Here is a 922,746-nt window from a genome sequence, read left to right as displayed (position 1 = left end):
GTTATCGCGCACCACCACCCGCGCGACCTCACCCACCAGATCTGCAGACAGCCACACATCGCCGCCCGGCGGCGTGAACTTGATGGCGTTGGTCAGCAGGTTCCAGACGATCTGCTCAATACGATCGGCGTCGCCGTCGATCTCATGCATGTCGAGCGCACTGGACGTATGCAGCGTGATGGCGTGCTCGGCGGCCAGCGCGCGCACGCTGTTGAGCGCGCGCTCCAGTGCCATGCGCAGCACGAACGGCGCGCGCGTCAGGCGCAACTTGCCGCTCATGACGCGCGTCGCGTCGAGCAGATCTTCAATCAGCCGCACCTGCTGGTCCACACCGGTCTTGATGCCGGCCAGCGCGCGTTGCACCAAGGGCGGGCCTTCCGCCAGCTGGCTCTCCAGCACGTACGTCCAGTTTTGGATGCCATTGAGCGGCGAGCGCAGTTCATGCGACACCACCGCGAGAAACTGATCACGCGCGAGTGTGGCGGCCTCCGCCTGTGCACGCGCGGCTTGCTCGCGCCGCAGCAGCGCATCGCGCTCACGCCCCGCCTCCGTTCGTTCGGTCACGTCATAGACGATGAGCAGCGCTGACTCGATCGCGCCGGTGTGGTCCGCTTCCGGAATCACGCGCACGTTGTAGTGCGCCACGCGCGTGCGGCCCTCGCCCACTTCGAGATGCAGGTGGAGCGTTTGCTCGGCGCCCGTGTTGAAGGCCAACCGGGCAGCGGCATCCAACGGCCCGGTGACTGCCGCCGGCAACGGTGACGCGGCCAGTGCATGCCCCATCACGGCGGCGGGTGTTACGCCAAAGGCGTCGATCACGGCGCGGTTCACATAGACGCAGCGCAAGTCGCGATCGAGGCGCGCGATGACGTCGGGCGCGTTCTCGATCAGCGTGACGAACTCGCGCTGGTGCCGGAAGCGTTCGCGCTCGGCGTCCTTGCGCTCGGTGATGTCCTCCACCACGCACACGATGGCCTGCACGCTCCCGTCGGGCGCATGTTGCGGTGAGTAAGCAGCGTGGACAAAGCGCAGGCCGATACCGCGTGGATACGGCAACTCCATCTCAAAATCGACGCGCCGGCCAGCAAAGGCCTCGTCCAGATGGGTGAGTACGCGCGCGTAGGCAGCCTCGCCCATCAATTCGCGTAACGGTCGGCCCAGCACGGCATCCAGCGGCAAGCCAAAGCGCTGCGCGTAAGCATGGTTTGCAAAGCGTACGCAGTGGGCAGGGTCGATCTGCACCAGGGGAAACGGCACGCTTTCGGTCAACCATTGCAGCTGGAATTCCGACTCGGTGAGCGCGGCCAGCGTCTGCTGGCGTTGTGTCACGTCTTCGATCATGCCGACGGCGTGGGCGGGCGCACCCTGAATCCCGGGAATCAGGCAGCCGCGCTCTCGCACGCGCTGCTCGGCTTGGCCCGCACCAATCCAGCGGTACTCGAGCACAAAGTCCCGCCCACGCGCCAGGCCGTCCCACGCGGCACGGAGCGCGGCGTGGTCGTCAGGATGCACGTGGGCCAGCCACCGCTCACGGTCACCGCACAACGACGCCGCCTGCACACCCCAGTTCTGTGCCGCTGCGCTGACGTGCAAGCGTGTTCCCGTCAGGGGATCGTCAATCCAGAACACGTCGAGGCTTCCTTACGCAAGAGAGGACACGCGAGGATTACACGCGCTTAGGCGCGTCGTGCGCCAGCGTTGGCCGGCGTACAGATGTAGGCGCCGCGCCATGTTGTAGCAGGTTTCGTTCCCGGCATCGATAGACAAAAAAATGCGGCGCACCGGCACCGCATTGGCCAAGCCTTAGGGTTGCTATTGCGAGGCGAGTTCCGTGGCGGTCTGCGCCGCACCATTGGCCTGGGCCACCAGCACGCGAATCGCATTTGGCGTGACCGCGCCCGTGCCGCCGGCGGGCAACGTCGTGATCAGCCAATCGGCGTTATTGCCCAGGCTGAACGGCTGCGAGGTAAAGATAACGGTCTTGGTGCCGGCTGTTGTCACACGGACCTGGTAGGTGCCGCCGTCCACATAGATCGAATCCTGCGTGCTGGCTGGCGAAGCGCTGCCGTAAGCGGCCCCGCCCATGGTGGGTGATACGGCGGAGAGGTCCGCATTGGGCGCCGTCACGTACACATCAACATTGGGCGCGTTGTACGACGCGTTGAAGGTACGCACGCGTGCCTTGTCCGAGAGGATCGACTTGTTGTACGGGTCATCGATGATCGCCAGGCTGGTTGCCGAACCCGTGGCGCCCACGATGGCCAACCCGGTATAGCGGTGGCCATTGGCCGGACTGAAGTTAGTCGACGCCAGCGGCGACGTGCTACCCGCGTTGGACACGGTGGCGACACTCGCCGCGGAATCGATGCCGAAATAGTTGCTGACGTTCTTGAAGCCGACATTGGCAATCTTGACGGTGCCATTGACACCGAAGTCCACGTTGCCGATGAACGGGTTGACATGCATCGTGCGGTACTGCGGCGCGCTGGTGCCAATGATCTGGCCAATGTCGTCGCTCCCGCCGCCGCACGCCGCCAGCACACCCAATGAACCCAATGCCAACACGGCAGCGATCTTCCTGATCTGACTCTTCATCTTTCACCTCGGAGGAAAGCATCTTGAAAGGGGCCGCACATGCGCGTACCCCTGCACGTTGTCGCCAACATCCGCGTGCCCACGACCGCCGCGCGCATGGTGGCGCGCCGATCAATCCGGCCCCGATCGTCATGTCGGAGTCCCTCCGACACGCGTGTGCGACGCAACCCGTCGAGCAGGCTGCGTGCCCGCAGCTGTTGAATCGCTGTGCAAACACCATGGATGCGGGGACGCGCCAATGCGTCTCGCTATACTTGCGCGATCCGTTTTTTCCCGAGCTTCACGCTTTCCGCATGTCCCAATCGCGCCCGGCAGATACCGCGCCTCCACCCGACAACGCCGCCTCCCAGGCCGATCGGGAGGCCTGCGCCCTCGAACGCGAACGCGTGCAGGCGTGGCTCGACGCGCGTGCGTCCGGCACCCGGGCGGTCAGCGCTTCGACACTGTCGCAATACCGGGTCGAAGCGGAGCGGGTGTGCTGGTATGCGCGCACGTTCGCCAAGCCACTTGCGTCCTGGCAGCGTGAAGATGCGCTCGCCTACCTGCGCTTTTTGCAAGACCCGCCCGGCTGGGCGATCAGTGTGCGCGGCATCGAACGTGACGGTGCCAACTGGACGCCGCTGCGCGGGCCGCTGTCGGCACGTTCCGCGCGGCAGAGCAGCGTCATCGCCGCCAACCTGTGCGGCTGGCTGCTGCGCCAGGGTTATCTGCGTACGAACCCGTTTCTTGACGACGATGCGATCGTCATCGCCGTCCCCACCGTCAGCGTGGCCACGCGCGCCGCACAACCGTTGTCGACACATACAGAAGCAGCACTGAGCGCAGCCGACATGGCATTGATGGTCGAGGCCGTGCAGGCGCGCGTCGCGTTGGGCCGCGAAGCCCGCTTGCGGCAGACGCGCGACCACTTCCTTGCCGTGCTGCTCACGCAGGCCGGTTTGCGCGTGTCGGAACTCGTCGGTGCGCGCATGGGCGACGTGGCATTGCATGCCGTACCGAAGGCCGACAATGCAACGGACACCGCGCTGCCGACCTCGGTGTGGTTGCTCTGTGTGGGGGAGGGGCGCACGCAGCGTTGGCTCCCGTGTGATGCGCTGATGGGTACTTTGCGCGAGTACCGCACCGCGTTCGGCTTGTCGCCGCTCCCGCTGCCGGGCGAAACCACGCCGCTTTTGCTCTCGGTGCGCAAGCGTTCGCCGCAACGCGCAGATGGCAGCATCATTGATTCTCCCGCCCTGCGCCGCGATTTCGGCGAACGCAAGGGCTTGGTTTCCCGCTCGCAACTGCTGCTGATCGTCAAAGCCATGCTCGCCGAGGCCGCCGAATACGCGCGCATCATGGGCCTGCCCGATGCCGCCGAGCGTCTGGCCAGTGCCTCATTGCGCGGCGTGCGCACAGCGCATCTGCATGAGCGCCTTGCCGCCGGAGAGCCTGCCGCGGACATTGCGCATGCCCTGGGTCTTGCCGCGTTGCCCACCGTTGCCGTGCGCGCACGCGAGGCCGATCTGGCCGCCAGCATCGCCGACGCGGCCCGTAGGTTGGCCACCTCGTTGGCCACCCCGTCCGCCTGACATTCCTCCACACATCACGCAGAAACGGGTACGCACCACGTGTACGGTAGGCATTCGCGCGTGCCGTCGAGCCCAATGGTTGCCCTGTTCTGTAGAACAGTTACCGCTGACTTTGTCCGCAGAATTGGGTACGCCCCATCTCCAGATCGTCGACGAAAGCACGCAGAAACGGGTACGCTTGCCGCAAAAATCGCACGCAGAAATAGGTACGCTTTTTCCGTGCGGCCAAAGAAAACGCGGACCCGAAGGTCCGCGTCATGTTCAGGGCCGGGCGTTCAATGCCCGCCAGAGAGGTAGAAGAAGCGGAACAGGAACACCGCCGAGATAATCCACACGATGATCGGCACCTCGCGCATGCGGCCCGTGAACAGCTTCAGACCCGAATACGTGATGAAGCCGAAGGCGACGCCGTTGGCGATCGAATACGTGAACGGCATCATCAGCGCCGTCAGCACGGCCGGCACGGCTTCGGTGGTGTCTTCCCAGTTCAGGTCGACCAGTTCGCGCAGCATCAGGCAAGACACATACAGCAACGCAGGTGCCGTCGCGTAAGCCGGCACCACGCCCGCCAGCGGTGAGAAGAACAGGCACAGCAGGAAGAGCGCGGCCACCGTCAGCGCAGTCAGGCCCGTGCGGCCGCCGGCCTGCACGCCCGACGCGCTTTCGATATACGCCGTGGTCGACGACGTGCCCAGCAGCGAGCCCGCCATGATGGCCGTGCTGTCGGCCAGCAGCGCCTTGTTCAGCCGGTCCATCTTGCCTTGCTTGAGCAGGCCCGCGCGGTTGGCCACGCCCATCAGCGTGCCGGTCGCATCAAACAGCTCCACCAGGAAGAACACCAGCACCACGTTCAGGATGCCCACCGACAGCGCGCCCATGATGTCGAGCTGCAGCAGGGTAGGCGCCAGCGACGGCGGCATCGATACCACGCCGTGGAAGGTGTTGCCCGCAACGAAGAAGCTCGCCGCCGTCACCGCCAGGATCCCGATCAGGATGGCGCCCTTCACGCGCAGGTGGTCCAGCGCCACGATCAGGAAGAAGCCGATCACCGCCAGGACGACCGAGGGCTGGTGTACATCGCCCAGCGTCACCAGCGTCGCCGGGTTGCCGACAATCAGCCCCGCGCCGCGCAGCGACACGATGCCCAGGAACAGCCCGATACCCGCCGTAATCGCCACGCGGATCGAATGCGGGATCCCGTTGACGATCATCTCGCGGATGCGGAACACGCTCACCAGCAGGAACAGGCACCCAGAGATAAAGACCGCGCCCAGCGCCGCCTGCCACGAAAAGCCCATGCCCTTGACCACCGCATACGCGAAGTACGCGTTGAGGCCCATGCCCGGCGCCATCGCGATCGGGTAGTTGGCGTACATCCCCATGATGATCGTGCCGATGGCCGCCGCAATGCAGGTGGCAACGAACACCGCGTCATGGGGCATGCCCGCATCGGCCAGGATGTTCGGGTTGACGAAGATGATGTACGCCATCGTCAGGAACGTCGTCAGCCCGGCGAGCACCTCGGTACGCACATCGGTCTGGTGTTCCTCCAGCTTGAAAAAACGCGTGAGCCAGGTCATGCAGCTTGTCTCCTCTTGTTATGAAGTGCCATCGCTGGCTGGCCCGTTGCCGGACCGAGTCCCCCCGATGCACGCCCACCATGGGGCGACGTTACTGTTAGCAAGATTCCGGTGTCCACGGGCGTGCGGGTCGAAATACTGTTCATGCGAATGGAATGATGGAAAACGCGCGAGCCAAGCGCCAAGCCAGCGCGCGGGATGCGCATGATGCCCGAAACGCCTAGCACCTGCACGAGCCATGCCCCGAGCGCTCCAGCATCTGTGCACACGGGCAATCAGCACGAAACCGTACCCGTTTCTGCGTAAGCGCACTCCCAAGCTGGCTTCTAGGTCAATCTGCGTACCTGTTTCTGCGTCAGACTGCGCAGAAATGGGTACGCATCGCCTTGACAGTTGAAGGGCTTGAGCTTCCGACGTAAGGGGGATCTCCTGTACCCATTTCTGCGGGCGGAGGCACACAAGCCCGTACCCGTTTCTGCGAAGCTGGCAAAAGGCGCCATGACACGGAAGCGAACCAGTTTCTGCGAGACACGCTATGCGAGCGCATACCCATTTCTGCGTTCGCGCTCGCAGAAACGGGTACGCTCAGTCCGCTATGCCGCCTCGCAAGCCGTTGGCCAATAAGGGTTTTTGCCCGCAGAAACAGGTACGGGGGAGCACGTGGGTCAACGCAGACTCCGTGGCAAGTCCGTTGCCATAGCGAGTTTCAGCGATGAAAGTTTGAATTCCTGCGTTCACGACAGAGCCGCCCATTGGACCGACGTCGTTGTCGCCCAGCATCACCCTCGCAGAAACAGGTACGCCTTGTTCCGGGCTTGGCCACCTCAAAGCGTGTACTTGCTTTCGTGGGGATCCAATATCAACAAGGAGCCTAAAAAGAGAGATGCCAGAAAGCGAGCGCAGATTTGGGTACGCACTGAAACGTAGCTTTCGGGAACGGCCACGCAGAAACAGGTACGCAAGTGCCTACGAAATACCGTTGCACACGCAAAAGCTGTGTGTTTCCACGCAGAATCGGGTACGCAAAGGCGCCGGACGCGCGAAGGGCGATGTTTTTTGCCTGTTTTCTGTGGATAACACTGTGGACAACTGAAGGTTGTCCCCGCAGATTCCGGTACGGGCTTTGCGCAGAAGCGGGTACGGATGCGCGCAGAAGCGGGTACGCCACCACGCAGAATCAGGTTCGCCAGTGCGCAGAATCGGGTACGTTTTTGCCCCCTAAACCCTTTGCTGACAAGGCTTGGCGGGGCGCGTATACGGTTTACCTGTAGTAAACGTAGTAAGTATGTATACCTTGTAGCTAGGAAAGGTCTTCCGTGGACAACCCTGCGGGTTGCCCACCGATGCCCTTCCCCGAGCGACCAGTAAAAATCAGAAAACGTACCCGATTCTGCGTGACAAGGAGAAGGCGTTTTAGTACAAAGGCTCTGAACAATTCTCGCGCACCATGGTCACCAAACGCCCCACACCCAACGGGAAGCCGGAAGACGACGTACCCGGCCGCATCATCGTCCCTTCGGGGGGCCAAGTCATTGCCGCGCCGGAGAAATTCCAACGGCTCTTCGATGAAGCGCAGGCGATGGAGCGGGAAGATGCCTGGCAGAGCGGCGAAGTTGGCTTCCTTAGCCGCGCCAGCGTGCAGGTCACCCTCCCCTACCGGGCGCCCAAAGGGTCCCCACCCGTCTGGACTCGGTCCAGCGGCAACATCTCGCTGATGATCCAGCCGGGATACTTCACCCAGCAGCGCTCGGAGCGCGCGACCAACGGTCGTCAACGCATCGTCTCGGAGACCGTCTCGTTTGGCTATCCCTATGGCTCATATCCGCGCTTGATGTTGGCCTGGATCGGCAAGGAGATCATGGCCAAGAAGAAGCGCGGCGAGTTCCAGGGCACGGTGGAAGACCGCCGCATTTCACTGGGCAACTCGCTGTCGGAGTTCATGTACAACCTCGGCATTCCGATGGCTACCGGAGGCAAGCGAGGCACAATGACGCTGGTGCGCCAACAGATGATTCGGCTGTTCTCGGCCACGATTGCCATCGTGCAGAACAAGTCGGCGCCCAACCAGAACCAGAATCAGGAACCGCTATCGATTGACCGGATCGGTTATCTGCTGGCGGACCAACTGTCCACGTGGTGGGACCCGATGCAGCCAGGCCAGGGCTCCATGTTCGAGAGCTTTGTGGTGCTGTCAGAACCGTTTTTCAACGAGCTCGTCAATCGGCCGGTACCCGTCGATATGCGGGCACTGAAGGCGCTCAAACAGTCGCCGTTTGCGCTCGACGTGTATTCCTGGCTGACCTACCGCTTTTTCACGATCCAAAAGCGTACAGAGATTCCCTGGGAGGCACTGCAGATGCAGTTCGGGACAGAGACGGAGAGTGAACGGAAATTCCGAGCGTTGTTCCGCAAGGCACTGAAGGATGTGCTCGTCGTCTACCCGGATGCCAAGGTGGACGCGGACTCCTCGAAGGCGTTGATCCTGCAGCCATCGCGGACGAGTGTGCGAAAACTAGCCTGACGAAAAATCTGAAGGCAAAAAGAAAGGGGAGCCGAAGCTCCCCTTTTTCATGTTGAGCGTGTCAGCTCAACATGCTTATTCCGGCTTGATGCCGGAGGCTTGCAGACCCTTCGGGCCTTGCTTCACCTCGAAGGTGACCTTCTGGCCGTCCTTCAGGGTCTTGAAGCCCGAACCCTGAATTTCGGAGAAGTGCGCGAACAGATCTGCGCCGCCGCCGTCCGGAGTGATGAAGCCGAAGCCTTTGGTTTCGTTAAACCATTTGACAGTACCCGTGGCCATGCAAAAATTCCTTTAAAAAACAAAAAACACGTCGTCCAGCCGATCCGGACATCGCACGAAGAGTCCGGCTGATTCCGAATCCTGCGTAGACAAAGTCTTCAGACGACTGTCTAAGCATCATAACCAGTTTGGGACACAGTGTCGATGGGCGGCATTTTTTTGAAATGTCGCTTTTATGCATCCACTGGTAAACACCTAGCAGTTGTGTTGACGGCGGTCAGAACGCGGGAAGTTATGCGTTAAAGATCGCATTTAGATCTCAATTTAAGTGTGCTGAACGCGCCCCAATTTCTAACGGATACAGGCCTGCACTCCTCTGTATTTGTATAAATTGAATTCTATCGATCTTGTGTTTCTAAGCTATCTTCCCTAAGATTGCGCTACTGACTTTCAGCGCTGAAAGTGGAGGACCAGTGAGCGCCAAGATCGTAACGGTATTCAACCAGAAAGGCGGCTGCGGCAAGACCACAGTCAGCATGCACATTGCCGGAACCCTCGGTCTACGAGGAAACAAGACCTTGCTGGTCGATATGGACGAGCAAGGTACGGCAACCCGATGGGCCGCTCAAGCTCCGGAGGAGAAGCCGTTCCCAGCCTCGGTGATTGGCTTGGCCCCTTCCGGTGGCGCCATGCACCGGGAAGTCCGTAAATTTGTGGGGGACTACGACTACATCGTGGTCGACTGCCCACCTGCCGTGCACTCTCCGTCATCTTCCAGCGCCCTGTTGATCTCGGATATTGCTCTGATTCCCGTAGTGCCTTCGCCGCCGGATCTGTGGGCTGCTGTTGCCGCGAAGGCGCTTGCTCAGCAGGCTCAAGTCACCAATGAAACGTTGCGGATTCGAGTGCTTGCGAACATGGTCCAGCGGCGAGTCTCGCTCGCCAAGCAGGCCATCGAAATCCTTGGCGATGACGGTGACATTCCGTTGATGGATTCCATGATTGGTTCGCGGTCGGCGTTTCGGGAGTGTCAGGCGATTGGCGCGACCGTGCACGGGGTACCGGGAGCGCGCGAAGCAGTGAGTGAAGTCGACTTCATGGTCGACGAGTTGTTGCAGTTGTTGCAGGAGGAACGTGTATGAGCGCGAAGTTGAAATCGCTCAAGGATGGGATGCTCGCTGGCATCGCGGCAGAAAAAACAAAGGCGACCCCTGTCGATCGGTTTGCGTTGGCGGAACAGGCCATTACGTCGCACCCTCGTGGTTTGCTTGGGCAACCTGCTGCCCCAACTTTCAGCGCTGAAACTGCAGCGCCGGCGAATACGTCTGAGCGGCGTGTCGTCAAGATTCCGTTGGACCGGCTGCAAGAAAATCCGCTGAACGCACGGCGCATCTATGATCCACAGACCGTGCAGGAGCGCGCGGCGTCCATTGCCACCCATGGCCAGCAGACGCCTGGTCTTGCGGCGCCTGATCCGGCCAGGCCGGGCTGGTACGTTCTGATCGATGGCCACTATCGCAAGCGGGCGCTGGCAGCTGCCGGCAAGGCCGAGATGGAATGCTTCATTGAAGACGGCCTATCGGACATCGATTTCTACCGCTTGTCGTTTGTGCTTAACGAGCAGCGCTCCGGACAGTCGGTACTCGACAACGCGATCGCCTGGCGCCAGTTGTTGGACGAGGGAAAAGTTAAAAAAGAAGAAGATATTTGTGAGATTACGGGTGTATCCGCTGGCACCGTCAACAAGACGTTGGCGTTGCTGAAGCTGCCGGAGTCAGTGCTCGATGTCATGAAAGAGCGGCCAGCTGGCATCGGCATCGCAACCGGCTACGAGTTGACGCTGTACTTCAAGAGTGCGGGCGAAGACCGGACGCGCGAACTGGTACATCGGGTGTTGGAAGAGGGCTTATCGAGCCGCGATGTCGAGCAGATCCGGAAAGTCGCCCAGGAAGGGCGTACTCGCAAGGTCAAGGAAGTCAGCCGCCAGTACAAGATCCGCAGCAGCGAAGGTGATCTTCTCGGCACAATCAAGGAGTGGGATTCCGGTCGAGTCATGCTGGATGTCAAGCTGGTGGATCGTGCCGCTCGGGAGTCTTTGGTCGAGGCGCTGAAAAGCCGCTTTGGTTTGGACGTTGCCTTGCTATAGCGACTTCGCCTCCCCCTACCGCTACAAACGCCCCTTTTCAGGGGCGTTTTTCTTTGCCTGGCAGCCGATGTCTGACTCACTTCGCCCTTCCCCGTACCCGTTTCTGCGCTGGCGGACCGCTGTAGGTGGGCAAAAAGGGGAGGCCGCCAATAACGTTCCGGACAGTAAATCGGTCCAAAACGCTCCTCCAACTATATCAGGTCGATAATAAAATAATGATCGTAAATATGAGTACATTGATGTTTTTAACCCTTCATGTACACTATATGGACATCATCAAGGAGCGTATTTCATGGCCCGACCGGGTCTTCAGTTCTCCACTGAGCAGCAGCAGCGGATTGTTGAGGCGGTCCGTCGGCTTGATGTCACGTTTCCGCACGACAACGCGGTCTTCCTGGATGAACTGATCGACGCAGTCCAGGCTGTGACACGCCGCGTCTATGGCGCTCGACGGTACGTGCAGTGGTTGGCAGACGCGGGTGTAGAGCGGCGGCCCAGCAATACGACAATCCAAAAGGCCGTGGATCGAGCCCGCAGGCGAGGCGAGACAGGAGCCGTGGGCACGCCGGAGGCGGTTGAGCCTTGGCCGATCCCGTGGGCGCCCGCAGAAACGGGTACGCTTCGGCCCGCGATGGACCAAGCAGCGCGCGAGGAACGGGACCGTGTGGCGTCGCGCGCGATTGGCGCACCCGGCGCCGGTGCGGAATGGATGGAGGCGCGCATCCGTGCAGAAGTGGCGGAACGCGCGCTGGAGCATGAAGCGGCGCGTAACCGACAATTGCAGGCTGCGATGGCTGATCTGGAGCGACGCCTCGGCGAAGCGCTTGCCACGGCGCCGGTCATCTCGCCCAGGCTGACGGACACTACCCTTGAGCGGATTGAACAGACGATTGAGACGGTGTCGCGCCTGGAGGGCGCTGCCAGCGCATTGGCTGGCACCGAGCGTTTTTTGCGCTTGCAGAACGACGCGGTGCGGCAGCAGACCCAAAACGAAGCTGATCAGCTGCGCCAGCGTATCCGCACGCTGGAGGCGGAAGTCACGCAATTACGCGCACAGATCGATGCCTATCGGCGCGCGCCGGAGCGCGCTGCGCCCGTGTCGCGAGGCTGGGTCAAGCCCTCGCCCTGATGCACTGTTAGCGTGCGCTTACTGGTTTGGTGTACCGCGGAGCGTCGATGGCGCACACGCAGAATTGGGTACGCTTTGCCAACTTTCGGCGCTGAAAGTTGAGGTGGCGGACTTGCAACCGGTTGTAGAAACGGCGTGATCTGCCACTTGACCGTCCCCCGCCACGCCATAGCACGGCGCCTCAACCAACGTGCTGACCCCCAGGCATATGACTTGCTCAGGACGCTACGTCTCACCGATGGAGTTGTCATGAACCAGAAGATCACCAAGGCCGTGTTTCCCGTGGCGGGGCTCGGTACACGCTTTCTCCCCGCCACCAAGGCCAGCCCGAAAGAGATGTTGCCGATCGTCGACAAACCGCTGATCCAGTATGCGGTGGAGGAAGCGGCCGCGGCGGGTATCACCGAGATGATCTTTATTACGGGTCGCGCCAAACGGGCCATCGAAGACCACTTCGATAAGGCGTACGAGCTGGAAAGCGAACTGGCCGCCAAGAACAAGCAGGCGTTGCTCGACATGGTCCAGTCGATTAAGCCACCGGGTGTTGAATGCTTTTACGTGCGCCAACCCGAGACGCTGGGCCTGGGTCACGCAGTGTTGTGTGCGCAGAAATTGGTACGCGACGAGCCGTTTGCCGTGATCCTAGCGGACGATCTGCTGGACCACGAACCGCCCGTCATGCAGCAGATGGCCGAGCTGTATGACCACTACCGTTGCTCCATCGTGGGGGTCGAGACGATTGCGCCGCAGGCGACGCGTTCTTACGGCGTGGTGGCCGGCCGCGAGTGGGATGACCGCCTGGTCAAACTCGATGGCATTGTGGAAAAGCCTGCGCCCGAGAAAGCGCCATCCAACCTGGGGGTGGTCGGACGCTACATTCTTACGCCACGCATCTTTGACCATCTGCGTAACCTGACGCCAGGCGCTGGCGGCGAGCTGCAATTGACCGACGCCATTCAGAGCTTGCTGGCCGAAGAGCAAATTCTGGCCTATCGCTATCGCGGGCAGCGGTTCGACTGCGGCAGCAAGTTTGGCTATCTGCAGGCAACCGTTGAATTTGCACTGCGCCATCCGGAAGTACGTGCTGACTTTGAGGCGTATCTGTATGACCGTCTGGGCCTGCCGGTTTCTCAGGAAACGCCAGCCGACCTGGACCGGCTCGTGCGCGACGCCATCCCGCTGGGTGTGGCTGCCTGACGTTCATTGACGATTGCACTGGATTGGCCGTGCGGGTTTTCGCACAGCGCGCCCGGCCGATTCTGGAAAACCACACACCTCCGTTGTTTCCCGCCGATTTGGCCATTCCCCGCAAAGCCTTCTGCTAAAAGCCTTTGCGGGAATTCGCCATGCCGGTCTCCCACATGGAATGCTTCTTGAGTAATAGCCGCCACCCATAAACCGGTGGACAGGCCGCACGCTGCGCGCACTGCCGCCGCAACGCTTCAAGGAGACACCATGACTCAGCCTCAGGCTGGCGCGGTCACGGGCGCGCATGTGCCCACACACTCGCCCACTCACGCCCCCGCTAAAGACACCCCGGCAGACGTTCGCCGTCGTCTGCGTTCTATCTTCTCCGGTTCGGTTGGCAACCTGGTCGAGTGGTACGACTGGTATGTGTATTCCGCCTTTGCGCTGTACTTTGCCAAGTCGTTCTTCCCCAAGGGTGACCAGACTGCACAACTGCTAAACACCGCTGCCGTGTTTGCGGTCGGCTTCCTGGCGCGACCGGTCGGCGGCTGGCTGATGGGCATCTATGCCGATCGCTATGGCCGCAAGCGCGCGTTGTTTTTCTCGGTGGTGCTGATGTGCATGGGGTCGCTCATCATCGCGCTCACGCCCAGCTACGCGACCATCGGCGTGGCGGCGCCCGTGCTGCTGGTGCTGGCGCGCCTGCTGCAAGGGCTGTCGGTCGGTGGGGAGTACGGTACGTCCGCCACCTATCTGAGCGAGGTCGCCAACAAGGAAAACCGCGGTTTCTTCTCCAGCTTCCAATACGTCACGCTCATCGCCGGGCAACTGGTGGCGCTGGCGTTGTTGATCGTGCTGCAGCAGTTCGTACTGACGCATGAGCAACTGGAAGCCTGGGGCTGGCGCATTCCGTTCTTTATCGGTGCGCTGTGTGCGCTGATTGCGATGCGCATGCGCTCGCACATGGAAGAAACGCAATCCTTTACCGCCGCGAAGGCGAACAAGAAGCGCGGCACGCTGGCTGAACTCGCCAAGCATCCGCGCGCCGTGGCCACCGTGGTGGGCCTGACGCTGGGCGGCACGGTCGCGTTCTACACGTACTCGATCTACATGCAGAAGTTCCTGGCCAACACGGTGGGCCTGTCGAAGGACCAGGCGACGCTGGTGTCGGGCGCGACGCTGCTGCTGTTCGCGATCCTGCAGCCGATCGTGGGCGGCTTGTCCGACCGCATCGGCCGTCGCCCGATCCTCATTGCGTTTGGCGTGCTGGGTACGCTGTTCACGGTGCCCATCATGACCGGTATCAGCCAGACGACCAATGTGTGGACGGCCTTCTTCCTGATCATGGCCGCGCTGGTGATCGTCTCCGGCTACACGTCGATCAACGCCGTGGTGAAGGCCGAGTTGTTCCCGGCGGAAGTGCGTGCGTTGGGCGTCGGCCTGCCGTATGCGCTCACGGTGTCGATCTTTGGCGGCACGGCGGAGTACATCGCGCTGTGGCTCAAGCAAGCCGGCCATGAATCGCTGTTCTACTGGTATGTGACGGGCACCGTCTTCATTTCTCTGATGGTGTATGTGTTCATGCGCGATACTCGCGAGCATTCCCGCATTGAACACTGACGAAACACGGATCCATGTCGCCATCCGACGGCCACGCCGACCTTGCCCCCCTCGCGCATTCGGCGCGCGGACGTGGCTGGCGCGTGGTCGTGGCGCTCGCCATGGCGGCGTGCTGTGCAGCAGCAGGATGGGGCGCCTATGCCATCGCCCTGCAGCGCTACGTTGCTACGCGCGCTGAAGAAGCCGGCCAGCGCACCACCTTCTACGCACAGAACCTACGCAGCACGCTGGCGCGGTATGAATCGCTGCCGAGGCTGGCGGCGTTGGAACATGTGCTGCACGTCGCGCTGCAAGCGAATCCCCAGGCCGGCGATGCCGTCACCCGTCGCGCGGCCAATGCCTATCTGAAAGAAGTCCAGGCAGCAACCGATCTGGCCGCCGCCCACCTGATCAATACGTCCGGCCTGACGATCGCGGCCAGCAACTGGGATCTGCCGACCTCGTTCGTCGGCCAGAACTACGCGTTCCGCCCGTACTTTGTCGAGGCCATGCGCGAAGGGCTCGGCCGTTTCTACGGCGTCGGCAATACCACGGGTGAGACGGGCTACTTCGTGGCCGCTCCGGTTCGCGAAGACAACAAGGCCATCGGCGTGGTGGTCGTGAAGGTCAACCTCGATGCGTTCGAGGCCACGCTGTCACGCAGCGGCGACACGGTGCTGCTGGTCGATCGCCATGGCGTGATCTTCCTGAGCTCGGTGCCCGCGTGGAAATACCGCACGCTCGGCACGTTGAGTCCCGAGCAGCAATCCGCCCTCGATGCGACGCGCCAATACGCCCCGCACCTCCTCACGCCGCTCGGCATGGACGATGGAAACGCCGGGAGCGTACCCTTTTCTGCGGACCACCCGCCAGAGACCGTACGCGTGGCACTGCCTGGAAAATCGGCCTCGACCCTGCGTGTGCAGTACCGTCCGGTGGGCTTGCTAGGCTGGCAAGTTGCCGTGCTGATCGACCCGCGCGACGAGCAGCGCACCGCCCTTGTGGCCGGTGCCAGCGCCGCGTTTGCGATGGCGCTGGCTTTTGCCGTGCTCGTGGCGTTGCGCCTGCGTACCCGCCGTCGCGAAGAACAACGCCGCGCTCGCGATGCGCTGCGCGAAGTTCAGCGCGATCTGGAGGCGCGCATCGCCCAGCGCACTGCTGAGTTGACCTCCGCCAACACCGCGCTCGCCGGCAAGGTGGAAGCGCTCGATGCTGCGCAACGCATCCTGCGCGAAACGCGCGACGCTGCCGTGCAGGCCGGCAAGCTTGCCGTGCTCGGCCAGATGGCCGCCGGCATCACGCACGAACTAAACCAACCGCTCACCGCGCTGACCACGCTGTCCGACAACGCCAACCAGCTCGCCGAGCGTGGCCGCATCGACGAGGTGCGCGGCAACCTCACGCACATCAGCCAACTTGCCGAGCGCATGGGCCGCATCGTCTCGCACATCAAGGCGTTCTCGCGCAAGGGCGATGCTGCACGCGCGGCCGTCTCGGTGGACGAGGCCATCCGCCAGGCGCTGATGCTGGTGGAAACGCGCCGTCGCCAAGTGGGTGTGACTGTGACAGCGCCGCCGGGGCCAGCGGATCTCGCTGTCTGGGCCAACGCCGTGCGGCTGGAGCAGGTGCTCGTCAATCTGATCCGCAATGCCATTGACGCCACCGCCGAGGCGCCAAAACGCGAATCCGCCACCGTACATGTGGATGTGGGCGTCGAGCCCATCGAGAATTGGGTACGCATCACCGTGCGCGACTTCGGCACGGGCATTCCTGCTGATGTGCTGCCGCGCTTGTTCGAGCCATTCTTCACCACCAAGGACGACGGCCTGGGGCTGGGCCTCGGGCTGGCGATTTCGTTGGCGATCATCGAGGACTTTGGTGGCCGGCTCATCGGCCGCAACGCACAGGACGGCGCTGGCGGCGCAGAATTCGTCATCGAACTGGAACGCGCCCTCAAACCGCATGCCTGAAAACGTTTCTCCCGACCTCGCCGCCCTGGATCACGCGCCGGTCTTCCTGATCGAAGACGACGACGTGGTGCGCCTGGGCTGCGAGCAAGCGCTCACGCTGGCGGATGTGCCGGTGCAGTCCTTTGCCGATGCGGAAAGCGCACTGGCTGCGCTCGCTACACAAACGCCCGCCGTGGTCGTGACCGATGTGCGCCTGCCCGGCCGCGACGGCTTGGCGGTGCTGCGCGAGATGCTGCAGCACGATCGCCAGTTGCCCGTCATCCTCATCACCGGTCATGGCGATGTGACGATGGCTGTGGCCGCCATGCGTGCCGGCGCCTACGACTTCATGGAGAAGCCGTTTCACTCCGAGCGCTTGGTCAACGTGGTGCGGCGCGCGCTGGAAAAGCGCCGGCTCACTTCCGAAAACTTGCGACTGCGAGAGGCCCTGCAAGGCCGGCAGGCGTACCCGCTGATCGGCCAGAGCGCGGGCATGCAGAACGTGCGCCGGCTCGTCGCTGCGCTGGCGCCCACCGATGCCGACATCCTCGTCATTGGCGAGACCGGCTCGGGCAAGGAGGTGCTCGCGCGGGCCATTCACGAAGGCAGCCGGCGGCGCGGGCCGTTCGTGGCACTCAATTGCGCCGCGTTGCCGGAATCCGTGTTCGAGAGCGAAATGTTTGGCCACGAGTCGGGCGCTTTCACGGGCGCCAACCGCCGCCGCATCGGCAAGATGGAATACGCCGATGGCGGCACGCTGTTCCTCGACGAGATCGAATCGATGCCGCTGGCGCTGCAGGCGAAGCTGCTGCGTGCACTGCAGGAGCGCAGTATCGAACGGTTGGGCAGCAACACGAGCGTACCGGTCAATTGCCGAATCGTGGCGGCCGCCAAGGTGGACTTGAAAGAAGCGTCCGACCATGGCCAGTTCCGCGCGGACCTGTATTACCGGCTGAACGTCGTATCGATTGCTTTGCCGCCGTTGCGCCAGCGTGCCGAAGACATCCCGCTGTTGATGGCGTACTTCCTGCAGCAGGCCGCCGTGCGCTACGAGCGTGCCGCGCCCGATTGGTCGGCGCAGGACATGATGCGCTGGCAGCACCACGACTGGCCCGGCAACGTGCGCGAGTTGAAGAACGTGGCGGAGCGCTTCTGCCTGGGCCTGGACGATGGCCTGGTCGCCTCCGAAGCGAGCCAGCACTCACTGGCCGGCCGCATGATGGCCGTCGAGCGCACCACCATTGAAGAAGCGCTGCGCGCGACCGAAGGCAACGTCGCCCGCGCGGCCGACCTGCTGGCCGTGCCGCGCAAGACGCTGTACGACAAGCTCAACCGGCACGGCATCGAGCCGGAGCGCTTCCGCGCCAATCACTAACGCAGCGAGGATTCACCGATCTTCCTGCCGCCCTGCGGCGGCCAGCACGTGGCCGCCAGCAATACCGCGATCACGGCATAGATCGCTTCGGTCACCGCCAGCGGCATCACATGCACTTGGTACAGCGCGGCGGGCAGATCGGCCAGCGCATGCAGCAGCACGGCCAGCACCACCAAGGTAAATCGCCGCTGGCGTACCGCGTGCCAGACCACCAGCGTCAGCGTGAACTGCACCAGCATCGCGGCGATGCGCTCGACCACTGCGCCGGTCGCCAGCCACGGGGACAGCTGCGCGAGCATCGCGTGGATCGTGCCAGTCATGGCTTCGGCGCCGCTGGCGGCTAGGCGTGCATCCAGTTCGCCTCGGTTGGCGGCCACGCCAAACATCACCATCTGCAGTTGCGATGTCGCGCCAATCAGCCACGCCTCGATGCCGGCGTGCCCCAGCGCGTAAGCCACTGGCGTGGCGGCATCCGCGGGCTTGCGTGTGAGAAAGCGCAAGCCCAGCCAGCGGCCCGCCTCCTCAAACAATCCCGCCATCAGCGCGCCATAGACGACGAACAGCGCGGGCGCGCGCAGCCATTGCGCTGTCACCGGATTGACCTGCAGCAGATACAGATGCAGTGCGCGTTCCAGCACCAGCGCAAACACGATGAACACCGCCGCACCCACGCCGATGTCGCGCCACGTCAGCGTAAAGCGCCGGCGCAGCCACAGCCAGGCGGCGATCGGGGTACAGGCGATCAGCAGGGCAGCAAGCGCGTGGGCGGTCAGAGCAGATACGGAAACCGTTGGCATGGGTGAGTGAGATGGTGGTCAGATCGCCCGCATGCTACCCGAGGCGCCCGGGCGCGCGTCTTGCGAACCGGTTGTTACAATGCAGCCCAGCGGCAGCAAGGTGCCGCGATTCTTGACATGGCAAGGCGGACGGTCGTGAAACGCATGATGTGGCGGTGGATCTGGGTGTGTGGCGTCAGCATGGGTGCCCTGGGTATGGCTGCACCTGCCCACGCCGCGCGCTGGCACGAATACCTCACCACCACGACGGTGTCGGCGTCCATCGATCGCACCTCGCTGCGCTCCAGCCACACCGGCCACAAGACTTTTCTCGCCCGCACTGTGCTCAAGCGCGGCGAGCGCCGTGCCCATGGTGCGCGTTATCGCCCGGGCACGACGATCCTCTCTCGCCAGGAAATCGATTGCCGCCGCCAGCGCATCCGTCTGGTCGACTACGTGGTGCGCGGCCCGGACGGCACCACCCTCGATACCGACACCGCTGCGGGCGCGCACTGGATGCGTATCCGCCCGGGGACCCTGGCGGCACGCTCGGCTGCCTACGTCTGCGCGCGTCGCTAGGCGATCACCCCGCGTGCGCCCGGCTCGACAAGGAGCGCCGGGCAGCGCACTATGGCAAGTGCTTCTAATACTGCTGGCCAGCCACGAGGGCGGCGGCGCCAGCTTACCGTTCGATGAAACTCACCCTGAAGTCGCAGGCGGCGATCATGGCGACCGTCATCAGCGTGACGCTGGTGAGTCTGTTCGGCTGGTCGCAGCGCGAGCCGATCCGCCGCGAGATGATGGCGCAGATCCAGTCGCAGCAGACTGCGCTGGTGAAGGAGTCCGCGGCCGATCTGAAGCAGCGGCTCGATACCTACCTGGGCGTGCTGGAACGCACGGCCCGGCAGATGCGCACCGTGCAGTTCGATACGCCGGAACAGGAAGCGGCGTTCTATCAGTCCATCGAGCCGACCAGTGGTCTGTTTGACGGGGTGTTCCTTGCCACCGCGCAGGGCAAGGTGACGGCCACGTCCACGCACCGCCCAGGTGTTGTGGGCGTCAACATTACGGACCGGGATTACTTCAAGGCCGTCATGGTGGTGGATCAGCCCACCATCTCCGCGCCGTTGCGTAATCGCGTGGGGGGCGAACCCATCATCATTATGGCCGCGCCGGTGCATGACAACGACGGACATCTGGTCGGATTGATCGGCGCCACGCTGCTCTTGCTCAAGCCCAACTTTCTTGGCGTGTTGCGCGATATGGGTATCGGGCATACGGGGCACTTCTATCTGGTGGCCCGTGGGGCGAACCCGGTCTTTATCGTGCACCCCGACGCCGACAAGGTGCTCGCCCCGCTGGATGCGGATTCGGCTATCGCCGCAGCGTTCCGGGCGGACCCGGCCACGCCGCCGCAACCCGGGGCCGACGTTGTCGCCACGCAGGACGTCATCGCCACGGGCTGGACGCTGGGCGCCGTGCTGCCCGGCGCCGAGGCTAATCGGCAGCTCTTTGCCATGCATCAGCGCTTTCGGTTGTCGCTGTTGGTGCTGGCTGTCTTGATCGGTGTATCGGTGTGGGCGGCGATGCTGTGGCTGCTGCGTCCGCTGGCGCGTCTGCACGCCGCCATGACGCAACTCTCCAGCACCGACCTGCGCGATGCACCGCCGCTTGCGCTGGAAGATGCCTCGGTCGAAATCGAAGCGGTGTCCACCGCATTCCATAAGCTGATGGGCGAGGTGGCGCGCCAGCGTGCCGAGCTGGAGGCCGTGAACGATGCCTCGCCGCTGGGCCTGTTCCGTGCCGACACCGTAGGCCGCATCGTCTACGCCAACGAGGCCTACCGCCGGTTGCTGGGGGTGACGCACGAAGAGACGCTGGCGCAGGCGTGGCTCGCCCGTCAGCATCCGCATGACCGCGATGCCGCCCTGGCGGGCTGGCGCGATGCCATCCTGCACGGTACCGCCTACAGCGCCGAGCAGCGCGTGGTGGTGCCCGGCATTGGCGAACGTCTGGTGGTGGTCAACACGGCACCGGTGCGCGTGAATGGCAAGGTCATGGGCCACGTTGGCGCCATCGAAGACATCACCGTGCGTGCGCGTGCGCAGCAGGCATCCCGCATGCTGACCAAGATCCTCGATTCCACCACCGACTTCGTCGCGCAGACCGACGTACACGGCAACCTCACCTACATGAACCCGGCCGGCCGCCGCTTTGCCGGCATCGCGCCGGATGCGGATATCCGTGGGATGACCGTCGCCGATTTCTATCCGCACGAAACGATGGACTGGCTGCGCGAAGTGGCCGTGCCTGCCGCCGTGCGCGACGGCGTGTGGATTGGCGAGACCACAGTACGCGGCGCGCAAGGCCAGGTGGTGCCGATCAATCACATGCTGATCGCGCACCGTGACCCGGCCGGGCGCATGGAGTACTTCTCGTCCATCATGCGCGACATCGCACTGGATCGCGCCGCCAAGGAGGCCTTGCAGCGCAGTCGCGAAACGCTGCAGACCGTGACCGACGCCATGCCTGCGCTGGTTGCCTTTATCGATACCAACGAGCGCTTCCGCTTCCTGAATGCCGCGTACGAAAAGGCCTATGGCGAACCCACTGCGGCCATGCTCGGCAAGACCGTGGGCGAGGTCGTGGGCGACGAGGATTACCACCTCGTGCGCGACGCGCTGCACCGCGCCCTGGCTGGCGAGACCGTCGTCTTCGAGCAGGAGCACCGCAACCGCGACACGTACCGCTGCGAAGAGATCAACTACCTGCCGCAGTTCGACGCGCAGGGTCATGTGGCGGGCGTGCATTCGGTCACGCTCGACATTACCGAGCGCAAGAAACAGGAGTTGCGCCTGCGCGCGCTGACCACCACGGACCATCTGACAGGCCTGCTCAATCGCGCGGGTTTTGAAGAGCGTCTGACCGCCGCCCTGAGCCAGGCGCGTGCCGAGAACGCCATCGGTGCGCTGCTCCTGATTGACCTCGACGGTTTCAAGATCGTCAACGATACGTATGGCCATGCCGTGGGCGATGTGCTGCTGCGCACGTTCGGGCAACGTCTGGCGCGCGCCGTGCGCCCGTATGACGGCGTCGCCCGTTTTGGTGGCGATGAGTTTTCCGTGATCCTGGAGCGCTTGCCGTTGCCGGACGACGCGAAGTCGGTAGCCGCCAATATTCTTCATGTGTGCAACAGGCCGTTTCGGCTGGGCGAGGCGACCGTGCAGATCGGGGCCAGCATCGGCATTGCTGGTTTCGACGCCAACACGCTGGCCCAAAGCGTGGTGTTTGAAGCCGCCGATGAGGCGTTGTATGAAGCTAAGTCGCGCGGCAAGGGTCTGTTTGTCAGCGCCGATGAGCTCTCCACCGGCTGATTCCGTGCCGTCGTCAGTCACGCAGAATTGGGTACGCTTTGCTCAAAAGCGGTACCCCCAGCACGCCGATGCTGCGACGCAATATCGGCCCCCCAGGCCGGGCGGCGGACAATTCCCTATCGCACGGTCGTACGCTTTCCGGTAAAGTCCCGCGACTGACTGCGCGCGCCGGCCACCCTGGCGCGTTGCACGAGCGCGCTGTACCCACGGCGCCTTCGCTTCACTCTCCGACGCAACTTTCCGCTGCACCAGCCTGATCCGGCATCGTGCATCGGTGGGGTTTGCCGATGTCTGCCTGTCCATGTCGACAGAGCAGTCCACGGCAAACGAGCGGCCGGACGCGATGCAGGGCGCATGGGGGAGCGACGGTGTTGGGCCAACGCACTCTTCGGAACATCGCATCGCGACGGATAACAAGGAGCAGGTTCACATGCAAAAGACGATCAAACAGCTGCTGTTGACGGCAGTGGCTGCGGGGGCGGCAATCACAACGGGCGCGTCGTTCGCGGCCCAGGACATCAAGATTGGCGTGGCCGAAGCACTGTCGGGCGGTGCAGCCCAGTACGGCGTGGCCATCCGCAATGGCTTCCAGCTGGCGGCGGACGAGATCAACGCCGCCGGCGGCATCAACGGCAGCAAGATCGCGCTGGTGATCGAAGACGAGCAAGGCAAGAAGGAAGAGGCCATCAACGTCTTCAAGAAGCTGATCTTCCAGGACAAGGTGGCGATGGTGTTCGGCCCCACGCTGTCCAACTCGGCCCAGGCGGCTGACCCGATCGCGCAAGCGGCCAAGACGGTCGCGTTCGGCACCTCCAACACGGCAGATGGCATCACCAGCATCGGCGACTACGTCTTCCGCAACTCCGTGACCGAAGCCGACGTGCTGCCGGCCACCATCCAGACCGTTGTGAAGAAGGCCGGCGTGAAGAAGGTTGCCGTGCTGTACGGCAATGACGACGTCTTCACCAAGAGCGGCTACGACAACTTCAAGAAGGCGCTCGAAGACCTGAAGATTCCGGTGACGACCACCGAAACCTTTGCCAAGGGCGATGTGGACTTCAAGGCCCAGCTCACCAAGATCAAGGCGACGAATCCGGATGCGATCGTGCTGTCGGCACTGATTGCCGAGGGCGGTCCGATCATGGTGCAGGCGCGCCAGCTTGGCTTGAACGTGCCGATCATCGGCGGCAACGGCATGAACTCGGTCAAGGTCTTCGACCTGGCCAAGGACAAGTCCGACAACCTGTGGGTGGGCAGCCCGTGGTCGATCGAGAACCACACGGCCGAGAACAGCAAGTTCATCACCGCCTACACGTCCAAGTACAAGGCGGCGCCGGACCAGTTTGCAGCGCAGGCGTATGACGCCCTGTACATCGCATCCAAGGCACTGAAGGCGGTCAAGTTCAGCGGCAACCTGGAAGCCGATCGCAAGGCCATCCGCGATGCGCTGCCGGCGGTCAAGCACACGGGTGCAACCGGTGCGTTTGCGTTCCGCCAGGTGACGGCACGCGGCAAGCCGGCTGGCTATGACGCTGTGCAGACGCCGATCGTGAGCGTGACCAAGTCGGGCAAGTACACGATCGAAAAGTAATCTTCGGTTCTCGCACAGACCGAAACGCGGGGCGTAGCTAAACCTACGCCCCATCGCTTTTTTGCGGTCGCTTTGGTGACATTGGGCCGCACTTCACTCTGACTCATCATGCTGGAACAGCAACTCGTCAATGCGCTGTCGCTCGGCTGCGTGTATGCGTTGTTCGCCCTGGGATTCACGCTGGTTTTCGGCATCCTGGGCGTAATCAACCTGTCGCACGGCGCGGTGTTCATGCTGGGTGCCTATGCGGCACTGCAGGTCGTGAACCACTTTGAATTGCCGCTCTGGGCGGCCCTGGCCGTCGGCTTCGTCGTGAGCGGCGTGGCCGGGCTCATCATCGATGTGCTGTTGCTGCGACCGCTGCGTCGTCGCAATGCGCCTCACCTGATCCCGATGATCGCCACCATCGGCGCGGGCATCGCCATCAACAACGCCATGCAAGGCGTGTTCGGTGCGGAGAACATGCGCTTTCCGTCCGGGCTCGTGTCGGATGCGTCGCTGGATCTGGGCGGCATCCACCTCACGCCGCTTGAACTCGGCATCATCGTGCTGTCGTTTGTGCTGATGGCCGGGCTCATGCTCCTGCTCAAGCGCACGCAACTCGGCCGCGCGCTGCGGGCGATTGCGGAATCGCCGAAAGCCGCCGCGCTGCTGGGCATCAACGTGGAAGGGCTGTTCTTGCTGACCTCGTTTGCCGCCGCTGCGCTGGGCGGGTTGTCTGGCGTGCTGATCGGCCTGTACTCCAACGCCGTGTTCCCGCTGATGGGCCAGCCGATGCTGCACAAGGGCATCGCGGTCATCATCCTCGGTGGGTTGGGCGATATTCGCGGGGCCATGCTGGGCGGGCTGTTCCTCGGCTTTGCCGAGGTGCTGTCGGTGGCCTACATCGGCTCGACCATGCGCGATGCGGTGGCGTTCGGTCTGCTGTTCCTGATTCTGCTGGTGCGGCCGCAAGGGCTGTTCGGCAAGGTGCTGGAACGCAAGGCATAAGGAGACCGACGACATGGAATGGTTCGACAATTTCTGGTCGGTCTACAGCAACCTGGTGCTGACACTCGGCATCAACGCGTTGTTGGCGCTGTCCATCTATCTCACGCTGTCGTGCGGTTTGCTGGCGATGGCGAATGCGGCCTTCATGGGCATCGGCGCCTATACGGCATCGCTGCTGACGATGAATGCGGAGATGCCGTTTTCGGTGGCGCTGGCAGGCGGCATGGTGGCGCCGGCGGTGGTGGCGCTCGTCATCGGCGTGCCGGTGCTGCGGCTGTCGGGCGTGTACCTCGCCATGGCCACGCTGGGATTTGGTGAAGTGGTGCGCGTGCTGATCCTGAACACCGAAGACTGGACTGGCGGCGCGCTCGGCCTGAACGGCATTCCGCAGCTCACGCAGTGGTGGCACGTGGCGCTGGCCGTGTTGCTGACACTGTTCGTGCTGGCGCGCATGCGTCGCTCGAAGGTGGGTCGCGCGTTCGAGGCCATCAAGGAAGACGAAACCGCCGCGGGCCTGATGGGCATCAATGTGGCGGGTACCAAGCTGCTGGCATTCGTGCTGGGTGCGGCCATCGCCGGCCTGGCGGGTGCATTGAACGCGCACCTGACCTTCTTCATCGGCCCGAACGAATTCGGCTTCGACCGCGGCGTGGAAATTCTCACGATGACGATCCTGGGCGGCACCAACGGCCTGACTGGTCCGGTGCTGGGCTCTTTGATCCTCTCGCTGCTGCCCGAGCTGCTGCGCGCGTTCAAGGATTTCCGCCTCGTCGTCAACGGCGTGATTCTGATGGTGATCGTGCTGTTCCTGCCCAAGGGCATCTGGGACCCGGCGCGGTTCGCGCGCTGGTTTGGCATGAAACGCGGCGGCACCATGCCGGGCGCTGCGGCTTCCAACGAATCGCACTGAGGAGGCCACCATGCTCAAACTCGCATCCATTTCCAAGCGCTTCGGCGGCCTGTCGGTCTTGCAGGACGTCAACATTGAAGTGCCGCAAGGTTCGATCTTCGGTTTGATCGGCCCGAACGGTGCCGGCAAGACGACGGTGTTCAACCTGATCACCGGCCTGCTCGCGCCCACCGGTGGCACGTTGACCTTCAACGGCGAAAACCTCGTCGGCAAGAAGCCGCACCAGATCACGCAGATGGGCATCGCCCGCACGTTCCAGAACATCCGCATCTTCAAGGAGATGACGCTGCTGGAGAACGTGGTGGTCGGCATGCACCGGCATCTCGACTACGGTGCGCCGGGGCTGCTGTTCTCCCTGCCCAAGTACCGCACTGCCGAGCGCCGCGCGCGCGACCGTGCGCTGGAGCTCCTCTCGTGGGTCAAGCTCGACCACAAGGCGCACGACCTGGCCGACAACCTCTCGTATGGCGATCAGCGCAAGCTCGAACTCGCACGCGCACTGGCCACCGAACCCAAGCTGCTGCTGCTCGACGAGCCCGTCGCCGGGATGAACACCGGCGAGAAGGTCGACCTGATGGCCGAGATCGAGAACATCAAGGCGCGCGGCTACACGATCTTCATGATCGAGCACGACATGCGTTTCGTGATGGGCCTGTGCGAGCGCATTGCCGTGCTGAACTTCGGCCGCATCATCGCCGAAGGGCCGCCCGAGGCGATCCGCAATGACCCGCAAGTTATCGAGGCGTACCTGGGCCGCGATGATGATGAAGCCGAGGAGGCCACGGCATGACCACGCTGCTGGAAGTCAAAGGGCTGGACGTGTCGTACGGGCACATCGCAGCCGTCAAGGGCATCGACTTTGCACTCAAGACCGGCGAGATCACCTCGCTGGTGGGCGCCAACGGTGCGGGCAAGTCGACCACGCTGCTGGCATTGTCGGGACTGATCCCGAAGTCACAGGGCGCGGTGCGCGGCCAGATCCTGTTCGAGGGTGAAGACGTTTCGCAGTGGTCGCCCCACAAGCGCGTGCAGCGCGGCCTCGTGCAGGTGGCGGAAGGCCGCGCCACGCTGACCACCATGACGGTGCGCGAGAACCTGGAGCTGGGCGCGTATACGCGCAAGGATCGCAGCCAGATCGCCTCCGACCTAGAGCGCGTGTTCCACCTGTTCCCGCGCCTGAAGGAGCGCATCGATGGCTTGGCGGGCAACCTGTCGGGCGGCGAGCAGCAGATGCTCGCCATCGGTCGCGCACTGATGGCCCGCCCCCGCGTGCTGCTGCTCGATGAACCGTCGATGGGCCTGGCGCCGATCATCGTGCAGGAGATCTTCCGCATCCTGCGCATGATCAACGCCGAAGGGCTGACGATCTTCCTGGTGGAGCAGAACGTGCGACAGGCGCTGAAGATTGCGCAGCACGGTTACGTGCTGGAGACCGGCCAGATCGTGCTGGCGGACAGCGGGAAAAACCTGCTCGGCAATCCGCGCGTACTCGAAGCCTATCTGGGCGGCTGAGGGCCGACGCGACTCCTCACAACCGGCGCTGCTTCCTGGCGCCGGTTTTTTATTGCCGGGCGTACCCGTTTCTGCGTGCCCAAAAACGCGAAAGCGTACCCGTTTCTGCGTGCGTTCAATGCCCTGCCAAAACGTGTCGTTGGGTGTCGAATAGCGCGATCAAGGCGTCGGCTACGGCCCGCACACGCGGTGAGCGACGCACGTCCGGATGAATGGCCAGCCAGATTTCACGGTGCAGCGCGGGGTCATCGACGGGCAATCGGCGCAAAAGCGTACCCGTTTCTGCGGGCGCGCCGAGGAAGTGCGGCAGCGCTGCCACGCCCAATCCGGCCTGCGCCGCCTGGTGCATGGCGAGCAGATCGCTGCAGCGTAAAACGATGCGGCGTTCGCCCGCGTACGCATCCAGCCAGCGCTGCTGCGGCACGTGGCGCAAGCCTTCGTCGTAGCCGATGAACTCCCACTCCGCTTCGGGCCGGGCGAGCACCTCGGCCGTGGCATACAGGCCGTACCCGAGACTGCCCAGCGGCCGGGTGGCCAGTGTGGAAGCCGTCGGCCGAGACAGGCGGATGGCCAAGTCAGCCTCGTGCGCCATCAGGTTGGCGTTGCGCTTCTCACCCAGCAAGACCACGTCGATCCCCGGCCACTGCCGACGCAGCGTTGCCAAGTTCGGCGCAATCACGTGGCTGGCCACCGTGGGCGGCGCGGAGATGCGCACTGTGCCTCGCAGGCTGCCCGCACCGGCGGCCGCGCGCGCGAAGCCGGCCGCTTCCTGCTCCATGCGTTCGGCGCGTTCTGCCAGTGCGCTGCCTTCTGCGGTCAGTCGCCAGCCGCGCGGCAGACGGTCGAACAGCCGCACGCCCAGCGATTGCTCCAGCGCATCGGCACGCCGGGCGACGGTGGTGTGCTCCACCTCCAGACGGCGGGCAGCGGCCGACAGGCTCCCCTCGCGCGCCAGTACGAGGAAGTAGCGCACGTCATCCCATTGCAAGGAAGAGGAGGGTTCGGCTGCTGCTGCACGCGCTTGCGCGCGGACGTTTTTTGGCCGATCCGGGCTTTTTTGCACAGAAAGTGGTCAGGTTTTCGGAATTCCCGGGTGATTCTGAACGGAATACGCTTGTTGCACAACGTGACGAACGTAGACCGCGTCATCCCGAAAACCGAAAAGCGTACCCATTTCTGCGAGGACATTTGCCATGCACGCCAAGATGATCCAACTCCGCGAACCCGGTCCAGCATTGGGTTTGCAGCCTGCGAGCCTGATGCTGCCGCCACCTGCACCGGGTGCGTTGACGGTGCGGCACACGGCGGTCGGCGTGAACTTTGTCGACGTGTATCACCGCACGGGCTTGTACCCGGTGCCGGCGTTTCCGGCAGTGCTCGGTGTTGAGGGCGTTGGTGTGGTGGAAGCCATGGGGTCGGACGTGCGCGGCTTTGTGCCTGGCCAGCGTGTGGCGTGGGCCGGGCTGATGGATGGCGCACCCGGTGGTTACGCCAGCCACCGCAACCTGCCCGCTGAACGCGCGATTGCCTTACCCGATGCGTTGGGTGACGAAACTGTGGCGGCGACCTTGGTACGCGGCATCACCGCGCACATGTTGCTGACACGGGTACGGCAACTGCACCCCGGCGATACGGTGCTCGTGCACGCGGCCGCAGGCGGCTTGGGCGTTCTGCTGGTGCAGTGGGCCAAGCGCCTGGGTGCGCGGGTGATTGGTACGGTCAGCAACGAAGCCAAGGCCGCAATCGCGCTGGGCCATGGTGCGGACCACGTCGTGCTGTACCGCCAGCAGGATGTGCGCGAGGCGGTCCTGCAACTCACCAGAGGCGAGGGTGTCGACTACGTCATCGACGGCATTGGCGGCGCCACGCTGCAAACGTCGCTGGCGGTGACGCGGCCGTTCGGCATGGTGGCCAGCATCGGCCAGGCTGGCGACGTCGGCAACACGCAGACCAGCACGTTGGACCTCGCCGCGCTTGGGCCGTCACGATCCATTGCGCTGGCGCGCCCGGGTGTGTTCCGCTACATGGCCGATCTAGCGAACTACCGGGCGGGCGCTCAGGCGGCATTGCAACGCATGCTCGAAGGTGTGCGCGTGCCGGTGGGTGGGTCGTATGCATTGGAAGATGCGGCCGCTGCGCACGTCGCGCTGGAAGCCGGACAAACCTCCGGAGCGCTGCTCCTACGCCCCTGAGCACCACACGCCGCGCAGGGTTTCTGCGCAAAGCGTACCCGTTTCTGCGAGACACTCGGCGAGGTGCAAGCGTCTCGTTTTTCGATCTGTCACCTCATCCACAAGGAGCCCATAGCATGCTGTACCTGATTCTTTTCACCTACACCGCGCCGCTCGAAGCACTCGATCGTGTGTTGCCTGCTCATCGCGCGCACCTGGATGCGCATTACGCGAGCGGACATTTCCTGATGTCAGGCCCGTTCTTTCCGCGCGAGGGCGGCGGCATTTTGGCGCGCGCCGGTTCGCGTGAAGAGATCGACGCTATCGTCGCGCGCGACCCGTTCGTCATCGAGAAGTTGGTACAGGTTCGCGTGATTGCCTGGGGGCCCAACAAGCGCAGCGCCGACGTGCCGCAGGCTTGGTTGCCCGATGCCGTCGTCAGCGCGTTGACTTGAGGCGAGGTAGTGCGCCGCTATCATGACGGTCTGCCGTTCACGGGACTGTCATGACCGATCTGCCGCCGCCCTCGCCCGATCAACCACCCCGCCCGGCATGGTGGCAGCGTGTGGCTGCGCGGTTGCCGTTTGGGCGCGAGCATCTGGTGTTTGTGTTTGCCGGCGTGATCGGCTGTGCGGGGGCGTTGTTGACGATCCTGTTTCGGGAGTGCCTGCGCCAAGTGCAATGGTGGCTGTCCGGTACGGATCAGGGCTTGGTGGCCACCGCGCGCGCCTTGCCGTGGTGGGCGCGCCTGCTGGTGCCCACTGTGGGTGGTCTGCTGGCCGGGCTCACGTTGCAGATCGGTTTGAAGTGGATTCCGCGCAAGGGCGCGGAAGACTATATGGAAGCGATTGCCGTGGGTGACGGTGTGCTCAGCGCGCGGCAGAGCTTGGTACGCAGTGCATCGTCACTGTGTTCGGTGGCCAGCGGTGCGTCCATCGGGCGTGAAGGGCCGATGGTGCAACTGGCGGCGATGTGCGGCTCGCTGTTGGGCCGCGTGCTTCGGCATGCGATGCCGGTTCCGGCCGAGCAACTGCGTTTGCTGGTGGCGTGCGGTGCGGCAGCGGGCATCACCTCGGCCTACAACGCGCCTATTGCAGGCGCGGTCTTCGTCTGCGAAATCGTCTTCGGTGCCATCACCACGGCCACGCTGGGGCCCTTGCTGGTGGCCGCTGTCACCGCAGACATCGTCGTGCGCCAGTTCTTCGGTTATGGCGCGGTCTACGCCATGCCGCATTTCGATTTCGTTTCCGGATGGGAAGTGCTGACGTACGTCGGCCTCGGCTTGGCCGCGGGCGTAGCGGGGCCGTTGCTGCTCGGCCTGATCGATCGCGCGCGCGATCTCTTTGTGCGGTCCCGGTTGCCGCTGGCGTTGCGGCTGGCGGTAGGTGGGTTGATTGTTGGTGCGCTGTTGACGCGTGTGCCCGAGGTCTGGGGCAACGGCTATAGCGTGGTCAACAGTTTCCTGCATGCGCCGTGGCTGTGGCAGACGGTGGCGCTGGTGCTGATCTGCAAGGTGGTGGCAACGGCAGCCAGTGCTGGCTCGGGCGCGGTGGGCGGGGTGTTTACGCCCACGCTGTTCTGCGGCGCGGCGCTGGGGCTGCTGTATGGCACCGGCATGCACGCGTTGTTGCCCGACGCCGCGCCTGTGCCGGTCAGCTATGCAGTGGTGGGTATGGGCGCACTGCTGGCGGCCACCACGCACGCGCCCCTCATGTCGATCTTGATGATCTTCGAGATGACGCTGTCCTATCAGGTGGTGCTGCCGCTCATGCTGGCGTGCATCACGGGCTATGTGACGGCACATGCGGCCGGTGCCCCGTCGGTCTATGCGCGGGCCTTGGCGCGCAATCGCGACGATGCGCAGCACGTGCCGCCTTCCTCCGGCGGCACGCAGAAATAGGTACGCTTTGTCCTCCGCGCCCCCGGAAAGCGGGGCGCATGCGTCTCTTTCCAAGCAAATCGCGGGAACTTTTCTGATAAATGGCGACCGCGTATTGCTATTGAGAATCGATCTCATTTATATTTGCGTCCGCAAATCATAGTGCGCGTTCGTGCACGGCGGCACGGGCGCAAGAGGGCGTTCCGCAGCGGCTGGCATCCAAAAAGAAGCGCGCCGCCGGAGAAACCACGTCAAATGAACCGCCCGAACCGTCTGAACCGCCGGCCTGTGGCTAGCGCGCTGCTGGCCCTGTTTGCCACGCCCACCGTTGCACTGGCTCAACAGGCCACCTCGTCGGCGCCCGCCGCAGCCACGACCACGTTGCCGGAATCCGTCGTCAAGGCCAGTGCCCCGCGTGACGACTACAACGCCGCCAAAAGCTCCCTCTCCAAGCTGCCCGAAAACCTGCGCGACGTGCCGCAATCGGTGACGGTCGTGCCCAAGGCGCTGACGGATGCGCAGGGCGGCAGCTCGCTGGCCGATGCGCTGCGTAACGTGCCGGGCATCACCATCGGCGCGGCCGAGGGCGGCCAGATCGGCAACAACATCAACCTGAACGGCTTCTCGGCGCGTACCGATATCTATTTGGATGGGTTCCGCGATCGCGGCCAGTACTACCGTGATCTCTTCGCACTCGATTCGGTGGAAGTGTTGATGGGCCCGTCGTCGATGCTGTTTGGCCGCGGCTCCACGGGCGGCGTCATCAACCAGGTCACCAAAAAGCCGAAGCTGAAGGCGGCCACGGAAGTCACGGGTTCGATCACCACCAACGGCCTGGTACGCGCCACCGCCGACGTCAACACGCCGACCTCGGACACGTCCGCCTTCCGCATCGCCGGCATGGCGCAGAACGGCAAGGCCAGCACGCGCGACGAGATGACTGTGCAGGACATCGGCATCGCGCCGTCGTGGCGCTTCGGCATCGGCACACCCACGGAGGTGACGCTGTCCGCGCTGCTGCAGCACAACCGCGACATGCCCGACTACGGCGTGCCGAACCTGAACGGCCATCCCGTCAACGTCAGCCCAAAGACGTACTACGGCTACACCGATGACCGTACCGTGCAGGACGTCGCTTCGTTCTCGGCCAACATTGACCACAAGTTTTCGCCCAACCTGCGGCTGCGCAACCAGACGCAGTTCAACTACGTGCAGACCGATGCGCGTGAGACCGCGCCCAACTCGGTGGGCACCGTCAGCGCGACGGGCGTCTTCACGCCGGTGACGAACAGTGCGCTGCCGCTGTCGAATCTTTGGGTACGCCTGCAAAGCCACGACCGCCGCATCCGCGATTACTCGCTGTTCAACCAGACCGAGCTGACGGCCAAGTTCGACACGGGTTCGGTCAAGCACACGCTGCTGGTGGGCACCGAGTTCGGCCACGACGGCTACGACAACCAGAACTACTACCGCAACGGCTCGTGCAACGGCACGCCGCTGGTGCAGTCGAACATGGCGAGTGGGTTTGTCTCGTGCGAGCCGCTGGTCAGCCCGAACTACACGACGTCGCCGTCGAATGCGCCGTCCACGCTGGGCAACCTGCAAGGCGGTTCGGCCAACACGGTGGCGGTGTACTTCAATGATTCGATCGAGTTCACCAAGCAGTGGAAGGCGGTCGCCGGCCTGCGCTATGACCGCTACAACGCCAGCATCTCCAACTCGCTGAACTCGGCCAACACGCCGGCATCGGCCAAGATCACGGCGCTGCCGTACGCGCAGCAGACGGTGAACTTCGTCAGCACGCGCCTCGGCGGTATCTGGCAGCCGACGGATTGGCAGTCGTATTACGTGTCGTATGGCACGTCGTTCAACCCATCATTGGAACAACTGGTCGGCACCACCGGCCAGCAGAACCTGGATCCAGAGAAGAACAAGTCGTATGAGGCCGGCGGTAAGTGGGACTTGCTCAACGGCGACTTGTCGGTCAGCTCGGCGCTGTTCCAGATCACGAAGGACAACGCGCGTACGCAGGTCGACAGCACGACGTACGTCTCGGCCGGCAAGATCCGCGTGCGCGGTGCACGCCTGGGTGCGACGGGCCGCCTGACCGACACGCTGCAACTCTTCGCGGGCTATACGTATCTGGATGCACAGATCGTCAACGGCATCGCCGCCGGCACGCAGGGCATGGTGCCGGCCAACACGCCCAAGCATTCCGCCACGGTGTGGACTAGCTATACCTTCCTGCCGAACTGGGAAGTGGGCGCGGGCGCGTTCTATATGTCGCAGCGCTACGCCAATAACACCAACACCGTGCAGACCGGCGGCTTCGTGCGCTGGGATGCCATGCTGGCCTACCACCAGCCCAAGTACGACGTACGCCTGAACCTGTTCAATCTGTTCAACAAGACGTATTACGATGCGCTGATTCCGTCCGATGGCGGTCGCGCTGTGCCGGGTACGGGCCGCGCGGCGATGCTGTCGGTGGTGTATCGGATGTAATGACTGGGGGATGGGCCCTCGGCTGCATCCCTGTTTCTCCCCACGCCATGCTCGTCTGCATTCCCAACGTCTTCAACGCCGCGCAGGTGGCTGCGCTGCGCGATCTGCTCGATAACGCGGGCGATGCCTGGGTGGATGGCCGCGTGTCGGCCGGCTATTCGGGGGCGCCGGTCAAGGTCAACCAGCAGATTGATGAGGGGGCAGAAGTGGCCCTGCAGTGCCAGCAGCTCATCCTGAGCGTGCTGGAGCGGCACCCGCGCTTCATCAGCGCGGCGTTGCCGAACGTGGTGTACCCGCCGATGTTCAACCGCTACGGCGAGGGCATGACCTTCGGTGCGCACGTCGATGGCAGCGTGCGCATTCACCCGCACGACGGGCGCAAACTGCGCACCGATATCTCGGCCACGCTGTTTCTGTCAGACCCCACCAGCTACGACGGCGGCGAACTGCAGATCGAAGACACCTACGGCATGCACAGCGTCAAGCTCAATGCCGGAGACCTCGTGATCTACCCGGCGACGAGCCTGCATCAAGTCACGCCCATCACACGCGGTGTGCGCGTGGCGAGTTTCTTCTGGGTCCAGAGTCTGATCCGCGATGACGCCCAACGCGCCATGCTGTTCGACCTGGACAACGCCATTCAGACGCTCAACCAGACCGGTGCGGACGAGACCGCGCGCCGCACGCTGATCGGCGTGTATCACAACCTCATGCGGCAGTGGAGCGAGACCTGAGCTGAGCCCGCAGCGTCACACCGCGGATGGTGCGACGCAATATGCCCGTGGGCAGAATGGCTGGCTTAGCGGCCCGAACGACGATACAGCTCGGCCATCATGCCGCAGCTTTCCACATGCAGCGCAACGGCACGGGCGGCTTCACGGCGCACGATTTGCCAGAAACGGGCGAAACGGGAGGCGGGGGCAGCGTTGAGAGCGACGGTGTTCATGGCGATTCCTTCTGATAACCAATTTAGGGATAACCCTAGTGGTGAATACCCGAATGTTAGTCAGAATATTGCGACGCAGCAAATCCATCGTGCCCTCGCCGAGGTTTTGTGGCCGCTTCACGACATTGGCGTGATGCTGACGTTACTCAGAGGCGGCATCGCGCTGGAACCACGCCGTCAGAAAATCGATGAAGGCCGTCACCTTGGCCGATAGGTGCGTGCGCTCCGGATACACCGCAAAGATGTCCGCCACGGGCAGTGCCCAGTCCAATAGCACGGGCACGAGGCGCCCGGCATTGAGGTGCGCGCGCACGTCCCATTCCGAGCGCATCAGGATGCCGTAGCCCGCCAGCGCCCACAGCACGCCGGTCTCGCCGTCGTTAGTGCTGAGTGGCCCGCGCACCTTGATGGTTTCCTGCTTGTTGCCGCGCGACAGGTACCACGTGCCATAGGCCGCATCGCTCTCGCGCAGCACGAGGCACGCATGCGACTGCAGGTCGCGCGGGGTTTGCGGCACGCCGGCGCGCGCGAGGTATTCGGGCGACGCGCACAACAGCCGGTGGTTGCTAACGATCTTGCGCGCCACCATGCGTGAGTCCGGCACCGTGCCGAACCAGATGCCGATGTCGAACGCTTTGTCGGCCAGGTTGACGGAGCGATCGGTCAGCTCCAGCTGCACCTCGACTTCCGGGTAGCGCCGGGCAAATTCCACGATGGCCGGCGCGATGTGCCGGCGGCCGAACCCGAACGTGGCGTTCACGCGCAGCAGACCCTTGGGCGTACCACGACTGCTGGAGACGGCCTGCTCCAGCGCTTCGAGTTCCTCCAGCAGACGCGCGCCCGTGGCGAGGTAGATCTCGCCTTCATGCGTCACGCCCAGGCGCCGCGTGGTGCGGTTGAGCAGTCGCACGCCCAGGCGCTTTTCCAACTGTGCGAGCCGCGCGGTGATGGCCGGCGGGGTTACGCCCAACTCGCGCGCCAGCGCCGCCAGCGATCCCTGCTTGACCAGCCGGGTGAAAAATTCCAGATCCGACACACGATCCATTATTCAAATGAAATGAAGAATAGATAAATAAGTAAGCTAATTATAAATAGAGCATGCATGACTAGACTCCATCTCGCATGGATGGAGAAAGCATGGCAAAGACGCTGTATCAGAAGCTGGTCGATACCCACACCGTGGCCCGGCTCGACGCGCAGAACGTGCTGCTGTACGCCGATCTGCACATCATGAATGAGTACACCAGCCCGCAGGCCTTTGCGGGTTTGCGTGAGGCGGGCCGCGCGGTGGCGGTGCCCGGCCAGCACGTGGCGGTGGTAGACCACATCATCCCCACCCACCCGGTGCGCGTGCGGGTGATTGAGGATGCAGCCTCTGCGCTGCAGGCGTCCAACCTGGCAAAGAACTGCGCCGAGCACAGCATCGTCCTCTTTGACACCAACGACGCGCTGCAGGGCATCGAGCACGTGATCGCGCCCGAGCTGGGCATGATCCGCCCCGGCATGGTCGTGCTCTGCGGCGACAGCCACACGACCACCTATGGCGCATTCGGGGCGCTGGGCTTTGGCATCGGTACGTCCGAAGTCGAACACGTGTTAGCCACGCAGACACTGGTGTACCGGCTCGCGCAGGACATGCGCATCCATGTGGATGGCGAGCTGCCGATAGGTACCACCGCCAAGGATTTGATCCTCCACATCATCAGCCGCATCGGTGCGCAGGGCGCGCGTGGCTATGTGGTCGAGTTTGCTGGGAGCGCCATGACCGCGCTCTCGATGGAAGCGCGCATGACCCTGTGCAACATGGCGGTGGAGGCCGGTGCGCGCGGTGCGCTGATCGCCGCCGATGCCAAGGCCACGCGCTATGTGCTCGAGCACGCGAGGGGCGTGGTGCACACCCGCGCAAGTGAAGCCCTGGCCGATTGGCAGCAACTCTTTAGCGATGCGGATGCGCATTTCGATGCCGAACACCGCTTCAACGCCAGTGAGATTGCGCCCTACGTGACATGGGGCACGAGTCCGGATCAGGCCATTCCCGTGACAGGCACGGTGCCGCAGGCGGACGCAGCGTCTGCGCGGGCGCTGCGTTATACGGGCCTGCAGGCCGGCAGCCCCATCGAGGGCGTACCGGTGCAGCGCGTGTTCATCGGCTCGTGCACGAATGCGCGCATAGAAGACCTGCGCGCCGTGGCCGCCATCGTGCGCGGTCGACGCGTGGCTGCCGGCGTGCGCGCGATGGTCGTGCCGGGTTCGGGCGCGGTGCGTCGCCAGGCCGAGCAGGAAGGCATTGCTGATGTGCTTATCGCCAGCGGTTTTGAATGGCGCCAGCCGGGTTGCTCGATGTGCCTGGCGATGAATGACGACTTCCTCGCCCCCGGCGAGCGCTGCGCTTCCACCACCAACCGCAACTTCGAAGGGCGCCAGGGCCGCGGCGGCATCACGCACTTGATGAGCCCCGCCATGGCCGCTGCTGCCGCCATTACCGGCTGCATCACCGATGTCCGCAAACTGCAAGCGTAGCCGCAACCTCACACGGAGACCACGCATGCCTGAGACCACGTACATCGAGGGCATCGCTGCGCCGTTGCCCACGCCCAACTTGGACACCGATCAGATCATGCCCAAGCAGTTCCTACGCGGCATCGACAAGGCGGGGCTCGACAAGGGGCTGCTCTATGACTTGCGTTACGACGCCGATCACCAACCGCGCGGCGATTGCGTCCTCAACCAACCTGCGTATCAGGGCACGTCCATCCTGGTGGGCGGCAGCAACTTCGGGTGCGGCTCCAGCCGTGAGCACGCGGTCTGGGGGCTGCAGCAGTTCGGCATTCGCGCGGTCATCGCACCGAGCTTTGGCGAGATCTTCTACAGCAATGCGATGAACAATCGCCTGCTGCTGGTGATGCTCGACCCGGCCGACGTGCAGCGCATCCTGGCCGATGTAGCGAACCCGGCCACGCACCGCGTTGCCATCGATGTGCAGACCATGACGGTGAAGAGCCGCAGCGTGGAAGCACCGTTCACGCTGTCGGTGCGGCATCGCCACATGTTCCTGCATGGTCTGGACATGATTGGCGCGACGCTCGCGCGCTGGAGCGAGATCGACGCGTTCCAGCGGGCGCACTGGCACACGCGCCCGTGGCTGCGCGACATCGCGGCGACCACGCGCACACGCTGAGCGGCAGCAGGCAACGCGCGGCAACGGCGCTACACTCAAGCACCGTTCACGCTCCCCCCGATCGCCATGACTGCCACGACTGCGCTGCGCACCCTGTATCCGCCCATCGAACCGTATGAAACCGGCATGCTCGACGTGGGCGATGGCCACACCATCTATTACGAACGCGTCGGCACACCGGGTGCCAAGCCTGCGGTGTTCCTGCACGGCGGGCCGGGCGGTGGCATCTCGGCCGACCACCGCCGCCTGTTCGACCCCGCGCGTTATGACGTGATGCTGTTCGACCAGCGCGGCTGTGGCCGCTCCACGCCGCACGCGGGGCTGGAGGCCAACACCACGTGGCACCTCGTGGCCGACATCGAACGCCTGCGTGCGATTGCCGGTGTCGAACGCTGGCTGGTCTTCGGCGGCTCGTGGGGCTCGACGTTGGCGCTCGCGTACGCGCAGAAATATCCGCAACGCGTGAGCGAACTCGTGCTGCGCGGCATCTACACCGTCACGCAGGCGGAGTTGCGCTGGTACTACCAATACGGCGTGTCGGAGATGTTTCCCGAGAAATGGGCACGCTTCCAGGCGCCCATCCCAGAAGCCGAGCGCGGCGACATGATCGCGGCCTACCGCAAAGTCCTCACCGGTACGGATACCACCAAGCAGATCGAAGCTGCCCGCGCCTGGAGCGTGTGGGAGGGCGAGACCATCACGCTGCTGCCCGACCCGAGCAACAGCGCCAAGCACGCGGATGACCATTTCGCGCTGGCCTTCGCGCGGCTCGAGAACCACTACTTCACGCATCAATGCTGGCTGGAAGAGGGCCAGTTGCTGCGGGAGGCCCACAAGCTGGCGGGCATTCCGGGCGTGATCGTGCATGGCCGCTACGACATGCCGTGCCCCGCGCGCTATGCCTATGCGCTGCACCAGGCGTGGCCCGATTCGGACTTCCACCTCATCGAAGGCGCCGGCCATGCGTGGTCCGAACCCGGCATCCTCGACCAATTGCTGGCCGCCACCGACCGCTTTGCCGGCAAGTCATCGGACTGAACGATGACCGATTCCGCCGATCTGCGCTTCCTGCTCGCCATCCAGGACAACGGCAGCCTGGTGGCGACGGCGCGGGCGCTGGGTTTGACGCCATCGGCCGTATCGCAGCGCTTGCAGCAACTGGAGAAGAAGCTGGGGACGCGGCTTGTCGACCGCACCGCGCGCAGCCTGCGCTTCACGCAAGAGGGCACGCTGCTGTGCGAGCGCGGCGCGGAACTCATCCGCCAGCTCGATGCGCTGTCGGAGGATCTGCACACGCGCCGCGGCGGCCTGGTCGGCACGCTCAAGGTCAATGCGCCGCTGGGGTTTGGGCGTCGCTATGTGGCGCCTGTCATTGCGGATTTTCAGCAGCAACATCCCGACGTTGACATCGAATTGACGCTCTCCGATGCGCCACTCACGGAAGCGGCGGAGCGCTTTGATGTGGTCGTGCATATCGGCGCGCTACAGGTATCGAGCCTCGTCGGATACGCGATTGCGCCGAATGCGCGTTGGGTGTGCGCATCGCCGGCGTTCGTGAAGCGCTTCGGTTTGCCGGAAACGCCTGACGATCTCGCCACGCTGCCGTGCATCGTGCTGCGCGAGAACAAGGAGGACGTCTCGCTCTGGCATTTCAGCAAAGGCCGCACCAGCCGCAGCGTGCGCGTGCCGAGCAAGCTAATGTGCAACGACGGCGACGTGATCCGCCGCTGGGCCTGCGAGGGGCGCGGCGTGATCCTGCGCTCGGAATGGGATGTGGCCGACGACGTGTGCGCCGGTCGGCTCGTGCGCCTGCTGCCAAGCTGGAAGGCGCCGGACGCCAACGTGATCGCGCTCACGCATGCCCGCGCCGGGTTGCCGCAGCGTACGCGCCACTTCATGCAGTTCCTGCAAAGCCGCTTCAAGCCGCAGCCCCCGTGGCGCGCATGATGAAGCCACGCTGAATCTATGAGTCAATCCGGCTTGACCGAAAGCCGGCACGCCTTGCCTACAATCCGCTGCATCGATTGACACTGTTGCGGGTGATGGTGTGGTCTCTCCTGATGCTTCTTCCGGCTATCCGAAAGCCGTTTTGTTCGACTTGCTGACGGCGCTGCTGGATTCGTGGTCTTTGTGGAACGCGGCGGCAGGTTCCGAGCAGGCGGGTCGCACGTGGCGCGCCGAGTATCTGCGGCTCACCTATGGCTGCGGTACGTATATCCCGTATGAAACGCTGGTGCGACGGGCCGCGCAGAACGTCGGCCTGCCGCAGTCGGCACCCGAAGCGCTGGAGGCCAACTGGCTCCAGCTCCAACCCTGGAGCGGCGCCATCGATGCGCTGGCGCGGCTGCGGCCGCACTGCAAACTCGCCGTCGTCACCAATTGCTCGGAGCGGTTGGGCCGGCAAGCGGCGTCGCTGCTGCCGGTGGATTGGGATGTCGTCATCACGGCTGAGCAGGCGGGCGTCTATAAGCCCGACCCGAAGCCCTACCGCATGGCGCTCGACCAGCTTGGCGTGGACGCCGCTGACGCCGCGTTCGTGGCCGGCTCCAGCTATGACATGTTTGGCACGGCCGCGGTGGGCCTGCGCACGTACTGGCACAACCGTATTGGCCTGGCGCCCGTCGAAGGCGCTGCGTTGCCGGAAATCACCTCACCGACGCTGGATGATCTGCTGCCCTGGGCCCACCGTTTTGCTGCATAAGGATGCAACCATGACCACCGACACGCTGGAAACGCTCGACACCCCCGCCGCACTGATCGACCTGCCGCGCATGCGGCACAACATCGCCCGCATGCAGCACCGCATGAACGCGCTGGGCGTGAAATTCCGCCCCCACGTGAAGACCACCAAGTGCCTCGACGTGGTGCGCGCGCAGATCGCCGCTGGCGCCCGAGGCATCACCGTATCGACGTTGAAGGAAGCGGAGGCCTTCTTCGCCGCCGGCATCCAAGACATCCTGTACGCGGTGGGCATTGTCGCGAGCAAGCTGCCGCGTGCGATGGCGCTGCGTCGCAAGGGCTGCGATCTCAAACTCGTTGTCGACAACGTGGAAGCGGCGCACGCCGTGGTCGACCATGCCCGCGCGCACGGTGAACGCTGCGAGGTCTGGATCGAAGTCGATACCGACGGCCACCGCTCTGGCATCACGCCCGAGCAGGATGCGCTGCTGGAGGTCGGGCGCATCCTGCAAGACGGCGGTATCGATGTGGGTGGCGTGATGACGCACGCCGGCTCCAGCTATGACTTGAGCGACCACGCCGCGCTGGCCGCATTGGCCGAGCAGGAGCGCGCCGGCTGCGTGCGCGCGGCGCAGCGCCTGCGCGAGGCCGGTATCCCGTGCGCGGCTGTGAGCGTGGGTTCCACCCCCACCGCATTAGCGGCCGAACACCTGGAAGGCGTGACCGAGGTGCGCGCGGGCGTCTACGTGTTCTTCGACCTGGTCATGCACAACGTGGGCGTGTGCGCGATAGACGAGATTGCGCTGAGCGTGTTGACCACCGTGATCGGCCATCAGCCCGACAAAGGCTGGGTCATTGTCGATGCCGGCTGGATGGCCATGAGCCGCGACCGCGGTACCGCCAAGCAGGCGCACGACTACGGGTATGGGCAACCCTGCGCGCTCGACGGCACACCGTTCGATGGGCTGGTGCTGATGGGCGCGAACCAGGAGCACGGCATCCTGGCGGCCAGCGATGGCTCGGTGCAGGCTGATCTGGCTGCGCGTTTCCCGGTCGGCACGAAGCTGCGGGTGCTGCCGAACCACGCGTGCGCCACGGGGGCGCAGTTTCCTGAGTACCACGCGGTGTCGTCACGGGGCGCAGTCGAGACGTGGGGGCGGTTCCACGGCTGGTGAGTCGTGCAGTTTTCCGCGCCAAAGAGAAAGGCCCGCATTGCTGCGGGCCTTTTTCGCTTGAACCGAATGTGCTTCTTGCGCGGTTGAGGACGCCGACGCCAAAGCCCTTGGTGCGCATCCGGACTAGCCGGGGAGCGGCTCGGACCCACGCCAACAACGACAAGGTGTCGGGATGGTAAGCAGATCAACCCCTCTCGGGCTGTAGCGCGTTTGTTCTACAGAAGCGCGCTGCCCCCTGTCCCTATAATCGCGCGCAACAAAACCATATCAATACGCGGGGGGAACCGTGCGATGTGCGCCCAAGGCGTCATCTGCAAGCGGCCGGCCATTGCACGCAGGTGTGCATGCCCTGATTCCACTCCGCGCACATTTAGGGCGCAGACCATGGGGATTCAACCGACACGACCGCAACAGGCGGTGGGGCGGCTTTCGGCGATCAGTTTGGCGGTGGCGGCGGTCTTGGCGGCGGTGCCGCCCACAGCCTCCCGGGCGCAGACCACGACCATTTCTGGCCCGCAGACAGGACAGTACAACTGGACGTCGGGTGATCTCACGCTGGACAACACAGCGACGCTTTCCAACCCCGGCGCCCAGGGCGTGCTTGGTATCGGAGCCTTGGGGACATTGACCAACAACGGCAGCATTACCGCCTCGTGGGGTGTCATGCTCGGTTCCGACAGCACGGCATTGAAAAACACGGGTTCGATTTTCGGAAGTACTACCGGCGTCCAGAACTACGCCAGCCTTGGTACGCTGACCAATAGCGGTGAGATCTCTGGAAGCGACGGAATCACCAACCTCATCGGCGGCAAGATAGACACGTTGACCAATAGCGGCACCATCGCGGCTTACTACCTTGGCGTATATAACGTGGGCTCGATTGGGCTACTGGAAAACACGGGGTTAATTAACTCGGGCTTTAGTTTCATCAATTTCGGTACCGGTGCCGGCAGCCATGGCACTTTAGTTGGCGCAATCGGCACCCTAAACAATGTCGGCACGATCATTGGAAGTTCCAATGGCTTCATGAACGGTGGCTCCGTCGGCACGCTGACAAACACGGGCAGCGTGCAGGGGACTGCCGGCAATGGCCTGTTCAACTATGGTTCGATCACCGGCCTGACCAACACGATCGGCGCCACAATCACTGGTACCGACTCTGGCGTGTTGAATGTCAGCGCCATCGACGCGTTGAACAACAGCGGTGTGATCCTTGGTGGTGTATCTGGCATCCGCATCGTCAGTGGGGGCACCTTCTCTACGAACTCTGTCACTTCCATTGTTGCCGCTGGCACGATCGGTACGCTGACCAATAGCGGCAGCATCATCGGCACTATTGTCGGCATTACCAACAGTGGCAGTATCGGTACGCTAGCCAACAGCGGCGTCGTGCTGGGCAGTATTGGCGATGGCCTGTCCAATACCGGTTCCCTTACCACGTTGGTCAACACCGTCGGCACGCTGGGCAATGTCGGCACCATCATCGGCGGCAACAACGGCATCACCAATAGCGGAAGCATTGGTATGCTGACCAACATCGGCACCGTGCGAGGCATCGCGGGCGATGGCTTGTCCAACACCGGTTCCATCAGCACGCTGATCAACACCATTGGCACGCTGGGCAATGTCGGGGTTATCACCGGCAGCGTTCACGGTATCAGTAACAGCGGTAGCATCGGCGCGCTGACAAGCGACGGTACGATCAGCGGCGGCAATGTCGGTATCGATAACTCGGGCACGATTACTGCCCTGACGAATAATGGCAGCATCAACGCCACTGCCGGCAACACCGCCATCCACAACAACGGCGGCTCGATCGGCTCCCTCGTCAACAACGGTACGATCAGCGCCAGCGGTTACTACGGCGTCTTGAACGACGGCACGATCAGCACGCTCAACAATAGCGGCGCGATCACGAGCAGCAACGACGGCATCCATAACAATGCCGGCCACACCATCGACGCGTTGACCAACAGCGGCACGATCACGGGCAGTGGCTTTTACGGCATCGTCAATGAGGCCGGCGGCACGATCAACACGCTAACGAACAGCGGGTCGATCGGCGGCGGGCAATACGGCGTCTACAACGCCGGTTCGATCGGTTCGTTCTCGAATAGCGGCACGCTCGCGATCAGCGGTCGCTATGCCGGCATCGACAACGACGGCATAGTTGGGGTGCTCACAAATGACGGATCGATCAGCAGCGCCCACACTAGCCTCTCGAACTTCGGCTCGATCGGTACGCTTACCAACCACGGGTCGATTGAGAGCGGCAGTACCCGCGTCGCGCTCACCAACTTCGGGACAATCGGTACGCTCACCAACAGTGGTTTGATCAACGGCGGCTTTGCCGGTGTCAGCAACTTCATTGCCATCGTTACGTTCACGAACAGTGGTTCGATCAACGGTGGCACCAACGGCATCAATAGTGTGAACGGCACGATCGGCACGCTCACCAACAGCGGTTCGATTACCGGCGGTCACGACGGCGTCTTCAACGCCACCAGAATCGGCTCGATCGCGAACGACGGTTTGATCAGCGGCGGCAATGCTGGCATCGAGAATTACCCCGCCACAGCCATCCTGACTGGATCAATCGGTACGCTCGCCAACAGCGGCACAATCAGCGGCGGTAGTGTCGGCATCAAAAACGCTGGTTCGATCGGCACCTTGACCAATGCCGACGGTGCCACCATTACCGGCGGGACCAACGGCATTGCCAACAGCGCCAGCATCGATACGCTGACCAACGTCGGCACCGTGCAGGGCACTGTCGGGAGCGGTCTGTACAACGCTGGCTCTATTACCACGCTGGATAACACCGTCGGCTCGCTGGGCACTGTCGGGGCCATCATCGGCGGCAGCAACGGCATCACCAACAGTGGCCGCATCGGCATGTTGTCCAACAGCGGTACCGTGCAGGGCAGTACTGGCAATGGCCTGTCCAATGCCGGTTCCATCACCACATTGGGCAATACCATCGGCGCGACGATCATCGGTGGCGCTGCAGGTATCTTCAATGGGGGCGCGATCGCTTCCGTAGACAACCAGGGAGCAATCCAAGGTGGTTTGGATGGCGTCACCCAATTTTCGGGCGCCGCCATCGGCACCCTGGGCAACAGCGGCAGCATTACCGGCAGCAACAACGGGATCGACAATAGCGGAGCCATCGGCACGCTGACCAACAGCGGTGTCCTTCAAGGCGTTTCGGGTATTGGCTTGTTCAACAGCGGGTCGATCAACGCTGTGAACAACGACACTGGTGGCGATATCAGCGGCGGCGCGCGCGGCATCTCCAATACCGGTCTCGGCAGCATCGGTACGTTGTCCAATGCCGGTACGGTGCGCGTGACCGGTGCGGGCACCGCAGTCGAAAACCTCGGCGCGATTGGTACGTTGCGCAATCAGGCTGGCGGGCAGATCACGGGCGGGATGAGCGGCTATGGTGTTCTCAACGCCGGCACGCTGGGTACGCTCACCAACAGCGGCACCATCAGTGGTGGCGTGGGCGGTATCTATAACGGCGGCACCACCACTTGGATCGACAACCAGGGCACGATCACCACCGGCAACGACTACGCCATCCGGAACTACGGCACGCTGGACACGCTCAGCAACAGCGGCGCCATCCTTGGGGCATCGACCGGCGTCTTCAACACCGGCACCCTTGGCACGTTGAGCAACACGGGTTCGATCAACGGCAGCACCGGCGTGATCAACACCGGCACGCTCACCATGCTCAGTAATAGCATCACGAGCACGATCAGCGGGATCACTGCGGTGCTCAACGGCCATGGCACACTCGGTACGCTCAGCAACGCTGGGGTGCTGACAGCGACCTTCGGGCCAGCGGTGCAGAACAATGCCGTCATCAATACGTTGACCAATACCGGCATGCTCACCAGCACACGGAATGCTGGCGTGCGCAACAGCGGGCGTATCGACTTCCTGTCGAACAGCGGCGACGTGAACGCGGCGTTTGGCATCTTCAACGATCTGCAGCAAAGCACGATTGGTACGTTGTCCAACAGCGGCAGCATCAACGCACAGATCGTCGGCGTGCTCAACTCTGGCGCCATCGGCACGCTCAACAACCTGGCAAACGGCAACATCCAGGCGAGCGTCGGGGTGGGCAACGTTGGCACGGTTGGCACGTTGAGCAATGCCGGCACCATCAGCGCGGGGTCGGGTGCCGTGACCAACCTCGGTGGCATCGGTACGCTCGTCAACAGCGGCCTGCTGGCCAATACAGGGTCTGGCCCGGCCGTCAACAATGCTGGCACGATCGACCGCCTGGACAACACCGGCGGCACCATCACGTCTGCCGCGGGCCGCGAGATTGACAACCAGGGGGTGATCCGCACCCTGGTCAACGGCAGCGGTGGCGCCATCTCGGGCGGGACGGTCGGGGTTTCCAACAGCGGCACCATTGGCACGTTGTCCAACAGCGGCACCATTGCCGGCCGTACAGGCATGGGCAGCAGCGGCATCATCAACCAAGGCAGCATCGACGTTCTGAACAACGCGGGCGCGATCCGGGGCGTCAATTACGGCGTCGGCAGCGAGAGCGGCACAATCGCGACGCTCACCAACAGCGGCACCATCTACGGCGGCTTCACCGGTGTCCATAACGCCAGCAGCATTGGTACGCTGACCAACAGCGGCACCATCACCGGTGGTGGCACCGGCGTTGGCAACTACAGCGGCACGATTGGCGTGCTCAACAACAGTGGTGCGATTCTGGCCGGCGTCAACGGCTGGGGCGTCTCCAACGCAGGCGTGATTGGTGTGCTCGTCAACAGTGGCACCCTCGCCAACAGCACCAGCACGGCGCTGGCGAATACCGGCGCAGGCGCCAGGATCGGCACGCTCACCAACAGCGGCACGATCCAGGGTGTGATCGCCGTCAATAACGGTGGCATGCCCTCAGGCACCAGCGCGCAGTCCGCGGCCAGCATTGGCGCGATCAACAACAGCGGGCTGATCGTCGGGCAAACGTACGCGCTTTACAGCAACGCCATCAGCACATTGGGGCCGGTCAACAATGCCGGCACGATTGCCGGCAACATCCTGCAGGCCTCCAGCCGCGACCTGACCATCAACGGCGGCACCGGGTCGACCTTCGGCACGCTGACCGGCCTTGGTGGCACGATCGGCACGCTCACCAACACCGCATCGAACGTGGTGTTCGGCACCGGTAACCAGGTGCTGAACGACAACGTTGACGTGGGCGGCCACACCGTCATGAATACGGCGGGCGTGCTGCAGGTCAACAACGCGATCAGCATCACCGGCAACTACAGCCAGGCGGCGGGCGCAACGCTGCGCATCGGGGCAAACGATGGCGCTGTTGCCACCGGTTCGCTCGCGACCGACACCGGGTACGGCCGGCTGGTGGTCTCCGGCAGCGCGACGGTGGATGCGGGATCGGCCATTGCCCTGCAGGCGTTGCATCGCTATGCCTTTGCGGTGGGCCAGCGCTTTGTCGTGATCGATGCCGCCAGCAGCGGCACGAATTACAACGCCGCCAGCCTGATCTACTCGGTCAGCGGCTTCTCCGGCACGGCAACGGGCACGACGGTGACGGACAGCGGCCGCAGCGATCTGGTCGTGACCCTCGCGAACCCCCCGGCGCCAGCACCCGCCACGGCGCCTGTGCAGAATCTTGCGACGACACCGAATGCGGTTTCCGCGCTCACCGGCTTGGCGAACTATTCAGGCCTCAGCCCGGAGTTGCTGAACCTGTTCAACGCGTCCAAGGCGCTCAGCCTGGGCAGCGTGGCGGAAGCCAACCGCGCCGGCGCGCAACTGGGTCTGGCATCGCAGGCGGCGGGTACGCGCGGGGCTATGGCGCCCACCCTCGATGTGCTCAATGCGATCTCGGATCGCGTCAACGGCCAGCGTGGTACGCAAACAGGCGTGCCAACGGGCGACGACATGCCCGCCTATGGCGCCTGGGGCCAGGCACTCGGCGGCCACGTCAGCCAGGGCGCCCGCGATCAGGTGGATGGCTACCGCGCCAACTATGGCGGTCTGCTGTTCGGCGCCGACACCGCCCTCGGCGAGCACTGGCGTGCAGGCGGCGCGTTCAGCTACACCAACGCCAGCCTCCGCAACACGGGCGACACCGATGGCGATTCAATGCGCGTCAACGCCTACGGGCTGATCGGCTACGCCACCTACTTGGGCGCGCCGTGGTACGTGAACCTGGCCGCCGGTGCAGTCCAGCAGGACTACGACACCAGCCGTGCGCTGAACTTCAGCGGCTTCTCAGGGCAGGCCAAGGGCGAGTTCACCGGCAAGCAATACGTTGCCCGTGCGGAAGCTGGCTATCCGCTGGCGGCCGGCGCCTATACGGTTACGCCGCTGGCTGGCCTGACCTACAGCCATGTGCGTCAGAACGGCTACACCGAGACGGGCGGCAACGGCGCCGCGCTGTCGGTGGGCGATACGCACCTGACCTCGGTCACCAGCGATTTCGGGGCGAAGCTCGAGCGGGCGTTTTCCACGGCGTACGGCACGGTGGTGCCATATCTGCAACTGACGTGGCGCCATGAGTACGGCAACGCGCAGCAGCGCATCCACGCCAGCTTTGCCGCCGACCCGACGGGCGAAACGGGCTTCACCACCGTGGGCGCCAGCCCGGCCGCCGACATGGGTGTGCTCACCGCCGGGGTCACGTTGCTGCGCGCGAACAACCTTTCGTTGACGGCACGCTACACATTGCAGGCGGCACCGCACTTTGTGTCGCATACCGGCGGCGTGCGGCTGAAGCTGGCGTTCTAAGCGGCGGGGAGGGCAGGCTGCCTGTGTAGCGCATTTGTGCTACAGACGCAGCCCCGTCGCCCTTCATAGACTCGCGCCAATGATCAAAACATCATAAACGGGGGAAGTTCAATGCAGCGCACAGACTGCCTGGCCGGCGATCGGCCTTTCAGCGTTTCCGGCTTCGGGTTCGAAGCTCATTACTCCAATCAATAACGAGCCGGCTCGCCAATCATGCAACGCTCCAAACATCAGCCGCCGCGCGCGGCAGGGAAACGTACGGCCATCAGTTTGGCTGCCCTTGCTGTTCTGACAACGGCGGTGCCCGTCGTCGCCCAGGCCCAGCAGACCACCATCTCCGGCACCTATACGAGCACGCAGCCCTGGTTTGGCGGCGATCTCCTCGTCGACAGCTCCGCGTCCATTCAGGCGACCAATGGAAGCGGTCTGATGTTCATCAACCCCGTCCTGGGCACATTGACGAACAACGGCACGATCAGCGGCACGGTTGGCATCCAGATCCCCGGTCCGAACATCGTGCAGGCCATCATCAACAACAACCTCATCAATGGGGGGCAGAGCTACGGCCTTTCCAATGCCGACATGCTTGGCACGCTGACCAACAACAGCGGCGGCACCATCATGGGTGGGGCCCTTGATGGCGTGATGAACTCCGGTTCGATCAACACGCTGATCAACAATGGCCTCATGAGCGGCGCACACTACGGCCTGCTCAACTACTACACCGGCATGATCGATACGCTGGTCAACGGCGGCACCATCTTAAGCCGTGGAGCCGGCTGGGCCGGCATCGACAACGCTCGCACCATCACCTCGCTCACCAACAACAGCGGCGGCTTCATCGGCACGTCCAATACCGGCACCGGCCTAGTGAACACCGGCTCGATCGGTACGTTGAGCAACAGCGGCACGATCATGGGTGGTGCCAACCCGGCCATCAGCAATACCGGCCTCAGCAATACGGGCACGATCGACGCGCTGATCAACGTTGGCACCCTCAACGGCGCGACCATCACCGGCGGCACCATCACGGGCGGCAACACCGGGATCAACAACGCGGCCGGCTTGATCGGTACGCTGAGCAACACGGGCCTGATTACCGGGCAGGTGGGCATCGGCATCAAGAACGATGCCACGATCACCCGCTTCGACAACGGCGGCATGGTTTCCGGCGGCAATACGGGGCTCGCCAACTCGAGCGGATTGATCTCCACGCTGGTCAACAGCGGCACGATCATGGGCACGAGCGACGCAGGCATCAACAATGGCGGCACAATCACTTCCCTCACCAACGCTGTCGGCGGGGACATCCACAGCGCCGGCCTAGGCGTTTTCAACACCGGCAGGATCGACACGCTCGTCAATAGCGGCACCATTGCCGGCGGTGTCAACGCAGGCATCTCGAACGGCGGCACGGTCAGCACGATTGCGTCGCTGACCAACAATGTGGGCGCCGTCATCCGCAGCAGCGCCACGGGTGTCTACAACAGCAGCACGATCGGCACGCTCACCAACAGCGGCACCATCAGCGGCACCACAGTCGCCGGCGTTGCCAACGACGGGTCCATCGGTGCGCTGACCAACCATGGCGTGATCCGCAGCGACAGCGGCTGGGGCATCTACAACACCGGCACGATCAGCGCGCTCGCGAATACGGGCACCATCACCGGCAGCCTCTACGCCATCAACAACGTTGACCCGACGAGTTCACTCGGGACCGTGACCAACAGCGGTGTGATTGCCGGCAACATCCTGCAGGCTTCCAGCCGCGACCTGACCATCAATGGCGGCACCGGGTCGACCTTCGGTACGCTCACAGGCTTTGGCGGCACGATCGGCACGCTCACGAACACGGCATCGAACGTGGTGTTCGGCACCGGCAACCAGGTCTTGAACGACAACGTAGACGTGGGCAGCCACACCGTCATGAACACGGCGGGCGTGCTGCAGGTCAACAACGCCATCAGCATCACCGGCAACTACACCCAGGCGGCAGCAGCGACGCTGCAGATCGGCGTGAGCAACGGCGCGGTGGCCGGCGGGTCGCTCGCGAGCGACAGCGGCTACGGGCGGCTTGTCGTGTCGGGCAGCGCAGTCGTTGACGCCGGGTCGGCCATCGCATTGCAAAAGCTCAGCAGCTACGCCTTTGCGGCGGGTCAGCGCTTTGTTGTGATCGACGCGGCAAGCAGCGGCACGAACTACCACGCCGGTAGCCTGAACTACTCGGCCAGCGGTTTCTCCGGCACGGTGACGGGCACGACGGTTGCCACTGGCGGCCGCAGTGATCTGGTGGTGACCCTGGTCAGTGGCTCGGCAGGAACCACGCCCGGCACTCCACCCGGAACGACGCCGGGTTCCGGCTCTACCGGCGGTGGAACGTCGCCCACGTCGCCCACCACGCAGCCGCAGCCGCAGGCGACGATGCCCAACGCGGTTTCGTCCTTGAACGGCTTGGCGAACTACTCGGGCCTGAGCCCGGAGCTGCTGAACCTGTTCAATGCCTCCAAGGCGCTCAGCCTGGGTAGCGTGGCGGAAGCCAACCGCGCCGGCGCGCAGATGGGCCCGGCATCGCAGGCGGCGGGCACGCGCGGGGCCATTGCGCCCACCCTCGATGTGCTCAATGCGATCTCGGACCGCGTGAACGGCCAACGTGGCGCACAGACGGCACAGACCGGGGTGTCGACCGGAGACGACATGCCCGCCTACGGTGCCTGGGGCCAGGCACTCGGCGGCCACGTCAGCCAGGGCACCCGCGATCAGGTGGACGGCTACCGTGCGAATTACGGCGGCCTGCTGTTCGGCGCCGACACCGCCCTCGGCGAACACTGGCGTGCAGGTGGCGCGTTCAGCTACACCAACGCCAGCCTCCACAACACCGGCGACACCGACGGCGACTCGATGCGCGTCAATGCCTACGGCCTGATCGGCTACGCCACTTACTCGGGCGCGCCGTGGTACGTGAACCTGGCCGCAGGGGCGGTGCAGCAGGACTACGACACCAGCCGTGCGCTGAACTTCAGCGGCTTCTCAGGGCAGGCCAAGGGCGAGTTCACCGGCAAGCAATACGTTGCCCGTGCGGAAGCTGGCTATCCGCTGGCGGCCGGCGCCTATACGGTTACGCCGCTGGCTGGCCTGACCTACAGCCATGTGCGTCAGAACGGCTACACCGAGACGGGCGGCAACGGCGCCGCGCTGACCGTAGGCGATACGCACCTGACCTCCGTTACCAGCGACTTTGGCGCGAAGATTGAGCGAGCCTTCACCACGGCGTACGGCACGGTGGTGCCATATCTGCAACTGACGTGGCGCCATGAGTACGGCAACGCGCAGCAGCGCATCCACGCCAGCTTTGCCGCCGACCCGACGGGCGAAACGGGCTTCACCACCGTGGGCGCCAGCCCGGCCGCCGATATGGGCGTGCTCTCGGCCGGGGTTACGCTGCTGCGCGCGAACAACCTTTCGTTGACGGCGCGCTACACATTGCAGGCGGCACCGCACTTTGTGTCGCATACCGGCGGCGTGCGGCTGAAGTTGGCGTTCTGATCCCGCATACTGCGTCGCTGCATATTTGTGAGAGATCGACATGTCCAACGCGTCTGCGCCTTCCGGCGCACTGAACCTTCCGGAAGCGCTGAGCCGAGCACATGCGCATTGGGACGCCGGCCAGGCCGACCAGGCAGAACTGCTCTGCCAACGCGTGCTGACCGCCTGGCCCGGGCAGGCCGACGCCCTGCATCTGTTGGGTTTGATGGCGCATGCCTACGGCAACCTGGATCTGGCGATCGCCCATGTGCGCCAGGCCTGTCTGGCACCGCGCGCGCCGGCTGTGTATTCGAGCAACCTGGCCGAGATGTACCGCCAGCGGGGTTTGTTGGCTGAGGCCGAAGAGGCCGCCCAGCGCGCCGTAACGATGGCCCCGACGCTGGTGTCGGCCTGGAACAACCTTGGCATCGTGCTGCAGGAATCGGGCAAGCTGGAGCAGAGCCTCGTCTGCCTGGAGCGCGTGGTGGCGCTCACGCCCGATTCGGCGCAGGCGCACAACAACCTGGCCAATACCTTCCGCCGTCTGGGTCGGCTGGACCGGGCCGAGGCGCACTATCACCGCGCGCTGTCCCTGCAGCCGACCTATGCCGAGGCACATAGCAACTACGCGTTCCTGCTCAACGCGCAGGGGCGGTTTGACCAAGCCGCTGCCGAGGCACGCCACGCCATCGACCTGAATCCGCGCCTGGCCGATGCCTACCTGAACCTCGCCGACGTGGAAGTCTCGCGCCACCGCTACCACGAAGCGCTGCGCGTGCTGGATGCGCTGCACGCTTTCGCGCCGGGGCATGTCTCCGGCCTGATCGCGCGCGCCCAGGCATTGAAGCTGGTTGAACGCGCCGACGAGGCGCTCGACATCGCCCGGCACGCCGTTGCCGCAGCGCCGCGCAGCGCAGAAGCGCACAACGTGCTCGCCCAGGTGCTGCAAGCGCTGGGCCGGTCTGACGAGGCCCTGGCCGCCTACGAGCAAGCCGCAGCGCTGCCGGGCACGGTGGCGGAAGACGCCCTGATCGGCCGTGCCACGCTGCTGATGGAAACCGGCCGCAAGGCTGACGCCATGGAAGCTTTCGACAGTGCGCTCGCCGTGTATCCGGGCTCGCTGCGTGCGCTGGCGGGCCGTGCCGACGCCAAGACCTTCCAGCCAGGCGACCCCGACATCGCGGCCATGGAAGCCGTGGTAGCCGAAGGCAACGGCAGCGCCTCGGCGGACCGTATCCTGGCGCACTTCACGCTGGGCAAGGCGTGGCTCGACATTGGCGACGGCGCACGCGCATTCCAGCATCTGGACGCGGCCAACCGCCAGAAGCGCGCGACGTTCTCCTACAACTCGGCCGCCACGCAAGACTGGCTGCTACGCATTGCCGAGACCTTCACGGCGGAGCGCATGGCGCGCACCGCGCAAAACGCCGATCCCTCCGAGCTGCCTGTGTTCGTGATCGGCATGCCGCGCTCGGGTACGACGTTGGTCGAGCAAATTCTGGCATCGCATTCGCAGGTGCATGGTGCAGGCGAGTTGTCGACGCTGCGCCTGCTGGTGGAAGGCAGTGGCGCGTTTCCCGACGCCTTCGCCTCGGCTTCGGGCGATGACCTTGCGCGCCTGGGGCAGGCCTATCTCGCCCGCGTGGCACCGTTGGCACCGGGCAAGCAGCGCCTGGTCGACAAGATGCCCGCCAACTTCCTCTACGCTGGCTTGATCCCGCTGATCCTGCCGGGGGCGCGCATCATCCATTGCCGGCGCGATCCGGTGGATACCTGCCTGTCGTGCTACACCAAGCTGTTCGCCGGCGAGCAGCAGTTCACCTACGATCAGACCGAACTGGGCGAGTTCTACCGCGCCTACGCCAAGCTGATGGCGCACTGGCGCCTGGTGCTGCCGGCCGATCGTTTGATCGAAGTGGACTACGAAGCCGTGGTCGACAATCTGGAGCACGAGGCGCGCCGTCTGGTCGACTTCGTCGGCCTGCCATGGGAAGACGCGTGCCTGCGCTTTTATGACAGCCGCCGCGTCGTGCGCACCGCCAGCGTCAACCAGGTACGCCAGCCGATCTACGCCACGTCCAAGGGGCGCTGGCACAAGCACGCCGGCCACCTCGGGCCGTTGCTGGCGGCACTCGGGATCAGCGCACCATGAACACCGTGGACGTCGCCATGGTGGAGCGTCAGGGTCGGGCACTGCTGGCCGATGGACGCTTGACCGAAGCCGAGGCACTCGTACGCCCGTGGCTGGCCTCCGGCACCGGGCCGCTGGTGCTGTGGCAGTTGCTGGCCGACGCGATTCGCCCGCAAGGGCAGATTGCCGAGACGCAGGCCATTCAAGAGATGCTGGTGGCCAACATGCCCGGCAACCTCACCGCGCGCTTCAACCTGGCCGAAACGCTGCTGCTGCAAGGCCACTTTGAGCGTGGCTGGCGCGAGTATCACCACCGCTACGGCATGCCGCACACAGCCGCCATCGAGCGCAAGGTGCAGCGCCCGCGCTGGGACGGCCAGCCCATTCCCGGCAAGACGCTGTTGATTCATGACGAGCAGGGCTATGGCGATACGTTCCAGTTCCTGCGCATGGTGCGCTGGGCGAAGGAGCGCAGCGGCGCACGCGTCATCCTGGAGGTGAACGCCGAAAGCGCATCGCTGGCCAGCCGCTACCACGGCTTCGACGCGCTCACGGTACGCGGCAACCTACCGCCCGCATTCGACCTGCATTGCGAGCTGATGAGCTTGCCGATGGTGATGGGTTTGCGGCTAGAGCATTTGCCCGGCGCAATACCGTATCTGTCGGCAGACCCGGCGCGCGTGGCGAAGTGGCAGGCACGGCTGGCCGGGCTGCCGCACCTGTTGGTGGCGCTGGTGTGGGCCGGGCGTCCCACGCACGTCAACGATGCAAACCGATCCATGAAGCTGGCGGATCTCGCGCCGCTGGGCCGGTCCGATGCCACCTTCCTCGCCATCCAGAAAGGGCCGGCGGCGCAGCAGGCCGCATCGCTGCCGCCGGGCATGTCGGTCGTGTCGCTCAGTGATGAGATTCAGGACTTTGAAGACACGGCCGCCATCCTGGCGGTGGCCGATCTGCTGATCTCGGTGGATTCGTCGCCGGTGCATCTGGCCGGTGCGCTGGGCCGCCCTGCGTGGGTGATGCTGCCGTTCGTGCCGGACTGGCGCTGGCTTCTCAACCGCAGCGACACGCCGTGGTATCCGAGCGTGCGCCTGTTCCGCCAGCCATCGCGCGGCGATTGGGGCAGCGTCATGGGTGACATGGCGCAGGCACTGGCGCAGATGACGGGCGTGCACGCATGACGGCCCTGCTGCATCGGGGGTGGACGGCGCGGCCTGCGATTGCCGCGCTGTTTCTGGTCGCGGCGTGCTGCCTGTTGTCCGATTGCACGACACTCGACCGCGATGCCCATGCCGATGCGCTGGCGGCGCCGGTTCAACTGCACCGTGAGCCGGTCAGGACGGACGCCTTCGTGCTGACCGCCTTCGCGCGCATCACGCGTGCGGACCAACCGCTGACTGTCTATATCGAGGGCGATGGCCTCGCGTGGGTTTCACGCACGGAGCCGTCGGCCGACCCGACCCCCCGCAAAGCCACGGGTCTTGCACTGGCCGCCGCGGACCCGGCACCGAACGTCGTGTATCTCGCACGCCCATGCCAGTTCACGCCCATGGCACAGAACCCGCGGTGTGCCGCACCGTACTGGACCAGCAAGCGGTTCGCCCCGGAAGTGGTGGCATCGATGAGCGAGGCCGTCAGCCGCTTCGCCGCCAAGGTGCCGGGCCAACCGATTCACCTCGTGGGCTATTCCGGCGGCGGTGCGGTGGCGGTGTTGATTGCCGCGCAGCGCGGGGACATCGCCTCCATTCGCACCGTGGCGGGCAATCTGGATACGGAGTTCGTCAACCGCCTGCACGCCGTTTCGCCGATGCCGGAATCCCTGAACCCGATCGACGCCGCAGCCCGCGTGGCAGCGGTCCCGCAGCTGCATTTCAGCGGTGCGGACGACACCGTGGTACCGCCGGAAGTGGCGCAGCGCTTTATGCGCGCATCGGGTGGCGGATGCGCACACGCCGACACCGTACCGGGTCTCGCACACGACGGCGATTGGGCCAGACAATGGCCCGCGCTGCTGACACGCGCACCCACCTGCACAACACGCTCAGGGGCATGACATGCAACAGCTTCCATCCACGCTTTGGCTGACCGGGCTGAGCGCCGCCGGCAAGACGACACTGGCGCTGGCGTTGGCTGAATCGCTCACGGCCAAGGGCGTGAGCTGCCGTGTGCTCGATGGCGATGCCGTGCGCAAGCAGCTCTGCGCCGATCTCGGGTTCTCAAGAGAAGACCGCAGCGAGAACGTCCGCCGCGTGGCGCAGTGGTGTGCGCATATGAACAACACCGGCACGTGGGCCATTGCCGCCTTGATCTCCCCCTACCGCGAAGACCGCGAACGTGCCCGCCAGATCGTCGGTGCTTCGCGCTTCTTCGAGGTGCATGTCGCGACGCCACTCTCGGTGTGCGAGGCGCGCGACCCGAAGGGCCTGTATCGGAAGGCACGGGCGGGAACGCTTGCCAACCTGACCGGCATCGACGACCCGTACGAGCCACCGCTGCATCCCGAGTTGACGCTGGATGCCGGCGCGCAATCGCCCGCGGAATGCGTTGCGGCGGTGTTGGCCCTGCTGGGTCTGAGTGCAGTGGTGCCAACTTGAGTTGAGGGGCGACCGGCCAGCCCCCCTTTTCGACTGTGGGGGCAACGCCAGTCAGCAACCTGGCCGACCTGGCACTGGGCGTGACGCTGCTGCGGGCGAACAACCTGAGCCTGTCGGCGCGTTATGCATTTCAGGTTGGCCAAGGCTTCATGTCGCACACCGGCAGCGTGAAACTTCAGCAACGGTTCTGAGCGACCGCGCGGCCGTGTAGCACATTTGTTCCACAGACGAGTCGGGGCGATCCCACTATGCTGGGCCGATTCGAAGAAAAAAAAAGCCACGGCGACGATCAAAACGGGGGAGAGCTGCGGCGCGCACTGCACAGCGGGAACACGCAGTGCGCGCCCGACAGCCACGGCGGCCGTGGCTTACGTGCTGCGCTCCAGCGGCAGCCACAGCGTAAAGCATGTGCCTGCCGGTCCCGACACCCAATCGACCGCACCGCCAAGCGCCTGGGCACGGCGCTGTTGATTTTTCAAGCCATGGCCCTTGCCAGCGTGCAGGGCATTTTCCACGTCGAATCCGCCGCCGTTGTCTTCAATGATGACGCGCACGCCATCCGGCTCTGCGGCAGTGCCGACGCGGATCTCGCTGGCGCGCGTGTGGTGGAGGATGTTGGCAATGCTCTCCTGCACGATGCGCAGGATGTGCAGCGCGCTCGACGGGTCCAGCCACGGCAGCGTCGGCAGTTTGCGCACCTCCCACAGCAGGGCGATGCCTGTGCCGTCCAGGCGGGGTTCGAGGCGAAAGCGCAGCGTGGCCAGCAAGAGCAGCAAGTCTGCCTCAACCGGTTCCATCGAATCGATGGTCAGCTTCAGGTCATCCAGGCAGCCCTTGAGGATCTGCGAGATCTGCACCTCGCTGACGGCGCCGTGCTCTACCGAGCGAATCGCGCTGATGAGCGACGCGCCCAGGCCATCGTGCATGTCCTGCATCAGGCGCTGGCGTTCCGTGCTGATCGTGCGCTGCCGTTCGGCTTCGCGCAGCTTCTGGTGGCTGAGTTCGAGTTCGGCCTCGCGCGCTTTCAAGCGCTGCGCCAGGTTGGCGTTGGCCTGCTCGACCTCGCTGATGGCGTTGACGTAGCGCCGATACATCAGCGTGCCGAAAATGCCGAAGGTGATGGCGTTGGTGTACGCGCCGAAGTACCAGCCTTCCGGGCTGCTGAAGTTGTTCTGCAGCAGCCAGTCCGTCACGCCCAGCAAGGTGCAGAGGCCCACGCCAATGGCCACCAGCACCCCTTCGTTGGAGCGGCGCCAGGCGTTGACGGCACCCACCACGCCAACCGCCGCCCCCATGAGCGCGGCAATCGGGTAGATCAGCGGGGTGACTTTCGGCGTGTTCGGCAGGACGGCCAGCATCGGCAAGGTCAGCACGCCAATCACGCTGGTCACGATAACGAACGTACGCGTGAACCACGCCACCGGCCGGCCATGCAGCTGGCAGAGGAAGAAGTGCACCACCAGCACGAGCCACAGCAGCGAGTTGACGGTCAGCCAGGCAAACCAGTCATTGGCCACCGGCTGCGCCACGTAGAAATGCAGACCCCGCAGGAACGAGGTGACGGACAGATTGAAGAAGAGCAGGTACGCGGTTTCATGGCCGCGCCGAAACCAGACAAACAACGCAAAGATGCCGATTGCCAGGAACGCGGCGCTCAGCACGGCCGGCAATTCCTGCTGCAGCCATTGGCGGATGTTGTAGCGGCTTTTCAGCGCCTTGCTGGGCCCCAGCCATAGCGACGAGACCGCGATCTGCGTGCCCTGGGTGTGCTCCAGTCGCAGCAGGATCTCGCGCACGGGTGTGCCATTGGTCGGTGCATCCAGCGCCACCCACAGCGGCGTACGCGTGCTGTTCCACAGCGGGCCCTGCTCCTGCGCGCGATGCACGAGCTGGCCGTTGACGTACACCGCGATCGTCCCGTCGGTCTTGATGCGCACACCGTACAACGCCAGGGGGCCTGAAATTGCCGGCCACGCAGGTACGGGAACCCGCAGCCACGTTGTGTGAACCATCCGGGCCCCGGCCTTGGCGCCGGCCTGGCGCAACAGCGCGATCGACGGCGCAAACGGCAGCGCGGCATGCTGCCAGCCATCGGGCAAGGCCCCGCTGTCGAGCGTGGCCGGCGGCGCCTGAAAGCCCGGTGCATCCGTGGTCTGCCAATCCATCTGGGTCAGATGCAGGCTCTGCGCCGACGATGGCTCGCTGCCGGCTTCGGAATAGAACATGCCCACAATGGCGAGCAGCGCCACCGAAAAGACGAACACCGCTTTGGCAAAGAGGGACGCAGGAGAGGTTCTCATGCAAGGCGCGTGTCGCAACGCTCGGTGGAGTGCACGGGCCAATATGAGATGCGTTTGCGCACGGCTTGGGAACCCCCGTCAAAGGGGGGGTCAGCAACATGCTTGCTGGTTCTTGAGCCGGCGCGGGCTAATCGGCCAGCAGCCCGAGGTTTCTTGCCTCGTAGATGGCTTCTGCCTTGGACGTCACCTTGAGCTTGCTGTAGATGCGCCGCACGAAGCTGCGTACCGTGAAGTGCGACAGCTCCATCAGCTTGGCGATTTCCTGCGTCGTAAAGCCCTTGGTAATGTAGTCCAGCACTTCCTTCTCGCGTGCCGACAGCAGCGGTGCGGCGGAATCGGCCATGGCCGGTTCTGGTTCAGAGCGCGGGGCGGTGCTGGCGGGGCTCTGCTGGAAGCGCGCCAGGATCTGCCGCGCAATGATCGGGCTGATCGGGCTGCCACCACTGGCCAGGCTGCGGATCTCTTCGGCCATCCGGGCGGGCGAGCTGTCTTTGAGCAGGTAGCCCGCGGCGCCGGCCTCGATCGAACACATGACGTGCGTCTCGTCGCCAAAGTTGGTGCTGACCATGATGCTGCAGCTCGGCCATTGCAGCACCGCTGCGCGGATCACATCAATGCCCGAGCCGTCGGGCAGGCCGAGGTCTACCAGCAGCACATCGGCCGGCGGGCCTTGCAGCAGGGCCAGGCCCTCGGCGCGCGACATGGCAACGCCGGCCAGCCGCATGTCGGGCGCTGCCTGAACGGCGCGGCTCAGGGCTTCGCTAAAGCCGGGGTCGTCCTCGACGATGGCGACGTGAATGAGGGGCGGCTCCGAGCTGGTGCGGACTGCTTGCATAGTGCGCCGATTGTAAAGGCGCGGGCTGGGCGCTTATGTAGCGCATTTGCACTACAAGAACAGCCGCGTGCCGATGCCTGCACAAGAGCGGATCGCCTCACTTCGGGCAAGAAAAAACCCGCGAGGCTCATCGCCACGCGGGTTTTTTGTCGCCCCAGAACAGCTTGGGACTGTGTTTGGTGCCCAGGAGAGGACTCGAACCTCCACGGAGTTACCCGCTAGTACCTGAAACTAGTGCGTCTACCAATTCCGCCACCTGGGCTAGGTGAGCGGCGCATTTTACCGATCGCCAGGAATTTTGCAAGCCCTTCTTTTTGGATTGTTCTTGCGGGCGCGTGAGCGATGACTACGCGCCAGTCAGCGCACTTTGGACTCCCCACCGGCAGGCGTTGGCGAAGCTCGCAGCAGAGGATTGCGCCCAAAGGCTCAACAATCCTCACCGCTTTGGCGATTGCGTTGACGTGCGTTCGCACGCTGACCTACGGTTGCGCCACTACAAAAACAGTCGGGTCAATCAAGATGTCCAAAAAGTCCGTTGAGCACGCCAGGCTCGAGGAGTTGCCGGATCCTGTGCGTCGCGCGTTGTCATTCGGCCTGGGGCTGTTCCCCATGCTGCCGCTGTTGCCGGGATGCAGCTGGGGTGCTGGCGATTCTGACGGCGCTACACAGGGAAGCCAGCCGCAGGAGAAGGGAGGCGGCGGAGGCCAGGCGCCGGGCGCTCCAGCACCTACGAAGCCAACCCCTGCGCCCACGCCCGTGGCCGAGCCGGCCTCGGTGAGTGGCGTCTTCCGCCACCCGGGGCTGCTGGCTACCGAAGACGACTTCACCCGCATCCGCGCGCTCATCAAGGCCGGCCAGCAGCCGTGGGCGCACTGGTGGAGCACGCTGTGCGCCGAGCCCAACGCCTCCTTGAACGCCAAGCCCAATCCGCAGCCCGCAGTCTACCGGGCCGACAGTACCAAGTACGCGTTGTACGGCGACATCTGGCACGCCTGGACCCTGGTCCTGCGCTGGAAGCTGTCCGACCCGCAGGACAACCGTTATGCCGACAAGGCGGTGGAGTTCCTGGACGCCTGGGCGAACACCCTGAAGGAGGTCGGAACGGTGCCGCCCGGCTCGACCGCTCATGACGACCACACCTTCATCATCCTGGCTGGCATACAGGGGCACCAGTTGGCGCAGATCGGCGAAGTCCTGCGCACCTACCCGGGCTGGGCACCGGCGGGCCTGAAGCGTTTCCAGGACATGCTGCTAAACGTTTTCGCCCCGGTGTCGCAGAGCTTTCTCAGCGACGGGCGCATCGGCTCGCATGCCAACTGGGACATGGCTTCGATGGTGGGCGCCATGGCCATCGGCGTGTTCTGCGACAAGCCCGACCTGTACCGCCTGGCCTACGACTGCTTCGCAGGCAACAACCGCGGCAAGCTCCGCAACTTCGGCAATGGCGCCATCGGGCATGGCGTCTACTTCATGCACCCGGGTCATTTCGGGCAGTGGGAGGAAAGCGGCCGCGACCAGGGCCACTCCACGCTGGGCATGTCGCTGGGGGGCGACCTGCTGGAGATCGCCTGGAAGCAGGGCGACGATCTCTACGGGCTGTACAACAACCGCTTCCTCGCGGCGGCGGAGTACGTGGCGCGCTCCAATCTGGTGGATGAGAACGGCGTCAACTACCCGATGCCGTATGTGCGCGAAAACAATCCGTCGCAGCCCCACCCGTCTTTCTGGACGCAGGTGAACTACGGCACGCACGGCCGTAACTGCTGGGAGCCCATCTACAACCACTACGTCAACCGCCTGGGTCTGGCGGCGCCGAACGTTTCGCGCATCGTGAAGCAGGTCGAGCCGAAGTACGGCGGCAGCAGCGACGACGTCTGGTGGCCGACGCTGATCCATCGCCTGCCGGACTATGCCGGGCCGATGAAGCCGCCGTCCGGCCTCACGGCCAATTTGCGCGGCGACAACGTCGTGCTGTCGTGGTGGGGCAGCGTCGGCGCGACCTCGTATGCGGTCAAGCGCGCAAGCCAGGCCAACGGCCCCTTCAATCTGCTGGGCACGGTGTCGGCCAGCGAGGTGCGCACCTACAGCGATACACCGCCCAACGGCGTCTGGTTCTACCAGATCACCGCCCAAGGCGATGGTGCGCCGACCGCCGGCTCCAACGTGGTCCGCATCGCCGTGCCTGGCGAGCAGCGCCTGTCGCTGCCGCTGAACGACCCGAATGGCACTGGCACGGTCGGCGCGCTGTTCACCGCCGCCGGCACCCAAACCTTGATCGAGGGCACGCTGCTGGACGGTGCGACCTGGGGCGCCGGGCGCGGCAGCAACGACAAGGCCATCGTCTTCGACGGCGTGAAGGCCGGCCTGCAACTGCCGTCGGGCATCTTTAGCGACCTCGACGACTTCAGCCTCTCTTTCTGGGCCTACGCGAACGCGTTGCACTGGGACAGTTGCGTGTTCTTCGCGGGGCTGGACGCGAACGCAGCCATGGCCATCGCACCGCAGACTGGTACAGGCACGCTGTGCTTCTCCATCTTTGGCGCGACTTTCAAAGATGCGCAGGTTGTGGCGGCGCCGTGGGCCATGCCGATTCGCCGCTGGGTCCACCTGGCGGTCACGCTGCGGGGCAACACCTGCCGCCTGTACGTTGACGGTACGGAGGCGGGGAGGTCCGACGACATCCTGCTGACGCCGCGCCATGTGGGCGACCAGGTCACCTTCCTGGGTCGCAATTGGGCACACCCATCGTTCAATGGCCGTGTCCAGGACTTCCGCGTGTACACAGGTGCATTGAGTGCTGCGGAGGTTGCAGCGCTGGCCCGCTGATATCACGCCACATCGCTCGGCCCGCCCACCCAGGGTGGGATCCAGCGAAACCGAGCGGCCGGCAACTTCGCCCGCGCCTCAGCACCAGCGTTACAGCCGTTACGCCTTGTCCGGTCCGCACGACAGCACCGTGTTGCTATGCTGCCGCGCATTCCCCCCGTACAAGGCCGACCCATGATGAAACTCCACCACGCCGCCGCTGGCACCTTGCTGGCTGCGCTTGCGACGTTCGCCCACGCCGAGCACCCCATCTGCACCATCGTGGCCGATGCGGCCACCGGCAAGGTCGTGCTGCACGAAGGCAAGTGCGATGCGCGCGCGACGCCCGCTTCCACCTTCAAGCTGGCGCTGGCCGTCATGGGCTTCGACCATGGCTTTCTCAAAGACGAACACACGCCGGTCGAGCACTTCAAGCCCGGTGACCCCGACTGGGGTGGCGAAGCGTGGCGCCAGCCCGTCGACCCGACGCTGTGGCTCAAATATTCCGTGGTCTGGTATTCGCAGCGCATCACGCATGCGATGGGCGCGCAGACGTTCGCCGCATACGTGCGCAAGTTCGACTACGGCAACATGGACGTGAGTGGCGACCCGGGCAAGAACAATGGCATGGACCGCTCGTGGATTACCTCGTCGCTGCAGATTTCGCCCGAGGAGCAGATCGGCTTTCTGCGCAAGCTCGTCAACCGGCAACTGCCGGTGTCGGCGCACACGTATGACATGGTCAACCGCACCGTGCAGACTTGGCAGTTGCCCGACGGCTGGGCCGTGCAGGGCAGGACGGGAATGGCCGGGCCCGCGCCGGGCAACACGTCGCCTGATGGCACATGGGACCAGGCGCACGCTTACGGCTGGTTTGTCGGCTGGGCGAAGAACGGGGACAAAACCTACGTGTTTGCGAACCTGATCCAGGACGATAAGGTCGAGCCCACCTCGACGGGCGTACGCTCGCGCGATGCCATCCTCGCGCGCTTGCCCAACGTGCTGGCTTCGGCGAAGCCCTGATCGGCAGCTTGATCGGCGGTTTTATGCATGACGGTGCTCGGCAGCGCTGCGCACCGTTATCGCGCTTAGGCACAGCCTCCGCCCTTGTCAACGTGGCGCGCATGCGCGGCGCCGCCTTGGGCGTAACCCAATACCCCCGGCGCTGCCGGGGATTTTTTTGTCCCGCTGCTGCTCGCCCATCTTGCCGGCAAGCCGCGCCGTGCGCCGCTTGCGCATTTTCCTCACGCATCCACCGCCAGCAATGTGCGCTGGAATTCGTGAAAACCCTAGGAAACCCGCGCCCGGCTTAGCGATTGGTTATTTGGCGCGAAAAGCCTACGCTTGCTAAGAGCCGCTAACAAAACCGTCCTGGCTAGGCGTTCCGACGCAGACAGTACTCGAGTACGGCAAGGAGGCGCAACGACGCCAGGGCGGTTTTGTTAGCGGCTCTAAGTAGGACTACGTGTGGTGCGTGGGTACAGGTGCGGATGGTCTTCCGGCAGGGGCGCGATCAGAGTGCGCCCACAACGACAAGACGGAGACCGCCCAGCGAGCCCCTCCGCGCGCCCTGTCCTGCATGGCACCTCACCGGTTCAAAACACATCCGAATAACAACTGAAGTCCCCCGAACATCAGGAGACAACCCATGAAGTTCTTACTCGCACTGCCATTCATCGGCCTGCTGTGGGTGCCGTTCTACAACCAGGAAATGCCTGCTCTCTTCGGCTTTCCGTTCTTCTACTGGTACCAGTTCCTGTGGGTGCCGATCACCTCGCTGCTGATCTGGATCGTCTTCAAGAACGGTCAGCGCAAAGGAGAAGAATGATGGACGGACAAATCAACTGGACTGCGTTGGCGGTCTTCGTCTTCTTCTTCGCGCTGGTCACGGTGCTTGGCTTCATCGCCTCGCGCTGGCAGCGTGGCACCTCTGACAAGGGCGCCCACATTGACGAATGGGGCCTGGGCGGCCGCAACTTCGGCACTTGGATCACGTGGTTCCTGGTGGGCGGCGATTTCTACACCGCCTACACCGTCATCGCCGTGCCGGCACTCGTGTATGCCGTGGGCGCGTATGGCTTCTTCGCGCTGCCGTACACGATCCTGGTGTACCCGATCGTCTTCCTGATCATGCCCAAACTGTGGAAGGTGGCGCATGCCAACGGCCACGTCACGGCGGCCGATGCCGTGTATGGCCGCTACGGCTCGCGCCCGCTGGAGTTTGCGGTGGCGCTGACCGGCGTGGTGGCGACGATGCCCTACATCGCCCTGCAGCTCATCGGCATGGAGGTCGTGATCAAGGCGCTGGGTTTGACGGGCGAGCTGCCGCTGGCCGCCGCCTTCGTCATCCTCGCGCTGTACACGTACTCCGCTGGCCTGCGGGCGCCTGCGCTCATCGCCTTCGTCAAAGACATCATGATCTACATCGTGGTGCTGGTGGCGGTGGTGCTGGTGCCGGCCAAGCTGGGCGGCTACGGTGCCGTGTTTGCGCATGCGCACGACGCGTTTGCCGTGAAGGGCGGCGCCACGGGCCTCACGCTCAAGCCCGCGCAGTTCCTGCCGTTCGCCACGCTGGCCATCGGCTCGGCACTGGCCGCGTTCATGTATCCGCACACGCTCACCGGCATCTTTGCCGCGCGCAGTGCAGACACCATCCGCAAGAACGCCGTCTTCCTGCCGGCCTACACCGTGCTGCTGGGTTTGATTGCGCTGCTGGGCTTCATGGCCTACTCCGCAGGCATTGCCGTCAAGAACAACAACGACGTCGTGCCCGCGCTGTTCAACGCGCTGTTCCCCAGCTGGTTCACGGGCTTTGCGTTCTCGGCCATCGCCATTGGTGCGCTGGTGCCCGCGGCCGTCATGTCGATTGGCGCGGCCAACCTGTTCACGCGCAACTTCTGGAAGCCGTACGTGGCACCGGACATCACCGCGGCCGGCCAGGAAAAGGTCGCCAAGGTGATCTCGCTGATCGTCAAGGCGGGCGCGCTGGTGTTCATCCTGTTCCTGCCCACCAAGTTCGCGCTGGACCTGCAACTGCTGGGCGGCGTGTGGATCGTGCAGACCTTCCCGGCGGTGGTGTTTGCGCTGTTCAAGTGGTCCAACCGGTTCAGCGCACCGGCGCTGCTGGCCGGCTGGGCGGCGGGGATGATTGGGGGGAGCTGGCTGGCGTTTTCTGATGGCATCAAGCCGGTGCACACCTTTGTGATTGGGGCGGATAAGTACACCGTTTATACGGGGCTGGCTGCGCTGGTGTTCAACATCATCGTTGCGGTGGTGGTGCAGCTGATCTTTGGCAAGCGTGGTGAGCAGACCGCTGCGGTGCGTCAGGCGGGTTGATTGATGCGCTGATGCGTTTGCTGCAAGAACAAGAAGGGCCGGTACTGAGGGTGCCGGCCCTTTTTGTTTGCCGCAAGGCTGCCAAGCCTCGGGGCGCTTGTCCTGCAACGACGAATGTGCCGATTCGCTTAAACCGCTGCACACACTCTAGGAAGCCACGTCAGCGTCTACCCGCACAAATTGCCACTCTAGTGCGACCGAATCATAGATTGCCGTATGCGTCATCTCGCTCTCGTTGGACCATGGCTTGGTCTTCGGGAAGAACTTCACCGCTTCGTCATATGCGTGCCGGCTTTCTTCCGCACTCCAGTTCCTCATCTCGTGTAGGTGGTCCGGGAACGTATGGAGCCCGCACCTATCGTACGTGCTCTGAATCTCGTCAAGAAGCCCATCGGAGAAATTGATGCCGAAGTGATCGCGAGACTCTTCGTCCAAGTAAAACTCTTCGTACGAAATGGAGGGAATCAAGCCACCGTCGTTTGGTTTGGTCCGTAACACATTGCCCGTCGCTGCAAAGCCATTACAGATGAACACTCGGAGCATCCCTTGATTGAGGCGTAAGAAGTTTTTTGCATTGACCGTTTCGAACGGCACGGGCTGGAAGCCTGGAGCTGCTCCTTGATCGCCAAAATATAACCAAGCGTCGACCGGAGACAGGAAAGTCATGATCCCGGGCGCATCCCCGAGTTTAGAGGTCACCATCACGCAACCGTCTTCCTCTCCGCCGGTGGACCTCCTGTTCGGAGCAACTAGGGCGTAGAGATATAGGTTGGAGTGAAACTCAAGTGAGCAGATTTCTTTGTGTTCTACCGGGGTCATGGATTCCTAGATGACGTTGTCAGTCCAGCGCTAGCGTTCTTGGACGGGGCATCCTTCGCTTCGCAACAATCATTCGGGCACCCGGGCGTCAATTGAACCTTCAATGTGGATGGTCTAGAACTGCTGTATGGACCGACATTCTCTGCCTTCCAAATCGAAGTTCCGCCATAAACAACAGCATCGGGTCTCTCCCCCATCTGAATCAGGAAATCTCTGACCCACTTCCCTTTGCGCTCGGCTAACGCCTCATCCGGTTTCGCTTCGTCTTGGTATGCAATCAGTAGAAAGAATGGGCGATTCGGGTATTTTCTCTGCATCTCTGCCACCCAAAACCCAAATCTCCCCGCCTCTTCTCCGCTCAGTCGATCTTCGGCTTCTGAGAATTGGACTCGAAATTGCTCCCCCGCCATACATGCAAATGAGCTATTCGCTGCCAATAAAATTGATAAAACCAGGAGGGGTCGCAGCATTGCATTCACCATGTAAATTCTATTTATCCTCGGCTCCAGAGGTTTCTTTGCTTGGATCGATGCAGCATCGGTTCGGGCAGCCAGGAACAAAATCAATGGCGATCGTCGAGGCTGTTATGTCGCTATACTTCCCGATTTTTTCCGGCTTGAAGATTTCGGCACCCCCATATACAACGCGCTTTTTTTCCTCGCCCGTGCCAATCAAGAAATCTCTAACCCATTGTGCTCGGCGCTTTGCCAGTGCTTCGTTTGGCGCCGCTTCATCCGTATACCCAACGAGAACGAAGAGCTCATGCTTTGGGTATTTTTTTAACTCGGCGGACCATGCGCCAAGCTTTCCTGCCTCTAGTCCACTCAAATAATCATTTTCCCCCGAAAATTTGGCGTTGAAATACTCTCCGGGTTTACAGGCGAATGCACTGGAATTAATCAAAAGACATGCCAAAAGCGCTAGGGAACGAGGTACGATGAACGACAATATACCCGGCAACGCTGTCCGCGATTCGAATGCATATCGGTGATTTTTCTCTCGCCAACCGAATTGATGTCCATATGCTGTAGTAATCATCGATAGTATCCATTGTGTCGTGGAAATGCGAAACCTCATGAGCTAGAGTCAATAGCTGCGAGTCTTTGATGTCATCATCTTCCGGGAATTTGCAAAATTCCAGTGCAATGGCGATGGTGTGTGTCGCTGTATCTGGCTTGCACACCGCTGCGGCAAGCGGACGGGTCTCACCTTTGGGCCGCCCTGGCGCACAGCCTACGTGGGTGAGCGAAGTCTCTGACCAACGAACGAAATTTTCGGGCTTCAAAGTCTTGAATATACTCAACATGCGACCAAGCCCATCTAGCAACGTTTGTCGCGTTTGGCTATCGGCAACGCCGAACCACAACACAACCCCGCTCTGGTCTTGCGCGTTCCAGCGCTTCAACTCGTTCAATCGGACTTGAGTGCGTCTAGCCAATTCGGCGCAACGCTTCATCACCAACTCAGCAAACTCCGCATTGGACATGTTGGGGCAGATTAGCTCTGGATGATCCTCCAGGCTGCTCCGCTGATTGGTGACCTTTTCCGAGGCGTGAGGGGCGTATTCGCTCCGCCCAACGATAGGTGGGGCGTATGTTCGTTGACCAACGCTGGACTGGGTCACTCCCTGTCTATTCACCTCAATATTCATGGTGTGCTGCGAGGGAATCACCAGTGGCTTGTTTTCGCACCGGCACATAACCTTGGCGCCTCGCACCAGGATTTGTTTCCCGCTTTGAAGCGTGAAGTGAGGATAGGCGTCGTTAAACACCGGCCCGCCTGCCTTACAGGCTGGACACGTGGCGTAGTCCCCCTCTTGCCCCACGGCGACGCCATGATGCGAACAACCGACCACTGACGAAATCAGCACGCCACCGGTGGTTGTCCGGTCCCCGTCCTTCAGTGCTGCTCGCATGTCTCTCATGCGTGTCTCCCTTCTTGATATTTGTGTGTTGCGTTGGCACTGCAATTCTCGGCAAGCCAAAACGATCGCGACCAAGGTTAGTGGTGCGAGCTTCCAACGTCTGCAAACAAGTGTTCCAGTGCAGACGCGCATGGGTCGAGCAGGAGGGTATGGGCACGAGAACAGCCGGATTACACCGAACCAGGGTGTAGGGATCTACTCCAGCGCTGCACTGAAAGGGGAGGCGGAATTAGATTTGGTTGAAAAGAAGCCAACGCGGGAGCTTTGAGAAATGGAGTTACTCCGCAGGCAGAACAGGCGCCTGACACGCGTCCTCGTCGCGGGCTGGCGAAGACTGGCTATAGGTGCACGAGGTTTCCCCGGAGGCGGGCCGGGGATATCCAATTAGCAACGAACAGGCCCCTCCGCATTTTGTGGGCGAGGCGGTTGCGATCGTTAAGGGCGTAGCGGCTGTGTGAAGCGATTGCCGAACAAGATAGCAAACGGGGTCCATGGCCGAACGCCATTCGAAGGTCGCGCGTATTAGTTTGGCAAGGACCTTGCGCAGCGCCACCAAGATGAGTTAGTCGCGGCCTCATCAGTGGAGAACTGGCTGGACGACAACTCGACCCGTCAACCCGCCCCCGAACAAGGAATCCGCACAATAAACGTCGTCCCATCTTCCGACGATTGCACATCGATCGTTCCGCGATGCGCCTGCGCAATGCAGCGGCAGATATACAGCCCAAGCCCGATGCCGGCGGCGCCCCCGCTCTGGTCGGGCCGCTTCGCGCGGGTGAGCGGATCGAACAGGGTGGGGAATGCCGAAGGCGGGATGGGGTTGCCCTCGTTGGAAACGGCAATCGTCATCTGCCCCTCGCGCCCGGCGGCTTCGATGGCGACCCCTCCCGACCCGTAGCGCACGGCGTTGACCAATAGATTGACCAGCAACTGGCCGATCCGGCTGCCGTCCCATTTGCCACGCAGTTCGCCGGCAAGGCGCAGGTCGATCTTCGCCTCGGGGTACGACGCGCAGACTTCGTCGATGGCGTCGCTGCACAGTCGCCCCATATCCTGGGTGCTGAACGTGGTGGGCAGGAAATCACCCAGGCGCGTGCGTGTGAAGATCAGCAGATCGTCGATCATCTGTTGCACGCGCATCGCGCCGCGCTGGATGAATGCAACCGCCCGTACGCTGCGCGAAGACAGGCCTTCGTCGTGCAGCAGCGTTTCTGCAGAAGCCAGGATCGCGTTGAGCGGAGAACGCAAGTCGTGGGCGAGCACGCCGGCAAACAGGTCGCGCATGCGCTCGGTTTGCTGGGCATGCTGCCGCACCGATTCTGCGAGCATCTGGTCGATGGCCTCGTTGAACCGGATCATCTCTTGCAGCGCGAGGGCGTGAGACTGCGGATCCTGCTGCCACCGGCGCAGCACGCTGGCGCGCAGGGCGCGGTATTCCGCAACCACATCGTTGATGTCGAAGCCGTGCGAGAGGCGGTCGTCTGCATGCTCGTGGGCCGCTTCATTGAAGCCCGATGCCGAGGGCGCACGATCGCCCCAGGATTTGGCGTGCTGTTGTGCGGAGGTCTGCCCTTCGCGCATATCGGCAGCGATCCGCAGGAGAAGGTCGCGTGCGGAGTTGCGCAGTTGCTGCTCGGAGAGGCGGGAGCGGCCGCCGTTGATCCTGCGCGCGTATTCCGTCCAGTCGTCGATGAGACCCGGGAGGTTTGCCTCAATGAAGTCGGATAGGTTCATGGGTTTCCTCGATGGGTTGCGAAAGCCATGTTGAGACGCGCGCTTATACGCAGCGAGGGGGGCATTCATGCCACGGCAAGGGCCAATATTTCGTTTTGTTGCTCCAAGGTATGCAAACTGCGTCCTTCTTGCTAGGGGACCCTCGAGACGATTTCCGGGTCCGCCATTCAAGACGGCGCCGCTGCACGCGGGAGGCGTCACGGGCACACTAGTTGCTGGCCAGGCCGACACCGTTTGCGGCGCTGCACTGCACGCTTACCTGCTAACGCATGAACGACGCCGCTTCTTCTTCCTCCGAATCCTCGCCCTCGGAATTTGGCTCAGGGTGGCTCCGGTTGTGGGCCGAATCCACCTCGGATTACGCCGTCTTTGCACTGTCGCCTGATGGCGTCGTCATGACGTGGAATCCGGGCGGCGAACGCATTCAGGGGTATCCGCCGGACGAGATGATCGGCCGGCCGCTCGCCCTGTTATATCCGCCGGAGGCCCGAGCGTCGGGCGCGCCGGAGGCCGCACTGCGTGCCGCCGCCGAGACAGGGCGGCATGTCGAAGAGGGGTGGCGCATGCGCAAGGACGGTACGCCGTTCTGGGCGAACGTCGCCATGACGGCCCTGCGCGACAGCAACAACGCTTTGATCGGGTTCGGCACCGTGGTCAGCGATATGAGCGACAAGAAGGCCGCTCACGACGCCGTGCTCAAAAGCGAGCGCAACTTCCGCCTGCTGGTTCAGGGCGTGACGGACTACGCCATCTTCATGCTGTCGACCGACGGGCACATCACGAGCTGGAATGCCGGGGCGCGGCGCATCAAGGGCTATACCGAGGCCGAGATCATCGGTTCGCATTTTTCGCGTTTCTATACGCCCGAGGACGTTGCGGCTGGTGTGCCGTTCCGGGGCCTGGAGACCGCCCGGCGCGATGGGCGATTCGAGGCCGAAGGCTGGCGCGTGCGGCGCGACGGGAGCCGTTTCTTCGCACACGTCATCATCGATGCCATCTACGAGGATGGCGAACTGGTCGGGTTCGCCAAGGTCACGCGTGACATTACGGAACGGCGGCGCGCAAGCGAGCAACTGGAGCAAACGCAAAGAGCGCTGCGGCAGGCCCAGAAGATGGAAGCGCTGGGCAAGCTCACGGGCGGCGTTGCGCACGATTTCAACAACGTGCTGCAGGTGCTGCGCGGCAATCTCGAACTGCTCGAAAGCCGGCATGGCCGGGATGGCTGGAGCGCTGAACGGCTGGGTAACGCCATCGATGCCGTCGACCGGGGTGCCAAGCTTGCGGCCCAGTTGCTGGCCTTCGGCCGTCAGCAACCGCTCGCGCCCGTCGTGATCAACCCTGCGCGGCACCTGCGCGCCATGGACGATCTGCTGCGGCGCGCGCTGGGCGAGGCGATCGAGATCGAATCGGCGGTCGGGGGCGGACTGTGGAATATCGCGGTCGATCCGCATCAGCTGGAAAACGTCATCCTGAATCTGGCGATCAACGCGCGGGATGCGATGCCGGACGGCGGCAAGCTCACGCTGGAACTGTCCAATGCCACGCTCGACGACGACTATGTGGTGTCGTTTCCCGATGTGTCGGCTGGGCAGTACGTCATGCTGGCCGTGACGGATACGGGCACCGGCATGGCCCCCGAAGTCATGGAGCGGGCCTTCGATCCGTTCTTCAGCACGAAGCCCGAGGGTGAGGGTACGGGGCTGGGGCTCAGCATGGCCTATGGCTTTGTCAAGCAGAGCGGCGGCCATATCCGACTGTACAGCGAGGTCGGGGAGGGCACGACGGTGCGGGTCTATCTGCCGCGCTCCACTGGCACGGCGGTCGAGCCCGCACGCGCCAAAGCCAGCGGGCTCAAGCAGGGTGACGAGACGATCCTGGTCGTGGAAGACGATGCCAAGGTCCGCGAAACCGTGGTCGATCTGCTGAGCGGCCTCGGCTATGCCGTGCTCAAGGCCAACAATGCAGAGCAGGCGCTGGCCGTGGTCGAGAGCGGCGTGCATATCGACCTGCTGTTCACCGACGTGGTCATGCCCGGTGCCCTGCGCAGTACGGAGATGGTGCGCAGGGCGGTTCAGACGCTGCCCGCGTTGAAGGTGCTGTACACCTCCGGCTACACGCAGAACGCCATCGTGCACGGCGGCCGGCTTGATCCGGGTGTCGAGTTGCTGAGCAAGCCGTACAGCCGCCAGCAGCTCGCATCCAAGATTCGCCAGGTGCTCGGAAGCGATGCGGTGGAAGCGACCGGGGCCGAGGCGGCCGAGGCGCCCGCGGCGGAACAGACGCCGTTCGATCTCAACACGGGTGCGGTGTGGGAGCCGGCGCGCTTGCGCATCCTCGTGGTGGAGGACGACGCGTCATTGCGCGGCGCGGTGTGCGAGCTGCTGATGCTGATCGGGATCACGCCTCAACAGGCGGCCAGCGGCACGCAGGCGCTCGAAGCCTTGCGGGCCGGGTCTGTTGACGTGCTGTTCACGGACGTGGTCATGCCCGACATGTCCGGCATGGAGCTCGCGCAGCGCGCGTTCGCCCTGCATCCGGCACTGCGGGTGGTCTTCGCTTCCGGAAACCCGATCCCCGACCACGACGGTTTTGCGTTCAAGTGGACGGCGCTCCGCAAGCCTTACACGCTCGATCAGTTGCAGCAGGCGCTGCAATCGATGATGGCGCGTGAGCGGCCGGCCATCGATACGTAACCGAGCGTGGAGGCTTGTGCGTCTGACGAATCAGACCTGGAATGACTAGATCAGCGTCGAATCATCATCCGAATAATCCGCACCGCCCAAGTCGCTATCGTCGATGAGCCCAAGGCTGTCATCCCGCGATGCCGTGTTGGTATTGCCGCTGTCGCCGTCGTAGTAGTTGTTGATGACCGTTTCGGTGGTGCCGCCCATCAACGGTTGCTGGCCGAAGAAACCGCCACCGCCGCTGTTGTGGTGGAACATGTTCTCGATGCCCTGGAACAGGAGCGCGCCGCCGGCCACACCGGCTGCGGTGGTGGCGATGCTGCCGAGCGTGCTGCCCATGCCGCCACCAAAGAAGCCCGAGCGCGCGGGTTGGGCCAACGGGGCTTGCGGCGGCATCTGCATGGGTGCGGCTTGCTGCGGGGCGTATGTAGGGTTGGGCGCGGCGCCGGTGGCGTGGCTGCCCCAGTTGTTGGCCGAGTCCATGAACGATGCGCTGCGGCCGGCCTGTGCGGCCTGCAACTGGCTCTGCAGCGTGTTGATTTGTGCCTGGGCCGATGCCAGCGCGTGGTCGAGCAGCATGGCGCGCTGCACGAGCAGGTAAGCGGCGTCGGGTTGGCGGGCGGCCGCTTCCAGAATGCGGGCTTCGGCCTGCGGGTCTTTTGCCCCGGCACGCGCTTGCGTCAGTTGGGCCAGGAAGGCTTCCAGGGCTTGCAGTTCTTGCGGGGACATGGCGCTGTTTCCTCTGAGGGTAAGTGCGACGTGACCAAGGTAGGGGCCAAGTCTTAAACCACAATTAAGACGGGGCGGGTTCTTGTGTAACGGCCTGTAACGCTAGCATGCGACCCGATACTGGCTGGGGTTGGTGCCGGACACCCTGCGCATCAGGCGCCGCAGCGCGGTGGCGTCTTCATAACCGACGGCTTCGGCCACGCTGTCGATGGTCATGCGGCTGGACTCGATCAGCATGCGGGCGCGGTTCAGGCGCACGCTCTGCACCAGGGCGAGGGTGCTTCTGCCGGTGGCCTCGCGCACGTGCCGTGACAGCGTGCGTTGCGACATGGCAAATTCGTCGGCCAGTGCCTGCACGCTGGGCGGGTCGGGCAGGGCGGCTTCAATGCGCGCCACCAGCCGGGCGACGAGTGCGTTGCCGTTGGCCAGCATGGCGGGCACCACAAACGGCGCTTGCGCGTGGCGGCCGTCGATCAGCAGCACACGCCCCACCGCATCGGCCAGCGCCACGCCAAAGCGCGTGCGCAGCAGGTGCAGCATCAAGTCCGTTTGCGCGAAGGCGGCGCCGGCGGTGCTGATCGGGCCGTCTGCACACACCATGCGGTCGGCATCGACCGTGCAGGCGGGTTCCAGTTGCCGCAGCGTGGCGGCCAGCCACCACGACGTTGTGACGCAGCGCCCCGGCAGCAACCCCGCTGCCCGCAGCAAGAACACCGCCGAGCACGATGCCGCCACCTGCCCACCCGCTGCCACCTGGGCGGCCAGGGCGCGCGCGGCCCGCTGGGCGTCGTCTTGCGCCAGGCGCGTGGCAATCACGCTGGCATGATCCAGGCCCAGGCCGGGCACGATCCAAGTGCTGCCGTCGGGGCGTGGGCGCTTTGGCAGCGCGGCGGCTTCCACCTGCATGCCGCTGCTCAACTGCACGCTGGGCGCGTCGGCGGACAGTACACGCCATGTCGGGCGGGCCGCCTTGACGCGGGGGGCGAGCGCCGCTGCAGCCTGCAAGACGTCCAACGTGGCCGCCACGCTGGTGGCATACGCGCCTGAGAGTACGAGGATGGTGAAATCCGCCATGACCAAAGTTGCCCGAAAGATGTCGAAATCGACACTGCCAGTCTAGCGGCTCCAGGCGTTCAATGCAGGCATGTCCACTGCACCCACGGTTGCCCGCATGCCCAACATCCTCGTCAAGATTCCCGCCAACACGTTTGATGGCGACGCACGCACGGCGCTCGCACGCCGCATGACCCATGCCGCCGCGCAGGCCGAGCAGATTGCCGATGACCCGCGCTGCCGTGCCACCACCTGGGTGCTGATTGAAGAGGTGCCCGCAGGCGCATGGTGGTGCGGCGGTGCCGATATGTCAGCGCACATCGTGCCGTGTGTGGCCATCGCCCATGTGCCGGCGGGTGTGCTGGATGCGGCTGCGCGGGCGCTGTTTGTACAGCAGATGCATGAGGCGTTTGCGCAGACGCTGCCTGCGGCCGATGGCCGGCGCGTGGTGACCTCTGTGATGTTGCACGACGTGGCTGATGGCACCTGGGGCGTGAACGGCGCGCTGTGGGCGCTGCCCGATTTCGCCAGGGCCGCCGGTTATGCGCATCTTCAACACCTAGTTGCCCAGCCCTGAGCGCCCCAACGGAGCCCGCGCATGACACGCCAAAACCCACAGGAAGATGATCGCCTGGAAGACTTCGCACGCCGCCAGATCACCCTGGATGGCACCACCAAAACCGTCTACATGGCGGGCACCGGCCCAGGCGTGATCGTCATGGCCGAGATGCCCGGCATCAGCCCGCACGTGGCGCGGTTTGCGCGCTGGGTGCGCGATGCGGGGCTGACGGTCTACATGCCGTCGTTATTCGGGCGCGATGGTGCGGTGCCCGAGGCGGACGCGGGTGCAGAGGTCTTCCGCCACGCGTGCGTGAGTGCGGAGTTCCGCGCGTTTGCGGCCAATCAGTCGAGCCCCGTCACGCAATGGCTGCGCGCGCTGGCGCGGCTGGCCCATGCGGAATGTGGCGGCCCCGGCGTGGGGGCCATCGGCATGTGCTTTACCGGCAATTTTGCGCTGACGATGATGCTGGAGCCGGCCATGTTGGCGCCGGTGCTGTGCCAGCCGTCCTTGCCGCTGAACGAGCCCGGCGGCATCGAGATCGCGCCGGACGAGGTGGCTGCCGTGCGCCAGCGACTGGAGCGCGAAGACCTGAGCGTGCTGGCCTACCGGTTTGAGGGCGACCGATTCTGTCGCGCCGAGCGCTTTGCCGCCTATGCCGAGGCGCTGGGCGATCGCTTTGTGGCGCACGTGCTGCCCGACAGCGCTGCGCACCCGAATCCACCGCCGTTCTTTGCCCAGCATGTGCCTTGCCCGCACAGCGTGGTGACCGCCCACCTGATCGACGCCGCTGGGCAGCCCACGCGGGCGGCCCGCGACGCCATTCTGGCGTTCTTCCGGCAGCGGTTGGCGTGAGCGGGGACTCACCTTTCGGTGTGCGCCCGGCGCCGCGCCGTTTGGTGTAAACCCAGGGCGGCCATCCGTGCAAATTGCTTTACAACTAAACTATTCATGACTAAGGTAATACCGCATCGAACGCGGAGCTGTTGTCATGAAGATCGTCTGTATTGGTGGTGGGCCGGCTGGCCTGTACTTTGCCCTGCTGATGAAGTTGCAGGACCCGTCACACGACATCACCGTGGTGGAGCGCAACCGGCCGTATGACACCTTCGGCTGGGGCGTGGTCTTCTCAGACCAGACGCTGGGCAACCTGCAGCGGGCGGATGCCAAGAGTGCCGCGCAGATCCTCGACGCCTTCAACCATTGGGACGACATTGAAGTCCACATCCGCGGCCAGGTGGTGCGCTCGGGCGGCCACGGCTTCTGCGGCATCGGGCGCAAGCGCCTGCTGAACATCCTGCAGGCGCGCTGCGAGGAAGCGGGCGTCAAGCTTGTCTTTGAAACCGATGTGCAGGATGACGCGGCCTATGCCGACGCCGACCTCATCATCGCCAGCGACGGCCTGAACAGCCGCATCCGCACGAAGTACGCCGCCACGTATCAACCCGATATCGACACGCGCCGCTGCCGCTTTGTCTGGCTCGGCACGCACAAGCTGTTCGAGGCGTTCACGTTTGCGTTTGAACAGACTGAGCACGGCTGGTTTCAGGCGCATGCGTACCGCTTTGATGACGAGACTTCCACCTTCATCGTCGAGGCGCCGGAAGAGGTGTGGCGCAAGGCCGGGCTGGAGACGATGGAGAAGGAAGACGCCATTGCCTACTGCGAGCGCCTGTTCGCCAAATACCTCGATGGTCATCAGCTGATCTCCAACGCCACGCACCTGCGGGGCTCGGCGCAGTGGATTCGCTTTCCGCGCGTGGTGTGCCGGCACTGGGTACATACCAACGCAAACGGCACGCCGGTGGTACTGATGGGCGACGCCGCGCATACGGCGCACTTCTCGATCGGCTCGGGCACCAAGCTGGCGCTGGAGGATTCGATTGAACTCGCGCGCAGCATTGGCCAGCACCCGGGCGACCTGAAAGGCGCGCTTGAACATTACGAAGCCGTGCGCAGCGTGGAAGTGCTGCGCATCCAGAACGCGGCGCGCAACTCGACCGAGTGGTTTGAAAACGTCGACCGCTACGCCAACCTGCCGACCGAGCAGTTTGCGTATTCGCTGCTCACGCGCAGCCAGCGCATCAGCCACGAAAACCTGCGCCAGCGCGACAAGCGCTATCTCGAACAATTCGAAGACTGGATTGCCGAGCAGGCCGGTGCCCCCCGCTCGCCCGAGCACGGCCCGGTGCCGCCGATGTTCACGCCCTTTACCGTGCGCGGCGTGACGCTCAAGAACCGCGTGGTGGTGTCGCCCATGGCGCAGTACTCGTGTGAAGATGGCCAGCCGGCGGACTACCACCTCGTGCACCTGGGCGCGCGCGCCATGGGTGGCGCCGGGCTGGTGATGGCCGAGATGACCTGCGTGTCGCCCGATGCGCGTATCACCCCGGGCTGCCCGGGTTTGTGGAACACCGACCAGCGCGACGGCTGGGCGCGCATCGTCCAGTTCGTGCACGGCAACAGCGATGCGAAGCTGGGTATCCAGCTCGGCCACGCAGGCGCCAAAGGCTCGACGCGTGTGGCGTGGGAGGGCATCGATCTGCCGCTGGACGAAGGGCAGAACTGGCCGCTCATCTCCGCATCCCCCCAGCAGTATCTGGATGGCGTGAGCCAGTGGTCGCACGCCATGACGCGTGACGACATGGACCGCGTGCGTGATGATTTCGTCCACTCGGCGCGCCTGGCGGCGGAAGCCGGCTTCGATTGGCTGGAGCTGCACTGCGCGCACGGGTATCTGCTGTCGTCGTTCATCTCGCCGCTGACGAACCAGCGCAATGATGAGTACGGCGGCTCGCTGGAAAACCGCCTGCGCTTTCCGCTGGAAGTCTTCCATGCGGTGCGCGAGGTGTGGCCGAGCACCAAACCAATGTCGGTGCGCATTTCCGCGCACGACTGGGTGGAGGGCGGCATCACGCCGGACGATGCGGTGGAAATTGCGCGCGTCTTCAAGGCAGCGGGCGCGGACATGATCGACTGCTCGTCGGGCCAGGTCAGCAAGAAAGAGCAGCCGGTGTTCGGTCGCATGTTCCAGACGCCGTTTGCCGACCGCGTGCGCAACGAAGCGGGCATCGCCACGATTGCCGTGGGCGCGATTTCCGAGGCGGACCACGTCAACAGCATCATCGCCGCCGGCCGTGCGGACCTGTGCGCCGTGGCCCGTCCGCACCTGGCCAACCCGGCCTGGACGCTGAACGAAGCCGCGCGCATCGGCTACCTCGATATGCCGTGGCCCAAGCAGTACCGCGCGGGCAAGCTGCAGCTCGAACGCAATCTCGAACGGGAACGTGCGATGGCGGCGCAGGCGGCGGGGCTGTCTCCGCTCGAACAAGCCAACCGTATGCAAGGGGTTTGAGGTGACGATGCTTGCAGGACACCACGCGGTTGTGACGGGCGCAGGCCGGGGCATTGGCGCCGCCATTGCCGCACAACTCGCCGCACAAGGCGCCACGCTCACGCTGATGGGTCGAAACGCTGCCGTGCTGGAGGCGACGGCCAAGACGCTGCCCGACAGCGCCCGCGCGCAGGTCGTCACGTGCGACGTGACGGATGCGGCGAGTGTGTCTGCTGCGTTTGAGTCGGCACGCGCTGGCCTCGGTGCCATCTCCATCCTCGTCAACAACGCTGGGCAGGCGGAGAGCGCATCGTTTGCCAAGACCACGCTCGATCAGTGGCAGCGCATGCTGGCCGTCAACCTGACGGGCACGTTCCTGTGCACGCAGGCGGCGCTGGCGGATGTGCAGGCGTCGGGCCGTGGCCGCATCGTCAACATTGCCAGCACGGCGGGGCAGCGCGGCTATGCGTATGTGTCGGCGTATGTGGCGGCCAAGCATGGGGTGATCGGCCTCACGCGGTCGCTGGCGCTGGAGTTGGCGGCACGCGGCGTCACCGTCAACGCAGTGTGCCCCGGCTATACCGAAACCGACATCGTGCGCGAGAGCATCGACCGCATCGTCGCCCGCACTGGCCGCAGCGCAGAAGAAGCGCGCGCCGAGCTGACCAAGGGCAACCCGCAAGGCCGGCTGGTGACGCCTGATGAAGTGGCCAACGCCGTGGTGTGGCTGTGCTCGGATGGCGCATCGTCGATTACCGGGCAGGCCATCTCCGTGTCCGGCGGGGAGGTCATGTGAGCAAGCCGCGCAAGACTGCACTCGCCACGCGCACGTCCGGCTATCACGCCGTGGCGCAGGCGCTGGGCGACGAGCACATCGGCCTGGAAGCCCGCGCGCATGTGGACGACCACGTGGACGTGAAGATCTGGCTGCGCCTGTTGGCGTGCAGCACGCAGATCGAACAGCAGATCCGCCAGCGCCTGCGCACGCGCTTCAACACCACGCTGCCGCGCTTCGACTATCTGGCGCAGCTTGACCGCCATCCCGATGGGCTGCGCATGAACGTGCTGTCGCGCTATCTGATGGTGACCGGCGGCAACGTCACCGGCCTGACGGATCAGCTGGAGAAGGAAGGGCTTGTCAAACGCGAGGCCGATCCGGATGATCGCCGGTCCTTTCGCGTGCTGCTGACAGACGCGGGCCGAAGCCACTTCGCCGAAATGGCAGCCGAACATGAACGCTGGCTGATCGAGATGTTCGACGGCCTGGGCATGACCAACAAAGACGCGCTCTATGCGCAGCTCGGCCACCTGCGCGTGCACCTCGCACAGCGCGAAATAGAACTGAGCGAGCTGAACGCCCGCGACGATCAACTTCAACCGAACTCGACCAAACCATGACCGACCGCATCGATCCGGCCTTGCTGGCCGGCAACCGTCGCCCGCTGGCGGGCTATCAAGCGAAGCACTTCCTGTGGAGCGTGCAAGGCGGCGTCGCCACCATCACGCTCAACCGGCCCGAGCGCAAGAACCCGCTCACGTTTGATTCGTATGCCGAGCTGCGCGACCTGTTCCACCAGCTCAAGTGGGCGGACGACGTGAAGGCCGTCGTGCTGGTGGGTGCGGGCGACAACTTCTGCTCCGGCGGCGACGTGCACGAGATCATCGGCCCGCTGGTGCAGTTGAAGGCGCCCGAGCTACTGATGTTCACGCGCATGACGGGCGAGCTGGTGAAGACGATGCGGGCGTGTCCGCAACCGATCGTCGCTGCAATCGACGGTGTATGTGCGGGTGCAGGCGCCATCCTGGCGATGGCCTCCGACCTGCGCCTGGGCACTGCGCGCAGCAAAACGGCTTTCCTCTTCAACCGCGTCGGCCTGGCCGGTTGCGACATGGGCGCGTGCGCGATCCTGCCGCGCATCATCGGCCAGGGCCGCGCCAGCGAGTTGCTCTACACCGGCCGCTCGATGAACGGCGAAGAGGGCGAGCGCTGGGGCTTCTTCAACCGCCTGTGCGACCCCGCTGAGGTGCTCACGCAAGCGCAAGCGCTGGCCGCCGACCTGGCCGCCGGCCCGACCTTCGCCAACGGCATCACCAAGACGATGCTGCACCAGGAATGGACGATGACGATCGAGCAGGCGATTGAAGCCGAGGCCCAGGCGCAGGCCATCTGCATGCTGACCGAAGACTTTTCGCGCGCGTACCACGCGTTCGTCGCCAAGCAGAAACCAGTATTCGAGGGCAACTGACATGAGCGACAAGGACTATCTGCAGTGGCCCTTCTTTGACGACAAGCACCGCCAGCTCGAAGCCGAGCTGGACGCCTGGGCGACCAAGCACATCCCGCACGATCACGGCCCCGATGTGGATGCCGAATGCCGCGCGCTGGTGAAGCTGCTCGGTCAGGGCGGCTGGCTGCGCCACGCGGTCGGCGGCACGGCGCACGGCGGCGCGGGCGAAACGATCGACACGCGCGCCATCTGCCTGATCCGCGAAACGCTGGCCCGCCATTCCGGCCTGGCCGACTTTGCTTTTGCGATGCAAGGGCTGGGCTCGGGCGCCATCTCGCTGCACGGCACGCCGGAGCAACGCGAGCGCTATCTGACGAAGGTGGCGCGCGGCGAGGCGATCTCTGCCTTCGCACTGTCCGAACCCGATGCCGGTTCCGACGTGGCTGCCATGGCCTGTGCCGCGCGCGAAGACGGCACCGACTACGTGCTGGACGGCGAGAAGACGTGGATTTCAAACGGCGGCATCGCGGACTTCTATGTCGTGTTTGCACGCACGGGGGAAGCGCCGGGTTCGCGTGGCATCAGCGCGTTCATCGTCGAGGCCGGTACGCCGGGCTTTGAGATTGCAGAGCGCATCGACGTGATTGCGCCGCACCCGCTCGCGCGCCTGCGCTTTACCAATTGCCGCATCCCGGCCAGCCAACGCGTAGGTGCAGCAGGCGAGGGCTTCAAGGTGGCCATGCGCACGCTGGATGTGTTCCGCACGTCGGTGGCCGCTGCAGCGCTTGGCTTTGCACGTCGCGCACTCGACGAAGCACTGACGCGCGCCACCACCCGCAAGATGTTCAACGGCGTGCTGGCCGACTTCCAACTCACGCAGGCCAAGCTCGCGCAGATGGCCACGGCCATCGACAGTGCCGCGTTGCTGACCTACCGCGCCGCCTGGCAGCGCGACCAGGGCCGCAACGTCACGCGCGAAGCCGCCATGGCCAAGATGACCGCCACCGAAAACGCGCAGCAGGTGATCGACGCCGCTGTGCAGATGTGGGGCGGCCTGGGCGTGGTGAGTGAACAGCCGGTCGAGCGGCTGTACCGCGAGATCCGCGCGCTGCGCATCTACGAAGGTGCGACCGAAGTGCAGCAACTCATCATCGCGCGCGAACTCCTGCGCGCGGCCAAGCCCGCAGCGCACTGATACGTTCCAGAGAGACGGAGAGCTCGCCATGCCCAGCGCCCATATCGACACCTTCGCCCGCGACCGGCTGCCGCCGGCGGAGCTGCAACCGGTGTATCGCTTCGACCTGCCTTCGCTGCAGTTTCCGGCCCAGTTGAACTGCGCCACCGAGCTGCTCGACCGCCGCGTGGCAGCAGGCGAGGGTGGCCGCCTCTGCATCCAGGCCCCCGGCATCCGCTGGACGTATGCCGACTTGCAGGAGCACGCCAACCGCATCGCCAACGTGCTGGTGAACGAGATGGGTGTGGTGCCTGGAAACCGCGTGCTGCTGCGCTCGCCCAACAGCCCGATGCTGGCGGCGTGCTGGTTTGCAGTGATGAAGGTCGGCGCGATTGCCGTGGCGACGATGCCACTGCTGCGCGCCAAGGAGCTGGGGCAGATTCTCGGCAAGGGCGAGATCGGCTTTGCGCTGTGCGATGCGCGACTGATCGGCGAGCTGAACGATGCGGTTGCGCAAGCGGCCAAGCCGGTGCAGGTGCAGAGCTTCCACGATGACACGCCGGAAGGGTTGGAGGCCGCCATGGCTCGCCAGCCGGCCACCTTCACCAACGTCGATACGGCTGCGGATGACACCTGCCTGCTTGCCTTCACCTCGGGTACGACTGGTGTGCCGAAGGCGACGATGCATTTCCATCGCGACATCCTGGCGATCTGCGCGTGCTGGCCGCCGCATGTGCTGAAAGCCCGTGCGGACGACATCTTCATCGGTAGCCCACCGATGGCGTTCACGTTCGGGCTGGGTGGCTTGTTGCTGTTTCCGATGAGCGTGGGCGCATCGACGGTGCTGCTGGAGAAGGCATCGCCGAACGATCTGGTGGATGGCATTCGCAACTTTGGTGCGACGGTGTTGTTCACCGCGCCCACCACGTACCGCAACATCGCCGCACGTGGGGATGAGCTGCGCGCTACGCCGCTCCGGCGCTGCGTATCCGCGGGGGAAGCGCTGCCCGTGGCGACGCGCACGCTATGGAAGAACGCGACCGGCATCGAGCTGATCGACGGTATCGGCGCGACCGAGATGCTGCATATCTTCATCTCCGCCGCCGATGCCGAGGTGCGCCCGGGCGCCACCGGCAAGGCGGTGCCCGGTTATGTCGCGCGCGTGGTGGACGACGCGGGCAACCCTGTGCCGCCGGGCACGGTGGGTCGCCTGGCAGTACAAGGACCGACCGGCTGCCGCTACCTGGCCGATGACCGCCAGCGCGCCTATGTCAAGAACGGCTGGAACCTCACGGGCGACGCCTACGTGATGGACGAGGAAGGTTACTTCCACTACCACTCGCGCACCGACGACATGATCATCTCGTCGGGCTACAACATTGCGGCGCCCGAGGTGGAAGACGCGCTGATGCAGCATCCAGCCGTGGCCGAGTGCGGGGTGATCGGCGCGCCGGACGAGGAACGTGGCCAGATCGTCAAAGCCTTCGTGGTGCTGCACCCCGGCCACGAACCCAGCCCGGAGATGGTCAAGACGCTGCAGGATTTCGTGAAGCAGACCGTGGCGCCGTACAAGTACCCGCGTGCGATCGAGTTCTGCGCGAGCCTGCCGCGCAGTGAAGTCGGTAAGCTGCTGCGCTATCGCCTGCGTGACACTGCCAAATCATGAGCTACCACTTCGAGCGCGCCGCGCGCATCCGCTTCGGACATTGCGACCCGGCCGGCATCGTCTACTTTCCGCAGTACCTCGTGCTGTTCAACGGCTTGGTCGAAGACTGGTTTACCGATGGCCTAGGCATTTCGTATGCGCAGATGCTGGGCCCGCGCCGCATCGGCCTGCCTATCGTGAAGCTGCACTGCGAGTTCAGCGCTATCAGCCGCATGGGCGACGACGTGCAGTTCAAGCTCAAGGTGGAACGGCTCGGCAATGCATCCATGACGCTCGGCCTGGATTGCTGGGCCGGCGAAGAACAGCGCGTGCGCTCGCAGCAGGTGCTGGTGTTTACCGATCTGAATACGCATCGCGCGATTGCGGTGCCGCAGGATGTGCGGCAGGCGATCGAGGCGAGCATCCAACAATAGAACTCGAATTCAAGGAATCACATCATGGAAGTCCTCCTCCCTCCCGGCTGGCCGCGTCCGAAGGGCTATGCCAACGGTGTGTCCGCGCGCGGGCGCATGGTCTTTGTCGCCGGCATGATCGGCTGGGACGCGCAGGGCGTGTTCCACACCGATGACCTCGCCGGTCAAGTGCGGCAGGCGCTGCAGAACATCGTCGAAGTGCTGGCCGCTGGCGATGCCAAGCCCGAGCACATCGTGCGCATGACGTGGTACGTGACGGACAAGAAGGCCTACGTGGCCGCGTACCCGGAAATCGGCAAAGCGTTCCGCGAGCTGATCGGCAGCTTCAGCATTGCGATGACGGCGGTGGAGGTGTCCGCACTCGTTGAAGACCGGGCCAAGGTTGAGATCGAGGTGACGGCCGTCGTGCCGGACTGAAAAAACACGGCACTTAACGGTGCTGAACGGCGGACAAAAAAGTCCGTTCCCACCGGGTTCAGGCGAGTGCCGTTTCCGCCAGTGGGCCCTGTGGTGCATGCCGCGTGCCAGCGGATGGTTGTACCGAAATCCGCGCGCCGTGCGTCTGTCCGACGGGCAGCGACGCTGTTGTCCCGAGTGTGCTCGATAGCGCCAGCCCCAGGACGCCTTCACCGCGGGTAGCGAGGTGGTGTTCCAGATCCACCGCGGCAGGCAGCGGACTCTCCGGTAACGGGCTGACCAGCACCACGGCTGCGTCGCCCACCGGCACCACAGCCGAGGCGATGCCCACGCCGGCCAACGCGGTCGGTGCCGACGCCTGTACCGATCCGAGCAGCGCGCGATATCGCGCCAGACTGGTCTCGATATCCCGAACCGCCACCGTGACGGAAGCGATGCCCTGTACGCCGTTGGCATGTTCGCGCACCTCGCCTTCACGCACGCGCAGGTGGCGCGGGGTCACGTCGCCACACAGGAAGGGCAGGTCGGGGGTGGCAGGGCGGCCGAGTTCCCAGACCAGCTCTGCGCCATCGGGGCGCAGACGACCGCCGGGCAACGGCCCTTCATAGTCGAGACCACGCTCGCGTGCGGCATCGACCACGGCGCCCACGTTGTGCGGCAGCAGGGCAAAGTCGACATAGCCTTCGCCATGCTGCTCGCCGAGCGACCACCAGCGGCGCTCGGGTGCGGGCTGCAGGAAGGCGATCAGTTCCAGGTAGCTGCCGTCGGCAAAGCCGACCAGCGCGTTGTGCGTGACGCCATCGGCATGCGTGCCGCCGCGCTGCACGGTAAAGCCAAGCGCCGTGTAGTCGGCGATGACGCGCTCCAGGTCATGCACGCGGATGACGATGTGGTCCAGGGTCAGGCTCATGGCGGTTCCGGTTGGAGGGGATGCGGATGGTGTCAGACGTCAGGCGTCAGGCGGCTTCACCGCCGAGGTAGGCGCTGCGGATGCGTGCATCGTGCAGCAGTTCGCGCGCCGGCCCCGACAGCACGATACGCCCGTTCTGCAGGACGTAGCCGTGGTGGGCGATGCGCAGGGCGAGGCTGGCGTTCTGTTCCACCATGAAGACTGACACGCCGGTGGCGTTGACTTGGGCGATGAGGTCCAGCACATGGTCGACATAGCGCGGCGACAGGCCCATGGTCGGCTCATCCATGCAAATCAGGCGCGGGCGGCCCATCAACGCACGGGCCATCGCCACCATCTGTTGCTCGCCGCCCGACAGCGTGCCGGCCAGCGCATGCAGGCGTTCTTTTACACGCGGGAAGAGCGTGAGCATGCGCTCGTAGTCTTCCGCGATGGCGGTGCGCTCGCGGCGTAGGTTGCGCGTGAAGGCGCCCATCAGCAGGTTCTCGCGCACCGTCATGGCGCCGAACAGCCGGCGGGCTTCGGGCACCGACGCCACGCCCAGCCGGATGATCTGCGGCGTCGAGAGCTTGAGCGTCGACACCCCGTCGATCTGCACGTCGCCGGAGGTCGGCTTGTGCAGGCCGAGGATCAGTTTCATCGAGGTGGATTTGCCGCTGGCATTGCCACCCAGCAGGCTGACAATCTGGCCGGGCCGCACCTCCAGGTTCACGTCGAAGTGCACCTGCGCGGGGCCATAGTGCGTGTTGATGCCGGAGAAGCGCAACAGCGGTTGAGAGGAGGCGAGCGTAGACATGGGTTGCTATGCGGCTAGGGCATCAGGTACGTCGCCCACGGCGCGATGACCGAGATACGCCTCGATGACGGCGGGATCGTTGCGCACGGTCTCAGGCCGGCCTTCGGCGATCTTGCGGCCGTTGTCCATGGCGATCACGCGGTCGGAGAGTTGCATCACGAGTTCAAGCTTGTGCTCGATCAACAGGATCGTCTGGCCCTGTGCCTTGAGTGCGGCAATGATCTGCTGCATCTCGGCGGTTTCGCTTTCGTTCATGCCGGCGGTGGGCTCGTCGAGCAGCAGCAGGCGCGGGCGTGCGGCAAGCGCGCGGGCAATCTCCACGCGGCGGCGGTTGGCGTAGGACAGCGTGTACGTCGGTTGATGCAGGCGCGGCAGCAGGCGCTCGTCAAAGAGGGCGAGGATGTCGCGTGCCTGTTGGTGCAGTGCGGCTTCCTCATCGCGCACGCGTGCTGACCGCCACAGCGCCAGCACCAGTTCGGCCAGCGGACCGATCACCGGCCACGGTGGTCGGACCGCGCGCAGTTGCGTGTGCGCACCGATCAGCACGTTGTCGAGCACGCTCAGGTTGCCGAACACGCGGCCGTGCTGAAACGTGCGCGCCACGCCGGCGGCGGCAAGCTGCTCGGCGCGCCAGCCGGTGGTGCCGACGCCATCCACGCGCACCGTGCCCGCATCGGGCGTGTCGACGCCGGTGATGAGGTTGAACAGCGTGGTCTTGCCCGCGCCGTTCGGGCCGATCAGGCTGACAACCTCGCCGTCGGCCACGTCCAGGTCGATGCTCTCGACCGCTATCAGCCCGCCGAAGCGGCGCGTGACGCCGCGCAGTTCAAGCCGGGACGGCATGGCTGGCCTGCGGGTCGCTCGCGCTGTCAGTCGAGCCGTCGGTGGCGCCCGTGCGCGTGTGCTGCAGCGTGGCGCGGATGGTTTGCGGGTGCTTGAGCAGGTTCAGGATCGGGCAGGTACGCTCGACCGCTTCGAACAGCGCGTCGAGCTGCTCGCGCGAGGCGGGCGAGGCGATGTGCACCGTGTAGCCGATGTCGTGCGGATACACCGGGATGTGCTCGTAGCCCGGGTGACCTGCGCGGGCGTCGATCTGGCCGGTGACTTCCACCTCCAGCGAATCGATCGGCACCTCATGCTGCGCAGCCTGGATCAGGAAGATATGCGTCACGCACGAGCCCAGCACGCCGAGTTGCTGCTCCGGAGAGCTGGCCCCCAGGTTGTAGCCGGCAAAATCAGGCGGGCTGTCGCTGAGGATCTGGTGCTCGCGAATGCGTACGCGCCGCACGCCGCTGCGGCCTTCAGCGCTGACGCTGGCGGCCAGGCGCACCGGTTCGAAGGCGCCGGACGCAATGCGTGCTTCGCGTGCCAGCACGGCTGCGCGTTTTTCGATCAGGTAATCGTTGAGCGTGCTCATTGGGGTTCTCGTGAGAGTGAAGCAGCAAGGTAGGTCAGACCGTCCCCAGCAAGCCTTGGGGCCGGAAGCGGACCAGCAGCAGAAGCGTGAGGCCGACGATCAGGATGCGGTACTCGGCCGTGACGCGAAACAGTTCAGGCAGGCCGACGAGCGCCACCGCGCCGATCACCGCCCCCGCCACGCTGCCCAGGCCGCCGAGGATCACCATGGTCAGCGCCAGGATGGAGATCGGCGAGCCGAAGGTCTCGTGGTTGATGTAGCTGTAGAGATGCGCGGTCAGGGCACCGGCAACGCCCGCCAGGAAGCCGCCCACCCCAAAGGCCAGCGCCTTGTAGCGCGCGGGCGAGACGCCGTAGGCGCGCGCCGCAACGTCGTCTTCGCGGATCGCGCGCAGGGTGCGGCCGAGGTGCGTGCCGAGGAGGCGCCGCTGCAGCAGCCCCAGTGCCACCACGGCAGCCAGGCCCACCCAGTAGAACGCCGCGGCGGAATCGAGCGCGACGTTGCCGGCGGCCAACGGCGGAATACCTGCCACGCCGATCGGCCCATGTGTGACGCTTTCCCAGTTGAGGATGACCAGCGCGATGATCTCGCCGATGCCCAGGGTGGCGATCGACACGTAGTGCCCGCGCAGCCGGAACGCCGGCAGCACCAGCAGCGTGCCGAGCGCGGCGGTTACCACGCCGGCCAGCAGCACGGCCAGCAGCACAGGCACGTGGGCATCGATGGCCAGCAGCGCCGAGGCATAGGCCCCGATGGCCAGCAAGCCCGCATGCCCAAGCGAAATCTGCCCGGCCGTGCCCGCCACCAGCGTGAGCGACAACGCCAGCAGCGCGTACAGCCATGCGTTGGTCAGCACCTGCACGACATACGACGACACGCCGGTAAGCGGCACCACGGCCAGCACGGCAATCGCCACGGGCCACACCCAACGCGGCACCTTGAGCGGCCGGCTCGGCGCGATGAAGGTGCCGGTCAGCGGTTCGGGCGGCAGCGCGGGTTTGCGCGCGAACAGTCCATTCGGTCGCCACACCAGCACGCCCACCAGCAGCAGGAAGGCGAACAGGTTGCGATACGGTGTGCCGAACAGGGCCACGCCATAGCTCTCGGTCAGGCCGAGCAGCAAGCTGCCGGCAATCGCGCCGGGCACATTGCCCACACCGCCAATCACCACCGCCACCACGCCCTTGAGCGTGGCCTGAAAGCTCATCGCGGGGCTGATGTTGTTGTAGTACATGCCGACCAGCAGCCCGCTTAGCCCACCCAGCGCGGAGGCGATGGCGAACACGGCCTGGTTGACCGCGTGTGTGCTCACACCCATCTGGCGTGCGGCGTCACGGTCCTGCGCGGTGGCGCGCACGGCCCAACCCAGCCGCGTGTAGCGCAGAAACACAAACAGGACCGCCGCACTGGCCAGGCCGAGCGCCGCGATCAGCGCGTCCAGCGCACCGATGCTGCCGCCGCCCAGCGTGAGGCGCCAGTCGGGCAGGGGGCTCGGCAGCGCGCGTGGGTCGGGCCCGGCCAGCAACTGGACGGCCTGATCGATCACGTAGCTCAAACCGATGGTCGCCAGCAGCGGTGCAATGCGCGGTGCATTGGCCAGCGGGCGCAACCCGACACGCTCGATGCCCATGCCCAGCAGCGCCGAGCCGACGATTACCAGGGCGATCGTCACCCACAGCGGCGCGTGCAGGTGCGTGATGGCAAACCAGCCGATGAACGCACCGACCGTATAGACCGAGCCATGCGCAAAGTTGATCAGATGCGAGACGCCGAAGATCAGCGCCAGCCCCACCGCCAGCAACGCATAGATGTTGCCGACGACGAGCCCGTTGACCGTGTAGTCGAGCCACGCCCCATGCAGCAGCGATTCCATCTTCGATCCATCCGCCCGGTTATTGCTTGGCGACCGTGGTCTTGCGATCGAGCAGCGTCCACTTGCCGTCCTTGACCACCACGTTGATGCTGCGCACGCCCAGCACGCGGCGCGTGGCGGGGTCGAACGTGGCGCGGCCAAACACCACGCTGGGCACGTCGCGCAGCCTGGGCAGGGCATCGCGGATGGCACGGCGGTCCGTGCCGCCCGCCTTCAGCGCTTCGGCGGCCAGGATGACGGCGTCGTAGGCGAAGGCGTTGAAGGCGTCGGGGTCGCGCTGGTACTTGGCGCGGAACTGCTTGACGAAGGTCTGCACTTCGGGCCGCGGCTCATCCGGGAAGAACGTGGTGTTGGTGGCCACGCCGTTGACGGCCGTCGCCCCCAGCTCCAGGAACTTGGGCGAATACACCGAGCTGGCCGCCACGATCGGCAACTGGATGCCCGTGGCCCGCAACTGCCCGGCGATGAGCGCCCCGTCTGCGTAGTACGAGATCAGCACGATGCCGTCGGGTTTGGCGTCGCGCACGCGTACGAGCGTGGAGCGGAAATCCTTCTCGTCGGGCTGGTAGCCTTCGGTGGCCACCACCTGCGCGCCGCGCTGTTTGGCGGCCGTCGCGAACACATCCTTGCTGGTGCGGCCCCAGTCGGTGTTCAGGTAGAGCACGGCCACGCGCTTGAAGCCTTCGGTCTTGACGGCCAGATCGGCCAGCAGCGGTTGCGCATCGGCTTGGCTGACCGACGGGCTCCAGATGAAATCGCCGCCCTTGGTGAAGTCCGGGTGCGAGTTGGTGAAGCCGAGTTGCACGAGCCCTGCGCGCTGGTAGATCGGCGAGGCCGCCATCGACGCGGGGCTGGAGAAGTCGCCCAATTCGATGAGAATGCGGCGGTCTGCCACGAACTTCTGCGCAATGGCGACGGCCTGGCGCGGGTCGCTCTGACTGTCTTCGAACACGTACTGCAGCGGTCGCCCGTGGATGCCGCCGGCAGCATTGATCTGCTCCAGCGCCAGGTCGAAGCCGGCCTTCCATTGCGCGCCGTACTGCGCGTTCTGACCGGTCAGCGGGCCGGACACGCCAAAGTACAGTGGCTCACCCGAGGCCGGCGCCGCCGTGGCCTGTCCGGCAGCACCGGCTGCCGCCACCCACATTGCGCGAACCATCCAGCGTCGCCATCCCAGCAGCACAGACATCGTTTGCTCCATCGCTCATTGCACTCGAGAAGCAATCACTATGGGCTGACGGTGCACGCGTGCCAACGAAGGATTGGGAGCATGCATATTCGCGCACTTGTGGTGCCATGGCCCCCTTGCTATTGCGGGAGAGGCCAGGCGCCAACGCGCATTGGCCAGCAGATGCGCGCTTTGCATCACGGCAAGACATTGGCTGATCAAAGACCGTCCTGAACATCATGTGCGCTGGCGATGGCGTGCCACATATCGTTATCGGCAATCCTTCGTTCCGGTCGTCCGGGGCCGGCCCGTATGCTGTGCCTTCGTCCCACAACGCAAGCCCGCACGCATGGCCATTTATCTTGACGACCGACAGCGCACAGAGCTGGCGCAGGCCGCCCGTCACTGGCTGTGGCGCACGGAGTTACCGACGTGGCTGCTGATCGCCACGGTCTATGCGACGTGGTTTGGCGTGGCCACGCATGCACGGCAACTTGGTTTGCCGCTGGCGTGTGTGCTGCTCACGCTATCCACCACGTGGTACCTGTCGTTGCAGCACGAGCTGCTGCATGGCCACCCGACGCGCCTGCCGTGGCTCAATGCCTTGCTTGGTGCCGCACCGCTGGGCATCTGGCTGCCCTATGGCCTGTATCGGCGCCTGCATCTGCAGCACCATGAGGCTGAATTGACGCACCCCGACACCGATCCGGAGAGCTACTTCCTCTACGCCGTGGATTGGCACGCCGCCAGCCCGGCGATGCGCAAGCTGTATGTCGCGCGCAATACGCTGGCGGGGCGGATGTTGCTGCAGCCCGCGTTCTCGATCCTCACCATTGCGGCGGATGCTTTCGCAAAGCTGCGCGCTGGCGACTGGCGTGACGCGCCAATGTGGACGGCCCACCTGCTTGCAGTCGCGGTGTTGCTCGTCTGGCTGCAGACCGCCTGTGGCATGCCCGCTTGGCTGATGCTGCTGGGCGTGGCGTACCCGGCGCTGTCACTGGCGGCGATCCGCTCGTTCCAGGAGCATCGCGTGGCGGATTCCCACGCAACCCGCTGTGTGATCAACGACGCCGGCCTGATGTGGCGGCTGCTGTTTCTCAACAACAACTACCACTTGGTGCACCACGACCTGCCTTCCGTACCGTGGTTTGCATTGGCGTGGGTCTACCGGCGCCGCGCCGACGACTACCTCGCGCGCAACGGCGGCTTCCATGTCCGCGGTTATCGGGAATGGCTGATCCGCTATGCGTTGCGCGCGGCGGCGCCCGTTGCGCATCCGCTGTTCCATGGTCCTTCCGATCGGCACGTGGTCGCGCCGCACGCCTATGGCGAATATGGCGAAGCGTGAGCGCTGGGTCGCAGCCCTCCCGATGTACAACGTCTCTGCGTCGTTGCGGGACGATTGGGCCACGCTGATCGAGCGGACAGCCCAGGCGCTGGGCCGTGGCAAGTCGCCCGTGATGCTGGACACCGTGGACCCTGGCGAGAGCCCCGACGCGCTGCACGCATTCTGGCGGCGCGACGACGTGTTGCTGTCGCAAACCTGCGGCTACCCGTTGATTCGCGGGTTGGCATCGCGGGTACAGTTGATCGGCACCCCTCGGTTTGTGGTGCCCGGCTGCCACCAGGAGGCCTACAGCAGTGCGATCGTGGTCCGTGCGAAAGATGGACCCGCCACCCTGGCCGCATGCCGGGGCGCGCGGGTGGCCTGCAACAGCCCCGACTCGCACAGCGGTATGAACGCGCTGCGCCACGCCGTAGCGCCGCTGGTGCGCGGCGCGCGGTTCTTCGATGCCGTCGTGCACACGGGCTCGCACCTCCGGTCGCTGGCGGCTGTTGCTGACGGCGAGGCCGACGTTGCCGCCATCGATTGCGTAACGCTGGCCTTTGCCGCCGAGCACAGGCCCGAACTGGTTGCGGGGCTACGGCAGATCGGCTCGACACGGCATGTGGCCGGCCTGCCGTTCATCGCCTCACGCCGGGCGGACGACGCGCTGGTGGAGCGAGTGAGGCAGGCGATGTGCGAAGCCTTGCACGATGACGCCGGCCTGCGCGCCAGACTCCGCCTGGAAGATATCGTGCCGACCACGCTGGCGCATTACCGGCCCATCGCCGTGATGGCGCGCGAGGCGCGCATGCGCGGGTATGGCGAACTGGGCTGACATTCCCAGAGTAGAGGAATAAAACGGCTGGCGTGGTGGATAGGAAAGTCTGGCCAACCAGACGCCCCGCTGTTGGCCAGACTTTCTGTGCGTTGTTTGTCTGTTGAGGCGCCAGCCTAGTACAGACTTTTTGGTCTACCGTTAGCTTCAGCTATCCGCCAGCCGCGTACTGTTCCTGCGGCCCGTCTGCGGCGTGCCGCTCGGCTCCAAGGCCCCGCCGCGCGACCTCATGCTCACGCTTCCGGCATAGGGTTTGAGTTTCCCATCCCAACAGCCTGCTAGCGCGCACCGCCCGCCCTGAAGGCTGCCGTGTCAGCATTCCCATCGCCGCTGCTCGCCTGCTGGCTTAAGACCCCATCTCGCCCGCCGCGCGTGGCGGTGTCGTTCCAGCCCCCTATGGCACTCACAAACCAGACGGTCCTGTCCGGCAAAGCCCGATCTCAACGAAAGCCGCACAACATGTCATGCACGTGCGAAATCAACAAGGAATCTGCTCGAACCCCACTGCAATAAAGCATCTCTCCAGAACGGGTCTCCATAAACTTGTATTCGACCTGGCAGCCACCTCTTGGAGAGCAATGCAATGGCATATCAACCGAAATTCATCAGCTTCGATTGCTATGGCACTTGGGAATGAAGGGACAACGCGCAAAGCGATTGAGACCGTTGCCATCCACGATTCGACACCTGCTGCAATGAACCGAAACTTTAAGAAAGAACGCTCGGCCAGCATTTGTTGTTCGGCTGGCAGAAAACGGAGTATTTCCATGGTGCATTCGCGCGTTGCCGGCATCGCCGGGCTCACCGCCAGTTTGTTGTACGTGTCGGCACCGCCGGTGCACGCCGCGCTGCCAGACGAAATCCAGGTGTATACGGGCGACATCAACGCACCGGGCGAGCTTGGCTTGGAGCTGCATCTGAACACGACGCCGAGCGGCATCGCAGAGCCCTCGTACCCCAAAGAAGTCACAACGCCCCACGGTTGGCGCGCAACCGCCGAGTTCTCTTACGGATTGACGCCGTCGGTAGAGCTTGGTCTGTACGTTCCGACTTCGCTCACGCGCGAGAACACGTACTACGTCACCGGTCCGAAGGTCCGCGTCAAGTGGATGCCTGTTCGACCGGAGGATGGTGTCGGCTACTTCGCCGGTCTCAACGTCGAGCTGGCTCACGTGGCGTCACGATTTGAGCAGTCCCAGCAAGCTGCCGAGTTGCGGCCAATTTATGGCTTTCAGAATGAGCGGTGGCTATGGGCGATCAACCCGGTACTTGACTGGAACCTCTCTGGCCCCGAGCGCAGCGGTGTGCCTGAGGTTGCGCCCGCATTCAAGGTGGCTCGCACTGTCGCAACCGGCGTTCGCACCGGGGTGGAGTACTACGCTGGACTGGGGCGTGTTGATCATCTTCTGCCGTTGCACGAGCAGCAGCACACGCTATTTTTCGCGTTTGATGTGGACCGTAAGCCGTTCGTTTTCAACTTTGGCATTGGACGCGGGTTGACGCGTAGTACCGACCGGTGGACGTTCAAGTGGATTTTGGAGATTCCGTTGAGTTGATCGGCAACACGGGCGGCGCTGAAAGCCTGGTGGCACATCAACTTCCGTGCTGCTCGACGGCACGGAATTCGGCGATCTACGCGCGGCACAACCGGTAGATCGCAGGGCCGTGCGAGCAGATAGGACACGCCTAGTTGTCGATCGCATCCTCAGTGAGCGCGATTGGCAGGGCAAGAGCGAGCGCAGCGATCAACTGCAGAAGCAACCGGAGCGGCGTGCTCATATGCAGTCTCGCCACGTCTTCACGTGCCTGCCAGACTTACTCGGGTTGGTGCGGCAGCACGAATGACAGCGTCGCTAGATACTCGTCGCGGTTTGTCTGCACTGGATTCGCAGGTGGCGTCGTGAGCGTTGCAGCGACGACGTTGAGGCCCTGGTTCCGCACCTTGATGGTCGCGATGCCATCGGCACTCGTCTTCAGTGGCTTGGAGTCGGGATCCGTGACGTAGTCGGGCTGTACCAGGGCGCCCTGCACGGGCTTGCCCTCGTACAACACCCGGACCACAAGCTTCTGGCCCATCTTCTCCGGCAAAGGCTTCACCATTGGCACGATCTGCAACTTGTGGGCAGGCAGGAGAGGGGGCACTACATTTAGCCGGCGCAGATGTACCGCGTACTTGAAGGTGTGTTCGCTGATCGTGGCATCAGGCACCTCGTCCTTGCCCTTGTTGTACCACTCGCCGTCGGGTGTTTTGCTCCACGGGCCATGGTCGAGCACAGCGGTCACGATCGCCGGCTCCTTCTCCGCTTTCACTACGAGCAGCGATCCATGCGGCGTGAGCTGCATCGGCTCCTCTTTGCCGTTCTCGTCATAGGCCGCGACAGCCTTGATCTTTGGCTGACGCTTCACTGCATCTAGATCATCGGCGCCCACGCCGTAGATCAGCGCCAGCTCGTTCGAGCGCGGTGCGAACCAAATGCCATGAGCCCGCGCCATGTTCACCGCGCCCAAGCTCGCAATCACGGATGCCATGACGGTAAGTTTGCCGAGAGTTCTCATTGTCTTCTCCTAACGTGGGGTAGTTGAAACTAGAAAAGCGACCACTGCTTCGTACAGGCACCGAAGCGCCGTTGGATGCCTGAGCAAGCGTCGGGTGAGCGGCATCCTGATGGCGCTCGACCGGGGCAACAGCCGAGGGATCTTGTGCAAGAAGGTCTCGGATTCTAGGCACCACGTCGCGCAGCGTCTTGGACAGAATTGCTGCGTTTGGCATGCATCTGGTTTTCACAACTTTGTGCTGTTCCACTACTTACAACGCCATGCAGTCGTTTGCGGCGCAAGGGACTTCGGAGGAATGTGCCGCATCTGGTTCCTAGAATCTCTGCCAGAGAGACCTACAAAAAAAGCGTCACTGCTGGAGGAACCAAGAATGACCATGCATCGGTGCATCGCGTGGGCGATCGCATACATAGACGAACATCTCGACGAGCGCCTGTCACTTAATGAGCTGGCCGCGATGGCTGGCCTGAGCGTGTGGCGCTTCTCTGCGGTGTTCCGCCAGCATGCGGGCCTTTCGCCGCATCGCTTCATCTGCAGACAGCGTCTTCAGTTTGTGCAATCCCTGTTGGACGACGGCGAGCCGCTCGCATCTGCGGCGCGATTGGCGGGCTTCTACGACCAGAGCCATCTCTGCAGGCATTTCAAGAGCACCTGGGGCATGACCCCTGGTCAGTACGCGAGCCGTCAGCGCAGCGTCATTGCTGCTGCGGACGACGACCGTGAACGGGAGGCCGCATGAAGTTCGCTTATCGATGGCATCGTTGGCTGGGGTGGGTGCTCGCACCGCTGCTCTTGGTGTCTGCGCTGACGGGTGTCACGCTGTTGTGGCTTCAGCCGCTGCCCTCACCTCAGGCGAGTCCGCCCACGGTACAGGAATGGGGAAGGGTGCTCGATCGAGGCATGGTTGAACTGGTGAGCCGGTATCCAACGGCAAAAGCTGATCTCGTCAACCTGCCCCGTGGCCCCGACGCACCGATCCGCGTGCACCTGCGCATGACGCAGCCCAGCCAGAGTGGTTGGGCCGATATCGATGCGACGCGCGGCACGGCAGGCCAACTGCAGCCGGACAGCCATGATTTGAAAACCCAGCTGTTCGAACTACACGAGCATCTGAGGCTCGGTGAAGTCGGGCCCTGGGTACTTCGAGCATCGGCGTTGCTCGCGCTGGTATCGATCACGATGGGTCTGCGCGTCTGGTGGCGCGTGAGGCGGTTGCCTGCGCGCTCGTCCTGGCAGCGATGGCATCGATGGATCGGTCCGGTCGCCACCCTTCCGCTCGCGATGATGCTGGCCACCGGCTTCGTACTGCGCTCGCCGGAACTGGCGAGCGGCGCGCTGTCTGCGTTTGCAGGCGGAGGTTCCGTTGCACCTCCGCCCGCCGGGCAGGCCGCAAGCGCGGGGCAACGATCTACGCTGGGCCAGGCGCTCGTCGCCGCATCCGTCGCGCTGCCGCAAGCTCGACCGATACGAATCTACGCGGCGCGCGGTGGCGTGCTCCGCGTGCGATTGCGAGTGGATGAGTGGAACCCCTTTGGCTTTCACTCGGTGTACCTGCGAGAGGCTGACGCCTCGGTTCTGCGCATCGTGCGAGCCAGCGAGCAACCGCTGACCGTCCGCTATCTGAACGTGGTGTACCCGCTGCACACCGGGTGGCTGCCCGGCAACCAGGGGATCGCGGCTGCGTTGGTCGCTCGGGGGCTGTGGACGCTATTCGCGCTCTCGCTCGCAGCGCTGTCCCTGTCGGGGGCGGTGCAGCGCTTCCGGAAAAAATCAAAACGTTAACAAGATTGAGGAGACACATCCCATGCGATCGAATTCGATCACACGGCAAGCCATTACCGTGCCCGTTGTCCTTGCGACTTCTCTGGCCGGAACCGCCTACGCACAATCCAGCGTCACCCTGTTCGGCACGGTGGACATGGCTTTGGCGCACGGCTCCGGCAGCATTTCGAACCTGAGCCAGATGGCGAGCGGCGACCTTGCCGCCTCCCGGATCGGCTTCAGAGGTCAGGAGGACCTTGGCGGTAGCCTCAAGGCCGGCTTCTGGCTGGAGAGCGGTTTCAACGCGGACACCGGCACTGGCCAAACCACCAACACCAACAACCAGTCCACCGGTATTACTGGCAATGGAGGCCTCACGTTCAACCGTCGTTCGACGATCAGCGTCGGAAGCAATTGGGGTGAAATTCGCCTTGGCCGTGAGTACGTGCCGCAGTACATGAATCTTGCCGTCTTTGATCCATTTGACCTCGGTGGCAGCGGCGGCAGCCAAGTGCTGAATTCCGCGATCACCGGCCCGACTACGGTCCGCGCCTCCAACAGCATCTCGTACCTCTACGGGCATAGCTTTAACGCCTCCTCGATTGGATACGGGCCTCAGGGATTCAGCGGCTCCGGCTTCCAGTTCAACGCCATGTATTACATGGGCGAAAACCCCAGTGGTACCCCGACCTCCAAAGACGGGAACGGCTATGGAGTTCGCGCCGGCTACTCCACTGGGCCCTTTACCGTCGCCGGCGCAGTCAGCCGGGCTCACTACGCAGCAGGCGATGTGCAGCAGAACAACGCCGGTGCGAGCTATGACTTTGGCGTGGTCTACGCCATGGGCATGTACGAGTGGGACAAGAACGGGCCGATCAGCGCCAGGGGTTGGTTGGTGGGTGCGAGGATTCCCGCCGGCGTTGGCGCCATCCGGATCGCTTACTCACGTTACAGCACGGATGCGGCAAGCAGCCCGACGGCCAAGAAGTGGGCAATTGGCTATGTCTATACGCTGTCGAAGCGAACCGCCTTCTATACGGCCCTTGCTCACGTGAGCAACGGGGGCGCGTCTGCTCAGGCCCTGGACGGCGCAGTGACCGCTCCAGGCAAATCCTCTAACGGATTCGACATCGGGATCCGGCACAACTTCTAAATTTGTCTGCCGTTATGCGGTAACAGCGCGCAAAAAATGTCCGTAGGCGCGTCCCCTTTGCCCATCCCACTCACGCAAAGAATCGCGCCTTCAACGGCACCAGCGCTGCACCGATGACGGTTGCATTGCCTGTGGCCTCACCGAGCACGAGTTTCGGTCTTGGAGGCGCAACACCGTAGCGGTGCTTCTCCCAGAACCGGGCCCGTGCGATCAGCATCTTTCCAAGTTCGGGCGGTAACTGGCCACCAAACACGATCGCTTCTGGGTCGATCAAGCCCGCCACCGAGTTGATCACCCGATCCAGCGCCGGCAGTGTTCGTTCGATCCAGCGCTCTACACCGGGCCAAGTCGGATCGAACCGGCAGCGCAGATCTTCGACCGATTCAATGTCGACACCATTCGCGCGCAGCTCCCGGATCAGGAACTGCAGCGCCGGACGGCGCTCCGCCTCTTCGTCGGTGAAGATGGTCATTTCCCCCGCATTGCCGTGCGAGCCGAAGTAGGGCTTGCCGTCGATGATGGGGCCGCCACCGAATCCGTAGTTGAAAGACAGGTAGAAGAAGTTGCGCGCCCACAGGCCGGTGCCCAGCAGGCTTTCACCAATGGCCGCGGTGGTTGCGTTGTTCTCGATCCAGACAGGCAGCTTGAAGCGGGCTTCAAAGATCGGCGCCAGATCGATCAGGGACCAATCCTGCAGTGGCTCGGGCGCGTTGACCTGACTGCCCCCGCCGACGAAGAAGCCCGTCATCGCAAAACCGATGCCGACCACGCGCGCACGTGGTGCCTTGTTGCGCTTCAGGAGTTGCGTGATCTCAGTGCTCAGCCGGGCGAGCGATGCTTCGCGCTGGGTGGGCGGCGTCGGGATCAGGACTTCTTCCAGGATGTTGCAGCCGAGGTCTGCCAGGCAGAGCGCCATCGAGTCGGTATTGATTGAGACGCCAATCGTGTAGGCGGCGTCGCGCACCAGCTCGATCTGCGGGCTGGGCTGTCCCCGGCCGTTCTTGACGGGCTCGCCGGCGCGCAGCAGGCCGCGTGCGATCAGTTGTTCGACCAGGCGATGGATCGACTGCTGCGCAAGGTCGGTTTCTGAGGCAATCGCTGCCCGGGAGATCGCTCGGTGTCGCCGAACGATGTCGAGGATCATGCGTTCGCTCGGGCTGGGAAATGTGTCGCTCGCGTGCGCTCGACTGACTGTGGAGGTGTCGTGCGCGTGGTCACGACCTCGGGATCGGGTGGTCATGTGGAATGTCGGGGAGATCGCGCAAAAATTCTAACAAACCAATGTGTCGCGTTTGTGTGCGGACGGCAGCGCTTGCTGTCGATTACCTGCGGTTCATTTGCTCGCGCCGATCACGCCTTTGACAAACCAGCGCTGCAGTAGCGCAATCACCAGTACGGGTGGGATGAGCGCCACCAGCGCCGCTGCCATGACGAGGTTCCATTCCGGCAACTGGCTCGCTTCGGTTGGGAAGAAGCTGGCCACGCCCACCGCCACGGTGCGCATGCTGCTCTGGTTGGTCGCCACGAGCGGCCACATGTATTCCTTCCACGTGGTGATGAAGGCGATGGTGCCGAGCGCGGCCAGATTCGTCTTCGAGAGCGGCAGCAAGATATCGAAGAAGAACCGGATCGCGCCGGCACCGTCGATACGAGCGGCTTCTGACAATTCCACCGGCACGGTCTGATAGAACTGTCGGAACAGGAAGGTGCCGGTGGCCGACGCCATCAGCGGCAGCGACAGGCCGGCATAGGTGTCGAGCAGGTTCAGCGAGGGCTCGACCCGCATGCCTGCCAACGAGGTGATGAGCGCGTCCAGACCCGTCGCGCGCAGAACAGCCTTCAGCGGCTCGTACAAGTCAGAAGCAACGGCATAGGTGGGGACGATGCGCACCTCCAGCGGCAAGAGCAGCGTCATGAACACGCCCCAGAAGATGAGATGCCGCAGCGGCGAGCGGAAATAGACGACGGCGTACGCCGTGACCGATGACAACGCGAGCTTGCCCAGCACAACCACGCTGGACACGACCAGGCTGTTGAACAGCATCCGACCGATATCCACGCGCCGCGAGACTTCTCGTATGTTGTCGAGCAGATGCAGGCCGGGAAGCAGCGCAACGCCGTGCGCCTGCAACTGCTGGTTCGGGACCGAGGCTGAGCAGAAGGCGACGTACGGCGGACCCAGCGCGAACAGCACGCCGAGCAGCAAGATCGCGTAGCAGCACAGATGAAACGCGCGGCGGCGGTCGACCATGATCAATGCGATGCGCCGGAGCCGCGCTCGAAGGCGCGGAATTGCACAAAGGTGAGCACGATGACGCCGATCATCAGGACGACCGACAGCGTTGACGACCCGGACAGATCGAGCCCAACAAAGCCGTCTGAAAAGATCTTGTAGGACAGGATCTCGGTCGCTTCGCCGGGGCCACCGCGTGTGAGCGTGTCGATGATCCCGAAGCTGTTGGTGAAGCTCTCCAACATGTTGACGACCAACACCAGCAGCACGAAGGGTGCGATCAGCGGCAACTGGATGTCGATGAAGCGGCGCAGCGGGCCGGCGCCGTCGATGGCGGCGGCGGCCAGAGTGTCTTCCGGCACGGATTGCAGCGCGGCGGTGAAGATCACGAAGTTGAACGGGATCTGCGTCCACGCAAAGGCCACGGTCACCATCAGCAGCGCATCGTTGCCACTGACGTGCGGCGCCCACAGCCCAGGCCAGACCTGGTTGAGCCAGCCGAGCGGCCCGGCAACTGGGCTCATGAGGTAGCGCAGGATGACACCGAGCACCGCGCCCGCCACTGCGTACGGCCAGATCAGCAAGTGGCGAAAAAGCTTGCTGCCGCGCAGGCTGAGGTTGGCGCATCCGGCCAGCACCAGTGCCGCCACGACGGCCGACCCAACGCCCCCGGCCGTAAACAGCAGCGTGGCGCGAAGCGAAACATGAAAACCGGGGTCGGTCAGCACGCGCCAATAGTTTTGCAGCCCGACAAACACCGAGCCATTACCGAAGGGGCGCTCCAGGTGGAACGACCACCAGACCGCCTTGGCCGCCGGCCAGTAGAAGAACAGCGCGGCGAGCGCCAGTTGCGGCGCCGCCAGTGCAAGCGGGAGCCATCGGTGCGGGAAGGGAGCCATCGGCTTCATGCTAGGTCTCCTAGGGCAGCGTCACGCCGGCGTAGGTGTCTTTGAATCGTTGCAGCAGTTGGTCGCCACGCACCTTGGCGCGGTCCAGCGCCTGATTCATGGTCTGGCTGCCGCCAAAGGCTTTCTGTACCTCGGCCTGCCACGCCAGGCGGAACTGCGGCATGAAGCCCAGCCGTGCGCCTTCGCTGCCTTCGGCGGGCGCTCCGCTGAGCGACGCCAGGCCTGTTGCAATCGGCGCCAGTGCGGCGGCGTGTTCACCGCCCATCGTCATGAGCGCGTTGGCAGCGCGGCGCGTGGCCGGCAGGTAGCCGGTGCGGGTGCAAAACGCGATCTGCTGGGCGGGCTGGCGAAGGTAGTCGAAAAATGCGGCGACGCCTTGATAGACCGCTGCACTTTGCCCCTTCATGACCCACAACGATGCCCCGCCGACCACGGTGTTGTGCCGTTGCGTGCCGGCATAGATTGGCACCATGCCGACCTCGGCGTCGACGCGCCCGCTGGCACGGATGCCACTCCAGGCGCTGGTCGATTCGACCGACATTGCGCATTCGCCGGTGGCAAACGCGAGCGTCTGAACACCTGCTCGTGTGGCGGCCGCGTCGATGAGCAGACCGCGTGCCCGCCAGCGCATCACGTCGTTCATCAGGCGGCGGTGGCTGCCGGCGTTGAACACGTAGTGCGCATCCAACCCCAGGCGGCCGTTGTGTTGCGTGGCGATGGGTTCGCCCTGCGCGGCGCTGGTCTGCTCCAGCAGCTTCCAGGGGTCGAAGTCCGTGACTGCCGGGCACACGCTGCCGGCAGCCTTGAGCCTTTCTGCAGCCGCTTCAAAGGCTTCCCACGTGCGCGGTGCATGGTCGATGCCCGCAACGGTCAACCATGCCTTGTTGACGTACAGGATCTGCGTCGAGACGTTGAAGGGCAGCGAGTCGGGGTGTCCGGCGGAATCTGCGTAGTACCGGCGCACCACGTCGAGATCGTCCGACCAATCGACGTCGTGCCCCGTGTCGCGCATCAGGCGGTAGACCGGGTAGATGGCGCCGCTGAGCATCATGCCGAGGGTGCCGACATCGTAGATCTCGACAATGGCCGGTTGCCTGCCGGCCCGATAGGCCGCGACCACCTTCTGCATCGTCTGCTCGTACGTCCCTTGCGATGTGCAATGGACACGATGCGCATGCTGTGCGGCATTGAAGCCCGCGCACAGCGATTCGACTGCCTCGGCAATCGGGCCGCTGTGGCCGTACCAGAAGTCGAAGTCCGCTGCCGCCGCAACCGGCGAGACCACCCCAAGGGTGGAGGCAACTGTTGCGGCGAGCAGAAAGGGCTTCATTCCATTGGGTTCAGGTGGCTGGCGGTCGGTCTGGTCGGTCTGGCGGAGCGACAGGGTTGCTGTTGCGGCCAAGTGCCGGGTCGGACTTGCTGGGTTTTCCGGTTTCCACATGGCCGGCATAGCGCCATGCAAAGTCTCCAGCGCTGCCGGCCGTGACGGTCAGGTCGTACCAGGCGTCGCTGGCGGCGAGCGCCCAGTCTGCCTCGATGCGCCCGCCGGCTGGCAGACGATAGGTACGCGTCGCGGCACCGTAAGTATTGTCCGCAATCGTGACGGTGTGAGGAACGGTGTCGCGGTTGAACAACTCCAGCCGCAGGTCGCCCGTGCCGCGCATATCGCGGGGCCGCACTTCGAGCACGCTGCTTGCCGGGGCAGTGGTTGCCACCCGGCCCGAGACGCGGCGCAGGAATCCATTCGGCCCGAGGATTTCCAGATCGTAGTGTCCGCCGGCTGCCAGCGGCCAATGACCGGCAAGCTGGCTGTTGGCATCGACGGTATAGCGCTTGGGCGCGGTATCGACGGTGTGGTCGAACACGTGGAAGACCGCGCCCACGCTGCCGCTGTTGATGAACTGCAGCTGTAGCGCCTGCTTTGCCGAATCTACCTTGGCATGGGTGTGCAGGGCGTAAGGCAAGGCACGGGCCGGCCGTTGGCCGGGTTCCTGGTGGTGCAGCGTTTGTACCTGCGGCGGGCGGGGTGCGGGCAGGCCCGGCTGCATGGCACGTGTGGAGAGGAACGCCCGCGCGTCGGGCAAGGCAGGGCGCCCTGCGTCGGGCGCGGAGAAATCGAACACCGATGTCAGGTCACCGCACACGGCGCGTCGCCACGCGCTGATGTTCGGCTCGTGCACACCAAAGCGCGCTTCCAGGAAGCGGATGACCGAGGTGTGGTCAAAGACCTGCGAACACACCGCACCGCCCTTGGACCACGGCGAGATCGCCAGCAGCGGGACGCGCGCCCCCAGGCCGAACGGCAGGCCGTCTTTCGCATGGATTTCATCGGCCACGTCGATGTTGGAGGCGCCTTGTTCCGGCGTGGCCGCCGGGGATGGCGGCAGCACGTGGTCGAAGAAGCCGTCGTTCTCGTCGTACATGACCAGAAGCACGGTCTTGCTCCAGGTTTCCGGGTTGGCGGTCAGCGCGTCGAGCACGAACGAGATGAACGTCGCCCCGTCGGCCGGCGTCCACTTGGGGTGCTCGGAGCAGTTGTGCGGGGGCATCACCCACGAGACCTGCGGGAGCGCGCCAGCCTTGGCATCGGCTGCGAAGACGCTGGGCGGCCGGTGCGTCATCGCGTTGCGGTACAGCGCAGAGTCTTCCGGTGCGTTGGCAAACTGCTTGAAGAAGCGCAGCACGTTGAAGCAACTGACTGAGGCATTCGGGTCTTCCGGACGCGGATCGTTGCGCCTCCGAATGCTGTCCTGCACGTCGATCGGGAATGGGCCGTCGGCATCAATTCCCTGGTAGATCCGCCACGAAATGCCCGCCGCCTCCAGCCGCTCCGGATAGGTCGTGTAGGACACAGGCGGGCCATTGCGCGGCTGAAAATCCGGCCCTTCCGCAGGCTGGTCTTTCATCGGGCCACCGTGCGCACCAAACGGATCGATGGTGCCGGCCATCAGGTGCGAGCGATTCGGGTTGGTGGACCCGGGCAGCGAGCAGAAATACGCATCGCACACCGTAAACGCGTCGGCCAGCGCAAAGTGATAGGGGACATCGTCGCGCGTGTAGTGCCCCATCGTCAGCGCGCCCTTGGCGGGCACCCAGTTGTCATACCGGCCGTTGGCCCAGGCGGCATGCCCGTCGACCCAACTGTGCGGCAGCGACTGGACCTGCTGAGACGCCGTGCTCTGGCTCGGCATATGGAACGGCAGGATGACGCCACCGTGCCCATCGGGCTGCTCCCAAACTGTCCGTCCGCCGCGCAATGGCGCGGTGTTCCTGTCATTGAAGCCGCGAACGCCGGCGAGCGTGCCGAAGTAGTGGTCGAACGACCGGTTCTCCTGCATCAGGATGACCACGTGCTGTACGTCGCGGATCGTTCCGGTGGGTGAGGATGCCGGCAGGGCGAGCGCACGCCGGATGGACGGAGGAAACGCCGACAGCATCGAGGCGATGCCGGCGGCCGACCCTGCTTTGAGAATGTCGCGTCGGTTCATTGTGGGTTACCAGGAAGCGATGGTGTCGTGCCCGAGCACCAGGCGCGGCACGAAGGCGTGCATATCGTTGAAGGTGCAGAACGCCGGCGGTCCGAGTTCGAAGACCGGAACCTGCCGCCGAAGCCAGCCGGCACACGCGGCTTGCCGGTCAAGCAAGGCTGCGGTGTCTTCGGGTGTCATGGCGGTCAGCGGATAGGCGAGCGTGATATGGAAGACATACGCATCGTGCGTCGGATGCCGGATCGCCAGGTGTTCAGACAGGCGGTCGCGCAATATCCGCAGCTTGCAGTGTTCCGCATCATCAACGGGAGTCAGCGCGATGACACCCGCGCGAACTTGCAAGCTGGGCTCGGCAATCGTCATGCGCAGCGGAAGTTCGCAGCCGATGTCAAAGCGCGTCAGCTTTCTCTCCAGGTGGCGTGTACAGATGCCGAGCGGAGTGTCGGGCGGGAGATCAGCCGGCCAGAAGCCCGCTGTCCGTGTATGGTCGGTCGCGCCCTCGAACACCGTCATGTGATAGCTCTCGGGCGGCAGGAAGGTCAGATGCTCTGTAGCGCCGCTGTCGCTCAGTTGATCACGTACGGCGACCAGCGCATTCCACAGCGCGCTGGGACGCGGGACATGGCAGAGGATCGTATTGCCCGGAAAGCGGCGGACCGTGCCATCGCGATGGAACTTGAGGCCGGCAGGATGAACGTCGGGCAGAACGGATGCAGGCATGCGGGTGTCTTGCATGGCGTTAGTTGCTCAGCCGGAAGCGCAGCTCGATCTCGCCGGTCAGGCCACCGTCGTTGGGCGAGAACTTCCAGCGCATGAGCGCACGGATGGCTTCCTGGTCGAACACCTTTGAAGGCTGCGCGCTGACGATGCGGACCGCCGAGACACTGCCGTCTGCCTCGATCGTGGCCTGCGCGACCACCACCCCTTCGGTGTTGTTGGCCAGGGCACGTGGCGGGTAGTCGGGCTCGATGCGTACCAGCGGCACCAGGCCGCGACGCACGCCACCTGGCTTCTCGGCCGGTTTCTCTCGCGGCGCCGGAGTGGCTGCGGGAGTGGGTGTCGGAGCCGCCGCCGGCACCTCGCTCGGCTTGGCATCTGGCGTGGGCGCCGCGTCGGCATGCGATGGGGCGGCGGCAGGCTTAGGCAAAGGGGTTGGTTTCGGCGGAGCGGACTTCGGTTTCGGTGTGGCTTGCGCTGGCGCGGGTGCGGGCGGCGTCGGCTCTGGCGCTCCGGGAACATCTGCAATCGTCACTAGGCGCGCGACCTTGACAGGCGGTGGGGGCGCCACGGGCGGATCAGCCCGCTTGCCGAGAAACGCGGCAATCAATCCAGCTTCGAGCACGAGCGCGATCGCCAGTGCTGCGGGCATGCGCAGCCCCGAGGGCAGATCGTGGGCGGGTTGTGCCAGTGGCGTTGGTGGCTTCGATTGCACAAAGGGTGCCGTTGCCGGCAAGGACGTACTCATCGCATCCCCTTAGCGCTTTGCGGCGATACCGAGGTCTTCGACGCCGGCCGAGCGCGCCACGTCCATCGCGCGGAGCAGTTCCTGCAGCGGCACGTCCTTGTCGCCCGCGATCAGGACTTCGAGCTTGGCTTCCTGCGCGCGCGCCTTGATCTTCTGCGTCAGGGCGTCCGCCTCGATCGGCTGGCCTTCGAAGTACAGGCCGCCTTCCTTCTTCACGGCGATGGTCAGCGTCGCCTTGGGCAGTGCGGCAGCGGTGGAGGCTTGCGGAACGTTGATCTTGAGCCCGCTGGTGTCGATCATCTTCAGCATCGTCACCATGAAGAAGATCAGCAGGAACATCATGATGTCGATCATCGGGACAATCTCGATGCGCGGCTCCCGCGCCTCCATGTAGCGTGTGCGGCTCATGGTCAGGCTCCCGACAGACCGGCGTTCAGCGCGCGCTTGAAGGGGGCGCGTTCGACCGAAGTTTGCGCGGCCGCATGCGTGGTGGGCTGCCCTTCCACCAGATGCAGACGCTTGACGCAGGTGAGCTTGACCAGATCGAGCTGCAGCGTCGCCAGGCGCACGCGCTTGCTGAAGTAGCTGTTGGCCGCCACACCGACGATGGCCACCGCCAGGCCACAGCCGGTTGCGATGAGCGCGTGCCCGATGCCACCCGTGACAGCGCCAACATTGGGGCCGCTGGTGCCGAGTACGTTGAACGATTCGGTAATGCCGATGATGGTGCCAAGCAGGCCGATCAGCGGGCCCAGCGTAACGGCGGCGTCCAGCAGCCACAGCGAGCGATCAAGCTGGGGCAGCGTGCGCACGATGGCTTCATCAACGTAGCGGTCCATGGCTTCGGGTTCCAGGTGCCGCGCGTCGATGGCGGCCCGCAGGGTGCCACCGAACACGGTGGTCTCATAGCGCGTGGCGATGGCGCGCAACGCTTCTGCCTGGTTGTGATCGACGCCAGCGAGCTCACGGTCCAGCGCATGGCCCGACGGAACGATGCGTGCAAAGAACGCAGCGCGCTCGATGGTCACGGCTAGCACGACCAGCAGCATGAGGGCCAGCAGAGGAATGATGCCCATCGATTGCAAGCTCAAATCAATGAATTGTTGGTAGGTGTTCATGGGACTCCTTCAGTCTTCAGGGATAGGGTATGGATTGCTCGGTCTCAGAGCTTCTTGGGCGTGTAGGTCAGCCCAAGCCAGTACGTGCGGCCAAGCGAAAACGTGTCTTTCAGCAGGTTGCGGCCCGGGCCGGTCACGCTGACCAGCGGCGAGTTGGTGACGTTGCCGATCGAGAAGAGGGCGCGCCATTCACCGCCGATGTCGTAGTGCGCCTGCAGATCGATCTGCTTGCGTGCCTTCCAATAGACGTCCTGGCTTGGCAGCGCCGAGTCGACGATGCGCAGGCTGTCGCCCGACCAGTTGTAGGCAGCGCTCACGCCGAACTTTTGGTAGTTGTAGAAGACCGTCAGGTTGCGGATCTGGTCAGGCTGGTTGACCAGGCGGTCGATGGTGCGCGTCGCGCCCGAGGTGGTGAGCGCATTCAGGCGCCCCGCCAGCAAGGTGAGGTTGCTGCTGAACCCGACGCCCTTCAGGTACGGATTCACCCAACCCAGGGTGCCCTGCACAAAGTTGAACTCCATGCCGTTGAGTTGCGAGCTGGACGCATTGAGCGGCTGCGAGATCGCTGCATTGCGGGTGGCACCGTCAAAGAAGATCTGCCCCTGGCTTTGCACCGTGTAGATCTCGTTCTTGATGCGCTTGTGGAACGCGGCCACCGAAGCGAGCCCCGCGTTCGGCAGGTACCACTCCGTGGAGACATCGAAGTTGTCCGATTTGCGCGGCTTGATCTCCGGATTGCCCTGCGAGATCGTGACCGAGCCGTCGGTGTTCTCCGAGATGGTGGTGTTCGGTGCGTAGGCGTCGTAGTTCGGCCGGCCGATGGTCTGGCTTGCCGCAAACTTCAGTTTGACTGCGGAGCTGGCGTCGAAGATGAACGAGGCGGCCGGCAGCGTGAAGTTGTAGTGCGAATCCTTGGTGGACGATTGCCAGGTCGTGTTGCCGTTGGAGACGCTGCGCACGTTGCCCGTGGTCGACAGGTCGGTGTTGTCTTGCCGCAGGCCAAAGACGGCGCTGAACCGGTCGGCCCGATAGGCGGCCATTGCATAGCCGGCGGCAGTCTGTTCGCTGTGCGAGTAGTTGCTCTGCAGGCTGCTGGCCAGGTTGCCGCTGTTGGCCGAGATGATGTTGGCGTTGGCCGCAAACTGCGCCCAGGCGCGGGCCGGGTCGACGATGATGAACGGCAGGCCGTTGGTGAACGGCATGGTCGTGCCGGACAGATAGCCTGCGCCCGCCAGCGTCATGCCGGCTGCATTGGGGTTGTACTGGTTGAAGTTGTCGCTGTAGCTGTGGCCCAGCCGGCGATAGTCGACACCGACCGCATAGCCGAGCCCGCGCGAGTCGGCATCCATGTTCTGGCGGAAATCGAGCTTGACGTTGCCGACCCGGTCATCGATCGAGATGGTCTCGTTGCGCCAGTAGTACGCCTGCCAGTTGCTCAGGTTGTCGAAGTTGCCCGGGTTGACGGACACGCCGGGCTCGAACCCCGACGTGTCGTAGTTCATCGCCAGGCCGGGCGTGCCGCTCAACGTGGGAGCGGTGCCGGGCGCGTTGTATCGGAACCTGGCGAAGATGTACTTGGCCATCTGCCGCGGCTCGCGATGCGTCGCCTGCGAGAGCGACGAGCGGAACGAGAGCACCTGGTCGTCACTGAGTTTCCAGTCCAGGCCGCCTTGCGCCGATTGCACCGTACGATCAAGCTTCGAGATCATGTTGCCCGCTTCGGCTTCGCCCAGGGCGAAGTGACCCGACGTCGGCGTCTGGTTGGAGACCGGATTCGCGCCGGTGCTGCGGCTGTCGTCGATGAAGGTCTCGTTGCGCGTCTGGCGGGTGGTCTCGTTGTTGTAGCCGAGTGCCACGAAGCCGTAGATGTCGGGGCTGAATCGCGCCTCCACCTTGGTGTCCAGGCCCTTGCGCTGGAAGTTCTTCAGGAACTGCCAGTACTTGAACTGCTGCGGCACCGGAATGCCGTTGCCCGTGTTCGGGCCGCCGGTGGTGGGGTTGTTCGCGTTGGCGCCGTTGGTGTTGTAGTAGTTGTAGAAGATGTTGTCGGTCGTCATGTGACCGATCGACGAGGTATCCAGGTTTTCGTAGTTGGCCGCGACGACAACACCCAGCGCCCCGGTGGGCCCGAAGGTGCTGCTGAACACCATGTCGGTCTTGCGCGCGAGCCCTTCGTCCGCCGACAGCACCTTGCCGGTGTCCCGCGTATGCCCGAGCTCGCCCGTGATGCTCAGATAGGGTTTGCCGCCGTTGTCGAACGCGCTGCGCGTGACGATGTTGACCGAACCGCCCACCGCGTTGGGGTCCTGATCAGGCAGCCAAGTCTTGTACACCTGCACTTGCTTGACCAACGACGACGGCAGCATGTTGGTGCGGGCGCTGCGGCTCGTCAGGTCGGTCGAGGCCATCGGCGCGCCGTCGATCGTGACGTTGTTGTAGCTGCCGTCCAACCCGCGAATGGCGATGAACTGGGCTTCGTCCCGGCCGTTGACGTTATCGGGGTTGAAGCTGACCGAGACACCTGCCACGCGCCTGACCGTATCGGTGACGGTTGCATCGGGCAGGTTCTCGATCTGGTCGCGCGTCAGCACGTCGACTACGCGCTCTTCCGTTTGTTTGGTGGCGACCGCGGCGCTGGTCTGTGCGCGCTGCCGCGTGACTTCCACGCTGCCGACGTGCTGAACCGCACCGCCAGCCTTTTCCGAGTCCTTGCTTGCCTTGGCAGTGCTCCCCGATGTGTTCTGTGCCGATGCGTTGTCATCCGCCGCCTGAGCGAGCAGCGGCAGCGCCGCACCAATGGCAAGTGCCATCACGGAAAGGCGCAGACAGTGCCTTCCCCCCTGTAGATCAAGCATGGTTTCCCCGAAAGCGTGGTTGGCGTGGTCGTGCGGGGCTCGGTGTGCTCGCGTGCTGCGCGGCCTCTTTTTTGAACCCCGTTCAGTCCGGGCTTAGTGCGCGCGGCGTCTTGTTGGCCGCGTGCCTTCTTCCGGACGGGCGAATATTAGTACTCAGTATGTGTAATATTCGTGACGACGCTGCATCGGGGGAATTTGTTGTATGAACCACGCCGGTCTAACGAGAGGCGTGGCGCACTTTGCAGGTGCCCGCTCAGCGCGCCTTCAAGGGAGGGCCGCTTAAGCTACCGCAAGGCGATGCCGGGAGTCATGAGACTTCAGAATGAAGCGATGGGAAAACGGAATGCGTTCGCGTGGTTTGGGCACCTCAAATGACCGGCAATAGGCGGACCGTGCTGCCCGACCCTACGTGCAGAACGCAGGCGAGTTAGGGTAAATGCCGGATTCAGCGGCGCTCGGGCACGCCGAATACCTAGGAGTTATCCGCTCCTAGGTCCCGCGCCTTAAGCACCACTTCTTTGCGTGGGTGCTGACCCAATCCCATGCATCGACACGCCACAAAGAATCGCGCCTATCGCCTGATATGGAGCCGCACTGCCCAATGCTGGGTTGCTGTGGCAGAACACGTGCGGGGACGCCGGGCCGGCGGCGCCATGCTGGTAGCCAGCCTGATCGCCAGTGCCCCAGCGTTAGCGGGGCCTTCCGGCGGCGTTGTGACGTCCGGTGCGGGCAGCATCGGACAGAGTGGCGCTACGACCACCATCACCCAGACGACCCCCAGGCTCGCCATCGATTGGGCGCGCTTCAGCATTCAACCGGGGGAGTCCGTCAACTTTATCCAGCCGGGTGCGGGTGCCATTGCGTTGAATCGCGTCACGGGAAGTGAGTCGAGCAGCATTCTGGGCGCCCTCAATGCCAATGGCACGGTGTTTTTGCTCAACCCGAACGGCGTGCTGTTTGGGGCGGGCGCGCACGTCAACGTTGGCGGCCTGGTGGCCAGCACGCTCAATTTGAGCAATGCGGACTTTGAAGCGGGCCGCTATGCGTTTTCGGGCAGCAGCTCGGCCGGCGTCGTCAATCAGGGCACGATCAGCGTGCCAAGCGGCGGCAAGGTGGCGCTGATCGCCAATCGGGCGGAGAACACCGGCAGCATTCAGGCCCCGGGCGGTGACGTGTTGCTGGCCGGCGTGGGGGCCATGACGCTCACGCTGGCCGACGGCAGCCCGCTGGGCTACACGATCAGTCAGGGCGCGGCCCGCACACTGGTCAACAACGGCGGCATGATCGTGGCCGACGGCGGACGCGTGGTGCTGACGGCACGCGGGCTGGACGCACTGAGCGAGTCCGTCGTCAATACAACTGGCGTGGTGCAGGCGCGCACGGTATCCAACCGGCAAGGCACCATCGAGCTGGCGGGCGACCCCGTGGTCGGTGTCACGCAGGTGAGCGGCAGGCTCGATGCAAGCGCCACGGAAGCCGGCGGTGTGGGCGGCACAGTCAAGGTCACGGGCAACAAGGTGGGCTTGTTCGATGGCGCGCAGATCAACGTACGGGGCAAGGCCGGTGGCGGTACCGCACTGATCGGCGGCAACGCGCGCGGCGAGGGCGCTGAGCCGAATGCCACGGCAACGTACGTTGCAGCCGACGCCACCATCGACGCGAGCGCCACCACGAGGGGCGACGGCGGCAAGATCATCGTCTGGGGAACCGACGTAGCCAATGTGCACGGCACGCTGGCTGCCAATGGCGGTGCACAGGGCGGGCAGGGCGGCCATATCGAGACCTCGGGCCATGCGCTGGACACCGACGGCATTGCCGTGAGCGTGACGGGTGGCCCCGGCGGCGCGGGCGGATCGTGGCTGCTGGACCCCTACAACGTGACCATTTCGACCGGCCCCCAAACTGGCGGCAGCTTTTCCAGCGGTGTGTGGACGCCGAGCGCCTCCGGCTCGCTGGTCAATATCAGCAGCATTCAGAGCCTCCTGAACAGCGGCAGCAACGTCACGATCACCACCACGGGTGCCGGCGCGCAGGAAGGCAACATCGCCATCAACAGCAGCATTGCCAAAACCGCCGGTGGTAACGCCAGCCTGACGCTGATTGCCGATGGACGCATCACCACGAACGCCAGCAGCGGTGCGCACCGGGGCATTACCAGCACCAGCGGCGCGCTCAATGTGTCGATGACCGCCAACGCCACCACGAGCGCGGCTACCACCAGCGGCATTGCCCTGCGCTATCTGGACATCAGTGCGAACGGCGGGAATATCAGCGCGACGGCCAGCGGGGCACAGTCGGCCACGGCGCCCGCGCTCAGTCTGCAAAACAACACGTGGGCCACAACCGGCACCGGCAACATCAGCCTGTCGGGCGTGTTGCCGAGCAATGCCAATAGCCAAGGTGTTTTCTTGAGCGCCAATACGCTGAGCACCGTGGGGGGCGCGATTACGGTATCGGGCACCAGTGGCGGCGTGGCCACTGTCACGGGCAACAACAGCAATGGGGCGCCGCTGTTTTCCACCAACAATATCGGGGTCGATCTGGCGGGCAGCAACACGCTGCGTAGCACGGGCGGCGGTGCAATCACGCTCAACGGCACGGCCACTGGCGCCACGGCCACCTGGGCCGGCAGCGGCGTCACGTTGAGTGCGCTCGATACGCTGTCGACCAGCGGCGCACTCACGATTGCGGGCACGGCCAGCAATCCGGCCTCCACCACGTACCGGAACCAGCTTTCCGCCGTGGACGTGGCGGGCAGCGGTGCCAACGCGGCCAGCCTGACAGGCGGCACGATCAACATCACGGGCACCAACAGCGTAGTGGGCGGCGCTAGCAGCACGAGCAACACCAATGCTGCCGTCAAGCTGGAGGGCAAAGTCAACCTCACGGCCACATCGGGGGCAATCACCATTGCGGGCTCCAACGCGGGCGGCGATGGCGTGTGGGGTTCAGGCACGGGCGCCGTCACAATGAGCGCGCCGACCGCCTCGGCCATCAATATCAACGCACAGTCGCTGGATAGCGTGAGCGGGTACAGCGGGTTTTATATCGGCAGCGGTGCGACGCTTACGTTTGCAACGGCGGCGCCCGTCACGATCTCGGCTTCAAGCCAGGCCACGGCGCGCCACGCGCTGTGGATCAAAGGCGGCCTCACGACGCCCGGCAATCTCTCTATTTCCACGACAGCCGGCTCGATTCAAGATGACGCGACGTTCGGTGGGGTCTTCCATGTCGGCGGCGGTACGACCATCGCGAGCACCGGCAACGAGAACAGCATCAGCCTGACCAATAGCGGCAACGCGTTCGGCGGCCCCGTTGCACTGAGCGCCACCAATGCCACGCTGGTCAACGGCACAGCATTGGTGCTGGGGACTTCCAACCTAAGCGGCAACCTGAGCGCGACAGCGTCGGGTATTTCGCAGACGGGTGCCGTCAACGTGTCGGGCACCAGTACGTTCAACGCGGGCACGTCGGCCATCACGCTCGCCAACACCGGCAACACCTTTGGCGGTGCAGTCTCGCTCACGGGCAGCAACGCTACGTTGGTCGACAGCGGAGCGTTGACGCTGGGCACCTCGGCGCTGACCGGTAACCTGAATGCAACGGCTGCTGGCATCAGCCAGAGCGGGGCGTTGGCGGTTGCAGGCACCACGACGCTCGACAGCGGCAGCTCTGCCATCGCATTGACCAACACGGGCAATGCGCTCACAACGCTGGCCGTCACGCAAGCGTCGGGTGTGGATGTGGTCAACGGTCGCGCGCTGACGGTAACGAACGTCGCCTCGGCCGGCGGCACAAAGTTCACCACCCTGTCGGGCGACCTGGCTGCACAGGGCAACTGGTCCATCACCGGTGGCGATCTGACGCTGTCGGCTGGTGCGGCCACCGGGCGTGGTGTCGCGGCGGGCGGTGACGTGCGCAGCAGCGCGACGCTAGCCATGGATGCCGGCCGCCACGTCACGGTGTACACCGGGGCGCTGAGTTCCACCGTGCTGGGCGGCACACTGGCCAGCCGGGCAGCGGCTGGCAGCGGCAACTTCCGCTACAACCGGCAGGACGGCGATGCCGCTGGCGCAACCGGCGTTGGCGATGGCCTGACCACCGTGATGTATCGCGAGCGGCCCACCGTCACCGTCACGCCCACGGATGCATCCAATACCAAGGTGTACGACGGTGGCAGCGCCGCCGACCCGAGCCTCGCCTACAGCGCTACAGGTTTGGTAAACGGCGATACGGCTGCACAAAGCTTGTCGGGCAGTCTGGCGCGCGCCACTGGGCAGGATGCCGGCAGCTACACCGTCAACCTCGGCACACTGGCCGACCGCCTGGGCTATCAGGTGCAGTTAGCAGCCGGGCATGCATTCACCATTACGCCCGCGTCATTGCTGATCACTGCCAACGACGCCACCCGCGTTACCGGTCAGGCCAACCCCGCATTCAGCGTCGCCTATACCGGCCTGGTGAACGGGCAGACGCCGCAGACCGCCGGCCTGCAAGGCACGCTGACGTTCGCGACGGACGCGACCACCGCCTCGCCCGCTGGGCGCTACGCCGTGCTGCCCGGCGGGCTGATCGCGAACAACTACAGCGTCCGCTACGCGGCCGGCACGTTGACGGTTACGCTGGCGCCCCCGGTGCTCGTGTCCGTGCCTGTCGTGGTGGCACCCACACCGCCGACCAGCGACGCAGCCCCGCCACCCGCGCCGATCATCGATACGCAGGTCAAGGCGCGCCTGGCGGGGTTGTCCTCTGCCCCCGCACCGGCCGAACTGCTCGAGCATGGTTGGCGCACGTCCACGGCGATCTTCGACCGCGTGCCGCTGGCGGGAGTCGATACGCCAGTCAGCCGCGAGGAGGCCGCTGAATGACCCTGCGCCTCAAACCTGTTGCTGCATGTGTACGTCGGACCTTGCCACCTGCGCTGTTGTGGCTGGCTGGCGCGCGCGCGCTGGCCGTCGAGCTGCCCCGGCCTGATGCTGGCGATGTGGCGCGCGATGCGGCACCGGCTCCTGCGCTCAGCGCACCCCCGGGCAATACATCGCTGCAAGGGCTGCCTGTTAAACAGGATGACAGCGCTGCCACCGATGACACCACGCCGATCCCCGTGCGCCAAGTCCATGTGACGGGCGCGCGGATGTACTCCACGGAGGTGCTCGAAGCGCTCGTCGCAGACCTCAACGGCGGAACGTACACGCTGGACGAACTGGTACGCGGCGCCGCGCGCATCACGCAGTTCTATCGCACGCACGGCTGGCCGCTGGCGCGCGCGTATCTGCCCGCGCAGTCCGTGCGCAATGGCGAGATCGAGATTCGCGTGGTGGAAGGCGTCGTGTCTGACGTGCGCGTGCATGTGGCCGAAGGCAGCCGCTTGCACGCCGATGTGATCGAGGCCCGTTTGGCTGCCGTCCCACGCGATGCACCGCTCGAACAGGCATCGGTCGACCGTGCCTTGCTGCTGCTGTCGGACCTGCCGGGTGCAAACCTGAGTGCCACCTTGGAGGCCGGTGCGCAGCCGGGCCAGACCGCTCTGAGGGTGGAGAACCAACCCGCACCGCTCGTCAATGGCCGGCTGGAGGCGGACAACTACGGTTCGCGCTACACGGGGCGTGAGCGTGTGGGCGGCACGATCAACCTCAATAGCCTGCTGGGCCGAGGCGAGCAGATCAGCGCCCGCGTGCTGGCCAGCGACAGCGATCTCTACTATGGCCGCCTCGCTGCGCAGGTGCCCGTGGGCAGCAGCGCCTTGACCACGGGCGCCAGCTTCACGCGCACGCGCTACGTGCTGGGCTCCACCTTTGCAGCGCTGGATGCCACCGGTCATGCCAACGTTGCCGAGTGGAACATGTCGTACCCGATCGTGCGCAGCGTTGCGGCCAACGTCTTCGCGCAACTCAGTGCGGAGCACCGCGACATCGTTGATCAAGTGGGCGCGACCGGCACCGATACTGCCAAGCGCGCGCGGCATCTCAGCGCGAATCTGCTGTTCAGCGGCCGGGATGCCTTCGGCGCCGGCGCGGACACGCAAGCCAGCCTGCGGCTCGGCACGGGCACCCTCGATATCACCTCCGCCGATGCTGCCGCCATCGATGCGCTGGGCGCGCAGACCGCGGGCCGCTACAGCACACTCAATCTGGATCTGCAGCGCAACCAGCGGCTGGGCGGCGCCTTGGGCACGCTGCTGACGTTGCGCGGTCAGATGGCCTCGCGCAATCTGGATTCGTATCAGAAGTTCGTCCTGGGCGGCGCCAGCGGCCTGCGTGCATATCCGTCCGGCGAGGCATCGGGCGACCAAGGCTGGTCCGTCAGCACCGAGCTGTACTACGTGGTGCGCACCATGTTCGTGCCCAGCGTGTTCTACGACGTGGGCAGCGTGCAGATCAACAAGCACCCGTTCATGAGCGGCAGCAACCATCGCACGCTGCATGGGCTGGGGATCGGCGTGCGGGGCAACGCGCGGGCCGTCGACTGGAGCGCCACGGTCGCGTGGCGTGGCGGGGCGCCCGCCCAGGCCGAGCCCGATCGTGGTGTACGGGTTTGGATTCGCGTTGGTTGGGCGTTTTAGGCCCTTCAGTAGAACATCGTGTTGCCAAATATTTCTGGCGGCGCGGAAAGCAATGCGCCTTCGGAATAGGGTTGTTGAAAATTAGAATAAAGACGCACCATTTCGACTCCTAAAAGCTTGGTATTGCCGTCGACTCGGTTATGCCAATTTCAAGATGCGCAAGATTGTGATTAAACCTTAATCCATATCCGAGGGATTCTTAACGCTCGCCCATAGGAAGCGAATAGATTTGCATTCATAATTAAAGATTGTGGATGCAATAGTCCAATGCAATGCGTTGTTCTCTGAGTGGAGGCGCGCGGGCAATCTGCTGTATTGAGACGATGCTGTCCTGCGACTACGGAACGACGATGGTTCGATACGGCACTTTGATTTCCTTCGCCTTGATGGCGAGCTGTTTGGCTCTGACCGCTTGCGGCGGCGGAGGCGGAGACGATAGCGGCAGCGGCAACGGCACGAGTTCCACCACCGTCACGAGTCCCGGCCCCGGCGGGAGCCCCACACCCGTCCCGAGCGGCACCGCGCCGGTCGTGCTGTTCACGGACGTTCCGAGCGGCCCGGTCAGCGGTGGCGAGAATGGCCTCGGCGCGTACCTGACGATCTTCGGTCGCAATTTCGGCGATCCGTCGGGCATCGGTTCGACAACGAAGGTCACCATTGGCGGCGTGCCCGTCGCCAACTATCGCTACCTCGGGCCGTCCAAGGTCAACGGTCGCACCGGGCTGCAGGAACTGATTGTCCAGGTCGGCCCGCTGACCGGCAATGCGCTGGGCATCGCCCAGCCGGTCGTCGTGACAGTCGGTGCGAACGCAAGCAATTCAAACGTGACGTTCACGCCGAACCCTGGCCACGTGCTGTTCGTCTCGCTGTCCGGCAGCGACAGTACCGGCGCGCTCGACGACATCAACCACCCCTACCGCTATCTGCAGAACATCACCGCCGGCACCGGCGCGTATGCCAATGCGCATGCGGGCGACCAGATCGTCGTGCGCGGCGGCACATGGTCGGACACCAACGGCCTCGATGGCACCTGGCTGCGCTTCGGCACCTTGACGGGTTCGGCACCCACCGGTGCTGCACGCACCGGCTGGATCCACATCACGTCCTATCCGGGCCCGATCAACGGCAACGCGCCCGAAGACGTGCACTACGTGACACCGGCCAACAGCACCGGCGGCATCCAGGGGCCGTGGTCGGCCATCCATGCGTACGGCAACTATCTGGCCATCTCGAACCTGCACCTGGAATCGAGCCCGACCGCGAATACCGATGCGGCGCCGATCAACATGCAGTACGCTACGGGCCCGTGGCGCATCTCGAACAACGAGCTCGGCCCTTGGGCGTCGACGCGGGCTGCGCCGAACAACGCGAAGGCGGGCGGCATCAGCGGCGAGGGCACGGGCGCTGAGATCTTCGGCAACTACATCCACGACATCGCGTGTGCCCTGGGCCAGTCCAGCAACCCCCTTGAGAACCACGGCATATACATCGACGACGACGGCTCGTACAACGTCGGCTGGAACGTTATCTCCGGCATCACAGGCGGCAATGGCTTCCAGGTCTTCACCAACGGCGGTTTCTCGACGGTGACCAACAACATCACCATCCACCACAACGTGATCGACGGCGTGGGCAAGCACGGCATCAACCTGGCTGACGGTACCGGCAACAACGTCCAGGTCTATGACAACCTGATCATGAACACGCAGTACTCCGGGCTGCGATTCAATACCACCGACCTCGCGAACGCCAAGGTCTGGTCGAACACGTTCTACAACACGGTGCTCAACGCGAATGCGAAGCAGGGCAGCAACTACGGTGTCATCTCGAACGATTGGGGCCTGCCTGCGGGCTCGGTGAGCTTCGCCAACAACATTTTCTACGCCAGCACGGGAAGCGGCTTCTTGGGCGGCTCGGTCAACTTTAACGGCAGGGAAGGCAGTTGGGCCAACAACCTCTGGTTTAACGGGACGGGCGGCGCGCCCGGGTTTGCGACGGCGGCAGTGACCCTTGATCCGCTGTTTGTGAGCGCTGGATCGGACTTCCACCTGCGCGCGGGCAGCCCGGCGATCGGTGCCGGCAGCACTACGGCGAGTGCCCTCGTTACCGACGACCTGTACGGCACGGCCCGTACCCGCACTGTCGATATGGGCGCTGTGACCTACTCAAAGTGATCGATGGCGGTATGCGATTCAACGCTCAATCGGCAGTCTTGTCGCTCGGATACTTGAACGAGTCGCGCAGCAGGAAGTTCATCGGAATGTCGAGCTTCACCCCGTGGGGCGGAATCGGCTGCAGGAACCATTTCCTGTAGAGCTTCTCGGCGTCGCGGTCGAGGATGATGTTGGTCATCGCACGATCCACCACGTGCTTGAATTCCGCATCGTCCTTGCTGAGCATGATCGCGTAGGGCTCGACCGTCAGCATGTCACCAACGACGGCGTAGTCGCCCGGGTTCCTGGCGTTGGCACGCAAGCTGTAGAGCAGCACGTCGTCCATTGCAAAGGCGTCGGCCTTGCCGCTCTCCACCATGGCAAAGGCTTCTGCGTGGTCTTTCGCTTCGAGAAGCTTCATGCCCAGCACGCGCGCATCGTTCACCTTGCGCAGTTCGGTGATGTTGGTGGTGCCTTGGGTGGACACGACGGTCTTGCCGCGCAGGTCGTCCCACTTGCGGATGCCCGACGATGTTTTCACGAGCATTCGGCTGCCCGCGATGTAGTGCGGGATGGTAAACGCCACCTTCTCGCGTCGCTCACGCGTGTTGGTGGTCGAGCCGCATTCAAGCTCGGCCTTGCCCTCGGCGATGGTCGGAATGCGCGAGGACGGCGTCACCATCACGTACTGCACCTTCAGGTCCGGCCGCTTGAGGTCGGTGCGCAGCTTGTTCGACCACACGCAGACAGAGATCCATGGCGTAGCCGACGGGTTTCTTGTCAGCGTCGTAGAACGAGAAGGGCACGGAGCTTTCGCGGTATGCGAGGCGGACGGTGCCGGTATCGCGGATACGGTCAAGCACCGGCGTGGAAGAGGCCAAGGCGAGTCCCGGCACAAAGATAGACAGCAAAACGATGACTCGCGCTGTGACGAGTCGGTCTTCAATCCATTTCAACGGCATGGTTCCCCGGGCCTCGAGCGTTGAGGGTCGTGGCCGGCTCGGCAACGATCCGATATCGGTTCCTGCAAGCCCTAGATGATGGAGCGCATTGGGTGAGAGAAGTATTCCGAATGCGCATCGGTCCAGTCCGCACCCTCATAACGAGTGGAGTGGACCGTGTTTGTCTAGGCACGCTGCAATGAGTCCTTCTGCAATTTAGCGCCAAAAAGCGACTCAAATCCGATTCAAACTCCCTCAAAAGCGGCCATTACCCCGACATTTCATTGACGTTGTCGCGCACGCAGCGTTTCATGTAAGCCAATCAGCGCTTGCATGGAGACGCATGTGCAACACGAAGACAACGCAGCCCCCCGGTATCGAAGTGGCACGGCCGCCCGCATGGCGAAGATGCCTGTCTCCACGCTACGTGTGTGGGAGCAGCGCTATGGCGTGATTTCGCCGACCAAATCGGAGTCGGGCCAACGCCTGTATTCCCGTGAAGACGTCAAGCGGCTGACGCTGCTGAGGTCGCTGGTGAATCGCGGGCATGCCATTGGCGCTATCGCGCACGTCGACAGCGCCGAGCTTGAGCAACTGCTTGAGACGTCACCGGCCGCCGAAGAGCCAAGCCCGCCCGTGTCACACGCTGCGATCTCGCTTGCCGTCTGCGGCCCGCTGCTGGCAGAGCGCGTGCGGCGCAGAAAGAGCACGCTGGCATCGCTCCGTATCGAGCCGGTCGCTGAACTGCCGGCGATTGACGCACAGGCATCCCTGGCACTGCCCTCGGGCACCGATGTGTTGGTTGTCGAAGCAGCGTCTTTGCAGCCTGAAACGGCGCAGGCGATCCTGACGGCTGCACGCAGCGCCGGCACTAGCGCCATCGGCGTGATCTACAGCTTTGGCACAGTGCGCGCCACCGACATGCTGCGCGCGGCGGGCGTGCGGCTGTATCGGGAGCCCAACGCGCACAGCGAGCTGGATCAGGTCCTGCATGAGTTGACGCAGCTGGTGCGCGTCGAGGCCGTCTACGGAAAGCTCGAACCGCTGCGGCGCAATGCACGCCGGTTTACCGATCGCCAGCTGGAGATCTTTGCCAACGCATCGCAGACGATTGCCTGCGAGTGTCCGCGCCATCTGGTGGATCTCATCCGCCAACTGGACGCGTTCGAGCGGTTCAGCGATGGCTGCGCGGTGCGCTCCACGCTGGATGAGCAACTTCACCGGCATCTCGGCGATGTCGCCAACCGCGCGCGCCTGATGCTCGAAGACGCGATGGAATTCGCCATTCGGGCCGAGACGCTGCATCCACCCGCCAGTTAGCTGCGTATACAGCGCTCAGGAACGCCCCTGAGCCGGCATGGGCGGTGAAGGCACCGCCCGCTTTCGGAGGCAACTTCAATGAAGCTCACTTTGGATCCGCCCGGGTTTGCCGGGGCGGCTGGCAGCGTGCCGCTTTCTGTCCGGGTTCGGGAGCGGTTACTGAGCGCTGGTCACCGCTTTCACGCCAACGACAACATCGCGGCCTACCTGCGCGATGGCGAACTCGACCTGCTCCAGGCCGAGGTGGAAGAGCGCCTGCAGGCCGTGCTGCGCGCGCTCGTCATCGATGTGGAGCAAGACCACAACAGCCGGGAGACGGCCCGCCGCGTCGCCAAGATGTTCGTCCGTGAGGTGTTTGCCGGGCGCTATGTCGCGGCACCCGAGGTGACGGCGTTTCCGAACGTCGAGCGCCTCAACGAGCTGATGGTGGTGGGGCCGCTGCGGGTGCGCAGCGCGTGCTCACACCATCTGTGTCCGGTCATGGGCCGGGCGTGGGTGGGCGTCATGCCCAGCAAGGATTCGCAGTTGATCGGCTTGTCCAAGTACGCGCGCCTCATCGACTGGGTCATGAGCCGCCCGCAGATCCAGGAAGAGGCCATCAAACAGATTGCCGATCTGCTGGAAGACCGGATGGCGCCCGATGGGCTGGCGGTCGTGCTGGAGGCCGAGCACTACTGCATGCACTGGCGCGGTACGAAAGACGATGGATCGCGCATGGTGAGCAGCGTCATGCGCGGAGTGTTCCTGACCGACTCGAGCTTGCGGCGCGAATTTCTTGCGCTGCTGCCGGGCCGCAAAGGCGAATGAGCGATCAACGATCCGAAGAGGCCTCGCCTTGAACACACTCCACGCTCCCGCAAAACGCATCGCAGTCGTCGGCTCCGGCATCTCGGGGCTGGCAGCGGCGCACTTCCTCGCCCAGCGCCACGCCGTGACGCTGTTCGAGGCGGCGCCACGGCTTGGCGGGCATACCAATACGGTGGATATCGAAGAGGGCGGCCAGGTCTTTGGCGTCGATACGGGCTTCCTCGTTTTCAACGCGCGTACGTATCCCAATTTGATTGCGCTGTTTGACGAGCTGGGCGTGGCGCATTGCGAGAGCGATATGTCGTTCAGCGTGTCGGTGGGCGGCGGGGCGCTGGAGTGGGCCGGCACCAGCCTGAGCACGGTATTTGCCCAGCCACGCAACCTGGTGTCGGCGCGGTTCCTGTCGATGCTGGGCGACATCCTGCGCTTCAACCGGCAGGCGCACGCGAACCTGGCGGTGGCACGCAACGGGCGCCACAGCCTCGGCGCACTGCTGGATGCTGGCGGCTACGGCGAACCGTTCTGTGCGCACTATCTGCTGCCGATGGCGGCGGCGATCTGGTCGACCCCGAGCCGCGACATCCTTTCGTTTCCGGCGGAAACGTTTCTGCGGTTTTGCCTCAACCACGGCTTGCTGCAGATCTTCAACCGCCCGCGTTGGCGCACGGTCAAAGGCGGCGCGCGCAGCTATGTGCACGCCATCGCACGCCGGCTGGCGGACGTGCGTGTCGCCACGCCGGTACGCGGCATCCGGCGCTCGGCCAGCCATGTGGATGTGCGGACCGATGCCGGCAGCGAGCGCTACGACGCCGTGGTGCTCGCCACGCACGCACCGCAGACGCTGCGCCTGCTCGACGATGCCACGGACGATGAGCGCGCCGTGCTGGGCGCGTTCCGCTACCAGCCCAACACCGCATTCCTGCACCGCGATACCCGGCTGCTGCCGCGTCGGCGCCGCGTGTGGTCGGCGTGGAATTACCTCGATGCCGCGCAAGTGGGCGCAGCCGGTGGCGCCCCGTGCGTCAGCTATCTGCTGAACCAGCTACAACCGCTGCCCGTGTCGACGCCCGTGGTGGTCACGCTGAATCCGCCGGCGCCGCCAGCGCCGGAGTTGGAGTACCAGCGCTTCGCCTATGAGCATCCCGTGTTCGATCAACCGGCCATCGACGCACAGACTCGCCTGCCGGGGCTCCAGGGCCGCAGTGGCACCTGGTTTGCCGGAGCATGGACCGGGTATGGGTTTCATGAGGACGGCCTAAAGTCGGCGCTGCGCGTGGCGGCAGACTTCGGCTGCGCCCCGCCCTGGGCACAGGTGGCGCCATGAACGACGACGCACAGCTGCTGGTCGGGCAGGTCATGCATCACCGTCTGCGGCCGGTGGCCCATCGCTTTGTCTATCCGGTGTTTGCGGTGCGCGTGAAGCTCTCGGCGCTCGGCCGGCTGACGGGTGCATGGTTTGGCGTGGATTGCCTGCGGCCGCTGTCACTGCGCACGCGTGACTACGGCCCGCGCGACGGCACCGATCTGCTTGCGTGGATACGCGGTGTACTGCGCGACGCAGGCTTGCCTGCCGATGGCGAGGTCTGGTTGCAGACGTTCCCGCGCATCGCAGGGTGGATGTTCAACCCCGTTTCGTTCTGGTACTGCCACGACGCAGCCGGCACGCTGCGCGCGGTGCTGGCCGAGGTCAACAACACCTTCGGGCAGCACCATCGCTACCTGCTCTGTGCCGAGGACGGCGGGCCCATCGGCGCCCATACCGTGCTGACGTGCCGCAAGCAGTTGCATGTCTCGCCGTTCTGCACGGTGGAGGGCGGCTATCAGTTTCGCTTTGCCGAGACCCCGGCGACCGCGCTGGTGCGTATCGATTACCTCGACTGTGATGGCCCGCTGCTGCACACCGCCATTGGCGGACGGTTGCAGCCGTTCGATGCCACCCACCTGCGCCGTGCGCTGCTGCGGCAGCCGTTGCTGGCGCTACAGGTCATCGGCCGCATTCATTTGCAGGCACTTCGCCTGTGGATCAAGGGGGTGCCGTTCTTTGGCCGCCGCCCGCACAACCCATCGTCTTCTCTGGAGCCACCTCGATGACTGCCACGCATTCTCTGGCGTGGGTGCCGCCCCACGTTCCCGCCAGTGGCCGCCTGTTCGTGGCGCTGGCCGCCCGTATGCGCCACGGCCTGCTGCACCTCATCACGCCGGATGGCGACGTGCAGATCGGCGATGCAGCCTCGCCGCTGTCTGCGGAGTTGCGCATCGTGGATTGGCGCGCCTGTGCACGCATCCTGCGCAGTGGCGACGTGGGCTTTGCCGAGGCCTATCGCGACGGATGGGTCGAGACCAGCAATCTCACCAGCCTGTTGCGTCTTGCCATCCTGAACGCGGCCACGCTGGAGCAGGCGATTTTCGGGAATGCGCTGGCGCGTTCTGTTCTGCGCCTGCGGCATCTGCTGCGTCGGAACAGCCGCAAAGGCAGTCGGCGCAATATCCATTTGCACTACGACCTGGGCAACGACTTCTATCGGCTGTGGCTGGACGAGGGCATGGCCTATTCGTCCGCGTGGTTCAACGGCCGCCTTCGGGATGGTCTGGCCGACGCGCAGGCCGCCAAGTATCGGCGCGCGTGCGATCTGCTCAGGGTCGGGCCCGGCATGGACGTGCTCGAAATCGGCTGCGGCTGGGGCGGCCTGATGGACATGGCCTGTGCTCGCGGTGCGCGGGTACACGGCATCACCCTGTCGGAAGAGCAACGCCGCTACACGGCCGAGCGCCTGGCAGGCGAGCTACGCGCCAAGGTGGAGCTGCGTGACTATCGCGACCTGGATACGGCCTACGACGCCATCGCGTCCATCGAGATGTTCGAGGCGGTGGGCGAAGCGTACTGGCCGACGTACTTCAAGACGCTGACGCGCTGCCTGCGCCATGGCGGCCGCGCGCTCGTGCAGAGCATCACCATTGACGAGGCACACTTCGAGCGCTACCGCGCCGGCACGGACTTCATCCAGCAGTTCATCTTCCCCGGCGGCATGCTGCCCAGCCGCGAGCGCTTTGTCCGCCTGGCCGAGCAACACGGCCTGCGGGTGGTGGACCGCCTCGATTTCGGCCGCGATTACGCCGAGACACTGCGCCGCTGGAGCCAGCGCTTCGAGGCCCGCCTGGATGCCGTGCGCGCCCTCGGCTTTGATGAACCGTTTATCCGCATCTGGCGCCTGTACTTCGCCTATTGCGAAGCCGGCTTCGATGAAGGTCGCATCGGCGTGTCGCAGTTTCTGCTGGAGCGGGGGTGACCATGCCGGTATGGACTGTCGCTCTGATTGCGTTGTTGGTGTTGGTCGCCGTGTTCAGTGCCGTATGGGCGTGGCAGTTGACCAATGAAAACGCCGGCATGGTCAACCCGATGTGGGCGTTTTCGCTTGGCCTGGTGGCGGTGATCTATGCGTGGTTGGGCAACGGTTCGGTCTACGCTCGCGTGCTGGCGGGCGTGGGTGGGGCCGTGTGGGGATGCCGCCTCGGCTGGCACCTGTGGCGCCGCAATGCCGGCAAGCCGGAAGATGCGCGCTACCGAAAACTGCGCCAGGAATGGGGCGCAGCGGCATCGCGCAACATGTTCGGCTTCTTCCAGTTGCAGGCGACGGTGTCGATGCTGCTGTCGATTGCATTTGCGGTACCGAGCCACCGGCCCGATGCGCCAAGTGGTGCCGCAATCGCGGTTGCCGTTGCGCTGTGGGTGGTGTCGGTAGGCGGCGAAGCACTGGCGGATCGGCAACTGCGCCAGTTTGCCGCTGACCCGGTCAACCATGGAAAGACCTGCCGAACCGGCCTCTGGCGCTATTCGCGGCATCCCAACTACTTCTTCGAATGCGTGCATTGGCTGGCGTATATACCGCTCGCGCTGGGTGCGCCGTGGGCCTGGCTCACGCTGCTGCCGCCGGTGGTGATGACGTGGCTGCTGGTGAAGGTGTCCGGCATTCCCATGCTGGAAGACCACATGCGCGCCACGCGCAACGACTACGCCGAATACGCGCGCACCACCAACGTCTTGATCCCCTGGCCGCCGCGCCACTGATCTGCACAGTTTGAGGAGACTCCACATGACTGCGTTATCCACGCCCACGATGCCCGCCACGGAGCCTGTCGCGCCGCGCGACGGTTGGCTGATTCAATGCTGCGAGCGCGGGTGGCTACCGGATGGGCTCGTCCGTGCCGGCATGCGCAGCCTCATGCGCCAGCGCCTGCGAGACGAGGGGCTCGACAACGGTGAGCTGCGCTCTCGGCGCTTCAATGCGCTGCTCGATGATTTGCGCGCCAGCCCCATCGCGATCGAGACGGACGCCGCCAATACCCAGCACTATGAATTGCCGCCGGCATTCTTCGAGGCCCATCTCGGGCCCCAACTGAAGTACTCCTGCGCGCTGTATCCCACCGGCACGGAAACACTGGCTCAGGCCGAAGAGGCCATGTTTGCCTGCTATGCCGAACGGGCCGGCCTGGCGGATGGCCAATGCATTCTCGACTTGGGCTGCGGCTGGGGTTCGCTCTCGCTGTGGATGGCCAAGCGCTATCCCCATGCACGCATCGTGGCGTTGTCCAATTCGCAGGGCCAGCGTCGCTGGATCGAAGCTCGCGCCGCCGCGCGTGGCCTGACCAACCTGAGCGTGCATACCGGAAACATTGTCGATTTCGAGTTCGCAGAGATGCCCAAGCATGGACGCTTCGACCGCGTCGTGTCGATCGAAATGTTCGAGCACATGAAGAACTACGGCGAGCTGCTCGCCAAGATTGCGCGGTGGATGCGCCCCGACGCAGTGTTGTTCGTCCACATCTTCGCGCACCGCACGCTGGCGTATCACTTCCAGGTGCAGGACGGCACCGATTGGATGTCGAAGTACTTCTTCACGGGTGGGACCATGCCTTCGGAAGCGCTGCTGCTGCACTTCCAGGACGATCTGCAGGTGACCCGGCAATGGTGGGTCAGCGGCACGCACTACGCGCGCACGGCCGACCATTGGCTGGCCAACCTTGACGCTGCGCGCAGCCGCTTGATGCCGGTGTTCGTGCAAACCTACGGCGCGCGCGAAGCCGCCGTGTGGTTTCAGCGGTGGCGCATGTTCTACCTGGCCGTGTCGACGTTGTTTGGCTATGCCAACGGCAACGAGTGGGGCGTGGCGCATTACCGGTTCGTCAAGCGCTAGCGGGTTTACGGCGCGGTGTTGACCCCATCGCTGCGCGCGCTCGTCCACACCAGCAGAGGCATCCACAGCGCCCAACCGATGCACAGCACGCCCATCGTCACCATCGGGTCCGGCATGTGGGCGGCTCCCAGTGCCGCCCCCGCCCGAAACGAGAGCGGGCCGGCCATCCCGCCCAGCATCACCGCCAACCCCCACCGACCGCGCAGCCAGCGGAAGAGGACATTCAATTGGATCGCGAACAACACCCACAGCGCGAGCAGCCACGGCGGCGCGAACCCGGGCCACAGGGCGCCATGCGGATAGGCGATCAGTCCGGCGCGGATCAGCAGCGTCTCCCACACCGCCGCAGCCGAGATGACCGCCAACACGAGGCGCCACTCCCGATACGGCTGGCGAGCCTGCCACAGATGGCAAGCCAACAGCACCGCGACGCAGACGATCCCCACCCAGGCAACATCGCGCGCCGCACTCAGCACGCACACCAACCAGCCGGCTTGTCCGGCCACTGCATACAGGAGGGCACGATGAGAACGCATGGAAGCGGGCACAGTTTGCTGGCGCTGTCACGTTGGCTGCGGTGTCTGGCAGTGGCCGGGGTGGTCGCCGCTACAGCGGCCTGCTCCGGCCCGCCGCCGAATCCCAACCCGAAGGCTGCAGTGCCCCTGCAGACGGTGCCGGTGGACCTGCCGCGCTACATGGGGCGCTGGTATGTGATCGCCAACATTCCGTACTTTGGTGAGCGTGGCAATGTCGGCAGCTACGCTGAGTGGGCGCTGCGGCCCGACGGTCGTATCGACGATGCCTACGTCTACCGGCCCGAGCGTTTCGATGCACCCTTCAAGCGGATGCAGTTTGTGGATTCCGTGGTGGCGGGCAGCGGCGGCGGGGAGTGGCGCGTGCGCTTGTTCTGGCCCATCTATGTCTCGCAACTCACGCTGTATGTCGCCCCCGATTACCGCGTGACCCTGCTCGGCTATCCGGACAAAAGCCTCGGCTGGGTGTTCGCGCGCGACCCCGATATGAGCGACGCCGACTACCGCGCAGCCCTCGGGCGTTTCGAAGCCATGGGCTACGACACCTCGCGGTTCCGGCGCGTGCCGCAGTTCCCCAGCCAGCTTGGGCAACCGGGCTTCCAGTCGCCGGGAGACGGCAACTAGCGCTGCGTGCATCAACGTGGCTCGCCCAGCAGGTGACGACGCAGTGACGGCGCCCGGGTGCCGGGTGCCAACCAGATATCAAAGAACGCGCGTGCGAAGGCGGGGTCATCCACCTCGGTTGTCAGTTGCCCATTGGCGTAAAAGCGTGCGCCACGATCGGGCAGATAGACGCCGCACAGCGTGTCGCCGGATTTGACGTCGGGAAAGGCGGGCGCCATCGCGCGTGCCCATTGCGCGAGTGTTGCATCGGAAGGCGGGGGTGCCTGTAGCCGACGTATTTCCTCAATGGCGGTCTGGATCAGGCGCGTGCGCTCCACGGAGCGTCGATACGTGACTTCCAGCGCAAAGGGGGCGTCGTAGCTGAACGGGACTTTGGCGCTCCACAACTGCGCGTCGTACAGACAGAACCCGAAGAGGCACAACGCGCCCTTGCCGGAAAGCTGCGCCGCTGTCAGCGTGTCGCGGCAGTCCGCCCAGGTGGAATGGCTGATGGCGGAGCACGCAATGAGCGCAAGGGCTTGCGCGGCACGAAGGCGTTTGGCAGGCATGGGGCCGAGCGGTAGACGGCTGACTCCCAAAGTCTACTGACGCGCCGCCGTGCAAGTAGACGCCGCCCCGGTGTTTTTCTGACGCAAATCCGACGCACGATGCGCAAAAAAAAAACCGGCGCAAACGGCGCCGGTTAGGGAGTGGTGTCACACCTGCCGCAAGTTTCGCGATGTGACCGCCACGGTGGTAGGCGAATCTGCCAGCGAGACAAACTGGCGTGTTGCCCCATCGAGCGCATCGATGCTGCCGGTTTCGATGTCATACACCCAGCCGTGCAGATTCATCCGTCCCTGTTCAAGCGCCAGCGCCACCGACGGATGCGTGCGCAGGTTCGCCAGTTGCGCGATCACGTTTTCGCGGACCAGGCCGTCGAGCTTGGCGCGGGGCGAGTCGAACTGATGCGCCGCGTTGATCACCTTTGCGGAATCGGAATGGCGCAGCCAGTTGGCCACGGCCGGCAGGTGGTCCAGACAGGTGCAGCGCGAGATGGCACCCATCGCGCCGCAGTCGGAGTGGCCGCAGATCACGATGTCCTGCACGCCCAGCACGGCCACCGCGTATTCGACCGTGGCCGACACGCCGCCGGGCTCGGGGCCGTACGACGGCACGATGTTGCCCGCGTTGCGGATCACGAACAGCTCGCCGGGTTCCCGCTGCGTCAGCAGCTCCGGGACGACACGGCTGTCCGAGCAGGTGACGAACAGCGCCTTGGGATTTTGTGATGTTGCGAGTTGCTTGAACAGCTCGACCCGTTGCGGATAGATGTCGCGTTGAAAGCGCAGAAAACCGTCGATGATGTCGCGCATGGTGATGTCCTCCTGATTCAATGCCGGACGCAGAGACGATGGCGTGAGGCGTCGCTGTGCCGCGGCCGCCATTATCGCGGCGGACACGGGGTGATGGCGCATTGCCCGGCTTGCCGGCAGGTTTTTGCACCAAGGGGGCGCCGAATTGCGTTCACAGTGGCCAGACCCGGCCTTCTGCAACGCCATAAAGCCGTTCGCCCGGTTCGGCCGGCGCGGTCCACAGGCCGGTGAACTCGCCAAAGGCAGGCAACAGCGCACGGGTGTGTCCGAACCGGAAGCACGGCAGCCTGACGCGGTCTTTGCCACGCCCGCTCAGGACCACGCCGGGATGCACATGGCCGGCAATCTCATAGCCCTCTGTTGCGGTGTTCGGTTGGTGGCATAGGGCGAAGGGGCCCTGCCTCCAGGGTTCTTCCACCACGTTGAAGTGCAGATGCGACGGCGGGTCGCCGGCGTGGCGGTCGTGATTGCCGCGCACCAGCGTGCAGACGACGTCAGCGTGTCGGGCGCGCCAGGCGCCCAGGGCATCGGCGGCGGCGATGGCTTCGCGCGCGTGGAGCAAGTCACCGAGCCAGACAATGTGTGCCACAGGCAGCCGCGCCAGCATGGCGTCGAGCCGCGCCAAGGCCTGCGCGGTGCTGCCCGCAGGCACCGGCACGCCGCGCGCGCGGAAGGTGGCTGCCTTGCCGAAATGCGCGTCGGCCACCATCAGCATGCGCTGGGCGGGCCACCATAGCGCGCGCTCGGGCAAGAGCCATACGGTGTGGCCGGCGCATTCGATGGGAAGGTGGCAAGGGGCGGTCATAGCAGCGGCAGCGGCTTGGAGGTCTTGCGCGGTCGGCGTGTGCGTCCGCTGGGCTTGCTGGCCTTGCCGACGGTATCGGGCGAATCCGCCATGCGCAGCGCGGCCTGCACATCGGCTTCAGCGGCAGACTGGCCGGCGGCGTCGGGGTCGGTGGGTTCGGGGCCGGCGGCCCGTTCGGCGTCGGCCAGCATGCGGGCGATGCGGTCAGCCAGTTTTTCGGTGGAGAGCTGCTCGCGAAAGCGTTCCACCATCAACGGAAATCCGAACGGCGAGGGACGTTTCAGGGCGCGCAGTTCCAGCCGCAGGCGGCGCATGCGGGTGAGTGCGGCTTCGATGCGGTCGATGTCCAGTTCCTGGCGCAGCACTTCGTTTTCTGCCTGGCTCAGCAGGAGGTTGCCTGGGTCGTGGCGGCGAAAGACTTCATAGAACAAGCCAGACGATGCCTGCAGTTGACGCGTGCTTTTGTGCGCGCCGGGGTAGCCCTGAAACACCAGCCCCGACACCCGCGCAATCTCGCGAAAGCGCCGTTGGGCGAGTTCACCGGCATTGAGGCTGGCGAGCACGTCGTCCATCAGCGTGTCGGTGGCAAACAGGTCGCCCGCGCTGAGCAAGGTGGGCCAATCGACGGGCGTGGCCGACAGCAGTTCGAGCCCGTAGTCGTTGAAGGCGAGGGAGAAGGTGGCCGGCGATTGCCGTGCAGCCCGCCAGGCCAATAGGCTTGCCAGGCCGAGGTGCGCGTGCCGTCCGGCAAACGGATACAGGAACACGTGCCAGCCCTCGCGCGAGTGCAGCGTCTCGACCACCAGCGTGGCGGCCGTGGGCAGCGCCGACCAGCGCGCCTGCAGTTCGAGCAGCGGGCGGGCCGCCTGCAGTTCGGGGCCGTCAAAGCGGCCCTGGGCTGCGGCATCGAGCTGTGCGACCACGGCCTGCGCCAGTTCGGTGGAGAGCGGCATGCGGCCGCCGTTCCAGCGCGGCACGGCAGCACGCTTGCCGCTGGCGCGCCGCACATAGGCGGTCATGTCCTGCACGCGCACCAGTTCCAGCAGCCGGCCCGCAAACAGGAAGTTGTCGCCGGGGCGCAGCCGGGCGATGAAGCCTTCTTCAATTGAACCCAGCGCAGCGCCACCGGCAGCACGCCACCAGCGCACGGTCATGCTGGCATCACTGACGATGGTGCCGATGCTCATGCGGTGGCGGCGGGCGAGCCGCGCGTCGGGCACGCGCCAGATGCCCTGTTCATCAGGCGCGACGCGGTGGTAGTCGGGGTAGGCAGTGAGCGTTTGGCCGCCCTGACGGACGAAGTCGAGCGCCCATTGCCATTCGTCGTCGAGCAGGTTTCGGTAGGCCCACGCGCGACGCACTTCGTGCAATAGCGCATCGGGGATGAAGCCGCCGCCCAGCGCCACCGTCACCAGATGCTGGACGAGCACATCCAGCGGCTTGTTCGGCGAGCTGCGCGCTTCCACCTGGCCCGACATGGCGGCCGTCCTTGCCGCCGCGCCTTCCACGAGTTCGAGGCTGTGCGTGGGCACCACCGTGACGCGCGAGGGCCGGCCCGGTGCATGACCCGACCGCCCGGCCCGCTGCAGCAGGCGCGCCACACCCTTGGGCGAGCCGATCTGCAGCACCCGTTCGACCGGCAGAAAGTCCACGCCCAGATCCAGACTCGACGTGCAGAACACGCCTTTGAGCGCGCCTGCCTTGAGCCCGGTCTCCACCCAGTCGCGCGTGGCCCGGTCGAGCGAGCCGTGATGCAGCGCAATCAGCCCTGCCCACTCCGGCCGCGCATTGATGACGGCCTGATACCACAGCTCCGCCTGCGAGCGCGTGTTCAGAAACACCAGCGTGGTGCGCGCCGTCTCCAGTTCTTCCAGCACGTGCGGCAGCATCGCCATGCCCAGATGCCCTGCCCACGGAAACCGCCCCACGCCGTTGGGGAGCAGGGTGTCGATCTCCATGCGCTTTGGCAGATGACCCTGCACAAGCGTGCCGCGCGCGGCTGCGCTGGCATCGCCCAGTGCGTCCATCGCCTCGGCCAGGTTGCCCAGCGTGGCCGACAGCCCCCACACAAGCAGCGCCGGCGACCAGGTGCGCAGTCGTGCCAGCGCCAACTGCACCTGCACGCCGCGTTTGTTGCCGACCAGTTCGTGCCATTCATCCACCACCACCACGCGCACCGAGCCCAGCGCTTCGCGTGCATCGGCGCGTGCGAGCAAGAGCGACAGGCTTTCCGGCGTGGTCACCAGTGCGGTGGGCAGTCGGCGCGATTGGGCGGCCCGCTCGGCGCTGCCGGTGTCGCCGGTGCGAAGGCCCAGCGTCCAGTGCGGCGCCAGCGCCTGTGCGGCTTGCGTGAGCGCGCGGACGGTGTCGGCAGCCAGCGCCCGCATGGGCGTGAGCCATAGCACCGACAACGGCGGTGCACCGCGCCCGCGCACGGGTGCGTGTGCCAACCGCTGCAGCGCGCCCAACCAGACGGCATAGGTCTTTCCCGCGCCGGTGGTGGCATGCAGCAGGCCCGATTCACCGCGCGCCATGGCGGCCCACACGGCTTGCTGGAACGGCATCGGCGTCCAGCCGCGCGCGGCAAACCAGCCGTCGAGATCGGGGTGTGTGGTGTCGCTCATGGCGCGGGTAGCAGGCTTTCCAGCGTCTGCAGGGTGTCGGCTTCGGCGACCGGCTTGTCGTGGCGCCAGCGCAGCATGCGCGGAAAGCGCACCGCAATGCCGCTCTTGTGCCGGCTGCTGCGGGCGATGCCTTCAAAGCCCAGCTCGAACACCATCGTCGGGGCCACGCTGCGCACCGGGCCGAAGGTCTCCACCGTGGTCTTGCGGATGGCCGCGTCGACCTGCCGGATCTCGGCGTCGCTCAGGCCGGAGTACGCCTTGGCAAACGGCACCAGCTTGCGCTCGGGTGCGTCGGGCGGCGCGTCCCATACGGCAAAGGTGTAATCGGTGTAAAGGCTGGCGCGGCGCCCGTGTCCACGCTGCGCATAGATGAGCACCGCATCCACCGAGAACGGATCGATCTTCCATTTCCACCACACGCCCACGTCTTTCGTGCGGCCGACGCCGTAGCGCGCGTCGCGCCGCTTGAGCATCAGCCCTTCCACGCCCAGTTCGCGCGAGGCCTCGCGCTGGCGTGCGAGGTGGTGCCAATCCTCGCCGTCCAGCAGCGGGGACAGCTCTAGCGCCGGGTGCACGTGGTCTGCAACCACGCGCTCCAGTTGCGCGCGCCGCTCGCTTTGCGGCCGCTCACGCCAGTCGTGGCCTTGCCATTCCAGCAGGTCATAGGCGAGCAGCACGGCGGGGGCGTCGCGCAGCACGCGGGCATTCAGCGTCTTGCGGCCAATGCGTTGCTGCAGCAGCGCAAACGGCTGCACGTGGCCCTCGCGCCAGACCACGATCTCGCCGTCCAGCACAGTGCCGGCGGGCAGCGTCTGCGCCATGGCCGACAGTTCGGGAAAGCGGTCGGTAATCAGCTCTTCACCGCGCGACCACAGCCAGACACCATCGCCCCGGCGCACGAGCTGGGCGCGGATGCCGTCCCATTTCCATTCGATTTGCCAATCGACCGGTGGCCCGAGCATGGCATCGAATGCCTGCACATCCGCTTGCAAGGGGTGAGCGAGAAAGAACGGGTACGGATGCCCGGTCTGGAGCGCAGGGCCATCGACGCCCGCATCGGCCAGCAGCGCGCGGTAGCGTTGCGCGGTCGGCGCCTGGGCGATGTCGGTGTACCCCATCAGGCGCTGTGCCACATGCTTCGGGTCGGTGCTACCTACCTCGGCCAGCGCACGTGTGACGAGCAGCCTGGACACCCCCACGCGAAACGCGCCCGTGATGAGCTTCATCAGCACGAGGCGCGCATGCAGCGGCAGGCCACGGCACAGCGTGGCCAACTGCGGCAGCACCACCTCGGGCGGCTGACCCCGCAGCGGCAGCAGACGGGTCTCCATCCATTCGGCCAGGCTGGCGTTGTCGGCATGATCGGCGTCGGGCAGGACCAGCGCGATGGTCTCGGCCAGGTCGCCCACGGCTTGGTAGCACTCGTCGAACAGCCATTCGGGCAAGCCGGATTCACCTTGCGCGAAGCTCGCAAGCACCCGCACCGGCACAAGCTGCCGGGGCTTGCCGCCCGCCAGAAAGTAGACCGCCCAGGCTGCGTCGGCATCCGGTGCGTTGCGCAGATAGGCCACCAACGCGCCGAGCTTGGCGTTGCTCGACGTGGTGGCGTCGAGTTGCGCATACAGGTCAGCAAAGGCTTTCATGGTGCCGAGGGTTCGGGTGCGGCCGAGGTGTCGCTGGCTTCGGCTGCGCTGGGCTCGTCCCGGTCGTCCCCGTATTCGGTGGCGAAGGCGCGCGCATCCAAGCCGCGCTCGCAGAGCCAGCGCACCACCGGCGCCACCTGCCCGTGCGTGACATAGATGCGCGTGGCGCCCGTGGCATCGATGGCCTGCAGCAGGCCCGGCCAATCGGCATGGTCGGAGAGCACGATGCCGCGGTCCACGCCGCGTCGCCGCCGCGCACCGCGAAGCTGCATCCACCCGCTGGCGAAGGCGTCGGCATAGTCGCCAAAGCGGCGCATCCACGGTGTGCGCTGCGCAGAGGGCGGCGCCAGCACCAGCGCGCGACGCAGGTCTGGCTTGGAGACATCGGTCGCCAACTGCGTTAGCGGCAGCGCGACACCGGCGTCGCGATACGCGGCATCCAGCGGCAGCATCGCTCCGTGCGACACCACGGGGCCGATGCTGGTATCCAGCCCGGCCAGGATGCGTTGCGCCTTGCCGAACGCATAACAAAAGACCACGCTGCTACGGCCCGCTTCGGCGTTGTCGCGCCACCAGGCGTTGAGCTGCGCGAAGATCTCCGCCTGCGGTCGCCAGCGGTAGATCGGCAGGCCGAAGGTCGATTCGGTGATGAAGGTGTGGCAGCGCACCGGCTCGAACGGGGCGCAGGTGCCATCGGGCTCGACTTTGTAGTCGCCGGAGACCACCCAGACGTCGCCGCCGTACTCGAGGCGCACCTGCGCGGACCCGAGGACATGCCCGGCCGGATGGAAACTCACCCGCACCCCGTGGTGGACGACGGGCTCGCCGTACGGCAGCGTTTGCAGCGAGATGTCGCCCAGCCGTGCGCGCAGCACCCCGGCGCCGGCCGCCGCCGCAAGGTAGTGCTGATGCCCGGGTCGAGCATGGTCGCTATGGGCGTGCGTGATGACGGCACGGTTGACCGGCCGCCATGGGTCCACGTAGAAATCGCCCGGCGGACAGTACAGACCGTCGGGCGTCGAAATGATCAAGTCCGAGAGGCGCATGCCTGAAAGACTCCGGAAACCGGTTGGACCAGGCCCATTGCGGGCCAGGCGCGCTGCGGTGACAGGCGTCCTTCAAAAAGCAGATGTTGTGCCTGCGCAGCGAAGACGTTCTACGTTACCGGCGAATGTCGGCGCGAGGGGCCAGCGCAGCCATGTTTTTCGGATGCAAAGCCGATTCAGTGGCGCGGGACTGTCAGGGTCTGGGAGGGGTGGCGGGGGATTGCCACGTGTTGCGCGTTTCGCGCGTGGCTTCCGCCCAGCCGACGCACGCGCATCGGCTGGCGATCCTGGGCGTGGGATTACGGCTCGTGGCGCAGATACCCTTCCTTGCTCGGATCGGGCATGAAGAAGCTCACGATGAAGGACAGGGCACACAGCGCGGTCACGTACCAGTAGAACGTCGATTCGGTACCCGCGTTCTTGAACCACAGCGCCACGTACTCGGCCGAGCCGCCAAACACCGCATTGGCAATCGCATACGACAGGCCCACGCCCATGGCGCGCACTTCCGGCGGGAACATCTCGGCTTTGATCAGGCCGCTGATGGAGGTGTAGAAGCTCACGCAAGCCAGCGCCACGATGATGAGGCCAAACGCCGCCACCGGGCTCGACACGGTGGCCAGCGCGTGCATGAGCGGCACCGTACCCAGCACCGTGGTCGCGCCGAACAGCAGCATCGAATTGCGCCGGCCGATGCGGTCGGACAGCGCACCAAACGCCGGCTGCAGCAGCATGTAGACGAACAGCGCGGCCGTCATCACGTTGGAGGCGGTCTTGGTCTCCATGTGCGCCGTGTTGACGAGGTACTTCTGCATGTACGTGGTGAACGTGTAGAAGATCAGCGAGCCGCCTGCGGTAAAGCCGATCACGCGCAGGAAGGCGCCCTTGTGCTGCCACGCGCCGCGGATCGTGCCCGCGTGCTCGGCCTTGGCCGATGCGGTGGTTTGCGTTTCCGGCAGCGCGCGGCGCAGGTACAGCGCAATCACAGCCGTCAGCGCGCCCACCACGAACGGGATGCGCCAGCCCCAGGCTTTGAGTTCCGCCGTGGTCAGCAATTGCTGGAGGATCACCAGCACCAGCAGCGCACACAACTGGCCGCCGATGAGGGTGACGTATTGGAAGGAGGCGAAGAAGCCGCGCCTGCCCTTGAGTGCGACCTCGCTCATGTAGGTGGCGCTGGTGCCGTATTCCCCGCCCACCGACAGGCCCTGGAACAGACGTGCCACCAGCAGCAGGAACGGCGCCGCCGCGCCGATCTGCGCGTAGGTCGGCACCACGGCGATGAGCAGCGAGCCGCCGCACATCATCAGCACCGAGATCATCATGGCCGTGCGGCGGCCGCGCTTGTCCGCAATGCGCCCGAACAGCCAGCCGCCAATCGGCCGCATCAGAAAGCCTGCGGCAAACACGCCGGCGGTGTTCATGAGCTGCACCGTCGGGTTGCCGCTGGGGAAGAACGCCGACGCGAAGTACAGCGAGCAGAACGCGTAGACGTAGAAGTCGAACCATTCGACAAGGTTGCCCGACGACGCGCCGACGATGGCAAAGATGCGGCGGCGTGTGTCGTGCGGGTCGACTACGTGCGAATCTGCGTGTGAAGCGGCAGTGGTGTCCATGGAGCGTCTCGGGGTGGATGTTCTTGTGAAGCAGCCTAGGCTGATCCTTTGGATTGTAGCGACATGTCCTCGAATGTCGCGCCCCGGAATTGCCCCGATGCGTGCGTGTCTGGGCACGCAGAAACGGGTACGCTCGCTGTCCTGGTCGTGGTGATTGCGCTAGCGTGCGCCTTGCCGCGCGTTGAATACCGTCCGCAGCGCCAGCGCCACCAACGACGCGGCCGCACAGAACGCCATCAGCCCCGACCACCGGCCTGCATTCCACGCCAGGCTCGCGCCATACGCGCCCACCGACATGCCGATGAACAGCGACGTCATGAACACCGCGTTGATGCGGCTGCGTGCTTCGGGCGCCAGGGCATAGATGATGGTCTGGTGCGACACCAGCGCGGCCTGCACGCCCACATCAAACACGAGCGTGCCGATCACGATGGCGACGAGCGATTGCGGCGCCAGCGCCATCGCGGCAAACGTCACGGCCATCAGCAAGGCGCCGCCAGCGGCGATGTGGCCGGGCGCGACACGCCCGGAGAGGCGGCCCGCAATGCTCGCGCCAAGCGCACCTGCCGCGCCGGCGAGGCCCAGCAGGCCGGCTTGCCCCGTTGACAAGCCGAGCGAGCTTGTCAGATGCAGGGCCACCGTCGACCAGAAGCCCGAGAACGCAATGCCGATGAATGCCTGGGTAATGGCAGACGCGCGCAGCCGCGGATGCTGCATGAAGAGCGTACCCAGCGAGCGCAGCAGCGTGAGATACGGTTGCCGCGTGGCGGGCGCCACGCCAAAGTGCGACGCGCGCACGGCAATCGCCAGCCCGACAATCGCCACGGCTGACACACCAAACGCCGCACGCCAGCCGAAGTGGTCCGCCACGATGCCGCTGAACACGCGCGAGCTGACGATGCCGATCAGCAGCCCCGTCATCACCGTGCCGATGTTGCGATTGCGGTTGGCGTCCGTGCTGATGGCGGCAGCGCTGGGCACGAAATCCTGCGCGATGGTGGCCGACAGCCCGATCGCAAAGCCTGCAGCCGCCAGCAGCGGCAGGTTCGGTGCGAGGCAGCTACCGATCAGCGCCAGCGTCAGCAGCACCGCTTTCCACAGAATGACGAGGCGGCGGTCGTAGCGATCCCCCAGCGGGCCGAAGAAAAAGATGCCGCTGGCGTAGCCCGCCGCCGTGAGCGTCGGCAACACGCCCAGCGCGTGCGGCGCGATGTTCAGGTCACGGCTGATCAGGCCGAGCAACGGATGATTCAGATAGATACACGCCACGCTGATGCCGGCACCCGCCGTGAGCAGGCGGATCAGCCCTTGGGTGTCGTGCGTGGGGGACGCGGGTGTGGCGGGGGACGAAGCAGGCGAGGCCGACATGGGAACCTCTTGGGAGGATTGTTGCATCGCAACGAAGCGGCGATGCTAGCAACTTTCCTCGGCGCTTGCAGACGGCCAATAACCTTGCCAGCGGTGGTGTCAGGCGCGTTTGCCGACGGAGGTGGTGGGCACTTCTTCCACGTCTTCGCTGTGGCCGCCTTGCACGTCGTGGCCGGCGTTGTCGATCCACAGGCGGGCGCGGTCTTCGCCCACGCGTGACAGCTCCATGCGGTATTCGTAGCGATCGGGCCGGTACAGGCCCTGCAGCAGTTGGACGGGGCGGCCACTCATCTCGCGCACGATGCGTTGCACCGACAGCAGGGGTGCGCCCACGGACACATCCAGATATTGCGCCGTGGCCACATCCGCCAGGCGTGCCGACACTACCTGCGATGCACGATCGATCCGCACGCCCGAGGCCTCGATCAGCCGCAGTAGCGACTGATTGGCCAGCCGTTCCAGCGTGAGCTTGCTGGTCACATCCAGCGGCAGCCACGTGGTGATGAGCGCCATGGGCGTGTCTTCCAGGTGCCGCACGCGCACGAGTTTCTTGATCGGCGTGCCGGGTGGCACTTCCAGGCACTTGGCCTCGTCGGGCGGCGCCTGCACGTCTTCAAACTCGACGACCACGGCAGAGGTGCGCTCGCCCACATCGATGATGTTCTGCAGCAGCGTCTGCCCACCGCCGCCCAGCGTCACCGGGTCATCAGGTTTGACGACGAAGGTACCCATGCCGCGATGGCGGCGCACCAAGCCTTCCTTGACCAGGTAGTCGAACACCCGCCGCATCGTGACGCGCGACGCACCGAACTGGCGGGCAAGCTCGATCTCGCCCGGCATGGGGCCGTCGCCGAATTTGCCTTCGAGGATCTGCTGGCGCAGGACGACGTAGATCTGGTGGTAAAGCGGTACCACGGCATCGGGCATGGCGGTCGTGGGTCCGGCGGGCGGAGCGAGCTTGAAGTCAGAAAACCTGAAAGGGCGGTCGCCAGAAGGGGGCGGCCAAGCGCGGGGTGCATTGACAGGCGGCCGCAAGCCAGCGTTCGCCCATGCATTTGCGACGATAGGGTGTTTTGTTAAATGTGTAAAGCCGTGACTTACCCGTTGGTCAGAGGTGTATTGACGGGCGTTTCGGTGCCGTCTGCGGGCCGTTGATTGCCCTGGCCATAACGTGGGTTTGGCTCGCGCATGGAGTTCTTGGGCGCCACCGGTTCGCCCAACGCGTTGACCAGCGCCACGTGGATCGGCGTGCCGCTTTCGCGGTCGCGCAATAGGATCGGGCCCTCGCCGTCGGGAGTGAGGTAGCGGTCACCCCATTGCATCAGCGCCACGACAGCGGGCAGTAGATCGACGCCCGCGCGGGTCAGCCGATAGGCATCGCGCACGCGGTCGCCCGGCTCTTGGTATGGCACGCGACGCAGGATGCCGTACGTCACCAGCGCCTTGAGCCGCGACGACAGGATCGCCGTCGAGCATCCCGTGCGGCGCAGGAACTCATCGAAGCGCGTGACGCCCGAAAATGCCTCGCGCAGCACGAGCAGCGTCCATTTCTCGCCGACGATCGATACCGCCGCGGCAATCGAGCACGGCTCGTCCATCGACGTCACCAATTCGGAAGCCGATGGCGTGGACGATGCGGTGGAGAGGGATTCAGTCGTCTTCATGTCAAAAGCATAGGCCACTAACTTTATTTGCAAAAGCCAGGGTTTCTGCTAATCTGGGTTCAAATTGAAAAGTCAGGCGGCGATCCCGTCCTGGCGGTCAGAACAAGCGATCCATCGCGTGAGGAGAACCCCCATGCTGTACACCATCCACCGTTATCCCGCCGAATGGATCGACCGCTGGACCATGCACGACGGCTCCATTGCCACCGTGCGCCCGATTCTGCCGCAAGACGCCCCGCTTGAGGCCGCCTTGGTGGAGGGGCTGTCGTCTGAGTCACGCTATGCACGCTTCCTTGTGGGCGGTGGGCGGCTCTCCGATGAAATGCTCGCCGCCTACACGCAAATCGATTACGTGAACCACATGGCGCTCGTCGTAAGCGTCGCGCGCCCCGACGGTAGTGGTGAAGACCTGATCGCCGATGGCCGCTTCGTCGTGGAAGACGGTGTGGCCGAATTTGCCATGCTGGTGGCCGATGCGTGGCAGGGTAAGGGCGTCGGCCGGCGCCTGTTCGCCACGCTGGTGCGCGCGGCGCGTGTGTCGGGCGCGCGTGAAGTCTTCGGCGAAGTGCTCTCCATTAACCGCCGCATGATCGCCCTGGCGCGCGATGCGGGATTCCGCGTGGCCAATGTGCCGGGCGATGCCACTGTCTGCACCGTGCGCCTGCCGCTGGCGCAGGCCGAGGCGGCCATATCGCCGTTCGCTTTCGCCTGACGTTTCCTCTTCGCGCGTCTGCACCCACGCCGGCGCGCCTACCGTGTGTCTCTTTCGCCGCCGCTGTGCGGCTTCTTTTTTGCCTGACTCATCGAAATTCGTGGTGCTCAGCGCAAAAAAACATCGCTTTTGTGGATGAATAGACGCGCATAGACTCGTCCGCGTGGCCCGGTGCGTAGGTGCCCCCCACCGCGTGCCGGTGCCGCCTGACTACAACGCTTTGATCGACCACCGCCCCACACCATGAGCGACATCACGCCAGTGCTTGCCCCATTCCACCTTGCCTTCCCCGTGCATGACATTGCTGCGGCGCGCGCTTTCTATGGCGACATCCTTGGCTGCCCTGAAGGGCGCAGTTCGCCGGATTGGGTCGACTTCAACTTCTACGGCCACCAGATCGTCGCGCACCTTGCGCCGGAAGAAGTCGGCCACCGCAAGACCAGCGCCGTTGATGACCACGACGTGCCGGTGCGCCACTTTGGCGTGGTGCTGTCCATGCCCGAGTGGGAAGCGGCCGCGGCCAAGCTGCGCGCTGCCGGTATCGAATTCATCATCGAGCCGTACATCCGCTTCAAGGGCGAGGTGGGCGAGCAGGCGACGATGTTCTTCCTGGACCCGTCGGGCAACGCCCTGGAGATCAAGGCGTTTGCCAACATGGCGTCGCTGTTTGCCAAGTAAGGTGGTAGACGGTGCGGCGCGTATCCTTGCGCTTTCGCTTTGATGCGCTTTGATCCGCGCCGGTATGCTCCGAGAACTCAAGACTTTCATCGCCGTTGCCCGGCACGGCACTTTCGCGGCCGCGGGCGAGCGCATTGGCCTCACGCAATCCGCCGTGAGCGCACAGATCCAGCGCTTGGAAGAATCGCTGGGCTTTCAATTGTTCGATCGCACGGGCCGGTCGGCCATGCTCAACGCTGCCGGGCGCGATACGCTGGCGCTGGCCGAACACATCGTCACGCTGTACGACCGGCTGGGTGATCAGGCTGGCGGCAACGAGCAGCGTGGCCTGGTGCGCATCGGCGCGATCGCCTCGGTGCAGACGTCGTTTCTGGTGGATGCGCTGGTGCAGTTCCGCAGCGAATTCCCGCATTGCCGCGCGCGTATCGTTCCGGGCGTGTCGCTCGATCTGCTCGGCCTGGTGGACGCCGGGGAGATCGACCTGGCTGTGCTGATCCGCCCGCCGTTTGCCGTGCCGGCCGATCTGGAGTGGCGCACGCTGGTGGCCGAGCCTTTCGTGCTGCTCGTGCCCGACAACGTGCCAGGCGACGACTGGCGCGCCTTGCTCGCGCACCAGCCATTCATCCGTTACGACCGCCGTTCATTCGGTGGGCGCCGTGTTGACCAGTTCCTGCGCGACCAGCACATCACCACGCACGACGTGATCGAACTCGATGAGCTGCAGGGCATGACGCAACTCGTGGCGCGCGGGCAGGGCGTTGCTCTCGCGCCGCAGACGGCCGCGCAAGCGGCATGGCCGCCCGGCGTTCGCGCCATCCCATTGGGCGACGAGACCTTCACGCGCGAGATCGGCCTGATCGAACGCCCGCGCCATAGCCGTCAGCCCATTGCTGGGCGCCTGGCCGATTGCATTGACGAGGCCGCACGGGCGTACGCCTGACGGTGCGTGCCCGCTGGAGCACGCAGGCGATTAGGCGCTCAGAAGCTCAGCGCTTGCTCGATCTCCTGGACTTTGCGGCGTGCCAGCGCCAGGTTCGATTTGGCCTTGTCGAGCACCACGTAGAGGAACAGCCCCGGCTTGCTCGCGACGGGGCGGATGATGTGGTACTGCTTGCTCAGCGTAATCAAGATGTCGTCGATCACGTCATCGAGCTTGAGCGCTTGCATGGTCTTGAGCTTGGCGCGCACCACCTCGGTATTGCCCGCTGCGGCGAGCTCCAGATCGATGCCGTCCCCGGCCGAGGCGAGGATCATGCCGCTCGCGCTATCCACCAGCATGGCGCACATGGCGCCATCGAACGTAGCAAGGTGGGTCATGGAACTATTGAGATTGCTCATGGTGCGACTCCCCGGATGGTTTGAGTAGGTTTGTGGTTGTGGCTGTGAAAAACAGGTGCGTACGACTAGGCGGGCTGATGCAGGAGCGACAGGGCGGGCAGCGAGGCCAACTCTTCGGCGATGCGCTTGGCCTCCCACAGGGCACGGCCGAGCACGGCGTCGTGCCCCTTCGCCATGCACACCTGCACGATCGCGGACTGGCGAACCGGCTGGAACACCATGGTCCCCATGTCGGTTTCGAGCACCAGCCGATGGCAGGTGTTGAAACGCACTTCGCGCCCCAGCGCACGGACCACCGACATGACCGTACTGGTCATGGCCGAAAGCCGGGCCGCGCTATAGCGCGCCGGGTCGAGCGCCGAGGCGATGGTGAAGCCGTCGAGCGTGCAGAGCGTCGCGGCAGACAGGTCAGGTAGCGCATGCGCGTACCGCTGGAGTACGGCCGTCGCGGCTTGCGCGAGTTCGGCCGGAACGGGCGATGCTGCAGCGTTCATGTTTGCAGGGTGTAGAGCATGATTTCGACGATATCGAGCATCTGTGCGCGCTCGCGAACATCGGCCATGACGACCGGAAGCGCGCGCCCCAGCGCCTGGCTCAGCTGGGCCGAGAACGCGTCGACCCGGGCGGGTGTAGACGGCCGCGCCACGAGCACCAGCGCGGACGGCTGCGCTGGTTCCGCCGCGATGCGTTGCAGTAGCGGAATGCAGCGCTCGCCCGCGTCGGGGGTGTTGACATCCACCATGACGATCGCACCGGCAATGACGGAGATGAGCCAGTCACGCAGGAAGTCGAAACGCTCCTGCCCTGGGCTGCCGTAGATCTGCAGCAGTTCACCGTTGCCCAGGTCGACCTCGCCAAAGTCGACGCCCACCGTTGTCGTGGCTTTGGTGGAAGTGTGTCGGTCGAGATTGGGCACGTCGCAATCGATGGTCACGTCACCGCACAGGGTGCGAATGGCCGTCGTCTTGCCGATGCCCATCGGGCCGAAGATGCCAATGCGGTGCATTTAGGGGCGCGCCTGCAACTGATGGCGAGAGCTGCGCAGCCAGCGTCCGACCAGGTCGAAGAAGCGGCTGTGCGAGACGCGCGCATGGTCGGGTGTGCTCGCCAGTGTGGTGTTGCGGTGCACGTTGATCTGCAGGGCGCCGAGCTGGTTCAACGTGCGTAGCAGCAGGCGAGCCTCTTCGTGTTCGAGCCCGCCGTCGGTCGTCAACCAGCGCAGGCTGACTGCGCGGCTGGTCATGGCGGCCATTGCGCGGCGGAAGCGCAGCGCCTGCAGATGCACCTCGAGCGTGACCCAGCGCAGCAGGCGGTAGGTGGGTTCAGGGCTGGCGGCCGTTGCGTGCGCGGGCACGGGTTCGACGGGCACGGTGCCGGGCCGCACAGCGTTGTCCATCAGCCGCAGCGCGACGCGATCGAGCGTGGCCCAGAGATCGTGCAAGGTGAACCCACGCGGCAAGTGGAATGCGTCGTCGTCGTGGCCCGCTTGGGGCGTGTCATCGAGCCAAATCTTGATGGGCGCGCCAGCAGGCGCGGCAACATGGGCCGACGTTGCCGTCAGCACCACCACATCGGCTTGATGGGGCAGGACTTCGTCCCATTGATAGAGGGCGCGACCCACAATCGCGCTGAGTCCTGCGCGCAGCCGACGCTGCGAATCGTCGTCAAGCTGCTGCAACGAGATACGGCCACGGCGGTGATCCACGCGCGCGCGGCCTGGCGCCAGAGGCTCCATGCCTGTTCCCCCAAATCAGATTCCCAACCACAGGAGGCCGCGGCGCTGGCGCGCGGTACTTCTCCGTGGAGTGCGGCATGCATGCCGGGGCTTGATCACGCCACTGGTGCAGTGCCTGCTTGTTTTTGATGCCTCGGTTCCGGTGCTGTTTTGACGCCGGTCCATCGGTGAGCGTGAGGCTAGCATCGTCATCGATGCCTTTGCGCAAGCCTGAGGAATCTTGAATTTCTTGCGAATTGCTGACGTGCCTGGTGAGGCGGCAAGGCGCCTAGGGCTCTGGCGCGCGTGATGCCGGCTATATGCGGGGCGTCGTTGACCATGCGTTATATCGACTCGTATATTACGGGCGGTCATTCATCCACGTAGCCGGGTCTCGCATGCAACGTTTCTCACTTCGCACACAGGTGCGCGCTGTTGGGCTGGTCGCCGCGCTGTCGCTCGGGTTTGCGGCCCCGGCACATGCTGCCGACCTGGTTGTGTCGGCCGCTGCGAGCCTGACCAACGCATTTAAAGCGATCGGGCAGCAATACGAAGCACTGCATCCGGACACCAAGGTCGTGCTCAACTTCGGCGCGTCCGACGTGCTGATGCAGCAGATCGTGAAAGGTGCCCCGGCGGATGTGTTTGCCTCTGCCGACCAGGAAGCGATGAACAAGGCTGTGGCCGAGAAGGTCATCAAGACCGAGACGCGCAAGGACTTTGTCGCCAACCAGCTCGTGCTGATCGTGCCGACCACCGGCGCTGTACCGGTGCATGTGCTGAGTGATCTGACCAAGCCTGAGGTGAAGCGCGTGGCGATCGGCAACCCGGCGTCAGTGCCGGTGGGCCGCTATGCCAAGCGCGCGCTGGAAGGGGCTGGGCTGTGGCAGCCGGTCGAAGCCAAGGCCGTGCTGGCGCAGAACGTGCGTCAGGCGTTGGACTATGTATCGCGCGGCGAGGTGGAAGCCGGCCTGGTGTTTTCTACCGATGCCGCCATCGCCGCCGACAAGGTGAAGGTGGCAAGCCCCGTGCCGCTGAATGTGCCGCTGACCTACCCGATTGCGGTGACATCGGGCACGAAGCAACCGCAACAGGCGGCCGACTTCGTGGCGTATGTGCTGTCGCCGGCTGGCCAGGCGGTGCTGGCCAAGTATGGCTTCCTGAAACCTTGATTACGCGGTAGCGGGCTGGCTGGCGCCTTCTGCATCGCGCTTGGGCGTGCGGTGAATGCGCAGCACCAGGAAGGCCCCCGCGATGCACAGCCCGCCTGAGATCATCGAGGCCAGCGTGTAGTTACCCAGCGACGCGCGCATCATGCCCGCACCCAGCGTGGCAAACGCTGCGCCCAGCTGGTGCCCCGCGACGATCCAGCCGAACACGATGGGCGCGGCTGCCTTGCCGAATACATCGTTGGTCAGGCGCACGGTGGGCGGCACGGTGGCAATCCAGTCCAGCCCGTAGAAGACCGCAAACACCGGCAGGCCGAAGAACTCGAAGCCGAACGCATACGGCAGATAGATCAGCGACAGCCCGCGCAGGCCGTAGTACCAGAACAGCAGCACGCGGCTGTTGTAGCGGTCGGAGAGCCAGCCCGACAGCGTGGTCCCTACCAGGTCGAAGATCCCCATCGCCGCCAGCAGGCTTGCACCCTTCACTTCAGAGAACCCGTGGTCTGCACACATGGCGATGAAGTGCGTGCCGATGTAGCCGTTGGTGCTCGCGCCGCAGATGAAGAAGCTCGCAAACAGCAGCCAGAAATCACGCTTGCGCATGGCTTGCATGAGCGTCTGCATGGCCAGGGTGATCGGGTTGGCGCGCGGGCCTTGTGCGGCTTCCGGTGCATCGGCGGGTTCACCGTAGGTGCGCAGACCGACGCTCTTGGGCGATTCCGGCAGCAGCAGCCACACGATCGGCAACAGCAGCGTGAGCGCGCCGGCCACGATCAGCACCACCGGGCGCCAGCCGTAGTGCTCGACCACCGCCGCCATCATTGGCAGGAACACGAGCTGCCCCGTGGCCGAACTGGCCGTCAGGATGCCCATCGCCAGCCCACGGTGCGAGGTGAACCAGCGGTTGACCACCGTCGCGCCCAGCGTAATGGCCGCCACGCCCGTACCGCCGCCCACCATCACGCCCCACAGCAGCACCATCTGCCAGGGCTCGTGCATCAGCGCCGAGAGTGCCGTGCCCGACACCAGCACCGCGAGCGCACCCAGCACCGTCGGGCGAATGCCGAAATACTGCATCGATGCGGCGGCAAACGGCCCCGTCAGCCCGTACAGCGCAATGCCGATCGAGATGGCCAGCGAGATCGTGCTGCGGCTCCAGCCGAATTCATGTTCGAGCGGCAGCATCATCACGCTGGGCGTGGCGCGCGTGCCGGCCGCGCACAGCAGGATTAGGAACACCACCGCCAGCGCGAGCCAGCTGTAGTGAAAACGTGGGGCGATGAGGCGGGCAAGTCGCTGCATGGGGTGTCCGATTCCTTCGATTCTTGTTGGAGCAACAATATCGCATTCGTTACCGACCGGTAACAACGTGGTTGCGATAGTAGGTACCGGTCGGTAACATGTCAAGCTGCATTCGAATGACACCGGTGTGGCTGGGGGTTTGCCTTCCGCCGCGCCTGCAGGAGCACCACCATGGCTAACGCCACCCGTCGCGGACCCCGCGCGCTTTCCGCCGTTGATCAACCCAAGCCGACCCCGCGCCGCATCAGCGGGGAGGATGCCCACGCCAGCCTGCTCGAAGCGGCTCGTCAACTGTTTTACTACGAAGGCGTGCGGGCCGTGGGTGTCGAGGCCGTGGTGGAGAAGGCTGGCGTCAACAAGATGAGCCTGTACCGGCAGTTCAAGTCGAAGGACGACCTCGTCCTCGCCTATCTGGAGCGCAGCGACGAGAGCTTCTGGGGCTACTTCAACGGCAGCATGGCCAAGCACCCGGATGACGCGCGCGCGCAACTGCTGCAGTTCTTCATTGATGTGTCGGAACGGGCATCGCGCCCGGGCTATCGGGGCTGCCCCTTCGTGAATGTGGCGGCGGAGTTTCCGGACCTGACGCATGCGGCGCGGCAGTTCGTCCAGCGCAACAAGGCACTGCTACTCGCGCGACTGCGTGACCGCGCCGAAGCCGCGGGCGCCACCGACCCCGACGCGCTGGCCGACGATCTGGCTTTCCTGATCGAAGGCGCCTATACCGCTAGCCAGACCTTCGGCACCGACGCACCGCGCCTGATCAAGAGCCTGCCGCGCACGGCACGCGTGTTGCTCGATGCGGCTATCCCCGCGCGCAAACCGGGCTGATGTTGTAGCGCGTTCACGCTAAAAAACATGGGCGCGCGAGCGCTGGGCGATGCCGCTACACTCGCTGGCATTGTTGCTTCGGCTGCACCTCAATGACGCCCAACCAAGCCCCGCTGTCCCCCATCCGCACCACGCAAACTGCGCCGGTGCAGCCACTGTCGTTGCCGGCGGCGCTGTCGCAGGCGCAGCGTGCACTCGATCGCATCGTGCTCGGCAAGCCGTTGCAGATCCGTCTGGCGTTGGCGTGCCTGCTCGCGCGCGGGCATCTGCTGCTCGAGGATCTACCGGGCGTGGGCAAAACCACGCTCGCGCACGCGCTGGCCCGCACGCTCGGGCTGCAATACCAGCGTGTGCAGTTCACGAGCGATTTGCTGCCAACCGACCTGATCGGCGTGTCGATCTACGTGAAGGAGAAGGGCGCATTCGAATTCCACCCCGGGCCACTGTTCGCGCAGGTAGTGCTGGCCGACGAGATCAACCGCGCTACGCCCAAGGCGCAGAGCGCGTTGCTCGAAGCGATGGCCGAAGGGCAGGTCACGCATGACGGTGCGACCTATCCGCTGCCCGAGCCGTTCTTCGTGATTGCGACGCAGAACCCGCTGAACCAGATCGGCACGCATCCGCTGCCGGAGTCGCAGTTGGATCGCTTCACGATGCGCTTGTCGCTCGGCTACCCCGATCAAAGCTCCGAGCGTGCGCTGTACCTCGGTGGCGGTGCGCCGCAAGATATCGACGTTGTGCTGACTGCTGCGCAGGTCGTTGCGCTGCAAACGGCCGCAGATGCCGTGCATATCGCGCCCGCGCTGGTGGACTACGTGCTCGCGCTGGTGAATGCCACGCGCACCGATGCGCAGGTGCAGATGGGCCTGTCACCACGCGCTGGTCTTGCGCTGTTGGCCGCTGCACGCGCCTGGGCGCTAATTGACGGTCGCGACGCCGTGCTGCCCGAAGACGTGCAAGCCGTGTTCAAGGCCGTGGCCGCGCACCGGTTGCTGCCGACCGGGGGCACGCTGTCGGCCACGGCGCTGGCGCAGCGGCTGCTCGATACGGTCGCCATTCCTTAAGCGCCGCGAGCGTACGGCGCCATGGCGCGTTTCACCTCACTGCTGGTCGCTCCGCTTCGTGCAGTCGGCGCGGTGCTGGCGATGCTGCCCGGCATCCGCTTTGCGCGGGCGCGTGTGCAGCGCTTTCTGCAGCGGCCACGCGCGCCGCGCGAAGGCCGCATCCGCCTAGACCGCAACCACATCTACATCCTCCCCACCGCGGCCGGCGCGGGTTTTGCGCTGCTGCTGATGGTGATGCTGCTGACCTCGCTCAACTACAACGTGAGCCTGGGTTTTTTGCTGACCTTCGTGCTGGCCGGCGTGGCGGCGTCCGCCATGTGGCAGACGCATCGCAACCTGGTCGACCTGGAAGTGCGTGGTGCGGCGGGCGATGCCGTCTTTGCCGGACACGCGCTGAATGTGAGCGTGGCGCTGGCCAATGTCACGCCGTGGGCGCGCGTAGGGGTGGATGTCAGCGCGCGCGATGCTGCTGCGGTGGAAACGTCGCTCGACCCGCAGGACGCCATCGTTGCTGCGCTGTCCTTTGCGGATCAGCCGCGTGGCTGGTTCAAGCTGCCGCGCTTGACCGTGTCGACGCGGTTTCCGTTGGGTCTGTTCCGCGCTTGGAGCTATGCGGATGCGCCGCTCACGTTGCTGATCTATCCCGCACCGGAGCCGTCTGCGCCGCCGCTGCCCGCCAGCTTCGCGCCCGACCCGGGCGAGGAGGACGACACGCGCGCCGCTCGCACCCACGTCGAAGAGGCTGCCGACCAACTCCGCACCTACCGCCCGGGCGACGCCTTGCGCAGCATCGCGTGGAAGCACAGCGCCCGGCTGGATATGTGGATGAGCCGCACCGGCCAGCAGGTGCGCCACGCGCAATGCGTGCTCGCCTGGGAAGCGCTACCGCCGTCAATGAACGTGGAGCAACGCCTGTCACGTCTATGCGCATGGGTGCTGGCCGCAGAAAACGCCCCCGCCGGTGATGAGCCCGAATACACGTTGAGCCTGCCGGGCGTATCCATCGGCCCAGCACGCGGCGCGGCGCATCGTGATGCATGCCTGCGTGCGTTGGCCCTGTGGGGCAAGCCCGCCATGCCCGAGGAGGCGGCCGCATGAGCACGGCTTCTGAAACCGCCGTCTTCGGCTCGGCCCGCGCGCTTACGCAGCGCGAACATGGCTGGCTGATCGCGCAGCTTGCCGTCGTGCTGCTGCCGCTGCTGCGTGCATTGCCGCTGGTGACATGTGCCGTGTTTGGCGTGCTGCTGCTCTGGCGCGCCCTGCTGTGGGTACGCCGCGCGCCGTTGCCGGGTAAGTGGGTGCTGGGCTTGGCGGGCGTGGCGACGCTGGTGGTCACGCTGGCGCTGGCCATGCGCACCGGCGGCAATATCGGGCGCGATTTGTCGGTGGCGCTGCTGGGGGCGTTTCTCGTGCTCAAGCTGATGGAATCGCACACGGTGCGCGCCGGCATTCTCGTCACGCAGTTGTGCTTTTTCCTGCTGCTCTCGCAGGTGCTGTTTGATCAGCCGCCGTGGCTGGCCGCCACCCTGCTGGCGACGAGTGCGCTGCTGCTACGCAATTGGCTCGTGCTGCTGCATCCGCAGGCGCTCCAGCGGGTGTCGCCGGTGCAGATGCTCGCGCGTCTAGTGTTGATGGGCTTGCCATGTGCGGCGGTGCTGTTTCTGCTCTTTCCCCGGCTGGACCACCCGCTGTGGCGCTTGCCGCAGTCGGCCGAGACCGCCACCAGCGGTATCTCCGACCGCATGTCGCCCGGCTCCATCGGCCAGTTGATCTTGTCCGATGACCTCGCCTTCCGCGCTGATTTTGCCGGCATGCCGCCGCCGCTCGATACGCTCTATTGGCGCGGCATGGTGCTGTGGCGTTTTGACGGCCAGACCTGGACGGCAGCCGCAACCCGGCAGCGCCGAACCACCGAGAGCGTACCCAATTCTGCGGACGCAAAGAGCGGCGCTTCGGGCACGGTCGATTACAACATCACGCTGGAGCCCACCCACCAGCGCTGGCTGTTTGCGCTGGATCGCGGCCTGTCGGTGGAGGCGCGCGATGGTGTTGGCCGCAGTGTCGACGGCGAGTTCGTCAGCACACAGCCGTTCGACCAGCGCGTGCGTTATCACGCCCGTTCGCGCGTGCCCGTGCGCGGCCGTGCCGACGATGCGCAACCGCTTGACCCATTCACGCAGCAGATGGCCCTGGCACTGCCACCGGGCAATCCCCAGACGCACGCCTTGGCCGCGCAGTGGGCGAGCTTGCCGCCGGCCGAGCGTGTGGCCGCCGCGCTCAAGTTGTTCGGCAGCGCCCCCTTTGCCTACACGCTGGAGCCCGAACCGCTGCAGGGTCAGCAGATCGATGACTTCCTCTTCCGCACGCACCGAGGCTTCTGCGAGCACTACGCCGGCAGCTTCGTCTTCCTGATGCGGGCGGCAGGCGTACCGGCACGCGTGGTGGTGGGCTATCTCGGGGGCGAGGTGAACGCGGTGAGCGGCGACATCATCGTGCGCCAGTCCGATGCGCATGCCTGGGCGGAGGTGTGGCTCGACGGGCGCGGCTGGGTGCGCGTGGACCCGACCGCCGCCGTGGCGCCGCAGCGTGTGGAGCGCGGTCTGGCGGCTGCCGTGCCTGCCAGCGAATTCCGCTCGCGCCGTGTGGAAGAACCTGCTTGGCTGCGTAGCGTGCGCTGGGGGCTCGATGGCCTCGTCAGCGGCTGGAACCGTTGGGTGCTCGGCTACGACCGCAACCGGCAGGCGCAGCTGTTCGCGTGGCTGGGGCTGGACGCCGCCGACCCACGCGCGGTGCTATGGGGCGTGTCGGGCATCTTCCTGCTGGCTGCGCTGCCGTTGTTATGGCAGCAGCGCAAGCCGAAGCCCGACCCGGTGCAAGCACAGTGGCAACGCCTGTGCGATCGACTGGCGCGTCACGGTTGCCCGCGCAGTCCTACCGAGGGGCCCATGGCCTATGCCGAACGGGCGGCGGCGCAATTTCCCCATGCGGCGCAGGCACTGCGTGAAGCTGCAGCCGGCTACATCGCATTGCGCTATGGCCGCGAGGGTGCCGAGGGCGGCGACGCACAAGCGCGCGCCCAGCGTTTTGCGCAATGGCGCAAGGCGCTGGCACAGGTGCCGTTGCGCGGCTGAGTTTTTCCGTTAGTGCGCGACGCAGCATTTTCCCGATAATCCAACGGTATTAAGTCTCGCCGGCTGCACTTTCTGCGATGCCCGTTTTTCGAATAATCGGGTTTCTACGTATCTGCCTGGGCAAAATTGGGTCGATATGCATGGGTAGGCGCCACGGAAGCAATGTGGTCCTAAGCAAACTCCGTATTTGCCCCATTGCAGCCCAGCATGGCAGACATTACCCAATCTCAATTATCCGAAGCCATTGCGCAACTGGTGAGTTGCGGCGTGTTTTCGGTGGACCGCGAGATGCGCATCCTCTCGTGGAACCGCTTTATGCAGTACCACAGCGGCCGCGCCAGCGACGAGGTGATCGGGCACGACATGTTTGCGCTGTTTCCGGAGCTGCCGGAAAAATGGCTGCGCAAGAAAATCGAGAGCGTATTTGTGCTGGGCGTGTCGGCCTATACGACCTGGGAGCACCGGCCGTATCTGTTTCGATTTCGGCATACGCGGCCGATTACCGACACGATTGAATGGATGCAGCAGAACTGCAGCTTCATTCCCATCGAAGATGCGAATGGCGTGGTGATTGCCGTGGGGATTACGCTGATCGACGCCACCGATGTCTGCCTAGCCTATGGTGAGCTGCAAAAGCGCGAAAAGACCGTTACCGACGCGTTGCAGGAACTCACGGTGCGCAATGCGCAACTGTCTGCACTGAATGAACAACTCGCCCAGGCGCACCAGCAGTTGCTGCAGTCGGAAAAGCTGGCCGCCATCGGCCAACTGGCCGCCGGTATTGCGCACGAGATCAATAACCCGGTGGGCTTCGTGCTGTCGAATCTGAACAGCCTGCAGCGCTATATGGGCACGCTGCTCGACTACGCGCGCGGCATGGAGCAACTGATTACGCAGTCAGCGCCGTCGCTGGACCCGCAGCTTGCGGCGCTCGCGCAGGTGGCGGATATCGACTACCTGGCCGAAGACGCGCCCGCGTTGGTGACCGAATCACGCGAAGGCCTGGCCCGTGTGCGCGACATCGTGGTGGACCTGCGCGATTTCTCGCGCGTGGACACCACGCACCAGTGGGAACAGGTGGACATCCACCGCTGCATCGAATCCACCCTGAACATCGTCCACAACGAGATCAAATACCAAGCCGACCTGGTGCGCGAATACAGCACGCTGCCGCCGGTGAACTGCATTCCGTCGCAGATCAACCAGGTGGTGCTGAACCTGGTCGTCAATGCGGCGCAGGCGTATGCCTGCAAGGGTGGAGGCAAAGGGGAAGGCGATGGCGAATGCCCCGGACGCGGCACCATCACCGTGCGCACCGGCTGCGATGCGCGCGACACGGCAGAGGCCGCCGCGATCTGGCTGGAAGTCGCCGATGCCGGTTGCGGCATCCCGCCGGAAAACCTCAAGCGCATCTTCGATCCGTTCTTCACCACCAAGCCCGTCGGCAAGGGCACGGGCCTAGGCCTTTCGCTCACCTACGGCATCGTCAAGGCGCATGGCGGGCGGATCGACGTAACAAGTACGGTGGGCCTGGGCACGACGTTTAGGGTGACCTTGCCGGTGTGCGGGCAAGCGCCTGCACCCGGCGCACCTGCCGGAGTTGCTGCAGCTGCCGGAACCGAACCACAGAAGCCAGCCGACATCGCGCTGGCCGCAACGTAGTTTCAACGCTTCACGCCGCAAAGAGGGGACACACCATGGCGCTACCCGTGCTCGTTGCCGACGACTCATCGTTGGCGCGCAAGCTTCTGATCAATGCCCTGCCCGAAGACTGGGATGTGGAGGTCACGCAGGCCTCCAACGGCGTACAGGCGCTCGAGCTGTTCCGCGCCGGCAAGGGCACGGTGGTCTTCCTGGACTTGACCATGCCCGATATGGACGGCTTCCAGGTGCTCGAACAGATCCGCCACACCGCCGAAGACGCCTTCGTGATCGTGGTGTCGGCTGATATCCAGTCGGGCGCGGTCGAGCGCGTCAAGGACCTCGGCGCCATTGGCTTCATCTCGAAGCCCGTGTCGGCTGACCGCATTGTGCCGATCCTGCGGGGGTATGGGCTCTATGAATGACCTGACCTTGAACGAGGAGCAGCGCGACGCGCTGCAGGAAATCGCCAACATCGGCATGGGCAAGGCGGGTGCCGCGCTGGCCGAACTGCTGGGGGCGTTTGTCACGCTGTCGGTGCCGGGCATCAAGCTGGTCGATGCGGCGCAGTTGCGGGCCAATTTGCTGGCCGGCGATAGTGCGGGCGATACGCCGTCGCCGGTGCGCCAGGCATTCCAATCCGACATCTCGGGCGAGGCCATCGTGCTGTTCGGCAAGGACGGCCGCGAAGAATTGGAAGAACTGATGGGCTACGACGACGTGAACCACAACGTCGAAAGCGAAGCCCTGTCCGACATTGCCAACCTGCTGGTGGGCGCGTGTGTGCGCAGCGTGTTCGAGCAGCTTGGGCGCAACCTGTCCTTCTCGCGGCCGAGCTTTGTGCCGGCTGCGGCGTTGCAGCACGCGTTGTCCGATGCGCAGCTCGGCCGCTGGGATGTGGCGCTGCTGCTGGAGGTGCGCTTCACGCTCGAGCGCGGCGGCTTTGTCGCCAAGTTGGTCATGCTGCTGCCCGAGGCCGCCATCCGCAAGATGAAGAGCGCGCTGGAGCAGTTTCTACAGGCGCTTTGACAACACACCACGGGCCCGCCATCCAACCTTTAGGAACCGCGCCATGCTTGCCACCGAAGACGACACCACGCAAACCACCACCCCTGATTCCGCGGCGGCCCCACAACCCGCCAGCGCACCTGCCGAGGCGGCGCCTACGGCAGCAACGCCGCTGATCCTCCTGGTGGACGACGAGCCGGGCGTACTGGCATCGCTGCGGCGCCTGCTGCGGCCCACGGGCTATCGCGTGATCACCGCCGAGGGTGGGGCGGCGGCGCTGGACATGCTGGGCGTGTATCCGGTCGATCTGATCATCTCTGACATGCGCATGCCCGGCATGAGCGGCGCGGATTTTCTGGCGCGGGCCCGTGAGCAGTATCCCGACGTCATGCGCATTCTGCTGACGGGCTATTCCGAGATCGATTCGGCCGTGAAGGCCATCAACGAGGGCGGGGTCTATCGCTACCTGAACAAGCCGTGGGATGACCAGGACTTGCTGCTGACCGTGCGCCATGCGATCGAGCAACGCGCGCTGGCCCGCGAGGCGAAACGCCTGACTGAACTGACCCAGCAGCAGAACGCAACGCTGCAACGCATGAACGCAGGGCTGGAGACACAGGTGCTGTCGCGCACGGAAGAAATTCGCCAGACCGTGATGTTTCTGGAAGGCGCGCAGCGTGACCTGAAGACCAACTTCACCAACATGGTCCAGGTGTGCGCCAGCATGATCGAAATGCGCTGCGGCGCCATGACACGCCAATCACTGCGCGTGGCGGACCTGGCGCGGCGCATTGCTATCGAATGCGGGCTGACGGGGCTGCAGGTGCAGGACATTTTTCACGCCGGCTTGCTGCACGGCATCGGCAAGTTGTCGCTGCCGGATGCCCTGCTGAGCACGTCGCTCGACCGGCTCTCGGCGGAGCAGGCGCAGCAGTTCTATCAGCACCCGCTGCGCGCGCAGATGGTGCTGACGCCCGTCCGCCAGCTTGAACACGTGGCGCAGATCATCCGGCACCAGTACGAGCGCTTCAACGGCCGCGGCACGCCGGACCGGCTCACGGGCACCAGTATCCCCATCGGGGCGCGCGTGCTCGCTGTGGCGCGTGATTTTGAAGGGCTGCTGGCGGGCGAGATCATCAAGGAACACGTAGGCCCTGACCAGGCGATGGAGATGATCAAGGCGCAATCCGGCCTGCGCTACGACCCCGACGTCATCGTGCGCTTCGTGGCTGTGCTCAAGCAGCAGGGCGAGGTGATGGCCGTGCGCCAGGTGTCTTCGGCCGAACTGCGCGAGGGTATGCGCCTGGCCGACGACTTGCTCACGCGGCGCGGCGTGCTGCTCATCACGCGCGACAGCACGGTCAGCGCACACCAGGTGCTGCAGATCCGGCGCTTTGAGACGCACGAAGACGTGCCATTCGCCATCCTGGTCTACGCGCAAGCGCCGGAGCCGGCTGAAGCGTCTGCTAAGGCGACACCCGACACACCCGACGCCGCAGAAGCGCCAAAACCAGCTTGAAGCACGGCCTTTGGGGAGGGTTTATGGAACGGGGACTCGGCCGGCATGTGCTGGCCTACATGATCAGCATGTTCGGGGTGGGCGTTGCCATGACGAGCGCAAAGGCCGTCATGGCGACAGAAGCCGTGCCCGACCGCGCGCACATGCAGCAGATCGTCGCGCGCGCTAGCGAGCACGGTGCACGCTGGGATGGCCCCGAGGCCGGCCCGCGTGCGCAGACCGGCATCACCCTCGCCATCGTCAGCGAGGACTTGCGCAACGGCGGCATTCTGGGCGTGGCCAAGGGCATCAAGGAGGCCGCCGGCGTGATCGGTTGGACGGTGCGCGTGTATGACGCGGGCGGCACGCCCGAAGGCCGCAAGCGGGCGGTGGCATCGGCGCTGGCGCTGCAGCCGGGTGGCGTCGTGTTGGTGGGTGGCGATGCGCGCGACATGCAGCCCGCGCTGGCGCCCTTCGCGCAACGCGGCATCCCCGTAGTCGGCTGGCATGTGGCCGCCACGGCGGGGCCCATTGCCGGCAGCCCGGTTGCCGTGAATGTGTCGACTGATCCGCTGGCCGTGGCGCGGCTGACGGCCATGGCGGCGGTGGTGGAATCCGGCGGCCACGCCAACGTGGTCATCTTTACCGACTCGAACTTCCAGATTGCGCAAGCCAAGGCGGCAGCCATGGCCGAGGTGATTCGCGCGTGCGGCGGCTGCCGCCTGCTTGCTGTGGAGGACGTGCCCATCTCTGGCAGCGCGCAGGCCATGCCGGGCGTCATGCATCGGCTGCTGGAGCAGCATGGCCGGGTGTGGACGCACGCGCTCGCCATCAACGACATCTACTTCGATTACGCCGCAGCCGAACTCACGCGTGCTGGCCGGCCCGATGGCATCCGCATGTTGTCTGCGGGGGATGGCAGTGCGGCGGCCTTCCTGCGCATCCAGGCGGGCGCGTTCCAGACCAGCACCGTGGCCGAGCCGCTGAACCTGCAAGGCTGGCAACTGGTGGACGAGCTGAACCGGCTGCTGGCGCATCAGCCCGTGAGCGGCTATGTGTCGCCGGTGCACTTGGTCACCGCCAAGAACATCGCCTTTGACGGTGGGCCGCTGGGGCAATACGATCCGGACAGCGGCTATCGCGCCGTGTATCGGCGGATCTGGGGACGCTGAATGTTCGGGCCGGCGGTCAGCCTCCACCTCATACGCGCTCGCACGCCGCTGCGCGGGCTGTGGCCGCGATCGTTGGGTCGGCAGTTCCTGTTGGCAGTGGTCGTGCTGGCATTGCTGATTTCGGCCGGTGGCATCACTGCGGTGGTGGCGCTGCGCACGTCCGCCAACGCAACGCGGGCGCTGGCCAACGAGCAGCTCACGCAGTTGCGGCAGGCGCAGGAGCTGGTGCAGCACACGCTGCTGATCGAGCGCGAATCGGCGCAGTTGCAGAAGACCGCTTCCGTGGAGGCACTGCGCCGCCACTATGCAGAGATCCTGACCAACCTGGCGGCGTTCGAGCAGTTGTCTGAACGGCTGGCAGCGGCCGATGACGACATTGACGTGCTCGACCTGCATCAGTCGAGCCAGTTGTTTCGCAACGCCGTCAACATCGCCGCGCAATGGTGGGAGAGCGAGTTGCAACGTGCCGCTGCGGGCGACGCAAACGCCATAAACGCGACAGCCGGCGCTGCCCCCAGCGCGTCTGCCATGCAGGCCGTGGCCGAGCGCACAGCCGCCGGGCGGCGTTCGGTGGATGCGCTCTACCTGCAGGCCGGTGCCATGGTGGCGGCTGCGCAGCAGTTGTCGGCGCGGCACACGCATGCGTTTCAGCAATCCATGCAAGCGCTGGCTGCGGTCTCGGAGCGTAACGAGCACTGGGTGACGGCGCTGCTGGCCGGCAGTGTGGCGTTTGCTTGCCTGGCCGCATATGGGCTGCTGGGGCGCCACGTGTTGCAGCGCCTGCTGCAGGTGAGCCGCAGCTTGCGTCACGGCCATTCAGATGGCGCACCCGGCGCCGTGCCCGTGGCGGGCGACGACGAGATCGGTCAGATGGCCCGCGCAGTCGAGCAGTTCCAGCAGGATCGATGGCAGCTCGCCCTGGCGCACGAAGCATTGCAGGCCGAGCGCGCCCGCCAGGAGCAACTGCTGCACGAACTGGCGCAGGCGCAGGGCCAACTGCTGCAATCGGAAAAGATGGCATCCATCGGCCAGTTGGCAGCGGGGGTGGCGCACGAGATCAACAACCCCGTCTCGTTCGTAAATGCCAACCTGGGCAGCCTGCAACGCTACGCGGCCGGGCTGCTGGATACGGTGTCGGCCTACGAGCAGTACGAAGCGGAGCTGGCGCCCGCCACGCGTGCCGCACTGGCGCAGGTCAAGCAGGTGGCCGACCTCGACTACGTGCGTGAAGACATGCCGGCCCTGCTGGCGGAATCCCTCGACGGGCTGCAACGCGTGAAGAGCATCGTGCAGGGCCTCAAGGAGTTCTCGCATGTGGACGAGGCGCAGGTGCAGCGCGCCAACCTGGAGACGTACCTGGAGACCACCGTCAAGATCGTCTGGAACGAGCTGAAGTACAAGGTGGAGCTGGTGCGCGAGTACGGCGGGATTCCCGAGGTCGATTGCATGCCCGCGCAGTTGAGCCAGGTGTTCATGAACCTGCTCGTCAACGCCGGCCAGGCCATCAAGGAGCAGGGGCGCATCACACTGCGCACGGGCCACGACGCACGCAACGTGTGGGTGGAAGTGGAAGACACCGGCAGCGGCATCCGCCCCGAGCACCTCAGCCGCATCTTCGATCCGTTCTTCACCACCAAGCCGGTGGGCACAGGCACGGGGCTGGGCCTGTCGATCTCGTACGGCATCGTGCGCAAGCATGGCGGCCAGATCGAAGCCCGCAGCGAGGTGGGCAGCGGCACGTGCTTTCGCGTGACGTTGCCATTGCCTGCTGAAGCCTGAGCGAGCGCGCAAGCTGTTGATCGGCTTAAAACACGAGCCCCAATGCGGGGCATGAAGGCGGTCAATTCTGCAGGGTGATTACCCGGCGGTAATGAAATATTTTCCGATTCTGGGCTTAAATATTTCGGATGAATAACACCTGGCGTGCAATAACTGCACGCACTTTCACGATCGTAAAAATACGTGCGACCGATTTACGCAGGCCCATGCGTATTTCTGGTGCACATGGCGAAAAAACCCACTGCATGGGTGGATTGGCGGGGCGGGAACCTTTCTCATACGATCCATTTCGTAACCTTTCCGCTGCACTGCAACGTTGCCGTAGAAGCCGACCCAACTTGGCTTTGCCGTCTGCAGCGGCCCAGCTGATCTTGCAGGAGCCATCCCAATGCATCGACCGAAACGCATGCTTGTCGAGAATGTCGCGTGGGCGCATGAAACCGCCACGCGTGACCCCCAATTCTTTTCACGACTGGCACAAGGCCAGCAACCCCAGGTGTTATGGATTGGTTGCGCAGATAGCCGCGTACCGGCCGAAACCATTACCCATTCCAAACCGGGTGATTTATTTGTCCACCGTAATATCGCCAATCTGGTATGCCCGGCGGATGACAACACCATGAGCGTGCTCGAATATGCCGTGCGCGTGCTCAAGGTGGCGCACGTGATCGTGTGTGGGCATGACAGCTGCGGTGGTGTGCGCGCTTCATTGCTGCCGCCGCCCGATGGGCTGCCCCACGTGGCGCGCCGTATTGCGCCGCTGTGTGCTCTGGCCGGGCACCATCGCGCAGAACTCAACGCCGTGCCCGATTTGGAGGACCGCGTGAACCGCCTGGCCGAGCTGAACGTGCTCGAACAGGTGCGCTGCCTGCGCGAGAACCCTATCGTGCGCGATGCGGAACGACCGCCGCGCGTGCATGGCTGGATCTTCGGCCTGGCCGATGGGCGCATCCGCGTGCTGGCATCCGGCGACCCCGATGTCGAGCACGACGCCCGTGGCGACATCCTGATGCCCGCCGAGGCCATCGCCTGACGCCACGGCGGTGGCGCCCGTGGCCACCGCCTTCCACACGCTTTCTCTCCTCACGCATGCCGGCGCGGGTCTCCAGCTCGCCCGCCCGCAGGCAGGCGTTCGCGCGTGCACCGTTCATACAACACCAACACACCATCATGCAGACACCAACCTCACCGGCTTTCTTCCCGCGCGACATGCTCGCCGGGGTCATCGTGTTTTTTGTCGCCCTGCCGCTGTGCCTGGGCATTGCCAATGCATCGGGTGTCGACCCGCTTGCGGGGCTGCTCTCCGGCATGATCGGCGGCCTGGTGGTGGCGCTACTCAGCGGCTCGCAGCTGAGCGTGAGCGGCCCCGCTGCTGGCCTGGTCGTGATCGTGGTGGATGGCATTGCCAAACTGGGCGGGTTCTCCGCCTTCCTGGTGGCCGTGGCGCTGGCGGGCGCGCTGCAGTTTGTGTTCGGCGTGCTGCGTGCCGGGCGCTTTGCGGCATATGTGCCGTCGTCGGTCATCAAGGGCATGCTGGCGGCGATCGGCCTGCTGCTGATCATCAAACAGGTGCCACTGGCCTTGGGGCTGGCGAGTGGGGCGGGTGCTGGGGCTGGCGCGGCCGCCCCGGGCATGCTCGCCACGCCGTTCGGCACGTTTTCGATGACGGCGATGCTGGTGACGCTGCTCTCCGCTGCCGTGCTCATCGGCTGGGATACGCCGATGCTGCGGCGCTTTGCGGTGGTGCGCGCGCTGCCGTCACCGTTGGTGGTGGTGGCGCTCGGTATTGGCGTGACCTTGCTGCTGGATGCCGTGGCACCCGGCATGGCGCCGGCCGCTGAGCACCGCGTGGAACTGCCGTCGCTGGCATCGTTCGGCGCGTTGTTTGATGCACTGGAATCGCCCGCACTCGCCGCGCTCGGCAACCCAGAGGTCTGGCGCCTCGCGATGGCGCTGGCCATTGTGGCGAGCCTGGAGACACTGCTCTGCCTCGAAGCCGTCGAGCAGATCGACCCGAAGAAGCGCACCGCGTCGCCCGATCGTGAACTCAAGGCGCAGGGCATCGGCAACATGGTCGCCGGCGCGCTGGGCGCGTTGCCCATCACCTCCGTCATCGTGCGCAGTTCGGCCAACGTGCATGCCGGCGCGCAGAGCCGCTGGTCGGCCGTGGTGCATGGCGTGCTGCTGCTGGCCAGCGTGTTTGCGCTCACCGCCATCGTCAATCGCATTCCGCTGGCGTGCCTAGCCACCATCCTGATCTTTACCGGCTACAAGCTGGCCAAGCCGTCGTTGTTCATGTCGGTAGCGAAGCAGGGGTGGGATCGCTTTGCGCCGTTCATCGCCACCATCGTGGGCGTGCTGCTGACGGACCTGCTGATCGGCATCGTGATCGGCATTGCGCTGAGCATTGCGCTGGCGATTCGCGCCAACCTGCGCCGCACCATCGTCATGGCGCGCCATCACGACCACTTCCTGCTGTCGTTCCGCAAAGACGTGTCGTTCATGGGCAAGGTGCCGCTCAAGCGCTACCTGGCGCAGGTGCCGGACGGCGCCACGCTCATCGTCGATGGGGCCCGCGCGGACTACATCGACCCCGACGTGCGCGAGATGGTCGAGCAGTTCATCGAGGCGGCGCCCGAGCGCGGCATCGTCATCGAGCGCCATCATTTTGATGCGGCCGCACCCCAGCGCCCCGCCGGTTTGCGACTGCCGCGCCTGCCATTTGCGCGCGCGGCGGCCAGATAACGCCGTGTTAACCATTAACTTATTTTGAGTAATTTAGAGCCAAGCCTCGAAACATAATCAGCCTGTGCGTCTATCTGCGAGCGTTGGGGCGGTAGGCGCAGCTTGGCTCTGTCACGGTTCTGTGCGCGTAAATCCGCATAGATAAAGGCTCTTCGGTGTTTGAAAATGTTTGCAATTGCTGCTGTTTTAGTTAATAGACTGAATTTCAACAGGGCAGCCGATTAATCGGTTGGCACGTCAACAGAGCATCGAGCGGGGCGGAACGGCACATTATCAAACGCGCATTTGGAGCGGGAGGCAGACATGAAGACATGGCAATGCGGGACCCTGGTTTCAGTCGTTTTGACCGGGCTACTTGTGCTGGGCGGTTGCGCCAGCTCCGGCTCGGGCGACATGAGCGGTACCAGCGGCGGCGATGGCAGTTCCGCCAACAACGGCTCCGGGTCGAATGGTTCGAACGGCTCGAACGGCACGACCACCACGGCATCTACCACCCCCACCGGTGACGTTGCCAACAAAAGCGGCGGCGTGGTGACGGCCACGGGCGGCGCCATCAGCAGCCTCGGCACGGCCATCGGCGGCAGCAACCTGCCGAGCGCTTCGGCGCTGGGCAACGTGGTCGACAACGTGGGCAACACGGTCTCCACGCTGGGCACGGGTGTGCAGTCGGGCCTCGGCAGCATCGGCACCAGCAAGAACCCCATCGGCACGACGGTGTCTAGCACGGGCAATGTCGTCACCGCCGCCGGCAATACCGTGACGGCCACCGGCGGCCTGGTCGACAGCCTGGGCACCGGCCCACTGCAGCCGTTGTCTCCGGTAACCACGCCGGTGGGCGGTGCGGTTCAGCAGGTTGGCCAGGCGGTGGCCAATGCGGGTGGCACGCTCGGCACTGCGCTGTCGACCGGGCCGGTGGAGCAGGTGACGCAGCAGCTCAGTTCGGCCGTGGTGCCGCTGACATCGCAAGTCACCACCGCCACGCAGACGGCGGGTAACACCACCGGCCTGGGCGCACCGGGGACCAACCTGCTGCAGACCGTTGGCGGCGGAGTGGCGGGCGTCGGTACGTCGCTCACGGCGACGAATGCGCCGGTGGTCTCCAACCTGGGCGGCGTGGTGACGGCCACCGGCAACACGGTCGCCGCGCTGGGCGGGCCGCTGTCTGGCGGCAGCGGCTCGGGCAGCAGCCCGTTGGCCCCGATTACAGGGGCGTTGGGCGGTGCGACGGGCGGCAGCAACCCGCTCGGGGCAGTCACAGGCGCCTTGGGCGGTTCCGGCTCGGCCACGGGTGCAACGGCGCCGATCGGCTCGCTGGTCACGAATGTCGGGTCGTCGGTGACATCGACGGGGGCGACCACACCGCTGGCGCCGGTCACGGGTGCCGTGGGCGGGGCGCTTGGGACCGTTGGGTCGGCACTGGGCGGGGCGCATCACTGATCACGAATTCGCCGGGGGAGGGATACCGCTCATGCCTTGCGCTGAGCGGTTTTTTTTTTGCGCTTTTGGCGTGCGGCATCATCCGTCGGTTGGTGGACACTTGAACTGTCATGGGGCACCGTTTGTAATGCTCCTCTGTCCGCGCAGACTCCCTGCACGGCATCCGGAGACCCAAGATGATCAAGCACGCACTATTTGCCCGGCTCATCGCCAAGCCCGGCAAGGAGCAGGCCGTGGCCGACTTTCTAGCGGCCGGCCTGCAAATGGCCAATCAGGAAGCCACCACCCCATCTGGTTTGCGTTGCGCATTGCGCCCAACGTGTTCGGCATCTTTGATGCGTTTGCCAGCGAGGAGGATCGCCAGGCGCACCTCGACGGCCCGATTGCCAAAGCGCTCATGGCCAATGCGGCCGAGCTGCTGGCCTCGCCGCCGGAGATTGCATCGATTGACGTGCTGGGCCTGAAGAACACCGGCGCAAACTGACTGCCAGAAGCAATAAAACCGCCGCTGCCGGTGTGTGCCCGGATGCGGCGGTTTCTGTTGGCGAAGCGTACGTACCCTTAGCCCGGCACGCGCACCCAGCCTTCCATCAGCACACGCGCGCTGCGGCTCATGATGGCTTTGGTGACGGTCCATTCATCGTCGACCAGCTTGGCCTCCGCGCCCACGCGCAGCGTGCCCGACGGATGCCCAAAGCGCACCGCGCCACGTTCGCCGCCGCCGGCTGCGAGGTTGACCAGCGTGCCCGGAATGGCCGCAGCCGTGCCGATGGCCACCGCAGCCGTCCCCATCATCGCGTGGTGCAGCTTGCCCATGGAGAGCGCGCGCACGAGCAGGTCCACATCACCCGTGCCGACCTGCTTGCCGCTTGAAGACACATAGTCCTTCGGCGGCGCAACGAACGCCACCTTGGGCGTGTGCTGCCGCGTAGCCGCTTCGTCGATGCTCTTGATGAGGCCCATGCGCACCGCGCCGTGCGCGCGGATGGTCTCGAACATCGCCAGCGCCTTCGCGTCGCCGTTGATGGCGTCCTGCAGCTCGGTGCCGGTGTAGCCGATGGCCTCGGCGTTGATGAAGATGGTCGGGATGCCAGCGTTGATCATCGTTGCCTTGAGCGTGCCCACGCCGGGCACGTCCAGATCGTCGACGAGGTTGCCGGTGGGGAACATCGCGCCGCCGTCGCCATCTTCGTCCGCTGCGGGGTCGAGGAATTCGAGCTGGACTTCTGCGGCCGGGAAGGTCACGCCGTCCAGTTCAAAATCGCCCGTCTCCTGCACCGCGCCGTTGGTGATGGGCACGTGCGCAATGATGGTCTTGCCGATGTTGGCCTGCCAGATGCGCACGATGGCGGTGCCGTTCTGCGGCACACGGCTGGCATCCACCAAGCCGTTGCTGATGGCGAACGGGCCTACGGCGGCCGACAGGTTGCCGCAGTTGCCCGACCAATCGACGAACGGCTTGTCGATGGAGACCTGGCCGAACAGGTAATCGACGTCATGGTCCGCGCGCGTGCTCTTGGCGAGGATCACCGTCTTGCTGGTGCTCGACGTTGCGCCGCCCATGCCGTCGATCTGCTTGCCGTATGGGTCGGGGCTGCCGATCACGCGCATGAGCAGCGCATCGCGTGCCGCGCCAGGCTGCTGCGCGGCGAGCGGCAGATCTTGCAGGCGGAAGAACACGCCCTTGCTGGTACCGCCGCGGATGTACGTGGCGGGGACTTTCACCTGTGCGGGATGGCTCATGCGGCCTCCTTGTTCGATTCCAGGAAGTCCTGCGCAAAGCGCTGCAGCACGCCGCCCGCTTCGTAGATTGAGACCTCCTCGTCGCTGTCCAGGCGGCACGTGACGGGCACTTCCACGCGCTCGCCGTTCTTGCGATGGATCACCAGTGTGAGGTCCGCACGCGGTTGGCGTGCGCCGATCACGTCATAGGTTTCGGTGCCGTCAATGCCCAGCGTCAGGCGCGTGGTGCCCGGCTTGAACTCCAGCGGCAGCACGCCCATGCCGATCAGGTTGGTGCGGTGGATGCGCTCGAAGCCTTCGGCCACGATGACTTCCACGCCGGCCAGGCGTACGCCCTTGGCGGCCCAGTCGCGCGAGCTGCCTTGGCCGTAGTCGGCGCCGGCGATGACGATGAGCGGTTGCTTGCGGTCCATGTAGGTCTCGATCGCTTCCCACATGCGCGTGACCTTGCCTTCGGGCTCGATGCGCGCCAGCGAACCCTTCTTCACGGTGCCATCCACCACGGCCATCTCGTTGATGAGCGTGGGGTTGGCGAATGTCGCGCGCTGCGCGGTCAAGTGGTCGCCGCGGTGGGTGGCGTACGAGTTGAAGTCCTCTTCCGGCAGGCCCATCTTGGCGAGGTATTCACCCGCGGCGCTGCTGGCCAGAATCGCGTTGGACGGCGAGAGGTGGTCGGTCGTGATGTTGTCGCCCAGAACAGCCAATGGGCGCAGACCCTTGAGCGTGCGCTCGCCGGCCAGCGCGCCTTCCCAATACGGCGGGCGGCGGATGTAGGTGCTCTGCGCGCGCCAGTCGTACAGCGGGCTCACGCTGGCCGTGGATTCGGCGCGCTGCTCGAACATCGGGATGTACACCTGGCGGAACTGCTCCGGCTTGACCGAGGCGCGCACGATGGCGTCGATCTCTTCGTCGGTCGGCCACAGGTCCTTGAGCAGGATCGGCTTGCCATTGGCATCCGTGCCGAAGCTGTCGCGCTCGATGTCAAAGCGCACCGTGCCCGCAATCGCATACGCCACCACCAGCGGCGGCGAGGCAAGGAACGCCTGCTTGGCGTACGGGTGGATGCGGCCGTCAAAGTTGCGGTTGCCCGACAGCACGGCCGTGGCGTACAGGTCGCGGTCGATGATCTCTTGCTGGATCTTCGGGTCCAGCGCGCCGCTCATGCCGTTGCAGGTGGTGCAGGCAAACGCGACGATGCCGAAGCCGAGCTTTTCCAGTTCGGCTTTCAGGCCAGCCTCTTCCAGATACAGCTCAACAGCTTTGGACCCCGGCGCCAGCGAGCTCTTGACCCACGGCTTGCGCGTCAGGCCCAGGCGGTTGGCGTTGCGGGCCAGCAGCGCGGCGGCAATCACGTTGCGCGGATTGCTGGTGTTGGTGCAGCTCGTGATGGCGGCGATGATGACCGCGCCGTCCGGCATCTGCCCTGGTGTTTCTTCCCACTTGCCGGCGATGCCCTTGGTGGCGAGGTCCGTCGTGGCCACACGTGCGTGCGGGTTCGACGGGCCGGCCATGTTGCGCACCACGCTCGACAGGTCGAAGCGCAGCACGCGTTCGTATTCCGCATGCTTGAGCGTGTCGGACCACAGGCCTGCGGTCTTGGCATACGTCTCGACCAGCTTGACCTGCTCGTCGGTGCGGCCAGTGAGGCGCAGGTAGTCGAGCGTGTTGTCGTCGATCGAGAACATGGCGGCGGTGGCGCCGTACTCGGGGGCCATGTTCGAGATGGTGGCGCGGTCGCCCAGCGTGAGCTTCGATGCGCCTTCGCCGTAGAACTCCAGGTACGCGCCCACTACCTTTTGCTTGCGCAGGAATTCGGTCAGCGCGAGCACGATGTCGGTGGCGGTGATGCCGGGCTGGCGTTGGCCCGTCAGCTCCACGCCGACGATGTCCGGCAGGCGCATCCACGAGGCGCGGCCGAGCATGACGTTTTCCGCTTCCAGACCGCCGACGCCGATGGCGATCACGCCGAGTGCATCCACGTGTGGCGTGTGGCTGTCGGTGCCGACGCAGGTGTCGGGGTAGGCCACGCCGTCGTGCGCCTGGATGACCGGCGACATCTTCTCCAGGTTGATCTGGTGCATGATGCCGTTGCCCGCCGGGATCACGTCGACGTTCTTGAACGCGAGCTTGGTCCAGTCGATGAAGTGGAAGCGGTCTTCGTTGCGGCGGTCTTCAATGGCGCGGTTTTTGGCGAAGGCGTCGGGGTCGAAGCCGCCGCATTCCACGGCGAGGGAGTGGTCGACGATCAGCTGCACCGGTACCACCGGGTTGACCTTGGCGGGGTCGCCGCCTTGGTCTGCAATCGCATCGCGCAGGCCCGCCAGGTCGACCAGGGCGGTTTGGCCCAGGATGTCGTGGCAGACCACGCGGGCGGGGAACCAGGGGAAATCGAGATCGCGTTTGCGCTCGATGAGTTGCTTGAGGGAATCGGTGAGGGTGGCTGGGTCGCAGCGGCGGACCAGATTCTCGGCTAGGACGCGGGAGGTGTAGGGGAGTTTGTCGTAGGCGCCGGGTTGGAGGGCTTCTACGGCTTCACGCGCGTCGAAGTAATCCAGCGTTGTGCCGGGGAGGGGCTTTCTGTGGGTGGTGTTCATGATGTCGGTACATCCCTTGTTTCATCCCCTGCCGGGGCTGAGTCACTTTCTTTGTCTTGCCAAAGAAAGTAACCAAAGAAAGGCGCGCCCGATGCGGCGACTTCCTCCTTGAATTTATGTCGCAAGGAGGAGAAGGGGAAAACTCGCTGCGCTCAGACAGTTCCCCATCTTTTTTCCTCCTTGCAACAGAAATTCAAGGCGCCGCATAGGGCAGGAACGTCAAAGGCCAAACCGTCTGAGTGCGTGCGCTGGCGTTTCTCTTACGCGCGCTTGCTGATCGGCACGAACTTCAGGTCTTCCGGGCCGGTGTAGTTGGCGCTCGGGCGGATGATTTTGTTGTCGATGCGTTGCTCGATGATGTGTGCGGCCCAGCCCGACGTGCGTGCGATCACGAACAGCGGCGTGAACATCGCGGTGGGCACGCCCATCATGTGGTACGACACGGCGCTGAACCAGTCGAGGTTCGGGAACATCTTCTTGACGTCCCACATCACGGTTTCCAGGCGCTCGGCAATGTCGAACATCTTGGTGTTGCTGGCTTCTTTCGACAGCTTCTTCGCCACTTCCTTGATGACCTTGTTGCGCGGGTCGGACACGGTGTACACCGGGTGGCCGAAGCCGATCACGACTTCCTTGGCTTCGACGCGGCGGCGGATGTCGGCTTCGGCTTCGTCCGGGGTGTCGTAGCGCTTCTGGATCTCGAAGGCGACTTCATTGGCGCCGCCGTGCTTCGGGCCGCGCAGCGCGCCGATGGCGCCGGTGATGGCCGAGTAGATGTCCGAGCCCGTGCCGGCAATCACGCGGCCGGTGAACGTCGAGGCGTTGAACTCGTGTTCCGCATACAGGTTGAGCGATACGTGCATCGCATCCACCCACGACTTGGACGGCTCCACGCCATGCAGCAGGTGCAGGAAGTGGCCGCCGATGGAGTCGTCATCCGTTTCGACTTCGATGCGCTTGCCGTTGTGGCTGTAGTGGTACCAGTACAGCAGCATCGAGCCGAGCGAGGCCATCAGGCGATCCGCGATGTCGCGTGCGCCGGGGGTGTTGTGGTCGTCCTTTTCGGGCAGCACGGTGCCGAGCACCGACACGCCCGTGCGCATCACGTCCATCGGGTGGGCGGAAGCGGGCACCCATTCCAGCGCGGCCTTCACGTTGGCGGGCAGGCCGCGCAGGGCCTTCAGCTTGGCTTTGTAGGCGGTCAGCTCGGCCTTGTTGGGCAGCTTGCCGTGCACCAGCAGGTGGGCGACTTCTTCAAACTCGCACGCGGCGGCCAGGTCGAGAATGTCGTAGCCGCGATAGTGCAGGTCGTTGCCGGTGCGGCCGACGGTACACAGTGCGGTGTTGCCCGCCGTCACGCCCGACAGGGCCACGGACTTCTTCGGCTTGAATGCGCCTGCGTTCGGCGTGCTGTTATCGGCTTCGCTCATGGTGATGGTCTCCTTGGATGCGTGGAATGTTGTAGGCGTTATTTCTGGGCGGCGTGTTGTGCGGAAAACAGCGCGTCCAGCTTGTCTTCGTACGCGTGGTAGCCGAGATATTGGTACAGGTCTGCGCGGGTCTGCATGGTTTCCACGGCCGCCTTCTGCGTGCCGTCGCGCATCAACACCTGATAGAAGTTGAGCGCCGCCGCGTTCATCGCGCGATACGCGCCGCAGCAGTACAGGGCGATGTCCACGTTGGCGCTGGCCAGCTCTTGCGTAGTGAACAGCGGCGTGCTGCCGAACTCGGTCAGGTTGGCCAGGATGGGCACCTTCACCGCGGCCTTGAAGCGGCGGTAGTCGTCCAGCGTCTTCATGGCTTCCGGGAAGATCATGTCCGCGCCCGCTTCCACGTAGGCCACGGCGCGCTCGATGGCGGCGTCGATGCCTTCCACGGCGGCCGCGTCGGTGCGGGCCATGATGACGAAGTCGTCATCGGTGCGGGCGTCCACGGCGGCTTTCACGCGGTCGACCATCTCGTCGGCCGGAACCACTTCCTTGCCCGGGCGATGGCCGCAGCGCTTCTGGCCGACCTGGTCTTCCAGGTGCACGGCGGCCACGCCTGCCTTGATGAACGAGCGGATCGTGCGTGCGATGTTGAAGGCGCCGCCCCAGCCGGTGTCGATGTTGACCAGCAGCGGCACCTGCACGGCGTCGGTGATGCGGCGGGCGTCGATCAGCACGTCTTCCATCGTGCTGATGCCCAGGTCCGGAATGCCCAGCGAGTTGGCGGCCACACCGCCACCCGACAGGTACACGGCCTTGAAGCCTGTCTGCTCGGCCATCTTGGCGGCGTAGGCGGTAATAGCGCCCACCACTTGCAGCGGTTGGGACTCGGCAACTGCCTGGCGGAACTTGGCACCCGCGCTGACGGGCTGACGTTTGGTTGTGCTCATGCGTGCTCCACAAAGAATGAACCCTTAGAGCAGGAAGCGGGCCACCCGAAATGCCGCCCGTAACCCCTTGATTTGTATGGAAGTGCGCTTGCCGCCCAGCGCCACGTCATTTCAGAAATGAAATTCCAATTTCAATAAGGAAATGCGAGGCGCATAATGCTTTGGATCATGAGTCCCACACCCGATCTCCCCTCCCTGGCAGACCGCCCACGCATCTGGGCGTGCGGCATCAGCCGCCTGAGCGATCTGTTCCTCGACATTGCCGCCGAGTACAACGACCGCGCTGAGCTGCGCGTCATCACGCGCGGCTTTGAAGACATCGTGCGCGAGATCGATGCGGCGGGCTCTCAGCGCCCGGACGTGGTGGTGGCGGGCGGCTCGAATGGTGCGTATTTGAAGCCGCGTCTGACGTTGCCGGTGGTCGTTATCAACCCGACCGGTTTTGACGTGATGCACGCGCTGGCGCGTGCGCGGCGTGCGTCTGCGGAGTCGAAATCCGTCGCGCTCGTCACGCACGGCGATACGCCCGACGAGGTGCGCCGCTTTGTCGCCGCGTACAACATGAACGTGGTGTTCGCCTCGTATGCATCGCGGCAGGATGCGGAAAGTTGCGTGCTGGATCTGCGCGACCGGGGCGTGGGCGCCGTCGTCGGCCCTGGCCTGGTGACGGACTTGGCCGCGCAGGCCGGCATGCAGACGGTGTTTCTGTATTCGCGCGATTCCGTGCGCGCCGCCTTCGACACTGCGCTGGAAGTTGTGCAGGCAACCCGCCGCGAAGCGCAGCGCCGCCAGCGCCTGGACAACCTGCTGCAGCATCTGCGCGACGGTGTGGTCGCGCTGGATGCGCAAGGCCGCGTTGAAGCGCTGAACGAGCGGCTTGCTACTGCCCTCGGCATCGACGCCAAGCAAGCGATCGGGCATCCGCTGCTCAGTATTGCGCCCAACTTGCTGGGCCTGCTGCCCGATGCCGATGGCGACACGCTGGGCACGGTGCGCGGCGTGAGCTACGTCATCCATCGCGGCCCGCTGGCGGGCATGGGCGCGGCAGAGGGCACCGTGTTCACCTTTCAGGAATCACGTGCGGTGGAACGGCTCGATCGCACACTGCGCTCGCGCCAGCGCCCGCAGCAGTTCAGTGCGCGTTATCGGCTGGATGACCTGGTGGGTGACTCCGCGCCCATGGCGCGCGTGCGCACGCTGGTGCGCCGCTATGCCAAGTCGGATGCCACCGTGCTGGTGTTGGGCGAATCCGGCACCGGCAAGGAGATGGTCGCGCAGAGCATGCATGAGCTGAGCGCGCGGCGTGACTTTTCGTTTGTCGCCATCAACTGCGGCGCGTTTCCCGAGGCGCTGCTGGAGAGCGAACTCTTCGGCTACGAAGAAGGCGCCTTCACCGGCGCACGCAAGGGTGGCAAGGCCGGGCTGATTGAAGCCGCGCATCGCGGCACGCTGTTCCTCGACGAGATTGGCGAGATGCCCCTGCCGCTGCAGAGCCGCCTGCTGCGCGTGCTGCAGGAGCGCGAGGTGGTGCGGCTGGGCTCGACCGAACCCACGCGCGTCGACATCCGCGTCGTCGCCGCCACGCACCGCGCGCTGACCGATGCGGTGGAGGCGGGCACTTTCCGCGCGGATTTGTACTACCGCCTCAACATCCTCAGCATTGCGCTGCCCCCGTTGCGCGAGCGCACTGACGACGTGATGCCCCTGGCCGCTGAACTACTCGTGCAAGCCGCCCGCCGCGAGCCACGCCTGCTGCTGCGCATTCCAGACACCGACGTCGCCAGCCACCTGCTGGCGGCCATTGCCGACCCGCTGCGGCACTACGCGTGGCCCGGCAACGTGCGCGAGCTGCAAAGCGTGATCGAACGCATTGCCGTGGAGCTGGCCGATATCGATGAACTCAGCGGCGAGCCCGGCGCCATCACCCAAGATGTCCTTCGCATGATCGCGCCCGAAGTGTTTGCGCAGCCGGTGCGCGGCAAGAAGGGCCCGCAGACCCTGCGCGAACGCAGCCGTGGCGTGGAAGCGGAGGAAATCCGCGCAGCGCTGGCCGCGCATGGTGGAGATCGCGATGCGGTGTGTGCCGCGTTGGGTATCAGCAAGACCACGCTCTGGCGGCGGTTGCAGGCCGGATAGTTGCGAGCAGGATGCGGAGAACGTCGCCCCTATACTGTCGGCCTCACAAACCGCCACGCCCACGCCATGTTTTCTCCGCTCCACATCGCCGACAGCTCAGTGCGTCGCGCCAGGAGACTGTGGACCAACTACGGCATCTTCTGGCTCGGGGCCGTTCTTGTGGGGTTGATGTCCGTGGCCTACGCGAAGCTCATCGACTTGGGTTTCGCGCTCTTTCGCAACATGGCCTCGCACGCGTTCTGGCTGCCACTGGTCATCACGCCGCTGGGTGCCGCGCTTGCCATCTGGCTCACGCGGCGGTTCTTTCGCGGTGCAGAGGGCAGTGGTATTCCACAGGTGATTGCAACGCTGGAAGATGGGCGCCTGGCGAGTTCGCTGCTTTCGCTGCGCATCATGGCTGGCAAGATCGTGGTCTCGTTCCTCGGCATCCTCTGCGGCTTTACGATCGGCAGAGAGGGCCCCACGGTGCAGATTGGCGCGTCGCTCATGTACGCCATGCGGCGTGGCTATCGTCGCAGCAGCCAACACATCGAACGGCAACTCGCACTTGCCGGTGCGGCAGCGGGGCTTGCGGCTGCGTTCAACACGCCGCTGGCGGGCGTGGTGTTTGCCATTGAAGAGCTCACGCGCAGCTTTGTGGCGCGAAACAGCGGCACGCTCATCACCGCCATCATTTTTTCAGGCGTGGTGGCGTTGGGCTTGCAAGGCAACTACCTGTACTTCGGGCGCATCCAGGCCATCGGGCAATTTCATCCGGCGTTGATCCCGCTTGTGATTGGCGCCAGCCTGCTCTGCGGTGTAGCGGGCGGTGCGTTTGCCTGGCTGCTGCTCAACCTGCCGCGCTGGATGCCCGCCCCACTGATGGCGCTGCGACAGGTGCGGCCCGTGTGGTTTGCCTTTCTGTGCGGCGTAGCCATTGCCGTGGTGGGGTTGGCTTCGGGCGGCACCACATTCGGCAGTGGCTATGCAGAAGCGCGCGGTTTGTTGGAGACCCATCAAGTGCTGTCGCCGTTCTACGCCGTGTTCAAGTTCGCCGCGCTCATCGCCTCTTACCTGTCCGGCATTCCTGGCGGCATATTCGCGCCGTCTTTGGCGATTGGCGCGGGGCTTGGCAACGTCATGTCGCTCGTCACATCAGCGATACCGCTACCCAGTCTCGCCGCGCTTTGCATGGTGGGCTATCTGGCGGCGGTCACGCAGTCGCCCATCACCGCCTTCGTGATCGTGATGGAGATGATCGACGGCCACGAGATGGTCTTGCCGCTGATGGCGGTGGCGTTGCTCTCCAGCCAGATATCGAAGGCGCTGACGCCGTCGTTCTATCACACGCTTGCGCATCGGTTTCGTGCATCGGTGCCGCGCCCGCTTCCGCAGTGATCCTGGGCCGGAGCATCGGCACCCGTGCGCCGATACTCGGCATTTGACGATGCCTGCGCTTACCCGCGCCGCGCCGCCTCGATCGTGGCGATATCGATCTTCGTCATCGTCATCATCGCGTCGAATGCGCGCTTGGCCGCTGCGCGGTCCGGGTCGGTAAAGGCCGCGGTGAGTGCGCGCGGCGTGATCTGCCACGATAGGCCCCATTTGTCCTTGCACCACCCGCACGCGCTTTCCTGCCCGCCGTTGCTGACGATGGCGTTCCACAGTCGATCGGTCTCGGCCTGATCGTCCGTTGCGATCTGGAACGAAAACGCTTCGCTGTGCTTGAACTGCGGGCCGCCATTCAGCCCCAGGCAGGGGATGCCCGCCACGGTGAACTCCACCGTCAGCACATCGCCCTCGTGGCCGGCGGGGTAGTCACCCGGCGCGCGATGCACGGCGGTGACTTTGCTGTCGGGAAAGGTGGCTGCGTAAAAGTTGGCCGCGTCCAGCGCATCGCGGTCGTACCACAGGCAGATCGTGTTTTTGCTGACCATGCGTGTCTCCTGAAGGGGGCGCCGGCATCTGTCACCTTCCACACCGCATCAAGCGTCCGTGTTGCATGGGCTCGGCCTGATGGGCGAGACGTTTGCCGGTTGCCGCTGTTGGGGGTTTCCACTGTCTCACACGCGAGCGGTGCATGCCATCTCGCTTGCCATCGCCCGCGCGGTGTTGGTGCGATGCGGGTCTGAAATCAGAATGCAGGCAATTGAAACTATACGCAATAAACGTATAGTTTGTGGCATCATGGAAGCCACCTTCATTGAGTTGCCGCCTTTTCAGCGGCTGCGAGAGCACTATCTTTCGGATGACGAATACCGAGCCCTTCAGTACACGCTGCTCGCCCAGCCCGACGCTGGCGATGTGATCAAAAGCACGGGCGGATTGCGCAAGATCCGGTTTTCGGACAAACGGCGCGGCAAAGGCAAACGCGGCGGCTTGCGCGTCATCTACTACTACTGGGATGCATGCGGGCAATTTTGGATGTTTGCCGTCTATGACAAGGACGAAGCGAGCGACCTTTCCAGCGACGAGCGCAAAGTGCTCGCGCAGTTGCTGGAACGCGAAGTTAAGGCGAGGAGCGGGCGATGAAACGGAATCTGTTTGCGGAACTGAAAGAGGGAATGGACGCGCTCGCCGCAGAGCGCGAAGGAAAGACCACCCTGCGCAAAATCAAAGTGCGCGCCCCTGAACCGGTGAATGTGAGTGCAGACGAGATCAAGGCCGTCCGCGCGGCGGCTCATGCTTCACAGGCCGTCATGGCGCGCCGGTTGCGCGTGAATGTGCGGACGTACCAGAACTGGGAGCAAGGCACTGCTAAACCGAATACGCAAGCGGCCGTGCTCATCAAGCTGGTGGAAAAGCATCCGGAAACACTGCAGATGCTGGAAGCGCTTTGAATGCGTTGTTCCCCCGACAAGCCGCCGCACAGGCGGTTTTTTATTTGTCGCGAGTGACTTCCCTGGCCCGCACCAAGCACCTCACATGGCCGAATCAGGCAGCTTGGCGATCACCTTGATCTCAAACTGAAAGCCGTAAAGCCACGTCACGCCGATGCCCGTCAGCGTTGGGTAGGGCGCTTCGCCCCAATGCTCGCCGACCACCTTCCAGATCGGCTCGAACTGCGTCTCGGGGTTGACGACGAAGACCGTGACATCGATCACATCCTGGAACGTGCAGCCTGCGGCGGACAGGATGGCATGCAGATTCTCAAACGCCAGCCTGACCTGCTTCTGCAGATCGGGCTCGGGCGAGCCATCGGGCCGGCTGCCCACCTGGCCTGACACAAACAGAAAACCATTGGAGCGGATGGCCGGCGAATAACGGTTCTGCTCGTACAGGGCTTGGCGCGCGGCCGGGAACACAACATCGCGTGCAGACATGAATCACTTCCTTGCAGGGGGTAGATGGGTCAATGGACGGCTGCGCAGCCACCGGCACTGTAGGCGTTCGTGCCCCAGCGATAAACCGCCCATACCTACAATCACCGTTTGGTGTTTCCAAACAATCTTTCGGGAAGAGGAGCTGACGTGGACCGTTTTGATGCGCTACAGGCGTTCACCCGCGTCGTGGAGGCGGGCAGTTTTACCAAGGCCGCCCAGACGCTACAGATCAGCAAAACCACGGTCACCCAATTGGTGCAGCAGTTGGAGGCGCATCTGCGCGTCAAGCTGCTGAACCGCACGACCCGGCAGGTCAATGTCACGCCTGATGGCGCTGCCTATTACGAGCGCGCCGTACGCCTGCTGGCTGATCTGGAAGACGCCGACACCAGCTTGTCTTCCGCGTCCGCCACGCCCCGGGGGCGCCTGCGCGTGGATGTGCCGACCCCATTCGCGCGCCTCGTCCTGGCGCCTGCGCTGCCGGCATTCCACGCGCGCTATCCCGCCATCCAGCTGCACATCGGCGTGAGCGACCGCATGGTGGATGTGATTGGCGACAACGTGGATTGCGTGCTGCGTGGCGGCGAGCTGGCGGATTCCTCGCTGCAGGCACGTCGCGTCGGGGAGCTATTGCTGGGCGCCTACGCTGCGCCGCGCTATCTGGAGCAGGCCGGTGCGCCCACGCAGCCCAGCGACCTTGAGCATACGCACCACCGCATGGTCGGTTTTCTCAGCGCCCGCAGCGGCAAGGTCATCCCGCTGAGCCTGCAGCGCGATGGCGAACGTATCGATGTGCGCGCGCGCTACATGGCCGCACTGGATGATGGCAACGCCTACCTGGCGGCCGGCTTGGCCGGAGTGGGGGTGTTTTGGCTACCGCGTTACATGGCGGACGCGCACGTGGCGCGTGGCGAACTGATCCCGCTGTTCACCGATTGGCACGTCCCGCCCATGCCGATGTATCTGGTGTATCCGCCCAACCGGCACGTCAGCGCAAAGCTGCGGGCGTTCATGGCATGGGTGGATGAACTGATGGCGAGCCTGGCGCCGTCGAGCTGACTGAGCGCGCCAGCCCCTCTTCAGTTGGCACCGCCGGTGGTGGCAGCCGGTGAAGAAGCGGGGGCGGGCTCGGAGTGGGTGGGCGGCGCCTGCACGGGCGGTGTGGCCGCCGGTGCGGACGCTGGCGCTGCAGGGGTTGCGGGCGCTGCCGGTGTCGCAACAGGTGCCGCAGCCGGCGCTGAAGCGGGGGCCGCAGCAGGGGCCGAAGCCGGTGCCACTACCGGCACAGGCGGCGCGGCCGGCGTCGGCACCACGGGCGTGGTCATCTTCATCGGCTCGCCCTGCGGCGTGGGTGCCGGTTCGGGCAGCGGTGCCACGTGTTCCTTCTCCGCCGCCTTGGCCACCTTGCGGTCCTGGCGCGCGGGGTCGATCTTCAAAAAGTGGTCGACCAGGTTGAAGTAGCGCTCGTAGAACACCCCGGCCGGAATCGTCTCGCTGGCCACCTTCACCATCGAATCGTCGCCCGAGCCGATCGGCAGCGACACCGACCCCAAGATGCTCAACCCCACGCTGGCCGATGTGCTCGTCTTCTTGAGCGAGTAGCGGTCTTGCACCGCGTTCACGTAGGCCGTGCTGGACGTGCCGTCGGTATTGGCGTCTGCGCACACGATATGGAACGAGATCACCACGTGCGTGTCGTTGCTCGGCTGGAAGTTCTTGCTGCCGTCGATGGTGTCTGCGCGCGGCGAGGTTGACACATAGCCCTGGCTGAGCAACGCCCGGCGCGCGGCTTCGCAGGTGGCATCCGACCGTGCATGGAAGGTGCGCGCGTAGGGGCTGGCCGCCGCATCGAACTGCTCTTGCTGATAGAGCGGCGTGGGCGCGGAACTGCACGCCGACAAGGCGGCAATCGCGCACGAAACGGAGAGCAGGCGGAAGCGGTAGGGCATGGTGTTGGCAAAAAGGGCTTGGCAGCGCCACTGCGTGTGCGGCGCAAGTTTTGTGCGCGGTGGCGGGCCGGGCGTCATTATAAGTTTGTCGGATGACGGGCGGCGCCAAATGCACGTGATGGTGCGCCGGTTGATGCGCGCGCACATCAGCCTGCCCACACTGCGCTCCAAAACCCGTACGCAAACGATTTGGCCCCCCGCGTTTGCTATAGCCACGGCAATCCTTGCCGATGCAATCTCCTGGCACGGCCACTCCGGCGCCGTCGCTCCAATACCAACAATATGAACGCCGGACGAACGAACGGGGGAACCACCATATGAACTTCCAACACTTGACGGTGCGCGCCAAGCTCACCATGGCCTTTGGCTTGCTCGCGGGGCTGGTTTTGCTGGTTTCGGGACTGGCCGTGCAATCACTGAGTGCGGCCAACGATCGCTTTGCCGAGTATGTGAGCGGCATCAATGCGCGCGCCGCCCTGGCCGAACAGGTGCGCACTGCCGTGGACCGCCGCGCCATCGCCGCACGCAATCTGGTGCTGGTGACCACCGCCGCTGACACCGACCTAGAAAAAGCCGCCGTCACGCAGGCGCATGAAGACGTGCAAGCGCGCCTGCGCGAGCTCAAAGACAAGGTCGCCAGCGCGCGCGACGCCACTGGTCAAGCCCGCAACCTGATCGGCGAGATCGACCGTGTGGAGACGCAATACGGCCCCGTGGCACTGGCTATCGTCAATGCCGCGCTGACGGGCAAGCGCGAAGCCTCCATCGAGATGATGAACACGCAATGCCGCCCCCTGCTTGCCGCGCTCATCAAGGCGACCAACGCCTATAGCGACTACACCCACCAGCGCGCGCATGAGATGGAGCGAGAGGCAGCGGAGCACTATGCGTTTCAACGCGCGCTGCTGATCGCCATCTGCCTGGTGACGGTGCTGGGTGCGATTGTGGCGGCGTTCTTCATCACCCGGGGCCTCACGCGCGCATTGGGTGCCGAGCCGGACGCACTGAGCGCCATCACGCGCCGCGTTGCCTCGGGCGACCTGAGCCCCGTGCCGGGCGGACAGGCTGCACCGCGCGGCAGCATTCTCGCCTCCATGGCGGACATGCAGACCAGCCTTGTGCAATTGATCGACCAGGTCCGCCAAGCGGCGCATGGCATTGCCAGCGACGTGGGGCAGATCGCTAGCGGCAATCAAGACTTGTCTTCGCGCACCGAGCAGCAGGCATCGTCGCTGCAGGAAACAGCGTCCAGCATGGAAGAGCTGACCTCCACCGTGAAGCAGAACGCCGACAACGCGCAACAGGCCTGCACGTTGGCCGCCGATGCATCCGACATCGCACAACGCGGTAGCAGCGTTGTGGGCAATGTGGTGAGCACCATGACTGACATCCGCGACAGCTCCGCCAAGGTGGCGGAGATCACCGGCATCATCGAAGGCATTGCCTTCCAGACCAACATCCTCGCCTTGAACGCCGCTGTTGAAGCGGCCCGCGCGGGCGAGCAGGGCCGGGGCTTTGCCGTGGTGGCCAGTGAAGTGCGCAGCCTGGCGCAGCGCTCGTCCAGTGCCGCCAAGGAAATCAAAGACCTGATCAGCACCTCGGTGGAGAAGATCCAGAACGGCTCCACCCTGGCCGAGAGCGCCGGCAAGACCATGGCCGAAGTCACCCGGGCGGTGAGCCGCGTGACGGACATCATGGGCGAGATTGCCGCCGCCTCCGTGGAGCAGAGCCGCGGTATTGAACAGATCAACCAGGCGGTGACGCAGATGGACCAGGTCACCCAGGAGAATGCCGCGCTGGTTGAGCAGGCTGCCGCTGCGTCGACTTCGCTGGAAGGGCAGGGCCAACAACTGAGCCGCGCGGTGGCGTTCTTCCGGTTGAGTGGCGTGCCGGCGGCTTGAGCCAGCGCGCCACCCTGATCCACTACGCAATCCGCAATGGAGGGCCGGGGCTCGATTGAGCCTTGGCCCTTTTTACGATGCCCGATGCCCCTCAGACTTTCGGCACGTGTAGCGCATCCCACGAAGCCTTGCCGGGAATCCCGTCAGCGTCCTTGCCGGAATAGCCGATCTTGCGTTGCCAAGCGGCGTAGGACGCCTGATCGCCCGTGCCCCATGTGTCTTCGTTCAAATTGCTCTTGTAGTTATTGCAGCCCACCGCGATTAAGCGAGCATGCATGGCCGCAATGATCGGGCTCTTTCTGCCGGTCTTAAAGAAATCAGCGCCGGGAAAGGGTTCGTCTTTGGCTGGAACCACGGGCGGCAGCGGTGGCTTGACCGGCTTGGTGGGCGTGCTGGCGGCATAAGCCGGCCGACCAAAGCCGACAATGTCATGCGCCGTTCGGCTGAAGCGGCCGCACATGTGGTCGTAGTTGCCCTCGATGGTGTGTACGACGTCGCCGGAGACGTCGGTGACGAGGCCCACGTGGTCGATTTTTGCGATCGATTTTCCGCCCGACCACTCGAAGAAAATGATGTCGCCGCGGCGAATGCCGGACGCCGCAACGCCGTGATCCACGGGGTGCCACTGGCCATGCGCCTGGAACGCCTGCGCGTGTGCCGGGGTGTAGGCAAACCGGCCACCAAAGCACACTGGGTCCGCATTGCCCGAGTGATACGCCGCGTAAGTGATGGTCATGTCGCACCACGGCTCGCCGTTCATGCCATACCACTGGGTGATTTTGTTGACGTCATGTCCGCCGGTATCGCGAACGCCCACCAGACCTTCCATGGCAGAAACCATGGCTTCCAATCCGCTCATTTGCTGCCTCCTACACGATGCTATCGATCAGCTTTAAAAAGTGATCGCTGAAAAAACTACACCCTATTATTTGCGCAAAGATTTAAATCAAAGGCGCGGTTTACCATAGTATTTCGAGCGATTGATTTAGATCGTTTATAGAGTGAAATTAATTCAGATCAGATGGCAAGATGTTTTGTTGCAAACGGCGTGATCAGCAATAAATACTGCGCTATGCAGTCACAACAACCAGAAGGTGCTTGGGAGGACACGTCATGTTGTTTGCACGTTTTGCTCGTTCGTATGCGCGTAAGGGCCACGCTATCAGGGGGTGCTGTTTTGCGGCCGTGTTTCTTGCGCTTGCCGTGCCTGCGGTGGGCGCCTTTGCCGATGAAGCGCAAGACTGCCAAGCGGCCGCGGGCACCTTGCTGATCGGCCATGTCACTACGCCGCCGCGCTTCAAGCACGGGATGTACCGTAACGGCGTCGAGCTGTCTCACACCCATTTGACCCTGCGCGGCGATGCCGACGGCAACGACTACGACGTCGCCATCGACAACGTCTTTGCGCAGGGCTACCGCAAGAACGCCAAGACGGTGCCCGCGCCGTTGAATACCATCGCCGTGGGCGATGCGCTGGAGGTGTGTGGCCTGCCGTTCGAGGGCGGCATCCATTGGGTCCACAACAATTGCGGCGATACGCCAACGCCGCAAGATCCGAATGGCTGGGTCAAGAAGATTGCCGAAGATGGCTCCGTCGGGCCGAACCTGGAGGGTGGTCAGGCGTACTGCTACCTGTGGCCGCACCGGTAGGCGGGCCGTTCACGTCTGTGCGACAGGGTTGTGCTGGCTTCGCCCATGCGCGCAGCATTTCGCCAAGCGTGTCCGGCGTGGGCGTGCGCATCGATAGCGTGGGAGGTCAATCACCCCCAAGTTTTTCTGAGCGCCCTGTCATGGTTCGCAGCATTGGCAAAGTCGAACAGCATTCGCCCCCGTCCTCGCCGGGCGATGGTGCGCCGCCGCCCGCGCCCCAGCGGGCGCCGACAGTGGGGCGCCAGCGGCCGGTGGATGCGCCGCTCGCGCTGGCACGGCGGGGCCCGGCGCCGGCGGGCTCCATCAGACGCACTGCCGCACCGCACTCCGCCGTGCCCAACAAGCGGCCGCGATTGGAGGTGGGCGCCTCAAGTGCGGCCGCCTCCTCCAGCGGTGCCCCGGCCCGCAAGCCAACCAAGATGAGCGCAGCGTTGATTGCAGCCGCGCTCAAGATGCTTGCGGATGATCCGATGCGCCCGCTGGTGTCGATCGGTGCCGATCTGGACTCCTCTGCGATGGCCCACTACGTTGCGCCGGGCGGCGCGCTCCGGCAGGAGGACCGCGTGCGGGCATTTCCCGACTTTGAGGCGCACGCCGATGCCATCACCGCTTCGCTACGGCGCCTGGGGCACGGTGAACAGGCTGACGCGCTGGCAGCCCTGGGCCCCGCAGTCAACACGGGCCGCGAGCGGCAGGCATTGACCGCCCAGCGCGTGCATCAACTGCTGGGCGACCGGCTGGCGGGCAAGCCGGTATCCGACAAGACTCTGGCGCGCTGGCAGTCGCCCCCCACCTGGCAACGCGAAGACCTCGCCACTCGCCTCGCCAAGCTGCCCGACTACGCCGACTGGCGTGGGCGCATTGAAACGCAGTTGCGGCAGTTGGGCGTGATCGGCCAGGATGCGCGGCTTCCCGAACCTGCAGCGGCGCGCACCGTTTTTGATGCCCACATTCTGGTTGCTTGCCTGCGCGTGATCCGCCAACGCGCGCAAGCGAAGGCGGAAGGCCGGCGCGACGACCCGTCGCTCAAAGGGGCGCTGTATGACCTTGTCGATGCGAAAAAGGACCATGTGCTGGCCTGGGTCAACGCCGATGGCCGCCTGCGCAAGCCGGCCACCAACGTGTCGCGCCTGCCCGGTTATGCGGAAGAGCGCGACGAAATCGTGCGATTGCTCAACGAACTCGGCCACACAGAAACGGCCGCCGCCATGCCGCTTGAAGCGACCCGCGCGCAGGAAATCGGGGCCGACACCATCGCCCAGTTTCTCGCCAAGATCGCCGCCGACCCGAAAGCGCAACGCGGTGCCACTGCACTCACGCTTGGCGTCGCAGCGACCTCGCTGGCAGTGCATATCGCGCCGGACAACCGGCTCAAACAGCTCCACAAGATTGCCGACATGCCAGGCTATGCCGAGCACGCTCAAGCACTAGGCAACGCACTGCGGGCGCTGGGCCATGCGGACCAGGCTGCCTTGCTACCGGCACCACCGCAGGCCCCGGCCGCGCCGGAAGACCCCACCCTGGCCAAGGTCGGCATTACGGCCGATGACTTTCTCCACCGCGTGGGCAACCACTTGCATCAAGTGGCTGAGGTGGCCCGACGGATGCGCGATGAACAGCAGCCCAACGCGGCTATGTTTGCTGTCGCGCAAGAGATTGGCGTATCGCGCGCGTGGGTCCGGGCACTGCTCGACGAGCGCGGCGCGGTGCGTGACCGGCCCGTGATCGAGCAGATGCTGGAGGGTGTCGATACCCATGCTTCCGCGCGCCTGGGCCGATTGCTGGAACGCCTGCGCGGGCAGATCGAGGGCGCCGCCGATGCGCCGTCGAGCTCAGCGGCGGCTGAGCAGTCAAACGTAAGCACAAGTGCAAGTGCACGGCCGGCCATGAAAGCGCTGCAGATAGGGGGTGCCGGGCATGCCCCCGACCGCGTGCTGATCGTCAAGCCCAACACGGTGGACCCGGGCCCGAACGTCCCCAAACGACTCGCTGAGATCTACCGGCCCAACCGCGAACTCGTGCACCCGCCGCGCAACTACGAACCCGACCGGCAGCGGCAGCCGCTGCGCTGGCTCAGCTCCATGCTGCGGCAGCGCTTTCCGAAAAGCGTGGAGGTGCAATGCTATTTCGACGCCACCCGCCGCTCGGTCGTCGTATCGTCCAACGTCTCGACCGTCAACGAAGAGATTCGCAGCTTCCTGGCGTCGGCTGAATTTGAACGGTTGCTCGCAAAGCCGGCGCCGTCACGCATCGACAACCAGGATCGGCTTGCCCGCCATCAGGCCAAGTTGTTGCGTCGCATGGACCCGGCTTCCGACCCCCACGTTGGCTCGGCGTCAGATGCTGTGCTGGCCGCGATTGCCGAGCGCCGCTTCGAGGTGCCGACGCGCACTTACCCCGTCGATCTACATGCCGAACGTCGCATCAATGACCACATGGTCAGCAAACACAGCACGCGCGTGGAGACCGAGCAGCTCGCCGGCACGATGCGGCCGTGCAGCAGTTGCGCGGATGAACTCGAAGCCAAGCCCGAGGTGCACCGCGGGCCCGCGTGGCTGTCGCGGGCCGGCCGCATGGGGTTCGATCACGACGAAAACGTCGATCGTCAGATGCAAGCCGGCATTGGCACGTCCATCACACGTTCACGCAAGAACCGGCTGACGTTTGAACACGATACGGATAGTGATTCGGATGCTTAGGGGCTGGGGGCAAAACGCGCGCCCCTAGATCTGCCGCAACCAAGACTCAACGATGGCGCGCCCGCGCAGTGTTGCCAACCAGCGTGGCAGAGTTCTGTCTTCATCATTCAGAAGCCCGCCAGACCGCCGGCAGTGCAGGCCGTCGTACCCCTGTCGTTGCCGAGCCGGCCAGCGTTCAATCCTATGGATCGATGAAGAAACTTGAGCTTAGAGATGGTTGAACAGTCAGCGTTCTTGCGGCAAACGGTTGCCTGGTCGCACAGGGTTTCTGTACAGCAGCCGATAGTGAATTTCTGAGCAAGTCAGAGTTAAGCACAACGCTATTGCGCTTCCCGTGCCGTCTTCTACGCTGTGGGTACACATCACGGGGGGCAGTTTGAAACGATGTCAGGGCGGTGTCGAAATCGTGTCGCACCGGAACCTCTGCGCGGCGGAATGGCAGTCGAGATGACACCGCGCCAGGACCTGACGGCCCTCCTTGAAATGACAAGACTGCGACGCTGCGCAGGCGGAGCGTTGTTGGCGTCGCATCAATAAATGCTGGTCGCGCCGCGCGGCCAGCCAGCGCACCGGGTGTTGCACGCACTTGACCAATTAGGCGTCAGAGCAACGGACTGAAACCCGTTGCCGACGATCCTGCGTAGGTCGCTTTTGCTGGGCGGTGCAAGGGAGTGGAGCCATGGCTATCAGCTGTGATCGGATTAACGCCCACGCGAAGCGGTCTCTTCCTCAATTCCAGTTCGCCGATGCGGGAGTCCTCCTGCCCGTGCAAGTCGAGTCCTGGATCCATCACTGACGAATCCCACGAGGAGTCAAAACATGGCTACACCGATAGGACCGCTCTTTGCCGCGGGCAACCAGGTCATCACGAAGTCGGGGCATACGATCAGCTATTGGCCCGATGCTCACAACGAAATGCTCCAGCGTGCAGGACAAGCGCCGATCTACTACTGGCTTCCCGAGCAGGTCACGCTGGCGAAAAAGGACAACGGCGACTACAAGTTCGGGATGGTGCATTTCGTTGGTATCCGCTCGCACGGCACCACCGTCGGCGAATCGAGCGACGACAACGAAGTGGCCGGTGGTCTCCTGACGTTCTCGACCGTGGCCGCACCGCCAGCGGAGGTGCTCAACGAGGCGCATCAGCAATTGACCGAGTTCGTGCGCAACAACAGCAACCCGCTCTGGGCTTATACGAGCCGGCTCACGCCGCAGTTCATCTTCGTGCCCATCGTCGACAACAACTGCGTGCTCTCGAACACGCTGCCGGGCGCGGACGGCGGCGTGCCAGCCGCGACACCAGGCAAGAGTGGCGTCGCCGGCGCCGCGCCAGTGATCGCGCAGCTACGCTCGGCGCCGCCCTCGCGCGCGATGCCCCGCAGCGTGCCCGCAAGCTACCGTGGTTCCAACATCGACCCGATGTACGTGCGGCTCGATGGGCAAGGCAAAGGCACAATCGACCCCAACGCCGACAAGCCATTCAGCGCGCTGCTCGGCAGCATTCCGGCGGCCATCGCCTACAACGGCTTCCACATGGGCACGGCCCCGATGTTCGTGACCGAGAACATGCAGGTGCGTGTCGTCAGCCCGATGATGACGATCGACATCGTCGGCGACTGGGACCGCATCCAACAGCATTTTTCCGCCGCTGCGCATGCCGGCGGTCTCATCTGGAGCGCCGACGTCAAGGTGCAGTTCGACAGCTTGCGGGAAAGCGGCGACATTGAAGTGCATACGTTCATTGACCAATCGCTGCCTGGTGCACAGCAGTTGCAGGAGTACATGGACAAGCGCAGTGACTTGATCTTCAACAAGTTCATGGACGCCGCCAAGCAAGTGATCTTCGACCCCGCGCCGTTCAACGAACAGCCCGCGGAAGCGAGCAGTGGGCTGCTCGGTGGCGTCTTCGGCGGATTCGGCGGTGCGTTGAAGATCCGGCAGCAGAAAACGCATCTGCATCTCGAGTATCACGAGACGAAGGAAATGGCGTACCTGCAGCCGTATCAGGTCAACGGCACGCTCGATGGCATTGCCGACGCGATCAAGGCCGACCCGTCGAAGGAGAAGGTCTACTTCACGAACGTCGACCTGACCGACTGGGACCGCAAGGTGTCGCGGATCGTGAAGCCTGTCGTGAACTGGCCCGACCCGGCGCAGAAGTGGATCGGCGAGCCTGTCGCATTCATCTCCGTCCAGACGGGATACCCGAATGCGCGCGGCACGCTCGAGTGGGATGGGCACGTCTTCGGCCCGGCAGACGGCCCGAACGCGCAATGGAACACGGCCGTCGCGATGAAGCAGACGACCGACGTCGCGAATCCGCCCGCCGGCTGGACGCCCGACAAGCTCTTTCTCAAGCGGCAGATCCACTTCTCCGAGCCACCCAGCGAGCTCGAAAACCCGTTCGTGCGGGTGCAGGTCGAAAAAAGCATCGTCGATCTCGACCCGACCGATGTCGGCACGCCCGACAACAACATCACCGTCGAAGTGCGCGTCGAGGAAGCCGGAACGCTGGCGGTGGGGCCGATTTGCCTTGGCACGACGCTGACCGACAACACGCAGTATGTCGAGGTCACGCTGCGCGCGCTCGGCAAACGCGACGATGGCAAGGATCGCGATCCCGTGAAGTTCACGTTTAAGTACGACGACCAGGATCAGCCCCGGTATTGGCTCGTCTACACCGGGCAGAAGGGCTTTGTGCCGAAATTCGAGTATTCAGTGCGCGTGATCGTGAAAGGCTCCCTCTTCAGCCACGGCCAGCAGTGGTCGATGCAGACGCCGATCTCGACCGGTGGCAGCGGCGGCCTGATGATCACGGTGCCCACACCGGATGATCCGAACGTGGTGACCAAGGACGTACCGCTGACGGCCTTCGCACCGACGCAAGCGCAACCGGGCGGCATGCCAGGGAGTACGCCGGCCAAGCCGCCGTCGACGCCGCTGCACGCGGTACCGCCGCCCACCTCGGTTCGGGCGGGGGCGCAGGGGCAGGGTGGTCAGTCGCGTGGATATGGTGACGTCTCAGGGTGGAGCAGTGCGCCGCCACAGACGGGTACCGCATCGCGCGCGGCCAGCGAGAGCGTCGACGACCATGTGACGTTCGACTCGTTCCTGCCAGCAAAGAGCGCCTGAGAGCGGACCCATGTTGGTTCACCGCGCGCCGCCGGCGACACCGGGCTCGAGTCTGGGCTGGAGCCGCCTGATCGGCCCATCGGGCGAGCGGCTCCTCGTGCATCCTACCGACGGGGAGCCCTGCCGCTGCATCCGCGAGAGCCTTGGCCTGGCCCGCGACGGGGCAGGCCGGCCGCGTGTGGCGCTGACGCTGGTGCTGGCTCGCGCGCCAACGCCGGCGGACGAGTCGATTGCACCGCTTGTCGTGGGCGGGTCGTTGGCGCTGGTCTGTACGCTCTGCGCCGGTGCCGATGCGCTCGCATTCGCAGAACAACGGCTGCGCGAGCCGTGCGCTGCCTTGTTCATTCGCACGGGTGAAGCGTTCCTGCGCAACGGACAGCATGTCTACCGCGCCTTCGCGCTGCTGGGTCGCGCCGATCGCGTTTCGCTTGGCACATACCTGGGCGCGCACGAGGCGTTGGACGTGCTGCACGCATTGGACGGCGCACCGTCGTCGCTGCGTGTTGGCGCGAGAGTCGAAGCACCCCACCCGGTACCGATCACCGAGATCACGCTCGACCGGCTGCTCGGCGGCGTGCTCGACGGGCTCGACCGACGGGATTACGTGTCGCTTGTCATCACGCAAGCCGACGGGACGACGCGGCCGGCGCCGTGGCTTGCCGGCAATCTGAAGACCGGCGACGGCCCGGCGTCACGCGACGCAAGGGCGGGCATGGCGATGGTCGCGATGGCGCATCAGTTCGTGGCGATCCCGCAAGTCATGGCGCCGGCCGCTGTCCACACGCCGGCTGCTGCCCTGATCCCGGGCGGTGCGTTGGCGCACGGCACACGCATTGACGACCACACGCAGTTTTGGCTTCTGGCCGATGCCCGTTTCCCCGTCACCCCGACATCCGACGACGGTGACGCCCCTAGCCAGCACCTGCCTCTGGTTGACCAGCCCGCCGGCGTCTATTGGAAGGACGCGCTCGACGCCAACCTCTACTGGTATGCGCCGACGTTCGCGCTGGTCATGCCCACGCCGCGCGACGACCCGGCCACCGCACCGTTCGCGTTTGTGTACGCGGCGACGGGCGCGACAATTGGGCCAGGAGGATTGAAGCCGGGCATCTCGGCGACGCTGCGCGTCACCCTCGCTGCGCAAGTGCCGGCCGCCACGACGGCGTCGGTCGCGTCGCTGCCGAATCTATCGCAGCAGCCGGTGCCGCTGGGCGGCCTCAGCGCGGCACTCGAACTCACCTACCGGCAGAGCGGTGCAGAGGCGCAATCGGTGCAGCGCTTTCCGGGCACCGTGGCGCAGAACGGCAATACGCTCGTCGTTTCGATCGCGCTGCTTGATGATTGGGCGCGGCTTGCCTACAGCGCGCTCGCGTATCCCGCCGGCGGTGGCGGCACCGCTGCACGGCTCGTCATCGACTACACGTTTGCGGCCTATCAGAACGTGTCCGTCGGCTTGGACGTGGAGATCGTCGGCGGCGGCAAGCTCGTCGAAACAGCGGTCGTGCCCAGCCGCATGCAGCTGCCCCGCGTCATCGACAGGCCGTACGTCGTGGCACAGGAGCTGACCGTCGTCGGGCCCACCGCGTCCGTGCAGTACCACGTCGAGGCGCCGAACCGCGACGCGCAGGAGCGCAGCGTGGCTGCGGCGTCCATCGCGGCGGCCAGCTTGCATCCCGTTGCTGCGGTGTCGCCTGCGACGAGCCATGTGCATCTCGCACCGGGCATCGTCCATTTCTTGCCGCCGGCACCGATCGTGGCGCCGCAGGTTCCCGTCCGAAGACGCTTGATGACACGTTCGATCGTGCGCGAGAACGTGGTCGATCTGGCCTTTCCCTGCGCGCAGTATGGTGCGCAATACGCGCAGCAGGGCGCGAACGGCCAGCTTACCTCTGTCGGCTGCCAGGACGCGTTTCGGCTCGGCGAGACGTCGACCAAGGCATTCGCGGAGATCGACGCATTGCGTGATCCCGCCTACCGTGTCTATCGCTCGCTGCAGCAGCCTGGGCGCTTTCTCGTGATGCCCACCACATATCGTGTCGGCAGGTACTCCGCGCTCGATGCAGACAAGGCGTACCGGCCCATGCTGATGGTGTATGGCGTGCTCGACCCCGACCCGACCAAGGACCGCTACTTCATTGCGGCGACCCTCGTTGCCGACGTGTCTGCCTACCAGATGGCGCTGCTGCGCCGCGCCCTGCGCGATCAGGTGCCGGCCACTGTCGTGCCGAGCATCGTGTTGCCAACCGATCCGTTCGTCGGCGCGTCGATCACCCACGCGTGGGCGGTGCCCGACGGCGTCGCGACGCCCGAGTGGCTGGCTGCCGTGGATGCCTTCACCGTCACGATGTCGATGACGGACGCCGCCATCCTGACGACCGCGATCGAGCGCAATGGCGTGGATGGAAGCGTCACCTTCACGCTGCCGGATGGCACGGTGCTCACCGCTGCCGCGAGCCTGTCCGGCGATGTCGTTGGGCCGGCGGACACCGGGCCGGTCGTCGCGCAGGCAGTTCAAGGCCAATGGCAGCTGACCAACCGCACGCAGCAGCCCGTCAACGTGCTGGATGCGGCGGCGATCGACGCGAACGGCAACGTTGTTGTCTCGGCCGTCAACAGCGTGCTTGCGCCCGGTGCATCGATGCCCGTCCAGGCTTCCGCGGGCACGGCCACGGTGGTTACCGACGCCCGGCTCGCATCGGCGATGACCATCGACGAAGTCGACATCTTCATCGAGAACGTCACGGTGACGGCGACGTTCATCAATCAGGTGAACTTCGCCAACCACCAACTCAGGACGCTGACCGTGCGCTCGAAGCTAAAGGCGGGCGATCAAGTGGAGGAGACCGCGTTGGCGGAAGCCGCTGTAGCGACGGTCACGTTCACGCTGCCGATCACGAACTATCTCGCGCAGCAGGCGCTGCAGTTCATGCTCGTGAAGACAACGGCGAATGGGACGACAGAAACCGCCTGGTACGACTGGAATCTGAGCCAAGGCGCGGTAATCGGCATCACAGCTGACCGCTTGTGATGTGTTGACAACGAAAGGAGCAATCCGTCATGGGACAAGGACTCTCACTGCACATCGGCCTGAATAGCGTCGATGCGTCGAAGTACAACGGCTGGGCAGGCACCCTCGCTGGCTGCGTCAACGATGCCAACGCAATGCAGGCGATTGCCGTGGCGCAAGGTTTCACGCCAACGCAGCTGATCACGGAAGCGGCCACTGCCGATGCAATCCTGACCGCGATCGGCCAGGCTGCGCGGACATTGAAATCGGGCGACACGTTCCTGATCAGTTACTCCGGACACGGCGGCCGCGTGCCAGACCCGACCGGTGATTCGCCCGACGGCATGGACGACACCTGGGTGGCCTACGACCGCATGGTGCTTGGGCACGAGCTCTATAACCTGTGGAGTCAGTTCGCCAGCGGCGTGCGCGTCGAAGTCTATTCGGACAGTTGCCATAGCGGCACGGTGATCCGCGATCTGATCGTGACGAACAACCTGCCGTTCCTGAGCGCGCCAACGTCGATGCCGCTGCGCGGCGTGGCTCGGCACGCCAACGATCCGGCGGCCCAGGCGTTCAATATCGTGTATGGCGCGGCGATCACGGAGGGGCGTGCCACGCGCAATGCCCCCGAGAACTTCGCGCCGCTGCTCGGGCGCGCGATTCCATCCGAGCTTGCGCTGCACGTCTACAACAGCAACCTGGAGGCATACCAGGCGCGGCAATGGGCGACGGCGCGCGCAGAGCCGACAGCCTCTGTCATTCTGATCTCTGGGTGTCAGGATAATCAGGTGTCGCAGGATGGGCAGAAAAACGGCCTGTTCACCGAGAAACTCTTGAACGTCTGGAACAGCGGGTCGTTCGCGGGGAACCTGCCGCAGTTCCACAAGGCGATCGTTGCGCTGATGCCCGCAACGCAGACGCCGAACTACTTCACGGTCGGGCCCGATGATCCTGTGTTTACCGCCGCGCGGCCGCTGACGATCGTGAGCACGGCAGGTACCGCCACTGGCACCACCACGAGCAACAGCACAGGAACTAGCGGCGGCGCTGGCGATACGTCGCAACAGCAAGGCACGCAGCAGGTCGCGCCGACGATCGCCGGGCCGAGTTCAGTCCAGCGTGGCGGGCAGCCGCCAACGTTTCAGATAACGACAGGATCGAATCGCTACTACGCGGTGGAGCTGGCGGCCGACCCCGCGCTGTTCGGCAATAGCAGTGCGCGTCAATCGTCGAACTTCTATGCCTCGTGGAACGACTCGAACGCGCAAGCGCGCATGACCGATCCGACGTACACGCTGTCTGCCGATGCATGGGCTGCGTTGTCGTCGAACGACAAGCTCTACTATCGCGCGCTAACAACATCGAGTGGCGATGCGCAAGCGTGGGACAACTACATGGTGTCTGTGACCGACGGCGACGCGGCAGCGGCGGCGCCCTCGTTCTCGGTCCTCGCGAGCGATACCTCGACGGCACCTGCGGAACCTAGCACCCAGGACGAGGCTGTCGCGGTCTAGGTTGGGCGTACCGTGCGGGCACCGGTGCTTGCTAAGACTCGGTGCCCGCAACGCTCCTATCCTTGCTGTATCTGATGGGGAATTGGTGACCCGAAGACGTCGAATTCAGGACAGCGTCTAACGTTTTTTTCCCCGCGAAGGTGGGACCCAGTGGCATTGACTGCGTTGGGTTTCCGCCTTCACGGGAAAGACAGCGGGTTAGGTCCGCCTTGTCATGAAATAGGACAAGGCTCGGTATGTCTGCACATCGCGCTATTCGACCGTCACACCATGGATCACCGTCTCGATCTTGCCGTACTGGTTCTCTGCCGACAGGCCCATATCGAGGTGATAGTCCGTGAGCCATACATCATGGAGCTGCGTCACTACGCCTTCCGACGAAGTTTGCTTGCAATGCAGGTCGATGGCGGAACCGGTCAGCTTGTCGAAGACCGTTGATGCGGGTCGCTCACGCCCGACCGTGCACTTACGCTCCTTCTCTCCTCTTGCATCTGGCTGGGGCATGGGAATGTGCAGCGTTGCTCCTTCCCTGAACGGCCCGTTGGCTGCGACCAGGGCGGCAGCGTCCAGAAGATTGGTTTGAGACGCGGTGATTGCCGGATCGACGAGATGTGAGCGCAGCCTCGCGGTGCCGTAGGCCAGGGAGAATATCGTCCAGTCGGCTTCCTTGTTTGGCGTTACAGGGGCGAAGATCGAAGCGACGACCCCGTTGTTGCGCCGATTGATGATCGTGCCAGTGAGGCGCTGCGAACTCGCTGGCTCCGCCTTGTTGACCCATTCCACATCGAAGACGGCACGTTTGAAAGGAAGTGGATGACTGCCGTCAGGCGGCAAGGCGCGGCGAATCGATTCAGGCAACACGCGCTCGTCAAATGCCTCGTTCAAATAGGTTTCTGGTTGGCGCAAAACCTGGCGCGGGGCGGATGGTTGATATTCCAGAATGTGAAGCAGAGCAAGCGAGGCGCGACTTTGCATTGGTTCGGCCGCTGAGCTGACGTGATCGACCAGCAGGCCAATGCGTTCGCATTGATCCAGCGGCGGTGAAGCTTTATCGCTTAAGCTCGCCTCCAGTCCAGAAAGCAGGAACTTGTGGGCTTCGAATCGCTCGGTAATCGAGCCGCCGTCACTCGTGTCGTCGTCGGACGCTTCGTGCCGGATCGCGATTTCAGTCATGTCGATCGCACTCTGAAGCGCTTGTGGCGACAGCTGCGGCAGGTACTGAGCGGCGTCTACTTGCTCCTTCTGCGAGTCGAGGAACGCCTTGCAGTCACCGGGCGTGGCTGTCACCGACGCCTTCATCAGCTGCAGGAAGCGCAACCGCTCTTCGGGAGAGAGCTTGGCTCCCCATCGGGACGGCCCGTTTTCTCCTGAGTCAAGCACGCGTTTGCTTAGTTTCGGGTCGTCAGCCAGCTTCTGGGCGAACCGCAATATGACTTGTCCTTGTGCTGAATTCGGATCGAGTCCCTTCGACACAAGCGCTTTGCGGGCAGCCGCTTCATTTTGGGAGGCGCAATCGCACTTCTTGCGCTTCTTTGATGGCTTGGTTGGCGCCGCGTTTGGTGCGGATGGTGTGGCATCCGCGGCGTAAGACACTGCGGAGACTGCGCACAGCAGTGCGAGGAGGGATTTCTTATAGAGCCTCATGTGGGTTCAGAACGTTTTGTTATGAGGTGTAGCTCTTGATACGCGCGAATGCTTTGGTGTCAGGTTGATTCTTGTACGGTGGCGACCGCCCCACTATGACGGGCAAGCAACGCACGCCGACGCAGCAGAAACACAATCGCCCCAACCGGGATGCTTGAGCTGAGAATGATCGGAGCGTACGGCCCGGCACGATAGAAGCCGGATGCCAGGAATGCGATGCTGAGCGGCCGGATGGTGAAGGTGCCGTCGGTCCAGTTGAAGAAAAACTGCACGAAGCCAAGCGCTACAAACAGCAGCCACAGCCACTTGCGTTTGGCAACCGGCGTTCGAAAGCAGACCACCAGCGCATAAATGACGAACAACGCAATCGCAATCGTCAGCCCAAGCACGGCGTAGTGCGTAAAGCCCTTGCCCGCCAACCGGAAGGCGTTGGTTTCGCCCAGCGATTGCTTTTCGGGATACGCGTGCAGGCCAATGATGCGGAGCTGCCCATCCTTACGCTGCAACATGACATTGGCAAGCAGCCATGCGTGCGGGTACGCGTATTCGTAAGTGAGGTTGTAAGTGGTGACGCCGTTGAAGGTACGCGTTTCCGCGCCCACGATGTTGACCGCTGCAGGCTGGGCGGTGGGAAACGCCTCGGCCATTTTTTCAAGCAAACCACGCGTGGCCGGTGTTCGGATGCTCGGATCAAGCTGGCTGTCCACCGCGCTGAAGTTCTTGGCAATCACATCAGACAGCACCCGCTGCGCGATGGCGGCTTCTTCTTTGGGAGTGAACTTATCCAGCATTGCTTTCTGATCGCAGCCAGCGAGCAGCGCGAGAATCCCAAGCGCGACAAGGAGTTTTTGATAGAGGCGCATATCGGGTTTGCAACTGTTGTTAGTAGGTGTGCCAGGTTTCTGTGCCGTCGAATGTGTACGTGCGACTTTCCGACGAGGGTTCTGCCCCCTCCAGCCGGGGCCAGCAGAAGCAAAAGTTGCTTATGTAGAAAGGCAGCACAAAATACCGCCTTTCCACCAGATCGAATACCGTTGTCTTCCGCTCAAACCGGATTGCCATCCAGCTCATTGCCAGAAAACGTGAGTTCGCCGTGCAGGCAAACTGGCAGCCCCACGCATGGCCGGGCGCGCGAACGCCGTCGATCCAGATGGCGTGATAGGAATCCCCATGGGGAGGCTCCCCTTCGTAAGGCAACCGTATTTGGTGGCGGCCGTCGGGCGTGGTCAATTCGATATCGCCCATTCCGGCAAACGTGGATTCACCGTGCGGCGGTAAAGCGCATGTCTGCATATCGCGCTACGCCCCCATCCGCCCCGTACGCAACGCCACCCCCCAATCCGGCCGCCCGTGCGCTTCAGCAACTGCCGCCGCCTCATCCCACGCGTAGTCCACCGCGCGAAACTCCACGGCGCACACGCCTGCCCGCTGGGTCACGATGGCATAGCGCGCATGCGGGCTGTGCATTTCAATCTGATGCGGAATCGGATGCGCATCGCGATACGCCTGCAGGCCGACGCTGCCGGGGTTGACGATCAAGCGACCGTCCGCAAGCGTCATCGCCCGCGGCACATGGGTATGGCCGCAGAGCACGAGCTTGGCGTCGGCGTGGGTGGCGCGTGATAGCACCTCGTCATGCGTGGCCGCGCGGCAACCGTGTTCGGTGATCGTCTCCAAGAAATACGTCAGGTCGCTCTCGGCCGAGCCATGGACGAGCAGCACGTCGTCTTCGATGGCCCGCTGCTCCGGCAGGCTGGCAAACCATGCAAGCTGATCCGCCCGCAATTGCCCAAACGCGTATTGATCCGACGGCCCCATGCGGGCGGGCTCGCCCTCCACGACTTGCCGCTCATGGTTGCCACGGATGGTCGGCAAGTTCAGCGCCATCAATACGTCGACGGTTTCGCGCGGCTGTAGCGGCCCCGACGCAATATCGCCGAGGTTCACGATCAAATCGACGGCTTGGGTTTGTATGTCTTCCAGTACCGCGTGGAGTGCGGCCAGGTTGCCGTGAATATCGGAGAGGGCGGCGATTCGCATAGGTAATGGTTTTAAGAGGGCAATCACGGGCTGATCGTATATCGGCGGCGATTTTTCTTCATCGAAAACGTGTTGCGCCAAATTGAGCATCGCCCGATACAGCCATACGCGCAGCCTTTACCGCTCGCTCGGTTTTGCCGATGCCTACACATACCACTACCGCGTAGCGTTCACATAATGGCTGGGCGACACGGCATTTTCGCTGAACGTGCCCATTTTTCGGCGCCACTGACGATTGCCGCCGCCATTCCGAAGAGACTGCTTCGCCCATCGCTCGTCTTTTCCAAGAAAGCGCCATCTCGATCGAGCCGCGACCTGGGTCCAACGGACTGGGGTCGAACGGACGACTTTCCACACCTCAGACGGAACGAAACGATCAATGACATCTATCTCTTCCCGTACTCCCCCGGCGGCGGCACACGTTGACACGACTGAGGGCGCAAGAAGCCCCGCGTCGTCGCCCCCTTCAAGCTCGCACTCGCCAACGCATGAGAGGAAGCGGTCCGCATCGCCCGAACTCGATTTGCAACCGCGAAAAAAGCGCCCGGCGAGCCCATCGACCGCCGAAGCCAGCCATGCGGCCGCGGCGTCAGCCGACGAGGCCATGTTCGAAGACACCAGTGGCCCCGTCGGGCCCGGAATCCCCTCCCTTCGACTGTCGATTCCCAAGCGAGAAACGTCGCCAGTACTGGCATACGATCGCACCCCCAAGGCCGACGCAAGCGCGCTGTCGTTCTTCCGATGCACGAACGACCTCGGGGGCCTACCGGCTTCCATCAACACAACGGGAATGCAGACCCTGCGCCTGTCAGGAAGTGAAGGCATCTCGTCAAAAGGCCAAGTCCAGCGAATTATGGCGGCGATGGGCACCCCAACCCTCTACTTCGTCGACCTGCGCGAGGAATCGCATGCCATTGCCAGCGGGCATCCCATCACGTTGCGCGGCCGTCGAGACTGGGCCAACGTCGGGCTATCCCATGAAGAAGTACTGCGCAGCGAGGCGGACCTGATCACGAAGCTGCAGCAGCAGGATGAGATCTCGGTGGTCAGGTCGCTTGATCTCAGAAAAGGGGTGGCACAGCCGCATCGCATCGTGCTGAAGCGGCCAGAGGTGGTCAGCGAACGCGAGTTGGTGGAAGGCGCCGGAGCCAACTATCGTCGACTGACCGTTACCGACCATAGCCGCCCCCGCCGGGAAGAGGTCGATCGCTTCCTCAAGGTTGTCCGCGAGATGCCCGAAGGCGCGGGAATCCACGTTCACTGTCTTGGCGGCCGTGGACGCACGACAACGTTCATGACGCTGTACGACATGCTGCATAACGCAACGCGGTTGCCCGCCGAAGACATCATCAAGCGCCAAGCCGTGTTCAGTTATGACTATCAGATGTCAACGATCAACGCCGACAAGCCCTACAAAATGGCTCTGCAGGAAGACCGGCTTGAATTCCTGAATGCATTCCATGAATACGCTCGGGCAAATCCGAGCGGGAAAGGGCTGTTGTGGTCGGAATGGCGGCAGCGGAGCCAGGAGGCAAGCAGCACTGCGCCGGTTGGCGGTAGCCAGCACGGTGCCGAGCACTAAGGAAACGTACCCGGCATCTGCAGGATGCTGAGTCGCCGGCCGTGCTCCTACGCGGCTGGCCGTGATGCTTCATATTAAATTCTGATTTTCATAATCAGAAGAACGCTTGACTGGCGTTTGTCTTCCACCCCATTCAAATCAAAAACCCTGTCGATACCCCACTAATTGGGGCGGGCGGAATGGGGCTCCATCACCTATGCTGTTTCCCGAAAAAGGCAGGCGCGCTGCTTATATTCACCATTATCAAAAAAAGCGCCTAGTCCAAAATATCTAAAGGGGCGGTATGGCAACACTTATCCCCAGCTTGAGTAGCTGCCTGGGGCGCATGACATCGGGCGAGAAACGCTTTGCCCGGCGGCTCGAAGCATGTCTTGAGGACGACTATCTGTGCTGGTACGACGTCACGGTCGGCATTAAGCGCAGGCGGCCAGATTTCCTGATTTTGAATCCGCACCGGGGTTTGCTGGCGCTGGAAGTCAAGGACTGGAAAATCGGCAGCATTATCCGGCTCGACCCGCAATTGGTAGAAGCCGAATTCGATGGCCGGCTCCACAAGGATGTGAACCCGCTGCTCAAATCGCGCGAGTTCATGACGGCCACGGTGGACATGCTCAAGCGCGATCCGCTGCTCGTGGAGCCCGCCACCAGCAAATACGCCGGCAAGCTGTGCATGCCCTACGGCCACGGGCTGGTGTTACCCAATATCTCGCGCCAGGAGTTCGAGACCTCCGGCATGCAAGACGTCATGCCCGGCCGCCTCGTCATCTGCAAGGACGAGATGACCGATTCGGCCGACCCGGAGGCCTTCCAGCAGCAGCTCTGGAACATGTTCACGCAGCCGTTCCGTTGCCTGCTCCAACTGCCGCAGATCGACCGCATTCGCTGGCACCTCTTCCCAGATGTGCGCATCGTCAGCCGCCAAGGCAGCCTGTTTGAGGCAGATGACGAGTCGGCTACGCAGGGCGCCCGCCCAGCTATTCCCGATCTCATCCGCGTGATGGATTTGCAGCAGGAACAACTCGCCCGAAGCCTGGGGGATGGGCATCGCGTCATCCACGGTGTGGCCGGTTCAGGCAAGACGATGATCCTTGGCTATCGCGCAGAGTTTCTTGCGCAAGCGTCTGCCAAGCCTGTGCTCGTGTTGTGCTTCAACCGCCCGCTCGCGCAAAAGCTGACGGGGTGGATGGAGCACAAGGGGCTGTCGCAAAAGGTGCATGTGCGCACGTTCCACGGCTGGTGTTCGGACATGGCGGCGACCTACCAACTCGACAAGCCGCCTGCGCCGTGGCGTGATGAAGATTTCGCGGTGCTGGCGCAGAACGTGATCGACGGCGTGAATCGAGGCCAAGTGCCCGCCGGCCAATACAGCGCCCTGCTCATCGATGAAGGCCACGATTTCGACCCCGCATGGCTGCGGCTCGTCGTGCAGATGGTGGACCCAGAAACCAACTCCGTGCTCGTCATGTACGACAGCGCGCAAGACATCTATCAAAAGTCCCGCAAGCTCAAGTTCAGCTTTTCCAGCGTCGGCATTCAGGCGCGCGGGCGCACCACCATCCTCAAGCTCAACTACCGCAACAGCGCCGAAGTGTTGGCAGTGGCCTACGCGTTTGCCAACGACCTGCTGACCGCCGAAGAGGCCGAAGAAGATGGCGCGCCGCTCATCCTGCCGGAGACGGCGGGGCGGCACGGCAAGGCGCCGGAGTTCATTCGTTTGCCGAGCTTCAAAGCTGAGTTGGATTACGTGGCCGATCGCCTGCGCGCGGCCAACGAAGCCGGCACGCCGTGGCGCGATATGGCCGTGCTCACGTATCGCAAAGCGCAGCGGGAAGAGGTGGCCCGGCATCTGGCCGCGGCCAAGGTGCCGGCGAGCGCAGGGCTGAGCAAGCACGACAACGACAGCGTGAACGTGCTCACGCTATATGGCAGCAAGGGGCTGGAGTTTCCGGTGGTGGCGATTCCTGGGCTTGGGCAGATGCCCTATGCCAGCCATGACGCGAATGAGCAGGCGCGCGTGCTGTATGTGGGGATGACGCGGGCGATGAATGAGTTGGTGATGACGGCGGATCGGGAGTCTGCATTCGCGTCTAGGGTGAAGGATGCTTGTGAGAGGTTGGTGGTGTGATAGGGCAGGCGATGGGAATTAGCGGCAAGTTAGTTATTGAGGCTTTTGGCTATTCGTCTGAGGGAGCAGTGAACTATCGGAAATGCCAAAAATATTTCTCTATCCATTTTCTGAGCGAAACTAGGACGTAATGATGGTAGACAAAAAAAAGTTGGAAGATGTGTTCAAAACCGTCGGGTTACCGCCTTATACGTACGTGAAGCCGAAACACTTTGGTGAGGTGCGTGCAGACATCTCGCAGGCTGGGAAACATCTTTTGATCGAGGGGCCTTCTGGCATAGGAAAAACCTGCGTCGTTTTTAAAGTGTTTGAAGAGTTGCATTGGATAGAAGGGCGAGAATTCAACTATGTTGGTTGTCGCGATAAAAACGCGGAACAAGTCATTGATGAATTTCTCAAAAAGGCTGCCGATGGCGACGCACCGAGTCCTAGGATTCTGGTAATAGATGACTTCCATCTTTTGGCTGCCGGAAAGAGAGCGGAAATCGGTTCATCATTGAAACGGTTAAGCGATCGAGCTTTTGAACAAGCTGAACCGGCTAAGGTGATTTTGATCGGTATTCCAACAACTGGTGTGTCACTCCTCTCAGATGCATATGATCTCGGACCACGCCTAGGATCGTATGCTTTGAATCGTGCATCCGATACGGAGATCGATAAAGTGATTAGTGAGGGGGAGCAAGCGCTTTCAGTACTTTTTGAAGATCGCGATGTTTTGCTCTCCGAGAGCGCGGGAAATTTCTGGTTGGCGCAGTATGTCTGCAATAAGGTTTGTGCGATGGAAGAGGTGTACGAGACGCAAGACGACCCGAAGATCTTGACGTTCGACATACTGGGAATCAGAGGCCGCTTGATGGCTGAATTGACGCAACGTTATCTACCTATTGCAAGAACGTTTGCTAAGGGAAAGAAGTGGCGTCCGGGTGGGAATAAGCCTTATCTCGAAATTCTGCTTGTGTTGTGCAAAATTCCAGACTCCGTCGTCACGTTCGACAAGTTGCTGCAAATCGTCTCTGAACGTCGCCGCCCGGGTCTCAAGGCGGTTCGCGCCCGCATCTCGGAGGTCATATTTGACCCTAATCGAGAAACTGATTTGCGAAAGCAAATCGCTTTTGAAGCTGATTCTGGATTTTCTATCGAGGATCCACTGTTCAGATATTTTCTCACAAACCTCGACTCAAAGTTACTGTTCCGTGATTTGGGAATCGAAGAGAGCGCCATCGAAAACGGACGATTGTACACATACGACATCGGGTTCTCATTTGCCGGTGAGGTCAGGCGACTCGTCGAGCTTGTTAATGCGGAGATGAAGGCTGAAGACCTAATTACGTTTTACGACTTCGATCAACAAGCAATTTTGCTTGCAACGGATCTGCAGAATGTGCTTGGGAAAGTGTATGGCGAGTCTTGTAGGTACTATCTTGTTTTCCTGGATGGGAATTATCGAGAGAAGGTTTGGACTCGATTTGAGAAAGATGTGATGACAGGCGGAAAGCGAAGTGATCACATAATCCCCGTTATTGTAGACGATGAGGGTGCTAGTGGCACCGTTGGAATTTCTAATACCCTCGGCCGGATCGATTTGAAGGATGTTTGGGCACAAATTAAAAAGACTGGAAAAATTTCCAATGACGATGTCAATACAATAAAGAACAGATGCGTTGCGCCAATGATCGAGAAAATAGGAGTATTTCCATGATGGTATCCATGATCTGATCTTCCAGCGTCTTTGGTGCGGAGTTTGTACGGCTGTTAGTAACTTAGGGATGTTAATGAATTTTTGAGGGGGTAAAAATGACAGATCCACGTGCTTTCATTAGTTTTGACTTCGATAACAACGCAAATGAGAAGGTGCTTTTTGCTGGACAAACTAAGAATTCAAAAACGCCGTTTTCTATTCAGGATTGGTCGTCGAAGTCGTCGTTGCCGCAATCTCAATGGGAGGCGTTGATTAAGGATAAGATAAATAAGTGCGATATGCTTATCGTTTTGGTTGGGAAAAATATGGCAACAGCGACAGGGGTTGTCAAAGAAATCAAGATGGCGACGGGGCAGAACGTTCCTGTTTTCGGTGTGTACGTTGGTGGGGCAAACAGCTCAAGTACCCTGCCCGAAGGGCTGGCACGTAGCCGCACTATTTCGTGGGATTGGAACGATATCGCATCTGCGATAGATCAAGCGATGGGCGAGGGCAAGAACAAGGCATAAGGGGGTTACATGCGGAAAGCTCTTGTGATCGGGATCAACGATTATCCGGGTTCACCACTTTCGGGATGCGTAAACGATGCGCAGACTATCGCTGGCCTGCTTGAGGTTCACGGCGACGGTTCTCCGAATTTTAGCGTTCGGTTAATAACATGTCCGTCCGTTTCTATCGATAAGCCAGCACTTAAGGAAGCGATTGAAAGCCTGTTCTCGGGTGACCCGGATATGGCTTTGCTCTTCTTCGCAGGGCATGGATACGTAAAAAGCACTGGCGGGTATCTCGTAACGACAGACGCGAGGAAATACGACGAAGGTGTGTCCATGGACGAGGTACTTGCGCTCGCTAACAACTCCCGGGCGAGAAACAAGATAGTGATCCTTGACTGTTGTCATGCAGGCGCTATGGCTGCCCCTGCGTTGCTTGGGAACGGTACGGCGCAACTATCGGAAGGGCTTTCCGTACTGACTGCGAGCCGCGAGAATGAGTCCTCTATGGAGGTAAACGGGGCCGGTGTTTTTACTTCACTGCTTTCGGACGCACTTCGTGGTGGCGCCGCAGATCTCCGCGGCAATATCACTCCAGGATCGCTTTACGCCTACGTGGACGAAGCTTTAGGTGCGTGGGATCAACGACCGATCTTCCGTACAAATGTGACGAGCTTTGCGTCGCTCCGGAAGATATCTCCTAAAGTTCCCCTCGAAGTTTTGCGACGTATCACGCTGTACTTTGCAACGCCGGACGCTGAACACAAACTTGATCCAAGTTATGAAGATACTCAACCGAGTGCAGATCCAACTCGAGTAAGAATCTTCAAAGATCTTCAAAAGATGCAAAGCGTTGGCCTCGTTGTTCCCGTCGACGAAGAGTTTATGTATTTCGCGGCTTTAAAATCAACGGGCTGCCGGCTGACGGCTCTTGGTTATCAATACTGGCGTTTGGTGAACGAAAGAAAGCTTTAATTAATTTGTAATGCGGCGCTTTGTAGGGATTCCAAGCTTGCCTGATCTGCCTAGCGCCCGCTAAACTCCCCCCGCTGCGAAAACAACCGCAGCCGAGACTGCAATCTCGATCGATCCGTCCGGAAGAAACATCAAGTTTCTACCGCTGTCGCCGTTCGCCTATATGGGCGGGCCCGACAGGGAGGGCTTAGGCCCTGCCGTCTTGATGGATCGTCGGTATTGCAGACCTTGTCGTGTGCCCGCCCACCCTCACCGGTGGGTGGCTCCCCACTCAATCAGCAGAGGGCAAGACAATGGATCAACCGACCCAAGCCGTACCCACGGCACGCCGGCATTACCCCGCAACGCCACCTCCCACTCGCATCGCTTGGCTGACACCGCGCCCATCGGGCGGAGGCGCGCGATGAACCTGCACACCAATCACTGTTATCTGCAAGGCGCGCTCGGCGGCCGCGATTTTCTGTGCCGCATGCAGGTGGCCCTGAAGCTGCATCGACAATTCCAACCCAGGGCGCTGCGCGCTGAATACCAGCGCCACCTCCAAGACAAGCCCGCCGAATATCAGGCCGGGTTTCTGGATGCGATTGGCGCGTACATGCTCATCACGCTGGAGGGCGTGCTGGTGGATGTGAACCGGTGGGAAGTCCTGCGCGTGCTGGCGTGCGCAGACCAACAGAAATAAAAGAATCGCAGTAAATGCGACCCCGAGACGGGCGGGGTGGCAATCGGGCAGGCGCTGTCAATGCGCGATCGATGCCCTTCTATCCGGCCGATCCGGCCGATTCAACCGCACGCAACTCAGGCTTCAGAACGTTTGAATGGCTTCGCATTCGCCGTTCGCTTACAGCGGCGGCCGCTGGCTGGGCCGCCGGTGTTCTACGCGGGCCTGGCATTGTCCGTGGCCGCTGGTGGGTTCTTGACCGCGCAACGCCTCGGCGTCAGTTCAGGAGTCAGAGTCCTCGTCGAGGCCAAGTTGCATGTTGCGTCTCGAGTCATGCGATATGGCTTCCTGAATCTTGCGCATGCGGGAAGCTTCGATCGACATGCTGTACGCGAGCGCATCGCGTTTGATGCGGAACGCGTTGACGCGCTCTTTCAGTGTCTCGGAGGGGCCGTTGCTGCTTGTGCTGACATTTTCTTTTGCAAGGCGCCGCTGCTGATTCAGTACCGTATCGACCGTGCCGCGTGATTCAGCATGTTTGTAGAAGACCGCCGGCAGGATCTTTGTTCCGTCGATATATTCCACTCCCTTCACATGCTGAGATTGAGCCCCAGTCTTGAAGCATGACCCGTGGTTATGCAGCCGCTTATGCAAGTCGTCAAAAAATCGAGCGTGATGAAAGGCTTGTAATGCGAAGTTAAAGCAGAATGGCTGGCAACCAATTTTTGACTTTTGCGCCTTCACATCAATCACCGCCATCATAGCGCTGGCTCCGAATTCATTATTTAGGGCATCGATGAATTCGGGGTAACCATTTTGAAGCATTGGCTGACCATGTTGATCATGCTTGAGTGCTTGGGTCGTTTCCATGACAAGTAAGGACCGACGTCCATCGTCATGTGTGCGGACGTCAATTGCGATTCGGTGCGAGCCTCGCGGGTCCAGAATGGCAATGGAACGCCAACTCGGTGCATAGGTGGCAGCCAGAGCCGCTCTGAATTCCGTCGGCGTTCTCGCACACTGCAAGTTCAGTCCCGGATACTTATCGTTATAGGTCTCTGCCAGAATCCCTAGGTTTCGTGCGTCGAGGTTGCTGATTTCTCGGGTAGTTTGGCTAGTGGTCACCGTGTCCAATACCCGTTGCGCATAGTGCGCCAGTTGGGGATTGACGTTGTTCGCATGCCTGAGCGTGTTGGCCAAGCTCTCGGCTTTTCTGCGAGCTCGGCGCGGCAACTGCGAGAAGGGCGATGCGTGCGTACTTGCCTCCGAGCTAGTGGAGGGGCTGGCGGCTGCGTTCTCGGGTTGCGCGCGGGTGATCGAGTCGTGCCGGTCTACGTAGGCGCCACTTTGCTTGGATATGCAGAGTCCCAAGGTTCGTTCTCTTTTGGGAAGGGGAGGAAGTCCCCAGCATAGTTCGACTCGGGCGCGGTACGCGATCCGAGGCGAAGCCAATGTGCGTCTTGCGAAGGCGCTGGTGGAGCACCCCCTATCTTTAGACGCCTTGCCGCCCAGAGCAGCAACGTGGCGGATGTCGAAACACCCACCACGCCGTGCATCCCTAACGGAGCGGGCGAGCCTTACACGACTTGCGTCTGCCCTTCCTCTGCGCTCTTCTCCAGGCTGTCATCGTAGACAGGGCGCCACTGCTGTGCGCTCGAGCCGTTGAACCCGTAGGTCCAGACGACGTTCCCGTCGGTCACCATGCTTGCCTTGTCGTCGACAACGAGGTTGGGTTGCGAAACACTGCGGATGTAGCTGTTGTCGTCATACATCCATTGCTGCGTTTTCGTGACGTTGTTGGGGTCATAAACGCTCACGAAAAAGTTCTGCTGGGGCACCAGCTTCGCGACGTCCAGCACCAGAACGCCGCCTCCCGCAGTCAGGAGGAAGGTGTTGTCTTCCTGCTGAATCCACTCGTACTGATCCTTGTTCGCCCTGCGTGTGTCGAGCAAAACCACTTGCGCGCCGGAGATTGCTCGCTTGACGCCAAAAGCAAAGTTCGACTGACCCATGTAAAACCGCGTTGGCTTCAGTTGCATGTCGTCCTTCGTAATCCACTCTTGGGCAGGGGAGGCGTTATAGGCGTGAACAATAATGGGATTGCCATCCTTGGTCGCCCGCCCCTTATTGTCGATCGCGACATTCGGATTGCCTTCGTTCCGATAGTGTTTTGAGCCATCATCAATCCACTTCTGCGTGGGAAGAACCTTTGATGGGTTGTAGAGGCTCAGGTAGAACTGTTGAAAATCAGCGAGCGTCGCAACATCAAGAATAAGTGTCGGGTCCGCTCGCAGTGCAATCGTGTTGTCATCCTGCAAGATCCACTGATAAAACTCCTCCTTCGTGGTTGTAGTGTCGCGCAGAACGACGGAGGCATTTACGATTCGGTCCTTTACGCCGATGGCAAATTGCTGCTTTCCGGCGAAATAAATCGTGCATGGCGTGGCTGGCATTGTCTCACCCCTCTCAAGGTCTAAGTTAATCTCGGCACTGCCTTCGTTTGGCGAGGCATCGAGAATGAGTTGCAGGTCCAACGTTGGCTGCAGGGGGAGATTATGCTGACAGGGGCGCCACGGCAAATTATGATTTTCGAATTCTGATTATGGTTAATTGGGCGGTCGAATGAATTTCGTGCGGCTTAATGGTTAATGAATTATAAACGTTAAAATATTAAAAACAAATGTAAAATAAACCTCGCGCCAAGCCTTTCCATGATGAATGAATGATCACAAAAGGGGCGTGGCTGGAGACGGCAAACGCCGCCCGCGAAGAGGCAGGAAGCCTGTTTCCCCATCAACGGCTTGGAATATCTGAAACGCCGGCGTGTCCATCTGGCCGATTCAACCGCACGCAACTCAGGCCTTAGAACGTTTGAATGGCTTCGCATTCGCCGTTCGCTCACAGTGGCGACCGCCGTTTCGGTGCGCCGATCGGCTAACAGGAAAGGGCATTTCTACGATGCCCTCGTGGTGAAAGACAGTCCGCAGCGTTGGGCGGCGCTCGCCAAGCAGGCGGCAGGGGAAGGATTGCAATGACAAGAACGCGCGTTGTTCGCTGGGTCGATGTTCTGACCGGAATCTTGGTTGCGATGAGTGCAGCCTTTACCGTCTATGTATTGCAGTTCGCCCACATCGATCTGGCGGCGGTACGTACCGGGCCGCCGGTGGCGATCGGTGGCTTGGTCATGGTCCTCGGCTCGCTGATTGTGCTGGTGGAGCTGCCTTTGGTTGTGTTCGTGCTGGTGCTCCGTCCTGGCAGGCGAGTCCGCGTTCTCGCATCGACGGCGATCGGCGTGGTGGTGTTTGTTGCCAGCATTGTCGTGACCGAGATGTACACCCAGGGTAAGCTGCCGCCCCCGGCACTCGCCTCCAGCAAGATCGGTTTATGACGCCCGAACTGAAGCAAAAGATGTTGGTGACCTGCCACGAGAAGATACGTACCAAGGGGGAAGGTGTCGGCCTATCCTTCTACGCGTTCTTCGCCAACCGTAACGACGACCCTGAGCTTCTTATGGAGGCCGCCACCTGGTGGATTCATACCCACCGGTTGGACCACTTTGAGAAGGCGACGAAGATTCTGGGGCTAGTGGAAGCGATGCCTGTAGGCAGCCATGTCGAGGCAACGCGGGACCGGCCACTGTAGTCACCGATGTTCACTTCGCCGGACAGGCGCGGTGAGCATCCGCTGAAATCTTCCGGCGGAGTTCCGTGTCCTGGGGTGTTGCGCCGTGCCCGCCGGCAACGGCTTGCATTGAGTCCGTGCTCTAGCGCTGGTGTTTCCGCATGGCCCACGCGTACTGCTGAACCAGCGCTGTTGCGGCGGCGATGGCTTGGGGTCTCCACCGCTCCTCTGCCGCTCGGATAGTGATGTCTTCGCGCGCAAGCGCTTCAGGTGCCCAGTAGTTCCGAACCTCACCGACAGGCAGGAAGCAGGTTTCCCCATCAATGACGTGGAATACCTGAAGCGCTGGCGTGTTTTCGGCTCGCGTTTGCGTTGCTAACGGCACCAGCGCGCGGGCCGCTTCAATGACGCCGATCCTGCCCTCCAGCAGGTCTTGCGCACGCGCACGAATCTTCCGGCAGTGCTTTCGCCAGAGCGCTTCGTTGGTGATCCCGGGTGGGATAGGGAGGTCTTCTTCCATAGAGAAACGGCGGAGGCGCCTTACCTAGACGCGCAGTTTCGACTAGCTGGCCGTCTGCCGGCGTTCTGACACGGCCATCAACGCAAAACCGACCATCCCGAGCAGGAGCAGCCATGGGAAGGTGTTATCCCATTGGTAGTGCCATGGGTTGTTGGGATAGGTCGCTTTCAATATCAGGTAGGTCTGAATCAGGTACGCAACCAAGAATGAAGCCAGCGCAATCAGCACCAGTGCGGCTTCGGTTGCGGCAACGGTTAGCTCACCCATGATGTTTCCTCCCGCCAGCATGACCACGGCGGCCAAGGCGATATAGGCACCGGTGTGGACTTCCACGCCCGATGAAACGGACGCTTCCGGCGGCATGAACCTGGAGGTCAGGATGACGAACAACACGAATGCCGCGGCCCAGTAGAAAGACAGCCCCACGACTTTCCTGACGCCGCGCCATCCGGGCTTTTGCTTCTTGTGCGCACGCCATGCTGTGGTGGGTGACATTGCCAGCATGATCACCGGGATGACCGCGAATGCAAGACCATACAAAAACCGGGGTGCGGCAAATTTGATCGTCAGCAGATTGCCTGCCTCCCACACAAAAAACACGGTGATGAGTGCGGTTTTGGCCCACCGCTGTTGGCGCAGGAGCCCGATCGCAATGCCGACGTTTGCCACGGTGAGCACGCCCAGCCATCGCCATTGGTTTTGGACCGACAGAGAGCAATCGGGAATGAGCGGTGCCGTACCAAAGTAGCCGGCTACGTGCATGCGATAGAAAGCCAAGAGCACCGTGGTGGCGCCCAGCAGCAGAAAGTAGGCCGCGATGGTCGGCAAGACAGGTTTGTTCATGAGGGTGGGCCGCTTCGGCACGCTTTGCCAGTTTGGGCTTGTCGCGCGTCATCCCAGGGGACGGCGCGGTTGGCAGAACGTTAAGGCGCTCGATACTAAGAGGCGGGCGCCGTGTGGGCAAGGCGTCCGAAAGAGGGGGGCGCCACGCCCAGCCGTTCGTGTGCCGAGCCCATCGCCTCTGGCGCGACGCTCCAAGGCCCAATCGCCGATCCCAAAGCTCAGACCACCGCTGTCAGAGATTCAAGATGCCGAGCGCAAAGCGCCGTGCTCCGGCCTCAAATGGCCGAACGCCGGGCCCAAACTGCGGAACACCGAGCTCAAAGGCCCAACTGTCGGGCTCCGAGGCCCAACACACCGGAGCTCAGAAGCCCAAACGCGGAGCTCAGACCTTCAACCGCCGAGCTCAGAACTCGGAACACCGAGCCCAACACCCCAAACCACCCAACGCCGCCCCCAGCGCGGCGGCGCAATTACCACCGATACCGCACGCTAACCAAGCCAGACCATCCTGAACTGGACCCAGACAGATGCTGCCAGCCGGCTTCCATCGTCACGGCCAGGCGTTTGGCGGGGCCGACGCCTACCGAGCCGCCGAGCGCGACTTGGTAGCCGCTGCGGCGGGCGGGGGCGGCATCGGCGGTGATGCTGCCGCCGTCTTTGCTGGCGGTGATGGACAGATCGCTGCCGAAGGTTTCCAGGCGCGCGACGCGGCCATAGATTTCGTGCGAGCCGACGCTGTTGGTGCCCGTGTGCTTGAGCGTGACACCGGCATTCACCATGCCGAAAGTCTTGCGGTTCAGGTCGGTCGATACGCCGGCAGACGTGACGCGCTGGTCGCCGAACATGACCCCTGCCACGGCGGCGGTGGAAGGTTCCAGGCTCACGCCATGGCCGAGGTCGAACGGCCAGCCGGCGGCGAGCGTAGTGCCGAGCGTTTTGACGTTGAATTTGCCGCTGGTGTTGGTGCCTTCCAGGTCGGTGGCGTTGTAGGTGTTGCGCAGCGTCGCGCCGTTGACGCCGGCGCTGACGTACGGGCCGCTGTTGGCCTGCAGCGTGGCGTTGACGCCGATCGAGGTCATGTCGATCGTGCCCGAGCCGCGTGTGTAGCCGACGTTGGCATTGGCCTGCGTGATGCTGGCGCCCACGCGCACTGTGCCCCTGTCGTCTTGATAGACGCGGCGGTCTGCCCCGAGCGTCGACGACGTGATGGTCTCGGTGGTCTGGCGGCCATAGGCGGTGTCGATCTTGTCGCGGCTGGCTATGGGCGTGAGCCAGACGCTGCCCTCGGCGTTGGCGCCCTGTGGGGGCGGGCTGACGCCGGTGGTGCCAGGCAAGGCGGACGTGCGCAACAGTAGATTGCGCATGGCGGCCACCGATTCGGAGGCGGTCAACACGGCTTCGGCCGGGCGAATGCCGGCAGACGTTCCCAAGCCGGTAGAAAGCGTGGGCACCGTGGGGTCCGTCGCGCCCGGGCTACCGCCGGTGCCCGTTGATGCGCCATCGCTGCCGGCAATCTGGATGCCGGTGAGCATGACTTTGTTGCCGTCGCTCGATACCGCCACCTGCGGCGCGTAGGTGAACGACACCAACGCGTTCTCATACGTACTCGTCCACGCGCCGGGCGTGCCGCTCACGGCGGCGAGCTTGGCGGCGCCGCCGGCGGCCGCGCTGGCATCCACAATGGTGATGGGCGTGGCGGCGCTGAAGGTCTTGCCGGTTTTGACGGTGTTGGCGTTCACCCAGGAGGTGTCTTGCAGCACCGGGTCGTAGGCGATTTTGATGTTCTGCGTGCCCGCTGCGGAGAAGTTGCTGATGCCCGAGCCGAACACCACTTTGTCTGCGGTGCCGTTGCGCACGTCGCTCAGCAGCGTGAAGGTGGCGCCGTCCTTGAGGTTGACGCTGGCGCCACCGGCCGCGCTGCTGTCGATGGTGACGGTGCGCAGGTTGTAGGCGGGGATGCTGCCTGGTGCAAACGTGCCCCAACTGCGCGACAGGTCGATGCCGCCACCGGAGGCCAGCGTCAAGCCGCCGGCACCGAAGTCGTTGCTGGTGTTGCCGGTGCCGGTGGGGATCCATGTGGCGCCGTTGGCGAAGCTGAGCGTCGTGGCGCCGGCCACATAGTTGGTGGTGTCGGTGGTTAGGCCGGTGTTGGCGTAGGGGACGATGTTGCCCTTGAAGTACGAGTCTGCCGTGTTCAAGACAACGTTCGTGCTGCCCGTGTTGCTGCTGGCCGCGTAGTTGGCGGTGGTGATATCGCCGTCGAGCGTGACCTTGCCGGCGCCTGCGGCGTTGATGTCGAGCGTGGCGTTCACGCCGTTGGCGGCAGCGTTGGCAATGGCAAAGGCGGCGCCCGTGCCGGTGGTAGACGCCTTGACCTGCGCGCCGCCCGCCATGGTGATGGCACCCCCGTTCTGGTTGATGCCGAACACGTTGCACGTGGTGCAGGTGGATGCCACGTTCAGGGCCACCGTGTCACTGGCGGACGAGAAATTCATCACGCCGGTGTTGTCGATGCCAAAGGCCGTGGTGACAGCGTTCACCGTGGCATTGACGCCCTTGCGGAACGTCATGCTGGAGCCGGTGCCGTAGTGGGCCTGAATGGCGGTCGGCAGCCCGAAGGGGGTGTACCCCCCGGTGTTGACGACGTGGATGTCGACGTTGCCGCCCACCGTCAGCCGGGCCGTGCGGTGCGTGTTGGCCACGCCCATTGCCGAGCGCGGGCCCGTGGCCGTAATGGACATGTCCCCGCTGACGTTGAGCACGCCCTGGTTGCGGATGCCAAACACGGTCGACCCGTTCGAGGTGGCGGACAGGTCGAGGTTGCCGTTGATGGTGAGCCGCGTGTTGATGTTGTCGTTGTAGATGCCGTGGACGTTATCGCTCGGGTGCTCGCCCAGGGAGTCGATCTTGACGTTGCCGTTGAACGTGACGTTGCCGGCGCCACCGCCGGAGTTGTAGATGCCGTCGTTGTCCGTGCCGTGGCCGCGAACGGTGATCGTGGTGTCGCCGTTGAAGGTGACGTTGCCCCGGTTGATCCACAGCCCGCGCGAATAGCCCGGCGTGCTGGTCGAGATGGTCGTGTTGCCGTTGAACGTGGCGGTGCTGTTGGTGATGTAGACGCCTTCGATCTCGCTATTGCGGTTGTCCGTGGTGGCGTTGACGTTGGTGTTGCCGTTGATGGTCAGGTGGCTGCCATTCTCAACATCGATGCCGTGCACGATGCCAAAGTCCGTCACCCCGGTGCGGGTGGCCGAGACCCCCAGCGTGCCGGTACCGTTGCTGCCCACCTGCAACACCACCGGCGTGGTGACGCCAACGAGGTTCACCGCCTGCAGGTTGGCGAGCTGGTTGGTCGATGCCGAAACGGTGTCGCCACTCTGCAGCCCATACACCAAGCTGCCGGCGGCATTGGTGGAGGTGGAATAGGCCGTATCGGCGGTGCTGCTTCCGGTGATGGGCGTTGTGTAGTCCGTCGCCAGCGCATAGCGCGCCGGGGCCGCCGTGGCGATGGCCGCGCACACCGACATGGAAATCGCCGAACGCCGCAGCCCAGGGCGCTTGGCAGACAGCCGGCGGACATCTGCGGGGCGCATGACGAGCGAGCGATTGCGCTGCTGCGTGCTGACCGGCCGGTACTGGAGCAACTGGCCGCCGAAGTGGGTGCGCAGTTTCTCGGGGTTCCGGTCAAAGAACATCATCTGGCCGTGGCGCTGCTCGTACGGGCCCGTCGGCGCGCAGCCGGGGCGGACCATCAGCCGAAACCGGTCCGCCGGCATCGGCAGCGCCGCGTACACCTCGCGCCCCTGCTTTGACACACCCACCACCTTCAAAAGCCCCCGGCCGGCGCGCCGCAATAGCCAGCGCACCGGTGCGTCGGCTGCGGGAGCATTCACGCGATAGGGGCGCAGCCGGATGGCCGACGGCGCTTGGTCGAGCGCCGCCATCAACGCCAGGCAATCGCTCAGCGCGTACCGCAACAGGATCCACCCGGCGGTCGCCTGCTTGGCATGCGCGTCGCGAGCGCGCAGCCCGATCACCAGATGCTGGATGGGCTCGCCTGCCGCTTGCCGCAAGGGTTGGGGTGACCCGGTGGAATCGGCGCGGGCGGTGCGGGTGGCTTTCGTTGCCCCCATTGCCCTCATCGCGCTGGGCCGTTGGCTGTCGCCATGCAAAGCGGGTCCTTGGCTGCCGGTGCCTGCAGCGCCTTTCGATTTCATGCCGGGATGTGGTGGAGAGAGGAACACCCCGAATGTAAGGGGCGCGTCGCACGTAATCCTGAAGAATCCTCAATTACCGCTTGTGTGGGGTATCGGTCGGGGTGGGTGTGTGCGTCGCGTTGCTGTGTATGGGCACGCTAGTTGCGCCTCGCCAACAGGGGCGATGTGGATGTCGGCACATCGCCTTTGTGCAACTCATCACCGAGCGAGGACACGCTATGCATTGGATTGATCCGGAGAGTCTTCCGGAAGTGAGCGGTACGGTCAGCCGCTTCCTGCTGAACCCGGAAGGCGATGTGGATGGTTTCGTACTCGGCGGGCGTAGGCTGCGGCAAGTTCACGTGCCGCCGCACTTGTCGCGACACATTGCCCGGCATGTCGCCCTGGGCGACAAAATCCGCGTACGCGGGGTGAAGCCCCGTGGCGCCGACATGATCGCCGCCATCTCGCTGACGACGGCGGGAGGCAAGGTCATCCTCGACGAAGGTCCGCCCGCCAAGGGCGATCAGTCTCCTAAACGTCCCACTGCGCGCCGGCCCATGGAGGCTGCGGGGGAAGTTACGCTCTCCTTGTTCGGGCCGAAGGGCGAACTGCGCGGGGCGTTGCTGGACGACGGCACCTCCTTGCGGATGCCGCCGCATGCCGCCACGGAACTGGCCGCCTACCTCGCGCCCGGGGTGCACGTGTATGCCTGGGGGCATGGGCTCAAGAACAAGTTCGGCAGGACCCTCGAAGTGGACGAGATTGCCGAACTGGTCGATGCGCCTTGATGGGCAGTGAGGGTGTCGGTCTATCGGGCGACGGGGTGCGTTCACCCGTAGCGTCACACGTCCGCCAACATGGCGTGGGCTGCTTCCACGATGCGCTGCGCCTCTGCCGTACGCTGCTGGGCCGGCACGCCGAGTTGTTCGGCGACACGCGCCGCCAACTCAACGCTCTGCGCCGGGTTCCCAAGCGCGGCGAGTTTGCCTTTCACGCGTTGGGAGAAGTCGCGGTCGATCACGTGCTGCTCGCTCCAGTGGCCCATGCCGCTGGGCAGCACAGAGTCGATGAACGCGGCAAAGCGCGCAGTCGGCGTGGCCTCGCTTTGCACGCGCCGGGCAACTTCGGCAGGGCCCGCGGACCGGGCCTCCAGCACCACGTCGTTGGCCGTAATGCGCGCGTCGCGCCCGGTTTCTGCGGTGTAGTGCAACAGGCTCTGTAGCCCGCTGCGTCGCTTGGCAAAGTGCGCATCGGCGGCGAGCACCGCGGGGCCTTTCGCCCAAGCGTCCATCACCACCGTTCGCTCTGGCTGCTCGGCTTCAGGGGCGCTGGGAATGCGGCTCTCTGCAAAGGCGTGTCCTGCGGCGGGCGCATTCACGTAGTGCACTTCTTCATTGGGGGCCAGGCGGCGGCTGTGATAGACGCTGGTCGTGCTCGTGTGTTCTCCGCAATTGCCCGCGCCAAATACCGACGCTGCCGCAGCGGAATACGGCGCCCGCTGTTCGAACGCGTTCCAGGGCACTTTCGCCTTCTGCTCGCGCTCCTGCCGGAAGGTCCGCGCGGCCTTCATGCGCCACGTACTTTCGTTGTGGGTGGCGCGCACGTTGACGTTGACGTTGCCTCGTCCGTGCTTGAGCAGTTGACGGGTTTCATTGACGCTGGCGTTCGCCAATCGCAGGCGAGCGATTTCCGGTCCAGCCACGGGGCGCCCGTCCACGGCGCGCATCAGCAGGTACGCGGCCAATGGCAGTTCCGCCTCGGTAATCTTGGTCTTGGCCGGCGCGGCGGAAACCCGCGCAGGCGCGCTGGTGCTGCTGGTGCTGCTGGTGTGTGGGGCGGGAAGATGCTCAAGCGCGGCCGAACGCGTACGCGCGGTCGGGCGGGTAGCGGTTTCTTGCGCTGTTTGCGGTGTGGGGGATGACGACGATGGCAACGCAGGGATGTTGCGCGATACGCCTGTCACGTTCTTGTGCATGCCGGACCTCCAATCGGAGGTTGGAAGGGTACCGAGCGATGGCCGGTCGGTCGTCCATTGCGGGCGAAGGGACGCGGCTGGTGGCGAAGCTGGGGTACCCAAAGGCGCCGCGCGACGGTCATGACGAATTCCGCGTCCTGAGCGAGGTGACGGGTTGCACCTGTTTGGTGCCGATCGGGTCACTTGCGCCCCTTTGAAACGGGCGATTGACGGCTGCCCCCGCCGCCGCATCGCTAGTTATAGCGATGGATGAACACAGTGTGAACGTTATGCTTTGGCAAAAGAAAAAGCGGGGTGGACATATGGATCGACCCCGCATCGTCGGGGAGCGTTGCCATGAAATTTGCCGTACTCACCACCAACCCAGCCAGTTTTACCTACGTAGCGACTTGCCTGTCCGCCCAGGACATCACCTGCGTGCGGTTCGACGAGGCATTGGCTCTGATGCGCACCGGGCAGACCGAGGTCTTTGATTTGCTGATGATCGATGCGCAGCAGTTCAGCACCGCCGGCCGACTGTTGCTCTCGGGGCGCGAGCGCAATGCCAATCTGTGCTGGCCCACCTTGGTGTTTGGCCACTTTGCCGGCCGCCAGGAGATGCTCAGCGCCTTCGACGCCGGCATTGACGACATCATCTCGGGCCACTTCACCGCCGAGGAGCTGTGCGCGCGTGTTCGCCGCATCCTGCGCGGGGTCGGCCGGTCGGCGCAGGTTGCCTGCCAGACGCAGGTGGTGGTCGGGCCGTACCGCCTATGCCGGCTGACCCGCGCAGTGACCTTGCACGACGAGCCGATCCGCTTGACCGCACGCGAATTCGCCACGGCCTGGCTGTTGTTCTCCTCGTCCGGGGCGTTTCTGTCACGCCAGCAGATCGCTTCTGCGGTATGGGGAACGGAGGCCTGCATTGCAGAGCGCTCCATCGAGCAGCACGTCTACAAGCTGCGCAAGAAGCTGGGCTTCGGACCGGCGACCGGGGTGGAGCTCAAGACGGTGTACTCGCGCGGCTATCAGTTGGCCGTTCAGCCGACGGCACACCAGTCGCCCCAGTCGCCCAGCGTTGACCCGAAGCCGAGGATGGCAGCCTGACACGTGCGCGCCGTCTTGCTGGCGCTCGGTTGCGCCGGTTACTTCAGCAAATCAATGGCGTCGAAGGCGTAACCCGGGCTGAGAAAGCCCTCCCCGGCATTACCGCTGGTGACGTTGATCGTGAGCACGTTCTCGCCAGCCACGAAGGCCGAGGCCGGAATGTCGAACGCAAAGGTGGCGTTGTTGCCGCGGTAGGAGCCCGCCGTCAGGCTGCGAGTGGTGGGCTCGACGACAGGCTGCGGCACGGCCGTGCTCCATTGGTTGACCGTGATGCTGGGTCGGGCGTGTGCGAAGGCCGTGGTGATGCCGAGGCGCAGCCGGTGGTCGCTCATGTCGCGTTGACTGAGGTGGAAGCGCACCACCAGCGCGCCGTTGACGGCTTTCCACTGGTACGCGGGGAAATCGTGCGCGGGGTTCGAGCGCCCGACGAGGTAGTCCGGCACGGTCCACGGCTGCATACGCACATCCGATGGATGCATCACCGTGACCTTGTCGCCGTTGCGGAACTCGCGCGGGCTGCCATCCCAGGTGCCGATGCGCCACAGCGCGGCATCGTGTTGCGGGTCGTGGTCGATACCACCGCATGCACAAGGGGTCGTGCGGGCGGGCTGAATGTCCACGTTGAAGCGTTTGACCTGCAGCTCGTTCCGGTAGAGCGTCGCCTGATACTGGCCGGGCAGTATGCCTTGCAGGTGGAAATGGTGGGCGTGGCCCTCTCTGCCGGAGACATCCCCCCAGTACTGCGCATGCGCGTTACTGAGCGCCAAGGTGTACGGGGCGTCTTCCGTCAGGCCAGTGAAATGGCCTTCGAATGCGCCACGCTCGCTCTCCGGCACGTAGCCGGGCAGGTCCATGTGCTTGAACCAGTGGGTGTCGACTTCACGCGGCGGTTCGCCATCGGTAAAGGCGAGCACGTAGCTGTTGAGCACGCCCATGCGGTAGGGCTCGGTCTGGTTCTCACCGTAATTGACGATATAGGTCAGTTCCTGGTCTTCCGCGCCCTGGTCGAGCAGGCTGCGGTAGAACGGGCCGCCTGAGCCGCCCTCGTTATTGTCGCGGACCATCCACATGCCGACGTGCGGGCCGGTTGCGCCAAAGTACTGCCAGTCCTTCAGGCGCATGTTGGAGTAATGCTTGGAGCGGGTTTCGCCGTTGGCCAAACCAAACACATCATGCGCTTCCACACCACGCACGGCGGTGGTGATGTCCGCGCATTGCGGCCCATCAGGCAGGCGTGCGTGCGGCACCCGGACGACAAAGCGCACGAGGTTGGGCTTGGGCTCCGCCGTGAAATACGTCGCCATATAGATGTTGGGCTGCCCCCGCCGCGCCATGTAGACGTGGGTCAACGCCCCGGCGGTAACGGTGATCTTGACGGCGTCGTTGCCCACGCGTGCCGCGTCCACATTGACGCGGTCCTGCCCGTCATACAGGCCCGAGAAGCCGGAGTTCACCTGGCTGCCTTTGCGCGGGTCCTGATATTGCACGCCATGCCAGAGCAGGGAGACGATGTCGCCCTTGCCACGATCCCCGCCGTTGGCACCGCGCGTTCGGACCTGGAAGACCAATCCGGCGCCGGTGTCAACCGTATAGGCATTGCCATCCGTGCGGATGCCGAACTGGCCCTCCTGCACGGGTTGCCAGCCAGACCGGGCATCGCGGTCCACCTCGACCGGCACGTCATCACCGAAGCGGCAGGGAATCGCGCGGTTGTGCAGCGGTTCGGCTGCAGCAAGCGGCACGCAGACCGGGTGCAGCGCAAGGATGAGCGTGCTGAGCAGTCTCAGGCTCAGGCGCTTGGTCCAGTGGGTATCGAGCACGGACTGTGTTGGGGGCATGGGCGATTCGACAGGGCAACGGCGTCAGGTTGGAGCAGGCCTTGGATTGCGGCGGCGCTTGAAACGAAGTGACAACCGCGCAGGCGAAGCAGCGGCGCCGTCACCCAATATTCCACTGCGGCGCAATCGCTAGGAGTTGCCCCCGAAGCTGTTCAACCTCGTTGGCGAAGCCCACGGCCAGCGCACTTTCCACCGTGGCCGCGCCGGGCGTTTGGGCAGCGTCAGCGCCGTCAACCGCTCGCGCTTGCGACAGGCGTGCCAGCGTGCCGAACCGCAGCGCGCGCGACATGCCGATCAGCGTGTCGCGGATGTGCCGATCGGCTGCGCCAGGCAGCACATCTGCGCGGGGTTCGCCCACCGGCCCGCGCGCGGCGTTCAGCAGCTCCAGCGTGCTGATGCAGATGCGCAGGCTGCGTTGGATGTTCTCCAGCCGGTCCAGCGGCACGTCAATCTCTTTGGACACCGACGGCATGAGCGAGCGCAGTTGCACCAGTAGCGTATTGAGCTTGCCGAGGTGCTTGCTGCGCTCACCGGCCACCTTACTACCCTGGTCGCCCTGGCCGAGGCTGGCATACGCCCGGGCGCATTCACGCAGCGCGTCGGCCAGCCGATACCGCCACGAGTACGTGGCATACAGCGGCAGCGCAAACGAGAACAGCAGCGCAATCGCAATCCCCACCAGCACGTTAAGCGTGCGCCAGGCGCCGTCGAGCAGATCGTTGTCACCATGTCCGACCACGATGACGAGCGTGATGGCGGCCAGCAGCGCGATGTATCCGCCCTTGCCGATGGCGTGATACGCGCAGATGCCGCACGCGGCGGCGACCAGCGCATAGGTGAGTGGAAGGTGGCCGAGCCAGGTCTGCTGCACGATGATCAACAGGCCGGCCGAGGCGCCGATCAACGTGCCCCAGGCGCGCTCGGCGGCGCGCTTGCGGATGTTGCCGTGGTGCTGCAGGCCCGCAATGACGATGAGCAGCGAGATGGTGGCCCATTCCCCATGCGGCCAGCCGAAGCCCACAGTGACGGCAATGGACAGCAGCACGCCCAGGCCGACGCGCGTGGCATGGATGTACCGCGCATGGCGATAACGCCGATGCGGGTCGCGCAGGAGCCGGAGTACGGAAAGCAGCAGGGCAGGTAGTTTCACAGTGCGGGGCGCACGAATGGAAATCGACATAAGCAAGATCGTTGCAGATTCTGGGGCACGCCGCACACAGCGTGCGCGCCGCCTTGGTGCCGATGCTTCATCACAGTGCAAGGACGCGACAAAACTTCGGGTTTCCCCTAGGTATTGCACGAAGCTTGCCATAGGCTGTGAGGCCTTTTTGCGCGCAAGCGCTTCAGTCGCGCAATGGTGCTGCCGTATATCAGACGTAGCCCGATAGCGGCATCCTGCGTGGATGCCCAGGATGTTGCGGACCCTAGATCGACCTTTATGACGACGCACGCGCTATCGCCATGGCCCCGGCTGTTGACCGCTGCAGAGCGGTTCGACCGCGCGCCATACTTCATTGCTATCCGGCGCGGGCTGGCGCTGGCCCTGCCGCTCATCATGGTGGGGGCGCTGTCGCTGCTGCTGCGCTATCCGCCCACGGCCGGCATCCGGCACATGCTGGTGGAGACGTTTGGCGCGCGGCTGGATGTCTTTTGCGACAGCGTGCTGGCCGGTACGTTTGGCATTGGCGCGCTGGTCGCGCTGTACGGCTTTGCGGATGTGTTGGCGCAACTGCATAACCAGCGCGTGGGACATCGCGTGGTCAACCCCACGGTGGCGGCGGTGGTGGTGGTGTCGTGCTTCTTTACGCTCGTCGCGCCGGACGCGGATGCGCCGCTGATGGCCTCGCTCTCGCTCGGGCAAGGGCTGTTTGCCGCGTTGTTGGTGGCGTCGCTGGGCGGCAGCTTGTTTCTGAAGCTGTGCGATATCCGCCGTTTGCGCATTCCGGCCAACCACCTCGGCAATGACCTGCTGGTGGGCGATGTGCTGACGGTCATGCCGGCCGGCATGCTGACGATCCTGACGTTTGCCGTGCTCAAGGTCGCCATGATCTGGGCGGGTTGGTCGCAACTCATGGCGGCAATCAACATGCTGGTGGCGGCGCCGTTTTCAGCAGTCTCCAACAGCCTGCTGTTCGGTCTCGTTTATGAAACCGCTGCGCAACTGTTGTGGCTAGTGGGCATCCATGGGCCGAATGCGCTGTACACGGTCCATCAACACATCCTGGCGCCGGCCTCGCAGGCCAATGTGGCGGCGGTGGCCAGTGGCGGCCAGCCGCAGTTCATCTTCACCTACCACTTCTTCGCGATGTTCGCGCGCATGGGTGGGTCGGGCGGCACGCTCAGCCTGATCCTGGCGCTGCTGATGTCCAGGAGCACGCAGCGCGGGCGCAAGATGGCGCTGGTGGTGATGCTGCCGGCGGTGTTCAACGTCAACGAGCCGTTGCTGTTCGGGCTGCCGCTGGTGCTCAACCCGGTGTATGCCATTCCGTTCGTGCTCGCGCCGCTGGTGCAGATTCTCATCGCCTATGCCGCCATCGTGGCCGACCTGATGCCCAAGACCGGCTATAGCGTGGCGTGGACCACCCCGGTGCTGTTCAGCGGCTACGCGGTCACGGGTTCGGTGGCGGGTGCGGTGGTGCAACTCATCGGCCTGGCGGCAGGGGCGGCCATTTATCTGCCGTTCGTGCGCATGGCGGATGTCCTCTCTGCGCGGCGCAGCCAGGACGTGCTGGCCTCGCTGCAGCAGATTGCCGAATCGCCCGAGGTCAGCCTGCAAGGCCGGCGCTGTCTGGACCTGCCCGGCGACGAGGGCCGCATGGCCGTGGCGCTGGCCAGCGACCTGGAAGACGCCATCAAGAAAGACGGCCAGATCTTTCTGGAATTCCAGCCGCAGGTGGATTGCACAACGGGCCGCGTGTTTGGCGCGGAGGCGCTGCTGCGCTGGCAGCATCCGGTGCTGGGGCGCGTGGCGCCGCCGATTGTGGTGGCGCTGGCCGACGACATTGGCCAGATCGACCAGCTGGGCCTGCGCATCCTGTCGCTCGCGTGCCACCAGCGCGCTGCCTGGCGCAATGTGTTGCCGGACGATTTCGTGATCGCCGTGAATTTGTCGCCACGGCAGTTGCTGAACCGCGCATTCCACCAGAACGTGATCGACATCCTGCAGCGTGAGGGGTTGTCGCCAACGCTGCTCGAACTAGAGATCACCGAATCCACCATGCTGCTGCCGGACGTCAACGCCATCGACAACCTGAAGCGGCTGCGCGAAGCCGGCGTGAAAGTGGCGCTGGACGATTTCGGGATGGGCCACACCTCGCTGCACTACCTGCGCGAGCTGCCGCTGGACACCGTCAAGATCGATCGCTCCCTGGCGGACGTGAGCGCGGGCAGCGTCAACGAACACATCGTGCGCAGCATTGCCAGCCTGAGCCGGACGCTGAACCTGTTGACGGTGGTGGAGGGGGTGGAAACCGAGCAGCAGCTCGCGCGCCTGTCAGCGCTGGGCTGTGATCGGTTTCAGGGGTATTTCTTTAGCCGGCCGCTGGCGGCGAACGTTTGCCAGCAGTTTGTGCTCGATGCCAACCTGCGGCCATTGGCGCATGCGGTTTGACGGCGCGGGTACTGGGTACTGGCTTACCGATACCTGCCGACAAAGTGTTCGCACTGACGGACCCGGCCAACCTTCGCGGCCCATCGATATAGCGCATCCACCAGGCCCTTGCCGACCGTGACCGGTTGACCGTTGATCTGGCCCAGTACTTCCGTTTGGTTCGGGTAGGGTTTGTCAAACAGCAGCTTCATCTCGCTGTCGCCACCCAGCGCCAAGTAGACCGCCTCCCGAGGCTCGAACTGCAGCGTGAATGAGTTGGCGCGCACGCTGGTGGCTTCCACGGCTTCGACAAAGTTGGCGATGAGCGAGGCATCTTCCGTCGTGTACTCGCAGCCGGCGTCTTTCAGGCGCGCTTCGTCCACGGCCCTGAGCGGCTGCAGGGCAGGGTCCATCAGGTACAGCGAGATCGCACGCGCCTTGCGCATCTGCACGCTCAGGCCTTCAGCGATCCAATAGCTTTGTTCGACTTTTGCGATGGGCGCCGCCTTGGGTGCGGGCTCGGGGGTGGGCGCTTCGGCTTGCTGCGGGGCTTCCTGCGCGGATGCGTCCGCCTGGGGCGCACCTGCTTGGGGTGGGCTTGCTTGAAGGACTTCAGCCTGGAGCGCTTCGGTTGGCGGCGCGTCGGTCAGCGGCGCTTCCATCGAGATTTGTCCGAAGGCCGCTTGGCTCATGCTGCACGCGCAGGCCAAGGCCAGAGAGATCATCTTGTTCGACAACGCCTACCCCTTTGGAACGTCTGTTGTTGTGTTGTGAATGCTAAACCGAGGATTTGACGGAACGCGCCGGGGGCGCCTATTGCGACGAATGCGGCTCAGTCTGCATCACACGTCATGCCATTGGTGGAAGGTCGCGGCTTGCCCGTGGTAGACGCCATCGCTGTCGATCAGATTCCACACGGTGCCGCCCTCGATCCAGAACCGCCGTCCGGAGCGCGAGATGCGCACGCCGCGATACCCGGTGGCGAACCCGCGCGTGCGTACCGCTTCAAGCAACTGCGCACGTTCTTCGCGGTTCGGTTGCTCCGCTGAAAAACGCGACCGCAGCGCCGTGATGCCGCTCCAGTCGTATTCAAAGCAGCGCTGCGCGGCCCGGTTCGCATAGATGAAGCACGGGTCGGCGTCGGTGTTGTGCGCCAGCAAGCAGAAGGGGGCGTCTTCGTAGAGCCAGCGGGCTGCATCGGCGGGCGCGACGGCGTTGTCGATCAGCTGCGCGCCGACAAGCCGCCGGTGGCTGTCGGCCAACAGGTTGAAGAACTGCGGGTCCAGGCTCAGGGATACCGTCATTGCGTTGTATCGGTCGTCTTCAAAAGGAGCGGGTGGCGATTTTATCAACCGACGATGTCGGCGCCCGCGGTGCGGTTGCGCTGAAGGCAGAGGCAGGGCGGGCTTTGGTGTTGAGTCCGTTCAACGCGTTCCTGACCGAGTTCACAGCAATGTCCGCCCCAGGAACAATGTGCCCGGCACGGGGTTGAACGTCACCGGCGGGGCGGGTGTGAAGCCGAGCGATGCATAGAGGGCCTGCGCGGCTTTGAACTCGGGCAACACGTCCAGGCACATGCGCGCATAGCCAGCGGCTTTGGCGTCTTGCAGCAGACGCTCGACCAGGCGGCGGCCGAGTTGTTCGCCGCGCGCGGTAGGGCGCACGTACACGCGCTTCATTTCGCACGTGGCGGCATCGACCTCCCGAAACGCGGCGCAGCCCACCACGGCGCCGGCTTTCCACGCCAGCAGCAGGCATCCGCGCGGCGGGGCGTATTTGCCGGGCAAGGTGGCGAATTCGGCCTCGTAGTCCTGGAAGTCGAGACTGACGCTGGGGCTGGCGACGTATTCGCGAAAGATGGCCTGCACGGCGGCCATGTCGTCGGGAAAGCGTGCGGGGCGGATGTCGATCATCGGAGGGTGTCCTGCGGGTTGTGGGGTGGGCTGGGGCAATAAAAAACCCGCCTCGGGAGGCGGGTTCTGGTTGGCTTGGCGGCCACGCACTACCGTCCCGTGGGTGGGGCGGTGCGAATAATCTGCAGGGTGGTGGCACGCGTGCGTTGCATGGCGCTATGGTGCCACCGGGGTGCGTTGCGGCACAAGCTCCGCATGGCTCAACCGACCAAATTGCCATTGCTACCGATCATCGTGACGTCGACGTAGTCGAGCCCGGCGTGGTTGTTGCGGTCGTAGTGGACGCGCACGCCGCCAAAGTCGCGGGTGCCGAAGCCTTCTAGCGCCTGGATGAAGGCGTCGCGCGTGAGGTTGCCGCCGCAGGCACGCAGGCCGTCCACGATGACGCGGGCGGTGAGGAAGCCCTCCACCGCTTCATAAGTCTGGTTGCTGCGCTCGCCAAACTTGTCGTTGGCCTCGCGAAACGCGCGCACCAGCGGCTGGGTCCGCGCGTTGGGACCGGGCATGACCTGCGTAACCGCCACGCCGTGGGCCAGCGCGCCGGCTTTCTCGAACACGGTCTTGGGCGTGGTGACGGACAGAATCCACGGCTGCGGCAGCGGCAGCGGGCCGTGCTTGGCCTGATAGCGCATCAGCGTGTCGGCCACGGAGGTGGGCGACGTGAACAGCAGCGTGGTCTGCGGGTTGGCGGCGGCAATCTTGTCGACCACCATGTCGATGTCGTCGCCCTTGGCGTTGTGCGGGATGAGCGCGACGATCTGCGCGCCGAACTTGCTGGCGGCGGCCTTGGCAGCGTCGGCATTGCCGGAGCCGAAGGGGTTGTCCTGATAGACCACGGCCACGCGCTTGAGTCCGATGGTGGTGGCGTGCTGCACCATCTTCGTGACTTCGTCGGCGTAGCTGGCGCGCGTGTGGAACAGCGGTGCGCCGGGTTTGCGCGCGGCGGTGGCGCCCGTCATGGCGCCGACCATCGGCAGGCGGTACTGCTCCAGCAGGGGCAGCGCGGCGATGGTGTTGCCGGTGCCGCCCATGCACACCAGCCCGAACACGCCTTCCTGCACCAGCGTCTTGACGTTGGCCACAGCCTTGTCGGGCAGGTAGTTGTCTTCCAGCCGTTTGACGACCAGCTTACGGCCGCCCACGCCGCCCGCAGCGTTGACCTGCTCAAAGCAGGCCAGCAGGCCGTTGGTGTAGTTCTTGTACAGCCCGCCCCACACGCTGTCGAATCCGACCGTCTGCCCAAAGACGATCTTGTCTGCATACACGCCGGCTTCTGCCGCGCGCGCCATGGGTGCCAACATCATCGCGCCACCCAGTGCCACTGAACTCCGTACGAATTGCCTCCGGTCCATACCTGTCTCCGCCCCTTGTTTTTTTGGTGGTGTGGCAAGAGTGTCGAAAAGGTGGGCGCCGACCGAAATGGCGGATAACCCTGAGGCGAGAATTTTTGAGATACCGGGATGCGCCGACCTGTCGGCAGCGGCGTCGTGTCCGTTGTGCCGGTTGCGCGTTAGCGGACCGCGACGGGCGAGCACCCGCACGGCAGCACAAACGCTGCGCCGCCGTGCCCGGCCAGCTCAAAGTACACGCTCCCAGGGGGCAGCAGATCGATGATCCGGAACGCGCCACTCGCGTTGAAGACGATGGCGTGAGACACCAGTGACACTACCACAGACCCATCGGCATGGCGCGGATTGTCGGGCTCGGACAGGGCCGGCAGCGTCCAGTTGCCCAGTCCAGCACGCGCCATGGCCGCGAGGATGTCTGCATGGGCGGCTTCTGCGCAGGCGGGCGGCGGGTCGATCTTGCTCAGCTCTTTGCGCAAGCGGTGCAGGCGCTGTCGCGTTTCCAGTGTCCGCACGGCTTTGACGCGGGTTGGGGCGGCGGGTTGGCGCGTAGCGGTGGGTTTGGGCAACTGCGTCAGGTCGGAACTGGCCACACGCGGTGCGCAGGCGCGAGAGGGTTCAGCCTTTGTCGGCAGCCGTGCGTTCCGCCCGGCAGGCGCGCTGTCATGCCGTAGCGGGATTTTGGTTGCGCTGCTGATTGTCGACATTGGGAATGGACGGCCCCGCGTAGCGGCTAGAGATGGACGGTCATGCACGCGGTGTTGCGCATGACCGCCGGGCCCGGCGTGGCCGCTTGTAGCGACTTGCCGAGAGGGCGACATCTTAGGCAAGCGCCGCGGCCGGGTCATCCGTCAGCCGGGCGATACGGCCTGGTGCATTCGTAATCGCGGACAACTTTTCGGCGGCGAAACGCAGGTTGAACCGGGATCGGATTGAATCCTCACTTTTCCTCATTAGTAGGCCAATGGGTGTGCGCCGATAGCACTTGAAACGAGGGAGCGGTCTGGTGCCGAATGCGTAGCTTGATCAGGGGCTGTAGGAAGGGCGCCAGCGGGCGCGGTAACTGCGCCGGATGATGGGTAGGCCACGATTCGCAACTTGTTATCTGTATCCTATTGGATACAATGGTGCGAATGAACACGATCCGCGAAACCGAGATATTCGCCAACTGGCTCCAAGGTCTTGTTCGACAAACTGGCACGTGCGCGGATTGCTTCGCGCATCCTGCGTGCCAAGAGCGGAAATTTTGGTGACTGGAAACCGGTCGGCGGTGGCGTATGCGAAATGCGGATCGACCATGGCCCTGGCTACCGGGTGTACTACACGCAACGTGGCGACACCGTTTACATCCTGCTTTGTGGCGGCGACAAGGGATCGCAAAGCAAGGACATTCAGAAGGCCAAGCAACTGGCCAAACAGATCAGTGGGTAAAACGATGACCATTGCAACGCGAGAGTTTGACGCGGCGGAATACCTGGACAGTGAGGCCACCATGGCCGAATTCCTGTCTGCTGCGCTCGAGACGGGCGATCCGGCTTTTATTGCCGAGTCGATCGGCGTGGTCGCACGTGCTCGGGGCATTGCGCAGATCGCCGAGGAGACGGGCCTTGGGCGTACCAGCTTGTACAAGGCGCTCCGTGCGGAAGGCAACCCGGCGTTCTCGACGGTCCTGCAGGTGATGAAAGCGCTTGGGCTGAGCTTGCAAGCCAAACCGGCCGTGCCTCAAGTGCGCGCCGAAGCTGCTAAGCGCGCCCCCAGGGCGCCAAGGCCTTCACAGAAGAGCGCCAAGGGGGTGACGCCAAGGCATGGCAAGGAGAGCGTGGCGCGCGCGAAGCCTCCGGTACGCTCAAAACGCACTGCCGCCACTCGGCATGGCAAAGGCATGGCGGTTTAGGCGCGTGCAGCTAGACCAGATGCCGCACAAAGTCGATTGTTTGCAGATCTTGGAATTGTGGGGGAGTTTGGTGGCGCTTTGCTGCCGCCACGCAGGCCCGTCGAGCGACGCAGTTCGAGACATGCCTGGCGCGAAGAACGCTACCGCTCTCGCCCGGCCACGTTGGCTGCCGCCAGGCGCTTGAGCTCGGCCCGCGCCGCCGCCAACCTGGTATGCAACACGGTGTTCTCGATCAGCAGCAACAGCAGTACGAAGCTCGCGCCCATCAGACCGAACACGCGGCCGACGTAGAAGCCCAGGTCATAGCGCCCGCCGTTGAATACGGCGCTGAGCGCGACGTCGCAGATCCACACGCACAGCACCACCATCAGCCAGATATCGAGGGTGAGATGCGGTTTGCAGCGCCAGAGCACAGCCAGCGCGGCCACGCAGAGCAGCCACGTGCTGCCGGCAATCGCCTGTTGGGCTGGCGCGTAATGATTGCCCACCATGAAGGCGGGGAGCAGATGTTCTCCGGCGGTGGCCAGCGCCACGCAGGCTGCCGATGCGCCCAGCACGGCAGCAATCATGGCCGCCATGGCCTTGCGGGTCAGCATGCGGGGGCCAAAGCGGTCGGGCTCGCGATCTTCGCGCACCTTGAGCAGCGCATACGCCATCACAAACAACGGAAAGCCTGCATGCCAGAACATGTAGATCCACGCCGTGCTTTGCGGGCCGGCACCCAGCAGGCCGCCAGGGGCAAACAGGCCCGGAAACGACAGCATGTGCCCGACGGCCGTGGCGGCGGTGAACAGGTAGCCGCTGGCCAGCGCCAGCATGGCGCGCGACCGCGTGATGGCGAACTGGCCAAACAGCAGCACCGCGGTAATCAGGTCATTGAGGATCAGCATCGATTCGTACACGGGTACGAACGATGGAAGTTGCGCCAACGGCACTCTGGCGTATGGCAGCGCCGCAACGAAGACCGCCACGCAGAGCAATACCACCGCCTGTGCCATCCGATAGGTCCGGCGCCCCGGCGACAGGCTCAGCAGCAAGCCCCGTTGCAAGTCCAACGTTTCTGACATCACGATGGCCCCCGATGCGGTGACGGTGTCACGCGCGTTTTTTTCTACTGCGCCGCAGCGCGCTGCCGCTGGGTTAGGGCCCGTCGCATATGTGAACAGGCCCTCATACACGGGTGATAGTCACCCGGCGGTCCAATGTCAACGCGACAAGCGGGGGAGCGCAGGCGCCCCGTATCTTCTGAGCGAACGGTTTCACCCTTTCCGGCCGAGGGCTGGGTCTTGTAGATTGGCGCCATGCTGATCTGCCCATTCCGACGACGGAGCCCCATATGAAGACTGTCACCCTGCCCGATGGCGAACGTGTGCCCGCGCTTGGCATGGGTACCTGGAACATGGGCGACCACCCCGCCGCCCGCGCTGAAGAAATCGCCACGCTGCGCCTGGGGCTCGACCTGGGCCTGCGCCTGATCGATACCGCCGAGATGTATGGCGAGGGCCTGTCGGAATCGCTGATCGGCGAGGCCATTGCCGGGCGGCGCGACGAGGCGTTTCTCGTCAGCAAGGTCTACCCGCACCATGCCAGCCGCGAAGGCGTGGCCGCGGCGTGTGAGCGCAGCCTGCGCCGGCTCGGCACGGACCGCATCGACCTGTACCTCCTGCACTGGCGCGGCAGCGTGCCGCTGGAAGAGACCATGCAAGGGCTGCAGGCCCTGCAGCGTAGCGGCAAGATCCGCCACTACGGCGTGAGCAACCTTGACCTGTCGGACATGGAAGAACTCTGGCGCACGCCCGGCGGCAGCCAAGTCGCGACCAACCAGCTGCTCTACAACCTGAGCCGGCGCGGCATTGAATGGGACCTGCTGCCCTGGTTGCGCGCACGCCGGGTGCCGGTGATGGCCTATTCGCCCATCGAGCAGGCGCGGCTGGTGCGCCACCCCAAACTCGCGCGCTTTGCGCAAGATGCCGGCATGGCGCCCGCCCAAGTGGCGTTGGCCTGGCTGCTGGCGCGTGACGACATCATCGCGATTCCCAAGACCAGCCACCGCGAGCGGCTGCGCGAGAACGTGGGCGCGTTGGCGCACGCCCTGTCGCCCGAGCAACTTGCCGAGCTGGATGGCCTTTTTCCGCCGCCCAAGGGGCCGCGGGCGTTGGAGATGCTTTAACGCTGGTGGCTAGGGATTGAGTACCGCTTAGCGCGACTTCGCTTGATAGCGGGTGTAGTCCACGTATCCCGTCAGGTAGACACGCGCCTTTTCACGGGTGTCTTTGGTGACGCGGTCTGCGGCTTGGCGGGCGCCGGTCTTGCCGTGCGATGACACCATCTGTGTGCCAAGGTAATCGCGGAAAGCATCGTGCATGGTGCTCAACTGGCCCTCGCACGCATCCAGCGCAGCGGTGACCACGGTCTTGGTCGGGTCGCTGCCGGCCACCCCGGCATCGGCCCGGCGCTGGACGCAATCCATGTACTGGGCGCGCTGGGCCATCCAGGGGCTGTCGGCGCTGCTCGTGCTGGCGGCGTCCGCAGCAGGCGCTTGCGAAGAAGAAGCCGACGGCGACGGCGCGTGCGAAGCACAGGCGCCAAGCAAAGTCAGCAGAACAAGGGAAGCGGCGTAGCGGGGGGTGAGGGCGGCTTTCATGGCTGGGACTGTACTGCAGCATGCCGCCGCGCGCGCCCGGCCAAGTCGACCGCACCTCACTCCATTAACAATTGGATACGACTTTGTGTCGCGCATGCCCGCAGCCGCGTGCTGCCGGTCAATGCGCCGCTTGCGAGTGGCTGCCGCCCGGCGTGGAGATGCTGCCGACGGCCTGGCCGGTCTTGTCGATGTCTCCGCAGACGGCAATGTCGCCAATGGAGACGATGCCCACCAGGCGTTTGTTGCGGTCCACCACCGGCAGGCGCCGCACCTGGATGTCGCCCATGTTGTAGGTGACGTTGTCCAGTTCATCGTCTTCAAAGCAGTACATGATGCTTTGGGACATCACGTCGCCGATGCGGGTGTCGGGGCCGCGCCCTTCCGCTACGGCGCGCACGGCGATGTCGCGGTCGGTCACCATGCCGACCAGACGGTCATGTTGGCCGACGGGCAGTGCGCCGATATCGCATTCGGCCATCATGCGCGCGGCTTCCCGGATGGTCTGGTCCGGGCTGACCAGCTTCACGTCTTCCGTCATGGCGTCTCGTACTTTCATTGCAAACCTCCTCAGGTGCGCGCTGCGTGGGTCAACGTTCCCAAGTGCCGGCGCGTCAGCACCTCGGAACACTGGGTCGGGCAGCATCGGGCGTACCTATCCGGTGCGGTGGGATGTCGCCCCGGAATGCAACGCCCGGGCGCGCGTTGGCGGCCTGGATACTGGGCTGGCGCGCACAAGGCACGGCAATTGCGTCTACGCCCGCGCTTTGACCCGCGTGCATGGCGACGCGCGCTCACATTCGGCTTCGGTTTGCCGCCTGGGGGTCGCTTTTCGGCGGCTGCACCGCACTGGATGGCAAGGCCGCCCGAGGGGCCGCAAGGCGCAGCGATGCATCAAGCGGTACGGCTTACGCGCGGCGTTGTACAAATCGCCAGACACGGGCGGGTCAAGGCAACCAACACCATAACGACACGAGCAGGAGACACGATGCTCAGCCCCCATGAAATTGCCACCCTGCTCTTGGTGCGCGGCGGATCCCGCCCGCTCGATCTGGACGACCTGGACGTCCAGGCGTTGCTCTCTCATCAGTTGATTACCCTGGAGCCCACAGATGCCGGCGCCGGCCAGCCGCGCGTCACCCTGCACGGCCAAGCCTTGCTGCAGGCGCTGGGCGTTGTGCGCACGAGCGCCATGTAACGCAGTCGCCAGGAAGAGGAAACCATCTAAGCAGACGAGTCGCCCGCCGCTGTTACCGATAGCCGATGTGCCGACGATGGGGTAGCTGGCGCATGGTGCTCAACAAGCCCGCCCTGCACGACAGAGGCTGGCAGCATGGCACCCGGCCATGTTGGTAGGCTGGCGATTCTGCATTGGAAATGCGGGGACATGTCCATGCAAATCATTATCGAAGTCCCGAACGGGACACTGGAAGTCCGTACCGAACAGCGCACCGACCGAAGGTGGGACTGCGAATATCGGCTCGTGACCGAGCACAGCGCCTCGGCGTGGGAAAGCGCGTCGATGTCGGAAGGGTTTGTGTCGTGCGATATGGCCCTCAGCGCCGGGCTGCTGCTGGGCCAGCAGTACGCACGAGATCACGCGCCTGGATGACACCAGTGCCGTCGGCGCCAAGGGCGGTTGTGGCACGCGTCGACTACTGGTTCTCGTCGGGCGGGCGTTCACGGCCGGCGGGGCTGCCGCCAGTGGAGCGGTCCTTGATGACGTTGCCGTGCTGGTCTCGGTGTGAGCTGGAACCGGAGCGCGGGACGTAGTCGCCGCTTGTGCCGGCGCTGCTGCCGCTGCTGGTGCCGGAACGGCTGCGGTTGCGTGTGGCATCGCGGCCGGTCGGGCTGTCCGTGCGGCTGGTGGTGCCGGTAGCCGTGGTGCTGCCGCTGGTGCTTGTGGCGCCGCTGGTGTCGGTGGCGCCAGCCGTGTTGTCGGTGCTGTTGGCTTGCGCGCCCGTTGCTTGTGCGAACGCGGCGTTGCCGCCAAGGCCGAACACGGCAGCCATCGACGCTGCGACGTAAGCGATGCGCGGGCGCGCGCGCCGGGTGGGGTGCGGGCGGGTCGGGATCGACATGGTGGCTCCTCTGTTGGTATCGCCTGGGGAATCCTCATCAACGCAACTCGCGCGCCTGCTTGAGTGTGGCGACGATGTCAGCGTAGGCGCGCGCACGCGCGTCTGCGTCAGGCGCGCGCAACGCATACGACGGGTGCCACGTCGCCAGCAACGTGCGCCCGGCATGCTGTGTCGCACGTCCAAAGTAGTCTTGCAGACGGACGTGTGAATCCTCCAGCAGGGCTTTCAGTGCCGTGGCCCCCAATGCCACGACCACGCTGGGCGCCACGTCGTGCAATTCCCGCTCAAGCCAGTACAGGCAGGCTTCCACTTCGCGCTGACCGGGTGTTTTATGCAGACGCCGCTTGCCGCGCAATTCCCACTTGAAATGCTTGACAGCGTTGGTGATGAAGACCGCATCACGCGGAATGCCGGCCTCTGCCAGCGCGCGATCCAGCAGTTGCCCCGCCGGCCCGACGAACGGCTTGCCCGCCAGGTCTTCGCCATCGCCGGGTTGTTCGCCCACGAGCATGATGTGCGCGCGCTTGCGCCCCTCGCCCGGCACGGCCTGGGTGGCGTGGCGCCAGAGGTCACACCTGCGGCAGGCGTCGAGCGAGGCGGGCTGCTGGTCCGGGTCGGTCCGTTCCGATCCCGATGCAGGCGACGATGGGGTGGGCGCAGAGCGGGGAGGGCGTTTGTTCAACGGTGTGCGGCGTACAGCGTGATGTGGGTTGCCGATCCTGCAGCAACTAGAGTGCCGCAGGTAGGCCACCCGCATGCCGCTGGAATGTCCATTGCGTCGGCGCAAGGGCATGTAGCCGATGCAACCCCCAAGGCACAAGGTGAGGCCCCATGCGCGAGTTGTTCGAGTGGTACCTGATGGTGTTCTTGATTCCGCTGTGGGTGCTGGCCGGCGTGGCGGATTGGTTCTGCCACCGTGCTACGCGTATCGAGCAGACGGCCGGCCCGAAGGAATCGCTGCTGCATCTGCTGATGCTGGCAGAGATGGGCGTGCCGGTGCTGGCTGCGCTGTTTTTGCGTATCAACGCGCTCGTCATGCTGTTGATGCTGGTGGCCTATGTGGTGCACGAGGCCACGGCCATGTGGGACGTCAGCTACGCGACCTCGCGCCGTAACGTCACGCCGTTCGAGCAGCACGTGCACAGTTTTCTGGAGATGATCCCGTTGATGGCGCTGTCGGTGGTGGTGTTGTTGCACTGGGAGGAGGTGCAGGGGCTGTTTGGCGTTGGCTCTACGGCGCCGGATTTCTCCGTGCATTGGAAAGACCCGCCGCTGCCCTGGGGTTACGTCGGCACCGTATTGGCGGTGTTTGTGCTGCTGGAGCTCGTGCCCTATGCGGAAGAACTGGTGCGTTGCATGCGCCAGCGCAGGCTTGGCCGTACTTCGCAATCGCAATCGCAATCGCAGTCGGGTGTGGTGGTGCGCCGTTAGTGCTACGCCAACCGTTCCAGCAGGCGGTGCGCATCAAACGGCGCCTGGACTTTCTTGTCATTGTCGAAATAGCAGTAGACGTCTCGGTGAATGTGCTGGCGAACGGGCACCCCGGCACGCTGCGCGTCGGCGGGCTCGCCGCCATCGGCCCACTGGCGGATGCGCGCGGCCCAATGGTCGAGTGCGTCGTCTGAGTACGCGCCGCTGTAGAGCGCATCCGCGCCATGCAAGCGCAGGTAGACGAAGTCGCTCGTGACGTCTTCCAGATACGGCCAATCGGCCACGGCGTGCGAGACGACCAATGCGGCGCCGTGTTGCCTGAGCAAGGCCGGAAACTCCGCTGTGCAGAAGCTTTCGTGCCGCACCTCCACCGCATGCCGTAGCGGCTGCGTGCCGCGCGTGGCAAACCACGGCGCTTTGACGCGCGCATCGTGCTGCCGGGCCAGCGCACGCGCGGCGCTGGTATCGCGCGGCAACAGCATGAGAAAGCGATCGAACCGTGCCGCGTCGAAGCGGTAGCTGGGCGGAAACTGCCACAGAAACGGCCCCAGCTTGCGGCGCAGCGCCAGCACGCCCGACGCGATGAAGTTGGCCAGCGCCGGCACCACGGTCTCGTCGCGAAAGCGGAGCATGTGCGTCAGGTAGCGCGGGCCCTTGACGGCAAATACAAAGTCGTCGGGTACGGTGTCGTGCCACGCGCGCCAATTGTCGATCGACTGCAGCGAATAGTGCGAGCCGTTGATCTCGATGGTCTCGAACTGGCGCGAGGCGTATTCGAGCTCCCGGCGTTGCGCCAGGCCCTTCGGATAGAACACGCCGCGCCAGCCTGCATAGCGCCAGCCCGAAATACCGATGCGCACGGTCATGGTTCGGTACGTCCTCCCCTGTCATTCCAATGTGACGGCTGCACAGCAACCCGTGTGCCGGGTTACTGCCAGCGCGCGCAAACGCAGGCAGGCGCGCGCATTGCGTTGTCGTGGGCTCCACTCAATCAAGGAGCCAACATGACCACCTCTGCTAATGCGCCCGTCCTGTTGCCGCAGGAGCACGCCATGAAGGCTTGGCTGGCCGAGCACCTGCCGGAAGTCACGGTGGCGTTTCTGGAGTGCTCGGCAACGCCGGGGATCGAGGCCAAGCGGTAGGCTGTGTCGCCATGGTTGGAGGCAATATCCGCTGGGTCTTCGTGGCGCTGCTGTGTGTGCTGGCACTCCTGTACGGCGTGCTCATGTAGCGCGCGGCGTGGCAGACATCTTTGCGCGCGCCGCTTCCACGGCCTCCGCCAATGTGCCCATTGCACGCACGAGCGCAGCGTGGTCCGACGTCGGCGCGGCGTAGCGCACGATATGCAGATTCAGCGCGGCTTGCAGTACCGAGGCGGTGAGGTCGGAGAACGTGTCCGCCGCGGTGACGAAGTAGTGCCGCTCGGCGCCGGGGTGCTCGGCGCCATAGGTTTCGAGCAGCGCGCGCATGTCGGAGTCGTCAATGCCGCAACCGACAAACAGGAAGGTATGCGTGCGCAGCAGGGCTTCCACCAAGTCATAGAACGTGCGATAGCGGGTGCGCGCCCGGACGTAGTCACAGCGCGAGAAAATCAGCGACGCCGGATCGCTCATCGAACCGTGTGTCTTGATGAGCAGGTTGCGTTCTTCACGCACGCGCGCGGCCACAGAGCGGTCGCTGTAGTGACAGACCCTCAACGCGCCGCCATCGGTTTCCCGCGCGCGGGTTTCATACAGCGTGTCGAAATTGGGCGTGAGGGTGATGCGGAAATTCAATGCGAGCAAGGCGTCGTGAATGGGCGCGGGGCAGAAGTTTGGGTCCACCAGCTCGCTGCGCAAGAGTGCCGTCAACCGGTGCTGCCCAAGCGCACGACGCACGATTTCCGCCGCAGTGAGCAAGTCCCCGCGCGCAATGAACTGCCGCACCTCTCGCGCCAACTGCGGGTTATCGGCATCGATGGTATGGGCGGCGCGCTCGAGCAATTCCGCCCACGTTGGCGGGTGGCGCGTGCCGTCTGTGGAGCGCGCATGGGCGGAGATGCCCGAGCCGAAGAACAGCACCGCCCGGCGCCGGGCGATGTCTTCGGCCAGCCGCGCCGGCCAGTTGACCAAAGGCTGCGACGCGCTGGCTGGCATCGTCAGGGTTGGTGGCGATCGCCCGAGAGCAACTGGCGCGCTTGCTCCATGCCGTCGCGGACGGCCTCGCCGCGCGTGCGCCAGCCGCGCCACGGTTGCGCAAGCTCACGGATCTCAAACTGCCGCGTGCCTGTGTTGACTGTCACGCGTGGTAGCCACACGCCGTGCTCGTCCTGAAAAGCCGTCACGGTAATCGTGCAGCCCGCGTGCTCAAACTGCGCGTCGGCCTCGTCTTGCGCACCTGTTAGCGGGGCGGCTCGTGATGCGGGAATCTGCATGACGTGCCTTACGGATGCGGCAACAGCGGGCGCGGCAGCTTGGCGTGCGCGGGCGCTAGTTGCAGCGCGAGTTGCGGCGTGTTAGCGGTGGCCGACTCGTCGGTCAGGTCGCGTGCGAAGGAATAGGCGGTGATCACGGCCAGCGTGACCGCCACGATGGTCAGCCATTCGTGCGTGTCCATGCGTGTCTCCTGGTGTGGCCCCCCCCCCTGGGGCATGCCACCCGCCTGTGACGCAAAGTCTGGGCCTGAAGCGGGGGCATGCCGGTGTGGAGCCGGCTACAGCAGCGAGTCGTCGTCCTTTGTTTCGCGCGCCGTCTTTTCGCCCAGTTCGGCGCCTGTACGCGGATCGCTTGCCGGGTCCGAGGCGAGGCGCTTTTTCAGCGCGTCGAGCGTCGCCAGTTCAACGTCGCTCAGCTTGACCGATGCGTTGCCGTCTCCGCCGTCGGCCGGCAGCGGCGGGTCTGCCACCAGGTGGAGGCCCGTGCCGCTGTTCCACGGTGCATGTACCACGGGGGCGCCACGCGACAGCTTGAAATACGCATCGCTGAACTCCGGCACCGGCGGCAGCTTGCCCGGTGGGAAGTTGCCCGAGATGGCATACAGCGCTTTCTCAAACGACTTCTGGTGCGAGACCTCGCGCGTCATCAGAAAGCCCAGCGCATCGCGCACACCGGGGTCGTCCGTCACGTTCATCAGGCGCTCGTAGATGATCTTGGCGCGCGCTTCCGCCGCAATGTTTGAGCGCAGGTCGGCAGTCGGCTCGCCGATCGAATCAATGTAGGCGACCGTCCACGGCACGCCGCCGGAATTGGTGAGCGCCGGCCCGCCGCCATAGAGCACTTGCGTGACGTGGCTGTCGTTGCCCGCGCCGTTGAGCTTGCGATACAGCTCGGCCTGTTCGCCCACCGCTTCAGCCAGTTCGCCCTTGGCGCCCCGGTTGAGCATGGCGACGATGGTGCCGATCACCTCCAGGTGGCTCAGCTCTTCGGTGGCGATGTCGTAGAGCATGTCCTTGCGGCCGGCATCTTCCTCGGCCACTGCCTGCGTGAAGTAACGCATGGCCGCTGCCAACTCGCCCTGTGGGCCTCCAAACTGTTCGAGCAGCAGGTTGGCCAGGCCGGGGTCGGTCTGGTTGACGCGGACGGTGTACTGCAATCGCTTGTTATGCATGAACATGGGGTTCTCCTGGGAGCGTAGTCAGGTGCCGGGTGGCGCAGCCTTGACCGCAATGGCCGTTCCATCGCGTGCCGCATGTGTGGGATAGGGATGCGGACCCGTCGCGGGAACGGTGGTTGCGTTGCCCGCTGCGGCACGCATGTTTCGGAGCGCCCATGGATGACAGCCTTGCCTTGCCGCAGGAGATGGACACGCATGTGCCTGCGGCCTCTGCCCGCGTGGCCGCACAGGTGCGCGACGTGCTGGAGGGCCGTCGGCGCGGCTGGCGTGCGTTGGCGCCGCTCATGGGGCCGGCCATCGTGGTGTCGGTGGCGTACACCGACCCCGGCAACATCGCCACCGGCATCCAGGCGGGTGCACGCCATGGGCTGCAATTGCTGTGGGTGGTGGTGGCCGCCAATGCGGTGGCGATGCTGTTTCAGGCGCTTTCTGCGCGCTTGGGCATCGTGACGGGGCGCAATCTGGCGCAGCTGTGTCGCGCCCATCTGCCCGCACCGGCCGCGCTGGCCATGTGGCTCATCAGCGAGTTGGCCGCCATGGCCACGGACCTGGCGGAATTCGTGGGCGCAGCCGTGGGCATTGCGCTGTTGACTGGCATACCGCTGCCGCACGCCATGGTGGCTGCAGGGGTGCTGACTTACCTGTTGCTGATGCTGCAGGCGCGCGGCTTCCGCTGCATTGAGCTGATGATCGGCGCGCTGGTCGGCGTGATCGGTATCTCTTACCTCCTCCAGATGTGGATCTTGCCGGTCGCATGGGGGCCGGTGCTGCGGCATGCGCTGGTGCCGTCGGCCCTGCCGCCCGATGCACTGGTGCTGGCGGCCGGCATCGTGGGCGCGACCGTGATGCCGCACGCGCTGTTTTTGCACTCCGGGTTGACCGACACCCGTGTCCGCCCGCGCGACGCGCGCGAGACAGCGCAACTGCTGCGCTTTTCCAACTGGGAGGTAGTGGCCGCGCTGGCCGTGGCGGGCGGCATCAACCTGGCGATGGTGGTAGTGGCGGCCAGCGCCTTCCACCCCGCGCATGCTGGCGTGGCGGGCCTCGAATCCGCCTACGTCACGCTGGTGCCCATGTTTGGTGGTGCTGCGGCGGCGGTGTTTCTGGTGGGGTTGATTGCATCTGGCCTGTCCAGCTCGGTGGTCGGAACGATGGCCGGGCAGGTTGTGCTGCAAGGCTTCCTGCGTGCGCGTGTGCCGGTGTGGGCGCGGCGGCTGGTGACCATGGTGCCGGCGTTTGTCGTCATCGGCGCGGGTGTTGACGTGACCCGCGCCCTGGTGATCAGCCAGGCGGTGCTGAGCATGGTGGTGCCGTTTCCCATGGCAGCGCTCATCTGGCTGACCCGCCGCGCAGACGTGATGGGGCCGCATGCGGTGGGACGGGGCCTCACGTTACTGGCCGCGCTCGGGACGGTGCTGGTGGCGGCACTGAACGCCGTGCTGGTGGTGGATCTGTTGTGATGGCCTGTGTGGAACCCTTCTACCGGGGCGGCTCTGACGGCGCCATCCGGAAGTTCCGGCTGCTAACATGCATGCCCCCAAGCCGGATACGGAACGCCCCCAGGCTCATGACAAAAACAACGCACCATCGCCCCCATCTGCTCCTGGCCAGCCTCACCCTGGCGGGCGGGCTACGGCATCCCTCGGCCATGGGGCATCTCATTCGCACGGCGTGCATCAGCTGCCGGCTGGCGGAACGCATGGGTTTGGACGACGCCATGCAGCGGCAGGTCTATCTCACCGCGCCTGTGCACGATGTCGGCAAGCTTGGTGTGCCGGACGCCGTGCTGCTCAAGCCCGGCGCCTTGACTGACGAAGAGCACCAGATCATGCGGCGCCATTCCAGCATCGGCGCGGACATCCTCTCGGGCAGTGCAGACGCGCTGCTGCAATGCGCCGCCGACGTGGCCCGCCACCACCATGAGCATTTCGACGGCACGGGCTATCCGGATGCATTGGCGGGCGAACACATTCCGCTGGCCGCACGCATCGTGGCCGTGGCCGATGCGTTTGACGCGATGACGGAGCCGCGCGTGTACCGGCAAGGCATGACGGAAGAACAGGCCTTGGCCGCGCTGGCTGAGCGCAGCGGCAGCTATTTCGACCCGCAGGTGGTGGATGCGTTCTTGCGCGATATGCCGGGCGTGCGGCGCATGCACGCGGTCGCGGGAGAGCTGCTCGCACAGCACGGTGATGTGGCGGCGGTCAGCCAGTTCTACGGTAACGAACAGCCGTCATGGACCTTCTTTGATCACGTGCGTGGCGTCGGCTGACACACGCCGCCACGTTTTCCGCGGCTAGGTCAGCGGCGGTGGTGGCGCACCGCGATAGAGCGCGAAGTCGTGCGTCTTGTCCTGTGCATCGACGCGGATCGGGTCCACGTCATCGTAGAAGAACGCCCACGGTGCCGTGCACTGCAGGTCGAATCCCGTATCCGCCAACTTGCCCGTCGCCGGTTCGGCTACGTGCGCCGCAACCTGGGTGCGTAACCACTGGCTGAGTTGCTGGCGGATGTCTTCTCGCTTCGGGTGGTTCAGGCGGCAGTAGGTGCGCGCCTCGCGTGCAGCCATGTGCAGTGTCAGGGTGCAGCGCGTGGGGTTGCCATGCGCGCCGGCAGAAGTCCATTCCGCCAGGATGTTGCAGCCACCGCAAGCGCTGCGCGTGGCGCGCACCAGCGCGGACCGCGGCAAGGCGGCGCTGGCCGTCTGTTCCAGTTCCCACAGCGTGGCATCCACCACCTCATCGGGCTGCCGCTCCAGCATGGTGCTCCCCCCTTTCTTTCTCGCGCACTGATGTGGGTGAGCCTACGCCTGCCGCCGCAGGCGAGGCTGATGTCGATCAAGGGTCGGTTTGGCTGGCGCGTCATGTCTGGAATATGAAACGTTCTAGAGGCGTTGCTCTCTTGCTGGCTTGAGGTGCGTCAAGTTGGGCGGCGTGCGGGTGGCATCTAATCAATGTGACTCCACGCAATCGTTTAACACCGCCCCCCCGCCCATGCGCGCTGCCCCCGTGCTGTCTTCCTCTGCTGCTGAACAGATCGACCCGCCGTTTCATGCCGCGCTAGCGCGCGCCACGGGTTCGCTGTCGTTTGTGTCGATGCAACTGGCATGGCTGGATTGGGCGCTGCATCTTGCGGTATCGCCGGGCAAGCGGCTGGACCTGTTCCGCCTGGCGCTGACGCAAGCGGAGCAGCTCGCCCGCTATGCGCGCGGCTGCATGGCCGCCGGACCGCAGCAGCCCTGCCTGTGTGTGCTGCCGCCCGCGTACGACCGGCGCTTTGCCGCAGACGAATGGCGCCTGTGGCCGTTCAATGTGCTGCACCAATCCTTTCTGCTGACCGAGCAATGGTGGGACGCCGCCACGCATGGCGTGTGGGGCGTCGCCAAACACCACGAAGACGTGGTGGCCTTTGCTGCGCGCCAGTGGCTCGACATGCTGTCACCCGGCAACCAGTTGGCGACCAACCCGGTCGTATTGCGCCAGACGTTTGAGCAGCGCGGCCGCAACCTCGTGCACGGCGCACTCAACGCGCTGGACGATGCGGAGCGCGCGATGAGCGGCGCCGCGGCTGCCGGCACCGAAGGCTACGTGGTGGGCGAGAACGTGGCCGTGACCCCCGGCAAGGTGGTGCTGCGCAACCGGCTGATCGAGTTGATCCAGTACGCGCCCGCCACACCCAAGGTGCAGGCCGAGCCGATCCTGATCGTGCCGGCCTGGATCATGAAGTACTACATCCTCGACCTGTCTGCGCAGAACTCGCTGATCCGCTATCTGGTGGAGCAGGGCCACACCGTGTTCTGCATCTCGTGGAAGAACCCCGACGAGGCCGACCGCGACCTCGACATGGACGACTACCTCCAGCTCGGTGTGTTCGACGCGCTCGCCGCCGTGAATGCCATCGTGCCCGGCCGGCGCGTGCACGCCACCGGCTACTGCCTGGGTGGCACGCTGCTGGCCATTGCGGCCGCCGCCATGGCGCGCGATGGCGATAGCCGGCTCGCATCAATGACGCTCTTCGCGGCGCAGACCGACTTTTGCGAGCCGGGTGAACTCGGCCTCTTCATCGACGAGGCCCAGGTCAGCCTGCTGGAAGCACAGATGGCACAGACCGGCTACCTGCGGGCCAGCCAGATGGCGGGCGCTTTCCAGATGCTGCGGTCGTATGACCTGCTGTGGTCACGCATCGTGGGCGAATACCTGCTGGGCGATCGCGCACCCATGAATGACCTGATGGCCTGGAACGCCGATGCCACGCGCATGCCCGCGCGCATGCATGGCCAATATCTGCGGCACTTGTTCCTGAACGACGACCTGAGCGAAGGCCGCTACCCGGTGGGTGGCAAGCCGGTGCTGTTGAGCGATATCGACTTGCCGATCTTCGTGGTCGGCACGCTGGCGGACCACGTGGCGCCGTGGCGCTCGGTCTACAAGTTGCATCACCTGACGGACGCGGAGCTGACGTTTGTGCTGACCAGTGGCGGGCATAACGCGGGCATCGTCAGCCCGCCGGCAAATTCGCATCGGCGCTTCCAGATGCAGACGCGCGCTGCGGGTGGCACGTCAATGGCGCAGGACGACTGGCTGGCCTCGGCACCCATGCACGAGGGCTCGTGGTGGCCGGCATGGCATGCATGGTTGCTAGCGCATGCATCCACCACCGCGCCCGTGAAGCCGCCGAAGATGGGCGCGCCCACGCTGCCACCGTTGGGCGACGCGCCCGGCACCTACGTGCTGGAGAAGTAGATGCGCGCGCCGACCCAAGCCTCCAGGCACAGCATGGCCGCGCGGATGGCGACACGCGTGGTGGTCATGGCCGTGCTTGTCACCGTGTCGGGCTGCATGTCGATGGCGCCGACGTATACCCAGCCCGCATTGCCCGTGGCCGCACACTACGACGCCGACGATGGTCGCGATGGCCTGTCGGCGGCCGCCACCGGCTGGCAGGCTTACTTCACCGACGCGAGCCTGCAAGCCTTGATTGCGCAGGCGCTGGACAACAACCGCGACCTGCGTACCGCCGTGCTGAGGGTGGAAGAGGCGCGCGCTGCGTTCGGCATTCAGCGTGCGGAGGCGTTTCCGCATCTCAACGCTCAGGCCGGCATCAACCGCCTGGGCATTCCGGCGGACCTGAGCCCACTGGGCATGCCGATGCGCGTGAGCCAGTATCAAGTGGGTGCGGGTGTTTCCAGCTGGGAGATCGACTTCTGGGGGCGCGTGCGTAACCTCAACGACGCCGCGCTGGAAAACACCATCGCTTCCGACGCCGCACGCCGTGCCACCGCGCTCAGCCTGATCGCCCAGGTGGCCGACAGCTACCTTGTGCTGCGAGAGCTGGATGAGCGCATCGCACTCGCTCAGCAAACCGTGGACAGCCGCACCGAGACGCTGCGCATCTTTTCGCGCCGGGTGGACGTGGGCGCCACGTCGCGCCTGAACCGCACGCAGGTCGAGACCCTGTTGACGCAAGCGCAGGCGCTGCTCGCGCAATTGCAGCAGGCGCGTGATGCGCAAGCGCATGGCTTGGCGCTCTTGGTGGGCAAGCCCATCGACTTGCCCGCCGTGGCCGAGCCGCTGGATGAACACCGCATGCTGGCTGACTTGCGCGCGGGGCTGCCGTCCGATCTGCTGACGCAGCGCCCGGACATCGTGGCGGCGGAGCACCAGTTGCGCGCCGCGCACGCCAACATTGGTGCGGCACGTGCGGCGTTTTTCCCGCGTGTCGCGCTCACCGGGGCATATGGCACGGCCAGCCCCGAGCTGGGCAACCTGTTTTCGCCCGGCACCCGCGTCTGGCTGTTCGCGCCCAGCATCACGCTGCCGCTGTTTGAAGGCGGCAAGCTGCGCAGCAACCTGGACTTGGCCGAAGCGCGCCGAGACCTGGCTGTCGCCGGCTACGAGAAGACGGTGCAGCGCGCCTTCCGCGATGTGTCGGACGCGTTGTCCGCGCGCAAGTGGCTGGCCGAGCAACTCGACATCGCGCAAGCCGCACTGGCCACGCAGACCGAACGCGCACGCCTGTCGCAATTGCGTTTCGATGCGGGCTCGTCGACGTATCTGGAGGTGCTCGACGCGCAGCGCGATTTGCTGGCTACCCAACAGCAGGTCGTGCAGGTGCGCCGCGCGCTGCTGTCGAGCCGCGTGGGCCTGTATGCGGCGCTCGGTGGCGGCACGCAGGCTACCGCCTCATCGTCCGCCGCTGCATTACCACCCCATCTGAGCCTGACGCCGCAGCCGCGCGCATCGGGCGGAGCCACACCATGAAGACACCTTCCCGACAACAATGGATTGCGCTGATCGTGGCCGCGCTGGTGGTCGGCGGCGTAGTGGCCTGGCAGGTGTTACGGCACGACGGTCCCGGCAAGGGCTTTGTCAGCGGCAATGGCCGCATTGAAGCCACCGACATCGACGTGGCCACCAAGCTGCCCGGCCGCGTGCAGGACATCCTGGTGGACGAAGGCGATTTCGTCACCGCCGGCCAGCCCCTTGCGCATATGCAGGTGCAGAGCCTGGAAGCGCAGCGCGACGAAGCGCTGGCGCGGCAGCAGCAATCGGTGTCTGGCGTGTCGAGTGCACAGGCCCAGGTGGCCGTGCGCGAGGCCGACCGCCAGGCGGCGCAGGCGCAGATCGCGCTGCGCGAAAGCGATCTGGATGCCGCACAACGCCGTTTGGCGCGCTCTGAAACGCTGTCGCATGAAGGCGCGTCTTCCATGCAAGAGCTGGACGACGACCGCGCCCGCGTGCGCAGCGCCAAGGCTGCGCTGGTAGCGGCGCGCGCGCAGGCTGAAGCAGCCCAGGCTGCCGTAGCGGCGGCGCGCATGCAGGTGGCGGGTGCCAATGCCACGGTCAAGGCTGCGGACGCCACCGTGCTGCGCATCAAGGCGGATCTGGATGACAGCGCACTCACCGCCCCGCGCGATGCACGCGTGCAGTACCGCATCGCACAGCCCGGCGAGGTGCTGGCCGGCGGCGGGCGGCTGCTGAACTTGGTGGATCTGTCCGACGTGTACATGACCTTCTTCGTGCCCGAAACGGATGCCGGCCGCATTGCCATGGGCAGCGAGGTGCGCATCGTGCTCGACGCCGCGCCGCAGTACGTGATCCCCGCGCGCGTGTCGTTCGTCGCCAGCACCGCGCAGTTCACGCCCAAGACGGTGGAAACCGCCAGCGAGCGGCAGAAGCTGATGTTCCGCATCAAGGCGCAGATTGACCGCGACTTGCTGCGCAAGCACCTGAAACTGGTGAAGACCGGGCTGCCCGGCGTGGCGTGGCTCAAGCTGGACCCGCAGGCCGCTTGGCCGGCCAATCTGGCGGTCAAGGTTCCGCAGTGAACACGGTAGCCGCCCAGCCGCCCGTGGTACGCCTGGCCGGCGTGCACCTGCGTTACGGCAAAACGCTGGCGCTTGATGGCATCACGCTGGACTTGCCGGCCGGCTGCATGGTCGGGCTGATCGGGCCGGATGGCGTGGGCAAGTCGAGCCTGCTGTCGCTCGTGGCCGGGGCCCGCGCGCTGCAAGGCGGCACCGTCCACGTGCTGGGCAGCGACATGGCCGACAGCCGGGCGCGCGCCGCCGTCGGCCCACGCATCGCCTACATGCCGCAGGGGCTGGGGCGCAATCTGTATCCCACGCTATCGATTGAAGAGAACCTGCAGTTCTTCGGCCGCCTGTTCGGCCACGATGCGGCCGAGCGCCGCCGCCGCATCGATGCGTTGACGGCCAGCACCGGCTTGCGCGCCTTCCTGTCGCGGCCAGCGGGCAAGCTGTCGGGCGGCATGAAGCAGAAGCTGGCGCTGTGCTGCGCGCTCATCCACGACCCTGACCTGCTGATCCTCGATGAGCCGACCACGGGCGTCAACCCGCTCTCGCGCAGCCAGTTCTGGGAGCTGATTGGCGGCATCCGCGCCGAGCGCCCCGGCATGAGCGTCGTTGTGGCCACCGCCTACATGGAAGAGGCCGAGCGCTTTGACTGGCTGGTCGCTATGGATGCGGGGCGCGTGCTGGCCACCGACACACCGGCCAGCCTGCGCAGCCGCACGGGCACGGCATCGCTTGAAGCCGCGTTCATCGCGTTGCTGCCCCCTGCGCGCAGAGCCGGGCATCAAGCCGTGGTGGTCCCACCGCTGGTGGCCGGTGCGGATGACGATGTGGCCGTGCAGGCGCGCGGGCTGACCATGCGCTTTGGCGATTTCGTTGCGGTCGACCACGTGGACTTTCGCATCCGGCGTGGCGAGATCTTCGGCTTTCTCGGCTCCAACGGCTGCGGCAAGTCGACCACCATGAAGATGCTGACCGGCTTGTTGCCCGCCAGCGAAGGACAGGCTTGGTTGTTCGGCCATCCGGTGGATTCCACGGACATCCGGAATGGCAACGACATGCGCCGGCGCGTGGGCTACATGTCGCAGGCGTTCTCGCTGTACGGCGAACTGACGGTGCGCCAGAACCTCGTGCTGCATGCGCGCCTGTTCCAGGTGCCCGAGCCCGAAGTGCAACCGCGCGTGGCGGAGATGCTCGCCCGTTTTGGTCTGCACGATGCCGCCGACAGCCTGCCCGAACGCCTGCCGCTGGGCATGCGGCAGCGCCTGTCGCTGGCCGTGGCGATGGTGCACAAGCCCGAGTTGCTGATCCTGGACGAGCCGACCTCCGGCGTGGACCCAGTCGCGCGCGACCTGTTCTGGCGCCTGATGGTCAACCTCGCGCGGCAGGACCGCGTGACCATCTTCATCTCCACGCACTTCATGAACGAGGCCGAGCGGTGCGACCGCATTTCGCTCATGCACGCCGGGCGCGTGCTGGTGAGCGATGCGCCCGGCGCGCTGGTGCAGGCGCGCGGCACGCAGACGCTGGAGCAGGCCTTCATCGCCTACTTGCGCGAGGCCTCGGAAACTGGCGACGCGGCATCGGCTACCACGCCGCCGGCCGCACGTGCCGCCGCTGTCGATGCACCTGCCACCATCGCACCCCGCCATCGCCGTTTCAGCTTGGCGCGCGCATTGAGCTATTCGCAGCGCGAGGCGCTGGAGCTGCGCCGCGACCCCGTGCGCGCCACGCTGGCGCTGCTGGGCACTGCCATCCTGATGTTCATCATCGGCTACGGCATCAGCCTGGACGTGGAGAACCTCACCTACGCCGTGCTCGACCGCGACCAGACCACGCTGTCGCGCGACTACACATTGAATCTGGCCGGCTCGCGGTATTTCATCGAAAAACCCCCGATTCGTGACTACGCTGAGTTGGACCGCCGCATGCGCAACGGCGAGCTGTCGCTGGTGATCGAGATTCCGCCCGGCTTTGCGCGCGATGTAGAGCGTGGTGCGGCGGTGCAGATCGGTGCATGGGTGGACGGCGCCATGCCCACGCGCGCAGAAACCGTGCGTGGCTACGTGCAGGCCATCCACCAGCTCTGGCTGGCCGATGCCGCCGTGCACCGGCTGGGGCTGCGGCTTGCCGAGCCCAGCACGATTGAAACGCGCTACCGCTACAACCCCGATGTCCGAAGCCTGCCTGCCATGGTGCCTGCCGTGATCCCGATGCTGCTGATGATGATTCCCGCCATGCTGGCGGCGCTGTCGGTGGTGCGCGAGAAGGAGCTGGGTTCCATCATCAACTTCTACGTGACGCCCGTGACGCGGGCGGAGTTTGTCCTGGGCAAGCAAGCGCCGTATATCGTGCTGGCCATGCTGAACTTCCTGCTGCTGGCGCTGTTGGCCGTGACAGTGTTTGGCGTGCCCATCAAGGGCAGCTTTGCGACGCTCGCGCTGGCAGCGCTGATCTTCGTGACGTGCTCGACGGGCTTCGGGTTGTTTGCGTCCACCTTCACGCAAAGCCAGATCGCGGCCATGTTCGTCACCATGATCGGCACGATCATTCCATGCGTGCAGTTTGCGGGACTGCTGAACCCAGTGTCGTCGCTGGAGGGCATGGGCGCGCTGATCGGGCGGGTGTATCCGGCCACGCATTTCCTGACCATCAGCCGGGGCGTGTTCAGCAAGGCGCTGGATGCAAGCGCGCTGGGCAGCGCGTTCTGGCCGCTGTTGGCGGCGGTGCCCGTCATTCTGGCGGCGACGCTGTTGATGCTGCGCAAGCAGGATCGGTAGGGAGCACGCGATGGCAAACCAACGGTCTGCGCGCCTCGCCAACATCTTCCGCCTCGGCGTCAAGGAGCTGTGGAGCCTCGTGCGCGATCCGATGATGCTGGTGCTGATCGCCTACACCTTCACGCTGTCGATCTACGTAGCGGCCACCGCCATGCCGGAGAGCCTGCACAACGCGTCCATCGCCATCGTGGATGAAGACGGTTCGCCGCTGTCGGCGCGCATCGTCTCGGCGTTTTACCCGCCGCATTTCCGCACGCCGGCACTTATTCCGCTCACCGAGATGGACGCCGGCATGGACAGTGGCCGGTACACCTTTGTGCTGGACATTCCGCCCAACTTCCAGCGCGACGTGCTGGCCGGGCGCGCGCCCGCCATCCAGCTCAATATCGATGCCACGCGCATGAGCCAGGCCTTTACGGGCAATGGCTACATCCAGCAGATCGTCTCGGGCGAGGTGAATGAATTCCTGCAGCGCCATCGCAGTGCGCCGAGCACGCCCGTTGATCTGGTGTTGCGCACGCGCTTCAACCCCAACCTGGAACAGACGTGGTTCGGCTCGTTGATGGAGATCATCAACAACGTGACCATGCTGTCGATCATCCTGACTGGCGCGGCGCTCATTCGCGAGCGCGAGCACGGCACGATCGAACACCTGCTGGTGATGCCCGTCACGCCGTTCGAGATCATGACCGCCAAGGTGTGGTCGATGGGGCTGGTGGTGTTGCTGGCGGCGCTGGTGGCGTTGTTGTTTGTGGTGCAGGGCGCGCTACGCGTGCCGATCGAGGGCTCGATCCTGCTGTTCATGGTGGTAGCTACGCTGCACCTGTTTGCCACCACATCCATGGGAATCTTTCTTGCGACGGTCGCGCGGTCGATGCCGCAGTTCGGCATGCTGCTGGTGTTGGTGCTGCTGCCGCTGGAGTTGCTCTCCGGGGGCAGCACGCCGCGCGAGAGCATGCCCGTGCTGGTGCGCGACATCATGCTGGCCGCACCGACCACGCATTTCGTGGCGGCATCGCAGGCGATTCTCTACCGGGGCGCGGGGTTGTCCGTCGTGTGGCCGCAGTGTCTGGCCATCGGCGGCATTGGCGCCGCGCTGTTTGTCGCGTCGTTGACGCGTTTTCGCAAGACCATCAGCCAGATGGCTTAACCGTGGTGTCAGGAGCCGATATGGAATCCGCTGCCAATCTCCCTCTCGCGCTCGCCAAGGCGCAATGTGCATTGGGTCTGCAGACGCTGGGCTTATTCAAGGCCGCGCGCCAGCGCTGGTATGAACTTGGCGCGGGCTTGCTGGCCGACGACGTTGCTCGCACAGAATCCGCATTGACGGAACTGCAAAGCGTTGATGACTGGCAGGCCCTTGCCGCGTTGCTGCCCAATGCGTTCTGGCAAGCCAACCAGCGCAGCGTCAACCTGATGCAGGGCGTGATGCAGACCGCGTTGGCCAACCAAGCCAGCTTTGCCACGGACTACCAGCGCGCTGTGCTGGCGTGGCAGCAGGCATCGGTACAGGCGCTGAGCGCGGCCGGCAACGCCATGCCGGTGCACACGACGCTGCAAGGTGTGCTGTCGGCATTTGGCGCGCCAGCCGACGTGTTTGTCCGTTCGGCGGTGGCCCCGTCCGTTGCCGCGCCTGCACGCCGCCAGGGCAACGGCCAACTGCGCGCCGCATCCTGAGGAAGACCCATGACAACCGGTCCGTTGCCCGTATCCACTGCGCCGCCGCCAGCCTCTCTGCCCCCATCTCTGCCCGGTGGTGACTTGAGCGTGGTGCGCAACCGCACCTTCGACGAGATCGCCGTGGGCGATACCGCGGCCATCCAACGCACGCTCACGGCGGAAGACATCCAGCTCTTTGCCGTGCTGTCGGGCGATGTCAACCCGCAGCACCTGGATGCGGAATTCGCGGCGTCCACGCGCTTTCATGGCGTGATCGCGCACGGCATGCTGGGCGGCGCGTTGATCTCTGCGGTGCTCGGCACACGCCTGCCGGGCCCCGGCACGATCTACCTGGGGCAGACGCTGCAGTTTCATGCGCCGGTGCGCATTGGTGACACGCTCACCATCCGCGTGACGGTGACCAGCAAGGACGACGAGCGCAAGCGCCTCAAGCTGGCCTGCACGTGCACCAACGACATGGGCACGGTCGCCGTGGCGGGCGAGGCCGAAGTCATCGCGCCCACCGAGCGCATTGAACGGCCGCGCACGACGTTGCCTGACGTGCGCATCACCATCAATGGCAATGGCATCCACCGGTTGCTTGACCACGTACGGCCGCTGGGCGCGGTCCGCACGGCGGTAGTCCACCCGTGCGATGCATTGAGCCTGTCAGCAGCGCTGGATGCGCGTGCCGAGGGCTTGATCGTGCCGTGCTTAGTGGCACCGCTTGCCAAGCTGATGCACGTTGCCGCCGAGGCCGGGCTCGACCTGAGCGGTGTCGAGATCGAAGACGTGCCGCACAGCAGCGCCGCCGCCGCTCGCGCCGTGGAGCTGGCAACGCAAGGCAAGGTGGAGGCGCTCATGAAGGGCAGCCTGCATACCGATGAGCTGATGGCCGCCGTGGTGCGTGCCGAAGCCGGGCTGCGCACCAAGCGCCGCATCAGCCATTGCTTTGTGATGCAGTCCCCGGCGTATCCGCGCCCGTTCATCGTGACGGACGCCGCCATCAACATTGCCCCGACGCTGGAGGAGAAGGCGGACATCATCCGCAATGCCATCGACCTGGCCCATGCGATTGGCGTGGAGCGGCCGCACGTGGCCATCCTGGCGGCCGTGGAGACGGTGAACCCGCGCATGCCCGCCACGCTGGATGCCGCGGCGCTGTGCAAGATGGCGGATCGCGGCCAGATAGAAGGTGGTGTGCTGGATGGGCCGTTGGCGTTTGACAACGCGGTGTCGGCGGCAGCGGCGCGCATCAAGGGCATCGTTTCGGAGGTGGCCGGGCAGGCGGATGTGCTGGTGGTGCCCGATCTGGAGAGCGGCAACATGCTGGCCAAGCAGTTGGAATACCTGGGTGGTGCGGCCAGCGCGGGCATCGTGCTGGGGGCACGCGTGCCCATTGTGCTGACCAGCCGTGCCGATTCGCGCGAATCGCGCATCGCCTCGTGTGCCATTGCCACACTGCTGGCGCACCGCTACCGCGTGCTGCCGCCATGAATACCGCCATCGTCGTTTTAAATTGCGGCTCGTCGAGCATCAAGTTCGCGCTGTTCGACGCGAACCTGGGCTCGCTACCCCGCACGCCGCTGTGGAGCGGCAAGGTGGAGGGCATCGGTACCGGTCACGCCGCAGTCTCGACCAGCGACACGCCTGCAACGTCGCTAGTGCTGGATGCCGCGCAGCCGTATCACGACGCGCTCGTGCACATCCGCCAGCGCGTTGAGCGTGCCTTGGGAGATCGTCGCCTGGTGGCCGTGGCCCACCGTGTGGTGCATGGCGGCGCCAAGTACTTCGCGCCGGTGCGGGTGGATGCGCATGTGCTGGCCGATCTGCGCAGCTACATCCCGCTGGCGCCGCTGCATCAGCCATTTGCGCTGGAGGCCATCGAGGCGTTGCTGCACGCCTTGCCCGACGTGCCGCAGGTGGCCTGCTTTGACACCGCGTTCCACCACACGCTACCGCAGGTGGAAAGCATGTTGCCGCTGCCCTATGCCGCGTGGGAGCGCGGGCTGCGGCGCTACGGTTTTCATGGGCTGTCGTACGCGTACATGTCGATTGCGCTGCCGGAGCGGCATGGCGACGTGGCGCGTGGGCGGACCGTCGTCGCGCACCTCGGCAGCGGTGCCAGCCTGTGTGCGATGCAGGGCCTCGTCAGCGTGGCTACCACGATGGGTTTCTCCGCGCTCGATGGCCTGATGATGGGCACACGCTGCGGCGCGCTTGACCCTGGCGCTGTGCTGTATCTGATGGAGACCGAGCACCTGTCCCCCGCACAGGTCGGGCACGTGCTGTATCACGAGTCGGGGCTGCTGGGTGTGTCGGGGCTGTCGTCCGACCCACGGGATCTGCTGCCACGCGAAGCGGAGGACGAACGCGCGCACGCAGCGTTGGCGCTGTATGTGCGCCGCATCGTGCGCGAGATCGGCGCGCTGGTGGCGGTGCTCGGCGGGCTGGATCTGCTGGTCTTCACAGCAGGTATTGGCGAACACAACGCCGTGCTGCGTGAACGCGTAGTGCAGGCGCTCGGCTACTTGGGTGCGGAAGTGGACAGCGCGGCCAACGATGCCAATGCCCCGGTCATCTCGACCACCGCAAGCCGCGTTTGCGTGGCCGTAGAGCCGACCAACGAGGAGTGGGTGGCCGCGCGTCACGCGGCCGAGTGTGTCTCAGCGCGCGCGTAGTGCCGTGGGCGGCATGCCCAGCAGCCGCTGAAAGGCGCGGCGCATGCGCTCGGTATCGCCAAATCCGCATTCGTTGGCGACGCGCTGCATCGATGTCGCGCCACTTTCCAGCGCGGCGCGCGCCGCTTCCACACGCAGCTTTTCCACCGCCTTGGCGGGCGTGAGCCCGGTTTCCGCTTGAAACGCGCGCGCGAAATGACGGGGGCTCATGCAGGCGTGTTCGGCCAAGTCATCCACGCGATGCGCGTCTGCCAGGTTACGGCGCACGTGGTCCAGCAATGGCTTGAAGCGGCCCCGCGCGGAGTCCATTTCGTTGAGCGCCGAGAACTGCGACTGACCACCCGGCCGCCGGTAATACACGACGAGTTGCCGGGCGACTGCACGCGCCAGGCGCTCACCCAAGTCTTCCGCAATCAAGGCCAACGCCAAATCGATGCCCGCGCTGATGCCGGCGCTGGTCCAGACGCGGCCATCGCCATCCCGAATGTAGATGCGGTCGGCCTCCAACTGCACCTGCGGAAACTTGCGCGCGAATTGATCGCTGCGGCTCCAGTGCGTGGTGGCGCGTCGGCCATCGAGCAGGCCGGTGGCGGCCAGCAACAAGCTGCCCGAGCACACACTGGCCACGCGCGCCCCGCGGGCTGCACAGCGCTGCACGAAGCGGCGCGTGCGGGCATTGGTCATGGCTGCGTCCACGCCATCACCACCGGCCACGAGCAGCGTATCGACCTGGCTCGCCGGCGGAAACGCGTCGGCTGCCCAGCATGCCCCTGCGGAACTGCGCACCAGCCCCGCTTGCGCGGCCACCGTGCGTAACGCGTAGTGTTCATCCCGATAGCGACTGGCGACCTCAAAGGCAGCCACCGGCCCCGCCGCATCGAGCAGTTGAAAGTCGGGAAAGATCAGCACGGCAATCCGGTGGGTCATGGCAGAAAAAGTGGGGTACACGACATTGCTGCCAAGACGATAGAGCGCGATGCTAGCCAGCGTCAACCACCCACCCGGAGATCGGCACCATGTCAGCTTCCCCCTTTACCGTGGTTTTTGCGCTGTATGACCGCGTCACCCATCTGGATTTCACCGGCCCGCACGAGGTGTTCTGGCGGCTGCCCGGCGCGCAATGCGTGATGGCATCTGCACGCGGCGGCGCCATCCATGCGGATGGCGGTCTCACCTTTGCCAACGTGCAGCGGCTGGCCGACGTCCCGCACGCCGACCTGATCTGCGTGCCCGGCGGCTTTGGCGTAATCGAGGCAATGGGCGATGCCGATTTCGTGCGAGAAGTGCGTCGCTTGGCGGACGGCGCGCAGTACATCACCTCGGTGTGTACCGGCTCGCTCGTGCTCGGCGCGGCGGGGTTGCTGCGTGGCAAGCGTGCGGCGTGCCACTGGGCGTGGCGTGATCTGCTGCCGGCGTTTGGTGCCACGGTGGATGAGGGCCGCGTGGTGCGCGACGGCAACCTGATCACGGGCGGTGGTGTAACGGCCGGCATCGACATGGCGCTGTCCGTCATGGCGGACATTGCCGGCGCGGAGCACGCGCAAGCGGTGCAGCTCGGTATCGAATACGCCCCCGCGCCGCCGTTTGATTGCGGGCGCCCAGAACGCGCGGCGCCGCACATCCTCGAAGCGGTGACGGAGCGGTTGAACCGGCTACGCGCCGATCGTTACGCCGCCGTGCAAGTGGCCGCCCAGCGCATCTGAAGTCCGCTCCGAAGGGGCAGGGCAGATTGCGGCGACAATGGCGGCTTCTCGCACGCTCCACCGTTCGCATGCATACCCAGCCTGCCCCATCCCACGGCCCCCTCGGCCTCCACGGTCCGATCGGCATCGTGGCCGCCCTGCACCAGGAGATCAGTGAACTGCTCACGCTGCTGTCCGACGCGCAATGCGTGCGCATCGGCAGCCGCGATTTCTGGACCGGCCATCTCGACGGCCGCGCCGTGGTGGTCGTGCTCTCACGCGTGGGCAAGGTGGCGGCTGCATCGACCACGGTGGCGCTGATCACGCATTTCAACGTGCAGGCCGTGGTCTTTGCCGGCGTGGCCGGCGGGCTCGCACCTGAGGTGGCGGTGGGAGACGTGGTGGTGTCAGCGCAACTGCTGCAGCACGATGTGGATGCCTCGCCGCTGTTCCCGCGCTGGGAAATTCCGCTGACCGGTGTGGCGCGTTTTCCTGCCGATACCGCACTCGTGCAGGCGCTGCTGGACAGCACGCACGCCGTGCTGGCGGACCCGCAAGCGCTGCTGGGCGCGGAGGTCATGGCCGCGTTTGGCATCAGCGCGCCGCGTGTGCACACCGGCCTGATCATCAGCGGAGACCGCTTCGTCTGCACCTCGGCGGAAAGCGCCATCCTGCGCCAGGCGCTGCCCGACGCGCTGGCGGTGGAAATGGAAGGCGCCGCGGTCGCGCAGGTGTGCCACGAGTGGGGCGTTCCGTTTGCCGCCATCCGAACGATTTCCGACCGCGCAGATGATGCGGCCAGCGTGGACTTCATGCAGTTCATCGCGCAGGTGGATTCGCGCTACAGCGTGGCGATTCTGCGCAGGTGGCTATCGATGACGAACGCGGTTTAAGGCGCGGGGTTATTGCGCTTTTACCGCAGCGGCATATTTCTCGAGTGCATTGGCGCGCTCGCTCAGGCGGAAGATGGTGTTTTCCTGGCGCTGCAAGTCATTCAGCGTGCCGTTGCCATAGATGCGGGATTCAAAGGCAGCCGTCTTGGTATCGAAGTCCTGCCACGTCTGTTGCGCGTTCACCAGCGCGTCTTTCGCGTTGCCATTGAGCTTGCCGAGCAGAGTCTTGTACGTGGTGTTGAGTCGCTCGTCCTGCGCGGCTTTCTCGGCAGACAAACATGCGCCGATGGCGTCTGGGCTGTCGCCCGCTTTGTCGACGCATGCATACAAGCGTGTTGTGATGCCCTGCGGCGCGCGGCGCTTGATGCCGTTGGCGAGGCTCTCCGCAGCAAAGGCCCCCGTGCTCTGCACCAGCAACGCAATGGCAACGGGCAGGGCAAGTGTCTTCAGAGTCGTCAGCGTGTTCAAGAGGTCACTCCTGATCGCGTGTCTTGCGATGTTTGAAGGACTCGTCAGTCTATCGGCTGGCCCGCGCGTGTGCGATCAGCCGGGCAGGTGAGGGCGCAGGTTGCGCAGGGCGTTTTCCACGTAGGCTTCTTTCTCGCCGACGGGGGCGACGTAGTGCAGCGCCGCTGCTGCCGCGTCGAGGCCCTCCGTGCGCGCGATGACCCACGCGGCCAGGTACGGTGAAGCAAAGCACCCGCCCGCCGTCGCCACATTGCCGCTGGCGTAGAAGGGCTGGTTCAGCACTTCCACGCCGGCCTCCTGCACCCAGGGCTTGGTGGTGAGATCGGTGCAGGCCGGCACGCCGCCGATCAAGCCGAGCTTGGCCAGCACCAACGTGCCCGAGCACTGTGCCCCAATCAGTTGACGCGACGGATCGAGCGCCAGGCGCGCCATCAACGCCGCATCGGCCACCACCTCGCGCGTGCGGATGCCGCTGCCGACGAGGACGGCATCTGCCGTGCGGGTGTCCTCCAGCATCGATTGCGCATGCACCGTCACCCCGTTCATCGACGTGACTTCCCGTTGCGGGCAGCACAGGCTCACGCGCCAGTCCGGCTTCTTAATGCGGTTGAGCACGCCCAGGGCAATGAGCGAATCGAGTTCGTTGAAGCCGTCGAAGGTGAGGATGGCGATGTGCATGGCATTCCTGGCAGGGCGCTTTGAGAACGCCAGCATGCCACGGCGCTGGGCGAGTGCGATCCACTTTCGTCCGCTGGTTTGAATACACTCACGTCCCAACAACACCAATCAATGGTTTTGCCACCGGGAGAACCTATGAAGCATTGGCTGAAGGCAATCACAGGATGGGCGATATGCGCCTGCGCAGCGCTGAGCACCACCGCCCACGCAGCTGAAATTGCCACGATCACCGTCGCCGTTGGCGGACAGGCGCGCGTGTGGACGCGGGAGGCGCTGCTGCACAACCCACGCCTGGTCGACGTGACCGTAGAGGACGAAAACCTCAAGCGCCGCCTGACCTTCAAGGCGGTGCCCGTCACCGAGTTCTTCAAGGACCAGCCGGCCAGCCCGGATGCCAGCGCCACCACGGCGGCCAGCGATGGTTATGTCTCGCACCTGCCGATGCGCATGCTGCTGGCTGATCGCCCAGACGGCCCGCGCGCCTGGTTGGCGGTGGAAGACCGGGACGCCCCGTGGCCCACGCTCAAGGGGCAGGACATTGGCCCGTTCCGGTTGATCTGGACGGTGCCGGCGGGCAAGGCGGCCTTGGTCAACGAGAGCCTGTGGACGTACAACATCGTGCGCATTGACGTGGCCGCGTTGCCGAGCGAACGCTTTGCCGCCATCCGCCCCGCGGCAGGGTTGCCCGCCGACGGGCCCGTCATGCGCGGCTTTGCCACCTTCCAGCGGGTTTGTTTCTCGTGCCACACGCTCAACCGCGCGGGCGATGCCAACCTGGGCCCCGACTTGAACGTGCCGTATAGCCCCGTTGAGTATCTGGGCGACGAGAAGCTGCGCCACCTCATCCGCGATCCGCAGTCACTGCGCTGGTGGCCCAACGCGCGCATGTCCGCCATTGATGAGAAGACGCTGTCCAACGCGCAACTCAGCGATCTGCTGGCCTACTTCCACCACATGGCGCAGCACAAGGTGGCGGCCGGGCATTGACAGCCAGTTCGGCACGGCACGTACGCGGTTGCCGGCGTCCCCCCGACCGAGGGGCAGCGATACCCCCGCCGACCGACTAGAACGAAACAAATCCACCTTGGGGGGGCGTGATGCAACGACGTGCGATGAACGTGATGCTCGGCTGCGCTCTGTTGATGGGTCAATCTGCATGGGCAGCTGAGATTCAATGGTCGGTTCTCGATCGATTCCCGCTGTTTCGGGACGCTGACGCATTTCAAAGGATTGTCGAGCATTGGCCTAGCGGTGCTTCTGCATCCTCGTTCGTTGACACTCCAGGGTTTGCGTCAACCGTAGCGCCGCTGTTGCCCGTCGGCCCCAAAGAGACCGCTTGGCGACCGGAAACTGGCACCTACGACAAAGCCATGCTTTTTCGGTCAACGCATCAGATTCAGGCTTGGTTGGTCGGCGTCCCGGGCGACATGGAATGCGCTTGGACCGTCAATGGCACACCGATTCGGAGCTCTCGTTGTGCTGCGAGCCCAAAGCTGGAGATTCAGGCCGGGGCCGCCTTCACGGTGACGGCGACCGCAGCCAATGGAGTCAGAGCCACTCTGAAGGAGCCAAAGATTGCGGAACGATTCATCGTCGCGCTGGGCGATTCGTTCGCATCCGGTGAAGGCAATCCTGATCATCCCGCCAAGTTGGCTGACCTTGTCGCGAGTCAGGGCTGGTTCACGCAGAACAATGCGAAGAAATTCGTTGTCAGCGGTGCGCAATGGTGGGACGAGGCTTGTCATCGATCCTTGCTTTCGTGGCCGGCGCTGGCTGCGTTGAAGCAAGCGATTGAGAATCCGCACGAAGTCGTTCAGTTCGCCTCATTTGCTTGCTCGGGGGCGGAAGTCTATGACGGCGTACTGAGGGCGCAGGCGGACCCGCCAGGAGTTCACGCGCCGTATCTTGTACAACGTAGCGAAGGCACTCGCGATGGCGGAGCCGGTTATCAGCTGCCTCCCGGGCTATGGAATACCGATCCAGCATCGGGGCGCCCCCAGCCACAGGACTACAAGAAGCGGCTCAAGCTGTCGCAGCAGCATGCTCTCGCGCTGCTCATGTGCGACGAGCGCGCAGTACATGAGCACAACAAGACAACGCTCCCCCCAATGCCAGGACTGTCCAAGGACCAGACCTATTTTGGTGACGTTGAGCTGTACACCTGCGATGCACCTGAGCGGCGGCCCGACCAAGTGCTGTTGTCGATTGGCGGAAACGATGTTGGTTTCGGACCGGTCGTCAAGTGGCTCCTCTTTCCGCCAAATGCTGGTGGCAATCTGGTCACGCACATCTTTCGCCAGTTTGGTCTCGATGTGGAGAAACAGGTCGGTCACGTTGTTGCGCCTCAAGACGCGCGACTCAAGATCCGCGTTGCGCTCCCATCGTTATATGGCGACCTAGCTAGTGTGTTGAGCGGACTACACATCACACCCGAATCCGTCACGCTCTTGCAGTATCCAGACCCAACGTTGGGTTCGCCAACCAATCTCGACCAATGCAACGCCCGCACCCGGGATGGCAATTCGCCGTTCCAATTATTCGTCCAACAGAAGACACATAACCCCAATCACCTTTTCGGCATCAATAAGCCGTACTACAACTCTATTCGAGCGGATTTCATCCAACCGCTACAAGAGGTCCAGGCAGAAGCCGCTCGCAGTCTGCAGTGGCAGCGCCTGGACAGCCAACTAGCGTTCGAGCGCGGCGCGACGCCTGCTGACTACTGTGCCGTGTCTACAGCCTGCACAAGGGACGGGTGCGCTTCCGGAGACCGTGTTAGGTGGTGGGCACGCCCGGCGTATTCCGACGCGCAACAGTTTGCCCGCTTGTCCGAATTCGACGCGTATGACGCCACACGTTCCCGTGGCATGCGATACGGCGTCGATGCACTCCTCACGGGGATCGGCGTTCAAGAGGGCTCGAATTTGCTCAAGGTCGACTGGATTAGCGGTTCCGCACATCCGACCGCCAATGTGCATGCGCGCATTGCAGATCGTGTCTCGCCGTTGCGTGGTGGTCCGATTCAGGCATTCACTGCACGCGAGACGCAGTAGCGCACGTCTTTCCCTGATTTACCCCATCGCCCACGCAACCAGCGTGGCGATGGTGTTCATGTTGCGTGCCGTCCCGGTTTTTGCCGCGGGAATCTTCAGCTTGGAGTCCGCCATGCCGTCGCCGTAGTGCACGAAGATCTCGCGGGTGCCCAGCGCCATCTCTTCGGTCTTGCGGCCCGTGGCGGCGGCCAATGCGTTAGCGGGCGGTGGGGCATCCAGAAAAATGGCGACGGTGCGGTTGGGTGCTGCAGTTTTGAAGGGATTCGCCTCCAGCACCGCCTCCAGCACCGCCGCCAGTTCCGCCCCCGTGCGCACCGCTACGCCGACGGGCTTGCCGGCGTAGTCCTCCAGGCAGCGCTCGAGCTTCGCCTTGACCGAGGCTTCTGACAGCCGACTCTGAAACACCACGTTGCCGCTCGCAATGTAGGTGCGCACACCCGTCAAGCCGATGGATTCACACATGGCGCGCAGGTCGGCCATCGGCAGCTTGCCGGTACCGCCAACATTCACGGCGCGCAGAAAGGCGACATAGGTCGGCATAGGGCGAAAAATCTCCTTGTTTTGTCTGTCAACTGAGCAATCGCCCAAATTTGAATACATTTTGTTACTGGTTTGACGGGAATGTATAACCCGAGACGCCATGCGCCCGGTATTCTCCGCCGCACATCCATTGAGCCAGGGTGAGCCCACCAAACGGGGCGTGCATCCGGCATTTGCGAATCAGGAGAACTCACCATGTTGAAGAAAATTGCCCCGACGTTGGTCATTGCAACGCTCGCAGGCCTGACGGCGCTGCCGGCAGCCGCCGATGATTTGCACAATGCGCTGGGAGGCGCACTGGGCGGTGCGGGTGGTGCGGCCGTGGGTGGTGCGATCGGCGGCCAGACCGGTTCCATCGTGGGTGGTGCGATTGGCGGCGGTGCCGGCGGCGCGTTGACGGCGAACGGCCGCGAGCGCAAGGGCGCGATTGTGGGCGGTGCATTGGGCGGCGGCGTGGGCGCGGCTGCGGGCAACGCCATGGGCGGTCGCGCGGGCGGCATCGTTGGCGCGGGCCTGGGCGGCGGCGCGGGTGCGGCACTGGGCGGCAACGTGCAGCGCAATTCGTACTCGGACCATGGCGATCATGGTCGCCGTCGTCACGGCAAGCATCATCGCCATTGATGTGACCTGCGCTGGGAGCCCATGTGCTCCCGGTTGCGTAGATTTGCCCTCCTTGCATCAGCCGCTCGGCTGATTGCGTGCAACGCGCACGGCTTCCTCCAGCACATCGTTGAAGCGTGGTTGTGGTTCCGCCTGCCGTTCCCGCGCAGGCGGTCTACCATGGATCGATGCTGCTACCCAGGAGGCTGCCATGACGCAACGCTTCGACGCCATCATCATCGGCACCGGCCAGGCTGGGCCACCGCTGGCCGCGCGCCTGTCCGCCGCGGGCATGAAGGTTGCGATCGTCGAGCGCGGCCGCTTTGGCGGCACGTGCGTCAACACCGGCTGCATTCCGACCAAGACGCTCGTAGCGAGCGCTTATGCGGCGCACATGGCGCGGCGTGCGGCCGACTATGGCGTGGTCATCAATGGCCCCGTCACGGTGGATATGCAACGCGTGAAGGCGCGCAAGGACGAGGTTTCCGGCCGCTCCAACCATGGCGTCGAGCAGTGGGTGCGCGGCCTCGAGCACGGCACGGTCTTCCAGGGGCACGCGCGCTTTGAGAGCGCCCGCACCATGCGCGTGGGCGATGACGTGTTGGAGGCCGAGCGCATCTTCATCAACGTCGGTGGGCGCGCGTTGGTTCCGTCCATGCCGGGGCTCGATGCAGTGCCCTATCTCACCAACTCCACCATGATGGACGTGGACGTTCTGCCCGAGCACCTGATCGTGATCGGTGGCAGCTACGTAGGGCTGGAGTTCGGGCAGATGTACCGGCGCTTTGGCGCACGCGTGACCATCATCGAGAAAGGTCCGCGCCTGATTGCGCGCGAGGATGAAGACGTCTCGCAGGCGGTGCGCGAGATTCTGGAGGCCGAAGGCATCGATGTGCAGGTTGGCGCCGATTGCCTGCACGTGCGGCGCGAGGCGGACAACGTGGTGGTCGGGCTGGATTGTGGCGGCGGCGCGCGCGAGGTCTCAGGCTCGCATCTGCTCATGGCCGTCGGGCGCGTGCCCAATACCGATGATCTCGGGCTCGACAAGGCCGGCGTCGAAACCGATGCGCGCGGATATATCCGCGTGGACGAGCAATTGCGCACGAACGTCTCGGGTATCTGGGCCATGGGCGACTGCAATGGGTGCGGTGCCTTCACGCACACGTCATATAACGATTACGAGATCGTTGCGGCCAACCTGCTCGACAACGACCCGCGCAAGGTGTCGGACCGCATTGCCGCGTATGCGATGTACATCGATCCGCCGCTGGCGCGTATCGGACTGTCGCTGGCGGAGGCCAAGCAATCCGGCCGCAAGCTGCTGGTGGGACACCGCCCGATGACGCGTGTCGGGCGCGCCGTGGAGAAGGGCGAGAGCGCGGGCTTCATGCGCGTGGTGGTCGATGCGCAGAGCCATGAGATTCTGGGGGCGTCCATCCTCGGGGTGGGCGGGGATGAAGTCGTGCATGCGCTGCTGGACGTGATGTACGCCAAGGCACCCTACACCACGATCAGCCGCGCCATGCACATCCACCCGACCGTGTCCGAGTTGGTGCCGACGCTGTTGCAGGAGATGCAGCCGGTGCCGTAGCACCAACGAAAAGGGCGCCCGCAGGCGCCCGAATGCAGGTTGCAGCCGACGTGCCGCTCAGGGCACGATCGACAGAAACAGGTACGACGCAAAGATCGCGAGGTGCACCACGCCTTGCAGAATGGTCGTGCGGCCCTTGCCCAGCGTGAGCGCAGACACGATCAACGTGAGTACGAGCAGGACCATCTCCTTGGGCCCCAGGCCAAGCTCCAACGGCCGGCCGATCCAGATGAACACAGCCGCTACGGTGGGAATCGTCAGCCCGATACTGGCAAGCGCAGAACCGAGCGCGAGGTTCAGGCTGGTCTGAATACGATCGGCATTGGCCGCACGCAGGGCCGCCAGACCTTCAGGCAACAGCACCAGCGCCGCGATGACGATACCAACCGCCGCTGCCGGTGCGCCCGCGCTCAGCAGCGCCGCCTCCACCGACGGCGACAGGATCTTGGCCAGACCCACCACGGCCACCAGGCTCACCATCAGCAGCACCGTGCTGGCCAGCGCGATGCGTGTGGGCGGCGGCGGGGCATGGACGTCTTCGTTCGAGCCTTCAGCGAGGAAGTAATCGCGGTGGCGGATGGTCTGCACGATCACGAAGCAGCCGTACAGCACCAGCGACGTCACCCCCGCAAAGCCGAGCTGCGACGACGTCAACACCGGCCCCGGTGTGGAGCTGGTGTAGTTCGGCAGCACCATGGTCAACGTCACCAGTGCAGCCAGCACGGCCAGCGCGGCGTTGGCGCCCGGTGCCTGGAACGCTTGCTCACGGTGGCGCAGGCCGCCCACGAACAGGCACAGCCCGACGATGCCGTTGCAGATGATCATGACCGCCGCGAACACCGTGTCGCGTGCCAATCCGGCCTTCTCCGGCCCGGACGACAGCATGACGGAGACGATCAGCGCCACCTCGATCACCGTCACGGCAATGGCCAGCACCAGCGTGCCGAACGGTTCGCCCACCTTGTGCGCGACCACCTCGGCATGGTGCACGGCGGCGAAAACGGCGCCGGCCAGCGCCAGCCCCATCAGCGCGATCAACCAGCCAGGCGGTGTCATAAGCGAGCCGGCCACCAGGACCGCCCACGCAAACACGGGGCCGGCGATGGTCCAGGCAGGCAGCTTGTTGGAAGTCAGGGCCACGGAGTTCTCCTTGTTGTTGTCCTCAAGGCCCGCGAGCAGCAGCGGGCGGAGGGGTGCGGATGTGGCCCCGACTATAAAGCATGCGCCGGGATTTCCTTGCCCCGGCGGCAAAACCTCACATCATTTTGCGGCGATTATTTTGCGGCAGAGACGGCCGACACTTCCTGGCTCCAATAGCCCGGCAATGCGCCATATGGGTTCGGCAGCCCCTTGGAGGTGACATACACCGAGCCGGCGCCCAGCGCGGACGCGTTCTTCACAAACGTCGGCATCTGAGTGGAAGAGGCGCTGTAGACGATGTGCGCAAAGCGGCTGACCGGGTAGTTAGCCTGCCACGCCAGCGGCGCGTACGACTTGTAGTACTTGGCGGCGTCTTCAAACACCACGAGCTGGTCGGCCACCGGCAGGCTGGCGTAGATCTCCGGCACGTTGGTGCCCGGGTTGCCCGTGACGGTGTAGGCCGTCGACAGCCCCTTGATGTAGTTGTAGACGGATTGGTAGAACTGGACGTTCGAGCTCACGCTATCGTCGGTCATCTCGTCGATGAAGAAGCCGTCGATCTGGTACAGCGCCTGATACGTGTTGATGTCTTGCACCACGGCCGACAGCGGCCGCTGCGCGTACGAGGTCGACACATAACCGATCACCTTGCCACCCGCGGCACGTACCTTGGCCACCGCCGCGACGTAGTTGGCGTCTTGCGTGGTGCCGGGGCCGCTGTTGGGGTTGAGGATGACGGTGGTCGGCACCGTCTTGGCTGTGGACGCGAGCGTGTTCCACTGCGTCGCACCGGTGCCAGACGGATAGATATACGCCGGCACCAGCAGCCCTTCGGCCTGCGCCAGCGGCGCGCCGGCAATTGCCCCGGCCACCAGGGCCATGGCGGAACATGCAATGCGCGCCAGCTTGGCCTTTGCACTGCCCCCCAGCGATGCTACGAATGCTGCGGCAAATGTGGGCGTGCGCCCACCTGTTTTCGTTGTTTTCATGGTGTGCCTCCTGATCACGCTGAATCTGCGTGTCAATTGGCCCGCCGCCATTGCAGGTCAACGGGCAACTGGCTGACTTCCCCCGATGGAAGTCCCTATAGCTTTGCGTCGCCGGATCGCTCCGGTTTTGCCAAACTGCTCCTGGGCCAAGGCCCATTGGGCAAAGACTCTACCGGGGGCGTCACTTTCCGGCAAACACAGATTGCGCAAACACACAGTCAATGATTGTGAACGTTGTCGGAAACCGACGCCGCATGCCTATCCGCTATGCCGACGATTGACGTGCGGAAAAAGACGCATGGATGTTTCGCGTTGGGGCCGGTGCCGCCCCACCCAAAACACGCTGACGCCGGCAAAGCCAACACCTATATTGTTGGATGGTCAGAAAAGCGTGCCGCAGCAACGTCCTGCCTGCGAGGGCGCTCACGGAGACACCATCCACCATGCAAACCGACGAGATCCAGCTACGCCAGGCATCCCCAGACGACTGGAGCGAGGTGGCCGCGCTCCTCCGGCGCTGCGGGCTGCCGGCGGACGACACCCAGGACAGCATCGAGGCCTTTCATGTGGCGCTGGACAAGGGCCGCATCATCGGCTGCGCAGCGGCAGAGCAGGGCGGCCGGGCCATCGTGGTGCGCTCGGCTGCAGTGGACCCGGTCTACCGGGATCGCGGCGTCGCCAGCCGGCTGATCGAAACGCTGCTGCTGCGGGCGCGTGGCCTGGGCGCGCGCGAAGCCTATCTGCTGACGACGACCGCGCCGACGTACTTTGCGCGCTGGGGTTTCTCATTGTTTCCCGCCGAGAAGGCGCCGCCGGAAGTGCGAGCCTCGGCGGTCTTCCGCAATGCAGAGCGCACGTCGGCGTTGTGCATGCGGTGTGAGTTGCGGTAGGCGGGGCGACCGGTTTAGGGCCGCAGCCTATATCGCCCCGGCAATCATGTCCCGCAGCCACTGATGGGCCGGGTCTCGATGCACGCGTTCATGCCACAGCATCGACATCTCATATCCCGGTACTTCCACGGGCGGTTCGACGGCCTGTAACGCAGTCGCCCCGTGCATGAGCCGCTCCGGCAGCATCGCCACCAAGTCGGTGCTGGCCACCGCCGTCATCACAAACAGAAAGTGCGGCACCGATAGCGCCACGCGGCGGCTGGCCCCGGCGGCCTTGAGCGCGTCGTCCGTTACGCCGAAGAAGCCGCCGCCATCGGGTGACACGATCACGTGGTCGAGCGCGCAGAACTGCGCAAGTGTGGGCTTGCGCTTGAGGCGCGGGTGCCCAGCGCGGCCGACCAGTACGTAGCGCTCCGTAAAGAGCGTGCGGCGGCGCAGGCCGGGCGGCGCGCCATCCGTGGTGTGGAAGGCCAGGTCGATCTCGCCTTGTTCTGCCTGCTTTTCGATGCGCGGCGGCACCAGTTCGAGCACGGCCAGCCGCGTGCCAGGGGCGGTCGCGCGCAGGCTATTGAGCGCGGGCAGCACGATGGTGGATTCACCGTAGTCGGTCGCTGCCACACGCCAAGTGTTGGTGGCCCGGGCGGGCTCGAACGGGCTGGCAGGCGCGACGGCCTGCTCCAGCGCTTCGAGTGCTTGCCGCAGCGGTTCGCGCAGCGCTTCGGCGCGTGCGGTGGGGCGCATGCCGCGTGGGCCAGGCAGCAGGAGCGGGTCGCCAAAGATGGCGCGCAACTTGGCCAGATGCACGCTCACCGAGGGCTGCGAGAAGTTCAGCCGCTCTGCCGCACGCGTGACGTTGTGCTCGGTCAGCAGCACATCGAGCGTGACGAGCAGGTTGAGGTCCAGTCGTCTGAGATTATTCATGGCTATGGCTGGAATATTGAACATTCATTTCCAATATACCTGCGCCGCCTGCATTCTGGGGTCATCTCATCTGGGAGTTGCCACCATGAATGTTCTGATCGTCTATGCCCATCCGGAGCCCAAATCGCTGAATGGCGCGCTCAAGGATTTTGCCGTGCAGCGCCTGGAGGCCGCGGGCCACACTGTGCAGGTGTCTGACCTGTATGCCATGCAATGGAAGGCCGTGCTGGATGCAGCCGACAGCACCGTTGCGCCGATTGGTCCGCACTTTGATCCATCGCTCGATTCCAAGTACGCCTTCGAGCATGGCCTGCAAGCCGCCGACATTGCCGTCGAGCAAGCCAAGCTGCAATGGGCCGATGCGGTGATCCTGCAGTTCCCGCTGTGGTGGTTTTCGATGCCAGCCATCCTCAAGGGGTGGGTCGAGCGCGTGTATGCCTACGGTTTCGCCTATGGCGTGGGCGAGCACTCCGACACCCACTGGGGCGACCGCTACGGCGAAGGCACGCTGGCCGGCAAGCGCGCCATGCTGGTTGTCACCACGGGCGGCTGGGAATCGCACTACAGCGCGCGCGGCATCAACGGCCCGATCGACAACCTCCTGTTCCCGATCCAGCACGGCATCCTGTACTACCCCGGCTTTGATGTGCTGCCGCCGTTCGTGGCCTACCGTACCGGCCGCATGGACGCGGCGCGCTTCGCGCAGATGACGGAAGCGCTCGGCCAGCGGCTCGATACGCTCTTCACCACCGCGCCGATTCCGTTCCGCCGGCAGAACGCTGGCGACTACGAGATTCCCGCGCTGACGCTGCGCGCAGACGTTGCCGCCAACCAATCCGGCTTCGCCGCGCACATCGCTTAATCGCAGACGCTACAATTTCCCGCTCGACCTTCCGGCGGCGCGCTGTGTTCAACATGGCGCGCCGCCGTGTTTGTTTCTCCGTCCGGGTTTCCTTCCTTGCATCGCACGCTGGCATGACGTCTCACGTGGCCCTCACCGGTCTGATCAACTTGCTGCTCGGCATGGGCCTGGGTGTGGCGGGCGGGCTGCTGGGCATTGGTGGCGGGCTCATTGCCATCCCCATCCTCGGCTATCTGTACGGCATGGATCAGCACTTGGCGCAGGGCACCGCGCTGGTGATGATTGCGCCCAACGTGCTGATCGGCTTTCTGCGGTATCACCAGCGGCATCCGGTGCATCTGCGCTCGGTGGCGCTGATCTGCGTGTTTTCGATGGCGGCGACGTATGTGGCCGCGCGCTTTGCGGCCGGCTTGGACGCGCACCATCTGCATACGGCGTTTGCGGTATTTTTGATCGCGCTGGCGTTGTACTTTGCCTCGCAACTCAAGGACAAGGCCGGTACCGCGCACGAAGCCGACGCGACGCCGCACGCCATGCCCACCGCCGCGCTGCCGCTGATGGGCATTGCCAGCGGCGCCATGTCGGGCGTCTTTACCGTGGGTGGCGGGCTGGTGGTGGTGCCGGCACTGGTGACCTTTTTCGGTATGCAGCAGACGCGCGCACAAGGCATGGCGCTCGCACTGGTGGTGCCGGGCACCTTGATCGCGCTGGCCACGTATACCCAAGCGGGGCACGTCGATTGGGGCACGGGTGTGCCGCTGGCCATTGGCGGTATCGCGAGCGTGTCTTGGGGTGTGGCGCTGGCGCACCGGTTTTCTGCGCTGCGCCTGCGGTTGGCGTTTTGTGCTGTGCTGCTGGGCATGGCGCTGGTGATGTTGCTGGTCAAACCAGCGTGACCACGCTTTCGTGAAGAGGGGGAGCGAGTGTTAACGCCCTTAACAGAAGTTGCACCGCTGCGGCGGCTTGCCTATTCTCGCGGGCATACCGGCGGCCTGATCCCACACCGCCGGTCCATCTACCTCTCGGAATTCCCATGTCTCAAGATCTCAAGACCCGTCTGGGAGGCGTGCTGACGCTCATTCTTGGCGCCGCAATCGGCTGGTTCTTCATTCTCGGCCCGCTGCATGAGGCCCAGGCCGGCGCGCCATCAGTGCGCTACTCGCTCAAGGCGATGGTGCTGGTGCCGGCTTGCCTGGTCTTCGGGCTGGCGTTTCTGGTGGGCGGCGACAAGCTGGCCTATCGCGACGCGCAGAACAAGCGCCTGACGCCCATCGGTTGGGGGCTCGTGGCGGTTTTCGGGGTGATGGCAGCGCTGTGCTACTGGTGGTTCAAGCAGCAGTTTGCGGCGCTGGGTTACGCGGGCTGACAGGAGATTGGCGTGGGTACTTTCGACGATGATCTGATGCACTTCGAAGCCCACGGCGCTACCCCGTTGCCCGCCGCTGCGCAGCAAGGCTATGTCGAGCACGATGGCGCGCGCCTCTGGTACGCAACCTTCGGTGTCGGCGCGCCGGTGATTCTGCTGCACGGCGGCCTGGGCCATAGCGGCAACTGGGGGTATCAGGTGTCGGCGCTGCTAGCCGTAGGCTATCGCACCATCGTGATCGACAGCCGCGGCCATGGCCGCAGCACGCGCGATGCGCAGCCCTACACCTACGAACGCATGGCCGCCGATGTGGGCGCCGTCATGGACGCCATCGGCATCGAGCGCGCCGCATGCATTGGCTGGAGCGATGGCGCCTGCACTGCGCTCACGCTCGCCATGCAGACACCCGAGCGGGTGAACGGCGTGTTCTTCTTTGGTTGCAACATGGACCCAAGCGGGGCCAAACCTTTCCAGCCCACGCCCGTCATCGACCGCTGCTTTCGCCGCCATCGGCAGGACTACACAGGCTTGTCTGCCACACCCGGCGATTTCGATGCCTTTGTCGCCGCCGTCACCGAGATGATGCAGACGCAGCCGAACGCCACAGCACGGGCGTTGGCGTCCCTCCGCGTGCCCGTCACCATTGTGCAGAGCGAGCACGACGAGTTCATCCGGCCCGAGCACGCGCAGTATCTTGCGGCGACCATTCCCGGCGCCCGGCTGGTGCAGTTGCCGGGGGTGAGCCACTTTGCGCCGCTACAGCGCCCGGCGTTGTTCAACGACGCGGTGCTCGCCTTTCTGCACGATTTGGGTGCCGATGGTGGCGCGGCCGGTTGAGGCGATCGTCTGCCGGGTTTACGCGTGGCTGAGGGGGTTTGCGCAAGCGCCGGGCGTTATCCACAGAAACGGTGGGTAAGCCTGTGGATAACGATGCCCGATCGCGGCGCCACGCCGTTTGGCGTTCGTTGCTGACTGCGTAGGCAGGCAACGTTGGTGCCCGTGTTTTTTAGCTGACGGTATCCGATGTACCCGGTGTGCCATAGGCGGCCTTGATGGCTTTGTGCCGCGCTTCCATTTCCTGGCGCAGGGCGCGGCGCTGCTGGGCAGCCTCAAAGCGTTCCTTTTCTTCCGCGTTGGCTGGCGTGAGCGGCGGCACATCGGCCGGTTTGCCGTCGTCGTCCACCGCCACCATGGTGAAGTAGCAGCTGTTGGTGTGGCGCACGACCTGGTTGCGGATGTTTTCCGTCACCACCTTGATCCCGATTTCCATCGACGTGCGGCCGGTGTAGTTGACCGACGCCAGGAACGTCACCAGCTCGCCCACGTGGATCGGCTGGCGGAACACCACCTGGTCTACCGATAGCGTCACCACATAGCGGCCGGCATAGCGGCTCGCACACGCATAGGCGACCTGGTCGAGCAGCTTGAGAATGTGGCCGCCGTGCACATTGCCAGAAAAATTGGCCATGTCGGGCGTCATCAGCACGGTCATGCTGAGCTGGTGGGATTGCGTATTCATGGGGGCGTTGAAACAGAAAGGATGGGGAAAAGCGGTGCGCAGAAATGGGTACGCAGTAGCGTGCCATTGTGCCGTGCCCGGCGCATCTTGTGCGGTATTGCGCGAAATTTGATGGCATCGCGCTACACCAGTGGGTTCGGTCATGCTGACCAAGGTGCGGGTCGGCAGCAAGGTGCGTTTCATTGCCGAGCAGATCAACGGCGCGCTAACCATGACTGAACTGCTGCTGGCGTGAACATCGTTTGATCCTGCGCAGGCCCGGCGGCTTTGATGTAGCACCGGGTCTGCACGTGGAGGGGCGGCGCGCTACACTCTTTGTCTTTCGCCGTCTCCGACCGACCCTTCCGCCATGACCGCGCCTGCCTCCAAGCCCCAACACGCGCATCCGCTTTCTGCTGAACAGCAAGCCTTTTTCAACGAACACGGTTACCTCGTGCTCCGTGGGCTGGCCAGCCAGCGGGAGTGCGCCGCATTGCTGTCCGCCGCGCAGGATGCGCTGGCGCATACGGTGGCGCCGGTGGAACTGGAAACGGATGTCGGTTATGCCGGTGCGCCGACTTCGCGCGAGGCCGAAGGCGGCCACACCGTGCGCCGCTTGCTGGATGCGGATTCACGCGGCACGCCGTACACCGAATGGGCACGTGATGCACGCGTGGCGGGCGCCATCGCACAACTGATCGGCGGCCCGGTGCATCTTTCGCTCGCGCACCACAACTGCGTGATGACCAAGCACCCGGCGTTTGGCACAGCCACGCATTGGCATCGGGACAGCCGCTACTGGTCGTTCGCGCGCAATGCGCTGGTGTCATCGTGGCTGGCGCTGGTCGAAGAGACCGTCGACAACGGCTGCCTGTGGGTGATCCCTGGCAGCCACACGCTCGAGCTGCCCGCCGAGCGCTTCGACGAGAAACTCTTCCTGCGCCCCGACATGCCCGAAAACCGCGAGTTGATCGACACGGCGCGTCCCGTACCGCTGCTGCCGGGCGATGTGCTGCTGTTCCACTGCAACACCTTCCACGCCGCCCGCGCCAACCAGACGGGTGCGGTCAAGTTCTCCGCCGTGTTCACTTACTACGGGCCGGACAACCATCCGTTGCCGAATACGCGATCCTCTGCGCGCCCCGATCCGCTGGTCGGCTGAGGTGACCCCCGTGGGGCTCCAACGTTTGCCTTCACCCGTTTGTAGGTGGCCGGCGGACAGATTTGTGTCACGTGCCTTTGCTAAGGTGGACGTCCAACAACGACAGACGGGGAAAACCATGGCGATTCAGGAAGTGACTCACGGGCAGAATGTGATCCTGATTGATCCGCTGCAACGTGACGACCGCCGCTGGACGGCGCGTTTCCAGGTCTGCCGGGCAGGCCATGTCGTCTGCGACTGGGAAGACATCGAGATGCCCGAGGGCTTTGTATCCGCCCAGCTTGCCCTGAGCGCCAGCGTGCTGCTGGCCGAGCATCGGTTATCCAGCTTGTCGCACTAGCGTACCGGTGACACCAGTCACGAAAACGCCCGCCATGCAGCGGGCGTTTTGCTGTGCGCGATCCGCTCACATCGTCAAAGCGGATGCGTCAGTAGGCTGTGGATCGTACGCACACCACTCACGTAGTTGCCCATGCGCAGATTTTCATTGGCGGCGTGCTGATTGTTATCGGCGTTCACCAGTGGAATGATCGCAAACGGCACTTGCAGCACGCGCACGATTTCTGCCGTGGGCACCGTGCCGCCCATCATGCGGATGCGCACTGGCGCGGGCGTGGCGCCAAAGCTGTCCGTCAGCGATTGATACGCCCATTTGCCCACGGCAGCGTCGATGGGCGAACCTGCGGCGTCTGCGCCTTCGCTCTGGTAAGAGAAGCTGGCGAGCTTGTCGTAGCGGCTGCGCTCTTCGTCGGTGGGCGCGTCTTTCACCAGGTGGTAGCCCTGGCGAACGATGTGCTGTTCGATCAGCTTGCCGAGATAGGCGGCGCTGGAGTCGGGTGTGGTGCGCAAGTCCAGCTCGGCGACGGCCTTGTCGGGCACGATGTTCGCCACTTTGTCACCCACCGCGGCGGAGGCCATGCCGCGCACGTTCAATGACGGGTACTGCATCGCCTCTTGGTAGTTCGCGCCGACCTTGTCTGCGTGCGCGATGCCGAGTCGCTTGTTAAGCGCGGCCTCGTCATCGGGCACGGCGGCCATGATCTTGCGGTCGGCCTCACTGATCTTCACGTGGTCGTAATAGCCCGGCACCGTCACGCGGCCCTGGTCATCCTTCATGCTGGCCAACAGGGTGGCCAGCCGCTGTGCAGGGTTGGGCGCGTAGTTGCCGTAGTGGCCGCTGTGCAGCGGCACCTTGCCGCCGTAGACGGTGAGCTTGGCCTCGGCGGCCCCGCGGTTGCCGAACACCAGCGTCGGCAGGTTAGTCGCATGCATGGGGCCGTCGTGGATGACGATAGCGTCGCAGCGCAGCAGGTCATGGTTGGCCTGCATGATCTTGCTGATCGACGGTGAACCTTTCTCTTCCTCGCTGTCGAGGATTACCTTGACGTTGACCGCTGGTTGGCCGCCGGTGGCCTTCAGCGCGTCGATGGCGGCCAGCATCATCATGATCGGGCCCTTGTCGTCGGCCGAAGCGCGGCCGAACACACGCCACTCGGGGTCCAGCGGCCCCTTGAAGAGCTGTGCCGAATCGATGTCTTCCCAGTTGCCCTGCGCCGTTTTGTGCTTGAGCACGGGTGTCCACGGGCTCTTCTGCGCCCACTGCGCGGGAATCACCGGCTGGCCGTCGAGGTGCATGTAGAACAGCACGGTCTTGCGCGCAGGGTCCGCATTCGGCAACTCGGCGAAGAGCATCGGCTTGCCGTCGTTTGCCAATTGCCGCGTGGTGAAGCCGCGCTTGCGGAACGCCTGTTCCAGCCACGCGACGTTCTTGCGGATGTCTTCCGGCGCGATGGCGTCATTGGGCAGGGACAGCAGTTCGAAGTAGTCGCGGTAGGTGGCCTGCGCGTAGCGTTCGGCATCCGCTGGCGAGAGATCAGCGGCGGCGGTCAGGCTCGTGGCCCCAAGCGTCAGCAGCGCGGCGATGTAGGGCAGTTTTCGGGCAGGGGCGAACGGAAGGGGCATGGGAACACTCGCGGGTGGCTGGGAACGATCGCAGTCTGCAGACATGCCATCGTTTTGCCAACCCGCATTTCCTCGGGATCGGTAGCGTTTCAATACGCGCCCGCCCGAGGCATGCCGTTCGATGTGCTGGGTTACCGGAACGCCGGCTCGTCAAAACTGCGCAGCTTGCGCGAGTGCAGCGTTTCCACGCCGTTCTCGCGCAGCAGGCGCACGGCTTCCATGCCGATATCCAAGTGCTGGCTCACACGCTGGCGATAGAACAGGTTGGCCATGCCGCGCAGCTTCAACTCGCCGTGCAGCGGCTTGTCCGATACGCACAGCAGCGTGCCGTAGGGCACGCGCAGGCGGAAGCCGTTGGCGGCAATCGTGGCGCTTTCCATGTCGATGGCAATCGCGCGCGACTGGTTGAAGCGCGTGTACAGCGCCTGGTACTTCAGCTCCCAGTTGCGGTCGTCGGTGGACACCACGGTGCCTGTGCGCATGCGCGATTTCATGTCCGCGCCCGAGAGCCCCGTGATGCGGGCCACGGCCTCTTGCAGCGCCACCTGAATCTCGGCGATGGGCGGTACGGGCACCCACGGCGGCAGATCCTGGTCGAGCACGTGGTCGTCGCGCACATAGGCGTGGGCGAGCACGTAGTCGCCGAGTTGCTGTGAGCGGCGCAGGCCACCGCAGTGGCCGATCATCATCCAGCAGTGCGGGCGCAAGACGGCCAGGTGGTCGGTGATAGTCTTGGCGTTGGACGGGCCCACGCCAATGTTCACCAGCGTCACGCCCAACTTGTCTTCGCGCACCAGGTGGTAGGCCGGCATTTGCGGCAGGCCCTTGATGCGGTGCGCGTCATCGGGTGCCGGCATGCCGAGTTCGTGTTCGGTGTCGCCGGGTTCGACAAAGCGCACGTAGCCCTCGTCGTTGCCTTCTTCCATAAGCTTGCGGCCAAGGGCGGCAAACTCATCGACATAGCGCTGGTAGTTGGTGAACAGCACGAAGCGCTGGAAGTGCTTCGGGTGCGTGGCGGTGTAGTGATACAGCCGCTGCAGGGCCAGGTCGACGCGCTCGGCGGTGAACATCGACAGCGGCTGCGGCTCGTCGCCCACCGGCCGGTAGGTGCCGTTGGCGATGGAGTCGTCAATCATCGACAGATCGGGCAGCGTGAACGCGCCGCCCAGCGCGCGTGCCTGCTCGGGCGTGATGTCGACGGTGGAGGCTTCCACCACGAAGGGCAGCGGAATCGGCCGGTTGCTCACGCCCACCACCACGGGGCTGTTGTGATAGTGCAGCAGGCGCTCGATCTGCCCGCGGTAGTACTCGCGGAAGAGATCCGGCCGCGTGAGCGTGGTGCCATACACGCCCGGATACGCCACCGTGCCCCATGCCGGCCGCGCGTCGCTCACCAGCGTTTTCGGGTCGACGGTGATGCCGAGGTAGGGGTAGCAGGCGGAGAGGTCCTCGCTGCAATCCTCCCCGCGCGCAAACGCGTGGAAGCGCTCGCGGATCGCCTGCGCAGAGCGCTCGTAGATGGCGGTGATGCGCTCGACAGCGGTGTTGGCGTCGGTGCAGATCGCCAGGTCGTGCGCGGGATAGAGATGGGTGGTGGCGCGGGTATCAGTCATGTTTTCGATGATACCGGCGTTTTGTGCCCGATAGATACCGCTATGGAGATGCCACCCCGGCTTCACACGGCCTTTTCGATTTCGCTCTGAAGGCGCCCGGTTCGCGGTGGCATGGGATGGCGTGGCGCGTGGCGTGATTAGCTTGGACGCTCTTCGAACTGGCCGGACCAATCGGCCTGCCACAGCACCTTGATGAAGGAAAGACCGCCATGGACGCAGGACGCATCCATTCGGGCCCGCTCTCGCGCGCGACGTCGCCCGACCCTGTAGCTACCCAGACCGGTGCGGGCGCCGCCACGCCGGAAAGTCAGCCCGCGAGCACGCGGCGAAGCAGGGGCCGCGCTGCCAATGCGCCGGGGCGTGCACCTGGTGCGTCAGGGCGTGCACCCGGGGCGTCGGGTTCTGGCCTGTCAAGGCGCGTCAACCTGCCCTCGCAGACGGCGGTGTCAACCTTGCCGGTGGATGACCTGAAGCAGCAATTGGACAAGGCGCTCAAGATGGGCGCTGCCACCGGCAAGGCGCTTGCCGGGGTGATGATCGGCGCGATGCAGCACCCGGGGCAGCAGAATGTGGAAAGCCATCTGCGGCAGGTGGACATCGCGGCGGGGGGCGTGAAGGCGGCCAATGAGGGGCTGGAAGCGTTTGCACAACTGAAACAGCAGGGGCATCTTGCCAACCCTCACAAGGTGGAGGCCGATCTGCTGTCCAATCGCGCCACCGCAGCGATGTCCGGCATCCAGGCGCTGGATCGCATGCGGATAGGCATCGGCAGCCAGCATGCGAAGGATGCATTGGACAGCAAGCTTGACGTGCTCAAGGCGTTTCAGGCCGTTGTGGCTGATACCGTCCAGCGCAGCAAGAGCGCCGATACGCCGCGTGCCGTTCGCGATAAGCTCCGGCCGATGCTGGGCGGGCTCAACGAAGGCCTGTGCCTGTACAACCGCTTGATGCGTGCGTCCCTGGGCGCTGCAGTCGACAAGCGTGGAGACCGGTTCTTTGATCTGGTCAACAAGACGCAGGCTTTCAATGCCGTCCTGCTGGCACGTGAATTTGTCGCAGCAACAAGCTATCGACGTGAAACCACCGGCAACGCACTGCTCGATCTGCATGACCACAGTGTTGCCATGGCGCGCACCGGACCTGCCAGCGCTGTCGGCCGCTTGCCCGCCGACAGGTTGGAAGCCTGCGTCCAGGACGTCGAGGCGTTTCGCCACAACCTGGACCAGGTCGGGACGGCACTCTGCCTGGAGGCGGCGGACCGGATCGAAATGAACGACAACGCCGGCCTATGGAAGAGCGTGCTCGACCTTGCCCACGCGATTGGCGATTACCAGGCGATCCTGAAAGATTTGTGCGACAGCGTTGCCGGCCCCAAGCCTGCGGCATCTGCACCGCTGGACGACTGGCTACCTGTGGCCGCCGCGCTCAAGGAAGCCGAGCCCCAGCCTTCGGCAAGCACAAGCCGCAAGTCGCGCAAACAGGGCAAGCGCCCGGTTGTGCAGTCCACGCCGAAGCCCACGCCCGCAGCGGCATCCGCACAGGCTGCTGCCCCCGCTGACCCGCGTATCGATGCCCAGAAGCACGCGGATACGCTGCTGAAGAAGTACCCCACAGACCGTCTGATCGGCGCGCGTAGCGTGGATGATGTCGTCGCTGCGGCACGCACAAGCGGCAAGGACACCAGCAGTATCGAGACGGCCATGCGGGACCCGCGTCGTGATGCCGTGAAAACCGTCGACTTTGTGCGCGCATCGGTGCGTAACTGGTTTGGCGAGGCGGCCGCGCTGCAGCGTGCGCGGGCATCGCTACCGGCGGGTGACACGCGCATCGCGCAATTGGCGGAACGCCTTCAGGCCTTTGGTTTGATGGAGCAACACCTGAATGCTTGGGAAGCCGACGAACTCAAGCGTGATGCCCTGCCGAGATCCAACCATCTGGACCGGCTGTTGAAGGGCGGGCAGATCGAGCATGTCGGTGCGCCGGTTCGCCTGCCGGCTGCGGGCGATGTGGGCAATCGGGGCACCGTCTTCGAGATCGGCATCCAGCCCAAGGCCTTTTCCAATCAGCGGCCTGCCGCACCGCTGTTTGTGCATGTGCATACCTCGGAACCAGTGGAGCCCGCCGCGTTGCAGGCGATGCGGTTCAACGACTTTGCCAAGGTGCACCTCAAAACGGCCAAGCAAAAGAAACTGGGGCCGCGCTGGGAGGCCGTCATGCACGCCCTGGGCCATACCGATGCGAAGGTGCACCGTGCCGCCGTGGGGCCGACGTTATTGAATGCCTTGTTTGAACGGATGCAGGCGCCTAGCTGACCGCCCCGACCGAGGGACGCGCGCGCCAGCGCAAGAAGCGTTGCCAGCGCGACGCGCGCACGGGCTGCACGTACGGTGTTCCGGCATGCAACCACCTCGGCAGTACTTCGATGGCACTGCACAGCAGGAAGTACAGCACCGCCACCGCCCCAAACACTTCGGCCGGGTAGGCCACCGTGCGGCTGTTGACCTGGCTGGCGGCAGTCGATAACTCCACCACACCCACGATGTAAGCGAGCGATGTGTCCTTGACCGTTGACACCCACTGGTTGGCCAGCGACGGCAGCATGATGCGCCAAGCCTGCGGCAACACGATCGTCAGCAGCACTTGTGCGGGCCGCATGCCCAGGGCGAGCGCGGCGTTGCGCTGGCCGGTGCCGACCGCGCGCAGCCCGGCTTCCATGCTCTGCGCGATGTAGGCAGCACCCACAGCGGCGAGCGCGGTGACAACCGTGGTGGTTTCCGGCACGGATACGCCCAGCGCCATCGGGATCAGGAAGTAGGCCCAGAACATCAGCATCAGCACGGGAATGGCGCGCAACGTGGCGAGCAGCCCGCGCAATAGACGTGACAGACCACGCAGGCGCGGTGCGCTGTCGAGCCGGTCCAGCAGCAATGCAGCCCCTACGCCGATTGCCGTGGCCGTCACGCAGGCCAGCAGTGCCATCCACAACGTGAGCGCGGCACCGGCCAGCGGCCCATTCGGATACGGCCCAACCAGGAGGTAACGCAGGTGCAGGAATACGGTGTCTGCCGTCATGCCGCCACCCATCGCCACCGCCGTAGGGCCATCGGCGCGGCCCACTGCAGCAGCAGGATCACCACGGCATACAACACCGTGGCCACGGCAAAGGCCTGGAACGCGAGCAGCGTATCGGTTTCCACCTGCCGCGCGCTGTAAGAGAGTTCCGCCAGCCCGATGCCCATGGCCAGCGAGGTGTTCTTGATGGTGTTGGCGCACTGCCCAAGCAGCGGCAGCGCCGACACGCGCAGCGCCTGCGGCAGCACCACGCGCAAAAATGCGGCGCGCGGCGTGAAGCCCAGCGACAGCGCCGCTTCACGCTGGCCACGCGGCACGGCGCGGATGCCGGCACGCAATTCCTCCGAGAAGAACGCGCTCGCATACAGGGCAATGCCAAACGCCGCCGCCAGGAATTCGAATGACGGCGCGGGCAGCTTCCAGTCACCAAGGGCAATCCCAGTCCAGCCCGTGATGGCGCCGACCACGTGTTCACCCAGCAATTGCGCCGCGCCGAAGTACCAGAAAAACAGCTGCACCAGCAGCGGTGTCTTGCGCAGGAAGGCGACCAGCGCACGTGCCGGCAGATGCAACCACGGCTGGGCGCTCGCACGCAGCGCCGTCAGCAGCAGGCCCATCGCCAGCCCACCGGCGATGGCGGCTGCCGATACCAACAGCGTCATCCCAAAGCCCTCCAGCATCCAGCCGAGATAACGCGGCGGCAAGGGCTGGAGAAGCGCAGCCAAGCTCAAGCTCACTTGGTGCTGCCGATGATGAAGTCGCGCGGCAGCGGCGCAGCGCTCTTCGGGCCGAACCAGCGGTCATAGATGCGCGCGGCGGTGCCGTCTTTCTCCAGGCCTTGCAGGATCTGGTCGACGGTGGCCGTGAGTTGCGTTTCCCCCTTGGGGATGCCGATGCCCATGTACTCGCGCGTGAGCACGAACGGCGAGATCTCCAGCTCGTTGCGATTGGGCAGCGTGGCCAGCAACGCGCCGAGCTTGGCGCCGTCCTGCGCGAACGCCTGGATGGCGCCGCTGCGCAGCGCGGTCAAGGCCAGCGGGGAATCGTCATACGCAATCACGCGCGCGTTGGGGTAGCCCTCGCGCAGGGTGGTTTCCTGCGTGGTGCCCTTGTTGACGCCCAGGCGGATGCCGTCTTTCTTCAGATCCTCCGGCTGCTTGAGGAAGCCCTTCTTGGCAATGAACTGCAGGCCGCTGGCGAAGTACGGCGTGCTGAATTCAATCTGTTTCTTGCGCTCGTCCGTAATGGTGAAGTTGGCGGCCACGATGTTGACCTTGCCCGACGTGAGCAGCGGCACGCGGTTGGCCGGGTTGGTGGCGCGCAGTTCCAGCTTCACGCCCAGCTTCTTGGCGATGGCCTGGGCGTAATCGACATCCAGGCCGACCGGCTGGCCAGTCTTCGCATCCGCGTAGCCAAAGGGCGGGTTGGCGTCGAACACGCCCACGCGCAGTACGCCGGCCTTCTTGATGTCGTCGAGGCGGTCCGCCTTGGCGGCCGGCGCATGCAGCACCGCTGCGGCCAGCGCTGCGCCAATGACCGCGCCCACCGATTGCCGTGCACCACGCGCCAGCGCCTGCAACGAGAAACGCGTCGAAAAACCTGCTTGCATACCGACCCCCAGAAGATTTTGAGGGGGCCAAGCGTAGGGCGATTGCTGCGCCGCGCAAACGAATTCGTTGGCAGATCGATATGCGCCAGGCACCATGGCAGGCTGCCTGCGGCCCCTTACGGGGCTTCAGTTTTTACAATTTGCGCCGATAGCGCTTGACGACTGGTCGAGCGCGCGCCCTGCGGTTTGTCATGACCCGCGGCGCCCGACACGGCAAAAACAACAACGAACGGGGAGTCAACGTGGATACACCGGCTGGCCACAGCCTGCGCCGGCAACGTCCTGCGCGCGGGGTGGGCGGATCATGCTGATCTTTGCACTGGCCTGCGCCGCGCTCGTTTCCATCGCGCTGATCGGCCTGTCATGGCCCCGCCGCGATGACCCGGAGGTCTCCGCGTTCATGCTGCTCGCCCTGGGCTGCGCGCTGTGGAGCGGGGCGCGGCTCATGGAGGTGGTCAGCTTTGACATGCCGGTGCGTGTGGGCTGGGCCAAGGTGGCCTATATCGGCATCATGATCGTGCCGGCTGCGTGGCTGCGCATGGTGGTGGGCCTGACACGGCCGGAGTGCAACGCGTTGCCGGCGGTGCGCCTGGGCTGGGTGGCGGCGTTGTTGCTGGCAGCTGGGTTTCTCGGCTTGGTCGCTACCAATGAACTGCATCACCTGGTCTGGCTGGACGCCCGCTTTGTCGTCATCGACGGCGTGCAGCGTGCCGTGTTCGACCACGGGCGGATCTTCTGGGTGGGCACGGCCTACAACTACCTGCTATTGGGCCTCAGCCTTGTGCTGCTGACCTTGCCGGCCAGCGAGGCCGTCACTGCGCTGTACGGCATGTCGCGCACGCGCGTGCGACTGGCGCTGCTGGCCGGGCAGTTGCTGCCGCTGGTGGCGCATCTGGCGTATCTGCAGCGCTGGACCACCGCACTGGGCGGCGACCTCACGCCCGCCACCTTCGCGCTCAGCACGCTGTTGCTGGGCTGGCTGGTGTTGCTGCCGCGCCTGCGCGATACCGCTGTCTATGCGCGCGGCAAGATCGTTGAAGCCATGCGGGATGGCTGCATCGTGCTGGCGGCCGACGGCAGCATCGCCAGCATCAATGCTGCCGCCCGCCATCTGCTGCCCACGGCGCGGCTGTATGCGGCCCCGCCCGCTGAGCTGGAGGTGGCAACCATCCTGCGCGAGTTCGAGCGCACGCGCCTGCAGAATCGGCACCAGCAGCGCCACCAGGTGTGGCTGCCGCAGACCGGGCGCACGTTGGAGATCACCCTGGAGGGCCTGACCGATGCGCGCGATCGCCATGTCGGCGTGTTCTTGCTGCTGCGCGACGTGACGGTCGAACAGCTGCAGCGTGCCGGTATGGCCAGCGCCCAGCATGCGCTGCGCGGCGAGTTGCAGCGCACGCAAGCCAAGCTCAGCCTGCTGGAAAACGACGTCAACCGCGACGCGCTGACGCATCTCTTCAACCGCCGCTTTTTCGAGACACAGGCACCGCGCCTGCTCGACCACGCACGCCGCGATGGCCGCTCCGTCACGCTGGCGCTGTTCGACATCGATTGCTTCAAGCAATACAACGACACCTACGGGCACCTGCAGGGCGACGAGTGCCTGCGCATGGTGGCCGAGACGCTGGGCGCCGCGTGCCATCACCCGGATGACTTCATCGCACGCGTGGGCGGCGAGGAATTCGCGGCCATGCTGTTCGACCTGGGGGTGGACGAGGCACACCGCGCAGTAGCGCGCATGGTGGGCGCGGTGGCGGCGCGGGCGCATCCGCATGTGGCGTCTGCTGTGGTGCCGTACATCACGCTATCGGCCGGCGCGGTGACGTTCACGCCGGGCGACGAGCGTCTCGACGCGTTGTTCGAGCGCGCGGATATGGCGTTGTATGAGGCCAAGCGCGGCGGGCGGAATACGTTCCGTTTTCATCACGGGGCGCCGGGGTTGCGCAGTGTTTCTGGTGGGGCGTGAACGGCGTACGCATTGGGCGCCAATGGATTCAAAGGGCAGTCCGGCGCGGAAAATAGAGCGAAAAGCAACTGCCTTCGCCTTCAACGGACTCGCACGTAATGCGCCCCCCAAAAGACTCCATGACGCGCCAGCAGAATGTCAGGCCTATGCCATGTCCGCTGCCGTGGGGTTTGGTGGAGAAAAACATGTCAAAGACGCGGCCTTGATGTTCTGCGGGAATGCCGCAGCCCGTGTCGCGAAACACGATCACGTAGTGCTCGCTACTCCAGGACGATGAGACTGTGATCCTGCCCCCGCCTGCGCTCTGGATCGCGCAGAGGGCATTCTTGATGAGATTGAAGATCACATAAACAAGCAGGGTATCGGAACCGATGAAGCGCCACGCGGGGTCAATGTCTTCCAGCGTCAGGCGCGTGCGTTCCCCAGCTTGGAAGGGATAGCGCTCAAGGGCCTCGGTCACGCATTCGTGAAGGCTGTGGGAGGAAAACTGGCGCGTATCAAGCCTGTCTAGCGTGATGGAAGCCAATGCCATGTCAATCACGGTGTGTGCAGTGTGCACTTCGGTGTCAATGGCATGGGCGAGTTGCGCGACGCGCCTGATGGTGGCGGGTGGCAACGCATCCGTGTACAGGCCCGTGCTGACGGCCAGTTGATATCCTTTGAAGATGGCTGGCCATGCACGCCCGATTTCACTTGCCTGCATGCGAATCGTGGCCAGTGGTGTGCGTAGTTCGTGTGCAATGCCGGCTGCCACGGCGTATGGACGCATGAGGTCAAGCTTGACCAGTGCCCATACGAGCAACAGGGGGCTGCAGGCAATGAAGAGCACGCCAGGGGGGTACGGCGCTAACCCGTAGTTCACAGCGTAGTCGGACGCAGCGAGTGAATACACCGCGACCCCCACGATGCACAGCCGCAAGCGCTTGCGCTTTTCCACAGTGGTATGTCTTTGCTCGGCATACAGCAACCAGAGGCTGCGCAGGATCAGCAGTGTGGTCTGCGCGATATGCACGGCTTCCAACGGGCCCGCCTTGGGGTAGAAGCCGAAATCAAACTGCTGCACGCCGGCGATGACCCAGTCGGTGGTGAGCAGCAGCACCATCAATATGGCGGCTAGTGTGTAAGACAACCGCAACCAGCGGCGCTCATCCAGCCGTTCAGTCACTTCGACGACAAAGTGATAGAGCGTGGTCGGTAACGGAAGAATTGCCAGCCAACCTGCTTTGGCCAGCAACTGCGCGGTTGATATGTCGCCTGCCCGGAACAGAAACGCCCACAGCCCCTGCCACAGCGCAGTGAGGGCGGCCAGGTAAAAGAACGCGAGGCTGGCGCGCGCGTGGCCGCGTGTGCCCAGCACATACACGCCGGAAAAGAGAAACAGCGACGAGACGAAAGCGGGAAGCAGGGCGTACATGGATCGTGGCTGACCGAAGGAAAGGCGAAGCTGCCAATGGAGTGCCAGCAATTTCGAAAGAGTACCGGCAATCACCACGACCCAATGCGTGCCCTGGGTATCACGTTATTTTCATCAGAATTAAATGAGGAAAAAGGGGCGAAGCTGAGCGCTTTGGGGTCTGCTGCAGTTCCTTGGGGAAAAAAACACGCTAAACCGCCTCAATCATCATCGCGTCGATGGCGAAGGAGTGGTCGGGCGCGACCGCAAAGTACGCACGTGCCTCATCTGCAGCGTGGTCGAACAGGTGGCGGATAGCATCGGCGCGGACCTGCGGCGTGCGGATGCGGGCGATCCAGCTGTCGAACGCCATCGTCAATTTCCACGTCTGTGGCGTGCCGGGTTGAAAGCCTGCCTCGGCCAACATGGCCTGCCATTCGGAAACGCGGTAGTCACGCACGTGCGACGCATCACGCAACACCTCGGCGGTTTGCAGCAGCGTGTCGAGCAGTGGTGCTTCGGGCGCGACGATATCCACGATGACCAGCTTGCCGCCGGGTTTGAGCACGCGGCGCGCTTCGGCCAGACCGGCGCGCACGTCGTACCAGTGGTGGGCGGAGAAGCGCGTGGCGACGATGCCGAAGGCAGCATCGTCAAAGGGCAGGGCTTCGGCGCGGCCTGCCTGCGTATGCAATTGCGTCAGGCCGCGCCGTGCGGCTTCCGCGTCGACCACGCCCAGCATGTCTTCGGACAGGTCATACGCCACCATGGCCGTCACGTGCGGCGCCATGGCAAAGCTCACATGCCCGCCACCGCAGCCGAGGTCGAGCACCTTGGCATGTGGCACGGACTGCGCCAGCGCGGCCAGCGCGTCGAGGTCGGCGCCCTGGGCGTGAACGGCGCTGGTCAGGTAGGCCTGGGCGACCTGGCCGAATTGCTGGTCGACGAGTCGATGCTGCTGCATGGCGGCTCCTTCTTGTAGGGATGAGGAGCGGCCAGTGTAGGAGCGCGGCCCGCGCGGCGAAATTCGTGATTGGCGAAGCCCCGTATCGCGCGTTTAGATAAAGCGGAACAACTGGGCCGGCGAATCCACTAGCACCTGCTTGCGGTCGGCTGCGTTGGGCAGCAGGACGCTGGTAAAGGCCCACGCCTTGTCATAGTTGATCTGCGACTCGAATTGCGTGTGCGGCCAGTCGCTGCCCCAAACGAGGCGGTCCAGCCCGAGCGCATCTTTCAGGCGCGGCATGGCGGCCAGGGCGATGGCTTCGCCGCGGCCGCTATCACCGTTGGTGCCGTTCCGATACGCACCCGAAATCTTCACCCACACACGGCGCGTGCGGCCGGCGGCGAGCAACCCGGCAAAGCCGGGGTCGTCCACGCCGAGCGCGGGGTCGGGCCGGCCGAAGTGGTCGACCACCACGTTGACTTGCGCTTCCAGCAGCGGCTGCAGCAGCGTGGGCAGGCGGCGTGCCTCCACGTGCAATTCCACATGCCAGCCGAGCGCATGCAGACGTGCCAGCGCGGCTTGCCACACGGGCGATGTCAACTGCGGGTCTGGCGCGCCGATCAGGTTCAGGCGGATGCCGACGATGCCCTCGGCGCTCATCTGCGCGAGCAGGGTCTCGGGTGCGGTCGGGTCGATGACGGCCACGCCGCGCAGGCGTTGCGGCGCTTGCTTGAGCGCAGCCAGCAGGTAGCTGTTGTCCACGCCGAGGAAGCTCGGCTGGACCAGCACGCCGTGCGACACGCCATGCGCATCGAGCTGCGCGAGATACGCCGAAAGCGGCGCGTCATAGCTCGGTGCATAACGGCGCGCATTGGCCAGCGGCAGGCCGCGTTCGAACACGTGGGCATGCGTGTCGATGGCGGTGATGCGCGACGTGGATTCGCGCGAGCCAGAAGCAGCGCATCCGGCAAGGGCAGTGGAACCTAGCATGGCAAGCAACCCGGTGTTGAAGGCGCGGCGAGTGGGCATGGGGTCTCCTGGTGGCGACGGAGGAAGAGCGTCGTCATGATGTTGTTGTGGGTGTGCAGGTGCTTGGGCGCTTAGACCGTGACCGCAGCCAGATCGCGGCCCTTCGTCTCGGGCAGCATCAGCACCGCCACCGCCACGATCGAATACGCGATGGCCGCATCGATACCGATGGCGGTGCCCAGCGACATCGACGCGCTCATCTTGCCCACCAGCACCGGAAACGCAGCGGACACCACGCGCCCAAAGTTGTAGCAAAAGCCCACGCCCGTGCCGCGCACGCCGTGCGGATACAGCTCGTTGAACAGCGCGCCCATGCTGGCCGGAATGCCTGCTGCAAAGAAGCCGAGCGGAAAACCCAGCACCAGCATCGCGCCATCCGACAGCGGCACCAGCAGGTACACCAGCACCGTGACCACGCAGCAGCACGAAAACAGCAGGATGTTGCCGCGACGGCCCAGCAAATCCAGCAACCACGCGCTGGCCACGCAACCGCACCAGAACGCGAAGATGATCACCGCCAGATACCCGCCCGTGCCGAGTACCGACAGGTGGCGCTCGGTCTTCAGATAGGTCGGCAGCCACGTCATCAGTGCGTAGTAACCGCCGTGTGCGCCCACGCCCAGCAGCGCGCCGATCAGCGTCATGCGCAGCACCTGCGGGCGGAAGATGTCGAGCAGCGGAAAGCGCGAGACCGGCATCGCATTGGCGCTCGCCGCCGGTTTGGCGGCAGGCACGGGCTCTTGCACTCCGCGCCGGATGTAGATGATGAGCAGTGCCGGCAGCAGCCCCGCCGCAAACATCACGCGCCACGCGAGGTCGGGCTCAATGAAGGAATACGTGAATGCATACAGCAGCACGGCGCCGCCCCAGCCCACGGCCCACGCGCTCTGGACGGTGCCCATGGCCTTGCCACGGTGGCTGGCGCGAATGCTCTCGGCCATCAGCACGGCGCCTGCTGCCCATTCGCCCCCAAAGCCGAAACCCTGGATGGCCTTGAGCACCAGGAACTGTTCAAAGTTCTGCGCAAAGGCGGACGCGAACGTCGCCAGCGAGAACCACAGCACCGTCACCTGCAAGGTGCGCACACGCCCGAAGCGGTCGGTCAGCGCGCCGGCAAGCCAGCCGCCCAGTGCCGATGCGACCAGCGTGACACCCGACACGAGCCCGGCCTCGGCCTTGCCGATGTGCCACGCCGCGATGATGGTGGGAATGACGAGGCTGAACATCTGCACGTCCAGCGCATCGAGCGCCCAGCCGCCAAAGCACGCCCAGAAGGTGCGCTTTTCCCCTTTTGAAATCTCTTTGAACCAGCCGAACATGCCGTCTCCTCCGGGTGACGTGAGCGCCATGTCGCCTTGGTGTCGGTCGACCTATTGCTCTAGTCATCTATATGAATAGAGGAATTCTAGGGCGGCACTGACAGCGATGCAGTCGGTGTTAACCCGTGCGGCGTCTTCAGATGTGCAGGAGGGCGACCGGCAGATGCGCCAACACCTGGCCGAGCGCCAGGCGTGGCGACTGCAGCGTCTGGCTGTCGAACGCGCTGTGCAGAGTGGCGTGCGCTAGGGCAGGCGGCAGGCAGACCGTGGTGTCGCGCCAAGTGCCGGCGGGGAAGGCGGGTGTGGTCGCGTGGCCTAGCAGCGCGGACACATGCAGGGGCACGATTACGACGATGGCCTGTTCGTCGTGTACGCGTGCGAACGCCAGGACGTGGTCAGCACCGCTGCCGGTGATGGTCAGCGCTTGGTAATCGCCGGATGCGAAAACCGCCGGCAAGGCAGCGCGCACAGCCAATGCGCGTGCCAGAACGGCCTGCTTGATGCGGCCATCGCTCCAATGCGCCAGCAACGAGGCGAGGCTAGGGTCCGCATGCCCGTGCGGCGCTCGCAGTGCTCGCAGGGCGCGGTGCCGCGCGGCGTAGTCGACCGGCCGACGGTTGTCGGGGTCGACGAGGCTGGTGTCCCAGAAATCGGTGCCCTGATACAGATCGGGAACGCCGGGTGCCGTGACGCGCAGCACGGCTTGCGCAAGGCTATTGACGGCGGCGGCTGGCGCCACGCTCTGCACGAATGCCGACAGTGACGGCAAGAACGTCGGCGCGGCTTCCCCGGTGAGCAGCGTGAAGACGAAATCGCGGCAGGCGGCTTCGTAGTCGGCGTCGGGCGCAAACCAGTCCGTGCGCAGCTTGGCTTCGCGCTGGGCTTTTTCCTGCCATTGCGCGGCACGCTCCGCCAGCGCGTGCACGGCATCGGTGTCCCGCCAATCGAGCCCGGCAGGCCAGATGCCGACGAGCGTTTGGTACAGCATCCACTGTTCAGCAGGCGATGGGGCCGGACCACTCGGCAGATCGCGTACCCACGTAGCGTGTTCCGAGCGCCATTGATTGGCCGCCGCTAGCCATTGCGCAGGCCGCTCCGAGAGCACCGCCAAGCGCGCGCGCACGTCTTCGCCGCGCTTGTGGTCGTGCGTGGCGGTAGTGAGCATCGCGTGGGGCCAGGTGTGGGTGCGCGCCTGCATGGCGTGGTGGAAAGCGCGTGGGCTGATGGAAAACACCCCGGGGTCCGCGCCGACTTCGTTGCGCGACAGCAGCCGCCCGTAGCGATAGCAGGCCGTGTCTTCCACCGCCTTGGCCGCCACCGGCGACGACAACTGCTGGCACCGCCGCAATGCCAGCTGATGCAGCTTGTCATTGCTGTCGTCGGGATCGCCGCCCAGCCACGCATCGAGCCACTGCAATACCGGTTGATCGACACGGCGCAGGCAGGCGGTTGCGCCTTGCAAGGCGGCTCGCAAGATCGCCGTGTCTTGGGCATCCCGGCCATTGGCACTGGCATAGGTGCGATACACGGGCAAGTGCACCACCATCTCCGCCAGGGCGCGGCGGATGGCGTGCCATGTCACGTCGTGGCTGTCTCGCGCCTGTTGCGCGACGGCATGCAGCGCTGTGGTGGCCGCATCGAGTTCCGCCGCAAAGTGCTCATGGAGGATCTGGCGACGTGCCGGTAGCGCCGTGGCCGAGAACGATGCCTGTGCCGCCGGCGCACCAACCCACGCCAGCCAGCCTTGCGTGAGTGCGTCCTCGCCATGGGCGTCATGCAGCAGCGCGCCGACCTGGTTCATGAAGTCGTAGCCGCTGGTGCCGTCGATGGCCCAGTCGGTGCGCATGGCTTCATCGTGGGCCAGGATCTTTTCGACGACGATCCATGGGCGACCGCTGCGGCGGTCGGCGGGGCGCTCTGCGTGTTCGGCTTGCAGGCGGCGGCGCAGTTGGCGGCAATACGCGGGCGGGTCGGCCAGGCCATCGACGTGATCGATGCGCACGCCGTCAATCCAGCCCTGGCGGTATAGACGGAACAGCAGCGCATGGGTGGCTTCAAAGACTTCCGCGCGCTCCATGCGCAAGCCCGCCAGCGAGCTGATGTCGAAGAAGCGGCGCCAGTTGATCTCGTCATTGGCGGTGTGCCAGTGGGCCAAGCGCCAGTGCTGGCGCGTCATCAGCGCATCGAGGCAATCGGGCTGTGCGTTGAGCGTGCGCACCACGTTGGCGATGTGCGCGGCGCCAGCGTCGGTGGCGGCAACGTGGCGGAGCGCGGCGCGTGCGGCTTCGGCGCGCTCCCGGCGCGTGCGCAGCGAGCGCGTGGTGCCGGTGGCGACAAAACCATCGGCCACGGCTTGCATGGCGATGTCTGCATCGGCGGTGCGCAGCAGCGCCGCATAGTCCGTCAGGGCGATGGGGAAGCGATGGTCGTAATACGCAACGGCCAGCCGCGCGGCGGTGGAGTCGTATTCCAGCGTGAGCCGCCCACCGGCAAGTGCGTCGGCATAGGGCTCGCCCAGAAACGGCGCGAGCACCTTGTTGCGCAACGCGGGGTTGGCAGGCTGCCAGTCGATGTCAAAGAAGCCCGCATAGGCGCTGTCGGGGCCGGCTTCCAGCACGTCGAGCCACCACGCGTTGTGCGCACCGCCCACGCCCATGTGGTTCGGCACGATATCGACGATCAGGCCCATGCCGCGTGTGTGCAGCGCTTCGACCAGCAGTTCGAGTGCAGCTTCGCCACCCAATTCAGGGTTCACGCGCGTGGGGTCGACCACGTCGTAGCCGTGCATCGACCCGGGCTGCGCCGTGGTGATGGGCGAGGTGTAGAGGTGCGAAATGCCGAGCGCCGCAAAGTCGTCGAGCAACGCACGCGCGTGGTCGAATGTGAAACCGGCGTGCAGTTGCAACCGTACCGTGGCGCGTGGCACGAGCGAGGCAGGCGTTGGCGTGTTCATGGCGCGCTGTTGCGTGTTCTGCTGCGTGTGTTGGCCAGGACAGACAGGCGTGCCTGTACCGCTGGCGCCTCGAGCAATGCATCGATGGCCCCGGGTAGGCGCCGACGCCAGTTCGGGTGCGTGTCGATCGTGCTGGGCAGGTTCGGTTGCTCTACGAGGCCCAGCAGGTCTTCCAGGGGGATGAGCGCCAACGGCGTGGGCGCCGCACCGGTGAAGATGGTGGCGGCCGTGGTGAAGTCCTCTGCGCTGGCTTGCAGCAGGGCGGTGGCCAGCTCCGGCGTTGCCGCTGCGCGAGCCTGCTCCAACGTGGCTTGCAAGGGCGCGACGCGGATCAACGGCACACCCCCTTCGGCGAGTACGCGGCGGTTGTGCTCGGCAAAGGCATCCACCATGGCGATGCGATCTGCCATGCGCCGCGCGCGTGCTTCGCTTTCGCTCATGCCGGCGGGCAACAGACCGAGCTGCGCCTGCCAGCGCAAGTCATTGCCGATCCACCAGCCGATGAGCGTGGGCAGATCGTGCGTGCTCGTCATCGCCACAGAGGCGGGTGCCCACGTGTGCGGTGCCTTGAACGGTGCATCGTCGTGCGTGTAATCGCGCTCGAACCAGAGGATGCGCATGCCGAGCAGGCCATCGTCGGCGAGCTTGTCGCGCAGGCCCGCCGGCACGGTGCCCAGGTCTTCGCCGATGACAATGCAGCGGTTGCGCCAAGACTCCAGCGCCACGAGCCGCAGCAGGTCTTGCATCGGGTAGCGCAGGTACACGCCATCGAGCGGCCGGGCGCCATCGGGAATCACCCACAGCCGCATCAGCCCGAGCACGTGGTCGATGCGCACGCCGCCCGGCACAGCCATCACCGCGCGCAGCATTTCGATGAAGGCGGCAAAGCCGTGCGTGCGCATGGCGCGCGGGCTGAAGGTGGTCAGGCCCCAGCCTTGGCCCTGCGCGTTGAACATGTCGGGTGGGGCGCCCACGGTCACGCCGATCAGCACGTCCTGCTGATGGGTCCATGCATGGCTGCCGGCGCTATCGGTGCCCACTGCCAGATCCGCGATGAGGCCGATGGCCATGCCGGCGTCTTGCGCGCTGCGCTGGGCGGCGGTCAGTTGGCGGGAGGCGGCCCATTGCAGGAAAAGGTGGAAATCCACCTCGCCTTCATGCTCGCGCGCGAAAGACTGCACGGCCAGGTAGCTGGGATCTTGGTATTGCGTGGGCCACTGCTTCCAATACGCCGAGCCCAGTTGTGCGCTGAGCGCTTCGAACTGCGCATGGTGGAGCAGGCTCGCACCGGCAGCGGCGCAATGCGCGCGGTAGTCGCTGAGCAAGGCTTGTGCGGTGCTGTCGTTCAGAGGCGCTTGCTGTAGCCGACGGTGCAGGGCGCGCAACACCGTCATACGCGCATGGCCGCTGGCCGGCCAGTCGATCAGCGGAGCCGCTTCCAGACGGGCGTAGTCATCGACGAGGTTGCAGTCGACCACCGCCCGGCGCACCGCCTCGTCGCCAAACAGTGCGGCCGGGTCGATCATCCACGCATTCAAGAACAGGCGGCTCGATGGCGAGTACGGTGAATAGCGATGTGCATCGGCGGAGAACATCGCATGCACCGGGCTCAGTGCCAGAGCGTCCGCACCGTGCTGTGCGAGTTGACGCGCCAGTGCGCCAGCGGCTGTGTAATCGCCCAGGCCTGCGCAAACTGCAGCGTGGTCAGACCCGCATCGCAGGCCGTAGAGTTGCGCCACGCTGCCCCATGGGCGCATGTCCGGGCGATTGTCAGCAGGGCGATGGTGGGCGCGTAGTGCGTCGGCCACGCCATAGCAGCGCGCCGGCGCGATGGCGAGCGTGCTCTCAATTGCCGCGCCCGCGCCGGCGTCAATGCGCAGGCGATGGTAGCCCGGCACCTGTACGGGCGCGAGCCGCAGCGTAGCGTGATGTGCGCTCGCACGGACGCCGATCTCGCCGGTGGCATGGCCCTCGTGCTCGAACTCGATCCGATACGGTTGGCCGCCGAGCAACGCAGCCTGCGGCGCCGCCGTCGTCAGTTCGATGGGCTGGCCAACCACGCCCGTGACCAGCGGTGGGATGGCGATGTGCTCGGCTTCCGCCCGCAGACGTGCCTGGCTGTCCGACACGTCAGCCGCAGTGCCGGCCGGCAGGCCGAGCGTGCCGAGCACGGCGCGCAGCACGTCGTCCGAGACGCGCATGGGCCGGCTGGCGGCGTCTTCCCAATCGACCAGCAAGCCGGCTTCCGTTGCCAGTTGCTGGAGTGCTGTGTGTGGTGTGCCGGGAGCGTTCATGGCGTTGGCAGATCAAGCCGGCGTTGGCGCGTGCAGCAGGGCAACGCACGCGAGTTCCGGCAGCTGGTGTGTGACGAGTGCCGCTGCTGCGCCCTCGCGCGATTCATGCAGCAGATCTGCCGGGCTGCCGGCCAGCGCGGTCGGCACGGCCACGGGTAGCGCACCCAGGTTGAGCGCGATCGTCAGCACACTGCCATCGCCCAGGCGCCAGCGGGCCAGTACACCGGTGGTACCCAGCGGCACGGCGTCGAGCGCGCGTGTGCCGGGCAGGCGCGGGATGATCTCCGCATGGCGCAGCGCCAGCAGCCGGTGCGTGCGGTTGAGCCACGCGATGTGCTCAGGGTTGGAGGGAGCAGCCTCGCCGGGGCAGGACGCCAGGTAGGTGCGTTCGTCGTTCGGGTCGGGAATGCGCTCGCGCTGCTGCGGGTCGGCAAACGCGGCGAACTTTGCAAACTCGCGCCGCCGCCCTTCGCGCACGGCATCAGCCAGGGCGCCATGGTGGCTGGTGAAGTACAGGAACGGGCACAGGCTGCCCCATTCCTCACCCATGAACAGCATGGGGATTTGCGGGCACAGCAGCAGCAACACCTGCGCAGCGTGCAGCGCATCGGGGTGGGCCAGGCGAGTCAGGCGATCCCCGAAGGCGCGGTTGCCGATCTGGTCGTGGTTCTGCAGAAACAGCACGAAGGCGGTGGGCGGCAGGTGCGCGCTCGGTTCGCCGCGCGGTGCGTTGTCGTGGATGGGCGAGGGCTCCCCTTGGTAGCAAAAGCCTTCTTGCAGCACGCGCGCCAGGCGCTGCGCTGGGGCGTCGGCATACGCGGCGTAGTAGGCTTCGCGCTCGCCGGTCAACAGCACATGCAGCGCGTTGTGGCCGTCGTCGTTCCATTGCGCGTTGAAGTCGCCGTGGGCGTGTGGCGCTGTGTCGCCGCCATGCAGCAACGATGCCGCGTTGTGCTCGTTCTCCAAGACGAGATGGACATGCCGGTCGGGCTCTACGGAGAGCCGCACGCGCCCGGCCAGTTCGCCCAGCCAGTCGCGCTCGGTGATGGCATGCACGGCGTCGAGCCGCAGGCCGTCCACGCGATATTCCATCAGCCACATCAGCGCGTTCTGGATGAAGAACTCGCGCACCTCGGGCACGCGAAAGTCGATGGCTACGCCCCATGGCGTGTGTACGTCATCGCGGAAGAAGCCGCGCGCATAGTGGTGCAGGTAGTTGCCGTCGGGGCCGAAGTGGTTGTAGACCACATCGAGAAACACCATGATGCCCAGGCCGTGCGCCGCGTCGATCAACGCCTTGAGCTCATCCGGCGTGCCGTAGCTGGCATCGGGCGCGAAGGGCAATACGCCGTCATAGCCCCAGTTGCGGGCGCCCGGAAACTCGCCCACCGGCATGAGTTCGATGGCCGTGATGCCAAGCCGTGCCAGTTCGTGCAAGCGCGCACGCACGCCACGGAAGCCGCCCAGGGTGCCGACGTGCAACTCGTACAGCACGGTCTCGTGCCACGGGCGGCCGCGCCAGTCCGCATGCTGCCAGCGGTAGTGCTGCGGATCGACAACGAGACTCGGGCCTGCCACGTCTTGCCACTGCGCGCGCGCGGCAGGGTCGGGCACGGACAACGTGATGCCCTCGCGATTGGTGACGCGGTATCGGTAGCTGGCGCCGCCACCGACGGGCGCGACGACGGCATACCAACCGCCGGGCTCGGCTGCCATGCGGATGGCGCTGCTGCCGTTACTGCTGCCGATACCGCTATCGATGTCCACCCACGCGTCGGTGGCATCCGGTGCCCACAGGCGAAAGCGCGTGGAGCCGTCGGGCAGGACGGTGGCGCCAAACGGCATGTCGTGCGCAAACCGGGCAGCGGATTCGGTCATGGTGTGCGGTCTCCCTCTTCGTTGCCGGCGGTGGGCTCGGATTGACTGGGGGCGGTGGGCTGCAGGCGGGTGTCTTGCTGCGCATCGCGTTGCGTGTCCGAGGCTGGGTTGACGGTCTCGCCTGTGACATCCGCATCGGGGTGGCCGGCAATGCGCGCAATGCTGGCGAGCTGCGTGGCCAACATCAGCACCACGCTGCGGCCCGCCACGTGCAGCGTGCTGCCGGTGTGCGGGCGGGCATCCTGTTCGGGGGCAGCGCTGTCGATGGCGAGCAGCCAATCCATGGCGGGCTCCGGCAGCGTGAAGGTCAGGTCGGCCGCCGCACCGTTGATGAGCAGCAATGCCACGTGCGGCCGTGCCTCTCCGTCGATGGTCTCGATGCACGCACGGCGCAGCGCGAGCGCGCGGGCCTCGCTGTCGTTCCACGCCTCGGGCGACAGCACCTGGCCGCGCTCGTCAAACCACGCGATGTCAGGCACGCCGGGCAGGATCTCGATATTGCCGTGCACGTAGTGCGGCCATCGCAGTGCAGGGCTGGCCTTGCGCAACGCGATGAGCCGCGCGGTGAACTGCATGAGCGTCTGCCCCGGGCCCGTTTGCATCAAGGACCAGTCGAGCCAGGACATGGCGTTGTCCTGGCAGTACGCGTTGTTGTTGCCGTCTTGCGTGCGGCCGAATTCATCCCCCGCCAGCAGCATCGGCGTGCCGTTGGAGAAGAACACGGTCGCCAGCAGCGCGCGCATCACGCGCTCGCGCGTGGCCTGGATCGTGGAGTCGTCGGTCGGGCCTTCAGTGCCCCAGTTGGCGCTGCAGTTGTCGTTGTGACCGTCGCGGTTGTCTTCGCCGTTGGCCTCGTTGTGCTTGTCGGCGTAGGAGACGAGATCACGCAGCGTGAAACCATCGTGCGAGGCCACGTAGTTGATGGAGGCCCACGGTCGGCGGCGCCGGCGGTCGAAGAGATCGCCGCTGCCGGTCAGGCGCGCCGCGAGATCGGGCCGCTGGCCGGAATCTCCCCGCCAGAACCGGCGGATGCCATCGCGGAAGCGGTCATTCCATTCTGCAAAGCCGGGCGGATGGTTGCCGACCTGATAGCCATCGGGGCCCACGTCCCACGGCTCGGCGATGAGCTTGACGGTGGAGAGCACCGGGTCTTGCCGGATGGCATCGAAGAAGCCCGAACCGGGATCGAAGCCGCCGCCCTCGCGCCCCAGCGTCACGCCCAGGTCAAAACGGAAGCCATCCACGTGGAACGCGTTGACCCAGTAGCGCAGCGAATCCATCACCATCTGCAGCACGCGCGGGTGCGACAGGTTGAGCGTGTTGCCGCAGCCCGTGTCGTTGATGTAGTAGCGCTCCTGGCCTGGCACGAGGCGGTAGTAGCTAGCGTTGTCCAGGCCCCGGAACGACAGCGTTGGCCCCAGTTCGCTGCCCTCGCAGGTGTGGTTGTAGACCACGTCGAGCAGCACCTCGATACCTGCCGCGTGCAACCGCCGGATCGCCACCTTCAGCTCGTGTACCGACGGGCCGGACAGGTACGTCGGCTCCGGCGAAAAAAAGCACAGCGTGTTGTAGCCCCAGTAGTTGCGCAGGCCGCGCTCGACCAGAAACTGGTCCTGCAGAAAGGCCTGCACGGGCAGCAGCTCAATTGCCGTCACGCCCAGCTTCTGCAGGTGGTCGATGAACACCGGATCGCCCAGCGCGCTGAACGTACCGCGTTCGGGCGGCAGTAGATCGTTGCGCAGCATTGATACGCCGCGCACGTGCGCTTCGTAGATGACGGTGCGGGACCACGGTGTGTTGGGGCGCACGTCGTTGCCCCAGTTGAAGGACTCGTCGGTGACGATGCCCTTTGGCATGGCGGGGGCGCTGTCGCGGCGGTCGAATGAAAGATCGCCGCGGTTGGAGTTCAGTCGATAGCCGAAGAGGGCATCGGACCAGCGTAATGCGCTGACCAGCCGGCGGGCGTAGGGGTCGAGTAGCAGTTTGTGCGGGTTGAAGCGGTGGCCATGCTGTGGTTCCCACGGGCCGTAGGCGCGGTAGCCGTAGACGAGGCCGGCTTCCACGCCGGGGAGGTAGCCGTGCCAGACCTCGTCGGTGCATTCGGGCAGGGGGAAGCGGGTCAGCTCTTTGCGGCCGGTGGGGTCGAAGATGCAGAGCTCGATCTTGCTGGCGTTGGCGGAGAAGACAGCGAAATTGATGCCTAGGCCGTCCCATTGGGCGCCTAGGGGGAAGGGTTTGCCGGGGGAGAGGGAGTTTGGGAGACGGAGCATTGGTGGTTGGTGCTTGCGATGTTTTCTTTGCCTTGGTGGTCCATCTCCGTTTCACCCCCTGCCGGGGGCGACTCACTTTCTTTGTCTTGCCAAAGAAAGTAAGCAAAGAAAGGCGCGCCCGAGATGGCGACTTCCCCTTGAATTTGTGTAACCGGGCGGAGGCCGGGAAAACTCGCTTCGCTCAAACAGTTCCCGGCCTTTTTTCCGCCCGCTTACACAAATTCAAGGCGCCATCTAGGGCAGGGTACGGCCACCCCATCTGTGAACCGCCCGTGGCGCTGCGTTTCTTGCCCCCTTCCACGGCTCAAAGCCCGATGCCGGTGTTCTGAACTCCGCTGTCGAAGCTCCGAGGTCCGTTGTCGAAGCCCAAAGGTCCGATACCGAGGCTCCAAGGTCCAATACCGCAGCTCAAAGCTCCGATGCCGAAGCAAAAAGTGCCGAGCTCGGGGCTCCAACACTCAAGCGTGGAGCACAGAGGCTCGACTTCTGAGCCAATTGCTCCGACGCCCGAGCAAAAAGGTCCGATGGGTCGGAGTTCTGAGCCCCGCGTTCGGAGCAAAAGGCTCCGGCTTCGGAGCCCCAAGCACGGCGTGCGGCGCTATTTGCTCCACGGGCGGCTCTCAAAGCTCGCCGATGCCGAGCTCAACGTGCCGACTGCGAAGATCAGCCCACCGAACTCGAGGCAAATACGGCGGAGCCTGGCAATCAGCGCGCCAAACACGAGGCTCCAAGCCCGACCAGTGCCCCAAAAACCGTGACCTCCGACGTCCTAACCCCCGCACCAGGCGCCAACATTGACCCCATGATGGTGTGGCCGTTCCTTGCCCTAGATGGCGCCTTGAATTTCTGTTGCAGGGAGGAAAAAGAGGGGAGGCCTGTTTGAGCGAAGCGAGTTTGCCTCCCCTCCCTCCCTGCGACAGAAATTCAAGGAGTCCTTCGCCATCTCGGGCGCGCCTTTCTTTGCTTACTTTCTTTGGCAAGACAAAGAAAGTGAGTCAGCCCCGGCAGGGGATGAAACAAGGGGCACACCACCAACAAAAAACTCAAACCTTAAAAACCACAACCCCAAGCGGTGGCAACCGCAACACCAACGACTGCCCCTGCCCATGCGCAGCCACATGATCCACATCCACCGCCCCACCATTCCCCAGATCACTACCGCCATACACGGCGGCGTCCGTGTTCAACACCTCACGCCATTGCACAGCGCCATCAGCAGGCGGCACCCCAATCCGATACCCTTCCCGCGGCACAGGCGTCATATTCGCCACCACCAGCATTGGCCGCCCCTCACCATCCAACCGCAGGAACGCGAACACGCTGTTCGCACGGTCATCCCCAATCACCCAGTTGAACCCTTCCGGCGCGCAATCCCGCGCATGCAATGAAGGCTCGCTCCGATACAGCGCATTGAGGTCATGCACCAGCCGCTGCACACCACGGTGCCGCGGGTCATCCAGCAGGTGCCATTCGGGGGATGCATCGTGGTTCCATTCCCCCACCTGCCCAAACTCGCTCCCCATGAACAGCAGCTTCTTGCCCGGGTGCGTCCACATGAACGCCAGGTAGGCGCGCAGGTTGGCCAAGCGCTGCCACTCATCGCCGGGCATCTTGCCGAGCAGTGAGCCCTTGCCGTGCACCACTTCATCGTGCGAGATCGGCAGGATGAAGTGCTCGGAGAACGCGTACACCAGCCCGAACGTCATGCCGTCGTGATGGTGCTGGCGGTACACCGGGTCGCGCTGCATGTAGTGCAGCGTGTCGTGCATCCAGCCCATGTTCCACTTGTAGTCGAACCCCAGGCCGTTGAATTCCACCGGCGCGGTCACGCCCGGCCATGCGGTGGATTCTTCGGCGATGGTGATGGCGCCGGGGCAGCGTTCGTGCACCACCGTGTTCATCTGCTGCAGAAAGGCGACGGCTTCGAGGTTTTCCCGGCCGCCGTATTGGTTGGGCACCCACTCGCCGGCGCGGCGGGAGTAATCGCGGTAGAGCATCGACGCCACGGCATCGACGCGCAGGCCGTCGATGTGGAAGCGCTCCAGCCATTCCAGCGCGCTGGCAATCAGGAAACCGCGCACTTCGTTGCGGCCAAAGTTGTAGATGAGCGTGTTCCAGTCCTGGTGAAAGCCTTCGCGCGGGTCCTGGTGTTCGTACAGCGACGTACCGTCGAATTGCGCCAGGCCGTGCGCGTCGGTCGGGAAATGCGCGGGGACCCAGTCGACGATGACACCCAGATTGGCCTGGTGGCAGCGATCGACAAAGCGCGCGAACGCTTCCGGCGAGCCGAATCGTGCGGAGGGTGCAAACAGCCCAAGCGGCTGATATCCCCAACTACCACCAAAGGGGTGCTCGGCCACGGGCAGCAGCTCGATGTGCGTAAAGCCCAGCGCGGTGACGTAGGGGATCAGCCGATCCGCCAGCTCATCCCACTGCAGATTGCGGCCGCCGTCTTCCACATCCCGCAGCCACGAGCCGGCGTGGACTTCGTAGATGCTGATGGGCGCGTCGGGCTTCTGGCGTTCGGCGCGGCTCTGCATCCAGGCGTCGTCGCCCCAACGTAAGGGTGCCGGGTCGGCCACGACGGATGCGGTGGCGGGTGGTGGCTCGGTCTGCCGCGCAGCCGGGTCGGCCTTGACCACCAGGCGCCCATCCGCGCCGATCAGTTCGAACTTGTAGCGGGCACCCGGGCCCACGCCAAGCCCGCTGGGCAGGAACAGCTCCCACACGCCGGCCTGATGGCGCAGTCGCATCGGGTGGCGGCGGCCGTCCCACTGGTTGAAGTCGCCCACCACGGATACGCGCTGCGCATTCGGCGCCCAGACGGCAAAGCGCACGCCGCTCATGCCATCCATCCGCACGGCCTGCGCGCCCAGGCAGCTGGCCAGCGTCCAGTGCGTGCCTTCATTGAGCAGGTGCAGATCCAGATCGCCTAGCAGCAGGCCGAAGGCGTAGGGGTCTTCAGTTTCCTGCACGGCTTCATGGCCGGTGCCGGCGGGCCAGATGATGCGCAGGCGGTAGGACTCCGGATGGCCGAAGACCTCTTGCGCATCGGCGCGCAGCGGGCCATGGAAGAGCCCCGTGCGGCCCACGGGCGTCATCTCGGTAATGATCTGGCCGCGTGCATCGATGGCCTGCACGCGGCGCGCCCCCGGGTAGAAGGCGCGCACCATCCAGCGCGGTCCGTCATCGGTGTCGACGCGATGTGGCCCCAGTACGGCAAACGGATCGCCCAGGCGGCCGTGCGTGAGCGCATCGACCTGCGTCGGATCGACGCCGGGCGGCAGCACCATCGGCGGTTCCGGGGCGGTGGTCGTTTTGGGACGGGTGGCAAAGTCGAGCGCGGTCACGGTGGGCCTCCGGTCGAGTCTTCCGCGGCGGGCGGTGGTGCTTCCGCATGCAGCAGACGGCGTGCCACGCGCGTGAAGCCCGCCAGCGGAATCGGCAGCCATGCGGGCCGGTTGGCGCATTCGTAGTTGACCTCGTACGCGGCCTTTTCCAGCAGGAAGAGGTCGAGCAGGTGTAGGTTGACCACTGGCTGGTCGAGCGCATTCAGATCGGGCCCCCCGGGTTTGCCCACAGCGGCGGCATACGCTTCCAGGAAGCGCTCGGTCGAGGCCGAGCGGAACAGCTCAAGCAAGTGGTTGCGGCGCTCTTGCGCGGGGCCGGCCACGTGTTCGGGGCCTTGCCGCATGGCGCCCACCACGTAGTCGAGCGAGCGCATCAGCCCGGCCACGTCGCGCAGCGGGCTGGTTTTGCGCCGGCGTTCTTCCACCGGGCGCGAGGGCTCGCCTTCAAAGTCGATGAGGAAGGCGTCGCCCTGCGCCACCAGCACCTGGCCGAGGTGGAAGTCGCCATGGATGCGCGAGAGCGTGGCGCCCAGGCCGTCTTTGGCATGCGTGCGCGCGGCGTCAAGCAGCGCCTGGCGCTGCGACACCAGCCATTGCACGTCGGGGTTCTGCGCGTTTTCCGGGTTTTGCTGCTGCCATGCCGTCAGGTTGTCGAGCGCGCGGGTGAGCTGTTCGCTCACGCGGGCCGTCCAGTACGCGACGTCCTCCGCGTCGGCAATGCGTGCGCCAAAGCTTGGGTCTTCAGTGGGCGCAGCCAGGGCGGCGTGCAACTCGCCCAGACGCGTGCCAATCGTGCCGATGAAGCTGACGTAACCGGCCAGCGCCTCGTCGGTGTCCACGCGCGCTTCCGATACAGCCACGGGCGACGATTCCCCATCGCCTGCGGTCACGCCTTCCATCAGCACAGCCAGCTCATCGATGGTGCGGCGCAGGTAGTCCAGCGCCCACGTCCACGCATCGCCCTGGTTGGGTACGAAGCTCTGCATGACGGCCAGCGTGGCGCGTTCACCGTCCGCGCTGTGGTGCGAGACCTCGCCAATCAGCGCGGCTGTGTTGGCATAGCCCACGCGCGTGAGGTGCCGCGTCATCTCCACTTCGGGGTGGATACCGGTGGCAATGCGGCGGATCAGTTTGACGATGACGGACTCGCCGATCACCAGCGAGCTGTTGGATTGCTCGGCCGCCAGCCATTGGATGGGCGTGTCGGGTGCGAGCGGCAACGGGGCAGGGCGTACGGCACCGGCCTCCGCACTGTCCACCGGTTCGGACAGCTCGGCGATATTCGGCTCGGGTTCGAAACGCACGGTGCCGTCGTTTGCTTCCAGCGTGGTGCCGCGCACGAGGTTGGTGAGCAGCGCGCGGGCGAAGGTCTCGGTGGTGAAGGCGTCGGTCAGGTAGCCGACATGGCGGCCGCGCCGCACACGCGCGAGTGCGAGCTGGATCGGCAGTGCGGGCAGTGTGGCCGATTCCCACGCGATGGACAGCGGCAGCAGATAGCGCTCAACGCGTTCGGTGCCATCGGTGCTACCCAGCGTCACGGCCACTTCGTTGAGGAACACCTCGGGCCGTGTGGCGCCTGCCAGCGGCCGATTGGTGGACGCGGCATCCACCGGCACGGTCGCCCCCCAGGCGAACTTCGCGCTGCGCAGCACGCTGTCCTTGGCGGCAAACCAGCGGCGCTTGGGCAGGTATGTCGGCAGGATCTCGCGTTCGATAAGCTGGCGGTGCGCTTCGCGCTGGCGCGTGTCAGACACGGCATCCAGCCCGGCACGCAGCACCAGCGTGGTGAACTCGGGCAACTGTTCGGCGGCCGGTTGCGCCCAGCTCGGGCCGGGCTCGTTCTCGCGCAGCTCCAGCCAGTAGAACGCATACGGCGGCAACGTGAGCAGATACGAGAGCTGCCCGATGGGCGGAAACGCCGTCCCGCCAATCAGCTCCACCGGCACGCGTTGCGCATATGCCGATAGGTCCAGCTCCACCGCCTGCGAAGCGCGGGAGAGGTTCGCCACGCACAGGATGGGCGCCTCACCCTCCAGCGCGCGGATATACGCCAGCACCTTGCGATTGGCGGGCTGCAGAAACTGGATGGAGCCCCGCCCGAACACGCGATGCCGCTTGCGCGTCGCCAGCAGCCGGCGGGTCCAGTTCAGCAGCGAGTGCGCATCGCGGCTTTGCGCTTCCACGTTCACCGATTCATAGCCGTACAGCGAGCCCATGATGGCGGGCAGCACCAGCTGCTCTGGATCGGCGCGCGAGAAGCCGCCGTTGCGGTCAGGCGACCATTGCATCGGTGTGCGCACGCCGTCGCGGTCGCCCAGGTGGATGTTGTCGCCCATGCCGATTTCGTCGCCGTAATACATGACGGGCGTGCCGGGCATCGAGAACAGCAGGCTGTTCATCAGCTCCACACGGCGGCGGTCGCGTTCCAGCAGCGGTGCCAAGCGTCGGCGGATGCCAAGGTTCAAGCGGGCGCGGCGGTCGCTGGCGTAGACCTCCCACAGGTAGTCGCGCTCGGCGTCGGTCACCATTTCGAGCGTCAGTTCGTCGTGGTTGCGCAGGAAGATGGCCCACTGACACGTGGGCGGCACTTCCGGCGTCTGCCGCATGATGTCGGTGATCGGGAAGCGGTCTTCCCGCGCGATCGCCATGTACATGCGCGGCATCAGCGGAAAGTGGAACGCCATGTGGCATTCGTCACCGGCGCCGAAGTATTCCTGTGTGTCTTCGGGCCACTGGTTGGCCTCGGCCAGCAGCAGGCGGTTCTTGAATTCGGCATCCATGGCCGCGCGAATCTTGCGCAGCACAGCGTGCGTTTCGGGCAGGTTCTCGTTCGAGGTGCCTTCGCGCTCCACCAGATAAGGCACGGCATCCAGCCGCAGGCCATCCACACCGAGGTTCAGCCAGAACTTCATCACGCCCAGCACCGCTTTCAGCACGCGCGGGTTGTCGAAGTTCAGGTCGGGTTGGTGCGAATAGAAGCGGTGCCAGTAGTAGGCCTTGGCCACCGGGTCCCACGTCCAGTTGGAGGGCTCGGAGTCGATGAAGATGATGCGGGTGCCGGCGTACTTCTTGTCGTGGTCGGACCACACATAGAAATCGCGCAGCGCAGACCCCGGCTTGGCGCGCCGCGCGCGCTGGAACCACGGGTGCTGATCCGACGTGTGGTTGATGACCAGTTCCGTGATCACCCGCAGGCCGCGCGCATGCGCCTCGGCAATGAAGCGGCGCGCGTCGGCCATGGTGCCGTAGTCGGGGTGCACGCCGCGGTATTCGGCGATGTCGTAGCCGTCGTCCCGGCGCGGCGACGGGTAGAACGGCAGCAGCCAGATCACATCCACACCCAGCTCGGCGATGTAGTCGAGCTTGGAGATCAGGCCGGGGAAATCCCCCACGCCATCGTTGTCCGAATCGCAGAACGACTTGACGTGGATCTGGTAGATGACGGCGTCCTTGTACCAGAGCGGGTCGTCCACCAGCAGCGCGGTCGGGTTGCGCGTCATGACGGTTGCTCCTCCGATGGCAGGGCCGGGCGGACGCGCCAGATGGCAAATGGCTGCTCGGGCTCCAGGCGGATGTGCTGCCACTTGCCGCGCCATACCGTGCGCTGGCTGGTGACGAGGTTCTCGGCCATCAGTGCGCCGTGGTCAGGCAGGCCCCATTGCCACAGCGGCAGTTCGATGTCGGACTCATGCGCGTGATGCGGGTCGAGGTTGATGGCGACGAACAGCGTGTTGTCGCCGAAGCGGTCCGGCGGCAGCGCGTCGGGCAGCTCTGCGGGATTGCCGGGTAGTACTGGCGGCGTCGATTTGCTGAAGAACAGGATGTGCTCGCCGGACGCTGGCTGGAACGTCACGCCCAGGTGCGAATGCAGCGCGGGGTTTGCCCGGCGGATGCGGTTGAGCAGGGCGATCTCTTTGACGATGTTGCCGGGGCGGTCGTGGTCCCACGCGCGCAGCTGGTACTTCTCGGAATTGAGGTACTCCTCCTTGCCAGGCACCGGTGCGCCTTCACACAGCTCGAAGCCGTTGTACACGCCCCAGAGGCCCGACAGCGTGGCGGCCAGCGCGGCACGAATCAGAAAACCCGGCCGCCCCGAGGTCTGCAGAAACACCGGGTTGATGTCCGGCGTGTTGACGAAGAAGTGCGGGCGGAAATATTCACGCACCGGCGTGCGCGTCAGCTCGTTCAGGTAGTCGATGAATTCCTGCTTGGTATGCCGCCACGTGAAGTACGTGTACGACTGCGAGAACCCCACCTTCGCCAGCCGGTACATCACCTTCGGCCGGGTAAAGGCTTCGGATAGGAACACCGCATCGGGGTAACGCGCGCGCACCTCGCCGATCATCCATTCCCAGAACGGCAGCGGCTTGGTGTGCGGGTTGTCGACGCGGAACAGGCGCACGCCTTCGTCGGCCCAGAACATCACCACGTCGCGCAGGGCAAGCCACAGTGCGGGTTTGGCGTCGCTGGCATAGAAGTTGACGTTGACGATGTCTTCGTACTTCTTGGGCGGGTTCTCGGCGTACTTGATGCTGCCGTCGGGGCGCCACGCAAACCAGCCGGGGTGCTCGCGCAGCCAGGGGTGGTCGGGCGAGCATTGAATGGCGAAGTCGAGCGCCAGCTCCAGGCCCTTATCGCGGGCGGCGTCGCGTAAGCGGCGGAAGTCCTCCAACGTGCCCAGTTGCGGGTGGATGGCGTCGTGCCCGCCTTCTGCGGCGCCAATGGCGTAGGGGCTGCCTGGGTCCTCGGGCCCGGCCTGTAGGCTGTTGTTACGGCCCTTGCGGTTGGTGCGGCCGATGGGGTGGATGGGCGGGAAATACAGCACGTCGAAGCCCATGCCACGAATGGCGCCCAGGCGGCGGATCACGTCATCGAAGGTGCCGTGCCGTTGTTCGTCGTCTGAAGCCGAGCGCGGGAAGATTTCGTACCAACTCGCGAACGCTGCACCGCCGCGTTCGACCTCCAGCGGATACGACACGCTCTCCACATAGAACGGCCGATAGTGCGAGGCCTGCGCCATCACGTGCGCAGTCACCGGGTCCAGCAGCAGTTGCAGGCGGCGGGTGTCGTCGGCATCGGCAAGCAGATGGGCGAGCTTATGCAGGGCATCGACGGGCGCGTCCTTGGGCGCATGCTCGGCGGCTTGTGAGACAAGGCGCGCGCCTTCTTCCAGCTCCAGCGTCACGTCGACACCGGCGGTGTGCTTCTTCTCCAGCTCCGAACGGTAGGTGCCGAACGCATCGCGCCAGGCGCCGATGGCGTACAGGTGGCGCCCGAGCCGTTCGGGCCGAAACGCGCCGCGCCAGCGGTCGTTGCCCAGCGGCACCATCGGCACGTGCTGCCAAGCGTCTTCATCCTGCGCGCGCCACAACAGATGCACGGCCAACTGGTCATGCCCATCCATCAACACATCGGCTTCAACGACGATGTCGTCGCCCACCAGGCGCTTCACGGCAAAGCGGCCATCGTCCACAGACGGCTGGACCTGCTCGATGCCGATGCGCGGTGATGCAATGGCTGCGTTGACCGGGTCCTTTGCGCTGCCGGCCCTGGCGCGTGTGCCCTTGGCTGGCGCTGCGCTGGCAACTCGGACCGGCGCATTGCGGAACACGCGCCACACCTGTACGTCACCGGGCAGCAGATCAATTTCGGCTAACGGCCGGGCGGTGGGGCGCAGCGTTTCGTCGTTGCTGCCCGGGGGCTCGGTCAGCAGGTCCAGCGCCACGCCGCGCGTAAAGCCGCCGGCCACGCCAGGCAGGAAATGATCCGCATGCACCGATACGCCCATGTGCAGATCCGGGTTGATGACGACCAGCGTGGCGGTATCGCTGGCGCGCAGGTCGGGGCCATCGGCGCGTAGCAGAGCGGTGGCGGGCGCGTCGGGGCCGGTCAGCATGCGCAGTTCGGCATGCGGTGCGATGGTGTTGGCCTCGCGCGCGGCCCGGATGGTAGCGTTCACGTCGCGCACGGCGTCGCTCAGGTCGAAGGCGGCGTGCGCGTCGATCCATTGCTGATCGGATGGGTCACCGCGCTCGGCCAGCATCGGCAGCAAGGCGCCGCGCTCGAAGCCCAGCGGCATCAGCCAGCCGGCATCCAGCGTGTCCGCCACGTGAAGCAGGCGGCGATAGGCGCGCTCACGCACCATCGCATCGCCGAACGCTTGTCCGTAGCGCGTGCCGAACGGGGCTTCGACGGTGGCGATGGGCGGGGCGACGGCAGCCAGGCGTGCGTGTTCCTCCACCATCCAGCCCGCACGGAAGTCCCACCAGCGCAATGACGAGAACGTGGCGTCAAAGCCCACGCCCGCCAGGGCTTCCACGGCACTGGCGTCCATGCCCGGTGTCCACGCGAGGAAGCGTGTGGCAGTGTCCTTGCGCACGTCGGCAATGAGCGTACGCCAGCGTTCCGCGGGCAGGCGCGTCGGTGCTTCGCAGCGGAAACCGCCGATGCCCAATGCGGCCCACGCGCGCAGTTGCTGCGTCCACCACGCGAGGATGGCGTCGGCGTAGCGCGGGTCGTGGTGGCGGAAGCAGGCCACTTCCAGATGCGAGGGCGGCAGGCGGGGGTCCAGCGCATCGCCGTCTTCTGCTTGGCTGCTAAACCAGTCGGGGTGGTCGGCGCGCAGGGGCGCATCGGTGGCCAGGCGATCGATCACGAGATCGAGCAGTAGGGTGAGCCCACGCTGTTGGCACGCGCTGGCCAAGGCAGCGAGTGCCGCATCCGCCGGCCCGCCGCCCAGCGCAGCATGCAGTTGCGCATGATCGCGCGTGGCGAAGACGTTCCCACCCGCGCTGACTGCAAACGGCGGGGCCATCAGCACATGGTCAAAGCCTAGGGAGGCAATGCGATCCAACACGCCGTCCCACCGGTCCAGCCGGCCGAGTTGCAGCGGGTGCACATAAACCATGGCCGGCGCGTAGGGCGCATCGGGTGGCGCGGTGGCCGGCCGCGATGCGGGTTTGGCAACCGCTTTGGCTTCGCTGCCGGGCGGCTTGGCGGCCTTGAGCGCGGCCGTGGTTTTGCGTGACGTGGTGGGTTTGGGTGTCTGGGTCGTAGGCATGCGTGACAGCCGTTGCAAACGTCAGGCGCGAATCTTCTCGGCGCTGGCAGCGCGCGCCACGGCGTGCGCGCGGACTTCGTCGGACAACGCCGTGCTGCGATGGCGGGCAGGCGTGCGCTCGGGGCGTCGCTCGTGGTGTTCCTGGCGGTGCGGGATCGCCGCAGCGTCCGGGGTGGATTCGGCCAGCGTCAATGTGGGCATCGGCGTGGCGGCCGGCACCAGCGTGCGGTACAGCGCGATGTACTCGCGCGCCGGCTGCGACCATCCGAAGTCCGTCGTCATGCCGTTGTATTGCAGGATGCGCCACGCCTGCGGCTGGGCGAAGACACGCAGCGCGCGCTCGACGGCGGCGACCATCGCCTCCGCGGTGTCGCCGTCGAACAGGAAACCCGTAGCGCCGCGCCAGGCGGCTTCAGGCGAGCCCCGATCCGTGATGGTGTCGATCAACCCGCCCACGCGGGACGCCACCGGCACGGTGCCATAGCGCATCGCATAGAGCGGCGTGAGGCCGCAGGGCTCGAAGCGGCTGCCGTGCAGGAGGAGGTCCGCGCCCGCATGCAGCAGGTGGGCGTGCGGCTCGGTGTAGCCGATCATGGCTGCCATCTGGCGTGGGTACCGGGCGGCCAGTGCTGCCATGCCGCTTTCGTATGGATGTTCTCCGCAGCCGAGCACGGCCACCTGCAAGCGCGGGTTCGCTTCCAACAACTGCGGCAACGCTTGCAGCGCCACGTCGGCCATCTTTTGATGCGTCAGGCGGCTGCCGAGCGCCAGCAGCGGGGCTTGCGCGTCTTCCGGCAAGCCGAAGCACTGCTGCAGCGCGCGCCTCGCGGCGTGCTTGCCGTTCAGGTCGGCGGCGAAGAAGGGGCGCGGCAGGAACGAGTCCTTCGCGGGGTTCCACACGTCGTTGTCGATGCCGTTGAGGATGGCGACCAAGTCTTGCTGGCGTGCGCGCAGCACGTCTTGCATGCCGCAGCCCGCCGTGTCGGTCAGGATCTCGCGCGCATACGCGTGGCTGACGGTGCTGATGCGGTCTGCCCACAACAGCCCCGCCTTCAGAAAGCTGAGCTGGCCCCAGAATTCCGCCGCCAGCGCGGCATCGGGCGGCACGCCGATCTGCGGTGCCATCTCCATCGGGAAATTGCCCTGGAAGGCCAGGTTGTGCACCGTGAAGACGGTCTTGGCCCGTGCACCCGCGCGCCGCATGAACAGCGGCACCAAGCCCGTGTGCCAGTCATGCGCCTGCACGATGTCGAAGCTGGGCGTGCCCGGTACCCCCGCAGCCACGCGCGCCGCCGCCTGGCTGAACGCGGCAAAGCGCAACGCGTTGTCGTCATATGGCGCACCGTGGTCGTCCAGATACGGGTTGCCTGGCCGATCGAACAGTGCCGGCGCGTCGAACAACAACACCGGCACCGCATGTGGCCCCATGGCGCCCTTGAGCAGACGCGCGCGCCCGCCGGGCAGGTCGGTCCACTCACAGACGGTTTGGGTGCGCTGCATCTGCGCGATGGCGCCGGGGTAGCCGGGCAGCATCACCGTCACGTGCAGGCCGGCACGCTGCAGCGCGCCCGCACATGCTCCCACCATATCTCCCAGCCCACCGGTCTTGGCCAGGGGCACCGCTTCTGAAGCGACAAAGAGGATATTCAGCGACAAGGTCATGCTCCCGGAGGAACCGCTTTCGCTGCGCCATCCATCAACCGTACGAACTGTGGATGGCGCCTGCATGCGGCGGAGGTTTGCGATCCTCCTGGGTGCGCAAGAGCTATGCCAGTCAGACAGATGCCGACACGCGTGCCACGTCGGCGCATGCGGTGCCTTGGCAGCCAGTGAGGATCACCGTGCGTGGCGGTTCACCCGAGCACGTGCGGGGTGTGCAACGTGGGAACGCGCGATGTAATTTCGCCTATGGCGAGGAGGGCACATTCGCTGGGGGATCGAGAGACTCGAGAGAACTGTCGCGGAGGCTCGATGTCAGGTGCGGGGCAGAGCGGCGACTTGAGGCTGGAGATAGTGCAATAGAAAAAAACAATCAATAAAATCAGATCAATCAACTTGTGCAATGCATCGAACGGCGATACGATCCACTCCGTTGTCAACCAAGCAACCCCAACCGAAAACCACTATGTCGCTGATCAATACTCAAGTCCAACCGTTCAAGGCCCAAGCGTTCCATAACGGCAAGTTCATCGAAGTTTCGGATGAGTCGCTCAAGGGCAAGTGGTCCGTGCTGATCTTCATGCCGGCCGCATTCACCTTCAACTGCCCGACCGAAGTGGAAGACGCAGCGGACAACTACGCTGAATTCCAGAAGGCTGGCGCAGAGGTCTACATCGTCACGACCGACACGCACTTCTCGCACAAGGTGTGGCACGAAACCTCGCCGGCCGTGGGCAAGGCACAGTTCCCGCTGGTGGGTGACCCCACGCACGCACTGACCAACGCTTTCGGCGTGCACATCCCGGAAGAAGGCCTGGCCCTGCGCGGCACGTTCGTGATCGACCCGCAAGGCGTGATCAAGACGATGGAAGTGCACGACAACGCCATCGCCCGTGACGTGAAGGAAACCCTGCGCAAGCTCAAGGCAGCACAATTTGTCGCCAACAACCCGGGCAACGTGTGCCCGGCCAAGTGGAACGAAGGCGCGAAGACCATCAAGCCGAGCCTCGACCTGGTCGGCAAGATCTAAGTAGCAAAGGCTGTTGCTGCAGAAATGCAGCGTGAAAAACGGCCGGCTCTGCCGGCCGTTTGCTTAAGGGCGACGGCATGTGCCGTGCCCTCTGATTTGTCCACACCCGGACTCAAAACGAATAAAGGAAGTCGTCATGCTGGATGCTGATGTCAAGGCCCAACTGAAGGCCTACCTCGAACGCCTCGTGCAGCCCATTGAGCTGGTCGCCAACGTCGATGACAGCGAGGGCTCCCGCGACATGATGGACCTGCTGCGTGATGTGGCCGAGCAGTCCAGCATGATCGTGCTGACCGAACAACGCGATGCCGCCGAGCGCGCACCGTCGTTCCTGATCCGCCGCACCGGCGCCGATGTGAGCGTACGTTTCGCCGCCATCCCGACGGGCCACGAGTTCACCTCGCTCGTGCTGGCGCTGCTGCAAGTGGGCGGCTATGCCCCCAAGCTTGAAGCCGACGTCATCGAGCAGATCCGCAACATCGAAGGCGATTTCCGCTTCGAGACCTACATGTCGCTCACGTGCCAGAACTGCCCGGACGTGGTCCAGGCGCTGAACGTGATGTCCGTGATCAACCCGCGCATCCAGCACGTCGCCATTGATGGCGCGCTGTATCAGGGCGAAATCGAAGCACGCCAGATCATGGCCGTGCCGACCGTGTTCCTGAACGGTGAAACGTTCGGCACGGGCCGCATGGGCGTGGAAGAGATCCTCGCCAAGATCGACACCGGCGCCGCCGCGCGTGATGCCGAGAAGCTGGCCGCCAAGGAAGCGTATGACGTGCTGATTGTCGGCGGTGGCCCCGCTGGCGCAGCGGCTGCCGTATACGCGGCACGCAAGGGCGTGCGTACCGGTGTGGTGGCCGAGCGGTTTGGCGGTCAGGTGCTCGACACGCTGGGCATCGAGAACTTCATCTCCGTGCAGGAGACCGAAGGGCCGAAGTTTGCCGCAGCGCTGGAGCAGCACGTGCGCCAGTACGACGTCGACATCATGAACACGCAGCGCGCGGTCAAGCTCACGCCGGCAGACAAGCCGGGCGGCTTTGCCGAGGTCACGCTGGCCAATGGCGCGGTGCTCAAGGGCCGTTCGATCATCCTGTCGACCGGCGCACGCTGGCGCAACGTGAACGTGCCGGGCGAGCAGGAATACAAGAACAAGGGCGTGGCGTACTGCCCGCACTGCGATGGCCCGCTGTTCAAGGGTAAGCGCGTGGCCGTGATCGGCGGCGGCAACTCGGGCGTGGAAGCGGCCATCGATCTGGCCGGCCTGGTGAACCACGTCACGCTGGTCGAATTTGCCGGCGAGCTGAAGGCCGATGCCGTGCTGGTGCGCAAGCTGCAAAGCCTGCCGAACGCGACCATCGTCACCAACGCGCAAACCACCGAGATCACCGGTGACGGCCAGAAGGTCAACGGCCTGCGCTACAAGAGCCGCGTGGACGGCGTCGAGCACGAAGTGGCGCTGGAAGGCGTGTTCGTGCAGATCGGTCTGGTGCCCAACACCGAATGGCTGGACGGTGCCCTGGAGCGCAACCGCTTCGGCGAGATCGTCGTCGATGCGCGCGGCCAGACCAGCGCGGAAGGCGTGTTCGCTGCAGGCGATGCGACCACGACGCCTTACAAGCAGATCATCATCGCGACGGGTGATGGTGCGAAGGCGGCACTGTCGGCGTTCGATCATCTGATCCGCGTGCCGCTGGCGGAAGCTGCCTGAAGCGGGAATCAAGCTGTATGAAGCCGGACCTTGCGATGAGCGGGTCCGGTTTTTTTATGGGTTCAGCGCTCGCGCCCGCGCTCCACACATGCGCGCCAGCCGGTCACTGGCGCGGCCTCAACATAAACCAACTGGCCTCCTCGAAAGACGGGGGCGAATCGACTCACTGCCCAAGCGCCTTGGAAAGCGTCGCCGCCTCGGCCACGACTAAGTCGGAGAATGCCGACACGCGGTCTTCCGTCATGCGCACCCCGGGGCCGAAAATGCAAAGCGAACCCGCGACGCGATCGGCGCCATTGAAGAACGGTGCCGCCAATGCTACGGCGCCTTCGATCAGTTCGTTGCGGCTGACGGCGTAGCCGCATTCACGAATGGCGGCCAGTTCGGTCGGGTCGATGTGGACATCGAGCGCCTCCACCGCAGCGCTGTCCATGTGCGCAAGGATCGCGCGTCCGCTGGCGCCCAGGGCCAGCTTTTCCCGATAGCCCAGACCGCGGCGGAAGCTCAGCGGCTGCACGCTTTCGACCTCGGCCACGCACACGCGGTACGCACCTTCCGGCACGAACAGCGCCACCGTTTCTCCGGTGGCTTCCCACAGGCGGCGCAACGGCGCCTGCGCGATGTCGGCAATGCGGTGGCTTGAGGCCCAGACATAGGCCAACCGCGCGACCGAACTCCCCAGCCGGAACCGCTGGGGCTCCCCGAACGACACCAGAAAGCCGTTGTGCTCCAGCGCGTTGAGCAGGCGGTACAGCGTCGGCCGGCTCAGGTCGACGCGCTTGAGCAGTTCCGCCACCGTCAACGCTTCGTCGCCTGGGCGGAAGGCCAGAAGGATGTCCAGCGCACGGTCCACGGCGCGCACGCTGTCCTGGTTTTTTTCGGCTTCCATGTGATGAGTTCCCGTCATTTCTGCTTTTTTCATCTTCGCCATTGTATTCAAAGTCGGTCTTGACCTTTCTCAAGTTGTTCGTACAATGGACTCAAATCTCATCAAGCGGACAAATCAAGGAGGATTTGGAGATGGACAAGCAGATGTCGGAAACATTGGTGCGCACGGGCCCCGGCACCGCAATGGGCGACCTGATGCGCCGGTACTGGGTACCGGCGCTGTTGGTGAGCGAGATTCCTGAGCCCGACTGCCCGCCTGTGCGCGTGCAGCTGCTGGGCGAGAAGCTGCTGGCGTTTCGCGATACCGAAGGCAAGGCGGCGCTGATCGACGAGTTCTGCTCGCACCGTGGCGTGTCGCTGTATTTCGGCCGCAATGAAGAGAACGGCATCCGCTGCGCGTATCACGGCCTCAAGTTCGACCGCGACGGCAAGTGCGTGGACGTGCCTTCGGCGCCGCAGGCCTGCAAGCACATGGGTATCAAGGCATACCCGACGATCGAGCGCGCGGGCATCGTCTGGGCCTACCTGGGCCCGAAGGACAAGCAGCCCGCGCCGCCCGACGTGGAGTGGTGCAACCTGCCCGCGAGCCATGTGTATGTCTCCAAGCGCCTCCAGGAGAGCAACTACCTGCAGGCGATGGAGGGCGGCATCGACACCAGCCACGTGTCGTACGTGCACCGCTACGAAGTCGACGATGACCCGATGCATCAGGGCACCGAGGCGCTGAAGTACATCAAGGCCGACGGCAACGTGATCTTCGATATCGAAAAGACGCCGGTAGGGCTCACGCTGTTCGGCCGTCGCAACGGCGATGCAGACACGTACTACTACCGCATCACGCAGTGGCTGTTCCCCTGGTACACGCTGATTCCGCCGTTTGGCGAGCATGCGCTGGGCGGCCATGTGTGGGTGCCCATCGATGACCACAACTGCTGGGCCTGGAGTATCAACTTCCGCCCCGATCGCCCGCTCACCGAGCAGGAACTGGTCGACATGAAGGCTGGCAAGGGCATCCACAACGAATACGAAGAAGGCTCCTGGCGCACCAAGGCCAACAAGGACAACGACTACCTGATCGACCGCCAGGCCCAGAAGGACAAGCGCGCCTATAGCGGCGTGTTCGGCTTCGCGGTGCAGGACTCGTCGCTACAGGAAAGCATGGGCCCGATTCAGAACCACGAAGCGGAGAAGCTGCTGCCCACCGACCGCGCGATCGTGATGTGCCGCCGCATGCTGTATGAAGCCGCCACGAACATGCGGAGCGATGTGGAACCGCCCGCGCTCGACGCCAGCGCCCAGCGCGTGCGCGCTGCCGGCGTGCTGCTGCCCAAGGATCAGAAGCCGCAAGAGTGGGCACGCGTGCATCTGGATGACGGCAAGGACCAGCCGGTCTATTCGGTGTAAGGCGGCGATGATGGAACTACGACAACGGCTCCAGGGCAAACGCGCCCTGATCACGGGCGGCGGAGGCGGCATCGGTGCTGCCACGGCGCGCCTGTTCTGCGCGGCGGGCGCGTCGGTCATGCTGGTTGACGCGAGCGCTGAAGCGCTGGAACGCACCGCCGCAGACATTGCTGCGCAGATTCCCGACGCTCAGGTGCAAACGCTGGCGGCCAACGTGAACGATCCGGAACAGGCCGAGCACGCCGTGCAGTTGGTGGCGGACAAGTTTGACGGCATGGACGTGCTCGTGAACAACGCGGCCATGCGCAACTACTCAGCACTCGCGGAAGTCACGCCGGACGAGTGGCACGCCATGATTGACGTGAACCTGGTCGGCACGTCGAACTACTGCAAAGCCGCGTTGCCCCTGCTGCGAGCATCCGGGCGGGGGAGCATCGTCAACGTCTCGTCCTGCTATGCGGTGACGGGCCGCAAGGGCATGGGCCTGTATGACGCCACCAAAGCCGGCATGCTGGCCATGACGCGCACGCTGGCCTTTGAAGAGGCCGCGCATGGGGTGCGAGCCAACGCCATCTGTCCGGGTTCAACGCTGACCGATTTCCATATCGGCCGCGCGCAGGCTGCCGGCAAGAGCGTCGACGTGCTCAAGACGCAGCGCCAGGACACCTCGCTGCTGGGACGCTGGGCATCGCCCGACGAAATCGCTTGGCCGATCCTTTGGCTGGCCAGCGACGAGGCTTCGTTTATCACCGGCACCACGCTGATGGTCGACGGTGGCTTGCACGTGATGTAGAGGTGGGTATGGACACATCGCAACTCACCGTGCGCGTGGTGCGCAAGCAGGTGGAAGCGGAAGGCATCTGCAGCTTTGAACTGGCTGACCCAGCTGGCGCGCCGCTGCCGGCGTTCTCCGCCGGCTCGCATATCGACGTGCAGATCCCGGGCGGTTTCACGCGTCAGTATTCGCTGTGCAACCACCCGGACGAGCGGCACCGGTATGTGATTGCCGTGCTGAGCGACGCTCAGTCGCGCGGCGGCTCGCGCGCCATGCACGAGGCCGTGGAAGAGGGCAGCACGCTGCGGATCAGCGCGCCGCGCAACCACTTCCATATTCAGGCGGACGCGCCACGGCATCTGCTGCTGGCCGGCGGCATTGGCATCACCCCGATGCTGTGTATGGCGCAATACCTGGCCAGCGATGGGCATGCGTTTGCCATGCACTACTGCGCCCGCTCGCGGGAACGCGCCGCCTTTGTCGAACAGCTTGGCAGCGCGCCCTATGCTGATCGGGTAGCGTTCCATTTCGATGATGAGGACGCAGCACAGAAGCTCGACATTCAGGCCGTGCTGGCGGAGGCCGGTGCGGATGTGCACCTGTACGTATGCGGCCCCAGGGGCTTCATGGATGCTGTGCTGGAGACAGCACGCCGGCTGTGCTGGTCAGAGGATCGCTTGCACTACGAATTCTTTGCCGCCAGCGCTGAGGCCACCGGCGATGCGTTTGAAGTGAAGCTCGCCAGCTCAGGCAAGACCGTTGCCGTGCCAGCGGGGCAGACGGTGGCGGAAGCGCTTGCCACGGCTGGCATTGATGTGCCGGTCTCTTGCGGGCAGGGCATCTGCGGGACCTGCCTGGTGCGCGTGCTCGAAGGCGAGCCCGATCATCGTGACCTGTACCTCTCCCCGGAAGAGCAGGCCAGGAACGACCAGTTCACGCCGTGCTGCTCGCGCGCAAGGTCGCGCACGCTGGTCCTCGATCTTTGAAAGAGCGGACGCAGAGCCGCCCATCAACGAACGACGCCCCGGACCCCTGGTACCGGGACACCACTGACACACGCGGAGCGCCCAGAAAGATGCCCGCGATGGAGGAGACCATGAAGACAAGCCTCTCGATGACGGAGGAGGTGGTGCAGGCCGCATCGCATGCGCAGACAGAAACATCACGTTACCGCTGGGTAGTGCTGGCGGTTGTCTGGGCAGCGTTCCTGTTGAGCTATGTGGATCGCGTGGCATGGAGCAGCGTTGCCGCACCGGTCGGGCACTCGCTTGGGTTGTCCGTGTCCATGCTGGGCGCGTTCGTCACCGCGTTCTACATCGGCTACGTGCTGGCCAATATCGCGGGCGGCATCCTGACCGATGTGCTCGGCGGTCGCACTACGCTCACTGTGGCGCTCGTGCCGCTGGGCGTGCTCACGTTCTGTTTCGGCTTTGCGCATACCTTGTGGTCGGGCATTGCCATCCAGTTTGCGATGGGTCTGGCAGCGGGGGCGGACTATTCCGCCGGCATGAAGATCATCGCTGCTTGGTTCCGCAAGGACCGTGGCCGCGCCATGGGGCTTTACACTACCGCGACGTCGTTGGCCGTGGTGCTTACCAATGCCACTGTGCCGACGATCTCGCAGTGGTATGGGTGGCAGAACGCCTTCCGCCTGCTGGGCGGCATCACGCTCGCATGTGCAGTGGTTGCCTGGTTCGTATTGCGGGATGCGCCCGAAGGCGAGCCCCCGCTCGCGCGTATCAAGGGGGCTGACATCCTCGCGCTACTCAAGAACCGCAATCTCATCCTGCTGGCTATCGCTGGTTGCGGCGGCCTGTGGGCCACCGTGGGGTTCGGTGCGTGGGGCAACGCGTTGATGACCAAGCAGTACGGCATCTCTCCGGTGACGGCGGGTTCGATTGCTGCCACCTTTGGCATCGGGGCCGTTTGCGCCAAGCCGTTGCTCGGCTGGCTCTCCGACCTGCATGGCCATGCACGCAAGCGGATCTCGATCCTGTGCCTGGCGGGCTTTGCCGTCATGCTGATGGTCTTCGGGCAGAGTTCCACGGTCACTCAGTTCTATCTGCTGGCGCCGCTGCTGGGTGCCGTGGGATTCGGCTACACGCCCGTGCTCATGGCGCAAGTGAGCGACGCCTGCGGGCGCAACTCTGCTGGTGCCGGCGCGGGCCTGACCAACGCCATCTGGCAGTCGGGCAGTGCCGTGTCACCGCTGGTGGTGGGCTACTTCTACGGGCAGACGCATTCGTTCTCGGTGGCGCTGGGGGCGCTTGCCGTTGGGCCGGTGGTGGCCGTGGCTGCGCTCATGCTCTTGCCGGGCCGGCCGCAAAAGTAGGCAGTGGCAGGATCGGTTGTTCCGCGTCGAGGTTGAGAGAGCGGGTGCCATCGGGAGACGTCTTGGTCTCGGTTTTTCATTGGGTAGGAATGACCCATTCTTATGGGTTCAACGCTCGCGCCCGCTCCCCGCACATCCGCGCCAACCGATCCCGCAACGTACGGCCTGCGCTGTCCAGTTCCGATCGTGCGTATAACGCTAACTCCAACCCATCGATGTCGGGAAAACCGTCAGCGACGCCCAACATGCGATGCCCCGGCTGCACGCTGCCGGCTGGCAGCAGGCTGACGCCCAGTCCGGCGCTGACCGCTGCGCTCAAGCTGGCCAGGCTCGCACTCGAATAGCTGATTCGCCAGGGCCGCCCCTGGGCTTCGAGCGCGTGGATCATCTCCTGCCGATACAGCGCCCCCAGTGGAAACACCACCAGCGGCAGGGCATCCGTGGCGGCGTGCTGCGCCAGCACGGGGCGTGCGGCGCTTTCCACCCAACACAGCGGTTCTGGCCAGCGCGCATGGCAATCGCTATCGGCGCCCCATTGCTTGACGAGCAGCAGGTCGAGATCGCCGTTTCGATAGAGTCGCAGCACGTGATGGCTCAAGCCGCTTTCCACCTCCAGTCGCAAGCGCGGGCGTTCCACCGCAAAGTCCGCCACCAGCGGCATCAGCGCCTCGCCGCCCAAGTCTTCCGGTACGCCCAGGCGCAGGACCCCTTCCGTGTGCTCGGGGCTGAGCGCTTCGCTGGTTTCGTTGGCAAGGCGTAGCAGCCGGCGGGCGTACCCGACCAGGCGGTCGCCTTCTTCGGTGGGCAGGACCTGGCGCTGGCTGCGGTCCAGCAAGCGACAACCGAAGTGCTGCTCCAGCCGGATCACCTGCTGGCTGACGGTCGATTGCGTCAGGTGCAGGTGTTCTGCCGCGCGCGTGAAATTGCCTGTGTCGACTACGGTGACAAAGCTACGCAGCAAGACGAGGTCAATCATTCGGAATCCCACTCATAGGCATTCAATCATTTAATTTGAACATGCCTGGGGGCGCAACCATAATCGGCCCCTTCAGGAGAACACCATGTCCGACGAGCAGTACATGCGCGAGGCCGTTGCACTCGCGCGCGACAACGTCAACGCGGGCGGCTTGCCGTTCGGCGCGGTGCTGGTGCGTGACGGCCAGATCGTGGCGCACGGCGTCAACGAGGTTTGTGCCACGCACGACCCGACCGCCCACGCCGAGATGCAGGCCATCCGTCAGGCGAGCCTCCGGCTGGCCACGCCCGATTTGAGTGGCGCCGTGATGTACGCCAGCGGCCATCCGTGCCCGATGTGCTTTGCCGCCATGGCGCGCTGCGGCATTCGCACCGCGCATTTCGCGTATTCGAACGACGACGGCGAACCCTTCGGCATGTCCACCGCTGCGATGTATGAAGCCATGCGCGGCGCCCCCGCCGCCGGCGCACTCCAGCTCAGCGCGCTGAAGCCGGCGGGCGAGCAAGGTTTGTACGAAGCCTGGCTGGAGCGCCAGTCGTGAGCGACGCGGCCATGCAGGGCGCAGCATCGGCCGCGCCATCCGCTGTTTCCGCACGTGCCGATGCGGGCTGGATTGGCGTGGCGCTGGTCGTGGCGTTGGCGCTGAACCTGCGACCGATCCTCACGACCATTGGGCCGCTGCTGGCCGAAATTCGCGCGGGCACAGGCTTGGGCTTGCAAGGCGCATCGCTGCTCACCGTGATTCCGGTGCTGTGCATGGGCAGCGTGGCGCTGTTTCTGCCGTGGCTGGCGCGTTGGCTACCGGAGCATCGCGGCGTGGCGTGCAGCCTGCTGGCGATCGCGGGGGCATGCCTGTGGCGGCTCTGGGCCGCGCAGGGCGTGGCGCTCATCGCCAGCGCGGCCCTGGCCGGGACGGGCGTGGCGATCATCCAGGCGTTGGTGCCGGGTATCGTCAAGCGCTGGTTTCCGCAGCGCGTGCCGATGGCGCTGGGTTTGTATTCCGCCGCCTTGATGGCGGGTGGTGGCATGGCTGCCACGCTCAGCCCGCGCATCGCGCATCTGGCCGATTGGCACGCGGGCCTTGGCGTGTGGGCATTGCCAGCGCTGCTGGCGCTGGTGCTGTGGATGGCTGCACGCCCGCGCGAAGCGGCGGCGCCCACGCAGCGTGGTCCGGTGCTCAACTTCTTCGGCAACCGTCGCGCATGGCTGTTGGCGATCTACTTTGGCGCGGCCAACGGCGGTTACACCAGCATGATTGCGTGGCTGCCGATGTTCTATCGCCAATTGGGGTGGAGCGCGCAAGACGCCGGTGGCCTGATTGGCGTGATGACCATCTTCCAGGTGATCGGCGCCTTCGCCGCGCCGATGCTTGCCCGCCGCCGGCCCGATCGGCGCCTGTGGTTACTGGCGATGCTGGTGTTGCAACTGATCGGGATGGCGGGCTTGTTGCTGGCGCCGCTCGCCGGAACGGCGCTGTGGGTGGCGCTGATTGGCTGCGGCTTGGGCTCGATGTTCTCGCTGTGCCTTACGCTCACGCTCGACCACTTGCCCGATGCCCGCGCCGCCGGTTATCTGGCGGCCTTTGTGCAAGGCATCGGCTTCATCATCACCGGCATCATCCCGTATGCCGTGGGCTGGCTGCGAGAGATGACGGGCGGCTTTCAGGCGTCGTGGCTGCTGTTGCTTGCCATCGTGATCGTCTCGTCGTTGACCACGCTACGCTTTGCGCCGGCCGGTTATGCGCGCGCCATCGGGCGCGTTTGACACGGCCCCAGCCCTTTGCCGCAATGGCTTTCGGCGATTTGCAAAAAACTCTTGAAATGCGAATCATTCGCATTTATAGTCTCTCCATCGACAGCGCAGCAGCCGATGGGGCAGCCCCCAAAACGCAAGGCAACGCAGCGCATCGATCCGAATTCCGCTGCGAGTGCGCGCATCTTCTGAGGATGCAGCGCCCCGGCAACCGATCTTTTGTGGGGACCGCTCTGACACACAGAGCGTTTGGCAGTAGCAAGCCGCCCGACAGTCGGGAAAGCACTTAGACCCCGCTTTCCCGACTGCGACTTTTCCGGGCCGCCAGCCATGCCGTTTTTTTTTGAATCCCTCCTGCACCATTCCGACGATAGCGACGAATGCGACGCCGTTCCTGGCTGCCGCTGATCGCCCTCGTTTTTTTACGCTCCAACCTTCACGCTCCGACCTTCCCGTCAGGCCATGCCAAACTCGACCGACCTACCCGATTTGCGTAGAGCCGGGCTCAAAGCCACGTCGCCGCGCGTCAAGATTCTGGAAATCCTCGCGACCGGCACGGACCACAGCCGCCACCTCAGCGCCGAAGATGTGTATCGGCAGTTGCTCACGTCGGAACTCGATGTCGGCATCTCGACGGTGTATCGCGTGCTCAACCAACTGGTGGATGCCGGTGTGCTGCTGCGCCATACCTTCGAGGCCGGCCATGCGGTGTATGAGATCAACGAGGGCGCGCACCACGATCACTTGATCTGCGTGTCATGTGGCCGGGTGGAAGAGTTTCATGACGAGGCCATCGAGGTGCGCCAGGAGCGCGTGGCCAACGAGCGTGGCTTTGTGCTGCGCGATCACGCCTTGGCGCTGTATGGCCTGTGCCCGACGTGCCAGCCTGCCGCAGGCACCTCACACTGAGTGAGTGCGCATGGGCTGAGCGCATGTGAGCATGTGATCTGGTAACGCCCTGAAACAGTATCGGGGCAATCATGGCGAAACTCATCGGGCGACAGCGGTTCCAACACACCGTGTTACCCAGGAGATGCCGATGCGACGCCGTTTGAAGTCCGAAGATGAACTCAAGAGCCTGCTGGCCCGCTGTGTCCAGCAGCACCCGGAATGCGCCCAGTGCGAGTTGCGCGCCATGTGCATCCACCGCCCCGATCACACTGGTTGCAATTGGAGCGCCGAGTTCGATGTCTTGACTGAAGACGATGACGCGGCCATCCGAGGTCTGTCGGTGGCCAAGCGTTTGCTGATGCGGGCGCGTACACAGTACAACGTCGCGCGCTGAACGATATTCGCGCGCTATCCCTTGGCTTGCCGCGCGATCCGCTCCAGCAGTTCACGGGCGCTTTCGCTGTGGCCTTGGTGCGCCAGCAGGCGCGCATTCAGCACCAGGTTTTCCAGCACCAGCTTGGCGATGCTCGCCGTGAGCGAGACGATCACTTCGTCCTGGCTGAAATGCGCATCTTCCATTTGCGATAGCTGGCGCGAAACCAGCTTGCAGACCAGGTCGCGCAGCATCTGCTCGTCAAAGGGCAGGTTGGCGAAATCCACCGGGTCTTCCTTCTCGACTTCCGCGATCAACTGGACCAGCAACTCTTCGGTCATGATGCGTCCCCCGTTCAGGTTTGGACCAGTCTACGCCTGCACTCGCCAAAAATGAAACGGGCCCGCATGGTTTGTCCCCATGCGGGCCCGCAGGTGTTGTGACATTGCGTCGGCCGTTATTTGCGGCGCACGAAGTGGATCGGCTGTTCAACTGCGGCAGACGAAGACGATTCGCCCGATGCGCATCCGCTGCAGCCACTGCCGCATGCGCTGCCCGACAGCGGATCGGAATGGCACGAAGGTGCCTCGCCCGGCGTGAGCAAGCGCTGCCCGAAGGCGCGCATCCAATCGGGTCGTGAAGGCCGATCGCACCAGCCCGCCACACGCGCCATCGTGCGCGCCCGCATGGCCGGCGCATAGCGGCCGGTAATCGACAGCGCGCTGAATGCCACCACGGTAGCAACAACGCCGGTTTCAACCACGTGGTACACGCTCATGTCAGCACCCGTGCGATCTGGTAGGTAGCAAAGGCGGCCAGGTAGGCCAGTGCGAAGAGGTAACCGGCCGTAGCGGCCATCACCTTCCACGAGTTGGTCTCGCGGCGGATGGTGGCCAGCGTCGAGATGCATTGCGGCGCGTACACGTACCACGCCAGGAAGGCCAGCGCGGTGGCCAGCGACCATTGCTGAGCGATCACGGGTGCCAGTTGCGCGGCCGCATCTTCATGCGTGGCCGACAGCGAATACACCGTCGCCAGCGCACCCACGGCGACCTCACGCGCGGCCATGCCCGGAATCAGCGCAATGCACATCTGCCACGTAAAACCGATCGGCGCGAACACGACTTCCAGCGCGCGGCCGATCATGCCGGCAAAGCTGTAATCGATGGCCGGCAGGGTGGCGTTGGCGGGCGGCGCCGGGAAGCTCGACAGGAACCACAGCACCACCATCATCTTGAGGATGACGGTGCCGATGCGGCGCAGGAAGATGCGCGCGCGTTCGATCAAGCCGACGGCCAGGTTGCGCACGCTGGGCAGGCGGTACGACGGCAATTCCAGAATGAGCGGGTGTTCGTTGCGGTCGCGCTTGAGGTACTTCAGCACGTAGGCCACCACCAGCGCCGACACGATGCCCGCCATATAGAGCCCAAACAGCACCAGGCCCTGCAGGTTGAACACGCCCCACACCTGCCGCATCGGAATGAACGCGCCAATCAGCAACGCATACACCGGCAGGCGCGCGGAACACGTCATCAGCGGCGCAACCAGAATCGTGACCAGCCGGTCGCGCGGGTCCTGGATCGTGCGCGTGGCCATCACGCCGGGGATCGCGCAGGCAAAGCTCGACAGCAGCGGAATGAACGAGCGCCCCGACAGCCCGGCACCGGCCATCAGCCGATCAAGTAGGAACGCTGCACGCGGCAGGTAGCCCGATTCTTCCAGCGAGAGGATGAAGAGGAACAGGATCAGGATCTGTGGCAGGAACACCAGCACGCTGCCCACGCCGGCGATGATGCCGTTGACCAGCAGGCTCTTGAGCAGGCCGTCGGGCATGACCGTGCCGACCCACACGCCCACGGCCTCCACCGCGCCCTGGATGCCCTCCATGAGCGGCTGTGCCCACGAGAACACGGCCTGGAACATGAAGAACATCAGCACGGCCAATAGCAGCAGGCCGAACACCGGGTGCAGCACGATGCGATCGAGCCGGTCGTCCAACTCGGCCGTGCTGCGCGGCATGGTCACTGCCGCGTCGAGCAGACGCTTCACCTCAACGTGCGGATCCGCGTCGGCCGGCAGCCCCGCCGGTACGGCCGGCAATTGCTCATGATCGATATGCGCGACGAGCTCGGCAGCGCCATTGCGCTTGATCGCCACGGTCTGCACCACCGGCACGCCCAGCGCGGCTTCCAGCTTGGCGCGGTCAATGCGGATGCCGCGCCGTTCGGCCGCATCCACCATGTTCAGCGCCAGCACCATCGGCAGGCCCAGGCGTTGCAGTTCCAGCACAAAGCGCAGGTGCAGCCGCAGGTTGGTGGCATCGACTACGCAGATCAGCAGATCAGGCCGCGCCTCGCCCCGGAACGTACCCAAGCAGATGTCGCGCGTGATGGCTTCGTCTGGGCTGGTGGCGATCAGGCTGTAGGCGCCGGGCAAATCCAGAATCTGTACGTGCCGACCCGACGGTGCAGTGAAGCGGCCTTCCTTGCGCTCGACCGTCACGCCCGCGTAGTTGGCGACCTTCTGGCGGCTGCCCGTCAGGAGGTTGAACAGCGCGGTCTTGCCGCAGTTGGGGTTGCCAACCAGGGCCACCCGCAGTGCGGGCGAGGAAGAGGAGGGGGAAGAAGCGTGCATCTGCATGAAGCCGGATAAGCGAGGCCGGGAAAGCGGCCGAAAGCAAAGGCGGGGCTAAGCAGCCTCGCGCACCTTGGGAGGCGGTGCCGTCTCTGTGGCGGTAATGACAGTGGCGGCAGGTTGTGCGGCGGTTTGGGCGCGCAGGCGCACACGGGCGGCCTCTTGTCGGCGCAGCGCAAAGCGCGTGAAGCCCACTTGCACCACCAGCGGGTCCCCGCCGAAGGGCCCCACGGCCACCACGCGCACCTCTTCACCCGTCACGAACCCGAGTTCGCGCAGGCGCTGGCTGATGGGATCGGCGGTCTCACGGTCTTCAACGTGATCCACCACCGCCGTGGCCCGGCGGGAAAGCTCGGAAAGCCGCATCGTGCGAGATCGTTAACGTGGTAACTGCTAGGTGGCTAAATGCGAATCGTTTTCATTATATCGCAACAGGCAGCCCGAGGGCCCACGGCACCGCGTCGCCCGGATGGATATTTTGACGGAGGGCAGAAGATGCAACTGAAGACTGCCGTGTGCGTTGTACCCAAGGCACAAAACGCGGCAGATTCCCGTAAAACCGTTGTCGGTACGGGGTTTTTGCCAAATTACCTTATCCTGGGTATTGGCTGGGCTGGGGTCCTTGCCTATCCTTCAAGTGCGCTGAACTTCCCCGTTCAAAGCGTATTCTTGAGGCCACCGGATACCGCATCCGGTGGCTTTTTTCATGGGCGCGCGGTTCAGTCGGTCGCAATGGCGCCGCGCCCGGCATGTTTCGCGCGATAGCACGCCGCGTCGGCGCGGGCCAGGAAGGCACTGGCGTCGGTATCGTCGGGGCGCAACTCCACCACACCCTGTGACAGGGCGATCTCAGCACGGGCGCCTGCGGCCTCAACCGGCTGTCGCGCCAGCGCCGCGCGAATCCGATCCGCAAACGTGACGGCCGCCTGCATGTCGCAATGGGGCAGGATCACGGCAAATTCGTCGCCGCCGAGGCGCGCTACGTGGTCTTGCGTACGGGTGTTCTGCACGATGCGCTCGGCCACGCCACGCAACACGTCGTCGCCGGCGGCATGGCCGTACCGGTCGTTGATGGCCTTGAAGCCATCCAGGTCGATCATGATGAGCGCCATGGGCGCGCGCGTGCCGGGGCTGCTGCGATGCGCGTCAAATTGCGCGCGGAATGTGGCGTCAAAGCCGCGCCGGTTCAGCAGGCCGGTCAGGACGTCGTGCGTGGCATCCCAGGCGATGCGTTGTACGGTTTCACGCGTGGCCGACACATCGCGCAGCACCAGCACGCCACTGCCCGAGGTGCCGGGCAGCGGCCCCCAAGAAAGCTCGACATCGTGGCGGCGGCCATCGGCGCGCTCCAGGCGCAAGCTGCCGAACAGTGTGCCGCCCCCGCGCAGCAGTTGCGTGGGGATGACGCGCCGGCCACCGTCATGCTCAAACAGATGCAGCAGCCGATTAATCGACTGGCCGACCGCGCGCGCCGGGTGCATGCCCACCAGCGTTTCGATGGCGCGGCTGGCGTGCGTGACGGTGCCGTCGCCATCGATGGTGAGCAGCGGTTCCTGAATGGCGTCGAGTACCAGCAGCGCGGCACGCACCTCGTGTTCGAGCGCCTCCTTGGCGCGTTGTTCGCGGGTGCTGTCAACCACGGCAACCGCCCATCCTGCCAATGGCGTGCCGGCGCCACCGACGGGTCGCGCCGTCAGCAGGACCGCACCGATGCTCTCGCCTTGCCCTGTCGCCACCACCATCGGGTGGTCGGCCAGCGCCAGCGGCGCATGTGGCAGTTGCGACAGCGCAGCGGCCACGGCCCGTGCGGCGGGGGAGGTGGCAGCGGCGTCCGTGGCTTGCAGGGCCTGGCTGATGGCATGCGCACTGGCCCCAAGCAAGCGCTCAAAACGCACGTTGGCGAACGGCACCGCCAGGGTGCGATCCAGAAAGGCCAGCCCGACCGGTGCCTGCTCGGCCAGCCCACGGAAGAAGGCGACATCCTGCTCGCTGGCGGCCAGCGTCTGTTCCCAATACTCGGCAAGGTGGCCGATGCGCGTGGCCAGCGCGCCCACTTCGGTGCCGGGGTCGAAGGCCGAGGCCTTGGCGTCAGCCAGTTCGCCCAGCCGAGTGAGCGGACCGGGTGGTGGGGCGTCGTGCAGGGCTGGCCTGCCGGACACCGGCGCCACCGGGTGAATCGGCATGCCACCCTCCACCTCGTGGCGTAGGCGTTCCAGCGGACTGACCGCGCGCTCGATCCAGAACCAGGCGAACAGCAGGCACAGCGCGCCAAACGCAATACCGGCGGCGATGAGCGTGCGTGTTGTGCGGTTGGCGCCTGCATAGGCTTCCTGTTCGGGCCACCAGACGCCCACGCTCCACGGCACGGCGTTCAGGCGGCGGTAGCCCACGATGATGGCCGGCTGCCCTGGTGGGCTGAACACCGTGCCCTGGCTCCACCCCTGCGTGGCTGCGCGCGCAGATGCCGGCATCGCGGCCAGATCGGGCGCCTGCTGCAACTGGCGCGAGCGGTCGGGCGCGACGATGTATTTGCCGGCTTCCGACACCATCACCAGCCGGCCCGTGCGCCCGAGCCGCACGGCCTCCAGGTCGGTCAGCATCGGGTTGCGCGACAGCTCGATCGAGCCGATCACCAGCCCTGCGAAGCGCCCCGCCTCGTCGTGCAACGGCATGGCGAACGATGCCACGGGCCGCTTACCTGCCGGTGCCAGGAACGGCTCGGGCATGACGAGCCGCTGGGTCGTGCGCGCAGCCAGGAAGATGGGGTGGTTGGCCATGTTGTCGCCGCGGCGCTCGGGCAATTGCGGCGCGTCGGCCAGGATGGTGCCATCGGCCCCCACCAGCAGCAGGTTGTCGAAGGCGCCGCGCAGGTCGGCATGGTCTTCCAGCCAGGCTTGGCCCTCAGCGGCTGTGCGGGGGGTGCTGGCGGTATCGGCTGCGGCGGACAGGCGGTCGATGCTATTGGCCAGGCGCGCATCGATCGGGCGCGCGGCTTGCGACAACGCCTGGTCCAACCGACTGTCGATCTCTTGCCGCGTATCGTCATAGACTGTAGAAACCGCCACGACGATTAGTGCCGCAAACGGTATCAGCGCAGCCACCACCACGCCCGGTAGCAGACGGAACAGCAGGCGACGCGGAACAATGGGCGGTGACGGGTTCGACATGGGGCCGGATTGTAGGGCCTGTTCGCGGTTCGAAACCCGCAAATGTCAAGAAAGCCAGTTTGATTGCAACAGTGGTGTACAGACTATCCACAAGTTGCGTGCGATAGGAATTGCAAGCAAAATGCTTGCGCACTGCGTCAGCCGTTGTCCGGCACGATGCCGCAACTGCATCGTGCGCTTGGGGTGCGGTTCCTGAGCCGCGCATCGTGCAGCCTCTTTCCATACCAAGGCTCTACCGGTCATCCAAGTGCCGAAGCACGCTTTCTTTCCCACCACGCTGCGCGGCCGTTTGCTCGCACTGGCTGCGGTGGCCGCCTTGCCGGCCATCATCGTGGCGGCGGCGGGCGTGGCGCTCTACCGGGATCGGCTCAATGACCACCTCGCCCAGCGCCTGACCCACGAGACCGAAGCCGCCGCCGCACGCGTCGGCATGGTGCTCTCCAACGCCAACGAACTGCTCTCCGTGCTGGTGGCCGACGACTCCGCCCTGCGCATGGACCAGCAGGAGTGCAGCCGCTTCGTCAGCCGCGTCTTCCACAATCAGAGCGAACTCGCGAACCTCGGCATCATCGATGCGCACCACAAGCTGGTCTGCACGCCCAACACGGCCAGTCTGGGCATCGATGTGTCTGACCGGGATTACGTCAACGAGGTGCTGGCCACCGGCCAGCCGGCGCTGTCGATGTTCGTAACGGGGCGCGCGTCGAACCAGGCGGTGCTGGTTTCAGCGCGGCCCATGATCGGCGGCGACGGTGCCATCCGCGGGATTGCATACGCGGCCGTGCGGCAGCAGGCCCTGATCCTGGCCGCGGCCGGCGGCATGCCCAGTGCACCGGTCTACCTGATCGACGCGGCGGGCAACGTGCTCTCCGTCAACGGCACGGTGCCCAACGCGCAGGTGCCGGCCATTGTGCAAGGGCAGTTGGTGGCCCTGGCTGGCCAGCAGCCGGGCGAGCCGGTGTTGGTAGACGACGCGGATGGTGTGCGCCGCGCCTACGCTGCCATGGTGGTGCCGCATGCGGCGGCCGGACGGCTGCGCGTGGTGCGCGGCGTGGATGCCACCGACATCATTCGCCAGCAGCGCGATATCACCTTGGCCGGCGGCGGCGCCATCCTGCTGATGATGGTGTTGCTGCTGGCACTGATCCAGCTGGCGATGCGGCGCCTGGTGTTGCCGCGCGTGGATGCGCTGGTGGATGCGGCACGCCATTACGCGGCGGGCGATTTCTCGGCCCGTGTGGTTGAGCAGGGCGCTGCGCGCGATGAGCTTTCCTTGCTCGAGCGCACCTTCAACGAGATGCGCGCGGCCATCGAACGCCATGACGCCACTGTGCATCGCCTGACCGAACGCTTCCAGCGCGTGGCGCGGGCTACCAATGACTGGATCTTCGACTGGGACATCGCTACGGGCGAATCGTGGGCCAACGCCAGCCTGCACCGTCTGCTGGGTAGCGATGCGCTGCTCGGCCCCAGCGATGGCGAAGGCGTTTCGCGTGCGCTGACGTTCCAACAGTTCGTGCATCCGGACGACGTGGAGGCCTTTGGCCAGGAACTGCGTGCCGTGCTGCATTCGGACCGCGATAGCTGGTACCACGTCTGCCGCGTGATCGACGCCAACCGCGCCACGCGTACGGTGGAGATTCGTGCCAGCGTCTATCGCGGCAAGGACGGCCGCGCCATGCGCATGGTGGGCGGCGTGACCGACATTTCGCAGCGCTCGGCCATGGAGCACGAGCTGCGCGCGAGTGAGGCCAACCTGAGCGTGGCCGAGCAGATCGCGCAACTCGGCAGTTGGCGCTGGGATGTGCTGCGCGATTCCGCCACGTGGTCGTCTGGCATGTATGTGCTGACGGGCATGCCGCCCGGCACACCGCCCACGTTTGCACAGCAGGCGCAGTTCTTTACGAGCGAGAGCTACAACCGCCTGCGCGAAGCAGCGAGTCGTGCTGTCACCGAAGGCGAGTCGTATTCGCTGGAGCTGGAGATGATCCGCCGGGATGGCGAGCACCGCTGGGTGCTCTCGCGCGGCAACATCGAGCGCAACGACCGCGGCGAGGTGATCGCCCTGTTTGGCACCATGCAGGACATCACCGAGCGGCGCGATTCCGACGAGCAACTGCGCCTGTTGCGCCGCGTGGTCGAATCGGTGCCGTCGGGCATTACCGTGGCGGACGCGCAGCAGCCCGATATGCCGGTGGTGTATGTGAACCCCGGTTTTGAACGCATGACCGGCTACCGCGCGGAAGAAGTGCTGGGCCGCAACTGCCGCTTCCTGCATTCCTCCGAGCCGGGGCAGCCGGCATTGAACGAGGTGCGCGCTGCCCTGCGCGATGCCAGCGAGATCCGCGTGCTGCTGCGCAATTTCCGCAAGGACGGTCACCCGTTCCTGAACAACTTCCTGCTCTCGCCCGTGCGCGATGCCAAGGGCGCGGTCACGCATTACGTCGGCATTCAGGACGATGTGACCGAGCAGGAGATGACGCGTACGCGCCTGGCGCAGCACGCCACCATTGATCCGCTCACCGGCCTGCCCAACCGCACGCTGCTCGCCGACCGTGTGCAGCAGTCGGTGGAAATGGCCGCGCGTCAGCGCAGCCGCTTCTATGTGGTGCTGGTGAATATCGACCGCTTCAAGGTCATCAACGACAGCCTTGGTCATCTGCTGGGCGATGAGGTGCTGCGCCGTATTGCAGAACGCCTGCGCGATGCGGCCGACACCGTCGATACCGTGGCCCGCTTCGGCGGCGATGTGTTTGCGCTGGTGGTGTCGCATGCGGGTTCGCGTGGCGTTGAATTCGGCTTTGACTTGTTTGCCGACGCGATTCGCGTGGAAGGGCATGAGGTCTTCGTCACGGCCAGCATTGGCGTGGCGGAATACCCCACGCATGGCACAGATGCCGACACCCTGATCCGCCATGCCGAAATGGCGATGTACTACGCCAAGCAGAACGGCCGCAACCGGTTGGAGTTCTTCGCGCCTGAGATGGATATCGGCGTGTCGTATCGACTGAACCTGGAGCACCAGATCCGGGCCGCGCTGGAGCAGCGCCAGTTCCGCCTGCTGTACCAGCCGCAGATCGACACCAAGACCGGCCGCATGTGCGGGCTCGAAGCGCTGATCCGCTGGATTCACCCGACGCGCGGGCTGCTGCCGCCGGCGGCGTTCATCCCGGTGGCGGAAGAGAGCGGGTTGATCGTCGACATTGGCAATTGGGTGCTGGAAGAAGCCGCACACCAGCGCGCCGAGTGGCACGCGCGCGGCTTGGCCGATGACCTCACGATTGCCGTGAATGTGTCGCCGCTGCAGTTCAAGCGCGGCACGGTGCTGCCGATGCTGCTTAAGCTGCAGCGCCAGTACGGGCTGGGCTCGGGCTTCCTGGAGCTGGAGGTGACCGAGTCGATGCTAATGGAAGGCACCGAGCGCACCATCGAAGACCTGACCGCCATCCGCCAGCTTGGCGTGCGTATCGCCATTGACGATTTTGGTACGGGCTATTCGAGCCTGGCGTACCTGAAGCGGTTGCCGATCGACCTCATCAAGATCGACCGCGCTTTCGTCAAAGATATCGACCGCGACTCCAACGACGCGGCCATCTGTACGACGGTGGTGGTGTTGGCGCACAACCTTGGCGTGGCGGTCTGCGCGGAAGGCGTAGAAGACGCGGCGCAGTCGGCCTTCCTGACCTCGCACCGGTGCGATGTGCTGCAGGGCTATTACTTCAGCGAGCCGCTATTGCCAGAGGCGGTGACGGAGCTGCTGGAGCGCGACGCGCGCTTCACCGTATAGCGCGCGCCGCCAGGCCATATCAAGACCGGAATACGGCCACTGCGCGCTTCAGGTCTTCCGATTGGCGAGCGAGCACCGAAGCGGCTGCGGCCGCCTCTTCCACCAGCGTGGCGTTCTGCTGCGTGACCCCATCGAGCTGTGAGACCGAGTCGTTGATCTGCGCGATGCCGCTGCTCTGCTCGCGCGAGCTGGCCGAGATTTCCGACATGAGATGCGTGACGGTCTGCACCGATTGCACGATCTGCGTCATCGTCGCGCCGGCCTTGTGCACCAGCTCGACGCCGTCACGCACGGACTGGTCGGACGTACGGATGATCTCCTTGCTCTGTGCGGCGGCCTGTGCGCTGCGCTGCGCGAGGCTGCGCACCTCACCTGCCACGACGGCAAAACCACGGCCTTCTTCACCCGCGCGGGCGGCCTCCACCGCGGCATTGAGCGCGAGGATGTTGGTCTGGAAGGCGATGCTTTCAATGGTGGCGATGATCTCCGTCACGCGTTGGCTATCGGTGCGGATGGCGTCCATGGTCTGCACCACGCGTTGCACGAGCTGGCCACCATCCGACGCGATGGTGGAAGCCTGTTCAGCCAGCGCGCTGGCCTCGCGGGCATGATCGGCGTTTTGCGCCACCATCGAGGTGAGCTCTTCCATGCTCGAGGCGGTTTCTTCCAGCGCTGCGGCTTGTTGCTCGGTGCGTGCCGACAGGTCATGGTTGCCGGCAGAAATCTGCAGCGTGCTGTGGGCGACGTTCGATGCGCCGTCCTGGATGTCGCGCACGATGGACGACAGGCTTGCGCGCATGGTGCCCATGGCACGCATGACCTCGCCCACTTCATCGTTGGAGCGTGCCTGCACGGTGGTGGTCAAGTCTCCAGCGGCCAGGCGCGTGGCCAGTGTGGCGGCTTCCTCCAGCGGGCCGATGAGGGTGCGTGCCAGCAGCACGCCAGAGAACGTGGCCAACGCTGCGCAGCCCACCCCGCTCAGCCAAAGCCAGTCACGGCTGAACACGAGCCACGGCGTGCCATGCAGGTCGGCTGCTTCCAGCGCAATGTGCGCCCACACGGTGCCGATGAGGATGGCTGTGGCGATGAGGCTTTGCAGCCCGATCACCTTGAAGCGCAGGCTGTCACGCTGGAACAGGTTGAGGCTACGTCGCCAGCCCGTGCGCAGGACGCGGCCCGCCCGCACTGTGTACGACGTGTCACCTTCGTTGATGGCGGTATAGGCGCGTTGGGCACGGGCGATCTGCGCGGGTGTCGCCATGGAGCGCACCGATGTGTAACCCGTCACCGCGCCGTTTTCGAACACCGGCGTCACATTGGCGAGCACCCAGTAGAAGCCGCCGTCTTTGCGGCGGTTCTTGACGAAGCCACGCCACGGTTTGCCGGCCTGCAGCGTGGCCCACAAATCTGCGAAGGCGGCCTCGGGCATGTCGGGGTGGCGCACCAGGTTGTGGGGCGCGCCCATGAGTTCTTCCTGCGCGTAACCGCTGATGCGCACGAACGCCGCGTTGGCGAAGACGATGCGGCCTTTCAGGTCGGTGCGGGAGATGAGGTAGTCCGTTGGGTTGAGGGCGGTTTCGGCTTGTGTGACCGGCAGGTTCTTGCGCATGGTGATGCCGCGCTTCGTGGGCGCGGAAGATCGGAATTGAGCGGGAGTCCCTTCTTGCAACGGCAGCCCGGCGGCCCGCTAAAGGGGCGCAATGTGACGGGATTTGATCTTGATCAACTGGGCGCTACGCCAGCGCAAATGGGCATGACCGTTGCTAGGGTCTGTTTCCATATGAAACGCACGCACGTTGGCCCCCGCTCGGGCCAACCCTCCGGGCGAGGGGCAGATGGGCCGCATGGCGTCGTTGCGGCCGGCTTGCTTAGCTGGCTAAGCGGCGCCGTCCACGCCTAGCCCTGCGGCCCATCTGCCCCTCGCGTGCGCGCGTTTCATATGGAAACAGACCCTGCTCGCAATGCGCCCATCAGGCGTTGGAAACGGAGGAACGAGGTGCACAAGATCTGTGGGGATGTCGAGATCGTCCCGCGTGTGATTCCCGCGGGTGCCCGCGGTTGGGAAGCGCGTATCGAAGTGGTGTTCCGCAGCGCGGAGGGCCAGTCGCTAACGGGCTCGCAGCCGGTGCGGCCCGGCTGTACGTTCGGCTCGCCGCGGGAGGCGATGGATGCGGCGCTGTTGCATGGACAGCGCCTGCTGCGCGATTGGGTGCGCGGCGCGGCCCCGCCCAATGCCGGGGCCGCTACATAAGCGACAGCGCGTCTGTCAGTCCATTAGCGCGCTTCGATGGCTTTGCGCTCCTCGCGCGAGAGGCCGGCTGTCCAGTAGCCCTTGGCGTCAATGGCGTCGTGCGGCACCGACCACGCGCCTTCCAGCAGCGCGCGCACATGCTTGAGCAACGAGGCTTCGCCAGCCAGGAACACCTGCGGTGTGCCGGATGGCATCGGTTGCGCGCTGAGCGCCCCGACCATCATGGCCCCTGCATGCGCGGTGTCGGTTTCCACCCAGTGGATGCCTTGGCTGCGCGGGTGCGTGGCAAAGCTGCCTTCCAGCGGCAGCCGCGCACGTGCATCGCCGATGGCAATGTAGGTTTGCACGTGCGCGTGCTCCGGCAGGCTTTCCAGAATGGCAAAGATGGCGGGCAGGGCGGTTTCGTCGCCCACGAGCAAGGTCCACGGCGCGGTGGGGTCGGCTACGAAGCCGCGCTTGGGGCCGGCAAATTCCACTTCGTCGCCGGGCGCGGCGCGTTCCAGCCAGCGCGCGGCCGGACCATGCTGCGCGGCAGGCGTTTCGTCGTGCACGACAAAATCGATTTCTAGCTCACCGCGCGCGGCGTGATACCGGCGGATCGTATAGGCACGGCCGAGCTTGCGACCGGAGCCTGCAGCATCGTGCGCAAACATCAGCTTGATGGCGGCGCCAGGTGGCGCATTGGCCAGATCGGCCAGGTCTGCCGCCGTGCCGGTAAAGACCACCCGCCGCATGCGCGGCGAGAGCGTGTGGACGGCCTGCACGCGCACGCGGCGTGTGGTGGGTTTGAGGGGGCTGAGCAGCTGCGACATGAGACCTTGTGTGCGAGTGAGGGCAAACATAGTGGCTGCGGAAAGAGGGACCGGCGAAGGCGCAGGGTCAGCGCCCTTCGGTGATTTCCTTCAAGGCACGTAGCAGGATGTCTGCCACGCGTTGTTGTTCTTCGCGCGAGGCGAAGCGCTTTTCCATCAGGGCGAACTTCAGGCGCCAGCGGGCCGCGCGAAGGGGGTCGTTGCCCGTGTCGGCCCATTCGCCGGCGTGTTCGGTTTCGCGGTCGAAGGCCATGGCTTCGTTCATGCGCTTGACGCGTTCGCCCATGGCGCGCAATTGCGCGAGGATGGCGTCGGCGCTGTTCTGGCGCTCGGCCAGCCATGCCTCGCCTTCGGGCGTGATGCCGTAGCGCTTCTTGTTGCCCTCGGCGGTGACGGAGGCGAAGCCGTGGTCTTCCAGATACGACAGCGCCGGATACACCATGCCGGGGCTCGGTGTATAGAAGCCCAGCGAATGCTCTTCCACGGCCTTGATCAACTCGTAGCCGTGGCGCGGGGCTTCTTTGAGCAGTGCAAGCAGCACGAGCTGCAAGTCGGCTGAACTGAGCCGCCGACCACGCCAGGGGCTACCGCCTTCGTCATCGCCTTCTCCATAGCCGCCCGGGCCGCCAAAGCCACCCATTCCCCCCATGCCGCGGCCGAAACCGCCTCGTCCATGGCCGTGGCGGCCCATCATCGTGAAGTGCTTCTCCATCCACAGCTTGTGGTGGTGTCCAAACCATCCGCGCATCGTCGTTCTCCTGCTGAACATCGTCAGATATATCGTAAGATACATCGGATGATAGTGGCAACGGCACGGAAATCAAGGGCCACGATCGAAAAGTTGGAAGACGGAAGTATTGGAGCCAGAAAAAAAGCCCGCAATGAGCGGGCTTCTAGAGACGATGCGCGGTCCTTTTTGCCGGACCGCTTTCCATCGGGCAACGCAGCTCCCCCGATCAGGGGAGGCGTTGCCATAGACGTGCGGCGCAATCAGATCTGAATGGCGGCGCGCCGTTGCTTCTGCATATTGTTGACGAAGAGGATGGTGAGCAGCAGCACGGCGGCAATCGTGAAGATGGTCGCCCCCAGACTTTCCGGGGCCATGCCTTGGGCCATGTTATGCGCGGCGTGTTCGTCATGGACGAACGTCGCGGCGCTCATGCCGGTGTAGTGCATGCCGCAAACGGCGATTCCCATGACCATGGCGCTGCCGAGCAATTGCACCCAGCCGCGTGTATGAAAGGCGAGCCAGAGGGCCGCAATCGACGCCGCCACTGCGATGACGAGCGACAGTGCCACGATGCCCATGTCGTACACGGTGGTTGCGGGCATCAACATCGCCGCCATGCCCATGTAATGCATGCCGCCCACGCCCAGCCCCATGACGGTACCGGCGGCAACCAGCCGGCCCCAGTTGGACGTATTGCCGCTGACAATGGCCAGGCCGACGATGCACGAGACAATCCCCACCAGGGCCGAGACCAGCGTCAGCACCACATCGTAGGAAACGGGCATCGCCATTTCGCACCCGAGCATGGCAATGAAATGCATGGCCCAGATGGCCCCGCCACCCATGGCGGCGCCGGATGCCAGCAACGCGGTCCGCCGTTGCTCCGCGGTTTTTGCCCCTGGAATATCGAGTGCCAATTGCAGTGCGGTGTAAGAGCCAAGCACCGAAATAACGTACGACAGGGCAATCAATAGACCATTTTGTGTATGGTGAATATCAGTCATGAGAAACTTGATTAATCGTGGTGAGAAATCGTGAAACAGCAGTGGTGGGCACCAAGGCTGGTGCAGGACGTCTCCTCAACCTCGATTTTCGTATTGTTCGTGGCGCCTTGAACAATCCCTTTTAGGAATCCAGAAAAGAAATGGCAAGTGTTGCCGTGGTGGTCACGGCTGAAAAATGGGCTCGACTTCGTGCGGAGATTATCGCCATCCAGTTCGACCGGAATGAGATCACGGAGCGCGGGCACGGCAATTTGCTTAAGCGACTGATTGACGTTGAGCTTGGCCCCGCGAGAGAAATCGCGACGATATACCCACGAACCCACGCGCAGTCCGATTTGCGTCAGCACAGATTCCTGCACGCTGCTCGGTAATTCACGCTGTAGCTGCACGAGCCTGGGTAATACGTTCGGATAGCTTGCCGCCAATTGCGGGAGGAGTCGCTCGATGCTTTCCTCGTCAAACCTGGGTTTGGGTGAGGGTGGGGCGAGCGGCTTTTTGTCGTGCTCCGCCGATCGAGTGGCCGTGGGCTTTTCTCCGATCTCTGAGGAGGGAACGGTCGCCGCGGCAAGCACTGCACTGGGTTGCACCGCAGATGGTGCAGGAGACTCCAAGACCTGAACGCTGCACGAGCGCACCCGGGCATGGCTGCTCAGATGGTCGGCAAGCTCAAATAGTCGTTCTTCCGGGCCGCGGACCACCAGGCTGGCGGACGCACCTTGTGCGCCCCCGAACATCGCGTGTTTCTGGAGCCGGAATCCGTAGAAGGTAATGCTTTTCCCAAGTTCGAGTAGTAGCCCTTCTTTCGCGTCCGCGACAATGCGGATCTGAGCGTCCACAGTATGGATTTCACTCACAACTTCCCCGTTGATTTGTTTTATTTTCGCTATTTTATTGATAAGTTTGATGCGGATCAATAAATGCGATGGCGTTTTTTCAATCGTTTAACATTTCGATTGGCGTGGCATTCTTTAAGTTGAGGCACTCCCCTCCAGAGGAGGGGGTTAAGCTCTTGACATGCTGCCGAAATGGAGAAAATCCGGGGTGGTTGCGGATAAATCAACGGCCTTATCTTGGGGGGATTGCGCGGACTTAGCGAAAATTGCTCAGCCTCGGAATTGCCCCGGTACCCTCCCGCTTTGAGGGTTCTTTGCGGACGCGGCTGACCGGGCGTTGCCGATGTCGCTTGTGGTCGGATTTGCCGCTGAGGAGGGCGTCTCAAGACGCTGACTTGTCGTCGCCCAGCAGAGCCACGCGCACCAGCCAACGCCGCACGACCTGCTCCTCATCGGGCGTGAAGCCCTCCAGCAGATCGCGCTCAATGCCGCCGGAGCGTTTGCGGCAAGCGGCAAGCAACGCGGCGCCCTCCGGCGTGACGTCGATGTGCTGAATGCGGCCATGCACGGCATGCGGGCGTCGCGCTATGGCGCCGTTGCGCTCCAGGTTGGCCACGATCACGCTCACCGTCTGCGGCGTGAGCAGCGTCAGGCGGGCGAGGTCCGCATTGGAGAGTCCGGGGTAGGCGCGGATCATCGTTAGCACCAGGAACTGCGGCAGCGTGACACCCACATCGGCCATGGCGCGCTCCATGCGCAGGCGGTGCGCGGCGCTGGCCTGGCGGAGCAGGTAGCCGAGGTAGCCTTCTTCGCCGCGCTTGCCTTGGCCGGGCTGGGGGATGACGGGTGCGTTCGTGTCGGTACCCGCGCTGTTGGCAGGGGTGCGCTTGCTCATGATATCAGTGCTCGAATATGATGTTCGAACTGTGATATTAACACGCAGTCCTCTCCCACCCCCTTAGGAGCCCTACATGGAACACATGGAAGATCTCTCGCCCCGCATGGACTACGCAGAATTTGTCAACATCGCCGGTGGTGTGTCGGCTGCCTTGCAGGCGCTAGGCAAGGCGGTCGACGCCTCCGGGTTGGAAAAGCCGTTGACCGAGCTCATCAAGCTGCGCGCTTCGCAAGTCAACGGTTGTGCGTTTTGCGTGCAGTTTCATCTGAACCTCTCGCGCAAACTCGGCGTGGCGCAATCCAAGCTGGACCTTGCGGCCGTGTGGCGCGATACGCCGGCCGTGTTCACCGCACGCGAGCGCGCCGCCTTGGCGTGGACGGAAGCGCTGACCACCTTGGCGCGCGCCACCGAGCATGGCGTGGAAGACGATGCTTACGACGCCGTGTGCCAGCAGTTCTCCAAGACCGAGATCGCCTTCTTGACCGCCGCCATCGCCAACATCCAGGCGTGGAACCGCATTGCCGTGGCATTGCGTTTCGCGCCGCCGGTGCCGGCAACGACTGCTGCGCAGGCCTGACCATGGACGCCATTCGCCCCATTGAGGATGAAGCCGCGCTGCGTGCGTGCTTTCCCGTCATGCACCAGCTCCGCCCGCATTTGGCGGATGCCGATGAGCTTGTCGCGCGCTGGCGCCGGCAGATGGAAGAGGGCTACCGCCTCATCGCGGTGTGGCGAGATGGCGTGCCCGTGGCGCTGGCGGGGTATCGGCTGCAAGAGAATCTTGTGTACGGCCGGTTCCTGTATGTCGACGATCTGGTGACCGATGCCAACCTGCGCAGCAGCGGCCTGGGCAACGTGCTGATGGACCACCTCAAAGCTGAAACGCAGCGCCAGGGCTGTGTGCGGCTGGTGCTCGACACACCGTTGTCCAACGTACTGGGGCACCGCTTTTACTACCGCAGTGGCCTGCTGGCGGGCGCGCTGCGTTTCGGCATCAATGTGCCGCCCGGAGGTATGTCATGACGACACTGCTACATGTGGCTGTGAGCCCGCGTGAAGATCGCTCGCACAGCCGGCGCGGCGCGCAATTGATCCTCGATCAACTGGCCGAGGCGACGTCTGGGCTGCGCATCATCGAACGGGATCTTGCGGCAGCGCCCTTGCCACATCCCGATGCCAGCTTCGTCAACGCCAGCTTGATGCCTGACGCGGATCGCGTGGGCACGCATCGCGCAGCGCTGGCGTTGTCGGAAACCTTGATCGGCGAGCTTGAGGCCGCCGACGCCGTGTTGATCTCCACGCCGGTACACAACTACACCGTGCCATCGGCGTTGAAGGCGTGGATCGATCTGGTGGTGCGCCCAGAACGCACGTTCCGCCGCACGCCGACGGGCAAGGTCGGCATGCTGGCGAATCGCTCGGTGCTGGTGGTGTCCGCATCGGGCGGGCATTTTGACGGGGCGCACGCGCAGACGGATTTTCTGATGCCCTATCTGCGCTATGTGTTTGCCACCGTAGGGATTCATCAGGTTGAGGGGATCCGCCTGCAGAACACGGCGCGTGGCGTCGAGGCGACCACCCAGGCGTTTGAGGGCTTCCGTCGCGAACTGGCTGCGCGCCTGTTGCTGATGCCGTTGGTGGCCTAAGCCGCTTGCATGCAAAAAAAAGCCGGTGCATGACCGGCCTGTTTGTGTTGCAGACGTGGCTCAACGGCATTTGCCGTGGCGTGTCTGCCCGCGCGGGCAAGGGTGGATGCGATTGCCGCCGCGGTCCCAGCCGCCTTGGCGCATCTCCCACCCCCGGGGCCCGTGCACCCACCTCGGCTGGCGCCAGTGATAACCGGGTCGGCCACGCATCCGATGGCCGAGGTGCCAGACGTAGCGGTTGCCCTGCAGTTGCCAGTACCCCGGCGCCCACACATAGCCTGGAGGCAGTGGGGGAATCCGCTCGTGGCGCGGCGCAGGCGGCGGCCCGATCCGCACATGCATGGACACTTGAGCCTGCGCGGGCAACGCGCTCGCACCCAACACGCCGGCCATGGCCAGGCAGATGCTGAGTCGCCATGCATTCTTCTTCATAGTTGGGTCTCCCCAGAGCGATCGTGGTGGGATCGTAGCATCGGGCAGGTGGTTTGCCAGTCTAGGGATCAGGGCGCAGATTCCGCCGCCTGCGCGAGCTGCTTCAGTGCCTGCACGAAATAGGCGCGATCATGCGGCGCCAGTTCCTGCATGGCTTCGGACAGGCGTTCCATGGCAGTGTGAGCTGTAGCGTGATCACCGTCGGCACGGGCGAACCACGCCAGTTCGAGCAGCAAGCCGCTGACTTGCACGCGGCCGTAGCGGTGGCGGCCGCTGTCGTGTTCGCGCAGGCGCAGCGCGGCTACGTCGGCCCAACGCGCGGGCCAGTAGCGCACATCAAACGCTTCGGCAAATGGCCCAGCCTGGTTTTGTAGATCGACCAATGTGAGCGGAGCTCGGCTTGTGTCGGCGCGCGCAATGCGCATCAGTGCGATGGCGTTCCATGCCGATTGCAGCGGTCCGCCATTGCGCAACGCTTGCCATTCGCTCATGGCGAGCCAGCGCACGGCATCGACAGTGCCATCGCTGTGGGCCGCTTCACCCAGTACGTCGCGCAGCAGCCAGCACGTCATGCCAAGGTTGGCAGCGACCTGCTGCACCGCATCGGCAGCTTGGCTTTCCAGTGCGGCGGCCAGCGCCGTTTCGAATTGCGCGACGATATGCCGGGCCGCCTGTGCGCGCACGTCGATGGCCATGTCGGTGTCATCGGCATAGAGCAGGCGCGCGCGTTCAATGAGGGCGCTGAGGTTGTTCCACTCGAAGCGGATTTGCGGGTGATAACGCAGCAGGCTGCGCCCAGGTTCGGCATCGACCAGGCGGGCGAGCAAGCCGGCGGCGAGGTCGAGGTCGCGCCGGTCATACGCGCACCAGGCGGTGACGATGCGTTCCATCGCCGCGAGGTAATCATTGCCGAGGACATGGCGCTGGCGGCGGTGCGCGCGCAGTTGCGAGAGCAGCGCGCTGGCGCGAGTGGAGTCGCCCAGACGGCGCGCGGCCATCGCCTCGCCCAGGGTGACGAGCGCGCGTTGGAAGTCGTTGTCGGCGGCGTCGCTGGCGTGGCGCAGGGCAAGCAGCGCGCCGCCGCGCTCGGTGTCCGACGCACTCGTGCTGGCGCTCAGGGCGTGGAGCAGGCGGCCCTCGCGCATGGCATGGCGCGCCGTCAGAAAGGCGTGCCAGAACGCCGGGTTGGGTGTGCCGGGGGCGGGGCCGGAGAGGGCGCTGGCGGTATCGATAGCGTGGTCCGTCGCGCTGTCCGACACGGGGATGCCGAGAAAGGCGCGCACGTCGGTATCGTCCGCGATGCGGCCTTCCACCAGGCAGACCACGCGCGCCGCATCTTCGGGCGTGAGCCAGAACGGACCCTGGCTGCGCTTGTCGGCGTTGAGAAAGCGCGGTTCGCGGTCGCGCACCTCTCCCCAGCCGGCTTGCACGCCCCAGTTCTGCCAGTCGCGAAATGCGCGGCTGATCATCATGCGCTGCGTGCTTGCATCCGACACGGCGCCACGCAAGTCAGCGAGCCGCACCACAGGCTGCTCCGGTGACAGCCGATGCGCATATGCCAGGCGGACCAGCAGCCACAAGCTCTGGAACGGCACGCGCCGGCCATCGACGGTTTGCGGCGTGGTCAGCTCAACATGCAGGGCGGGTAGGGTAGACGGCGTCATGCGAAGGGCGTGGCGAAGCAATGTGGTCGCCATTGTGCGCCAAGCCATGCGTTACAGGCGTTACGCCCGTGACGTGCCAACCGTGTTGCCAACTGGCGAGCGTGTCCCGTGCTCCCTACGATGCGCAGCGCCGGCGCTTGCCGGCGATCCCCACCACAACGTTCAAGGAGCCCTTATGTTGTTTCGTTGGTTCAAGCCCCTCGCACTGGTCGTTAGCATTGGCGCGGCTGCCCTGTGTGCGCCCGCTGCCCACGCCGAGCTGATCGTGCGCAATGACCTCAAGCGCGTGTTTGACGACGCTGGCGTCACCGGCACCTTCGTACTCATGGACATCAGCGCAGATCGCACCTACGTGGTCAACCCGGCACGCGCTGCGCGGCGTATCAACCCGGCGTCCACCTTCAAGATTCCCAACAGCCTGATCGCTTTCGACACGGGTGCGGTGCGCGACGACCAGGAGGTGCTGCCCTACGGCGGCAAGCCGCAACCCTACAAGCAATGGGAGCACGACATGGCCTTGCCCGAGGCAATTCGGCTCTCGGCCGTGCCCATCTATCAGGAGGTGGCGCGGCGCATCGGGGCACCGCGCATGCAGGCCTACGTGGATGCGTTCGACTACGGCAACCGCCAGATCGGCAGCGTGATCGACCAATTCTGGCTACGTGGTCCGCTGGAGATTTCTGCGTTTGAAGAGGCACGCTTCACCAGTCGCATGGCGCTCAAGCAATTGCCGGTGAAGCCGCGCACATGGGACATGGTCCACCGCATGCTGCTGATCGAACAGCAGGGCGACGCCGCGCTGTACGCCAAAACGGGTGTCGCGACGGAATACCAGCCGGAGATTGGCTGGTGGGTGGGCTGGGTCGAGCGTGCCGGGAATGTGTATGCCTTTGCGCTGAACATCGACATGCCGCGCGAAGGCGATATGGCCAAGCGCATTCCGCTGGGTAAGCAATTGATGCAGGCGCTAGCAGTGTGGCCGACCCCATAAGCCTCGCAGTATTGCGTACCGGGTATTCCTAGTTTCAATCAGGAATACCCGTGCTTATCGATCGGAATCAAGTTGTTAGACCATGCAATCTGCAAACAAGTGTTGCGTGAGGCTGCTACAAAATCGCCATTTACAAAACAGCCGCGCGTGGTCGTTCGAAAATGACTGATCACAGTACATCGCCCGAGGGTCGGGTATGGGGGAAGTTATGTGGAAGCCTTTTGTCAAAGTGGCGGTCGCGCTGGCGGTAGCTGCCTCGGGTGTGAGTCACGCGCAGCCGACGTCGGGTCCGCAGCGAGGTGTGATCCGCTTTATCGGGTTGGTGGTTGAAGACGGATTCGCTCTGGACGCAACGCGTGGCACGGTCGCCAAGACCCCTGCCGCGGCGGCAGATTTACGGGCACGCGCGGCCAGCAACGACGATTACGTCGTCGTGGATTTCAACGCCAAGGGCACCAAGCCGATTCCTGCCGAGGTGTCGGTACAAGCCAGCACAACATCCCGGATACCATTGCGCGTCGGGCAAGCGAGCAGCGATGCGGACGTGCGTGTCGATTACAGCGGCTTTCGGCGCAACTTGCTGATGGGGCGCAGCGGCAGGCTAACGGTGTCACGCGCAAATACTACGGTGGAGCCCGTCTTGGCCGTGGTGATGGTTGCGTATCGATAGGCGAGGAATCTTCCTCGCCTTTTTTGTTGCCGACGCTTACGACGCTACCGGCCCCACCGGCGACTGGAACGGGTGGTACTGATAGAGCCACGTCTCCGACAGCGGCTTGCCATCCACCCGCAGGAACAGGCGCATGTCCACCGGTTCCTTGCCGTCGACCGTCAGGTCGAACTGCGCACGCCAGTGGCCTGGCACACCGTTCGGCACGGCCTCTGTAAACACATACGAGAACGTGCCGCGCGAGGTGCTCAGCACGGCCTCCGGCTTCACGCCGAAGGGAATCTTCTCCAGCGGGCCGCCCTTGAACTCGACCATGAACTTGCGCACCCCGCGTGGACGCGGCTGGCCCGGCTGGCCGCCATTGCCCAGGCGCGTGGCCACGCAGCGCGCCAGTTGCGTCGGATACGGTTCATCAGCCAGCCAGTGCAGCCGATAACGCAAGCGGTATTGGCTGCCCGCGCGTGCCGGCGCCTTCGGTACCCACATGGCGACGATGTTGTCGTGGATCTCGTCGTCGGTCGGGATCTCGATGAGCTGCACGGCGCCTTCGCCCCAGCCCTCCAGCGGTTCCACCCACAGGCTCGGGCGGCGCTCGTAGTGCACGCCGTCTTGGTAGTTGTTGAAATCGCGGTCGCGCTGCAGCAGGCCGAAGCCGCGCGGGTTGTTGTCGCCAAAGGCCGAAGCCATCGTGCGCGGCGGATCGTTCAGCGGACGCCAGATGCGCTCGCCGTTGCCCGTCCATAGGGCGAGGCCGTCGGAGTCGTGCACCTCGGGGCGCCAGTCGGTGGCGGTGCCCTTGGCAGTTTCCGAGAACCAGTACATCGACGTGGCTGGGGCGATGCCGAAACGGTCCACGTCCTTGCGCAGGAAGATCGCCGTGTCGATGTCCATCACCACGCCCTTCGTGCGATGCATGGCGAAGCGGTAGGCGCCCGTGATGCTCGGGCCGTCGAGCAACGTGTAGATGGTGACCGAGTCGGCGTGGCTGTCTGCCGGCGTGTCGAACCACACGTGCGTGAAGTTGGGGAACTCTTCGGGCTTGCCAGCCTGCGCCACATCGAGCGCAATGCCGCGCGCAGACAGCCCGTACTGATACAGCTCGCCAATGGCACGGAAGTACGAAGCGCCCAGGAAGGCGACCCAGTCGTTCTTCTTCCAGTCGAGCTTTTTCTGATCGCCCAGGCGGCTCTCCTGGAAGCGGAAGCCGGCAAAGCCGCTGCCACGCGGCAGCTTGCGTGCGGGGCTGTCGGCGGGCATGTCGAAGTACGACTCGTCGTAGACGACTTCGCGTGCGGCGCCCTTGTCCACCACGTGCATGCGCACCGGCGCGCGGAAGAACGTGCCCAGGTGGAAGAACGTCACCGGAAATTGGCCGGGCCCGTCCGCAAACAGGGCATGCGCGGTGTCGAACTTGATCTTGCCGTGCGCCTCGTAGTCGATCTTGGCGAGGATGTCGGCCGGCGCGGTGGCGGGCGGCGTGTATGGCTTGCTTGCCATCGTGCGGGCGCGGTCGATCAGCGCATCGAACGAAAACGGCGATGCATCGCCAAGCTTGACGCGGCTGGCGGCTAGCGCTTCGGGCGTGATGCCGAGCGCAGCCAGCGAGGCGGAGATGGAAGCGGAGGCAAGAAGGGTGCGACGCGTGACCATAGGTGCCTGTGACGTATCGTTGAATCAGAATAGTCCGACATGGTAACGCGGGTGGGGTTCGCTCCACCATTTGGCCGAGGCCTATACTTGCCCGTCACATTTCAGGAACAAGAGCAACATGACGATCGATTCCGACAGCCGCTGGCGGCGTCAGATTTTCGTTTGCTGCATTGCCATGGTCATTTTGGGCCTCAGCTTGTTTTATCTCGGATATCAAGGGCTGAGCCGAGGCAGCGTCGAAGTCTATTTAAAAAGTAGTGGCAAGCACTTCATGGCCTACGCCAAGGGGCCGCACGCTGCATCCTTTGTGTACGAGGTTTGGTTGCACATGATTGCAGGCGGTGGCATGGCAATGTTGGGCGTGTTTGGTCTGCGGCTATGGGTGTTCGGCGGCCCGGCTCGTCGGGAGCGTGCGCGGGTCGCGGTTGAAGCAATGCGCTCGCGGCACACACGCGTGCCGGGCTGGCTGGCCTTTGTGGTCATCAGTGCGTTTGTATCTGTGTGCCTGTGGGCAGGATTCGTATATCGACGTTGACCGTTTGCGCAGACGTTCACGCCACCAAACCCGCTGTTCATCGCAACCTGCTGGATGCATCGCTCGACGGCCAACGATACTGCGTGCACCAACCTGATGTGGGGCTTTCCATGGCGCAACGACGTCGCAGTGCCGGCTGGTTGATCCGTGCGGGCATTGTTTTCGCGCTGACATACGCTGCGCACGGGGTCCTCGCCGCCCCACCATGCGATGCGCCTGCCCAGTTGAACGACGGCTGGCAAATTGAAGCGAGCCCCGCAGCGGCTGGCCTCGACGCCCGTCGCCTTTGCACCGTTCTGCGCAATCTCGCCGACGGCGAAGCCAACATTCACAGCCTGCTCATCGCGCGCCACGGCCGTCTCGTCGCGGAGGTCTACCACGCCGGCAAGGACGAACGCGTGAAGGACTTGTTCCGCACCACGCGCACGTTCGACGCCAATACGTTGCATGACATCCGCTCGATCAGCAAATCGGTGACGAGCCTGCTGTGGGGTATCGCACAGGGGCAGGGCAAGACGCCACCGCTCGATGCGCCCGTACTGTCTCTATTTCCCGAATTGGCGAATCTAAATCGAGATGGCCGCCAGGCGATTACGCTGTCCCAGATGCTGTCGATGTCCAGCGGTCTGGCCTGGAACGAATGGCGCGCGACGAGCCTGTTCAACAACGACGAATTCGGACTCTTCTGGCACACGTCGCAGGTGCATTACGTTTTCGATCGGCCAATGGCAGCACCGGCCGGCACGCAGTTCAACTACAACGGCGGCAACACGGCGGTGTTGGCGCAATTGCTGGCCGAGCGCGTCGGCATGTCGTTGCCCGAGTACGCGCGCAAGCAGCTGTTTGAACCGCTGGGCATTACCGACTGGGAATGGGTGGAGGACTACCGTGGCCGGCCGCTCGCGTTTGCCGGGCTGCGCCTGCATCCGCGCGATCTTGTGCGCATCGGCCAGCTCGTATTGCAGCGCGGTCAATGGAACGGCCGCCAAGTGGTACCCGCCGAGTGGATTGCCGATTCAACCCGTCCGCACATCGACACCGGCATGGGTCTGCAATACGGCTATCAATGGTGGCTTGGCGAGGTGGATGCCGGCGGCATGCACCAGGGCTGGATCGGCGGCATCGGCAATGGCGGCCAGCGCCTGTGGATCCTGCCCGGGCTCGACATGGTGATCGTCACCACCGCCGGCGACTACAACCAGCGCGCGAGCTGGAAGCAGGCCGCAACACTGTTCGATCAAGTGATGGCGACAGTGCAGCCGGCCCAACCGGCCGCGCGGTGATTGCCACGCTTCAGAGAAACCGATCCAGAATCTTCCGGCTGGCTTTATCCAGCGCCAATTGATCGCGGATCAGGTAGTGGATGCCGTGGCTGTCGGAAATCAGCAGCGTGGTGCCTGTCAGGCGGCGGATGTCTTCTTCGCCGCGCAGCACGAGGTCGGTCTGGCCGCGATCGGTCTCCACGGTCCACGTGCTGGGCGTGGCATAGGTCGATACGCCGACGATCTTGCGGATCTCCGGCATGAACTCGCGTGCGGCCAGTTCGGCTTCGAGCAGTGCGCGCGTGGGCGCAGGCAGCGCATCGAGCCGGGTAATCCAAGCCAGCTCGCGGCCGTCGGTGCTCATCAGGCTGAGGCCGTCGTCTGCGGCGGAGATGGGGAACGCGCGCACGGGCATCACGCCTTCGTGGGCGGTGCCGTCGGCCAAGGTTACGACGAGCTTGCCGAAGCTGTTGCGGCTCAGGGTGAAATCGGGTGTCTGCATCGCAGTGTCGTTCGATATGCGTGATTACTGCGCGTAGGTCGGTTCGGCGGCGTCCGTGCGCTCGCCGTCGCTCGTCATGTCGGTGTCGGCATCGACATTGCGCGCTTGCGCCTGATACAGCTTGTAGTACGCGCCTTCGCGTGCGAGCAGTTCGTCGTGATTGCCGACTTCGACGATCTGGCCACGGTCCATGACCACGAGGCGATCGGCCTTGCGCAGCGTTGACAGCCGGTGCGCGATGGCGATGGTGGTGCGGCCCTGCACGAGGTTGTCGAGCGCCTTCTGGATTTCCTTCTCGGTGGTCGTATCCACGGAGGAGGTGGCCTCGTCCATGATCAGGATGCGCGGGTTGATGAGCAACGCGCGGGCAATCGAAATGCGCTGGCGCTCGCCGCCTGACAGCGCTTGGCCGCGTTCACCCACCAGCGAGTCATACCCGTGCGGCAAGCGCAGGATGAACTCGTGCGCGTGCGCGGCGCGCGCGGCAGCGATGATCTCTTCGCGCGTGGCGTCGGGCTTGCCGTAAGCAATGTTGTCGGCAATCGTGCCGAAGAACAGGAAGGGCTCCTGCAGCACCAGGCCAATGTTGCGGCGGAATTCCGAGATGGGCAGCGAGCGGATGTCGGTGCCATCCAGACTGATCGCGCCTTCCGATACATCGTAGAAGCGGCAGATGAGGTTGACGAGCGTGCTCTTGCCCGAGCCGCTATGCCCCACCAGGCCGATCATCTCGCCCGGCTGGATCGACAGGTTCAGGCCGCGGATCACTGCCCGGTTGCCGTAGCGGAAACCCAGGTCGCGCAGCTCGATCGCGCCGTTGACCTTCTCGATGTGCACGGGCTTGGCCGGCTCCGGCACGCTCGATACATGATCGAGAATGTCGAAGATCCGCTTGGCGCCAGCGGCCGCCTTTTGCGTGACGGACACGATGCGGCTCATCGAATCCAGCCGCGTGTAGAAGCGGCTGATGTACGTGAGGAACGCCACCAGCACGCCCACGGTGATGGCGTCGTGGCTCACCTGCCAGATCCCGAAGATCCACACCACCAGCAACCCGATCTCGGTCAACAGCGTGACGGTGGGCGTGAACAGCGACCACACCGCGTTGACCCGGTCGTTGATCGCTAGGTTGTGCTTGTTGGCTTCGGCAAAACGCGTGACTTCGCGCTTTTCCTGCGCGAACGCCTTGACCACACGGATACCCGGGATCGTATCGGCCAGCACGTTGGTGATTTCCGACCAGATCCGGTCGATCTTCTCGAAACCATGGCGCAGGCGGTCGCGTACCAGGTGGATCATCCACGCGATAAAGGGCAGCGGCACCAGCGTGACGAGCGCCAGCCACGGGTTGATCGAGATGAGGATCACGGCCGTCATCGCGATCATCAGCACGTCGGTGGCGAAGTCGAGCAGGTGCAGCGACAGGAACACGCTGATCCGGTCGCTCTCCGAGCCGATGCGGGCCATCAGGTCACCCGTGCGCTTGCCGCCGAAGTATTCGAGCGACAGCTTGAGCAGGTGCTCGTAGGTAGTGGTGCGCAGGTCCGCGCTGATGCGCTCGGACACGCGCGCCAGCAGGTAGGTGCGCGCCCAACCCAGCGACCAGGCCACCAGCGCGGCGCCCAGCAGGCCGGACAAGTAGAGCGTGACGAGGCTGTAATCGATCGGCTTGCCGTTCTGATACGGGATCAGCACCTTGTCCATTAAGGGCATCGTAAGGTACGGCGGCACCAGGGTGGCGGCGGTGCCGAGCAGCAGCAGGGCAAAGCCGGCCAGCAATTCCCACCGATATGGCCGTGCGAAGCGCCACAGGCGCAGCAGTGCCCAGGTGGAGGGCGGTTGTTCCAGTTCGCGGCTGCATTGCGGGCAGGTGTCTTCGCCGGGCGGTAGGGGTGCCTTGCAAGTCGGGCAGATATCCGCGTCGGGCTGTACGACTTGGGTGCCGTCGGTCAACGCCTTCAGTGCTTCCAGGCGGGCGTCGAACAGGTCGGTCAGCCGCAGGGCATCGGCGTTGTGGCCCAGCGTATAGCGCCAGCCGGCCAGACGGCGTTGTCCGTCGGCCAGTTCCAGTGCGCCCACGCCGGCGTGGTCGGTGTGCGAAAGGGTCATGCCGGGGGCGATGTCCCAGCTTTGCAAATCCTTTTCACCCGGGTTCATCCCGATCAGGCGACGATTCGTAACAACCAGCCACCCGTGGGTAAAATGCAGTTTGGCGTCCAGATCCAGCTGCATTCCGGCCAGGACGGCTTCTTCTGGGGCGAGGCTTGCGCCAAGCGCGGCGCTCCAGGGATCCTGAGCACGGATAGCGGTGGGGGCGGACGATGGGGAGGACTGGGTCATGCGCGGCGCAAAGAACTCAAAAAGCGCGTCTCCGTGGCACAAAAAGCGGCCCAAAACGGATAAAGGACGAACATTAATCGGAGCAGGAGCGCGGGCTCGCACGTCTGGCGGCCCGCAAATTTTGCCCGCAAGTATACATAGCGAACCGAGCCTGACATTTGTTGCAATGCACAACGGACGTCTGGCTCAAGAGGTCAACGCCGAAGCCGTTGTAACGTTATTGAAAGGTAACGGTTCGATTTCACGGGCCAATTCACGGGTACATCGCCCCGGCTTTCCAAGCAAATTCAATGAAGAAGAAGGACATTGAGATTCTCGATGTCATGTCGCTGCGCGGCCCGAATATGTGGACATATCGGCCAGTGCTGGAGGCATGGGTTGACATCGGTGAACTGGAGGATTTCCCTTCCAACACGATTCCGGGGTTCTATGAGCGCCTGTCGACGTGGCTGCCAACGCTGATCGAACATCGCTGCAGCCCCGGCGTGCGCGGCGGCTTTCTCATGCGCTTGAAGGAAGGCACGTGGCCCGGCCACATCCTGGAACACATCACGCTTGAGCTGCAGAACCTGGCCGGCATGCCCGGCGGTTTCGGCAAGGCGCGCGAGACCCCCATCCGCGGCGTCTACAAGGTGATCGTCCGTGCCTGGCACGAAGACGTGACGCGCGCCGCACTGTTTGCCGCGCGTGACCTTGTCATGGCGGCCATCGAAGACCGTCCCTACGACGTGGACGCGACCGTCGAACGCCTGCGCGAGCTGGTGGAAGAGCACTGCCTTGGCCCCAGCACGGCATGCATCGTCGACGCCGCTACGGAGCGTGGCATTCCGTCGATTCGCCTGTCCGACGGCAACCTCGTGCAACTGGGCTACGGTGCTCGCCAGCGCCGCATCTGGACGGCCGAGACGGACCGCACCAGCGCCATTGCCGAATCGATCTCGCGCGACAAGGACCTCACCAAGAGCCTGCTGCAGTCCTGCGGCGTGCCGGTGCCTGAAGGCCGCATGGTCGATAGCGCCGAAGACGCGTGGGACGCCGCCGAAGATATCGGCGTGCCCGTGGTGGTCAAGCCGTACGACGGCAACCATGGCCGTGGCGTGTTCACCAACCTGATGACCCGCGAGGAAGTGGAAACCGCGTACGCCGTGGCCATTGAAGAAGGCAACGGTGTGATCGTCGAGCGCTTCGTCTCTGGCAACGAGCACCGCTTGCTGGTCGTGGGTGGCCGCGTGGCCGCAGCGGCCATGGGCGAGTCCGCATCGGTGGTGGGCGATGGCACGTCCACTATCGAGCAACTGATCGAATCGCAGATCAACGCCGATCCGCGCCGTGGCAACACCGAAGAACACCCGCTGAACCCCGTACGCCTGGATTCTGCCGCGCAGCTCGAACTCAAGCGTCAGGGCTATGCCGATGGCAACGCCGTGCCGCCGGCGGGCCGCAGCGTGCTGATCCAGCGTAATGGCAACGTGGCATTCGACGTGACGGATCGGGTGCACCCGAGCGTGGCTGCGCATGCCGCGTTGGCAGCGCGCGTGGTCGGCCTGGACATTGCAGGCGTGGATTTGGTGGCTGAAGACATCTCGCGCCCACTCGATGTGCAGCGCGGCGCCATCGTCGAAGTGAATGCGGGCCCTGGCCTGCTGATGCACATCCGCCCGGCGCAGGGCGAGCCGCGCCCCGTTGGCCGCGCGATTGTCGATCACCTGTTTGCCGAGAAGGGTGGCGCGCAAGGGGGGGAACAAGACAATGGCCGCATTCCCATCGTCGGTATCACAGGTACCAACGGCAAGACGGTTGTGGCCAAGCTGGTGGCGCATCTGCTGCAGCTTTCGGGCAAGCACACGGGCCTTGGTTGCAGCGACGGTCTGTACTTGGACCGCCGCCAGGTGGAGCCGGGTGCGCGCGGTGATCGCGCAGCGTGGGACGCCTGCCACCGCATCCTGATGAACCGCGCGGTGGAAGCCGCGGTGTTCGAGAACGACAGCGGCATGATGCTCTCGCAGGGCTTGCCGTATGACCGTTGCCAGGTCGGCGTGGTCACCAATTTCGGCAAGCCTGACCACCTGGGCGACTTCTACATCGAAGACGAAGACCGGATGGTCAGCGTCCTGCGCACGCAGATTGACGTTGTGCTGAAGACCGGCGTGGGCGTGCTCAATGCCGCTGATGCCCGTCTGGTTGAAATGGCCGAGCTGTGCGATGGCGACGTGATCTTCTTCGCGCTGTCGGGCGATCTGCCGGCCATCGTCGCGCACCGTTCGCAAGGCAAGCGCGCCGTGTTCGTGCGCGAAGGCAAGGTGGTGCTCGCCACTGGCCAGACAGAAGTCCCACTGGCCGATGTCTCGGCGATTCCGCTGGCTTACGCTGGGCGCGTGCCGTTCCAGGTTGAGAACGTGCTGGCTGCCGTGGCGACCGGCTGGGCGCTGGGTATCTCCAACGACTTGATGCGCGCTGGCATCGTCACGTTCGACGTGGGTCAGGTGGATGTGCCGGGCCGCTTCACGCTCATCCAGCACAACGGCGCGACGATCGTGGTGGACGACGCGCATAACGCAGCCGCGCTTGAAGCGTTGGCTGTGTCGCTGGACAACTTCCCGGCCGAGCGCCGGACCCTGGTGTTTGGCGCCGGCTTGCAGCGCCGCGATGAAGACTTGGTGGCGCAAGGCGCCGTAATCGGCAAGACGTTCGACCGCGTGCTGCTGTGCGAAGACGCCAGTGTCAAACGCACCGACGACCAGTTCAACGCCCAAGCACGCGCGCTGCTCAAGCAAGGGCTGCAAGAAGGCGGCCGTGTTGACGAAGTCGTCGTCGACGGCGGCAAGCGTCGCGAGGTGGTGGAGGCGGCGCTGTCGCAACTAAAGACCGGCGAACTACTCGTCTTGCAATGCGACGAATGCGCGATTGAGGGCACCGTCGAACAAGTCCACCAGTGGATGGGCCGCGGCCAATCCCAGACCTGACGACCTGGCCTGACGTCACAAAGAAAGCCCAAAGCACAACGGAAAGCTGATTGCATGGAAGTCTCTCGTATCCGGGCCTTGCGCGGTCCGAACCTCTGGTGTCGTCACACGGCCATTGAGGCCATCGTGGCCTGCTCGGACCAATCTCTTCTGCTGGCCGAGCTGCCCGGCTTTGAAGACCGCCTGCGCGCGCGTTTTCCGGCCATCGGCCCGCTGCGCCCGGATGACGAAGCCGATGCACCGTCGATGGCGCACGCGCTGGAAGCCGCTGCGCTAGGCTTGCAGGCCGCCGCGGGCTGCCCTGTCACCTTCAGCCATACCGAGCCGACGCTCGAACCGGGTACGTATCAGGTGGTGGTCGAATACACCGAAGAGGAAGTCGGGCGACTGGCGTTCGAGCTGGCCGGCCAACTCTGCCTGGCCGCGCGCGACGACCAGCCGTTCGATCTGGACGACGCGCTGCACCGCCTGCGCGATCTGGACGAAGACGTGCGCCTGGGACCGAGCACCGGTTCCATCGTCTACGCCGCGGTGGCGCGTGGCATTCCGTATCGCCGGCTGACGCAGGGTTCGATGGTGCAGTTTGGCTGGGGCAGCAAGCAGCGCCGCATCCAGGCCGCCGAGACCGACATGACCAGCGCCGTGGCGGAATCGATTGCGCAGGACAAGGAACTGACCAAGACGCTGCTGCACGCGGCCGGTGTGCCGGTGCCGCTAGGCCGCTCGGTGGGCAGCGCTGAAGAAGCGTGGGAAGCCGCACAGGAAATTCACGGCCCTGTGGTGGTCAAGCCGCGCGATGGCAATCAGGGCAAGGGCGTGGCCGTGCGCATCCGCACGAAAGAAGAGGTGATGACGGCCTACGAAGTGGCGGCCGACATCTCGTCGGACGTGATCGTCGAGCGCTACATCCCCGGCCATGATTTCCGTCTGCTCGTGGTGGGCAAACACCTGGTGGCCGCCGCGCGTCGCGATCCGCCCCAAGTCATTGGCGATGGCAAGCACACGGTGCGCGAGCTCGTCGACGAAGTGAACCGCGACCCGCGCCGTGGCGAAGGGCATGCCACATCGCTCACGAAGATCCGCTTTGACGATATCGCACTGGCGACGCTGGCCAAGCAGAACCTGAGCGCCGACGCCGTGCCGCCAAAGGGCACGCGCGTGGTGTTGCGCAATAACGCCAACCTGTCCACTGGCGGCAGCGCCACCGACGTGACCGACGACGTCCACCCGGCCATTGCCGCGCGCGCGGTGGCTGCCGCGCAGATGGTGGGACTCGACATCTGCGGTGTGGATGCGGTGTGCGAGACCATGCTCAAGCCGTTCGAAGAGCAGGCCGGCGGCATTGTCGAAGTCAACGCCGCGCCGGGGCTGCGCATGCACCTGCAGCCGTCGTACGGCAAGGGGCGTGCCGTGGGCGAGGCCATCATCTCGACCATGTTTGCGGACGGCGACGATGGGCGCATTCCCCTGGTGGCCGTTTCCGGCACCAACGGCAAGACGACGACCGTGCGCCTGATCACCCATCTACTGGCGACAAGTGGCCTGCGCATGGGCATGACGGGCACGGATGGCGTGTACATCCAGGGCCAGCGTATCGACACCGGCGATTGCAGCGGCCCGCGCAGCGCGCGCAATGTGCTGCTGCACCCGGACGTGGATGCGGCCGTGTTTGAAACCGCGCGCGGCGGCTTGCTGCGCGAGGGTCTGGCGTTTGATCGCTGTGATGTCGCTGTCGTCACCAACGTGGGTGAAGGCGACCACCTGGGCCTGAACTACATCAGCACGGTCGAAGACCTGGCCGTGCTCAAGAGCGTGATCGTGCAGAACGTCGCGCCGCGCGGTATGGCCGTGCTGAACGCCGCCGACCCCATGGTTGCGCGCATGGCGGAGGGCTGCCCGGGTTCGGTCACCTTCTTTGCGCAAGACGTCAGCCTGCCGACCATGGCGCTGCACCGCGCGCAGGGCAAGCGCGTGGTGTTTGTCGACGGCGCCGACATCGTGGCCACCGAAGGCTGCAACGAGGAAACGCGCGAGACACGCATTGCACTGGCCGACATTCCGCTCACGCGCAATGGCACGATCGGCTTCCAGATTGAGAACGCCATGTCGTCGATTGCCGCTGCATGGGCGCTTGGCATTGATTGGGCGATCATCCGCCGTGGGCTGGCGACGTTTGTGAACGATGCCGCCACGGCGCCGGGCCGCTTCAACGTATTCGATTACAAGGGCGCCACGCTCATCGCCGATTACGGACACAACCCCGACGCCATCCAGGCGCTGTGCAACGCCGTGGTGAGCATGCCGGCCAAGCGCCGCTCAGTGGTCATCAGCGGTGCCGGCGACCGCCGCGACGAAGACATCCGCCGGCAGACGCAGATTCTGGGCGGCGTGTTTGATGACGTGGTGCTGTATGAAGACCAGTGCCAGCGCGGGCGTGCAGACGGCGAGGTGTTGGCACTGCTGCGTGATGGGCTGCAGGGGGCTCAGCGCACGACGCACGTTGAGGAAATTCGCGGTGAGTTTCTGGCCATTGATACTGCGTTGGCGCGCCTGCAACCGGGCGACCTTTGCTTGATCTTGATTGATCAGGTGGAGGAGGCGTTGGAGCATATTGCTAAGCGCGTTGCGGAGTAAGTTAGAACCCCGGTTGAGTGATCGCCGGGGTTTTGTTTTTGTGGTGCATCGCTTGTTTTGTCCTCTGCCGGGGAGGGCCTTGGTGGTCCATCCCTGTTTCACCCCCTGCCGGGGGCGACTCACTTTCTTTGTCTTGCCAAAGAAAGTAAGCAAAGAAAGGCGCGCCCGAGATGGCGACCCATCCCTTGAATTTCTGTAACCGGGCGGAGAAGGACCGAAACTCGCTGCGCTCAGACAGCGGTCCTTCTTTTTTCCGCCCGCTTACAGAAATTCAAGGCGCCATCAAGGGCAGGAACGTCAAAGGCCAAACCGACGGGGCACTCAGGCGGGCGCTAATGCGATTGGTTGCAGCGCATAGCGGCCAGTCCCATGGAAGACGAAGTGGTGCACTGGCAATCGATGGTTTGCTTTTCCCTGCCCTATGCGGCGCCTTGAATTTCTGTTGCAAGGAGGAAAAAGGAAGGGAAACTGTTTGAGCGCAGCGAGTTTTTCCCTTCCCCTCCTTGCGACATAAATTCAAGGAGTCTTTCGCCGCATCGGGCGCGCTTTTCTTTGCTTACTTTCTTTGGCAAGACAAAGAAAGTGAGTCGCCCCCGGCAGGGGGTGAAACAGGGATGGACCACCAAGGCCCTCCCCGGCAGAGGACAAAACAAGTGATGCCCCACCACTAGCCTATGATTGCACCTCCAGTCCAAGCCCCACCATCATGCCCAACACCCCCACGCTAGTCCCGGTCGAGCTGGCCAAGTCCTACCGCCTCCTCAATCACGGGCCCACGACACTGGTGAGCAGCGCCCACAACGGGGTACGCAACGTCATGGCCGCAGCGTGGGCGATGCCGCTGGATTTTGACCCGCCGAAGGTGCTGGTGGTGGTCAACAGCCGCACGCTGACGCGTGAACTGATCGAAGCCTCCGGCGTGTTCGCCCTGAACATTCCCACCCGCGCGATTGCGCAGACGACCCTCACCGTCGGTACGCTTTCCGGTCGAGACGGCGACAAGTTTGATGCGTTGGGCCTCGCCACAGTGCCCGCCCGCACGATCGAAGTGCCGCTGGTGGCCGGTTGCGCAGCATGGCTCGAATGCCGCGTCATCCCTGAGCCGCATAACCAGAAGCGCTATGACCTCTTCATCGGCGAAGTAACGGCCGCCTGGGCCGACCCCGCACTGTTCAGTCATGGGCGGTGGCATTTTCCCGATGCTGACAGCAAGACGGTGCATTACCTCTCGGGCGGCGCCTTCTTTGAAACGGGCGATGGGTTTGAGGTGCAGGCCAGGCAACCATGATGGATGGTGCCCACGGGCGGCAGCCGGACGCCTAGTCTTTCGACCGGTAATCCGTAGGCCGCATGCCCGTCCACTTGCGGAACGCGCGGTGGAACGCGCTCGGCTCCGCAAAGCCGACTGCGGCGGCAATATCCGCAATGGTGCGGCGCGTGTCCTGCAGCGCGCTGATGGCAATGTCGCGCCGCAGGTCGTCCTTGATCGACTGATAGGTGTGGCCTTCCTGCTTGAGGCGCCGCCGCATGGTGGCTTCGGCCACGTTCAGCTTGAGCGCCATGGCGTCGGAGGCGGGCCAGCTTGCCACCGGCAGGTTGCGCAGCGTCTTGCGCACGCGCGCCGCGAATGAATCCGGGTTGCGGTATTTGACGATGAAACTGCCCGGCGCATCGCGCAGGAAGGATTTGATCGACGAAGCCGTTTGCACTACCGGCAAGTCCAGAAAGTCGGGGGAGAGATCGACGTACGACGCCTCCTGCTTGAACGCCATGTCGTCGCAGAACATCAGGCGGTATTCCTGCGCATCGGGTGGCGTTGCGCACCGAAAGCGCGCGGCAATGAGTGGAATGCGCCGGCCCACCAGCCAGCATGTCAGCCCGTACACCATGATGAGCCACGTGGCATAGGTGAACATCGGCGGGACACGTGTGCCTTTGCGATGCACGAAGACCAGGCGTACGTGCTCCGCGCCTTCTTCGATCTGCACGTGCAGGTCATCCAGCACCAGACGCAGGAAGCCCGTGGCGCGTGCCAGTGCCTGCCGGCCGGTGCGCGCGGTGAGTGCGGCCTGCGTCATCGCCACAAAGCTGCCCCAGCGCATCGGGTGCGAATCCTGCCCGAAGAACTCGTCGTCCATGGCCTGGGCGATGCCCGCCCACAGCGCACCGTATTGGCTGGATGACACGCGGCTTCTGGGCGAGGTCAGCACCTGCGGCGCGATACCAGCAGCCGCAATGATCGGCTGAACGTCCAGCCCGCCTGCCTGCGCGCGGCTGAGCGCCTCGTTGACGAGGCTGACGGAGACGGTTCCCTTTTCGTTGTTCTTCATCGTCGTAGCAAGAGATGCCATGGGCCATGGCCAGCATGGCAAATGCGCTCACACAAGTTGATCGTCGCGGGCATCGAAGCCGGGCGGCCGCGTGCCTACACTTTTTCCCCATCGAATCAACGTGCCGCAAGGCTGCAAGTGTAAAGCGCCTGCCTGCGCAGCACTCTGTGGCGTTGTGCAGCCGACAAGCCAAGGCCAAACGATGGACGACTTCTATACCGAAGAGCAGCGGATGATCCACGACGCTGCACGCGACTTTGCCACCGAGCGCCTGGCACCCCACGCCGCGCAGTGGGACCGCGATGCCGAGTTGCCGGATGACGTGGTCCGCGAGATGGGCGAGCTGGGCTTGCTCGGCATGATCGTGCCACCCGAACTGGGTGGCTCGTACACCGACTACGTGGCCTACGCGCTCGCGCTGGAAGAGGTGGCCGCCGGCTGCGCCGCCTGCGCGACGATGATGAGCGTGCATAACTCGGTGGGCTGCGGGCCGATCCTGAAGTTCGGTACCGAGGCGCAGAAGGCACGTTATCTGCCGGACCTGGCCACCGGTCGTGCGATCGGGGCGTTCTGTCTGACCGAGCCGCACGCCGGGTCGGAAGCCAACAACCTGCGCACGCGCGCCGTCTTGCGCGATGGCAAGTGGGTACTCAACGGCAACAAGCAGTTCGTCACCAATGGCTCACGCGCCGATCTCGCGATCGTCTTTGCGGTGACCGATCCCGAGGCGGGCAAGCGCGGTATCTCCGCGTTTATCGTACCGACGGATACGCCGGGCTTTCATGTCGGGCGGCCGGAGCACAAGCTGGGCATTCGCGCATCGGACACGTGCCCCATCACGCTGGAAGATTGCGCTGTGCCCGAAGAGAACCTGCTGGGCGAGCGCGGCGAGGGGTTGAAGATCGCGCTGTCGAACCTCGAAGGTGGGCGCATCGGTATCGCCGCGCAAGCGGTGGGCATTGCGCGCGCTGCATTTGACGCCGCGCGCAACTATGCCAACGAGCGTATCCAGTTCGGCAAGGCGCTGCGCGAGCATCAGACCATCGCGAACATGCTGGCCGACATGGCGACGCGCCTCAACGCGGCACGGCTGCTCGTCCACCACGCCGCGCGCCTGCGTAGTGCCGACAAGCCCTGTTTGTCCGAAGCATCGCAAGCCAAGCTCTATGCGTCGGAACTGGCAGAGGAAATCTGCTCCAACGCGATCCAGATCCACGGCGGTTACGGCTACCTGGCCGATTACGCCGTCGAGCGCCATTACCGCGACGCACGTATCACCCAGATCTACGAAGGCACCAGCGAAGTTCAGCGGATGGTGATCGCGCGGCACGTCTGACGTATCGGCGTGCCATGCATCATCGACCGAACACAAGAGAGCGCACACGCGCCGACCAGGAGACGACGATGAACGAAGTGGCATCTGCAGCAACGGGGGCAACGGGTTTTGTTGAGGCGCGCGATTTCCTGCTGCGCCATCGCACCGACTACGACCGCGCGTACCGCGAGTTTGCGTGGCCGAAGTTGGACACGTTCAACTGGGCGCTCGACTACTTCGATGTCATGGCGCGCGGCAACGACAACCCGGCGCTGTGGATCGTCGATGACCCCCAGGGCGAAGGGCTGAAGCTTTCGTTTGCGCAGATGTCTGAACGTTCGTCACGCATGGCGAATTTCCTGCACGGTCTGGGTATCGTGCGGGGGGATCGCCTGCTGCTGATGCTGCCGAATCGCGTCGAGCTGTGGGACGTGATGCTGGCGGCGATGAAGCTGGGCGCGGTGGTGCTGCCGGCCACCACGCAGCTTTCGCCCGACGATGTGCGTGATCGCGTTGAACTCGGCGGCGCAACGACGGTGGTAGTCGATGCTGCGGAACTGCACAAGTTCGACACGGTGGACGCGGGCGTGCGGCGCATCGCCGTGGGTGCGCAGCGTGATGGCTGGATTGACCTGTCGGGCGCCTACAGTGCGCCCGCAGAGTTCGTCCCCGATGGCGCGACCAAGGCGACCGACCCGCTGCTGCTGTATTTCACATCGGGCACTACGTCCAAGCCCAAGTTGGTGGAGCACACGCACCAGAGCTACCCGGTCGGGCACCTGTCGACCATGTACTGGATCGGCCTGCAACCGGGCGATATCCACTGGAACATCAGTTCTCCGGGCTGGGCCAAGCATGCGTGGAGCTGTTTCTTTGCGCCGTGGAATGCGCAGGCCTGCGTATTCGTCTACAACTACGCGCGCTTCGTGCCGAAAGACACGCTGGACGTATTGGTGCGCTTTAACGTCACCACGCTGTGCGCGCCGCCCACCGTGTGGCGCATGCTGGTGCAGGAGCCGCTGGCGTCGTATGCCGTTAAGTTGCGCGAGATCGTCGGTGCGGGCGAACCGCTGAACCCCGAGATCATCGAGCGCGTGCGCAGCGCCTGGGGCGTGACCATCCGCGACGGCTTTGGCCAGACCGAGACTACCTGCCAGATCGGCAACACGCCGGGCCAGCCGGTGGTGCCGGGCTCGGTGGGGCGCCCGCTGCCGGGCTACCGTGTGGAACTGGTGGACCACGACGACCAGCCCGCCAGCGAAGGCGAGATCGTGTTGCCGCTCACGCATCGCCCCCTCGGCCTGATGCAGGGCTACGCCAACAACGCCAAGGCCACGGCCGAAGCCATGCGCAACGGCTACTACCACACGTCCGACGTCGCCATGCGCCGCGACGACGGCTACTTCGTCTACGTGGGCCGCACCGATGACGTGTTCAAGTCGTCCGACTATCGCTTGAGCCCGTTCGAGCTGGAGAGCGTGCTGATCGAGCACGAGGCCATTGCCGAAGCCGCCGTGGTGCCGAGTTCCGACCCGCTGCGTCTGTCCGTGCCCAAGGCCTTCGTGACGGTGCGTCAGGGCTACGAAGCCGGGCCCGAACTGGCCCGCGCCGTGTTCCTCTTTTCGCGCGAAAAGCTCGCACCGTACAAGCGCATCCGCCGCCTGCAGTTCAGCGAACTGCCCAAGACCATCTCCGGAAAGATCCGCCGCGTTGAACTGCGCCGGCTCGAACTGGAGCGCACCCCCGAACCTGCCCGCATGCCGGGGGAGTTCTGGGAAGAAGACTTCGCCTGACCCATCTGCTCCCATAAAACCCCGCCATCGATTCGCCTAGGAGACCCACATGAGCGCTGTCGCCTCTCTCGCTTCCGTCCAGCCCGCTGCCAATCAAGACACCCCGCCCACCGTCAAGCTGCTGATCGGCGGCGAGTTTGTTGAATCCAAGTCGAAGGAATGGCGCGACATCGTGAACCCCGCCACGCAGGAAGTGCTGGCGCGTGTGCCGTTTGCCACAGCGGACGAAGTGGACGCGGCCATTCGCGCCGCGCACGCCGCATTTGCCACGTGGAAGAACACGCCGGTGGGCGCGCGCATGCGCATCATGCTCAAGTTCCAGGCACTGATTCGCGAGCACTCGCCGCGCATCGCCCGCACGCTCACGGCTGAGCAGGGCAAGACGCTGCCGGATGCGGAAGGCGACATTTTCCGCGGGTTGGAAGTGGTGGAACACGCCTGCTCGGTGGGCTCGCTGCAGCAGGGCGAGTTTCTGGAGAACGTGGCGGGTGCGGTCAACACCTACACGCTGCGCCAACCGATTGGCGCGTGCGCGGGCATTACGCCGTTCAACTTCCCGGCCATGATCCCGCTGTGGATGTTCCCGATGGCCATCGTGTGCGGCAACACGTTCGTGTTGAAGCCGTCGGAGCAGGACCCGCTGTCGACCATGATGTTGGTGGAGCTGGCGCTGGAGGCCGGTGTGCCGGCAGGCGTGCTCAACGTCGTGCACGGTGGCAAGGATGTCGTCGATGCGCTGTGTACGCACGAACACGTGAAGGCGATTTCGTTCGTGGGTTCAACGGCAGTGGGCACGCATGTGTACCGCCTGGGCAGCGAGCACGGCAAGCGCGTGCAATCGATGATGGGTGCCAAGAACCATGCTGTCGTGCTGCCGGATGCCAACCGCGAGCAAGCCATCAATGCGCTGGTTGGCGCTGGGTTTGGCGCGGCGGGTCAGCGCTGTATGGCGACCTCCGTCGTCGTGCTCGTGGGCGCGGCACAGCAGTGGCTGCCCGATCTGATCGAGAAGGCTAAGAAGCTGAAGGTGAACGCGGGCGTAGAGCCGGGCACGGACGTGGGCCCTGTGGTTTCGCGCGCCGCCAAGCAACGCATTCTTGGCCTCATCGAATCGGGTGTGCGGCAGGGCGCCACGCTTGCCCTCGATGGTCGCAACGTTCAAGTGAAGGGCTATGAAGACGGCAACTTCATCGGCCCGACCATCTTCACCGACGTGAAGACCGACATGGACATCTACACCAACGAAATCTTCGGCCCCGTGCTGCTGGTGCTGACTGTACCCACGTTGGACGACGCGATTGCACTGGTTAACGCCAACCCGTTCGGTAACGGCGTCGGCCTGTTCACGCAGAGCGGCGCGGCTGCCCGCAAATTCCAGAGCGAAATCGACGTTGGTCAGGTGGGCATCAACATCCCCATTCCGGTGCCGGTGCCGTACTTCAGCTTTACGGGCTCGCGCGGCTCCAAGCTGGGCGATTTGGGCCCGTACGGCAAGCAGGTCGTGCAGTTCTACACGCAGACGAAGACCGTCACCGCCCGCTGGTTTGACGATGCGGTCGATGCTGGCGGCGTGAACACCACCATCAGCCTGCGCTGAGCGGCCAAGGAGCGTTCTCATGAAAATCGCATTCATCGGTCTGGGCAACATGGGCGCCCCGATGGCGCGCAACCTGATCAAGGCCGGCCACGCACTGACCGTGTTCGACCTGAACACGCAGGCAGTCGGCGCACTCGTGGAAGCCGGCGCCGCGGCCGCGGTGTCGCCCAAGGAAGCGGTGACGGACGCTGAGACCGTCATCACCATGCTGCCTGCCGCCGCGCACGTGCGTCATGTGTTGACGGCCGCAGACGGCGTGTTGGCCAGCATCGCCAAGGGCGTGCCCATCATCGATTCGAGCACCATCGACCCCGCCAGCGCCAAGGCGTTTGCCGCACTGGCGGCTGAGCACGGCAACACCTTTGTTGATGCGCCGGTTTCTGGCGGCACGGGCGGTGCAGCAGCGGGCACGTTGACGTTCATGGTGGGCGGTAGCGCGGCCGCATTCGAGCAAGTGCGCCCCGTGCTCAGCGCCATGGGCAAAAACCTCGTGCATTGCGGCGACACCGGCGCAGGCCAGGGCGCGAAGATCTGCAACAACCTCGTGCTCGGCATCACCATGGCGGGCGTGGCCGAGGCCATGTCGCTGGGCGAAGCGTTGGGCATCGACCCGAAGGTGCTGGGCGGCATCATCAACACCTCCACGGGCCGCTGCTGGAGCTCGGACACATACAATCCGTTCCCCGGCGTGATCGAGACAGCGCCGTCCTCACGCGGCTACACCGGCGGTTTCGGTACCGACCTGATGCTCAAGGACCTGGGCCTGGCAGGCGATGCGGCCAAGTCCGTCAAGCAACCGGTCTACCTGGGGGCGCTCGCCCAGCAGCTCTATCAAACCGTGAGCGGCAAGGGCGACGGCGGGCTGGATTTCTCCGCCGTCATCAAGCTGTATCGAAAAGACGGAGCGGCGTGATGATCGAACTGGATGTTCTGCACGACAACACCATCGCGCTGCTGACACTTAAGCGCCCGCCCGCCAACGCGTTCACGCCGGAAGGCTTGGCGCAACTGCAATCCACGGTGGAACGCCTGAACGCGGACTCACGCGTGCGCGCCATCGTCATCACCGGCGACGGCCCGAAATTCTTCAGCGCCGGGGCCGACCTCAACACCTTTGCCGATGGCGATCGCGAGGTCGCTCGCGAAGCCGCTGCGCGTTTCGGTTCCGCGTTTGAAGCGCTGCAGAATGCGCGCCCCGTGGTGATTGCCGCCATTAACGGTTACGCCATGGGCGGAGGGTTGGAGTGCGCGCTGAGCTGCGATATCCGCATCGCAGAGGCCCACGCCAAACTTGCCGTGCCCGAAACCGCCGTGGGCCTGCTGTGCTGCGGTTGCGGAACGCAGACACTGCCGTGGCTCGTGGGCGAGGGCTGGGCCAAGCGCATGATCCTGACTGGCGAACGCGTGGATGCGCAGACCGCCTTGCGCATCGGCCTCGTTGAAGAGGTGGTGGAAACCGGCGCCGCACGCGAAGCCGCCATCGCCATGGCGCTGCGCGTCACGACATTGAGCCCGCAGGCCGTTACCTTCAGCAAGCAGCTGATCCATCAAGCGCGCAACGGCGTGCCGCGTAGTGCAGCGCTGGCCGTGGAACGCGAGCGCTTTGTCGATCTGTTCGACCACCCGGACCAACGCGAAGGTGTAAACGCTTTCCTGGAGAAGCGCGCACCGCGCTGGCACACCGCCCACGAATCGGAGACGCTGCAATGAGCGCAGTCCAGATGCAAGCGACGTTCCCGGAGGCGGCAGCCGCCGAGCCCGAAGTGCTGATGCGCGTGGTGAACCGCGTGGCCATCATCACGTTGAACCGGTCATCGGCATTGAATGCCCTGTCGCACAACATGGTGCGGCAACTGGCGGTGCTGCTGGAGCAATGCCGCCATGACGACGGCATCGTCGCACTCGTGCTGCGCGGCGCGGGTCAGAAGGGCTTTTGCGCAGGCGGCGACGTGCGTTCGCTCTACCACCTCGCGCAACAAGGCCGCATGGACGGCGACGATGGCTGGCTGCAATTCTTCGTTGACGAATACCGGCTCGACTACGCGCTGCATCAGTTCCCCAAGCCCATCGTCGCGTTGATGGATGGCATCACCATGGGCGGCGGCATGGGTCTTGGGCAGGCTGCACGCCTGCGTGTGGTGACCGAGCGCACGAAGATGGCGATGCCTGAGACGCGCATCGGCTTTCTGCCCGACGTGGGCGCCACGCACTTTCTGAGTGTGATGTCGCCTGAACTGGAGTTGTATGTCGGGCTGACGGGCGTGACGCTCACGGGCGCCGACGCGCTGCATTGCCGCCTGGCTGATGTGTGTGTGCCCGCCGAATGGCTCGCCTCGTTTGAAGGCCGTCTGCAGCGCATGCCGCACGATGGTGACCTGATGCAGGCCTTGCGCCGTGTGTTTGAGCCGCCATGCAACATCGTCCCGCATGCGCCGCTGGCGCAGGCCATGCCGTGGGTGCTGCGCTATTTCGATCGTCGCTCGTCGGTGGACCGCATGGTCGCCACGCTGCGCGAGAGCCTGGAGCGTGAGCCGGCACGCGAGCTGCGCCAATGGCTGCAGACGACGCTCGATGCGATGACCTCGCATTCGCCGACCATGCTGCACGTCACGCGCGAGGCACTGCTGCGCGGCCGGCAGCTGTCGCTGGCGGAGTGCTTCCAGATGGAGCTTGGCATCGTCGCGCGTGGGATTCAGGAAGGCGATTTTTGCGAAGGCGTGCGTGCGCATCTGGTGGACAAGGACCATCGCCCCGGCTGGGCGCCTGCTACGTTGCCGCAGGTGCGGCCGGAGCGGGTGCGGCATTTTCTGGCGTCGCCCTGGCGGACGGAGGGGCATCCGTTGCGGGACATGGGGCGTCCCCAGCTGCGCTGAAGTGATGTGATGCGCCATCTGCGGCTTCAGGGCCAATGCGCTTTCCGGGGCGCCTCAATTGGAGACGCGTCTACGAAACCACGCGCTCCACGCTGACCGATTCGCAGATGGTCTCCTTGCCCGAGGCAACGACGCGCAGTGTTCCCGCCTTCCACTCCAGTGCAAACTGGCCGAAGTCGAGCCCCGTGTACACGTAGTTGCTGCCGAGCGTCTGCACCAGGTGTTCCATTGGCTGATCCGTGAACCGGTTTTCATCCAGCAGTAACGCCAACAGCTTTGTCTCCTGTTCCGCTTGCTCGCGGCGCTTGCGTAAAGCCACACGCTGGCGCCAGCGCATCAGGAGCAGCAACAGCACGAGCCCCACGGCAAGTGTGGGCGTTGACATCGGGACCAAGTTTGTTCTTCCTATGCAGTGAGGTTTGCCATGCATTGGCGCAGGTATCGCGCGCATTCTAAGCCTGCGGCTCGAGAGTGAACTGGTGACGTGGTGCGCGCTTCTCGTGTATGCCGCTTATGCAGATCCGAGTGAAACGACATTGAATTCACCACCCACCAACCCGCATGGCGCCTGCAAAATACCCCGTTTGCGTCAGCGGATTGTCACGATCGCAGTGCTATAAAAAACGCATGCGCTTTGCCACTCCAGGAGGCTCCCATGGCGACATCCGTCGATTCATTCGAGGTGAAGGTGTATCAGGGCGACAGCGCGGTGCTGTTTGCCTTTGACGTGGCCGATGCAGATCGGGCCGATCTGGCCGGCTTTGCCATTCAGTGCACCCCGCAGGGCCAGGCGCCGTACTGGGTGCCCAATCGGCTGACGTTCGATACGGCCGTTCATGCCGAGGCGCCGTTGCAGGCGGGCAAGTACGCCGATTCCATCGACGCGCCGTTGCAGTCGTTCCACTGGGTTCACTTTCCGCCGCACGCGGCCGGGCAATATACCTACACGGTGCATGCGCGTTACTTTGCGTCCACCAACCCGGTGCAGTTGGAAACGCGCGCTACACGCAGCATCAACGTGACGCTGCAACAGCCGATGAGCGACTGGGCCACTGTGGGCATGGTGCGCGGCTATGTGTCGTCGCAGGCGTTCATTGACCACTACGGCGGCAACACGGCGCTGGCGCCGGACAAGCGCGCACTGAGCAAATCGCCGCTGCTGTACGACACCCAGCCGTACCAGAGCAAATATGCCTACCTGGGCGCGACGGGCCGCCAGCTCATCATCGATCTGCTCAACCAGTGCAAGGCGTCCGATGGTTATGGCATCGACGTGCTGGCCTATGACTTGGACGAGCCGGACATCATCCGTGCCATCGCATGGCTGGCGCAGAACGGTCGCAAGGTGCGCGTCATTCAGGACAACTACATCGGCACTGGTGCACACCCGACGGGCCACGGCACACCCGATGCATTCGAAACGCAAGCCACCACCTACTTCGAGCAGGCCCGCGCGGAAGTCCGCCGCACGCACCTCGCACGTTTCCAGCACCACAAGGCGATCCTGCTGCACGATGCCGCGGGCAAGCCGGTGCGCGTGCTGGCGGGTTCGGCCAACTTCTCACTGCGTGGTTTGTACGTGCAGGCCAACAGCGTGCTGGTGTTCGAGCAGCCTGCCGCGCAGCTTTACGCGCAGGTGTTCGAGCGCATGTGGAGCCTGATCGGCCAGTACGGTGAGGATTCCGCCGGTGGCCGCAAGGTGGCCACGGCTTTCCGCGCCGATCCGCTGGCCGCCAACTGGCAGCCCGTGCCGCAGGGCGGCACACCGCGTGCGCGCTTCGCGTTCTCTCCGCACCAGACCGACGCGCTGCTCTCCGAAGCGGCGGACCGCGTCAAGGGCGCGTTGTCTTCCGTGCTGTTCGCGGTGATGGCCACCGATGGCGGCGGCGAGATGGTCGACACGCTCGAGCATGTTGTTCCGCAGAAGGCCGGGCTGCTCTCACTGGGCGTGATCGACAAAGCCAATGGGGTCAGCGCCTTCGCGCCGGGCCGTGATGTGCCTTCGCAAACCGTGTCGTTCGCGTATCTGAAGGACGAGGCGCCCGCGCCGTTCAAGCAAGAGGTGGATGCGGGCACTGGTCAGCACATCCACCATAAGTTTGTCGTGTGCGATTTCAACGGGGATGAGCCGGTCGTGTTCTGCGGCTCGTCGAACCTGTCGAAGGGCGGCGAGGAGCAAAACGGCGACAGCCTGATCGCCATCTACGACCCAGTCATCGTCACGGCGTATGCGATCGAGGCTATCCGGTTGTTCGATCACTATCGCTTCCGCGCGAGCGAATCCAAAGCTACGGCGGCCAATCCGCTGGTGTTGAAGACGACAGGTGCATGGGCGGACCCGTACTACGATCCGCAGAACATCAAGTTCACGGAGCGCACGCTGTTTGCCAAATCGGGCACGACCAAGGCCGTAGCGGTGGCCTGAATTCGCGCTCGCGGTCATCCGGAAGGGGAGGCGGCGCAATGTTGCCAATCGGCAATATGCCGGCGCGACCCGTGCGCTACCATGCGGCGCCAACCTTCCGAGTGACCCATGGGCAATCGCAGCTATCTGTACGTGCGCGTCGGCGGCGAGCACCACCAAATCGCCGAAGCCAACAACAACATCCCGGTGCTATGGCAGTTGATGCTGGCCGGCGGCCGCTCGGGTGAGGCGATTCGGGACCAGCGCATCTTGCGCGTGGCCGATGAAGATCTGGACAACCTCGAGGTGCCGCTGGCCGGTGCGGTCCAGCGTGCCCAGCACGTGCTGAGGTTCATCGCGCGGCATCCGGTCAGCGCAACGCTGCCGCAAGTGCCGCGCTACGCCGAGGCGGCACAGGCCCATCTGCAGCAACTGCTGGACACGCACGGTGCTGACGCCACGCTTTCGGCCGACTTCGACGAGATGAGCTGGTTCGAATCGGATTGCGGTGAAGAGGGTTTCAACGCGCGCTATCTCGCGCGTCTGGACGAAGAATTCAGCACGCTGTGGCAAGAGATCGACAACGCCATCGCCCGGCAGGACTGGCGCGCGTTCGACCGTACACTCGCCGAGCATTTCGACCCACAGGCCATCTGGAGCCGCGATTGGAGCCAGTGGCAATGGCACGTCGGGCTGTCTTCGTTCTCGCATCGGTACTTTGGCGATTACCACCTTGTCCAGGAGGCCGACTTCGCCACGTATTGCGCCCAGGGCGGTGCGCGCGACGATGAGGTAAGTGATGAAGACGAAAATAGCGACACGGATGAACGCGCTCCGGACGGCGCAACACACCTGATCGGCAACCTGTGGTGCTTCGGTACCCATGGCGAACGCCCCGCATACGGCGTGCGGCGTGGTGCCTCCGTTGACGCGCCGGTGCTGATCGCGCCGAGCTATGACGAGATCTTCCCGCTGGACAAACCAGATGGCGAGTACGCCTACCTGCTGTGCTGCCAGCGCGATGGCAAACAGTGGCTGGTCGATACGCGCGTCACGCCGGCGCGCGTGTTGCACGACACCGGCTACGACGAGATTTGGGGCTTCGACGATGAAGGCTTCATGCCGTTCCAGCTGGGCAAGCGTTTCGGCTTCCTACGCCCGGACGGCAGCGAGTTGAGCGCGATTCCGTATGACGACGTGCATGGGTTTGCGGGCGGTATGGCGGCGGTGCTGCAGAACGGTCGCTACGGTTTCATCAACCCAGAGGGCCGACAGCTCATCGCGCCCTGCTATCTCGACGTTGAGTTGGAAACGGCGGTGGAGGGCCGCCACCTGCGCCGGGTTCGGCTCGATACCGGCTGGGGCGTGATGGAGCGCGACGGCAGCCTGCTGGTGCCGTGCCTCTATGACGAACTGACGTGGGCTCATGCCTACGATGGTTGGCTGGTCGAGCGGGCGGGACAGTGGTCGCTGCTACGCGCGGATGGCAGCCCGTGGGTTGGGCCGGCGCCGTACCGCGTGGAGAACTGGCTTGCCGATGGCGCATTCCTGCGTATTGAACAGGATGGCCGCTACGGATTGCTCGCCGCCGACGGCACGATGCGTGTGCCTTGCCGCTATACCGAACTCGAAATGATGTACGGCTGCGTGCAGCCGCTGCTCGTAGGCTGCCGAGAAGCCGACGGACTCGTTGAGCTGATCGACGAGCACGGCGTGCTGCAACTGCCCGAACCCTGCCGCCGTGTCGACATGCTGCGCAGTTTGCGTACGGATCTCGAAGACGGCGACACCTGGCGCGACCTGGTGCGCGTCGAGCGTGACGGACCGGGTGAGGCCGCCTTGGTCGGAATCTGGCGCTTGGGGGCGGCGGCGCCGCTCGTGCCATGCGTTTATACGGATATCTGCGTCGTCATGCCCGAGGCCGGGTGCATCGTGTTTCTGACCGAGCGTGCAGACGATGGCGATGCAGATGCCGTGCGCATGGGCGTGCGCACCGTGGATGGCGCGGAGCTGCACCCCGAGGTCTACCGCTGGATCGGCCGTGAAGGACGGCTGCCGGGCGAACCCTGGAGCTGGTCCGCGCTGGCGAAAGACCTTGAAGACCGCTGGCGCCAAGGCTTGCCCGCCAAAGCGTGGCACACGCCGTCGCAGCGCCTGGTGTGGATCGATGCCCAGGGTGGCAGCGAGCCGTTCGAGGCCCGACTGCGCCGTCTCGTGGCGGATGGTGATTGTGATGCGGCATTCGAACTGGCCAAGGCGCGGGTTGCCGGCCAGGAGATTACGCCCGACGTGCACGAGGCCGCGCGCCTTTACACACACATCGCCCAAGCACCGCACGCTGCGCACGCGCTGCGTGGTCAGGCGGCCTATCGGCTGGCTTTGCTTCTGTGCGACACCACATTGGATTTGGTGGATGAAGCTGCCGGCTTCCACTGGTTTCAGCAAGCCGCCGAATGGTTGGAGGATGGCGCCTCGCGTCGCCACACCTTTGCGTGGTTGATCTACCTGCACGACACGCAGCGCGGTGGCGCTCCGGACGATCCGGCAGCTGTGCTGAGCTATGCCACGCTTGCCTCCGAGAGCGGCGATGGCGAAGGCAGCCGGCGCGCCGGCGTGTGCTGGCGCTATGGCCATGGCTGCCAGGCCGATCTCGACCGCGCACGTGCGTTGTTCGAGCTGGCAATCGAGCAGCGCTGCGCACCGGCGCACGCGTGGTTGGCCGAGACGCTGAGTGAACTGGCCGCCTTGCGGGATGCGCCGTCCCACTATGGCCTGTGCGAGTACCACTTGCGCGCCGCGCTGGAAGCGGAAGACGCACCCAGTTGGACGGGCACGCTGCTGGCGCGGCTGTCGCTCGACGGCAAGCTGGCGCAGCCACTGGCGGACACCGAGGCGCTGCTGCTGAGGTCAGCTGAAGCCGGCGACGTTGACGCCATGCGTCTGCTCGCACAGCGCATCTACCCGGAAGGGGATGCCCGCCAGCGAGATTGGGTGGCGCGTTGGCGCACTGCCCGCACAAATCGCACGTAATCGAAATCGCGGCGGCTACACGCGCCGCTGCCGATCACCCCACCACGCATCGCGCAGGCGGCGCTTGGCGATCTTGCCGTTGTCGTCGCGCGGCAGCGTGGTGGTGAATTCGATCTGGCGGGGGATCTTGTAGCCGGCGATCTGGCCACGCAACCAGTCGATCACGGCTTCGGCCGGCAGTGCTTCCCGTTCAGTCTGGACCACGGCGACGAGGCGCTCGCCGTACTCGTCGCAAGGCACACCGAAGACCGCGCAGTCCACCACATCGGGATGGCGCAGCAGCGCATGTTCGATCTCGGCCGGGTAGATGTTCACACCGCCCGAGATGACCATGTCTGACGCGCGATCGCACACATACAGATAGCCGTCGGCATCGAGATACCCCATGTCGCCGAGCGTGACCAGGCCGTCGCGTTCGATCTTGCGGCGTGCTTCATCGTTGCCGCGATAGGTGAAATCGGGGTAGGCCGGCTGGCGGCTGTAGATCAGGCCGACCTCGCCGGTGGCGCAGGGTGTGCCGTCTTCGCGCAGGATGCGCACCTGCGCACCGCATACCGGGCGCCCGGCGCTGCCAGGGCGCGCTGCCGCGTCGCGTGGGTCCATGACCGTGATCATGCCGGACTCGCTGGATGCATACGTCTCGTAGATGACGGGGCCGAGCCAGTCGATCATGCGGCGCTTGATCTCCGGCGCGCACGGCGCCCCGGTGGACGCCACGAAGCGCAGCGACGAGAGGTCATAGCGGTTGCGCTCTTCCTCCGTTAGCTTGAGCAGGCGCACGTACATGATCGGCACGAGGTACACGGTGTCGATGCGGTAGCGCTCAATCTGCTCCAGCACGTGCAGCGGGTCAAAGCGCGCGTGCAGCACCAGCACTTCTGCCATCTGCGCGGCCTGCTGCGCGAACAGGCTGGGCGCGCTGTGATAGAGCGGCGCCGGCAGCAATGCACGGCAGCCCGGCACGATGCCGAAGGTGGCCGCCACCACGGCGCGCGCCTTCTGCTGATGCGCATCGAGCTGATCGAGCGGCACCGCCTTGCGTACCACGCCCTTGGGTCGGCCCGTGGTGCCCGAGGTGTAGGCCATGTGCCCGCGCGGCGATACCACCGGGCCGTCGTACGGCGTTTGCAGTGCGAGCCAGTTGGCGTAACCGTCGGCGCGGTCGGTGCCTTCGGCATCCACGCGCAGCAGTTGCACGTGGGGCGGGAGCAGCGGTTCCACGGCGTCCACCAGGTCACGATGGCCAATCAGTACCTTGGCGCCCGAATCCCGCACGAGAAACTCCACCTCGGCCGGCGTGAAGTGCCAGTTGATCGGGCAGAAGTGGCAGCCCGCGATGCGGCACGCGTGCATCACGTCAATGTACGCGGGTGCGTTGCGCAGCAGTACGCCGATCACGTCGCCTTCGTGCACGCCCATGCGGCGCAGCCCACCAGCCAGGGCGGCACCGCGTGCGAGCAGGGTGTCGGCGTCGGTGGCGTGGTCTTCAAAGATGAGGTCGGCGGGCATGCGTGTCTCCTGCGGGGTGTCGTCATTGGCGTGCGACTCAGATCAGTCTATGCAGCATGCCGGATCGGGTTGCGCAGAACAATCCGCGTGAAATTGCGCACACTGGTGAACGCCATTGGACAGCGCTGCATGGAGTCGCCCGCGCCTCAAGCGCACGTTCAGCCCGCCACAACCCCATAAAGCCGCTCACACAGCCCCGCGCTGGCGCCGAGCTTGCGAGACAGATCGGATGCCGCTTGCAACTGCTTCGTGACGCAATCGCCAGAGGTACGCGCCGCTTCAAGCCGGGACGCCGCGCCCGATAGCGTCAACGCAGCCATGAACTTGTCGCCGGAGCCGAACACGGGCGTGGCAAATGCGGCGGTGTGCTGATCGCGCGCGCCCGAAGTGAACAGCGGCAGCACTGGCGCTTCGTCATACAGCGCTTCACCCAGACCCCAGTAGCGCAGCACGTGGCTGATGGCGGTGTCGTCCAGCGGCAGCGAGGTGCCGGGCAGGCGCGTCTCGCGCAGGCCTTCTGATGGCTCGGCGCGGAACAGGCACAGCCGCCTGCCGTGGTCGATGACGTAGTAGGATGCGCTCTCCCGCGTAGCCGCCGCCAGCGCGTGCAGCACCGGTTCCACCACCGTCGATAGGTGGAAGGACTGCTCGTAGAGCTTGCCCAGATACAACAGGCGCGGCCCGAGCGAATACACGCCCGACTCCGAGCGAATGACGTAGCTCATGCGCTCCAGCGAGTTCATCAGCCGGTACACCGTGGTCTTGTGCATGCCCGAGGCTTGAGCCAGGGCCGCCAGGGTTAGCGCTTCCGCCCCCGGCTTGAAGCAGTCCAGCAAGGCCAACGCCTTTTCTACCGCGGCGACGCCGTCGTTTCCCATTCCCCACTCCCCGAACTGATGGATGGCACGATTGTACTGTGTACAACGTGGTTGTATATGGCGGACGGGTAAACGCTAGTGGATGGCTTCGATTGCTCTGGCTATAGTGGTTTCACTGAGTACACCACTGTTGTACATGGTACAACTATAAAGACTGAGGCACGATTCCCATGAGTACCCCTTCGCATTCCACTTCCACCATCGTTCGCGACATCGAGCGCGTTTCGCCCGCCTTGGTCGAGGCCGCTGCCCGCTTTCAGGCTGCCATCCTGGCCGACGTTGCCGGCCGACGCGGCACGCTGAACGGCCGCGTCAAACCGCTCGCGCCGACCATGAAAGTGGCAGGGCCGGCCGTGACGGTGGAAGTCCGCCCCGGCGACAACCTCGCCATCCACGCCGCCCTGGCCGTCGCCAAGCCCGGCGATGTGATCGTGGTGGACGGCAAGGGTGACCAGAGCTGCGCCCTGATCGGCGAAATCATGGCCACGCAGGCGCATGCCACGGGCATCGCCGGGTTTGTCATCGATGGCGCGGTGCGCGACTCGCACGAACTGGCGAACGGCACGTTCCCGGTCTTCTCTGCGGGCCTCAACCCGTGTGGTCCGACCAAGAGCGTGGCGGGGCGTGTGAACCTGCCCGTGTCCGCTGCCGGCGCAACGGTGCACCCGGGTGACCTGGTGGTGGGCGATGCGGATGGCGTGGTCGTCATCCCCCGTGAGGATGTCGAGCGCATTCTCGTGCTCGCACAGAAGAAGGTGGATGCGGAAGCCGCACGCATTGCCGCCATTCGCAAGGGCGACACGCGCGCGAGTTGGCTGGAGAAAGAACTGCGCGCCGTCGGCATGCTGGCCGAAGGCGAGGCACTGTGATGAGCGCGTCTGCAACCAAGCCCGTCGTATTGGTGACGGCCGCCGACCTGGCGCCGCAAGCGCTCGACATGCTGGGCGATTTCGACGTCGTGTTTGCCGGCAAGCAGCCCACCGAGGACGACATCGTCGCGCTCTGCACACGGCACAAACCGGTGGCCATCATCGTGCGCTACGGCAAGGTCAACGCTCGCATCATGGATGCAGCCGAGCGCTTGCAGGTGATCTCCAAGCACGGCAGCGGGATCGATGTCATCGATCAGGAAGCCGCTGCGGCGCGCGGCATTGCGGTGCGCGCTGCCGTGGGTGCCAATGCAGCGGCTGTAGCTGAGCATGCATGGGCGTTGATCCTGGCGTGCGCCAAGGCCGTTCCTCAGCTCGACGCACGCATGCGCGCCGGGCATTGGGACAAGGCGACGCACAAATCCGTGGAGCTGGACGGCCGCACGCTGGGTCTGGTCGGTCTGGGCGCGATCGGGCGTCGGGCGGCCGTCATCGGGCTGGCGTTCGGCATGAACGTCATCGCGTTCGATCCGTATGCCAAAGAGGCGCCCGCCGGTGTGAAGCTGGTCAGCCTGGGCGAGTTGTACGCACAGTCGGACGTGGTCTCGCTGCACTGCCCGCTGACCGCCGAGAACCGCAAGATGCTGAACCGCGATGCGTTCAGTTGTTTCAAGCCGGGCGCGATTCTCGTGAACACGGCACGCGGTGGGCTTATTGACGAGCCCGCGTTGGCGGAAGCGCTTGCAAGCGGCCGGTTGCGAGCGGCCGGGCTCGACAGCTTCGATGTGGAGCCGATGACGACGCCGCATCCGTTCCAGGGCATGGCCAATGTCATCCTGTCGCCGCACATCGGCGGCGTGAGCGATGCGGCTTACGTGAACATGGGCAAGGGCGCAGCGGCCAACGTGCTCGCCGTAATCGAGGAACGCGCGCGCACCGCCGCGTGATGGTTATGTTCCTGCTATCGCCACCCGTTGTGCGTGAAGCGGAAGTCTTCACGCGCATGCCGGCCAAGTTTCGCAAGCCCGATGTTCAGACGGACTGGGCACGCGCCAATCGCGGCGGGCAAGCCACCGATTCCTTCCTCGAAGGGCCCGTGTGGAGCCCGGACGGCCAAGGGCACGGCCATCTGTACGTGACCGACATTCCGCATGGCCGGATCTTCCGTATCTCGGCTGCGGGCGACTGGGAACTGGTAGCCGAGTACGACGGCGAGCCCAACGGCATGAAGCTAGTCGACGATGCGCACCTGCTCATCACCGACTACCGCAACGGGCTGATGCTGCTCGATATCCAGCGCGGCGAAGTCACGCCGTATCTGGAACGCCGCAATTCGGAACGCTTCAAGGGCGTGAACGACCTGACGTTTGATTCGCGCGGCAATCTGTATTTCACGGATCAGGGGCAGACCGGGCTGCATGACCCGACGGGGCGCGTCTATCGCCTGTCGGTGGACGGCAAGCTCGACATGCTGCTCGGCAATTGCCCCAGCCCGAACGGGCTTGTGCTGTCACCCGACGAGAAGGTGCTCTACGTCGCCATGACGCGCGGCAACTGCGTGTGGCGCGTGCCGTTGCAGGCAGATGGCTCGGTCAGCAAGGTCGGCCAGTTCTTCACCTCGTACGGCCCGAGCGGCCCCGATGGTTTGACGATCGACACGGCGGGGCGGCTGTTTGTGGCCAACCCGGGCCTTGGCCGCGCGTGGGTGCTGAACCACCGCGCCGAGCCCGAGGTGATTGTCACCAGCCCCGAAGGCGCTTCGCTCACCAACCTGTGCTTCGGCGGTCCGGAGATGAAGACGCTCTTCATGACGGAGTCGGTGTCCGGCACCGTGCTGAAAGCCGATATGGATATCGCCGGCCCGCTGCCGCATCGAGCAAAGCAGACAAAGCCCTAGCACTAGCTCACCAATACGCAACCCCTAGCGCTCAGAGAAGCGCGATGGAGGAGACCATGCTAATGTCCCAGACCTTAGGCACCTTGCGCGCCGCCAGACCCTCCGATGGCACGGACGTGCGCGCAGCTGCCACGCTGCCCGACGCGGACTACCAGGCGAGCGAACGTACGCTGGCCAAGGCGTTCCGCCGCATCCTGCCGTTCATCTTCGCCTGCTATGTGATCAGCTATCTCGATCGCACCAACGTGGGTTTTGCCGCGCTCACCATGAACAAGGACATCGGTCTGACTGCCGAGCAGTTCGGGTTCGGGGCGGGGCTGTTCTTTATCGGCTATTTCCTGTTCGAGATTCCGAGCAACCTGATCATGCAGAAGGTGGGTGCGCGCATCTGGATCGCGCGGATCATGATCACGTGGGGCATCTTCTCGATGGCCACGGCGTTTGTGGTCGGGCCCAAGAGTTTTGCCGCTGCGCGCTTTCTGCTGGGGTTGGCTGAGGCCGGCTTCACGCCGGGCATCTACTTGTATTTCACGCACTGGTTTCCCGGCAAGTGGCGCGCCAAGGTGACGGCGGCATTCCTAGTGGGCATTCCGGTGGCCAACATGATCGGCTCGCCGATTTCCGGGGCGCTGCTGGAACTCGGTGGGCTGCACGGCTTGCGCAGCTGGCAATGGCTGCTGCTGATCGAGGGGCTACCAGCCGTGCTGCTCGGCATTGCATGCCTGTTTGTGCTGGCGGACCGTCCCGAGAAGGCCAAGTGGCTGACGGACGAGGAAAAAGCTGTGCTCGCGCGCCGCCTTGCGATGGAGCAACGCGACATCGCCAGCAAGCACGGCGCCACCCTGCGCGATGCAATGACCAACTGGCGCGTATTCGTGCTGGCGTTCATCAACTTTTGCGGCATCGTTGGCTCCATCGGCGTGGGGCTGTGGATGCCGCAGATCATCAAGCAGTTTGGTGTCGAGCACGCGGTGGTCGGCTGGCTGACCGCCATTCCCTACGCGATTGGCGCCGTGGTCATGCTGTGGTGGGCGCGCATGGCGAACCGCGCGCAGAACCGCATCCCGTACGTGGCCACCGCGCTGGTGGTTGCAGCGGTAGCGCTGGCGGCCAGCACGGCCTTGGATGCACCGGCGCTCAAACTCGCGGCGCTGTGCCTGACGGTGAGCGGCATCCTCGCCTTCCAGGCCACGTACTGGGCGATCCCCTCCAACTTCCTGACTGGCCGAGCGGCGGCGGGCGGCCTCGCGCTGATTGTTTCCGTGGGCAATCTCGGCGGCTTTGTGGGTCCCTCGATGATCGGTGCCATCAAGCAGTTTTCGCATGGCTTCACGGCGCCGCTGCTGGCGGTGTCGGCTGTGCTGCTCATCGGTGCGCTGGCCATCGCCTGGTTGGGCGCCCCGGGCGCTGATGCCGGCGAAGCGGTCGCCCATTGACGGCCTGATCGCAGTACCTTGATTCCTAGATATCCAATAGCGCCGCGAAACCCACGACGGCGCGAGGAGACACACATGCAAGTGACGAGCCGTACCGGTGTCACCGATCTCGAACAGCGGACCCTGCGCAAGGTGGTCTGGCGGCTCGTGCCATTTCTCATGGTCTGCTACCTGCTGGCCTTCATTGACCGGGGCAACGTGGGCATGGCCTCGCTGCAGATGAACCATGACCTCGGGCTGACAGCCAGTGTGTTCGGATTCGGCAGCAGCCTGTTCTTCGTGTCGTACTTCTTCTTCGAGGTGCCGAGCAACCTCGCGCTGCAGCGCTATGGCGCGCGTATCTGGATCGCGCGAATCATGATCACGTGGGGGCTGGTCTCGGCCGCGACGGCGCTGGTGCGCGGCCCGGCCTCGTTCTACACATTGCGCTTCCTGCTGGGCGCGGCAGAAGCCGGGTTCTTCCCGGGTGTGCTCCTGTATCTCTCGTACTGGATTCCGGCAACGCACCGTGCGCGCATCGTGGCGACGTTCATGGTGGCGATTCCGGCGGCGAGCTTTATCGGCTCGCCCATCTCGGCGGCGCTGCTGCAGATGGATGGTTTTGCCGGACTGCGAGGCTGGCACTGGTTGTTCATCCTCGAAGGCATTCCCACTGTGCTGCTCGGAATCGCCTGCCTGGGCCTGCTGACCAATCGGCCCGAAGAAGCCAAGTGGCTGTCGCCTGAGGAGCGCAGTTGGCTGACGAACACGCTGGCCGGTGAAGCGCGCGGGCCGAAGAAGGTCGCGCAGATGCCGCTGGGCAAGCTGTTCTGCAACCGCTACGTGTTGTGCCTGGCGCTGGTGGATGTGTGCGCATCGGCCGCCGGCAGCACGCTGTCGGTGTGGCAGCCGCAATTGCTCAAATCGTTCGGGCTGACCGTCATGCAGACGGGGCTGCTCAATTCGGTGCCGTATGCCGTGGCGTCGGTGCTGATGGTGATCTGGGGCCGCCGGTCGGATCGGCTCAACGAGCGTCGCTGGCACACCGCCATTCCGATGCTGCTGATCGGTCTGGGCTTGTTCGGCACGTCGCTCAGCGGGTCGCTGGTGCCCACCATGGTGATGCTGTGTGCGGTACTGGTGGGGGCGTATTCGTTCAAGGGGCCATTCTGGGCGCTGGCGTCGGGCATGCTGTCAAACAGCGCGGCGGCAGCAGGGCTCGCAACCATCAACGCGATTGCCAACCTGATCGGCGGTGGCTTGATGGTGAACGTATACGGCTGGGTCAAGCAGGCAACCGGTAGCTACGCGCTGGCGCTCATGCCGCTGGCCGTGCTGACGCTGGTGAGCGTGGCGACGCTGCTGTTGTTGAGTCGTGGCAAGCCGGAAGGGCAACTGCTGAACAAGACGGAAACGGCTTGACCATGCGCGCATTCAACAGAAGGCGGTTCCTGCAACTCGCTGGTGCAGGAGCCGTGGCTGCCGCCATGCCGGCGTTTGCCGAAGCCGGAGAGGTGTGGTCCAGCGGCAGCGACGCGCCGACGTTCAAGCTGCCTGTCGGCGCGGTGGACTGCCATATGCACATCTACGACGATCGCTTCCCGAGCGCGCCGGGCACCACGCTTCGGCCACCCAATGCGAGCATCGAGCAGTACCGCAACGTGCAGGTGCGACTGGGCGTGCAGCACAATGTTGTTGTCACGCCATCGACGTATGGCACCGACAACCGCTGCACGCTGGAGGCGCTCAAGCGTTTCGGGCACAACGCGCGCGGCGTTGCCGTGGTCGATACGTCCGTGACCGAGGCGCAACTCACCGAAATGCATGCAGCCGGCGTGCGGGCCATCCGCTTCAACCTGAGTTACCCCGGTGCCACCACCGTCGACATGCTCGCACCGTTGGCGGCACGCATCAGCGCATTGGGGTGGCATATCGAACTGGTCGTGCAAGGCGAAAAGCTGCCTGAGTTGGAGCCGCATCTGCTTGCGCTGCCATGCCCACTCGTCATCGACCACATTGCGCATATCCCCCAACCGGGCGGCATGCAGTCCGATGCGATGCGCACCGCGCAACGGCTCGTGGACAAGGGCAACACGTGGATCACGCTCTCTGGTCCGTACGTGGATACGAAGAGCGGCGCGCCCGCCTATGCCGATGTGGAGCCCGTGGCCAAGGCCTTCATCAACATGGCGCCGGAGCGGATGCTCTGGGGCACCGACTGGCCGCATCCGACGGAGAAGGCACACAAGCCCGACGATGCGTCGCTGCTCGACACAATCGCTGCGTGGATCGGGCGGGCGGATTGGCAGGAGCGGATCTTTGTGTCCAATCCGGCGCAGCTCTACGGGTTTGTTTGAAATCCGCAGCGCGAATAAGCAAAGACAAAAACGGTCGTTCGCCGCTCAAGTGGCTCGCCCTATGCTCGCCGGATCACCACCGGAGACGCAACCATGACGCAGACCACCCTGAGCACCACACCCGCCTGGAAACTCGACACCGTGGCCGTCCACGGTGGCTATAGCGCTGACCCGACCACGCGCGCGGTGGCGGTGCCGATCTATCAGACCGTCGCCTTTGCGTTTGACGACACGCAGCACGGCGCCGATCTGTTCGACCTGAAGGTGCCGGGCAACATCTATTCGCGCATCATGAACCCGACCAACGATGTGCTGGAGAAGCGCATCGCGGCGCTGGAGGGCGGCATTGGCGCACTGGCCTTGGCATCGGGGCAGGCTGCCGTTACCTATGCCATTCAGACCATTGCCGAAGCGGGCGACAATATCGTCTCGGCCAGCACGCTGTATGGCGGCACGTACAACCTGTTCGCGCACACGCTGCCGCTGTCGGGCATCACCACGCGCTTTGCTGACCCACGTGACCCGGCATCGTTCGAGGCGCTGATCGACGATCGCACGAAAGCCATCTTTGCCGAGACGGTGGGCAACCCGCTGGGCAACATCACCGATATTGCGGCACTGGCCGAGATCGCGCATCGCCATGGCGTGCCGCTCATCGTTGACAACACGGTGCCCACGCCGTATCTGACGCGGCCCTTCGAGCATGGCGCGGACATCGTCGTGCATTCGCTGACCAAGTATCTGGGTGGACACGGCACCAGCCTGGGCGGCGCGATTGTCGATTCGGGCAAGTTTCCGTGGGCGAAGCACAAGGCGCGCTTCAAGCGCCTGAACGAACCGGATGTGAGTTACCACGGCGTGGTCTATACGGAAGCGCTGGGCGATGCGGCGTATATCGGCCGCGCGCGCGTGGTGCCGCTGCGCAATACCGGCGCGGCGCTGTCGCCGTTCAACGCGTTCCTGATCCTGCAGGGCATTGAGACACTGGGCCTGCGCATTGACCGCATCACAGAGAACGCCGCACGCATCGCGCGGCATCTGCGTGCTCACCCGAAGGTGGAATGGGTGAACCACGCCAGCCTGGACGATCACCCCGACTACGCACTCGCGCAGAAGTACCTGTCAGGCAAGGCGCCTGGGCTGCTGACGTTTGGCGTGAAGGGCGGGTTTGAGGCGGGTGCGCGTTTTCAGGATGCGCTGGCGTTGTTCACGCGGCTGGTGAACATTGGCGATGCGAAATCGCTAGCCACGCATCCGGCATCGACCACGCACCGGCAGTTGTCGGAGGCGGAACTGGCCAAGGCCGGCGTGCGGCAGGAGACGATCCGCCTGTCGATCGGCATTGAGCATATCGACGACTTGCTGGCGGATCTGGATCAGGCGTTGGCGCAGGCGTAATTTCGGGGCGCGCCGGCGGTTACCGCTGGCTGCGCAGCCACCCGAACACACCCGCCATCAGCGCCAGAAACGGCACCCCCACCACCAGCGTCATCCGGAAATCCGCCATCCAAGCCGTGCTGGCGATGATGACCACCATGGCGATGGCGCCGATGACGGTGAGTACCGGGTAGCCCCACATGCGGAATTGCAGCGTGCGGCCTTCGCGTTCCGCCGCACGCCGAAAGCGCAGATGCGTGATGAAGATGACGAGCCACGTGAACAGCGCGCCGAACATCGCCAATGCCATCATCAGCAGGAACGAATGGCCCGGCAGCACCACACTCAACACCGCCGCCAGCGCAGCGCCGGAGCTGGACACAGCCAGCGCGCGCAGCGGCACGCCGCGTTGGCTCACTACGCCCAGCGCCACTGGCGCTTGCCCGCCGCGCGCGAGGCTGAACAGCATGCGTGTGGACACATACAACTGCGCGTTCATCGACGACAGCGCCGCCGTGAGCACCACAAAGTTCATCACGCCCGCACCCCCGGCAATGCCGAGGATTTCCATCACGCGCACAAACGGGCTCTTGCCGGTGCCCGCCTGCTGCCATGGCACCACGGCCAGCATCAGCGCCACCGTGCAGAGATAGAAGAACACCAGCCGGAACAGCGTGGAGCGGAACGCGCTGGTGGCCGCGGCCTCGGGCTCGCGGGCCTCGCCAGCGGCCACGGCAATCAGTTCAATGCCGAAAAAGCTGAAGATGCTGACCACCGCGCCAAACCACACGCCAGACCACCCGTGTGGCAGGAAGCCACCCGCATCCACGTAGTTGTGAAAGCCAATCGGGCCGCCATCCGGCGCGCGATAGATGGCATAGCTGGCCACCGCCAGAAACGCCACGATGGCTACCACTTTGATCATCGAGCACCAGTACTCCGCCACGCCAAACACGTCGACGCTGCTGGCGTTGATCCACACCAGCACGGCTGAGAACCCGACAATCCATACCCACGCCGGCAAGCCCGGAAACCAGTACGCCATGTACACGGCCACAGCCGTCACTTCCGCGCCGATCACGAAGACGACCGCCGCCCAATACGCATAACGCACGAGAAACCCGGCCAGCGGGCTGACGTAATGCTCGGCATACGCGCCGAATGAGCCGGTGGTCGGGTGTGCGACGACCATCTCGGCCAGGCAGCCCATCAGCAACAGGGCGATGGTCGCGCCGATGACATAGCTGACGATGACGCCCGGGCCGGCCAACTGGATGGCTGCGCCGCTGCCCAGGAACAGGCCTGTGCCGATCGCGCTGCCGATGGCGATCATGGTGAGTTGCGCAGAAGAAAGGCGGTGCTGCAGGCCGCCTTCGCGTGCGGCCAGCGCTTCAAAGCTGCCGGTGGCCTTGTCCATGGAGCGTTCCAGACTGGGGAAAAGGCCCGGATGATACGCCGATCGTCGGGGCCGATGCGTGCTGAGTGGGGGGCCGCGCCTACACTACCGCCAGCTTCGGCCGCTCCTGCCGGGGGATGACCATGTTGCGTCCGGCGGCCTTGGCTTCATACAGGCGCCCATCGGCCAGCCGTATCAGGTCTTGCGGGGTGGCGTCGGGCGTCGTCGCGGTGCCGGAATGCACGGCCACACCAATGCTGACTGTCAGCTTGCCGTGCGTGCTGCCCGCATTCGGCTCGTCGCTGGCCAGCACGGCGGCACGGATGTTTTCGGCCACACGTATCGCGCCGGGCAGGTCGGTGTGGGGCAGCAGGGCACAGAACTCTTCGCCGCCGTAGCGGCCGGCAAAGTCGCCAGGGCGCTTGATGCTTTCGTTCACGCAGCGCGCGACATTGCGCAGTGCGGTGTCGCCGGCCGCGTGGCCGTAGCGGTCGTTGTAGTGCTTGAAGTCGTCAACATCGATCATCAGCACGGCCAGCGGCATGCGCGTGCGGTTGGCGCGCCGCCATTCCACATCCAGCGCGGCGTCCAGCGCACGGCGCGTGCCAAGGCCCGTCAGGCCATCGGTATTGGCCAGCCAGTGCAGTTGCTGCTCCATCTCCAGCCGCTTGCGCAACTGCCCGGCAAACAGGATCGACAGCACAATGAACACCACATCGAGCACCAGCACGATGCCGCCGATCACCCACGTGCGTTGCCACCATTCAGCGTAGATGTCTTGCGTGGCCAGGCCCACCGACACGATCAGCCGGTGCTGGGCAATATGGCGGAAGCTGAACAACCGCTCGACCCCGTCAACGGCCCCCAGATCGATGTACGAGCCTTCAGGCGCCAGCAGCCGCTTCTGAAAGGCGGAGCTGTCGGCCACGCTTCGGCCGATGAGCTGTTCGTCGTACGGGCGGCGCATGAGCAGCGTGCCATCAGAGCGCGCCAGCGTCACCGTGGCATGCGGCCCCAGGTTGATGCCCTCGAATAACCGGCGGAAGTAGTTCAGCCGCAGCGTACCGACCACGATGCCGTTGAACTCGCCATGCGGCCCGTTGAGACGACGGCTCAGGCCGATCGACGTATCCGCACCGTTGATGCGCGGCGAAAAGGGTTCGCTGATGTACAGGCCGACATCCGAGGCGCCCTGGTGCACCTGGAAGTAATCGCGATCGCCGATATGAATATGCCGCGCCGGTACGGAACGCGAATCGATCACCACATCGCCCTTGCTATCCACCACCAGCAGCGAGCCGACGTCGCGCGCGGTGGTGGAACGGTCGAACAGCACGAACTGGCGGATCTGCGGCGGCAGCGCGACGATGTTCGGGTCCTGCATGCCATCGGTCACGGCTTGCAGCGACAGGTCGTACAGCTCGATGTTGCGGGCGATGTCGCGCTGCAGGATCAGCGAGAGGTTGTCGGCGGCGTCGCGCGCGCGGTCCAGCGCGTCGTTGCGCATCTCCCAGAGCGACAGCGCCGTCAGCGCGGCCAGCAACACGGACAGCACCGACGCACCGACGATCAGCAGGAAGGGGTTTCGCAGGAAAGCGCCGCTGGCGCGCTGTAAGGGCATGCGCGTAATTGTGAAAAGATTGAAAAGTGCCGCCTAGACTGTGTACCGGACTCCACCTGCCCACGCAATGAAGCCGAGGGGTTTGGTCGGGTTCGCAATCGTTTGCCTGTTGGCATTTCGTCGATTTTTCCTGCCCAGCGCGGCGGCGGGCGCATGGCTTGCTGAGAACGGGCTGAGTGGCGCCTGCGTTGCACACGACGCGCAAGCCAAAGCAGCACCGGCCCGTGCCACCCTAGCGGACGCGCTTACCTATGCTGGTGCAGATCCCTGGAGATTGGAGAACGTCATGCCTGACGACCGTATTTCGCCCACCCCGGCGCCCGCCAACCCGCATCCGCCGGTGCCGGATTCGCACGACGAATCGCTGCTGGACGAGGGTTTGGAAGAAACCTTCCCGGCCAGCGACCCGGTGTCGGTGGATACCGGCAAGCCCGATGTGGCGCCAAAAGCGCCGGAGGCCGCGCCTAAACCGTAAAATGCAACAGTGTGTCAACTAAACGGCTGCCTTGGCCGTATTACGTCACACCTAAACAACGTGCCGATCCAGCACGTCAATCGTTGGGGGAAAGCCGGTGCGCCAGCCTGTGGTGTGCTGCTGCCATCGCGCGCTGGATCTTGCCTTTCTTCCGTTTGACCACGCTGGATGGTGCGCCCCGCCCAGACCAGCCGGACCTTGTTTTGCACCATGTCTGACGCAGCGTCCAACGACGCCAGTCCCGATTCCCGCCGATCACCGGCCAGCCCGGCCAGTGCCGCGCCTGCCAACCCACCACGTGCCGAATCCGGCTTCGGTCTGGGAGGCTGGTCGCTGATTGGCGTCGTGCTGATCCTGGGCGCGCTGGTGTTCGACAGCCTGTATGCGTTGCTGGACCACGTGCACTACGCCGATATGGTCGCGGCCCTGCAGGCCACGTCGCCCGTGCATGTGTGGCTGGCCATTCTGGCCACCGGGCTGAGCTATGCCGCGCTGACGGGCTACGACGCCTCCGGCCTGCGCTACGCCGGGGCACAGGTGGCCCGCGGCACGGTGGCTACCACGTCGTTCATTGCGTATGCACTGGGCAACACCGTGGGCCTTGGCGCATTCACCGCTGGCGCGGTGCGCACGCGCCTGTACGCGGCAGCCGGCGTCGATGCCGCCCGCGTGACGGAGGCCGTGACGTTTGATGCTGGTGCGCTGGGCGTGTCCACCACGGCATTCGGCGCGGTCGGCCTGCTGTGGGGCGCGCCGCATATCGCGGCCATCGCGCATTTGCCGGCTGCGCTGTTGGAAGCAATTGCGCTGCTGGTGCTGGCGGGCGTGGTCGTGCTGCTGGCGCTGTGCATGCGGCGCCAGCATGTCACGGTGCTGGGGCGTTGGGAGATTCGCCTGCCGCCGCCGGGCTTGGCTGCGCGGCAGTTTCTGATCTCCGCGGCGGACCTGAGCGCCGCAGCGGCAGCGTTGTGGGTGCTCATGCCGGCTGGCGCCGTCGATCTGCCGACCTTTGTGGCGTTCTACGCGCTGGCGGTCTCGTTGGGGGTGCTGAGTCAGAGCCCGGGTGGCCTGGGCGTGTTCGAGGCCGTCATCCTGCTCGGCTGCAGTGGCCAGGCACCGCCTGCGGAGGTGCTGGCTGCGCTGCTGCTCTACCGGGCGATCTACTTTCTGCTGCCGCTGGTGGTCGCGGCTGCCATGCTGGGTGTGTTCGAGCTGCGCTCGGGCGCCGGCGCCCCGTTCGGCCGAGCGGCGGTCAAGCTATCGCCGGGGTTGCTGGCTGCGTTGACGATGGTGGCAGGCGTGATGCTGCTGGTCTCGGGCGTGACCCCTGCCAGCGACGAGGCCGAAGACCTCCTGCGCATGCACGTGCCACTGTTCGTGGTGGAGGCCTCCCACATGATCGGCAGCGTGGCGGGGCTCATCATGCTGTTCGTCGCGCGCGGGCTGCTGCACCGGCTGGATGCCGCATGGTGGGCTGCGCTGGTGCTGTCGCTGCTGACCGGTGTGCTGGCGCTGCCCAAGGGCATTGCCGTGTCCGAGATGGTGGTGCTGGTGACGCTGGCGGTGCTGCTGGTGATCTCTCGGCGACAGTTTGATCGGCCGTCGTCGTTGTTCTCGCAGCGGCTGGAGCCGGGCTGGATGATCGCCATGGTGTGCGTGTTCGCCGCCTGCGTGTGGATCCTCTTCTTTGCGTATCGCGAGGTGGCCTACGCCAACCAGCTCTGGTGGCAGTTCACGTTTGACGGCGATGCGCCGCGCTCCATCCGCGCGCTGATGGCGGTGGCCGTCACGGGCCTCGGCTGCGGCATGTGGCAGCTCTTTCGCAAGGAGCCGGGCGCAACGACGTTCCCGAGCGACGAAGAACTCGCCCGCGCCGCGGAGATCGTCCGCAAACAGCCCGCCGCCGACGCCGTGCTCGCGCTGATGGGTGACAAGAGCCTGCTGTTTTCGCCGTCGGGCAACGCTTTCATCATGTATGCGAAGCAGGGGCGCTCGTGGGTGGCGTTGTCCGACCCGGTGGGCGCGCAGCAGGAGTGGCCCGAACTGATCTGGCGCTTTATCGAGATGGCCGATGCGCATGGCGGCCGCGCGGCGTTCTACAAGACGCGCCCGCAAACGCTGCCGCTGTATCTCGATGCCGGCCTGCGTGCCTACAAGCTGGGCGAAGAGGCCTACGTGTCGCTGCCGGAGTTCAGCCTGAAGGGATCGCGCCGGGCCAACCTGCGCCATGGTGTGACGCGCGGCGAGCGCGAGGGCTTGTCGTTCGAGATCGTGCCGCCGGAGGGCGTGCCCGCCGTGCTGGATGAACTGCGCGCCATCTCCGACGAATGGCTGCGCAACCAGAACGCGCGCGAGAAGGGGTTCTCGCTCGGCGCGTTTGAAGACCGCTATGTGCGCAGCCAGCCCGTGGCCGTGGTGCGGCGCGAGGGCAGCATCCTCGCCTTTGCCACGTTGATGTGCCCCGACGTGCTGCGTATCGAGGCGAGCGTGGACTTGATGCGCCAGCGCGCGAATGTGCCGCCGGGCACGATGGATTTCCTCTTCGGCAAGCTGATCCTCCACTTTCAGGCGGAGGGGTATCAGCGATTCGGGCTAGGCATGGCGCCGATGTCGGGCATGGTCGAGCATCAGCTTGCACCGCGCTGGCATCGGTTCGGACGGATGATGTTCCGCCACGGCGCGCGCTTCTACAATTTCAGAGGGCTGCGCAGTTTCAAGGACAAGTTCGAGCCGGTGTGGGAACCCCGCTACCTGCTCGCACGCGGCGGGTTTGCGCCGCTATTTACATTGACGGACGTTGCCGCGCTGATCGGCGGCGGGCTGAAGGGAGTGATCTCCAAATGAGTGGGCAAGCACCGCGCACGCCAGAGGCGCGGCTCAGGGGAGCGTGCAGGAACGTGCAGCGTAAGGGCTCGCGTCGGGGCTGGCTTGGGGGCTGGCATCGGGCCGCACACGCCAGTGCGATCGCGCTGGCGCTGGCTACTGCCTGGGCTGTCGCGGCAGATGCGCCCAGGCCGGCACCGGTGCAGGGGCCCGTGCTGGTGCCGCCCGTCGGCATGACCGGCGCCAGCGGTGTGGTGGCGGTGCCTGCGCAAGGCGATGCTCCGCCCCGCGTGCAGATGGGCGCCGCCGCTGTCACCGCCAACAAGGCCGCCAACGGCGGTGTGCTGTCGCTGCCCGTGGTGGCCCCGGCAACCCCTGCCGCCGCACCTGGTGCGGTGGAGTTCGTCTCGCATGGCCGTTTTCGTGATGTACCGGTCTACAAGCCCAAGGGTGAGATCCGCTCCGTCGTGCTCATGCTGTCGGGTGACCAGGGCTGGATGCCTGCTACCTCGCGCATGGCACAGGCGTTGGCAGAGCAAGGTGCGCTGGTGGCCGGGCTGTCGACCCCCGCGCTGTTCTCCAGCCTGGAAGCCGACTTTGGCGATTGCGCGTTCCCCGATGGCGACCTCGAAAACTTCAGCCGCTTCCTGCAGGCCTACGAGAAGGTGCCGGGCTACTACCCGCCCATCCTCGTGGGGGACAACGAAGGCGGTGCGCTGGCCTACGCCATGATTGCGCAGGCGCGGCCGAATATCTTTGCGGGCGCCATGTCGATGGAGTTCTGCCCCGTGCTGGAGCTGCGCAAGCCGCTGTGCAAGGGCGAAGGCATCCACTTCAGCCGCCGTCAGAGCGAGAGCCGCACCACGGCCAAGCGCACCAAGCCGCCCGAAAATGCCGGCGTGGTGCTGCTGCCGGCCACCAAGCTGTCGGCGCCGTGGGTGGCGCTGCAATCGGGCACGCTGACATCGTTTGCGCGCCGTTCGGGCCCGCTGTGCGAAGGGCGTGCCACGCAAACCTTCATCGATACGATTTCGGGGGCGCAGTCGGTGGTGTTGCCGCCGGCAGCGGGTGCCAACGCGCCGCCTGCCACAGCAAGCGAGCCGTTCAAGGCCGCCTTCGCCAAGCTGGTTGCGCAGCGCAAGCCTTTGCCGCCGCCACCGCCCGCCGCCGTGTCGGACTTGCCGATCATTGAAGTGCCTGCGCAGCCGGGCACGTCTTCCGAATTCTTTGCCGTGCTGCTGTCGGGCGATGGTGGCTGGGCGGGCCTCGACAAGGAGGTGGCGGCCGCGCTGTCCAAGTCGGGCGTGCCGGTGGTCGGCATCGATTCGCTGCGTTATTTCTGGACGGCGCGTACGCCGGCCTCCGCAGCGGCGGACATGGACCGCCTCGTGCGCTTCTACGCCGCGCGCTGGAAGAAGCCCAAGGCGCTGCTGATCGGCTATTCGCAGGGCGCGGATGTGCTGCCCTTCATCGTCAACCGTCTGCCGGCCGCATCGCGCGAGCACGTTGCCCTGGCCGTGATGATGGGCCTGGGCAAGCGCGCCGATTTTGAGTTCCACATGACCAACTGGGTGTCGAGTAGCAGCGCTGGGCTGCTGATCCTGCCCGAGATGCAGAAGCTGCCCACAGGGCTCGGCATGTGCATCTACGGCAAGGAAGAGAAAGACACCAATTGCCCGGGCCTCGACCCGAAGCAGGTCCAGCTCGTCAAGCTGCCGGGCGGCCATCACTTTGATGGCGACTACGCCAAGCTGGCGCGCATCATCCTCGACGGTGCGCGTGTGGCGGGTAACGCCGCGCGCTGACGCCCTCGTCTCCGTTGCCCGTGCCCGGTGTTACGGCAGCCTGATGTCGAGCGTGCGGTGTCGGGCGCGTGATGGCGCGGCATAATGCCTGCGCCAACAACACGGTCGGGGGATCGAATGGCTGTCTTGGGGACGTTTTTTGGGCTGGCCGCAGCCCTGGTTGCGGTGCTGATCTTGCTGACGATGCTGAGCAATCGCCAGCGCGGCCGGCGTGAAACCTATATCCAGTATTACGCTTGGCCGCCTGGACTGCTCGAACGCTTTGCCGAGAAGCACCCGACGTTGAGCTCGGCAGAGCGCGAGCAGGTCGTACGCGGGCTGCGTCAGTTCTTCCTCGTCCACTTGCGCAGCGGCTGCGATTACGTGTCGATGCCCTCGCGCGTGGTGGACGATCTGTGGCACGAGTTCATTCTCTACACGCGTGAATACCGGGCCTTCTGCGGTCGCGCGTTCGGCAAGTTTCTCGATCACCTGCCGTCGGCAGCGTTGTCGCCGGTGCGCAAGCAATCCAACATCGGGTTGCGGCGCGCGTGGTGGTGGGCTTGCAAGGATGAGTCGATCAATCCACGCAAGCCCAAGCGCCTGCCGCTGCTGTTTGCCATCGACCACCAACTCGCCATTCCCAAAGGCTTCTACTACGTGCCCGACTGCGCCACGATCCTGCCCGGCGGCGAGGTCATGCAGTGCGGCGCGGATTTCGCCAGCCGCCGCATCGATGGCAGTACCGAGGGCTTCGGCACCGCCACCAAGCGCCGCAGCAGCGGTTGCAGCAGTTGTTCAGGTGGTTCGAGTTGTTCGAGCTGCTCCAGTTGCAGCAGCTGTAGCGGTGGGGGCGGCGGCGATTAGGCAGGCTGTGCACTGTCTGCCAGCGACTGCACACATTCGTCCACGCTCAACTCATGCAGCATGGCGGGGCGCAGTGTCTCGTCGGTGGCGCGTTGCAGGGCGGAGAGCGCGCGCGGCTTGAGTCGCACGAACATCAATCGCAAACCGCGCGCCGCACATTCGGCGGCAAAGATGCGTAGCGCTTCGATGGCGGAGCCGTCCACGTCGGGCGTTTCTTCCAGGCTCAGCATGATGGTGTGCAGCGCCGGTTCAGGCTGTGCCTTCAGCAGCGCGCGCACCTGACCCAGCACGCGTTCTGTATTGGCGAAGAACAAAGGCACTTCGGGCCGCGCGATCAGCACGCCGGGTAGCGGTTTGGCTTCGGGGTGCAAGGACACATCGACAAAGTCGTGGCTGTTGCGCAGGCGGCCGAGCACGCTCACGTTGGGTTCGGACAGCTTGCGCAGCGTCAGCAACAGGCTCACGCCAATGGCGGCCAGCAAGCCATGCAGCACGCCCAGCACCAGCACGGCCAACAGCGCGGCAATCACGACCAGCCGATCACGGTGCCACGTCCAGTACGGTTTGAACACGCTCGGATGCAGCGAGTGGCTGACCGCAAAGATGACGATGGCCGCCAGTACCGGCTCGGGAATGCGCGCCAGCTGCGGCAGAAACAACCACACGATCAGCGCCACCACGGCCGCCGCGCACAGCCCGGCCAGGCGCGATTGCGCACCGGCCGCCTCATTGGCGGAGGTGGCCGAATACCCCGCGCCCACTGGCATGCCGTGCAGCAGGCCGGACAGCAGGTTGGCGCAGCCCAAGGCGACAAGGTCGCGGTTGGCGGAAATGCTGTCGCCGTGTTTAAGCGCGAAGTTGCGGATCGAGCCATACGACTCGGCGTAGAGAATCAGCATCAACGCAAAGCCGAGTTCCGCGCTCTGCATCCATTGCGCGCGGTTGAGGTCGGGCACGCCCACGCTGATGTTCTGCAGGTCGATGTGGCCGACCACGGCGATGCCGTAAGCGTGCCAGTCGCCCCAGTAGCCGCCTGCGATGGCCAGCACGATGACGACCAGCGTGCCGGGAATGCGCCCGCCCCAGCGCCCCAGGCCAAACAGCAGGGCAAGCGCCACCGCCCCCAGCGCCGTGCTGTAGCGGTTGGCATTGGCGGCGCTAGTGATCAGCTCCAGCGCAATGCGCGGCGTGTCGCTGTGGTGCACGGCCACGTCGAGGATCTTCGGGAGCTGCTTGACGACAATGGTCAACGCCAGCCCAAATGTGAAACCACGCAGCACGGGTCGGGCGATGAAGTCGGACATGCCGCCCAGCCGTGCCGCACCCGCCAGGATGAACAGCACACCCGTCGCGATGATGAGGGCGGCCGCCAGTGTGAGGGCCGTCGCGCCGTTGGTGCCGGGCTCGGAGAGCACCGTCGCAAACAGCACCGCCGCCGATGAGGACGTGGCCGAGACGATCGCAAACCGGCTCGTGCCGATCAACGAATAGACCACCAGGCCGCAGAGCAGCGCGATCAACCCGGCTTGCGGCGGCAGGCTGGCGATGCCTGCATAGGCCACCGCTTCGGGCAGCAGCAGGCCCGCAATCGAGAAACCGGCAATGACGTCGCGCAGCACGCGTTGCTGGGTCGGCAGGGGCGGGGTGCCCAGCGGTGCGAAACGATCCGGGTGTTGCAGCGCGGTGGCGGGGTGTTCGTAGCGGGGTGGCATGCAGTGCGGCGGTCGGGCAGTGGAATCGTGATACGGATAGCAGAAAAGGAAGACGCCGCGACCCAACCGGGCCGCGGCGTGCGGGCTGGCTTGCCGGCGTGGCTTACTTGGTGCAGGCCTTGCCGTGGCTCGGGCGCATGCCCTGGGCCTTGGCGTCGGCCTCGGTCAGGTATTCGCCCTGCTTGGTCTTGCCGTAGTAACGGTCGCCCGGGCAGTGGTAGACCTTGGTGGCGGCGTTGGCCCACACCTTGTCGGGGCCGCCGCCAGGGGCGACGGTGGCCGCTGCGGCTGCAGCCGGCTTGGCGGGGGCTGCGGCTGCAGGTTTGGCTGGCGTGGCAGGTGCCGGGGCCGGAGCCGCTGCTGGAGCGGCGGGCGCAGTGGCAGCCGGTGCGGCTGCGGCCGGAGCGCTGCCCGCGCTGGCTTTCTTGTCGACGCCACCATGGCCACGGCAGGCGCCTTTGAGCGTCGCGCCGCTGTACGGCGTGCCGTCCTTGCAGACGGCGTGGACGGCAGCCGGTGCCGCCGCCGGTGCGGTGGCTGGTGCGGCCGTGCCCTGTGCAAACGCCGAACCCATCATCAGCGCACCCACCGAAAACATCAACGCAGACAGTTTCATATCGAGACCCTCAACGAGGCACGGAATACGTGCGTGATCGAATAACGCCAGCCGGTCGCGCGCGTTGACCAGACCGAGGGTTTGTCTGAGGACAATGCGCTCGGCATCAGGTGTGGCGTTAACGATTGCGCAACAGTTCGGGCGTTTCTAGCCAATGCACGCGCACGGCGTGCGGCGCAAGCGTCATCCAGCATAGGCGAGATCACTCCGCAGGGCGAACCTTGGGACTCAGTGCGCTTACGGGGCTTTTACGGGTTCGGTGCGATCTTGCGAATCAGGTGATTGGCACGTTCTGCGACATACAGATTGCCGCTTGGGTCAACGGTGATGCCGGACGGCTCATTGAATGTCGCGGTGCTGCCGTCGCCGTCGTCGCTCCCGGACCAGCCCGTGCCGGCCAAGGTGGCGACCACGCCGGCAGGCGTCACCATGCGGACCATGTTGTTGCCGTCATCGGCGACGTAGAGCACGCCGTTGGTGCCGATCGTCATCTCGGCCGGCGACAGGAACGTGGCCGCTGCGCCAACACCGTCGTCACTGCCGCACGCGCCGGAGCCGGCCAGTGTGGTGACGACGCCCGCGGCGGAGATCTGCCGAACATCGCAGTTGAACCACTCTGCCACGTACAGCGTGCCCGATGGCGCGAGTGCGATGCCCGAAGGGCCGTTGAAGGTAGCGAGTGCCGCAGCGCCGTTGTCGATGCCTGCGGTGGTTGAGCCGGCCAGCGTGGTGACCACGCCGGCCGGCGTGATCTTGCGGATCATGTTGTTGCTGTAATCGGCCACATAGACGTTTTCGTTTGCATCCACCGCAATACCAAGTGGGTTGTTGAACGAAGCGCCTGCGCCGATACCGTCGGTGCTGCCGGCGGTTGCCGAACCCGCAAGCGTGGTCACGATGCCGCCGGGCGTGATTTTGCGAATGTCGTTGCCGTAAAACTCCGCCACGTAGACGTTGCCGCTGGCCGCCACGGCAACGCCGACCGGGGTCACGAACTTGGCGCTGTTCGCCATGCCGTTGACATGGCCCGGGCTGCCCGTGCCGGCCAGCGTCGTGACAACGCCACCCGGCGTGATTTTGCGAATGACGTGGTTGCCATAGTCCGCCACATACAGGTTGCCCGAGGCGTCCCGCGCGATACCGCTGGGCTGGCGGAACGAGGCGGCTGACCCTGTGCCGTTGACATTGCCCGCTGTGGTGGATCCGGCGATGGTCGACACCGTTGACGGCGCGACTGTGCACGTCACGCTGACGTTGTTGACGTTGCCATTGGCCAGCCCGCTGCCGTTTGCAACGGAGCACGACTGCCAGAGCGGTTTGGCGTTGACCGAGACCGCATACGCGCCACCCGCTGCGACGGGCGCAGAAAAGCTGAAACTGCCGTCGGCAGCTTGGACGATCGGATCGGCGCCGTTGTTGACCAACGTGAGGCTTCCGTAATCGAGCAAGCCCGCGACCGTGCCCGCAACGGTGTAACTAGACGGAGTTGTCGGCGGGGCCGTGGGGGGCGAGGTGGGCGAGGAGGGTGGCAAAGGGCCAGTCGGTGTTCCGACAGGCGTCGTGGGCTGCGCCGCGCTGGGTGGCACATCACCGGTGGTGTCGCCCCCACCACCACATGCGGCAAGGGTCAGGCAAATCGGAATCGCTTTCAGAAGCCGAGCGCAAGCGGAAATCATGGATGTGGCGGGAAGAAAATCAGAGGGAATCTCGGCTGCTCTACCCGCTGCCGCATGGCGCGGCGGTGCAACATCACTTCAAGCGATTTAAAGCAAACGTTTAATCGCTTTTGCGCGTGAATTGTTCTGCGGGAAATGCGAGACCTGGCAATCAATCGGCGCGGGCTCCCAGATCTGTAGTCTTCTCTCTGAAAGAAAACGTTTGCATGCGGGTTTCTTCCCAAGCCGCGTAGAGGGCACAGGCGAACCTTCAGGCGAAGCTGTCCAGGCCCCGCACCAAGCGGGTGGCCAGACGAGGTTGTCGCAGTTGTTCGAGCCACCATTGGAGTGCGCGGCCTTCGCCGTCTGTGCTTCGGCGCCACCCGACATAGAGCAGATTGGGCTCGCGTGGGTCCGTGGTGCGCTTTTCCACCAGCTCACCACGGGCCAGTAGCGACGCCACGCGATGCCTCGGCAGCCAACCCACGCCAAGCCCGTCGCGCTGGGCGAGCGTCTTGGCGCGCATGCTGGGCACGGCCATCGTCGGCTGCCCGCTGAGCATGCCGTAGGCGCGGCCTGCTGTGGCCCGTGCCGAATCGGCGACCACCACGGCGCGATGCCGGGCAATGTCCTCGCGCGTGAGCGGCGCCTGAATGGCTGCCAGCGGATGCCGTGGCGACACCGCAAACACCCACTCCACCACGCCCAACTCGAACCACCCAAGGTTGGGGATGGAAGGCGGCTCATTGGTGGCCCCGATGACGAGATCGGCGCGCCCATCGCGCAGCGCCTCCCACGTGCCAGCGAGCACTTCGTGCGTCACGCGCAGCGTCACGCCGGATTGCAGCGCATCGAACGCGTGCATCACAGGCATGAGCGATTCGAATTCCAGCAGTTCATCCGTCACGATCCACAGCCGGTCTTCCCAGCCGTTGGCCACCTGCCGCACGCGCTGTGTGATGCGCGACACGTCCTGCGCCAGCCGTGCGGCTTCTTCGGTGAGGAGCACCCCTGCACGCGTGAGCTGCAGCCGATAGCGGCGCCGATCAAACAGCAGGGCATCGAAGCGTTGCTCTAGCTGTCGCGCCGCGTACGACACGGTCGATGGCGCCTTGCCAAGTTGCGCGGCTGCGCGCGACAGGCTGCCCGTCTGCCGGATGGCTTCCAGCAGGGCCAATTCTTCGTCCGTCAACATGTGCAATTCCTTCGAACGTGTTCATCGGCTGGATCGTATGGCAAACCGCTTGGCCGCGTCCACACTGCAGTCACGCGATTGTTCAAGTTCAATTTTCCCGAATTTTCCAACCCCGGAGGACATCATGAATCGCTTCGAAGGCAAGACCGTTCTGGTCACTGGCGGCAACAGCGGTATTGGCCTGGCAGCCGCCCAGGCATTTGCAAAGGAAGGCGCCCGCGTGGTCATCACTGGGCGCGATGCAGCGGCGCTGGAAACGGCACGTGCCACGCTCGGCGCCAGCGCTATCGCCATCCGTAATGAAACCGGCACCGTGGCCGCGGCGCGCGAGCTGACACGTCAATTGCAAGAGGCCGACGTGCGCCTGGACGCTGTGTTCATCAACGCCGGCATGGCCAAGCTCGCGCCGTTCCCGGAGATCGACGAGGCGCTGTGGGATGCCACGTTCAACGCCAACGTGAAGGGCGCGTACTTCCAGATCCAGGCGCTGCTGCCCCTGCTCAACAAGGGCACGTCGATCGTGCTGAACGGCTCCATCAACGCACACATCGGCATGCCGAATTCGTCGGTGTATGCAGCGAGCAAGGCGGCGCTGATCTCGCTGGCGAAGACGCTGTCGGCGGAGCTGCTCAGCTCGGGCATCCGCGTGAATGTGGTGAGTCCCGGCCCCGTGACGACGCCGCTGTACGGCAAGCTGGGCATGGATGCCGACACGCTGGCCGCCACGGCCGCGCAGATCCAAAGCCAGGTGCCGCTGGGCCGCTTTGGCCGCTCGGAAGAGATTGCCTCGACGGTCCTGCATCTGTCGGCGCCGGAATCGGCGTTCATCGTCGGCACGGAAATCATTGCCGATGGCGGCATGAGCCAGCTTTAAGCTGAGCCGTGGGCCACGGCATGGCCTGAGCAGCTGAAATCAGAAGCTGCGTGTGACGCGCAAGGCCAGCGTGCGGCCCGCCTGAACGGGGATGAAATTGCCGGATTGCGCGTTGCCGTACGCGTGGATGTTGAAGAGGTTGCGCGCAAAGAGATCGACGCTCCAGGCCTTCTGATGCCAGAAGAGGCTGGCGTCGACGCGTACGAAGCCTGGCATGTGGAACGGGGTGTCGCCATAGCATGGGGCGCTGCGTTGCCCCGTTACGCCAAGGCCAACGCCTGTGCCTTTCCATTGGCCGGCCTGCGTGGTGTAGGTCGCCCAAAGCGACCCGCTCAGGAAAGGCGTCTGCGGCAGGAACCCTGTGCGCAGCGTGCCGGATACGCGAGACAGGGTCACCCACATCGACGTGTCCCAGCCCGGCATCACGGTGCCCTGCATCGAGGCTTCCAGCCCTTCGCTGCTCTGTTGCGCGATTTGTGTGTCGAAGCCTGGGGGCGCGACATCTACCAGCCTCACGTTGTGCGCATCGATGCGATAGAGCGCTGCCTGCATCGTCAGCGCGCGGTTGGCATCTGCCCAGCGCAGTCCGGTCTCCAGCTGGCGACTCCGCTCGGGTTGCAGGGCCTCGCCCGTGTCAAAGTAGCCAGTGTTGATGTGGAAACCGCGTGAGTAGTCGGCAAACCATGCGGTGTGCGGCGTCAGCTTGTAGAGCAGGCCCAGCGATGGCGTCCACGCGGAACCCTGAAGTTGCGCGCGCGGCAGTTTGGCGACGTAGTCATTCACGTACAGAGCGCCGGACAGTTCCCAGCGGGCGCCAATGGCAATCTGGTCGCGCACGCGAAACACGGATTGCCGCACCGATTGCGACGCCTGAATCCCGGGCACAAACGTGGCCGGTGGCAGTGGGACAGGCGCGAACGGGTTCTGAGGCATCACGACAGGGGGCGCTGCAAAGGCCATGTCCTGCCGCTCGTGGAACTCATCCCAACCGAGCGTCAACGCGTGCTCGAACGGCCCATGCATGAACTTGCCCGTCAGTTCGTTGGAGATGGCCCACGCGGTGTTGTCGGTGCGGTCGCCCATATTGAACGTTGCCATGGGCGCCGTGTTGTTGATCACCGGCGCCAAATGCCACAGCGCTGTCTGTTCGGTGAGCGTTTCGTACATGCCACGAGCGTGCAGGGCCCAATCGTCGGTCAGATCACGCGATACCTTGTAGTAGGTGCGGCTCGCGCGGGCGCGCACGTTGTCGTCGGCGTTGCCCAGCGGGCTTTGCATGGGCAGGCGGACGGGCGCGCCATCGAGTGCGAACGTGGCCGGCGGCATGGGCTGGCGGCTCTCGGCGGATTCCAGTCCGACCGTGACTTCGGTGGCGGCATCGTGCCACCCGAGCGCCGCAAGCCCGTAGCGCCTGCGACGACCGGCGTATCCGGAATCACTGTTGGCGGTGGTGTCCTCCAGCGCCACCGCTCTGTAAGAGAGGTCGGTCGAACCGATGGGCCCGGCCAGATCCACCACGGCTTTGCGCTCGGCATGCGATCCGATCTCCACAGACACGGTGCGCTGTGGCGTGGTCATCGGTGCCCGCAGATTGGCATTGATGGCGCCCACGGCGGTCGGCACGCCGCCAATGTCAGCATGCGTGCCCTTGATCACCGAAACATCTTCCACTGCCTCGACTGGCCGTAGCGACGCTATCTTGTCCGGCTGGCCATCGACCGAGGTCTGTCCTGTCATGAAACCCCGTGTCGCGTACCTTGGGTGGGCCGTGGGGTCGAGCGACATGGACGAGACGCCGGCCAACGACAGCGCATCGCTGAGTGAGGGCGCGTTCTGACTGACGAGCAAGTCTCTGGGGAGTGTGCTGACGGCGTGGGGCACCGTCGTAATGGGCATCTCGACGTGCTTGATGGAGGCCGTTGTGAAGACGGCAAAATCGCCATTCGCCCGTGCGTGCACCTCGGCTGGCGGGAGGGTGCCGAGGTCGTGCGGCGCGTCGGTTGTGCGCACGACGGTGAGCGTGTTGTCGGGCAACGTGGCGAGTTGTAGGCCGCTGCCCTTGAGTGCCAGTTGCGCCGCCTGTGGGGCCGACATGGTGCCCTCGATCGGACCCGCCACCAACCCGTTCGCGAGGCCGGAAGGAAACGACACGTGTTGGCCGGTCACGCGGGTGATCTCCATCAAGACGTGCTCGAGCGGTGCACGTTCGATGGAGAAATCCCAGGTGTCCGGCGGTGCAGCGTGGACGGATTGCACCGCGAACAGAGCGGCAAGACCGAGCAGCCGCACCCGATGCAATACACGGTGTGTGCGTGGACGCGAGCCGGCCGGCGCTGCACGGCATGCGATGGCTTTGGGCAACCGCATGTTGGCAATGCAAGCGAAGACTTGGCCAATGCTGCAAGCGATGCAGCGGCACTGCGTACCCATCCCGCCCAACCGCTTAGAGAGCCGGGTTTGCGGTCGCCCTGGCGTGCTGGGCTCCGTGTCCGTTGTGAGCGCGGACAACGCAGTCCCGTTGGTTGCCGCGCGGCGTTGTGTCCATTGCCGCGCACATGCTTCTTGCTGGGCGGATTGCCCCTACGTACTGCCCCTTCATCACACGAGCTCCCCGATCTTCTTGTTGGTACGTCGCATGGCTTGACGACGCGCCCATCCTGTCAGGCATCGCGGCAAACTTCAATGAACGGGGCGGGTTTGATGAGCTTTATTCAGGATGCTGGTTGGTCGTCACATCGGATGCGTGACCCGTCATGAGCTTTGTTGAGTTTTGGCCTGCGCGTGCGTGCAGGCCAGTGCGCATTAGGCGAGCCCGAACGCTTTACGCAGGTTTGCATCGACGGGGCCAGCAGGCATGAAACGGCGCAGCTTGCTCAGAAGCGAAGCTTCGCCCTTTGGCGTGCGGCGCATCTTCCACGCACCCAGGGCGGCATCGACGATCGTGCTGGCAACGCCATCCGGGTCCGGTGCCTTTTGGATGCTCTTTTGAATGGCCTGCGAAACGACACCACGCTCCGCGTCGTAGGCCGACACCTTGGAGGCTGCGTGGGGCGCATTGGCATCCAGGCTGGTCTTGGTGAATGAGGGCTCGACCAGCGACACGCGGATGCCGAACTTGCGCACTTCGTGATCCAACGTTTCCGACATGCCCTCCACCGCATGCTTGGATGCGGAATACAGACCCATATACGGCGCCGGCAGAAAACCGAGCACCGAGCTGATGTTGACGATGCGCCCCGAGCGTTGCGCGCGCATGTGCGGCAATACGGCCTGCGTGGTGCGTAGGATGCCGAACACGTTGGTGTCGAACAGCGTCTGTGCTTCGGCAATCGACGTTTCTTCAATCGCGCCGAGCAGCCCGACGCCGGCGCTGTTGACCAGCACATCGATGCGTTGGGCTCGCGCGATGATGGTCTCGATTCCCTGCTGAACCGAGGCTTCATCGCGGATATCCATCTGGACCAGTTCCACACCGGCGATCGGCTGCGTGCGTGCGAGGTTGCGCACGGTACCAAAGACGCGGCAGCCTTGCACGGCAAACTTTGCAGCGGTGGCACGACCGATGCCCGAGGACACGCCGGTAATCACGACAACTTTGGAATTCGACATGGCAGCTTCTTTCTGTATGGGTGAGCGGGACTTGCGGTAAATGGGTGCTTCAGTGCGCGCTATTGGCTATTGACTGGCAATGGCGGTCGAAGACTCGGGCTGCCAGCCACCGCCCAGCGCCTTGAAGGCGGCCACGGCAGCGCGCGCCGATTCTGTTTGGGCTTGTGCGCGTGCATCCGATGCACGCAACAGGCTTTCGTCGGCTTGCAGCACTTCGATCAGGCTGACGACGCCTTTTTGGTATGCGGCAAACGAAGCATTCCGCGCGCGGCTGAGCGAATCGACACCTTGCGTGAGCACGGCCGCTTGTTCCTCGCGTTTGACCAGCGCAGAGAACGCGTCTTCCACGTCTTCCGTGGCACGCAGCACGGCGAGCCGGTAGGCGGCCAGCATCTCCGCCTCTTGTCCCTTGGCCTGATCGATCTGCGCGTTGATGCGGCCGAAATCGAACAGGCGCCAGCGCAGGCCGAGCACGCCAGCAAACTGACTGGCGCCACTGCCGAACAGGCTGCCGGCGCCCACCGACGTGGCACTCCCCAGCAGGCCGCTGAGCGAGAACTTCGGGTAGTACTCCGCAATGGCAACGCCAATGCGCGCATTGGAGGCCGCCAGGCGACGTTCGGCAACGATGAGATCCGGCCGGCGCCTCAGCAACTCGCCAGGCGATCCGTTAATGACGATTTGCGGCGCGGCCGGAATGTCGGCGTCTTGCGCAAGCTCCACCCGATGCGTGCCCGGCAATGCGCCGAGCATCACGTCCAGCGCGTTCATCGCCGCATCAAGGCCGGTCTCAAGCTGCGGGATGGAGGCGCGCACCTGCGCGAGCGCGCCTTCGGCCTGCCGGACCTGAAGCTCAGCCGCCAGTCCCTTGCCATACAGCAGGTTGATGGTGGAGAGCAGTTCCTGCTGCGTCTGGACCTGATGGCGGGCCACTTTCAGACGCGTTTGCAGGCCGCGGATGGTGATGTAGATATCGGCCGTCTGTGCGGCCACGGCCAGCCGTGTGGCCACTGCGCCCGCCTGCGAGGCCTGGTAGTCGGCGAGTGCCGCTTCTCGGCCACGGCGCAGTCCGCCGAATACGTCCAGCTCCCAGCTGGCGTTGGCGTCGGCCTCAAACGCGTTGCCGTAGCGATCGAAGCCGGGCCTTGCATTCAACACGCGGCCTAAAGGCGTTTCAACGGACTGGTATGCACGCGCCGCTTGGCCTGTGACATTGCCCGAGGGCAGCAACGCGGCATTGGCCGCACCCAGGCCGGCGCGCGCTTGCGTGACGCGGGCGAAGGCTTGGGCGAGATCCAGGTTCTGTTCCAGCGCGAGTTGGACGAAGCGTGTGAGCTGCGGATCGCCAAAGCCGGCCCACCACGTGGACAGATCCGCTGCGGCATGGGTGGGCCGCTGCTCGATCGACGTCTGACCCAGGAATCGAGCGGGAACCGGTGCATCGGGCTTCACATAGTCCGTGCCGACGGCGCACCCGGTCGCTAGGCTGGCAGCGAGAAGGGCCGTAAGGGAGTGTTTTGGCAACATGGTGACGTCCATCGAAAGACCATTGAAGTTTTGAGTGACTATAGTACAAATTGGTCACAAGTTGTTCAACTATCTCGACTGGCGTAAGCTGGAGCCCATGAAAACCACTCCCTACCCCGTTTCCGCCCGCGGCCCAGCGGACCATGACGTGCGAGACCAGATCGTCGCCGCCGCTACCGAGCACTTCAGCCGCTACGGCTACGAGAAGACCGCGGTGTCCGATCTGGCCAAGGCCATTGGTTTTTCCAAGGCCTACATCTACAAGTTCTTCGAGTCCAAACAGGCCATTGGCGAGATGATTTGCGCCAACTGTCTGCGCGAGATCGAGGCCGATGTGAATGCCGCCCTGGCCGAGGCCGGGTCCCCGCCGGAGAAGCTCCGTCGCATGTTCAAAGCCTTGACGGAAGCCAGTCTTCGGCTGTTTTCCCATGACCGGAAGTTGTACGAAATTGCCGCCTCGGCAGCGACCGAACGGTGGCAGTCGGTGATCGCCTATGAAGGCCGCATCCAGCAACTGCTGCGCGATGTGCTGCAGGAGGGCCGCGAGACCGGAGACTTTGAGCGCAAGACGCCGTTGGACGAAGCCACGGCGGCCATCTACCTGGTCATGCGCCCATACATGAACCCGTTGCTTTTGCAGTACAGCTTCGACTACACGGAGGTGGCGCCGGGGCTACTTTCCAGTCTCGTGCTTCGAAGCCTGTCCCCCTGACGCGCAGGATTTTTATTTGTGACCATTGACTAAATTGGTCACATGAACAAGAATGAAAGCCCAGATCATCCTGTCGATGGGGCTTTCATGCTTTCGCGTCGCTTTATTACCTCTACCGCTGTCCTTGCGTTGCCGCTGGCGTTGATCGCTTGCGGCGAAAAGGCCCCTGCCGACCCGCGCACCGAGGCCCCCTTGGTGCGCGCTGCATTCGTCCAGCCCGTGGCGTTGGCATCCCGGTCGTTCACGGGTGTCGTGGCTGCCCGGGTGCAGAGCGACCTCGGTTTCCGTGTGCCTGGCAAGGTGCTGGAGCGGTTGGTGGACGCCGGGCAGACCGTCAAGCGCGGGCAGCCGCTCATGCGCATCGACCCGGTCGATCTGAAGCTCGCCGCGCATGCGCAGCAGGAAGCCGTAGCGGCTGCCCGTGCACGCGCGCAGCAGACGGCGGAAGATGAAGCCCGCTACCGCGATCTGCGCGGGACCGGCGCGATTTCTGCCTCCGCCTACGACCAGGCCAAGGCCGCGGCGGACGCGGCCAAAGCGCAACTGAGCGCCGCTGAAGCGCAAGCGGATGTCGCGCGCAATGCCAGCCGTTACGCGGAACTCGTTGCCGATGGCGACGGCGTGGTCATGGAAACGCTGGCCGAGCCGGGCCAGGTCGTCAACGCGGGGCAGGCGGTGGTGCGCCTGGCGCATGCCGGCCGCCGTGAAGCGGTGGTCCAGTTGCCAGAAACGTTGCGACCCGCCATCGGCTCGGTTGCGCAGGCCACGTTGTTCGGCAAGGAAAGCGACGGCACGCCAGCCAAACTGCGGCAGTTGTCGGATGCCGCCGATCGGCTGACCCGCACGTATGAAGCGCGCTATGTGCTCGATGGCGATCTGGCCAATGCGCCGCTGGGCGCTACCGTCACGATTCAGATTCCCGATCGGTTGGCCGCTGCGCCGGGCGATCTGCAGGTACCCCTCGGTGCAGTGTTCGATGCGGGCAAGGGCCCCGGCGTGTGGGTCATCCAAGGGGAGCCGGCCAAAGTGTCGTGGCGCTCCATCAACATCGTGCGCTTGGGTGACGAAGGTGCCCGCATTGCCGGCCAGGTGAAGCAAGGCGACCGCATTGTCGCGCTGGGTGCCCAACTGCTGCGCGAGGGCCAGCAAGTCCGCGTGGCGGGGCAGGGCGCCAGCACAGCCATCGCGGGGGTGCGACTGTGAGCCAAGGCCGTTTCAACCTATCGGCGCTCGCCGTGCGCGAGCGCGCCGTCACGCTGTTCCTCATCTGCCTGATCTCGCTGGCGGGCCTCATCGCTTTCTTCAAGCTGGGGCGCGCGGAAGACCCGGCGTTTACGGTCAAGGTGATGAACATCATCACCGTATGGCCTGGCGCCACCGCGCAGGAAATGCAGGACCAGGTGGCCGAGAAGATCGAAAAGCGTATGCAGGAGCTGCGCTGGTATGACCGCACGGAAACGTACACGCGACCGGGCCTCGCATTCACCACGTTGACCTTGCTCGACAGCACGCCGCCGTCGGAAGTGCAGGAGGAGTTTTATCAAGCGCGGAAGAAGGTCGGCGATGAGGTGGGCAACCTGCCGGCCGGCGTCATCGGGCCGATCGTCAATGACGAATATTCGGACGTGACCTTTGCCCTGTTTGCACTCAAGGCGCAGGGCGAACCGCAACGTGCGCTGGTGCGCGATGCGGAGACGCTGCGCCAGCGCCTGCTGCACGTGGCCGGCGTGAAGAAGGTCAACATCATCGGCGAGCAAGCGGAGCGCATCTACGTCGAGTTTTCACATGATCGGCTGGCGACGCTGGGGGTGAGCCCGCAAGACGTGTTTGCCGCGCTCAACAGCCAGAATGCGTTGACGGCTGCCGGTTCGGTAGAAACGAAAGGGCCGCAGGTGTTCATCCGCCTGGACGGCGCATTCGACGAGCTGCAGAAGATTCGCGATACGCCCGTGGTATCGCAGGGCCGTACGTTGAAGCTGTCGGACATCGCTACCGTCAAGCGCGGCTATGAAGATCCGGCCACGTTCATGGTACGCAATGGTGGGCAACCTGCCTTGCTGCTGGGCATCGTGATGCGCGAGGGCTGGAACGGGCTCGACCTCGGCAAGGCACTCGACAAGGAAGTCGGTGCCATCAATGCGGACATGCCGCTCGGCGTGAGCCTGACCAAGGTGACGGACCAGGCGGTCAACATCGCCGCGTCTGTTGACGAGTTCATGCTCAAGTTTTTTGCCGCGCTGCTGGTGGTGATGCTGGTGAGCTTCGTCAGCATGGGGTGGCGCGCTGGCCTAGTGGTGGCCGCTGCTGTGCCGCTTACGCTTGCCGTTGTGTTTGTGGTGATGGCCGCGACAGGCAAGAACTTCGACCGCATCACGTTGGGCTCTTTGATTCTGGCGCTGGGCCTGCTGGTCGATGACGCCATCATCGCCATCGAAATGATGGTGGTGAAGATGGAAGAGGGCTACAGCCGCGTGGCCGCTTCAGCCTATGCGTGGAGCCACACGGCGGCGCCCATGCTCTCGGGCACGCTGGTGACGGCCGTCGGCTTCATGCCCAACGGCTTCGCGCGCTCTACTGCGGGTGAATACACCAGCAACATGTTCTGGATCGTCGGCATCGCGCTGATTGCATCGTGGGTGGTGGCGGTGGTGTTCACGCCGTACCTGGGCGTGAAGATGCTGCCCGACTTCAAAAAGGTCGAAGGCGGCCACGATGCGATTTACAACACGCCGCGCTACAACCGCTTCCGCCAACTGCTCGGTCGTGTGATTGCGCGCAAATGGCTGGTTGCGGGGGCGGTGGTGGGCCTCTTCGCATTGGCGATCGCGGGCATGGCGGTGGTCAAGAAACAGTTCTTCCCGATCTCGGATCGCCCTGAAGTGCTGGTCGAGGTGCAGATGCCCTATGGCACGTCGATCAACCAGACCGACGCAGCCACTGCCAAGCTCGAAGCCTGGCTCGCCAAGCAGAAGGAAGCCAAGATCGTGACGGCCTACATCGGCCAGGGTGCGCCGCGCTTCTATCTGGCGATGGGGCCGGAGTTGCCCGACCCGTCGTTCGCCAAGATCGTGATCCGCACCGACAGCCAGGAAGAGCGCGACGCGTTGAAGCTGCGCCTGCGCCACGCGGTGGCCGATGGTCTTGTCCCCGAGGCGCGCGTGCGCGTGACACAACTCGTGTTCGGTCCGTATTCGCCATTCCCGGTGGCCTATCGCGTGTCCGGCCCTGACGCGGAGACCTTGCGTCGCATCGCAGCTGATGTCCGGCAAGTCATGGACGCCAGCACGATGATGCGCACCGTCAACACCGACTGGGGCACGCGCGTCCCCACGCTGCACTTCACCTTGCAGCAAGACCGCCTACAAGCCGTGGGGCTGACCTCCAGCGCTGTCGCGCAGCAACTGCAATTCCTGCTGAGCGGCATTCCGGTGACGGCGGTGCGCGAAGACATTCGCACCGTGCAGGTGACCGCGCGTTCCGCCGGCGACGTTCGGCTCGATCCTGCCAAGATCGGCGATTTCACGCTGGCCGGCGCCAACGGGCAACGCATTCCGCTCTCGCAGGTGGGCAAGATCGACGTGCGCATGGAAGAGCCCATCATCCGCCGGCGCGACCGCATGCCCACCATCACGGTGCGCGGCGACATTGCCGACGGTCTGCAACCGCCTGACGTGTCGACGGCGATCAGCAAGCAGCTTGCCCCCATCATCGAGAAGTTGCCTGCCGGATACCGCATCGACCAAGCAGGTTCCATCGAAGAATCCGGCAAGGCGACCAAGGCCATGCTGCCGCTGTTCCCGATCATGCTGGCCGTCACGCTGGTGATCCTCATCTTCCAGGTGCGGTCGATTCCGGCGATGGTCATGGTGTTCCTGACCAGCCCGCTCGGCCTGATTGGCGTGGTGCCCACGTTGATCCTGTTCGGGCAGCCGTTCGGCATCAACGCGCTGGTCGGGCTGATTGCGCTGTCGGGCATCCTGATGCGCAACACGCTCATCCTGATCGGGCAGATTCAGCACAACAAGGACGAAGGGCTGGATCCGTTCCGGGCCGTGGTGGAAGCGACTGTCCAGCGTGCGCGACCGGTGATCCTCACCGCGCTGGCCGCCATCCTGGCCTTCATCCCGCTGACGCATTCGGTGTTCTGGGGTGCGCTCGCCTACACGCTCATCGGCGGCACGTTTGCCGGGACGATCCTGACCCTGGTGTTCCTGCCGGCCATGTATTCCATCTGGTTCCGGATCCGCCCGGTCAGCGTGAGCGATACACGGCGCGATCAACACGAGACCGCGCAGCCTGCCGGGCAGCTGCTGCCTGAGTGAGTTTTCACCCGCCTGCCCACGTTACCTCCGTTCTCTCTCGACCTTTGGGCAGGCGTTTTTCTTTCTGACTGGGCGTTGCACGCGGCAGTGATGTCCACGCACATGATGTTGACGAAATGTCAGTAATTGACGTATCGTCAGCATCATGAAGCCTGCCGAAGAAAATCACCTCCTGCTGCGCGAAGGTCGCAAGATCGTCGAAGCGCTGGGCAAGACGTTGGCGCCGCTGGTGGAAGTCGTTTTGCACGACCTGACTGATGCGGACCATTCCGTCGTCGCCATCGCCAACAATCTGTCGGGCCGACAAGTGGGTGATGCCGCCACCGAGATGGGCCTTGCACGCATGGCCGACCCGGATTTCCCGGAAGTCATCGAAAACTACGCCAATCGCTTCCCCGATGGACGGCCCGCCAAAAGCACGTCGATCGGCCTGAAGAACAGCCGTGGCGACTACGTGGCCGCCATCTGCCTGAACATGGACGTCTCCATGCTGAGCGCCGTGACCACCGGCCTCACGCAACTGATGCGCGTGGATGTGGCTGCGCCGCCGGTGCCCGAATCCCTTGCGCCACGCCGTGTGGAGGACGTGCGCACCGCGCTCGAACACTTTGCCGCCGCACGCAATACCACCCCCATGGCGATGACGCTCGACCAGCGCCGCGAAGCCATGCGCGAGCTGGCCACCAGTGGCCTGCTGAACCTGCGCCGTGCACTGTCTGAAGTCGCGCAAACGCTGGGCGTGGCGCGCTCCACCGTCTACACCTACCTCCCCGAAAACACCCCAACCTGAGTCCTGCCATGAGCTTGCCGATTTCCTACGACGACGTTGTTGCCGCTCACGCACGCCTGGAAGGCGCGGCCCACAAGACGCCGGTGCTGACGTTGACCACCGCCAACGCCATGACTGGCGCCGAGCTGTTCTTCAAGGCCGAGAGCTTCCAGCGCACAGGCGCGTTCAAGTTTCGCGGCGCGTACAACGCGCTGTCGCAGTTCACGCCGGCGCAGCGCAAGGCGGGTGTGATCACGTTCTCGTCGGGCAACCATGCGCAGGCGATTGCGCTGTCGGCCAAGTTGCTGGGTATGCGCGCCGTCATCGTCATGCCCAAGGACGCGCCGGTCATCAAGGTGGAAGCCACGCGCGGCTATGGTGGCGAGGTGGTGTTCTACGACCGCTACACCGAAGACCGCGAAGCCATCGGCCGCAAGTTGGCCGAAGAGCACGGCCTGACGCTGATCCCGCCGTACGACCATCCGCACGTGATGGCCGGGCAAGGCACGGCTGCCAAAGAGTTGATTGAAGAGGTCGGTCAACTCGACGTGGTGCTAGCACCGCTGGGCGGCGGCGGGCTGCTGTCGGGCACCGCCACGGCAGTGCGTGGGCTGAATCCGGCGTGCAAGATCATCGGTGTGGAACCCGAGGCCGGCAACGATGGCCAGCAAAGCTTCCGCAAGGGCGAGATCGTCCACATCGACACGCCCAAGACGCTGGCCGACGGTGCGCAGGTCCAGCACCTGGGCAACTACACGTTCGCCGTGATCCGTGATCTGGTCGACGACATCGTCACCGTGAGCGACGCAGAACTGGTGAGCACGATGCAGTTTTTCGCTGGCCGCATGAAGGCGGTGGTCGAGCCTACGGGTTGCCTGGGGGCGGCTGCCGCGATGAATGGCAAGGTGGATGTGCGCGGCAAGCGCGTCGGCGTGATTCTGTCGGGCGGCAACGTGGATCTGCAGCGCTTCGCCAAGCTGGTATTGGGTGACGCATGAGCGAAGCACGCTACTTGAACGCGCCCGACCTGCGCCCGCCTGCAGGGCACTACTCGCACGCGGTCTGCGCCAATGGCTTCGTGTTCGTGGCGGGGCAGATCCCCGTGACGCCGTCGGGCGAGAAGCTCGTCGACGCGCCGTTCGAAACGCAGGTGCGGCAGGTGCTGGCCAATGTCGACGCTGTGCTCGCCGCGGCCGGCACCGACCGTTCGCGCTTGGTGCAGGTGCGCGTGTACGTGACCGACATGGAAACCCACTGGCCTGCATTCGATGCGCTCTACCGCGCCTGGATCGGTGAACTGCGCCCCGCGCGCGCCGTGGTGCCCGTGCCGACGTTGCACTACGGCCTGGCGGTCGAGATCGAGGCGACAGCGCTCGCAGGCTGACGCAAACGCTTGGGGTTGATGCGTGTCAGACAAGGGGCCGCGCGGGTGCATGCGCGGCTACCGGTCGGATGGTCGGTGTTGCAGAATGGATGCAGTTCCCTGCCAGGGCATGCGCCCGGCTTCCAACAACACGACATCGCGCGCCCATGAGCCAACCCTCGCGGCAACTTACGCAGGAAGACGTACCCATTGGACAGCCGCTGCCCTTTGCATTGGCCGACGGCGTGGGCCGCCTGCTGTTGCCAGCCGGCACCGTTGTGCCGGTGGCGGAAGACGCCCGACTGCTGTTTCACCACGGCCCTGTGCTGGCTGCCGACCCTTCCGGTGACGCGGCGGCTGGTCCCGCCCCCGTGCCGCCGGAAGGCAAACCGCGCCTGGGCGCAACCGGTCTGTCGATCGGTACGGTCCTGCAGGTACAGGAGAAATCGGCGCCGCAGCGTGCCGCGCTGCCTTGCCGCCTGATCGGCTATATCGAAGGCGAGGCGATTTTCATCACGCAACCTACCGATGCCAAGCGCACGCTGCGGCCAGAAGCGCGTGATGTGCTGTTGCTGCGCGGCTTCTCTGGGCGTGCGGTGGTCAGCATGCTGTGCAGCGTGGTGTCGACCGGTCAGTTTCCTGCGCCGTATGTCGTGCTGGCCATGCCCACCAAGGTGCACAAGGTGCAACTGCGCAAGGCGAAGCGCGTGCAGGTGCGCATCGGCGCCACGATGCGCGCGGAAGGCGAAACGTCGTCGAGCGCCAATCGCGTCGCTGTCATCCGTGACATCTGCCTGAACGGCGCGCTGGTGCAGAGTGTCAACGCGTCGTTCCATCCCGGGGACCGCCTCTGCCTGGATTTCAGCGCCTATGTCGACGGGCAGCAGGAAGACTTCTCCATCACCGGGCGGGTCGCCAGCGGCTCGCCCGCGCTGGGGACGGCGACCTCGGCGTTTCCGTCGTTCGGGGTGGAGTTTTCGCTGTCGAAAGAGCAGACCGCGCGGCTGTCGCGCTTGATCATCGAGCGGCTGGACGAGTAGCGCGTAAGAGCCGCTAACAAAACCGCCCTGGCGTCGTTGCGCCTCCTTGCCGTACCTTTGTACTGTCTGCGTCGGCACGCCTAGCCAGGACAGTTTTGTTAGCGGCTCTAAGCGTGGCCTATGCCTCGCTCGCCAGCATGGTTTCGAGCAGCCATGCGCCCGCCTGGCCGAGCGTGCGTTTGCGTGACCACACCGCGTCCACCAGCACGTGGCGCGGCCAGCCGCATGCACGCACCTCGTGCAGCCGATCTGCGGCGAAGTGGTCAACCAGCCAGCGCGGCAGTTCCGTCCAGCCAAAACCCAGCACGGCCATTTCCAGCAGCATCAGATAGCTCGGCGCGGACCACCGGCGCAAGCCGCACGCAGGCGTCCCATCCGTTCGTGGCCCAGCCGGGTCGACGAAGGTATTCAGCTTCAGTTCGCGCGCCTCGCGCAGTACCGCATGCGGGACTTCCTTGCTGCCGTATTGCGCCAGCGGATGCTGCCGCCCGACGAACAGGCCGATCTCCGAGCGCTCGGCGATGGTTGCCGCCCCAATGTCGGGCGGATACGCCGACTGCGCTGCCACCAGACCTAACTGCGCGCGGCCCTGCTGGATGATGTCGACCACGTCTTCGTGCTCCGCGATCAGGCATTCGAGTTCCAGATCGGGATACCGCTGCTCCAGTGCCGCAAGCGTCTGTTCATAGCGATCGGACTGGTAGGTGTCGGACACCACTAGTGTCAGGCGTGCTTCCAGGCCGCCGGCCATTTGCGCGGCTAGGCGGTCCATGTGTTCGCTGGCATCGAGCACCCGGCGCACTTGCGTGAGCATGGCGCGGCCGGCTTCGGTCACGGTCGGCTGGCGGCTGCTGCGGTTGAACAGCGTCAGGCCGAGGTCGATTTCCAGGTTGCCGATGGCCTCGCTGATGGTCGATTGCCGCTTGCCCAGCTTGCGGGCTGCTGCAGAAAACGAACCCAGTGTGGCGGCCTCGGCAAAGGCCAGCAACGCTTCGGGAGAGTGGCGCATTCGTCGCTCCATGCCTCAGAAGAAGTATCCAATATATCGGAAAAACCGATGCTATCGAACTGGATAAGCGTGCCTGCACCGATGAAAATGCCACGCACTCATCGGAGTCTTGCCATGCAAATCCCACCCAAAACCCCTATCGAGCGCGTCTTTCACGCGCTGAGCTTTGAGTTGCTCGCCACCATTCTTTGCGCCCCGCTGTTCAGCTGGATCATGGGTGTGTCGCTCGCGCACATGGGCGCGCTCACGCTCATGTTTGCCGGCGTGGCGATGGTGTGGAACATGATCTTCAATGCGCTTTTCGAGCGCGTGGAGCATCGCTATCAGCTGTCGCGCACGCTGATCGTGCGGGCGGTGCACGCCTGCCTGTTCGAAGGCGGCCTGGTGGTGATGCTGGTGCCGCTCGGCGCATGGTGGCTGGACGTGGGCTTGTGGGAAGCCTTCGTGCTGGACATCGGCATCATGCTGTTCTTCCTGCCATACACGTTCTTTTTCAACCTGGCGTATGACACGCTGCGCGCGCGCTGGATGGCACGCCGCGCGCTGGCTTGATCCGGAGATCGGCTTAGGGCGAAAGGACCAGCGCGCGGGCGAGCGCGCTTTCTATAATTCAAATCCCTTTTTTACGTCATGACGGGCGCACTGGCCACGAGCCGCTGCGCCCGTATGCCTTCATGTCGCCTCTTGCCGCCGTGCCTTCGCCCCGGGCACCCGTGCTGCGCCAGTGTTATGTGGCCGCCTGCGCGGGCGATGCCGTGGGTGTCATGGATGTGCTGCGCGATGTCTCGGGCGCCGATCATGCCGCGGCGATGGTCCGCTGGCGTGTCGATGAGCGTTGGCATTGGGCAGCGTCTCGCGGCGCATGCATGCTCGACATCCTGTGGCGTGGGGTGCGTGGTAACGGCGTGGCCGCCTGGCCCGTGGCCGATCCGGAAGTGCGTGGCTCAGTGTGGTTGGATTACCGCAGGCGGGGCGTGCCGCTGTCGTCGCAGCGGCAGGCAGCGACGCTGGCGCTGTTACCGCATCTTGCCCAGGCATTGCCGCTGTGCTGGCAACGCATGGCCGCCCATGTGGGCATGGCGCCCTTGCAGCCGCCCAGCCTCTGGCTGACAGACGCATTCCACCTGACCCCGCGCGAGGCCGATGTGGCCGAACTCCTGGCGCGCGGGTCCGATCCCGCCTGTATTGCCCGCACGCTGGGCATCTCGCTCGACACGGTGCGCACGCACCTCAAGCATGTGTATCGCAAGACGAACACGCACAGCCAGTGCGACGTGGTGCGGTTGATGCTGGCGCTCTCTGCGCGCCGCTGATTTACGCCGTCGCCATCTTTGGCGGCTCAACGGTGGGCGTGCCTTCCTTGAAGAGGGTTCGCAGTTGCGCGCGCAATTCGGGTGAATCGGTGTGCTTGTGCACGGACACAGCATGCTGCACGGCGGCTTCGAGCAACTCGGCATCGCTGTCGGCGCTGATGGCGACGGAACAGTTGGTGTCGCTGGGGAAGGCGCGGCAATCGATATAGCGGCGGCCCATGGCGGTACTCCCGGAGTGTGGGGCGCGCGGCGGAAGAATCCCTGCTGCGCGTACCGTCGTTATAGGCCTGTGGGGCTGCGATGGCGTCACCCAGATGGGGTAGGACGCTGGGGAGTGCGGGCGCGGTTTCAGTCGAGAAAAACGTACTGCGCCAGATACGGGCTGCGGCCTTCCTGGCCCTCTACCGTGCAAGGCTGCGTGGGCGCGATGCCGCCGTGGGTCTGCAGCCGTTGCACGTAGCGCACGCTGCTGAGCAAGCCGGTACCGCCTGCGCTGGTGGCTTGCAGCAACAGCAGCGGAATGGCGCCGCCTTCTGCGGTGTTGGCGCTTTGCTGCAGAACCTTTCCGGTGATGCGGCTGCCGTCTGCCGCCTCCCAGCTTGGGCCGGCACCATGCTTGATCACGAGCTTGCCGGCTGCGTCATACAGATCTGCCTGCGGTGCCTTGAAAGCCCACGCCAGCGGCTTGTCGCCATCGCGCTTGCACACGTAAATCTGCACGCCGGTGGCGGACAGTGCTGCGACAGTGTGGTGGGCGTCTGCGGGCTGCAGGGTGTCGGGCACGGTTTGCGCGAAGGCGGCCTGCGTTGCTGTCCAGACCAATGCAACCATGGCGGCGGAAATGATCGGGCGATGCCACAAGCGTGGGCGGCGATGCATGGAGGGCTCCTTGAGGGGAGTAGGTCGGCGGGATGCGACGTGCGCGAACGCGTTTAGCCGACGACTTTAGCACCACGCTCCTTCAACAATTCGCGCAGCACTGAGCGATGGCAATGCGCCTCGTCTTCGCAATAGCAGCCGACCGAGAGATTGGTCTGGTGCGATAGCGCAGCCAGCATGTCGAGCAGGCGCGCCGCATCGCCATCGCGCATCTCGGTGCGGAAGTGGCGCACGAAGGTTTGCCAGCCTTTCTCGTTGTGCTCGGCTTGCGCGGTCTGCGCCTGCTTGACGAGTTCGGGCGTGGGCGAGAGCAGCGGCATCCACACGTCGTAGAAATCGCGGCTCGCGAATTCTTCCTTGGGCACGCCGCGCGGCGGGCGTCGAACGGTGCCGATGCGCAAGCCTTCAGCAGCGGAACGCGGCTCGCCGAGCCGGACAATGCGCAGTGCCATGAGGTGCCTCCGTGTGGATGCTGCTCGTTGTACTTCGGCCTTACGAACCCTGCCGGCTTTGCACCGTCGGGAAGAAGAGGTCTTTCCACGAGGCCGGCTTGTTCTTGAGCGTGCCCACGCGCTGCATGAAGTCAGCATAGTTAGCGACGCCCACCGGCGTGGTCGTGAAGCGCGAGTCCGGATCGTCCAGGATCTTCTTCACCTCGTCTGGCGAGCTCTTCACCTTCGATTGCGCGATGTAGATCTGCGCGGCCTTCGTCTTGTCCTTGGCGATGAGCGCATTCGCTTCATCCAGCGCGGCCACGAATGCCGCCGAAAGCTTCGGGTTGGCTTCGTAGAACTTCTTGCTGGTGTAGGTCATGTCCAGCGTGATGTTGCCGAGCACGTCTACCGTGTTGAACACGCGGTGCAGGGCGGGTGCGGCGGCCTCGGTGTAGGAGAACGGCGGGGATGCCATGTGGCTGTTGATCTGGCTGCCGCCGGCCAGCATGACGGCGGTGGCGTCCGGGTGCGGCAGCGGCACGGTGATCGGGTCGAGCTTGTTGAACTGCTTGTCGCCGAAGGTTTTGGCGGCGGCCATTTGCAGCACGACTGCGGGCAGCGAGGTCTTGATGCCGGGGACGGCGATGCGGTCTTTGTCGGAGAAATCGGCCAGCGTCTTCACGTTCGGGTTGCGCGTCATCAGGTACATCGAGGATGAGCTGAGCGATGACAGGCCGCGGACTTCCATGGCGCTGCCGCGGGTTTTGTCCCACAGCGTGAGGAAGCCTGGGACGCCGAGGGAGGCGATGTCCAAGGCGCCCGAGAGCATGGCGTCGTTGATGACGTTGCCGCCGTCGAGGATGCGGTAGCTGGCCTTCACGTCGCCGAGGCCTGCCGTCTTGGCTTGCTTCTCTAGCAGGTGCTCGCTGGCCATCACCATGATGGGCAAGTAGAGGATGCCGTAGCCGTGGGAGATGCGGACTTCTTTGGCTTCTGCGTGGGCAGTGCTGATGGTGCCTGCGCAGAGGGAGGCTGCCAGCGTGGCGGCCATGGTGAGGCGAAGGACGGTGCGGCGGGTTTGCTGCATCTGTTGTCTCCTTGTTGTTTGTTGGTGGTGCATTCGGGGTTTCGTCCCCTGCCGGGGCCGACTCACTTTCTCTGTCTTGCCAGAGAAAGTAAGCAAAGAGAGGCGCGCCCGAGATGGCGAAAGCCTCCTTGAATTTCCGCAACCGGGCGGGGAAGGGAAAAACTCGCTTCGCTCAAACAGTTTCCCTTCCTTTTTCCGCCCGCTTGCAAAAATTCAAGGCGCCATCTAGGGCAGGGTACGGCCACACCGTCTGGGTGCAGGTGTGGTCGCCAAAGTCTTTTCTACGGGCTTAGTTCTGCATGCCCCAGCGTTTGATGGTGCGGGCTTCCAGCGTGCGGAACACCAGGTTCTCTACCAGCAGGCCGATGATGATGACGGTCAGCAGGCCGGCGAACACTTCGGGGATTTGCAGCTGGTTTTTATTTTCGTAGATGTACCAGCCGAGGCCGCCTTGGCCGGAGCTCACGCCAAACACCAGTTCCGACGCAATCAACGTGCGCCATGCAAATGCCCAGCCGATCTTCAGGCCGGTGAGGATGGACGGGAATGCTGCGGGAATCAGGATCTTGGTCAGGTACCCCATGCCCGAGAGGCCGTAGTTGCGGCCGACCATGCGCAGCGTGTTCGAGACCGACAGGAAGCCCGCATGCGTGTTGAGCGATACGGCCCACACCACCGAGTGCACGATCACGAAGATCAGGCTGCCGTTGCCGAGGCCAAACCACACCAGTGCAATCGGCAGCAGGGCGATGGCGGGCAGGGGGTTGAACATGGCGGTGAGTGTTTCCAGGAAGTCCTGGCCGAGCCGGTTGCTGATGCCGAGCACCACCAGCGCGCACGACAGCGCTAGGCCCAATGCATAGCCGGCGAGCAATGTCTCCATGGAGGTGCCGATGCGTGCGAACAGCGTGCCGCTGGCGAGGCCTGCCCACAGCGCTTGCACGGTGTCGGAGAAGGTCGGCAGCAGCAGCGGGTTGTCGAGCCAGCGTGCGCCACCTTCCCAGATGAGGGCGAGCACGACGAGGATGACCAGCTTGCGCAGCCATACCTGTTCGTACAAACGCTCGGCAATCGACAGCGGTTTTTCCACCACGCCGATGCGCTCGAACGCGACGGGCGTGTTGTAGACGGGCGCGCGTTCGCTGACGTTGGCGGTGCGCATGGAAAGGGTCTCAGTCTGCATGGGTTTCCTCCACTGCGCGGGCGAACAGCATGTCGTGGATTTCGGCTTCGAGGGCCTTGAAGCGCTCCGGGTCTTCGTCACCGCGTGTGAGGCTCGGCAGTTCGGCGCGGACCTGGCCGGGGTGCGGCGAGAGGATCAGGATTCGGCTGCCGCAGCGGATCGCTTCCGGAATCGAGTGCGTGACGAACAGGACAGTGAATCGCGTCTCGTCCCACAGCTGCAGCAGTTCGTCCTGCATCTTGCGGCGCGTGAGGGCATCCAGCGCGGCAAAGGGCTCGTCCATCAGCAGCACGTCGGGCTCCATCGCCATGCCGCGTGCGATGGCCACACGCTGCTTCATCCCACCCGACAGCATGTGCGGGTGGTGGTCGGCAAACTTGGTGAGGTTGACCTTGTGGATGTAGTGCAGGGCGCGTTCTTCCGCCTCGCGCGCGCCCAGCTTGCCGGTGGCGAGTAGCGGGAACAGCACGTTCTCTTTCACCGTCTTCCACGGCAGGAGCTGGTCGAACTCCTGGAACACCATCATGCGATCCGGCCCCGGCTTGGTGACCGGTTGGCCTTTCAGGCGGATCTCGCCTTCAGTGGGCGTGAGGTAGCCGCCGATGGCCTTGAGCAAGGTCGATTTACCGCAGCCCGATGGGCCGAGCAGGATATAGCGCTCGCCAGGATAGACCTGGAAGTCGACGCGGTAGGTGGCTGTGACCAGATGCTGGCGCGTCTTGTACTGCAGCGTCACGCCGCGTACGTCCAGCAACGGCGGTGAGGTTGCCTGCATGGTGTTGTCTCCTGTGTGTCTTGTAGGTATGGGTGTGCAGAGCCGAGGGGCGCTAGCGGATGTCGACGTGGTACCGGAAATGCGCCGCCGCGCCGCGTGAGCGCCGCCATTCGAGCGGCACGCGGTCGTACCCGCGCGCGATGCGTTCAATGACCATCACTGGGTCACCGGGCTGGATGCGCAGCAGGCGCGCATAGGTGGCGTTGACGGCTTCGGCCGTGAGCGTTTCTTCAGCGCTGGCGATGATCTGGCCGCAATGCGATTCGTACAGCGGATAGAGCAGGTCGCCAAATTCGCTCAGGTCCAGCGTGGTCAGGTCGGCAAAGCGGTCGTGCGGCAGCCAGATTTCTTCGGCCAGCATGGGCTCGCCATCCAGCAGACGCAGACGCGTGAGGCGAATGACCGGCGCACCGGTTTCGATCTGCAGACCGGCAGCGGGCGCGGACGGCGCATCGAGCACATCGCGCTTGAGGATGCGGCTCTCTGGGATGCGGCGCTCGCCGCTTTCCGTCTGGAAGCGGAAGAAGCGGAACAGCGAACTCGCAAAGCTGGCGCGCCGCACAAAGGTGCCACGCCCCTGAAAGCGCTCCAGCAGGCCTTCGGCCACGAGGACGTCCACGGCCTTACGGACGGTGCCAACGGCCACGTTGTACGTCTTGGCCAGCTCGGCTTCGGTGGGGATGGCGTCGCCGGGGCGCCAGTGCTGCTGGGCGATCTGCGTAGCCAGGTCGTCACGCAGTTGCTGGTAGCGGGGCAGGCGGAGATCGGCGGGCATGGTGTGCAGGGTGGTCAACTATTCATCTATATGACTGACCATTGTAGGGAGCTTGGGGGCAGCGGGCATTAGAGGAAAACCCGTGCCCAGAGCTCAGACCGCGAACGTGCAACCGATATGGATGCGCGAAAAGCTTCGTTGTGGTGTGGGAAGGCCTATCCAATACTAGGCTCCGCCCATGCTTTGGGCGCTTGCTGACTGTCCACCTTTGCGGAACGCCTGATGCCATCCAACGCCCTTTCTCCCAAATCGCGCCGACAGGCGTTGAAACAGCTTGCAGCGCTTGCCGCAATGGGCAGCACGGGCCTCGGTCTGGTGGGCTGCTCGCGTAGCGACGGGCCGCAGGATGCCAAGGTTGCCGGCGGCCCCGCCGTCATCAAGAAGGCGGGCGACAAGGTCACGTTCAAGTATCCCGATAACCCGGCTTTCGACCTGATCTACCTGGCCGACCAGCTCGGCTATTTCGATGGCACCAACACGCGGCCCAACTACATCGGCAAGGTGGCGGCGCCGCAAATCATTCCACTGGTGGGTACGGGCGAGATCGACTTCGGCTCGCGCATGGTGCCGCTGGTCATCTCCGCCTATGCCAGCGGCGCCGATATCAAGGTGGTGGCCGCCGGCGGCAAGACGCTGGAAGAGGCGCCGCACATGAAGTACTTCGTGCGCAAGGATTCGGGCATCCGCCAGCCCAAGGACCTGGAAGGCAAGACCATCGGTTTCAACAGCTTTGGCGCGTGCGCGGAGTTTGTGACCAAGACGTTTCTGCGACAGAAGGGCGTGGACGTCAACAAGATCAACTTCGTGGTCATTCCCGATGACCAGGCGGAGCAGACGCTGGTGTCGGGCAATACGGATCTGGCAATCATCCACGCGCCGTTTTCCGGCCGTGCCGATCACGCCAACAGCCTCGTGCGGTTGTGGAGCGATTACGACCTCGATGGTGGCCTGGGTGGCATGGCGCCGTACAGCGCGCACGGCAAGTTCATCCGCGAACAACCGGAAGCGGTGCGCGACGTGGTGACGGCGCTGGCCAAGGCGGGCAACTGGGTCAACGCCAACCCGGAAGACGCACGCAAGCTGGTCTCGCAGCGCATCAAGCTGGAGCTGCCGTTCGTCGATCGCTTTGCCTATGTGGATGACCTGGTCATCACCGAGCCGCCCATTCAGTACTACATCGACGTGCTGGAGCGCGAGGGCAAACTTGCCAAGGGCAAGGTGGCCGCACGCGACATCTACACCAACCAGTTCAATCCGTACGCCAAGGCCTGAAGGACACGACGATGAGCAGCAAGATCGTGGCCCGCGGCGTGCGCATGGATTACACCGTGCGCAACGATGCGGGACAGACAGAAGACGTGGCCGTCCTGCGGGATTTCGACCTGGATATTCGCGAGGGCGAGTTCTTGTCGGTGCTCGGGCCCTCCGGCTGCGGCAAGTCGACCTTCCTGAGCATCCTCGCGGGACTCACGGAGCGCACCGGCGGCAGCATCCGCATTGATGGCCAGGCGCTCACGGGCATCAACCCGCACCAAGGCGTGGTGTTCCAGGGGTATGCGCTGTTTCCGTGGCGCACGGTGCTGGAGAACATCGAAGTCGGTCTGGAGATTCGTGGCGTGTCCAAGGCGGAGCGCCGCCGCATTGCTCAGGAGCATCTGGAGCTGGTGGGCCTGACGGGTGCGAGCGCACGCTATCCGCATGAGATTTCGGGCGGGATGAAGCAGCGTGTGGCGATTGCGCGCTCGCTGGCCTACAAGCCCGACGTGCTGCTGATGGACGAACCGTTTGCCGCGCTGGATGCGCAGACGCGCGAGATCCTGCAGGGCGAGCTGCTGCGCATCTGGGAGCAGTATCGCAAGACCATCGTCTTCATCACGCACAGCCTGGACGAGGCCATCTTCCTGTCAGACCGCATTGCGGTGATGACGCGCCGCCCCGGCACCGTCAAGCAGATCCTGGAGGTGCCGCTGCCCCGTCCGCGCCTGCCGGAGCTGCGCAACTCCGAGGCCTTCGTCGCCTTGCGCCAGCAGGCGTGGGACATCCTCAAGGACGAAGTGCAGTTCGCCAATGCGAGTGCAGCACCCCGGCCACTGGGCGCCACCGCAGACCCGCGCGAGCGTGCCGAAGGTGAAGCTGTACACCGCACCACGCATCACGATGCTGCGGGGCTGGACGCCGTTGCGGAGGCCGCACGATGAGCACGCGCAAGCTTGCTGTCCGGCTGGGCGACCACGCATGGGGTTTGGCCGGTGTGGTGGGGTTCCTGCTGCTGTGGGAACTCGTGCCGCGCCTGGGCATTGTGAGTGATGCGTACCTGAGCCCGCCGTCGCAGGTGGCCGAGGCCATCTGGCAACTGGCGCATAGCGGAGCGCTGCTCAAGCATGTCGCCGCGAGCCTGCAGCGCTCACTGTGGGGGCTGCTGCTGGCCATCGGGCTCGGTGTGACGCTTGGCTTGCTGATGGGCTGGTTCACGCGCTTCGAGGCGATTGTCGATCCGATCCTCCAACTGTTCCGACAGACCTCGGCGTTTGCGCTGTTTCCGGTGTTCATTCTTTTTCTGGGCATTGGCGAACTGTCGAAGGTGGCGATCATCTTCTGGGCGTCGTTCTGGCCTGTGCTGCTGAGCACGCTCGGCGGCGTGCGTCAGATCGACAAGCTGCTGATCCACTCGGCCCGCTCGATGGGCGCATCGAACCTGTTCGTGTTCCGCAAGGTGGTGTTGCCTGCGGCTACGCCGTCGATCTTCACCGGCATCCGCCTCGCAGGCACGTATTGCGTGACCGCATTGGTGGCGGCAGAGATGATTGGTGCGCATTCCGGGCTGGGGTTCCTGACGCTGAATTCACAGGAGGTGTTCCAGATCCCGACGATGTATGCGGGCATCCTGCTGCTTGCCCTCCTGGGGCTGGCGTTGAACACCATCCTGGCGACGATCGAACGGCGCCTGACCCGCTGGCGCAAGGGGCTGACGCTCAATGCCTGAAGACGTACAGGCATTGCGGCGCCCCCTGTCGCCGCTCGCGCCGGTATGGCGCAAGCCACTGGCGGGGGCGCTGGGGATTGCCGTGGCGGGCGCGCTGGCATGGTTCGGTGCGTCTCACCTGGCCGCTTACGCACCGCACTGGCTCGAGCGTTGGCCGATCCCTGTACAGGCCTGGTTGGCCCACCATCAGCTGGAACCCGACTGGACGGCGTTGCCGCTCGGCCCCGTGTTGCGTGAAGCCCAACGTACCGGTGAACTGGCGGTGGCTGTGCGCGCCTATGCACGGCCCGCCCCACCGGGGGTACCGACCCCGCTTGAGCCCGACAACTTTGACGCCGAACTCGCGCGCACGCTGGCACAGCATCTGCAACTCAAGCTGCGGCTGGTCAACCTGTCGGCGGATGGCCACCTTCCCCGCGGTGCACGTGTCGACCTGATCCTGGCCGGAGCACAAGCGGAACCGGCAGGGTGGCAGACCGTGCCGACGGCGTACACCGGTGGACAGGGCGCGCTGGTGGTATTGCGCAATACCCCGTATCGCGCTGCCACAGATCTGCGCGCGCACACGGTCTGCGTTGCGCAGGGTAGCCCCTATGCGAACGGGTTGGTCGCGCGTTATGGGGCCGAGCCTCTCCTCTATCCCTCGGCGATTCGCGCCATCTGGGGGTTCCTCTCGGGCGATTGCCAGGCACTGGCTGACGATGCCCAGGTATTGCAGCGGCTCATGCAATTGCCCGAATGGCGCTTCTACCGCACGCTCGATAACGACATCGCGCCGGACAATGCCACCGCGCAGATCGCCTTGCGCGGCGATGATCCCGTCTCTGCAGATTACGTGGACCGTGCGGTGCGTTTCTGGAAGACCGGCGGTGCGCTGACGCATGCGCGTGAGCAGCGCGCCGGAGACATCGCCTTCGAGGTGGGCCAACTGCAGGATGGACTGGTCTGCCACAACTAGGGCGGCGGGGTCATCCGCAGCGCCAGTCAGTGGCGGTGATCAAACCGGCGCGCCAGCCGTTCGCCGCCCAGTTGCACGACCGTTACCAGTGCGATGAGGATCGCGATCACGTTGAACATGACCGCGGTTTCGTAGCGCTCGTAGCCATAGCGGATGGCCAAGTCGCCCAGGCCGCCGGCACCCACGGCACCGGCCATGGCCGATGCGCCAATCATGGCGATGACCGTGACGGTGGCCCCGCCGATGAGCGCAGGTAGCGCCTCCGGCAACAGCACGTGGCGCACGATGTGCCAGCGGCGGCAGCCCATGGCGCGTGCCGCTTCCACCAGACCGCGATCCACCTCATTGAGCCCGACCTGCGAGACGCGCGCAAAGAAAGGGATCAGGTGCGCGCTCAACGGCACCACGGCGGCCCAGGTGCCCATGGTTGTGCCGACAATGAGGCGGGTGACGGGCAGCATCGCCACCAGCAGGATGATGAAGGGGATTGAGCGGAAGGTATTGACCAGCACCGATAGCACGCGGTGCAGGCGCGGCCGGGGCCGCAGGCCGCCCGGCGCTGACGTGGTGAGTACGATGGCCAGCGCCAGCCCGACGATGAACACCACCAGGCATGCGCTGCTGACCATCAACAGCGTTTCGCCGAATGCGCGTGTGTATTTTTCAAGCATGGGCGTAAGCGCGATCCAACGGATCGGCCAGGTCGGCCAAATAGGCGGCAGTGGGTTTGGCGGGCGTAATGCTCGAACGCTGGCCCGAGCGCTGGCGCAGCGGACGCAGCAGCGCCAGCGTGGCTTCCGCATGCGGATCGGCAAACACCTGGCCGACCGTGCCGTGCTCCACCACGCGGCCGTGATCGAGCACCAGCACACGATCGCACGCATCGCGGATCACCGCCATGTCATGCGTGACCAGCACCACGGTCAGCCCCAGGCGACGGTTGATGTCGCCCAGCAGCGCGAGAATCTGTTCGGTGGTTTCGGGGTCCAGCGCGGAGGTGGCCTCGTCACACAGCAGGATCTCTGGCCGATGCACCAGCGCACGGGCAATGCCGACGCGCTGCTTTTGCCCGCCCGACAGCTTGGCCGGATACACGTGTGCCTTCTCCGACAGGCCGACCAGTTCGAGCAGCTCCGTCACGCGCGATGCGATGGCTTCTCGCGGCACACCTGCCACGCGAAGGGGCAGCGCAACGTTCTCGAACACGGTCTTGGCCGACAGCAGGTTGAAGTGCTGGAAGATCATGCCGACCCGGCGGCGCAGTGCGACCAGGCCATCTTCGTCCAGCAAGCCGACATCCACGTCATCGATGCGGACCGTGCCCGCATCGGGGCGCTCCAGCATGTTGATCGTGCGCAGCAGCGTGGACTTGCCCGCGCCGCTGCGGCCGATGATGCCGAACACCTCGCCGCGCGCGATGCTGAATGAGATGGCGTCCAGCGCCAGCGCGCTTGCGCCGGGGTACGTCTTGCTGACGCGCTCGAAAGTGATATGGGGCGCAGGGCTTGGTATGGCGCTGAGGTGGGACACGATCGGTTGCCTCAGAACGCGGGGATCACCGAGCCCTGGTACTTGCTCAGGATGAACTGGCGCACCTCTTCAGACTGATACGCCTTCACCAGTGGCGCCACCCACGGCGCGCTCTTGTCCTGCTCGCGCACCACGATGACGTTGACGTACGGGTTGCGTTCCTTCTTCTCCACCGCAATGCCATCGCGTGTGGCAATCAGCCCGGCCTGGTAGGCGAATGTGTTGACGATGGCCGCTGTGTCCACATCAGGCAGCGAGCGCGCCAGCACCACCGAGGCACTCTCCACCCACTCCAGTTTTTTCGGATTGGCCGTCACGTCAGCCAGCGTGGCGGTGCCCGTAAAGGGATCGAAGCCATCACGCAGTTTGATCAGACCGTGGTCACGCAGGATGACGAGTGCGCGCGTCTGGTTGCTCGGGTCGTTGGGCAGGCCGATGCGGGCACCGGCGGGCAAGGCTTCGAGCGACTTGTATTTGCGCGAATAGAAGGCGATGGGCGAGATGAGCGTGTTGCCCACCGTCACCAGCTTGTAGCCACGCTGCTTGATCTGGTCGCGCAGGAAGGGAATGTGCTGGAACGCGTTGGCGTCGAGATCGCCGTTATTGAGTGCCTCGTTCGGGCTGGCGGTGCCGGTGATGACAATGGGCTGGACCTTCAGGCCCTGCTTTTCGGCCACGCGGGTCACCACCTCCCAGATTTCCTCATCAACGCCGCCGCGCACGCCCACCTTGATCGGTTTGTCGGCGGCGAATACCGAGCCAGTGCACACGGTCAGGGCCGTCGTGGCAGCCAACAGGGCACGGAAGAAGGGGCGTCGTTTCATCGGTATAGGCTCGCATGTTGTGAAGGCGTTGCGCCAGTCTAGAAGCGGCGTACCTTGCTGGTCCACGAACAAAACCGAAGTAGCAAATTCGCAGCGCATGCGCCGGCGCTGCTGTCTTGATTCCGCATATCGAAGCAACGATTGCTTCGTTGGAGCAGCATGGCGTGGCCGGTATGGTGAGCGCTTGTCCAAAAAGCGGAGACCCCTCGTGAGCGACACGCAGGTACCGCGGCAACTGCACCTGAACGTCAACATCCTGCACTCGGGGTTTGTGCCATCCGCCTGGCGATTGGCAGAGAGCGACCCACACGCCTTCGTTGACGTGCAGCACTACGTGAACGTCGCGCGAATTGCCGAGTCTGCCAAGTTAGATGCGGTGTTCCTGGCCGACAACGCAGCCATCGTGGACCAGATTCACTTTCGGCCGATTACGGCGCTGGAACCGACGGTGCTGCTTGCCAGCATTGCGGCGGCCACCACGCATATCGGCCTGATCGGCACCGCCTCCACCAGCTACAACGAGCCGTACAACATCGCCCGGCGCTTTGCCACGCTTGATCATGTGAGCGGTGGCCGCGCGGGGTGGAATGTCGTCACCACGGCCGATTTGCCGTCGGCGCGCAACTTTGGCCGCGATGCGGTGCCCGAGCACGCCGAGCGCTACGCGCGTGCCGATGAGTTCACCAGCGTGGTCAAGGCGCTCTGGAACAGTTGGGAAGACGACGCGTTTATCGGCGACAAGGCCAGCGGAAGTTTTGTTGATACGAACAAGGTGCAGCCCATTGCGCATCGCGGCGAGTTCTTCCGCGTGCAGGGGCCGCTGAATCTGCCGCGCTCGCCGCAAGGGCACGCCGTGCTCGTGCAGGCGGGTGGCTCTGCCGATGGCCGCGAGCTGGCCGCACGCCATGCCGAGGCGGTGTTCTCGGCATCGCAAGGGTTTGAAGAAGCGTTGGCCTATGCACGCGGGCTCAAGGTACGTGCGCAGGCGCTGGGGCGCGGGCCCGAGGCCATCCGCGTGTTGCCGGGCCTGACGACCATCATCGGGGCCACGCAAGCGCAGGCGCGTGCCCGGCGCGATGAACTGGTCGACCTGATCCCATGGGATTACAGCCTGACGCGGCTGGCCGGCACGCTCGGTGTGCCGGTCGAGCGCTTGCAGCTCGATGCGCGTCTGCCGGACGACTTGCCGTTGCCCAACAACGGCAATGGCAATCACACGTTCTTCAACGCCACGCTGGCGTTGGCGCGCAAACAGCAACTGACGGTGCGCGCGCTGATCCGCGAGCTGGCCGGTGGCGGCGGGCACCGGGTGCTGGTGGGCACGCCCGAACAGATTGCCGACGACATCGAGCACTGGTTCCGCCATGGCGCGGCCGACGGCTTCAACCTCATGCCCGATGTGTTGCCCGGCGGGCTGCAGGACTTTGTCGACGGCGTTGTGCCCATCCTGCAGCGGCGCGGACTGTTCCGTACCGAATACGCGGGCCACACCTTGCGGGAGCATTTCGGTTTGGCGCGGCCTGCTCTCGACGCTACCAATCGCGCGGCTGCATAGCCGCTTTCATCGTATTGATCTTCATGAACAAGCCACGCGATCTTCATTTCCCCAACCGGTTGCAGGATGCCCTGGCCGCGTTGCCCGCCCTGGCCGAACGCATCGGGGCGGATGCCGCCGCGCGCGAAGCCCGGCGTGTGCTGCCGTACGAGGGCTTTGCACACTTTCGCGCGTCCGGTCTGGGGCTGCTGCGCATTCCTGTGGAGTGGGGCGGCCTGGGTGGCTCGCTGGTCGACCTGTTTGAGACCATCAGCACGCTGGCCGCCCATGAGTCGAATGTCGCGCACGCGCTGCGCATTCACTACGACCTGACCGAGGTGATCCGTCTGTCGCCGCTCGATGCGTTTCACCAGACGCAGTTGGATCGGCTGCTGGAAGGAGCGCTCTTCGGCGGCGGCTCCACCGAGCGCGGCACATCGCGCCCGGGTGAAGTTACCACCACGCTGCAACGCGATGGCGCCGACTATCGCCTGACCGGCCGCAAGTACTACACCACCGGCACGGCGTTCGCCGACTACGGCCGCTTCAACGTCAACGATGAGACGGGCGACAACGTGCAGATCATCATTCCGGTCGCGCGCGAGGGCGTGCAGGTGATCGACGACTGGGACGGCATGGGACAGCGCATGACGGCCAGCGGCAGCATCGTGTTCGAGCACGTGCAGGTGCGCGCCGACGAAGTGGCGTCACGCGTCAGCAGCTCGCTGGTGGGGCGCCATACGGGTGCACTGCGCCAGTTGCATCTGGTGGCCGTGGCGGCAGGCATCGTGCGTAATGTGGCGGCCGATGCGCGGCGATACGTGGTCAACCATGGGCGGCCGGTGTTGCACAGCCCGGCGCCTTCCGCGCGGGAGGACCACTTCATCCAGCAGGTGGTGGGCGACATCGCCGCGCACGGCCATGCCATCGATGCTCTGGTGCGTGAAAACGCGCGCGTGCTGGATCGATCTGCGGACGCCATCCGCGATCAGAGGGCTGATGCCGACGACCTCGTGCTGGAAGGCGCCCTCGCGACTGCACAAACACAACTGGTGGTAAGCAAGCTGGCGTTGCATGCCGCGCAGCAGTTGTTTGAAGCGGGCGGGGCTTCCATGACGGCGCGCACGCACAACTTTGACCGCCACTGGCGCAACCTGCGCACGATCTTCAGCCACAACCCGCTGCTGCATAAGGCGCGCGTGGTGGGGGCGTATCACCTGAACGGCGAAACGCAGCACCTGAAGGAAGGTCGCGTTTTCTGACACCCATATCGACGGCGGGGCAGCGGCGGGTGGCGTCAGTACGCGCCAGTCAGGCAGCCGGCCGCTCGCCCATCGCGCGCAGAAAGGATTGCTGCGCGGCCAACAGTTCTGAATAACTGAGCACACGGTAGTCCAGCGCATGGGCGCGGGCGATTTCCGCCACGCGCGCGGCCAGCGCCGGATAGTGCCGGTGGCTGTAGGTCGGAAAGAGGTGGTGTGTCAGGTGCCAATTCAGGCCGCCGAGCCAGTAGCCGATCCATGCGGAACGCGGCTGCCAGTCGCACGCCGTGTGAAACGCGTGCTCGTGCCACGTATGCGGCAACTGGCCGGATTCGGGCGGCAGGTAGAACGTCACGTCTGCCCAGTGCGTGCCCAGAATCAGCGCCACCAGCACGCACGACGCCAGCATCTGTCCGACAAAGTAGCCGAACGCGACCCAGCCCCACCCAAGGCCAAGCCGGTGTGCTACCCACGCCGGCACCGCGACCGCAAGGGCAAAGTGGGCCGACTTGGCGGCCAGGAAGGTCAGCCAGCCGCGCACACCGGGCAGCACGCGATCTGCCTTGAGCGGCGTGATGCCGAATCGATCTGACCAGTCGTAGACCCAGTTGATATACGGCAACGACAGCGCGGCGATCAGCGGCCAGTAGCGATGCTGGTAGCGGAACTGCGGATACCACGGCTGAAACGGCGTCTGCCGCAGAAAGCGGTTGGCCGCGGTGTCCAGGTCGTAGTGCTCCACGTTGGCGTGGGCGTGGTGGTAGTGCACGTGGCGCACCGCCCAGTACGTCGGCTCGATACCGAGCGGGATGGCGGCCACGCGGGTCATGAGGCTGTCCAGCCACGACCACGGGGAGAGCGCCCGATGCGCGCCGTCATGCAACACGTTCACCGCGATCAGCATCGCGATGAATGGGAACGCCAGATACGCGAGCACAAACACCACTGCATTCGTAGCCGTCACCATGGCGGCATACAGCAGCGCCGTCGCTGCAACGAGACACGCGCCCTTCGCGATGAGGCCAACGTCTGCAAAGCGATGATCGCCTTGCGCCTGCAGATGGTCATACGCGGCACGGCGCAAGTCATCTGCCAACGACGACGACCGCGGCGAGGCGTAGCGCAGCTTAGGGAGCTTAGGGAGATTCGGCATGTGTCGACGAAGAGAATGGCGACCCGGCACGCAGCGCATGCCACAGCCCGCAGACCACGCCATGCAGCCCCAGTGCAGCGGCCAGTGTGTCGGACAGCGCGTCGCCCGCGCCGCATGCACCGATCATCAGCACCGGCAACGCAAGCGCCAGCAGCGGCCAGAGCCACCGGCCCCAGGCACGCCCATCCGACAACCCGCCGAGCGCCAGCGTCAGCAGCAGGATCAGTGCGAACCACAGCGTCTGCCAATGCCCCGGCCACAGGCCATCAGTGCGCACGTAGTCGATCACCACGCCAAACAGCAGCACGCCGCCGGTTGCGATCCAGCCAGCCGGCGTTGCATGGGTATCGCGTTGCAGTTGCGGTGTGCGCAAGCCCAGCCATTGCAGTGCGGGCACGACGTTGGCCCAGAAGGGGTTGTCGCTGTGCGTGGGTTGGTGCACGCCGTAGCGGATGGGCACGTCAGGCAGCGCACGCTGATACGTGCCGAACAGCTTGTCCCATAGCAGCAGCGTGCCGCCGAAGTTGCGGTCGATGTATTCCGGATTGCAGCCGTGGTGCACGCGGTGGTTGGCAGGCGTGACCATGAAACGGTCCAGCACGCCCGAGCGGCCAACCAAGCCACAGTGGTTGTAGAACTGCACCGAGTAATGCAGGCCGGACACGGCCACGAACATCTCCGGTGTCACGCCCAGCAGTGCCAGCGGCACGAAGAACGGCAGCGACGTCAGCGACGACAGCCACGCGTTGCGGACACCGAGCGACAGGTTGAAATGCTCGCCTTCGTGATGCACCGCGTGGATCGCCCACAGAAAGCCCAGCTTGTGGTGCGTGCGGTGCAGCCAGTAGAAGCCCAGATCCCACGCCAAAAACGCGAAGGCCCAGCCCGCAGCCGGGTGCCAGCTGTCCACCCAATGCAGGCTGGCATGGGTGGCCAGCCACGTGAAGCCCGCCACCTCAACACCGCGGCACAGCCACATCAGCACGTGGCCCGAGTTCAGGTTGAGGATGACGTCGCGCCACGGCAGCGGCTGGCCGCGCCACCATTTGAGCGCGGCAAGTTCGAGCAGCACGCAGCCCAGCATCAGGGCGAGCGGCAAGGCAAATGCATTCATGTCGATACCGGTTGAATCGAGAGCGTTGACGCGCGTCGCGCCAACCAAAGACGAACGGCCACGCCGCACAGCACACCCACCGCGACACCCGCAGACAGGTCCAGCGCGACATGGCGGCGCGTCTGGATCGTGGCGTACAAGATGCCAAGCCCCCATGCCGCCATGACGAACGTGCGAATGGGCTTGCGTGCCTCGGCCAGCGCCCACACCGAGAGCAGCGTGAGCGCCCCATGCAGCGAGGGTAGGCAGTTCTGGCTGGAGTCGAAGGTGATGAGCATGCGCTGCACGCTGGCCGGCAAGGACGCATCGGTCAGTGGCGGATAGTGCAGCGTGGTGGGCCACAGCAGGAACACCGCGCCGCTCACCAGTGCGCTTGTCTGCATGGCGCGTTCCAGCCAGCGCAGGCGCGACGCGTCCGCCAGCAGATACGCCAGCGGAATCAGCGCGAAGAACGACACGTATAGCCAGATGCCCGATGTGCTGAACGGAATGGCGCGGTCCAGTGCGGTCTCCGGCACGACCGTGCCTGCACCCTGCAGCACGCCGCAAGTGCCATAGACGAGGCCGACCGAGCACCAGCCCAACGCCAGATGACGCAGTCGCATGGCGAGCGGGCTCATCGTGCCGCTCCCGCTGCAGCGAGCCGAACGATGCGGCGGCGCTTGGTGGTGAAATCGGTAGCGATGCGTGCGGGCGCTGCGTGCCAGGTCACGCGCGATGTATCGACGCCCTGGCGAGCAAAGACATCGGCCAGATGCGCCTGGCATGCGCTCGCAATGTTGGCGTCGACCGGTTGGATGGAGAGCGCCAGCGTGTGCGCATCGGTCTGCACGAGGCGGTAGTCGGCATGCAGCGGTAGTGCTTGGGCCAGCGCGCGCGAGCACACGTCGGCAAACAGCGTGACCGTGCCACCGCCCAGCGCGGGCAGGACGAGCGTGTCGTCGCAGCGGCCCTCGATGCGGTCGATGGCCATGGCCGGGTTGCCGCAGGGGCAGGGTCCGAGCGCGGGGTCGCGGCGGATGAGAATGTCGTCCAGCCGGTAGCGCACGATGGGCTGCGTGCTGCGCGTGAAATCCGTGACGAGCGGAACGAAGCGGCGTGCATCCAGCCATTGCGGCTCGATGTGCACGTGCGCCTCGTTCAGATGCAGCGTGCCGTGCGGGCAGGTCGCGCCCAGAAAGCCTTCGGTGGCCTGGTAGACCTCGCCGACATGGCCGAAGGCTTGCACGAGCAACGCGCGATCCATCGACTCCAGCACTTCGGCGCCGGAGAGCACCTGCACCGGCGCAATGTCGAGCCGGCCGGCCAGCTTTTCCATCGCCAGCGCGCGCAACACCTGCGCGGGCCCCACGATGATGGTCGGCTGCAAGGCCTCAAGCGGCGCGCGGTGCGAGTCGAACGGCGCGAATAGATCGAAGAACGAGAACGTCAGCCACGGATTGCGCACCGCCGTGTACAGGTTGCTGTTCGCACGCAGGAACAGCGCGACGCGCTCGCCATGCAGCAGGCCGCGCGGCAGCAGCTTGGCGAGCAGGATGCCGGCCCATTGCGCGCGTTCAGCGGGGCTGACAACGAACACGCCACGCCCGCCCGATGTGCCGGACGACAGGCCCACCGAGTACGCCCCGACCATCGGCCGGAAATCGCGCGATTGTTCCGCGCGCTGCGCGCAGGCGAGTACGTCGTCCAAGCGCAGGCCGGCGGTGTTCATGGCATCGAAGTTGGCCATCATCGTGGCCTTGTCCATCAATGGCCATTCGTGCATCGGCTTGGATGCAAACGGACGGAAGTACGGGCTGCGCGTGAGCACGCGCTGCGTGAAGTGCGCGATCTGACGCTGCTGATGCGCTTCCAATGCGGCACGGTTGGGCAGCCGCAACCGGCGCGTGTGCCAGTACGACCACAGCAGGCGATGCGGGGCCGTCACAGCGCCCCCTCATGCGTGAGCAGGATGCGCACGTGGCCGCCTGCATCCAGCGCGTGCAGCTTGCGCAGCGTGTCGAAGTATGCGTGGCGATCTTCCATGATGGAGTACGCCAGTACCGACGGCCCACGCAGTTCGCGATAGCTCAGTGGTGACCATGCGGCATCGGCAGCCAGCAGTACCCAGCCTTCGTGGGTGCGCACGAAGGCGCCCAGGTGGCCGGCGGCATGGCCGGGCAGCGGCACCAGCAACACATCGCCCTTGCTGTCGGGCAGTGCCCATGCGGACGTGAACGGCGCGAGCTCGGGCGGCAATGCCACCTGCTCGAACTGTTCGACAAAGCGCGTGCGCGTCTCAAAATCTTCGGGAATCAGCCCCGGCACGAAGGCGCGCCGCAACGCCGACACGCCACGCAGTGCGCGCAGGTGCCTCCATCCCTCACCTGAGCAGATGACCGGCACATCGGGGAAGTCGCGCAGACCGGCCACGTGGTCACCGTGGAAGTGCGAAACGATCAGCCCATCCAGATCGGCCGGTCGCACGCCCTGCTGCGCAAGCTGTGCGGCCACGGACTCCGATGTATCGAAGTACACCGGCGTGACCTTGCGGTAGATCGCAAACAGCCCACTGCGTGTGTGGTCATGAAAGTGCGAGGCGTAACCCGTGTCCCACAACCAGCGGCGGCCGGCGGCTTCGATCAGCCATGCGCGTGCAGGAAACGCACAGGTGCGCAGGCCCGCGCCTCGCAGCGCCACGCATGCCGTGTGCGTGCAATAGCCGGCTTCAAAGACGGTCAACGTTGCCATGTTCGCGTAACCAATGGGCTGTGCGGCGGATGCCCTCAGCCATGTCGATGGGCGGCACGTAGCCGAGTTCGATGCGCGCGCGGTCGTTGGCGAGCGTCATGTCGTAGTGCAGGGCGGCGGCGCTGTAGCGCGTGAGCAGTGGCTCGCGGTGCGTGATGGCACTGGCGGCTTCCATTGCGCGCGCCGCCAGTGCCATGGCCGGATAGGGCACGGCGCGGATGCGGTAACGCAGTCCGAGCTGCTTGCCCAGCAGCTGGTCGAGCAGGTCGCGCAGCGTGGCGGGCGCGTGGTTGGTGATGTTGTAGGCGGCACCGGAGGGCACGTCTGCCGTGGTGGCGCACTGCATGGCATGCACGACGTTTTCCAGATACGTGAGGTCCATGCGCGCCGCGCCGCCACGGGGCAACGGCAGGACGCCGCCGCGCAGCTTCAGCAGATGCAGGATGCGAGGCAGCACCACGCGGTCATGGGGCCCAAACAACCCGCGCGGGCGCAGGATGACGAAGCGTGTGGCGTGCTGGTGCCGTACCTGCCGCTGGATGGCGTCTTCGGCCAGCATCTTGGTCGCCGCGTAGTGGTTCGCAAAGCGCGCGGGGCGATGGGCCTCGGGCAGGTCGGCGTGATGCTGGTAGTCGAAATAGATCGACGGCGTGGAGATATGCACGAAGCGCCGGACACCACGTTTGACGGCACCTTCGGCCAGCACGGCGGTGGCTTGCACATTGGCCGTATAGAAGCGGTCATAGGCGCCCCATGGCGATGACAACGCGGCGCAATGCCACACCGTATCGACGCCATCGAGCAGCGCACCGAGCGTGGCCGGCGTCAGGTGTGAGAGATCCGCCGGCACATAGTCCGCGCCACGGGCGATGAAGGCCTCGCGTTGCGAGGCATCGCGCCCGGTAGCACGCACGCGCGCGCCTTGTGCCAGCAGTGCATCGACGGCGTTGCGGCCCAGGCCACCCGTCGCGCCGGTCACTAGCGTTGTCATAGTGTCAGCACCATGCCGCCAAGCGTCAGGCCCGCCGCCGTGCCCACCAGCAAGACCGGTTTGCCCGGCTCGATGCGGTGATTCACCACCGCTTCATGCAGCGCGGTCGGAATCGATGCGGCCACCTGGTTGCCATGCTGCGCGTAGATGTCGACCAAGCTGGCTTCGGGCACGCCCAACCGTTTGCGCAGATGCTGCATGCCAAGGTGGCTTGCTTGGTGCGGCACGACGACGTGCATGTCGCGGAGCGTGTAGCGGCTGTCCGCAAACAGGCGATTGAGAAACCCGTCCATCAATTGCGACGCGAGCTTGAACACACGCTTGCCGTCCATGTGGAACAGGTAGTCGGTCGGCTGTGCACCGGTGCGCGGGTTGCGGCGCGTGCCACCGGCGCGGATTTCGCAGAAAGTTTTGCCCGCGGGATACGTCTCCATGCGGTAGGCGTGAATGCCCGCGCCAGATACCGCCGGCGCCGCTTCCACGATGACCGCGGCCGCACCGTCGCCGAAGATCAACGCGGTCTCGGCATCATCCCAGTTGATGCCGCGCGAGGCGAGGTCGGATGCCACCACCGCAATGCGCTTGTATGCGCCCGTGGTGAGCAGGCTGGCGGCCACATGCAGCGCAGTCAGAAAGCTCAGGCAACTGGCGTTGACGTCAAACGCGGGCGTGCCAGCAGGCAGCCCGGCATGCTCCAGGATGCGCGTGGCCGTATTGGGTAGCGCCTGTTCCTGCACGCCCGAAGCGGAGATCAGCAAATCGATGGACGCAGCGGGCACATCGGCACGGCGCAGCGCATCGCGCACGGCGGCACCGGCGAGTTCCGATTGGTGCTCGGTCAGCGTGGCATGGTGGCGGACGTCGATACCGGATTTCTTGCGCACGTAGCCTGCGGCATGACCGAGGCGGGTGTCGAGTTCCGCAGACGTGATCCGTTGCTCCGGCAGCGCCTTGCCGGTGGAAAGCAGATGAATCGGCAGCATAGATGCAGGCACACACGGCGTGCGTTGCCCAGTTCCCTCTTCCGGCTGCAGGCGGCGCGGTGCGCACGCCGCAGCGTAATGATCTTGTCTTGTTGTGCCGCGATTCTAGCGGGTACGGTCGGTTGCGCCGGATGAAGATTCCGTAACAAACGCGGCGCCTGTCAGGCGCCGTAGCTGCGCAGCCGATCCAGGTCGACGACCGTGACGCCGCCGTATTCCAGCCGCACCACGCCGTCCTTCTCCAGCGCCTTGAGCGATTGGTTGGCCACCTGCCGCGTCATGCCGGAGAGCAGGCCGAGTTCTTCCTGTGTGATCTCAAGATGGTCGCCCGCGCCGGGGTAGAGCACCGGGTTGAACAGCGACGCAATGCAGCGCGCCAGACGCGGCGTCACGTCAAGCAGGCGATCGTATTCCAGCAGCGCCATGAAGTGCCCGAGCCGCTCGTTGAGTTGCTTCACCAGGAAGCGGTTGAAGGCGACGCTGTTTTCCACCAGCCACATGAAGGTGGCGCGGTCCATGAAGGCCATGCGCGTATCGCGCAGCGCGACGATGTCGTAGCGGCGCGGCTCATTCTTGAGCACCGTGCCTTCGCCAAACCAGCCGCCGGCCGGCACGCCCGTGAACGTGACGCTGCGGCCTTCGGGCGAGACCGTGCCGATCTTGATGAGGCCAGTGACTACGCCGGTCCAGCTTTCCAGCAGCGTGTTCTTCGGGCAGATGCAGGCGCCACGCGCGTAGGTCTTCTCGACAATGCCGGCGCAGGCGCGGTCCGCCTCGTCGGCGGGCAACTCGATCGACCATGCGGCGATGTGCGCCAGCCGTGCGCGCGTAATGCCGGGGCGGGCGTTTGTGTCTGGATCAGCCACGCTGGATGCCCACCGGCAAGGTGCTCACGCGCTGCACCTCTGGCGTAGCGAGCCAGCCGTGGTGCAGGCTTTGCAGGAACATCTCGGTGGCGTCTTCGCCCCAGAACAGCTCGCCGTTGTGCACCAGCGTAGGCACGCCAAACACGCCCAGCGCGATGGCCGCATCGGTGTGCGCACGCAGGGCATCTTTCACCGCCGGCTGTTCGACAGCGGCCGCGCCCTCGGGATAGCCCACCGCCTTGCACAACGCTGTAAAGCCTTCGGGCGATGCGACATCGTTGCCATCGCGCCAGATGTGCCGGAAGACGGCGCGCACTGCATCGAGCGAACCGCCCATCGCAATGGTCAGCCGCAGCGCCTTGATGGGGTTGAACGGATGCGCGGGCGGCATGCGGAACGGAATGCCCAGCTGCTGCGCGCGAAACAGCGCATGCCGATAGGTGAAGACGCGCTTGGGGCTGATCTCGGCCGGGCCCCGCTGCCCCCAGTGATGCAGGATCGCGCCCAGCACTACCGGACGCGGGCGGATGACGATGTCGTTGGCCGCTTGCAGCGCGTCGAACTGCTCGAGCTGCAGGTAAGCGAACGGCGAGATGACATCGAAGAACCAATCAACGGTGGTGGGCATGGATGTTCCTCAGGCCACTCAGGCCTCAAGCGGTGCGCGCATCTGCAGCAGCGGCGCCAGCGTGAAGGGCGCGGCTGTCATGGCGCGAATGTCGTCGAGTGTCGCATGCGAGAGGATTTCACGCAGCACGAGCCCGGCGTCGGTCACATCAAACACCGCATGCTCGGTCACGATGACCTTCACGCAGCCCTTGCCTGTGAGCGGCAGCGTGCAGCGCGGCAGGATCTTGGAATTGCCATGCTTGTCAGTGTGCGCCAGCGCGGCAATGACCTTGCGCGTGCCGTAGCAGAGGTCCATGGCCCCGCCGATGCCCGGCCACCACTTGCCGTTGCGATCGCACGCCCAGTTGGCGAGGTTGCCCTGCGCGTCCACTTGCAACGCGCCGAGGATGGTCACGTCGATATAGCCATTGCGCATTGCGCCCAGCGACGTGGCGAGATCCATGATGGCCGCGCCTGGCGGCAGCGTGATCGGCTCGCAGCCGGCGTTGGTGATGTCGCTGTCGATGGCATCGAGCGTGGGGCGCCCGCCAAAGCCGAAGGCGCCGTTCTCGGTGTGGAAGATGACGCCGGCATCGGCATCCAGATAGTTGGCCGTGAGCGTGGGAATGCCCAGGCCGAGGTTGACGACTTCCCCTGCGTGCAATTCCTGCGCGCAGCGGGCGGCGATGCGTTGCTTCGGGTGGTCGGGCAGCGGGTGCATGGCGGTCTCCTTGTTCGTGTTGTCGGGCGATCAGGCTTGCGCGGCGGCCGGCAGGCGGCCGAGCTTGGTCCAGTGCTGCTTGTACAGCGCGTGCTGGTCTTCCAACGTCAGTCCTTGCACCACCGCATTGACGAACACGCCAGGGCAGCCCACGCGCTCGGGCGGAATCGTGCCAACCTCCACGATCTCATTCACCTCGACGATGGTGTAGTCGCCCGCCATGGCGATGTCGCGCTGGTTCTGCAGCGCCGTGCCGCGAAACTCCACGTTGCCGAAGGTATCGGCGCGCCAGCCCTTGATGATCGACACGTCTGCGCGCAGCGGCGGCTCCACGAAGCAGGTCATGCCCTCTACGGTCAGCGTCGCCTTCGGCGAACCCCGCGCTGGAAACATCCCCGGCTGGTCGAGGATGCCCACGCCCACCGGCACGAGCGCGCCGCCCAGGCCCAGCGCACCCGCGCGCACCTTCTCTGCCCAGGTGCCCATCGGGAAGAACTCGGCCACGCGCACGGCGTCGGTCAGGTACGCCTGTGTCGATTCGTCTGTCGTGCCGACGTGGGTGCCGATGAACTCGGCCAACTGGCCCGAAGCGAACAACTTGGCCTTGAGAAAGCCGCCGCGCAGACCTGGCGTGTTGGTGATGAGCGTGAGTTGGTCGACGCTGCTGGCGAGCAGCGCCTCAATGCAGCAGGCCGGCTCGCCCGCGCCCACGAATTCGCCCAGCATCAGGCGGCTGCCGCTGCGGACATGGGCGATGGCGTCGTCCACGGAAAGGACCTTGTTGGCGTAGCGCATGGTGTCTCCTGTCATGGCCGGTCATACGGGTGGGGTCCCGGATCGGTCTGCGGCGCAGTGTAGAAGCGGTGCGCTTGCGGCGATGTCTTTTGCATGACATTTGGGGCAGACGGCCCTCGTGTGATCAGGGCCGCGCATCAGACACATGGGCAGCACCGGATTTGTGCGGTCGCACAAAAGCGAGCCGGACTGCCATCTAAATGGGCTCGGTGACACCAAAATGAAATCATCTCTCTTTTATCAAGGCTTAATAAAATCACTCCAATGGTGCGGCCTACGGGTTTAGGTAAATAAGATGAGGAACGTCGATTTGATGCCCGATGTCAAAAAAATTCTTTTTATATAGGCATTCAAAAGATTTAGTTCGTTCTGCTTGGAAGTCGAGGCAGGGCATGCTTATACTGGCCTTACCTTGCACTGCATCAAGAATGGCATTCGAGATGCGTGGTGCGGGCTCTTGTGGTGTTCAGCATGGATATTCCCGTTTAGATATTGTGCGATTCGCGCGATAGGGATCACTCTTTTCTGCGGTTTTGCGGAGGCGGCATGTCCGTTGAGAAAATCGTTGTTCGTGTGTTTGACACACTGAATGTTCATGTTGAAAGGCACCTGTTCCATGAAGACGCGGACAGCGTCATCTTGGTCAATGGCGCATTGGCCACGACGGCCTCGTTCGGGCAGACCATCAAGTACCTGAGCGAGCGCTACAACGTGGTGTGCTTCGATTTGCCGTACGCGGGGCAGTCGCGGCAGTACAACCCAGGCCAGTTTCTCCTGACGAAGGATGACGAGGTCGCCATTCTGCTGGAGCTGATTCACCGGTTCCGGCCGAAGTTTCTCTATTCCGTCTCGTGGGGTGGGCTGGCGGCATTGCTGGCGCTGGCACGCGGCGCGAGCAGTGTGCAACGCGCCGTCATTGGCTCGTTCTCGCCGTATCTGAATGCAGAAATGATGGATTATGTGAGCAAGGCCCGAGATTATCTCAGTCGGGATGATAAAGACGCCGCTGCTCAGTTGCTCAACAACACGGTCGGGCAAAACCTGCCGGGTGTGTTGAAGTCCATGAATTATCGATACCTGATTAATTTGCCGGAAGAGGAAAGGGCGCAAATCAAATTTCATATTGATCAGATATTGGCGCTGCGCCCGGATGACTATTTGTCGACGCTTTCCAATATTCGGTGCGGTATCAAGTTTATTAATGGAGCGCTGGACCAGCACACCCCCGTTGGCGATATTCTAAAAATGACCCACTATATCAACAATGCGCAATTTTCTGCGATTGCGGATACCGGCCATTTTCTGGAATTGGAAGGCCGCGCCCAAAAGGCGGCCGTACGCGGCGAGATCATGGCGTTTTTCGAGACGGCAGAGACGCCTGCAGCACATTCGCTGCCCGCGCAGTCGTTTCTTGCTGCGTTGCAAGCGCCAACGTTTGCAGGGGCAAACTGAATGGGCGCGCTGGAAATGGAGGGTGAGGTGGTCTCGGCTCTGGTTCGGACGGCGGCCATTGTGGTGCCTTGGCTGGCGTGGCTCGCATACTGGATTCACGCCGCGCCTGGTACCAAGGACACCGTCCGGATGGAGCGTCGGCTGTCGCGCACGTTGCAGTCCATCCCGCTGATCGTGGGCAGCGCGTTGATCGTGTTGCCGCTTTCGCTGTTTGGGCTCGCGCGTGGCACGTCAGCCGAACCCGTGTTCGGGGTGTTGCAGTGGAGCGGGCTGGCCGTGGTGGTGGCGGGGCTGCTGTTTTCCGTCTGGGGGCGTGTGCACCTTGGCACGAACTGGAGCGTTTCCGTCACGCTCAAGGACGACCATGAGCTTGTGCGCAGCGGCCCCTATGCGCTGGTGCGACACCCCATCTATTCCGGTTGCCTTGCGGCCCTGGCAGGCGCGGCGATGATCCGGGGCGAGTGGTTTGCCGGCCTGGGCCTTGTGCTGATCTTCCTGTCGCTCGCCTACAAGGTACGGCTGGAAGAGCGCTGGCTGTCCGAACATTTCGGCGAACCCTACCGCGCCTATCGCCGCCAGGTTCGCGCGCTGGTGCCCGGTCTTTACTGACGGCCGCCATGGCGCAGATCGTCATCACGGCCATTGGGTCCACCGGAGACGTCCATCCCTTTATCGGTATCGGACGTGCGCTGGCAGAGCGCGGCCATCGTGTCGTCGTGTGCACGCACGCGCCGTTTGCGGCGCTGGTGGAGCGCCATGGTTTTGGCTTTGTGCCGATCGGGTCGGCGCAGGAGTATGCGGCCGCGCTCGCAAGCCCCGCGCTGTGGAATCCACGCACGTCGTTCAAGACCCTGTGGGGATTGATCGCGCCGACCATCCGCCCGCATTTCGATGCACTGGAAAGACTCACCACCAGCGATACGGTATTGGTCGGGTCACTCTGGGCCCTGGCGGCGCGGCTGATGCAGGAGCGTCATGGCACGCCCTACGTGTCGGTGCAGGTGTCGCCATCCACGCTGCTGTCAGCGCACGCACCGCCCACGCACAAGCGGCTGACCGTGCCCCGCTGGCTTCCGCTGCGCTGGCGTATCGCACTGATGCATGCCATCGAAGACCGGGTACTCGACCCAGCCGTGGGTCCCACGCTCAACGCCGTGCGCGCGGGCCTGGGCTTGCCCCCGGTGGGGCGCATCCTCGGCACGTGGCTGCATTCACCCGATGGCGTGCTGTGCCTGTTTCCGGAATGGTTCGCGCCACCGCAGCCCGATTGGCCGGCGCCTCTTCAACTATGCGGCTTCCCCTTGCTAGGTGAGGTGCTAGACGATGAGGCGCCCCACGATGCGGCGTTGGAAGATTTTCTGACAGCGGGTCCAGCGCCTGTGGTGTTCACTGCCGGGTCGACGCGGATCGACGACGCAGCGTATGCACGCGTGGTGGCAGAAACGCTGCGGCGAACCGGTCATCGGGCCATCGTGCTGGGCAAGGCTGCGTCCGCGTCGTTCATGGCGTTGCAGAGCGGGCGTGTGCTGCAGCGCCCATTCCTGCCCATGGGTACGTTGTTGCCGCGTTGTGCGGCCATCGTCCACCACGGTGGCATCGGCACGGCGGCGCTGGCGTATGCCGCCGGCATTCCGCAAGTGGTGACGCCGTTTGCGCATGACCAGTTCGATAACGCTGCGCGCGTGGCACGCTCGGGCTGTGGCGTGCGGATTGATGGCCCGGCCAACGGTCGCGCCGTTGCAGCCGCGCTCGACAAGCTGATCGCGAACCCCGCCGTGGCCACCCAGTGCGCCCGCATCAAGCGGCAAATGGCAGACGCGCCCGACGCTAACGCTGACGCCGCCCGCTACATCGAGCGCTTGGCACCACCCGCCCGTGCGCGCGTGGAGGCCGACCGGCACGCGATGCCCGCATGACGGCCGCGAACCCGCTTTCCGCCAACGCCGCTGCCGGCACCACCATTGAGTCGCCGCCATTGCGCGGCGTGTGGCTGGCGGTGCTGACCGGCGCGCTGTTGCTGGCGACGTTTATCGAAGTGCTCGATTCCACCGTCACCAACGTGGCGGTGCCGTCGCTCGCGGGCAACCTCGGCGTGTCACATGCGCAGGCCACGTGGGTGATCAGCTCTTACGCGGTTTCCGCTGCCATTGCGGTGCCGCTCACGGGCTGGCTGGCGGGGCGCCTTGGCGAGGCGCGCCTGTTCATGGCGGCCATCTGCCTGTTTACGCTCACGTCGATGCTGTGCGGCCTGTCGCGCCACATTGAAAGCCTGGTGGGCTTCCGCGCGCTGCAGGGTTTTTTCTCCGGGCCGATGGTGCCGCTGTCGCAGACCATCCTGCTGCGTGTCTTTGCGGCGCGGCACCGCACGCTTGCGCTGTCGCTGTGGGGCATGACGGTGCTGCTGGCCTCCATCTTCGGGCCGGTGTTTGGCGGTTGGATCGTCGATCAGTTTGCGTGGCCGTGGATCTTCTTCATCAACCTGCCGATCGGCGTGTTCGCCTTTCTGACGTGTGCGGCACTGCTCCCGCGCGATCGCCCGTCTGCTGCCGGCACGCCCATCGATGCGCTCGGCATTGCCCTGCTGGTGGTGGGCGTGGGCGCGATGCAGGCGATGTTCGACCTGGGGCGCGATCGCGGCTGGTTCGATTCCCACCTGATCGTCACGCTGGCAATCGTTGCGGTGCTGGCGCTGTCGGCACTGCTGATCTGGGAATCGGCCGAGCGGCATCCGGTGGTCGATCTCACGCTGTTTCAAGACCGCACCTTCACCTTCGGTGTGGTGATCGTGTCGGCCGGCATGATCGTCTTCGCCATGATCGGCGTGATCTTTCCGCTCTGGATGCAGGCCGTGATGGGCTACACCGCGCTGCATACCGGCATGGTCACGGCATCGCTGGGGATTCTCGCGTTGGTGTTCTCGGTGCTGGTCAGCCTGTATCTGGAGCGGCTGGATGCGCGGCTCGTGGCCTCGTTCGGCTTCCTGGTGTTTGGCGCCGTGATGGCGTGGGATGCGCGCTTTACGTTGACGATGGCGTTTTGGCAGATCGTCACGCCCACCTTCATCCAGGGCATCGGCTTGCCCTGTTTCTTTATTCCGCTCACGACGATCATCCTGGCCAACGTACCGGACCACAAGCTGGCCGCGGCGGCCGGGCTGTCGAACTTTCTGCGCACGATGTTCGCGGCGGTCGGCACGGCGTTGAGCGTGACGTGGTGGGACAACCGCGCCGGGCACCACTACGGCACGCTCGTCCAATCCGTCACGCCCGCATCTGACGGCACGCGGCATTTCCTACATGCACTGGGCGAGGTGGGGCTGCAGGGCAGTGGTGGGCTGGGCGCCATCGAGCGCACCGTGCGGCAGCAGGCCTACATGATGGCCACCAATGACCTGTTCTACATGGCCAGCCTGGTATGCCTGGGGCTGGCCGCCGCCATGTGGCTAACGTGTCCGCGCAAGGGTGTTGCCGTACAGGCCGCGCACTGAATCCACGAGGGATGACGACCATGTCTGCCACTGAACTGACCACCGAGCCCATCGAACTCGCGGAACACGTCGGCATACCCGCAGCGCTGGTCGTGCTGTACCGGCCGTCCGATGACGACGTCGCGCATCTCGTCCGCCTGCGCGCACGCACGCCGCGCTTGCTGGCGATCGATAACTCTCCGCAGGCGGACCCGGAGCGCGCGCGGTGGTTGACCGAGCAGGGCGTCATCTATCTGTTCAATGGCAACGAAGGGGGGATTGCCGGGGCATTTAACCGGGGCCTGCGCGCGCTGTTTACCGAAGGGGCGGCCGCCGTCGCGCTGTTCGATCAGGATTCACGCGCCAGCGACGATTACTTCCCCACCATGCGCGAGGCCTGTGCTGCGCTTGGCGACAGCGCGTTCGTGGTCGGCCCGCGCATCTACGACGAGGGCGCGCAGCGCTTCCTGCCCGAAATCGTCAGCAACGGCTTTACGATCCGGCGCGTCAAGATCGACCCGTCGGCCGCATTGCAGCGATGCTCGTTTCTGTTGTCTTCGGGCTCGGTGATCTCGCGGCAGGCATTCGAACGGCTGGGCACGTTTTCAGAGGCACTGTTCATCGACCACGTAGATACGGAATACGCGCTGCGGGCGCTGGCGCGAGGTGTGCCGTTCTATGTGGTGCCACGGCTCATGCTGTCGCACCAGATCGGCAACAAGCGCGAACACCGGCTTGGCTTTTTGCACATGACATCGATGAACCATCCGGCATTCCGGCGCTACTACATTGCGCGCAACGGCATGCACCTGGCGCTGCAGTACGGGCTGGGTTTGCCGCTTGCCATCACGCCTAACCTGATCACGCTGTGGCAGGTGGTGCAGATCGCGCTGTTCGAACGCGACAAGCGCGCCAAGCTCCTGGGCATCGGCTGCGGCATCGTGGATGCCCTGCGTGGGCGGCTGGGTCCGATTGAACTGGCGCGGCCACGGCTGGCAGCCCGCTTCTTCGGCCGTTGACATGTCGCCGCCATCGAGGTGGAGAGGGACACGGCGTGCGCCGATGTTGGCGGCCGTGTTTGCTGTGCTGGCAGTGGTGGCATTGGCCGGGTGCGTTGGCCCTGATCAGCGCGCGGTATCGATGCGCACACCGGCACCCGATGCGCTCGCCCACACGCTGGCCAGCGCCGAGCCAGGGCCGCCGGGCAACACGGTCTGGCCCACGGCGCACTGGGTCGATGTGTTTGCCGATCCGCAATTGAGCGCCTTGGTGGACGAGGCCTGTGCCAACAGCCCCGACCTTGACGTGGCGCGTGCCCGCATGGCGGCGGCGCAGGCGCAGCTGGATGCGTTCGGCTCGGTGAGCGGCCTGGCGGGTACGGCCACGGCCAGCGTCATGAAGGCGCGCGCGCCACAGGTGGATGGCGTGGCCAACGTCAATGTGGCCGGCACGAACTTCCCCATCGAATTGTTCAGTGAGCCGTGGGCTTCGCCGAGCAGCGTGATTGGCGCGGCGCGATACGACCTCGACCTGTGGGGCCACAACCGCGCGATTGGCCGTGCGCTGTTGTCGGACCGTGCCGCTGCAGCTGTCGATGCTCAGCAGGCGCGGCTTGCGCTGGTGAGCGCGCTGGTCACGCTCTACAGCCAATTCGACTACGCGTTTGCCCGGCGCGACCTTCTTGAACACAAGGTGCGCGATGCAGGCCGCCGCCATGCCATCAGCGGCGAGCGCGCCCGGCGCGGCCTGGACAATGGCTACGATGCCGAAGCCACCCGTGCCGCCGATGCTGCCTTGCAGGCGCAACTGCAGCATGCCGATGACGCCATCACGCAGTTGCGGTTGCAGATGGGCGTGCTGGCGGGCAGCGGCCCCGAGCGTGGTCTAGCGCTCGCCCGGCCCAAGATGGCCGAACCGGCTGGCGCAACGCTACCGCCGACGTTGCCGTTGGACCTGCTCGGCCGGCGGCCAGACATCGTGGCCGCGCGTCTGCGGGTGGATGCAGCCGGCGGGCGGATCGATGCAGCGCGGGCGCAGTTCTATCCGAACATCAACCTGCTTGCCGTCACCGGTTTTTCATCGCTCAACGTGAACACGCTGTTTTCGCGTTCGTCGATCACGCTGGCGGCGGGGCCGGCGCTGTCGTTGCCGCTGTTCGAGCGCCCGCGCCTGCAAGCGCAACTGCGCGCCGAAGAGGCCAACGCCGACACGATGGTGGCGCTCTACAACAAGACGCTGGACGAGGCGCTGGGCGAGGTGGCCCGTTCCATCCTCGCGCTCAATAGCGCAGAGGGGCTGGCGCGTCGTCAGGCGCAGGTGGTGGCCGCGCGTGAGCGCATGGCGCAGATTGCCGACGAGCGCCATCGGCGCGGTCTGCTGACGCGCGCGGAGCAACTGGCGGCGCAAGCGGCGCTGCTGGATGAGCAACTGCGGATGGCTGCCTTGCAAGCGCAGCGGCGCGATGCCTGGATCGCCCTCATCCGGGCGCTGGGCGGGGGATTCGACATCAACGTCAACGGGCGCAACACGCATGCATAGGGAGCCACTCATCGATCAGGCGGCGGCTGTGCCCGTGCGCGACCCGCGCAAGGTACGGCGGCGCAACGCCATGTTTGCCGCGCTGCTGGGCGTGGTGCTGGCCATTGCCGCAGTCGCCGTCACCTATTGGCTGCTGCGCGGCCGCTATCTGGAAGACACCGACAATGCCTACGTGGCCGGTAACGTGGTGCAGATTGCCGCGCAGACAGCTGGGATCGTGCGCGACGTGGGCGTGGGCAACACCGAGTGCGTGAAGGCCGGCCAGTTGCTGGTCAGGCTGGACCCGGCCGACGCGCAGATCGCGCTGGAGCGTGCCAAGGCGCAATTGACGCTGGCCGTGCGGCGCACCCGCGAAGGCAGCCTGACTTCGGCCATGTATGAAGATGCCGTCCGCGCACGGGCCGCAGAGCTGACCTTGGCCGAGCGCGCATTGGCGGCACGCTCGGGCGCATCAGCGGAGGTGGTGTCGGAAGAGGAACTGGCGCGATCGCGCATGTCGGTCGAGCAGGCCCGCGCCAACCTGGCGGCGGCGCGCAACCAGGTGGCGGCAAGCCGCGCCGTGGTGGGCGATGTGCGTGCAGAAGACAACCCCGCCGTCGCCGATGCGGCCCAGCAGGTGCGGGCCGCCTATCTGCAACTGGCGCGCATGACCATCGTCGCCCCTGTCGATGGCTGCGTGGTTCAGCGCTCGGTGCAGGTTGGGCAACCGATCGGCGCGGGCGCGCAGTTGATGGCGATCGTGCCGCTATCCCAGTTGTGGGTGGAGGCCAACCTGAAGGAGGGGCAGATCCGCAATGTGCGCATCGGGCAACCCGTCGAGGTCGTGTCCGACCTGTATGGGGCCGATGTGGTGTTTCGCGGCCACATCGCCGGGTTGTCGCCCGGCACGGGCGGCGCATTTTCGATGCTGCCGCCACAGAATGCTGCGGGCAATTGGGTCAAGGTCGTCCAGCGCGTGCCGGTGATGGTGGCGCTCGATCCGGCGGAAATGGCCGCGCGCCCGCTGCCGATTGGCGTGTCGATGACGGTGTCGATTGATACGCACGAGCGCCAGGGCCGGCTGCTTGGGGCGGTGCCCACGGCGCCGCGGCCCGTTTCCCTTGCCACCGCCGACCCCGCCATGGCACAGGCCGATACCCTGGTGCGAACGCTTCTTGCTGCGGCGCAGGCGGGTGGCCGACCATCGGGCAGCGTCGCCGCAACATCACGCTAAGCTCGTCTGCGCATACTGTGTGTGCAGCGGGAGAGGATTGCCCAGGCTCGCCGCACCAATCGGCGTGGCGGGTGTCACATTTGGGTGGCGCGTTTGCTTCGCTACCTCATTGCGCCTTTCCCTCCTCCCGCACCAACCTCACAGGACCGCATGCACGTCGACACCCCGCTTATCTCCACCATCATCGGCGGCCTGGTGCTGGCCTTCATCTTCGGCACGCTTGCGCAGCGCCTGCGGCTGCCGCCCCTCGTGGGTTATCTGGTGGCGGGCGTAGTCGCGGGGCCATTTACGCCGGGCTTTGTGGCCGACCTGAGCCTCGCGCCGCAACTGGCCGAACTGGGGGTGATCCTGCTGATGTTTGGCGTCGGGCTGCACTTTTCGATGAAGGAGCTGCTGGCTGTCAAGGCCATCGCCATTCCGGGCGCCATCGGGCAGATTGCGCTGGCCACGCTCATGGGCATGGGCTTGGCGTGGCTGCTCGGCTGGGATTGGGGGCCGGGCCTGGTATTCGGCTTGGCGCTGTCGGTGGCGAGCACGGTGGTGCTGCTCAAGGCACTTGAAGACCGCGGCATCGACAATTCCCACGAAGGCCACATCGCCGTCGGGTGGCTGATCGTGGAAGACCTCGTGATGGTGGTGACGCTGGTGCTATTGCCGGCGCTGGCCGGTGCGCTGGGTGGCGCTGGCAGCACGGCCATCAGCGCGTGGGACATCATCAAAGTGCTGGCAATCACGCTCTCGAAGGTGGTGGCCTTTGCCGCACTGATGCTGATGGTGGGCCGCCGCGTGATCCCCTGGATGCTGGAGCGCATTGTCATGACCGGCAGCCGCGAGCTGTTCCGCCTGGGCGTGCTGGCGACTGCGCTGGGCGTCACCTACGGTGCGACGGTGCTGTTTGGCGTTTCGTTCGCGCTGGGTGCGTTCTTTGCGGGCATGGTGCTGGCCGAATCCGAATTCAGCCAGCGCGCGGCCGAAGAATCGCTGCCGTTGCGCGATGCGTTTGCGGTGCTGTTTTTCGTGTCGGTGGGCATGCTGTTCGACCCGCGCGTGCTGATCGATGACACCTGGGCGGTACTGGGCACGGTGTTGATCGTGGTGGTGGGCAAGTCGCTGGCGGCCTTTGCGGTGGTGCGTGCATTTGGCCACGGCAACCGGACGGCGCTCACGATTTCCGCCAGCCTCGCGCAGATCGGCGAGTTTTCGTTCATCCTGATCGGTCTGGGCATTGGGTTGGAGATTCTGCCGACGCGCGCCCGCGGCCTGTTGCTGGCGGCGGCGATCTTGTCGATTCTGCTCAACCCGCTGATGTTTGCCCTGATCAACCGCATCAAACGCGAAGTGGCGCCCGAACCGGCGACGGCCGAATGACGTCACCGATTGACGTCAATCACGCAACCCCAACCCCCAACTTTTCGAGCGAGGAACGTTCATGAGCAACCTGACTATCGGTGTGATCGTCGGCAGCCTGCGCAAGGCATCGTTCAACCGCCAGCTGGCGCAGGCGCTGGTGCGGCTGCTGCCTTCAAGCGCGCAGGCCCAGTTCATCGAGATTGGCGAGCTGCCGCTGTACAACCAGGATCTGGATGGCAGCCTGCCCGAGCCCGTACAGCGTTTCAAGGCAGCGGTGGCGGGCGTCAACGCTTTGCTGTTCGTCACGCCGGAATACAACCGAGGCATTCCGGGTGTGCTGAAAAACGCCATCGACTGGGGCTCGCGGCCGTATGGCCAGAGCGTGTGGGGTGGCAAGCCGGCGGGTATTGCGGGCGCATCACCCGGTGCGATCGGGACGGCGCTGTCGCAGGCGCAACTGCGCAATGTGCTCGCGGCGGTCGGCGTGAAGGCGCTGCCGTTACCGGAGGTGTTCTTCCACTTTGCGGGGGAGCCCTTCGATGCGCAGGGCGAGGTGGTGGACGCGCGTACGCGCCAGTTCCTGCAGGGGTTTGCCGACCGATTCGTCCAGTGGGCGAGCGAGGTGCGCGCCTGACGAATCGATCAACGGGGAAATTCAGGGCCGGGCAGGGAGGGGCGCTTCCCGCTCGGCCGTTTTGTTTCTGGCGAGGTCAGGCCAGAAAAGCGGCGGCGCTGATGAGCCAGCCTGCTGCGACGCAGCTTGCGATCCAGGCGGCCATAACGGCGCCAATATCCAACCATTTCATGATTGTTCTCCTTACAACACTTGCAATGCTTGTTCAGGCAATCGATGTCTGAACAACTGTCACGAAGTTTAGGTGTTGCAATGCGGAAGAACAATACGGTTCGGGGTGAACAGACTGTTCCAAAGGTAACAACAAATTTCAGCGCTTGCGTGGCGCGGGCTGCGCCTCTTCGTGCTCCGAGTGGCGTATGGAAGGCCGTTGGTGCGACGCAACAAAACCAGGTGCCTTGCGAGTCACTATCGCGTTCGGAAGGTGGTCGCTACGGTATCGGCAAAGCGCGCTTCGTCCGCAAAGGCCGGTTGGTCGTGCCGGGCGGTGCCAAATACGCGTAGCAAGTAGACCGCGCCGTTCCCAAAAAAGGCGTACCCCCGGACCATGGCCGTGCGATCGCCGTCGGTGTTCCATTCGCCTTCCCAGTAGATCACCCGGCGGCCCCCCAAGGACCGCAGCGCTGGCGGCTTACTGCGGACCAGGCGCACGGCCCAGCTCGGGCGACCGCCGTGCACACGTGTTTCCATGTGGTTGAGGAGGATCGCCAGATGCCGCTCGCGCACGGTCTCGAGGTATTGCGGGGTACCTTGCGCGAAGTCGGATCTGCGCACCGTCACCAGCGCAAAGCCCTCCGATGGCGGTGCTTGTTGGGCAAATACCAGCCGGGACGGGCCGAAGGGGGACTGGATGGTCGGCGGGACGCTCGGGATGGGGGTGTCGCTGCCCAGCCGCAAGGGGCCCCAGCCACGGGGCAGCGCCACGGACGCGCCCTCGTCAACACGCAGGGTGACAGGGTTCACGAGCCGGGGTGCGGCGGGTAGGGGTGGCGCCCACGCCAGCGCGACCAGCACGAGCCACGCTGCAGCGCATCCACTGCCGATGCGCTGGCGAACCCTCCCCTTGGTCGATAGCGCCACGTGCGGCTCCTGGTCAGGAAAACAATGCGATATCACAACGGTGGGCGAGCCCCTGTCTTGCTTGCGGATGTGCTCCGCACAGCAAAGCCAATGCCCGCGCCGTCGGCCGGCGCTGTCTTCCCCCCGCCCGCACCATAACGGCTTGGGTGGCGCTGCACCATCGGTGGTTGGCCGGGCATCAAAATGGACTAATCCGCGGTGGCCGGGAAGGACTGGCTCCAGCAGGTCGTGCATCTGTGGCTCTTTTCACGGAGCCACGGTGTTCGATAGGGTGAGTGCATTCACGCTTCCTTCATCGACATTTCGCCGTTTTCGCATGACTGCCACCACGCTCAACCCGTACGAACAACCCATCGGCATGCCGCTACCAGACTGGAGCGCTCGCCCGCTCCCGCCGCATACACCGCTGCTCGGCCGATATTGCAAGCTCGAGCCACTGGACCCGGCGCGCCACGCAGAGGCCTTGTTCGAGGCCTTCCGCCACGCGCAGGATGGCCGTGATTGGACGTATCTAATGGACGGCCCATTTACGGAGGCCGCCGCGCATCGCGCCTACTTGGAGCGCATTGCGGCGCGGCGCGATCCATTGCAGTACGCCGTGATTGATGCGCGTACTGATCGTGCGGTCGGCACGCTGGCCCTCATGCGGATCACGCCGGAACACGGCGTGGTGGAGGTGGGGGCGGTGACGTTCTCGCCGCTGTTGCAACGCACGCCGGCTTCCACCGAGGCGCAGTTCCTGTTGATGAAGCACGTGTTTGATGACCTCGGCTACCGCCGCTACGAGTGGAAGTGCGACAGCCTGAACGCGCCGTCGCGGCAGGCAGCACTGCGGATGGGCTTTCAGTTTGAGGGCATCTTCCGCCAGGCGATCGTCTACAAAGGGCGCAGCCGCGATACCGCGTGGTTTTCCATCATCGACGCCGAATGGCCGCCATTGCGGGCGGCGTTTGAGCGATGGCTCGCGCCGGAGAATTTTGATGCGCAGGGGCGCCAGCGTGCATCGCTCGGTGCGCTGCGGGGGGCAGCGTAGGTTTCAGCGACGTTCGATCTACGCGCTGCTAAGCGTCTGGCGCCGAGGTGTCGGCATACATCCCGCGCAGCGCAAGTGCGCGTTCGGCCTCGGGCAGCGCCAGGATTGCCTGTGCGAAGCCGATCAATGCCTGGCAGCGCATCGCTGCTGGGGCCGCATGGCGTAGCGCGGGCAGGGTCAGCACGCGCTGCTGATTGAGCGGAAGTGCTGCCACGGCCAGTTGCAGCACGGGCAGGGTTTGCGCCCGGGTGACAACAGGGGCATGGTCCGGGTCGGCCACGTGCATCAGCTCGGCAAACAGGTTTTGCTCGCGGGCGGCCAGGGCGCGCGGCAGGTGCGCGGTGGCGGCACTCGCATCGGCTGTGCCGTCGAGGTAGGCGACGCAGGCTTCGGGGCTCACGCGCTGCAAGGCCTGCGCGGCGTCCAGCGTCAGTTGCGCGTTGGCAAAGAGCAGCGCGTCGGGCGCGGTCGGAATCAAGGCGCGATACAGCTTGGTGGATTGCGCACGCAGCAACGCCGTGACCTGGGCATCGTTGGCGTTCTGCTGCAAGGCTTGCCAGACGGTGTCGAGCAGTTGGCCAAAGTGCGCGGGATATTTGCGCTCCAGCGTGGCGTAGAGCGGCGTGTTGCGCAGTTCTGCGGCCAGCGCGTCGCGGCTGTGCAGCTGCGTGGCCATGGTGGCGTATTCCCCGCCGGCAGAGGCGCGCGTGACCACGTGGTTGGTCTGCAATTCCTCTGCGCTTGGAAACCACATCTCATCAAACGGGGTGTTCTGCACGCGGTGCACGAATGCATCAGGCAGGCCGGCGGCGCTGTAGGCATCCCAGAGTTCATTGCCGGTGGCACCGGGCGTTTGATCGTGTTCGGCGCCGACCGCGCGGGGGCGGTGGAATCCGATGCGTGCGCCAGGTGCGGCAGCACGGTCCTCACCCGCCAGGAAGGCGATGGTGCAGGCCGATGCGCAGGCGCGCTCGACATAGGTGCGCAGATGGTGCTGGCGGATGATGTCGGCCACCAGCGCACCTTCGCGCAGCCAGCCGCCTTCGGAGCGCAGCACCACGGCGGTGGCTCGCGGCGCCTTGCGCAGCGCCGCTTCCAGCGCATCGGCGGCGCCGTCGTTCATGCCACCGGTGAACAGGATGGCGCGCCCGTCGTGCTGCGGCACCACCGTAAATGGCGAGGCGGCTTGTTCCCCCAGCGCCGTGCGCAGATGCGCGCCTAGGCGCGGCAGGTCGTTCACGACGCGCGAACTTGTCGCCAGGGCGCCCAGCACGATCATGACCTTGGCCACCACCGGCCATACGTTCGACAAGCGGGCGCGCTCGCGCTCTGCGGCACGCCAGGTGCCGACGATCGCCCAGATCCACAGCGCCAGCCCCATCCCATAAATGACCAGCAAGGCCGACGACGAAGTGCGTGCCGGCGCGTTGTGCGCCAGTGCGTGCGTCACCCCGGCACTGAGCGCGACCACGCCAAACTGCATGAGCGCGGTGTGTAGCCAGTACGAGCGGGCGAGGCTGTAATCACCGCGCCAATGGCGGGCGAAGAAATTGCGGGAGGGTGTGCGCACCGCGGGCGGAGCGACGGGGGTGGTCGGAGGCAAGGCGTCGCTGGCGGCGGAGGTCATGCGGAGTCTCGGTGCCGCGCGGGTGCAAGCGGTGTGGCGATTGTCGCCGTTGGTGGCAAGAGCTGACGTCCCCCCAGTGGTAGGGGGTGGCCGATGTGTGGGGCGGGGACTGGGTCTAGCGCCATGGCAGCAGGACAGCCGCGAGCGCGCCGCCTCTTAGGTTCTCAGGCCGTCAGACCTTGACCGAAACCAGCGGTGGCTCTGCCGGCTCGATGGCTTCGGCGCTGGCCGGATGCGCGGGCTGTGCCGCCTGCGCCTGACGTGCCTGCAAGCGGGCATCGGCGGCGGTGGACGAACCGGTGACCTTGTCGGTCGTGCGGGCTCGGGCGGTCGCGCTGGTGTTGCTGGTGCTGGAAGTGTCCGATGCCTTGTGGCGGTTCTCGACTTGCGTTTCCGCCTGCTCCAGGCCTTTGCGTGCCTGCAGCCGTTCAATCTGCGCCTGCACGATCTGGATCTGCATGCTCAAGACCTGGGCTTGCGTCTTGGCTTGATCGGGTGGCAACCCCAGGCTCGGAAGCTCCGCCATCGACTTCTGCAGGTGCTTGAGCTGGCGCTGCAGCTGCTCGATTTCATTGATCGAACTGCTCCCGCCGCCGGGGACGCCGGCTGCCGCAGTGCTGGGAATGGAAGAGGAGGAGAGTTGCATCGCCATCTCGCTGATCAGTACGCCTGTGATCGGATGGCGCGCAGAAAACTTTAGGGGCCGGCGCAGAAATTTTTTCGATGGATCGATTTCTGCGCGGCCCCCCAGGTGCGCTTATTCAAATACGCGGACCTTGGCCGCAGTCGCTGCCCCGGCTGCCTCGGCAGGCTCGCGTGCTTCGCCGCCGGCCTCGCGCGGTGCCGGGAAGCCCCGCACCTGCTCGGACAACTGCGTCGACACTTCTGCCGCCAACGAGCGGGACACGGCCTGCATCACCCGCGCCTTGTTGGGCGTCAGGCGGGCGCCGCCACTCCAGATCTTGTTGTCGTTGCCTTCGCCCACCACCGAGAACGCCGCCTTCACTTCATGCGTGCGCGTGTTGATGAGGCTGAAGTCGACGCCAAGCTCCAGGCTGTAGAGCAGCATCGCGTTGCGCGTGCCTTGCAGCGGCTGCACATCGTCGCGCCATTCCACGCTGGTGACGGTGCCGAACAGCACGTAGTCAGCGCCCGGGAAGGCGCCTTGCTTGATGCGGCTGATCACGTCGAACAGTTGCTCGGTCGGCTTGGCCGTGTACGGTCGTGCCTGCACCACGCGGAAGGCGCCCGATTTGATCAGGTCGCCCTTGATGTCGGCGGTGAACTTGCGCAGCTCGCCGATCTCGATGCGGGTGACGGTGCCTTCGGCCTTCACATACGCGGCTTCATTCGAACCCGAATAGCTGGCGCGGCCGCGCGAGCCGGAGTCGCTCTCGCTGTACGAGCCCGACAGGCGCTCGCTCGACTTGGCATAGCCGGCTTCGTACGAGAAGTACTCCTGCACGGTGTCCTTGTACGACAGGTCGGCGACTGCCACCTTGGCTTGCGCGTGCGCGCCGCCCGAGGCGACGAGGGCCGCCAGCCCGAGCGCGGCACCCACGACACGCATGGCGCGTGCGGCTTGGTTGAACGCTCGCATGGCTTACCTCGCGCTCGTCTTGCGGATTTCCTTGTCGTCTGCCCACTCCAGCATGCCCGACTCGTTGTTGATCAGGCTCAGGTTGAAGATGTAGTAGACGTCCTTCACGTTCGACGAGCGCTTGACGATCGACGAGATGTTGCCTTCCAGGCGGTACTTTGCGCCTTGCATCTGGCCCATCTTGGCCTTGCCGGCGTTCTTGTACAGGCCCGACTGGTTCTGGCGGCTCAGCTCATCTACCTGCGATTGCATCTCGTTGGTGCTCACGGCAAATCGCACCGCGCCGCTCTTGACGAGCTGCGTGCGGATCTTCTCGGTGATCGAGCGGGTGTCGATGTACTCGCTGGTCTTGTTCTTCACTTCCGCCAGCGTGACGATCGGCGCCTCGCGCGGGGCGGTGATCGGGCGCGATTGCAGCAGCGAGCGCGTCATCGACTCCGCAATGGTCTGCAGGTCGGTCGAGCCGAATTCGTTGGTGACGGTCTCAACGGCCTTGGCGTCGCCGTACTGCACGTTGCCGCCCACGTTCGGGCCGGAAACGTTGGCGCAGCCGACCATGGCGGAAGCGGCCAGGCCCATGGCGGCAAGCTTGAGGGCATTGCGGGAAACAGCTTGGAACATGTCGGTCCTCTTATCGAAAGGAAAGGGAGTGGGGTGGGCGCGTGCCGATCAACGCGGGGCGTTGGTCATCGGCATGCTGTTGTCGATGGCGTGCACTTCCACGCGGAAATCGGTGGCCTGCGTGGTGGGCGCGAGCGATTGCACATCGACCGACTGCGCACCGTGGATCAGCAGCGGCTTCCAGGGCTCGTCTTCCCACACGCTGAACTGGTCCTTGTCGAGCCACTTGAAGCGGTACGACATGGTGCGGTCGCGGTTGTCCTGGTTGGTGAAGCGCACCTGGACGAGCATGCGGCCGCCGCGCTCGGTGGCGCGCAGGGCGGCGACCTTGATGTAGGTCATCTCGCCCAAGCCTTCGACGCGTGAGGCAATGGTGTCGGCAAGGGCGGGCGTGCCGGCGGCAAACGCGAGTGCGCACACGGCAGCGCGGGCAGCGTGGCGCAGACCACGCGGAAACTGCGGGAGAAACGGAACGGACATCGCTCGTGACTCGGTTGGGGTGAACAAGCAAAAACCGCCCGCGCTCCAGCGGAGCAGCGGGCGAGGGGAACGGTGCGCGGCTTATTGCGCCGAGACGCCGGAGCTGGTGGCAGCGGCTGCCGACTTGCGCGCGGGGGCGTGGGCCGCCTTGCGCTTGGTCGGTGCCGGTGCGGCCGGGGCGGCTTCCGCCACCATGACGGGCTCGTTGGCCGGCGCCACGGAAGCCAGTGCGCTCACGGTCGGGCCCAGCGGACGCAGCACCAGCACGGCGTAGCGGCCGGTGATGTTGACGTCAGCGGTGATCGGACCGCGCGGCGTGGCAAGCGTGACGTGTTGCGGGCCGCTCGGCACGCTCAGGCGCGCCAGCGACACGTGCGCCGGCAGCGATTGCCACTCGCGCGTGTCGGCATCTGCCGTAACGGCGCTGCCGATGCCCACAGCCAGGCTGATCAGCGAAGCCGCCGTGTTGTTCTGGCGGTCCAGCACTTCTTGCGCGGCGGCAGACACCACCATGCGCGTGACGCTGCGCGCGATCATGGTCGGCATGTCGTCGCGCAGGGCACGGCGGGCCATGGCGTCGAGGTTGGTCACCATGGCGGTGTTGGCCGTGTCGGTGCCGACCGTCACGCTGGTGGGCACGAGGTCATCGGGCTGCGGGCGCAGCGTCGGGTAGGCGGCCGACAGAATCTTGATCTTGCCGTTGATGGGCACCGGCAGCGAGATCTTGAGCGACTCGCGGCGCGGGATGAAGCCGGTTTCCACCAGCACCAGCACATCGGTCTTGCCCGGCTGCGGCTTCTTGCTGTCCAGGCCGGCCAAGCCGTCGCGCAGCGAGGTCACGTCGGGGCGCAGCTCGATGGCCTTGCGGTAGCCGGCGGCGGCCAGGCTCTTGTCACCCGAGGCCTCGAACAGGAAGGCGGCCAGGTAGTGCGACACGGCGCTTTGATACGCGTTGCGCAGGTTGGTCACTTCCGGGTCGTTGAAGATCTCGACCGGGTAGCCCTTGATGTCGGCCGTCTTGACGGCGGTGGCATCGGCCTTCTTTTCCTTGGCGGCGTCCTTGATGGCCTCGACTTGCTTGTCGCGCAGGTCTTCGATCAGGGTTTCGCGCTCGTACATGCGGCGCACTTCGACGCGGGCCTTGTCCCAATCGCCGGTGGCCAGGTGGTTTTCAGCCAGGCGGGTGCTCAGCCAGACCTTTTCGTAGTCCTGGCCGTCATAGCGGGCCAGGCCGTCGGAGAGCAACCAGGCGCCGAGCTGGCCGGCACCCTTCTGCAGCTTGCCGCGGGCCTCGTCTTCCCAGCCGCGCACGCGTTCGTCGGCGGTCAGCCAGGCTTGCGTGCTTTCGCCGATGTCCTTGTTGCCGGTGCGCAGCAGTTCGCCGCGTTCCATGAAGTAGAGCAGGTCGCGGTCGGCAACGGCGGTGTCCTTGTAGGCCGCTTCGTGCGCCGCAATGGCGTTGTCCACCGCGCCGGTCTTCAGGGCGTCGGTGGTTGAGCTGATCTTGTGTGTGTAGTTCTGGGCACAGGCGCCCAGCAGTGCAGTGCAGGCAAGCGCGAGCGTGCCCCGCGTAAGCAAACGCGATGCGTTCATGGAATGACCCCCCGGTCAGTTGTGCTTTTTGTTTGTGTGCTTCTTCGCGCACTGATTTAGTGCGCGCGAGCAGCGGGAGTGTATGCGGGGTGATCTGTATGCCGCATCCACACTTGGGGGGATTGCAATTTTTACAAAGCCGTGAGGATTGCTCGGCGCAAATACCAAGGTGGTTGGGAGTCCGCTCGTTCTATCAAGAAGAACATAGTTTCTTTGGAAAGAATAAATCGATGGGAAGTAGATGGAAATGCTGTCATACGCCTGGAAGTCTCATGGCGGTTTGCGGGTTAACGCCCGTTAACTGCGCCAACCTGTGCATATAAAATAGAACTATATTCCATCGAACAGAACGCATCGAATCAGACGCGTTCAAGGAGACGCCCATGCTTTCTTCTTCTCAAGCCGCGAGTGGCCGGCTGCATGCCGGTTTGCCAGCGGTGCAGCTCAATCAGGTGTCGGTGCGGTTTGGCAGTTTTACGGCCGTACAGGGCGTGGATCTGTCGATCGGCGAGGGGGAATTCGTGGCGGTGGTCGGCCCCACCGGCTGCGGCAAGAGCACGCTGCTCAACGCCGTGACTGGGCTGCTCAAGCCGGCCGGCGGCACCGTTACCGTGTTCGGCGAGCCGCTGACCGGGCTCAATGGCAACGCTGGTTTCATGATGCAGCAGGACTCGCTGCTGCCCTGGAAGACGGCGCTCGACAACGTCGCGCTGGGCTTGGTGTTTCAGGGCATGTCCGTGGATGAAGCCCGCGAACGCGCTCGCCCTTGGATGAAGAAGGTCGGCCTGGCCGGCTTTGAGGCGCGCTATCCACACCAGCTCTCGGGCGGCCAGAAGAAGCGCATCAGCATGGCGCAGACGCTGATCCTCTCGCCCAAGATCGTGCTGATGGACGAGCCGTTCTCCGCGCTCGACGTACACACGCGCCACCTCATGCAGAGCGAACTGCTGCGCCTGTGGCAGGAAGATCGCAAATCGCTGCTGTTCATCACGCACGACTTGGAAGAAGCCATTGCCCTGGCCGACCGCGTGGTCGTCATGTCCGCCGGGCCGGCCAGCCGCCCGGTCGGCGATGTGGAAATCACGCTGCCGCGCCCGCGCAACGTGTCTGAAATCAACATGTCCGACGCGTTCATCCGCCTGTATCGCGAGATCTGGTCGATCCTCGGCACCGAAGTGGAGAAGAGCCATGCCGTCCAGCACTAACGTCGCGCCTGCCATGAGCGCGCCGCGCGCGGGTCTCGCGCACAAGACCAAGATTCGCCTGTTCCAGCTTGCCGTGGTGGTAGTGCTGTTCGGCTCGTGGGAGGGCTTTGGCCGTGCGGGCGTGATCGATCCGTTCTACTTCTCGATGCCGTCGTCCATCGTCGCGCGCGTCTGGGAATGGTTCACCGGCGGCGACATCTACACGCACCTGGCCATCACGCTGGCTGAGACCATCCTCTCGTTCGGCATCGGTACGCTGATGGGGATCAGCCTTGGGCTGTGGCTGGGTTTGTCCAAGCTGGCGGCCGAGGTGCTCGACCCGTTCATCAAGATCGTCAACGCAATCCCGCGGATTCTGCTCGCGCCCATCTTCGTGATGTGGTTCGGGCTGGGGCTCACCTCCAAGGTGGCGCTGGGCGCGACGATGGTGCTGTTCATCACCTTCTTCAATACGTACCAGGGCGTGCGCGAGGTGAACCCGGTCATCCTGGCCAATGCGCGCCTGCTCAAGGCCAGCCGCATGAGCCTGCTGCGCCATGTGTATGTGCCGTCCGCCACGAGCTGGATTCTCTCCAGCCTGCGCGCCTCCGTCGGCATGGCGGTGATGGGCGCGATCGTGGCCGAGTATCTCGGCTCCTCTGCTGGCCTGGGCCACCTGATTGCGCAGGCCGAGGGTGTGTTCGATGCCACCGGCGTGTTCTCGGGGATCGTCGTGCTGTCGGCGTTCGTGATCGCGCTGGACCGCAGCGTCGATGCGCTCGAAGGCAAGTTGCTGGTGTGGCGCCCGAAGGCTGATCTGGAAACCGGCGCTTGACCCAATACAACATTGATGGAGACAACCATGAAACGATGGATTTCGACCCTGCTGTGCGCTGCCGCCGTCTGCACGATGGCGGGCGCCAACGCGGCCGAGCCGGAAAAGAAGAACGTGAGCCTGTCGGTCGGCTCGATGATCCTGAACTACATGCCGGTGCCGCTCACACAGTCGCTGGGCAACTTCCAGAAGGAGGGGCTCAATGTGAAGGTGGAGAACTTCCAGGCCGGCGGCAGCAAGGCGCTGCAGGCGCTGATTGCCGGTTCGACCGATGCGGTGGTGGGTTTCTATGACCACACCATTCACATCCAGGCGCAGGGCAAGGACATTGTGTCGGTGGCACTGCTCAACACCACGCCGGGCATCGTGCTGGCGGTGCGGCCTGATCTTGATATCAAAAGCGGCAAGGATTTGAAGGGCAAGAAGATCGGCATTACGGCGCCGGGTTCGTCCACCGATTTGTTTGCGCGCTACTACGCCATCAAGAACGGCCTGCAGGTGAATGACGTGTCGTACATCGCCGTGGGTTCGGGCGCGCCGGGCATGGTGGCGCTGGATCGCAAGGAGATCGACGCGCTGGTCAACTTCGACCCGGTGGCGAGCCTGCTGGAGAAGCGCCGCGCCGCCAAGTTCCTCGTCGATACGCGCACCGATGCCGGCTCCAACGCCGTGTTCGGCGGCCGCTACCCGACGGCCACGCTCTACGTCACGCGCGATTTCATGACGAAGAACCCGGAGACGGTGCAGCGCTTGGTGAATGCCTTTATCCGTACCCTCAAGTGGATCGACGCCAGCACGCCCGAGGCCATTGCCGACAAGATGCCCAAGGAGCAGCAGGTGGGCGGCCGCGATGTGTTTGTCGACGCGCTGCGCCACTCCAAGCCGATCTTCTCCAAGGACGGCCTGATGACCGATGCCGATGCCAAGGTGGCCCTGACGGTGCTCTCCAGCTACGACGAGAAGATCCGCAACGCCAAGATCGATCTGAGTAAAACGTACACTAACCGCTTCGTCGACCAAGCCTTGAAGACGGTCCAGTGAACCGTCTCATCCAGCACGCCATGACCGCAGAGCGCCAAACCACGCAGAACGAGACCACGCCGGCCGCCAATGAAGGCGATGTCGCTACGCCCGGGCAGTCAGGCGTGGCTGCGCTGGACCGGGCGTTCTCGATCCTGTTCGCGTTCCGCCCGGGCGATTACGCGCTCACGCTGGCCGAGCTGGCCGCGCGCACGGGGCTCTACAAGAGCACGATCCTGCGGCTTGCTGGCTCGCTCATCCAACACCGCATGCTGTACCGGCTGGAAGAAGGCCGCTACCAGATTGGTGCTGCACCGCTGATGCTCGGCGCGCTCTATCAGCGCAGCATGCGCTTGGGCGACGTCGTGCTGCCGCACATGCGTGCGCTGGCCGAGGCGACGGGCGAGGCGGTGTCGTTCTACATCCGCGAGCGCGACGTGCGTGTCTGCCTGCACCGCGTGGATTCGAGCCATGCGATCCGCGACCACGTGCGCGAGGGCGACGTGCTGCCGCTGGAGCGCGGTTCGGGCGGGCGCGTGCTGTGCGCGTTCTCGGGCATGCAGGGCCCTACGTATGACGCGATCCGGCGCGACCACTACTACGTATCGGTTGGCGAGCGCGACCGGGAAACGGTGGGCCTGTCGGTGCCGGTGTTCGGTGCCCAGCAAGCGCTGCGCGGGGCGTTGTGCCTGGCGGGCCCGGCTTCGCGCATCGACGGGGCGCTGCTGCAATCGTGGCGCGTGCCGGTGCTGGAGCACGCCGCGCAAATCACTTCCACGCTGGGTGGCGACCCTGCGCCGTTGCGCAACGCCGCTCAGCTCATCCAAAAAACCTAGGTTCCGCCAATACGCCCCAGACGGCGAGGGGCGGAGCCGTTGTAGCAGGAGTTGTTTCCATGGCTTTGCCTCTCGCGGGTTTGCGCGTGCTCGACTTGTCGAACGTGCTGGCCGGGCCGTTTTGCGCCTATCAGTTGGGCTTGCTCGGTGCGGAAGTCATCAAGGTCGAGGTGCCTGGCAATGGCGATCTCGCCCGCCGCCTGGGTGCCGACCCCGAACAAGCGCGCCGCAAGATGGGCGCCTCGTTCGTCGCCGTCAATGCGGGCAAGCAGTCCGTCACCGTCAACCTGAAGCACCCGGAAGGGCGGGCCATCCTGCTCAAGCTGGTGGCGCAGGCCGATGCGCTCATCGAGAACTACCGCCCCGGCGTGATGGACCGCCTGGAGCTCGGCTACGACGTGCTGCGCGAGGTCAACCCGCGCCTCGTCTACTGCGCCATCTCCGGCTTCGGCAAGGACGGTCCGCTGAGCGGAAGGCCCGCCTACGACCAGATCATCCAGGGCATTTCCGGCGTGATGAGCGTCACCGGCGACGATGAATCGGCTCCGTTGCGTGTCGGGTACCCGATCAGCGACACGGTGGGCGGCATCACGGCGGCGCTGGCCGTGACTGCGTGCTTGCTCGGCGCGCAACGCACCGGCGTGGGCCAGATGGTCGATGTGTCGATGCTGGAATCGACGCTCGCCACGATGGGCTGGGTGGTATCGAACTACCTGAATGCCGGCGTGAGCCCGCGCCCGATGGGCAACCAGAACTTCACCGCCGCCCCGTCGGGCACGTTCAAAACGGGCGACGGGCTGATCAACATTGCCGCCAACGAAGATAAGCAGTTTGCCGCGCTGTGCCGCGTGATCGGCCAGCCCAGCCTGGTCACTGACTCACGTTTCGCTGAACGCCAGGCGCGCAAGGAACATCGTCAGGCGCTGAACGATGTGCTGGAAGCTGCGCTGGCCGCGCGCCCGGCCGCTGAATGGGAACCGCTGCTGATCGATGCCGGTGTGCCGGCCGGCTTGGTGCTGGACGTGCCCGGCGTGCTTGCGCATGAGCAGGTGACGGGCCGCGGTTTTGTCACCTCGTTCCCTGAGGAAGGCCAGCACGTTACGCGCGCCGGTTTCCGCTTGTCAGGCGAAGACCCTTGCCCGCAGACACCTGCACCAGCGCTGTCCGCCCACACCGACGATTGGCTCGCCAAGCTTGGCTACCGCCCCGATCAAATCGAAGCCCTCCGCGCTGAAGGCGCTATCTGATATGACATCGACGCTTCCTCAAGACGCCGCCGGCCTCGCCGCCGACTACTGGCGCACCGACATCATCGACATCGAACCCGGCCGCATCCACGTGCGCGGCTACCCGATCCAGGAGTTGATCGGCAACATCGGTTTTGCCGAGATGATCTGGCTGATGCTACGCGGTGAGCTGCCGACCAAGCGCCAGGCCGCATTGCTGGAAGCAGCGCTGGTGGCGTCCGTCGATCATGGCCCGCACGCACCGTCCATCGCCATTGCCAAGATGGCAACGAGCTGCGGATTGCCGCTCAACGGCGCGATGGCGTCTGCGCTCAACGCGCTGGACGACGTGCACGGCGGGGCGGGGCAGCAGGCGGTCGAGTTGTTCCATGACATCGAGGCGCGCATGTTGGACGGTGCCTCATTGGAGGTGGCTACGGCGGCAGGCGTCGATGCCTTCATCGCCGCGCACGGCAAGTACCTGCCTGGCTTCGGGCACCGCTTTCACCCGATCGACCCGCGTGCAGGCCGATTGCTCGCATTGGTGGACGAGGCCGCGCAAGACAGCGTAGTTGGCGGTCGCTACGCCGCCATTGGCCGAGCCATCGAAGCACTGCTGTCTGCACGCAAGGGCAAGCCGATCCCGATGAACATCGACGGCGCCACCGCCGTCATTTATGCCGAACTCGGGTTTGCTGCACCGCTGGCGCGCGGTGTGTTCTGCCTGTCGCGCGCGGTGGGCATCCTGGCGCATGCGTGGGAGCAAAGCGGCCGCGGCGAGCGCAACAAAGGCCCGATGCCGCGCCAGTTGCCATACCGCTATACCGGCGCCGCCACGCGGCATCTGGCGGAAACTGAATCGGCCGTTGCGCCATGACTTACTTCAACTGGCCCACTATCGAAACCACCGTCTACGCGGAGATGCCCGCCGCGCTGCGCCGCCCAGTGCCGACCGAATGGTCACGCGCCAACAAGGGCGGGGCACCGGTCGATTGTTTTCTTGAAGGCCCGTGCTGGGATGCGGACAGCAATCTCTGGCTGGTCGATATTCCGCACGGCCGCATCCTGCGCGTCTCGCCGCAAGGGGAGTGGACCGTCGTTGCCGAATACGACGGCGAGCCCAACGGCCTCGCGCTGCGCAGCGACGGCACGCTCTTGATCGCTGATTACAAGAATGGCCTGCTGTCGCTTGACCCGGCGACAGGCGCAGTCAGCCCGTTTCTCACCCGCCGCAACAGCGAACGCTTCAAAGGCCCGAACGATCTGGTCGTCGCCCGCAACGGCGATGTCTATTTCACCGACCAAGGCCAGACCGGCCTGCACGACCCGACTGGCCGCGTGTACCGCCTACGCTCCGACGGCCGGCTCGATTGCCTGTTGTCAAGCGGCCCCAGCCCCAATGGCCTGGCACTCACGCCAGACGAATCGGCGCTCTTCGTTGCGATGACGCGCGACAACGCTGTCTGGCGCTTGCCACTCTTGGCCGACGGTAGCACGAGCAAGGTCGGCCGCTTTGCGCAGTTCTACGGCACCAGCGGCCCCGACGGCATGGCGATGGACGTGGCGGGCAATCTGTTTGTCGCGCACGCATCGCTGGGAGCGGTGTTCGTGCTCTCGCCGCATGGCGAGCCGCTCGCGCGCATCGCTTCGTGCCGGGGCCGGACCACCACCAACGTCGCACTGGCACCGGACGGGCAATCCGTCGTCATCACAGAGTCCGCCACGGGCACCGTGTTGCGCGCACGCTGCACGCTACCCAATCCCACCTGACCGAGGCCGCGGATGCCGTTGTCCTACAACGGCGTTCGGTCCTGCCGCTGTTTCCCTTCTAATTGAGCGCTGCCGTTGTCGATGGCGCTGCACTTTTTGCTGCGCCGCCGCAACCAAAGTGCGGCGATCGCTTCTTTTCTTCGCATTGTGCGTGTCTTGGCATCGATTTTTGTCACGATTAAAAAGACGCGTCTTTATTTGTGTGACAAAACGGTAGGAGCTGTCCTACAAAATTGCCTTCAGACTGTAGGATCACTCCTACAAATGGGTCCAAAAACCGGCCGGCACTGTCCTACACGACGTGTAGGACGGGGTAAGAAGTATCCTACAAGCTGTTAACCCGGCATCCGATGCTCAGAGTCGTAGAAGTGCGACGCTTCCACAATCGATTTCTGGCTTCTTTAGGCAATAAGATTGCTATCTTTTGCCAAAGCGTAGGGTAAATACGTGTCAAACGGCCGCTTTAGCGCAGGGTCCACCCAGGGCCGATGCGGCGGCAAACGCTTCATTGACAACGTTTCTTAATGGTTTTGTACGAAAATGGCTTACAAAAAGTCCGCCCGCCCCACCCCTCCGACGTAGGGGTCCCACCTTCTTTACTTACCCCGGTCGCCAAACCACAATGTGTTCAACAGAAAACAACTTCGCCATGTCTTTAGCGACGTGAGTAAGAAGGAGGCAGGAAGTGCCGGTAACGGCACCGAATGCCAGGAACATCCGATCTGTGGGGAATTGGTGAGGGTCCGGACGAGGGCGGCGCGAGATAACAGCGTCACCGGACACCACCATGTGAGATTGGATGCAGGTTGCACTTTTACTGCACACGACGACGGGACGTACATGGACACGCAAGACATTGTTTCCGAGATCAGCGAGCTGAATCTCACCTATTTGATGCTTGCCCAGCAAATGCTGGTCAAGGATCGCGATGCCGCACTGTTTCGCCTCGGCATCTCGGAAGAACTGGCAGACATCCTCCTGACGATGTCGCCCGCGCAGATCGTCAAGCTGGCCAGCACCAACATGCTGCTGTGCCGTTTCCGCTTCGACGATCACGCCATCCTGGGTCTGGTGACCCAGCCGCACCGTGACAAGGGCCTGCAGCAATCGCAAATGTCGATCCTGCTGGCACGTCAGGCGGTTGAGCAGATCAACTGAGCCAATTGCGGCGGATCTTCCGCCGGGTTCAGCGGGTATCGGATGGGTAGCAGAAGCGAAGCGGGAGCAGTGCCATGCGTCAGACCAGCGTCATGAATGAAGTGCAGCAGATCCACCTCGCAGCGGAATTGATTTCGCTCGGTGCGCGTCTGCAATTGCTGGAACAAGAAACCACGCTCAGCCGTGAGCGTCTGGTCAAGCTGTACAAGGAAATCCGCGGGGAATCGCCGCCCAAGGGCATGCTGCCTTTCTCGGCAGACTGGTTCCTGACGTGGTCGCCGAACATCCATTCGTCGATTTTCCTGAACATCTACCGTTTTCTGGGTGAGAACAGCCGCAGCACGGGTGTGCGTCGCCTGATCTCGGCCTACAAGCTGTACCAAGAACACATTCACGTCCACGAACAAGAAGAGGTGCTCTCGATCACCCGCGCGTGGATGATGCTGAAGTTCTTCGAGGGGAAGATGCTGCACACCGTGAAGTGCAAGCGCTGCACCGGCCATTTCGTGGCCCACGCAGACGACCTGCACCACGACTTTGTGTGCGGCGTATGCCAGCCGCCGTCACGCGCAGGCAAGAAAAAGCGCGTTGCTGGCCAGGTCGATGCGGTCGCAGAGAAGACGATCGACGCCTGAGCGGCGCTTGACGGGAACACGGGACGTACGGGAATTACGGGAACCGCCGCTCAGACCGGCACATCACAAAAACAAAGCAAGACAGAACACAGAGCAGGACAGCACAGGGGCTCAGACAGCACAAAAGGGGAAGGGGGTAGGCCGGTCGCGGGAAACCGCGGACCGGCATTTTTTTTTTGCCGCCGCGCGTAGAAGAAGGTCGAAAAACAGGGACGGAAAGCGATTTCCGTCCCTTTTTCTTTGGTTTCGCCTAGGTAGAACGCCTCTTCGGGCAGGGTGGCGCTCAAGCCGCCCGTTTTGTTGCCGTTTTTGGTGGAGAGGGGCGCGGTGGCGGGGAATTCCGGCCTGCCGCGCGGCAGCAAAACCGTTGCTCAAGCCTTCAGTTAACGGGGCGGATGCCGTTATTCCTCCTTGTATTGATCGCACGAGTTGATCGCGCGGTTGCCTGCATCGTCCCATCTAGGAGTTTGCCCCGTGCTAGTCGCCATCGGTTACATCGTGATTCTCGCCTCGGTGTTCGGCGGCTACATGCTGGCCGGTGGCCACCTGGGGCCGCTGTTCCAGCCGACCGAACTGCTGATCATCTTCGGTGCCGGCATTGGCGCCTTCGTGGTCGGCAACGACAAGAAGGCCATCAACGCCACGGTCAAGGCGCTCCCGGGCCTGTTCAAGGGCTCGAAGTACACCAAGGCCCTCTATATGGAAGTGATGGCGCTGCTGTATGTGGTGCTGTCCAAGATCCGCCGCGAAGGGATGATGTCGATTGAAGCCGACATCGAATCCCCGCACGAAAGCGCGCTGTTCGCCAACTACCCCGCCATCCAGGCCGATCACCACGCGCTGGATTTCATCTGCGACTACCTGCGCCTGATGGTCGGCGGCAACCTGAATCCGTTTCAGATCGAAGCGCTGATGGATCAGGAAATCGACACCCACCACCACGAAGCCGAACAACCGGCCCGCATCATCACCAAGGTGGGCGACGCCATGCCGGCCTTCGGCATCGTGGCCGCCGTGATGGGCGTGGTGCACACCATGGGCTCGGTCGGCCTGCCGCCGGCAGAGCTGGGCAAGCTGATCGCGTCCGCGCTGGTCGGTACGTTCCTCGGCATTTTGCTGGCGTACGGCTTCATCGGGCCGCTGGGTTCGCTGCTGGAGCAGCGCGCCGAAGAATCGACCAAGTTGTTCCAGTGCATCAAGGTGACGCTGCTGGCCAGCATGAACGGCTACGCCCCGGCGATTGCCGTGGAGTTTGGCCGCAAGGTGCTGTTCTCGACCGAGCGTCCGTCCTTCGCCGAGCTGGAAGACCACGTGCGCGGCGCCAAGACAGCGTAGCGCTGACCCCCCCTATGACACAGAGCGTGGCCAACGAGCCACGCCATTAACGACGCAGCACACACCGACGGGAACGGACCATGAGCAAGTCCAGCACGCCGACCTTCATTGTGATTCGGCGCAACAAGAAAGGCGGACACGGCCACCACGGTGGCGCGTGGAAGATCGCCTACGCCGACTTCGTGACGGCCATGATGGCGTTCTTCCTGCTGATGTGGCTGCTCAGCTCGGTCACCAAGGCTGAGCTGTCGTCGGTGGAAACGTATTTCCGCACGCCGCTGAAGGTGGCGCTGTTTGGTGGCGCCGGTTCTGGCGACCAGTCGAGCATCCTGCAGGGCAGCCCGTCCGTTAAGCAGAGCATGCCGCAGCCGAACCCGAGCCCCAGCCCCACGGTGCAGCGCCAGCGCAATATCCGCGATGAATCGGATGACGCAGCGCTGAACAAGCTTAAGCAGAAGATTGCCGAGATGGTCGAGACGAACCCGGTGATGAGCCAGTTCAAGCACCAGTTGCTGATCGACATGACCACCGAGGGCCTGCGCATCCAGATCGTGGATCAGCAGAACCGGCCGATGTTCGGCAACGCCAGTGCCGAGGTGCAACCGTATATGCGCACCATCCTGCGCGAGCTGGGCGCGGCGCTGAACGACGTGCCCAACCCGATCAGCCTGTCGGGCCACACCGATGCCACGCAGTACGCCACGCAGCACGGCTACAGCAACTGGGAGCTTTCGGCGGACCGCGCCAACGCTTCGCGCCGCGAGCTGATTGCCGGCGGCATGAAGCCCGAGAAGGTCAGCCGTGTGGTGGGCCTGGAAGCCTCGGTGCCGCTGGACAAGACGAATGTGTACAACCCGATCAACCGCCGTATCAGCATCGTCGTGCTCAACGCACGCGCCGCTGAAGCCGTGCGCTCGGGTGGGGTCGAGCCGGTGGCCGATCTACGCAATGACGGTAAGGACACGCTGACCGACGCCGCCGTCCGTGCCACTGCGCCTGTTGCAGGTGCCGCCGATGCCGCTGCGCCGGCCAAGCCATAAGCGCCGAGGGGAGAAACAGCCAATGAGCGAAAAACACATCCTGGTGGTGGACGATTCCACTTCCATCCGCCGCATGATCGCCGCATGCCTGCGCGAATGCGGCTTTGCCGTGACGGAAGCCGCCGACGGCACCGCCGCGCTGGAAGTGGTGCGTGACCCCAACGGCGGCAGCCACGATCTGGTGATCACCGATCAGGTGATGCCGTCGATGGATGGCCTGACCCTCATTCGCGCGCTGCGCGCGCTGCCGGCCTATGCCGACACGCCGATTTTGATGTTGACCACCGAAGCCGACGGCACCATCCGCGACCAGGCGCGCGCTGCCGGGGCCACGGGTTTCCTGCCCAAGCCGTTCGACCCGGAAGGCCTGACGGATTCGGTGATGCAGTTGTTCGAATGGCATGCGCAGACCCACGGGTCTGCGTCCACGCATTAAACGACCCGAGACAAACGACATGAACCTCGATCTCAGCCAGTTTTTCGGCGCCTTCTTTGAGGAAGCGGAAGAGCTGCTCGTTGACATGGAGCGGCTGCTGCTCAATCTCGATGTCGCCAACCCTTCTTCTGATGATCTGAACGCCATCTTCCGTTGCGCGCACTCCATCAAGGGCGGTGCCGCAACCTTCGGCTTCACGCACATGACGGAACTCACGCATGTGGCGGAATCGATTCTGGACCGCGCCCGCACCGGTACGCTGCAGTTGCGCGAGAACATGGTGGATGCCTTCTTGGAAACGAAAGACGTGTTGAAAAGCCAACTTGATGCCTATCGGCAAGAGCACCCGATTGATACGGCTACGCTCGAATACATGGTGGCCAAGCTCAACAGCCTTGCTGCCGAGGATGGTGGCGCCGCACAGCCTGCGCCTGCTGCACCTGCAGCGCCCGCTGTTGCTGCGGCTGCTGCTGCGGCCCCGGTGGCCGCGCCCGAACCCGAACCGGTGGTTGTTGAGGCGCCAGCGCCCGAGCCGATCGGCGCCATCGAGGGTGGCCTGGACATCAAGCTCATCAACGTCTCGAACGAAGACTGCGAGCTGATCGTCACCGAGCTCAAGCATCTGGGTACCGTGCTGCGTCACGTGCGCTCCGGCCGCAACAGCGACATCGTGCTGCAGAGCACCTGCACGGCTGACGACATCATCGCGGTGAGCTGCTTCATCATCGATGCAGACCAGATCGTCATCGCGCCGCATACGGGCGAGTCGGCTGCCGCCGCCCCCGTGGTGGAAGCTGCTGCAACGGCTGCCGAGACCGCTGCTGTGACGGCACCCGCGCCGGCTGCCGCGCAGACCGAAGCCCATGCACCGGCCGCCAACGAGGCACCGCGTGCTGCGGCCGCCGCCGCCCCGCCGCGCCCGGCCGCTTCCGACAAGCCGGCCGTGGCCGCAGAAACGACCATCCGCGTGGGCGTGGAAAAGGTCGATCAGCTCATCAACCTGGTGGGCGAGCTGGTGATTACGCAAGCGATGCTGGCGCAGACCGCATCGGCGTTCGACCCGGTGTTGAACGAGCGCCTGTTCTCTGGCCTGTCGCAACTCACGCGCAACGCGCGTGACCTGCAAGAGGCCGCCATGTCCATCCGCATGATGCCGATGGACTACGTGTTCAATCGCTTCCCGCGCCTGGTGCGCGACCTGGCCGCCAAGCTGGGCAAGCAGGTCGAGCTGTCGACGTTCGGCAAATCGACCGAGCTGGACAAGGGCCTGATCGAACGCATCATCGACCCGCTCACCCACTTGGTGCGCAACAGCCTGGACCACGGTATCGAACTGCCCGAAGCCCGCGTGGCTGCCGGCAAGGACGCGGTCGGCCAACTGCTGCTGTCTGCTGCCCACCAGGGCGGCAATATCGTCATCGAAGTGAGCGACGATGGCCAGGGCCTGAACCGCGACAAGATTCTCAAGAAGGCGCGCGAGCGTGGCCTGCCTGTGTCGGACAACATGACCGACGACGAGATCAACCAGCTCATCTTCGCGCCGGGCTTCTCCACGGCCGATCAGGTGACGGATGTGTCCGGCCGCGGGGTGGGCATGGACGTGGTCAAGCAGAACATCCAGTCGATGGGCGGCTACGTCGAGATCCAATCGCAGAAGGGCAAGGGCACGACCATGCGCATCGTGTTGCCGCTCACGCTGGCGATTCTCGATGGCATGTCGGTCAAGACCGGCGAAGAAGTGTTCATCCTGCCGCTGTCGTGCGTGGCCGAATCGCTGCAACCGCGTCCGGAAGACATCAAGGCTGTGCCGGGTGGCGGCCGACTGCTCAAGGTGCGCAACGAATACCTGACGCTGGTGCCCATGTACGAGCGCTTCCGCATCACGCCGTCGCTGCCCGATCCGTCGGAAGGCATCGTCGTGATCCTGGATTCGGAAGGCAAGAAGATCGCGCTGCAGGTCGACGAACTGGTCGGCCAGCAGCAGGTGGTGGTCAAGAACCTGGAGACCAACTACCGCCGGGTGCCGGGCATTTCGGGCGCGACCATCCTGGGCGATGGCAGCGTGGCGCTGATCGTTGACGTGTCGGCGCTGATGCGCGAGACCCGCGCTGGCCATTCAGAAAACGCGCTGCGTGCCGTTAGTGCCGAGAAGCAGGACATGGGCGAAGCGCACGGTGGTCGATTCTCGACCCAAGCCATGGCTGCAGCATAAGCGGCCACGCGAACCGCCCAACAACGCATTCAATCTAGTGGCCCGACGCGGGCCGAGGGGAGCCGCAATGGAAGTCAAGGAACGTTCGATCGGTGAGGAAACCGGCGGGGAGGAGTACCTGGCCTTCACCCTGGGGCAGGAAGAGTACGGCATCGACATCCTGAAGGTGCAGGAGATCCGCGGCTACGAAACCGTTACCCGCATTGCCAATGCACCCGACTTCATCAAGGGCGTGATCAACCTGCGCGGCATCATCGTACCGATCGTCGACTTGCGCATCAAGTTCCAGCTCGACCGCGTGGAGTACAACCAGTACACCGTCGTGATCATCCTGAACCTGATGGACCGCGTGGTCGGCATCGTGGTGGATGGCGTGTCGGACGTGCTGACGCTGCAAAGCCAGCAGATCAAGCCGGCGCCGGAGTTTTCGGGCGCGCTGGATACGGAATACATCCGTGGCCTGGGCTCGATCGATGAACGCATGCTGATCCTGGTGGACATCGAGCGCTTGCTGCTGTCGGCCGATATGGCGTTGTGCGACGAGGCCGAGGCGGCCTGATCGTAGGGGAAGTAGGGAAACCGGCCGGGGCACGGTGTGCGTGCCCACGGTCAATGTGTCCGGGCTGACATGCCCGGCTGGCGACGAGACACCGTCAGAAGGGGTGCGGCGCCGCATGGGGAGGGAAGCATGTTCAGCAGGATGACCATCCGGCTCCGACTGGGGCTGATGATGGCGGGCGTGGGTGCGCTCGCCGTGATCGTGGGCGTGACGGGCCTGATTGGCATGCGGCACGCCAACACACGTGTGCAGGACACGTATGCCGTGCAAATGGCCGGCACCGTGGCATTGGCTGAATCCGATTCCAACCTGCTGAGTTTCCGTATCGTGCTCGACCGTGCAGCCATGGCGCCGAATGCGCCGGGCATGGACAAGACGATCGAGCGCGCCAAGATGTTCCTCGACAAGTCCGACGCCGCCTGGAAGCGCTACCGCGCGTTGCCCACCACGGCGGAGGAGCGCAAGCTTGCCGAAGAGGCCGATGCGATGCGCAGTGCCTTTTTGCGTGACGGCGCACAGGTGCTGATGCAGGCCGTGCAGGCGCATGACGAGGCCCGCATCAACAAGATGGTCATGGACGTCATGCCTGCGCTGTATCGCCCGCTGGGTGACAAGGTGACGGCGCTGAACCGCTTGCAGCTGGACGCGGCCAAAGACAGCTACGAGGCCGGCCAGCACGAACACACCGCGCTGAGCACGCTCACCTGCGGTTTGCTGGTGGGCGGGATCGTGGTGGGCGGCCTGCTGACGTGGGCGCTGCGCCGCTCCATCACCGTGCCGCTGATGCAAGCCATCGAACAAGCCGAGCACATTACGCAAGGCGATCTCACGCACACCATCCGCGTGGACCGCACCGATGAAACCGGCCGCATGCTGGCAGCGCTGCAACGCATGCAGGAGAGCCTGCTGAAGATGGTCGGGCAGGTACGTGCAGGCTCCGATTCGATTGCCAGTGCCACGCAGCAGATTGCGACAGGGAATGCAGACCTGTCGCAGCGCACCGAACAACAAGCCTCGTCGCTGGAGCAGACGGCGTCGAGCATGGAACAGCTCACCAGCATCGTGCGCCAGAACGCCGACAACGCGCGTCAGGCCAGTACGCTCGCGGGCAATGCCTCGGACATCGCCGTCAAGGGCGGCGAAGTGGTGGGCCGCGTGGTGGACACCATGGCGGGCATCAACACCAGCAGCAAGAAGATCGCCGACATCATCGGCGTGATTGAAGGCATCGCCTTTCAGACCAACATCCTCGCGTTGAATGCTGCGGTGGAAGCCGCACGCGCAGGCGAACAGGGCCGCGGCTTTGCGGTGGTGGCCGGTGAAGTGCGTAGCCTGGCGCAGCGCAGCGCCACGGCGGCCAAAGAGATTAAAGAGCTCATTAGCGATTCGGTGGGCCGGGTGGAAAACGGCTCCACGCTGGTGGCCGAAGCTGGTCACGTGATCGACGAGGTCGTGGTTGCCGTCAAACGCGTGACGGACATCATGGGCGAGATCAGTTCGGCGTCTGAGGAGCAGAGCGCCGGTATCGAGCTGGTCAACCAGGCGGTGAACCAGATGGACGAAGGCACGCAGCAGAATGCCGCGCTGGTGGAGCAGGCCGCTGCCGCTGCAATGTCGTTGCAGGAACAAGCGACAGGGCTGCGCCAAGCGGTGGCTGTATTCCGCACACAGGGTGCGGCCGAGCCGTTGGCCGTCGCGCCGCGCGTGGTGGCCGCAGCGTCAGCCAAGCCCGCGCTGAAAGCCAAAGCTGAAACCAGGGCAAAGATCAAAATCGAACGCCGCGCTGCCAAGCCGAAGGCCATTGCGGCTGTCACAACCCAAACGGAAACCGCTGCCGCGCCTGCTGCACCGGTTGTCGCAACAGAACAACCACGTGGGCGTACCGCGGCCGCTGCCGTACCGAAAGCAGCCGCGTCAGCGCCCAAGTTGCAAACACCCAAGCTCGTTGCCGCAGGCGGTGACGATGGCGACTGGGAGACCTTTTAACCATGTATGCACGGGATCTTCGCTGCTCGCGAAAGCTCTCTCGTGTGTGTTTGTGGTGTGCAGCCTGCCCCTCGGGGCAGGTTTTTTTTTGCCTGGGCGGGGACAGGTCCTGCATGCACCAAAGAAGGGGTGACCCCCCTCTGAAGTGGCATACGCCCTAGGCGGTTCTAAAGAGCCGTCCCCATGAACCGATAGCGGTTAGGGGCATATAAGAAAGAGAGGTAGACAGATGATGGGTTGGATCAAGCGGTTACCGGTGTCGACGGTGCTGACTGGCGGTTTCCTGATCGTGGCCGCTGTGGGCGCGGCTATCGGCGGGTTGGGTGTGTACACCATCACGCAGTTGACCAAGGCCGGCGAGGAGCTCGCGCAAAAGCAGATGCGCGCCATCACGCAGATGGGCAGCGCGGCCAATAGCCTGGCGCATGCCAGCCGGGCGCAGACGGCTCTGCTGATTGCCACCACGCTGTCTGAGCGCAAAGCGCTCAGCGGGCAGATCAACGACAGCATGCAGCGCCTGAAGGATGGCGTGGAGAACGTGCGCCCGCAGTTCGCATCGGATGAAGGCAAGAAGATGATCCGCGAGGTGGACGCCGTCTACCCCGTCTGGAGCAAGCGCATGAACGACTTCGTTGCGCTGATGGACAAGCAGGGCCTGGACCCGACCCAATTCGACAGCCGCGTCACAGCCGAGAACGTCGGCCTGCTGGACGACACCGCTGCCTTTGAAAAGACGCTCGACAAGATGGTCAAACGGGTGGAGGAGGTCTCCGCTGCGTCCACTGCCCGTGCCCGCGATGATGCGCAGCGCTCGCGCCTGGTAATGATCGTCATGGCGTGCGTGGGGGCGTTGCTCGGCATCGTGCTGGGCATCGTCATCGCGCGGCGGTTGTCACGCCAATTGGGCGGCGAGCCTGCGTATGCGGCCGAGGTGGCGCGCCGCATTGCTGCCGGGGACCTGGCCGTACAGGTGCGCACGCGCCCGGGCGATCACGACAGCATGCTGTTCGCCATGGCGCAGATGCAGCAACAACTGACCGGCACCATCAGCAACATCAAGAGCTCGGCCGATTCCATTGCCAGCGCCACCAAGCAGATCGCGGCCGGCAATGCGGACTTGTCGCAGCGCACGGAAGAGCAGGCCAGCTCGCTGGAGGAAACCGCTTCCAGCATGGAAGAGCTGACCAGCATCGTGAAGCAGAACGCCGACAACGCACGCCAGGCCAGCCAGCTTGCCGGCAGCGCGTCGGACATTGCCGTCAAGGGCGGGCAAGTGGTGGGCCGCGTGGTGGAAACCATGGCCGGCATCAACGCCAGCAGCAAGAAGATTGCCGACATCATCGGCGTGATTGAAGGGATTGCCTTCCAGACCAACATCCTCGCCCTGAACGCGGCGGTGGAAGCCGCACGCGCAGGCGAGCAAGGCCGTGGCTTTGCCGTGGTGGCGGGGGAGGTGCGCAGCCTGGCGCAGCGCAGTGCCACGGCAGCCAAGGAGATCAAGGAGCTGATTGGCGATTCCGTGGGCCGCGTGCGCAATGGGTCTGCGTTGGTGGCGGAAGCGGGCGAGGTGATCGGCGAGGTGGTGACCGCCGTCAAGCGCGTGACCGACATCATGGGCGAGATCTCCGCCGCGTCGGACGAGCAGAGCTCCGGCATCGAGCAGGTCAACCAGGCTGTAAACCAGATGGACGAGGTGACGCAGCAGAACGCCGCATTGGTGGAGCAGGCCGCTGCCGCAGCGCTCTCGCTGGAGGAACAAGCCCAGCTGCTGCGCAATGCCGTGGCGGCTTTCCGTACGGATGAACACGCCGAGCACATGCACCATGCCACGCCCGTGGTGGCCCATGTGCAGCAGGCCCCGGTAGCACCGGCTGCCCCCGCTGTGCGCAGTGAAGTCCGGCCGGCGAAGGCCACCGAAGTCGTGCCTTCCATTGCGCGCGCCATTGCCGCACGCAAGTCGGCAAAGGCTGCCCCGGTGGCGCCCGTCGCCGCGGACGACACCCCGGCGATTGCCCCCGAGCACGTCGAGTCCCACGAGCACGTCGAAAAAGCGCGCGACGAAGCACATCCATCTGCCGCGCCGGTTGCTGCGGTGGCCGTTTCAGCGGCTGTTTCGGTGGCTGCGGCGGCGCCAGCCCTCAAGCTGGCAGGGTCTTCTGCCGATGATGAGGATTGGAGCACCTTCTGACGCCAGCCTCGCCAACATCCAACTTGGCGCGGCGCTGAGGTTGTGGTGCCCGCCAACGATTGAAAGCGGGCGCCAAGACTCGCCAAACACGGGGTTAGTTATCCATGGCAGCACAAAATTTGGCGCCTGTTTCGCCGACGCTCGCATCGCGTGAGTTTTCCTTCACCGCGCAAGATTTCGCCCGCATTCGCGACCTGATCTACCGTCGCGTCGGTATTTCGCTGTCCGATCGCAAAAGCGAGATGGTCTACAGCCGCCTGGCCCGCCGTCTGCGCGTGGTCAACCTCGGCTCGTTCCGCGATTACCTGGACGCGCTGGAGCACGGCCACCTGCCCGACGAGTGGGAAGCCTTTACCAACGCGCTCACCACCAACCTGACCGCGTTCTTCCGCGAGCAGCATCACTTCCCGATCCTGGCCGAGCACGCCAAGGCCAAGCGCACGCCGTTCACGGTGTGGTGCTCGGCGTCGTCCACCGGCGAAGAGCCATACTCGATCGCCATTACGCTGGCCGAGGCCTTTGGTTCGATGAACCCCGGGCAGGTGAGCGTGATTGCTTCCGACGTGGATACCAACGCGCTGGCCCGCGGTCGCGCCGGTATTTATCCGATGGAGCGCGTGGCAGCCCTGTCGCCAGAGCGCCTGAAGAAGTATTTCCTGCGCGGCACCGGCAAGCAGGAGGGCTACGCCCGCGTGCGGCCCGAGCTGCAGGCCATGATCGAGTTCCGGCAGATCAACCTGCTCGACCGCGATTGGCCGTTGCAGCAGAAGTTTGATGTGATCTTCTGCCGCAACGTGATGATCTATTTCGATAAGCCCACGCAGGCCAAGATCCTCGAGCACTTCATCGACGTGATGAAGCCCGATGGCCTGCTCTTTGCCGGCCATTCGGAGAGCTTCCTGCAGGTGACCAAGGCGTGGTCGTTGCGCGGCAAGACAGTGTACGAAATCGCGCCCGAGCTGCGCGCCAAGATGGGGGCCCGATGATCGAATTCGGCAAGAGAGCCGTCCCCCGTGCTGCCATGACCGACACCGTGCGCAACGACAGCGGCATGACGGCGGGCGCCATGGCCACGCTCGCCCAATCGGCTGCCAGCACGCACGCCTATTACGACACCACCTTCAGCCGCCGCGCCATGAAGGTGCTGCCCGGCGAGTACTACGTCACCACCGAAGACCTGATGCTCGTGACGGTGCTCGGTTCGTGCGTATCCGCCTGCGTGCGCGACAAGATCCTCGGCATTGGCGGCATGAACCACTTCATGCTGCCCTCGCGCAACGAGGGGGAATCGATCCTGTCGCCCTCCATGCGCTACGGCACGCACGCCATGGAAGTGCTGCTCAACCAGCTCTACCGGGCCGGCGCCCGGCGCGAGCACCTGGAGATCAAGGTGTTTGGCGGCGCCGCCGTGCTGGCCGGCATGAGCACGCTGGATGTGGGTGAGCGCAATGGCAAGTTCGTCCTGGAATTCCTGCGCAACGAAGGGCTGACGGTCGCCGCCAAAGACCTCTTTGATGTGCACCCGCGCAAGGTGTATTTCGTCCCATCCACCGGCCAGATCATGGTGCGCAAGCTGCGCTCGCAAAACTCGGCCGCCGATCTGGACAGCGAAGCGCAATACGCCAGCAAGCTGTCGAAGTCCATCACGACGAAGCCTGCCTCGCGCCTGCAACTGTTCACGTAATTTCGTTTTTTTCCTGACCTTGCCCCCCTAAAACAGCATGAACGACAAACGCAAGATTCAGGTGCTGTGCATCGACGATTCCGCACTGATCCGCAGCATCCTGAAGGAAATCATCAACGCGCAACCTGACATGGAAGTGGTGGGGGTCGCGCCGGACCCGATCATCGCGCGCGACCTCATCAAGCAGACCAATCCGGATGTGCTCACGCTGGACGTCGAAATGCCGAAGATGGACGGCCTCGACTTCCTGGAAAAGCTCATGCGCCTGCGCCCGACGCCGGTCGTCATGATCTCGTCCCTGACCGAGCGCGGTTCGGAAGCCACGCTACGTGCGCTGGAACTGGGCGCGGTGGATTTTGTCGCCAAGCCCAAGCTGGGCATGCGCGACGGCATGAACGAATACGCCGACCAGATTGCCGACAAGATCCGTGCGGCGGCGCGCGCAAAGCTGCGTCCGCGTACTGCGACGCCAGCGGCGCCTGCCACCGCATCCGCATCGGCCGTTGCACCGGCACATGGCGCACACGTTCGCGCGGACCACGCACCGGCCGCAGCGGGACCGGCGCGTACCCATTTCTCGTCGACGGAAAAGCTCATCATCGTGGGCGCCTCCACCGGTGGCACCGAGGCGATCAAGGATTTCCTGCTGGAAATGCCGCCCGACTGCCCCGGCATCCTGATCGTGCAGCACATGCCGGCGGGCTTCACCACGTCGTTTGCCAAGCGGCTGGACGGCCTGTGCCGTATCCGCGTCAAAGAGGCCGTGCATGGCGAGCGTGTGCTGCCCGGCCACGCCTACATTGCCCCAGGCGACATGCACCTGTCGCTGGGCCGCAGCGGCGCCAACTACGTCACCGAGCTGGATCAGGGGCCGCCCGTGAATCGGCATCGCCCGGCGGTGGACGTGCTGTTCCGCTCTGCCGCGCGCAACGCCGGGGCCAACGCCCTGGGCGTGATCCTGACCGGCATGGGCAAGGACGGCGCGGTCGGCATGCTGGAAATGCGCAACGCCGGCGCCTATAACGTGGCCCAGGACGAGGCCTCCTGCGTGGTCTACGGCATGCCCAAGGAAGCCGTGGCCCATGGTGGCGTGCACGAGGTGCTGCCCCTGTCGCAGATCGGCCCCCATGTGCTCGCTAAGCTGTCTGCGCATGGCCGTGTGACGCGCGTGTAACGCCTATTTTTCCGGGACCATTGGTTGCGGGGCGCAGCAGTCAGGCGCCCCGAATCTTTCCAGACGCATGCCGACACTCAAGAATCGGCTCCAGGCGCCGATAAGATTGCCAAGGTAGCCCCGAAAACCCCCCAATTCAGTTAGTTTGCGGAGATTGTGTCCATGGACAAGAGCCAGTACCGATTCCTCGTCGTCGACGACTTCCCGACGATGCGCCGGATCGTGCGTAACCTGCTCAAGGAACTCGGCTTTGGCAACGTCGAGGAGGCCGAAGACGGCGCCGCCGGCCTGGCCCGAGTCAAGGAAGGCCGGTTCGATTTCGTCGTCTCCGACTGGAACATGCCGAACATGGATGGCCTGCAGATGCTGCAAGCCATTCGCGCCGACGCCAACCCGAGCATCAGCAAGCTGCCGGTGCTGATGGTGACGGCAGAGGCCAAGAAGGAAAACATCATTGCCGCTGCCCAGGCAGGTGCCAACGGCTACGTGGTCAAGCCCTTTACGGCGGCCACGCTGGACGAAAAGCTGAGCAAGATTTTCGAAAAGCTCGAAAAGGGGGCGTGATGAGCGAAATGCACGATGGCGCCCAGGCGCCGGTCGCAGAAGGTGCGGAAGGCGTAGACCACGGTGACATGCCGGAAATGCTCCAGCGCATCGGCCACCTCACGCGCATGCTGCGCGAGAGCATGCGTGAGCTGGGCCTGGACAAGGGCGTGGAAAAGGCCGCATCGGCCATACCCGACGCGCGCGACCGCCTGAACTACATCGCCAACATGACCGAGCAGGCGGCCACCCGCGTGCTCAACGCCATCGACGCGGCCCGCCCAGTGCAAGACGCGCTGGAGAGCGACGCCGAGGCGCTGGTCAACCGCTGGCAATCGTGGATGGACCGCCAGCTTGGCGACGCAGAGATCCGTGATCTGGTCGGCCAGACCAACGGCTTCCTGCGCAGCGTGCCGGAAAAGACGCGCGACACGAACCAGCAGCTCATGGAAATCCTGATGGCCCAGGACTTCCAGGATTTGACCGGCCAGGTGATCAAGAAGGTGTTGGATGTCGTGCAACTGATCGAAAGTCAGTTGGTTGGCATCCTGCTGGAGAACGCACCTGAGCATCTGCGCACGGAAGCCTCGTCGTCGTCATTGCTGAACGGCCCGCAGATCAATCCGGACCACCCGGACGTGGTCGGCAGCCAGGAACAGGTTGACGATCTGCTGGAAAGCCTCGGCTTCTAACGCCGGTCTGCCCGGCCTTCGCCTGCGCGAGGGCCGGCGCTTCTCTCGTCTTCAGGGCCCGTCCCGGGCCCCTAGTTCTTCACCGCAGCTTGCGCCAGCATGGCGTCGATCTGCGCGTCCTTCTCTTCCCACAGTTGTGCCAGCCAGCGGTGAAACTCGCTGCGGAACGCCGCATCGGCGGTGTAGTCGCCTGCGCAGAGGCCAGCCGGAATCGGCAGCTCGCGGATGTGCACCATCACGCGGCCCGCCTTGCCGCTAGCCAGTTCCCAAAAGCTTGGGGTGCCGTCCGGGTAGGCAATGCTCACGTCCAGCAGCGCCTGGAACTGGTCGCCCATGGCGTTGAGCGCCAGCGCCATCGCACCGGCCTTAGGCTTGAGCAGATGGCGATACGGCGAGGATTGCGCACGATGCTTGGCCGCCGTGTAGCGGGTGCCTTCGGCAAAGTTCATGACGCTGGTCGGTACCTTGGCGAACTTGGCGCAGGCGCGCCGCGCGGTCTCCCGGTCTTGGTTGCGCAGTTCCGGGTGCTTGCGCAACGCCGCCTTGGTATGCCGCCGCATGAACGGAAAATCCAGCGCCCACCAGGCCAGGCCGATCACCGGTACATAGATCAACTGCTGCTTGAGGAAGAACTTCAGCAGCGGAATGCGCCGGTTCAGCACCCGCTGCAGCACGAAGATATCGACCCACGAACGGTGGTTGCAGTTGACCATATACCACCCCGCGTAGCGCAGGTTGGAGGCGCCTTCCACGCTCCACGGCGCGCGCTGCAGCAGGCCGATCCAGAAGTTGTTGCAGCCGATCCAGCGGGTGGCGATCCAGTTCAGCACCGGGTCGATCCACTGTCGTACAGCCGTGACCGGAATCAGCAGCTTGATGGCGGAGAACGTAAACAGCGGCACGGCCCAGAACAGCGTGTTCAGTGCCAGCAGGATCAGGCTGAGCGTACCCAATACAAAGGGCGGCAAAACGCGTATCAACGGCAACTCCAAAAAAGTACCCGCCGACAGCTTCGCGGCGGGCATGGATTGTGATGATGAGGATACGCGAGGGTAGCGCCGATCGCCTGCCAAGACCATGCGCCGCGTCAGACTTTACGTCTGGCGGCCCCGGAGTCCGTTGCCCCCTCAGTTGCGCGCCTGCTGCGATACCTGCGTCAGGATCTGCCCCGCCGCGCTGTAGCTCGCGTTCATGTAGATCTTCGAAAACGAATGCCCCAGCGCGTCCGACAGCGGGTGCCAGCCGAGCGAGTAGTTGGCGGGCAGCACCGTCTGCACCAGGCTCAGCGCGCCGATCACCGTGTCGGCATGCGACGTCAGGTAGCTGGACCCCGGCAGCTGATAGCGGGTGGCGTTGCCCACGTTAACCGCGCTGATCTTGCCTTGTGCCTGATCCGGCCCGGTCACCAGCAGGTTGATCTCGAAGTTGGTGTACAGCGTGCCCTGTGAGTGGCCGACCAGCACCACCTTGCGCTGCGCCTTCAGGTAGTTGCGGTACTGGTTCAGGTGGTCAGGCAGCTCCGGGATGTCGTTCTTCGTGAGCAGGTCGATGTACTTCTGCTGCAGCGCTGCGTTCATGCCGCCGGCCGGCAGGCTGTTGCCGTCGATGGCGCGCCAGAAGTCGGCCGGGCTCGTGCCTTCCACACCCTTTTGCTTGAACACCTGATAGACGTCGCTCAGGGCGCCTTGCGTGGCGTTGTAGGCGTTGCCGTAGACGTAGGTGTTGTTCTTGTCGCGCGCGTTGAGCTGGGTCTTCAGCACCTGCAGGCTGGCCACCGCATCGTCAAACGTGTTGTTGATGCCGTTGACGAACACAATGGCCGACCCGGGCGCAGCCGAAATCGCGCTGAGCGGCACGGCGAGCAGTGAACCGGCGAGCACGATGGTGGCAAGTTTCTTCATCTTCATGCAGCAGTCTCCTTGGTGGTGGGGTGAGAGCGTGGGTGAAGTCGGGCGGGACACTCCGGTTTCAGTTCGGTAGCGTGGCCGGGTCAAAACCGCACGAGGCGGCACCGGGGTCGTCAAAGTACTGGCCGCCGGCCAGCGCCTGGAAGCGCAGGTAGGCCGTCGTGTCGCTGTCGTTGTCGAGCATGACGGCGCGCGCGGCCTTGATGCGGTCGAGCATCGTCTGTTGGTCAACGCCGGTGGTGGCGAGTACGCCCGGGCCCAACGCACAGGCGATACCCCGGGCGATGGCATCGCCGGCCAGCTTGGCGTCCTGCGGGCCGCGCACGTTGTGGACGGCCTGGCTCCAGCCGTAGGCGATCTGCGTGAGAGCCTGGCGTGTGGCGGCGGAATTGGGGTACTCGCGGGCGAGGTACTCGGTAAAGCGAGGTGGCAGCGGTGGGTTTGCCTGCGCGGACTGGGCCGGCGGCGCGCTGGCAGGCGCGGGAACGGGCGAGGGCGGTGTGGCCGCAGTGGCCCGTTTTGGCGGATCGGGCGGTGGTGCGTCATGCGCGTCTGCGGCACCGGCCGAAAACACCCGCACCCCTGCAAATACCAGTACCGCCGTCGCCAGGATGGCCCCAGCCTTGACCTGCCACCGCATACCCCCTCCTCCCTGATGAGGTTGGACTGCCCGATGCACGTATCGCAAGCGTCACAGTGCATGTGACTGCGACGCATGGTAGTTGCCGGCGGAGGGTGTTTTGTTAACCCAGTGTTATCAAGTGGCTGTTTTGAGACTGTGGGGCGGGTGGGCGCGCACCCCGGGGCCATTCCACGGAAAAAGGCGTCCCGAGGCGGTTTTCTCCCCGCTTTAGCCGGCGTGCGGTGCGGGAATAATGCGAGCGTCTAGTCATCCACCCCTCGCATCCTCCCGGCATGTCCGAAGAAAGCGATCTCGAAAAAACCGAAGCCGCCTCACCCCGGCGCCTGGAACAGGCGCGCGAGGAAGGCGACGTTCCCAGATCACGGGAACTGGGTTCGTTCGCCCTGCTGGCGGCGGGCGCAGGTGGGATGTGGGTGATGGGCGAGTCGATCGTGCGGGGTGCGTCGTCGTTTCTGGCGCGCTGCCTGGAGTTTCACCGCTACGACATCACCCGTGGGCAAGACCAATGGACGTACGTGGCGGCGCAGTTCACGCCGCTGGGCATCGCGCTGGGCGGGTTGCTGCTATTGCTTATCCTGGCCGCGTTGACGCCGCTGGCGCTGACGCGCGGCGCCATCTCGTTCAAGCCGCTGGAACCCGATATCACGCGGCTGTTCAAGCTGCAGGGCCTGAAGCGCATGTTCTCTGTTGAAGGCCTGCTGGAGTTGCCGCGCCTGCTGATCAAGCTGGCGTTGGTGGCTGGCGTGGGCTGGTGGCTGATCCGGCACTACCGCGCGGATTTCATCGAACTGCCACAGCAAGACCTGCGCGCAGCCATGGGTGACACCATGCACGTGGCCGGCGTGGCGTTCCTTTGCATGGCGGCCGTCATGCTGCTGGTGGTGGCGGTGGACGTGCCGCTGGCGCTGTGGCAATACGCCCGCAAGCACCGCATGACCAAGGAAGAGGTGCGCAAGGAGCACCGCGAATCCGAAGGTGACCCGCACGTCAAGGGCCGCATCCGCTCCATGCAGCGCCAGGCAGCCCAGCGCCGCATGATGGCCGACGTGCCCAAGGCCGACGTGATCGTCACCAACCCGACGCACTACGCCGTGGCGCTGCGCTATTCCGAGCAGGAGGGCGGCGCACCGCGCGTGCTCGCCAAGGGTGCCGACCTGGTCGCCGCCAAGATCCGCGAGCTGGGCACCGAGCACAAGATTCCCATTCTGGAAGCGCCGCCGCTGGCGCGTGCGCTATACCGGCACACGGAGATCGGCCACCAGATTCCGGAGGCCCTGTATGCCGCCGTGGCCGAGGTGCTGGCGTATGTGTATCAGCTGCGCCGCATGCATCAGGTGGGTGGGCGGGCGCCGAAACGCCCGACCGAACTGCCGGTGCCGGCGGATATGGACCCCGGCCCTCAGGCCGGCCCCGAAGACGCCAACGACGACGCCTGAGGGAATCGGCAAGCCCAACGTTGATGCTGCGGCCGGTGAGGCCGCGACTGGCGCTACCGCACCACGACGTTATATCGACCCGGGCGGTGCCACGCGATCACCATCGCGCTCATGGCCACCGCGCTCACAGCCGACCACCCAGCGCGGCCAGGCGCGATCACCAGGATCGATGTCAGCAGAATCGTCGAATCGATGGCCACCTGCACGATCCCCGCATTGATCCCACGCGTGCGTTGCAGCCAGAGCGTCAGAACGCCCGTGCCGCCAACGCCCGAGCCGTGTCGCGCGAGCGCCAACACCCCCATGCCGTTGAGCGTACCGCCCACCAGCGCCGCAAATAGCGGGCTTTCGAAATCGATGTGCAAGGCCCGCGGCGTCAACGCAAGCAGGAAGGTGATGCCACAACTGGCCAGCGTCGACTTGATGGCAAAACGCGGGCCCATCACGAAATAGGCGAACACGAAAAACGGCACGTTGACCAACGTGAAAATGGTGCCAACCGATAACGGCGCGACATACGACACCAACAACGCGATTCCGGCAATGCCACCGGTCACGAGTCCGGCCGCGCTCAGCAGTACTACCCCCGTCACGATGAACATCATGCCGACGGCCATGCCATAGATGTCCTCAAGCATCGTGTGTCCGGCTTCGTGGGGGCGGCTTGCCGCAACGGTGCCGGTTGCGTGATGAAGCTGATGGTCCATGGTGCCGCTCATCGCGTGAACGGCCAGTCTGGCAAACAACCGTGTATGTCGAGTAATCCAGCTGCGGGGTGTTTCATTGAACGTTGCCTATGCTCGGGTTGGTGCATCCACGCACCGGCCAATGCACCGCCTTTGTGCGGCGTGACTGGATCCGGGTCTGGTGGGGGTGCTGGTGGGCGCGCGTTTTGTCGCTGCGGGGATGACTTGCAATTCCCATACCTAGCGCCCACGACAGAGCTGCCGGTGCCTGCGGATATGGGCCCGGCGCCTGGCGTGGGTCCAGATGGCGATCGGATGACGACGCGGATTCTATCCCGGGCGGCTAGACCGGCCGCCACGCCGGCAAGCGTTTTTCCAACTGAGCGGCGACTGCCAGCAGTTCGTGTTCATCCCAATGACGCCCGACCAGTTGGAGGCCGATCGGCAGCTGGGTCTGCGGGCAGCGGCCAGCAGGGATCACCACCGCTGGCGAGCCAGTGAGGCTGAATGGGAATACGTAGCGATAGGTACCTGGTTCGCGCAGCGATTCGCCGTGCCGGAAGGCCACATCCGGGTAGACCGGGCTGATCAGCACATCGATGTCTCGGAACAGCGCGGCCAGCTGGTAGCGCACCGTATCGCGCATGACCAATGCGCTGCGCAATTCGTCGACGCTCATTTCCAGCTTGGTGCTTGAGGACAGCATCTGCGCGATCGGAGCGGAGAACGCGTGCTTGTTCATGTCTGCGAACAGGTGTTGCCAGTGGCGGCCGCTGTCACCACCCAGCACCAACACTTTCCACAGCACGTCACAGGCCTCGTCCACCATCGGCGGCGTGGTCTCTGCGACGGACGCCACGGCGTCGTCAAGCAGCGCTGCCGCCTGCTGCAGCAGCGCCTGGGTCGCCTCTGAAGGTCGGGCCGGTCCGCTGCTCTCCTGCCAGATGCCGATGCGCAACCCAGCCAGTTCCTGTGCTCGGTAATCCAGGAATGGCGCGGGGACGGTGTCCGGGTCGTGGCCGTCCGGGCCGCTGATCAACTGGCCGAGCAAGGCGACGTCATCCACACAGCGGCCCATCACCCCGAACGATGAACTGAGATGGAACAAGCCGGAGCGGTCGTGCGGGAACTGGCCGGTCAGCGGCGCACGCCATTGCGTCAGCTTCAGGCCGCACACGCCGTTGAAGTGCGCGGGCACACGCACGCTGCCGCAAGCATCGGAAGCCAACCCTCCAGGGCTCATGCCCGATGCAATGGCGGCGGCCTCGCCACCGCTGCTGCCGCCGGCCGAATGATCGGGATGGTGCGGATTGAGCGTGCGTCCGTAGAGCAGGTTGTCGGTATCGAAGGCCATGCACATCTCGGGCACGTTGCTCAGCCCCAGTGCGATGGCTCCGGCGTCGAACAGCCGCTGGGCAACCGTGGCGCTGGTCTCACTGGGCTTGCCGTGCAGCTCGCGCACGCCACGGCTCGGGTGGAAGCCGCGCACATGGCAGGCGTCCTTGAAGCTCAGTGGTACGCCGTGCAGGGGCCCCTGCAACTGCCCGCGCCGTAGCGCAGCGTCGGCGGCGTCGGCTTCTGCAAGCACGCGCTCGGGCGCCGCCTGCTCGATGATGGCATTCACCTCCGGGTTGCGGCGGGCGATGCGGGCCACGTAGTGTTCGGCCAGCGCGCGGCTGGTCAGCCGGCCGCGTCGTTGCAGGCCGACCATGTCTCTCAAGGGTAGGGTGTCGATATCGTCGATAGGGTCGATGCGGGTCATGGGTCCCCTTAGAGCTTGCGCAACAGCGCGTTGGGCAGCCGATACATGGAACGCGTCACCCGGCGCATGACGGCCACTTTCCAGGCGGGCAGGGCGGCCACGGCTTCCAGCGCTTCGCGGCTGCGAGCGAGCACATCGTCGATCGTCTCGGCGCTCACGGTCAGCGGCGGGTAGTAGCGCAATACCGGGCGCTCGGCGCGCTCGTTCATGGAGTGGCCGGTATGGACGTTCCGTTTGCCCAACTCCATCGAGAGCAGCGATTCGTACACCGCGCCCTTGAGCCGCAACCCCGTCATCAAGCCGATGCCGGGTACGTCTTCGATGATGTCGGGAAAGCGTCTTGCGAGCGCCATCAGGCCCTGGCGCAACTGGTGGCCGCGCTCGACGGAAGCTTGTAGCAGCCGTTCTTCTTCGATGACGTCAATCGCTGCCAAGGCGGCCGCACAGGCAAACGGGTGGCCACCGCAACTGCCGCGATCATCCTGCGGCGCGGGCAGCCGCTCCAGTGTCTGCTGGCGGTACATCACACACGCGATGGATGCGTATCCCCCGGTCAGCCCCTTGGACAGGATCAGGATGTCAGGCTCGATGCCGGCGTATTCCACCGCGAACATCTTGCCGCAGCGGCCGAAGGCGGTCTGGATTTCATCTGCGACGAACAGCGTGCCCGTGCGGTCGCACAACGCGCGGATGTCTTGCAGATAGCCCAGTGGCGGCATGCGCAGGTGGGCACCGCCCAGGATCGGCTCCAGGTACACGGCGCAGGCGCCGTCGCCAACGGCCTCGCGCATGGCCGCCATGTCGCCGTAGGGCACGATGACCACGTCGGTGGCGAGCTTGCCGAAGCTGGCTTCGTGCTGCCGCTGGCCCAGGATGCTCATCGCGGCCAGCGTCTTGCCGTGATAGGCGCCTGCGGTAATGACAATGCGGCGGCGTGGCGCGTTGGCGGCAAGCACGTAGCGCAGCGAATGCTCCACCGCCTCGGCACCCGACAGCATGTAATGGACGTCGCCCCACTGGCCGGGTGCCAAGGCTTTCAGGCGCTCTGTCAGCGCTTGCTGTGCGGGGTGGGTGGTGCCGTGCGGAAGCCAGGCCAGTTGCGCCAGTTGCGCATCGACGCGGCGCTGCACGGCCGGGTGGCGATGGCCAACAATGAAGACGCCGTAGCTGCACGCGAAATCGAGATAGCGGCGGCCCGTGTGGTCGCGCACCTCACAATCGGAGGCTTCTGCTTCGACCTGGCTGCCGGCAATCCGGTACAGCTTGGCGGCCGACGCACCCCAGTGTTTTTCACAGGTGTCCAGCAGTTGCTGGCGATCAATGGTTGTGGTCGTCATGGAATGCTCTCCTGATGGCAACGAGGGCTTCGTCAAGCGCGAGCGCCTGAGTGGCGGCCGACGGGTGCAGAGTCAACGTCCTGCCGCGCGGCGGTCGCACCAGCACGCCCTCTGCCAACAAGCGTTCGGGCAGGCTGGAGACATCCACGTGGTCTGGCACGCGCAGGTTGACGATGCCGCCGACCACACTGCGGACATGCTCCGGCAGCGCGTCGGCGATGGTGTTGCCGAGCGCTTGAAACTGGCTGGGTGTCTTGCGTCGCGTCGCGTAGTCCAGTGCGGCGAGCGCTGCGGTGCAGGACAGCGGGTTGCCGCCAGTCGTGCTGCCGTGTTTGGCGGGCGAGCTGCTGCCGTACACCTTGTAGGCACGCTCGGCCGAGGTGAGGTAGCAGCCGATGGGCACCGCCCCGCCGCCGAGCGCACCGCCCAGTACCAGAATATCGGGTGCCACGGCGGCCAGCTCGTGGCCGAACATCACGCCCGCGGCGCCAAGGCAGACTTCGCTGGCCTGGCAGATCAGCGGCACCTTCGCGGCACGGGCGAGGCTGGCAATCTCACGCAGACGTTCAGCCGGGAGTGGCACCAGTGAACCATCGTCCTGACGGATCAGTGGCGAGTAGCACAGCGCATAGCACTGGGCCAGATCGCTGGCCGATGGCAGTGCGCCGTGGCGCTCGATCGTCAGGGTTTCCAGGCCGAGGAAGCTGCGCAGTTCGCCATAGCCTTCCGGCTTTTCCAGGCAGCGGCCGAAACTGAGCGAGCCGAATTCACTGCCGCGCACGTGGGCCAGGCGCCGCAGCTGGGGCTGCAGACCTTTGCAGAGCTTGAGCGCGCCTTCGAAGGCTTCGTCGCCCGAGCTGCACACATAGGCGTTGGACAGGGTGGGCGGCAGCATGGCGGCTAGCTCGCGGCAGAGACGCAGCAGCGGTTCGGACATCATCACCCGGTTGGACAGGCCCATGACAGCGGCCTGTGCACGTACCTTGTCGATGATCTCCGGAAGGCTGAAGCCCAAGTGGCCGCTGGCCAAGTCGACAATGCGGCGGCCGTTGACGTCGATCAGCGTTTCGCCTTCCCCGCTCAGGATTTGCCCAGCCAGGGCAGGCAGGGCATCGCGTGCGGTCATGGTGCCCTCCTCACAGGTAGCTGAGCGCGTTGAAGATCTTGCGCCGGGTGTCGACGATGGCGCGCCGGCCATGCATGACGCGGCGGTTGTCGATCATCACGAAGTCGTTGTCGTTCCAGTCGACGGGGATGGTGTTGGCGTCGGTCACGCGAATCAGCTCTTCCATCATGGCCGCCGGAATCGGTTCGCCGCTGGCCGCGATCGTGATGCGGGGCTTCTCGTAGTTGTACGAGGGGCCGAGAATGCTGTTGGCAAAGGCCGGCTGACGACCGATGGACGAGGACAAGACCGCCGATACCGTGAAGTCGTAACCGATGGATTCATCGGCGGGGTTGTAGGTGATCTGGGTATTCGGGTCGTCGCCGATGATGCGCTGCAGATCCTCGAACTTCACCTGCTCCGGATTGTTCAGCGTGGGGGTGTAGTGCACCACCAGCCGTTTCCATTTGTCGGCCTGCACATTGCGCGAATAGCGGATCTCGTTCTGCACGAAGAAGTCGCGGGTGCTGTCGGAGAACTGGTCCAGCACGGCCACGCCGTCGCAGACGGTGGTTTGCGAGCCTACGCGCGGCGCTTCCTTGCAATAGAACCAGGTCAGGTCTGGCCAGAACGGCGAGTTGCCGTTCTCGCAGTGCAGGCCCACCGCGTCGGTTCCGGCATCCACCAGTTGGGCGGCCCCGCCTTCCATGGTGCGTGCCGGGTCGAGGCTGAGCCGGGAGCTGTGGCGTTTGACGAAGCTGCAGAATTCATCGACGGTTTCCGCGCCGTGCGGGAACAGCAGCACACCGGTCTCCGCCAGCTCGGAGAGCAGCTCTTCGGTTTTGAGCGCGCGCATCTCTTCACGCCCGATACGCTTGATGGTGGTTTCGGACTGCGACGATTCAGACTGCAACAAGACGGCCGTGTTCATGGTTGTGTTCCTCATTGGTGGAGAAGTTGCCCCGGCGGGAGGCATATGCCTGCGCAATGTCGCCGCGCTGCGGGCGCCCCGTGACGGTGTAGAGGCGGGAGAGCATTTCGCTGCCGCGCGGCAGCAGCCACAGCCTGGAGGGGCGCTCGATGTCGGACAGGTTGTCGGCCATCCAGCCGAGCCAAGGGGTGGTGTCGGTGGCTTCGCCGGTATGCAGCAAGGCGACCAGGCCGTCCTCGTCGTCGAGGAAGACCACCGCGTCGTGGATGCCATCCAGCTGGCGCAGTTCCAGTTCCACTTGCTCGGGGCTGACGTTGCGACCGTTCGGCAAGCAAATGACGTTCTTCTTGCGCCCGCTGATAAACAGGTAGCCATCCTCGTCCAGGGTGCCCAGGTCACCCGTATCGAGCCAGCCATCGGCCGTATGCGCGCAGGCGCTCGGGTCTTCGCCGGAGTAATGGCTGAATTGCGACGCGCTGCGGATGTGGATGCCGCCGTCGTCCGCAATGCGAATCTGGACGTGAGGCAGTGCGCGGCCCACGCTGCCGTGGCGATTGGCCGTGCGCGTGTTGACGCTGACCACCGAGGCGTTCTCGCTCAGGCCGTAGCCCTGGAAGATCGCAATGCCCAGCTCCGCCAGTCGGGCCAGCACTTCGGCACTCACAGCAGCGCCGCCACACGTGATGTGCGGGGCGTCATCAGCGCGCAGATAGCGGGCCAGTTCTGCGTCGCCCTGTTCCAGGCGCGCCAGCAGGCGGTTGATGATCATCGGGGGCACGGTGCAGGCACCGGGGCGCACTTGCATCAGCCAGTCGATCATCCGGTCGGCACTGCCGCCGGGCTCACCCAGCAACGGTACGGTTTCCGGCAGGAAATGCACCGTGCCGCCCGCCAGCAACGGCATGTACAGCGCGGTGATCTGCTCAAGCAACAGGCTCAGCGGCACCAGCGACAGATAGCGGTGGTGACACTCGGCCGGCAGGGCTTCATGCAGGCTCTTCAGCGTGGCGGCCAGGGCGTTCTCGCTCAGGCAGACGCCCTTGGGGCGGCTTGTGGTGCCCGACGTATGGATGATCTTGCAGATCCAGCTGCCATCCGGCGCGAGTTGCGGCGATGCCGGCATCGCGCTGGGTGCCGGGGCCAACTGGTCCACCCGGAGTTTGCGCACGGCAGACGCTTGCAGCCCCCAACGCTGTTCCAGAATGGCTTCGCCAGGTTCATCGACCAGGAAGAAATCGCACTTGGCGGCCAAGTGTTCTGCTTGCGCGCGGGTGAAGGCTTGCGGCAGCGGCAAACTGGTGAGATTGGCGAACAGGCAGGCCAGATCGGCGACGAGCCAGTTGATGCTGTTACGGATGACGATGCCAACCACAGGGCGTTGTTTGACGAGGTCGGGCCGCAGTTCGGCCTGCAGGGTGTCCGCCAGCACGTGCGCGGCGTTGGCGAGCTCGCGCCGGTTCAACTGGCGTTGGATGCCACCGTCGGCATCGTGGTCGATACAGGCGACTTGCTCTGGGTTGTTCAGAAATTGCTGGCACAGCTGATGGCTCAGGCTCACGATACGGCCTCCTCCAGTTGTGCAGGCTGCTTGCTGCGGATGAAATCCATGGAGGTCGTCAGTCGCTGGAACAGCTCGCGGTGGTTGGCGACGTGGATGAGCCCGGTGGTCGGCTTGTTGGCGTAGTAGCTTCCCCACCCCTCTCCGCCGCCATCGACCTTGGCCGGGTCGGCTTCGCAGATCGGTTCAAAGCGGATGTCGCAGGCGTTCAGCAGCCCAGCGACCTTGGGCGTGATGGTGCACAGCAGGGCCTTGGCCCCCATGCACCACGCGAGCAGCGGCACAAGTTTGATGACACTGAGTGATGCGCGCTTGTCGAAGGAAATCAGATTGCCGACCTCCGCAATTTCGTTTCGGCTGTATTGGCATCGCCAAATCTCTTGAATGGCGGTTTCAATTGGCGTGTCCAGATACTGTTCGGAAAATAGCTTTCCGGTTGTGGCGAACGTAATTCCTGCACAAGCCAGAATCGTTCGGTCGCCTTCTACCGCGACGACAAAGTTTTCCGGGTTGGGTTCGATTTGCGCCTCGTAAGCGCTGCGGTATTTGTTCTGTACGGCGGTGACTGCAAGATGCCATAACGCAGTCCCTTGTTTGACAACTCGGATATTCATCACATCACCCTGGTGGTTTGTCGACATTCGATGTCGTCATCATGGGTGGTGAGCCGCGATGCTGCACTGCAGAAAATGGATTTGCGAATTTAAATAATAGGATTGGCCTGTTTTGAATCACATTAATCTGTTATAAGCGGAATTTAATACATCGATTTGTAAAAGTGGGCATGAAAAAACCGGCGCGAGGCCGGTCTTTTCTTTTCTTGAGGGAGGAGGCGCCGATCAGGCCCCGCCATATTGAAGGCGCAACGCCTTCTTGTCGGTCTTGCCGACGCTGGTGCGAGGCAGTGCGCTGGTGAGGTGAATCGCATCGGGTAGCGCGTAGGACGGCAGCCGGCCTTGATGCGCCTGCATGTGCAGTGCTTTGCGCAGCGCGTCGGCCAACGCCGGGTCGTTGTCTTTCTCGGGGACGATCACGGCAACAGGGCGTTCTCCCCAGCGTGCGTCCGGAATGCCGATGACTGCGGCGTCTGCCACGCCGGTGCAATCCAGCAGCAGAGCTTCGAGTTCCAGCGACGAGACCCATTCCCCACCGGTCTTGATCATGTCTGTCGCCCGGTCGGTCAATCGCAGGGAGCCGTCTGCGTCCAGCACGCCGATGTCGCGCGTATGAAGAAAGCCGTTGCGCCACAGTCCTGCGCTGGCCTCGGGCTCGTTCAGGTAGTCGGCCGTCAGCCACGGCGCGCGAGCGGTCACCTCGCCGGCCTGGCGGTTGTCACGGGCCACCGGCTGTCCGTCCTTATCCAGCACGCGCAGCCGGACCAGCGGGATGGGCGAGCCGGCGCGCAGCCGGGCGGCCAGATCCTGCGCTTCGTTGCGCGCATGGTCCGGGTGAAACTGGGCCAGCGTCAGCACGGGCCCCGTCTCGGACATGCCGTACCCCGCCCAGATGTCGATGCCGAGCGCCAATGCGCGACGTGCCAGGGATTCCGATAGCGCCGCGCCACCGATGATGACTTTCCAGCGTGACAAGTCGCGCTGCGGCTGGCTGGGGTCATCCAGCATCATTTGCAGCAGCGTCGGCACGCAGTGGGAGATGGTGACGCCTTCACGTTCAATCAGGTCGAGCAACGTTGCCGGCCGGTACCGGCCCGGATACACCTGCTTGAGGCCCAGCATCGTGGCCAGATAGGGCATGCCCCAGGCATGCACGTGGAACATCGGCGTGATCGGCATGTAGACATCACGGCGATGCACTCTGAGGCCGTCCGCCGAACAGCCCAGCGCGCCCGCGAGCGCCAGCGTGTGCAACACCAGCTGCCGATGGCTGAACGAGACGCCTTTGGGCGCCCCGGTGGTGCCCGTCGTATAGAACAGGGTGGCGCGCCGATTCTCGTCGGGGGCGGGCAGCACCGGATCGGACGTTTCCGCGGCCAGGCAAGCCTCGTACTCCCCGTGCCAGGGCAGGTCCGGATGCGCGGTCGCATCGGGTTCGTCGGTCAGTCGCAGCCAGGCGGTCGCTGCCGGCAGGGCCTCGCGAAGCTCGGCCAGTTGCGGCGCAAAGTCGTCGTTGACCAGCAGCACGCTCGCACGGGAATGGCCCAGCGTGTAGGCCAGTTGTTCGGGCGACAGCCGGATATTGGCCGTCATCAGCGTGGCGCCCGTCATGGGCACGGCAAAGTACGCTTCCAGATAGCGATGGCTGTCCCAGTCGGCCACGGCGACGGTCACGCCCGGACCCGCCCCCAGGCGCTGCAACAGCGCGCACAGCCGCAGCACGCGCTCATGGAGGTCCCGATAACGCAAGCGCACGGTGTCGCGGTAGATGATTTCGCGGTCGGGGTACTGCTCAACCGTGGGCACCAGTAATTGGTCCAGTGTCAACTGGAAACCCTGCGCGCAGACAGGCGATTCGAAAGCAGTCATGGCTCCAAGGCGGGGTGGTGAGTCGGACGGGTAGTGTAGGTAGCGGGCAAAGCGGGCGATTGCGAATTCCCCGATAGCCGATTTGAAACTTTGAATTGCCCGCAACGGCTTGTTGTCATGACAATGACCCAGTCGTTCCTACACGCATGGAGTCAGAACGTGACGCAATCTTCCCGCGCGGCAAGTCGTGTGCCGTTGATCCTTGCGCTGGTGCTGGTCGGCCTGAACCTGCGCCCATCGATGGCCGCGATCGGGCCGCTGCTGACGTCGATCCGAAGCAGCATTCCGTTGAGCTACACGATGGTCTCCCTGCTGACCATGCTGCCGGTGCTGGCCATGGGCCTCGCGATGTTCCGCGGTGCCAAGCTGGCCGCCCGTTGGGGGGAGCACCGCGCCATTGCGGGGGCGTTGCTCGTGATCGGGCTGGCCAGCCTGGCGCGGCTGCACGCTTCCTCCGCTTTGGATCTGATCCTGACGGCTGTGGTGGCCGGTGCCGGCATCGCTGTCATCCAGTCGGTCATGCCGGGCATCATCAAGAGCCGCTTTCCGAACGCCATCGCGTTGCTGATGGGGGTGTACGTGACCGCCATCATGGGCGGGGCCGCCTTGTCCGCCTCGGTTTCGCCGTTCATCAGTGGTTGGTTCGGAAGCTGGCAGCCCGCCCTGGCGGCGTGGTCGGCACTGGCCGCGGTGGCGCTGGCGGCGTGGTACGCCATCCGTGGGGACATCGTGTCGTTCGTCGCGCCCCAGCAAAGCGCGGCAGGTAACGACAAGCCGTTTGCGACCCGCCCGCGTGCTTGGCTGTTGGGCATCTTCTTTGGCCTGGGCACCGCCTCCTACACCTGCGTACTGGCCTGGTTGCCTCCGTTCTATGTCGAGCAGGGGTGGGCAGATACGAATGCCGGCCTGTTGCTGGCCTACCTGACCAGCATGGAGGTGCTGTCCGGTCTGGTGGTGCCCGCGCTGGCCAGCCGCAGCCTGGACCGCCGTCCGGTGTTGCTGCTGGTGTTGGTTTCGGTGATCGCCGGGTTTGCCGGCCTGATCCTGGCGCCGACGGCTTATCCGATCGTCTGGGCCGGTCTGCTGGGTTTTGGCATCGGCGGCCTGTTCCCGATGAGCCTGATTGTGGCCATGGACCACATGGACGCCCCGCGTCGTGCCGGCGAACTGACGGCATTTGTTCAGGGCGTGGGTTACCTCATTGCCGCGCTGTCGCCGCTGATTGCCGGCTTCATCAAGGATGTGTCCTCCAGCTTTACGCAGGCTTGGCTGCTGCTGGCGCTGGTGTCCACCGGGATGATCTTCATGGTGGGGCGATTCCGCCCGGCCGACTATCCGAAGCACTTCGCCATCCAGCCGAGCCGCGGCTGAGCGCCGCTAACACAACCCTCCTGGCGTCGTTGTGCCCTCCCGCGGTGACGAACATTCCAGGACCGCTGCGCTGGGTTGTGTTCGGGGCGCTAAGCGCGGAGCCCTTCCGTTCAGATGTTGACGCACGCGCGGATCAATTGCTGACGCAGCCAGGTATTGGCCTGGTTGTTCGTCAGCGCAGCGCTCCACACCATATCCAGCGTGAAGTCCGGCATCCCGTCGGGCATGGGGCGCGCGCCGACATTGGGCAGCTTGCGTCTGACTTTGTCATGGATGCGCCGGGGAAGCATCAATAAGAGATCGGTGCCGAACAGTAGCTCGATGGCCGAAAAGTAGCTGTTGGCCCGCGCCGCGATCGTGCGGCGATGGCCTTGTGACTGCAGCCAGCTGTCGACCATATTGCTGTCGGAAACCCAGGGCGTTGGAAAGACGTGACGGCGTTCCAGCAGCTCATCCAATGGCAGGGGGGCCGTATTGTCGGGGCCATCCTGCACGGCAAGCAACTGGTCGCGGAACAGCGTCTGGGTCGAAAGACCCGGGTAGTTGCGGTAAAAGCCCGGGCCGAAAAAAACGCCCAGATCGATTTGCCCTCCAACGATCTCGCAGTACGGCAAATCCTTTTCGGGTTTTGTAATGTTGATCGAAACCTTGTGGCCGGCCTCCAGAATGTTCTTCATCAGCACCGGCATGATGATGATTTCGAAATATTCCGGCGCGTAGATCGTAAATGAAGTGGATTTGACGGCGGGGTTGAAGCTGGCATCATCCTGCACGCACTCGGCCATCTGGGTGAGGATGCCTTGGACGCGTGACGTGAGCGCCGTCGCCCGCTGGGTTGGGCTCATGCCAAAGCGGGAATTGGTGAACAGCTCATCATCAAAACAGTCGCGCAGGCGTTTCAGGCAGTAGCTCACAGTCGATTGGCTGACGCTGAGCAGTTCCGCCACCTCGGTGACGCTCCTGAGCTCATATATCAGGTGAAAAATCACCAGATCCTGAAAGTCCAGCTTGCGGACGCGATTATTCAGTAACAGCATGGTTGTTTTGTCCTAGATCGATGCTCGCGTGCTGATGGCATGCACGAGATTCGATTTCTCATTCGGCAGAAGGTTGCGGCCTTCTGCGCGGGGGGCGCAATTGTGGCATTACTGGCGCCCATTTAGATGACAACCAAATTGATCAATGCGGAAGCGCGCGGAAAATGGTAGGCATTCGGTTTTGTAGAGGGCTGCCGCATCCCGGTTAAGCCGTGTTCTTAATATTTTGATCTGCGAAAAGTGCTGTTTGTTACCAATGGGAAATATAAAAGCGCCCATTTGGCGCAAATGGTTTGGGCGGAGCAGGGTCGTGGCTGACACGCGCTGTTAAAAAGCCAGCGAAGCGGCCCTGATGAGGCGCGCCGAGTTCTGCGCTTGCGCGGCCAAGAAAAAAGCTCCGCCCTCAGCACTTTTTGCCCGGCGTGTGGCTGTTCTAGCCTCATCGACGGGGCTTGGCGGTGCGCAATGGCCGGCAGGCGGCACCGTTCGCCGCTTCCACACCCCCCATGGGGAGGGTATTTCAAAGAAAAGCCGCCTTTTGGGCAGCTTTCTCCCGTCTTCGATTTGAGGGCCCGGGCGGCAACATGGCATCCATCGAAATGCCCCCCGCTGCACGCCCCCAACGATGAACGCCGCACTGCTCCGAGTTACCGACATCCTGCGCAAGGGCGACTACCGCTCTGCCGCCGGCCCGGTGCTCATCATCCTGATCCTGGCGATGATGGTGCTGCCATTGCCGCCGTTCATCCTCGACCTGCTGTTCACGTTCAACATCGCGCTGTCGATCATCGTGCTGCTGATCAGCATGCACACGCTCAAGCCGCTGGATTTCTCGTCGTTTCCGAGCATCCTGCTGATCACGACGCTGATGCGGCTGTCGCTGAATGTGGCCTCGACGCGCGTGGTGTTGATGGAAGGCCACACCGGCCCCGATGCGGCTGGCAAGGTGATCGAGGCGTTCGGCCACTTCCTGGTGGGCGGCAATTACACCGTCGGCATCGTGCTGTTCGTCATCCTGGTGATCATCAACTTCATGGTGATCAGCAAGGGCGCGGGCCGGATTGCCGAGGTCAGCGCGCGCTTCACGTTGGACGCGATGCCCGGCAAGCAGATGGCCATCGACGCCGACCTGAACGCCGGCCTGATCCGCGAAGACGAAGCCCGCAAGCGCCGCACGGCCATCGCGCAGGAAGCCGAGTTCTTCGGCTCCATGGACGGCGCCAGCAAGTTTGTGCGCGGGGATTCGGTGGCGGGTATCGCCATTCTGCTGATCAACATCATCGGTGGCCTGGCCGTGGGTGTGATCCAGCACGGCATGGATGTGGGCCACGCGGCCACCAACTACACGCTGCTCACCATCGGTGACGGTCTGGTTGCGCAGATTCCGGCGCTGGTGATCTCCACCGCGGCGGGCATCATGGTCAGCCGCGTTTCCACCGACAAGGACGTCGGCCAGCAACTGTCGAGCGAGCTGTTTGCCATGCCGATGGTGCTGATGACCACCGCCGGCGTGCTGGGCCTGCTGGGCCTGGTGCCGGGCATGCCGCACATCCCGTTCATCCTGTTTGGCGGCGGTCTGGGCTATCTGGGCTGGTACCTCAAGAAGAAGCGCGAGACGCCCGAAGTCGAACCCGTGCTGCAGGCCATTGCCCCGGTGGATACGCCGGAAGCCAGCTGGGACGATGTGTCGTGGGTCGACGTGCTGGGCCTGGAGATCGGCTACCGCCTGATCCCGCTGGTCGACAAGAGCCAGGACGGCGAGCTGCTGCGCCGCATCAAGGGCATCCGCAAGAAGTTCACGCAGGACATGGGCTTCCTGGCGCCGGTGGTGCACATCCGCGACAACCTGGAGCTGGGCCCGTCGTCGTACCGCATCACGCTCAAGGGCGTGGAGATCGGCCACGGCGAGGTGCAGCAGGGCAAGTTCCTCGCCATCAACCCCGGTGGCCAGGATGGCCTGGGTGGTGCCCATGGCGGACGCTTAGGCACGCAGCTGCCCGGCACGCCCACCGTGGACCCGACCTTCGGCTTGCCGGCCATGTGGATCACCGCCGATGTGCGCGACCGCGCGCAGGCCGAGGGCTATACCGTGGTCGATTGCAGCACCGTCATCGCCACCCACGTCAATCAGTTGATTTACACCCATAGCACCGAGCTTCTCGGCCGTTTGGAAGTGCAACAGTTGCTTGATCATTTGGGCAAGGAAGCACCGAAGCTGGTCGAAGACGTTGTGCCCAAGCTGTTGCCCGTCGCGACCGTGCAGAAGGTGCTGCAGAACCTGCTGGACGAAGGCCTGCATATCCGCGACATCCGCACCATCGTCGAGACGCTGGCGGAGCACGGAGGCAGGACGCAAGACCCCGCCGAACTCACCGCCGCTGTGCGTGTGGCGCTGGGCCGGGCGATTGCCCAGCAGCTCTTTCCGAACAAGACCGAAATGCAGGTCGTCACGCTTGACCCGAATCTGGAGAACATCTTGCTGCAAAGCGTCGTTGGCTCGAATGCTGGCCCGATTGAACCGCAACTCGCGGACTCGCTCATGCAAGCGGCAGCGGACTCGTCCCGCCAGCACGAACAGATGGGTCAGACAGGCGTCCTGCTCGTACCGCCCGCACTGCGCCCGATGCTTGCCCGCTTGTTCAAGCGCGCAGCACCGAGCCTGCGCGTGCTGTCGCACGCAGAAATTCCAGATCACCGAACGATTAAGGTTGTCGCCATGCTTGGAGGCCGCGCATGAAAATGCATCGATTTACCGGACTGACGTCGCGTGACGTCTTGCGCAAAGTCCGCGACCAGTTGGGCGACGACGCGCTGATTCTCTCGAATCGCGCCGTGCCGGGCGGCATTGAAGTCATCGCCGCTTCCGACACGCATGTGGATGCGCTGGTTGATACCCATTCGACGGCACCCAAGGGCGCCCAGCGTCGCCCGATGGCACCGGCACCGATTCCCGAGCCGGCACCCGCAGCCGAATCTGTGGCCCAGGCCGCTGCCGAAGTGCCGGCCCAGGCTGAGGCTGCCGCGCAAGGCGCCGCCCCCAATGCGCTGGCCCGCCTGCGTAACCGCTTCATTGCCTCGCGCCGCACCGCCACGCAGGAAGAGGCACCGGCCGCTGCCGAGACCGCCGCTGCAGCCCTGGCCAAGCCGGCCGGCCGTACGCTGCAAACGCGCGTGGATGACGACGTCGCGCTCAATGCGTCGGCAGATACGCCGGCCGACGATCCGCTGACGGCTTCCACCCGCGTGCTGGCGAGCCTGTCGCTGGACCGCGCCAACAAGGACGCCGCCGACACGTTGGCCAGCACCGCCCAGTTCATCGCCCGCCGCACCGTGGTGCAGGAAGACGAAGCTGCCGAGCCGATCAAGCGTCCGGCCGCCCGCCGTGAACTCCCGCGTGAACCGTCGCGCCAGTTTGCTCGCGAACAAGACGCGCAACCGACCACGCTGCGCGGCTTTGCCGAACGTGTGGAAGCGCAGTCGCGCAAGTCGGCCGAGCACTTCGTCCGCATGGAGGACACGATGGCCAAGCAGCCCGAGGCCCCGCGCGAAGACGTCAGCCCGCAACGCGCGCCCATCGACCTGAAGGCCGACCTGCGTGCCGACCTGAAGGCCGATTTGAAGGCGGAGAGCGACGCCATGACCCGCCGCATGGTCAGCGAGATCGACGTGCTCAAGAGCACGCTCACCGATGCCATGTCGAGCCTCGCCTCTCTGGGCGTGAAGCTGGGCGACCCGGTGCGTACGCGCCTGTTCCAGACCATGCTGAATGCAGGGTTCTCGGCGCAGCTCACGCGCTACGTGCTGGAGAACATGCCGCAGCACGATACGTATGAAGGCGCGCTGGATTTCGTGCAGCGCGCGATTGAAAAGAACCTGGCCACTGTGTCGGACGAAAACAGCCTGCTCGACCAGGGCGGCGTGTTTGCCCTGATGGGCCCGACGGGCGTGGGCAAGACCACCACGACTGCCAAGCTGGCTGCGCGCTTCGTGTTGCGCCATGGCGCATCGCGCGTGGCGCTGCTCTCGACCGACAGCTACCGGATCGGCGGCCACGAACAACTGCGCATCTACGGCAAGATCCTGGGCGTCTCGGTGCATGCCGTGAAAGACGCGCAAGACCTGAGCCTGGCGCTGAACGATCTGCGCGAGAAGCACGTCGTGCTGATCGACACCATCGGCATGAGCCAGCGCGATCGCGCCGTGTCCGAACAGATGGCGATGCTGCACGCCGTGGGGCCGTCGATCAAGCGCCTGCTACTGCTGAACGCCGCGAGCAACGGCAAGACGCTCGACGAGGTGGTGAGCGCCTACCGTGACGCCAACCTCGCGGGCTGCATCCTCACCAAGATCGACGAGGCCGCATCCGTGGGCCACGCGATGGACGTGATGATCCGTCGCCGCCTGCCGCTGCACTACGTGTCGTACGGCCAGCGCGTGCCGGAAGACATTGCGGTGCCCAACAAGAAGCTGTTGGTGCATCGCACGTTCCGCGCAGGCGCCGAGCAATCGTCGTTCGCGCTGGATTCGGACGAGTCGCTGCTGGTGGCGCAAGGCGCCACACGTATCCGCGAACCCGGCCTGGCCGCTTTCGATTTCGCCTGAACAAGGGGGCGAGCATGACCACACCTTTCGCCAAGGATCAAGCCGCCGGGCTGCGCCGCATGCTCGGTCAGGCAGCCAGCCGCCGCGTGCTGGTGATCGGCGAGCAAGAGCAGGTGGATGACTTTGTCGACAACCTGCGCATTGCGCTGTCCGCCATGGGCCGCGACGCCGCCGTGGTGAGCGCGCAGACCATGCTGGCGGTGACGGGCATGCTCGAACAGTACGACGACACGGCAGACGTGACGCTGGTGGCCGCGCATTTCGGTATCCGCGCGCTCGCCACAGTGGCTGAGGCTTGCGACGACGTGCTGCTGACCTTTACCGATGGCCCGGAAGGCATCAAGAGCGCGTACACGCTGCTCAAGAAAACCGCCGTGCTGCAAGGTAGCGGCGCCGGCATCCGCACCGTGGTGTGCGGCGCGCATTCGGTGGATTCCGCCCTGCGCGTGTTCAGCAACCTGGCCAACACCGTGGGCCAGTACCTGAACACCCGAATTGATTTCGCTGGTTACCTCCCAGAGGACCGGCACGTAGAACTGGCGCTCTCGCTCGGCAAGCCCGTGGCGAGCGCGTTTCCCGCATCGCCTTCGGCCATGGCGTTCCGCCAGCTTGCCGAAGAGATGCTGAGCTGGGCCAGCAGTATTGACGCAGGGGCCCAAGCCGCTGACAGCACGGGTAACACCGAGCCGTCGCGGGTGATGGTGTCGGCGCAGACACAGGCAACGTCAGAATCAGCACCGACAACAACGCCCCACGCCACCGCGCGTGCGGCCGAGATGGTTTATTGAGGCGCAGCATGAACGAAGCGCCAAAGGCAGGCATGGATATGTACACCGCAACCGGTCGCAAGACCAAGTCCGATGAAATGGCCGCATACGCACCGCTGGTGCGCCGCATCGCCAACCAGATGATGGTGAAGCTGCCGGCCAGCGTGGAACTGGATGACCTCATCCAGGCCGGCATGATGGGCTTGCTCGATGCGCTGTCGCGCTACGAAGAAACGCAGGGCGTGCAGTTCGAGTTCTACGCAGCCCAGCGGATTCGCGGCGCGATCCTCGACGAGCTGCGCGGCTCCGACTGGCTGCCGCGCGGGCTGCGCCGCAATGCCCGCACGATCGAGCAGGCAATCCAGAAGCTGCAGCAGCAGAAGGGCCGTGCGCCCACCGAAACCGAGATTGCTGCGGCGCTGGGCATGTCGCTGGCCGAGTACCAGAAGCAACTGGTCGACCTGCAAGGCAGCCAACTGCTGTATTACGAAGACTTCGACCGCGAAGACGCCGACGCCTTCATCGAAAACCGCGCCGCCGAGAACGACGCCACGCCGCTGGACCAACTGCTGGACCACGACCTGCGCGAATCGGTGGTGGCCGCCATCGAAGGCCTGCCCGAGCGCGAAAAGCTCATGATGAGCCTCTACTACGAGCAGGATCTGAACCTGCGCGAAATCGGCGCCGTGATGGGCGTCTCGGAATCGCGCGTGTGCCAGATCCACAGCCAGGCCATCGCCCGCATCCGCGCCAAGCTGCGGGATCGCGCGTGGCTGCCGACGCCGACCTGATATCGGCGCAGTTTTACGCTGCCAGAGTTTTATTGCGCGGCCAGCGAGTCATCTCGCGGCCGCGTTTTTTCTTTGTGCAACTCGGTGACAAGGCGCGCGGCCTCGGCATCCCACACGCGCGTTTCACCGTGGCGGAAGAGGGTGAAGCGCTCGGCCGGCACGTTGGCCGCCTTCAACGCGTTCGCCAGGTCGGTGATGGGCTGGTCGAGTGCTTCGTCCGTCAGCGGGAACGTGCCCCAGTGGATGCCCACGGCCTGTCGCGCGCCAATGTCGTGCATCACCTGCACGGCTTCGGTCGGATCAATGTGCTGGGACTTCATGAACCAGCGCGGCTCGTAAGCGCCCACGGCAATCGCCGCCACATCAAAGTGACCAAAGCGCGCGCCAATGTCGCGCGTGTCTTGCGAATACCCCAAGTCCCCCGAGAACCAGAAGCGCAACTGCGGATGCAGCAGTGCCCAACTGCCCCATAGCGTGTGGTTGCGGTCGTACAGGCCGCGTGCGGACCAGTGCTGCACGGCGCAGAAGTGCACGGTGAAAGGGCCCGAGCGGCCCACAAGCGTCGCCTCGTCATCCCAATCGAATGCGCGCACGTTGGCGTTGCTACCCGACAAGCGCGTGCCGCGTACGTTGCGCGCAAACCAGTGGTCGATCCCCAGCGGTACGAAGAACATCGGTGCGCCACCGGGCTGGCGCATGAGCGCGCGCACGCTGGCCTTGTCGAGATGGTCGTAGTGGTTGTGCGAGATCAGCACCAGATCGATATGCGGCAATTGCTTGAGCGATAGCCCTGGCGGCTGGTGCCGGCGCGGCCCGGCAAATGGCAGGGGTGATGCGCGTTTGGAGAACACCGGGTCGGTGAGCACGTTCAGGCCGTCGATCTGCAGCAGCAGCGTTTCATGGCCGATCCAGGTGAGTTGCGGCACGTTGGGCGGCCGGTGCACGGCGGCCAGATTGGGCGCGACGCAGGACAGGTCTTGCGTGGGCGGCTTGGGCAGATTGAGGCGGCGGCGTTCCTGCTGCCATTTCCAGAAATCGCCGTCCGTGCGGGGGTGCGGGTAGCGGTTGCGGAATCCGTCGGGGGTGTGGTGGGGTTTGGAGGGATCGTAGTGCGGGTTGGCCATGGCGTCGCAGGGGGTGGACGAGCCACCCAGGTGAGGGAAGCGGCTCGAATATCAAGAAGTATCAACTTCTGTTGGTTTTTGAATTTCGGATGCGCCACTGCCTAGGCTGAAACGGCCTCGCTGAGGCGCGCTCCGCGGCACATTTCAAGCGGGGCGCGGCAGTCAACCCTTCCTCATAGAACCCGCATGCATTCAGATTCTTACTTGGCCGGTCAACTTGATGTTTCGGATGCGCAGGCCGCGCATCAAAAAGGGGGGCCGTTTGTGGCTTGACAGGTTGTCAGGAACCCGGGCAGGGCGGACAGATCATCCGCTTGGCCGATGCCCGGGTTGCCACGTTTTCTACCCGGCCATCGCTTGCGCACCTGAGTGCACCGCCCCGGTTTGTGCTGGGCGGGCCGGCGCGACAGACCAGCGGCAGCGTCGCGCGGCTGGCGCAACTTCCCTCAGGTGCCATCGTCGGCATCAACGACTATCAGCTGATCGGCGACGCCGCCGAGCTGGCTGACGTTCACCATCTAAGCGGTTATATGCACGGGCGCTGGACACATGGCCAGGCGCGCTTGGGCGGACATGTGCGGCACATCGGCGGCGATGCCGGCGAATGCCACTACGCCGTGGTCGAACAGAGCACCGCGCTGCTGCGCCGACATACCGCACTCGGGTGTCCGGGCATTTTCACATCGCCCACCGTAGCGGGCGGCAGCGGCCCTGTCGGGCAGGCGCAAGGCACGCTCGATATGGTCTGGCAGAACGGCGTCTTGCGCTTGATCGGCAGCGTGGAAGTGCGTGCAAACGGCGCGCAAGCCACTCTGCTAATCCGCCACTACCAGCCTGGCTTGGGAACGGCTTGCCAAGGCGGCAGCCCGTTTGGGGGCAACACCTACACCCTCACGCCCGTGGTGGCGGACAGCGGCCTGCTGCGGTGCGTCATCCTCTACAAGGTGCGGCTGGATTCCGGTGTGTTCTACCAGGGCGTGGGGATGTTCGAAGCGCATACGCGCACATGAACCCAAAATATGTACACAAAAAACGGTACATATTGTTGACAGATGCAAACTCGGTCTCCAAGATTGCCGGCAAATGTGCGGCATCACGCCATACACATGTCGGTAGACGATGCGCCTTGCGCGGCCTGCCCAAGCACGCTCCCCGGCACGCACACGGGGGCGGCATCCGGAGACAAAAAATGCGCCAATCCCCCGGCCACCCTTCGCCCGCGTCCTCCACTTGCGTGGACCCTGTCAACGAGCGCTTGCCGCTGCCACGCCTGTTCGCGCTCGGCCTGCAGCATCTGCTGGTGATGTATGCCGGCGCGATTGCCGTGCCGCTGATTGTCGGCAATGCGCTCGGCCTGTCGAAGAGCGATCTCTCCTACCTCGTCAATTGCGATCTGTTTGCGGCCGGTATCGGCACGCTCATCCAGTCGCTTGGTTTCCTGATCTTCGGGATCCGCTTGCCGGTGATGATGGGGGTGACGTTTGCCGCGGTGGCACCCATGATCGCCATCGGTGTGGAGCCCGGCATGGGGCTGCCGGGCATCTTCGGGGCGTCCATCGTTTCGGGCGTGTTCGGTATCGCCATTGCGCCGCTGATGGGCAGGTTGCTGGGGCTGTTCCCGCGTGTGGTGACGGGCACGGTGATCATGCTGATCGGCTTTTCGCTGCTGAGCGTGGGCATCAACTGGGCGGCCGGCGGCCAGCAGATGATTCCGCAGGTGGTGGACGGCGTGCGCCACATGGTGCCGAACCCGGCCTTTGGTGATCCGTTTGGCCTGGCCATTGCCGCGCTGGTGCTGGTGACGATTCTGCTGCTGACCAAGTTCGGCAACGCGCTGCTATGCAATATCGCCGTGCTGCTGGGCATCGTCGCGGGCACGTTGGTGGCCGCGGCTTTCGGCAAGGTGTCATTGGCGGATGCAAGTGCCGCGCCGCTGATGACGCTAGTCACGCCGTTCCACTTTGGCATGCCGAAGTTCGAGCTGTCGGCCATCATTTCGATGTGCATCGTGATTGTGATCACGCTGGTGGAATCGACCGGCATGTTCCTCGCACTGTCGCACGTGGTGGGCAAGCCGATCTCGCGCAATGAGCTGACGAATGGCCTGCGCGCCGACGGTCTGGCGACGGTCGTGGCCGGTGTGTTCAACACCTTCCCGCATACGTCGTTCTCGCAGAACATCGGGCTGGTGTCGATCACGGGCGTGCGTTCACGCTATGTGGCGGCGGCCGGTGGTGTGCTGCTGATCGTGCTGGGGTTGTTTCCGAAGCTGTCGTACGTGGTGGCTTCGGTGCCGCAATACGTGCTGGGCGGCGCGGGCATCGTGATGTTCGGCATGGTGGCCGCGGCCGGCATTCGCATGCTGGGCATGGTGGACTTCCAGCAGCAGCGCCATAACCTGCTGATCATTGCTGTATCGGTCGGCTTTGGCATGGTGCCGACGCTGGCGCCGGCGTTCTTCCACCACTTCCCCGACTGGATGCGCCCCATCACCCACAGCGGCATCGTGATGGGCACGCTGGTGGCGGTGGTGCTCAATGCGTGGTTCAACGGCGTTCGCGGTGTGCACGAGGTCATGCATGGCGCCGCCGCAGCGCACTGAGATTCAGCCCACGCGCCTCACGTTTCGCGGGCAATCGACACGCGATATTGCGTGCGCTGCCGATACACCGCGCCGGGCCGGAGCATGACCGTTTCCGCATCCGGCATGTTGACGTGGTTCGGATACGCGCTCGCTTCCAGGCACAAGCCGCTGCGTGGCGCGTGGGTGCCCGAGAGCTTTTGGCCTGAGTAGAACTGCAACCCGCGCTGATCCGTGAGCACCGTCAACTCGCGGCCGCTGCCGGGGTCATATAGCCGCGCGACCGGGCGCACCTGTGCTGCATCGTCCAACGCTGCGTTGCGCAGCACGAAGCAGTGGTCGAACCCACCGGCCTGCGCGAGTTGGGCGTGGGGCCAATCCAATCGCACCCCGATCGGCGCCCCCTGGCGGAAATCAAATGCCGTACCGGCAACGCTGGACAGCCGCGTGGGAATCAGCTTGGCATCGACTTCCCAATACGCGTCGGCATCAATCGAGAGGATGTGGCCCTTGATGTCGGTGCCGGGCTTGCCGCTCAGGTTGAAGTAGCCGTGGCTCGTCAGGTTGATCGGCGTGGGCGCATCGGCGCGCGCTTCGTAATCGATCGATAGCGTACCGTCGTCATCCAATGCATAGCGAACCTGCACAGCTACATTGCCCGGGAATCCGGCATCGCCCTCGGGGGAGGTGAGCCGCATGACGAGTGCGCCGTCTTGCTCGTCGGCGTCCCACAGCGCGCGATGAAAGCCGCTTGCGCCGCCGTGGAGCAGATTGCCGCCCTCGTTGCGGTCGAGCGCGTAGTCGATGCCATCGAGCGTAAAACGCGCGCCGGCAATGCGGTTGGCCCAGCGTCCGATCAAGCCCCCCAGGTAGCCCGCCGACTCAAGATAAGCGGCGGGCGATTCATGGTTGAGAAGGATCTCACCCAGGCGCCCGCCACGATCTGGCGCTTGCCATGAGACGAGCGTCGCCCCGAGGTCGCTGATCGAAACGCGCATGCCCAGCGTATTGCGCAGCGTAAACAGCCGAGCCGCTTCACCGCCGGCGCCGGGTAATGGCCCCCATGTTGTCGACGAGATGGCGCCATCGACCGGCGCGTAGGTGGAAAGCGCTGGCGCGATGCTCATGATTGGCCCTGTGCGATGGTGCGTTCCTGGTATTCACGTGGCGTGCAATCCAGCTCACGACGGAATACGGCGTGCATGTATTGCGGAGAGGTAAAGCCGCAGCGCACCGCCACCTCGGCGGTGGCGACATCGCGGCTGGCCAGCATGTGCTTGGCGGCGTCGAGTTTATGGCGAAGGATTTCCTGGTGCACGGTGCAATGCAATTCACGACGAAAGTGTTCTTCGAGCGAGGAGCGCGAGATACCGACGTAGTCCGCGACTTGCTCGGTCTTGATTCCCTGGCAGGCGTACTGCCGGATGAAGTGCCGCGCGCGCATGACGTACGGGCTGGCCAGCGGTTGATGCCTGGACGATGCCAGTACGTTGATCCCAACCGGCGGCACGAGAATCTGCCGGCCCGCCAATTCTCCCAAACGGGCGCCGCCCAGCATCTGGTGCAGCAGGTGTGCGGCGGTGCGGCCCATCTCCATGGTGCCCTGAATGACCGACGACAGCGGGATGCGGCTCAGCGTGCGCGTGAGCGGGTCGTTATCGATGCCGATGATGGCAATCTCCTCCGGCACCGCGAACCCCACTGACACGCACGCCTGCAGCAGATGCCGCGCCCGCGCATCCGTCACGGCGATGATGCCGATGGGCTTGGGCAAGCCGCGCAGCCATGCGATCAACTGGCTAATCGCCTGATGCCACGTGGGCGCGCTGGTTGAGAGGCCGCGGTAGATTTCTTGCTCGGTCGGTGCGGCGGGATCATCGAGACGGCGCAAGCGGGTAAAAACCAGCTCGCGCTGCTGCGCCCAGCGGTTCTCGGCCGCCTGGGGCAGGCTGTACAGCGCGAAGTGCTGCAGGCCAGCCTCGATCAGGTGCCGGTAGGCCAGCGAGACCAGCTTGCCGTTGTCCGTGGCGACATAGGGCACGTTGGCCGGGTAGTGCGCGGCGTCTTCATATGACGAGCCAACGGCCACCACCGGCAGTGGGCAGTCGCGCAGCGCTTCGGCCACGGTGGGGTCGTCGAAATCCGCGATGATGCCGTCGCCGTCAAAGCGCTCGATGCCGGGCAGTCGGCAGCGGAAATCCTCTTCCAGGAACACGTCCCACGTCACGCGGGTGGAGCGCATGTAGTCGCCAATGCCCGTGATGATCTCGCGGTCATACACCTTGTTGGCGTTGAACAGCAGCGCAATGCGATGAATCCGCGCGTGCTGCGATGGATCGGGCAGTTGACGATGCATGGTGGCTGAGGGGCGCTCGCGTTGGCAGTGGGTTTGCCAACGGCTGCCACATTCTAGGGGCTGCCTGCGGCGCTGTCAGACGATCGCAGTGGGGTGGCAAGAAATGTTAGGGCGGTTGGGCAATTTCGTAATTGCCGGTGCCGAGCGGGCGCATGCACCATGCCGTTGCCGTCGAGCGGCCGAATCGGTATTGCGGCGCAGCATGCGCCCCGGCACCCCAAGGTGTACCCACCAACACAAGAAGATGGAGTGAGACATGAAATCGAACCAACGCCGTTGTGTTCTGAGGGCCGCGTTTTGCGGTGCAGTGCTCGCCAGCCTGTCGATGGCGGCGCCGCTGGCGCACGCAAGCAAGGCGCATCCGGAAATCGGCTTCTGTATTGATGACCTGCGTGTCGAGCGCTGGTCGCGTGATCGCGATTACTTTGTCGCGGCTGCAGAAAAACTCGGCGCGAAGGTATCGGTGCAATCGGCCGATGCCAGCGAGCAACGCCAGATCTCGCAGATCGAGAACCTGATCTCGCGCGGTGTCGACGTGATCGTCATCGTGCCGTTCAATTCCAAGGCACTGACCAATGTGGTGGCAGAAGCCAAGAAGGCCGGCATCAAGGTGGTGTCGTATGACCGCCTGATTCTCGATGCCGATGTTGATGCCTACATCTCGTTCGACAACGAGAAGGTGGGCGAGCTGCAAGCACAGGGCGTCTTCAACGTGCGCCCGAAGGGCAACTACTTCCTGCTGGGTGGTGCCCCCACCGACAACAACGCCAAGATGCTGCGTGAGGGCCAGTTGAAGGTGTTGAAACCGGCCATCGACCGGGGGGACATCAAGGTCGTCGGCTCGCAATGGGTGCCGGAGTGGAGCGCGTCGGCAGCGCTGGGGATCGTTGAGAACGCGCTGACGGCGAACAACAACAAGATCGATGCCGTGGTGGCATCCAACGATGGCACGGCGGGCGGCGCGATCCAGGCGCTGGCCGCGCAGAAGCTGGCCGGCAAGGTGCCCGTGTCGGGGCAGGATGCGGATCTTGCCGCCGTCAAGCGCGTGATTGCCGGCACGCAGACGATGACGGTCTACAAGCCGCTCAAGCTGATTGCCAGCGAGGCTGCGCAGCTTTCGGTGGCCCTGGCCAAGGGCGACAAACCGAAATTCAATGCCCAGTACGACAACGGCAAAAAGAAGGTCGACACCGTGTTGCTGCAACCGACCCAGCTCACCAAGGACAACGTCAACCTGGTGGTGAAAGACGGCTTCTACACGCAGGCGCAGATCGGCGGCCAGTAAGGCAGCGGCAGTACGTGCCGGCGATGGGGCATGAGGTATAGGAGCACCGCTTCATCGCTGGCCACGTTCGACTCCAAAGGACGGGGCATGTCTGAACCTCTGCTGCAGATGCGCGGCATCGTCAAGACGTTCGACGGTGTGAAGGCGCTCGACGGTATCAACCTGGTCGTGAGGCCGGGCGAGTGTGTTGGCCTGTGCGGTGAGAACGGCGCAGGAAAATCGACGCTCATGAAGGTGCTCTCGGGCGTCTACCCGAGTGGCACTTGGGACGGCGAAATCCTTTGGGAGGGCCAGCCGCTCCACGCCAGCGGCATTCGCGACACGGAGCGCGCGGGCATCGTCATCATCCATCAGGAACTGATGCTGGTGCCGGAGCTGTCGGTGGCCGAGAACATCTATCTGGGCAACGAGATCACGCTGCCGGGTGGGCGCATGACGGGTTGTCGTATGAATTACGCGGCCATGTACCAGGGCGCAGACAAGCTGCTGCGCGATCTGAACATCCAGGGCATCAACGTGGCGCTGCCGGTGATGCACTACGGCGGCGGCCATCAGCAACTGATTGAAATCGCCAAGGCGCTCAACAAGCGCGCCAAGCTGCTGATTCTGGATGAGCCTTCGTCATCGCTCACAGCGGCAGAGACACGCATCCTGCTCGACATCGTGCGCGACCTGAAGGCGCGCGGCATTGCGTGCGTCTACATCTCGCACAAGCTCGACGAGGTGGAAGCGGTGTGCGATACGGTCACCGTCATCCGTGATGGCCGCCATGTGTCCACAGCGCCGATGGCTGAGCTGACGACCGATCGCATCATCGCGCAGATGGTGGGGCGCGAGATTACGCAGCTGTTCCCGCGCGAGCCGCACGCCATCGGCGAGGTGGTGTTCGAGGCGCGCAACGTGACGTGCTACGACGTGAACAACCCGGCGCGCAAGCGGGTCGATGACGTGTCGTTTTCGGTGCGGCGCGGCGAAATCCTCGGCATAGCCGGGCTGGTTGGCGCGGGGCGCACCGAGTTGATGCAGGCGGTGTTTGGGGCGTACGAGGGCGCCAGTGAAGTGGAACTTGTGCTGGACGGAAAACCGTTGAAGGTCCGGGCACCGCTCGACGCCATTCGTGCAGGTATTGCGATGGTGCCGGAAGACCGCAAGCGTCACGGCATCGTCTCGTTGATGAGCGTGGGGCACAACATCACGCTCGCCGTCCTCCAGCGTTTCGCAAACTTCGGGCGGATTGACGGGGCGGCGGAGCTCGACACGATCCGCAAGGAGATGCGCCGGCTTGCGGTGCGTGCTGCGCATCCGATGTTGCCCATCGCCAGCCTGTCTGGCGGCAATCAGCAAAAGGCCGTGCTCACGCGCATGTTGCTGACCGAGCCGCGCGTGCTGATTCTGGACGAGCCGACCCGCGGCGTGGACGTGGGCGCCAAGTACGAGATCTACAAGCTGATTGGCGACCTCGCCAAGCGCGGCATGGCCATCATCGTGATCTCGTCGGAGCTCCCCGAGGTGCTTGGCATTTCGGATCGCGTGCTCGTGATCGGCGAGGGTGAACTGCGTGGCGACTTCGTCAACGACGGGCTGACGCAGGAACACATTCTGACCGCCGCCATTCAGCCAGTCCGGCACACACCCAGGCACGCACCCACTTTCCATCAGGCAGGTCACGCATGACTTCTCAAACCAGCCCACAAGCCGCCGGCAAGGTGGACCATTCGGACCCCGCGCGCAGCACGTTCAAGGCAAGCCAGCGCCTGAGGCAACTCTTCGCACGCTACAAGATCCTGGCGTTGCTGATCGCCGTGGCCGCCATCTGGTTGTTCTTTTCGATGCTGACCAACGGTGCGTTTACCTCGCCGCGCAATCTCTCCAACCTGCTGCGCCAGATGTCGATTACGGGGATGCTGGCCTGCGGGATGGTGTTCGTCATCATCGCGGGCGAGATTGATCTCTCAGTTGGTTCCATGTTGGGCTTGCTTGGCGGCGTGGCGGCCATCCTCGACCAGGGGCTGGGTTGGCCGATCACGGCGACGGTGCCGGTGGTGTTGCTGCTCGGCGTGGCCATGGGGCTGTTTAACGGATGGTGGTCCACCTACCGGGGCGTTCCGTCCTTCATCGTCGGCCTAGGCGGCATGCTGGCGTATCGCGGCATTCTGCTGGGGCTGACGCACGGCTCGACCATTGCGCCGGTGTCCGACAACTTCGTGCTGATCGGCCAGGGCTACCTGCCGCGCCACGTGGGCGATCTGATGGCGGTGTTGATCTTCTGTCTGTTGATCTTCGTGGTCGTCCGGCAGCGGCGCGAACACCGTCGCTATGAACTCGATGTCGCGCCGCTATGGCAAGACGTTGCCAAGCTGATCGTTGCGGGCGCGGTCATCGTCGCATTTGTTGCCACGCTCAACAGCTATGGCGGTATCCCGGTGCCGGTGCTGCTCGTCCTGGCGCTTCTCGGCATTTTTTCTTGGATCGCCAGCCAGACCGTATTCGGTCGCCGCATCTACTCCGTGGGCTCAAATCTTGAAGCCACACGTCTGTCGGGCATCAATACCGATCGCGTGAAGCTCGCCATCTTTGGCCTCATGGGCCTGATGTGTGCGTTTGCCGGCATCGTCAATACCGCGCGCCTGGCTGCAGGTTCGCCATCGGCCGGCACCATGGGCGAGCTGGATGCCATTGCGGCCTGCTTCATCGGCGGCACGTCGATGCGAGGCGGCGCGGGCACGGTCTACGGCGCGCTGGTCGGTGCGCTGGTCATGGCCAGTCTGGACAACGGCATGTCCATGCTCGACGTCGACGCGTACTGGCAGATGATCGTCAAGGGCGGCATCCTCGTGTTGGCTGTCTGGGTGGATGTGATCTCGCGCTCCGGCCGCCGCTGAATCTGCGCTACTGGCTTTATCCCTTTGCAGTAACTGGAATCTTCTATGTCTTACGCAATTTATCCGAGCCTCGCTAACAAGAACGTTGTGATTACCGGCGGCGGCAGCGGCATTGGCGCCGCCATCGTTGAAGGCTTTGCCAAACAGGGGGCGCGCGTTACGTTTCTGGATATCGCGCGTGCGGACTCAGAAGCGCTGGCGGCGTCGCTGGGTGAGTGCGCGCATCCGCCCGTCTTCCTTCACTGCGATCTGCGCGATATCGATGCGTTGAACGCCACGTTCGCGGAGATTCAATCGGCGTCCGGCCCCGTCGAAGTCCTGATCAACAACGCCGCGAATGATGATCGCCATCAGATAGGAGACGTGTCGCGGGCGTATTGGGACAACCGCATCGAAGTGAACCTGCGCCACCAGTACTTTTGTGCGCAAGCGGTGCTGCCGGGCATGAAGACGCTGGGGCGCGGCGTGATCTTGAACCTCGGGTCCATCTCGTGGCACCTGGCCCAGCCGGACCTCGCCATTTACATGACAGCCAAGGCGGGCATTGAAGGCCTGACGCGTGGCTTGGCGCGTGATCTTGGCGGGTTCGGCATCCGGGTCAATTGCATTGTGCCGGGCGCGGTCCGCACACCCCGGCAGATGGCGCTCTGGCAATCGCCCGAAAGCGAAGCGAAGCTGCTGCGCGAGCAATGCCTGCACGAACGTGTCGAGCCGGAACACGTGGCACGCATGGCGCTGTTTCTTGCATCGGACGACGCCGCGCGTTGCACGGCGCGCGAGTACTTTGTCGATGCCGGGTGGTATGGCGGATGATGGCTCCGGCAGGTACGTGGCCACCGGGGCCGCCGTGGCGTGGTGCGCTCAGTTCTGACGGACCAACCCGCGTGCCGCCAGGTTGCGATACAGGGCGCGGACACCGAACGTCCACGGTGCGATCTCCGTCGACAGGCGCACCGTGTTGACCAGCGCGCCCAGCGGCGGCGCGCTGATCGTCACGCGGTCGCCCAGGTGATGCGTGAAGCCGGCACCCGGCGCATCGCGGTCCTTGATCGGCGAGAACATTGTGCCGAGGAACAGCATGAAGCCGTCTGGGTATTGATGGTGCTTGCCCCATGTCTGCGCGACGAGGTCGAGTGGGTCACGGCTGATCTCGCTCATGTGGCTCACGCCGTCGAGCACGAAGCCGTCGTCGGTGCCCTCAACGCGCAGCGACACCTGCGTCGTGCGGATGGTGTCGATGGTGAAGTGTTCGTCAAACAGGCGCACGAACGGGCCGATGGCACACGAGCCGTTGTTGTCTTTGCATTTGCCCAGCAGCAATGCGGAGCGCCCCTCGATGTCGCGCAGATTCACGTCGTTGCCGAGCGCCGCTCCAACGACATGCCCGGCGCTATTGACCGCCAGCACGATCTCCGGCTCGGGGTTGTTCCAGCGCGAGGCGGGGTGCAGCCCCACGTCGGCGCCGAACCCGACAGCGGACATCGGCTGCGATTTGGAAAACACTTCCGCATCGGGCCCGATGCCGACTTCCATGTATTGCGACCACGCGCCCCGGCGCTGCAATTCCGCCTTGAGCCGAAGGGCGGCGTCGGAGCCGGGCTTGATCTTGGAGAGATCGGAGCCCACCACCCCGACGATGGATTCGCGCACATCGCGGGCTTTGGCCGGGTCGCCGCCAGCCTGTTCTTCGATCACGCGTTCGATCAGGCTGACGGCGAACGTCACACCGCAGGCTTTGATGGCCTGCAGATCGTTCGAGGCGAGTAGGGTGGGTGCGTTGCTGGAGCGATCGGCAGCCAACGAGCGCTCGACCAGCGCTTCGACGCGGCCCAATTCTTCGCCCGGTACCTGCCGGGCGATGGCCAGCGCGTCAGGATGCTCGAACAGGTCCGCCACCGTTGGCATGGCCTGCGTGATATCGAACACCACGCCATTGCGTACCACCACCACAGACGGCCCCTCGCCATTGGCGGTTGTTCGCCAGACCCGGCCGACGAGCGTTGCGCGCTCCAGATCGTGTGGCAGGTAATCGGCAATAGCGGTCATGTGCGCTCCATCAGTTGGACCAGGGACCCGCGTGATCGTAGAGATGGCAATGCAGGGTGTCCAACGCGATGACGGAATTTCCAACCTGTTGGACAATCAGCCTCATCACAAACCGGGCGTGTTTGCAGTGAAGACCGACTACGAAGTCCCAGCGCTCAAGCGCATTCACGAAGTGCTGGAGATACTCTGCGCGGCGACGTCGCCCGTCCGCCCGGCTGCTTTGGCGCAGGCCACGGGCATGTCCAGAAGTACGCTGTACCTATTGCTGGAGTCGCTCGAAAAACGCCGCTGGATCGAGAAGCGGGCCGACGGTTATCTGATCGGCTTGACCTTGTTTGAGCTGGGCAATGCCTATTTCCGCCACGACCGGCTGCTAGCAGCGTTCCGGCGCGAATCCGCCGCGTTTGTGGCGACACACAACGAAGTTGTGCAGCTTGCCGTGCTCGACGGCACGGAAGTCGTGTACATCGCGCGGGAAGATGCACCCAGGCCGGTCCGCCTCGTTTCCGATGTCGGCTTGCGCCTGCCGGCCCATTGCTGCGCACTGGGCAAGGCGCTGCTTGCAAGCCTTGATGACGAAGCGGTATGCGCGCTCCTGCCGGCCCGCCTTGCTGCGATGACAGAGCGCACCACCACGCGCCGTGTCGACCTGCTGCACGAGCTTGCGAACATTCGCACGCGAGGGCTCGCGACGGAGCGTGAGGAGGTGGTCGCGGGGCTGGCCTGCTTTGCCGCGTTCGTGGGCGTGACGCCGCTGGGCAAGCGCGTTGCAGTGAGTTCCAGCGTGCCCATCAGCCGGCTGGACCCGCGGCGGGAGAAGCGGCTCGTTGTGGGCGTTGCCGGCATGGCAGACCGCATCGGCCGCGCGCTGGCGCAAGCGTAGTACGCGGGCTGCACCATGGCCGGTGTGGCCGGTTCCGCTATGATCGCAACTCCTCTTTTGCCTTGCCGCCATGAGCCAAGACACCGCCAACGCAACGCCCCCTCGCATGGCCGATGTGGCCCGTCTTGCCGGCGTGTCGAAGATGACGGTGTCGCGGGTGCTGACGGGCGGCAGCGTGTCACCCGCCACCCGGGCGCGCGTGCAGCAGGCCATTGACGCACTCGGCTACGTTGCAACCGCCGCAGCTGGGATGCTCTCCAGCGGACGTTCCGAGTTCGTTGCCGCCTTGGTCCCCTCGCTGGCCAGTTCCAACTTTGCCGATACGGTGCGCGGCCTGACGGATGCCCTCGCCCCGCACGGTCTGCAACTGCTGCTGGGCGACACCGACTACCACCTGGATCAGGAAGAGGCGCTGGTGAAGTCGCTGCTGCGCCATCAGCCACGTGGCATTGCATTGACGGGGCGCCACCACAGCGCAGGCACACGCGCACTGCTGGAGCGCGCCGGCATCCCGATCGTCGAGATGTGGGATCTGCCCGAGCGCCCGATCGACAGGGCGGTTGGGTTTTCCAACGCCGATGCCTCGCGCGTGATGGTGCGTCACCTGCACCAGCGGGGCTACCGACGCATCGGGTTCCTGTGTGGTGCAAGCGAGTTGGACCGGCGCGGCACCGACCGCATGCGCGGATACATGAGTGGCATCAAGGCGCTGGGCCTTGGCGAGCCGCGTGTGATTCGCATGGGCGAATCCCCCATCACCATGAGCCACGGCGGCCCGGCCATGGCCGCCCTGCTGGAAGCCTGGCCCGATACCGACGCCGTGATGTGCGTGAGCGACATGTCGGCCTTCGGCGCCATCATGGAATGCCATCGGCGTGGCTTGTCCGTGCCGGGCGACATCGCGGTCGCGGGCTTCGGCAATTTTGAAATCGCGTGGTGTTGCCACCCGACCATCACGACGATTTCCGTTGACGCCTATGGCATCGGCCTGCGGGCTGGCGAAGTGCTACTCGATGCGCTCGGGATTGCCGAAGCCACGGGCGTGCGCAAGCTCTCGCGCATCGACTTCAGCGTGGTCGAGCGCGAGAGCGCATAGCCGGCACATCCGCCGCCGGCCGCTTCCTGCGTCAATGTGAGTGCCGTGGGTTGCCGCGCGTTTCAATGACGTTCAGATACAGCGTCGCCGGCTCCAGGCATCCGCCTGTGGAAAGCTGCCCGACGAACTGCCGATAGAGCTCCTGCCAAGGCGTTTGCGACTGCGGCACGCTGAACGTTGCGGTTTCACGCCGGCGCGCAAGCTCCTCCGCATCCACCAGCACATCGACTTTGCGCGCATTGAGGTCAACCCGAATGCGGTCACCGGTGCGCAATAGCGCGAGTCCGCCACCAGCGGCCGCCTCGGGGGACATGTTCAGGATCGATGGGCTTGCCGAGGTGCCGCTCTGCCGACCATCGCCCATGCACGGCAACGATTCGATCCCTTGCTTGACCAGCGCTGCCGGCGGCGCCATGTTGACGACCTCCGCGCTGCCCGGATAGCCGACCGTTCCGCAACCCCGGATGACGAGAATGCAGCGCTCGTCGATCTCTAGCGCTGGATCGTTGATGCGGGCGTGATAGTCCTCCGGCCCATCGAAGACGATGGCGCGCGTCTCGAACACGTTTTCCGCGCCGGGTTCGCTCAGGTAGGTCTGGCGGAAGGCCTCGCCCACCACCGACATCTTCATGATGGCGCTGTCAAAGAAATTGCCCGACAGCACGATGAACCCCGCGCGATGCTTGAGCGGTGCGTTCGCCGGGAAGATGACTTCGCGGTCGGCATCGGGGGCGGCATCGGCAATCGCGCCAATCGTGCGGCCGGATACGGTGGGGCACTCGCGCCGCAGCAGCGCCGCCGCGTTGAGCTGGCGCAACACGGCGGGCACGCCGCCCGAGCGGTGAAAGCTCTCACCCAGGTATTCGCCGGCCGGCATGCAGTTCACGAGCAGCGGCACCGATTCTCCATGGCGCTGCCAGTCTTCCAGGCTCAGCTCCACGCCCATGTGGCGCGCAATCGCGATGAGGTGCGGCGGGCAGTTGGTCGATGCGCCAAGCGCCGAGGCCACCATGATGGCGTTCTCGAATGCCGCGCGCGTCATGATCTGCGAGGGGCGGATGTCTTCGCGTACCAGGTCGACGATGCGCTTGCCGGTGGCATAGGCCATCTGCCCGCGCTCCCGATACGCTGCGGGGATGCTGGCACACCCGGGCAGCGACATGCCCAGCGCTTCGGCCAGGCTGTTCATCGACAGCGCGGTGCCCATCGTGTTGCAGTGCCCGATCGATGGGGACGACGCGGTGGTCAGCTCCATGAAGCCTTCGTAGTCGATGTCGCCCGTGGCCAGCCGGTTGCGCGCATGCCAGATGACGGTGCCGGAGCCGACCCGTTTGCCTTCGTGCCAGCCGTCCAGCATCGGCCCGCCAGATAAGACGATGGCGGGTAGATCGACTGTGGCGGCAGCCATCAGGCAGGCGGGTGTGGTCTTGTCACAACCGGTGGTCAGCACCACGCCGTCCAGCGGAAAGCCATGCAGGATCTCTACCAGGCCGAGATACGCAAGATTGCGATCGAGCGCAGCAGTCGGGCGGCGGCTTTGCTCCGCCATTGGGTGAACCGGAAACTCCATCGGGATGCCGCCCGCGTCGCGGATGCCGGCCTTTACACGCTGTGCCAGCTCCAAATGGTGGCGGTTGCAGGGCGCCAGATCACTCCCCGTTTGCGCAATGCCGATGATCGGACGGCCCGACTGCAGCTCTTCCCGCGTCAGGCCGTAGTTCATGAAACGTTCGACGTAGAGGGCGGTCATGTCGGCGTGGCTCGGGTCGTCGAACCACAGCTGGCTGCGCAGTCTGCGGGGAGGCTGGGTGGGCATGGTGTCTCGGTTGTTATGTGGAACAGGCTCCCTCTGTGGGGAATCGGCGTGGCGCTTTCCGGCGGATTGTGATTCTTTTGGTACCGGTAACAAATAATAGTCGCCGGAAGACGGCTCAGGCAATAGCTGGTGGCTGACGAACCCGTGTTGGCCACATGGGCACGTGCCGCATCAACGATGTGCGGTTGTCAGCCCCACGTTGGGGGAGGGTGTTTTGATTTGGAGACATCCAGCTGAGCGCAAGCGTTTGCCGGGCGACGGCAGGAGGCAAGGGCGCCGGTTTCACGATTCTGCAAACAAGCCGCCCTACGGTGTGCCCATCTTTTGGGGGCGGAGGGGCTGCCATGCAGATGTTGTCTGGGCGATTCGAAAAAACCGAGGCCGGGCGGTTGGAAATCGCCGCGCGCAACGGCACGTTGAACCGGTCCAACCGTGCGCTGCTGATCATGGTGGATGGCCAAACCACGGGCGAGGAGCTGGCGGCGAGAGCGCATCAAATCGGTCTAGGCGAACAGGCCATCGCCGAGTTGCTGCACGCGGGCTTTATCCGCCGGCAGGAGCGTGCCAGCAATGCGCCGGTGGCCGAGCCAGAAGCCGCCGCGCCTAAGCCTGCTACGCCCAGTCGCAAGCGCTCGCTGGCGGCGGCACGTATGTACCTGATGGACATTGCGGCGCGCACGTTCAGCTCGGCTGAGCATCCGATCCGCCAGCGCCTGGTCGCGGCCACCGACCGCGCCTCTGTGGAAGGCGCGTTCGATGCGTTGATGACGGCCCTGCGCGAGGCCACATCAGCGTCAATGGTGGAGCAGGTGGAGGTGGCGTTCCGTGGGTTCTTGCCGGCCGAAGAGGCGGTGGCCGGCTGAACCATTACGCATTGCGCATTACGCTGCCTGCTGCGCCATCTGATCCTTCAGCAGACCCCGCGCCCGCTGATTCGATTTGTAGATGTTGTCGCGCACCGGCACCGCGCCGGTCTTCACGCTGTCCACCCAGTCCTGGGTCAACATCACCGCCGCAAAGCGCGATTGCAAGACCACGCTAAAGACGCGGTGGATCTCTTCCGCCGTCGCAAAGCCCGCCTGGTTTTGATATGGCACCGAGCCTGACGCATCGTGCAGAAATTCGACGGCCGTGCCGTTGTGCAGTGCGTGGTTGATGGTCAACGCATCGCAGTTGTGCGTCATGTAGCCGACCACCGTGAGCGTGTCGATGCCACGCGTTTCCAGCCATTGCGCGAGGTCCGTTTCCGGATAGGCGCTGGGCAATAGCTTGCGCAGGTAGTGGTCATGCGGGCGCGACGCTACCACGGGGTGCAGTTGCCAGCCATCGGTGTCGATCGCGAACAGCGGCGAGCTGGCGGGCGATGTCTGCTGCACGACGATCACCGGAATGCCCGCTTCGCGCGCGGTGTCCATGGCAACGCCGATATTGGCGACGGTCTGCTGCGGGTCCGGATACTCAATCGGCAGGCCGCCGGTGAAGTATTCGTTCTGCACATCGATGACGATCAGGGCGCGCTTGGGTTGTGTGGCTGCGGTCATGGCGAGACTCCTTGAGCGGGTTGCGGGGTTGTGACTGGCGGGCATTTGCGTGAGCCCATGGACAGCATCTTCGGGCATCGCTATCCTTCCCGACAGTGGCCCGAAAGACATTCATCGAAAGAATCGGGCCAAACGAATGGAATCAAACCAGCGGACACGCCATGCCCCCGAAGGAAATCGCCGTTCTGGCGTTCAATGACATCAGTCCGTTTCACCTGTCCGTGCCGTGCCTGGTGTTTGAAGACCGTGTTTGGGCCGGGCTGCCGGCGTATCAGTTAAGCATTTGCGCGGGCGAACCCGTGAAGCGGGGCGGTTTGCGTACCACCGCCGGATTTGCGGTGCAGACGGACTTGACGCTGGAAGATGCCGCGCGTGCCGATGTGCTGATCGTGCCCTCGTGGCGCGACACGGAGGAGCCGCCGCCTGCGTCCATGGTCAATGCCGTACGAGACGCGTACGACCGTGGTGCGACCGTGGTGGGCCTGTGCCTGGGTGCTTTCGTGCTGGCGGAAGCCGGTGTGTTGGATGGCTTGGAGGCGACCACCCACTGGAGCGCAGTCGATGCCTTTTCACAGCGCTACCCGCGTGTGAAGCTCGTGCCCGATGTGCTGTATGTGGATGCGGATGACGGACGGCTGGTCACCTCCGCCGGCACCGCCGCTGGGCTGGACTGCTGCCTGCATCTGGTGCGCCGTTGGCATGGCGCGGAGGTGGCCAATCGCATTGCGCGGCGCTTGGTGGTGGCGCCGCACCGGCAGGGCGGTCAAGCGCAATACATCGAGCAACCGCTGCACGACGCGCCGGGCGGCGATCGGCTATCCGACTTGTTGAACTGGACGGTCGCAAACCTGACTGAGCCGCACACGCTGGACTCATTGGCAGCGCGCGCGGCGATGAGCCGACGCAATTTCACGCGGCGGTTTCGTGAGCTGACCGGCACAACGGTCGGACAGTGGCTGCTGGGTCAGCGGCTCGCCTATGCGCAGCGCCTGCTGGAGACCACGCACCAGCCAGTCGAGGCGATTGCGCAACTGGCGGGTTTTGGCAGTGCGGTGTCGCTGCGCCAGCATTTCAGCCGGACGTATCACACGTCGCCCAGCGCGTATCGCTCGCAATTCGGCGCGTTGTTTGCGCAGATGTAGTACCCGAGGTTACTTATCCAACTCGTGGCCGATGACTGCACCGGCCGCCGCACCGCCGATCGTGCCGGCCGTGCTGTGCGTGAGTTCATGCCCCGCCACACCGCCCGCCACTGCGCCGCCCGCTGTACACGCTGCCAGGGTGGGTGCCAGGGCGGCAATCGCACACACCAGTGCCGTTTTCCATCTGTTCATGATGCCCTCCTGAGTTGCCGCCCAGAACCGGGCCGGCATACCTCAGCCGAGCAAAGTGCATGCCGAACTCACATGAACAACGGGGAAAGCGCCAAATGCGACAGCGCAATCACGATCACTTGCGCAATCACCAGCAGGATCAGTGGCGACAGGTCAAAACCACCCAGCGGGGGAACCACGCGGCGGATGGGGCGCAGCAGCGGATCGACCAGCGTATTGGGCACCGCGCCCATGGGCGAATGTGGCCCCACCCACGACAGCACGGCCGATGCAATGGTCACCCACACCAGCGTGTTGAAGGCCCACTTGAGCACTGTGAGCAGCGCCGCCACAAAGCCCATCGGCAGGAACGCCAGCGGGCTGATACCCACCGTGGCCAGGAGCAAGAGCAGATACACCAGCGCCGTCACATAGGCCGCGATCAGGCACGACCAGTCGATATAACCCGTGGCCGGAATCACCCGGCGCAGCGGATGCACCAGCCAGCCCGTCAGCTGAAAAATCGCCTGCGACAGCGGATTGCGCGGTGACAGCCGCACCGCCTGTGTCCAGGCACGCAGCAGCAGCGCCGCGCCGAAGAGCGTGAAGATCGTGTCGAGCAGGAAACGCGTGATATCGCCGAACATGCGTCCGGTTCTCCTATGGTCAGGTCAGGCAACAAGCACGAGGCAGCGGGGCGCCCCAGGGCGGGCTATTGTCGCACGGGACTCTGAGGGCAATCTGTGCGGTGACGTGGCCGCCACGGCGTGTTTTGGCGCTTCTGACGAGGGCGAGCCGGTACCCCGCGCTCACTGCGCGCTTACTGTGATGCCGCCGGCTCCATGCCTTTGCGCTTGAGCACGGCGGCGGCCTCCTTGCTGCGCAGCGCATCCAGCAGCGCCTGCGCGCCTTCCACGCTTTTTGCATGGGCGCTGATGCCGGCGGCATAGACGGTGTCGTTCTGAATGGCAGCGGGCAGCGGCCCGACGTATTGGATATGCGGCACCGCGAGCAACTCGCTCACCTGATGGATCGCCAGCGCAGCCTGGCCGTCGACTAGCCGGGTGCCGACCAGTCCGCCATGCACGAGCACCGCCTTGGGTGCGATCGCCTGCGCAATGCCCAGCGTCTGAAACAGCTTTGACAGATAGATGCCCGACGACCCGCCCGCCGCTGGGTCGAGATACGCCACCGATGGCGCCGCCAGCAGCGCTTGCTTGAACTGTTCGACCGTGGAGATATCGGGTTTCGGCGCGCCTTCTGGCACCGCCACGCCAATGCCGACGCGCGCAACAGGGCTGACGGTGGGCGCCAGGTTGCCCGCATCCGCGAGTGTTCTTGCCAGCGGCTCGGGCAGGATGGCCACATCAAACACCGCTCCCGCGCGGATGCGCTTGGCCAGCTCGCCCGCTGTGTCGTTGGTGATGATCAGGTGGAGATGGTTCTCGTGTTCCAGCGAGGGCGCCAGCGCATCCAGCACGGGCCGAAACGCGCCGGCCGTGAGGACGGTGACCTCTGCTGCGCAGGCCGGCGCGCCATGGCCGGCCATGCACACAGCAAAGAGCGTTGCCAGAAGCGGGGTTCTTGGGATCACGATGCGGCTCCGTTGCGTACGGTGGTGCCGCACCTTAGCACTGCTTACAACCCTGCTATGGGAAAGCTCGCCTGCCAGACCGCGCTTTGCACGTTCACGGCTTTCGGAATCAGCTTCTGCTGCAGGAACAGGTCGGCAATCTGCTGTTGCGACGCCACGATTTCCGGCGTGATGGGCGTTACGCCGTAAGGCACGCGCCGCAGCCAAGTTTCCACCACGGGTTGTTCAATACCGAGCTTGGGCGCCAGCAGCGCCGCTGTCTCCTGCGGATGCTGATTCACCCACAGGCCGGAGGTGCGCAACTGCGCCAGGATGCTATTCACCGCGCGCGGATGCGCTTTCACAAACTCCGGCGTGGCCTCGTAGAAGTTGGAGGTCGGCACCGCGCTGAAATCGCCCAGCGTGCGCGTCTTCAGCGCTTTCTGCGCCAGCGCGTAGTACGGGTCCCACACGACCCACGCATCGACGGCTCCGCTCTCGAAGGCGGCACGTGCCTCGGCGGGCGGCAGGTAGATCGGCTGCACATCCTGCACCGTCAGGTTGGCGCGCTTGAGCAACTGCACCAGCAGGTAGTGCGAGCTGGAACCCTTCTGCAGCGCAATGCGCTTGCCCTTCAGGTCGGCCACGCTGTGCGGGGGCGAGCCGTCGAGTACGAACAGCGCCTCGTTGGTCTTGCCGCCCGGCTCTGCACCCACATAGACGAGGCGTGCGCCTGCCGCCTGCGCAAACACGGCCGGCGGCGCACCGGTATAGCCGAAGTCGATGCTGCCCGTGTTCAGTGCCTCCAGCAGTTGCGGCCCGGCGGGGAATTCCTTCCACTCGACCTTGTAGCCGAGTTCCCCCAGCGGCTTGTCGAGCGAGCCCTGCGCTTTGAGCACGGCCAGCAGCCCCGCCTTCTGAAAGCCGATGCGCACCGTGCCGGCCGGGTCGGCGGCTTGGGTGAGGCCTGCGCTCAGCGCAAGGCCGGCACCCAGCAGCGCGGCAAGCCAGCGTCGTCGGCCAGATGATGTGGCGGTATGGGGCGATTGGGTTTGCATGATTCCTCCAGCGAATTGGGTTTTGTGCGGTCGATGCTACGGACCGCACGTGCGCGAAGGAACGAACAAGATTGCATGTGCATAGACGCAGCTGCGTCAGCCTGTTGCTGTGGCAGCCAACTCGGCCAAGTAGGCCCATGGATAGATGCCGCGCGCATGCTCATCGCTGAATACGAGTTGCACGCCATAGCCAGCGGGCGCAATGGCGGTGACGCGCACGTCGGCTGGCGCGCTGATCGGCGTGCCGTGATGACGCTTGAACTGGCATTCGGCACATCGGCAGGCTGCGCGCAACGCAACGTGGTCAAGCGTGATGGCTGCCTCTTTCCAATGCAGCCGCAATGCGCCCTTTGCGATGTCGTTGTCGATGCGCTCAGGTGGTTGCACGGGCGGTCCCGATCTGTGCCAGCGCAATCCGCACGGCTTTGACGACTTCGGGGTCGCCATCGCTTTCCGCATTGCGCAGGGCGGGCAGGGCGGTGGCTTGGCCGATTTCACCCAGCGCCAGCGCCGCTTCCTTGCGCAGATTGCTGATGGGGTGTGCGAACAGCGCGGCGAGTGCATCAACCGCATGCGCAGCACGCCAGCGGCCGAGTGCGCGGGCGGCTTGCAGACGGACTTGCCAGTAGGCATCTGCCAGTGCATCGACCAAGGCTTGCGTCACGTGTGCGTCGGGAGCCAGCGCGCGCAACTTGCCAAGCGTGCTGGCGCTTTCCTCGCGTACGCGCCAGGCGGTGTCGCGCAGTGCGTCGAGCAACGCAGGCAACATAGAGGCATCCGTCGCAAGGCCGAGCGAACCCACAGCCGCGCGCCGCACTTCCGCATCGTCATCATGGCGGGCGCGTTCTGCCAGCGCTGGTAGTGCGGCCACATGCTTGCGCCAGCCGAGCACGGCCACGGCCTCGCGGCGGACAGTGGCATCGGCGTCTTGCAAGGCATGCAGTGCGGGCGCTTCGCTCTCAGGCACGCGCAGTTCTCGCAAGCCACGCAGGGCGGCGGCGCGCACGAAGGCGCTGGCATGGTCGGCATAAGGCAACAGGGCGTGCGCGGAGTCGGGCGATTTCAATTCACCAAGGCCGAGCGCTGCCGCATCACGCACGGCAGCATCAACGTCTTCTAACGCGCGGGCGAGTGCGGCCACCGTATCAGGCTGTTCCCAGGTCGCCAGGATGCGCGCGGCTTCTAGCCGAACCTCGGGCGCCGGGTCGTGCGTGAGCAGCGCAATCACGTCGGGCAACGCTTCGGCGTCTTCCTCATCGGCGAGCTGCAGGAGCGCGACGCGGCGCGTGGCGGCATCGTCATCGTGTAATCGTTGCAGGTAGCTCGTCATCGCACACTCAACGCAACAGGTAGGGGATGTTGACCTTCACCGCGCCGGTCGGGCAATCCTGCTCGCAGGGCATGCAGTACCAGCATTCGTCGAACTGCATGAAGGCCTTGCCCTTGGTGAGGTCAATGGCGAGCAGATCGAGCGGGCACACGTTGACGCACACGGTGCAACCCTTGTCGGCAATGCACTTGGCTTCGTCGATGGTGACGGGCGCGCTGCTGCGCGAGGTGATGTCGTGGGGCGTATGAAACGAGAGTGGGGCGTGAGACATGATCAGGCTGCCTTGGGGATGCGCATGTGTGCGTAGGAATTGGTGCCGCGCACATCGACGGGAATGACGTAGGGTTCGACCGCCTGCTTGCGGCTGGCCATGGCGCCGCGCGCGTCCTTGTACAGGCGCGTGTGGCAGAACCAGTTGGCGTCATCGCGCTCGGGGTAGTCCACGCGGTGGTGGTACAGGCCCCAGCGGCTTTCCGTGCGGAAGAGCGAGGCGCGCGCCGCCATCTCTGCACAGTCGCGGATGAAGCTGACTTCCATGGCGCGCATCAGCTCGTGCGGGTTGCGTGCGTGCAGGTGGGTGATGTCGTCGGCAATTTCGTCGAAGCGGCGCAGGCCGATTTCCATCTTGCGCGTGACCTTGGGCGGCTGCAGGTAGTCGTTGACCATGCGGCGCAGCTTGTATTCCACCTGCGCGGGGGCGAGGCCGTGGTCGCGTTGCAGCGGCGCGAAGATGCGCGCGCGCTCGCGTTCGATCTGTTCGCTGTCGATCCGTGCATCACCTTGCTTGCCGGCGATGTAATCCGCTGCGTTCTGCCCGGCAAACCAGCCATAGGTGAACGCGCCGAGCATGTAGTTGTGCGGCACGGCGGCCATGTCGCCGGCGGAGTAGAGGCCCGGCACGGTCGTCTCCGCACGCGCATTCACATACACACCCGATGCGCTGTGCCCGCTGCAGAAGCCGATTTCCGAGATGTGCATCTCCACCATCTGCGTGCGGTAGTCCGTACCGCGCCCGGCGTGGAAGCGGCCACGGCTCGGCCGTTCGTTGGTGTGCAGGATCGTTTCGATGGTCTGGATGGTTTCTTCGGCCAAGTGGTCGAGCTTGAGGAACACCGGGCCCTTGCCGCCCTGCAGCTCCTGATAGAACTCCCACATCATCTGGCCGCTCCAGTAGTCGCACTGGATGAAGCGCTCACCGCGCGCGTTGGCGGTGTAGCCGCCCAGCGGGCCGGTGACGTAGGCGCAGGCGGGGCCGTTGTAATCCTTGATGAGTGGGTTGATCTGGAAGCATTCCAGATTGGCGAGTTCCGCACCGGCGTGATACGCCATCGCATAGCCGTCGCCTGCGTTGGTGGGGTTCTCGTACGTGCCCATCAGGTAGCCCGATGCCGGCAAGCCGAGTCGCCCGGCCGCACCGCAGCTCAACACCACGGCCTTCGCGCGCACCACCAGGAAATCCGCCGTACGGCAATCGAAGCCGAGCACACCGCACGCTGCGCCATCGGCATCGGTCAGCACGCGCGTAACGACGATGCGGTTGGTGATCTCCACCCGCGCGCGCTTGAGTTGTCGATACAGGACTTTCTTGATGTCATGCCCTTCCGGCATCGGCAGCACGTAGCTGCCCATGTGATGCACTTTCTTGACGGCGTAGTCGCCCGTCTCGTCCTTCTCGAACTTCACGCCCCAGCGGTCGAGCTGTTCGATGGTGGCAAAGCTGTGCTGCGCATACGCATATACGGCCGATTGATCGACGATGCCGTCGTTGGCCAGTGTGATCTCGCGCGTGTATTGCTCCGGCGTGGCATGGCCGGGAATGACCGCGTTGTTCAGCCCGTCCATGCCCATCGAGATGGCGCCGCTGCGCTTCACGTGCGCCTTGTCGATCAGCAGCACGCGCAGCGCGGGGTTGCGTTCCTTTGCCTTGATGGCCGCCATGGGGCCGGCGGTGCCGCCGCCCACGACGACGAGGTCGTACTCCAGTTCCAACGTGTTCATACGGTGCCTTGCAGAGGGAAGATGGATTGCGCCGATGCGGCCACCTGCCGGTCCAGCCGCAGCCGGTACTGGAAGGCGTCGCCGCGGAAATAGAGGCGTTCAAAGTCGATGGGTGTGCCGTGCGCATCGTGTGTGAGGCGCTCCACGCGCAGCAGCGGCGCACCGGCGCCCGTGTCGAGCGCGGCGGCGGTGGCGTGGTCTGCCAGTGCGGCATCGATGGCCAGCGTGGCATGGCCTAGCGCCACACCGGCGTCCTGCTCCAGCACGAGAAACACATCGCGCGTGGCAAGGTCTGCGCGGGCCACGATGCTGCCGAGCGCTTCCGGCAGCCACGTCTGCTCCAGTGAAATGGGCGATTGATCCAGCAAGCGCACGCGATGCAGTTCCGTGACGGGTGAGCCGGGCACCAGTTGCAATGCCTGCGCCACGTCTGCCGGCGCGGGCACCGTTTGCAGCTTCAGCACGCGGTTGCGGATCGCATGGCCCTGCGCCGACATCGCCTCCGCAAAGCCTTGCAGCGCGGTCACGTTCTGGAACGCCTTGGGCTGGCTTACAAACGTGCCCTTGCCATGGCGGCGGTAGATCAACCCCTCGTTCTGCAAGTCGGCCAAGGCCTGACGCACGGTGATGCGGCTGGCGCCAAATTGCGCACCCAGCGCCGCCTCCGAAGGCAGCAGGGATGCCGGCGCGTACAGGCCGCTGACAATGCCCTCGCGCAGCGCACCCTTGATCTGCTCATAGAGCGGCGGGGCCGGCAAGCGAGGTGAGGGTGGGGACGTCGTCATCTGGGTGCGAACTCGTCATAACAAGTGAGTGCGCCCAGTCTAAAAAACCGGCAATGCCAGGGGAACGAAGCTTTTTCGATATGGTTCTGCGGTTTTTGCGGGCGAAAGCATGGGGCGTTTTGTGCGCTGCACGATGCTGCAGCCTAGCGCGCGATATCAGAATCGATATCCATGTCGCCAGAAAAAAGCATTAGACGGTTATGTCTCACTGTCCATAACATGGCTCAGCACGAACGGCTGGCCACGAGGGCATGGTTGCCGGCTGAAAAAGAAACGTGCGCAGCCGCAAGGGCAGTGACGGGCTGCTTCCACCATAAGAGGAGATACGCAATGACAACAACGCGCGCTGACCGCGCCAGACGTACCGTATTGACCTTTCTCGCCACGGCCAGCGTGCTGTTGGCTACCGGGGCGGGGTCCGCTGCCTACGCGGCGGACAAGGCCTTCACCATGGGCTTTGCCCAGGTGGGTGCCGAAAGCGAGTGGCGCACCGCCAACTCCGAGTCGATCAAATCCGCCGCCAAGGCGGACGGCGTGAACCTGAAATTCTCCGACGCTCAGCAGAAGCAGGAAAACCAGATCAAGGCGATCCGCTCGTACATCGCCCAGAAGGTCGACGTGATTGCCTTCTCGCCGGTGGTGGAATCCGGTTGGGACACGGTGCTGCAAGAGGCCAAGGCGGCCAAGATTCCGGTCATCCTCACCGACCGTGGGGTCGACAGTAAGGACACTTCGCTCTACACCACCTTCATCGGTTCGGACTTCGTGGAGGAAGGCCGCAAGGCAGGCCGCTGGCTGCTGGACAACATGAAGCCCAAGGGCGGCGATGTGAACATCGTTGAGTTGCAGGGCACCGTCGGCTCCGCCCCGGCCATCGACCGCAAGCGCGGCTTTGAAGAGATCATCAAGGCCGATCCGCACTACAAGATCATCCGTTCACAAACGGGTGATTTCACCCGCGCCAAGGGCAAGGAGGTGATGGAAGCCTTCCTTAAGGCCGAAGGCAAGAAGATCAACGTGCTGTTCGCGCATAACGACGACATGGCGATCGGCGCCATCCAGGCCATTGAAGAAGCGGGCCTGAAGCCGGGCAAGGACATCACCATCATCTCCATCGACGGCGTGAAGGGCGCGTTTGAAGCCATGATGGCCGGCAAGCTGAACGTGACGGTGGAATGCAGCCCGCTGCTCGGGCCGCAACTGATGGATACCGCGCGCGCCGTGCTGGCGGGCAAGCCTGTGCCCAAGCGCATCGTCACCAAGGAAGGCATCTTCCCGATGGATGTGGCCGCCAAGGAGTTTCCGAACCGCAAGTACTGAGTATTTGCGAACGTTCGCTAGCTCTTAGCTGAACAGGTGCAAGCCGGACGGCGAATGATTCCGCCGTACCGGCTGCGCCACGTTAACAGGTGACACCCATGTCGGATCACGTTGAACTCGCCGCGCACGATGCACGCGGCGCGCTGCTGCACATGCGCGGCATCTCCAAAAACTTCCCTGGCGTGCAGGCGCTGGCCGGGGTGGATTTCCGCTTGTTTCCCGGTGAAGTGCATGCCCTGATGGGGCAGAACGGCGCCGGCAAATCGACGCTCATCAAGGTGCTGACCGGCGTGGAGGCCCCCGACGCGGGCGAGATCCTGCTGGGTGGTCAACCCATTGCCCCAGGCTCGCCGCTGGAGGCGCAAAAGCTCGGCATCAGCACGGTGTATCAAGAGGTGAATCTCTGCCCGAACCTGACGGTGGCGGAGAACATCCATATCGGCCGCTTCCCCATGCGCATGGGCAGTATCGACTGGCGCGCTACCAACCGCGCGGCCCAGGCGCTGCTGGCCGATCTGAACATCCACATCGACGTCACGCTGCCGCTGTCGCTGTATCCGGTGGCCATTCAGCAGATGGTGGCGATTGCGCGGGCGCTTTCCACCGAAGCGCGCATTCTCATCCTGGACGAACCCACCTCCAGCCTGGACGACGACGAGGTTGCGCGCCTGTTTGCCGCCATTCGCACGCTCAAGGCGCGCGGCATGGCCGTGCTGTTCGTCACGCATTTTCTTGAGCAGACCTACGCCATTTCCGACCGCATTACCGTGCTGCGCAATGGTCGGCTGGAAGGCGAATACGCCGCGCGTGATCTGCCGCAACTGCAATTGATCAACAAGATGGTCGGGCGCGACATCGATGCCAGCCGCTTCGAGCGGACCGAAGTGCCGCCGGTGGATGACACCGCACCCGCGTTTCTCAGTGCGCGCGGCATGGGCCGCCGTGGCGTGGTGCAGCCGCTCGATCTGGACGTGCGCCCGGGCCAGGTGCTGGGCCTGGGCGGGTTGCTGGGCTCCGGCCGCACCGAGACCGCGCGCCTGCTCTTCGGCGTGGACCGCAATGACGCGGGCGCCATCAACGTGCAGGGCCAAGCGCACCAGTTCAGCTCCCCGAGGGATGCCATCCGCCAGGGCATCGGATTCTGCCCCGAAGACCGCAAGACCGAAGGCATCATCGCCGAGTTGTCGATTCGGGAGAACATCATCCTCGCGCTGCAGGCCAAGCGCGGCCTGTTCCGTTACCTGCCCAAGAAGCGCCAGCGCGAGATTGCCGACCAGTACATCGTCCAACTCGGCATCAAGACGCCCGATGCAGAAAAGCCCATCGGCCAGCTCTCGGGCGGTAATCAGCAGAAGGCAGTGCTGGCGCGCTGGCTGGCAACGGACCCGGCCATGCTGATCCTGGATGAGCCCACGCGCGGCATCGACATTGCCGCCAAGCTCGACATCATGGACTTGGTGACCGCGCAGTGCCGCAAGGGCATGGCGATCTTGTTCATTTCCAGCGAGCTGCCCGAGGTGCTGCGCGTGAGCCACCGGCTGGCCATCCTGCGTGATCGCAAGAAGGTCGGCGAGCTGGCTGGCGAAGACGTCACCGAAGACAACCTGTACGACGTGATTGCCGGCGGGGAATTGCCGGCTAAACCACCGATCAACCAGTCCGCCACCGGAGGTACAGCATGACGCAACCTTCTCGCATGCGTACGCTTGCTGGCCACCGGCTGTTCTGGCCCTGCGTGACGCTGATCCTGCTCTGCATACTCAACACGTGGTTCAACCCGCATTTCTTTCACCTGGAAATCCGCAGCGGGCACCTGTACGGCAGCGTGATCGACATCCTCAACCGCGCAGCACCACTGATGCTCGTGTCGCTGGGCATGACGCTGGTGATTGCGGTGGGCGGCATCGACATTTCCGTCGGTGCGGTGGTGGCCATCTCCGGCGCCATTGCGGCATCGCTTATCGGCGGCACGCTGGTCGTGCAGAACGGTTTGCCGGTGTATGTGACCAAGGTGCCGCTGGTGCTCGCGCTGCTGGCTGCCGTGGGCGCCGCGCTGGTGTGCGGCCTGTGGAACGGCATGCTGGTGGCGGGCGCTGGCATGCAGCCCATCATCGCCACGCTGATCCTGATGGTGGCCGGGCGCGGCGTGGCGCAGCTCATAACCGGCGGGCAGATCATCACCGTCTACTACGAGCCGTTCTTCTTTGTCGGCAATGGCTATCTGTTCGGGCTGCCGTTTGGCCTGTACATCGCCGCCGCAGTGCTGGGCCTGCTACTGCTGTTGATGCATCGCACGGCACTCGGATTGTTTATCGAAGCGGTTGGCATCAACCCCGTGGCGGCGCGGCTTGCGGGGCTGAACACCAAAGCGCTGCTGTTCGGCATCTATGGCTTCTGCGGTGCCATGGCCGGCGTGGCGGGGCTCATTATCTGCTCCAACGTGAAGAGCGCGGACGGTAACAACGCGGGCCTGCTGCTGGAGCTGGACGCCATTCTGGCTGTCACGCTGGGTGGCACCTCCCTGGCGGGCGGCAAGTTCAGCCTGTGGGGCAGCGTGATTGGCGCGCTCATCATCCAGACGCTCACGTATGCGATCTACTCGATGGGCGTGCCGCCTGAAATCAACCTCGTAGTGAAAGCCGTGGTGGTGTTTGCCGTGTGTCTGGCGCAGTCGGAATCGTTCCGCGCCATGCTCTTTCAACGCCAAGGCCGTGCAGGGGCGCAGTCATGAAAATCAATCCACGGCGCTTGCCGTTCTACGTCACGCTGTTTTTGTTTGTGCTGTTGTTCGGCTTCGGGTCCGTCACTTACACGGGCTTCTTCAGTGTGCAGGTGTTCCTGAACCTGTTGATCGACAACGCATTCCTGATCGTCGTTGCCATTGGCATGACCTTCGTCATCCTGTCGGGCGGGATCGATTTGTCGGTGGGGGCGGTGGTTGCGCTCACCACCATGATCTCGGCCGCGTTGGTCGAGCACCATGGTTGGTCGATCGGCGCCGTGGTGCCGCTGGTGCTGGCCGTGGGCGCGTTGTTCGGCTTGATGATGGGCGTGCTGATCCAGACGTTCCGCATTCAGCCCTTCATCGTCACGCTGGGCGGCATGTTCCTGGCGCGAGGGCTGTGCTACCTCATCAGCATTGATTCGATCAGCATTACAGACCCCACGTACACGGCGCTCTCGCAGCACAAGATTTTTGTGGGCGGTGGCAACTATGTGTCGCCCAGCGTGGTGATTGCGCTGGTGGTGTTTGCGGCAGCCGCATGGCTGGCGCATTGCAGCCGCTTTGGCCGCACGGTGTATGCGCTGGGCGGCAACGAGCGGTCGGCCTTGCTGATGGGGCTGCCGGTGGCGCGCACGCGCATCCTCGTCTATGTGCTGAGCGGGTTGTGCTCGGCGCTGGGCGGCGTGCTGGTCACGTTCTACATGCTCTCGGGCTACGGGCTGCATGCGCAGGGTATGGAGTTGGACGCCATTGCCGCCACGGTGGTGGGCGGCACGTTGCTCACCGGCGGCGTGGGGCTCATCAGCGGCAGTGTGGTGGGCGTGCTGCTGCTGGGCGTCATCCAATCGTTGATCACGTTCGATGGCACGCTCAGCTCGTGGTGGGCGCGCATTGCCATTGGTGTGCTGTTGTGCGTGTTCTGCCTCATGCAGCGCGCGCTTGGACGCGCACAGCGTGGTGCGTCGGTGCCGCCATCGGGCGGGAATCGCTCTGCACGGCAGGCACCCAAGCCGGCCAACGATGCCGCGGCGCCGGCTGCCATCGTGCATGCCCATCATGCAACGGTATCGCCGAGCTGAGGTATCGCGGGAACGCCGTACCGGTGCCTCCAGTTGCACGGTGGGTGGGGGCATTGCCGACACCCCATTTCAACCTGGTAGTCGACTGCAAAGCACTGCGCATCAGCGTCATGTGAACTGCAGTCGTCTGCCGGCGCTTTCATTCCTCAACAAAGCGCAAAACCCCTTCAGCTGCTTGTTCTTCGGTCGATATGCAGCCTATGCAAGACTCAATTTCGACAGATTGAGTGCGGCGCAACGGACGGGGAAAAAATGAGCTCAATGGTGCATTCGGTACGGTTCAAACTTTTGGCAGCCTTTGGCATTTGCCTGGTGCTGCTGATGGCGACGGGCGTGTTTGGCGTGACGGGTTTGATGCGCCTGAACGGCAACATGAATGACGCCTACACCGGCAACACACTGCCGATTGCACGCTTGTCGGAAATGCGTGCAGCGCAACTCGATGTGCGCTTGCAACTGCGGCGAATCCAAGTCTTCAAGGACGACGCTGCCAAGGCTGCGCAGTCCATCCAGACGATTCGTGCCGACATGGAGCAGATCAACGGCACATGGAAGCAATATTTCCCCGACAGCATCACGAGCGATGAAGAGCGCCAGGTCGCCAACCAGATCAACGAGGCGATGCAGACGTTCAATACAGCGACAACTGATGTGATCAACGCGCTGCAAGCCGGTCACGTGGATGCTGCGTCAGAGCACATCAACCGGCACGCCGTTGCGGGGGAGGCCATTAGCACGTTGCTGACCAAAGACATCGCCATCAATCTCTCGCAAGCCAAGGCGTTCGTGACCGATAGCGAAGCCACATACCACCGCATTCTCGTTGTGGCCATCGTGCTGGTGTGCGCAGGGTTTGTGGTGGGTGTTGGCATGTGCTGGTACTTGCTGCGTGCGATCTCGCGCCCGCTCAGCCGTGCTGTGAACGTGGCCAACGACATTGCCGGTGGCAAGCTGGAGAACGGCATCGTTGTTGACACGCAGGGCGAGTTTGGCGAACTGCTGGTCGCGCTGCGGACGATGGATCAGCAACTGACCCAAACGGTGCGCGGTATCAAGGTGTCGGCCGAATCGGTGACGGTGGCGTCCAAGGAAATTGCCGCCGGCAATATCGACTTGTCTGCACGCACGGAACAGCAGGCCGCATCACTGGAAGAAACCGCGTCGAGCATGACGCAGTTGACCGAGACCGTGAAGCAGAACGCAGAGAACGCCGCTCAGGCCGATGCGCTGGCCTCCAACGCCAGCACCATTGCACAGGCTGGCAACGTGGCCGTGCAGGCGATGGTCGGCACGATCGACCAGATCAGCACCAGCTCGGGCAAGATTTCCGAGATCACCGGGTTGATTGAAGGCATTGCTTTCCAGACCAACATCCTGGCGCTCAACGCCGCCGTGGAAGCCGCACGAGCCGGCGAACAGGGCCGCGGCTTTGCCGTGGTCGCCAGCGAAGTGCGCACGCTCGCACAGCGCTCCGCTTCTGCTGCCAAGGAGATCAAGGGACTGATCGGCGCTTCTGTTGCCGTGGTGCAGGCGGGCTCGCAACAAGCCGCTGAAGTGGGCGAGACCATGGCTGAAGTAAAGGAGGCTATCCGCCGCGTGTCGGAGATCGTGGCCGAGATTGCCGCGGCGTCTGCCGAGCAAAGCCGAGGCATCGAGCAAGTCAACCAGGCCGTCGTGCAGATGGACGAAGTGACGCAGCAGAACGCCGCGCTGGTGGAGCAGGCGGCAGCGGCAGCCCAGTCCCTCGAAGAGCAGGCAACGACCTTGCGACGCGCGGTATCGGTGTTCCAAATGGGAAATGGCACCGGGGGCACCGCAGGCCCGGCCTTTGCCTGACCACCCGTAGAGAAGCGGGGCAAAAGCGGGTGGCTTGAACAGGTTGCTCCATGCAACTATATTGGTTGTTCTACGCAACCAATCGAGGCTGTCATGGATTTCATCGAAGCCCCCGCCCAGCCCCGCGAGCAAACCATCAGCGAGCTGCGCGAGGTCTCGCGCAGGCTGGTGCGTGAACTCGGTTTCATGCGCAGCACGCTGGCGCAGAGCGATCTACCGCCTTCCGCTGTGCACGCCATCCTGGAGATTGCCGGCACGCCCGGCATCCAGGCGCGCGATCTGGCCGAACGCTTGCGGCTGGACAAATCCAGCACCAGTCGCCAGGTCACCCGCCTGGAATCCGCCGGGCTGGTCGAGCGCCGCGCCTGTGATGACGATGGCCGATCTTCCGAGCTCTACCTGACGCGCGCCGGCCAGCAGTTGCGCCGCAAGATCGACGCTTATGCGTCTGACCAGGTATCGAACGCGCTGCGCCACCTCGCCCCGCTGGACCAACAGCGGTTGCTTGCGTCGATGTCGCAGTACGTCAGCGCGCTGGCTGACGACAACGACCACAAAGCACCAATCACCGCCAACGAGCCCGGCATCCAGATCGTGCAGGGCTACGTGCCCGGCTGCATTGGCGACATTGCCAGCCTGCACGGCCGCTTCTACGCCCAGCACTGGGGGTTTGGCGTGTTCTTCGAGCGCCGCGTCGCCCAGGAACTGGCCGACTTTGCGCAATCCCTGCCGGACGACAACAAGGCGCTCTGGCTCTGCGTAGAAAACGGCCGTAGCCTGGCCTCGCTCGCCATCGACGGCAACCCGCACTATCGCGCCGCACACCTGCGCTGGTTCATCGTGGACGATGCATTGCGCGGCACCGGCATTGGCCGCGAGCTGATGTCGCGCGCCATGCGCTTTGTTGACGCGCGCTTTGACGAGACCTACCTCAACACCTTCAAGGGCCTGGACGCCGCCCGCCACCTCTACGAATCATTCGGCTTTACGCTTACGCACGAAGAAACCGGCACACAGTGGGGCAGCCCCGTGACCGAACAGCAGTTCCGCCGCCGCGTAAAAGACTGATAAGATCCGCGCCCCCGCGCACAAGGAGACCGCACGTGACATCGCCCATCAACCTGGACGCCTACTTCAACCGCATCCGGTGGGGCGGCGACACCCGCCCGACCTACGACACGCTGGCGCAACTCGTGCATGCGCATATGCGGCACATCCCGTTCGAGAACCTCGACGTGCTGCTCGGACGCGGCATCCGCATTGATCTGGAAAGCATCCAGAACAAGCTCGTCCACGGGCGCCGGGGTGGGTACTGCTTCGAGCACGCCACCTTGTTTGCGGCCGTGTTGGAGCAACTCGGTTTTCAGCCCACGCGCCACCCATCGCGTGTGGTGCTGCTCGCCCCGCGCACCGAAGCGCCGCGCACGCACATGTTCCTGACGGTGCCGCTGCCCGAAGGCACCTTCGTCGTCGACCCGGGTTTTGGCTCGCTGGCGCCGCGTGTGCCGGTACCGCTCGACGGCACGCAGGCCAGCATCGATGGCGAACTGCACTGGATGGCGCGCGATGGCGACCACTGGGTGCTGCGTGCACAGGTGCGCAGCGACACACCCGTCGACGCCTGGGTCACTACGCTAGAGCAGGACTACCCGGTCGACTTTGAGATGGCGAACCACTACACGAGCACGCATCCGACGTCGCCGTTCAAACACCGCATCCTGATGCGCGCACTGACGGACGAGGGGCGGGTGACGGTGATGAATCGGGATGCGACGATTTGGCGGGGGGATACGCCGCATCGGTTTGAGCTGGAGGATCGGCGGGCGCTGCGGGGGCTGCTTGTCGAGTATTTCGGTATCGACCTGCCGGAGGTCGAGCAGATGCGGGTGCCTGGGGTGGAGCTGACGCGGACTTGAGCAGCAAACGAACGGGGCGAGATCAATGATGGTGACAGCGATAATGTTGTTGGAATTCCGCCCCTAGTCGCTCTCGATAAAGTAGGGCTGTATAAGTTCAAGCCGCTTGGTACCCGCCTCTATATAAGCTTGTCCCCAGCATTTGATCCTTTCCTTTTCTTGACCGAAAATCTCAGCTACCGGAATTTCTCCCGGGAGAGGCTGCTGAAGCCATTTCTTCAACGCGGCAACATGATGCTCAGCATAGTCGATGCTGCCGTTGCTATGCAGTAGAAAACAGGAATGCAGCTTGATTCCTTTGATTTTTTCCAATTCCTCGAACTGCTCATCTGATACTTCAAAAAAGCCTGCTGATTTGGTTATTCTGGAGAGCTGTACTCTATCGATGTCAGCGCTAAAATGCAGTTGACTATGGTTTCGGAAGCAGTCCAGGAAATCTTTTGCAATGATGCCGAAATCGATAAAAGCCCAATACGTCAGCATTAGGGCAATTTTACTTACTATTATTCCAACTCTGCCGAAGTCAGTTTCTACAAGGTCTGGCGCGTTTCCGTGGGCAACTGCATCCCTGATGCTTTTTATCTGGTTGAAATCATCATGGGTTAGGTTGATTATGGACCTGACGTCGCTATCCATGGTGTCTAGGACAAATCGATATTTTTCGCCAAACGTCAGGTTGCCGTTGTTAAGGAAAATTCCAGAAATTATCGAAAATATGGCATTTTCCTGCGTTTCGGTCAGTGCTGGGCGAACTTCTTTCAATTTGGTGTGCAGTTTTGTTTCTTTTAGCTCTTGCCCCTTAGATGGTTGACGCTTTTGGCCCTTCGTGCGGTGGTCCACATATTTATCCAAGAGGCTGACGTAACCGAGGGCTTTGTATTCCCAGAAACTATCATATCGCTGCATCCCCGCCAGTCGAACCCATGATATATTTCGATATGGGGAGCGATAATAGTTATCGAAAATAGTTTGCCACCGTCCGTCGAGGAACGCTTTTCTAGTGAGGTAGTCTGCCCAGCTTCGGCTCTTTGATTCGCTTGGCTGTTTTTTGAACGACGGGAAAAACACGTAGTGAAATTTGTCTTCTCTGCTTTTGACAAGCACGTGGACCAAGGCCAGTGGGATAGCGGTCAGTATCGAAAGCAGTGTAGATAATTCATGTGATTTCTCCTTTATGTCGTTGGTGGAGAAGAATCCATCCAGGCAATCAAAATTAAAAATAACGTGTTCATGAACTATGTGGTCTTCTCCATGACGCTTGATTCTAGCGACTGTCTCAGCGGAGAATTTAAAATATTGCGTATCGCTTTTAACGGTGGCAGCTATTTCCTTTAGGTGGTTAGTTTCTTTGGTGGTGGATTCAATTGTTTCTTCAACCCTTCGGAAGGGTAGCAACCATTCGTTCACGTCATCAAAGCGAATGGAGATGGTTTTGAAGGCACCAGTCACATCCCCTGCGATAACATAGTTCACAGCCACGGCATATCCCGCGACCGAGCAGTCAAACAAGGTGAAGATTTCACCGCTGTCGGCGGTGGCTCGAAGATGCTCAAACTTCGTCCCTTCGCCCAAGCGGTCACACGTTAGCCAATCGACGAAGCGAAGATGCGGCCAGTGGCTTGCGCCGAACTGAAGTGTGGCCTCGCCCAGGTCGCCCATCTTTTCATGATGTACTAGTACGGTAAAACTGTACTTTCCAGAGAAATCGATCTCGTTCGACATACGTGATGGGCAAGAAGGTTAATTGTGGGGCGATGCGCGAAGGTGCGGAATTTCACCAGCACACCACGGGGTCGGCGAGCAGCGCTCTCACCGGAAGCGGACGTGCATGGCACAAGTTCTTTCCGTATCTATGAACTGCCTTTTATACCTTCCCCGCCCGTCATCGGGGAAGTGGTTAATCCCTCTTATCTATCCCGCTCCAGTTCCTTCAGCAGTTCCCACCGATACAACTCCACCAACACCCCCTCCAGCGTGGTGAGCACATAAACACCGATACCGTCGAGAAACCCCGCCTGATACTCCGCAGATTTCTCGCTGGCGTGCATCTGCAACTCCCACCGCAGCACCCTCGGCTCAAACTGCCGATGCAGCTTCAACCCCGCCTGCGTGCGCCGCAGAAACTCCCGCGCAGACAGCGCGCCGTTCAGATAGTCCCGGTTGTGTTCAAGCGTCATCGCGCACCTCCGCACACGGCGTGGCGATCAATGCAGGGCGGGGCGGGGAAATGTGCGGAGCAGCGTCCGCAAATGGTGGGGACAGCGTGAATCAGTAATGCCATCGTCTTGCCCTCTAACTTTGAGTAAGGGGAGCCGCCCACCGAGAGGGGTGGGCGGGCACACGGCAAGGTCTGCAATACCGATCAAGTTCACCAACAACCGGCAGGGCCGTGAGGCCCTCCCTGCCGGGCCCGCCCATATAGGCGAACGACGGCACGCAAGGGCCATAACGGCACTCACGGGCGAACTTGAATTCGGGATTGCAGTCCCGGCTGCGCTTGTTTGCGCGAGCGGGGGAGAGTTTACGGGCGGCCAGCGGTGGCGGCAAGCTGGGGTTTGTGGCGGTAACCGGCTCAGAGCACGCGCATCGAACCGAAAATGCCCCGTGATAACAGCGTTCAGATCAGAAGGGCAACCCACATCCCCCAAGTGAACCCAAAACCCCACGAACCTTGACGATCCGTGGGGCGCCGCCAACACTGCACAGTGCACGCACCACGGTCATCGCCAAGCCAACGCAGCCGCCGTCTGCCGTGTCCCACCGAGGGAGGGCCCCATGCAACCGCGCAGGAGTTACCCGCTTTATGTTCACCTGTGGGTGCTGTTTGGCTCGCTGACGCTGGCGTTGGGCGCGCTGATCTGCGGCATCCATTTCTACCAAGCCAAAGCTGCGCAGGAGAAGGCGGCGGCTGAAGCCACGCGCCGCATCAGCCTGGAAACGCTGAACGAGGTTGAGGACCTGATGACGCCCGCGCTGATGGCGGTCAAGCTCATCAGCCACAGCTCACTGGCCGATGCGCAGTCGGTCGACGCGCGGATGGCGCGCCTGGCGCTCGTGCGCGACGCATTGGAGACCTCACCGGTGCTGCAGTCGCTGTACGTGGGTTATGCGGATGGCAGCTTCTTTTACGTGCGGCCGCTGCGTGCGGCGGCGGATCGCACGGTATTCAACGCCCCCGAGCGTGCCGCCTATGTGGTGCGCACTGTCGAACACACGGGCGGCGTGTCCCGAGGGCAACTGCATTTTCTGGATGCCACTCTGACGGTCATCCAGACCGCCGATGCCTCGGATTTTGCGGCGAAGTTCGATCCGCGGGACCGGCCGTGGTTCATGTCGGCCATGTCAGCGGGCGGGCTGATCCGCACTGAGCCGTACATGTTCTTCTCAGACCGGCAGGCGGGCGCCACGCTGGCGCTGCCGACGGTGTCTCGCCATGCGGTGGTGGGTGGCGACTTCCGGCTGGATCTGCTTGGCCAAACACTGGAGCGCAAGGAAACCGTCGCGCGGTCTGTGCTTGCGCTGCTGGATGCCAGCGGCCAGGTCGTCGCCATTGATCGAGACGCACCGGCATCCGCCTCGGCGCCAGACACGATCCAGTCGGGCCTGCTCGCGGCCGCAGCCGACTACGGCTTGCCCGTCCTCACACAGCTTGCCGCTGGCGTGCGTGATCTGGATGCATCGGGGACGCGGCAAGCGGTACTCTCCGCCGGCGGCGAGCCGTGGTACACGCGCATCGACCGCCTGACCCCCACCGGCGGCAAGGCGCTGTACCTCGTCTCAGCCATCCCGCAGGACGAGTTGCTGAAGGGGGCGCGGCGCGAGGCTTGGGTGGGCATCGGTGTCACAGGGCTGATCATCGTGTTGTCCTTGCCGCTGATCGGGTGGGCGGCGCGCCGGATCGCGCGGCCCATGCATGCCTTGGCCGATGGCATGGAGGCCATCCGGCGGTTCGACTTCCAGCAGCCCATTGCCGCAACGTCGCGCATCAACGAGGTGAGGGCGCTTGGCGAAACGTCCGAGCAGATGCGAGAGACCATCCAGCGCTTCCTGATCATCATGCAGGCCGTTGCCGCGGAAAGCCGGCTCGAGCAACTCTTGCCGCTGCTGCTGCGCAAGATGCTCGATGCTTCCGGAGGCAGCGCGGGTGTGCTGTACCTGGCGGACGAGGCATCGCTGACCCCGGCCGTGGCGTTCGACCGCAGCGGTGCGGACGTGGCACCCGCGATCGGGCAGACGCCACTACAAGCGGCGCCGCCCTTGATCCGCAGCGCCGTGGGCGCGATGGAGCCGCAGGCCAGCGCACTCGCAGACGACGTCATCCGCACGGCGAAACTCGAACCGCTGACCATGGGCGCGTCATGCCATGCGGCAGCCATTCCCTTGGCGACGCGGGCGCATGAACTGCAAGGCGTCATTCTCATCCTGCGCGATACACCCATCGAAGCAGCCCAGTTGGCTTTCGTGGGGACGCTGGCGAGCCTGTGCGCTGGTGCGCTGGAAGTGCACGCATTGACCGATGCCCAGCGCAAGCTATTCGACGCCTTCATCCAAGTGATCGCCGGTGCGATCGATGCGAAGAGCCCCCACACTGGCGGCCACTGCGGGCGCGTGCCCGAGCTTGCCAAGATGCTGGCCCAGGCCGCGTGCGATGCCACGGACGGCCCCTACCAGTCGTTCCAGATGACCGATGCACAACGCGAGACCCTGCACGTGGCCGCGTGGCTGCACGACTGCGGCAAGGTCACCACCCCCGAGTACGTCATCGACAAGGCGACCAAGCTGGAAACGTTGCACGACCGCATCCACGAGGTGCGCATGCGCTTCGAAGTGCTCAAGCGCGACGCGGAAATCGACTACCTGCGCGCTGTTGCGATGGGCGAAGACGCCGAGGTTGCGCAGCGCCGCCGCGACGCCGAGTGGGCATCACTGGATGAGGACTTTGCGTTTGTCGCCAAGTGCAACCAAGGCAGCGAGTTCATGGATGCCTCGCAGAAGGAACGGCTGCAACGCATTGCCGCCCGCACGTGGACACGCACATTGGACGACCGCCTTGGCGTTTCACAAGAGGAGCTTGCGCGCCAGCAGCGCCAGCCCGCAGCGCCACTGCCGGCGCAGGAACCTCTGCTCGCCGACAAGCCCGAGCACGTGATTGCGCGTACCGAACACGACACCATTCCGCCCGACAATCCGTGGAGATTCAAGCTGAACACGCCCAAGCATCTGTACGACCGGGGCGAGCTGCACAACCTGCTCGTGAGCCGCGGCACGCTCTCGGAAGAAGAGCGTTTCAAGATCGAAGACCACATCGTGCAGACGCAGATCATGCTCTCGCGCGTGCCGTTTCCAAAGGCGCTGCGCGAGGTGCCGGAGATTGCGGGCAACCACCACGAGAAGATGGACGGCACCGGGTATCCGAGGCGGTTGCGCCGCGAACAGATGAGCCCGCTGGCCCGCATGATGGCGATTGCCGATGTGTTTGAAGCGCTCACCGCCGCAGACCGGCCCTACAAGAAGGCGAAGACGCTGTCGGAGTCCGTACGCATCATGGCCATCGCCAAGGCGCAGCAACACATTGACCCGGAGCTGTTCGACCTGTTCCTGAGCAGTGGCGTGTACCTGCGCTATGCCGCCCGCTTCATGCGGCCGGAACAGATCGATGCGGTCGATATCACGCAGTACATCGGTGGGGCGTCGCCGAGTGCCATGGAGCCGGCGTAACCCTTCTAGGCCAACCCGCGTCGTACCGGCGAAGCGTCATCGGCCGAGCTTGAGACTGCGAACCCGGTCCGCCTGCCACGCGCTCACCGCAGCGCTCGCTTGGGCTTCTTCCTCTTGAGACGCCTTCCGATGTTTGTACGGCGACGTGCTCGCAGACAGAATCGGGACGGAGTTGTGGATGTCCTGCGCCAGCCGGCTCAAGTAACCGCGACCTTCGTCGCGATAGCGTTTAGCCTCAGCTGCTGTCAGGCAAATCATGAAGCTGTAGCCAAACGCACCGTGGTCGCAATTGGCGTCGAGATAGAGCGCATCGTCCGCTTCAAATAGGAACCAGCTGTACGGTTCGTGATCCAGCACCTGCATTGAGGTCTCCATGTGCGTAGGTGGCCTACACCTGGATGGCGCTGACGAACAGCTCCATCACGCGCAGGCTTTCGTCGAGAGCCTGGTCTGGGTTTTGTCCCCAGCTCGCGAATTGGCCGTCGATGTGCATTCGCGCCAGGCCATATGCCAGCGCGCGCAGGCCGAGCACGTACTGGTCGATATCGCCGGAGCGCAAGCGCCCTTGCTGTGCCGCGGCTTCCATCAACTGCCGCATGGTTGTACGCAGGCGGTCGTTGCGGTCGCGTAGGCCGGGGCTGTCGAAATCAATCACCGCACGCGTCGAGATAACGTGGAAATGTCCGGGGTTCTCAAACGCCCACCGCAGGAAGCCCTCGCCGATCGCGCGGAAGGCGGCCAGTGGGTCGTCGGCTTGTTCATGGCGGCGCGCTTCGGTGACCCCCGTGAGCAGCCGCTCCTGCGCCTCTTCGGCCACTGCCGTTAGCAAGGCCGTGCGGCTCTTGAAATGACGGAAGGGTGCGCCCGGCGAAACGCCGACGCGTCGCGCCACCTCGCGCACGCTGACTGCCTCCAGGCCCTGTTCTTCGACCAACTCCACTGCGGCGGCAATCAAGGCGCGTCGCAGGTCGCCGTGGTGGTAGTCGCGATCGTCGACGGTTTCAGGAGTGGGCATGGCATGAATTTCGGGAAGAGGGGGGTTATGTAATCAGCGATCACATGTTACATTGCGCAAATGTAATCGCCGATTACATTGGGGTGTTCCAAACCACTACAAGGAGTGCATATGCCTACGTTTACGGTCTCATTGCGCCGGGGCGCGCGCGTCGTTGCCGCGCTGTTGGCGCTTGCCGCCTGCCATGCCGCCAGTGGCGCCACAGAGGCGGGCGCCGGCCCGACGGCTGCGCCGGTTGGGGCGCCGGCAGATGCTTCTGCTCGGCTCGAGGTCTCCGCGCCGCTGGCCGGGCCCCTCGCGCGCGGCGTCGTGGTCGTGCCGTTTCACGCCGAGCATTTGCAGCTTGCGCCGGTCTACGGGGCGGCCGCCGCCAACGTCTCGCCACGCATCGGCCACGTGCACCTGACGCTCGACAACGCCCATTGGCATTGGGTGCAGGCGAGCCCTGATCTCATCGTCCTTCAAGGCCTTGAGGCCGGGTCGCATACGTTGCGGGTAGACCTGGCTGACGCCAAGCATCAGGTGCTCGACAGCCGTACCGTGACATTCACGGTTCCGCAGCGGTGAAGCGATCCACTACGCTTGCCACACCGCATACCCGTCTTCGCGCAATCCGATCGCCAGTTCCACTTCCATCTCGCGTGCGGCCTCGTAGGGCATCGGGTTGAAGCACTCGTACAGCTCCGGCATCAGCCGCAAACCGTACTCCCGCACAAACCGGTTCGATTTCAGCCCCGCCTTGTGCTTGTCAAAACGCACGTCCGGCGACTGCCCGGTCATGCCGACATACACGCAAGGCTTGTCACCGAGGTAATCGGGATTGGCTTTCTTGAAGCGCGCTTCGGTCAGCACTTGCCGCGAGAGTTCGATGACGTAGACGTGGTGGTGGTGGCGGGGCATGGAAGGAACATCGACTTCAAGTTGCTGGGGTACTGGGTAAGCCACTCATCGCACAACCGTCGTCATTGCCGCCTTGGGCGTGAGCATGGCTTCAGCGCGCAGGGCGCCAAGCCTCGAACTCGACCGGCTTCGCGCGGTTCGCGCGTGTCACGGTCGACTTATCCGGTGAGCTGCTGAGTGGATCAGAAAGCGTCACGATCTTGCTGTCGAAGAGCCATGCGCGCCGCCCGCGGTCGTAGCGGAACGTGATGAAGTCGGTCCAGTGCGAACCGCAAGCGACGCCGTTCTGCACGGTAAAGTAGCTGCCCTTGACTGCCAGCCCCTCGTAGCCGTCCTCGAACGGATCGCATTGGCCGCCTTCGTTGGCACGTAGCACGACCGTATCGTTGCGCGCCGAGAGCCGGTACTCTCCGCTTGCCTGTTCCTCGAAAATCAGCAGCGGGCGCGGCGACGGTTTCTCCGCCGAGTCGTCACGCCGGTGGGCGACGACAAGCACGCTGTGCCGACCGCCTTCGATCGCCGGCCCCGCGCGGAATGTCATTGGCCCGTAGCCTGGTGGCAACTGCGCTGCAATGGCCGCAGGCAGGTCGGCCGCGTGCAGCGCGGTGGATGCGGCGAAGAGGGCCGCCGGCAGTAGAAAGCGTTTCATCGGAAGAAGGGCAGGTGCCGCCTAGGTATCGATCGGGCGCATTTTACGCGCCAGCGGTTTAACAGCGATGGCCTATGGCAGAGCCAGGGCCATTGGCAGAAAATCAAGCTAAACGCCGTCACCTCAACGACTCGGCAGCGACGCGGAGGCGCGTCCGTTTGTGGCCGGCAGCAGTGAGTGGTTGTGCTGGCTGCGAGCGGCGGCTTCCGAGCCGAAGGCGACCTGCCTATGGCAGCGGTTGCAAGATAGAGGCTTCGACGGATCCGCTCAGCAGCGGCTTCAGCACACTCAGAAAACGTTGTGACTCCGGCAACTGTTCGAAGGCGACGAACGCATCCTTGTTTCGGAAGCTTTCAATCGCCACAAAGACGTTGGGATCAGGCGTGGCGAGGACTCGGAAATCCACGACTTCTGGACGCTGACGGCTCGCCGAGATGCGCTCCTTGATGAGTCGCAGGAAGTCACTGCGGCTTTCCTGCTTGATGGGAAGTTTGACGACGAGGCCATAGCTGGCCGCATCGCGGGCGTTGGAAGCTTCTGCGGGCGATTGGGCGTGAGCGGCGGAAAAGAAGCCGAGGACCGCCATGGCTGCCACGGGCAGAGCGTAGCGAAGAGGATTCTTCATTTGGTGGGCCTCATTGCAGGAAACCTGCGTTACGCAAGGCTTCCTCGGCGGCCTCGTGGTCCTGGGCAGAGCTGCCCCCGGAGATACCGATGCCGCCCACCAGACGCCCTTCGTGAAAGATCGCCACACCGCCGCCGACAGGCATCAGGCGCGGATGGTGCGCCAGCGGGGCAACGGCGGGTTCGGCCATGTACTGATTCCATTGGTGTGTGGACATGCCGAACGAGGCTGCCGTCCATGCCTTGTTGATGGCGACGTCAGCGGTCAGGAAAGGTGCGGCGTCCGCGCGCTCGAACGCGCGCAGGTGGCCGCCTGCATCGGTAATGGCAATGGTCGCGGCGAACCCGCGCGCAGCGCAGGCGCGACGTGCCTCCGCGAGCAAGGTTTGCGCGGCTTCCAGGCTGATCGTTGCGGTGGTGATGATGGGGGATGTCATGGTGAGGCTCCTTGTCAGAAGGGTTCAGGCGTTCGCGACGACAACTTTGCCGATCATGTTTCCGGCTTCGACCAGCGCATGCGCCTTGATCAAGTTCGCGGCGTTGATGCCATCAATGCGTTGGGTCAGGGTGTGCTTGATGTCTCCGCGATCGACCAGTTCGGCCACGCGACGCAGCAAGGCGTGTTGTCGGGCGAGGGTGTCGGTGGTGAACATGGCGCGCGTGAACATCAGTTCCCAGTGAATCGAAATGGACTTCCCCTTGAACGGCCCGATGTCCAGATCCACCGGATCGTCGATGAGGGCGAATTGCCCCTCGGGACGCAGCACAGCGGCGATCTGCGGCACGTGGGTGGCGCTCTGGTTCAGCCCGGCCACATGGGTGACGTGCTTGATGCCAAGCTCTGCCAATTGAGGTGCCCAGGGTTGACGGTGATCGATGACGTGGTGCGCGCCATGCGCCAACGCCCACTCACGCGTTTCCGGCCGCGAAGCGGTGCCGATCACGGTCATCCCCGTCAGCGTGCGCGCGAGTTGGGTCAGGATGGAGCCCACGCCACCGGCCGCTCCGGTGACCAGCAGTACGTTGTTGTCGGTCGGGTCGGCCGCCTGAACACGTAGGCGGTCAAACAGCAGTTCCCAGGCGGTGATCGCTGTTAGCGGCAGCGATGCGGCCTCCGCGAAATCCAGCGATGCCGGCATGGGGCCGACGATGCGCTCGTCCACTGCATGCAGTTCGCTGTTGCTCCCGGGCCGCGTAATGTCGCCGGCATACCAGACGCGGTCACCGGGCTTGAAGCGCGTCGCGCGCGGTCCGGTCGCGCGGACGATGCCCGCTGCGTCCCAGCCCGCGATACGCGCCTGGCCCTCCGGAATGTCTCCGCCCCGCCGGATCTTGGTATCGACGGGGTTGACGGACACCGCTTTGACTTCCACCAGCAGGTCGTGGTCGCGCAGCTCAGGCGTCGGCAGCTCGATGTCTTGCAGCGCCTGCGGGTGGCTGATGGGGTGGTTCTGATAGAAACCGATGGCTTTCATACACGTTCTCCAGAGAGTGAATGAGGGCCATGCTATCTTTCAGCGATATGCGGATAAACGGGCGATATGCCCAAACACTTTCGGCGTTTCAATGAAAATCATCCGCCTCGATGACGTGCAAATCTTCGTGCACACGGCCGACGCCGGCAGCTTCTCGGAGGCGGCACGCCAACTGAATATCGCGCCTGGGCAGGCAAGTGCGTCCGTGCAGCGGCTGGAAAAGGCGCTGGACGCGCGCCTGTTCACGCGGTCCACGCGCAGCATGCAACTGTCAGAGGCCGGGGAGCGCTACCTGCCGCATGCGCGGATCATGGTTGGCGCCAGGGAGCAAGGCGAGCAGGCGCTGGCCGGCGGTCGGGAGGCACTGTCCGGCCCGCTGCGGCTATCGGCGCCGTCCGATTTCGGCAGAAATCTGCTACTGCCGTGGCTCGACGATTTTCAGCACCAGCACCCCGGTTTATCGGTGCACCTGAAGTTGAGCGACCGGGCGGCCGATCTCATCCGTCAGCCGCTGGATTTCGCCGTGCGCTACGGGGCGCTGCCGGATTCATCCCTTCTGGCCATCAAATTGCTCGACGACAACCGGCGCGCGTTGTGCGCAGCGCCGTCGTACATCGAACAACATGGCGCACCGGCCAAAGTCGATGACCTGCGTCGACACAACTGCCTTCGGTATATCTGGAGCGAGCAGGTCCATGAACGCTGGCGCTTTACGGTGCCCGGCGGCGAGCGCACTGTGGCAGTCACGGGAAACCGCGTGAGCGACGACGCCGATGCGGTGCGACGCTGGGCGATCGCCGGCGAAGGCCTGATCTATAAATCGCGCCTGGATCTCATCAACGACCTGAAGGCCGGACGATTGGTCGAGATCTTTCCGCAGGAGTACGGCGAGCCCGCGCCGCTGCATTTGATTTGCGCGCACCGTGCGCAACTAACGCCCGCCATCAAAGCGCTGAGTGCCTTCCTGCGGGAACGCTGTGTGGCTCTGCTCGCAAGCTACGCCTCGGAAGCCGAGCCAACCGAATAGCACACCGCCGACTCACGCGCACTGAATCGTAACTGACCCGCCGCCTGAGCCGCGCAGGGCATGGGTACTAAAAACCGCTTTTGGCCCGGAAGCAGCCTTCATGATTGCGTTTCGACCACAAACATCCGCGCCTGCTGTGCCTCCTGGCGTGCGGCCTTAATGGGTGCATACCTCTCAGAGTTGTAGAAGGCGAGCGCCTGGGCGAGCGTCGGAAATTCGAACACGCCGGCCATGGGCAGCGGCTCGTCATCTCCCTCCAGGGTCTGCACAACAGGGCCGAAATGTACGATTCGCCCTCCCGCTTCTTGTAGCGCTGTTTGAAAGCGTGGAGCGAGCGCAGCCTGTTTGGCAGAGTCAATGACGCGTAGGTTGACGTGTACGTATGCTGGCATTGGGTGGTCCCGTAAATAATGCATATACAGTATTATCGGGTAGAGCGGTTGTCAAACGAGGTCGATGTGAAGGGTTTTGATCCAGAATCTTTGAAGAGCGTCGCAACGGAGTGTCCGGGCTTCCAGGCACGCGCAACGGCGCGGTCGCTCACCCGCTACTACAACGCCTGCTTTCGGCCACTCGGGATCACGGCGGAGCAATTCAGCCTCTTGGTCGGCATCGGTGAGGCGGACGGTACGTCGCTGGTCGAGCTTGCGGACAAGGCTGGGGTGGATCCGACGACCCTGAGCCGATCGGTTCAGAATCTTGAGGGCCAGGATCTGGTTTGCGCCACAGGTGGACGCGGCCGCGCTGGAAAGCGGCTAACCCTGACGACGTCGGGGCGTCGGCTCGTGTTGAAGGCGCTCCCCATATGGACTGTAGCGAAGGCGACGCTCGCCGCTCGAATGGGCGATGAAGCGCTGGAGATAGCAAGGCAAGCAATGGCGGAGCTTGCGAAGGCTGCGGAATCGGCCGAGGTCTAGGGCCTTGGTGGACAGGGGGCGAGCGTCTTGCGGGCATGTTCGCTCGCCAGTCTTCCGCGCTCGATCCGTCCGACAGCGTTTGGTTTGACTAGCGCGCCGACACGCTCAACGCTCCGACCGCTCAACCACGACCTCGCTGACCTGGACCACCGGCACGATGTCGGTGTAGTTGGCGATGTCGCCCAGGATCTCCGCGCGGTGCGGTTGGATGGCGGCCTCGTAGCCTTCGATCGAATCACAGATGAACGCGCACATCGCCACGAAGGCAGGCGGTTGGCCCGGCGCTCCGCCGGCCAGGCCCTTGTCAATGGTGTAGTACGCGCAGGCACTGCCCAGCCGTGCCTTCACCAGCGGCATGTGGCGGTCGCGGTAGTAGGCGTGGTCGAAGCGCGCGCCTTCGGTGTACGGGTACATCACGGTGACCTTGATCATGCGGTTCTCCTTGCCGTCGTTGGCGTGGGTGTCGCCGAGGGATGCTCGTGACTGCTGTCGATCATAACCGTCTTGCGTGCCCCAAACCTCCCGCTAGCGCGCTCCGCCAAACAATTGACTGACCACGCCGCGCAGCCAGCGGTTGCCCGCTTCATGGTGATACCGGGCATGCCAGTGCTGCCGTACGGCAAAGCCTTCCACCGGGAACGGGCACGCGCGCACGGCCAGGTCATTCGCCTGGGCGAGCGTTTCACCGATGTGGCGGGGCAGTGTGGTAATCAGGTCGGTCGTTTGGATAATCGCGCCGAGCCCTAAGAACCCCGGTAGTTCCAGCACGATCTGACGCTCGATGCGCTCGCGCGTCAGGGCCTGTTGGAGCAGCTGCGCCCCGGTGCCCGCCGTGACGGCGACGTGTCCCTCCGCGCTGTATTGCTTCACGCCAAACCGCGTGCGGATTCTCGGGTGGTGCCGGTTGGCGAGGCAGACCCAATCCTGCTCGTACAGCTGCTGCTGATAGATGCTGCCGCTCAGCCATGGCACGTAGCCGATCGCGAGGTCGGCTTCACCGGATTCCAGCGTGCGTTCCGTATTGCCATCGATTCTGGCGGCCTCCAAGCGGACACCAGGCGCCTGGGCGCGAACATGCGCCAGAAGACGTGGCAGCAGCGTGATATGGCTCGCGTCGGTCATGCAGATACGAAACCGCCGCTGCGCTGTCGCGGGGTCGAACGCAATCTCCCAGGCAGCAAAACGCCTGAGCGATTCGAGGATCTCCCGGCACGGCCCGATCAGTGCATCCGCCTGCGGCGTGGGGGCCATGCCGCCGGGCGTGCGGATGAAGAGTGGATCCCGTATGTAGTCCCGCAGTTGCCCGAGCCAGATGCTGACCGTCGGCTGACTTTGCCCGAGCTGCTCGGCAACACGGCTGACGTTGCGAACGTCGTACAGCAGGTCGAACAGTTGAAGCAGCTTCAGGTCAGGCAGGTCAGCAAGCGCTGCAGCATTATTGTCCATGGCAATAACGGTATTGTGATCATTGTATTGCCAGTATAAGGGCCGCCTCCTATCGTGCAACCACACGAGAAGGAGACGCCATTGAAGATTGCGATTCTGGGTGCCGGCGCACTGGGCTGCGCCATAGGGGCCACCCTCACTGAAGCCGGCCACGAGACCTGGCTGATTGTCCGCTCACCGGACCGCGTCAACGCCATGCGAAGCGAAGGCCTGCGGGTGGACGATGCCCAGGGCACACGACGCATCCAGGTGCGTGCGGCGACGCGTGCGGCAGAGGTTGGGGTCGCGGAGCTGGTGATCGTGCTGGTCAAATCATTCGAGACCGATGCCGCCATGCGCGGTGCGGTGGATCTGGTCGGCCCCGACACGCTGGTGCTGTCGCTGCAGAACGGCCTCGGGCACGAAGAGATCCTCGCCGACATCGTGGGCCGTGAACGCGTGCTGGCAGGCAAGACCTATGTTGGCGGGGTGATGCGGGGCCCCGCGCATATTCAATCGGGTGTGGTTGGCAAGGCCACCTACATCGGCGAACTGGATGGCCGTCTGACGCCGCGCGTGCAGGCTGTGGCGGAAGCCTTCAATGCCGCCGGGCTGGCGACCACGGTCACCGACAACATCGTCGGCACGATGTGGGACAAGCTGCTCGTCAACGTGGCCACCGGCGCGCTCACGGGCATCACGCGCTTGACCTACGGCCAGCTCTACGACGAGCCGTTGCTCAAGGCGACCTCGCTTGCGGCCGTGGCCGAGGCCATCGCAGCGGCACAGGCCGCGGGCGTGAAGCTCTCGATGACGGACCCCGAGCAGGCATGGACCCTGGCCGCCGAAGGCCTGCCAGCCGCTTTCAAGACCTCGATGCTGCAAAGCCTGGAGAAAGGGACGATCACCGAGGTCGATTTCATCAACGGTTCGGTTGTGCGTTGCGGACAGCGGTACGGTGTGCCGACGCCCGTCAATGCCACGCTGGTCGCTTGCATCAAGGGGATCGAGCGCAGCATGGCCGACCAACTGGCCGACCAACAACGACAGCACAAGGAGACCACCGCATGAGCACACCCAAGGCCTATGTGGAACACGTCGCCATCTGGGTGAAGGACATCCACTGGCACATTCGCTTCTTCGAAGACGTGCTCGGCATGACCCTGCGCGAGATCGACGGCATGCATGAAGCGCCCCGGCAGTACTGGACGCTCGGTGGCCTGCAGTTCATCCATGCCCCCGAGTTCGAAGGCCCCGAAGGCCGACTCGCCCACCTGGGTGTGATGTGCGAAGACCTCGAAGCAGCGCTGGCCTTGGCGCAAGACTTTGGCGTGACCGAAATGCCGCAGGGCCGCAACTGGCTGCGCTTGCCAGACGGTCTGGCGGTCGAACTCATCCAGGCCAAGCCTGCGTCGTGCGTGACGCAGGCCTTGGCAATCAACCCCCGTGCGCAGGCATGAACATGACCATCGTTGAGAAATACTGGGATGACGCCAGCGAGGGCGACACGTGCGTGAGCCCGAGCTACACGGTCACGAAGGAACGCATCCTCGCTTACGCCGACCTCACCGGCGACCACACACCCGTGCATGTCGACGAGGCCTACGCTAATGCCAGCCACTTCGGCTGCATCGTCGCGCATGGCTTGTTCGGCCTGTCGATTGCGGATGGCTTGAAGACACAGAGCGACTATCGCTTCCTGCCCGGCATGTCGCTCGGTTGGACGTGGGATTTCCTGCTGCCGATCAAGGTCAACGACGTCTTGCACGTGAAGTTCCGGGTGGGGGAGATGCGGGCGAGCAAGAGCCGGCCGGGTTGGGGCATCGTCGTGCTGCCCTCGGAGCTGATCAATCAAGATGGCCAGGTCGTGCAACGCGGTGAACACCGCCTGATGGTGCCGCGTCGGCCGGGAGCGTTCTGATGCAGGCGCGCCCACTCGAAGGTATTCGCGTTGTCGATTACAGCCACTTTCTCGCCGGCCCCTATGTCGGTCGATGCCTGGCTGCGCTCGGCGCCGAAGTGATCAAGGTCGAACGCCCCGGCACCGGCGATGCCGGCCGCCAGCACGCCACTGTGCTCGACGACGAGCAAAGCGGCTATTTCCTGCAGCTCAACATGGGCAAGCGCGGCGTGAGCGTCAACATGAAGGACCCGCGCGGCAAGGCGTTCATGCAGCGGCTGTGCGATTCCGCCGACGTGTTCATTGAGAACTACCGACCGGGTGCACTGGACAAGCTTGGGCTGGGCTACGCCGAGCTGTCGGCGCGCAATCCGGGCCTGGTCTATTGCTCCATCTCGGCCTACGGACATACCGGGCCGGATGCACATCGCGCTGGTTTCGGGCTGATTGCCGAAGCCAAGAGCGGCATCATGCAGATGGTCGGCACGCCGGGTGAACGGCCGCCGCTGCTGCGCATCTCGCTCGGTGACATGTACACGGGTATCCACGCCGTGGCCGCCATCAACGCCGCGCTGCTGGGGCGGGTGAAGAGCCAGCGAGGGCAGCACATCGACATGGCGTTGTACGACACGCTGGTGTCGATGCACGAATACGCGGTGCAGTGCTACACCCTGCAGGGCGTGCTGCCCGAGCAGACCGGGCACGACATGCCCACCTCGACCCTCTATGGTGTGTTCCGCGCGGCGGATGCGGATCTGGTGATTGCCGCGCAGGTCGACGATGCATGGAAGCGCTTCGCTGCGCTGGTCGAAGCGCATGGCGGGCCAGCGGGCTTCGGCGCCGACAAGCGGTTCCATGACAGCGTCGGCCGCAACGCGCACCGGGCGGAGATTCTGTCCGTGGTCGAGCCCTGGGTAGCAGCACGCCCCGTGGCATTGGTGCTGGAACTGCTGGATGGCATCGATGTGCCGTGCGCCAAGGTCCAGCGCATCGACGAGGTGCTGGCCGATCCGCAAATTCAAGCCCGCGGCATGGTGGTCGAGCAGCAGCATCCGCGCTATGGAACGTTGCGCCTGCCCAACCTGCCGTTCAAGTTTTCCGATTGCGATACGACCATCCGCGACGTCGCCCCTGATCTGGGCGAGCACAACGTTGAAGTCGCGCGCACGCTGGGTTTCGACCCTGACGAGATTCAGGCGATGCAGGCCGATGGCGTTCTTTACTCGAAGCGAGCCTCATGATGACTGACCACTATGCGGTGATCGGCAACCCGATCTCACACACCAAATCTCCGCTTATTCACGGTCTCTTTGCGCAGGCGGCGCAACAAGACATGCAGTACACGGCCATCGAAGGGCCGGTCGAGCCGGACACGGCGTTCGCCGATGTCGTGCGTACGTTCGCTGCCGGCGGCGGCAAGGGCATGAACGTCACGGCGCCGTTCAAGCTCAAGGCGTTTGCGATGGCCGACGAGCGCAGCGAGCGCGCCACGTTGGCGGGTGCCGCGAACGCACTGAAGTTCGAGGGTGGCCGCATCCTGGCCGAGAACTTCGACGGCATTGGGCTGGTGCGTGACATCGAGATCAACCTGGGGCTGCCGATGGCTGGCAAGCGCGTGCTGCTGCTGGGTGCCGGTGGTGCGGCGCGTGGCGCCTTGCTGCCGTTCCTGGCGGCGGGGCCGGCGCAGTTGGTCATCGCGAACCGCGACGTCGCCAAGGCGCAGGCACTGGCCGCGCAGGTTGCCGGGCGCGGCCCGATCGTCGCTTGCGGGTACGCCGACCTAGAGGCGATGGCGCGCTTTGACTTGGTCGTCAATGCCACGTCCGCCAGCCTCACAGGCGATCTGCCGCCCGTTCCACCGAGCATCTTCAGCCCCGAAGGGATGGCCTACGAACTGGCGTATGGCAAACGGCTGACGCCGTTTCTGCGGCTCGCGCGCAACGCGGGTGTGCGTAACATCGCAGACGGCGTCGGCATGCTGGTCGAACAGGCTGCGGAAGCGTTTGTCTGGTGGCGTGGCGTGCGTCCGGATACCCGCCCCGTGATCGATCGACTCACCGTTCCCCTCGACTGATCTGAACGGATCTGAACCCACCACAGAGGTTTGCATGAAGCGCATCCTGATGCTGCACGGCATCAATCACAACATGTTCGGTAAGCGTGACCCCGCGCAGTACGGGACCATCACGCTAGCCGAGATCGACAGCAAGTTGCAGGCCCTGGGCGGCGAGCTGGGCGTGCAAGTGGAATCGTTCCAGACCAACAGCGAAGGCGCGATGTGCGAACGCATTCATCGCGCCTTCGAGGAGGGCAAGGATGCTGTGCTGATCAATGCGGGAGCTTGGACGCACTACAGCTACGGCATCCGCGATGCGCTGGCGATTCTGACGTGCCCCGTCGTCGAACTGCATATGTCCAACATTCACGCGCGCGAACCGTTTCGGCATCACTCGGTGTTTGCCGACCTCGTCAGCGGGCAGATCTGCGGGTTCGGCGTGCAGAGCTACCTGCTGGCCTTGCGGGCGGCGGTTTCCGCGCTTGAGTCTGCGTAGCGAAGGCCCCAACATAAGACGGTCACCGGTAACGCAGCGCCCCTGGCACGCTCGCTGCTACCCACTCCCTGTGCGCAAGTGCGCATTTTCAAAGGACCAGACCATGAACAAGGATCAAGTGAAGGGTACTGTCGAGAAAATGAAGGGCAAGGCCAACGAGGCCCTAGGCAAAGTGACGAACAATCCCGCACGCGAGCTGAAGGGTGACCTTCAGCAGGCCGGCGGCCAAGCGCGCAAGGACGCGGGTGACGTCAAGGAAGCCGCGAAGGACATCGCGAAGAAGTCCCGCTAGCGGGGGTACCCACGGCAAGGAAAAGGGCGACCGAGTGGTCGCCCTTTTTTGTTTGTCCGCTCATGCGCGTGGGGTGTTCGGCAGCGTGGCAGACGGTCTCGCAAAACAGCAGCGGCGAGTGACGCGAGCCAGACGCTTACTGTTCCAGCGTCCACCCTGCGTTGGGCACGTTTTTCCCTTCGCGATAGGTCCAGTGCGCGCCGCAGGTGGTGCAAGTGAACGTGCTCACCGTGACGGCCGCAGTCTTGGAGGCTTTGATGCGCTGTGTGTCGGTGATTCTCAGGAGGGCATGGCCTGACGCACCAAGTCGACCGACTTCAATGGCAAGGCAGGGGCGGCAGAGTGTCATGCGAATTCCTCTCTTAAATAACGTGGACCCAATGTAACGCACGGGCATGCGTCCGTTGCATCTTTTGCCTCAGACGCCAAAGACGGGCGCGCCATATTTCAACAGCAATTGCTCGATCTGGCTCATGTCATGGGTGCGCGGTGTTCTGTCTTCCGTCACGCGTGACGGGCCGCCATACACGGCAGCCACATGCCTGCGCACCGTGAGCACATCGTCGGCCGGCGGTACGACGATGACAGCATCCCCCGGCTCATGCCGGTAGCTGCCATCTTTCCAGCCGTCGGGCGTGAGATGCAACTCTTCCCATTCATCGCTCACAGACATGGTGATTTCCTTCTCATTAACGTTGGGTTGGCCTGCTGCAGCAAGCGGAAAAGCCGCCACGGGCGGCCTGCGTGGTTCAGTTCTTGTGTTGGGTTGCCAGACGTGCGACGGCGGCGCTTCCTGCGCGCCTGGCTGCATGTCTTGCGCGTGCTTCCGTGCCGTGGACGTTGTGGCGCATCGAGACGTTGGCGAGGATGCGTTCCACGCCATCGCTGTACTCACTGATGAGGTAGGTGGCAAACCAGACGCCTGGTTCTTGCTCGATCGGGTACACGGACACCGTGTAGGGGGATGGGACTTGGACTGGGTTCAATCGACTGCTTGGTTTCGGGCGACGGCCAATGGCAGGCGTGGTGCGACTGGGCAAACCACTGCGTGCTGAGACGTACGCCACGATGGGTAAGGCCAATGCTGTTGTGCCATCCACATCGATGTGAGGCGCAAGCCATTGGCGGCGAGGTGACCGTACTTGCGTACGCAGGCGCGCCTAGTACATGCGCGTCGGATACGGAGCGGATAACCCGCCGGTCTGGTGGTGATGGGCTGCGTGGCCCAGGACGATTCGGGTGTACGCCCGACGGGGCCGGCGTTGTGTTGTCTTGTCTGGCTCGGCACCCGGCCCGATCCATTCGAGAAACGGGCAGAAGGTGGAGCATGGTAACAGCTTCTCGCAACCCCTGCGGCGAGGCACGCGCAACGTGAAGCGGGCAAGCAAAGCGCGGGCGCAACCACATTTGTGCGTTATTTCGAGGTGGACTGCTTTTTTTCGTTGACAAAACCTTGGGATGCCGGTAAAAAATGCGCCGCAGGCTTTTCAAGCAGTTACTCCGATGTTTTGGGCTGTCACACCAAGCGACACCTTTTTCTCTTTGTTCCTTCCTTGATTGTCATGCCTGGAGAGCATGGGCTCATCCAGAACATTTAAGGAATCCAACATGGAAACCGGTATCGTCAAGTGGTTCAACGACTCCAAGGGCTTCGGCTTCATCACCCCGGATGCAGGCGGCAACGATCTGTTCGCGCATTTCTCCGAGGTTCAAGGCAACGGCTTCAAGTCGCTTCAAGAAGGGCAGAAGGTTAGCTTTGTGTCCGGCGTAGGCCAAAAGGGCCCGGTCGCGACCAAGATTGCAGCAATCTGATCGCGCTCGCCCGCAGTAAAAAAAACCCCGCCACGCGGGGTTTTTTTTTGTCCCCCACATATGGGCCCGCGCCCGACATGGCGCAAACATCGTGTTTGGGGCTCCCGAAAGATAGTGACGTCGCCGTGCAGTTATAGGAGTACAGTGGGGCACCAACAATGGCGCGCCAAGTCTTGCATTTGTTGGTACGAAGCACGGTTATCCGCACTTGAGATCACAGCGCTCGGTGGCGCCTCCTCCGCTGGATCAAGCTCTGCACGCTGTCATCTTCGCCCGTTCCGCACACGAACGCCTGTCCGTTGATGCTTCGACTCGCGATGTAGGTCATGGAGATCCGTGATGCTCGACCTTGTCGCGTTCACCAAGCCGGTGCTCGATGAAATTACCGGGCAGGATGTGCGGACCTGGAGCGCCGGTCCGCATACGCTGGCAGCCAACTGGCAGGTACCCGAACTCGATAGCCGCATCTGGCGTGTGAGAACGCTCACGATTGCATTCACGCACGATGTCATGAATCAGTTGCTGCACGCGGATCAGCAAGACCTGTGTCAGCTGCAATGCATGCTGGACCGCGTTCTACGGGCGCGCCTGGGTATGCATGCTCAGACAGACCTGGGAGATCGGGCGCTCATGATTACCGTCGATGATCTGGGTGTGGATTCGTAACCACCCGCGCACCATCGATGCGTTGGGCTTCGATTGTGCCCCTACGAGTTGGAGTCATTCATGAATGCAAGCCCGTCAGCCACGTACAAGGGGTTCGACCTGTATCCGTCGGTGTATAGGACGGAGACGGTCCAGTCATGGCCGCGAAAGCGCCCCGACCGCACATTCAACGCGTCCGTAGTGATCTGCCGCGAAGGTCATCCACCTGGAACGGAGCATTCGCGCGTGTTCCGCGTGACGCTTGCCGCGTGGGAGAACGTCGGCACGGCGAGGCGGGGAGCGCTGAAGTTTGGCGAAGACGTCATCAATGGTCTGGTGGTGGGCGAATCGGTCGTGTCGCTGTAACGGGCGCGATGTTTCGCTGGCCCACAGCCCTTTTGGATATTGCGTTGGAGAGGAGTGTTGCATGCGTGACCAGCCCGAAGACAAGACGACCCATGCGTCCGACAAGAGGAGCTTTCTCTGTACGCTTCCGGGCGAGAAGAAAGGCATGGCGTATTCCATCACCGTTGGCTTTTGCAACGACGGGCACCCGAACTGTGCGCAATTCACCAGTTTCGTGGGGGAAGGAAGGCGGTCCTTCCGGGTGTTGGCGAGCGCCTCGGATGTCTTATCTGCCGCCACGCGTAACGTTGAGACCTTTTGCCGTTTGGCAGTGGGACAAGTCATTCGAGACAGCCTCTACGCAAATACGGTGCAGGGCGACCATACCCTGGATGCCTGCGTGCAGGCTTGGCAAGGGGATCTCAGACTTGCGGGATCACGTGGCGTATAACGGCCGCTTCGTTCGCACTTGGTGATCCGAGGGTAGTTCAATCGAGCAAGCGGGAAGACCGGACATTGAGGCCAACAGGCGGCTTGGCTGATTGCTCCTCGAATGCTAGGGGTGAAGCTTTTCACCCTTGTTCAGCATGTCAATGAACTGAGCGATCTTCCTTGCGCGTGTTTCGGCTTTCTTGACGTTCTGGATTCTGAAGAGAATGGCGTACCGGTTTTGGCTATTCAGGGTCGCGAAGCACTGCTTGGCCTTCGGGTTGGCGTTGAGAGCCTGCTGCAGATCATCGGGTACGGTCGATGTACTCGCAGAGGAATAGGCCGCCTCCCACCGCCCGTCGCGCTTGGCTTGGTCGATCGCACGAAGCCCTGTGGGGCGCATCCTTCCGGCGGAGATCAACGCTTCGGCTTTTGCCTTGTTGATCTTGGACCAGATACTTTTTGCGGTTCGCGGCGTAAATCGCTGCAGCCAGTAGTGCGCGTTCTCCGCCTGCTTTTGCCCGTCAATCCACCCGTAACATAGGGCGCTCTCCAGTGCCTGTGCGTATGAAAGCGTGGGTTGTTCGGCTGATCGCTTGGCAATGCGCAGCCAAACACCCGGCACGTCCTCTGCGTGGGCTTCGAGCCAGGCTTCCCAGGCTTCCTGGTCGGTGAACGTGAGGGTTGGGCTGTGCATGATGGTGGGCCGGAATGACGTGTTCGCGAACTGGGGTTTGCCGGGAACGCTACTCACGCTGGAAGCTCAGGACGCCTCTGCCTATCGGACTCCCCGCAACCAGCGGATTCGGCATCCACGCGGTACGGATTTCGAGCGCGTCCCTATCCAGCGTGTAGAAGCGCTCCTGCTCGGTGCCGTTCCAGGCTTCATTCCAGGAGGCGTCGATCGTGGTGATGAACCGATCGCCATCGATCCGATACCGCCCCGTATAGGCCATCACCGTGCGGAAAAGGGCGGCCAGTTTCTCGTCGGTGTTCCCGGGCTCCCGCGCGTTTGCGGTGACGAGCACCATCATTCGCCCGTCCTCGCCAAACATGAGCGCCCCCTTGGGATCCGCGCCCCACGGTTGCGTACGTTCCTTTGCGTTCTGAAGCTCGGTCTCAAAAGAGACCAGTCGCCAGCTTCCGTGGAGTTTTGTGTCGCGCTCAGACATCGTCAGCCCTCGTCATGGTGGATGCTGCGGTCGTGCCAGCCGCTGCTTGGCCCGCAAAGCCACTGTTCGCATGGTAGTCGGCCCGGATTGCTGCTGCATGCAGCCTTGTCGATCGCAAGTTCCGCTCAGAGAACGGAACAATGCGTTCCGTTTTTGTGCATTGCAATATCGAGTGGCGCCTCGTACCTTGAAGTGACCGTCACTTTGCTGACGACCCCAAGAAGGTATGCCATGAATACAACGCCTGATACAGCGCTCCCATCCGTCGATTCCAAGACCAATAACACCGTCTCCGCCCTCCAGCATGGGGATATCGTTGCTGCGTTTACCGCGCAGTCATCCCAGCGCATCGCGGTGCTGCACATGCTGTATCCGCACACCGACGCCCGCACGCACCGCAGTCTGGATAGCCTGGTTGAAGCGCTGCATCGCCATGGACTTCACGGCGTGGCCACGCTGGTGGAAAGCGAGGCCCGTTACCTCGTGTTCCAAGACCCTACCGAGGCCTGGCGCGCGCTGCACGAGATTCGCCATGACTCGCTGGCCGTTGGCGTGCATCTCTACTACCGCGGCCTGATGGGCGGCGCTGCGGAAGCTGCGTTGGATGTGGATGCGCATCTGTTGCAGTGAACGCCTAACAGCCGCAGTCCGGCTGAGCAAAGCGCGACAAAACGCTCGGCGCGCCGGGAAAAATGCCCCAAACGCCGAGCAGCATCTCCACCATTGGGAGGAGGGCGCCGCGATCCTTTAGAATCGCGCTCTTTGCCCGTACTCCCATGTGGTTCAAGAATCTTCAGGTTCATCGTCTTCCGGCACCGTGGGCCGTTACCCCTGATCAGCTTGAAAAATGGCTGGCGCCCCACGCGTTTCAACCGGGCAACAGCGTCGAAAAGCAGACCGCCGGATGGGCATCGCCGCGTGACGATGGCGCGCTGGTGTATTCCACCAATCGGCAGATGTTGCTCACGTTCCGCGCTGAAAAGAAGCTCTTGCCGGCATCGGTCATCAACCAGGTGACCAAAGCCCGCGCGCAGGAGCTGGAGGAGCAGCAAGGCTTCAAGCCCGGGCGCAAACAGCTGCGCGAACTCAAGGAGCAGGTGACCGACGAGTTGCTGCCGCGCGCGTTCAGTATTCGCCGTGACACCCGGGTGTGGATCGACCCCGTCAACGGCTGGCTCGTCATCGACGCCGCTTCGCAGACGCTGGCGGACGACGTTCGTGGCCTGCTCGTCAAATCGGTCGACCAGTTGCCGCTCGTCAGCGTGCGCGTGGCGCATTCGCCGGTGGCCGCGATGACGGAGTGGCTGCTCTCCGGAGAGGCGCCGGGCGGGTTCACTGTCGACCAGGACGCCGAGCTGCGTTCAACCGGTGAAGGCGGCGCCACGGTGCGATACGTCGGCCACGCTTTGGAGGCGGAAGACATGCGCCGGCATATCGAAGCCGGCAAGCAATGCATGCGCCTGGCGATGACGTGGGATGACCGCGTCTCCTTCGTGCTGACGCCGTCGCTCACGATCAAGCGCATCACGCCGCTCGACGTGATCAAGGAAGCCGAAGACCCCACCGCGCAAAACGACGACGAACGCTTCGAGTCCGATTTCGCCTTGATGACGGGGGAATTGGGGCGGATGCTGGCGGATCTGGTCGAGATTCTGGGCGGCGATCAGCAAGACGCGGTGCTTCAGGCCGCGGCCTGAACGCGGTTGGCCGGGCCCTGACAAAGGGCGTCAGTTTCCTGGAGCGGGCCGGCTGTAGGCGGAATTCAATCGCATTGTTTTTCGCCTAGCCTTGTGACGTCGCCGGCCATTCACGCACACCGCCATGCACATCCCTAGCATCCTCCCGTCCAAAACCGCGCTTTTGGTCATGCATTATCAGACCGACATCACGGGGTTGTTTCCGTCGGTCACCCCGGCGTTGCTGGCCAATACGCGCCAGTTGTGTGATGCGGCGCGGGCCAAGGGGGTGCACGTGTATTTCGCGCAGTTTCACTTCAGCCCCGGCTATCCCGAAGTCAGCCCGTTGAACAAGAACGGGCAGGGCGTGAAGCAACTGGGTTTGTTCGTGCACGACCGCATTTCCCCGGAACTCGAGCGGCGGCCGGATGAGCCGCTCATCCTCGCGCATCGCGCCAGCGTGTTCTTCGGGACGGATCTTGGCGTGCGGCTGTCCGCCCAGGGTGTCGACACGCTCATCATGGTGGGCATTGCGTCGACGGGCGTGATGCTGTCCTCCGTTGCGCATGCGAGCGATGCGGACTACCGCATCTTTACCGTCAAGGATTGCTGCTACGACCCCGACGAGGTCGTGCACGCGCATCTGTTTGCCACGGCGTTTGAATCTCGCACGACGGTGCTGTCACTGGATGCCGCGCTGACGTTGCTGGCGTAGCGCCGGCCGCATCGGCGATCAGGGCTGCGCTTCCACCGGAGCGCACGCCACGCGGTTTCTACCGCTGCGCTTGGCTTCGTACAGCGCGACATCCGCGGCTTTGGTCAAGGCCTCGAGTGATGGGAAGCTCGACCGCCGCGCCGTGGCGCAACCCACGCTCACCGTGAACGGTGCCAAGGGTTGATGGCCGTCTGTTGGGCAGGAGCCTTCGACTTCTGCGCGGATGCCTTCGGCGATCTGCATGGCGCCCGCTTCGTCGGTGTCGGGCAGCACGAGCACAAACTCTTCTCCGCCGTATCGCGCTGCCAAGTCACCACGCCGGCGCACGTGCTTGTTGATGCAGTTGGCGAGATGCTGGAGCGCGGTGTCGCCCAGTGCATGGCCGTACGCGTCGTTGTACCGCTTGAAGTTGTCGGCATCCACAAACAGCACGGAAAGACAACTGCCGTTGCGCTGCAGGCGGTCCCACTCGTTGTCGAGCGCGGTGTCGAGGGCGCGGCGGTTCTTCAGCCCGGTAAGCGCGTCGATCTGGGTGAGCTCTCGCAGATGGTGCTCCGCCTTGACACGCCCACGCAGGGCAAACGCGAGGAGCCACACGCCGCCGCAGAAGGCCAGGCTCACCAGCAGTGACGACAGCCCGACCACCCACGCCAGCCGCGTCCACGAGGCCAGCGCATCGGACATGGCAGGCGCCACCACGGCGATGAACGGCGTGCCCGGCACGCGCTGGAACGTGTACTGCCGCAGCAGGCCGTCGCTGGCAGACGGCGCGACATAGACGCCGGACTCCTGATTCACCATGCGCGGAAACGTCAGCGATTTGCTGTAGTTCAACGAGCGCGCTTTATTCGACGGTGGGTTTCGGGCGACGAGCGAGCCGTCGGTACGGACAATGGCCGTTACGCCGTGCGGGCCCACATCCAGCTTCGACAGCAGTTGCTGGAAGTACTCCAGGTCGATCGCGACCAGCGCAGTGCCGCCGAAAGAGCCATCCGGCCGGTTGATCCGTCGGCTGAGCGCAATGGCTTCGATGCCGCCGCGTGATCGCGCACGATAGACGTTAGATACGTACAAGCCAACGTTTGCGGAGTCGCGCTGGGCGATGAAATAGTCGCGGTCGCTGAAATCCCAGTGGTGTGTGGCGGAGCAGCAGCCGTCGATGAGCATGCCTTTGTCGTCGGTCACACCCATGCCGGTCAGGTACTGGGTGGAGGTTCGGTTAAACAACAGGTCATGTCGCACGTCGGGGGGCAGAGCGCGGATGCTGGGCCTGTCCAGCGCGGCAACCAGTGTGAGCAGGGACTGGTCGGCCGACTCCACCGTGCGGGAGATGTGGCTCGACAGAACCGCGGCCACGTTCTTCGACATGCCGTGGGCGTGTTCGATGGCGGTTTCGCGATCGGCCCACAGGGTCAGCGCGCTGATGGACAGCACCACCAGCGTCAGTAGCGTGCCCAGCGCACCGACGATAAAAGGGTGATGACCGGCCAGCGTTGTGAGCCTTTGGGCGAAGGGGCGAAGGGGCATGTTGGGGCGGCAGGTCGGCAGATGCCGTGCGTCTATCTTTTGGGGCTGAGTGCGGGCCGATTCGAAGCATTATTCGCCCAGGCAGCGAGCGCACAGCCCTTCTGCCGGAAAGCGACAGTACGGTTATCGGCAGGATTTGAAAAAACTACAGCCCGGCTGGACGCCCGGTGGGGGCTGTGATGGCGGGCTGTTGACGGGAGGCGACGACGCGAAGGTCAGCCGCGCATGCGTAGCAGATCTGCGTACGAGACGAGTTTGCGTTTGCCCTTCTGCAGCGTTTTTCGTTGGGAGGGGGGGCGGGCGGTTTTGCCGCGCTCGAATTTGGCAGCAGCGCGCGCATTTTCCTTGGCGTGGATATCCGCGGCCTTGGCTTCGGCCTTCTGGCGGTCGGCTTCCAGCTTGGCGGCCACGCGTTCCTCCCGGGCAACGTCCTGTGCGGCCGACAGGATTTCAGCTTTGAGGCGATCGCGCCGCTGTTTGGCGGCAGCGCGGGCGGCCTGCAATTGCTCTTTGCGCTGCCGCAGCCAGTCTTGCCGGCTCACCGGGGCAGGGCGCGCCTCCGGGGGCACGCTCAGGCGCAGTGCCCGGCTGGTGGCAACCTTGTCTGTCCGAAGCGTGCGTCGCGCGTTCTGTTTCGCATCACTCACGGGGCGTTGTTCTCCTCAAGCGCACATCAATGTGGTCCGCATGCCGAGCTTGGACTTGGCCGCGAGCCTGATGCTGTCAACCGTACCACAGGAGTTCCAAGTCGTGCCCGACGGACTGCCGTGTGCCTAGTCGTACCGATCCGGTTGGCTACGGAAGTGTCTTCCGAGCCCTCTACAGAGAGGGTGCCGTGTTGCGACGTAGGGCGGCTAGGGGCGCCATCGGGCTCATCCCGAATATGTGGCCCCCTCATACCCCCTCATCAAAATACGTCGCTTCCCCGCGCCAATTGGGCGCCGACACAATGCGCGAGTCCAACTCATCGACGAGACTCCGCAATGACCACCACCCAGAAGCAGCTCTATATCGGCGAAGGCTTTGAAGGCCCCGGCGTCAACCTCGCGCACATCAACGTGCTGATCGGCCCGCGCAACGGTCCGGCAGGCCAGGCGTTCTCGACCGCGTTGGCGACGCCGTCCGCTGGGCATGCCCCATTCGTGGTGATCGCGCAGCCGGGCGTGCCGACCAAGCCGCTCACGCTGTATGTGAACAAGGCGCAGATCGTGAACGATTTCCACGGCAACGCCACGTGGGGCGCTTCGCAAGCCGGTATCGCCAAGGCTGTGGCCGAAGCGCTGGAAAACGGCACGCTGCCGCCGGAAGCCGAAAACGACTGGGTGCTCGTGACGGCCAACTGGGTGAACCCGGGAACCGACAACCTCGACGCCGTGTTCGAGAACAACTACAACGCCTGCCGCAACGCCATCATCGCGGCCATGGAAGGCCTGCCGCGCAAGGAGGCCGTGTTTGCCGCCGCGCGGGCAGTGTCGAACCCGTTCTACACGCCCAAGCAAGCCTGAGGAGACCCAGATGGAATACGTTCGCCTGGGCCAATCCGGCCTGCGGGTCTCCCGCCTGTGCCTCGGCACCATGAACATGGGCACGCCGCAATGGAAGCCCTGGATTTTCGATGAGGCGCAAAGCGAGCCAATCGTGCGCCACGCGCTCGAAGCCGGTGTCAACTTCATCGACCTGGCCGACTTCTATTCGACCGGCGTGGGCGAAGAAGTGGTCGGCCGCATCCTGAAGCGGCTGGCCCGCCGCGAAGAGATTGTCGTCACCACCAAGGTCGGTTACGACATGGGCGATTACCCCAACGCGGGTGGCCATTCGCGCAAGCACATTCTCGATGGCATCGATGCGTCGCTCCGGCGTCTCGACATGGATTACGTCGACCTGTACATGCTGCATTTCTTTGACGTGCACACGCCCGTGGAAGAAACCATGAGCGCGATGAACGACATCGTGCGCGCGGGCAAGGCGCGTTACATCGGGGTGTCGACCATGTACACGTGGCAGTTCGCCAAGATCATGCAGGTGTGCGAGCGCAATGGTTGGCACAAGCCGATCAACATGCAGCTGCAGCTCAACCTGGCGTATCGCGAGGAAGAGCGCGAAATGATTCCGTACTGCATCGACCAGGGCGTCGGCGTGTCGGTGTTCAGCCCGCTCGCGCGCGGCCTGCTGAGCTGCGAAGCGCAATCGACGCGCAACCAGACCGACTTCTTCACTGCGCAGATGTATGGCGATGCCGCATCGCTGGCGATTGCCGAATCGCTGGCACGGGTGGCCAAGCGCCGCGGCGTGCCGCCGGCACAGATCGCGCAGGCTTGGGTGCTGAGCCGTCCGGGCATCGCCAGCATGCTGGTGGGGGCTGACTCAGTCGCGCAGTTCGACAGTGCACTCGGCGCGCTTGAAACCAAACTGACCCAAGACGAGTTCCACGAGCTGGAGCGCAATTACACGCCTTGCGACCTCATCAACGACTACACGGCCGGCCAGCGTATTGCGCGTGAGCCGCGTCCGGCGCAAAGCAGCTTCGCTGCACAGTAAGGAACTGACGATGAGCGAATTTCTCAAGACTGGCCATTACATCGGCGGCGAGTGGTATGCGCCGCAGACGGGTGCAGCCACCTACCCAGTGCTCAACCCGGCGACGGGCGAGACGATCGCGCAAGTTGCCAAGGGCGGCGCCGCCGAAACCCAACAGGCCATCGATGCCGCCGAGCGCGCCCTGCCGGCTTGGCGCTCACTCACCGCCAGGGAGCGCGGTGCACGCGTCAAGCGCTGGGGCGAGCTGATGCTGGAAAACCGTGACGCGCTGGCCGAGTTGCTGACGCGCGAGCAGGGCAAGCCGCTGGCCGAAGCCAAGGGCGAGGTCGCCTATGCGGCAAGCTTCCTGGAGTGGTTTGCCGAAGAAGCCAAGCGCATGTACGGCGACGTCATTCCCAGCCCGAAACCGAACGCGCAGATCGTGGTCACGCGCGAACCGATCGGCGTGGTGGCAGCCATCACGCCGTGGAATTTCCCGCTGGCGATGATCACGCGCAAGGCGGGCCCCGCCCTGGCGGCCGGCTGCACGATGGTGCTCAAGCCATCGGAAGAAACACCGCTGTCTGCGTTTGCGCTGGCCGTGCTGGCCGAACGCGCAGGCGTGCCGGCGGGGGTGTTCAACGTCGTCTCGGGCGACGCAGTGGCCATCGGCACGGTGATGACGGAATCGCCCGTGGTGCGCAAGCTGTCGTTTACGGGCTCGACGCGCGTGGGCAAGTTGCTGGCCAAGCAGTCGGCCGACACGCTGAAGAAGCTGTCGCTGGAGCTGGGTGGCAACGCGCCGTTCATCGTGTTTGACGATGCTGACCTCGATGCCGCGGTGGAAGGCGCCATGGCTTCGAAGTTCCGCAACACCGGGCAGACCTGCGTGTGTGTGAACCGCTTCCTGGTGCAGGACGGCGTGTACGACGCCTTCACGCACAAGCTGGCCGACGCCGTGCGCAAACTGCGGGTCGGCAATGCGCTGGCGGGGGAAGTCGATCAAGGTCCGCTCATCAACGCCGCCGCACTGGCCAAGGTGGAATCGCACGTGGCCGATGCCACCACCAAGGGCGCGACGATCGCGACGGGTGGCAGGCGCCATCCGCTGGGCGGCACGTTCTATGAGCCGACCGTGCTGACCGGAATGACACCCGAGATGCTGGTCGCTCAGGAAGAAACCTTCGGCCCGGTTGCCGGTTGCTTCCGCTTCCAGACCGAGGAAGAGGCGATCGCCGTTGCCAACGACACGCCGTTCGGTCTGTCCGCGTATTTCTACACGCGCGATCTGGGTCGCGCCTGGCGTGTGTCCGGGGCGCTGGAAAGCGGCATGGTCGGCGTCAACGACGGAATCATCTCAACCGAAGTCGCCCCGTTCGGCGGCGTGAAGCAATCGGGCCTCGGCCGCGAAGGCTCGAAGTACGGCATCGACGAATACGTCGAGCTGAAGTACACGCTGATGGCGGGGCTCGGCCGATAAGTCGGGCCGGCACACGCTGTACCGACGACCGCGCCGCACGCCCTCTGGGGGTTGCGCGGCGCCACCCCTCTCTCGCAGCGGCGCCTGTACCCGCATGTTTCCCGCACGTTTCCCATAACAACGAACAACACAGGAGGAGCCATGACCCAATCCCATGTCCACTATGCCGATGGCGCGATGCCGCCGTCGCGCGCTGCCGAACACGTGGAGCGACAGGGCCGCATCGGCCTGGACGATGTTCCGCTCAACCGTTTCCATATCAAGATGGCGGGCCTGACGTTCGGTGCGCATCTGACCGAGGGTTTTACGCTGGGCACCGTGGGCTATGCCCTGGCGGGGCTCAACAAACAGATGCCGCTCGATGCGTTCTGGATGGGCATGCTTGGCAGTTCGGCGCTGCTGGGCATCTTCTTTGGGAGTCTGGTGTTCGGTTGGCTGTCCGACCGAGTGGGCCAGCAGAAGATCTTCCTCACCAGCTTCGTCATCATCTCGGTGGCGGCGTTTGCGCAGTTCTTCGTCACGTCGCCGCTGGAACTGCTGATGCTGCGCCTGCTCATCGGCTTTGGTATGGGTGGTGATTTTGCCGTTGGTCACGCGATCCTGGCGGAGTTCTCGCCGCGCAAGCATCGCGGCACGCTGCTGGGCTCTTTCAGCGTGATCTGGACGATCGGTTACGTGGCGGCGAACGTGCTCGGCATGATGTATGCCGAATCGTCGCCCGATGCATGGCGCTGGCTGTTGGCCTCGGCTGCGGTGCCTGCAGTCATCGTGCTCATCCTGCGCATGGGCACGCCAGAATCGCCGCGCTGGCTGGTGGGGCAGGGGCGTGTGCAGGAGGCGCGCGCCATCATCACTAAGCACTTCGGTCCCAACGTCGTGCTGGATGGTTCCACCGATCGGCATGAGCACGCCAGCTTCTCGCGTCTGTTCCAGAAGGACTTGATCCGCCGCACGATTTTCAATTGCGCGTTCTTTGTTTGCTTGGTGATTCCGTATTTCGCCATCTACACGTTCCTGCCGACGATTCTGAATGTCATTGGCCTGTCGCAGGGTTTCGGCACGGATTTGCTGCTGAATGGTTTCCTCGTGCTGGGCGCGTTGATCGGTGTCTGGCTGACGATCAAGCTGTCACGCCGCGGGTTCCTGATCGGCTCATTTGCGGTGTGCTGCGCGGCGTTGGTGGCGCTGGCCATCCTGCCGGAGTCGGCGTCGCTGGCGATGATCGTGGCGTTTGGCGTGTTCACGCTCACGATGTCGGCATTCAGCAACCTGGTGGGGGTGTTTCCGCCGGAATGCTTCCCGACGGATGTGCGTGCCACCGGGGTGGGCCTTGCCGTGGCAGTCAGCCGGTTGGGCTCGGCGGTCGGTACATTCCTGCTGCCTGTGAGCATTGCCACGCTGGGCTTTCACGCGACGATGTTTGTGCTGGCCGGCGTTCTGCTGCTGGGCATGATTGTCTCGATTGCGTGGGCGCCCGAAACCAAGCACCTCACGCTCAACCAGGCTGCGGGGCACTGACCTCCGCGACCTGATCACGCAGCCACGTGCCGAACACACGTACATGTTCGGCCGTGGCGCTGGTCGGGGTAATGTCCAGCCAATAGCCGAACGGGCCGACCACGCGTACTGGCGATAACTGCACGAGGCTGCCAGCGGCTATCTCTTCTTCAATCATGTTGAGATCGACCACCGCCAGGCCCACCCCCTTGCGTGCCGCATGGATAGCCTGTTCCAGCGTGGAAAACTCAATGTCATCGTTTGCGTGCAGAACGGGCAAGCCAGCCTGGGCGCGCCAGTCGGCCCACAGCGTCAGCCGCTTGCCTTCGTGCAGCACGTGTAGCGGCGGCAGCTTGGCCAGCAATACGTCCAGCGGCTCGGTGGCAAACTGCTGCGCTCCCACCAGCGCATGCTGCTCCACCATCAGCCGTTCGGAATGCATGCCGGGCTGCGCGGCACGGCCAAAGCGGATGTGGCAATCGCAATCCTCATCGGCGCTGGTGCGGATCGACAGTTCGACTTCTGACTGCACCTCTGCCAGCGCCCGAAGCCGCGGCGAGAACCATTGCGTTGCCAATGTCGGCGGCATCGACACGGTGAGCCGACGCCGCGTGCCTGCCGGCGTGGAGGCGATTTCGCCAATGCCGCACTCGATGGCATTGAAGGCCTGTTCGACAAACGGCAGCAGCCGCTGTCCGGCATCGGTCAGGCAGATGCCTTTGTGATCGCGCTCGAAAAGCCGCACGTCCAGCGCATCTTCCAGCAGGCGGATCTGGCGGCTCACCGCGCCCTGTGTCACACACAGTGACGTGGCAGCACGGCTGAAACTCAGGTGGTGCGCGGTCTCTTCAAAAAATCGCAGGGCGATCAGCGAGGGCAGGCGTCGCATGGGGCATGTTCTCTCGTTGTGATGTGCGGGGCCTGACGCGGCCGGCGCGCGCCACCTTAGCTGCGTGCTCCGCGGAGGGCATTCGGAATCGTCGGAAAAGTGAGTGGGCGCCGTTGGCATCAGATTTTGCCGATGTTGCCGCATTCCCTTGCGTGGCAGCGCCTGGCGCGCGCGATGGCGGTATGGCATTAGTTTTCCGCATACCCGCTGTCACAATAAGTCGTTTGTCGCATGCGGAGCGCGTGAACAGAATGCCCTCCTGCTCTGTGGGTGGCGGTCCCCAATCGAAGGGACTCACCCACGTTTCTGGAGGAGCCCCGCATGCGTACCGAACGCAACTACGTGAACGGCCGTTTTGTCGATGCACAAGGCGACGCATTCATCGTTGTTTACAACCCCGCCACCGAGGCACCCATCGCTCGCGTACCGAGCGCCACGACGGCCGAAGCGATCGCCGCTGTGGATGCCGCTGCCGCCGCCCAGAAGGCGTGGCGCAAGCTGCCCGGCGCCGAGCGTGCCGGCTATCTGCACAAGCTTGCCGATGCGTTGACCACCCGGGCGCCGCTGATTGGCGCGGTACTTGCGCAGGAATCGGGCAAGAGCGTGGAGGACGCCACGAACGAGGCCATCTACGCTGGCCAGATCACCCGATACCACGCAGAGTGGGCACGTCGCATCGAAGGCGAGATCATCCCCAGCGACACGCCCGATGAAAACCTGCTGCTGCAACGCGAGCCGATTGGCGTTGTCGCTTGCCTGATTCCGTTCAACTTTCCCGTCTACACGCTGCTACGTAAGGTCGCGCCTGCGCTCATCACCGGCAACACGGTTGTCGTGCGGCCCAGCAACAACACGCCGGTCTCGGCATTCGAGATTGCCAAAGCAGTGGAAGACGCCGGTTTCCCGGCGGGCGTGGTCAACATCCTGGCGATGGACCACGCCACGGCTGAGGTGCTGTGCACGCAGCCGGCTGTCGGCATGATCACGCTCACGGGGAGCGTGAACGCGGGCCGCAAGGTGCTCGACTACTGCAAGGCGAACATCGCCAAGCCGTCACTCGAGCTCGGCGGAAAGACGCCCGCCATCATCGAGCCGGATACCGATCTCGAACGTGCCGCTGCCGCGTTGGTGGCGTCCAAGACCACACATTGCGGCCAGCTCTGCACCGCCATCGAGCGCGTGTACGTGCACGACAGCGTGCATGACCGCTTTGTCGCCTTACTGAAAGACAAGATGGCCGCTGTGCGCATCGGCGATCGTGCCGTGGACGCGTCGCGCATGGGGCCGCAGATCGGCGCATCGGCGCGGGCGAACATCCACGCCATGGTGCAGCGTGCCGTTGCTGACGGTGCGACGCTGGAGACAGGCGGCGTGATGCCCGAGGGCGCTGGCTTCTTCTATCCGGCCACGCTGCTCAGCAACTGCCGGCAAGACATGGAGATCGTGCAGGAGGAAACCTTCGGCCCGATCCTGCCCGTGCTGCGCTATTCGACCATCGCCGAGGCCATTGCCATGGCGAACGACCATCAGTTCGGCTTGTCGTCGGTGCTCTACACCGAGAACTACCGCACCGCGATGAAGGTGGCCAACACCATCGAAGCGGGCGAGCTGTATGTCAATCGCACGCCAGCTGACCCATACCAGGGCTATCACGCCGGTTGGAAACGTTCAGGCCTGGGCGGCGATGACGGTAAACACGGGATGCTGGAGTTCACGCAGACCCGTCTGGTCGTCATGAAGTACTGACGCGGTCATCGTTTCCGCACCTTCCCACACAAGAAAACCGGAACCGCGCAGCACGCGTTCCAAGGAGACACGTTCATGACGACATCCTCGTTGACGCCACAAGCCGCGCCGATTCCTGGCGCCAGCGCGCAGCAGTCCGCGCGCGCAAAACGCTATATCCAGTTGGCACTCGTGGTGCTTGCAGCCGGCACGATCTACCCGATGCTGTATCTGCGGCAGATCTACGGCCCGACCATGCAGGCGTTCTTCAGTATCAACGACGTGCAGCTTGGCATGCTGTACTCGACGCTCGGCACCGTCTTCGTGGCCTGCTACGTGCCGAGTGGCTGGCTGGCCGATCGCGTGGCGCCGCGCATTCTGATCAGCTTCTCGTTGCTCATGACGGGTGGACTGGGCTTTTTGTATTCGACTGCCCCCGCTTTCCCGGCGCTGCTGTTGATCTTTGGCTGCTGGGGCATGTCGACTGGCCTGACGTTCTGGTCGGCAGTCATCAAGCGCGTGAATTCCATTGCGGCCCCGGAAGAGCGGGGGCGCTTCTTTGGCATGCTCGACGGCGGCCGCGGTCTGATCGAGGCATCGCTCGCAACCATCGCTATCAGCTTCTTTGCCTACTTCACGCACACCCATTCGGATGCTGCGGGGTTCCGCGTCGTGCTGTTGATGTACTCCACGCTGTGCGTAACCCTTGGCGTGGTCCTCGCGCTGATTCGCGACAAGAAGACCGAAGCGGCGCCGCATGAAGCCAAACGCAGCAGCGTCATTGCCGATCTCAAAACGCTGGCCCGGTTGCCCGAACTGTGGATGCTCGCGGCCGTCGTCTTCTGCGGGTATCAGCTGTTCTGGTTGACCTACAACTTCGCGGCCTATCTGCGCGTGGAGGAGTTTGGCCTGGGTGCCACGGTGGCGGGTGTCATCACCACGGCCAAGATGTGGATGCGCCCAATTGGCGGGATCGGCAGTGGCTTCCTCGCCGACAAGCTCGGCCGGGAACGCGTGCTGGCGGGCGTGCTCATCTGTGGCGCGACGGCGGTATTCGGCTTGGTGATGGTGCCGGCAAGTGCGCCGCGCGTTGCGCTGATCGGCCTTGTGCTCTTCATCGGATTGATGGCCTATGCGGTGCGCGGCCTCTACTGGTCGCTGCTGGGCAAGTGCGGTGTGCCCGAGCACTGCATGGGGCTGGCCATCGGCGTGGTTTCGATGATCGGCTATTCGCCGGACATGGTGCTGCCGTTGTTCAGCGGCTATGTCACGCAGAACTATCCCGGCGCCACCGGCTATCGGATCTTCTACAGCTACATCGTCTTCATCGCACTGTGCGGCGCCTTCATGGCGCTCATGCTGAACCGCCGTCTGACCCGTAAGGATCGCCAGGCGAGTGGCCGGCAAGGTCTCGCATCTTCCCAATCGTAAGCAGCGTCCGACGCTTAAGGAACCGTCATGAAAATCGTCTCACTTGAAACGCACGTCGTCGCAGTTCCGCCGCCGCACGTGGGCGGCATGTACTGGCTGTTCGTCAAGCTCAAGACCGACGACGGCATTGAAGGCGTGGGCGAAATCTACGCGGCCACGTTCCACCCCAAGGCGATGGTGCCGATCATCGAAGACGTATTCGAGCGCTATCTGTTGAACCACGATCCGCATCACACCGAGCGCCTGTTCCGCCAGTGCTATTCGAGCGGCTTCACGCAGCGCCCGGACCTGACGATGATGGGCGTCGTCAGCGGTCTGGAAATGGCGTGCTGGGACATCATCGGCAAGGCTGCCAACAAGCCGGTGTATGAGCTGCTGGGCGGCAAGGTGCACGAACGCCTGCGCTCGTACACGTACCTGTACCCCAAGAATGCGCAGGGCGAATACGACTACGACGATCCGGACCTCGCGGCCGAATGCGCGCTGGAAAACGTCAAGCTGGGCTTCACTGCGGTGAAGTTCGACCCAGCGGGCCCGTACACGGCGTACTCGGGGCATCAGCTGTCTTTGGAAGTGCTCGACCGCTGCGAGCTGTTTTGCCGCCGCGTGCGCGAGGCCGTTGGCAGCAAGGCGGACCTGCTGTTCGGCACGCACGGGCAGATGGTGCCGTCCTCAGCCATTCGCTTGGCTAAGCGCCTGGAGAAGTACGACCCGCTGTGGTTTGAAGAGCCGGTGCCGCCGGGCCAGGAAGAGGCCATGGCCACCATTGCGCAGCACACCTCCATCCCTATCGCCACGGGGGAGCGTCTGACCACGAAGTACGAATTCCACAAGCTGCTGCAGGCGGCCGGCGCATCGATCCTGCAATTGAACGTCGCGCGTGTGGGTGGTCTGCTGGAAGCCAAGAAGATCGCCACGCTGGCCGAGGTGCATTACGCGCAGATCGCGCCGCATCTCTACAACGGCCCGGTGGGCGCGGCCGCCAGCATTCAGTTAGCAGCCTGCACGCCCAACTTCCTGATCCAGGAAAGCATCATGACGTGGGGCGGTTTTCATGCGGAAGTGATGAAGACGCCGATCCGTTGGGAAGACGGCTACATCATCCCGTCCAACGAGCCGGGCTTGGGCATCGAGTTGAACATGGACGTGGTGCGCAAGCACTCGCCGTACACCGGCCAGCGCCTGCACCTGCAGATGGGCGAGAAGCCCGTTGACGTGAAGGACCTCGCGCCCGCCAAGGGCTGAGGTGCAGGGGGCAGATGTGAGTTACGACTACATCATCGTCGGCGCCGGGTCGGCCGGTTGCATTCTGGCCAATCGGCTGAGCGAATCGGGCAAGTACACCGTCCTGCTGCTGGAAGCAGGCGAGCGCGATGACTCATTCTGGTTCAAGGTGCCGGTCGGCTTTACCAAGACGTACTACAACCGACGCTACAACTGGATGTACTACAGCGAGCCCGAGGCGCAGCTCGCCGACCGCAAGCTGTACTGCCCGCGCGGCAAGGTGGTGGGCGGTTCTGGCTCGATCAACGCCATGGTGTACGTGCGCGGCCAGCGCAGCGACTTTGACGATTGGGCGAAGGGCGGCAACCCGGGCTGGGGCTACGACGACGTGCTGCCGTATTTTCGCAAGCTGGAAACGCATGCGGCGGCCGCGACCGACCCGCAACATCATGGTGCCGCCGGACCGATCCACATCACGTCGATGAAGGATGACGTGCACCCGATCGTGCACGAGTTCCTCAAGGGCTGCGAGCAGCTCGGGCTGCCGCGCACCGACGATTTCAACGGTGCGCAGTTTGAAGGCGCCGGCATCTATGACCTGAACACCAAGCGCGGCGAGCGCAGCTCGAGCAGCGTCGCCTATCTGCGCCCCGCGCAATCGCGCCCGAACCTCACGGTTCGCTCCAGTACGCTGGTGCGGCGCGTGAAGTTTGATGGTAAGCGCGCAGTGGGGGTCGTTGTGGTGGGCGAGGGCGGAGACGAAACGATCGATGCCAAGCGCGACGTGATTCTTGCAGCTGGCGCGGTGGATACGCCCAAGCTGCTCCAGCTCTCGGGCGTAGGCGACCCAACGCTGCTGGCGCGCCACCAGGTGCCGCTCGTACACGCGTTGCCGGCAGTTGGCCGCAACCTGCAAGACCACCTGTGCGTGAGTTTCTACTTCAAGGCCAACCGTCCGACGCTGAACGACGAGATGGGCAAGCTGGTTGGCAAGATGAAGATTGGCCTGCGGTATCTGCTGACCAAACGCGGCCCGCTGGGCATGAGCGTGAACCAGGCCGGCGGCTTCTTCAAAGGTGCTCCGGGCGAGGATGCGCCGAACATCCAGATCTATTTCAACCCACTGTCGTACCGGATTCCAAAGAGCGAGCACGCGAACATCGAGCCCGAGCCGTATTCGGGTTTCCTGATTGCATTTAATCCGTGCCGGCCCAGCAGCCGTGGGTCGATCGAGATCGCGTCGAGCCGCGTGGAAGACGCCGCCAAGATCCACATCAACGCGCTGACCACCCAGAAGGATCTCGACGAGGCGGTGCAAGGCAGCAAGGTGATTCGCTCGCTGATGTGCTCGCCTGCGCTGAAGGCCATGACGGTGGAAGAGGTTTCACCCGGGCCGCAGGTGGCATCGGACGAGGCACTGCTGGCGTACTTCCGCGAGCAATCCGGCTCGATCTACCACCTGTGTGGCTCGTGCGCGATGGGCCCAGACGCTGCCAACTCGGTCGTCGATGCCTCACTGCGTGTGCACGGGCTGCAGGGCTTGCGCGTGGTGGATGCGTCGGTGTTCCCGAACATCACGTCCGGCAACATCAATGCGCCGACGATGATGGTGGCTGAAAAAGGCGCAGACCTGATCCTCGCCGCTGCAGCCGACGCCGGCACCGCCGTGCGCGCAGGGCAATCCCACGGCGCCACTGAGGCAGTCGCGGCCGTCAGCTAATCCATCCATGGGGGACGTTGCGGCGGGATGCGTCGCACGTTGCTGCGCCCCCGGATTCAACCAAGAAAAAACCACTTGAACAGGGAGCGAGAGTGATGAAACGGTATGTTGCGGCGTTGGCCGCATCCACGGCCTGGGCCGGTGCCGCCGCTGCACAGAGCAGCGTCACGCTGTACGGCGTCATTGACACAGGCCTGAACTACACCAACAACGTAGGCGGCCATTCGCTGACGGAACTCGCCAGCGGCCACGTGAACGGCAGCCGCTGGGGCATGCGCGGCGCGGAAGATCTGGGTGGTGGCAACAAGGCCATCTTCCAGTTGGAAAACGGCTTTGCCGGCGATACGGGCCGTTTTGGCCAGGGTGGCCGCATGTTTGGTCGGCAAGCGTATGTTGGCCTGGAGAGCCGCCAGTACGGCCGCCTCACGCTGGGCCGCCAGTATGACTCGGTGGTCGATTACTTTGCCCCGACCACGGCCAACGGCAACTGGGCAGGCTGGCAGTTTGCCCACCCGCTGGACAACGACAACAGCGACAACTCGTTCCGACTGGACAACACCATCAAGTACGCCAGCCCGAGCCTGGGTGGATTCCGCTTTGGCGGTGCGTATGCGTTCAGTGAAGACGCGTCGTTCTCCAACAACCGTACGTTCAGCCTCGGTGCGAGCTACGCCGTGGGCGGCTTGAACTTTGGGGTGGGCTATCTGCAGGCCGACCACGCCGGCAACACGCAAAAGGGCGCGCTCGCAAGGGATGATGCCAATTTCACGGCGGACCTCACGCGTATCGTGGGCGCAGGTGTCAACTACACGGCTGGCCCAGCCATTGTCGGCTTCGCCTATTCGACTTCGTACTTCAGCAAGCCGACGAACAGTACCTATCTGGGCGCGCTGACGAATTCGGCAGGCGGCCCGATCGACTCGTTGCGCTATCACAACTTTGAAATCAACGGCAAATACCAGATCACGCCGGCCGTCTTCGTGGGCGGGCAATACGTGCTGTCGCTCGTGAAGTACGACGCCGCCACGGGCAATGCCAAACCGTTGGTGCATACCGTTGGGCTGATGGCGAATTACGCGTTCTCCAAGCGCACCGATGTCTATGTCCAAACCTCGTATCAGACGGTGAAGGGCGGTAAGACCGGTACCGCGTTGGACGATGGTTATATCCCCAGCGCACAGGGTGCCTCGTCGACCAACAGTCAAATGACGGCCCGCGTGGCGCTGCGCCACCGGTTCTGACCGGAAACCGCCGCTGGCTCTTTGAAAGCGCGATGCCCTGCCCCCGGTGCTACTCGGCCCCGGGGGCGTTTTCTATACCGCCACCGAAACCGGGTCTTCGTGAATACGCAACCCAATTGCGCGCCCGTTGGCGCAAAATAGCGGTTTGGGCATTTTTTGTGCCCCTCGAAACACCTTGGAGACGGTATGAACAACGTTGCCGAATCGGCCCCCCTCGCCCTGTCGATCGAAAAGAACCCCAATGCTGTTGCGGCGGATGAGCGCGCGCGCCTGCTGGAAAGCCCGGCTTTCGGCCGTGTCTTCACCGACCACATGGCCACCATCCGCTACACCGAGGGCAAGGGTTGGCACGACGCCAAGATCAGTGCGCGCGGCGTCGTCCCGATGGATCCGGCCACCCAGGTGCTGCACTACGCGCAAGAGATCTTTGAAGGGATGAAGGCCTACCGCCTGCCGGACGGCGGCGGTGCACTGTTCCGCCCCGATGCCAATGCACGCCGCTTCCAGAACTCGGCCAAGCGCTTGGCAATGCCTGCACTGCCCGAAGACCTGTTCTTGCAGTCCGTGCGCGAACTGGTGAAGCTGGACCGCGAATGGATTCCGTCGGGCGAAGGCTCGGCGCTGTATTTGCGCCCGTTCATGATTGCCACCGAGGTTGCACTGGGCGTCAAGCCGGCGGCGGAATACCTCTACTGCGTGATCGCTTGCCCGGTGGGCGCGTACTTCAAGGGTGGCGCTTCGGCGGCCGTCACGATCTGGGTGTCCGATACGTACACGCGCGCCGCACCCGGCGGTACGGGCGACGCCAAGTGCGGCGGCAACTATGCCGCCAGCCTGCTCGCCCAGGCCGAGGCTACGCGCGAGGGTTGCGACCAGGTGGTCTTCCTCGACGCCGTGGAGCGCAAGTGGATTGAAGAACTCGGCGGCATGAACGTGTTCTTCGTCTTCGACGACGGCTCGCTGCAGACCCCCCCGCTCACCGGCACGATCCTGCCGGGCATCACGCGCGATTCGCTGATCACCCTGGCGCGCGGCACGGGCCTGACCGTGCGCGAAGAACCGTACTCCATCGACCAATGGCAGGCCGACGCCCAAAGCGGCCGCCTGCGTGAAGCGTTCGCCTGCGGCACCGCCGCCGTTGTCACGCCCATTGGCAAGGTCAAGGGCCACAAGCACAACTTCACCATCGGCGACGGTGGTGCGGGCGAACTGACGACCAAGCTGAAGACCGCGCTGGTCGACCTGCAGAACGGCCGCGCCCCGGACCCGCACGGCTGGATGGACCGCGTGTTCTGAGCCCAGGATGGCCGCGTCGCTTTCCCCACTTTCCGTTGATGGCACCGAGGCGTGGATCACCACACCGGACGGCTGTCTTTGCGCCAAGCAATGGGGCGGCCCGGTGGACGATGCGGCCAAGCCGCCCATCGTGCTGCTGCACGATTCGCTCGGCTGCGTGGAACTGTGGCGCGACTTTCCGCAGCGCCTGGCGCAGTCGACCGGCCATGCGGTGGTCGCCTATGACCGGCTCGGTTTCGGCAAGTCCGATGCTTTCCCGGGGCAGCTCGATCCCGAGTTCATACAGCAGGAAGCGTACGGCGGCTTTGCAGCGCTGACCGAGCAGCTTGGCGTGGATCGCTTCATCGTGTTCGGTCACAGCGTGGGCGGCGGGATGGCCGTGTCGATTGCGGCCGCCTACCCTGACCGTTGTGCGGGCTTGATCACCGAGTCTGCGCAAGCGTTTGTGGAAGAGCAGACGCGTGAAGGCATTCGCATTGCCCAGGCGCAGTTTGCCGAGTCGGGTCAGATGGGCCGGCTTGAGCGGTATCACGGCGACAAGGCGCAATGGGTGCTGGATGCGTGGGTCAACACGTGGTTGTCGCCCGCCTTTGCGCAGTGGTGCTTAGACGATGCATTGCTGGCCGCGCGCAGCCCCGTGCTGGCGCTGCACGGCACCGAAGACGAATACGGCTCCACCGCGCAGCCCGAGCGTATCGTCACGCTGGCTGGTGCGCCCGCCACGCTCAAGCTCGTGCAGCGTTGCGGGCATGTGCCGCACCGGGAGCAGGAATCGGCCGTGCTCGACGCGGTCAACGCGTTCCTGCCGACATTGGCCTGATCGCTGTTGGGCGTACGCCCGGCCAGGAGACTGGCGGCCGGGCACGCAGGCGCATCAGCCGTGCGTCTTCTCTTTTTCTGTCTCCCGCTCGGGCATCGCCGACGAGTGGTGGTGCGCAATCAGCCACTGGCCGTTCTGCCACTCATACACGTACGTGTAGCGCGCATGCACCGTCTTGCCGTCGGCAAACTTGAACGTGTACGTGCCGACATCCTGCGCCACATTGCAGCCGATCTTGATGATGCGGTTGTCGATCGTGCCCTGCGGGCCGCTCTTGAGGAACTTCACGAAGTAGGCGCGAATCTCGCCAGGGTTCGTGCGCGGCTGGTTCGACACGGTCGGTAGCAGCACGCCGTCGGCGGCATAGTTGGCGACAACATGGTCCGGATCACCCGTGCGCAGCGAGGCGTTCCAGCGGTCGAACAGGCCAGCGATCTGTTGCGGGGTCGCGGCGGCACAGGTGGGCGCCGCAGTCTGCGCGCTGGCCGGCATCGACGCGACAAAGGTGACGGCGACAGCGGCGATCAGGGGCACGACGCGAAGGTGTTTCATCGAAGTTTCCTCTCAGGGTCTGGTTCAAGCGTCGTTGTCCGACGCTGCACCGCTCAAGCGGCACAGATCCATTCTTTGGCGGCGAGATGAACGCCAGCCGGAGGGTTCGATGAAGTGTTTCTGAGTCGAAGATGAACGCAGGATGAATACGGACGCGGGCGGGCGCATCCGCCAAAGTCACTGAGGTTCGCTATCGAGCCGATACCCGAGCCCGCGCACGGTCTTGAGCAGCGGCAGCGCGTGGCCCTCGTCGATCTTGCTGCGCAGGCGGCGGATGTAGACGTCGACGATGTTGGTCAACGGATCTTCGTTGGCACCCCAGACGTTGGCAAGGATGCGCTCGCGGCTATAGAGGCGGCCTGGCGCGCTCATCAGCAGTTCGAGAAAGGCCAATTCCTTCGCTGTCAGAGCGATGGGCTTGCCGGCACGCGTGACCTGCATGCGCTCGCGGTCAAGCACCAGATCGGCAGCCTGGAGGACGGTCGCTTTGGGGCGTTGTTCGCGGCCCCGGCGCAGCAGGGCTTCAATGCGCGCGAGCAGTTCTTCAAAGGCGAACGGCTTGGTGAGGTAGTCGTCGGCACCCAGACGCAGGCCGGCGACCCGGTCTTCGACCTCGCTCAGCGAGGTGAGCATCAGGATGGGCACGTGGTTGCACTCGGCGCGCAGCGTCTGGCACAGCTCCAACCCGTTCATGCCGGGCAGCATCACGTCGAGCAGCAGCAGCGCGGGTTCGCCATCGCGCGCCAGTTGCAGGCCTTCCGGACCGGTGCGGGCGAGTTGCACCCGATACCCTTCGGCGCGCAGCCCGCGCGAGAGGAAATCCGCCACACGGGCATCGTCTTCAATGACCAGGATGTTCATGGTGAGGCTCGGCGTTTGCGACGGCCGCGTGCGTTGCGTGGCGCGGAAGTTCGATGCACACGCGGGTACCTTGTTCGGGCGCGCTCTCCAGCGTGATATCGCCATGGTGCGCCTGGATGATGGCCCGCGCGATCGACAGTCCGATGCCGGTGCCATCCGCCCGATGCGCCCGCGCGCGCCGGCCACGCACGAAGCGCTCGAACACCTGCGGTAGTTCATCGGCGTCGATGCCGATGCCTTCGTCTTGGATGTCGATGTGCACGGTATCCGCTTGCACGTTGCACTGCATGCGTACGGTGCTGCCGCGCGGCGAATAGCGGATGGCGTTGTCCAGCACGATCACGATCGCCTGGCGCAGGCGGTCGGCATCGGCCTGCAGCGTGAGCGCATCGGCCTGTTCCGGCAGGGCTAGTTGCACGGTCACGTCGTGCTCGGCGCCCAGGGCTTCGGCAAAGTCGGCGGCATCGTGCAAGAGCGCAGGCAGGTTCACAGGGTGCGACTGCATGACGAGCTGGTCGGCTTCGGCCTTGGCAATCAGCAGCAGATCGTTGATGCGACCGGTGAGGTGCTTGGTGTCGTCGACGATGCGCTGCAGTGCCAGACGGTATTCGTGCGCGGGCTTGTCGGCGCCGCGCAATGCGATCTCTGCTTCGCCGCGGATGGCGGTGGTGGGCGTGCGCAGTTCGTGGCCAAGATCGGCGAAGAGCTGCCGGCGCCGCTGGTCGATGCGCTGCAAGGTGTCGTGGGCGGAGCGCAGCTCGCTGGTGCGTGCCTGCACGGCGTCTTCAAGGCGGCGGCGTGCGGCATCTGCATCGGCGCGGTGTTGTTGCAGTTCTGCCGCCATGGCGTTGAAGCCCTCCGCCACGCGGTCAAACTCATCCCCGGAGCCGAGCGGCACACGGTGGTCCAGCGCGCCGGCCCGCAGCGCCCGCACGCCGTCGAGCAGGCGATCGAGCGGGCGTTGCAGTCGGCGGCCCAGGTGCAGCGCCAGCACGATGGCCGCCAGCAACGTCAGGCCCGCCATGGTGATGGCCTGCGTGCGTACGCGGTCCAGGCCGCGCTCGGTGGCGGCGCGGGCAATCGGCACGGCCCTGCGCTGGCGTTCGATGGCGCCGTTGATGAGTTCACGCAAATCCCGCCCGCGTGCCATGTCGAACACTTGGTTCAGCTCACGCCACACGCCGGCGAAATCCGCATCGCGCTGCAGCGGTACCAAACCGAGGAGGCGCGTCTGCACGGCGGCGATGTTGTCACCCAACAGTTCCGCCATGGAGGCAAGCTGCTCGACTTCTGGCGGGATCGGCACGCCGTCGCGCGCGGAGATTTCGTTCCACAACGTGATGTCGCGTGCGGCAAGCTGCTTGAGCGTGGCAGCACTGATCTGCATGCGCGTCAGCAGCCGGTCACGCACCTCAGGCGACGCATCGGCGTTCATCAGGCGCTGCGACGCCCAGACGCGCAGCCGCTGCTTGTTGGCCGACAACTCCAGCAGTTCGGACTGGATGTCGCTGGCGAGCCGGCTGTGCTGCGCGTAGTCGTTGACGCGATTGGCGCCCCAGTAGACGAAGCCCGCCTGCACGCAGACGAGCGCCACCAGCAAACCGAATGCAAGGGAGAGCCTGAGACGGAACATGGGCAAAGGCGGTGGAGGGGTGGGCGCCAATACTAGCGTATTGACCGGTGTGGCCGAACTGCGGCGGTTGCGGCACTTGTCGCACGCTGTTCGCGTGTGCATCGCGCCAAAATCGAACGGCCGTTTTTAAATCAGCCGTTTCAAGCGGCATCGTCTTTCCCGCGCCCAGAGGGCTGGTCCGCAGCCCCTTTGTTTGGAAGATCTCGCCTACTTTCTCGCGTTGGCCTCTGCGTTTGCGGCGCCTATAAAACAGGCGTCGGGCAAGACCCCGGCGGCGCACGCATGCGCACAAAGCCAAGCCACCCAGCGGGGCAAAACAGGAGGAAGACAATGGCAACACCCGGCATGGTCGCGTCCGTGGAGTGGACCGACGGAAAGCGCTATCTCTGGATGCTCGGCGCGTTGACCATCACGCTGCCCATCATTGCGGCCGTTTCAGCGCTCGCCACGGGCTGGCATCCGCTGTGGTGGGCGGGGCCGTTCATCGTGTTTACGATCATCCCACTGCTCGATTTCCTGATTGGCGACGACCGCGACAACCCGCCTGAAGACGCCGTCCCCGTGCTGGAAAAGCAGCGCTATTACCGCCGCATCGTCTATCTGGCGACCACGGTGCTCTACGTGAGCTTTGCTGTGGCGATGTGGGTGCTGCGTACGCATGACCTCGCCTGGTACGACTACATCGCATTCGCCTTCTCAGTGGGCGTGGTGACGGGCATCTCGATCAATACCGCGCACGAGCTGGGACACAAGACCGACGGTTTCGAGCGCTGGTTGGCCAAGATCACGCTCGCGCCGGTCGCTTACGGCCATTTCTTTGTGGAGCACAACCGTGGCCACCACGTGCGCGTGGCTACGCCGGCCGACCCGGCAAGCGCGCGCTATGGCGAGTCGTTCTGGGCGTTCCTGCCGCGTACGGTGGTGGGCAGCGTGAAATCGGCGTGGGCATTGGAGAAGCGTCGTCTAGAACAGCAAGGCCGCTCGGTCTGGTCCTGGCGCAACGATGTGCTTAACGCCTGGGCGATGACGGTGGTGTTGTGGGGCGTGTGCATCGCGTTCATCGGCCTCAAGGCGGTGCCGTTCCTGATCATCCAGGCCATTTACGGCGCTTCGCTGCTGGAGGTGGTGAACTACCTAGAGCACTACGGCCTGTGCCGCCAGCAATTGCCCAGCGGCCGCTACGAGCGCTGCACGCCGCAGCATTCGTGGAACAGCAACCACGTCGTGACGAACCTGTTCCTGTATCAACTGCAGCGGCATGCCGACCACCACGCCAACCCGACGCGCTCATTCCAGGCGCTGCGACATTTCGAGCACTCGCCGCAATTGCCTGCGGGTTATGCCGCGATGATCCTGATCGCCTATGTGCCGCCGTTGTGGTTCCGCGTGATGAACCCGCGCGTGGTGGCGCATTACAACGGCGACATGTCGCTGGCGAACATCAAGCCCTCGATTCGCGACAAGGTGCTGGCGCAGTATCCGGCGCGGGCTTGATCTTCTCCATGGCAATGCCGGGGCGCAGCGTTGGTAGCAGAATATCGGCGCGATCACTGTCCACGCACCGCCATGAACGCCGCCACGCCCGCCGCCTTGCTTGAACCCGCTCCCGTCAGCCTGCGCTCCAGCGAGGGCCTTGGCTGGGACGGCTTTGCCGCCACGCTGCTCGGCATCCGCCCGGGCACATACCGGGTGCCGGCGACGGAGTGCCACCGCATTAACGTGCATGTGGGTGCGCCGGTGCGCGCGAACTGTGTGTGCGATGGCCGCCGCTATTCGCGCATCCAGGCACACGGCGATGCGGACGTGATTCCCGCCGGCTTGCCCGGCATGTGGACGGACGATGCGGATTGCCGGATTCTCCGCATCGCCATCAGCGATGGCGTTGTGCGGAGCATCGGCGAGCAGATTGGCTTGCGCCACGCTCAGATCACGCCTCGTCTGCAATGGCGCGACACGCGCGTGCAGCACCTGGCCGCCGCGCTTGGCGCCGAACTGGAAGCGGAAGACAGGTCTGACGCGCTCTACGCGGAAAGCCTGCGCGCCGCGCTCGTGGTCCGCCTGCTGAGCAGTAGTCGGGATGTCGCCGCTGGCGGAGTGAACAGCGCACGGACGCTGGCACCCCGCGTGGCTGCACGCGTGATCGACTACATCGAGGCGCATCTGCACCGGCGGCTGACGTTGGCCGAGTTGGCTGCACAAGCCGGCCTGAGCGTGCCGCACTTCAACGTGCTGTTTCGCGCCACGCTGGGCGTGCCTGTCCATCGCTACGTCGTGCAGCGTCGCGTGGAACGCGCAAAGGCGCTGTTGCTGGAGGGCCGGCGCAGCGCCTCGCAGATCGCACTGGACGTCGGCTTTGCGCACCAGAGCCATATGACGCAGTGGATGCAGCGGCTGCTTGGCGTGACGCCGCGCGATATCACCCAGGCAGCCAGGGCAGGGGCGGTGTCCGCATAGTCGATCCTCTGAATCTGCCAGATTCCTCCGTTCCTGCAAGTTCGCTTTGCGAGGGCGACCTAAGCTCGCGTCTCACCTCTGATAGGAGCGCGAGCATGTTTGTCATCTTTGGAGCATCCGGCAAGGTCGGTCACGCTACCGCCACGGCATTGCGTAACGCGGGGTGCCCCGTGCGTGCGGTGGTGCGTCATGGTCGGCAAGGTGAGGCGCTGGCCAAGATCGGCTGCGACATTGCCATCGCTGAGCTGACCGATTCAGCCTCCGTCGCGTCGGCCATCGAGGGCGCTACGGCGGTGCAGATACTGTGCCCGGTGCCGGTGGGCGATACAGATCCAGCGTCGACCATGGAGCGCATGATCGACGTGGCCGCCGATGCGCTGCGTGCCAACCCGCCGCCCGCAGTGCTGGCCCTGTCGGACTACGGCGCGGAGCTGAACTACGGGACGGGCCTCACGCGGCTGTTCCATCTGCTGGAAGAACGGCTCAAACCGTTGGCCACGCACCTCACGCTGCTGCGTTCGGCCGAGCACGCGCAGAACTGGGCGGCGATGCTGCCGGTCATGCTGGCGACGGGGCGGTTGCCGAGCTTGCACCAACCACTGGATCGCGCCTTTGCAACAGTTGCAACGCAGGACGTCGGCGCGCTGGCCGCGGAACTCCTGCAGGAAGGCCTGGCGGGGAAGGCAACGCGCATCGTCAGTGTGGAAGGCCCACGCCGGGTGAGCCTGATCGAAGTGGCGCGCGCTTTCAGCGCCGTCATCGGCCGCGAGATCATCGCTGAAGCCGTGCCGCGCGCGGCCTGGGCACCGATGCTGCAGCGCGCGGGCTTGAGCGCGAACCACGTGCAGCTCATCACCGAACTGTACGACGCAGTAAATGCCGGGCAGATCGATGTCGAAAAGGGCGTTTCCGAACAGCGCTTCGGCGAGACCGAGTTGCACGATGTGTTTGCCGCGATGCTCGCGGCACACGGCAAGTCGAGGTAGCAGGGCGACGCCGAGGGCGGCAAATACGAATGCCTCTTATGCAGATTTGTATCTGCGCCTCCCGGTTATTCCGCACGGCACACTATGACCTCACTATGATCTCGGGATTGCTTCGGAGGTCATCATGTTGTCTGCACAGGCTGCGCGCGCGATGGGAACGGCGGTTGTGTTATCGGCATTGGCGCTGCCGGCGCAAGCGGTGCTGCCTGATGAGATCCAGGTCTACACCGGCGATATCAACGCACCGGGCGAGTTCGGGTTGGAGTTGCACGTCAATACCACGCCCAGCGGCATTGACGCGCCGAGCTATCCGAACGAAGTCACGACGCCCCACGGCTGGCGTGCCACGGCAGAGTTCTCCTACAGCCTGACGCCGTCTTTGGAGTTGGGGCTGTATGTGCCGACCACGCTCACGCGCGAGAACACGTACTACGTGACCGGTCCCAAGGTTCGGGTGAAATGGATGCCCGTTCGGCCCGTTGATGGCGTTGGGCAATTTGCAGGCATCAACGTGGAACTTGCCCACGTGGCTGGGCGTTTCGAGGCGTCGCAGAACGCGATGGAACTCCGGCCCATCTATGGGTATCAGGATGACCGGTGGCTATGGGCGGTCAATCCGGTGCTGGATTGGAATCTCTCGGGGGATGGGCGCAGCGGCGTGCCGGAAGCCGCGCCCAGTTTCAAGATTGCGCGGACGGTTGCCACGGGCGTGCGTGCCGGCATGGAGTATTACGCCGGGCTTGGCCCCATCAACCATATCGCGCCACTGCACGAACAGCAGCACACGGCATTTCTGGCATTCGATGTGGACCTCAAGCCGTTTGTTTTCAATTTCGGCATTGGGCGTGGCCTGACACGCGCAACCGACCGCTGGACGCTGAAGTGGATCTTCGAGATTCCGCTGAGCTGATCCCTGGCCGCTGTGCCACGTAGCACCTATGCTTTGCAGCACACGATTGCGCTAGTCCGCTGAATCATTGAAATGGGAGGGGCAGGACATGCCAGGCGGGATGCCGCGCTAGGCGCAGAGCGCAGCAATAGCTGGCTATTGCGAGCATTTGCAACGACGCGATGTGCCCGCATGGCGTGGCAGGCACCGACCAATTTCAGTGATTCAGTGGACCCAGTCCGCCAGGAGGCCGCCATGACGATCGACTTACGCTGCATTGCACTGGCACTGCTGTTGGCAGCGTCTCCCACGCATGCCGAAGACGACCTGCAGAACCGCGGTCACGACCCGTTCTTCCAGATATCGTCGGGCGTGGCCAACTGCCCCGAGCCTGCCGGTCCGCGCATCAGCGAGGCCGAGTGGAAACGTGATTCCCACCATCGCATCGAGCACGGCAACCATTGCTGGGTCGAAGGTCGCTGTCGTTTACCCAACGCCTTTGCATACGACGACGAGATTGCCGAGACGGCTCAGCGGCGCCTGCAGTGGATGGCCATCCACGTGCCGGGCTGGAAGCAAAACACGACGCTGTGGGTGACGGTGTGGCAGCGCTGGATGCTTGTGCAGGGTTGCGTGGCGCCGGGCTACACGTTCGAGCCGTTCATGACTGCGCTGCACGACGTGCCCGATGTGGAGCGCTTCATCAACGAGACGACGGCACACCCGGAGCGCGGCGTGCCGTATGCGCTGTTCCGCAAGGGTGCAGTCGCCAAACCTTGAGTTGCTCAGAGGCGGGGCTCAGGGCTTGTGCTTCTGGTAGGTGCCGATGAGTTCGGCTTCTGCCATCACATGACCGCGCATGGCGCGTTCCAGTTCGGCCTTGGTGGGTGCGCCCAGCTCCGGCAGTTCCACGTTCAGCGCGTAAAGCTTGTGGTAGTAGCGATGCCGCCCGGTGGGCGGGCATGGGCCGCCGTAAGCGGTGCGCTGCCAGTCGTTGTTGCCGGGGCGCGCGCCGGCCGGTAGACCCTTGCGCGCGGCATCTTCGGCCAGCGACGTGGTGCCGGGCGGGATGTTATAGAGCACCCAGTGGACCCACGTCATCTGCGGTGCTGCCGGATCGGGGGCGTCCGGGTCATCGACGATCAATGCCAAGCTGCGTGCGCCTGCCGGTACACCCGTCCACGCGAGCGGTGGCGATGTATCCGAGCCTTCGCATGTGAGACGGCTGGGGATCTCGCCGCCGGGGGCAAAGGCCGGAGAGGTCAAGGTGAGCGTCATGGCGTTCCTCACTTGAGCGGAGACGGGCGTGCCGCATACGGCCACCACCAGCAGCGTCAGGACGCATGTTTGGCGGCAACGCTGCGGCATGTGTGAAATCCCGTTGGGAGGGCGCCTCCGGTGCGGTGCGGCCCTCTGACTCCTTTCAAGCTAGTGCGCGACAGCGGTGCAGGCAAGCATCGCCGCCGTCGCCTGAGCGCACACCGCCGTCAGGCAAACAATGGCAGCACCAGCGCTGCCACCGCAGGCACGGTCTGCACATACAGAATCCGCCGGCTGACAGTGATGGCGCCCCAGATGCCGGCCACCGCCACGCAGATCAGCCCGAACAACGCAAACGCGGCGTTGATGGCCGGGTCCGGCGCGACCAGCCCGATCACCAGCGCCGCTACCAGAAAGCCGTTGTACAGGCCCTGGTTGGACGCCATGGCTGCGGTTTCGGCAGCTTTCTCGGGCGTCATGCGGAACACCTTCGGGCCGCGCGACTTCCACAACACCATCTCCAGCACGACGATGTAGACGTGGATCAGCAGTACCAGCAGGTAGACGATCAGGGCAAGGGTTTTGATCATGGCGTTTGTCATGTCAGGAATGAGCGTGCCGCCATGATAGAGATTTTGCGCCGCCTGCCTGCTCCCAGAAGGAGGGGTATCAGAGCGCTGTCAGCACGCGGGCCTTGGCAAAGGTGTGCAGCGACACTTCCGCCGAGGCGATGGATGCCGGCTCGATTGCCGTCAGCGCCTCGCCGCAGAGCCTGTCGATGGTCTCGCGTGCGTTGTGCGCGAGCGTCTTGCCTGCGGGGCGAATGGCAATCTGGCGGCCCGCGTGCGTGCTTTGGCGCTCGACCAGGCCGATCTTCTCCAACGCCAGCACGCGCTGAAGCACGGCAGGGCGAGGCAGCCCGAGCGGCTGCGCGCACTCTGCGAGGCTGGCGTGGCTGTCTGCATGTGAGGCCAGCCAATCCAGCAGCACGAAATCAGCGAAATCGATGCCGTAGTGCGTGCCGAGCTTGTCGTCGAGTTTGCGCTGCAGGCTGGCCTGTGCGCGCTGCACTGCCATGCAGAACGTGAATCCCGGGGTACTCATGCTGCGCGCTCCTCGTTTTCATAGCCACATGCGCCTTGGCAGGGGACTTCCTGGCGCCAGAGCGTGACCAGCGTTTCCAGTTCGTGCGCCGCATCAAAGTCCGGCGCCTCACGGTGCTTGACCAGATCGAGCACTTCAAACACGAAGCTCGATTCGCCGTGGTCTGCCCAGTCCTTGCGGAGCAACGCGTTGGCATGGGTGCCGTGCTTCAGCTCGAAGTGATGGCGGTTGAGCGTGCCCTGCACGTTCGTGCTGCCTTTGACCAGCGCCCGGCCGGTGATGAGGTTGCGGATGGCATAAACACCCCAGCCTGCGCCCGCGCGGCTTCGGGTCTCCAGGTACTGGCGTTTCAGTTCTCGTCGGTTGGTCATGGTGGGTCCTTGTGCGATGGATGTGTGGTCAAGCCTGCGTTGATTCGCAGGCGTCGTTCGCTAATTATTACCCGGGTAATAAAGGTTGGTCAATAATACCCGGGTTAAATTTGTTGGGGAAGGCTTTAGCTCACTTGGATCATCGCGAGGGGCGGCTGCAAATTTCACGGCCCGCGGCTATGCTGTGCGCTTTCGTTTCAGGCAAAGGAGCCACGCATGACTGCGCCGCAAGGATCCATGATCTCGTTCAAGCGCCCGGACGGGCGTGAACTCCAGGGCTGTCTGGCCAAGCCGGCCAAGGCGGAGGGCGCCCCCGGGGTGGTCGTCATCCAGGAGTGGTGGGGCCTGAATGACCAGATCAAGGGCGTGGCGGATCGCCTCGCGCGCGCCGGCTATGTGGCGCTGGTGCCCGATCTCTATCGAGGCTCGATGACGGTGGAAGAGGAAGAGGCTCACCACCTGATGAGCAACCTGAACTTTGGCGATGCGGCCACGCAAGACGTGCGCGGCGCCGTGCAGTACCTCAAGCAGACCTGCGACCGCGTGGGCGTGACGGGCTACTGCATGGGTGGCGCACTGACGCTGCTGGCGCTGTGCAATGTGCCCGAAGCCGCTGCCGGTGTGGTCTGGTACGGCTGCCCGCCGCTGGAGTACATCGATGCCTCGAAGATCAAGGTGCCGGTGCAGGGCCACTGGGCCACGCAAGATGGCTTCTTCAAGATCGAAACGGTTGACGAACTGGAAAAGAAGCTGACCGGCGCCGGTGTCGATGTCGACTTCCACCGCTACCTTGCACACCACGCCTTCGCCAACGAAACCGCCGTCGGCCCCAACCGCATTGCCGCCACGCAATACGACCCGGTGTGGGCGCAGCATGCGTGGGACCGCGCGCTGACGTTCTTTGGTCGTACGCTCTGGAGCAAGGGCTAACCGGCCAGAATCACCCGCGCCGCGCGGTCACCCCACCACGCGGCTTCTTCGAAGACCGAATAGCCGGACAGGTCCGCATGTGCATAGTGGATCGGTCCGGCGCTCTTACGCAGGCGCGCAATGCCCGGCCGCGAGAGAAAGCCCGGCGTGGGAATGGCCATCGCATGGCCACGTAGCGTCAGGTCGGCACGGCGGATCTGTGTGCGCAGGCGGATGCCGTACACCGTATCGAGATCGGCCAGCGCGCGATCCAGCAGCGCCTGTGGCGGTGCCTTCAGCAGCCATTCGCGCGCGGCCTTGGGCGTCATGTCCGACAGCGCCACATAGGCCGTGAACACGCTTTGCGCAGGTGGCCCGACGCGAATGTCCTGGTGATTGGCCACCACATAGCCCAACCCCGTACCGCGATAGACCACGTTGTCCCACGCGAGCGGCGTGTCGTCGTGCTCGGGCGGAAAGCCTTCGATCAACAGGTTGGCGAGCAGCCACGGTGCGGCTTCGGGCAGCTCGGCGGCGGGCACGTCAAAGCCCTCGACGACATGTTTAGCTACATGCAGCGGCATCGCGCTGACCACGTGGTCGGCCAGCAGCCGTATGACGCGGCCATCGGCTTGCAGCACATCGGCGAAAGCATGCGCGCCGCCTTCGTTTGTTGTGCCGATGCGTGCGGCGCTGCCAGTCAATAGGCGGCCCGTCTCTTTCAAACCGGCAGCTTCAAAGAGCCGTTCGGCCATCCAGTCCAGCCCTTCCGGCCACGTGAGTACGGTGCCCTGTTCGGCGTTGCTGGCCATGCCGCCGCGGCTGGCGAAGTAGGCAATGCCGGCCCACGCGGAGACGTGGTCGGCGGTGCTGCCATAGTCGTCGCGGCAGCAGTAATCGGCATACCAGTGCAGCGTGGTGGCGTGGTAACCCTCGCGGTGCAGCCAGTCGCGGAAGGTGAGTGTGTCGAGCGCGCGCCAGGCCGGGTCAGCGGAAGCCAGCGCCGTGGGGACGGTGAAGATGCGTCGGCCATCATTGCCGGTAGTCTGGCGCAGGCGGTCGATGTGGGCGAAGAAGCGGGTGTGCTCGGCACGCTCTTCGGGCGTGATGCCCTCATGCGGGACGAAGCCGTCTTGCCAGCGATCGCCGAGCCACAGGCGTTCATCCGGCGCATGCACGAGCACCCGTTCGTCATAGGTGGGGCGCAGCGCAAATGGGTTGCGCTCGATCACGCCAAAGTCGGCGAGCATCTCGCGCACATGCGTCGATTCCATCGACGGCAGCGGCAGGTAATGCGCGCCCGTCGGAAAGCGCTGGGTGCCCGACGCCGTATTGAACCCGCCACCGGCGGCGTTGCCGTAGCGCTCCGGCCCCTCCACGACCACCACATCGTGCCGGCCGCTCTTCGCCAGCCGCCATGCGCAGCTCAATCCGCCGATGCCGCTGCCACAGATGGCCACGCCGACGCGCCGTGTTTCCGATGGCGCGGGCAAGGCACGCAGATCGCGTAACTGGTGGCCGGCAGCCTGGCCAGGCATGCGCACCTTGGGCGTGATCTCCGTCAAGGCGCGAAAGCCGGCCCACGAAGCAGCACCTGCCGCAGCCACACCGGCCGCCGCCGCGCCCACCAGAAAGCTGCGTCGCGTCGCCATCAGCGCAGCACGCCGTGCCAGTCTTCTTCGAAATACCGCACCAGCGACTGATTGTTCAGCCGGTTGGGCTCCACCTGCGGGCGCGGCATGTCGGGCGCGAAGCTGAACATCTGGCGCGTGGTGTCGGCATCCAGGAAGCGTGTCGGCACGCGGTAGGACGTGGGCGGCTGGAAGTCCGCACGGCCCGGCGCCGCCAGGATGAAGCCCCATTCGCCAAACGACGGCACCAGCGCGTGATACGGCCACGTGCGGTAGCCGGCTTCCTTCAAGGTCGCGTCCACGCACCAGTACGAGCGCGGTGCGAAGTAGGGCGACGTCGCCTGAATGACCACGAGCCCCGTATCCGCCACATGGCGCGACAGCAGCCGGTAAAACGGCACCGAATACAGCTTGCCGATGCTGAAGTTGGACGGGTCCGGAAAATCGACGATGGCCACGTCGAACATGTCGGTGGCGGTCTGCAGCCATTGCCCCGCATCGGCGTTGACCACTGTCACGCGTGGGTCGCTGAACGAATGCTGGTTGAGCGCCACCAGCGCTTCCGCATGCGAGAACAAGTTCGTCATGCGCGGGTCCAGATCGACCAGCGTGACGTGTTCGACTTCGCGGTACTTCAGGATCTGGCGCAGCGCGAGGCCGTCACCGCCGCCCAGCACCAGCACGCGTCGCGCGCCGCGCACGGATTCCAGCGCAGGCAGCACCAGCGCCTCGTGGTAGCGGTATTCGTCCCGCGAGGAGAACTGCAGGTTGCCGTTGATGTAGAGGCGCAGATCATCCTTCCAGCGTGTCACCACCAGCCGCTGATACGGCGAGGAAATCGCGTGGATGATCTCGTCGCCAAAGAGCGCGCGTTCCGACCAATGTGTGAGCTTGTCCGACGCGCCAAAGCCCGCCAGCAGCGCCGCCGCCACCGCGCCCGCGCGCCACGCCATGGCCGTGCGCATGCGCGCGGTGAGGGCCAGCTCGGCGCGGAAGTGCCACAGCGTCCACACCGCAATCGCCGTGTTGAACAGGCCGAAGAGGAAACCGGTACGCACCAGCCCCAGGCGCGGCGCCAGCACCAGCGGAAACAGCAGCGACACCGCCAGCGCGCCCAGGTAATCGAACGTCAGCACGCGGCTGACCAGGTCGGAGAACTTGGCTTGCCGGCGATGCAGCATGCGCATCACCAGCGGAATCTCCATGCCCACCAGCACGCCAATCACCGTCACCAGCGCATACAGCACCAGCCGGAACGGTGCGGATTCCACCGCAAACAACACAAACAGCGCTGCCGCCGATACACCGCCAAACAGCCCCACCAGCAGTTCCAGATCGACGAAGCGGGCGAGCAGCGCATCATCCGCCACATAGCGCGAGAGCCACGAGCCAATGCCCATCGCAAACAGGTACGCGCCGATGATGGAGGAGAACTGCAGGATGGAATCGCCCAGTAGGTACGAAGCCAATGCCCCGGCAATCAGTTCGTAGGCCAGCCCGCACGAGGCGACGATGAAGACAGCGAGAACGAGCAGGGCATTGCCGCGGCCGGCCGGCTGCGTGGATTCGTAAGTGGCGTCAGGCTGCGGCGTCGACATGCGGCAAGGGTGGAAAATGAAGGGGCGTTAACAAACGGCGGACCCGAATGGCGAGCGCGATTGTGCCGTCTTTTTCGTGCCGCCGCGAGCGCATCGCGCGCAACAGAATGGGGGGTACGCAAGCGACGCATGAGCCGCTATAGTGGCGCCACCTATGCACTGCCAGCCCACGTTGGCCACCATCTGCCATGCCCGACATGACCGCTTCCGTGATCGCCTACGCCTCGCACCTGCTGGCGGGTGCTCTGGTGTTCTCTGGCTTCTTCTTCATCTACCTGCGTCTGACGCCGTATGACGAGTTCAAGCTGATCCGTGAAGGCAATATTGCGGCGGCGCTGTCGCTGGCCGGTGCGCTGCTTGGTTTCGTGCTGACCATCGCGTCGAGCATCACGCACGCCGATGGCCTGATGCCGTTTCTGTTCTGGGCGGTGATGGCGTCGATCGTGCAATTGATCGTCTTTCTGGTGCTGACGCGGCTGATGCCGGACTACCGCCTCCAGATCGAGCACAACAACATTGCCGCCGGTATGCTGTTTGGCGTGAGCGCGCTGGCGGTTGGTGTGATCAACGCGGCGTGCCTGTCCTGATTCGTGTCCTGATTTTCTGATTGTTCCTGCCCCGCAAATCATTGCGAAGGAGTTTGCTGTGAGCCTGTCCAGTTTTATCAAAAAGCAGTTTATTGACATCCTGCAGTGGACGGAGAGCGAAGACGGTGTGCTCGCCTGGCGCTACCCCATGCAGGACATGGAAATCCAGAACGGCGGCACCCTGGTCGTGCGCGACTCGCAGATGGCGATGTTCGTCAACGAAGGGCAGATCGCCGATGTGTTCAGCGCCGGCACCTTCAAGCTGACCACGCAGACGCTGCCCGTTCTCACGTACCTGAAGAACTGGGACAAGCTGTTTGAGTCCCCCTTCAAGTCCGACGTCTACTACTTCAGCACGCGCCAGCAGCTCGGCCGCCGCTGGGGCACGCCGCAGCCGGTCACGGTGCGCGACAAGGATTTCGGCATGGTGCGCCTGCGCGCCTTTGGCGTGTATGCCTACCACGTGGCCGACCCCAAGCTGTTCTACCAGCAGGTGAGCGGCACGCGCGACATCTACACCGTGGATGAAGTCGAGGCGCAACTCGGCCCCGTCATCATGGGTGCGATGGCCACGGCGTTTGGCGAATCCGGTGTGCCGTTCCTGGACCTGGCCGCCAACCAGATGCTGATGTCGAACAAGGTGCGCGAGGCTCTGGCGCCGCAGTTCACGCAGTACGGCCTGGCGCTGGATAGCTTCCAGGTCTCCAGTGTCACGCTGCCGGACGAACTGCAGGCCGCGCTGGACCGCCGCATCAGCATGGACATGACCGGCGACATGCAGCGCTTCACGCAGTACCAGACAGCTGAATCGCTGCCGCTGGCGGCGCGCAATGAAGGTGGCATCGCGGGCACAGGCGCCGGCCTGGCAGCGGGCTTGGCGATGGGCCAGGCGATGGCTGACAGCCTGCGCACGGCAGTGCAGGGCGGTGCCGCACAAGCGCCGGCAGCGCAACCGGCCGCCGCCGCGCCTGCAGCGCCGGCCGCAGACGACCCGACCGCACGTTTGGGCAAGCTCAAGGAATTGCTCGACAAGGGCCTCATCACGCAAGCGGACTTTGATGCTGGCAAGGCTGCTGTGCTCAAGGCGCTGACCGGAGGCTGATCTTCAGCCTTACGGATTGGATGATCGGGCGGCACCGTAAGCCGCCCGTTTTTCTGCGCAATGTTTCGCGCGATCGAACGACCTGACCATGTTTCATGCCAACTGCCCGGCGTGTGGCGCGCCGGTGGAACTGAAGTCTGCCGCCGCCGTCATGACGGTGTGCAGCTTCTGCAAAAGCACGCTGCTGCGCGACGGCGAGACGCTGTCCGACATCGGCAAGATGTCCGCCGTGCTGGAGGACTACGCACGCGTGCAGATCGGCACCACCGGGCGCTACAAGACCAAGGCGTTCACCGTCGTCGGTCGCATTCAGTTGCGCTACGACGCCGGCTTCTGGAACGAGTGGTACATCCTCTTCGATGACGGCACCGATGGCTGGCTGGCAGAAGCCTCCGGGCAAGTGACGATCACCTTTTCGCGCGGCACACCGGCCAACGCTGTCGCCTTTGAGACGCTGCGTCCGGGTCTGCAGTACGAGGCGGAAGGCAAGCCGTTCACGCTGTCCGACGTGCGCGAGGCCGATTGCACCGGCGGCCAGGGTGAGTTGCCGTTCCGCGTGGGCGAAGGCTGGCATGCCAAGGTGGCCGATGGCCGCCGCGACGATGCGTTCATCACGCTGGACTACTCTGACGGCACTGCCCCGACGCTTTACGTGGGCGAAGCCACCACGCTCGAACTGCTCAAGTGCCAGCTCCTGCGCACCGACGCCGAGATCAAGGAAACCGCCGGCCGCGTTCCGCGCAAACTCACCAACCTCGATTGCCCGCAGTGCGGCACGTCGATTCCGTTCAGCCCCGGCATGACCGGCCACGTGCTGTGCCCGGGCTGCGGCGCGGCCATCGATGCGGCCACACCGCGCGGCGAGATCATCGCCCGCGCGCGGTCAGTGCCGCAGGTTGTCACCACGCTGGAACTGGGCGACAAGGCGCTCATCGATGGCCAGCAGTGGCAGGTCATTGGCGTGATGCGCCGCACGGTGGTCGACGGTGGCGGTGAATGGTTTGAATACCTGCTGTACACGCCCAAGCGCGGTTTCAGCTGGATGGTCGAAACCAATGACGGCTGGTTCCGCGCCAACGTGCTCGACCGCTGGCCCACACAGACCGACGGCCGTAAAGCCACGCTCGGCAATACGCAATACACCCGCGACGAGGACTACACCGCCCGCGTGACCTACGCCGCCGGCGCGTTCAACTGGCGCGTGCAGGCGGGCGACCAGACGCGCGTGGTGGAATACACCGCCGGCCAGGAAAGCCTCGCCGCCGAGAGCGACGCGCATGAGCTGACGTGGTCCAAGAGCACGCCGGTGAGTGCCGCGCAGATCAAGGCGTGGTTCGGCAAGGTGGTGCCGGAACCGGTTGAAGAATCGTCGTCGAATTACATGACGGTGGCCGTGGTGGCGTGCGTGCTGCTGGGCTTGCTGAACCTTGTGCCGTTCTTCATGGCGCCGGGGTCAGTGTTTGTGATCACGTTGTTTGCGGCGCTGTTGCTGATTGTGCCGGCGTGGCTGGTCGCCAAGGTTGGGGGTGGCGAATGAAGGGGTGGTTCGTCTTCTATGCCGTGGCGGTGGTCATCGGCGCGACATACATGGACTGGAAGGCGGGGTTTGCCGCGCCGCGCACGCCGTCGTACGGCAATAGCTCCAGCGGTTCGTCCTACTGGGGCGGTTCTTCGGGCGGCAGTGGTTATGGTGGTGGCTTCAGCGGGGGCCACAAGTGACGCGGACTGACGTGCCGCCCTCCATGGCCGATGTACCCGCCGCGGTGGGGGAGCATCTGCTGCTCGACTTGTACGGGATCGCGCCTGATTTGCTGCGCGATCCGGCGGCGCTGGAAACTACCTTGCGCGCGGCGGCCGCTGCGCTGGGGGCGACCATCCTGCATGCGCACCTGCATCGCTTTGATTCGCTGCGCGCCGGTTTGCCGGCAGGTGAGCAGGGCGGCGTGACCGGCGTGCTGCTGCTGGCGGAATCCCATCTTTCCATCCATACCTGGCCGGAACATGGGTTTGCCGCCGTGGACGCGTTCATGTGCGGCACGGGCACGACGCATGCCGCCCGCGCGGTATTTGAGCGGGCGTTGGCGCCCGAACGCGTGGATGTACGCGTCATGCAGCGCGGCTGATGAACGGTCTAGGCCTTTCGGTTTAATACATATTTCAGCCTGTTCATGTTTCACCCATGACGGGCAGAGTGGTACTTCGGGTTGCATTCCGATGGCGGATGCAAGGCCATCGGTGTTTTTCATCAACCGACGAGGCCTTCATGACCACACTGCCCACGCAAGTTCCTTCTTCACTTGTTCCCACACCTTTCGTTGCGCCACCGGCATTGCCGGACTGGATCGAGGCCCGCATGCGGCGTCACTTCGATGACCGCATGGGAAAACTCTGGGGTGGCGATCACCTGTTGCATGGGTTGATGCCAGGTCCAGACGCGTTGCTTCTGAACGGCAACGACTATCTGTGTCTCCTCGGCGAGCGTTCACTTGTGCGTGCGCAGGCGCGCGCGCTACTTGGGCATGAGCATGAGGTGCTGATGTCTGCTGTGTTTCAGCATGGCGACACGCCGCAGAGCCGGCTAGAGGCTCGACTGGCCAAGCTGATGAGGGCTGAGGCCGGTTTGATTGCGCAGTCGGGGTGGGCCGCCAATGTGGGATTGATCCAATGCATCGCTGGGCCCGGCGTGCCGGTCTATGTGGATATGCATGCGCATGCCTCCTTGTGGGAGGGGATTCATGCTGCTGAGGCTCGGGCTGTTCCGTTCCGCCACAACGATGTTGAACATCTGAGGCGGCAACTGGAGTGCACTGGGCCGGGCATCCTTGTGGTGGATGCCGTCTACAGTACGACAGGCAGTGTTGCACCCCTACGGGAGGTCGCAGCGCTTGCAGAATCCACCGGGTCGGTGCTCGTGGTGGACGAGTCTCACTCCCTGGGTACGCACGGACCCAGCGGCGCGGGCCTGGTGGTGGAGCTCGGTCTTGAGGCGAAGGTGCACTTTCGGACCGCCTCGTTAGCCAAGGCGTTTGCCGGCCGCGCGGGATTCGTCGCCTGCAGTGGTACGTTCAAGGAATTCTTCACCGTGGAGGCGCGTCCAGCTATCTTTAGTTCGGGGCTCCTGCGTCATGAGTTGGCCTGGTTTGATGCTGCGGTGGACTTTATTGCTGCCGCGGATGATCGTCGGCAGAAACTCCATGCGATTACGCGTTCAATCAGAACCGGCATTGCCCAGTTGGGTTACAACATTGAGCAAGGTACCGAGCAGATCATCGCGCTGGAGGCGGGTTCGGAACCGCAGGTCAAAATTCTTCGTGACGCATTGCAATCCAATGGAATTTTTGGCGCTGTATTCTGTGCACCTGCTACACCTAAAAATCGAGCTTTAATCCGGCTGACACTGCATGCCAAAATTGCCCCGGCAGATATCCAGCGTTTATTAAGCGTGCTGGGGGACATTCGTGACCAAGTGGGGCTGGATGCGTGGCCCTCTACGCGACGGGCGAGACGAGCCGCTCCGGCTGACGCATTGAGAGAGTTTTCCAAGACCTTATGACGATAGAGCAGGTCAACGTATTGCCAGATAACCCAGTCAGTTGGGTGGTTCGACGCTGGCAGCAGCTGGTGAATACCCTGGTGCAAGCGGCACTCGTTGATGAAGAGAGTGCCGCACGTTTGCAGCGCATCCGCTTTGTGGGTGTGCTGGGCGTGGTAGGGCATCCACTGTATTTCTGGATCTGGGCGTATGTGTTTCCGCAACCCTATGAGAATCTTTGGTTGCGATTGCTGTGCATGCTGCTGTTCATCCCGTTATTGTTTGCAACCCGGCTGTCTCAGTACAAATGGCTGCCGCCTTACGCGCTGTTCGTAATTACGGCCGGCTTGCCTTTTGCCTTTATCTTCTTCTACCTGAAAAACGCGGGAACGATGGTATGGGCAGAATCCGTGATGATCGCGGTGGTGATCTTGTTCCACTTCGGTGCAACATTCGCCTTGGTCTCGCTTACAACGGGAGCGATTGCTGCGACAACGCTGTTTTTTCTGCTTGGCCACGCCGTTGACACGTTTCCTTGGCACACCCTGCTGGTCCAAATCCCGATTTTGGCGTTTGTCATTGCGGTGCTCATTGTCATCAAGTTGGATCGACAGGTTTTGGCGGAACACAAGCGGCGTGGTATGGAATTGGCGTTGGGCACCGTTGCCCATGAGCTGCGAACGCCGCTGGCCAGCATCGCGCTGACAGCACAAGGTATCCAGAAGCGCCTGCCGAACATGGTGCCGGTCGATCATCCCGATTTGCGGGTTGTGCAGCAAGCCGTCGAGCGCATGCGTGCCGATGTGGTTCGCGCCAACACCAGTATCGAACTACTGGTCGCCAACTCAAAAGACCCACAAACCGTCAGCACCGGCTGGTTCGACCCGCATGAGGCGATCTGCTCGGCAGTGGGCGCTTATCCGTTCGAGCCGGGCACGCGGGAGCTGGTGTCCATCGCGCCAAGCACGGGCGTGCAGGTGCTGGGCAACGCCAGCTTGTTCGAACACATCATCACCAACCTGACCAAGAACGCACTGGAAGCCATCCACCGCGTTGGCAAGGGCAGCATCCACATCGGTTATGCGCTGCAGCCCGAAACCGTGGAGATCGTGGTGCGCGACACCGGGGCCGGGGTGCCGCCGACTGTGCTCAAGCGGATGTTCCAGCCGTTCGTTTCCTACCCCGCGCATCGCGGCACGGGCATTGGCCTGATGTTCTGTCGCAAGGTGCTGCATAGCTGGGGCGCGGGCATCTCGTGCCATTCGGTCGAGCACGAGTACACCGAATTCCGCATCCGCTTTCCGAACCCGCGCTGAGGCTGTCTGCGCGGGGCCCGGGGGAGTCCGTCGCTTATCTGCCGACCATGTTTTCCGGCCGCACCCACGCATCGAACTGCTCGGGTGTGACGTAGCCCAGCGCCAATGCGGCCTCGCGCAGGCTCGTGCCTTCCTTGTGTGCCTTCTTGGCGATCTGCGCCGACTTGTCGTAGCCGATATGCGGGTTGAGGGCGGTCACCAGCATCAGCGAGCGCTGGACCAGTTCGTCGATGCGGCTGCGGTTGGGTTCGATGCCCACGGCGCAGTGGTCGTTGAAGCTGCGCATGCCGTCGGCCAGCAAGCGCACGCTGTGCAGGAAGTTGTAGGCGATCATCGGGCGGAACACGTTCAGCTCGAAGTTGCCCGATGCACCGCCCACGTTGACGGCGACGTCGTTGCCGAACACCTGGGCGCAGAGCATCGTCACGGCTTCGCTTTGCGTGGGGTTGACCTTGCCGGGCATGATGGACGAGCCCGGTTCGTTCTCGGGGATGGAGAGTTCGCCTAAGCCGCTGCGCGGGCCGCTTGCCAGCCAGCGGATGTCATTGGCGATTTTCGTCAGGCTGGCGGCTAGCGTTTTCAGCGCGCCGTGTGCATGCACGAGGCCATCGGCGGATGCCATCGTTTCGAATTTGTTCGGCGAGGTGATGAAGGGCAGACCGGTGAGTTGCTCCAACTCGGCGGCCACCTGCTCAGCGTAACCAGCGGGTGCGTTCAGGCCAGTGCCAACGGCCGTGCCGCCCAGCGCAAGTTCGCACAAGTGCGGCAGCGCGGCGTTCAGATGCGTTTCGTTGTGCTGCAACTGGGCGACGTAGCCGGAGAACTCCTGGCCGAGCGTGAGCGGCGTGGCGTCCTGCAGATGCGTGCGGCCGATCTTGATGATGCCGTCGAAATCTGCGGCCTTCTTGGCAAGCGTTTCGCGCAGCGTGCGCAGCGACGGAATCAGATGGTGCGTGATGGCCGTTACTGCGGCCACGTGCATGGCGGTCGGGAACACGTCGTTGGACGACTGGCTGCGGTTGACGTCATCGTTCGGATGCACGAGGCGCGCTTCGCCGCGCTCGCCGCCGAGCAACTCGCTGGCGCGGTTGGCGAGCACCTCGTTCATGTTCATGTTGGTCTGCGTGCCCGAGCCCGTTTGCCAGACCACCAGAGGGAACTCGTTCGGGTGCTTGCCGGCGATAACCTCGTCGGCGGCGGCAATGATGGCGTTGGCTTTGTCGGCGGACAGCAGGCCGAGGCGATGGTTGACGGCGGCGCTGGCACGTTTGATGCGCGCCAGCGCGTCGATCAGTTCGCGCGGCATGCGGTCGCCGGCAATGTCGAAGTTCTGCAGTGACCGCTGCGTTTGCGCGCCCCACAGGTGATCGGCGGGGACTTCAATGGGGCCAAAGGTGTCGCGTTCAAGGCGGGTGGCGGTGGGGGTTGTCATGGCGGGAGGAAAGGCACGAGTGACGAGGGCGAACGTTCCAGTATAGGCAGAGCCCAGTGCCCACGTTGGCGGTAGGGCGGAACGTGCCGTTTTGCCGGGTACACCGTTTGCGAGCCCGGGCGGGGCACGCCACAATGACGGCTCCGCCGCACGCCCAACTGCTTCGCCATGTCATCTTCCGTTTCCGTCGATACCTCTCTCAAACCGTTACTCTGGCTGGTGGCCATGGGTCTGTTCATGCAGACGCTGGATTCCACCATCGTCAATACGGCCTTGCCGGCCATGGCGCGCAGCCTGTCGGAAAGCCCGCTGAAGATGCAATCGGTCATCATCGCTTACACGTTGACGACCGCCATGCTGATGCCCGCCTCGGGCTGGCTGGCCGATCGCTTCGGCACACGCAAGATGTTCTTCGCGGCCATCTTCCTGTTCACCATCGGCTCGTTGCTGTGTGCGGAGTCGCGCAGCCTGACCATGCTGATTGCCGCGCGCGTGGTGCAGGGCGTGGGTGGCGCGTTGCTGATGCCCGTGGGGCGGCTGACGGTGCTGCGAGTGGTGCCGCGCGAGCAGTTCTTGCCGGCCATGAGCTTCGTCACCATTCCGGGGCTGATCGGCCCGCTGATCGGCCCGACGTTGGGTGGCTGGCTGGTGCAGGCGGCGTCGTGGCACTGGATCTTCCTCATCAACATTCCCGTAGGCGTGATTGGCGCGCTGGTCACGCTAAAGGTCATGCCCGATGTGCGTGCCGAGGATGACAGCCGCTTCGACTGGTCGGGCTATCTCATGCTGGCGTTTGGCATGGCGGCGGTGTCATTCTCGCTGGATGGCCTGTCGGAATTGGGCTTCCAGCACGCGACGGTGCTCGTGCTGCTGATCTTCGGGCTGGCGGCGCTCACGGCTTACTGGTTGCACGCGGGGCGTGTGGCCGGGCCGCTGTTCCCACGCACGCTGTTCGGTATTCCGAGCTTTTCGATTGGCGTGCTGGGCAACCTGTTTGCGCGCATCGGCAGCGGCGGCATGCCGTTCCTGATTCCGCTGTTGCTGCAGGTGAGCCTGGGGTATTCGCCGTTGCAGGCCGGCTTGATGATGGTGCCGGTGGCGGCTGCGGGCATGGCGGCCAAGCCCCTGGGCACGTGGGCCATCAAGCGCTATGGCTATCGGCGCATGCTGTTTGTGAACACGTTGATGGTCGGCCTGATGATGGCCAGCTTTGCGGTGATGACGCCCGATGTGCCGGTGTGGTTGCGCATCGTGCAACTGGCGCTGTTCGGCACCTTCAACTCGATGCAGTTCACTGCGATGAACACGCTCACGCTCAAAGACCTGAACGGGCCGCTGGCCAGTGCGGGCAACAGCATGCTGTCCATGGTGATGATGCTGTCGATGAGTCTGGGGGTGGCCGCCGCCGGCGCGCTGCTTGCGGGCTTTACAGACTTTACCGCCGGGCCGGAAGGGCGCGATACGCTGGCCGCGTTCCACAAGACCTTCGTCTGCGTGGGCATCATGACGGCGGCGGCAGCGTGGATCTTCGCGCAGCTCTCTCGCTTCGAGTCAACGCAGGTCGTCAAGCAGCCCGAGATCGAAGTGCATTGATGGCTTCCGCCGTTACTTCTGCCAGTAGCCGCGCATCTTCTTGGTGAGGTCCACCTTGGCTGCGGCGCGCGCCTCCGCAGCCGGGTCTGCGCCGGGTTCTGGCTGCGGCCAGGCGCAGGCCTCGAACAGCGGCAGCAGCGCGGGCGGAATGAAGCGCGTGCGGGATGCATAGATGTGCCGGTCGCCATTGGGTGTCTGCTGCGTGACGTAGAAGCGCTGCGGCACAAGGATGTCGAGGTGCTCACGCGCACGCGTCATCGCCACGTAGAGCAGGCGGCGCTCCTCTTCCAGCTCTTCGTGCGAGCCAGCGCCCAGGTCGGCCGGCATGCAGCCATCCACGGCGTTGAGCACGTACACGGCCTTCCACTCCTGGCCTTTCGATGAGTGGATGGTCGAGAGGATCAGGTAGTCCTCATCGCGGTACGGGGCGCCGGATTCGTCGCTGGTCAACTCCGGCGGGTCGAGCGTCATCTCGGTAAGAAAGCGTTCGCGCGTGGCGTAGGTGGACGCCATGCGGGCGAGTTGGTCCAGATCGCCCTGGCGCACGGCGGCATCGTCGTGCAGCCGTTCCATGTGGGGCGTGTACCACGCGCCCACGGCTTCGAGTTCGCTGGCCCATTCCAGGCTGTCCTTCGGTGTGCGCAGGGTCTGCATCAGCGTGATCAGCGTGGCCCAGTCACCGGCCAGGCGGGCGGGGGCCTCGTAGGCGAGCAATGCGGCAATCGGGTCCACCGCTTCGGCCATGGCGTCGAGCACGCGTGCGGCCGTGGCGGGGCCCGCGCCGGGCAACAACTGGATCACGCGAAACCCAGCGATGCGATTGCGCGGATTCTCCGCCCAGCGCAACACCGAGAGCACATCCTTCACATGCGCGGCTTCCAGAAACTTCAGGCCGCCGTATTTCACGAATGGGATGTTGCGGCGCGTGAGTTCGATCTCCAGCGGCGCGCTGTGGCTCGCCGTGCGGAACAGCACGGCCTGCGATTTCAACGCCAGCCCACCTTCACGCTGATGCAGCACCTGTTCGGCCACGCAGCGCGCCTGCTCGGCTTCGTCGCGCACCGAGATCAAACGCGGGCGATGCGTCGACGCGCGATCCGTCCACAGCGTCTTGGCAAAACGCTCGGTGGCAAAGCGCATCACGCCGTTGGAGGCATCGAGGATGGGCTGCGTCGAGCGGTAATTACGCTCCAGCAGCACCGTGTGTGCCGCCCGCGAGAAGTGCCGCGGAAAGTCGAGGATGTTGCGCACCGTCGCCGCACGAAACGCATAGATCGACTGCGCATCGTCGCCCACCACCGTCACGCCGCGGCCATCGGGGCGCAGCGCACGCAGGATGGACGACTGCAGCCGGTTCGTGTCCTGGTATTCATCGACGAGGATGTGGTCGAAGCGCGCGCCGATCTCGGCGGCCAGTTCGGCGTCGGACACCATGGCGTGCCAGTAGAGCAGCAGGTCGTCGTAGTCGAGCACGTGCTGGGCCTGCTTGGCTTCGACATACGCGTCGAACAGCGTGCGCAGCTGTGCTTCCCACATCGCGCACCAGGGAAAGTGGTGCTTGAGCACGGCATTCAGCGGGCTCTCGGCGTTGATCGCGCGTGAGTAGATGGCCAGGCAGGTTTGCTTGAGCGGGAAGCGGCGTTCCTTGGTCGACAGGTTCAGTTCGTGGCGCACGACGTTGAGCAAATCCGCCGAGTCGCTGCGGTCGTGGATGGTGAAATCGGGCGCCAGGCCGACACGCTCGGCGTATTCGCGCAGCAGGCGTGCGCCGATGCCGTGGAAGGTGCCGGCCCACGGCAGGGTGGTCTGGTACGACGTGCCGGCGGCATTCAGTGCGTTGTTTGTGCGTTCGCCTTGCATGGCGCGGGCGAGCAGATGACCGGCTCGGTTGGACAGCTCGCTCGCTGCGCGGCGGGAGAACGTCAGCAGCAGGATGCGCTGCGGGTCGGCCCCATTGGCGACGAGATGCGCAACGCGCCAACCCAGCGTGTGCGTCTTGCCCGACCCGGCGCCGGCCAGTACGAGCAGCGGGCCGGTTGCCGCCGCATCCGCCCCGGAAATGCCGAACTCGACCGCGCGGCGCTGCTGGTCGTTCAGTTGGGCCAAGTACGCCGGAGCGCTGGCGGAGTCAGGAATAAGTGAAGCGGAAAGCACGGCGGGGCATCACAGAAAATAACTGTATGAATATACAGCACTGTGTTGCCTGCCCGGGGAGTTCGATGGGGTAATGCCACACCCAGACAACAGGTGTGGCATCACCGGTTTGCCGCACGCTCAGACCCGTGCTGCGTCAGACGCACTTAGTGGCGCTGCTGCACATAGCGCTGCACATCGTCCAGCGTGACCTGGCCGGAGTGTGCCGCGTCGATCTGGTCGAAGTGCTTGGCCACGTAGCCGAGGCCGCTGGCCTGGGCCTGCGCTTTGGTGATCGCGCCGCCGGCACCGAGCGTTGCGTTGGCGCTCAGCCGTTTGGTTAAGCGTTGCTGCGCTTCCTGTTGCAGTTGCACGCCGGTGGTGGGCGCAACGGGCAGAGGCCGGTTGGTGGGGAAGAACGGGCCATCCACGCCATGGCCGCCCTTGGGTAACGTGATAGGCGCGACGGATTGGGTGGTGGGCGCCGCGTGGGCCTGACCGATCACCAACCCCACAAGCAGGGCCGGCAGCACGCGCCGCAGGATATTGAGAGGGGACATGATCATCGCTCCTTCCATCAAAGTTTAGGCGCCGAGCTTGCGGCGGCGGTCAGCGTTGGCGTGTCAGCGGGGTTCTCGTCGGCCCATGGCGCGGGCAGCTTCGCCAGCGTCAGCGCGGACGGAATGGACTGGCCCTTGAAATACGCCACCAGATCGCGCTTCATCTGCGGGCGGGCCACGTCATCCAGGTAGATCATGTGTCCGCCCTGGTAGAAGGTGACCTGCAGGTTCGGGTTCAGGCCCTGCACGGTCTGCAGACGCGCCAGTTGCTTCTCGGTGTTGAAGAACGGCGTGGCGAGATCGTGGTAGCCGTTGGACGCCAGCACCTTCAACTGCGGGTTCATCTGGATCGCGGCCAGCAGGTCAGGCAGGGTGTCCGGCAGCGGCTGACCGTCGTGCGAGAAATCCCAGTTGCTGATGATGTTGTCGTTCAGCGGCGCGTAGGTCGCATTGGGCGCCGTATAGCCCAGGTAGTTCGGCATCTGCGTCTGCAACGCGGTGGTGAAAGGCTGCGAGATCAGAATGTCCGACGGGTCCGAATCGGTCGCCAGGCGGGAATCCGAATTCGGCAGCGAGACACGACCGTCGTACCGCCCGATCGTTGTGCTGGGCAACAGCGACGTGTTGAACGGATTCTTGTTGAAGTAGCCCTGCAAGGCCTGCAGCGTCAGGCTTGAGGGCGCTTCCCACGACGCCAGGGTGGACCTGGATGGGAACTTTGGCGTGCCGAGCGCGTTGGGCGAACCGAGTTGGCTGAGCGCCCAGGATTGCGCGTACGTCTTGAGCTGGCTGTACTTGTTCGTGACGAACTGCTCAGATTGCAGCGCATACGCAGCCTGGTTGGGCTGGGCCGGCGAGACTTGGTTGAAATACGACGCCACCGCCGCATACCCCGGGAAGTAGCCCGCCACCGTGTCGGTTGCAAGCTTGAGCCCGGCGGTGGAGTTCTCAATCGCGGTGGCTTCTACCGCATCCGCAAAGTAATTGAGGATGGATGACTGCAGCACGATGCCGGTGAGGTGCACGCCCGCCGTTTCTAGCGCCAGCGCCAGCATGTCGGTGCGCGGCGTGCCGTAGGACTCGCCGTACAGATAGATTGGCGAGTTGCTGCGGCCGTTGACGGTCAGATAGCGCTGGATGAAATCGCGCATGACGTTGACGTCGACGTCGCTGCCCCAGAACGAGCTGTTGGTGTTCGGCGCAATCGCTTCGGACAGGCCCGTTCCCGGCGGATCGATGAACACCATGTCCGTGGAGTCGATTAGGCTCTCGGCGTTGTCGACGAGCGAATAGTTGGGCCAGTTGGTCAGCAGCGGGTCGGGCGTTGCGACACGCGTGGGCGCGAACGACCCCAGGCGCAGCCAGATCGATGACGAACCCGGCCCACCGTTATAGAAGAAGGTGACGGGGCGCGCCTGCCCGTTGCTGCTGGGCACGGTGTACGCGACATACGACATCGTCGCCTCGGGGTTGCCGTTGGCATCGGATGCCGTCAGGTGGCCGGTCGTGGTGGTGTAGTTCACCGGGGTGGCGCCGGCCGTCCATTGGTAATGCATGACCGCCGCCTTTTCCGACACCTGCGACAGCGCCAGGCTATCCCCCGCGTTGGACGAATACGCGACCGGGTCGACGTAAGGCTGGTTGGTCTGTGCGGATTTTGCGCTCACGTCAGCGGTGGGGCTCGCGCTGGCCGTGGATGCCACGGAGCCGCCGTCATCGCCCCCGCATGCCGAGACGAGTGATATCCCGACAAGCAACGCGCCGACGCCAACAAGCCGTCCTAACGCAGGAGAGCGGCCACGGTGATTGCCACCGAAACTACGGTTTGGTTTCATTTGCATCCCTGTGTTTGATGAGATACGAACAAAAAAGCCGCTTGGCGGGGAAGCCATCAGAAAATAGGCAAAAAATGCACGCGTGAATGCATCGGCGAAATCCATGGGATTTCACGCCGTCCATCAAAGCGTGCGGAAAAGAATTGCCGGAAGTCTTCTAAATGAGATCGACGCGTTAGCGGTGGGGCTTTGCGCAAACTTGGGTATTTGAGAAAGGGGTGCCCAAGCTGCGCAGAAAGGCGCTAAGGCAAAGCATGACCGCCAGAGGGTGGCGGCTTGGAGATCGTCGGATCGACCGTGGGCTTCAAATCGCTATTGGTGATGCATCCCGGTAATGCGTTCGTTCTATCTCTATCGCATTCTTGCAAGCTTGCAGACAACATGCTGTCTCCCGGATCAGGATCGTTGTCGGGCCATGGACGGCTTGACTGTGGCCGATTTGCGCACCTTTTGGGTGGTCGGCTAGAGAGTCGCCATCAGGTCGGCGTCAAAAAGAGTGGTTGAATCATAGAAGCAAAATGCGCACTGTCAATGGAGTGCCACTTCGAATTTCTGCCTTTGTAATTTTGATGCGAAACCGATGTTTACGGAAAATTACACGGAAAATTTTCCATGCGAATCCGAGTGATAACGATATGGTGTTTCGCAGATATGCCATCCAAAAGCGATTTGCATGATGTTTTTATTATCGCGATAGATGGATTATTGCAATCTCTATTGAGCGGGATTGAACGCACGAATGCCCGATATTGGTGCGCGGCGTGTTTGCTTGTGCAGCGTACGACTGGAGTACGGTATGACGGAAAGCCGGGGCAGGTGGCTCGTCACCGGCATCGACAGCGGCGTGGCGCCGGTCGATGCCGTGATGTGAGGGGGGCGCTATTGCCTGCGTGCGGGTAGGGCGCTATCAGATGCCGTCGCGCAGCGTCTTCGCGAAGTCTTGCGGCGAGGTGCGTTGATTGACAGCGTTGACCAGATCGGCCACGAACCACGGCAGGATGAGCTTCGTGCCCGGATCGCTTACGCCGATGCTCAGCGTCTTGTGCGAGGACAGTTCGGCTTCCGGTGCCTGCTGGGGCGATTGTTGGGTTGACCGTTGGGCTGGCTGTTGGATCGACGGTTGTGCGGATTGGCTGCGCGCCAGCATGGCCTGGAGTTCCTGATCGGAATACGTAGCCGACGCTGTCGTCAGCGCGGACGCGGTCATGGCCGCGGACATCAAGGCCGATGCCACGACGAAGTGTTTGAGAGTTGCGGCAGCCATGTCAGGCCTCCATCGACAGAAAAAGATTGAAAGGGTGGCGACCGGTTGCAGTGCGGTCACAGGCTGCAATGATCCACCATCGGATCGTTGCGCAGGCTTAGGGTTCCGTTTCGCTCAGAAAAGCGTAAACACCGTGCGCGATCGATCAATTTGCCTGGGGCTGCAATGCGATGACGGCCATCCCCACCAAGGCGATGGCGGCGCCGCCGATGTCCCAGCGCGTGAGCGTGATGCCATCCACCAGCCGCAGCCAGACCAAGGCGACGGCAATGTACATGCCGCCGTAAGCCGCATAGGTGCGGCCAGCGGCAGTCGGGTGCAACGTCAGCAGCCACGCAAACAACGCCAGCGAGGCCGCTGCCGGAAGCAACAACCAGCCGGATTTACCCTGCCGCAGCACCAGCCACGGTAGGTAGCAGCCGACGATTTCCGCCACGGCGGTGACGGCAAAGAGCAAGGCGATACGAAGGAAGTCCAACATACGGTGCGCAAGCGGTCAAAAGCGAGGCGCCGATTGTGGCACGACCGCCTGCCGTCAAGCGATGACGTTCGTTAGCGCAACGAGCGCTTCCACCTCAGCCCGCGTGCCAGCATACGCGCCAGGGTGCGAGGCCGTCAGCGCAGCGGCAGCGGCCGCCTGACGCAGATGCGTTTGGGCGGGGGCATTGGGTGCTTGCAGCAGGCTGGCCAGCCAGCCGCCCATGGCCGCATCGCCGCAACCGACCGTGTCGACCACGGGCACCAGGAACGCGGGTTGTGCGATGCGACGATCGCCGTGCAGCCATTGCATACCGGCCGCCCCGAGTGTGAGCAGAATTTCGGCTTGCGGGGCGTGTGCGCGCAACGTCGTGAGCGGATCGGTGTCATCCGGAAACAGATGGCGCAGGTCTTCATCCGACACCTTGATGACGGATGCGATGGCCGCCATGCGCCGGAACAGCGGTGTGTAGTGAGGCGCCTCCATCGCTACGCGCCAGTTCGGGTCGAAGGTGATGCGGGTGCCTTGTATCGCCAGCGCTTCGGCCAGTGCGACCAACCGGCTGGCAAGCGGCTCACGTGCCAGGCTGATGCAGCCGAAGTGGGCGATCTCCACGGTGGTTTGCCAACCTTCGGGCAGCGCCCGTGCGTCGAAATGCAGGTCGGCACTGTCATCGCCGACAAAGAAGTAATGCGGCGGCTGCGTGGACGTCACCATCGCCAGCAATGGGGAACGGTCCACACGCTGCAAGAAACGCAAGTCCAGCCCGGCTGCCTGTGAATCGGCGAAGAGCGCATCGCCGAAGACGTCGTTGCTGATCGCGCCCGCATAGCCCGTGGGCGCACCCAGTCGCGCCGCCACGCGCGCCACGTTCCAGCATGCGCCACCCGGCCGGGCGAGCCACTGGCCGTTGCCCTGGTGCAGGAAGTCGGTCAGCGCCTCACCAAAGACGACGAGGCGAGGCAGGGGCAACGGAGTGGTCATGCGGGCAGGGGCAGATCAGCAGATAGGGTGGACGGTGCCGTGGACAAAGGCGACGCGCGCCGGTACAGCGCGCGGAACATCGACAGCCGTTCGGCAAGGCGTGCGTGGCGGGCGGCATCAGGCCGGTACGTGGCCAGCACGGGCGGCTTGGCGCAGACGGTGGCTTCAACGCCGCCATCGGCCATCCAACCCAGGCGTGCTGCGCCGAGCGCGCCGCCGGCTTCGCTGCCGACGTGCGTGGTCAATTCCGTGTTGAGCACGTCGGCCAGCAATTGCGCCCAGAACGGGCTGCGCGAGCCACCGCCCACAAACGACAGCGACGCCACCTGCGTGCCTGCCGCGAGCAGTGCATCCAGCCCGTCGGCCATGCCGAAGGCTACGCCTTCGATGACGGCATAGCCGAGTGCCGCGCGGTCATTGGCGTGCGAGAGGTTATGGAAGTGGCCGTGCGCCAGCGGATCGTTGTGCGGCGTGCGCTCGCCGGAAAGATAGGGCAGGAAGATCGGTGCCGATTCACGCGCGGATTCTGGCAGCGCGGCAATCTCGTCGAGCAGCGTGGCTTCAGGCACGCTCGTCAGCCGGCAGAACCAGCGCAGGCAGCTCGCGGCGGAGAGCATCACGCTCATCTGATGCCAGCGCTCCGGCAGCGCGTGGCAGAACGCATGCACGGCCTGTGCAGGGTTGGGGCGGAACCGGTCACTGACCACGAAGATCACGCCCGAGGTGCCCAGCGACAGGAAACCATCGCCCGGCTGCGTCGCGCCAATCCCCACGGCGCTGGCAGCGCCATCGCCACCGCCGCCGGCCACGATGACGGTACGCGCCAATCCCCACGCATCGGCCACGTCGGGCAGCAGCGTGCCGCTGGCGGCGCTGCCTTCCACGAGGCGCGGCATGTGCCGGCGCGACAGCCCCGTCGCGGCGAGCAGTTCGTCAGACCACGCGCGCTGCGCCACGTCCAGCCACAGCGTGCCGCCAGCATCCGATGGGTCGGACGCACGCTCGCCGGTCAGGCGCAGGCGCAGGGTGTCCTTGGGCAGCAGCACGCAATCGATGGCGTTGAATACATCGGGCTCATGGCGCGCGCTCCACAGCAGTTTCGGCGCGGTGAATCCGGGCATGGCCAGGTTGCCGGCGATGGCGTGCAAGTTGGGCACACGGCGTGTCAGCTCGATGCATTCGGCGGTGCTACGGGTGTCGTTCCACAGCATGGCGGGGCGCAGCACGCGGTTGCGCGCATCGAGCAGCACCGCGCCGTGCATCTGGCCCGACAGGCCGATGGCGCGTGTCGCGGCAAAGGCCTTGGGCGTCGCGTCGCGCAGTTTGGCGACGGCCGCACATGTGGCCTGCCACCAGTCATCGGGAGACTGCTCCGCCCAGCCCGGGTGCGGCCGCGACACGGATAGCGGCTGGCCTGCTGTGCCGACGATGGCGCCCGCTGCGTCCAGCAGCAGCACTTTGACTTCCGAGGTGCCGAGATCGATACCGAGGTACATGGGGGCCGCCGGGGTGAGTTGCGCTCAAGCCGGGATTGTCGCGCGAATCAAAGCGAGGTCATACGGTGGGTCAATCCGCTGTGGTGGCGTGCTCGATGGCAAGCCAGGCCCGTACGCGCTCGACGGCGTTGCGAACGAGGCCCGTGAGCGCTTCAGTGCCGGCCAAGCTGCCCCACAAGGCGGCGTTCTGGCAGTACACGGCGATTGAGTCTTCCGCATCAAGCATGGCCCGTGCGGCGGCGGGATCGAACTGCCCATCCTGATAGGCATACGGCAACGTGCCCGCCCTCCAGCGTTCCAGAAACACGAAGAACAGCGCCGGCAGCATCGCCGTGGCAAGCGGCACATGGCCGCGCGCGAACGACTCCACCAACGTGGGCGTGATGAAGCCGGGGATCTTCGAAAAGCCGTCGGCCGCCACACGCTGGTTGGTGTCGCCGATGTACGGATTGGCGAAGCGGTCGAGCACGGTGTCGCGGTAGGCTGCCAAGTCAAGCGGACTCGGAGAGAGGCACGGCATGACGTCATCCGTTACGTAGTCCCGCGCCATGCGGTAGATGGACGGCACGGCGATGCTCTCGTCGATCGTGTGCAACCCCAGCAGCGTGCCGGCCCAGGCGATGCAGCTATGGCTGGCGTTGAGCACGCGGATCTTCGCCTCCTCATACGGCAGCACCGAGGTGACGAACTCCACGCCCACGCGTTCCAGTACGGGGCGGCCGGCGCGGAAGTCGTCTTCTACCACCCATTGCGCAAAGGTCTCGGCCATCACGGGGCAGCGATCTTGCCAGCCCGTCTGTGCGGTGACGCGCTCGCGCAGGGTGTCGGTCGGGCGCGGGGTGATGCGGTCGACCATGGTGTTGGGCGTGCTGGCGTGTGCGTCGAGCCATGCGACGAGGTCCGCATCACCGCGCAGCGTGAGGAACTGGCGCAGGCCGCTGCGGAAGCGCTCGCCGTTGTGGCGCAGGTTGTCGCAGTTGAGCAGCGTGACGGGTGCACCGCCGCGCTGCACGCGCAAACGCAGCAGGCGGGCCAGCGCGCCGTAGAGCGTGCCGGTACCGCCGCGCAGGTCGGCGGCAATGTCGGGCTGCGTGGTGTCGAGCTGATGTTGTTGGTCGAGGTAGTAGCCGCCTTCTGTGACCGTGAAGGAGATCACTCGCGTCTCGGGCGCGGCCCCGATTTCGCACACGGCAGCGAGTTCGGCATCCCATGGGACCACGGTGTCGATGGACGTGATGCGCTCATAAGCACGATGGCCGGCGGTGTCGACAGTTTCCAGCGTGTAGGCACCGTGCTGGGCAGCGAGGTCATGCAGCAGCGCAGCCGCATCGTCGCGAATGTTGGCCAGCGCCAATTGCCACTGCGGCCAAGACGTGTCGGCAGCCTCGCGCAGGCGGTGCAGATACCACGCCTGGTGCGCGCGATGGAACGAGCCGGCGCCCAGGTGCAGCCAGGTAGAAGAAGCGTTGGCGAAAGGCATAGGAATAGCGGTGGGGCGTCAGGCGGCCAGTTGGGCTTGCAGGCGCGGCAGCGCGCGACCCTCGGCGTCGAACAGGTGGCAGTGGCTGGCATCCGCAGCCAGTGTGATGGCGCTGCCGTGGGCGAGCTTGGTCGATTCCGGCACGCGCAGCACGAGGCCGTCCGCCGCTGCATCGCAATCGGCATGCAGGTATGCCACATCGCCCAGGGATTCGATATGCGTGACCGTCGCCCGCAGCGCGCCGGCCGCATCCAGATGCAGATGCTCGGGGCGAATGCCGAGCGTGACGGCATCGCCAGCACGCAGTTCGCCCGGCGATACGGCTACGCGCTGCTGCCCGCCCGCGAGCGCGACGTCCACGCCCGACGCATCGGCACGTGCGACGGTGCCGCGCAGAAAGTTCATCTTGGGCGAGCCGATGAAGCCCGCCACAAATTGGCTGGCCGGGTGGTGATACAGCGCCTGCGGTGAGCCGACCTGCTCGATGCGGCCATCGCGCAGCACGACAATCTTGTCGGCCAGCGTCATCGCTTCCACCTGATCGTGCGTGACGTAGATCATGGTGGTTTTGAGCGCGTCGTGCAGGCGCGCGAACTCCAAGCGCATCTTCACGCGCAGCGCGGCATCGAGGTTGGAGAGCGGCTCGTCGAACAGGAAGACCTTCGGCTCGCGCGTGATGGCGCGGCCGATGGCGACGCGCTGGCGTTGGCCCCCCGAGAGCTGGCGCGGCTTGCGGTCGAGCAGGGCATCAATGTGCAGCACCTCGGCGGCGCGGCGCACAGCGGTGTCGATGGCTTCACGCTTCATGCCCGCGAGCTTCAGGCCGAAGGCCATGTTGTCGTACACGCTCATGTGCGGATACAGCGCGTACGACTGGAACACCATCGCAATGCCGCGCTTGGCCGGCACTACATCGTTCACACGCGTGTCGCCGATCAGCAGGTCACCGGCGTCAATGCTTTCCAGGCCTGCAATCGTGCGCAGCAGCGTGGATTTGCCGCAGCCCGAGGGGCCGACAAACACGACGAATTCGCCATCGGCAATGTCGAGGTTGATGTCGTGCAGGACGGTGTTTTGCTCGTAGCGTTTCTGTAGGTTGCGCAGGGTTAGGCTGGCCATGAGGTGTCTCCTTAGGCGTATGCGGTATGCGGATCAGGCGGGCGTGGCAAGCGTCGACGTCAGCGCGTCGGCCAGGGCCCGCATATCGGTGAAGACGTGGCGTGCGCCGGCAGCCAGCAGGCGCTGTGTGGCAACGGCCGGTACATGCGCGACGCCGGCAAAGCCGAAGACGGTCAGGCCGGCCGCTCGGGCGGCGCGCACGCCGGTGTCGCTGTCTTCAATGACCAGGCATTGCGCCGGGCTGGCACCCAGGCCCGCACAGGCGGCGAGGTAAACATCAGGTGCCGGCTTGGGCCGCGGTGTTTCGTAGGCGCTATAGATGTGCGGACCAAACACGTCGAGCAGACCGGCGCGGCGCAGGCTCGCTTCAATGCGCGGGCGGCTGCTGTTGCTGGCAACGGCCTTCGGCTGCGGCAGGGTGGAGAGCAGTTTGGCGATGCCTGGCACCGGCTGCGATTGCGTAGCGCAGTCGTGCTCGACATCGGCCAATACGCTAGCCAACTCCGCATCGGACAGGGTGAAGCCGATGCTGCTCTGCAGTTCACTCAACAGCGCCATTGTGTTCATGCCGAGGCGCGGTTCCAGCATCTCTTCAAGCGCGGCCGGCGACAGATGCGGCACGTGCGGCCCGAGCGTGCGGATCAGCGCGCGCAGCGCCACCGATTCGCTATCGATCAGCACGCCGTCGCAATCGCAGATCAGGTAGGCCGGGGCGCGTTCGTTGGTCTGCATCATCGTCACTTCACGGCTCCGAACGTCAGGCCGCGTACAAGCTGCCGTTGCGCCAGCCAACCCAACACGAGGATCGGTGCAATCGCCAGCACGGAGGCGGCGGAGAGCTTCGCCCAGAACAACCCCTCCGGATTCGAATACGACGCAATGAACACAGTGAGCGGCGCGGCATCGATGCTGGTCAGGTTCAGGCTCCAGAACGCCTCGTTCCACGACAGGATCAGCAGGAGCAGCGCGGTGGAGGCGAGCCCCGGCAGCATCGTCGGCAGCAGTACGTAGACGAGTTCCTGCCAGAGGTTGGCGCCGTCCATGCGCGCGGCTTCCAGAATTTCGCGCGGCACGTCGTTGCAGTAGGTGAAGACCATCCACACGGCAATCGGCAGGTTGGCGAGCGTGTAGACGATCACCAGCGCGGTGACGGAATCCAGCAGCCCAGCCGTCTTCGCCAGCAGATACACCGGCAGCAGCACACCCACGGCCGGCATCATCTTGGTCGATAGCATCCACAGCAGCACCTGCTGTGTGCGCTTGTTCGGGAAGAACGCCATCGCATACCCAGCCGGAATGGCAATCGCCAGCGCCAACAGCGTGGAGGTGACCGACACCGCCAGCGAATTGCCGAGGAAGCTCGGGTAGTGCGCGCGCTCCAGCACCTCGCGGAAGCTGTCGAGCGTGGGCGTGAACCACAGCGTTGGGGAGTAGGCGTCCTGCTCGGTCTTGAACGCAGTCAACGCCGCCCACGCGATGGGGAAGAACAGCGCCAGGGCAATCGCCCAAGCCAACACACCGGCAAGCCGGGTGCGCCAAGTTGAAGTCAGTGTGCTCATTGCTCGTGCACTCCCTTCAAATTGCGGGCCAGCATGCGGACGAGGAAGAACGCCACGACGTTGGCCAGCACCACGGCCACGATGCCGCCGGCCGAAGCAATGCCGATATCGAACTGCTGCAGGCCAAGGCTGTAGACGAAGTAGGCGAGGTTGGTGGTGGACGTGCCGGGGCCGCCTGCGGTGGTCGTATGGATCTCGGCAAAGATGGAGAGCAGGAAGATGGTCTCGATCATCACCACCACGGCAATCGCGCGCTTCAGGTGTGGCAGCACGATGTGCCAGAAGATACGCACGGGGCTCGCGCCGTCGAGCTGCGCGGCTTCCTTCTGCTCCGGGTCCAGCGATTGCAGGGCGGTGAGCAGAATCAAGAAGGCAAACGGTGTCCACTGCCACGCAACGATGATGATGACGGAGAGCATCGGATGCGCCGCGAGCCAATCCACCGGTTCCGCGCCGAACAAGCGCGCCACCCATGCGGCCAGGCCGTACACGGGGTGCAGCATCATGTTCTTCCAGATGAGCGCCGCCACCGTCGGCATGACAAAGAACGGGCTGATGACGAGAATGCGTGCCACACCGCGCCCCGCAAACGGCTGGTCAAACAGCACCGCCAGCAGCGTGCCCGCCACCACGCTGATGACGAGCACCGAGCCGATCAGCACCAGCGTGTTGCCGATGGCCGGCCAGAAGGCCGGGTCTTCGATCAGGAAGCGGTAGTTGTCGAGCCCGGCCAAGCCGGTCTGATCGGGGTTCAGCAGGTTGTAGCGGCTGACCGAGAAATACAGCGTCATCGCCAGCGGCACGATCATCCACAGCAGCAGCACCAGCACCGATGGCGAGACCAACAGCGTCGGCAGCCAGCGCCGCGTGCGCTGCGTCGGCACTGACACTGGGGACGGCGTGCCACCCACGCCATTCACGTGCGACTCCAATACGTGTTCCATGAAACCTCCGGGCGCAGCCGCTGCTGCATTACTTCAGGTAACCGCCTTGGCGCATCGCGCGCTGTGCCTGCGATTGCGAAACGCGCAGCGCATCGTCCACGGTCGTCTTGCCGGTGAGCGCGCCGGCAATGGCCTGGCCCACCACCGTGCCCAGCGACTGGAACTCCGGAATGGTCACGAACTGCACGCCGGTGTACGGCACCTTCTGCGCAGATGGATCGTTCGGGTTGGCCGTCTCGATGGCGTGTCGCACGAAGCTTGAGAACGGCGCGGCCTTCTGATAAGCCGGATCGTCATACGTCGATGCCCGCGTGCCGGGCGGCACCTCGCCCCAGCCTTGGGCCTTGGCAACCGCACGGATGTATTCCTTGGACGTTGCCCACGCGGCGAACGTCTTGGCCGCCTCCGGCGATTTCGACGACTTCGGCACCGCCAGCGCCCAGATCCACAGCCAGTGCGAGCCCTTGGGTGTGGCAGCAATCGGCGCGTTGGCAAAGCCCACCTTGTCGGCCACCTTCGAATCCTTCGCGCTGCTGACCATGCCGGCCGCGACGGTGGCGTCGATCCACATGCCGCACTTGCCGCCCGAGAACAGCACGAGGTTTTCGTTGAAGCCGTTGCTACTGGCGCCCGGCGGGCCGTATTTCTTCAGCAGGTCGACATAGGTGCCCACCGCCTGCTTCCACTGCGGCGTGTCGATGGTCGGTTGCCATTTCTCGTCGAACCAGCGGCCGCCGAACGTGTTGACCATGGTCAACACCAAGGCGATGTTCTCGCCCCAGCCCGCGCGCCCGCGCAGGCAGATGCCATAAACGCCCTTGGCCGGGTCGTGCAGCTTGGCGGCAAAGTTGGCGATGTCGTCATATGTCGGCTGCTCGGGCATCTTCAGGCCGGCGACACTGAAGAGGTCGCGCCGGTAGTACGTCATCGAGCTCTCGGCATAGAACGGCACGGCGTACAGCTTGCCGTTTTGCGACAGGCCATCGCGCACGGTGGGCAGCAGGTCGGCCGCGTCGTAGCTGGCGGGCATGTCCAGCGGCGCCAGCCAGCCTTTCTTGGCCCACAGCGGCGCTTCATAGCCGCCAATCGTCATCAGATCGAACTGGCCGCTGCCGGTGGCAATGTCGGTCGTCACGCGCTGGCGCAGCACGCCTTCTTCCAGCGTCACCCAGCGCAGCTTGATGTCGGGATGGGCTTGCTCGAACTGGCTCGACAGTTTCTGCAGCACGATCATGTCGGGGTTGTTGATCGTGGCGATCGTGAGCGTGGTGGGCGCGGCGTGCGCCGTGGCAGCGGAGAGGGCAGAGAAAGCGGGGAGGGCCGCGAAAACAGTCAGCTTGAGTAGATGGGATGGGCGGGCCATCCCGCGCAAAAGCGTGCGGAACATGCAGTCGTCTCCTTTTTGGAATGTGACGATGCGGGCGCATCGTCTGGACTTGCTTCGGGATGTGAGCAATTGTCCGTTTTGTGAGCAAATAATCGGATGCGGCCTCGTGCTTGTCAAGCAAATGCTCGTTGAGAGGGCAAAAGCACATAAAAACGCGCTAGGATGCGATCTCATATCGCCGAGGTTCTAGAGGAGACGCTGCGTGTCCAAGCAGCAAGAGAAACGAGATCAGGCCGCCCGTGCCGCGTGGCTGTACTACGTGGGCAACCACACGCAGCACGACATCGCCGAGCAGTTGGGCGTGTCGCGCCAGATCGCCCAACGGCTGGTTGCCTATGCGGTGGAGCACGGGTTGGTGAAGGTGCGTGTGACGCACCCAGTGTCAGCGTGTCTGGAGTTAGCGGAAAGCCTACGCAGTCGCTTCCGGCTGGAGACCTGCCACGTGGTGCCGGCCGCCGCAGACGATGCGGAAACCGCCCAGCGCATGATTGCCGTGGCCGGCGCGGAAACGATGGAGCGCTACCTGCTGGCGGATGCGCCGCGGGTGGTGAATGTGGGCTCGGGCCGCACGCTGCGCGCTGCCATCGACCAGCTGCCCGATCTCGATCGGCCGCAGCACCGCATCGTGTCGATGGTCGGGGCGATTGCGGCGGATGGTTCATCCAACCGCTACGACGTCGCGCTGGCTGCCGCCGAGAAAACCCGCAGCCGTTACTACCTGCTGCCCGCACCGCTGGTGGCCGACAGCGCGGAAGACACGCGCCAGTGGTGTCAGCACCGCCTCTATGGCGTGGTGGCGGATCTGGCTGCGCAGGCGGATGTGACCTTCATCGGCGTCGGCACGATCGAGCCGGGGTGCGCGTTGCAGGTCGATGGCTTTATCACTGCGCAAGACGTGGACGATCTGGTCGCGCACGGTGCCGCCGGCGAACTGATTGGCCGGCCGATCGATGCCCAAGGCCGTCTACTGGATTTGCCGCTGCAGACGCGTATCACCAGCCTTCCGCTCAAGCCAATGCCAGCGCGCCCAGTGATCGCCCTGGCCGGTGGCATCGCCAAGGCGGGTGCCATTGCCGCAGCTCTGCGCGGTGGCTGGCTGACCGGTCTGGTGACCGACGAAGCCTGCGCGCAGCAGATCCTGCAAGCCACAGGCTGAGTTAGCGCCCAGACGCCGGCGGCAACACCGGCGTCACCGTAAACCCGCGCGCCGCCAGCAGGGCCGGAATGCCCTTGGGCCCGATCATATGCAGCGCGCCCACGGCGCCGAATACGCGTTGCCCACTGTCATGCACGCGCGCAATGTTTTCCGCCATGGCGCGGTTGCGGTTGGTGACCAGCCGCTGGAAGGCACGCTTGTCGGATGGCGTTTTGAGGCAATCGCACCATTGCTGATAGTGCTCCAGCGTATCGAGGTCGCTCTCGGCCCAGGCGTTGGCGAGCGTCAAGGTCTGCGTGCGCGCTTCGCCCGATTCGATGGCGTCGAGTACCGTGTCGAACTGCTGCGCCATTTCGTTTTTCGGCACGATTTCGTTCAGCACGCGCATCTGCTCGCTCAGGGTTTCCAGCGGCACGATCGGCACCTTTGCGTCCTTGGCGTAAATGGTGAGGGCCAGGTCGATGCCGAAATCGGGGTAGAGCCCATCGGTGCGCACGCCCAGCACGGCCAGTGAGGCGAGTTGCAGGGTCGGCTGGAACTTGCGGATCTGCGCCAGCACCGGTTCGGGCAAGCATGACGTAGCAAGCAGCTTATTGAAGCGTTGGCCACGGCGACCAGCTAGCAGGCGGCGCTCGTCGTTGGTGCTGCCGGCTTCGAGCACTTTGCGGCTGTCGCCCTTGTCGAGCAGGTCGAGTTCGAGCGCGATGGCGTCGCTGTGTTTGAGCGCATCGCGCAGGATGGGGCCAGGCAGCATCCAATCGGCCCGGGCGACGTGGATGGTGCCGTAGAGCCACGAGGTGTGGCCGTCTTTCTCGATGCGCCAGAGCAGGCCGTGGTCGGTCGCGCGTTGCGCGGCGGCGGCCCAGCCGTCCTTGGGGTAGAAGCTGGTGGCCGGCGGTGGGCAGTTGTCCGCCGTCGAGGTGGGCGCATCTTGCGCCATCGCGGTGCCGATGCCCGCCAGCAGGCCAACCGCGGCCGCCAGCGCGCGCCATGTGGTGCGACTCCGTGCCATCACGTAGCTCCCCGTTTCTTATGTTTGATGTGCGAAGTGTAGTCGTCGACAACTAGGGCGCAATCGACGGCGTCACCTTGCTACTGGCTCAGACGCGGTGGTACGGCATGCGCGCCCCGCGTTTCGCGGAACCACAGCGCCAGGCTTTCGTCTTCCAGCGCATAGGCGCCGCGCGATTCCTTCCAGATCAGGTTCTTGTCGCGCAGCGCGTCGAGTGCGGCCTGCACCGTGGCGGTGGAAAAATCGCTGTGACCGAGGCGTGCGGCATACGCCTTCATCGACTCTTCCGAGAACGGTGAATAGCCGCCCCCGTGTTCACCACGCTCGATCAACACCGCCAGCACGGCGCGCTGGATCTCGGTCAGTGCGCTGTAGTCGCTTTCGATTTCGCCCCAGATGCGGTCTCGGATGCCTTGCGCGCCGCGCTTGAGCAGCTCGCCCAGGCTGGCAGCCTCGCCCAGTTCCAGCGCGATCTCGCTGACGATGCCCTTGAGCATTTCCGGCCGGTGCCCGACCAGCTGAAAGGCAGCGAACATATCGTCTTCCTTGAACTGGTTGTTGGGCGCCAGATGCTGGTTGACCCACGCCGTGTACGCCGACACATACGGCCGCCCCAGCAGCGGAAAGTTGGTCACCCGCGAGCCGAAGAACGGCTGCGTGCGGTTGAGCAGCAGGTTGGCAAGCTTGTCGCGGTTCGACCCCGTGAAGACGAGGAAGAGCCGAGGCTCCGCCGCCCCTTGATTCATCTGATCGCGCGCCGCCTTGAGCGCGAACATGGCGTTGGTGCCGGCTTCGGTCGATAGCGCGTGCTGCGCCTCGTCGATGATCAGCACGACAGGCCGCTGGACTGCCTTGTAGAGCACATCCAGCGCATCGGCCAGCGTGATGCCCTCGGGCAGCCCGATCTTGCCGAGGTTGAAGGTGAAGGTCCGTAGCACGTCCACCTTTTCCATGCCGGCCTGTTTGGCGAGCTTGGCGATCGGCCCGTCGAACTGGGCGAGCTTCGATTTGATGGCATCGGCGATGAGCAGGCCGGGGTCGCGGGCGCGGTCGGCCCATAGATCCACGTAGATGGCGATCCACTTGCGGCGCTCCACCTCGGGCACCAGGTCTTCACGCAGGAACGTACTTTTGCCGGTGCGTCGGGGTGCCGCCAGAAACAGGCCGGAGCGCGCGTCGGCCAGGCCCTTGCCCTCCAGGCTGTCGCACAGCGTATTGGCGAGGTCCTGGCGGTGGAAGTTGAAGCGGCCGGTGTCGGTATCGGAATCCATGGCAGTCTCGTTTTAGACTCGATTATGGAAGTCGGTATAAATTATAGTCGATTCAATAATTAGGGCTAATTCGGCTCGGCTACCAGAAAATCGCGCTTTGCGCGACAGCTTGCCGCAGGCAAAACGTGGACTCTTGTGCAGCGCTATACTCGCGCAATTCTTCCATCGCCCCATGCTCCATCGCCGCTGGCTCTTCCTCGTCTGGCTCGCGATCGTACTGAACGTACTGTCGCCGGTGCTCGCTTCTGCGCGTGCAGCGCAGGTGGGCATGCTCGACGTCGAGCTGTGCAGCGCCACCGCGCCGCATGGGAGCACTGTGCAGATCGCCGTCGACCTGCAAGGCGATGGTGCTGCCGACGATTCGGCCGCCCACCACAGCGTGGCGCACTGCCTGTACTGCCCCGGGTTTGCGGCCGGGTTTGCGCTGGCATCTCTGCCGGCGCTGGATGTTCCGACCGCGCATTTCGTCTATCGCGTGCGGCAGCCGGCCAGCCCGGCGCCGGTGTATGCGCGCAGTGCACTGCGCGTGGCCGAGAGTCGCGCGCCACCTACTTCTCCGTTGTTGTCGATCTGACGCGCCTGCGGGAGTGAGTCTCGCGGCGCCTTTGCGTCTGGCTCCTGTAGTGGCCGGCGCCATCGCAATCCGGAGATCTTTCCAATGTCCTCGCCCAAGCGCGCCGTGGCTGCCATGCCAAGGCGCACGCTGGTGTGCCGTGCTGCGCTCGCGCTAAGTGCGGCGGCACCGTTGTCTGCCTTTGCCGCTGACGATGCCGGCAATGTGCCCACCGCGCCCATCACCCAAGAACTCACGCCCACCGTGGTGCGCGCCAGTGCCACGCTCACGCCGTTCGCCCGCAACACGCCGGCAGTCGTGCAGACCGTCACGGCCGACCAACTGGCCGACCGCAACGTCGTCACCACCGAAGACGCCGTCAAATACCAGACCAACGTGATGGTGCGCCGCCGCTTCATTGGCGACCGCAATTCCATCTTCGCGGGCCGCGATTTCAACGAGATCCAAAGCGCGCGCGGCCTGCTGTACGCCGACGGCATCCTGCTCTCGAACCTGCTCGGTTCCAGCTACGGCTACCCGCCGCGCTGGTCGATGGTCGGGCCGGATGATCTGGCGCGCGTCGATATCCTGTACGGACCGTTCTCGGCGCTGCTGCCGGGCAATTCGATGGGCACGACGATCTCGATGACGTTGCGCAAGCCCGAGACCTTCGAGGCCGCCGCGCAGACGCAGGTGATGAGTCAGCACTACAGCGATGCGTATGGTTTCTCGCGCAACGTCACCGGCAACCGCGAGAGCGCATCGTTGGGCGACCGCATCGGCAAGTTTTGGTATGCGCTGTCGGTGGATCGGTTAGAGAACGATAGTCAGCCGATGCAATACGCCACGCCCAACTCCAGGTTCACGGCCGGTGGCACGCCGGTGCCCGTCACGGGCGCGGTGCAGGACACGGGCCCCAACGGCCAGCCACGCGTGATTCTCGGGCCGCAGATGCTCGAGCGCACGCAGCAGTTGCAAGAAACGCTGCGATTCGGCTACGTCTTCAGCGACAGCCTGGAAGCCTCGCTCACGCTTGGCCACTGGGAGAACCACTTCAACGATCAGGCGATCAGCTTCCTGCGTGATGCGGCAGGCAATGTCGTGACGGGCGGGAACGTGCTGATCAACGGCACGCCGTACACGATTGCACAGAACGCGTTTGCCCCGCAAAACGGCGATCAGGAAAACTGGCTCTACGGCCTGGGCGTGAAGGGCAAGATTGGCGGCTGGAAGATCGACACCAATGCCTCGGCCTACAACGTCACGCGCGACATCCTGCGTGCCTCCAGCACGGCGGCGGGTAGCGGCCCCGGTACGGTTTTCTACGGAGACGGCACGGGCTGGTCCAACTTCGACATCAAGGCGACGTCGCCCACGGTGGTGGGCCACACGTTCACGACCGGTTACCACTACGACCAGTACCACCTGCGCAACCAGACCTTCAACGCGACCAACTGGTCGACGGAATCGCTTTCTACGTTGAAGTCCAGCTACCAGGGCGATACACAAACGCAGGCTGTCTTCCTGCAGGACGCGTGGGCCTTTGCGCCGCGCTGGCTGGCCACGCTGGGCCTGCGCTATGAAAACTGGCGCGCCTACAACGGCCAATTGGGTAACGGCAGCAATACGCTCGGCTATGCCAGCCGCACCGAAGACGCGTTCTCACCCAAGGCGGCTATTCAATGGCAGGCCACGCAAGACACGCTGCTGCGCCTGTCGTACGGCCGGGCGGTGCGCTTCCCGACGGTGGCGGAGCTGTTCCAGGGCACGATCAGCGGCAACACCATCGTCAACAACGACCCGAACCTCAAGCCCGAGCGCGCGAACGACTTCGACTTCACCGTCGAGCAGACCGTGCCGTACGGCGTCCTGCGCACGAGCCTCTTCCAGAGCGACGTGCGCGACAGCATCTACACGCAGACCAACATCCTGGTCACGCCCAACGTGACGAACGTGCAGAACGTCGACCGTGTGCGCACGCGCGGCATCGAGCTGGCGTATTCCGGGCAGGACGTGTTGCAGGGCGCGGGTGTGCGCGGTGTGGATGTCGAGGCCAACGTCGCCTTCACACAATCGAAGACGCTGGCCGACGCCGCCAACCCGACCTACGTCAACAAGACCTGGCCGCGCATGCCCCGCGTGCGCGCCAACCTGTTTGCCAGCTGGCACGCCACGCAGGACTGGACGGTGGGCGCGGGCGTGCGCTATTCCGGGCGGCAATACGGCACGCTCGACAACATCGACGTGCTGCCCAACGTCTACGGTGGCACCAGCAGCTTCTTCACCGTGGATCTCAAAGCCAGCTACCGCATCGACAAGCATTTCACGCTGGCGCTGGGCATCGACAACCTGACGGATCGGAGGTACTTCGTGTACCACCCGTATCCGTCGCGCACCTTCTATGGGCAACTGAAATGGCGTCTGTAATGCACCCGATTTCTCGATTCGTTGTGGGTGCGTTGCTGGCCCTGGCGGTAACGGCCGGGCTCGCACACGAAGGTCATGACCACGGCGCGATGGCAGGCAAGGCCGCTGCAGCCAAACCGCAACTTGCCACGACGGCCGCGTTCGACAAGGCGGGGCGCTTGTGGGTGACGTGGGCAGAAGGGCAGCACGTGGTGGTCGCCTCGTCCGATGACCTCGGCAAGACGCTCTCCAAGCCGCAGCGCGTGAACCCGCAACCCGAGCCGATCTATACCGACGGCGAGAATCGCCCGAAGGTGATCGTCAGCCACGATGGCGCGCTGTACATCAGCTGGTCGCGCCCGCTCGATGCGCCGTACACGGGGTTCGTGCGCTTCTCGCGCTCGCTCGACGGCGGTAAGACATGGAGCGCGCCGGTGACCGTCCACCACGACCGTCAGCCGATCACGCACCGCTTCGATTCGATTGCTGTGGACAGCGCCGGCCGCATCTTCGTCACCTGGATCGACAAGCGTGACCTGCTGCGCGCGCAGGCGGCTAAGCAGCCGTATGACGGCGCGGCGGTGTACTACACCGTGTCGACCGATCGTGGCGCCACCTTCGCACCGGAGCGCAAGGTCATCGACCAGACCTGCGAGTGCTGCCGCATTGCGCTCGCGCCCGACGCCGATGGCCACATGCTCGCGCTATGGCGCAACGTGTTTGCCGGGCAGATTCGTGATCACGCATTGGTGACTTTGCCGATCGATAACGCGCCGCTCACCGTCACGCGCGCGACGTTCTCGGAGTGGCGTGTCGATGCGTGCCCGCACCACGGCCCCGCGCTGGCGGTGACGGCCGACGGTGTGCGGCACATGGCGTGGTTCTCGGTGCTGCAGGACAAGCCCGGCCTGTTCTACAGCCGGCTCTCGGCCGATGGCAAACCGATCGGCGGGGCATGGGCGTTTGCTGGTTCGGCACAAGCCGGTGCACAGGCATCGCACCCGGCGCTGCTGGCGGCCGACGGCGCGCTGTGGCTCGCGTGGAAGCAGTTTGCAGACGACCGCATGCAGATCCTGCTGCGCAAATCGACCGACGGCGGTGCGCACTGGGCGGCGCCCCTTAGCCTGGCGAGCACAGAGGGCGGCAACGACCATCCGCAACTGCTCGCGCGCGATGGCCATGTCTACCTGTCGTGGCGCACGCAGGTTGAGGGCTATCGACTGATTGATGTGGGCAATGTCAGTCCGTCCAATCCATCATTGGAGGCATCGCAATGAACATTCGATGGAAATCGTTGGCGGTGGGTGTGGCGCTGTCCGTCGCTGCATTCGCTGCGCAGGCGGCTGGTGCGCTGCAATTCCAGCCGCTGCGCGCGCGCGATGTGCCCGCGCTGCTGCAGACGCCGCATGCACGCCCGCTCATCGTCGAAATCTGGTCGCTGGAATGCAGCTACTGCCGCGAGAACATCGCGCGCATTGCGCAATGGCGGCGCTCTGCCAAGCAGAACGTGGATGTGGTGATGGTGTCGATGGACAGCCCGGACCAGGCCGACATGCTGAACCGCGCGTTGGCGCCGTTGGCCCGCGACAGCAAGATCGGCCTCGCACGTGTGCCGCAATACGCCAACGCCGAAGACATGCCGGAGCGCCTACGCGCCGCGCTTGACCCCGGCTGGCAGGGCGAAATGCCGCGCACGATCATCCTGCGCCCCGATGGCAAGCGGCATGCGTCCAGCGGTCTGCTAACGCCGCAGGCCCTGGATGCCGCGCTCGCATACTAAGTTCTCTTAACCTAGCCGCACGAGGACTCTGGAATAATCGCCGCCCCAAATCTAACAACAGGGGAAGTGAAATGAGCGTTCTCAACAAGGTCGAAGGCGGCTATCTGCAGTTGATGCGGATTTTGGTGCTGGCTCTGGCCACGATGGTTCTGGTGGGCGTGGTGTTGCTGGTGGTGAACGCCGTGAGCGATTACAACGCCAAGCCTAAGGCGGTGTCCGAGGCCATCAACATCAAGGCGTCCGCATTCAAGCTGGACGACGAGCAGTCGAGCGCAGGCGACCAAGCCGGCAAGCCGTCCGCCGGCGCGGACAAGCATGAAGCCGCACTCGCAGCGGTCATCAGCAAGCACGGCAAGGCACTGCTGGGTGCGTCGTTCCAGTTCGATCGGGCGGAAGTGCGTGAACTCGTGACCAACGCATTGGACAATCCCGAGCAGGGCGACGCGTTCCTGAACGCGCAAACGGCGTATCTGGACCAGGTGCTCAGCCGCGCTGACGTGGCCAAGCAAGCCGGTACGGTCGAATCGTTCTACACGGTGGTCAACAAGGTGTTCTCGGATTACCAGCTGGCGTACGCGGAAGAGCAGGCGCGCATTTCCAGCGAAAAGGACGCCGCCAAGATGGACGCCGACGGCAAGCGTTCGGGCGTCTATATCTCGCTGTACATGATTGCCGCGCTGTTCTCGGCCTTCATCATGCTGGTGATGCTGATCGTGCAGATCCGCATTGAGCGCAGCATCCGCGTGATGTCCGAAGCCAACGCTCGCGCCTAAGCTGCAAGCGTGTTTCAGCCGCGATTTTTGCGAAATGGAAATGTGGGGTGTGTGTGCACCCCCCATCGTTGGGGTATGGCGGGGGGCAGGCCCTTTTTATAATGGCTTCGCTTTGTGAATTCCGGCGCATTGCTCATTCACAAAGCACACCCGACCATCTTTCGTCGTCAAAGGCTGAAGATGTTAAGCCCGCCCGCCCCCCGGCCCGCGGGCTTTTTCTTTGCCCGGCCCACACTGCGAGGGGGCGGATGATAGCGCGGCTTCAGCGCGCTGTCGCGTGCGGCGAAGGGGGGGTATGCGGCGGCGGCTCTTTCTGCATCGTCCGATGCTGCGCTCAGGCCTACGGCCGCCGCGGCAAGCAGAATCGCCACGCCGCGGGCGATGTAGAAAATCGTTTGCGCGCTGATCCACTCCGGTTTATCGACGCGTGTTTCCGCGGCACGGGCCGTGTGTCGCAGTGTTGAATCACGATGCCTGCGTGGCACGCGGGTGCGGTGAGCCGGATGAATCTGTTGCATGTGGGACATGGCAGTTCTCCTCATGCTGATGCGTGCGACCAGGCGCGCCAGAACAGCAGCGCCGTCATCGAAAAGCCGAAGGTGGAAATCAGCGCCCGCACCAGCGGCACGGGCAAACGCTTGCCGACGTGCGCCCCGACATAGCCGCCCAACGCAGCGGCCACCAGCATCACCAAGGTCTGCGGCCACCAGACCATTTTCGCCAGCGCAAAACACAGCACGGCGACGAGGTTGGTGGCACCCACCAGCAACGTGCGCGAGGCATTCAGGGCTTTGATGTCGTCGTGGCCCAGCAGCGCCCACACGGCCATCATCATGATGCCGACCGCGCCGCCAAAGTAGCCGCCGTAAACGGCCAGCACGCCCTGTGCGAGGAGCAGCGTTGATCGACCGATCCGAACGCGTTGGCGCAGCCAAGCCCCGGCTTGCCTGCCGAACGTAAACGCCAGCGACCCCACCAGAAGCAACCACGGCACGATGAAGTCGAACGCGCGCGATGAGGTCGTCATCAGCAGCAGTGCCCCCAGCAGCCCTCCGGCCAGACTCACCGCAACCATGGTGCGCATAGGCACTTGCTCGAACCCGCGATAGTCCGCTCGATATGCCCAAGCGGATGTCGCCGCACCGGGCAGCAGCGCCACGGTGCTCGACGCATTGGCAGACACGGAGGGCACGCCCGCAAACATCAGTGCGGGCAGGGTGACAAACGAGCCGCCGCCCGCCAGCGCATTCATCGTGCCGGCGAGCAGGCCCGCGCCAAACAGCAGCGTGGCGGATTCCATTGGGGGCGAAGGTTGGGGTTGTTGTATTGGAGGTGCCTCAGTTTCTGGCACTGGCGATGCCCGCACAATCTGCGATAAATTGATGGAGCCTCAGGCTGGCACTGAGGCTCATGCTCCTATTGAGACCACCGTGCGCTTCGACCTGACCGACCTCCGGCTTTTTCTGTACACCGCTGAAGCCGGCAGCATCACCGCCGGCGCCGAGCGTGCGCATTTGACGCTGGCCTCCGCCAGTGCGCGCATCCGGGGCATGGAGGACACGCTGGGCGTACCGCTGCTCACGCGCAACCGGCGCGGCGTGGAGGTGAACGCCGCAGGCCGCACGCTGGTCCACCACGCGCGCGTTGTGTTGCAGCAGATGGACCGCATGCGCGGCGAGTTGGGCGAATATGCGCGTGGCCTCAAGGGCTATGTGCGGCTGCTGTCCAACACCGCCGCCATGACCGAGTTCCTGCCCGAAGCCTTGAGCGCCTTCCTGGCCGCACATCCCGAAGTCGACATCGACCTGGAAGAGCTGGTCAGCCATGAGATTGTCGAGGCGATTGCGCAGGGGCGGGCGGACATCGGCATCGTCAATGACGCGGTGGATCTGTCGGGGCTGCAGACCTTTCCATTTCGCCATGACCGGCTGGTATTGGTGACGGCGCGTGACCATCCGCTGGCCGAGCGTCGCGAGCTGAGTTTCGTCGAAACCTTGCAGGAAGATTTCGTCGGTCTGACGGGTGACAACGCCTTGCAGGCTTACCTGGCAGGGCACGCCGCGCGCGCGGGCTGCCGGCTCAAGTACCGCGTGCGGCTGCGCAGCTTTGACGCGGTCTGCCGCATGGTGGAGCGTAACGTTGGGGTGGGTGTCATCCCCGAGCGGGCGGCGATCCGGCTGCAGCGTTCCATGGGCATCCGTCGGGTGCGCCTGACGGATGCCTGGGCGACGCGTCTGCTGCGCATTTGCGTACGCAGTGTCGATGATCTGCCGGTGTTTGCGCGGCAACTGATCGAGCATTTGCGCGAGGCCTGACGCCACAGCCCGTCCGTCATTCGGACGAGGCGTGCTGTTTGAACTCGCACGGGGCACCCTGCCTCGGTACACTGCAAGCAGTTGCGGTCGCCTCAGCATGCGGCGCTGCATCCACCCTTCCGCTGATGGAGCGCATCATGGCGTCTGCCGGTGTTCCCCCGCGTGTTCCCCCGAAGGCTCCTCAAATCGGCCTGCTGCATGCCGCGCGTGCGCTGCGCATCTATCGGCGCCACGAGATCAACGCGCTGGCGTGGATCGCGCTGGGCGTCTGCCTGCGCAGTCCGGCGCCGATGGCAGCCATCAGCGTGGCGTTGCTGATCGTGTGCGCATGGTCGCTCACCCGGCATATCCAATATCTTAAGCCCCTGTATGAATTGCCCGTGTTCAGCCGCGTGCTGACGCATTGCGGCATGGCGTTTGCGGCTATCAGCGCAGCCTTGCTGGCGGTGGAATTGGCAACAGGGGCAGGGCGGGGCGCATGGTTCGATGCGGATGGCTGGCTGGCGATCGCCTGGCCGCAGATTCTGCCGGACGTCTCTGGCACGGTCGAGTTGATGCTGGTGAGCGCCCAATGGTTGGCCGTGCTCGCCATCGTGGCGGCGGCCACGGCCTGGGCTTGGCTGAGCCTGGGTGGCGGCCGGTCGCTGCGTTTTCCGCCACGCTCGCAATGAGCGCAGCCCGGGTGAACCCGGGTTGGTCTGGCGGAAGATTTCCTTCTATATAGATGCGTGGCAGGTGCGTTTTTCCAGCGCCCGGACGAGGCGCGTGCAATGCAATGACAGGAGACAGGCATGACATCGCTGGATGCCTTTCTGCGGTGCCGCGACTTTCTGCTCGCGCACCGTGAGGACTACGACACCGCCGTGCGCGATTTCGCATGGCCTGTGCTGGACCAATTCAACTGGGCACTTGACTATTTCGACACCATGGCGCGCGGCAACGACGCCATCGCGCTGTGGGTGGTGGACGATCAGGGCAACGAGACGCGTCTGTCCTTCGCGCAGATGGCGGAGCGCTCGGCCCGCGTGGCCAACCACTTGCGGGCACTCGGCGTGCAGCGTGGCGATCGTATCCTGCTCATGCTCGGCAACGTGCCCGCGCTGTGGGATGTGATGCTCGCCAGCATCAAGGTAGGCGCGGTCATCATCCCTGCCACCACGCTGCTCACGGCAGAAGACCTGCGCGAACGCATTGCCATGGGCGCGGTGAGCCACGTGGTGGCGGGCGCAACCGATTGCGCCAAGCTCGATGCCGTATCGGGCACGTTCACGCGCATTGCTGTGGGGTCACATACCTGCGCGGACAAGGCACCGGCTGGCTGGCACCGCTTTGAAGACGCCTACGCCGCATCGCCGGAGTTCACGCCCGAGGCGCCCACGCAGGCGAGCGACCCGTTGCTGCTGTATTTCACCTCCGGCACCACATCCAAACCCAAGCTGGTGATGCATACGCATGCGAGCTACCCGGTGGGGCATTTTTCCACGCTGTACTGGATTGGCCTGCGCCCGGGCGATGTGCACTGGAACATCAGCTCGCCTGGCTGGGCAAAGCATGCGTGGAGCTGCTTCTTCGCGCCATGGAATGCTGGCGCCACGGTTTTCATCTACAACTACGCGCGTTTTGAGCCCAAGGCCGCGCTGGACGTGCTCTGCCGCGCCAAGGTGACGACGCTGTGCGCGCCGCCTACCGTGTGGCGCATGCTGATCCAGGAGGATCTGGCCGCCTGGAAACCCGCGCTGCGCGAACTCGTAGGCGCGGGCGAGCCGCTCAACCCGGAAGTCATTGAGCGTGTGCGCGCGGCTTGGGGAATCACCATCCGCGATGGCTACGGCCAGACGGAAACCACCTGCCAGATCGGCAACAGCCCAGGGCAGCCAGTCAAACCGGGCTCGATGGGCCGGCCGTTGCCGGGCTACCGAATCACCCTGCGTGACCCCGACGGCCTCGAGGCCGAAGAAGGCGAGATCTGCATCGAATTGAATTCACGCCCGACGGGTTTAATGGACAGCTATGCCGGTAATGCCGACAAAACTGCCGAGGCGATGCGTGGCGGCGTGTATCACACCTCCGACATTGCCGCGCGCGATGCCTCCGGCTACCTGACCTACGTTGGCCGTGCCGATGACGTGTTCAAGGCATCGGACTACCGCGTGAGCCCGTTTGAGCTCGAAAGCGTATTGATTGAGCACCCCGCCATCGCCGAGGCGGCCGTGGTGCCAAGCCCGGATCCGGTGCGTCTGGCTGTGCCGAAAGCGTTCCTGGTGCTACGAGCGGGCCACGAAGCGGGGCCGGCACTGGCGCAAGACATCCTGCAGTTTTGCCGCAACCGATTGGCGTCGTACAAGCGCGTGCGCCGCATTGAATTTGCCGATTTGCCCAAGACCATCTCAGGCAAGATCCGGCGTGTCGAACTGCGCCTGCGTGAAGCCGCGCGCAGCGAAAGCGCCGCGGGTGTGCGCAACGTGCAGGAATACTGGGAAGAAGATTTCCCGGCAGATTGATCTGCGCTTGGCGCCTGGTATTTCACGCCTCGCGCCGCGCGCATGGGCACCCGCGGAACGTGCGACCCCCCGACCGCACGTTCCGCTGCACCCGCGCTGGCAACTTCAGCGCGATGAACGTGGGACCAGGCGCAACTGGCGCGAACGGTCCAGATCGTAGGCAGGTACGCCGCCATGCGGCAGCGACGCACGCGAAGCGGCCAGGTCGCGGCCGCGCACGATGACGGGTGCCAGCGTGCCGGCACGGATCAAGTCCGATGCGGCCAATTCGATCCAGTCGCGGTAGCTGCGATAGACGTCTTCAGCGGTGGCTTTTTGATGTGCGCAATCGCACAGTGACAGGGCTTCGGACGTGACAAAACAACTCACGACCTTGCCGTCGACGATGGCTTGAAAGAACAGGTCTCCTACAGACCTGAAAGTCTTACCGGTGAACGAGATGTTCATGATGCTCCCCCCATTGATCAGGCGCGCCACGTGGCCGGCGTGCCCCACATGCCGCTTGCGCGGCGCATTTTGATCACATGCGGGAGCGTGTTTTCCGAATGGAGGGATGACGATGCCCCGGACCCTCAATCTTTCCGGATGCAATTTGACCCATGAAACTGGTCAGACAACCCCTCGGTGCCGCTAAGCGGTCTAATCAATTCGGTGTTATTCCAGCGGTTAGCTCTCGCGCTGCGACCTTCCCCGTACAAATCCTGCTTAGTGTTTTTTTAGCTACCACAACTTGTGCAACAGAATGCCACCCGCACCCACCGCGGCCGAAATCGCGCACAACCACCACAAAACGGCTGGGGTGCGGAGTGCTGACATGCGCGATGGAAGAAAAAGGCGGCGCCGCGTTGGAATGGTTTGCCAGTTCGCCGAATGTGCCGAATGGCGCTCCCAACCCCAGCGGGCAGAGATTCCCGCGCTTCCCCGTCTGATTGTTCCCATGGCTGGCTCCCGAAGCGAAATTCGCTGCGTATTTACTTTTATTTAATTCTGGCTTTCTGAGTTTGCATTCTAGGACACTGTTGGCGGAGCGCTAGGTGGCCTTGGCATGATTTTTCTCGTCCATTTGGCTCATAAACGAGTGGTCTAGGACATATCGGGGGAGGGAATATGCGGAGCTTTTCCTAAGTGCCGCTGGAAAGGGATTATCCGATACGCAAACGCTTACGTTTTCAAACGGAAAACGTATGCCATCGCAAGGGTGCTGCAAGGTGATGGGGTTGTACTCCTGGCCCGCAAACGCTCGTGCGGTTATGCGGTCACAAGCTGGGAAAGCCGCCAGCGCTGCTGTAGAGTGCTGGCGGCCTTGATAGGCAGAGTAAGAGGCAGAACAAGCAGGAATCGATATGACGCAAGCAAGACGCGCCAGGACACGCCAGGCGCTGGCAACGTGGGTACCGCGCGCGATGGCAGTGCTGGGTGCGGCGGGGCCGATGGTGGCGCACGCTCAGGAGCCCAGCCTGGCAACCCGGCGGGCCGCGGTGGAAGCGACGCTCGCGCATGCTGGCAGTTGCCAGCGCCTGGGCGATTACTACTGGGAGATCGGCGACGCCCAGGGCGTGCTGATGCGCGGCCAGCAAGGGCAGCGCGTGGGTGCCAACAAAACCGTGCGGTTGGCATCGGCTTCCAAGTGGGTGTTTGGTACGTATGTGGTGGAGCGTGCGGGCGGCAAGCCCACGCCAGCCGAGATCGACGCGCTGACGATGCGCTCCGGCTATGACGCGCTCAACCCGCTGCTATGCAATCGCAATGACACCGTGCAGAGCTGCTTTCAGCGCGGGCGCAACGCCACGTTCACGCCGGGCCATGTCGGCCGGTTCAGCTACAACGGTGGGCATGATCAGAAGCTGCTGATGGACTTCGGCCAAGGCGCCGCCGATGCCGCCACGCTCACCGAAGACCTGGAGCGCGAACTCGCGCACGCCCCGGGTCTGCGCGATGCCGAGAAACCGCTGGGCATTCGCTACCTTGCACCCGAGCCGGGCGGCGGCATGATCGCCACCCCGGCGGCATACGGGCAATTTCTGCGCCGCTTGATGCGTGGCGATTACCTGCTCGGCAAGATGCTCGGCCAGCATGCCGTCTGCACCGAGCCCGGCAGTTGCCCCACGGCCGTCAGCACGCCAGCGTCGCAGCCCTGGCATTACGCGCTGAACTATTGGATCGAAGATCAGCCCGGCGGCGATGGTGCTTATAGCTCGCCGGGTGCGTTCGGGTTCTATCCGTGGATTACCGCGGACAAACGCCACTACGGCATGCTCGTGCGCGAGACGTTAGGCGCCCGCGCCTACGTGCGCAGCGCGGCGTGCGGCGCGCTCATCCGCCGTGCGTTTGCAGAGGGCCGGCCGCAACATCCGCCCGTTGAGCGCGATTCCGCAGACGGCAACGATTGATCAGTTGGGCGGGCCATCACCTCGTTGTTCAGGGATGGTGCCGTCGTTGCGCAGTGCCGATGCGACCGGTGCCGCGTGCGGCACGTAGATTGCGACGCTGAGGCCACCTTCACTCGTGGAGATGGCGTATGGCTCGGTACCCCCTGCATGGCAGTGAACGAACGATTCCGGAAGGCGCACGCATTCTTGGCGATGCGCCACCGTCCGAGCAGCTCCAGGTGCTGGTGCAGCTTCGCCGGTCCAACGCGGCTGACCTGGATGCGCGCCTCTCCGGGTTTGCACAACCCCACGCCGCCGGCACGCCGCCACCGGCACCCCTGACGCGCGAACAATGGGCTGCGCAGTTTGGCGCCGCCGCTGACGACATCCACGCCGTACAAGCTTTTGCGCAGGACCATGGTCTGCAGGTCACGCATGTGAACGGCGCGGCCGCCACCATCACGCTCGCGGGCTCTGTCGAGCAGTTCTGCCGCGCGTTTGACACACACCTGCATCGCGTGGCGCATGGCGATTGCGAATACCGCGGCCGTTCCGGCCCGTTGCGTCTGCCGGACAGCCTGAAGGATGTGGTGGTGGCTGTGCTGGGGCTGGATTCGCGCCCGCAGGCGGAGCCGCATTTCCGCTTTGTGCCCATGCCACCCGCGCCTGTGTCGATCCGGCCCGCGCGCGCTACGCCCGCGGCTTCGTATACGCCGGTGCAGCTCGCGCAGCTCTACGGTTTTCCGCAGGGGGATGGCGCCGGCCAGTGCATTGCATTGATCGAGCTCGGCGGCGGGTATCGCGAAGACGATCTGCGCGTGTACTTTCAGGAGGTCGGCGTGGCGATGCCCAAGATTGTGGACGTGCCGGTCGGGCAGGGCGCCAACCGGCCGAGCGGAGACCCGAACGGCCCCGATGGCGAGGTCGTGCTCGACATCGAGGTGGCCGGCGCTGCGGCGCCGGGTGCCACGCTGGCTGTGTACTTTGCCACCAACACCGACGCCGGCTTCGTGCAGGCCATCAACGCGGCCATCCATGACACCACGCTGCGGCCATCGGTGGTCTCCATCAGTTGGGGCGCGCCGGAAAGCCGCTGGACGCCGCAAGCGATGCAGACCGTCAATGCCGCGCTGCAGAGTGCCGCCACCATGGGCATCACGGTGTGCGCGGCATCGGGCGACAACGGCTCCAGCGACGGCCAGCCCGATCGCGCAGACCACGTCGATTTTCCTGCCTCCAGCCCCTACGCCCTGGCGTGTGGCGGCACCAGCCTGCAGGCCAGCGGCAGCCGCATCGCCGAAGAAACCGTGTGGAACGACGGCACACAAGGCGGGGCGGGCGGGGGCGGGGTCAGCGCCGTGTTTGCCGTGCCGGCCTGGCAGCAGGGCCTGGCCGCGCGGGAGACCACCGGTGCAAGCCTGCCCCTCACACAGCGTGGCGTGCCGGATGTCTCGGCCAATGCCGACCCGCTGACAGGCTATGTGGTGCGTGTGGATGGCGAGACCGGCGTCGTTGGCGGCACCAGCGCGGCCGCGCCGCTGTGGGCTGCGCTCGTTGCGCGCATCAATGCCATCAAGGGGCAGCCGGTGGGGTATCCGCACGCGCGGCTGTACCAGAACCCCGCCGCGTTCAACGACATCCAGCAGGGCAACAACGGCACCTTCGCGGCCGGCCCCGGGTGGGATGCCTGCACCGGCCTGGGCAGCCCCAAGGGCGACGCGATCGCCAACCTCTTTGAGTAGCGAGGCACGCATGACGACGACTGACCAACCGTTTTTCGACGCCACCGCCTATGGCAACGGGCCCGACGACAGCGTCACCGACACCAGCGAGGGCATGGCGATCACGCACCACACCGTGCGCATTGGGGGGCGCGACATCGCCTACACCGCGCATGCCGGCCACCTCGTCACGGTGGACCCGAGCAGCTCGAAGCCCGTGGCCAAGATGTTCCATGTCGCGTTTCTGGCCGATGCGCCGGCGGGCGGTGCGCAGGCCCGCCCCGTGACGTTTTTCTATAACGGCGGGCCGGGGTCGTCTGCCGTGTTCGTGCTGCTGGGCTCGTTCGCACCACGGCGCATCGTGACGTCGATGCCATCATTCACACCGCCCGCGCCGTATCGCATGGAAGACAACCCCGACAGCCTGCTCGATCGCTCGGACTTGGTCTTCATCAACCCGGTCGGCACCGGCTATTCGACGGCCATCGCGCCCAAGCGCAATCTCGATTTCTGGGGCGTGGATCAGGACGCGCGCAGCATCGCGCAGTTCATCAAGCGCTGGCTGACAGCCAACGATCGGTGGAACTCGCCCAAGTTTCTGTTCGGCGAGTCGTACGGCACGGCGCGTTCGTGCGTGCTGTCGTACGTGCTGCATGAAGACGGGGTCGACTTGAATGGCATCACGCTGCAGTCGTCCATCTTGGACTACACCCAGGCGGGCAACCCCGTTGGGCTGTTGCCGACGTGCGCGGCGGATGCGTGGTTCCACAAGCGCGCAGCGTCACCCCAAGGCGGGCCTTTGCCGACAGACGTGGGCGACTTTGCCGAAGCCGCCGCTGTGTTTGCCAGCACGGACTATGAAAAGGCGCTCGCCAACCCCGCGCATGCCGATCCGGCCGTGTTGAAGACGCTGTCTGCGTACACCGGTATCGACGCGGCCACGCTGCAAGGCTGGCGACTGGATGTGGCGGCCGCCGATGGTGCGGGCACGTCGCTGTTCCTCACCACGCTGCTGGCCGACAAGGGCTTGTCGCTGGGCGCCTACGACGGCCGCGTCACGGGCATCCACACCGGCATTGCGGCCAGCGTGGACCCGAATTCCGGCGGCAACGATCCGACCATGACGGCGGTATCCGGCGTGTACACGGCGATGTGGAACACGTATCTGAATGACGACCTGAAGTACACGTCCAACTCCGCCTTCACAGATTTGAACGACCAGGCCTTCCGTCATTGGGACTTTCGTCACACCGATCCGACCGGCGCGCAGAAGGGGCTCGATGCGAACGGCAACGTCGCCCTCTACACCGCCGGCGATCTTGCCGCCACGATGAGCTTGAACGTGGATCTGAAGGTGTTTTCCGCCAACGGCTATTACGACTTCGTCACGCCGTTCTACCAGACGATGCTCGACCTGAAGTCGATGCCGCTGCTGGATGCGGATGTGCGCAAGAACCTGTCGGCCGGCTTCTACCCGTCGGGGCACATGGTGTATCTGGATGGCGCGTCGCGGACGGCGTTGAAGGCCGACCTGACCAAGCTCTACGACGCCGCCACGGCAGACCACCAAGCGGTTGCCCGCATCCGCACGCTACAGGCGCGCAAGGCGTGAGCGGCGGATGCGGCTGTCACCAAACGATGATCAATAGCCGCGGTAATACGGGTGATAGTGCGGGCGGTCGTAGTAGTAGCCGCCCGCCGGCACGACCACGCATGCGCTGAGTGCGGAAGCCGCTGCTGCGGCAAGAACCAGTAGGGCGAGGGTGCGTTTCATGATGCGGCTCCGGGGTTATCGTTGGACCTGCATCGACTGTATGGAAACCCCTCGCAACCGCGCATTACCGTTTGTAAGAAAAACTCGGGCGCCCTGGCGAGCCAATGACGGCGCACGCTGTGCCCGCATGGGGGACACCTCTGCGGCGGTAACTTGCCGTTACCTTTGCGAACACACCGTGAAGCGACGCTCTCGTCGCGGCTTGTCTACGTGGCGCCACAACGTTGCACGAAATTGTCGATGGCGTATTGACAGAACACAGAGATAAGCCGGAAATAGAGCAAACGGCAAACGTTGGGCACTCAAGTTCGAAGGCTTGGCGCCAATAGCCGTTCATATAGACAGATGTCAGGGCGCGTTGAAGGATCAATGTAGCCCTGCGGGGACTACACGGTGCGCGCCGCCATTAGGGGCGATAGGTGCGCATCGGCAACACGTGTCGGGGGAACGCATCATGACGACTTTTCTGGAATCCACCATTGCCTGGGTTGTGCCGTGCCTGATCGCCACCGCGATCGTTGCGCCAGTCATGTGGCGCAAGTTGCGCACACGCCGCGCGCTCGAAGCCATCCACCACGCGCGCGAGAATCGCGAAGAGTGATGCGTTGACCGAAGACCGGCTACGCCAGTCTTCTCAACTTGGGAAAACAGCAACGGGCGCCCGCAGCTACGCGGCGCCCGTTTGCTTTGGTGCCGCTCTGGTTGATTAGGCAGCCACGGCTTGGCCGACCACGTCGCGCATGGCGGCGTGGGCGGCTGCCATGGCTTGCGTGCGGGCATCCGGGCCCATCGCCAGCCCTTCGGCGCGCACGAACTGCACGTCCGTGATGCCGATGAAGCCGAACACGGCCTTCAGATAGGCTTCCTGGAAATCGACAGCGCCCGCAGGGCTGTTCGAATGGATGCCGCCGCGCGTGGAGGCGACGATGACCTTCTTGCCGCTAGCCAGGCCCACCGGGCCCTTTTCCGTGTACTTGAACGTGCGGCCGGCCTGCGCCACACGGTCGATCCACGCCTTGAGCTGGCTCGGCACCGAGAAGTTGTACATCGGTGCGCCGACCACGATCACATCACTGGCGAGCAGCTCGCTGACGAGCGCTTCCGAACGGGCGTGCTCGGCGCGGGTGGCGTCGTCGAAGTCATCGGCGCCCGTTGCGCGGAATCCGGCGGCGATGGCGCCATCCAGGTGGGGAATGGCTTCCACGGCCAAGTCACGGTGTACGACGGTGGCGCTGGGGTTGTCGCGGCGCAGTTCGTCGACGATGGCGGCGGTCAGGATGCGCGAGGCCGAGGCGTCACCGAGGATGCTCGAATCGATGTGAAGGACTTGCATGGTGTCTCTCCAAGAAAAAGGTGGGTTGCTGGAAAGATAGTGCGGTGCAGCGAGTTCCAGTAGTGGGTTGAATCGACACTCATCGTTCTATGAGTGGGACAATGCGCAGATTCGACTATTCGCCGCTCGGAGAAACGCCATGGAGGATTTGAACGACCTCGTCCTGTTTGCCAGTGTGGTGACGCACGGCAGCTTTTCGGGCGCGGCGCGGGCGTTGGGCATTCCCAAATCGCGGGTCAGCCGCCGCGTGGCTGATCTGGAGGCCCGGCTGGGCGTGCGGCTGCTGCAGCGCTCCACGCGCGCGGTGCACGTGACGGACGTGGGCTCGGCGTTCTACGCGCATTGCGAGTCGATGACGCAGGCCGCGCGCGCCGCCTTCGAAGTGGCCGAGCACGCGGGCGAAAAGCCCTCCGGCCGCCTGCGCGTGAGCTGCCCGGTGGGCGTGGCGCACGTGTTCATTGCCCCGGTGCTGTCGAAATTCCTGCGTGCGCAGCCCGAAGTGCGGCTCGAACTGGACGTGACCAACCGCCGGGTGGACGTGATTGGCGACGGCTATGACGTGGCGCTGCGTGTGCGCTCGACGCTGGACGACTCCAACCTGGTGGTGCGCAGCTTTGGCGTGAGCGACCAGGTGCTGGTGGCCAGCCCGTCGTTTGTGGCGGAGCACGGTCCGTTTGACAGCCCGGAATCGATGCGCGGGGCGACCGGTGTCGGCGTGGGTGGCGCGGCTGGCGAGCGCGCGCGCTGGCGGCTCACCAGCCCTGAAGGTGGCGCCATCGATGTGGACTACACCCCTGCGCTGATCACCGACGACCTGTACCTGATGAGCCAGGTTGCGCTGGAGGGCATCGGTATCGCGCAGTTGCCGTTCAACCTCTGTGCCAGGGCCATCCGCGATGGCCGGCTCGTTGTGCTGCTACCGGGTTACCGCTTGCCCGCGCATCAGTTTCACGCGGTGTTTCCTTCGCGTCGCGGGCTGGTGCCGGCGGTGCGGGCGTTTATCGAATTCCTCGCCGAAGAGCTGCCCGATGTAACGGCGAAGGTCAGCCGCTGCTATGCGGATATCGCCCAACGCGCCCAAGGCAACCCGCCGCACCCCGATCGTTGACCCTGCAACGATTGACGATCAGCAGTATCATCAACGGCTTCATTTCGTTGTTTGTGTGGACGCCCGCGACGGTGTCTGCGCAGCCTCCCATGTCCTCCCGCCCCAGCATTGAGCCGCCCCAGCCGGACACTCCCATTGCGTCGTTGACCGACCCGCTTGGCACGCCGCCCGTCCCAGAGATTCCGGTGATGGTCGTGATGGGCGGGCTGATGCTCGCCATCTTGCTGGGCGCGCTGGAGCAGACCATCGTGGCGGTGGCGCTGCCCGTTATCGCTGGCGAATTCAACGGCTTCGCGCTGATGGCGTGGGTGGTGTCGGCGTATCTGGTGGCGTCGACGGTGGTCACGCCCATCTACGGCAAGCTGAGTGACTTGTATGGCCGCCGCGCCATGCTCACCACGGCGATTGCGTTGTTCGTGCTGGCCTCGGTGGCGTGCGCGCTGGCGACCAGCATGCCGATGCTGCTCGTCGCGCGCGTACTGCAGGGGTTGGGCGGCGGCGGGCTGATCTCGGTGGCGCAGGCCACCATTGCCGACGTGGTGCCACTGCGCGAGCGTGGCCGCTACCAGGGCTATGTCAGCGGCATGTGGGCCATGGCGAGCCTGGCTGGTCCGGTGATCGGCGGTTATCTCACGCACTACCTGTCGTGGCGCTGGATCTTCTGGATCAACCTGCCGCTGGGCATCGTTGCGTTGTGGGTGGTGCGCCGCACCCTGCGCCATTTGCCGGTGGCGCATCAGCGTCGGCCGATTGATGTGCCGGGCGTCGTCCTGTTTGCGGTCGGGCTGACCGCGCTGCTGCTGATGATCACCCGCGTGGGGCAGGGCGTGCCGCTCACGCAGCCGGACAACCTGGGCCTGCTGGTGGCCGCCGTGGTGGTGCTGGGCGCGTTCGTCTGGCAGGAAAACCGCGCGGCCGAGCCGATCATTCCACTGTCGATGTTCCGCGTACGCACGGTCACGATCTGCTGTCTGGCGCTGTTTCTGTGCTTCTTCCAGTTGATTGCCACGTCGGTGCTGATGCCGCTGCGCTTTCAGATGGTGGCTGGCGCCAGCCCCGATGCGGCGGCGCTGCGGTTGGTGCCGCTGACGCTGTCCATTCCGTTTGGCGCCTTCGTGGCCGGCAAGTGGATGTCGCACAGCGGCCGCTACAAGCCGTTGATGCTGGGCGGCGCCTGTGTGGTGCCGTTCGCCATCGTCGCGCTGGGGCTGCTGGACCCGCACAACGTCTGGGCGCTTACGCTGGCAATGATCGTGCTGGGCCTGGGCATTGGCGTGCAGTTTCCGACCGGCCTGGTGGCCACGCAGAACGCCGTATCGCCGCAAACGGTGGGCCTGGCGACGGCGCTCACGGCGTTCTCTCGTCTATTGGGCGGCGCGGTGGGCGTGGCGGTGCTGACGTCGGTACTGATTGCGCTGCTGCGCCAGGCCGCGCCCGAAGCCCAGGTGGCGGCGGGTGGTGATTTGCTGATGGATCTGTTCCACGCGGCGCTCGCCAGCAAGGGGGCTGATGCGCAGGCGCTGCAACGCGCGGGTGAGAGCGCCTTCCGGCATCTGTTCTTCTTCGCGGCGGCGGTGTCCGCTATTTCGCCCCTACTGCTTGTGCGGCTGGAGGAGAAGACGCTGCGCGGTAAGGTGTCGCTCGCGGAGGCGGTGGACTGAGCTTGCTGCGGTAACCGACAATCAGCCGGCAGTCAGCCGGCAGTCAGCCGGCCGCCGGCATCAACGCGCGGCGCCGGGCCTTGCGCACGACGCTGCCTTCATACAGCGCCCAACGCAGCGTGGGCGCCACGGTGCGCATGGCGGCGGACGCCAGCGCCGCACGCAACGGCGGCGGCTTGAGATCCAGCATCTGCATGGCCCACGGTGGCAGCAACTGGATGCCGGCATCCAGAAACAGGCGCACCGCCGGTTTCAGCCCAGGGCGGGGCACCGGCCAGTTCATCAACACATCGACTACCGTGCGGGTGCGGTCGCTGGCGACCAGTTCCGCACGCATGGCGTTCAGATAGTCGCGGATGGCCGCGCGGGATTTCGGTACATCGCGCGCGCCGAGCAACTCGGCCACCAGCGCGGTCTCTTCAAAGTAGCGGTCCTGATCGGCGCCGCTCAGGCCGCTATCCACATAGCGCAGATAGCCCGCCAGGAAGCTCGACATTTCGGCCACGTGCACCCAGGTCAGCAGGTCTGGGTCGTTGGCGGAATAGGGGCGGCCGTCAGGTGCGATGCCCCGTACGCGGTCATGGATGACCTTGACGTGCTCGATCAGCGCCAGCGCATCGTGTCGGCTGCCGTAGGTGGTGCCGGCCACGAATTGTGCGGTGCGGCCCAGGCGGCCCTGCAAGTCTTCACGAAAGTTGGAGTGGTCCCACACGCCGGCCAGCGCACGCGGGTGCAGTGTTTGCAAGAGCAATGCGCTGATGCCGCCCGCCATCATCGAAGGGAAATCGGCATGGACTTTCCAGCAGACGGCGTCGGGGCCAAACAGGCCGGGGTCCCCGGGCGGCGAGGCGAGGTCGAGCGAGAGCCCGCCGCTGGCGCGTGTCAGGCCGCGGACCTGGTTGGCGATGCGTTCGCGCAGGATGGCAAGCGGGGAAGGCATGGTGCCGAATGGCAAGCGAAGAAACTTCTATTTTAACGACGCACTGCACCACGCGCCGCGATGACAGAACGCCGCACGCAGTGCACAACGGCTGGGAACGTTTGTTGCGCACCGCAAGCGGTAGTGCCTCCTAGAATGCAAAGACGACTCGCGAACCCGCTATGCCTATGCTCCCCCATCGATACACCGCCTGGCTGGGCTGGATGGCCCTGGCGCTGGCCGGTTTCTGCCTCGGCCCCACGGCGCACGCCGAAAGCGCCGCCTCTTTGCGTGATCGCTATCAGACGCTGGCGCCGCAACTGGCCGACAACCCGTTTCACCGGCCGCTGGTCCTGGACTCCACCGAGTCGCCTGACCGGCTCAAGAGCGATATCTACAGCGTGCTCGACTATCCCTTTGCCACCGTCAGCGGCGCACTGAACGACCCAGCACAGGGTGCCCCCAACTGGTGCGACGTACTGATCCTGCATCTGAATATCAAGTATTGCCACGCCACCCAGGGCGCCAACGGCAGCGTGCTCAACGTGAACCTGGGCCGCAAGGTGGAAGAGTCACTGTCGAGCAGTTACCGGCTGGAGTTCAACTTTCACCCGGCGGCCAGCAGTGCGGACTACTTTCGCGTGGAACTCAGTGCGGCCTCCGGCCCGCTCAGCACGCGCGATTACCACATCGTGCTGGAGGCGATTCCCGCGCCGGGCGCCAGCAACCACACCTTCTTGCACCTGACCTATGCCTATGGCTATGGCACCGCCGGCCGGCTGGCGATGCGGACGTACCTGGCGACCGTGGGCAGCGGCAAGGTCGGCTTTACCAAGACGGCGGATACCTCATCGGGCACGCCCGAGTATGTGGGCGGCGTGCGTGGCTTGCTGGAGCGCAACACGATGCGCTACTACCTGGCGATCGATGCTTACCTGAAGTCGCTTTCGGCGCCGCCGGACAAGCGCCTGCAACAGCGTCTCAACACGTGGTTCAACGCTACCGAGCAATATCCGCGTCAGCTGCACGAGCTGGATCGACAGGACTACCTCGAGATGAAGCACCACGAGGTGGAGCGTCAGCAGACGGTGCAATGAATGTGGGGCCCGGTTTCAAGCCGGCCGATACACCTTGGCAAACCGCTGTGCCTGGACGACACCGTAGTCGCCGGGGGCGTATTGCAGGATCCAATCACCCGCTTGGCCGTGCAGCACGTCGCCGGCTTCGGAGCGGGCCATCGAGAACGGCGCGTCCATCTGCTTGGCCAGCACCACGCTCGGTCGATTGCGATAGGCGCCGGGCTGACCATGCGCGAGCGCGGTATCGGCGGGCAGGTATTTGGCATCGAAACGCTCACGCGAGACGACCCAGCGGTCGCCCGTTGAACCGGTGATGAGCGCATCGCCGGGGGCATAGCGGTTGGGGCCTTCGAGGCTCATCAGCTCGCCGGGGGCGTGGGCAAAGTCGACGTGGACGGTCTCGTCCTTGACGAAAGGGCGCGCAGCGGGGTCGGTGCGCAGATCAACGTGTTGCAAAGTGGGCATGCGGGTGGCGTAAGCGCGTAAGCGTAAGACGGAGCAGCGGTAAAGGCCGTAAGGGTACCGCGGATGCGGTGGCAGTGCGGTAGCGTGGAGCGCACAATAGCGCGGCCTAGTCACATGGACGCCCACCCCCGGCACGCTCACCATCGATATGCACAGCCACGCCGACCGCGCCATCGTTTCACACGAGTTGCCCGCTGTTGGTGCAGCCCCTTTGCCGGACTCAATCCCTGTCAGTCGCGATCCCGCAAGTCTTCATCTATTTGAAGGATGAATGGCGGCATGGGCTTACGCAGAATCTCTCCCACAACACACCAGAACGGACCCGAGGGAGGGAACCATGAAGCTCACACCGATCGCAATCAGCGCTGCGGCGCTTGTTTTGACTGCTGGCTTGTCCGCTTGCGGTGGCAGCGGAGATTCCGCGCCCCAGCAATCGCAGACGATCAGCGGCGTGGCCGCCACCGGCGCGGCCTTGCCCGGCGCAACAGTCAGCATTACCTGCTCGACGGGTTCGGGCACAGCCACCACGGGGGCGGATGGCAGCTATTCGGCAACGGTCACGGGCGCCAGCCTGCCTTGCGTGCTGACGGCCACCAGCGGCACGACGGTGCTGCACTCGCTGATTGCCGGTTCCGGGGCGATCACCAGTGGCGCCAAGGCCAACGTCACGCCGCTCACCGAACTGCTGCTGGCGCAATTGAGCGGGCAGGATCCGGCGAAGTACGTGGCGGCGTTCAGCGCCACCACCACGGTGAGCGCCAATGACGTGAACACCGCGCAATCCGCCTTGATTAAGGTGCTCCAGAGCGCTGGCTTTGACGCGTTGACCGTCAGCGACTTCTTGGCCGGCACGATCAGCGCGGGCACCGGCACCGTCGGCGGCAAAGACTATGACAGCGTGCTGGAAACGCTGAAGTCGACGCTGGCCAGCGCCGGTGTCACCCTGGCAGACCTGAGCACGGTGGTTGCCAGCACCAACGGCAGTTCCAGCACCGCTGCGGGCTCGACGCTTGCCACGGTGCTGGCGCCCGCCAATTCGGCCTGCCCCGCGCTCAAGAGTGGCGATCACCGGCTGATCAAATTCTCCGATGGCTCCGCGCAAGTCGTCACCATTGACGCGACCGCGCTGACCGCTGTGATCGGCGGGACGACCCGTCACCTCACCCAAGGCGCGACAGCGTGTGACTTCACGCTGGACGATACGGGCCCCACGCGTGTGTTGGTGGCCAAGTCGGGCATGGCGGTGTGGACCAACGGCACCGGCAGCACGGGCACGCTCTCGCTGTCGGTGCCCAAGCAGACTGTGGATCCGAACGCCGTCAACGGGACCTACCTCTTTGCACTCCTGGGGGGGCAAGAGCAAGGCACGTTTGGCACGAACGACTACACGAAGGGCGTCGTGACGGCCGCCACGAACTGCGCGGTCAACGCGCCTTGCGTGCCTGATCCGAATTCGCCGTTTGGGCATATGGTTGCCACATCGGATGGTGGAGTCGACTGGGTTGACGATGGCGCCTCCGCCGGTACCGTCGATGCCCACGCTTATGGGTTCAAGAATACGCAGGGGAATATGGTCTTCGTGGTTGCGCTCACCGGCGGCGGCGTGGGCATCTTCGCTCAGCAGACGACGCTGTCTCTGCCTGCCGTCGGCACGATCAACGCCTTCTGGCAAAGCAACGTCAGGGCAACCGGTCTGAGCGCGGTGACGGAAGACAGCAACACCATCACGGCGGTGAACGGCTCGACGGTGACGCGCACCTTTGCAGACAACCATACGGACCAGATCATCTACAACGATCCGTTCAACGGCCTGCGCCATCGACCCGGCACCGCGGTCTGCACGAACACGAGCGGTGCAACGGTTGCGTGCAACCAGACGTGGCAACTGCCCTTGGGTGGCCTGACGCTGGCATTGAGCGGGTCTCCGTCCGTCACGCCGTCCACGTACCAGGTGAACTTCTCGGTCAACAAGCCGGCGCAGTAACGCAACAAGCAAGCGCTCCCCGCGCGCTATCGGCACTGGCCTCGAAAGGGCCAGTGCCGACGCATTTGTAGAGCCACGTTCGTCCCCATCCCTCGCATCGTTCATTTGGTGGAAGCGCACACCAAACGAACGATGCCGAAGCGCAAACGCTCGTGTTACGTTGGCACGCACAACATGCCCGGCGCCGACCACCACGGCGAGCGCGACGGGCGGCCGGGCCAGGCAGCCATTCTTCCGGGGGGAGCATGCTCAAAGACCAACTGATTGGAGACCTGTACGAAGCGGCGGCGGCACAGGATGGTTTCCTGGAGGTGTTCCACGACGTCACCGAGGCACTGGGCGCCAATGTGTTCCACATGTTCAGTTGGGACGCCGCGCGCAATGCGCCCCATCTTTCGACTTACTCCCCGGGAAGGGGGTGGGACGAGGTGATCGCGCTCTACGATCAGTACTACGGTGCGCTCGACCCACGCCGCGAACACGTGCAACGTGCGGCGCTGGGTGAATTTGCGTTTTGCCAGGACTACGTGTCCGACGCCTACGTCGAGCGCAGCGAGTTCTATCAGGACTACCAGCTACCGTCGGGTTTTCGCTACCTGATGGGCGTGCGCCTGGCGCGCCGCGGCGGCAGCGACATCCTGCTCGGCATGCTGCGATCCAGCGGGCGAACGCCCTTTTCGGAAGAAGAGCGCGCCACGGCCGCCAGCATGACCGGCCACCTGCAGCGCACGATCAACCTCTGGCAGGACACCCGCGTGCTGCATCGCGACGCGGCGCTCGGTACGGAATTGATGGAGCAGCTCGGCTTGGCGGTATTCGCACTGGGGCGTGATCAGCGTGTGCTGTTCGCCAACGCCCAGGCCGAGGCGCTCTTGCGCGCGTCGACGTGCCTGCGGCTGGAGCATGGCCGCCTGCATGCCACGTTTGCGGCAGATCACGATGGGCTACAGGCCGCGCTGTCGCGCGTGGCGAAATCCCGCAAGGGCGAGAGCTTTGCCGTGCGACCCTCATTGGGCGCGGCGCATGAACTCTTTCTCGGCATTTCGCTCTTGCCCGCCAATGCAGCGCATGCCGCGTTTGGCGATGCGGCCATGATGATCACCGTGCGCCGCCGGGGTGCGGCCAGTCCGGTCACTGCGGTGCAACTCCGGCAGGCGTTCGGCTTGTCAGCGGCAGAGGCCGCCGTTGCGGAGGCCTTGATTCTGGGCCGCTCTCCCGATGAATACGCTGACAGTGCCGGCGTTGCCGTGTCGACCGTACGCACGCAATTGCGCTCGATCTACGAGAAAACCGCCTCGCGCTCGCAAGCCGAAGCGGTGGGGGCGATGCTGTGGGTGTTGTCGCAGAACAAGACGGTCGCGCAGCAATAGCAGGGTGCGGCCTTTAACCCGCAGCCTGAGCGATGCGCATGTCGTCATCGCAGGTTGGCGGTTGGAGCCACGGCTGCACAACCCGCGCCATGGCCCTGCCCAGCGCGAGGTGTTGATCCGCATCCAGATGGATGCCGTCGACACGGCTGGCGCTGGTGACGGTGTTTGCATCAAACACAGCGCAACCCAACGCATCGGCCACCGCTTGATACGCTTGAACAAGACCCTCGGCCTTGGCGGGCGCACCGGCAAATTTGGCAGCCATGGCCCCTGCCGGCATCCGGATCGCAGGCGGCACCACGATCAACACAGCACGGGCGGGCATGTCGGGTTCGATCGGCGCAGCGTGGATCGCGTCGACCAGTCTGGCGACGCCTTGCGCGGCATCGTGTGCGTCGTGTTCAAACACCGCCTGAAAGTCATTGGTGCCCAGCATGAGGATCACGAGGGCCAGCGGCGAATGCGCTTCGATGCGCTGGGCCAGGCCCTGCAGGCCGTTGCGCCCCGCGCGCACCGGATCATCTAGCACGGTGGTACGCCCGTTGAGGCAGTCTTCGATCACGCGCACGGCACAGCCTTGTGCAAGCAGCGCGGCTTCCATCACGCCGGCCCAGCGCTGCACAAATGGCAGGCGCTGGCGCGTGCCCGGGACGATGCCCCAGGAGAGCGAGTCGGAATAGAGCAGAACGTGCTGCATGCGTGCGTGCGGGAATTACGAAAACACCGGGCGAAAGAAGCTGCGCTCGTAGCTGACGATGCAGCCGGTTTCGTCCGCGTATTGGAAGGCGGCGATGCAGGCGGGATCGGCTTTCGACTGTTCCCGATAGACTTCGTATGTAGCCAGGCTCGGGAACGAGAACAAGGCCAGCGCGACGTTGTTTGCGCCTTCGGAGGGTAGAAAGTAACCGTGGTGTTGGCCGCCAAATTTCTCGACCAGCGGAATCCACATCTTGCCGTAGGCCTCGAATTCAACCAGCCGGGCCGGGTTGATGATGTAGCGGAGGTAGCAGGTAACCATGGCGCGTGCGGGCAAGAGGGGAAAGGCTGTGAGCCTAAATGCCTGCCCGCCGCGCCGTCAATCTCAGTCATTCAGTAATACCGCAGCTCCGTCGCCTTGCCGTGGAACACTTTGTACGAGTACACGGTGTACGCCACGATGGTCGGCAGCACGATCGCTACGCCCACCAGCATGAACTCGAGCGACTCCGGCGCGCTGGCGGCTTGCCAGATGTCGAGCCGGTCCACCACTAGGTACGGGAACAGGCTGTAGGCGAGGCCATTGAACGCCAGCAGGAAGATGGCGCCGGTGCCGACGAATGGGGCCCATACGAGGTGCTCATCGCCCTTGGCAATCTGCTGCGGCAGGCGGCGCAGCACCCAGTCGATCAGGCCGAACAGCGCGATGGTGACCAGCGGCACAGGCGCCAGCGGAATCATGTTCGGCAGCGCGAACCACTTGTCGAACACACGCGTGCTGACCCACGGCGTCGCCAGCGATACCGCCGCCACGCCTAGCGCCGTGAACCACAGGCTGCCGCGCGCCCACTGCACCGCGCGCAGCTGCAGCGCACCTTCCGTCTTCATGATCAGCCACGTGGCGCCCAGTAGCAGGTAGCCCGTGATCAGCCCCGCCGCCGTGCAGATCGCAAAGACGACGTTGGCCGCGTCGTACTGGAAGCCCGTGATGTACAGGCCCAGCATCAAGCCCTGCGATGCCGTGGCGATGACAGAGCCGGCATAGAACGCGCGGTTCCACCACGGCTTGTGGTGCGCGCGCGCCTTGACGCGAAAGTCGAACGCCACGCCGCGCAAGATCAGCCCGAACAGCATCAGCGCCACCGGCAGATACAGCGCGCCGAGGATCTCGCCATGCGCGGCCGGAAACGCCACCAGCAGCAGGCCGACGCCGAGCACGAGCCACGTCTCATTCGCATCCCAGAACGGGCCGATGGAGGCAATCATGGTGTCCTTTTCGGCGTCATCGGCGCGGCGCAACAGAATGCCGACGCCCAGGTCGTAGCCATCCAGCACCACGTAGGCCAGCACGGCAATGCCCATCAGGGCCATGAACACCACCGGCAGCCAGCCGGCAGGTTGGGTGAGGTCAGGAATGGCGTTCATGCGTGGATTGCTGCGGAAAGTTGTGGGGCGTGGGTGCCGGGGATGTCGGCATCCGTCGGGTCAATGGCGCCGCCGGCCTTGCGGGCCAGGTAGAACACCACGCCGATATACGAGGCGATGAGGAAGGCATATAGCGAGAGGTACATCGCCAGCGTGGTACCGATCATCTGCGCGGGCACGGCAGAGGCGGCTTGCGCGGTGGTCAGCACGCCGTAGACGAGCCACGGCTGGCGGCCGATCTCGGTGACGTACCAGCCGGCGACCACGGCCACCCAGCCGGAGAACGTCATCGCCACGAGGGTGCGGGCGAGCCATCGCGGCAATTCACGATCGCGGCGCAAGCGCCAGGCGCTGAGCCACGATACGGCCAGCATCAGCACGCCCACGCCCACCATCGCCCGGAATGCGAAGAACACCGGCAGCACGGGCGGATGCTGATCGAATTGATCCAGCCCTTTTATTTCACCATCGAGCGCGTGCGTCAGGTACAGCGATGCGAGCTTGGGCACCGCAATCTCAAAGCGGTTGCTGCGCGTGGCCTGATCCGGTATGCCGAACAGCACGGCCGGCACGCCACGCTCGGTTTGCCAGAGGCCCTCCATGGCGGCGAGCTTGGCGGGCTGATGCTCCAGCACGTTCAGGCCATGCGCATCGCCCGCGGCAATCTGCAAGGGGATCAGCACAGCCGCCAGCACCACGCCCGTCTTGAGCGTGGCGCGCACGTCGGCACCACGGTCATTGCGCAGCCAGCGGTAAGCGGAGAGCCCCGCCAGCAAGAACGCCACCGTCAGTCCCGAGGCCAGCAACATATGCGTGAACCGGTACGGGAACGACGGGTTGAAGATGATCGCCAGCCAGCTTTGCGGATGCGCGCGGCCGTCGATCATCACGTAACCGGCGGGTGTCTGCATCCACGAGTTGAGCGCGATGATCCAGAACACCGAGATGGTCGTGCCCAGCGCCACCAGGAACGTCGCGAACGTATGGATGCGCTGGCTCACGCGGCCCGTGCCGAACAGCATGATCCCGAGGAAGCTGGCCTCCAGAAAGAACGCCGTCAGCACCTCGTACGCCAGCAGTGGCCCGGCGATATTGCCCACGGTGTTCATATAGCCCGGCCAGTTGGTGCCGAACTGAAAGCTCATCGTCACGCCGGACACCACGCCCAGCGCGAACGTGAGCGCAAAGACCTTCACCCACAGGCGGTACGCGGCCATCCAGGCTTCGTCGCCGGTCTTGCGATAACGCAGCTTGAAGAACAGCAGCACCCACGCCAGCGCAATGCTGATGGTGGGAAAGAGGATGTGGAAGGTGATGTTGGCGCCGAACTGGATGCGCGCCAATACAACAGGATCAAGTGACATGGTTCTGCTTTTGCGGGGCTACTTCGATTTGCCGCCAACGACAACGGCAAGCTTGTTCTTCATCTCCAGCAGCTTGTGCACCTTGGCACCCATCTTCATGAGCTGCTGCAAGGATTCGGCGTCCAGCTTCTGCACGTCGTCAAACCAGTTGGTCATGAGCGTGATGAGCTGGTACATCTCTTTCATGCGCGCCTGGGCGTGGCGGTCGTCCGGGTCGGTGGGGGATTCGAGCATCACGTCGCGCAGCAGCGAGAGCGTGGGGTCGATCTCGCGCTTGCGGCGCTCTTCGGCCAGCGTGCGGAAGATGGTCCAGATGTCGTCAGGTGCGGAGAAGTATTCGCGCCGGTCGCCGGGCTTGTGCGACAGCCGCACCAGCTTCCACGACTCCAGCTCCTTCAGCCCGATGCTGACGTTCGAGCGTGAGAAACCCAATGCCTCGGCAATCTCGTCCGCGTTGATCGGCTCCCGCGCCGCGTAGAGCAGCGCGTAGATCTGCCCGACCGTGCGGTTGATGCCCCAGCGGCTACCCATCTCGCCGAAATGCAAGACGAAGCGTTGTTTCAAGGGGGAGAGTTGCATCGTTTTGATCTTTCTCAAATTTCAGGAATTTGTGAAAGTTTAGAACGCGCAAGTGTGGTTTGCGATGTGGCGTGCTGTCGCGGGGGCGACGTGGAGGTGGAGGCGGCGCTTGCTAGAGCGTTGTGATTTCTATTCACATGAAAACGTGTTGGGACTAGTGGATGCCTTCAGTTTCGGGCTGAACGCAAGAAAATTAACGCAAATGAGGGATTAACCGATTTTTCAGTTTGAGATAACTGCCGGCGGTTCGCAATGCAAATAAGGTAGGTGCGTGGTGAATTCCCTTTTACGTAGCCAGTTACGGCAGATAAAAATCATTTTCAGCACGCGGTATCTTCTCTGGCAGTTTTATCGGCTGTTCTGTCTACACCCTGGGAAAAAATGGTTATCTCCCCCTTAATAAATCCGATTCTTTGCCGAAAACCCGGTTGCTAAGCAAAATCAATAAAAGGAGACATCCCATGCGTGTCAATGAACCTGTTACCCAGCGTGAATACGAGTTCCCGGACAACGCCACGCTCATGTCGACCACCGACACCCAGAGCTACATCGCCTATGCGAATGCGGCCTTTGTGGAGGTGAGCGGTTTTTCGCGTGAAGAGATCGAAGGCCAGCCGCATAACATCGTGCGCCACCCCGACATGCCGCCCGAGGCATTTGCCGATATGTGGGCGACGCTCAAGGCTGGTCAGCCGTGGACGGCGCTGGTCAAGAACCGCCGCAAGAATGGCGACCATTATTGGGTGCGCGCCAATGCCACGCCGGTGGTGCGCAATGGCCGGGCCAGCGGCTATATGTCGGTGCGCACCAAGCCGTCGCGTGAGGAAATCGCGGCGGCCGAGGCGCTCTATAAAGATTTCCGTACCGGCCAGGCGGGCAGCCGCAAGTTCCACAAGGGCCTGATCGTGCGGACGGGGTGGATGGCTTGGCGCTCGGTGTTCCAGGTCATGCCGGTGCGCTGGCGCATTCGGCTCACGTTCCTCACCCTGTTGCCGACGCTGCTGGCAGCGGCGTGGGCGTTCGGCTTGTCCGGCACGGCGCTCGGCGGTTTTGCTGTGGCGTTGCTGGCGGCGCTGGTGGTGGGCTCCTGGTCATTGAAGGTGCAGATCGCCACGCCGCTTGAAAAGCTGCAGGAGCACGCGCTGAGTGTGGCGTCGGGCGAGAGCCGCAAAGTCGCCATCGCCGACCGCGCGGACGAGATCGGCATGACGCTGCGCTCCATCAGTCAGCTCGGGCTGATGTTCCGCTGGCTCATCGACGATGTGGCCGAGCAGGTGGTCAACGTGCAATCGGCCAGCCAGGAGATCGCCAAGGGCAACGGCGACATCAGCATGCGCACCGAGCAGGCTGCCGCCAGCCTGGAGGAAACCTCCAGTTCCATGACGCAGATGACCGCCACGGTGGCCAGCAATGCGGAAACGGCGGGCCAAGCGAATACGCTATCGAGCGCGGCCACGCAGGCCGCCGTCAACGGCGGTCGGGCCATGGAACAGGTCGTGGCCACCATGAGCGCGATCACGCAAAGCGCCAAGCAGATTGCCGACATCATCGGCGTGATCGACAGCATCGCCTTCCAGACCAACATCCTCGCGCTCAATGCTGCTGTGGAAGCGGCGCGGGCGGGCGAACAGGGCCGTGGCTTTGCCGTGGTGGCGGGCGAGGTGCGTGCGCTTGCGCAGCGCAGTGCCGGCGCCGCCAAGGAGATCAAGGAGCTGATCGGCACCAGTGTCGACAAGGTGGAATCGGGCTCCCGGTTGGTGGACGATGCCGGCAAGACCATGGACGACATCGTCGATCAGGTCAAAAAGGTGTCGGCCATGATCGCCGACATCAGCCTGGCGACGGCGCAGCAAACCGACGGCATTACGCAAGTCAGCCAGGCGGTCAACCATCTGGATCAGGTGACGCAGGAAAACGCTACGCTGGTCGGCCAGAGTGCGGCCGCGGCCGAGGGCCTGCGCATTCAGGCCACGCGCCTGGTGGAGGCGGTGAACGTATTCCGTTGAACACGATGCAAATGCAAAAACCGCGTGAGCGCCACATGGCGATTGTGCTGTCTTCGCCTACTATGCCTGTGCAGCATCACCCCTCCAAACACACCTTCACGGGAGCACGGACATGGCCTCACACGGTTTGATTGCATGGTTGATTATCGGCGCGGTAGCAGGTTGGCTGGCCGGCATCTTGGTCAAGGGCGGCGGTTTCGGCATCTTTGTCGACATCGTGGTCGGCATCGTCGGTGCGTTCATCGGCGGGTGGCTTGCCGGCGTGCTGCACATCTCGCTGGGCAGCGGGTGGATCGGCTCGATCATCACGGCGGTGATCGGCGCGGTGATCCTGCTGTTCGTCATTCGGCTCATCAAACGCGCGTAGCGCGCCATCGTGGCGGTGGGTGACGGTGTCGTCCACCGCCGGATTCCACTCTTCAACGCATCACCTAGACTGGTTGCATCAGCACAGCCGCACCGCGCCACAAGCGCCGGTGCGGCCGGTACACGCCATACCTACGCGAGGCCACCATGTCTGATCAACTCACCGCGCCGCAAGCCCTCTACGAAGGGTTCGAGATTCACGTTGCGCCATCCCCCACGCACGCAAACCCCGCCCGCTACACCTACACCGGTTACGTGTGCCACCCAGGCGCCGATCCTCACCAGCAGGGTCATACGGTGCCCTTTCATGCCGATGGCGATGACAGCTTCCGTAGCGCGGAGGAAGCCATGGAAGAGGCCATGCACGTGGCACGCAGCATCGTCGACGGCACGCATCCGGATCTCTCCGTGCTGTCGATCGTGACGCGCGGCTACTGACCCGCGAAACCGGATCAAGCAGTTGCTGTTTGACCGCCACAAGTGATGGGCGGTCGCCATCCTGCGGCCGCGCACGCATTTGCTGTGCCGCACCATCCCGATTCGCATTTGCACCGAAACCGTGCGGCGTAACGCTCGCGCATGAGGCACGGGCGCTGTGCGCCGGCGTCGCTTTCTGCTGCAAACCGCGATAAATCAACGCTTCCCACGCTTGGCATACCTGTTGCATAGACCCATTGCGCGGATCAATGGCGATACGTGCTCTTCGTGGTGAAGGCCCTGGTGCTCAGGGCTACTTGGACAACGGCGTCCCAGAACCTGGCTCATTGCCCGGTTCTCGGACGCCTTTCTTTTTTTCTGGAACTGGGATTCGACATGACCGCCAATGCCACTCGGGCCACCCGAATCGATCTGTTCAGCCTGCGCACGCCGCAGATGCGGGCCTTCCACCTGACGTGGCTGGCGTTCTTCGTCTGCTTCTACGCGTGGTTTGCCTGCGCGCCGCTCATGCCAGTGCTCAAGGGCGAGTTCCACCTGACGCCCGCGCAGATCGCCAACATCAACATCGCCGCCGTGGCGGTGACGATTCTCGTGCGGTTGATTGTCGGCCCGCTGTGCGACCGCTTTGGCCCGCGCAAAACCTATACCGGTCTGCTGGTGCTGGGTGCCATCCCCGTGCTGGGTGTGGCGACGGCACAGAGCTACGAAGCGTTCCTGTTCTTCCGTCTGGCGATTGGCGCGATTGGCGCGAGCTTCGTCATTACGCAGTACCACACGTCGGTCATGTTTGCGCCCAATGTGGTGGGTACGGCCAACGCAGCGGCCGCCGGCTGGGGCAACGCGGGTGGCGGCGTGGCGCAGGGCACGATGCCGCTGCTGCTGACTGCCATCGTAATGTTGGGCGTGACGCAGAGCCTGGGCTGGCGCCTGGCCATGGTGGTGCCGGGCGTGGCGATGTTGATCGTGGCCGCGCTCTACTGGCGCTATACGCAGGACTGCCCGGAAGGCAACTACGCAGAGCTGCGCGCCGCCGGCAAAACCATCGAAGGCGGTAAGAAGGGCGGCTGGGGCAGCTTCGTCACGGCCGCCGGCAACTACCGCGTCTGGCTGTTGTTCGTCACCTACGGCGCGTGCTTTGGCGTGGAGATCTTCATCCACAACATCGCCGCCACCTACTACGTTGATCACTTTGGCCTGTCGCTGTCGGCGGCTGGCATGGCGGCTGCCAGCTTCGGCCTCTTGGCGCTGTTTGCTCGCGCGCTGGGCGGCATCGTGTCGGACCGCGTGGCGGCCAAGCGCGGGCTCGACGCCCGCACCCAACTGCTATGTGTGCTGATGCTGGGCGAGGGCCTAGGCCTGCTCGGCTTTGCCCATGCGGGCAGTGTCACGGCGGCGGTGCTGGCGATGCTCGGCTTCGGTCTGTTCACCCACATGGCGTGCGGTGCGACGTATGCACTGGTGCCGTTCATTGATCGCCGTGCGCTGGGCGGCGTGGCCGGCATCATCGGCGCGGGCGGCAACGCTGGCGCGGTGGCTGCGGGCTTCCTGCTCAAGGGCATGGCCGATACGCAGGCCACGCTGTCCATCCTCGGTGTGCTGGTGGCGTTGTCGGCCATCTGCGCCATCGCCGTGCGCTTCTCGGCAGAACACAAGGCGCGTGAACAAGCGCTGTACGACAACACGCTGGCCGCCGCCAACGCCTGACAAGGAACATCACCATGACCATGAAGATCGTCGTCATCGGCCACGGAATGGTGGGCCACAAGTTTCTGGAAAGCCTGCTGCATGCGCCTGGCCACCATCTGCAAGTGACGGTGCTGTGCGAAGAGCCGCGCCCCGCGTACGACCGCGTGCATCTGTCCGAATTCTTCGCCGGCAAGACGGCGGAAGACCTGTCGCTCGTGGCCCCGGGCTTTTTCGACCGCGATGACGTGGTGCTCAAGCTCAACGCCCGCGCTACGGCCATCGACACGGTGGCCAAGGTGGTGACGGCTTCTACCGGCGAGGTGCTGCCGTACGACAAACTGGTGATCGCCAGCGGCTCGTCGCCGTTCGTGCCGCCCGTGCCGGGCAAGGACCGCAAGGACTGCTTTGTCTACCGCACCATCGAAGACCTGGAGGCGATGGCCGAATGCGGCCAGCGCGCCAAGACCGGCGTGGTGATCGGCGGCGGCCTACTGGGCCTGGAATGCGCCAAGGCCCTGCGCGACATGCATCTGCAAACGCACGTGGTCGAGTTTGCTGGCCGCCTGATGGCCATGCAGGTGGACGACGGCGGCGGCCGTATGCTGCGCCGGAAGATCGAAGACCTGGGCGTGACCGTCCACACGCAAAAGAACACGGTGGAGATTGTCGATGGCGAAGCGGCCACGCACCGCCTGAACTTTGCCGACGGCACGTATCTGGAAGCGGACATGGTCGTGTTCTCCGCCGGCATCCGCCCGCGTGACGAACTCGCACGCGCTTGCGGCCTGGAAGTGGGCGAGCGTGGCGGCATCGTGATCGACTCGGAATGCCGTACGTCTGCGCCGGACGTCTACGCCATTGGCGAATGCGCACTGTGGGGCGGCAAGGTGTACGGCCTGGTTGCGCCGGGCTACGAGATGGCGCGCATCACCGCCAAGCAAATCCTAGCCGCCGATGACGCGACCGAGTTCAACGGTGCCGACATGAGCACCAAGCTCAAGCTGATGGGGGTGGACGTCGCCAGCCTGGGCGATGCGCAAGGCACGACGCCCGGCAGCCGCAGCGTGCTGTTCACCGATGAGCGCAAGCAGATCTACAAGAAGCTCGTGCTGTCGGAAGACGGCAAGTACCTGCTGGGTGGCGTGCTGGTGGGCGACGCGGCCGAATACGGCACGCTGCTGCAGATGATGCTCAACCGCATCGAGCTGCCCGAAGCGCCGGAATTTTTGATCCTGCCGCAAGCCGATGGCAACGCGCGCCCGGCATTGGGTGTGGATGCACTACCCGACAGCGCGCAGATCTGCTCGTGCAACGACGTATCGAAGGGTGTGCTGTGCCAGGCCGTGTGCGGCGGCGCCACCACCGTCGGCGCACTCAAAGATGCAACGAAGGCCGGCACCTCGTGCGGCGGCTGCGTGCCGCTGATGACGCAGGTGATGAAGGCCGAGATGAAAAAGCAGGGCCTGGCCGTCAACAACCACCTCTGCGAGCACTTCCCGTATTCGCGTCAGGAGCTGTATCACCTGGTGCGCGTGGGCCGCATCCAATCGTTCGATGCGCTGCTGGAAGCGCATGGCCACGGCATGGGCTGCGACATTTGTAAGCCCGCCGTGGCGAGCATCCTCGCTTCGTGCTGGAACGACTTCGTGCTCAAGAAGGAGCATGCGAGTCTGCAGGATTCCAACGACTACTTCCTCGCCAACATCCAGAAGGACGGCACATACTCGGTCGTGCCGCGCATGCCGGGCGGCGAGGTGTCGGCAGACGGCCTGATCGCCGTGGGCCAGGTCGCCAAGAAGTACGGCCTGTACACCAAGATCACCGGCGGCCAGCGCGTGGACCTGTTCGGCGCGCGCCTGGAGCAACTGCCGCTGATCTGGGAAGAGCTGATCGCGGCCGGCTTCGAGTCGGGCCATGCGTATGGCAAATCGCTGCGCACGGTGAAGTCGTGCGTGGGTTCCACGTGGTGCCGTTATGGCGTAGGGGATTCGGTGGGCTTTGCGATTGCGCTGGAGAACCGCTACAAGGGCCTGCGCTCGCCGCACAAGATCAAGTTTGGCGTGTCGGGCTGCACGCGTGAATGCGCGGAAGCACAAGGTAAGGACGTCGGCATCATCGCTACGGAGAAGGGCTGGAACCTCTACGTATGTGGCAACGGCGGCATGAAGCCCCGCCATGCCGAACTGCTGGCGGCAGACCTCGATCAAGAAACGCTCATCAAGTATGTCGACCGCTTCCTGATGTTCTACGTGCGCACGGCCGACCGCCTGCAACGCACCAGCACGTGGCGCGACAACCTCGAAGGTGGCCTCGATTACTTGAAGGACGTGGTCATCAACGACAAGCTGGGCATCGTGGCCGAGCTGGAAGCCGAGATGCAGCACGTGGTCGACACCTACCAGGACGAATGGAAGACCGCCGTGACCAACCCCGAGGTGCGCAAGCGCTTCCGTCACTTCGTCAACAGCGACGCGAAGGACACCAACGTCGTCTTCGTGGAAGAGCGCGGGCAGATTCGCCCCGCCACGGTGGAGGAGCGTGCGAAGACACGCCCGGTGCGCATTCCCGTTGTTGCTGAAGCCGCTTGAGAGAGGAGCCCATCATGCAAGCCTCCCGCTGGACCCCTGTTTGCTCGCTGGACGATATCGTGCCCAACACCGGCGTGTGTGCGCTGGTGGAGGGCGAGCAAGTCGCCGTGTTTCACGTTGCGGGCAGCGCACCGCAGCCCGTCTACGCCATCGGCAACTACGACCCGAATTCCGATGCCGCCGTGCTCTCGCGCGGGCTCGTCGGCAACCTGGGTGAACGCATCGTCGTGGCATCGCCGATCTACAAGCAGCACTTTGACTTGGCGACGGGCGAGTGCCTGGAGGCGCCGGCCAATTCGGTGCACGCGTACGCGACGAAGGTGGAGGATGGCAAGGTTTGGGTGGCGGTATGAAAGCCCCGACCGCGCGCCCCAAGCTCGTCGTCATCGGCAACGGCATGGCCGGCATGCGCACGGTCGAAGAGCTGCTCAAGCTGGCACCGGACCTGTACGACATCACCGTGTTCGGCGAAGAGCCGCACGGCAACTACAACCGCATCCTGCTGTCCCCCGTGCTGGCGGGCGAGAAGCAGGTCGACGACATCATGCTCAACACGCGTGAGTGGTACGCGCAGAACCACATCACGCTGCACGCGGGCGACCCGGTGGTGTCCATCGACCGCCCGCGCCGCACGCTGCGTTCGCGCGACGGCGTGGAAATGCAGTACGACCGCCTGCTGATCGCCACCGGCTCGCGGCCGTTCATCCTGCCGGTGCCGGGTCACCTGCTGCCGGGCGTGATCGCCTTCCGCGATATTCAAGACGTGGAGACGATGCTGGAAGCCGCGCGCAATCATCGGCATGCGGTCGTCATCGGCGGCGGTCTGCTCGGGCTGGAGGCCGCCAACGGCCTGATGCGCCAAGGCATGGACGTAACGGTGGTCCACCTGTCCGACACGCTGATGGAGCGCCAGCTCGACAAACCCGCCGCGCAACTGCTGCGGAAAGCACTGGAGGCCAAGGGCCTGCGCTTCCTGCTCGGCGCGCACACGGCCGAACTGCTGGGCACGGATCGTGTGACCGCCGTGCGCTTCAAAGACGGCACGCAAATCCCCGCCGACCTCGTCGTCATGACCGCCGGCGTGCGCCCGAACATCGAGCTGGCGAAGGCGGCCGGCCTGCACTGCGAACGCGCCATCATCGTCGACGACACGCTGCAAACGTACGACCCGCGCATCTACGCCGTAGGCGAATGCGTTCAACACCGCAGCGCAACGTTCGGCCTCGTCGCCCCCATCTGGGAACAGGCCCGCGTGTGTGCCGCGCACCTGGCTGGCGCTGGCCACCGCCGCTACATCCAACAGGCCACCGCAACCAAGCTGAAGGTCACGGGCGTCGACCTGTACTCCGCCGGCGACTTCATCGGCGGCGAAGGCACCGAAGACATTGTGCTGCGCGACCCGCGCCGCGGCGTCTACAAGCGCCTCGTCCTGAAGGACGACCGTGTGGTCGGCGCAGTGCTGTATGGCGACGTGGCCGACGGCCCCTGGTACTTCGACCTGATCCAGCGCCGGACCCCCATCACGCCAATCCGCCAGCGCCTGCTATTCGGCCGCGCCCTATGCGAAGTGGAGGCGGCGTAATGAACAAAAGCAAGACACGAAACCGCGACACCTCTTGCACACCGATGGTGTGGCCGTTCCTGCCCTAGATGGCGCCTTGAATTTTTGTAAGCGGGCGGAAAAAGGAAGGAGGCTTGTTTGAGCGAAGCGAGTTTGCCTCCTTCCCCGCCCGGTTACGAAAATTCAAGGGATGGGTCGCCATCTCGGGCGCGCCTTTCTTTGCTTACTTTCTTTGGCAAGACAAAGAAAGTGAGTCAGCCCCGGCAGGGGATGAAACCAGGGATGCACCACACACGCGAAGCAACACAGAGATGACGATGACGACCATCCCCATTCATCCGATAACGGACGCCGTGCGTACCACCTGCCCATACTGCGGCGTCGGCTGCGGCGTGCTGGCAACCCCCGAGGCGGATGGCAGCGTCACCATTGCCGGCGACCCAACCCACCCCGCCAACGCAGGCCGCCTATGCGTAAAAGGCTCCGCACTAGGCGAAACCGTCAGCCTGGAAGGCCGCCTGCTCCACCCAGCCATGCGTGAGCGTTCTCACGACCTGGACGCGCCCATTGCGCCATTGCAGCGCACATCCTGGGACACCGCCCTCAACACCATCGCCCAAGGCTTCCGCCGCATCATCGACCAACACGGCCCCGACGCCGTCGCACTCTACGTCTCCGGCCAATTGCTGACCGAGGACTACTACGTCGCCAACAAGCTCATGAAGGGCTTCATCGGCACCGCCAACATCGACACCAATTCTCGACTGTGCATGTCGTCTGCCGTAGCCGGGCACAAGCGCGCGTTTGGCGAAGACCTCGTGCCCGTCTGCTACGACGATCTGGAAGCAGCAGACCTGGTCGTGCTGGTCGGTTCCAACACCGCGTGGTGCCATCCGATCCTGTTCCAGCGCATCATGCGCGCCAAGGAGGCGCGGCCGGCGATGAAGTTAGTGGTGGTCGACCCGCGCCACACCGCCACGTGCGAACTGGCAGACCTGCACCTGCCCATCAAGCCCGGCACCGATGTGTGGCTGTTCAACGGCCTGCTGTCATTCCTCTCGCGGCGCGGCGTGGTGGACCGCAACTTCGTCACCCTGCACACCAACGGCCCCGACGCCGCACTGCAAGCCGCTGGCACCGAGAGCGAAGACGTTGAAGCCGTCGCCAAGGCCTGCAAGCTCAAGCTCGACGACCTGCTCACGTTCTACAACTGGTTTGCCAACACCGAACGCACCATCACCGCGTTCTCGATGGGCGTTAACCAATCCAGCGCAGGCACCGACAAGGTCAACAGCATCATCAACTGCCATCTGCTGACCGGCCGTATCGGGCGCGCGGGCATGGGGCCGTTCTCCATCACCGGCCAGCCGAATGCGATGGGCGGGCGTGAGGTGGGTGGTCTCGCCAACATGCTGGCCGCACACATGGAGCTGAACGAGCCGGCGCATCGCGAGCTGGTGCAGACGTTCTGGAACGCGCCCCGCATGGCCGACAAGGTGGGCCTGAAGGCGGTCGACCTGTTCCAGGCCATTGAAGACGGGCGCGTAAAGGCCGTGTGGATCATCGGCACCAACCCCGTGGTCAGCCTACCCGACGCGGATCAGGCGCGCCGTGCGTTGGCCAAGTGCGAACTCGTTGTCGCCTCCGACATCGTGGAGGCCACCGATACCACCGTGCTGGCAGACGTTCTGCTGCCGGCGCTCGGCTGGGGCGAGAAAGACGGCACGGTCACGAACTCCGAGCGCCGCATCTCGCGCCAGCGCGCCTTCTTGCCGGCACCGGGCGAGGCGCGCGCCGACTGGGACATCATCGCCGACGTCGCCCGCCGCATGGGCTACGACGGTTTCGACTTCAAGAGCCAGCACGAGGTGTTCGACGAGCATGCGCGCCTGTCGGCCTATGCCAATGATGCAGGCGGTGTACGTCGTGCCTTTCACCTTGGCGGCTTGACCGGGCTCGACGCGGATGCGTACGACAACATGGTGCCCACACAATGGCCTGTCACGCTTTCCGGCAGCAGCGAGGCGCGTCTCTTCCGCGATGGCCGTTTCGCCCACGCCGATGGCCGCGCGCGCTTCGTGCCAACGCCCGCGCGCGCGCCCGTGCACAAGGTCGGTGGCGAGTACCCGCTCGTCCTCAACACCGGCCGCGTGCGCGACCAGTGGCACACCATGACACGCACCGGCCGTGCGCCCAAGCTGGCTGACCACGTGCCCGAACCGTTTGTCGACCTGCACCCGAACGATGCACTGCTGGCCGGCGTGCGTGAAGGTAACCTGGCGCGCGTCTCATCACGCTGGGGCAGCGTCGTGGCGCGTGTGCGCATGACCGGCGGCATCGCGCGCGGCAGCGTGTTCGTGCCGATCCACTGGAATGGTCAGTTTGCTTCCGACGCGCGCGTGGGCGCGGTGGTCAACCCGGAGGTCGACCCCGTCTCCGGCGAGCCCGAGTTCAAACACACGCCTGTAATGGTCGAGCCGTTTGACGTGGCGTGGCATGGTTTCGTGCTTTCGCGCCGCGCCCTCGATACCGACGATGCAACGTGGTGGACGCGCATTCAGGGCAAGCAATTCGTGCGTTATGAGCTGGCCGGGCGCCAGCCACTCGGTAACGTGCATGACTGGGCGCGCAAGCTGCTCGGCGTAGATGACCCGCACGCCGATTGGCTCGAATACGAAGACACCACTGCGCGGGTTTATCGTGCCGTGCACGTCGTGGATGACCGCATCGAAGCCTGCGTGTTTCTCTCGCCGCGGCCCGATCTGCCGTCGCGCAACTGGCTGGCAGGGCTGTTTGCGCAGACGCGCCTGGAAGACCTCGACCGGGCGGGCGTGCTGCTCGGCCAGCCGATGGAAGCCGGCGCGGATGTGGGCCCGACCGTGTGCTCGTGCTTTGGCGTCGGCCGCAACACCATCTGCGATGCCATTCGCACCCAGGGCCTGCAATCCACGGGCGAGATCACCGCTTGCCTGAAAGCCGGCGGCAATTGCGGCTCCTGCGTGCCGGAGCTCAAGCGGTTGCTGGCGGAGGCGCGTGTGCTGACGGAAGAGGCGGCGTGATGTCACGGCACCAAGATGTGTCATCGAAAAAACGGGACGGCAGCCGCAGTCCCTTTTTTCGATGGCGGTACCGCATCGCGGCAACGCCTTATCATCTCGTCCGGTCGAGTCCCGGATACGTTCGCCAATGCATAGTCAAAAGATCAGATTTTTTCGCTCACGCATCCCAACCTTTGAGTGCATCCCCGGCTGTCATGATTGCTGTGGCCCGGTGACAACCTCAACGGAAGAGATGTCGAGGCTTCCCGTCAAGAGTGATGCCGAGCACGAAGCGGCATTGGCAAACCTGAGTTGCCCGCATCTTGATGCCAAGGGATGCAGTGTGTATCTGGAGCGCCCCTTGATCTGCCGCTTGTTTGGGACGACACCGCGGCTTGCTTGTCCAAACGGAAAGCGGCCGGACCAGATGATCGATCCGGACGTTGAACGGCAGATTCAGCGCTTCTTTGTCGAAACACGTCACGTACTGGTCTGAGGACGTGAGCCTGTTCTAACGGCCTCACGCATTAAAATGAGGGATGGACGCCTTCGACCCCCTCCTTGATACCGACCTGGCATTCCCTGTAGACGCCGACGACGGGTCACCCATGGTGCTGGAGTCGGGCCACATTGTGTCGCTCCAATTCGATGAATCCGCGATACAGAGCCTTATGTTCCGTAACGCGCCCAACAAGCTGGTGCTCGGCTATACCCGGACGATGATGAGCTTTTTGCTCCTGCAGCCGGCGCCGGCTCGGATTTCGATCATCGGCTTGGGCGGCGGATCGCTGGCCAAATATTGCTACCACCATCTTCCCGAGACCCACGTCGCGGCCATTGAGATTGATCCGGCAGTGATCGCCCTGCGCGATGCGTTCCAGATTCCGCCGGATGACGACCGCTTCGAAGTGATCTGCGCCGATGGCGTGGAATACGTCAAAGGCCGGGAAGCGCACCCCGAGGTCATTTTGGTAGACGGCTTCCTGGCGTGCGGCATGCCCGCGCAACTCGGTACGGCAGACTTCTATGCGGCGTGTCGCGCGCGGCTTGCTGACAACGGTGTGCTGGTCGCCAATTTTCTGGAAACAGACCCCGATATTCCCTTCTACCTGGACGAAGTGCGTTCGGTATTTGGCGAGTCATTCTCCATCTGGCTTTCCGAGGATGGTGGCAACTACACACTGTTGGCCTGGAAAGGGAAGCTTCCATCGTTAAGCACGTTGCTCACGCGCGCCCCGGGGTCTGGAAGCCGAGCACATGCTGGACTTGTGCTCGGCAGCGCGTCACCTGAAGCAGCGCGAGCGGCCCGTGTTGGATCGCAGGTTTTGGCAAGCGCGGGTGAACTGACCGGCTGGCTGACGAGAGCGGCGTCAGCCGGATCGATTGCGACCCTATGCCCCATGTATGGGCCACCAACAAGGCTCGAATTCTGGGGGTGAGGGCTTGCTGGCACTTTTCACCCGGATAATATTGACTCTTAATTAAACCCGGGTAGAATGTATTCCTGTTGAAATTCGCAGCAGGAGCACATTCCCATGGATGCCACAGCAATCCACGCGTGCACGGCCTTTGCCGGCACCCGACGCCTGGCCGGCGGGCCCGTCCGCGATGTCGCGCTGGCAGTCAAAACGCACCTCGACGCGCACCCCGACTCCCAGGTTCTCGTTTTCGACAACGCGAGCGCCCAGCCCGTGGAATTCGACGTGCGCGGCACGCTGGACGAGGTGCTCGCGCGACTCGATCGCACGGCATCGCCTGCGCCAACTGCCGCCGATACCGAATGCCGCCCGCGCGGCCCCGGCCGTCCCAAACTTGGCGTGATCGCCCGGGAGGTGACGCTATTGCCGCGTCATTGGGACTGGCTGGCCGCGCAGCCTGGCGGGGCGTCCGTCACCTTGCGCAAGCTGGTGGAAGACGCACGCCGCGCTACCGAAGGCGCAGACCGTCGCCCCGCTGCACAGGAGGCGGCCTATCGCTTCATGTCGGCCATGGCCGGCAATGCCGCAGGCTTTGAAGAGGCCACGCGCGCGTTGTTCGCCGGCGATGCCGGTGCATTCCAAGCCCTTACCCAAACGTGGCCTGCCGACGTGCGCGATTTCGCGCGTGAACTGGCACGCGTCGCGTTCGATACCCACTCACAAGAAGAGGCGGCTGCATGACGGCACCTACCGCAGTACCGACACCCCGCCCGCTGTGGCGGACGTTCGTGTCATTTCTCGGGCCGCTGATTCTGGCCAACATCCTGCAATCGTTGTCGGGCACGCTCAACAACGTCTATGTGGGGCACATGCTGGGCGTGAAGGCGCTGGCCGCGGTGTCGGCATTCTTCCCGATCCTGTTCTTCCTGATTGCCTTCATCATCGGGCTGGGCGCGGGGGCGGGGGTGCTGATCGGGCAAGCGTGGGGCGCCAAGAAACCTGAAGCGGTGAAAACCGTGGCCGGGACCACGCTGTCGGTGGGCTTTATCGCGGGCTTGGCCGTGGCGCTGCTGGGCGGGCCGTTCGCGCACGCGCTGCTCGGCTGGCTGGGTACGCCGGCCGACATCCTGCAAGACGCCTCGCTTTATGCCAGCGTGATGCTGTATGCGATGCCGGGCCTGTTCGTGTACCTGCTTGCCACGGCGATGATGCGCGGCGTGGGCGACACACGCACGCCGCTGCGCACGCTTGGGCTGTCGACGGCGATCGGGCTCGTGCTGACGCCAACGTTCATTCGCGGCTGGTTTGGTTTGCCGCAGCTGGGTGTGGCCAGCGGCGCGGTGGCAACCATCATCTCGTTCACGGTGGCGCTGGTGTGGCTGGCGTTCTTCCTGCGCCGCCGCAACCATCCGCTGGCCCCCGATGCCGTGCTGGCGCGGCACCTGTGGGTCGACTTTGGTGTGCTCAGGACTGTTCTGAAGATCGGCGTGCCGACGGGCGTGCAGCTGGTGGTCATCTCGATTGCGGAGTTGGCGCTGCTCTCGTTCGTCAACAGCTTCGGCTCGGACGCCACCGCCGCCTACGGCGCCGGCACGCAGATCATCAGCTACGTGCAGTTCCCCGCCATGTCGATTGCGATTACCGCGTCGATCCTGGGCGCACAGGCCATCGGCGCGGGCAAGCCCGACCGGCTCGACGCCATCATGCGCACCGGGTTGTGGTTGAACGTGGCCATCACCGGGGTGCTGGTGGTGCTGGCATTGTTGTTCTCGCGCGCCGTCATCGGCTGGTTCACCACGAATGCGGAGGTGATGGACCTCGCGCAGAGCCTGCTGCATATCTCGCTGTGGAGCTCGGTCATCTTTGGCATGGCGAGCGTGTTCTCGGGCGTGATGCGCGCCAGCGGCACGGTGATGGCGCCGACGGCCATTTCCATCCTCGCGATTGCCGCAGTGGAAGTGCCGGTAGCGTGGATGCTGAGCCGGCACATCGGTACGGACGGCATCTGGGCGGCTTACCCCGCTGCGTTCATCGCCATGTTCGTGATGCAGGGGGCGTACTACGGCCTGGTATGGCGGCGTCGTGCGCAGCGCTTTGGGATTCGGCGGATGGTGTGAGCGTTTCCAACGGAGCTTCGTTGGGGGCGCGGAATGTTCGCGGCGAATGCGGCCTCGGTTCGCAGCGGTCGTTAGTCTGATGTTTTCGAAGGGGCAGAAGATCCAGAGAAGCAGAGCGTCAATGGAAGGCCTGCTCGCCATCTCGAAGCCCCTGCGTTGAGGAAACCGCGATGCCACGAATCACCCAGTCCACCACCTCGCACGTCAACCGTGCCTCGCAAGACGCTGGGCAGACTTCTGCCACCACGTCTTCCGGTGCGTCATCCAGTGCGCCGGCCAGAGCGCGCACGAGCACTTCCGTACTCAAGGGGCTGAAGTCGCTCGCAAAGACCATTGGGATCACTTCGGCGGCACCGAAGCGTTCCAAGCCATCGCTGGCGGCACTCATGCACCAGGAGGCACCGTCGAAGCTGACGCGTGCTCACTTGGGGGTGCCTGACCCTGGCGATAGCAAGCCGTCTTCGGCATCGTCTTCAGCGGTGCCATCGCGGCAATCCTCGGGGGCGGGGCCTTCCGGGTCTGCGCCGGCTCGTACTGTGCCAGGACGCGGGCGCGTGCAGTTCCAGAGCACTGTCGGTACACGCGTGATACACAATCAGGCCAGCGATGCATCCGTCCGCCGCGGCGCGGACAAGCTCGATTTCACCAGCGAGCTCAGACCGTCCGGCGTGCATACGCGGCCGGCCAGGCACATCGACGCGCTTCGTGCAGCGCAAACCACACCGCATCAAGACATCCTGATCGGCCAGATGGTGCAGACGCTGAATGAACGCATGCATGGTGCCGAAGCCGACCCCGAAGAAGCGGCCGAAATCAAGCACGACCTCGCGCAAGGGGTGTTCCCGAAAAACCTCGTATTTGAGGCGCAGATGTCGGGGCTGACGACCAAGGAAAGCCAAGCCGCCGTGGTTGCCCGCTTTCACGAGCTGGCGGCCGATGATGCGGAACTGGCCAAGGGCTCGGCGCAGCAAACCTAGGGTCTGTTCCGCAATGCCCCTTGCCCGCGGCGGGATTCAGGGGCCATCGTCGACATGCACGGCGATACGACCGTCGATGACCTCAACACCGTAGGTGCTCAGGCAGAGGCCGGCGCCGCCATGTGCGCAGCCGGTGGCGAGGTCAAAGCGCAACCCATGTGCGGGGCATTGGAGCCGCGTACCGTCGAGCTTGCCACCGGCCAGCGATGCACCCTGGTGCGGGCAGCTGTTGTCGATGGCGTAGACGGTGCCCTCGATATTGAAGAGCACCATGCCGCGCCCATCGATGAACACCAGCTTGCGCAGGCCCGGCGACAACTCCGCCATGGGGATCGACGCTGTGTTCGGCATGTGGCGGCTCCATTCAGCGCAGCGCGTCGATGAGCGCTTGCGCCTGTGGCCACAGGCCAAAGCCCGAAGCCGGATTCAGATGTCCAACTTCCCCCAGATCGATCAACCGGCTCCCCCAGTCCATCGCCATGCTGGCCACGCGTGCGTATTGCGCCAGCGGATCATTCCGGCTCGCCGCAACAATGCTCGGAAACGGCAGCAGCCCGCGCGGGCAGGGCAGCCAGCCGTTCTTCTGCAACACATCGTGCGTGGGATAGCCGGCGGGCAGCGGCGTATCGAGATCAGCCGGCGCAGCCAGCAGCGCGCCGTGAATCTTGCGCGCGTGCCGCTTGGCCCAATGCACAGTCGTCATCACGCCGGCGCTGTGCGCGACCAGGATCACCGGGCCATCGATGGCGGAGATGGCCTTGTCCAATGCGGCCAGACGTGCGGCGCAGCTCAGCTTGTCGGCCTCGAGCGGCGGAACGGAAACCGCGCGCTGCCCTTCGGCCTGCAACTGGGTCTCCAGCAGTGTTTGCCAGTGCTCGGCCACATGGTCGCGCAGGCCCGGCACCATCAGGATGGTCGGAGTGGTCTTCAACATCGTTATCGACTTCAACTTGGGGGATAAAAAACGAGGAGGTTGCCCTCCTCAAATGCCGACCTGGGAGATGGCGCGTCAACGCCACCTCGCCTGGTTCTTGCCGCTCAGAACTTGTGGCGGATGCCGACGGCTGCGCCCACCATGCTGGTCTTGCCGGTGGCCAGGCCGTAGCCCGTGGCGTTGAGGTCCACCGTGGCCTGATCCAATGCCAGGCCCGCGTTGCGTGCATACGCGGTGGTCAGGTAGAGATCGGTGCGCTTAGAGAGCGTGTAGTCGGCAATGAACGCAACCTGCCACGGGTTGGCTTGCGCGGAAGGTGCGCTGTTGATGGTCTTGATCTTCTGGTACGAGTATTCGAGTGACAGGCCCAGTGCATTGGTGGCCTGGTAATTCACGCCAGCCCAGTAGTAGTCGTCACGCAGGGCGACGCTGCCGTTGGCGTTCTTGTTCTGGCCCCAGCGATAGCCGCCCATGACCTTGACGGTATCGCCAAACAGATAGCTGCCCGCGATCGCCGCCTTGCGCACCGTGCCCGAACTGAAGGCGCCGCCACCCAGTGCCACGCTGGGGTTGTACTGGTCGAATGCCAGTGTGGCGCCGATGGGGCCGGCCATGTAGGCCACGCCCGCGCCGTAGCCGCTGTCACGACGGGCTTGCCCGGGCACCTCACCGTTGCCGCCACCGGTGGGGTTGGCGCTCGGCGCGCCCGTGCCGAAGCTCCAGTGCGCCTGTGCCGTGACGGGGCCGAAGGTGCCCGTGTACATCGCCGTGTTGTCCGAGCGGAAGTTGACGCCCGTCTGCACTGCCGCCGGTTCGTACTGCGTGGAATACGCCATCGGCTCGAAGTTGGCGAGCAACTGGAACAGCGTGGTGTACTGCCGCCCGAACGTGAACTGCCCGACGGTGGCGCTCTTCAAGCCCACGTAAGCCTGACGTCCGAACAGACGGCCACCTTGTTGCGATTGCCCTGTGTCGCTCGCAAAGCCGCTTTCCAGCACGAAGAGCGCGCTCAAACCGCCGCCCAGGTCTTCCGTGCCGCGCAGGCCCCAGCGCGAGCCGGAGAGCCCGCCGCTCTGCATCGACACGCGGTTGCCGGAACTGCCCGGCGTGGCCCCGGGCAGGTTGGTGGCGTACTCGATGTTGGTATCCACCACGCCGTACAGCGTCACGCTCGATTGCGCGCAGGCCGCACTGGCGCAGGCCAGTAGGGCAATCGGCGCCATGGGGGCGATGTGCTTGCTCTTCATGTTGCAGGGTCTCCTCTTGGTGTTGTTGCCGCGAGCTCGGTTGGCCCAGCGGTCTTTAAAACGGCTTGCTGCCAATAATGCCCGCGCGCTCCATCTTGCGATGGCACGGCGCGTAATCCATGACCGCGTAGTGCTGCGTGGCGGTGTTGTCCCAGATGGCCACGCTATTGGGCTTCCAGCGCCAGCGCACCTGATATTCGGGGATGTACGCCTGGCTGATCAGGTAGCGCAACAGGTCTGCCGCGCCGCTGGTAGCGTCTTGCCCAACGCGCACGCGCGCAGGCGTGTGGTAGTTCGTGAAATGCGTGGTGAAGCCGTTGACGTACAGCACCTTCTCGTCGGTGTCCGGGTGCGTGCGCACCACGGGGTGTTCGGGGTCGGGATACTGCGCCTTGAGCGCGAGGCGCTTCTCAATCGGCATGGCGGCACCAAAGCTGGCTTCGATGCTGTGGCGTGCGCGCAGGTTGGCGATGTCGCGCTTCACGTCGTCGGGCAGCTTTTCGTAGGCCAGCACCATGTTGGCCCACATGGTGTCGCCGCCTACGGGCGGGCATTCCACGCAGCGCAGTACCGCACCAAACTGCGGTGCTTCGCGCCAGGTGGTGTCGGCGTGCCAGCAGTTTTCATAGCGGTCGTTGGGCTGATCGGGCGTCTTGTAGATGCGCACGAGGCCCGGGTGATCCGGGTCGCTGCCGGCCACGGGATGGTCTTCCAGATCGCCAAAGCGGCGCGCAAAGGTGACGTGCTGCGCGCGGCTCAAGTCCTGGTCGCGCAGGAAGAGCACACGGTGCGTGAGCAGCGCCGCGCGGATCTCGTTGAACAGGCCATGGTCTTCAATGGCATCGGCCAGTTGCACGCCGATGAGTTCTGCGCCCAGCGCGTTGGTCAATTGTTCGACTCGCATGGCGGTGCCTCAGATGACGAAGACGGACGAGCCCGTCGTCTTGCGTGCTTCCAGATCGCGGTGGGCCTGCACGGCGTCTTGCAATGCGTAGCGCTGGTGGATTTCGATGCGGATGCGGCCGGCGGCGACGTGGTCGAACAGCTCGTCGGCAAGCTCCGCCTTTTCGGCTGGATCGGCGATGTAATCCGCCAGCGCTGGGCGCGTCATATACAGCGAGCCCTTCATCGCCAGCACTTGCGGATTGAACGGCGGGATCGGCCCCGATGCCGTGCCCACGCACACCATCAGCCCGCGCCGCTTGAGCGAATCGAGCGACGCATCAAAGGTGGCCTTACCCACGCTGTCGAACACCACGTTCACGCCTACGCCGTCGGTCAGTTCGCGCACGCGCTTGGCGACACGATTGTCGTCACCCCCGTGCGCGTAGTTGATGACGTGGTCGCAGCCGTGCGCACGGGCGATATCGGCCTTGGCTTCGCTCGACACCGTGCCGATTACCGTCAGCCCGAGCAACTTGGCCCATTGCGAGACGATCAGCCCCACGCCACCCGCCGCTGCGTGCAGCAGGATCGTGTTGCCCTTGGCAAACGGGTAGATGCGGCGCAGCAGGTAGGCGGAGGTCAGGCCGCGCATGGTCATGGCGGCGGCGGTTTCGCAGGCGATGGCGTCTGGCAGTTTGATGAGCGGCGCAGCCGGGATCAGGCGCTCGGTGCTGTAGGCGCCCAGCGTGTTGACGAAGCCGGTGTACGTCACGCGGTCGCCTTCGGCAACGTTCATCACGCCGTCGCCCACGGCTTCGACAATGCCTGCCGCTTCAACGCCCATGCCGGCGGGCAGCGGCACCGGATACAGGCCCGAGCGGAAATACGTATCGGCAAAGTTCAGGCCGACGGCCTCGTGGCGCAGGCGGACTTGGCCGGGGCCGGGGCGGCCGACTTCGACGGTCTCGCAACGCAAGACTTCGGGGCCGCCGGTTTCGTGAAAGCGGACTGTGGTTGCCATGGGTGTCTCCAGTGTTTCAGCAATGTTTTGGGTGCGCGCTGCCCGCACGGCTCGCTGGGCGAGTCGCAGTCAAAGCGGGAGAGGGATGCGGGTGCCTTGCCGGGCGGCGCGCGTAAAAGAAAGGGGGATCAGGCGGTCATGCAGATGCCACCGCAGGAGGACCTGCCACCGGCGCCGCATCCATCGGCACATGGGCGACGCGCTTGAGTTCGGCCTCGTAACTACGCGCGGCGAGCAGGAAGCAGGCCGCCGCCACGACACCAAAGAGCGGCATCACCGCCAGCGCGGTCTGCAAGCCCCACGCATCGGACAGGGCACCGCCCACGAACGGGCCGATCGCCAGGCCAAACAGGTTCTGGAACAGCGAGAGCAGTGCCGCGCCCGTCGAACGCACACCCGGATGGATGACGTCGAACACCACGCTGGACGCCGGCGCCACCGTGCACGTCATCAAGAACCCGCCGAGCGCGATCAGCAGGAACTGCTGGCTCGCAGGCATGGCGGAGCCGAACGCGGTCATGAACACGAACACGGTCACGATGGCCAGCCCAGCCACCGTAATCAACCGGTTGCGCTGCCGGCGCGCCGCCACCACGTCTGCCACAACGCCCCATACGAATGCGCCCAGCGCGCCACACAGCACGACCAGCGCGGCTTGCATGGCGGCGTGCTCCGGCGCGGTGCCGTGGTAGCGGTTCAGGTAGCTCGGCAGCCACGACCAGATGGTCGACACCACGATCAACTGGAAGGCTGCACCCAGGCATGTCCACCACAGCGTGCGCGAGCTGCTGATGGCCGTCACCACGCGCTGCACGAGCGTGCTGCCGTGCTGCCGCGCTTGGGCATCGTTGGGTGCCATCGCCACGGTCTTGTAGTCCGGCACGAACACGTAGAGCAGCGCCAGCACCAGCCCCGGCACGCCCACCACGCCAAAGGCCGCCTGCCAGCCCCAGCGCGCGGCAATCACGCCGCCCAGCAACACGCCCAGCACGGAGCCCACAGAGGCCGCTGCAAAGAAGGCGCCCATCAACGTGGCACGCAGGCGCCGGGGAAAGAGGCTGGCGATGAGCGCCGCGCCCACCGAGCCATAACCGGTTTCGCCCACGCCCACCATGGCCCGCGCCGCAAAGAGCTGCGCATAGTTGCGCGTGAACATGCAGGAGATCGTCGCCAGGCTCCACACCGTCGCCATGATGACGATGCTCTTGACGCGGCTGAAGCGGTCGGCCAGCAGCGCCACCGGCAGCCCGCCCACCGCCACCACGATGGAGATGACGGACACCAGCGCGCCCAGTTGCTTGTCCGACAGCGCCCAGGCCGTCTTCAGATGCGGGAATAGCGACACGATGACTTGCCGGTCGATGTAATCGAACAGCATCAGTGCAAAGGTCATCGCAAAGGCAAACCACGCCTGGGGGCGGCTGACGAGGTAGTCGTCGTGGTCTGTGCGCGGGTCGGCGGCGTGCAGATTCATGGTGGTCTCCGAGTGGCGGCGCTTGCGTTGAGCGCCGCCTGTGTTGGCCCGGTGATATTGCGGCTAGGGCCTGTTCCCATATGGAACGTGCGCACGCAATGGGAATTTGAGCCGCATGGCGTCGTTGCGGCCAGCTTGCTTAGCCGGCTAAGCGGCGCTGTCCACGCCTAGCCCTGCGGCTCAAATTCCCATTGCCCTCCGGGTTGACCCGAGCAGGGGCCATCTGCTTTGTCGGCGCGCCTTGCAAAGGGAACGACCCTTTGCGGCGGCGTCCTTCGCGCATCTGGCCCCTGCTCGGGTCAACGTGCGTACGTTGCATATGCGAACAGGCCCTAGTTTAGGCCGCGCGCAGCGGCAGGTTCTTCACGTTCGGCGCGCGGTTGGGGGCCATGCCATTTTTGGCCAGCGTTTCCTCGGCACTGTCGTACCAGGTGCCGATCCGGTAGATCTGGCGCGCCTCCTTGCCACTGGCGATTTCGCGGCCGAGTTCCTTGGCCACGCGCACGCATTGCTCGATCTGCTGCACGGAGGTCATGCGGTTGCCGTGCTGGTCGATGATGGTGTCTTCAATGCCGCAGCGCGGGTGCAGGCCCATGGCCATGGCCATCATGTTGAAGGGCAGCACGTTCTTGAGCAGCGACTCTGCCGTCAGCGTGCAGCCGTCCGGCGCGCGGTGGATGAAGTTGAAGAAGTTGAACGGGTTGGGGCCATCAAAACCACCGCCAATGCCGATCCACGTGAGATTGAGCGGGCCCTTGTAGAGGCCCTTGCGCACCAGGCGCTCCAGCGTCTCCATTGCGTGGATGCCGGTGAGCTGGAAGTGCGGCTGCACGCCGGCGGCCTGCAGGCGGCGCAGGTGTTCTTCCAGCCATTGCGGGCCGGCCGGCACGGTCATCTCGCGGTAGGCCTGCTGCAGCGCGGGGTGAGACAGTGAGGTGCCTTCCAGATACTCCGGATACAGCAGCTCCATGATGTTCATCTGCGTGGTGTTGATGGCCACGGTCACTTGGTCGGGCGTTGGCGTCAGGTCAGCCAGCATGTGGCGCGTGTCGTCCGACAGCCACTTGGCGGCCTGGCCTTCATCTTCGGGCGCAAACGAAATCGAGCCGCCCACCTGGATGATCATGTCGGGCACCGCCGCACGTACACCGGCAATCAGCTCGTTGAATTTGGACAGCCGCTTGGACCCCTTGCCGTCCAGTTCACGCACGTGCAGGTGCAGCACGGTGGCGCCGGCGTTGTAGCAATCCACGGCTTTCTGCACCTGTTCTTCCATGGTGACGGGAATGTCTTCCGGAAAATCCTCCGGCATCCATTCCGGGCCGTAAGGTGCGGCGGTGATGACCACCTTGTCCTGGTTTTCGGGGTGCAGGGAATCGTCGAGGAATTGCATGGGTTGTCTCCGCTAGGGATGTCTCGGGTGGACTTCACTATAGGGAAGCAGTAGCTTTCAATTTCTCAGTTGGTGCCAAGTTTTTCTCTTTTGGCGCCATTCCGTGTAAACACCAACCCGTCACCAACCTGCCGGAACAGCCAACGGAACCCCCATGGAAACGATGGTGCGTGCGCGCTCGCTCAATGGCTACTTCCAGGTGGTGCGGCGGCTCGGGTTCAACCCGCAGGAGGCGTTGCGGCAGGTGGGGCTGGACCCTGCCAAGCTGACCGACCCGGAGCAGCCCGTGCCCGTGGTGGCGACCTGCCAGTTGATGGAGATCACCGCCAGCAGCGCACCGTGCCCGACGCTGGGCCTGCAGATGGCCGAAGCGCGCCCGGAGCTGGACTTCGGCGTGCTGGGCCTGCTGCTGGGCCATAAGCGCACGTTGCGCGAGGCGCTGCAGGCCATCATCCAGTACCGCCATCTGCTGAATGAGGCGCTGGCGATCTATCTGGAATCCGATGGCGACATGGTCGTCATCCGCGAAGAGGTCATCACCGAGACCCCCGTGCCGTTGCGCCAAGCCAATGAATTGGCCGTGGGCGTGTTGGCCCGCACGTGCAGCGCGCTGCTGGGCGCGCACTGGAAACCGCGCAGCATCCATTTCACGCATGCCGCCCCGGGCGATCTCGGCCTGCACCGGCGCGTGTTCGGTTGCCCGATCGTGTTCGACAGCGACTTCAACGGCATCGTCTGCGCAGCGGCCGATCTGGAGATTCCGAACCCCGCTGCAGACCCGGCCCTGGTGCGCTATGCGGAGAGCCTGGCCGAGCCGCTCAACGTATCGGGCCCCGGCGTGACGGTGCAGGAGGTGCGGCGCGCGGTGTATCTGCTGTTGCCGCTGGAGCGGGCTTCCGTGGAGCAGGTCGCGGAGCACCTGCATCTGAGCGTGCGTACGCTGCAGCGGCAGCTGGAGGCCGCAGGCGCCACGTTCTCCGAGCTGGTGGAGGAGGTGCGGCACAACCTCGCCATTCGCTACATGGCGAATCCGACCTACCGGATCGGGCGGGTAGCGGCACTGCTGGGCTATACGCGGCAGGCGTCGTTCACGCGCTGGTTCATCGCGCACTTCGGCATGACGCCGCGCGCGTGGCGCGATGCGCAGCGCTCTGACAGTGCGGGCGATGCCGCTCAGGCCGGTTCGAGCCCCGCCGACGCATCCTCCGCACGCGGCTGACGCGCGAGCCGAACTGCCGGCGACTGGAGAATGCACAACAACTGCAGCGCAAAGCCGGCCAGCGCCATCAGCAGGCACGCACCCATACCCGCCTGCGCCGCAAGCCATGCCGCCAAGGCAGCACCTACCGGCCGTGCACCGTACGACATGACGTTCACCGCGGATACGCGCGCCAGCAACGCGGGCGGCGTGACTGTCTGGCGCAGCGTGGTCGTGCTGACTACCCACAGGATCGGCCCACACCCCAGCATGAAGAACCCCGCGTGGGCGAGCGCCGGCCACGGTTGCCAGAGCGTCGCTGCCAGCAACGCACCGCCGGCCAGCCCGCACACGGGGCCGGTCGCCACCACATGGCCAAAGCGCCAGCGCGCCAGGATGCTCGGAGCGAGCAGTGCGCCGATCACCATGCCTGCACCGTACATGCCGAGCGTGAGCCCGATGGCCTGCGCCGACAGCCCAAGCTGGTGCGCCGCATACGGCACGAATACAGCGAGCACCATGAAAAAGGACATCGTGAAGAGGCACTGCGTGATGAACACCGGCCGCAACAGCGGATGACGGAACACGAAGCGCGCACCCTCGGCAATGTCGCGCAGCGGATGCGTCGCATGCCGTGCGGCAGCCGTGGGTGAGGGCACACCCGTCAGCAGCGCTGCTGCACCCACGGATAGCGCCGCGGCCAGCACGAAGGCCGTCATGGCGCCGGTCCAGCCGATGAGCGCGCCGCCGATGGCCGGACCACAGGCAAACGCCACGGTACGTGCCAGTTCGATGCGCCCGTTGGCACGCGAGAGCATCGTCGGTGGCACGAGCGACGGCACCAACGCCGGTGCCGCCACGCTGAACACCACCGTGCCGCATACCGCCACGAAGCCCAGCACCACCAGTGCCGTCAGATTCAGTTGGCCGGCGAGCAGTAGCCCTGCCACCCCGAACAGTGCCGCTGCACGCACCGCTTCAGCCCCGGCCATCAACGTGCGTTTGGGCCAACGGTCCGCCAGCATGCCGACGGGAATGGCAAACAGCACGAACGGCAGCGTGAGCGCCACCTGCAGCCAGCTCGCCGTGCTGGCATCGGCATGCAGGGTGAGCACAGCCACCATCGGCATGGCCGCCAGCGCGATCTGTTCGGCGGATTGGGCGGCAAGGTTGGATCCTGCCAGCCGGTTGAAGCCGGCGGGCAGGCGGTTGACCGATGAGTCAAAGGGGGCGGGCATCGCACGTCTCCTAGTCCTGAAAGTGTTGGCCTTCAGGTTAGGGACGGCGATGCGGTGGTGCGCTCCGCTTCTTGCGGGCGAATTCGCAAATTTGGAAAAGCGGCTACAGAATCGGCGCGAACAATTTGGCCACGTGCATGATCACGCGGCGCAGCGGGTGTGCGCGTTCGTATTCGTCTCGGCCGATGCGCGTGGCGTGTGCGAAGTCGGCGTCGAGCATTTGCGCCACGTCGTTGGCGAAGCGCTGGTCGGCCGTGACGACCATCAACTCGAAATTCAGGCGGAAGGAGCGGTTGTCCAGATTCGCGCTGCCGACAGCGGCGGCATCGTCGTCGATCAGCACCACCTTCTGGTGCAGGAAACCGGGCAGGTAGCGGTAGATCTTCACGCCGGCGCGGATGGCCTGGTGGGCATACAGCGTGGAGGCCAGGAAAACCACGCGGTGGTCCGGGCGTGATGGGATCAGGATGCGGACGTCCACGCCGCGCAGCACCGCCAGGCGCAGCGCCGCAAACACCGCCTCGTCGGGAATGAAGTACGGCGTGGTGATCCACAGCCGGTGGCGCGCGGACTGGATGGCCTCCATGAAGAACAGCGAGCAGGTTTCCTGCTTGTCGGCGGGGCCGCTGGCCACCACCTGGCAGACCATGTCTTCGTCGGGACGTAGCTCGGGCACGATCAGTTGCGGCACTTCATGCGCGGCCCAGTACCAGTCTTCGGCAAAGGTGAGTTGCAGGTCCATCACCGCTGCGCCAACGATCTCGATATGCGTGTCGCGCCACGGAGCCAGCGGCGGTTTCTCGCCCAGGTATTCGTTGCCGACGTTATGGCCGCCCACGTAGGCGCGTTCGCCATCCACCACCACCAGCTTGCGGTGGTTGCGGAAGTTGAGCTGGAAGCGGTTGACGAAACCCGCGTGCGTGGAGAACGGCTTGGCGTGCACGCCGCCGTCGGTCAGGCGTTGCACATAGTGGCGCGGCAGGGCGTGGCAGCCGATGGCGTCGAACAGGAAGTACACGCGCACGCCGGCACGCGCCCGTTCGAGCAGCGCGTCGGCCAGGCGGCGGCCGAGCGTGTCGTCATGCACGATGAAGAACTGCACGATCAGCACCCGTTTGGCCTGCGCGATGGCCGCGAAGATGGCCTCGAAGGTCTCCGCGCCGTTGACCAGCAGACGCACGCGGTTGCGCGACAGGCACGGCATGCCGGTCAGCCGGGGCAGCGCCTGCATGCACGCGTGGTGCGGCTCGACGACGGAGGATTCGTGATCGCGCAGGCGCCGCCAGTCGTCCGACAGCGTGATCTCGCGCATGCGGGCATTGTTGAAGCGCCGCGCATCCACGTAACCGGCAAAGGTGCTGCGCCCGAAAATCAAATATGGGATCAGCGTGAATTCTGGCAGCGTGACGAGCGAGATGGCCCAGGCAATGGCCCCCTGGGAGGTCCGCACGGTCAGCACGGCGTGCATGGCGGCCAGCACGCCCACGCAGTGCACAAGAAACAGAAAGGTGGCGAATGTGGTGGTTTGGGTCAGCATCAGGGGGCAAGGAGGACATGCCACGGGGCATTTTGACACGCCTGAGGTGGCGTCGGATAAACACGGAGTCGCGTCGTCGCGCCGCCGGCGTAGCGCTGGGAGCGCCTGTGCCACCGACAGGCACGCGGCATGCTGATGTGCAGTTACCGTCCTGTCGATCATCCGTAGCACAACGCGACACACCAACATGCAAGGGCGCCCGCTGATCTTCCGCACGTTTCTACGCGTCTGGCTGACCTGCCTGACGGCGCTGCTGCTGGGTGGCTGCGCCAGCCTGCCCGAGCACGTCGAGCGGCCGGTCACGACAGCGCTTTCGGGGGCGGAATCGACGACTGCACTGGGGCGTTTGGCGCAGGCGAAGGCCCCCTCCGGGGACGTGTCGGGTTTCCGGCTGATCCCCTCCGGTGAAGAGGCCTATGCCACCTTGCTCACGCTGGCCGACCGTGCTGAACGTACCCTGGATCTGCAGTACTTCATCATCGAAAGCGACAACGCCGTGCGCGAGCTGATGCGCCACGTGCTGGCCGCCGCCGAACGCGGGGTGCGCGTGCGCATGCTCGTCGACGACCTGCACAGCGATGGGCGCGATCTGGCGTTCCTGAAGTTCTCGTCGCACAAGAACATCGACGTGCGGCTGTTCAACCCGTTTCCGGGTGGGCGCATGTCGAACCTCACGCGGTACTTGAGCGGCGCCGCCGAGTTCCGCCGCGTCAACCGGCGCATGCACAACAAGGCCTTCATTGCCGACAACGCATTGGCCGTGACAGGCGGGCGCAACCTGGGCGCCGAATATTTCACGCAAGACAAGACGACCAACTTTGTCGACCTGGATGTGTTGGCGGCGGGGCCGGCTGTGCGGCAGTTGTCTTCCGCGTTCGATGCGTATTGGAACAGCGAGTTTGCCTACCCCGTGCAGGCATTGGCGCCCAAGCCCAGCGACGCTCACCCCCCCGAGCAGAAGGACGGTAACTATCCGCCCCCTGTATCGATGCCTGCCCGCCCGGAAGCGCCATTGCGCCGCATTGAGGTGCCGACTGCGCCGATTGCGGCGATGGACATGAGCTCCGCATCCGGCCCGCAGGCTCCGGCCCGGCAGATCACCGACCCCGAGCAGCAGCGCCTGCGCAACCAGACCGACCTCGCCAGCACCACGCCAGTCGACCCATTGCCGCTGCGTCCCGCACCGCGCGACTGGTTCCTCGCCGACCAGATCGCGCGCGGCCGCCTGAGTCTGGAATGGGCGCCAGCCAAGGTCATCGTTGACCGCCCCGCCAAGGTGTCTGGTGACGACATCGAGCCCGGCGGTGAGCGCCTCGCCCGCACATTGATGCGTGTCGTGGACGAGGCCCAGCGCGAGGTAATTTTGATCTCGCCATACTTTGTGCCCGGCAAGCGGGGCGTGGAGGTGGCCAAGGGCCTGCATGATCGAGGCGTGCGCCTGCGCGTGCTGACCAACTCCCTGGCGGCCACCGACGCGCCCATCGTGCACGTGGGCTATGCGAAATACCGTGGAACGCTTATCGATAGCGGCGCTGAACTGTATGAGCTGCGCCCTACGCTTGGCGAGCGTCCGAAAGTGGTCGGCAGCTTTCGGTCAGCGCAGGCGAGTCTGCACGTGAAGTCCGTCATCGTGGACCGGAGCACGCTCTTTGTCGGCTCCATGAACATTGACCCGCGCTCGATTGCGCTGAATACGGAAACGGGGCTGGTAATTCGCAGCCCGGTGCTGGCGCAGGCCGTCGCCCGGCTGTTTGATGATTCGCTGAGGGAAAGCGCGTATCGCGTGACAAAGGCGGACGATGGCCAATTGCGCTGGATCACGTATGAGAACGGCAAGGAAGTCGTCGTCGACCACGAGCCCGATGTCGGCTTCGGCCTCCGAACGTGGATTCAGATGCTGGCGCCGTTCACGCCAGAGGAGTTGCTGTAAGGATTCCGCCCAAAGAAAAACGCCGCGAATTGCGGCGTTCTTCCCCTCCAGCCGGGAGGCCCGAGCAAGGGGCGCCCCGGCCTTCGTGTCATTACATCTTCTGCTTGGTGCTGTCGGCTGCGTTTTCGAGCTTCTGGCCACCGGTCTGGATGTCCTTGCCCATGCCTGCCATCGTGTTGCAACCCGCCAGAACGGCGCAGCCCAGGGCCAGCAGTGCAATCAGTTTCTTCATCTTGATCCCCTTGTGAGCAGTGTGCGGCCCGTTGAGTGAGCGGCACGATTTCGCATGATTGCCACCGAGTAGGTGGCGCAACCCGCATTTTAGTGTCCCCCCAGTTGAGGGGGTGCGCCTGACGCATCTTTTTTACACTCTTGCATATCACTTGCGGCGTATCCCGGACATTCAGTGCCTGGGCTCCATTTCTCTCCTGGCTTGCCGATAGCACTCTTCGGGAGTGAACCGGGTGCCAGACGAGCGGTGCATTGCAAGCGAACCAGACAACGCCAGACGGCCCAACCAAGCGGGGGATAGACCTATGTGGAAGTGGATGGATACAAGCATTCGAACGCGACTGACGATTCTGGTGGCCGCGTTTGCCGTGATGATTGCAGTGGTGGGCGCCGCAGGCATCGCCACCGGTCGGGCAACCAACGCCGACCTACGCGCCGTGTACCTGGAAGACGCCAAAGGGCTGGACCTGCTGGCCAAGGACACGATCAACCTGCTGTGGGCACGCATTCACCTGACGAACTTCGATTCGGTCTCGTCACCCGAGGAACTCAAGAAGCTGCTGACGGACGCGCACACCATGGTCAAGTCGGCCAACGATGCGTGGGCCGAATTCATGAAGCTGCCGGTGCCCGAAGCCGATCGCGCCCAATTGCAGGCCGCCGACGCTGCGCGCACAAAATTCGTCAAGACCGCGCTGGAGCCGGCCATCGCCGCGCTTGAACGCAGTGACCTCACCACGTACCGAGACTTGAACACCACCCAGGTGCCGCAGCTCTTTGTCGTCTATGACACGGCGCTTGGGCCGCTGGTCAAGGCGCGCTTCGCCTATGGCCAGGCGCGTTTTGATCACTCGCAATCGCGCTACGCTATGAGCATCTGGGTGTCAGGTGGTTTGCTGGCGGCAGCGCTGTTGTTGTCGGTGGTGGCGCGTGGGGTGCTGGGCCGCACGGTGGTGCGTCCGCTGGAACGTGCCATCCACGTGTTCGAGCGCATGGCTTCAGGCGACCTCGCCACGCGCGTGGAAGGCCAGACCACCGCAGGCCGTCGTGATGAAACCGCGCGCCTGATGCACGCCGTGGCCTCCATGCAGACAAGCCTGCAGCGGATCATCGGCCAAGTGCGCACGGGCTCGGATTCGATCGCCAGCGCCACCAAGCAGATCGCCGCCGGCAATGCGGATCTGTCGCAGCGCACGGAACAGCAGGCCAGCTCGCTGGAAGAAACCGCATCCAGCATGGAAGAGCTGACCAGCATCGTGAAGCAGAACGCCGATAACGCGCGTCAGGCCAGCACGCTGGCCGTCAATGCATCGGACATCGCGGTCAAGGGCGGCGAGGTCGTTGGCCGCGTGGTGGACACCATGGCCGGCATTAACGAGAGCAGCAAGAAGATCGCCGACATCATCGGCGTGATCGAGGGCATTGCGTTCCAGACGAACATCCTCGCGCTCAATGCGGCTGTTGAAGCCGCGCGTGCGGGCGAGCAAGGCCGGGGCTTTGCCGTGGTGGCAGGCGAAGTGCGCAGCCTGGCGCAGCGTAGTGCCACGGCCGCCAAGGAGATCAAGGAACTGATCGGCGACTCGGTGGGCCGTGTGCAGAACGGTTCGACGCTGGTTGCCGAGGCCGGCGCGGTGATTGAGGAAGTCGTGACCGCCGTCAAGCGCGTGACCGACATCATGGGCGAGATTTCGGCCGCATCGGAAGAGCAGAGCAGCGGCATCGAGCAGGTCAACCAGGCCGTCACGCAGATGGATCAGGTCACGCAGCAGAACGCCGCACTGGTCGAGCAGGCCGCGGCTGCGGCGGAATCGCTGGAGGAGCAGGCGGAGGCGCTGCGCGGCGCGGTGGCGGTGTTCCGCGTCGAACACGCATAAGCACGCATAAGCGGCCGGTATAGGAGTCCAAGACGCGACGCCCTTCCATGCCTGGGGAAGGGCGTTTGTTTTTTACGGCAGCAGGTCGCGTGCGCGTTCGGCAATCACGCCTTGCGTGTCGTCGATCCAGCGTGCCGGGAAGGGCTGTGATAGCAGATAGCCCTGGATGACATCGCAGCGGCAAGCGCGCAGGGCTTGGAGCTGCGCGGCGGTTTCTACGCGCGTAGCCGTAACGGACACGCCGACGGCATGGGCGGCGGCCACCAGGCGCTGCAGCGTGCCGTGGCTGTGTGCGTCTGCTACCGCGCCGACCACGCCCTGGTCGAGCTTGACCTGGTCGGGGCGAAAGGTCTCCAGGCAATCCAGGCTGTGCTCGGTGGCGCCAAAGTCTTCGACCGCCACGCGCGCACCGCATGCGTGGAGCGCTTCAATGGCCTGGCGCGCGGCACCGTTGGCCTGTTGCAGCGTATGTTCCGACACCTCGAAGACGATGCGCTCCGGCGGCACGGCATGGCGTGCCGCAATATCGCGCACCACCTCGCTCAGCTGTGGGTCCAGCAGCTGTGCCACCGACAGGTTGACCGCCGCATGGACGCTCGGTTGATGCCGCGTGCCGCCGCGCCCAGCGCGCTCGGCTTCTTCGCGCTGCAGGCCGGCCAGCATTTGCGCGGCGTTGTCGAGCACCCAGCGGCCCACCTCGCGGATGTCGCCGGTCTGTTCGAGAATCGGCAGAAAATCTGCCGGTGCCACGCCACCGAGTTCGGGTGAAATCCAGCGCAGCAGGAATTCATAGCCGACGATCCGGCCATCGGCCAGGCTCAACTGTGGCTGCAGGTTCAGGCTGAACTGGCGGCGTGCCAGCGCGTGGCGCAGTTGCGCAGCCAAGCGCGGCCGCTCGGCGACGGCATCGTTTGCCTCGGCAGCCGACACGGGGGCGTCGGCATTTGGCATGGCGGGGGCGGGCGCATAGACGGCCGGGCTCTGCTCGCCGCCGTGCTGCACGTGATAGAGCGCGCGGTCGGCCTGGTCAATCAGTCGGGCAGGGTCGGCCGGCGTGCTGTCAAACAGGGTCATGCCGATGCTGCATGAGCAGACCAGCTCATAGCCATGCGCAATGAACGGACGCGTCAACGCAGCGGAAATGCGCCGCGCGAGGTCGTGCACGGCTTGTGCCGAGGTGAATCCGGCCGAGGCAATCGCAAAGGTTTCGTGACCAACGCGCCCAACGAAGGGGGCCGTGGCATCGACGCCGGCATCGCACAACGCTTTGAGCCGCGCCGCACACTCGACAAGGATCGCCCGGGCAGCCAGCGGGCCCAGCGTGGTGGTCGCCTCGGCAAAGTGGTCAAAGCCGATTAGCAACAACGCGCCAGTGCCATCCGGCTGCGCGGGCTGCATGGGCCGAGGCAGCGCGGCCAGCCACCGGATGAATCGTTCGCGGTCCGGCAACCCGGAGATAGGGTCCAGACCCGATGGCGCGACGGACGTGGCGCGACTCATAAATGGAGATCGTCCTGCAAATACCTGTGAAACGGAAATGCGTCGGTTCGCGCGGGTCATTCAATTGTGTCGAGTTGTCACGACGAACCTGCGGGCATCATAAGCCGAAATTCCGCTTGCCGGGCCGTTGCCCGGCGCATTGTCGCGGGAATCGTACGGGCGTTTTTTATGTTTAGAGTAAATTACATCTGATAAAAATATTGCGAATATCACTGGTTTTACGCCATGCGCTGGCCACCCCACAGCAATTGCTCGTAAATAAAACACTGCAGCAGCATCCGTTGTGAAGCCCCTAATTCGATGAACTCCACGCCGTACTGATACGCGTTGGGCAGGTCGGCCGGCTTTTCGCTGCGGATCAGCGCGGCTGCCACCAGCTCGGAGTGGTAGTCGCGGGTTTTCACGCGAAACCGCAGGCGCGCGGGCGCACCGCTCAGTTCCAGCCGATGGGCCGAGCGGAACGACGCGCCCGTGGTGCTGATGTCGGAGATATGGATCATGCGCGGCGGCTCGCCGCTCACCAGCATCTTGCCGACCACGTTTGCCCGTACGCGCAGCGACTTGCGCAGCGCGCGGCTTTTAATGCGCCGCGGCGCTGACAAGACGACGTATTCAAACGGGATGCGGCAGACGGCCATCACCGTGCATTCAAAGCTGGCAATGCCCTCGCCCGAGAAGGCGTGGATCTCCAGCAGCTCGTCTTTGACCGGCATGACGGCGCGGCCACCGTCGGCCGGCATGGTAATGAGCAGATGGCGCTGCGGGCTATAGCCCATTACGCGCGCGGCGCCCTTGCTTTGCCCGGCGCCGGCCGTCAGGCGCACGGTCAGCATGCCGCCCGGGCGCAGGCCAAGCTGTTCCATGGCGATGGAGCGCTCGCTCTCCGGGTCCTCCGCCATGTCGGGGAACAGCGTATTCGGGAACTGCGTGTTAGCGAATGGCGAAGCGCTGCCAGGCGTGCCGTCGGCCTGCCGGTGTGGCCGGTGCAGGGTGAAGAGCAGGTCGATCTCCTCCGGCGAGTGGATGACGTCGCCTTTGGGGACGAGCAATTGCCCGTCGGCGTCGAGCATCGGCCACGGCAGGGGGATCGCTAGCGGAATGTCGAGAGGTTGGAGTTCGAGCATGTCAATGGAGCGCCCACAGCGGCGCGGGTGCCCACGTGCTTATACGGCAAAATGTTGCCCAACTTTAAACGGGCACGGGAGTTGCGCACCTTGCGGCCATGACTCAGCGCAATTTTGATTCTCAGGCAGGTGGGCCGAACCTCGCGCCCGCGCAGCGTTTCTGGGCTGTGGCGGCGCAGTTCTCCCGCTATGTCGTGATCGGCTTCGGTGCCACGCTGGCGCACTACGTGGTGCTGTTCGGGCTGGTGCAGGCGGGCGTTTCGCCTTGGCGGGCGTCGGTGGCCGGCAGCGTGATCGGCGCCACGCTCAACTACATCATCAGCCGGCAGGCGGTGTTTAACAGCACGCGCGGCCACTTTGGCGCGATGGTGCGGTTTGGGCTGGTCGCGTTTCTGGCGCTGGGTTGCAATGCGACCATCATGGCGATTTGCCTGTCGCTTGGGCTGTATTACCTGCTCGCGCAGGTGTTTGCCTCGGCCATCACCGCGGTCTTCAATTTTCTGGTGCACCGGCATTGGACGTTCCGCGACGCCGCGGCCATCGGGGCGCCCACTGAGCCGCAGCCGGCCATCGTACCGAAGCGGCCGGCATGTGGCAGGCGCGGGCGCTAGTCGCTCGTCCTTAGTGTCCCCGGGCGGTGGCGCGCAGGCCTGAGGCGGCGTCGGTCGGGAACGTCACCTCGGCCAGGCCATCGGCAGAGCGCGTCTGGCCATCGTCGCGCAAGCGCTCCACGATCAAGTGCACGTCGATGATGTCGGCCATGCCAGCGGCCTCCAGCGAGACGAGTGCGGCAAGCTGCGCAATCGCAAACGTGTCCGCGAGCAGGGGCGTGTCGTCGTGCAGGTCGCCGCTGGGGCGCATGCGCGGAGCGGCCTCGCCAGCATGTGCGGGATGCTGCGCCGTCTCGCGGGCGCGGTAGGCGAAATAGGCGTCGGCAAAGTGCACGCGGTGTGCGTCAAAGACACGTATGGCGGCGGTCAGCGCATCGTCGATCCAGGTCGGATCGATGGGCTCGCTCCCCTCGGGCAGCCCTGCCAGCTTCAGCGCATAGCGGTGCGTCTCGGTGCCCGGGGCGACAAAACTCAATTCCATACAACCTCCTACAACCGCAGGCGTCGCGTGGCGCCCGGCGGCTCGCTGTGTTGACTCGTCCCCCCGGAGCGATATCAGTCATAGTAGCGGAGCCCGTGCCGGTGTGATGGCCGTTTCGTTCTTCTGGATGAGTCTGGCAGCATCCACTGCCTATGCAGGCATCCGCAATGTGGAGGTGCCGGCGCTTGCCTCAAGCAAACGTATGCATCAGGCCACGAACCGTAAAACCTAGCCGAAAGGCTGACTGTCGCGGTGTAGACGTAGGTGTACAGTTATCCGATGTCCGGCGTAGCCGGGCGGCTGTCGGCCACCGGCAGCGAAACGCAGACGGGAATGACGCGGGGCGCGTTTCCCTCGCGTCGACTTCAAGCACGAGGGGCCAGAACGAGCGTCTGACCCGTGTCCCCTCGCGGGAAGGGATTGCCCCGTTAACTCACGGCTTCTATAGTCCGCCTCGAATTCGTGCACATGGATTGTGTACGACAGGTCTGCCAGCCGCCGGCTGAACGCGCAGACCACGAGACCGGTTACGGGGATCCACGTCGAGCATCACCGCGCTTGCCCAACGCGAACCATTGCTTTTCAGGCAGTGGCGGGCGGGCCGATGTCGTCATATCCGTTGCTCCCCGGGACTGCCGCATTCGCGAAGTGCATCGCCATGCTTGAGGACCACCATTTGTATAAGGCTGCGATCGAACATTCGCCGATTGGGATCGGCCTGTGCGCGCCTGAGGGTCGCTTCCTCGACGTGAACCGGGCGCTGTGTGCGCTGACGGGGCACGAAGCACAGGCGCTACGCGCTCGCGATCTCTTTGATCTGTGCCACCCCGATCACGCCCAGCGCACGCGCGACGGCATCGGCGCCTTACTTGCCGGCCACCGTGAGTCACTCTCGCTTGAAACCCGCTTTGTGCGCCAGGATGGCAGCACCGTGTGGGTCCAAGCCGACGTGGCGCTGGCGCATGAGGATGCTGGCGACGCCAAGCACCTCGTTGTGCAGGTGCAGGACGTGACTGCGCGGCGTCTGGCGATCGAATCGCTGCGTGCGTCGGAGCAGCGGCTGGCCTATGTGCTGGATGGTGCGGGCCTGGGCACGTTCGACTGGTCCACGCGGGCGCGGCATGTGTCGTTCAATCGCCGTACTGCCGATATGCTCGGCTACGATCCGGCCGATCTGCCGAACGATCCGGACGGCTGGTTTTCCATGGTGCACCCGCAAGACGCGACGACGAGCGCGCGACGCATCTATCGCCATCTGCGTGGCGATGCCGACAGTTTTGAAGTGGAACAGCGCATGCGCGCCGGCCATGGCCAGTGGATCTGGGTGGCGGCGCGTGGCCGTGTGACCGAGCGCGATGCCCTTGGCATGGCCACCCGCGTGAGCGGCACACTGCTCGACGTCACACAGCGCCGTGCCGCGCTCGACAAGGCGCACCACTTGGCGCTGCATGATCCGCTGACTGACCTGCCCAACGCGCGCTTGCTGCGCGATCGGCTGTTCGTCGCCATCCAGGCGGCACGCCGTGCGCGTGCGCAGGTGGCCGTGGTCTTTGTCGACCTGGATCGCTTCAAGCCCGTCAACGATGAATATGGCCACGGCGTGGGCGACCTCGTTCTCAAGGCCACCGCGATGCGCCTGCGCAGCGGCCTGCGTGCGTCCGACACGGTGGCGCGCCTGGGCGGCGATGAGTTCGTCGCCGTCCTCACGCATTGCGCTACGCGTGAAGACGTTGCCCAGACCGTCGAGCGCCTGATCGAGCAATTGCAGACCCCGTTCCGGGTGGAGGGGCATGTGCTGTCGCTGGGCGTGAGTGCCGGCGTGGCGCTGTATCCGACCGATGGTCGCGATGCCCAGACGCTGATCCGCAATGCCGACGCAGCGATGTATGAAGTCAAGCGTGCCGGCGGCAATGGCTTTGGTTTCCATGCCTCGCTCAACTACGAGCGCCTGATGGGCATGCGATCGCGCGATCGCGATTTCGACGGCGAGGCGGACGCGCACTGATCCGTCGCCGCCCTTGGCGGGCAAGGGGGGGCAGCCAGATCAGTCCCCGAGCGGTTCGTTCTCGCGCGTGGCGTGTGCGCCGTGCAGGGCGAACTCCACGCGATCGCGGCCGTTTTTCTTGCTTCGGTACAGGGCTGCGTCTGCGCGCGAGATCATGCCGTGGATGGTGTCCTCATCCTGCATGCAGGTCACGCCAAGGCTCGCCGTCATCCGGCCGATCAGGCGAAAATCGTGCTCCCCGATCGCCTTGCGCAAGCATTGCGCATAGCCCATGACGTTTTCCGGCCCGGCATTGGGGCAGATCAGCAGAAACTCTTCACCTCCCCACCGGCCGACCGTATCGGTTGGCCGCTTCACGTGCACGATGCGGCTGGCGACTTCCACCAGCACTTGGTCGCCCACCTGATGCCCATGGGTGTCATTGATGGATTTGAAGCGATCCACATCCATCAGGATGATGGCCAGCGGGATGCCATCGCGCAGGCAGCGCTCCAGCTCGTGGGTGAGCACGGCATCCAGGCACCGCCGGTTGAACACGCCGGTGAGCTGATCAGTCATGGAGAGCGTTTCCAGCTGCCGGTTTTTTTCGACCAGCTCCGCCTGGGTAGCCTGAAGCTGCGCGAAGGCCTCGTTAGTGATGCGGATGGCCTCGCGCGCCGTCATTTCGGCTTCCGTGCGCTGCGCGATGATGTGCTTGAGCTTGCGCAGGACTTGGTTGAAACCGTCGATGACGCTGTCGAACTCCGTGCGGCCCGACTTGGGGAGCTCTTCCAGATGGTCACCCTGGGAGGAGGCGAGATTGAACAGCGCGCGCTGCAGATGCGCCAGCGGCCGGAACACCATGCGGAGCCCGAAGGTCAGCAGCAGCACCAGCGCCACATCCATGGCGACAACCTCCGTGATGCCCTGGATCATGGCGGCGCGCAGGGCGTGGCGCATGGGGTCTCGGGTGAGATAGAGCACCGCTTTGCCGATCGGCTGTTTTCTACGCTGCGGGTCGATGCCGGCGGGTGGGTAGATGTCCACCTCGCTGATCACCTCATGCGGGCCGGGAGCGACGCACGTTGCGGTGGACGGCGCGGGCGCACGGGCACCGGTCGCATTGCGATGGACAGCGGTATAGGTTTCCTCCCGATCGGCAGACAGCGCGCACACCTGGACCACCTCCGGATGCACGAGCGCGGATTCCAGCTTGGTCCGCATGATGTCGACGGTCAGTGCCCAGACCGGTTCGGCCAGGCTCTGCCCGAGGCTGTCCAGGATGTCCGTGCGGAGTTGCTCGAAGCGCTGATCCAGATCGCGTTGTCGCTGCCACTGCCGATGGATGGCGAACGCCCCTAAAGTCGTTGTCGTGACAACGATGAAGAGCGCGATCATCCTGTTCCGGATCGATTGAACAGGGGACAGCGGGCGCATGAGTGTGTGGGTCGGCTGGCTGCGCGATTACTCGTCCGCCGCCTTGTCGAACAGTTGGCGGAATCGGGCGAGCTCGGGGTGCGATTCTTCGTATTTCTTGCTGAACCCCACGTGCACGGTCTCGCTTTTGACAGTCAGGATCCGCTTGGACTTGTAGCGCATCCGCTCGGGAATGCCCTGGGCCTCCAGCGTGACCAGCGCCTCGTTGATGACGATGCTCGGGTTGACCACGCAGTCGATCTCGCCCACCAGCATCTTCTTGACGAGATCCTGAAACTCCTGGCCTTCGACAATGCTGATCTTGCCGGCCGTTGCCATCTCGAAGAAGCGCGGGCCGGGCGCCAGGTAGCCGCGCTGGTTGCCGAACCGGAGGCCGGCAAAGTCGTCGGGGTAGGTGTTGAGCGTGCGCCCTCGCACGGAATCCCGGTTGCAGTGCACGGCAACGTCCTCGGTGTAGATCGACTTGGAATGATTCAGGAACGGGCGCTCCTGCGGGCGGTAGTACACGCCGAGCACGCCGGCGCTGTTGCCGTTCTTGGCTTCTTCCACGGCGCGCGCCCAGGGCACGAAGCGGATCTCCACCTTGTATCCCGGAATCCGCTTGAGCACGCGCATCAGGTTTTCGACATAGGCGCCCTTGGGCGTGCCGTGGTCTTCATAGGAGAGTGGCCGTTGCCCGGCCTCGGAGTAGATCAGGATGGACGTTTGCGCCAGAGCAAGCGCGGGCGCCCCGAAGGCGCACAGTGCGCAGAAGACCCAGGATGGGCGCAAGAGATGCATGGCGTCAGGTGGCGCTGAAGAGAATGCAATGCCCGGTCTACGTGGCGGCGTCGTACCCGCCGAACTGGCGCAGTGTGAGCTCCAGTACAGGTAATCGGCAATCTAGACGAGTGGTTTAGCCCCTCTGAAGAGTGGACGGCTGGCACGGCGCTGTACGGCGTGTGTCGGTGCGGGTGCCGATGATGGGGCGATTGTTTATTGGGCAGGCTTTCTCCAAGCTTGCATGCTGGTCCAACAATGAAAAAGGGTTTGCAGGAACGTGCTGCAAACCCTTTATGTTCCGGTGCGGGCAGGGCGCTTGGCGTCAGCAGCGCATCCTTGCCCGTACTGCGGCCGAAGGGGTTTCGCCGAAGAGCTTCTTGTAATCGCACGAGAACTGGCTGAAGTTGACGAAACCCCAGGCCGCCGCAATGTCGCCGATGGCATGTCTGCCGCTGCCTTCGCATAGCGCACGCCGCACGCCGTTCAGGCGCAGCGCCCGCAGGTAGGTCATGGGGCTGATGCCAAGGACATCTTCGAAGCAGTATTGCAGCGTGCGCCGGCTGACATGGACCGCCTCGCACAGCATCGGTACGGTGACCGGGCATTTCTGCTGTGCCATCGCGTACTCGCACGCGTTGTTGACGATGCGCATCCGGCGCTGGAAGTTGGCGCTGGCCTCGGCTTCGATCTCGCCGCTGTCCAGCAGCGCCAGCAGCGACACCAGCACCGCTTCCTGGCGCAACTGCAGCGCTGGGTTGCCGGGGGTGTCTTGCATGCCGCCGGCCACCTGCAGCAGGTCGGCGATATGGCGGCGGCAGGTGTCCAGCGCATCATGTTCGACATTCAGCAATTCGGCCTGGCCGAGTTTGCCCCAATCCACTTCGCAGCCCAGACGGGTGGCGGTGGCCAGCAGCGCGTTGCGCTGCACAACGATGCCGTAGATCTCATGCTGGTCTGGCGTGACCAGTTCGAACTCGCCGCCGCCCGGACGCGTCATCACCGCATCGGCGCCGACTTGGCGGCCGTTGATGCGCATGCCTGCCGCGTACGCTTCGATGCCGAACCAGAGTGCATCTGACCATACCCGGCAGGACTGGCGGATGGCGCGGCTGGTGCTTTCACGGAAGATCTGCACGCCCGCGCTTTGCCATTCGTCCAGCACGCCTTCAAAGGCGCCGCAGGCAATCTGGTCGTAGCGCTGCTCCCAGTTGGTCAGGTTGTGGGCGTGTTCATCCACATCGTGCGCGATGACGGTGCGCAGCGCCCGCTTTGTGTGCGGCTGTGCCAAGTTTGCGCGCGCGGGGAAGCCGGCTGTTGCAGTTTGGAGCAGTTGGGCCTCGGACATGTGAGTGACTCCCGGTGTTGCGCGGCGGCTAGGCCCATGACAGGTTTGCCGAATTTCAATAACGCCGCCAAGACCACCGTGCATATATTTGTGCCGATGGCGCAGCGCTTGGTCTCTCATGCAAGCGCTATGCCCGCAGGCTTTGACCCTGCGTTCAGGCCATCAGCGCCGCAGCGTGCGGCACATGCATATCGCGCCTATCGCGCCAATAGGAGAGCCCCATGGATGCCAGCTCATCCGGCCATGACCACGTCTTGAAGCCGGTTTTGAATACCCTGCAGCTTTGGGGGATCGCAGTCGGCCTAGTGGTTTCGGGCGAATACTTCGGCTGGAGTTACGGCTGGGCCAGCGCCGGTACGCTCGGCTTTACGGTCACCGCGTTGTTCATCGCGGCGATGTACACCACGTTCATCTTCAGCTTCACGGAACTGACGACCTCCATTCCGCATGCAGGCGGCCCGTTCGCCTACAGCAAGCGCGCGTTCGGCCCGATAGGCGGCTATCTGGCCGGGGCGGCTACGCTGATCGAGTTCGTGTTTGCGCCACCGGCGATTGCGCTGGCCATTGGCGCCTACCTCAACGTGCAGTTTCCCGCCCTCGATCTCAAGCTGGCCGCGCTGGGCGCCTACCTGGTGTTCATGACGCTCAACATCGTGGGCGTGCAGATCGCCGCCACCTTCGAGCTGTGCGTGACGCTGCTGGCCATCTTTGAGCTGCTGGTGTTCATGGGGGTGGTCTCGCCCGGATTCTCGATGGCGAATTTCATCAAGGGCGGCTGGTCGGGCAGCGACAGCTTCAGCCTGGCGGCGGTACCCGGCATGTTCGCCGCGATCCCGTTCGCTATCTGGTTTTTTCTCGCCATCGAAGGCGTGGCGATGGCGGCGGAGGAAGCAAAGGATCCGAAGCGGTCGATTCCTATCGCTTACATCACCGGCATCCTGACGTTGGTCGTGCTGGCCGTCGGCGTGATGCTGTTCGCGGGCGGCGCGGGGGATTGGACCAAGCTCGCCAACATCAACGACCCGTTGCCGCAGGCCATGAAGCTGATCGTTGGTGCCAATAGCAACTGGCTGCACATGCTGGTATGGCTGGGTCTGTTCGGGCTGGTGGCGTCCTTCCACGGCATCATCCTCGGCTACTCGCGCCAGATCTTCGCCCTGGCGCGGGAAGGCTATCTGCCGACGTATTTTGCGCGGGTGCATCCGCGCTTCAAGACGCCACACCGCGCCATCATTGCCGGCGGCATCGTCGGGATCGCCGCGATCTACAGCGATGAGCTGATCACCATCGGCGGCCAGACGCTGACGGCCAACATCGTCACCATGTCGGTGTTCGGCGCCATCCTGATGTACATCCTCTCGATGCTGAGCCTGTTCAAGCTGCGCCGTGCCGAGGCTGGCCTGGCGCGTCCGTTTCGCGCGCCGTTGTACCCGTACTTTCCTGCCTTCGCGCTGTTCGGTGCGTTGGTGTGCATGGCCACGATGATCTACTACAACCCGCTGATCTTCGGCATCTTCCTGGCCTTGCTGGCGCTGGGTTATGCCTGGTTCCTGGCCACCGCGCGCCGCCGCGCTGAGCGCGATGCGACGGTCGGCGCGATCTCCGGCCGTTGAATGGTTTCTTTCCCTAACTGACGCAATCCACCCACTCGACGAGAGCGACCATCATGAACAACAGCGACAAGACGCCTGCCGTGCAGGACCTTCACGACAGGCCGCAAGCCGGTGCCGGTGGGCTGGCGCGCCGCGGCTTCCTGGGCGGACTGGTGGCGGCTGCAGCCGGCGGCGCGTTGGCACCGGCGCTCGGCCATGCCGCCACGAAGAAGACAGCCATTGGCCTGGACCGTGCCAAGTGGGCACCGCGCAATCACGAGATGGTGGCGCAGATGATCGCCGCGCATGGCAACACCGCGCCCGGCTACAAGGCGGGCAAGCGCCCCTACGCCGTGTTCGACTGGGACAACACCAGCATCATGAACGACTGCGAGGAAGCGCTGTTGATGCATCAGATCAACACGCTTGCCTTCAAGCTCACGCCGGCGGAGTTCGCCGCCATCATCCGCCAGAACGTGCCGCCGGGCCCGTTCAGCAAGGACTTCAAGAACGCCGCCGGCAACGTGGTCGACCTCGATTCGATCTGTGCCGACCTCGACGCCGACTACGCTTTCCTGCACGCCAACTACAAGGGCATGGCCGGCAGCAAGCCGCTGGCGGAGATCACCTCCACGGTGGAGTTCCAGGACTTCCGCGCCAAGCTCTACTACCTGTATGAGGCGGTCAACGACACCCACGGCGTGAGTGTCGGCTACCCCTGGGTGATCTACTTCTTCGCCAACATGAGCGAGGCTGAGGTCAGCGCGTTGGCCGAGGCCTCTAACGATGCCGCACTGGGCGCGGCGTTGAACAAGGTCAAGTACACCAGCCCGGCCGACCGTCCGGGCAAGGCCGGGGTGGTCAGCGTCACGCATTTCCATGGCATCCGGCTGTGCACGGAGATCGGCGGCATGATGGATACGCTGCGCAGCAACGGCATCGACGTCTATGTCTGCACCGCGTCGCTCGAAGATGTGGTGGCGGTGTTCGCCACCCATCCCAAATATGGCTACAACGTGGCGCGCGAGAACATCATCGGGCTGCGCCTGGAGCGCAGCGGCGGGGTCTACCGCAACGCCTATCTCAAGGACTGGCCGCTGACCTGGGGCCCAGGCAAGTCGGTCGCCATCAAGCAGGAAATTGTGACGAAGAAGGGCTATGGCCCGGTGTTTGTGGCCGGCGATAGCGATGGCGACTACGACATGTTGCGCGACTTCCCGGAGACGCAGTACGGTTTGATCGTCAATCGCATGAAGAGCGGCAAGATTGGCGAGCTGTCCAAACTGGCGGCTGAGCAGATTCCTTCGTCCAAGCCGCGCTTCCTGTTGCAGGGGCGCCAGGAGTCGACCGGCAACTGGCTGCCGGTGGAAACCAGCATCAAGTATGGCAAGACGGCACCGCAATTGCTGAACACCTGAGGGTGCACGGTCCTACGGTCTGGTGAGCAGCCACCGGACCGTGCTGAAAACGGAGAACGAGCATGCCGGAACACAGGTTCAACCACCGCGTTGGCAGCGCCAGTTACGCTTTTCGCGACCTGAAGGCGCTGATGGCCAAGGCGTCGCCGGCGCGTTCGGGCGACATGCTGGCGGGTGTGGCCGCGGTCAACGCCGAAGAGCGGGCGGTAGCACAGATGGCGCTGGCCGAGTTGCCGCTGAAGACCTTCATCGAGGAGCCGCTGGTGCCCTATGAAGACGACGAGATCACGCGCCTCATCATCGACACGCATGACCGCGCCGCCTTCGCGCCCATCGCCCACCTGACGGTCGGGGACTTTCGCAACTGGCTACTGGCCGACGATACCGATAGCGCTGTGCTGGCCGCCGTTGCGCCGGGCGTCACGCCGGAGATGGCGGCGGCCGTCTCCAAGATCATGCGCAACCAGGACCTGATCCTGGTGGGCAAGAAATGCCGCGTGGTCACCGCCTTCCGGAACACCATCGGCTTGCCGGGGCGGCTGTCCACGCGATTGCAGCCCAACCACCCGACCGACGACGCCAGCGGCATCGCCGCCAGCATGCTCGATGGCCTGCTGTACGGCAACGGCGATGCGGTCATCGGCATCAATCCGGCCACCGACAACGTGCCGCAGGTGATGAAGCTGGTGAGCATGATGGCCGACGTCATCTCCCGCTACGAGATTCCCACGCAGTCGTGCGTGCTGACCCACGTTACCAATACCATCGCTGCCATCGAGCGCGGCGCGCCGGTGGATCTCGTATTCCAGTCCATCGCCGGCACCGAGGCCGCCAACCGCGGCTTCGGTATCGACCTCGCCATTCTGGGTGAGGCGCGCGAGGCAGCGCTGTCGCTCAAGCGTGGCACGGTCGGCGACAACGTCATGTACTTCGAAACCGGCCAGGGCAGTGCACTCTCGGCCAACGCCCACCACGGCATGGATCAGCAGACCTGCGAGGCACGCGCCTACGCGGTGGCGCGGGAGTTCAAGCCCTTGCTGGTGAACACCGTGGTCGGTTTCATCGGCCCCGAATACCTCTATGACGGCAAGCAGATCATCCGTGCGGGGCTAGAGGACCATTTCTGCGCCAAGCTGCTGGGCCTGCCCATGGGCTGCGACGTCTGCTACACCAACCACGCCGAAGCCGACCAGAACGACATGGACGTGTTGCTGACCTTGCTGGGCGTGGCCGGTTGTACCTTCATCATGGGCATCCCCGGCTCCGACGACATCATGCTCAACTACCAGACCACGTCCTTTCACGATGCGCTGTACGCGCGCCGTGTGCTCGGCTCGCGCCCGGCGCCGGAGTTCGAGACGTGGCTGCGCAGGATGCAGATCTTCAACACCGTCGGGGGTGAGGGGCAGTTCCGCCTGCATGCCGACACACCGCCCGGTTTTCGCGACGCGTTGCTGCGGTTGCACTGATTCATGGACAAGATCGAAAAGCGCGACAAGGTCGGCCAGCCTGGACAGCCCGGGCAGCCCGCCAAACCGGTGACCGACAATCCGTGGGAGGCGCTGCGCCGCTTTACCGCCGCGCGCATCGCCTTGGGGCGTGCTGGCGTGAGCTTGCCCACGCAGCCACAACTGGCCTTCCAGCTCGCGCACGCGCAGGCGCGCGACGCCGTGCATCTTGCGCTGGACGTTGACGCGCTGAAGCTGCAGTTGCAGGCGCATGGCATCTGCGCTGCGGATGCCGTGATGCAGGTGCACAGCGCCGCGCCTGACCGGCTCACCTATCTGCAGAGGCCCGATCTTGGGCGGCGCCTGTCCGATGAATCGCGCGCGCAGATGCTTGCTGCGCCATTCGCGGCCGCGGCGCACGCACGCCCCTATGACGTCGCCTTCGTCATTGCAGATGGCCTGTCGTCATTGGCCGTGGGGCAAAACGCGGCGCCTTTTCTCGCCGAGCTCGAGCGGCGCATCGTCCCCGAAGGCTGGAAGATCGCGCCGCCGGTCATCGTGCGCGAGGGACGCGTGGCAGTAGCCGACGAAGTGGGCGAGCTACTGGGCGCGAAGCTGGTGGTGATCCTGATTGGCGAGCGTCCCGGCTTGAGTTCGCCCGACAGCATGGGGCTGTATCTGACGTGGATGCCCGTGCGGGGCCTGACCGATGCCAGCCGCAACTGCATCTCGAATGTCCGTCCGCAAGGCTTGCGTTATGAGGAGGCCGCTTACAAGCTGCACTACCTGATGTCCGAGGCGCATCGCCGCGGTTTGTCGGGCGTGGCGCTGAAGGATGAGACGCAGAGCGAGAGCGGCGAGCTCGATTTGCGCGGGAATTTTCTCCTCGGCAACGACTGAGCCCGGCGACTCCCGCCGCGGTTCAAGCCCAGTCGTATCGGAGATGGCTGCCGGCGTCAGGCGTGGCTTGGCTCACTGTCCCTGAATAATCCGGCAACGCCTGGTTGGCTTAGAACGTGTAACGCAAATACAGCTCGTTCAAGTCCGTACCCGGGTTCGGGCGCTTGATCGACGCGTTCGAGAGGTGCTCGAAGCGGTAGCCCATCTGGAACTGCTGCTTGCTGCCGAAGGCCACGCCCACGCCGATCATGTCGGAGAACTGGAAGGCCGTGCTGAAGTTGTGTTCATCCGACGTGCGGGTGTGCGACAACAGGCGCGGGCCGATGCCGACTTCCACGAACGGCACCCACGAGCTGCCGCGCTTTTCAATGCGGAACAGCGGCGTCACGCCAAATTCGGTCAGGTTCTGGCGGTTGGTGCCTTTGGTCGAGCGCCATTGGCCGAGGGCGACTTCCCAGTCCAGATTGACGAACCAGCCTTCCGGATTGCCCCAGTGGTAGCCCGAGTCGAAATCCAGATCGACCCCATATTTTTCAATGCCATGCTTGTTGTCCTTGCCGTAAATGGCACGCACAGACGGGTCAGCCTGGGCGGGCAGAGCGGCGAACAGCGAGGCAGCGCCGAGGGCGGCAGCCAGCAACTTGGTGGAGCGGGAAAGCGCGGATCGGATCATCAGAGAGAGGCAGAGTCGTTTGAGCAGCGCGCGTGATTCACGGCAACAGCATCGGCCAGCCACGCGCGCGACGGACATGGCGGCAGGCAAACAGACGGTCGGGATTGCGCCGGGCGACTGGCTTGCAAGGCACGGGGCCACGCAAATTACGCGCCTGCGCTCTCGCAGCCGGCCCGAACGATCGGGGCAGCCTGAAACAAATTCTGACGATTATAGGAGGAACTCTCTAACGATGTGCGCCACCACCGCGCAAGGTGGTATTGCCGGCAGCGGAACGTCAGCTGCCGGCAAGGTCGGATGGTTTTGTTATTGCGCGGAGGGCGCCGCCGCGGGGGATGCGGGTTGCAGCGCGGCTTTGCCGACGATCGGCACCTCGCCGTGCCAGCCACCGCCCAGTGCTTTGACGAGCAGCACTGCCGCCGAATACCGCTTGCCCTGCAGCGTGAGTAGCGTGCGTTCTGCGTTGTAGGCGGTGGCTTGGGCGGTGATGACTTCCAGGAAGCTGATCGTGCCCGCGCGATAGCGGTTCAGATCCAGCTGCGCGGCTTCCTGGGCGGCCTTGACGGCGTCGGCTTGCGCGTCGAATTCCTGCGCCTGCCAGCGCAGGGCGGCCAGGTTGTCCTCCACGTCCTGGAAGGCGCCAAGCACCGTCTGGCGATACGTAGCGACGGTGCCGTCGTATGCCGCGCCGGCCTTGTCGACCGCCGCAGAGCGTGCGCCGGCATCAAACAGCGTGGCCGCCAGCGACGGGCCGATCGACCACACGCGGCTCGGCAGCGTTGCCAGGCGCGACAGCGTATTGGCCGACAGCCCGGCCGATGCACCCAAGGTGAGCGTCGGGAAGTACGCCGCCTTGGCGACGCCAATCTGCGCGTTGGCCGCAGCCATGCGGCGCTCGGCGGCGGCAACGTCGGGCCGGCGTTCCAGCACCGAAGAGGGCACCTCCAGCGGAATGTCCGGCAATGCGGGCAGTTCGTACACGTTGGAGGCGGAGATGGGCGCCAGTGAAAACTCCGCCGGCGGCTTGCCGATCAGCACGGCAATCGCGTGTTCCAGCTGGGCCCGCGTGACTTCCGTGTCCAGCAATTGCGCCTGCGCCTGCTTCAGCTGCGTCTGCGCGGTGAGCACGTCGGAGCGCTGCGCCACACCCACCGCGTACTGGTTTTGCGTGAGTTTCAGGAAGCGCTCGTAGTCTGCCACGGTGCGTTGCAGGACGGTCTTCTGTGTATCCGTGACACGCAATTGAAAATAGTCCTGCGCCAGCGTGGCCTGTGCCGAGAGCAATGCCGAGGACAGATCGCCCGCGCTGGCCTGCGCGCTGGCCTGATTGGATTCCACCGATCGGCGGATGCGGCCCCACAGGTCCAGCTCCCAACTGGCGTCGAGCGACAGGCTTTGCGCATTGGTGATCGACGGGTTGCCGGTCCCCAGGCTGCCATCCGGGTTCACCGTGGTGCGCACCGAGCGGCTGCGCGTGGCCGAGGCGTTGGCGCCCAGTGTGGGGAAGAACGACGCCCGCGCCTGCTGCACGAGCGCCTGTGCCTGACGGTATTGCGATTCCGCGACCAGGATGTTCTGGTTGGCGGCAGCGACCTGTTCTTCCAGCGCGTTCAGTTGCGGGTCGTTGAAGATTTCCCACCACTTGCCGCGGGCCAGGGCATCGTTGGGCGTGCCGACCTTCCAGTCGCCGGCTTCCTTGTATTGCTGCGGCACCTCGGCATCCGGGCGCTTGTAGTCGGGGCCGACTGCGCAGGCGGACATCAGCGCGCATGCCGCGAGCGCGAGCAGCAGGGGACGGAGGGGGCGGAGGGCTTGGGGGCCTCTTGTCATGTTCAGCTTCCTTGCGAATCCAATGCGGAGTCCAACGCAGGTAGGGGCGCTTCCCTGCGGCGGCCGAGCAGCCGCAGGCGCAGCTTGTCGAGCGCCAGGTAGACCACCGGCGTGGTGTAGAGCGTCAGGATCTGGCTGACCAGCAGCCCACCGACGATGGAAATACCCAGCGGCGTACGCAGCTCGGCGCCGTCGCCACGGCCGAGCGCCAGCGGCAGGGCACCCAATAACGCGGCCATCGTCGTCATCAAAATCGGCCTGAAGCGCAGTACGCAGGCGTGGAAGATGGCGTCCGTCGGGCTCATGCCCTGGCTACGCTCGGCCTCCAGCGCGAAGTCGATCATCATGATCGCGTTCTTCTTGACGATACCGATCAGCAAGATCACACCGATCAGCGCGATGATCGAAAAGTCCGTATCCGTGATGATCAGCGCCAGCAGCGCGCCCACCCCTGCGGATGGCAGCGTCGACAGGATCGTGATCGGGTGCATGTAGCTCTCGTACAGCACGCCCAGCACGATGTAGATGGTGATGAGCGCGAACAGGATCAGCACGGGCTGGCTGGAGAGCGAATCCTGGAACGCCTTGGCCGTGCCCTGGAAGCTGCCATGTACGGTGCTCGGCACGCCGATGCGGTTCATGGCGTCCTGAATGTCCTGCGTCGCACCAGACAGTGACGCGCCTGGCGCCAGGTTGAACGAAATCGTGCTGGCCGCGAACTGGCCCTGGTGGTTCACCGCCAGCGCCGTGTTGGTCGGCTCGTAATGCGAGAACGTCGACAGCGGCACCTGCGCACCGGTTGAGGTGATGAGGTAGATGTCGCGCAGGCCTTCGGGGTTCTGCCAGTACTGCGGCGCGGCTTCCATCACCACGCGGTACTGGTTGAGCGGGTTGTAGATGGTCAACACCTGGCGCTGGCCGAAGGCGTTGTTCAGCGCGTTGTCGATATCGCTCGGGTTGAGGCCGAGTGCCTTGGCCTTGTCGCGGTCGATCACGAGCGAGGTCTGCAGGCCCTTGTCTTGCGCATCGGTGTTGACGTCGGTCAGCGACTTGAGTTGCGAGAGCGCCTGCTTGATCTTCGGCTCCCAGGCGCGCAGTTCATCGAGGTTGTCGGCCTGCAGCGTGTATTGATACTGCGCGTTGCTGGCGCGGCCGCCCACACGGATATCCTGCACCGATTGCAGGAACAGGCTCGCGCCCGGCTCCTGCGCAAGCTTGCCGCGCAACCGGTTGATGACCTGATCGGCCGACAGCTTGCGTTCAGCCAGCGGCTTGAGCTGGAGGAACATCTGCCCCGTGTTGCGCTGGCTGCCGCCTGTAAAGCCCACCACGTTTTCCACCGCCGGGTCTTGCCGCACGATGCTGATGAAGTCCGTCAGCTTGGTGCGCATGGCCTGGAATGAGATCGCCTGGTCGGCCTGGATGAAGCCCATCACACGGCCCGTGTCCTGCTGCGGGAAGAAGCCCTTGGGCACGATCACGTATAGATAGCCGTTGAGGAAGATCGTCAGGCCGAGGATCAACAGCGTGAGCCAGCTATGGCGCAGCGCCCAGGCCAGCGAATACCGGTAGCCATCGAGTAGCCAGGTGAAGAAGCTTTCGGTCTTGCGGTGAAACCAGCCGTGCTCTTCTTCGTTGGCCGGCTTCAGTAGCCGCGCGCACATCATCGGCGTGGTGGTGAGTGATACCACCAGCGACACCAGAATCGCCACCGACAGCGTGACCGCAAACTCACGGAACAGCCGCCCGACAATGCCGCCCATCAGCAGCAGCGGAATGAACACGGCAATCAGCGAGAGGCTCATCGACACCACAGTGAAGCCCACCTCGCGCGCACCCTTGAGCGCGGCCTGCATGGGTCGCATGCCGTTTTCAATGTGGCGCGAGACGTTTTCCAGTACCACGATGGCATCGTCGACCACGAAGCCGGTGGCTACCGTCAGTGCCATCAGCGAGAGGTTGTCGAGGCTGTAGCCGCACAGGTACATCACCCCGAACGTGCCGATGAGCGACACCGGCACCGCCACGCTGGGAATGAGCGTAGCCCGCACGTTGCGCAGGAACAGGAACACCACCATGATGACCAGCGCGATGGACAGCACCAGCGTGTGCTCCACATCGCGCAGCGAGGCGCGGATGGTGGGCGTGCGGTCCATCATCACATCCAGGTTGATCTGCGCGGGAATGGTGTTGCGCAGATAGGGCAGGGTGGCGTTGATGGCGTCGACCGTGTCGATGATGTTGGCGCCCGGCTGCCGGCTGATGATGAGCAGTACCGACGCCTTGCCGTTGGCCGAACCGTAGTTGCGGATGTCCTGCACGCCGTCGCTCACGTCGGCCACGTCTTGCAGTCGCACCGGTGAGCCATTGCGCCACGCGATGATGAGCGGCTTGTATTCGACGGCCTTCTTGGCCTGGTCGTTGGCGTAGAGGGTCCACACGCGCTCGCCCGATTCCAGCATGCCCTTGGGCTTGTTGGCGTTGGTGGCGGTGATCACGCCGCGCACCGTCTCCATCGAGATGCCGTATTTGTTCAGCGCCGTCGGGTTCAGCTCTACGCGCACGGCGGGCAACGATGCGCCGCCAATGGTCACCTGACCGACGCCTGTGACCTGCGACAGCTTTTGCGCGAGGATGGTCAACGCTGCGTCGTACAACTCACCGCGCGACATGGTGTCGGACGTGAGCCCCAGGATCATGATCGGCGCATCGGCCGGGTTGACCTTGCGATACGTCGGGTTGCTCGGCAGGCCCGAGGGCAGCAAGCTGCGCGACGCGTTGATGGCGGCCTGCACGTCACGCGCGGCACCGTCGATGTCGCGCGACAGATCAAACTGCAGCGTAATGCGCGACGAGCCCAGCGAGCTGGACGACGTCATCTCCGTAATGCCTGCAATGCGGCCGAGCGAACGCTCCAGCGGCGTAGCCACCGTGGCGGCCATGGTTTCCGGGCTGGCACCGGGCAGCGAGGCGTTGACCGAGATGGTCGGAAAGTCCACCTGCGGCAGCGGCGACACCGGCAGCAGCTTGAACGCCGCCATGCCCGCCAGCGCCACGCCGATGGTCAGCAGCGCTGTGGCAACCGGCCGCGCGATGAAGGTAGCGGACAGGTTCATGGCTGGCCGCCGTGATCGTCTGCGGTGTCGCCGGAACGCGGATGCCCGCGTCGTGCCGCACGCCGCTCACGCCAGTCGCGCAGGCGCAAGCCAAGGTTGTCGAACGCCAGATAGATGACGGGCGTGGTGAACAGCGTCAGCACCTGGCTGACCAGCAGACCGCCCACCATCGTGATCCCCAGCGGCTGGCGCAGCTCCGAGCCGACCCCATTGCCCAGCATCAGCGGCAGGGCGCCCAGCAGTGCCGCCATGGTCGTCATCAGAATCGGGCGGAAGCGCAGCAGGCACGCCTGGTAGATCGCGTCGCGCGGCTTCATGCCTTGTTCGCGCTCGGCCTCCAGCGCGAAGTCGATCATCATGATCGCGTTCTTCTTGACGATACCGATCAGCAGGATGATCCCGATGATGGCGATGATGCCCATGTCCTTGCCCGCAAGCAGCAGCGACAGCAGCGCACCCACGCCGGCCGACGGCAGCGTCGAGAGAATCGTCACCGGGTGGATGGTGCTTTCGTACAGCACGCCCAGCACGATGTACATGGTGATGATGGCTGCCAGGATCAGCCAAAGCTGATTGGAGAGTGATGCACGGAACGCCAGCGCTGCACCCTGGAAGCTGGTCTGCATGCTGGCGGGCAGGCCGATTTCCTGCTCGACCGCGTTGATCGTATCCACCGCCGCCCCCAGCGACGCGCGCGGCGCCAGGTTGAACGAGATCGTGGCCGCCGGGAACTGCCCCTGATGGTTCACCACCAGTGAGCCCGGTTGTTCCACCACCGTGGCAAAGGCGCCCAGCGGGACTTGCTGGCCTGTGCTGGAGGGCACGTGCAGGTCGTACAGCGAGTGGGGGCCAAGCTGCATCTTCGGGTCGCTTTCCAGCACCACGCGGTACTGGTTCGATTGCGTGAAGATGGTCAACACCAGGCGCTGGCCGTAGGCGCTGTACAGCGCGCTGTCGACCGCCGCCATGGTGATGCCATACACGGCGGCCTTGTCGCGGTCCACCTGCACATAGGCACGCAGGCCGTTGTCCTGCAAGTCGCTGGCCACGTCGCGCAGCTCCTTGGTTTGCTGCAGGCGTTCGACCAGCTTCGGCACCCATTTCGAGAGGTTGTTCGGGTCTGGGTCTTCGACCGTGAATTGGTACTGCGTGCGGCTGACGCGGTCTTCAATCGTCAGATCCTGCACCGGCTGCATGTACAGCTGGATGCCCGCCACCTTGGCCAGTTCGGGCTGCAGGCGCTGGATGATTTCGGTAGCGTCTGCGTCGCGCTGGTCCTTGGGCTTCAGGTTGATCAGCATGCGGCCGCTGTTGAGCGTGGTGTTCACGCCATCCACGCCGATGAACGACGACAGGCTGACCACCGCTGGGTCTTTCAGCACCACCTCGGCCAGCTTCTGCTGGCGCTCGGCCATCGCCGAGAACGAGATTGACTGCGACGCATCCGAAATCCCTTGGATCACGCCCGTGTCCTGCACGGGGAAGAAGCCCTTGGGCACCACCACATACAGCAGCCCGGTCAGCACCAGCGTGCCGATGGCCACCAGCAACGTGCTCTTCTGGCGGTTGAGCACCCACTGCAGCATGCGGCCGTAGCGGGCGATGACGTTGTCGAAGAACGCGCCCGCCGCGTGGTAGAAGCGCGATTGCTCCGCCTCGGGAATGTGCTTGAGCAAACGCGCGCACATCATCGGCGTGAGCGTGAGCGATACCACCGCCGAAATCAAAATCGACACCGCCAGCGTGATCGCAAACTCGCGGAAGAGCCGACCCACCACATCGCCCATGAACAGCAGCGGGATCAGCACCGCAATCAGCGAGAAGGTGAGCGAGATGATGGTGAAGCCGATCTGCTTGGCGCCTTTGAGTGCGGCCTCCATGGGTGGATCGCCGTCTTCAATGTAGCGCGCGATGTTCTCGATCATCACGATGGCGTCATCCACCACAAAGCCGGTGGCAATGGTGAGCGCCATCAGCGTCAGGTTGTTGATCGAGAACCCGGCCATGTACATCACGCCGAAGGTGCCCACCAGGGACAGCGGCACCGCCACCGCCGGAATGATGGTGGCCGGCACGTTGCGCAGGAACACGAAGATCACCATCACCACCAGCGCCACGGCCAGCATCAGCTCGAACTGCACGTCGGAGACGGAAGCGCGGATGGTGGTGGTGCGGTCGGTCAGCAGTGCCACTTCCACATTGCCGGGCAGGGTCTCCTTGAGTTGTGGCAGCAGCGCCTTGGCGCGGTTCACCACGTCGATCACGTTGGCGCCCGGCTGGCGCTGCACGTTCAGGATGATGGCGGGCGTGGTATTGGCCCACGCGGCCAGCTTGGTGTTCTCGGCGCCGTCAACGATCTGTGCCACGTCGGTCAGGCGGATGGGCGCGCCGTTCTTGTAGGCGACGATCATCTTGCCGTACTCGGCGGCGGACTTGAGCTGGTCGTTGGCGTCGATGGTGGAGGCGCGCGCCGGGCCATCGAAGCTGCCCTTGGCGCCGTTCACGTTGGCGGTGCCGATGGCCGTGCGGATGTCGTCGATCGACAGCCCCAGCGCCGCCAGCGCCGACGTATTGGCCTGAATGCGCACCGCCGGCCGCTGCCCGCCGCTGATGCTGACCAGGCCGATGCCCGGCAACTGCGACAGCTTCTGCGCGATGCGCGTGTCGACCAAGTCTTCCAGCTTGGGCAGCGGCATCGTGTTGGAGGTGATCGCTAGCGCGAGGATCGGCGCGTCAGCCGGATTCACCTTGCTGTAGATCGGCGGCATCGGCAGGTCATTCGGCAGCAGGTTGCCGGCTGCGTTGATGGCCGCCTGCACTTCCTGCTCGGCAATGTCGAGCGACAGCGACAGATCAAACTGCAGCGTGATCACCGAGGCGCCGCCGGAGCTGGACGACGTCATCTGCGTGAGCCCCGGCATCTGGCCGAACTGGCGCTCCAGCGGCGCCGTGATGGATGACGTCATCACATCCGGATTGGCGCCCGGATACAGCGTCGTCACCTGGATGGTCGGGTAGTCGACCTCGGGCAGCGCGGAAATCGGCAGCATCCGGTACGCCACCAGGCCCGACAGCAGGATGGCGACCATCAGCAGGGTGGTCGCCACGGGCCGGAGGATAAATATGCGGGAGGGATTCATGCCAGCTCGGTGCAGAAGACTTCAGGCGGGTACACGCGATTACGGCTTGGCCGCAGGCGCGCTTGCGGCAGGCGCGGAGGCGCCGCCTTGGCCGCGACGGTGGCGTCGGCCCTGCTGCCCGTCCTGGCCGGCACTCGGCGCGCTGGCGGGGGCGGCGCCGGGCTGGATCACCTCGATCGGTGCACCATCGCGCAGCTTGTCCGCGCCATCCACCACCACGCGCTCGCCCACTTTCAGGCCCTGGGCAACGGACACTCGATCGCCCTCCGTCACGCCCAGCTTGACCACGCGCAGCGACACATTGCTGTCGTCGCCCACCACATAGACGAAGGTGCCTTGCGTGCCGCGCTGGATGGCCGCGCCGGGCACGATCACCTGATCGTGCAGCGTATCGACGCGCATGCGCACGTTCACAAACTGGTTGGGGAATAGCGCGGCGTTCTGGTTCGGAAACTGCGCACGCAGCTTGACCGTACCGGTGGTGTTGTCGATGGTGTTGTCCACGGTCATCAGCGCACCGTGTGCCAGCACTGTGGTTTGCGCGCGGTCCCAGGCTTCCACCGGAAGCTTGTCACCAGACTGCAGGCGCGGCATGACCTTTGGCAGGTTGTCTTCGGGGATGGAATAGATCACGGTGATCGGATCAATCTGCGTGATCACGACGATGCCGTTGGTGTCCGACGCATGCACGATGTTGCCCGGATCCACCTGGCGCAGGCCCACGCGGCCCGGCACTGGCGCGGTGATCCGCGTGTACGACAGCTGCACACGTGCGTTGTCGACATTGCCCTGGTCCAGCTTGACCGTGCCTTCGTACTGGCGCACCAGCGAGGCCTGCGTGTCGACTTGCTGCTTGGCAATCGAGTCCTGCGCGAGCAGAGTCTGGTAGCGCTGCAGATCCAGCTTGGCGTTCGTCAGCAACGCCTGGTCACGTGCGAGTTGGCCTTCGGCTTGTGCAAGTTGCGCTTGATAGGTGCGCGGGTCGATTTCGGCCAGCAGATCACCGGCCTTGACAGTCTGGCCTTCCGTAAACGCCAGGCGCACGAGTTGCCCGTCCACGCGGGTCTTGACGGTCACGTTGTTGACCGGGGTGACGTTGCCCAGCGCCGACAGCACGACGTTGATGTCGCCCTTGGTGGCGGTTGCCACCATCACCGGCATGGGCTTGCCGGCCATGGCACCGCCACGTCCACCCGGGCCGCCGCGCCCAGCGCCGGGGCCACCGCTGTTGCGGTGCATTGCGTGGTACACCGCATAGCCGATCAGCGCCAGGATGATGAGGACGATCCAGATGCCCCAGCGCCGCCGCTTGCCCCCCGCATTGCCACCCTCACGCGGTGGCGGCAGCAGTGTCGGCGATACCCCGTTGGACGTGTCATGCGCATTGCGTCCGGCATCGGGCTGGCCGGCTTGTGGGTCCTTGGCGTCGGACATGGTGGCTTCCTGTTCTTAGCGATATGAGGGCAAGCGCACATGATACTGGGCGCCTGCACTAGGGCCTGTTCACATATGGAACGTGCGTACGTTGCATATGTGAACAGGCCCTAAACAGCCCGCAGCTTAAAGGCATCGCCTTTGCGCCGAATTAGTCGCACCGTAGGTTGTATTACTGCAGATTACAAATCGATGGTGCTGTTACTGCGAGAAACAATATGGCGGAAGTACGCGGCATCTGTGTGCGCGGTAGTGGCTATCATGGGCACACTTTCCAGCGTCTGCGTTGACGCACACCACGCCCAAGCGAACCCCAAGCGACATGAGCGGCACCAAGATCCTGGTCGTCGATGACGACGTCGAACTGCGCGACCTGCTGCGCGAATACCTGACCCAACAGAGTTTTGCCGTCTCCGTTATGCACGACGGCGATGGGCTGGCCGCGCGGCTGGAGCGCGAGCGCCCCGCACTCGTGGTGCTGGATTTGATGATGCCCAAGGTGGATGGTCTGTCGGCGTTGCGTGATCTGCGCGCCCGCAACGATGATGTGCCCGTCATCCTGCTCACCGCCCGCAGCGACGAGATCGACCGCATCATCGGCCTGGAAATTGGCGCCGATGACTACCTCGGCAAGCCGTTCTCCCCGCGCGAACTGCTCGCCCGCATCAACGCCGTGCTGCGCCGCCGCCAGGCGGTGCCGGCATCGGCCCCTGAAGATCGCGACAGCTTTGCCTTCGGCCCCTTCAAGCTCAACTTCCGCATGCGCACGCTGTTCCGCGGCGACCGCGCGCTCTCCATCAGCGATACCGAATTCGCGCTGCTCAAGCTGCTGATTGCGCATGCCATGCAGGTGCTCACGCGCGAGCACATCGTCGAATTGATGTACGGCCCGGGCAGCGGCGTGTCGGATCGCGGTATCGACGTGCAGATCTGGCGGCTGCGCCGTGTGCTGGAAGAAGACGCCCAGCGCCCGCGCTATATCCAGACCGTGCGCGGACGCGGCTACACCTTTGTGCCGGACGAGCGGGAAGAGCAGGGCGAGCGCGATGAAGTTCAAGACTAGATTCGACACGCTGTTCGGCCGGCTTGCCGTGCTGATCGTAGTGGTGCTGGTGCTTAGCCATTTCTCGTGGCTGGGCGTGCTACGCGCGGAACGGCGCGAGCGGCAATTTCAGGCATCGGTCGACCAGATGGCGTTCCAGCTGCAGGCGTTTCAGGCCGTCATGGACGGCCACCTGAAGGCCAAGCTGCCCGACCTGGTGACCGAAACCAATGACGCCCCGCCCAGCGATACGCTATCGGCGTCGGATAAATCCGCCGAACTGGCGCGGCAGCTTGCCCGTCGTTTGCCGGCTGGTACGGAGTTGCGGCTCGAACCCTCCGCCACGCCTCGGGTGTACGTTCGCTTTGCGCAGCGCGACAAATGGATCGCCATGCCGCTTGTGTGGGTGCATGCGCCGCCGACCATTTCCGCCGTGGTGCCCGGCGTGATGGTGGTGTTGGCGATTGCGATTGCGTTTTCGCTCTTTGCGGCGTGGCAGATTCAGCGGCCCGTGCGTGCGCTGGCCGACGCTGCCGGCGCGCTGGCCCGGCGCCGTTATGTGGCGCCGCTCAAGGAACGTGGCCCCTATGAGCTGCGCCAGTTGACCGATCAGTTCAACCACATGGCGGCGGATCTGTCGGCCACCGACGAAGAGCGCAACACCATGCTCGCCGGCATCGCGCATGACCTGAAGACGCCGCTTTCCCGTCTGCGCCTGCGTGCCGAGATGCTGGCTGATCCGAAAGCCGGCGCCGGCATCGAGCGTGATGTCGAATCCATGTCGGCCATCGTCGAGCAGTTTCTCGCCTACGCACAAAGCGGAGACAGCGAGGCCCGCGAGGTGACGGTGGATCGCCATCTGCGCGGTCTGGTGCAGCCGTTTGCCGAGCAGGGCAAGCACGTTGCGCTCGATCTGCATGCCGGCGATCGCTTTCGCCTCAAGCCGACGCATCTGGAGCGCATCGTCGTCAATCTGCTCGACAACGCCTTCGCCTACGGCGCCGAGCCCGTCAACGTGCGCACGACCGCCGATGAAAGCGGCTGCACGTTGACGGTGGAGGACCACGGCGCCGGCATTCCCGCGACGGACATTGACCGCGTGATGCGCCCGTTCGTCCGTCTGGACCCGGCGCGTGGCGGCAATGCGCACTGCGGCCTCGGCTTGGCCATTGTCGACCGGCTGGTGCGGCATCTGGGCGGGGAGCTGGCAGTCGGGCCAGCTGTGGCCGATGGGCCGTCCCCTGGGTTCCGCGTGACAATGCGGTTTCCGGTGCCGGCGGCCATCGCCTGACCGTGGCCTCTGACACACGGATTGGCGATTTCGTACGCTATCCTAGGCGCGGCAAGCACGCTTGTTGCGTGTGCTTCACCAGACCCCCGGGAGGAAACGCATGAATCGCGCTGTCTGTCTCGCCAAGGATGCTGGCCACGGCCGTAAGGCCGCCGCCGCAGTTATCTGCGTGCTGGCGATGGGGTTGGCAGCTTGCTCGTCACCGATGCCGCCATGGCAGCCGCCGCCCACGACCATCCGGCCTGCACCCGCGCCGTCTGCCCCCGTGACTACGCTGCCACTGCCACCGGCAGTACGCCCGGTACAGGCTCCACCACCGGCGATGGCTCCGAGCGCGCCACCGCCCGCCATGGACGCGGAGCCGCCGCGCGCGGGCATGGCGAACCCGGCGTCAACGTATTGTCTGCAGCGGGGCGGGCAGCTTGAGTTTTCCACCCGCGCGAACGGCGCCGAGGTCGGTACGTGCGTCAGCCCAGGTGGGGACGAATGTGAGGAATGGGCCTTCCTGCGCGGCAGTTGCACCTGGTGAACTGCGCGTAAACAAAAAAAGGGCCGCGGAGGCATCCCCGCGGCCCTTTTTACATGGCAGTGCGCCGATCAGCGCGGGCTGTTGCCCAGCTTGGCGGCTACGCGGTCTGCACGATCTTGCGAACCCGGGTGCGAGCTCAGCAGGCCGGCCGACTTGCCGCCATCGAGCTTGGCCAGCTTCTGGAACGCCGTTACCAGCGCGCGACGGTTGCTCTTGGTGCGCGTGAGCAGGTCGAACGAGTAGTCATCCGCAGCAGTTTCCTGCGATTGCGAGAACTGCGCATTCACGAAGGCTTCCGACAGGGCACCCACTTGCGAGGACGACAGTGCGGCCACCGCGCCATTCCCGCTGGCGGCCAGCGCGCCGCGCGCAGCCTGCGTGGCGTAGGCGACTTGCATGGCGTTCTTGCTGTGGCCCAGTGCCACGTGGCCGATTTCGTGGCCCAGCACGGCGCGGACTTCGTCGTCGGTCATCTTGTCCATCAGGCCGCTGTAGACGCGCACGCAGCCGTTGGCCATGGCCCAGGCGTTGATGTCCGGCGTCATGTAGACCTTGGCGTCGATGGGGATGCCGCTGGCTTGCAGCGTCGGCACGATGCCGGCCAGGCGCTTGGTGTAGGTGCTCTTGGTGGGGGCGATCTTGTTCTCGGCGTCGCTCTGCGCGCAGCTTTGCTGCGACAGCGTGCGCACATCGTTGTCGGACAGCGAGGCGGCCTGGAACAGGTTGCTACCGGCTTGCGTCATGCCTTGCATGTCGGTGCCAGCACAGGCGGTCAGCACGGCGGCTGCCGCCACCGTCAGGGCGGTGGCGCGCAGGGTCGAAAGGGACAATGAGGGCAGCGAGGACAGGCTCATGAGTGGGCTCCTTAGTTGGACGAGAGGCCCGACATGCTAGGCGCCGCCTGCGCCGCGTGGGTTAAGTTGTGTTAACACCGTAAGAATACCCACCCGCAGGCTTATCGCCGCGCCACCACCACTTTGTCAGCGGATTCCGCCACCAGCCGCATCGGCACGCCAGCCGCCTGCAGCTTTTGCCATGTCGTACGGCGCATGAAGGCGTAGGCGGGCGGGCCGTCGGTCCAGCGTTGGATCCATTCGTCGGTGGTGGCGATCACCTTGCTCGGCTCCAGGCCGGCGCCCATTTCCAGCTCGTCAAAGCTGGCGACCAGCGTCATCGGGCGGCCCAGGTAGTAGATGGCCGTCTGGTCCAGCCAATCGACCGAGTAGAACGGCGTCTCGGCGGGAATCGGGCCGGTCGCATCCAACGTTTTCTCGATGATGTCGCGGGCGGAGAGCGCATCGCGGAAGATCTCGCTGCCGTTGAGGATGCGGTCCCAGCAGAACAGGGCGGACAGGGCGAGCACGATCACCGCGAGTGTGCGTCGCTGCCAGCGCAACGCCAGCAGGGCCGCCAGCGTGCCGATGGCCAGCATGGCCATGACGTCGCGCAGCATGGGCATGGCCTGCGCGACCTGTTCGGGCGGCATTTTGGCCCCGGCCTTGGCGCCGATGATCGGGACGGCAAACCACAGCCCGATCGCAATCAGCAGGTTCACGCCCAACGCCCAGGCGACGGCGCGCGTGGGCATCTTCTCCAGCGCCAGCGCCAGCCCGATCGCAAATGCGGGAAACGCCGGCACGATATAGCCAGGCAGCTTGGAGCTGGACGCGGAGAAGAACAGGAAGATCATCCCCGCCCAGGCGATCGACCAGCGTACTAGGTCAAATTGTCGCGTGGCGACAAACAGATCCGCCGCGCGGCCAATGCGCCTGCCGATGGCCGCAAACAGCAATGGCGTCCAGGGCAGCAGCCCGGCCGCGCCCACCGCAATGAAGTACCACCACTTGCCGCTGCGGTGGTGCTCATTGGTGAGGAAGCGCTGAAAGTGCTCGTGGATGAAGAAGAAGTTGAAAAACTCCGGGTTGCGCTGCTGCACGATCACGAACCACGGCACCGTGGCGATCAGATACAGCGCCAGGCCCGGCAGCCAGTGCATGCGGCGGATCAACGCCCAGTCGCGCGTCATCAGCAGATACGCCACGCCGATCAGCCCCGGCACCACCAGCCCGATCAACCCCTTGGTGAGCGTGGCGCCGGCCAAGGCCAGCCACACCACCAGCATCCACCCGAGTTGCCCGCCGCGTGATACGCCTGGCCGTTGGGCCAGCGCAAAGCCGCACGCGCCCACGGTCAGGAAAAAGCCCACGCCCATGTCGAGCGTGATCACCTGCCCAAACAGCAGGTATAGCAGCGACGACGCCAGGATGGCCGCCCCCGTTGCCGCGGCGCGTCCACCGCGGTACACCGCTAGCGTCCACGCCGTCATCAGAATGCCGCCCAGGCCGAACAGGATCGGCCACAGGCGCGCGCCCCACGCATTCACGCCAAACGCCTGGAAGGTGGCCGCCGTCGTCCAGTACTGCAGGGGCGGCTTCTCGAAATACTTGAGATCGTTCAGGCGCGGCGTCACCCAATCGCCCGAGACCACCATCTCGCGCGGGATCTCCGCATAGCGGCCTTCATCGGGGCGGAACAGGGTGGAGCGCTGGAACAGGTCGTCCGTCCACAGCGCAAGGAATACGGCGATGAGCGCAACGACGATCAACGCCATCCACGGCGAACGAGGGCGGGAAGCAACAATGCGGGATTCCATGCAGGGACGGCGATAGCGGCACGGTCGGAAAGGCTTGGATTCTAGTCGATGCCGGGTTAGCGGACCGTTAGCGGTGGTCTCCAGGCCTTGCGCACGGCGCGCTGATCAGCGTCCCGCCGCGTTGCTCAGCCGGAAGACGGACACCACCTCGTTGAGCTTGGTCGCCTGTTCCTCAAGCGATTGGGCCGCGGCTGCTGCCTGCTCGACCAGCGCCGCATTCTGCTGCGTCACCTCATCCATCTGCACGACGGCCTGGTTGATCTGTTCGATGCCACGGCTTTGTTCCTCCGAGGCGGCGGAGATTTCGCCGACGATATTCGACACCTGCCGGATGGCCTCCTTCACCTGGCCGATGGTCGTGCCGGCTGCCGTGGCCTGCGTGGCGCCATCCTGGATCATCGTGACCGACGCGCCGATCAGCTCCTTGATTTCCTTCGCTGCCGTGGCGGAGCGCTGCGCGAGGCTGCGGACCTCGCTCGCCACCACGGCAAAGCCGCGGCCCTGCTCGCCAGCGCGCGCGGCTTCCACCGCGGCGTTCAGCGCCAGGATGTTTGTCTGGAACGCGATGCTCTCGATCACGCCCGTGATCTCCGAAATCTTGGTCGAACTGCCGCTGATTTTTCCGATGGTGCCGACCATGCCCTGCATCGCATCGTTGCCCGCGTCGGCCATCTCGGTGGCGCGCAGTGCGAGCGCGTTGGCATGCCGTGCGTTGTCTGCGCTGTGTTTCACGGTTTCGGTCAGCTGCGTCATGCTCGATGCCGTCTCTTCGAGCGATGCGGCTTGCTGTTCTGTGCGCGCCGATAGATCGACATTGCCATTGGCGATCTCGCTCGATCCGAGTGCAACGTACTGGCTCGCCGACTGGATCTCAGCCACCATCGAAACCAATCGCACCTTCATTTCAGCAAGGGCCTCCAGCAGGCTGCCCGGCGCGGCGTGCGACGCATCGAAGCTCGCGCTCAGATTCCCTTGTGCGATTTCCTGCGCGATCTTTGTCGCGTAGGCCGGTTCACCGCCCAGCGTTCGTTTGACACTGCGTGTCACCGCCCACGCAATCCCACTGATGATGGCAGCGATAACGACCGCGATCACACCGAGCACCGTCACCAGCCGCATGAACGTTGCGTTGATGTCGTCGTAAAAGAAGCCGGTACCGATCCACCAGTCCCACTCCGGAATGGCCACCACGCCCTGCAGCTTGGGTTCGGGCTCGGCATCGGGCGAGCGCTTGACGAGCACGTCGACCAGCGCGAAGTGGGATTGCGCCATGCCGGTGCGGTAGGCCTCGCTGTCGGTCACGCCGGTCGTCGTTCGGTTGCCCTGGGCCTTCGTGCCGATGAATTTCGCGTTCGGGTGGACGAGATTGATGCCGTCGGCGGTGGTCACCCAGTAGTAGCTCTTCGTATTGGCATTCAATTGCGCCAGGGTGTCTTTTGCGGCCTGCTGCGCCTGTTCCCGCGACATCGTGCCGCGCGCCTGCGCGTCTCGATAGGCGTTGACCAGGTGCTCGGCCTTGGTCAGCAGAATGACGAGCTGCTCGCGGCGGCTTTCGATCAGCGAGCTACGCAGGGTCTGCAAGGCCGTTGCCGCCAGCAGGACGACACCGAGCAACGCTGCGGCGACGAGCGCCAGCAACTTGGTGGACAGTTTCATGGGGCTCCCTCCCGATGCAAGTTGGGAGGTCTAACGGCCGGGAATCGCGCAACTTGCGCCGGTGCGCGCGCTGATTGCACTGTCGCGTTCGCCTATCGTTCAAAAATCGGGTTTTCCCTTACTCGGATGTCTGGCGTGTTGTGATCGCAAGATAGCTTTGCCCGACCCGCCAGTAGGGTCGATGCGTTGCAACTTGTTGCGGTAGCATGGCGCCTGCCGACGCTTTTGTCGGTGTAGTACGTCTTCAGGGCGGGGTGGAATTCCCCACCGGCGGTATGCGGGCAACGTGTTTGCGCCCGTGAGCCCGCGAGCGCCCGGTATGCGCCTGCATATCGGGGTCAGCAGATCCGGTGAGATGCCGGGGCCGACGGTCAGAGTCCGGATGGAAGAAGATGTGCGGAACAACACGCTCCCACTACCGGGGCGCGCTCAGCTTTGCGCTGGGTGTGCCGCTGTGCGGGTGCGTTTGTCTGCTTGCCCTGGAACGTCTTGTCGCCAATCTCGCGAGGAGCGTTTCCATGTTGTCCACTCAGCAATCCCCAGTCGTTCACCCGCCCGCATTGCCCAGCGGTAATGCGATTTCCGACGCCATCGAAGCCCGCTTTGATCCGGCCGACATGCCCGAACGCATGGCTGCCGCGCTCGATGCGGTACGGCTTGGCGTGCCCGTTGTCGTGCTCGACGATGCGGACCGCGAGAACGAGGCTGATCTCATCGTCGCTGCCGACAAGCTCACGCAAGCCAGCATGGCGATGCTGATTCGCGAATGCAGCGGCATCGTCTGCCTGTGCCTGACGGCGGAGAAGAGCGCATCGCTCGGCCTGCGCCCGATGGTGGAAGACAACCGCAGCCAGTACGGTACGGCGTTCACGGTGTCGATCGAAGCCCGCACGGGCGTGAGCACCGGCGTATCGGCGGCCGATCGCATCACGACGATCCGCGCGGCGATTGCGCCGGATGCGGATACGCAATCGGTCGTCAGCCCCGGACACGTGTTCCCGCTGGTGGCGAAGGAGGGTGGAGTGCTCACGCGGCGTGGTCATACCGAAGGCTCGGTCAACCTGGCGCGTCTGGCGGGCTTGCCGCCGGCTGCGGTGCTATGCGAACTGATGCTGCCCGACGGCACCATGGCGCGCCGTGATGACGCGGTGCGCTTTGCTGATCAGCACAACCTGCCGGTGCTGACCATTGAAGACATCGTCCAGTATCGGGAGCAGATGGAACGCGCGGTCAGCTTTGCGTGAGCGTCAGCCGGCCGCGCGAAAGGCGAGGTGTCTTACCGCTTGAGCGCGGCTGCTTCCTTGGCGAGCGCCGTGATGCCAGCCCAGTCGCCGGCAGCGACCTTGTCCTTGGGCACCATCCACGAGCCGCCCACGCACACCACGTTGGGCAGTGCGAGGTAGTCGGGCGCGCTCTGCGGCGTGATGCCGCCCGTGGGGCAGAAGCGCACGTCACCGAACGGGCCGTAGATCGACTTGAGCATCGGGATGCCGCCTGCGGCTTCCGCCGGGAAAAACTTCAGCGTTGTCAAGCCGAATTCCAGCGCAGTGATCAGCTCCGAAGGCGTGGCGATGCCCGGCAGCCAGTCGAGGCCCGCGTCGGCCTGTGCCAGGGCCAGCGCGGGCGTGATGCCCGGCGACACGGCAAACACGGCACCGGCCTCTTTCGCCTGCGTGAAGTGCTCCGGCCGAGTGAGCGTGCCGGCGCCGACGATGGCATCGCTGCCCAGGTCCTTAACCACGGCGCGGATCACATCCAGCGCCACCGGCGTGCGCATCGTGATCTCGAATGTGCGGATACCGCCCTCGTACAGCGCGCGGCACACCTTGACGCCTTCATCGACGGATTGAAACTGCAGCACCGGGATGACCGGGCCGGCCTTGACGACGGAATCGATACCCACAACGTTCTCCTAGATCAACTTCACATCAACAGAACAGCTTAAACGACGGTCGACAGCGCCAGCGTCAGCAGCAGCGCCACGACCGAGATGATGGTTTCCAGCACCGTCCACGTCTTGAAGGTCTCCGGCACGGTCAGGTTGAAATACTCCTTCACCAGCCAGAAGCCGCCGTCATTCACGTGCGACAGGATCAGCGAACCCGCGCCGGTGGCCAGCACCATCAGCTCCGGACGGACAGCAGCGCCCGACGCCGCAGCGATGGGGGCGACGATGCCGCAGGCGGTGGTCATGGCCACGGTGGCCGAACCGGTGGCGATACGGATCATCACGGCCACCACCCAACCCAGCAGCAGCGGCGACAGGTGCGCATCGGTGGCCACACCCACGATGGCCTTCGACACGCCCGAGTCACGCAGGATCTGGCCAAAGCCGCCGCCCGCGCCCACCACCAGCGTGATGGTGGCGATCGGTGCCAGGCACTCGTTGGTGAACTTGAGGATGGCCTCGCGATTGAAGCCACGCGCCTTGCCGAAGGTGTAGAAGCTCACCAGCGCAGCGATCAGCAGCGCCATGACCGAGTTGCCGGCCAGCTTGAGGATGTCATTGGCCAGCGACTTGGGCGTGGTGAACAGATCCGCCCAGCTGCCGATCAGCATCAGCACCACCGGCAGCAGGATCGTGAACAGCGTGATGCCGAAGCCCGGCAGTTCGCGCTTCTGGTCGGCTTCCACAAATTGCGCGGCCAGCGGGTTGTTTTCATTCGGCTTGACGTAGCGCGAAACGAGCATCGCCCAAAGCGGACCGGCCAGGATGGCCGTCGGCAGGCCGACGATCAGCGCATACAGGATGGTCTTGCCGATGTCTGCCTGGTACGCCGTCACGGCCAGCAGCGCGGCCGGGTGCGGGGGGATCAGGCCGTGCACCACCGACAGGCCTGCCACCATCGGCAGACCCACCATCAGGATCGGTGTGCCCGTGCGCTTGGCCACGTTGAAGGCAATCGGGATCAGCAGCACGAAGCCGACTTCAAAGAACACCGGCAGGCCGATGATGAAGGCCACCACCATCATCGCCCAGTGCGCGTTTTTCTCGCCAAAGGCATGGATGAGCGTCTTGGCGATGCGCTCGGCGCCGCCGGATTCCGCCATCATCTTGCCGAGCATGGTCCCTAAGCCCACCACCAGCGCAATGTGGCCGAGCGTGTTGCCCACGCCGGTTTCGAACGCCTTGACGATGTTCCCCATCGGCATGCCGACCACCACGCCCAGCGCGAGCGAGACGACGATCAGCGTGACAAACGGGTTCAGTTTCTGGACGGCGATCAGGTAGATCAGCGCCACCACCGCCAGCGCGGCGGTTAGCAACAGCGAGTTGCCTTGCATCGGGACCATCGGGTTTTCTCCTCAGTGTGTGTTCACGGCTCTTGTTGTCGTGGCCGCGCCGTCGTGCAGCGCGTGCCTTTTGATATGCGGACTACGGCTTCTTGTAGGCCACGCAATCCACTTCCACCTTGCAGTCGATCACCATGCTCGACACCACGCACGCGCGGGCCGGCGGGTTGGCGCCAAAGTATTCCTTGAACACCTTGTTGAACGACTGGAAATCGCGCGGATCATCCAGCCACACGCCACAGCGCACGACGTGCTCGGGGCCGTAGCCGGCTTCGGCCAGGATGGCCAGCAGGTTCTTGATGGTCTGGTGCGATTGCTCGACGATGCCGTTGCCGACTACCTCGCCGTTCACCATGGGCGTCTGGCCCGAGACGAACAGCCAGCCATCCGCGCCGGCCGCACGGGCAAAGGGGAGGTGCTGGCCACCGGTGCCGGTGCCGCCTTCAACGCCAATTCGGGTAATCGTCATCGCTACGTTCCTTCTTTCAAACTTGCAAACAAAACTTAGGTTCAGTGGACTTCGGTGGCTGCTGCTGCCTGCGCACGCGGCCCGCGCTTCAGGAACCGGCCGGCACGATGTGGCTGTACAGCGCCATCCTGATACGACAGATGGCCGTTGACCCACACCGCGGCAATGCCAGCCGCCGGTTGCTGCGGGTCGGTAAAGGTGGCGACGTCGCGCACGGTTTCCGGGTCGAACAGCACGAGGTCAGCCCAGTAGCCTTCGCGTACCAGGCCGCGCTCGGTCAGGCCGAACCGCTCGGCGGACTGGCCCGTCATCTTGCGCACGGCCGCCGCCAGCGATAGCAGTTTGCGTTCCCGGCTGTAGTAACCAAGCACGCGAGGAAAGGCGCCCCAGAGGCGCGGATGCGGTTTCGGATCATTCGGCAGACCGTCGGAGCCGATCACCGTGGCGGGGTGCGTGATGATGCGGTCTAGGTCTTGCGGCGACATGTTGTGGTACACCGCGCCGGCCGGTTGCAGGCGGCGCGCGGCGTCCATCAGGTCGGTGCCCCAGGCGGCGGCAATTTCCTTGAGCGTCTGCCCGGCCATGCCGGGCTCCGGTTCCGACCACGTGATGAAGATGTCGAACTCGTCCGTCACCTGCTTCAAATCGAGCGTGGACGAACTTGCGGTGTAGGGATAGCAGTCGCAGCCGACCGGCTGGTAGCGCTGTGCACTTTCAATCGACTCCAGCACTTCGCCCGCACGCCCCCAGTTGGCGGCGCCCGCACACTTCAGGTGCGAGATCACGATGGGCACGCGCGCGTGCTTGCCGACGCGGTAGGCCTCGTCCATCGCGTCGAGGATGGCCGCAAACTCCGTGCGTAGATGCGTGGTGTAGATGGCGCCGGCCTCGGCCAGCGGTTCGGCCAAGCCCATCACCTCTTCGGTGGTGGAGGCGAAGGCGTTGGCGTAGGCCAGACCGGTGGATAGGCCCAGCGCACCGTGGTCAAGCGCCTCGCGCAGTTGTGTGCGCATGCCTTCCACTTCGCTGGCGGTGGCGGGGCGGTCGAGGCGGTCGAGGTGGTTGTTGCGCAGTGCGGTGTGGCCGATCAGTGCGGCCACGTTGACTGCCGGTTGCGCACGCTCCACGGCTTCCACGTAAGAAGCAAAGGTCGGATAGGCGAACGCGCTGGCGGGGCCGAGCAGGTTCATCGGGTCCGGCGGATCGCCCTTGAGTGTGGCCGGCGACGCGCTGATCCCGCAGTTGCCGACGATGACCGTGGTGATGCCCTGCGACACCTTAGGCAGCATGTCGGGCGTGCGGATCACGTTGGTGTCGTCGTGTGTGTGCACGTCGATGAAGCCGGGGGCGAGCACGCGGCCCTCGCCGGCGATTTCCTCGTCGCCGAGCCACGCAGTGGAATCCGACGTGGCGATGGCAGCGATGCGCCCATCGGTGACGGCGACGTCAAACAGCGTGGCCTCGGGTTCGTGGCCGCTGCCGTCGACGATGCGGACCTGGCGGATGACGGTGTCGTACTGCTGCATGTCAATCTCCGAGCGGCTGGCGATTGCCGCCACCGCGATGCGCATCGAGCACGTACTTGATGCGCCGTAAGAGCTCCTTGCTGCGATCGGCCTGCTGCAGCGCGACCTCGGTCGCCAGCAGGTCGATCATCATCATCATGGCGTAGCGCGATGACGACGGCTTGAAGATGAAATCGGTTTCCATGGCCTGGATCGGCAGCAAAACATCGGCCAGCGCAGCCAGCGGCGAACCGATGGCCGTGATGGCGATGACCTTGGCGCCGTACTCGCGCGCGATGGTCACGCTGTCGATCACCTCCGGCACGTGGCCCGTCACGGAAAACACGACCACCACGTCGTCCGGGCTGAGCGTGGCCGCAACCATCCGCTGCAGCATCGAATCATGATAGGTGGTGACCGGCCGTCCCAGGCGGGCGAGGCGGTAGCGCATCTCGTCGGCCATGGTGGTTGAGCCGCCGCCCATGCCGAACACGGCGATCATGCGGGCCACGGCCAGTGCTTGGGCGGCGGCGCGGAAGGCCTCGGGCCGCACCAGCGCGCGATTGGCTTCCAGCACGTTGGAGATGTCAGCCAGGATGCCGTCGGCGCTGGAGGGCGGTCGGTCGGCGCCGCCATCGAGAAAGCGCTGGCCGACCGCCGCTGCCTGCGCTAGCTTGAGCTTCAGTTCGCGCACGTCGCGGCAGCCCATCGCCTTGGCGAATCGGGTGACGCTGGCTTCGCTCACGCCGGCGCGTTCGGCCAGTGTCTGGATGCTGCCGGCGGCGGCTTCGGCGATATCGCTCAGCACCGTCTGCGCGACCTTTTGCTCAGCCGGGCGCAGTTCAGCGGCACGCTGGGAGAGGCGGGTAACGATGTCGATCGGTTCGCGCATGGGGTCGGGATTCAACTCGCGCATTCTGGCCCCGGTAGTTGTCCGGATGGTGGCTAACGGCGGTCTTTGGTACTTTGTAACAGGTCGGCCGGCAGAATAATTTCGCCGCTATCATCGTGTCAACCCGATGTTTACCCCCAAAGGAACGTGAGTCGATTCCCATGAATGATACAAAGTACCAAGGAGACGCCAACGCCACTGTTCACCCGCTCGACAAGGGCTTGGGGGCGTTGGATGCCGCGTGCGCGCCGGAGCAGATTGCTGCCCAGCGCTGGAACGTCTTGAACGAGGATCTGAACCTGCCGGCGGCGGTGCTGTATCAGTCGCGCATTGAACACAACCTGGCCTGGATGCAGCGCTTCGTCAACGAGTACGGCGCCAAGCTCGCGCCGCACGGCAAGACGACGATGGCGCCGCGCCTGTTCCAGCGCCAACTGGCAGGCGGCGCCTGGGGCATCACCCTGGCAACGGCGCATCAGACGCGTGTGGCCTATGCCCATGGTGTGCGCCGCGTGCTGATGGCTAACCAGTTGGTCGGCAAGCGCAACATGGCCATCCTGGCCGAGTTGCTGGCCGATCCGTCGTTCGAATTCTTCTGCCTGGTGGATGCAGCGGATCAAGTCGATCAACTCGCTGCCTTTTTCGGCAAGGCAGGTCACCCGATCCAGGTGCTGATCGAACTGGGCGTGCAGGGCGGCCGCACCGGTGTGCGTGACGACGCGCAACTGCAATCCGTGCTGGATGCGCTCACGCGGGCCAACGGCGCGGTCAAGCTGGCCGGCGTGGAAGTCTATGAAGGCGTGATCAAGGAAGAGGCCGACATCCGCGTGTTCCTGCAGCGCGCCGTCAAGACCATCGGCGATCTGGCCAAGGCCGGCCGCCTGCAACGCACGCCGGCCGTGCTCACCGGTGCTGGCTCGGCCTGGTACGACGTGGTGGCCGAGGAATTCGCCAAGGCCAATATCGGCCAGCCGCTCGATGTGGTGCTGCGCCCCGGCTGCTACCTCACGCACGACGTCGGTATCTACAAGGCCGCGCAGGCCCGCATCGACGCCAACAACCCGATCGCCCACAAGATGCGCTCGAGCCTGCTGCCTGCGCTGCAACTGTGGGCCTATGTGCAGTCGGTGCCCGAAGCGGAGCGCGCCATCATTGCGCTGGGCAAGCGCGATGCCGCGTTCGATGCAGGCTTGCCGCTGCCGGTGCTGCGCTACCGACCGGGCGATAAAGCGCCATCCGCCACGCCCGCGCACTGGGAGGTGACCGGCATGATGGATCAGCACGCCTACCTGAAGATCGCCCCCGGCGACGACATCAAGGTCGGCGACATGATCGCCTTCGACATCTCGCACCCGTGCCTGACGTTCGACAAGTGGCGTCAGATCTCGGTCGTGGACGACGCCTACAACGTCGTCAACGTCGTCCAGACATACTTCTGAGCGAGGCGCCCATGGCAGACATCCTCGCTTATGGCGAAGCACTGATCGAGTTCAACCAGGCGGATCCCGGCAGCACGTCGTGGAATTTCGGCTTCGGCGGCGATACCTCCAACTTCTGCATTGCCGCGGCACGGCAGGGTGCGCGCGCCGGCTACATCAGCGCGCTAGGTGCGGACCGCTTCGGCCAGGCGCTGCGGGCGCTGTGGCAGGAAGAAGGTGTCGATCACACCTACGTGCATACCGACGCGCAGGCGCCGACCGGCCTGTACTTCGTCTCGCACGATGCGCGTGGCCATCATTTTGATTACCTTCGCGCGGGTTCGGCGGCCAGCCGTTTCCAGACCGCGCAACTGCCGCTGCAGGCGATTGCGGCGGCCAAGGCGTTTCACCTGTCGGGCATCAGCCTGGCGATCAGCGACAGCGCTTGCGATACGGGTTTGGCAGCGATGGCGCATGCGCGGGCTGCAGGTGTGTTGGTGTCGTTTGATACCAACCTGCGGTTGCGGTTGTGGCCGCTGGCGCGTGCTCGTGCAGTCATGCAAGAGGCGATGCGCACGTGTGATCTTTGCCTGCCAAGTTGGGATGACGTGACCGTGCTGCTGGATTGCCATGACCATGATGGCATTGTCGATACGTTGCTGGGCTGGGGCGTGAAGCTGGTGGCGCTGAAGATGGGCGCGGAAGGGTGCTATGTGGCGACGCCGGAGTCGCGCACGCTGGTGCCGCGTCATACCGTCAATGCGATTGATGCGACGGGGGCGGGGGATTGCTTTGGTGGGTCGTTCGTGGCGCGGATTGTGGCGGGGGATTCGCCGGTTGAGGCGGCTCGGTATGCCAATGTGGCTGCTGCGATTTCCACCACGGGCTACAGTGCCGTTGCGCCGATTCCGCGCGCCGACACGGTGCGGGCTGCGCTTGCGCAGGCCCCAGCGGCAGCTTAGGAATACACCAGCTCAAGCGCAGCGGTACCACCGAGGCCGATGTTTTTCTCGCCCTGTCGCGTGACAGGGCATTGGCCGACTACTTCTCTTGCAAGTCTGCCGGCATCGCCGCACGCTCGCGTGCGTGTTCGATGGCGCGATGCAAGCGTTCGCGCAGCATATCGGCAGGAGGCAACTGCACCAGATACTCTGCGATCCGGATCGACTTGCCTTCCAGTTGGAGTAGCTCGACTTGTTCGGCATCTGCGCCAGCGCACAGAATGAGGCCGATCGGAGGCTCCTCGCCCGGCGCCCGCTCGTGCTTGTCCAGCCAGCGCAGATACAGCTCCATCTGGCCGGTGTGCGCCGGCTGGAAGGACTCCAGCTTGAGCTCTACCGCAACCAGTCGTCGTAGGTGTCGATGGTAGAAAAGAAGGTCTAGGTAAAAATCGTCTTTCCCGACCGTCATGCGCTTCTGTCTGGCCACGAAGCAGAACCCGTTTCCCATTTCGAGTAGGACGGACTCCATCTCGCGCAGAATCGCCGTCTCCAAGTCTTTCTCGCTGTAAGCGCCAGACAATCCTAGGAAATCGAGCAGGTACGGATCCCGGAAAACGAGGTCGGGCGTCATGCGGCCGTCGCGCAAGGTCGCCAACTCTTGGCGGACGACTTCATTGCTGTTCTTGGAAAGTGCCGTCCGCTCGAAAAGCATACCGTCGATCTTCTGGCGCAGCGCACGTACACTCCAGCGCTCCACTCGGCACATTTCGGCGTAGAACTCACGGGCAAGTGGGTCTTTCAACGGCAGCAGCGCTGTGAAGTGGCTCCAGGTCAATTCTTGCAACAGCGTCGCAAGAATCCTCTCATCCGGAAACTGCTCGGCGAATCGAGCCATCCGCGTCAATGCCGAGTAGCTGAAGCCCCTCCCAAATTCCCGTTCTAATTGTTGTGCCAGCGTCGCAAGAATCTTCTGTCCGTACTCACCACGGCCATCCGTCAGGTTCTCGGACAGCAGGCGCTTGCCGATGCGCCAATACGCGAGGGTCAGGCCGACATTTGCGGTACGCGCTACCTGGCGTCGCGCATCTTCGATCAGAGCGCGAATATCTTTGAGCAAAGACTCTGGACTGGTTGTGAGGTGCGTCATTGAGGACCGGCCTGTGAGAGAGACCAAAATGGTAACCGTGTAGCTGGGCAGCCCTCAACCGCCTTGGGCATGAAGAAAACGCCACCGCGTTGTATAGCGGTGGCGTTTTCTTTGGCGCGGGTTTGCGTGTTACTTGGCCGGCACCAGATGCACGCGTGATTCCGTGGCGGCCTCTACTGCCTTGCGCGAATACAGCAGCGGGAAGTATTCGCCCTTGAGCCACAGTGGCGCGAGGTCGCGGTAGTGCGGGCTGTCGGGGTTGCCGGACTGGCCTGGCAGGTTGACGGCGCGGGAGTTGTCCCAGTTGCCGACGTCCACCACGGTGCGGAACGATGGGCCGTTGGTCTGCTGGAAGTCGGTTACGCGGTACGTCGATTGGTTGGGCGTGTAGGCGCTGCCACCTTCGGGTGTCGGACCGACATTGAGCTTGGCGCGCGTGGCCTCGTCGACGATGGCGGCGAACGGGTGGGCGTTGAGGTTGTGATGCAGTTGGCCCCAGTTCCAGGCCTGCGGGTTGGGCCCCTGGCGCCTGACCATGTCGGTCCACGCATATTTCAGGCTGTCGAGCAGGACGGCATCGCGTTTGGCGGCGGCTTGTTGTGGGTCTTCGCCGAATTTGCGTTCGCTGCCTTGCGGGTGTTCGAGCGTATCGAGCATGACGGCGGTATCCGGCGTGCCCACCGCATCGGCGCTCGCCTTGGAGAGCACGGCGTGCTTGAACGCACGGCCCAGGTGGTGCGTGAACCAGACCTCATGCAGCGCGGCCTGCGGAGAATCGGCCAGCATGGTCGCGTTCCAGCCCTTGAAGAGGTTGAGCGCGGCTTGTGTGTCGGTATCGTTGGACGACAGGGGACCAAGCAGCGCCGTCAGCCGCCGTGCCGGAATCGACACCATGTCGTTCTGCAAGCGCATGGAATCTTCGATCGATACCTTGTCGAGTTTGGCCAGCACTTCGTCAATGCGTGCGTGGCGCGAGCCGTTGGTCCACTCGAAGCCGAGCTTGCGCTCGCGGTAGGGGTAGTCGGCCGGCAGGTTCATCTCGTTGGACGAGGTGAAGTAGCCGGACTTCGGGTTGTACGTGCTGGGCAGTTGGTCTCCACGCCAGAACCCAGCCCATTCGTAGCGGCCATCGCCGGGTACGGGCAGCAGGCCGTCCCAGTTCGGGCGGATGGGGGCGAGGCCGCCCGGCACCCAGCCGATGTTGCCTTGCGTGTCGGCATAGACCTGGTTTTCGGTGGGGGCGCCCCAGTTCATCATCGATTGCTTGAATTGCGCGAACGTGCGCGCGCGCATATAGCCGACCGAGCCGAAATACGGCGACATGCCCGGCGACAGCCACGCCGAGCGCACGGCATAGGCGCGATGCTTTTCCGCGTCGATGTAGATGACGGGGCCGTGGCGCGTGAAGGTCAGGTCGAGGGGGCGGGTTTCACTACCGCGCACCTTCACGGTTTCATGCAGCACGGTGAAGGGCTCCCAGCCGTCCTTGTAGCGGTATTCGCTGTTGTTGGCGGGGTTCAGCTCGTAGACGTAGAGGTCTTCCTGATCGATGTTGAAGATGGTCAGGCCGAAGGCGACGCGGCCGTTATGCCCGATCGATACGGCCGGCAAGGACGGCTCGCCCGCGCCGATGATGTCGAGCGTGGGCGTGCTGACGTGGGCGATGTAGCGCAGGCTCGGTGCGGAATACGCGCGATGCGGGTCGTTGGCCATGACGGCGCGGCCGGTGGCGGATTTGCCGGGCGCGATCACCCAGTTGTTGCTGCCCTCCATCGTCTCTTCGAGGTTGGTGGCAGCGGCCACGCGCGTGCTATCGACGTCCACGCCCTTGAGCGAGTCCTGCGTGAGGCGCACGCCTTGCGTGGCGAGCGTGAAGACTTTGAGCAGATCTTTCGGCAGGCACGGGTCCAGACCCTCCGGCAACTGCGTTTGCCAGTCGGGCTGCAGGCCGAAGCGGATGGTGTCGTCCGCCAGGTTGGCCTTGCAGGCTACGTTGGCGCGCGCGACTTCGGATTGCAGGTTGCGCGTCAGGCCATGACTGCGGATGCGCACCACATCTTCCGGTGCCCAGTGCGCAGGCGTGTAGTTCAGCTTGCGGAACTCGAACGGCATCTGCTCCGGGTGCTTGGACAACCAATCGACGTAGGCATTGATACCAGCGACGAAGCGCGTGGCAATGCGCTGTGCATCGGGGCTGTAGTGCTTCCATTCGACCTGCATGTCACCGCGATAGAGGAACAGCCGCGTGGCGCGATCCTGTTCCACATAGGCGGGGCCGAACACTTCCGAGAGCTGCCCCAGGCCGCGGCGGCGCCACAGGTCGATCTGGAACAGGCGGTCGCGAGCGGCATTGAAGCCTTGCGCGAAGAAGCCGTCGTCTTCGCTCTTGGCGTAGATGTGCGGCACGCCCCAGCGGTCGATCAGGATGTCGGCGGGCTTGGAGAGGCCGGGGACGGTGATGGTCTGCGTGGCTGCGGCTCGAGCGTGTGGCGCGTCTTTGGCAAGGGCCTGGGCGCCAATGCCGAGCGCAACGACTGACAGCAGTGCGGGAAGCGAACGGATGGGCATGGCGATGCAGTCTCCTCTCTGAGCCCGGAATGCCTATGCAACCCAGGGCGGGGCAGCAAGGATTCGAGCGTTCTTATGGATACAGCAGACAGCCGCGAGCGCGACTGATGGGAAGGGCAAGCTGGCCGATCGGTAGAGCCGGGTGCTGCGAACTGCTAGGGGAGAGATGCCCACCGATCGGCACAGGTTGATGAGTATGCGGATGCACGCGCACCCGCACCAATGACTTTTGTTGGGTCAACCATTCCGTCAAGGCATGATTGCGCACCGCTCACGCCAACGTTTCGGGCCCCGTCTTGCGATGCACATTGGCAGCCAGCACGTGGCCCAGCTCGCCGGGGAAGATCGGTTTGGTGATGACGGATTGGTAGCCGGCTTCCTTTGCCGCCTTCAGGCGGATCGGGTCGGCAAATGCGGTGACGGCAATGGCGGGCAAATCGGCCATGCCGCGCGCGCGCACTGCACGCACAAGCTGCATGCCGTCCATGCCCGGCATCGCCAGGTCGCTGACCAGCGCATCGAATGCGTGGCCGGTGTCCGAGAGCGCATCAAGTGCCGCGGCGCCGCTGGACACGGTGACTACCTCGGCGCCATAGCGCTCCAGCATCAGCGCAATCACACCGAGCGATTCGGGGTTGTCATCCACCGCCAGCACGCGCAGCCCGTCCAGCGCGGGCATGCCCGTACCCGTGACCAGCCCTGGCATCTGGCCGGCTTGATCGTCGGCTTGCGCAGCATGCAACGGCAATGAAACCGCCATGGTGGTCCCCAGGTTCGCGCCGCTGCTGGCCGCGGTGATGCGCCCGCGATGCAGCTCCACCAGTTGCTTGGCAATCGCCAATCCCAGGCCCAGACCGCCGTGGCGCCGCGTGCTGGACAAGTCCGCCTGCTGGAATCGGTCGAAGATGTGCGGCAGGAAGGCCGGTTCGATGCCGATGCCGGTATCGCGCACCGTGGCGACCACACCTTCGGGCGCCGGGTGCACCGATAGCCGGATATGCCCGCCGTCGGGCGTGAACTTGACGGCGTTGGCCAGCAGGTTCCAGAACACCTGCTTCAGGCGCCCGGCATCCCCTTGCAGCATGGGCACGGGCAAGAATTCGGTGTCGATGGTGATCTGCTTCTGGCGCGCCATCGGCTCGATGGTTTCGCGCGCGCGCTCCAGCACGTCGGCCAGGTTGACCGGGGCGATTTCGAGCGGCACCTTGCCCGACAGAATGGCCGACATGTCGAGCAGATCGTCGATCAGGTGCACCTGTGTGCGGGCACTGCGCTCGATGGCTTCAATGCCGCGCTTGAACAGGGTCTCTTCATATGGGCGCATGTTCAGCAGCTGCGCCCACCCCAGCACTGCATTGAGCGGCGTGCGCAGTTCATGGCTGACGGTGGCGAGGAAGTCGTCTTTCAGGCGGCTGGCGCGCTCGGCTTCTTCCCGTGCGCGCTGTTCGGCTTCGAGCAGCAGCGCGCGGTGCGCTTCGGCCTGGCGGCGTTCGCTGATGTCGATGGCGGCGTTGGTGAGTCCGATGATCTCGCCGGTGTCGTCCCGTAAGGGCATGACCACCACGTCGTAGACCACGCGCTGCGTGTGCCGGCGGCGGAACGCGAATTCCACCCGCGTGGGCGTGCCCGTGGCAATGACGCGCTGGCCCGCATCGGTCAGCTGCGATGCCGCGCGGCGCCCGAACACCTCGCGCACGGTGCGGCCCATCAGGTCTTCCGGCTGCATGCCGAACACGGGGTTGTGCACCCAGGTGAAGTGCATCGTGTTGTCGACGTCGTACAGCGAGATGGGCGAGGCCTGCAGCGCCGCCAGCAGACGCTGCTGCGACAGGCGCTGCTGCGTCTCTGCCAGCGCACGGCGTTCTGCCCCGGCACGTGCGCGGCGCAACTGCTCGCACAACACGCAGATCAGCAGGGCGCCCACGGCAAACACCGTCATCTGCACGGGGGTAAGCGGCAGTCCGATCGACGATGTCTGCACAGCCGACAGGCCGATAAACAGCGCCGCATAGCAAACGATGGCCACGATGCCCGGCCAGAATCCGCCATACCACGCGGCAATCGTCACCACCGGAAATGCAAGGTAGAACGGCAGGCGTAGGCCCACGGCCGACTCCAGCATCAACCGGGCAAATGTGCCGACGACAGCGGCGCCAATCGCCACCAGCCACGCCGATGGGCGAATGGCCGGCGCGACATCCAGCCCCGCACCGCTGAAGGGGCCGGGGTCAGATGCCGGGCGCATGGGGCGGGACGCAGACGGCGGGATGGACTTCACGATCGGGCGCAATCTTGGGAGCGGCGGAGCGAGGCGGCCAAAGGTGCATCAGCATACGAACTGCCCCGTGCCGATGCCATCGGGGTTTCGCTGACATGCTTGCCAGAGGGTGACTCATTCCATGCCCAGCGCTTGCCCAGGCCAGTAGCCGCGCGGGGAGGCGAGCTTACCCCTCTGACGTGGGGTGTTCGGGGTGCGTGTCGCGCAGGCGATTGCGATGGGTCAGATCGGGAAACAGCCGCATCCAGATGGCGACCACCAGCAGCGTGCCAAGGGCGCCCACCACCACCGAGGCCACCGGCCCCAGCAGCCCGGCCACCATCCCCGATTCGAATTCGCCCAACTGGTTGGACGCCCCCACGAACACCGAATTGACCGCGCTCACGCGCCCCCGCATGGTGTCCGGCGTATCGAGCTGCACCAGCGAGGTGCGGATCACCACGCTGATCATGTCGGATGCGCCCAGCACCACCAGCGCCAGCATCGACAGCGGCAGCCACCGCGACAGGCCGAACACCAGCGTCGCCACGCCAAATACGGCCACGGCTGCAAACATCACCCGGCCCACGTGCCGATCCAGCGGACGGTGTGCCAGGAAGAGCGCCATGGCCAGCGCCCCCACTGCCGGCGCAGAACGCAGCAGGCCCAGCCCCCATGCCCCCGTGCCAAGAATGTCGCGCGCATAGATCGGCAGCAGCGCCGTTGCCCCACCCAGCAGCACGGCAAACAGATCGAGCGAGATGGCGCCCAGCACCACCGGCCGACTGCGGATGAACACGATGCCCGCGAACAGCGATTCCAGGCTCACCGGCGTACTGACGGGCACTGCGCGTTCCATGCGCACCAGCGCCAGCAGCACATGCGCCAACAGGAACAGGGCCGCTGCCGTGGCGTACACCACGGGCGCGCCGGCCACATACAGGAAACCGCCTATCGCCGGGCCGAGGATGATGCCCGTCTGCGTTGCCGAACTGGACAGTGCCACGGCGCGCGGCAATACCTGCGGTGGCACCAGCGAGGGCAGCAGCGCCTGCAGCGTCGGCGTTTCGAAGGCCCGCATGGCGCCGATCACCACTACGCACAGGAAGATGGCCTGCACGCTGGCATGGCCCGTGAGCGCAGCGGCGGACAGTGCCAGCGCCACCAGTGCCTCGACGGCCTGACAGGCGCGCACCACACGGCGCCGGTCGTAGCGGTCGGCAATGTGCCCCGAGGCCAGCACCAGCACCACCGAGGGCAGGAACTGCACCAGCCCCACCAGGCCGAGCACGTAGGCGCTGCGCGTGAGGTCGTAGATCTGCCAGCCAACCGCCACGCCAAACATCTGATAGGCGAAGGTGGTGGATAGCCTGGCGAACCAGAACAGCCGGAATGCGGGGTGGGAGAAGGGGGCGTCCGACAGCGTTTGCGTCGGTGCGGAAGAGGTAGAGGACAGACCAGCGTCGCCAGACACGTTGGATGCACGCCGGAAGCCGGCGGTAAAGGAAGGGGGCGGAAAAGAGAAGCGAAACGCCCGTCATCGTAACGGAACTCGGCCTTGCGCACAGGCCCGCGCGGGTACGTGGTTTGCAGAACGATGAAGACATCATTACAGGAGATTTCATCATGGCGGCATCCCATGCCAAGTCGAAATCCGGCGCCAAGCCCAGCCACGGCACGCAGCACCGCTGGTCGCACCATGTGATGGAAACGAGCGATGCGCTGGATCTGGAACCCGACATCTTCAAATCACGCAGCCCGGCGCGGATTGCCGCCTCGCTCAAGGCTTCAGCCGAGCACAGCAAGCGACGCAAGGGCACCGCATTCCAGTCGGCCATGTCGATGCTGACGTTCTATATCAATCGTGCGGGACACAACCTGAGCGCCGGGCGGCGGCGGATTCTGGAGCGTGCCAAGGACAGCCTGCGCGCTGAGTTCGGCCGGCCCGCAACGGGCAGCAAAACCAAGCACTGAGCCCGAGCCGGGTCGGGCGCTCAGATGGAAAGCATCACGCAGAGCAGTCGATGCGCGACGGCCTTGTAGTCCCCATCAGGCGAGTAGGTGGACAGCGTTTTGCCCTGGTGCTTGACGGTGACGATGCCGTTGCGGGTGGAGTAGGTGGCGTTGATCTTGCGGCCGCAGCACTCCATTTGCAGCGGGGCGGTGTCCGCCAACAGGCGCGAGGTATCAGGCGAATCGGGCGATGTCGCCGGGGCGGTCGTGGAAATCGGGCGCTGGGCGCTGGCGTGTTGGACGGGATGGCGCATGTGGCCTCTTTCTCTTTGGGGGGGACGACGGACGGCTCTCGCAGGTTCCATACCAGCTCGATTGACGACTGTCGGCCCGGTGTGGCCGCCCGAAAAGTGGCACGTTGGTGATCGCCGTGTGGTGGGTTTGACATCACGCGTCGTTTCGAATGACAAGGCTTGTCAGCTTTATTAACGCAATTAACTGCCAGGATTTTTCGGCCCCGTGCAAATCCGGGCTATCAGAGCGCGGGGGTACCTGCCATTCTGGTAAATGACGTGGCGCAAGCGGCGCCGTCGCCGACGTTCCAACCATGCCAACAAGGAGGCGATATGGGTTCCCACACCTACAAGATGATCGAGCTGGTCGGCTCTTCTCCGGATTCCAGCGACGCGGCCATCCGCAATGCCATCGCGCGGGCGGGCGAGACGCTCAAACACCTGGACTGGTTTGAAGTGCTGGAGACCCGCGGCCACTTGGTCGACGGCAAGATCGCCCATTGGCAGGTGACGATCAAGGTGGGCATGCGGCTGGAGACGCTGGAGAGCGAAAAGCCAGCCGGCAAGAAGAAGGGCAAGTAGGCGGCAAGAAAAAGGCGACCCGAAGGTCGCCTTTTTCGTGAGCGCTGATCGCGTTATTGCGACTGTGAGAAGTCCAGCGCGTTGGTCAGATCGCCCATCGGCTGATTGCCGTTGGCGACGAGGGCTGCGTCACGCTGCTTGATACCGGGCAGCGTCGGCAGGGCGAAGCGGTGCGTGATCAAGCGCAGCACCGAAGCCGTGTCGTACTGGGTGTGGTCCACAAAGCCCTTCTTGGCGAACGGCGAGATGATGATCGCCGGGATACGCGTGCCCGGGCCCCAGCGATCAGCCTTCGGCACCGTGGCGTGGTCGTAGAAGCCACCGTTTTCGTCGTACGTCACCACCACCACCATGTTCTTCCACTGCGGGCTCTTCTGCAGTTGGGCGATCACGTTGGCGATATGGGCATCGCCGTCGGTCACGTTGGCGTAGCCGGGGTGCTGGTTCAGGTTGCCCTGCGGTTTGTAGAACGTGACCGGCGGCAGGTTGCCAGCGGCGGCGTCTTGCAGGAAGGCGGCGTCGTAGTCCTTCAGGTGGGCTGCGCGTTCGGACGCACCGTTGGCGGTGGCCGGATCGAAGCGGGTGAAGTAGTTGAACGGCTGGTGGTGCGGCTGGAACTGGATCGAGCCCGAGTAGATCACGCTGCGCGTGGTGTTGGGCGCGTCGGCCAGGGCGGCGTTCCAGGCGCCGGCATACCAGGCCCAGTTCACGCCCTTGGCGGTCAGCAGGTCGCCGATGTTGGCCTGCTTGGATTGCGCCGGCAGGGTCGTGGCCTTGGTCGGGTCAGCATAGGCCGCGTTGCTGCTGGCCACAGCGTTGCCCGACGGTTGGTACGGCGGCTGCATCGTGTTGACGGCGAAGGCGCTGCCGTCAGCCTCCAGCGGCGTCAGGTTGCCGTCCTTCGTGCCATTGCCGAAGGTGGGGGCGCCTGCCATGACCGAGCTTGCGGTCGGCGTGAGCGTCGGCGAGCCGTTGGCGCCCGTCACCACCTGGGCGATGCTGCCTGCGGCCGGCGAGCTGGCGGCGTTCGGGTAGATCGGCGCGCAGGCGCAGATCAGGTACTGGTGGTTCAGGAACGAGCCACCGAAGGCGCCCATGAAGAAGTTGTCGGCCAGCGTGTATTGCTTGGCGACGTTCCACATCGACATCTTGCTGCCGTCGTAGTAGCCCATGGTCAGGCCGCCGGCATCGGCAAAGGCGGCGTACATGTCGTTCTTGCCGCCATTGATCTGCATCTGGTTCTGGTAGAAGCGGTGCCAGAGGTCACGCGTGATGACGTTCTGGCCCACGACGATGCCTGTACCGTTGATGCCAGCCGGGTTGTCGATCTGGAACGGCTTGTTGGCCCAGCCGGTGGATTGCGCTTGCGTGACGGTCACGCTCTGGCCGCTAGCGGTCGCGCCGCCCCAGGTGGGCGGCAGCGACGGCAGCACGGAGCCATCGAAGTCCTTCTGCGCGACGGCGGTGCCGGTGGAGGTCGGGTTCACGCCGGGAATGCCGTTGGCGCCCGGGAACAGGCCATACAGGTTGTCGAAACCGCGGTTTTCCGCGTAGATCACGACGATCGTCTTGACGTTGTTAGCCAGCGCCATGCGCTTACCCACGCCGTTGCGGATGGCCTGGCCGATGTCGCCACCGCCGGCAACTGCATCGGCAATCAGGTCGATGGCCTGGTCGATTTCAGCCTGCAGCGCGGCCTTGATGTTGGCGTCGCTTTCCTTGTTGTGGTCTTCCAGCAGCTTGTCGACCGTCACGCCCAGGCGCGCGGCCAGTGCGGCCTTGGCAGCGTTGATGTCGCCGCCGTTGCTGTCCATCAGCACGGCCAGTTCGGTCGAGATGGCGCTGACGATGGCGTTGGCGCCGGCCGGCGCACGGAACACCAGCGGACGCGTGATGGCCGTGTGTGCGCCCGTAGCCGGGTCATTGCGGAACGCGTCCGTGCCGACTTCCACCACCACCGCACCCGAGCCCGGCAGCGTGTAGGCGCCATTGGCATCGGTATAGGTGCTGGCTTCACCCGAATCGCACTTGCCGTTGTTGTTGGTGTCGATGCAGACCTTGGCGTGTTCGAAGTAGCTGCCAGTCACCACACCGGAGGTACCGGTGGAGGCGCTGTTCGAATCGCTGCCACCGCAGGCAGACATGCTGGCCGCGACCAACGCGGTCAGCGGCAGAAGACGGAACGCTCGGCTCATGATTTCCCTGAATTGTTGTGTGGGGGACGAAAGCGAGCCGGAGTCTGTGCTTTGTGTGTGACAAGTTGATGATGCAAACGTAGGCGGGGCGCCGATTTCCCCCCAGTTCAGCGTGATCACCATCATCAGGATGAGCAAGGGCACCACCGAACGTTTGAAGACATTTGCCACCATGGGAGCTCTCCAAGGGCTGACATGACATCGGTTTGACGACATCAAAGTGTCATGGCCCCCGTGCTAACTTGCAAGGCTCCCAACATGTCGCCCACCGCCAATGCGCCCTTTGTCTGCTGCCACTCTTCGCGTGATCGCGGTCTCGGCGTTGACGCTGGCCGGGCTGGTGGCTGCATTGGGGGGATGCGGCCGCGTTGAGCCGGCGGTGGCGCAGGCCGCCACGGCACCGGCAGCCAAACCGGCGGCAGCCTCGGCGCCGGCTGCGCCTGCTCCTGCGGCAGCCTATGAAAAAGCCTTCTACACGATGATGGCGACGCGCCGCCCGTCGGTGCCGGCCATGACGGCGCTGGGCAAGGCGCTGTTCTTCGATCCGGCGCTGTCCGCTTCGGGCAAGCTGGCCTGCGCAAGCTGCCACAGCCCCACGCATGCCTACGGGCCGTCGAACGATCTGTCGGTGCAACTGGGCGGCGAGGGCATGAACAAGACGGGCGTGCGCGCCGCGCCGTCGTTGCGCTATCTGCAGAGCGTGCCGGCCTTCTCCGAGCACTTCTACGACAACGACGGCAACGACGCCGAAGACCAGGGCCCGACCGGCGGCTACACGTGGGATGGCCGCGTATCGTCCACGCATGACCAGGCGCGCATTCCGCTGCTGTCTGCGCACGAGATGGCCAACGGCACGCCTGCCAACGTGGTCACCAAGCTGCGCAATGGCAACCATGCGCAGACGTTCCGCCAAGTCTTTGGCAACGACATCCTCGACAACGAAGACACCGCGTTCCGCGCCGCGCTGATGGCGCTGGAGGTGTTCCAGCAGACGCCGTCGGAGTTCTATCCGTACGACAGCAAGTACGACGCGTTCCTACGCAAGCAGGTCAAGCTGTCGCCGCAGGAAATGCGTGGCCTGCAACTGTTTGCCAACCCAGCCAAGGGCAACTGCGCCTCGTGCCACGTCAGCGCCATCAAGCAGGACGGCGGTTTCCCGGCCTTTACCGACTTCGGCCACATTGCCGTGGGCGTGCCGCGCAATCGCACGCTGGCAGGCAATGCCGATCCGGCGTTCTTTGACATGGGCCTATGCGGCCCAGACCGGACCGACCTGAAAGATCGCACCGAGTATTGCGGCCGCTTCCGTACGCCGTCGCTGCGCAACGTGGCGCTGCGCAAGACTTTCTTCCACAACGGCGCCATCCACTCGCTCGAAGACGCGGTGCGCTTCTACGCCCAGCGCGACACGCAGCCGCAGAAGTGGTATCCGCGCAAGGCCGACGGCACCGTCGACAAGTTTGACGACCTGCCGCCGCAATACCGCGCCAACGTCAACATGGAGCCGCCGTTTGGCGGCAAGCCCGGCGACAAGCCCGTGCTGTCCGAAGCCGACGTGCGCGACATCGTTGCCTTCCTCAAGACGCTGACTGACGGTTATCGCCCTCCGCGCATTGCCCAGCGCTAAGCCTTCCGGCCCGTTTGTTGCAACGCTTCGCACGCGCCGGCGCGGGGCCGTGCGTGCGCTGCGGTTATCATCGGCGGATTGCGTTTCTGCTGTCTTCCATTGCCCTCTATGACTTGGCTTGCTGACCCGTCCATTTGGATTGGCCTGTTCACCCTGGTGGTGCTCGAGATTGTTCTCGGCATCGACAACCTCGTTTTTATCGCCATCCTCGTCAACAAGCTGCCGCCCGCGCAGCGCGATCGTGCCCGCATGATCGGCCTGGGGCTGGCGCTGGTCATGCGCATGGTGCTGCTGGCCGCCATGTCGTGGCTGATCGGGCTGACCAAGCCGCTGCTCACGCTGGGGCCGGTGGACTTATCCGGCCGCTCGATCATCCTGCTGCTAGGCGGGTTCTTCCTCTTATTCAAGGCCACTTCCGAACTGCATGAGCGCCTGGACGGCGAGCCGCAGGACGAAAGCCATGGCAGGGGCCACGGCAAGTTCTGGAACGTGATCGCGCAGGTGGTCATCCTCGATGCGGTGTTCTCCATCGACTCCGTCATCACCGCCGTGGGCATGGTCAACGACCTGCCCGTGATGATGGCGGCCGTGGTGATTGCCATGGGCGCCATGCTGTTTGCCTCCCGCCCGCTGACGAACTTCGTCAACGCGCACCGTACGGTAGTGGTGCTGTGTCTGAGCTTCCTGCTGATGATCGGTTTCAGCCTGGTGGCCGAGGGCCTGGGCTTTCATATTCCGAAGGGCTATCTGTATGCGGCCATCGGTTTCTCGATCCTGATCGAGTTCTTCAACCAGGTGGCCCAGCGCAATACCGTGCGCTATGAGCGCCGCCGCCCGCTGCGCGAGCGTACGGCCGATGCCGTGCTGAGCCTGCTGGGCGATCGCCGCGGCGCCCCGGCGGATGCCGAGTCGCACGAAGCCGCGCCGCACGCAGACCAGCCCGCACCCGAAACCGTGTTCCGCCCGGAAGAGCGCAGCATGGTCAGCGGCGTGCTGGATCTGGCCGAGCGCTCCGTGCGCTCCATCATGACGCCGCGCCACGACATCTCGTGGGTGGATCTGGATGCTGATGTGGCGACCACGCGCAAGCTGTTGCTGGCCGTGCCGCATAACCAGTTTCCGGTGTGCCGGGGTGGGTTGGACGACCTCGTGGGTGTGGCGCGCGCCAAAGACCTGATGGGCGACCTCGACACGCGCGGCGCCATCGACGTGGACCGTAGCGTGAAGCCGGCGCTCAAGGTGTCGGACAACATCGGCATCCTGCGCCTGATGGACAAACTCAAGCGCGCACGTGGCCGCATGATGGTGGTGACGGATTCGCTGGATGTGGTGCAGGGCGTCGTCACCCCCATCGATGTGCTCGAAGCCATTGCCGGTGAATTCCCCGACGAGGACGAGCGTCCCGGCGTGGTGGAGGTGAACGAAGGCTGCTGGGAAGTCGCCGGCGAAGCCGACCTGCGTCAACTGGAAGACGTGCTCCATGTCGACTGGCTGCTCGACGAGGGTGGCGGTGCTACCAGCCTCGGCGGCTATCTCTTCAACCAGTGGGACCGCCTGCCTGAGGTGGGCGATACCCTGGTGCGTCATGACTTGCGCTTCGTCATCCTGGAAGCCGGCAGCCGCCGCATCGTGCGTGTGCGCATCGAGCGCATGGAAGAGGTGACGGCGCCTGACGCCGAGGCCTAGCCCGCCGACGAGGCCGGCGAGGGCGCGCGTGCAAGCCCCAGGCTCAGCACCGCCGCCAACACCGACGCAATGCCCGCCACTTGGCGGGCGCTCACCACCTCCCCGAGCAGCGTGGCAGCAAACACAATTGCCGCCACCGGCGCCAGCGCCGTGAACAGCGACGCCTCTGCGCCGCTCACGCGGGCCGCACCGGCATACCAGAGCACGAAACCGCCCACGGTTGGCACGATGGCGTAGTAGGCCACCGCTGCCACAGCGTGGGTGATCTGCACCGAAGCCTGCAACTGCCACGGGGCTTCCCATAACGCAGGCAATAGGGCCGTTGCCAGACCGAACGCGCTCATCAGCGTCGACAGCGCCAGCGGGGGCACGGGCGTGCGCAGCCGCTTGTTGAGCAGAATGAACACGCCTTCGCACACCACAGCCCCTATCACCAGCAGATTGCCCAGCAGCGGGTGGGCGGCATCCCCGCCCGGTTGAAACGCAATGGCCAGCACGCCGGCCGTGGCCAGAGCAATCGCGCCCAGCACCGCTCGCTGGGGACGCTCCCCGAGCAGCACGATGGCAATCAGCGCCGATACCACCGGCAGCGTGCCGATGATCACGCCCGCATCGGCCGCCGAGGTATGCCGCAGCCCCGAGATCAGCAACGTCGTATAGCCGACGCTGCCGGCCGTGGCTTGCAAGAACAACAGCACCCAGTCACCGCGCGCCAGCACCGGCCAGCGTGTGCGCGTGAATCGCATGGCAATGAGGAACAACGGCAGCGCCATCGCAAAGCGCAATGCTGTGGCCGAGAAGGGCGGCAGACCCGCCGCAATGATCTTGCTGGCGGTAACGGTGCTGCCGACCAGAATCATCGCCAGCGCCAGGTAAAGGCAGCCTTCCAATCGGCTGGACATCGGTTTGGACATGGGGTCTCCCGCGGGTGTGAAAGTCCGCAGGATGGCCGCCCGCAACGCGTGCGTCTTGAACGAAATTGCAGGGAAGCGAGGCGAGAGGGGGGGCGGTTTTAGCGCGCCGCCGCCACCATGCCGGGTGACACGCCGTACTTGCGCACGAACTGCCGCGTCATGTGGCTCTGGTCGGCAAAGCCGCAGGCGGCGGCCGCTTCCACCAGCGGCAGACCCTGGGCGATCAGCCTGCGCGCCAGGGCAACGCGGCGCTGTAGCTGATAGGCATGCGGCGTGAGGCCCGTCACGCGCGCAAAACCGCGCAGCACCTGGAACCGGCTCAGGCCAGTGTCGTGCGCCAGATCGAGCAGGGAGACCGCCGCAGCCGGATCATCGTCGATGCGTGCACGGGCGAGGCGGATCGCGTCGGGCGCCTCGTCAATGCGGTGGGCGGTAGCGTGCAGCACGTCAGCGAGCACAGAGAGCAGCAACTGCTCGCGCAGCAGCGCGTCATGCTGGGTGGGGGAGGAAGGTGATGCGGTCATCTGCGTAAAGAGCAGACGCACATGCCGCGCCAGGTTGGCGTCTTGCGCGACGGGCCGGTCGAATTCTGCCTGGCGGTGGCTGTGCACGTCATGCGCCAGCTCGACGATGACTTCCGGATCGAAGTACAGCATGCGCCAGGCGCGGCCGGCATCGCCGATGGGCGTGCCGTCGTGTACCTCGCCGGGGTTGACAGTGATGACGTTGCCGGCACCGGCTTCCACCATGCCGCGCCCGCTCAACGATTTCTGCGCACCCCGATCAACGATGCCGATACCGAACTGCTCGTGCGTGTGGCGCGGGAACGTATGCCGGCTGTCAGCGGCGACGGCCTCCACGCCACGCATGGCGCAGCGGAGCATCGAAAACGCGGGGCGGGCCGACTTGCTGGGCGACATGTCTTTCCGTGGCGGGATGAAGGTTGGCAGCATAGCGCGCTTTACCCACGCCCGAGCGCGTGCGCGTTACGCCATATCGGAATGCCTTGAAAGTGTGTTCTTCGCATTTCGCTCATTTTCTGGCGGGGCCGGGTTGTTATGCTCAGAGCATCCCGCCAGAGGCCGCCCGGTAAGATGATGCCAGTCCGGTGCCCGGCCAATCATTCATCCATGCGCCCGTCTTTCGGCATTACCTCCAAGCTGTTCGTTGCGCTGTTTACGCTGAGCATTGTCGTGGCGCTCGCCATGGGTGCGGCGGTGCGATGGCGCTTCGACACCAACTTCCTCGATTACGTGAATGCGCGCGAGGCCGAGCGCCTCGCTGCCGTGGCCCAGGGCGTGGAAGCCGCCTACGGCCAACACGGCAATTGGGATTTCCTGCGCAACGATCCGGCCGCGTGGTTCCGCCTGTTGCGCCGTGAGGGCGCACGCGCCCGCGCCAGCGGCATGGGCGGCGATCGCTTTGATGGGCCCGGCGCCGCCCACCACTTCGAGCCGTTGCCGCCCGGCATGGGGCCTGACGCGCCGCCCGGCCCACCTTCCGGTAAACCGCCTGGTCCACCGCCCGTCGGCAGCCTGCCACCGCATCCGCCGGGCGATGGGCCGCCGATGCCGCATTCGCCCATCTGGCTGCTCGACGCCCAGCGCAACGCCATCATTGGCGACGGGCCGCCGTTGGGGCCGAACGCGCAGTGGCACGCGCTACACCATAACGGCGAGATCATCGGCTGGCTGGCCATGCCGCCGCGCATGCGCGTGCCGGAGGGGGCAGACCAGGCATTCCAGGCGCAGCAGTTGCGCGCGACATGGATCATCGCGGGGTTCTCCGTGCTGCTGGCTGCGCTGGTGGCCGTGCTGCTTGCGCGCGGGCTGCTGGCGCCCATGCGCCGCATGACCGATGCCGCGCGCCGCATGGCCGACGGCGACTATGCCACGCGGGTCGACGTGCATTCGCGCGATGAGTTGGGCGAACTGGCGGCCGACTTCAATCACCTCGCCGCCTCGCTGGAGGCCAACCAGAAGATGCGCCGCCAGCTCACCGCCGATATCTCGCACGAGCTGCGCACGCCGCTGGCCGTGCTGCGCGGTGAACTGGAAGCGCTGGAAGACGGCGTGCGCCCGTTGACGGCCACCTCGCTGGCCTCGTTGCAGGCCGAGGTGTCGACGCTCAGCAAGCTCATCGACGATTTGTACGAGCTCTCGCTGGCCGACGTGGGCGCGCTGGCCTTCCACATGGAGACGCTGGACCTGGCCGACACCGTGTGCAGCGCCGTGCAGGGCTTTACGCCGCGCCTGATGGAAAAGGGCATCGCGCTGCAACTGGATTTGCCCAGCGGGGCATCGCATGCAACGCAAGTACGTGGCGACCCGCAACGTCTGCGCCAAGTCATGCAGAACCTGATGGAAAACACGCTGCGTTACACCGATGCGGGCGGCACGCTGCGCGTGCATGTTCACGAAGAAGGTGGCTGGCAGCAGATCGACGTACAAGACAGCGCGCCCGGTGTGCCGGAGGCCATGCTGCCGCGCATCTTCGATCGGCTGTTCCGCGTGGATGCATCACGCAGCCGTGCGCAGGGCGGGGCCGGGCTCGGGCTGAGTCTGTGCCAGACCATCATCGCCGCGCACGGCGGCAGCATTGAAGCCAAACCTTCACCACTGGGCGGACTGTGGATCGCGATTCGTCTACCCAGCCTGCCCGCTCTTGATTCGCTTGACCCGTTTGATCCGCTGGACCCCCTTGCCGACCATGATTCTCATCGTTGAAGACGAACCGAAGCTCGCTGCGCTGATGACCGACTATCTGCGCGCCGCCCACTACGAAACCGAATGGCTGGCCGAGGGCACGCACGCCGTGCAGCGCATCCGCGAGGCCACACCGGAGCTCGTCGTGCTCGACCTGATGTTGCCCGGCAAGGACGGCCTGGAAATTTGCCGCGAGGTGCGCGCCTTCAGCGAGGTGCCCATCGTCATGGTGACTGCGCGTGTGGAAGAGATCGACCGCCTGCTCGGCCTGGAACTCGGCGCGGATGACTACATCTGCAAGCCGTTCAGCCCGCGCGAACTGGTGGCGCGCATCAAGACCATTCTGCGTCGCGCACAGCGCGCCGGTGGCGCGCCGGAGAGCGCGCTGGTGATTGACGGCGCGGCGTATTCCGCCACGCTGCGCGGCCAGCGCATCGACCTCACGCCGGTGGAGTTTCGCCTGCTGGCTGCATTGGCGGCGGCGCCCGGCCGCATTCTGTCGCGCGCGATGCTGCTGGAGCAGATCTACGACGACCACCGTGTTGTTACGGACCGCACCGTCGATACCCACGTCAAGAATCTGCGGCGCAAGATGGAGCAGATCAGCCCGGGCACCGACATGATCCATTCCGTGTATGGCGTGGGCTACCGGCTCGACGCCTGACGCGTGGCATCAACCGCAGGCCTGCGGTTGCCCTGGCAGAGTTCAGGAAAACTCCACGGTTCGCCCACCTTTGGTGCGCCTTCGCTGGCTACAGTGATTGCATGGCTGGCATGTCCGGCCGACGTTTTCACAGGAGCCCAACCATGATCGTTGCTACACCTCGCCGCCTGGCTGCCATTGCTGCCGGGCTGTTGCTTTCCTGCGCCGCGCTCGCCCAGACGGCCGCACCACCGGATGCCGCTCCGCTGGCGCCGCTGCCGCATCCCGGAATGATGGGCCCGGGCATGATGGGCCGTGGTCCCGGCCCCGGTCCCGGCATGGGTGCCCCGGGCTCGCATCGTGGCGGTGCCCCCTTCCTGCGCGGGCTGAATCTGACGGAAGAGCAGCGCGACAAGATCTTCGCCATTGAATACGCACAGATGCCCGAGGCACGCGAACAGCGCAAGGCCATCGAGCATGCGCATCGCGATCTACACAAGATGGTGGTGTCGGGCCAGTATGACGAGGCGCGCGCCCGTGCGCTCACCGAAACCCTCGGCCGTGCCGTCGCCCGTGAAGCGCAATTGCGCGCGCAGGCCAGCGCGAAGATTCTGCAGGTGCTCACGCCCGAGCAGCGCCGGCAAGTGAGTGAGCGCGAAGCCGCGCGCGTCGCAGAACTGGAGCGCGGCGAAGGTGCACCTGAACCGGTGCCGATGTAACCGGCGCCGTCGTTACCGGTACACCACCACCGGAATGCTCGCGTAGGTCAGCACCTTGCGCGTTTCATTGCCGATCAGTAACCGGCCCATCAGGCTGCGATGCCCGTGCGACGCCATGAAGATGACGTCGCACGCGTGCCGCTTGGCCGCATCCAGAATGCCCAGGTAGGGCTCGGGAAACTGCGTCACGTCGCTATCGAACTGGATGCCTTCTTCCTGCGCACGCTGGGCGATGCGCTCGATACACTGCTTGGCATGCCCCTGCACCTGCTCCATGTAATGCGCGTGCGGACACTCGCCCACGCCGGCCGAATAGGCCATGTTGGGAAACTCTTCGATGCAGTTGTACGCGGTGAGTTTGCAGCCCGTGGCACGCGCCAGCTTGAGCGCGCCTTCAATGGACTTGCGGCACTGCTCGGAGCCGTCGGTCGGCAGCAGGATATGGGTGAACATGGTGCTCTCCATGGGGGACCCGTCTCCAAATTACTGCGCCGCACAGAGCGCTTCCATCGTGGAAAACGCTAGGACGTACGCGGCTTTTCAGCCGATGCTGAATACGATCGTTCGTTTTCTTGCTGCAGCGTGTAACCAGCTTAGGCGCCTTGCCACGCCCGCCGGTAGAACGACGGCGATGCACCAAGTTGCAGTGCGAAGCGTCGGCTGAAATGGCTGGCGCTGGCAAAGCCGCAGCGTTCGGCAATGGTCGCCAGAGGCAGGGTCGTGTTGCGCAGCAGATCTTGCGCGCGGGCCAGTCGCCGCTGCATGACCCACTCGTGCGGCGCCACGCCGAATGACGCGCGAAACATCCGCGCAAAGTGGAACTCCGACAGGTTCGCTTCCGCAGCCAATTCACCGAGGGAGAGCGGCAGATGCAACTCCGCATCGATGCGCGCGGCGATGCGCCGGCACACATGCGGCGCCAGTCCACCGCGTACTGGCAGGGCGCGGGTGCGGCCCTGCGTCTGCACGAGATACGACAGCGTGTCGTTGGCCAGCGCGTTGGCGCGCATGCGGTCGTCGAGGTCGCTCCAGTCGAGTTGGGCGATGCGCGTGCAGGCTTGGGCGAGGTGCACATCTTCAATGAAGGTGCGGTCGTGCAGCGTGAACAGGCGTGGCTCGGCATCGAGCAGGCGCACCGCGTGCCCTGCCAGTGCATCGGGCGCGAAGTAGAGATGGACGAAGCGCATCGGCTGTTCGATCACCCACGCAGACTGATGCTCCGCAGGCAGCATGCACACGCGCCCTGGAGCACCGAAGAGGTGCGGTAGATCTTGCCGATGCGTGGTGTAGCCGCCCTGCAGATAGACCGACAGCGTGTGGTGCCCGGGTTGGGTGTAACGCGCCTCATCGTGCTCATTGCGCCAGATGGCGGCAGTGACACCATCGCCCAGATTGGCGACGCGCTCCAGCGACGCCCGTGACCCGCGCGCGAGCGTGCCGAAGACGCTGGCGTCTGCGGTCACACGCGGATCAGGCGACGAAGGGTTGGGAGCGGGGCGCACCCGGTGATGTTACCAACGACGGCCACGCGATGGGCGCGGACGTTGCACCGTCAGCCCGTACACAGCTGGCGGGCCACCGCGCTGGCCAGGCCCACGCCTTCCACCGGTTGCCAGGCGGCGTCATTGCCAAACTGTTTTTCGGTGACGGTCAGCGCGCCCTGGTATAGCTTGGAGCGCGAGACGGAGAACTGCCTGGTAGGGCAATCGATGGTGTAGAGAAAGTCCGCCATGTCGCCGCGGAAGGCGCCAAACATCCGTTGCAATGAACGCTTGCCCGCACGGTTGGACGCCTCCACGCGCACCCAGGCGCTGATCGGGCCGCTGGGCATGCGCTGCACGCTGCCGGCATCGAGCGATGCGTAGCTGTCGGGTTGATCCGGCAGCGCGACCCAGCGTTCGGCGCCGCTGGCCGACATGGCTGCGCTGGCGAGCACACCGGCCAGCAGGCTGGCGATCAGGCGGGCGATTGCGCGGCGCGTGGTGAGCATCATCGCGTCTTGGTGTTGGGGCTGGGATTGGTATTACCGCTGCCCGGCACCGGAATGGCAATCGAATCTGAATGGCTGCAGGCCATGGTTACGCCGGCCTTGTCGACGTCGACCAGCACCGCGCCGGGCTTGTCGCTGTTGGTGGGCGTGCCGGCCAGGCTGCCCGACAGGCGCCGCATGATGTTTTGGCACGTCGGGCCCGGGCCCTTGGGTGCCTTGGCTGGTGTGGCGGGGGCTGCGTCACGGCTGGCTGCGGCGGTGACTGGGCTCGGCGCAGCCGTAGTCGTTGCTGCGTGCGCGCGTGGCAAGGCCGCCAGCGCGGCCAGCACGGCCACGGCAATCAACAAACGTGAAGCACGCCGTGAAGACGACGCGCACAACGAACGGGAGGGGGGAGACAAAGATGGCATGGCGGTCCAGACATGGGCATCCAAATGCGCCTGCGGGTTCACCCTGGGGCAGGCGCGCTTATCGGGCAGTAACGGCACATTCTCTCCAAACTTGACGCGGCAATCTGCCCCAGGCTTCACACGGGGTGATTTGGGCAGCGCAAATATATTCGCCCCGTCAACATAATGCTTGCGCGCGGAACATTCACGCCCGCATGCCGACCAACCAATATGCCGGGGTGATTTACTCGGTGGCTCCCGCACGAAGGCCCGTCCTGAGAAATGGGCATCACAAGGGTTCTCGACAAGGCCACCAGAGCAGCCCAAGACGCAGGCGGGATCAGCAGCAAAGGGGTATGTGAAGTGCCAGCAGAAAAAATGGCGACGGAAAATAAATAGGGATGGAATACCCTGCCTTTTCCGCCCTTTGTTTTTTCATGCCGGACACTATGATTCAAAACGTGGAAGCGATACCGGCGCAGCACTGTGCCGGGGCATCGTGGGTCGGTTCTCCTCTCTGGAACAGATCGACACGGTCCAGAGATTTCAGCCCGCGCCTCGTCAACTGAGCGCGGGCTTTTCTTTGCCCGCGCAGTGGGGTGGCGCCGTGGTGGCACATAAGAGCCGCTAACAAAACTGTCCTGGCTAGGCGTGCCGACGCAGACAGTACTGAAGTACCGAATGTTCGTCACTGCGGGAGGCGCAACGACGCCAGGGCGGTTTTGTCAGCGGCTCTAAGGGCACTCTTCAGTTTTTCGCCATCGCGCCGTTTTGCATAGGGTCGAAGCGTGCAGTCTCGCTTTCTGTTGCCGTCGCTGACCAAGCAAGCGTATCCCCGATGACTCGTTTCCACCCGGCCGATGCCGGAGCCTCTCCTGTTGACGCTGCGTCGCCGCTCGCACCCGAGTCGCGCCCCGCGGTGGCGGCAGCTATGGTGACGGACGCAGCCGCGGCGGAATCCACCGGCACGGACTTCGGGGCACTGGCCAAGCTGTCATCCGACGCTGTGCTGCTGACCGTGGAGGGGCGGGTGGTGCGTGCCAACCCCGCCGCCGCGCGCTTGATGAATGCGCAGGACCCAGCACAGCTGGTCGGCGTGCAGCTCGCTGGTCTGATTCACCCGGACGATGTTCCGCAAGCGCTGCCACGCGTGGCGCGGATGGTGAGCAGTGGCCAGCCTGCCGAGCCCGTCGAGCACCGCTTGGTCCGCGCTGACTACACCCATGTGCTGGTCGAAACGGTTGCCGCCGCGTGCGAGCATGAAGGCCACCCCGCCGTCATGCTGGTGCTGCGTGAAGCTGGCTCCCACCACGCACTCGAACGCCACGCCGTGCAGGCGCGTGCCGAGGCGCTGCACGCGCGCCGTTTGCTTGCCTCGGAGAACGCCGTGCTCGCGCAACTTGCCTCTAATGCGACGCTCTCAACGGTGTTGCGCCATCTGTGCCTGTACGTCGAGCAGGTCTATCCGAATGCCATGTCGGCGGTGCTGCTGCTCGACACCGAAAGCCGGCCTGACCACCCACGCCTGCGTGTGGCCGCCGCACCGACGCTGCCCGCCAGCTATGTCGCCACGCTGGAAAACGCCCCGATCGGCGCCGACGCGGGCGTATGTGGCTGCGCCATGTTTCTGGGCGACACCGTGGTCATTGACGACATTGCCGGGGACCCGCGCTGGCAGCACGAGCGCACCGCGGCACTGGCGGCCGGCTTTGGCGCGGCATGGGCATTGCCGATCCGATCGTCACGCGGTGACAAGCTGGGCGTGCTCGCCCTGTTTTACCGCGAGCGCTGCGTGCCGGCAGACGAGGAGCAGCATTTCCTGGACGACGTCACCCACCTGGCGGGCGTCGCCATCCAAAAAGACGCCGTTGAGCGCGGCCTGGCCGAAAGCGAAGACCGCTATCGCCTGGCCATTTCGAATCTGCACGAAGGGGTCGTGATCCAGTCCGCCCAGGGCGTGGTGCTGGCGGCCAATGCCAGCGCCGAGCGCATCCTGCGCTTGCGCCCGGGGCAGCTGGTGGGGCGCGATCGGTTGGAAGCCATCCAGCGCGTGGTGGACGAAGACGGCAAGGAAATCACCCTGAGCATGATGCCGTCGGGCTTTGTGCTGCGTACGGGTGAGCCGATTCTCGGTCGCGTGTATGGCCTGTTGCTCAAGACCGGCGAGCTGGTGTGGGTGCGGCAGAACATCATTCCCCTTCGCTCGACCGGCCGCCATGGCGAGGCTGTGCCGAGCAGCGTGATGCTGTCGTTTGCCGACATCACCGATATCAAACGCGCCGAGCAGCGCCTGCGCCATCTGGCCGCGCATGATCCGCTGACGGGGCTGACCAACCGTAGCTTCTTCACCGCGCACCTGGACGGCGCCATCGAACGCGCGCGCGATGAAAGCCGCGAGCTGGCCCTGTTCTTCCTCGATCTGGATCGCTTCAAGAGCGTGAACGATACCGCCGGCCACGCCTGCGGCGATACGCTGCTGCAAAGCGCCGCCGCGCGCCTGGCCGACTGCATCGGCCCTGGTGACGTGATTGCCCGCCTGGGTGGCGACGAGTTCGTCATCCTCGTCGAGCAGCGCGTGGAAGGCAAACGTATCGCCTTGCTGGCCGAGCGCTTGCTGCAGGCCATGCGCGAGCCGTTCGATACCGTCAACGGGCGCTATTACCTGGGCGTATCGGTGGGCGTGGCGCTGTATCCGCACGATGGGATTTCCGGCTCCGACTTGCTGCGCTCGGCGGATGCCGCCATGTACCGCGCCAAGCAGAACGGCCGCAACCGCGCGCAGTTCTACACGGCCGAGCTGAACGCCCGCCTGCAGCGCCGCTACATGCTCGAAAACGCGTTGCGTGATGCGCGCGACAACAACGAACTGCAGCTCGTCTATCAGCCCAAGTACGACCTCGCCAGCCACCGCATCGTCGGCGCCGAGGCGCTGCTGCGCTGGAACAGCGCCAAGCTGGGGGCGATCTCGCCGGTGGAGTTCATCCCGGTGGCGGAAGAGACCGGGCTGATCGTGCCGATTGGCGAGTGGGTATTGCGCCGCGCGTGCGAGCAGGCGGTGGTGTGGCATGAGGCGTTGGGCTACGACTTCCGCATGGCGGTCAACCTGTCGGCGCGCCAGTTCCAGGCCGGCGACGTGGTCCCGATGATCGAGCAGACGCTGGCCGAAACGGGCCTGCCGCCCACCGCGCTGGAAGTGGAAATTACCGAAAGCCTGCTGATGGGCGGTGCCGATGAGGTGCGCCCGATGTTCGACGCGCTGACCGCGCAGGGCATCCGTATTTCCATCGACGATTTCGGCACGGGGTATTCGTCGCTGTCGTATCTGCAGCGCTTCCCGATCAGCAACGTCAAGATCGACCGCTCCTTCATCACCGGTATTCCGGGCGACCCGGATTCGGTGGCGCTGACCGAGGCCATCGTCGCCATGGCGCGCGCCCTGGGCATGACCGTTACCGCAGAAGGCGTGGAGGATGCCGATCAGGTGGAATTCCTGGCCAAAGCGGGCTGCCAGGAAATCCAGGGCTACTACATCGGCAAGCCCGTCACGGCGGAAGGCTTTGACCGGCTGCTGCGCGCGCACCTCTCCGTGGTGGATGCTGGCGTGCGGGCCGCGCTGGGCTGACTGCTGGGCCGACCGGCTTTATCGACCACCCACGGCGGCATTTCTGCCATTCGTCGCAAACCGCTCCCGCGTGCGGGAGCCGGACCCTAAGCTGGCGGCATTCCAAATTCCCATGCGGAGACCGCCATGCTCCAATCCCTCGCTTCCATCGTGTCGCACACGCCCACCTGGGTGTTCGTGGTGTTTGCCGCGTTGATCGCCATTGGTGTGCGCCAGATGCAGCCGCGTACCGTATCGCGCCGTCGCCTGATCGTGTTGCCGATGGTGGTGGCCGGGTACTCGCTCTACGGCGTGGCGATGGCAAGCCATGGCAGCGCGCTGGCGCTCACGATGTGGCTGGTAGCCGGCCTGGTGGCGTTTCTGCTGACGTACATGTCGCCGCCCAGCGGCGCCGTGTCGGAAACGGCGGATACCGTGCGCGTGTCGGGTAGCTGGGTACCGATGGTGGTGATCCTTGGGCTGTTCAGCGCCCGCTATGCGTACAACGTGATGCTGGCGATCCATCCGGAAGTCATGCACTCCAATAGCTTCATGGCGCTCTTCAGCGCGCTGTTCGGGTTCCTGGGCGGGCTGTTGCTGTCGCGCTCGGTGCTGCTGCATGTGCGCACGCCCCGCTTGATCGCCGTGTGATTTGGCGCCCGCATGGGTGCCGCACGGATCAGCGCTAACATCCGCATGTTGCAATCTCCCTCCAAGATGAGACGACATGCTGGAACTCGACGGCACCATCTGGCTGCGCGCCGGTGACAACAACTGGGGCGGACATGGCCGCATCGCGCTGCTGTCCGCCATCGGGCAGACGGGCTCCATCACCGCTGCTGCAAAGGCGGTGGGCCTTTCCTACAAGGCCGCCTGGGACGCCATCGACACGATGAACAACCTGGCCGGAGAGCCCCTGGTCGTACGCACAACGGGTGGAAAGGGTGGCGGCGGCAGCGTGCTCACACCGCGTGCCGAGCGCTTGATCGAGAGCTTTCGTGTGCTCGAAGCTGAGCACCGCCGCTTTGTTGAGCGCCTGGATGCCGCCGCCGAGACTGCCAGCGAAGACGCCAACTTGCTCCGCCGCCTGATGTTGCGCACCAGCGCGCGCAACGCGTTGTTCGGCACGGTCGAGGCCGTTGCATCCGGCGCCGTCAACGACGTGGTGACGTTGCGCTTGGCCGGCGGCCAGGCGGTGTCCGCCACCATTACGCAGGAAAGCACACATGTGCTCGGGCTGGCGCCGGGTGTGCAGGCCGTTGCGCTCATTAAGGCACCGGCTGTGATGCTGCTGCGCGGGGCCGGGGAATGGCGCCTTTCCGCAGAAAACCAATTGCCGTGCGTGGTGACGGAGGTGCGCGAAGGTGCGGTGCAGTCGGAAGTTCGGCTGCGCTTGCTGGATGCCGAGTCTGCATCGGCCGAGACTGTGCTGGTGGCGATGCTTTCGCGCTCGGCGGTGGAAATGCTGGATCTGGCCGAAGGCGTGGAGGCCGTGGCGGTGTTCGAGGCATCGAGCGTCGTGCTGGGCCTCGTCTGAGCCCCATGACGACACCCAAGACCCTGCTCATCGTCTACCACTCCATGACGGGCGGCACGCGCCAGATGGCGGAAGCCGCGCAGGCCGGTGCCATGGCGGATGCCGGCGTGACGGTGCGCCTACTGCATGCCGCACAAGCTGGCCCTGATGACGTGCTGGCCGCAGACGGCTATCTGTTTTGCACCCCGGAAAACCTTGCGGCCATCAGCGGGCAGCTCAAGGACTTTTTCGACCGCTGCTATTACCCCGCGCTGGACCGCATCAACGGCCGCCCCTATGCGAGCCTGATTTGCGCGGGTAGCGATGGCGAGAACGCCGTGCGACAGATCGAACGCATTGCCACCGGCTGGCGGCTCAAGCGCGTGGCTGAGCCCATCATCGTGTGCACGCATGCGCAGACGCCGGAGGCCATCCTAGCGGCCAAGCAGATCGGCGCCGATGCGCTGGAACGCTGCCGGACCCTCGGTGAGGCGATGGCAATCGGGCTCGCGCTGGGCGTGTTCTAGCCGTAAGGGCGCCTAGCGGTTCACCACCGCCGTCAGATGCGGGTATGGCGACAACGGCGGCGCATCGGGTGCGCGCACCGCATCGGCCACCACCCGCCCATCACGCAACTCGAACACGTGGTCGCCGAAGATTTCGACATCCGCCGGGTCGTGCGTGATCATCAGCATGGGCACGTTCAGCCGCTGCTGCAGGGCCGACAACTCCGAACGCATGCGCGTGCGCAGCGCCGGGTCCAGCGCGGCAAAGGGCTCGTCGAGCAGCAGCATGGAGGGCTCGGCGATCAGCGCACGGGCCAGGGCTACGCGCTGGCGTTGTCCGCCCGAAATTTGTGTCGGGTAGCTGGCCGCCACGGCACTCAGTTCGAACGTGTCGATCCACTGCTGCACGCGTGGGTCGTGCATCCGGTGAATGCGGCGCGGCGGGTTGAACCACCCGCGCTTGAGCCCGAACGCAATGTTCTGCGCAACGCTCAGGTGGTTGAACAGCGCGTAATCCTGAAACAGATAGCCGACGCGGCGCTCTTGCGCGCTGAGGTTGATGCCTTCCGTGTGGTCAAACAGCGTGCGGCCATTGAGAGTGATGCGGCCGCGCTGGGGCGTCATCAAGCCTGCGATGGCGCGCAGAGTGAGGCTTTTGCCGGCGCCGGACGGGCCATACAGCACCACGCGCCGGCTTTCGGAGCGCAGGGCAACGTCCAACGAGAACACGCGCGCCGCGCTGGCGAGCGTCTTCTGCACAACGAGATCGATCATCACCGCAGGATTGGCACTCATGCCAGTTGCTCCTGCAGGCTCGGTGCGCGGCCTTGCAGCAGGCGGCTGGCCACCACCAGCACCACGATGCAGGTGAGCGAGGTGATCAGCACCAGCGTATTGGCGGTGGCGTCGTCACCGGCCTGCACGGCTTCGTAGATGGCGACAGAGAGCGTTTGCGTGCGGCCGGGCAGGTTGCCGGCAATCATGAGCGTTGCGCCAAACTCACCCAGCGCGCGCGCAAAAGCCAGCAACACGCCGGCGGCGATGCCGCGCGCAGCCAGCGGCAGCGTCACGCGGAAGAACACGGCCGCCTCGGGCAGGCCCAGCACGCGCGCGGCATTTTCCAGCTGGTGGTCCACGCCTTCGAACGCGGCGCGCGCGGATTTCATGACCAGCGGAAACGCCACCACGGTCGACGCGATCACCGCTCCCTGCCACGTAAACACGAGCTGGATACCCAGGCTGTCCAGCCACGCGCCGATTGGGCCGCGCCGGCCCAGCAGTACCAGCAGGTAGTAGCCGAGCACCGTGGGCGGCAGCACCAGCGGCAGCGTGAGCACGGAATCGATGACATCGCGCACGCGGCTACGCATGCGTGCCAGCGCGTAGGCGGCGCCGACGCCCAGGACGAGGTTGAGCGCCGTTGCCCAGCCGGCCACCTTGAGGGAGAGCAGCAGAGGCGTCCAGGTGGATGCAGACATGCGGGTGTGTTGGCAGGGGACCATCTCCCCACCGGCCGACCGTTGGGTCGTTGGGCGCAGGCGACAGCGTGGGTGAACTCACCGCAATATAGGGTTGGTGATAACGCTGGGTCAATCCTGACAGGATGATGCCCGGTATGCCGCAAGGGACATGGAAGCGCGGCCGCATGACAACTGTCGGGAGGGATTTACGCTGCGTTGCGACATAAACCGCGTCAACAGTGGGGCACTAAAAAGTTTTGTTGGACAATGTTGCTATCGACTTGCAACAATGCGCCAAAACGTAGGCCGGACGTCGCTTTTCACGATCCGCGCCCCGCGGTGTACAGGGTCACCGCACAGCAACAGTCATCCCCCGGGGGGGAACAGCCTCGGCTATGTCCGGTATGTAACCGGCGGCCGAGCGGGTGTTTCCACCATGACCGGAGGACGGCAATGGCCGCCGCACATCGCTCAGATGGTTTGCAGGCAGTACGTTTCCCCCGCGCCGAAGACCTGGCGCTGCCGATGGACATGCGCACCACGCTCCACGGTGCGCCGCAGCCCGATGTTCCACCCCATGCGAACACGGTCGTCCCGTTGGAACTCGACATCTCGCCAGCGTCAGAAGACATTGCACCGCTGCCCGGGCATGCCGATCCGCTGACCGCTCGCTCCATCCCGGACGATGCGGCCAACGGTGATCGCTTTTTCGTGCCGCTGCCACCGGGCACGGAAATCCTCCCAGTCGACGAGCATGCGTTGACGTTCGAGCCCGGCCCTCTGCCCCCCGGGCGGCTGCGCCTTGCCGCAGAGCTGCAGGCGGCCGGCAGTGTGGCCGAGCGCGCCCGGATCGTGTCTGGGTTGATGGGGCTGATGGGGTTCTCGTCGCTGGCGTATGCCTTGACCGAGCGGTACGAAGCCGCACCGCCCGCGGTGACCATGCTCAGCAACTACGTCAGCCCGCGCTTCGTGCAGCGGTATTGCGACGATCGCCTGTTCGCGGTCGATCCGCGCCTGCCCGCCGTGTTTGCGACGGGCATGCCGCTCGTGTGGGATCTGGCATCGCTGGCGCGCAGTCAGCCGCGCATGGAGCCGGCATTGCGCACCTTCCTGCAGATGATGGACGAGCATGGTCTGCGCAGCGGCGTGATCTTCAGCCTGGGCGCAGGAAAGGGCACGAGCCAGGCAGTGGTCAGTTTCAGCGCGCCACATGCGGGGCGCGAGTGGATCAGCGACAGCGTGCTCGGCCAATCCATCCTCTTTGGTATGGCGCTGCACCAGGTTTGGCGCGCGCCGCTGCAAACGTTCGCGCGCAACGCGCACGTGTGCCACGAAGAACCCATGCTATCGGCCATGCAACGCCGCGTGCTGACTTGCCTAGCCGCCGGCATGAGCGACAAGGAAATCGCCATCAAGCTGCACACCACGGCGCACAACGTGGATTACCACCTGCGCCTGATCCGCCGCCGCTACGGCGCCACCAACCGCGCACAACTCGCCTACATTGCAGGCCGCTTGAACTTGATCTGAGTGCAAGGGGCAAGCGAAGGTGCCGTGCGGCATTGAGAACGTGTTCCCGGTCCGTAGCGAGTGGCCTTCAGCGGGGTGAAGAGCAACACATGAAGTTCGATCCGTGTGGCGCATGAGGATCGTGAACAGGTTCTCAGGAAAAACCGCTACTGGATCGCGTAGTCCCCGGCATGGAGCCCGCCGGTCTCGCGCGCTTTCCTACGAATTTTCCGGATAGGCGTGCTTGGCAAGCGCGGCAATCATGGGCGAGCGCTCGTAGTCTGCCCAGGAGAACCGCAATGCTCAGAGCCATCGACGGCGGTGGTGGCGTCCCGACGCCGCCCCAGCCCATCCAACCGCCGCCGGCGCCCACTGCGCGCGATGTGTCCGATGCCGAGACGGCGCTGAAGAACGCGCTCCAGGGCAGGGCTCCGGACGATACGGCGGCACTGAAAGCCGCCATTGAGAAAATCCAGCAGACGCAACCCGGGGTCAGCCGCGAGGCGCTCGCGCGGGCCGCCATCCTGCTGCAGGCGGCACACAACGGCCCCGCACAGACCAGGGCGACCACGGCGCAACCCAAGGTCGACGCGCTTGAGCAGGCGGCTAGCCAGGTCGGCCTCACGCACGTGTTCGACAACACCACGCTGGACAGCGCCACGCATTCGCTGTCCGACAAACCGCTGGCCACCGACCAGGCTCCGCCCACGCAAGCCGTGACGCTGCAAGACGCACGGGCCGCCATTCAGGCGGGGCTCGACGGCGGCATGACCGAGGCCGAGGCCGTCAACGCAGCGCGTGCCCAGCTTGGCGGCAGCGAGCAAAGCGAGACGGTCCTGAGCGAAGCCGCCCTGACCATCGCCGCCGAAAAAGCCGTGGCAGACGGCAAGGTCCCGGCCGATGCGGACCCCATCCAGACTGCCGCCAAGCAGGACGTCTGGCTCAGCAATTTCTCCAAACCCGCCATCGACGACGCGGTGAAGGCGCTGCACGTTGCGCTCAAGCCGGCCGCCAACCTGGACGACACCGTCAAGGCCACCCAGACCGCCTTCGAGACCTGGCAGAAAGACAAGGCCGCCAATGCCGACGCAGCGACGCTTGCGCGTGACAAGCAGGCCTATCACAGCGCGTTATCCGATGAGCTGAACGCTGCCGCCGGCCAGCCCGACAGCCAGTGGCGTGCCGATCCACTCCAGGCCGAGCGGCGCCTGCTGGCCGAGCGCCTGGTCGCGCAACGCAATAGCGCCGCGAGTGCTACGCAAGGCACGCAAGGCGCACCTGCGGCGGCCGCCGTGCTGAACGACCTGCACGCCGCCGAGATCGTCGACGCGGCGCAGGCCGCCCGCGCATCAGGCGGGGCCGATGGCAATCTCAAGGCCGCGCAAACGCTCACCCAGCAGTTGCGCGGCGTGGCCAACACCGACCCGCTCTATGCGAGCGTCATGGACGACGCACGCACGCAGGACATCCAATCCGGCGCGCTGCAGGACATCACCCACGCCAGCGGCAAGAACCCGCACGACACGCTGGTGGCCGAAGGCAACGCGCTGTCACGCTACAAAGACACAGTGCTGTACAAGGGCCTCGTCAACTCAGTGCTGAACGCCGGCATCACGCACGACAACATCACCAAGGTGGGCACGCCAGGTGAGCTGCGCGACATCGCGGCGCTGCTCGAAGACGTACAACGCGCCTCGCCCGAACTGGCGCAGGCGCTGTACACGCAAAACCTGCAGGGCAAGATCGACAGCAAGATCAAAGCGGGCGACCCCGAGGTCTACGCCCCCTCCATGCAAACCCTGGACAAGCGCGATGACTACTACGGCCCCATCAGCCGCATCGTCAACGCGCTGGGCGGCCCGAAGAGCGACGGCGCAGCCCATGTCATGGGCAGCCTGAAGGCCTTCCTCTACAACGCGCAGGCCGACCAGGACCGCTTCAAGGAAAACGGCTACACGCCGCCCAGTACACCGTTCGACACGCTGGGCCTGGCCAAGGCCAACAATGCATCGATGGCGCCGTACCAGTCCATCATCGATGACGACCCGAACGGCGCGCTGTCGAAAACGCTGCAGAAGCACACCGGCCTGAAGCCATCGCCGCCCACGGTGCAGGTGGGGCCGGACGATGCGGCCCACCTATCCAAGGCCCAGGCGGCGCTGAACAAGGCGCTGGGCAGCGGCACGGCCGACGCGGCCGGCCTGCAGAAGGCGCTCGATGCGGCGCGCAACGACAAGGCCAACGCCGACATCAGCAACCGCACATGGGCCCAGGCAGCGGTGCTCGCACGTGCCCAGGCGGTGACCGTGGCGCGCCAGCAAGACAACACCGGCGACAAGACTGGAGACAAGCCCGCGCAGCCCCCTACCGACCCCATCGACCAGGCCACCAAGGACGTCAACGCCGCCCAGCTGTTTACCGAACAGGACCTGCAGGACGGCGTGAACGCCCTACGCAAGGGCACCTTGGCGGCAACGCCGGATGCCAAAACGCCCGACACGCAGCGCGACGGCGCCCAGCCCGACACCACCGCCCATCTGGGCCAGCTGGTGGCCAGCGGCATGACGCTGCCCGAGGCCATTGCCGCCACGCGAGCTTGGCTCGGCGGCAACGAACAAAACGAAGCGATGCTGACGCAATCCGCACTGACGGTGGCGGCGCAGCAGCACCTGGAGGACTACTACCAGGACCCGACCAAGGACCCCGTCGATGCCGGGGCCCAGGACCTTGCCAAGCTGAACCTGCTGGACCCGGACGTACTGCGCTGGACGGCCGGCATCATGAAGCAGGACATCCAGCCCGATCAGAAGGCGCTGGATGGCGCTGTCACGCAGGCCCGTACCGACTACGCGGCGTGGCAAGACGCCAAGGCCAAATCGGACAAGGCGCCCGACAACGCGGACCTCAAAGCCGCTGCCGCGCGTGCCCTGCAGTCGTATCACAACGACCTCGACCAGGCGCTGAACGTCGCCGCCGGCCACAAATCCGACGATGGCGATTGGCAGCTCAACCCCAACAACGTCGATACCCTGTGGAAAGCGCAGAACGCCGTCACCATGGCCGGCATTGCGCCCGAGATGGACGCTGCGCGCGGCACCGGCAAGGACTCGCCCGAGTTCAAGCAGCTGCTGACGAGCTTCCAGCAATGGCAGATGGGGCTTGGCGCGCAACAGGTGCTGCACATCGCCGCGCATGCCCTGCAGACCAACGGCGGCCCGGGCAAGGGCGACGCGGCGGCGGCCAAACGGCTCACGGGCCTGCTCGCCGGCATGCAGTCGGGTGACCCGCTGTTCGACCAGGTCATGGGCGACGCGAGCATCTCCGGCCTGCAGCAGCGCGCGCTGCAATCCATCCTCGACCATGCGCCCATGATGTGCATCGCCGCCAACAACGGCAGCGATTCGCCCCAGGGCCGGCTCACCGCCATGGGTACGGCGCTCGATACCTACAAGGGCACGATCTTCTACGCGCAGTTGCTGGACGACACGATCCAGGCACCGCAGACGCAGTCGCTGTTTCAACAGAGCGGTGCGCAGGTATTCGGCAAGGACAAGGGAGACCAGGCTAACGCCGCGGCCGATCAGATGAACGGCGTTGCGCCGGACCTGGCCGCTGCGCTGTACCACAGCCAGTTCCAGGGCAAGCTGGATGTGACTGACCTGAAAGCCATGTCGCGCATCTACGCGGCCGCAGGCGGCGCACGCAACCAGGACATGACCGACCTGCGCAAGCAGATCGAGGGCCTGATGCTCAAGCCCCTCGACAAGGGCGGGCTGGGCACCGAATCGGTGGATTCGCGGCTGAACACGACGTATTTCGTCGGCGGCGACGGCATGGCCGTGGTCACCGGCCAGGATTTCGGCCTGGGAGACGTCAAGGACGGCAACGTCCCGATGCAGCTCACGCAGGACATCCTCGGCGACAACATCGGCGACGACGTCAGCAAGGAGATCCGGCGCGAGACCGGCTACAAAGATGCCTCCAAGCCGCCGGCGCCGGTCAGCACCGCCCCCAACCTCCCCAATGCCGCGAACGCAAGCCCACGGCTGCAGAACGACCTGCACTGGGCGCCCGACACCGCCGGCGTGAGCTCGGGCACCACCGCCGGTGTCACGGCCAGCGGCAACACCATCGGGCTGCCCTGGCAGGACGGCATGCACACCGTCACCAGCCAGGCCGAGGTGTACAACGCCGTGGGCCAGGCATATGGGCTGGACCCGACGTACACGGCACGCACGCTGAGCGACCAGCAAGCCATGGCCGACGGCCAGTTCAATGAATACAACGGCAACGAAGTCGTCTACGACCACAAGGGCCACAAGACCACACTGGCCCAGGTGGCCAGCCAGCTCATGCACGGCGAAGGCGTGAACACGCCCAGCGGCTCCACGCCCGTGACGCTGACCTCGCTGTCGATGCAGTGGTGGGACAACCGCGAGGGCAAGGGCGACGCCAAACGCCTGGCCATCATGGAAGGCATCGGCACCGACGGGCGCTATATCGACGTGGGCCCGGCCGATACCACCGTGCGCAACGGCTACGGCGACTGGGAATCGCACAGCGGCCTGGATCGCGGCCTGCTGATCGCCCAGCCGCACTGGGTGGTCGATGCCAACGGCAACCTGATGACCGGCGACGGTTACTGGAAGACCTACAAGCCTGACGACCACTGGTACAACTGGGAGCACCTGAAGACCGACCTGGAGATCGGCCTGACGGTGGCGGCCGGCATTATCACCACCGTCGTGCAACCCGAGACCGCGGCGCTGTGGGCCGTGGTGCTGTCGAACCTGGCCGATGCCTACTTTGCGGTGACCGCTGTAGCGGGCGCGGCACAGTCGATCAAGGCGCTGTCCACCGCCAAGGGTCGTGACGACCCGTGGAACTGGGTGGGCCTGGGCGCCAACGTGCTGGGCGGCGCGGCGGGCGTAGGCGGGCTTGTCAACCGCACGGCCGTGGCCGCAGCGCGCGTGGGCGCCTACAACGCCGACTTCATGGAGGCGATCAACGCGGTGCGCATCACACGCGGCGCCAGCGCGGAAGATGCCGCGCGCATCAGCCTGCTCAATGACAACCGCTGGGCGTTGCGCCCGTTCCAGAACAACCTTACCAACGCCATGCTCAGCCGCGCGCTGTATGGCTCGCCCGCGGCAACCGCCAACGCGGCGCAACGGCTGAATGCCGTGTTCGGCGTCACGCGCAACCCGGGTGTCGTCGCCGATCTCACGCAGGGCACGCTGCGCCTGCAGCGGCTGAATGAGGCCATTCCGCTGCTCAACCGGGCGGACGTGCTCGCCAGGCTGCCCGCACGCCTGCGCCGGCTGGCGGGGTTGCAGTTCCTGGGCGGGGGCGCCCTCGCTTATCGACTGATGGGCGCCGGCGCGCTCAATACCAACCTCGCGGCCATGCTGCATCAGGGGCAATCGCTGGCAGGATCCAACGGCCAGGCCACGGGAGAAGACTGGGTGCAGTTCTTCACCTCCGCCGGGCTCATGGGTGCCGGTATGGGCGTGGCGCGCCAGCATGGCGCATCGCAGCGGCAGGCCTACGAGGCGGCGGCAGCCAACCTGGCGGCTTCGGGCACGCGCATGCCGGGCGTGGCGCCCGACCCGGGCAGCACGCCGGTCCAGCGCGTGCTGCCGGAGCTTGGGCCGCGTGGTGCCGAATCGGCATTGGAGTCCCAGCAGGCGTTGCTTGCCAAGGTGCAGGCAGACGGTGCAGGCAGGGGAGATGGTGCATTGAGCAACAACGAGGTGTACCGCTTGTACGCCCGCACGGGCGGCGTCACCGGCCCGGAAGACACCATGCCGGGCGACTTCTATTTCCCCCGCCTGATCGCACTGGCCGAGCAGCGCCCGGAAGGGGCCTACACCGTGTCGCAAGCCGACGGCGCCTTCGTCGACAGCACCATGCCAACGGAAGGCCGCGCGCGCACCACGTTCTATCACTTCCTGCGCGAGGATGGCTTGGTCGACCCGGATGCCGTTACCGAGCGCGTCTACGTCAACGCAAAGACGTCGCATGTGCTCGATGTGCTCGACTTCCTGGTGCGCGGCGTGGTGGACCAGCCTGGCCACTTCCCGGGCGTCTATGCAGCCAAGGCGTCCGGCCCCGACGCCGCCGGCCCGCGTGCCGACAACATCGTCGTGTATGCCACCGACCGCGCAGCCGTAGACCGCGTGGTCGAGGCGCTGCGCCATTACCAGCAGCAGCATCCGGAGCACTTCCACGACACCGTGCCGTCGATGACCGAGGCGCAGTTGCGCGGGGTGTCCACCGCGGCGGAACCGGCCCCCGCGATGGTCGACCGGCTGCTGCGCGCCATCGACCGATTTGCCGCCGGCAACACGCAATTTGGCGCCACCGACATCGGCCGCACGCCCAGCGCGGAACAGAGCTTCGGCAGCATCCGCGCCTACGCGATCTCCTTGGCCCAGCACGACACCGTGCTGGCGCAGCAGGCCGCCGCGCAATACGGCATACCGTTCGATTACAGCGCCGCGCTGCAGAAAGCCACCAGCCGGCGTTTTGCCGAGATCGGCATCGACCCCACCAACCCGGCGCGCAACCTCGGCGGCCCCGTGGAACGCCCGGCCGGCTCGCCCGACTACAGCGGGACCGGCACGCAATACCGCCCGCAGGACGGCACCTACCAGACCACGCCCGCCGACCGTGTGACGATGTCGTTTGGCGGCGCACCGCTGCCGCCCAGCGCCCACGCACTGATTGGCGCCTCCGACACACTCACGCGCCAATTGCGCCTGCTGCAGAACGCCGGCTGGACGGTGCGCCTCGGACGCGCCAGCCGGGGCTCGGCGGTGGATGCCGAGCGCAAGACCATCACGCTCGACCCCAACGTGCTCGATGCCGAGGCGCTTGTCTACACGCTGGGCCATGAGGCCGACCACGCCGTAAAGATGGAGCTCAATCTGCTGGGCCTGCAACGCCACAGCGAGGCCAGCTACGTGCAGACTGCCCTCGCCGCCGAGGCCAGCGCGCAGGGCAACGCCTTCAACGTGCGCGACGAGGTGCTGGCCGCCACCGGTGTGGACATTGGCGCCCGTGCGCAGATGCCGCAGCCGCTGGAACAGGCCTATGCGCAGTGGGATGCCAACAACCCCGAGGCCTACCTGCGCCTCGCGCAGACCCTGGGCAGCATGCGTCCGTCCACCGCGCCGGACCAGACCTACGCACAGTACTACGCTTCGCACTGGAACGGCGCGGCGCCCGGCACACCGCACATGCCGGCTCCGGCGTCGGCATCAGCATCCAACGCCCAAAAGGCCGCCGCGCAGGCCGCCGAATGGCTCGACGTGAAAGACTTGCGCACGCTGCGGCACGTGCCTGGCACCGAGGTGCCCAGGCTGAGCGATCTGGCCGGCAAGGCCGGCAGCAACACCGTGTTGATCGCGCTCAAAGGCAGTAGCCAACCAGGCAGCACGCCCACCATCGTGGCCACCACGCAACTGCGCGACGACGGCACCTTCGCGCCACCCCAGGCCGTGCGCGGCAGCAGCGTCCCCAAGATCGTCAAGCGCGCTGTGCGTGGCGATAACTCTGCGATGCACACCGCACGCAAGGGCGTCGATTTCTACATCAGCCCCGTGTCGTACGAGCGGTTACAGGCCTTTGGCGGCCCCTCGCGCATCAATAGCGATGACGGCTCGCATGTGCTGTCGCCCGCGGCTGACAAGATCAAGACCGAGGTCGTGGCCGATATCCAGCAGCTCGGCACGGCCAAGCGTTACAAGAGCGTGCAAGAGGCGACCAGCGCCGCGAAGAACGACAACATCATCTACGTGATCGACAAGAAGGGCGGTGCGCCAAAAGGCTATGCCACGCGTGGCACCGACGGCACATGGACATACCACGTGGATGCACCGATGGACGGCGCCACCGTGCCCGAGCGCAGCCTCGAAGCCGCCTTTGCCAAGCAGCAGGCGCACGGCGCACGCACACTGCGCAGCGCGCCGCGCGGGGTGCGCTTTGTGGTGAGCTCGGTGCAGCCCGAGACAGTCAAGGAACTGGGCGGCTTCCTTAAGCCGCGCACGCTCTGGAAGCAGGCTGAATACGGCATGCCGGCCTTCAAGCCGGGCGAAATTGCACAGGCCGCCACTACACTGAACAGGCAGGCCAACGGCGGCTTCCTGCGCGGGCGCGCGGCGCAGCTTCTGCAATGGCGGCAGCGCACGCTGGAGGCACCCGTCACGACCGGCACGCCGCTGGAAGCCTCGGCTCACGGCTACGCCGACACGCGCATGCTGCCCGAGTCCGATGCCTATGCGCTCGACTACAGCGGGGCGAACATCGTCCATCTGCGCAACCTGGTGAAACAAGGCAAGCTCGAAGCCGGCACGCACTACATCTACGTCTACAAGACAGCCGACAACGCAGGCGAGCTGGGCGGCCATACACCGACCGGCCGCCTGGAGCCTGACGGAAACAGCCTCATCTGGTATGGCGACTGGAATAAGGCAGCCGCGCAGGACAACGGCACCCCAGCCAAGGAATTGGCCATCGGGCACGACAGCTTTGGCGCGGATACCCACTTCCTGCTCACGCGTCTGCCGCCCGATCAATTCGAGGCATGGCAGCGCAGCGGAACCGGCCTGGAGATTGGCGTGTACCAGCCGGTGCTCTCCAGCACCACCACGGTGGCGCTGCCGCCCGACGCGCCCAAGCTGGGCAACCTCACCCGACCTTTGGACGCGGTCGAACTGCTAGCCGGCAAGAAAACCGACCCCTATGCCGGCAACGTCGAATTCAAACCCGTCACGGAGCAGGCGCCCGAGGTGGTGATGGCCGATGCGCAGCTCTGGCGCAAGCTCAAGCTCAAGCTGCGCGTGGCCCGTGACGTGGCCGCCAACACCGTGTCGCGCCGCGTGCCGTTCGCGGGCAAGCGCGCTGCACAGCGGTTCTCGGCGGCGGCCACGGCAGACCGGCACATGGTCAACACGTTCCTGCGGTCGGAGTTCCCGCTGCAGGCGCGGCTAGCGCCGATGGGCCGGGCATACCGCCTGCGCGACGACCCCGCCCGCGCACTGGCCTTCATCAAGAAAACGGGCGGCGCCATGCCTGTGATCTCGCTCGTGGTCGACCCGTATTCGCTGCGCGCCGCCGTCGGCAAGCGCCAGGACCCAAGCTTTGTGCAGGCCGCCAAGCAGATCGACGTGAACAACGCCACCATTGACCACGCGAACGCACAGATCAAATCCGGCAGCGGCGTCGATCAGAAGAAGCTGTTCCTCGACGATCTGCACCAGTCGCGTCTCGACAAATGGCTCGACCTGTCGTCGCAGACGGGCGTGGTCATCCGCCTGGAGTTCGCGCCGTCGCGGCCACTGATCGGCACCAACGGCCACTTCACCGCGCGCACCAATGACGCGTACGACAACCACGTGCGGCTGTTTTCGATGCTTGAGAAGTGGGGCGCCACCCACCCCGATGCGCCGCAGCCCCACGTGATGGTCAGCTTCCACGGCTGGGATACGGTGCTCGAGCCGGTGCCGGGCGGGGGCAATGCCAAGCTCGTCGAACAGGTGCTGGAGCGGCCCACGCTGCCCTGGGTGCATATGGGCGTGTCATACGCCACCAATGGCGCCGACGCCATCGCCAACGAGCGGCTGAATACCGCCGTCGCCGACATGGTGCTGCGCTTCGAACGCGACGGCGCACCCACCCAAGGCCGGCTGCATGGCGACGATGCGCTCACGCGTGTGTTCGAGCGCCCGTCCAAGAGCCAGTACGACGCGCAGAACCAGGTGCTGCTGGCCGAGATCGCGCGGCTGGGCAAGCAGAAGTACAACCTGTCGGACAGCCAGGTCAACGCGATCATCGACCGCGTCTTCAACGGCAACACGAGCGCGCTCGTCAATCGCGCCCGCGCCACCGAAATCGCCTTTGCCAAACCGGTGTGGGAAGCCAAGCGGCGCCTGAGTCCGACAGAAAAACGCGCCAATCAGTTTGCCGACCAATGGACGACCGAGATGGGCGTGGCTGCGCGCCCCGCGGGCGCCAAGGCGCTGCCGGCATTGGCCAGCAACCAAGCCAACAACGCGGCCACACCCCTGCCCACCTGGCGGGAGATGGTGGAAAACGAAAAAGCCCTGTCGGTGGACGCGTCCGGCGAGCCGCAGAGCGCGGGGCGCGTGGAAACCACGCAGACCGCCCGCAAGATGCTGGTCAAACCCGAACAGGCGTCGGCGGAACTCAATGCGCTGGGTGTGGAGGGCGCCAAGCCCAAGCTCGGCACGCGTGCGCGCGAAGTGGTGACCGTGGGCGCCTCCGTGGCAGGCGGCGCGGGCGCGGTGCTGATCGGCATACCGGGCACTGGCGCCAATACCGTTTCTCTGGCCGGCAACCCATCCATGCTGCTGCTGCGGATCGGACGTTCGGCGCAGGTGCTGCATCAGGCGACGATGGCGACCATCGAACGGGCAGACCCGCGTGTCTTCAGCGAGGCCACGCAGACGATGGTCGACCGGCTGGTCAAGGCACTGCCAGACCACACGTCGGAAAAGACCGTGCCGGCCAACCTGGCAGAGATCGAGGGTCGTCTGCGCACGTTCGTTGCCGAAGCCAACTGGAGCGTGCACAACATCTACCAGCGCCTGGGCAATCGGGAACTCACACGCACGCAGGCCGGTGAGGCCACGCAGGCCGTGTCGGCCGATCTGGTCAAACAGATCCAGGCCATCTTCAGCGGTACGGGGCTGCAGCAGGTGCACCTGGGGCACCCGCGCACCAAGCTCGGCTATTGGGGCAGGCAGATCGCCATCGGCGGTTACAGCGCGGGGCTGGCCTCGTATGCGCATGCGATGGCGACCAAGGCGTGGACACTGGCGCACGATTCGGCCATCTGGTACGTGCTGCCCACGGGCGGCACAGTGGCGTCGATCGCGTACACCACGGGCGTGCTGCTCGGGCGCGGCCGCAACATCGACATTGAACAGCGCAGCCGCACGGTGCGCGGGCTCGATATCTCGGCCGACACGCTGGCCGCTACCGGCGGCCTACTGCTTGGCGCTACACAAGTGATGGGCGGCGACTACATCAAGGGCGTGCCGATGCTGCTGTCGTCAAGCGCACTGGGGCTCTCGCGCTTCAGCTCGCACTTCCCGAATGCCTCGGAGTTCGTCAGCAAGCACAAGATCGCCATCGCGCTGCTGCCGCTGTCGGCGTATGCATTCAACCTGATCAAGCCGCTGTTCATGCAGGACGACAAGAGCAAGCGCCCGCCCGGCACACCGGCTGTCACGCAGTCGCCGAGTGCATCACCGAGTGCATCGGCATCGCCTTCGGTATCACCGTCGCCATCGGTCTCGCCGTCCGTGCCGGTCGCGCCGTCTACCACGCCTTCACCGTCGGCCAGCACGACTGCGCCCTCAACGAGCCAACCGCCCAGCACGTCCGCCACCCCGCAACCCTCGCCCACGCATTCCGAATACGTGGTGCAGCCGGGCGACACGCTCGACGGCATTGCCGATCGGTATCGAACCCCGTTGTTGCACGAGGCGCACGTCTCCGATGCGCAGCGCCAGACCATGTCGGATGAGCAGCAGGTCGAAGCGGCCCTGGCGCAGTTGCTGCAGATCAACCCGCAGTTCGCGCATCGCAATGTCGGGCTGATCCACCCGGACGAGCCTATCGTGATCGTGCCGTGAGCCCCGTCCCCGAATTGCCGCGTCGGGGTTTCCAGCTGCCAGCGGGGGGGCAGCCAGCGGGGCGCAGCGCCTCATATGGGAAGACGGCCCAGCCAAGCGCTCGTCTACACCAGATGTGGCTCTGACTGGGCCACCATGTTGCGCCCCGCCGCCTTCGCGTCGTACAGCGCTTGATCAGCAGCCCGGATCACGGCGCTGACGTCGACGTCAGCATCGGGCGTCCACGCTGCGGTACCGATGCTTGCCGTCACCCGCCCATAGCGACTCAGCGCATGCTCAATGCCCAGATCAGAAATCGCCGCGCGGATCTTTTCGGCCATCGACACTGCGCCTTCCGGCGGTGTATCGGGCAGAACAATCACAAACTCTTCACCACCGTACCGTGCAGCGCTGTCGCCGGGCTGGCGAATGTTCTCACCGATGCATTTCGCGACGGCCGCCAGGGCATCGTCGCCGGCCTGGTGCCCATAGGTATCGTTGAAGAGCTTGAACCAATCGATATCGACGAACAGCAGTGACAGCACACTGTGGTTTCGCTTGGCGCGCCGCCACTCCTGGTCGAGGATTTCCCCAAGCGTGCGCCGATTGTTCAGCCCCGTGAGCCCGTCGGTACGCGCGAGCAATGCCAGCTCCGATTCCGCACGCATCCGGCGCTTGAGTTGTACCCCGAATGCAACGGAAAGACCAACGAACCCAACGGCCAGCGCGCCCATCACCGATGCGATGACAAATGCACGATGCCGCCACGCAGCGTAGATGTCGGAATGCGCCTGCGCCACCATGATGATGAGCGGCAGATTCGGGAGGTTCTTGAAGTAGTACTGCCGCTCAATGCCGTCAATCGTCAACGTATCCGAGAAACTTCCTTCGGGTGCCTGCAGGAACCGCTTGAACGTACTGGCGTTGCGAATATTGCGCCCAATGACTTTCTCGTCGTAAGGCTGGCGCATGATCATCGCGCCGTCCCGGCCGATCAATGCAACTGATCCGTGCGGCCCCAACGAGAGCGCGGCGAACAGCTTGCGAAAATAGTCGAGTTGCACGGCAATCAGTACAACGCCCGCAAACGATCCATCGGGGTGCGAAAGCCGGCGACTCAGCGGAATGCTCAGCGCCCCGCCACGCAACCGCGAGGCATAGGGGGCGCCAACATAGAGGCCGGCGTTCGGATTGTCGCGATGCACCTTGAAGTACTCCCGGTCCGAGAAGTTCCCCTGCCGTGGCAAGTCGTTGGCGGCATCGATGACGATATTGCCTTGCGCGTCCAATACCAGCATTGACCCTAGATATGTCGCCGTCGCGGCATGATCGAACAGGGCGAAGCCGCGCAACCGGGGCGACGCGGCCGCTACTTCAGGATCATTCACACGGTCGACGACGGCTTGCAGCGACAGGGCATAGAGTTCGAAATTTCGTTCGATATCGCGCTCGGCAAGCAAGGCCAGGCTGCGCGAGGTAGCGGACGCGTGCGCCATCGCGTCCAGCCGGCTCTGGTACAGCACGGTCGCGCAGATCGACACCATCAACAGCGCCACCGCCGCACCCGCAATGACAATCGCGCGGGGCGCCGTCAATCTCCGGTAGTCCCACTGGCCAGAAAGCCATCGCAGCGGGTTGATCTTGTTGCCGTCGGTCACTGTTGCACCCGATTTGTCCGGTCTGTTAAGAAGCCCTAGAGACCTGCGGCAACAGAGCCGCACTCGCTGCAACGCCTGCACGACGTTCTTGATCGTGGACACGCAGAGCGTGAAGACCGCGGACAGCGGCGGCGCACAAGGGCGGTGACGCGGGCAAGAAGGCTTCGGGCTTCAAGCACTATATCGCAGTGCCAGGGCAGTGCGTTAGCCGCACTTAGCGCGGCAGCGCTACGCAGCGCAGGCAGGACGGACCATCGGCGCGGTTGCACGCAATGATCATCACTTGCCGTCCGTTCTGACCGGTGCACGCGCTGCCGGATAGCACTCTGGGCTGTTGTTGCGCTGATGCCGATGTGGAAGCGGCGCGTGGCGGTCTTGGGGCCGGCGCGCCGCCGCCGGCGGGCACCACGGGAATCGGCTCGATACGCCCCTGACCCGCATCGGGCGCGATGGCGGGAACGTCCCCTGCGTTGGCGACGACTTTCTGCACATAGCCGTGGCGAAAGCCGGTCTCGAAATTGCCGCTGTAATAGCACGACAGGGCGGCGCGCAGCGCCTGCTGCTGATCGCCATAGCGCGGCAGCGAGCGCGCAAAGCACTCGGCGAGGATGGTGCCGCCCGCGCGCAGGTTGCGACAGGCATCGAAAGCCGTCTCAATAGTTTCGCCAAAGCGCGCGAGGTTATAGCGGTTGACCTGCCCGAGCCCAACGCTGAAGTTGTAGCCCTGGCGCTCCAGAGAATGCGCTGTCGCCACGGCTTCTTCCAGCGTCGCCGGTTGGCGCACCAGCCTGCCGCCGACCACGCCAATCGCGTAGGGGTTGTAGGCAGACTCCGTGCGCACCAGCGCTTCGAGTGTCAGGCGATCAACGCGCGGCGCGCACGTCGCGGCCAGCGTAGCGAAAGTGCGCGCGTCGATACGCGGCCCGGCCATCGCGGACGTGGTCACTATGCAGGTGGTGAACGCAATGGCGGCAACAATGAAGGCATGCGCACGCATGGTCGCCACCGCTATCGATAAGACAGCACGAGCCCGTGCACCAGCACCGACCAGCCGTCGAGCATCACGAACAGCAGCAGCTTGAACGGTACCGAGATGGTGGTCGGCGCGATCATCTGCATGCCGAGCGCCAGCAACAGGTTGGCGACAATCAGGTCCACCACCACGAAGACGATGTACAGCACAAAGCCCACCTGGAACGCCTTGATCAGCTCGGTGAGCGTGAAGCTCGGCACGAGCACGGTCAGGTCATCGTTCTTGAGGCCGGCGGCACGCTCCTTGGGCCAGATGCTGGTGGCCGATTTGACGAAGAAGTTGCGCTCGGATTCCAGCGTGTGCGCCTGCAGGAATTTCTTCACCGGCGGCTGCGCGGCATCCAGGACGGCGATTACGTCATCCACGCTCATCTGGCTGCTCAGGTTGAAGTTGCGCCCGCGCAGGTTGTCGACCATCTCCATGCCGACCGGCGCCATGATGAACACGGTCAGGATCAGCGCGATGCCGTTGAGTACGATGTTGGGCGGCACCTGCTGAATGCCCAGCGCCGAGCGCAGCAGACCAAACACCACCACCAGCTTGGTGTAGCTCGTGACCATGAGCGCGGCAAAGGGCGCGATGCCCAGTGCCGCCACCACGGCAATCATCGCGACGGGATTGGGCAGGTTTCCCATGAGGCGTGTCGAATGTGGGGGATGTTGTTCTTGTGGAGGTGCCAGGGCGTTATGCCTGTCCGGGCGCTGGCTGGCCGATGAAGCGCGAGACGCGCACACCCAGCCGGTTGCCGACGGCAATCAGGTGGCCTTCACCGACTGGCGTGCCGTTGGCCAGGATGCGGATGACGGCCTGGTTGAGCGGCTGTGCCAGCTCCATGACCGTACCGGGCCGCAGCGCGCGCAGTTCGGCCAGCGACAGGCGGCGCTCTTCCAGCTCGAAGGTGGTGACCAGCTCGATGTCGTCCAGGCTGTCGGTGGGTAGCGCACGCGCAGGCCCTTCGGTGCCGGATTGGGTGCCAGAGTGGGCGCCGGATGGAGCGGCGGCGTGTTCGGTTGTCATCGGTTTTTCCTCCACGTTTTCCACGACGATGCGGTTGCCTTGCACTTGCCCGAACACGCGCAGGTGTAGCCGGCCGCGCACGCGTGCCACGCAGCGCAATGCGTCGCCCGCGGCCAACCACTTTTCGATGCGGATGATGTCGCCCAGCGCAATGTCGGCAAAGTCGCGGCGCGACAGAAAGGTGGCGCCCAACTCAAAACGCAGCGGCACCTGTGTGCCCATGAAGGCCGATAGCGGGATGGGCTCTACGGCGAGATCGGATGGACACAGTTCCGGCAGCACCTGTGGCGAATCGAACAGCAGGCCGGCGCGCGCCTGCCACGGCGAGGCATCGTTCTCGGTGGGCGCTATGGTGGGCTCCGCATTGCGGCGGGTCATCAGTAGCTGCAGTACGTCGGGGCGGTCCAGCCGCACGTCGGGCGGTGCGCTATCGGGCTGCCATGTGAGGGCGCGCCCGCTGCGTTGTTCGATGGCGCGGGTGGGCGGGGCGAGGGCATCGGCCAGTACGGCACAGCGCAGGGCTTGTGGCACGTGCGCGTCTGCGGCGTCGGCCAGCCAGGCGCGCTCTGCGGCGGCATCGAGCAATAGCCACCCCGGCGCGTCGCCCAGCGTGAAGCGATAGGCCTGGGCGGCAGTCTGCACCGTATGGGCTTCGCAACGCGCTTCGTAGGGGGTGTCCCCTACGGAAAACGGTAGTGCCGCACGCGCCAGATACAGGCGCGACAGTGTCCGCGCCAACGCTTGGTCGACGGCCGAGAGCATGCGGGCGTCCAGCGTATTCATGTCATGAACATGCGGCCGGCCATGTAGGCGAGCTGCACGCGGTTTTGCGCGCCGTACTTCTTCTTGAGCTGGCGCAGGTGGTAGTCAACGTTGTGGGGCGACATGTTGAGCTGCTCGGCAATCGCCTTGTCTGACAGCCCACTGGTGATGAATTCCAGAATCTGCCGCTGCACTTGCGTGAGGGCGCGTGCGTGCGTGTCTTCGTGCAGTGGCTTGGCGTGTTGCATGAGGAATTCATGCACACCGAGCCCCACGGCGTAGGCCTGGCCGACCACGTTGTCGGCAATCCAACCCTTGGCGTTGTTGCCCGAGCCAAAACAGATGACGCTGTGTTCCAGGCTGCGCGGGCTCACCACGCCAAAGCTGATGCCACTGCGCAGGCCGGCGCGCTCGGCGTCTTGCAGGAGGCGGTGGAGGCGGTCGGTGTCGGCGGGGGCAGTTGGCGTGGCACCCAGGTCGGCTAGGTCCCACACCATGGGCCACTCATGGCGCAGGGCAAAGGCCAGGCGGGGGTCGACTTCAAAGTAGCGCTCATCCACGTAGCGCTTGGGCCAGTTGGGCGGGGAATAAGCGCGGAAGTACAGCACGCGCGTAATCGATTCACCAATGCGCGTGAGCCGGTAGTAGCAGAGCCAGTCGAAGCCGATGCTGCGCAGGACGGCGCGCAATAGCAACTGTCGTTCCTGGGCGCCGTGCGCGGCCCGCAAATCCTGCGCGGTCTCCGAGAAGGATTCGGTCCGTGCCGTGGCGCCCAGGCGGATCGATTCCGCATCGACCACGATGTGTTCTTCGCCAAACAGGATCGGCGCGCGGACATCGCCGGCACCCACATTCGAAGCAGTCAACCGGGGCCTCTCGCGTGGCAAGTGAATGCACTTAATGTAGTGGTGTGCACACGCCGCGATGAACTACAGAAAAACGTAGTCGACCCCGAAATTTCGTGGGAGTTTGACCGCGCGACTACGAGTTTCAGCGTTGAGCCGAGTCGCCCACCGCCTCTACACTTTCCGCAGAGGAAGCGGGCGCCTGAGCGCGCCCGCCGTCTACGGAAATTCGTGGGCCGACGGCCCGAAGGCGCGCCATGGCAAAGCCTCGGAATCTTGCTGCAGCGTTGGACGTTCCACTCACCGGCATGCGTTGGGCTCGGCTGGTGAACTACGACATTGCGATCGCCGTGTTCGTGGTGGCAGTGGTCGCGCTGTTCGTGCTGCCGCTGGCGACCGTTGTGCTGGACGGGCTGATTTCGCTCAACCTGGCGGCCAGCATTGTGTTGCTGTGCGTGTCGATCTATCTGCCTTCTGCGCTGGCGTTTTCTTCGTTTCCCGCGGTGCTGCTGTTTACGACGCTGTTCCGGCTGTCGCTCAACATCGCCTCGTGCAAGCTGATCCTGCTGCAAGCCAATGCGGGCCACGTGATCGACACCTTCGGCAAACTGGTGGTCGGCAACAACTTCGTCGTGGGCGGTGTGGTGTTCCTAGTGATTGCGGTGGTGCAGTTCATCGTCATCGCCAAGGGCTCGGAGCGCGTGGCGGAAGTGGGCGCGCGGTTCTCCCTCGATGCCATGCCCGGCAAGCAGATGAGCATTGATGCCGACCTGCGCGCCGGCATCATCACGTCAGACGAGGCCAAGCGCCGCCGCGAAGCGCTGGAGCAGGAATCGCAGCTCCACGGCGCCATGGACGGCGCCATGAAGTTCGTCAAGGGCGACGCCATTGCCGGCATCATCATCGCGGTCATCAACATCCTGGCCGGCATTGCGGTGGGCGCGCTGATGCACGGCATGTCGATTGGCGACGCGCTGCACCGTTACGCGATCCTGACGGTGGGCGACGGCATGGCATCGCAGATCCCGTCGCTGCTGGTGTCGATTGCCGCAGGCATCGTCACAACCCGCGTGGCCACGCGAGACCGCGAAGCGCGCCACCTCGGCCAGCAAATTGGCGCCCAGATCACCGCCCACCCGCGCGGCATGCTGATGGCCAGCGGCGTGCTGCTGGCGTTTCTGCTGGTGCCGGGGTTTCCGAAGTGGTCGTTCCTGTTGCTGGCGTTGGGCACGGCATCGGCAGCGTTCCTGCGCATGCGCCAACGTCGGCAGGCGCCGCCGTTGGACTTGCTTGTGCTCGGGCCGGATGCACGGCGGATGGCCGAGCCCGAAGCCGGTTCGCCCGCAGAAGGCATTGCCGCGCCCATTGCCGTGCGCCTGGCCGAAGACCTGCGTGGCGAGATCGAACTCGTTGCCCTGCAGACCCGCCTAGCCGAAGCCAAATCGCGCGTACAGCGCAAGCTCGGCGCGGTGTTCCCACGCGTGCAACTGAATTGGGATGCCAACCTGCCGGCCCACGGCTACGCGCTGCTCGTGCAGGACGTACACGCTGCCGAAGGCACGCTGCCGGAACGCGATGCGATTGCGGACAGCGCCTTGCCCGCTGAAGACCGCCTTGCCGCCGAAGTGGAAGCACTCATCGAACGCAACGCCGCATCACTCATCGGTATTCAAGAGACCCAGAACCTCATCCAGATCATGCGACGCGAACACGGCGAGCTGGTGGCCGAACTCACGCGCCTGGTGCCGCCACAGCGCATTACCGAAGTGCTGCGCCGGCTGGTGCAGGAGGGTGTGTCGATCCGCAACCTGCGCGCCATCTTCGAAAGCCTGATCACGTGGTCGCCCAAAGAGCCTGAAGACGTGATTGGCCTGGTGGAACTGGTGCGTGTGGATTTGCACCGCCAGATCACCGAACAGTTCTGCGGCACCAGCCGCGTGCTCGACGTGGTGCTGTTCGAACAGTCACTGCAGGAGCGCATCGAGCAGGCGGTGGTGCACACCAAGCAGGGCAGCGTGCTGAGCCTCACGCGGGATGCCAAGCAGGCGATCACCGATCAGGTGGTGAAGATCCTGGGCGGCACCCGCCCGCTGGAGAAAGACCGCCACGGCCGTCCGCTGGCGGTGATGGTGTCGCTCAACTGCCGGCGCTACGTGAAGACGATGCTGCAACCCGTGTTTGGCGATCTGCCGGTGCTGTCGTACCAAGAGATCGACGAAGCCATCGAACTCAATACCGTGGGCTGGGTGACCAACCCCGCTTGAACACGCAGAACGCAAAGGAGATCGGCCCATGAACATGAGCGCCACCCTTCTCGAAGCCACGCGCCAGGGCCTGCTGCTGGTGCTGCTGGTCTCGTTGCCGGTGGTGGCGGTGGCGACGGTGTCAGCGTTGCTGATTGCCATCGCGCAGGCAGTGACGCAGATCCAGGATCAGAGCATCGGGCTTTCGGTGCGGTTGATTGCGGTGATGGTGACCATCGTGGTGCTGGCGGGGTGGGGCGGACGCGAAGTGCTGCGTTTTGCCCGCATGGCACTCGATCAGGTGTTTTACGGCGGTGCGGCGCCTTTCTGAGCCAATGAAACAAGGCGCCAGCAAACAACAACATAACCGAGCGAGAACACGCGTGAACAAACGCTATCGATTCCTGCGGTGGAGTACAACAGCCGCCTGCCTGTGGCTGCTGACGACGGCGGCCCTGGTGCAGGCGGCCGAGCTGCGCTGGCGCAACCGGTCGTACACGCTGGTGGCCGAGGGCAAGAAGGTGGGCGATTTCATCCGCGAGCTGGCGGCATCCCAGGGGGTGACGGCCGTGGTGGACCCGAAGGTGGAAGGCACCATCAACGGCAAGTTCTCCGGCCCGCCGGCCAGCACGCTCAACACCGTGTGCGCCACCTACGGGCTCACGTGGTACTACGACGGCTCGCTCATCTACGTGGACCGCGCGGACGATTCACAGACGCAGGTCTTCCCGATTCCGAAGGGCAGCGGCCCGGAGCTGGCGCAGATCCTGCGCGCCATGCAGATCACCGATCAACGCTTTCCGCTGGTGGTGAGCGACAAGGAAAACACCGTCTACGCATCCGGCCCCAAGCGCTATATGGAACTCGTGCGCCAGGCCATTGCATCGATTGCCGATCCGGCACGCGGCAATGATCGGGCGGAGATCCGCGCCTTCCCGCTCAAATACGCCTGGGCGGGGGATGTGGAGATCAACCGTTCCGGCAAGCCGGTGACGATTCCCGGCATTGCCACCATGATGCGTCGCCTGCTGGGCGCGCCCAACCCCGGGGCCAGCAGCCCCGGCATGTCGCCCACGCGCGCCATGCGGCTCACGGGTCCGACGCGGCAGATGAAGCTCAGCTCGGGTGACAGCATCAACGTGCCGCGCATTGAGATTCCGCTGGCAGGCGGCGGGCAAGGCGATTCCGGCTATGGCGCACAGGCGCCCGCCGCATCGGGCGGCGGTTCCCCGCCAGACCTGCCGCGCATTGAAGCGGATGCGGGCATCAACGCCGTGCTGATCCGCGATGTGCCCGAGCACATGGCGCAGTACGAGCGGTTGATTGCCTCGCTCGATACCAAGCCGCGGCTGGTGGAGATCAACCTCACCATCATCGACATCAGCACCGATTCGCTCGACAGCCTGGGCGTGGACTGGCGCCTGCACACCAAGCACGGCGATTTCCAATCCGGCAATGGCAATAACCCGCCGCTCACCTTCAACGTGGGCACCACGGAAGACGGCCAGACCGGCACCACCACGCCCGTTGGCATGGCGCTCACGGCATCGATAGGCGGCAGCCTGCGCAACTACCTGCTCGCGCGCATCAACGCGCTCACGCAGAGCGGCAACGCGCAGCTGCAGGCCAAGCCGAAGGTGCTGGCGCTGGACAACACCGAGGCCATCCTTGAGAACCTGATCCACTTCTACGTGCCGGTGTCGGGCTTTCAGGACGCATCGTTGTACGGCATCACCACGGGCACGAGCGTGAAGGTCACGCCGCTCATCGTCAACGAGGCCGGGCAGATGAGCGTGATGATGTCGATCGACATTGACGACGGCAATCTGACCAACGACCGCGTCTCGCAACTGCCGGTGGTGCAGGAGCGCTCGATCGTTACGAAGGCGATGATCGAAGAGGGCAAGAGCCTGCTGATTGCCGGCTTCAACTCCGACAGCCTGAACAACACCAAGTCGGGCATTCCGTTCCTGTCGGACGTGCCCTTCATCGGCAACCTGTTCAAGTACACCAACAAGACCGGTCAGCACATGGAGCGCTTTTACCTGCTGACCCCGCGCATCCTGACCGCCGCCAGCTCCAACCCGAACGACGTGCCTGCCGTGTCGATTCCGGGTGTCGGCATGCCGGTGCCGGGTGCGACCGATTGGAAACCGGGCCCGTCGCCTATCGCTCCTGCGCCTGCCGCGCCCGGCACGTTGCCCACGCCGCCTGTATCTCGATTGCATGAACCAGCCAGCCGTTCAACCCTCGCCGCTCTCTGACAAATCGCCCTGGAAGCTGTGCTTCCTGAGCGGGCCGCTGTACGGCAGATCGATGCCGCTGCGCATGGGTGCCAACGTGGTTGGCTCTGCACCGCAGTGCGAAATCATCGTGCCAGACAGCAGCGTAGCGGCGCGCGAGTTGATGTTTGAAGTGGGCGGCATTGCGGTATCGGCACGGCGGCTGGATGACGCCGAACCCACGCTCAACGGCCAGCCGTTTGGCCAGACACGCCGCAGCGTGGTCCCCGGCGATGTGATTGCCATGGGCGACATCCGCGTCGGCATTGAAAAGGTCGGGACGATCCGCATGCCGGCCGCTGCGGTGGAAGGCGCGGGCGCCGCGGTGCTGGCGGAGCGCGTGCCGTCGTGGCTGCCGCTGGCCGCTGCAGTGTGGTTGTCGCGCTTCTCCACCAAGGCCGGGCGAGGGCGGACGTGGCTCATTGCCGGCATCGGGCTGTGGCTGGCGGTGCTGTGGGCCGGCGGCGTGGTCGCGTTTGCCGGGCACGACGGGTGGTCGCTCTGGGGCCGGGACCCGGCTGCACGTGCGTTGCAGGTGCGGCACGCATTGGGTGATCCGCCCGAGATTGTGGTGACGCCCGCATCGGACGGCACATCCCGCGTGTCGGGCTATGTGCCGACCGAGGCCGACCACCAGGCCCTGCTGAGCCGCGCGCGCGGGCTGTCCGATGTGTCGATCGGCGAGGTGTATGTGGTGAGCGACCTGCTGGCGGCCGCGCAGCAGTACTTCAGCGCGGGCGGCACCAGCGGTACGGCGGGCCTGAACGTGGCGTACGACGGGCACGGCCGCATCGTGGTGAGCGGCACGGCGGATCGCGCGCAGGCATGGCAGCGCATCCGCAACTACGCGCGTGATGCCAAGCCCGCTGTCGAGGTGATCGACCGCGTGGCGTGGGATGGTCCGCCGCCGCCGAACATCGTGGCAGAAACACCGCGCGCCGACGGCCTGCCCGCCATCGTCAGTACGTACGAAGACGAAGACGGCACGCGCTTTGTGCAGACGCGCGACGGCCAGTTGTATTTCGAGGGCGCCCAGCTCAAGGGCGGCCTCCAGGTGAAGAGCATCGCTTCAGATGGTGTGGTGCTCGACCGCGGCGGGCAATCGGTCAACTGGCCGATCCAGCCGCAAACGCCGTAGCGGGCGGGGTTGTCCTTGCGCGCGACGCGCGTGAGCAGTGCGTTGGTATGCAGTTCCCTTTGATCTTTTGACCCTTTGACCTTTTTGACTCTTTGATCCTTCGATTCAGAACAGGAGAACACCATGACCGCTCCAGCAAACGGCGTCGATGGCGCCATCAACAGCATCAACCAATCTGGCGATGACCAACTCAAGATCGCCACGGCAGTGCAGGCTGCCGCAGCCAAGGGCGCTGCCGCCAGCGGCATCATCGGCGCGGCCCAATCGCTGAGCAACACGGCGGCCTCGGCAGCCGGTGCCGTTCGAGACGGCGCACGCGCGAGCTGACGCGCATCCCGGCGGCGGTGGGCGTGGCCTGCCGCCGCTTTACCCCATTCAGGAGGGCACGATGTCGATCGAAACGAATGCGATTGCGGCCGTTGCTGCAACCCAGGCTGCGCAGGCACAAGCTGGTGGTGCCGCGGGTGTCGCAGGTGCAGCCAGCGCCAGCCAGGCCGCCCAGGTCAACCCAGCGGCTTACGCCGCACAGGGGCCAGGACAGGTCGAGCAAGGCATCGGCGCCCCCACAACGCAAGCTGCAACCCCGGTCGACGCGCAGCAATTCGGCAACATGATGCGCCCCGTCGCCACCGCCACGGTGCAACCGACCACGCTGCCGGCGCAGCCGATTCCGGTGGTGTCCCACGCCGTCAGCACAACGCCATCGCCGGTGCCGGACGTCTCGTTCACGTTCACGCGCGGGCCCGGTGCGGATGGCGCCATGGGCCAGTGGCGCGACTACGGGCACGACCTCAACGAGCGCTACACCAGCATCAACGCCAAGCGGCAGGAGATGCTCGATTCGCTCGACAGCATGGATGTGACCATGACGATGGTGAAGCTAGCCGACTTCAGCTATTTCGCCTCCATGACGCTGGCCGAATACCAGATGGACATGAGCTTTGCGCAGGCCGCCAACGGCGTGAGCCACTCGCTGCTGAAGAACCAGGAAGGCTGACATGAACCGATTGCTGGGGGTGCTGCTGGCGCTGGCGTGCCTCTTCGGCCTGGCCGGCTGCGAGCAGGAGCTGTACACCGGCCTGCCAGAGGTCGAGGCCAACGAGATGGTGGCTGCGCTGTCAGCGGCGGGCATCGGCGCGCAGAAGACGGCGCAGGACGGCCAGGGCCAGGAAGGCCGCACCTGGACGCTCACCGTCGACGAGGCCGACATGGGCCCGTCGCTTACCGTGCTGCGCGCGCAGGGCCTGCCGCGTCCACGCCTGGCCTCGCTCGGGCAGGTGTTCCAGAAGCAGGGGCTGGTTGCCACGCCCGCAGAGGAACGCGTGCGCTACATCTACGGCGTATCGCAGGAGCTGTCGCGCACGCTGCTGGATGTGGATGGCGTGATGCTCGCGCACGTGCACGTCGTCATCCCCGAGAACGATCCGCTGGCCGACAAGGCCAAGCCCGCATCGGCTGCGGTGTATATCCGTTATCGGCCCGGCGTGAACCTCACCGCCATGGCGCCGATGGTGAAAGACCTCGTCGCGCACAGCATTGAAGGGTTGAGCTACGACAACGTCTCGCTGTTCTTGCAGGGCGCGCAGCCGGTGCCGGTGGATGTGCGCAAGGGGGCAGCGTTGCTCGGCACGTTCAGCACGCGCAATCCGCTGGTGTGGCTGCTTGGCTTGTTGATCGTCGCGGCGCTGGCTGTGACGGGCCTCGTGGCATGGCGGCGTGGTGTGTTCGACAACCTCGGCCGGCCAGGCGGACGCGGGGCGGAGCGTGCGTCATGACCACGGACGCGCGCCTGGCCGGGCTGGTTGCGACGTTCAACCTGCGGCCGGATCGCTACATCGATGCGTCGTGGTTGCCGGCGGATTGGCCGCTCACCCTGCGCGACCCTGCCCGTTATGGCGAAGCGGGGCGTGCCGTGCTGGCGCAGGCACTGTTGCAGGCCCACCAGTTGCAGGGAGCTTGGGACTACGACTTCGCCCCCGTGGAAAAGCGCATCGCCTTGTTGCCCGCCGACGCGCTGGAGCGCCTGGCCGCGTGCTGTGGCCTGTGCCTGCACCGCCAATGGCTGCGCGAAGGCGAGGTCTCGCGCAAGACGCGGCAGGCCATCGATCTTGCCTTCGGGGCGCCGCTGGTGACGTTTGCATTGGAGCGTATGCCGGCTTTCGACGCCGTCGCCGAGACCCTCCAGCCGCAACGCCAGCACCCGCGCCTGGCGGTGGAAACACTGCGCGCCCGGGGGCGGCGGCTCTTGACCGATTTTCTGGTGCCTTTTGGCCCGGCCGTCATCCGGCGGCTGGCGTTGAAGTTTCCTCGCAACGCAGCCGATGCCGATCGGCCGCCTTATCTGCTGGGCCGCACGCAGCGTGCCGAGCTGGGCGAACTGCTGCGGCTGAGCTTGATTCCTGAACAGGTGCCGGCATGGGACTGGCTTTTCTGATCACCACCGACAAGCTGCACATCCTGAGTGAGCGCAAGGTGCTCAAGCAGCACGAATACGCTGCGTTGTTGGACGCCAACAGCATTCTCGGCACCGCCAAGGAGGAACGTGCACGCCTGATGGAAGACGCCGAAGCCCAGCGCGCACAGCAACTCAAGGCCGGCTACGACGCCGGGTACGAACAAGGCGAACGCGAAGCTGCCACGCGCTTGTATGCCGATGCCCTGGCCAACGCCCGCGCCCTGGCCGCCATGAAGCAACTGATGGCCGAGCTGGTCACCCGCACGGTGCGCGAGCTGGTGGCCGATCTGCCGCGCGATGCCATCTACGCCAAGGCCTTCGCGCGTATCGAAACGCTGGTCGAACACGAGCCCGTGCTGACCGTGCGTATTGCCCCGCAGCAGGTGGCCGACCTGGAGCGCGTGCTCGAGACGATGACGGATGGCACCCGCCGCGTGCGCGTGGTGCCCGATGCCAGCCTGTCGGAAGAGGCACTGGTGGTGGAAACCGCATCCGGCGTGGTCGAGGCCGGCATCGATACGCAGCTTGCCGCGTTGCATGCAGCGCTGGCCGGAGACGAAACATGACCGAGCCCACCGTCAGCCACGTCATCAATGCAGGAGATCTCGAACGCAGCCTGCGCGACGTGCTGGAGCGTGCCGACGGCCTGCCCACCGGTGTGCAGATGCGCGGACGCATCCACCGTGCGGTGGGGCTCATGCTCAACGCGTCGGGCATCCAGGCGCGGCTGGGTGAGGTATGCGAACTGCGCACGCCGGGCGAGCGCAGCATCTATGCGGAAGTCGTCGGCTTTGAGCGGCAGTCCACCTTGCTGACGCCGCTGGGCAGTGTGCATGGCTTGTCGGCGGCCACGGAGGTGATTCCGTCGGGCAGCGCGCACCGCTTTGGCGTGGGCGATGCGCTGCTCGGCCGCGTGCTGGATGGCCTAGGCGCCCCCATGGATGGCGGCGGGCCGCTGTTCACCAATGAGCGTGTCTCCACGCATGCCGAACCGCCCAGCCCGTTGTCACGCCGCCGTATTGATGCGCCGCTTTCCACGGGCGTGCGCGCCATCGACGCCATGCTAACGGTCGGCATCGGCCAGCGGCTCGGCATCTTTGCGCCATCGGGCGTAGGCAAGAGCACGCTGCTGGGCATGATCGCGCGCGGCGCGCAGAGCGATGTCAACGTGATCGCGCTGATCGGCGAGCGCGGGCGCGAGGTGCGTGAGTTCCTGGAGCTGTGCCTGCCGGAGGCCACGCGGCGCAAGACGGTGCTGGTGGTGTCCACGTCCGACCGTCCGGCGATGGAACGCGTGAAGTGCGCGCTGGTGGCCACCGCCGTGGCCGAGTACTTTCGGGACCGGGGCAAGAGCGTGCTGCTGCTGGTCGATTCGCTCACGCGGTTTGCGCGCGCGCAGCGCGAGGTCGGCCTGGCGAGCGGCGAGCCGCCCACGCGGCGCAGTTTTCCGCCGTCCACCTTTTCGGTGTTGCCGCAGTTGCTCGAGCGTGCCGGGGCGGGGGCGCACGGCGTCATCACGGCGTTCTATACCGTGTTGGTGGAGGGCGATGAAGAGAGCGACCCGATTGCCGAAGAGGTGCGCTCCATCGTGGACGGGCACATCGTGCTCTCGCGCAAGCAGGCGCTGGCGGGGCGCTATCCGGCCATCGATTTGCTAGCCAGTATCAGTCGCGTGATGCCGCAGGTGACCACGCCCGCGCATCGCGCAGCCGCGCAGCGTGTACGCGAGTTGCTGGCCAAGTACCAGGAGATTGAATTGCTCGTGCAGATTGGCGAATACCGCGAAGGCAGCGATGCCCTGGGCGATGCCGCGCTACGCGCCCATGCCGCGCTCACGCGTTTCTTCGAGCAAGACGCCGACGTGAGCGTGAAGCTGGAGCGCACGGTGACCGACCTCGAAGCTGTGGTGGGGGCGTTATGACCGAGGTGCTGCGTCAACTGGCCCGTGTGCGCGAGGCACGCAAGCTGGGCGCCATGGCGCGCGCCCAGAAACAGGCCGCTCTGGTGGCACAAGCCGCCGCGCAGAACGCCGCGGCTCAGCAGGGGTTGCAGCAGACGGTGTCGGCGCGTTCTGCGCACGACGCCGCCATCGAACAGGCTGTGCGTGACGACGCGCGCAGTGCAGTCGCGTTGCTGTGCGCCGCCAATGCGGCACGGCTGGCGCTGGACCGCGCCATCGTCAATGCGCATGTCGAGTCGACTCAAACCAGCGCAATGCTGGCTGCCCAGCAGTCAGCGCAAGCACGTGCGCAGCAGCATGTAGCCCGCGCCAACGCCAAGTGCGAAGCCGTTGACCGCGCCGAGCAGCGCGTGGTGGCCGCGCAGCGCCGTGCCGCAGAGTGGCAGGAAGAAGACGCTGCGCTGGAAGCCCAACTCGCCCGTCAGCTTGTCCGCCAGAAGACCACTGCCTGAGCCGATGCAAGGGTTCGACCCCCATTCCATGGAAGGCCTGTTCCGGCAGGCGTTGCTGGTGCTGCCGCGCTTGTTGCCCATCATGTTTATCGTGCCGGTGTTCAGCGGGCGGGTGGTGACGGGCATGGTGCGCAGCGGGTTCATTGCCATCCTAGCGGTGTTTGTGGCGCCTTCCATGGCGGGTGCGGCCATGAACGTGCAGGGCGGTGCGCTATGGATGGCGCTGGCGCTCAAGGAGGCGCTGATCGGCGTGCTGCTGGGCATGGCGTTTGGCGCGCTGCTGTGGGCCATCGAGAACATCGGCCACCTGATCGACTTCCAGACCGGCTCGGGCAACGCGTCATTCTTCGACCCAGTGGCGGGGCACGAGAGCGGCCCGACTGCCAGCTTTCTCGGCTTCATGGCGATTACGCTGTTCGTCACGGGTGGCGGCCTGCACGTGATGCTCGGCGCGTTCTTCGAGTCGTACAAGCTCTGGCCGATCGAGCGCATGCTGCCCAGTGCATCGGTGGCGCTGGAACAGTTTGCCGTGCACGAGGCCGACAGCGTGCTCGGCTGGACGCTCAAGCTGGCCGCGCCTGTGATCATCGTGCTGGTGGTGGCGGAGTTAGGCATTGGGCTGATCAACCGCTCGGTGCCGCAGTTGAATGTGTTCCTGTTCGCGCAGCCGGTGAAGAGCCTGCTGGCGGTGCTGATGATGGTGCTGTTCCTCGGCTTTGTTTTTGAATCGCTGCGCACCTTCCTGGCCGGCAATGGCGAGATGGTCTGGCTGCTGCGCGCACTGCTGCACAGCGCGGCGCCATGAGCGAGAAGCAGCACAAGCCCACGCAGCGCCGGCTGGAAGATGCCCGGCGCGAAGGCGAGGTCGTCCGCAGCACGGACGTGACGAGCGCACTGGTCTTCATCGGGATGCTGGTGCTGCTGTGGCAGGGCGGCCCATGGTTGCTGGAGCACTTGCGCGGGCTGCTGGTGCAGAACGTGACGGCAGTCACGCAGGCGCGTGATCCATCCGCGGCGGTACGGCAGGCGCTCGTTTCGGCGGGCGCGGAATGGGCGCTGATGAGCGTGGCCGTTCTGGGCTTGGTGGCCGTGCTGGCGGTGCTCGGGGCGTTTGCGCAGGTAGGCGGCATGTTTGCGCCCAAACGGTTGACGCCAAAGATGTCCCGCCTCAATCCGGGGGAGGGCATCCAACGGATGTTTTCCGTGCGCAACCTCATCGGCCTGGCCATCATGCTGTTCAAGGTGGGGTGCCTGTCGCTCACGCTGTTCGTGGTGATTCGCGGGTCGTTGGACTTGCCGCTGCAGGCGGGCTACGGGCGGCCGGCGGCCATTCTGGCTGTGGTGGCGCATCTGCTGCTGGTGCTGTTCGGCTGGGCGGCGGTGGTGTATGTGCTGATGGCCGCGCTGGACTACTGGCACGTGCGCTTCGAGTTCTTCAAGAAGAACCGCATGTTGACCGACGAACTGCGCCGCGAGCACCGCGAGCTGCAGGGTGATCCACATATCGTCGGCCGGCGCCGGCAGCTCGCGCTGGAAGTGCAATACAGCGCGCTGGAAGATCGGATGCGCATTGCCACGGCTGTCGTGTTCAGCGCGCGGCATGCGGTGGCGCTGTATTACCCGGGTGACGGCACACTGCCGATGGTGATCGCCAAGGGCAGCGGAGAAGCCGTCCAGCGCATCCGGCAGATGGCCGAATACCATCTGGTGCCGACCGCCGCCAACGCCGGCCTGGCCGAGCGCCTGCACGACAGCGTGCCGATGGACACCACCATCGACCGCACACTCTTCCGCGATGTCGCGGCGCTGCTGCGCTGGGCCGAAGGGGCCGATGCGGTGGGCAACCCGTACGTGTCATCCACGTCTTGAAAAAAGAGAAGAGGGGCGCGTGACTGCAGCGCCGGCTATCCTCCGCTAACCGATGCGCACGATACCGCCAGGGGCGACGAAGTCCGGGTTCTGCCCCGTTGCGTCTTGCGTGTACGGACCGGCTGGCTCGGGACTTGCTTCTCCACCGCGTCCTTGGCATCGCCGGCAATCTTGTTGCGCCACCGGGCATTCGGCTCGCACCGGGTGACTGGGGAGCGATGGGAAGGCGTTGCCGTACGAACGTTCGTAACCGGGTGACAGAGCCGTAGAAAACAAAACGAGGGGCACGGCATGAACTTGCGTTTTCTAGAAACCTTTGTATGGGTTGCGCGCTTGCGCAGCTTCCGCCTGACGGCGGACAAGCTGTTCACCACGCAGGCGTCCATTTCTGCGCGCATTGCCGCGCTGGAAGAAGAGCTGGGCGTACGGCTGTTCGACCGCGATACGCGCGGTGTGCAGCTCACGCCCGATGGCCACAAGGTGCTGGAATACGCCGACCGCATGGTGAGCACACTGCACCAGTTGCAGGCCGCAGTCGCACAACGACCGGGCTTTGAGGGGCGCGTGCGGGTGGGAGCGATGGACAGCGTCATCCACACGTGGCTGTCTCCGCTGATTGCGCGCACTGCCGAGATGTTTCCCGCGCTGGAAATTGAACTGGTGGCCGACAGCGCCATGCACCTGGTTGAGCAACTGCAAAAGGGTGCACTCGACATCGCCTTTCAGACGGACCTGCTGCGCGCGGAAAGCGTGCGCAATGTGCAGCTTGCGCAATATCCCATCCACTGGGTGGTGGCCGCCAATTCGCGGTTGGCGCATCCCTATGCCAGCTTGCAGGAGCTGGCGCGCGAACGCCTCATCACCTTCGTGCGCAACTCGCGGCCGCACCAGGACATGCTGAATCTGCTGCACCTGAACGGCATCGAATCGCCACGTGTGAACTGCGTCAACTCGGTGGCGGCGATGACGCGTCTGGTGGGGGACGGCTTTGGCGTGGGGGCATTGCCCACCGTGCTGGTGCGGGACCGCATTGAAAGCGGCGCGTTGACCGTGCTGGAGATCGAGCCTGCGCTGCCGACATTGCCCATCATTGCTTCCTGGCGTGCCGGGGCCGGGCTGGAAGTGCATGAGGCCATCGTCGGCCTGGCACGGACGATGGCGCGCGAGTTCTGCCTGTCGGTGGGGCCACGCTATGCGATGGCGGAAGAGGTGGAGCGGAGCAGCGTGGCGGCCTAGGGCCTCAGCAACTGTCGTGGCAATCACCTTTTCCTATCGCCCGCCATCCGAAACTTTCGTTGGACCGCGTTTCATCACGCTTTCACAATGGCCCGCACGATCAACCTCGTGGATGAGCTTGCATGAAATCGGCAGTGGAGACGGCCCGCGCTGAACACACGCTGGAGCAACCGACACCCCCCCAGGCGCCCCCCCAGGCCTACACACGCGGCGCCAGCGTGGCCTATGCAAATCCGTACTCGGCCCGGCTCGCAGCGCGCTCCGGCGTGCTGCGCGGCCACACCAGCGGGCTGTGTGACGGCTATGTGCAAGCCAACATCGTGATGCTGCGCGACACCTGGGCCAATGAGTTCTTGCGCTTCTGCCAGCTCAACCCGAAACCGTGCCCGCTGCTGGACGTGACCGAACCCGGCGTGCCGGTGTTCCGCCACCTGGGTCAGGAAGTGGACGTGCGGCGCGATGTGCCGCGCTACCGCGTCTACCGCAACGGCGAGCTGGCCGATGAACCCACCGATGTGGAAGCGCTCTGGACCGACGACATGGTCGCCTTCGCCATCGGCTGTTCGTTTTCGTTCGAGCATGCATTGATGGAAGCCGGCGTGCCGCTGCGCCATATCGCCCTGTCGCGCAACGTGGCGATGTACCGCACGTCGATCGAGACGGTGGGCACATCACGCCTGGCGGGCAAGCTGGTGGTGTCGATGCGGCCGATGTCGGTGCCCGACGCCATTCGCGCCATCGAGATCACCTCGCGCATGCCGCGTGCGCATGGCGCGCCGGTGCACTTTGGGGACCCAGCGGCCATCGGCATTGCCGATCTTGCGCAGCCCGACTGGGGCGATGCCGTGCCTGTGCAGGCGGGTGAAGTGCCGGTGTTCTGGGCGTGCGGGGTGACGCCGCAATCCGTCGTGCAGCAGGCACGGCCCGAGCTGTGTATCACGCATGCGCCGGGGCACATGCTGATCACCGATCTGCGTACCGCAGCGCTGAGTTGAAACCTCAGCCAACGCGACGACGGACGGGTAGGGGTTCTTAGAGCCGCTAACAAAACTGTCCTGGCTAGGCGTGCCGACGCAGACAGTACAAGTAGTACCGAGTGTTGGTCACTGCGGGAGGCGCAACGACGCCAGGGCGGTTTTGTTAGCGGCTCTGAACGGTGCACGCAGAGGCGCCGGCCTATACAAGCATCGAGACAGCATCAATCAAAGGAGGAAGCACCATGACAACCGAAGCAACGGTTGCGCGAGCGCCCACCGGGGCGGACAGCGCAGCTTCATCTGCCGCTGGGTCAGGCGGCCTGTTCCGCTGGTATCGCGAAATCTCGTCGCAGGAGCGCCGCACGTTCTGGAGTTGCAAGGTCGGCTACGCGCTCGACGCGATGGACACACAGATCCTCAGCTTCGTCATCCCCACGCTGATTGGTATCTGGGGCTTGTCCAAGGCGGACGCGGGGCTCATCGGCACCTGCACGTTGCTGGCATCCGCCGCGGGGGGCTGGGTGGCGGGCATTCTGTCGGACCGCATTGGCCGCGTGCGCGCGCTGCAGATCACCATTCTGTGGTTTGCGGTGTTCACCTTTCTATGCGGCCTCGCGCAGAACTACGAGCAGCTGCTGATTGCCCGCACGCTGATGGGCTTCGGCTTTGGCGGCGAATGGACGGCTGGCGCCGTGCTGATCGGCGAGGCCATCCGCGCGCAGGATCGCGGCAAGGCCGTCGGCATGGTGCAGGCCGGGTGGGCGCTCGGCTGGGGCGCGTCGGCGTTGCTCTACGCGTGGTTCTTTACCGTGCTGCCGCCGGAGACGGCCTGGCGTGCGCTGTTCCTGGTGGGCATCGTGCCGGCGGTGTTTGTGTTCTTTCTGCGTCAACTGGTGAAAGAGCCGGAAGTCTTTCAAGAGGCCAAGACACGGCAATCGGCCGATGGCGGTACAAGCTTTTTCGCCATCTTCTCGCCCAAGCTGCTGAGCACCACACTACGTGCGGCGCTGTTGACGACGGGCGCGCAGGGCGGCTACTACGCCATCACCACGTGGCTGCCGACTTTTCTCAAAACCGAACGCCACCTCACGGTGCTGGGCACCGGCGGCTATCTGGCGGTGGTGATCATCGGCTCGTATATCGGTTACCTCACCAGCGCCGTGTTGACCGACCGCCTGGGTCGTAAGCGCAACTTCATTCTGTTTGCGGTGGGGTCGATGGTGGTGGCGCTGGCTTACACGCACCTGGAGGTGACCGATGGCCTGATGCTGCTGCTGGGCCTGCCGCTGGGGTTCTTTGCCTCGGGCATCTTCGCTGGAATGGGCGCGTTCCTGACCGAGCTGTTCCCCACGGAAGTGCGCGGTTCGGGCCAGGGCTTTTGCTACAACGTTGGCCGTGCGGTCGGGGCGTGCTTTCCGTTCTTGATCGGGCAGGTGAGCGCGCATTCTTCGTTGGGCCATGCCATCGGCATCTTCGCGGCGGGCGCCTACGGCATCTTGATCCTGGCCGCACTGACGCTGCCGGAAACGCGTGGCCGGCAACTCGCATCGATTTAACGTCTGTGCTCCCCCCATGAGCGCACGGTGCGCGGCGTTTGGAAGACGCCGCGCTTTTTTCGTTCTATTGCGCGTGCGTGGATAGAAAAACGATCGACAGCGCCGCTTAGAAGATGGAGCGGCCCGACAGGGTGGTCAGCCACTCCAGCGCCTGCAGGCCCGCCAGCGAGTTGCCGCTGACATCCAGCCCCGGCGACCACACGCACACGCCAAACTCGCCCGGCAGCACAGCGACAATGCCCCCGCCCACGCCGCTCTTGGCGGGCAGGCCGACGCGGTAGACGAAATCGCCGGCGGCATCGTAGGTGCCGCACGTCAGCATCAGCGCAGACAGGCGCTTGGCGGGGCTGGCGTCGACGATGCGCTCGCTGCTCCAGGGCACCACGCCGCCGTTGGCGAGAAAGAGCACGGCGCGTGCGAGGTCGGTGCAGTCCATCTCGATGGCGCACTGGCGGCAGTACGCGTCGATCACCGTTTCCACCGGCATCTGCAGATTGCCGAAGCTCTTCATGAAGTGCGCCATGGCGCGGTTGCGGTCGGCATGGGCCAGTTCCGACTCCGCCACGCGCCGCTCATAGTCGATGCGCGGGTTGTTCACCAGCCGCCGCATGAACTGCACCAGGGCCGTTTCCGCCTGCACGAAGCGCCGGCACAGCACGTCGGTCACCACCAGCGCCCCTGCGTTGATGAACGGGTTGCGCGGGATGCCGTTTTCGTATTCCAGCTGCACCAGCGAGTTGAACGCATTGCCCGAGGGTTCACGGCCGACGCGCTTCCAGAGCGCCTCACCCTCCAGTTGGAAGGCCAGCGTGCAGGCAAACAGCTTGGAGATGCTCTGAATGGAGAACGGCACATCGGCCTTGCCCACGCGATACACCTCGCCGCTGAGCGTGACGATGGCCATGCCGAAATCGGAAGCGCTCGCACCGGCCAGTTCGGGGATGTAGTCGGCAACGCGCCCCTGGCCGAGCCACGGCTGAATGTCGCGGTGGATGGTGTCCAGAATGGCTTGGTAGTCCATGCGGGGAAATCGAGCAGCAAGGTTGGGGCGAGGATTCTACACGCGCGTCGCGCGGGCCGGTGCGCTCTGCGTGCGGCGAGGGCTCCGCTGTGGTGTTTTCTTTTGAACGCCTTTTTATGTTCAGGTATCGGCAGTCGGCTGGTAGTGGTAATTCAGGGGATTGTAAAAATTACCATTACATTTCCCTCTAATGGGCGGGCATCGATGTTGTGTTCGCATATTTGCATTGATTTCGCATTTGCCAAGATTTTCCCTTGGCGCGAATCCAAATCTAGCCATGTCGATGTGTCTTGCGGGCTTGCTGTTGCCACCGTAAAGCCGTGTACAGCAAGGTCTGGCGGGAATTTTTCGGCTGCGCTGTCGCCCGCGCATTGCATTTGCAATATGTTTTCTTTTTGATGATGTTTCCGACATCATTTGGATGAAATTAGTCCGGTTTAAACAGCGGGGTAATACGCGGCAGTCTTTCTGTGTAGAAAGAAGAGAGGTGGCGAAATGCGCTGATTCATTGCGACAATTGGCGCCCTCGTGATGTTCCGCAATTCACGCCCATTTGCCGTCAAAACAATAATGGGTGCACGGCTGGACATCGAATCGATTCCCTCATCCGTCCTGTGTGTGGCAAGCGCAATCCTCGCGCGGGCTGCCTGTTTCGATCCGGCTTATGAAAGTTCTTTCCGTCTTCGGCACGCGCCCTGAAGCGATCAAGATGGCGCCGCTCGTGAAAACGCTCGCGCGGCAGTCCGCCATTGAATCCGTGGTCTGCGTGACGGGCCAGCACAAACAGATGCTGCAGCAGGTGCTGGACTTGTTCGACATCGTGCCGCAGATCGACCTGCAACTGATGACGCAGAACCAGACGCTGAACGGGCTCGGTGCGCGCCTGGTCTCCGCGTTTGATGATGTGCTGGAAACCGAGCGCCCCGATCGCGTGCTGGTGCACGGCGACACCACGACGGCAATGATGTCGGCGCTGGCCGCGTTCCAGCGCCGGATTCCGGTGGGCCACGTGGAGGCCGGCCTGCGCACCGGTGACTTGTATCAGCCGTGGCCCGAAGAGATGAACCGCCGCACCATCGACATCTGCGCCGACCTGCTGTTTGCACCGACAGCGTCATCGCGCCGCAACCTGATGGCCGAGAACCTGGGTGGCCGGATCATCGTGACCGGTAATACGGTGATCGACGCGCTGTTGCAGACCACGCAGCGCATCCTGAGCGATGGCGAATTCCGCACCGGGCTGGATGCGCATTTCCCGTTTCTGCGTGACGACTGCAGGGTGCTGCTGGTGACTGGCCACCGGCGCGAGAACTTCGGCCCCGGTTTTGCCAACATCTGCGAGGCGCTGGCCACGCTGGCGCGACGCGACGACATCCAGATCGTCTACCCCATCCATCTGAACCCCAATGTGCGCGGCCCCGTGCAGGCCACGTTGTCGGGTCTGCCGAATGTGCACCTGATCGAGCCGCTGGACTACGCGCAGTTCGTGCGCCTGATGCAGCGCGCGCACGTCGTCCTGACGGACTCCGGCGGCGTGCAGGAAGAAGCGCCATCGCTGGGCAAGCCTGTGCTGGTGATGCGCAACGTGACGGAGCGCCCCGAAGCCGTGCAGGCCGGCACGGTGCGCCTGGTCGGCACGGAGGTGGTGAACATCGTCAGCGCCGTCAACCACCTGTTCGACAACGACGACGACTGGCGCGCCTTTGCGCAACGCCTGAACCCCTATGGCGACGGACGGGCATCGCAGCGGATCGCCATGGCGTTGCGTGGTGTGCCTGTGCAGGAGTTTGAGGGCGATGCGTTGGAAGCAGCCTGACGAACTGCAGATGGAAGATGTCGCGCGTTTCAAGGGTCAGCGCGGCGCTAAGCAAGCGAATACATAAAAAAGTTTAGGTCTCGAGCTCGCAACTCGGACGATTGGGTTATTTCGATTTGGTGACGGGGAAAGTCATGAAACAACACACCACTGCAACGTGCGAGGGCGCCCAACGCGGGGCCTCGACGTTCGCCTCCATCACACGCTGCGGGGCGTGTCCTGCCTGCCAACACGCTCGTGCAGTGCTCGCATTTGGGCCGGCCTCTTTGGCCCGAACGAATCCTCCCCATAGCGTTTTCTTGACCTGAGGGGCGCACTCCTCAGGCGTTGACTTGGCGGCGCGGTCCTGCGCGCTTGGCATGGCTTGTGGGCTGATGCCGCAAGGCAGGTACCAGGCTGCCGAGTCAACCGATTGACCCACGGATGGGCCAAGCATTCCCGATCCGTAGTAGGCGCCATGCGCTCGCTGCGGGTGTCTGCCGCATCCGCGGCTTGAACTTCTGACTGAACAGCATCGTGCGCCAGGGTGTACCGCCCGTGGCTGAGCGGCTGGGCGCCTGCGGCAAGGCCGCTTCCATCATTACGAGACTATCGACGTGAATTCTGACCGTTCCTTTCATTGCATGGCACACGCTTCGGCGGCGACGTTTGCGGTCGCTTGGCTGATGGCGAGTGCCCCTCAGATAGCCCGTGCGGCATCGGACGATATCGGCACCGCATTGGCGCAGCTTTCGCAAGGGCGTGTCGTGGCCCGCAGCGTGGCACTGGCCGAGGTGGGGGTGCGCGAGCCGCTGGTGTTGCACGCGCCGGACGCCGTCCGCGAGCTGTATCTGCCGGTGCCCGCCAACCTGCCCATTTCCGATGCGGCGCTCCAGCTGGATGGCGCCTATCTGCGGGCCGATAGCGGGCGGACCACCATGCTGGTGTCGCTTGACGGTGCACCGGTGCTGGCACGCGGCTTCACGCAGTATCAGGGTGATGTGGCGGCCAGCCTGGGCGTGGATGGTGGTCCACGGCCCACGGGTTTTATCCGCCTGGGGCTGCAGTGGTCGTCCATCATCAACGACACCATTTGTACGGACCAGACCGCCATCGGCAACGTGCTGCGCATTGCACCAACGTCGCGGCTGACGTATCGCTTTGATCCGGCGGCCATCACGGATTTACGGACCGCGTGGAGCGCGCTGCCACCGGCGCCCACCGTGGCGTTGAGCGCCAACAAGGTGGCCGCGCCCGCGTACGACGTGAGTTGGCGGACGATCGCGCTGCTGCAGGGCGAGAACAGGCGCCCCGTCGTGCGGGCTTGGCCCATGGTGGGCGAGAGCGTTGACCTGGCCGGGGTGAGCGTGCCGAAAGCGCTGCAGAGCGTGCCGGCCTTTGCTGCGCTGGCGGCCGGCGGCCAACACAAGCTCGCCAACCCGGCTGAGGTGGGTGCGTGGATTGCGCTGGCATCGCGCACGGCGTTCGCGCCGGACATCGTGGTGGCCGACGACGCGTTGCGCTCCAGCCTCAAGGCCTCGCTGGACGCGCTGCGCGAGCAGGTGGCCGCGGCTTCCGCACCGGCCGCCTCAGCGTTTGACCAATGGCGCGCTCGCACCTGGGCGCCGATCGCCGAGCCGCTGGCGGCGGGCGAAGTCCGGCTTGCGCATCTGCCGGGGCAGGTGGTGATCGTGACGGGCGATGTGGGCGGCGTGGCGGCGTTGGCGGCAGCCTGGCGGCCCATTGATGCCTCCAACCGTATCGTGGTGCACCAATTGGACGGCGCACCGCATGCGTATGGCGACAAGATCGCGCTGTCGCTGCTGGGCGGCGAGCCGCGCACGATGGAAGTGTTGGGCCGCGCTACCTGGGATGCCAGCTTTGACCTGAGCACGGTCTCGGGCCAGGGCAAGTTGCCGGGCGAGGTGGTGCTCGACGTTGCGGCTGCGCCGTCAGCCAGCGTGAGCGGCCAGGTGGCGTCGATCTATTTCAACGGCATGCTGATCGGCTCGGAGTTGCTCAAGCAGAACGGGCGCGTGCAGCGCATCACGGCGCGCGTTCCGCACTACGCGCTGGGTGCATCCAACTTGCTGCGCGTGCTGTTCCAGCGTCCGCCCGAAGATGGCTGCCGTGCGCGTCTGCAGGGCTATCCGGTGGCCGTGCTGCCCAGCAGCCACATCACGCTGGAAAGCGGCAGCCTGGAACCCAGCTTCACCGGCATGGTGGCGCGCTTTGCCTCGCAGGCCAACGTGCTCGTGCCGAACGCTTATCTGGGGGATGCGGCGGCCACGCTGCCACGCGTGGCGCGGTTGGCCAATGCCGCCGGCATCGCGCCCACGCGCGGCCAGCTCACCACAGTGGCGGACAACGAGGCCGCAGCGCCCAAAGACACCTTCCTGGCGATCGACGTGCCCCTGCGTGACGAGAGCGGCCGCGCCGTGCTGTCGAAAGACCGCCTGACGCTGACGACGGCCTCCGACAAGTTGCTAGCCGATGTGTCGGGCCTGACCAACCTCGGCATTGTGCAAGTGGCGAAGGCGGGCAGTGCCACGGGCGTGGTCTATCGCACCGTTGGCCCCGTGGCGCCGGTGTTGCCAGCCACGCTGCGCCTGTCGCGCGGCGACGTGGCGGTGGTGGCCAGCGATGGCGTTGCCCGCGTGTTCGACACGCAGCACCCCGGTGAAGTCCTGCCCAGTGAGGAAGATCGCCCGCACGTGCTCAAGAGCTTCTGGTCGTGGGCCGGGCCGGGCGTCGTGGTGTTGCTGTTCCTGATCCTGCTGGCGGTAGCGGCCTACGCACGCCGGCGTCGTGGGTCCAAGTCGTGACACTCGAAGCATTCCAATGGCATGCGGGTCACCTGGTGGCCTGGTACTACCACGGGCTGGAGCTGCTGGCCATCGTGGTGGCGGTGATCATCCTGCTCTCGAGCCTGGATGATCTGTTCATTGACGCGTGGTTCTGGGTGCGGGAGGTGTATCGCCGCTTCACGGTCAAGCGGGTCTATACGCCGCTGACGGTGGAGCAGCTCAAGGCCCGCGCCGAGCAGCCGATCGCCATCATGGTGCCAGCCTGGCTGGAGTACGACGTGATTGCCGCCATGATCGAAAACATGGTCAGCGTGCTCGACTACCGCAGCTACATGGTGTTCGTCGGTACCTACCAGAACGATGCGCAGACCATCAACGAGGTGGAGCGCATGCGCCGTCGCTACAAGCAGTTGCGCCGCGTGGAAGTGCCGCACGACGGCCCCACCTGCAAGGCCGACTGCCTGAACTGGGTCATCCAGGCCATCTTCAAGCACGAGCGCGACCACAACATGGAATTTGCCGGCGTGGTGCTGCATGACAGCGAAGACGTGCTGCACCCGCTGGAGCTGCGCTTCTACAACTACCTGCTGCCGCGCAAGGACATGATTCAGCTGCCGGTGGCATCGCTCGAGCGCAACTGGTTCGAGCTGGTGGCCGGCACCTACATGGACGAGTTTGCCGAGTGGCACGGCAAGGACTTGGTGGTGCGCGAGAGCCTGGCCGGCACGGTGCCCTCGGCCGGTGTCGGCACCTGCTTCTCGCGGCGCGCGTTGCTCGCGCTGGCGGCGGAAACCGGCAACCAGCCCTTCAACACCGAAAGCCTGACCGAGGACTACGACGTGGGCGCGCGGCTGGGCAGGATGGGCATGCAGTCCATCTTTGCGCGGTTTCCCGTGCAGTTCAGCATGCGGCGCAAATCGTGGTTCGGGTTCGGGCCCGAGCGCGAATTCACGCTCACCATGCCGCTGTGCGTGCGCGAATTCTTTCCCGATACGTTCCGCACGGCATATCGCCAGCGGGCGCGCTGGGCACTGGGCATTGGGCTGCAGGGCTGGAAGCAGACCGGCTGGACGGGCGGCCCTGCCAACCGCTACCTGCTCGCGCGCGACCGCAAGGGCATCGTCACCGCGTTTGTCGGCATTCTGGCGTACGCGCTGATCGTGCAATTCCTGCTGTTTGCGGTGGCCGACCAGTTTGGATGGATGCCCGAGCTGATCGCCTCGCCGCTTTCCAAGTACCCGTGGTTGGGCACGCTGCTGTGGTTCAACGCCATCGCGCTGGTGCTGCGGGTGGTGCAGCGCGTGTACTTCGTCACGCAGCTCTATGGATGGGAGCACGGCGTGCTGTCGGTGCCGCGCATGATCGTTGGCAACTTCATCAACTTCATGGCGGTGTCGCGTGCGTGGAAGATGTTCCTCACGCATTTGATTTCCGGCAAGCGCCTGGCATGGGACAAGACCATGCACGACTTCCCCTCGGAAGACGGTTTTACCGGCCGGCGTCACCGCCTGGGCGAACTGCTGGTGATGTGGCAGGCCATCGGGCAGGAGAACCTCGACGCAGCACTGCAAGACCCACTGGCCCGCCAGGCACCGCTGGGCCGTGTGCTGATGTCCAAAGGCTGGCTGGATGAAGAAACGCTGGCCGAGGCGATCGCCTTTCAGGCCGATCTGGAACGCGGTGCGCTCAACCTGGAACAACTGCGCGCACACGCCGGCATGCTGCCGCTGGAGACCGTGGTGCGCCATCGCGTGTTGCCGCATGGCGAAGACGCAGCCGGGTGCGCCGTACTGCTGGTCGCCAGCCCGCTGCAGGATGCGGTGCTTGCCGAGGTGGCCGCGCAACTACAGCGCGAGGTGGCGCAGCGCATCGTACGGGAAGGGGAAATTGCCATGGGCTTGCGGCAGTTGCGCGGCATGCATGTGGTACCTGCGGTGACAGCCGAGCCACGCGTGGATACCGCCACCCCGGCGCGCGGCGTGCCGTTGCTGGGCGATCTGCTGATCGAGCGCGGCCATGTGCTGCGGGCAGCGTTTGATGCCGCCCTGCGCGAATACAGCCCGCACCACGATGGCCGCATCGGCGACTACATGGTGAACCGCGGCGTGATCTCCCCCGACGCGCTGGACAACGTGATCAAGGAGCAGCACCGCATGGGCGGGGCGCTGGCGGCGGCGGTATGAAGCCAATGAAGAGCATTCCTGTGCAAGTATCTCGGCCACGCTGGTCGGTGCGATTGACGCTGGCGGCGCTGGCGGGCTCGCTGTGCGCGCCCACGCTGGCGCACGCGCAGCAGCCTGTGATGAAACCGTTGCCGCTGGCAGGCGCGGCCTATCGCGTTGCGCAGCAGGCCTACGATGCCTGCAAGCAACACGCCTATGCCAACTGCGTTGCGCTCGCGCGTGAGGCCATTCGCCAGCGGCCCGACGTGATGGCGCTGCATTTGCTGCTGGCGGATGCGCTGGCGGCGCAACGCCAGTATGCGGAGGCAGGGCGGGCGCTCGACAGCGCCATCGCGCGTTTGGGGCCAGACCCGCAGCTCGTCGAGCAGCGCAGGCGCGTTGCTGTCCTGCGCGCAGCGGGCAGCGTAGCCGGTAAGGCGCAGGGCCAGGCCAAGGACGAGGAGGGCGGTCCGATGCTGACCGGTGTCGCCTTGGAGACCGCCCTGAACGCCTACAAGGCGCATAAGGCCAAGGACTTTGCCGGGGCCGCGCGCTATGCCGCCGAGGTGATTGCGCTGCGCCCAGACCTGAAGCGCTTCCGCTTGCTGCTGATCGACGCCTCTAGCGCCGCAGGCGATGACGGGGCCGCCTGGGAAGCCGACATGGCCGCCGTGCGCCAGTTTGGCGATAGCGAGCCGCTGCGTATCCGCCGCAAGTTCATTGGCGTGAGCCTGGGCATGAAGGCGGCCGATGCTGCGCTCAATGCGCGCCAGTGGGGGGATACGTCGCGTGCCATCGAACTGGCGCGTCAAGCAATCGTCTATGCGCCTGGTCGCTTTGACTACCGTCTGCAACTGATCGATGCGCTGCTCGTCACAAACGACTTCGCGGGCATGGAGCGCGCGCTGGACGACGCCATCGCCTACGACGACACCGAGATCATGGCCTGGACGCTGCGCGGCTACGCGCGTGCAGCACAAGGCAAGTCGGAAGCGGCAAACGCGGATCTGGCGCAGGCGCTCAAGCAGAGAGACGCCACTGCGGCGGTGAAGCGTTCGATGCAGACCATCGTTGCCGACATCTGGCTGGCGCAGGGCCAGCCGCAACGCGTGGTGGACTTGCTCGGCAACCTCAAGCCGATTGATGACGACACCGATTCGCTCATCACCATGCGCACGTACGACGCGCGCCGGCAGTTGTCGAACGCATCTGCACCGGCACCCTCTGCCGGGGAAGCCGCGCGGCGCGTGGCAGTGGCCGCACGCCCGGTGATCGACTGTGCCGCCAGCGAATACGGCTCGGACTGCGATCTGTATCCGGCCGACCCGGGCTTTGCTCCGGCGCAGGCCTCCGCGCGCGCGGCTGAGGCACGCGATACCAAGGCCGCGCTCAAGTACGCCCGGCTGGCCGTGCAAGCGGCGCCGCAGCATGCGCAGCACCGGGTCGACTTGGTCAATGCGCTGATCTTGGCCAAGCAGGAGCGCGACGCGACGCGTGAATCGAAGGCGATCGTGGACGATGGGCTGCTCGACGCGCTGCCGCCGCTGTCCGCCGCCTATATCGCGCAGCGTGCCGGTGATGACCAGACCGCCAGCGATCTGTTCGAGCGCGCCGACAAGATCGCCCCACTGTCCATCGACGAGCGTACCGATGCGGCCTATGCGGCCTTGGCGGCGCGCCGTAACGCGCTTGCCATCCAGCACTTGGAGCGCGGCATCGACGCGGGCTTGGCGCCGCCGGAGGAGGACGACCCGCCGCCCACACCGCAGGCCATGCTCGACATGCGGGAGGCCCATGCCGATGCCACGCGCAACTGGGGTTTTGACGCCACGCTCAGCTACCGGGGCGGCGGCATGCCCGCCGGCACGTCGCTGGCCACCACGCCGGGCGAGACCACCGCGTGGCAGGCGGGTACGGAGGCCTACTGGCGCCCGTTTGGTCCGCTGGGCGGTCGGACGTTCGAAGTCTATGCGCGCGCCCTCCAGAGCTTTGGCGTCAAGGGCGATGAGCCCAGCGGCGCGCGGACGTTGCACGCCTCAGTGGGTGCACGTGTCAAACCGTTTACCGATCTGAACGCCATCTTTGCGCTGGAGCGGGTGATCCCGATCGGCTCTGCGGCCAATGGCGATTGGCTGGCGCGCGCCGCGTACTTCGACGGCTTCGGCACCGAGCGCCGCATCGACGTTCCGTCATGGTGGACGGGCCGGTTCCACGCAGAAGCCGGGCGCTACCTGCAGGCCGGCACCAACTACGCCACAGCCAACGCCGAGCTCGGCCGCACGTTCCGCATCGACAGCGTCAGCTCGCGCTGGACGGTGTTCCCCTACGTTGTCATCGGCGCGGACTACGACAACAGCGTGAGTAGCAACGGTGGCAGCGTGCCGATTGGCGCGGGGCTGGGGGTGTCGACGCGCTACGTCTTTCGCGAGAGCAAGTACGACGCGCCGCGTTCGTACGTGGATCTGTCTGTGCAATACCGCTTCAGGCTGGCCGGCGATGACCGGGCGCGCGGTGTGTTCTTCAACGCCATCTATTCCTACTGAGTCGCCGACTGACCTTATGCAACGTCACATGACATTGACCAACTGGACGCGCGAGCTGGGTGCCGCGCTCGTGCTGGGTGCGGTACCCGGTGCTGCCTCTGCTGCCGCGCAGGATGTCGCCGGCCTGTATGGCCCGCAGCCGCCTGCCAACGCCACGTATGTGCGCGTGGTGAACCTCGCCGTGCAGCCGGCACGCATCACGCTGCCGGGCAGCGAAGGTGCGCAAGCGCTAGCGGCGGGGGCGTCCACGCGGCTGAGCGTGGTGACACCAGGCACGTTGCTGCGCGTGACGGTGGATGGGCACGAGCCTGCCAAGCCCGCTACTGCCACGGATAACGCGGGCGCCGCATCGGCCAGTGACGCCACGGCGGGCCAGGCCATCACCGTGGTGCTCACGCGAGACGCCCAAGGCTGGCGTGCCACGCGCGTGGCCAACCCGTACGAGCGCCTGGATGCCATGCGTGCCACGCTGCGCGTCTACAACGTCGCCGGCGCCTGCGCGGGCAAGGTGGCCGTGGCCGATGGCGGCGCCACCGTGTTTGCGCAGGTGCCGGCGGGCACGCAACAGGCCCGCGCCATCAACCCGATTGCCGCGCGCCTGACGGGCAGTTGCGGCGCAACCACCACGATGCCGCTGCAATTGCCACCGCTGGCCGCGGGTGACAGCTACAGCCTGTTCCTGGCCGGCGATGCCGCCAAGCCCGTGCTCATCGGCACGCGTGATGAGCTGGCCTGGCCGCCGGCCAAGAAGTGAACATCACCCCTGAATCGGAAAGCTTTGCCATGACCGACTTGCTTCGTTCGCCGTCCGGCGCCCTCAGTCAGCCCATCGATGCCCGCCGCCGTCGCGTGCTGTTCTCGCTCGGCGCCGCGCCGTTGGCGGGGGCGCTTGCTGCGCTGCCCACTTCCACCTGGGCCGCGCAGGGTGCTACCGCGCCTGCCGGCAAGGCCCAGACCATCATCGAAGGGCGCGACCGCTGGTTGTTCCCCGGCTGGGAAAGCTTGGCTGAAGACGACACCGTCGGCTGCCAGCGCGTGCTCGATCTCATCCACCGGGCGGCGGACAAGCTCAGCGCTAGCGACATCCGCACGGTGGTCGTTATTGCGCCGCTCAAGGCGCGCGCTTACGCAGACAAGCTGCCAGATGGCATGACGCTGTCGCCAGCGGTGAAGGAGCGCTATGCCGCGTTGATGGCCCACGGCGGCAATATCGGCCTCGACATGGTGGACGCAGAGGCGGCCATTGCCACCATTGCCACCGTCAACCCGACCGATGACACGACTTTCATACGAGCGGACTATCACTGGTCCGGTCGCGCTGCGGAAGCTGTTGCCGCAGCCACCGCCAAGAGGCTGCAGGCGCACGGCCTGTTTGTGGAGCGCACCGGCGGCGGCACGCGGCTGGGCAAGTGGACGGAAGAGATCAGCTACGGCGACCTGGCCGAGCTGCTGCCGCCCGAAAAGAAAAAGGCCGTAGGCAAGGACCACTTCTTCGTCCGCCAAGCCGGCGCTAGCAAAGACCTGCTGGACGACGCACCGCCCCTGCTGCACGTGGTGGGCAACAGCATGGTGCAGCCGTACCTGGGTTTTCCGCAGAAGCTATCCAACGCCATCGACCAACCCGTGGGCCTGACCTGGACCTTTGGCAACGTCGGCCCGTGGAAGACGCTGCTGAACTATGTGGAATCGCCCGCGTTCAAGTCCGGCAAGATCAAGGCGCTGGTCTGGCAGTTCAATGAAGGCCAGATGATGAACGGCCCGAATGCCGCCACGCAGTGGGATACGGCATCGATCATGGCCGAAGACGCGTGGCTCGCCCGCCTGGACAAGGCGCTTGCGCGATGAGTGACGGCCTCGCACGTTTACCTGCCTCTGCACTGTCTGGGCAGGCCCCGGCAGAGGTGGCCCCACGCGACCGCATCGCGTTCTGGCATCGTGCTTTGGCGTGGATGGTGGCGCTGCTGCTGGTGGTTGGCCTGGGTGTGGCCGTGGTGGCGCTGGCCCGCCAGGCTGACAGCGGTGAACCGTTCCAATGGGCCGGCTGGCGTGACGGCACGCTGGGCCACCAGATCGAGGGCGTCATCGATGTGCCGTATGCACGCACGCTGCACCGCTGGCAGGCTGCGCTGCGCTATCGCGTGCTGGGCGATCTGGGCCAGCCAGTGCGCGAGGGCTGCCCCGGTTGGCTGTTCTATGCCGATGGCCTGCGCCCGCCGCCGGCTGCCGCTGGGCTAGTGCAGCAAGTGGGTGTGCCGGGCGCCGATGCACTGCTCGACGCGCGCATTGCCACGTTGCACCGCTATGCCGATGCGCTGCGCAAGGACGGCATCCGTCTGGTGGTGGTGACCGTGCCTGACAAGGCGCGTGTAGAAGCGCAAGCCCTGTGCGGCCTGCACCAGGATGCACGCATGACGCAGCGCCTGACCGGCTGGCAACAGGCGCTGGATGCTGCCGGCGTCCCCCGTGTGGAACTGCTGCCCGCGCTTGGGCAGGCGAGCCCCGCGTACTTCCGCACTGACGTGCACTGGAATGCCAACGGCGCCCAAGCCGCCGCCAACGTGATCGGCGCGGCCGTGCTGCCGATGCTGGGCGCACGTGGTGACACGCGCTTCGAACATCAGCAGGCCGCGCCGCAGCCCCGTGTGGGCGATCTGCTCACGCTGGCGGGTCTGGGTGATGCTTCTGATGCCTGGCGCCCCGCGCCCGATGTTGTTGCACAGGACACCATCAACGCCGTGCATTCGGGCGGGCTGCTCGACGATGCACCGCCCGTGGAGGTGATGCTGGCGGGCAGCTCGTTTTCACGCCGCAGCGAATTTGCCGGGCGCCTGGGCGAACAGCTCGGCCGCGAAATCTGGAACGTGAGCCTGGACGATGGCCAGTTCGACCGCGCCATGCAAGCCATGTGGAACAAGCGTGCAACCTGGCCCAAGACCTTGCGCGTGCTGGTGTGGGAAATGTCGGAAGACGCGCTACATCTTCCGGTAACGACCCTCCCCAACGGCACAAGCCATTGAGGCCGAGATGCTATTCAACTCGTTTATCTTCCTGACGCTGTTTCTGCCGGTTTCCATTGCCGGCTATTACCTGCTGGGCACGCGCTCGCCGCGTGCGGCGTCGGTCTGGCTGTGTGTCGCGTCGCTTCTGTTCTACGGGTGGTGGAACCCGTCGTTCGTGCTGTTGCTCACGCTGTCGATTGCGTTCAACTTTGCGATGAGTTGGGCCATCCTGCGCAACGCGGCGGGCTCACGTGCGCGCCGGGCTTGGCTGGCCTTTGCCATCGTGGTCGATCTGGCGGTGCTGGTGCGCTACAAATACCTGGCCGCACTGCTGGGTGCGGTGGTGCACGTGGCCGACATCATGCCGGCCGGTTGGGTGGCCGTGGCCATGGAAGACGTGGCGCTGCCGCTGGGCGTGTCGTTCTTCACCTTCACGCAGATCGGCTACCTGCTCGACTGCAACGCCGGCATCGTCAAGGAGCGCGATCCGCTGGGGTTCATCCAGTTCGTCACGTTCTTCCCGCACCTGATTGCGGGGCCGATCCTGCACCACAAAGAGATGATGACGCAGTTCGCGCGGCCCGAAACCTATCGGCTGCGCGCGGAGAACCTGTCGATCGGCCTGACGATGTTCACCTGCGGCCTGGCCAAGAAGCTGCTGCTGGCCGACGCCATGGCGCCGTATGCCGATCATGGCTTTGCCGCCCCGCACGAGCTGCAGATGCTCGCGGCCTGGGGCGCTTGCCTGGCGTATGCCATGCAGTTGTACTTTGATTTTTCCGGCTACTCCGATATGGCGATGGGCCTGGCGCAGATGTTCGGCGTGCGCTTTCCGTTGAACTTCAATTCGCCATTCAAAGCCGGCAGCATCATCGAGTTCTGGCAGCGCTGGCACATGACGCTCACGCGTTACCTGACGAGCTACCTCTATTACCCACTGGCCATGCGCATCAACCGCGCGCGCATGGCGGGGGGCAAATCGACCGGGCGACTGGCACAGCGCTCGGTGGGCGGCTTTGCGGCCACCGTGGCGGTGCCGACGTTCTACACCATGGGCCTGGCCGGTGTGTGGCATGGGGCGGGGCTGCAATACCTCATCTATGGCCTGCTGCATGCCGGTTTCCTGAGCATCAACCACGGCTGGCGTGCGTGGCAAGCCGCGCGCGCACCCGCTGGTGCGGCCGCACAGCCGGCTAAGCCCACGCGGCTGCGCCATGCGGCCAATGTGTTGCTGACGTTTGTTGCCGCGCTGGTGGCCTTTGTGTTCTTCCGCGCCCATGGCGTGAATGACGCACTGCAGATGCTGGGCGGCATGGTGGGCCTGCGTGGCATCGAGCCGCTGGGCTGGCCCGCGTGGGGCGAGGCCGGTATGAGCGGCCTGCAATGGCTGCACATCGTGCTGGGCCGCTCGGCGCTTGCGCTGCAACTTGTGGCGATGCTGGCCATCGTCTGGTGCCTGCCCAACGTGCATCAATGGATGGGCCGTTTCTCCCCCGCGCTGGAGCGCCCGGTCAACGTGGCGGCGTTGCGTTTTGCCTGGCGGCCTTCGCTGCGCTGGAGCGTGGCCATCATCGCGCTGCTGCTGTTTTGCATGGCCCAACTGCATGGTGAAGTGCGCTTTCTCTATTTCCAATTCTGACCGGACTCAACCGTGACTCAAACCGAAACAGAAACCCTGCATGCCGATGTGAACGCGCTCGTGCAGGACATCGTCCTCCGCGCTGTCGAGCCCGACACGCCGCTGATCGAAGCCGGCCTGGTGGATTCCGTCCTGGCCGTCGAGATCGTGATGGCGGTCGAAATGCAGTTTGGCGTGCGCGTGCCGCCCACGGAAATTGCCGAGCACCTGGCCTCGGTCAACGCGCTGACGGCGTACATCCAATCCAACAGATAGGAGCGAGCGATGCGGCTTGATCTCAACACCGGAAGCTTTGTCGACACCGGGCTGCGGCCCGAGCACGATGCCGTCATCGGCGACGACCGCACGCTGAGCTGGCAAGCGCTCGCGGCGGAAGCCGCGCACTGGTGCGAACAGGCACGCGCGGCAGGCTTTGCCACGGATGTGCCGGTCATCATTCGCGGGCACAAAGAGGCGGCGTTCTTTGTGGCCATGGCGGGCGCGTTGATGCTGGGCGCGCCGTTCGTGCCGGTTGACACCATCTACCCGGACGAGCGCATGGACCGCATCGCACGCACGCTGGGCGCGCATGCCTACTACGATGCGCGCACCGCCACGTTTGAGGCGCTACCGTACGCCAGCCACCCGCAGCCGCTGCAAGAGAAGGGGCTGGCCTACGTGTTGTTCACCTCGGGCACCACGGGCGAACCCAAGGGCGTGCAGATCGGCCGCGAAAGCGTGCAAACCCTGGTCGATTGGATGGCGGACGATTTTGCGCTGGGCTCGGCACCGGTGTTTCTGAATCAGGCGCCGTTCAGCTTCGACTTGTCGATGTACGAGGTGATGGCGACGCTCGCGCTGGGCGGCACCGTCGTACTGGCCTCGCGCGACGCTGTTGCCCAGGGCGAGGCGTTCTTGCAGAAGCTCGCCGTACATGGGTTGACGACGTGGGTGTCGACGCCTTCCTTTGCGCAGCAGCAACTGCTGCAGCCGGCGTTCTCCGCGCAGGTCCTACCTACGCTGGATACGTTTCTGTTCTGCGGCGAGGTGCTGCCTGTCACGCTGGCACGGCACTTGCGCAAGCGGTTTCCGAGCGCGCGCATCCTCAACACCTACGGCCCGACCGAAGTCACGGTTGCCACCACGTGGGTTGTCGTCGACGATGTGATGCTTGCCGGCGCGGACAAGTTGCCCATTGGCTACCCCAAGCGCGGCAGCGAAGTCTTCGTGCAGAACGGCGAGCTGTGCATTGCAGGCCCGCACGTGATGCGCGGTTACTTGAACCGGGAGGATCTGAACGCCACGCGCATGTTCTTGCACAACGGTGCGCGCGCTTTCCGCTCGGGTGACCTGGGCGCGGTGGACGAGCGGGGCCTGCTGTTCTGCCATGGGCGGATGGACGATCAGGTGAAGGTGGGTGGTTATCGCATCGAGCTGATGGAGATCGATGCGGCACTGGGTAAGCTGCCTGGCGTGCATAGCGCGGCGGCGGTACCGTTGCGGCGGCCAGATGGATCGGTGGCACGCATTGTTGGTTTTGTCCAGCCGGCATCGGGCGAAGGGCAGTTACCGCTGCAGGATTGGAAGGTGTCCTTGGGTATGGAGCTACCGCCGTATATGATTCCGTCAGAGTTGATTCCACGGCAAACATTGCCGGTGTCCATCAACTTCAAGATCGACCGCGCCAAGCTGGCGCAGGATTACCGTGACATGCAACTCAACCCGGCACGCCGTAACTGAGGAGCAGAACCATGGATGAGCACCGTCCTTCTTGGCAGTGCGCCGCACTGCTGGTAGCAGCGGCACTGGCGTACACGGGCAAGGGCGGGGCGCTCGCCCAAGCGCTTGTGCCACCGCCGCTCGTGCAGGGCGTGGTCTGGCAGCCCGATGCGCTGCACAAGCACCCGAAGGGCACGTGGGACAAGCTTGGCGTCAGCAACCTGCTGGTGCAATGGACGGCCGTGGACGATGTGGTCTTCGTGCCTGGCGCCAAGCCATCGGCCATGGCGCATGCGCCGGATTGGCCTCGCATTGCAGCAGAGCCCTGGGCACGCAACGTCATCGTCGGGCTGGCGGGGGCATTTGATGAAACCTGGGCGCGTGACCACGTTGAAGAGCTTGCCGAGCGTTCGCGGCAACTTGTGGCAGTGCACCCGCCAGTCAATCTTGAGGGCTGGTATTTCCCGGTGGAAGTCGATCCCACCTGGAAACACCTGGGGCAGCTCAAGCGCGCACTGGACCGGTTGCCGCGCCCGCTGTGGATCAGCGTGTACGACAACAGCGAGCTTGGCGCCGAACATTTCGCCGCCTGGGTTGCACGCTGGCTGCCCGCCGATGTGGGCGTGTTCTGGCAGGACGGTTGCGGTGCATTCAAGCGTGATCCGGCCACTGCGCGCGCCTACGCGAACGCGTTGGTTGGGCGCTTCGGCCCTGAGCGCGTACGCGTGATTGCCGAGGCGTTTCGCCCCAAACGCCGCGGCGGTTTCCGTCCCGCCACCGCTGAGGAGTTGGCGCCGCAACTGGTGCAGTACCAAGACTTCAAGGTCTACCTGTTCGAGGGGCCGCACTACGTGTCGTCAACGCTCGTCGATGCACTGCTCAAATACCCGCTGCCCGACGCACCGGAACTGGCGCTGGACGCGCCGTCGAAGAGCGGCTCTGGATCCGTAGACGCCGTTCAGAGCGCAGCGGCGTTTTAAAGGCACCCCGCCTTTTATCAAACGTTAATGTTTCTCGGTAATGGAAGCCATCAAGTGCTTCCGTGGCGACGCTGTGTGCTGTGATTAAAGCGCTTTAAATCAGAATTGAATAACTTTCAGACTCTAGGTAACGGAACGCTTACCTGCTGAACACGCGCTTCCACTAGCATGCGATCCATCATCCATCGGCAACGTATCGATGGGGGTGCGGGGGGATTCCGGCCGAAGGCAACGGGTGTTCGAGTCGATCGCCGCGTTGGCCCGGCCGGTACAAATCGCATAGCACGATGGGAGCGGGCCCATGAGTTTCACGTCTACCGGAAACGGCAAAGCGCCGTCCGGAACTTCATTTTTGTCGACCCTGTCCGGCGGACTGCCGGCGGGTGCCAGCACGCTTGTCGATGCAGCAAGCATGCTGGGCAATGTGCCTGGCGCTGGGTTGATTGGTGGTGCCGCACGCGCGGCGCAACTGGCGCAGACGGGCATGTCGCTGCTGGGGCGCACGCCTGGGTCGATTGCCGACGCCATCAACGGTATGCCGGGCGCCAAGTCGCGCCTGACGCAGGACAGCCGTTTCGTGCGCATGGAGTCGCCACTCGGGCCCGATGTGCTGCTCGTCAATGCGCTGGTAGTGGACGAGTACGTCAGTCGCCTGCCGGAAATCCACCTCGACCTGTTGTCGCACCAGAGTGATATCGAGATCGACAAGATCGTCGGACAACAGGTGTCGGTGTCGCTGGAACCGAAGTCGACGGGTGGCGTATTCAGCCAGTTGGCGGCGGGGCCGGAGATTGGCCAGCGGTACTTTCAGGGCTACGTGGCATCGTTCGGGCGCGTCGGGCACCCCGGCTCGGTCACGCGCTATGAGATGACAGTGGTGCCATGGTTCTGGTTTCTCACGCGCTCGACGGACTGCCGCATCTTCCAGAACAAGACCGCGGAAGACATCCTCTCCGAGATCTTTGTCGAACTGGGCTTTCATGACTTCGAGTTCAACCTGAAGTCGGAGCAGGCGCGGCTCGAATACGTCGTCATGTACCGGGAGTCCTACTACAACTTCTGCGCCCGGCTGATGGAGCAGGAGGGCATGTTCTGGACACACCGCTACGAGAAAGACCGGCACGTGCTCGTCATTGGCGACACCAACGACCTCTTCAAGCCGCTGACGCCCGTCGATACGATTCCGTACTACGGTGCCAGCGCCGCGAGCGAGCGCAACGGCATCGACCGGTGGGACGAGGCGTTCAACTTTCGCGTGGGCAAGATCACCTATCGGGATTTCAACTACGACACGCCATCGTCACCGCTGATGCATGTGGAAGTGCCGACCACGCTGAAGAACCCGAACATTGGCGGAACCGAGCGCTACGAATATCACTCGCTGTATGACCACAGCGACGATGGCCGCCGCTACGCGCGCTACGCCATGGAAGCGGAAGAAGCGCAGGCGCATCGTTTCAAGGGCGCTGGCTTTGTGCAAGCCATGACCACGGCCGGGCGCTTCCGGCTGACCAATCACCCTGTCTCCGCATACGACGACAAGGCCTTCGTGCTGCTGCACGTGCGCCACCACGCCGTGAACGACTACACGAGCCAGGGCGCCGAGCAGCCGTATCGCAACAGCTTTACGTGCCTGCCCGTGGATGTGCCGTTCCGCCCCGAGCGCCGCACGCCCAAGCCCTACATGTATGGCACGCAGGCGGCGGTGGTGGTCGGCCCGAAGGGCGAGGAAATCCATACCGACGGCAGCCGCGTCAAGGTGCATTTCTTCTGGGACCGTCGCGGCAAGATGGATGGCTCCGATTCCATCTGGGTGCGCGTGTCGCAGCCGTGGGCCGGCGCGGGCTGGGGTGGCGCGGCCATCCCCCGGATCGGGCAAGAGGTGATCGTCGCCTTCAACGAGGGCGACCCCGACAACCCGGTGATTGTCGGCCGCGTGTTCAACGGTGAGGCCGCCAACCCGTACCACGGCGACGGCGGACAGACCATGGGCATCCGCAGCCAGACGCACAAGGGCGGGGGCTCCAACGAGCTGCGCTTCTCTGATGTGAATGGCGCGCAGGAAGTGTTCATGCACGCGCAGAAGGACATGAACACCGTGGTGCAGGATGCGCAGAGCACGCATGTGGTCAAGGGCGATCGGACGATTCTGGTGTCGACGGGGAACCACGCCACGGAGGTCTCCACCGGCAACCTGAGCGAGGCCGTCAAAGGCGACCACACCACGCTGGTCACCCAGGGCCATCACAAGACGCAGATCGACACCGGCAACATGGAAACGACCGTGAGTACCGGCGACAAGAAGCTTACCGTGTCGAAGGGCAACTACGAGACGACGGTGTCGGTGGGGGATCTGACGGACACGGTCACGCAAGGCAACACCACGCAGAAGTCGCCAGCCGGTGTGCACACGATCGAAGCCAAGGAACTGTGGATCAAGGTGGGCGGTGCAGGCGGTACATCCATCCACATGACGGCCGATGCCATCGAGCTGCACAAGGGCTCGTCCACGATCCGGCTGGATGCGGCCGAGATCAAGATCCAGGCACCCAACACCCATATCAACCCGGATAACGGCTGACACCATGTATCAGATGCAGGAAGGTTCCTTGTCGCTCCCAGCGGACTGGATCGACAAGACAATGAATGTGTTCGTCTCGGCCTCCACCGGCACGGAAGGCGTGAGCTTTGTCGTCACGCGCGAGCGTTTGCCGTGGGGCATGCAGTTTGGCGAGTACGCCGCCAGCGAGCTGCAGAAGCTCGCCAAGCAGGTGCCTGACTATGAAGCGGTGAGCAGCAACGAGACCACGGTGTCTGGCCGCGCAGCGTATGCGCACGAATACAAATGGTCGAACAACGGGCGGCCGCTGCAGCAACTGCTGACGATGGTGGAGCACGGCAAGCAGGTGCTGATGCTCACCTTTACCGCGCCCGGTGTGCTGAGCGCCAGCCAGAAGGCATTGGTGGAAGGCGTAGTGCAGAGTCTGCGCCTGAACGAACCGGCCTGAGCGCAGCACTGCCATGGCGGACCAAGATCCAAGCACACCGAGTTCTTCCACCGGGCCGAATGGCACCGCCGAGGAGCGCATGGCCGCGCTTCAAAACCTGGAAGACGGCGAGGCGAAAAAGCAGTCGCAGATGAAGTGGGTGGACGGCGCCAACTACGGCATGTTGGGCGCCGACGTCGGCTATGGCGCGTACGCTGCTGGCACGGCTGCAACCGCAGCAGGGGCGACCGGTGCGGCTGCGGCCGGTGCGGCGGCGCTGGCCGCTGTGCCTGCTGTGGTGGCATTGGGCGGTGCGTGGCTGCTCGGCAAGATTGGTGTCACGGGCGCCGTCGAGAAAGGCGCCGAATGGCTCGGCGACAAGCTGGGCCTGAGCATCGGAAAGGGCGATCCGCACCCAGCGTGCGTGGGCGATGACATCGCGCATTCATCAGGCTTCTGGGGCATGGTGGCCGGTCTCGCAATCGGGGTCGCCATTGGCGCCGCGGTAGCCGCGACGGTGGCTACCGGCGGGCTGGCTGGTGCAGTGATCGTGGGTGCGTGTATGGCAGGCGGGCTGAGCCTCGGCAGCGGCTTGGCCGCAGCCAGCCAGAGCTTGGGCAGCAACTGCGGAAAGATCGCGTCAGGCTCGGGCAACGTCACCTTCGAAGGCAAAGCTGCGGCGCGTGTGACTGACATCATCGCCTGCGATAAGCACCCAGGGCCTGAGCCGCTGGTCGAAGGCAGTCTCACCATCACCGTCAATCAGTTGCCGCTTGTGCGTGTGGGGCATTCGAGCCATTGCAGCGGCAAGGTGAACTCTGGGCGCAAGAGCGTTTTGATCGACAAGACCACGGGGCAGTTCGGGCCGAAGAATCCGGAGCTGACGGCGGGCGAGGAGTTTTTCGCCGGGCTGGTGGGTGGGTTGCTGGGGGCGAAGCTGGGCGGCATGGTCAAGGGCCGGGCGCCGGGTGAGCCGACCAAGTCGGCGGAGCGGGAGGGGGTGAAGGACGAGACCGCCACGCCTTGCAAAGACCCTATCGATGTCGCCACTGGCGAGATGATGGAGATCCGCACGGACGTGTCGATCCCCGGCGTATTGCCGCTGGTGCTGACGCGCCGCTACCGTACACGTTCGGATGACGACGGCATGCTCGGCCCGAAGTGGTCGGTCAACTGGTCGCCGCGTTTGCGGTGGGATGACGGCCACCTCGTTCGCTTCTTCGATGGCGGCGGACTCTCCATTACGTTTGAAGCGCCGGATGCCGAACTGAACGGTATCAACCTGCGTGAACATCGTTATCGCTTAGAGGGCACGCGTGCTGCTCCGCGCATTCTCGACGATGAAACGCGGCACATCCTGTGGTTCGCACCTCTTGTTGAGGGGGCCACCTCCCGCATTGAGCGCATTGAAGACTGGAGCGGCAATGCCATCGACTTTGAGTACGACGCGTACGGCCGTCTAACAACGTTGCGGCACACAGTCGGCTATTGGCTGGTGCTGGGGTATCTAGGCGGCGTGCGCACCGTATCCAGCATCACGTTGCATGAGGCTTCAGGCGATACGCATCGCTTGGTCGACTACACGTACGAGAACGGCATGCTCGTGCAGGTGTCGAGCTTCCAGCAGGGCCAGTTTCATTACACCTACGACATGCACGGCTGGATGACCAGCTGGCGTGATACCGACAAAACTGAGGTGCGCTACGCCTACGACAGCGCTGGGCGCGTGGTCGAAACCGGCACGCGTGAGGGCTATCACACCGGCCGCTTCATCTACGAAGATGGCGTCACGCGCGTGATCGACGTCGATGGCGAATGGCGCTATGAACATAACGCCGAAGGACTTGTCACGCGTGAGGTGAATCCGCTGGGTCACGCTACCCAGCGGGAGTGGCAGCTCGGACGGCTGGCCTCCCAAACCGATGCACTTGGGCGGCGCACCGATTTTGGCTACGACGACCAGGGTCAACTGGCCAGCATGGGTGATCCAGCGGGCGGCGCCACACTATTCAAGTACGACGCACAGCGCCGCCTGGCTGCAGTGGTGCAACCCACAGGCGACCGCTTGACGCTCGAGTATGACGACAAGCATCGCCTGACTACGCGCACGGAACCCGATGGCAACGTCAAGCGCTATCGGTATGGCGAGCATGGCGAACTCCTGCGCGTGGTGGACGGCGAGCATGAAACTCGGTACGACTACGACGCACAACTGCGGCTCATCAGCACACGCCTTCCGACAGGCGCGAAACTCGGCACACGCTTTGATACGCTCGGCCGCTTGCTCGAAGAAACCGATGCAACGGGCAACGTAACGCGCCACGACTACACAGCAGGGCAGGACAACCCGCGCGGCCATCGGGCGCAGACCGCGCTGCCGGACGGCAGCCTGCACCGCATTGCGTACAACACCGAGGGGTTGGCGGTTGCGAGCACCGATCCGCTGGGGCGGATTACGCGTCATACCTACGGCCCGTTCGATCTGCTGACCAGCACGACCGACACTGCCGGCCATGCAACCCGCTTTGAGTACGACCATGCGACACGGCCAACGCGGATCATCAACCCACGCGGGGAGGTATGGGAGTTCCGGTACGACGCCGCAGGCCGAGTCGTGACTGAGATTGATTGGGGTGGCCGCGTCTCGCGCTACGAGCGCGATGTTGCTGGCCGCGTGGTCAAGAAGACGTGGCCTGACGGCGGCGTGTGGTTGTACCGCTATGACGCCGGGGATCGCCCCGTGGCCATCGATGCTGGCGACGTCAAACTCGTCTATCGATACGACACGGCAGGCCGCATGATCGCGGCTGCGGTGCAGAGCGGCACGACATACGTCAACCGCTTCCGCTACGACAATAAAGGCCGCCTGATCGAAGAGGAGCAGCACGGCCAGCGCATCTTGCATACCTACGATGCACAGGGCAGGCGCGAAGCGCGCAAGACGCCGCATCAAGAGACCAGCTACGAATACGACGCGCTCGGCGCGCTGACACGGATAGGCGGCTTGACTATTCAACGCGACCCCGTTGGGCGCGAAACGGGCCGTCAGGCGGGCGAATTTGTCTTGCAGCGCCAGTACGATGCAGTAGGCCGTCTGCAGCGGCAGGCGGCCGGCCCGCGGACCGCCTTCGATGCACTGCAGGCGGCACCGGCGGACGCGCTGCAACAGCTGACCCGCCAGCGCTATCGCTACGATGCCGCAGGCCAACTGGCGCAAGTCGATACCGATGCTGATAGCTTCACGTACATGCACGACGCGCGTGGGCAAGTCACCGCCGTTGGCAGCATCCACCAACCGGCCGAACACTATGCCTACGATGCCGCCCGCAATATTGCCGCGCATGGTAAGCAAGGTCCGGTTGATCGGCATGACTATCTTGCAGGAGGTCTGCCTACACAGGTCGGACACATCCGCTACCGCTACGACGCACGCGGGCGGGTCATCGAAAAGACGGTCGATCGGCCAGGCACTGGGCCTCGCACGTGGCAGTACACCTGGGATGGACTCAATCGCCTGATTGAGGTGCGCACCCCCACAAACGAAACCTGGGCCTACCGCTATGACGCGTTCGGGCGACGTGTTGAAAAACGGCACGTCGGGACCGACCGCGCGGTAAGGTTCCTTTGGGACGGTTACACGCTCGCCGAGCGTTGGGACCATCGTCCTGACGGCACGGCAGGCGCGGCCACGACATGGCACTTCGAGCCCGAGAGCTTCATGCCACTGGCGCAGGAGTGCGGCGAGCAGCAGTACGCTGTCTTCAGCGCGCCGACCGGCTTGCCGTTGGAGATGTATCGGACCTCGGGTGAGAAAGTCTGGTCTGCACGCTACAGCCTATGGGGTAAGCAACTCAACGAAGATACCCACGCCGATACCGCAGGGATTGCGCTGGATACGAGTCTGCGTTTTGCCGGGCAGTGGGCCGATGAAGAGTCGGGCCTGCACTACAACGTCAACCGGTACTACGACCCGGACAGCGGCTGTTATCTGAGCATTGACCCGATCGCGATTCAGGGCGGGCATCGCACGCAGGGGTATGTGCAGAATCCGTTGCGGGAGATGGATCCGCTGGGGTTGCAGCCTTGCCTGGAGCGGTACGAGCGTTACAAACAACTGCGCGCGGAAGGGTACTCCGCGGCAGAGGCTGCGCGACTGTCGAAGACGAGCGAAGACGGGACGTTGCCCAGTGTTCCTGAGCGGGATGTTAAGACCGCAATGAAACACCGCGAGGGCAACAAGCAAGTAGTTGTCGATGGGCAACGATGGAATCTCCCCAAAGACACGCCAACCAGCTCGCTTCCCGCAAAAGATACCGTCGGTGATACCCTTCAACGCGCAACAGATGACGCTGCAAACGCTTGGAATCCTAGACGTAACCTTTCGGTCCCCGAGCGCCGGGCAATTGCCGAGGCCAGAGAGAAGGGGGAGTACTGGAGAGCGAATCTTCTCGAGCAGCAGGCGAAAGGGCGGTGGGTTGAAACGCAAGTACGCAAAAACCCGGATGTTGTCGACCTTGGATTGGACTGGAGTCGTAAGGGCGTCGATGCTACGGATCCGCTGACTGGTGTGAACTACGACGTGATGTCCGGATCCCAATCCAATATGATCAAGCACGCCAAGAGAATGCCTGACGTGATGTTTAGAATGATAACCTTCTAGATTGAATGAATATGAGAGACAAGATTGTTCGCAATGAAGTGATTCGGCTGGCTGAGGATTTGGTCACCGTGCTCGGGCCAAATCTGGAATTGAATGATTGTACGGTCGAATCATTTGCTGACAATAGAGGTGTGGTCATTGCTGGTGTTGTAATGAGCGGCGGGGTTTTTGATCAGCGGGTTAGGCTCGAGAATTTTCATTTTGAAAAAATAGTACTAAAAAATGTAAGATTCAAAGGTGAGTATGTTGGGTGCGATTTTGGTGATTGGGACGACGTACAGGTGCCTCGGATTTCTAGCTGCGATTTTTCCGCGGCCATACTGCACGAGTGCAGGTTCTTGAATTGCGATATGGCGCACATGGTCACGCCAAAGTGGCCCTGTTTTCGATTGATCAATCCTGCTGACGCCAGGGATTTTGTGAAGTCGAAATCCTGGCCAAAAGGCATAGGATTGATGTTGGATATTTACACCGATACAGACCCCGAGTGTGTTGCGTTGGCGGTCAACGCTGAGGCGATGTCTGAAGACAGCAAGATGCCGTTGGATCAACTGCGTGTGATGCTCGAGGAGATTCCGGGGATTGAGATTGAAGATTGAGTATTGATACGTGAGCGGTCCGGCATGATGAGTACGAAATGACGTTCATTCTACTAGCCCTGCTACCCAGAATTCGGGGTGCATTCCTTGGTCTGCTTGAATAGGCAATAACGTTACATGTCGGGCATGATTGATTTCGACGCCGATATCGTTTCTGGGGTATCGATCGGCGGTATCAGGTTGGGGGAGAGCATCTCTAGTTATTTGACGGAGATGCATTCTTTCCATCGTACTTCGATGGCGGAGTACAAGCTTCCTGATGGATCATCGCGGTTTGCCTATACGGTAGATGAGGTCTTGACGGTAGCCACGCTTTCGGATGGAGGCATATTCTCCGTTGGGTGCAATAGCCGGTATAGAGGGCGTTACAACGCGTCCTTGCGCCCAGGGCAGACGATGGCAGAGGTGCTTAAGCTTACGCAGCGGCAAAGAATATTCAATGGCAACATCATTGTGAATGAAGACTTTGGGTTTTCATTTATGTTGCCTGCGCCATATGACGAAGTTGCTGACTGTATTGGCGATGTCCCAGCCGGCTTGGTTCTCGAAGACGTTTATGTTTCAGATTTTTCCACGTGGAATTCAGGTCGCTGAGCCGTGCGTCGCGAGGCATTAAGTTGTGAACTTGCACAGGTCTAGCCATGTTGGCGAATTGATGCGAGTCGCAGGGGAAATGTCCATAGCGGCACGCCTCCTATCGAAAGATGAAGGCTGTGCCTACATTGCATCAGTATTCAGCAAGTTCAATCCGTGGAAGAGGGAGGGGCATGTTTCGATCGGAGATGATGTCAAGAAACTACGGACAGAGGATTGTGAGTTCTCTTTTTCGCGATCGATGCGGGGTGGTCCCGCTTTTATATTCTTCGAGCAAAATCAAGTCAATCGATGTGACGTCGTTGTGGTAGAGGATGCAAGAAATATATCCTTGCTGATGAAAAATGGTCATGGCATGGAGTACTTCATATCAGACAACGCCCTTAATTACCTGATCGCTGTTAATTGGTATGTAATCGAGTATGTCGGCGATGTGGAGTTGTCGGTGTGAGCGGGCTATCGGATGTGGTTGGGAATTTCGATGAGTTGTGTGCGAAGATCGAGCTGGCTGCGTCCCAGGCCTTCTCATTAGTTAGGGAGAAGTACCCGGGCCGAGGTTTCTGTGGCTACGCGCTATATTCGGACCTGGATGCGGTGACGGTTGCACCGTCGGTGAATTCAGTCGGTCATCTACAAAAGATGATCAGCGACGATCCTGACGATGCCGTTTATTACCGCTGGAGCCCGGACGAATGGGATCATGAATTTGAAGGCGCAGATTTCTTCAAAGACATCTCGGCATCGCTCCGTAACGAAGTCAAAAAGATGGATTCAGAGGACAAGCGCGAAGCATTCAGGCGCAGTGTCTATGAGTGCTGTGTCGCAGCACTTGAATCCCTGAAATCGAAAGGCTTCTTCTCTGATATGAATGATGCTGATGTCCTCGTCTTCACCATATCAGATGCTGAGAATGCGCTGGAAAGCGATTGGATTGCCCGCTTGAATCGGCCTGATCTCGCGAAAGAGTTTAGGGATTGGATTGTCTCGCTGAGGTGATTGCGGCAGAGCAGGTCCGATATGAAGGGCCGGTTGTGGGAGGCGCAGCCATACTGAGCGCGAAATGACATTTTCTCTACTCGCCCTGCTACCCGAGCAATGGCCTGCAATGTCCAACGAATCGTTGGCAAATGCGTTGCGAGAGTACTTCGCAAACCAAGAGAATTTTTCCCTGAAATTTGAGCGGCTGCCGTTCGCCAAGACCGATACGCTTGCCTTGCGCTGGGGCGGCTGGTTGATGCGCGTTGCCTATGAAGAGGGCAGCCGTATTCAGGACGAATCCGCCCAGATTCAGGAGATTCTCGGTGACCGATCTCCGTGTGAACTGTCTACCATTGACCGCCGGGTGCGCGTGGTTTTTGGGGACGACGATGATCGCGAGCATACGAATCAGATCATCGACGTGATGCAGTTTCTGCAGGATATTCCGGGCAGCATCGTTTTCGATCCGCAGCAGAACGATTTGATGCAGTAAGGGCAGTGCTTTCGACGTCGCCCCCTCCACGCCGTGCGCATGTCCGAGCTTCCAGACCTCATCCACCAGCAAATCACCGCCCTCTGCAGCCAGGGCGACGAGTTTGCAGAACAAGGCGACCTCGAGGCCGCCAAACAGCAATACATCGCTGCACTACGCTTGCTGCCCGACAACCCGCTCGACTGGGAAGCGGCCACGTGGATATACGTCGCCATTGGCGACGTTCACTTCCGCACGGGCAATTTCGACAAGGCGTTCAAGTGCTTCTACAACGCTGTGCAGTGTCCCAAGGGGTTGGGCAATCCGTACATTCACCTTCGCCTCGGCCAGCTCTATTACGAGCAGGGCAACTTCGACAAGGCGACCGATGAACTGACCCGGGCCTACATGGGTGGCGGCTTGGACATCTTTCTCGAAGACGACCCTAAGTATCTGGAATTCCTGGAAACCAAGATCAAGCTCTGAGTCGTTTCGACAAAGAAGGATGGCGCTGATCAAAATTCATGGCTGGGACAAGAAGCCTCGAACCGCATTCCGCGGGATCAAGGTGGGAGACATCTTCCTGCTGTTGATTGACGGCGGGTCATATGCCGCAGGCAGGGTCCTGTCCAAGGTCGATATCGGGCATGGGGTGGAACTCTTTGATCTCTTGCTACCGCGGCCAGAGATTTCCGCGTCGGAGATCGCGTCAGCGCAGCGGGCGGGCATGCCAGTTTTTGTCGATTCGTACGGATTGTTCGACCGAAAGATCGAAGGGGATTGGCGCATCGTCGGCCACGACGGTGGTTTCGTCCCGCAGGCGGAAAACGCGTACTTCGCCTACGGGGCTGGGCAATATTGGAAGGTCGATATCTTTGGCTCCGAGGTGGAAGTCTCTCAAAGAGAAGCGGAGAAACTCCCTCCTTATAGCCCGCAAGGGGATTTGAAGGTGAAGCAGTGGCTTGTCTCGAGGCTCAAGCAACGCGGATAGCCATCGAGCGGCATATGCTTGTTACCCAGCCGTTGTCTCGGCGAAAAAAAGCGCGGCCGAAGCCGCGCAGAGTCTCGCTTTCCGAGAGAGAGAAGAGACAACGCTTTTACTGCTGAGCCACCGTCGCCTGAGCAGGCGGCAAATCACCCCACCCACCGCCCAGCGCCTTGACCAACCCCACCGTCGCATTCACACGGGCACCGGCGAGCTGCACGCCGATGCGCTCGGCCGACAGCATGTTGCGCTCCGCATCAATCACATCCAGGTAGTTGACCGACCCGGCGTTGTAGCGCGTGCGCGAGAGCTGCGCCGCACGCGACGACGCACGAACCGCATCGTCCTGAGCCTTGGACTGATCGGCCAGCAAGCGCAGGTCTGACAAGTTGTCTTCCACCTCGCGGAAGGCGACGAGCACGCTTTCGCGGTAGTTGGCGACGTTCTCTTCGTACGCGGCACGGGCCTGCTTCACGCCGGCACTGCGGGCGCCACCGTCAAAGATCGGCAGCGACAGCGCGGTGCCAACCAGCGGCCCGAGAATCCACGTACGGCTGCCCCACTTGAGCAGATCGCCGATGTCGTGCGACTCGTAGCCGAAGCCGCCCGTGAGCTGCAGCTGCGGGAAGAACGCCGCCCGCGCTACACCGATGCGAGCGTTGGCTGCAGCCATCGACCGCTCGGCCGCCGCCACGTCTGGGCGGCGTTCCAGCAGGGCGGAGGGCAGGCCCGCTGGCACACGCACGTCGAGCGTGGTGAGCGGCTGTGCATCCATGTTGAAATCGGCGGGCGCCTTGCCCAGCAGCGTGGCCAGCGCATGTTCCAGCACGGCGCGACGACGTTGCACGCCGATGCGGTCGGAGCGCGCGGTCGCCAGCTCGGTATCGGCACGGGCGACGTCCAACTCGCCGATGTCACCGGTGTTGAAGCGGCGCTGCACGAGCTTGAGGGCCTCTTCACGGCCGACCAGCGTGCGGGCGAGCAACGCCTCTTCCGCGTCGAGCGTGCGCAGGCTGAAGTACGTCTGCGCCACGTCGGCTTGCAAGGAGAGGCGTGCGGCGCGGTAGAGCGCTTCCACACGTTCGGCGTCGGCATCGGCGGCGCTCACGCTGTTGCGTACGCGGCCGAACAGATCGGCTTCATACGCCACGGTGGCTTGTGCACGCCAGTACGTCTGCGGCTGCACGGGCGCACCCACCGGCAAACCTGCCGATGCCGCCGAAGCCCGCTGGCGTGTCGGGCCGAAGCCCGCATCCAGTTCCGGGAACAGCGATGCACGGTTGGCCTGCACGAAGGCACGTGCCTGGTTCACGCGTGCGGCGGCGGCCGCCAGCGTGGGGCTGGCCTCAGCGGCTTGCGCTTCGAGCTTGTCGAGCGTCGGGTCGTTGAAGATCTTCCACCATGCGCCATCGGCGGGCATCGAGGGCTCGGCGGTCTTCCACTTGCCTTGTTCGCCAGCGGCCAACTGCGTATCTGCCGGCGCTGCAGCCTCCTTGAAGGCATTAGGCGTGCCGACGTCCGGCCTCTCATAGGTCGGGGCCAGCGAGCAGGCCGCGAGGAACAGCGCGGCGGCCAGCGCCAGCGGAGTCCAGCGGCCGGGTCGCACGGCCTGACTTGGTTGTTGTTTGAACGCGTTCATAGCGATGTCTTGATTAGTGTTGACCTTAGTGCTGACCCGACGGCACAGGCAGCGCGCCATCCAGGTCCAGATCACGATCCGGTGCATCTTCCGAGCGCTGGCCACGGCGGGCTGCCAGCGTGCGCAGCAGCACGTAGAACACCGGCGTGAGGAACAGGCCGAACAGCGTCACACCCAGCATCCCCGCGAACACGGCCACGCCCATGGCATGACGCATTTCCGCGCCGGCGCCGGTCGACACCACCAGGGGCACCACGCCCATGATGAAAGCGATCGACGTCATCAGGATCGGGCGCAGACGCAGGCGGCAAGCCTCGATGGCGGCTTCCACGATGGAGCGTCCTTGCAGCTCGAGCTCGCGCGCAAACTCCACGATCAGGATCGCGTTCTTGCACGCCAGCCCCACCAGCACCACCAGACCGATCTGCGTGAAGATGTTGTTGTCTCCATGCGAGACCCACACACCCAGCATGGCGGCAAACAGGCTCATCGGCACGATCAGGATCACGGCCAGCGGCAGCGTCAGGCTTTCGTATTGCGCAGCCAGCACCAGGAACACCAGCAGCACGCAGATCGGGAAGATCCACACGGCGGAGTTGCCGGCCAGGATTTGCTGATACGTCAAGTCCGTCCACTCGAAGCGCACGCCCTTGGGCAGCGTTTCATGCGCAATGCGTTCCACAGCCGCTTGTGCCTGGCCCGATGAGAAGCCCGGCGCCGGACCACCGTTGATGTCGGCAGCGGTGTAGCCGTTGTAGCGCACCACCATGTCCGGCCCGAAGCCTTGCGACACACGCAGCAGAGACGACAGCGGCACCATGTCACCCGCGGTGTTGCGCGTCTTCAGCTGCAGGATGTCTTCAGCATGGGCACGGAACGGCGCGTCTGCCTGCACCTTCACCTGATACGTGCGGCCGAAGCGGTTGAAGTCGTTCACGTACAGCGAGCCCAGGTACACCTGCATGGTGTCGAACACATCCGTGACCGGTACGCCCAGCTGCTTGGCCTTCACGCGGTCCAGGTCGGCATTCAACTGCGGCACGTTGATCTGGTAGCTCGAGAACGACGGGCCCAGTTCCGGCGTCTGGCGTGCCTTCGCCATGAACGCTTGCGTAGCGGCAAAGAGCTGTTCATAGCCGACCGAACCACGGTCTTCGATCTGCATCTTGAAGCCACCCACCGTGCCGAGACCCTGCACCGGCGGCGGCGGGAACACGGCGATGAATGCGTCCTTGATCGCGCCGTACTGCTGGTTCAACTGGCCCGCAATCGCACCGCCCGACAGGTCGGCGCTCTTGCGCTGGTCAAACGGCTTGAGCGTCACGAACACAATGCCGGCGCTCGGGCTGTTGGTGAAGCCGTTGATTGACAGACCCGGGAACGCCACGGCGCTTTCCACGCCGGGGTGCTTCAAGGCGATGTCCGACATGCGGCGGATCACGTCTTCCGTGCGGTCCAGCGAGGCGCCGTCCGGCAGTTGCGCGAAGCTCACCAGGTACTGCTTGTCCTGCATCGGCACGAAGCCGCCCGGCACCTTGTTGAACAGCAGCGCGGTCAGACCAATCAGCGCGAGGTAGATGCCCAGCATCACCGCCTTGCGACCAATCACGCGCGAGGTGCTGCGGCCATACGATTCCGATGCGGCACCGAATACACGGTTGAATGGGCGGAAGATCCAGCCCAAGCCCTTGTCCATCACGCGCGCCAGCCAATCCTTCGGCGCGTCATGGCTCTTGAGCAGCAGCGCAGCCAATGCCGGCGACAGCGTCAGCGAGTTGAACGCCGAGATGACCGTCGAGATCGAGATCGTCAGCGCGAACTGCTTGTAGAACTGACCGGTCAGGCCTGTCATGAAGGCCAGCGGCACGAACACGGCAATCAGTGTCAGCGCAATGGCGATGATCGGGCCGCTCACCTCGCGCATGGCCTTGTAGGTGGCCTCGCGTGGCGATAACCCTTCGGCGATGTTCCGCTCGACGTTTTCCACCACCACGATGGCATCGTCCACCACAATCCCGATCGCCAGCACCAGCCCGAACAATGACAGCGCGTTGATCGAGAAGCCGAACATCAGCATCAGCCCGAACGTACCGATGATGGACACCGGCACCGCCAGCAGCGGAATGATCGATGCACGCCACGTCTGCAGGAACAGGATCACCACGAGCACCACAAGCGCCACCGCTTCCAGCAGCGTGTGCGTGACGGCTTCGATACTCGATCGGACGAACTGCGTCGGGTCATAGACGATGCGGTAGTCGACGCCTTCGGGAAAGTCTTCCTTCAGCTCGGCCATCGTCTTGCGCACGTCATCCGAAATCTGCAGCGCGTTCGAACCTGGCGCCTGGAAGATCGGAATGGCCACGGCCTGCTTGTTGTCCAGCAGCGAGCGCAGACCGTATTCCGATGCGGCCAGCTCGATGCGGGCCACGTCACGCAGATACGTCACCGCACCGTTGGGCGAGCTCTTGAGGATGATGTCGCCAAACTCTTGCTCGGTCTTCAGCCGGCCTTGTGCGTTGACGGACAGTTGCAGATCCGTGCCCGGCACCGACGGCGAACCGCCGATCACACCAGCCGCCACCTGCACGTTCTGGTCACGGATGGCACGCACGACTTCGTTGGCGGTCAGGCCACGCTCGGCCACCTTGTTCGGGTCCAGCCACACGCGCATCGAGTAGTCGCCCGAGCCGAACAATTGCACCTGGCCGACGCCGCTGATGCGCGCGAGGCGATCCTTGACGTTGAGCACCGCGTAGTTGCGCAGGTACGTCATGTCATAGCGGTCGTTCGGCGACAGCAAGTGCACCACCATCGTCAGGTCGGGGCTGCTCTTGATGGTGGTCACGCCCAGGCGCTGCACCACGTCGGGCAGGCGCGGCAGCGCTTGCGACACGCGGTTCTGCACGAGCTGCTGTGCCTTGTCCGGGTCGGTGCCCAGCTTGAAGGTGACCGTCGTGGTCATGTTGCCGTCGCTGTTGGCTTGCGACTGCATGTACAGCATGTTTTCGACGCCGTTGATCTGCTCTTCGAGCGGCGAGGCGACGGTCTCGGCAATCACCTTGGGGTTGGCGCCCGGGAACTGCGCGCGCACCACCACGGAAGGCGGCACGACCTCGGGGTATTCCGAGATCGGCAATCGCCAGATCGAGATGATCCCGATCAGCAGGATCAGCGTGGAGAGCACGCCCGCAAAGATGGGGCGGTCCACGAAAAATTTAGAGAAGTTCATGGCTGTGAGCGATGAGGTTCAGTCGCAAATCAAGCACGGTCGGCCGGCAGGCGTTGCGTGGTAGCGGCGGTCTTGGCGTTGGCAGGCTTGGCTTCGGCCTTTGCGGCGGGGGCGGCAGGGGTGTCGGCCTTGGCCTCGGCGGGCGTGGCGGGTGCTTCAGGCTGCGTGCCCGGCAGCACCACGCGCTTGGTGACCAAGCTATCCATGGTCACAGCGTTGGGTGCCACGGCATCGCCCGGGCGCACGCGCTGGATGCCGTTGACGACGATGCGGTCGCCGGCCTTCAGGCCCGACTTCACGACCCGCAGGCCGTCGATGGAGGCACCCAGCACAACCGGGCGATAGCTCGTCTTGTTGGCCGCATCCACCACCAGGACGAACTTCTTGTCCTGGTCCGTACCGATGGCCTTGTCGCTGATGAGGATGGCGTCATGCGGCGCGCCGGTGCTCATGCGCACGCGGGCGTACAGGCCCGGCGTGAGGCGGCCGTCGGCGTTGTCCAGCGTGGCGCGCACGCGGATGGTGCCCGAGCGCACGTCCAGCCGGTTGTCGACGGACTGGATGGCGCCTTCGCGCGTGTAGCCGTCTTCATTGGCCAGGCCGATGTAGACCGGCGTCTTCGTGCCCTGGGCCGCCTTGGCGGAGTAGCGCAGATAGCTTTGCTCGTCCGCATCGAATGCCACGTACATCGGTGACACCGACACCAGCGTCGTCAGCACCGGCGAGGCGCCGCCGGCAGAGACCACGTTGCCCACGGTGATCTCCGCGCGCGACACGCGGCCCGAAACCGGCGCCACGATACGCGTGTACTCCAGGTTCAGCTTGGCGGCATCCAGAGCAGCAGCGGCGCCTTGCAGGTTGGCTTGCGCCTCGCGGGCGGCGTTTTCCTTCTCTTCAAATTCGCGGCGGGCGATGGCGTTGTCGGCCACCAGCTTCTGTGCGCGATCCAGTTCCGACGTGGTGTAGGCCACGCGCGACTTGGCGGCCGTCAGCGCGGCTTGCGTGCGGGCCACTTCGGCGGCATACGGGCGCGGGTCGATGGTGAACAGCGGGTCGCCCTTCTTGACGATGCTTCCGTCCTTGAAGTGGACCGCCGTGACGGTGCCGCTCACCAGCGGGCGGACTTCCACGCGTTCCACGGCTTCGATGCGGCCGGAAAATTCGTCCCATTCCGCCACGTTCTTGGCGAGGACGGGGGCTACGTCAACTGGCGTGGCGGCGGGGGCGCCTGCTGGCTGCTGTGAGGCGCCGGCGGTGGAAACAAGGCCGTAGGTGCCGATGGCGGCGACGCCAAGCACTGCGGCAGCCGAAATGGCGATGGTGCGTTTGGACAGGCTCATGATGTCTCTCTCGATTCGTTGGGATAGGCAAAGAGAAAAAGGACTCGGTAAAACCGTTCGGAACACATGTGGGCCGCAGCGTAGAAACACGCGCGCGGCCTCGCACTCCGTTTCTTGTTATGTGGGTTCAGCCAGGCGTCTCCCCGGTTGGGTCAATGGAGGTTGGGTCTTTGCGATCCGCACGTGCGCGGCGCTTGCGAGGCGTCGCCGCCTGGCGCGTCATACCCAGATGCCAGCGCAGGAAGCACGTCATCTCGTCTTGCGCGACGGCGCTCATGGCAATCGACTCATGGCAGGCCTCGTGCACGCGCACGACGTGCGTGGCCACGCCCGCCTCAATGAGGGCGGTGGCGTAGCGCTCGGCTTCGGTGCGCAGCAGGTCTTGCGGCGCCGTCAGCAGCAGGGCGGGGGGCAGGCCCTGCAGGCGGCGCGATTCCACCGGCGCGGCATACGGATGCACGCGCTCGGTCGGGCGGGGCAGGTACTGGCGATAGCAATCGGCGCAGACTTCGGCCGAGTTGGTGGCATTGGCCAGATGATCGGGGCGCACGCGCGCCATGGTCGGGTCGAGCATCGGGGCAATCAGTACCTGCGCGCGCAGGTGCGGGCCGCCACGGTCGCGGGCGATCATCGTCAGCGCGGCCGAAAGGTTGCCACCCGCGTCATGCCCGGCCACCGCCATGCGGCGCTTGTCGATACCCCAGGCGGTGGCGTGCTCGGCCATGCAGCACAGTGCGGCGTACACATCTTCCGGCGCGGCCGGAAAGGGCGCGGCGGGCGCGAGCGAATAGCCCACCGTCACCGCCACCGCCGGCAGCGTGGCGGCTAGATGGCGAGCCGGTGCTTCCGCATCGTCGATGGAGCCGTTGACGAAGCCGCCGCCATGCAGATACAGCACGGCAGGGTGACGCAGCGGCGCGGCAGCGTCGTCGGCGTGCATTTCCGGGCGGAAAACGCGCAGGCGGATGCGGCCGGCATAGCCCTGCGTCCAATAGTCCTCGGCGTGCACCTCGCGCGGCAGCGCGGGACTGGGAGCTTGCTCAGGCAGCGGGCATGTTGCGCTGCGCAAATGGGGATTGGCCGCGACATTTGTTACGTCGGCGGTGCTGTGCGATTGCGCTGGCCGAACACCGGCCGCGGCCGCATTTCCCGTATGCGTGCGTTCCGAAACAACCAAGCGCGGTGGAGAAGAACCCATGATGTCAGGCGGGGCTTACCTTTGCGGATAACCCGAATCTCAATGGGCTGAATGATGGTGATTAGACGAACGCGGATAAATGCCTATAATCAGACATCACTATTAGTTGCAGCCGAACAATCAAAATTTACGGTTGTGCTACAAAGTGTTCCTTGCTCGAGGCCGATCTTGTTGCACTGCGAAAACCCGTAGTCGCTGCCCTCCTGATCGAGCCAACCGGGTGCACCCCTTCAGATTCCACGCTCGTTGCACATTGCCGTTTTGATGTCGGCAGTGTGTATGGTCCGTGGAGTCCGACCCTCAGGAGCCGCAGATGGATCGCTTGCAGGCCATGCAGGTTTTCACGCGTGTTGTGGAAGCCAGTAGCTTTACCAAGGCTGCCGACAGCCTTCAATTACCTCGCGCCACGGTCACGAACCTGGTGCAGAGCCTCGAGGCGCATCTCGGCGTGCGCCTGCTGCACCGGACCACCCGCCGCGTCAACGTCACCGCCGACGGCGCTGCGTATTACGAGCGCTGCGTGCGGCTGCTCGGCGATCTGGAAGAAACCGAGGCCGCGTTCTCGCAGAGCGCAACGGGTGCACGCGGCACGCTGCGCATCGACGTGCCTGCCTCCATTGGCAAACGGTTGCTGGTGCCGCGCATCCGCAGTTTTCATGAGGCGTACCCCGATCTTCAGCTCGAGATCGGCATGAGCGATCGCCCGGTCGATCTGGTGCAAGAGGGCGTGGATTGCGCCGTGCGCGGCGGCGAGTTGCAGGATTCCACCCTCGTCGCGCGGCGCATCGGACAGTTGCCGATGGTCAATTGCGCCTCGCCGGAATACCTGGCGCAGCACGGCACGCCCAACACGCTGGAGGATCTGCAGGACCACGTGGCGGTGAACTACTTCTCTGCCCGCAATGGCCGCCGCATGGATTGGGATTTCGTGATCGACGGGCAGAAGCAGATCCACAAGGTACGCAGCATGGTGTCCGTCAACGACGCGGAATCGGCGGTGGCGTGCGGGCTGCACGGCCTGGGGCTCCTGCAGACGTCGCGCTTTCTGGTGTACGAGCACCTGATGTCGGGCGCGCTGGTAGAAGTGCTGCCTGATTACACCTCCGAGCCGATCCCGGTATCGGTGGTGTACCCGCATAACCGGCACCTGTCGCCCAAGGTGCGGGTGTTTGTGGACTGGGTGGCGACGCTGTTTGCCGATCACCCGTGCCTGCAGCTGAAGGAAAATCCGCGGCTCCAGATTGTTAGCGCCGCCTGAACAGTTATTTCTTCAAAGTCGCATTTATTAGACGGGAGCAACGATCTATTCTGCCCTCCAAGCGCATTAACGAGCGCAAACGAATCAGGAATGATCATGAACTCCCGTCTCTTCTCCACCGTCTCCCGCCGCACCGTCCTGGCCCTGGTGGCCTCCATTTCGGCCTCTGCAGCCCTGCTCTCGCAACCGGCAGCCGCTACAGTTCAACCCAATTTCGATGCACCGGCCGCCACGCAGTCGGGCCGCTTTGATCCGTACACGCAGCGCGCAGATCGCCTGGCCGACACCTACGGATACCTCTCCTGGAATGGCGATGCGAGCTACCCGAACGGTGGTTCGGCTTCGCGCGCATAAGCCGCCCCCTTATTTCTCCTCCCCTCCGTTGTCTTTGCGGCGTGACTGAATCGGTCACGCCGTTTTTATTGGAAGCGAGAGCCGCACGCGGAGGTCTGCACGCCCGGCCCAACGATCCAATCGCCGAGCAAAAAGGTCCGAGCGCCGAGCTCAAAGGCTCAAACGTCGCGCAGAAAGCGCTTAGGACCGGCAAGGGTTGTTGGCCGATGGCCTGTGCCTCCGCACGACACGACAGCACCTATGGAGGGTTCGGAGTATCGTGGCAAGCATGCAAACCGTTCTCCTCACGTTTGACGCCCAGTTGACCCCGCTTCTGCCGCACGCCTTGCGCGGTCGCCCGGTCGTGCGGGCGTGGGCAGAGGGCGCCACACTCAAGCACGCGATCGAGGCGCTTGGCGTGCCACATACCGAGGTGGGGCAGGTACTGGTGGACGGCCATGGCCACACGTTGGAAGCGGCCTTGCCGGCACGCGGCCATGTGGATGTCTTCAGTGTGGTGCCCGCCTTGCCGGCCACACCGCTGCACTTTCTTTGCGATGCCCATCTGGGCGCCACCGCGCGCCTGCTGCGCATGGCCGGTTTCGACACCACGTACGACAACAATTACGCCGATGCCGCCATCGAGGCGCTGGCCTTGGCCGAAGACTGGATCGTCCTCTCGCGGGACCGTGAGCTGCTCAAACGGCGCGGCATTCGCCGTGGGGCGTTCATCCGCACACAGCAGCCGCAAGCGCAGATGCGCGAGATCGTGGCGCGCTTTCGGCTGGGCGATGTGGCGCGGCCATTCTCGCGCTGCCTGGAGTGCAACGCGCCGCTGCGCATGTTGAGCGTGGAAGAAGCTGCGGCCAGCGTGCCGCCGCGCGTGCGGGAGCGGCAGCACATGTTCAGTACCTGCGATGTCTGCCGACGCGTGTACTGGCCGGGTTCGCATTGGTCGCGCATGCGATCGGTGCTGGACGACATGCTCGCCGCGGACGTCGACGCAGGTGCCGCAGAAGGTGCCGGCGAAAGCGGCGATGCCGACGAGGGCATCCTGCGCAGCGGCAGTGGCGGCGCCTGACTACCGCGCCGGGGTGTTACGCAGGTCTTCGATAAAACGCTCCCGCCAGACGGTGAGATTCGCCACACGCAGGCGATCCATCATGTGGGCGTAGCGCGCCTTGCGTTCTTCCAGCGGCATCGTCAGCGCGCGGTTCAATGCCTCGGCCATGCCGCGCGTGTCGTACGGGTTCACGATGAGCGCGGCATCCAGCTCACGCGCCGCGCCGGCAAAGCGCGAGAGCACCAGCACGCCGGGGTCCTCCGGGTCTTGCGCGGCCACGTATTCCTTGGCGACGAGGTTCATGCCGTCGCGCAGCGGCGTCACATAGCCGATCTGCGAGCTGCGGAACAGTGCCATCAGCACGCGTCGTTCGTATTGCTTGTTGATGTAGCGGATGGGCGCCCAGTCCAACTCGGAGTGCTTGCCGTTGATGCGACCCGATTCCGCCTCCAGCCGCTGGCGGATCTGCTGGTAGCTCTGCACGTCCTGGCGCGAGGTCGGCGCGATCTGGATGAAGGTCACGTGCCGGCGGTGCTCCGGAAAATCGTCGAGCAATTGCTCGATGGCGCGGAAGCGTTCCGGCAGACCCTTGGAGTAGTCCAACCGGTCCACGCTCATGATGAGCTTGGGTTGGCCGCCGGGCTCCGCGCGCAGGCCGGCGTGGCGCGCAAATGGATTGCGCCGTGCCAGCGATGACACAGCCTGCTGCGCAATCTCGTCCGGATGCACACCGATGGGGTAGACCTCGGCACGCAGCGTGTGGCCATAAGCATGGACGGGCCCGTTCTGCTCTTTCTGCTCGATATAGCCCCGCGCCTCGCGCTCGATGTAGTCGTAGAAGGCCACGCGGTCGGTTTCGGTCTGAAAGCCGACCAGGTCATACGCGCACAGCGCGCGCATCAGGTCTTCATGCGGCGGAATGGTCGTCAGGATTTCCGGCGAAGGAAACGGTATGTGCAGGAAGAACCCGATGCGGTTGGTGAGGCCCAGCGCGCGGCACTCCGCCGCAAACGGGATCAGGTGGTAGTCGTGCACCCACAGGATGTCGTCGGGCTGCACCAGCGCCTTGAGCTGATGGGCGAACTGCGCATTGACCCGCCGATAGCCGTGATACTCCTGCCGCTGATACCGCGACAAGTCCACCCGGTAATGGAAGATCGGCCACAGCGTGGCGTTGGCAAAGCCACGGTAGTAGTGGTCGTAATCCTTGCGGTTCAGGCCCACCGTGGCGTACGTGATATTGCCCTTGCTGACGATATGCGGTTCATGCGAAACCGTGGGCGCAGTCTCGCCGCTCCAGCCGAACCAGACGCCGCCGGTCTCGCGCAGCGCGTCGAACACGCCCACCGCCAAGCCGCCGGCCGTGCCCTGGCCTTCGGTCACAGGCGCCACGCGGTTGGAGACAACGATGAGCCGGCTCATTGGGCACGCTCCGCTGCACCCGCAACAAGCCCACCCAACCATGCGCGCAACGCCGCCGGGTCTGGCACGCGCCAGCGCGCCTGGCTCGGCCCCGGGCCCACCTTGATGGACCACCCACCCAGCGCATTGATGGCGTAGAAGGCGCTCTCGTCTGTCAGGTCATCCCCCGCAAACAGCACCTGGCGGCCCATGAAGGGCGGCTCCGTCATCAGCGTGTGCACCACGTCGCCCTTGCTTGCGCCGCGCGGCTTGAGCTCGACGACCATCTTGCCGGCCTGCAACCGAACGTGGTCGGCATGGCGCCGCGCGATGCGGTCTGCCAGCGCAAGCACTGCGCTTTCGGCATCCGGGGCGTGGCGGTAATGCAGCGCGAACGCGATGTCTTTGTTCTCGAGCACTACGCCAGGAAATTCCGCGACCAACTGCGTGAACTCGGTATGCAGTTCGCGTGCAAGCTCGGCCAGCGCATCGGGGTTGGTGTCGAGCCGGACGAAGCGGCCATCGGCGTAGCGCCGTTCGGCGCCGTGCACACCGGCAATCACCAGCCCGGGCAGCGCGAGTTGTGTTTCGACGTCGTGCACCGTGCGCCCGCTGATGATGGCCAGCGCACCGCCGCTGGCGGCATGCAGGCCGGCGAGCATCTCGCGCAGCGGCGCAGACACGTGGACAGCGTCGGGTTGCGGCGCGATGTCGACGAGCGTGCCGTCAAAGTCGAGCAGGAATGCCGTTCGGTTGAGATCGAGCGGGGGTAGGGGCGCCGCGCTGGCGGAAGACTGGGGTGCAGCGTGTTTGGTCAAACCGGTTCATGGGGATGTGCGTGATGCGTCGTTTCACGCAAGAACCGGGCCGGCCCCCCCGCGTCTTGTCAGCGCCTTGTCGTTTCGCCATTCGCGGCTGGGCTGAGGGCGGGCAGGGCTTGTAAAAACGGGCGCGGGGTGCAATTCCTTCACACCGCGCGCGCCGTGGGCGTCACAGCAATCTCAAAGCGATGCGGCCAGACGCGTGCCTTGGTCGATGGCGCGTTTGGCATCAAGCTCGCGTGCCTCGTCTGCGCCACCAATGACGTGCACCTTGGCGCCGCCCGCCTGCAGCGGCTCGACCAGTTCGCGCAGTGGCTCCTGGCCGGCACAGAGCACGATGGAATCGACGGGCAGCCATTCGGCGTCTTCGCGCTTGTCGCCGTAGCTCACCAGCAGGCCTTCGTCGCCGATGCGTTCATAGTTGACGCCGCCCACCATGCGCACGCCCATGTTTTTCAAGCTGGTGCGATGGATCCAGCCGGTGGTCTTGCCAAGGCCGGCGCCCAGCTTGCCGGCGCGACGCTGCAGCAGCACGATCTCGCGTGCGGGCGCCTCGGGTTGCGGGCGAATGCCATCCACACCGCCGCGCACCTGCGTTGGGTCACCCACGCCCCATTCGGTGCGCCAGGTTTGCAAGTCCAGTGTGGGCGAGTGGCCATCAAGCGCGAGGAACTCCGCCACGTCGAAACCGATACCGCCCGCACCGACAATCACCACGCGCTTGCCCACCGGCTTGCGATGGCGCAGCACGTCGATGTACGACAGCACGCTCGGATGCTCCTGCCCCGGAATCTTCGGGTTGCGCGGCAACACGCCCGTCGCGACGATGATCTCGTCGTACTGGCCTGCCAGCAGTTGCTGCGCATCTACGCGTGTGCCAAGGCGCAGTGTCACGCCCGTCGCCTCCACCCGTCGCGTGAAGTAACGCAGCATCTCGTGAAACTCTTCCTTGCCCGGAATCGTCTTGGCCATATTCAACTGGCCGCCGAGTTCCGGTGCGGCGTCGTACAGGTCCACCGCATGCCCGCGCTCCGCCAGCGTGATGGCCGCTGACAAGCCCGCTGGCCCTGCACCCACCACCGCAAAGCGTCGCTTCACAGGGGTGGGGCGAATGACAAGCTCCGTCTCATGGCACGCACGCGGGTTGACGAGGCAACTCGCAACCTTGGCCTTGAAGGCGTGGTCCAGACACGCCTGATTGCAGGCGATGCAGGTGTTGATGTCCTGCGCGCGGTTCGTGGCCGCCTTGCGCACGAAATCCGCGTCGGCCAGTAGCGGACGCGCCATCGAGACCATATCGGCACAGCCATCGACCAGCACGCTTTCCGCGACCTCGGGCGTGTTGATGCGGTTGGACGTGACCAGCGGAATGCCGACCTCGCCCTTCATCTGTTTCGTCACCCACGCAAAGGCCGCGCGCGGCACGCTCGTCGCAATGGTCGGGATGCGCGCCTCGTGCCAGCCGATGCCGGTGTTGATGATGGTGGCGCCTGCGCGTTCCACGGCCTTGGCGAGCTGCACGACTTCTTCCCACGAGCTGCCGTCCGGGATCAGATCGATCATCGACAGGCGATAGATGAGGATGAAGTCTTTGCCGACCGCCTCGCGCGTGCGCTGGACGATCTCGATGGGCAGGCGCATGCGGTTGGCATAGCTGCCGCCCCAGTCGTCGGTGCGCTTGTTGGTGTGGGTGACGAGGAACTGGTTGATGAAGTAACCCTCGGAACCCATGATCTCCACGCCGTCGTAGCCGGCTTCGCGGGCCAGTTGGGCGCAGCGGACGAAGGCGCGGATCTGGCGCTCGATACCGCGCGCCGACAACTCGCGCGGTGTGAATGGGCTGATGGGGGAGCGCAATGCCGATGGCGCCACCGCAAACGGGTGATAGCCGTAGCGGCCGGTATGCAGAATCTGCAGCGCGATCTTGCCGCCTTCCTCGTGCACGGCGTGGGTGACGGCGCGGTGGCGACGTGCCGCGCCATGCGTAGCCAGGCGGCCGGCAAACGGCTTGGTCCACCCGGCGATGTTGGGCGCAAAACCGCCGGTCACCATCAGACCAACATCCCCACGCGCACGCTCGGCAAAGTAGGCGGCCAGGCGATCGAAGTGATTGCCGTCTTCCAGCCCGGTATGCATCGAGCCCATCAGCACGCGGTTCTTGAGCGTGGTGAAGCCGAGGTCGAGGGGGCTAAGCAGGTGAGGGTAGGGGGAGGGCATATCCGGCGCATCACGTGATGTGGAAACGCGCCGGACGGTAGCACCCAAGCGCCCGTTGGAACAACAGGGCAGGGTTCTAGATATGGGGTGCGCGTCAGGGTGTCAGGACTTTTGCGAGTCGTCTTCGGCGGGCTTGCCGAGTAGCGCCTTCAGCAGTTTGTTGTTCTTGGGGATGGCCTTGCCGCTGCCCTGGCCGGGCTTGCCGGCGCGCTGGCTGTCGCGCTTGAGGTTGTTGGCGATCTTTAGGCCCTTGAGTTTTTCGAGGTCGGTTTTCTTCACGATGGGGTCGGATAGTGGCGTGTTACGCTCGGCAGGATACGCGAATTGCCAAATGCCCGGCCATCCCTCGCCCCGTTTTTCCTGCATGCCGCCCGTTTTTACGCCGCCCGCCACGCCTGTCCCCGACTTGTTTCAGCCCAGCCTGCAAGACTGGGCAGAGCAGCCTGCGCAAGCCTTTGAACACTGGCTGGCGGCGCGCGGTTACCGCGAGTCATCCGCGACGGTGTACCGCGCGATGTGGCGTAAATGGCTGCGCTGGGCCGAGTCGCGCCAGCGCGCGCTGGCCGATTGGAGCGCGGGCGACATCGCCGCCTTCCTTGATGAATCGGGCCTGACCAAGCTGCACCGCTATCGCTATGCCCGGCTGATCGAGCGTGTTTTCCACCAGATCGAGCAGTTGCGCACGGGCACGCACAACCCCGCCAGCTCGGTCGTGCAGCAAAAATTGGCGGAAGGGGAGAACGACCCGACCACGTTTCTTTCCGTCGCCGAGCGGGAGGCCATTGAGGCGTCGTTGGAGGTTGGCGCTGGCAGGAATGAAGCAGCCGCCAATGCCAGTGCCTTCAAGCTGGCACGTGACCGGGCCCTGGTGGCGGTGTGCCATGGCGCGGGGTTGAAGGTGGCGCAGGTGCAGTCGCTGTTGCTGCGCCAGGTGGGGGATGCGCAGGAGACCATCACGGTGGAGCCCGCGCGCGGCCCGGCGTATCAGGCGCCGCTGCTAGAGGCGGCGCGCCCTGCGCTGGCGGCGTGGTTGGCGGTGCGTCGGCATGCCGAGGTGCAAGGCGAGCGGGTGTTCGTGGCCGACGCTGGCGGGCGGGTCATGCATGCGGCTTCCATCTATCGGCGGGTGGAGGCGTGGCTTGCGGCGCTTCCGGCATTGACGCACCGCAGCGAACGGCTCTCGCCGCAGACGCTGCGCAACGGCTACGCGGCCGCGTTGTTCGATGCCGGTGCCGCCCCCGCTGAAGTGGGGTACGCGCTGGGCCTGCGTGACCAGACCTCGGCCTGGCGTTTGCGTGCTGCTTATGCTGACTGGCAAGCCGCTGCTCACCCGGACGGCCGGGTGGACCTCCGATCGGGCGATTGATCGGGCCGCCCATCGGGCAATCAACGGGTTGCCAGCACAGACACCGTTTCGGCGCGCCGTTTTTTCCGCACGTTTTTGCGGCAAATCGCCCGCAAATCCATGCGGTGCTTTGTTATGATCGCGCTGTTTCATCGCGCCGGTGGCTTTGGTGCGGTGCAACGCGATGCCGCGCTCGAACCGGCACGACAGAACTCTCTTCCTCCTCGATACCTCGCACCCAATGACCGAAACCATTCTGCTGACCGGCGCTACCGGCTATATCGCCTCGCACACCTGGGTTGAACTGCTGGATGCGGGCTATCAGGTGATCGGCCTGGACAACCTCTGCAACAGCAGCTCGACCGTGCTGTCGCGCATCGAGCAGATCACCGCCAAGACGCCGAAGTTCGTGCAGGGCGATGTGCGTGACCGCCGCCTGCTCGACGATCTGTTTGCCAGCACGCGCATCTCGGCCGTTATCCACTTTGCGGCGCTCAAGTCGGTGGGTGAATCGGTGCAGAAGCCGCTGGCTTACTACGACAACAACATGGGCGGGCTGGTGACGCTGTGCGCCGCCATGGCGCATGCGAATGTGCGCCAGCTGGTGTTCAGTTCGTCGGCCACGGTGTACGGCAATCCGCATACGGTGCCGATTACCGAATCGTTTCCGCTGTCCGCCACCAACCCGTACGGCCAGACCAAGGTGATGGGCGAACAGGTGCTGCGCGACCTGGAGATTTCCAACGCCGCCTGGCAGATCGCCTATCTGCGCTATTTCAACCCGGTGGGCGCGCACCACAGCGGGCTGATCGGCGAAGATCCGCGCGGCATTCCCAACAACCTGATGCCGTACGTGGCGCAGGTGGCCGTGGGCAAGCGCGAGAAGCTGTCCGTCTACGGCGGCGACTGGCCCACGCCAGACGGCACCGGCGTGCGCGACTACATCCACGTGGTGGACCTGGCGCGCGGGCACTTGTCGGCGCTGGATGCACTGCGTCGCGATGGCCGTGGCTTTACCGTCAACCTGGGCACAGGCCGCGGCTATTCGGTGCTGGAAGTGGTGGAGGCCTACAAACGCGCCAGCGGCCGCCCGATTCCGTATCAGATCGTCGATCGCCGTCCGGGCGATATTGCCGCCTGCTATGCCGACCCGGCCCTCGCTGCGACGCTGCTGGGCTGGCGCGCACAGTACGGCATCGAACGTATGTGCGAAGACTCCTGGCGCTGGCAAAGCATGAACCCCGAGGGTTTTCAGACGCGCGGCTGATGCATTGGTTTTCTGACGCATCCGATACCGGAGACCTCCTGCAGTGAACGTGGCGTTCGTCGATCAGCTTGATCACTTGGTTAGTGCACTGGTTGGCGCGCTGCTGCCATTGATCGTGGCATGCGGCGCGGGCAACTTGTTGCTGCGTTTGCTGGACAGTCTGCGCAGTGCGACGGCGATGCGCTCACGCTTGCCGCTGGTCATGACAGCGCTGTTCTCGGCGATTGCGTTGTGGACGGTGCCGTTGCTGCCGTTGATCGGGCACTGGCCGCTGCAAGAAGACACGGCACCCTATGTGATGGCGCTAGCCGCGTTTGCCTGGAGCTTGGCCGTGGCGGCGCTGTGGTGCGTGCTGGGTGGCCGCTCGGGGACGGCGCGCGCGGTGGTGTTGGGCGTACTGCTCAGTGTGAGCGGCCCGGTGACGGTGCTGTTGCTCGCAGGTGTGGCGCGCTTTGAGTCGATCGCACTGCAGGATGCCGGGCTGCTCGGCATTGTCATAGTGCTGTCGGCCATCGCCTGTGCTGCTGCGTTGCAGTTTGCCTTCCCGGCGCGTTCGGGCGCATCGGGTGTGGCGGCGCGTCGCCCGGTCGTCAGCCTGTTTGTGAGCGTGCTGTTCGGCATTGGGCTGGCGGTCGGCGCCGTGTACGCCGCGTCATTGGCCAACATTGCGCCAGCTTCCACGCAGAGCGCGCCGGCTTGGCTGCAAGGGCTCGTGGTATTGGGTGCGGTTGCTTCCGTGCTAGCCGGTTACCTGCTCGGCTATCGGGATCGCGCGGCGGGCGATGCTGCCACTGCCGTCACCGCACGTGAAATCCGCCGTCGCAAAGAAACCATGCAGGCGCTCAACGACCTGGAGCAAAGCTACCGCCAGCGTGAGGCTGAGCTGTCGGCGCGCCATCAGTTGTTGCTGGACGGCGCCGATGTGGGCTTGTGGGAGTTCGATCTCGTGACGCGCAGTGCGCAGTTTTCCACGCGCTTTGCCGCCATGCTGGGTTACTCACTCAAGGAGATCGGGCCGAGCACCAGCGAATATTTGCGTCTGGTGCACCCTGATGATCTGCCGATGGTGCTCAACCGCATTCAGGCCCATGTGGATGGCAGCGCGCCAGCCTACACGGCGCAGTTCCGCATGCGGCACAAGGACGGCAGCTACCGTCAGATGGTGGCGCACGGCGCGGCGTCGCGCGACGCCGGTGGTCGTGCGGTGCGCATGGCGGGCTCGCATGTCGAGCTCGTCGTCGAAAAGACCGAAAAGGCAGAAAAGACCGCTGCGGTGGACGTTGCCTCATCAAAAGTCGCCATGGCTTCTGCCGCGCCTGAGATCGTCCGACGCCAGGGGGTGTGGGAATCGTGGTCGCCGCTGGAGCACGAGCAACAACCCACGCCAACGCGTGTTGTGACAGAACCGGCGCCCGCCGCCGACGCGGCACTGCCCAGCATCAATCCCCACGCCTTGCGTTAAAGCTGCCAAGGCTGTCAATCGCGCGCTGGAGGCCGTCAGCCCACGGCGCATTCAAGTTTCTTTTCCCTCTGCCCGATAGCCCATATAGAGCGCGTGCAATCGCGCCGGGGAGCACCGCGCACGACGCGGACACAAAAACGCATGGAGGGAAGGAAGATGAATCGACTGACGCTTCGACAGAAGCTGTGGCTGCCGCTCGTCCTGAGCTGGACATGTCTGCTGGTGATCGCGTTGTGGAGCGCATGGAGCGCGCGCACGGTGCGCATGGAGGAGCGGCAGCGCGATCTCCAGAACGTCAGCGCAACGGCATTCAGCGTGATCAAGGAGTACGCCCAACTCGCGCAGGAGGGCAAGATGTCGGTGGACGAAGCCAAGGCACAAGCCATGGCCCGCCTCAAGGACATGCGCTACGGCACCGACGGCTACTTCTCGCTGTCGCACAGCGACACGGTGTCGGTGATGCACCCGTTCAAGCCGGAGATGGTCGGCAAGAACATGTCGGCCGTCACCGACCCTGCCGGCACGCACCTGTTCGCGGATATTGCGCGCACGGCCAAGGCCGGCGGCGGGTTCGTGCGCTATCTCTGGCCGAAGCCCGGCAGCGACAAGGCTGAACCCAAACTGACCTACGTGGCCTATTACGAGCCGTGGGATTGGTCCATGACCACCGGCCTGTATATCGACGACGTTGAGGCAGCGTTCCACGCATCGCTGGTCCAGGCGCTCGGGTTGCTGGTCGGGGTGGGGCTGCTGATGACGCTGGTGGTGGTCACGGTCACGCGTGGTGTTCAGCGCCAGTTGGGTGGTGAGCCGGCTTACGCGGCGGATATTGCCACCCGCATCGCCAAGGGCGATCTCGCCATGCACGTGCAGACGCGCGCAGGCGATCAAGACAGCATGCTCTACGCCATGGCGCAGATGCAGCGCGAGCTGACGGGCACGATCACCCATATCAAGACGTCGGCCGATTCCATTGCCAGTGCAACCAAGCAGATCGCGGCAGGCAATGCCGACTTGTCGCAGCGTACGGAGCAGCAGGCCAGCTCGCTGGAGGAAACCGCCTCCAGCATGGAAGAGTTGACCAGCATCGTGAAGCAAAACGCCGACAACGCGCGTCAGGCCAGCACGCTGGCGGTGAACGCGTCCGACATTGCGGTCAAGGGCGGCGAGGTGGTGGGCCGTGTGGTCGAGACCATGTCGGGCATCAATGAAAGCAGCAAGAAGATTGCCGACATCATCGGCGTGATCGAGGGCATCGCGTTTCAGACCAACATCCTGGCGCTCAATGCCGCCGTGGAAGCAGCACGTGCAGGCGAGCAGGGCCGAGGCTTTGCCGTGGTGGCCGGCGAAGTGCGCAGCCTTGCACAGCGCTCGGCCGGTGCGGCCAAGGAGATCAAGGAGCTGATTGGCGATTCGGTGGGTCGCGTGCAAAACGGTTCGGCGCTGGTGCAGGAAGCCGGCGCCGTGATCGAGGAAGTGGTGACCGCCGTCAAACGTGTGACGGACATCATGGGCGAGATTTCGGCCGCGTCGGATGAGCAAAGCTCGGGCATCGAACAAGTCAACCAGGCCGTCAATCAGATGGACGAGGTGACGCAACAGAATGCGGCGTTGGTCGAACAAGCCGCAGCGGCGGCGCTGTCATTGGAAGAGCAGGCGCAAATCCTGCGCACAGCGGTGGGGCGCTTCCACGTATAACCGCGCGTACGCCCAAAATGCACAAGGCCGGCAAATATGCCGGCCTTGTTCTTTGTGGTTTCCGGACGCCTCTATGTGCCGTCTCGGAGGTGCAACTTGCTGGAGTTCAGGCGACCAGAAAATCTTCCACCTTGCGGCCCGCCGACAACTCCTTGACCAACCAGCCCGGACGCTTGCCACGGCCCGTCCAGGTATTGCCGTTGTTGTCGCGATAACGCACGGGCACCTTGCGGCCAACCTTTTTCGAAACCACGCCGGCCTTGCTGCCAAAACCGAGGTCATCGGCGGTCAGACCGTATTCCACGATCTTCTGCTTGATTTCGGCGATCACGGCTGCCTGTTCATTCGCCCGGAGTTCATCAGCCTGGCGCTGCAGTTCAGAGATCTTCTGAACAATTTCCTTGTAAGTCGACATTATGGATTCCTCAATTTTTGCCATTGAAACATGGGCACGCTCCCCGTAGCCCACGGCATTATAACGACTTTCATGTGAGCTATGAATTCCGTTAAGACCTAATGTTTACAGTTGCATTCCAAGTGAGGTGCGTGGAGCCAAAACCGTGATGGCGCTTGGCTTTGCGGCGAATGGAGATTCGTGAACAGGTGAAGATTTTTCAGTCTTTGATGCATTGTTGAGACAATGAAGACAAACTGCTGCGCCTGCACAATTCGTACACAATTTTCTTATGTGATTGCCTCATTGCTCCAGCAATGCGAGCGGGTGGCACTGTAATGTTTTCAAGCGCTGAGTTGAAAGGTTGGCGAAAGGTTTTACGCCATGCATCAAAATGGCGCATTTTTTGTACCAATGCCGTCAGGCGGCCTGTAAATTCATCCAGTCTTGAAATGCTTGGGCGGGTAGCGGGCGCGCCAGCAGATAGCCTTGCACCTGATCGCAATGCAGATTGATCAGGGCTTGCATTTGCGCCTCGGTTTCCACGCCTTCTGCTACGACCGTCATTTCCAATGAGTGCGCCATTGCGCAGATGGCGCGGATGATGGCGGCGGCTTCGGGCGGATTGTCGTCGAGCGCGCTGACAAATGCCCGATCGATTTTGATCTGCTGGGCGCGGAAGCGCTGCAGATAGCTGAGGCTGGAGTAACCGGTACCGAAATCGTCGATGGCAACTTCAAAACCGAGCGATTGAATCTGCCGGATGGCGGCAATGCTCTGGCTGGCATCGCGCATGGCGGCGGTTTCCGTAATCTCGAACATCAGACGGTGCGCTGACACGTGATATCGGTGCAGGATCTGCGAGAGCCGCTGCACGAGGTCCGGCTGCTGAAACTGACGTGGCGAGAGATTCACGGCGATGCGCTGCGGGGCCATGCCGGCGGCATCCCAGTGCATGATCTGGCGGCAGACTTCTTCTACCACCCAATCGCCCAATTCAACGATGGTGCCGGTGCGCTCGGCCAGCGGGATGAACTCGGCCGGCGACACTGGCCCGAGTTCCGGGTGATTCCAGCGCAGCAGTGCCTCGGCGCCAATCATGGCCCGCGTGCGGGTGTCGAACTTGGGCTGGTAGTACACCGACAGCTGCCCGTTGAGCGCCGCGTGCGAGAGCGAACGTTGAATCTGCAGCACACGGTGCGCGGTGGTGTTCAGGCGCGGTTCGAAAAAGCGGTAGGCGTTGCCGGTGGACTGCTTGCAATCGAACATGGCGGCGTCGGCGTGTTCGAGCAGCGTGTCAGCGGTCGCGCCGTTGTGCGGATGGATCGCCACGCCGATGCTGGCCGTGGCGCGCACGCGGCGGCCGTCAATTTCGACGGATTCCCGCAGCCGGAACAGCAGCTTGTCGCCGATGGTGGCGGCCGCCTCCGGCAGCGCAAGGCCCTCGACCAGGATGCCGAACTCATCGCCACCGAGGCGGGCGACGGTATCTTCCCCGCGCACGGTTTGGCGCAGTCGCTCGGCGATGATCTGCAGGACGCGGTCACCCGCGTTGTGTCCGTGCTGCTCGTTGATCTGCGCGAAGTTGTCCAGGTCCAGATAGAACAGCGCGAAAGGGCGCCCGCGTCGCGTGGCGGAAACGATGGCGCTGTCGAGCGCCTGGCGCAGCTGCAGGCGGTTCGGCAGACCGGTGAGCGCGTCGTGATGCTGCGGAACCTGCGGCTGGCTCGCCACGCGCGCCAGCGATGCGGCCAGGTGTGCCTGCGTGGAATCGACGCGGGTTTCCAGCATGATCAGCACAGCGTGCAAGCCCAGCGCGAGCAGTACGCCACCTGCGCTCAGCATGATGGTCGGGACGACATGTGCGGTTGGCTCGTTGGCCGACCAGGTTGTTATCGACGGCCAGATCATCAGCGAGAAGACCGCAGAAGTTGCCAGTACCGCCGCGGCGCGTGCGCGCAGGCCAACGGCCTCGCGGCGCTGTGCCGGCGGGGCATGGAATGCCATCGATATGGCCAGGCAGGCACCCGCGGCCAGTACAAGCGTGCTGCCGCCGTAGCAGAGCAGCGTGCGCTGCAGCGTGAGCGTTGCGTCGTGAGTCCACGGACGTGCCAGTTGAAGCTCCAGCACCAGCAGGCCGATGCCGAGCGCTGCCGCGCCGATGGCGATGCCGCGACGTTGCAGTGGTTGGCTTGGTGTGCTGAACGTCGCATCCGGCAACACCACGGTGAACGTGGCGACCGAAGCCGCTAGCGCGGTCATGAGGCTACCCAGCAAGGGCACCCCCAGTGATACGCCAACCTGGCGATGCAGGCCGACCTGGACAAGCCAGAGCCCAGACCACAAGCCAATCCCAAGGATGGCGGCGCAGGCAATGCGCCAGTTGCGGCGTTTTGCGACCGTCGAGCCCCCCGGCAGACGTGTCGCGGCGTCTAGTGCGGCAAACGTGGTCAAGCCTGTGCTTACCCACGCAAACAGCAGCAGCGCAATATGGAAATCGTTATGCATGCGAGCGCATTCGGCGCGGCCCCCCGATTAGACCGACGCCTGTCTGTGTTTTGCGGCGAGGATAGCGCAATTGCCTGGTGTTTCAGGCAGCGAAAAAGCGACCTTGTTGTGCGCTATTCACAGAATGCGTCGGGATAAACCGTCGGAGTTGCATTGCATCAAGCCTGCGTGACGGCTCCGCGCCTATCCAAATGCATCGGCAAGAAACGCCGGAACGTGACCCGGGTATACGTGAGTGGTAGGCGCAGGGGATTGCGCCTAGCCCGACGTTTTAGGCGTGCAGCCGGCCGCGGCGGCGCGAAGCTGGGGTGGCTGCGCCGGCGCGCTCCAGATCGACGCTAGGCAGCAGGTGCAGCAGGCGCACCAGCTCAGACTGGCGGTGTGTGCCGGTCTTGCGGAGGATGTCGCGGATATGCACCCGCACGGTATGCAGCGAGAGGAATTCGCGCTCGGCAATTTCCTGCAGGGTTTCGCCGGCAGCCAGGCGGGCGGCGACGATGCATTCCTTATTGGTGAGCCCGAACAGCGAGGCCAGCACGCCAGCATCCATCACCGAGCGGGTTTCGGAATTGCCCACCAGCACCAACGCCAGCGGCGACGCCCAGCCCGAGCGCATGGCGTCGGAAGGTGCCAGCGGCGTGGCGATAAAGGGCACTGGGCGGCCATCGCGTGCCAGATACATCCAAGAGCCCGCTGCGCCTTGCACGCCCAGGGAGCCCGCAGCCGTTTCAATCAGCGCGCGCAATGCACTGTCGTGTGTATGGTCGCCGGAATGCAATTTGCCGCCATCCAGCGACAAACGGTCGTCTTCTGCAGCCATCGTGCGTGCCCAGGCGTTCGCGTATTTCACGCGCATGGTGCGTTCGATGACCATGACGCCAAAGTCGAGCGTATCCAGCCCCGCCATGCCGAGCGCGGCAAGTTCGTTCAGCTCCTGATTGCGCTGTTGCATGCGCGCGGCCCGCTGCAGATGCGGCAACACGCGTTGCAGGCGCTGTTCGCGCTCAATGGCGCTGACTTCGGATGCGCCGTCGCGCGTACGCAGGCGCATCGTGACCCGCAGGTCGGGCGTGTCGACCAAGGTCATGGCGTCGGCGGGGGCGTTGTCTGAGTCGTCCACGGGCTGCGCACCCAGGATTTGCGGGTCTTGGCAGAAGGCGTTGCATTGGCCCGGTTGCGGGCATTGCGCGCACCAGCCCGACGACACGCCTTGGCGTGGCGTCTCAGTGTGTTTGTCCCAAACAAAATAATGTGCGCTTTCGGCCCCGGCGTAGATCGATAACAGGGCCAGAGCGATCGGCATCTGCGCAGGTTCAAGCACCGCTTCGTAGATGGTATCGACGAGGCGGTGGAACTCTGCGTCATCTGATAGACGTTGCAGCATGATGGCCCCCGGTGCGTATTGCGATGGCTGGAGGCTGGGCCCCTCGCCAACGTTGTGTAGCGGCGTGACGCCGCTGTCGCTGTATTGATTGTTGTTGTTCTGCGCGACTTCTGTAGTAATCGGCAACTCTTTGGAGAAACTTAACATTCCGCTTGCGATGCTCCCAAATTCCGGCGGTGCTGTATCCCCCCCTCGAGAGGGGAGTATGGCCGACTTTCAGCGCTGAAAATATAAAAAATATACAAAATAGCTTAACGTGTTCAGTGCTTGTCCTAGTTGAACTGGTAGGTGTAGGCGGCGTTGAAGCGCAGCGCACGCGAGCTGCTGTTGATGGGCTTGTCGCCCACCGGCCGCGCGATGGCCAAGTCCAGCGTGTAGTACTTCCGATCTGAAAAGCGCACGCCCAGCGCAATTGAGCCAAGCTGGTCGTGCACCAGTGTGCCCGCATTTGAATACACCTTGGCCGTGTCGTACAGCACGTAGGGCTGCACGGTCTTCAGATAGTCCATCGATACCGTAAAGGCGCGGTTGAGTTCGACCGACGCGCCCCAGCCTCGATCGCCCGCCACTTCGCCAGCCGGGTAGGCGAGACCGAAGAAACGCCCACCAAAGCTGATCTGCTCGGACGACGGCAGCACCGCGCCACTGTACTGCGCAGCACCCGAGACCACCACGCCAAAACCGAAGGGCAGGTCGTGCGCTTCGCTGGCGGTCAGGCGTGTACGAAGGAAGCCCAGATCGACATTGTTGTTGACCGACTTGCTTGCACCCAGGCCGCTGATGCCTTGATACAGGCCCAGAGAGGCGCGGCGCGTCTCGCCGGGTTTCACTTCGGTATACAGCGCCTCGGCGCCGGCCACGCGCACCTTGGCGTCAAGCTCGGTTTGCGGGATGGCGGTGTTCTGCGGCGAATAGCGCTGCGTATCGTCGTTGCCGTAGAACGTGCCGGTGAGCGTGAGGCTGCGCGTGTTCGACAGCAGCACTGGATAGCTGAGCGACAGGCCCAGTCGCTGTGTATCGGTCAGATAGCGCGACTGGTAGCCCAGCTGCTCGAGCGGGAGGTTTTCGGGCATGCCGCGATAGTGCGACCACGAGAGCTTGGCCAGCAGCCCATCGGTGCCAATCGGCTGCGCCCACGTGGCGGAGTAGAACGTTTCGTGGTCAGACCCGCGCGGCTGCAGCGTCGACACGGTGATCTGCTCGCCAAACGGCGTCACGCTGTTGAGCGTGCCCGTGATGACGGCGCGCACGCCGGGCTTGCGGTATTCGATGCCCGTGCCGATGGTGTACGGCTGGCGCTTGACGTTGAGCACAAGTTCACTCGCGCCATCGGTGGTGGTGGGCGGCTGCACGGTCGCGGTGATCTGCACACCGGGCTGCTGCGCGAGCACGCCGGTCACACGCTCGAAGGTCTCGCGGCGCAAAGGCTTTTCATCCATCAAGCGTTGCGAGATTTCGCGCAGGCGGCCCTCCAGCGGCCCCGGCGTGCCCTCGACGCGCATGCGCGCCACATGGCCTTCCACCACCGTCACGCGTACCACGCCGCCTTCAAACGTCTGTGCGGGCACGAAGGCGAACGACAGCGGATACCCGCGATCGGCATACAGCTTGGTCACATCATTGGCCGCCTGCAGCAGTTGCGCGACGGTGATGTCATGCCCGGCCAGCGGCGCAAAGTACGCGGCGATCTCGGCAAACGGCAGCGTCTTCACGCCTTCGATCTGGAACTTGGTGGGCGTGAGGTGCGTGGCGAGCAGGTTTTCCAGCGCCGGATTCGGCCGCTGAACTTCCACCTGAATCTTCTGCTGGGGCGGACGGGACGTATCGACCTTGGGCAGTGTATCGATCGGGTTGCCTTGGGTAGGGCTGCTTTGCGCCCAGCCGGGTGCCGGGTGGGCCAGGGCAACGCCCGTGGCCAGGGCCAACCGCAGGGTGGTGGTCCGCACGCCTGTCTCCTCCGTGATGGGGTGTTCGTTTGTCGTGAAGCAAAGCCGCGCATTGATCGCCGCGCGCTGCATCAAACGATAACCGCGAGACATGGTGCTTTACAACAAATCACATAGAGACAACGTTCACGCAGCGCAACGGCCCATGGGTAGATACCGATGGCACGTCGTCCCGCGCAGGTTTGCCCAGTACGTAGGTCGCTTTGCGGGGCGTGGGTGCGTGTTTAAAACAAGCGGCGGACCGGCTTGGCTTGAAGCGGGTCCGCCGTCTGTCAATCAGTGGTGCGTTGTGCCACCAAGTACGCCGCCCACCGTGCCGAGCACCCCGCCGACCACTCCAGTCACCGGTGCCAGCGGTGTGGTGCTGCCTGTCGATGTCACGCTCGTACCGACGGTGCTGACGACAGCGCCGACCGGCGCGGTGACTGCGCTGATCGGGCTGCTGCCGCCCGTGGCGCCGCCAAGACCGCCGAGCGCACCGGTGATCGGAGCCAGGGGATTGCCACCGCTGGCCGCGCCGCCGAGGCCACCCAATACGCTGGTAATCGGTGCCAGCGGACTGCCGCCGCCAGTTGTGCCACCCAGCCCCCCGAGCGCGCCCGTGATTGGCGACAGCGGGTTGGAGCCGCCCGTCGCGCCACCCAAGCCGCCGAGGCCACCCAACAAACCAGTGATGGGCGCAAGCGGATTGCTCGGCGATGACGTGGGCGAATACGCCACGCCGCCCAGCGTACCAACGGTATTGCCGACCGCGGTGACAACGCCGCCCAGGCCGCTGACCACTGGCGCATGCGTGTTGGTGAGCGTGGTGCCGCCATTGGCCACGGCGCCGCCCAAGGTACCCAGCAGCGTATTGCTCGGCGAGCCCACGCCGGTGGTGGCACCTGCGGTTTGCGTGGCATTCGTGAGCTGCGATGTGAGCGGCACGATGGCCGTACTCAACTGTTGCGTGAGTTGTTCCACCGGGCCAGTCGACAGCGCCGTGCCCAGCGTACCGCCACCATTCGCCACCGCCTGACCAACCTGCGTGACCACACCGGCCAGCGGCGTTGTCACCGGGGACAGCGGCGCCAGCGGGCCAGTCCCAAGGTTGTTGACCAGCGTGCCAGCACTGGTGACGGTGTTGCCTGCACCCGTCACGACGTTACCGAGGCTCGATACCGTCGTGCCGACCGGGTTGGTGCTGTTGGGAATGTTGCCCACCCCGCTCTGCACGCCGGTGCCCAGCGCGGACACGGTCGTGCCGAGGTTGTCGACCACACCGCCCAGACCGCTTTGCACGCCGCTGAGTTGCGATGGCAGCGGGGCGGTCTTGATGGTCGAGCCCAGACCACTGATGGTCGAACCAGTGGTGGTGACCACATTGCCAGCGCTGTTCAATACAGCGCCGGTCGGTGTCAGCGCTGCAGGCGAAGGAGCGGGAGAGGGCGACGGCGACGGTGAGGGAGAAGGCGAGGGAGACGGAGACGGGCTCGGCGTGGAGCCACCGCCCGTGTTGTTGTTCGAGCCGCCCCCGCCGTTTGAACCGCCCAGCGAGCTACCCAGATCCCCCGAGCCCGAACTGGCGCAACCGCCCAGCACCAGCAAGCTTGCCATGGTGGCGGCCAGGCACTTGATGTTCTTGTTCATGGTTGTTCTCCCGTTTTAAAAGTCCGCTTTTTCGAAGCTGGAAAGTGGTCCCAATGTCGATTTGGGTCAGCGGACTCTGCAAACGGTGTGCCATGGCAAGATTATTTCGCCATGCGTAACGGCTTATATTGTTTCGGTGGTTTTCATGCGGAAATGCGGTCTGAATTATGAAATTCTCATAAAGATCGGATTTTCTTACCCCACCAAAGTCGGGGTGAAACGTTTGCGCATTCGGGATTATGTCGGGCGCAATATGTTCCGTGTCACGTTACACCGTAACGTCCGGAACACGGATTTTCGGGTCGTAACAGGCGTTTTCCTGGGCTGGGTTATCCCGTAGAGACACCTGTAAACCCTCGTCAGAATGCGGTTTCCTAAAAATTGAGTGGTGGTTCTAACGTCATTGGCATAGCAATTGCAGAAATAGGCCCGCTGTCCGCATTGCCGAGCTCAGACATCAGGAACACAACCATTCCAAGAAGGGGACGGACCATGACTCACACTCGACACGCCATCCGCGTTGCGCCGTTGGCCTGCGCTGTTGCCGCACTGCTGCTTGCGGCTTGTTCTTCGGGAGGCTCCGGTTCTGGCAGCGACTCGCCAGGCCCGAACCCGAATGATCTGACTGGCGTGACGCCGGTCGGCAAGGTCGCCAACGGCACCGGCAATACGGTGGTGGCGACGGGCCAGGCAGTCAGCAGCCTGGGCACCACGCTGCAAAACGCCAATATTCCTGGCCTGTCCGACCAGGCCAAGGCTGGGCTGGGTGGCACGGTCTCTAACACCGGCCAAGCCATTAGCGACCTAGGTCTGGGCGTGCAGAACGGCGTGGGCAAGATGGGACAGAACCCGAATCCGATCGGCACCACCGTCGCGAGCACCGGCAATGTCGTGACCGACGTGGGGCACGCTACGGTGAGCGCAGGCTCGCTCGTTCAGGGTCTGGGGCAAGGCTCCGGCGCACCGCTGGCTCCCATTACGCAACCAGTGGGCGGTGGTGTGCAGCAGGTCGGCCAGGCGCTGATTGGCGGCGGCACGTTGCTGGGTAGCGCGCTGTCCTCCGGCGCCGTGCAGCAGGTTACGCAACAGGCCAGCTCGGCCATCGTGCCGGTCACCACGCAAGTCACCAACGGCACGCAAATGGCCGGGGATTCCACTGGCCTGGGTGGGCAGGGGAACACGCTGTTGGGCGCGGTGGGCAACGGCGTGGCGGGCGTTGGCGCCACCATTACCGGGACGGGGGCACCCGTGGTGTCCACTTTGGGCCCCGTCGTGACATCGGTGGGGACAACCATAGCGCTGGCAGGTGGCGTTGGCACGGCCGGCGGCTCCAGCGGCAGTAATCCGCTGGGCGGTTTGCTGGGCGGAGTAGGTGGCGCGGGCGGTAGTGGCAATCCGCTGGGCTCCGTGACTGGCTTGCTGGGTGGCCTGGGTGGGGCAACAGGCGGTTCCAACCCGCTGGCCCCTGTTACCAGCGCGCTCGGCGGCGTGAGCGGCGCAACCGGCGGAACTTCGGGCAGCAATCCCTTGGCCCCTGTAACGAACTTGCTGGGCGGCGTAGGCAGCCTGGCGCACTGAGCAGTACCTGTCTGTGCTCTTGAAGGTGCGCGGGCGCGTTCCCGTCGCTCGCGCATCCTTTTTTTGACCTGGACAGAGAATGGGGAGCGTTCAGACCAACTCAGCATGCATGGATTACCCGCCCATATAATGGGTCTAGTCTCCTAATCATTAAGGGATTTCCATGAGATTTGAGAGGGCTGACTGCATCTTTAATAGAAATAAATAGAGGTATTATTCTAATTCAATACAAGTACCTCACTTGAGTTATTTCCCGTTTCGGGCTGCACACCTATAAAAGCGTTACGGGGTGTTACGTGACATGCGTGACACCCCGGTAACGCCATAAAGCAAAAGTGGTTTGGGTGAGGGAGCGGGCATGAAAACGATCATCACGCGTTTTTTGCGCGAAGAGGACGGGGCGACCGCCATTGAATACGGCCTGATTGCGGGGCTGATCGCGGCGGCGATCATCGTCAACATCGGCAGCATCGGCACGCAGCTTCAAGCCATCTTCAATTTCGTCAATACCCAACTCGCCACGGCCAAAACGTCGTGAGCGAGCGAAGACCTATACCAACAACACCCTCCGGGGGTCAGTGCACACAGGAGAGCATCATGAAACAAGCCATTCTGAAGTTTGTTCGTGACGAACGGGGCGCCACTGCCATCGAGTACGGGCTGATTGCTGGGCTGATCGCGGCGGGCATCATCGCTACCGTCGGCCAGATTGGCACGCAACTCGGCAAGATCTTCTCGTACATCCAGACGCAGTTGCTGACCGCCAAGACGTCGTAACGGCGTGACTCAGCTTGCGGACATCGCAGGCTGGGCGGCGGTCGCAACCTTCGCGGTTCTTGCCATCTGGTTTGATTTGCGCGCCCGGCGGGTGCCGAACCGGCTCGTCCTGGCGGGCCTGGTGCTGGCGGTTGCGCTGATGGGGCTGGGGCCCGTTCAGGCCCTGGCGCTGGATTGGCGTGATGCGCTGCTGGGTGGCGCAATCGGGTTTGCCGTGTATCTGCCGCTGTATGCGCTGCGGTGGATGGGGGCGGGCGACGTCAAGTTCTTTGCTGTCGCAGGCCTGCTGTGCGGCTGGCATGGGCTGCTGCCGGTGTGGTTGGTCGGCAGCCTGCTGGCTGGCATGCACGGGCTGCTCATTGTGGTGGCGCGGCGCATGGATGCGGCAAGCCCGGCAGCGTGGTTGCTGATGCGCGCGTGCCCGGCCTTGGTCCGATGGGATGCCGCACAGGCGGGCCAGCGCGGTATTCCCTACGCGGCATACATGGCGATTGGGCTGTTGGCCCTGCCATGGCTGCACTAACGGGCAGAAGGGGCAGAACCCACCCAGCAAGGAAAACGGTGGCTGAGACGGCACTGGAGACGCCGCCGCCCATGCAGACAGGTTGAATCAGAGCCGCATCAAGCGGCCATACGCTAAGAGAGGGGATCGGCCATGCCGACAGGACAACGGGAACGGGCGCGCCACCAGGCGTGCCGGCGCGGTAGCTCGGGCGCCGTCTCCATCGAGTTTGCGGTGGTGCTGCCGGTCTTGCTCACGCTGATGCTGGGCATCACGTACTACGGCCTGATCTTCGCCATGCAGCAGGTGCTGACGCTGGCCGCCGAAGAAGGCGCCCGCGCAGCCTTGCGCTATCAGCCGTCCAACACGCAACGCGTTGCCGCTGCCTATACGGCCGCCACTGCCGCGCTGCCGTCATTCATCAGTTCGCAGGTCACCACCAACCAGAGCGGCGCACCGCTGGTGACGTGTCCGACCATCACCAGCATGCAATGCCTGAGCGTGGTGCTTACCCTGCCGGTCACCACGGGCACGAACCCGCTCTTGCCTTCCATTCCGCTGCTGCCGGTGCCGTCAGCGCTGACGGGGTCTGCGGTGGTGCAACTCGTGCCCAGCACGTAGCGCACCGAAGCGCGCCGAAGCGCCGCCGCCCGCCCATCTCTTCCATCGACTGCATCGACACACTGCCCCGATGACCAGCAAACACCTCCAGATCTTTGCCGCTGCGTTGCTGCTGCTTGCCGCCGTTCTGGGTGCGGTGGCCTGGCGTAGCGCCCACAAGCCGCCGCCTGCACCGGTGAGCGTGCGCGAAGACGGCAAGACGCTGTACCCGGTCGTCGTCACCACCAAGCCGTTGGAGGCTGGCAAGCCCATCACCGGCGATGCGGTGGAGGTGGCGTTGCTGCCGATCAACCCGACCGATTCTTTCTCTGGCGTTGCCCAGGTGATTGGCCGCGAGCCGATTGTCGCGCTGGGTGGCGGCGTACCGCTCATTGGCTCGCAACTCTCGTCGGGGTTGGCGCTGCAGGTGACGCCGGGCCAGCGCGCGGTGGCGATCACGGTGGATGAAGTCATCGGCGTGGGCAACCGCGTGGAGCCCGGCGATTACGTGGACGTGTTCTTCGTCACGCGCCGCGATGGGCAAGAGATTGACGGCAGCCTGGCCAAGCTGCTGCTGCCGCATCTGCGTGTGCTGGCGTTCGGCACGCAGGCCGTGAACGAAAGCCCGCAAAAAACGCAAGAAGGCGGCGCGATGACGCGCAAGGTGGAGCCAGCCAAGACGGCCGTGCTCTCGGTGCCGGTGGAGGCCGTGAGCCGGCTGGCGATGGCGTACCAATCGGGCCGCTTGCTGCTGGCGCTGCGTAACCCGGCCGATGACGCCGAGCCGACCGTCAAACCGCAGGACGCCGCGCTGCTGGCCACGGCCAACCGCAACCCAATGGATGTGGCGCAAGCCGGGGTGTCGATCACCAGCGTGACGGGTGAGGCGCGCCGACTCCAATCTGTACAAGTCCCGCCGCTTCCGGTGGTGACTGCTGCGCGCAGCACCGTGCGCAGCCCGCCTGCCGGCGGCGTTGAAATCATCCGCGCAGGAAAACGTGAGGAGCAACATGACTGAAGCCGCCGTAAATCGGGGTTGGGCGGGCGGTTGGATGGGCGCGCTTGCGTTCGGCTGCGCAGCATTCGTGTCGACGGCGTTGGCCGAGACGGCGCCGAGTGCGCCCAGTGGACAGACCTTGCACTTGCTGACCGGCAGCCAGCGGGAAATCCGCCTGGGCAAGCCGCTCGAGCGCATCGCCATCGGCAACCCGGACGTGGCCGATGCATTGCTGCTCAAGGGCCGAGGTGCGGCTAACAGCTTGCTCATCATCGCCAAGAAGCCCGGCGCGGCCAGCGTGATGGTGTGGACGCAGGGTGGGACGGCTATCACGTACAACGTGCAGGTGGATGCCGCAGCGCCCCAGCCGGGGGACCCCGATGTCAATGCGCAGGGCGATGCCGCCGTGGTGTCCGGTCAACCGAAGGACGTGTATGCACTGGCCCGCGCGCGGCGTGGGGCGGCCGCGGCCAGCGGTGCAGAAAAGCCGAAGGACGGCAACATCATCGACAACACGACGCTGAACGTGCCCGGCACCGTGCAGGTGGATGTGCGTGTGGTGGAGTTCAGCAAGACGGTGTTGAAGGAGGCGGGGTTCTCGTTCGGGCGCACGCGCGGCGGGTTCGATTTCCGTACCTTTTCGCCGTCATCGCTCTCTAAGTTCACGTTTGGCTCCAACGGTTTGTCGACCGAATCGACCATGCCGATCAGCTCGGCATTCAACGTGCTGGTGTCGTCGGTCAGCAAGGGCATTTTTGCGGACTTGAGCTTGCTGGAGTCCAACGGCATGGCGCGCGTGCTGGCCGAGCCGAGTCTGGTGGCGCTGTCAGGGCAGAGCGCCAACTTCCTGGCAGGCGGGGAGATCCCGATTCCCGTGCCGCAGGCGCTCGGCACCACCACCATCGAATACAAGCCGTTCGGCATCGGGCTGACGGTGTCGCCGACCATCCTCTCGGAAAACCGCATTGCGCTGAAGGTGGCGCCCGAGGCGAGTGACCTCGACTTCAGCCGCGGCATCACGCTCAACGGTGCCACCGTGCCGGCCATCGTGACGCGCCGCGCAGACACGATGGTGGAGCTTGGCGACGGCGAGAGCTTCGTCATCGGCGGGCTGGTAAGCCGCTCCACGCTGTCGAATCTCGACAAAGTGCCGTTCCTGGGCGACGTGCCAATCATCGGGACGTTCTTCAAGCGCGTGAATTACAACCAGGAGGAGCGCGAACTGGTGATCGTCGTGACGCCGCATTTGGTCAAGCCGATGGCGCGCAATGCCCCCATCGACAAGATGCTGCCGGGCCAGACCGATGGGCGGGATCGCGACCGTGCGGGCGCGCCGGTGTGGCGCCCGTTTGCCCTGGGCATTGCTGATCCGGCGACCATGCCGGGCTTCTCGCGCTAAGGGGCGGGCATGGACTACTTTCTCCTGCACGGTGGCGCGCATGGTGAGCAGGGCGATGCCCAGGCCGCCGCCGCGCACCGCTGGCTGGCCGCTGCCATCCGCGAACTCGGCGTGCTGGTGGCCGAGAGTGCGGGCCATGACGCCTTTATCGAGCAGATTGGCGCGGTGAACCCCGAAGTGGTGTTCGTGCGTTTTGCGTCGTCGCCCACACACATTGACGTGCCCGAGCGCGACCAGAAGCTCGGTGAGGGTACCGACGCCATTGCCGAAGCCACGCAACTGGTGGCGGAGCTGGCCCGCTTGTTTCCGGGCCTGCCGCTGGTGGCAGTGGGGGCGGCCTCTGACGGCCGTGCCATGTTGGCTGCGCTGCGCGCCGGGGTGAAGGATTTCGTGGATGTAGAAGGTGCGCCTGCCGAGGCCGTGCGCGTGGTGCGGCGCTTGCTGGCTGAGCGTGCTTCCGCCGAGCCAACGCGCCGTGGCCGCGTCGTAGCGATCCTGGGAGCGCGCCCGGGCGTGGGCGCTACCACGCTGGCCACCAACCTGGCCACGCTCGTGCGCCGCACCTCTGCCAGCGACGTGATGCTGCTCGATCTGGGCCAGCCCCTTCGTGACGGCGCGCTCTACATGAACGTGCAAGCGAACTTCCACTTTGTTGAGGCCGTGCGCAACCTGCGCCGCTTCGACCAGGTGTTCGTGCAGACCGCGCTGTCGCGCCATCCGAACGGGCTGGCGGTGCTGCCGCTACCGATCTCGCTGTCGGAAATGCGCGATATCTCGTTCTCCGAAGCGCTGGGGTTGCTCAATCGCCTGCGCACGTTCTTCGACCTGCAGGTCGTGGACCTTGGCGGCTTCAACAACATCGATTTCATCGCGCAATTGGTCAAGGCCGCAGACGACGTGATGCTGGTGACCGAACAGAGCGTAGGCGCCATCGTGTCGGCGGCAGAACTGATGCAGGAGCTGAAGAAGCGCGAGATCGACCGCGACCATCTGCACCTGCTGATCTCGAAGTTCGACTCGCGCCTGTCGTTGGATGCGGAGCAGATTGCCGAGCGGCTGGAGATTCCTTCCGTGCTGACGGTGCCGAGCCGCCGCCAGTCGCTGGTGGTGGCGTCCAACCAGGGTGCTGTTCTGGCGGAAACCCACCCCACCGACGCCTACGTGCGCGCGCTGGCGCAGATTGCCCAGACGCTGGGCTACGCCCAGCAGAGCGAGCGTGCCGCAGGCGTTGCCAACTGGATGACCCAGGCACGCGCCCGTTTGGGGCATCGCCTGGGCGGACGCCTCAAACGCAAGTCGGCCGACGCTGCTGAGCTGGATGTCGGCAGCGGTACACCTGAACGGAACGCGACATGACACAGCCCATCGAGTTCTCCAATCAGAAAGATGCGGGCAACGGCGTGTTTGCCGTTTCGCAGACTTTTCATGACATCAAGGAAGCGGCCCACGAACACCTGCTCACGCGCATTGAAGAGCTCGGCGCGGAGTTCGGCCGCTGGTCGCGCACCGCCATTCAGCGCTTTGTCGATCTGGAGGTCGAGGGCTTTACGCGCATGCGCCGCATCCCCGTCAACGAGACGGAGGTGCGGCAGATTGCGGAGGCCCTGACCAAGGAGCTGGCAGGCTTTGGGCCGCTGGAAGATCTGCTGAGCGACCCGGCTGTGGAAGACATCCTCGTCAACGGTCACATGGATGTGTATGTGTCGCGGCATGGTGTGCTGGAGCGGATTCCGGTGCGCTTTTCCGATGGCAACCACCTGCTGCGCATCGTGCGCCGCATCTTGGCGCCCATCGGCCGGCGGCTGGATGAGTCCAACCCGATGGTGGATGCGCGCTTGCCCGATGGTGGGCGCATCAACGTGGTCATTCCGCCGCTGGCGCTGGAAGGGCCGGTGGTGTCGATCCGCAAGTTCCGCAAAGACCCGCTCAAGCCAGAAGACCTGCTCAGCCTCGGCACAATGAACGAGGAGATCGGTGCGTTGATCGAGGCGGCAGTGCGTGCGCGCTGCAACATCCTGGTGAGCGGTGGCACCAGCTCGGGCAAGACGTCGCTGCTCAATGCGATGGCGTATCACGTTCCCGTTACCGAACGCGTGATCACCATTGAGGACACGGCGGAGCTGTCGCTCAACCATCCGCACGTGGTGCGGCTGGAGAGCCGGCCCGGTGGCTTTGAAGGCACGGGCGTGGTGACGATTCGCGACCTGCTGCGCAACAGCCTGCGCATGCGCCCGGACCGTATCATCGTGGGCGAAGTGCGCGGCGGCGAAGTGCTGGAAATGCTGCAGGCCATGAGCACGGGCCACGATGGATCGATGGGCACCATCCACGCCAGCAGCCCGCGTGAATGTCTATATCGGCTGGAAATGCTGGCGGGCTTCGCCGGCTTCCAGGGCAGTGAGGTGAGCTTGCGCCGGCAGATCACCAACGCCATCGATTTCATCGTGCAGATCGGGCGGCTGTCCAACGGCAAGCGGCGCATCCTGTCGGTCACGGAAATTACCGGGCTGGGCGACAACATCATCTCCACGCAGGAGCTGTATCGCTACGAGCCGTATGTCGGCCCCGACGGCGAAGAGGTGGACCGCTGGACGGCGCTTGGCCTGCAGCCGCACTCGCCCAAGCTGGCGCGCATGCGCAACGCAGGGATGGATGGTGGGATGGGGGGCGGCATGGGTGGTGGATTCGGCGGTGGAGGCCGGTTCCATGTCTAACCAGGCGCTCTGGCTCGGTTGCCTTGCGTTGCTGCTGCTGGGCGGCGGCCTGATGCTCTGGGCCGAGGCCGTGCGCCGCCGCGAGCGTGAGGCATCGCGCGCATTCGTGCGCGCGCAGACCGACCAGATCAACGCGCGCTACCAGGCCAACGCAGAACCCGTGCCGACCGGCGTGCCTGACACGCTGCACCGTGTGTGGAACGATGCCTTGCGCCGCGCCGATATCGAGCCCAATCGCCGCTTCTATACGTTGTTGATCGCGCCGGCCGTTTTGCTCGCCTTGGTGGCATGGGCGGTGGCGGGGTTGCTGTCGGCCGTGACGGCGCTGGCGCTGTATGCAGTCATCGCCGGCTTTCTCTTTTGGAACCGCACCCGCCGCATCAACGAGCGCTTGTTGATGCAGTTGCCCGGTTTTCTCGACGGCGTGGTGCGGCTGATGAGCATCGGCAGCGCGGTGCCGGCCGCGTTCCAGGCGGCGAGCGCCAACACCGAGCCGCCGCTGCGCAACTGCCTGGCCTCCACCACGCAGATGCAACGTGCCGGCAAGGATCTGGATGCCGCTGTGCTGGCCGTTGGCCAGCAGTATCGCGTGAACGAGCTGGTGATGTTGGCGTCGGTATTGCGGCTGTCGCTGCGTTATGGCGGACGCGCCGACATCGTGATGGAACGCACCGCCGCCTTCATGCGCGATCGTCAGCAGGCCCAGCGCGAGCTGATGGCTCTGTCGGCCGAGACACGCTTGTCCGCCTGGGTGTTAGGCCTGCTGCCGATGGTGGTGGGCGGGCTGATCATCATGTTCAACGCGGCGTATGTGTTGTCGATGTGGCATGACCCGTTCGGGCGCACGCTGATCATGGCCGCGTTTGGGCTGGAAGTGATCGGCGCGCTGGCGTTGGCCAAGTTGGCGAAGTCGGTGTAGGGGCGCATATGGACGACGTCTTTTTCACACTCAGCCTGACCGCCGCCACCGCTGGCTTGCTGCTGTTTGGCGGCATGGCAGTGCGCGCGGTGCTGATGCGCCACCGCAGCGTGCGCAAGCTCGATACGGCGCTGTCCAACGTGCGCGCCACCGCTGCCGGCGTGGTGCCCGCGGCCACGCCCGTGCCGGCGGCGCCCATGCAATCACGGCCGCACGGCATGCGCGAAGCGCAGCAGTTGCAGCAGCAGATCGCCAAGGTGGGCCAACGTTGGATCGACACGCCCCTGGGCCAGCGCATCGTCACCGATGAAGACCGCAAGCTGTTGGAAGAGTGCGGTTTTTACGGGGAGCACGCCCGCACGCTGTTTGGCGGCATCCGCATGCTGTTGCCGCCGGCGTCTGCGGTGCTGGGCTTCATTCTGGCGCCCACGGCGGGGCATGCCGTGCTGTGGGCGTTCATGGGTTTTGCGCTGGGATATCTCGCACCCAAGTGGTATCTCGGCTATCGCTCCTCAGAGCGCCGCAAGCGTGTGGATGACGAGTTGCCGGTGATGGTCGACATGCTGCGCCTGCTGCAGGGCGTGGGCCTGTCGATTGACCAGAGCCTGCAGGTCATCGCCAGCGAATTCCACGGCATGTTGCCCGTGCTGGCCGGCGAGTTCGGGCGGGCGAACCAGCAATTCGCTTCTGGTCGCCCGCGTGAGCAGACGCTGTTGCGCATTGCACGCCTGTTCGACAACGAAGATTTGAAAGGCTTGATCACGCTGCTGACGCAGGTCGATCGTTTTGGTGGCGCAGTGCAGGAGCCGCTGCGCCAATTCGGCCTGCGCTTGCAGGAGAACCGCCGCGCGCGCATGAAAGACCGCATCGGCAAGCTCACCGTCAAGATGACCGTGGTGATGGTCATGACGCTGCTGCCAGCGCTGCTGATCATCACGGCAGGGCCGGGCTTCATGGGCGTGATGCGCAGCCTGAAACACGTCGCAGGAGGAGGTTGAAGTGACGACAATCCAGATCGCCATGCGCGCCGGCAGCGCCCTTGCACTGGCCACAGTAACGCTGCTCGCGGGCTGTGGCGCGATGGCTGGCTCTGACATGAGCCGCCGCGCCGACGTCGATATCGAAATGGCCCGTCAGCGCCAGAGCGAAGAGAAGGCCGAGATCAACAGTCCGGCAACGTACCTGTCGTTGATCCGCAAGATGCAGGAGCAGGGGCTGTATTACGCATCGCTGGCGCATATCGACGCGTATGAACAGCGCTACGGGCGTGCGCCCGAGGTGCTGCTGATGCGCGCGGATGCCCAGCGCGAAACCGACCAACTTGCCGCCGCTGAAGCCGGCTACCGCGCCGTGATTGCCGCCACCTCCGCCATGGGCGCGGGCACGCAGGGTGGGCTGCTCAATGCCGGCGCTTGGCGCGGCCTGGGCATCACGGCCGGCCGGCAAGGCCACTTTGCTGAAGCCGCGCGCTGCCTTCAGGTGGCCGCCCAAGCCAATCCGACCGATGCCAACACCGTGAGCGACCTTGGCTATGCGCTGATGCGTGCCGGTGAGGTCGAGCAGGCGCGCGTGCCGCTCATGCAAGCCCAGCAGATGGCCGAAGCCAACCCCAAGATCGCCGGCAACCTCGTGATTTGGCTAACCGTGAATGACCGCAAGGACGATGCCGCATCGCTGGCTGCGCATGCGCAACTGAGCCCCACTGCACGCAAGGCCATTGACGACGACGCCGCGCGCGTGAAGAGCGCCTGGCGCGATCGCCGTATCGCACGTGATGCGGCGCCGGCGGTGTCGGCTGTGGCGCGCACCGTCGCTGCAACGCAAGTCACCAGTGTGGCCGCCGCATCTGCCAAGCCAGCCGCAACTACGGCGGCTCGCCCCTCCATCAACCCGCTTGCATTGCAGCGCGGGCGTTTGCTCGACACACTGGAGAACGCGCAATGATCCATCGGACGCTGTTGGCCGCCGGCATGGCGGCATGGCTGGCAAGCGGTGCAGCGGGTGCGCAGGGTTTCTCGGGCTCGGCGCAGCCAAACGCAGAACCCTCTGCGCCCAGCGTTGGCAACCATGTCGGCGATGCCACGCGCGCGCTGCTCAAGGCCCAGCGCGAGGGCACGTACGCCGGCGAGTTCGTGCCGCTGCGTGGCGAGCAGGCAGCGCTGGCGTATCAGCGCTATCTCGATTCGTTCAACAAGCCGATGCCCGGGTTGTCGCAATCGCAGTCCGGCACGCGGCCCTCCACGTCGAACGTGGTGCAGCAGTCGGGGCGCTGAGTTTCCGCCATGCATCGATCTGCTGCCCGCCTTCGTCATCGCATTGTCTTGCGCCGCCGTGCGCAAGGTGCCATCAGCGTGATGACCGCTGTCTTTGTGACGACCATCGGGCTGGCCGTGCTGGTGTCGGTGGATATCGGCAATCTGTTTTATTCGCAGCGGGCGTTGCAGCGGGCAGCGGATCTGGCGGCGACGGCAGCGGCGCAGCGGTTGGATGTGCAGAACGCCGCGCAACTGGCGGTGCAGCAGAATGGGCTGACGGTGGATGGTACGAACATCACCGTTGTTCCGGTCCCCGGAGTATGGGACGCCGCTAGCGGTACTGCGCCGACATACTTCACGCCGCAGTCATGGGCGACCATGACCGGCAGTACCAATGCGGTGCAGGTGACGGTCACGCAAAACGTACCGTACTTCTTCACGATCGGGCAGCGTACGTTGCAGGCCACAGCCATTGGGAAGAACACGCCACTGGTGTCTTTTTCCCTCGGCTCGGGGTTGGTGGGAGTTAATGGCGGCGTGCTTAACCAGTTGCTGGGGGCCTTACTCGGTAGCCCGAACCCGCTCACTTTGAGTTTGGTGTCGTATCAAGGGCTGGCCAGCGCCAATATCACGGTTGGGCAGTTGATGGCGCAACTGGGTGTTGGCAGCGTGCAGCAGTTGCTGAGTACCCAGATTTCGGTGGGCCAGTTTTACACCGCCGTGCTCACAGCGGCAGGCCAACAGGCTCTGATTAGTGCCATGCCAATCGGCGCAACGGTGTCGGGCACCAACATTGCGCTGGGCGATAACAGCGGTACGGGCGGTACATCCGGTGTGTTGGCGCTGCTCGCTGGCGTTGGTAATGATCAAGCCGCAGTCAATGCGCAACTCAACACGCTGGATTTGCTGAGCACCGCTGCACAAGTTGCCAACAGTAAGAATGCCGCGCAGATCTCGGTTCCGTTGAGTGTTCCAGGGCTAACTAGCGTCACGCTCAACATGAAGATCATTGAGCCGCCAGTGATTGCCATCGGCCCGCCCGGTAAAAACTTAGCGGGTCAATGGCGCACCCAGGCGCATACCGCTCAAGTCCGGCTGGGTCTGAATGTCAGTTTGGCGGGTGTGTCGTTGGCAAGCAATCTGCTGGGCCCGATCACGGGGCCTCTTAGTGTGCCGATCGGTGTTTCCGTTGCGGGGGCTAATGCGCATGCCGTGGACGCTTCCTGTCCCGTCCCGCGAACCAATGCATCAACCGACATCTCGGGCAGCATTTCCCCCTTATCCACGTGTATTGCTAGCGGCGCGGACTCTGTCTCTGGGGCGTTGAGCTGTGGCTCGCCAGCTACGGTAGCTAGCGTCTTGGGCCTGATCAACGTCACGCTCTACGAACCGCTGTCGCCTACTGCGGCGGTGCCATTCGGTAGTGATATGCCCTACAGCGGACTAACGATCAGTGCCGGCCAGACGAAGCGGGCGACCGCCACGGGCGGCATCTTTACTGCACTGTTGTCCAGCACCAACCTGCAGGTAGGGACGTCCGTGCTGGGACTTGGCGTTAGCTTGAACGTGGGCAGCATTACTTCGGCTCTGGGGACGATCGGTGGCATCTTGGATTCGGTCTTGGCCCCAGTGCTTGCAGCGCTCGGCATCCAACTTGGCTATGCCGACATCAAAGTTATTTCCGTTGGCTGCGACGCAGTCGAGCTGGTCTACTGACATGGAAGCGACGACATGAAAACCGATCGCTGGGCCTACGAAGCGCTTGAGATCTTCGTGTGGGAAGGGCGGCATGACATTGCCGAGCGCGTGACGCGCTTCATGGCGCCGTTCGGGGCCGAGGTCATCCGTGCGGGCGGCATCGACTTCCAGCCCGCCGAGCCGCGCATGAAGCCGAGCGTGGCCATCATCAGCGCATCGGTGGTGGAAAGCGGCGGCTTTACCGTGCTGGACTGGCAGGCCGCGCAGGGGATGCCGGTCATCTGGGTGGCCGCCGATACGCTGCAAGACTCAAGCCGCTTCCCGCCCGAATACACCCACGTGCTGGGCCCGGACTTTGGCGCGGCGGAGTTGCGCGCGCAGATCGCCAAGGTGTTGCCGTCGATGACGTCGGCGCAAGATGCGTCGCCCGACCAGAGCGCCCTGGTGGCCGCATCGCCGGCCATGCATGGTTTGCTGGAGCAGGTCGATACCTTTGCCGACTGCGACAGCAACGTCATGCTCTACGGCGAAACGGGCGCCGGCAAGGAGCGCATCGCGCGTCTGCTGCACGACAAAAACAGCGTCTACGGCAAGGGCCCGTTCGTGGCGGTCAACTGCGGGGCCATTCCCGATGGCCTGTTCGAATCGCAATTCTTCGGCCACGCCAAGGGCGCGTTTACCGGCGCCATGTATGCGCACCGTGGCTACTTCGAGCAGGCCAATGGCGGCACGCTGTTCCTCGATGAACTGGGTGATCTGCCGCTCTATCAGCAGGTCAAGCTGCTGCGCGTGCTGGAAGACAGCGAGTGCACGCGCTTGGGTTCCACGGTGCCTGTGAAGCTGGATTTCCGCCTGGTGGCCGCCACCAACAAGAACCTGCGCGAGATGGTGGCCACGGGCAAGTTCCGCGCCGATCTGTATTTCCGTCTGGCCGTGATCGAGCTGCGTATCCCCAGCCTGGAGCAGCGCGGCGCGGAAGATAAGGTGGCGCTGCTGCTGTCGTTCCTGCGCTATCTACTGGGCGACAAAACCTACGAGAGTTTGCCGCCGGTACCTGAATGGGTGCGTGCATCGGTGGGACGTGCGTACTTTGCCGGCAACGTGCGCGAGCTGCGCAACCTGGCAGAGCGCATTGGCATCACCCTGCGCCAGTTCGGCCGGTGGGAAGAGGCGCGCATCCTGCCGCTGTTTGCTGGTCTGCAGCGCGAGGCATTTGACCGCGAGGGCAGTCACGGAGGGCACAACGGCTACGGCGGCAACGGTAACGGCAACGGCGATGGCGGGGAAGAGCGACGCCGCATCCTCGCCGCGCTGGACGCCAACCACTGGCGCCGCCAGGACACCGCCGCCACGCTCGGCATCAGCCGCAAGGTGCTGTGGGAAAAGATGCGCAAGTACCAGATTGCCGACGGCGAAACCGAGTTGCGCGAGCTGGAGTAAGGCGCTGAGCCCGATACAACACCCTCCCTCGCGACGGGGCTGCGGGCACGCCACTCGGGCAGCGGATCGCGTATAGTTTTCGGCTGCAAACACCTGCGCAGAATCCACAGGGTCGAGATGACAACTACAAAACAGTCAGGGAAGGCGTCGCAACAGGCGTTTCAGAGGGGATGGGCCATCGCGGCCGCGGTGGCGATCATGGCGGGCACGTCTGCCTGCGCGCCGGTGGTGGCGCAGAGCCCGGCTGCACCACCCACCGCCATCACACCGATTGCTGCCGCGCCCGTGCCGGCATTGACTGCCACCGTGGGGCAACCGGCCACCGCCGCCGTCAGCACGCAGGCCACCGCAGCCAGCACGGTACGGGCGGAACGTCCGGCCCCGAGCACCAGCGCCGTGCTCGAACTGCAGCAGCGCATGCAGGCCCAGGAGCTGTCGGAGCTGCGCACCACCTACAACGGTGCCTATGGCGCCAGCCTGCTGTTTGCGCAGAGCGATCTGACGTATTACGTGACGCTGTTCCAGCAGAAAGACCTCTGGCGCGTCATCAAGACCACGAACGAAGCGCAGGCCGAACGCCTGTACAGCGACTTTGCCAAGCAGACGCGCACGATGGCCGACCTGGAGCTGCAGCGCATCCGCCTGGAAGCCCAGAAGGAGCGTGCCGAGCGCCGGATTGCCGCACAGCAGGAGCATCTGCGCGGCCTGAAGACGGATCTCGACATCCAGCGCCAGCAACAGGCCCAGGCCCAGGAACGCCAGAAGGTCGCCCGTACGGAAGCCGAGGCGCTTGATATCGAACGCCGTGCCGCCCGCGCCCGCGTGGACGAACTGCAGCGCCAGATTCGCGAGCTGGAAGCGCAGGTCAACGCACCGTTCAATCCGGCGCAGCCGCAACGTCGGCGCTGACGGGCGCATTGCCTCATTCCCCAACAATCGGGCGGCCCACGGGTCGCCCGATGCACTTTTAGGGGCGGCTATTCAAACACCGCCCGGTGGTTTGATCGGTCGCGGTGGTGCGCGTAGATTGACTGGCACTCCACTTTCGCAGTCGATCGCGCATGCGTTCTGCCTCCGAGTTGGCCGCCAACCTCTCCGCCATGATTGAGCTTGCGGCGCAGTCCATCCCACAGCCCAGAGGGTTGCCGTGGCTTGGCAACCTGCTTGGCCGCGCAGATGCAGGCTGGGCGGTATCGGCAGGATGTCTTCAATTGAGCGCGGGGGCCGTCGCCAAGGTTGATTTGCCACAACCCTGCAAGGCGGTGGCGGGCATGCCGCATGTTACGATTTGCCCTCCGAGTTCCGTGCTTTTGGCCTGGTGACGCCCTGTCTGACGCGTCCGGCGCGGCACTCCCGAGGAGAAATGACAATGCGACGCCGAATCAAAGCGTCCTGGACCGCGATTCTTGTGTTTGCCCTGGTGGGCGCCGGTTACTTGTGGATGTACCGGTTCGAGCCGCTGCTCTCCGGTGAGGCGGGTAGCGACGTGTTCGTGTGGGACCGCTGGACCCACCGTGTCTGCGCACTGAGCGACACGGGCGCCGCCACCGAGTGGCATTGCGACAACGCCATGGAAACCGATGGCGCTGGCGGCAACACCAACAATTCCGACGTGTCCACGCGCCTGCGCATGCGCGACGCCGTGCAGCATCTCAAGCTGTAACGCTCCCGACCCTGCTGCTTTCTTCGCGCCCGCCCGCCTTCGTTGCGGGCGTTTTGCGTTGTCGCGTCAGCCCTTGCTCGGCTCGGCAGCATCCACGAGCTCGGGGGCGGGCACGGCGGGCAGCTTGCGTACCTGTGCGCCCTCCATGCGCCCATGGCGCTGGAACGGGCCGAGATTCTGCGGTTGCCCCGACTCCAGCGCGCGTTCAATCGCTGCCAGCACGCGCACGTCGGCCAGACCCTCCTCGCCATTGGGCTCGGGCTCGCGGTTGTGCAGGATGCAGTCGGAGAAGTACTGCAGCTCGCCGCCAAACTGGTTGGTGGCTTCAAAGGCCTGCTCGCGGCTCTTGCCGCCGAGCGTGAGCCGGTGCCGCAGGCCCACCCCAAACGTAAAGCCCGGCGACACCTCCAGATCCCCCTCCGTGCCGACAATGCGGTATTGATCCACATTGGCGCTGCTGTAGCTCACGACAAACTGGGCGACGCGGTGGCTGGCAAAACGCAGCGTCACGGCTACCGTATCGTCAAAGTTGAACGGCACCCCCGACTCGCGCACGCCAATGGCGGACACCTCCACGGGCTCTTCGCCAAACAGATTGCGTACAGCGTTGATCGGATACACCCCCATGTCGGAGACGGGCCCGGCCCAATAACCGTGGCTGGCGCGGTGGTTCGACGGCGCCACGGATTGGCTGAACATCGCCGAGAACGCGCGCACCTGCCCCAGCTTGCCCGCGCGCACGAGCTCAATGGCGGCCAGCGTGGCGGGCTCGAAATGCAGGCGGTAGGCAATCATCAGCTTGGCGTTGCCGGAGCGGGCCGCGTCGATCATGGCTTCGCAATCGGCTTCGCTCGTGGCCATGGGCTTTTCCAGCAGCACGTGCACGCCGCGTTGCAGGGCGGGCAGGGCGTATTGCCGGTGCATGTCGTTGGGCAGGGCGAGGTAGATGGCGTCGATCTCGCCGCTGGCGAGCAGCTGCTCGTAGTCGGCATAGCCGTGGATGTGCTCGATGCCATAGCGGGCACCGAGCGCATGGGCTTTGACCGCATCGCCCGTCACCAGGGCCGTGACGACGGAGTTGCCGCTTTCGGCCACGCCTGGCAAGAACGCCGCCTGCGATATCCACCCGGCACCGACCACGGCGTAGCGCACCGGCTTGCGTACGGTGCGCGCGGGTGCGGCTTGCGGCTCACGCTCAACCTCATGAAAAGCGGTAGACATGACAATTCCTTTGCAATCGTTGCGCACGGTCGCACCGGCGCCGTGGTGCAGCGCGCAAAACCGTGCGGAGGTCTAGAACGATTAGCAAGGGCGGTGCCCGCGGCAGGTGGCGCCCGTCGTATCAACCTTTGGCGGTCGGCTCAACGGTGTTCGGGGTGCTCGGCGCGGCTGTCCCCGGGGGCTTGCTCGCGCTCGTTCAGGCCGTAGTCGCGTACCACGTGGGCGATGCGCAGGCGGTAGTCGGCGAACCCGTGTTCGCGGCCGAAATGCTGGGCGGCGCGGTGCTGCTCCAGATTGCGCCAGGCCTTGACGGCCTCCTCATCGCGGAAAAACGAGAGGGACAACATCTTGTCGGGGTCCGTAATGCTCTGAAAGCGTTCGACGGAGATAAAACCGTCGACCTGCTCCAGCAGCGGCTTCAGGCGCGCGGCCACGTTGAGGTAGGCATCGCGCTGGCCCGGGGCGGGCACGACTTCGAAGATGACGGCAATCATTTGCGGCTCCAGTGAGGGGGGCAATCAGGCGTGAAAGAGGGGAATGCGCGCGTTGGGCGACGGCTGGTAGGTGACTTCGCCCAGGCCGGCGAGCCAGCGTGCCACCCCGGGCAAACTCAGCAGATGCTGCACGGTTTCGCGCGCGATGACCACGGCCAGCATTTCAGCAGGGCAGCGGTGCACGCCGCCGCCGAAGGTCCATAGGCGGGGCTGTGCGCGGTCGATGTCGAAGCGCAGCGGGTCGGGATTGGCCGTGGCATCTACGTTGGCGGCGGCCAGCAGCACGAGGATCTTGTCGCCGGCGCGCATGGGTTGGCCGAGCAGCGTGGTGTCTTCGGCGACGAAGCGGCGCGTGTTCTGCACGGGCGCATCCAGGCGAAGGACTTCACGCACGAATGGCTCGATCGCAGCCGGCTGCGCGCGAAGCCGATCGACCATGGCCGGCTGCCGCGATAGCGCGACGATGCAATTGCCCAGCAACCCCGCACAGGCATCGTAGGTTTGCGCGAGCAGTGCGGCGAGGTTGCTGATCTGCGCATCGTCATCATCGGTTGCAAGCGGGGAATCGGCAAAACGCTGCTGCAGGCGGCTGACCGCGGTATCGGCATGTTGCACGGTCGAGGCATCGGCGCCGGGGCTCAATGCTGCCAGGTACGCAGCAATGTCGGCCTGGCAAGCCGCCGTATCCGCACGATCGTCGAGCAGCGTTTGCGCGATCGTGGCCAGCGGCACGCGGAAATGGGCGTCGGCCTGCAGTGCGGTGTCGAGATGTGCCACGTCGGGCAGTGCGGTATCGGCTTGCCGATGCGCGCGGGCTGCCAGCGCGGAAGTGTCCAGCCGGCCCAATGCGGCCATCACCCTGGCTTTGCGCGCGCTGTGGTCGGGGCCGTCGATCTGGCGGACGAGGCGGCTGAAGAACGTGCCCGTGGGCGATGCGGCGACGGCTTTGGGCACCGGTTCATGGGCGGGGCGGACGCGGCATGCGGCGCTGCCGAGCACGGCGTCGACGGCATCGGCGCCCGCGGCAATCCACCAGCCCAGGGTCGCATCGAAAAACAGCGGACGCGTGGCGGCAAGCGCTGCGTAGTAGGGCGCGGGATCGGGGTGCACGATGGCGTGCAGCGGGTCGGCGGGCGGAGCGAGGGTGGTGTCCATGGGGCAATCGCAACTTGGGCGCAGGAGTAAGATGCCCCATTGTCTGGATGGTCCTTTCGCCTGTCACGCGCCAACAGTTTGGTCTACACCGAACCATGACTGCATCGTCCCAAGCTACCCAACCCGCAACCCAACCGGATATCAGCCGCGTGGCCGCCACCATTGGGGACCCGACCCGCATCCGCATGTTGCTGCTGCTGATGGAAGGGCGCGCCCTCACCGCCAAGGAACTCGCCTACGGTGCGGGCGTGGAACCCGCCACGGCCAGCGCGCACCTGCGCCGGCTTGAAGGCGATGCGCTCATCACCTCACTGGCCAGCGGGCGCTACAAGTACTTCGGGCTGCGCTCGCCGGCGGTGGCGGAGATGATCGAATCGCTGATGGTCGTCGCACCAGAAAAACCAGCCGACCCGCGCCGTTCCACCGTACCGGAAAACCTGCGTGCCGCGCGGCTCTGCTACGACCACCTGGCCGGGCAGCTGGGCACCGAGGTGTCGGCCACGCTGCTGGCGCGTGGCTGGCTGAACCCGCAGGACGAAACCCACGCCGCATACGACGTCACGCCCGACGGCGAGCGCGCCTTCGCGGCCATCGGTATCGACGTGAGCGCGTTGCAAAAAAACGGCCGGCGCCGCTTTGCCTACGGCTGCATGGATTGGAGCGAGCGCCGTCCGCACTTGGCTGGCGCGCTTGGCGCCGCGGTGGCCGAGCGCTGCATTGCGCTGGGCTGGCTGGCGCGGCAGAAGCACTCCCGCGCGCTGGTGGTGACGGAGGCAGGGCAGGGTGACTTGCGCGCGTGGCTCGCGCGCTGACTGCCTAGGCGGTGCGTGCGGGCACAGTTTGCTGATGTCGCCGTTGCGGTTGCGCGCGCCTGCGCCGGTCCAGATACAGCCACCACCCCGTGGCTGCAAACACCGGCAGCATCAACGCCCCAATCATTACCAACACCACGCCGACGGGGCCGAAGTAGCGCCCGTTGTGCAACGGCAGCATGCCGGCCAGCAAACGCTGCATCGGTGGCTTGTCGGCAAACGCCTCGTTGCGAACGACAGCACCGGTGGTGGCATCCAGCGTGAGTCGATTGAATGCGCGATCGTGCGGGGCGTCCGCAGGCAGCCAGTTGATTTCCACCTTACCGTTGCGTGCGTCGTCAATGCGCAGTGTGGCCGTGCCGTAGTAGGGCGCGGCCGCGACGAAATGCGTCCACACGCGTTCCAGTGCGGTTTCATCCAGCGGCTTGCGTAGGCCGTCCATCGCCTTGGCCTTGACGGCCACCGGCATGCCCGCCATGCGCTGCAGCCCATCGCGGTACCAGTCGTACGCCCAGTACAGCCCGCTGAACGCCGCCAGCACATACAGCGGCAACACCAGCGTGCCGACGACGGTGTGCACGTCCCACCAGCGGATACGCCCCGCGCGGCTCCAGCGGATGACGAGCCAGCTCCGCCAGTTGGTGATGCGTTTCGGCCACCGCAGGTACAGGCCGGACAGCGCCATCAGCACCAGGGCGACGGTGCTTGCGCCGACGATCTGCTTGCCCACCTCATCGGACAGCAACGTGCGGTGCAGCAGCTTGGTGGTGGCAAAGAACGATTGCCCGCGCGCTTCGGGCAGCAATGTGCCGGTGGCCGGATCGATGTAGCGCAATTCACCCCGGCTGCTGCCACCACGTTGGCCGGGCGGCCAGGCATACCAGACGCGCCACGGCTCGGTCGGGTTGGAGGCGACGGTGATGAAGGTGACGGGGCGCTCCGGCATGGCCGCCCGGGCCCGGGCAGCCACCTGCGGCAGCGTTGGCGCGGGGCCGTTGTGGGCAGGCAGGCTGAACACGCTGGGGTTGAGCCAGCGCAGCAGTTCGTTCTCGTATGCCATCAGCGCGCCGGTAGCGCCGACCACGGCCAGCACCACGCTGGCTGACAAGCCGATCAGCCAGTGCAAGCGGAAGAGCACCCGTCGCAGCATTGCCTGTTCGCCGCTTACATCTTGTACCGCACGCCCAGCAGCGCCATACGCGGTGCACCCGGCATGTTGTAGTTCTCGGCGCCGCCGTGGGCCGAGACGTAGTACGCGCGGTTGAACAGGTTCTGCAGGTTCAGCGTCACGTCCACATGCTTGCTGCGATAACCCGCGCCCAGGTCGACGGTCATATAGCCGGGCAACGTGGTCAGGTTGTACTGCGATGCGTAGCGCGCGCCCTCGGCACGCACGCCGCCGGCTACGTAGAAGCCATTCGGCAGATCGTGCTTGAGCCACAGCGAGCCGCTATGCTGCGGCGTGAGCGACGGCTGGTTGCCGTTGACGGCCACCGTGCCGCTGCGGTCGAACGGGTTCTCCAGGCGGCCGTTCAGATAGGCATAGCTGGCCATGAGCGACCATGTCTTGACGATCTCGCCCGTGAATGACAACTCCAGCCCGCGCGTGCGCTGCGTACCGATGGGCACGCCCAGCAGCGTGACCGGGTCGGCGGCCGTCAGGTTGGTCTGCTTCATGTCGAACAGCGCGGCCGTCACGCTCGCACCGGACGAAAGGTCGTACTTGGCGCCAATCTCGTAGTTGGTGGTCCGCTGCGGGGCCAGCGCGCTGCTGTTGTTGAAGAACGTAAAGCTATCCGCTAGCGGCTGGAACGAGCGGCTGTACGACGCATACAGCGACAGCGGCTCGATCGGGTGATACACCACGCCCAGGCGCGGGCTGACCGGCTTGTCGGTGCGCGCCAGATCGGCATTGCGCGGGGTCAGGTCGTCGCGGCTCTGCTTGAGGATTTCATAGCGCAGGCCCGCGAGCACCGTCCATTGCGGCGAGAACTTGATCAGGTCTTGCACATAGGCGGCGTAGGTCTCGTTGTGCGACAGGCCGTAGTTGGTCGGCGTGGCGTTGGCAGGCACCGTGGGCAACACCGGCAGCACGGGGTTGAACAGGTTGACCGAGGTCGTGCCTGCGGCCGCGGCCACGCGGTCGCTCTTGTCCTGATACCCGAGTTCGATGCCGTACAGCAGGGTGTGCTCAACGCCAAAGGTATTCGCCTTCTGCGTCAGCTCGTTCTGCCAGACGGTGCCGCGGTCGCTGCGGTTGCGCTGGTTCACGCCGAGGCGCGCGGTCGGCACGGCGCCGTCAACGACGCTGTTGACGGTCACGTAGTTGTTGCGGCCGAGCGAATACTCGTAGTTGCGCACCACGCTGTGGAACGACCATTGCTCGTTGAAGCGGTGGTCCAGCGTGCCGGTCACGCTCTTCATGGTGGAGTCGACATTGCCGGCGCCTGCATTGGCGGAGCCGTAGCGCGTTTCGATCGGTACGTCGACCGGGCGGCCACGGTACGCCGGCACGCCCTGGTCGGCAATGCGGTTGTCGTGCAGGTAGTCAAACTGCACCGTCAGCTTGGTATCGGGCGCCAGGTTGAACAGGAACGACGGCGAGATCGCCTGGCGACGCAGGAAGTAGTCGTTGCGGAAGCCGCCCGAATCTTCCACCGCGCCGGTCAAGCGCGCGCGGATGGCGTCGTCGTTGATGGACGTGTTCAGGTCGAACTCTGCGCGCTTCTGGCCCTCGGTGCCCAGGACCACGCCCACTTCTGCCAGCGGTGTGGCCAACGGTTTCTTGGTCACGCGGTTGATGATGCCGCCCGACGAGCCGCGCCCGTACAGCACGGCGGCCGGCCCCTTCAGCACCTCAATGCGGTCAATGTTCGACAGGTCGCGGAAGTAGAGCGAGTCGTCGCGCAAGCCGTCGACGTACTGGTCGTTGATCGACGAGAAACCGCGAATGGTCACCTGATCGCGCTGCGCATCCCCCAGCGAGGCGGACACGCCCGGCACGTTGCGCAGCGTGTCGTTGATCGACAGCGCGCCCTGGTCCTGGATTACCGCGCGTGGCACCACGTTGACGGATTGCGGGATCTCGCGCAGCGGCACCGGGATCTTGGTGGCGGTGTTGGCGATGGGCGTGTCGTAGCTGGTATTGCTGCGCGCGCCGGTGACGGTGGAGGTGGGCAGCGTGCCCGCGTCGGCTGCGGCAATCGTGTCGGCCGCCATCGCGGCGTTCCAGAATGGCAGTGTCCCCAGGACGGCCAGAGACAGACGCAGACCCTCTCGTCGAAATTTCGGCGGCATTGCAGTTCCCGTAAAGTAAATGGCTCCGCCCTCGCGGAGGAGGCCGCCTTGCCCATCACAGCCGGCGCGCCTTCAGAGTTTGAAGGCGCAGATAATAATGAGAACAATTCCTATTTACAAGAGGGTTAAATAATACTTTTGACGGCGGGCAAACACTGCTGAGCTCAAACACAGCAACTTTCGTTGAACCTGCCGCCGATTGCTGGCACCAAATTGCGCATCGCGCGTCTGAACAACGGCTTTCCGCTTTCCTTTTCATATGCTTTCTTCATCACGTCTACCGTCGGCGGTGCGCGTTGCTCTCGTGGGCTACGGGTACGCCGGCAAGCTGTTCCATGCCGCCCTGGTGGATGCCACGCCGGGCCTGCAACTGAGCGTCGTCGGCTCCAACCGTCCAGACGCTGTCCACACGGACCGGCCCGATGTGCAGGTCTGCACGCCCGAGGCCGCCGCAACCCATGCCGATGTGGATCTCGTCGTGATCGCCGCGCCCAATGACCGCCATGCGCCGCTGGCTGAAGTCGCGCTGCGTGCTGGCAAGCACGCCGTGGTCGACAAGCCGTTCACCACCACGCTGGCCGAGGCGCGGCATTTGGCACGCGTGGCGCGCGAGACAGGGCGGCTGTTGTCTGTCTTCCAGAACCGCCGGTGGGACAGCGATTTCCTAGCCGTGCAGGCGGCGCTTGCCGGTGGGGCCATCGGCGAGGCCATGCATGTGGAGGCGCATTTCGATCGATACCGGCCGCAGGTGCGCGCACGCTGGCGCGAGCAGGCGGGGCAGGGCACGGGCATCTGGTTTGACCTCGGCCCGCACCTGATCGATCAGACATTGCTGCTGCTTGGCTTGCCGGACGCGGTGAGCGCGTCGTTCGCCCGCCAGCGCCCCGGCGCGGAAACGCCTGACTGGGCACATGTGGTTCTGCACGTTGGTGAGCGCCGCGCCATTCTGCACGCGAGCATGCTGGTGGCCGGCGGCGCGCCGCGCTGGATCGTGCATGGCACGCGCGGCTCCTTCATTAAACGGCGCATGGATCAACAGGAGGCGCAGTTGCTGGCCGGCATGACGCCCGGTGCCGCGGGCTGGGGCCTGGATGACGATGCGGGCATCCTCATCGACGGTGCAACGTCGGCTGCGACGGAGGTCGCCACCCCGACCGGCGACCAGCGCGCCTACTACGCCGCCGTACGCGATGCGATTCTCGGCCGCCGCGCCAATCCGGTGCCGCCCGCGCAAGCCGTTGTGGTGATGGCGGTGCTTGAGGCCGCCGTGGCCGCCGCCGAAACCGGCACGGTCGTCGTGCCTGACCTCACCGACACGGAACGCGTCGACTGGCATGCCGCCCGCGTCTTCACGCAAGGGGCCACGGCGTGAACGGTGTGGTCATCCTGTTGCTGGTGGCGGGCGGGTTGCTGGCCGTGGTGGCGTTGGTGCAGATGCTGGCCTCGCGGTTGACGCTGCCGGAATCGACCTTGCTCGCGCTGGCGGGCATCGGTATCGGCGGCGCGTATGTGGGCTTGCAGAACAGCGCGCCGGCGTTTGCGGCGACGTTTTTCGCGCCGCTCATTGACCCGAGCTGGCCGGCGGATGCGTATCTGTGGCTGTTCCTGCCGCCGCTGCTGTTTCAGGCGGCGCTGTCGGTGGACGTGCGAAGCATGGCGCCGGATGCGGCACCCATCCTGATGCTGGCCATCGTGGCGGTGGTCGTGGCCACGGGCGTCATCGGCCTGGCGGCGTCGGCGGTGACGCCATTTGGTATCGTCACGTGCCTGTTGCTGGGCGCGATGATCGCCACGACCGACCCCTCCGCCGTGATTGCCGTGTTTCGCGATGTGGGCGCGCCCGCGCGGCTGATTCGGCTGGTGGAGGGCGAAGCGCTGCTCAACGATGCTGCGGCCATCGCCATCATGGGCGTGCTGCTGGCCATGCTGACCGGGCACGGTGGCGATGCGACCGTCGGCACCGGCATGCGTGAATTGGCCAAGGCGTTCGGCGGCGGCGTGCTGTTCGGGCTGGTTGCGGGGCGCATTGCTGCGTTTTTGCTGCCAGCGTTGCGCGGCATCGCGCAGGCCGAAGCGGCGTGGACGCTGGCGCTGCCGTATCCGCTGTATCTGGTGGCGGAAAACGTGCTGGACGTATCGGGTGTGGTGTCGGTGGTGTGCGCGGGCCTGGTGGTGGGCGCGCTGGGCCGCACGCGCCTGACGCCGCGCAACTGGCATCACCTGCAGTTGATCTGGGAGCAGATTGCCGCGCTGGCCGGCGCGGTGGTCTTCTTGCTGGCGGCGGTGCGCGTGCCGGAGTTGCTGCATGGCGTGGTGTGGAAAGACGCCGCGTGGCTCGCGGTGATCGTGGTCGCGGCGCTCGTCGCGCGGCTGGTCGTGCTGTTTGGTCTGTTGCCGGCGCTGGCGTGGTTCAAGCTGTCGGCACCGGTTAGTCATGCCTACAAGCTGGCGATTGCGTGGGGCGGTCTGCGGGGGGCCGTCACGCTGGTGCTGGCGCTGGGCGTGGCCGAGAACCACGCCGTGCACGCGGCGGATCGCCACTTCGTCACCATCCTGGCCACGGGCTTTGTGCTGGTGAGCGTGCTCTTCAACGGGGCGACCTTACGCTGGGTGATGCATCAGCTCGGGCTCGATCAACTCTCTCCGCAAGAGCAAGCGCTGCAAGGGCAGGCGCTGAACATGTCGACGGAAGAGGTGGAGGCCATCATGCGCCGCATCGGCGGGCACTTCCACTTTGCGGCAGGGGCAACCGATCAAGCTGCCGCGATGTACCGGCAGGAAGTCGTGGCCGGCGCCGCCGAGCTGAACTTGGAGGAGGCGCTGACCGAGCGGGAGCGCGTGACCATCGGCTTGGTCGCCCTGGCCACACGCGAGCGCGAGCTGATTCCCGAATACGGCAACGGCCTGGTCTCCATCCGCAACCTCGACGCGATGATGCGCAACACCGCCGATATGATCGACGCCGCGCGCACCGAGGGGCGTCTGGGCTACAAGCGCGTGTCGCGCCAGATTCTCGCCAAGGGCGTCGCCTATCGCGTCGCACAGTGGCTGCATCGTGTGGCCCATATCGACGGGCCGCTCGCCAAGGCGCTGGCTGACCGGTTTGAGTTGCTGGTGTGCCGCCAGACCGTGCTGGAACGCCTGCGTGCGTACAACCGCGCATCGCTGCAGCCTGTGCTGGGCGAGCGCATGGCCGACTTGCTCGACAGCGTGCTGGTCATCCGTATCGAAGCGGCAGAAGGCGCGCTGGCCGAGCTGCGCGAGAAGTTTGGCGACTACAGCGCCGCGCTGGAGAAGCGCTTGCTGCTGCTGTTCGCACTGCATATCGGCCAGAGCAAGATCGACGCCATGCTGGCCGAAACCGTGATCTCGAAGGAGGTCTACAAGCAGATCAGCGGGGTGATCCGTCGGGCTTGGACGGCGGCGCTGCCGCGGCCGCCGTTGGCGGTGGTGCAGAAAAACGGGCTGTAAACGGGGGCGCCGGAGCGTGCAACACCATCGCACGCTCACTACACTGACGAGGTCAAAATCTCGAGGCTCCCCAACATGCGAATCCAATCCGCCAAGCTGTTGTTCGCGTTGCTGCCTGTGGTGTGTGCTTCGACGCTCGCTCGAGCGGCGGAGGCCGAAACCCGACGGCCCGCTGACTTTGTTAACGTGCAGCAGGCCGTTCCGCACATTCAGACAGACTTGCGCTATTTCACGACTCACAATTTTGTCGGGCGGAGAATCAGCGGCTATAAGGCGCCGGCCTGCCTGTTGACCAAGCCCGCGGCGCAGGCGTTGCAATCGGTGGTGGAGCGCCTGGTGCCGATGGGTCTGACGCTCAAGGTCTACGACTGCTATCGGCCGCAAACCGCCGTCAACGATTTTGCCGTGTGGGCAAAAGACCTGAAGGCCACCAAGATGCGCACCGAGTTCTATCCCACCGTGGACAAGACCCGGCTGTTTGCCGACGGCTACATTGCTTATCAATCCGGGCACAGTCGGGGCAGTACGGTCGATCTGACCATCGTGCCGCTGGGTAGCCAGATTCCCGCCTACGAGCCGAAGCGCAAACAAGTCAGTTGCACGGCGCCGATGTCGCGGCGTGCGCAGGACAACAGTCTGGACTTTGGCACCGGCTACGATTGCTTCAGCCCCGTTTCTCACCCCGATGACCAAACCGTTTCTGGGCAGCAGAAGGCAAATCGCCTATTGCTGCAATCGTTGATGGAGCAGGCGGGCTTTAAGCGGCTCGACACCGAATGGTGGCATTTCACGCTCGTTAACGAGCCTTATCCGAGCACGTATTTCGATTTTCCGGTGGACGATTGATGGGCTCAATGCGTGGCGCGGCGTCATAGCCGCTTGGCGGGCCGATCCCCATGCGGGTGGCGATGGATGTCATGTGTGACGAAGCCGGAGTCGTTATCCGGCATCGCCAGCCACTCGGGGTGCGAGAGCGATTCGCGGATGTCTGCCAAACCCGAGGCCCAGTGGTCACGCATGGTGGACGGCCCGAACTGGATGTCCTTGCCCGGCCCTTCGTGCTCCTTGGCTGCGTAGATCAGATGGAAGACGTTGTAGTGCTTGGTGCAGGCCAACTCTTGCGCGTGCTTGTACCACGGCGTGCGCTCGAATTCCTTCGGTGGCAGGTGGTCGAGTAGCTTGCGCACCAGCCTGCGCGTGGATTGCGAGCGCTCCATCCAATCGGTCACGAGCCGCGTGCGGCTGGAGTACTGCAGGTCTTTCTGTCGGCTGGCCACGCCGATCATCGTATCGGGCACCGGCCCCAGCGCACTCCACAAGTCCACCTGGAACACCAGCGTGTCTTTGCGTGGCTTGGCGCCCAACACGTAGGACAGCGGCGTGTTGGACACGACACCGCCGTCCCAGTAGTAATCACCGTCGATCAACACCGGCGGGAAGCCCGGCGGTAGCGCCCCGGATGCCATGAAATGCTCGGCGCTTAGACGGCGCTCGGTGTTGTCGAAGGCTTCGAGGTTGCCGGTGCGCACGTTGACGGCGCCCACGGAGACGCGGATGCCGCCATCGTTGATGCGGTCGAAATCGCACAGGCGCTCCAGCGTGGCCTTGAGCGGCGTGGTGTCGTAATAGCTGGCATCGAGCGGATCGACTTCATTCGCGGGCAGCGGCGGCGGAATGCGCGGTGTGAAAAAGCCGCGTTGGCCTTCGAGGAGGGTATCGGCCGCCTGCATGGCGGTCAGCCATTTGCGCAGATGCGCATTGCCGTCAAACCAAGCGTTCTCCAGGATGTCAGGCAGCGGTGGGGAAAAACTCGGCTGCGTGATCGTCTGCCAGAACTCGCGCAATTTCGCTTGCCGATCCTTCGGGGCGTTGCCGGCAATGATGGCCGTATTCAGCGCCCCAATCGAGATGCCCGCAATCCAGTTCGGCACGATGCCGGCCTCGTCCAACCCTTCGAACACCCCGGCCTGATAGGCGCCGAGCGCGCCCCCACCTTGCAGCACCAGCGCGATGTTTTCGTACGCCGGCAGCACGATGCGCTGTGCCGTGGTGAGCGGTGCGTCGTCCGGGCGAGAGGACTCTGCAGGGTTGGGCCGCTTGTTCGCGGCCACGCGTAGTTTGGGTGCAGGCATGTCTCCTCGACCTCCGTGGATGCGCTGGGTACCGCGGTTACTGCATGAACCAGCCGTGGCTCACGACGAACGACTGTCCGGTGAGTGCGGCGCTCGGGAAGGTGGCCAGGAAGCGCACCGTCTCGGCCACGTCCTCCACCGTAGTGAACACGCCATCGACGGTGTCACCCAGCATGACTTTCTTCACGACCTCTTCTTCGCTGATGCCGAGCTCCTTCGCCTGCTCGGGGATCTGCTTTTCCACCAACGGCGTGCGTACAAAGCCCGGGCATACCACGTGCGAGCGCACGTTATGCGCCGCGCCTTCCTTGGCCAACACCTTGTTCAGCCCCAGCAGCGCATGCTTGGCTGCCACGTAGGCCGACTTGAGCGGCGAGCCCTCGTGCGAATGCACCGAGCCCATGTAGATCACCACGCCGCCACGGTCGTCCTTGTACATGTGGCGCAGTGCGGCTCGCGTGGTCAGGAAGGCGCCATCGACGTGGATGGCCTGCATCTTCTTCCAGTCGGCAAACGAGTAGCTCACGAACGGGTTGACGATCTGGATACCAGCGTTGGAGACGAGGATGTCAACCGAACCCAATTCTTCTGCCACCCGATCGATGCCGCTGTCGACGGCTTGCTCGTCAGTCACGTCCATGCGCAGGCCGATGGCCCTGCCGCCCGCATCGATGATCTCTTTGGCGACGGCCTTGGCGCCGTCTTCGTTCAAATCGACGATGGCGATGGCGGCGCCCGAGTTGGCTAATGTGAGCGCGATCTGCTTGCCGATGCCGCTGGCAGCACCCGTGACGACGGCGACTTTGCCTTTCAAATCAGACATGCTGTGTGCTCCTTGAGGGGAGGATGAGGGAAGGAGTGGGCGTTACTTGGCGAGATAGTCGAACACGACCTCGCCCATGCCAAGGGTCAGGTCGGCAATGATGTGCCGAGCTTCGACAATCTCCAGGACCGGCAGTTCGGCCACCGGCGCCAGTGCGTGATGTGCCAGCTCCAGCGACGCAGGCCCGGTCCAGGCGCCTTTCATGTCGATGTCGACCATATAGTTGCGCGACAGCTCGCAGATGCGCGCGGTCTTGCCGTCCACGTGCGGGATGATCTTCAGCAGATAGTTGGGCAGCTCCAGCCGGCGCTTCTGTTCCGCCAGATCCAGCTCGCGGTGCTTGTAGCCCATGGTGCCGGTGGCCACGCGCACCGGGCCGTAGTCCAGCGTGCCGATCAGGGTGTCTTTGTCGGTTTCCAGCTTGGGGCTGGCGAGTTTCTTGGGGAAGCCCCACATCTCGCGGCCGCCGGCCAGTGGCGGGTGGTCATCCAGATACATCGCCAGCGTGTAGGTGCCGGGCTTGCCTTCGTAGGTGACCGGAATCACCTGGCCGCTCTCGGTGTAATCACCAAAGCCGGTGGAGTCCGCCATGCGGATGAACTCGTAGGACACCAGCGGTTCAGGCACTTCCAGCGGCTCGGGCACCATGGCGCGCAGTTTGGCCGGGTCGGTGCGGTACGTGATGATGAAAAACTCGCGGTTGATGAAGCGGTACGGGCCGGGCGGATACGCCGGGCTCGTGAGCGGCATCGCGAAGGCGGTCTCGCGGACGGTTTTGATGTCCATGGCACTCCTTGTGCATTGAGATTCAGAGGCGAACGAAAAGAACGTTAGGCGATAGACCATCCTGTCGGGGCTTGATGACAGGGTGATCGTCGAGGCCTCTGAAAATGATTGAACAGGCAACCATCCTACTGCAGCATCGAGCGTTATTGATGAATCAAAAACAGTAGTTCACTCGATAAACGTACTGTTGTTAATTTTGAAACATTACGCGTGAGCGAGGAACGCCCACAATGCGGAGTCAGCGGAGTACGCGACGTTGAATCGCAGCCAGGGGCTGGCCTCGTCGTGTGGTCGGAAGTATTGGCCGGGCGCCAACCAGATGTTGTGGTGGATGGCCTGATCTGCCAGCGCGGATGCATCTGCATGGCCCGGCAAGCGCGCCCACAGAAACAGGCCGCGTCCCGGCGCATCAAACAGCTCGGCACCATGCTCGCGCATGATGGCCGCAACACCGGCATGGGCGTCGCTGAGCCGCGCACTCAACCGCGCGACGTGCTCCGCATAGCTGGGCCGCGTGACGAAGGCGTGCACGATGCGCTCGGTAATCTCCGACGAGGTCAGTGCCACGGCCATCTTGGTGCGCGCCAGTTCGCGCGTGATGGCCGCATCGGCCACCACGTAGCCCGCACGCAGTGATGGCGAGATCGTCTTGGAGAAGCCGCTCACGTACAGCGTGCGACGCAGGCCGTCGAGTGCGGCGAGCATGGGCGCGGCCGGGTCAGCGAGTTCACGGTGGAGGTCGTCTTCGACAATCCACAGGCCGTGCTGCTCGGCCAGTTGCAACACGCGGTAGGCGTTCTGCGCGGACATCGACGAGCCGGTCGGGTTTTGCAGCACGGAGCTGGTGAAGAGGGCGCGTGGACGGTCGGGCCCGTCGGCGCGCAGGATGGCTTCCAGCACCGCCGTGTCGAGGCCGTCCGGCGTGCGCGGTACGCCCACCACGCGCAGCCCGGCGAGCTTGAGCACCTGCAGGACATTGCAATAGCCGGGGTCGTCCACGGCCACCACGTCGCCGAGTTTGAACAGCGTGCGCACGATCAGGTCGAGCGCCTGGGTGGCGCCGCTGGTCAGCAGCACTTGCGAGCGTTCGACCGGCAGCCCCCGCAACGCGAGCGACTGCGCCACATGTTCGCCCAGAGGCGCATAGCCCCAGGGGTGCCCATAGCCCGCCACACGCAGCGCGGAAACGCGGCTCACGGCGCGCATGGCTTCCTGCACGCCGCGTTCGTCCAGCCAATCGTTGGGCAGCCAACCGCAGCCGGGTTTGATGGCGATGGAGCGATCGGCAAATACATCCGACAGCAGCCAGGCGGCATTGAGCTTGGGCGGCTCCCAGTGCGGTGCCACCGTCGCGGGCTGGGCCGGCGCGCGCGCGGCCACCAGATAGCCGGAGCGCGGCCGCGCCACGATCGCGCCGAGAGCGGCCAGTCGCGTGTAGGCCTCCGCCACGGTAAAGGTGCTGATGTCGTGCGCCTGGGCCAGTTTGCGCACCGACGGCAGCCGTGTGCCGGGCAGCAGGCTATGGTCATCCACGGCCGTACGAATTCCTTGGACGATCTGATCGACCAACGTACGCTGAGGATGATGAGGATCGAGTTGGAGTTGCATGTTGCGATGCGGCATGGAGCGCGTGGGTGGCACCTATACAGTTTCGACTAGAAACCGCCATCTGTGCATGTCCGCCTAACAGGTGACTCTGTACAGTTTGCTCCAACTGCTGGCTTGCCAGTCATCTTCTTTCCACTGTTTTTCCGGAGCTGCCGATGAAACCCGCCCCGCACCCGCTGGAAACCACCGATCTGTCCTACTTCTGGATGCCCTTTACGGCCAATCGCCAGTACAAGGCCGCGCCGCGCCTGCTCGTGTCCGCACAGGGTATGTACTACCGCGACGCCGACGGCCGCGAAGTGCTGGACGGCACCGCTGGCCTCTGGTGCGTGAACGCCGGCCACAGCCGCAAGGAAATCGTCGACGCCATCACCACGCAGGCCAGCACGCTGGATTACGCCCCGACCTTCCAGATGGGCCACCCGCTGGCTTTCCGCGCCGGCGAGAAGGTTGCCGAGATCATGCCGGAAGGGCTGAACCGCATTTTCTTCGCCAACTCCGGTTCGGAAGCGGTGGATACGGCGCTGAAGATTGCGCTGGCCTACCACCGTGCGCGTGGCGAAGGGCAGCGCACGCGCCTGATCGGTCGTGAGCGTGGTTACCACGGTGTGGGCTTTGGTGGCATTTCGGTGGGTGGGATTTCGCCGAACCGCAAGGCGTTTTCGGGCAACCTGATCCCGGGTGTGGATCATCTGCCGCACACGCATGCACCCGAGCACAACGCGTTCTCCAAGGGCCAACCGGCCTGGGGCGAGCATCTGGCTGATGAGCTGGAGCGCCTCGTCACGCTGCACGATGCGTCGACCATTGCCGCCGTCATCGTTGAGCCGCTGGCCGGCTCCACAGGCGTGCTGGTGCCGCCCAAGGGCTATCTGCAGCGCTTGCGTGCGCTGTGCGACAAGCACGGCATCCTGCTGATTTTCGACGAGGTCATTACGGGCTTCGGCCGCCTGGGCGCCGCTACCGCAGCGGAGTTCTTCGGCGTGACGCCCGATCTGCTGACGATGGCCAAGGGCATCAACAACGCCGCCGTGCCGATGGGCGCCGTGGCGGCGCGTCAGTCGGTGCACGACACCATCATTGAAGCGGGGGCGCAAGGCGCGATCGAGCTGTTCCACGGCTATACGTATTCCGCGCATCCGCTGGCTGCGGCGGCGGCGGTCGCTGCCATCGATCTGTATCGCAACGAAGGGCTGTTCGAACGCGCACGTGCACTGTCGCCGGCGTTTGAGGCGGCGGCGCATTCGGTCAAGGGTGCGCCGCATGTGAAGGACATCCGCAATCTGGGGCTCGTGGCCGGCATCGAGCTGGAATCGCGCCCCGGTGCAGTTGGCGCACGTGCCTATGAAGTCTTCCTGAAGTGCCTGGAGCGCGGTGTGCTGGTGCGCTACACCGGCGACATCCTGGCGTTCTCGCCGCCGCTCATCATCGAAGAGGCGCAGATCGCGCGCATCTTTGAAACCGTCCGTACCGTTCTGCAAGAGGTAGCCTGAGATGAACCGACCGATTGATCCCGCCGTGATTGAATCTGTGGTCAGCCACTACATCGGCGGCCAACGCCATGCCGGCAGCGGCACGCACAGCGCTGATGTATTCAACCCCGCCACGGGCGCCGTCAGCGCGCAGGTGCTGCTGGGTGGCAAGGCTGAGGTAGAGGCCGCTGTGGCTGCCGCACGTGCCGCCGCTGCCGACTGGGCCGAAACCTCGCCGCTCAAGCGCGCGCGCATCCTGTTCAACTTCAAGGCGCTGCTCGACCAGAACCACGATGCGCTGGCCGCGTGCATCACGCGCGAGCACGGCAAGGTGTTCTCCGATGCCAAGGGCGAAGTCACCCGCGGCATCGAGGTGGTGGAATTTGCCTGCGGTATCCCGAACCTGCTCAAGACGGATTTCACCGACAACATCGGTGGCGGCATCGACAATTGGAACCTGCGCCAGCCGCTGGGCGTGGTGGCCGGCATCACGCCGTTCAACTTCCCGTTCATGGTGCCGATGTGGATGGCGCCCGTGGCGCTGGCCTGCGGCAACACGTTCGTGCTCAAACCGAGCGAGCGTGACCCGAGCGCGAGCCTGATGATTGCCGACCTGCTCAAGCAGGCCGGCCTGCCCGACGGCGTGTTCAACGTTGTGCAAGGCGGCAAGGACGCCGTGGATGCGCTGATTGCCCACCCGGACGTGCAGGCGCTGTCCTTCGTCGGCAGTACGCCGATTGCCGAATACATCTACGCCGAGGGCACCAAGCGCGGCAAGCGCGTGCAAGCCCTGGGCGGCGCCAAGAACCACCTGGTGGTCATGCCCGATGCCGACCTCGACCAGGCCGTCGATGCGCTCATTGGCGCTGCGTATGGTTCGGCCGGCGAGCGCTGCATGGCGATCTCAGTGGCCGTGGCCGTCGGTGACGTGGCTGACAAGCTTGTGCCGCGCCTGGCCGAGCGTGCCAAGACGCTCAAGATCGGCAACGGCATGGAAGCCGCCAGCGAGATGGGCCCGCTCGTGACCGCCGCGCACAAGGCAAAGGTCGAAGGTTATATCGCCAAAGGCGTGGAAGAGGGCGCCAAGCTCGTGGTGGATGGCCGTGGCCACTCCGTCGAGGGCCATGCCGAGGGCTTCTTCACGGGCGGCACGCTGTTCGATCACGTCAAGCCAGAGATGACGATCTACAAGGAAGAGATCTTCGGCCCGGTGCTGTCGGTGGTGCGCGTGCACGACTTTGCGCAAGCGGTCGACCTCATCAACGCGCACGAATTCGGCAACGGCGTGTCGTGCTACACCAGCGACGGCGGCGTGGCACGCGCATTTGCGCGGCAGATCCAGGTAGGCATGGTCGGCATCAACGTGCCGATTCCAGTGCCGATGGCGTGGCACAGCTTTGGCGGCTGGAAGCGCTCGCTGTTTGGCGACCATCACGCCTATGGTGAAGAAGGTGTGCGTTTTTACACACGCTACAAGAGCGTGATGCAACGCTGGCCGGATTCGATTGCCAAGGGCGCGGAATTCGTCATGCCGACGGCCAAGTAATCGGGCCAGGTACCAATGAGAAAGGGAGGCAATGCCTCCCTTTTTCTATGCGCGCGTGGCGTGATGAAACCACAGCGTCAAATGGGTTTGATATTCACGGCGATGGGCTCGCCGTCGGGCCCGATCTCCACATCGAAGCTGACACGCTGACCCTCGCGGAATCTCTGCAAGCGAGAAAACTGGATTTCCGAATCCCGAATAAAACTCGGGGCAGCATGCATTTCTGCAGCTGCCCCGGCGGGCGGATCATATTGAACGGCGTTTTCTTCAATTCGGCTGGCCATTGCATTCTCCCGAGAGAGCATTCTTCAAAGCCGGGTGCCGCCCTTTTTAGGAGGCGCCGCCCGACCGCTGGATGGCAAACACGTACTGAACAACCCTTGCAACCTGATTCCTTGGGGCCCTTCGACCGGCGCACACCCTGCCCGAAAGTGTGTGCGCCGTCCTGCAATCGCGTGAGCGATCTTGGCTCTGCCTACGCCCCGGCCTACAGATTAAGCGGCCTGAATATTCGAGGCTTGCTTACCCTTCGGGCCTTGCGTGACCTCAAACGACACCTTCTGACCTTCCTTCAGGGTTTTGAAACCAGCCATGTTGATGGCGGAGAAATGTGCGAAAAGGTCCTCGCCGCCATCATCCGGAGTAATGAAGCCGAAACCCTTTGCGTCGTTGAACCACTTGACGGTACCAGTAGCCATGATCTTGAGTCGTAAAGTTGAGAAATCGATCGACTGCCAGCCGAGAAACGCAGCAGGCAGAACCGGCCAAAGCAGCCAAAACGATCGTTTGCTGAATATATGCTTGGCGCGTCTCCCCGTCAAAGCCTGTTTTTTTAACATCTGGCGTTAGATCAAGCATATGCGATGCCTGCGGGGTGCATCAGCCTCCGTGCGTGGCCGCCATTGGTGCAAACACCTGCGCAAACCGTGGCGTTTTCACCTAAGCTTTGGTGGCGTCTGCCGCACTCCGTCGTTCTGCGCCAAGGCCGCTTTGCGGCGCATGGCGCACGGAAATTGCGTGCGCCTCCCGGTGTTTCAGTCGTTGCCAACCATGTCGACAGCCGCAGCCAGCACAAGCACAAGAAAACCCGCGTTGATGGCCACCATGGTGGGCGCGATCGGCGTGGTCTTCGGGGACATCGGCACCAGCCCCCTGTATGCACTGAAAGAGTGCTTCAACCCGGAACATGGCGTTCCATTTTCAGACCAGACGGTGTTCGGCATTTTGTCGATGCTGTTCTGGGCGATGACGCTGGTGGTGTCCATCAAGTACGTCGTGTTCGTCATGCGCGCCGACAACAACGGCGAAGGCGGCATCCTGGCGTTGACTGCGCTGGCCATGCGCGCCAGCAGCGCTGGCGCCCGCTTCAAGCGCACGCTCATGCTGCTGGGTCTGCTGGGCGCCGCCATGTTCTATGGCGATGCGGTCATCACGCCTGCCATTTCGGTGCTTTCCGCCATAGAGGGCATGGAAATCATGACCCCCACGTTGCAGAAATGGGTGTTGCCGTTGTCCTTGATCGTGCTGATCGGCTTGTTCTTGCTGCAGAAGCAGGGCACGCACGTGGTGGGGCGCCTGTTCGGGCCGATCATGGTGATCTGGTTCGTGCTGCTGGGCGGGATCGGGCTGGTGTCGGTGATGAAATCGCCGCAGATCCTGGTGGCGCTGAGCCCGGTGTATGCGCTGGAGTTTGCCTTCCGGCACACCATCCTGGCGTTCATCGTGTTTGGCTCGGTGTTTCTGGCGTTGACGGGCGCCGAGGCGCTGTATGCGGACATGGGCCACTTCGGGGCGCGGCCGATCCGTTTTGCATGGTTCTACATCGCCATGCCGTGCCTGCTGCTGAACTATTTTGGCCAAGGCGCGCTGCTGTTGCGGGAGCCGGCTGCCGTGCAGAACCCGTTCTTCCTGCTGATGCCGAATTGGGCCGTGGGCCCGATGGTGGTGTTGGCCACGGCAGCCACGGTGATCGCGTCGCAGGCGGTCATCTCGGGCGCGTTTTCCATGACCGCCCAGGCGGTGCATCTGGGCTACGCGCCGCGCATGAAGATCCTCTACACGTCGGATGTAGAAATCGGCCAGATTTACGTGCCGGTCGTGAACTACGTGCTGTTGCTGCTGGTGGTGGCGGTGGTACTGGCGTTTGGTAAATCTGACAATCTGGCCGCCGCGTACGGCATTGCCGTGACGACGACCATGGTGCTCACGACAGGCCTGGTCACGGTGGTCATGCGCAATGCCTGGAAGTGGAGCTTGCCGCTGGTCGTGTGCGTGGGTGCGGTGTTTCTGGCGGCAGACTTGTCGTTCTTCGCCGCCAACCTGCTCAAGATCGCGGCCGGTGGGTGGTTCCCGCTGTTGCTCGGTGGGCTGATCTTCTTCCTGATGGTGACGTGGCACAGCGGCACGCAGTTGTTGAAGGCGCGCAATGTGGAGGGCGGCATTCCGCTGGAGCCGTTCATGGAAGGCCTGCTGCGGCATCCGCCGTATCGCGTGGATGGCAATGCCGTGTATCTCACGCCGAGCATCGAATTCGTGCCGCTGGCGCTGTTGCACAACCTCAAGCACAACCACGTGTTGCATAAGCGCGTGCTGTTCGTGCATTTCCGCACGCTGGCCGTGCCTTACGTGGAGCAGGCCAAGCGGCTGGTGCTCAAGACCATCGGCGAAGACATCTACACCGCAGTGGTGGATTTCGGCTTCAAGGAAACCCCAGCGGTGGACGAGATCGTCAAATCCGTGGGCGAGCGCCTTGGCGTGGTGTTTGAAGATATGGAGACGTCTTTCTTCATCACGCGCGCGACGGTGGTGCCGTCACCGCTGCCGGGTATGGCGATGTGGCGCGAGTCGCTGTTTGCGTGGATGCAGCACAACAGCGCCAAGCCGTCGGACTTCTTCCGGATCCCCGCCAACCGGCTCGTGGAGCTGGGGAGCAAGGTGGAAATCTAGCGACGAGCGGCGCGACGCCTGTCAGGCAAATCGCGTCACGCTATCGCCGCGGCAGAAGGCCAGCAGCGTCAAATGCCCCGCCTTGGCGTGGTTGATGGCCAGGGATGAGGGCGCGGAGATCGTCGCTAGTAGTGGCACACCCACGTGCACGCATTTGCGCGCCAGTTCGAAGCTCGCGCGGCTTGTCATGACGACGAAGCCGTCAGCGGCGCGAATGTCCAGTCGGGCCAGCCGGCCGATCAACTTGTCGAGCGCGTTGTGGCGGCCCACGTCTTCCAGCACATGCAGCGGCGCGTTGCCGCTTGCTGGCACCCAGCCTGCAGCATGCAAGCCGCCCGTGAGTGCGTTGGCGGGCTGATGCGCGGTCATCGCCTGCATGGCGTCCAGCACCTGTGCGTCGGTCAATGACGCCATCCACGCAGGCGGTACAAGCGGTGTCGGTGCGTCTTCAAAGGTTTGCAGGCTTTCGATGCCGCACAGGCCGCAGCCGGTGGGCCCGGCCAGCGCGCGCCGGCGCTCCTTCAGACGGACGAAGCAACGCGAGGCAATCTCGGCGTGAACCTCAATGCCGTGCGGGTGCGTTTCCACTTCGCCGCCACGCCAATCGGCGCGACTGTCGATGATGCCTTCGGACAGCGCGAAACCCAGCGCGAAGTCTTCCAGGTCTGCTGGCGACGCCATCATCACCGCATGCGTGATGCCGTTGAAGACGAGCGCGACCGGAGCCTCATCGGCGACGGCGGTGGTGGCGTCGTTATGCGTACCGTCCCGCGTGCGTCGCGTCGCCGAGGTGGAGACGACAGGCAGGTCGGCGAGATGATGGGTGATGGCTGTCATGCAGTGAGTTTCGGCACAGCGCGGCCGGCATCGAGCAGCACGACGAGCCAGCGGGTGTCATCCATGGTGACGCGCAGCAGGTCCGCATCGGCCAGCGGGTGCAGCGCGCGCAGCACCGTACTGGCACGCTCGCCCACGCGCTTGGTCAGCCAGGGCAACGATACCGGCTTGCCGACGTCCGTTTCACGCAATGCCGCCAGCAGCGCCCGTTGCAGCGCAGACCACGCCGGCTCGGTTGGCATCAGGCTTCGGCCGTGGTGGCCGCTGTGGTATCCGTCGTGCGCTGAGTCTGGCTCGGCACCAGCATCACCGGAATCGACTTGGACGTTGGTGTACGTGCCTCATCGGCCACGGACGACAGCGGCACCAGCGGATTGGTCTCGGGGTAGTACGCCGCCAGGCAACCGCGCGGAATGTCGTATGCCACCAGGCGGAAACCATCCGCGCGGCGCGTGGTGCCGTCTTCGGACAACGTGACCATGTCCACCCACTCGCCGTCTTTCATGCGAATGGTGTGCAGGTCTTCCTTGTTGATGAAGACGACGCGGCGCTGGCCGAACACGCCGCGATAGCGATCGTCCATGCCGTAGATGGTCGTGTTGTACTGGTCGTGCGAACGCACCGTGGCCAGCGTAAAGACGGTGGCATCGGCATGGCGCTCGCGGGCGCGGTGCACGGGCGTGTCGGTCGGCACGGCGTGCGTATGGAATTCCGCCTTGCCCGATGGCGTGTTCCACACCCGTTCCGACGCGGTGTTGCGCAGGCGAAAGCCGCCCGGTACGCGAATCTTCTCGTTGAAGCCGGCAAAGTCATCGAACACGGCTTCGATGCGTTCGCGGATGCGGTCGTAGTCTTCCGCCAGCCAGCGCCAGGGGATGGTGCTCTCTGGCAACGTCGCTTCGGCCAGCCGCGCCACGATGGCGGGCTCCGACAACAGGTGCGGCGAGGCCGGCGGATTGATGCCCGCTGACATGTGCACCATGCTCATCGAGTCTTCCACCGTCACGCCTTGCGTGCCGCCGGCCTGCTGGTCGACTTCGGTGCGGCCCAGGCAGGGCAGGATCAGGGCAGCCCTACCGTGCACGATGTGGCTGCGGTTGAGCTTGGTGGTCACGTGCACGGTCAGGTCGCACTGGCGCAGGCCGGCCCACGTGGCGGCGGTGTCCGGCGTGGCTGCCGCGAAGTTGCCGCCCATGGCGAAGAACACACGTGCTGCGCCATTGCGCATTGCCTCGATGGCGCCAACGGTGTCGTAGCCGTGCTCGCGCGGCACGCTGAAGCCAAACACCTGCTCCAGCCGATCCAGGAAGGCCGGCGCGGGCTTCTCGTAGATGCCCATCGTCCGGTCGCCCTGCACATTGCTGTGACCACGCACCGGGCATGCGCCGGCACCCGGGCGGCCGATGTTGCCGCGCAGGAGCAGCAAGTTGACGATCATCTGGATGGTCGCCACCGAGTGCTTGTGCTGCGTGATTCCCATGCCCCAGCAGGCGATGACGCTACCGGCCTTGATGTACGTGTCGCCGGCTTGGCGAATTTCGGCTTCGGGCAGGCCCGATTCCGCTTCGATAGTGGCCCACGATTCGGCGCGTACGTCGGCCGCAAAGGCGTCGTATCCGCCGGTGTGCTGGGCGATGAAGGCGTGGTCGATGATGGCCGGCTCGCCGCGGCTGCGGGCCACGTCATCGCGCTCGATTACGTGTTTGATGATGCCCTTGACCGTTGCCAGGTCCCCGCCGATGCGCACCTGGTGGTATTCGGTGCTGATGCGCGTGGAGCCGAGCGTGAGCATCTCGATCTTGCTTTGCGGATCGGCAAAGCGCTCCAACCCGCGTTCACGCAGCGGGTTGAACGAGACGATACTCGCGCCGCGCTTGGATGCCTCGCGCAACTCGCCGAGCATGCGCGGGTGGTTCGTCCCGGGGTTCTGGCCGAAGATGAAGATCGCGTCGGCCTTGGTGAAATCGTCGAGGGTGACAGTGCCCTTGCCGACGCCGATGCTGCTCCGCATGCCCGTGCCGGAGGGCTCGTGGCACATGTTGGAGCAGTCAGGGAAATTGTTCGTGCCGTACGCGCGAACGAACAACTGGTAAAGGAAGGCCGCCTCATTGCTGGTACGGCCGGAGGTGTAGAAGATCGCCTGGTTCGGATCGGGCAGCGCACGCAGGTGCTGGGCGATCAGGCCGAAGGCGGCGTCCCATTCGATCGGGACGTACTTGTCGATGGCTGCGTTGTAAACCATCGGGTGCGTGAGGCGCCCCTGATCTTCGAGCGCGTAGTCGGACCACTCGGCCAGTTCGCGCACGGTGTGCTGGGCGAAGAACTCGGGCGTGGTGCGGCGGGATGTCGCTTCGGCGGCCACGGCCTTCACGCCGTTTTCGCAGAACTCGAACGTGGAGGCGTGATCGCGGTCAGGCCAGGCGCAGCCCGGGCAGTCGAAGCCGTCGGGCTGGTTGGCCGACAGCATCGTCTTGGCGCCCTTGGCCGCGATGCCCTGTGACAGCAGTTGATGCGCAACGCTCTTGAGCGCGCCCCAGCCACCGGCCGGATGACGGTAAAACTCGATTTTCTGGTGCTTCATGGTGGCGGGGCGGCTTGAATCCGGGCGTTAGGAGAACAGAACGGCAGCTTTCTGGAGTGTAATCCAAACCCCCCAGCCCAACGGCAGGCCCACGGCGGCCCACGCCACTACGACGGCCACGGCCGAACCCGGATGCGCCTTCCATTCCAGCGACGTTTCCGGCGCGGCCACCGACGGCGTCGGGCTCTTCACGGCTGCAGCGTGGCGTTGCTCTTCAAGTTGTGCTTCGGTCATGAAGTGCTTTGCGTTGACAGGGCGTACCAGCAGGTTGCAGATAAAGCCCAGGATCAGCAGACCCGCCAGGATCATCATCGTGATGTCGTACACGGCAGCGCGTTCCACGCCATGGGCGATCTGGTATTCGCGCAAGTAGTTCACCAGCACGGGGCCCAGGATGCCGGCGGTCGACCAGGCGGTCAGCAGGCGGCCGTGGATGGCGCCCACCATCTGCGTGCCGAACATGTCAGCCAGATACGCCGGCACGGTCGCAAAACCGCCGCCGTACATCGACAGGATCACGCAGAAGGCCAGCACGAACAGGGCGATATTGCCCGTGTGCGACGTCCACGGAATCGACGCATACAGCACGAAGCCCAGCACGAAGAACACCGCGTAGGTCATCTTGCGGCCCAGCTTGTCCGACAGCGATGCCCAGAAGAAACGGCCACCGATGTTGAACAGGCTCAGCAGGCCCGTAAAGCCGGCAGCAATGGCTGCGATCTGGCCCTTCTGCGCCGACGTCAATTCGGTGAACGCGGTGGTCACGCCCAGCAGCTTGCCGCCAAACACTTCCTGCAGCAGCGGCGAGGCCATGCCCAGCACGCCAATACCCGCCGACACGTTCAGGCACAGCACGGCCCAGATGAGCCAGAACTGCGGCGTCTTCAGCGCTTCATTCACGTGGACATGGCGCTGCGTGACCATGGTGTTGTTCGCCTTGGCCGGCGACGGCGTCCAGCCGGCCGGCTTCCAGCCCGTCGGCGGCACGCGGTAGCCCAGGGCCCCGGCCATCATGAACACGAAGTAGATAGCGGCCAGCACGATAAACGTTTGCGATACGCCCACCGATTCGGGCGTGGCAAACAGCTTCATCAGGCGATCGGCCAGCGGGGCGCCGATCATCGCGCCACCGCCAAAACCCATGATGGCCATACCGGTCGCCATGCCGCGCTTGTCCGGAAACCATTTGATGAGCGTCGACACCGGCGAGATATAGCCCAGCCCCAGGCCGATACCGCCGATCACGCCCGAGCCCACCCACAGCAGCCACAACTGGTGCATCTGGATGCCGAGCGCGGAGATCAGCAACCCGCCGCACCAGCACACAGCGGCGACCACACCGGCCTTGCGCGGGCCGACACGTTCGAGCCAGCCGCCCCACATGGCAGCGGAGGCGCCCAGGAACACGAAGAACAGCGTGAACATCCAGCCCAGGCTGGACACGCGCCAGTCACAGGTGGTGGTGAACAGTTCCGCAATGAGCGAGACATCGGCACCGCAGGTCAGCGGCTTGCTGATGCCCAGTGCCCGGCCAAGCGGTAGCCAGAACACAGAAAAGCCATAGGCCATGCCGATGCAAAGATGGATGGCCAGCGCGGCAGGCGGAACCAGCCAGCGGTTGAAACCCACCGCGGCGACGGTGCGCTCGCGCGAAAAAAATGGATGCAGGACTGCTTCGGACATCGAAATCCCCCCCGGATGAGTGATGTACCTGGTTGCTACGAGTGAAGTGTTGCGGCCGCGCTGGGTCATGGCCCGTGCGTGCCAGTCGGCTGCGGTTGCAGTACGCCGACGTTGCCCGCGGAAGATAGTGGGGTAGGCTGTTCTAAATCAATAGTTGTAAGAATCCGTTGTATTGTGGATCACGCAACGTACAGCCTAATTATTTAATTTATGTGATTAGAAACATAAATAAACCGGCTCGTGGATTGCCGTAGTTGGTGTTCTGGGTGGCACCGCCAATACTGAAAGCGAAAGCGCGGCAGGTATGGCCGAACGGCGGAGGTAGGGATGGCAACCGACACGCAGGCAGAAGGGCAGGCACAGCTCGAAGCCCACGCACTGGGCCTGAGCGAATCCATCGTCATGGGGGTGGCCGGCACGGCGCCGGCCTTCAGCATTGCCGCGACTACGGCCACGCTCATCGCGGCGGTGGGCGGGCTGACGCCGGCCAGCTTGCTCTACTGCGGGCTGATCATGTTTGGCGTGACGTTTGCCTATCTGCATCTGAACCGCATCAACCCGCATGCCGGGGCAGCCTACGCTTGGGTGGGCGCCATCTTCAACCGCACGTTGGGCTTCTTTGCCGGCTGGGCGTTGCTGGTGGCATCGGGCGTGTTCATGGTATCGGGCACGATTCCGGCAGCCACGGCCACGCTCACGCTGGTGGCCCCGTCGTTGGCCGGGCAGCCGGCCGTGGTGGCGTTTGTGGCGGCGGCATGGCTGCTGGTAGTCAGCGCCATCATCATCAAGGGCATCAAGCTGACGAGCTATTCGCAGATCGCCATGACCGTCACCGAGACGGCTATCTTGGTCGCGCTGATGGTGCTGGCCGTGGTGAAGTTCGGCTCGCACCCGGCGCATGCGTTGTCGTGGGCGTGGCTATCGCCGGGGGCATTCACGCCGCAGTTGTTTGCGACGGGCGCCCTCACGGCGCTGTTCTTCTTCTGGGGCTGGGACGTGACCGTCAACCTCACCGAGGAAACGCGGGACGCCAGCCGCGCCCCCGGCTATGGCGCGCTCTGGGCCATGCTGATCGTGCTGGCGTTGTTCATGGGGTTCTCGGCCGTGATCCTGCTCGTGCTGAGCGACGCGGAGATCGAACAATCCAGCACCAACGTCATCTTTGCCGTGGCCGACAAGCTGCTGCCGCGCCCGTGGAGCTATGTGGCCGTGGTGGCCGTGATGTTGAGCACGGTGGGCACGCTGGAGACTTCCATCCTGCAGTTCACGCGCACGCTGTACGCGAAGGGGCGCGACGGCATGCTGCACGCGCGTTACGCAACGCTGCACCAGACGTGGCGCACGCCCTGGGTGGCCACGGCGGTGATTACTGGGATTGGATTGGTACTGCTGTTTGGCGCGTCGTTTTTTCCGACCATCAACGCCATCATCAAGGACTCGGTCAACGCCATCGGCTTTCAGGTGGCGTTCTACTATGGCCTGGCGGGCTTTGCGTGTGCCTGGCACTACCGGCGGGAGGCGCTGCGCTCGGTATTCAACGCGGTGTTTCTGGTGGTGTGGCCACTGGGTAGCGCGCTGTTCCTGTGGGGCATTGCGGCGTACAGCGTGCCCACATTTGACTGGACGACCAACCTAGTTGGGCTGGGCGGTATTGCGGTGGGGGTGGCACCGCTGCTGCTGAATCGGCGGCTGGCGGTGCGAGGCGGCCGCTTAGCGCGCGACCGATGAATCCGGCCAGGCGCAACGGCTGACTTGCTGCTGGAAGGCGTCCACCAGGGTGCGCAAATGGGAGAGCGCGGCTTGCATCTCGGCCAGGCGCTCGGGGTAGGGCCCGATGCTCTGCGCCGTGCGCTCAATGACGCGGGCGGTATCCCCGATCTGCAGATGACCCAGCATGCGGGCAGAGCCGACGATGCGGTGCGCGGCTTCGATGATCTGCGCATCCTCGCCGGCGCGGATGGCCTTGTCGACGTTGACGAGATCCTGCTCCACCGTTTCGGAGAACAGATCGACGATAAAGCGCCATTGCGAGAGGTCATCGCCAAACAGCTCGGTCAGCGTGGTGACCACTTGCGGTGGGAATTGCGTGGCGATGTCCGTGGTTGCGGCTTGCGTGCTCGGGAGGGTCGGCATGGCGTGGGCGTGCAATCAAGATGGATGGGATTGATACGCACTGTGCGCGCGGCGCGCCCGGCCAGCCATGGGATTGATCCGATTCTGGCGGGCGCACAAAGAAACGGGCGCACCATTGGTCAGACGGTGCGCCCGTTGCGTTTGGAGACGTCAGCCGATCAGGGCAGCATGGCGGCGGTGGGGCTCACATCCGAATCGCGCGAGGGCGGACGGCGATGGCGGTGCGCCCACGTGAACACCACCGGCAACACCAGCAGCGTGAGGATCGTCGTCGTCACCATGCCGCCGACGATCACCAGCGCGAGCGGCCGTTGTGCCTCCGAGCCAATGCTGTGCGACAGCGCCGCCGGCAGCAGCCCCAAGCCCGCCAGCATGGCCGTCATGATCACCGGGCGCAGGCGCAGCGCGGCACCTTCCACCGTGGCTTCGCGTAGGTTCTCAGACTGCGCCAGCCGGTTGACGTACGAGATCAAGATCACGCCATCCTGAATCGCAATGCCGAACAGTGACAGGAAACCGATGCCCGCCGAGATCGACAGCGTCTCGTTGGCGATGTGGAGCGCCAGCAGCCCGCCAATGGCCGCGAAGGGCACGTTCAGCACCACCATCAGCGCATCCTTGAAGTTGCCGAACGTGCTGTACAGCAGCAGGAAGATGACGAGAATCGTCAGCGGCACGATCACCATCAGCTTGCCCTGGGCGACCTTCATCTCGTTGAACTGGCCGTCCCACTTCACGGTGTAGCCTTCCGGCAGCTTGACGTTGTTGCCCACCACGCGCTGCGCCTCGTCCACGGCGCTGCCGAGGTCACGCCCGCGCACGCCAAACTTGATGGCGATGTAGCGCTTGCCTTCCTCGCGATAGATGAAGAACGGGCCGTCGGTCATTTCTACCTTGGCGATCATCGAGAGCGGAATGTGCTGGCCATCGGGCGTATCGATCAGCAGTTCGCGGATGGCGTCGTACGAGGCGCGTGCCTGCTGATTCAGGCGCACCGCCAGCCCGAACGATTTCTCGCCCTCCAGGATCTGCGTGACCGGCGCGCCGCCAATGGCGTACTGCACGAGGTTCTGCACATCGCTCACGTTGATATTGAAGCGCGCGGCGGCCTGGCGGTCGATCGACACATTCAGCGTGGGCTGGCCCAGCTCGCGGAAGATGCCCACGTCCACCAACCCCGGCACCTTCTTGAGCTGCGCCTGGATTTCATTGGCCTTGGCTTCGAGCATATTCAGGTCGTTGCCGAACAGCTTGACGGAGTTCTCGCCCTTCACGCCCGAGAGCGCCTCATCCACATTGTCCTGGATGTACTGCGAGAAGTTGAATTCGATACCGGGAATCTTCTCCAGATGCTTCGACAGGCGCTCGACCAGTTTGCCCTTGGTCATGCCGGCCTCCCACTTGTCGGGCGGCGCAAAGTACAAGCCGTATTCCTGATTGAACACGCCGGTGGAGTCGGTACCGTCGTCCGGGCGGCCAATCTGTACGGAGACCTGCTTGATTTCCGGCTGCTTGACGAAGTACGCGCGCAAGTCGTTCGCCACCGACGCGGAGTAATCCAGGTCCACCGTATTGGGCAGCGTGATGCGTAGCCACAGGTTGTTTTCTTCCAGCGTGGGCAGGAATTCCGTGCCAAGGAAGCTCGCGCTATACAGCGTCAGACCCAGCGCGGCGAGGGACACGGCAAACACCGTCTTCGGGCGATGGATCAGCTTGCGCAGCACCGGTTTGTACCAGCGCAGGATCGCCGTGATGAACGCGGGCGAATGCGGGTGCAGCGATTTGCCGAACACGAACGACGTGGTGGCTGGCACAAACGTCAGGCTCAGCACAATGGACGCCAGCAATGCAAAGCCCATCGTGAAGGCCATGGGCTTGAAGATGATGCCTTCCACGCCGCCAATGAAGAACAGCGGCGAATACGCCACGATGATGATGCCCGTGGAGAAGATCATCGCGCGCTGCACTTCGCTGGTGGCCTTGACGATGGCGTCGTCCAGCTTTTCGGCGCCTTCCTCCAGGTGCCGCATGATGTTTTCCATCACGATTACGGCCGCGTCGACGATCACGCCGAAGTCGATCGCCCCGAGCGAGATCAGGTTGGCCGGCACATGGAAGTGCTCCATGCTGATGAACGACACGCACAGCGCCAGCGGAATCACCGCCGCCACCACGGCCGCAGCGCGCAGGTTGCCCAGGAAGACGAACAGCACCGCCAACACCAGCGCAATGCCCACCACCAGCGTGTGTTCCACCGTGCCCATGGTGATGTCGAGCAGCACCTGGCGGTCGTAGAACGGCTTGATCTGAACCGACTTGGGCAGAACGCCGTTGTTCAGCTCCGCCACCTTTTCGCGCACCTTGGCGAGCACTTCGGTGGCATTCGCGTCGCGCTTGAGCAGGACGATGCCTTCCACCACGTCTGGCTGGTCGTTGTACTGCACTTGCCCCAAGCGCTGCACGTTGCCGACTTCCACTTCGGCAATGTCGCGCACGCGCACCGGCACGCCGTTGTTGGTGTTGACCACCACATTGCGGATGTCGTCCACGGTCTGCAGCAGGCCCACGCCGCGCACCACGAACTGCTGTTCGCCATCGCGCAGCAGGTTGCCGCCGGTGTTGTTGTTGGCATTGCCGATGGCCGTGATGAGCTGCGACAGCGTGATGCCGTACGACTGCAGCTTCGCCGGCGACGGCACGATGTGGTACTCCTTCACCTTGCCGCCAAAGGAGCTCACATCGGCCACGCCCTGCACGTGCTTGAGCCCCTTGGAGATGTCGTAGTCCTGATAGCTCTTGAGCGTCGTCAGGTCCACGCCATCGCCCACCAGGCGAAAGCGCATGATCTCGCCCGTGGCGTCGGAGTCAGGGCTCAAAGACGACTGCACGCCCGTTGGCAGGTTGGCACTCGCCAGATACTGCGAAAAATTCTGTCGCGCCTTGAAGCTATCGGTGCCTTCCTTGAACTTGAGCGTCACCACCGACAGCCCGAATAGCGACACCGACCGGAACGACTGCACATCCGGCACGCCGGCCAGCGCGTTTTCAATCGGGATGGTGATCTGCTGCTCGACTTCGGTCGTGCTGCGGCCGGGCCACTGCGTAATGGCCTGTACCGACAATGGTGCCACGCCCGGATACGCCTGCAGCGGCAGTTCCTTGAACGACAGCACGCCGGCCACCAGCAGCGCGATCGCCAGGAAGACGATCAACAGCCGGCGCTTAAGAATGCCCGCGATGGGGTTGAAGCCCATGCTTACGCCCCCGCCTTGACGATCATCTCATTGAGCAGCGCGGCGCCGCGCATCACGACTTTCGACGAAGCCTCGAGCCCGGCGGTGACGGCGAAGTTGCCGTCGGTACCCGTGTCCTTGCCTTGTACCTGGACGCGCTTGAAGTGCTTGGCGTCACTCTGCACGATCACGTAGTAGCTGCCGTGATCCTTCACCAGCGCGGACTTCGGCACCACGGTTGCCTGGCCGCTGCCGGTCTGGATACGTGCCGTGGCGTACATCTCGGGGCGCAGCAGGCCGTCGGGGTTGGGCACGTCGCAGCGCACCGTCAACGTATGCGTGGCCGGGTCGATGTTCGGTGCGATGAAGCTCACGCGGCCCGTGAACTCGCGATCCGGATACGCCGAGGTGTGCAGCGAGATCGGCTGCCCGATGCGCACGCTCGCAATGTCGTTCTCATACACATTGCCGGTAAACCACAGCACGCGTGTATCGACGATGCTCATGAACGAGTCGCCCACGTTTAGGAAGGCGCCGGGGTCCATGTTGCGCTTGACGATGGTGCCCGAGATGGGCGCGCGCAGCGTCAGGTGTTCGGCCGGCGCACCGCGCTTGGCGATCTGCGCGACATCGGCATCGGACATGCCCAGCACGTGCAGGCGGCCGGCGGCGGATTGCACGGTGGCGTCCGCATCGTCCTGCAGGTCCTTCATGTTGGAGCCTTTGAGCTGGCGGGCGGTGTTCAGCGCCAGCAGATATTCCTTCTGCGCGGAGATGAAGTCCGGCGCGTACAACTGGGCAATCGGCTGGCCCTCACGCACCAGGGCGCCTTCGAAGAGAAGAATCTGGTCCAGCCGGCCAGCCACACGTGCCGACGCCAGCTTGGTGCGCTCGGCGTTGTAGGCGAGCTTGCCGGGCGTGGACAGCTCCACCGGCACCGCAAGCTGGCTGACTTGCGCAACCTGCACCTGTTGCGGGTCGAAGCCGCCATCGGGAATTTCAACGGAATCCGGCTTCGGACGTGCAGGCGCATTGGCGGCAGGGGCCGAAGCAGTGTCCACAGCAGGCTTCGCGACATCCGCCGGCGATCCGGCAGACGGCCACTTGCGACCCACTACCACGCCAACAGCAAGGGCGGCAGCCAAGGCAATCACAGCAACGACGGGAGAGAACTTCTTCATGATCTTATTGAGCTTGAACCGGCGAGCGGCCAGTGGCCGCCATCAGCGCGTGATAAGCCTGCAGGGCCGTGGCCTGTGCCTGGGCGACCGACAGTTCAGCGTTCTTGAGCGCGCCCTGGGCGGTGAGCAGGTCGTTGAAATCGGCGTTGTTGCTGGCGTAGTTGGTCATCGTCACGCGATACGCCGCCAGCGCCTGCGGCAGTTGCCGCTGCTTGTTGAAATCGAGCTGTGCGAGCGTCTGGCGCAGCGTGTTGTAGGCGGTATCGACGGCCAGCAACGTTTGCTGGCGCACCGACACATCGTTGGCCTCGGTGGCGATCTGGCTCTCCACCGCCTGGTTCACGCCGTACTTCTCTTTGGTGAAGAACCAGAACGGGATGATCACGTCGAGCTCGATCTGATAACTGTTCGGGCGCACGCCGTAGGGCGGGTTGTCCGTCGTGACGGTGGCGATGACCTGAAAGTCGGGCAGGTACGCCTTGCGCGCCAGCGTCACGCTTTTGCGAGCGGCGTCCATCAACTCGGCGGATGCCTTGATCGACGGGTGCTCGCGCAGCGCCTGGTTTTCCAACTCGGGCAGCGGCTCTTCAGGCAGGCGCACGGCATCGTCATCGGCGCGCAGCACGAGCGGGAAGCTCGGGTCCTTGCCGATCAGCGTATTGAGCGTCTGCACCGTGCTGTCGTACTGGCGTTGCGCGGCAAACAGGTCGTTCTGCGCGCTGCTCTGCATGACCTGCGCGTTGAGGAAGTCAGCGTAGGCGGCAGCGTTGTTGGCGTAGCGTACGCGCGTGATCTGCTTGACCTGCTCGAGCCGCGTGATGGTCAGCTTCTGTACGTCGATCTGCTTCTGCAGCGCGATCGCCTGGTAGTACGTGGTGGAAAGCTGCGCGTAGAGCTGCAGATACAGCGCATCGGTCTGCGCGTTCAGCGATTCGGCCTGGCGGTCGGCAATTTCGGCCGCCAAGGCTTTCTTGCCCGGAAACGGAATCTGCTGCGTCAGGTTGTACTGGCTGCCGCCCGCGCGGTTGACGGCCAGCGGGAACCCCTTGGGAATGCTGTTCCAGATGTAGCCGACCTGCGGGTTGTTGGGCGCGGCAAGCTGCGGCGGGATCGACTTGGCCGACAGATAGGCGTGACGCCCCTGGATGAGCTGCGGGTTGTTGCTCTTGAGTTCTTGCAGAAGCTCGACGAGGTTGAAGCCCGGGCCGGTAACGCCTGGCACCGATGGCTTGACCGGCGGCATGGTGGCCACCGGCATGCTGGCAGCGGCCGGCGCGGAGCCAGCAGCCCAAGCGGCAGGCGGCAGGCAGGCGAACGCGCACAGCACAGCCCACGCCCGCGGATGAAAGGCACCCCAATGTTTCACTGCAACAGACTCCCCTTGAGACCGGAGCGTTTTTACCGAGGCGATCTTTCAAGCGCCTTTCACGGCTGAGCAAGCCATGAAGGGTGCGCGACGATGCCAAAACCGCGTGAAAAAGCCGCCCCACGACGGCAGTCTGCGACAGTTATATGACAAGACATATCGGCCGTCTCAGGCCGGTGCAAGCGGGCACGGCAGCCCAACGCGGGCGGCAAGCGCATCGCGCGTGGCTTGCAGGCTGGCGATGCGGGCGTCGATGGCGGACAGCTTGTCGCGCAGGAGGGCAGTCACGGCGGCGTCCGTGTCGGGTTGCTGCCACACCTGCGCCATGCCGTCGCCAATTTCGGCGAGCGTGAAGCCCAGTTGCTGGGCCGTGCGTATGTAGCGCACCAGTTCGACGGCTTCGGGGGGATAGGCGCGGTAGCCGTTGCTGCGTCGGCGGGCGCGGAGCAGGCCGCGTGCTTCATAAAACCGCAGGCCATCCCGCGAGACGCCGGTGGCGGCCGCCAGGTCGCCGATGGAGAGATCGTCCGGCTGAGTGGGCAAGGGTGTTGGCATGGTTGGTAGGGCAAAAAGCGGGCTTGACCTTGGAGCGTACACCAACCTTTAACGTGGCGGCCCATTCACTTGCCGGAGCTTCGTCATGGTTTCCGAATCAACGTTTGTGCGTTTCATGCGGGCCAGCGCCTGGTATGACCTGATCGTATCTGCGCCGTTTGCCACGCCCTGGACGTTTGCGCTGCTGCACCAGGCGCTCAATGCGCTGGCGGGCAGGCTCGGCATCGGCAGCCTGCCGGCGTTCGAGCCGGCTCACCTGCTGATGGCCAATCTGATGGGGTCGGTGGTGTGCGTGTGGTCGGTACTGCGTCTTCGCCAGTCAAGCGTGACACTGGGCCGGTACGACGCCGTCGCGCGCGGACTGTTCGCGACGTGGCAGGCCTATGCGCTGGCATCGGGCGCCACGTTGCTGGTGGTGCCGTTTCTGGTGGTGGAGATTGGCTTCGGGCTGTTGCAAGCGATGCCCGTCAGCCGCGTGCCCGGCCGAACGGGCACGCAGGCGGCCTAACGCGCGGGCGACGCAGCGGGGGCGCTCGCGGGGGCGTCGGGCGGCAAGCCCGGCGGGATCAGCGGACCGCCGCCCAGCACTTGCATGCGGGAGAGGATACGCAACTGGTTGTCGAACTTGGCTGGATCGACAAAGCGCTTCACGTCGTCGCCGGCGCGGCGGGCCATTTCGGGAGTATCGACCCAGCCCGTCAGCGTGACCTTGCCCTCGGGCGTGGTGTGGATGCGGATCTGGCGCGGGTTGAGCGCGGTGTCCTGGTCCAGTGCCGCCTTCACCTGATACGACAGCAGCGAGTCGTCCGTCATGCGGGCGCCGGTGCTGTTCGGGCTATCGCCCAGCGCGCATGCGGTGAGCAGCGCCGCCGCACCCATCGCAGCCAACGTACTCACCGAGGCAGCCGGGGCCAGGAAAGACAACTGAGGGAAGCGCATCGATGCTCCTGAAGGAATGACGACGAGTCCACATCATAAGCCCGCCACCCAGGCGCATGAACGCTATATCCCTCGTGTATCCCGTCAAGCCGCCCGCGCGGCGGTATCGGCCCGGCGCTGCCACAGCGTTTGCACCGCCAGCCAGCCCGGTCCCACAGTCGCCACGATGGCAATCAGCACGCCCCATACGAAGTGGAATTCGATGGCCGATGCCGACAGGTTGGCCCAGTACGACAGCGCCGCCACCACGTTGACGAAGAACAGTCCCACCGCCGCCAGGCGCGGCACGATGCCGATCAGCATGAGCGTCGGAAACACCAGCTCGCCAAACGTGCCCAGCGCCGCAGCCAGCATGGGCGGCAGGAGTGGCACCTTGTATTCCTCGGTGAAGAGCAACACGGTTGTGTCCCAGTCGTGCAGCTTAGTCAGCCCGGAGCGGAAAAACACATAGAAGAGGTAGGCCCGCGCAACAAGCAGGACGAGCGCATACAAGCCGCTTTGCGCGCCGGTGATGCGGTCAAACACGGTGCGAAAGCGAGAGAGCGGGGCAAGGGTAGCGGTCTTCATGGTGTGTCTCCGGAGGCGATTGCCGGTTGTGCAGACAGTGCGAGCAGCCCGGCGTGATAGAGGCCCGAAAGGCAGGCGGTGAGGTCAAAGCTCGCGCGATCGCGCAGTGTTTGTGTGAGGGCGTCCTGCAGCGACGGGGTGGCGTCGCAGGCGGCCAGGAAGGCAGCGGTGCCGGCGTCGATGTCGAGCACGGCCACGCGTTCTTCGCGCACGGTGACGATGGCAGCTTCGCCTCGGCGCAGGTCGATGTCGGCCAATGCCACGGTGGCGTCCGGCTGATGCGCGCGCCAGATCGAAACCACCGGCCACGCCGAGGCCATCCACCATGCGCCGTTGACCAGCCCAGCGCGGATCGTCTCTGCGGGTTGCGTGAGCAGCGCGCTGAGCGCGGTGGCATCCAGCAATCCGGTCGCGGCATCGGGGGCGTAGTGCGCCCAGTGCACGCGCCATTCCAGCTGCGCCACATCGGCTAAATAGGGCACGCTGCTGGCCAATGGCGAATGCGCGATCACATCGGGCAGCGCATCGCCGTAACGATGCAGGTTCGGCGAGGTGGACCCCTGCACAGCCAGCGTGTCGCGCACGATGGCATAAAAACAGTCCTCGCCGACGAGCGCCCGGCACACCGGGTACGCGCTCGCCAACGCATTGCGCAGGATGACCAAGCGCGCATTGCGATACACCGCCACGCCGCGCGAGGCATCGTCCGACGCAGGTGTGGTGAGTGTGCCGACCAGGTCGGCCTGCCAATCACGCAGGCACATGATGGGCCTCCACTCGCTGCGATGCATGCGATGTTGTATGGCCATCTAGGATGGCCTGCGCACGTTCCACTTCCTGCAGCAGCACGTGCACCGGTGGAAGATCAGCATCCCATTCGATGAGCGTCGGCCGTGCGCCGTGCGCCGCAACCCACGCCTCGTAAATCGCCCAGACCGGCGCATGCACGGGGGCGCTGTGCGTGTCGATCAGCATGCCGTCTTCCTCGCTGAAGCCGGCGAGGTGGATTTCGCCGACGTGCATGGGGTCGATATCGGCCAGCACCGATTCCACTTGCATGTGGACATTCGCGCCGTGGTTGACGCTGTTCACGTACAGGTTGTTCAGGTCGAGCAGGATGCCGCAGCCGGTGCGACGGGCGAGCAGGGTGAGGAATGCGCCCTCCGTGATGGCGTCGCTGGCATCGACGAGCGCGCGGCAGTCGATGTAGGCGGCGATGTTTTCGATGAACAGCGGCCGCTTGAGGATGTCCTGCGCGCGCATGATGTTGGCGCACACGATGTCGAGCGACTCGCGGGAATAGGGCAGGGGCAGCAGATCGTTGACGACCTGTGCGCCGCTGCGGTTGAAGCACAGGTGCTCGGAAATGGCGGCCGGGGCAACAGCATCGGCCAGCACGGCGATGGCGCGCACGTGGTCGATGTCGAGGCCATCGGCGTTGCCGAGCCCCATGCCCACGCCATGCAGGCTGACGGGCTGGTGCGCCCGTGCGGCTAGCAGCGCGGCGCGGGCGGGGCCGCCATACAGATAGTTTTCGCTGTGCACTTCCACCCAGGGGAAGCGGGCTTCCCCGTGCAGCAGGGCGGGGAAATGCGGGGCGCGCAGGCCGGCGCCGGCGCACGTGGGCAGGGTTGTCTGCATGGCGGTCACCCGATGTGCTGCGTGGCGCTTACTTGGACATCGGCTGCATCGTGCCGCCCATCTGCGCGCAGGTGCCGGCCGGCACGTACTTCCACGACATCGGGTCCTTGTCGATCTTCGATTGGCCGGCGCAGGCGTGGGCGCTGCCGGGGCTGGCGCAGTCGTTCTGGCCGGCCTTGGCCACGCCGTAGCACTTTTCCTTGCCGGCGGCATCGGCAGCGTGCACCGGGGTGGACAGGGCGCCCAGTGCGAGCAGGCTACCCAGGGCGGCGGCGATCATGGCGTGTTGTTTCATTTGCGTTCTCCTTGATTGAGCAGGTGTCGTTAAACGGCAGACCGGGGGAAATCCCTTGCCGTACGGTGCACTGCGACATCGCGCAGATGTGTTCCGTGCAACTTGGTCGACGCTTGCACACGTTCCTGACACGGAGAACGGAATTTTTTTTGAGGGCGTCACCGCCAACAAAAAAAGGCGACCCAATGGGCCGCCTTTCGAGCAAAACAGGAAAGATTTACTTGGCGTGGTTTGCCGAGCGTGTGCGGGCTGCCTTCTTGGCTGCAGCGGACCGACCTGCCGCGCCCTTGGTGGCAGCCCCCTTCTTGGCCGCCGCCGAACGCTCGCTGGAGGACCGTTTGGATGCCGCGCTATGCGCCTGCTTGGAAAGCGACGACTTGGATGCGGCTGCGTGGCCTTCCTTCTTCAGTGTGCGGGTGGTGGTCTTGCTGCGCTTGCTCGTGGATTCCTTGCTGGCGCTGGCGCTGGCGTGGCTGCCCTTCTTGCCGCCGGCCCCACCAGCCTTCACGTCGCGCTCAGCCTTCTTGCGGGTGGCCGCCGAAGCCTTGCCTTCGCCCGGCGGCTTAACGGCAACGCCTGAGCGGCGGGCCTTGGACAGCCCGATCGCGATGGCTTGCTTGGTGTTCTTGGCACCGTGCTTGCCCTCGCGGATGTGATCCATTTCTTCCTTGACGAAGTTGCCTGCCTGCGTCGAGGCGGCCTTGCCGTGGCGCTTGTCGGCGCGCGCACGTTCTACGGTTTTGCGTTCCGGCATGATGACGTCCTCCGTTGAGTTGGAGCGCCAGCCGGGCCGTGCAATGGTGAAGGTGGATTGATGCGTCAAACCGGCGGCGCTTGTGCACACATCCACGCAACCCGCGTACCAGCACCTTCGCAAACGCGCTCAGCCGATACGGAAATGCTCGATGCTCTGTCCAGCATTGACCGCGCGTTGCAGCCAGTCCGGCATGTCGCCGTTGCCGTCCCAGTGCTGGCCGTCAGCGCTCATATACGTCGGGCCGGCGGGCGGGGGCGGAGCATCAAAGCAACCGTGCGCCTGCAGGTCTTCGACAGACAGGCCATAGGTTTCCATTTGTTCCCGGATCCAGGCGACCGCGTGTTCGCGGTCCGGCAGTGGCGGGTGACCTTCCTTCATCTTGTGCGTATGTTTGGGTTTTTTCTGTCCGCCGGGCGCCGTGACGCCTTGAGAGGGAGAGAGGCAGGCGCAGGGCGCGCCTTGCATCGGCGGAAAACGCACAAGAATAACAGCAGTTTGCCCGCCGATTCATGTTCTGAATGGGGCGGGTTATTGCAGGATTTAACAGCGGTGTTATTTAACGGCAGTCGATTCATTCCGCGAATGGAGCCAACGGTAGGGTGACCACCCGAGATTCATCCCCGCCGCCGCCAGCAGGATGGCGCCCGCTCCGAGAAACTGCGGTACCTGCAACCGGTGCCCAAAGGCGACGATGTTGACCACGATGGCCACGATCGGGTAGATGAACGACAGCGAGCCCGTCAGGTGCGTGGGCAGCCGCTGGATGGCGCCGTAGAGCAGGATGTACATCAGCCCCGTGTGCACCACGCCCACCGTCACCAGAATCACCCACGTACGCGCATCGGCCGGTGCGTGCGACAGATTGGCCAGCGGCGCCAGCATCAGCACGCCCACACACACCTGGATCAGCGCGATCAGGTGCGGCGGCGTGCCGGCCAGCTTCTTGGTGATGATGGCCGCCACCGCATACGCAAACGCCGCACCGAGGGCCAGCGCAATCCCCATCAGGTAATCCGTGCCCGCGCTGGCGGCCGGCCCCACCTGCACAATCAGCACCACGCCGACGAAGGCGATGGCCAGCCACGTCAGCTTGGCGGCGGTCAGCTTTTCCGACAGGAATAGCGCGCCAAGGCCAACGAGCATGAACGGCTGCGTGTTGTAGACCGCCGTGGCAATCGAGATGGACGCCCGCGGATACGCCGCAAACAACAGCAGCCAATTGATGACGATGGCCACCCCGCCCAGCGCCGCAATGCCCGCGCGCCGCCACGTAATCGCGCCGCGCAGCAGCCCGAGGCCCGCGCACACCGCCAGCAGCGTGATCGCCCCGAACAGGCAGCGCCAGAACACCACGTCCATGACGGGCTGCCCCGAGCGCACCACGAACCAGCCGATCGTTCCGGAAATCGTCATGGCAGCGGTCATTTCGACCGTGCCCCGCGTCTTGTCTTGCATGACAGTCGCCCCGTTGGTTTGTCTGGATATGAGAAGGATCGCATGCGGAGAGCGCGTTCTCCATGGATTTTCTAAGGCAAAATCAGCCTCTTTCTTCATGAAATAAGGCGAAATGCCAATTGGAGGCGCAATGAGCACGATTGATGCGTTGGATCAGCGGATTCTCGATGTTCTGCTGACCGATTCCCGTATCTCGCTCAAGCAGCTGGCCGAGCAGGTTGGGCTGTCATCGCCCAGCGTGTCGGAGCGCTTGCGGCGGCTGGAAGAGCGCGGCGTGATCCGCCAGTACACGGTCGACCTGGACCCTGCGGCGCTGGGCTACCCGCTGCAGGCCATCGTGCGGGTGCGGCCCATGCCGGGCAAGCTGCATCTCGTGCAAAAGCTGATCGAAGATATTCCGCAGATCAGCGAGTGCGACAAGGTGACGGGCGAGGATTGCTTCATCGCCCGGCTGTACGTGCAATCGATTGACCAGCTCGACCAGATCCTGGACCGCGTGGCCGATCACGCGGAAACCAACACCGCCATCGTCAAGGCGCAGCCGGTGCGCCGGCGTGCGCCGCCGTTTGCATTGGCGGGCTGAGGGGGGATTGATGGGCTGATCGGCAAGGGAGCTCTGGCGCACCGCGCGCGCGCCGCGTCAATACGGGGATGAGGCTATAGTGCCCCGGCGCACGGCCTGATAACGTTCGCGCCGATAACACGTACGCCGGCAAGACCGGCGTCAACGACGGTACCAAAGGAGCTCCTATGCAGAATCCAACAACAGGGATGCGGTGGATTGCCGCCGCAATCGCGTCGGTCAGCATTACAACGGTCGCCCAAGCGGCGTCGGTTGCGCCGGTCGCCGCAGAGAATGGGATGGTGGTGTCCGCCCAGCACCTAGCCAGCAAGGTGGGTGTGGAAGTGCTCAAGCGCGGTGGCAACGCCGTTGATGCGGCCGTGGCTGTGGGTTATGCGCTGGCCGTGGTCTATCCGGCTGCCGGCAACCTGGGCGGCGGTGGTTTCATGACCATCCAGCTGGCCGATGGGCGCAAGACTTTCCTCGACTTCCGTGAAGTCGCCCCGAAGGCCGCTACGGCCAATATGTACCTGGACAAGGACGGCAACGTTATCAAGGGCGCCTCCACCAAGGGCCATCTGGCCGTGGGCGTGCCGGGCACCGTGTCGGGCATGGAGTACGCCCGCCAGAAGTACGGCACCATGCAGCGCGCGGCACTGATCGCGCCGTCCATCGCGCTGGCTGAGAAGGGCTTCGTGCTCGATCAGGGCGACGTCGACATGCTGCTCACCTCCACCAAGGACTTCCAGGAAGACGCTGCCTCGGGTGCGATCTTCCTGAACAAGGGCCAGCCGTTCCAGGTGGGCGAGAAGCTTGTGCAGCACGACTTGGCCAAGACGCTGCGCGAGATCAGCAACAAGGGCACCGACGGCTTCTACAAGGGCTGGGTCGGGGAGGCCATTGCTGCATCGAGCAAGGCCGGCGGCGGTCTGATTACGACGGCCGACCTGAGCAGCTACAAGACGCGTGAACTGGCGCCGGTCGAGTGCGACTACCGCGGCTATCACGTGGTGTCGGCACCGCCTCCAAGCTCGGGCGGCGTGATCATCTGCGAAATGCTGAACATTCTTGAGGGCTATCCGCTCAAGGATCTGGGCTGGCATTCCGCGCAGGCCACGCACTACCAGATCGAAGCCATGCGCCACGCCTATGTGGACCGCAACAGCTACCTGGGCGACCCGGACTTCGTGAAGAACCCGCTGGACCGTCTGCTGAGCAAGGACTACGCGGCCAAGATCCGTGCCGTGATCGACCCGAAGAAGGCCGCTGTGTCGAAGGACATCAAGCCGGGCGTCGAGCCGCATGAAGGCAGCAACACGACGCACTACTCGATTGCGGACAAGTACGGCAACGCGGTGTCCGTCACGTACACGCTCAACGACTGGTTTGGCGCCAAGGTCACGGCGGCCAAGACGGGCGTGATCCTGAACGACGAGATGGATGACTTCACCGCCAAGGTCGGCGTGCCGAACCTGTACGGTCTGGTGCAGGGTCAAGCCAACTCGATCGCTCCGGGCAAGCGTCCGCTGTCGTCGATGAGCCCGACCATCGTCACCAAGGATGGCAAGCCCGTCATGGTGGTGGGCACGCCGGGTGGCAGCCGCATCATCACGGCCGTCATGCTGACCATGATCAACGCCATCGACTACGGCATGAACGTGCAGGAAGCCGTCGACATGCCGCGCTTCCACCAGCAATGGCTGCCGGACGTGACCAACGTCGAGCCGTACGCGCTGTCGCCGGATACGCGCAAGGTGCTGACCGACATGGGCCACAACCTGGGCGCGCCGCAGCCGGCCAACCATCTGGCGGCCATCATCGTCGGGGCGCCGTCGCTGGGCGGCAAGCCGGTCGGCAACAACAAGTTCTATGGCGCGAATGATCCGCGTCGCAACACGGGGTTGGCTGCCGGTTATTGACCAGCGCTGCACCACGAAAAACCCGCCGATACTCCGGCGGGTTTTTTGTTGCTTGGCGCCAGCGTTAAGGGCAATGGTCGGCCGATCCGAGCTTGGAGTTGCGCCTGCCACGGTCAGCGACGTGTCGTCCTTCACATCTCCAGCGTGTTCAGGTCGTCCAGCACGTTGTCGTGGTCGCCTAGAGTGGACGCGCAGGATCCTGTGCCGCCAGGAAATCAATGAACGTACGCACCTTGGCCGACAGGTATTTCCGGCTCGGATATACGGCATGCAGCGTTGTCTTGAAGTTGAGCACATCCGGCAGCAGCGCTTTCAGCCGGCCCTGCGCAATGTCGGCCTGTACCATCCAGGTGGGCAGAAAGACGACGCCCATGCCTTCCAGGGCGGCCAGATGCAGCACCGTTTCGTTCTCGCTTTGCATGATGGTTCGGAAGGTGACGGTCTGCGGGCCTTCAGGGCTGTCCAGGGTCAAACTGTTGCCGGTGCCCATGCCGCTGTAGCGCAGCAGCGCGTGGCCGTTGAGGTCGGACACGGCCCGAGGGGGGCCTGTGCGTTCCAGATAAGCGGGCGATGCCATCAGGCCAAACTCGATCTGCATCAACGGACGGGCCACCAGCCCGGGGTCGAGCCGGTCTGGCCTGGTGGCGCGCAGCGCCAGGTCGAAGCCTTCATCCACCAGGTTCACGATTCGGCCGCTCAGGTCCATATCCAGGCACACATCGGGGTAGCGGCGGTGATAGTCGGCCAGTAAGCCGGTAAAGCGCGGGCTGGCCACCCACACCGGCGCACTGAGCTTGAGCGTGCCGCGAGGCGTGACGGTGACATTGCTGATGGCGGCTTCCACCTCGTCCAACCCTTCCAGCGTCGCTCTGGCCTGGCTGAAGTACAGCGCGCCGGCTTCGGTCAGGCTGACGTGGCGGCTCGTCCGGTTGAGCAGGCGATTGCCCAGGCGGCTTTCCAGGTGCATCACGTGTTTGCTTGCCATGGCAGGCGAGAGGTCCAGTCGCTTGGCGGCGGCAGCAAAGCTGCGCAACTCCGCCACCGTGCAGAACACACGCAGGCTGGTCAGGGTGTCCATCGGATCATCAACCAATAGGAAATGATCCGGCAACTCTACGCTAATTGATTGCTCGATAGAAAATCACGATGCTATGCAAACGCGCTGTCCGGCATGGCGGCATCGCGACTTTGCATAGAGGCCCCATCATGAACACACCCCGACTCCCCACGTACTTCATCAGCCACGGCGGTGGCCCCTGGCCGTACATGACGGGGGACTTCCGTCACAACTTTGATCAGCTCGAGCGTTCTCTGGTGGAAATGCGCGCCGAGTTGGGCAGCGTGCCCAAGGCCGTGTTGATGATCTCGGGCCATTGGGAGGAAACCGGTTTCGCCGTTTCCTCCGGCAGCCGCCCCGGCATGGTGTACGACTACTCCGGTTTTCCCGAGTATCTGTATCAGATCCAGTACCGCGCACCGGGCTCGCCCGAACTGGCGCAGCGCGTGCGCGATCTGCTGCTGGGGAGCGACTTTGATGCACGGCTCGACCCGACGCGGGGTTTTGACCACGGCACCTTCAGCGTGATGAAGCCGTTGTGGCCCAATGAAGACATCCCCGTCGTGCAGTTGTCGCTGGACGCCGGCCTCGATCCCGCGTTGCATCTCAAGGTCGGCAAGGCCCTCGCACCGTTGCGCGATGAGGGGGTGCTCATCATCGGCAGCGGTTTGAGTTACCACAACCTGCGTGCCATGCGCGGCACGAGCGGGCATGAGCCTTCCCGCCAGTTCGACGCGTGGCTGCAGCAGACGCTGGTGGAGGCTTCGCCCGTTGAACGTGCCGCGCGGCTGATCGGCTGGGAGCGAGCCCCCAGTGCACGCGATGCGCATCCGCGTGAAGACCACCTGCTTCCGTTGATGGTGGCCGTTGGCGCGGCATGGGATGAGCCCGGCGCCACCACATATCACCAGACCGATCTTTTCGGCGGGCTGACCGCGTCGAGCTTCCGCTTCGGCCACACGCCTGCGCACTAACTTCCCATCCAAGCCACCGAGCCATTCTGGAAAGTCACCACGAAGCTGCGCCGCTGAAGTCCTCTGATGGCGCCCGGATGCCTGCTTACACTTCGAAGTATTCCGGGCGCAGCCGGCGCGTGATTTCCAGCACGGGCAGCACCTGGTCGAGGTGCTCTCGCATGGCCCGGATGGCTTCCTTCGGTTTGCCGGAGGCGAGTGCGTTGATGACGGCGCGGTGCTCGGCCAGCACTTCGGTCATGCGGCCCTCCAGCGGCAGGGTCAGCAGCCGATAGCGGTCGATTTGCGTCTTGACTTCCAGAATGATCTGCCACACGCCGGGGTAGCCCGACAGCTCGGCCAGCGTGGCATGAAAGGCTTCGTCTGTGCGGAAGAACCCGCGGCGGTTGCTGTCGCGCACGCATTGCGCCTGGCGCTCCAGCACGGCATTGAGCTTCTTGATGCCTTCCGGCGTCATGCGCTCAGCCGCCTTCTCAATGATGGCGACTTCCAGCGCGCTGCGCACCAGCATGGCTTCTTCCAGCGTATTGAGCGGAATGCGCGATACGAACGTGCCAACACGCGGTTGCACGTCGATCAGGCCTTCTTCCGCCAGCCGCTGCACCGCCTCGTGAACGGGGGTGCGGCTGGTGCCGAATTCATCCGCGAGCTCTTTTTCAACGATGCGCGTGCCGGGCAGTAGCTCCATCTCGACGATGCGCTCGCGCAGGCTGAGGTAGACGCGTCGGGAAGCGGTCATCGTGACCTCGTCATGCGACGGCGAGGAAGCGGGGCGCGAAGTCATACAGCTCGCAACAAGATCGGGTAGTAATGGAAGGGATTGCAACGCGCTGCCTGAGTATGTCGATGCGGTCAAAGACCCGTGAGCAATGGGCGGCGCGGCGTCATGATAGCGGCAAAGCCCGCGCACTTGAACTGCGGCCAGCCTGAGCCCGGCCTCTATATGTACGTGCTTCTCTGGGGCGGGGCTGTGCGTCGTTTTCTTGAAGGAGGCGGGCTGCTCAACGAGCCTCGGTCACGGTGGTGTTGAAGAGCTGTCCGCCGATCATCACGTTCTGCGGCACGATGTTGTGCACGTTGTAGGCGTAGATCGGCCCCGCGCAATACCACGTGCCCGAAGGCACCACCACGCCGCCGCCGGCGGCATTACACGCTGCAATCGCCCCCAAAGATGCCGGTAGCGAATCGAAAGAACCCGATGCCTGTGCCGCCTCAGCACCGGAGTTGACGGGCGATTTGGTTGGGTCGGAATACGGGCTCGTTTGCGCGACCACGGCGCACGGCTGCGCACCAAACACCTCCACTTGGGAATCCGCAGCAGGAAAGGTGCTCTGCGCAACATCGTGCAGCAACGAGATGATGGCAGTAGCGGCGTCGTTCGCACCCGAGATCGGATCTGTGTGTATTGGAGGCGGTAGGCGGGCTGGCAACTGGCAACTGGCGCCGTCGCGTCAGAGCCACCTCCACATGTTCTTATCAGCGCCCCGCCGACCACGGCGCCGCAGTCGCTGACCGGCCACCCACGAGGTAATCCGATGAGGATTGATGGTGTCGTGATCAGCCGATTTTCGCTCGCAATCCTAGACCCCACCGGGGCTCGACGGCATTCTTCATGGTCGTGTCATTAGCGAGTCATGAAAAAGGTGTTGCCAAGTCCCGCAAAGATGCCTATAGTTCGCCCCTCGCTGCACGACACAGCGCCGAAACGAAGGTTGAGGCGGTGGAGTTGAAGTGGCGGAGAAGTAAGAGTGGTGCGGGTTTGCGGGTTGTTGAGAGGTTGGCGGCGGCTCGAAGTTGCGGTGAAGTTAGCGACGCGTTGAGCGATAAAAATTCTTCAGCAAGTTGTTGACAGCGACGAAAAAGCTCTGCATAATCTCGTTTCTCTGCTGCAGCAAACGCAGCGACGCGGTGAACAAAGTTGATCGCGCAGTTCTTTAACAAGCAAACAGCCGATAAGTGTGGGCGCTTAATACTGGATGCGGCGGATTCGTCCGTTAGCTAACAAGTAATGAAGTGCTCGCACAGAAGTAAGGTTTGAACGAAAGTTCAAGTCAGATTCTGAGAGTGAGCGACCGCTCGTAAAGAGCGAAAACAGCAGATTGAACTGAAGAGTTTGATCCTGGCTCAGATTGAACGCTGGCGGCATGCCTTACACATGCAAGTCGAACGGCAGCATGATCTAGCTTGCTAGATTGATGGCGAGTGGCGAACGGGTGAGTAATACATCGGAACGTGCCCTGTAGTGGGGGATAACTAGTCGAAAGATTAGCTAATACCGCATACGACCTGAGGGTGAAAGTGGGGGACCGCAAGGCCTCATGCTATAGGAGCGGCCGATGTCTGATTAGCTAGTTGGTGAGGTAAAGGCTCACCAAGGCGACGATCAGTAGCTGGTCTGAGAGGACGATCAGCCACACTGGGACTGAGACACGGCCCAGACTCCTACGGGAGGCAGCAGTGGGGAATTTTGGACAATGGGCGAAAGCCTGATCCAGCAATGCCGCGTGTGTGAAGAAGGCCTTCGGGTTGTAAAGCACTTTTGTCCGGAAAGAAATCGCACTTAATAATACTAGGTGTGGATGACGGTACCGGAAGAATAAGGACCGGCTAACTACGTGCCAGCAGCCGCGGTAATACGTAGGGTCCAAGCGTTAATCGGAATTACTGGGCGTAAAGCGTGCGCAGGCGGTTGTGCAAGACCGATGTGAAATCCCCGAGCTTAACTTGGGAATTGCATTGGTGACTGCACGGCTAGAGTGTGTCAGAGGGGGGTAGAATTCCACGTGTAGCAGTGAAATGCGTAGAGATGTGGAGGAATACCGATGGCGAAGGCAGCCCCCTGGGATAACACTGACGCTCATGCACGAAAGCGTGGGGAGCAAACAGGATTAGATACCCTGGTAGTCCACGCCCTAAACGATGTCAACTAGTTGTTGGGGATTCATTTCCTTAGTAACGTAGCTAACGCGTGAAGTTGACCGCCTGGGGAGTACGGTCGCAAGATTAAAACTCAAAGGAATTGACGGGGACCCGCACAAGCGGTGGATGATGTGGATTAATTCGATGCAACGCGAAAAACCTTACCTACCCTTGACATGCCACTAACGAAGCAGAGATGCATTAGGTGCTCGAAAGAGAAAGTGGACACAGGTGCTGCATGGCTGTCGTCAGCTCGTGTCGTGAGATGTTGGGTTAAGTCCCGCAACGAGCGCAACCCTTGTCTCTAGTTGCTACGAAAGGGCACTCTAGAGAGACTGCCGGTGACAAACCGGAGGAAGGTGGGGATGACGTCAAGTCCTCATGGCCCTTATGGGTAGGGCTTCACACGTCATACAATGGTGCATACAGAGGGTTGCCAAGCCGCGAGGTGGAGCTAATCCCAGAAAATGCATCGTAGTCCGGATCGTAGTCTGCAACTCGACTACGTGAAGCTGGAATCGCTAGTAATCGCGGATCAGCATGCCGCGGTGAATACGTTCCCGGGTCTTGTACACACCGCCCGTCACACCATGGGAGTGGGTTTTGCCAGAAGTAGTTAGCCTAACCGTAAGGAGGGCGATTACCACGGCAGGGTTCATGACTGGGGTGAAGTCGTAACAAGGTAGCCGTATCGGAAGGTGCGGCTGGATCACCTCCTTTAAGAGCGTGCATCCGACGTTAGGCGTCCACACTTATCGGTTTGTTTGATGTTACAGCCAAGGGTCTGTAGCTCAGGTGGTTAGAGCACCGTCTTGATAAGGCGGGGGTCGTAGGTTCAAGTCCTACCAGACCCACCAAGTTACGGACGGTGGAAGTTGTACTCTGCCGTGACTGGGGGATTAGCTCAGCTGGGAGAGCACCTGCTTTGCAAGCAGGGGGTCGTCGGTTCGATCCCGTCATCCTCCACCATTACCTTTTGGTTACCAAACGCAAGCATCGACGCGATGTCGATGGTGTTTGCGTTTGGCCTAGCCAAGACGAGCGTAAAAGTTCGGCTGTTCTTTAACAATATGGAATGTAGTAAAGGTGTCGCGGAGCATTGATGAGATGCTCGGTAGTTACGCGACACTGGGTTGTGATTGTATCAACCAGTATTACCAGAGCAATCGATGAGATTGTCTTGGAATACGGCACAACGCGAGAACTCAGCCTATAGCGAGACATACTCGTTATAGGGTCAAGCGAATAAGTGCATGTGGTGGATGCCTTGGCGATTACAGGCGATGAAGGACGTAGTAGCCTGCGAAAAGCTGCGGGGAGCTGGCAAACAAGCTTTGATCCGCAGATGTCCGAATGGGGAAACCCGGCCCGCATGGGTCATCTGTTACTGAATACATAGGTAACAGAAGCGAACGCAGTGAACTGAAACATCTAAGTAGCTGCAGGAACAGAAATCAACCGAGATTCCCAAAGTAGTGGCGAGCGAAATGGGATCAGCCTTGTACTCTTTAGCAGTATTGCTAGCAGAACGGAATGGAAAGTCCGGCCATAGTGGGTGATAGCCCCGTATGCGAAAGCAGTATTGTGGAACTAGGTGTACGACAAGTAGGGCGGGACACGTGAAATCCTGTCTGAAGATGGGGGGACCATCCTCCAAGGCTAAATACTCGTAATCGACCGATAGTGAACCAGTACCGTGAGGGAAAGGCGAAAAGAACCCCGGGAGGGGAGTGAAATAGATCCTGAAACCGCATGCATACAAACAGTCGGAGCCTGGAAACGGGTGACGGCGTACCTTTTGTATAATGGGTCAGCGACTTACATTCAGTGGCAAGCTTAACCGATTAGGGAAGGCGTAGCGAAAGCGAGTCCGAATAGGGCGTTCAGTCGCTGGGTGTAGACCCGAAACCAAGTGATCTATCCATGGCCAGGTTGAAGGTGCGGTAACACGTACTGGAGGACCGAACCCACTAACGTTGAAAAGTTAGGGGATGAGCTGTGGATAGGGGTGAAAGGCTAAACAAACTTGGAAATAGCTGGTTCTCTCCGAAAACTATTTAGGTAGTGCCTCGTGTCTCACCTTCGGGGGTAGAGCACTGTCATGGTTGGGGGGTCTATTGCTGATTACCCCGCCATAGCAAACTCCGAATACCGAAGAGTGCAATCACGGGAGACAGACATCGGGTGCTAACGTCCGGTGTCAAGAGGGAAACAACCCAGACCGCCAGCTAAGGTCCCTAAATATTGCTAAGTGGGAAACGAAGTGGGAAGGCTAAAACAGTCAGGAGGTTGGCTTAGAAGCAGCCACCCTTTAAAGAAAGCGTAATAGCTCACTGATCGAGTCGTCCTGCGCGGAAGATGTAACGGGGCTAAGCAATATACCGAAGCTGCGGATGCACGTAAGTGCATGGTAGGAGAGCGTTCTGTAAGCCTGTGAAGGTGTCTTGTAAAGGATGCTGGAGGTATCAGAAGTGCGAATGCTGACATGAGTAGCGATAAAGGGGGTGAAAGGCCCCCTCGCCGTAAGCCCAAGGTTTCCTACGCAACGTTCATCGGCGTAGGGTGAGTCGGCCCCTAAGGCGAGGCAGAGATGCGTAGCTGATGGGAAGCAGGTTAATATTCCTGCACCGTCGTATGATGCGATGGGGGGACGGATCGCGGAAGGTTGTCCGGGTGTTGGATGTCCCGGTCCCTGCATTGGAGATGGCACTTAGGCAAATCCGGGTGCGTAATTCAAGGGTGTGGGGCGAGCGACTTTAGGTCGCGAAGCAATTGGAAGTGGTTCCAAGAAAAGCCTCTAAGCTTCAGTCATACGAGACCGTACCGCAAACCGACACAGGTGGGCGAGATGAGTATTCTAAGGCGCTTGAGAGAACTCGGGAGAAGGAACTCGGCAAATTGGTACCGTAACTTCGGGATAAGGTACGCCCTTGTAGTTTGACTGGCTCGCGCCAGAAGGACGAAGGGGTTGCAATAAAATGGTGGCTGCGACTGTTTAATAAAAACACAGCACTCTGCAAACACGAAAGTGGACGTATAGGGTGTGACGCCTGCCCGGTGCCGGAAGATTAAATGATGGGGTGCAAGCTCTTGATTGAAGTCCCGGTAAACGGCGGCCGTAACTATAACGGTCCTAAGGTAGCGAAATTCCTTGTCGGGTAAGTTCCGACCTGCACGAATGGCGTAACGATGGCCACACTGTCTCCTCCCGAGACTCAGCGAAGTTGAAGTGTTTGTGATGATGCAATCTCCCCGCGGCTAGACGGAAAGACCCCATGAACCTTTACTGTAGCTTTGCATTGGACTTTGAACCGATCTGTGTAGGATAGGTGGGAGGCTTTGAAACCGGGACGCTAGTTTCGGTGGAGCCGACCTTGAAATACCACCCTGGTTTGTTTGAGGTTCTAACCTTGGCCCGTGAATCCGGGTCGGGGACAGTGCATGGTAGGCAGTTTGACTGGGGCGGTCTCCTCCCAAAGTGTAACGGAGGAGTTCGAAGGTACGCTTGGTACGGTCGGACATCGTACCTAAAGTGCAATGGCAAAAGCGTGCTTAACTGCGAGACCGACAAGTCGAGCAGGTGCGAAAGCAGGACATAGTGATCCGGTGGTTCTGTATGGAAGGGCCATCGCTCAACGGATAAAAGGTACTCTGGGGATAACAGGCTGATACCGCCCAAGAGTTCATATCGACGGCGGTGTTTGGCACCTCGATGTCGGCTCATCTCATCCTGGGGCTGTAGCCGGTCCCAAGGGTATGGCTGTTCGCCATTTAAAGAGGTACGTGAGCTGGGTTTAAAACGTCGTGAGACAGTTTGGTCCCTATCTGCCGTGGGCGTTGGAATCTTGACGGGGGCTGCTCCTAGTACGAGAGGACCGGAGTGGACGTACCGCTGGTGTACCTGTTGTCTCGCCAGAGGCATCGCAGGGTAGCTATGTACGGAAGAGATAACCGCTGAAAGCATCTAAGCGGGAAACTTGCCTGAAGATGAGGATTCCCTGCAGACTTGATCTGCCTGAAGGGTCGTTCGAGACCAGGACGTTGATAGGCTGGGTGTGGAAGCGCAGTAATGCGTTCAGCTAACCAGTACTAATTGCCCGTGCGGCTTGATCCTATAACCGGTATGTTTCCGGCTGGGTCTGCCTTGTGCCTGATACAAATCAAACACAACCCCAACACTACATTCCCATATTGGTCCCGTTGACCACGTCAACGTGACGACAAGTCATAGCCTGGTGACCATAGCGAGTCGGTACCACCCCTTCCCATCCCGAACAGGACCGTGAAACGACTCCGCGCCGATGATAGTGCGGATTCCCGTGTGAAAGTAGGTCATCGCCAGGCTCTCCCATAAAACACCCCAGCCCTCATCCGGCTGGGGTGTTTGCTTTTCCTGTTCGGAGATATTGATCGACTTTATTTAACATAAGAGTTGTTATGGGAGCAAGAGGTGTTGGGGATTTTTTCTAATGTCGTACTTGGGATGAATTCAAATGTCGTACCCCGTCTCTGAGCGTGCCATGCTGGCGGCCTTGCAGGCCAGTTTGGAGCGCAATCATGGGACGACCCGACACGATCACCATGAGCATGCGGGAGCTGGACCGCTGCAAGGTTATCCAGGCCGTCGTCGATGATGGTCTGATGGTCTGGCGTGCCGCGGAGAAGCTCGGCATCTCCAAGCGCCAGGTGGAGCGTCTGGTGCTGCGCTATCAGCAAGACGGCCCGCGCGGCCTGGTGTCGCGTCGCTGGGGGCAACCGGGCCACCACCAGTTGCCGCCTGGCCTGGAGGTACGCGTGCGTGGCCTGATCCGCGACAGCTATGCGGATTTTGGCCCGACCCTGGCGGCCGAGAAGCTGCGCGAGCGGCACGGCATCGATCTTTCCGAGGCGTGTGTACGCCGGATCATGATCGATGCGGGCTTCTGGGTGCCAAGGAAGCTACGGCCGCCCAAGGTGCACCAGCCGCGCAACCGGCGCGCGTGTCTGGGCGAGCTGGTGCAGATCGATGGCAGTGATCACGCGTGGTTCGAGGACCGGGCGCCGGCGTGCACGCTGCTGGTCTATGTCGATGACGCCACCGGCCGGCTGATGCAGCTGCTGTTCGTGCCGACCGAATCGACGCAGGCCTACTTTGCGGCCACGCGGGCCTATGTCGAGCGCCATGGCAAGCCACAGGCGTTCTACAGCGACAAGGCCAGCACCTTCCGGGTCAATGCCCGTGAGAACGCCGAGGGCCGCGGTTACACGCAGTTCGGGCGCGCCCTGTTCGAGCTGAACATCGACAGCCTGTGTGCCAACACCAGTCAGGCCAAGGGCCGCGTGGAGCGCATGAACGGCGTACTGCAGGACCGCTTGGTCAAGGAGCTGCGCCTGCGCGGCATCAGCAGCATGGCGGCCGCCAACGCCTTTGTGCCGGCCTTCATCGTTGACTTCAATGCGCGCTTTGCCAAGGAGCCGCGCAGCGACTTCGATGCGCACCGGCCGGTGCGTGGCGATGAGGACCTGGAACGGATCTTCTGCTGGCGCGAATGGCGCAAGGTGTCGGCCAGCCTGACGCTGCAGTACGCCAAGGTGATGTACCTGTTGGAAGACCGACCCGAGCACCGCAAGCTGGTGCACCGCTATGTCGAGGTGGCCGAGTACCCGGACGGCACGATTGAGCTGTGGGTCGAGGGCGCTTCCCTGCCCTACACCACCTATGACCGCTTCGCTGAGATTGATCAGGGCGCGATCGTGGAGCACAAGCGGCTGGGCCACGTGCTGGCGGTGGCCGCGCAATTACAAGCGCAGCGGGATGATCGGCGTTGGGCCGGGCCCTCGCGCACCTTGGTGGGAGAGCCACCGCGGCCCAAGCGCCCGGCGCCGCAGACCAAGCGGCAGCGCCTGATCAACCGATTGGACCTGGAGCGCGCCATCCAGCAAGTCGGGCCTTGCCCGCCCAGCAGCGTGCCAGTCACCAGCACCACGGCCTTACCGATCGCCCCCAAGAAGAGTCGAACTGAGCACAAAGCGCACGCCCGTGCCGACATTTGAATTTAGCGGCGAGGACGACAACTCAATGCCGGCTGGACAATGGATGGGTGCAACGATGCACCCTGCAGCACCTCACTCAACCAGCGCCGCCATAGTCGCCGAACCTAAAAATGCGTTGGGTTCAGACGTAAAACTGCGTCGAAATGCTGTGTGAGGCACATGCCGATTTGTCGGCTCATGGTTACGTCCCTCTGTTCTGCAGCGGGATCTCAGGCGTCGCTTCGTTCGTTTGAACTGTTTCGCCGCGACTCCCAGGGTGCCACACTTATGACATGCGGCGTACGTCAACATGACCAACATTGGGCGTCGCCGCGTTAGTCAACACATCTCCGCCGCAGGCTCAGATATGCATGACTCCGGTTCACCGTCTCCGCGCACCTTGAAGGATATTGCTGCGAGTGGCTTACCCGAAGAACTTTCGGGAAAAACAGGCTCAAACCGAGACTATGAGTTTGAACCATTGATCGTCGCACAGACTGACTGTCAGGCAATCGACGCCTGGCTAGCCGAGTCTGCAGAGGGTTCTGCGACCCGCCGCGCTTACGAGAAGGAGGTGCAGCGGTTGTACGCCTGGGCTCTTGCATATGCGGGCAAGCCGATATCCTCGCTCAGTCGCAGCGACTTGATGGACTACGAGCGGTTTATGAGCGCCCCACCACCGCACTGGTGTGCCCCTCGCTACGTTCGTCGCAGTTGCGCTGAGTGGAGGCCGTTCGAAGGCCCGGCCTCTGCCGGAACCCGCGGGCAAGCATTCCGTGTACTAAAAGCATTCTTTACTTATCTTGTCGGAGTCCACTACCTCGTCCGCAACCCCTTGGGAACACTGGATACCCAAAAAACCGATAGTTCTCGTCCCAGCAGACTGTTGAGGTACATCCCGCAGGCAACGCTCGCTCACTTGCTCCTCGTACTCGAAGACGAGTGCACCAGGTCGAAGGGCGTGGATCCGGCGATGCACCTTGAGATGGAACGCATGCTGATGGTCATTCGTGTTCTCAGCAACACTGGCCTTCGGCGTACAGAATTGGCTGCTGCACGAATGGGAGATTTGTACTCAGACCGCGATACGGTCACTGGGGCGGATCATTGGTTCTTGGCTATTAAGAGAAAGGGGCGGAGTAGTGAGGTAGTGGCTTTCAATCCAACTGCCCGAGCTGCCCTCTTTCGTTGTCTGAGCGCATACGGGGTGAACCCCTACAATGCTGATCCCAGAGTGCCGTTGGTTCCAAAGCTCGGTTACTACGGCCCGACCGTTGACGATTCAGCGTCGCCCACGGATCAAACCATATACAACATCGTACAAAAGGCGCTGAGCGTCGGCGCGAAAGCCCTAGAGAAGGCCAATTCAGGGGACGCTTATGTCTTAAGCCGTGCGACTCCTCTGTGGTTGCGCCGGACATACGTGATGCTCATGATGGAAATCGGGCAACCCCTGCAACTGATTAATCGACAACTCCGGCATGCATCGATCGATACGACCGCCGGTTCTGTACGTGCGGAGAACTATGAGCTCTATCGAGCGGCGGCGTGTTTGGCGATATGAGCGCAATATGTCGAGCATAACCGGGTGGCAACGGGTATGGCGATACGTGAGGACAAGCCCCATTTTCAGACGTTGTGTCACAGGCGGCCGAATCTAGCCAGCAGGGCCACTAGGTCCACGGCGTCAAGCCCTGCCCGCTGCATGTAATCTCCCTCGGCAGCTATCGGCACAAGCGTGCCCGCGCACTGACTGACTTTGCGCGGGCGTCGGTGCAGATTTCGGATTTGATTGAGGCGGAGGTGTGGGGATGGGTGGGACTCGCATCGCTGGGCGGCTTGGTCTGGCGATGTGGGTACGCACCGCCAAGTGCGGCACGGAAAGACAAATCGATGCGCTCCCTAGAACGGGCAGCGAGCTATGCTCGAAACGAACTAGGCCAATGTCTGGCCCAGCGGTCTCGCAGGTGCTGAGAGCAATCGCAACCATGCTCAAGAGCGACATTCATGGACCGTATTTTTGCCCGAGCGAATGTGGCAACCGCCATGGTGCCGTCCTGAATCGATTTAGCCGCCCCCAAGTGAAGGTAGCGTAGAAACTGGACAATGAGCAGGACACCTGCCGCTGCGGAAACAAATCCCACCGACATCTCGGGCGAGCCGGCAGCGAAGCGGTCAAGGTCGGCTTCGGAAAGCTTTCCGCAACCACCAGGGCCAAGCAGGAGTTCAACGTCCTCCTCGCTCAAGCCAAGTTTGCGGGCGTACGCCGTCCGGCGCTCACCATCAAGCTGCCGCAGAGCGGCGATTCGCTCCAGAACGATGGCGTTTCGCGACGGTAGTGGGTTATGGCATTTCAGACAAGCGGTTCCAGCACCAAGGTCAAAGATGCTTGCTTTCGCACTGAGTCCGTCAGTGCTCCCACCGATGATCAATTGTGGCAAGCCGTTTTGAAGCGCATGCCGCGGATCGTTTTTATCGACGCACGATAGAACAATGGGAAATTTGTAGGCCTGCTCCAACGCTCGAACATCGTCGTTAGGAGCATGCTTGCCGCGGCTTGCAACGAAGGTTTGCCACCAGTCCGAAACAGCTTGGCAGTCGAAACCCGCCGACTGCAGGTAGCGCTGCATGAGACCAACCTTGGACTCTCCGTCGTCTTCGCGAGTCGACAGAGCATAGCGATTGTCGTTAGTCAGGTCGAGTTCGTCTTTGTCCACGACGCTGCACGAACCGGCGAACCGCGAAGTGCCCAGGCAAAGAGCGGCTGCTTGAGCGACAGCGCCAGCGCCAGCGAAATAGAAATGCGGTAACGCTTCAAACTGCTCGGCGCTCGGTCCGTCAATGAGGTCGGCCCACGTATCGGCACTGGACATCGTCCAAGATGACGCGAAATGCGCCGTGATGAAGTCACCCTTGCCCGGCTTCATCCCTCGCAACAGCTTGAAGACCTCTCCAGCAGCGTAGCTCGCGCACAGATATGGCCCGATGGAAAGGTCACTTACGGGAGGGACATCCGGCACATCCCCCTCGACGCCCACAAAATATCTCCAGCCGTCTGCATAGAGTTGCAGACGCCGGGGCGAGGCCACCGCCTGAGACCCGATCACCAGTGCCAAGTCGGGCGCGGAGCCAGCTTCTATCCGGGTGGCTCTGATGTGAGGTCCGCTGATCAAACGGATGCACTCTTCCAGCGTTTCGAGAAGCGTATCCTTTTCGCCGAACGGCGCCACGCCCTGATGAAGGGTTGCCTTCGGCACGTCCAGAATGATCTCCGTCACCACCTTGAACTGACGGCTCAGTAGGCTGACAAGCATCCAGACAAGATGTTGCGTGCCTAAAGCCGCAGCCATGCGAGAACTGACGTGGACGAGAACGATGCCTGATTTCGCCTGACTAGTGTCAAGGAGAACGCCCTGAGGGTCGGCACGAAGGTGCCGGTCAGCAAGTTGGTCCAATTCTGTTTTCATCGCGGTCATCGCAGATCAAATATTGGAGCTTCTGGCCCATCGGAAAGCGCAACTCGCGACTGCGCGTGCTCGTCCGACAGCAGATGCCAATAGCCTTGGAAATATTCGTGGACGCCTAGGCCTCGCGGCCACGGGCCGGACCACTTGCCGTATCGCGGAAAGACAATGGACACCGCTCGGCGGCTGGGCGTCATCTCGTCATCGTAAGAGGAGTGTTCAACACCAACGCCAGGATGCGAATGGATCGCACCAACAACTGTCCATCCTTGTGCCCGAGCAAGTTCCGCGACCTTCATCATGGCCTCGCCGGGTACCGAGTAGTTCTGCGGCCGATTGATTTGCATAGGCACGACAACGGCCTTCACCAGACCGTTTCCAACGGAATCAAGCGAACCAAGCCACAGGCAGGCCGACTCGACCATCCCCGCACCACATAGGATGCCGGCGGTACGGACGAGCGTAGAAGCCGGCACCGTCAACACTTTGCCCGTTGGGACATACAGCGTCGGCGGTCGCGGTCGCCACAGCATTGCTTCGTCCTTCATGGTGTGCTCCGTCCCTTGTAGTACAGCGGGACTAGGCCACGACGGATCGCTGCGAGCGTCGCCAAAAAGTTCATCCGCTGCGGATTCCACACGTGCTCGGCATTCACGCTGTGGTTCACCTTATAGAACTCCAACGTGGTCGACGAGCAGATGAGCTGCCCTCCACCGTTGTAGTTCGGGTGAAAGGCGATATCCGATGCTCCTTCGCACCTCGGAACCCAACACACATCATCGGGATACACGTATGTCATCGTCATTGGGTTGACGAACTGCGCACTGGGTGGCCCCTTAGGGTAGTGATCGAAAAACAGACGCAGCAGGTAAAGATCGACTTGGCGTTGATGCACGTTTTCGACAAGCAAGGGCACGAGCAGCGTCAGGTCATCCGGTTTCGACCACCCCCTGTCGGTCAAGGTGCTGTCCTTCAGAACTAGTTGAAGGTCACGCTGGAACGCCTCCCTGCCAGCGTGAATGTCCTGCACAAGCATCTGCGCAATCATGACTGCGCTCCCCCGGTCGGACCGACGATTTGAAACTTGTGGCTCTTCGTATGCTTGTCGTCGAAAAGCTGGCGCAGCGTCTCGCCGAGGAACGGCATCATGTCTACGCCATCATCGGTCTGGAGGCGATCATCCGGGCGCCGGTTCTCGCCCAACTTCACGTAAGCGATATCCCAGGCGCCTTGCAACGTATCACTCCAGGAAACCCGGAATGAAACGTCCTGCACGGATGCCACATGCTCGAACTGAAGCTTCGGGCCGTGCGTGTCGTCGTGTTGATCGTTATTGCCTTCGTGGGGCTTATTTTCGAGAGCTGCGTCGCTCATGTGAACCTCGCTGATGGTCTTCGCCGCGGGCACGGCGACTGGTTGATGGGTCGCAGTACTAGAAAACATAGGCATGCCCCATGAGTCGGCATAGTACACCTGTTTTGTTCGGTGTACCGAACGGGTGAACGAGGAATAACTCTAAAAATACCGGCCACTTCTGTTCGGTATACCGGTACACTATACGGCTCGCTTTTTCTGATTCGCTTAAGACAATGGCCACCCTCCGCGACAAGCTCAAAGCGAAAAGATCCGAGAAGGGCAAGTCCCTAGATGCCCTAGCGAAAGACGCTGGACTGAGCAAAAGCTATCTGTGGGAATTGGAAAACCGGGAATCACCCCGCCCCTCCCTCGACAAATTGCAGGCAATCGCCGGTGCGCTAGACATCGACGTTGCGTTCTTCATCGATGACAGCATTGAAGATCTGCAGGAAGACCTGAAGGACCGACAGTTCTTTCGGAACTACTCCAAACTGAAACCTGAGACGAAAGAACAGTTGCGCGTCATCCTCGAGGCATTGAAAAAGACAGGTGGATAAAGATGCCGCTAACCGAGCCGGTCAGGCCGGCAAAAGCTGCGATTCGTCTTTCCCATCTTCTCGACGCCGCACTGGGGGAGTCGACTCGATTCCCGGTCAACGTGGGAGAATTGGCCCAAGCCGTTGGACGTGAACTCAGGCTAGGGGACGAAATTACCGACGTCCAAGCCGCCAATCTCGACAGCTTTGAAGGTGGGTTGTTCCAAGTTGAAAAGGGCAGATGGGCGCTTCTCTACAACGAATCGCTGTCTTCACCAGGGCGGATTCGTTTCACGCAAGCGCACGAACTCGGCCACTTCCTAGTGCACCGGCTCCTGCAAGACCAGTTCCATTGCTCCCAGGCAGAAATAGCCGGCTATGACGCTGGCAGCAGACAGATGGAGGCTGAGGCCGACGAATTCGCGTCCACGCTGTTGATGCCGATGACACAGTTCAGGGCAAGCGTTGCTGGCCAATCAATTGACCTTGATGTTCTATCAAGCGCATCGACCAAGTTCGGTGTTTCCCTAACCGCGGCTGCCCTGCGATGGATACGCTCAACCGAGGACAGCGCTGTTCTGGTGCTCTCCACGGACGGTTTCATGAACTGGAGCGTCTCCTCCGACCAAGCCTTGAAGAACGGTGCGTACTTCAAGACCCGAGGGCGAGTTGTTCCCGTCCCGGAAGGCTCGCTGGCCGTAGATCCTGAGAGAGAATCATCACGGTTGGGCGAGCGCGTGCAACTGAAGACGTGGTTCCAGAACGCGCATCCCGATGCAGTTGTACGCGAGATGAAGCTGCAATGTGACAACTATGGCTACACGCTCTCGTTACTGCTCCTCTCCAACGGAGACAAAGTTTGGGCGACTCGGGACTGGACATAGAATCATGCTTAAGTCGCAGCGTGGGCGCTCTCTCTTAAGCACCACACACCACTAGCCATTCATTTTCGAGCGCCAAAGGCTTCCCCAAGCTGGCGCGCACGCTTGATCTCATCGCCGTGAAGATAGATCGAGGTCGTCGAGACCGAGGCGTGCCGCAGATTGTCGCGCACGGTGGTCAGTTCGGCGCCGCGCGCCAGAGCATGGGTTGCATGCGTATGCCGCATCCAGTGCGGACTGGCCTTGCGCAGCTTCTCAGCCAGCACTGCATGGTCGTTCTCGATGGTATTCGCAGCCGCGTCAAAAAACCGTCTAACCACGCTCCATAGGCGCGTTCCCGTAATCCCTTCAGCGGCATCGATCCCCAGCCCACCAATCAGCGGAGTCTTTGGATTCCAGCGCGTCCGCGCCACTGGCAGCCCACGCTCCACGAGGTAGCGGTCGAGCGCTGCGCACGCCAGTGGTGGCAGCGCAACCTTGCCAGCGCGACTACCCTTCCCCACCAGGTTGAGCCAGTGATCGCCCTGTCGGTCCGTTTCGATGTCGCCGAGCTTTGCGGAAACAAGTTCGCTGGCCCGCAGGCCCGTCGCGTAGCCGAAATCCAGCACGAAGCGCAGCCGCTGCGCGGCGGGTGCCTCCCAGCCATACGACCACTCCAGTCCATCGGCGATGGTGCGGACCAGCGCCCATTCGCCCTCGGTAAAGACATGCGAGGCATCCAGCGCGGCCGTCCTGCCGCCGCCGCGTACCTTGATGCCTGCAAAGGGGTTGGCCAGCACGTAGCGCTGCTGAATCATCCAACGGAACATGGCCCCCAACACGGACAATGCGTAGGCGATCGAGCGCGCGGACAGCGCGTCCGTAAATGGCCGCCATTCGACGGACGTGCGCGGGCGAGCCGGGCCGACCCAACGCTCCCGCGGTGTCGGTCGGCGCAGGAAGCTCCGATACGCAATCGCATCCTCAACTGTGAGCGACGACAGTGGCCGACCGCGTTCGACAATCGCCCACAAGATCAGGCGCTCCGCCTCTTTGCGGTACGACCGTTGGGTCGCCGGCGACTCGTGCAGGGACAGCCACGCTTGAGTGGCCTCGTAATCGTTGTCAGCGGTGAGCACGCAGGTCTCGCGCGGCGCCCGGAATTGCCCCTGCGAGCCGTCGACCTCGTTGGGCAGGCGCAATTGCTCCCACGGCACCACCACGCCGTGGACCTGCTCTGCGATCAGGGCCCGAGCGCGCTCGGTCAATCGAGGATGTTCGGCAAAGAATGCCTCGATGCGTCGCGCGCTGGCCTGGCCTAATCGGGGGATGGCAGCCCACCAACGGCGCCGGCGCGGCACGCGGACAGTCAGATCGGCCAAGGTGGCGATGTCAGCGGCCCGCAGCGTGGCGACGGTGCGCGCATCCAGCCACAGCGCCACGTCATCGCTGATGGCCGGTTCTGGCAGTGGCAGCGTGCGGAGCAACTCGATCGCCTGGTCGGCCGCCCTGCCTTGTTTGGCGCGTTCGGCCGCAGGAATCTCGAAAAGCGTCGCTAGGTCTTCGCGCTGACGCCGGCGCGCAAACGCCGCGACTTGACGCCGGATGCGGCCGAGCACGCCGCGTGAGGACTGCCCTGGAGTCAGGCGCTCGCCCAGGTAACGCTCAACGGCCTCGCGGGTTGACAAGCCGGCATGCCAGGCTCGCAGCGCGGCCAGTTCGGCGGCATCGGGGAAATCGGACGGGGTGCCGACGGAAGGATCGACAGGAAGCAGACGCGTTTTCATGGAGGCAAGTTTAGTGCCTCTATATAGCTATTACGATAAGAATAGTTATCGCAATAGCGCTATATCTTCGAAGCGGGACACACGCGGTTCTCGGTAACTTGTCGTCAGGAGCTAGATGCGTAATCACCGCGACGCTGTTGTCTGGTGGCCAGCGGCGGTGTTCGTGCTGACGCCAACACGCGGGCGGCGAGGCGAAGTCGTTTGGAAGTGACGGTTTGGCCGCTGAACTTGCTCCTCTTCACGGCATGTCTTCCACTTCAAATCGTCAAATTCGTGTCGGATTCTCCGCGTCTCACCGGCATTGTCTCTTGGCGCAGGGTCACATTACAGGCGCACCTTGTCCGTCGTGTTTAGATCAAACAATGGAGCTGCGCATCATTTTTCTCTGCTGAAAAAAATCTTCATCGTGCCGTTGTCTTGCGGACGGCTTACGGGTTTTCTACTTTTGCGGCAGTCCAAACAAAAAGCGATGCGCAAGGACAGCGCACACGGCCAGGGGGATTGGCTCTCAAGCAGCGCACCCGACAGGTGAATATTCGCATGAAGTCTTTGACCCCCTCCAGCAGTGCCGTGCATCCCGCGCGGACCAATTCAATGGCCTTCATGGCCCACTTGCCGCCGCACCGCGGCCAATGTGCTCCAGCCTGAACGGTTGACACACCGTCACCGCACAGCGCATCCCACGCATCTCGTCTTTTCGCCCGCCGTCGTCGGCGTCGCTTATCAACCGACCTGCAGGAAGCCCCACATGGACATGCTGGACGTCATTGGTATCGGGATCGGCCCGTTCAACCTCAGCCTGGCAGCACTGATTGCGCCCACACCGCTGCGGGCACTGTTCCTGGAAAAGCGCAGCGCATTCTGCTGGCACCCGGGGCTCATGTTGCCGAACGGTCGGCTACAGGTCTCGCCGCTCAAAGACTGCGTCACGCTGGTCGACCCGACCAGCCCCTACTCGTTCCTCAACTACCTGGCGGTGCACCGGCGGCTCTACGGCTTCGTCAACAAGCGCAGCGCCTCCACCTCGCGGCGAGAGTTCACCGATTACTACCAGTGGGTGGCGCAGCAGCTCGGTACGCTGCGCTTTGGCGAGGAGGTGGTCGACATCGTGCCCGTGGCTGGCGGCTACCGCGTCAGCACGCGCGCCGGCACCTACCATGCGCGAGCCATCGTGATGGGCGTGGGCGTGGAGCCGAAGATCCCGACCAGCGCCCGCTCATGGCTGGGCGACACCGTCTATCACGTAGCCAATTACCTTGATCGCCCACCATTGCGTGCTGGCGAGGAGGTGCTGGTGGTCGGCGGAGGCCAAAGCGGCGCCGAGGTGGTCGAGCACATGCTCGAGCATGCCCCGACCGCGCGCATTACATGGGTCACCTCGCGAGCCAACCTGTTTGCCATGGACGACAACGCCTTCGTCAACGAAGCGTACATGCCGGGCTACAACCGACGCTTCCACGCCCTGCCGATCCGCCAGCGCCGCGCCATTGTGGAGGCCGAGAAACTCACCAGTGACGGCATCTCGGCCGAGCTGTGCAACCGCCTGTACGACGCGCTGTACGAGCGAAGCGTGGCCGGTACGCTAGCCGGCAACTTTCGCCTGCTGCCCGGCGTGGCGATGGAAGACATCACCCGTCGCGACGAACGCTGGCAGGTAGGATTGGCCGCGCTCACCACACCACACCGCTGCCGCATCCAGGCCGAACGCATCGTGCTGGCAACGGGCTTCCAGCCGTGCATGCCGCCCTTCCTCCAAACCCTGCTGGCCGGCGCCTGTTTGGAAGACGGCCTGCCGGACCTCGGCCACGATTACGCCGTGCGCTTCGAGCAAGGCATGCCCGGCCCGGTTTATCTGCAAAATCAGGGCCGCGTGCAGCACGGCCTGCAAAGCGTGAACCTCTCGTTGGTGGCTTATCGCAACAGTCGCATCATCAACAGCCTGCTCGGGCATGCGTTCTATCCAGACGTGCCGGACCAGCAGCTGCTCGGCGCTCTCGACCAGGCTGATGACGCCGCCGAAGTTGATCTCAGCCTTGGCTTTGACGCCATCCCGCACCTACGCCGCCACGCCGCCTTCGCATGACCGCCGCTTCCTTTTCTGCTGTTCGCAACCGGCCGGGCAGCACGCCGTCCCCACATGCTGACCTGCTGCCCGACACGCTGGAGCTGCGTGCCTTCGTGCCGTTCCTTGTCGCATCGATCGTGATTGCGGCGGCGTATGGCACCAGCTTCCTGTTACCCGATTACCTAAAGGCGCATGGCATGAACAGCGCTGCGGCGGGTGCGGTCATCTCCAGCGGAATGGTCGCCACCATCGTGTGCTGCTGCTTGGCGGGGTGGGTAGCCCAGCGCATCGGCGTGATGCCAACCATCGCGGGGGCATCGCTGGCCATGGCGCTGGCCATGCTGGGCTTTGCGGGCGTGGCAATCGATGCACGTGCGGCGTACGTGGGCGGCATGCTGGTGGGCGTGGGCTGGTCGGTGTTCTTCATCCTGGCGCCACTGCAGATCATCCACCACTTGCGGCCGGCCGCGCGCATCCAGTACCTGACCATCGTGTCGGGTGCGCAGATGGCGGGCCTCGGGCTGGCCACGCCGCTCAGCCGCCTGCTGGCGCAATACACCGGCTCAGTCGCGGTCGTCTACGTGATGTTTGCGGCGGCCTGCGTGGTCGCGGCGATGTGTGTGGAGACCGCGCGGCGTGCCATGGCCCATGCGCCCGGCCTGCCGATGACGCGTGTGGCCATCACCGTGCGTGAAACCCTGGCGCTACTGAGCGAGCGTACCGCTGCGCCCATCGCCATGATCGTGTTTGCCGCGTGCATCTTTGCAGGGCTGTCGACCTATCAGAGCGTGTATGCCGAATCACGCCACCTGCGGCCGGATCTGTTCTTCTTGGCCTTCACGGCAACCAGCGTGGCACTGCGGTTCTCGCTGGCACGTGTGATGGGGCGCATGCCGGTGCAGCGGCTGGCCCTGGTGCTGTTTGTGGCGACGGCTGCATCGCTGGCGCTGTTCATCGCCAACACAGGCAGCACGCTGCTGTACGTGGCGGCCACGGTGATTTTCGCCACGGGCTACGGGCTGAGCTACTCCACGCTCAACGGTATGGCGGTCAACCTGGCTGGTGAACAGGGCGTATCGGTGCCCGTCACCTCGCAGATCTTCACGTTGGCGTACTTCATCGGGCTGTTCGGGTTTCCGTTCATTGGCGGTCACCTGATCCGCAGTTCGGGCCCCAACGCCATGCTGCTTGCGCTGCTGGGAGCGGTGGCCATCAATGTCGTGCTGCTGGCCGCGCTGCGTGTGCGGGTGGCCGCGCCGGCCGTGCGCTGAGGTGCGGCCTTCGTCTATCTTCTCAAGGAGGGTGTTTCGTATGCTGACTGAAGCGCAACAAGAAAAGTGGCACCAGGACGGATATCTCAGGCTGGAAGGCTTTTTCGACGCGGCCGCGCGCGAGCGCATCTCCAATTTGGTTGACGAGGTCGGCCGCTGGAACGTGAGCGACGACAAGTGGATGATGTGGTTCGAGAAGACCAACGATGGCAGCAAGATCATCTCCAAGGTCGAGAATTTTCTCGACTACAACGATGCCCTGCGTGAAGCGCTGCTGGCCGATGGCCGCATCCGCAGCGCTGTCGAGACGCTGCTTGATGAAGACACGCGCATGCTCAAGGAGCTGCTGATCTTCAAGTATCCGGACAGCGGCGGCTACCGTCCGCACCAGGACATCTACCACATCCCGCACAAGATTCCGGACCGCATGGTGCACGCAGTCGTCGCCATCGGCATCGACGATTCCGACCCGAACAACGGCGGTTTGTTCTTCACGCCAGGCCGTCACAAGGAAGGTGTGTTTCCGATGAACGCGGGCGGGGTCATCCACCCCGAGGTGGCCGACACCTTCACGTGGGAACCGACGCCCTGGAAGGCCGGCGACATCTTCATCTTCGACGACTACGCGCCGCATTATTCGCAGCCCAACAAAAGCGATCGCTCGCGCCGCACGCTGTATCTGGTGTTTCAACGCGCCTCCACCGGCGGCCCAACGCGTGCCGAGTACAACCGCATGAAGCGCGCCTACAACCCGCCCGAGGGCAGAGTGGCGGACATGGACAACCTGAAGGTGTCCAACGGCATCTTCTACCGCGACTGAGCGGCCAACCCGGGGGAGTGCACACGTGTACACGAAGCAGATCGACCGCACGATGATGCGGCCCGAGTACGGCGTGCTGGTTTGCCGCCTGCTGGAGCACCTGCCGCAGGGCCTGCAGACGCAATTCGGCACGTCGGTAGTAGAAGTGGTGGCGGGCGGCGCGGTCGATCTGCACGCACACCACGAGCACGAACTGTGGGTGCTCATCTCGGGGCGCGGCGAATTCGAAGCGAACGGCCAGACCCGCCTGGTGGAGGAGTTGACGCTGTTCTACATGCCGCCGCACCAGAAACACGCCATCCGCAATACCGATCCGAACGCCAGCCTCAAATTCCTTTCCATCTGGTGGGACTGACCTGACCGATATGCGTACCTATTTCGTTTGCCCCGCTCCACCCTGCCCCAATGGCAAGCTGCACCTTGGCCATATCGGCGGCGTCTACCTCCTGACGGACGTCTTCGTGCGCTTCCAACGCATGGCCGGCCACCGGGCGTACCACATCACTGGCGCTGATGAGCACGGCACCTACACCCTCGTGAAGGCCCGCAAGCTCGGACGCCCGGTTGACGAGGTCGCGCAGATGCACATCGATGAAATCCTGCAGTGCATGCGCGCGCTGCAGATCACTCCTGATGTATTCGTGCGGACTTCCAGTGCCGCCCACAAGAGCAACGCCCTGGCAATCTTCCGCCAGCTTCAGAACGCCGGCTACGTGGAGGTGCGCGACGGAGTGCAGCTCTACTGCACGCACTGCGACGAGTTCGTTGCCGACTCATTGGCGGCCGGCAACTGCCCGGCTTGCGGCGCCTCCACCGACAGCAACCTGTGTGAAAACTGCGGCCTGGCCGTGCAACATGCCACGTTGGAAAACGCGCGGCACACGACGTGCGGCAACGCCCTCACGTTGCGGCCGATTCGCCAAGCGGTCCTCAACGTGCCGAAGTTGGCGCAGGCGTTGGATGAAGCCATTGCGCAGAGCGCATGGCCCGAGGTGATCCGCGAAAAGGAGCGCGGCTGGCTGGCGGGCGACGCCCATGCACTGCCGATGTCACGCCACTTCAGTCGTGGCGTCGTGCTGGACCAGCCAGAAGCCGTGGCCGGCCAGACACTGCTCACCTGGTTCGAAGGTCTGTGGTGTTACGACACCGGCATTCGCGAACAATGCGCTCGCGACGGCTTGGACGCCGAAGCCGTGCTGCACGACCCCGACACGCGCCTGCTGTTCTTCATGGGCCAGGACAATCGCTTCTACTACACGGTGGGCGTGAGCGGCGCCCTGCTCGCGCGCGGCTACCCCATTCCTGATAACCATTCGATCCAGGATTTCTACAAGCTCGAAGGCGAGAAGTTCTCCACCAGCCGCAACCACGCGCTCTGGGCGGACGAGGTGGCGCGCGAGCTGGAACCCAGCGTCCTGCGCTACGCACTGGCGCGCGTGGCCAAACCGTTTGGCGGCAACGACAACGATTTCCAGATTGACGGGCTCATTGCCGCCGCCACGCACCTGTGCACCTGGGAAGACGCGCTGCGCCGCAACGCAGAGGGCGCTCGCACGATAGATGCCAGTGGCCTGTCGCCCGCGCTTCGCGACATCACCGAGCGCTACGCTCGTGCCATCGAAGACGTGCGCTTCTGGGACGCACTGGACGCCATCGATGCGTACTTCGAAGCGTCGGAGTTGGCAGGTGAGCGTACAGGCGCATGGAAGCCGGAAGTCGTGTCGGTGTTCCTGAGCCTGCTGTATCCAGTGGTGCCGGCGCTAGCGATCCGCTACGGTCAGCATTTCTTTGGCGCGGCGTGGCGGCCCTCACTCGAGGCGTCCACCGTGCAGCCTGCCCTGCCCGAAGCTACGGTTGACTTCCCCTACTTCAGTGCGCCGGTGCCCGCCAGCTTCATCGCAGCCTACAACGAGCGCTTTCGCCCAGACCACGCCGCCATGACGATGCCTGCCTGACCCCATGAACCTGATCCCCTCGCGCCGCAGCCGCCTGTCGCAAGACTTTGCCGCATTCGACTACTCGGGCGGCAAGCATGCCATCAACTTCGCCTACGGCTTGCCGGACCCAGCCCTGTTCACCGAACTGGCCTGGCCGGACGCCTTCGGCACGGCCACCGGCGTATCGGTAGGCGACCTCCCGCAGTACACCGATGCGCAAGGCCTTCCGGAACTGCGTGCGCAGGTCGCGCTACGCCACGACGTGCGGCAGGACCAGGTGATTCTGACCAACGGGGCGTCGCAGGCGGTGCAGTTGCTGGCTGACCTGTACCTCGATCCCGGTGACGTCGTGCTGACCGAAGACCCGTCGTACCTGGGCGCGCTACGCACGTTTTCGCTGGCAGGGGCGACCATTGTGCAGCTCGGCATGGGGTCAGACGGCGTCGATCTGGATGCGCTGGAAGCTGCCCTGCGTCACACGCAGCGCGTGAAGCTGTACTACACCACGCCTGCCTTCCACAATCCGACCGGCCGCCATATGCCACGCGCACACATGGCCCGCGTGGCGGCGCTGCTGGCGCAGCACGGCGTGCCGCTGGTGCAGGATCTGGTCTACGCCGAACTGCCCTACGATGGTCCCGCCGAGTGGCTTTCGCCGGGTGGCAACGTGATCAATGTGCACAGCATCTCGAAGGTGGCTGGGCCGGGTTTGCGCGTCGGCTGGGTACTCGCGAAACCCGACATCATCGGCCAACTCGCGCGGCTCAAGTGCGACGGCGGCGTGAGCCCGATCGTAAGCAACGTGGTGCTTGGACTGATGCAGTCGGACGCGCTCGATACGCACATCGCGCGGCTGCGCCTACACTACCGTGCAAAGCGCGATGCTCTGCACAAGCAGCTTCAAGGCAGCCGCTTCTGCGAGCCCGACTACACCGTGCCACGCGGTGGTTTCTCGTTTTGGGTTCGGCTGGCGGCGGGCACCGATGCGCAAACCTTCATCGACGCAGCGCGCCACGAGCACGATGTGCGCTTGGTGCACGGCCAGCACTACGGCCCCGCCAGCCTCAACCACGTCCGGCTGTGCTTCAGCTATCTGCCGATGTCCAGCATCGAGCAAGGGCTGGAACATCTGGACGTGCTGCATGCTCGGCTCTATAGACCGCGGCAAATCGCCGTGGGGACAGTAGCGGCCTGAGCGAGTGTCGTGTC

At 64.4% G+C, this 922,746-nt stretch carries 786 protein-coding genes, 3 tRNA genes, 3 rRNA genes, 6 pseudogenes and 2 riboswitches (1 of these 800 only partly in view); of the genes and pseudogenes, 442 read left to right on the top strand and 356 right to left on the bottom strand.

Translation table 11 applies throughout. The annotated features are described in order from the left end of the window. Both ACS7SF_RS22545 and ACS7SF_RS22540 read right to left on the bottom strand, forming a co-directional pair. Positions 1–1,629, bottom strand: partial view of a PAS domain-containing protein gene (locus ACS7SF_RS22545; protein ID WP_439894343.1) — the 5' portion only. Its footprint begins 669 nt before the window's first position; 1,629 of the gene's 2,298 nt are visible here — the first part of the coding sequence; its start codon is at positions 1,627–1,629; its stop codon lies beyond the left edge, outside the window. Positions 1,630–1,812: 183 nt separating this feature from the next. Then, complete coding sequence (locus ACS7SF_RS22540; protein WP_439894342.1) at positions 1,813–2,595, bottom strand: DUF4397 domain-containing protein; 783 nt, start codon at positions 2,593–2,595, stop codon at positions 1,813–1,815. 293 nt (positions 2,596–2,888) lie between these two features. Here ACS7SF_RS22540 and ACS7SF_RS22535 point away from each other — a divergent pair, with 293 nt between their 5' ends. Then, complete coding sequence (locus ACS7SF_RS22535) at positions 2,889–4,166, top strand: integrase (protein WP_439894341.1); 1,278 nt, start codon at positions 2,889–2,891, stop codon at positions 4,164–4,166. Positions 4,167–4,441: 275 nt separating this feature from the next. Here the strand turns inward: ACS7SF_RS22535 and ACS7SF_RS22530 are convergent, their stop codons facing one another. Beyond that, on the bottom strand, positions 4,442–5,746 hold the full coding sequence (locus ACS7SF_RS22530; RefSeq protein WP_426399415.1) for an NCS2 family permease: 1,305 nt from the start codon (positions 5,744–5,746) through the stop codon (positions 4,442–4,444). A 1,447-nt stretch (positions 5,747–7,193) separates the two neighbouring features. Between ACS7SF_RS22530 and ACS7SF_RS22525 the strand changes: the two genes are divergently transcribed. Further along, positions 7,194–8,267: a replication protein RepA gene (locus ACS7SF_RS22525; RefSeq protein ID WP_439894340.1), complete on the top strand. Its 1,074-nt coding sequence runs from the start codon at positions 7,194–7,196 to the stop codon at positions 8,265–8,267. A gap of 75 nt (positions 8,268–8,342) precedes the next feature. Here ACS7SF_RS22525 and ACS7SF_RS22520 read toward each other — a convergent pair whose 3' ends face one another. Next, the gene (locus ACS7SF_RS22520; protein ID WP_199028067.1) at positions 8,343–8,546 is read right to left on the bottom strand and encodes a cold-shock protein; all 204 of its coding nucleotides are present in this window, start codon (positions 8,544–8,546) and stop codon (positions 8,343–8,345) included. A gap of 413 nt (positions 8,547–8,959) precedes the next feature. On the opposite strand from ACS7SF_RS22520, the gene ACS7SF_RS22515 reads away from it, so the two are divergent. From ACS7SF_RS22515 to ACS7SF_RS22485, 7 genes are all read left to right on the top strand, one after another. After that, the gene (locus ACS7SF_RS22515; protein ID WP_439894339.1) at positions 8,960–9,628 is read left to right on the top strand and encodes an AAA family ATPase; all 669 of its coding nucleotides are present in this window, start codon (positions 8,960–8,962) and stop codon (positions 9,626–9,628) included. Continuing rightward, positions 9,625–10,632: a ParB/RepB/Spo0J family partition protein gene (locus ACS7SF_RS22510; protein WP_439894338.1), complete on the top strand. Its 1,008-nt coding sequence runs from the start codon at positions 9,625–9,627 to the stop codon at positions 10,630–10,632. Before ACS7SF_RS22515 ends, ACS7SF_RS22510 begins: the two co-directional genes overlap by 4 nt. 292 nt (positions 10,633–10,924) lie before the next feature. Then, the gene (locus ACS7SF_RS22505) at positions 10,925–11,761 is read left to right on the top strand and encodes a DNA-binding protein (protein ID WP_439894337.1); all 837 of its coding nucleotides are present in this window, start codon (positions 10,925–10,927) and stop codon (positions 11,759–11,761) included. A gap of 249 nt (positions 11,762–12,010) precedes the next feature. Continuing rightward, complete coding sequence (gene galU, locus ACS7SF_RS22500; protein ID WP_439894336.1) at positions 12,011–12,958, top strand: UTP--glucose-1-phosphate uridylyltransferase GalU; 948 nt, start codon at positions 12,011–12,013, stop codon at positions 12,956–12,958. 258 nt (positions 12,959–13,216) lie between these two features. Further along, entirely contained in the window at positions 13,217–14,569 is a 1,353-nt protein-coding gene (locus ACS7SF_RS22495; RefSeq protein ID WP_439894335.1) for an MFS transporter, read from the top strand. 14 nt (positions 14,570–14,583) lie between these two features. Further along, on the top strand, positions 14,584–16,518 hold the full coding sequence (locus ACS7SF_RS22490; protein WP_439894334.1) for a sensor histidine kinase: 1,935 nt from the start codon (positions 14,584–14,586) through the stop codon (positions 16,516–16,518). After that, positions 16,511–17,872 (top strand): sigma-54-dependent transcriptional regulator, encoded by a 1,362-nt coding sequence (locus ACS7SF_RS22485; RefSeq protein ID WP_439894333.1) that lies wholly within the window; start codon positions 16,511–16,513, stop codon positions 17,870–17,872. Before ACS7SF_RS22490 ends, ACS7SF_RS22485 begins: the two co-directional genes overlap by 8 nt. Here ACS7SF_RS22485 and ACS7SF_RS22480 read toward each other — a convergent pair. Continuing rightward, the gene (locus tag ACS7SF_RS22480; RefSeq protein WP_439894332.1) at positions 17,869–18,669 is read right to left on the bottom strand and encodes a YhfC family intramembrane metalloprotease; all 801 of its coding nucleotides are present in this window, start codon (positions 18,667–18,669) and stop codon (positions 17,869–17,871) included. The two genes, ACS7SF_RS22485 and ACS7SF_RS22480, sit on opposite strands and share 4 nt — an antisense overlap. A gap of 117 nt (positions 18,670–18,786) precedes the next feature. Here ACS7SF_RS22480 and ACS7SF_RS22475 point away from each other — a divergent pair, with 117 nt between their 5' ends. From ACS7SF_RS22475 to ACS7SF_RS22445, 7 genes are all read left to right on the top strand, one after another. Next, the gene (locus tag ACS7SF_RS22475; protein WP_439894331.1) at positions 18,787–19,227 is read left to right on the top strand and encodes a surface-adhesin E family protein; all 441 of its coding nucleotides are present in this window, start codon (positions 18,787–18,789) and stop codon (positions 19,225–19,227) included. Between the two features lie 113 nt (positions 19,228–19,340). Continuing rightward, the gene (locus tag ACS7SF_RS22470; protein ID WP_439894330.1) at positions 19,341–22,022 is read left to right on the top strand and encodes a diguanylate cyclase domain-containing protein; all 2,682 of its coding nucleotides are present in this window, start codon (positions 19,341–19,343) and stop codon (positions 22,020–22,022) included. Positions 22,023–22,452: 430 nt separating this feature from the next. Continuing rightward, positions 22,453–23,613, top strand: a complete 1,161-nt coding sequence (locus tag ACS7SF_RS22465; protein WP_439894329.1) for an ABC transporter substrate-binding protein — start codon at positions 22,453–22,455, stop codon at positions 23,611–23,613. 108 nt (positions 23,614–23,721) lie between these two features. Beyond that, positions 23,722–24,603, top strand: coding sequence for a branched-chain amino acid ABC transporter permease (locus ACS7SF_RS22460; RefSeq protein ID WP_439894328.1), 882 nt, complete (start codon positions 23,722–23,724; stop codon positions 24,601–24,603). A gap of 13 nt (positions 24,604–24,616) precedes the next feature. Next, entirely contained in the window at positions 24,617–25,513 is an 897-nt protein-coding gene (locus ACS7SF_RS22455) for a branched-chain amino acid ABC transporter permease (protein ID WP_439894327.1), read from the top strand. 10 nt (positions 25,514–25,523) lie between these two features. Then, positions 25,524–26,303 (top strand): ABC transporter ATP-binding protein, encoded by a 780-nt coding sequence (locus ACS7SF_RS22450; protein ID WP_439894326.1) that lies wholly within the window; start codon positions 25,524–25,526, stop codon positions 26,301–26,303. Beyond that, positions 26,300–27,025 (top strand): ABC transporter ATP-binding protein, encoded by a 726-nt coding sequence (locus ACS7SF_RS22445; RefSeq protein ID WP_439894325.1) that lies wholly within the window; start codon positions 26,300–26,302, stop codon positions 27,023–27,025. The genes ACS7SF_RS22450 and ACS7SF_RS22445 overlap by 4 nt, the downstream gene beginning before the upstream one ends. 115 nt (positions 27,026–27,140) lie before the next feature. Here ACS7SF_RS22445 and ACS7SF_RS22440 read toward each other — a convergent pair whose 3' ends face one another. Then, the gene (locus tag ACS7SF_RS22440; RefSeq protein ID WP_439894324.1) at positions 27,141–28,013 is read right to left on the bottom strand and encodes a LysR family transcriptional regulator; all 873 of its coding nucleotides are present in this window, start codon (positions 28,011–28,013) and stop codon (positions 27,141–27,143) included. Between the two features lie 205 nt (positions 28,014–28,218). Here ACS7SF_RS22440 and ACS7SF_RS22435 point away from each other — a divergent pair, with 205 nt between their 5' ends. From ACS7SF_RS22435 to ACS7SF_RS22415, 5 genes are all read left to right on the top strand, one after another. Further along, positions 28,219–29,217 (top strand): quinone oxidoreductase family protein, encoded by a 999-nt coding sequence (locus ACS7SF_RS22435; RefSeq protein WP_439894323.1) that lies wholly within the window; start codon positions 28,219–28,221, stop codon positions 29,215–29,217. A 116-nt stretch (positions 29,218–29,333) separates the two neighbouring features. Then, positions 29,334–29,651, top strand: a complete 318-nt coding sequence (locus ACS7SF_RS22430) for a YciI family protein (RefSeq protein WP_439894322.1) — start codon at positions 29,334–29,336, stop codon at positions 29,649–29,651. A gap of 50 nt (positions 29,652–29,701) precedes the next feature. Further along, positions 29,702–31,096: a ClcB-like voltage-gated chloride channel protein gene (locus tag ACS7SF_RS22425; protein ID WP_439894321.1), complete on the top strand. Its 1,395-nt coding sequence runs from the start codon at positions 29,702–29,704 to the stop codon at positions 31,094–31,096. A 234-nt stretch (positions 31,097–31,330) separates the two neighbouring features. Beyond that, the gene (locus tag ACS7SF_RS22420; RefSeq protein WP_439894320.1) at positions 31,331–33,577 is read left to right on the top strand and encodes a TonB-dependent receptor; all 2,247 of its coding nucleotides are present in this window, start codon (positions 31,331–31,333) and stop codon (positions 33,575–33,577) included. 47 nt (positions 33,578–33,624) lie between these two features. Further along, positions 33,625–34,311 (top strand): Fe2+-dependent dioxygenase, encoded by a 687-nt coding sequence (locus ACS7SF_RS22415; RefSeq protein WP_439894319.1) that lies wholly within the window; start codon positions 33,625–33,627, stop codon positions 34,309–34,311. 65 nt (positions 34,312–34,376) lie between these two features. Here the strand turns inward: ACS7SF_RS22415 and ACS7SF_RS22410 are convergent, their stop codons facing one another. Next, entirely contained in the window at positions 34,377–34,523 is a 147-nt protein-coding gene (locus tag ACS7SF_RS22410) for a hypothetical protein (RefSeq protein WP_426399437.1), read from the bottom strand. A 142-nt stretch (positions 34,524–34,665) separates the two neighbouring features. Then, entirely contained in the window at positions 34,666–35,568 is a 903-nt protein-coding gene (locus tag ACS7SF_RS22405) for a LysR family transcriptional regulator (RefSeq protein ID WP_439894318.1), read from the bottom strand. 92 nt (positions 35,569–35,660) lie between these two features. Between ACS7SF_RS22405 and leuC the strand changes: the two genes are divergently transcribed. From leuC to ACS7SF_RS22340, 13 genes and pseudogenes are all read left to right on the top strand, one after another. Beyond that, a complete protein-coding gene (gene leuC / locus ACS7SF_RS22400) occupies positions 35,661–37,043 on the top strand; it encodes a 3-isopropylmalate dehydratase large subunit (RefSeq protein WP_439894317.1) in 1,383 nt (460 codons plus the stop codon). A gap of 25 nt (positions 37,044–37,068) precedes the next feature. Further along, a complete protein-coding gene (gene leuD, locus ACS7SF_RS22395) occupies positions 37,069–37,701 on the top strand; it encodes a 3-isopropylmalate dehydratase small subunit (protein ID WP_439894316.1) in 633 nt (210 codons plus the stop codon). Between the two features lie 66 nt (positions 37,702–37,767). Next, the gene (pip, locus tag ACS7SF_RS22390) at positions 37,768–38,739 is read left to right on the top strand and encodes a prolyl aminopeptidase (protein WP_439894315.1); all 972 of its coding nucleotides are present in this window, start codon (positions 37,768–37,770) and stop codon (positions 38,737–38,739) included. A gap of 3 nt (positions 38,740–38,742) precedes the next feature. Continuing rightward, on the top strand, positions 38,743–39,648 hold the full coding sequence (locus ACS7SF_RS22385) for a LysR family transcriptional regulator (protein WP_439894314.1): 906 nt from the start codon (positions 38,743–38,745) through the stop codon (positions 39,646–39,648). 100 nt (positions 39,649–39,748) lie between these two features. Continuing rightward, complete coding sequence (locus tag ACS7SF_RS22380) at positions 39,749–40,402, top strand: HAD-IA family hydrolase (protein WP_439894313.1); 654 nt, start codon at positions 39,749–39,751, stop codon at positions 40,400–40,402. 10 nt (positions 40,403–40,412) lie between these two features. After that, positions 40,413–41,555, top strand: coding sequence for a DSD1 family PLP-dependent enzyme (locus ACS7SF_RS22375; RefSeq protein ID WP_439894312.1), 1,143 nt, complete (start codon positions 40,413–40,415; stop codon positions 41,553–41,555). A gap of 384 nt (positions 41,556–41,939) precedes the next feature. Then, positions 41,940–48,341: an autotransporter domain-containing protein gene (locus ACS7SF_RS22370; RefSeq protein WP_439894311.1), complete on the top strand. Its 6,402-nt coding sequence runs from the start codon at positions 41,940–41,942 to the stop codon at positions 48,339–48,341. 213 nt (positions 48,342–48,554) lie between these two features. Then, positions 48,555–51,884 (top strand): autotransporter outer membrane beta-barrel domain-containing protein, encoded by a 3,330-nt coding sequence (locus ACS7SF_RS22365; protein WP_439894310.1) that lies wholly within the window; start codon positions 48,555–48,557, stop codon positions 51,882–51,884. A gap of 40 nt (positions 51,885–51,924) precedes the next feature. Next, complete coding sequence (locus ACS7SF_RS22360) at positions 51,925–54,015, top strand: sulfotransferase (protein WP_439894309.1); 2,091 nt, start codon at positions 51,925–51,927, stop codon at positions 54,013–54,015. After that, positions 54,012–55,175, top strand: a complete 1,164-nt coding sequence (locus ACS7SF_RS22355) for a glycosyltransferase family 9 protein (RefSeq protein ID WP_439894308.1) — start codon at positions 54,012–54,014, stop codon at positions 55,173–55,175. The genes ACS7SF_RS22360 and ACS7SF_RS22355 overlap by 4 nt, the downstream gene beginning before the upstream one ends. Beyond that, positions 55,172–56,047: an alpha/beta hydrolase gene (locus ACS7SF_RS22350; protein ID WP_439894307.1), complete on the top strand. Its 876-nt coding sequence runs from the start codon at positions 55,172–55,174 to the stop codon at positions 56,045–56,047. The genes ACS7SF_RS22355 and ACS7SF_RS22350 overlap by 4 nt, the downstream gene beginning before the upstream one ends. 1 nt (position 56,048) lies before the next feature. Further along, on the top strand, positions 56,049–56,588 hold the full coding sequence (cysC, locus tag ACS7SF_RS22345; RefSeq protein ID WP_439894306.1) for an adenylyl-sulfate kinase: 540 nt from the start codon (positions 56,049–56,051) through the stop codon (positions 56,586–56,588). An 8-nt stretch (positions 56,589–56,596) separates the two neighbouring features. After that, a pseudogene (locus ACS7SF_RS22340) lies at positions 56,597–56,779 on the top strand (hypothetical protein); the annotation flags it as partial. A gap of 177 nt (positions 56,780–56,956) precedes the next feature. Here ACS7SF_RS22340 and ACS7SF_RS22335 read toward each other — a convergent pair. The 3 genes from ACS7SF_RS22335 to ACS7SF_RS22325 all read right to left on the bottom strand — a co-directional run bounded on the left by ACS7SF_RS22335 (position 56,957) and on the right by ACS7SF_RS22325 (position 59,985). Beyond that, positions 56,957–58,888: a sensor histidine kinase gene (locus ACS7SF_RS22335; RefSeq protein WP_439894305.1), complete on the bottom strand. Its 1,932-nt coding sequence runs from the start codon at positions 58,886–58,888 to the stop codon at positions 56,957–56,959. A 127-nt stretch (positions 58,889–59,015) separates the two neighbouring features. After that, on the bottom strand, positions 59,016–59,723 hold the full coding sequence (locus ACS7SF_RS22330) for a response regulator (protein WP_439894304.1): 708 nt from the start codon (positions 59,721–59,723) through the stop codon (positions 59,016–59,018). A 177-nt stretch (positions 59,724–59,900) separates the two neighbouring features. After that, positions 59,901–59,985 (bottom strand) — tRNA-Leu (locus tag ACS7SF_RS22325). A gap of 257 nt (positions 59,986–60,242) precedes the next feature. Here ACS7SF_RS22325 and ACS7SF_RS22320 point away from each other — a divergent pair. The 4 genes from ACS7SF_RS22320 to mctP all read left to right on the top strand — a co-directional run bounded on the left by ACS7SF_RS22320 (position 60,243) and on the right by mctP (position 65,864). After that, complete coding sequence (locus tag ACS7SF_RS22320) at positions 60,243–62,549, top strand: LamG-like jellyroll fold domain-containing protein (protein WP_439894303.1); 2,307 nt, start codon at positions 60,243–60,245, stop codon at positions 62,547–62,549. Between the two features lie 174 nt (positions 62,550–62,723). After that, positions 62,724–63,551 (top strand): OXA-22 family class D beta-lactamase, encoded by an 828-nt coding sequence (gene blaOXA / locus ACS7SF_RS22315; RefSeq protein WP_439894302.1) that lies wholly within the window; start codon positions 62,724–62,726, stop codon positions 63,549–63,551. A gap of 625 nt (positions 63,552–64,176) precedes the next feature. Further along, complete coding sequence (locus tag ACS7SF_RS22310) at positions 64,177–64,356, top strand: DUF3311 domain-containing protein (protein ID WP_439894301.1); 180 nt, start codon at positions 64,177–64,179, stop codon at positions 64,354–64,356. After that, a complete protein-coding gene (gene mctP, locus ACS7SF_RS22305) occupies positions 64,356–65,864 on the top strand; it encodes a monocarboxylate uptake permease MctP (protein WP_439894455.1) in 1,509 nt (502 codons plus the stop codon). The genes ACS7SF_RS22310 and mctP overlap by 1 nt, the downstream gene beginning before the upstream one ends. Positions 65,865–66,011: 147 nt before the next feature. On the opposite strand, the gene ACS7SF_RS22300 is transcribed toward mctP, so the two are convergent. From ACS7SF_RS22300 to ACS7SF_RS22285, 4 genes are all read right to left on the bottom strand, one after another. Beyond that, on the bottom strand, positions 66,012–66,683 hold the full coding sequence (locus ACS7SF_RS22300) for a hypothetical protein (RefSeq protein ID WP_439894300.1): 672 nt from the start codon (positions 66,681–66,683) through the stop codon (positions 66,012–66,014). 489 nt (positions 66,684–67,172) lie between these two features. Continuing rightward, a complete protein-coding gene (locus ACS7SF_RS22295) occupies positions 67,173–67,586 on the bottom strand; it encodes a hypothetical protein (protein WP_439894299.1) in 414 nt (137 codons plus the stop codon). After that, entirely contained in the window at positions 67,579–68,598 is a 1,020-nt protein-coding gene (locus ACS7SF_RS22290) for a hypothetical protein (RefSeq protein ID WP_439894298.1), read from the bottom strand. The genes ACS7SF_RS22295 and ACS7SF_RS22290 overlap by 8 nt, the downstream gene beginning before the upstream one ends. A 621-nt stretch (positions 68,599–69,219) precedes the next feature. Then, entirely contained in the window at positions 69,220–70,341 is a 1,122-nt protein-coding gene (locus ACS7SF_RS22285) for an ATP-binding protein (RefSeq protein ID WP_439894297.1), read from the bottom strand. 269 nt (positions 70,342–70,610) lie between these two features. Between ACS7SF_RS22285 and ACS7SF_RS22280 the strand changes: the two genes are divergently transcribed. Next, positions 70,611–73,034 carry a PAS domain S-box protein gene (locus ACS7SF_RS22280; RefSeq protein ID WP_439894296.1) on the top strand — a complete coding sequence of 808 codons (2,424 nt, stop codon included), beginning with the start codon at positions 70,611–70,613 and terminating at the stop codon, positions 73,032–73,034. 45 nt (positions 73,035–73,079) lie between these two features. Here ACS7SF_RS22280 and ACS7SF_RS22275 read toward each other — a convergent pair whose 3' ends face one another. Together ACS7SF_RS22275 and ACS7SF_RS22270 are read right to left on the bottom strand one after the other, a co-directional pair. Beyond that, positions 73,080–73,754: a DUF2076 domain-containing protein gene (locus ACS7SF_RS22275; RefSeq protein ID WP_439894295.1), complete on the bottom strand. Its 675-nt coding sequence runs from the start codon at positions 73,752–73,754 to the stop codon at positions 73,080–73,082. Between the two features lie 102 nt (positions 73,755–73,856). Further along, complete coding sequence (locus ACS7SF_RS22270; RefSeq protein WP_439894294.1) at positions 73,857–74,828, bottom strand: GlxA family transcriptional regulator; 972 nt, start codon at positions 74,826–74,828, stop codon at positions 73,857–73,859. A 70-nt stretch (positions 74,829–74,898) separates the two neighbouring features. Between ACS7SF_RS22270 and ACS7SF_RS22265 the strand changes: the two genes are divergently transcribed. From ACS7SF_RS22265 to ACS7SF_RS22220, 10 genes are all read left to right on the top strand, one after another. Beyond that, positions 74,899–75,384: a tautomerase family protein gene (locus ACS7SF_RS22265; RefSeq protein ID WP_439894293.1), complete on the top strand. Its 486-nt coding sequence runs from the start codon at positions 74,899–74,901 to the stop codon at positions 75,382–75,384. Between the two features lie 21 nt (positions 75,385–75,405). After that, positions 75,406–76,221 carry a dienelactone hydrolase family protein gene (locus ACS7SF_RS22260; RefSeq protein WP_439894292.1) on the top strand — a complete coding sequence of 272 codons (816 nt, stop codon included), beginning with the start codon at positions 75,406–75,408 and terminating at the stop codon, positions 76,219–76,221. Between the two features lie 136 nt (positions 76,222–76,357). Further along, positions 76,358–78,721, top strand: coding sequence for a bifunctional salicylyl-CoA 5-hydroxylase/oxidoreductase (locus ACS7SF_RS22255; protein WP_439894291.1), 2,364 nt, complete (start codon positions 76,358–76,360; stop codon positions 78,719–78,721). Positions 78,722–78,728: 7 nt separating this feature from the next. Next, positions 78,729–79,496 carry an SDR family NAD(P)-dependent oxidoreductase gene (locus ACS7SF_RS22250; RefSeq protein ID WP_439894290.1) on the top strand — a complete coding sequence of 256 codons (768 nt, stop codon included), beginning with the start codon at positions 78,729–78,731 and terminating at the stop codon, positions 79,494–79,496. After that, complete coding sequence (locus ACS7SF_RS22245; protein WP_439894289.1) at positions 79,493–80,098, top strand: MarR family winged helix-turn-helix transcriptional regulator; 606 nt, start codon at positions 79,493–79,495, stop codon at positions 80,096–80,098. The genes ACS7SF_RS22250 and ACS7SF_RS22245 overlap by 4 nt, the downstream gene beginning before the upstream one ends. After that, positions 80,095–80,946, top strand: coding sequence for an enoyl-CoA hydratase family protein (locus tag ACS7SF_RS22240; protein ID WP_439894288.1), 852 nt, complete (start codon positions 80,095–80,097; stop codon positions 80,944–80,946). Before ACS7SF_RS22245 ends, ACS7SF_RS22240 begins: the two co-directional genes overlap by 4 nt. Position 80,947: 1 nt before the next feature. Next, positions 80,948–82,123: an acyl-CoA dehydrogenase family protein gene (locus tag ACS7SF_RS22235; RefSeq protein ID WP_439894287.1), complete on the top strand. Its 1,176-nt coding sequence runs from the start codon at positions 80,948–80,950 to the stop codon at positions 82,121–82,123. Positions 82,124–82,151: 28 nt separating this feature from the next. Further along, positions 82,152–83,768, top strand: a complete 1,617-nt coding sequence (locus tag ACS7SF_RS22230) for an AMP-binding protein (RefSeq protein WP_439894286.1) — start codon at positions 82,152–82,154, stop codon at positions 83,766–83,768. Continuing rightward, positions 83,765–84,181: an acyl-CoA thioesterase gene (locus ACS7SF_RS22225; protein ID WP_439894285.1), complete on the top strand. Its 417-nt coding sequence runs from the start codon at positions 83,765–83,767 to the stop codon at positions 84,179–84,181. Before ACS7SF_RS22230 ends, ACS7SF_RS22225 begins: the two co-directional genes overlap by 4 nt. A gap of 24 nt (positions 84,182–84,205) precedes the next feature. Further along, entirely contained in the window at positions 84,206–84,598 is a 393-nt protein-coding gene (locus tag ACS7SF_RS22220) for a RidA family protein (RefSeq protein ID WP_439894284.1), read from the top strand. 58 nt (positions 84,599–84,656) lie between these two features. On the opposite strand, the gene ACS7SF_RS22215 is transcribed toward ACS7SF_RS22220, so the two are convergent. The 6 genes from ACS7SF_RS22215 to ACS7SF_RS22190 are packed head-to-tail and all read right to left on the bottom strand — an operon-like array spanning position 84,657 to position 90,783. Beyond that, positions 84,657–85,508, bottom strand: a complete 852-nt coding sequence (locus ACS7SF_RS22215; protein ID WP_439894283.1) for a VOC family protein — start codon at positions 85,506–85,508, stop codon at positions 84,657–84,659. Positions 85,509–85,554: 46 nt separating this feature from the next. Next, positions 85,555–86,304: an ABC transporter ATP-binding protein gene (locus tag ACS7SF_RS22210; RefSeq protein WP_439894282.1), complete on the bottom strand. Its 750-nt coding sequence runs from the start codon at positions 86,302–86,304 to the stop codon at positions 85,555–85,557. Positions 86,305–86,310: 6 nt separating this feature from the next. After that, entirely contained in the window at positions 86,311–87,147 is an 837-nt protein-coding gene (locus ACS7SF_RS22205) for an ABC transporter ATP-binding protein (protein WP_439894281.1), read from the bottom strand. Continuing rightward, positions 87,131–87,721, bottom strand: coding sequence for an OsmC family protein (locus ACS7SF_RS22200; RefSeq protein ID WP_439894280.1), 591 nt, complete (start codon positions 87,719–87,721; stop codon positions 87,131–87,133). The genes ACS7SF_RS22205 and ACS7SF_RS22200 overlap by 17 nt, the downstream gene beginning before the upstream one ends. A 34-nt stretch (positions 87,722–87,755) precedes the next feature. Next, positions 87,756–89,594 (bottom strand): ABC transporter permease, encoded by a 1,839-nt coding sequence (locus tag ACS7SF_RS22195; RefSeq protein ID WP_439894279.1) that lies wholly within the window; start codon positions 89,592–89,594, stop codon positions 87,756–87,758. A 19-nt stretch (positions 89,595–89,613) separates the two neighbouring features. Next, the gene (locus ACS7SF_RS22190) at positions 89,614–90,783 is read right to left on the bottom strand and encodes an ABC transporter substrate-binding protein (protein WP_439894278.1); all 1,170 of its coding nucleotides are present in this window, start codon (positions 90,781–90,783) and stop codon (positions 89,614–89,616) included. A 328-nt stretch (positions 90,784–91,111) separates the two neighbouring features. On the opposite strand from ACS7SF_RS22190, the gene ACS7SF_RS22185 reads away from it, so the two are divergent. The 3 genes from ACS7SF_RS22185 (at position 91,112) to ACS7SF_RS22175 (ending at position 94,480) form a co-directional block, all read left to right on the top strand. Beyond that, positions 91,112–92,110: a fatty acid desaturase gene (locus tag ACS7SF_RS22185; RefSeq protein ID WP_439894277.1), complete on the top strand. Its 999-nt coding sequence runs from the start codon at positions 91,112–91,114 to the stop codon at positions 92,108–92,110. Positions 92,111–92,132: 22 nt separating this feature from the next. Next, positions 92,133–92,924 (top strand): phosphate/phosphite/phosphonate ABC transporter substrate-binding protein, encoded by a 792-nt coding sequence (locus tag ACS7SF_RS22180; RefSeq protein WP_439894276.1) that lies wholly within the window; start codon positions 92,133–92,135, stop codon positions 92,922–92,924. A gap of 767 nt (positions 92,925–93,691) precedes the next feature. Beyond that, entirely contained in the window at positions 93,692–94,480 is a 789-nt protein-coding gene (locus ACS7SF_RS22175; protein WP_439894454.1) for a hypothetical protein, read from the top strand. A 259-nt stretch (positions 94,481–94,739) separates the two neighbouring features. Here the strand turns inward: ACS7SF_RS22175 and ACS7SF_RS22170 are convergent, their stop codons facing one another. Then, positions 94,740–95,480: a DUF4198 domain-containing protein gene (locus ACS7SF_RS22170; protein WP_439894275.1), complete on the bottom strand. Its 741-nt coding sequence runs from the start codon at positions 95,478–95,480 to the stop codon at positions 94,740–94,742. 370 nt (positions 95,481–95,850) lie between these two features. Here ACS7SF_RS22170 and ACS7SF_RS22165 point away from each other — a divergent pair, with 370 nt between their 5' ends. Genes ACS7SF_RS22165 through ACS7SF_RS22155 form a run of 3 tightly spaced genes read left to right on the top strand, consistent with a single transcriptional unit; the run spans position 95,851 to position 98,394 of the window. Then, the gene (locus ACS7SF_RS22165; protein ID WP_439894274.1) at positions 95,851–96,219 is read left to right on the top strand and encodes a helix-turn-helix domain-containing protein; all 369 of its coding nucleotides are present in this window, start codon (positions 95,851–95,853) and stop codon (positions 96,217–96,219) included. After that, positions 96,216–97,262: a PepSY-associated TM helix domain-containing protein gene (locus ACS7SF_RS22160; RefSeq protein WP_439894273.1), complete on the top strand. Its 1,047-nt coding sequence runs from the start codon at positions 96,216–96,218 to the stop codon at positions 97,260–97,262. The genes ACS7SF_RS22165 and ACS7SF_RS22160 overlap by 4 nt, the downstream gene beginning before the upstream one ends. Before the next feature lie 22 nt (positions 97,263–97,284). Then, positions 97,285–98,394, top strand: coding sequence for a porin (locus tag ACS7SF_RS22155; RefSeq protein ID WP_439894272.1), 1,110 nt, complete (start codon positions 97,285–97,287; stop codon positions 98,392–98,394). Positions 98,395–98,464: 70 nt separating this feature from the next. On the opposite strand, the gene ACS7SF_RS22150 is transcribed toward ACS7SF_RS22155, so the two are convergent. From ACS7SF_RS22150 to ACS7SF_RS22105, 10 genes are all read right to left on the bottom strand, one after another. Next, on the bottom strand, positions 98,465–99,538 hold the full coding sequence (locus ACS7SF_RS22150; RefSeq protein ID WP_439894453.1) for an ROK family transcriptional regulator: 1,074 nt from the start codon (positions 99,536–99,538) through the stop codon (positions 98,465–98,467). Between the two features lie 189 nt (positions 99,539–99,727). Next, positions 99,728–100,645: an ABC transporter permease subunit gene (locus ACS7SF_RS22145; protein WP_439894271.1), complete on the bottom strand. Its 918-nt coding sequence runs from the start codon at positions 100,643–100,645 to the stop codon at positions 99,728–99,730. Between the two features lie 2 nt (positions 100,646–100,647). Continuing rightward, entirely contained in the window at positions 100,648–101,535 is an 888-nt protein-coding gene (locus tag ACS7SF_RS22140) for a carbohydrate ABC transporter permease (RefSeq protein ID WP_439894270.1), read from the bottom strand. Positions 101,536–101,545: 10 nt separating this feature from the next. Beyond that, positions 101,546–102,865 (bottom strand): extracellular solute-binding protein, encoded by a 1,320-nt coding sequence (locus ACS7SF_RS22135; RefSeq protein ID WP_439894269.1) that lies wholly within the window; start codon positions 102,863–102,865, stop codon positions 101,546–101,548. A gap of 10 nt (positions 102,866–102,875) precedes the next feature. Continuing rightward, positions 102,876–105,023, bottom strand: coding sequence for a phosphocholine-specific phospholipase C (locus tag ACS7SF_RS22130; protein ID WP_439894268.1), 2,148 nt, complete (start codon positions 105,021–105,023; stop codon positions 102,876–102,878). A gap of 6 nt (positions 105,024–105,029) precedes the next feature. Further along, complete coding sequence (locus tag ACS7SF_RS22125; RefSeq protein ID WP_439894267.1) at positions 105,030–105,758, bottom strand: DUF1868 domain-containing protein; 729 nt, start codon at positions 105,756–105,758, stop codon at positions 105,030–105,032. A gap of 4 nt (positions 105,759–105,762) precedes the next feature. Further along, positions 105,763–106,488, bottom strand: coding sequence for an energy transducer TonB (locus ACS7SF_RS22120; RefSeq protein WP_439894266.1), 726 nt, complete (start codon positions 106,486–106,488; stop codon positions 105,763–105,765). Between the two features lie 9 nt (positions 106,489–106,497). Beyond that, positions 106,498–106,896, bottom strand: a complete 399-nt coding sequence (locus ACS7SF_RS22115) for an ExbD/TolR family protein (protein WP_439894265.1) — start codon at positions 106,894–106,896, stop codon at positions 106,498–106,500. Positions 106,897–106,898: 2 nt separating this feature from the next. Then, positions 106,899–107,606 carry a MotA/TolQ/ExbB proton channel family protein gene (locus ACS7SF_RS22110; protein WP_439894264.1) on the bottom strand — a complete coding sequence of 236 codons (708 nt, stop codon included), beginning with the start codon at positions 107,604–107,606 and terminating at the stop codon, positions 106,899–106,901. A 44-nt stretch (positions 107,607–107,650) separates the two neighbouring features. Beyond that, positions 107,651–110,416 (bottom strand): TonB-dependent receptor, encoded by a 2,766-nt coding sequence (locus tag ACS7SF_RS22105; RefSeq protein ID WP_439894263.1) that lies wholly within the window; start codon positions 110,414–110,416, stop codon positions 107,651–107,653. 587 nt (positions 110,417–111,003) lie between these two features. Here ACS7SF_RS22105 and ACS7SF_RS22100 point away from each other — a divergent pair. From ACS7SF_RS22100 to ACS7SF_RS22090, 3 genes are all read left to right on the top strand, one after another. Continuing rightward, positions 111,004–115,329 carry a two-partner secretion domain-containing protein gene (locus tag ACS7SF_RS22100; protein WP_439894262.1) on the top strand — a complete coding sequence of 1,442 codons (4,326 nt, stop codon included), beginning with the start codon at positions 111,004–111,006 and terminating at the stop codon, positions 115,327–115,329. Next, on the top strand, positions 115,326–117,023 hold the full coding sequence (locus tag ACS7SF_RS22095; RefSeq protein ID WP_439894261.1) for a ShlB/FhaC/HecB family hemolysin secretion/activation protein: 1,698 nt from the start codon (positions 115,326–115,328) through the stop codon (positions 117,021–117,023). Before ACS7SF_RS22100 ends, ACS7SF_RS22095 begins: the two co-directional genes overlap by 4 nt. 398 nt (positions 117,024–117,421) lie before the next feature. Further along, a complete protein-coding gene (locus tag ACS7SF_RS22090) occupies positions 117,422–119,197 on the top strand; it encodes a choice-of-anchor Q domain-containing protein (protein ID WP_439894260.1) in 1,776 nt (591 codons plus the stop codon). A 25-nt stretch (positions 119,198–119,222) separates the two neighbouring features. Here the strand turns inward: ACS7SF_RS22090 and ACS7SF_RS22085 are convergent. Continuing rightward, a pseudogene (locus ACS7SF_RS22085) lies at positions 119,223–120,138 on the bottom strand (amino acid ABC transporter substrate-binding protein). Positions 120,139–120,450: 312 nt separating this feature from the next. Here ACS7SF_RS22085 and ACS7SF_RS22080 point away from each other — a divergent pair. From ACS7SF_RS22080 to ACS7SF_RS22050, 7 genes are all read left to right on the top strand, one after another. Continuing rightward, positions 120,451–121,437, top strand: coding sequence for a MerR family transcriptional regulator (locus tag ACS7SF_RS22080; protein ID WP_439894259.1), 987 nt, complete (start codon positions 120,451–120,453; stop codon positions 121,435–121,437). Between the two features lie 78 nt (positions 121,438–121,515). Beyond that, positions 121,516–122,244 (top strand): GTP cyclohydrolase I, encoded by a 729-nt coding sequence (gene folE, locus ACS7SF_RS22075; RefSeq protein WP_439894258.1) that lies wholly within the window; start codon positions 121,516–121,518, stop codon positions 122,242–122,244. 28 nt (positions 122,245–122,272) lie between these two features. After that, positions 122,273–123,568 (top strand): NAD(P)/FAD-dependent oxidoreductase, encoded by a 1,296-nt coding sequence (locus ACS7SF_RS22070; protein ID WP_439894257.1) that lies wholly within the window; start codon positions 122,273–122,275, stop codon positions 123,566–123,568. Next, positions 123,565–124,335: a DUF1365 domain-containing protein gene (locus ACS7SF_RS22065; protein ID WP_439894256.1), complete on the top strand. Its 771-nt coding sequence runs from the start codon at positions 123,565–123,567 to the stop codon at positions 124,333–124,335. The genes ACS7SF_RS22070 and ACS7SF_RS22065 overlap by 4 nt, the downstream gene beginning before the upstream one ends. Beyond that, positions 124,332–125,531: a class I SAM-dependent methyltransferase gene (locus tag ACS7SF_RS22060; protein ID WP_439894255.1), complete on the top strand. Its 1,200-nt coding sequence runs from the start codon at positions 124,332–124,334 to the stop codon at positions 125,529–125,531. The genes ACS7SF_RS22065 and ACS7SF_RS22060 overlap by 4 nt, the downstream gene beginning before the upstream one ends. 2 nt (positions 125,532–125,533) lie before the next feature. Then, positions 125,534–126,310, top strand: a complete 777-nt coding sequence (locus ACS7SF_RS22055; RefSeq protein WP_439894254.1) for a DUF1295 domain-containing protein — start codon at positions 125,534–125,536, stop codon at positions 126,308–126,310. A 25-nt stretch (positions 126,311–126,335) separates the two neighbouring features. Continuing rightward, positions 126,336–127,436 (top strand): SAM-dependent methyltransferase, encoded by a 1,101-nt coding sequence (locus ACS7SF_RS22050; protein WP_439894253.1) that lies wholly within the window; start codon positions 126,336–126,338, stop codon positions 127,434–127,436. Positions 127,437–127,441: 5 nt separating this feature from the next. Here ACS7SF_RS22050 and ACS7SF_RS22045 read toward each other — a convergent pair whose 3' ends face one another. Further along, positions 127,442–127,972 (bottom strand): DUF2878 domain-containing protein, encoded by a 531-nt coding sequence (locus ACS7SF_RS22045; protein ID WP_439894252.1) that lies wholly within the window; start codon positions 127,970–127,972, stop codon positions 127,442–127,444. Between ACS7SF_RS22045 and ACS7SF_RS22040 the strand changes: the two genes are divergently transcribed. Next, the gene (locus ACS7SF_RS22040) at positions 127,961–128,593 is read left to right on the top strand and encodes a lipocalin family protein (RefSeq protein WP_439894251.1); all 633 of its coding nucleotides are present in this window, start codon (positions 127,961–127,963) and stop codon (positions 128,591–128,593) included. The genes ACS7SF_RS22045 and ACS7SF_RS22040 overlap by 12 nt on opposite strands. An 11-nt stretch (positions 128,594–128,604) precedes the next feature. Here ACS7SF_RS22040 and ACS7SF_RS22035 read toward each other — a convergent pair whose 3' ends face one another. The 10 genes from ACS7SF_RS22035 to ACS7SF_RS21990 form a co-directional block, all read right to left on the bottom strand. Further along, entirely contained in the window at positions 128,605–129,141 is a 537-nt protein-coding gene (locus ACS7SF_RS22035) for a chalcone isomerase family protein (RefSeq protein ID WP_439894250.1), read from the bottom strand. 147 nt (positions 129,142–129,288) lie between these two features. Then, positions 129,289–129,948 carry a carbonic anhydrase gene (locus tag ACS7SF_RS22030; protein ID WP_439894452.1) on the bottom strand — a complete coding sequence of 220 codons (660 nt, stop codon included), beginning with the start codon at positions 129,946–129,948 and terminating at the stop codon, positions 129,289–129,291. A 151-nt stretch (positions 129,949–130,099) separates the two neighbouring features. Continuing rightward, complete coding sequence (gene pdeM, locus ACS7SF_RS22025) at positions 130,100–130,753, bottom strand: ligase-associated DNA damage response endonuclease PdeM (protein WP_439894249.1); 654 nt, start codon at positions 130,751–130,753, stop codon at positions 130,100–130,102. Then, positions 130,750–133,377 carry a ligase-associated DNA damage response DEXH box helicase gene (locus ACS7SF_RS22020; RefSeq protein ID WP_439894248.1) on the bottom strand — a complete coding sequence of 876 codons (2,628 nt, stop codon included), beginning with the start codon at positions 133,375–133,377 and terminating at the stop codon, positions 130,750–130,752. Before ACS7SF_RS22020 ends, pdeM begins: the two co-directional genes overlap by 4 nt. Next, positions 133,374–135,020: an ATP-dependent DNA ligase gene (locus ACS7SF_RS22015; protein ID WP_439894247.1), complete on the bottom strand. Its 1,647-nt coding sequence runs from the start codon at positions 135,018–135,020 to the stop codon at positions 133,374–133,376. Before ACS7SF_RS22015 ends, ACS7SF_RS22020 begins: the two co-directional genes overlap by 4 nt. Continuing rightward, positions 135,017–136,066: a ligase-associated DNA damage response exonuclease gene (locus ACS7SF_RS22010; RefSeq protein ID WP_439894246.1), complete on the bottom strand. Its 1,050-nt coding sequence runs from the start codon at positions 136,064–136,066 to the stop codon at positions 135,017–135,019. Before ACS7SF_RS22010 ends, ACS7SF_RS22015 begins: the two co-directional genes overlap by 4 nt. Positions 136,067–136,365: 299 nt before the next feature. After that, on the bottom strand, positions 136,366–137,682 hold the full coding sequence (locus ACS7SF_RS22005; protein ID WP_439894245.1) for an MFS family transporter: 1,317 nt from the start codon (positions 137,680–137,682) through the stop codon (positions 136,366–136,368). Positions 137,683–137,841: 159 nt separating this feature from the next. Beyond that, a complete protein-coding gene (locus ACS7SF_RS22000; protein WP_439894244.1) occupies positions 137,842–139,050 on the bottom strand; it encodes an MFS transporter in 1,209 nt (402 codons plus the stop codon). 99 nt (positions 139,051–139,149) lie between these two features. Continuing rightward, positions 139,150–139,977, bottom strand: coding sequence for a GntR family transcriptional regulator (locus tag ACS7SF_RS21995; protein ID WP_439894243.1), 828 nt, complete (start codon positions 139,975–139,977; stop codon positions 139,150–139,152). Between the two features lie 170 nt (positions 139,978–140,147). Continuing rightward, a complete protein-coding gene (locus ACS7SF_RS21990) occupies positions 140,148–140,714 on the bottom strand; it encodes a winged helix-turn-helix transcriptional regulator (protein WP_439894242.1) in 567 nt (188 codons plus the stop codon). Positions 140,715–140,847: 133 nt separating this feature from the next. Between ACS7SF_RS21990 and ACS7SF_RS21985 the strand changes: the two genes are divergently transcribed. From ACS7SF_RS21985 to ACS7SF_RS21975, 3 genes are all read left to right on the top strand, one after another. Continuing rightward, positions 140,848–141,426, top strand: a complete 579-nt coding sequence (locus tag ACS7SF_RS21985) for a GNAT family N-acetyltransferase (protein WP_439894241.1) — start codon at positions 140,848–140,850, stop codon at positions 141,424–141,426. Positions 141,427–141,669: 243 nt separating this feature from the next. Beyond that, on the top strand, positions 141,670–142,104 hold the full coding sequence (locus tag ACS7SF_RS21980; protein ID WP_439894240.1) for a VOC family protein: 435 nt from the start codon (positions 141,670–141,672) through the stop codon (positions 142,102–142,104). A 64-nt stretch (positions 142,105–142,168) separates the two neighbouring features. Next, positions 142,169–143,044 (top strand): LysR family transcriptional regulator, encoded by an 876-nt coding sequence (locus tag ACS7SF_RS21975; RefSeq protein ID WP_439894239.1) that lies wholly within the window; start codon positions 142,169–142,171, stop codon positions 143,042–143,044. Between the two features lie 38 nt (positions 143,045–143,082). Here the strand turns inward: ACS7SF_RS21975 and ACS7SF_RS21970 are convergent, their stop codons facing one another. The 4 genes from ACS7SF_RS21970 to ACS7SF_RS21955 form a co-directional block, all read right to left on the bottom strand. After that, entirely contained in the window at positions 143,083–143,442 is a 360-nt protein-coding gene (locus ACS7SF_RS21970) for a hypothetical protein (protein WP_439894238.1), read from the bottom strand. Positions 143,443–143,507: 65 nt separating this feature from the next. Then, positions 143,508–143,936: a roadblock/LC7 domain-containing protein gene (locus ACS7SF_RS21965; RefSeq protein ID WP_439894237.1), complete on the bottom strand. Its 429-nt coding sequence runs from the start codon at positions 143,934–143,936 to the stop codon at positions 143,508–143,510. After that, positions 143,933–144,448: a GTP-binding protein gene (locus tag ACS7SF_RS21960; RefSeq protein WP_439894236.1), complete on the bottom strand. Its 516-nt coding sequence runs from the start codon at positions 144,446–144,448 to the stop codon at positions 143,933–143,935. The genes ACS7SF_RS21965 and ACS7SF_RS21960 overlap by 4 nt, the downstream gene beginning before the upstream one ends. Next, positions 144,449–145,177 (bottom strand): hypothetical protein, encoded by a 729-nt coding sequence (locus tag ACS7SF_RS21955; RefSeq protein ID WP_439894235.1) that lies wholly within the window; start codon positions 145,175–145,177, stop codon positions 144,449–144,451. It abuts the gene before it with no gap. A gap of 377 nt (positions 145,178–145,554) precedes the next feature. Here ACS7SF_RS21955 and modA point away from each other — a divergent pair, with 377 nt between their 5' ends. After that, complete coding sequence (gene modA / locus ACS7SF_RS21950) at positions 145,555–146,328, top strand: molybdate ABC transporter substrate-binding protein (protein ID WP_439894234.1); 774 nt, start codon at positions 145,555–145,557, stop codon at positions 146,326–146,328. Here modA and ACS7SF_RS21945 read toward each other — a convergent pair whose 3' ends face one another. Beyond that, complete coding sequence (locus tag ACS7SF_RS21945) at positions 146,329–147,627, bottom strand: MFS transporter (protein WP_439894233.1); 1,299 nt, start codon at positions 147,625–147,627, stop codon at positions 146,329–146,331. Between the two features lie 171 nt (positions 147,628–147,798). On the opposite strand from ACS7SF_RS21945, the gene ACS7SF_RS21940 reads away from it, so the two are divergent. The 14 genes and pseudogenes from ACS7SF_RS21940 to ACS7SF_RS21875 all read left to right on the top strand — a co-directional run bounded on the left by ACS7SF_RS21940 (position 147,799) and on the right by ACS7SF_RS21875 (position 164,417). Beyond that, positions 147,799–148,458 (top strand): TetR/AcrR family transcriptional regulator, encoded by a 660-nt coding sequence (locus ACS7SF_RS21940; protein WP_439894232.1) that lies wholly within the window; start codon positions 147,799–147,801, stop codon positions 148,456–148,458. A 92-nt stretch (positions 148,459–148,550) separates the two neighbouring features. Next, a complete protein-coding gene (locus tag ACS7SF_RS21935) occupies positions 148,551–149,522 on the top strand; it encodes an AAA family ATPase (RefSeq protein ID WP_439894231.1) in 972 nt (323 codons plus the stop codon). Positions 149,523–149,543: 21 nt separating this feature from the next. Continuing rightward, positions 149,544–150,620: a DUF58 domain-containing protein gene (locus ACS7SF_RS21930; protein WP_439894230.1), complete on the top strand. Its 1,077-nt coding sequence runs from the start codon at positions 149,544–149,546 to the stop codon at positions 150,618–150,620. After that, positions 150,617–152,653, top strand: a complete 2,037-nt coding sequence (locus ACS7SF_RS21925; protein ID WP_439894229.1) for a transglutaminase TgpA family protein — start codon at positions 150,617–150,619, stop codon at positions 152,651–152,653. The genes ACS7SF_RS21930 and ACS7SF_RS21925 overlap by 4 nt, the downstream gene beginning before the upstream one ends. Positions 152,654–152,860: 207 nt before the next feature. After that, the gene (locus ACS7SF_RS21920; RefSeq protein WP_439894228.1) at positions 152,861–154,315 is read left to right on the top strand and encodes an ATP-binding protein; all 1,455 of its coding nucleotides are present in this window, start codon (positions 152,861–152,863) and stop codon (positions 154,313–154,315) included. Between the two features lie 35 nt (positions 154,316–154,350). Continuing rightward, complete coding sequence (locus tag ACS7SF_RS21915; protein WP_439894227.1) at positions 154,351–154,719, top strand: response regulator; 369 nt, start codon at positions 154,351–154,353, stop codon at positions 154,717–154,719. After that, positions 154,712–155,323 (top strand): chemotaxis protein CheC, encoded by a 612-nt coding sequence (locus tag ACS7SF_RS21910; protein ID WP_439894226.1) that lies wholly within the window; start codon positions 154,712–154,714, stop codon positions 155,321–155,323. The genes ACS7SF_RS21915 and ACS7SF_RS21910 overlap by 8 nt, the downstream gene beginning before the upstream one ends. A gap of 43 nt (positions 155,324–155,366) precedes the next feature. Further along, on the top strand, positions 155,367–156,821 hold the full coding sequence (locus ACS7SF_RS21905; protein WP_439894225.1) for an HD domain-containing phosphohydrolase: 1,455 nt from the start codon (positions 155,367–155,369) through the stop codon (positions 156,819–156,821). 89 nt (positions 156,822–156,910) lie between these two features. Then, a complete protein-coding gene (locus tag ACS7SF_RS21900; protein ID WP_439894451.1) occupies positions 156,911–157,972 on the top strand; it encodes a substrate-binding domain-containing protein in 1,062 nt (353 codons plus the stop codon). After that, a complete protein-coding gene (locus ACS7SF_RS21895) occupies positions 157,973–159,751 on the top strand; it encodes an ATP-binding protein (RefSeq protein ID WP_439894224.1) in 1,779 nt (592 codons plus the stop codon). Between the two features lie 388 nt (positions 159,752–160,139). Then, positions 160,140–160,784 (top strand): carbonic anhydrase, encoded by a 645-nt coding sequence (locus ACS7SF_RS21890; protein ID WP_439894223.1) that lies wholly within the window; start codon positions 160,140–160,142, stop codon positions 160,782–160,784. A gap of 137 nt (positions 160,785–160,921) precedes the next feature. Continuing rightward, entirely contained in the window at positions 160,922–162,496 is a 1,575-nt protein-coding gene (locus tag ACS7SF_RS21885) for a SulP family inorganic anion transporter (RefSeq protein ID WP_439894222.1), read from the top strand. A gap of 303 nt (positions 162,497–162,799) precedes the next feature. Further along, the gene (locus ACS7SF_RS21880) at positions 162,800–163,933 is read left to right on the top strand and encodes a collagen-like triple helix repeat-containing protein (RefSeq protein ID WP_439894221.1); all 1,134 of its coding nucleotides are present in this window, start codon (positions 162,800–162,802) and stop codon (positions 163,931–163,933) included. A gap of 176 nt (positions 163,934–164,109) precedes the next feature. Further along, positions 164,110–164,417 (top strand): annotated as a pseudogene (locus ACS7SF_RS21875) (putative quinol monooxygenase). A 77-nt stretch (positions 164,418–164,494) separates the two neighbouring features. Here the strand turns inward: ACS7SF_RS21875 and prpF are convergent. From prpF to prpB, 4 genes are all read right to left on the bottom strand, one after another. Then, positions 164,495–165,676 (bottom strand): 2-methylaconitate cis-trans isomerase PrpF, encoded by a 1,182-nt coding sequence (prpF, locus tag ACS7SF_RS21870; protein WP_439894220.1) that lies wholly within the window; start codon positions 165,674–165,676, stop codon positions 164,495–164,497. Beyond that, positions 165,673–168,270, bottom strand: coding sequence for a Fe/S-dependent 2-methylisocitrate dehydratase AcnD (gene acnD, locus ACS7SF_RS21865; protein ID WP_439894219.1), 2,598 nt, complete (start codon positions 168,268–168,270; stop codon positions 165,673–165,675). The genes prpF and acnD overlap by 4 nt, the downstream gene beginning before the upstream one ends. A 260-nt stretch (positions 168,271–168,530) precedes the next feature. Further along, on the bottom strand, positions 168,531–169,700 hold the full coding sequence (gene prpC / locus ACS7SF_RS21860; protein WP_439894218.1) for a bifunctional 2-methylcitrate synthase/citrate synthase: 1,170 nt from the start codon (positions 169,698–169,700) through the stop codon (positions 168,531–168,533). A gap of 38 nt (positions 169,701–169,738) precedes the next feature. Then, a complete protein-coding gene (gene prpB / locus ACS7SF_RS21855; protein WP_439894217.1) occupies positions 169,739–170,647 on the bottom strand; it encodes a methylisocitrate lyase in 909 nt (302 codons plus the stop codon). Between the two features lie 168 nt (positions 170,648–170,815). Between prpB and prpR the strand changes: the two genes are divergently transcribed. Together prpR and ACS7SF_RS21845 are read left to right on the top strand one after the other, a co-directional pair. Then, complete coding sequence (gene prpR, locus ACS7SF_RS21850; RefSeq protein ID WP_439894216.1) at positions 170,816–172,783, top strand: propionate catabolism operon regulatory protein PrpR; 1,968 nt, start codon at positions 170,816–170,818, stop codon at positions 172,781–172,783. 66 nt (positions 172,784–172,849) lie between these two features. Then, positions 172,850–174,160 (top strand): chloride channel protein, encoded by a 1,311-nt coding sequence (locus ACS7SF_RS21845; RefSeq protein WP_439894215.1) that lies wholly within the window; start codon positions 172,850–172,852, stop codon positions 174,158–174,160. Positions 174,161–174,219: 59 nt separating this feature from the next. On the opposite strand, the gene ACS7SF_RS21840 is transcribed toward ACS7SF_RS21845, so the two are convergent. Then, positions 174,220–174,699: a VOC family protein gene (locus ACS7SF_RS21840; protein WP_439894214.1), complete on the bottom strand. Its 480-nt coding sequence runs from the start codon at positions 174,697–174,699 to the stop codon at positions 174,220–174,222. A gap of 250 nt (positions 174,700–174,949) precedes the next feature. Between ACS7SF_RS21840 and ACS7SF_RS21835 the strand changes: the two genes are divergently transcribed. Both ACS7SF_RS21835 and ACS7SF_RS21830 read left to right on the top strand, forming a co-directional pair. Next, positions 174,950–175,294, top strand: a complete 345-nt coding sequence (locus tag ACS7SF_RS21835) for a toxin (RefSeq protein WP_439894213.1) — start codon at positions 174,950–174,952, stop codon at positions 175,292–175,294. Next, a complete protein-coding gene (locus ACS7SF_RS21830; protein ID WP_439894212.1) occupies positions 175,291–175,602 on the top strand; it encodes a helix-turn-helix domain-containing protein in 312 nt (103 codons plus the stop codon). The genes ACS7SF_RS21835 and ACS7SF_RS21830 overlap by 4 nt, the downstream gene beginning before the upstream one ends. 81 nt (positions 175,603–175,683) lie before the next feature. On the opposite strand, the gene ACS7SF_RS21825 is transcribed toward ACS7SF_RS21830, so the two are convergent. Then, a complete protein-coding gene (locus ACS7SF_RS21825) occupies positions 175,684–176,085 on the bottom strand; it encodes a RidA family protein (protein ID WP_439894211.1) in 402 nt (133 codons plus the stop codon). A 147-nt stretch (positions 176,086–176,232) separates the two neighbouring features. On the opposite strand from ACS7SF_RS21825, the gene ACS7SF_RS21820 reads away from it, so the two are divergent. Then, a complete protein-coding gene (locus ACS7SF_RS21820; protein ID WP_439894210.1) occupies positions 176,233–177,144 on the top strand; it encodes a LysR substrate-binding domain-containing protein in 912 nt (303 codons plus the stop codon). Positions 177,145–177,164: 20 nt separating this feature from the next. Here ACS7SF_RS21820 and ACS7SF_RS21815 read toward each other — a convergent pair whose 3' ends face one another. Next, positions 177,165–178,034 (bottom strand): DUF2242 domain-containing protein, encoded by an 870-nt coding sequence (locus tag ACS7SF_RS21815; RefSeq protein WP_439894209.1) that lies wholly within the window; start codon positions 178,032–178,034, stop codon positions 177,165–177,167. Between the two features lie 317 nt (positions 178,035–178,351). Between ACS7SF_RS21815 and ACS7SF_RS21810 the strand changes: the two are divergent. After that, positions 178,352–179,932 (top strand): annotated as a pseudogene (locus tag ACS7SF_RS21810) (methyl-accepting chemotaxis protein); the annotation flags it as partial. A 94-nt stretch (positions 179,933–180,026) separates the two neighbouring features. Here the strand turns inward: ACS7SF_RS21810 and ACS7SF_RS21805 are convergent. Beyond that, positions 180,027–180,794: a peptidoglycan-binding protein gene (locus ACS7SF_RS21805; protein ID WP_439894208.1), complete on the bottom strand. Its 768-nt coding sequence runs from the start codon at positions 180,792–180,794 to the stop codon at positions 180,027–180,029. Positions 180,795–181,048: 254 nt separating this feature from the next. Here ACS7SF_RS21805 and ACS7SF_RS21800 point away from each other — a divergent pair, with 254 nt between their 5' ends. The 5 genes from ACS7SF_RS21800 (at position 181,049) to ACS7SF_RS21780 (ending at position 191,940) form a co-directional block, all read left to right on the top strand. Next, on the top strand, positions 181,049–181,585 hold the full coding sequence (locus ACS7SF_RS21800; RefSeq protein WP_439894207.1) for a hypothetical protein: 537 nt from the start codon (positions 181,049–181,051) through the stop codon (positions 181,583–181,585). Positions 181,586–181,725: 140 nt separating this feature from the next. Next, positions 181,726–184,284, top strand: coding sequence for a hypothetical protein (locus ACS7SF_RS21795; protein WP_439894206.1), 2,559 nt, complete (start codon positions 181,726–181,728; stop codon positions 184,282–184,284). Positions 184,285–185,103: 819 nt separating this feature from the next. Next, positions 185,104–187,416 (top strand): hypothetical protein, encoded by a 2,313-nt coding sequence (locus tag ACS7SF_RS21790; protein ID WP_426399576.1) that lies wholly within the window; start codon positions 185,104–185,106, stop codon positions 187,414–187,416. Positions 187,417–187,426: 10 nt separating this feature from the next. Beyond that, complete coding sequence (locus ACS7SF_RS21785) at positions 187,427–190,444, top strand: hypothetical protein (protein ID WP_439894205.1); 3,018 nt, start codon at positions 187,427–187,429, stop codon at positions 190,442–190,444. A gap of 29 nt (positions 190,445–190,473) precedes the next feature. After that, the gene (locus ACS7SF_RS21780) at positions 190,474–191,940 is read left to right on the top strand and encodes a caspase family protein (protein ID WP_426399578.1); all 1,467 of its coding nucleotides are present in this window, start codon (positions 190,474–190,476) and stop codon (positions 191,938–191,940) included. Positions 191,941–192,192: 252 nt separating this feature from the next. Here the strand turns inward: ACS7SF_RS21780 and ACS7SF_RS21775 are convergent, their stop codons facing one another. From ACS7SF_RS21775 to ACS7SF_RS21760, 4 genes are read right to left on the bottom strand one after another with little or no spacing between them, the layout of a single operon-like run. After that, positions 192,193–193,584: a hypothetical protein gene (locus tag ACS7SF_RS21775; protein WP_439894204.1), complete on the bottom strand. Its 1,392-nt coding sequence runs from the start codon at positions 193,582–193,584 to the stop codon at positions 192,193–192,195. Positions 193,585–193,643: 59 nt separating this feature from the next. Beyond that, positions 193,644–194,447 carry a hypothetical protein gene (locus ACS7SF_RS21770; protein ID WP_439894203.1) on the bottom strand — a complete coding sequence of 268 codons (804 nt, stop codon included), beginning with the start codon at positions 194,445–194,447 and terminating at the stop codon, positions 193,644–193,646. A gap of 19 nt (positions 194,448–194,466) precedes the next feature. Next, positions 194,467–194,829, bottom strand: a complete 363-nt coding sequence (locus tag ACS7SF_RS21765) for a hypothetical protein (protein WP_439894202.1) — start codon at positions 194,827–194,829, stop codon at positions 194,467–194,469. 54 nt (positions 194,830–194,883) lie between these two features. Then, positions 194,884–195,624: a metallophosphoesterase family protein gene (locus tag ACS7SF_RS21760; protein WP_439894201.1), complete on the bottom strand. Its 741-nt coding sequence runs from the start codon at positions 195,622–195,624 to the stop codon at positions 194,884–194,886. Between the two features lie 604 nt (positions 195,625–196,228). On the opposite strand from ACS7SF_RS21760, the gene ACS7SF_RS21755 reads away from it, so the two are divergent. The 6 genes from ACS7SF_RS21755 to ACS7SF_RS21730 all read left to right on the top strand — a co-directional run bounded on the left by ACS7SF_RS21755 (position 196,229) and on the right by ACS7SF_RS21730 (position 203,178). Continuing rightward, the gene (locus ACS7SF_RS21755) at positions 196,229–197,206 is read left to right on the top strand and encodes a phosphatase domain-containing putative toxin (RefSeq protein WP_439894200.1); all 978 of its coding nucleotides are present in this window, start codon (positions 196,229–196,231) and stop codon (positions 197,204–197,206) included. Between the two features lie 283 nt (positions 197,207–197,489). Continuing rightward, on the top strand, positions 197,490–199,331 hold the full coding sequence (locus ACS7SF_RS21750; protein WP_439894199.1) for a 3'-5' exonuclease: 1,842 nt from the start codon (positions 197,490–197,492) through the stop codon (positions 199,329–199,331). A gap of 130 nt (positions 199,332–199,461) precedes the next feature. Further along, on the top strand, positions 199,462–201,030 hold the full coding sequence (locus ACS7SF_RS21745; protein WP_439894198.1) for an AAA family ATPase: 1,569 nt from the start codon (positions 199,462–199,464) through the stop codon (positions 201,028–201,030). A 95-nt stretch (positions 201,031–201,125) separates the two neighbouring features. Continuing rightward, complete coding sequence (locus tag ACS7SF_RS21740; protein ID WP_439894197.1) at positions 201,126–201,539, top strand: TIR domain-containing protein; 414 nt, start codon at positions 201,126–201,128, stop codon at positions 201,537–201,539. Between the two features lie 9 nt (positions 201,540–201,548). Beyond that, on the top strand, positions 201,549–202,496 hold the full coding sequence (locus ACS7SF_RS21735) for a caspase family protein (protein ID WP_439894196.1): 948 nt from the start codon (positions 201,549–201,551) through the stop codon (positions 202,494–202,496). 403 nt (positions 202,497–202,899) lie between these two features. Next, positions 202,900–203,178 carry a hypothetical protein gene (locus ACS7SF_RS21730; RefSeq protein WP_439894195.1) on the top strand — a complete coding sequence of 93 codons (279 nt, stop codon included), beginning with the start codon at positions 202,900–202,902 and terminating at the stop codon, positions 203,176–203,178. Positions 203,179–203,439: 261 nt separating this feature from the next. On the opposite strand, the gene xopJ is transcribed toward ACS7SF_RS21730, so the two are convergent. Continuing rightward, a complete protein-coding gene (gene xopJ / locus ACS7SF_RS21725; protein WP_439894194.1) occupies positions 203,440–204,528 on the bottom strand; it encodes a YopJ family type III secretion system effector XopJ in 1,089 nt (362 codons plus the stop codon). Between the two features lie 206 nt (positions 204,529–204,734). Further along, positions 204,735–205,691 (bottom strand): RICIN domain-containing protein, encoded by a 957-nt coding sequence (locus tag ACS7SF_RS21720; RefSeq protein WP_439894193.1) that lies wholly within the window; start codon positions 205,689–205,691, stop codon positions 204,735–204,737. 497 nt (positions 205,692–206,188) lie between these two features. Here ACS7SF_RS21720 and ACS7SF_RS21715 point away from each other — a divergent pair, with 497 nt between their 5' ends. Next, complete coding sequence (locus ACS7SF_RS21715; RefSeq protein WP_439894192.1) at positions 206,189–206,545, top strand: hypothetical protein; 357 nt, start codon at positions 206,189–206,191, stop codon at positions 206,543–206,545. Next, entirely contained in the window at positions 206,542–206,799 is a 258-nt protein-coding gene (locus ACS7SF_RS21710) for a DUF6500 family protein (RefSeq protein WP_439894191.1), read from the top strand. The genes ACS7SF_RS21715 and ACS7SF_RS21710 overlap by 4 nt, the downstream gene beginning before the upstream one ends. A gap of 121 nt (positions 206,800–206,920) precedes the next feature. Here the strand turns inward: ACS7SF_RS21710 and ACS7SF_RS21705 are convergent, their stop codons facing one another. The 3 genes from ACS7SF_RS21705 to ACS7SF_RS21695 all read right to left on the bottom strand — a co-directional run bounded on the left by ACS7SF_RS21705 (position 206,921) and on the right by ACS7SF_RS21695 (position 212,274). Beyond that, entirely contained in the window at positions 206,921–207,298 is a 378-nt protein-coding gene (locus ACS7SF_RS21705; RefSeq protein ID WP_439894190.1) for a hypothetical protein, read from the bottom strand. A 42-nt stretch (positions 207,299–207,340) separates the two neighbouring features. Further along, on the bottom strand, positions 207,341–208,141 hold the full coding sequence (locus tag ACS7SF_RS21700) for a hypothetical protein (protein ID WP_439894189.1): 801 nt from the start codon (positions 208,139–208,141) through the stop codon (positions 207,341–207,343). A 470-nt stretch (positions 208,142–208,611) separates the two neighbouring features. After that, positions 208,612–212,274: a beta strand repeat-containing protein gene (locus ACS7SF_RS21695; RefSeq protein WP_439894188.1), complete on the bottom strand. Its 3,663-nt coding sequence runs from the start codon at positions 212,272–212,274 to the stop codon at positions 208,612–208,614. A 302-nt stretch (positions 212,275–212,576) separates the two neighbouring features. On the opposite strand from ACS7SF_RS21695, the gene ACS7SF_RS21690 reads away from it, so the two are divergent. Further along, on the top strand, positions 212,577–213,128 hold the full coding sequence (locus tag ACS7SF_RS21690; RefSeq protein ID WP_439894187.1) for a hypothetical protein: 552 nt from the start codon (positions 212,577–212,579) through the stop codon (positions 213,126–213,128). A 53-nt stretch (positions 213,129–213,181) separates the two neighbouring features. Here the strand turns inward: ACS7SF_RS21690 and ACS7SF_RS21685 are convergent, their stop codons facing one another. Next, the gene (locus ACS7SF_RS21685; RefSeq protein ID WP_439894186.1) at positions 213,182–214,315 is read right to left on the bottom strand and encodes a hypothetical protein; all 1,134 of its coding nucleotides are present in this window, start codon (positions 214,313–214,315) and stop codon (positions 213,182–213,184) included. 336 nt (positions 214,316–214,651) lie between these two features. Between ACS7SF_RS21685 and ACS7SF_RS21680 the strand changes: the two genes are divergently transcribed. After that, positions 214,652–215,401, top strand: coding sequence for a response regulator transcription factor (locus ACS7SF_RS21680; protein ID WP_439894185.1), 750 nt, complete (start codon positions 214,652–214,654; stop codon positions 215,399–215,401). A gap of 38 nt (positions 215,402–215,439) precedes the next feature. On the opposite strand, the gene ACS7SF_RS21675 is transcribed toward ACS7SF_RS21680, so the two are convergent. Continuing rightward, entirely contained in the window at positions 215,440–217,239 is a 1,800-nt protein-coding gene (locus tag ACS7SF_RS21675) for a rhamnogalacturonan lyase B N-terminal domain-containing protein (protein ID WP_439894184.1), read from the bottom strand. Between the two features lie 100 nt (positions 217,240–217,339). Then, positions 217,340–218,419 (bottom strand): FUSC family protein, encoded by a 1,080-nt coding sequence (locus ACS7SF_RS21670; protein WP_439894183.1) that lies wholly within the window; start codon positions 218,417–218,419, stop codon positions 217,340–217,342. 258 nt (positions 218,420–218,677) lie between these two features. Between ACS7SF_RS21670 and ACS7SF_RS21665 the strand changes: the two genes are divergently transcribed. After that, positions 218,678–220,849: a PTS sugar transporter subunit IIC/EAL domain-containing protein gene (locus tag ACS7SF_RS21665; protein WP_439894182.1), complete on the top strand. Its 2,172-nt coding sequence runs from the start codon at positions 218,678–218,680 to the stop codon at positions 220,847–220,849. A 23-nt stretch (positions 220,850–220,872) separates the two neighbouring features. On the opposite strand, the gene ACS7SF_RS21660 is transcribed toward ACS7SF_RS21665, so the two are convergent. The 5 genes from ACS7SF_RS21660 to ACS7SF_RS21640 form a co-directional block, all read right to left on the bottom strand. Continuing rightward, positions 220,873–221,520 (bottom strand): hypothetical protein, encoded by a 648-nt coding sequence (locus tag ACS7SF_RS21660; protein WP_439894181.1) that lies wholly within the window; start codon positions 221,518–221,520, stop codon positions 220,873–220,875. A 150-nt stretch (positions 221,521–221,670) separates the two neighbouring features. Further along, complete coding sequence (locus tag ACS7SF_RS21655) at positions 221,671–222,132, bottom strand: MEKHLA domain-containing protein (RefSeq protein ID WP_439894180.1); 462 nt, start codon at positions 222,130–222,132, stop codon at positions 221,671–221,673. Between the two features lie 141 nt (positions 222,133–222,273). After that, positions 222,274–222,741, bottom strand: coding sequence for a GNAT family N-acetyltransferase (locus ACS7SF_RS21650; RefSeq protein WP_439894179.1), 468 nt, complete (start codon positions 222,739–222,741; stop codon positions 222,274–222,276). Between the two features lie 200 nt (positions 222,742–222,941). Then, entirely contained in the window at positions 222,942–224,093 is a 1,152-nt protein-coding gene (locus ACS7SF_RS21645) for an ABC transporter substrate-binding protein (RefSeq protein ID WP_439894178.1), read from the bottom strand. Positions 224,094–224,251: 158 nt separating this feature from the next. Beyond that, positions 224,252–224,680, bottom strand: coding sequence for a hypothetical protein (locus ACS7SF_RS21640; RefSeq protein WP_439894177.1), 429 nt, complete (start codon positions 224,678–224,680; stop codon positions 224,252–224,254). 589 nt (positions 224,681–225,269) lie between these two features. Between ACS7SF_RS21640 and ACS7SF_RS21635 the strand changes: the two genes are divergently transcribed. Together ACS7SF_RS21635 and ACS7SF_RS21630 are read left to right on the top strand one after the other, a co-directional pair. Then, positions 225,270–225,518, top strand: coding sequence for a type II toxin-antitoxin system RelE/ParE family toxin (locus tag ACS7SF_RS21635; protein ID WP_439894176.1), 249 nt, complete (start codon positions 225,270–225,272; stop codon positions 225,516–225,518). A 4-nt stretch (positions 225,519–225,522) separates the two neighbouring features. Then, the gene (locus ACS7SF_RS21630; protein ID WP_439894175.1) at positions 225,523–225,981 is read left to right on the top strand and encodes an addiction module antidote protein; all 459 of its coding nucleotides are present in this window, start codon (positions 225,523–225,525) and stop codon (positions 225,979–225,981) included. Between the two features lie 140 nt (positions 225,982–226,121). Here the strand turns inward: ACS7SF_RS21630 and ACS7SF_RS21625 are convergent, their stop codons facing one another. After that, positions 226,122–227,048, bottom strand: a complete 927-nt coding sequence (locus ACS7SF_RS21625) for an MASE4 domain-containing protein (RefSeq protein ID WP_439894174.1) — start codon at positions 227,046–227,048, stop codon at positions 226,122–226,124. Between the two features lie 269 nt (positions 227,049–227,317). On the opposite strand from ACS7SF_RS21625, the gene ACS7SF_RS21620 reads away from it, so the two are divergent. After that, entirely contained in the window at positions 227,318–228,151 is an 834-nt protein-coding gene (locus tag ACS7SF_RS21620; RefSeq protein WP_439894173.1) for an aldo/keto reductase, read from the top strand. 27 nt (positions 228,152–228,178) lie between these two features. Here ACS7SF_RS21620 and ACS7SF_RS21615 read toward each other — a convergent pair whose 3' ends face one another. Then, positions 228,179–228,625 (bottom strand): hypothetical protein, encoded by a 447-nt coding sequence (locus ACS7SF_RS21615; protein WP_439894172.1) that lies wholly within the window; start codon positions 228,623–228,625, stop codon positions 228,179–228,181. 118 nt (positions 228,626–228,743) lie between these two features. After that, positions 228,744–229,181: a CBS domain-containing protein gene (locus tag ACS7SF_RS21610; protein WP_439894171.1), complete on the bottom strand. Its 438-nt coding sequence runs from the start codon at positions 229,179–229,181 to the stop codon at positions 228,744–228,746. A gap of 429 nt (positions 229,182–229,610) precedes the next feature. On the opposite strand from ACS7SF_RS21610, the gene ACS7SF_RS21605 reads away from it, so the two are divergent. Further along, positions 229,611–229,820 carry a hypothetical protein gene (locus ACS7SF_RS21605; protein ID WP_439894170.1) on the top strand — a complete coding sequence of 70 codons (210 nt, stop codon included), beginning with the start codon at positions 229,611–229,613 and terminating at the stop codon, positions 229,818–229,820. A gap of 195 nt (positions 229,821–230,015) precedes the next feature. Beyond that, on the top strand, positions 230,016–230,234 hold the full coding sequence (locus ACS7SF_RS21600; RefSeq protein ID WP_439894169.1) for a hypothetical protein: 219 nt from the start codon (positions 230,016–230,018) through the stop codon (positions 230,232–230,234). Between the two features lie 43 nt (positions 230,235–230,277). On the opposite strand, the gene ACS7SF_RS21595 is transcribed toward ACS7SF_RS21600, so the two are convergent. Continuing rightward, positions 230,278–230,703 carry a hypothetical protein gene (locus tag ACS7SF_RS21595; protein WP_439894168.1) on the bottom strand — a complete coding sequence of 142 codons (426 nt, stop codon included), beginning with the start codon at positions 230,701–230,703 and terminating at the stop codon, positions 230,278–230,280. Positions 230,704–230,740: 37 nt separating this feature from the next. Then, entirely contained in the window at positions 230,741–231,385 is a 645-nt protein-coding gene (locus ACS7SF_RS21590) for a UdgX family uracil-DNA binding protein (protein ID WP_439894167.1), read from the bottom strand. Positions 231,386–231,534: 149 nt separating this feature from the next. Here ACS7SF_RS21590 and ACS7SF_RS21585 point away from each other — a divergent pair, with 149 nt between their 5' ends. Continuing rightward, on the top strand, positions 231,535–232,134 hold the full coding sequence (locus ACS7SF_RS21585; RefSeq protein WP_439894166.1) for a diguanylate cyclase: 600 nt from the start codon (positions 231,535–231,537) through the stop codon (positions 232,132–232,134). 2 nt (positions 232,135–232,136) lie between these two features. Here the strand turns inward: ACS7SF_RS21585 and ACS7SF_RS21580 are convergent, their stop codons facing one another. Continuing rightward, positions 232,137–233,000, bottom strand: a complete 864-nt coding sequence (locus ACS7SF_RS21580; protein ID WP_439894165.1) for a DUF72 domain-containing protein — start codon at positions 232,998–233,000, stop codon at positions 232,137–232,139. A gap of 138 nt (positions 233,001–233,138) precedes the next feature. Between ACS7SF_RS21580 and ACS7SF_RS21575 the strand changes: the two genes are divergently transcribed. Continuing rightward, entirely contained in the window at positions 233,139–233,276 is a 138-nt protein-coding gene (locus ACS7SF_RS21575; protein ID WP_439894164.1) for a hypothetical protein, read from the top strand. Positions 233,277–233,357: 81 nt separating this feature from the next. Here the strand turns inward: ACS7SF_RS21575 and ACS7SF_RS21570 are convergent, their stop codons facing one another. The 4 genes from ACS7SF_RS21570 to ACS7SF_RS21555 all read right to left on the bottom strand — a co-directional run bounded on the left by ACS7SF_RS21570 (position 233,358) and on the right by ACS7SF_RS21555 (position 235,725). Then, on the bottom strand, positions 233,358–234,269 hold the full coding sequence (locus tag ACS7SF_RS21570; protein WP_439894163.1) for an SIR2 family protein: 912 nt from the start codon (positions 234,267–234,269) through the stop codon (positions 233,358–233,360). A gap of 2 nt (positions 234,270–234,271) precedes the next feature. Beyond that, positions 234,272–234,547 carry a DUF6566 family protein gene (locus tag ACS7SF_RS21565; protein ID WP_439894162.1) on the bottom strand — a complete coding sequence of 92 codons (276 nt, stop codon included), beginning with the start codon at positions 234,545–234,547 and terminating at the stop codon, positions 234,272–234,274. 8 nt (positions 234,548–234,555) lie between these two features. Then, positions 234,556–234,729 (bottom strand): hypothetical protein, encoded by a 174-nt coding sequence (locus ACS7SF_RS21560; protein ID WP_439894161.1) that lies wholly within the window; start codon positions 234,727–234,729, stop codon positions 234,556–234,558. Positions 234,730–234,825: 96 nt separating this feature from the next. After that, positions 234,826–235,725 carry a manganese catalase family protein gene (locus tag ACS7SF_RS21555; protein ID WP_439894160.1) on the bottom strand — a complete coding sequence of 300 codons (900 nt, stop codon included), beginning with the start codon at positions 235,723–235,725 and terminating at the stop codon, positions 234,826–234,828. A 155-nt stretch (positions 235,726–235,880) separates the two neighbouring features. On the opposite strand from ACS7SF_RS21555, the gene ACS7SF_RS21550 reads away from it, so the two are divergent. Both ACS7SF_RS21550 and ACS7SF_RS21545 read left to right on the top strand, forming a co-directional pair. Further along, entirely contained in the window at positions 235,881–237,185 is a 1,305-nt protein-coding gene (locus ACS7SF_RS21550) for an Nramp family divalent metal transporter (RefSeq protein ID WP_439894159.1), read from the top strand. A 107-nt stretch (positions 237,186–237,292) separates the two neighbouring features. After that, positions 237,293–237,997 (top strand): HD-GYP domain-containing protein, encoded by a 705-nt coding sequence (locus ACS7SF_RS21545; RefSeq protein ID WP_439894158.1) that lies wholly within the window; start codon positions 237,293–237,295, stop codon positions 237,995–237,997. Positions 237,998–238,021: 24 nt separating this feature from the next. Here ACS7SF_RS21545 and ACS7SF_RS21540 read toward each other — a convergent pair whose 3' ends face one another. Next, entirely contained in the window at positions 238,022–238,486 is a 465-nt protein-coding gene (locus tag ACS7SF_RS21540) for a hypothetical protein (RefSeq protein WP_439894157.1), read from the bottom strand. A 232-nt stretch (positions 238,487–238,718) separates the two neighbouring features. Between ACS7SF_RS21540 and ACS7SF_RS21535 the strand changes: the two genes are divergently transcribed. Genes ACS7SF_RS21535 through ACS7SF_RS21500 form a run of 8 tightly spaced genes read left to right on the top strand, consistent with a single transcriptional unit; the run spans position 238,719 to position 250,157 of the window. Then, entirely contained in the window at positions 238,719–240,467 is a 1,749-nt protein-coding gene (locus ACS7SF_RS21535; protein ID WP_439894156.1) for a PHA/PHB synthase family protein, read from the top strand. Further along, positions 240,468–241,985: an efflux transporter outer membrane subunit gene (locus tag ACS7SF_RS21530; protein WP_439894155.1), complete on the top strand. Its 1,518-nt coding sequence runs from the start codon at positions 240,468–240,470 to the stop codon at positions 241,983–241,985. Next, positions 241,982–243,052, top strand: coding sequence for an HlyD family secretion protein (locus tag ACS7SF_RS21525; protein ID WP_439894154.1), 1,071 nt, complete (start codon positions 241,982–241,984; stop codon positions 243,050–243,052). The genes ACS7SF_RS21530 and ACS7SF_RS21525 overlap by 4 nt, the downstream gene beginning before the upstream one ends. Beyond that, the gene (gene rbbA, locus ACS7SF_RS21520; RefSeq protein ID WP_439894153.1) at positions 243,049–245,817 is read left to right on the top strand and encodes a ribosome-associated ATPase/putative transporter RbbA; all 2,769 of its coding nucleotides are present in this window, start codon (positions 243,049–243,051) and stop codon (positions 245,815–245,817) included. The genes ACS7SF_RS21525 and rbbA overlap by 4 nt, the downstream gene beginning before the upstream one ends. A gap of 10 nt (positions 245,818–245,827) precedes the next feature. Beyond that, the gene (locus ACS7SF_RS21515; protein ID WP_439894152.1) at positions 245,828–246,967 is read left to right on the top strand and encodes an ABC transporter permease; all 1,140 of its coding nucleotides are present in this window, start codon (positions 245,828–245,830) and stop codon (positions 246,965–246,967) included. 20 nt (positions 246,968–246,987) lie between these two features. Next, positions 246,988–247,494: a hypothetical protein gene (locus ACS7SF_RS21510; protein WP_439894151.1), complete on the top strand. Its 507-nt coding sequence runs from the start codon at positions 246,988–246,990 to the stop codon at positions 247,492–247,494. A 9-nt stretch (positions 247,495–247,503) separates the two neighbouring features. Then, positions 247,504–248,973, top strand: coding sequence for a bifunctional enoyl-CoA hydratase/phosphate acetyltransferase (locus tag ACS7SF_RS21505; RefSeq protein WP_439894150.1), 1,470 nt, complete (start codon positions 247,504–247,506; stop codon positions 248,971–248,973). Further along, entirely contained in the window at positions 248,970–250,157 is a 1,188-nt protein-coding gene (locus ACS7SF_RS21500) for an acetate/propionate family kinase (protein WP_439894149.1), read from the top strand. The genes ACS7SF_RS21505 and ACS7SF_RS21500 overlap by 4 nt, the downstream gene beginning before the upstream one ends. Here the strand turns inward: ACS7SF_RS21500 and ACS7SF_RS21495 are convergent. Further along, positions 250,143–251,084 (bottom strand): GlxA family transcriptional regulator, encoded by a 942-nt coding sequence (locus ACS7SF_RS21495; protein ID WP_439894148.1) that lies wholly within the window; start codon positions 251,082–251,084, stop codon positions 250,143–250,145. The two genes, ACS7SF_RS21500 and ACS7SF_RS21495, sit on opposite strands and share 15 nt — an antisense overlap. Before the next feature lie 89 nt (positions 251,085–251,173). On the opposite strand from ACS7SF_RS21495, the gene ACS7SF_RS21490 reads away from it, so the two are divergent. Further along, on the top strand, positions 251,174–251,860 hold the full coding sequence (locus ACS7SF_RS21490; protein ID WP_439894147.1) for a DJ-1/PfpI family protein: 687 nt from the start codon (positions 251,174–251,176) through the stop codon (positions 251,858–251,860). Positions 251,861–251,928: 68 nt separating this feature from the next. After that, positions 251,929–252,732 (top strand): 5'-methylthioadenosine/adenosylhomocysteine nucleosidase, encoded by an 804-nt coding sequence (locus tag ACS7SF_RS21485; RefSeq protein ID WP_439894146.1) that lies wholly within the window; start codon positions 251,929–251,931, stop codon positions 252,730–252,732. Positions 252,733–252,741: 9 nt separating this feature from the next. Here ACS7SF_RS21485 and ACS7SF_RS21480 read toward each other — a convergent pair whose 3' ends face one another. Next, complete coding sequence (locus ACS7SF_RS21480) at positions 252,742–253,200, bottom strand: lysozyme inhibitor LprI family protein (RefSeq protein WP_439894145.1); 459 nt, start codon at positions 253,198–253,200, stop codon at positions 252,742–252,744. A 75-nt stretch (positions 253,201–253,275) separates the two neighbouring features. Further along, positions 253,276–253,878: a DJ-1/PfpI family protein gene (locus ACS7SF_RS21475; protein WP_439894144.1), complete on the bottom strand. Its 603-nt coding sequence runs from the start codon at positions 253,876–253,878 to the stop codon at positions 253,276–253,278. A gap of 135 nt (positions 253,879–254,013) precedes the next feature. Here ACS7SF_RS21475 and ACS7SF_RS21470 point away from each other — a divergent pair, with 135 nt between their 5' ends. Together ACS7SF_RS21470 and ACS7SF_RS21465 are read left to right on the top strand one after the other, a co-directional pair. Then, complete coding sequence (locus ACS7SF_RS21470; RefSeq protein WP_439894143.1) at positions 254,014–254,865, top strand: c-type cytochrome; 852 nt, start codon at positions 254,014–254,016, stop codon at positions 254,863–254,865. 125 nt (positions 254,866–254,990) lie between these two features. Then, on the top strand, positions 254,991–256,931 hold the full coding sequence (locus tag ACS7SF_RS21465; RefSeq protein WP_439894142.1) for a hypothetical protein: 1,941 nt from the start codon (positions 254,991–254,993) through the stop codon (positions 256,929–256,931). 18 nt (positions 256,932–256,949) lie between these two features. Here ACS7SF_RS21465 and ACS7SF_RS21460 read toward each other — a convergent pair whose 3' ends face one another. Further along, on the bottom strand, positions 256,950–257,471 hold the full coding sequence (locus ACS7SF_RS21460; protein WP_439894141.1) for a DUF1697 domain-containing protein: 522 nt from the start codon (positions 257,469–257,471) through the stop codon (positions 256,950–256,952). 195 nt (positions 257,472–257,666) lie between these two features. Between ACS7SF_RS21460 and ACS7SF_RS21455 the strand changes: the two genes are divergently transcribed. Next, positions 257,667–258,092, top strand: coding sequence for a hypothetical protein (locus ACS7SF_RS21455; protein ID WP_439894140.1), 426 nt, complete (start codon positions 257,667–257,669; stop codon positions 258,090–258,092). Between the two features lie 190 nt (positions 258,093–258,282). Then, on the top strand, positions 258,283–259,662 hold the full coding sequence (locus ACS7SF_RS21450) for an FAD-containing oxidoreductase (RefSeq protein WP_439894139.1): 1,380 nt from the start codon (positions 258,283–258,285) through the stop codon (positions 259,660–259,662). A 57-nt stretch (positions 259,663–259,719) separates the two neighbouring features. Here ACS7SF_RS21450 and ACS7SF_RS21445 read toward each other — a convergent pair whose 3' ends face one another. Together ACS7SF_RS21445 and ACS7SF_RS21440 are read right to left on the bottom strand one after the other, a co-directional pair. Continuing rightward, positions 259,720–260,802, bottom strand: coding sequence for a calcium:proton antiporter (locus ACS7SF_RS21445; RefSeq protein WP_439894138.1), 1,083 nt, complete (start codon positions 260,800–260,802; stop codon positions 259,720–259,722). A gap of 134 nt (positions 260,803–260,936) precedes the next feature. After that, positions 260,937–261,791 (bottom strand): spherulation-specific family 4 protein, encoded by an 855-nt coding sequence (locus ACS7SF_RS21440; protein ID WP_439894137.1) that lies wholly within the window; start codon positions 261,789–261,791, stop codon positions 260,937–260,939. Positions 261,792–261,851: 60 nt separating this feature from the next. Next, positions 261,852–261,933, bottom strand: a riboswitch (cyclic di-GMP riboswitch). Positions 261,934–262,234: 301 nt separating this feature from the next. Between ACS7SF_RS21440 and ACS7SF_RS21435 the strand changes: the two genes are divergently transcribed. After that, the gene (locus ACS7SF_RS21435) at positions 262,235–262,681 is read left to right on the top strand and encodes a GNAT family N-acetyltransferase (protein WP_439894136.1); all 447 of its coding nucleotides are present in this window, start codon (positions 262,235–262,237) and stop codon (positions 262,679–262,681) included. 27 nt (positions 262,682–262,708) lie between these two features. Here ACS7SF_RS21435 and ACS7SF_RS21430 read toward each other — a convergent pair whose 3' ends face one another. Next, positions 262,709–263,602 carry a LysR family transcriptional regulator gene (locus ACS7SF_RS21430; RefSeq protein WP_439894135.1) on the bottom strand — a complete coding sequence of 298 codons (894 nt, stop codon included), beginning with the start codon at positions 263,600–263,602 and terminating at the stop codon, positions 262,709–262,711. Between the two features lie 85 nt (positions 263,603–263,687). Between ACS7SF_RS21430 and ACS7SF_RS21425 the strand changes: the two genes are divergently transcribed. The 4 genes from ACS7SF_RS21425 to ACS7SF_RS21410 all read left to right on the top strand — a co-directional run bounded on the left by ACS7SF_RS21425 (position 263,688) and on the right by ACS7SF_RS21410 (position 266,667). Beyond that, entirely contained in the window at positions 263,688–264,464 is a 777-nt protein-coding gene (locus ACS7SF_RS21425) for an NAD(P)H-dependent oxidoreductase (protein ID WP_439894134.1), read from the top strand. 113 nt (positions 264,465–264,577) lie between these two features. After that, a complete protein-coding gene (locus ACS7SF_RS21420) occupies positions 264,578–265,360 on the top strand; it encodes a sulfite exporter TauE/SafE family protein (RefSeq protein ID WP_439894133.1) in 783 nt (260 codons plus the stop codon). 137 nt (positions 265,361–265,497) lie between these two features. Further along, the gene (locus tag ACS7SF_RS21415) at positions 265,498–265,830 is read left to right on the top strand and encodes a hypothetical protein (protein WP_439894132.1); all 333 of its coding nucleotides are present in this window, start codon (positions 265,498–265,500) and stop codon (positions 265,828–265,830) included. A 12-nt stretch (positions 265,831–265,842) separates the two neighbouring features. Beyond that, positions 265,843–266,667, top strand: coding sequence for an alpha/beta fold hydrolase (locus ACS7SF_RS21410; protein WP_439894131.1), 825 nt, complete (start codon positions 265,843–265,845; stop codon positions 266,665–266,667). A gap of 169 nt (positions 266,668–266,836) precedes the next feature. Here ACS7SF_RS21410 and ACS7SF_RS21405 read toward each other — a convergent pair whose 3' ends face one another. After that, complete coding sequence (locus tag ACS7SF_RS21405; protein ID WP_021193017.1) at positions 266,837–267,349, bottom strand: acyl-CoA thioesterase; 513 nt, start codon at positions 267,347–267,349, stop codon at positions 266,837–266,839. A 349-nt stretch (positions 267,350–267,698) separates the two neighbouring features. Between ACS7SF_RS21405 and ACS7SF_RS21400 the strand changes: the two genes are divergently transcribed. After that, a complete protein-coding gene (locus tag ACS7SF_RS21400) occupies positions 267,699–268,490 on the top strand; it encodes a phytanoyl-CoA dioxygenase family protein (protein WP_439894130.1) in 792 nt (263 codons plus the stop codon). A 118-nt stretch (positions 268,491–268,608) separates the two neighbouring features. Beyond that, positions 268,609–268,830 carry a hypothetical protein gene (locus tag ACS7SF_RS21395; RefSeq protein WP_439894129.1) on the top strand — a complete coding sequence of 74 codons (222 nt, stop codon included), beginning with the start codon at positions 268,609–268,611 and terminating at the stop codon, positions 268,828–268,830. Between the two features lie 74 nt (positions 268,831–268,904). Here the strand turns inward: ACS7SF_RS21395 and ACS7SF_RS21390 are convergent, their stop codons facing one another. After that, complete coding sequence (locus ACS7SF_RS21390; protein WP_439894128.1) at positions 268,905–270,452, bottom strand: M20/M25/M40 family metallo-hydrolase; 1,548 nt, start codon at positions 270,450–270,452, stop codon at positions 268,905–268,907. A gap of 131 nt (positions 270,453–270,583) precedes the next feature. Continuing rightward, entirely contained in the window at positions 270,584–272,065 is a 1,482-nt protein-coding gene (locus ACS7SF_RS21385) for an AMP nucleosidase (protein WP_426399653.1), read from the bottom strand. Between the two features lie 209 nt (positions 272,066–272,274). On the opposite strand from ACS7SF_RS21385, the gene ACS7SF_RS21380 reads away from it, so the two are divergent. Further along, entirely contained in the window at positions 272,275–274,377 is a 2,103-nt protein-coding gene (locus tag ACS7SF_RS21380; protein ID WP_439894127.1) for a hypothetical protein, read from the top strand. On the opposite strand, the gene ACS7SF_RS21375 is transcribed toward ACS7SF_RS21380, so the two are convergent. The 3 genes from ACS7SF_RS21375 to ACS7SF_RS21365 are packed head-to-tail and all read right to left on the bottom strand — an operon-like array spanning position 274,370 to position 276,746. Beyond that, positions 274,370–275,137: an amino acid ABC transporter permease gene (locus ACS7SF_RS21375; RefSeq protein WP_439894126.1), complete on the bottom strand. Its 768-nt coding sequence runs from the start codon at positions 275,135–275,137 to the stop codon at positions 274,370–274,372. The genes ACS7SF_RS21380 and ACS7SF_RS21375 overlap by 8 nt on opposite strands. Further along, positions 275,134–275,817, bottom strand: coding sequence for an amino acid ABC transporter permease (locus tag ACS7SF_RS21370; RefSeq protein ID WP_439894450.1), 684 nt, complete (start codon positions 275,815–275,817; stop codon positions 275,134–275,136). The genes ACS7SF_RS21375 and ACS7SF_RS21370 overlap by 4 nt, the downstream gene beginning before the upstream one ends. A 53-nt stretch (positions 275,818–275,870) precedes the next feature. Further along, positions 275,871–276,746: an ABC transporter substrate-binding protein gene (locus ACS7SF_RS21365; protein WP_439894125.1), complete on the bottom strand. Its 876-nt coding sequence runs from the start codon at positions 276,744–276,746 to the stop codon at positions 275,871–275,873. Between the two features lie 304 nt (positions 276,747–277,050). On the opposite strand from ACS7SF_RS21365, the gene ACS7SF_RS21360 reads away from it, so the two are divergent. Further along, entirely contained in the window at positions 277,051–278,712 is a 1,662-nt protein-coding gene (locus ACS7SF_RS21360; protein WP_439894124.1) for a diguanylate cyclase domain-containing protein, read from the top strand. A gap of 28 nt (positions 278,713–278,740) precedes the next feature. Here the strand turns inward: ACS7SF_RS21360 and ACS7SF_RS21355 are convergent, their stop codons facing one another. The 12 genes from ACS7SF_RS21355 to glgA all read right to left on the bottom strand — a co-directional run bounded on the left by ACS7SF_RS21355 (position 278,741) and on the right by glgA (position 304,866). Then, entirely contained in the window at positions 278,741–280,126 is a 1,386-nt protein-coding gene (locus tag ACS7SF_RS21355; protein WP_439894123.1) for an ATP-binding protein, read from the bottom strand. A gap of 190 nt (positions 280,127–280,316) precedes the next feature. Next, the gene (locus ACS7SF_RS21350) at positions 280,317–281,069 is read right to left on the bottom strand and encodes a class I SAM-dependent methyltransferase (protein ID WP_439894122.1); all 753 of its coding nucleotides are present in this window, start codon (positions 281,067–281,069) and stop codon (positions 280,317–280,319) included. A gap of 93 nt (positions 281,070–281,162) precedes the next feature. Next, a complete protein-coding gene (locus ACS7SF_RS21345; RefSeq protein WP_439894121.1) occupies positions 281,163–282,080 on the bottom strand; it encodes an amidohydrolase family protein in 918 nt (305 codons plus the stop codon). Between the two features lie 71 nt (positions 282,081–282,151). Next, positions 282,152–283,399: an MFS transporter gene (locus ACS7SF_RS21340; RefSeq protein WP_439894120.1), complete on the bottom strand. Its 1,248-nt coding sequence runs from the start codon at positions 283,397–283,399 to the stop codon at positions 282,152–282,154. Between the two features lie 136 nt (positions 283,400–283,535). Further along, complete coding sequence (treY, locus tag ACS7SF_RS21335) at positions 283,536–286,352, bottom strand: malto-oligosyltrehalose synthase (RefSeq protein ID WP_439894119.1); 2,817 nt, start codon at positions 286,350–286,352, stop codon at positions 283,536–283,538. Continuing rightward, the gene (gene malQ / locus ACS7SF_RS21330) at positions 286,349–288,646 is read right to left on the bottom strand and encodes a 4-alpha-glucanotransferase (RefSeq protein ID WP_439894118.1); all 2,298 of its coding nucleotides are present in this window, start codon (positions 288,644–288,646) and stop codon (positions 286,349–286,351) included. The genes treY and malQ overlap by 4 nt, the downstream gene beginning before the upstream one ends. A gap of 12 nt (positions 288,647–288,658) precedes the next feature. Continuing rightward, a complete protein-coding gene (gene treZ, locus ACS7SF_RS21325; RefSeq protein ID WP_439894117.1) occupies positions 288,659–290,524 on the bottom strand; it encodes a malto-oligosyltrehalose trehalohydrolase in 1,866 nt (621 codons plus the stop codon). Continuing rightward, entirely contained in the window at positions 290,521–292,794 is a 2,274-nt protein-coding gene (glgX, locus tag ACS7SF_RS21320) for a glycogen debranching protein GlgX (protein WP_439894116.1), read from the bottom strand. Before glgX ends, treZ begins: the two co-directional genes overlap by 4 nt. 1,043 nt (positions 292,795–293,837) lie before the next feature. After that, positions 293,838–296,144 (bottom strand): 1,4-alpha-glucan branching protein GlgB, encoded by a 2,307-nt coding sequence (glgB, locus tag ACS7SF_RS21315; protein WP_439894115.1) that lies wholly within the window; start codon positions 296,142–296,144, stop codon positions 293,838–293,840. Further along, a complete protein-coding gene (gene treS, locus ACS7SF_RS21310; RefSeq protein ID WP_439894114.1) occupies positions 296,141–299,644 on the bottom strand; it encodes a maltose alpha-D-glucosyltransferase in 3,504 nt (1,167 codons plus the stop codon). The genes glgB and treS overlap by 4 nt, the downstream gene beginning before the upstream one ends. Beyond that, positions 299,641–303,204 carry a maltotransferase domain-containing protein gene (locus ACS7SF_RS21305; RefSeq protein WP_439894113.1) on the bottom strand — a complete coding sequence of 1,188 codons (3,564 nt, stop codon included), beginning with the start codon at positions 303,202–303,204 and terminating at the stop codon, positions 299,641–299,643. Before ACS7SF_RS21305 ends, treS begins: the two co-directional genes overlap by 4 nt. Positions 303,205–303,225: 21 nt before the next feature. Further along, on the bottom strand, positions 303,226–304,866 hold the full coding sequence (gene glgA / locus ACS7SF_RS21300; protein WP_439894112.1) for a glycogen synthase GlgA: 1,641 nt from the start codon (positions 304,864–304,866) through the stop codon (positions 303,226–303,228). 463 nt (positions 304,867–305,329) lie between these two features. Between glgA and ahpC the strand changes: the two genes are divergently transcribed. Then, on the top strand, positions 305,330–305,893 hold the full coding sequence (ahpC, locus tag ACS7SF_RS21295; protein WP_439894111.1) for an alkyl hydroperoxide reductase subunit C: 564 nt from the start codon (positions 305,330–305,332) through the stop codon (positions 305,891–305,893). 136 nt (positions 305,894–306,029) lie between these two features. After that, positions 306,030–307,604 carry an alkyl hydroperoxide reductase subunit F gene (gene ahpF / locus ACS7SF_RS21290; protein WP_439894110.1) on the top strand — a complete coding sequence of 525 codons (1,575 nt, stop codon included), beginning with the start codon at positions 306,030–306,032 and terminating at the stop codon, positions 307,602–307,604. A 163-nt stretch (positions 307,605–307,767) separates the two neighbouring features. Here the strand turns inward: ahpF and ACS7SF_RS21285 are convergent, their stop codons facing one another. Beyond that, positions 307,768–308,493: an IclR family transcriptional regulator gene (locus tag ACS7SF_RS21285; RefSeq protein ID WP_439894109.1), complete on the bottom strand. Its 726-nt coding sequence runs from the start codon at positions 308,491–308,493 to the stop codon at positions 307,768–307,770. Between the two features lie 131 nt (positions 308,494–308,624). Between ACS7SF_RS21285 and ACS7SF_RS21280 the strand changes: the two genes are divergently transcribed. The 4 genes from ACS7SF_RS21280 to ACS7SF_RS21265 all read left to right on the top strand — a co-directional run bounded on the left by ACS7SF_RS21280 (position 308,625) and on the right by ACS7SF_RS21265 (position 313,003). After that, the gene (locus ACS7SF_RS21280; protein ID WP_439894108.1) at positions 308,625–309,896 is read left to right on the top strand and encodes a Rieske 2Fe-2S domain-containing protein; all 1,272 of its coding nucleotides are present in this window, start codon (positions 308,625–308,627) and stop codon (positions 309,894–309,896) included. Between the two features lie 10 nt (positions 309,897–309,906). Next, complete coding sequence (locus tag ACS7SF_RS21275) at positions 309,907–310,689, top strand: SDR family NAD(P)-dependent oxidoreductase (protein ID WP_439894107.1); 783 nt, start codon at positions 309,907–309,909, stop codon at positions 310,687–310,689. A gap of 8 nt (positions 310,690–310,697) precedes the next feature. Further along, the gene (locus tag ACS7SF_RS21270; RefSeq protein ID WP_439894106.1) at positions 310,698–311,657 is read left to right on the top strand and encodes a PDR/VanB family oxidoreductase; all 960 of its coding nucleotides are present in this window, start codon (positions 310,698–310,700) and stop codon (positions 311,655–311,657) included. 110 nt (positions 311,658–311,767) lie between these two features. Next, positions 311,768–313,003 (top strand): MFS transporter, encoded by a 1,236-nt coding sequence (locus ACS7SF_RS21265; protein ID WP_439894105.1) that lies wholly within the window; start codon positions 311,768–311,770, stop codon positions 313,001–313,003. A 100-nt stretch (positions 313,004–313,103) separates the two neighbouring features. Here the strand turns inward: ACS7SF_RS21265 and ACS7SF_RS21260 are convergent, their stop codons facing one another. After that, a complete protein-coding gene (locus ACS7SF_RS21260) occupies positions 313,104–313,979 on the bottom strand; it encodes a LysR family transcriptional regulator (protein WP_439894104.1) in 876 nt (291 codons plus the stop codon). A gap of 85 nt (positions 313,980–314,064) precedes the next feature. On the opposite strand from ACS7SF_RS21260, the gene ACS7SF_RS21255 reads away from it, so the two are divergent. The 4 genes from ACS7SF_RS21255 (at position 314,065) to ACS7SF_RS21240 (ending at position 317,016) form a co-directional block, all read left to right on the top strand. Next, positions 314,065–314,520, top strand: a complete 456-nt coding sequence (locus ACS7SF_RS21255; protein WP_439894103.1) for a nucleoside deaminase — start codon at positions 314,065–314,067, stop codon at positions 314,518–314,520. Between the two features lie 11 nt (positions 314,521–314,531). Further along, complete coding sequence (locus tag ACS7SF_RS21250) at positions 314,532–315,743, top strand: CynX/NimT family MFS transporter (RefSeq protein ID WP_439894449.1); 1,212 nt, start codon at positions 314,532–314,534, stop codon at positions 315,741–315,743. 450 nt (positions 315,744–316,193) lie between these two features. Beyond that, positions 316,194–316,640: a ferric iron uptake transcriptional regulator gene (fur, locus tag ACS7SF_RS21245; RefSeq protein ID WP_439894102.1), complete on the top strand. Its 447-nt coding sequence runs from the start codon at positions 316,194–316,196 to the stop codon at positions 316,638–316,640. Between the two features lie 130 nt (positions 316,641–316,770). Continuing rightward, a complete protein-coding gene (locus ACS7SF_RS21240; protein WP_439894101.1) occupies positions 316,771–317,016 on the top strand; it encodes a hypothetical protein in 246 nt (81 codons plus the stop codon). 14 nt (positions 317,017–317,030) lie between these two features. On the opposite strand, the gene ACS7SF_RS21235 is transcribed toward ACS7SF_RS21240, so the two are convergent. The 5 genes from ACS7SF_RS21235 to ACS7SF_RS21215 form a co-directional block, all read right to left on the bottom strand. Beyond that, positions 317,031–317,336, bottom strand: a complete 306-nt coding sequence (locus ACS7SF_RS21235; RefSeq protein ID WP_439894100.1) for a hypothetical protein — start codon at positions 317,334–317,336, stop codon at positions 317,031–317,033. 116 nt (positions 317,337–317,452) lie between these two features. Beyond that, positions 317,453–317,773 (bottom strand): DUF6587 family protein, encoded by a 321-nt coding sequence (locus tag ACS7SF_RS21230; RefSeq protein WP_426399681.1) that lies wholly within the window; start codon positions 317,771–317,773, stop codon positions 317,453–317,455. Continuing rightward, positions 317,770–319,635, bottom strand: a complete 1,866-nt coding sequence (gene feoB, locus ACS7SF_RS21225; RefSeq protein ID WP_439894099.1) for a ferrous iron transport protein B — start codon at positions 319,633–319,635, stop codon at positions 317,770–317,772. The genes ACS7SF_RS21230 and feoB overlap by 4 nt, the downstream gene beginning before the upstream one ends. Positions 319,636–319,683: 48 nt before the next feature. Further along, on the bottom strand, positions 319,684–319,995 hold the full coding sequence (locus tag ACS7SF_RS21220) for a FeoA family protein (protein ID WP_439894098.1): 312 nt from the start codon (positions 319,993–319,995) through the stop codon (positions 319,684–319,686). Between the two features lie 353 nt (positions 319,996–320,348). Continuing rightward, positions 320,349–322,796 (bottom strand): diguanylate cyclase, encoded by a 2,448-nt coding sequence (locus tag ACS7SF_RS21215; protein WP_439894097.1) that lies wholly within the window; start codon positions 322,794–322,796, stop codon positions 320,349–320,351. A gap of 247 nt (positions 322,797–323,043) precedes the next feature. On the opposite strand from ACS7SF_RS21215, the gene ACS7SF_RS21210 reads away from it, so the two are divergent. Beyond that, positions 323,044–326,583, top strand: coding sequence for an EAL domain-containing protein (locus ACS7SF_RS21210; RefSeq protein ID WP_439894096.1), 3,540 nt, complete (start codon positions 323,044–323,046; stop codon positions 326,581–326,583). Between the two features lie 19 nt (positions 326,584–326,602). Here ACS7SF_RS21210 and ACS7SF_RS21205 read toward each other — a convergent pair whose 3' ends face one another. After that, positions 326,603–328,192 carry a methyl-accepting chemotaxis protein gene (locus ACS7SF_RS21205; protein ID WP_439894095.1) on the bottom strand — a complete coding sequence of 530 codons (1,590 nt, stop codon included), beginning with the start codon at positions 328,190–328,192 and terminating at the stop codon, positions 326,603–326,605. Between the two features lie 387 nt (positions 328,193–328,579). On the opposite strand from ACS7SF_RS21205, the gene ACS7SF_RS21200 reads away from it, so the two are divergent. Next, a complete protein-coding gene (locus tag ACS7SF_RS21200) occupies positions 328,580–328,834 on the top strand; it encodes a hypothetical protein (protein WP_439894094.1) in 255 nt (84 codons plus the stop codon). Between the two features lie 23 nt (positions 328,835–328,857). Here the strand turns inward: ACS7SF_RS21200 and ACS7SF_RS21195 are convergent, their stop codons facing one another. The 5 genes from ACS7SF_RS21195 to ACS7SF_RS21175 form a co-directional block, all read right to left on the bottom strand. Next, positions 328,858–329,676, bottom strand: coding sequence for a siderophore-interacting protein (locus tag ACS7SF_RS21195; protein ID WP_439894093.1), 819 nt, complete (start codon positions 329,674–329,676; stop codon positions 328,858–328,860). Between the two features lie 37 nt (positions 329,677–329,713). Beyond that, positions 329,714–330,394: a PadR family transcriptional regulator gene (locus ACS7SF_RS21190; protein ID WP_439894092.1), complete on the bottom strand. Its 681-nt coding sequence runs from the start codon at positions 330,392–330,394 to the stop codon at positions 329,714–329,716. A 242-nt stretch (positions 330,395–330,636) separates the two neighbouring features. Next, the gene (locus ACS7SF_RS21185) at positions 330,637–331,380 is read right to left on the bottom strand and encodes an MHYT domain-containing protein (RefSeq protein ID WP_439894091.1); all 744 of its coding nucleotides are present in this window, start codon (positions 331,378–331,380) and stop codon (positions 330,637–330,639) included. 11 nt (positions 331,381–331,391) lie between these two features. After that, positions 331,392–332,294, bottom strand: a complete 903-nt coding sequence (locus ACS7SF_RS21180) for a hypothetical protein (RefSeq protein WP_439894090.1) — start codon at positions 332,292–332,294, stop codon at positions 331,392–331,394. 301 nt (positions 332,295–332,595) lie between these two features. After that, entirely contained in the window at positions 332,596–333,108 is a 513-nt protein-coding gene (locus tag ACS7SF_RS21175) for a MarR family winged helix-turn-helix transcriptional regulator (RefSeq protein WP_439894089.1), read from the bottom strand. An 85-nt stretch (positions 333,109–333,193) separates the two neighbouring features. On the opposite strand from ACS7SF_RS21175, the gene ACS7SF_RS21170 reads away from it, so the two are divergent. Genes ACS7SF_RS21170 through ACS7SF_RS21160 form a run of 3 tightly spaced genes read left to right on the top strand, consistent with a single transcriptional unit; the run spans position 333,194 to position 334,757 of the window. Continuing rightward, entirely contained in the window at positions 333,194–333,688 is a 495-nt protein-coding gene (locus tag ACS7SF_RS21170; protein WP_439894448.1) for a carboxymuconolactone decarboxylase family protein, read from the top strand. Beyond that, positions 333,685–334,134, top strand: a complete 450-nt coding sequence (locus tag ACS7SF_RS21165) for a GNAT family N-acetyltransferase (RefSeq protein ID WP_439894447.1) — start codon at positions 333,685–333,687, stop codon at positions 334,132–334,134. The genes ACS7SF_RS21170 and ACS7SF_RS21165 overlap by 4 nt, the downstream gene beginning before the upstream one ends. Continuing rightward, complete coding sequence (locus tag ACS7SF_RS21160; RefSeq protein ID WP_439894088.1) at positions 334,131–334,757, top strand: FMN-dependent NADH-azoreductase; 627 nt, start codon at positions 334,131–334,133, stop codon at positions 334,755–334,757. The genes ACS7SF_RS21165 and ACS7SF_RS21160 overlap by 4 nt, the downstream gene beginning before the upstream one ends. A 60-nt stretch (positions 334,758–334,817) precedes the next feature. Here the strand turns inward: ACS7SF_RS21160 and ACS7SF_RS21155 are convergent, their stop codons facing one another. Together ACS7SF_RS21155 and ACS7SF_RS21150 are read right to left on the bottom strand one after the other, a co-directional pair. Then, entirely contained in the window at positions 334,818–335,189 is a 372-nt protein-coding gene (locus ACS7SF_RS21155; RefSeq protein ID WP_439894087.1) for a YXWGXW repeat-containing protein, read from the bottom strand. A gap of 68 nt (positions 335,190–335,257) precedes the next feature. Beyond that, complete coding sequence (locus tag ACS7SF_RS21150; protein WP_439894086.1) at positions 335,258–336,853, bottom strand: hypothetical protein; 1,596 nt, start codon at positions 336,851–336,853, stop codon at positions 335,258–335,260. 175 nt (positions 336,854–337,028) lie between these two features. Between ACS7SF_RS21150 and blaOXA (ACS7SF_RS21145) the strand changes: the two genes are divergently transcribed. Together blaOXA (ACS7SF_RS21145) and ACS7SF_RS21140 are read left to right on the top strand one after the other, a co-directional pair. Then, on the top strand, positions 337,029–337,844 hold the full coding sequence (gene blaOXA / locus ACS7SF_RS21145; protein WP_439894085.1) for an OXA-60 family carbapenem-hydrolyzing class D beta-lactamase: 816 nt from the start codon (positions 337,029–337,031) through the stop codon (positions 337,842–337,844). Positions 337,845–338,052: 208 nt separating this feature from the next. Next, entirely contained in the window at positions 338,053–338,514 is a 462-nt protein-coding gene (locus ACS7SF_RS21140; protein WP_439894084.1) for a hypothetical protein, read from the top strand. A 36-nt stretch (positions 338,515–338,550) separates the two neighbouring features. Here ACS7SF_RS21140 and ACS7SF_RS21135 read toward each other — a convergent pair whose 3' ends face one another. Next, positions 338,551–340,164 carry a glucan biosynthesis protein gene (locus ACS7SF_RS21135; RefSeq protein WP_439894083.1) on the bottom strand — a complete coding sequence of 538 codons (1,614 nt, stop codon included), beginning with the start codon at positions 340,162–340,164 and terminating at the stop codon, positions 338,551–338,553. 118 nt (positions 340,165–340,282) lie between these two features. Here ACS7SF_RS21135 and ACS7SF_RS21130 point away from each other — a divergent pair, with 118 nt between their 5' ends. After that, a complete protein-coding gene (locus tag ACS7SF_RS21130) occupies positions 340,283–340,699 on the top strand; it encodes a hypothetical protein (protein ID WP_439894082.1) in 417 nt (138 codons plus the stop codon). Positions 340,700–340,809: 110 nt separating this feature from the next. After that, positions 340,810–341,982, top strand: a complete 1,173-nt coding sequence (locus ACS7SF_RS21125) for a serine hydrolase domain-containing protein (protein WP_439894081.1) — start codon at positions 340,810–340,812, stop codon at positions 341,980–341,982. Positions 341,983–341,992: 10 nt separating this feature from the next. Here ACS7SF_RS21125 and ACS7SF_RS21120 read toward each other — a convergent pair whose 3' ends face one another. Beyond that, the gene (locus tag ACS7SF_RS21120; RefSeq protein WP_439894080.1) at positions 341,993–342,463 is read right to left on the bottom strand and encodes a cyanophycin metabolism-associated DUF1854 family protein; all 471 of its coding nucleotides are present in this window, start codon (positions 342,461–342,463) and stop codon (positions 341,993–341,995) included. 24 nt (positions 342,464–342,487) lie between these two features. After that, positions 342,488–344,803 carry a cyanophycin metabolism-associated ABC transporter gene (locus tag ACS7SF_RS21115; protein WP_439894079.1) on the bottom strand — a complete coding sequence of 772 codons (2,316 nt, stop codon included), beginning with the start codon at positions 344,801–344,803 and terminating at the stop codon, positions 342,488–342,490. Between ACS7SF_RS21115 and ACS7SF_RS21110 the strand changes: the two genes are divergently transcribed. From ACS7SF_RS21110 to ACS7SF_RS21095, 4 genes are all read left to right on the top strand, one after another. Further along, on the top strand, positions 344,802–345,113 hold the full coding sequence (locus ACS7SF_RS21110) for a hypothetical protein (protein ID WP_439894078.1): 312 nt from the start codon (positions 344,802–344,804) through the stop codon (positions 345,111–345,113). The genes ACS7SF_RS21115 and ACS7SF_RS21110 overlap by 2 nt on opposite strands. Further along, the gene (gene cphA, locus ACS7SF_RS21105; protein WP_439894077.1) at positions 345,094–347,766 is read left to right on the top strand and encodes a cyanophycin synthetase; all 2,673 of its coding nucleotides are present in this window, start codon (positions 345,094–345,096) and stop codon (positions 347,764–347,766) included. Before ACS7SF_RS21110 ends, cphA (ACS7SF_RS21105) begins: the two co-directional genes overlap by 20 nt. Before the next feature lie 54 nt (positions 347,767–347,820). Further along, positions 347,821–350,400 (top strand): cyanophycin synthetase, encoded by a 2,580-nt coding sequence (cphA, locus tag ACS7SF_RS21100; protein ID WP_439894076.1) that lies wholly within the window; start codon positions 347,821–347,823, stop codon positions 350,398–350,400. Positions 350,401–351,106: 706 nt separating this feature from the next. Then, positions 351,107–351,688: a flavin reductase family protein gene (locus tag ACS7SF_RS21095; protein ID WP_439894075.1), complete on the top strand. Its 582-nt coding sequence runs from the start codon at positions 351,107–351,109 to the stop codon at positions 351,686–351,688. Positions 351,689–351,719: 31 nt separating this feature from the next. Here ACS7SF_RS21095 and ACS7SF_RS21090 read toward each other — a convergent pair whose 3' ends face one another. After that, positions 351,720–352,730 carry an AraC family transcriptional regulator gene (locus tag ACS7SF_RS21090; RefSeq protein ID WP_439894446.1) on the bottom strand — a complete coding sequence of 337 codons (1,011 nt, stop codon included), beginning with the start codon at positions 352,728–352,730 and terminating at the stop codon, positions 351,720–351,722. A 202-nt stretch (positions 352,731–352,932) separates the two neighbouring features. On the opposite strand from ACS7SF_RS21090, the gene ACS7SF_RS21085 reads away from it, so the two are divergent. The 6 genes from ACS7SF_RS21085 (at position 352,933) to ACS7SF_RS21060 (ending at position 360,308) form a co-directional block, all read left to right on the top strand. Beyond that, positions 352,933–354,066, top strand: a complete 1,134-nt coding sequence (locus ACS7SF_RS21085; RefSeq protein ID WP_426399707.1) for an acyl-CoA dehydrogenase — start codon at positions 352,933–352,935, stop codon at positions 354,064–354,066. 68 nt (positions 354,067–354,134) lie between these two features. Continuing rightward, on the top strand, positions 354,135–355,838 hold the full coding sequence (locus ACS7SF_RS21080; RefSeq protein ID WP_439894074.1) for an AMP-binding protein: 1,704 nt from the start codon (positions 354,135–354,137) through the stop codon (positions 355,836–355,838). 49 nt (positions 355,839–355,887) lie between these two features. Beyond that, positions 355,888–357,435, top strand: a complete 1,548-nt coding sequence (locus ACS7SF_RS21075) for a CoA-acylating methylmalonate-semialdehyde dehydrogenase (protein ID WP_439894073.1) — start codon at positions 355,888–355,890, stop codon at positions 357,433–357,435. Between the two features lie 19 nt (positions 357,436–357,454). Further along, on the top strand, positions 357,455–358,348 hold the full coding sequence (gene mmsB / locus ACS7SF_RS21070; protein WP_439894072.1) for a 3-hydroxyisobutyrate dehydrogenase: 894 nt from the start codon (positions 357,455–357,457) through the stop codon (positions 358,346–358,348). Next, positions 358,348–359,145: an enoyl-CoA hydratase gene (locus tag ACS7SF_RS21065; protein WP_439894071.1), complete on the top strand. Its 798-nt coding sequence runs from the start codon at positions 358,348–358,350 to the stop codon at positions 359,143–359,145. Before mmsB ends, ACS7SF_RS21065 begins: the two co-directional genes overlap by 1 nt. Next, positions 359,142–360,308, top strand: a complete 1,167-nt coding sequence (locus tag ACS7SF_RS21060; RefSeq protein WP_439894070.1) for an enoyl-CoA hydratase/isomerase family protein — start codon at positions 359,142–359,144, stop codon at positions 360,306–360,308. Before ACS7SF_RS21065 ends, ACS7SF_RS21060 begins: the two co-directional genes overlap by 4 nt. A gap of 70 nt (positions 360,309–360,378) precedes the next feature. Here the strand turns inward: ACS7SF_RS21060 and ACS7SF_RS21055 are convergent, their stop codons facing one another. Continuing rightward, complete coding sequence (locus tag ACS7SF_RS21055; protein ID WP_439894069.1) at positions 360,379–360,702, bottom strand: hypothetical protein; 324 nt, start codon at positions 360,700–360,702, stop codon at positions 360,379–360,381. Positions 360,703–360,963: 261 nt separating this feature from the next. Here ACS7SF_RS21055 and ACS7SF_RS21050 point away from each other — a divergent pair, with 261 nt between their 5' ends. Further along, the gene (locus tag ACS7SF_RS21050; protein WP_439894068.1) at positions 360,964–362,733 is read left to right on the top strand and encodes a phospholipase D-like domain-containing protein; all 1,770 of its coding nucleotides are present in this window, start codon (positions 360,964–360,966) and stop codon (positions 362,731–362,733) included. Positions 362,734–362,841: 108 nt separating this feature from the next. After that, entirely contained in the window at positions 362,842–365,742 is a 2,901-nt protein-coding gene (locus ACS7SF_RS21045; RefSeq protein WP_439894067.1) for a WG repeat-containing protein, read from the top strand. Positions 365,743–365,757: 15 nt separating this feature from the next. Here the strand turns inward: ACS7SF_RS21045 and ACS7SF_RS21040 are convergent, their stop codons facing one another. Together ACS7SF_RS21040 and ACS7SF_RS21035 are read right to left on the bottom strand one after the other, a co-directional pair. Further along, positions 365,758–367,251, bottom strand: coding sequence for an acyl-CoA synthetase (locus ACS7SF_RS21040; RefSeq protein ID WP_439894066.1), 1,494 nt, complete (start codon positions 367,249–367,251; stop codon positions 365,758–365,760). A 158-nt stretch (positions 367,252–367,409) separates the two neighbouring features. Continuing rightward, a complete protein-coding gene (locus ACS7SF_RS21035; protein WP_439894065.1) occupies positions 367,410–368,129 on the bottom strand; it encodes an IclR family transcriptional regulator in 720 nt (239 codons plus the stop codon). 170 nt (positions 368,130–368,299) lie between these two features. Between ACS7SF_RS21035 and ACS7SF_RS21030 the strand changes: the two genes are divergently transcribed. The 7 genes from ACS7SF_RS21030 to ACS7SF_RS21000 all read left to right on the top strand — a co-directional run bounded on the left by ACS7SF_RS21030 (position 368,300) and on the right by ACS7SF_RS21000 (position 376,065). Next, positions 368,300–368,998 carry an RraA family protein gene (locus ACS7SF_RS21030; protein ID WP_439894064.1) on the top strand — a complete coding sequence of 233 codons (699 nt, stop codon included), beginning with the start codon at positions 368,300–368,302 and terminating at the stop codon, positions 368,996–368,998. After that, complete coding sequence (locus tag ACS7SF_RS21025; protein ID WP_439894063.1) at positions 368,998–369,945, top strand: hydroxyacid dehydrogenase; 948 nt, start codon at positions 368,998–369,000, stop codon at positions 369,943–369,945. The genes ACS7SF_RS21030 and ACS7SF_RS21025 overlap by 1 nt, the downstream gene beginning before the upstream one ends. 5 nt (positions 369,946–369,950) lie before the next feature. Beyond that, on the top strand, positions 369,951–370,895 hold the full coding sequence (locus ACS7SF_RS21020; protein WP_439894062.1) for an SMP-30/gluconolactonase/LRE family protein: 945 nt from the start codon (positions 369,951–369,953) through the stop codon (positions 370,893–370,895). A 62-nt stretch (positions 370,896–370,957) separates the two neighbouring features. Continuing rightward, a complete protein-coding gene (locus ACS7SF_RS21015; protein WP_439894061.1) occupies positions 370,958–372,331 on the top strand; it encodes an MFS transporter in 1,374 nt (457 codons plus the stop codon). A 75-nt stretch (positions 372,332–372,406) separates the two neighbouring features. Beyond that, positions 372,407–373,732: an MFS transporter gene (locus tag ACS7SF_RS21010; RefSeq protein ID WP_439894060.1), complete on the top strand. Its 1,326-nt coding sequence runs from the start codon at positions 372,407–372,409 to the stop codon at positions 373,730–373,732. Between the two features lie 2 nt (positions 373,733–373,734). Then, a complete protein-coding gene (locus tag ACS7SF_RS21005; protein WP_439894059.1) occupies positions 373,735–374,667 on the top strand; it encodes an amidohydrolase family protein in 933 nt (310 codons plus the stop codon). Positions 374,668–374,760: 93 nt separating this feature from the next. Continuing rightward, a complete protein-coding gene (locus ACS7SF_RS21000; protein WP_439894058.1) occupies positions 374,761–376,065 on the top strand; it encodes an O-acetylhomoserine aminocarboxypropyltransferase/cysteine synthase family protein in 1,305 nt (434 codons plus the stop codon). 19 nt (positions 376,066–376,084) lie between these two features. On the opposite strand, the gene ACS7SF_RS20995 is transcribed toward ACS7SF_RS21000, so the two are convergent. Both ACS7SF_RS20995 and ACS7SF_RS20990 read right to left on the bottom strand, forming a co-directional pair. Further along, positions 376,085–377,461: an amino acid permease gene (locus ACS7SF_RS20995; RefSeq protein WP_439894057.1), complete on the bottom strand. Its 1,377-nt coding sequence runs from the start codon at positions 377,459–377,461 to the stop codon at positions 376,085–376,087. Positions 377,462–377,540: 79 nt separating this feature from the next. Next, entirely contained in the window at positions 377,541–379,061 is a 1,521-nt protein-coding gene (locus ACS7SF_RS20990) for a sensor domain-containing diguanylate cyclase (protein ID WP_439894056.1), read from the bottom strand. A 286-nt stretch (positions 379,062–379,347) separates the two neighbouring features. Between ACS7SF_RS20990 and ACS7SF_RS20985 the strand changes: the two genes are divergently transcribed. The 4 genes from ACS7SF_RS20985 (at position 379,348) to ACS7SF_RS20970 (ending at position 385,010) form a co-directional block, all read left to right on the top strand. Then, positions 379,348–379,536: a hypothetical protein gene (locus tag ACS7SF_RS20985; protein WP_439894055.1), complete on the top strand. Its 189-nt coding sequence runs from the start codon at positions 379,348–379,350 to the stop codon at positions 379,534–379,536. A gap of 210 nt (positions 379,537–379,746) precedes the next feature. Further along, a complete protein-coding gene (gene mprF, locus ACS7SF_RS20980) occupies positions 379,747–382,380 on the top strand; it encodes a bifunctional lysylphosphatidylglycerol flippase/synthetase MprF (RefSeq protein ID WP_439894054.1) in 2,634 nt (877 codons plus the stop codon). Beyond that, entirely contained in the window at positions 382,377–384,164 is a 1,788-nt protein-coding gene (locus ACS7SF_RS20975) for a virulence factor family protein (RefSeq protein ID WP_439894053.1), read from the top strand. Before mprF ends, ACS7SF_RS20975 begins: the two co-directional genes overlap by 4 nt. Positions 384,165–384,281: 117 nt before the next feature. Next, complete coding sequence (locus ACS7SF_RS20970; RefSeq protein WP_439894052.1) at positions 384,282–385,010, top strand: glycine-rich domain-containing protein; 729 nt, start codon at positions 384,282–384,284, stop codon at positions 385,008–385,010. On the opposite strand, the gene ACS7SF_RS20965 is transcribed toward ACS7SF_RS20970, so the two are convergent. The 4 genes from ACS7SF_RS20965 to ACS7SF_RS20950 all read right to left on the bottom strand — a co-directional run bounded on the left by ACS7SF_RS20965 (position 385,007) and on the right by ACS7SF_RS20950 (position 390,188). After that, positions 385,007–386,722 carry a SulP family inorganic anion transporter gene (locus ACS7SF_RS20965; protein ID WP_439894051.1) on the bottom strand — a complete coding sequence of 572 codons (1,716 nt, stop codon included), beginning with the start codon at positions 386,720–386,722 and terminating at the stop codon, positions 385,007–385,009. The genes ACS7SF_RS20970 and ACS7SF_RS20965 overlap by 4 nt on opposite strands. Positions 386,723–386,825: 103 nt before the next feature. Then, entirely contained in the window at positions 386,826–387,338 is a 513-nt protein-coding gene (locus tag ACS7SF_RS20960; protein WP_439894050.1) for a sunset domain-containing protein, read from the bottom strand. Between the two features lie 248 nt (positions 387,339–387,586). Further along, on the bottom strand, positions 387,587–388,786 hold the full coding sequence (locus tag ACS7SF_RS20955; RefSeq protein ID WP_439894049.1) for an NHL repeat-containing protein: 1,200 nt from the start codon (positions 388,784–388,786) through the stop codon (positions 387,587–387,589). A 478-nt stretch (positions 388,787–389,264) separates the two neighbouring features. Further along, positions 389,265–390,188, bottom strand: coding sequence for a LysR family transcriptional regulator (locus ACS7SF_RS20950; RefSeq protein WP_439894048.1), 924 nt, complete (start codon positions 390,186–390,188; stop codon positions 389,265–389,267). A gap of 124 nt (positions 390,189–390,312) precedes the next feature. Between ACS7SF_RS20950 and ACS7SF_RS20945 the strand changes: the two genes are divergently transcribed. Continuing rightward, positions 390,313–391,062, top strand: a complete 750-nt coding sequence (locus ACS7SF_RS20945) for an SDR family oxidoreductase (RefSeq protein ID WP_439894047.1) — start codon at positions 390,313–390,315, stop codon at positions 391,060–391,062. 39 nt (positions 391,063–391,101) lie between these two features. Here the strand turns inward: ACS7SF_RS20945 and ACS7SF_RS20940 are convergent, their stop codons facing one another. From ACS7SF_RS20940 to ACS7SF_RS20930, 3 genes are all read right to left on the bottom strand, one after another. Continuing rightward, positions 391,102–393,429, bottom strand: coding sequence for a TonB-dependent siderophore receptor (locus tag ACS7SF_RS20940; RefSeq protein ID WP_439894046.1), 2,328 nt, complete (start codon positions 393,427–393,429; stop codon positions 391,102–391,104). A gap of 435 nt (positions 393,430–393,864) precedes the next feature. Then, entirely contained in the window at positions 393,865–394,671 is an 807-nt protein-coding gene (locus tag ACS7SF_RS20935; RefSeq protein ID WP_439894045.1) for an oxidoreductase, read from the bottom strand. A gap of 66 nt (positions 394,672–394,737) precedes the next feature. Beyond that, positions 394,738–396,198, bottom strand: a complete 1,461-nt coding sequence (locus tag ACS7SF_RS20930; RefSeq protein ID WP_439894044.1) for an efflux transporter outer membrane subunit — start codon at positions 396,196–396,198, stop codon at positions 394,738–394,740. A 97-nt stretch (positions 396,199–396,295) separates the two neighbouring features. Here ACS7SF_RS20930 and ACS7SF_RS20925 point away from each other — a divergent pair, with 97 nt between their 5' ends. The 7 genes from ACS7SF_RS20925 to ACS7SF_RS20895 all read left to right on the top strand — a co-directional run bounded on the left by ACS7SF_RS20925 (position 396,296) and on the right by ACS7SF_RS20895 (position 404,404). Further along, on the top strand, positions 396,296–396,910 hold the full coding sequence (locus ACS7SF_RS20925) for a TetR/AcrR family transcriptional regulator (protein WP_426400739.1): 615 nt from the start codon (positions 396,296–396,298) through the stop codon (positions 396,908–396,910). An 87-nt stretch (positions 396,911–396,997) separates the two neighbouring features. Further along, complete coding sequence (locus ACS7SF_RS20920; RefSeq protein ID WP_439894043.1) at positions 396,998–398,113, top strand: efflux RND transporter periplasmic adaptor subunit; 1,116 nt, start codon at positions 396,998–397,000, stop codon at positions 398,111–398,113. Then, entirely contained in the window at positions 398,110–401,232 is a 3,123-nt protein-coding gene (locus ACS7SF_RS20915; protein ID WP_439894042.1) for an efflux RND transporter permease subunit, read from the top strand. The genes ACS7SF_RS20920 and ACS7SF_RS20915 overlap by 4 nt, the downstream gene beginning before the upstream one ends. Positions 401,233–401,377: 145 nt before the next feature. After that, positions 401,378–402,022 (top strand): helix-turn-helix transcriptional regulator, encoded by a 645-nt coding sequence (locus ACS7SF_RS20910; protein WP_439894041.1) that lies wholly within the window; start codon positions 401,378–401,380, stop codon positions 402,020–402,022. An 8-nt stretch (positions 402,023–402,030) separates the two neighbouring features. Further along, positions 402,031–402,999 (top strand): threo-3-hydroxy-L-aspartate ammonia-lyase, encoded by a 969-nt coding sequence (locus tag ACS7SF_RS20905; protein WP_439894040.1) that lies wholly within the window; start codon positions 402,031–402,033, stop codon positions 402,997–402,999. After that, complete coding sequence (locus ACS7SF_RS20900) at positions 402,996–403,385, top strand: RidA family protein (RefSeq protein WP_439894039.1); 390 nt, start codon at positions 402,996–402,998, stop codon at positions 403,383–403,385. Before ACS7SF_RS20905 ends, ACS7SF_RS20900 begins: the two co-directional genes overlap by 4 nt. Positions 403,386–403,531: 146 nt before the next feature. After that, the gene (locus tag ACS7SF_RS20895) at positions 403,532–404,404 is read left to right on the top strand and encodes a flagellar brake domain-containing protein (RefSeq protein WP_439894038.1); all 873 of its coding nucleotides are present in this window, start codon (positions 403,532–403,534) and stop codon (positions 404,402–404,404) included. A gap of 118 nt (positions 404,405–404,522) precedes the next feature. On the opposite strand, the gene ACS7SF_RS20890 is transcribed toward ACS7SF_RS20895, so the two are convergent. Beyond that, complete coding sequence (locus ACS7SF_RS20890) at positions 404,523–405,413, bottom strand: LysR family transcriptional regulator (RefSeq protein WP_439894037.1); 891 nt, start codon at positions 405,411–405,413, stop codon at positions 404,523–404,525. Positions 405,414–405,527: 114 nt separating this feature from the next. Between ACS7SF_RS20890 and ACS7SF_RS20885 the strand changes: the two genes are divergently transcribed. Both ACS7SF_RS20885 and ACS7SF_RS20880 read left to right on the top strand, forming a co-directional pair. Continuing rightward, positions 405,528–405,965: a multidrug/biocide efflux PACE transporter gene (locus ACS7SF_RS20885; protein WP_439894036.1), complete on the top strand. Its 438-nt coding sequence runs from the start codon at positions 405,528–405,530 to the stop codon at positions 405,963–405,965. Positions 405,966–406,087: 122 nt separating this feature from the next. After that, positions 406,088–406,726, top strand: coding sequence for a response regulator transcription factor (locus ACS7SF_RS20880; RefSeq protein ID WP_439894035.1), 639 nt, complete (start codon positions 406,088–406,090; stop codon positions 406,724–406,726). A 1-nt stretch (position 406,727) separates the two neighbouring features. On the opposite strand, the gene ACS7SF_RS20875 is transcribed toward ACS7SF_RS20880, so the two are convergent. The 7 genes from ACS7SF_RS20875 to ACS7SF_RS20845 form a co-directional block, all read right to left on the bottom strand. Continuing rightward, on the bottom strand, positions 406,728–406,946 hold the full coding sequence (locus ACS7SF_RS20875) for a DUF1059 domain-containing protein (protein ID WP_439894034.1): 219 nt from the start codon (positions 406,944–406,946) through the stop codon (positions 406,728–406,730). Between the two features lie 128 nt (positions 406,947–407,074). Continuing rightward, a complete protein-coding gene (locus ACS7SF_RS20870; RefSeq protein ID WP_439894033.1) occupies positions 407,075–407,605 on the bottom strand; it encodes a DUF3455 domain-containing protein in 531 nt (176 codons plus the stop codon). 53 nt (positions 407,606–407,658) lie between these two features. Further along, a complete protein-coding gene (locus ACS7SF_RS20865; RefSeq protein WP_439894032.1) occupies positions 407,659–408,057 on the bottom strand; it encodes a DUF488 domain-containing protein in 399 nt (132 codons plus the stop codon). A gap of 40 nt (positions 408,058–408,097) precedes the next feature. Next, positions 408,098–409,126 (bottom strand): ABC transporter substrate-binding protein, encoded by a 1,029-nt coding sequence (locus tag ACS7SF_RS20860; RefSeq protein ID WP_439894031.1) that lies wholly within the window; start codon positions 409,124–409,126, stop codon positions 408,098–408,100. 289 nt (positions 409,127–409,415) lie between these two features. Next, positions 409,416–410,309 carry an ABC transporter permease gene (locus ACS7SF_RS20855; RefSeq protein WP_439894030.1) on the bottom strand — a complete coding sequence of 298 codons (894 nt, stop codon included), beginning with the start codon at positions 410,307–410,309 and terminating at the stop codon, positions 409,416–409,418. After that, on the bottom strand, positions 410,299–411,084 hold the full coding sequence (locus ACS7SF_RS20850) for an ABC transporter ATP-binding protein (RefSeq protein ID WP_439894029.1): 786 nt from the start codon (positions 411,082–411,084) through the stop codon (positions 410,299–410,301). Before ACS7SF_RS20850 ends, ACS7SF_RS20855 begins: the two co-directional genes overlap by 11 nt. Positions 411,085–411,136: 52 nt before the next feature. Beyond that, positions 411,137–411,859, bottom strand: coding sequence for a GntR family transcriptional regulator (locus tag ACS7SF_RS20845; RefSeq protein WP_439894028.1), 723 nt, complete (start codon positions 411,857–411,859; stop codon positions 411,137–411,139). A 222-nt stretch (positions 411,860–412,081) separates the two neighbouring features. Between ACS7SF_RS20845 and ACS7SF_RS20840 the strand changes: the two genes are divergently transcribed. The 4 genes from ACS7SF_RS20840 to ACS7SF_RS20825 are packed head-to-tail and all read left to right on the top strand — an operon-like array spanning position 412,082 to position 415,800. Beyond that, positions 412,082–413,131: an ABC transporter substrate-binding protein gene (locus tag ACS7SF_RS20840; RefSeq protein ID WP_439894027.1), complete on the top strand. Its 1,050-nt coding sequence runs from the start codon at positions 412,082–412,084 to the stop codon at positions 413,129–413,131. An 11-nt stretch (positions 413,132–413,142) separates the two neighbouring features. After that, positions 413,143–414,057 carry an ABC transporter ATP-binding protein gene (locus ACS7SF_RS20835; RefSeq protein ID WP_439894026.1) on the top strand — a complete coding sequence of 305 codons (915 nt, stop codon included), beginning with the start codon at positions 413,143–413,145 and terminating at the stop codon, positions 414,055–414,057. Beyond that, the gene (locus ACS7SF_RS20830; RefSeq protein ID WP_439894025.1) at positions 414,054–414,842 is read left to right on the top strand and encodes an ABC transporter permease; all 789 of its coding nucleotides are present in this window, start codon (positions 414,054–414,056) and stop codon (positions 414,840–414,842) included. The genes ACS7SF_RS20835 and ACS7SF_RS20830 overlap by 4 nt, the downstream gene beginning before the upstream one ends. Continuing rightward, positions 414,835–415,800 (top strand): substrate-binding periplasmic protein, encoded by a 966-nt coding sequence (locus ACS7SF_RS20825; protein ID WP_439894024.1) that lies wholly within the window; start codon positions 414,835–414,837, stop codon positions 415,798–415,800. The genes ACS7SF_RS20830 and ACS7SF_RS20825 overlap by 8 nt, the downstream gene beginning before the upstream one ends. A 26-nt stretch (positions 415,801–415,826) precedes the next feature. Here ACS7SF_RS20825 and ACS7SF_RS20820 read toward each other — a convergent pair whose 3' ends face one another. From ACS7SF_RS20820 to ACS7SF_RS20810, 3 genes are read right to left on the bottom strand one after another with little or no spacing between them, the layout of a single operon-like run. Next, complete coding sequence (locus tag ACS7SF_RS20820) at positions 415,827–416,471, bottom strand: methionine ABC transporter permease (RefSeq protein ID WP_439894023.1); 645 nt, start codon at positions 416,469–416,471, stop codon at positions 415,827–415,829. After that, the gene (locus ACS7SF_RS20815) at positions 416,464–417,345 is read right to left on the bottom strand and encodes a methionine ABC transporter ATP-binding protein (protein WP_439894445.1); all 882 of its coding nucleotides are present in this window, start codon (positions 417,343–417,345) and stop codon (positions 416,464–416,466) included. The genes ACS7SF_RS20820 and ACS7SF_RS20815 overlap by 8 nt, the downstream gene beginning before the upstream one ends. Beyond that, a complete protein-coding gene (locus ACS7SF_RS20810) occupies positions 417,342–418,154 on the bottom strand; it encodes a MetQ/NlpA family ABC transporter substrate-binding protein (RefSeq protein ID WP_439894022.1) in 813 nt (270 codons plus the stop codon). Before ACS7SF_RS20810 ends, ACS7SF_RS20815 begins: the two co-directional genes overlap by 4 nt. Before the next feature lie 208 nt (positions 418,155–418,362). Here ACS7SF_RS20810 and ACS7SF_RS20805 point away from each other — a divergent pair, with 208 nt between their 5' ends. Both ACS7SF_RS20805 and ACS7SF_RS20800 read left to right on the top strand, forming a co-directional pair. After that, positions 418,363–419,709 (top strand): LLM class flavin-dependent oxidoreductase, encoded by a 1,347-nt coding sequence (locus ACS7SF_RS20805; protein WP_439894021.1) that lies wholly within the window; start codon positions 418,363–418,365, stop codon positions 419,707–419,709. 23 nt (positions 419,710–419,732) lie between these two features. After that, positions 419,733–420,950, top strand: coding sequence for an acyl-CoA dehydrogenase family protein (locus tag ACS7SF_RS20800; protein WP_439894020.1), 1,218 nt, complete (start codon positions 419,733–419,735; stop codon positions 420,948–420,950). A 49-nt stretch (positions 420,951–420,999) separates the two neighbouring features. Here the strand turns inward: ACS7SF_RS20800 and ACS7SF_RS20795 are convergent, their stop codons facing one another. The 11 genes from ACS7SF_RS20795 to ACS7SF_RS20745 all read right to left on the bottom strand — a co-directional run bounded on the left by ACS7SF_RS20795 (position 421,000) and on the right by ACS7SF_RS20745 (position 430,912). Beyond that, a complete protein-coding gene (locus tag ACS7SF_RS20795; RefSeq protein WP_439894019.1) occupies positions 421,000–422,103 on the bottom strand; it encodes an acyl-CoA desaturase in 1,104 nt (367 codons plus the stop codon). Then, a complete protein-coding gene (locus ACS7SF_RS20790) occupies positions 422,087–423,217 on the bottom strand; it encodes a sterol desaturase family protein (protein WP_439894018.1) in 1,131 nt (376 codons plus the stop codon). The genes ACS7SF_RS20795 and ACS7SF_RS20790 overlap by 17 nt, the downstream gene beginning before the upstream one ends. Further along, entirely contained in the window at positions 423,214–423,837 is a 624-nt protein-coding gene (locus ACS7SF_RS20785; RefSeq protein WP_439894017.1) for a phosphatase PAP2 family protein, read from the bottom strand. Before ACS7SF_RS20785 ends, ACS7SF_RS20790 begins: the two co-directional genes overlap by 4 nt. After that, the gene (locus tag ACS7SF_RS20780) at positions 423,834–425,144 is read right to left on the bottom strand and encodes a F390 synthetase-related protein (RefSeq protein WP_439894016.1); all 1,311 of its coding nucleotides are present in this window, start codon (positions 425,142–425,144) and stop codon (positions 423,834–423,836) included. The genes ACS7SF_RS20785 and ACS7SF_RS20780 overlap by 4 nt, the downstream gene beginning before the upstream one ends. After that, positions 425,141–425,947, bottom strand: coding sequence for an MBL fold metallo-hydrolase (locus ACS7SF_RS20775; RefSeq protein WP_439894015.1), 807 nt, complete (start codon positions 425,945–425,947; stop codon positions 425,141–425,143). Before ACS7SF_RS20775 ends, ACS7SF_RS20780 begins: the two co-directional genes overlap by 4 nt. Further along, entirely contained in the window at positions 425,925–426,938 is a 1,014-nt protein-coding gene (locus ACS7SF_RS20770) for an NAD-dependent epimerase/dehydratase family protein (protein WP_439894014.1), read from the bottom strand. Before ACS7SF_RS20770 ends, ACS7SF_RS20775 begins: the two co-directional genes overlap by 23 nt. Next, on the bottom strand, positions 426,935–427,921 hold the full coding sequence (locus ACS7SF_RS20765; protein ID WP_439894013.1) for a 3-oxoacyl-[acyl-carrier-protein] synthase III C-terminal domain-containing protein: 987 nt from the start codon (positions 427,919–427,921) through the stop codon (positions 426,935–426,937). Before ACS7SF_RS20765 ends, ACS7SF_RS20770 begins: the two co-directional genes overlap by 4 nt. 161 nt (positions 427,922–428,082) lie before the next feature. After that, entirely contained in the window at positions 428,083–428,787 is a 705-nt protein-coding gene (locus tag ACS7SF_RS20760) for a Crp/Fnr family transcriptional regulator (protein WP_439894012.1), read from the bottom strand. Next, positions 428,780–429,415, bottom strand: a complete 636-nt coding sequence (locus ACS7SF_RS20755; protein ID WP_439894011.1) for a 2-hydroxychromene-2-carboxylate isomerase — start codon at positions 429,413–429,415, stop codon at positions 428,780–428,782. The genes ACS7SF_RS20760 and ACS7SF_RS20755 overlap by 8 nt, the downstream gene beginning before the upstream one ends. Before the next feature lie 18 nt (positions 429,416–429,433). Further along, a complete protein-coding gene (locus ACS7SF_RS20750) occupies positions 429,434–430,117 on the bottom strand; it encodes a 3-oxoacid CoA-transferase subunit B (protein ID WP_439894010.1) in 684 nt (227 codons plus the stop codon). A gap of 30 nt (positions 430,118–430,147) precedes the next feature. Then, positions 430,148–430,912, bottom strand: coding sequence for a CoA transferase subunit A (locus ACS7SF_RS20745; protein WP_439894009.1), 765 nt, complete (start codon positions 430,910–430,912; stop codon positions 430,148–430,150). A 546-nt stretch (positions 430,913–431,458) separates the two neighbouring features. On the opposite strand from ACS7SF_RS20745, the gene ACS7SF_RS20740 reads away from it, so the two are divergent. From ACS7SF_RS20740 to ACS7SF_RS20700, 9 genes are all read left to right on the top strand, one after another. After that, positions 431,459–432,364 (top strand): alpha/beta fold hydrolase, encoded by a 906-nt coding sequence (locus tag ACS7SF_RS20740; RefSeq protein ID WP_439894008.1) that lies wholly within the window; start codon positions 431,459–431,461, stop codon positions 432,362–432,364. Beyond that, positions 432,365–432,973 (top strand): methyltransferase family protein, encoded by a 609-nt coding sequence (locus ACS7SF_RS20735; protein ID WP_439894007.1) that lies wholly within the window; start codon positions 432,365–432,367, stop codon positions 432,971–432,973. A gap of 8 nt (positions 432,974–432,981) precedes the next feature. Then, a complete protein-coding gene (locus tag ACS7SF_RS20730; RefSeq protein ID WP_439894006.1) occupies positions 432,982–434,280 on the top strand; it encodes a glycosyltransferase in 1,299 nt (432 codons plus the stop codon). Further along, positions 434,277–435,851 carry a DHA2 family efflux MFS transporter permease subunit gene (locus ACS7SF_RS20725; RefSeq protein ID WP_439894005.1) on the top strand — a complete coding sequence of 525 codons (1,575 nt, stop codon included), beginning with the start codon at positions 434,277–434,279 and terminating at the stop codon, positions 435,849–435,851. The genes ACS7SF_RS20730 and ACS7SF_RS20725 overlap by 4 nt, the downstream gene beginning before the upstream one ends. A 20-nt stretch (positions 435,852–435,871) precedes the next feature. Further along, positions 435,872–436,849, top strand: a complete 978-nt coding sequence (locus tag ACS7SF_RS20720; protein WP_439894004.1) for a glycosyltransferase family 2 protein — start codon at positions 435,872–435,874, stop codon at positions 436,847–436,849. 43 nt (positions 436,850–436,892) lie between these two features. Further along, on the top strand, positions 436,893–438,368 hold the full coding sequence (locus ACS7SF_RS20715; RefSeq protein WP_439894003.1) for an efflux transporter outer membrane subunit: 1,476 nt from the start codon (positions 436,893–436,895) through the stop codon (positions 438,366–438,368). Then, the gene (locus tag ACS7SF_RS20710; protein WP_439894002.1) at positions 438,361–439,581 is read left to right on the top strand and encodes an HlyD family efflux transporter periplasmic adaptor subunit; all 1,221 of its coding nucleotides are present in this window, start codon (positions 438,361–438,363) and stop codon (positions 439,579–439,581) included. Before ACS7SF_RS20715 ends, ACS7SF_RS20710 begins: the two co-directional genes overlap by 8 nt. Positions 439,582–439,731: 150 nt before the next feature. Next, positions 439,732–440,949, top strand: coding sequence for a cation:proton antiporter domain-containing protein (locus ACS7SF_RS20705; protein WP_439894001.1), 1,218 nt, complete (start codon positions 439,732–439,734; stop codon positions 440,947–440,949). 61 nt (positions 440,950–441,010) lie between these two features. Next, positions 441,011–441,565, top strand: coding sequence for an NADPH-dependent FMN reductase (locus ACS7SF_RS20700; RefSeq protein ID WP_439894000.1), 555 nt, complete (start codon positions 441,011–441,013; stop codon positions 441,563–441,565). 408 nt (positions 441,566–441,973) lie between these two features. Here the strand turns inward: ACS7SF_RS20700 and ACS7SF_RS20695 are convergent, their stop codons facing one another. Further along, on the bottom strand, positions 441,974–442,645 hold the full coding sequence (locus tag ACS7SF_RS20695) for a hypothetical protein (protein ID WP_439893999.1): 672 nt from the start codon (positions 442,643–442,645) through the stop codon (positions 441,974–441,976). 316 nt (positions 442,646–442,961) lie between these two features. Between ACS7SF_RS20695 and ACS7SF_RS20690 the strand changes: the two genes are divergently transcribed. Beyond that, a complete protein-coding gene (locus ACS7SF_RS20690) occupies positions 442,962–443,678 on the top strand; it encodes a GNAT family N-acetyltransferase (protein WP_439893998.1) in 717 nt (238 codons plus the stop codon). 28 nt (positions 443,679–443,706) lie between these two features. Here ACS7SF_RS20690 and ACS7SF_RS20685 read toward each other — a convergent pair whose 3' ends face one another. From ACS7SF_RS20685 to ACS7SF_RS20660, 6 genes are all read right to left on the bottom strand, one after another. After that, positions 443,707–445,305 carry a hypothetical protein gene (locus ACS7SF_RS20685; RefSeq protein ID WP_439893997.1) on the bottom strand — a complete coding sequence of 533 codons (1,599 nt, stop codon included), beginning with the start codon at positions 445,303–445,305 and terminating at the stop codon, positions 443,707–443,709. Between the two features lie 172 nt (positions 445,306–445,477). After that, the gene (locus ACS7SF_RS20680; RefSeq protein WP_439893996.1) at positions 445,478–445,951 is read right to left on the bottom strand and encodes a FlxA-like family protein; all 474 of its coding nucleotides are present in this window, start codon (positions 445,949–445,951) and stop codon (positions 445,478–445,480) included. Between the two features lie 111 nt (positions 445,952–446,062). Next, positions 446,063–446,905 (bottom strand): hypothetical protein, encoded by an 843-nt coding sequence (locus ACS7SF_RS20675; RefSeq protein WP_439893995.1) that lies wholly within the window; start codon positions 446,903–446,905, stop codon positions 446,063–446,065. A 3-nt stretch (positions 446,906–446,908) separates the two neighbouring features. Continuing rightward, positions 446,909–447,484 (bottom strand): penicillin-binding protein activator LpoB, encoded by a 576-nt coding sequence (gene lpoB / locus ACS7SF_RS20670; protein WP_439894444.1) that lies wholly within the window; start codon positions 447,482–447,484, stop codon positions 446,909–446,911. Between the two features lie 90 nt (positions 447,485–447,574). After that, complete coding sequence (locus ACS7SF_RS20665; RefSeq protein ID WP_439893994.1) at positions 447,575–448,006, bottom strand: YcfL family protein; 432 nt, start codon at positions 448,004–448,006, stop codon at positions 447,575–447,577. A gap of 81 nt (positions 448,007–448,087) precedes the next feature. Next, positions 448,088–449,599: a COG3014 family protein gene (locus ACS7SF_RS20660; protein ID WP_439893993.1), complete on the bottom strand. Its 1,512-nt coding sequence runs from the start codon at positions 449,597–449,599 to the stop codon at positions 448,088–448,090. Between the two features lie 383 nt (positions 449,600–449,982). On the opposite strand from ACS7SF_RS20660, the gene ACS7SF_RS20655 reads away from it, so the two are divergent. From ACS7SF_RS20655 to flhC, 9 genes are all read left to right on the top strand, one after another. Beyond that, positions 449,983–450,804, top strand: a complete 822-nt coding sequence (locus tag ACS7SF_RS20655; protein ID WP_048933608.1) for an ABC transporter ATP-binding protein — start codon at positions 449,983–449,985, stop codon at positions 450,802–450,804. Then, positions 450,788–451,618: an ABC transporter permease gene (locus ACS7SF_RS20650; RefSeq protein WP_439893992.1), complete on the top strand. Its 831-nt coding sequence runs from the start codon at positions 450,788–450,790 to the stop codon at positions 451,616–451,618. Before ACS7SF_RS20655 ends, ACS7SF_RS20650 begins: the two co-directional genes overlap by 17 nt. A gap of 27 nt (positions 451,619–451,645) precedes the next feature. Next, the gene (locus ACS7SF_RS20645) at positions 451,646–452,659 is read left to right on the top strand and encodes an ABC transporter substrate-binding protein (protein WP_439893991.1); all 1,014 of its coding nucleotides are present in this window, start codon (positions 451,646–451,648) and stop codon (positions 452,657–452,659) included. A 20-nt stretch (positions 452,660–452,679) separates the two neighbouring features. Beyond that, a complete protein-coding gene (locus ACS7SF_RS20640; RefSeq protein WP_439894443.1) occupies positions 452,680–453,474 on the top strand; it encodes an IclR family transcriptional regulator in 795 nt (264 codons plus the stop codon). A 59-nt stretch (positions 453,475–453,533) separates the two neighbouring features. After that, the gene (locus ACS7SF_RS20635) at positions 453,534–454,721 is read left to right on the top strand and encodes a CaiB/BaiF CoA transferase family protein (RefSeq protein ID WP_439893990.1); all 1,188 of its coding nucleotides are present in this window, start codon (positions 453,534–453,536) and stop codon (positions 454,719–454,721) included. Position 454,722: 1 nt separating this feature from the next. Then, positions 454,723–455,577, top strand: coding sequence for a citryl-CoA lyase (locus ACS7SF_RS20630; protein ID WP_439893989.1), 855 nt, complete (start codon positions 454,723–454,725; stop codon positions 455,575–455,577). After that, on the top strand, positions 455,574–456,470 hold the full coding sequence (locus tag ACS7SF_RS20625) for an SMP-30/gluconolactonase/LRE family protein (protein WP_439893988.1): 897 nt from the start codon (positions 455,574–455,576) through the stop codon (positions 456,468–456,470). The genes ACS7SF_RS20630 and ACS7SF_RS20625 overlap by 4 nt, the downstream gene beginning before the upstream one ends. 840 nt (positions 456,471–457,310) lie before the next feature. Then, positions 457,311–457,628 (top strand): flagellar transcriptional regulator FlhD, encoded by a 318-nt coding sequence (gene flhD / locus ACS7SF_RS20620; RefSeq protein WP_089190899.1) that lies wholly within the window; start codon positions 457,311–457,313, stop codon positions 457,626–457,628. A gap of 74 nt (positions 457,629–457,702) precedes the next feature. Beyond that, positions 457,703–458,263: a flagellar transcriptional regulator FlhC gene (gene flhC, locus ACS7SF_RS20615; protein ID WP_426399805.1), complete on the top strand. Its 561-nt coding sequence runs from the start codon at positions 457,703–457,705 to the stop codon at positions 458,261–458,263. 50 nt (positions 458,264–458,313) lie between these two features. Here flhC and ACS7SF_RS20610 read toward each other — a convergent pair whose 3' ends face one another. Further along, positions 458,314–458,625 carry a hypothetical protein gene (locus ACS7SF_RS20610; protein ID WP_439893987.1) on the bottom strand — a complete coding sequence of 104 codons (312 nt, stop codon included), beginning with the start codon at positions 458,623–458,625 and terminating at the stop codon, positions 458,314–458,316. A gap of 112 nt (positions 458,626–458,737) precedes the next feature. On the opposite strand from ACS7SF_RS20610, the gene motA reads away from it, so the two are divergent. The 12 genes from motA (at position 458,738) to cheZ (ending at position 472,112) form a co-directional block, all read left to right on the top strand. Beyond that, complete coding sequence (gene motA / locus ACS7SF_RS20605; protein WP_021192846.1) at positions 458,738–459,598, top strand: flagellar motor stator protein MotA; 861 nt, start codon at positions 458,738–458,740, stop codon at positions 459,596–459,598. Between the two features lie 80 nt (positions 459,599–459,678). Next, positions 459,679–460,638 (top strand): flagellar motor protein MotB, encoded by a 960-nt coding sequence (motB, locus tag ACS7SF_RS20600; protein WP_439893986.1) that lies wholly within the window; start codon positions 459,679–459,681, stop codon positions 460,636–460,638. A gap of 22 nt (positions 460,639–460,660) precedes the next feature. Continuing rightward, complete coding sequence (locus ACS7SF_RS20595; RefSeq protein WP_439893985.1) at positions 460,661–461,074, top strand: response regulator; 414 nt, start codon at positions 460,661–460,663, stop codon at positions 461,072–461,074. A 19-nt stretch (positions 461,075–461,093) separates the two neighbouring features. Continuing rightward, entirely contained in the window at positions 461,094–463,286 is a 2,193-nt protein-coding gene (gene cheA, locus ACS7SF_RS20590) for a chemotaxis protein CheA (RefSeq protein ID WP_439893984.1), read from the top strand. 67 nt (positions 463,287–463,353) lie between these two features. Continuing rightward, a complete protein-coding gene (locus ACS7SF_RS20585) occupies positions 463,354–463,845 on the top strand; it encodes a chemotaxis protein CheW (protein ID WP_426399809.1) in 492 nt (163 codons plus the stop codon). Positions 463,846–463,974: 129 nt separating this feature from the next. Beyond that, positions 463,975–465,831 (top strand): methyl-accepting chemotaxis protein, encoded by a 1,857-nt coding sequence (locus ACS7SF_RS20580; RefSeq protein ID WP_439893983.1) that lies wholly within the window; start codon positions 463,975–463,977, stop codon positions 465,829–465,831. A 232-nt stretch (positions 465,832–466,063) separates the two neighbouring features. Then, on the top strand, positions 466,064–468,019 hold the full coding sequence (locus ACS7SF_RS20575) for a methyl-accepting chemotaxis protein (protein ID WP_439894442.1): 1,956 nt from the start codon (positions 466,064–466,066) through the stop codon (positions 468,017–468,019). A 104-nt stretch (positions 468,020–468,123) separates the two neighbouring features. After that, positions 468,124–469,005: a CheR family methyltransferase gene (locus ACS7SF_RS20570; protein ID WP_426399811.1), complete on the top strand. Its 882-nt coding sequence runs from the start codon at positions 468,124–468,126 to the stop codon at positions 469,003–469,005. Positions 469,006–469,085: 80 nt separating this feature from the next. After that, entirely contained in the window at positions 469,086–469,703 is a 618-nt protein-coding gene (gene cheD, locus ACS7SF_RS20565; RefSeq protein WP_426400743.1) for a chemoreceptor glutamine deamidase CheD, read from the top strand. A 37-nt stretch (positions 469,704–469,740) separates the two neighbouring features. Then, the gene (locus ACS7SF_RS20560) at positions 469,741–470,877 is read left to right on the top strand and encodes a protein-glutamate methylesterase/protein-glutamine glutaminase (protein WP_439893982.1); all 1,137 of its coding nucleotides are present in this window, start codon (positions 469,741–469,743) and stop codon (positions 470,875–470,877) included. A gap of 162 nt (positions 470,878–471,039) precedes the next feature. Continuing rightward, a complete protein-coding gene (cheY, locus tag ACS7SF_RS20555; RefSeq protein ID WP_426399813.1) occupies positions 471,040–471,441 on the top strand; it encodes a chemotaxis response regulator CheY in 402 nt (133 codons plus the stop codon). Further along, on the top strand, positions 471,441–472,112 hold the full coding sequence (cheZ, locus tag ACS7SF_RS20550; protein WP_426399814.1) for a protein phosphatase CheZ: 672 nt from the start codon (positions 471,441–471,443) through the stop codon (positions 472,110–472,112). Before cheY ends, cheZ begins: the two co-directional genes overlap by 1 nt. Before the next feature lie 71 nt (positions 472,113–472,183). Here cheZ and ACS7SF_RS20545 read toward each other — a convergent pair whose 3' ends face one another. From ACS7SF_RS20545 to ACS7SF_RS20535, 3 genes are all read right to left on the bottom strand, one after another. After that, a complete protein-coding gene (locus ACS7SF_RS20545) occupies positions 472,184–473,092 on the bottom strand; it encodes an acyltransferase (protein ID WP_439893981.1) in 909 nt (302 codons plus the stop codon). Positions 473,093–473,239: 147 nt separating this feature from the next. Continuing rightward, positions 473,240–474,013 carry a hypothetical protein gene (locus ACS7SF_RS20540; RefSeq protein WP_439894441.1) on the bottom strand — a complete coding sequence of 258 codons (774 nt, stop codon included), beginning with the start codon at positions 474,011–474,013 and terminating at the stop codon, positions 473,240–473,242. Between the two features lie 67 nt (positions 474,014–474,080). After that, on the bottom strand, positions 474,081–474,659 hold the full coding sequence (locus tag ACS7SF_RS20535; RefSeq protein WP_439893980.1) for a hypothetical protein: 579 nt from the start codon (positions 474,657–474,659) through the stop codon (positions 474,081–474,083). Positions 474,660–474,934: 275 nt separating this feature from the next. Here ACS7SF_RS20535 and flhB point away from each other — a divergent pair, with 275 nt between their 5' ends. After that, positions 474,935–476,098, top strand: a complete 1,164-nt coding sequence (gene flhB, locus ACS7SF_RS20530) for a flagellar biosynthesis protein FlhB (protein ID WP_439893979.1) — start codon at positions 474,935–474,937, stop codon at positions 476,096–476,098. Between the two features lie 53 nt (positions 476,099–476,151). On the opposite strand, the gene ACS7SF_RS20525 is transcribed toward flhB, so the two are convergent. The 8 genes from ACS7SF_RS20525 to ACS7SF_RS20490 form a co-directional block, all read right to left on the bottom strand. Further along, positions 476,152–476,805: a YitT family protein gene (locus ACS7SF_RS20525; RefSeq protein WP_439893978.1), complete on the bottom strand. Its 654-nt coding sequence runs from the start codon at positions 476,803–476,805 to the stop codon at positions 476,152–476,154. Between the two features lie 322 nt (positions 476,806–477,127). After that, entirely contained in the window at positions 477,128–478,546 is a 1,419-nt protein-coding gene (locus ACS7SF_RS20520; RefSeq protein ID WP_439893977.1) for an amidase, read from the bottom strand. 8 nt (positions 478,547–478,554) lie between these two features. Then, positions 478,555–479,883 carry an aspartate aminotransferase family protein gene (locus ACS7SF_RS20515; RefSeq protein ID WP_439893976.1) on the bottom strand — a complete coding sequence of 443 codons (1,329 nt, stop codon included), beginning with the start codon at positions 479,881–479,883 and terminating at the stop codon, positions 478,555–478,557. Then, positions 479,864–481,009 (bottom strand): aminotransferase class III-fold pyridoxal phosphate-dependent enzyme, encoded by a 1,146-nt coding sequence (locus ACS7SF_RS20510; RefSeq protein WP_439893975.1) that lies wholly within the window; start codon positions 481,007–481,009, stop codon positions 479,864–479,866. The genes ACS7SF_RS20515 and ACS7SF_RS20510 overlap by 20 nt, the downstream gene beginning before the upstream one ends. Positions 481,010–481,019: 10 nt before the next feature. Continuing rightward, a complete protein-coding gene (locus tag ACS7SF_RS20505) occupies positions 481,020–481,919 on the bottom strand; it encodes a TauD/TfdA family dioxygenase (RefSeq protein WP_439893974.1) in 900 nt (299 codons plus the stop codon). After that, positions 481,891–483,477, bottom strand: a complete 1,587-nt coding sequence (locus tag ACS7SF_RS20500; protein ID WP_439893973.1) for an AMP-binding protein — start codon at positions 483,475–483,477, stop codon at positions 481,891–481,893. Before ACS7SF_RS20500 ends, ACS7SF_RS20505 begins: the two co-directional genes overlap by 29 nt. Beyond that, complete coding sequence (locus tag ACS7SF_RS20495; RefSeq protein WP_439893972.1) at positions 483,474–484,118, bottom strand: thermostable hemolysin; 645 nt, start codon at positions 484,116–484,118, stop codon at positions 483,474–483,476. Before ACS7SF_RS20495 ends, ACS7SF_RS20500 begins: the two co-directional genes overlap by 4 nt. 198 nt (positions 484,119–484,316) lie before the next feature. Next, positions 484,317–485,960: a fatty acid--CoA ligase gene (locus tag ACS7SF_RS20490; RefSeq protein WP_439893971.1), complete on the bottom strand. Its 1,644-nt coding sequence runs from the start codon at positions 485,958–485,960 to the stop codon at positions 484,317–484,319. Positions 485,961–486,158: 198 nt separating this feature from the next. On the opposite strand from ACS7SF_RS20490, the gene ACS7SF_RS20485 reads away from it, so the two are divergent. Continuing rightward, positions 486,159–487,331, top strand: coding sequence for a cyanate transporter (locus tag ACS7SF_RS20485; RefSeq protein ID WP_439894440.1), 1,173 nt, complete (start codon positions 486,159–486,161; stop codon positions 487,329–487,331). Positions 487,332–487,441: 110 nt separating this feature from the next. Here the strand turns inward: ACS7SF_RS20485 and ACS7SF_RS20480 are convergent, their stop codons facing one another. Continuing rightward, positions 487,442–488,368: a LysR substrate-binding domain-containing protein gene (locus ACS7SF_RS20480; RefSeq protein ID WP_439893970.1), complete on the bottom strand. Its 927-nt coding sequence runs from the start codon at positions 488,366–488,368 to the stop codon at positions 487,442–487,444. 625 nt (positions 488,369–488,993) lie between these two features. On the opposite strand from ACS7SF_RS20480, the gene flhA reads away from it, so the two are divergent. The 4 genes from flhA to ACS7SF_RS20460 are packed head-to-tail and all read left to right on the top strand — an operon-like array spanning position 488,994 to position 494,528. Further along, positions 488,994–491,105 (top strand): flagellar biosynthesis protein FlhA, encoded by a 2,112-nt coding sequence (gene flhA / locus ACS7SF_RS20475; protein ID WP_439893969.1) that lies wholly within the window; start codon positions 488,994–488,996, stop codon positions 491,103–491,105. Next, positions 491,102–492,970 (top strand): flagellar biosynthesis protein FlhF, encoded by a 1,869-nt coding sequence (gene flhF, locus ACS7SF_RS20470; RefSeq protein ID WP_439893968.1) that lies wholly within the window; start codon positions 491,102–491,104, stop codon positions 492,968–492,970. The genes flhA and flhF overlap by 4 nt, the downstream gene beginning before the upstream one ends. Before the next feature lie 14 nt (positions 492,971–492,984). Beyond that, positions 492,985–493,758, top strand: coding sequence for a MinD/ParA family ATP-binding protein (locus tag ACS7SF_RS20465; RefSeq protein ID WP_439893967.1), 774 nt, complete (start codon positions 492,985–492,987; stop codon positions 493,756–493,758). Positions 493,759–493,766: 8 nt separating this feature from the next. Continuing rightward, on the top strand, positions 493,767–494,528 hold the full coding sequence (locus ACS7SF_RS20460; protein ID WP_426399831.1) for an RNA polymerase sigma factor FliA: 762 nt from the start codon (positions 493,767–493,769) through the stop codon (positions 494,526–494,528). Between the two features lie 29 nt (positions 494,529–494,557). On the opposite strand, the gene ACS7SF_RS20455 is transcribed toward ACS7SF_RS20460, so the two are convergent. Beyond that, the gene (locus ACS7SF_RS20455; RefSeq protein WP_439893966.1) at positions 494,558–495,652 is read right to left on the bottom strand and encodes an MBL fold metallo-hydrolase; all 1,095 of its coding nucleotides are present in this window, start codon (positions 495,650–495,652) and stop codon (positions 494,558–494,560) included. 269 nt (positions 495,653–495,921) lie between these two features. Between ACS7SF_RS20455 and ACS7SF_RS20450 the strand changes: the two genes are divergently transcribed. Both ACS7SF_RS20450 and ACS7SF_RS20445 read left to right on the top strand, forming a co-directional pair. Continuing rightward, positions 495,922–496,662, top strand: coding sequence for a hypothetical protein (locus tag ACS7SF_RS20450; RefSeq protein WP_439893965.1), 741 nt, complete (start codon positions 495,922–495,924; stop codon positions 496,660–496,662). A gap of 179 nt (positions 496,663–496,841) precedes the next feature. Continuing rightward, complete coding sequence (locus tag ACS7SF_RS20445) at positions 496,842–498,254, top strand: nucleobase:cation symporter-2 family protein (protein WP_439893964.1); 1,413 nt, start codon at positions 496,842–496,844, stop codon at positions 498,252–498,254. Between the two features lie 17 nt (positions 498,255–498,271). On the opposite strand, the gene ACS7SF_RS20440 is transcribed toward ACS7SF_RS20445, so the two are convergent. Further along, positions 498,272–499,360, bottom strand: coding sequence for an aldose epimerase family protein (locus tag ACS7SF_RS20440; RefSeq protein ID WP_439893963.1), 1,089 nt, complete (start codon positions 499,358–499,360; stop codon positions 498,272–498,274). Next, positions 499,357–500,589, bottom strand: coding sequence for a XylR family transcriptional regulator (locus ACS7SF_RS20435; protein ID WP_439893962.1), 1,233 nt, complete (start codon positions 500,587–500,589; stop codon positions 499,357–499,359). The genes ACS7SF_RS20440 and ACS7SF_RS20435 overlap by 4 nt, the downstream gene beginning before the upstream one ends. A gap of 256 nt (positions 500,590–500,845) precedes the next feature. Between ACS7SF_RS20435 and xylF the strand changes: the two genes are divergently transcribed. The 4 genes from xylF to ACS7SF_RS20415 all read left to right on the top strand — a co-directional run bounded on the left by xylF (position 500,846) and on the right by ACS7SF_RS20415 (position 505,569). Then, positions 500,846–501,874 carry a D-xylose ABC transporter substrate-binding protein gene (gene xylF, locus ACS7SF_RS20430; RefSeq protein ID WP_439893961.1) on the top strand — a complete coding sequence of 343 codons (1,029 nt, stop codon included), beginning with the start codon at positions 500,846–500,848 and terminating at the stop codon, positions 501,872–501,874. An 87-nt stretch (positions 501,875–501,961) separates the two neighbouring features. Next, positions 501,962–503,548, top strand: coding sequence for a D-xylose ABC transporter ATP-binding protein (gene xylG, locus ACS7SF_RS20425; RefSeq protein ID WP_439893960.1), 1,587 nt, complete (start codon positions 501,962–501,964; stop codon positions 503,546–503,548). Continuing rightward, positions 503,545–504,756, top strand: a complete 1,212-nt coding sequence (locus ACS7SF_RS20420; RefSeq protein WP_439893959.1) for a sugar ABC transporter permease — start codon at positions 503,545–503,547, stop codon at positions 504,754–504,756. The genes xylG and ACS7SF_RS20420 overlap by 4 nt, the downstream gene beginning before the upstream one ends. 45 nt (positions 504,757–504,801) lie before the next feature. Then, positions 504,802–505,569 carry an SDR family NAD(P)-dependent oxidoreductase gene (locus ACS7SF_RS20415; RefSeq protein WP_439893958.1) on the top strand — a complete coding sequence of 256 codons (768 nt, stop codon included), beginning with the start codon at positions 504,802–504,804 and terminating at the stop codon, positions 505,567–505,569. Between the two features lie 48 nt (positions 505,570–505,617). Here the strand turns inward: ACS7SF_RS20415 and ACS7SF_RS20410 are convergent, their stop codons facing one another. Continuing rightward, positions 505,618–506,802, bottom strand: a complete 1,185-nt coding sequence (locus tag ACS7SF_RS20410; RefSeq protein WP_439893957.1) for a fumarylacetoacetate hydrolase family protein — start codon at positions 506,800–506,802, stop codon at positions 505,618–505,620. A 127-nt stretch (positions 506,803–506,929) separates the two neighbouring features. Here ACS7SF_RS20410 and ACS7SF_RS20405 point away from each other — a divergent pair, with 127 nt between their 5' ends. Together ACS7SF_RS20405 and ACS7SF_RS20400 are read left to right on the top strand one after the other, a co-directional pair. Further along, positions 506,930–507,685: an IclR family transcriptional regulator gene (locus tag ACS7SF_RS20405; protein ID WP_439894439.1), complete on the top strand. Its 756-nt coding sequence runs from the start codon at positions 506,930–506,932 to the stop codon at positions 507,683–507,685. A gap of 70 nt (positions 507,686–507,755) precedes the next feature. Next, complete coding sequence (locus ACS7SF_RS20400) at positions 507,756–508,781, top strand: LacI family DNA-binding transcriptional regulator (protein WP_439893956.1); 1,026 nt, start codon at positions 507,756–507,758, stop codon at positions 508,779–508,781. A 31-nt stretch (positions 508,782–508,812) separates the two neighbouring features. Here ACS7SF_RS20400 and ACS7SF_RS20395 read toward each other — a convergent pair whose 3' ends face one another. After that, positions 508,813–510,597 carry an IlvD/Edd family dehydratase gene (locus ACS7SF_RS20395; protein ID WP_439893955.1) on the bottom strand — a complete coding sequence of 595 codons (1,785 nt, stop codon included), beginning with the start codon at positions 510,595–510,597 and terminating at the stop codon, positions 508,813–508,815. A 344-nt stretch (positions 510,598–510,941) separates the two neighbouring features. Here ACS7SF_RS20395 and ACS7SF_RS20390 point away from each other — a divergent pair, with 344 nt between their 5' ends. After that, positions 510,942–511,460 (top strand): hypothetical protein, encoded by a 519-nt coding sequence (locus tag ACS7SF_RS20390; RefSeq protein ID WP_439893954.1) that lies wholly within the window; start codon positions 510,942–510,944, stop codon positions 511,458–511,460. Between the two features lie 18 nt (positions 511,461–511,478). Here ACS7SF_RS20390 and ACS7SF_RS20385 read toward each other — a convergent pair whose 3' ends face one another. Beyond that, positions 511,479–512,138, bottom strand: a complete 660-nt coding sequence (locus ACS7SF_RS20385) for a cysteine hydrolase family protein (RefSeq protein ID WP_439893953.1) — start codon at positions 512,136–512,138, stop codon at positions 511,479–511,481. 161 nt (positions 512,139–512,299) lie between these two features. On the opposite strand from ACS7SF_RS20385, the gene ACS7SF_RS20380 reads away from it, so the two are divergent. After that, the gene (locus ACS7SF_RS20380) at positions 512,300–513,280 is read left to right on the top strand and encodes a GlxA family transcriptional regulator (protein ID WP_439893952.1); all 981 of its coding nucleotides are present in this window, start codon (positions 512,300–512,302) and stop codon (positions 513,278–513,280) included. Between the two features lie 9 nt (positions 513,281–513,289). Here the strand turns inward: ACS7SF_RS20380 and ACS7SF_RS20375 are convergent, their stop codons facing one another. The 9 genes from ACS7SF_RS20375 to ACS7SF_RS20335 all read right to left on the bottom strand — a co-directional run bounded on the left by ACS7SF_RS20375 (position 513,290) and on the right by ACS7SF_RS20335 (position 520,195). Continuing rightward, entirely contained in the window at positions 513,290–513,472 is a 183-nt protein-coding gene (locus ACS7SF_RS20375) for a glycine zipper 2TM domain-containing protein (RefSeq protein WP_439893951.1), read from the bottom strand. 68 nt (positions 513,473–513,540) lie between these two features. Then, entirely contained in the window at positions 513,541–514,098 is a 558-nt protein-coding gene (locus ACS7SF_RS20370; RefSeq protein WP_439893950.1) for a YggT family protein, read from the bottom strand. 173 nt (positions 514,099–514,271) lie between these two features. Beyond that, on the bottom strand, positions 514,272–515,045 hold the full coding sequence (locus ACS7SF_RS20365) for a molybdate ABC transporter substrate-binding protein (protein ID WP_439893949.1): 774 nt from the start codon (positions 515,043–515,045) through the stop codon (positions 514,272–514,274). 44 nt (positions 515,046–515,089) lie between these two features. Next, the gene (locus ACS7SF_RS20360; protein WP_439893948.1) at positions 515,090–516,082 is read right to left on the bottom strand and encodes a sulfonate ABC transporter substrate-binding protein; all 993 of its coding nucleotides are present in this window, start codon (positions 516,080–516,082) and stop codon (positions 515,090–515,092) included. 96 nt (positions 516,083–516,178) lie between these two features. Beyond that, on the bottom strand, positions 516,179–516,469 hold the full coding sequence (locus ACS7SF_RS20355; protein WP_439893947.1) for a DUF971 domain-containing protein: 291 nt from the start codon (positions 516,467–516,469) through the stop codon (positions 516,179–516,181). After that, positions 516,456–517,412, bottom strand: coding sequence for a HEAT repeat domain-containing protein (locus tag ACS7SF_RS20350; protein ID WP_439893946.1), 957 nt, complete (start codon positions 517,410–517,412; stop codon positions 516,456–516,458). The genes ACS7SF_RS20355 and ACS7SF_RS20350 overlap by 14 nt, the downstream gene beginning before the upstream one ends. Positions 517,413–517,419: 7 nt before the next feature. After that, a complete protein-coding gene (locus tag ACS7SF_RS20345; RefSeq protein ID WP_439893945.1) occupies positions 517,420–517,683 on the bottom strand; it encodes a 4Fe-4S dicluster domain-containing protein in 264 nt (87 codons plus the stop codon). Positions 517,684–517,685: 2 nt separating this feature from the next. Further along, positions 517,686–519,410 carry a fumarate reductase/succinate dehydrogenase flavoprotein subunit gene (locus ACS7SF_RS20340; RefSeq protein WP_439893944.1) on the bottom strand — a complete coding sequence of 575 codons (1,725 nt, stop codon included), beginning with the start codon at positions 519,408–519,410 and terminating at the stop codon, positions 517,686–517,688. After that, on the bottom strand, positions 519,407–520,195 hold the full coding sequence (locus ACS7SF_RS20335; protein WP_439893943.1) for a GntR family transcriptional regulator: 789 nt from the start codon (positions 520,193–520,195) through the stop codon (positions 519,407–519,409). Before ACS7SF_RS20335 ends, ACS7SF_RS20340 begins: the two co-directional genes overlap by 4 nt. Positions 520,196–520,525: 330 nt before the next feature. On the opposite strand from ACS7SF_RS20335, the gene ACS7SF_RS20330 reads away from it, so the two are divergent. The 7 genes from ACS7SF_RS20330 to ACS7SF_RS20300 all read left to right on the top strand — a co-directional run bounded on the left by ACS7SF_RS20330 (position 520,526) and on the right by ACS7SF_RS20300 (position 529,071). Beyond that, the gene (locus ACS7SF_RS20330) at positions 520,526–521,515 is read left to right on the top strand and encodes an ABC transporter substrate-binding protein (protein WP_439893942.1); all 990 of its coding nucleotides are present in this window, start codon (positions 520,526–520,528) and stop codon (positions 521,513–521,515) included. Between the two features lie 98 nt (positions 521,516–521,613). Next, the gene (locus tag ACS7SF_RS20325) at positions 521,614–523,197 is read left to right on the top strand and encodes a sugar ABC transporter ATP-binding protein (protein ID WP_439893941.1); all 1,584 of its coding nucleotides are present in this window, start codon (positions 521,614–521,616) and stop codon (positions 523,195–523,197) included. Continuing rightward, entirely contained in the window at positions 523,194–524,246 is a 1,053-nt protein-coding gene (locus ACS7SF_RS20320; protein ID WP_439893940.1) for an ABC transporter permease, read from the top strand. Before ACS7SF_RS20325 ends, ACS7SF_RS20320 begins: the two co-directional genes overlap by 4 nt. Beyond that, positions 524,243–525,319 carry a galactofuranose ABC transporter, permease protein YjfF gene (gene yjfF, locus ACS7SF_RS20315; RefSeq protein WP_439893939.1) on the top strand — a complete coding sequence of 359 codons (1,077 nt, stop codon included), beginning with the start codon at positions 524,243–524,245 and terminating at the stop codon, positions 525,317–525,319. The genes ACS7SF_RS20320 and yjfF overlap by 4 nt, the downstream gene beginning before the upstream one ends. Before the next feature lie 252 nt (positions 525,320–525,571). Then, positions 525,572–527,155 carry a methyl-accepting chemotaxis protein gene (locus tag ACS7SF_RS20310; RefSeq protein WP_439893938.1) on the top strand — a complete coding sequence of 528 codons (1,584 nt, stop codon included), beginning with the start codon at positions 525,572–525,574 and terminating at the stop codon, positions 527,153–527,155. A 93-nt stretch (positions 527,156–527,248) separates the two neighbouring features. After that, positions 527,249–528,223 carry a GNAT family N-acetyltransferase gene (locus ACS7SF_RS20305; protein ID WP_439893937.1) on the top strand — a complete coding sequence of 325 codons (975 nt, stop codon included), beginning with the start codon at positions 527,249–527,251 and terminating at the stop codon, positions 528,221–528,223. Positions 528,224–528,258: 35 nt separating this feature from the next. Continuing rightward, positions 528,259–529,071 carry an arylamine N-acetyltransferase family protein gene (locus ACS7SF_RS20300; protein WP_439893936.1) on the top strand — a complete coding sequence of 271 codons (813 nt, stop codon included), beginning with the start codon at positions 528,259–528,261 and terminating at the stop codon, positions 529,069–529,071. A gap of 63 nt (positions 529,072–529,134) precedes the next feature. On the opposite strand, the gene ACS7SF_RS20295 is transcribed toward ACS7SF_RS20300, so the two are convergent. After that, positions 529,135–530,793 carry a HEPN domain-containing protein gene (locus tag ACS7SF_RS20295; RefSeq protein WP_439893935.1) on the bottom strand — a complete coding sequence of 553 codons (1,659 nt, stop codon included), beginning with the start codon at positions 530,791–530,793 and terminating at the stop codon, positions 529,135–529,137. A 185-nt stretch (positions 530,794–530,978) separates the two neighbouring features. Then, positions 530,979–531,248 (bottom strand): hypothetical protein, encoded by a 270-nt coding sequence (locus tag ACS7SF_RS20290; protein ID WP_439893934.1) that lies wholly within the window; start codon positions 531,246–531,248, stop codon positions 530,979–530,981. A 598-nt stretch (positions 531,249–531,846) separates the two neighbouring features. Between ACS7SF_RS20290 and ACS7SF_RS20285 the strand changes: the two genes are divergently transcribed. Beyond that, on the top strand, positions 531,847–534,789 hold the full coding sequence (locus ACS7SF_RS20285) for an HD domain-containing phosphohydrolase (RefSeq protein ID WP_439893933.1): 2,943 nt from the start codon (positions 531,847–531,849) through the stop codon (positions 534,787–534,789). 36 nt (positions 534,790–534,825) lie between these two features. On the opposite strand, the gene ACS7SF_RS20280 is transcribed toward ACS7SF_RS20285, so the two are convergent. Together ACS7SF_RS20280 and ACS7SF_RS20275 are read right to left on the bottom strand one after the other, a co-directional pair. Next, positions 534,826–535,152 carry a hypothetical protein gene (locus ACS7SF_RS20280; protein WP_439893932.1) on the bottom strand — a complete coding sequence of 109 codons (327 nt, stop codon included), beginning with the start codon at positions 535,150–535,152 and terminating at the stop codon, positions 534,826–534,828. A 25-nt stretch (positions 535,153–535,177) separates the two neighbouring features. Continuing rightward, positions 535,178–535,804: a TetR/AcrR family transcriptional regulator gene (locus ACS7SF_RS20275; RefSeq protein WP_439893931.1), complete on the bottom strand. Its 627-nt coding sequence runs from the start codon at positions 535,802–535,804 to the stop codon at positions 535,178–535,180. A 111-nt stretch (positions 535,805–535,915) separates the two neighbouring features. On the opposite strand from ACS7SF_RS20275, the gene ACS7SF_RS20270 reads away from it, so the two are divergent. Next, positions 535,916–536,371 (top strand): DUF6130 family protein, encoded by a 456-nt coding sequence (locus ACS7SF_RS20270; RefSeq protein WP_439893930.1) that lies wholly within the window; start codon positions 535,916–535,918, stop codon positions 536,369–536,371. 9 nt (positions 536,372–536,380) lie between these two features. Here ACS7SF_RS20270 and ACS7SF_RS20265 read toward each other — a convergent pair whose 3' ends face one another. The 5 genes from ACS7SF_RS20265 to ACS7SF_RS20245 all read right to left on the bottom strand — a co-directional run bounded on the left by ACS7SF_RS20265 (position 536,381) and on the right by ACS7SF_RS20245 (position 539,452). Further along, positions 536,381–536,704 carry a hypothetical protein gene (locus ACS7SF_RS20265; protein WP_439893929.1) on the bottom strand — a complete coding sequence of 108 codons (324 nt, stop codon included), beginning with the start codon at positions 536,702–536,704 and terminating at the stop codon, positions 536,381–536,383. A 91-nt stretch (positions 536,705–536,795) separates the two neighbouring features. Further along, on the bottom strand, positions 536,796–537,353 hold the full coding sequence (locus ACS7SF_RS20260; protein ID WP_439893928.1) for a hypothetical protein: 558 nt from the start codon (positions 537,351–537,353) through the stop codon (positions 536,796–536,798). A gap of 226 nt (positions 537,354–537,579) precedes the next feature. Beyond that, positions 537,580–537,978 (bottom strand): putative quinol monooxygenase, encoded by a 399-nt coding sequence (locus ACS7SF_RS20255; protein ID WP_439893927.1) that lies wholly within the window; start codon positions 537,976–537,978, stop codon positions 537,580–537,582. Between the two features lie 10 nt (positions 537,979–537,988). After that, a complete protein-coding gene (locus ACS7SF_RS20250; RefSeq protein ID WP_439893926.1) occupies positions 537,989–538,414 on the bottom strand; it encodes a GlcG/HbpS family heme-binding protein in 426 nt (141 codons plus the stop codon). 24 nt (positions 538,415–538,438) lie between these two features. Continuing rightward, positions 538,439–539,452, bottom strand: a complete 1,014-nt coding sequence (locus ACS7SF_RS20245) for a zinc-binding alcohol dehydrogenase family protein (RefSeq protein ID WP_439893925.1) — start codon at positions 539,450–539,452, stop codon at positions 538,439–538,441. A gap of 97 nt (positions 539,453–539,549) precedes the next feature. On the opposite strand from ACS7SF_RS20245, the gene ACS7SF_RS20240 reads away from it, so the two are divergent. Continuing rightward, positions 539,550–540,479 carry a LysR family transcriptional regulator gene (locus tag ACS7SF_RS20240; RefSeq protein ID WP_439894438.1) on the top strand — a complete coding sequence of 310 codons (930 nt, stop codon included), beginning with the start codon at positions 539,550–539,552 and terminating at the stop codon, positions 540,477–540,479. A 98-nt stretch (positions 540,480–540,577) separates the two neighbouring features. On the opposite strand, the gene ACS7SF_RS20235 is transcribed toward ACS7SF_RS20240, so the two are convergent. Then, a complete protein-coding gene (locus ACS7SF_RS20235) occupies positions 540,578–540,871 on the bottom strand; it encodes a DUF1330 domain-containing protein (RefSeq protein WP_439893924.1) in 294 nt (97 codons plus the stop codon). Between the two features lie 66 nt (positions 540,872–540,937). Here ACS7SF_RS20235 and ACS7SF_RS20230 point away from each other — a divergent pair, with 66 nt between their 5' ends. Beyond that, a complete protein-coding gene (locus ACS7SF_RS20230; protein WP_439893923.1) occupies positions 540,938–541,396 on the top strand; it encodes a MarR family winged helix-turn-helix transcriptional regulator in 459 nt (152 codons plus the stop codon). Positions 541,397–541,501: 105 nt separating this feature from the next. On the opposite strand, the gene ACS7SF_RS20225 is transcribed toward ACS7SF_RS20230, so the two are convergent. Further along, positions 541,502–541,828 (bottom strand): EthD family reductase, encoded by a 327-nt coding sequence (locus ACS7SF_RS20225; RefSeq protein WP_439893922.1) that lies wholly within the window; start codon positions 541,826–541,828, stop codon positions 541,502–541,504. A gap of 93 nt (positions 541,829–541,921) precedes the next feature. Then, positions 541,922–542,842 (bottom strand): LysR family transcriptional regulator, encoded by a 921-nt coding sequence (locus ACS7SF_RS20220; protein WP_439894437.1) that lies wholly within the window; start codon positions 542,840–542,842, stop codon positions 541,922–541,924. An 81-nt stretch (positions 542,843–542,923) separates the two neighbouring features. On the opposite strand from ACS7SF_RS20220, the gene ACS7SF_RS20215 reads away from it, so the two are divergent. The 7 genes from ACS7SF_RS20215 (at position 542,924) to ACS7SF_RS20185 (ending at position 547,565) form a co-directional block, all read left to right on the top strand. Continuing rightward, complete coding sequence (locus tag ACS7SF_RS20215; protein WP_439893921.1) at positions 542,924–543,892, top strand: ketopantoate reductase family protein; 969 nt, start codon at positions 542,924–542,926, stop codon at positions 543,890–543,892. Next, entirely contained in the window at positions 543,889–544,281 is a 393-nt protein-coding gene (locus tag ACS7SF_RS20210; RefSeq protein ID WP_439893920.1) for a VOC family protein, read from the top strand. The genes ACS7SF_RS20215 and ACS7SF_RS20210 overlap by 4 nt, the downstream gene beginning before the upstream one ends. A 2-nt stretch (positions 544,282–544,283) precedes the next feature. Beyond that, on the top strand, positions 544,284–544,742 hold the full coding sequence (locus ACS7SF_RS20205; RefSeq protein ID WP_439893919.1) for a MaoC family dehydratase: 459 nt from the start codon (positions 544,284–544,286) through the stop codon (positions 544,740–544,742). Then, positions 544,742–545,962, top strand: a complete 1,221-nt coding sequence (locus tag ACS7SF_RS20200) for a CaiB/BaiF CoA transferase family protein (RefSeq protein WP_426399894.1) — start codon at positions 544,742–544,744, stop codon at positions 545,960–545,962. Before ACS7SF_RS20205 ends, ACS7SF_RS20200 begins: the two co-directional genes overlap by 1 nt. Beyond that, a complete protein-coding gene (aroE, locus tag ACS7SF_RS20195; protein ID WP_439894436.1) occupies positions 545,962–546,795 on the top strand; it encodes a shikimate dehydrogenase in 834 nt (277 codons plus the stop codon). The genes ACS7SF_RS20200 and aroE overlap by 1 nt, the downstream gene beginning before the upstream one ends. 34 nt (positions 546,796–546,829) lie before the next feature. Further along, entirely contained in the window at positions 546,830–547,273 is a 444-nt protein-coding gene (gene aroQ, locus ACS7SF_RS20190; protein WP_439893918.1) for a type II 3-dehydroquinate dehydratase, read from the top strand. Positions 547,274–547,376: 103 nt separating this feature from the next. Next, positions 547,377–547,565, top strand: a complete 189-nt coding sequence (locus ACS7SF_RS20185; protein ID WP_439893917.1) for a CsbD family protein — start codon at positions 547,377–547,379, stop codon at positions 547,563–547,565. A gap of 136 nt (positions 547,566–547,701) precedes the next feature. Here the strand turns inward: ACS7SF_RS20185 and ACS7SF_RS20180 are convergent, their stop codons facing one another. The 3 genes from ACS7SF_RS20180 to ACS7SF_RS20170 form a co-directional block, all read right to left on the bottom strand. Next, positions 547,702–547,914, bottom strand: coding sequence for a hypothetical protein (locus ACS7SF_RS20180; RefSeq protein WP_439893916.1), 213 nt, complete (start codon positions 547,912–547,914; stop codon positions 547,702–547,704). Positions 547,915–547,983: 69 nt separating this feature from the next. Next, positions 547,984–548,238 (bottom strand): translation initiation factor 1, encoded by a 255-nt coding sequence (locus ACS7SF_RS20175; protein WP_439893915.1) that lies wholly within the window; start codon positions 548,236–548,238, stop codon positions 547,984–547,986. 76 nt (positions 548,239–548,314) lie between these two features. After that, entirely contained in the window at positions 548,315–548,551 is a 237-nt protein-coding gene (locus ACS7SF_RS20170) for an isochorismatase (RefSeq protein WP_439893914.1), read from the bottom strand. Between the two features lie 622 nt (positions 548,552–549,173). On the opposite strand from ACS7SF_RS20170, the gene ACS7SF_RS20165 reads away from it, so the two are divergent. The 4 genes from ACS7SF_RS20165 (at position 549,174) to ACS7SF_RS20150 (ending at position 550,818) form a co-directional block, all read left to right on the top strand. Continuing rightward, positions 549,174–549,377 (top strand): cold-shock protein, encoded by a 204-nt coding sequence (locus ACS7SF_RS20165; protein WP_048933461.1) that lies wholly within the window; start codon positions 549,174–549,176, stop codon positions 549,375–549,377. A gap of 339 nt (positions 549,378–549,716) precedes the next feature. Continuing rightward, on the top strand, positions 549,717–550,043 hold the full coding sequence (locus ACS7SF_RS20160) for a hypothetical protein (RefSeq protein WP_439893913.1): 327 nt from the start codon (positions 549,717–549,719) through the stop codon (positions 550,041–550,043). 60 nt (positions 550,044–550,103) lie between these two features. Next, a complete protein-coding gene (locus ACS7SF_RS20155; RefSeq protein ID WP_439893912.1) occupies positions 550,104–550,388 on the top strand; it encodes a hypothetical protein in 285 nt (94 codons plus the stop codon). Positions 550,389–550,449: 61 nt separating this feature from the next. Beyond that, positions 550,450–550,818, top strand: coding sequence for a hypothetical protein (locus tag ACS7SF_RS20150; protein ID WP_439893911.1), 369 nt, complete (start codon positions 550,450–550,452; stop codon positions 550,816–550,818). 105 nt (positions 550,819–550,923) lie between these two features. Here ACS7SF_RS20150 and ACS7SF_RS20145 read toward each other — a convergent pair whose 3' ends face one another. Together ACS7SF_RS20145 and ACS7SF_RS20140 are read right to left on the bottom strand one after the other, a co-directional pair. Beyond that, positions 550,924–551,493: a YdeI/OmpD-associated family protein gene (locus ACS7SF_RS20145; protein ID WP_439893910.1), complete on the bottom strand. Its 570-nt coding sequence runs from the start codon at positions 551,491–551,493 to the stop codon at positions 550,924–550,926. A 49-nt stretch (positions 551,494–551,542) separates the two neighbouring features. After that, entirely contained in the window at positions 551,543–551,968 is a 426-nt protein-coding gene (locus ACS7SF_RS20140) for a lipocalin-like domain-containing protein (RefSeq protein WP_439893909.1), read from the bottom strand. Positions 551,969–552,199: 231 nt separating this feature from the next. On the opposite strand from ACS7SF_RS20140, the gene ACS7SF_RS20135 reads away from it, so the two are divergent. From ACS7SF_RS20135 to ACS7SF_RS20125, 3 genes are all read left to right on the top strand, one after another. Further along, positions 552,200–552,598 carry a hypothetical protein gene (locus ACS7SF_RS20135; RefSeq protein ID WP_439893908.1) on the top strand — a complete coding sequence of 133 codons (399 nt, stop codon included), beginning with the start codon at positions 552,200–552,202 and terminating at the stop codon, positions 552,596–552,598. 146 nt (positions 552,599–552,744) lie between these two features. Continuing rightward, positions 552,745–553,665, top strand: a complete 921-nt coding sequence (locus ACS7SF_RS20130; RefSeq protein ID WP_439894435.1) for a recombination-associated protein RdgC — start codon at positions 552,745–552,747, stop codon at positions 553,663–553,665. A gap of 124 nt (positions 553,666–553,789) precedes the next feature. Then, positions 553,790–554,359 carry an isochorismatase family cysteine hydrolase gene (locus tag ACS7SF_RS20125; protein ID WP_439893907.1) on the top strand — a complete coding sequence of 190 codons (570 nt, stop codon included), beginning with the start codon at positions 553,790–553,792 and terminating at the stop codon, positions 554,357–554,359. An 18-nt stretch (positions 554,360–554,377) separates the two neighbouring features. Here the strand turns inward: ACS7SF_RS20125 and ACS7SF_RS20120 are convergent, their stop codons facing one another. Both ACS7SF_RS20120 and ACS7SF_RS20115 read right to left on the bottom strand, forming a co-directional pair. After that, positions 554,378–555,886 (bottom strand): diguanylate cyclase, encoded by a 1,509-nt coding sequence (locus ACS7SF_RS20120; protein WP_439893906.1) that lies wholly within the window; start codon positions 555,884–555,886, stop codon positions 554,378–554,380. Positions 555,887–556,101: 215 nt separating this feature from the next. Further along, positions 556,102–556,533, bottom strand: a complete 432-nt coding sequence (locus tag ACS7SF_RS20115) for a hypothetical protein (protein WP_439893905.1) — start codon at positions 556,531–556,533, stop codon at positions 556,102–556,104. Between the two features lie 336 nt (positions 556,534–556,869). Here ACS7SF_RS20115 and fae point away from each other — a divergent pair, with 336 nt between their 5' ends. The 4 genes from fae to ACS7SF_RS20095 all read left to right on the top strand — a co-directional run bounded on the left by fae (position 556,870) and on the right by ACS7SF_RS20095 (position 561,401). Continuing rightward, positions 556,870–557,391, top strand: coding sequence for a formaldehyde-activating enzyme (fae, locus tag ACS7SF_RS20110; protein ID WP_439893904.1), 522 nt, complete (start codon positions 556,870–556,872; stop codon positions 557,389–557,391). A 10-nt stretch (positions 557,392–557,401) separates the two neighbouring features. Further along, complete coding sequence (locus tag ACS7SF_RS20105) at positions 557,402–558,424, top strand: aldo/keto reductase (RefSeq protein WP_439893903.1); 1,023 nt, start codon at positions 557,402–557,404, stop codon at positions 558,422–558,424. A gap of 10 nt (positions 558,425–558,434) precedes the next feature. Beyond that, positions 558,435–559,883, top strand: coding sequence for an NAD-dependent succinate-semialdehyde dehydrogenase (locus tag ACS7SF_RS20100; RefSeq protein WP_439893902.1), 1,449 nt, complete (start codon positions 558,435–558,437; stop codon positions 559,881–559,883). 177 nt (positions 559,884–560,060) lie between these two features. After that, positions 560,061–561,401, top strand: coding sequence for an MFS transporter (locus ACS7SF_RS20095; protein WP_439894434.1), 1,341 nt, complete (start codon positions 560,061–560,063; stop codon positions 561,399–561,401). Here the strand turns inward: ACS7SF_RS20095 and ACS7SF_RS20090 are convergent. Beyond that, entirely contained in the window at positions 561,379–562,269 is an 891-nt protein-coding gene (locus ACS7SF_RS20090; RefSeq protein ID WP_439893901.1) for a LysR family transcriptional regulator, read from the bottom strand. The genes ACS7SF_RS20095 and ACS7SF_RS20090 overlap by 23 nt on opposite strands. Before the next feature lie 321 nt (positions 562,270–562,590). Between ACS7SF_RS20090 and aldA the strand changes: the two genes are divergently transcribed. From aldA to ACS7SF_RS20055, 7 genes are all read left to right on the top strand, one after another. Further along, positions 562,591–564,015, top strand: coding sequence for an aldehyde dehydrogenase (gene aldA / locus ACS7SF_RS20085; RefSeq protein ID WP_439893900.1), 1,425 nt, complete (start codon positions 562,591–562,593; stop codon positions 564,013–564,015). 75 nt (positions 564,016–564,090) lie between these two features. Beyond that, on the top strand, positions 564,091–565,425 hold the full coding sequence (locus tag ACS7SF_RS20080; RefSeq protein WP_439893899.1) for an MFS transporter: 1,335 nt from the start codon (positions 564,091–564,093) through the stop codon (positions 565,423–565,425). A gap of 27 nt (positions 565,426–565,452) precedes the next feature. Continuing rightward, entirely contained in the window at positions 565,453–566,670 is a 1,218-nt protein-coding gene (locus ACS7SF_RS20075) for a mandelate racemase/muconate lactonizing enzyme family protein (RefSeq protein ID WP_439893898.1), read from the top strand. Positions 566,671–566,686: 16 nt separating this feature from the next. Continuing rightward, positions 566,687–568,369, top strand: coding sequence for a GMC family oxidoreductase (locus ACS7SF_RS20070; protein WP_439893897.1), 1,683 nt, complete (start codon positions 566,687–566,689; stop codon positions 568,367–568,369). 95 nt (positions 568,370–568,464) lie between these two features. Next, on the top strand, positions 568,465–569,610 hold the full coding sequence (locus ACS7SF_RS20065; protein WP_439893896.1) for a porin: 1,146 nt from the start codon (positions 568,465–568,467) through the stop codon (positions 569,608–569,610). Positions 569,611–569,796: 186 nt separating this feature from the next. Next, positions 569,797–570,906, top strand: coding sequence for a branched-chain amino acid aminotransferase (locus ACS7SF_RS20060; RefSeq protein WP_439893895.1), 1,110 nt, complete (start codon positions 569,797–569,799; stop codon positions 570,904–570,906). 7 nt (positions 570,907–570,913) lie between these two features. Further along, a complete protein-coding gene (locus tag ACS7SF_RS20055; protein ID WP_439893894.1) occupies positions 570,914–571,726 on the top strand; it encodes an alpha/beta fold hydrolase in 813 nt (270 codons plus the stop codon). Between the two features lie 54 nt (positions 571,727–571,780). On the opposite strand, the gene ACS7SF_RS20050 is transcribed toward ACS7SF_RS20055, so the two are convergent. The 3 genes from ACS7SF_RS20050 to ACS7SF_RS20040 form a co-directional block, all read right to left on the bottom strand. Further along, positions 571,781–572,278 carry an SgcJ/EcaC family oxidoreductase gene (locus tag ACS7SF_RS20050; RefSeq protein ID WP_439893893.1) on the bottom strand — a complete coding sequence of 166 codons (498 nt, stop codon included), beginning with the start codon at positions 572,276–572,278 and terminating at the stop codon, positions 571,781–571,783. Positions 572,279–572,455: 177 nt separating this feature from the next. After that, the gene (locus ACS7SF_RS20045; protein WP_439893892.1) at positions 572,456–573,139 is read right to left on the bottom strand and encodes a response regulator transcription factor; all 684 of its coding nucleotides are present in this window, start codon (positions 573,137–573,139) and stop codon (positions 572,456–572,458) included. Next, positions 573,120–574,772, bottom strand: a complete 1,653-nt coding sequence (locus tag ACS7SF_RS20040; protein ID WP_439893891.1) for an ATP-binding protein — start codon at positions 574,770–574,772, stop codon at positions 573,120–573,122. Before ACS7SF_RS20040 ends, ACS7SF_RS20045 begins: the two co-directional genes overlap by 20 nt. Before the next feature lie 330 nt (positions 574,773–575,102). On the opposite strand from ACS7SF_RS20040, the gene ACS7SF_RS20035 reads away from it, so the two are divergent. From ACS7SF_RS20035 to ACS7SF_RS20015, 5 genes are all read left to right on the top strand, one after another. After that, on the top strand, positions 575,103–576,266 hold the full coding sequence (locus tag ACS7SF_RS20035) for an alkane 1-monooxygenase (RefSeq protein WP_439893890.1): 1,164 nt from the start codon (positions 575,103–575,105) through the stop codon (positions 576,264–576,266). A 72-nt stretch (positions 576,267–576,338) separates the two neighbouring features. Then, positions 576,339–577,226 carry a helix-turn-helix domain-containing protein gene (locus ACS7SF_RS20030; protein ID WP_439893889.1) on the top strand — a complete coding sequence of 296 codons (888 nt, stop codon included), beginning with the start codon at positions 576,339–576,341 and terminating at the stop codon, positions 577,224–577,226. A 95-nt stretch (positions 577,227–577,321) separates the two neighbouring features. Beyond that, on the top strand, positions 577,322–578,212 hold the full coding sequence (locus ACS7SF_RS20025; RefSeq protein ID WP_439893888.1) for an NmrA family NAD(P)-binding protein: 891 nt from the start codon (positions 577,322–577,324) through the stop codon (positions 578,210–578,212). Between the two features lie 124 nt (positions 578,213–578,336). Continuing rightward, the gene (locus ACS7SF_RS20020; protein WP_439893887.1) at positions 578,337–579,122 is read left to right on the top strand and encodes a hypothetical protein; all 786 of its coding nucleotides are present in this window, start codon (positions 578,337–578,339) and stop codon (positions 579,120–579,122) included. Between the two features lie 234 nt (positions 579,123–579,356). Next, positions 579,357–579,881 (top strand): BON domain-containing protein, encoded by a 525-nt coding sequence (locus ACS7SF_RS20015; protein ID WP_439893886.1) that lies wholly within the window; start codon positions 579,357–579,359, stop codon positions 579,879–579,881. Between the two features lie 18 nt (positions 579,882–579,899). Here the strand turns inward: ACS7SF_RS20015 and ACS7SF_RS20010 are convergent, their stop codons facing one another. The 4 genes from ACS7SF_RS20010 to ACS7SF_RS19995 all read right to left on the bottom strand — a co-directional run bounded on the left by ACS7SF_RS20010 (position 579,900) and on the right by ACS7SF_RS19995 (position 581,836). After that, a complete protein-coding gene (locus tag ACS7SF_RS20010) occupies positions 579,900–580,379 on the bottom strand; it encodes a YbhB/YbcL family Raf kinase inhibitor-like protein (RefSeq protein WP_439893885.1) in 480 nt (159 codons plus the stop codon). Between the two features lie 209 nt (positions 580,380–580,588). Next, a complete protein-coding gene (locus ACS7SF_RS20005) occupies positions 580,589–580,951 on the bottom strand; it encodes a DUF1304 domain-containing protein (protein WP_439893884.1) in 363 nt (120 codons plus the stop codon). 79 nt (positions 580,952–581,030) lie between these two features. Further along, complete coding sequence (locus ACS7SF_RS20000) at positions 581,031–581,465, bottom strand: helix-turn-helix domain-containing protein (RefSeq protein WP_439893883.1); 435 nt, start codon at positions 581,463–581,465, stop codon at positions 581,031–581,033. Beyond that, positions 581,462–581,836: a GIY-YIG nuclease family protein gene (locus ACS7SF_RS19995; RefSeq protein WP_439893882.1), complete on the bottom strand. Its 375-nt coding sequence runs from the start codon at positions 581,834–581,836 to the stop codon at positions 581,462–581,464. The genes ACS7SF_RS20000 and ACS7SF_RS19995 overlap by 4 nt, the downstream gene beginning before the upstream one ends. 216 nt (positions 581,837–582,052) lie before the next feature. Here ACS7SF_RS19995 and ACS7SF_RS19990 point away from each other — a divergent pair, with 216 nt between their 5' ends. Continuing rightward, positions 582,053–582,766, top strand: a complete 714-nt coding sequence (locus ACS7SF_RS19990) for a dienelactone hydrolase family protein (RefSeq protein ID WP_439893881.1) — start codon at positions 582,053–582,055, stop codon at positions 582,764–582,766. Here ACS7SF_RS19990 and ACS7SF_RS19985 read toward each other — a convergent pair. Together ACS7SF_RS19985 and ACS7SF_RS19980 are read right to left on the bottom strand one after the other, a co-directional pair. Next, positions 582,763–584,397: an NAD(P)-binding protein gene (locus ACS7SF_RS19985; RefSeq protein WP_439893880.1), complete on the bottom strand. Its 1,635-nt coding sequence runs from the start codon at positions 584,395–584,397 to the stop codon at positions 582,763–582,765. The two genes, ACS7SF_RS19990 and ACS7SF_RS19985, sit on opposite strands and share 4 nt — an antisense overlap. Beyond that, complete coding sequence (locus ACS7SF_RS19980; RefSeq protein WP_439893879.1) at positions 584,397–585,974, bottom strand: polyamine aminopropyltransferase; 1,578 nt, start codon at positions 585,972–585,974, stop codon at positions 584,397–584,399. Before ACS7SF_RS19980 ends, ACS7SF_RS19985 begins: the two co-directional genes overlap by 1 nt. 188 nt (positions 585,975–586,162) lie before the next feature. Between ACS7SF_RS19980 and ACS7SF_RS19975 the strand changes: the two genes are divergently transcribed. The 7 genes from ACS7SF_RS19975 to ACS7SF_RS19945 all read left to right on the top strand — a co-directional run bounded on the left by ACS7SF_RS19975 (position 586,163) and on the right by ACS7SF_RS19945 (position 592,511). Then, the gene (locus tag ACS7SF_RS19975; protein ID WP_439893878.1) at positions 586,163–586,561 is read left to right on the top strand and encodes a DUF350 domain-containing protein; all 399 of its coding nucleotides are present in this window, start codon (positions 586,163–586,165) and stop codon (positions 586,559–586,561) included. Between the two features lie 58 nt (positions 586,562–586,619). Further along, on the top strand, positions 586,620–587,663 hold the full coding sequence (locus tag ACS7SF_RS19970) for an SPFH domain-containing protein (RefSeq protein ID WP_439893877.1): 1,044 nt from the start codon (positions 586,620–586,622) through the stop codon (positions 587,661–587,663). Positions 587,664–587,751: 88 nt separating this feature from the next. Next, complete coding sequence (locus ACS7SF_RS19965) at positions 587,752–589,200, top strand: DUF4178 domain-containing protein (RefSeq protein WP_439893876.1); 1,449 nt, start codon at positions 587,752–587,754, stop codon at positions 589,198–589,200. Then, positions 589,197–589,382, top strand: a complete 186-nt coding sequence (locus ACS7SF_RS19960; protein WP_426399935.1) for a hypothetical protein — start codon at positions 589,197–589,199, stop codon at positions 589,380–589,382. The genes ACS7SF_RS19965 and ACS7SF_RS19960 overlap by 4 nt, the downstream gene beginning before the upstream one ends. Next, entirely contained in the window at positions 589,379–589,786 is a 408-nt protein-coding gene (gene speD, locus ACS7SF_RS19955; RefSeq protein WP_439893875.1) for an adenosylmethionine decarboxylase, read from the top strand. Before ACS7SF_RS19960 ends, speD begins: the two co-directional genes overlap by 4 nt. 140 nt (positions 589,787–589,926) lie before the next feature. Next, positions 589,927–591,216: an alpha-hydroxyketone-type quorum-sensing autoinducer synthase gene (gene cqsA, locus ACS7SF_RS19950; protein ID WP_439893874.1), complete on the top strand. Its 1,290-nt coding sequence runs from the start codon at positions 589,927–589,929 to the stop codon at positions 591,214–591,216. Between the two features lie 68 nt (positions 591,217–591,284). After that, positions 591,285–592,511, top strand: coding sequence for a sensor histidine kinase (locus ACS7SF_RS19945; RefSeq protein WP_439893873.1), 1,227 nt, complete (start codon positions 591,285–591,287; stop codon positions 592,509–592,511). 34 nt (positions 592,512–592,545) lie between these two features. On the opposite strand, the gene fumC is transcribed toward ACS7SF_RS19945, so the two are convergent. Next, positions 592,546–593,943: a class II fumarate hydratase gene (gene fumC / locus ACS7SF_RS19940; RefSeq protein WP_439893872.1), complete on the bottom strand. Its 1,398-nt coding sequence runs from the start codon at positions 593,941–593,943 to the stop codon at positions 592,546–592,548. Positions 593,944–594,111: 168 nt separating this feature from the next. Here fumC and mdtD point away from each other — a divergent pair, with 168 nt between their 5' ends. Then, positions 594,112–595,536, top strand: coding sequence for a multidrug transporter subunit MdtD (gene mdtD, locus ACS7SF_RS19935; RefSeq protein WP_439893871.1), 1,425 nt, complete (start codon positions 594,112–594,114; stop codon positions 595,534–595,536). A gap of 12 nt (positions 595,537–595,548) precedes the next feature. Here the strand turns inward: mdtD and ACS7SF_RS19930 are convergent, their stop codons facing one another. The 3 genes from ACS7SF_RS19930 to ACS7SF_RS19920 all read right to left on the bottom strand — a co-directional run bounded on the left by ACS7SF_RS19930 (position 595,549) and on the right by ACS7SF_RS19920 (position 600,064). Then, positions 595,549–597,690 (bottom strand): ATP-dependent helicase, encoded by a 2,142-nt coding sequence (locus ACS7SF_RS19930; protein WP_439893870.1) that lies wholly within the window; start codon positions 597,688–597,690, stop codon positions 595,549–595,551. Between the two features lie 146 nt (positions 597,691–597,836). After that, positions 597,837–598,235, bottom strand: a complete 399-nt coding sequence (locus ACS7SF_RS19925) for a 2-oxoglutarate dehydrogenase (protein ID WP_439893869.1) — start codon at positions 598,233–598,235, stop codon at positions 597,837–597,839. A gap of 11 nt (positions 598,236–598,246) precedes the next feature. Then, on the bottom strand, positions 598,247–600,064 hold the full coding sequence (locus tag ACS7SF_RS19920; protein ID WP_439893868.1) for a S10 family serine carboxypeptidase-like protein: 1,818 nt from the start codon (positions 600,062–600,064) through the stop codon (positions 598,247–598,249). Between the two features lie 739 nt (positions 600,065–600,803). Between ACS7SF_RS19920 and ACS7SF_RS19915 the strand changes: the two genes are divergently transcribed. Then, on the top strand, positions 600,804–600,935 hold the full coding sequence (locus ACS7SF_RS19915) for a hypothetical protein (protein WP_439893867.1): 132 nt from the start codon (positions 600,804–600,806) through the stop codon (positions 600,933–600,935). Positions 600,936–600,971: 36 nt separating this feature from the next. Here ACS7SF_RS19915 and ACS7SF_RS19910 read toward each other — a convergent pair whose 3' ends face one another. The 10 genes from ACS7SF_RS19910 to ACS7SF_RS19865 all read right to left on the bottom strand — a co-directional run bounded on the left by ACS7SF_RS19910 (position 600,972) and on the right by ACS7SF_RS19865 (position 610,751). Next, positions 600,972–601,328, bottom strand: coding sequence for a hypothetical protein (locus ACS7SF_RS19910; RefSeq protein WP_439893866.1), 357 nt, complete (start codon positions 601,326–601,328; stop codon positions 600,972–600,974). Positions 601,329–601,473: 145 nt separating this feature from the next. Beyond that, positions 601,474–601,806, bottom strand: coding sequence for a YnfA family protein (locus ACS7SF_RS19905; protein WP_439894433.1), 333 nt, complete (start codon positions 601,804–601,806; stop codon positions 601,474–601,476). Positions 601,807–601,863: 57 nt separating this feature from the next. After that, positions 601,864–602,790 (bottom strand): carbohydrate kinase family protein, encoded by a 927-nt coding sequence (locus ACS7SF_RS19900; RefSeq protein ID WP_439893865.1) that lies wholly within the window; start codon positions 602,788–602,790, stop codon positions 601,864–601,866. Continuing rightward, positions 602,787–604,286, bottom strand: a complete 1,500-nt coding sequence (xylB, locus tag ACS7SF_RS19895; RefSeq protein WP_439893864.1) for a xylulokinase — start codon at positions 604,284–604,286, stop codon at positions 602,787–602,789. Before xylB ends, ACS7SF_RS19900 begins: the two co-directional genes overlap by 4 nt. 70 nt (positions 604,287–604,356) lie before the next feature. Next, positions 604,357–605,766 carry a D-arabinitol 4-dehydrogenase gene (gene dalD / locus ACS7SF_RS19890; protein WP_439893863.1) on the bottom strand — a complete coding sequence of 470 codons (1,410 nt, stop codon included), beginning with the start codon at positions 605,764–605,766 and terminating at the stop codon, positions 604,357–604,359. An 18-nt stretch (positions 605,767–605,784) separates the two neighbouring features. After that, on the bottom strand, positions 605,785–606,885 hold the full coding sequence (locus ACS7SF_RS19885; protein WP_439893862.1) for an ABC transporter ATP-binding protein: 1,101 nt from the start codon (positions 606,883–606,885) through the stop codon (positions 605,785–605,787). A gap of 33 nt (positions 606,886–606,918) precedes the next feature. Then, a complete protein-coding gene (locus ACS7SF_RS19880) occupies positions 606,919–607,620 on the bottom strand; it encodes an HAD family hydrolase (protein ID WP_439894432.1) in 702 nt (233 codons plus the stop codon). A 2-nt stretch (positions 607,621–607,622) separates the two neighbouring features. Further along, complete coding sequence (locus tag ACS7SF_RS19875; RefSeq protein WP_439893861.1) at positions 607,623–608,444, bottom strand: carbohydrate ABC transporter permease; 822 nt, start codon at positions 608,442–608,444, stop codon at positions 607,623–607,625. Further along, positions 608,441–609,388, bottom strand: coding sequence for a carbohydrate ABC transporter permease (locus ACS7SF_RS19870; RefSeq protein ID WP_439893860.1), 948 nt, complete (start codon positions 609,386–609,388; stop codon positions 608,441–608,443). Before ACS7SF_RS19870 ends, ACS7SF_RS19875 begins: the two co-directional genes overlap by 4 nt. Before the next feature lie 28 nt (positions 609,389–609,416). Continuing rightward, positions 609,417–610,751: an ABC transporter substrate-binding protein gene (locus ACS7SF_RS19865; protein WP_439894431.1), complete on the bottom strand. Its 1,335-nt coding sequence runs from the start codon at positions 610,749–610,751 to the stop codon at positions 609,417–609,419. A gap of 226 nt (positions 610,752–610,977) precedes the next feature. Here ACS7SF_RS19865 and ACS7SF_RS19860 point away from each other — a divergent pair, with 226 nt between their 5' ends. Next, the gene (locus tag ACS7SF_RS19860; RefSeq protein ID WP_439893859.1) at positions 610,978–611,931 is read left to right on the top strand and encodes a sugar-binding transcriptional regulator; all 954 of its coding nucleotides are present in this window, start codon (positions 610,978–610,980) and stop codon (positions 611,929–611,931) included. Position 611,932: 1 nt separating this feature from the next. On the opposite strand, the gene ACS7SF_RS19855 is transcribed toward ACS7SF_RS19860, so the two are convergent. Both ACS7SF_RS19855 and ACS7SF_RS19850 read right to left on the bottom strand, forming a co-directional pair. After that, complete coding sequence (locus tag ACS7SF_RS19855) at positions 611,933–612,943, bottom strand: TraB/GumN family protein (protein WP_439893858.1); 1,011 nt, start codon at positions 612,941–612,943, stop codon at positions 611,933–611,935. A gap of 80 nt (positions 612,944–613,023) precedes the next feature. Then, the gene (locus tag ACS7SF_RS19850) at positions 613,024–614,214 is read right to left on the bottom strand and encodes a hypothetical protein (RefSeq protein WP_439893857.1); all 1,191 of its coding nucleotides are present in this window, start codon (positions 614,212–614,214) and stop codon (positions 613,024–613,026) included. A 172-nt stretch (positions 614,215–614,386) separates the two neighbouring features. Here ACS7SF_RS19850 and ACS7SF_RS19845 point away from each other — a divergent pair, with 172 nt between their 5' ends. The 5 genes from ACS7SF_RS19845 (at position 614,387) to ACS7SF_RS19825 (ending at position 619,726) form a co-directional block, all read left to right on the top strand. Further along, positions 614,387–614,788, top strand: coding sequence for a DUF2946 domain-containing protein (locus tag ACS7SF_RS19845; protein WP_439893856.1), 402 nt, complete (start codon positions 614,387–614,389; stop codon positions 614,786–614,788). Positions 614,789–614,872: 84 nt separating this feature from the next. Beyond that, complete coding sequence (locus ACS7SF_RS19840; RefSeq protein WP_439893855.1) at positions 614,873–617,194, top strand: TonB-dependent receptor; 2,322 nt, start codon at positions 614,873–614,875, stop codon at positions 617,192–617,194. Further along, positions 617,194–618,450, top strand: a complete 1,257-nt coding sequence (locus ACS7SF_RS19835) for a sialidase family protein (protein WP_439893854.1) — start codon at positions 617,194–617,196, stop codon at positions 618,448–618,450. Before ACS7SF_RS19840 ends, ACS7SF_RS19835 begins: the two co-directional genes overlap by 1 nt. Beyond that, positions 618,447–618,953, top strand: coding sequence for a hypothetical protein (locus ACS7SF_RS19830; protein WP_439893853.1), 507 nt, complete (start codon positions 618,447–618,449; stop codon positions 618,951–618,953). Before ACS7SF_RS19835 ends, ACS7SF_RS19830 begins: the two co-directional genes overlap by 4 nt. Positions 618,954–619,024: 71 nt before the next feature. Continuing rightward, on the top strand, positions 619,025–619,726 hold the full coding sequence (locus ACS7SF_RS19825; RefSeq protein WP_439893852.1) for a hypothetical protein: 702 nt from the start codon (positions 619,025–619,027) through the stop codon (positions 619,724–619,726). 167 nt (positions 619,727–619,893) lie between these two features. Here the strand turns inward: ACS7SF_RS19825 and ACS7SF_RS19820 are convergent, their stop codons facing one another. After that, positions 619,894–620,253 (bottom strand): hypothetical protein, encoded by a 360-nt coding sequence (locus tag ACS7SF_RS19820; RefSeq protein ID WP_439893851.1) that lies wholly within the window; start codon positions 620,251–620,253, stop codon positions 619,894–619,896. Positions 620,254–620,264: 11 nt separating this feature from the next. After that, positions 620,265–621,026 (bottom strand): sulfite exporter TauE/SafE family protein, encoded by a 762-nt coding sequence (locus ACS7SF_RS19815; RefSeq protein WP_439893850.1) that lies wholly within the window; start codon positions 621,024–621,026, stop codon positions 620,265–620,267. Between the two features lie 130 nt (positions 621,027–621,156). Between ACS7SF_RS19815 and ACS7SF_RS19810 the strand changes: the two genes are divergently transcribed. From ACS7SF_RS19810 to ACS7SF_RS19800, 3 genes are all read left to right on the top strand, one after another. Further along, positions 621,157–622,041, top strand: a complete 885-nt coding sequence (locus ACS7SF_RS19810; protein ID WP_439893849.1) for a LysR substrate-binding domain-containing protein — start codon at positions 621,157–621,159, stop codon at positions 622,039–622,041. Between the two features lie 137 nt (positions 622,042–622,178). Continuing rightward, complete coding sequence (locus tag ACS7SF_RS19805) at positions 622,179–622,712, top strand: hypothetical protein (protein ID WP_439893848.1); 534 nt, start codon at positions 622,179–622,181, stop codon at positions 622,710–622,712. Between the two features lie 120 nt (positions 622,713–622,832). Next, positions 622,833–624,542: an AMP-binding protein gene (locus tag ACS7SF_RS19800; protein WP_439893847.1), complete on the top strand. Its 1,710-nt coding sequence runs from the start codon at positions 622,833–622,835 to the stop codon at positions 624,540–624,542. Positions 624,543–624,647: 105 nt separating this feature from the next. On the opposite strand, the gene ACS7SF_RS19795 is transcribed toward ACS7SF_RS19800, so the two are convergent. Then, positions 624,648–624,989: a DUF1488 family protein gene (locus tag ACS7SF_RS19795; protein WP_426399966.1), complete on the bottom strand. Its 342-nt coding sequence runs from the start codon at positions 624,987–624,989 to the stop codon at positions 624,648–624,650. An 896-nt stretch (positions 624,990–625,885) separates the two neighbouring features. Between ACS7SF_RS19795 and ACS7SF_RS19790 the strand changes: the two genes are divergently transcribed. The 3 genes from ACS7SF_RS19790 (at position 625,886) to ACS7SF_RS19780 (ending at position 630,244) form a co-directional block, all read left to right on the top strand. Further along, a complete protein-coding gene (locus ACS7SF_RS19790) occupies positions 625,886–626,932 on the top strand; it encodes a hypothetical protein (protein WP_439893846.1) in 1,047 nt (348 codons plus the stop codon). 128 nt (positions 626,933–627,060) lie between these two features. Then, complete coding sequence (locus ACS7SF_RS19785) at positions 627,061–628,653, top strand: S53 family peptidase (RefSeq protein WP_439893845.1); 1,593 nt, start codon at positions 627,061–627,063, stop codon at positions 628,651–628,653. Then, positions 628,595–630,244, top strand: a complete 1,650-nt coding sequence (locus ACS7SF_RS19780) for a S10 family peptidase (RefSeq protein WP_439893844.1) — start codon at positions 628,595–628,597, stop codon at positions 630,242–630,244. The genes ACS7SF_RS19785 and ACS7SF_RS19780 overlap by 59 nt, the downstream gene beginning before the upstream one ends. A gap of 30 nt (positions 630,245–630,274) precedes the next feature. Here ACS7SF_RS19780 and ACS7SF_RS19775 read toward each other — a convergent pair whose 3' ends face one another. Then, positions 630,275–630,406, bottom strand: a complete 132-nt coding sequence (locus ACS7SF_RS19775; RefSeq protein WP_439893843.1) for a hypothetical protein — start codon at positions 630,404–630,406, stop codon at positions 630,275–630,277. Positions 630,407–630,860: 454 nt separating this feature from the next. Between ACS7SF_RS19775 and ACS7SF_RS19770 the strand changes: the two genes are divergently transcribed. Then, the gene (locus tag ACS7SF_RS19770) at positions 630,861–631,007 is read left to right on the top strand and encodes a hypothetical protein (RefSeq protein ID WP_439893842.1); all 147 of its coding nucleotides are present in this window, start codon (positions 630,861–630,863) and stop codon (positions 631,005–631,007) included. A 105-nt stretch (positions 631,008–631,112) separates the two neighbouring features. Here the strand turns inward: ACS7SF_RS19770 and ACS7SF_RS19765 are convergent, their stop codons facing one another. Then, positions 631,113–631,739 (bottom strand): FMN-dependent NADH-azoreductase, encoded by a 627-nt coding sequence (locus ACS7SF_RS19765; protein ID WP_439893841.1) that lies wholly within the window; start codon positions 631,737–631,739, stop codon positions 631,113–631,115. 139 nt (positions 631,740–631,878) lie between these two features. Here ACS7SF_RS19765 and ACS7SF_RS19760 point away from each other — a divergent pair, with 139 nt between their 5' ends. Both ACS7SF_RS19760 and ACS7SF_RS19755 read left to right on the top strand, forming a co-directional pair. Continuing rightward, positions 631,879–632,847: a LysR family transcriptional regulator gene (locus ACS7SF_RS19760; RefSeq protein WP_439893840.1), complete on the top strand. Its 969-nt coding sequence runs from the start codon at positions 631,879–631,881 to the stop codon at positions 632,845–632,847. A gap of 89 nt (positions 632,848–632,936) precedes the next feature. Further along, positions 632,937–634,508: an MDR family MFS transporter gene (locus ACS7SF_RS19755; protein ID WP_439893839.1), complete on the top strand. Its 1,572-nt coding sequence runs from the start codon at positions 632,937–632,939 to the stop codon at positions 634,506–634,508. 43 nt (positions 634,509–634,551) lie between these two features. Here the strand turns inward: ACS7SF_RS19755 and ACS7SF_RS19750 are convergent, their stop codons facing one another. Beyond that, positions 634,552–635,448 carry an oxygenase MpaB family protein gene (locus ACS7SF_RS19750; protein ID WP_439893838.1) on the bottom strand — a complete coding sequence of 299 codons (897 nt, stop codon included), beginning with the start codon at positions 635,446–635,448 and terminating at the stop codon, positions 634,552–634,554. Between the two features lie 161 nt (positions 635,449–635,609). Here ACS7SF_RS19750 and ACS7SF_RS19745 point away from each other — a divergent pair, with 161 nt between their 5' ends. Further along, a complete protein-coding gene (locus ACS7SF_RS19745) occupies positions 635,610–636,524 on the top strand; it encodes a hypothetical protein (protein WP_439893837.1) in 915 nt (304 codons plus the stop codon). Between the two features lie 15 nt (positions 636,525–636,539). Here the strand turns inward: ACS7SF_RS19745 and ACS7SF_RS19740 are convergent, their stop codons facing one another. Next, the gene (locus ACS7SF_RS19740; protein ID WP_426399975.1) at positions 636,540–636,971 is read right to left on the bottom strand and encodes a PGDYG domain-containing protein; all 432 of its coding nucleotides are present in this window, start codon (positions 636,969–636,971) and stop codon (positions 636,540–636,542) included. A gap of 337 nt (positions 636,972–637,308) precedes the next feature. Here ACS7SF_RS19740 and ACS7SF_RS19735 point away from each other — a divergent pair, with 337 nt between their 5' ends. Both ACS7SF_RS19735 and ACS7SF_RS19730 read left to right on the top strand, forming a co-directional pair. Then, positions 637,309–638,955, top strand: a complete 1,647-nt coding sequence (locus tag ACS7SF_RS19735) for a hypothetical protein (RefSeq protein ID WP_439893836.1) — start codon at positions 637,309–637,311, stop codon at positions 638,953–638,955. A gap of 245 nt (positions 638,956–639,200) precedes the next feature. Continuing rightward, complete coding sequence (locus ACS7SF_RS19730) at positions 639,201–640,325, top strand: helix-turn-helix transcriptional regulator (RefSeq protein ID WP_439893835.1); 1,125 nt, start codon at positions 639,201–639,203, stop codon at positions 640,323–640,325. A 13-nt stretch (positions 640,326–640,338) separates the two neighbouring features. Here ACS7SF_RS19730 and ACS7SF_RS19725 read toward each other — a convergent pair whose 3' ends face one another. From ACS7SF_RS19725 to ACS7SF_RS19705, 5 genes are all read right to left on the bottom strand, one after another. Continuing rightward, positions 640,339–641,022, bottom strand: a complete 684-nt coding sequence (locus tag ACS7SF_RS19725; protein ID WP_439893834.1) for an SGNH/GDSL hydrolase family protein — start codon at positions 641,020–641,022, stop codon at positions 640,339–640,341. A 15-nt stretch (positions 641,023–641,037) separates the two neighbouring features. Further along, a complete protein-coding gene (locus ACS7SF_RS19720; RefSeq protein ID WP_439893833.1) occupies positions 641,038–641,343 on the bottom strand; it encodes an NIPSNAP family protein in 306 nt (101 codons plus the stop codon). Positions 641,344–641,414: 71 nt separating this feature from the next. Further along, entirely contained in the window at positions 641,415–642,446 is a 1,032-nt protein-coding gene (locus ACS7SF_RS19715; RefSeq protein ID WP_439893832.1) for a cytochrome d ubiquinol oxidase subunit II, read from the bottom strand. Further along, positions 642,443–643,810: a cytochrome ubiquinol oxidase subunit I gene (locus tag ACS7SF_RS19710; RefSeq protein ID WP_439893831.1), complete on the bottom strand. Its 1,368-nt coding sequence runs from the start codon at positions 643,808–643,810 to the stop codon at positions 642,443–642,445. Before ACS7SF_RS19710 ends, ACS7SF_RS19715 begins: the two co-directional genes overlap by 4 nt. Before the next feature lie 18 nt (positions 643,811–643,828). Further along, entirely contained in the window at positions 643,829–644,389 is a 561-nt protein-coding gene (locus ACS7SF_RS19705; RefSeq protein ID WP_004627541.1) for a GbsR/MarR family transcriptional regulator, read from the bottom strand. Positions 644,390–644,850: 461 nt separating this feature from the next. On the opposite strand from ACS7SF_RS19705, the gene ACS7SF_RS19700 reads away from it, so the two are divergent. The 12 genes and pseudogenes from ACS7SF_RS19700 (at position 644,851) to ACS7SF_RS19645 (ending at position 659,607) form a co-directional block, all read left to right on the top strand. Further along, positions 644,851–646,395 carry a methyl-accepting chemotaxis protein gene (locus ACS7SF_RS19700; RefSeq protein ID WP_439893830.1) on the top strand — a complete coding sequence of 515 codons (1,545 nt, stop codon included), beginning with the start codon at positions 644,851–644,853 and terminating at the stop codon, positions 646,393–646,395. Between the two features lie 112 nt (positions 646,396–646,507). Continuing rightward, on the top strand, positions 646,508–646,762 hold the full coding sequence (locus ACS7SF_RS19695; RefSeq protein ID WP_439893829.1) for a GlsB/YeaQ/YmgE family stress response membrane protein: 255 nt from the start codon (positions 646,508–646,510) through the stop codon (positions 646,760–646,762). Positions 646,763–646,908: 146 nt separating this feature from the next. Next, complete coding sequence (locus ACS7SF_RS19690; protein WP_439893828.1) at positions 646,909–647,199, top strand: hypothetical protein; 291 nt, start codon at positions 646,909–646,911, stop codon at positions 647,197–647,199. A gap of 375 nt (positions 647,200–647,574) precedes the next feature. Next, positions 647,575–648,903 carry an MFS transporter gene (locus ACS7SF_RS19685; protein WP_439893827.1) on the top strand — a complete coding sequence of 443 codons (1,329 nt, stop codon included), beginning with the start codon at positions 647,575–647,577 and terminating at the stop codon, positions 648,901–648,903. A gap of 14 nt (positions 648,904–648,917) precedes the next feature. Beyond that, on the top strand, positions 648,918–651,473 hold the full coding sequence (nirB, locus tag ACS7SF_RS19680) for a nitrite reductase large subunit NirB (protein ID WP_439893826.1): 2,556 nt from the start codon (positions 648,918–648,920) through the stop codon (positions 651,471–651,473). Positions 651,474–651,487: 14 nt separating this feature from the next. Further along, positions 651,488–651,826 (top strand): nitrite reductase small subunit NirD, encoded by a 339-nt coding sequence (nirD, locus tag ACS7SF_RS19675; RefSeq protein ID WP_439893825.1) that lies wholly within the window; start codon positions 651,488–651,490, stop codon positions 651,824–651,826. Then, the gene (locus ACS7SF_RS19670) at positions 651,823–653,055 is read left to right on the top strand and encodes an NAD(P)/FAD-dependent oxidoreductase (protein WP_439893824.1); all 1,233 of its coding nucleotides are present in this window, start codon (positions 651,823–651,825) and stop codon (positions 653,053–653,055) included. The genes nirD and ACS7SF_RS19670 overlap by 4 nt, the downstream gene beginning before the upstream one ends. Positions 653,056–653,345: 290 nt before the next feature. Beyond that, a complete protein-coding gene (locus tag ACS7SF_RS19665) occupies positions 653,346–656,093 on the top strand; it encodes a molybdopterin-dependent oxidoreductase (protein ID WP_439893823.1) in 2,748 nt (915 codons plus the stop codon). A gap of 127 nt (positions 656,094–656,220) precedes the next feature. Then, positions 656,221–656,568, top strand: a complete 348-nt coding sequence (locus ACS7SF_RS19660; protein WP_439893822.1) for a YkgJ family cysteine cluster protein — start codon at positions 656,221–656,223, stop codon at positions 656,566–656,568. A 43-nt stretch (positions 656,569–656,611) separates the two neighbouring features. After that, a pseudogene (locus tag ACS7SF_RS19655) lies at positions 656,612–657,419 on the top strand (fused MFS/spermidine synthase). 188 nt (positions 657,420–657,607) lie between these two features. Further along, positions 657,608–658,231, top strand: a complete 624-nt coding sequence (locus tag ACS7SF_RS19650) for a DUF2239 family protein (RefSeq protein ID WP_439893821.1) — start codon at positions 657,608–657,610, stop codon at positions 658,229–658,231. After that, positions 658,228–659,607, top strand: a complete 1,380-nt coding sequence (locus tag ACS7SF_RS19645) for an MATE family efflux transporter (RefSeq protein WP_439893820.1) — start codon at positions 658,228–658,230, stop codon at positions 659,605–659,607. Before ACS7SF_RS19650 ends, ACS7SF_RS19645 begins: the two co-directional genes overlap by 4 nt. A 118-nt stretch (positions 659,608–659,725) precedes the next feature. On the opposite strand, the gene ACS7SF_RS19640 is transcribed toward ACS7SF_RS19645, so the two are convergent. Further along, a complete protein-coding gene (locus ACS7SF_RS19640) occupies positions 659,726–659,995 on the bottom strand; it encodes a hypothetical protein (RefSeq protein ID WP_439893819.1) in 270 nt (89 codons plus the stop codon). 166 nt (positions 659,996–660,161) lie between these two features. On the opposite strand from ACS7SF_RS19640, the gene ACS7SF_RS19635 reads away from it, so the two are divergent. After that, a complete protein-coding gene (locus tag ACS7SF_RS19635) occupies positions 660,162–660,584 on the top strand; it encodes a hypothetical protein (protein ID WP_439893818.1) in 423 nt (140 codons plus the stop codon). Between the two features lie 36 nt (positions 660,585–660,620). Here the strand turns inward: ACS7SF_RS19635 and ACS7SF_RS19630 are convergent, their stop codons facing one another. The 7 genes from ACS7SF_RS19630 to ACS7SF_RS19600 all read right to left on the bottom strand — a co-directional run bounded on the left by ACS7SF_RS19630 (position 660,621) and on the right by ACS7SF_RS19600 (position 667,538). Next, entirely contained in the window at positions 660,621–660,935 is a 315-nt protein-coding gene (locus ACS7SF_RS19630) for a Rieske (2Fe-2S) protein (RefSeq protein ID WP_439893817.1), read from the bottom strand. Positions 660,936–660,948: 13 nt separating this feature from the next. Beyond that, complete coding sequence (locus tag ACS7SF_RS19625) at positions 660,949–661,518, bottom strand: RBBP9/YdeN family alpha/beta hydrolase (protein WP_439893816.1); 570 nt, start codon at positions 661,516–661,518, stop codon at positions 660,949–660,951. A gap of 104 nt (positions 661,519–661,622) precedes the next feature. Then, positions 661,623–662,765, bottom strand: a complete 1,143-nt coding sequence (locus tag ACS7SF_RS19620; protein ID WP_439893815.1) for a porin — start codon at positions 662,763–662,765, stop codon at positions 661,623–661,625. Positions 662,766–662,820: 55 nt separating this feature from the next. Then, the gene (locus tag ACS7SF_RS19615) at positions 662,821–663,669 is read right to left on the bottom strand and encodes a TauD/TfdA dioxygenase family protein (RefSeq protein ID WP_439893814.1); all 849 of its coding nucleotides are present in this window, start codon (positions 663,667–663,669) and stop codon (positions 662,821–662,823) included. A 9-nt stretch (positions 663,670–663,678) separates the two neighbouring features. Then, positions 663,679–664,671, bottom strand: coding sequence for a quinone oxidoreductase family protein (locus ACS7SF_RS19610; RefSeq protein WP_439893813.1), 993 nt, complete (start codon positions 664,669–664,671; stop codon positions 663,679–663,681). A 136-nt stretch (positions 664,672–664,807) separates the two neighbouring features. Further along, positions 664,808–666,145 (bottom strand): MFS transporter, encoded by a 1,338-nt coding sequence (locus ACS7SF_RS19605; protein WP_439893812.1) that lies wholly within the window; start codon positions 666,143–666,145, stop codon positions 664,808–664,810. A 337-nt stretch (positions 666,146–666,482) separates the two neighbouring features. Then, positions 666,483–667,538 (bottom strand): 3-keto-5-aminohexanoate cleavage protein, encoded by a 1,056-nt coding sequence (locus ACS7SF_RS19600; RefSeq protein ID WP_439893811.1) that lies wholly within the window; start codon positions 667,536–667,538, stop codon positions 666,483–666,485. A 154-nt stretch (positions 667,539–667,692) separates the two neighbouring features. Between ACS7SF_RS19600 and ACS7SF_RS19595 the strand changes: the two genes are divergently transcribed. Then, positions 667,693–668,757 (top strand): AraC family transcriptional regulator, encoded by a 1,065-nt coding sequence (locus tag ACS7SF_RS19595; RefSeq protein ID WP_439893810.1) that lies wholly within the window; start codon positions 667,693–667,695, stop codon positions 668,755–668,757. Here the strand turns inward: ACS7SF_RS19595 and ACS7SF_RS19590 are convergent. Then, positions 668,712–669,974, bottom strand: coding sequence for an MFS transporter (locus ACS7SF_RS19590; RefSeq protein WP_439893809.1), 1,263 nt, complete (start codon positions 669,972–669,974; stop codon positions 668,712–668,714). The genes ACS7SF_RS19595 and ACS7SF_RS19590 overlap by 46 nt on opposite strands. Before the next feature lie 103 nt (positions 669,975–670,077). Next, complete coding sequence (gene cls / locus ACS7SF_RS19585) at positions 670,078–671,511, bottom strand: cardiolipin synthase (RefSeq protein ID WP_439893808.1); 1,434 nt, start codon at positions 671,509–671,511, stop codon at positions 670,078–670,080. A gap of 187 nt (positions 671,512–671,698) precedes the next feature. Between cls and ACS7SF_RS19580 the strand changes: the two genes are divergently transcribed. After that, positions 671,699–673,441 (top strand): phospholipase D-like domain-containing protein, encoded by a 1,743-nt coding sequence (locus tag ACS7SF_RS19580; RefSeq protein WP_439893807.1) that lies wholly within the window; start codon positions 671,699–671,701, stop codon positions 673,439–673,441. 91 nt (positions 673,442–673,532) lie between these two features. Here the strand turns inward: ACS7SF_RS19580 and ACS7SF_RS19575 are convergent, their stop codons facing one another. Then, positions 673,533–673,673 carry an entericidin A/B family lipoprotein gene (locus tag ACS7SF_RS19575; RefSeq protein WP_426400003.1) on the bottom strand — a complete coding sequence of 47 codons (141 nt, stop codon included), beginning with the start codon at positions 673,671–673,673 and terminating at the stop codon, positions 673,533–673,535. Between the two features lie 304 nt (positions 673,674–673,977). Between ACS7SF_RS19575 and ACS7SF_RS19570 the strand changes: the two genes are divergently transcribed. Next, complete coding sequence (locus ACS7SF_RS19570; protein WP_439893806.1) at positions 673,978–675,546, top strand: methyl-accepting chemotaxis protein; 1,569 nt, start codon at positions 673,978–673,980, stop codon at positions 675,544–675,546. A 72-nt stretch (positions 675,547–675,618) separates the two neighbouring features. Here the strand turns inward: ACS7SF_RS19570 and ACS7SF_RS19565 are convergent, their stop codons facing one another. Continuing rightward, positions 675,619–677,046, bottom strand: coding sequence for an EAL domain-containing protein (locus ACS7SF_RS19565; protein ID WP_439893805.1), 1,428 nt, complete (start codon positions 677,044–677,046; stop codon positions 675,619–675,621). 218 nt (positions 677,047–677,264) lie between these two features. After that, positions 677,265–678,170 carry a flagellar brake protein gene (locus ACS7SF_RS19560; RefSeq protein ID WP_439893804.1) on the bottom strand — a complete coding sequence of 302 codons (906 nt, stop codon included), beginning with the start codon at positions 678,168–678,170 and terminating at the stop codon, positions 677,265–677,267. 98 nt (positions 678,171–678,268) lie between these two features. Between ACS7SF_RS19560 and ACS7SF_RS19555 the strand changes: the two genes are divergently transcribed. Then, positions 678,269–678,781, top strand: coding sequence for a GtrA family protein (locus tag ACS7SF_RS19555; RefSeq protein WP_439893803.1), 513 nt, complete (start codon positions 678,269–678,271; stop codon positions 678,779–678,781). Between the two features lie 10 nt (positions 678,782–678,791). On the opposite strand, the gene ACS7SF_RS19550 is transcribed toward ACS7SF_RS19555, so the two are convergent. Beyond that, positions 678,792–679,262 carry a hypothetical protein gene (locus ACS7SF_RS19550; RefSeq protein ID WP_439893802.1) on the bottom strand — a complete coding sequence of 157 codons (471 nt, stop codon included), beginning with the start codon at positions 679,260–679,262 and terminating at the stop codon, positions 678,792–678,794. A 658-nt stretch (positions 679,263–679,920) separates the two neighbouring features. Here ACS7SF_RS19550 and ACS7SF_RS19545 point away from each other — a divergent pair. After that, the gene (locus ACS7SF_RS19545; RefSeq protein WP_439893801.1) at positions 679,921–681,267 is read left to right on the top strand and encodes a diguanylate cyclase domain-containing protein; all 1,347 of its coding nucleotides are present in this window, start codon (positions 679,921–679,923) and stop codon (positions 681,265–681,267) included. A 39-nt stretch (positions 681,268–681,306) separates the two neighbouring features. Here ACS7SF_RS19545 and ACS7SF_RS19540 read toward each other — a convergent pair whose 3' ends face one another. The 3 genes from ACS7SF_RS19540 to ACS7SF_RS19530 form a co-directional block, all read right to left on the bottom strand. Next, the gene (locus ACS7SF_RS19540) at positions 681,307–682,644 is read right to left on the bottom strand and encodes a GGDEF domain-containing protein (RefSeq protein ID WP_439893800.1); all 1,338 of its coding nucleotides are present in this window, start codon (positions 682,642–682,644) and stop codon (positions 681,307–681,309) included. A gap of 66 nt (positions 682,645–682,710) precedes the next feature. Next, a complete protein-coding gene (locus ACS7SF_RS19535; protein ID WP_439893799.1) occupies positions 682,711–683,463 on the bottom strand; it encodes a substrate-binding periplasmic protein in 753 nt (250 codons plus the stop codon). A gap of 304 nt (positions 683,464–683,767) precedes the next feature. After that, entirely contained in the window at positions 683,768–684,790 is a 1,023-nt protein-coding gene (locus tag ACS7SF_RS19530; protein ID WP_439893798.1) for a helix-turn-helix domain-containing protein, read from the bottom strand. Positions 684,791–685,011: 221 nt separating this feature from the next. Between ACS7SF_RS19530 and eat the strand changes: the two genes are divergently transcribed. The 4 genes from eat to eutC all read left to right on the top strand — a co-directional run bounded on the left by eat (position 685,012) and on the right by eutC (position 690,148). Continuing rightward, positions 685,012–686,403, top strand: a complete 1,392-nt coding sequence (gene eat / locus ACS7SF_RS19525; protein ID WP_439893797.1) for an ethanolamine permease — start codon at positions 685,012–685,014, stop codon at positions 686,401–686,403. A 53-nt stretch (positions 686,404–686,456) separates the two neighbouring features. Then, on the top strand, positions 686,457–687,800 hold the full coding sequence (locus ACS7SF_RS19520; RefSeq protein ID WP_439893796.1) for a haloacid dehalogenase-like hydrolase: 1,344 nt from the start codon (positions 686,457–686,459) through the stop codon (positions 687,798–687,800). 62 nt (positions 687,801–687,862) lie between these two features. After that, entirely contained in the window at positions 687,863–689,269 is a 1,407-nt protein-coding gene (locus ACS7SF_RS19515) for an ethanolamine ammonia-lyase subunit EutB (RefSeq protein WP_439893795.1), read from the top strand. A gap of 3 nt (positions 689,270–689,272) precedes the next feature. After that, complete coding sequence (eutC, locus tag ACS7SF_RS19510) at positions 689,273–690,148, top strand: ethanolamine ammonia-lyase subunit EutC (RefSeq protein ID WP_439893794.1); 876 nt, start codon at positions 689,273–689,275, stop codon at positions 690,146–690,148. Positions 690,149–690,257: 109 nt separating this feature from the next. Here the strand turns inward: eutC and ACS7SF_RS19505 are convergent, their stop codons facing one another. The 5 genes from ACS7SF_RS19505 to ACS7SF_RS19485 form a co-directional block, all read right to left on the bottom strand. Then, positions 690,258–690,821 carry an acyloxyacyl hydrolase gene (locus ACS7SF_RS19505; protein ID WP_426400016.1) on the bottom strand — a complete coding sequence of 188 codons (564 nt, stop codon included), beginning with the start codon at positions 690,819–690,821 and terminating at the stop codon, positions 690,258–690,260. Between the two features lie 306 nt (positions 690,822–691,127). Then, entirely contained in the window at positions 691,128–692,651 is a 1,524-nt protein-coding gene (locus ACS7SF_RS19500) for an AdeC/AdeK/OprM family multidrug efflux complex outer membrane factor (protein WP_439893793.1), read from the bottom strand. Positions 692,652–692,653: 2 nt separating this feature from the next. Further along, on the bottom strand, positions 692,654–695,767 hold the full coding sequence (locus ACS7SF_RS19495; RefSeq protein WP_439893792.1) for a multidrug efflux RND transporter permease subunit: 3,114 nt from the start codon (positions 695,765–695,767) through the stop codon (positions 692,654–692,656). Next, complete coding sequence (locus ACS7SF_RS19490; protein WP_439893791.1) at positions 695,764–698,907, bottom strand: MdtB/MuxB family multidrug efflux RND transporter permease subunit; 3,144 nt, start codon at positions 698,905–698,907, stop codon at positions 695,764–695,766. Before ACS7SF_RS19490 ends, ACS7SF_RS19495 begins: the two co-directional genes overlap by 4 nt. 39 nt (positions 698,908–698,946) lie before the next feature. Further along, positions 698,947–700,341: an MdtA/MuxA family multidrug efflux RND transporter periplasmic adaptor subunit gene (locus ACS7SF_RS19485; RefSeq protein ID WP_439893790.1), complete on the bottom strand. Its 1,395-nt coding sequence runs from the start codon at positions 700,339–700,341 to the stop codon at positions 698,947–698,949. A gap of 322 nt (positions 700,342–700,663) precedes the next feature. On the opposite strand from ACS7SF_RS19485, the gene ACS7SF_RS19480 reads away from it, so the two are divergent. From ACS7SF_RS19480 to ACS7SF_RS19470, 3 genes are all read left to right on the top strand, one after another. Continuing rightward, positions 700,664–701,404 carry a response regulator gene (locus tag ACS7SF_RS19480; RefSeq protein ID WP_439893789.1) on the top strand — a complete coding sequence of 247 codons (741 nt, stop codon included), beginning with the start codon at positions 700,664–700,666 and terminating at the stop codon, positions 701,402–701,404. Further along, complete coding sequence (locus ACS7SF_RS19475; RefSeq protein ID WP_439893788.1) at positions 701,388–702,674, top strand: ATP-binding protein; 1,287 nt, start codon at positions 701,388–701,390, stop codon at positions 702,672–702,674. Before ACS7SF_RS19480 ends, ACS7SF_RS19475 begins: the two co-directional genes overlap by 17 nt. Before the next feature lie 100 nt (positions 702,675–702,774). Then, positions 702,775–703,203 (top strand): putative hemolysin, encoded by a 429-nt coding sequence (locus tag ACS7SF_RS19470; RefSeq protein WP_439893787.1) that lies wholly within the window; start codon positions 702,775–702,777, stop codon positions 703,201–703,203. A gap of 68 nt (positions 703,204–703,271) precedes the next feature. Here ACS7SF_RS19470 and ACS7SF_RS19465 read toward each other — a convergent pair whose 3' ends face one another. The 3 genes from ACS7SF_RS19465 to ACS7SF_RS19455 all read right to left on the bottom strand — a co-directional run bounded on the left by ACS7SF_RS19465 (position 703,272) and on the right by ACS7SF_RS19455 (position 707,512). Continuing rightward, the gene (locus ACS7SF_RS19465; protein WP_439893786.1) at positions 703,272–704,057 is read right to left on the bottom strand and encodes a M48 family metallopeptidase; all 786 of its coding nucleotides are present in this window, start codon (positions 704,055–704,057) and stop codon (positions 703,272–703,274) included. A gap of 101 nt (positions 704,058–704,158) precedes the next feature. After that, entirely contained in the window at positions 704,159–705,814 is a 1,656-nt protein-coding gene (locus ACS7SF_RS19460) for a phospholipid carrier-dependent glycosyltransferase (protein WP_439894430.1), read from the bottom strand. A 147-nt stretch (positions 705,815–705,961) separates the two neighbouring features. Then, positions 705,962–707,512, bottom strand: a complete 1,551-nt coding sequence (locus tag ACS7SF_RS19455) for a methyl-accepting chemotaxis protein (RefSeq protein WP_439893785.1) — start codon at positions 707,510–707,512, stop codon at positions 705,962–705,964. A 236-nt stretch (positions 707,513–707,748) separates the two neighbouring features. Continuing rightward, positions 707,749–707,910: riboswitch (FMN riboswitch) on the top strand. 120 nt (positions 707,911–708,030) lie between these two features. Here ACS7SF_RS19455 and ribB point away from each other — a divergent pair. Further along, positions 708,031–708,756: a 3,4-dihydroxy-2-butanone-4-phosphate synthase gene (ribB, locus tag ACS7SF_RS19450; RefSeq protein ID WP_439893784.1), complete on the top strand. Its 726-nt coding sequence runs from the start codon at positions 708,031–708,033 to the stop codon at positions 708,754–708,756. Between the two features lie 32 nt (positions 708,757–708,788). Here ribB and ACS7SF_RS19445 read toward each other — a convergent pair whose 3' ends face one another. From ACS7SF_RS19445 to ACS7SF_RS19425, 5 genes are all read right to left on the bottom strand, one after another. Further along, a complete protein-coding gene (locus tag ACS7SF_RS19445) occupies positions 708,789–709,415 on the bottom strand; it encodes a bifunctional 4-hydroxy-2-oxoglutarate aldolase/2-dehydro-3-deoxy-phosphogluconate aldolase (protein ID WP_439893783.1) in 627 nt (208 codons plus the stop codon). 38 nt (positions 709,416–709,453) lie between these two features. Next, positions 709,454–710,806 carry a GntP family permease gene (locus ACS7SF_RS19440; protein ID WP_439893782.1) on the bottom strand — a complete coding sequence of 451 codons (1,353 nt, stop codon included), beginning with the start codon at positions 710,804–710,806 and terminating at the stop codon, positions 709,454–709,456. Positions 710,807–710,888: 82 nt separating this feature from the next. Then, on the bottom strand, positions 710,889–711,275 hold the full coding sequence (locus ACS7SF_RS19435) for a RidA family protein (RefSeq protein ID WP_065854532.1): 387 nt from the start codon (positions 711,273–711,275) through the stop codon (positions 710,889–710,891). 41 nt (positions 711,276–711,316) lie between these two features. Continuing rightward, positions 711,317–712,801 (bottom strand): D-aminoacylase, encoded by a 1,485-nt coding sequence (locus ACS7SF_RS19430; protein ID WP_439893781.1) that lies wholly within the window; start codon positions 712,799–712,801, stop codon positions 711,317–711,319. Position 712,802: 1 nt separating this feature from the next. Next, positions 712,803–713,672 carry a MurR/RpiR family transcriptional regulator gene (locus ACS7SF_RS19425; RefSeq protein ID WP_439893780.1) on the bottom strand — a complete coding sequence of 290 codons (870 nt, stop codon included), beginning with the start codon at positions 713,670–713,672 and terminating at the stop codon, positions 712,803–712,805. Between the two features lie 161 nt (positions 713,673–713,833). Here ACS7SF_RS19425 and ACS7SF_RS19420 point away from each other — a divergent pair, with 161 nt between their 5' ends. Further along, positions 713,834–715,111, top strand: coding sequence for an amino acid deaminase (locus tag ACS7SF_RS19420; RefSeq protein WP_439893779.1), 1,278 nt, complete (start codon positions 713,834–713,836; stop codon positions 715,109–715,111). 11 nt (positions 715,112–715,122) lie between these two features. Then, the gene (locus tag ACS7SF_RS19415; RefSeq protein WP_439893778.1) at positions 715,123–716,052 is read left to right on the top strand and encodes a sugar kinase; all 930 of its coding nucleotides are present in this window, start codon (positions 715,123–715,125) and stop codon (positions 716,050–716,052) included. Between the two features lie 79 nt (positions 716,053–716,131). On the opposite strand, the gene ACS7SF_RS19410 is transcribed toward ACS7SF_RS19415, so the two are convergent. From ACS7SF_RS19410 to ACS7SF_RS19395, 4 genes are all read right to left on the bottom strand, one after another. Next, positions 716,132–717,178 (bottom strand): PDDEXK nuclease domain-containing protein, encoded by a 1,047-nt coding sequence (locus tag ACS7SF_RS19410; protein ID WP_439893777.1) that lies wholly within the window; start codon positions 717,176–717,178, stop codon positions 716,132–716,134. Positions 717,179–717,307: 129 nt separating this feature from the next. Next, positions 717,308–719,746 (bottom strand): penicillin acylase family protein, encoded by a 2,439-nt coding sequence (locus ACS7SF_RS19405; protein WP_439893776.1) that lies wholly within the window; start codon positions 719,744–719,746, stop codon positions 717,308–717,310. A 271-nt stretch (positions 719,747–720,017) separates the two neighbouring features. After that, on the bottom strand, positions 720,018–721,991 hold the full coding sequence (locus ACS7SF_RS19400) for an ATP-binding protein (RefSeq protein ID WP_439893775.1): 1,974 nt from the start codon (positions 721,989–721,991) through the stop codon (positions 720,018–720,020). 199 nt (positions 721,992–722,190) lie between these two features. Next, positions 722,191–723,477 (bottom strand): MFS transporter, encoded by a 1,287-nt coding sequence (locus ACS7SF_RS19395; RefSeq protein WP_439893774.1) that lies wholly within the window; start codon positions 723,475–723,477, stop codon positions 722,191–722,193. A 152-nt stretch (positions 723,478–723,629) separates the two neighbouring features. Here ACS7SF_RS19395 and ACS7SF_RS19390 point away from each other — a divergent pair, with 152 nt between their 5' ends. Further along, entirely contained in the window at positions 723,630–723,977 is a 348-nt protein-coding gene (locus tag ACS7SF_RS19390) for a DUF3175 domain-containing protein (protein WP_439893773.1), read from the top strand. 20 nt (positions 723,978–723,997) lie between these two features. On the opposite strand, the gene ACS7SF_RS19385 is transcribed toward ACS7SF_RS19390, so the two are convergent. Further along, positions 723,998–724,270, bottom strand: coding sequence for a hypothetical protein (locus ACS7SF_RS19385; protein WP_439893772.1), 273 nt, complete (start codon positions 724,268–724,270; stop codon positions 723,998–724,000). Between the two features lie 312 nt (positions 724,271–724,582). Here ACS7SF_RS19385 and ACS7SF_RS19380 point away from each other — a divergent pair, with 312 nt between their 5' ends. Continuing rightward, entirely contained in the window at positions 724,583–724,831 is a 249-nt protein-coding gene (locus ACS7SF_RS19380; protein ID WP_426400040.1) for a dodecin, read from the top strand. A 53-nt stretch (positions 724,832–724,884) separates the two neighbouring features. On the opposite strand, the gene acpA is transcribed toward ACS7SF_RS19380, so the two are convergent. Next, positions 724,885–727,026, bottom strand: a complete 2,142-nt coding sequence (gene acpA / locus ACS7SF_RS19375) for an acid phosphatase (protein WP_439893771.1) — start codon at positions 727,024–727,026, stop codon at positions 724,885–724,887. 274 nt (positions 727,027–727,300) lie between these two features. Between acpA and ACS7SF_RS19370 the strand changes: the two genes are divergently transcribed. Both ACS7SF_RS19370 and ACS7SF_RS19365 read left to right on the top strand, forming a co-directional pair. Next, on the top strand, positions 727,301–728,653 hold the full coding sequence (locus ACS7SF_RS19370; protein ID WP_439893770.1) for a cytochrome-c peroxidase: 1,353 nt from the start codon (positions 727,301–727,303) through the stop codon (positions 728,651–728,653). Between the two features lie 108 nt (positions 728,654–728,761). Next, a complete protein-coding gene (locus ACS7SF_RS19365; protein ID WP_439893769.1) occupies positions 728,762–730,339 on the top strand; it encodes a TerC family protein in 1,578 nt (525 codons plus the stop codon). Here ACS7SF_RS19365 and ACS7SF_RS19360 read toward each other — a convergent pair. Next, on the bottom strand, positions 730,336–731,241 hold the full coding sequence (locus ACS7SF_RS19360) for a DMT family transporter (protein ID WP_439894429.1): 906 nt from the start codon (positions 731,239–731,241) through the stop codon (positions 730,336–730,338). The two genes, ACS7SF_RS19365 and ACS7SF_RS19360, sit on opposite strands and share 4 nt — an antisense overlap. A 110-nt stretch (positions 731,242–731,351) precedes the next feature. Beyond that, entirely contained in the window at positions 731,352–732,173 is an 822-nt protein-coding gene (locus ACS7SF_RS19355; protein ID WP_439893768.1) for an AraC family transcriptional regulator, read from the bottom strand. A gap of 210 nt (positions 732,174–732,383) precedes the next feature. On the opposite strand from ACS7SF_RS19355, the gene ACS7SF_RS19350 reads away from it, so the two are divergent. The 3 genes from ACS7SF_RS19350 (at position 732,384) to ACS7SF_RS19340 (ending at position 735,320) form a co-directional block, all read left to right on the top strand. Next, positions 732,384–733,979 (top strand): ATP-binding protein, encoded by a 1,596-nt coding sequence (locus ACS7SF_RS19350; protein WP_439893767.1) that lies wholly within the window; start codon positions 732,384–732,386, stop codon positions 733,977–733,979. Next, on the top strand, positions 733,963–734,622 hold the full coding sequence (locus ACS7SF_RS19345) for a response regulator (RefSeq protein WP_439893766.1): 660 nt from the start codon (positions 733,963–733,965) through the stop codon (positions 734,620–734,622). The genes ACS7SF_RS19350 and ACS7SF_RS19345 overlap by 17 nt, the downstream gene beginning before the upstream one ends. A gap of 143 nt (positions 734,623–734,765) precedes the next feature. Continuing rightward, on the top strand, positions 734,766–735,320 hold the full coding sequence (locus tag ACS7SF_RS19340) for a Spy/CpxP family protein refolding chaperone (protein ID WP_439893765.1): 555 nt from the start codon (positions 734,766–734,768) through the stop codon (positions 735,318–735,320). Between the two features lie 12 nt (positions 735,321–735,332). Here the strand turns inward: ACS7SF_RS19340 and ACS7SF_RS19335 are convergent, their stop codons facing one another. The 4 genes from ACS7SF_RS19335 to ACS7SF_RS19320 form a co-directional block, all read right to left on the bottom strand. Continuing rightward, positions 735,333–735,773 carry a universal stress protein gene (locus tag ACS7SF_RS19335; RefSeq protein ID WP_426400049.1) on the bottom strand — a complete coding sequence of 147 codons (441 nt, stop codon included), beginning with the start codon at positions 735,771–735,773 and terminating at the stop codon, positions 735,333–735,335. Between the two features lie 140 nt (positions 735,774–735,913). Then, positions 735,914–736,783, bottom strand: a complete 870-nt coding sequence (locus ACS7SF_RS19330) for a helix-turn-helix domain-containing protein (RefSeq protein ID WP_439893764.1) — start codon at positions 736,781–736,783, stop codon at positions 735,914–735,916. A gap of 89 nt (positions 736,784–736,872) precedes the next feature. Beyond that, a complete protein-coding gene (locus ACS7SF_RS19325) occupies positions 736,873–737,313 on the bottom strand; it encodes a hypothetical protein (RefSeq protein ID WP_439893763.1) in 441 nt (146 codons plus the stop codon). Further along, a complete protein-coding gene (locus ACS7SF_RS19320; protein WP_439893762.1) occupies positions 737,310–737,720 on the bottom strand; it encodes a glycoprotein in 411 nt (136 codons plus the stop codon). Before ACS7SF_RS19320 ends, ACS7SF_RS19325 begins: the two co-directional genes overlap by 4 nt. 817 nt (positions 737,721–738,537) lie before the next feature. On the opposite strand from ACS7SF_RS19320, the gene ACS7SF_RS19315 reads away from it, so the two are divergent. From ACS7SF_RS19315 to ACS7SF_RS19300, 4 genes are all read left to right on the top strand, one after another. Further along, positions 738,538–741,321, top strand: a complete 2,784-nt coding sequence (locus tag ACS7SF_RS19315) for an EAL domain-containing protein (protein WP_439893761.1) — start codon at positions 738,538–738,540, stop codon at positions 741,319–741,321. Between the two features lie 126 nt (positions 741,322–741,447). Then, entirely contained in the window at positions 741,448–741,951 is a 504-nt protein-coding gene (locus ACS7SF_RS19310; RefSeq protein WP_439893760.1) for a DUF6622 family protein, read from the top strand. Between the two features lie 76 nt (positions 741,952–742,027). Continuing rightward, the gene (locus ACS7SF_RS19305; RefSeq protein ID WP_439893759.1) at positions 742,028–742,837 is read left to right on the top strand and encodes a TOBE domain-containing protein; all 810 of its coding nucleotides are present in this window, start codon (positions 742,028–742,030) and stop codon (positions 742,835–742,837) included. A 5-nt stretch (positions 742,838–742,842) separates the two neighbouring features. After that, the gene (locus ACS7SF_RS19300; RefSeq protein WP_439893758.1) at positions 742,843–743,343 is read left to right on the top strand and encodes a flavodoxin family protein; all 501 of its coding nucleotides are present in this window, start codon (positions 742,843–742,845) and stop codon (positions 743,341–743,343) included. A 12-nt stretch (positions 743,344–743,355) separates the two neighbouring features. Here ACS7SF_RS19300 and ACS7SF_RS19295 read toward each other — a convergent pair whose 3' ends face one another. Then, on the bottom strand, positions 743,356–744,117 hold the full coding sequence (locus ACS7SF_RS19295; RefSeq protein WP_439893757.1) for a sulfate/molybdate ABC transporter ATP-binding protein: 762 nt from the start codon (positions 744,115–744,117) through the stop codon (positions 743,356–743,358). Then, on the bottom strand, positions 744,114–744,800 hold the full coding sequence (gene modB / locus ACS7SF_RS19290) for a molybdate ABC transporter permease subunit (protein WP_439893756.1): 687 nt from the start codon (positions 744,798–744,800) through the stop codon (positions 744,114–744,116). Before modB ends, ACS7SF_RS19295 begins: the two co-directional genes overlap by 4 nt. Before the next feature lie 435 nt (positions 744,801–745,235). Here modB and ACS7SF_RS19285 point away from each other — a divergent pair, with 435 nt between their 5' ends. Further along, positions 745,236–746,312, top strand: a complete 1,077-nt coding sequence (locus tag ACS7SF_RS19285) for a LuxR family transcriptional regulator (RefSeq protein WP_439893755.1) — start codon at positions 745,236–745,238, stop codon at positions 746,310–746,312. A 278-nt stretch (positions 746,313–746,590) separates the two neighbouring features. After that, positions 746,591–757,954, top strand: a complete 11,364-nt coding sequence (locus ACS7SF_RS19280; protein ID WP_439893754.1) for an LWXIA domain-containing protein — start codon at positions 746,591–746,593, stop codon at positions 757,952–757,954. Between the two features lie 104 nt (positions 757,955–758,058). On the opposite strand, the gene ACS7SF_RS19275 is transcribed toward ACS7SF_RS19280, so the two are convergent. Then, complete coding sequence (locus ACS7SF_RS19275) at positions 758,059–759,591, bottom strand: sensor domain-containing diguanylate cyclase (RefSeq protein WP_439893753.1); 1,533 nt, start codon at positions 759,589–759,591, stop codon at positions 758,059–758,061. A gap of 64 nt (positions 759,592–759,655) precedes the next feature. Here ACS7SF_RS19275 and ACS7SF_RS19270 point away from each other — a divergent pair. Beyond that, positions 759,656–759,791 (top strand): annotated as a pseudogene (locus ACS7SF_RS19270) (IS5/IS1182 family transposase); the annotation flags it as partial. A 14-nt stretch (positions 759,792–759,805) separates the two neighbouring features. On the opposite strand, the gene ACS7SF_RS19265 reads toward ACS7SF_RS19270, so the two are convergent. The 4 genes from ACS7SF_RS19265 to ACS7SF_RS19250 are packed head-to-tail and all read right to left on the bottom strand — an operon-like array spanning position 759,806 to position 763,269. Then, entirely contained in the window at positions 759,806–760,588 is a 783-nt protein-coding gene (locus ACS7SF_RS19265) for a lytic transglycosylase domain-containing protein (RefSeq protein ID WP_439893752.1), read from the bottom strand. Between the two features lie 11 nt (positions 760,589–760,599). After that, the gene (sctR, locus tag ACS7SF_RS19260; RefSeq protein ID WP_426400061.1) at positions 760,600–761,259 is read right to left on the bottom strand and encodes a type III secretion system export apparatus subunit SctR; all 660 of its coding nucleotides are present in this window, start codon (positions 761,257–761,259) and stop codon (positions 760,600–760,602) included. A gap of 49 nt (positions 761,260–761,308) precedes the next feature. Next, complete coding sequence (gene sctQ, locus ACS7SF_RS19255) at positions 761,309–762,424, bottom strand: type III secretion system cytoplasmic ring protein SctQ (protein WP_439893751.1); 1,116 nt, start codon at positions 762,422–762,424, stop codon at positions 761,309–761,311. Next, positions 762,421–763,269: an autoinducer binding domain-containing protein gene (locus ACS7SF_RS19250; RefSeq protein ID WP_439893750.1), complete on the bottom strand. Its 849-nt coding sequence runs from the start codon at positions 763,267–763,269 to the stop codon at positions 762,421–762,423. Before ACS7SF_RS19250 ends, sctQ begins: the two co-directional genes overlap by 4 nt. A gap of 287 nt (positions 763,270–763,556) precedes the next feature. Here ACS7SF_RS19250 and ACS7SF_RS19245 point away from each other — a divergent pair, with 287 nt between their 5' ends. The 16 genes from ACS7SF_RS19245 (at position 763,557) to ACS7SF_RS19170 (ending at position 779,416) form a co-directional block, all read left to right on the top strand. Beyond that, entirely contained in the window at positions 763,557–765,512 is a 1,956-nt protein-coding gene (locus tag ACS7SF_RS19245; protein ID WP_439894428.1) for an FHIPEP family type III secretion protein, read from the top strand. Between the two features lie 34 nt (positions 765,513–765,546). Continuing rightward, positions 765,547–765,822, top strand: coding sequence for a type III secretion system export apparatus subunit SctS (gene sctS / locus ACS7SF_RS19240; RefSeq protein WP_439893749.1), 276 nt, complete (start codon positions 765,547–765,549; stop codon positions 765,820–765,822). Positions 765,823–765,826: 4 nt separating this feature from the next. Continuing rightward, the gene (sctC, locus tag ACS7SF_RS19235) at positions 765,827–767,755 is read left to right on the top strand and encodes a type III secretion system outer membrane ring subunit SctC (RefSeq protein WP_439893748.1); all 1,929 of its coding nucleotides are present in this window, start codon (positions 765,827–765,829) and stop codon (positions 767,753–767,755) included. After that, positions 767,718–768,911: an FHA domain-containing protein gene (locus tag ACS7SF_RS19230; RefSeq protein WP_439893747.1), complete on the top strand. Its 1,194-nt coding sequence runs from the start codon at positions 767,718–767,720 to the stop codon at positions 768,909–768,911. The genes sctC and ACS7SF_RS19230 overlap by 38 nt, the downstream gene beginning before the upstream one ends. 123 nt (positions 768,912–769,034) lie before the next feature. After that, positions 769,035–769,238, top strand: coding sequence for a hypothetical protein (locus tag ACS7SF_RS19225; RefSeq protein ID WP_426400067.1), 204 nt, complete (start codon positions 769,035–769,037; stop codon positions 769,236–769,238). A 61-nt stretch (positions 769,239–769,299) separates the two neighbouring features. After that, positions 769,300–769,908 (top strand): hypothetical protein, encoded by a 609-nt coding sequence (locus ACS7SF_RS19220; protein WP_439893746.1) that lies wholly within the window; start codon positions 769,300–769,302, stop codon positions 769,906–769,908. A 1-nt stretch (position 769,909) separates the two neighbouring features. Further along, positions 769,910–770,686, top strand: coding sequence for a type III secretion system inner membrane ring lipoprotein SctJ (gene sctJ / locus ACS7SF_RS19215; RefSeq protein WP_439893745.1), 777 nt, complete (start codon positions 769,910–769,912; stop codon positions 770,684–770,686). Beyond that, complete coding sequence (locus ACS7SF_RS19210) at positions 770,683–771,345, top strand: SctK family type III secretion system sorting platform protein (protein ID WP_439893744.1); 663 nt, start codon at positions 770,683–770,685, stop codon at positions 771,343–771,345. Before sctJ ends, ACS7SF_RS19210 begins: the two co-directional genes overlap by 4 nt. Then, complete coding sequence (gene sctL, locus ACS7SF_RS19205) at positions 771,327–771,932, top strand: type III secretion system stator protein SctL (protein WP_439893743.1); 606 nt, start codon at positions 771,327–771,329, stop codon at positions 771,930–771,932. The genes ACS7SF_RS19210 and sctL overlap by 19 nt, the downstream gene beginning before the upstream one ends. Further along, complete coding sequence (locus tag ACS7SF_RS19200; RefSeq protein ID WP_439893742.1) at positions 771,929–773,287, top strand: FliI/YscN family ATPase; 1,359 nt, start codon at positions 771,929–771,931, stop codon at positions 773,285–773,287. The genes sctL and ACS7SF_RS19200 overlap by 4 nt, the downstream gene beginning before the upstream one ends. After that, positions 773,284–773,778, top strand: a complete 495-nt coding sequence (locus tag ACS7SF_RS19195; RefSeq protein WP_439893741.1) for a hypothetical protein — start codon at positions 773,284–773,286, stop codon at positions 773,776–773,778. The genes ACS7SF_RS19200 and ACS7SF_RS19195 overlap by 4 nt, the downstream gene beginning before the upstream one ends. A 28-nt stretch (positions 773,779–773,806) precedes the next feature. Continuing rightward, a complete protein-coding gene (gene sctT / locus ACS7SF_RS19190; RefSeq protein ID WP_439893740.1) occupies positions 773,807–774,583 on the top strand; it encodes a type III secretion system export apparatus subunit SctT in 777 nt (258 codons plus the stop codon). Beyond that, positions 774,580–775,647 (top strand): EscU/YscU/HrcU family type III secretion system export apparatus switch protein, encoded by a 1,068-nt coding sequence (locus tag ACS7SF_RS19185; RefSeq protein ID WP_439893739.1) that lies wholly within the window; start codon positions 774,580–774,582, stop codon positions 775,645–775,647. The genes sctT and ACS7SF_RS19185 overlap by 4 nt, the downstream gene beginning before the upstream one ends. Before the next feature lie 291 nt (positions 775,648–775,938). Further along, complete coding sequence (locus tag ACS7SF_RS19180; RefSeq protein WP_439893738.1) at positions 775,939–776,883, top strand: LysR family transcriptional regulator; 945 nt, start codon at positions 775,939–775,941, stop codon at positions 776,881–776,883. A 122-nt stretch (positions 776,884–777,005) separates the two neighbouring features. Beyond that, positions 777,006–777,878: a putative hydro-lyase gene (locus tag ACS7SF_RS19175; protein WP_439893737.1), complete on the top strand. Its 873-nt coding sequence runs from the start codon at positions 777,006–777,008 to the stop codon at positions 777,876–777,878. Positions 777,879–778,102: 224 nt separating this feature from the next. Further along, the gene (locus ACS7SF_RS19170) at positions 778,103–779,416 is read left to right on the top strand and encodes an MFS transporter (protein ID WP_439893736.1); all 1,314 of its coding nucleotides are present in this window, start codon (positions 778,103–778,105) and stop codon (positions 779,414–779,416) included. 106 nt (positions 779,417–779,522) lie between these two features. Here ACS7SF_RS19170 and ACS7SF_RS19165 read toward each other — a convergent pair whose 3' ends face one another. Next, positions 779,523–780,437 carry a glutaminase gene (locus ACS7SF_RS19165; protein ID WP_439893735.1) on the bottom strand — a complete coding sequence of 305 codons (915 nt, stop codon included), beginning with the start codon at positions 780,435–780,437 and terminating at the stop codon, positions 779,523–779,525. Between the two features lie 664 nt (positions 780,438–781,101). Here ACS7SF_RS19165 and wecB point away from each other — a divergent pair. From wecB to ACS7SF_RS19060, 21 genes are all read left to right on the top strand, one after another. Beyond that, positions 781,102–782,253, top strand: coding sequence for a non-hydrolyzing UDP-N-acetylglucosamine 2-epimerase (wecB, locus tag ACS7SF_RS19160; RefSeq protein WP_439893734.1), 1,152 nt, complete (start codon positions 781,102–781,104; stop codon positions 782,251–782,253). A 665-nt stretch (positions 782,254–782,918) separates the two neighbouring features. Beyond that, positions 782,919–785,057 carry a cellulose synthase gene (locus ACS7SF_RS19155; RefSeq protein ID WP_439893733.1) on the top strand — a complete coding sequence of 713 codons (2,139 nt, stop codon included), beginning with the start codon at positions 782,919–782,921 and terminating at the stop codon, positions 785,055–785,057. Continuing rightward, entirely contained in the window at positions 785,054–787,222 is a 2,169-nt protein-coding gene (locus ACS7SF_RS19150; protein WP_439893732.1) for a glycosyl transferase family protein, read from the top strand. The genes ACS7SF_RS19155 and ACS7SF_RS19150 overlap by 4 nt, the downstream gene beginning before the upstream one ends. A gap of 20 nt (positions 787,223–787,242) precedes the next feature. Beyond that, positions 787,243–789,744 (top strand): NfrA family protein, encoded by a 2,502-nt coding sequence (locus ACS7SF_RS19145; RefSeq protein ID WP_439893731.1) that lies wholly within the window; start codon positions 787,243–787,245, stop codon positions 789,742–789,744. 28 nt (positions 789,745–789,772) lie between these two features. Then, positions 789,773–790,498, top strand: coding sequence for an alginate O-acetyltransferase AlgF (locus tag ACS7SF_RS19140; protein ID WP_439893730.1), 726 nt, complete (start codon positions 789,773–789,775; stop codon positions 790,496–790,498). A 29-nt stretch (positions 790,499–790,527) separates the two neighbouring features. Further along, the gene (locus ACS7SF_RS19135; RefSeq protein WP_439893729.1) at positions 790,528–791,589 is read left to right on the top strand and encodes an alginate O-acetyltransferase AlgX-related protein; all 1,062 of its coding nucleotides are present in this window, start codon (positions 790,528–790,530) and stop codon (positions 791,587–791,589) included. After that, positions 791,586–792,761 carry an alginate O-acetyltransferase AlgX-related protein gene (locus ACS7SF_RS19130; RefSeq protein WP_439893728.1) on the top strand — a complete coding sequence of 392 codons (1,176 nt, stop codon included), beginning with the start codon at positions 791,586–791,588 and terminating at the stop codon, positions 792,759–792,761. The genes ACS7SF_RS19135 and ACS7SF_RS19130 overlap by 4 nt, the downstream gene beginning before the upstream one ends. Positions 792,762–792,768: 7 nt before the next feature. Continuing rightward, a complete protein-coding gene (locus ACS7SF_RS19125) occupies positions 792,769–794,382 on the top strand; it encodes an MBOAT family O-acyltransferase (protein ID WP_439893727.1) in 1,614 nt (537 codons plus the stop codon). A 12-nt stretch (positions 794,383–794,394) separates the two neighbouring features. After that, positions 794,395–794,637, top strand: a complete 243-nt coding sequence (locus ACS7SF_RS19120) for an acyl carrier protein (protein ID WP_439893726.1) — start codon at positions 794,395–794,397, stop codon at positions 794,635–794,637. Positions 794,638–794,646: 9 nt separating this feature from the next. Further along, a complete protein-coding gene (locus tag ACS7SF_RS19115; RefSeq protein ID WP_439893725.1) occupies positions 794,647–796,101 on the top strand; it encodes an AMP-binding protein in 1,455 nt (484 codons plus the stop codon). 11 nt (positions 796,102–796,112) lie between these two features. Further along, positions 796,113–797,060 carry a hypothetical protein gene (locus tag ACS7SF_RS19110; RefSeq protein WP_439893724.1) on the top strand — a complete coding sequence of 316 codons (948 nt, stop codon included), beginning with the start codon at positions 796,113–796,115 and terminating at the stop codon, positions 797,058–797,060. A gap of 301 nt (positions 797,061–797,361) precedes the next feature. Next, positions 797,362–799,641 carry a type VI secretion system Vgr family protein gene (locus ACS7SF_RS19105; RefSeq protein WP_439893723.1) on the top strand — a complete coding sequence of 760 codons (2,280 nt, stop codon included), beginning with the start codon at positions 797,362–797,364 and terminating at the stop codon, positions 799,639–799,641. Between the two features lie 4 nt (positions 799,642–799,645). Beyond that, on the top strand, positions 799,646–800,068 hold the full coding sequence (locus tag ACS7SF_RS19100) for a DcrB-related protein (RefSeq protein ID WP_426400083.1): 423 nt from the start codon (positions 799,646–799,648) through the stop codon (positions 800,066–800,068). Positions 800,069–800,081: 13 nt separating this feature from the next. Next, positions 800,082–804,707, top strand: a complete 4,626-nt coding sequence (locus ACS7SF_RS19095) for a DUF6531 domain-containing protein (RefSeq protein WP_439893722.1) — start codon at positions 800,082–800,084, stop codon at positions 804,705–804,707. Positions 804,708–804,718: 11 nt separating this feature from the next. Then, positions 804,719–805,306, top strand: coding sequence for a hypothetical protein (locus tag ACS7SF_RS19090; protein ID WP_439893721.1), 588 nt, complete (start codon positions 804,719–804,721; stop codon positions 805,304–805,306). A 117-nt stretch (positions 805,307–805,423) separates the two neighbouring features. Then, a complete protein-coding gene (locus ACS7SF_RS19085; RefSeq protein ID WP_439893720.1) occupies positions 805,424–805,900 on the top strand; it encodes a hypothetical protein in 477 nt (158 codons plus the stop codon). A gap of 61 nt (positions 805,901–805,961) precedes the next feature. Further along, the gene (locus tag ACS7SF_RS19080) at positions 805,962–806,351 is read left to right on the top strand and encodes a hypothetical protein (RefSeq protein ID WP_439893719.1); all 390 of its coding nucleotides are present in this window, start codon (positions 805,962–805,964) and stop codon (positions 806,349–806,351) included. Further along, entirely contained in the window at positions 806,348–806,896 is a 549-nt protein-coding gene (locus ACS7SF_RS19075; RefSeq protein ID WP_439893718.1) for a DUF4303 domain-containing protein, read from the top strand. Before ACS7SF_RS19080 ends, ACS7SF_RS19075 begins: the two co-directional genes overlap by 4 nt. Positions 806,897–806,960: 64 nt before the next feature. Then, positions 806,961–807,371, top strand: coding sequence for a hypothetical protein (locus ACS7SF_RS19070; protein ID WP_439893717.1), 411 nt, complete (start codon positions 806,961–806,963; stop codon positions 807,369–807,371). A gap of 39 nt (positions 807,372–807,410) precedes the next feature. After that, a complete protein-coding gene (locus ACS7SF_RS19065; protein WP_439893716.1) occupies positions 807,411–807,836 on the top strand; it encodes a tetratricopeptide repeat protein in 426 nt (141 codons plus the stop codon). 19 nt (positions 807,837–807,855) lie between these two features. Next, positions 807,856–808,341, top strand: coding sequence for an Imm26 family immunity protein (locus ACS7SF_RS19060; protein WP_439893715.1), 486 nt, complete (start codon positions 807,856–807,858; stop codon positions 808,339–808,341). Positions 808,342–808,447: 106 nt separating this feature from the next. Here the strand turns inward: ACS7SF_RS19060 and ACS7SF_RS19055 are convergent, their stop codons facing one another. From ACS7SF_RS19055 to ACS7SF_RS19040, 4 genes are all read right to left on the bottom strand, one after another. Continuing rightward, positions 808,448–809,974 carry an efflux transporter outer membrane subunit gene (locus tag ACS7SF_RS19055; protein ID WP_439893714.1) on the bottom strand — a complete coding sequence of 509 codons (1,527 nt, stop codon included), beginning with the start codon at positions 809,972–809,974 and terminating at the stop codon, positions 808,448–808,450. A 25-nt stretch (positions 809,975–809,999) separates the two neighbouring features. After that, positions 810,000–813,206 carry an efflux RND transporter permease subunit gene (locus ACS7SF_RS19050; RefSeq protein ID WP_439893713.1) on the bottom strand — a complete coding sequence of 1,069 codons (3,207 nt, stop codon included), beginning with the start codon at positions 813,204–813,206 and terminating at the stop codon, positions 810,000–810,002. Between the two features lie 29 nt (positions 813,207–813,235). Beyond that, positions 813,236–814,546 (bottom strand): efflux RND transporter periplasmic adaptor subunit, encoded by a 1,311-nt coding sequence (locus ACS7SF_RS19045; RefSeq protein ID WP_439893712.1) that lies wholly within the window; start codon positions 814,544–814,546, stop codon positions 813,236–813,238. A gap of 127 nt (positions 814,547–814,673) precedes the next feature. Then, entirely contained in the window at positions 814,674–815,744 is a 1,071-nt protein-coding gene (locus tag ACS7SF_RS19040; protein ID WP_439893711.1) for an alpha/beta hydrolase, read from the bottom strand. A 313-nt stretch (positions 815,745–816,057) separates the two neighbouring features. Between ACS7SF_RS19040 and ACS7SF_RS19035 the strand changes: the two genes are divergently transcribed. The 3 genes from ACS7SF_RS19035 to ACS7SF_RS19025 all read left to right on the top strand — a co-directional run bounded on the left by ACS7SF_RS19035 (position 816,058) and on the right by ACS7SF_RS19025 (position 818,416). Then, positions 816,058–817,002 carry a LysR substrate-binding domain-containing protein gene (locus tag ACS7SF_RS19035; protein ID WP_439893710.1) on the top strand — a complete coding sequence of 315 codons (945 nt, stop codon included), beginning with the start codon at positions 816,058–816,060 and terminating at the stop codon, positions 817,000–817,002. Between the two features lie 96 nt (positions 817,003–817,098). Continuing rightward, complete coding sequence (locus ACS7SF_RS19030) at positions 817,099–817,356, top strand: hypothetical protein (protein WP_439893709.1); 258 nt, start codon at positions 817,099–817,101, stop codon at positions 817,354–817,356. Between the two features lie 268 nt (positions 817,357–817,624). Beyond that, complete coding sequence (locus ACS7SF_RS19025; RefSeq protein WP_439893708.1) at positions 817,625–818,416, top strand: Mut7-C RNAse domain-containing protein; 792 nt, start codon at positions 817,625–817,627, stop codon at positions 818,414–818,416. Here the strand turns inward: ACS7SF_RS19025 and otsA are convergent, their stop codons facing one another. The 4 genes from otsA to ACS7SF_RS19005 form a co-directional block, all read right to left on the bottom strand. Further along, positions 818,417–819,820 (bottom strand): alpha,alpha-trehalose-phosphate synthase (UDP-forming), encoded by a 1,404-nt coding sequence (otsA, locus tag ACS7SF_RS19020; protein WP_439893707.1) that lies wholly within the window; start codon positions 819,818–819,820, stop codon positions 818,417–818,419. Continuing rightward, complete coding sequence (gene otsB, locus ACS7SF_RS19015) at positions 819,817–820,617, bottom strand: trehalose-phosphatase (protein ID WP_439893706.1); 801 nt, start codon at positions 820,615–820,617, stop codon at positions 819,817–819,819. The genes otsA and otsB overlap by 4 nt, the downstream gene beginning before the upstream one ends. A 183-nt stretch (positions 820,618–820,800) precedes the next feature. Continuing rightward, positions 820,801–822,837 carry an FAD-dependent oxidoreductase gene (locus tag ACS7SF_RS19010; RefSeq protein ID WP_439893705.1) on the bottom strand — a complete coding sequence of 679 codons (2,037 nt, stop codon included), beginning with the start codon at positions 822,835–822,837 and terminating at the stop codon, positions 820,801–820,803. 102 nt (positions 822,838–822,939) lie between these two features. Next, positions 822,940–823,230, bottom strand: a complete 291-nt coding sequence (locus ACS7SF_RS19005; RefSeq protein ID WP_439894496.1) for a hypothetical protein — start codon at positions 823,228–823,230, stop codon at positions 822,940–822,942. Between ACS7SF_RS19005 and ACS7SF_RS19000 the strand changes: the two genes are divergently transcribed. From ACS7SF_RS19000 to ACS7SF_RS18985, 4 genes are all read left to right on the top strand, one after another. Further along, positions 823,202–824,203, top strand: a complete 1,002-nt coding sequence (locus ACS7SF_RS19000; RefSeq protein WP_439893704.1) for a tyrosine-type recombinase/integrase — start codon at positions 823,202–823,204, stop codon at positions 824,201–824,203. The two genes, ACS7SF_RS19005 and ACS7SF_RS19000, sit on opposite strands and share 29 nt — an antisense overlap. Before the next feature lie 220 nt (positions 824,204–824,423). Beyond that, positions 824,424–825,449, top strand: coding sequence for a UDP-glucose 4-epimerase GalE (gene galE / locus ACS7SF_RS18995; protein ID WP_366171201.1), 1,026 nt, complete (start codon positions 824,424–824,426; stop codon positions 825,447–825,449). 43 nt (positions 825,450–825,492) lie between these two features. After that, positions 825,493–826,911, top strand: a complete 1,419-nt coding sequence (locus tag ACS7SF_RS18990) for a PAS domain-containing protein (protein ID WP_439893703.1) — start codon at positions 825,493–825,495, stop codon at positions 826,909–826,911. A 156-nt stretch (positions 826,912–827,067) separates the two neighbouring features. Further along, positions 827,068–828,609: a methyl-accepting chemotaxis protein gene (locus tag ACS7SF_RS18985; RefSeq protein WP_439893702.1), complete on the top strand. Its 1,542-nt coding sequence runs from the start codon at positions 827,068–827,070 to the stop codon at positions 828,607–828,609. A gap of 106 nt (positions 828,610–828,715) precedes the next feature. Here ACS7SF_RS18985 and ACS7SF_RS18980 read toward each other — a convergent pair whose 3' ends face one another. The 5 genes from ACS7SF_RS18980 to ACS7SF_RS18960 form a co-directional block, all read right to left on the bottom strand. Beyond that, positions 828,716–829,024, bottom strand: a complete 309-nt coding sequence (locus ACS7SF_RS18980) for an H-NS histone family protein (RefSeq protein ID WP_439893701.1) — start codon at positions 829,022–829,024, stop codon at positions 828,716–828,718. A gap of 399 nt (positions 829,025–829,423) precedes the next feature. Continuing rightward, positions 829,424–831,511 carry a putative bifunctional diguanylate cyclase/phosphodiesterase gene (locus tag ACS7SF_RS18975; protein ID WP_439893700.1) on the bottom strand — a complete coding sequence of 696 codons (2,088 nt, stop codon included), beginning with the start codon at positions 831,509–831,511 and terminating at the stop codon, positions 829,424–829,426. Positions 831,512–831,782: 271 nt separating this feature from the next. Further along, a complete protein-coding gene (locus tag ACS7SF_RS18970) occupies positions 831,783–833,042 on the bottom strand; it encodes a helix-turn-helix transcriptional regulator (protein ID WP_439893699.1) in 1,260 nt (419 codons plus the stop codon). 125 nt (positions 833,043–833,167) lie between these two features. Beyond that, entirely contained in the window at positions 833,168–834,841 is a 1,674-nt protein-coding gene (locus tag ACS7SF_RS18965) for a ShlB/FhaC/HecB family hemolysin secretion/activation protein (protein WP_439893698.1), read from the bottom strand. Positions 834,842–835,117: 276 nt separating this feature from the next. After that, positions 835,118–836,470 carry a collagen-like triple helix repeat-containing protein gene (locus tag ACS7SF_RS18960; protein ID WP_439893697.1) on the bottom strand — a complete coding sequence of 451 codons (1,353 nt, stop codon included), beginning with the start codon at positions 836,468–836,470 and terminating at the stop codon, positions 835,118–835,120. Between the two features lie 492 nt (positions 836,471–836,962). On the opposite strand from ACS7SF_RS18960, the gene ACS7SF_RS18955 reads away from it, so the two are divergent. From ACS7SF_RS18955 to ACS7SF_RS18875, 17 genes are all read left to right on the top strand, one after another. Continuing rightward, positions 836,963–838,048 (top strand): collagen-like triple helix repeat-containing protein, encoded by a 1,086-nt coding sequence (locus ACS7SF_RS18955; protein ID WP_439893696.1) that lies wholly within the window; start codon positions 836,963–836,965, stop codon positions 838,046–838,048. A gap of 358 nt (positions 838,049–838,406) precedes the next feature. Next, complete coding sequence (locus ACS7SF_RS18950) at positions 838,407–838,586, top strand: Flp family type IVb pilin (protein WP_439893695.1); 180 nt, start codon at positions 838,407–838,409, stop codon at positions 838,584–838,586. 59 nt (positions 838,587–838,645) lie between these two features. After that, entirely contained in the window at positions 838,646–838,825 is a 180-nt protein-coding gene (locus ACS7SF_RS18945) for a Flp family type IVb pilin (protein ID WP_439893694.1), read from the top strand. A gap of 4 nt (positions 838,826–838,829) precedes the next feature. After that, positions 838,830–839,348 carry an A24 family peptidase gene (locus ACS7SF_RS18940; protein WP_439893693.1) on the top strand — a complete coding sequence of 173 codons (519 nt, stop codon included), beginning with the start codon at positions 838,830–838,832 and terminating at the stop codon, positions 839,346–839,348. Positions 839,349–839,480: 132 nt separating this feature from the next. Continuing rightward, on the top strand, positions 839,481–839,948 hold the full coding sequence (locus ACS7SF_RS18935) for a TadE/TadG family type IV pilus assembly protein (protein WP_366171177.1): 468 nt from the start codon (positions 839,481–839,483) through the stop codon (positions 839,946–839,948). Between the two features lie 70 nt (positions 839,949–840,018). Then, positions 840,019–840,945: a Flp pilus assembly protein CpaB gene (cpaB, locus tag ACS7SF_RS18930; protein ID WP_439893692.1), complete on the top strand. Its 927-nt coding sequence runs from the start codon at positions 840,019–840,021 to the stop codon at positions 840,943–840,945. Then, the gene (locus ACS7SF_RS18925) at positions 840,938–842,323 is read left to right on the top strand and encodes a type II and III secretion system protein family protein (RefSeq protein WP_439893691.1); all 1,386 of its coding nucleotides are present in this window, start codon (positions 840,938–840,940) and stop codon (positions 842,321–842,323) included. Before cpaB ends, ACS7SF_RS18925 begins: the two co-directional genes overlap by 8 nt. A gap of 9 nt (positions 842,324–842,332) precedes the next feature. Next, positions 842,333–843,679, top strand: coding sequence for an AAA family ATPase (locus ACS7SF_RS18920; RefSeq protein WP_439893690.1), 1,347 nt, complete (start codon positions 842,333–842,335; stop codon positions 843,677–843,679). After that, entirely contained in the window at positions 843,676–845,037 is a 1,362-nt protein-coding gene (locus ACS7SF_RS18915; protein WP_439893689.1) for a CpaF family protein, read from the top strand. The genes ACS7SF_RS18920 and ACS7SF_RS18915 overlap by 4 nt, the downstream gene beginning before the upstream one ends. Beyond that, positions 845,030–845,956 carry a type II secretion system F family protein gene (locus ACS7SF_RS18910; protein ID WP_439893688.1) on the top strand — a complete coding sequence of 309 codons (927 nt, stop codon included), beginning with the start codon at positions 845,030–845,032 and terminating at the stop codon, positions 845,954–845,956. The genes ACS7SF_RS18915 and ACS7SF_RS18910 overlap by 8 nt, the downstream gene beginning before the upstream one ends. Before the next feature lie 8 nt (positions 845,957–845,964). Then, on the top strand, positions 845,965–846,954 hold the full coding sequence (locus tag ACS7SF_RS18905) for a type II secretion system F family protein (protein WP_439893687.1): 990 nt from the start codon (positions 845,965–845,967) through the stop codon (positions 846,952–846,954). A 1-nt stretch (position 846,955) separates the two neighbouring features. Further along, entirely contained in the window at positions 846,956–847,900 is a 945-nt protein-coding gene (locus tag ACS7SF_RS18900) for a hypothetical protein (protein WP_439893686.1), read from the top strand. Then, the gene (locus ACS7SF_RS18895; protein WP_439893685.1) at positions 847,897–848,229 is read left to right on the top strand and encodes a DUF3613 domain-containing protein; all 333 of its coding nucleotides are present in this window, start codon (positions 847,897–847,899) and stop codon (positions 848,227–848,229) included. Before ACS7SF_RS18900 ends, ACS7SF_RS18895 begins: the two co-directional genes overlap by 4 nt. Positions 848,230–848,238: 9 nt before the next feature. Beyond that, the gene (locus ACS7SF_RS18890) at positions 848,239–849,927 is read left to right on the top strand and encodes a TadG family pilus assembly protein (protein ID WP_439893684.1); all 1,689 of its coding nucleotides are present in this window, start codon (positions 848,239–848,241) and stop codon (positions 849,925–849,927) included. Positions 849,928–849,942: 15 nt separating this feature from the next. Then, the gene (locus tag ACS7SF_RS18885) at positions 849,943–851,349 is read left to right on the top strand and encodes a sigma 54-interacting transcriptional regulator (protein WP_439893683.1); all 1,407 of its coding nucleotides are present in this window, start codon (positions 849,943–849,945) and stop codon (positions 851,347–851,349) included. 117 nt (positions 851,350–851,466) lie between these two features. Then, positions 851,467–852,258: a DUF2968 domain-containing protein gene (locus ACS7SF_RS18880; RefSeq protein ID WP_439893682.1), complete on the top strand. Its 792-nt coding sequence runs from the start codon at positions 851,467–851,469 to the stop codon at positions 852,256–852,258. A gap of 460 nt (positions 852,259–852,718) precedes the next feature. Further along, positions 852,719–853,012, top strand: coding sequence for a hypothetical protein (locus ACS7SF_RS18875; protein WP_366171151.1), 294 nt, complete (start codon positions 852,719–852,721; stop codon positions 853,010–853,012). Between the two features lie 66 nt (positions 853,013–853,078). Here ACS7SF_RS18875 and ACS7SF_RS18870 read toward each other — a convergent pair whose 3' ends face one another. The 3 genes from ACS7SF_RS18870 to ACS7SF_RS18860 form a co-directional block, all read right to left on the bottom strand. After that, positions 853,079–854,233 carry a Gfo/Idh/MocA family protein gene (locus tag ACS7SF_RS18870; protein ID WP_439893681.1) on the bottom strand — a complete coding sequence of 385 codons (1,155 nt, stop codon included), beginning with the start codon at positions 854,231–854,233 and terminating at the stop codon, positions 853,079–853,081. Positions 854,234–854,373: 140 nt separating this feature from the next. Next, entirely contained in the window at positions 854,374–854,727 is a 354-nt protein-coding gene (locus tag ACS7SF_RS18865) for an antibiotic biosynthesis monooxygenase family protein (RefSeq protein ID WP_439893680.1), read from the bottom strand. A gap of 24 nt (positions 854,728–854,751) precedes the next feature. Beyond that, entirely contained in the window at positions 854,752–855,882 is a 1,131-nt protein-coding gene (locus ACS7SF_RS18860; RefSeq protein WP_439893679.1) for a cytochrome P450, read from the bottom strand. 95 nt (positions 855,883–855,977) lie between these two features. Here ACS7SF_RS18860 and ACS7SF_RS18855 point away from each other — a divergent pair, with 95 nt between their 5' ends. Beyond that, a complete protein-coding gene (locus ACS7SF_RS18855) occupies positions 855,978–856,694 on the top strand; it encodes an ArsR/SmtB family transcription factor (RefSeq protein WP_439893678.1) in 717 nt (238 codons plus the stop codon). A 4-nt stretch (positions 856,695–856,698) separates the two neighbouring features. On the opposite strand, the gene ACS7SF_RS18850 is transcribed toward ACS7SF_RS18855, so the two are convergent. Both ACS7SF_RS18850 and ACS7SF_RS18845 read right to left on the bottom strand, forming a co-directional pair. Then, positions 856,699–857,844: a PepSY-associated TM helix domain-containing protein gene (locus ACS7SF_RS18850; protein ID WP_439893677.1), complete on the bottom strand. Its 1,146-nt coding sequence runs from the start codon at positions 857,842–857,844 to the stop codon at positions 856,699–856,701. A gap of 14 nt (positions 857,845–857,858) precedes the next feature. After that, entirely contained in the window at positions 857,859–859,913 is a 2,055-nt protein-coding gene (locus ACS7SF_RS18845) for a TonB-dependent receptor (protein ID WP_439893676.1), read from the bottom strand. 337 nt (positions 859,914–860,250) lie between these two features. Between ACS7SF_RS18845 and ACS7SF_RS18840 the strand changes: the two genes are divergently transcribed. The 3 genes from ACS7SF_RS18840 to ACS7SF_RS18830 all read left to right on the top strand — a co-directional run bounded on the left by ACS7SF_RS18840 (position 860,251) and on the right by ACS7SF_RS18830 (position 864,308). Further along, the gene (locus tag ACS7SF_RS18840; protein ID WP_439893675.1) at positions 860,251–861,363 is read left to right on the top strand and encodes an oxidoreductase; all 1,113 of its coding nucleotides are present in this window, start codon (positions 860,251–860,253) and stop codon (positions 861,361–861,363) included. After that, positions 861,360–863,462 (top strand): cation:proton antiporter, encoded by a 2,103-nt coding sequence (locus tag ACS7SF_RS18835; protein ID WP_439893674.1) that lies wholly within the window; start codon positions 861,360–861,362, stop codon positions 863,460–863,462. Before ACS7SF_RS18840 ends, ACS7SF_RS18835 begins: the two co-directional genes overlap by 4 nt. A gap of 75 nt (positions 863,463–863,537) precedes the next feature. After that, entirely contained in the window at positions 863,538–864,308 is a 771-nt protein-coding gene (locus ACS7SF_RS18830) for a M15 family metallopeptidase (RefSeq protein WP_439893673.1), read from the top strand. A 23-nt stretch (positions 864,309–864,331) separates the two neighbouring features. Here the strand turns inward: ACS7SF_RS18830 and ACS7SF_RS18825 are convergent, their stop codons facing one another. The 4 genes from ACS7SF_RS18825 to ACS7SF_RS18810 all read right to left on the bottom strand — a co-directional run bounded on the left by ACS7SF_RS18825 (position 864,332) and on the right by ACS7SF_RS18810 (position 868,811). Then, positions 864,332–865,594, bottom strand: coding sequence for a DUF3734 domain-containing protein (locus ACS7SF_RS18825; protein WP_439893672.1), 1,263 nt, complete (start codon positions 865,592–865,594; stop codon positions 864,332–864,334). Positions 865,595–865,631: 37 nt separating this feature from the next. Beyond that, on the bottom strand, positions 865,632–866,417 hold the full coding sequence (locus ACS7SF_RS18820; RefSeq protein WP_439893671.1) for a 3-hydroxybutyrate dehydrogenase: 786 nt from the start codon (positions 866,415–866,417) through the stop codon (positions 865,632–865,634). A gap of 42 nt (positions 866,418–866,459) precedes the next feature. Beyond that, positions 866,460–867,203 (bottom strand): acetoacetate decarboxylase, encoded by a 744-nt coding sequence (locus ACS7SF_RS18815; RefSeq protein ID WP_439893670.1) that lies wholly within the window; start codon positions 867,201–867,203, stop codon positions 866,460–866,462. A 204-nt stretch (positions 867,204–867,407) separates the two neighbouring features. After that, positions 867,408–868,811 carry a PLP-dependent aminotransferase family protein gene (locus ACS7SF_RS18810; RefSeq protein WP_439893669.1) on the bottom strand — a complete coding sequence of 468 codons (1,404 nt, stop codon included), beginning with the start codon at positions 868,809–868,811 and terminating at the stop codon, positions 867,408–867,410. Between the two features lie 155 nt (positions 868,812–868,966). Between ACS7SF_RS18810 and ACS7SF_RS18805 the strand changes: the two genes are divergently transcribed. Then, positions 868,967–870,304 (top strand): aspartate aminotransferase family protein, encoded by a 1,338-nt coding sequence (locus tag ACS7SF_RS18805; RefSeq protein WP_439893668.1) that lies wholly within the window; start codon positions 868,967–868,969, stop codon positions 870,302–870,304. A 1-nt stretch (position 870,305) separates the two neighbouring features. Then, complete coding sequence (locus ACS7SF_RS18800) at positions 870,306–871,829, top strand: CoA-acylating methylmalonate-semialdehyde dehydrogenase (RefSeq protein WP_439893667.1); 1,524 nt, start codon at positions 870,306–870,308, stop codon at positions 871,827–871,829. A 77-nt stretch (positions 871,830–871,906) separates the two neighbouring features. Here the strand turns inward: ACS7SF_RS18800 and ACS7SF_RS18795 are convergent, their stop codons facing one another. After that, a complete protein-coding gene (locus tag ACS7SF_RS18795; protein ID WP_426400176.1) occupies positions 871,907–872,113 on the bottom strand; it encodes a cold-shock protein in 207 nt (68 codons plus the stop codon). Between the two features lie 210 nt (positions 872,114–872,323). Further along, positions 872,324–872,527: a cold-shock protein gene (locus tag ACS7SF_RS18790; protein ID WP_366171314.1), complete on the bottom strand. Its 204-nt coding sequence runs from the start codon at positions 872,525–872,527 to the stop codon at positions 872,324–872,326. A gap of 352 nt (positions 872,528–872,879) precedes the next feature. Here ACS7SF_RS18790 and ACS7SF_RS18785 point away from each other — a divergent pair, with 352 nt between their 5' ends. Continuing rightward, positions 872,880–874,775 carry a potassium transporter Kup gene (locus ACS7SF_RS18785; RefSeq protein ID WP_439893666.1) on the top strand — a complete coding sequence of 632 codons (1,896 nt, stop codon included), beginning with the start codon at positions 872,880–872,882 and terminating at the stop codon, positions 874,773–874,775. Positions 874,776–874,796: 21 nt separating this feature from the next. On the opposite strand, the gene fdhD is transcribed toward ACS7SF_RS18785, so the two are convergent. Genes fdhD through ACS7SF_RS18765 form a run of 4 tightly spaced genes read right to left on the bottom strand, consistent with a single transcriptional unit; the run spans position 874,797 to position 879,876 of the window. Continuing rightward, positions 874,797–875,612, bottom strand: a complete 816-nt coding sequence (gene fdhD / locus ACS7SF_RS18780; protein ID WP_439893665.1) for a formate dehydrogenase accessory sulfurtransferase FdhD — start codon at positions 875,610–875,612, stop codon at positions 874,797–874,799. After that, positions 875,609–875,854, bottom strand: a complete 246-nt coding sequence (locus ACS7SF_RS18775; RefSeq protein ID WP_439893664.1) for a MarR family transcriptional regulator — start codon at positions 875,852–875,854, stop codon at positions 875,609–875,611. The genes fdhD and ACS7SF_RS18775 overlap by 4 nt, the downstream gene beginning before the upstream one ends. Beyond that, positions 875,854–878,193: an FdhF/YdeP family oxidoreductase gene (locus ACS7SF_RS18770; protein ID WP_439893663.1), complete on the bottom strand. Its 2,340-nt coding sequence runs from the start codon at positions 878,191–878,193 to the stop codon at positions 875,854–875,856. The genes ACS7SF_RS18775 and ACS7SF_RS18770 overlap by 1 nt, the downstream gene beginning before the upstream one ends. Before the next feature lie 27 nt (positions 878,194–878,220). Then, positions 878,221–879,876: an OFA family MFS transporter gene (locus ACS7SF_RS18765; RefSeq protein ID WP_439893662.1), complete on the bottom strand. Its 1,656-nt coding sequence runs from the start codon at positions 879,874–879,876 to the stop codon at positions 878,221–878,223. A gap of 327 nt (positions 879,877–880,203) precedes the next feature. On the opposite strand from ACS7SF_RS18765, the gene ACS7SF_RS18760 reads away from it, so the two are divergent. Next, a complete protein-coding gene (locus ACS7SF_RS18760; protein WP_439893661.1) occupies positions 880,204–881,604 on the top strand; it encodes an APC family permease in 1,401 nt (466 codons plus the stop codon). Here ACS7SF_RS18760 and ACS7SF_RS18755 read toward each other — a convergent pair. The 5 genes from ACS7SF_RS18755 to ACS7SF_RS18735 form a co-directional block, all read right to left on the bottom strand. Next, a complete protein-coding gene (locus ACS7SF_RS18755; RefSeq protein ID WP_439893660.1) occupies positions 881,587–882,009 on the bottom strand; it encodes an Hpt domain-containing protein in 423 nt (140 codons plus the stop codon). The genes ACS7SF_RS18760 and ACS7SF_RS18755 overlap by 18 nt on opposite strands. 158 nt (positions 882,010–882,167) lie before the next feature. Beyond that, positions 882,168–885,263, bottom strand: a complete 3,096-nt coding sequence (locus ACS7SF_RS18750; protein ID WP_439893659.1) for an efflux RND transporter permease subunit — start codon at positions 885,261–885,263, stop codon at positions 882,168–882,170. Between the two features lie 2 nt (positions 885,264–885,265). After that, positions 885,266–886,423 carry an efflux RND transporter periplasmic adaptor subunit gene (locus tag ACS7SF_RS18745; protein WP_439893658.1) on the bottom strand — a complete coding sequence of 386 codons (1,158 nt, stop codon included), beginning with the start codon at positions 886,421–886,423 and terminating at the stop codon, positions 885,266–885,268. A 4-nt stretch (positions 886,424–886,427) separates the two neighbouring features. After that, positions 886,428–887,789, bottom strand: coding sequence for a TolC family protein (locus ACS7SF_RS18740; RefSeq protein ID WP_439893657.1), 1,362 nt, complete (start codon positions 887,787–887,789; stop codon positions 886,428–886,430). 168 nt (positions 887,790–887,957) lie between these two features. Beyond that, the gene (locus tag ACS7SF_RS18735) at positions 887,958–888,344 is read right to left on the bottom strand and encodes a MerR family transcriptional regulator (protein WP_439893656.1); all 387 of its coding nucleotides are present in this window, start codon (positions 888,342–888,344) and stop codon (positions 887,958–887,960) included. Positions 888,345–888,429: 85 nt separating this feature from the next. Here ACS7SF_RS18735 and ACS7SF_RS18730 point away from each other — a divergent pair, with 85 nt between their 5' ends. Next, positions 888,430–888,852, top strand: a complete 423-nt coding sequence (locus ACS7SF_RS18730) for a hypothetical protein (RefSeq protein ID WP_439893655.1) — start codon at positions 888,430–888,432, stop codon at positions 888,850–888,852. Here ACS7SF_RS18730 and ACS7SF_RS18725 read toward each other — a convergent pair. The 8 genes from ACS7SF_RS18725 to ACS7SF_RS18690 form a co-directional block, all read right to left on the bottom strand. Further along, positions 888,849–889,283: a BON domain-containing protein gene (locus ACS7SF_RS18725; RefSeq protein WP_439893654.1), complete on the bottom strand. Its 435-nt coding sequence runs from the start codon at positions 889,281–889,283 to the stop codon at positions 888,849–888,851. The genes ACS7SF_RS18730 and ACS7SF_RS18725 overlap by 4 nt on opposite strands. Positions 889,284–889,367: 84 nt before the next feature. Further along, positions 889,368–889,850, bottom strand: a complete 483-nt coding sequence (locus tag ACS7SF_RS18720; RefSeq protein WP_439893653.1) for a DoxX family protein — start codon at positions 889,848–889,850, stop codon at positions 889,368–889,370. Continuing rightward, positions 889,847–890,614, bottom strand: a complete 768-nt coding sequence (locus tag ACS7SF_RS18715) for an HvfC/BufC family peptide modification chaperone (RefSeq protein ID WP_439893652.1) — start codon at positions 890,612–890,614, stop codon at positions 889,847–889,849. The genes ACS7SF_RS18720 and ACS7SF_RS18715 overlap by 4 nt, the downstream gene beginning before the upstream one ends. Continuing rightward, positions 890,601–891,491 carry a DUF692 domain-containing protein gene (locus ACS7SF_RS18710; protein ID WP_439893651.1) on the bottom strand — a complete coding sequence of 297 codons (891 nt, stop codon included), beginning with the start codon at positions 891,489–891,491 and terminating at the stop codon, positions 890,601–890,603. The genes ACS7SF_RS18715 and ACS7SF_RS18710 overlap by 14 nt, the downstream gene beginning before the upstream one ends. A 28-nt stretch (positions 891,492–891,519) precedes the next feature. Then, the gene (locus tag ACS7SF_RS18705; RefSeq protein WP_439893650.1) at positions 891,520–891,786 is read right to left on the bottom strand and encodes a BufA1 family periplasmic bufferin-type metallophore; all 267 of its coding nucleotides are present in this window, start codon (positions 891,784–891,786) and stop codon (positions 891,520–891,522) included. 217 nt (positions 891,787–892,003) lie between these two features. Next, positions 892,004–892,540, bottom strand: a complete 537-nt coding sequence (locus tag ACS7SF_RS18700) for a DNA-binding protein (protein WP_439893649.1) — start codon at positions 892,538–892,540, stop codon at positions 892,004–892,006. Positions 892,541–892,669: 129 nt separating this feature from the next. Then, positions 892,670–892,858: an H-NS family nucleoid-associated regulatory protein gene (locus ACS7SF_RS18695; RefSeq protein ID WP_426400198.1), complete on the bottom strand. Its 189-nt coding sequence runs from the start codon at positions 892,856–892,858 to the stop codon at positions 892,670–892,672. A gap of 237 nt (positions 892,859–893,095) precedes the next feature. Then, positions 893,096–893,998 (bottom strand): DMT family transporter, encoded by a 903-nt coding sequence (locus ACS7SF_RS18690; RefSeq protein ID WP_439893648.1) that lies wholly within the window; start codon positions 893,996–893,998, stop codon positions 893,096–893,098. Positions 893,999–894,128: 130 nt separating this feature from the next. On the opposite strand from ACS7SF_RS18690, the gene ACS7SF_RS18685 reads away from it, so the two are divergent. Then, entirely contained in the window at positions 894,129–894,581 is a 453-nt protein-coding gene (locus ACS7SF_RS18685; protein ID WP_439893647.1) for an Lrp/AsnC family transcriptional regulator, read from the top strand. Positions 894,582–894,748: 167 nt separating this feature from the next. Continuing rightward, positions 894,749–896,479: a gamma-glutamyltransferase gene (ggt, locus tag ACS7SF_RS18680; protein ID WP_439893646.1), complete on the top strand. Its 1,731-nt coding sequence runs from the start codon at positions 894,749–894,751 to the stop codon at positions 896,477–896,479. Positions 896,480–896,657: 178 nt separating this feature from the next. Here ggt and ACS7SF_RS18675 read toward each other — a convergent pair whose 3' ends face one another. Continuing rightward, a complete protein-coding gene (locus ACS7SF_RS18675; protein ID WP_439893645.1) occupies positions 896,658–897,557 on the bottom strand; it encodes a LysR family transcriptional regulator in 900 nt (299 codons plus the stop codon). Positions 897,558–897,685: 128 nt separating this feature from the next. Between ACS7SF_RS18675 and ACS7SF_RS18670 the strand changes: the two genes are divergently transcribed. Beyond that, entirely contained in the window at positions 897,686–898,510 is an 825-nt protein-coding gene (locus ACS7SF_RS18670) for a DODA-type extradiol aromatic ring-opening family dioxygenase (RefSeq protein ID WP_439893644.1), read from the top strand. A gap of 85 nt (positions 898,511–898,595) precedes the next feature. On the opposite strand, the gene ACS7SF_RS18665 is transcribed toward ACS7SF_RS18670, so the two are convergent. Together ACS7SF_RS18665 and ACS7SF_RS18660 are read right to left on the bottom strand one after the other, a co-directional pair. Continuing rightward, complete coding sequence (locus ACS7SF_RS18665) at positions 898,596–899,249, bottom strand: GntR family transcriptional regulator (RefSeq protein WP_439893643.1); 654 nt, start codon at positions 899,247–899,249, stop codon at positions 898,596–898,598. A gap of 262 nt (positions 899,250–899,511) precedes the next feature. After that, positions 899,512–899,862: a hypothetical protein gene (locus tag ACS7SF_RS18660; protein ID WP_439893642.1), complete on the bottom strand. Its 351-nt coding sequence runs from the start codon at positions 899,860–899,862 to the stop codon at positions 899,512–899,514. A gap of 749 nt (positions 899,863–900,611) precedes the next feature. Between ACS7SF_RS18660 and ACS7SF_RS18655 the strand changes: the two genes are divergently transcribed. From ACS7SF_RS18655 to ACS7SF_RS18625, 7 genes are all read left to right on the top strand, one after another. Beyond that, positions 900,612–902,149: ribosomal RNA gene (locus ACS7SF_RS18655) — 16S ribosomal RNA — on the top strand. A gap of 60 nt (positions 902,150–902,209) precedes the next feature. Next, positions 902,210–902,286: transfer RNA gene (locus ACS7SF_RS18650), tRNA-Ile, on the top strand. Between the two features lie 36 nt (positions 902,287–902,322). After that, a tRNA-Ala gene (locus tag ACS7SF_RS18645) sits at positions 902,323–902,398 on the top strand. 266 nt (positions 902,399–902,664) lie between these two features. Continuing rightward, positions 902,665–905,543, top strand: a 23S ribosomal RNA gene (locus ACS7SF_RS18640). A 117-nt stretch (positions 905,544–905,660) separates the two neighbouring features. Beyond that, positions 905,661–905,773, top strand: a 5S ribosomal RNA gene (gene rrf, locus ACS7SF_RS18635). Together the 16S, 23S and 5S rRNA genes with 2 tRNA genes alongside form the textbook arrangement of a ribosomal RNA operon. A 213-nt stretch (positions 905,774–905,986) precedes the next feature. Then, the gene (locus ACS7SF_RS18630) at positions 905,987–907,462 is read left to right on the top strand and encodes an ISNCY family transposase (RefSeq protein WP_439893641.1); all 1,476 of its coding nucleotides are present in this window, start codon (positions 905,987–905,989) and stop codon (positions 907,460–907,462) included. A 289-nt stretch (positions 907,463–907,751) separates the two neighbouring features. Continuing rightward, on the top strand, positions 907,752–909,005 hold the full coding sequence (locus tag ACS7SF_RS18625) for a tyrosine-type recombinase/integrase (protein ID WP_439893640.1): 1,254 nt from the start codon (positions 907,752–907,754) through the stop codon (positions 909,003–909,005). A gap of 355 nt (positions 909,006–909,360) precedes the next feature. Here the strand turns inward: ACS7SF_RS18625 and ACS7SF_RS18620 are convergent, their stop codons facing one another. Genes ACS7SF_RS18620 through ACS7SF_RS18605 form a run of 4 tightly spaced genes read right to left on the bottom strand, consistent with a single transcriptional unit; the run spans position 909,361 to position 912,279 of the window. Next, a complete protein-coding gene (locus ACS7SF_RS18620) occupies positions 909,361–910,917 on the bottom strand; it encodes a ThiF family adenylyltransferase (protein ID WP_439893639.1) in 1,557 nt (518 codons plus the stop codon). Next, complete coding sequence (locus ACS7SF_RS18615; RefSeq protein WP_439893638.1) at positions 910,914–911,453, bottom strand: Mov34/MPN/PAD-1 family protein; 540 nt, start codon at positions 911,451–911,453, stop codon at positions 910,914–910,916. The genes ACS7SF_RS18620 and ACS7SF_RS18615 overlap by 4 nt, the downstream gene beginning before the upstream one ends. Then, the gene (locus ACS7SF_RS18610; protein ID WP_024541915.1) at positions 911,450–911,953 is read right to left on the bottom strand and encodes a hypothetical protein; all 504 of its coding nucleotides are present in this window, start codon (positions 911,951–911,953) and stop codon (positions 911,450–911,452) included. The genes ACS7SF_RS18615 and ACS7SF_RS18610 overlap by 4 nt, the downstream gene beginning before the upstream one ends. Next, on the bottom strand, positions 911,950–912,279 hold the full coding sequence (locus ACS7SF_RS18605) for a hypothetical protein (protein ID WP_439893637.1): 330 nt from the start codon (positions 912,277–912,279) through the stop codon (positions 911,950–911,952). The genes ACS7SF_RS18610 and ACS7SF_RS18605 overlap by 4 nt, the downstream gene beginning before the upstream one ends. Positions 912,280–912,494: 215 nt before the next feature. Between ACS7SF_RS18605 and ACS7SF_RS18600 the strand changes: the two genes are divergently transcribed. After that, complete coding sequence (locus tag ACS7SF_RS18600; protein ID WP_024541913.1) at positions 912,495–912,818, top strand: helix-turn-helix domain-containing protein; 324 nt, start codon at positions 912,495–912,497, stop codon at positions 912,816–912,818. 2 nt (positions 912,819–912,820) lie between these two features. Beyond that, a complete protein-coding gene (locus ACS7SF_RS18595; RefSeq protein WP_439893636.1) occupies positions 912,821–913,681 on the top strand; it encodes an ImmA/IrrE family metallo-endopeptidase in 861 nt (286 codons plus the stop codon). 59 nt (positions 913,682–913,740) lie between these two features. Here ACS7SF_RS18595 and ACS7SF_RS18590 read toward each other — a convergent pair whose 3' ends face one another. Further along, complete coding sequence (locus ACS7SF_RS18590) at positions 913,741–915,444, bottom strand: phage integrase family protein (protein WP_439893635.1); 1,704 nt, start codon at positions 915,442–915,444, stop codon at positions 913,741–913,743. A gap of 748 nt (positions 915,445–916,192) precedes the next feature. Here ACS7SF_RS18590 and ACS7SF_RS18585 point away from each other — a divergent pair. The 6 genes from ACS7SF_RS18585 to ACS7SF_RS18560 are packed head-to-tail and all read left to right on the top strand — an operon-like array spanning position 916,193 to position 922,732. Continuing rightward, on the top strand, positions 916,193–917,527 hold the full coding sequence (locus ACS7SF_RS18585; RefSeq protein WP_439891109.1) for a lysine N(6)-hydroxylase/L-ornithine N(5)-oxygenase family protein: 1,335 nt from the start codon (positions 916,193–916,195) through the stop codon (positions 917,525–917,527). Continuing rightward, positions 917,524–918,780, top strand: coding sequence for an MFS transporter (locus ACS7SF_RS18580; protein ID WP_439891110.1), 1,257 nt, complete (start codon positions 917,524–917,526; stop codon positions 918,778–918,780). Before ACS7SF_RS18585 ends, ACS7SF_RS18580 begins: the two co-directional genes overlap by 4 nt. A gap of 40 nt (positions 918,781–918,820) precedes the next feature. Further along, positions 918,821–919,600 (top strand): phytanoyl-CoA dioxygenase family protein, encoded by a 780-nt coding sequence (locus ACS7SF_RS18575; protein WP_439891111.1) that lies wholly within the window; start codon positions 918,821–918,823, stop codon positions 919,598–919,600. A 25-nt stretch (positions 919,601–919,625) separates the two neighbouring features. Beyond that, positions 919,626–919,955, top strand: a complete 330-nt coding sequence (locus tag ACS7SF_RS18570) for a cupin domain-containing protein (RefSeq protein ID WP_439893634.1) — start codon at positions 919,626–919,628, stop codon at positions 919,953–919,955. Positions 919,956–919,965: 10 nt separating this feature from the next. Next, entirely contained in the window at positions 919,966–921,555 is a 1,590-nt protein-coding gene (locus ACS7SF_RS18565; protein WP_439891113.1) for a class I tRNA ligase family protein, read from the top strand. Positions 921,556–921,559: 4 nt separating this feature from the next. Further along, positions 921,560–922,732 (top strand): PLP-dependent aminotransferase family protein, encoded by a 1,173-nt coding sequence (locus ACS7SF_RS18560; RefSeq protein WP_439893633.1) that lies wholly within the window; start codon positions 921,560–921,562, stop codon positions 922,730–922,732. The last annotated feature ends 14 nt before the right edge of the window (positions 922,733–922,746 follow it).

Source organism: Ralstonia sp. 25C (genome assembly GCF_051904805.1).
Lineage (GTDB): Bacteria > Pseudomonadota > Gammaproteobacteria > Burkholderiales > Burkholderiaceae > Ralstonia.
Note: the sequence above shows the minus strand (reverse complement) of the source record. Positions and strands in the feature narration are given on the sequence as shown.

Excerpts from the sequence above, each read along its gene's own strand:
- ACS7SF_RS21235 (WP_439894100.1), bottom strand. The coding sequence starts at position 317,336 with ATGACCGAAGAGTTGCTGGTCCAGTTGATCGCGGAAGTCGAGAAGGAA.
- aroQ (WP_439893918.1), top strand. The coding sequence starts at position 546,830 with ATGAAGCGCATCCTGATGCTGCACGGCATCAATCACAACATGTTCGGT.
- ACS7SF_RS20905 (WP_439894040.1), top strand. The coding sequence starts at position 402,031 with ATGAGCTTGCCGATTTCCTACGACGACGTTGTTGCCGCTCACGCACGC.
- ACS7SF_RS18890 (WP_439893684.1), top strand. The coding sequence starts at position 848,239 with ATGCATCGATCTGCTGCCCGCCTTCGTCATCGCATTGTCTTGCGCCGC.
- ACS7SF_RS21035 (WP_439894065.1), bottom strand. The coding sequence starts at position 368,129 with ATGGGAAACGACGGCGTCGCCGCGGTAGAAAAGGCGTTGGCCTTGCTG.
- ACS7SF_RS21825 (WP_439894211.1), bottom strand. The coding sequence starts at position 176,085 with ATGTCTGCACGCGATGTTGTGTTCCCGGCCGCGCGCCAAGCCCTGTAC.
- ACS7SF_RS19245 (WP_439894428.1), top strand. The coding sequence starts at position 763,557 with ATGCGTTGGGCTCGGCTGGTGAACTACGACATTGCGATCGCCGTGTTC.
- ACS7SF_RS19100 (WP_426400083.1), top strand. The coding sequence starts at position 799,646 with ATGTATCAGATGCAGGAAGGTTCCTTGTCGCTCCCAGCGGACTGGATC.
- ACS7SF_RS19320 (WP_439893762.1), bottom strand. The coding sequence starts at position 737,720 with ATGCCATCTTTGTCTCCCCCCTCCCGTTCGTTGTGCGCGTCGTCTTCA.
- ACS7SF_RS19845 (WP_439893856.1), top strand. The coding sequence starts at position 614,387 with ATGCTCCATCGCCGCTGGCTCTTCCTCGTCTGGCTCGCGATCGTACTG.
- ACS7SF_RS22035 (WP_439894250.1), bottom strand. The coding sequence starts at position 129,141 with ATGCCTGCCAAACGCCTTCGTGCCGCGCAAGCCCTTGCGCTCATTGCG.
- ACS7SF_RS18795 (WP_426400176.1), bottom strand. The coding sequence starts at position 872,113 with ATGGCCAGCCGAATTGAAGAAAACGCCGTTCAATATGATCCGCCCGCC.
- nirB (WP_439893826.1), top strand. The coding sequence starts at position 648,918 with ATGACCATGAAGATCGTCGTCATCGGCCACGGAATGGTGGGCCACAAG.
- ACS7SF_RS18945 (WP_439893694.1), top strand. The coding sequence starts at position 838,646 with ATGAAACAAGCCATTCTGAAGTTTGTTCGTGACGAACGGGGCGCCACT.
- ACS7SF_RS20700 (WP_439894000.1), top strand. The coding sequence starts at position 441,011 with ATGAGCAACCTGACTATCGGTGTGATCGTCGGCAGCCTGCGCAAGGCA.
- cheA (WP_439893984.1), top strand. The coding sequence starts at position 461,094 with ATGAACCTCGATCTCAGCCAGTTTTTCGGCGCCTTCTTTGAGGAAGCG.
- ACS7SF_RS21705 (WP_439894190.1), bottom strand. The coding sequence starts at position 207,298 with ATGGAAGAAGACCTCCCTATCCCACCCGGGATCACCAACGAAGCGCTC.
- ACS7SF_RS22375 (WP_439894312.1), top strand. The coding sequence starts at position 40,413 with ATGACCACCGACACGCTGGAAACGCTCGACACCCCCGCCGCACTGATC.
- ACS7SF_RS21285 (WP_439894109.1), bottom strand. The coding sequence starts at position 308,493 with ATGGAAGCCGAAAAAAACCAGGACAGCGTGCGCGCCGTGGACCGTGCG.
- ACS7SF_RS20495 (WP_439893972.1), bottom strand. The coding sequence starts at position 484,118 with ATGTCGACAAACCACCAGGGTGATGTGATGAATATCCGAGTTGTCAAA.
- ACS7SF_RS21135 (WP_439894083.1), bottom strand. The coding sequence starts at position 340,164 with ATGGTCACGCGTCGCACCCTTCTTGCCTCCGCTTCCATCTCCGCCTCG.
- flhA (WP_439893969.1), top strand. The coding sequence starts at position 488,994 with ATGAACGCCGCACTGCTCCGAGTTACCGACATCCTGCGCAAGGGCGAC.
- ACS7SF_RS19335 (WP_426400049.1), bottom strand. The coding sequence starts at position 735,773 with ATGTTCACCCATATCCTGCTGCCGACCGACGGCTCCGAGCAGTGCCGC.
- ACS7SF_RS19090 (WP_439893721.1), top strand. The coding sequence starts at position 804,719 with ATGAGAGACAAGATTGTTCGCAATGAAGTGATTCGGCTGGCTGAGGAT.
- ACS7SF_RS21605 (WP_439894170.1), top strand. The coding sequence starts at position 229,611 with ATGCTCAGCCCCCATGAAATTGCCACCCTGCTCTTGGTGCGCGGCGGA.
- galE (WP_366171201.1), top strand. The coding sequence starts at position 824,424 with ATGACCGAAACCATTCTGCTGACCGGCGCTACCGGCTATATCGCCTCG.
- ACS7SF_RS21500 (WP_439894149.1), top strand. The coding sequence starts at position 248,970 with ATGAATACCGCCATCGTCGTTTTAAATTGCGGCTCGTCGAGCATCAAG.
- ACS7SF_RS21455 (WP_439894140.1), top strand. The coding sequence starts at position 257,667 with ATGTTGAAGAAAATTGCCCCGACGTTGGTCATTGCAACGCTCGCAGGC.
- ACS7SF_RS18625 (WP_439893640.1), top strand. The coding sequence starts at position 907,752 with ATGACCAACATTGGGCGTCGCCGCGTTAGTCAACACATCTCCGCCGCA.
- ACS7SF_RS20145 (WP_439893910.1), bottom strand. The coding sequence starts at position 551,493 with ATGCACAGCCCAACCCTCACGTTCACCGACCAGGAAGCCTGGGAAGCC.
- ACS7SF_RS19210 (WP_439893744.1), top strand. The coding sequence starts at position 770,683 with ATGACCACGGACGCGCGCCTGGCCGGGCTGGTTGCGACGTTCAACCTG.
- ACS7SF_RS19740 (WP_426399975.1), bottom strand. The coding sequence starts at position 636,971 with ATGCCCACTTTGCAACACGTTGATCTGCGCACCGACCCCGCTGCGCGC.
- ACS7SF_RS20800 (WP_439894020.1), top strand. The coding sequence starts at position 419,733 with ATGAACAAGCCACGCGATCTTCATTTCCCCAACCGGTTGCAGGATGCC.
- ACS7SF_RS18600 (WP_024541913.1), top strand. The coding sequence starts at position 912,495 with ATGGCCACCCTCCGCGACAAGCTCAAAGCGAAAAGATCCGAGAAGGGC.
- ACS7SF_RS20200 (WP_426399894.1), top strand. The coding sequence starts at position 544,742 with ATGCAGGCGCGCCCACTCGAAGGTATTCGCGTTGTCGATTACAGCCAC.
- ACS7SF_RS22120 (WP_439894266.1), bottom strand. The coding sequence starts at position 106,488 with ATGAGTACGTCCTTGCCGGCAACGGCACCCTTTGTGCAATCGAAGCCA.
- ACS7SF_RS19425 (WP_439893780.1), bottom strand. The coding sequence starts at position 713,672 with ATGCGCGAACCGATCGACATCGTTACCCGCCTCTCCCAGCGTGCCGCT.
- ACS7SF_RS20445 (WP_439893964.1), top strand. The coding sequence starts at position 496,842 with ATGCGCCAATCCCCCGGCCACCCTTCGCCCGCGTCCTCCACTTGCGTG.
- sctC (WP_439893748.1), top strand. The coding sequence starts at position 765,827 with ATGAAACAAGGCGCCAGCAAACAACAACATAACCGAGCGAGAACACGC.
- ACS7SF_RS19430 (WP_439893781.1), bottom strand. The coding sequence starts at position 712,801 with ATGCAGCAGTACGACACCGTCATCCGCCAGGTCCGCATCGTCGACGGC.
- ACS7SF_RS21120 (WP_439894080.1), bottom strand. The coding sequence starts at position 342,463 with ATGCAGACACCCGATTTCACCCTGAGCCGCAACAGCTTCGGCAAGCTC.
- ACS7SF_RS19380 (WP_426400040.1), top strand. The coding sequence starts at position 724,583 with ATGGGTTCCCACACCTACAAGATGATCGAGCTGGTCGGCTCTTCTCCG.
- ACS7SF_RS21085 (WP_426399707.1), top strand. The coding sequence starts at position 352,933 with ATGGACGACTTCTATACCGAAGAGCAGCGGATGATCCACGACGCTGCA.
- ACS7SF_RS20720 (WP_439894004.1), top strand. The coding sequence starts at position 435,872 with ATGTCTGCCACTGAACTGACCACCGAGCCCATCGAACTCGCGGAACAC.
- ACS7SF_RS21470 (WP_439894143.1), top strand. The coding sequence starts at position 254,014 with ATGAAGCATTGGCTGAAGGCAATCACAGGATGGGCGATATGCGCCTGC.
- ACS7SF_RS20335 (WP_439893943.1), bottom strand. The coding sequence starts at position 520,195 with ATGACGACGTCCCCACCCTCACCTCGCTTGCCGGCCCCGCCGCTCTAT.
- ACS7SF_RS18830 (WP_439893673.1), top strand. The coding sequence starts at position 863,538 with ATGCGAATCCAATCCGCCAAGCTGTTGTTCGCGTTGCTGCCTGTGGTG.
- ACS7SF_RS18620 (WP_439893639.1), bottom strand. The coding sequence starts at position 910,917 with ATGACCGCGATGAAAACAGAATTGGACCAACTTGCTGACCGGCACCTT.
- flhF (WP_439893968.1), top strand. The coding sequence starts at position 491,102 with ATGAAAATGCATCGATTTACCGGACTGACGTCGCGTGACGTCTTGCGC.
- ACS7SF_RS22255 (WP_439894291.1), top strand. The coding sequence starts at position 76,358 with ATGAAGATCGTCTGTATTGGTGGTGGGCCGGCTGGCCTGTACTTTGCC.
- ACS7SF_RS19725 (WP_439893834.1), bottom strand. The coding sequence starts at position 641,022 with ATGCAGCACGTTCTGCTCTATTCCGACTCGCTCTCCTGGGGCATCGTC.
- ACS7SF_RS18970 (WP_439893699.1), bottom strand. The coding sequence starts at position 833,042 with ATGTTAAGTTTCTCCAAAGAGTTGCCGATTACTACAGAAGTCGCGCAG.
- ACS7SF_RS19265 (WP_439893752.1), bottom strand. The coding sequence starts at position 760,588 with ATGCGTGCGCATGCCTTCATTGTTGCCGCCATTGCGTTCACCACCTGC.
- ACS7SF_RS19800 (WP_439893847.1), top strand. The coding sequence starts at position 622,833 with ATGACATCGCTGGATGCCTTTCTGCGGTGCCGCGACTTTCTGCTCGCG.
- sctL (WP_439893743.1), top strand. The coding sequence starts at position 771,327 with ATGGGACTGGCTTTTCTGATCACCACCGACAAGCTGCACATCCTGAGT.
- ACS7SF_RS21900 (WP_439894451.1), top strand. The coding sequence starts at position 156,911 with ATGACGAGCGCAAAGGCCGTCATGGCGACAGAAGCCGTGCCCGACCGC.
- ACS7SF_RS20690 (WP_439893998.1), top strand. The coding sequence starts at position 442,962 with ATGACTGCCACCACGCTCAACCCGTACGAACAACCCATCGGCATGCCG.
- ACS7SF_RS22135 (WP_439894269.1), bottom strand. The coding sequence starts at position 102,865 with ATGAAGCCCTTTCTGCTCGCCGCAACAGTTGCCTCCACCCTTGGGGTG.
- ACS7SF_RS21990 (WP_439894242.1), bottom strand. The coding sequence starts at position 140,714 with ATGAAGACGACTGAATCCCTCTCCACCGCATCGTCCACGCCATCGGCT.
- ACS7SF_RS18695 (WP_426400198.1), bottom strand. The coding sequence starts at position 892,858 with ATGGAAACCTATGGCCTGTCTGTCGAAGACCTGCAGGCGCACGGTTGC.
- aldA (WP_439893900.1), top strand. The coding sequence starts at position 562,591 with ATGCGTACCGAACGCAACTACGTGAACGGCCGTTTTGTCGATGCACAA.
- ACS7SF_RS19990 (WP_439893881.1), top strand. The coding sequence starts at position 582,053 with ATGACTGCGCCGCAAGGATCCATGATCTCGTTCAAGCGCCCGGACGGG.
- ACS7SF_RS20400 (WP_439893956.1), top strand. The coding sequence starts at position 507,756 with ATGAGCCAAGACACCGCCAACGCAACGCCCCCTCGCATGGCCGATGTG.
- ACS7SF_RS19500 (WP_439893793.1), bottom strand. The coding sequence starts at position 692,651 with ATGACAAGAGGCCCCCAAGCCCTCCGCCCCCTCCGTCCCCTGCTGCTC.
- ACS7SF_RS22155 (WP_439894272.1), top strand. The coding sequence starts at position 97,285 with ATGCGATCGAATTCGATCACACGGCAAGCCATTACCGTGCCCGTTGTC.
- ACS7SF_RS22385 (WP_439894314.1), top strand. The coding sequence starts at position 38,743 with ATGACCGATTCCGCCGATCTGCGCTTCCTGCTCGCCATCCAGGACAAC.
- mdtD (WP_439893871.1), top strand. The coding sequence starts at position 594,112 with ATGTCATCTTCCGTTTCCGTCGATACCTCTCTCAAACCGTTACTCTGG.
- ACS7SF_RS18910 (WP_439893688.1), top strand. The coding sequence starts at position 845,030 with ATGTCTAACCAGGCGCTCTGGCTCGGTTGCCTTGCGTTGCTGCTGCTG.
- ACS7SF_RS21260 (WP_439894104.1), bottom strand. The coding sequence starts at position 313,979 with ATGATTGACCTCGTCTTGCTGCGTAGCTTTGTCACCGTAGTCGACACA.
- ACS7SF_RS19000 (WP_439893704.1), top strand. The coding sequence starts at position 823,202 with ATGCCGCCCGTTTTTACGCCGCCCGCCACGCCTGTCCCCGACTTGTTT.
- ACS7SF_RS19820 (WP_439893851.1), bottom strand. The coding sequence starts at position 620,253 with ATGTCCCACATGCAACAGATTCATCCGGCTCACCGCACCCGCGTGCCA.
- ACS7SF_RS22435 (WP_439894323.1), top strand. The coding sequence starts at position 28,219 with ATGCACGCCAAGATGATCCAACTCCGCGAACCCGGTCCAGCATTGGGT.
- ACS7SF_RS19365 (WP_439893769.1), top strand. The coding sequence starts at position 728,762 with ATGACTTGGCTTGCTGACCCGTCCATTTGGATTGGCCTGTTCACCCTG.
- ACS7SF_RS18880 (WP_439893682.1), top strand. The coding sequence starts at position 851,467 with ATGACAACTACAAAACAGTCAGGGAAGGCGTCGCAACAGGCGTTTCAG.
- ACS7SF_RS20095 (WP_439894434.1), top strand. The coding sequence starts at position 560,061 with ATGCCGCCGTCGCGCGCTGCCGAACACGTGGAGCGACAGGGCCGCATC.
- ACS7SF_RS19910 (WP_439893866.1), bottom strand. The coding sequence starts at position 601,328 with ATGGCTGCCGCAACTCTCAAACACTTCGTCGTGGCATCGGCCTTGATG.
- ACS7SF_RS21795 (WP_439894206.1), top strand. The coding sequence starts at position 181,726 with ATGGTTCGCAGCATTGGCAAAGTCGAACAGCATTCGCCCCCGTCCTCG.
- ACS7SF_RS19065 (WP_439893716.1), top strand. The coding sequence starts at position 807,411 with ATGTCCGAGCTTCCAGACCTCATCCACCAGCAAATCACCGCCCTCTGC.
- ACS7SF_RS19185 (WP_439893739.1), top strand. The coding sequence starts at position 774,580 with ATGAGCGAGAAGCAGCACAAGCCCACGCAGCGCCGGCTGGAAGATGCC.
- prpF (WP_439894220.1), bottom strand. The coding sequence starts at position 165,676 with ATGAGCCATCCCGCACAGGTGAAAGTCCCCGCCACGTACATCCGCGGC.
- ACS7SF_RS21685 (WP_439894186.1), bottom strand. The coding sequence starts at position 214,315 with ATGCACAAGAACGTGACAGGCGTATCGCGCAACATCCCTGCGTTGCCA.
- ACS7SF_RS22260 (WP_439894292.1), top strand. The coding sequence starts at position 75,406 with ATGACACGCCAAAACCCACAGGAAGATGATCGCCTGGAAGACTTCGCA.
- ACS7SF_RS19055 (WP_439893714.1), bottom strand. The coding sequence starts at position 809,974 with ATGAACGCGTTCAAACAACAACCAAGTCAGGCCGTGCGACCCGGCCGC.
- ACS7SF_RS21020 (WP_439894062.1), top strand. The coding sequence starts at position 369,951 with ATGTTCCTGCTATCGCCACCCGTTGTGCGTGAAGCGGAAGTCTTCACG.
- ACS7SF_RS20360 (WP_439893948.1), bottom strand. The coding sequence starts at position 516,082 with ATGCAAACCCAATCGCCCCATACCGCCACATCATCTGGCCGACGACGC.
- ACS7SF_RS20100 (WP_439893902.1), top strand. The coding sequence starts at position 558,435 with ATGAGCGAATTTCTCAAGACTGGCCATTACATCGGCGGCGAGTGGTAT.
- ACS7SF_RS18860 (WP_439893679.1), bottom strand. The coding sequence starts at position 855,882 with ATGGACACCACCCTCGCTCCGCCCGCCGACCCGCTGCACGCCATCGTG.
- fumC (WP_439893872.1), bottom strand. The coding sequence starts at position 593,943 with ATGACAACCCCCACCGCCACCCGCCTTGAACGCGACACCTTTGGCCCC.
- ACS7SF_RS20350 (WP_439893946.1), bottom strand. The coding sequence starts at position 517,412 with ATGACGAGCTACCTGCAACGATTACACGATGACGATGCCGCCACGCGC.
- ACS7SF_RS20505 (WP_439893974.1), bottom strand. The coding sequence starts at position 481,919 with ATGAACACGGCCGTCTTGTTGCAGTCTGAATCGTCGCAGTCCGAAACC.
- blaOXA (WP_439894302.1), top strand. The coding sequence starts at position 62,724 with ATGATGAAACTCCACCACGCCGCCGCTGGCACCTTGCTGGCTGCGCTT.
- ACS7SF_RS21530 (WP_439894155.1), top strand. The coding sequence starts at position 240,468 with ATGCGCGCGCCGACCCAAGCCTCCAGGCACAGCATGGCCGCGCGGATG.
- ACS7SF_RS22505 (WP_439894337.1), top strand. The coding sequence starts at position 10,925 with ATGGCCCGACCGGGTCTTCAGTTCTCCACTGAGCAGCAGCAGCGGATT.
- prpR (WP_439894216.1), top strand. The coding sequence starts at position 170,816 with ATGAGTCCCACACCCGATCTCCCCTCCCTGGCAGACCGCCCACGCATC.
- ACS7SF_RS22465 (WP_439894329.1), top strand. The coding sequence starts at position 22,453 with ATGCAAAAGACGATCAAACAGCTGCTGTTGACGGCAGTGGCTGCGGGG.
- ACS7SF_RS19625 (WP_439893816.1), bottom strand. The coding sequence starts at position 661,518 with ATGTTGAAGACCACTCCGACCATCCTGATGGTGCCGGGCCTGCGCGAC.
- ACS7SF_RS20810 (WP_439894022.1), bottom strand. The coding sequence starts at position 418,154 with ATGAAACGACGCCCCTTCTTCCGTGCCCTGTTGGCTGCCACGACGGCC.
- ACS7SF_RS19855 (WP_439893858.1), bottom strand. The coding sequence starts at position 612,943 with ATGGCACGGAGTCGCACCACATGGCGCGCGCTGGCGGCCGCGGTTGGC.
- ACS7SF_RS21265 (WP_439894105.1), top strand. The coding sequence starts at position 311,768 with ATGAAGACAAGCCTCTCGATGACGGAGGAGGTGGTGCAGGCCGCATCG.
- ACS7SF_RS22540 (WP_439894342.1), bottom strand. The coding sequence starts at position 2,595 with ATGAAGAGTCAGATCAGGAAGATCGCTGCCGTGTTGGCATTGGGTTCA.
- ACS7SF_RS20165 (WP_048933461.1), top strand. The coding sequence starts at position 549,174 with ATGGAAACCGGTATCGTCAAGTGGTTCAACGACTCCAAGGGCTTCGGC.
- cheD (WP_426400743.1), top strand. The coding sequence starts at position 469,086 with ATGGCCACGCTCGCCCAATCGGCTGCCAGCACGCACGCCTATTACGAC.
- ACS7SF_RS20665 (WP_439893994.1), bottom strand. The coding sequence starts at position 448,006 with ATGTCCGTTCCGTTTCTCCCGCAGTTTCCGCGTGGTCTGCGCCACGCT.
- ACS7SF_RS18885 (WP_439893683.1), top strand. The coding sequence starts at position 849,943 with ATGAAAACCGATCGCTGGGCCTACGAAGCGCTTGAGATCTTCGTGTGG.
- ACS7SF_RS20050 (WP_439893893.1), bottom strand. The coding sequence starts at position 572,278 with ATGAAACACCTTCGCGTCGTGCCCCTGATCGCCGCTGTCGCCGTCACC.
- ACS7SF_RS20135 (WP_439893908.1), top strand. The coding sequence starts at position 552,200 with ATGAATACAACGCCTGATACAGCGCTCCCATCCGTCGATTCCAAGACC.
- xylF (WP_439893961.1), top strand. The coding sequence starts at position 500,846 with ATGAAATCGAACCAACGCCGTTGTGTTCTGAGGGCCGCGTTTTGCGGT.
- ACS7SF_RS18690 (WP_439893648.1), bottom strand. The coding sequence starts at position 893,998 with ATGCAAGACAAGACGCGGGGCACGGTCGAAATGACCGCTGCCATGACG.
- ACS7SF_RS21460 (WP_439894141.1), bottom strand. The coding sequence starts at position 257,471 with ATGCCGACCTATGTCGCCTTTCTGCGCGCCGTGAATGTTGGCGGTACC.
- ACS7SF_RS22535 (WP_439894341.1), top strand. The coding sequence starts at position 2,889 with ATGTCCCAATCGCGCCCGGCAGATACCGCGCCTCCACCCGACAACGCC.
- ACS7SF_RS21615 (WP_439894172.1), bottom strand. The coding sequence starts at position 228,625 with ATGAAAGCCGCCCTCACCCCCCGCTACGCCGCTTCCCTTGTTCTGCTG.
- ACS7SF_RS20460 (WP_426399831.1), top strand. The coding sequence starts at position 493,767 with ATGAACGAAGCGCCAAAGGCAGGCATGGATATGTACACCGCAACCGGT.
- dalD (WP_439893863.1), bottom strand. The coding sequence starts at position 605,766 with ATGCCTTTCGCCAACGCTTCTTCTACCTGGCTGCACCTGGGCGCCGGC.
- ACS7SF_RS21560 (WP_439894161.1), bottom strand. The coding sequence starts at position 234,729 with ATGGACACGCACGAATGGCTGACCATCGTGGCGGTCACGCTGGCCGTG.
- ACS7SF_RS20210 (WP_439893920.1), top strand. The coding sequence starts at position 543,889 with ATGAGCACACCCAAGGCCTATGTGGAACACGTCGCCATCTGGGTGAAG.
- sctS (WP_439893749.1), top strand. The coding sequence starts at position 765,547 with ATGAGCGCCACCCTTCTCGAAGCCACGCGCCAGGGCCTGCTGCTGGTG.
- ACS7SF_RS18800 (WP_439893667.1), top strand. The coding sequence starts at position 870,306 with ATGAACCGACCGATTGATCCCGCCGTGATTGAATCTGTGGTCAGCCAC.
- ACS7SF_RS20560 (WP_439893982.1), top strand. The coding sequence starts at position 469,741 with ATGAACGACAAACGCAAGATTCAGGTGCTGTGCATCGACGATTCCGCA.
- cpaB (WP_439893692.1), top strand. The coding sequence starts at position 840,019 with ATGACCAGCAAACACCTCCAGATCTTTGCCGCTGCGTTGCTGCTGCTT.
- ACS7SF_RS19410 (WP_439893777.1), bottom strand. The coding sequence starts at position 717,178 with ATGACGCACCTCACAACCAGTCCAGAGTCTTTGCTCAAAGATATTCGC.
- ACS7SF_RS19875 (WP_439893861.1), bottom strand. The coding sequence starts at position 608,444 with ATGAGCACACTGACTTCAACTTGGCGCACCCGGCTTGCCGGTGTGTTG.
- ACS7SF_RS22230 (WP_439894286.1), top strand. The coding sequence starts at position 82,152 with ATGCCCAGCGCCCATATCGACACCTTCGCCCGCGACCGGCTGCCGCCG.
- ACS7SF_RS19925 (WP_439893869.1), bottom strand. The coding sequence starts at position 598,235 with ATGATCATGTCCCCTCTCAATATCCTGCGGCGCGTGCTGCCGGCCCTG.
- ACS7SF_RS18865 (WP_439893680.1), bottom strand. The coding sequence starts at position 854,727 with ATGATTGCCGTCATCTTCGAAGTCGTGCCCGCCCCGGGCCAGCGCGAT.
- ACS7SF_RS20870 (WP_439894033.1), bottom strand. The coding sequence starts at position 407,605 with ATGCATCGCCGCCCACGCTTGTGGCATCGCCCGATCATTTCCGCCGCC.
- ACS7SF_RS22410 (WP_426399437.1), bottom strand. The coding sequence starts at position 34,523 with ATGAACACCGTCGCTCTCAACGCTGCCCCCGCCTCCCGTTTCGCCCGT.
- ACS7SF_RS20755 (WP_439894011.1), bottom strand. The coding sequence starts at position 429,415 with ATGCCCACCACCGTTGATTGGTTCTTCGATGTCATCTCGCCGTTCGCT.
- ACS7SF_RS22095 (WP_439894261.1), top strand. The coding sequence starts at position 115,326 with ATGACCCTGCGCCTCAAACCTGTTGCTGCATGTGTACGTCGGACCTTG.
- ACS7SF_RS20390 (WP_439893954.1), top strand. The coding sequence starts at position 510,942 with ATGCAGATGTTGTCTGGGCGATTCGAAAAAACCGAGGCCGGGCGGTTG.
- ACS7SF_RS19835 (WP_439893854.1), top strand. The coding sequence starts at position 617,194 with ATGCACCCGATTTCTCGATTCGTTGTGGGTGCGTTGCTGGCCCTGGCG.
- ACS7SF_RS19870 (WP_439893860.1), bottom strand. The coding sequence starts at position 609,388 with ATGGAACACGTATTGGAGTCGCACGTGAATGGCGTGGGTGGCACGCCG.
- ACS7SF_RS20265 (WP_439893929.1), bottom strand. The coding sequence starts at position 536,704 with ATGCCCCGCCACCACCACCACGTCTACGTCATCGAACTCTCGCGGCAA.
- ACS7SF_RS18850 (WP_439893677.1), bottom strand. The coding sequence starts at position 857,844 with ATGCTGCGACGGGTGCTCTTCCGCTTGCACTGGCTGATCGGCTTGTCA.
- ACS7SF_RS21665 (WP_439894182.1), top strand. The coding sequence starts at position 218,678 with ATGACGACGCACGCGCTATCGCCATGGCCCCGGCTGTTGACCGCTGCA.
- ACS7SF_RS21350 (WP_439894122.1), bottom strand. The coding sequence starts at position 281,069 with ATGCAGCAGCATCGACTCGTCGACCAGCAATTCGGCCAGGTCGCCCAG.
- sctQ (WP_439893751.1), bottom strand. The coding sequence starts at position 762,424 with ATGAATACGCTGGACGCCCGCATGCTCTCGGCCGTCGACCAAGCGTTG.
- ACS7SF_RS19665 (WP_439893823.1), top strand. The coding sequence starts at position 653,346 with ATGACGATGACGACCATCCCCATTCATCCGATAACGGACGCCGTGCGT.
- ACS7SF_RS21270 (WP_439894106.1), top strand. The coding sequence starts at position 310,698 with ATGGACACATCGCAACTCACCGTGCGCGTGGTGCGCAAGCAGGTGGAA.
- ACS7SF_RS18875 (WP_366171151.1), top strand. The coding sequence starts at position 852,719 with ATGCGACGCCGAATCAAAGCGTCCTGGACCGCGATTCTTGTGTTTGCC.
- ACS7SF_RS20965 (WP_439894051.1), bottom strand. The coding sequence starts at position 386,722 with ATGCCACCCCGCTACGAACACCCCGCCACCGCGCTGCAACACCCGGAT.
- ACS7SF_RS21535 (WP_439894156.1), top strand. The coding sequence starts at position 238,719 with ATGCGCGCTGCCCCCGTGCTGTCTTCCTCTGCTGCTGAACAGATCGAC.
- ACS7SF_RS21995 (WP_439894243.1), bottom strand. The coding sequence starts at position 139,977 with ATGCCCGATGCCGTGGTACCGCTTTACCACCAGATCTACGTCGTCCTG.
- ahpC (WP_439894111.1), top strand. The coding sequence starts at position 305,330 with ATGTCGCTGATCAATACTCAAGTCCAACCGTTCAAGGCCCAAGCGTTC.
- ACS7SF_RS21065 (WP_439894071.1), top strand. The coding sequence starts at position 358,348 with ATGATCGAACTGGATGTTCTGCACGACAACACCATCGCGCTGCTGACA.
- ACS7SF_RS18935 (WP_366171177.1), top strand. The coding sequence starts at position 839,481 with ATGCCGACAGGACAACGGGAACGGGCGCGCCACCAGGCGTGCCGGCGC.
- malQ (WP_439894118.1), bottom strand. The coding sequence starts at position 288,646 with ATGAACGCTCCCGGCACACCACACACAGCACTCCAGCAACTGGCAACG.
- ACS7SF_RS19130 (WP_439893728.1), top strand. The coding sequence starts at position 791,586 with ATGAGTGACGGCCTCGCACGTTTACCTGCCTCTGCACTGTCTGGGCAG.
- ACS7SF_RS20075 (WP_439893898.1), top strand. The coding sequence starts at position 565,453 with ATGAAAATCGTCTCACTTGAAACGCACGTCGTCGCAGTTCCGCCGCCG.
- ACS7SF_RS19785 (WP_439893845.1), top strand. The coding sequence starts at position 627,061 with ATGGCTCGGTACCCCCTGCATGGCAGTGAACGAACGATTCCGGAAGGC.
- ACS7SF_RS21650 (WP_439894179.1), bottom strand. The coding sequence starts at position 222,741 with ATGATCGACATCCGCCCCGCACGCTTTCCCGACGACATGGCCGCCGTG.
- ACS7SF_RS22010 (WP_439894246.1), bottom strand. The coding sequence starts at position 136,066 with ATGCGCCTCTCGGACTTGATCATTTCGACGCCCGACGGTCTGTACTGT.
- ACS7SF_RS20010 (WP_439893885.1), bottom strand. The coding sequence starts at position 580,379 with ATGACGCTCACCTTGACCTCTCCGGCCTTTGCCCCCGGCGGCGAGATC.
- ACS7SF_RS19850 (WP_439893857.1), bottom strand. The coding sequence starts at position 614,214 with ATGGATTCCGATACCGACACCGGCCGCTTCAACTTCCACCGCCAGGAC.
- ACS7SF_RS20005 (WP_439893884.1), bottom strand. The coding sequence starts at position 580,951 with ATGATCAAAACCCTTGCCCTGATCGTCTACCTGCTGGTACTGCTGATC.
- ACS7SF_RS22065 (WP_439894256.1), top strand. The coding sequence starts at position 123,565 with ATGAACGACGACGCACAGCTGCTGGTCGGGCAGGTCATGCATCACCGT.
- ACS7SF_RS22275 (WP_439894295.1), bottom strand. The coding sequence starts at position 73,754 with ATGTCCCCGCAAGAACTGCAAGCCCTGGAAGCCTTCCTGGCCCAACTG.
- ACS7SF_RS20715 (WP_439894003.1), top strand. The coding sequence starts at position 436,893 with ATGTTGGCGGCCGTGTTTGCTGTGCTGGCAGTGGTGGCATTGGCCGGG.
- ACS7SF_RS21375 (WP_439894126.1), bottom strand. The coding sequence starts at position 275,137 with ATGACGGCAGACACCGTATTCCTGCACCTGCGTTACCTCCTGGTTGGG.
- cheY (WP_426399813.1), top strand. The coding sequence starts at position 471,040 with ATGGACAAGAGCCAGTACCGATTCCTCGTCGTCGACGACTTCCCGACG.
- ACS7SF_RS20310 (WP_439893938.1), top strand. The coding sequence starts at position 525,572 with ATGAGCTCAATGGTGCATTCGGTACGGTTCAAACTTTTGGCAGCCTTT.
- ACS7SF_RS21175 (WP_439894089.1), bottom strand. The coding sequence starts at position 333,108 with ATGAGCAAGCGCACCCCTGCCAACAGCGCGGGTACCGACACGAACGCA.
- ACS7SF_RS20995 (WP_439894057.1), bottom strand. The coding sequence starts at position 377,461 with ATGGACAAGGCCACCGGCAGCTTTGAAGCGCTGGCCGCACGCGAAGGC.
- ACS7SF_RS20125 (WP_439893907.1), top strand. The coding sequence starts at position 553,790 with ATGCACATCCCTAGCATCCTCCCGTCCAAAACCGCGCTTTTGGTCATG.
- ACS7SF_RS20885 (WP_439894036.1), top strand. The coding sequence starts at position 405,528 with ATGCAAATCCCACCCAAAACCCCTATCGAGCGCGTCTTTCACGCGCTG.
- acpA (WP_439893771.1), bottom strand. The coding sequence starts at position 727,026 with ATGAGCCGAGCGTTCCGTCTTCTGCCGCTGACCGCGTTGGTCGCGGCC.
- ACS7SF_RS19805 (WP_439893848.1), top strand. The coding sequence starts at position 622,179 with ATGGCGTCTGCCGGTGTTCCCCCGCGTGTTCCCCCGAAGGCTCCTCAA.
- ACS7SF_RS22100 (WP_439894262.1), top strand. The coding sequence starts at position 111,004 with ATGCATCGACACGCCACAAAGAATCGCGCCTATCGCCTGATATGGAGC.
- ACS7SF_RS18765 (WP_439893662.1), bottom strand. The coding sequence starts at position 879,876 with ATGTCCGAAGCAGTCCTGCATCCATTTTTTTCGCGCGAGCGCACCGTC.
- fur (WP_439894102.1), top strand. The coding sequence starts at position 316,194 with ATGCCAAACTCGACCGACCTACCCGATTTGCGTAGAGCCGGGCTCAAA.
- ACS7SF_RS22175 (WP_439894454.1), top strand. The coding sequence starts at position 93,692 with ATGGTGCATTCGCGCGTTGCCGGCATCGCCGGGCTCACCGCCAGTTTG.
- ACS7SF_RS19645 (WP_439893820.1), top strand. The coding sequence starts at position 658,228 with ATGACGGCACCTACCGCAGTACCGACACCCCGCCCGCTGTGGCGGACG.
- ACS7SF_RS20770 (WP_439894014.1), bottom strand. The coding sequence starts at position 426,938 with ATGACAACGCTAGTGACCGGCGCGACGGGTGGCCTGGGCCGCAACGCC.
- ACS7SF_RS21515 (WP_439894152.1), top strand. The coding sequence starts at position 245,828 with ATGGCAAACCAACGGTCTGCGCGCCTCGCCAACATCTTCCGCCTCGGC.
- ACS7SF_RS19400 (WP_439893775.1), bottom strand. The coding sequence starts at position 721,991 with ATGCGCCCGGCATCTGACCCCGGCCCCTTCAGCGGTGCGGGGCTGGAT.
- ACS7SF_RS20855 (WP_439894030.1), bottom strand. The coding sequence starts at position 410,309 with ATGCAGACTGAGACCCTTTCCATGCGCACCGCCAACGTCAGCGAACGC.
- ACS7SF_RS19230 (WP_439893747.1), top strand. The coding sequence starts at position 767,718 with ATGAACCAGCCAGCCGTTCAACCCTCGCCGCTCTCTGACAAATCGCCC.
- ACS7SF_RS19960 (WP_426399935.1), top strand. The coding sequence starts at position 589,197 with ATGAAGGGGTGGTTCGTCTTCTATGCCGTGGCGGTGGTCATCGGCGCG.
- ACS7SF_RS18705 (WP_439893650.1), bottom strand. The coding sequence starts at position 891,786 with ATGAAACAACACGCCATGATCGCCGCCGCCCTGGGTAGCCTGCTCGCA.
- ACS7SF_RS21170 (WP_439894448.1), top strand. The coding sequence starts at position 333,194 with ATGGAAGATCTCTCGCCCCGCATGGACTACGCAGAATTTGTCAACATC.
- ACS7SF_RS20625 (WP_439893988.1), top strand. The coding sequence starts at position 455,574 with ATGACTTACTTCAACTGGCCCACTATCGAAACCACCGTCTACGCGGAG.
- ACS7SF_RS19535 (WP_439893799.1), bottom strand. The coding sequence starts at position 683,463 with ATGCATCTCTTGCGCCCATCCTGGGTCTTCTGCGCACTGTGCGCCTTC.
- ACS7SF_RS19085 (WP_439893720.1), top strand. The coding sequence starts at position 805,424 with ATGTCGGGCATGATTGATTTCGACGCCGATATCGTTTCTGGGGTATCG.
- flhB (WP_439893979.1), top strand. The coding sequence starts at position 474,935 with ATGTCCGAAGAAAGCGATCTCGAAAAAACCGAAGCCGCCTCACCCCGG.
- ACS7SF_RS21005 (WP_439894059.1), top strand. The coding sequence starts at position 373,735 with ATGCGCGCATTCAACAGAAGGCGGTTCCTGCAACTCGCTGGTGCAGGA.
- ACS7SF_RS18675 (WP_439893645.1), bottom strand. The coding sequence starts at position 897,557 with ATGGACACCCTGACCAGCCTGCGTGTGTTCTGCACGGTGGCGGAGTTG.
- ACS7SF_RS19305 (WP_439893759.1), top strand. The coding sequence starts at position 742,028 with ATGCTGGAACTCGACGGCACCATCTGGCTGCGCGCCGGTGACAACAAC.
- ACS7SF_RS21305 (WP_439894113.1), bottom strand. The coding sequence starts at position 303,204 with ATGCCTACGACCCAGACACCCAAACCCACCACGTCACGCAAAACCACG.
- ACS7SF_RS21690 (WP_439894187.1), top strand. The coding sequence starts at position 212,577 with ATGCATTGGATTGATCCGGAGAGTCTTCCGGAAGTGAGCGGTACGGTC.
- ACS7SF_RS20750 (WP_439894010.1), bottom strand. The coding sequence starts at position 430,117 with ATGCACCCGCTGCCCGACCACCCGAAGCAACGCATCGCCGCCCGCTGC.
- ACS7SF_RS21130 (WP_439894082.1), top strand. The coding sequence starts at position 340,283 with ATGACGATCGATTCCGACAGCCGCTGGCGGCGTCAGATTTTCGTTTGC.
- ACS7SF_RS19405 (WP_439893776.1), bottom strand. The coding sequence starts at position 719,746 with ATGCCCATCCGTTCGCTTCCCGCACTGCTGTCAGTCGTTGCGCTCGGC.
- ACS7SF_RS19350 (WP_439893767.1), top strand. The coding sequence starts at position 732,384 with ATGCGCCCGTCTTTCGGCATTACCTCCAAGCTGTTCGTTGCGCTGTTT.
- ACS7SF_RS19650 (WP_439893821.1), top strand. The coding sequence starts at position 657,608 with ATGGATGCCACAGCAATCCACGCGTGCACGGCCTTTGCCGGCACCCGA.
- ACS7SF_RS19570 (WP_439893806.1), top strand. The coding sequence starts at position 673,978 with ATGTGGAAGTGGATGGATACAAGCATTCGAACGCGACTGACGATTCTG.
- ACS7SF_RS22235 (WP_439894287.1), top strand. The coding sequence starts at position 80,948 with ATGAGCGACAAGGACTATCTGCAGTGGCCCTTCTTTGACGACAAGCAC.
- ACS7SF_RS19965 (WP_439893876.1), top strand. The coding sequence starts at position 587,752 with ATGTTTCATGCCAACTGCCCGGCGTGTGGCGCGCCGGTGGAACTGAAG.
- ACS7SF_RS19025 (WP_439893708.1), top strand. The coding sequence starts at position 817,625 with ATGCAAACCGTTCTCCTCACGTTTGACGCCCAGTTGACCCCGCTTCTG.
- ACS7SF_RS22185 (WP_439894277.1), top strand. The coding sequence starts at position 91,112 with ATGGCCATTTATCTTGACGACCGACAGCGCACAGAGCTGGCGCAGGCC.
- ACS7SF_RS20570 (WP_426399811.1), top strand. The coding sequence starts at position 468,124 with ATGGCAGCACAAAATTTGGCGCCTGTTTCGCCGACGCTCGCATCGCGT.
- ACS7SF_RS20295 (WP_439893935.1), bottom strand. The coding sequence starts at position 530,793 with ATGTCGAACGAGATCGATTTCTCTGGAAAGTACAGTTTTACCGTACTA.
- ACS7SF_RS22280 (WP_439894296.1), top strand. The coding sequence starts at position 70,611 with ATGAACGACGCCGCTTCTTCTTCCTCCGAATCCTCGCCCTCGGAATTT.
- ACS7SF_RS18895 (WP_439893685.1), top strand. The coding sequence starts at position 847,897 with ATGATCCATCGGACGCTGTTGGCCGCCGGCATGGCGGCATGGCTGGCA.
- ACS7SF_RS21945 (WP_439894233.1), bottom strand. The coding sequence starts at position 147,627 with ATGCAGCGACTTGCCCGCCTCATCGCCCCACGTTTTCACTACAGCTGG.
- ACS7SF_RS19465 (WP_439893786.1), bottom strand. The coding sequence starts at position 704,057 with ATGAGCCTGTCCTCGCTGCCCTCATTGTCCCTTTCGACCCTGCGCGCC.
- ACS7SF_RS19040 (WP_439893711.1), bottom strand. The coding sequence starts at position 815,744 with ATGGGTTCTTCTCCACCGCGCTTGGTTGTTTCGGAACGCACGCATACG.
- ACS7SF_RS20180 (WP_439893916.1), bottom strand. The coding sequence starts at position 547,914 with ATGACACTCTGCCGCCCCTGCCTTGCCATTGAAGTCGGTCGACTTGGT.
- ACS7SF_RS21010 (WP_439894060.1), top strand. The coding sequence starts at position 372,407 with ATGCAAGTGACGAGCCGTACCGGTGTCACCGATCTCGAACAGCGGACC.
- ACS7SF_RS20960 (WP_439894050.1), bottom strand. The coding sequence starts at position 387,338 with ATGAAACTGTCTGCGTTGATGTTTTCGGTGGGTGCGCTGATGATGGGT.
- cysC (WP_439894306.1), top strand. The coding sequence starts at position 56,049 with ATGCAACAGCTTCCATCCACGCTTTGGCTGACCGGGCTGAGCGCCGCC.
- ACS7SF_RS20925 (WP_426400739.1), top strand. The coding sequence starts at position 396,296 with ATGAAAACCACTCCCTACCCCGTTTCCGCCCGCGGCCCAGCGGACCAT.
- ACS7SF_RS22020 (WP_439894248.1), bottom strand. The coding sequence starts at position 133,377 with ATGAGCGACACCACACACCCCGATCTCGACGGCTGGTTTGCCGCGCGC.
- blaOXA (WP_439894085.1), top strand. The coding sequence starts at position 337,029 with ATGTTGTTTCGTTGGTTCAAGCCCCTCGCACTGGTCGTTAGCATTGGC.
- ACS7SF_RS20465 (WP_439893967.1), top strand. The coding sequence starts at position 492,985 with ATGACCACACCTTTCGCCAAGGATCAAGCCGCCGGGCTGCGCCGCATG.
- ACS7SF_RS21095 (WP_439894075.1), top strand. The coding sequence starts at position 351,107 with ATGCCCAACACCCCCACGCTAGTCCCGGTCGAGCTGGCCAAGTCCTAC.
- ACS7SF_RS20990 (WP_439894056.1), bottom strand. The coding sequence starts at position 379,061 with ATGCCCTTACAGCGCGCCAGCGGCGCTTTCCTGCGAAACCCCTTCCTG.
- ACS7SF_RS21775 (WP_439894204.1), bottom strand. The coding sequence starts at position 193,584 with ATGAGGCTCTATAAGAAATCCCTCCTCGCACTGCTGTGCGCAGTCTCC.
- ACS7SF_RS19505 (WP_426400016.1), bottom strand. The coding sequence starts at position 690,821 with ATGATCCGATCCGCGCTTTCCCGCTCCACCAAGTTGCTGGCTGCCGCC.
- eat (WP_439893797.1), top strand. The coding sequence starts at position 685,012 with ATGGATGCCAGCTCATCCGGCCATGACCACGTCTTGAAGCCGGTTTTG.
- ACS7SF_RS19790 (WP_439893846.1), top strand. The coding sequence starts at position 625,886 with ATGACGCAAGCAAGACGCGCCAGGACACGCCAGGCGCTGGCAACGTGG.
- ACS7SF_RS20395 (WP_439893955.1), bottom strand. The coding sequence starts at position 510,597 with ATGCCCACCCAGCCTCCCCGCAGACTGCGCAGCCAGCTGTGGTTCGAC.
- ACS7SF_RS20370 (WP_439893950.1), bottom strand. The coding sequence starts at position 514,098 with ATGTTCGGCGATATCACGCGTTTCCTGCTCGACACGATCTTCACGCTC.
- ACS7SF_RS22485 (WP_439894333.1), top strand. The coding sequence starts at position 16,511 with ATGCCTGAAAACGTTTCTCCCGACCTCGCCGCCCTGGATCACGCGCCG.
- ACS7SF_RS21565 (WP_439894162.1), bottom strand. The coding sequence starts at position 234,547 with ATGCAGATTCCCGCATCACGAGCCGCCCCGCTAACAGGTGCGCAAGAC.
- ACS7SF_RS19555 (WP_439893803.1), top strand. The coding sequence starts at position 678,269 with ATGACTCAGCGCAATTTTGATTCTCAGGCAGGTGGGCCGAACCTCGCG.
- ACS7SF_RS20105 (WP_439893903.1), top strand. The coding sequence starts at position 557,402 with ATGGAATACGTTCGCCTGGGCCAATCCGGCCTGCGGGTCTCCCGCCTG.
- ACS7SF_RS20290 (WP_439893934.1), bottom strand. The coding sequence starts at position 531,248 with ATGACGCTTGAACACAACCGGGACTATCTGAACGGCGCGCTGTCTGCG.
- glgX (WP_439894116.1), bottom strand. The coding sequence starts at position 292,794 with ATGCTCCGTCTCCCAAACTCCCTCTCCCCCGGCAAACCCTTCCCCCTA.
- mctP (WP_439894455.1), top strand. The coding sequence starts at position 64,356 with ATGGACGGACAAATCAACTGGACTGCGTTGGCGGTCTTCGTCTTCTTC.
- ACS7SF_RS18575 (WP_439891111.1), top strand. The coding sequence starts at position 918,821 with ATGCTGACTGAAGCGCAACAAGAAAAGTGGCACCAGGACGGATATCTC.
- ACS7SF_RS21080 (WP_439894074.1), top strand. The coding sequence starts at position 354,135 with ATGAACGAAGTGGCATCTGCAGCAACGGGGGCAACGGGTTTTGTTGAG.
- ACS7SF_RS18920 (WP_439893690.1), top strand. The coding sequence starts at position 842,333 with ATGGACTACTTTCTCCTGCACGGTGGCGCGCATGGTGAGCAGGGCGAT.
- ACS7SF_RS21025 (WP_439894063.1), top strand. The coding sequence starts at position 368,998 with ATGAGCGCGTCTGCAACCAAGCCCGTCGTATTGGTGACGGCCGCCGAC.
- ACS7SF_RS21045 (WP_439894067.1), top strand. The coding sequence starts at position 362,842 with ATGGGCAATCGCAGCTATCTGTACGTGCGCGTCGGCGGCGAGCACCAC.
- ACS7SF_RS21030 (WP_439894064.1), top strand. The coding sequence starts at position 368,300 with ATGAGTACCCCTTCGCATTCCACTTCCACCATCGTTCGCGACATCGAG.
- ACS7SF_RS22450 (WP_439894326.1), top strand. The coding sequence starts at position 25,524 with ATGCTCAAACTCGCATCCATTTCCAAGCGCTTCGGCGGCCTGTCGGTC.
- ACS7SF_RS20920 (WP_439894043.1), top strand. The coding sequence starts at position 396,998 with ATGCTTTCGCGTCGCTTTATTACCTCTACCGCTGTCCTTGCGTTGCCG.
- ACS7SF_RS21275 (WP_439894107.1), top strand. The coding sequence starts at position 309,907 with ATGGAACTACGACAACGGCTCCAGGGCAAACGCGCCCTGATCACGGGC.
- ACS7SF_RS21195 (WP_439894093.1), bottom strand. The coding sequence starts at position 329,676 with ATGTTTGCCCTCACTCGCACACAAGGTCTCATGTCGCAGCTGCTCAGC.
- ACS7SF_RS20015 (WP_439893886.1), top strand. The coding sequence starts at position 579,357 with ATGACGATCGACTTACGCTGCATTGCACTGGCACTGCTGTTGGCAGCG.
- ACS7SF_RS20205 (WP_439893919.1), top strand. The coding sequence starts at position 544,284 with ATGACCATCGTTGAGAAATACTGGGATGACGCCAGCGAGGGCGACACG.
- ACS7SF_RS18790 (WP_366171314.1), bottom strand. The coding sequence starts at position 872,527 with ATGGCTACTGGTACCGTCAAGTGGTTCAACGACGCAAAGGGTTTCGGC.
- ACS7SF_RS22270 (WP_439894294.1), bottom strand. The coding sequence starts at position 74,828 with ATGGCGGATTTCACCATCCTCGTACTCTCAGGCGCGTATGCCACCAGC.
- ACS7SF_RS20630 (WP_439893989.1), top strand. The coding sequence starts at position 454,723 with ATGACATCGACGCTTCCTCAAGACGCCGCCGGCCTCGCCGCCGACTAC.
- ACS7SF_RS18560 (WP_439893633.1), top strand. The coding sequence starts at position 921,560 with ATGAACCTGATCCCCTCGCGCCGCAGCCGCCTGTCGCAAGACTTTGCC.
- ACS7SF_RS20525 (WP_439893978.1), bottom strand. The coding sequence starts at position 476,805 with ATGGACCATCAGCTTCATCACGCAACCGGCACCGTTGCGGCAAGCCGC.
- ACS7SF_RS20890 (WP_439894037.1), bottom strand. The coding sequence starts at position 405,413 with ATGCGCCACTCTCCCGAAGCGTTGCTGGCCTTTGCCGAGGCCGCCACA.
- ACS7SF_RS19695 (WP_439893829.1), top strand. The coding sequence starts at position 646,508 with ATGGCCTCACACGGTTTGATTGCATGGTTGATTATCGGCGCGGTAGCA.
- ACS7SF_RS19735 (WP_439893836.1), top strand. The coding sequence starts at position 637,309 with ATGAAGCTCACACCGATCGCAATCAGCGCTGCGGCGCTTGTTTTGACT.
- ACS7SF_RS20035 (WP_439893890.1), top strand. The coding sequence starts at position 575,103 with ATGGCAACACCCGGCATGGTCGCGTCCGTGGAGTGGACCGACGGAAAG.
- ACS7SF_RS21510 (WP_439894151.1), top strand. The coding sequence starts at position 246,988 with ATGGAATCCGCTGCCAATCTCCCTCTCGCGCTCGCCAAGGCGCAATGT.
- ACS7SF_RS21845 (WP_439894215.1), top strand. The coding sequence starts at position 172,850 with ATGTTTTCTCCGCTCCACATCGCCGACAGCTCAGTGCGTCGCGCCAGG.
- ACS7SF_RS18775 (WP_439893664.1), bottom strand. The coding sequence starts at position 875,854 with ATGCCAACCGAGCCGGCGTGGTCTGCGCTGCAACGGGCGCTGCTGGCG.
- ACS7SF_RS19170 (WP_439893736.1), top strand. The coding sequence starts at position 778,103 with ATGACAACCGAAGCAACGGTTGCGCGAGCGCCCACCGGGGCGGACAGC.
- ACS7SF_RS19165 (WP_439893735.1), bottom strand. The coding sequence starts at position 780,437 with ATGGACTACCAAGCCATTCTGGACACCATCCACCGCGACATTCAGCCG.
- ACS7SF_RS19070 (WP_439893717.1), top strand. The coding sequence starts at position 806,961 with ATGACATTTTCTCTACTCGCCCTGCTACCCGAGCAATGGCCTGCAATG.
- sctR (WP_426400061.1), bottom strand. The coding sequence starts at position 761,259 with ATGGGAAACCTGCCCAATCCCGTCGCGATGATTGCCGTGGTGGCGGCA.
- ACS7SF_RS19200 (WP_439893742.1), top strand. The coding sequence starts at position 771,929 with ATGACCGAGCCCACCGTCAGCCACGTCATCAATGCAGGAGATCTCGAA.
- ACS7SF_RS19750 (WP_439893838.1), bottom strand. The coding sequence starts at position 635,448 with ATGCCTTCCCCGCTTGCCATCCTGCGCGAACGCATCGCCAACCAGGTC.
- ACS7SF_RS19605 (WP_439893812.1), bottom strand. The coding sequence starts at position 666,145 with ATGAATCTGCACGCCGCCGACCCGCGCACAGACCACGACGACTACCTC.
- ACS7SF_RS20945 (WP_439894047.1), top strand. The coding sequence starts at position 390,313 with ATGAATCGCTTCGAAGGCAAGACCGTTCTGGTCACTGGCGGCAACAGC.
- ACS7SF_RS20270 (WP_439893930.1), top strand. The coding sequence starts at position 535,916 with ATGCCTACGTTTACGGTCTCATTGCGCCGGGGCGCGCGCGTCGTTGCC.
- ACS7SF_RS18845 (WP_439893676.1), bottom strand. The coding sequence starts at position 859,913 with ATGGCGGCCGACACGATTGCCGCAGCCGACGCGGGCACGCTGCCCACC.
- ACS7SF_RS18785 (WP_439893666.1), top strand. The coding sequence starts at position 872,880 with ATGTCGACAGCCGCAGCCAGCACAAGCACAAGAAAACCCGCGTTGATG.
- ACS7SF_RS21985 (WP_439894241.1), top strand. The coding sequence starts at position 140,848 with ATGCTGTACACCATCCACCGTTATCCCGCCGAATGGATCGACCGCTGG.
- ACS7SF_RS21670 (WP_439894183.1), bottom strand. The coding sequence starts at position 218,419 with ATGTCGATTTCCATTCGTGCGCCCCGCACTGTGAAACTACCTGCCCTG.
- ACS7SF_RS20705 (WP_439894001.1), top strand. The coding sequence starts at position 439,732 with ATGCACGTCGACACCCCGCTTATCTCCACCATCATCGGCGGCCTGGTG.
- treZ (WP_439894117.1), bottom strand. The coding sequence starts at position 290,524 with ATGACCGAATCCGCTGCCCGGTTTGCGCACGACATGCCGTTTGGCGCC.
- ACS7SF_RS22420 (WP_439894320.1), top strand. The coding sequence starts at position 31,331 with ATGAACCGCCCGAACCGTCTGAACCGCCGGCCTGTGGCTAGCGCGCTG.
- ACS7SF_RS19295 (WP_439893757.1), bottom strand. The coding sequence starts at position 744,117 with ATGAGTGCCAATCCTGCGGTGATGATCGATCTCGTTGTGCAGAAGACG.
- ACS7SF_RS21090 (WP_439894446.1), bottom strand. The coding sequence starts at position 352,730 with ATGAAGAACAACGAAAAGGGAACCGTCTCCGTCAGCCTCGTCAACGAG.
- ACS7SF_RS20420 (WP_439893959.1), top strand. The coding sequence starts at position 503,545 with ATGACTTCTCAAACCAGCCCACAAGCCGCCGGCAAGGTGGACCATTCG.
- ACS7SF_RS21060 (WP_439894070.1), top strand. The coding sequence starts at position 359,142 with ATGAGCGCAGTCCAGATGCAAGCGACGTTCCCGGAGGCGGCAGCCGCC.
- wecB (WP_439893734.1), top strand. The coding sequence starts at position 781,102 with ATGAAAGTTCTTTCCGTCTTCGGCACGCGCCCTGAAGCGATCAAGATG.
- ACS7SF_RS20660 (WP_439893993.1), bottom strand. The coding sequence starts at position 449,599 with ATGAACGCATCGCGTTTGCTTACGCGGGGCACGCTCGCGCTTGCCTGC.
- ACS7SF_RS21475 (WP_439894144.1), bottom strand. The coding sequence starts at position 253,878 with ATGCACATCGCCATCCTCACCTTCGACGGCTTCAACGAACTCGATTCG.
- ACS7SF_RS20480 (WP_439893970.1), bottom strand. The coding sequence starts at position 488,368 with ATGCTGTTACTGAATAATCGCGTCCGCAAGCTGGACTTTCAGGATCTG.
- ACS7SF_RS19340 (WP_439893765.1), top strand. The coding sequence starts at position 734,766 with ATGATCGTTGCTACACCTCGCCGCCTGGCTGCCATTGCTGCCGGGCTG.
- ACS7SF_RS18960 (WP_439893697.1), bottom strand. The coding sequence starts at position 836,470 with ATGAACAAGAACATCAAGTGCCTGGCCGCCACCATGGCAAGCTTGCTG.
- ACS7SF_RS20040 (WP_439893891.1), bottom strand. The coding sequence starts at position 574,772 with ATGTTCCGTCTCAGGCTCTCCCTTGCATTCGGTTTGCTGGTGGCGCTC.
- ACS7SF_RS19155 (WP_439893733.1), top strand. The coding sequence starts at position 782,919 with ATGGCGAGTGCCCCTCAGATAGCCCGTGCGGCATCGGACGATATCGGC.
- ACS7SF_RS21155 (WP_439894087.1), bottom strand. The coding sequence starts at position 335,189 with ATGAAGAAGAATGCATGGCGACTCAGCATCTGCCTGGCCATGGCCGGC.
- ACS7SF_RS20795 (WP_439894019.1), bottom strand. The coding sequence starts at position 422,103 with ATGCCGAATCTCCCTAAGCTCCCTAAGCTGCGCTACGCCTCGCCGCGG.
- ACS7SF_RS22055 (WP_439894254.1), top strand. The coding sequence starts at position 125,534 with ATGCCGGTATGGACTGTCGCTCTGATTGCGTTGTTGGTGTTGGTCGCC.
- ACS7SF_RS18870 (WP_439893681.1), bottom strand. The coding sequence starts at position 854,233 with ATGTCTACCGCTTTTCATGAGGTTGAGCGTGAGCCGCAAGCCGCACCC.
- ACS7SF_RS20725 (WP_439894005.1), top strand. The coding sequence starts at position 434,277 with ATGACGGCCGCGAACCCGCTTTCCGCCAACGCCGCTGCCGGCACCACC.
- ACS7SF_RS20765 (WP_439894013.1), bottom strand. The coding sequence starts at position 427,921 with ATGCTGCCGATTCATCTGCTTTCCACCGGCAAGGCGCTGCCGGAGCAA.
- ACS7SF_RS20785 (WP_439894017.1), bottom strand. The coding sequence starts at position 423,837 with ATGAGCCCGCTCGCCATGCGACTGCGTCATCTGGCGTTGGGCTGGTGC.
- folE (WP_439894258.1), top strand. The coding sequence starts at position 121,516 with ATGAAGCTCACTTTGGATCCGCCCGGGTTTGCCGGGGCGGCTGGCAGC.
- ACS7SF_RS22530 (WP_426399415.1), bottom strand. The coding sequence starts at position 5,746 with ATGACCTGGCTCACGCGTTTTTTCAAGCTGGAGGAACACCAGACCGAT.
- ACS7SF_RS19095 (WP_439893722.1), top strand. The coding sequence starts at position 800,082 with ATGGCGGACCAAGATCCAAGCACACCGAGTTCTTCCACCGGGCCGAAT.
- ACS7SF_RS20865 (WP_439894032.1), bottom strand. The coding sequence starts at position 408,057 with ATGGCACTGCGCATTGTCCGGCTCGGCGAGCCGCGTTCCGCTGCTGAA.
- ACS7SF_RS19660 (WP_439893822.1), top strand. The coding sequence starts at position 656,221 with ATGCATAGTCAAAAGATCAGATTTTTTCGCTCACGCATCCCAACCTTT.
- ACS7SF_RS20245 (WP_439893925.1), bottom strand. The coding sequence starts at position 539,452 with ATGAAAGCCATCGGTTTCTATCAGAACCACCCCATCAGCCACCCGCAG.
- xylG (WP_439893960.1), top strand. The coding sequence starts at position 501,962 with ATGTCTGAACCTCTGCTGCAGATGCGCGGCATCGTCAAGACGTTCGAC.
- ACS7SF_RS21340 (WP_439894120.1), bottom strand. The coding sequence starts at position 283,399 with ATGTTCGGCTGGTTCAAAGAGATTTCAAAAGGGGAAAAGCGCACCTTC.
- ACS7SF_RS20305 (WP_439893937.1), top strand. The coding sequence starts at position 527,249 with ATGGATTTCATCGAAGCCCCCGCCCAGCCCCGCGAGCAAACCATCAGC.
- ACS7SF_RS21940 (WP_439894232.1), top strand. The coding sequence starts at position 147,799 with ATGGCTAACGCCACCCGTCGCGGACCCCGCGCGCTTTCCGCCGTTGAT.
- glgA (WP_439894112.1), bottom strand. The coding sequence starts at position 304,866 with ATGACCTTGTCGCTGAATATCCTCTTTGTCGCTTCAGAAGCGGTGCCC.
- ACS7SF_RS18955 (WP_439893696.1), top strand. The coding sequence starts at position 836,963 with ATGACTCACACTCGACACGCCATCCGCGTTGCGCCGTTGGCCTGCGCT.
- ACS7SF_RS19920 (WP_439893868.1), bottom strand. The coding sequence starts at position 600,064 with ATGAAACCAAACCGTAGTTTCGGTGGCAATCACCGTGGCCGCTCTCCT.
- ACS7SF_RS20045 (WP_439893892.1), bottom strand. The coding sequence starts at position 573,139 with ATGAACATCCTGGTCATTGAAGACGATGCCCGTGTGGCGGATTTCCTC.
- ACS7SF_RS18590 (WP_439893635.1), bottom strand. The coding sequence starts at position 915,444 with ATGAAAACGCGTCTGCTTCCTGTCGATCCTTCCGTCGGCACCCCGTCC.
- ACS7SF_RS20510 (WP_439893975.1), bottom strand. The coding sequence starts at position 481,009 with ATGACCGCACGCGATGCCCTGCCTGCCCTGGCTGGGCAAATCCTGAGC.
- ACS7SF_RS19730 (WP_439893835.1), top strand. The coding sequence starts at position 639,201 with ATGCTCAAAGACCAACTGATTGGAGACCTGTACGAAGCGGCGGCGGCA.
- ACS7SF_RS19615 (WP_439893814.1), bottom strand. The coding sequence starts at position 663,669 with ATGCGAGTCGAACAATTGACCAACGCGCTGGGCGCAGAACTCATCGGC.
- ACS7SF_RS21000 (WP_439894058.1), top strand. The coding sequence starts at position 374,761 with ATGACGCAGACCACCCTGAGCACCACACCCGCCTGGAAACTCGACACC.
- ACS7SF_RS21655 (WP_439894180.1), bottom strand. The coding sequence starts at position 222,132 with ATGACGGTATCCCTGAGCCTGGACCCGCAGTTCTTCAACCTGTTGGCC.
- ACS7SF_RS18670 (WP_439893644.1), top strand. The coding sequence starts at position 897,686 with ATGAACACACCCCGACTCCCCACGTACTTCATCAGCCACGGCGGTGGC.
- ACS7SF_RS18685 (WP_439893647.1), top strand. The coding sequence starts at position 894,129 with ATGAGCACGATTGATGCGTTGGATCAGCGGATTCTCGATGTTCTGCTG.
- sctT (WP_439893740.1), top strand. The coding sequence starts at position 773,807 with ATGGAAGGCCTGTTCCGGCAGGCGTTGCTGGTGCTGCCGCGCTTGTTG.
- ACS7SF_RS21140 (WP_439894084.1), top strand. The coding sequence starts at position 338,053 with ATGTGGAAGCCTTTTGTCAAAGTGGCGGTCGCGCTGGCGGTAGCTGCC.
- ACS7SF_RS19435 (WP_065854532.1), bottom strand. The coding sequence starts at position 711,275 with ATGACGATTACCCGAATTGGCGTTGAAGGCGGCACCGGCACCGGTGGC.
- ACS7SF_RS21880 (WP_439894221.1), top strand. The coding sequence starts at position 162,800 with ATGAAGACATGGCAATGCGGGACCCTGGTTTCAGTCGTTTTGACCGGG.
- ACS7SF_RS21935 (WP_439894231.1), top strand. The coding sequence starts at position 148,551 with ATGACGCCCAACCAAGCCCCGCTGTCCCCCATCCGCACCACGCAAACT.
- ACS7SF_RS19455 (WP_439893785.1), bottom strand. The coding sequence starts at position 707,512 with ATGAAACTGTCCACCAAGTTGCTGGCGCTCGTCGCCGCAGCGTTGCTC.
- ACS7SF_RS22470 (WP_439894330.1), top strand. The coding sequence starts at position 19,341 with ATGAAACTCACCCTGAAGTCGCAGGCGGCGATCATGGCGACCGTCATC.
- ACS7SF_RS19520 (WP_439893796.1), top strand. The coding sequence starts at position 686,457 with ATGAACAACAGCGACAAGACGCCTGCCGTGCAGGACCTTCACGACAGG.
- ACS7SF_RS20440 (WP_439893963.1), bottom strand. The coding sequence starts at position 499,360 with ATGAGCATCGCGCCAGCGCTTTCCACCTACGCGCCGGTCGATGGCGCC.
- ACS7SF_RS18980 (WP_439893701.1), bottom strand. The coding sequence starts at position 829,024 with ATGTCGACTTACAAGGAAATTGTTCAGAAGATCTCTGAACTGCAGCGC.
- ACS7SF_RS22415 (WP_439894319.1), top strand. The coding sequence starts at position 33,625 with ATGCTCGTCTGCATTCCCAACGTCTTCAACGCCGCGCAGGTGGCTGCG.
- ACS7SF_RS20950 (WP_439894048.1), bottom strand. The coding sequence starts at position 390,188 with ATGTTGACGGACGAAGAATTGGCCCTGCTGGAAGCCATCCGGCAGACG.
- ACS7SF_RS18580 (WP_439891110.1), top strand. The coding sequence starts at position 917,524 with ATGACCGCCGCTTCCTTTTCTGCTGTTCGCAACCGGCCGGGCAGCACG.
- ACS7SF_RS20790 (WP_439894018.1), bottom strand. The coding sequence starts at position 423,217 with ATGAATGCATTTGCCTTGCCGCTCGCCCTGATGCTGGGCTGCGTGCTG.
- ACS7SF_RS20120 (WP_439893906.1), bottom strand. The coding sequence starts at position 555,886 with ATGCCCCTTCGCCCCTTCGCCCAAAGGCTCACAACGCTGGCCGGTCAT.
- ACS7SF_RS22080 (WP_439894259.1), top strand. The coding sequence starts at position 120,451 with ATGGAGACGCATGTGCAACACGAAGACAACGCAGCCCCCCGGTATCGA.
- ACS7SF_RS20280 (WP_439893932.1), bottom strand. The coding sequence starts at position 535,152 with ATGCAGGTGCTGGATCACGAACCGTACAGCTGGTTCCTATTTGAAGCG.
- ACS7SF_RS21075 (WP_439894073.1), top strand. The coding sequence starts at position 355,888 with ATGAGCGCTGTCGCCTCTCTCGCTTCCGTCCAGCCCGCTGCCAATCAA.
- ACS7SF_RS21710 (WP_439894191.1), top strand. The coding sequence starts at position 206,542 with ATGACGCCCGAACTGAAGCAAAAGATGTTGGTGACCTGCCACGAGAAG.
- ACS7SF_RS20985 (WP_439894055.1), top strand. The coding sequence starts at position 379,348 with ATGCCTGACGACCGTATTTCGCCCACCCCGGCGCCCGCCAACCCGCAT.
- mmsB (WP_439894072.1), top strand. The coding sequence starts at position 357,455 with ATGAAAATCGCATTCATCGGTCTGGGCAACATGGGCGCCCCGATGGCG.
- ACS7SF_RS19355 (WP_439893768.1), bottom strand. The coding sequence starts at position 732,173 with ATGTCGCCCAGCAAGTCGGCCCGCCCCGCGTTTTCGATGCTCCGCTGC.
- ACS7SF_RS21380 (WP_439894127.1), top strand. The coding sequence starts at position 272,275 with ATGGACGCAGGACGCATCCATTCGGGCCCGCTCTCGCGCGCGACGTCG.
- ACS7SF_RS19745 (WP_439893837.1), top strand. The coding sequence starts at position 635,610 with ATGCCTATGCTCCCCCATCGATACACCGCCTGGCTGGGCTGGATGGCC.
- ACS7SF_RS19575 (WP_426400003.1), bottom strand. The coding sequence starts at position 673,673 with ATGAAGAAACTGATTGCACTGCTGGCCCTGGGCTGCGCCGTTCTGGCG.
- ACS7SF_RS19175 (WP_439893737.1), top strand. The coding sequence starts at position 777,006 with ATGAAATCGGCAGTGGAGACGGCCCGCGCTGAACACACGCTGGAGCAA.
- ACS7SF_RS21740 (WP_439894197.1), top strand. The coding sequence starts at position 201,126 with ATGACAGATCCACGTGCTTTCATTAGTTTTGACTTCGATAACAACGCA.
- ACS7SF_RS19825 (WP_439893852.1), top strand. The coding sequence starts at position 619,025 with ATGAGCGTTCTCAACAAGGTCGAAGGCGGCTATCTGCAGTTGATGCGG.
- ACS7SF_RS21185 (WP_439894091.1), bottom strand. The coding sequence starts at position 331,380 with ATGACTGATATTCACCATACACAAAATGGTCTATTGATTGCCCTGTCG.
- ACS7SF_RS19010 (WP_439893705.1), bottom strand. The coding sequence starts at position 822,837 with ATGCCCTCCCCCTACCCTCACCTGCTTAGCCCCCTCGACCTCGGCTTC.
- ACS7SF_RS20735 (WP_439894007.1), top strand. The coding sequence starts at position 432,365 with ATGGGCGCGCTGGAAATGGAGGGTGAGGTGGTCTCGGCTCTGGTTCGG.
- sctJ (WP_439893745.1), top strand. The coding sequence starts at position 769,910 with ATGAACCGATTGCTGGGGGTGCTGCTGGCGCTGGCGTGCCTCTTCGGC.
- ACS7SF_RS21215 (WP_439894097.1), bottom strand. The coding sequence starts at position 322,796 with ATGTCGAACCCGTCACCGCCCATTGTTCCGCGTCGCCTGCTGTTCCGT.
- ACS7SF_RS21745 (WP_439894198.1), top strand. The coding sequence starts at position 199,462 with ATGATGGTAGACAAAAAAAAGTTGGAAGATGTGTTCAAAACCGTCGGG.
- ACS7SF_RS22425 (WP_439894321.1), top strand. The coding sequence starts at position 29,702 with ATGACCGATCTGCCGCCGCCCTCGCCCGATCAACCACCCCGCCCGGCA.
- ACS7SF_RS19560 (WP_439893804.1), bottom strand. The coding sequence starts at position 678,170 with ATGCTCGAACTCCAACCTCTCGACATTCCGCTAGCGATCCCCCTGCCG.
- ACS7SF_RS20155 (WP_439893912.1), top strand. The coding sequence starts at position 550,104 with ATGAATGCAAGCCCGTCAGCCACGTACAAGGGGTTCGACCTGTATCCG.
- prpB (WP_439894217.1), bottom strand. The coding sequence starts at position 170,647 with ATGAGCACAACCAAACGTCAGCCCGTCAGCGCGGGTGCCAAGTTCCGC.
- ACS7SF_RS21430 (WP_439894135.1), bottom strand. The coding sequence starts at position 263,602 with ATGAATAATCTCAGACGACTGGACCTCAACCTGCTCGTCACGCTCGAT.
- ACS7SF_RS19690 (WP_439893828.1), top strand. The coding sequence starts at position 646,909 with ATGTCTGATCAACTCACCGCGCCGCAAGCCCTCTACGAAGGGTTCGAG.
- ACS7SF_RS20845 (WP_439894028.1), bottom strand. The coding sequence starts at position 411,859 with ATGCCCGCCGATCTCCGCCTGCCCCGCTACCAGCAACTGCGTGACGAC.
- ACS7SF_RS21495 (WP_439894148.1), bottom strand. The coding sequence starts at position 251,084 with ATGACCCACCGGATTGCCGTGCTGATCTTTCCCGACTTTCAACTGCTC.
- ACS7SF_RS21910 (WP_439894226.1), top strand. The coding sequence starts at position 154,712 with ATGAATGACCTGACCTTGAACGAGGAGCAGCGCGACGCGCTGCAGGAA.
- mprF (WP_439894054.1), top strand. The coding sequence starts at position 379,747 with ATGTCTGACGCAGCGTCCAACGACGCCAGTCCCGATTCCCGCCGATCA.
- ACS7SF_RS19360 (WP_439894429.1), bottom strand. The coding sequence starts at position 731,241 with ATGTCCAGCCGATTGGAAGGCTGCCTTTACCTGGCGCTGGCGATGATT.
- ACS7SF_RS20935 (WP_439894045.1), bottom strand. The coding sequence starts at position 394,671 with ATGTCGAATTCCAAAGTTGTCGTGATTACCGGCGTGTCCTCGGGCATC.
- ACS7SF_RS18715 (WP_439893652.1), bottom strand. The coding sequence starts at position 890,614 with ATGTGCCTGCGTGATTGGCAGGCCGACCTGGTCGGCACACTCACCACA.
- ACS7SF_RS22460 (WP_439894328.1), top strand. The coding sequence starts at position 23,722 with ATGCTGGAACAGCAACTCGTCAATGCGCTGTCGCTCGGCTGCGTGTAT.
- ACS7SF_RS21975 (WP_439894239.1), top strand. The coding sequence starts at position 142,169 with ATGCTCCGAGAACTCAAGACTTTCATCGCCGTTGCCCGGCACGGCACT.
- ACS7SF_RS22115 (WP_439894265.1), bottom strand. The coding sequence starts at position 106,896 with ATGAGCCGCACACGCTACATGGAGGCGCGGGAGCCGCGCATCGAGATT.
- ACS7SF_RS21190 (WP_439894092.1), bottom strand. The coding sequence starts at position 330,394 with ATGCGCGGATGGTTTGGACACCACCACAAGCTGTGGATGGAGAAGCAC.
- ACS7SF_RS21205 (WP_439894095.1), bottom strand. The coding sequence starts at position 328,192 with ATGCGCAAGAACCTGCCGGTCACACAAGCCGAAACCGCCCTCAACCCA.
- ACS7SF_RS18820 (WP_439893671.1), bottom strand. The coding sequence starts at position 866,417 with ATGTCTGATTTGAAAGGCAAAGTCGCCGTCGTCACGGGTGCTGCCAGC.
- ACS7SF_RS21715 (WP_439894192.1), top strand. The coding sequence starts at position 206,189 with ATGACAAGAACGCGCGTTGTTCGCTGGGTCGATGTTCTGACCGGAATC.
- ACS7SF_RS21905 (WP_439894225.1), top strand. The coding sequence starts at position 155,367 with ATGCTTGCCACCGAAGACGACACCACGCAAACCACCACCCCTGATTCC.
- ACS7SF_RS21980 (WP_439894240.1), top strand. The coding sequence starts at position 141,670 with ATGAGCGACATCACGCCAGTGCTTGCCCCATTCCACCTTGCCTTCCCC.
- ACS7SF_RS19110 (WP_439893724.1), top strand. The coding sequence starts at position 796,113 with ATGGATGAGCACCGTCCTTCTTGGCAGTGCGCCGCACTGCTGGTAGCA.
- ACS7SF_RS19225 (WP_426400067.1), top strand. The coding sequence starts at position 769,035 with ATGACCGCTCCAGCAAACGGCGTCGATGGCGCCATCAACAGCATCAAC.
- ACS7SF_RS18815 (WP_439893670.1), bottom strand. The coding sequence starts at position 867,203 with ATGGACATCAAAACCGTCCGCGAGACCGCCTTCGCGATGCCGCTCACG.
- ACS7SF_RS20975 (WP_439894053.1), top strand. The coding sequence starts at position 382,377 with ATGAGTGGGCAAGCACCGCGCACGCCAGAGGCGCGGCTCAGGGGAGCG.
- ACS7SF_RS19780 (WP_439893844.1), top strand. The coding sequence starts at position 628,595 with ATGCCTGCACCGGCCTGGGCAGCCCCAAGGGCGACGCGATCGCCAACC.
- ACS7SF_RS21525 (WP_439894154.1), top strand. The coding sequence starts at position 241,982 with ATGAAGACACCTTCCCGACAACAATGGATTGCGCTGATCGTGGCCGCG.
- ACS7SF_RS18730 (WP_439893655.1), top strand. The coding sequence starts at position 888,430 with ATGGTTTCCGAATCAACGTTTGTGCGTTTCATGCGGGCCAGCGCCTGG.
- ACS7SF_RS19300 (WP_439893758.1), top strand. The coding sequence starts at position 742,843 with ATGACGACACCCAAGACCCTGCTCATCGTCTACCACTCCATGACGGGC.
- ACS7SF_RS21570 (WP_439894163.1), bottom strand. The coding sequence starts at position 234,269 with ATGCCAGCCAGCGCGTCGCAGCCTTTGGTCAACTGGCCGGCGCGGCTG.
- ACS7SF_RS19540 (WP_439893800.1), bottom strand. The coding sequence starts at position 682,644 with ATGATCGCGCTCTTCATCGTTGTCACGACAACGACTTTAGGGGCGTTC.
- ACS7SF_RS21450 (WP_439894139.1), top strand. The coding sequence starts at position 258,283 with ATGACGCAACGCTTCGACGCCATCATCATCGGCACCGGCCAGGCTGGG.
- aroE (WP_439894436.1), top strand. The coding sequence starts at position 545,962 with ATGACTGACCACTATGCGGTGATCGGCAACCCGATCTCACACACCAAA.
- ACS7SF_RS19770 (WP_439893842.1), top strand. The coding sequence starts at position 630,861 with ATGACGACTTTTCTGGAATCCACCATTGCCTGGGTTGTGCCGTGCCTG.
- ACS7SF_RS22050 (WP_439894253.1), top strand. The coding sequence starts at position 126,336 with ATGACTGCGTTATCCACGCCCACGATGCCCGCCACGGAGCCTGTCGCG.
- ACS7SF_RS20435 (WP_439893962.1), bottom strand. The coding sequence starts at position 500,589 with ATGCATCGTCAACTGCCCGATCCATCGCAGCACGCGCGGATTCATCGC.
- ACS7SF_RS22320 (WP_439894303.1), top strand. The coding sequence starts at position 60,243 with ATGTCCAAAAAGTCCGTTGAGCACGCCAGGCTCGAGGAGTTGCCGGAT.
- ACS7SF_RS20030 (WP_439893889.1), top strand. The coding sequence starts at position 576,339 with ATGAACGCCGCCACGCCCGCCGCCTTGCTTGAACCCGCTCCCGTCAGC.
- ACS7SF_RS21630 (WP_439894175.1), top strand. The coding sequence starts at position 225,523 with ATGACCATTGCAACGCGAGAGTTTGACGCGGCGGAATACCTGGACAGT.
- ACS7SF_RS22510 (WP_439894338.1), top strand. The coding sequence starts at position 9,625 with ATGAGCGCGAAGTTGAAATCGCTCAAGGATGGGATGCTCGCTGGCATC.
- ACS7SF_RS20710 (WP_439894002.1), top strand. The coding sequence starts at position 438,361 with ATGCATAGGGAGCCACTCATCGATCAGGCGGCGGCTGTGCCCGTGCGC.
- ACS7SF_RS22335 (WP_439894305.1), bottom strand. The coding sequence starts at position 58,888 with ATGAGAACCTCTCCTGCGTCCCTCTTTGCCAAAGCGGTGTTCGTCTTT.
- ACS7SF_RS20055 (WP_439893894.1), top strand. The coding sequence starts at position 570,914 with ATGGCCGCGTCGCTTTCCCCACTTTCCGTTGATGGCACCGAGGCGTGG.
- ACS7SF_RS21700 (WP_439894189.1), bottom strand. The coding sequence starts at position 208,141 with ATGAACAAACCTGTCTTGCCGACCATCGCGGCCTACTTTCTGCTGCTG.
- ACS7SF_RS19830 (WP_439893853.1), top strand. The coding sequence starts at position 618,447 with ATGAACATTCGATGGAAATCGTTGGCGGTGGGTGTGGCGCTGTCCGTC.
- ahpF (WP_439894110.1), top strand. The coding sequence starts at position 306,030 with ATGCTGGATGCTGATGTCAAGGCCCAACTGAAGGCCTACCTCGAACGC.
- ACS7SF_RS19705 (WP_004627541.1), bottom strand. The coding sequence starts at position 644,389 with ATGCAACTCTCCCCCTTGAAACAACGCTTCGTCTTGCATTTCGGCGAG.
- ACS7SF_RS22200 (WP_439894280.1), bottom strand. The coding sequence starts at position 87,721 with ATGAGCACGCTCAACGATTACCTGATCGAAAAACGCGCAGCCGTGCTG.
- ACS7SF_RS21625 (WP_439894174.1), bottom strand. The coding sequence starts at position 227,048 with ATGTCAGAAACGTTGGACTTGCAACGGGGCTTGCTGCTGAGCCTGTCG.
- ACS7SF_RS18925 (WP_439893691.1), top strand. The coding sequence starts at position 840,938 with ATGACTGAAGCCGCCGTAAATCGGGGTTGGGCGGGCGGTTGGATGGGC.
- ACS7SF_RS21600 (WP_439894169.1), top strand. The coding sequence starts at position 230,016 with ATGCAAATCATTATCGAAGTCCCGAACGGGACACTGGAAGTCCGTACC.
- ACS7SF_RS20635 (WP_439893990.1), top strand. The coding sequence starts at position 453,534 with ATGGCTTTGCCTCTCGCGGGTTTGCGCGTGCTCGACTTGTCGAACGTG.
- cqsA (WP_439893874.1), top strand. The coding sequence starts at position 589,927 with ATGACCACACTGCCCACGCAAGTTCCTTCTTCACTTGTTCCCACACCT.
- ACS7SF_RS19590 (WP_439893809.1), bottom strand. The coding sequence starts at position 669,974 with ATGCCCGCCCCCTTTGACTCATCGGTCAACCGCCTGCCCGCCGGCTTC.
- ACS7SF_RS18770 (WP_439893663.1), bottom strand. The coding sequence starts at position 878,193 with ATGAAGCACCAGAAAATCGAGTTTTACCGTCATCCGGCCGGTGGCTGG.
- ACS7SF_RS20675 (WP_439893995.1), bottom strand. The coding sequence starts at position 446,905 with ATGCGAGCGTTCAACCAAGCCGCACGCGCCATGCGTGTCGTGGGTGCC.
- ACS7SF_RS22180 (WP_439894276.1), top strand. The coding sequence starts at position 92,133 with ATGTACAACGTCTCTGCGTCGTTGCGGGACGATTGGGCCACGCTGATC.
- ACS7SF_RS19840 (WP_439893855.1), top strand. The coding sequence starts at position 614,873 with ATGTCCTCGCCCAAGCGCGCCGTGGCTGCCATGCCAAGGCGCACGCTG.
- ACS7SF_RS21735 (WP_439894196.1), top strand. The coding sequence starts at position 201,549 with ATGCGGAAAGCTCTTGTGATCGGGATCAACGATTATCCGGGTTCACCA.
- ACS7SF_RS21675 (WP_439894184.1), bottom strand. The coding sequence starts at position 217,239 with ATGCCCCCAACACAGTCCGTGCTCGATACCCACTGGACCAAGCGCCTG.
- ACS7SF_RS22265 (WP_439894293.1), top strand. The coding sequence starts at position 74,899 with ATGTCCACTGCACCCACGGTTGCCCGCATGCCCAACATCCTCGTCAAG.
- ACS7SF_RS21115 (WP_439894079.1), bottom strand. The coding sequence starts at position 344,803 with ATGACCCAGTCCTCCCCATCGTCCGCCCCCACCGCTATCCGTGCTCAG.
- ACS7SF_RS18750 (WP_439893659.1), bottom strand. The coding sequence starts at position 885,263 with ATGGGCTTCAACCCCATCGCGGGCATTCTTAAGCGCCGGCTGTTGATC.
- ACS7SF_RS21765 (WP_439894202.1), bottom strand. The coding sequence starts at position 194,829 with ATGGGCGATATCGAATTGACCACGCCCGACGGCCGCCACCAAATACGG.
- ACS7SF_RS21255 (WP_439894103.1), top strand. The coding sequence starts at position 314,065 with ATGTCCGACGAGCAGTACATGCGCGAGGCCGTTGCACTCGCGCGCGAC.
- ACS7SF_RS19490 (WP_439893791.1), bottom strand. The coding sequence starts at position 698,907 with ATGAATCCCTCCCGCATATTTATCCTCCGGCCCGTGGCGACCACCCTG.
- ACS7SF_RS20275 (WP_439893931.1), bottom strand. The coding sequence starts at position 535,804 with ATGCCCACTCCTGAAACCGTCGACGATCGCGACTACCACCACGGCGAC.
- ACS7SF_RS21970 (WP_439894238.1), bottom strand. The coding sequence starts at position 143,442 with ATGAGCAATCTCAATAGTTCCATGACCCACCTTGCTACGTTCGATGGC.
- ACS7SF_RS19440 (WP_439893782.1), bottom strand. The coding sequence starts at position 710,806 with ATGGTCCCGATGCAAGGCAACTCGCTGTTGCTAACCGCCGCGCTGGCG.
- ACS7SF_RS22145 (WP_439894271.1), bottom strand. The coding sequence starts at position 100,645 with ATGGTCGACCGCCGCCGCGCGTTTCATCTGTGCTGCTACGCGATCTTG.
- ACS7SF_RS22150 (WP_439894453.1), bottom strand. The coding sequence starts at position 99,538 with ATGATCCTCGACATCGTTCGGCGACACCGAGCGATCTCCCGGGCAGCG.
- acnD (WP_439894219.1), bottom strand. The coding sequence starts at position 168,270 with ATGAACACCACCCACAGAAAGCCCCTCCCCGGCACAACGCTGGATTAC.
- ACS7SF_RS21835 (WP_439894213.1), top strand. The coding sequence starts at position 174,950 with ATGGAAGCCACCTTCATTGAGTTGCCGCCTTTTCAGCGGCTGCGAGAG.
- ACS7SF_RS22015 (WP_439894247.1), bottom strand. The coding sequence starts at position 135,020 with ATGAAAGCCTTTGCTGACCTGTATGCGCAACTCGACGCCACCACGTCG.
- ACS7SF_RS20140 (WP_439893909.1), bottom strand. The coding sequence starts at position 551,968 with ATGTCTGAGCGCGACACAAAACTCCACGGAAGCTGGCGACTGGTCTCT.
- feoB (WP_439894099.1), bottom strand. The coding sequence starts at position 319,635 with ATGCAGATGCACGCTTCTTCCCCCTCCTCTTCCTCGCCCGCACTGCGG.
- ACS7SF_RS21110 (WP_439894078.1), top strand. The coding sequence starts at position 344,802 with ATGCGCGGCGCAAAGAACTCAAAAAGCGCGTCTCCGTGGCACAAAAAG.
- ACS7SF_RS21660 (WP_439894181.1), bottom strand. The coding sequence starts at position 221,520 with ATGAGCCAAGCGGCCTTCGGACAAATCTCGATGGAAGCGCCGCTGACC.
- ACS7SF_RS21920 (WP_439894228.1), top strand. The coding sequence starts at position 152,861 with ATGGCAGACATTACCCAATCTCAATTATCCGAAGCCATTGCGCAACTG.
- ACS7SF_RS19685 (WP_439893827.1), top strand. The coding sequence starts at position 647,575 with ATGACCGCCAATGCCACTCGGGCCACCCGAATCGATCTGTTCAGCCTG.
- ACS7SF_RS19420 (WP_439893779.1), top strand. The coding sequence starts at position 713,834 with ATGAATGATACAAAGTACCAAGGAGACGCCAACGCCACTGTTCACCCG.
- ACS7SF_RS19530 (WP_439893798.1), bottom strand. The coding sequence starts at position 684,790 with ATGTCCGAGGCCCAACTGCTCCAAACTGCAACAGCCGGCTTCCCCGCG.
- ACS7SF_RS20875 (WP_439894034.1), bottom strand. The coding sequence starts at position 406,946 with ATGGGCCGCCGCTATATCGATTGCCGCGCCTTCCCCAGCGACACCAAC.
- ACS7SF_RS18665 (WP_439893643.1), bottom strand. The coding sequence starts at position 899,249 with ATGACCGCTTCCCGACGCGTCTACCTCAGCCTGCGCGAGCGCATCGTC.
- ACS7SF_RS19060 (WP_439893715.1), top strand. The coding sequence starts at position 807,856 with ATGGCGCTGATCAAAATTCATGGCTGGGACAAGAAGCCTCGAACCGCA.
- ACS7SF_RS19325 (WP_439893763.1), bottom strand. The coding sequence starts at position 737,313 with ATGATGCTCACCACGCGCCGCGCAATCGCCCGCCTGATCGCCAGCCTG.
- ACS7SF_RS20150 (WP_439893911.1), top strand. The coding sequence starts at position 550,450 with ATGCGTGACCAGCCCGAAGACAAGACGACCCATGCGTCCGACAAGAGG.
- ACS7SF_RS21965 (WP_439894237.1), bottom strand. The coding sequence starts at position 143,936 with ATGAACGCTGCAGCATCGCCCGTTCCGGCCGAACTCGCGCAAGCCGCG.
- ACS7SF_RS18630 (WP_439893641.1), top strand. The coding sequence starts at position 905,987 with ATGGGACGACCCGACACGATCACCATGAGCATGCGGGAGCTGGACCGC.
- ACS7SF_RS21885 (WP_439894222.1), top strand. The coding sequence starts at position 160,922 with ATGCAGACACCAACCTCACCGGCTTTCTTCCCGCGCGACATGCTCGCC.
- ACS7SF_RS18745 (WP_439893658.1), bottom strand. The coding sequence starts at position 886,423 with ATGAAGAAGTTCTCTCCCGTCGTTGCTGTGATTGCCTTGGCTGCCGCC.
- ACS7SF_RS22005 (WP_439894245.1), bottom strand. The coding sequence starts at position 137,682 with ATGGACACCACTGCCGCTTCACACGCAGATTCGCACGTAGTCGACCCG.
- fdhD (WP_439893665.1), bottom strand. The coding sequence starts at position 875,612 with ATGACAGCCATCACCCATCATCTCGCCGACCTGCCTGTCGTCTCCACC.
- ACS7SF_RS21015 (WP_439894061.1), top strand. The coding sequence starts at position 370,958 with ATGTCCCAGACCTTAGGCACCTTGCGCGCCGCCAGACCCTCCGATGGC.
- ACS7SF_RS19220 (WP_439893746.1), top strand. The coding sequence starts at position 769,300 with ATGTCGATCGAAACGAATGCGATTGCGGCCGTTGCTGCAACCCAGGCT.
- prpC (WP_439894218.1), bottom strand. The coding sequence starts at position 169,700 with ATGAGCGAAGCCGATAACAGCACGCCGAACGCAGGCGCATTCAAGCCG.
- ACS7SF_RS20515 (WP_439893976.1), bottom strand. The coding sequence starts at position 479,883 with ATGACGACCACAACCATTGATCGCCAGCAACTGCTGGACACCTGTGAA.
- ACS7SF_RS19280 (WP_439893754.1), top strand. The coding sequence starts at position 746,591 with ATGCTCAGAGCCATCGACGGCGGTGGTGGCGTCCCGACGCCGCCCCAG.
- ACS7SF_RS19865 (WP_439894431.1), bottom strand. The coding sequence starts at position 610,751 with ATGGCCCGCCCATCCCATCTACTCAAGCTGACTGTTTTCGCGGCCCTC.
- ACS7SF_RS19385 (WP_439893772.1), bottom strand. The coding sequence starts at position 724,270 with ATGCGCCATCCCGTCCAACACGCCAGCGCCCAGCGCCCGATTTCCACG.
- lpoB (WP_439894444.1), bottom strand. The coding sequence starts at position 447,484 with ATGGGCCTGGCCGCTTCCGCCATGGTCGGCTGCGCCAACGTTTCCGGC.
- nirD (WP_439893825.1), top strand. The coding sequence starts at position 651,488 with ATGCAAGCCTCCCGCTGGACCCCTGTTTGCTCGCTGGACGATATCGTG.
- ACS7SF_RS22355 (WP_439894308.1), top strand. The coding sequence starts at position 54,012 with ATGAACACCGTGGACGTCGCCATGGTGGAGCGTCAGGGTCGGGCACTG.
- ACS7SF_RS21645 (WP_439894178.1), bottom strand. The coding sequence starts at position 224,093 with ATGGACCGGAGGCAATTCGTACGGAGTTCAGTGGCACTGGGTGGCGCG.
- ACS7SF_RS21050 (WP_439894068.1), top strand. The coding sequence starts at position 360,964 with ATGGCGACATCCGTCGATTCATTCGAGGTGAAGGTGTATCAGGGCGAC.
- ACS7SF_RS20930 (WP_439894044.1), bottom strand. The coding sequence starts at position 396,198 with ATGTTGCCAAAACACTCCCTTACGGCCCTTCTCGCTGCCAGCCTAGCG.
- ACS7SF_RS21390 (WP_439894128.1), bottom strand. The coding sequence starts at position 270,452 with ATGCCCCTTCCGTTCGCCCCTGCCCGAAAACTGCCCTACATCGCCGCG.
- ACS7SF_RS20540 (WP_439894441.1), bottom strand. The coding sequence starts at position 474,013 with ATGAAGAAACTTGCCACCATCGTGCTCGCCGGTTCACTGCTCGCCGTG.
- ACS7SF_RS19670 (WP_439893824.1), top strand. The coding sequence starts at position 651,823 with ATGAAAGCCCCGACCGCGCGCCCCAAGCTCGTCGTCATCGGCAACGGC.
- ACS7SF_RS22220 (WP_439894284.1), top strand. The coding sequence starts at position 84,206 with ATGGAAGTCCTCCTCCCTCCCGGCTGGCCGCGTCCGAAGGGCTATGCC.
- ACS7SF_RS19480 (WP_439893789.1), top strand. The coding sequence starts at position 700,664 with ATGAGCGGCACCAAGATCCTGGTCGTCGATGACGACGTCGAACTGCGC.
- ACS7SF_RS21575 (WP_439894164.1), top strand. The coding sequence starts at position 233,139 with ATGACCACCTCTGCTAATGCGCCCGTCCTGTTGCCGCAGGAGCACGCC.
- ACS7SF_RS19050 (WP_439893713.1), bottom strand. The coding sequence starts at position 813,206 with ATGAACTTCTCTAAATTTTTCGTGGACCGCCCCATCTTTGCGGGCGTG.
- ACS7SF_RS22405 (WP_439894318.1), bottom strand. The coding sequence starts at position 35,568 with ATGGATCGTGTGTCGGATCTGGAATTTTTCACCCGGCTGGTCAAGCAG.
- ACS7SF_RS19125 (WP_439893727.1), top strand. The coding sequence starts at position 792,769 with ATGCTATTCAACTCGTTTATCTTCCTGACGCTGTTTCTGCCGGTTTCC.
- ACS7SF_RS20580 (WP_439893983.1), top strand. The coding sequence starts at position 463,975 with ATGTTCAGCAGGATGACCATCCGGCTCCGACTGGGGCTGATGATGGCG.
- ACS7SF_RS18585 (WP_439891109.1), top strand. The coding sequence starts at position 916,193 with ATGGACATGCTGGACGTCATTGGTATCGGGATCGGCCCGTTCAACCTC.
- ACS7SF_RS20385 (WP_439893953.1), bottom strand. The coding sequence starts at position 512,138 with ATGACCGCAGCCACACAACCCAAGCGCGCCCTGATCGTCATCGATGTG.
- ACS7SF_RS18615 (WP_439893638.1), bottom strand. The coding sequence starts at position 911,453 with ATGAAGGACGAAGCAATGCTGTGGCGACCGCGACCGCCGACGCTGTAT.
- ACS7SF_RS19975 (WP_439893878.1), top strand. The coding sequence starts at position 586,163 with ATGCCCGACATGACCGCTTCCGTGATCGCCTACGCCTCGCACCTGCTG.
- ggt (WP_439893646.1), top strand. The coding sequence starts at position 894,749 with ATGCAGAATCCAACAACAGGGATGCGGTGGATTGCCGCCGCAATCGCG.
- treS (WP_439894114.1), bottom strand. The coding sequence starts at position 299,644 with ATGACGCGCAACCCGACCGCGCTGCTGGTGGACGACCCGCTCTGGTAC.
- pdeM (WP_439894249.1), bottom strand. The coding sequence starts at position 130,753 with ATGACCGCCCCTTGCCACCTTCCCATCGAATGCGCCGGCCACACCGTA.
- ACS7SF_RS21750 (WP_439894199.1), top strand. The coding sequence starts at position 197,490 with ATGGCAACACTTATCCCCAGCTTGAGTAGCTGCCTGGGGCGCATGACA.
- ACS7SF_RS22105 (WP_439894263.1), bottom strand. The coding sequence starts at position 110,416 with ATGGCACTTGCCATTGGTGCGGCGCTGCCGCTGCTCGCTCAGGCGGCG.
- ACS7SF_RS20060 (WP_439893895.1), top strand. The coding sequence starts at position 569,797 with ATGAACAACGTTGCCGAATCGGCCCCCCTCGCCCTGTCGATCGAAAAG.
- ACS7SF_RS19815 (WP_439893850.1), bottom strand. The coding sequence starts at position 621,026 with ATGGAATCCGCCACGCTGCTGTTTGGCGCGGGCCTGCTCGCCGGCACG.
- ACS7SF_RS19885 (WP_439893862.1), bottom strand. The coding sequence starts at position 606,885 with ATGGCCAGCCTAACCCTGCGCAACCTACAGAAACGCTACGAGCAAAAC.
- ACS7SF_RS20830 (WP_439894025.1), top strand. The coding sequence starts at position 414,054 with ATGAGCACGCGCAAGCTTGCTGTCCGGCTGGGCGACCACGCATGGGGT.
- ACS7SF_RS21395 (WP_439894129.1), top strand. The coding sequence starts at position 268,609 with ATGGCGATTCAGGAAGTGACTCACGGGCAGAATGTGATCCTGATTGAT.
- ACS7SF_RS20645 (WP_439893991.1), top strand. The coding sequence starts at position 451,646 with ATGAAACGATGGATTTCGACCCTGCTGTGCGCTGCCGCCGTCTGCACG.
- ACS7SF_RS21040 (WP_439894066.1), bottom strand. The coding sequence starts at position 367,251 with ATGCCCGCCGACCTCATCTTTGAAGACCACGCCACCGACGCCGACACC.
- ACS7SF_RS21580 (WP_439894165.1), bottom strand. The coding sequence starts at position 233,000 with ATGACCGTGCGCATCGGTATTTCGGGCTGGCGCTATGCAGGCTGGCGC.
- ACS7SF_RS20080 (WP_439893899.1), top strand. The coding sequence starts at position 564,091 with ATGACGACATCCTCGTTGACGCCACAAGCCGCGCCGATTCCTGGCGCC.
- ACS7SF_RS19915 (WP_439893867.1), top strand. The coding sequence starts at position 600,804 with ATGCCCGATATTGGTGCGCGGCGTGTTTGCTTGTGCAGCGTACGACTG.
- motB (WP_439893986.1), top strand. The coding sequence starts at position 459,679 with ATGAGCAAGTCCAGCACGCCGACCTTCATTGTGATTCGGCGCAACAAG.
- ACS7SF_RS20835 (WP_439894026.1), top strand. The coding sequence starts at position 413,143 with ATGAGCAGCAAGATCGTGGCCCGCGGCGTGCGCATGGATTACACCGTG.
- ACS7SF_RS20745 (WP_439894009.1), bottom strand. The coding sequence starts at position 430,912 with ATGCGCTACGCCAACAAGGTCCTTTCCGTGGACGACGCCATCGCCCAT.
- ACS7SF_RS19285 (WP_439893755.1), top strand. The coding sequence starts at position 745,236 with ATGGCCGCCGCACATCGCTCAGATGGTTTGCAGGCAGTACGTTTCCCC.
- ACS7SF_RS21485 (WP_439894146.1), top strand. The coding sequence starts at position 251,929 with ATGCATACCCAGCCTGCCCCATCCCACGGCCCCCTCGGCCTCCACGGT.
- ACS7SF_RS21830 (WP_439894212.1), top strand. The coding sequence starts at position 175,291 with ATGAAACGGAATCTGTTTGCGGAACTGAAAGAGGGAATGGACGCGCTC.
- ACS7SF_RS19045 (WP_439893712.1), bottom strand. The coding sequence starts at position 814,546 with ATGAGCCTGTCCAAACGCACCATCGCCATTTCGGCTGCCGCAGTGCTT.
- ACS7SF_RS19460 (WP_439894430.1), bottom strand. The coding sequence starts at position 705,814 with ATGGCGTTGATCGTCGTTGCGCTCATCGCCGTATTCCTTGCGCTGTGG.
- ACS7SF_RS22300 (WP_439894300.1), bottom strand. The coding sequence starts at position 66,683 with ATGACCCCGGTAGAACACAAAGAAATCTGCTCACTTGAGTTTCACTCC.
- ACS7SF_RS20185 (WP_439893917.1), top strand. The coding sequence starts at position 547,377 with ATGAACAAGGATCAAGTGAAGGGTACTGTCGAGAAAATGAAGGGCAAG.
- ACS7SF_RS21840 (WP_439894214.1), bottom strand. The coding sequence starts at position 174,699 with ATGGTCAGCAAAAACACGATCTGCCTGTGGTACGACCGCGATGCGCTG.
- ACS7SF_RS22160 (WP_439894273.1), top strand. The coding sequence starts at position 96,216 with ATGAAGTTCGCTTATCGATGGCATCGTTGGCTGGGGTGGGTGCTCGCA.
- ACS7SF_RS19475 (WP_439893788.1), top strand. The coding sequence starts at position 701,388 with ATGAAGTTCAAGACTAGATTCGACACGCTGTTCGGCCGGCTTGCCGTG.
- ACS7SF_RS19030 (WP_439893709.1), top strand. The coding sequence starts at position 817,099 with ATGAACTCCCGTCTCTTCTCCACCGTCTCCCGCCGCACCGTCCTGGCC.
- ACS7SF_RS20220 (WP_439894437.1), bottom strand. The coding sequence starts at position 542,842 with ATGGACAATAATGCTGCAGCGCTTGCTGACCTGCCTGACCTGAAGCTG.
- ACS7SF_RS20840 (WP_439894027.1), top strand. The coding sequence starts at position 412,082 with ATGCCATCCAACGCCCTTTCTCCCAAATCGCGCCGACAGGCGTTGAAA.
- ACS7SF_RS19135 (WP_439893729.1), top strand. The coding sequence starts at position 790,528 with ATGACCGACTTGCTTCGTTCGCCGTCCGGCGCCCTCAGTCAGCCCATC.
- ACS7SF_RS21790 (WP_426399576.1), top strand. The coding sequence starts at position 185,104 with ATGGCTACACCGATAGGACCGCTCTTTGCCGCGGGCAACCAGGTCATC.
- fae (WP_439893904.1), top strand. The coding sequence starts at position 556,870 with ATGACCACCACCCAGAAGCAGCTCTATATCGGCGAAGGCTTTGAAGGC.
- ACS7SF_RS22110 (WP_439894264.1), bottom strand. The coding sequence starts at position 107,606 with ATGAACACCTACCAACAATTCATTGATTTGAGCTTGCAATCGATGGGC.
- ACS7SF_RS19370 (WP_439893770.1), top strand. The coding sequence starts at position 727,301 with ATGCGCCCTTTGTCTGCTGCCACTCTTCGCGTGATCGCGGTCTCGGCG.
- cphA (WP_439894077.1), top strand. The coding sequence starts at position 345,094 with ATGAAGAAGAAGGACATTGAGATTCTCGATGTCATGTCGCTGCGCGGC.
- ACS7SF_RS21415 (WP_439894132.1), top strand. The coding sequence starts at position 265,498 with ATGTCTCAAGATCTCAAGACCCGTCTGGGAGGCGTGCTGACGCTCATT.
- ACS7SF_RS20850 (WP_439894029.1), bottom strand. The coding sequence starts at position 411,084 with ATGCAGGCAACCTCACCGCCGTTGCTGGACGTACGCGGCGTGACGCTG.
- ACS7SF_RS20775 (WP_439894015.1), bottom strand. The coding sequence starts at position 425,947 with ATGGCAACGTTGACCGTCTTTGAAGCCGGCTATTGCACGCACACGGCA.
- ACS7SF_RS22365 (WP_439894310.1), top strand. The coding sequence starts at position 48,555 with ATGCAACGCTCCAAACATCAGCCGCCGCGCGCGGCAGGGAAACGTACG.
- ACS7SF_RS20595 (WP_439893985.1), top strand. The coding sequence starts at position 460,661 with ATGAGCGAAAAACACATCCTGGTGGTGGACGATTCCACTTCCATCCGC.
- ACS7SF_RS20860 (WP_439894031.1), bottom strand. The coding sequence starts at position 409,126 with ATGCAGCAAACCCGCCGCACCGTCCTTCGCCTCACCATGGCCGCCACG.
- ACS7SF_RS18855 (WP_439893678.1), top strand. The coding sequence starts at position 855,978 with ATGACTGCATCGTCCCAAGCTACCCAACCCGCAACCCAACCGGATATC.
- ACS7SF_RS19595 (WP_439893810.1), top strand. The coding sequence starts at position 667,693 with ATGGAAACGATGGTGCGTGCGCGCTCGCTCAATGGCTACTTCCAGGTG.
- ACS7SF_RS22310 (WP_439894301.1), top strand. The coding sequence starts at position 64,177 with ATGAAGTTCTTACTCGCACTGCCATTCATCGGCCTGCTGTGGGTGCCG.
- ACS7SF_RS20900 (WP_439894039.1), top strand. The coding sequence starts at position 402,996 with ATGAGCGAAGCACGCTACTTGAACGCGCCCGACCTGCGCCCGCCTGCA.
- ACS7SF_RS18595 (WP_439893636.1), top strand. The coding sequence starts at position 912,821 with ATGCCGCTAACCGAGCCGGTCAGGCCGGCAAAAGCTGCGATTCGTCTT.
- ACS7SF_RS20730 (WP_439894006.1), top strand. The coding sequence starts at position 432,982 with ATGGCGCAGATCGTCATCACGGCCATTGGGTCCACCGGAGACGTCCAT.
- ACS7SF_RS18725 (WP_439893654.1), bottom strand. The coding sequence starts at position 889,283 with ATGCGCTTCCCTCAGTTGTCTTTCCTGGCCCCGGCTGCCTCGGTGAGT.
- ACS7SF_RS22285 (WP_439894297.1), bottom strand. The coding sequence starts at position 70,341 with ATGAACCTATCCGACTTCATTGAGGCAAACCTCCCGGGTCTCATCGAC.
- ACS7SF_RS19630 (WP_439893817.1), bottom strand. The coding sequence starts at position 660,935 with ATGCCGAACACAGCGTCGATCCCCATGGCGGAGTTGTCGCCGGGCCTG.
- ACS7SF_RS19195 (WP_439893741.1), top strand. The coding sequence starts at position 773,284 with ATGACCGAGGTGCTGCGTCAACTGGCCCGTGTGCGCGAGGCACGCAAG.
- ACS7SF_RS19720 (WP_439893833.1), bottom strand. The coding sequence starts at position 641,343 with ATGGTTACCTGCTACCTCCGCTACATCATCAACCCGGCCCGGCTGGTT.
- ACS7SF_RS20910 (WP_439894041.1), top strand. The coding sequence starts at position 401,378 with ATGAAGCCTGCCGAAGAAAATCACCTCCTGCTGCGCGAAGGTCGCAAG.
- ACS7SF_RS20345 (WP_439893945.1), bottom strand. The coding sequence starts at position 517,683 with ATGTCTCACGCCCCACTCTCGTTTCATACGCCCCACGACATCACCTCG.
- ACS7SF_RS22045 (WP_439894252.1), bottom strand. The coding sequence starts at position 127,972 with ATGCGTTCTCATCGTGCCCTCCTGTATGCAGTGGCCGGACAAGCCGGC.
- cheZ (WP_426399814.1), top strand. The coding sequence starts at position 471,441 with ATGAGCGAAATGCACGATGGCGCCCAGGCGCCGGTCGCAGAAGGTGCG.
- ACS7SF_RS20585 (WP_426399809.1), top strand. The coding sequence starts at position 463,354 with ATGGAAGTCAAGGAACGTTCGATCGGTGAGGAAACCGGCGGGGAGGAG.
- ACS7SF_RS21805 (WP_439894208.1), bottom strand. The coding sequence starts at position 180,794 with ATGAGCGGATTGGAAGCCATGGTTTCTGCCATGGAAGGTCTGGTGGGC.
- ACS7SF_RS19775 (WP_439893843.1), bottom strand. The coding sequence starts at position 630,406 with ATGAAACGCACCCTCGCCCTACTGGTTCTTGCCGCAGCAGCGGCTTCC.
- ACS7SF_RS20575 (WP_439894442.1), top strand. The coding sequence starts at position 466,064 with ATGGGTTGGATCAAGCGGTTACCGGTGTCGACGGTGCTGACTGGCGGT.
- ACS7SF_RS22240 (WP_439894288.1), top strand. The coding sequence starts at position 80,095 with ATGACCGACCGCATCGATCCGGCCTTGCTGGCCGGCAACCGTCGCCCG.
- ACS7SF_RS20490 (WP_439893971.1), bottom strand. The coding sequence starts at position 485,960 with ATGACTGCTTTCGAATCGCCTGTCTGCGCGCAGGGTTTCCAGTTGACA.
- ACS7SF_RS22140 (WP_439894270.1), bottom strand. The coding sequence starts at position 101,535 with ATGAAGCCGATGGCTCCCTTCCCGCACCGATGGCTCCCGCTTGCACTG.
- ACS7SF_RS20520 (WP_439893977.1), bottom strand. The coding sequence starts at position 478,546 with ATGACCCGCATCGACCCTATCGACGATATCGACACCCTACCCTTGAGA.
- ACS7SF_RS22445 (WP_439894325.1), top strand. The coding sequence starts at position 26,300 with ATGACCACGCTGCTGGAAGTCAAAGGGCTGGACGTGTCGTACGGGCAC.
- ACS7SF_RS21505 (WP_439894150.1), top strand. The coding sequence starts at position 247,504 with ATGACAACCGGTCCGTTGCCCGTATCCACTGCGCCGCCGCCAGCCTCT.
- otsA (WP_439893707.1), bottom strand. The coding sequence starts at position 819,820 with ATGAGCCGGCTCATCGTTGTCTCCAACCGCGTGGCGCCTGTGACCGAA.
- ACS7SF_RS21585 (WP_439894166.1), top strand. The coding sequence starts at position 231,535 with ATGCGCGAGTTGTTCGAGTGGTACCTGATGGTGTTCTTGATTCCGCTG.
- ACS7SF_RS21425 (WP_439894134.1), top strand. The coding sequence starts at position 263,688 with ATGAATGTTCTGATCGTCTATGCCCATCCGGAGCCCAAATCGCTGAAT.
- ACS7SF_RS18735 (WP_439893656.1), bottom strand. The coding sequence starts at position 888,344 with ATGCCAACACCCTTGCCCACTCAGCCGGACGATCTCTCCATCGGCGAC.
- ACS7SF_RS19710 (WP_439893831.1), bottom strand. The coding sequence starts at position 643,810 with ATGTCACTTGATCCTGTTGTATTGGCGCGCATCCAGTTCGGCGCCAAC.
- ACS7SF_RS18950 (WP_439893695.1), top strand. The coding sequence starts at position 838,407 with ATGAAAACGATCATCACGCGTTTTTTGCGCGAAGAGGACGGGGCGACC.
- ACS7SF_RS18905 (WP_439893687.1), top strand. The coding sequence starts at position 845,965 with ATGGACGACGTCTTTTTCACACTCAGCCTGACCGCCGCCACCGCTGGC.
- ACS7SF_RS19580 (WP_439893807.1), top strand. The coding sequence starts at position 671,699 with ATGCAAGGGCGCCCGCTGATCTTCCGCACGTTTCTACGCGTCTGGCTG.
- ACS7SF_RS21150 (WP_439894086.1), bottom strand. The coding sequence starts at position 336,853 with ATGACGCCGTCTACCCTACCCGCCCTGCATGTTGAGCTGACCACGCCG.
- ACS7SF_RS20825 (WP_439894024.1), top strand. The coding sequence starts at position 414,835 with ATGCCTGAAGACGTACAGGCATTGCGGCGCCCCCTGTCGCCGCTCGCG.
- ACS7SF_RS19390 (WP_439893773.1), top strand. The coding sequence starts at position 723,630 with ATGGCGGCATCCCATGCCAAGTCGAAATCCGGCGCCAAGCCCAGCCAC.
- ACS7SF_RS19755 (WP_439893839.1), top strand. The coding sequence starts at position 632,937 with ATGTCCTCCCGCCCCAGCATTGAGCCGCCCCAGCCGGACACTCCCATT.
- ACS7SF_RS20880 (WP_439894035.1), top strand. The coding sequence starts at position 406,088 with ATGTCGCCTCTTGCCGCCGTGCCTTCGCCCCGGGCACCCGTGCTGCGC.
- ACS7SF_RS21785 (WP_439894205.1), top strand. The coding sequence starts at position 187,427 with ATGTTGGTTCACCGCGCGCCGCCGGCGACACCGGGCTCGAGTCTGGGC.
- ACS7SF_RS22195 (WP_439894279.1), bottom strand. The coding sequence starts at position 89,594 with ATGGAATCGCTGCTGCATGGGGCGTGGCTCGACTACACGGTCAACGGG.
- ACS7SF_RS20025 (WP_439893888.1), top strand. The coding sequence starts at position 577,322 with ATGTTTGTCATCTTTGGAGCATCCGGCAAGGTCGGTCACGCTACCGCC.
- ACS7SF_RS19795 (WP_426399966.1), bottom strand. The coding sequence starts at position 624,989 with ATGAACATCTCGTTCACCGGTAAGACTTTCAGGTCTGTAGGAGACCTG.
- cls (WP_439893808.1), bottom strand. The coding sequence starts at position 671,511 with ATGCTGACCCAAACCACCACATTCGCCACCTTTCTGTTTCTTGTGCAC.
- xylB (WP_439893864.1), bottom strand. The coding sequence starts at position 604,286 with ATGTACCTCGGTATCGATCTCGGCACCTCGGAAGTCAAAGTGCTGCTG.
- ACS7SF_RS22370 (WP_439894311.1), top strand. The coding sequence starts at position 41,940 with ATGGGGATTCAACCGACACGACCGCAACAGGCGGTGGGGCGGCTTTCG.
- ACS7SF_RS21420 (WP_439894133.1), top strand. The coding sequence starts at position 264,578 with ATGACGTCTCACGTGGCCCTCACCGGTCTGATCAACTTGCTGCTCGGC.
- ACS7SF_RS19985 (WP_439893880.1), bottom strand. The coding sequence starts at position 584,397 with ATGGCGACGCGACGCAGCTTTCTGGTGGGCGCGGCGGCGGCCGGTGTG.
- ACS7SF_RS21490 (WP_439894147.1), top strand. The coding sequence starts at position 251,174 with ATGTCAGCTTCCCCCTTTACCGTGGTTTTTGCGCTGTATGACCGCGTC.
- ACS7SF_RS19315 (WP_439893761.1), top strand. The coding sequence starts at position 738,538 with ATGACTCGTTTCCACCCGGCCGATGCCGGAGCCTCTCCTGTTGACGCT.
- ACS7SF_RS22225 (WP_439894285.1), top strand. The coding sequence starts at position 83,765 with ATGAGCTACCACTTCGAGCGCGCCGCGCGCATCCGCTTCGGACATTGC.
- ACS7SF_RS20410 (WP_439893957.1), bottom strand. The coding sequence starts at position 506,802 with ATGACCGCTATTGCCGATTACCTGCCACACGATCTGGAGCGCGCAACG.
- ACS7SF_RS18915 (WP_439893689.1), top strand. The coding sequence starts at position 843,676 with ATGACACAGCCCATCGAGTTCTCCAATCAGAAAGATGCGGGCAACGGC.
- ACS7SF_RS20680 (WP_439893996.1), bottom strand. The coding sequence starts at position 445,951 with ATGCAACTCTCCTCCTCTTCCATTCCCAGCACTGCGGCAGCCGGCGTC.
- ACS7SF_RS21345 (WP_439894121.1), bottom strand. The coding sequence starts at position 282,080 with ATGCCCACTCGCCGCGCCTTCAACACCGGGTTGCTTGCCATGCTAGGT.
- ACS7SF_RS18710 (WP_439893651.1), bottom strand. The coding sequence starts at position 891,491 with ATGCAGACAACCCTGCCCACGTGCGCCGGCGCCGGCCTGCGCGCCCCG.
- ACS7SF_RS19515 (WP_439893795.1), top strand. The coding sequence starts at position 687,863 with ATGCCGGAACACAGGTTCAACCACCGCGTTGGCAGCGCCAGTTACGCT.
- leuD (WP_439894316.1), top strand. The coding sequence starts at position 37,069 with ATGCCTGAGACCACGTACATCGAGGGCATCGCTGCGCCGTTGCCCACG.
- modB (WP_439893756.1), bottom strand. The coding sequence starts at position 744,800 with ATGTCTGCATCCACCTGGACGCCTCTGCTGCTCTCCCTCAAGGTGGCC.
- ACS7SF_RS19035 (WP_439893710.1), top strand. The coding sequence starts at position 816,058 with ATGGATCGCTTGCAGGCCATGCAGGTTTTCACGCGTGTTGTGGAAGCC.
- ACS7SF_RS22130 (WP_439894268.1), bottom strand. The coding sequence starts at position 105,023 with ATGAACCGACGCGACATTCTCAAAGCAGGGTCGGCCGCCGGCATCGCC.
- ACS7SF_RS21770 (WP_439894203.1), bottom strand. The coding sequence starts at position 194,447 with ATGCGCCTCTATCAAAAACTCCTTGTCGCGCTTGGGATTCTCGCGCTG.
- ACS7SF_RS22490 (WP_439894334.1), top strand. The coding sequence starts at position 14,584 with ATGTCGCCATCCGACGGCCACGCCGACCTTGCCCCCCTCGCGCATTCG.
- ACS7SF_RS19115 (WP_439893725.1), top strand. The coding sequence starts at position 794,647 with ATGCGGCTTGATCTCAACACCGGAAGCTTTGTCGACACCGGGCTGCGG.
- ACS7SF_RS19700 (WP_439893830.1), top strand. The coding sequence starts at position 644,851 with ATGCGTGTCAATGAACCTGTTACCCAGCGTGAATACGAGTTCCCGGAC.
- ACS7SF_RS20160 (WP_439893913.1), top strand. The coding sequence starts at position 549,717 with ATGCTCGACCTTGTCGCGTTCACCAAGCCGGTGCTCGATGAAATTACC.
- ACS7SF_RS20325 (WP_439893941.1), top strand. The coding sequence starts at position 521,614 with ATGTCGGATCACGTTGAACTCGCCGCGCACGATGCACGCGGCGCGCTG.
- ACS7SF_RS19900 (WP_439893865.1), bottom strand. The coding sequence starts at position 602,790 with ATGACCACTCCGTTGCCCCTGCCTCGCCTCGTCGTCTTTGGTGAGGCG.
- ACS7SF_RS22170 (WP_439894275.1), bottom strand. The coding sequence starts at position 95,480 with ATGAGAACTCTCGGCAAACTTACCGTCATGGCATCCGTGATTGCGAGC.
- ACS7SF_RS22125 (WP_439894267.1), bottom strand. The coding sequence starts at position 105,758 with ATGCAAGACACCCGCATGCCTGCATCCGTTCTGCCCGACGTTCATCCT.
- ACS7SF_RS22040 (WP_439894251.1), top strand. The coding sequence starts at position 127,961 with ATGAGAACGCATGGAAGCGGGCACAGTTTGCTGGCGCTGTCACGTTGG.
- ACS7SF_RS20255 (WP_439893927.1), bottom strand. The coding sequence starts at position 537,978 with ATGAAGAATCCTCTTCGCTACGCTCTGCCCGTGGCAGCCATGGCGGTC.
- ACS7SF_RS21220 (WP_439894098.1), bottom strand. The coding sequence starts at position 319,995 with ATGCGGCTTTCCGAGCTTTCCCGCCGGGCCACGGCGGTGGTGGATCAC.
- ACS7SF_RS21595 (WP_439894168.1), bottom strand. The coding sequence starts at position 230,703 with ATGTCGATCCCGACCCGCCCGCACCCCACCCGGCGCGCGCGCCCGCGC.
- ACS7SF_RS21915 (WP_439894227.1), top strand. The coding sequence starts at position 154,351 with ATGGCGCTACCCGTGCTCGTTGCCGACGACTCATCGTTGGCGCGCAAG.
- ACS7SF_RS19980 (WP_439893879.1), bottom strand. The coding sequence starts at position 585,974 with ATGTCGACGCCGCAGCCTGACGCCACTTACGAATCCACGCAGCCGGCC.
- ACS7SF_RS21895 (WP_439894224.1), top strand. The coding sequence starts at position 157,973 with ATGTTCGGGCCGGCGGTCAGCCTCCACCTCATACGCGCTCGCACGCCG.
- pip (WP_439894315.1), top strand. The coding sequence starts at position 37,768 with ATGACTGCCACGACTGCGCTGCGCACCCTGTATCCGCCCATCGAACCG.
- ACS7SF_RS20000 (WP_439893883.1), bottom strand. The coding sequence starts at position 581,465 with ATGAGTACCCCGGGATTCACGTTCTGCATGGCAGTGCAGCGCGCACAG.
- ACS7SF_RS22290 (WP_439894298.1), bottom strand. The coding sequence starts at position 68,598 with ATGCGAGCAGCACTGAAGGACGGGGACCGGACAACCACCGGTGGCGTG.
- ACS7SF_RS21440 (WP_439894137.1), bottom strand. The coding sequence starts at position 261,791 with ATGAAAACAACGAAAACAGGTGGGCGCACGCCCACATTTGCCGCAGCA.
- ACS7SF_RS19415 (WP_439893778.1), top strand. The coding sequence starts at position 715,123 with ATGGCAGACATCCTCGCTTATGGCGAAGCACTGATCGAGTTCAACCAG.
- galU (WP_439894336.1), top strand. The coding sequence starts at position 12,011 with ATGAACCAGAAGATCACCAAGGCCGTGTTTCCCGTGGCGGGGCTCGGT.
- ACS7SF_RS22215 (WP_439894283.1), bottom strand. The coding sequence starts at position 85,508 with ATGAGCCTGACCCTGGACCACATCGTCATCCGCGTGCATGACCTGGAG.
- ACS7SF_RS21240 (WP_439894101.1), top strand. The coding sequence starts at position 316,771 with ATGCGACGCCGTTTGAAGTCCGAAGATGAACTCAAGAGCCTGCTGGCC.
- ACS7SF_RS18610 (WP_024541915.1), bottom strand. The coding sequence starts at position 911,953 with ATGATTGCGCAGATGCTTGTGCAGGACATTCACGCTGGCAGGGAGGCG.
- ACS7SF_RS20970 (WP_439894052.1), top strand. The coding sequence starts at position 384,282 with ATGGCTGTCTTGGGGACGTTTTTTGGGCTGGCCGCAGCCCTGGTTGCG.
- ACS7SF_RS22000 (WP_439894244.1), bottom strand. The coding sequence starts at position 139,050 with ATGTCGGCCTCGCCTGCTTCGTCCCCCGCCACACCCGCGTCCCCCACG.
- ACS7SF_RS21800 (WP_439894207.1), top strand. The coding sequence starts at position 181,049 with ATGTTGTTTGCACGTTTTGCTCGTTCGTATGCGCGTAAGGGCCACGCT.
- ACS7SF_RS21250 (WP_439894449.1), top strand. The coding sequence starts at position 314,532 with ATGCAGGGCGCAGCATCGGCCGCGCCATCCGCTGTTTCCGCACGTGCC.
- eutC (WP_439893794.1), top strand. The coding sequence starts at position 689,273 with ATGGACAAGATCGAAAAGCGCGACAAGGTCGGCCAGCCTGGACAGCCC.
- ACS7SF_RS21760 (WP_439894201.1), bottom strand. The coding sequence starts at position 195,624 with ATGCGAATCGCCGCCCTCTCCGATATTCACGGCAACCTGGCCGCACTC.
- ACS7SF_RS20235 (WP_439893924.1), bottom strand. The coding sequence starts at position 540,871 with ATGCCAGCATACGTACACGTCAACCTACGCGTCATTGACTCTGCCAAA.
- ACS7SF_RS19620 (WP_439893815.1), bottom strand. The coding sequence starts at position 662,765 with ATGAAGAGCAAGCACATCGCCCCCATGGCGCCGATTGCCCTACTGGCC.
- ACS7SF_RS22360 (WP_439894309.1), top strand. The coding sequence starts at position 51,925 with ATGTCCAACGCGTCTGCGCCTTCCGGCGCACTGAACCTTCCGGAAGCG.
- ACS7SF_RS22330 (WP_439894304.1), bottom strand. The coding sequence starts at position 59,723 with ATGCAAGCAGTCCGCACCAGCTCGGAGCCGCCCCTCATTCACGTCGCC.
- ACS7SF_RS21555 (WP_439894160.1), bottom strand. The coding sequence starts at position 235,725 with ATGTTCATGCATAACAAGCGATTGCAGTACACCGTCCGCGTCAACCAG.
- ACS7SF_RS19765 (WP_439893841.1), bottom strand. The coding sequence starts at position 631,739 with ATGCAAGTCCTTCACATCGATTCGAGCATCCTCGGTGACGCCTCGGCC.
- ACS7SF_RS20340 (WP_439893944.1), bottom strand. The coding sequence starts at position 519,410 with ATGAACACGTTGGAACTGGAGTACGACCTCGTCGTCGTGGGCGGCGGC.
- ACS7SF_RS18805 (WP_439893668.1), top strand. The coding sequence starts at position 868,967 with ATGAAACCCGCCCCGCACCCGCTGGAAACCACCGATCTGTCCTACTTC.
- ACS7SF_RS19105 (WP_439893723.1), top strand. The coding sequence starts at position 797,362 with ATGAGTTTCACGTCTACCGGAAACGGCAAAGCGCCGTCCGGAACTTCA.
- ACS7SF_RS20455 (WP_439893966.1), bottom strand. The coding sequence starts at position 495,652 with ATGGCCAACCCGCACTACGATCCCTCCAAACCCCACCACACCCCCGAC.
- ACS7SF_RS21680 (WP_439894185.1), top strand. The coding sequence starts at position 214,652 with ATGAAATTTGCCGTACTCACCACCAACCCAGCCAGTTTTACCTACGTA.
- ACS7SF_RS22165 (WP_439894274.1), top strand. The coding sequence starts at position 95,851 with ATGACCATGCATCGGTGCATCGCGTGGGCGATCGCATACATAGACGAA.
- ACS7SF_RS22475 (WP_439894331.1), top strand. The coding sequence starts at position 18,787 with ATGGCAAGGCGGACGGTCGTGAAACGCATGATGTGGCGGTGGATCTGG.
- ACS7SF_RS21925 (WP_439894229.1), top strand. The coding sequence starts at position 150,617 with ATGAGCACGGCTTCTGAAACCGCCGTCTTCGGCTCGGCCCGCGCGCTT.
- ACS7SF_RS22350 (WP_439894307.1), top strand. The coding sequence starts at position 55,172 with ATGACGGCCCTGCTGCATCGGGGGTGGACGGCGCGGCCTGCGATTGCC.
- ACS7SF_RS20320 (WP_439893940.1), top strand. The coding sequence starts at position 523,194 with ATGACGCAACCTTCTCGCATGCGTACGCTTGCTGGCCACCGGCTGTTC.
- ACS7SF_RS20650 (WP_439893992.1), top strand. The coding sequence starts at position 450,788 with ATGCCGTCCAGCACTAACGTCGCGCCTGCCATGAGCGCGCCGCGCGCG.
- ACS7SF_RS19310 (WP_439893760.1), top strand. The coding sequence starts at position 741,448 with ATGCTCCAATCCCTCGCTTCCATCGTGTCGCACACGCCCACCTGGGTG.
- ACS7SF_RS20740 (WP_439894008.1), top strand. The coding sequence starts at position 431,459 with ATGTCCGTTGAGAAAATCGTTGTTCGTGTGTTTGACACACTGAATGTT.
- ACS7SF_RS18840 (WP_439893675.1), top strand. The coding sequence starts at position 860,251 with ATGCTTTCTTCATCACGTCTACCGTCGGCGGTGCGCGTTGCTCTCGTG.
- ACS7SF_RS20065 (WP_439893896.1), top strand. The coding sequence starts at position 568,465 with ATGAAACGGTATGTTGCGGCGTTGGCCGCATCCACGGCCTGGGCCGGT.
- ACS7SF_RS21730 (WP_439894195.1), top strand. The coding sequence starts at position 202,900 with ATGAACCTGCACACCAATCACTGTTATCTGCAAGGCGCGCTCGGCGGC.
- ACS7SF_RS20375 (WP_439893951.1), bottom strand. The coding sequence starts at position 513,472 with ATGAACAGATGGAAAACGGCACTGGTGTGTGCGATTGCCGCCCTGGCA.
- ACS7SF_RS21355 (WP_439894123.1), bottom strand. The coding sequence starts at position 280,126 with ATGTACGCCCTGCTTCCCGCTTTCGTCTCGTCGCTGTTTCTCTTTTCC.
- yjfF (WP_439893939.1), top strand. The coding sequence starts at position 524,243 with ATGAAAATCAATCCACGGCGCTTGCCGTTCTACGTCACGCTGTTTTTG.
- ACS7SF_RS21360 (WP_439894124.1), top strand. The coding sequence starts at position 277,051 with ATGCTGATCTTTGCACTGGCCTGCGCCGCGCTCGTTTCCATCGCGCTG.
- ACS7SF_RS19640 (WP_439893819.1), bottom strand. The coding sequence starts at position 659,995 with ATGAGTGCCGCCAGCGATGGCTTGGAACGCTTCGGTGCCGCCGAAGTG.
- ACS7SF_RS21160 (WP_439894088.1), top strand. The coding sequence starts at position 334,131 with ATGACGACACTGCTACATGTGGCTGTGAGCCCGCGTGAAGATCGCTCG.
- ACS7SF_RS18810 (WP_439893669.1), bottom strand. The coding sequence starts at position 868,811 with ATGCAACTCCAACTCGATCCTCATCATCCTCAGCGTACGTTGGTCGAT.
- ACS7SF_RS21540 (WP_439894157.1), bottom strand. The coding sequence starts at position 238,486 with ATGCTGGAGCGGCAGCCCGATGAGGTGGTGGATGCCACGCTGTGGGAA.
- ribB (WP_439893784.1), top strand. The coding sequence starts at position 708,031 with ATGTTGTCCACTCAGCAATCCCCAGTCGTTCACCCGCCCGCATTGCCC.
- ACS7SF_RS21385 (WP_426399653.1), bottom strand. The coding sequence starts at position 272,065 with ATGACTGATACCCGCGCCACCACCCATCTCTATCCCGCGCACGACCTG.
- ACS7SF_RS19610 (WP_439893813.1), bottom strand. The coding sequence starts at position 664,671 with ATGGCAACCACAGTCCGCTTTCACGAAACCGGCGGCCCCGAAGTCTTG.
- ACS7SF_RS21620 (WP_439894173.1), top strand. The coding sequence starts at position 227,318 with ATGAAGACTGTCACCCTGCCCGATGGCGAACGTGTGCCCGCGCTTGGC.
- ACS7SF_RS21280 (WP_439894108.1), top strand. The coding sequence starts at position 308,625 with ATGGACAAGCAGATGTCGGAAACATTGGTGCGCACGGGCCCCGGCACC.
- ACS7SF_RS22250 (WP_439894290.1), top strand. The coding sequence starts at position 78,729 with ATGCTTGCAGGACACCACGCGGTTGTGACGGGCGCAGGCCGGGGCATT.
- ACS7SF_RS20250 (WP_439893926.1), bottom strand. The coding sequence starts at position 538,414 with ATGACATCCCCCATCATCACCACCGCAACGATCAGCCTGGAAGCCGCG.
- ACS7SF_RS21890 (WP_439894223.1), top strand. The coding sequence starts at position 160,140 with ATGCATCGACCGAAACGCATGCTTGTCGAGAATGTCGCGTGGGCGCAT.
- flhD (WP_089190899.1), top strand. The coding sequence starts at position 457,311 with ATGGACACGCAAGACATTGTTTCCGAGATCAGCGAGCTGAATCTCACC.
- ACS7SF_RS22205 (WP_439894281.1), bottom strand. The coding sequence starts at position 87,147 with ATGCCGTCCCGGCTTGAACTGCGCGGCGTCACGCGCCGCTTCGGCGGG.
- ACS7SF_RS18825 (WP_439893672.1), bottom strand. The coding sequence starts at position 865,594 with ATGCCTGCACCCAAACTACGCGTGGCCGCGAACAAGCGGCCCAACCCT.
- ACS7SF_RS21695 (WP_439894188.1), bottom strand. The coding sequence starts at position 212,274 with ATGGGGGCAACGAAAGCCACCCGCACCGCCCGCGCCGATTCCACCGGG.
- ACS7SF_RS21125 (WP_439894081.1), top strand. The coding sequence starts at position 340,810 with ATGGCGCAACGACGTCGCAGTGCCGGCTGGTTGATCCGTGCGGGCATT.
- ACS7SF_RS22480 (WP_439894332.1), bottom strand. The coding sequence starts at position 18,669 with ATGCCAACGGTTTCCGTATCTGCTCTGACCGCCCACGCGCTTGCTGCC.
- ACS7SF_RS20020 (WP_439893887.1), top strand. The coding sequence starts at position 578,337 with ATGTTGTCTGCACAGGCTGCGCGCGCGATGGGAACGGCGGTTGTGTTA.
- ACS7SF_RS22520 (WP_199028067.1), bottom strand. The coding sequence starts at position 8,546 with ATGGCCACGGGTACTGTCAAATGGTTTAACGAAACCAAAGGCTTCGGC.
- ACS7SF_RS20380 (WP_439893952.1), top strand. The coding sequence starts at position 512,300 with ATGCCCCCGAAGGAAATCGCCGTTCTGGCGTTCAATGACATCAGTCCG.
- ACS7SF_RS21815 (WP_439894209.1), bottom strand. The coding sequence starts at position 178,034 with ATGCCCTACCGCTTCCGCCTGCTCTCCGTTTCGTGCGCGATTGCCGCC.
- ACS7SF_RS19485 (WP_439893790.1), bottom strand. The coding sequence starts at position 700,341 with ATGTCCGACGCCAAGGACCCACAAGCCGGCCAGCCCGATGCCGGACGC.
- ACS7SF_RS19715 (WP_439893832.1), bottom strand. The coding sequence starts at position 642,446 with ATGAACGCCATTCCTGACCTCACCCAACCTGCCGGCTGGCTGCCGGTG.
- ACS7SF_RS21365 (WP_439894125.1), bottom strand. The coding sequence starts at position 276,746 with ATGCAAGCAGGTTTTTCGACGCGTTTCTCGTTGCAGGCGCTGGCGCGT.
- ACS7SF_RS22060 (WP_439894255.1), top strand. The coding sequence starts at position 124,332 with ATGACTGCCACGCATTCTCTGGCGTGGGTGCCGCCCCACGTTCCCGCC.
- ACS7SF_RS20655 (WP_048933608.1), top strand. The coding sequence starts at position 449,983 with ATGCTTTCTTCTTCTCAAGCCGCGAGTGGCCGGCTGCATGCCGGTTTG.
- ACS7SF_RS20130 (WP_439894435.1), top strand. The coding sequence starts at position 552,745 with ATGTGGTTCAAGAATCTTCAGGTTCATCGTCTTCCGGCACCGTGGGCC.
- ACS7SF_RS21610 (WP_439894171.1), bottom strand. The coding sequence starts at position 229,181 with ATGAAAGTACGAGACGCCATGACGGAAGACGTGAAGCTGGTCAGCCCG.
- ACS7SF_RS20820 (WP_439894023.1), bottom strand. The coding sequence starts at position 416,471 with ATGCTTGAAAAATACACACGCGCATTCGGCGAAACGCTGTTGATGGTC.
- ACS7SF_RS21435 (WP_439894136.1), top strand. The coding sequence starts at position 262,235 with ATGCAAACCGACGAGATCCAGCTACGCCAGGCATCCCCAGACGACTGG.
- ACS7SF_RS21780 (WP_426399578.1), top strand. The coding sequence starts at position 190,474 with ATGGGACAAGGACTCTCACTGCACATCGGCCTGAATAGCGTCGATGCG.
- ACS7SF_RS20285 (WP_439893933.1), top strand. The coding sequence starts at position 531,847 with ATGCAACCGCGCAGGAGTTACCCGCTTTATGTTCACCTGTGGGTGCTG.
- ACS7SF_RS19080 (WP_439893719.1), top strand. The coding sequence starts at position 805,962 with ATGCGAGTCGCAGGGGAAATGTCCATAGCGGCACGCCTCCTATCGAAA.
- ACS7SF_RS18720 (WP_439893653.1), bottom strand. The coding sequence starts at position 889,850 with ATGAAGACCGCTACCCTTGCCCCGCTCTCTCGCTTTCGCACCGTGTTT.
- ACS7SF_RS21755 (WP_439894200.1), top strand. The coding sequence starts at position 196,229 with ATGTTCGAAGACACCAGTGGCCCCGTCGGGCCCGGAATCCCCTCCCTT.
- ACS7SF_RS22210 (WP_439894282.1), bottom strand. The coding sequence starts at position 86,304 with ATGTCTACGCTCGCCTCCTCTCAACCGCTGTTGCGCTTCTCCGGCATC.
- treY (WP_439894119.1), bottom strand. The coding sequence starts at position 286,352 with ATGAACACGCCAACGCCTGCCTCGCTCGTGCCACGCGCCACGGTACGG.
- ACS7SF_RS21550 (WP_439894159.1), top strand. The coding sequence starts at position 235,881 with ATGGATGACAGCCTTGCCTTGCCGCAGGAGATGGACACGCATGTGCCT.
- ACS7SF_RS19470 (WP_439893787.1), top strand. The coding sequence starts at position 702,775 with ATGAATCGCGCTGTCTGTCTCGCCAAGGATGCTGGCCACGGCCGTAAG.
- ACS7SF_RS22030 (WP_439894452.1), bottom strand. The coding sequence starts at position 129,948 with ATGCGCGACATCATCGACGGTTTTCTGCGCTTTCAACGCGACATCTAT.
- leuC (WP_439894317.1), top strand. The coding sequence starts at position 35,661 with ATGGCAAAGACGCTGTATCAGAAGCTGGTCGATACCCACACCGTGGCC.
- ACS7SF_RS18985 (WP_439893702.1), top strand. The coding sequence starts at position 827,068 with ATGAATCGACTGACGCTTCGACAGAAGCTGTGGCTGCCGCTCGTCCTG.
- ACS7SF_RS19550 (WP_439893802.1), bottom strand. The coding sequence starts at position 679,262 with ATGGAATTGAGTTTTGTCGCCCCGGGCACCGAGACGCACCGCTATGCG.
- ACS7SF_RS20260 (WP_439893928.1), bottom strand. The coding sequence starts at position 537,353 with ATGAAACGCTTTCTACTGCCGGCGGCCCTCTTCGCCGCATCCACCGCG.
- ACS7SF_RS19180 (WP_439893738.1), top strand. The coding sequence starts at position 775,939 with ATGAACTTGCGTTTTCTAGAAACCTTTGTATGGGTTGCGCGCTTGCGC.
- ACS7SF_RS18975 (WP_439893700.1), bottom strand. The coding sequence starts at position 831,511 with ATGCATAACGATTTCCATATTGCGCTGCTGCTGTTTGCGTGGGTAAGC.
- ACS7SF_RS21545 (WP_439894158.1), top strand. The coding sequence starts at position 237,293 with ATGACAAAAACAACGCACCATCGCCCCCATCTGCTCCTGGCCAGCCTC.
- ACS7SF_RS18565 (WP_439891113.1), top strand. The coding sequence starts at position 919,966 with ATGCGTACCTATTTCGTTTGCCCCGCTCCACCCTGCCCCAATGGCAAG.
- ACS7SF_RS21370 (WP_439894450.1), bottom strand. The coding sequence starts at position 275,817 with ATGCTGGAGGGCTTTGGGATGACGCTGTTGGTATCGGCAGCCGCCATC.
- ACS7SF_RS22495 (WP_439894335.1), top strand. The coding sequence starts at position 13,217 with ATGACTCAGCCTCAGGCTGGCGCGGTCACGGGCGCGCATGTGCCCACA.
- ACS7SF_RS22190 (WP_439894278.1), bottom strand. The coding sequence starts at position 90,783 with ATGTCTGTGCTGCTGGGATGGCGACGCTGGATGGTTCGCGCAATGTGG.
- ACS7SF_RS21405 (WP_021193017.1), bottom strand. The coding sequence starts at position 267,349 with ATGAATACGCAATCCCACCAGCTCAGCATGACCGTGCTGATGACGCCC.
- ACS7SF_RS20175 (WP_439893915.1), bottom strand. The coding sequence starts at position 548,238 with ATGTCTGTGAGCGATGAATGGGAAGAGTTGCATCTCACGCCCGACGGC.
- ACS7SF_RS18700 (WP_439893649.1), bottom strand. The coding sequence starts at position 892,540 with ATGCCGGAACGCAAAACCGTAGAACGTGCGCGCGCCGACAAGCGCCAC.
- ACS7SF_RS20895 (WP_439894038.1), top strand. The coding sequence starts at position 403,532 with ATGAGCCAACCCTCGCGGCAACTTACGCAGGAAGACGTACCCATTGGA.
- ACS7SF_RS21230 (WP_426399681.1), bottom strand. The coding sequence starts at position 317,773 with ATGAGCGTGTACCACGTGGTTGAAACCGGCGTTGTTGCTACCGTGGTG.
- ACS7SF_RS19545 (WP_439893801.1), top strand. The coding sequence starts at position 679,921 with ATGCTTGAGGACCACCATTTGTATAAGGCTGCGATCGAACATTCGCCG.
- cphA (WP_439894076.1), top strand. The coding sequence starts at position 347,821 with ATGGAAGTCTCTCGTATCCGGGCCTTGCGCGGTCCGAACCTCTGGTGT.
- ACS7SF_RS21930 (WP_439894230.1), top strand. The coding sequence starts at position 149,544 with ATGGCGCGTTTCACCTCACTGCTGGTCGCTCCGCTTCGTGCAGTCGGC.
- ACS7SF_RS21465 (WP_439894142.1), top strand. The coding sequence starts at position 254,991 with ATGAACGTGATGCTCGGCTGCGCTCTGTTGATGGGTCAATCTGCATGG.
- ACS7SF_RS19495 (WP_439893792.1), bottom strand. The coding sequence starts at position 695,767 with ATGAACCTGTCCGCTACCTTCATCGCGCGGCCGGTTGCCACAGCGCTG.
- ACS7SF_RS22525 (WP_439894340.1), top strand. The coding sequence starts at position 7,194 with ATGGTCACCAAACGCCCCACACCCAACGGGAAGCCGGAAGACGACGTA.
- ACS7SF_RS18760 (WP_439893661.1), top strand. The coding sequence starts at position 880,204 with ATGGCAACCGACACGCAGGCAGAAGGGCAGGCACAGCTCGAAGCCCAC.
- ACS7SF_RS20940 (WP_439894046.1), bottom strand. The coding sequence starts at position 393,429 with ATGCGGTTGCCCAAAGCCATCGCATGCCGTGCAGCGCCGGCCGGCTCG.
- ACS7SF_RS19760 (WP_439893840.1), top strand. The coding sequence starts at position 631,879 with ATGGAGGATTTGAACGACCTCGTCCTGTTTGCCAGTGTGGTGACGCAC.
- ACS7SF_RS19880 (WP_439894432.1), bottom strand. The coding sequence starts at position 607,620 with ATGATGCAGACCAACGAACGCGCCCCGGCCTACCTGATCTGCGATTGC.
- ACS7SF_RS19140 (WP_439893730.1), top strand. The coding sequence starts at position 789,773 with ATGACATTGACCAACTGGACGCGCGAGCTGGGTGCCGCGCTCGTGCTG.
- ACS7SF_RS20640 (WP_439894443.1), top strand. The coding sequence starts at position 452,680 with ATGACCGCAGAGCGCCAAACCACGCAGAACGAGACCACGCCGGCCGCC.
- ACS7SF_RS20090 (WP_439893901.1), bottom strand. The coding sequence starts at position 562,269 with ATGCGACGCCTGCCCTCGCTGATCGCCCTGCGATTTTTTGAAGAGACC.
- ACS7SF_RS19565 (WP_439893805.1), bottom strand. The coding sequence starts at position 677,046 with ATGAGTCGCGCCACGTCCGTCGCGCCATCGGGTCTGGACCCTATCTCC.
- ACS7SF_RS20415 (WP_439893958.1), top strand. The coding sequence starts at position 504,802 with ATGTCTTACGCAATTTATCCGAGCCTCGCTAACAAGAACGTTGTGATT.
- ACS7SF_RS18755 (WP_439893660.1), bottom strand. The coding sequence starts at position 882,009 with ATGCCGACCCTCCCGAGCACGCAAGCCGCAACCACGGACATCGCCACG.
- ACS7SF_RS22455 (WP_439894327.1), top strand. The coding sequence starts at position 24,617 with ATGGAATGGTTCGACAATTTCTGGTCGGTCTACAGCAACCTGGTGCTG.
- ACS7SF_RS19995 (WP_439893882.1), bottom strand. The coding sequence starts at position 581,836 with ATGACCAACCGACGAGAACTGAAACGCCAGTACCTGGAGACCCGAAGC.
- ACS7SF_RS21960 (WP_439894236.1), bottom strand. The coding sequence starts at position 144,448 with ATGCACCGCATTGGCATCTTCGGCCCGATGGGCATCGGCAAGACGACG.
- ACS7SF_RS18605 (WP_439893637.1), bottom strand. The coding sequence starts at position 912,279 with ATGAGCGACGCAGCTCTCGAAAATAAGCCCCACGAAGGCAATAACGAT.
- ACS7SF_RS19600 (WP_439893811.1), bottom strand. The coding sequence starts at position 667,538 with ATGCAATTCCTCGACGATTCCCTGCACCCCGAAAACCAGGACAAGGTG.
- ACS7SF_RS20535 (WP_439893980.1), bottom strand. The coding sequence starts at position 474,659 with ATGCGGTGGCAGGTCAAGGCTGGGGCCATCCTGGCGACGGCGGTACTG.
- ACS7SF_RS21955 (WP_439894235.1), bottom strand. The coding sequence starts at position 145,177 with ATGGAGCCTCTGGCGCCAGGCCGCGCGCGCGTGGATCACCGCCGTGGC.
- ACS7SF_RS21400 (WP_439894130.1), top strand. The coding sequence starts at position 267,699 with ATGACCGCGCCTGCCTCCAAGCCCCAACACGCGCATCCGCTTTCTGCT.
- ACS7SF_RS20685 (WP_439893997.1), bottom strand. The coding sequence starts at position 445,305 with ATGACCTCCGCCGCCAGCGACGCCTTGCCTCCGACCACCCCCGTCGCT.
- modA (WP_439894234.1), top strand. The coding sequence starts at position 145,555 with ATGCAACGTTTCTCACTTCGCACACAGGTGCGCGCTGTTGGGCTGGTC.
- flhC (WP_426399805.1), top strand. The coding sequence starts at position 457,703 with ATGCGTCAGACCAGCGTCATGAATGAAGTGCAGCAGATCCACCTCGCA.
- ACS7SF_RS20225 (WP_439893922.1), bottom strand. The coding sequence starts at position 541,828 with ATGATCAAGGTCACCGTGATGTACCCGTACACCGAAGGCGCGCGCTTC.
- ACS7SF_RS19345 (WP_439893766.1), top strand. The coding sequence starts at position 733,963 with ATGATTCTCATCGTTGAAGACGAACCGAAGCTCGCTGCGCTGATGACC.
- ACS7SF_RS20330 (WP_439893942.1), top strand. The coding sequence starts at position 520,526 with ATGACAACAACGCGCGCTGACCGCGCCAGACGTACCGTATTGACCTTT.
- ACS7SF_RS22430 (WP_439894322.1), top strand. The coding sequence starts at position 29,334 with ATGCTGTACCTGATTCTTTTCACCTACACCGCGCCGCTCGAAGCACTC.